The organism is Ectothiorhodospiraceae bacterium 2226 (assembly GCA_013348725.1).
Taxonomy (GTDB): Bacteria; Pseudomonadota; Gammaproteobacteria.
This window is the reverse complement of record CP054689.1, coordinates 2042501-2950020: the sequence shown is the minus strand read 5'-3', so window position 1 is coordinate 2950020 and position 907520 is coordinate 2042501. Positions and strand designations below refer to the sequence as shown.

Below are 907520 nucleotides of genomic sequence, written 5' to 3'. Positions count from 1 at the left end.
ATACGATCACGCAGGGCCTGGACGGCCTAGTGGATCGTCTCGCCCAGTACAAGCAGGCCGGCGCGCGCTTCGCCAAGTGGCGCGAGGTCTACCGCATCGGGCCGAGCAACCCGACCCGGCTCGGCATCCGCGCCAACGCCGAGGTGTTGGCCCGCTATGCCGCCGCCTGTCAGTCGCAAGGCATCGTGCCCATCGTGGAGCCGGAGGTGCTGATCGACGGTGAGCACGACATGGCGCGCTGCTTCGAAGTGACCGACGCGGTGCAGCACGCCGTATTCCACGCCCTGTACCGGCACAAGGTGCTGCTGGAGGGCATGGTCCTGAAACCGAGCATGGTGATCCCCGGCAAGGCCAGCGGGCAGCAGGCCTCGCCGGAGGAGGTGGCCGCCGCGACCTTGAAGGTGCTGCGCCGCAACGTGCCCGCCGCGGTGCCGACCATCAACTTCCTCTCCGGCGGCCAGACGCCCGAGCAGGCCACGGCCAACCTCAACGCCATGAACACCGCCGGCGTGTCCCGGCCCTGGTACCTGAGCTTCTCCTACGCCCGCGCCTTGCAGGAGCCGGTGATGCAGCTCTGGCAGGGCAAGGCGGAGAACGTAGCCAAGGCGCAGGAGGCGTTTCTGCACAGGGCGCGGCTCAACAGCGCCGCGGCGCGCGGGCAGTACCGGCCCGACATGGAGCAGGCCGCCTGAGCCGCCGTTTCCCGCGAGCGGGCGCGGCGCGCGCTACGGTGGCTCGGCAGGTGTACCGGTCGGCTGGTAGAATGAACGGCTTTTAGGCTGGGATCCTTGCTCATGACCATCCGCACCCGTTTCGCGCCGAGCCCCACCGGCTACCTGCACATCGGCGGCGCGCGCACCGCGCTGTTCTCCTGGCTGTACGCCCGCAAGCACGCGGGGCGCTTCATCCTGCGCATCGAGGACACCGACCGCGAGCGCTCCACGGTCGAGTCCGTGAACGCGATCCTGGAAGGCATGACCTGGCTCGGCCTGAACTACGACGAGGGGCCGCTGTACCAGACCGAGCGCTTCGATCGCTATAAGGCGGTCATCGAGCAGCTGCTTGCCGAGGGCAAGGCGTATCGCTGCTATTGCTCCAAGGAAGAGCTGGAGGCGATGCGCGAGGAGCAGATGGCGCGCAAGGAGAAGCCGCGCTACGACGCGCGGTGCCGGGTGCGTGTGGTGCCGCCCGACGCCGACGCGCCCTACGTGATCCGCTTCAGGAATCCCGAGGCGGGGCAGGTCGTGGTGGAGGACCAGGTGCGCGGCCGGGTGGTGTTCGACAACCGCGAGCTGGACGACCTGGTCATCGCACGCGCCGACGGCACCCCGACCTACAATCTCACCGTGGTGGTGGACGACATGGAGATGGGCGTCACCCACGTCATCCGCGGCGACGATCATCTCAACAACACCCCGCGCCAGATCAACATCATCAAGGCCCTGGGGGGCGAGCCGCCGCTGTACGCGCATGTGCCCATGATCCTCGGCGACGACGGCAAGCGTCTGTCCAAGCGTCACGGCGCGGTGAGCGTGATGCAGTACCGCGAGGACGGTTTCCTGCCCGAAGCGGTGCTGAATTACCTGGTGCGCCTCGGCTGGTCCCACGGCGATCAGGAGATCTTCAGCCTGGACGAGATGGCGACCCTGTTCGACATCAAGGACATCAACAGTTCCGCCTCGGCGTTCAACACCGGCAAGCTGCTGTGGCTCAATCAGCACTACATCAAGACCAGCGACCCGGCGCACATCGCGCGGCACCTGAGCTATCACCTCGGCAAGTTGGACATCGATCCCGCCGCCGGCGGTCCGCCCCTGGTGGACGTCATCAAGGCGCAGCAGGAGCGGGCCAAGACCCTGGTGGAGATGGCGCAGAACAGCGTCTACTTCTACCGCGACGTGCACGGCTACGACGATAAGGCCGCCCGCAAGCACCTGGGGGCGGACTGCGTGCCCGTGCTGCGCGAGTTGCGCGAGGCGCTGGCCACGCTCGAGCCGTGGGCGCCGGAGGCCATTCACGACCTGCTCAACAGGTTCGCCGAGCGCCATGAGCTCAAGCTCGGCAAGGTCGCGCAGCCGCTGCGCGTCGCCATGACGGGCAACACCGTGTCGCCGCCCATCGACGTCACGCTCGCCTTGATCGGGCGCGAGCGGGTAGTCGCGCGCATCGACGCCGCAGTCGCTTTCGCCGAGCAACAAGCGAGCGCTTCGGCTTGACACCCTAGGGGGTGCTGCTTAGAATGCGCGCTTCGGTTTTCGGGGCTATAGCTCAGCTGGGAGAGCGCTTGCATGGCATGCAAGAGGTCGGCGGTTCGATCCCGCCTAGCTCCACCAAATTCAACACGGGGCGGTTAAACGCTCCTGCATGATGGTTCGCATCGGACGCTACACGGTTTATCTCGGGATCCTGCTGGTCGCCGTCGGCTTGATCGTAGGATTCGGCGTCATGATCATGCAGAACTCGGGCGACGCCGCCGCACCATGGCTCGCTCTGGTACCCGTAGGGTTCCTCGCCCTATTGCTCGGTACCGTCCTCACCCAGCTTGGGGGTGAGGAAGACTGATTCATCTCAGTCCCCATCGTCTAGAGGCCTAGGACACCGCCCTTTCACGGCGGTAACAGGGGTTCGACTCCCCTTGGGGACGCCATCTCGAACACGAAAGCCGCAATGCGCCTGACGCATTGCGGCTTTTTCGTTTTCAGTCGCGCAGTGTTTTGCTGGAGAACTACACCGACACCGGCGCCCGAGCGCAGCTACCGCTACAACGTCGACAACCGCCTGATCGACGTGCGCAACCAGGCCGACACCCTGATCGCCAGCTACGCCTACGACCCCTTCGGGCGGCGCGTACAAAAGACCGTCGGCGCCACCACCACCTACTACCTCTACGCCGAAGAGGGGATGGTGGCCGAACTCGACGCCACCGGCAGCGTCACCACCGGCTACGGCTGGAAGCCCCACGGCGTCTGGGGTACCGACCCGCTGTTCATCCGCCAGGGCGGGGTGGTGGGTTACTACCACAACGACCACCTCGGCACCCCCCAGGCCGTTATCTCCGCGAGCGGCGTGCTGCTGTGGAGCGCACGGTACGACGCCTTCGGCAAGGCCACGGTCGAAACCGCGCAGATCACGAACAACCTGCGCTTTCCGGGCCAGTACTTCGATGCGGAGACGGGGCTGCATTACAACTACCACCGATACTATGATCCGAGTGCGGGAAGGTACACTACGGTTGACCCAATTGGCCTTGAGGGTGGGGTGAATACTTATGTGTATGTTGCTGGGAATACTCTTTCACGCCTTGATCCTTTCGGCTTGAGACAGATGAGTTGTCCCCCCGGTACCGTAGCGCCCGGAGTTGCATGCACAATTGACGATGGGAGCGGCAATGCTCGACGTAAACCGCAATGTGCTTTGGGATCGCCTGATTGTTTGCTGTTGGATGGCACAAGCTCCGAAAACGTCGATAGGAAGCCCCTTCGGGATTACGATCGATACGGAAACAACATGTGTTACTCCACCTGCATGCAAGATGAAAAGGGCGCAGAAAAGCAGCTCTGTCGACTCGCGAAACAGTATCCCCTGGCGAAATATGCATGCAAGGCCGCAGAGGTCTATTCGCGGCATACAGCTTGTGAGGAGAGATGTTTCCCTGCTGAGGACTATGGATGCTGGGAGCGTTACTGACTTATGTTCTCTTCGATACAAATAGCTGTTGGGACGCTCGTCGCGACGCCAGTGGTTGGTGTAGTCCTCTTGGGGGTCAATTATTTCATCAGCAAGAAAGTGAAAGAAGGCTGGATATCGTTGGTAATAGGCCTTGGTGCGGCCGTGGCTTACCTGTACGAAACCTCGGTCCGGCTTGATTGGATTCCTGCTCCGTTTCATCTGATTGCGGCTAGCCTATTGATGTACATAGTGGCCGAAAAGCTTCAAGGAAGCATGTTTGAAGCGTATCTCGCCGCAGGAGGTAAGTGCGGGAGTAATGTCGCCGTTTTGGTCCTAAGTGTGGGGGTTTGGGTGGTGCTGTTCTTTGCATTCCTATATTGAAAGGTGTCGTAGGCGTCGTAGGTTGGGCTGACGAAGGAAGCCCAACATTTTGATGAGGGCGAACTGAACGTGCGCTACCGACGAGCCAGCGTGCCGGGCGGAACGTATTTCGTCACGGTGATCTGGAGGACCGGAACACCGACACGTTGGTTCGGCATGTCGACGTCCTGCGCGAGCCCGCGTAGGTTGGGCTGACGAAGGAAGCCCAACATCCACGGAGGCTACTGAACGATACGATACCGACGTGCCAACGTTTGGGAGGAACGTGTTTCTTCACAGTGAATCTGGCGGACCGGAGGCCCCGTAGGTCGGGCTGACGATGAAAGCCCAGGACCCGTAGGTTGGGCTGACGAAGGAAGCCCAACATGTTGAAGAGGGCGATCTGAGCGATGCGCTACCGACGCGCTAGCGTTCCGGGAGGAACGTACTTCTTCACGGTGAATCTGGCGGATCGGAGCACCGACACGCTGGTGCGACATGTCGATACGCTGCGCGAGGTGATGAACAAGGTCAAAGAACGACATCCGTTTTTGCTGGTGGCGATGGTGGTTCTGCCCGAGCACCTGCACGCCATCCGGCGGCTCCGCGGGCTGTTCGCGTCGATTGGAACGAGGCGAACGCATTCGTCACAGCCGCGCGAACAAACGCGATCGCGGCATTTGGCAACGGCGCTATTGGGAACACCAGATTTGGGATGAGGCCGACTTGGTGCGTCACGTGGACTACATACATTTCAATCCGGTGAAACACGGCTGGGCGCGGCGGCCCGTGGACTGGCTTCACTCTACCTTGCACGGGTATATCGCGCGGGGAATGGTCCCGGAGGATTGGGGCGGGGGCGAGGTGGATGAGCGGGGTGGTTTTGGTGAGCGGTGAGACGTTGGGCTTCCTTCGTCAGCCCAACCTACACCAGCTATATCGAGCGTGGAAGGACCGGGGCGCGGGCGGTGAGGCGTCGGGCTTCCTTCGTCAGCCCAACCTACAGGGATTCGCACGCTCAGCGGCCACCGGGTATCACGTGGACAGGCCTTAGCATCACGCAACAACAACGATAACGCTTTTCGACGCGCCGCCAACAAGCAGTGAATAGGCGCGTCCCAGGGGGAGTGATGGACACGACAAGGCGCGTAAGGGGATGGGTGTGGCTGTGGTGCCTTGTTGCCACCCGCCAGGGCACGCTCGCCTTTGAGAACGTGCGCATCGCGTGCGCGGAGGGTGTCCCCCGATGAGCGCCGTTGCCATCCGTCCCTCCTCACGCACGACGCATCGCAGCGGAACGCGCATTCGTCGATCGCGATCCAGGAGTAACGCGCGCGACAACCTCACCCAGGTCACCAACGCGCGCCACATCGTGCTGCGCCGCTACCAGTACGACCGCAACGACCGCCTGATCCGCGAGCTGCTGCCCGACGACAGCGCCCTGGAGCACCGCTACGACCCGAGCGGCAACCTCATCGAGACCCGCGACGCCAAGGGCCAGCGCATCCTCTACCTCTACGACGCCGACAACCGCCTCACCACCGTGCGCCACTTCGCCGCCGGCACCCCGGGCGAAGAGGCGGCCGATGCCGAGCGCGAGATCACCTTCAGCTACGACGCCCTCGACCGCCTCACCGGCTACGACGACGGCCACACCCGCGCCCAATACCAGCACGACGGCGCCGGGCGCCTGCTCGGCGCGAGCGTCGACTACGGCGCCTTCACCGCCGGGTTCCGCTACACCTACTACGCCAACGGATTGAAGCGCACCTACACCGGCCCCGACGGCATCACGCTCACCTACAGCTACAACCCCAACGGCGAGCTCACCAGCGTCAGCATCCCCGGCCAGGGCACCTACAGCGTCGACGCCTACCGCTGGAGCGCCCCCACGCGCGTAACGCTTCCCGGCGGCGGCCAGCGGCGCATCGACCGCGACGGCTACCTGCGCCCCCACCTCATCGAGGGCCTGGACCCCGCCGCCAACCCCGTGCAGCAGGACGCCTACACCCACGACAAGGCCGACAATATCCTCAGCCGCCAGACCCTGCGCGGCCCCTACGCCTACGGCTACGACCCGCTCGACCGCCTCACCGAAGTGGACGGCGCGACCGAACAGAACGCCTACGCCTACGACCCCGTGGGCAACCGCCTCAGCGAACAGGCCTACACCGACGCCAGCGGCCTACCCCACGACTGGGAATACGACGACGCCGACCGCCTCACCCGCCGCGGCCCGATCAGCTACGAGTACGACGCCAACGGCAACCTCATCCGCGAGCCCCACGCCGACACCGGCAGTGAGCGCCGCTACCGCTACAACGTCGACAACCGCCTGATCGAAGTGCGCAACCAGGCCGACACCCTGATCGCCAGCTACGCCTACGACCCCTTCGGGCGGCGCGTACAAAAGACCGTCGGCACCACCACCACCTACTACCTCTACGCCGAAGAGGGAATGGTCGCCGAACTCGACGCCACCGGCAGCGTCACCACCGGCTACGGCTGGAAGCCCCACGGCATCTGGGGCACCGACCCGCTGTTCATCCGCCAGGGTGGGGTGGTGGGCTACTACCACAACGATCACCTCGGCACCCCCCAGGCGGTGACCTCCGCGAGCGGCGTGCTGCTGTGGAGCGCACGGTACGACGCCTTCGGCAAAGCCGTGGTCGACACCGCGCAGATCACGAACAATCTGCGCTTTCCGGGGCAGTACTTCGATGCGGAGACGGGGCTGCATTATAACTATTTTCGGTACTATGATTCGGGCCTTGGGCGCTACCTGAAGAGTGATCCAATCGGTCTGAAAGGTGGTCGTAATACCTATATTTATGCGAACGCCAATCCGATTCGTCACGTAGATGTGTTTGGTTTGAAAACTGATATGCAGTGCGTGCAAGACGCAAACGACGGATTTAGAAAGTGTATAGATAGGACCACAAACGAATGCATATCGCTCTGCGGTGAGGGTCATGTGGTGCCGTACTTGCTATGTCATATTATGTGCACCGTTCCTCCTTCTTATCGAAGGTGGAGGGAGCAATGCAATGCGATTTTGCAAAGACAGCTATTAGATTGCGTGCAAGACGATTGTGTATAACTACAACCTGTTTGTTCTATTCTCGATTCGGTCGCTAAGGGGTTCTGGCTCTTGAGATACGTATTTCTTTCATATTGTGCCTGGAACCTTTTCTTGTTCGCGTTTGGCATGCGCCTAGTAACGGAAGGCAGGCTAGCGGACGTTTTCGGTGAGAACCTCTTTGGACCGGTTTCGTTGATTTACATGCTTTCTGCGATTCTGATTTTTGCCATTGGAGGTCTGTTATCTTGGCTGGCCGAGGCGAGAAGGTATTCGTGGGCTAGTTGGGGTTTCATATTGTTTTGCGGATGGCGCGCAATTGATTCATTCATTGGAGGTGTTATCTATCCGTCCGCTTCATTTGATGCGGCTTGGGTTCCGGTGTTCGTTTTTCCTCTCGGGTGGGCTTTCTTGATGGTGTTGGAATGGACAAGAAGACATAGCCAGGCCCCGTAAGTTGGGCTGACGAAGGAAGCCCAGAATTTTGATAGGGCGAACTGACCGATTCACTGTCGACGCGACCGCGTTGCGGGAGGAACGTATTTCATTACGCTGAATCTGGCGGATCGGAGCGCCGACACGTTGGTGCGGCATTTCGACGTCCTGCGCGAGGTGATGGACAAGGTCAAAGAGAGACATCCGTTTTCGCTGGTGGCGATGGTAGTGCTGCCCGAACACCTGCACGCCATCTGGCGGCTGCCGGCGGGGGATGCGGACTATCCGAGACGGTGGTCGTTGATTAAGGCGGGCTTTTCGCGGCGATTGGAACGCGACGAACGCATCCGCGACAGCCGCGCTGCCAAACGCGAGCGCGGCATTTGGCAGCGGCGGTATTGGGAGCATCAGATTCGGGATGAGGCCGACTTGGCACGACACGTCGACTACGTACATTTCAACCCGGTGAAACATGGCTGGGTGCGGCGGCCCGGGGACTGGCCGCACTCTACCTTGCACGGGTATATCGCTCGGCGAATGGTCCCGTCAGATTGGGGTGCGGGTGAGGTGGATGAACGGGGTGGCTTTGGTGAGCGGTGAGATGTTGGGCTTCCTTTGTCAGCCCAACCTACGCGGGCTTGTGCCTCGATCAGGAGAGGGAGCGGCAGGAGCACGACACCAGAGAATTGTGGGAATGGTGGAGCGAACATAGGGATAGTTATCAGGTCCCATTCTTCTGTGACGCATCCATACCAACACGACCTAGGCAAAGGCAGGTAACGATGGACCGGAACATGGTCCAATGAGGAACACATGAAGCCGATAACGACCATACCATGCATTATTCTCTTGATAGCGACTCTTGTTGCTTGTGGCGCCGATGCGTTAGATCCAGCGGAAGGTCAAGAATGCCACATGCTATCGAATGACGTCTTTCACCTTTATCGGGATGAGATGTTGCCAGTAATCGAACTAGTGTCCGACGAGCAGGGCTACATGGAGTTTACGAGCACTTACTTATCAAGGATCGAGGATCTTCAAGAACGAAGCAAGACGTGTGCGTTTCAAGCGGCGGGGGCGGAGGCAAAGCTTTTTGCCGAAACATACATATTCCTTGAGCAGATGAGAGCGCACCTAGTTGCAGGTAGAGTTTCGTCTGCCAAGGGGCGGATCCATCTTTCCGCTAACATCGCATTTGCCCGGCAGACGCTTGTCGACGGCGTGAAGGAACTAATGGAGAAGGACCCGTAAGTTGGGCTGACGAAGGAAGCCCAACATTTTGAAGAGGGCGAACTGAACGTGCGCTACCGACGTGCCAGCCCTCCGGGAGGAACGTATTTCGTCACGGTGATCTGGCGGACCGGAACACCGACACGTTGGTTCGGCATGTCGACGTCCTGCGCGAGGTATTGAACAAGGTCAAACAGAGACATCCGTTTTCGCTGGTGGCGATGGAGGTGCTGCCCGAGCATCTGCACGCAATCTGGCGCCTCCCGCCGTAGGATGCGGACTGTCCGAGGCGGTGGTCATTGGTGAAGTCGGGTTTTTCGCGTCGATTGGAACGATGCGAACGCATCCGCGACAGCCGCGTGAACAAGCCCGCGTAGGTTGGGCTGACGAAGGAAGCCCAACATTTTGAAGAGGGCGAACTGAACGTGCGCTACCGACGTGCCAGCCCTCCGGGAGGAACGTATTTTGTCACGGTGATCTGGCGGATCGAAGCGCCGACACATTGGTGCGGCATGTCGATGCGTTGCGCGAGGGAAATAAGGTCAAAGAGAGACATCCGTTTTCGTTGGTGGCGATGGAGGTGCTGCCCGAGCATCTGCACGCAATCTGGCGCCTCCCGCCGGAGGATGCGGACTGTCCGAGGCGGTGGTCATTGGTGAAGTGGGGTTTTTCGCGTCGATTGGAACGAGGCGAACGCATCCGCGACAGCCGCGCGACCAAACGCGAGCGCGGCATTTGGCAGCGGCGGTATTGGGAGCATCAGATTCGGGATGAGGCCGACTTGGCACGACACGTCGACTACGTACATTTCAACCCGGTGAAACACGGCTGGGTGCGGCGGCCCGCGGACTGGCCCCATTCTACCTTGCATGGATATATTGCGCGGGGAATGGTCCCGGAGGATTGGGGCGGGGGCGAGGTGGATGAACGGGGTGGTTTTGGTGAGCGGTGAGGACCCGTAGGTTGGGCTGACGAATGAAGCCCAACATTTGACGAGGGCGAACTGAACGATGCGATATCGATGCCCCAGGGACCCGGGAGGGACGTATTTCTTCACGGTGAATCTGGCGGAGAGGCTCGCGGACACGCTGTTGCGGCAGGTCGATGCGCTGCGCGAGTTGATGAACAAGGTCAAAGAGAGGGTCCGGCAGATTCGGGGGAGCAAGGTAGATGAGCGGGGGTGGTTTTGGTGAGAGGTGAGGTGTTGGGCTTCCTGCGTCAGCCCAAGCTACGCGGGCTACCCTGCATGGATATATCGAACGTGGGTTGGTCCCGGAGGATTGGGGCGCGGGCGAGGTGGATGAGCGGGGTGGTTTTGGGGAGCGGTGAGGTGTTGGGCTTCCTTTGTCAGCCCAACCTACGCCGGCTAGCCAGCGATCCCCCGAGGATTTGACTATGTACATGAAAGCGTTGTTTGTCGGACTTGTCGTGCTGGTTTCTGGCACGGTTTCTGGTGAGGGAACATTAGACCTTTGGGTTCAGGAGAACCTCGCGCGCGAGGAAGGGCTCTTGTGTAAAGGCGAAGCGGGAGGCGACTTCTTCCTAGTTGCACGGGTAGCTGATGGACTCAAGAGCGGATACCGCATAGATGTAACTAGCGAAAGTGGGATTCCAAGAACGTTCGTGATTGGGTGGCGTTTTCAGGACGAGGCCGAGCGGCCATTGGGGCGCGCTACAGAACCTAAGGTAATCAGTTCGGGCTATACCCGCTCTGGCGATAGGGTATATGCGGAGGAGTTTGTCATCCGTGATATTCCGATCGATTCCGTTGAGAAGGTGCGGGTGATCGTGTCGCTTTCAAAGTATCGCAAGAGTACAGAGGCTCCGCGATCCGGTGGTGCGCCCGATCTTGAGAAGGTCTTAGACTGCGTGTCTAGGATTAGCCCGCGTAGGTTGATGTGATGGTCTCCTCCCCTTTCTAACCGGCGTCATGTGCGCCACGATGGAGATGTTAAGCAACCATCGAAACGAAAGAAGAGGAGACCGCCATGAAGATTACAACGGTCGGGCTGGACCTGGCAAAGAGCGTGTTCCATGTGGTGTGTTTTGATGCCTCACACCACGAGGTTGGCAAGCGGATGCTGCGTCGAAGCGAGGTCATGAAGTACTTTTCCCACCTGGAGCCCTGCCGGGTGGCGATGGAGGCCTGCGCCGGCGCTCATTATTGGGGACGTGAGCTGCAGCGGTTGGGTCACCGGGTAAAGCTGATTGCGCCGCAATTCGTGAAGCCGTACGTGCAGGGCAACAAGAATGACTACAACGATGCCCGGGCGATAGCGGAGGCCGCGACCCGGCCGGCGATGCGCGCAGTGAGCATCAAGAGCGTCGAGCAACAGGACATCCAGGCGCTACATCGCCTGCGGGCGCAGCGCATCAAGGAACGCACTGCCCTGTGCAACCAGCTGCGGGCGTTGGTGGCGGAGTATGGACTGGTGATGAACAAGGGAGTGGCCTCGGTACGACGTGCTGTGCCGCAGTTGCTGGAAGACGCTGAAAACGGCCTGAGCACCCTGTTTCGCGGCCTCCTGAAGCGGGGTTATGACCAGCTTGTCGAGTTAGAGGGCCACATTGACTTCTACACTGGTCAGATTGAGCAAACCAGCCGTCAGGACGAGCGTTGCAGGCGCTTGCAGGCCGTGCCGGGATTCGGACCGATCGTGGCCAGCGTCTTTGTCGGCCAGGTGGGCGATGGCAAGGCTTTCCGGCGGGGGCGCGACGTGTCAGCGGCGCTGGGTCTGGTGCCGCGCCAGCACAGCAGCGGCGGCAAGGAGGTATTGCTGGGGATCAGCAAGAAGGGCGACGGCTATTTACGCAGCCTGCTAGTCCACGGCGCGCGCAGTGTGGTGCTGCACGCCAAGGCCAAGGACGATAAATTGAGTCAATGGATTAACCGACTGTGCGAACGACGGGGCATCAACAAAACCGCCGTCGCGCTGGCCAACAAACTGGCCCGTATGGGCTGGGCGCTGTTACGGAACGACACCAAATATTGCCCCGCCTGAGCGGATACGATAACGATACTGAGTTTGAGGTAACCTGCCGACGATTGCGAAGATAACGTGAAGTGATGACATCACAGGTAAGACCGGCGTATTGAAAACCTGCTATGCCCATAGGCTGATTCAAGCCGATAGGTTGATGAGGACGATACGCGCAGCTCACATCAAGGCCAGAGAAGACATCTCCTCATCAACAGGCCGGATATATGGAAGCAATCCTGTCACTGTCTGAAACACACGGTATCTTGCAAGCGGGGAGGAGACCATATATGGGCTGACGAAGGAAGCCCAACATTTGACGAGGACGAACTGAACGATGCGCTACCGACGCGCCAGCGTTCCGGGAGGACGTATGGCTTCACGGTGAATCTGGCGGATCGGAGCGCCCACGCGCTGGTGCGGTATGTCCACGTCCTGCGCGAGGTAATGAACAAGGTCAAAGGCGCATTGAGGCACCCCCGCCTTGAACGCGTGCGTGGGGGAGCACGGGTCGGCCGCCAAAGTCCGCCGCTCTTGGATACTTAGGCGCCAGTGGCGGACGGGCCCAGCGGGCGCCCGCGTGATCGGCGCGCCGGGGCCCTGTGCTATGTTTTGACGAAGGACCCTTTCCCACCGCACGACCCGGCCGCCTCGGCCGGCGGAGACCGTATGGCCGATCACGCGCGGCATGTCGGTAACCACGCCTTGCTCCAGCAGCGGATTGCGCATGCCGGCGGCGGCAGGGCGGGTGCGCAAGCCTTCCTGTTCCTCGGTCTGGATCACTTCATCGCCTCCACGGCGCTGCTCGGGCGCGGCGGCGCCGATCTGCTGCGTGGGACGCTGGAGGAGGTGCTGGAGGCGCACGCGGGGCCGGAGGACCTGGTGGTCTGGCTCGGCACCGGTAAGTTCGGGCTGCTGTTGGACGGGGCCGATGAGGCCGAAGCGCGCCGTCGGGCGCGCGGGATCTTGCACGCGCTCCAGAGCCGGCGGGTTGGGACGGCGCGGCGGCGGGCGCCGATCAGCGCCAGCGTCGGCATTGCATCGACGGAGAGTGACAGCGAGGACTTGATCGAATCCGCTGCGCTTGCCTGCAGCCTGGCGCGGGAGGAGGGACTGGGGCGGGTGGTGGCTGCCTCGGGCGGGCGCCGGCGCAAGCTAAGGCGCCATATGGCGGAGATCCGGCGCCTCGCGCAGCTTTATGAGGCGATGGAGGGCGACGCGCTGCGGCTGTATGCGCAGCGCATCGTGCCCCTGGGCGGGCGCGGCGAGAGCCGGCCCCAGTACGAGGTGCTGCTGCGGATCCCCGGCGTGAAGGGGATGGAAGGACCGGCGCGCTTCGTGGAGGCGGCCGAGCGCTACCGCATGGTCCCGTACCTGGATCAGTGGGTGGTCGCCCACCCGCTGACGGCGCTGGGCGAGCGGCCCGAGCCCATGCGGCACCGCGTGTCCATCAATGTGTCGGGGCTCACGGTGAGCGACCCTTTGTTCCTGCGTTTCCTCCAGCAGAGCTTCGAGCAGCACGAGATTCCGTTCGAGTTCGCCTGCTTCGAGATCACCGAGACGGCGGCGGTGTACAACTGGGCGGCGGTTTGTCGTTTCGCGGCGGCGGTGCGCCGGCGGGGTGCGCACATCAAGCTGGATGACTTCGGCACCGGGCTGTCTTCTTTTACTTATCTCAAACGCCTTCAGGTCGACTTCGTGAAGATCGACGGGCGCTTCGTGCATGCGCTGCTGAGCTCGGCGGAGGACCGTGCCATCGTCGAGGCGCTGCAGCACGTCGCCAACGCGTTCGGTGTGCAAACGGTGGCCGAGCACGTCGAGGATGCGCCGACCATCGAGGCACTGGAGGACATGGGGGTGCAGTGGGCCCAAGGCTTTGCATTGCATGCGCCGGAGCCTTGGGACGAGGCGTTCGTGGTGCGGCCCGCGCGGGACCTCGCGGCGGGCGAGGGCGCGGAGGGCGTTTGATCCGAGCACGGGGCGCGCGATGGCGCGCCAGGGACTGGAGCTACTCAGGAGGTGACCTATGAGCAGCACCGGAGTGCAGGTCTTCGACAAGACGTTGCAGACCAGTTCGGTATGGCTGTCGGAGATCATGGACGAGATGGCCTGGAAGGACCGCCACATGGCCTACGTGATCCTGCGTGCGGTGTTGCACGCGCTGCGCGACCGGCTGATGGCGGAGGAGGCGGTGGATCTCGGCGCGCAGTTGCCGATGCTGGTCCGCGGCTTGTATTACGAGGGTTGGCGGCCGGCTGGCAAGCCGCTGCGGTATCGTCACAAGGCCGAGTTTCTAGAGCGGCTCGGCCGGGAGCTGCCGGCAATGGACGAGGCGCAACTCGAGCGCAGTACGCGCGCCGTGTTCAAGGTGCTGGCCGATCATGTGACCCGTGGCGAGATCACTCAGGTAATCGCGCAGCTGCCCGCCGAGGTGCGCGCCTACTGGCCGCGCGAGTTTGCGGCGGCGGCGACGCAGGCTGCGCACGGCGAGCAGGGTGACCCCGCGCCGCGGCAGTAGTGCCAAATGCTCGAACTCGGGTTCTCGGGCGGCGCGACCAGCCGCGTGGCGACAAGGAGGTCAGGATGCAGATCCCCCTGCAAGTGACGTTTCGTAACATGGACACGCCGCCCGCCCTGGAGGCGGACGTGCGCGAGAAGGCGGCGAAGCTCGACGAGTTTTGTCCCGATATCATGAGTTGCCGCGTGGTGGTGGAGGCGCAGCATAAACACCATCACGCGGGCAATCTCTACCACGTGCGGGTCGATCTCACGGTGCCGGGCCGCGAGTTGGTGGTCAGCCGCGAGCGCGATCAGCATCATGCGCACGAGGATCCCTACGTGGCGGTACGCGACGCCTTCGACGCCGCGCGCCGCCAACTGCAGGACTATGAGCACCGCCGCCAGCGCCACGTGAAGCGGCATGAGCCGCCGAGCCATGGCCGGATCCTGGAGATCAACCCCGCGCAGGACTTCGGCCGCATCGAGACCAGCGACGGGCGCGACGTCTATTTCCACCGCAACAGCGTGCTCGATGCCGATTTCGACCGGCTCGACGTCGGCACCGAGGTACGCTTCGACGAAGAGATGGGCGAGCAGGGGCCGCAGGCCAGCACGGTGCATGTGATCGGCAAGCATCACATTCCCGGCTGAGGCAGGGACGGCTCGAGCGGGCGCCGGCGGTAGAGCGGCCGGCCCGGCGCAAGCGGCTGAAAGTCGTCGTTGGGCGGCAGGCGCTCGTGCGCGCCGAGAACCAGAATGCCGCGGGGCGCCAGGCTCTCGCGCAGGTGGGCGAGGACCTGTTGCTGGACCGCGGGCGCGAAATAGGTGAACGCGAGGTTGCGGCACAGGATCAACTGGAAACGGCCGTCCGGCCTTGCTTTGCGCAGATCTTGTTCCAGGAAGCGTACGTCCGCCCGTAGCGCTTCGATCAGGCAGTAGCCCTCGGGGCGCGTCTCGAACGCGGCCGCTAGCCACGCGGCCGGCAGCTCGCGCAGGCTGCTGCGCGGGTAGCAGGCGCGGCGGGCGCGCGCCAGCAAGGGGCGCTCGAGATCCGTGGCCGTGATCTCGATTTGTACCCGGGGGGCGCGCGGCGCGACCGCGAAGTGCCAGATCAAGGCGAGGGTGTAGGCCTCCTCGCCGGAGGCGCAGCCTGCGCTCCAGCAGCGCAACCGCGCCGCCTCGTCGAACGGGCCGCTCGCGAGGGCCGGCAGGATCTCGTCGCGTAGCGTGTCGAACAGCGCGCGGTCGCGGTAGAAGCGCGAGATCGTGATATGGCAGAGCGCGTCCAGCAGCGGCCACTCGGCTGGCTCGTGCTCAAGGTACGCCCGGTACTCGACCGTGCTCGCGATGCCGAGTGCGCGCATGCGCGCGCCGATGCGGCGGCACACCTGCCGACGCACACGGCGAAAGCCCGCCCAGCGCAGCTGCAAGCGCGGCAGGGCCCACTGCAGCAGGGCGACGCACTCCGGATCGTTCACGGCAGTCTCTTCAACGGGCGGCACCCCCGGGCGCTAGGAAACTCTCCAACGTTTCTAACCACGTTGCCCAATGGTTCTAGCAGGCGCCGGTGCCGTTGTTGTACCCCGCGGCATGCGCGCGGCTATGCTCAGTGTTTGGAACCCGCAAGCAAGAGGAGAAGGGTGCGCTTACGTCGAGGAGCTCGACTTCCACTCTCTGGACGAGGACGAGCTGCTACGGGTTCGCTGTTACCACTGACCGGCGCGCCACGGCGTGCACGAACATGGCCATGACCGACTGGAACACTGTAGCAACCGTGGTGGGGCCTCAGTACCGGCGCGTACGGGCATTGTTGGCGCACTTCGGCGCGGCGAGCACCAGCGACTACCTCAACGTGTTGCTGGTGCGCGTGGCGGACATCCCCGCCTTTCTGGACGCCCTCGCCGACGAACTCGCGGCCCGACCCGATGCCGCGGCGAGTGTCAGCCGCGTGGTGCCCCTCACGCACACCTTCGACTTCCAAACCCCCGAGGCCTTTGAGCAGGTGGCCGACCTGGCGGTGCGGGAATGGCTTCCGCAACTGCGCGGCGCGCGCTTTCACGTGCGCATGCACCGGCGCGGCTTCAAGGGGCGCCTGTCGAGCCAGGCCGAGGAGCAGCGCCTGGACGCCCTGCTGATGGCGGCCCTGCAACCCGACGACGGCGGCGCGCGCATCAGCTTCGACGACCCCGATTTCATCATCGCGGTGGAGACGGTCGGGCAGCGCGGCGGTGCCTCGTGCTGGTCGCGCGAGCAGCGCGCGCGCTACCCGTTTCTGAAGCTGGATTGAAGCCCATGACCGAACACGCACCGCCGGAAGCGGGTGCCCGGCCGCGTCCGAGCTGGAGCCATTACACCCACGGGGCGGACATCGGGGTGCGCGGTCGCGGGCCGAGCAAGGCGAGCGCCTTTGAGCAGGCGGCGCTCGCGCTCGCGGCGGTGGTGGCCGATCCGGCGCAGCTGGGTGACGCGGTGCAGATCGACATCGCCTGTGAGGCGCCGGACGATGAGCTGCTGCTCGCCGACTGGCTCAACGCCCTGGTGTACGAGATGGCGGTCGGCGGGCTGCTGTTCAGCCGCTTCGAGGTCCGCCTCGAGCCGGGGCGCCTGCAGGCCAAGGCCTGGGGCGAGCGCGTGGACCTCAGCCGCCACGAGCCGGTGGTGGAGGTGAAGGGCGCGACCTACACGACGCTGCGGGTGGCGCAGGAGCCTGACGGCGCGTGGGTAGCGCAGTGCGTCGTGGACGTGTGAGAACGTCAGCAATACGGAGGCGCTATGGACATCGCGCGGTTGAATAAGTTATCCGACTACGCCTGGGAGATCCCACGCGCGGGCGCGATGCGCGTGCCCGCCGTACTGTACGCCAGCGAAGCGCTGGTAACCGCCATGGACGAGAAGGTCTACGAGCAGGCGGTGAACGTGGCCGCGCTGCCCGGCATCGTGGCGGGCTCCTATGCGATGCCCGATGCGCACTGGGGCTATGGTTTTCCCATCGGCGGCGTGGCGGCCTTCGATCCCGACGAGGGTGGGGTCATCTCGGCCGGCGGCGTCGGCTTCGACATCTCCTGCGGTGTACGCGCGCTGCACACCGGCGTGAGCGCCGCGCGCATCCGAGAGGTGCAGAGCACGCTGGCGGACGTGTTGTTCCATGCCATTCCCGCCGGCGTCGGCAGCACCAGCCGGCTGCGCCTGGATGCCCGCGCCATGGACGACATGCTCGAAGGGGGCGCCGCCTGGGCCGTCGCGCAAGGCTTCGGCACGCCGGCCGACCTGGAGCGCATCGAGGAACGCGGCCACATGGCCGGCGCCGATCCCTCGCAGGTCTCGGCCAAGGCCAAGCAGCGCCAAAAGGACGAGATGGGCACCCTCGGCTCGGGCAACCATTACCTGGAGGTGCAGCGGGTGGCCGAGATCTACCTGCCGGATGTGGCCGAGGCCTTCGCGTTGCGCGAGGGCGACGCGATCATCAGCATCCACTGCGGCTCGCGCGGCCTGGGCCACCAGATCGGCACCGAGTTTCTGCGCGAGATGGTCATTGCCGCCGGCCAGTACGGCATCGACCTGCCGGACCGCGAACTGGCCTGCGCGCCGATCCGCTCGCCCGTGGGCGAGGCCTACCTCGGCGCCATGCGCGCGGGCATCAACTGCGCGCTGGCGAACCGGCAGATCCTCACCCAAACCACCCGCGAGGCGGTGGCGCGGGTGCTACCGGAGGCCGAGCTCGGCCTGCTCTACGACGTCTCGCACAACACCTGCAAGGTGGAGGAACACGTTGTCGACGGCGCATCGCGCCGCCTGTTCGTGCACCGCAAGGGCGCCACCCGCGCCTTCGGCCCCGGCCACCCCGAACTGCCGCCGGCGCTGCGCCCGGTGGGCCAGCCGGTGCTGATCGGCGGCTCCATGGGCACCGGCTCCTACGTGTTGGTCGGCAGCGAGACGGGCGAGGCACGCGCGTTCAGCTCGGCCTGCCACGGCGCGGGACGCGCCATGAGCCGCCACGGCGCCACGCGCCGGTGGCGCGGGCGCGGCGTGGTGGAGGAACTGGCCGCGCGCGGCATCCTGATTCGCAGCCGCAGCATGCGCGGCGTGGCGGAGGAGGCGCCCGGCGCCTACAAGGACGTGGGCGAGGTGGTGGACGCCGCGGAACGGGCGGGGCTGGCCCGCAAGGTGGCGCGGCTGGAGCCGATGATCTGCGTGAAGGGGTAGCTGGCGAATCCCCGCATGCCGGCCCGGCGAGCGTATCAAGACGCGAAGGGGAGGGGCATGGGTGTTGGCGACGCGCGGCGGCGGACTGTTGAACTGGATCGGCTCCAACCCGCTGCCGATCCTGCTCAGCCTGCTGATCCTGGCGGGCGGCGCCTGGGGGTTCATCGAACTGGCCGACGAGGTGCTGGAGGGTGCCACCCAAAGCGTGGACGAGCGCATCCTGCTCGCCATGCGCACGCCGGGCGATCCCGCCACCCCCATCGGCCCCCCCTGGCTTGCCGAACTCGGCCGCGATGTGACGGCGCTGGGGGGCGTGGCGGTGCTCACCACCATGGTCCTGATCAGCGCGGGCTACCTGCTGCTCGCGGCCAAGTACCGCAGCGCCGTGTTCATGGTGCTCGCGGTGGCCGGGGGCCTGGTGCTGAGCAGCCTGCTGAAGCTCGCCATCGACCGGCCCCGGCCGGAACTCGTCTCGCACGAGTCGCTGGTGTACACCGCGAGCTTCCCCAGCGGCCACGCCATGATGGCGGCGGTGACCTACCTCACGCTTGCGGTGATGCTGGCGCGCGTGCAGCCGCGGCGGCGCCTGAAGGCCTACCTGTTGTTGGTCGCGCTGCTGATCACGGTGGCGGTGGGGCTGAGCCGCATCTATGTCGGGGTGCATTGGCCGAGCGACGTGCTGGCCGGCTGGACCGCCGGGGCCGCCTGGGCCGCGCTGTGTTGGCTGGTCGCGCTCTGGCTGCAGCGCAGTGGGCGGGTGGAGCCGGCCGACCAGGAGCCCTAGGCAGGCCGCCGGCGGAACCCGGCGGCTTGCTGCGCTAGAGTGAATACGAGCTTCGCACGCGTTGCGAGGAGGCCCACCATGGACGAACGGGTGCCCACGCAGGAGGTCACAGTGCAGGCCGGCGTGGCGGCGCTGCCCGGCTTCCTCAGCATGCCCGATCCCGCGCGCGGGCTGGTGGTGTTCGTACACGGCAGCGGCAGCAGCCGCTTCAGCTCGCGCAACCGCTTCGTCGCCGAGGCTCTCAATGCCGGCGGTCTCGCCACTCTGCTGTTCGATCTGCTGACCGCGGACGAGCACGCCATCGACGCCATCACCGCGGAGCTGCGCTTCGACATCGGCCTGCTCACCGAGCGCCTGGTCGGTGTGCTGGACTGGATCGAGCAACAGAGCGCCTTGCAGGCGCTGCCGGTGGTCCTGTTCGGCGCGAGCACAGGTGCCGCCGCCGCCCTGGATGCGGCGGCCGAGCGCCCGGCGCGCGTCGCCGCGATGATCTCGCGTGGCGGCCGACCCGATCTCGCCACCGCCTTGTCGCGGGTACGCGCGCCGACGCTGCTGATCGTGGGCGGCGACGACATCGCGGTAATCGGCATGAACCGCCGCGCGGCGGCGCAGCTCGCGGTGGAGCATCGCCTGGAGATCGTGCCCGGCGCGACCCATTTGTTCGAGGAGCCCGGCACGCTGGAGGAGGTCGCGCGCCTGGCCCGTGCGTGGTGCGCTGCGCATCTGCCCGGTGAGCGGGATGACGCTTAGCGTCTTCGCGCTAGGTACCAGCCACCCGTTCGGCGAGCGGGTCGCCGAGACGCTCGGCAGCCCCCTCGCGCCCCTCGAGGAGCGCGAGTTCGAGGACGGCGAGCACAAGGCGCGGCCGCTCGTGAGCGTGCGTGGCCACGACGTGTACGTCATCCATGCGCTGCATGGCGAGCCGGCGCAGAGCGCCAACGACAAGCTGGTGCGCCTGCTGCTGTTCCTCGGCACGCTGCGCGACGCGGGGGCGGCCCGCGTGACGGCCGTCATCCCCTACCTCTGCTACGCGCGCAAGGACCGGCGCACCAAGTCGCGCGATCCGGTCTCCACGCGCTATGTGGCGGCGCTGCTCGAGGCGGTGGGGACCGACCGCGTGGTCACCCTCGACGCGCACAACTTAGCCGCCTATCAGAATGCCTTTCGCATACCCGCCGAGCACCTGGAGGCGCGGCCGGTGTTCGCGGCGCACTTCGCGCGCGCCTTGGCAGGCGCGCAGCTCGCCGTGGTCTCGCCCGACGTCGGCGGCATCAAGCGCGCCGAGGTCTTCCGCGAGACGCTGGAGGCGCGCCTCGGCCGGCCGGTGGCGCGCGCCTTCATGGAGAAGCAGCGCAGCGCCGGGGTGGTATCGGGCGATCGGCTGGTCGGCGAGGTGGCCGGGCGCACGGTGGTGTTGGTGGACGATTTGATCAGCAGCGGCGAGACGCTGCGCCGCGCCGGCGCGGCGTGCCGGGCGCAAGGCGCCACGCGCGTGCTCGCGGCGGCCACGCACGGCGTGTTCTCCATGCGCGCCGATGCGGTGCTGCAGGGCGCTGAGTTGGAACGGGTGGTGGTGAGCGACGCGGTGTTCCCCTTCCACCGCCTCGGCGAGGCGGCGCGTGGGCGTGTGGAGGTGCTGAGCGTCGCGCCGCTTGTCGCCGAGGCCATTCGTCGGCTGCACCAGGACGGCTCGCTGGTCGACCTGCTGGAGGGGTGGGGCGATTAGCCTGGCCCGCAGGCAGCCGGGCACCTAGCGCGCGCCATCCGTGGCCGGCATGATGGCGCGCGCGCCGTAGCGGCGCGCAAGACCGAGATAGCGCTGCCCGCGGCTCACCCAGCGCGCATGCTCGCGACGGGCGTGGTCGTCCAGATGGAGCACCGACAGGCGCGCCCGCACCGTGGCGCGATAGGCCTTGTAGAAATCCACCAGCGGCGTCGGCGGCGCGTCCTCGGTGATCGCCGTGTAGGTGGCCAGGGCGACCTCGCCGACGAACGGGGCGCCGAGCAACTCGCACTCCATGCCGAGATACGCCAGCTCGTCCGCCGGGTCCAGCACGCGGAACGCCGGATTGAATTCCAGGCAATCGATGAACACCGGGGCGGGCGCGAGACAGACATGCTCGGGCCGCAAGTCGCCGTGGCCCTCCACGATGCGGCGTTGGCGCACGCGGCGCGTGAGCAAGTCCGCATGGCTGTCCAGAAACGTGCGCTGCTCGTGTGTTGCCTGTTCCACCTCGGCAGGCGACAGGCCGTAGCGCGGCTCGGTCAGCACACGATGGTTCGCGATGACCCCGTCCTCGAAGCGCTTGCGGTACTCGTGGGCATTGACGCCGAGCGGGGCGGCGTGGCGGTAGAAACGCGCCAGTACGGTGGCGAAACGCCGCACGTCCTCGGGGCCGACGGTGCGCGCGGTGAGCGCTTGATCCAGCATCAGCGCGCGCGGCAGGCGGCGCATCTTGACCAGCCAGTCCACCGGCTCGCCGCGCCCGTCGACGGCCAGCGCGCCGTAGCGGTCCTGCGTGAGCGGCAGCACCGCCAGGTAGACCTCGCGCGCGAGGCGCCGATTCAGGCGCAGTTCCTCCTGGCAGTAGTGGCGCCGCGCCTCCAGGGTGGTGAAGTCGAGAAAACTGTGGCGCACCGGCTTCTTGAGCTTGTAGGCGTGGTGCTCGGTGAGGAACACGCAGGACATGTGGGTCTGGACGAACGCCACCGGCTCGCCGGGCCGCGTCTCGGGGTAGCTGTCCGCGCGGCGCAGGAACGCGATCTTGGCGTCGAGCTCGACCTCGCGTGGCGTGGATACCCTGGCCTCGTCCGACATGTGCCCTCCTGGCGGCGCGCGCTCATTTCAAGTGTATAAGCGCCTCCAAGCGAATGCAGGGGCGATGCGGCTTGCGCGGCGCGCATGCTGGGTCAATGCTTGGGCGCGGGGCGATTGCCTGGACAATGACGATCAAGGAGGATTGCAATGGCAGAGAAGCAGGAAGGTCGACAGCAAGACGATGGCGGTCAGGAACTCTCCCGCCGGCAGGCGCAGGTTCCGTCTGCGGCCGAGCGCGGCCGGTACCCGTTAACGCCGTTCGAGGAAATGGAACGGATGATGGACCGCCTGATGGGATCTTGGGGACTGCCGATGCGCTGGGATTTACCCAGTCTGGCGCGCACGGACATGCGCCTCGATCGCCAGTTCCCACGCGTCGACGTAGTGGACCGCGAGGACGAGTTGTTGGTGCGCGCCGAGCTACTCGAGGTATCGGTGGAAGAGGGCAGCGTGACCATCAAGGGCAGCAGTGAGCGCGAGGAGAAGGAAGAGCGCGGCGACTACTACCGCTGCGAGATCGCCCAGGGAGCCTTCTCACGCACCCTGTCGCTGCCGAGCCCGGTGGACAGCGAAAAGGCCAAGGCCACGTTCCGCAATGGGATACTGGAGCTCACGCTTCCGAAGCTGGAGATGGCCAAGCGGCGCAGCGTCAAGGTGGAATAGCGGCCGACACCGGCGGCGTTCAGCCATACAGGCGCAGGGCGCCGCCGGCCTCCACGGCCCGCAGCAGGCCGAGCGCGCCGAGGCCGGCGAGCGCCGGCAGTAGGATCGACGCGGCGAGGCGCAGCAGGGCGAAGCGCCCGCCCAGCATCGGCCACTCGAAGGCCAGCACGCGGTGCAGCGCGATCACCGACCACGCCGTGATCAGGGTGACCATCTGCGCCATCCCGGCCCCCGCGTCCCACAGCACCAAGGCGAGTGGAAAGGCCACCATCGGCCCGCCCGGCAGTAAGCCGCCCACCAGCGTGGCGACGAGGATGCCGCGCAGCCCCGCCTCGTCACCCAGCCAGCGGCCGATGACATCGGCCGGCACCAAAGCCGCGAGGATGCTGGCGGCGAGCAACGCGAGCGGCAGGCGCACGAGCAGCGGGCGCGCCTCGCTCCACGCGCGGCGGGCGGCGGCGCCGTGCGGGCGTGCCGGATGACGCTGGGCGGCCCATACCAGCCCCGCCAGCATGACGACCAGTACCGCGAGCGCTACAGCCATGAGGGCGAACGCCGTAGCAGAGCGGCCGTGATCCAGCCGGCCAGGAAGGGTAGCGGCAGCGAGGCGAGGTAGCGCAGCAACACGAAGCCCTCGCCGAGCAGCGGGACCTCCCAGATGATGATGCGGTGCAGGCCCAGGGTGGACCACGCCGTCAGGTAGGCGACGCACACGGGCGCGCCGACACCCGCGCGGTACAGCGCGGCGACCAACGGAAACGCGGCAAAGGGCCCGCCCGGCGTGAGGGCACCGGCCACGGTCGCCACCGCGAGGCCGCGCCAACCGCCGCGTCCGCCCAGCCATTGTTGCAGACGCTCGCGCGGCAGCAGTTGCTGCACATAGCCGCTTACCAGCAGCGCGGCGGCCAGGATGGGCACCAGCAAGGCGAGCAGGCCGAAGGTGTTCAGGCTCGCGGCGCTCAGCGCCGTCCAGCCCTCGCGGTAGAGCAGCCAACCGCCGCCGACCAGGATGATCAGCAGAAAGATCCCGTTGATCCAGGGCGACGCCCCGCCGCGCGCCGCCATCACGGCGCGGCCGCGCCGCCCGGCGGGCGATCGTCCGCCGTCGAGGCTTGGGCGCGGAATAACGCAGTCAATGCGCGGTCGTCGACAGAAACTGTGTCAACTCCCAGTGCCCGGAGGGGACATCGTGCCGAATGAGGTAGATCGCCGCGTCCTTGCCCCGCAGCTTGAAATAACGGTGGTCGCGCGCAAGCCAACGGTCCAGCACTTCCTCGACCTCCACGCTGCGCGCGCCGAGCTGGAACCGCGTGGGCTCAGGCTCGGCGCCCGCCGGGGCGGCGCATTCCACCAGCAGCTTGAAAGCCGGTGCGTCCATCGGCATTCGACATTCCTTCCCTCGTCCGTGAGTGCGCGCGCGGCGCGTGTCCCAGCGGGCTACAGCGCCCGCGCGTAGAGGTCGTGCGCGTCCGCGCCGGTGATCTCCACCTCCAGGAACTCGCCGGCCGCGGCTTGCGCGCCCGCCACATGCACCACGCCGTCGATCTCCGGTGCGTCCGCCGCACTGCGCGCCAGCACGCCGTTCTCGCCCGCCTCATCCACCAGCACGCGCATGCGCCGGCCGATGCGCGTGGCAAGACGCGCGGCGCTGATCCGCGCCTGCGCCGCCATGAGCCGCGCGAGGCGCTCCTGCTTGAGCGCTTCGGGCACCGCCCCGTCCAGGGCGTTGGCTGCCGCGCCCTCGACCGGAGAATAGGCAAAGGCGCCGACTCGGTCCAACTGCGCTTCTTCCAGAAACTCCAGCAGTTGCGCGAAGTCGTCCTCGGTCTCGCCCGGGAAACCCACGATGAAGGTGCTGCGCAAGGTAAGCTCCGGGCAGCGCGCGCGCCAGTCGCGCACGCGCGCCAGGGTGTTCTCGCTGCGTGCCGGGCGGCGCATGGCCTTCAGCACGCGTGGACTGGCATGCTGGAAGGGGATGTCGAGATAGGGCAGGACCAGGCCCTCGGCCATGAGGTCGATGACCTCGTCGACATGCGGATAGGGATAGACGTAGTGCATGCGCACCCACACCCCGAGTTCGCCCAGCGCGCGCGCGAGATCGGCGAAGCGCGTCTTGAGCGGCCGACCACCCCAGAAACCGGTGCGGTACTTGATGTCCACACCATAGGCGCTGGTGTCCTGCGAGACCACCAGCAGCTCGCGCACGCCGGCGTCCACCAGCCGCTGCGCCTCGTCCATGACCTCGCCGATGGGGCGGCTCACCAAGTCGCCGCGCAAGGAGGGAATGATGCAGAAGGTGCAGCGGTGATTGCAGCCCTCGCTGATCTTCAGATAGGCGTAATGACGCGGCGTGAGCTTGATGCCCTGGGGCGGGATGAGACTGGTGTAAGGGTCATGCTGCGGCGGTAGGTGCTGGTGCACGGCAGCCATGACTTCCTCGAGCGCGTGCGGGCCCGTCACCGCCAGCACCTGCGGGTGGGTCTCGCGCACCACGTCGCCCTTGGCGCCGAGGCAGCCGGTGACGATCACGCGACCGTTCTCTGCCAGCGCCTCGCCGATGGCGTCCAGCGACTCCTCCACCGCCGCGTCGATGAAGCCGCAGGTGTTCACCACCACCAGATCGGCGTCGTCGTAGTCCGGACTGATCTGGTAGCCCTCGGCGCGTAGCTGAGTGAGCACGCGCTCGGAATCGACCAATGCCTTGGGGCAGCCGAGGCTGACGAAACCGACTTTCGGGGGCGCCGACACGGGCATGCGGGAGGCCTCGTTCCGTTTGAAAACCGCCCATCTTAGGATGCGCGGGAAGGGCGCACAAGTGTGCGCGATCAGATAGCTGAAGATAATGCCGCCGGGGTCGATTCGTCGCGCAAAAGCGGGCATGCTTCGCGCATGCTAAGCGGAACGCGTGCGGTTCGACCGGCGGCAGGGAGCGCCGAATCGGATTTCGACCGTCCAAAAAAGAAAACACAATGAAGGCGGGTGGGATGCACGCCGGACCGGGACGCTGGGATTCCTTGCGCGCGCGGCTGTTGTTGTTGGTGCTGTTCGCGATGCTGCCGAGCGTGGCGCTGCTTGCCTACTCAGTGGCGGAGCAGCACAGGCAAGCCGCACAGCGTGCCGAACACGAGACGCTGATGCTGGTGCAGGCGATCGCGCGCGAGCAGGCGCTGCATTTGGCCACCACGCGCCTCACGCTGCGCGCGCTGGCTAAGCTGCCCGCCCTGCGTGCTCCGGGCGGGGCCTGCGACAGCCTGCTCGCCAGCCTGTTGAGCGCCCATCCCTATTACACGAACCTGGCGGCCGCCACCCCTGAGGGCGATGTCTACTGCAGCGGGCTGCCGTTCTCGTCCGCGGTCAACGCCGGCGATCACGCCTTCTTCCGACGCACCCTCGAGACCCAAGCCTTCAGTGCCGGCGATTATCAGGTCGGACGCATCACCGGGCTGCCGGCGGTGAATTTCGGTTACCCCATCCTCGACAGCGACGGCGAACTCGCGGGTGTGGCCTTCGCGGCGCTGGACCTCGAATGGGTCAAGGAGCTCACCCTGCGCGCGCAGCTTCCACGCGGGGCCGTCCTGCTGATGATCGACCCCGCCGGCGGCGTGATCGCCCGGATCGGCCACGATGGGCGGTGGTTGACGCGCGGCGACCCAGCCGCACCCTTGCGCCGGGCGCTGGCGACGGACCGCGAAGGCGGCACCGTGCGAGTGATGGCGGAGGACGGCACCACGCGCTTACACGCCTACGCGCCCTTCTACCAGGGAGCCTCGGGGACGAGCTACGTGTCGGTCGGCGTGCCTGCGGTGGAGGCTTTGGCTGTAGCCCGCGGGGATCTACTGCGTAACCTCGGCTTGCTGTTACTGGTCGCCAGCCTGGCGATCTTCGCGGCGTGGTTCGGCAGCGAGGTGTTTCTGCTGCGGCGCGTGCGGGCGCTCGGCGAGGCCTCGCGACGCCTCGCCCAGGGCGATCTGAAGGCCCGCTCGGGCCTGCAACGGGGGGGCGACGAGTTGGGCTGCCTCGCCGCGGCCTTCGACGACATGGCCGGCTCGTTACAGCGGGTGAATCGGGCCCTGCGCACCCTCAGCGCGGGAAACCGGGCGTTGGTGCGCGCCACCGATGAGCACGAACTCTTGCAGGATATCTGTCGCATCGTGGTGGAGGTCGGGGGATACCGCTGTGCGTGGGTGTGCCATGCGCGGCACACCGAGGCGGATAAGGTGGCTGTGGAGGTATGGGCCGCCGCGGGCCCGGCGGCAACCACGGCACCCCCCATCGACGCCCAAACCCTTGCCGGGCTCGATGCCGGCGCGCCGTTGGTGGTGAAGCGCTGCGGGCAGGGACACACCGAGGTGCCCGACGGATGCCGCGCGTTGGCGGTGCTTCCCCTGCGCGCTGACGGGGAGTCGCTCGGGGCGCTGGTAATCTGCGCCGCAAGCCCCGACTGTTTCGATGCCGAGGCCTTGGAACTCCTGGAAGAGACCGCCGGCGACCTGGCCTACGGTATCGGCAATCTGCGCGCGCGCAGCGAGCGGCGCCAGGCGCAGGATCTGATCGAGCGCATGGCCTACCACGATACGCTTACCGGCTTGCCCAATCAGGCCGCCATGGAACAGCACCTGCGCACATCGCTAGGCAGGGAGGGCGGCGCGGCACGAGGCGCGATGCTGATGGTCGACCTGGAACGTTTTCGCGAAATCAACGAAGCGCTGGGCTTCCACCAAGGCGACCAGTTGCTCAAGGCCGCGGCGCAGAGACTCAGCGAGGCGGTGCCGGGCGGCGCGATGGTGGCGCGTTTGCGGGGCGACGAGTTCGCCGTGCTGCTGAGCCCGGCCGACGCCGATACTGCCTCGTCGGTGGCCCAGGGGATCCGCGAAGCGCTGGACCGGCCGTTTCCGTTGGGCGGGCTGTCGCTGCGCATCAACGCCGTGATCGGCATCGCGCTTGCCCCGGAGCACGGGGACGAACCGGCGCGCTTGGGGCGTCATGCGGACGTGGCGGTGCGTCAGGCGAAGCGCTCGCGCAGACCGTTCGCAGTGTACGACCCGAGCGCCGACGAGGACGGCCCGCAGCGGCTGGCCTTGGCGAGCGATCTGCGCCACGCGATCGATGCCGGAGCGCTGGACCTTTACTACCAGCCCAAGATCGACCTGCGCCAGAATGCGCTATGCGGCGTCGAGGCGCTGGTGCGCTGGCGCCATCCCGTGCGCGGGATGGTGTCGCCCGATGAGTTCGTATCGCTGGCCGAGCACACCGGGCTCATCAAGCCGCTTACCCTGTGGGTGCTGGAACAGGCCCTGGGGCAAGCCGCTGCCTGGCGCAGCGCCGGTGTATCGATCCCCATCGCGGTCAACCTGTCGGCCTGGAACCTGCGTGACCGGAACCTGCTGCCCAAGATCGAAGAATTGTTCGCGCGCTGGGGGGCGGGTCCCGGCTGGCTGGATCTGGAGATCACCGAGAGCGCCATGATGGAGGATCCGGAGGGGGCGGTGGGCACGCTGCGTGCGTTAAGTGCGCTCGGTATCGGGCTGTTCATCGACGACTTCGGCACCGGCTACTCATCGCTGAGCTATCTGACCAAGCTGCCCGTCAACGCGGTGAAGATTGACAAGTCCTTTGTGATGGACATGCTGTCCAACCCGCAGTCCGCGGCGGTGGTGCACTCGACCATAGGCTTGGCGCACGATCTGCAAATCGCGGTGGTGGCGGAGGGCGTGGAAGATGCCATCGTGAGCGAGCGCCTTGCCAACTGGGGCTGCGATGTGGGGCAAGGCTATTTCTACGGCCGGCCCGCGCCCGCCGAGGAACTGGTGGTCGCGAAGGGGCGGATAACGCGCTGCCAGTGAGCGCGCCGGACTAGCTTCGGGCAGCGCCCGCGGGCGTGGTCGCCGCCCGGCGGGCGAGGGCCACGCGCTTTTCGTAGGCCTCGCGCGCGATGGCGACGTCTTCCACGAAGTGCGCGAGTTCGGACAAAAGCAGGGCTTGCGGCCCGTCCACCAGCGCGCGGGTCGGCGCCGGATGGAAGTCCACCAGAATCATGTTCGCCCCCGCGATCACCCCCTGCGCCGTCACGTGCATCACGTCCAGCAGGCCGTCGGGCGAGGCGTCGCGCGTCCCCACCGAGTGCGAGGGATCGATGCACACCGGCATGCGCGTGAGGCGCTTGACCACCGGCACGTGCGCGAAGTCCACCATATTGCGGTGCGGGTCGCCCATGTTGGTCTTCATGCCGCGCAGCCCGAACACCACCTTGCGGTTGCCCTCGCTGGCCAGGTACTCGGCCGCGTTGAGCGACTCCTCCAGCGTGATGCCGAAGCCGCGCTTGAGCAGCACCGGCAGCTCCTTCTGGCGTCCGACGATCTTGAGCAGCTCGAAGTTCTGCGTGTTGCGCGTGCCGATCTGCAGCATTACCCCGGTGGGGGAGCCGGTCTGTTCCAGGGCCTCGCGGATCTCGTCCACGTGCGACTCGTGGGTGACCTCCATGGCGATGACCTTGATGCCGTATTTGCCGGCCGACTCGAACACATAGGGCAGACACGACTTGCCGTGGCCCTGGAAGGAGTAGGGGTTGGTGCGCGGCTTGTAGGCGCCCATGCGGGTGCAGACCAGGCCCTGATCGCGCAGCGCGCGCATCATCTGCTCCACGTGCTCGCGGGTGTCCACCGCGCACAGCCCGGCGAAGATGTTCAGGTTGTCCTGCCCGAAGCGTACGCCGTTGTACTCGAAGTGCGAGGGGCGGGTCTCGTCCTTGTGCCGCCCCAGCACGCGGTATTCGGCCGACACGCGCACCACCCGGTCCACCCCCGGCAGGCTCTCGATGTCCTTCTCGTCCAGGCCCGCGGTGTCGCCAATCAGGTAGAGCTCGGTGAGGACCTGCTGCGCGCCGTGCTCCTCGTGCACCCGCACCCGAATGTTCCGCAAGCCGCCGAGGTACTCGAGTACGCGGCGGCCTTCGGGACTGTCGGTGCCGATATGCGGTTGGAGAATGACGATCATGGTGACTCCTTACAGCGCGCGATGAACGGAGCATAGCCGGGGCGCGAGCGCCCCGGCGGTCCAGGCGCTGCAGCAGCCGATATTATCTCAAAGGCGGGGCCGCGCGATCCAGCGCGTCAGCGGTCGCGATAGCGCAGCAGCAGGTCCTGGTAGGCGTCGATGCGCCGGTCGCGCAGGTAGGGCCACATGCGCCGCACCTGCTCGCCGCGCGCGAGGTCCACATCCACCACCAACACCTCGGGCTCGCTGCCGGCCTGGGCGAGAAACTCGCCCTGCGGCCCGGCCACGAAGCTCGACCCCCAGAATGCGATGCCCTCGCTGGCGCCGCTGGGATCGGGTTCGTGCCCGACCCGGTTGCAGGCCAGCACGGGCAGTCCGTTGGCGATGGCGTGCGCGCGCTGAATGGTGATCCAGGCCTCGCGCTGGCGCGCGCGTTCGTCCTCGGGGTCGCGCATGTCCCAGCCGATGGCGGTGGGGTAGAGCAGCAGCTCGGCCCCCGCCATGGCCATCAGGCGCGCCCCCTCGGGAAACCACTGGTCCCAGCACACCAATACGCCCAGGCGGCCGACCGAGGTGTCGATCGGCGCAAAGCCCGTGTCGCCGGGGGTGAAGTAGAACTTCTCGTAGTAGCCCGGGTCGTCCGGGATGTGCATCTTACGGTAGGTGCCGGCGATGGAGCCGTCGCGCTCGAACACCACCGCGGTGTTGTGGTACAGACCCGCGGCGCGCCGCTCGAACAAGGAGGCGACCAGCACCACGCCGAGTTCGCGCGCCAGCGCGCCCAGCGCCTCGGTGCTCGGGCCGGGGATCGGTTCGGCCAGATCGAAGTTGGCCGGGTCCTCGCACTGACAGAAATACGGGCCCGTGTGCAGCTCCTGCAACAGAACGAGCTGCGCGCCGCGTGCGGCGGCATCGCGCACGCCCGCCATGCTCGCGGCGAGGTTGGCCTCGCGCTCGGTACCACAGCCGTGCTGTACCAGTCCTACCTTGATCACGTGCCCCTCCTTGCCCACGGTGTCAGCCGTCCTCGCCGCCGCCCAGCACCCCGGCCGGCACCTGCATGGTGACGCAGTGCAGGCTGCCGAACTGATGAATGAGCGGCAGGCAGTCGATGCCTACGACCTCGCGCTCCGGAAAACATTCCGCCAGGCGCGCGAGCGCCTCGGCATCCGCCGCATCGCGGTAGGTCGGCACCAGCACCGCGCCGTTGATGATGAGGAAGTTGGCGTAGGTCGCCGGCAGGCGTTCGCCGCGTTCGTCGTGCTTGGCGCCCGGCCAGGGCAGGGGCACCAGGCGGTAGGGCGAGCCGTCGGCGCGGCGCAAGGCCTGCAGTTCGGCCTCCATCGCCTGTAGCTCCGTGTAGTGTTCGTCGGCGGGGTCGTCGCAGCGCACGTAGGCGATGGTGTCGGAATCGCAAAAACGCGCCAGGGTATCGATGTGGCTGTCGGTGTCGTCGCCCACCAGGTAGCCGTGCTCCAGCCACAGCACGCGCTCGATCCCCATCAGCTCGCCGAACTGCGCCTCCAGCGCCTGGCAGCCGAGCGCGGGGTTGCGCATCGGGGAGAGCAGACAGCGGGTGGTGGTGAGCAGCGTGCCGGCGCCGTCGACCTCGATGCTGCCGCCTTCCAAGACCAGGTCGACGGCGCGCAGCGCATGGTCGCCGAACGCCCCTTGCGCGTGCAGCACCCCGGTGAGCGCGTTGTCGAGGCGCGCCTCGTACTTACGCCCCCATCCGTTGAACGTGAAATCGAGCAGCGTGGGGTGCGTGCCGTCCAGCACCGTGATCGGCCCGTGGTCGCGGACCCAGGTGTCGTTGGACGGCGCGATGTGCAGGTGCAGACGCTCGGCGGGCACCGCATCGGCGAGCAGGTCCGCAACGTGCGCGCGATGGGCCGCGTCCCGACAGCTCACCAGCACGTGCTCGCGGCGCCCAACCTCGCGGGCGATCGCGACGAATACGGGTTCGACCTCGGCGAGGCGCGGGGCCCAGTCGCTAGCGGCGTGGGGCCACGTGAGCATGACGCCGCTTTGCGGCGCCCATTCGGCGGGCAGTCGCAGCATGGACCGACTCCTGAAGCTGGGGAACGCTGGGTTCAGCGGGCGTGGGGCACGGCGTGGATGACGTACTGGTTCTCGAAATACACGGTGTAGGCGTCGTAGACCCAGCGGCTGATGGGCGGCTCGCCGACCGCGGCGCGGCGCTCGGCCGGCGCCCCGTAGTCGCGCTCCACCCGATCCTTGGACATGCCCTTGACCGGCATCTGGATGGCCACCTCGGCGGCCCACTCCGGACCGGGCACGTCCACCGATTGGGCGCTACCGGCGACTGCAAAGCCCATCGCAATGAACAGCATGGCGGCGAAACGCGGCATGGAACGCTCCCCTCAGATCTTCCGCGCGACTATACTGTACGTCCGGCCGCCGAGTAAAATGTTGGCGTCACGTTTTGCAGGCCGCCATCACAACGGCCTCGAATATGGTTTACGTAGAATCCAACGCCCCCGATCCCGCGCTGCCGCTGGAGGAGGGGACTGCTAGCTGGCTCAACTCGCTCGCGGCGCACCTGGACGATACGGGCACCGCGCTGGTGGCGCGTGCGCTGCACCTCGCGCTGCGCGGCCACGATGGGCAAACCCGTGCCTCCGGCGAGCCCTACATCCACCATGCCCTGGCCGTGGCCGACATTCTGGTCGGCCTGCGTCTCGACGCCGAGGCGGTGGCCGCCGCCATCCTGCACGACGTGGTCGAGGACACCCCGCACACGCTGGCGGACGTGGAGGCGGCCTGCGGCGCACCGGTGGCACGCCTGGTCGACGGTCTGACCAAGATGCGCAGCATCGGGGCGTACGAGGCGCCCGAGCGCGGGCTCAGCAAGAAGGACCGCGCCCAGGCGGAGAGCCTGCGCAAGCTGCTGCTCGCCATGGCGCAGGATGTGCGCGTCGTGCTCATCAAGCTGGCCGACCGCCTGCACAACATGCGCACGCTGGACCACCTACCCCCCGAGAAGCGCCGGCGCATCGCGCGCGAGACGCTGGAGATCTACGCCCCGCTGGCCAATCGGCTCGGCATCTGGCAGATCAAGTGGGAGCTCGAGGACCTCGCGTTTCGGCACCTGGAGCCGGAGACCTACCGGCAGATCGCCCGCTTCCTGGACGAGCGGCGGGTGGACCGCGAGCGCTACATCGCGCGGGTCACCGCGGACTTGGACCAGGCCCTGCGCGCCGCCGGCATCGAGGCCGCGGTCAAGGGCCGCCCCAAGCATCTGTACAGCATCTGGAAGAAGATGCGCCGCAAGGGTGTGCAGCTCGACAAGATCTTCGACATCCGCGCGGTGCGCCTGCTGGTGCCCGAAGTGGCCGACTGCTACGCGGCGCTGGGGGTGGTGCACACGCTGTGGCCGCACATCCCCAAGGAGTTCGACGACTATATCGCCACGCCCAAGGAGAACCGCTACCAGTCCATCCACACGGCGGTGGTCGGCCCCGAGGGGAAGGTGCTGGAGGTGCAGATCCGCACCTTCGAGATGGACCGGCAGGCCGAATTGGGCGTCGCGGCGCACTGGCGCTACAAGGAGGGCGGCGGGCGCGACACGGGCTTCGAACAGAAGGTCGCGTGGCTACGGCAACTGCTGGACTGGAAGGAGGAGGAGAGCGACGCCGGCGACTTCATCGACCGCTTCAAGTCCGAGGTCTTCCAGGACCGCGTCTACGTGCTCACCCCGCGCGGGCAGGTGGTCGATCTGCCGCAGGGGGCCACGCCGCTCGACTTCGCCTACCACATCCACACCGAGGTCGGGCATCGCTGCCGCGGCGCCAAGGTCAACGGGCGCATGGTGTCGCTGAACCACGAGCTCAAGAGCGGCGATCAGGTGGAGGTGCTCACCACCCGCCAGGGCGGCCCCAGCCGCGATTGGCTGAATCCGCAGCTGGGCTACCTCAAGACCTCGCGCGCACTCTCGCGCGCCCGCCAGTGGTTCAAGGCGCAGGACCACGACAAGAACCTGGCCGAAGGGCGTGTGGCGCTGGACCGGGAGCTGCGCCGCCTCGGCGCGGGCGACTTCGCCCTGGAGCGGCTCGCCAAGGAGCTCGACTTCCCCGGTATCGAGGAACTGCTGGTGGGCGTCGGGCGCGGCGACGTGACGCCGGCTCAGATCGCCGGGGCGGTGCAGCGCCTGCTGCCGCCCGCGCCGCCGAGCGCCGCGCCCACGCCCACCCGCCGCCGGCGTGCCATGCCCGAGGGCGACATCACCGTGCTGGGCGTGGGCAATCTCGTCACCCAGTTCGCGCGCTGCTGCCGGCCGGTGCTAGGCGACCCGATCGTGGGGTACATCACCCGCGGGCGGGGCGTGACCATCCACCGCCGCGACTGCCGCAACATCCTCAAGATGGGCGACGAGCGGCGCGCGCGCCTCATCGAGGTGGAGTGGGGCCATGTGCGCGAGGGAATGTATCCGGTGGAGATCGAGATCCGCGCCATCGACCGCCACGGTCTGCTGCGCGACGTGACCACCGTGCTCGCCAACGAAAAGACCAACGTGTTGGCGGTGAACACCTCCACGGACCGCGCCGACCACACCGCGCGCATAACGGTGACCATGGAGATCGCCGACATCGATCAGCTCAGTCGCGTGTTGGGCCGCATCAACCAGCTCCCCAACGTGCAGGAGGTGCGCCGGCGCGGCTGAGCGCCGGGTGCCCCGGCAGACTATTTCCCGTCGGCCTGCTACAGTGCCGCGTCCCCCACAAACGCCGCTTCCGGCCTTTCCGACAAGCGCCACTCCCGGCCTTATGGTTTAATTCAGCCCATGTTCAAACCCCTGGAACTGTTCGTCGGCCTGCGCTACACACGCGCCAAGCGCCGCAACCACTTCATCTCCTTCATTTCGTTGATCTCCATCGCCGGTATCGCGCTGGGGGTGACGGCGCTGATCACCGTCTTGTCGGTGATGAACGGCTTCGAGCGCGAGTTGCGCGAGCGCATCCTCGGTATGGCCTCGCACGCCACCATCAGCCAGTTCGGCGAGCCGCTGCGCGATTGGGAAGGCGTCGCCCGCCAGGCGGCGGCCCATCCGCGCGTGCTGGGTACCGCGCCCTACATCCGCGGTGAGGGCATGCTGATCCAGGGGCAGCACGTCACCGGCACCCTGGTGCGCGGCGTGCTGCCGCAGCGCGAGGGCGAGGTCTCGGAGGTCGGCAACAACATGATCGACGGCCGACTCCAGGACCTGCGGGCGGGCGATTACGGCATCGTGCTCGGGCGTGCGCTGGCCTCCAGCCTGGGCGTGGGCGTGGGGGATCGCGTCACGCTGGTCACGCCGACCGCGAACGTCACGCCGGCCGGGGTGATGCCGCGCCTGAAGCGCTTCACCGTCGTGGGGCTGTTCGAAGTCGGCATGTACGAGTACGACAGCGCCATGGCATTCCTGCATCTGCAGGACGCCGCCACGCTGTTTCGTGTCGACGGCGTCTCCGGCCTGCGCCTGAAGCTCGACGACCTGTTCGCCGCGCCGCGCATCAGTCGCGAACTGGTGCAGGAGCTGCCGGGCTTTTATTCGGTGACCGACTGGACCCAGCTGCACGCCAACTTCTTCCGCGCCATCCGCACCGAGAAGACGGTGATGTTCATCATCCTGTTCCTGATCGTCGCGGTGGCCGCCTTCAACATCGTCTCCACCCTGGTCATGGTGGTCACCGACAAGAAGAGCGACATCGCCATCCTGCGCACGCTGGGGGCCAGTCCGGCGAGCATCATGGGCATCTTCATGGTGCAGGGCACGTTGATCGGCGTGGTGGGCACGCTGCTCGGGCTCGCCGGCGGCATCACGCTTGCGCTCAACGTGGAGACCCTCGTGCCGCTCATCGAGCAGGCGCTGAACATGCAGTTCCTGCCGGCCGACGTGTACTACATCTCCGATCTGCCCTCGGAGATCCGCACCCCCGACGTAGCGCGTATCGGCGTGCTCGCCTTCCTGCTGACCGTGGTCGCCACCATCTACCCGGCGTGGCGCGCCGCCCGCACCCAGCCCGCGGAGGCCCTGCGCTATGAGTGACCCCGTCATCGCCTGCGAACGTCTCGGCAAGACCTTCGTGCAGGGGGACCTGCGTGTACCCGTGCTGCACGACGTTTCGCTGCGTGTGGCGCGTGGCGAACGCATCGCCATCGTCGGGGCCTCGGGCTCGGGCAAGAGCACGCTGCTGCAACTGCTGGGCGGCCTCGATCGCCCGACGGAAGGGCAGGTGTGGGTGGACGGTCAGGACTTGGCCGCGCTCGGTGAGGCGGCGCGCGGGCGGCTGCGCAACGCGGCGCTGGGTTTCGTGTACCAGTTCCACCACCTGCTGGCCGAGTTCAGCGCGCTGGAGAACGTGTGCATGCCCTTGCTGATCCGGGGGATGAGCCCGGCGGCGGCGCGCGGCGAGGCCGAGCCATTGCTCGAGCGGGTGGGGCTGGGGCACCGCATGCAGCACAAGCCCGGCGAGCTGTCCGGCGGCGAGCGCCAGCGCGCCGCGCTGGCCCGCGCCCTGGTCACGCGTCCGCGTTGCGTGCTGGCCGACGAGCCCACCGGTAATCTGGACCAGCGCACCGCGGAGCAGGTCTACCAGTTGATGCTGGAACTGAACACCGAGCTCGGCACCAGCTTCGTGATCGTGACCCACGACCCCGGTCTCGCCGCGCGCATGGACCGCATCCTCGGCCTGACCGACGGCGTGCTGCGTCCGTTCGCGCCCGAGGAAGTGGCCCTGGCCGCCAGCCAGGTTGCGGAGAATTGAGAAGGTCTGCATGAATCCGTCCTTGATTTCTCAGACCACGCCCCGCGCCAGGCGGGGTGTTCGCGGGGCTTCGTTATCAACGGCCGCCGGCCGTCGATAACGGCGGCACATCCCCGTGCCGCGGGAAGCTCTAAGTCCGTAGAATTTACCTTAGGAGGCTATGATAAGTCTCTGTAACTACGTGCGCGTCGCAGAGCGCGCGCGCGCACGCGGCGGCGGTGGTGCGCCGCCACGTTCAGGCGCCAGACGATGCGCACCGCAATATTGCCGAGCACCGCCGCGACCACCGCCACCACGAAACACCCCAGCAGAAAGGGCTGCCAGATCGCCAGCATGGTGGTGGACAGCCATTCCCACGAGAGCTGAAAGCGCACCTGTCGTTCCGGGCGCCCCAGCAGCCAAGTACCGACCTGGTAGCAGAACCAGAACATGGCGGGCATGGTGAACGGGTTGCTGACCCACACCAGGGCCACCGAAATCGGTAGGTTGACGCGGAAGATCATCGCGCCGAGCGCCGCCAACACCATCTGGAACGGGACCGGCACGAAGGCCATGAACAGGCCCACGCTGAACGCGCCCGACACGGAGCGGCGATGCAGATGCCACAGGTTCGGGTCGTGCAGCCAGTCCCCTAGCCAACGTAAATGTTTGTGTTCCTTGAACGACCGATGGTCGGGCAGGTAACGCTTCAGTAACCGTCGCGGCATAGTCGGAGCGTAGCAAAGGGGTAAAATGCGGCGCCGATTATCCACGTTTTATTGGCCAACGTCCCTATGCGCGCAGCGGCTTTCGCATTTCTGCTCGGGGTGGTGCTGCTCCAGCTCATGCCCGGCCTACCAGCGCCGTACTGGCTGCTGCTGGCGCTCGTCCTCCTGCCTCTGGCCGCGTGGCGTCCGACGCGCGTGCCGAGCGCCGCGCTCGCGGGGTTCCTGTGGGCCCTGCTGCACGCCCACCTCGCGCTCGCCGACCGACTGCCGCCGTCACTCGATGGCGCGGTGCTGAGCGTGGAGGGGCAGGTGGCCGCCCTCCCGGTACAGACCTCGCGCGGCGTGCATTTCCTGCTGGACCTCACCCACGCCGAGCCGGGGAGCGCCGCGCTGCCGAGCCGCCTGCGGGTGAGTTGGTACGGGGCCGATACGCCGGTCGTGCGGGTCGGCGAGAGTTGGCGCATGGAGGTGCGGCTTGCGCGCCCGCGGTCGCCGGTCGGCGCGAGCGGGTTCGATCACGCGGGCTGGATGCTGCGTGAGGGTATCGGCGGCGGCGCGACGGTGGTGGGCATGCGTGCCGCCCGGGTCGCCGCCGCCGAGGGATACCCGGTCCAGCGCCTGCGCGAACGGCTTGCAGTGGCGCAGCAGGAGGCACTTGCCGGCCATCCGGCGCAGGGCCTGGTGAGTGCGCTCGCGATCGGCGAGCGCCAGGCCATCACCGCGGCGCAGTGGGACATGCTCCGGCGCACCGGCACCTCGCACCTGATGGCCATCTCGGGCCTGCACATCGGACTGGTGGCCGCGCTCGCCTTCTGGTTGGGGCGGCGCGGGTGGCCCCTCTGGCCGGGGGCCGCGTCCCGGCTGCCTGCGCCGTACGCCGGCGCGGGGCTCGCCTTCTTCGCCGCACTGGCCTACGCCGCCTTGGCGGGCTTCGCGATCCCTACCCAGCGCGCCCTCATCATGGTCGTGGTGGCCCTGTTCGGCATCCTCGCCGCGCGCCGCATCGGGCTCAGCCAGACGCTCGCGCTCGCCCTGCTGGCCGTGCTGCTGTGGGACCCCTTCGCGGTGCTGTCGCCGGGGTTCTGGCTGTCCTTCGCGGCGGTGGCGTTGATCATGTACGGCCTCGGCAACCGGCCGCGGGCGCGCGGCCTGTGGTGGACCTGGGGGCGCGTGCAGTGGGTGGTGGGGCTCGGCCTGCTGCCCCTGACGCTGGCCTGGTTTAACACCGGCAGCCTGATCTCACCGTTGGCCAACCTGCTGGCGGTCCCGTGGGTAAGCTTCGTGGTGGTGCCGTTGACGCTGGCCGGTACGGCGACGCTGCTGTGGCTGCCCGCCGTGGGCGAGGCGCTGCTCGCCCTTGCCGCCCACAGCCTGACGCCGCTGGTCTGGCTGTTGACACAGTTGGCGTCCTGGTCGGGCGCCGCCTGGTCGCCTTTGGCACCGCCCGCGTGGACCTTGGCGGCCGCGGCGGTGGGGGCGGCGTGGCTGTTGGCGCCCCGCGGCGTGCCGGCCCGCTGGTTGGGAGTCCTATGGTTGCTGCCGCTGGCGGCGCTGGCGGGGGAGCGGCCCGGCGTAGGGGAAGCCTGGATAACGGCGATCAGCAATGGGCAAGGCACCGCCGTGAGCGTCGTCACTGCCCGCCACCGCCTGCTGTACACGGGCGGCGCGCATGATCCGGCCCTGCTCGAACGCCTGGGTGGCGGCACGCCGCTGCGCCCCGACCTTTACGTGCACGCGCGCGGGGAGGCGCCGAATGCGGCGCCCGCGCAGCACCTGGCCCCCGCGGACTGCGCCACAGGGCGGGCGTGGGTCTGGGACGAGGTGCGGTTCTCGCTGCTGCCGCATCCCGGCTGCGTGTTGCTCGTGGAGGCGGGCGGGCGCCGCCTCTTGTTGGCGGAGGCGCTGACCCCGGCGGGGCAGCGCGAGTTGCTGCATCTCGGGCGTTCGCTGCGTGCCGAGGTGCTGCTGGCCCCGCGGGGGCGCGGACGCGACTTGCTCAACCCCTTGTTCATCGAATCCGTCGCCGCGCGCCACGTACTCATCCACGACCGTCTGCATCCGGAGGTGGCGGCGCGCTACCAAGCCCAAGGCGGGGTGTTTTGGCCACTGGCCCGGCACGGCCATGTACGCGTGCGGCTGAACGGCGAGCCGCTGCTGCCTGAGGTCCGCGCGCCGGGACGGCGCTATTGGCACGACGCCGCCTTGTCGACCGATCTGTAGGGTCGACCGATCTGTAGGGTCGACCGATCTGTAGGGCCGAGCGACCGGTAGGGGCCGACCGGGGCGCCGGATCTGTCGGGCCGTTTCTTTTCGCCTCTAACGCTCTCTGTTAAAGTACGACGCCGCCAAGGAGTTGAAGGCACGAGCACCCCCAAAGCGCGCGCGGCGAGGCGCGCGGTCTTTCCCGGTCCATTCAAGTCAAGGTCGTGCACCGTGTTCGAAATGCTACAAGCGGGCGGATGGTTGATGGTGCCCATCATCCTCAGCTCGATCATCGCCTTGGGAATCGTCATCGAGCGCGTGTGGAGCCTGCGCCGCTCGCGCGTGACGCCGCAGCACCTGGTGGCCCAGATCTGGCACTGGCACAAGAAGGAACAACTGACCCCCGAGCGCGTGCGCGCGCTGCGCGAAGGCTCTCCCCTCGGCCGCGTGCTCGCCGCCGGTCTGGTGAACCAACACCACAGCCGCGAGATCATGAAGGAGAGCATCGAGGACACCGGCCGCCAGGTGGTCCTCGAACTCGAGCGGTATCTGAACACGCTCGGCACCATCGCGGCGATCACGCCGCTGCTTGGTCTGCTAGGCACGGTGATCGGCATGATCAAGGTGTTCACCGCCATTACCGCGCAGGGCATCGGCAACCCGGGCGTGCTGGCGGGCGGTATCTCCGAGGCGCTGCTGACCACCGCGGCCGGTCTGGCGGTGGCGATTCCGAGCCTGATGTTCTACCGCTACTTCCGCGGGCGCGTGGACGAGCTGGTGCTGATCATGGAAGAGGAGGCGCTGAAGATGGTGGAGGTGATGCACGGCGAACGCGAGAGTGAGATCGCGGAGGAAGCGCTGCCGTGAACCTGCGCCGCGCGCGCCCCAACGATCCCGAGATCAACCTCACGCCGTTGATCGACGTGGTGTTCCTGCTGCTGATCTTTTTCATGGTCTCGACCACCTTCGTGCGCGAAGCCGAGGTGAGCGTCGACCTGCCGCAGGCGTCGGCGCAGGGCGCGCCGCCCGAGGAACAAGCGATCCTGGAGATCACCATCGACGCGCAAGGTCAGTATTACGTGAACGGCAACGCGGTGGCCGGCGGGCAGATCGCCACCTTGCGGCGCGCGCTGCGCGAGGCGGCGGGCGATGCCGAGTCACCGCGCCTGGTGATCAGCGCCGATCGCAACACGCCCCATCAGGCGGTCATCACCGCCATGGATGCGGCCCGCCAGGTCGGCTTCGTGCGCCTGACCTTCGCCACGCAACAGAGTGACGAGTAAGCCTTGAACGAGCAGCCGCGGCGGGAGACCGGAACACGCATCTATCGGCGTCTGCTGGGCTACGTCTTCCCCACGTATTGGAAGGCCTTTGCCGTGGCGGTGGCGGCCATGGGCATCACCGCCGCGACCGAACCGGCTTTCGCCTGGCTGATGCGTCCCATGCTCGACGGCAGCTTCGTCGAGCAGGACCCCAATGCGATCCGTTACGTGCCCATCGCCCTGATCGGCGTGTTCGTGCTGCGCGGTATCGGCGAGTTTCTGTCCACCTTCTGGATGAAGTGGGTGGCGCGCCGGGTAATCAAAGACCTGCGCAGCCAGATGTTCAGCCATCTGCTGCGGCTGCCGACCGGCTATTACGATCGGGTCTCCTCCGGCCAGCTGCTGTCCAAGGTGATCTACGACGTGGAGCAGGTGGCGGGCGCGGCGAGCAACGCCATCACCGTGCTCATCAAGGACACCCTGACGGTAATCGGGCTGTTCGCGTTGATGTTCTACCTCAGCACCCGCTTGACGCTGACCTTTCTGATCATCGCGCCGTTCATGGCCCTGATCGTGGTCTACGTGAGCCGGCGCTTCCGGCGCCTGAGCAAGCGCATCCAGGCCTCCATGGGCGGGGTGAGTCATGCCTCGGAGGAGGTCATCGAGGGTCAACGCGTCATCAAGATCTTCGGCGGCCAGCGCCACGAGAGCGACCAGTTCGAGCGCATCAACGAGCAGAACCGCCGCCAGCACATGAAGCACACGGTGACCAACGCCATCAGCGTGCCGCTGACGCAGTTCATCGTGGCCGGCGCCGTGGCGCTGATCGTGTTCGTGGCCACCCGGCCCGGCATGCTGGAGGTGATCACGGTCGGTACCTTCGTGTCCTTCATGACCGCGATGCTGCTCCTGATGCAGCCGGTGCGCCGGCTGACCACCATCAACGCCACCCTGCAGCAGGGCATCGCCGCGGCGCAGAGCGTGTTCGAGTTCCTCGACCACCATCAAGAGGTGGACACCGGCACCAAGCGCCTCGCGCGGGCCCGCGGTGAGGTGGAGTACCGCGGGGTGGAATTCGCCTACGACCCGGACAAGGGGAAGGTGCTGCACGGCATCGACCTGCATATCCGGCCGGGACAGACGGTGGCCTTCGTGGGCCGCTCCGGCAGCGGCAAGTCGACGCTGGTGAATCTGCTGCCGCGCTTTTACGACCTGCAACAGGGCCGGATCCTGCTCGACGGCCACGACGTGCGCGAGCTGACGCTGGCCAGCCTGCGCCAGCAGATCGCCTTGGTAAGCCAGCACGTCACCCTGTTCAACGACACCATCGCGCACAACATCGCTTACGGCAGCCTGGAGCGCGCGACCCCGGCCGACATCGAGCGCGCGGCCGAGGCCGCCCACGCCCTGGAGTTCATCCGCCGGTTGCCGGAGGGGCTCGATACGCCGGTGGGGGAGAACGGGGTGCTGCTGTCCGGCGGCCAACGCCAGCGCCTGGCCATCGCCCGCGCGCTGCTCAAGGACGCGCCGGTGCTGATCCTGGACGAAGCGACCTCGGCCCTGGACACGGAGTCGGAGCGCTATATTCAGGCGGGGCTCGAGGCCTTGATGCAGAACCGCACCACGCTGGTGATCGCCCACCGGCTGTCGACCATCGAGAGGGCCGACCAGATCGTAGTGATGGACGGCGGGCGGATCATCGAGGTCGGCCGCCACGATGAACTCCTGGCCGCCGACGGCTACTACGCCCGCTTGCACGCCATGCAGTTCAATGAAGCCACTTGAGGGCTACGGCGAGAACCCGCTGGCGCTCGCTTATCACGGCCTGCGCGATCGCCTCGCCGGGCGCCACGGGCGCGCCAATGCCCGGCGCGGCTACCTGCGCCCGCCCGCCGGCAGCGGCCGCGTGGTGTGGCTGCAGGCCGGCCATACCCCGCACTCGGTACTGCTGAGCGCCGAACTGCTGGCCGCCCTGCGCGAGCGGCGCCAGGACATACGCCTGGTGCTCACCTTCGAAGAGGAATACCCCGAGCTCATCAAGCCGCGCCTGCGCGGCGGCAAGATCGGGCTGGGCTACGGCCCGTGTGCGACGGCGCGCGCCTTGGACCGAACCGTCGAACGCCTGGAGCCGCTGGGCGTGCTGTGCATCGGCCGACCCGTTGCGCGCCATCTGGCGGCGCTGGCCGCCACGCGTGGGATCCACCTGGTGGCGGTGGACACGCTGCCCGATGCCAACCTGCAAGCCCCGATCGAAGCGGCGTATCCCAGCGACGGCGCGCAGGCCTCGGTCTGGACGAGCCATGCGCGGTACGTCGCGCCACCGGCCGACCCCATGACCATCCTCACCCCCGCGCAGGTGGAGCCCACCTTCGGCGCCTTGGTACGCGGCGCGCGGGAGCCGCGCCTGCTGTGGGTGCACGGCGGCTTGGCGCATGTGCGCGCCGCGCTCGCCGCCTGGCGGCGGTCGCCGCCGCATGGCGAGAGCGTGCTGTTCGTCTCGCTGGCGGAGGAGGCGCCGTGGCCCGATGCCCCGGCGCCGTTGAGTGGCTGGCAGCGTGAGGCCGTCGCGCCGGGCACGGTGCTGTACGTGGATGCGCCCCGCTGGCTGCCGGCGGTGGCCGCGTCGGCGGATGCGGTTTACCTGGAGACCCCGAGCCGGGCGGTGCTGTGGCATGCCCTGGCGGGCGGCGCGCCCGTCTGGCTCGCCGGCGGTGCCCAAAGTGTTCTCGAGCGTCTCGCGATCGATTTGCCCGTGCGCGACCCGCCGGCCTTTTTTGCCGAACTGCCGGCCGCGCTCGCGGCGCCGCAGCAACTACGCCCCCTGGCCGACGCCGGTAGGCGGGCTTTCTGGCAGGCGCGGCGCCAGGCCGGGCAGGTGGTCGAGGAATTGCTGCAGCGGGTGTACGACTGGTGAAGGGCGCACCCGCCTGGTGGTATACACCCCATCCGCTCGGTCTGCTGCTCCGGCCGCTCGGCTGGCTGTACTGCGCCCTGGCGCAGCTGCGCGCCGCGCTGTACCGCGCCGGCCTGCGGGCCCGCACCCGGCTGCCGGTGCCGGTCATCGTGGTCGGCAACATCAGCGTGGGGGGGACGGGCAAGACCCCGCTGGTGATCTGGCTGGCGCACTGGCTGCAGGCGCAAGGCTATCGGCCCGGCATCGTCAGCCGGGGGTACGGCGGCGCGGCCGGTAGCTGGCCGCAGCAGGTGCGCCCCGACAGCGACCCCACCATGGTCGGCGACGAGCCGGTACTGATCGCCCAGCGCACCGGCTGCCCCATGGCAGTCGGCCCCGACCGGGTGGCGGCCGCGCGCGCCCTGCTCGAGTACCACAACTGCGACATTCTGGTTTCAGACGACGGCTTGCAGCACTATCGGCTCGGGCGCGACATCGAGATTGCGGTACTCGATGGAGTGCGTCGGCTGGGCAACGGACAGTGCCTGCCCGCCGGGCCGCTGCGCGAGCCGCCCGCGCGCCTGCAGCGCGTCGACTGCGTGGTGGTGAACGGCACCGCGGGGGCAGGGGAGTACGCCATGCAGTTGCAGCCCGCGGCGGCCCGCCACCTGCAAGATGACGCACGCACCTTTCCGTTGACGGAGCTGAACGGCCAGGCGGTGGACGCGGTGGCGGGCATCGGCCATCCGGCGCGTTTCTTCGACCTGCTGCGCCGGCTCGGCGCGCAGCCGCGCGAACACGCCTTCCCCGACCACCACCGCTACCGCGCCGACGATCTCGTCCTCGCGGGCCCGGTCATCATGACCGAGAAGGATGCGGTAAAATGCCGACGCTACGCGCGTGAGGATCACTGGTACCTGCCGGTCGAAGCCCGCCTCGATGCGGCATTCGAGGCGCGACTCAGCGCCCTGCTGAAGGAGCTAGCTCGTGGATAAGAAACTGTTGGACATCCTTGCGTGCCCGATTTGCAAGGGACCCTTGGTGCTGAAGAAGGAGAGCCAGGAGCTGATCTGCCGCGCCGACCGACTGGCGTACCCGATCCGGGACGACATCCCGGTGATGCTCGAGCAGGAGGCCCGGCGGCTCACGCCTGAGGAGAAGATCTAGGTGCGCTTTCGCGTGCTGATCCCGGCGCGACTCGCATCCACGCGCCTGCCGCGCAAACCGCTGGTGCCGCTGGCCGGGCGGCCGATGATTCAGCACGTGATGGAACGCGCCGCGGCAAGCGGCGCGCACGAGGTGCTGGTGGCCACCGACGACGAGACCATCGTCCGCGCGGTGGAGGCCTTCGGCGGCCGTGCGCTGCTCACCGCGGACACGCACTTGAGCGGCACGGACCGCTTGGCCGAGGTCAGCGCGCGGCTGGGCTTCGCCGAGCAGGACATCGTGGTCAACCTGCAGGGCGACGAGCCGCTGATGCCGCCCGAGCTGATCGCCCAGGTCGCGCAGGCGCTGGCGGACGCACCGCAGGCCGAGGTGGCCACCGCGGCGGCGCCCTTGACCAGCGTCGAGGAACTGTTCGATCCGAACACGGTCAAGGTGGTTTGTAACGCCGCCGGCGATGCCCTGTACTTCAGCCGCGCGGCGATCCCCTGGGCCCGCGAGGCCTTCGCCGCCGGGCCGCCGCGCGCGCTGCCGGAGCAGGGCGGTTACCGCCGCCACATCGGCTTGTATGCCTACCGCGCGGGATACCTGGCGCGCTTCGTCCGCCTGACGCCGGCGCCGCTGGAGCGCATGGAGAGTCTGGAGCAGCTGCGCGTGCTGTGGCACGGCGGACGCATCCGCGTGGTCGAAGCGCACGCCGTCCCCCCGGCCGGCGTCGACACCCCGGCCGACGTGGCGCGGGTGGAGGCGCTGCTGGCCGCGACTACGGCGCGAGCTTGAGCGCCAGGAACTCCGCGTGCGGCGCACCGTGCTCGTCGCATACGGGTACTGTGTAGGTGTGCGGCACACGCCGATGCGCCTCGCCGAAGCGATTGGCCTGAATCACGGCATCATCGCCCTGCAGGATGAGGGTCGGGCCGTCGTCGAGCACCTCGATGATCTGGCAGTCCTGGCCCTGGTGGCGTACGCGTCGGCCGATGAGGATGCGCAAGCGGGCGGGGTTGAGGTCGTCGAACGTCATAGTGAGCGGTGGCAAGGGTCGTACCGGTGAGCTTATCACTGTCCGCGTGCCGCGAGGTCTCGCCGATACTGGATATAGCAATCCCGACGCGCTGGACAAGCATCAGGAGCAGTCCGTGACAGAACAGCAGAAGATCAAAGTACTCTTCGTGTGCATGGGCAACATTTGTCGCTCGCCGACCGCACACGGGGTGTTTCAGGCCAAGGTACAGGAGGCCGGATTGGCCGGCCGGGTGGAAATCGATTCCGCCGGCACGCACGACTACCACGTGGGCGCGCCGCCGGACAGCCGTGCGCAACAGGCGGCCCTGCGCCGCGGCGTCGACCTCAGCACGCTGCGCGCACGGGCGGTGGCGGATGTGGACTTCGACCATCACGACTACGTGCTGGCGATGGATTTGGACAACTACGCGCTGCTGGAGCAGGTCTGCCCCCCGGCGCAACGACATAAGCTGAAGCTGTTTCTGGAGTTCGCCCCCGACGCACCGGTGCGCGAGGTGCCTGATCCTTACTACGGGGGCGCGGGCGGATTCGAGCGTGTGCTCGATCTGGTGGAGCAGGGCGCGGAAGGACTGCTGAACGACATCCGCCGGCGTATCGGGCGCTGAGCCGCGCCCCGTAGGGCCGGCCCAGCGTCCGTTTCGCTCAGCTGTCGTTGTTGCCGGCCCCTTCGCGCGCCGTACGCCGTTCCTCCGCCGGAGCTGCAGGAGCGTTCGGCTGCTCCTGGCGACGCTCACCCTGCCCCTCCGGCGCACCGTCGCGGCGGCCATTCGAGCTTTCGGCCGGCGGCGCCGCAGCGGGTTGGGCGGCAGCTTCAGCGGGCTGGTCACGCTTGACCGCCGGCGCCGATGGCGCGGCGGCCGGCACCGGGGCAGTTGGCACCGGGGCGCTCGGCGTCGGAGCAGCGGACGCGGCGGCCGAACCGGTGGAAGTTGTATCGCGCTGCGGCTCGGGTCGCGCGGGCGGGGTCACCGCCGGTTTGGCAGCGGCGCCGCCGGCCCGCTCACCCTCCGCCTTCGGCGCAGCAGGGGAGGCGCCGGCTGCCGTCTCGGGCTTCGAGGCCGACTGCCCGGTCGTTTCCGGCTTCGCGCCGGAGGGGGCCGACGTCGACCCCGCGCCGCCGGGCGCGCCACTCAGTTCACGGCTGTCGCTCGGCCCACGGGGCTCACGGGTAGCCGCGCGCTCCGACGCGGCTTCGCGTGGAACGCCCTCGGTCTCTTTCTTGCGCTCGGTCGGCTTGTCCCCGGCGCCGCCGTCGCGCGTGCCGCGCGCTTCGGCGTCGGCCTGAGCCGGGCGCTGGTCGGCACCGCCTTCTCCGACGGCACCCTTGCGACGACGCCGACCGCCGCGCCGACCGCGCCGGCTGCTACGCTGCTCCGGTTTGCCCGACTGATCGTCGTCCTGGGCCGCAGGCGCAGGCGCGGGCCCGGAGGCGGCAGCAGCGGTGACGGCAGGTGCGGCGGCGGTCTCCTTGGGTACTTCGGCGCGCGGTGCGCGGCGTTCGCGCTCGGGCGCGGCCTTGCCGGCACCGCCGGCCGGGGCCGTGGGGCGTCCACCGCGTTTGCGACCGCTACCCTCGGCGCGACGTCCGCCCCCGTTCGCGCCCCGGGCATCGGTGGGCGCGGCACGCTTGGCGGGGCGGGGCGCCGGCGCGGCGCCTTCTCGAGCCTCTTCGCCGGCACCGAACAGGCTCGACCAGAGTTTGCGAATGAAACTCGGCTGAGCGGGGCGCTCGGCCGGGGCGGCCGCTTCGGGCACGGAGGGGCGCGGCACCGGCGGCACGACCGCGCGCACCAGTGGTTCTTCGGGCGCGGGACGGGCCGGTGCTTCGGCCGCCTCCACCTCGGGCGTCTCCATCAACTCGTAGCTGGCGCGCACATGGCGTTCGCTCGCGACCTCGTCGACCCGCACGCGCTCGAGGCGGTAATGCGGCGTTTCGAGATCGGGGTTGGGTACCAGCACGACCCTGACCCGCTGGCGATTCTCCACCTCCGCCAGTTGCGCGCGCTTCTCGTTCAGCAGGAAGGTGGCCACGGCGACGGGCAGCTGCGCCACGATCTTGCCGGTCTTCTCCTTCATGCCTTCTTCTTCGATCAGGCGCAGGATGGACAGCGCCAGCGACTCGACCCCGCGAATGGTGCCGTGGCCGTTGCAACGCGGACAGGGGATCTGGCTGGATTCGCCCAGTGACGGGCGCAGACGCTGGCGGGACATCTCGAGCAGGCCGAAACGCGAGATGCGCCCGATCTGCACGCGCGCGCGGTCCATCTTCAGCGCTTCCTTGAGACGGTTCTCCACCTCGCGCTGGTGGCGCGCCGGGGTCATGTCGATGAAATCGATGACGATCAGGCCGCCGAGGTCGCGCAGGCGCAGTTGGCGGGCGATCTCATCGGCCGCCTCCAGATTGGTGTTGAGCGCGGTCTCCTCGATATCGCTGCCCTTGGTGGCGCGCGAGGAGTTGATGTCGATGGACAGCAGCGCCTCGGTGTGGTCGATCACGAGAGAGCCGCCGGAGGGCAGGCGCACCTCGCGATTGAAGGCCGACTCGATCTGGCTCTCGATCTGATAGCGCGTGAACAGCGGCACGTCGTCCTGGTACAGCTTCACCTTGTTCAGGGTCTGCGGCATCACCTGCTTCATGAAGTCGCGCGCCTGCTCGTAGACCCGCGGCTCGTCGATCAGGATCTCGCCGATGTCGGTCGAGAAATAGTCGCGGATCGCGCGGATAAGAATGTTGCTTTCCTGATAGATCAGGAACGGGGCGGAGCGCGATTGCGCGGCCTCCTCGATGGAGCGCCACAGCTGCAGCAGATAGTCGAGGTCCCACTGCAGTTCCTCGACGCCGCGGCCCACGCCGGCGGTGCGCAGGATCAGGCCTGTGTCCTCGGGGATCTCCAGCGAGGCCATCGCGTCGCGCGCATCGCTGCGATCGTCGCCCTCGATGCGGCGGGACACGCCACCGGCGCGCGGGTTGTTCGGCATCAGAACGAGGTAGCGCCCGGCGAGGCTGATGAAGGTGGTCAGCGCAGCGCCCTTGGTGCCGCGCTCTTCCTTGTCCACCTGCACCACCAGCTCCATGCCTTCTTTGAGCACGTCCTTGATGTTGACGCGCCCACCGGCCTCCGGGGCGTTGATGAAGTAGCTGCGGGCGACCTCTTTGAGGGGCAGGAAGCCATGGCGCTCGGCGCCATAGTCGACGAACGCGGCCTCCAGACTGGGCTCGATGCGCGTGATCTTGCCCTTGTAGATGTTGGCCTTTTTCTGTTCCCGGCTGCTGGACTCGATATCCAGGTTATAGAGGTACTGCCCATCGACCAGGGCGAGACGCAACTCTTCCGCCTGAGTCGCGTTGAAAAGCATCCGTTTCATTTAGTTCTCTCGGGCGCCCGCTCGGCCCGTCTCCGCTCGTCGCGGCATAACCCGCACGGCCCACGATGAGGTGGGTAACAGCTGCCTCGTTGTGGTGCGAAGGTAGCGCGCGCCGCTGTGGCGCTGCGCGGTCCCCCCGCTCGTGCGGACCCGCGACACGGAGCGTGTCCGACCGGGAGCGCATTGTCGAGCCGCTCAGAAGGGGCGAGCGGCAAAACCCTTGACGTGAGTCACTCAGCGTTTCTTGTTTGCTTGCTAGTGCCAGTGAATCCCAGGCGCCTCGGCAAAGGCGCCCGCGTATGTAAACCCGCCGACTCCGGCGCGGATCGCGCGCCAGGATGCCGACGCGCCACTATAACAGCCCCGCGCAAGTGCATCAAACGTCTGCAAGTTGCTATCATGCACGACCATGGAGCAGAACATCAGGCCCTCACCGGCCCGCATCGTCGAGGTGAGCACGGAGGAAGAGGGTCAGCGCATCGACAACTTCCTCACCGCGCGTCTAAAAGGCGTCCCCAAGACACTGATCTACCGGATATTGCGTAAGGGGGAGGTGCGGGTCAACAAGGGCCGCATCCGCCATTCCTACCGCGTGCGGCGGGGCGACCAAGTACGGATTCCCCCGCTGCGCACGTCCCCGACCAAGCTCGTCTCGCCGGGTGCGCAGGCCCTCGATCGTGTGGCCGACGCCGTCTTGTACGAAGACGAGCGCCTGTTGGTGCTGAACAAACCGGCGGGCATGGCGGTGCATGGCGGCAGCGGCCTCAGCTACGGGCTGATCGAGGCCCTGCGCGCGGCGCGGCCCGATCTGCCGTCGGTGGAACTGGTGCACCGCCTCGACCGCGAAACCTCCGGCTGCCTGCTGGTGGCCAAGCGGCGCAGCATGCTGCGCGCGCTGCACGAACTGATCCGCGAGCAGGACATGGACAAGCGCTACCTGGCGCTGCTGCGCGGGCGCTGGGAGGGCGGCGAGCGTACGGTGGAGGCGCCCCTGGTAAAGAACGTGCTGGCCTCGGGCGAGCGCATGGTGCGCGTGGGCGAGGCCGGCAAGCCGTCGGTCAGCGTGTTCGCGCCGCGGGTGCGTTACCGAGACTGTACCCTGGTGGAGATCACGCTCGTGAGCGGGCGCACGCACCAGGCGCGGGTGCATGCGGCGCACATCGGCCACCCCATCGCCGGCGACCCTAAGTACGGCGACGAGGCCTTCAACGCCCGTATGCGCGAAGCGTACGGGCTGCGGCGTCTGTTCCTGCACGCGGCCACCTTGCGTTTCCAGCTTCCCAACCAACCCCGGCCGCTGGAGTTCCGCGCACCGCTGGACAATGCGTTGCAACAGGTGTTGGCTGCCTTGGACGCGGCCGAACAGCGGGTGGAGGAGGCGTGAGCGGGCCGTACCGCCTGCTGGTATTCGACTGGGACGGCACGCTGATGGACTCGGCGGATCGCATCGTGAGCTGTCTGCGCCAGACGGTCCACGATCTCGGGCTGGACCCGCGCAGCGACGCGGCGCTGCGCGACATCATCGGCCTGGGCCTGCGCGAGGCGGTGGAGCAGCTTTACCCGGACTGCGACGACGCCTTGTTCGAGGCCTTCAAGCTGCGTTACCGCCACCATTTTCTCGCCCCGGACGCGCAACAGCCGGCGCTGTTTCCCCAAGCGCGGGCGACACTCGAGCGGCTGAGCGAGGAGGGTTATTTCCTGGCGGTGGCGACCGGAAAGGGGCGCCAGGGCCTGGATCGCGTCCTGGCGGCGACGGGCTGCGCGCGCTACTTTCACGCCACCCGCTGCGCCGACGAGTGCCACTCCAAGCCGCATCCCGCCATGTTGCAGGAGCTCACCGACTATCTGGGCGTCGAGGCGCGCGAGACGCTGATGGTCGGCGACAGCGAGTACGACATACTGATGGCGGCCAATGCAGGCGCCGCCGCGCTGGGAGTGAGCTTCGGCGTGCACGGCCGTGACCGCCTGCTGCGCGCGGGCGCGCGGCATTGCGTCGACTCCGTGCCGGAGGTGCGCGACTGGCTGCGCGATCAAGCGCTTGAAGTGCCGACCCCCGTCCGCGCAGAATAGCCGCCTCCCGCCAATCGCGGGATCGAGGAGCGAAACATGGACAACACCGAACAGCGTCAGCAACCCCCGCGCGAGCAGCTGCCATGGGAGCGCGAGGTGCTCACGCGCCTGGCTACCGCGGCGGTGGACGAGCAGCGCCGCGCGCGGCGCTGGAGCGCGGTGTTCAAGGGGCTGTTTCTGGGTTACCTGCTGCTCGTGCTGCTGCTGGTGTATCAGCCGTTCCAGGTGGACGAGCGCGCCACGCCGCATGCGGCGCTGGTCGACGTGCAAGGCATCATCGCCGACAACAGCCAGGCCAACGCCGATGCCATTACCAGCAGCCTGCGCGCCGCCTTCCAGGATCAGCACAGCGTCGGCGTCATCCTGCGCATCAACAGCCCCGGTGGCAGCCCGGTGCAGGCAGGCTACATCAACAATGAAATCAAGCGCCTGCGCGACGAATTTCCAGACAAACCGCTGTACGCCGTGATCACGGACATCGGTGCCTCGGGCGGCTATTACATCGCCGCCTCGGCCAACGCGATCTACGCCGATCAGGCCAGCATCGTCGGCTCCATCGGCGTGGTCATGAACAGCTTCGGCTTCGTCGACGCGCTCGATAAGCTCGGCGTGGAGCGACGTATCCTGGCGGCCGGCGAGAACAAGGCCTTCCTGGACCCGTTTTCACCGCTGAAGTCGGACGAGGTGGCGCATATTCAGACCATGCTCGACCGCATCCACCAGCAGTTCGTCGAGGTGGTCCGCGAGGGGCGCGGCTCACGGTTGAGCGACGATCCGCGTATTTTTACGGGGCTGGTTTGGACCGGCGAAGAGAGCATGGATCTGGGGCTGGTGGACGGTCTGGGGAGCAGCGGTTACGTCGCGCGCGAAGTGCTCGGCGTGGAGCGCATGATCGACTACACGCGCCGGCCGCATTACCTGGATCTCTTGACCGAGCGGCTCGGCGTCGCCCTCGGCCGGGGGGTCGCGCAGGTGCTGGGTACCGACCAGGGCCCCACGCTGCGCTAGGGTCCGAACAACACCGCCCTGATGTTCTCAGCACGGCGGCACATCCCTGTCCGCCGAACCTGTGCCGCTGGATGCGGGTTATGCGGGCTAGGGGACTTCGACGCCCTCGGCCTCGAGCAGGCGCACCAAGCGGATCAACGGCAGCCCCAGCAGGGCGGTGGGGTCGTCCACGTCCACGCGCTCGAGCAGCGCGATGCCGAGTGCTTCGGTCTTGATGCTCCCCGCGCAACTGAACGGCTCGTCACGCTCCAAATAGCGCTGCAGGCGCGCATCGTCCAACTCACGAAAGGTCACCGCGCCGCGCACGACCTCGGTTTGCAGCCGCCCACTCGCGCCGTTCAGCAGGCTAAGGCCGGTATAGAACTCGACCTCGTGTCCCCGCACCGCCTGCAACTGGGCCAGCGCGCGCCGCGCGTCGCCCGGTTTGCCGAGCACCGTCCCGGCGTGCACCGCCACCTGATCGGCGCCGATCACCAAGGCATCGGGGTACGTACGCGCCGCGGCGCGGGCCTTGTCCTGGGACAGCCGCCGCACCAGCGCGACCGGCGTTTCGTCCGCCTGCGGCGTTTCGTCGACCTCGGGCGCGCACACCTCGAACGGTAGCTGCAGGCGCTGCAGCAACTCGCGCCGGTAAGGAGAGGTGGAGGCGAGGACGATGGCGGGCATGCAAACTCCTTTTTTTCGTTGACGGGGTCGCGCGCGCGCGGCAGACTCCGCGCCGGCGCCCTGGCTAGCATAGCACGCACCCCGACACGCCCTAACGCGCGCTTTGACAGGGCCTACGCCTCCCTATATGATGGCCGGCTTATGTCGGGAGCTCTGCCAGCGTTCATCGACCCGGCGCGCAAGGCGCAAGGCCGACGGTTTTCCGGGGTCTTCCCCGTGGCTCGCATGACCCGGTTGGGCGACATGCTCAGCCGGCGCGAGGGGGAGGTTTCGGTCCACCTCAGCCTGCCGCCCAGCGCTGAGGGAGTCGTGTTGCTGGACGGCCATCTGCAGGCTGAGTTGCACACGCTGTGTCAGCGCTGCCTGCAGGAGATGACGGTGGCGCTGGACCTGCACCCGCGGGTCGGCGTGGTGCGCCACCAGATCGAGGCCGAACGCCTGCCCGAGCCGTACGAGCCCCTGCTGGTCGAGGAGGGGGAGGTACAGGTCGCGGCATTCGTTGAAGACGAGCTGATTTTGGCGTTCCCGATCGTGCCGATGCACCCCTTGGACGCGTGTCCGGCGGCGCAGCACGTGCAGGAGACGCAACAGGAACAGGCGCCGCCGGCGCGGGACAACCCGTTTGCCGTGCTGTCGACCCTGAAGGGTAAGACAACTGATTAGCTAGAGGTTTTTCGTCATGGCAGTGCAAAAGAGCAAGAAGTCCACGTCCCGGCGCGGCATGCGGCGTGCGCACGACGCCCTCACGGGCCCGACGCTCTCCATCGACCCCACCACCGGCGAGACGCACCGCCGTCACCACGTGACGCCGGACGGCTACTACAAGGGCCGCAAGGTCATCGATCGTCAAGACGAGGAGTAAGGCGGTCCGCCGCCTTGCAATCGCGCGAGACGCACCCCAGCGGGGCGTCTCGCGCCTCCCGACGAGAAATAGCTTTATGGCGCAGTTCACCACGATCGCGCTCGACGCAATGGGCGGTGACGTGGGGCCGGCCGTGGTCGTGCCCGCCGCACTGACCGCCTTGCAGGCCCACCGCGAGCTACGGCTCATCCTGGTCGGCGATCGCCACATCATCGAGCAGACCCTGCAACAGCATGGGGCCGATTTCGGCTCGGGCGCCGATTCCCGCCTCGAGATCCACCACACCACGCAGGTCGTGGCCATGGACGAGTTGCCTTCGCTTGCCCTGCGCGGCAAGAAGGACTCGTCCATGCGCGTGGCGCTCAACCTCGTCAAGGAGCGCAAGGCGCAGGCCTGTGTGAGCGCCGGCAATACGGGCGCGCTCATGGCCACCGCCCGCTTCGTGCTCAAGACCCTCTCCGGGGTGGACCGTCCCGCCATCATCACGGCCTTGCCGACCATGCGCGGCCACACGCACGTGCTCGATCTGGGGGCCAACGTCGACTCCACCGCCGAGCATTTGTTCGAGTTTGCGGTCATGGGCTCGGTTTTGGTCAGCGCGGTGGATAATAATCCGGCCCCACGAGTCGGCCTGCTGAACATCGGGGCCGAGGAGATCAAGGGCAACGAACGCGTGAAGGAGGCTGCGCGCCTGCTGACCGGCAGCGGCCTGAACTACATCGGGTTCGTGGAAGGCGACGACATCTATAAAGGCAGCGCCGATGTCGTGGTATGCGACGGCTTCGTCGGCAACGTCGCCCTGAAGACCACCGAGGGCGTGGCCCGCATGATCACCCACTTCATGCAGCAGGCGTTTCGGCGCAATGCGCTCACGCGCATGGCGGGGCTCGCGGCGTTGCCGGTGCTCAAGGCACTGCGCAACCGGATCGACCCGCGCAAGTACAACGGGGCCAGCCTGGTTGGCCTGCAGGGCATTGTGATCAAGAGTCATGGCAGCGCGGACGTAATGGCGTACACCAACGCCATTCGCGAGGCGCTGGTGGAGGTCGAAAAGAACGTGCCGGAGCGGATCAGCAAGCAACTCGAGGTGTTTCTGGCCCAAAGGCGGGCGGTGTGAGCTACACGCGCATCCTCGGCACGGGCGGGTACCTGCCCGAAAAGATCCTGACCAACCAGGATCTCGAGCGCATGGTGGACACCTCGGACGAGTGGATCACCGAGCGCACCGGCATCAAGCGGCGTCACATCGCGGCGGAGCACGAGACTACCTGCGATCTGGCCGAACAGGCGTCGCGCCGGGCGCTGGAGGCCGCGGGCGTGGAGCCTGCCGAGGTCGACCTCATCATCGTCGCGACCACCACCCCGGATCGCGTGTTTCCCAGCACCGCGTGCCTGTTGCAGGACCGCCTGGGCGCGCCCGGCGGCGGTGCGTTCGACCTGCAGGCCGTGTGCAGCGGCTTCGTGTACGCGCTCAGCGTGGCGGATAAGTTCATCCGCACGGGCGCGGCGCGGCGCGCGCTAGTGGTCGGGGCCGAGACGCTGTCGCGCATCACCGACTGGACCGACCGCTCCAACTGCATCCTGTGGGGCGACGGCGCGGGTGCGGTGGTCCTGGGGCCGAGCGAGGAGCCGGGCATCCTGAGCACCCACATCCACGCCGACGGCCGCCACAAGGACCTGCTCACGGTGCCGGCGGGCATCTCCTCCGGCTATGAGGCCGTCCAGGCCGGCGAGGCCTACATGCAGATGCGCGGCAGCGAGGTGTTCCGCATCGCGGTGAACACGCTGGGGCGCATCGTCGACGAGACCCTGGAAGCGAACGGCATGCAGAAGTCGGACGTCGACTGGCTGGTGCCGCATCAGGCCAACATCCGCATCATCGCCGCCACCGCGCGCAAGCTGCAGATGTCCATGGATCGCGTCATCACCACCGTCGCCGATCACGGCAACACCTCCGCCGCCTCCGTCCCGCTCGCGCTGGACGTCGGCGTACGCGACGGGCGCATCAAGCGTGGCGAAACCCTGTTGCTGGAGGCCTTCGGCGGCGGTTTCACCTGGGGCTCGGCACTGCTTCGTTATTGAACGCCCGGCGCGCTACGCGCGGGGCGACGCACACCAACAACGCGGGAGCACTCAATCATGTCCTTGGCCTTCATCTTCCCCGGACAAGGTTCCCAATCGGTCGGCATGCTGGCGGAGCTGGCGGCCGCGCATCCGGCCGTGCGCGCCACCTTCGACGAGGCGTCGGAGGTGCTCGGTTATGACCTGTGGCGCATTGCACAGGAAGACCCGGAAGGACGCCTCGGCCAGACCGAGGTGACCCAGCCCGCGATGCTCGCCGCCGGGGTGGCGGTGTGGCGCGTGTGGTGCGAGGCGGCCGGCGAGCGCCCGCGTTACATGGCGGGCCACAGCCTGGGTGAGTATACCGCGCTGGTGTGCGCCGAGGCGCTGGCCTATCGCGACGCGGTGCGCCTGGTCGCCGAACGCGGCCGTTCCATGCAGGCCGCGGTACCGGCCGGCGAGGGCGCCATGGCGGCGATCCTCGGGCTGACCGATCCACAGGTCGAGGCGGTATGTCGGGACGTCGCGCAGGGCGAGGTGGTCGCGGCGGTGAACTATAACGCCCCCGGCCAAGTAGTGGTCGCCGGTACCCGCAGCGCAGTGGACCGCGCCGTGGCCCTGGCGCGCGAGGCGGGCGCCAAGCGTGCCGTGCTGCTGCCGGTCAGCGTGCCCTCGCATTGCGAGTTGATGCGGCCGGCCGCGGCTCAATTGGCCGAACGCCTGGCTGAGGTGGCGTTCAACGCCCCGCGCGTGCAGGTGCTGCACAACGCCGACGTGGCCGCACACAGCGAGCCTGGGCAGATTCGCGACGCCCTGGTGCGCCAGTTGTATAGCCCGGTGCGGTGGGTGGAGACCGTGCAACGCATGGCCGCCGACGGCGTCGACCGGGTGATCGAATGCGGGCCCGGCAAGGTGCTCGCCGGGCTGAACAAGCGCATCGACCGCTCGCTGCAGACGCTTTGCGTGCAGGATCCCGCCACGCTCGACGAAGCGCTCGGCGTGCAGGCCTGACTGCTGACGAACCAAGAAGACTAGGGGGAGCGCATGTACTCACTCGAGCAGGAAATCGTGCTGGTGACCGGCGCCAGCCGCGGCATCGGCAAGACCATCGCCTTGGAACTGGCGGCGCATGGCGCCGTCGTGGCAGGCACAGCCACCTCGGAATCCGGCGCGCAAGCGATCACGCGCTATTTGGAGGAGGCGGGCGCCAAGGGGCGCGGCTTCATGGCCGACGTGTCGGACCCCGCCTCGGTGGACGGGCTCGTCAGCGCGGTCGGCGAGACGCTAGGCGCCCCCAGCGTGCTGGTGAACAATGCCGGCATCACGCGCGACAACTTGTTGATGCGCATGAAGGACGAGGAGTGGGAGAGCATCATCAACACCAACCTCAGCTCCGTGTACCGCCTGTCCAAGGCCTGTTTGCGCAGCATGATGAAGGCGCGCCGCGGCCGCATCATCAACATCGCCTCGGTGGTCGGCTTCTCCGGCAACGCCGGGCAGACCAATTACTCGGCCGCCAAGGCGGGCGTGGTCGGCTTCAGCAAGTCGCTGGCGCGTGAGGTCGGCTCGCGCGGGATCACGGTCAACGCCGTGGCCCCTGGCTTCATCGATACCGACATGACGCGCGCGCTGCCGGAGGAGCACAAGCAGTCGCTGCTCGGACAGATCCCGCTCAACCGGCTCGGCACACCCGAGGAGGTCGCGGCGGCGGTGGTGTTCTTGGCATCGCCGGCGGCGGCTTACATCACCGGTACCACCTTGCATGTCAACGGTGGCATGTACATGTAAAAAGGCGGCGCATCAGCGCGTTAGGGTGCGTCCCCGTTTTTCTGGCATCGCTACCGCTATTTCAATAGAATACCCCACCGCGGCTTGGCCGCTATCGACCATTTGGAGGACATTACCGTCATGAGCACTGTGGAAGAACGCGTCAAGAAGGTCGTCGTGGAACAGCTCGGCGTGAAGGAAGAGGAAGTGACCGAAGAGGCCTCCTTCGTCGACGACCTGGGCGCTGATTCGCTCGATACGGTGGAGTTGGTGATGGCGCTCGAGGAAGAGTTCGAGACCGAGATCCCCGATGAAGAGGCCGAGAAGATCACGACCGTGAAGGAAGCGATCGACTACATCAAGAAGCACCAGGCCTAAAGGATTCGGGAGAAGCGCGTTGGCAAAGCGTCGGGTTGTCGTAACGGGGATGGGCGTGGTGTCACCGGTCGGGACCGGCCTGGACGCCGCGTGGCAGAACATCGTGAACGGGCGTAGCGGTATCGCTCCGATCACGCACTTCGACACCTCGACCTTCAGCACGCGCATCGGCGGTACCGTCAAGGATTTCGACGTAACGCGCTATCTGCAGGCCAAGGAAGCGCGCAAGATGGACACGTTCATCCACTACGGTATAGCCGCGGCGGATGAGGCCATGCAGGATGCAGGCTTGACGATCGACGGCGCGCTCGCCGAACGCGCGGGCGCCGTGATCGGGTCGGGGATCGGCGGACTGCCCGGCATCGAGGCCGGGCACAAGTCCTACCTCGACGGTGGGCCGCGCAAGATCTCGCCGTTCTTCGTACCGGCCAACATCATCAACATGGTCTCCGGCCATGTCTCCATTCGGCACGGTCTGAAGGGCCCGAACCTCGCGATCGTGACCGCGTGTGCCAGTTCCACGCACTGCATCGGTGACGCCGCCCGCCTGATCGAGTATGGCGACGCGGACGTGATGCTCGCCGGCGGCGCCGAGATGTCCAGCAGCCCCATGGGGCTCGGCGGTTTCGGCGCGGCGCGGGCGCTATCCACCCGCAACGACGACCCGCAAGCGGCCAGCCGTCCATGGGATCGCGAGCGCGACGGTTTCGTCCTCAGCGACGGCGCGGCCGTTCTGGTGCTGGAGGAGTTGGAGCATGCCCGGCGCCGCGGGGCGCGCATCTATGCCGAGGTTGCCGGTTACGGCATGAGCGGCGATGCCTATCACATGACGCTGCCCGAAGAGGGCGGCGACGGCGCGCGCCGTTGCATGCTGAATGCGCTGCGCAACGCCCAGGTCGACCCGAGCGAGGTCGACTACATCAACGCACACGGCACCTCCACGCCGGCCGGTGACCGCGCCGAGACGCGGGCCGTCAAGGCGGCATTCGGGGCGCACGCCCCCAAGCTCGCCATGAGTTCCACCAAGTCCATGACCGGCCACCTCCTGGGGGCGGCGGGTGCTGTGGAGGCGGTGTTTACAGCGCTGGCGATCCGCGATCAGGTGGCGCCGCCGACCATCAATCTGCACCATCCCGACGAGGAGTGCGACCTCGACTATGTGGCGCACGAAGCGCGCACCATGAAGATCGACGTCGCGCTGTCCAATTCCTTCGGTTTCGGCGGCACCAACGCCACACTGGTCTTCCGCCGCCTGCCGTGACGGCAGGGGGTGCGCCCCCGACTCATCCATGGGCCTTTCCGCCGCCAGACCCCAACCCGCGGTTCGGCGTCGCATCGCGCCGGGGCGTGACCTGCTGGCGCTGCAGTCGCGGAACCCGGCACGTTATCCCTTTCTCCTCGAGAGTGTCGCCGACGGGACGGCCCGCGCGCGCTACGACATCCTGTTCGGCTTCCCCCAGGAGACGCTGCGCGCGGATGTCCCCGGGACGTTTCTGAGCGAACTCGATGCGCGCTGGCGCGCCGCGGCGGCACACCACGTTGCCGACCCGGAGCTGCCCTTCAGCGGCGGGTGGTTTCTGTATCTCGGCTACGAGTTGGCCCAGGAAGTCGAACCGCGCTTACGTTTGCCCTTGCCCGCGGAACTACCCATTGCGCAGGCGACGCGCATACCGGCCGCGATCGTGCGCGATCGCGTGGCGGACACGCTGTACCTGGTTGCCGAGGCGGGTCAGGAGGATCTCGTGGACGCCATGGCGGCCGATCTGGCACACGCGCCGTCCCCGCTCGGCGGTGCGCCCTCCGTACTGGCACGCGAGGAGGACGATCCGGACGCCTACGAGGACGCCGTTCGTCACATCAAGGAGTACATTCGCGCCGGCGACGTGTTTCAGGTCAACCTCTCGCGCGAGTGGCGCGGCCGTCTCGGGCCAAGCAGCTCGCCGGCCGCGGTCTACCACGCGCTGCGCCTGAATAACCCCGGGCCATTCGCCGGCCTCGCGCGGGTGGGGGATGCCTGGATCGCCAGTTCCTCCCCGGAGCGCCTGGTGGCCGTGCGGGAGGGGCGGATCGAGAGTCGGCCGATTGCCGGTACGCGGCCACGCGGCGCCATCCCGGACGAGGACCTCGCCAACTCCCGCGTACTGCTCGCCCACCCCAAGGAACGCGCCGAACACGTGATGCTCATCGACCTGGAACGCAACGACCTCGGCCGCGTTTGCGTGCCGGGCAGCGTGGAGGTCGACGAACTCATGGTGCTCGAGAGCTACGCCCATGTGCATCACATCGTGTCCAATGTGCGTGGCCGGTTGCGCGCGGGCGTGAGCCCCGGCGAGGTGATCCGCGCGGTCTTTCCGGGCGGCACCATCACCGGCTGCCCCAAGGTGCGCTGTATGGAGATCATCGCGGAACTGGAGCAGGGTCCGCGCGGCGCCTATACCGGCTCCATGGGCTACCTGAACCACAACGGCAGCCTGGATCTCAACATCCTCATTCGCACCCTGGTACTGGATTCGGCGGGGCGTTTCAGCCTGCGGGCCGGCGCCGGCATCGTGGCCGATTCGGACCCACATCAGGAGCTGCTCGAGTGCGGCGCCAAGGCGCGCGGTCTGCTGCGCGCGCTGGGGGAGGGGAGCCATGGCTGACGAGGCCGGACCGGCAATCTGGGTCGACGGGGAACCCGCCGCCGCGCTGCTCGCCACTGACCGGGGACTGCATTACGGCGACGGCCTGTTCGAGACGCTGGCCGTGCATGACGGCCGTATCCGGCATCTGGCACGACATCTGGCACGCCTATCCCATGGGGCGTCTTGCCTGGATCTGCCACCGCCCGACCGCGATACCCTGCGCGCCGAGCTTACGCAGGCCGCGGAGGGGTACGAGCGCGCGGTGCTCAAACTGCTCTACACGGCCGGCAGCGGTGGGCGCGGATACTGCCGACCCGCGCAACCCGTCGCCCGCCGGATCCTGTTACGCTACCCTTGGCCGGCGGCCGCGTCGGCCGCCGCGCAGGCGGAGGGGGTGCGGGTGCGGCTGTGTCAGACGCGCCTCGCGGGCCAGCCGCGCCTTGCGGGCCTCAAGCACCTCAATCGTCTGGAGTACGTACTCGCGAGCCGCGAGCTCGCCGCCGAGGGCGGCGAGCCGGCCGCAGAGGGCTTGTTGTTGGACGGCGAAGGCACGCTGGTCGAGGGCACGCGCAGCAATCTGTTCCTGGTGCGTGGCGGCGGCCTGCTCACGCCGCGCCTGGAGCGTTGCGGGGTCGCGGGCATCGCGCGCGCGGTGCTGATGGAGTGCGCCGCCGCGCTGGGCCTGCCGTGCGAGGAGCGGCGTCTGGATCTGGATGACCTCGCACAAGCAGAGGAGGTTTTCGTGTGTAATAGCATCATTGGGATATGGCCGGTGCGGGCGTGGGATGACCACCGCTACCTGGTGGGACCCGTGACCCGCCGCCTGCAGGCGGCCTGGGAGGGGGCATGAGGCTTGGTCTGACCCGCGTGCTTTCGATACTCGTGCTGCTCGGCGGCGCCGCGGCGGCCGTGTTGTGGGTCGATTACCGCACGCACATGCACGGCTCGCTGGCGGTCGAGGAGGCGCAGCGTTTGGTGGTCGCGCCCGGTAGCAGCGTGCAGCGCGTTGCACGCCAGCTACACGCCATGGGTGCGCTGGAGCGCCCGCGCTACTTCGTCGCGGCGGCGCGCCTAGGGGATAAGGCTCACCGCCTGCAGGCGGGGGAGTACGCCCTGGAGCCCGGCCTGTCGCCGGCGCAGTTGCTGCAGCGCATGGTCGACGGGCGGGTCGTGCTGTACCCCTTCACGATCGTGGAAGGTTGGCACTTCGGGCAACTGATGCAGGCCATCCGCAACCAGGAGTTCCTTGAACAGACGCTGCCCCACGACGCGGAGGCCATCATGGCCGCGCTCGGGGCCGCGGGCGAGCATCCGGAGGGCCGGTTCCTGCCGGATACCTATCTTGCCCCGCGCGGCACCTCCGATCTGGACCTGCTGCGGCGCGCCTTCCGGGCCATGGAGGTCTACCTCGAGGAGCAGTGGGCGCAGCGCTCCGCTGGTCTGCCCATCGACACGCCGTACCAAGCGCTGATCCTGGCCTCCATCATCGAGCGCGAGACCGGCCAGGTGCACGAGCGCCACAAGGTCGCGGGTGTGTTCACGCGCCGCCTGCAACTCAATATGCGGCTGCAGACCGATCCCACGGTGATCTACGGGCTGGGCGACGACTACACCGGCCGTTTACGCCGCCGCGACCTTGATACGGACACACCGTATAACACCTACACGCGTCACGGGCTGCCGCCCACGCCGATCGCCATGCCGGGGCGGGCGGCGATCCACGCCGCGCTGCATCCGGAAGAGGGCGAGTACCTCTACTTCGTGTCCCGGGGCGATCGCAGCCATCACTTCTCGGCCACGCTCCAGGAGCACAATCGAGCGGTGCGTAAATACATACTCGGCAGGTAAAGGACCGAATCATGGCGGAGCGCGGGCGATTCATCACGCTGGAGGGCATCGAGGGCGCGGGCAAGACCTCGCAACTCGCCGCCGCGGCGGGCTACGTGGAATCGCAGGGGCGACGGGTCATCACCACGCGCGAACCGGGCGGCACGCGACTCGGTGAGGGGGTGCGCGCGGTGCTGCTCGATCCGCGTTACACCGGCATGACGCCCGAGGCGGAGCTGCTGCTGATCTTCGCGGCGCGGGCCGAACACGTGCGTCGCGTCATCGAGCCGGCTTTGGCGCAGGGCACCTGGGTGATCTGTGACCGGTTCACCGACGCCAGCTACGCCTACCAGGGCGGTGGCCGAGGCATGGCGCCTGAGCGCATCGCCATACTGGAGGACTGGGTGCAGGGCGACCTGCGGCCGGACCTCACGGTGCTGTTCGACCTCCCGGTGCAACTCGGCCTGCGCCGCGCCGGCTCGCGCAGCGCGGCGGATCGCTTCGAACAGGAGCAGGCGGCGTTTTTCGAACGTGTGGCCGAGGCCTACCGTGCGCGCGCCGAGGCCCATCCCGAGCGTTACCGGATATTGGATGCCACCGCTGCCCCCGAGGCGGTGGAGAACGCCCTGCGCGGGGCGCTCGAGGGCTTGCTGAGCGCCACGGCGAGCGGCGTGCCGGGCCAATGAACAACCGCCTGCCGTGGCATGGGCCGGCATGGGATCGGCTGCGCGAGGCCCATGCGCAGCAGCGCCTCGGCCACGCGCTACTGCTCACCGGCGCCCAGGGGCTCGGCAAGGGGAGATTCGCCCTGCGCTTGGCGGCGGGCTTGCTGTGCCGCTCCCCTGAGGACGGCGAGGCATGCGGGGTGTGCCGCAGCTGTGAGCTCTACGCGGCCGGCACGCATCCGGACTTTCGGCTGATCCAGCCGGAGGAGAAGTCGGTCATCACGGTCGACCAGATCCGCGCCCTGACGCGCGCCCTGGGCCTGACCGCCCAGCTCGGCGGGGCACGGGTGGCCGTCATCCAACCGGCCGAACGCATGCATGCCGCGGCGGCCAACGCCCTGCTCAAGACACTGGAGGAGCCGACCCGCGGCGCCTACCTCGTGCTGGTTTCCGACCAAGCCTCCGGGTTGCCGGCCACGGTGCGCAGCCGCTGCCAGCACATAGGCTTTGCGGCCCCGCCGGCCGAGGTGGCGCGCGCGTGGCTTGCCGAGCAGGGCGTCGGCGAGCCCGCGGCGCTGCTGGCCGCCAGCGGCGGGGCGCCCCTCAAAGCACTCGCTTTTCACGAGGGTGACGCCGGGCAGTGGCAGGCGACGCTGGCGGGCTTGGTGGCCCTCGCCGCCGGCCAGACCGACCCCGTGTCGCTGGCGGCCGGCTGGCAGGACAAAACGACGGCCCCCGATCACCTTCAGGCCTTGTGGCGGGTGCTGGGCGAGTTGATACGCTGGAAGGCGGGCGGCGATGCGCCGGCGATATTCGGGCCGAGCGAACGCCGTGTTTTGCACGATTGGCTACAGCGAGTAGACTGGAGCGGGTTGTTCGCCCTGGTCGACCGAACCGGACAGGCGTTACGCGGCGTGCACGGCGGCCTCAACCCGGAGCTGTTGTTGGACGATTTGTTGATCGCGTGGACGCGCCTACCGCGTCCGCCCCAAGTTCGCGAGGCCGGATGAGTAACGACAACAAACGCCAAGGCATCTTGTCCCTCGCCATCAAGGACAAGAGCGCGCTCTACGCCGCCTACATGCCGTTCATCAAGAACGGCGGCCTGTTCATCCCCACCCCCAAGCAGTATCGGCTGGGCGATGAGGTGTTCATGCTGCTGACGCTCATGGACGAGAAAGAACGCATCCCGGTGGCCGGCAAGGTCGTGTGGATCACGCCGCGCGGCGCGCAGACCAACCGCGCGGCCGGCATCGGCGTGCAGTTCGCGGAGCAGGATCGCGGGGCGGCGCGCGCCAAGATCGAGACCTACCTCGCCGGCGCCCTGAAGTCGGACCGGCCCACCCACACCATGTAATCACGCCTTATGCTCGTAGACTCCCACTGCCACCTGGATCGGCTGGACCTCGCGCGTCACGACGGACGCCTCGACCAAGCCTTGGACAGCGCCCGCGCGGCCGGTGTCGGCCACATGTTGTGCGTCTGCATCGACCTCGAGCACTACGGCGACGTCCACGCGCTGGCCGCGGCCAATGCGGACGTGTCCGTCTCGGTGGGCGTGCACCCGACCGAGCGGGACGGCGAGGAGCCGAGCGTCGCGCGTCTGGTGGAACTCGGCCGCGACCCGCGCGTGGTGGCGATCGGCGAGACGGGCCTCGATTATTTCCGCTGCGAGCCCGGCGAGGACATGGAATGGCAGCGCGAGCGCTTTCGGCGTCACATCGCGGCCGCCCGCACGCTCGATAAGCCGCTCATCATCCACATGCGCGACGCCACCGACGACACCCTGCGCCTGATGAAGGAGGAGGGGGCCGACGCGCCGGCGGGCGTCATGCATTGCTTCGTGGAGGATTGGGAGACCGCCGCGCGCGCCATGGAGCTCGGGTTCTACATCTCGTTCTCGGGCATCGTTACCTTCCGCAGTGCGAAAACGCTGCAGGAAGTCGCCGCGCGCATGCCGCTCGAGCGCATGCTGATCGAAACGGATTCACCGTATCTCGCGCCGGTGCCATTCCGCGGCAAGAGCAACGAGCCGGCCTACGTGGGGCATGTCGCACAGAAGATCGCCGAACTGCGCGGCGTCTCAGCCGAGGCCGTCGCGGAGGCGACCACCGAGAACTTCTTCCGCTTGTTCAAGGGTGCAAGGACGGCCTGAGGCCGCCGCCACGCTAGAGCTACTGTTCGTTTCCCTGCAAGCGGCGCGCATGCGCCTGCACCAAGCGGTGGAAGCGGGGCGTCGGTCCGGCGTCCTCGTAGATCGGATCGCCGAACTCGTCCTCGGCCACCTGCCGCTCGCCGGCGCGGTAGGGCAGCGCGGCCTCCAGTTCATCCAGCGCCGCGCCCAGCAGATCGGTGATGATGCCTTCCACCCCCTTGTGTGGGTACATCTCCGCCAGCGCCTCGATGCGTGCGGCGTCGCCGAAGGGCAGACGCACGCGGTATTCCTGTTCGGTCATGCGGGCGGCTTGGTCGCCGCTCCACTGCGTTATCAATTCCTTGATCGTCACGTAGCGCTCCTGCTCGTCTGCGCCGCCTTTTTCATCTGGGCCAGCCGGCGCAGGCCCCCGTCCAGTAAGTAGACATCCAGCCCCTGGGCGCTCAGAAGATAGGCGGCCGAGGCACTGCGCGCCCCCGTATCGCAATACACCACGTAGGGGCGTTGTGGGTCTAGCTTAGCGGCCTCAGCACGCAGCTGCGCGAGCGGGATGTTGAGGCTGCCGCGCAAATGGGCTCTAGCATGTTCCGCCGCGGGTCGCACGTCGAGCAACCGGGCGCCGTCTCGCACCAGCGCCGCGGCGCGCGCGAAGTCGACCGCGCTAAGAACCGGCGCCTTCAGCAGTTGCTCGAACGCGGCCTTGGAGAGGCGCATCAATTGGCCATCCTCCGCCATCACCACACTGGCGTTGCGTTTCTGGTCGGCGATCAGCGCCTCCTCGCCAAAGGCTTGCCCCGCGTTGAGCTCCGCCAGCACCGATTCTTGCCCGTCGGCGCCGCGGCGTGTCACCCGCGCGCGGCCGCGGTGGATGAAGTAGTAGTAATCGCCCTCGTCACCCTGCTGTACAACCCTGTCGCCGGCCCTGACCGGCACCGGCTCCATGAGCGTGAACAGGGCATGGAGATTCGCCGACGGGATGCGCTGGAAGATGCGCGCGCCAAGGATCTGGGTCATCCAGTCGCCATCCTCGCCGCCAAGGTCGTCGGCATCGAGTTCGGTAACCACGTAACCGGCGTCCTGTTCCCAGTTCAAGAGCACGTCGAGCAGATCGTTGTCGACCGCCATCACGGTGAGCTTGGTCCGCGCGGTGGCCGTGGCCCGATGCGGCTGGTGGGGATCCAGGGGCTGACGCGCGGCCCGACTCCCGGCGGCGACCAGCACCGGCGCAACGCCTTCGGCGGCCAACACCACTTCGCCGCTCAGCACGTAGAGGGATTTATTGTCACCCTCGCCACGCTTGAACAGGATGCGACCTGCCTGCACTTCCTGCAGCACCGCCTTGTCCATCACCTCGGACAGGTTCTCGGCGGTCAATTCGGAGAGCGGGTAAAGGCTACGCGCGAGTGCCTGGCTGATACGCTGGGGTTTGGTCGTCATTGCGGTCCGAATCGTAGGCGAGCTTCAAGGGTTCGCGGCAGCCTGTTCGAGGGCTGCGACGGCGCGCTCGAGCTGCTGCGTGCGGGTATAGAAGTGCGGCGAAAAACGCACGCCGCCGCCACGCAGGGCGCATACCACGCCGGCCGTGCTCAACGCGCGGTGCAGCGAGGCCGCCGGCACATGGACGTGACGGAAGGTCACGATGCCCGCGTGGCGTCCTCGTTCCGCGCGCGTGATCAGTTCGAAGCCCTGTATAGCAGCTATGGCTTCAAGGAGATACGACGCATTCCTCAACACGTTCTCAGATACCGTATCGAGCCCGATCTCGCTCAGCAGACTCAGGCTGGCACTAAAGGCGTGGATGCCCAGCATGTTCGGACTGCCGCATTCGAAACGCCGCGCCGAGCGAGCAGGCCGCCAGTTCAGCGCATCGAAATCGAGGTAGTCCTCGCGCATGTGCCAGCCGTACTCGTGTAGCGCCAGGCGCTCCCGCTGGGCGGCAGCGACGTAGAACACGGCAATGCCTTCGGGACCGAGCAGCCACTTGTGGGCGTCGGCCATGGCGAAATCCGCCTGCACGGCCTGCACGTCCATGGGCAATGCGCCGAGGCTTTGGATTGCGTCCACGCAGAACAGCACGCCGCGCTCGCGGCAGGCGCGGCCGAGCCGCTCGAGGTCCAGACGCAGGCCGGTGCCGTACTGGACCGAACTGATGGCCAGCAACCGGACCGGACCGTCGAGCGCGGCGATCAACGCGGCTTCGGGATCCGCGGCCGCCTGCAGATCGACCGTACGCAGCGTCACGCCATGCGGCGCCAGCGACTCCCACACGATGCGATTGGAGGGAAACTCTTCGGCGGCCGAGACGACCACGTCACCGGGGGCCCACGGTAGTCCATGCGCGACCATGGACAGGGCCTCGGAGGTATTTTTGACGAGCGCGATATCGTCCACCGACGGCGCGTTCAGCAGATGCTGCAACTGACGCCGCAGCCGCGCCTCGTGTTCCAGCCAGGTCGGATAGTCGTAGGCGCCCTGGGTGGCGTTCTCGTTGGCGAAACGCGCGACGGCGTCAGCCGTGCGCCGTGGCCAGGGAGCGACGGCCGCGTGGTTCAGGTAGACGAGGTCGTCGCGCAACGGAAACTCGCCGGCGATTTGTTCCGCAAGGTGCATAGAGGGTCATCCGGAGCGTCCTAGGCGGGGCAAGCCTAGCACATGCGCCGCGCCGGTCGGCAGCATCCGCAATTGCGCATAATGTATATTATGTAAAGTGCCATAAACAGGCGTCCGGCGCGACTGGCTCGCGGGTAAACCGGCGCCTGCGCGATCTTCCAGAGCTCAACTCCCCGGTCCTGGCGTCGCCGCGTTTACTTGCGGAACCGGTTCAGCCAGTCAAACGCCCATCGCGGTAATCACGCATGGCCTGTTCGACCTCTTGGGAGGTGTTCATCACGAACGGCCCGTAATGCGCGACCGGCTCGCGTAGCGGCTTGGCGGCCAACACCAAGGCGCGGGCCGGCGCGGTGCTGGCGAGCGTCACCTGTTCGCCGTCCTCCAGCGCCGCGAGGTGACCGCTGCCGACGCGCTCACCGGCCACCTGCACCTCGCCCTCATAGACGTAGACCATGGCGGTATGGCCCGCCGATACCGGTACCGCGAGTTGCGCGCCGGCCGCAAGGTGCACATCCAGGTACAGCGGTTGCGTGGTGATACCGGTAACGGCGCCGGCGTACGTGTGCCCCTCGTGCGCAAGCGTGCCCGCGATCAGCTTGATGCGGGCGCCGGGCAGTTCGACCTCGGGGATCTCCTGGGGCGGGATGTCGCGATAGCCGGCCGGTTTCATCTTCTCGCGCGCCGGCAGGTTCAGCCAGAGCTGGAAGCCGCGCATGCGCCCTTCCTCCTGCTGTGGCATCTCGGAGTGGATGATGCCGCGCCCGGCGGTCATCCACTGCACGCTGCCACTGGTCAAGCGTCCGCGGTTGCCGAGGTGGTCCTCGTGCAACATCTCGCCTTCCAGCATGTAAGTGACCGTCTCGAAGCCCCGGTGCGGATGGGCGGGAAAGCCGCCGATGTAATCGGCCGCCTCGTCGGAACCGAACTCATCCAACAGCAGGAACGGGTCCAGCCCCTGGCCCGGCCCGAACACCCGGCTCAGACGCACGCCGTCACCGTCGGAGGCCGCGCGCCCGCGCAGCAGTCGTTGCACCTTTCGTTCACGCATCGCGGATCTCCTTACCGGGGCGCGGCAGCGCCCACCCTCCATTCCTACGCATGATAAGGTGGGCTCGGTCCATGAACCACCCGTGGCGCGCCCTGGCCGCGGGCCGACCACCGGCCCCATCATGCATCTTAGAGGCTAACCCAGCTCGATTGTTCACACGCGGACTAATCATGAGTTCCTACTGCGACCACGCACCTGGCCACCCATGGCATGGCCCCTACCACGACCACGAGTACGGCTTCCCCGTGCGCGAGGATGCCGCCCTGTTCGAGCGCCTGGTGCTCGAGATCAACCAGGCCGGCCTGTCGTGGCTGACGATCTTGAAGAAGCGGGCCGATTTTCAGCGCGCCTACGACGGCTTCGACATCGACATGGTGGCGGCGTACGGCGCGGCGGAACGGGCGCGGCTACTGAACGATCCCGGCATCGTGCGCAATCGCCTGAAGGTCGATGCCGCCATCGAGAATGCGCGGCGGCTGGTGGCCTTGCGCGAGGTACACGGCTCGTTCGATGCCTGGCTACGCCATCACCACCCGCGAGACCGCGACGCCTGGACGCGGCTGTTCAAGCACACCTTCAAATTCACCGGGGGCGAAATCGTCAACGAATTCCTGACGAGCATCGGCTACCTGCCCGGCGCGCATCGCCTCGACTGCCCCGTACATGCACGCATTCTGGCGGCCGCGCCGCCGTGGAACGGCTGACGAGGTTCGCAACGGAGCTGGCTGCCGGTTCTTGACGCGCCGCGACCGGCACCCCGCGGGGCGCGCCTACGCCATGCTTCGCGTCAGGCTGACTTCACAGCGCGTGGTACTGGGTACCTCAGGCGCGTCCCTTGGAGGCGGGGCGGCTGCGGAAGGTTTCCGGTTTGAGGTGGTAGCGGTGCAGCAGTTTGTAAAGCTCGGTGCGGTTGCGCTGCGCAAGGCGCGCGGCCTGGCTGATGTTGCCTTCCGTCATTTTCATCAACCGGGTGAGGTAGTCGCGTTCGAAGTGCTGGCGCGCGATGGTGAAGGACGGAATAGCGCCCACGTCCTGGCGCAGCGCCCGGCGCACCAGGCTCCCGGGTATCACCGCCGTGGTACTGAGCGCGGCGGTATGTTCCACCACGTTCTGCAACTGACGCACGTTTCCCGGCCACGGCGCGGAGAGCAGGCAGGCCATGGCGTCATCGGAGAAGGACATCGGCCGCGCCTCCGCCGCCTCCTCCCCCATCTCGCGCAGGAAGTGATTCACTAAGAGTTGAATATCCTCGCGCCGTTCGCGCAGCGGCGGAATGTCGAGCCGCACGACGTTCAGACGGTAGAACAGGTCCTCGCGAAAGCTGCCCTCGGCGACCATCGCCTCCAGGTCGCGGTGCGTGGCGGAGACGATGCGCACGTCCACCGGCACGCTCCGTGTCGAACCGACCGCACGCACCTCCTTCTCTTGGAGCACGCGCAGCAGCTTGGCCTGCAGCACCAGCGGCATGTCGCCGATCTCATCCAGGAACACGGTGCCGCCGCTCGCGGCCTGGAACAGCCCCTTGTGGTCGTGGGTGGCGCCCGTAAAGGCGCCCTTGGCGTGACCGAAGAGTTCGGACTCCAACAGGTTCTCCGGTATGGCGCTGCAATTGATTGCCAGGAACGCCCCCTCGCGCCGTGCGCTGGCACGGTGCACGGCCCGCGCCAGCAGCTCCTTGCCCGTGCCGCTCTCGCCCTGAATCAGCACCGCCACGTTACTGTCCGCCACGCGCCGCGCCTGGTGCAGCACCTCCTGCATGGCCGTACTACGACTGATAACCTCGGCGCGCCAGTCGTCGGTGTCCGCCTCCTCGAGCCCGCCGCCGCTCGCCGCGTTGAGCCGATAGGCATGCTCGACCGCGTCGAGCAAGGCGCGGCTTTCGAAGGGCTTGGTCAGGAAAGTAAACACCCCGCGTTTGGTGGCCTCGACCGCCTCGGGGATGGTGCCGTGCGCGGTTAGCACGATCACCGGCATGGCCGGGTAGCGCTGATGGACGGCGTCGAACAGGGCCATGCCGTCCATACCCCCCATGCGTAGGTCGGTAATCACCACATTCGGCTGTACTTCGTCCAGTACCGCCAACGCCTGCTCGGCACTCTCGGCCACCGCCACCCGCCACCCGCTCGCCTTGAGCCGAATGCCGAGCAGCTTGAGCAAGGCCGTGTCGTCATCGACCACCAGGATGGTGCGCTTGTGCGTCATGGTAACCCCCTGAGCCCTTCGGCTCCGGTCCGTTCGTGCAGCTGGCGTTCAATGCTGCGCAGCTGTTCCAGCTTGTCGTTGAATTCAGCCTCCTGCGCGGCCATGCGTTCACGCAAGGCGTCATTCTCGCGCTTGAGCGCGGCGCGTTCCGCCGCATGGTCCTGTTCCATCGTCGCGATCCGATCCGTCAGGTCGCGGTGGACCTCGCGAAGCTCGCGTTGCGCCACCCGGGCGGCCGCGTGTTCACCCAAGATGTAGTGCAGCAGGCGCGCCGTGACCAGCCACTCGCTGTGCTCGCCCGCCAGACCGAGTTGCGCGATATACGCCCCGATCTCCCGGCGCACGCGTTCGAGCTCGTCCTCGTCGGCCCGCGCCGCCAGCACCAGCAACCCATAGCGCAGCAGGTAGATCGGCTCCGGCCGTGCGGCGTAATCGGCCGCCGCGCCGTCCAGCGTGGCCTGCAAATGCGTCTGCACATGCGCGGTATTGCGGGCCTCCGGCGGCAAGGCGGACAGCGACTCGCTGTAGCTCAGCATCTCTTCCCACAGTTGGCGGCGGGTCATCGGGGGGACTGTCCCCTCCTCCGCGGCCCGCGCCTGTTCGGAATCCGCCTGCGAGGTCAGCAGGGCGCAGCCACTGAGCCCCATCGCCGCCATCAGCGCCGCTGCGCCGAGTACGCGCAGCGCCTTACGCTGCATCACTGCAATCCCGCCATGCGTTCGGCAAGGTGACGCGAAAATGTGCGCCCTGGTCGGCATCGAGCACCTCGAGGGTACCGTTGTGCAATTGCACGCACTCGCGCGCGATGGAAAGGCCGAGCCCGGTGCCCTTGATAGGGCCGTTGGAGCGCGCGCTACCCTGGAAGAATGCTTCGAAGACCCCGCGGCGCTCCTCGGGAGGGATGCCCGGTCCTTGATCACGGACGTCGATCACGGCGCCGCGATCCGCGAGTTGCAAGCTGACATCGATGCGCCCGCCCGTTGGCGAGTACTTCACTGCATTGGACAACAAGTTATCCAACACGCAGCGCAGCTTGTCGCGGTCGGCCTGGGCGCACACCTCCACCAGGGCGCAGCGGATGTCGAGGCCGTGGGTGCGAGAGGCGAGGCGGTGGGTGGCACAGACTTCCTCTACCAGCCGGTCCAAGCGCACGCGCTCGGATTGCAATCGCGGGCCGTCGAGCTCCAAGGTGCTGAAATCGAGCAGGTCCTCGATCAGGCGCTGCAGACGAATACTGCTCTCTTGCAACACGAGCACGATCTCGCCCTGCTCATCGTTCAAGGTGCCGGCCACCCCTTCGTTCAGCAGTTGGCTGCTCTCGCGGATGGTGGTCAGCGGCGTCTTCAGCTCATGCGACATATGGCGCAGAAAGTTCACCTTTTGATTCTCCAGCGCAACGACCCGCTGGCGCATCCACTCGAGGTGTCGCCCAAGGGCCCGCAAATCATCCGGCCCTTGTACCGCGATCGGGCCGGAAAAATCGCCGTCGCCCAGCCGCCGTATAGCGCCGCTCAAGCGCTTGAGCGGCCGCACGATCAAGGTCGCGAAGAACGCACCCAGCAGCAGCGCGGCGGGAATGAGTCCCCATATCTGCCAGTACAACAGGGACTGCGTGCGGTCGGCCAGACGCTGCATCTCGGCGACGCTGTCGGCGATCAACTGACTGCTCTCCGCCAGCACGGCGCGTGCCGCGCCGTTCAATTGGCCAAATGCTTCCACCGCCGCGCGCACCTGGGCCGCGTCGCCCGAACTGAGTTGACGGTAGGCCTCGGCCTCGCGCGTGCGCAGTCCTTCGATGGCCTCCCGATGGGCGGGCCTCAGCCCCTGCAGATCATCGATCGTCTGGTGTAGTTGCGCGCGCCTGGACTCGTACACCTCGAGCAACCCCTGATCGCCCAGCACGTGGAGTTGGCGCGCGGTGCGCTCCAGCGCGGTCACATGTTCGACCAGCATACGACTGGCCTGGGTGGCGTTGGCCGAGTGAAAGACGCTGACTTGGCTATGGCGGGCCAACTGGTCGACATAGGCGGCCGCGACAATCAGGCCCAGCATCAACGGCACCGCCACCGCCGCATAGCCGAGCAAGACCAGTCGCAGTATGGAACCGGAGCGAAAGAATGACACGCGCGCGACCCTGAGCTTGCGAATCATCGAGATGTAGGGGCGATCTCACGACGCCCGTCCTCTGTTGCTTCAGCATCGGAGATTAACACACGCGCGCGGCACCGGATGCGAATCGGCGCCGGCGAGGCGCCGCAGCCCCGTAGCCACAGGGCGTCAAACGCCATAAAAAGGTGCTGCCTCGAGACGCGCCCGCGCCCCGAGGCAGCACCTGTGGCGAACTAGCCTCGCATCCGGCTAGTACAGCCGGGGTTACGGAAGCATGTCGGTCCCGGCTTCCCCATCCTTCTCCTCGGCTTCCTTCTCCTTGTCGCCGCTCTCGGCTTCCTGATCCGGCAGCCCGGCGGGCGCGTCTGCCATCAGCATCTGCGCTTCCTGATCGGCCTCGATCACGTCGGCGTGGACGGCCTGAATCGCGGCGAAGCTGAAGATGAGACCCAGCGCAACGGAAAGAATGCTCTTATTCATATGTTGTCTCCTGACAGTGGATGGTTGTCGTTATCGGTGTGGCCCCATCCTGGGACCGCGCTAAGGCAGTGCGACAACCGTGCCAGTTGGTGCTGATCCTTTAGAATCCGTCGCTTGTTCGACATTCGGCGCCCCGCACCCGGTGCCGCTGTTGGTGATCCTGGACACCCGCATCTTCTTCTACTGGAAATCAGTCGGTTATCCTGTACGCAAACGCTTACAGGTTATTCAACCGGTTGTTTTTAGGCGTTTCTTGTTCTGTTCGCGCATGGTGGCAAAAAAAAACTGCCTGGAGCGTAGGCGCCGCTCCTAGGCAGTGTGGGGCCATCCTGGCCCAAGTCGCTCTGAGGCTGTGCGGACCGGCAGGGCCCCGAGAACCTGTACGGCGCTGCGTGGCGCTTCCCCGCAGCCTGACGCGCACGCCGTAGTGCCCGGTCCGCAACCACGCACACCCCGATGCGCGTGGTCGATCAGCTCCAGCGACACGGAAGGATGATGCTCATCCCTACTCCCCGAGCCGAGTCATGCTCGAGGAAACCGCGCGTCGGGTGATGCGAACCCCGTGCCACATGGGCATTAGCGCGTAATATCCGACACTTACAAACTAAATCAGGGATATCGGTTTAACCGCGTGTCGCAATCCCTCTACAACTCGAGGCTCGGTAACGGAATATCAATTCGTTAGGGTGTACGCGATCGCCTACACTCACGGCGCCGCCTCGCCCGGGGCGACGAGGAGGCGCCACCTTCTCGCCTGCGGGGTGGCCTCTGCAGCGTGTCGGGCGGGCACCTCACGGGCGTCGACGGCGTCCTCGCTCGCGCGATGCCGCTGTTCACGGCCCGGCGACACCCCCGCCCTCCCATTTCTTAGCCTTGCGAGAGGCCCTGCGTTCGGGGTGCTAAGCGCGGCCCGTGGCGGACCGCGCCTCGCTAAATGCGCCGGGCTTGCGCCGCGGCGTTGCCGACGTAGGTAGCCGGCGACAACTCCTTGAGCCGGGTCTTCTCGGCATCGGGAATCTCGAGGGTATCGATGAAGGCATGCAGCGATGCCTGGTCGATGCCCCCCCGCCCGCGCGTCAGCGCCTTGAGTTTCTCGTAGGGTTCGGGCACACCGTAGCGCCGCATCACGGTCTGGATGGGCTCGGCCAGCACCTCCCAACTGTGATCGAGATCGGCCGCCAGGCGGGCGGCATCGGCCTGAAGCTTGCCGATGCCCTTGAGGGTCGCCTCGTAGGCGATGATGCAGTGAGCAAAGGCGGTGCCGATGTTGCGCAGCACGGTGGAGTCGCTGAGGTCGCGCTGCCAGCGCGACACCGGCAGCTTGGCGCCAAAGTGCGCGAACAGCGCATTGGCCACCCCAAGATTGCCTTCGGAGTTTTCGAAATCGATGGGATTCACCTTGTGCGGCATGGTCGAGGAGCCCACCTCGCCCGCCACGGTGCGCTGCTTGAAGTAGCCCAGCGAGATGTAACCCCACACGTCGCGGTCGAAGTCGAGCAGCACCGTGTTGAAGCGCGCCACGGCGTCGAACAGTTCGGCGAGATAGTCGTGCGGCTCGATCTGCGTGGTGTAGGGATTCCAACCGAGCCCGAGCCCCGCCACGAAATCGCGCGCGAAGGCCTCCCAGTCGAGTTCGGGATAGGCCGCGAGGTGCGCGTTGTAATTGCCGACCGCGCCGTTGATCTTGCCCAGCACCTCGACCGCCGCCACCTGATCGCGCTGGCGCTGCAGGCGATAGACCACGTTGGCCACTTCCTTGCCGAGCGTGGTCGGTGAGGCGGGCTGCCCGTGCGTGCGCGAGAGCATCGGCCGTTCGGCATGGGCGTGCGCGAGCTCGCGCAGCGCCGCGATCACGCTGTCCATGCGCGGCAGCAGGTGCTTGGCGCGCCCCTCCTCCACCATCAGCGCATAGGCGAGGTTGTTGATGTCCTCCGAGGTGCAGGCGAAATGCAGAAACTCGCTCACGCCGGCAAGCTCGGCGTTACCGGCAACCTGTTCCTTCAGGAAATACTCGACCGCCTTGACGTCATGGTTGGTGGTGCGCTCGATGGCCTTCACGCGCTCGGCGTGCGCCACGGGGAACTCGGCCACCAGCCGTTCCAGATCCCTTTGGGCACCCTCGCCGAGCGACGGGACCTCGGCAATCTCCGGATGGCGTGCCAGGGCCTGCAGCCAACGGACCTCGACCAGCACGCGGTAGCGGATCAAGCCATATTCGCTGAACACGCCGGCGAGTTCGGCGGCGCGGGCGCGGTACCGGCCGTCGACGGCGGAGATGGCGGTCATGCTCGTCAGGTCCATGGAAAAGCTCCGGGGTAAAAAGAGCGCATCATACAACAAGGCCCCGCCGACGACGACGCAGGGCCAGGCGCCTGGGCGCGCGACGGTGCCCGTTTTCGGGGCCCGCAGCAGTTACGCTATAATGCCCAGTCGGCCTTCTTCCGCCTGTCGCGCAGCGCGATGCGAAGGACCGCCTGAGCCGGCGCCGCCGGCCCAACCCCGCCGGTCCCAGCCGGCACGTACCCGCAGGTAGGTTTCATGATCGAAGAATATCGCAAGCACGTCGACGAGCGCGCCGCGCAGGATCTGCCGCCGCTGCCGCTGAATGCCGAACAAACCGCCGCGCTGGTCGAGGCGCTCAAGCAGCCCGCGCCCGCCGAGGGGGCGTTCCTGGTCGAACTGCTCACCGACCGCGTCCCGCCGGGCGTGGACGAGGCCGCTTACGTCAAGGCCGCCTTCCTGGCCGACGTCGCCAAGGGCACCACGCGCTGCGCGCTGATCGACCGCAAGAAGGCCACCAAGCTGTTGGGCACCATGCTGGGCGGCTACAACATCGGCCCGCTGGTCGAACTCCTGGATGACGACGACATGGCGCCGGTCGCGGCGCGGGCGCTGTCGCGCATGACGCTGTTGTTCGATGCCTATCACGACGTGGTGCACAAGGCCAAGACCAACAACTGGGCCAAGGAGATCGTCGAGTCCTGGAGCGACGCGCACTGGTTCACGCAGCGCCCCGAGATACCGGCGGAACTGACCCTCACCGTGTTCAAGGTCGACGGCGAGATCAACACCGACGACCTCTCGCCCGCCTCGGAGGCGTGGAGCCGCCCCGACATCCCGCTGCACGCCAAGGCCATGCTCATCAACCGCATGCCGGACGCCATCGACCAACTCATCGCGCTGAAGAAGCAGCACGGCCACGCCATCGTGTTCGTGGGCGACGTGGTCGGCACGGGTTCCTCGCGCAAGTCGGCCATCAATTCCGTGCTGTGGCACATCGGCGACGACATCCCCTACGTGCCCAACAAGCGCACCGGCGGCGTGATCCTGGGCGGCAAGATCGCCCCGATCTTCTTCAATACCGCGGAAGACTCGGGCGCGCTGCCCATCGAGTGCGACGTGAGCGCGCTCAGCACCGGCGACGTGATCAAGGTCTACCCCCGCGAGGGGCGCATCACGCGCGCGGACGGCAGCGAGGTCACCCGGTTCGACCTCAGGCCCAGCACGCTGCTGGACGAGGTGCGCGCGGGCGGGCGCATTCCGCTCATCATCGGCCGCACCCTCACCGACCGCACGCGCGAGGCGCTGGACCTGCCGGCGTCCCAGGTGTTCCAGCGCCCCGGCGACGTGGCCGACAATGGCAAGGGCTACACCCTGGCGCAGAAGATGGTCGGGCGCGCCTGCGGCGTGACCGGTATCCGCCCCGGTACCTACTGCGAGCCGCGCATCACCACGGTGGGCTCGCAGGACACCACCGGCGCCATGACGCGCGACGAATTGAAGGAACTCGCCTGCCTCGGCTTCTCGGCCGATCTGGTGATGCAGAGCTTCTGCCACACCGCCGCCTACCCCAAGCCGGTGGACATCAAACTGCAGCACGATCTGCCCGCCTTCATGAGCAGCCGCGGCGGCGTCGTGCTGCGCCCCGGCGACGGCATCATCCACTCCTGGCTGAACCGCATGTTGCTGCCCGACACCGTGGGCACCGGCGGCGACTCGCACACCCGCTTCCCGATCGGCATCAGCTTCCCGGCCGGCTCGGGCCTGGTGGCCTTCGCCGCGGCGCTGGGCGTGATGCCGCTCGACATGCCCGAATCCGTGCTGGTGCGCTTCAAGGGCGAGATGCAGCCCGGTATCACCCTGCGCGACCTGGTGAACGCCATCCCCTACGCGGCCATCCAAAAGGGTCTGCTGACGGTCGAGAAGCAGAACAAGAAAAACGTGTTCTCCGGCCGCGTGCTGGAGATCGAAGGCCTGCCGAAGCTCAAGGTCGAACAGGCCTTCGAGCTGGCCGACGCCTCGGCCGAGCGCTCCGCCAACGGCTGCACCGTGCGCCTCGACAAGGAACCGATCATCGAGTACCTGCAGTCCAACATCACTCTACTGCGCTGGATGATCGCCAACGGCTACCAGGACCAGCGCACCCTGCAGCGGCGCATCGAGGCCATGGAGGCCTGGCTCGCGAACCCGACGCTGCTCGAGCCCGACGCCGACGCCGAGTATGCCGAGGTGATAGAGATCGATCTGAACGAGATCAAAGAGCCCTTGCTCGCCTGCCCCAACGACCCGGACAACATCAAGCCGCTGTCCGAAGTCGCCGGCGACACCGTGGACGAGGTGTTCATCGGCTCGTGCATGACCAACATCGGCCACTACCGCGCGGCGGGCAAGCTGATCGAGGACGTGAGCGACGTGCCGGTGCGCCTATGGGTGGTGCCCCCGACGCGCATGGACGAACACCAGCTTACCGAGGAAGGCTATTACGCGATCTTCGGCCGCGCCGGCGCGCGCACCGAGGTGCCGGGCTGCTCGCTGTGCATGGGCAACCAGGCGCGCGTGAAGGACAATGCCACCGTGGTCTCCACCTCCACGCGCAACTTCCCCAACCGCATGGGCAAGGGCGCGCAGGTGTATCTCGCCTCGGCCGAGTTGTCCGCCATCACCGCGCGGCTCGGCCGCATCCCCACGGTCGAGGAGTACATGGAATACGCCAAGCGCATCGACCCGCTCGCGGACGACATCTACCGCTACCTCAACTTCCACGAGATCGAGGAATACCAGGCCCAGGCCCAGAAGGTCATCCCGATCGCCGCCGCCGGCTGAGCCACCGCAGAGCTCCCGCTAGTAGCACTCGCGGCACTCGCGGCACTCGCGGCACACGCGGCACACGCGGCACAGGGATGTGCCGCCGTGATCGGCGGCGAAGTCGGCGATCACGAAGCAAAGCGAAAACCGCGCTTTTCGCTTTGCGTGGTCTGAACCATCCAGGATGGATGGATTCAGACCTTCCACAAGATGCCGCCGTGAGCAACGGTGCCGCCGTTCACGACGCAAAGCGAAAACCACGCTTCTCGCTTTGCGTGGTCTGAGCCATCCAGGATGAAAGGATCAAACCCTACAACTAATACCGCGGCATGTGCCGCCCCTTGGGCACCACCACGATACCGGTCGCGCTGACCGGCCAGCGCCGCCGGTCGGCCTCCACGTCATAGCCGACGGTATCGCCCGCCTCGATCACGTTGAAGCGATCCACGATGGCGCGCCGCAGCTTGGCGCCACGGCGGATGGTGACGTAGTCCATGATGATGCAGCCGTCCACCTCGGCGCCCTCCTCGATGGTGACCTCGCGCCGTAGAATGGAGTTGTGCACCTTGGCGCCTTTGATGATCGACCCGCTGCCAAGGATGCTGTTGTTCACCTCACCCGACACCAGCTTGGCGCTCGGCCCCGGGTAGTGGCTGGAGTACAGCGGCCACTCCTTGTTGAAGGCGTCGACCTTGGGCTCCTCGCCCAGAAAATCGAAATGCGCCTCGTAGAAGGCCTCGACGGTTCCGACATCTCGCCAATAGGCGGGATCCTCGTACGGCTTGAGGCCGCGGATGCGGTTGGTGCCGTAGTTGTAGGCGTACACCCGATGGGTGTCCTTCAGACGCGGCAGCACGTCGCCGCCGAAGTCATAGCCCTTGTAGTTAGACGATTCCTCCAGCGCTCTGCAGAGCACGTCGGTACTGAAGATGTAGTTGCCCATGGAGGCGTAGGCGTGCTCCGGATCGCCCGGGATGGACGGCGGCTCCGCCGGCTTCTCGCGAAATTCGCGGATGCGCCCGTCGGCCTCGGCGTCGATCACCCCAAACGCGGTGGCCTCGTTCACCGGCACCGGCAACGCCGCGACCGTGACGTCCGCCTCGCGCTCCAAGTGAAACTGCGCCATCTGTTTGATGTTCATGCGGTAGATGTGATCGGCACCGAACACCGCCACCAGGTCAGGCCGGTGCTCGTCGATCAGGTTGAGATTCTGCGCCACGGCGTCGGCGGTGCCCTGGAACCAGTGCGGACCCTCGCGCATTTGCGGCGGCACCACGGTGACGAAGTGTCCCGAGAGCAACGGCGACATCACCCAGGCGCGGCGCACGTGCTCGATCAAGGATTGCGACTTGTACTGCACGAGGAGATAGATGGAATGGATTCCGGAGTTGACCAAATTGCTCAAAACGAAATCCACGATGCGGTAACGCCCACCAAAGGGCACCGCCGGTTTGGAACGTTCTGCGGTGAGTGGGTAGAGGCGCTTCCCCTCACCGCCGGCCATCACGATAGCGAGGATACGCGGGTTGATCATCGGCATGAAATTCCCTTTTCACAAGGGTGCCGCGGTCCGGCGCATCCTGCGCCCGCGGCACCCCGGCCCGAGTCGGATTTTGCTTGGGAAAGGCCTGCTCAACCCCTCTTGGATCGCTCAGGCCGCGCGAGGCGACGACGCCGCTCTCGCGCTCACCATCAACCGCGCGGTGCCGTTGACGGTGGCGACGCATCCCCGCGCCGCGGGTGCCCTTGAAACATCAAAGCTTCCTACAGTGTAGCCGACCCGCCGTGGCCGCCGTCTTAATTGATCAGCCGCTCGAAGATCCGGAATCCGGCCACATAGGTACCAACCGACGAGCCCGCGGTGACGAAGATGAACACCAGCAGGGTGCGGGCCACCCGGTTGCGCCACCAGCCCGAGAGCCTAGTCACGTCATGCCGCAGATCGGCGAAATCCCCCACCTGCGGGCGCCGCAAGGCGATCTCGATGGCCGCCGCGACCACGCCTGCGCCCACGGTGGGGTTCAGCGACGTGATGGGCGCAGCGGCGAAGGAGCCGACCACCGTGACGGGATGGGCGAAGGCGAGCAGCGCCCCAAGCGCCGCCAAGGTCCCGTTGATCAACACCCAGTCGCCGATCAGCTGGAAGCCGACATCGACTCCCCGGCTGAAGCCGATCAGGAAGCCGATCAGCACCAGGCCGATGACGATCCAGGGAATCATGCGCGGCCAGCGCGCGCCGGGCGGCACGATGGACAGCGCGTTCAGCGCAGCGGGCACCTCGCGCGGCTCGCCCCGCTCCAGATACGCGGCGAGTCCCTTCAGGTGACCGGCGCCGATCACCACCAGGACATGGCGGTAGCCGTTCGCCTCGGCTTCCTCGCGCAGGCGGGCCGACATGAACTGGTCGCGCTCGTCGATCAACGTCTCGTACATCGCTCCGGAGCGCTGCGCGAACTCGGCGAAGGTGGTCTCGAGAATATCGCCTTCCTTGAGCCGCTCGATCTCCTCCTCGGTGACCTTCTCGCGGCTGAACAGGCTGCCGAACAGCCCGCTGATCAGACCGAAGCGCTGCCACCAGGGCAGGCTGCGGTAGACGCGTTTGAGGGTGACCCCCACGTCGCGGTCCACCAGCAGGATGGGCAGGTCCTGGGCGTTGGCGCTCTCGATCGCGGCGCGCATCTCGGCGCCCGGTTCGATACCGAACTGCTCCGCGAGGCGTTGCTGATAGGCGCCGAGCGCGAGGCTCGCGGCGACCATGCCGGCCTTGCCACTGCGCACCACCTCGAACAGGTCCATACGCGCCAGGGCCTCGGGTTTGACCAGCGACTGATAACGGTTCTCGCACAACTCCACCGCCACGGCATCGTACTCGCCGCCGACGATCTCGGCGCGGACCTCCTCGGCACTGGCGCGGGAGACGTGGGCGGTACCCACCAAAGTGAAACGGGTCGCCCCGCACTGGACGGTGCAGCGCGGCCCCTGGGAGATTGGTTCGTTCATTCGACTCTGTGGTTACGGCGGCTCACACGCCGCCGCCGGTATGATAGCAGGTGCCCCGCCGAACCCCGATGACGCGGATCACCCGACCCGTTGCCGATACCCCGCCAGCAGGGCGCGCCGCACGACATAGAGGGCGATGAAACCGGCCGCCAGCAACAGCAGGGCCGCCTCGCTCACGATGGGCAACAGCAGCACCAGCCACGCGAACACAGCGGGCCCGGCCGCCAGTCCCACATGGGGCCAGAACCGCGCGCCGCTGGCCTCCACCAGGCCGTGCCACTGCACCCCGCCTGCGAAAGCCAGTGCCAACGCAAGGTAGAGCGCCATCGCCTCCAGCAGCCAACCGTGCCAGCGCGGGTCGGCGAACAGCATCCACAGCCCGGCAAGGATCAGCGGCAGCAGCGCGAGCAGGCCGAGTCCCCAGCCGCGCCGTTCGGGAGTAGCGGGATTGTGCATATCAGGAGTTTAGCGGCTGTTGCGCGTTGGCGGCGGCTCAGTCGTCGCGCGCGTCGACCGGCAGACACGCGTCCGCACGCGGGCTGCGCATCGGTCGACCCAGCGCGTAGCCCTGGCCCAACTGGAAGCCCGCGCGCCGGGCCTCGGCGGCCAATTCCGCACACTCGATGCCTTCCGCGACCAACTCGTAGCCGGTCTCGCGCATCAGCTTGGCGAGCCCCGCGACCACCGCCCCCAGGCGCTGCTCCCCGCCCAGACTGTGGACCAGGGCCAGATCGAACTTGACGATATCCACCGGCATGTCCGCCACATAACGCAGCGAAGAATAACCGCTGCCGAAGTCGTCGAGCACGATCACGAAGCCTTCCGCGCGCAGTCGCGCCAGGGCTTCGGCAGCGCGCTCGATGTTCGCAATCAGACTGGTTTCGGTGAGCTCGAGCATGATGGCGCGGCTGGGCAGAAACTTCGCGAGGCGAAAGATGGCGGACTGCGCGGCGTCGTCCAGCAGGCTCGGCGCCGCCAAGTTGACCGCTACGCCGACACCGGCGGGCAAATGGTCGGCCGTGAGGTCGTCATACACGGCCCTCAGCACCGCACAGTCGAACTCGGTTTCCAGGCGCTGGGACTGCAGGATCGGCATGATCTGTCGGGGGAGGATCAATTCGCCCTCGCGCTCGATACGCGCCAGGGCCTCGTAATACTTCACGTCCCCACTGCCCAGATGCGCAATCGGCTGATAGTGCATCTGCAGGGCCTGGCTGCCCGCGAGCACCTCGTACACGGTGTCGCGCGTCCAGTGCGACACCAGGCCATCGCTGTCCGCCTCCATCTCGGGACTGTATAGCGCGAGATGGCTCCGATTGGGGCGCTTGGCGTGATACATGGCCACGTCGGCACGGCGCATGAGGTCGGAATAGCCACGCACCTCTTCCACCGCCGCCTCGCAGATGCCGATGCTGAGCTTGATCGGCTCGCGGATCCCGTAGCTGCAGAAATCCTCCCGCCGCACCTCGTCCAGACAGCGCTGAGCCAGCGCCACCGCCTTGCCGGGCGTGCTCGCGCAGTACATGGCGGCGAACTCGTCACCGCCCATGCGGTATAGGCGATCACCGCGGCGCAGCCCCCGCCCGAGGGCGCCGGCGATGCCGCGCAGCACCGCGTCGCCCACGGTATGCCCGTAGGTGTCGTTGATGGCTTTGAAGTGATTGCAGTCGAACAGCAGCAGCGCCACCCAACCTGCGCGCGTGCGCTCGAAGGCCTGGCGGATGTCCTCTTCGAAGGCACGCCGATTGAACACCTCGGTGAGCGAGTCGCGGTGAGCGAGCTGCCACAGTTCGCGGTTCTTGTCGTCCAGGCGCCGATGCAGCGCGCTCAACCGGCCGTGATAGTCCTGCAGGGAATTCCACACCTTGTGCAGCTCGTGCACAAACAAGCGGGGGCAATGCTGGCGTCGCGTACCGCTGCTCAGTGCGTCGATATGGCGCGACAGGCAGCGCAGCGGCAGCGAGATGAAGGCCGTGATGGTGCCGTAGAGCAGCAGAGCGACAAACAAGGCGAGCGCGCCCGCGCGCAGCACCGCGCTCAGCAGCGCATCCCGCAGGCTCTCGTCGGCCGCATCGGCGCGCACGACGAAGTTGGTGCGCCCGCCGACGCCCGCCACGTCCACTTGCTCGTCGTGCTCCATCAGCAGGTGCAGGCTGGCCGGCTCGATATATCGGAACGGGTACTGGCCGGCGCGCAGGATCTCGATGAGCGGCGCGCGCAACTCGGCATAGCCGAGCGGGTGGTTGCGCGTCGGCGGCTGCACCGTCCGCACGCTCCGCAGTACCACGGTGTCGTCCACCCGCTGCACCCAGGCACCGGCCGGCGGCGGGGCGTCGAGCGCGGGCCCCAGGCCGTCGAGCGGCGTGCCGTGGGAGCCGTAAAGCACGAGTTCGGCGCGGATCGAGGGCAGCTTGCCGGAACTCGCCAAGCGGTGGTCCCGCCAGTAGCTGTAGTAGGTAGGATCGACCAGCTGCTGGCGCACCTCGTCCCACGCGGCGAGCCCGTCCAGCGCCCCGTGCAGCGTGTCCACCAGTTGCTGAAGATTGGCGTTCAACTCGGCGCGCGCGGCCTGCACCGCTTGATCGCGCATCTGGCCGCGCACATCGTCGATCTGTTGAAAGGCCATCAGACCGACCACGCCGAACACCACCGCCGTCAGCGCAATAAAGGACGTAACGTAGGCGTTGATGGAAAAGCCGCTGCGCGGCTGCGTCGCCATCAGTGGCGTCCGTGGGGCGCGTCCCGCGCCTCCAGCAGCTCGACCACGATATCGTGCAGCGGCACTTCGTGTCGTGCGTCGAAGAAGTGGTTCGCCCCGTCGACCATGACGACCGCCGCACCAGCCTCGGCGACCAGCCCCGCCCAGGAGCTGCCCATCCGGTGATCCGCACTACCCTTCACCGCCACCGCCGGCACGGGAAGCTCGCGCAGCGCCGCCAGTATCGCCGAGCGGGACCAGCGCACGTAGGAATAGTAGGCACGGGCGGTCGTAACGTAGCTGTCGTTGGCACAATAATGCAGCGTATAGGGCCGCAGCGCCTGCGATGGATCCTCGGCCTCGCGCCGCACGCGGCGGAGATCGACGTGGACGCTCGCGCCCACGCCGTGCTCGACGTCGACCAAGCTTACCGCGATCAAGCGGGAGACAGGGCCGGCGGGCCGCGTTCCGAGATAGGCGGCCAACTGCACGCCGCCGTAGCTGTGCCCCAACAGCACGATGTCCTTGTGGCCCACGCCCTGCAGCCAGTCGATCCAGGCGCCGATCTCGTCGAGCGCCTGGTCCATGGTGTGGGTATGCACCGCCTCGCAGGACAGCACCGCGCGGCGGTGGGGAACGTTGAGGGAGAGCGTGGGCGCGAGCGTCGTAACACCGGCGATACTCAGACTCTCGGCAAGGCGCGCCACGGTGTGAAACTCGCGCGTCTGCAGAAAGCCGTGCAGCAGCAGTACCGCCGGCCGATCCGCCTCCCCGGGCTGGTAGTGGGCGGTCGCCGTCAGGCCGGGCTGCACCTCGAGACTGACCTCCTCGGCAGCGCCCGCGGACCAGCACAGCAGTGCCAGCACGCCGCCGGCCAATCCGCGCCGGAGCCGAGACGGCTTCTTCTTGTAGTCCTGCATGCAGCGGCCCCTCCCCTCCCCGGCGCCTATCAAACCGCAGCGAGCCCTGAAGGGTCAAGCGACCATGCCTTGACTCGCGGCCGCCCACTCCTAAGTTTAAGGAAGTGCGGATATTCCGATCTTCCTGCGGCACCGCAACGTGCCGCCGTTAGCAACGGCTCCAAGCCGTTGATAATGAGTTAAAGGGAAAATCGCGCTTTCCGCGCGCGCGGTCTGGAATATCCAGAAGGGATTAACGTAAGACCTTCTCCCGGCTAAGAAATCCAGGATGGATTCTATTCAGACCTTCTTCATGTACACACACGGCAAGGTGGCGGCTTCCCCGACCCTGCACGCCATCGCCCGAATCCCCCCCGGAGGATGCCCCGATGCGAGACCACCGGCACCACCCCCGTCTTTCCACCCCCAGTCCCTGTACCGCGCCGCGCACCGCACCGGTTGCCGTCGACGTGGCGGACCGCCATTATCGACTGGACGCGGGCAACACGCCCGCGCTGGTGCGCTACGCGCGCGGGCGCGACGGCGGCCCGCTCGACGTCCAGATCCACACGCCCGGCCTAATCACCGTGTTCAATGTTGGCGACATGCGCACATCGCCCGCGCCGACTGCGCGAGTCGAGGCCACGGCTTCAGGGAGGAAGCCTCATGAGCCGCATCACGTATTACGTCAAGAGCCTGTTCATGACAGAGTTGCTGCGTGGCATGGGCGTCACCGGCCGCTACCTGTTCAGGCCTAAGGTCACGGTCCAGTACCCGGACGAGAAGACCCCGCAGTCCAACCGCTTCCGCGGCCTGCACGCGCTGCGGCGGTATGCCAACGGCGAAGAGCGCTGCATCGCATGCAAGCTGTGCGAGGCGGTGTGTCCCGCCGTTTGCATCACCATCGAGTCCGAGGAACGCGCCGACGGCAGTCGCCGTACGACGCGCTACGACATCGATCTCTTCAAGTGCATCTACTGCGGCTTCTGCGAAGAGGCCTGCCCGGTCGATGCCATCGTGCTCACGCGCATCCAGGACTTTCATTTCGAGCGACGCGGCGAGTCGATCATCGACAAGCAGTCCCTGTTGAAAATCGGCGATCGCCTGGAAAAAGAGATCGCGGAAGACCGTCGCATGGATGCGCCTTACCGATGAGTACCTTACGCATTATCTTTAAAGTTTAGTAGAGACAAAACACCTAGCCCGCCGCTACTACTTCAGTTTCTCACCCGCCCCCCCCGGAACATGACAAACGTGACGCCTGTGCTAAACCCTTAAGTACAAGAAGCAGAAGCAAGGCAAACAAAGAAGAACGTAGCGCAGGGACGGCGCGAAGGGCACGGCAGGGAAGCCCTAACGAACAAGAAGACCGAATCGACGTCTTTGGTCTCAGCACAACCCGTCATGCTGGCAACGCCTTCCGGCGCCTATGTTCCGTCAGGGGATGGTCTGTTTAGCAGCGAACCTACTGTTCGCGTGCAGCAAACCAGTGCGGAGGCGAAGAATAATGATCAACGCAACAAGAACCGGCCTTTTGGCCACTCTCTTCATGTTCATTCTGCCCTTCAATGTCGGGGCGGACACCAAACGAACCCAAGGCGTCGAGCGTGCGCCGTGCTACACCGCGGCCTGTGGCAGGGTGGAAGGCATCACGCGACAGCAGGTGGAGGCGTGGGTGCATGAACTCGCGCCCGAGTTCGGACTCGATCCGGAACTGGTGCTCATCATCATCGGCGTGGAATCGGCCTTCCTGCCCAACGCGGTGTCCCATCGCAACGCGCACGGCCTGATGCAACTTATCCCGGCCACCGCAAAGCGGTTCGGCGTCGACGACATCATGAACCCGATCGAGAACCTGCGCGGCGGCATGGCCTACCTGCAGTGGCTGATGCGTTATTTCGATCACGACCTCGAACTGGCACTGGCGGCTTACAACGCCGGAGAAGGCGCCGTCCAGCGCTATCGTGGTATTCCACCGTTTCCGGAGACGCAGGCCTACGTGCGGCGGATCACACAGAGCTACTCGCAGCTCGTGGCTGCGGCGGGCGACTGAGCGCGCCCGCCGCGGCTCACTCACTAGCGACCATAAGCCAAGAGGCGAACGTCACAGACCGCGATCCGTCGGGCTGGTGCTCTCACCCTCACCCGGCTCCATCGCCTCGGGCTCCACGCCGTCTATCCGCCGGTCCGGCGGGATGCCGGTGTGTCCCGGGGTGGTGCCGGCACCGCCCGGCACAGGCGCCTCGTCCATCTGGCCCTGTAGCTCCTCCAGAAACACCGCAAACTCGGACTCGTCGATACGGCCCTCTTGCGAAGTGTCATATCGGTCGAAGTTCTGCTCCAGTATCGGCAGGGCCCTCGCCTCCTCCCGGTCGATGTAGCCGTCACCGTCCTGGTCCAGGGCGCCGAACTCGATCTCCTCGGGCTGCATGCCTCCGAGCATGTCACCCTCGGCCCCCTGCTCCTGGGCCATGCCGTTCGCGGCCGGCTCCCCCGCTTGCTCCGGATCGACCGGCTGCTCGTGTGCCTCGCGAGGCTGTACGTCATAAGGTTCCACCTCGCCGGTTTGGTCCAGTGGATCCGGCGTGCCTTCGTCGCCGCGGTCGCAGGCGGCCAGTCCACCGACCGCAACAGCGGTCGCCATGGCGAGCACCAAGCGCTTCAGCGTTGTTCCTTCGGCGTTCATGCGTAGCTCCTCTCCCTTGTGCGCGCCCTCTGTCACTACAGCGCGCGCGTTCTTTCTTCCGAAGGGAGTTCAGCAATAGGCATGCCAGACGCGGTATTGGTGCCACCGACAGGGCTGCGCCGCGCGATGCCACGCGAAGGCAGAGCCGATAGGGGCGCCGTAGCGTCATGGCGAGCCGAGGGCTCGCCGGCATCCAATTGAACCGACGCAGCGAACCGCCCGCCGGCGTCGTCTACAAACGACAGGACATGCGGTTAAAGGACGAGATCGGGGGACGGGACGAATCAGGTGTGGCCCCGCCCAGCGGGCGGGGCCACTGCGCAGAAACTAGCGGCCGAAGCCCGCTTCGCGCGCGTGCTGCTCCAGGTAGTCGCGGAAGGCGTCCGCCAGTTCGGGGTGCTTGAGGCCGTACTCGACGGTGGCCTGCAGGTAACCGAGTTTGCTACCGCAATCGTAGCGCTTGCCCTTGAACGGGTAGGCGAGCACGCGCTCCTGCTCCAAAAGCAGCGCGATGGCGTCGGTGAGCTGGATCTCCCCGCCCGAGCCGCGTTGGGTGCGGTCCAGGCAGTCGAAGATGGCAGGCGTCAGCACGTAACGCCCGACCACACCAAGGGTCGACGGCGCCTCGCTCGGACGAGGCTTCTCGACGATGCCGTCGACGCGCGAGAGCCCCTCCTCCCACGGCTTCGCATCCACGATGCCGTAGCGATCCGTGTGCTCGTGCGGGACGTCCTCGACGCCCAACAGGCTGCACTGGTGACGGTTGAAATTCTCGACCATCTGAGCCATCGCACCCTGCCCGCCACCGTCGATCAAGTCGTCCGCGAGGATGACCGCGAAGGGATCGCCGTTGATCACCGAGCGTGCGCACTGCACGGCATGGCCGAGCCCCAGCGTCTCCGATTGGCGAATGTAGATGCAGGTGACGTGCGACGGCACGATGCCGCGCACCATTTCCAACAGCTTGGTCTTGCCGCGCGCCTCGAGCTCCACTTCCAGCTCGTAGGCCTTGTCGAAATGGTCGGGGATCGAGCGCTTGTTGCGCCCGTTGATGAAAATCATTTGCTCGATACCGGCCTCGACCGCCTCCTCCACCGCATACTGGATGAGGGGCTTGTCGACCACAGGCAGCATCTCTTTGGGATTGGCTTTGGTTGCCGGCAGAAAGCGGGTACCCAGGCCCGCCACCGGAAAAACGGCTTTCCTTATCTTCGTCATGATGTCCTTCTCTTCATTTCAACTACATTGTCACCGGCCACGGGGGTCGTGACCGGGTCGCTCATCTCGGGCACCAGTTCCTTGAGTGCACGGCGAAGCGACTGCTCTTCGAATTCCTCACAGGCACTTTCGATCCCGGCCAAGGTATCCTGCAGCTTGGCCCAGTCCACGCGGCGCGAGTCGGCCAGCATGATCTTGGCATGAGAAGTGCGCGTGAGGCCCTCCTGCTCGTGAAACAACTCCTCGGCGAGTTTCTCGCCCGGCCGCAGTCCGACGTAGCGGATCTCGATGTCCCGGCCCGGCACCTTGCCCGACAGGCGCACCATCTGCTCCGCCAGATCGCCGATGCGCACCGGCTCACCCATGTCCAGCACGAAGATCTCACCCCCGCGGCCCATTGCGCCCGCCTGCATGATGAGCTGGCAGGCCTCCGGAATGGTCATGAAAAACCGCGTGATATCCGGATGTGTCACGGTCACCGGCCCGCCGGCGGCGATCTGCTTCTGGAACAGAGGCACCACGCTGCCCGCCGAGCCCAGCACGTTACCGAACCGCACCGTGATGAACGCGGTGTTCGAGCGCCGCGCCATGTTCTGGCAGAAGATCTCCGCCACGCGTTTGGTCGACCCCATGATGTTGGTTGGGTTGACCGCCTTGTCCGTGCTGATGAGCACGAAGCTCTGACACCCGTGCCGATCCGCCGCCTCGGCGACCACCCGGGTCCCCACCACGTTGTTGCGCGTCGCCTCGCGGACCTGGTCCTGCAGCATCGGCACGTGCTTGTAGGCCGCCGCGTGGAAAACGGCCTGCGGGCGGAAGCGCTGCATCACGTGCTCGACCGCCGCGCGGTCGCACACGTCACCGAGGCAGGGATACAGCGGCAGTTCCGGGAAGGCCTGGCGCAGCTCCATCTCGATGGCATACAGGTTGTATTCGCTGCGCTCGAGTATCACCAGCGAGGTGGGCCCGATGCGCGCGAGCTGCCGACAGAGTTCCGAACCGATGGACCCGCCGCCGCCCGTGACCAGAATCGTCTTGCCGGTCAGTGCCTGGTTGATCCCCTGCCAGTCCAGGCGCACCGGCTCGCGCCCCAGCAGATCGTCCAGCGAGACCTCGCGCAGCGCGCTCGCGCTCACCTTGCCGCTCACCATGTCTTCGACGCGCGGCACGGTGCGGAAGGTCACGCCCGCCTTTTCACACAGCCCGACGATGCGGCGCATGGCGGCGCTGCTCGCCGAGGGCACCGCGATCACTACCAGGTCAACGCTGAGCGAACCCACCAGACGCGGCAGCCGCGTCATCTTGCCGAGCACCGGCACGCCATGCACCCGCGCGCCCTGCAGCGAGGGCCGGTCGTCGAGGAACGCCACCGGCTCGTATTCGCCGTCGCGCAGCATGTCGCGCACCAGCATCTCCCCGGCGCGTCCCGCACCGAGTACCAGTACGCGCTTGCCGCCGAGCGGCTTGGGGAAGGGTCCGCCGTAGTCCTTCCACACCCGGAACAGCATGCGCGGCGCGCCCAGAAACACCATCAGCAGCAAGGGATAGATGGCGACGCTGCTCCGCGGAACGCCCTCGAAGCGATTGAACAGGAACAGCGTCATGCCGATGAGCAGCACGCCGAGGCCGACGGCCCGCACAATGTTCCAGAGGTCGGGGATACTGGCGAAACGCCACACCCCGCGATAGAGACCGCTCCAGGCGAGCACCACACCCTGCACGGCGACCACGAAGGGAAGCGTGGCGAAGAAGATGTCCCAGTTGACCGCGGCCACCGAGAAGTCGTGGCGCACCAGGAAGGCGCACCCCCAGGCCGCCATGACCATCAGCAGATCGTGGAGGATCACCGCCGCGCGGCGGTCGGTGACTCGAATACGTGTCTGCTGAGTCAGAACCGCCTCCTCCCAGGAGTGGTATTAATATCTAAAACCATGATAATTCAGCACTATACCAGCGTTAGCCGGGCTTTACCAGGGGCTTCCGGGTGCCCGTAGCCGCTCCGGATGCCCCTTGTCGCCCTCAGACGCCGTGGTACTCGCGGTACCATTCGACGAACCGTCTAACGCCTTCCTCCACCGGCACCGACGGCTGATAACCCACGTCCCGCGCAAGGTCCTCTACGTCGGCGTAAGTGTCCGGCACGTCGCCCGGCTGCAGGGGCAGCATGTTCATCTCGGCCTTGCGGCCCAGGCAATCCTCCAACACTTCAATATAGTGCAGAAGGTCCACCGGCCGGTGGTTGCCGATGTTGTACAGCCGGTACGGCGCATAGCTCGTGCCGGAGTCGGGCACGTCGCTCGACCAGTCGGGGTTGGCCGTCGCGGTGTGGTCCAAGGTGCGAATCACGCCTTCGACGATGTCATCGATGTAGGTGAAGTCGCGCCGGTGTTTACCATGGTTGAACACATCGATGGGCTTGCCCTCGAGGATGTTCTTGGTAAAAAGGAACAGCGCCATATCGGGCCGGCCCCAGGGGCCGTATACCGTGAAGAAGCGCAGCCCCGTAGTGGGCAGGCCATACAGCGAGCTGTAGGTGTGCGCCATCAGCTCGTTGGCCTTTTTGCTGGCGGCGTACAGACTCACGGGATGGTCGACGTTGTGATGCACCGAGAACGGCATCTCGGTGTTGGCGCCGTACACCGAACTGCTGGAGGCGTACACCAGGTGCTCCACGCCGTTGTGGCGGCAGCCCTCGAGGATGTTCACGAAACCGACCAGGTTGGTGTCCACGTAGGCGTGCGGATTCTTGAGCGAGTAGCGCACCCCCGCCTGCGCCGCGAGGTTCACCACGCGCTGCGGCCTGTACTTGGTGAATACCTGCTCCATGGCCGCGCGGTCGGCGATATCCACCCGCACATCGGTAAAGTTCGGGTGATCCTTGAAGCGGTCCAGCCGCGCCTGCTTGAGGCGGACGTCGTAGTAATCGTTCATGTTGTCGACGCCGATCACGCGGTCGCCGCGCTCCAGCAAGCGGATCGCCAACTCGGAACCGATGAAGCCTGCCGTGCCGGTGACCAACACCGTGGCGCCGCCGTTACTTCCTGCGCTCATGCTTATCCTTCTCGTTCAAATCGAAAATTTTTGATTCAGGTTTACAGGCGGGCGTCGACCGCCTCGGCCGGCAGCACGTACTTGACGTCATACAGTACGGCATTCGGCTTGCCGAGCGCGCGGATGCCTTCGGCGCCCATCTCGCGGAACTCGTCGTGGCCCACGGCGAGAATGATGGCGTCGTAGCGGCCGAGCTCGACGTCCTTGGCCGGGCGGATGCCGTACTCTTGCTCGACCTCGGCGGGATCGGCCCAGGGATCGTAAACCTCGACCTGCGCGCCGTAGCTCTTGAACTCGCTCACGATATCCACCACCCGCGTATTGCGGATATCGGGGCAGTTCTCCTTGAAGGTGAGCCCCATCACCAACACGCAGGCGTCGACCACCTGGATGCGGCGGCGCAGCATCAGCTTCACCACCTGCTCGACGATGTAGGCACCCATGCTGTCGTTCAGGCGCCGGCCGGCGAGGATCATTTCGGGGTGAAATCCGATCTCCTGTGCCTTGTGGGTGAGGTAGTACGGGTCCACGCCGATGCAGTGGCCACCCACCAGGCCCGGCCGAAAGGGCAGGAAGTTCCACTTCGTTCCCGCCGCCTCCAGCACCTCCAGGGTGTCGATCCCGAGGCGGTTGAAGATCACCGCCAACTCGTTGATCAAGGCGATGTTCACATCGCGCTGGGTGTTCTCGATGACCTTCGCCGCCTCCGCCACGCGGATGCTGCTGGCGCGGTAGGTGCCGGCCTGGATGATGCGCTTGTAGAGCGCATCCACGAATGCCGCCACCTCCGGCGTGGAGCCGGAGGTCACCTTGAGGATGGTGGTGACCGTGTGCTCCTTGTCGCCCGGGTTGATGCGCTCCGGGCTGTAGCCCGCGTAGTAGTCCTGGTTGAAGCGCAGGCCTGACTCGCGGCTCAGGATGGGCACGCAGACCTCCTCGGTCGCGCCCGGGTAGACGGTGGATTCGTAGATCACCACGTCGCCCGGCTTCAGCAACCGGCCGACGGTGCGGCTAGCGGAGATGAGGGGGGTGAGGTCCGGACGCTTGTTGTTGTCGATCGGCGTCGGGACCGTCACGATGTACACGTTACAGGCGCGCAGCGCTTCGGCCTGCGGGTCGTCGACATAGGTGAGGTGGGTGGCGGCCTTCAGGCCCTCGGCATCCACCTCGCGCGTGCTGTCGCGCCCCTCCCGCAACTCCGCGATACGGCGCGGGTTGATATCCAGGCCGACGGTGGGCATGGACTTGCCGAACTCCGCCGCGAGCGGCAGGCCGACATACCCCAGCCCGATCACCCCAATGCGTGCCTTATCCAGGTCAAACATGATCCTTCCTTTATTCTGATGTGCCCACCGGGCGGCGGGCCCTCGTCCCTGAGTGTTCTGTTCTCATATAGTCGCCGACGGCAAAGCCCGCCGCCCCAAAAGCGCAACCCCGTCCCAAATCCGGACTCGCGCGCGACCGTCCCGCCCCGTAGCTGCCCGCAGGGCGCAATAAGCGCAGCGCATCGCGCCAACAACCTCAACGAATATCACCAGCCAGACGCTCGACCACGGACAATCGCCGAGCGCCGGAGCAACATCCCCCGCGCCGAACCGCCGCTACCCCTGCGCCGCCATCCCCGCCACCGGCTTCAGCCGCTCACCGCGCCCAATGCCGGAATAGCCCGTAGGGCGCAATAAGCGCAGCGCATTGCGCCACCGACCTCAACAAATAGTGCGAGCCTGCCGCACTACTACGGAAAACTAGCCGCGCGCCAGAGCAACATCCCAGCTCCGAACCGCCGCTACCCCTGCGCCGCCATCCCCGCCACCGGCTTCAGCCGCTCACCGCGCCCAATGCCGTAATAGGTGAAGCCCATCCGCCCCAGCCGCGCGGGGTCGTAGATGTTGCGACCGTCGAACACCACCGGCTCCTTGAGCGCCGCCTTCACGGCGTCGAAGTCCGGACTGCGGAATACGTTCCACTCGGTCACCACCACCAAAGCATCCGCGCCATCCAGCGCCATCTCCGGCTTGGTGCACAGCACCAGGTCGTCGCGGTCGCCATAGATCCGCCGCGCCTCCTCCATCGCCTCCGGGTCGTGCGCCTGCACGCGCGCACCCGCCGCCCACAACGTCTCCATCAGGGTGCGGCTCGGCGCCTCGCGCATGTCGTCGGTATTCGGCTTGAACGCCAAGCCCCACAGCGCGAACGTGCGCCCCTTGAGATCGTCGCCAAAGTGCGCGCGGATCTTCTCGCCCAACACCGACTTCTGCCGGTCATTCACCGCCTGAACGGCGTCCACGATCTCGGTACGGAAGCCCACCTGCCGCCCGGTGTGCGCCAAGGCACGGATATCCTTGGGGAAACAGGAGCCGCCAAAACCGCAGCCGGGATAGATGAACGGATAGCCGATGCGCGAGTCGGAGCCGATGCCCCGGCGCACGTTCTCGATGTCCGCCCCCACCAGCTCAGCCAGGCTCGCCAGCTCGTTCATGAAGCTGATTTTGGTGGCCAGCATGGCGTTGGCGGCATACTTGGTAAGCTCCGCCGAGCGGATGTCCATGGCGATCAGGCGGTCATGGCTGCGGTTGAAGGGCGCGTAAAGCGCGCGCAGCAGTTCCGTGGTTCGCGGATTGTCCGTGCCGATGACGATGCGCTCGGGCTTCATGAAGTCCTCGATCGCCGCGCCTTCCTTCAGGAACTCGGGGTTCGACACCACATCGAACTCCAGCGCCGCGCCGCGCTCGGCCAGCACCGAGGCCACCCGCTCGCGTACCTTGTCCGCCGTGCCCACGGGCACTGTGGATTTATCCACCAGCACGCGGTAGTCCTGCATATTGCGGGCGACGGATTCGGCCACCTGGAGCACATACTGCAGGTCCGCCGAGCCGTCCTCGTCCGGCGGCGTACCTACGGCGATGAACTGGAACAGGCCGTGCTCCACACCGGCGGCCACGTCGCTGGTAAAGGACAGGCGCCCCGCCGCGGCGTTCGCCCGTACCAGATCGTCCAGCCCCGGCTCGAAGATCGGCACCTCGCCGCACTGGAGCATCTCGATCTTGCGCTCGTCGATGTCCACGCACAGGACATCGTTACCCACTTCGGCCAGGCAGGCGCCCGTCACGAGCCCCACATAACCCGACCCAAAAATCGTTACTTTCATTACTCCCCCCCAACGGATCCATCCCTAGAACAGGCGTTACGCCGCCAGAGTATAGAACATCAGCCGGCGCCGACGCTGCCGCCGAGCGGCTCTTCCACCGGCGCTGTGACCGCCACCGCTGGAAAACCCACGGACGATCGCATGAGGGTGGGCAAAAGCAGGCGTGGAAGAATACGGATTCTATACATATCCACGAAGCCATCGTCAGTGTGTATAAGACGCTGACTTCAAGGCCCCGAAACCCCCGGCGTTTCGTCCACCGGACGCCCGGCGCCCTCGCGCCAAACCCACCATGCCAGCGGCGCGAGCGCCGCCAGTGCGGCGGGGGCGCCCCACGCGGGCTGCGTCCACGCCAACAGCGCCCACGGCAGCAGCCATACCATATTAATGATTGTATAGAGCGTCGTAACGCGCCCGTGGCTGCCCCAGCGCCGCGCCACGCGTTGGTAGACGTGGCGCCGATGCGGCTCGCTCCAGCGCGTACCATGCCGCAGGCGCACGACTAAGGTGACGGTGGCATCCACGATAAAAAGGAGACTTCCGGGCGGCCGTTCTGACGACCTATCGAGAGCTAACGACACGCGCGGCGCATAACATCCGCGATCCCATCGCAAGCACGATTCACATCAGACTCTGTGACTGTTGGGTCCACCGCCAGCATTAGGCTGGTCTCGCCAAGCTGTTGCGCCACGGGCAACCGCCGCTCGGGGCGCTGCCCTGTACCTTCGAAGGCCTTTTCCAGGTAGATCTCCGGACAGGATCCCGTGAAGCACTCGATACCCGCGGACCGGATCTCCGCCAAGATGCGATCCCTACTCCAACTCGATCGCAAAGCCTCAGGCCGCACGAAGCAGTAGAACTTATACCACGCGTGCTCGACACCCTCCGGCGGCAGGGGCACCCGCAGCCCCGGCACCTGGGACAGCCGTTCCGCGTACAACATAGCGTTGCGCTTCCTAGTCGCTAACCATCCCGCGAGCTTGCTGAGTTGGACGCGGCCGATGGCCGCCTGCATTTCCGTCATGCGCCAGTTGGTCCCGAAGGACTCGTGAAGCCAGCGGAAACCCGCTCGGTGCTCCCGTTCATAGACGGCCGCATAGCTCTTCCCGTGGTCCTTGTAAGCCCAGGCGCGACGCCACTGCTCCTCATCCTGAAGCAACAACATGCCTCCCTCGCCCCCTGTCGTCATGATCTTGTCCTGGCAAAAGGAGAAGGCGGCCGCGTCGCCGAAACTCCCGACACAGCGCCCCGCGATGCGCGCGCCATGCGCCTGCGCGCAGTCTTCAATCAAATACACGCCGTGAGCCTGCGCAAGAGACCGCAGCGCTGGCGCGTCGAACGGCCAACCTGCCAGATGCACCGCCAGGATTGCCTTCGTCCGAGGAGTCAGTGCCGCAGCCACCGTATCCGGGGTCATGTTCTGGCTATCTCGGTCCACATCCACGAAGACCGGCCGAGCGCCCGAGAGCACGACAGCGCTGACCGAAGCCATGAAGCTGCGCGGCGTTACGATCACTTCATCACCGGGACCCACACCCGCGGCGATCAGCGCCAGTTCCAGGGCGACCGTACCGTTTGCCAAGGCGATCCCGTAGGGTGCACCAACGAACGCGGCGAAGGCATGCTCGAAGCGGCGCCCCTCCTCGCCGGTCCAATAGTTGACGCGCCCGGACCGAAGTACGCCGACGACGGCGTCGACTTCTTCAAGCCCAAACACAGGCCAACTTACCTCACGGCTGTTCATTCCCCCGTGGCCCCCGCCGATCCGAGCGCCTTAGCCGGAACGCCCCCGACACGTGATTGGTCGGGAAGGTCGTGTACGACTGCGGCGCCCGCCGCAACCAGACATCGCTCCCCAATCCGCAGTCCCTCGATGACGCTAGCGCCGAGGCCAATCCACGTTTCGCGTCCGACCACTACGGCGCCCCCCAAGTGCGCGCCGGGCGCAACATGCACGCCCTCGCCCAACCTGCAGTCATGATCGACCGTCGCCCCCGAATTCACGATACAGCCTCTCCCTAGTTCCGCATCCGGCCCGACGACCGCTTGCGCCAGAACAACGCTACCCTCCCCAAGAGTTGCTGAGCGGCTAATAGCGGCCGACGGATGAACAACGCGCGCAAGCGAGGCATCCCGCTCCGCCAGCTGTTGGATTATCCGCATGCGCAACGCATTGTCACCAAGAGCCACCACTGCAAGGTCTCGTCCGCCTTCCGGCACGTCCTCTAAACGGCCGACCACAGGCCATGCGCCCACCGTCGTGAGCGTCGGAAATCGATCATCGTAGAACACGATTTCATCCGCCATGCCCGCAGCAAGCGCGGCATCCGCCACCACCTTGCCGTGGCCCCCTGCACCCAATATATGGAGCTTGCTCATGCCTCATCACGCCCCTTGAACGGTGGCATCGTCACATGCCCCTCCGCAGAGATGCCCTCGCGCCGCACGACCAGCACCAGAGTCCGCCACAGGATCTTTAGATCCAACCACAGCGAAGCATGATCGACATACCAAACGTCCAGGCGAAAGCGCTCGTCCCAATCGACGGCGTTACGGCCGTTAACCTGAGCCCATCCTGTGATCCCCGGGCGAACTTCATGGCGCCGGGCCTGCTCCTGCGAATACAGAGACAGGTACTCCGGAAGTAGTGGCCGCGGACCTACTAAACTCATATCTCCCTTCAAAACGTTGAACAGCTCTGGTAGCTCGTCGAGTGAGCTGGAGCGAAGGAAGCGTCCAAACCGCGTGAGCCGTGCCTCGTCAGGTAGCAAGCGCCCCGCTGCGTCACGCGTCTCGCGCATGGTGCGAAATTTCCACATTGTGAATAGTCCGCCGTTCAATCCCGGGCGCTCCTGTCCAAAAAACACCGGCCGCCCTAGTATCGCCAAAACGGTCAGCGCCAAGATCAAGAGAAGCGGCGCGAAAACCACCAACAACGTCACGGCGATGACCAAGTCAAACAGCCGTTTGCAAACATCATGCGGACCCACTCGCCGCCTCCAGCAATACCGCTTCCAACTCGTCAGCCAGCCGATTCCGAGAGAACCTTTCTTCCCCGAGTTGGCGGGCCTTTAGGCCGGCTTCCCTGCATGAATCCCTATCGCCAAGCAAGCCCGCTAACCTCTCAGCCGCCACACGTGCGTCGTTGGGAGGTAGCACTACGCCCGCGCCACTGCACGTCAGCAGTTCCGCCTGCCATCCTCCGTAGTTGATCGCCACCGCGCGTCCCGCAGCTAAAGCATCGAAGAACTTATTCGCCGAATTCGCCCACATCTCGGGAAGATCAATGAAGAGGGACACTGCCACATCAGCCGCCCCAAGCACCTCGGGCATCCTGTCCTTGGGCATTGCTGACATCATGAACAATGTCTCATCAAGAACACCTAGTTCACGTGCCTTGGATCGGACGGTTTGTTCCTCTCGACCCTCCCCCACGATCAAGAAGCGCGCTTCGGGTAGAATCTCTCTCATTGCTGCCGCTACTTCCACCAAGTAGCCGACGCCGTTGATAGCACCCAGCGTCCCCGCGTACAGAACCAGCGGCCGATCCCCAAGCCAATCTAGAGTGCGGCGGAAGCGGTGGCCGCCGTCTGCCGCATGCTCAAACAAATCAAGATCACAGCTATTTGGCACAACGTGGACATGCCGCGCGGGATAGCCCGCCTTGATGACCCCCTCGCGCATCCCGGGAGACAATGCGACCACACGACGCGCATTCCTATACGCGAAACGCTCCAGCATCCTGGCCAACATGATTCCGACTGGGTTCTTGAGCGCTCCAATAGCAACCGGCAGTTCGGGCCATAGGTCACGCACCTCGAACACCATGGGGACGCCCCTGCGTCTTGCCGCAAACGCCGCGGGAAGCGCTATTGTCAAAGGTGTACTAGTTGCAAATACGAGGTCGCAATCCATGCGCCCCGCCCGCCGAGCTGCGGCAAGAGCGAATTGAACAAACGCCCTAACTCTTTGCGAAAACCCCATGCTGTTCGAGTACGGCACAGGATACCAGTGTACGGATATCCCGCTCTCCCGCGTTACCCGCCAGCCCGTTCCGCAGGAGTTCGTGTCGCGTGAACTTGTGATGACATTGACCTCGTGCCCCTTGCTCACGAGCCTCCGCGCCATTTCATAGGAACGCGTCCCCCCGGGCATACTGGGAGTGTTAAAGTATTGATGAAGATAGACAATTCTCATCAGAAACCGTACCAGAAACCCGATGCCGCGCCCGACCTTGCCCTGGAAACGAATCTACCAGAGTCGCCCAAGCACCCGTCTCGAAGCGGTAGGTAAACCACTTGCGCCAAGCCAAGAACACGGTGCCGCCATGCATCTAGTGAGCTCACACAGACCTTCCCCAGCCGCTTACGCGACGCAGGGGCGATAGCTCATGGTGTTGACCGGCCTCTCTCATTTGCGCCGCCAAGCCAAGCGCGCCTCCCAGCAAAGCGAAGAAAAGCATCGATGGTTTACCCACCAAGAATATTTCGTGCGTTATGCCCATCACGAGCATTCCAAAAAGCATCAAGAAGGCGAAGTGCCCGATCTGCGGGTTGCAGCGGTAGATCCGAAGAATGATCGTCCCGAGCCACCCCAACCACAGTAGCGCGCCGACTACTCCTACCTCCATCATCAGCCACATGTACTGCGAGTCCAACCCGAGTCGCGTGGTTTCCTTCTGCGCGAGGTGCTGATATGAACCAAGGCCGGCGCCGCTCAGCCACAGCAGCGGGCTAACTGCGTTCAGCTGATCGATCTGGCCCTGCCATTTGGCCATCCGTATCGAGATCCCACTATCCGAAGCACTTGCCCGATGGGCGACCCGGTCCATAAGGTCCGGCAGAAACTGGATGGCTGCAGCACCAGAAATCAACACCCCGAGAAACAACAACAAGGTAATGCGGTGTTGATACCAAGCAAGACGCCGACTTCCAGCCAGCCAGACAACCACGAGCCCAACAGTTGATACAGCTACCAGGGCGACGAGCGCGGTGCGGGATATCGTTCCCACAAGAAGGAAGATGACGAGCACCGCACCTAAGGTGAACATCCCGCGGCGAAAAAGGTAACCGAGAAACAGGAGACTTACGAACGTGAGGTAAATAACTGCCCCCGCCTGCGAGGGCCCGCGTTCTCCAAGGAGACCGATATAACCGTAATAACCAGAAAATCGGCCCGTCACTATCTGAAACAAGCCATAAACAATAACAATTCCCGCGCCCAATCCCACGGCGGAGAGGAAGAGGCGTGGTCTCGTGTAGCCTAGGTAGACCGCTATGGCGAACATTACGAACGCCTCGATCAGGCGTGCGCCAAACAGCGACGAACGGACTACGGATGTGCCAATGATGGGATACATTGCCACGGTCACAAGGAAGGCGTATACGAGAAACGCAATTCCAAGCAGGACCGGAAGCCCGCCCGAGATCCGCCATAGTCTAGGAAGAACGAAGGGAACCACCAGTGCAGCTAGCACCAAAAGGAGATCGGTCGCGGTTACGTGCGCCCCAAGCCGCGGGCTGATGTACACACTCACGAGCGCGAGAGCGCCGAGCCATGCTGCGAGGCGGCCCATTCCCTCGCCCCCTCGCATATGTATATCTGGCGGAACGCCCTCTACTCGCTCGCGCGGCGCTGCCCCCCCGAACGAACGCTGGGTCACTCCAACAAACCTCGATAGAAGTCCGTAAGCTTCTGAAGCTCTCCTTTCCAACTGTAATGCTCGTGCACGGCACGCTTCCCGCGCTCGCCGAGCGCCCGCGCCCTTTCGGCATCGGTCAGCAACGCTTCGAGGGCTTGACGAACGGATTGCACATTCTCCGGATCCACACATAGTCCACAGTCATGCTGGTCTACCACTTGCCGATATAATGCAAAATCGGATACAACAACAGGAAGCCCCATTGCCATGTACTCGAACATCTTCGTCGGGTAGGAATCGACGTAATTCTCTAACGGCCTCAGCACCGCTACGCCAACATGACAGCGCGCGATGCGCCTCCAGCCGTCTTGGGGCGGCAGCCGACCCGGAGCGCGAAGCCAGCCATCTGCGATGGCGGCCCTAAAACGATCATCTGCCGCAACGTCATCATCGACGGGCCCGACGCATTCAAAGTTCACCCGCAAGCCATCGTGGCGAAGGTCGATTGCTGCCTGCAGCACCGTCAGAACCCCTCTATCCTTCGTAACGCCACCGATGTACCCGATCGTCGGGACCTCCGCGGGCAACTCCGCGATAGTTTCTAGCACCTCTAACGACGGCATATTCAGCACCAACTCGCGCCGCCGAACCCATTGATAATCCGAAAGGTACGACCGCTCGGCGCAAACGACGGCCATGTGGTTGAGTGTGAGGCGTTCGACGCTGGAAACGGCAGCCGCAATAGGTACTCGCATCCACTGAGGAATCCAATGCTTGGTGCGGATCTGCTTGGGCACGTTCTCATGCATATCGTACACGACGCGCCGCCCAACCATACGCAGGGCGAGCCCCACGGGAAGTAGTTCTGGATCATGCAGATGATACACGTCCGCCCTTTCCTCTAACGCAATCCTTAACGCCCTCAACGCGTTGACGGTCATGCGGCGAACCCGGCGCTTAGTAGGCGATAGAGCGCGGATCCGGACCCCCCTCCGATCGCAATCCTGTGTCGACTGTATGACCAGTGTGACCGAATGTCCCTCTGCGGCGAGACCTACACATTGCTTTTCGAAGATCCGCGTGTCGTGCTCTGAATGTACAGTTGATAAATGGACCACCGTCAGGCGCCGTCCACTCGGGTCCCCGCTCCGCTCGCGGCACTCTTCTCGCTGACGCAACACTAGATCTCCCAGGACTGGCCGTTCAGTCTATTACTCGCCCAAACGCTTCCGTCCAATCCGTCTGCACGACGGTTAAACGCGCCAAAAGGGGTCGATCGGACTGACACTATCAACAGGACGCGAATGCTGCGGATGATGCCTCAATCCGCACTCTTCTTTTCCGCTTGGTCGGCGGAACGGTTTTGCATGAAGCGCCGCCAGCGAGAAGCCTGAAATATCCGTGAAATGTCAGTTCGCAACTCTGATCTGAGGCAGATCCGCCATGTCCGGAACGCCGTCAGCGGACCGTAAGCCAAAGATACGAGCATCCAACCCGTTGCGGACGGAAGCTCTTCAATTCCGAGCGATTTAAGGGCGCCTGCGAGGCGGGCCTGGCCGCGGACACGCTCGAGAAACGCAACAGGCCCTGGATCCGCAGTCATGCTCTTGGCCCGTCGGAAAACGCGATAGACCGCCACCGGAACGGCACGCACATGCTCTGCTTGCACTGCCGCCAGCACGTTAAACGCCACATCGTTGCTAACTCGGGTTTCCTCGAACCTGACCCCCCGCTTCTCTATAAACCGGCGCGAGTAGACCTTTGCGACCGGGTTTCCATGGCCGAGTTTCAGGCGCTTGAGCGTGCTCTCGTTTGGCTCTTCAAGATAGGCCGTACACAGGGCATTCATCCGATCTGCGCGGTTCGAGCGCGACCCGTCCACTTCCTGCACCGCTTGAGCAAGAAAATACACAAGATCGTCGTCGGGACCCACATGCTGATCAAACACATCGAACGCCCCCGCAATAAACTCGTCGTCAGCGTCAGCGAACACCAAGTACTCGCCTTGTGCGTGCGCAAGGCCGACGTTGCGAGCAGCGCCCGCACCGGCGTTATCTCTAGTAGAAAGCCACCGAACCCTCGCCCAGCGCGCCTTCAGCGCATCAAGCACGGACTGATCCGGACTGCAATCGTCCACCACGATTACTTCCAGATCCAAACGCCCCACCGGCACCGTTCTCAATAAGCGCTCCAGCCGGTCCGAGTCGTTAAAGTGCGGAATGATCAAAGAATATCTCAACATATCACCACGTATGGAATCCTAGTGTCTCCGAGCAGCACGCATTTTGCGAAGGGCTTACGACCTCTTCTTGGCGAAACTAAAAAAACGGTGATAAGGATTTTCGTGCACACGAAAGCTTTTACTTAGCGTTACTGGCGCCTGCTTCACGAGCAACTTCTCAACTGACCTAAGCTCATATCCCGCCTTGTTAATCTCCCAATAGTGCTCCCCGTCGAACGAGTGGGGCGGTCTGCGCAAACGCGGCTTGGGAAGTGAGAACTGCACAGTGCCGATCCTAGGCAGGTAGATGGACACCGGCCAACGGGTCGCGGCATCCGGTAACGAAATCACAACTGCACGCTCGGCGACACGTGCCATCTCAGAAAACGCCTCTAGGCTTTGCTCGAACGGCAGGTGCTCAAGCATCTGAAAGGCACATACAACGTCAAAAGCACCATCCGCAAAAGGCATAGCGAAGACGGATGCAACGTGATCAGGCTTAAGCTCCGGGTCGATATCGAGCGTTTCAACGTGAACCCCGAACGTACCAGCCACTGACTTGAAGACGCCAGGCCCAGGACCGATCTCCAGGACGCGCGCAGGATTCAGATTGAGCACTTCGTCGAGCTGGTGCCATATACTCGCCCAACGGCGCTTGTGGATATACCTGCCGAACTCGTAGTGCGACTTGTCCACTTGCTTGGCACTCATCTGCTATTCGTCCATCAAGTACGCGACTTGGAGAAGCCGGTTGCGAGCCAGGTCCGGAGCGTCACCACCACCCGGCTTGAAAAATGCGTTTGCTTCCTTCGCGGTCAGGATCGCATTCACCAACTCGCGGGCTCGCTCAAACTGGTTGCCGGAGAGTTCCCCAGCTAGGCCGTTTCGGAAGGCGCCGTAATCTCCGCTCCAAGCCCCTTGATTGATTGGCTTCCGTCCGACGATGCGTGCCGCAAGGTTTGCCGCACGATCCCCAGCGCGACGATAAACAACCGTACCGAGCTCAACGTAATGCCCTGCGTAACCGCCCAGTCTTGGTATGCGCCCAGAGCTCGTAGGCAACCATCCCGCCCTTCCCATGGGCGACCCGAACGCTGCACGGAACACCTTTCGGTCCACACGAACCTCATCTGGCATGCTGGCCGCCAACGCGTATACCTGAGGTGAGAGAAAAGGTTCGACAACGGTGCGGCCAAGGTTCTGTACAGCCAAGTAATGCGCGAACTGCTCATGGTGGCACCCTACAGGCCACAGCCAATGCCAGTTCACCGCAGAGCGGGGTCTGAACTCAGCAAGCAGATCTTGGTGTCTATTACGCCTTTCAACAACGCACGAGGCCACCTCTGGATCAAGCCAGCGCGCCTGCTTGGCATCGGCGATCCCAACCGGAGTCGTCGAAAAGTCACTTGTAAGCGTTTCCGGACCTATCCTTCTTAACGTCCTAGAGGCGTTAGCCACGAGCATGCTTTTAAACAAGCTATCAGACATAAACCCGCCGACAATCGCGTCGGCGTCACCGAGGGAGTCTGCAAGAACCCCATAGACATGGGTATGCCGAACATCCGAAACTCCACCTATCAGTCTAGCGCGCGCGCGGATATCCTGACGATAAAACCCTTCGGGACGCCTTACGAACCTCAATGGTCGGCCGAGGGCACGCGCGGCTCGCTCCGCTAGTTTTACCTCGCGGTTATAACCATCGGAGAAGGTAACCAACTCACACTCAACATCGGGCGGCAACAAACTCACGACGGCACGCGAATCCTCACCGCCAGAGAAAAGGACTTTGATGTTACGCTTTCCTTCTAAACCCACCAGGAGGACCTTCTGTACCTGCTCACGCAACCGCATCCCCCACATTTGCAGCGGCGCGCCATCTTCGCCCTCATCCGGACGGTAATATACTTCAGACTGGATATCGTCAGGCGTCACATCGGTAACAGCACCAGGAGGCGCGGCATAGACGCCACTGAACAAAGTGAAGGGGTAACACACAGTCCCGTTCAGGAGGAAGTCCGCAACCGAAACCGGATCCAAACGCGGATCTTCCATTTGCTGAGAGACTCCCAAGGGGCTCCGCCCAGCTAGAACCCGCCCCTGATGCTGCGCGTAGTACAACGGCGTGCTGCCCGCGTGGTCAGTCACCAGTCTAACTGAATCGTTCCCTTGGTCCTCGAACCAGCCAAACGGCAAAAGGCGGTCTCGAAGGTTTTGACCGAGCCTCACTGGATCAGCTGCCTCATCTCCGGACCCGCCTTCAGGTATGCCCATGTTCTCTGGCGCTCTCATAGTCGTATGCAATTCTCAGCACCCATGCGATAAGAAAAAGATTCAGACCCACGCCAACGAGAGCGAAAAGAGCGATAGCGACCACATCACTGTGGAAGAGCGAAACACCCATAACAATCGCTGCTGCCCGTACAATAACGCTAACGATCTCATATACAAGGAAGCCGCGCTGGAGGGACAGGACCGGGATCGTCGCAACACTAGGCCGATTGATAAACGCTGCGAGCAACCAAAGCGCCAGCCAACGGGCATATTCTCCGGCGTGCGCCCAGTCTCCGCCGAAGACGAGGCTAAACAACCCAGGACCGAACATCGCCACAAGACTGAAGGGCACAATTCCTATGGCAAGCAGTGCGCCGGTGGCGCGCACAATGTGTTGAGGCAGGTTCTCGCCGTTGTGGGCCGCTTCCGTAATGCGTGGATAGAACACGTCATTAACTGCCTTGCCTACCAAGGCACTGGGCATGCCCATCACCATCTGCCCCAACGTGTAGAACCCTGCAGCAGCAGGCCCAAAAAACGCGGCCAGCATCAGCACCGGCAGACTCTGCGAGGCAGCGTTGATGAAGTTTTGCGGGGCCCGGTACAGCGGAAAATCACGGTGGCGGTACGCCAACTTCTTCAACGGGGCCTTCGATCCCTCCTCTCGCTCCGCAGCGCAACCCTGGTACCGGCGGCGGGCGCCGATGAACAGCAACCCGGCGTGCAGGGCTTGGCCCAACGTGGCGAGCACGATGAGCACCGCCCCTACAGGATGCAGCCAGCCGATCCCACTCTTAGCCGTGTTCAGAATGAGCGAGTGAGCGACAGCGGAACGCGCGACCACGCCGAACTCCTTCTTGCGGATCAGCCACTGCTGTGCGATCTGCATCCAGGCGGCGAACAGCATCGCCAGTGGGATCAGGAACAGGAAGCCCGCTACGGATTCCGCGCCGAGGGTCGCTGTCAGCCAATCGCCACCCGTCCAGAGGGCGGCGGCCGCCAAAAGGGCGATCGCGAACGACAGGACGGCGGACAGCCGAACCAGGCCCAGGGCATCGCGATCCTCGCGCGGTAGGACGATAGCGATGGGATAGGCCAGCGCGGCGACGGGGATCGCAACGGCGACAATGGCCATGAACGTGCCCAGCAGGCCGAAAGCCTCCGGCCCATAGATGCGCGTTATGAGTGGAGCGAAGGCCATGGTGATGGCCTGTGCCCCGGCCGTTCCGGAAGCGACCACCGCCACACTTCGAGCAAAACAACTCCGCCATACTCGGCCAGTCGCGCGGAGCACTGCGGGTGGCAATCTCGTCACTGTGAGGGTCACTCGGATGACCGCTCCGCCACAAATGGTCGCGCATCTTGATCCATTTCGAACACCAACGGTTGTTTCGCGATGGGCCAGTCGTTACTCATTCGGCATCATCAGATTGAGCTGCTAGAGCTTGGTTGCATTCCTTCCCGCCTACTGCCCTGGGATGTGGCTCCCCATTGGCAAAAAGAGCGAACGGTACGCGGTAGTGATTGATCCACCCCTCGTCTCACCCCCTTAGGAGATGCAGGAGGTACGCAGGCAGAACTGTTGTGTCTGCTGCATGATGTCGAGTAAGACCACCACCCACTTCCCGCTGGTTTGGACAAGAAAACGACCTTCATAGCCTTGCTAGTCTGTTCGTCATCGCGCTGCGTGAACGGCCGAGCTGCAGAAGCAGCTCCCGTTAGCTTAAAGGCAGTACGGAGAGGTTTCGCCGCTTTGTGATGAGAGTGCATATCGCTTCTTGACGTGTCTGGCGTGAGATCTTGAGCTCGTTTAGCTGAACCAAACAGAGACTGGAGCTTTCGATCGCCTATGCCGCTCCGCCAATTAGCTTGCTCAGTTCTTGAACGCGCTCGCTCACCAGCTGGCTAGCCCCCCGCGTCTCTACATTCAACCTCAACATCGGTTCGGTGTTCGAGCCGCGAATGTTAAAGCGCCAGTTGGGGAATTCCGCACTGACCCCATCCGTGCGGTCTGTCGCAAGGTCCGACGCCACATAGCTTTCCAGCACACGCTCGACGGTGGCGCCAACATCTGCCACCCGGTAGTTGATCTCTCCGCTACATGGATACGCGCGCACGCGCTCCTCAACCAAGCGGGAGAGTCCCCTGCCCTTCTCACTTACCTGCTCAGCCACCAACAACCACGGAATCATTCCACTATCGCAATAAGCGAAGTCGCGGAAGTAATGATGCGCGGACATTTCCCCGCCGTATACGGCGTCTTCCTCGCGCATGCGCTCTTTGATGAAGGCGTGGCCCGTCTTGCTCTGCACGGGGATGCCGCCCGCTTCGGTCACCATGTCGATGGTGTTCCAGGTGAGGCGCGGGTCGTGGATGATCTTGCTGCCGGGGTGCTTCTTGAGCATCTGCACAGCGAGCAGGCCGACGAGGTAGTAGCCCTCGATGAACTCGCCGCGTTCGTCGAAGAAGAAGCAGCGGTCGAAGTCGCCGTCCCAGGCGATGCCCATATCGGCGCCGGCCTCGCGCACGGCCTGTGCCGTGACTTCGCGGTTCTCGGGCAGCAGCGGGTTGGGAATGCCGTTGGGGAAGGTGCCGTCGGGCTCGTGGTGGATGCGGGTGACCTTGAACGGCAGGTGCTTGGCGATCGCATCGAAGGTCGGGCCGGCGCAGCCGTTGCCGGCGTTCACCACCAGGTGCAGGGGCTTGAGGCGCTCGACGTCGACGAAGGAAAGCACCTTCTGGACGTAATCGTCCATCACGTCGAGGGCTTCGTCCTGCCCTACCCGCTCGGCGGCGTGGCGGTGGCCCGCCAGGGCGAGCTTCTCGATGTCGCGCAGGCCGCTGTCGCCGCTGATGGGGCGCGCGTCCTCGCGCACCAACTTCATGCCGTTGTATTCGATGGGGTTATGACTGGCGGTGACCATGATGCCGCCACCCATGCCGGGGCGGCTGGCGGCGAAGTAGACAGTCTCGGTCCCGCACAGGCCGAGCTGGCGGGTGTCCACACCGGCGTCGTTGAGCCCGCGGGTGAGGGCGGCGGCGAGCTGGGGGCTGGTTTGCCGCACGTCGATACCGATGGCCACGGGCCCCTCGGGGCGCACCACCTCCGCGTAGGCGTGGCCGATGTGGTAGGCCAGGGTCTCATCCAGCTGATCCGGCACTTTGCCGCGGATATCATAGGCTTTGAAGCAGGATTCCCCGCTCATCCATCCCCCCGGTGTTCATCCTGAAACAACTCATTGTATAGCAAAGGCCACGGATCTTGGGATGGCCGTAGCGCACGGTTCGGTGCTTTCCGCGGATGCGGGGCGCTCGTGAGCCCGTGGCGCCGGCGGTCTAGCGGGTACCGGCCCTCAGTAGTAGGCGGCGGGAGACAGCACCGTTCGCTCCAGCAGGGCGTCGGGCAAGGAACGGGCGCTGAAGTGCAAGGCAGCGCGAAACGGACGGGACGGTGGGCGCGACCAGCGCCCATGGCGCGATGCGCTGCGCTATGGCGCCCTACAACCCAAACCGTAGGGCGCCATAAGCCGCGTTAGCGGCGCATCGCGCCTGAGAGCGCCGGACAAGGAATGGGCGCTGAAGTGAAAGGCAGCGCGACACGGACGAGACAGTGGGCACGACCAGCGCCGATGGCGCGATGCGCTGCGCTTATGGCGCCCTACAACCCCATCCGTAGGGCGCCATAAGCCACGTTAGCGGCGCATCGCGCCGGAGGGCGCCGGGCAAGGAACCCGGCGCTGAAGTGCAAGCCAGTGCGAAACGGAAGGAGTCGGCGGGCGCGCCGGATCGGCCGCCCCCCCCCGTTGCGTGGGCTCTGAGTATGTATAATACACACCATGAAGAGCCCGGATATCATCAGACGGCTCGAGCGCGAGGGGTGGAAGCGGGTCGGCGGCAAAGGCGACCACGCGAAGTACAAGCACCCCGAGCGCCCCGGCCACGTGGTGGTGCCGCACCCGCGCAAGGACATCCCCACCGGCACGCTGCGCAGCATCTTCCGGCAAGCCGGGTGGGACTGGAGGTAAGCCATGCTCTATCCCGTATACGTGCACCCGGGCGATGAGACCCACGCCCACGGCGCGATCGTTCCCGACTTCCCCGGCTGCTACTCCGCGGCCGACAGCTGGGAGGATCTGCCCGCGGCCATTCAGGAAGCCGTCGAGGTCTACTGCGAAGGGGAAGACGCCCCCGTGCCGGAACCGACGCCCTTGGAACGCCTGGCCGAGGATCCCCGGTTCGAAGGCGGCGTGTGGATGCTGTTCGACATCGATGTCGCGCGCCTGCAGGGCCCCGCGCAACGCATCAACCTCACGGTACCGGCTGGCGCCCTGCGCGCGATCGACCAGGCCGCCAAAGCCAGCAACGAGAGCCGCTCAGCCTTTCTGACGCGCGCCGGACTCGCCTTGGCGCGCGAGCAGATCGCCAAGCGGCCGCGTTAGGGAAGCTCTGATTCATCAGAGCTTCCCTCGGCACAGGGAGGTGCCGCCGTGATCGGCGGCTGGAAGCCGTTGATCACGAAGCAAAGTGAAAATCACGCTTTTCGCTTTGCGCGGTCTGGCAACGCCAGGATGGCGTTGTTCAGACCTTCCTTAGCGCGGCCGGATCGTACCGATATCCGCGCTCAGCTCCGGGGGTACTCTTCTTGCCGGAGAACGCCGGGGGCGCGGTGGCCGGAACGAGCGCCCATGGCGCGATGCGCTGCGCTTATGGCGCCCTACAACCCCAACCGTAGGGCGCCATAAGCCGCGTTAGCGGCGCATCGCGCCGGAGAGCGCCGGGCAAGGAACAGGCGCTGAAGTTGCAAGGCAGCGCGAAACGGACGGGGCAGTGGGCGCGTCCAGCGCCAATGGCGCGATGCGCTGCGCTTATGGCGCCCTACAACCCAACCGTAGGGCGCCATAAGCCGCGTTAGCGGCGCATCGCGCCGGAGGGCGCCGGGCAAGGAACAGGCGCTGTACGGTCAATAGTGCACGGCCGGGGAAAGTACGGTGCGCTCAAAAAGTTGCCGGGCTAGCGCCTCGGGGACGGACGCCTGATCGCACTGCGCAGCCCAGTGTGCGCGAATCGCGTCCTCGATCTCCCGCGCCATCGCGCGGGCGGTGACGGCGTCGATCCCGAACCGCCCCGATTCGGAGTACGCGTTCTTCAGCGTCGCGCGCTTTCCCTCGCCCCCGACCTCCATCGCCTGGCTCGCCTCCAAGCCCAGCCTCGGGATGATGCAGATGTCGTAGGCCGGCGTGAGCGAGGCAAACCGGCCGTCCCAAAAGATCGCATGGTTTCGCGCGTGATCGTCGGTGTTGCCGATCAGGATGTTGAACAACAGGCGGCGGTACAGTTCGCGGCATGCCCCCAGTGCGTCCTCGGCATAGCGGCGCAAAAAGTCAGCCAACGCCGGGTATCCGGCGTAGCGCGCCTCCATCTCATCCAGGTCGAGCGCGGTCAGGGCACTAATAAAGTGCCGCGGGGGTGCATCGTCGGTGACGTCAAACCGCTCGATCGCGAGGACGTCTCGGCCTAGAATCTGTAACCGCTCGGCGCGCACCGTTTCGATGCCCGCCGCACGTGCCAGCGCCAACCCAAGGGCCTCAAGACGCACTGCGGGGTGGATGTCGGCAGAGGAACTGAACTTTACGATCAAGCGGCGGCCGTCGCCCGCCCGCAACAAGGCCTTGGGTCGCGCTCCGCCGATGCTCGTCCCGTGCAGTAGCGCCAGCTCGAGTTCGGGCGTCAGAGGTTCGCCCCCCTCGACGGACGCGACCGCCTGCTGTAGCTGTTCCAGGCTCGCCGCGCCTTCCGCCTGCGCCGTATAAGACTCGGGCGTGGTCTGGAAATGAAGGGCGCCCGGGGCTTGGCCGCACAAAAGCAGGTAATCGATCTCCGTGAGGTCCGTGTCGGCACGCTCTGCGCTGTAGCGCAGTCGGTGTGCCAGCACCCGTCGCCCCCACGCATCGGGGGCAGCGTCGCGGAGTACGCCGGGCAGTCCGCGCCGCGTGACCTGCTCACCTTCGCGCAGCGGGAGCGCGTGCGGGGCGAGCGCGATCGCCTGCGCGCGGGCACGGTAGGAGCGTCCGTAGACGAAGCGATGCACCGCGTCTGCACCCGGTCCATCGGCCGTCACGCGCCCGCAAACCACCGGTTCGTCGGCGCCTGGCAGCCACAACCAAACGTATGCGGACGTTGCACCGACCTTAGAAGTCATCGCTCAGCCCTCCCCGGGGGCGAACCCGCCGGCCGCGCCCGGCGACCGCCAGTTCCGCCTGCCTGTCGGGACTGAGCGCATCCGGGTCGCTCGGCAAATCGAGCAGCCAGCAGAGGGTCATGACCGTGCCCCAGGCGACATTCCCCGCCCCCTGCTCGACCCTGTTTATGGTTGGGCGCGAGGTGCCGGCCCGTTCGGCAAGCTGGGTCTGCGTGAAGCCCCGCGCGCGGCGCGCGGCGGCAATGAGCCTGCCGAGGCGTTGCAGACGACGGGTCACGGTCGGGGGCGCACTATAGCTTGACATGAATAATATACGATTCATCCGACGAGATTATGAATCTTATATGATGCATTAAGACCACGCAAATGTAGGGCGCCATAAGCCGCGCAGCGGCGCATCGCGCCGGGAAGTGCCCAGGGCGCTATAGGTCCAGATCCCCGGCTGCGGCGCGAAAAGTCGGGGGAGGTGTACCTCGGCGAGGCCCATGGCGCGATGCGCTGCGCTTATGGCGCCCTACAACGTCGTCGCTGTTTGGGGGGCGCGGAGCATAGGCGCACCATCGAATCATCCGCAGCTCACACTTCGCGAGCAGATAAGGGCTTCTTGCCTCTACGGCGACTCCTACGGCTCCCAGCGCTCCGGGTGGGCCCAGTAGCGGCTGTTGAGCCAGTCCGGCGTGGTTTTGTAGTCGGCGAGGTTGAAGTGATAGAGCGCGAGCGGCCCTTGGGCGACCTGGTAACGGGCCATCAGCGTCATGCCGAAGGCCAAGAGGTCGTTCTCCTCCCAAACGCTCGCCATTCCTTGCCAGCCCGCGCCGATCGGCGCCAGCGCGACGAAGCGCCCGGAATGGAGGTCGCGCAGACCGGCGAGCAGCGCCCCGGCGGCCTTGGCATCCAGGCGCTCCAGCGTGTTGGCGACCACCCCGAAGTCGAAGCGCTCTAGCCCTTCTACCGCGCTCATGGGGTCTGCTCGGACATGCGTGATGCGCGCTCCCTCGGTGCCCGCCGCGCTCGGCAGGGGCTCTGCGTGCGGATCCACCACCAAGATCGTCTTGGGCCGGATGTCGTCCAGCAACCGTGCCAGCGTCGGGTGATGTTCGGTGAACATGGCGCGTTCGACGAACTACAGGAAGGCGGTGCTGACGCCGAGCGCATCGCCCGCGTTCACCAGGGTTCGGTCGAGCGAGCACAGCCGCGCGCCGTGGTTGGCGGCAACAGCGAGATGGAGGGCGTCGCCCGCCCGCAGCCCGATAGCGTGCTGATCGGCAAAGCGCGCCGCGGCACGGAACTCGGCACGCGACACGGCGAGCACGCCGAAGCTACGTTCGGTCAAGGCGGTGAATACGGCGAGCGCGTCCGCGCGATGCGAGGCGCCGATGTGGCCGACGCGCACCTTCGCCGAGAGGGCCGCCGAGAACTCCGTGATCACCCATTCGCTGATGAACAGTGCTTCCGGGTCCTGCGCGGCCAACCAGGTTTGCATATCGCTCGTACGAGCTTCATTGGTGAGCGCGGCCACCAGCAGGCTGGTATCCAAGTAAAGCATCAATAGCGCACGTCATCGCGAACGGCGCGGATGAACGTCTCCGCACTCTCCTCCTGCGGCGGCATCGAGGCGGTAAGGCGCGCCAGCGCATGCTTGTCCACCGGTTGCCGGGGTCGGTCGGCCTGCGACAGCCGCCCGACCGGCTTGCCCCGCTTGGTGATGATGACCGTCTCGCCGGTCGCGGCGAGCTCGGTAAGCTCGCTCAGGCGCGCCTTGGCTTCCGCGAGCGACACGATGGTGGTATCCATCGGCGTCTTCCCATGTGACCAACTAGATAGTCACATTGTAGGGCGGATGTAGGCGGCCGAACAAGCTATGCCGCTACAGTCGGGCGTCCCGTCCATTCACACGGCGTGCATGGCCCGCCGCGGCCACCGGCTGCAGCGGCGCGATGACGTCGCGCGCTTCCAGGGCCTCGATCACCTGATCCACGCACTGGTCAATGCTGGTGCAGCTGGTGTCGACCACGATATCGGGGTTCTCGGGTGGCTCGTACGGCGACGAAATGCCGGTAAAGTCTTTGATTTCGCCGGCCCGCGCGCGCTTGTACAGGCCCTTCACGTCGCGCTGTTCGCACACGCTGAGCGGGCACTGCACGTACACCTCGAGCAAGTCCCCCGGCGCGACCAGGCTGCGTACCCTGTCGCGGTCGGCGCGAAACGGCGAGATGAACGCCGTCAGCGTAATGAGGCCGGCCTCCACGCACAGCTTGGCCACCTCGCCGATGCGGCGGATGTTCTCGGCACGATCCTGCTCCGAGAAGCCGAGGTCGCCACACAGACCGTGCCGCACGTTGTCCCCATCCAGCACGAAGGTGCGGCAGCCTTCGGCGTGCAGGCGCTCCTCGACGGCGCGTGCCAGGGTCGACTTGCCCGAGCCGGACAGCCCGGTGAACCAAAGAATCGCGCTCTTGTGCCCGTTCAGTTCGTTGCGCTGCCGGCGGTCGATGGCCAAGTCCTGCCAGACGACGTTATTGCTCTTGCGCGTCTCATGCATGTTGTTCTACGTCCTTGTATGGATTTGATTCGAGTGGGTAGTACGTCCGTGTATCGCCGCGCCCCTCAGCTGCGGCCGCCGCCCCACAAGGCGCCGCCGACCAGGCGCTCCGCCGACGGCTGCGCGGCGGGCTTCGGCGGGGGCGCGTCGGCACCGCGCCCATAGACGTCGTCGAAGCGGACGATGTCGTCTTCGCCGAGATAGCTGCCCGACTGCACCTCGATGATCTCGAGCGGAATCGTGCCGGGGTTCTCCAGGCGGTGCTTCACCCCGAGCGGGATATAGGTCGATTGGTTCTCGCTGATGATGAAGGTCTCGTCCCCGCGCGTGACCTTTGCCGTGCCCCGCACCACCACCCAGTGCTCCGCGCGATGGTGGTGCATCTGCAGCGACAGGGCCTCGCCGGGCTTCACCACGATGCGCTTCACCTGGAAGCGTTCGCCCTTGTCCAGGCCCTCGTAGTCGCCCCAGGGGCGGAAAACCCGCCGATGCTGCTCGCATTCCTCGCGCATGTCCTCGCGCATCTGCTCGACGATGTGCTTGACGTCCTGGGCGCGGTCGCGATGGGCGACCAGCACAGCATCGGCCGTCTCCACCACGATGAGGTTGTCTACACCCACGGCCGCCACGCAGCGCTGGCCGGCCATCAGCAGGGAATTGCGCGCGTCGTGGGTGTACACGTCGCCGCGGCGCACGTTGCCCCCGTCATCCTTGGGCAACACCTCCCACAGCGAGCGCCAGCCGCCGACGTCCGACCAGCCGGCCGCGAGCGGCACCACGTACAAGCGCCCCGCCTCGCCCGCGATGCGTTCCATCACGGCGTAGTCGATCGAGTCGCTGGGACAGGAGGCGAATGCCTCCCGCGAGATGCGGTAGAACGGCTCGTCGCTCTCACCTGCCTCGTAGGCGCGCATGCAGGCCGCGGCCATCTCCGGCGCGTGCGTCTCTAGCAGCTCCAGCCAGACCGAGGCGCGCAGCAGGAAGATACCGCTGTTCCACACGTAGCGGCCGTCGTCGACGTAGGTTTGCGCGGTGGCACGATCAGGCTTTTCCACGAACTTCGCAGCGCGGCTCGGCCCCTCCCCCGTACCGTCGCGCCGGATATAGCCGTAACCGGTTTCGGCGGTGGTCGGCACCACGCCGAAGGTAATCACGTTGCCCTCGCGCGCAAGCTCCGTCCCCGCCTCGATGGCGGCGTGAAAGGCCTGGGGATCGGGAATCAGGTGATCGGCCGGCATCACCAACAGCAGCGGGTCGGCGACCTGGCGCGCATCGAGCGCCGCCAAGGTCAAGGCCGGCGCCGTGTTGCGCCCCACCGGCTCCAGCAGGATGCGCGCCTTCGGCGCTTCCACCCGCTTGAGTTGTTCGGCCACCATAAAGCGCTGGGCCTCGTTGCAAACGAGGATCGGCTCGCGCACGGCGCTGCCGCTAAAGTCGACCAGCCGCCGCGCGGTTTCCTGCAGCAGCGTGAGTTCGCCGGTAAGCGGCAGAAGTTGCTTTGGAAAATGCTTACGGGACAGCGGCCACAGCCGCGTGCCCGCCCCCCCCGAGAGAATCACGGGTTGAATAGGCGCGTTCCTTGTTGTCATGCTTGGGCTCCCTCCCTCGCAATGGCCTGTTCGGCCACAGCCACGGGCTAAATATAGACCATGATCGGGGAGGTAAAGCCGACGCGCACAGGGCGTCCCTGCCCTGTGACGGGGTTCTCACGCCGCTTGTCGGACGTCGTCCTCGCGCCGTGCGAGTGCCGATCGGCGCTGACTCCGGGCGGCGACGCGCAGCTCGGCGAGAAGCGCGAGGAGTAACCCGCCGACCAGCCCCAACACGAGACCCAATGAGAATCAGCGCGATGTTGGGCGAGACGGCCTCTCGCGAATGGCGCGGCGCGGCGAGCGCTTGGGTCTCGCGCAGGTTCTCAAGGGCCAGCCGGGCGCCCTCAACCCGCAGCCGCTGCACCGCGATTGCACCCTCCACACGCCGCTGCTCCGCGGCGTCCGCGTCCCGCTCGTTCGGAAGATGGACCGCCACACGTTCACGGAGTTCGGCGAGCCGCGCCCGATGCTGATGCAGATCGTTGGTCATCAGCAACAGCGTGGTCTCCACATTGTCGCCCTCGACCGCCGCGGTCAGCGCTTCGGCGCGATCGGCTTCGGCCTGAGCCACCCGTGCGCCCACGCGCCGAATCTCCTCGGCCATCAACTGCAGGGATTCCTCCGCGCGTTCGACGCGGGCGCGCAGATTCCGGGCCTCATTCTGCAGGGCGGCGAGCGCGGCGGATTCCTCCGCTTCCCGGGCCTGATGCTCCTGTCGCGTCACATCGATGATGCGTGCATGATCCTGGCGCAGAAGCCCCAGCGCCGCTTCGTGCACCTCTCGCAGTAGTGGGCCGTGTGCAGCAGGCGCCGCGCTCTGGATTACCACCAGCTCGCTCTGAGGCGGGACATGGGCACGCGGCGGGCGAATGAGGCGGCCCTCCGGCACCCTTTCGGCGACGGCATGCAGGGCCGCCGGGATGTAGTTCTCGTTCAGTTTGGCGGCCACCGCGTCGGGCGATTCGATGAGCGCGATCTCGTTGCCGCTGACGCGCGTCCCGATCTCCAATGTGGTGACCACGGAGAACTTGGGCGCCGTAAATGCCGCAACGGCCACGGCCAGCGCCAGAGCGACCAGAAGCGTCCCGACAATCAACCACACGCGCCGGCTGAGCAGTAGCCACAGATCTACCAGGCTGATTTCGTCCGACGCCTGGTAGTCCCCCCTTCTTGTTGTTTGCATTGCTTGACGCCGAAAAATGCGAACCATATCACACTTCGCAACCTCAGGACGAGGCTCTTCAGGCGTTAAGCGATTGAAAGGGATGAGAGACTCGCGGCCGGCAGTGGCGGCCGGAGATGACTGTGATGCGCCGCCCCCTCGAGCTCCCGAGCTCGAGGGGGCGCGGCTTACTGCTTAAGCGGCTTGGCGAGGATGCTCGCTCTCAGCTTCGGCAACCGCCTCACGGCGCGCGCGAACGCTCGCGCCCAGCTCGGCGAAGAACGCTAGGAATACGCCCGCGACCAATCCCAACACGGCGCCCAGCGCAACCATGAGCTTACGATTCGGCGCCGTGGGATTCAGGGACTGCCGCGGCCCCGAAAGCAGCCGCGTCTCCTGAATGTTCGCCAACTGAATCTTCACCCCCTCGATCCGTTGCTTCTGACTCTCGATACTCCCGCGAACACGCCCTAGTTCGCTGGCGTACAGATCCCGCTCGTTCACGAGCTGAACCGCGGCACGCTCTTCGAGCTGGGTGAGCCGCGCACGGTTCTGGTGAAGGTCATTGGTTAGAAGGAGCAAGGTCATGGCTGCGGTGGTTTCGCCGGCCTCTCTCACCGCGCGCTCGCGCTCGCCCTCGGCGCGCTCGACCAACGCGCGCACCACCTTGATCTCCTCGATGAGCAGGCGGCGCGCCTCCTGCACCCGCTCCAAGCGACCCTCCATCACGGTCGCTTCGGACTCCAGTTCCGCCAAGCGGCTCATCTCCTCCGCGAGCTGCACCTGCTGCCCCTGACGGATCACGTCGACCATGCGATTGTGATCCTGCTGCAGTCGCTGCACCACGAGATTGTGCATGTCGGTGAACAGTTCGCGGCGATCTTGCGGGCCTTCACTTTGGAGGACGACGAGGTTGCTGCCCTGCGGCACCCGCGCCCGGACGCCGTTGCCGGGCACACCATCGGGCGTCTTCGCAGCAAAGTCTTCGATGATGGGCGGGATGTAGCCTTCGTTGAGCTTGGCGACCACCGCCTCTGGAGACTCGATCGGGCTGACTTGATTACCGCTGATGCGCGTACCGATTTCGATGGTGGTTATGAATTCGTAACGATGGACGCTAAGGAAGGCAGCCGCCGCCGCCACGGCGAGGACGACGAGAAAGGTACCGATGATCCACCACTTCCGGCGGGCGAGGACAAGCCAGAGGTCGACGAGGCTGATCTCGTCATCGTCCGTATAGCGCCTATCCTCTTGCGGCCTACGCCGCATATTGCTCCATGAGTTATCCATAGGAAATCCGTCCCCCCGTCCCTGTATGCACATCATTGTGCTCGTGCCCCCAATTCCCATCCACGTACGCTCGGGGGCAGGCGAGCGCCTTATTCTTATGCCTAACTATGCATTTCTGCGCGCCGAAGGTCCAGAGGTATCGGGCGCCGCCACCCGTGGGGCGGCGCCCGTATTGAGACTACTCCTTGGGCGCCACGTACAGGACGGCGCGGTTGCGTTCCACGGTAGCGGCGCCGATGCCGCGGACCTTGGTGAGGTCCTCCACCGACTGGAACGGCCCATGCTCCTCACGGTAGGCCACGATTGCGGCGGCCCGCTCGCGGCCGACGCCGTGCAGCGCGGTGGCGAGCGTCTCGACGTCGGCGGTGTTGAGGTCGAGCCGTGGCGGCTCGGCCTGCACGCTGCCGAACCACAGGAAAGTCGCCATCAACAAGCCAATAAGAACACCCTTCATGGTCCTGTCTCCGTTGTTGTTTTAGGGAGCACGCACGCTAGCCCGCCGCCGGCCTCCGGGCAATGCGATCCTTGTCAGCCGTGCCAGACACGCGCGTAGGACTCCGACGCTGGCGGTATAGGACGGACGTAGCGCCGCTGTAAGCCGGCGCAGATGCAGATGCCACAAAGGGCGCGGAAGCCGCCGACAGGCAGGCGGCGATCCTGAGGGTCGAAAGGGGCTTTGGGGGGATGTGTCGGCAGGCGCCGACGCGGCGCGCCGGCTACTGAGTGGCGGCGATTTGGGTGTCGATCTCGCCCTGGATGGCCTGCAGCGCCGCCAAGGGATCGGGCGCCTCCGTGATCGGCCGCCCCACCACCAAGTAGTCGGAACCGGCCGCCACGGCCTCGCCCGGGCTCATGATGCGCTTCTGGTCGCCGGTGGCAGCGCCGCGGGGACGGATGCCGGGCGTAACCAGGCAGAAGTCCCTGCCCTGCGTCTGGCGCAGGGCCTTGACCTCACGGGGCGAACATACCACGCCGTCGGCCCCCGCCCGGCGCGCCACACGCGCAAGGCGCAGCACGTTGTCGGCCGCGGTGCCCGCCATGCCCACCTCGTGGATATCTTCATCGCCCAGGCTGGTGAGCACGGTGACGGCGATCAACAGCGGCCGCTTACCGGGCAGGGCCTCGAGCGCCTCGCGGGCACCCTCCATCATCTTGCGCCCGCCCAGCGCGTGCACGTTGAGCATCCACACACCGAGCTCGGCCGCGGCCACGCAGGCGCGTGCCACGGTGTTCGGGATGTCGTGAAACTTGAGGTCGAGGAACACGTCGTAGCCGGTCGACACCAGCCGCTCGACCATCATCGGCCCGCCGCGGGTAAACAGCTCCTTGCCGACCTTGACGCGGCAGTGGCGCGGGTCGAGTTGACCGACGAATTCCAGCGCGCGGCCTGGATCGGGAAAGTCCAGGGCGACGATGACGCGCGGATGTTCGGCTGAAGAAGGCATTACCGCAAGATAACGGATCGCGCCGCGCGCGCGCAAGCGCCGCTTATTCGCCTTCCAGCCCCTGGATCGGTTTCACCGTACCCCACGATTTGCACCCGGGGCAGAGCCAGTGCAGGGCCTTTCCGTTGAACCCGCAGCGTTGACAGCGGTACACGGGCTTCTCGGCCAGCAGGCGGGTAGTCACGTCGCGCAGCATCTTCAGGTCGTCGCGTGCCTCGGCCTGCAGATGCAGTTCGATCAAGCGATGAATGCCGCGCACGGACGGGCGCCCGCGCAAGTGGTGGGCGATCAGCGCCGCGGCCTCCTCCTGACCCCGCGTCTCGCGCACCAATTCGGCCGCGGCAAGCAGCACCGAGACGCTCTTCTGCCGTTCCAGCAAACCAAGCAGGTACTGGCGCACTTCCTTGGAACTCTGCGGCGGCTGCGCGCACTGCATCAAGGGCTCGACCGCTTCGGGCAGGTAGTGGGGATCCTGTTGCTCGACCCGCCGTAACGCCCCGAAGGCCCCCTTGCAGTTACCCTCTGCCAGTGCAAGCTCGGCTTCCAAAAGCGTCGCGCGCACGCAGCTTCCGTCAGTGGCCAGCGCCCGGCGCAGCAACCGCAAGGCCTCCTTCGGTTCGTTCTCCTGGCGTGCCTGCTCGGCGAGCTCGCAATAGAAGTGTGCAATCTCCGCCCGCAGTTCACGCTGCCCGGTGAGTTGCTCCAAGCGCGAGGTCGCATCGATCGCCTGGTGCCAGTCCTTCTCCTGCTGGTAGATGCAGCTCAGCTGGCGCAGCGCGCGGTCGCGGTACTTGGTGCTACGCGCGAGTTCCGTGAACAAGGCCTCGGCACGATCGAACAAGCCCGCGCGCATGTAGTCCTCGCCGAGCTCGTGGAGCGCCTGCTCCCGCTGCGCCTTGGCCAAGGTCGGCCGCGCGATGAGGTTCTGGTGAACGCGGATGGCGCGGTCCACTTCGCCGCGCCTGCGGAACAGACTACCGAGGGCGAGGTGCATTTCGACCGTGTCCCGGTCCACCTCGATCATGTTGACGAACACCTCGATCGCCTTGTCGGGCTGTTCGTCCAGCAGGTAGTTGAGGCCTTGGTAATAGGCGGCGGTCAGCCCGTCGGCGCGTCGGGCGTCTGTCCCGCCCCCCCTGCGCCCGACGCGCCAGCCGGTGTAGGCGGCCGCCGGCAGCAGCAAGAACAGCAGGAGCTCGGCCGCCATCTCAATGCGTATCTTTGAGCGGGAGCGCGCGCAGGTTGCGTAGTTCTTTCTCCGAAACCTGCGCCCGACGGCGCATGCGGCCAAGGTCGCGGCGCAAGCCGAGCATGACCCCGAGGCTGGCGAGCACGCCGAGCAGGGCGCCGACCACGAGTGCCACCGCGAGCAGCAGCGCGAGCGGTACCTCCCCGCCACCGAAGTAGTAATCGAATCGCACCGGCTGCGCATTCAGCACGGCGAAGGTCAGCCCGAACACCACGACCAGCAGGATGACGAGAAATGCGGCGATCCGCTTCATGTTCTTATCGAGCTCCTTGCTTTTCCCATCCCATGAGCGCGCGCCGCAGCCTCGGCCACCGGCGTCGCGGCTAGATTAGCACGCGCACAGGGCGAGGTGTGGCACCCGGCCGCACCTCCCGCCGAAGCGCCGGACAGCAGGATCCGCCGCCGCGAGGTCCCCACCCACAAAAAAAGCGGGCCCGAAGGCCCGCTTTCGATTTGGCGCTGGCGTTGCGTCAGTCGGAGATGGGATGCGTGTCCATGCTGTTGTTCACGCGCTCCCGCATCTCCTTACCGGGCTTGAAGTGCGGCACATGCTTGGCCGGCAGCGACACCGTGTCCCCGGTCTTGGGATTGCGCCCGACGCGCGGCGGTCGGTAGTGCAGCGAAAAGCTGCCGAAGCCGCGAATCTCGATGCGATCCCCATTGGCCAAGGTCTGGGTCATGTGCTCCAGCATCGTCTTGACCGCCAGCTCAACGTCCTTGTACGCGAGTTGCGAATGCGCGCGCGCCAGGTTCTCTATCAACTCCGACTTGGTCATAGCACCTCTGCCCTCGCGGGACTCTCCTTGTTCAGTCGTTCTTCTCGAGCTGCTCCTTCAGCAGATCCCCGAGCGTCGGATTGGCCGCGGCCGCAGAACGATTGTAGTCCTGCATCACCTCGGCTTCTTCCTGCTGGTCCTTCGCCTTGATGGACAGGCTGATGGCGCGGTTCTTGCGATCGACGCCGACGAACTTGGCTTCGATCTCCTCGCCTTCGTTCAACACCGTGCGGGCGTCCTCGACGCGATCACGCGACAGCTCGGAGGCCCGGAGGTAGCCTTCCACACCTTCGGCGTCCAGCAACTCGATCACGGCGCCCTTGGCGTCGACTTCCTTCACGCGGCCGCGCACGATGCTGCCCTTGGCATGCTCCGCGACGAAGTTGGAGAAGGGGTCCTTATCGAGCTGCTTGATGCCCAGCGAGATGCGCTCGCGCTCGGGATCCACCGACAGGACGACGGTCTCGACCTCTTCGCCCTTCTTGAAGTTGCGCACGGCCTCTTCGCCGGGGACATTCCAGGAGATGTCGGACAGGTGCACCAAGCCGTCGATACCGCCGTCCAAGCCCACGAAGATGCCGAAGTCGGTGATGGACTTGATGGTGCCCACGACCTTCTCGCCCTTGTTGCGGGTCGCACCGAACTCTTCCCACGGGTTGGTGGCCACCTGCTTCATGCCCAGCGAGATGCGGCGGCGGTCCTCGTCGATGTCGAGCACCATGACCTCGACCTCGTCACCGACCTGCACCACCTTGGAGGGATGGATGTTCTTGTTGGTCCAGTCCATCTCGGAGACGTGCACCAGACCTTCCACGCCGTCCTCGATCTCGACGAAGCAGCCGTAGTCGGTGATGTTGGTGACCTTGCCGAACAGGCGGGTATTGACCGGGTACCGGCGCGAGATATCGACCCACGGATCCTCGCCCAGCTGCTTGAGGCCGAGGGAGACGCGCATGCGGTCGCGCTCGAACTTCAGCACCTTCACCTGAATCTCGTCGCCGACCTTCACCACGTCGCTCGGGTGCTTGACGCGCTTCCACGCCATGTCGGTGATGTGCAGCAGGCCGTCGATACCGCCCAGGTCCACGAAGGCACCGTAGTCGGTCAGGTTCTTCACGATGCCCGTGAGGACCTGGCCTTCCTGCAGATTGCCCAGCAGCTGCTCGCGCTCCTCGCTGTACTCGCTCTCGAGCACGGCGCGGCGCGACACCACCACGTTGTTGCGGCGCTGATCCAGCTTGATGACCTTGAACTCGAGGTCCTTGCCTTCGAGGTACGCCGTATCGCGCACCGGGCGGATGTCCACCAGGGAGCCGGGAAGGAACGCGCGGATGTCTTCGATGTCGACCGTAAAGCCGCCCTTGACCTTGTCGGCCAGGCGACCGCTGACGGTCTCTTCCTTCTCGAACGCCTTCTCGAGGCGCGTCCAGGTCTGGGCGCGCTTGGCCTTCTCGCGTGACAGCGCGGTCTCGCCGAAGCCGTTCTCTACATGCTCCAGGGCGACGTCGATTTCGTCACCCACTTGAATCTCGAGCTCGCCACGATCGTTGTAGAACTGCTCAATCGGAATGACGCCCTCGGACTTCAGCCCGGCGTTGACCAACACCACGTCGGAACCGACGTGAACCACCGTGCCTTGGATGATGGCGCCGGGGCGCATCTCCGTCCTGGCGAGACTTTCCTCAAACAGTTCTGCGAAGCTTTCGCTCATTAGTCAGTAATCCTTGTTCGGCAAGACGCCCGAACACGCTGTTGTGCCGCGGATGCGGACTGTGGAACAAACACGGCCTCCAGGAAGAGGTCCGCCCAAGTTAATCTGGCAATGATAAAACAGTTGCGCCAAGAAATCACTGTCCCCGGCGCAGACGGTAGGCAGCGAGCACCTCCTGCACCGTCTGAGCGATGTCCAGCCGCGAACTGTCGACCACCACGGCGTCCTCGGCAGGGCGCAGCGGCGCCACCGCGCGCTCGCTGTCGCGCTTGTCGCGCGCCGCGATCTCTGCCACCAGCGCGGCCAAATCGGCCTCCAGCCCCTTTTCCTTCAACTGCTTGTAGCGCCGGCGGGCGCGTTCTTCGGCGTTCGCCGTGAGGAAGATCTTGAGCTCGGCGTCGGGGAAGATGACCGTGCCCATGTCCCGCCCGTCGGCCACTAGTCCCGGCGGGGCGCGAAACGCGCGCTGCCGGTCCACCAGCGCCTCGCGCACCGCCGGCAGCGCGGCCACTTGCGAGGCCGCCGCCCCGCTCGCCTCGCTGCGCAGCTCGTGGCCGACCTCGGCGCCGTCCAGCCACACCTCCTCGTCCACGAAGCGTACATCCAATGCCCGCGCGATGTTCGCGAGGGCCGCGGCATCGTCCAGCGCCACGCCCCGCCGCCGTGCCGCCAGCCCGACCAAGCGATACAGGGCGCCGCTGTCGAGGAACGCCCAACCGAGTTGATCGGCCACCAGCCGGCTGACGGTGCCCTTGCCCGACCCGCTCGGTCCATCGATGGTGATGACCGGTGCGGCGCTCACTAGCGCGCGACCTCCACCTCGTGTCCCGCGCCGCCCGCCAGCGTGGCAAAGCCCGGGAACGAGGTGTCGACGTTGGCACAGTCGTCAATCTCGATGGGGCCGGAGGCGCGCAGCGCCGCCATCGCAAACGACATCGCGATGCGGTGATCGCCGTGACTGTGCACCCGCCCGGGACCGATCGGACCGCCCTCGATGACGATACCGTCGGGTGTCGGCTGTGCCGCCACGCCGAGGGCCAGGAGCCCGTCCGCCATCACCTGGATGCGGTCGCTCTCCTTCACGCGCAGCTCCTCGGCCCCGGTCAGCACCGTGCGCCCCTCGGCGCAGGCGGCCGCCACGAACAAGGCCGGGAACTCGTCGATGGCGAGCGGCACCTGCTCGGCGGGGATCTCGAGGCCGCGCAGGCGCGCCGCCCGTACCCGCACGTCGGCGACCGGCTCGCCGCCGACCGCGCGCTCGTTCAGCAGGGTGATGTCCGCCCCCATCAGGCGCAGGATGTTGATCACGCCGATGCGGGTCGGGTTGATGCCCACGTGCTCGAGCAGCACGTCGCTGCCCTCGGCGATGCTGGCGCCGACCATGAAGAAGGCGGCCGAGGAGATATCCGCGGGCACGTCGACGTCGGTCGCGCGCAGCCGCCCGCCCCCCTGCACGCAGGCGCGCGCGCCGTCGCGCTCCACCGTATAGCCGAAGCCCGCCAGCATGCGCTCGGTATGGTCGCGCGTCGGGGCCGGTTCGGTGACGCAGGTGCGCCCGTTCGCGTACAGCCCGGCGAGCAGCAGGCTGGACTTCACCTGCGCCGAGGCCACGGGCATCACATAGTCGATTCCCTGCAGCGGCTGACCGCCGTGGATGCGCAGCGGCGGGGTGCCGTCGCCGCTGGTGTCGATGCGCGCGCCCATGGTGGCCAGCGGGTCGGCCACGCGCCGCATCGGGCGGCGCGTGAGCGAGGCATCGCCGCTGAGGGTCACGTCGAAGGCCTGCCCCGCGAGCAGGCCCGCCAGCAGGCGCATCGAGGTCCCGGAGTTGCCGAGATACAGGGGCTCGGCGGGGGCCTTCAGCCCGTGCAGCCCGACGCCGTGGATGACCACCGCCCCCGGCGCGGGCCGCTCGATGGTCACGCCCATGGCGCGAAACGCCTCCAGGGTGGCGATGTTGTCCTCGCCCTCCAGGAAGCCGGACACGCGCGTGGTGCCCTCGGCCAGCGCCCCGAGCATGATGCTGCGGTGGGAGATGGACTTGTCGCCCGGCACGCGCACGCGCCCGCTCAGCCGCCCGCCGGGGCGCACCGTGTAGCGCACGTTGGTCTCCTTGATGCTATCGCTCATTCTCGTTCGTCCTGCGCCGCCGGTGCGGCGGCCTGGGGCGGCGCGGCCGCCCCGTTGCTGTCCACGAAGGCGTCGCGCGCGCGCTTGGCGCGCCCGAACACCTCCATCAATACCTCGCCGTCGCCGGCGCGCAGGGCCGCCTCCAGTCGCTGCAGATCGCCCTGGAACTGGCCGAGCACCTCAAGCAGGGCCTCGCGGTTGGCGAGACAGATGTCGTGCCACATCTGGGGATCGGACGAGGCGATACGGGTGAAGTCCCGGAACCCGCCCGCGGCGTAGCGGAAGATGGCCTGGCGTTCATCCATACGTGCCAGCGTATCCACCAACGCGTAGGCGAGCAGATGCGGCAGATGGCTGGTGGCCGCCAGCACCGCGTCGTGCTCGGCGACGCCCATCTCGCTGACCTGGGCCCCGGCGGCCTCCCACAGGGCACGCACGCGCGCGGTGGCGGCCGGGTCGGTTTGCTCCAGCGGCGTTAAGATCACCCGCCGGCCGGCATAGAGCTCGGGAAAGGCGTGCTGCACGCCGGAGCGCTCCGTACCCGCGATCGGGTGGCCCGGCACAAAGCGCCCCAGCCGCTTCCCGAGGCTGCGCGCCGCGGCGGCCGCCACATTCCCCTTGGTGCTGCCGACGTCGGTCAGCACCGTGTCCGCGCCGAGGCCGGCGGCGAGCTCGCCGAGCACCGCCTCCATGGCCAGCACCGGCACCGCGAGCACCACCATGTCGGCACCCGCGGCGGCCCGCGCGGGGTCGGTGTCGTAGCGGTCGATCACCCCCAACGACTGCGCCAGCGCCAACTGCTCCGCATTACGTCCGCAGCCGACGATCTCCCCCACCCCGCCCGCACGGCGCAACGCCAGCGCCAGCGAGCCGCCGATGAGGCCCACGCCGACGATGCACAGGCGCTGGCAGATCCGCTCGGCCATGGTGGCGCCGCTACACCTCGCGGCCGATGACCTGCGCGATGCCGCGCAACTCGCCCATCAGCGTCTTGAGTTCGTCCGGGCTGAGGGCCTGGTCGGCGTCGCACCACGCCTCGCACGGCGTCGGGTGCATCTCGACCAGCAGGCCGTCGGCGCCCGCGGCCACCGCCGCGCGTGCCAGCGCCGGCACCATCCACGCCTTGCCGCCCGCGTGACTCGGATCGATGATCACCGGCAGATGGGTCTCTTTCTTCAGCACCGGGATGGCGGTGACGTCCAGCATGTTGCGGTAGTAAGTCTCGAAGCTGCGCACGCCGCGCTCGCAGAAGATGATGTCGTGGTTGCCGCCGGCGGCAATGTACTCGGCCGCCATCAGCCACTCGCTGACGGTGGCGGACATGCCGCGCTTCAGGATCACCGGCTTGTGCACGCGACCGACTTCCTTCAGCAAATCGAAGTTCTGCATGTTGCGCGTGCCGATCTGGATCACGTCCACGTCGTATTCGAGGAAGGTGTCCAGCATGCGCACGTCCATCAACTCGGTGACGATCGGCAGCCCATGCGCCCGCGCCGCATCGCGGAACATCTTCAGCCCCTCGACGCCCACGCCCTGGAAGCTGTAGGGGCTGGTGCGCGGCTTGAACGCCCCGCCGCGCATCAGGCGGCAACCGGCGGCGGCCACACCGGCGGCGGCGGCCTCCATCTGCTCGGGCGTCTCCACCGAGCACGGCCCGGCGATCACCTGCACCGCGTTGCCACCGAGCTTCACGCCGCCGATGTCGATGACCGTGTCGCCCTCTTGGGATTCGCGCGAGACGATCTTGTAGGGCTTCATGACGGGGATCACGTCTTCCACCGCGGGCAGCGCCTGCAGCAGTTCCTTGTCCAGACGCGTCTCATCCCCCACGGCGCCGATAATGGTGCGCTCGACGCCGCGCGAGACATGCGCCTGCATGTCCATGGCGATCAGTTTTTGTTCCACCGCACCGATCTGTTCCTCGGTGGCCTTGCGATTCATGATGATGATCATCGATCTTCCTCGGCGGGCGTCCCCGCAAGCTTGCTACTCAACTGACTGTTCAGAATCTCGTCCAGCGCGCGGATGAAGCGCGCGTTCTCCTCGGGCAACCCCACGCTGACGCGCAGGTGCTGCGGCATGCCGTAGTTGGCCACCGGCCGCACGATGACGCCCTTGTGCAGCAGCGCCTCGTACACCGGGCCGGCCGGCTGGCCCACGCCCACCGACACGAAGTTGCCGTACGAGGGGATGTACGGCAGCCCCACGCGCGCGAAGGCCGCGGTCAACTGTGCGAGCCCGTCGCGGTTCACCGCCAAGCCCGCGCCGAGGTGCGCTTCGTCCTCCAGTGCCGCCAGCGCCGCGCTCTGAGCGGCGGTGTTGACGTTGAAGGGCTGGCGCACGCGGTTGATCAGGTCGGCCACCGCCGGCCGGGCCAGGGCATACCCTACGCGCAGGCCCGCCAGGCCGTAGGCCTTGGAGAAGGTGCGTGTCACCACCAGATTCGGGTAGCGCGCCAGCCACGCATCGGCCGCCTCGAAACCCGGCGCCAAGTCGCGCGTGTACTCGTAATAGGCCTCGTCCACCACCACGATGACGTGCGCAGGCAAACCGGCGACGAAGGCCTCCAGCGCCGCGGGCTGCAGCAGCGTCCCGGTGGGGTTGTTCGGGTTGGCGACGAACACCAACCGGGTGCGCGGGCCGACCGCCGCGGCCATCGCCGCCAGATCGTGGCCCCAGTCGCGTGCCGGCGCCTGCACCGCGCGGGCGCCCACCGCCTGCGTGACCAGCGGGTAGACCGCGAACGCGTGCGCCGAGAACACTACCTCATCGGCGGGCGTCAGAAAGGCGCGCGCGATGAGTTCCAGCACGTCGTTGGAGCCATTGCCCAATACCACCTGCGCCGGTTCGACGCCGTGGCGCTCGGCCAGCGCGGCGCGCAGGGCGTGGCCGCCCCCGTCCGGATAGCGCGCCAAGCCGCTCAACACCGCCGTTACGGCGGCGAGCGCCTTGGGGCTGGGGCCGAGCGGGTTCTCGTTGGAGGCCAGCTTGACCGCGTCGCGGATGCCGTACTCGCGCGCCAAGGCCTCCAGCGGCTTGCCGGGCTGGTAGGGCGCCAAGTCCCGTACGCCCGGCGCGGCAAGCTTCAACACATCCACCTGCCCGCCGCGCGGGCCGTCGTTCAACACGCTGCTCATCGCTAGAGTACCGATCGGGGATAAGAGCCCAACACGCGGAACATGGCCGCCTCGCTCTCGAGTTCCTGCAGAGCGGCGGCCACCGTCGGGTCCGCGCAATGGCCTTCGATATCGACGAAGAACACGTACTCCCAAATGGCGCGCCGGCTGGGACGCGACTCGATCCGCGTCATGGACACGCCGTGGCGGGACAGGGGTTCCAGCATCGCATACAGCGCCCCCGGCTTGTTGCGCGTGGACAGCAGCAGCGAGGTCTTGTCGTGGCCGCTCGGCGGCACCGGCTGGCGCCCAATCACCAGAAAGCGCGTGGTGTTGCCGGGCTCGTCCTCGATGTTGCGCGCCAACACCTCGAGACCGTAGATCTCGGCCGCGGCTTCGCCCGCGATCGCCACCGCATCCGCCTCCTCCGCCGCGCGCCGCGCGGCCTCGGCATTGGAGCTCACCGCGACGCGCTCGACCGAACCGAGGTTGGCGTCGAGCCAGGCGCGGCACTGGCCGAGCGACTGCTGATGCGAGTAGACCCGCGTGGGCGCCTCGCCGCCGGCGCGGCCGAGCAGCAGATGATGAATACGCAGCTCCACCTCGCCGCACACGGTGAGTGGGGAGTTGATGAACAAATCCAGCGTATGGGTCACCACGCCCTCGGTGGAGTTCTCCACCGGCACCACGCCGTAGTGGCACTCGCCCGCTTCGACGGCGCGAAACACCTGATCGGTGGTCGCGAGCGACGCGGTCTGCACGGAATGGCCGAAGTGCTTCAGGGCGGCGGCCTGGGTGAACGTCCCCTCGGGACCGAGAAAGCCGATGCGCAGCGGTTCCTCCAGCGCCAGGCAGGCGGACATGATCTCGCGAAACAGGCGCGCCATCTCCTCGTCGCTCAGCGGTCCGGCGTTGCGCGCCTTGACCTTGCGCAGCACCTCCGCCTCCCGCTCGGGGCGGTAATAGCCGTTGTCGGCGCCGGCGGCCTGCTTGGTGCGCGCCACCTCCTGGGCAATCGACGCACGCTCGCTGATGCGCGCCTGGAGCTCCTCGTCCAGCCGGTCGATGCGCTCGCGCAGCGCTTGCAACTTGGCGTTGTCCTCACTCATTACCACGCCCCAAGGGAAAGCGACATACAGTACAGGAAGCGGGGGGGAAAATCATGGGCATGATGCGCCGGCGAGCCGTGCCGGCGCTGTTTCCTTGGGAGGACGCTTCCAGCGCCGCGGTCAGTACACCACGCGGACTTTCAGCACGCCCTCGATGCCCGCGATGGCCGCGCGGGTCGCCTCGGGCAGCGGCTGGTCAACGTCGATCAGGGTGTAGGCCAGCCCGCCGCGCGACTTGTTGAGCATGTCCACGATGTTCAAGCCGGCGTCGGCCACGGCGGTGGATATCTGCCCCACCATATTGGGTACGTTGGCGTTCACTACCGCCACGCGGCAGCCCTCGGTGGGCGGCAGCACCACCGTGGGGAAGTTGACCGAATTGACGATGTTGCCCTTCTCCAGGTAATCGCGCACCTGCTCGGCGACCATGATCGCGCAGTTGTCCTCGGCCTCGCGGGTGGAGGCGCCGAGGTGCGGAAAGGCCAGCACGCGCGCGTGTCCCTTGAGCTGATTGCTGGGAAAGTCGCACACGTAGGCATGCAGATGCCCGGCGTCCAGCGCCGCGGCCGCGGCCCGGTCGTCGACGATGCCGTCACGCGCGAAGTTGAGCAGCGTGGCGCCCGGTTTCATGATCTTGAGGCGCTCGGCGTTGATGAGGTGGCGCGTGCCGTCGGTAAGCGGCACGTGGACCGTCAGAAAGTCGCTGCGCGCGGCCAGTTCATCCATCGACACGGCCTTCTCCACCTCGGAGGAGAGTTGCCAGGCGCCCTCGACGGTGATGCCGGGGTCGAAACCGACCACCTTCATACCGAGGCCGATGGCCGCGTTGGCCACCAGGCGGCCGATGGCGCCGAGGCCGACCACGCCCAGCGTGCGGCCGGGCAGCTCGGTGCCCGCGAATTGCTTCTTGCCTGCCTCGACCTGGCGGTGCAGTTCGACGTCATCGCCCTCCAGTGCCTGCGTGTACGCCCAGGCGTCGCATAGATTGCGGCTGGCGATCAGCATGCCGGCGATGACCAGTTCCTTCACCGCGTTAGCATTGGCCCCCGGGGCGTTGAATACCGGGATACCGAGCGCGCTCATCTTCTCCACGGGGATATTGTTCACCCCCGCGCCCGCGCGCCCCACCGCTTTCAGGGACTCGGGCACCGGCATGTCGTGCATCTTCGCCGAGCGCACCAGAACGGCGTCGGGATGGCCGATCTCGGAGGCGATCTCGTAGCGGTCGCGCGGCAGCCGCTCCAGCCCCTGCACCGAGATGTTGTTGAGCGTGAGTATCTTGAACATCACCGCGTCCTTTCTTTCGTGCGCCTGCCGCGCTGTCGCGCGGCCCCCTCCCCCGGCGTCGTAGGGCGCAATAAGCGTAAGCGCATTGCGCCAACGGCGTCCGGATCGTCAACTCACACGGCGCATTGCGCTGCGCTTAATGCGCCCTACGATGTCTCTTCCGCCGCGTCAGCCGTAGCGGCGCTCGAAGTCGTGCATGAAATCGACCAGGCGCTGCACGCCCTCTTCCGGCATGGCGTTGTAGATGCTGGCGCGCATGCCGCCGACCGAACGGTGGCCCTTGAGCGCGACCATGCCCGCCTTCTTGGCCTCGCTGAGGAAGGTCCCATCCAGCTCCGGTTTGGCGAGCACGAACGGCACGTTCATCCATGAGCGGCACGCGGGGTCGACGGGGTTGCTGTAGAAATCCGACCCGTCGATGGCCGCGTAAAGCTTCCCCGCCTTGCGGCGGTTGATCTCGGCCATGCCCTTCAAGCCACCCTGGCGCTTGAGCCACGCGAACACCAACCCCGCCAGATACCAGCCGTAAGTCGGCGGGGTGTTGTACATGGACTCGTTGTCGGCGTGGGTGCGGTAGTCGAACATGGTCGGCGTGCCGGGCAGCGGCTCACCCATGAGGTCCTCGCGCACGATGACCACCGTGAGACCGGCCGGGCCGATGTTCTTCTGCGCGCCGGCGTAGATGATGCCGTAGCGGCTCACGTCGATGGGACGCGACAGGATGGTGGACGACATGTCCGCCACCAGCGGCACGTCGCCGGTCTCCGGCACGAAGGGAAATTCGACGCCGCCGATGGTCTCGTTGGGCGTGTAGTGCAGGTAGGCGGCCTGCGGATCGAGTGTCCACGTCGATTCCTTCGGCACCGTGGTGAAGTGCTCGTCCGCGCTACTGGCCGCGACGTTCACCTCACCGTAGCGCTTGCCCTCGGCAATCGCCTTCTTGGACCACGCGCCGGTGTTGATGTAATCGGCGCGCGTGCCGCGCGCGCCCATCAGGTTCATGGGCACCATCGCGAACTGGCTGGAGGCACCGCCCTGCAGGAACAGCACCTTGTAGTTCTCGGGGATACCCATCAACTCGCGCAGGTCGGCCTCGGCCTGCTGGGCGATGGACAGGAACTCCTTGCCGCGATGACTCATCTCCATCACGGACATGCCACTGCCCTGCCAGTCCACCAGATCCTCGCGCGCCTGCGCGAGCACTTCTTCCGGGAGGACCGCCGGGCCGGCGCTGAAATTGAACACTCGGCTCATACTCGTTTGGCTCCTGCTTTACTCGTCCGCGTCGCCCGGCTCGTCGCCCTCGAGCAACTCATCGCCTTCCGCGCCCTCGGCCTCTTCCGGCTCCTCGATGCGCGCCACGCCCACCAGCTTCTCCTCCGGCGCAAGGCTGATGAGCTTCACGCCCTGAGTGTTGCGGCCAAGGATAGACACCTCCGACACGCGCGTGCGCACCAGCGTACCCCCGTTGGTGATGAGCATGATCTCGTCCTCATCGCCCACCGGCACCACGCCCGCCACGGCGCCATTGCGCTCGTTGGTCTGGATGGCGATCACCCCCTGGCCGCCGCGCCCGTGCAGCGGGAACTCGGACAGCGCCGTGCGCTTGCCGTAACCGTTCTCCGTGGCCACCAGTGCGCAGGCCTCCTCACCATTGGCGAGCATCACGCCGATGATGCGGTGGCCGGCCTTCACGCGCATGCCGCGCACACCCGCGGCCAAACGCCCCATCGCCCGCACGCCCGCCTCGTTGAAGCGGATAGCCTTGCCCTCGGAAGTGAACAGCATGACGTCGGCCGCGCCGCCCGTGAGCCGCACGCCCACCAACTGGTCGTCCTCGCGCAGGTCGATGGCGATGATGCCACTGGCGCGCGGGCGCGAGAAGTTGCTGAGCGGGGTCTTCTTCACGATACCGCTCTGGGTGACCATGAACACGAACTGGTCTTCGGCGTATTCCTTGATGGCGAGCACGGCGTTGATGCGCTCGCCCTCTTCCAGCGGCAGGAGGTTGACGATCGGCCGGCCGCGCGCGGTGCGCCCGGCCTGCGGCAGTTCATAGACCTTCTTCCAGTACACCTTGCCGCGGCTGGAGAAGCACAAAATGGTGTCGTGGGTGTTGGCGATGAAGAGTTGATCGACGAAATCCTCTTCCTTCACCGCCGTGGCCGCGCGCCCGCGCCCGCCGCGGCGCTGCGCGCGGTACAGGGCGAGCGGCTGCGCCTTGGCGTAGCCCTCGTGCGAGAGCGTCACCACCACTTCCTCGGGCGTGATCAGGTCCTCGAGGGTGAGGTCCTCGTGGGTCTCGACGATCTCGGTGCGGCGGGTGTCGCCGTACTGGTCGCGGATCGCGATCAACTCGTCGCGGATCACCTCCATCAGACGGACTTGGCTGCCGAGGATCTCCAGCAACTCCTGGATGGTCTTCAGCACCTCCTTGTACTCGTCCAGGATCTTCTCCTGTTCGAGTCCGGTGAGGCGATGCAGGCGCAGATCGAGGATGGCCTGTGCCTGGGTCTCCGACAGGCGGTAGCCGTCGTCGTGCAGGCCGAGGTCGGCCTCCAGCCCCTCGGGGCGCGAGGCCTCGCTGCCGGCACGCTCCAGCATGGCCATCACCGCACCGGGCTCCCAAGCCTGCGCGACCAGCTGCGCCTTGGCCTCGGCCGGGCTGGGCGCGGCCTTGATGAGCGCGATGATGGGGTCGATGTTGGCCAGTGCCACGGCCAGGCCTTCCAAGATATGCGCGCGGTCGCGCGCCTTGCGCAGGTCGTACACCGTGCGCCGCGTCACCACCTCGCGCCGGTGGCGCAGGAAGGCGGTGAGCATCTGCTTGAGGTTCAACAGGCGCGGCTGGCCATCGACCAGCGCGACCATGTTGATACCGAACACGTTCTGCAGCTGGGTGTGCTGATAGAGGTTGTTCAGCACCACCTCGGGCACCTCGCCGCGGCGCAGCTCGATGACCATGCGCATGCCGTCCTTGTCGGACTCGTCGCGCAGGCCGGTGATGCCCTCGAGCTTCTTCTCCTTCACCAGCTCGGCGATGCGCTCGAGCACGCGCGCCTTGTTCACCTGGTAGGGCAGCTCGTGCACCACGATGCGCTGGCGCCCGCCCTCGTCGTTCTCCACCTCGGTGCGCGCGCGGATGTAGATGCGCCCGCGCCCGGTCTGGTAGGCCTCGCGGATGCCGCGCGCGCCGTTGATGATGGCGGCGGTCGGGAAGTCCGGGCCCGGCACATGGGTCATGAGGTCCTCGACGCCGAGGTCGGGGTTGTCGATCAAGGCGAGGCAGGCGCCGATGGTCTCGGTAAGGTTGTGCGGCGGGATGTTGGTGGCCATGCCGACCGCGATGCCGGCCGAGCCGTTGATCAAGAGGTTGGGCAGGCGCGCGGGCAGCACGTCCGGCTCGCGCTCGGACTCGTCGTAGTTGGGGACGAAGTCGACCGTCTCCTTCTCGATGTCGGCCAGCATCTCGTGCGCGATGCGCGCCATGCGCACCTCGGTGTAACGCATGGCCGCCGGCGGGTCGCCGTCCACCGAGCCGAAGTTGCCCTGCCCGTCGACCAGCGTGTAGCGCAGCGAGAAGGGCTGCGCCATGCGCACAATGGTGTCGTACACCGCGCTGTCGCCGTGGGGGTGGTACTTACCGATCACGTCGCCGACCACGCGCGCCGACTTCTTATAAGGTTTGTTCCAGTCGTTGCCGAGTTCGCGCATGGCGTACAGCACGCGCCGGTGCACGGGTTTCAAGCCGTCGCGCACGTCCGGCAGGGCGCGCCCCACGATCACGCTCATGGCGTAATCGAGGTAGGACTGTTTCATCTCCTCTTCGATATCGACGGGAAGGACTTCTTTGGCGAAATCGGCCATCGCTCGGCAATCCTCTCAAGAGAAGCTTCGGAGCCCCCAGGGGCGCCCGGCTAGCTGACCCCTCGGCGCGGCAATACGCGGCGCAGAGGCGGAAAGCGGCCATTCTATCACATCGCCCTACCCCCCAAGCGCAGTGCGCGATCGCCCGCGAGAGACGCTCTGAGGCGGGCTCAGGCCGGAACTACCGCTCCGCGCATCAGCTTTTGGATGCCGGCCGCGTCGGGGTGGTGCAGCACGCCGCGCTCGGTCACCAAGGCGTCCACCAGCGCGGCCGGCGTGACGTCGAAGGCGGGGTTCCACGCCGTCGCACCCGGCGCCGCCACCGGGACCCCCGCCAGCGACAGGACCTCCTCGGCGGGCCGCGTCTCGATGGGAATCTCCTCGCCCGAGGCGATATCGAGGTCGATGGTGGAGGTCGGGGCCACCACCACGAACTTGATGCCGTGATGGCGCGCCGCGACCGCCAGACCGTAGGTGCCGATCTTGTTGGCGACGTCACCGTTGGCCGCCACGCGGTCGGCGCCGACCACCACGCAGCCCACCTCGCCGCGGCGCATGAGGTAGCTCGCCGCCGCGTCCGAGATGAGGGTGACGGGAATGTCATCGCGCACCAGCTCCCACGCCGTCAGACGCGCGCCCTGCAGCCACGGACGGGTCTCGTCCGCGAACACCGCCTTCACCTGCCCCGCGCGCCAGGCGCTGCGTATCATGCCGAGGGCGGTGCCGTAGCCGCCGGTGGCGAGCGAGCCGGTGTTGCAATGGGTCAGCACCCCGCAGGGGGTCTCGATGAGCGCGGCGCCCAGCTCACCCATACGCCGATTGGCGGCCACGTCCTCCTCGTGGATGCGCCGAGCCTCGGCCAGCAAGGCCTCCGCAGGGGGCTCGGCGGCACCGGCGATGGCCCGGCGCATGCGATCCAGCGCCCAGAACAGGTTCACCGCCGTGGGGCGCGCGGCGGCCAGCACCGCCAGGTCCTGCTCGATTAGCTCGCGCCAGCGGCTCGGGTCCTCCCGCCAGCGCGCGGCGGCGGCCAGGGCCACGCCGTACGCGGCGGTGATGCCGATCGCGGGCGCACCGCGTACCACCATGTCCCGTATTGCCTGGGCGACCTGCGCGGCGTCGGTAAGCAACAGGGTCTCGTACTGCGCGGGCAGGCGGCGCTGGTCCAGGAGCCGCAGCCCCTCATCGGTCCATTCCACGGCGCGGACGGTATCGTGTTCCATGACGGGCTCCAAGGCTTGGGCGGGACTCGCCCGGCGAACGGAATCCGCCATCATAACCGAGCGCGGTGCCCCCGCACACGGGCGCCCCGCCGCGCGTCGTCCTTGCGGCGCGCGCGCCGCTTAGGCAACATCACGGTCTTTCATCACGTCTCCCCGCACATGGAAAACATCGACATCCTGCTGCATGCCCGTTGGGTCATCCCGGTGGAGCCCCTCGGCGCCGTGCTGGACAACCACAGCGTCGCGATCCGCCACGGCCGCATCGTGGACATCCTGCCCAGCGATCAGGCCGGCCGCCGCTATGCCGCGGCCACCGTGCACAATCTGGAGCATCACGCGCTGATCCCCGGCCTGGTCAACGCCCATGCGCACGCCGCCATGGCACTCATGCGCGGCCTCGCCGACGACCTGCCGCTGATGACCTGGTTGAAGGAGCACATCTGGCCGGCCGAGGGCCGCTGGGTGGCGCCGGAGTTCGTGTATCAAGGTGGGCTGCTCGCCACCGCGGAGATGCTGCGCGGCGGCACCACCTGCTTCAATGACATGTACTTCTTCCCGGGCGAGACCGCGCGCGCGGCACTGAGCGCCGGCATGCGTGCCGCGGTGGGACTGATCGTGGTCGATTTTCCGACGGCCTGGGCCAAGAACGCCGACGAGTACCTGCACAAGGGGCTGGAGGTGCACGACGAGTACCGCAGCAACCCGCTGATCAGCAGTACGATGGCGCCGCACGCGCCCTACACGGTCAGCACCGCCTCGCTGGAGCGGGTCGGCGTGCTGGCCGAACAGCTCGACGTACCCATCCACATGCACGTGCACGAGACCGCGGGCGAGGTGGAACAGGCGCTGCAGCAGAACGGTCAGCGGCCGCTCGCCCGGCTGCGCAGCATCGGGCTGCTCGGGCCGCGCCTGTGCGCGGTGCACATGACGCAGCTCACCGACCAGGAAATCGAATGGGTGGCCGAGAGCGGGGTGCACGTGCTGCACTGCCCCGAGTCCAACCTCAAGCTCGCCAGCGGCTTCTGCCCGGTGCACCGCCTGCACGACGCCGGCGTGAACATCGGTATCGGCACCGACGGCGCGGCCAGCAACAACGACTTGGACATGTTCTCCGAGATGCGCACTGCCGCGCTGCTCGCCAAGGCAGTGGCCGGCGACGCCAGCGCGTTTCCCGCCGCGGCGGCCTTGCAGGCCGCGACGCTCGGCGGGGCGCGGGCCATGGACCTCGCCGGCGAGATCGGCTCGCTGGAGGTCGGTAAGGCGGCGGACATCACCGCCGTGTCGCTGGCCGACGTGGAGACGCAGCCGGTCTACAACCCCATCTCGCAACTGGTGTATGCCACCGGCCGCGACAAGGTGACCGACGTCTGGGTAGCCGGCCGCCAGCTCCTCAAGAACCGCCTGCTCACCACCCTGGACGAGCACGAACTGCGCGCCATCGCGCGGCAGTGGCACGCGCGTATGGCAAAATAGTCGGTCCCGGACCCCGGACGGGCTATCCTCCCCCTAGTCGGCACCCGCGCCGGGGCGGGCGCCGCCGCGCTCCCGACCGGCCCACCGGAACGCTCCCGGAACGATCAAGGAATCAGCATGAACGTGTCAGACAACGCCTCTGCCAGCGCCTCGAAGCCCGCCAACGTCGATCCCGCGGAACTCGCCAAGTTCGAGGCCGTCGCCTCGCGCTGGTGGGACCTGGAGGGCGAGTTCAAACCCCTGCATGCTATCAACCCGCTGCGGGTCGGCTTCATCGAGTCCCATCACGCGCTGGACGGCGCGCGCGTGCTGGACGTCGGCTGTGGCGGCGGCATCCTCAGCGAGGCCATGGCCCAGCGCGGTGCGCAGGTCACCGGCATCGACCTTGCCGGCGCCTCGATTGCGGTGGCGCAGCTGCACAAGCTCGAATCGGGCGTCGAGGTCGACTACCGCGAGATCTCCGCCGAGGCCCTGGCCGAGGAAAGCCCGGCGGCCTTCGATGCGGTGACCTGTCTGGAGATGCTGGAGCACGTCCCCGATCCCGCGTCCATCGTCGCGGCCTGCGCGCGCTTGGTGCGCCCGGGCGGCCACGTGTTCTTTTCCACCTTGAACCGCAACCCCAAGGCCTACCTGATGGCCGTGGTCGGCGCCGAGTACCTGCTCAAGCTGCTGCCGCGCGGCACCCACGACTACAAGCGCTTCATCCGCCCCTCGGAACTCGACGACTGGGCGCGCGCGCAGGGGCTGGTGATCCGCGAGATCGCGGGCCTGCACTACAACCCGCTCACCCAGACCTACAGCCTGGGCGGCAACGCCGACGTCAACTACTTGGCCGCCTACCACAAGCCGCACGACGGGGCGGCCTGAGGTGACCACGCCCGTCACGTTACGCGCCGTCCTGTTCGACCTGGACGGCACCCTGGCCGATACCGCGCCCGACCTCGCCTATGCCTTGAACGCGGTACGCGAGGAACAAGGCGAAGCCCCGCTGCCCTTCGAGGCCATCCGCCCGGTGGTCTCGCACGGCGCGCGGGCGCTTATCGAGCTCGGCTTCGGCCTGGCTCCGACCGCGGCCGGTTTCGAGGCCCTGCGCCAGCGCCTGCTGACGATCTACCAGGACAACATCGCGCGCCACACCCGCCTGTTTCCGGGCATGGAGTCGGTGCTGGACACTCTGGAGGCCCGCGGCATCCCGTGGGGCGTGGTGACCAACAAGCCGGCACGCCTCACCGACCCGCTGATGGACGCGCTGGGGCTCACGCCGCGCGCCGCCTGCATCGTCAGCGGCGACACGGTGGCGCACAGCAAGCCGCACCCCGCCCCGCTGCTGCACGCCTGTGCCTGCAGCGGCCTCGCGCCCGGCGCCTGCGTCTACGTCGGCGACGCGCAGCGCGACGTGGAGGCCGGCCAAGCCGCCGGCATGCGCACCCTGGTGGCGCTGTTCGGCTATCTCGGCCCGCACGACCAGCCGCAGGCCTGGGGCGCCGACGGCCTGGTGGCGGAGCCGCGCGACATCCTCGCCTGGCTGGGCGAGCGCGCCGCTTGACCGCTTGGTGGCCGGGTGCCGCGACCGGCATACTGAACACCCTCAAGATCAACCAATAATCCGGAGCCCGGCATGCCTGAATACGTGTTGTGGGCCGCCATCGCCGGCGCCGCCCTGGCGGGCTTGGTCATCGGCCTGCTGATCGGCCAACTCAACGGCCAGCGCCGCGCCCTGCCCCTGCGTGAGCAGGCGGCCAAACTCGCCGCCGAACTCGAGGCCGAACGGCGCGCCAATCAGCAGACCGCCCAGGCCCTGGGGCAGGCGCGCGAACAGCTCGCCGCGAGTTTCAGCGCCCTCTCCAGCCAGGCCCTGCGCCAGAACAGCGAAGAGTTCCTGCGCCTCGCCAAGGAGAACCTGCAGCAGTACCAGATCCAGGCCCAGGGCCAGCTCGCGCAGCGCGAGAAGGCGGTGGAGAGCCTGGTCGCCCCCATCAAGGAGACGCTGGCGCGTACCGAGGCGCAGCTGCGCACCATCGAGGGCCAGCACCGCCAGTCGCACGCCGCGCTCAACCAGCAGCTGCGCGATATGCTGGAGACCCAGCAGCGCCTGCAGGGCGAGACACGCAACCTCGCCCAGGCCCTGCGGCGCCCCGAGGTGCGCGGCCAGTGGGGCGAGATGACACTCAAGCGCCTCGCGGAGCTGGCCGGCATGGTGGAGTACTGCGACTTTCAGCTGCAGGCCTCGGTGCGCGACAGCGAGGGCGCTACCAGCCGCCCGGACATGGTGGTGCGCATGCCGGACGGTCGCGAGATCGTGGTGGACGTGAAGACCCCGCTCGACGCCTACCTGAGCGCGGTGGAGGCGCCCGACGAGGCGGCGCGCACGCGTGAGCTGGAGCGCCACGCACGGCAGATGCGCGAGCGCGTGCGCGAACTGGCCAGCAAGGCCTATTGGACCCAGTTCAAGCGCGCGCCGGACTTCGTGGTGCTGTTCGTGCCGGGGGATCAGTTCCTTTCCGCGGCGCTGGACGTCGCCCCCGACCTGCTGGAGGAGGCGCTGCGCCAGAAGGTGATCCTGGCCACCCCCACCAGCTTCGTCGCCCTGCTGCGCGCGGTGGCCTTCGGCTGGCGCCAGGAACAACTCGCCGAGAACGCCGAGAAGATCCGTGAGCTCGGCGAGGAAATGTACGGGCGCCTCGCGACCTTCACCGAACACCTGCACAAGGTCGGGCGCAGCCTGGAGGCGAGCGTCACCGCCTATAACCGCGCGGTGGGCTCGTTCGACAGCCGCATCCTGCCCGGCGCCCGGCGCTTCAACGAGCTCGGCATCGCCGAGAAGAAGCCGCTCGCCGACCTCGACCCGGTGGACAAGAGCGCGCGCGCGGTGGCCGGCATCGGCTCCGGCGAATCATGAGTGCAGCGCCCAGCGGCGCCCCGACCGCGGATGCCGTCGCGCTGGAGGCGGCCTATCGCGAGTGCGAGGCACTCGCCCGCTCGCATTACGAAAACTTCCCGGTCGCCTCGCGCCTGCTGCCGGCGCGCCTGCGCCGGCCCATCGCGGTCATCTACACCTTCGCGCGCCGCGCCGACGACTTCGCCGACGAAGGCGAGCTCACCCCGGCCGAACGCCTCGCCGCGTTGGACGCCTTCGGCCAGGCGTTGGAGCGGCTCGATGCCCCGCGCGAGCCGCTGTTCGTCGCGCTCGCCGACGTGGTGCGCACCCACCAGCTCCCGCTGCAGCCGTTTCACGATCTGCTGCACGCCTTTCGCATGGACGTCACCGTCACGCGCTACGCCGACCTCGGCGAGCTGATGCACTACTGCCGACACTCGGCCAACCCCGTCGGCCGGCTGCTGCTGCATCTGTTCGACGCCGCCACCCCGCGCAACCTCGGTTACTCCGACGCCGTGTGCACCGCATTGCAGCTGATCAACTTCATCCAGGACGTCGGCCAGGACCTCGAGGAGCGCGATCGCATCTACATCCCGCAGGACGAGATGCGCCGCTTCGGGGTGGATGAAGCGCAGCTGCGTGCCCGGCGCAACGATTTTGCGCTGCGCGGGCTGATGGACCTGCAGATCAAGCGCGCCCGCGCGCTACTGCAGGCCGGCGCGCCGCTTGGGCGCGTGCTGCCGGGGCGCGTCGGCTTCGAGCTGCGCATGATCATCCTCGGCGGGGAGCGCGTGCTGAAGGCCTTGTTCGAGCGGCGCGACGATGTCTTCGCCCGCCCACGCCTGGGCGCGCGCGACTGGGCGAGCATGCTGTGGCGCGCCGCGCTGCCGCCGCGCGGCCGCGCGGGATGAAAAATCGCGTCCGTTCCGGCATCATGGGCGGTCCGCAAAGCCTTTTCGCCACGGATAGACCCACCAACCGCCCATGACCCCCGAGCAGTACTGCCAGGACAAGGCCGCGCGCAGCGGCTCCAGCTTCTACTACAGCTTCCTGTTCCTGGATCCCGAACAGCGGCGTGCGATCACCGCGCTGTACGCGTTCTGCCGGGAAGTGGACGACGTGGTGGACGAGTGTCGCGAAGAGGCCGTGGCGCGCGTGAAGCTGCAGTGGTGGCGCGAGGAAGTCGACCGCCTGTACGAGGGCGCGCCGCGCCATCCCGTGACGCGCGCGCTCGCACCCCACCTGCCCCGCTTCGAGCTCGACCGCGAGCACATGCTGGAGATGATCGACGGCATGGAGATGGACCTCGAGCAGAACCGCTACGCCGACTTCAAGGCGCTCTCGCTGTACTGCTACCGCGCCGCCAGCGTGGTGGGGCTGATGTCCGCGCAGATCTTCGGCTACGAGGACCGGCGCACGCTCAAGTACGCCCACGACCTCGGCATCGCATTTCAGCTCACCAACATTCTGCGCGACGTGCGCGAAGATGCCGCGCGCGGGCGCATCTATCTGCCGCAGGACGAGCTGGCGCGCTTCGGGGTGCGCGAGGCCGACATCCTGCGCTACCGGCACACGCCGGAACTCGAGGCGCTGTTGCGCTTCCAGGCGGAGCGCGCCGAGCGCTACTACGAGCGCGCCTTCGACCAACTCCCGGAAGCGGACCGCGCGCGCCAGCGCGCCGGCATCATCATGGCGCGCATCTACCGCGAGACCCTGGACGCGGTGATCGAGGACGGCCTGCGGGTGATGGAGCGCCGCGTGATGCTCACGCCGCTGCGCAAACTGTGGCTGGCGTGGCAGACCGTGTGGCGGGAGCGCCGGCGCCACCGCCGCTGGCTGGCGGCCCAGCGCGCATGAGTCCGCCGCGCGTCGCCGTCGTCGGCGGCGGCTGGGCCGGCCTGGCGGCGGCCGTCGAGTTGGCCTATGCGGGCGCCGAGGTCACCGTGCTGGAGGCCGCCAAGCAGGTGGGCGGGCGGGCCCGCCGGGTGCCGTTCGCCGAGCTGTGCGTGGACAACGGCCAGCACCTGATGATCGGCGCCTACCGCGAGACGCTGCGCCTGATGCGCCTGGTGGGCGTGAAGGAAGCGAGCACGTTCGCCCGTGCGCCGCTGGAGCTGCGCGTCCGCGAACCCGAGGGGCCGGGGCTGCACCTCGCCGCCCCCCGCCTGCCGGCCCCGCTGCACCTGGTCGCCGCCCTGGCCCGGGCACGCGGCTTGAGCCTCGGCGAGCGCTGGCACGCCCTGCGCCTGTGTCTGCAACTGGCGCGCAGCGGTTTTCAGTTACCTCGCGACGAGAGTGTGGCCGAACTGCTGGCGCGCCATCGCCAACCGCACCGACTGCGCGAATTGCTGTGGGAGCCCTTGTGTCTCGCCACCCTCAACACCCATGCCGAGCATGCCTCGGCACAGGTGTTCCTGCGCGTGCTGCACGAGGGCTTGGCGCGCCGCCGCTCCGACTCCGACCTGCTCTACCATCGCACCGATCTCGGCGAGGCCTTCCCGGTGCATGCACGCGACTTCATCGAGCGTTACGGTGGTAGCGTGCGTCTCGGCCAGCGAGTCAGCGGCGTGGTGGCACGCGGCGATGCCCTGCGCGGCGTGCGTGTGGGCAACGAGACCCTGGACGCCGACCACGTGGTGCTCGCCGTGCCGCCTTACGCGCTGCAGCACCTCGCCCCCGAAGCGGGGCCGCTGCAGAAGCTGGCGCGCGAGCTGGCGAATTGGCCGCACGAGCCCATCTGCACCGTCTACCTGCGCTACCCTGAAGAAGTCACGCTCGGGCGGCCGATGCTCGGCCTCAGCGGCGGGATCGGCCAGTGGGCCTTCGACCGTGCCTTGTACGGGCAGGAGGGCCTGATCGCCGTGGTGGTCAGCGGCAACGGGCCCCACCTCGCGCTGGACAACGCCCGCCTCGCCGCGGAAGTGGGCGCGCAGCTCGCGCGCCTGCACCCGGCGTGGCCTGCACCCGGCGAGCACCTGGTGATCCGCGAAAAGCGCGCCACGTTTCGCTGCAGCGTCGACATTGACCGTCGACGGCCCGGTCCGCAGGGCCCCCTGGCCGGCTGCTGGCTGGCCGGCGACTACACCGCGACGCGCTACCCCGCCACGCTCGAAGGCGCTGTCGCAAGTGGCGTACAATGCGCGCGCGCCATACTCACAACAGCGCGGGCCGAAGGCCCCGCGCGCGAGGCTCATACATGACCGTGATACCCAAGGACTACCGCCCCGCCCCGGATCTGCTGAAGGACCGCGTGATCCTCATTACCGGTGCCGGCGACGGCATCGGCGCCGCCGCCGCCCGCGCCTGCGCGGCGCACGGGGCGACGGTCATCCTGCTCGGGCGCACCACGCGCAAGCTGGAGGCGGTTTACGACAGCATCGAACAGGCCGGGCACCCGGAGCCGGCGATCTACCCGATGAACCTCGAAGGCGCGGTGGCCAAGGACTTCGCCGACCTCGCGCTGAAGATCGACGAGGAGTTCGGCCGCCTCGACGGCCTGCTGCACAATGCCGCCAATCTCGGCACCCTGACTCCAATCGAGCACTATGACCCCGAGCTCTGGGCCAAGGTCCTGCAAGTGAACGTGAACGCGCCTTACTTGCTCACCCGAGCGTGCCTCAAGTTGCTCAAGCAGGCCCCCGACGCGCGCGTGCTGTTTACCGGCGCCGAAGTCGGCCGCCACGGACGCGCCTACTGGGGCGCCTACGCCGCCTCCCACGCGGCGGCGGAAAACATCATGGAAACCTTGGCCGACGAGGTGGAGAGCCTGGGGCGCATCCGCGTGAACAGCATCGATCCCGGCGCGGTGCGTACCGCCATGCGCACCCGCGCCTTCCCCGCCGAGGACGCGAGCGTGCTGCCGCCGCCCGCCGACATCATGCGGCCCTATCTCTACCTGCTCGGCCCCGACAGCCGCGACGTACACGGTCAACGACTGCGCGCCCAGGACTGAGCATCGCCTCGCGCGCGCGGGGAAGCCGCGCCGCACGCTTGGCGCCAGCTCGTCTTGCGGGGTTTGTAGGGGAATCCGGTCCCATCGTGAAACCTTGACAGCGATCACAGCCGCACGGGAACCCAGCCCCTAGACTCGCTCCCAGGCTATAGGGAGAGGGTCACGATGCGCATCGACATCAAGCACATCGAGAAGTTGATAGGCAGCGGTGATCGCCTCGTCTGTTTGGAAGGATCGCCGGCCGCGGCTTTGGAGGCGCTGAGCGCGTACGCACGTACCAGCGCACGCGCGATCTACTGCTGGCATCCCAGCAAGGGCCTGCGCCGCGTCAGCGCGCCCCATATCGCCATCCCCGGCACCGACACGCTGCGCGGCGCCCTGAAGCACGTGCAGAACACGCGCCACTACGGTGTTTACGCCTTTCACGGCTGTGCCAAGGAGTTGGGCGACCCGACCATCGCGAGTCTGCTCCAGTCGCTGGCCTCACCCCCGCAGCCGGACAGGCTCATCCTCCTGCTCGACGGCGGCATACACCTCGCGCCGGGCTTGCGCCGCACGCCGCCACCGCGGCGCACGGCGCGCACCGCGACTAGGGCGTAATGGCCGCGCAGCGCGCCTGGAGCACACATGCAGTGCACTTCGGGCGCGGGCGGCAGACCTTCTTCGCGTGCAGCACGATCAGCGCGTGATATTCATTGAACAGCGCCACCGGCGCCGGCTCGGCGGCCAAGCTTTGTTCGAAGCGCGCGCGCAGCGCTTCATACGGTTCGGTACCTTCGATCAAGCCCAAGCGGGCGAATAGCCGACGCGTATAGGCGTCGATCACGAATACCGGCCGCTCGAAGGCATACAGCAGGATGTCGTCGGCCGTTTCCGGTCCAATACCGTGGACGGCCAGCAAGGCCTCGCGCAACGCGGGCGTTGGCAGGCGCTTCAGGCCCGCATACCCGCCGCGCTCCAGATACCAGCGACAGAACGCCGTCAGGCGCCGCGCCTTGACGTTGAAATACCCCACCGGGCGCAGCGCCGCGGCCAGCACCGTCGGATCCAGCGCCAACAGCGCCGCCGGCTCCAGCGGCGCCTCGGCACGCAGTGCCGTCAGCGCGCGCTCCACGTTGGTCCACGAGGTGTTCTGGGTGAGAATCGCCCCCACCATGGTCTCGAAGGGGCTCTCGGCCGGCCACCAGCCCTGCGCGCCATGCACCTGGTACAGGGCGCGATAGACGGCCAGGGCGTCGCGGATGCTCATCCTCGGCGCGGCTTGGGCCGTCCTCTGCTTGGCGGCCTGGTGGGCCGCTTGACGGCCGAGGGCGAGGCGGCGCGCCGCGGCGCGGCCGCGCGCGGGGAACGCGGGGCCTTACCGCCGCGCCCCTCGCCCTTGCCCCGCACCGGTCGGCGCGTAGGACCCGCCCGCTCCGCCGACAGGCCGGCGGCGCGCAGCAACTCGCGCACCGCCCCGAGTTCCAGCGCCTCCCAGCGCCCGGCCCGCAGCCCACGCGGCAGCGTGATCGGCCCGTAGCGCACCCGGATCAGGCGACTCACGGTGATCCCCTGACTCTCCCACAGGCGGCGCACCTCGCGGTTGCGCCCTTCGCGCAGCACCACGTGGTACCAATGGTTGACCCCCTCGCCCCCCGCCGGGCGAATGAGGTCGAAGGCCGCCGACTGGCCGTCGAGTTCGACCCCCTCGCGCAGGCGGGCCAGCGTCTCCTTGGACACCTCGCCCACCACCCGCACGGCGTACTCGCGTTCGATCTCGGTACTGGGGTGCATGAGGCGGTGGGCCAACTCGCCGTCGTTGGTCAACAGCAAGAGCCCGAGGGTGTTGAGGTCCAGCCGCCCCACCGCTATCCAGCGCCCCTGCGCGAGCCGTGGCAGGGTGTCGAACACCGTCGGGCGCCCCTCCGGGTCGCTGCGGGTACTCACCACGCCCACCGGTTTGTGATAGACCAGCACCCGCGTCTCCATCGGCGCGGTTTGCGCGTGCGGAATCACCCGCCCGTCGACCCGCAGCACGTCCTGCGGCCCCACGCGTTGGCCGAGCGTCGCACGCTGGCTGTTCACGCTTACGCGCCCGGCGACTATCCAGTCCTCCAGCTCGCGGCGCGACCCGAGGCCCGCGCGCGCGAGCACCTTCTGTAGTTTCTCGTCCATGGTTCAGCGCGCCGACTCGGCCGCTTCGGGTTCCTCGTCCAGGTCATCGTGTTCCGCGTCGACGGCGTCGGCTTCGAGCGCGGCCCCAAAACCGCCATCCTCGCCCCTTGGCGTCTCGCCGGCTTCATCAGGCCCGCCTTCGTCGATGGCGGCGTCATCGTTGAGGTCGTCTGCCACGGCATGCACCTCTTCCTCGCCCGGTTCCGGCTGGTCCTCGGACGGGAGGGCATCGGGCGCCCCGAGGTCGAGTTCCGCGTTGATACGGTCGATATCGCGCAACTCGGCCAGCGTCGGTAATTCGTCCAGGCTGCTCAGTCCGAAGTAATCCAGGAACGTCCGCGTGGTGCCATACAGCGCCGGGCGCCCCGGCACGTCGCGGTGTCCGACCACGCGCACCCATTCGCGCTCCAGCAGGGTCTTGACGATCTGCGTGGAGACGCTCACCCCGCGAATGTCCTCGATCTCGGCGCGGGTGATGGGCTGGCGGTAGGCGATCAGCGCGAGGGTCTCCATCAGCGCGCGCGAATAGCGCGCGGGCCGTTCCTCCCACAGGCGCGATACCCACGGCGCCAGATCCTGGCGCACCTGCAGGCGCCAGCCGCTGGCAACCTCCTGCAGTTCGATGCCCCGCCCCGCACAGTCCTCGCCCAGGTGCTCCAGGGCCTCGAGGACCTCACGCCGCGCGGGCGGCTCGTCGGTGCCGAACAGCCCGAGCAGACGCTCGACCGACAGCGGCTCGCCGGCGGCCAACAGTGCCGCCTCGACTATATGCTTCAGTTCCGGGCGATTCATGCGGCGATCCCCTCGCGATTCATGCCGTCGTCCCCTCCCGCAGGCGCACGTGAATGGGGCCGAAGGGTTCGGCCTGGACCAACTCGACCAGGGTCTGCTTGATGAGTTCGAGCAATGCCAGCAACGTGACCACGACGCCGCGCCGGCCCTCGTCGAGGGTAAACAAGCTGGTGAATTCGGTAAACCGCTCCGGACCGAGCGCCTCCAGCAGCCGCGACATGCGCTCGCGCACCGACAGGGGTTCGCGCTGGATCTGGTGGTGCGCGAACATCTCGGCGCGCGACATCACATCCCGGATAGCGGCCAGGATCTCCGCCAGATCCACCTGCGGCGGCGCGCGCCCCTCGTGGCGCGGCGGGTCGGGCACGCGCGCCGGGAAGATGTCGCGCCCCACCTGCGGCAGGGCATCGATGTCCTCCGCCGCCTGCTTGTAGCGCTCGTACTCCTGCAGGCGGCGCACCAGCTCGGCGCGCGGGTCATCTTCGTCGCCCTCCTCGGTGGGTCGCGGCAACAGCATGCGCGATTTGATCTCGGCCAGCATGGCGGCCATCACCAGGTACTCGGCCGCCAACTCGAGTTGCAGCTCTTTCATCACCTCGACGTAGTCCATGTACTGTCGTGTGATCTCGGCGATGGGGATATCCAGCACGTCCAGGTTCTGGCGCTTGATGAGGTACAGCAACAGATCCAGCGGCCCCTCGAAGGCGTCCAGAAACACCTCCAGGGCCTCGGGGGGGATGTATAGGTCCTTGGGCAGCGTCAACAAGGCGTTGCCCTGCACGATGGCGAAGGGCATCTCCTCCTGCTGCGGTACGTCCGGCGTCTGCATCGTTCCCCCTAGAGAACGTTCTATGGAATGAACTGCGGGCGCGCAGCTCAGCGGTGCACCAGGCCCATCACGCTGCGCACCTCGTCCAGCGTGGCGCGGGCCACTTCCCGTGCCGCCTCGCAACCGTCATTGACGATGCTGCGCACCATGCCGAGGTCTTCGATGTACGGCTGGGCGCGCTCGCGCAGCTGGGCGAGCTCCGCCTGCACGGCATCGATCACCGGGCGCTTGCATTCCAGGCAGCCGATCCCGGCGCTGCGACAGCCCTGCTGCACCCACTCTTTCACGTCCTCGCCGGAGTACACCTTGTGCAGTTCCCACACCGGGCACTTCTCCGGCTCACCCGGATCGGTGCGGCGCACGCGCGCCGGGTCGGTCGGCATGGTGCGGATGCGCGTCTCGACCTGGGCCGGGTCCTCGCGCAGGGCGATGGTATTGCCGTAGGACTTGGACATCTTCTGCCCGTCGAGCCCCGGCATGCGCGAGGCGCGCGTCAGCAGCGCCTGCGGCTCGGGCAGGATGATGCGGCTGCTGCCCTCCAGGTAGCCCACCAGGCGCTCGCGATCGCCCAGGGTGATGTTCTGCTGATCCTCCAGCAAGGCGCGCGCCGTGTCCAATGCGCCGGCGTCGCCCTCCTCCTGAAAGCGGCGTCGTAGCTCCCGGTACAGGCGCGCGTTCTTCTTGCCCATCTTGGCGGCGGCCGTCTCGGCGCGCACCTCGAAGTCCGGCTCGCGACCGTAGAGGTGATTGAAGCGGCGCGCCACCTCGCGCGTCAACTCGACGTGGGCCACCTGGTCCTCGCCCACCGGGACGTAGCCCGCCTTGTAGGCCAGGATGTCGGCGCTCTGCAGCAGGGGGTAGCCGAGAAAGCCGTAGGTGGCGAGGTCCTTGTCGCGCAGCTTCTCCTGCTGGTCCTTGTAGGTCGGCACCCGTTCGAGCCAGCCGAGCGGGGTCATCATCGACAGCAGCAGGTGCAACTCGGCGTGCTCGGGCACGCGCGATTGGATGAAGATGCGCGCCGCACCGGGACTCACCCCCGCCGCCAGCCAGTCGATCACCATGTCCCACACATACTGGGAGATGCCTTGCGGGTTCTCGTAATCGGTGGTGAGCGCGTGCCAGTCCGCCACGAAGAAGTAACACTCGTACTCGTGCTGGAGTTTGACCCAGTTCTTCAACACGCCGTGATAGTGCCCCAAGTGCAGCGGGCCGGTGGGCCGCATGCCGGAGAGCACGCGGCGGTTCTGCGTGACCACGTTCAACGAATTCCCCTCATCTCACGAATATCTGATGCAGCAGGCCCTGTAGCGCCTCGATCGGCGGCCATAGGATCATGCCCAATACGCCGGTGGCCAGCAGCCCCAGCAGGATGAACAGGCCGAACGGCTCCAGCCGGTCGAAGCGCCAGCTCAGCGGGCCGGGCAGCAAACCCGACACGACCCGCCCCCCATCGAGCGGCGGCAGCGGTAACAGGTTCAACACCATCAGGATGATGTTGATGAGAATGCCCGCCGCACCCATGTACAGCAGCGGCAGACCGAGCCACGGCATCTCCCCCATCAGCATCAGGCCCAAACGGGCGACCAAGGCCCAGGCGACCGCCATCAGCAGATTCGCCCCGGGTCCTGCGAGCGCCACCAGGATCATGTCGCGCTTGGGCTTGCGCAGATTCTGCCAGGTCACCGGCACCGGCTTTGCCCACCCGAACACAAAGCCGGTGAACACCAGCAGGATGCCCGGCACCAGCACGGTGCCCACGGGGTCGACGTGCTTGATCGGATTGAGGGTGAGGCGCCCCATCATCAGGGCGGTGGGGTCGCCGAGGCGGCGTGCCATCCAGCCGTGGGCGACCTCGTGTACCGTGATGGCGAACAGCACCGGCAGCGCCCAGACCGCGATGCGCTGCATGAGGTCTAAATCTTCCATCGGCGGATTATAACTGGTTAGAAGGTCGAAACGCCCGTCCGTGGGGCGTTTCGACCACGCCCCGTGAGAAGCGTGGTTCTCACGGGGCTGCGTTTCCCGCCTGTGCGGGGAACGGCGGCACCTCCCTGTGCCGCAGCCTCGCCCCGGCGTAGCCGCTGCTTGAAGGTCGAAACGCCCGTCCATGGGGCGTTTCGTCCACGCCCCATGAGAAGCGCGGTTCTCATGGGGCTGCGTTTCCCGCCTGTGCGGGAAACGGCGGCACCTCCCTGTGCCGCAGCCTCGCCCCGGCGTAGCCGCTGCTTGAAGGTCGAAACGCCCGTCCATGGGGCGTTTCGACCACGCCCCCTGAGCAGCGTGGTTCTCACGGGGCTGCGTTCCCCGCCCCCGCGGGGAACGGCGGCACCTCCCTGTGCCGGACCCGCGCGCACGGGAAGCCTTCGCGCCATCCGATGCGGCGGGGCACCGAAGGGATCTCGCCATGGGCCCCGGGTCCCCGGCGAGATGGCCAAAACCCGGCGGCCGTGAGGCCGCCGGGCTTCGACGGTGTCAGGCGCCGACCATGCGGAGGTCCCCCGCGCCGGGACGCACCACCACCGGCGGGCCCTCGAGCAGATCGACCACCGTGGTGGGCTCCGCCTGGGTCAACCCCGCGTCGATCAGCAGGTCGATCTGCGACCCTAGTCGCTCGCCGATCTCATGCGGATCGGTAAGCGGTTGCGCGCTGGACGGCAGGATGAGCGTGGAGCTCAGGATCGGCTCGTCCAACTCCGCGAGCAGGCTGAGGGCGACCGGATGGTCAGGCACACGCAGTCCGATGGTCTTGCGCTTGGGATGCTGCAGGCGCCGCGGTACCTCGCGGGTGGCGCGCAGTATGAACGTGTAGGCCCCCGGCGTGAGTGACTTCAGCAGCCGATACTGGCTGTTGTCGACGCGCGCGTACTGCCCCAGTTCCGACAGGTCGCGGCAGATCAGCGTGAGATGGTGATGATCCGGCAGCTCGCGGATCCGACGAATGCGCTCGATGCCCTCCTTGTCCCCCAAACGACAACCAAGGGCATAGCCCGAGTCGGTTGGGTACACCATCAGCGCGCCGGCGCGCAGGGCCTCCGCGGCCTGTCGCACCAACCGCAATTGCGGGTTAACGGGGTGTATGCGCAGCATTTGCATCTCGGTGCCTCCTTGTCTCACCGGTCCGCGCTACGCGGAGCCGGTCAGTGCCAGGTGTGCCAAATAGGTCGGCAGCCCGCAGGTAGCTCCGGCAGCCGACCGAGTTCTGCGTAACCTCCGTCCGGGTCGTGAAAATCCGAACCGACGGAGGCCAACAAGCCATGACGGCGTGCGAACGTCGCCATCAGCACACTGTCGCGCGGCGCGTGGCTGCCGGAGATCACCTCCAGCCCCTCGCCGCCCGCCGCGCGAAATTCTTCCAGCAAGATATTGAGCTTGGTGCGGGTGAGTTTGTAACGCGCCGGATGCGCCAGCACGGCTTGGCCGCCCGCGCCGTGAATCCAGCCAAGCGCCTCCTCGAGCGACGCCCATTGGCCGGGGACGTGGCCCGGCTTGCCCTGCGTGAGGTAGCGTTTGAACACGTGGCCGAAATTGCGCGCCTTGCCCAGTGCCAACAGATGGCGGGCGAAATGAGTGCGGCCGATGATGGCGCCGTGCGCGTAGCCCTTCGCGCCGGCGTAGGCGTCGGGGATACCGTGCGCCTCCAGGCGGCGCGCGATCTCCTCGGCGCGCCAGCCGCGGAACGCGCGCAGACGCGCGAGTCCCTCGCGCAGGCCGGCGTCGGCCGGATCGACCCCCAACCCCAACACGTGCAAGGTACGCCCCGCCCAGCTTACCGACACTTCCACCCCCGGAATCAGCCGGATGCCGCATTCGCGCGCGGCCGCCTCGGCCTCGGGTAGCCCGTCCAGGCCGTCGTGGTCGGTGAGCGCGAGCACGCCGACGCCTTGCGCCTGGGCGCGCCGAACCAGCAATGTCGGAGTGAGCGTACCGTCGGAATACGTGGAGTGGGCGTGGAGGTCGTGGACGACTGCCATGGCTTGAGTGTAACGCATCCGCCGCGACCCTGTCTCGCGACGGATGCCGCATCTCGAAGGGGTTTATACTGGGACGAGGTCCGCAAACACCGGGGCTTCCGAACACCGGGGCTTCTACTTCAACCAGTTGTGTCGTCGGCGGGATTGCCGCCCGGGAGAACGCCATGTCCGGCTCCGCAGCACCCCACCGTATCCACGCCCTCGAGTTGGGGCCGATGGAGAACTTCGTCTACCTGATCGAGGATCGCGAGAGCGGCCGCGCGGCCATCGTCGACCCCGCCTGGGACCCGGCGCGCGTGATGGCCCTGGCGCACGAGCACGGCCTGCGCGTGACCGACGTGCTGCTCACCCACAGCCATCACGATCACATCAACGGCATCGAGCAGGTATTGGACGAAACCGACGCCCAACTCCATCTATTGAAGGCCGAGGCCGAGTTTTGGGAGGCGCCGTTGATACGGCCCACCCTGCATCACGGGGGCGACGTCCTGGAACTCGGCGCGACCCGCATCGAGCTCCTGCACACGCCCGGCCACACCCCCGGCTCGGCCTGCTTCCGGCTCGGCAACGACCTCATCACGGGCGACACCCTGTTCGTGTTCGGCTGCGGGCGCTGCGATCTTCGCGGCGGCGATCCCGAGCAGATGTTCCACACCCTGCGGGGCCTGCGCGAGAACCTGCCGGCCAACACCCTGCTGCACCCGGGGCACAACTACGCCGAGCGCACCACCTCCACCTGGGAAGAACAGCTGCACGGCAATCCCTTTCTGCACTTCGACGCCCTGCCCGACTTCGTGCATTACCGCATGCGGGAGCACGACCGCCACCGCCACACACCCTACGGACCGGTATCGGCGGCCGAGGTGCGCAAGGGTTCCGGCCGCTAGGCGATCGCGCGACGGGGCCGCCCAGCGGCGATCGCGGCAGATACCGCCGGTAGCCCTCCCACGGCTGCATATACTGGAATAGAAGGCGCGCCGCGCCGGCTATCGGGAGGCCTCTCATGAAACGGATACTCTTGCTGCTCGCCTGCCTGGCAATCCTCTCGTTCGGCGCCCCCGCCGCGCTGGCGGATGAGCCGCGCGTCCAAATCCTGTCTCCCTCGGACGGCGAGGCGGTAGACATGATGGAGCAGACGCGGGTCGAGTACGAGGTCGTGCCCGGGCCGCGCGGCGACCACGTCCACGTCTATGTGGACGGCAACGAGGTGGACATCCTGCGCCAGCTCACGGGCGGCTACACCCTGGCCACGCTTGAGCCTGGCGAGCGCGAGGTCTGCATCAAGGTCGTCAACCGCGCCCACGTCCCCATCGGGGTCGAGGACTGCGTCACGCTCGCCGTGCAGTAGGCGATGTACCTACTCGAGAACCTCGCCTACGCGCTGGTCCAACTCGCGCACAACTTCGGCGCGGTGGCGGTGGTCGGCGGCGCGATATTCGCCCTTTGGCCGGTGCCTCAGACCGAGGCGGTGCAGCGCAGCCTCGCCTGGCTGGTGCTGACCGGCTGGGCGGTGCAGATCACCAGTGGCGTACTGTTCGGCGTGGTGTCCTACCTTGCCTACGGCACCCTGCCCGACTTGAGCGCCATCGCCTTGAGCGCGCTGGCGATCAAGATCCTCAGCACGATCGGCGGCCTCACCGCGGCCATCGTGTACCTGCGGGGCGGCACGCGCTGGACGACCCCGCGGCGCCGGCACACCTGGCACCTGCTGGCGGGCCTGGGCGCGCTCGCCCTCGCCGCGGCGGCATTTCTGCGCTGGTTCTCCTGAGCCCTACCCGGGGCCGTGTTAGACTGCGCCCTTTGTCGATAGCGCAGAGGATGCGATGGAAACCGGATCGAGCAGCACCGATGCCTTGTGCCAGGGCCTGACGGCAGCGGCGGCGGAGGTCGCGAACGCCTACCGCCAGGCGCCGACGGCCGAGCAGGCGGAGGTCGTCACGCCCGAACTGCTGGCCGAGGCGATCGACCAGTTTGTCCAGATCGTCGCGCGCCTGGAGAGCGATTTCGCCGCCGCGCGCACCTCGGTCAGCAGCGAACCGGAAGACATGACCCAGCTGATCGGCTACGGGCTGGACCTGCTCAATGACCTGGGCCAGTGGGCCGCACAACTGAACCTCACGAGCACCCGCCCGCGCATCGACGCACTCGCCGTCCCCCTCGCCCTGTGGGGAGTGCGCCGCGGCGGCCGCCTGAACAACCTCGAACCGGTCGTGAACGCGCTCGCCGTCGCCGCCAACGCGACGCAGGAGCCCCGGCAGCTCGCGCAGCTCGTGCCCGTCATGGGCGAAATCGCCGCAGGCGCCGCCGAGGAGATCCGCCAGGATCTGGACCAGAGCAACCCGGCACGCCCCTGGCGTATCCTGCACCTCAACCGGGCCATCGTCGCCACGCGGGCCAACGACCCCGCCCTGATGCGCAAGGCCTTCGACGACCTGATCCAGGCGCTGCCCACTGACGCGCCGGGCTTCTTCGAAGAGGGCATGCGCCAGATGGAGGCGCTCGACTATCCGGCGCCGGTGCGCGAGGTCATGAGCGAATACCACCGGCGTTTCCAAGACGGCGGCGCGCTCCACTAGCCGCGCTCCCTACCGGCTCCGCACGCTAAAGAAGGTCAACCATGCTCTACGCAATCTTCTGCCACGACGTCGAAGAGAGCCTGCCGGCCCGCCAGCAGGCGCGCCCGGCCCATCTTGAGCGCCTGCAGGCGCTGAAGGCCGAAGGCCGGTTGGTGCTTGCTGGCCCCATGCCCGCGATCGACAGCCCCGATCCGGGCCCGGCGGGCTTCATCGGCAGCCTCATCGTGGCGGAGTTCGAATCGCTGGATGCGGCCTACGCGTGGGCCTCCGCCGACCCTTACATCGATGCCGGCGTCTACGCCAGCGTGGATATCAAGCCTTTCAAGTACGTATTGCCTTGACCGGCACCCATCCCGAGGACGACACATGACGTACGCACGACACACCCTCGCCGGCATCGCCGCACTCGCCGCCCTGCTGACGCTCACCGCCTGCAACAACGGCGATCCCGCCACGGCAACGGACGACACCGCCTACACCGAAGGCGAAGTGGTGGCGCGCGTGAACAATGTCCCCATCACCCGGCCGCTGCTGGAGAGCTACGCCGAGCAGCGCGGGGAGCAACTGAGCGAGCGCCTGCTCCAGGAGATGGTGGACCGCCAGTTGGTCTACCAGGCCGCGTTGGATCAGGGGCTGCATCGCGATCCGGCGATTGCCGCCGAGATGCAGAACTACCGCATCAGCGTGCTCGCCAATGCGGCGGTGCGTTACCAGATGCTCGGCCACAACCCTTCGGACGAGGAGCTGCGCGCGCTGTATGAGGAAGAGGTCGGCGCCGCCGATCAGACCGAGTACCGCGCCAGCCACATCCTGGTGGCCGACGAGGAAACCGCGCAGGGGCTCATCGAGCAGTTGAACGAGGGCGCGGACTTCGCCGAACTGGCCCAGGAGCACTCGGCGGATGCCTCCGCCAGCGCCGGCGGCGACCTCGGCTGGTTCAGCGCCGAGCAGATGGTGGAGCCCTTCGCGGAGGCGCTGCGTCAGCTCGAACCCGGTGCGCACACCACCGAGCCGGTGCAGACGCAGTTTGGCTGGCACGTCGTGCGGCTGGAAGACACCCGCACCAGCACCCCGCCGCCCTTCGAGGCCGTGGAAGAAGACCTGCGCAACAACGCGCGCATGCGCCACGTCGAGAACTGGATCGAGTCGCTGCGCGAAAACGCCGAGGTGCAGATCGAGTCGGCCGAGTAACCGCGGTCTACGGATCCGGGGGCATGCGGCTTGCGCCGCATGCCCCTTTTCAGTGGTAGGGCGCAAGACGTTGTCGCAATAAGCGCAGCGCATTGCGCCTTTGGGCGCCGGATACTCGCGCCGCGCTAGGCACACGCCCCGTGCGTTGCCGATCTACCGAAGCCTTGCAGTTACCGCCTCTGGTGACCGCTCGCAACGCGCATCACCATCGCGCCGGATCCAAGACGTAAGGCACGAGTTTCGCTTGGGCACTACCGATACCAGCGACGCCCCGTGTCCGTGCTACCCCTCAACCCTCATGCTCACGCAGCAGCCCGTGCAAGGCCTGCTCGTCCAGCACCGGCACCCCCAGTGCTTCGGCCTTGGTGAGTTTGGAACCGGCCTCGGCCCCGGCGATAACCGCGGTGGTCTTGCGCGACACGCTGCCCGCGACCTTTGCGCCCAGCGCCTCCAGCCGCCCCTTGGCCTCCTCACGCGTCATACTGTCCAAGGTCCCGGTGAGCACGTAGGTGTGGCCCGCCAACGGCAATGCCTCCCGCGGGCGCGGCGCGCTCTCGGGCCAGTGCACGCCGGCCGCGCGCAGGCGCGCGATCACCTCGCGGTTGTGATCCTGCCGGAAGAAGGCCACCACGTGCGCCGCCACGATCGGTCCTACATCGGGCACCTGCTGCAGGGCCTCCTCGTCAGCCGCCATGATCGCCTCCAGACTGCCGAAGTGGTCGGCCAACTGCTTGGCGGTCGCCTCGCCCACCTCGCGCACGCCGATTGCGAACAGAAAACGCGCCAGCGTCGTCTCGCGGCTGTGATCCAGCGCCGCGACCAGATTCGCCGCGGATTTCTCGCCCATGCGCTCGAGCTCTGCCCACTGCGCGGCCGAGAGCTCGTACAGGTCTGCCGGATCGCGCACCCAGCCGCGCTCCACCACCTGCTCGATGAGGCGCTCGCCCAGGCCGTCGATGTCCATGGCCCGGCGCGAGGCGAAGTGCTTGAGTGACTCACGCCGCTGCGCCGCGCAGAACAGCCCGCCCGAGCAGCGCGCAACCGCCTCGCCCTCGGCGCGCACCACCTCCGAGCCGCACACCGGACAATGCGCGGGCAGTTCGACTTCGCGCGTGTCCTTGGGCCGCAGCTCGGGCACCACGCGCACCACCTCGGGGATGACGTCGCCGGCGCGGCGCACCACCACTGTGTCGCCGATGCGCACGTCCTTGCGGCGCACCTCGTCCATATTGTGCAGCGTGGCGTTACGCACCGTGACCCCGCCGACGAACACCGGCTCGAGCCGCGCCGCGGGCGTCAGCGCGCCGGTGCGCCCGACGCTGAACCACACGTCGCTCAGCACGCTGGTGGCCTCTTCGGCCGGAAACTTGTGCGCCACGGCCCAGCGCGGGGCGCGCGACACGAACCCGAGCGCGGCCTGCCAATCGCGCCGATCGACCTTGTACACCACCCCGTCGATCTCGTAGGGCAACGCCGCACGGCGCGCACCGATGCGCTCGAAATAGTCCAGGCAGCCTGCGTAGCCGCGCACCACGGCGCGCTCCTCGTTGACCCGCAGTCCCCACTCGATGAGGCCGTCGAGTATTGCCGAGTGGGTGTCGGGCAGCGTGCCGCCTTCGGCAATGCCGGTGCCGTAGCAGAAGATCTCCAACGGGCGCTGGGCGGTGACAGAGGGGTCGAGCTGGCGCAGGCTGCCGGCCGCGGCATTGCGCGGATTGGCAAACACCTTGTCGCCCCGCTCCCGTGCGCGCGCGTTCAAGGCCTCGAAGCCCTGGCGGGTCATCACCACCTCACCGCGCACCTCCAACCGGGACGGAAACCCGCGCCCGCGCAGGCGCAGCGGTATGGTGGGTATGGTGCGGATGTTGTGGGTGACGTCTTCGCCCGTCACGCCGTCGCCGCGCGTGGCGGCGCGGACCAAGAGGCCGTCCTCGTACAGCAGGCTCACCGCCAACCCGTCGAGCTTGGGCTCCGCGGCGTAGTCCACGGCCTCCACGTCCAGACGCTCGCGCGTGCGCCGATCGAACTCGCGCAAATCGTCCTCGCTGAACACGTTGTCCAGCGACAACATGGGCAGCTCGTGACGCACGGACCCGAACTGCTTGAGCGGCGCGCCGCCCACCCGCTGCGTGGGCGAGTCGGGCGTGACCAGCTCGGGGTGCGCGGCCTCCAGCTCGCGCAGCTCCTGCATCAGCGCGTCGTAGGCAGCGTCGGAGATCTCCGGGTCATCGAGCACGTAATAGCGGTAGTCATGGTGCTGAATGGCCTCGCGCAGGGCCTGCAGGCGGGTCTGTACCGCATCGCGCGACGTCGCTTGCACCACCGCCCGCGCCCTCAGCGCACGCGCGCGCCGACGCGGCGACGGAACTCGAACGCCTCGATGCGCTCACGCAGGTGGGCCACCGTCTGCGGGGTGAGCACGCTGCGGGTCTCATCGTTGAGTTCCGCGCCGAGCTGCGCCGCGATCCCATGGGCCGCCTCGAGCATCGCCTCGAACACCTCCCGCGCGTCGAACGGCCCCGGCGCCTGCATGAACAAGGCGATGCCCGGCGTCTGCAAGGCTGGCAGTTCCTCCGGGGTAAGCGTGCCGGGCTTGACCATATTGGCGGCGCTGAACAGGCTCGCCCCGCTTGCGTCATGGCGGTGATAGATACCCATCTCGCCGAACTGCATATCCGCCTGCGCGAGCGCCGCGGCGAGCGCTTCGCCATCGAGCAGGACATCCCGCGCCATCACGTGCAACGCGATGATCAAGGAGTCGTCCGGCGCCGGCCGGGCCGGCTCGGCGGTGCCGCTGCGCGGCTGCGCCTGCGGTTTCGCGACCGCCGGTCGCCGCGCGGCCGGCGGCTCTGGGACCGTTCGGGGCTCCGCAGGCGCCGCCGCGGCGGCGGGCCGGGCCACGGGCGGCGCGGCGGCCGGGCGCTTGAGCAGGGAGCGCAGGCTCTGCGTACGTGGCGGCGGCGAGCGACGCACCGGCGCCGGCTCGGCGGCCGGGCGCGCGGGCTGCGCCGGCGACTGTTGATCGCCCCGATCGGCCGAGATCATGCCCGACAGGCGTTCGAACTCCTCGGCCATCAGGACGTCTTCGGAGATCTCCCCCCACTCGCCCCCCCGCTCCGACGGCAGGAGCTCGTCCCGCTGGGCGCGGCGGTGCCATTCCCGGCGCCCCCACCAATAAATACCCGCGATGATCACCACCGCGATGGCCAGCAGGGTCCAACGCAGACCGTCCATCGTCTCGCTCCCTCGGTTGTTGTTCAGACCGCGGCGAGTTCCGCGGCCTCTTCCACGTCCACCGCCACCAGGCGCGACACGCCCGGCTCGGTCATGGTGACGCCCATCAGGTGGTGGGCCATCTCCATGGTCGCCTTGTTATGGCTGATAAAGATGAACTGAATGCGCTCCGACATCTCGCGCACCAGGGTGCAGAAGCGCCCCACGTTCGCCTCGTCCAGCGGCGCGTCGACCTCGTCCAGCATACAAAACGGCGCAGGGTTCAGCTCGAAGATGGCGAACACCAGCGCCACCGCGGTGAGCGCCTTCTCGCCGCCGGACAGCAGATGAATGGTGCTGTTGCGCTTGCCGGGCGGGCGCGCCATCACGGTGACGCCGGTGTCGAGCAGGTCGTCGCCGGTCAGTTCGAGATACGCATGCCCGCCGCCGAACAAGCGGGGGAACATGCTCTGCAGCCCGCTGTTGACCTTGTCGAAGGTCTCCTTGAAGCGGGTGCGCGTTTCACGGTCGATCTTGCGGATCGCGTCTTCCAGCGTCGCCAGCGCCTCCGACAGGTCGGCGTGCTGGGCGTCCAGGTAGCGCTTGCGCTCGGACTGCTGCTCGTACTCGTCGATGGCGGCGAGGTTGATGGGCCCGAGTCGCTGGATGCGCTGCGCCAGCTCCTCCACGCGCGCCTGCCAGGCGGCCTCCTCGGCCTCGGGCGGCAGCTCGGCGGCCAGCGCCTCGGGCGAGTGCCCGGCTTCGTCCAGGTGCTCGCGCAGCGTGGCCGCGCGGACCTTGAGCTCCTGCGCGGCCAGGCGTGCCCCTTCCAGACCCTCGCGCACCGCCTGCGCGCGCTGCTCGGCGCGCTGACGCTCGGCGTCCAACTCGCGCAGCGCCTGATCCAATTCCCCGGCACGCGCCCGCGCCTGCGCCAATTCCTCTTCCACGGTCACGCGCCGCGCGAGTTCGGCGTCCAGCGCCTGCTCCTGCTCGGCGAGCGGCGCGGCGGCCTCTTCCACCGCGCGCGCGAGCTGTTCGCGCCGCTGCACCAAATGGGCGTGCTGCGCCTGCAGGCGTGTCTGGGCGCTGCGGGTCTCCTGCAGCGCGGTGCGCATGGACTGGATGCGCAGGGCCTGCTCGTGGGCGCGCTCGCGTGCGGCGTTCGCCTGCGCCCTGACCTCGTCCAAGCGCTCGCGCAGGGTCTCGCGTCGGCTCTGCCACTGCTCGCGCTGAACGGCGTCCTCTTCCATCTGCGCCAGCGCCGCGTGCAGGCGCGAGCGCACCTCGGCCTCCTCGGCCTGGGCGCCCGCCAGTTGCTCGTCGAGCTCGGCCAGCTCGGCGCGCAGGCGTTCCTGGCGCAGGGCGATCTGCTCGCGGCGCGCGCGCCGCGCGCTCTCCTGCGACTGCAACTCGGAGAGGCGGCGCACCAGCGCCTGCAGCTCGCTCTGCGCGGCCTCGCGCGCCCGCTCCCGTTCCTCCAGCGCGGCGCGCGACTGCTGCAGCCGCTCGGCCAGCGCCTGCACCCGCGCCTCGGCCTCCTCGGCCTCGGCGGCCACGGCCTCCAGTTCCTCGGCGCGCGCCAACACGCCGGCCCGCTCGTCGGTGCCCTGCGCGACCCGCAGCCAGTGCGGCCCGATCCAAACGGCCTCGGGGGTGATCAGGGACTCGTGGGGCGCGAGCGTCGGACGCGCGGCCAGCGCCGCGTCCAGGCTATCCGCGCAATAGATGCCGCCCAACAGGCCGGCCAGCGACCACGGCGCGCGCACCCGCTCGGCCAGCGGCGTGAGGCCGTCCCGCTGCGGCAACGCGCCCTGACGCGCCGGCTCGATGAGGCACAGCACACCCTCGCCGAGTTCGTCCAGGCTGCGCGCCGGGGCCTCCAGGGCCTCCACCACCACACCCTCGAGGCGTTCGCCGAGCACGGCCTCCACGGCGCGCTCCCACCCGCCGTCGACCCGCAGCGCCTCGGCCAGCCGGTGGGCGCCTTCCAGTCCGCGCGCCGCCAGCCAGTCGTTCACCGCACCCTTGCGCTTGCCGAGGGCGGCCTGCTGCAAAGCCTCCAACGACGCGCGGCGACCCTGCAGGCTCTGCACCCGCCGCCGCGCCTCGTCGAGCTCGGCCGCCATGCCGGTGCCCTGCTCGCGCGCCTCGGCCACCGCCGCCTGCGCCTCGGCGAGGCCGCCGTCCAATACCTCGCGGCGCGCTTCGAGCTCCTCGCGCTCCTGCACCAGCGCCTCCAGCCGGGCATCCTCCTGCGCGGCGGCTAGGTTCTCCGCCTCCTCGGCCAGACGCGCGCGGCGCGTCGCGGCCTGGCGCTGCTGCTGCTCCAGGTGCTCCAGGCGCGCGCGCTCCAGCTGCGCGGTCTGCGAGGGCCGCGCCGACTGCTGGCTGAACTCCTCCCAGCCGACCTGCCACACGTGCATGGCCTGCTCGGCCTCGGCCAGCGCGGCCGCGGCCTCCTCCTGAGCGGCGCCGGCTTCGGCGGCGGCAGGCTCCTCGGCAGCCAGCGAGGTCTCCAGCTCGCTCATGCGGCGCGCGTCGTCCCCGAGGTGGGCATCGACGTCCGCCAACTGGCGCTCGGTCTGGGCCAGGTCCTCGGCCTGCTGGCGGCGGCGCTCCCGGCCATGCTGCAGGGCCTGCTCCAGGCGCGCGATGTCCGCGCCGAGCGCGTAGTAACGTGCCTGCACGGTGTTCAGCTGCTCGGCGGCGGCGCTCTGCGCCTCACGCCGGTGTTCGATGGCGGCCTCGGCCGCGCGCACCGCCGCGATCTCGGCCTCGAGTGCGGTCTCCTGCTCGCCGATCAGCGCCCCGTGCTGTGCCATACGCTCCTCGAGCGCATGCAGGCGCAGGAGCGCGAGCTGCCCCTTGGTCAGGCGCTCCTCCTGCTTGAGACTCTGGTAGCGCTCAGCGGTGCGGGCTTGGCGCTGCAGGTGGGCGAGCTGCTTATCGAGTTCGTCGCGCAGGTCGTTCAGACGGTCGAGGTTCTCGCGCGTGTGACGCATGCGGTTCTCGGTCTCGCGGCGGCGCTCCTTGTACTTGGAGATGCCGGCGGCCTCCTCCAGGAACACGCGCAGTTCCTCGGGGCGGGCCTCGATCAGGCGGGAGATGGTGCCCTGTTCGATGATCGCGTAGCTGCGGGGTCCGAGGCCGGTACCGAGGAAGATGTCGGTGATATCGCGTCGACGACAGCGCGTGCCGTTCAGGTAATAAGAGGATTGACCGTCGCGGGTCACCATGCGCTTGACGGCGATTTCGGCGTACTGGGCGTACTGCCCGCCGAGCGTGCCGTCGCTGTTGTCGAAGATGAGTTCGATGGACGCCTGCCCGACCGGCTTGCGCCCGGTGGAGCCGTTGAAGATGACGTCGGCCATGGAGTCGCCGCGCAGGTGCTTGGCGGAACTCTCGCCCATCACCCAGCGCACCGCGTCGATGGTGTTGGATTTGCCGCAGCCGTTGGGGCCGACGATGCCCACCAGATTACTCGGCAGGGGGAGCGTGGTCGGGTCGACGAAGGACTTGAAGCCCGCCAGCTTGATCTTGCTCAGTCGCATGAATAACCGCCGCGCACTCGGGTGTTGATACACTATGGCAACGTCGAACGCGCGGCACGTAAAGCCGGGTTTTTCGACGTCCTACGAGCGCGCCAAAGTACCATAGAGAGTGAATCGATGCCTACCCAGCCCAGCAAGGATCTGGAGACCTTCCCCAATCCTGCCCCGGAACGTGACTACACCATCCACATCGAGGTGCCCGAATTCACCTGCCTGTGTCCCAAGACCGGCCAGCCGGATTTCGCGACCCTCGCGATCGACTATGTGCCGGAGGCGCGTTGTGTCGAACTCAAGGCGCTCAAGGTCTATGTGTGGGCCTTTCGCGACGAAGGCGCCTTCCATGAGGCGGTGACCAACCAGATCCTGGGCGACCTGGTGGCCGCCTGCGCGCCGCGCTTCATGCGCCTGACCGCGCGGTTCAACGTGCGCGGCGGCATCTACACCACGGTGGTGGCCGAGCACCGCGCGCCCGATTGGCAACCCCCCGTGCCGGTGCAGCTCCCCTGATGAGCCGCGCGCCCGGCGCCCTGTACGTCGGCATCGACCTCGGCACCTCGGGGTGTCGTGCGCTGGCCATCGACACGAGCGGCACCGTCCAGGCCGAGGCGACCACGCGCCTGCCGCCCCCGCGGCGGGAGGGCCGCGCGGTCGAACAGGATCCGGCGCTGTGGTGGGACGCCGTCGAAGGGGCGCTCGATGCCCTGCTCGAGCGGGTGCCGCGCCGCGCGGTGCGCGCGCTGGCGGTGGACGCCACCTCCGGCAGCGTCCTGCTCGCCGACGCCGAGGGCACGCCGCTCAGCCCCGGCCTGATGTACAACGACGCCCGCGCGCTGGAGGCGAGCCAGCGCATCGCCGCCGTGGCACCGCCCACTACCGCCGCGCACGGCACCGGCTCGGGGCTGGCCAAGCTGCTGTGGCTGCAGGGGCACGTCGACGGGCCGGTGCGTTGGGTGCTCAATCAGGGCGACTGGATCGGCGGGCGTCTCTCCGGCCGCTTCGGGATCAGCGACGCCAACAACTGTCTCAAGCTGGGCTATGACCCGCTTACCCGCACCTGGCCGGCCTGGCTGGACGAGTTGGGCGTGCCGCGCGGCTGGTTGCCCGATGTGCTGCCGCCCGGCCGCACCATCGCCCCGCTGGCGCCCCCCATTGCGGCGCACTTCGGACTGACGCCCAACACCGTGTTGGTCAGCGGCACCACCGACAGCACCGCCGCCTTCCTCGCCACCGGCGCCCGCGAACCCGGCGAGGCGGTCACCTCGCTGGGCTCCACGCTGGTGCTGAAGATCGTGGCCGAGCGGCCGCTGTTTTACCCGCCGGCCGGAGTCTACAGCCAGCCGCTCGGTGAGCGCTGGCTCGCCGGCGGCGGTTCCAACGCGGGCGGCGCGGTGCTGCTGCACTATTTCGACCGCGCGGCGCTGGAGGCGCTCACCCCGCGCCTGCGCCCGCACGCGCCCACCGGGCTCGATTACTACCCCCTGCTCGCCCCGGGCGAGCGCTTCCCGCGCAACGACCCGCAGTTCCCGCCGCGCCTCACGCCGCGGCCCGAGGACGAGGCGGTGTTCCTGCAGGGGATGTTGGAAGGCATGGCGCGCATCGAGGCCGAGGGCTATGCGCGCCTCGCCGAACTCGGCGCGCCGCCCCTGCGCTCGGTGCGCAGCATCGGCGGCGGCGCGCGTAACCCCGCCTGGCGCGAAATCCGCGCGCGCGCCCTGGGCGTGCCGCTGCTCGCGGCGGATAACGAAGAAGCGGCCTACGGCGCCGCCTTGCTGGCCCGCGCCGGCAGCCCATGAACGCGCTGCTGAACACGCTGGCGCCCCACCTGCTGGCCTGGGGCACGCTGGCGATCACCTTGTGGGCCTCGGCGCACGCCATCTTGAAGAAGGAAGACACGCGTGCGGCGGTCGGCTGGGTGGGCGTGATCTGGCTCGCGCCCATCGTGGGCGCGGTGCTGTACGCCCTGCTCGGGGTGAACCGCATCAAACGGGCGGCCGCCAACCTGCGCAACGAGCGCGCGGCGGCCGCGGGCGAGTTCCGCGCCGAGGGCTGCGCCTCACCCGATCCCAAGGACTGCCTGCCGAGCGCCGCGGCCCACCTGGCCTCCATGGAACGCCTGGTGCGCAGCATCACCGACCAGCCGCTGCGCACCGGCAACCGCCTCACGCCGCTGGTGAACGGCGATGCCGCCTACCCGCGCATGCTGGAGGCGATCGCGCACGCACAGCACTCGATCACCCTCAGCACGTATCTGTTCGACTACGACGCCGCCGGCCGGCGCTTCATCGCCGCCTTGGCCGAGGCCCGCCGTCGCGGGGTAGAGGTGCGCGTGTTGATCGATGCCGTGGGTGCCCGCTACTCGTTCCCACGCACCGCGGTGGGGCCGCTACGCCGGGCCGGGGTGCGCGTGGCGCGCTTCCTGCCCACGCTGGGGCCGTGGCGCACCAAGTACATGAACCTGCGCTCGCACCGCAAAATCCTGGTGGTGGACGGCCGCTGCGGCTTCACCGGCGGCATGAACATCCGCCACAACCACATGCTGGAGACCGCCCCGCGCCACCCCGTGCAGGATCTGCACTTCGAGGTAGAAGGGCCGGTGGTCGGCGATCTGCAGGCGGTATTCGCCGAAGACTGGGCCTTCACCACCGGCGAGCGGCTGAGCGGCGACCTATGGTTCCCCGCGCTGGCACCGGCCGGCAGCGTGGTGGCACGCGGCATCGCCGACGGCCCCGACGAGGACTACGACAAGGCGCGGCTCACCATCCTCGGCGCCCTGGCGAGCGCCAAACACCGTGTGCAGATCGTCACCCCGTATTTCTTGCCCGACCTGCCACTGATCCATGCCTTGCACGTGGCGGCGCTGCGCGGCGTGGAGGTGGACATTCTGCTGCCCGAGCGCAACAACCTGCGCGTGGTCGGCTGGGCCAGCATCAGCGTGCTGGAGCGCGTGCTGCAACGAGACTGCCGCGTGTGGATGACGCCGCCGCCGTTCGACCATACCAAGCTGATGATTGTCGACGGGGTGTGGATGCTGATGGGTTCGGCCAACTGGGACCCGCGCAGCCTGGCGCTGAACTTCGAGTTCAACGTCGAGGCCTACGACGAGGCGCTGGCCGCACGACTGGGCGCCCTGGTCGAGCAGAAGAAGGTCGGCGCGCGGCGCCTGGCGCGCGCCGACCTGGACGCACGCCCCCTGCCCATCAAGCTGCGCGACGGCGTCGCGCGCCTGCTCTCCCCCTACCTTTAGTTCCCCCAGCCGTTCAGCCGCTTGCCGCACATTTTCTGACCGCGGCGCATCTTTGCGCGAAATCCCGCAGCATTGACTATATTTAGCGCATTAGGGGCTCGATTCGGAGTCGGACCAACCCGTTTCTGCTCGTCAGAAAGGAGGGTTCCATGAGACGACGACTGTACGTATTGCTACCGGACGTTCCGGTCACCCGGCAGGTGGTGGACGATCTGCTGCTGGCACGGGTGGACGAGGACCACATCCACGTGCTCGGCAAACGCGACGCCGTGCCCGCGGATCTGCCGCGCACCTCCGTGTTCCAGCGCAGCGACTTCGTGTACGGCACGGGCCAGGGCGTCGCCGTGGGTGCGGCCACCGGCGCCATCCTAGGCATCTTTGCCGCCTGGGTGCTGCAGGTGTCGTATGGCGCGGCGATCATCGTCGGCGCCTTGGTGGGCGCGGTGCTCGGCGGCTGGGCCTCCGGCATGATCAGCACCTCGGTGCCCAACCGGCGCCTGCGCAGCTTCGAATCGGCCATTGAGCGCGGGGAGTTGTTGTTGATGGCGGACGTCCCCAAGGAGCGGGTGGACGAGATCTCCTCGCTGATCAAGAAACACCACCCGGAAGCGGAGATCTCCGGTACGGAACCCACCATTCCGGCGTTCCCGTAGCCCGCCAGGCCAGCCTTGGCTAGATTCGCCGGCGCGTGACCACACGCGCCTCTTCTCCCGCTTGGCCGACCACCACGCGCGAGGCCATCGCCCTGCAAGAGGCGCTGCGCGCGCAGGTAGTGGCCGTGGACCGGCTGCCCGAGGCGGTGGGCCGCGTGGCGGGCGTGGACGTCGGTTTCGAAGATAGCGGCCGCACCACACGCGCCGCCGTGGCGGTGGTGGACGCCGACACGCTGATCCCCCTCGAGCACGCGGTGGCGCGGCTGCCGACCCGTTTTCCCTATGTGCCCGGCCTGCTCTCGTTCCGCGAACTGCCCGCGGTACTGGAGGCGCTGGCGCAGCTGAGCACCCCGCCGGCCCTGCTGCTGTGCGACGCCCAGGGGCTGGCGCATCCGCGCCGTTTCGGCCTGGCCTGCCACCTGGGCGTGATCACCGACCTGCCGAGCATCGGCGTGGCGAAAAGCCGCCTGCTCGGCACCCATGACCCGGTCCCCACCGAGCGCGGCGCCTGGGTGCCGCTCTACCACCGCGAGGAACAAGTGGGCGCGGTGCTGCGCACCCGCACCGGCGTGCAGCCCGTGTACGTCTCCATCGGCCACCGCATCAGCCTGCCCACCGCCATCGCCTGGGTGCTGCGCACCGCGCCGCGCTTCCGACTGCCTGAGCCCGCCCGCCTGGCCCACCGGCTGGCCTCGGGTTAGCCCCGCCCTTCGTCCCCGGCGCCTCATTCTGGGAGCCGACCCCTTGCAGCGCGGCGCCGCGTACCTGTATAAAATTACAGTAATGGCGACAAAGAGGGCCGCGCGTGCAGACGCTGACACCCCGACAATTGGAAGTCCTGGAATACATTCAGTCGCATGTCGAGCGCACCGGCTCGGCCCCCACCCGGTCCGAGATTGCCCAGGCCCTGGGGTTTCGCTCGCTGAATGCCGCTGAGGGACACCTGAAGGCCCTCGCACGCAAGGGCGCCATCGAACTCGTGGGCGGCACCTCGCGCGGCATCCGCGTACTGGGCGGCGAGGCGGGCGGCCTCCCGGTGGTGGGCCGTGTGGCCGCCGGCAGTCCGCTGCTCGCCCAGGAACACATCGAGCGTCACTACCGTCTCGATCCCGCACTCTTCACTCCGCGTGCCCACTATCTGCTGCGGGTGCAGGGCGCCAGCATGCGCGATGCCGGCATCCTGGACGGCGACCTGCTCGCCGTGCACCGCACCCCCACCGCCGAGAACGGCCAGATCGTGGTGGCCCGTCTGGATGACGAGGTCACCGTGAAACGCTACCGCCGCCAGGGCAACGTCGTGCACCTGCTGCCCGAGAATCCCGAGTTCGAGCCCATCGTGGTGCATCTCGCCCGCCAAGCCTTCGCCATCGAAGGCGTCGGGGTGGGGGTGATCCGCCACGGCCACGTCCTGTGAGCCCCCGATGAGCCTGGAGTCCCTGCTGAGCCGGACCGACATCTGGCGCGGCGGCGGGCAGGCGCCGCCGACCGCCGCCGTCGTGCCGACCGGCAACTCGACACTGGACGAAGCTCTGGGCGGCGGCTGGCCGCGCGGTGCCCTCACCGAGTTGCTGCTGCCCACGCACGGCATCGGCGAACTGACCCTGCTGCTGCCCACCCTCGCCGCGCTCAGCCGCGCGGGCCACTGGCAATGCTGGGTAGCGCCGCCCTATCTGCCCTATCCCCCCGCGCTGACGCAGGCGGGAATCGCGCTCGACACCTTCCTGCTGGTGCGCCCAAGCGAGCCCAAGGAGGCCCTGTGGGCCCAGGAGCAGGCACTGCGCTCGCGCGTGTGCGGCGCCGTGCTCGGCTGGCCCCTGCGCGCCGACACCCGCGCCCTGCGCCGCCTGCAGCTGGCGGCTGAGGCGGGCGGGGCCGCCGGGTTTTTGCTGCGTCCGCTGGAGGCCGCGCAAACACCCTCGCCGGCCGCCCTGCGGCTGCGCCTGGAAGCCACACCGGACGGGCTTACGCTGCACGTCCTCAAACGCCGCGGCGGGCGGGCGGCCGGCGCCGTGACCTATCCGCGTCATGCTGTGGGTTAGCCTGCGTCTGCCGCGCCTCGCCTTGGAGGTCTACACCCGCGGTGAGGCGGAGCTGTTCGAGCGTCTGCCCTTCGCGGTATACGAAAGCCACGGCAGCCGCCGCTGGGTGCACGACTGCAACGCCTGCGCGCGCGCCCAGGGCGTGTACGCGGGCATGGCGGTCAGCGCCGCGCTGGCGCTGTGCGCCGAGTTGCAGATCCGTCCGCGCGACCACGCCGCCGAAGCACAGGCCCTGGGCGAGCTGGCGCTGTGGGCCACGCAGTTCACCTCCGCCGTGAGCCTGCAGCCACCCGATGCCCTGCTGCTGGAAGTCGAAGGCAGCCTGCGGCTGTTCGGCGGGATCGCGCCGCTGCACCAGCGCCTGCTCGGCGGCCTCGAGGCGCTCGGCCACGCCTACGTGCAGGCCCTGGCCCCCACGCCACTGGGCGCCTGGCTACTCGCCTGTGCCGGCCACGAGGCTCCGGTACTGACGCACGAAACGCTGGCGGGCGCCCTGCGTCCGTTGCCGCTGGAACGGCTGCCCCTGGCCGCGGAACGCCTCGCCGCCCTGCGCGGGCTGGGACTGCGCTCCATCGGCGACTGTCTGCGCCTGCCGCGGGCGGGGCTGGCGCGACGCCTGGGCGCCGAGCTCGTGGACCTGCTCGACCGTATGCTCGGCACCCGCCCCGATCCGCGCCCCCGTTTCGAGCCGCCCGCGCGTTTCGACGCGCGCCTGCCGCTGCCGGTGGAGATCGCCAACTGCGAGGCGCTGCTGTTTCCGCTGCGCCGCCTGCTGCTCGGCCTGGAAGGCTTTTTACTCGGGCGCGGCGCCGCCGCGCAGCGCCTGCATGTTGGGCTGTGGCATCAGGGCGGCGGCAGTACCGAACTCGACATCGGTCTGGTCGCCCCCAGTCGCGACCCGGCGCACCTGCTCGCCCTCACCCGCGAACACCTGGAGCGCCTCACCCTCGCCGCACCGATCGAGGCCCTCACCCTGCGGGTCGAGCACTTGGTTCCCCTGGCCGCCGAACACCGCGACCTGTTCGCCGCCCCCAAGGTCGCGCATCAGGACTGGCAGGCACTGGTGGAACGCCTGCGCGCGCGCCTGGGCGAAGACGCCGTGCATGGCCTCGCCCCACTGCCCGACCACCGCCCCGAGTGTGCCTGGCGCGCCGCGGCGCCCGGCACGCACATCGCGGCTCCCGAATACCCGCCGCGCCCCCTGTGGCTGGTCGATCCGCCCCGCGCGCTGTCCACTCACCGCGGCGCGCCCTGCCTCGAGGGTGCCCCGCTCACCCTGCTGCATGGCCCCGAACGCATCGAGACCGGCTGGTGGGAAGATCACGCCGCCGCGCGCGACTATTTCGTCGCGCGCACACTCGACGGGGCGCGGGTGTGGCTGTACCGCGAACGCCGCCCCGACGCGCCGTGGTTCATACAGGGCGTGTGGGCGTAAGTACCCGCGCGACATTGTCTCGACGTGTACGTCCGCCGAAGCGCTACGCCTTCGCATCCGCCCAGCCTACTCTCAGCTTCAACGGCCACCGAACGCTGTGTTCGACGGCCTCGCCCCATACCGCATCCAACTGCGTCGCCAGCTCCTCCACCGGATCCCATCCCCGCTGCGCCTTGAAGCGTCCCACCGCGGACCAGGTGCCGAGATAGCCCAGCAACGCCTCGCGCGTGAGGCGCGCATCGAGCGTAAAGGCGGGCGCGCCGAACTCTTCAAAGGGAAAGGCAAGCCGGCGATAGCCCGTTTCCACATGCACGCGCGCGGGCGGCCAGTACGGGCCGAGCGTGTTGGCGTAGAAATCCTGCATCAGCGCGTCCAGCGCGCGGCTCTCGAAACGAAACGCGCCGTAGGTCCACACCGCGATCACGCCGTGCGGTTTGAGCACACGCCGCGCTTCGGCGTAGAACGCCGGCAGGTCGAACCAGTGCAGGGCCTGCGCGACGGTTAGGAGATCGACGCTGGCGTCGGCCAGTCCGCTGGCCTCGGCGCGCGCCACTCGATACGCGATACGAGGGTGCGCCTGCGCCTGCGCGATCTGCGCGGCGCTCGCGTCGGTGGCGAGCACGCGCGGAAAATGCGCCGCCAAGCCCACGGCGGCCTGGCCGTTGCCGGTGGCGCAGTCCCAGGCCAGCGTGCGCGCCCGGCAGGTCTGCGCCAGGAACGCGAACAGCGCATCGGGATACCGCGGGCGGAACGCGGCGTACGCACCGGCGCGCGCGGAAAAGTGATCCGGAAACTCGCTCATGCGGCCCCCTCGATAGCGCCCGCCTAACCCGACAGCCCCGGCGCGCTCAGCTAGTCTGAAGCTAATGATCCTTATCCCAAGAGGTGTCCCATGCACAAGCGCATAATTGGGTTGCTGCTGTTGCTGTTCAGCGTTCCTTTGCTGGCCGCATCGCCCCTCGAGGACAGCGTGGTGAGTATGCCGGTGGCCGAGGGCGTCAGCGCGGACGATGCGATCGAGTCCATGAAGCTGCGCGCCAACACGCTCAACATGGCGCTGGTCGGCGAACTTCCCTTGTCCGCGCAACTCGAGGCCATGGGGCTCGAGACGCGGCGCATGGAGATCTTCCAGTTCTGCGATCCGGTCACGGCGCAGAAGATGGTCGAGCACGACCTCTTGTTCGCGGCCTACCTGCCCTGCCGTATCGCCCTGGTGGAGGACCCGCAGGGCCAGTTCTGGCTGGTCATGATGGACCTGAACCCGCTGATCGAGATGGGCGGCCTGTCGGCCGAGCTGCGCAGCGAGGCCGAGCAGGTGCGCGACGTGCTGCAGGAGATCATGCAGGCGGGCGCCGAGGGTGATATCTAGCCTGGGCTAGAGGAAGCGCGCGCGCCGCCGGGCGCGCGCGGGCAGCGCATTGCGGGCGGCCGGGATACTGTATATCTTTACAGTATCCCGGCCACGGCTCTCCGTGGTCGAACGCAAACCACCAGGTTCCCATGCCCGCGCCCGATTACGCCGAGCTGCACTGCCTCAGTAACTTCACCTTCCTGCGCGGCGCCTCGCACCCCGACGAGCTGGTGGCGCAGGCGGCCACGCTGGGCTATCGCGCCCTGGCCCTCACCGATGAATGCTCGGTGGCAGGGGTGGTGCGCGCCCACGTCGCGGCCAAGGAACACGGCCTCCAGCTGCTGATCGGCAGCGAGTTCCAGCTCGAGGACGGACCCAAACTGGTGTTGCTGGCCATGGACCGCACGGGCTACGGCCAGCTCTGCACCCTCATCACGCGCGCGCGCCGGCGCGCCGCCAAGGGCAGCTACAGCCTGCACGCGCCCGACTTCGACAGCGGCCTGGAACACTGCCTCGCCCTGCTCGTGCCTCCCCAGCGCCTGGATCCTCAGACGCTAGAGGCCGACGCCGCCTGGCTCGCCGCGCGCTTTCCCGGCCGCGGGTGGCTCGCCTACGCGCGCCTGTACGGCGCGCAGGACCGCAGCCGCCTGGCACAGCTGCGCGGCGTGGGCGCGGCCACCGGCCTGCCCTTGGTGGCGGCGGGCGACGTGCACATGCACGTGCCCGAGCGCCGCCCGTTGCAGGACCTCGTCACCGCGATACGCCTTACCGTGCCGGTCCATCAGGCGGGTCATGCGCTCCATCCCAACGGCGAGCGTCACCTGCGCCCGCGCGCGCGTCTCGCCAAGCTCTACCCGCCCGAACTGCTGGCCGAGACGCTGCGCGTCGCCGCGCGCTGCCGTTTCAGCCTGGACGAACTGCGCTACGAGTATCCGGACGAACTGGTGCCGCCGGGGCGCACCGCCGCCGACTGGCTGCGCCAGCTCACCGAGGAAGGCATCGCCCAGCGCTGGCCCGCGGGACCGCCGCCGCGCGTGCGCGAACAGGTCGAGCGCGAGCTCGCGCTCATCGAGGAACTGCGCTACGAGCCCTACTTCCTCACCGTGCACGATGTGGTGCGCTACGCGCGCGAGCAGGGAATCCTGTGCCAGGGACGCGGCTCGGCCGCGAACTCCGCGGTGTGCTATTGCCTCGGCATCACCTCGGTGGACCCGGCCCAGAGCGACATGCTGTTCGAGCGTTTCATCTCGCGCGAACGCAACGAGCCGCCCGACATCGACGTGGACTTCGAGCACGAGCGCCGCGAGGAGGTGATCCAGTACCTCTACCGCAAGTACACCCGCGAGCGTGCCGCGCTGGCCGCCACCGTGATCAGCTACCGCCCACGCAGCGCGCTGCGCGACGCGGGCAAGGCGCTCGGGCTGGACCTCGATCAGGTGGACCGGCTCGCCAGTTCCCTGGCGTGGTGGGACCGGCGCGAGCTCTTGCCCCAGCGGCTGCGCGAGGCGGGCTTTGACCCAGACAATCCCGTCGTGCAGCGCCTGCTCGAATTGGTGGGTCAGTTGCTGGGCTTCCCGCGCCACCTCTCGCAGCACGTCGGCGGCTTCGTGATCGCGCGCGGACCGCTGGCCGAACTGGTGCCGGTGGAGAACGCCGCCATGGCGGAGCGCACCGTGATCCAGTGGGACAAGGACGACCTCGATGCGCTCGGGCTGCTCAAGATCGACTGCCTCGCGCTCGGCATGCTCTCGGCCATCCGCCGCGCCTTCGATCTCGTGGCGCGCCATCGCGGACGCGAGCTCACGCTGGCCAATCTGCCGCAGGAGGACCCGGCGGTGTACCGCATGATCCAGCGCGCCGACACGGTGGGTGTGTTCCAGATCGAGTCGCGCGCGCAGATGGCCATGCTGCCGCGCTTGAAGCCCCGCACCTTCTACGACCTGGTGGTGGAGGTGGCCATCGTGCGCCCCGGCCCCATCCAGGGCGACATGGTGCACCCCTACCTGCGCCGTCGGCAGGGCCTGGAGCCGGTGAGCTACCCGAGCGAAGCGGTGCGCGGCGTGCTGGCGCGCACGCTCGGCATTCCGATTTTTCAGGAGCAGGTCATCAAGCTCGCCATGGTGGCGGCGGGTTTCTCGCCCGGTGATGCCGACGGCCTGCGCCGTGCCATGGCCGCATGGCGCCGACGGGGCGGGCTGGAACCCTACGAGGAGCGCTTGCGCACGGGCATGGCCGCGCGCGGCTACGAAGCACATTTCGCCGAACAGATCGTGGAGCAGATTAAAGGCTTCGGCGAGTATGGGTTTCCCGAGTCGCACGCGGCGAGCTTCGCGCTGCTGGTGTACGTATCGGCGTGGCTGAAGTGCCACGAACCGGCGGCGTTCACCTGCGCACTCTTGAACAGTCAGCCGATGGGTTTTTACGCGCCCGCGCAACTGGTGCAGGACGCGCGGCGCCACGGCGTAGAGGTGCGCGCGGTGGACGTCAGGTCGAGCGATTGGGACTGCACGCTGGAGCCGGCGCCGGGCGGAGGGCTCGCGTTGCGGTTGGGGCTGCGCATGGTGAAGGGGCTGAGCCAAGCCGGGGCCGAACGGCTGGTGCGCGCGCGCGCCGAGCGCCCCTTCCGCGACGTGGAAGACCTCGCCCACCGCGCCGCGCTCGACCGCGGCGACCTCGAGCACCTGGCCGCCGCCAACGCCCTGGTCGCCCTCGCAGGCCACCGGCGCCAGGCGCGCTGGGCCACGCTCGCGGTGGAGCCGCCGAGCGCCCTGTTATGCGACGCCCCCGTACAGGAGGCCCTGCCGCTGCTGCCCCCGCCCAGCGAGGCGGATGAGGTGGTGGCTGACTACGCACAGATCGGACTCACGCTGGGTCGGCACCCGCTCGCCTTTTTGCGCGCGCACTTGCAGCGCCAGCGCATCAAGGACAGTCTCACCCTGCGCGCGGCGCCCAGTGGGCGCCGCGTCACGCACAGCGGTCTGGTCGTGAGCCGCCAATGCCCCTCCTCCGCCTCGGGCACCGTGTTCCTTACCCTGGAGGACGAACACGGCAGCGTGAACGTGGTGGTGTGGCGGCGCGTGGGCGAGCGTCACCGGCGCGCGCTGCTCGGCGCGCGCCTACTCGAAGTGCACGGCAAGATCGAACGCGAGGGCGAGGTGATGCACCTCATCGCCGATCGCCTGGAAGACCGCACGCCGCTCCTCGGCCCGCTGCTCACGCGCTCGCGCGATTTCCACTAAGAAAGGTCCGAACAAGTGGTATCGCTTTGCTTCATTAAACCCCGCGGCGATAACCGCGGCACATCCCTGTGTCGCAGCAATCGCGCGCCGAAGTCGCGGCTATTCATGGCGTGGGTTCGGAAAAAGAAACGCGAGCGCCGAGGCGCTCGCGTTTTCCGATCCGCGCCGATCAGAAAATCAGCCAGATCAGCAGCAACACCGAGGCCGGAACACCCAGCAACCACAGAATCACGTACGGCACAGTTCCCTCCTTGGAATCAGTCCAGTTCCCTAAAAGGCTAGCACACGCCCCGGGCGAAGCCCTGGGGCTGGCGCGACATCGAAGCAGGCGCTTTTTTTTCGGGCAGGACATACTGCACCGCGCTACCCGGCTGATCTTCAACCGCCTGCTAGGCTTCCTCCCCATGAAGGTACTCGTCATCCTCGGCCACCCGCGCAACGACAGCCTGTGCGCGGCGCTGGCGCAAGCCTACGCGCGCGGCGCCCGCGAAAGCGGCGCGACGGTGCGCGAAATCGCCCTCGGCGACATCGACTTCGACCCGACCGTCCACACGCCCTCGCCGCGTCAGCAGCCGCTGGAACCCGACCTCGCGCGCGCACAGGCGGCGGTCGCCTGGGCCGATCACCTGGTGTTCGTGTATCCCAACTGGTGGGGCACCATGCCCGCGCTGTTGAAGGGCTTTCTGGACCGCGTATTCACGCCCGGCTTTGCCTTTCGCGAGCGCCCCCGTCACACCGGTTTCGAGCCCCTGCTGCGCGGCAAGACGGCGCAGCTCATCAGCACCATGGACACCCCGCCATGGGTATACCGCTGGATCCTGCGCGCGCCCGGCACCAACGGCCTGCGCCGCGCCACGCTCGGCTTTTGCGGCATACGCACCACCGACACGCGAACCTTCGGCCCCGTGAACAGCAGCACCGCGGCACAGCGCCGCGCCTGGCTCACGCGCGCCGAGGAGCAGGGGCGCGCGCTGCCCAGCGCTCCCGCCCCCACGCTCGGCGCGCGTATCGGCGTTTGGCTGCGCGCGCTGCGCCTGCAGTTCTACCCCATGACGCTGCTGGCCTACGCCGTGGGCGCCCTCGCCGCAAGTTCGCAGGGCGTCCTCTCCTGGAGCGCCTTCTGGATCGGCTTCCTGGTGCTGTTCCTGCTGGAGGCCACCACGGTGTTCATCAACGACTACTACGACTACCCCAGTGACCGGCGCAACCGGCACTACAGCCCCTTCAGCGGCGGCTCGCGCGTACTGGTGGAAGGCGCGGTGAGTTTCCCGCAGATGCGGCGCGCAATACTCGGCTTGGTCGCGGCCACTGCCGCGGCGATGGCGCTGCTCTGGTGGGCCACACCGGCCGCGAGCGGTTCGGCCCTGGTACTGCTGATCGCCCTCACGGTAATCGCGATTGGCTACACCGCGCCGCCCCTGAAATTGGCCTGGCGCGGCCTGGGCGAACTCGACGTGGGCGTCACCCACAGCCTGGGCGTCATCCTCTGCGGATACGTCTTTCAGGGCGGCTCGCTCACCGACCCGTTGCCCTGGCTACTCGCGCTGCCACTGCTGCTCGCCGTACTGCCGGCGATCATCCTGGCGGGGCTGCCGGACTACTGGGCGGATCAACGCGCGGGCAAGGCCACGCTGGTGGTGCGCCTGGGCCGACGGCGGGCGGTGTGGCTGGCGGTTGGCCTGGCGGGCGCGGCCGCCTTCCTGGCGCTGACATGGCAATGGGCCGGGGTGCGGGGTTTCGAGCACGCGGCGTGGTTCGTGGTGCCCCATGCGGCCCTGCTGGTGTGGTTACTCGCGCGGTTGGCACGCCGGCGGCGCCTACCGGCGCGCATCGACGGTGTGCTCGCCACGGCGCTGGCGTTCATCCTGTGGTTCGGCCTGGTGCCGCTGGTGAATCTGGTGTAGTGAACGGGCGGGATCGGTGAGGAAGGAGGCCGTCCCGGGACGGCCTCCGGATCACTACTGCATGCTCCGCTGGATTGACGCCTTCTCCTCTTCCGCCCGATCGGCCATCTCTTCGGCGCGTTCGCCGCCGAGCAGTTTGCGGGCCTTGGGGAACAGCTCCTCTTCCTCTTCCTCGACGTGGTGTTCGATGGTGTCCTTCAGCTCCATCAACTGATCCATCCAATCCGGATCGTCGACCTCGAGCTCTATCAGCTCGTGCAGCGCCTGGCGCATCTCGCCGTGCTCCTCGATGCCGTGCTCGGCCTCGTCCTTGGTCTCATCGTACTCGCGCAACTTCGGATAGAGCAGGCGCTCCTCCACCTGGGCGTGCACCTCGAGCTCATTCTCCAGCGCCTGGAGGTTCTTCTTGCGCGTCACCTTCGCATCCTCGCTGGTGTCGGCGAGATGTTTCAGCAAGGTACTGACCTTCTTGTGGTCCTGCTTCAACAGCTGAAAGATTTCCATAGTCGCTCTCGTCCTTGTGTGAGTTGAACCAAACCGGCGTCCGTGCCGGTGGGCGGGGCCGCAAAACGGCGCCCGCTGCTGGCTCTCAGATGCCTCAGAGCTGAAGCTAAATCTAGCACGCCGCCCTTGCGCGGGCCTGCTGGCAGGCCCGCAAGCCCCCGACTATATTTGTGAAACCGGCGCGGCCGGCATGCCGTACTTTTGCCACACGAGGCGGCGCCAAGCGAGCGGCACACACTTTCACGGAGGATCGGGCATGGCTGAGAACATTCGCGAGAAAACCGACGCGGCGAAAGAACACATGAAGGAGATCCCGCAGGACGTCAAAAAAGAAGTGGATTTGAACCAGATGCAGAGTGAACTCGCCCAGCTGCGCAACGAGTTTGCCCAGATCAGCGCCACGATGCGCGACATCGCCGCCAACCGCACCGACGCGGCCATGCAGAACCTGCGCGAAGCCGCAGGGCGTGCCCAGGATCAGGCCCGCGTGACTGCGGAGCGGGTGCAGGCGCAGATCGAGGAGCGGCCCGTCGCCAGCGTACTCACTTCGTTCGGCGTCGGCCTATTGCTCGGTATTCTGCTGGATCGCCGGTCCTAGGCATGCGGGTCCCGGAGTTCCTCAGCCTCGAGGTCGAACGCGCCAAACAAAAGGCGGTGAACATTGCCACGGGTAGCGCTATCGCGCTGGTGGGGGCCGTCATCGCCCTGCTCGCGGTAGCGTTTCTCTATGTCGCCATCTTCCTCGGTTTCGCCGAGATCATGGACGCGGCTTGGGCGGCGGCGGCAACCGCCGCCGTCGCTCTGGTGTCCGCCTTGTTGCTGTTGGTGGCGGCGCGCGGGCTTATCACGAAAGAGCCCAAGGTCGAACCGCCCCCACCGCCGCGCAAGGCGATACCCGATATGCGCGAGGAGGCGGCCGAACTGGGGAGCGCGGCCGGGGAGTACGCCCGCCATCATGCGGTGCCGGCGACGGCGGGCGCCTTGGCGGCCGGGCTGCTGTTCGGCGTTAGTCCACGCTTGCGGCGCATGGTTTGGCGATTGCTGCAGTAGAACTGCTCCCCGAGGCTGAGCAAGGGGCCGGTACGCATGCCGGCCCCTTCTCTATCGTTCGTTGCGTGCCCCACACACGCATAACGACCACCTTCTGCATCGGCGTCGGCGTCGCCGCGACGCTGGTGTCGACCCTCCTTCCCGCTGGGGCGGGCGCATCCGAACATGTCGTGCTCGAGTCGGGGGCCCTCTGGCAGAGTCGCAACGACGTGCGCATCCCGGGAGACAGCGGTGACCGCTTTGCGCTCGACGACATCACCGGCGCAGGGCCTTTCCTGCACACGCGGGTGACCGTGAACTTCGCGCTCGCCGAGCGGCACAGTCTGCGGCTGGTGTACGCACCGCTGACGATCAGCGAGTCGGGGGTGCTGAGCGAGCCGGTGGCGTTCGCCGGCGAGAACTTCGAGGCTGGGCCTGTCCGCGCGCGCTATCAGTTCAACGCCCCGCGCGTCACTTGGCGCTATGCGCTGAGCGAACGGGACGACCGGCGCCTGTGGATTGGTTTCACCGGTTTGGTGCGTGACGCCGAGGTACACCTGCGGCAGGACGGTCGCAGCGCGCGCGACACCGACATCGGCTTCGTGCCCTTGCTGCATTTTGCCGGAGAATATGCTTTGACGCCGCGATGGCAGCTCGAATTCGACTTCGACGGTCTCGCCGCCCCTCAGGGGCGCGCCTTCGACCTCGGCGTGCGCCTCGCCTACCAGCTGGATGCCGACTGGCAGCTGTTCGGCGGCTACCGGATGCTAGAGGGCGGCGTAGACAACGACAACGTCTACAACTTCGCCTGGTTCAACTACCTCACGATCGGCGCCACCCGGCACTTTTGACCATCCGGGCTTGCCCCGGCGAGGCGTGGCACGCGCTATTCCCCAGGACGCTTGCTCAGCCGGCTGTCGATGCGCTCTTCCCGCAGTTCCAGTGTGGCCGCCCCCACATCCTCGTCCACATGCTGCATGCGCACCAGCAGGTAATCCAGCTCCGGGGCGAACCAGAACGTGGTTTGCTCACGCGCCGGCGGTAGCTCGGCGGCGCGAAGATCGAACGTCGCGGGCCGGTCCAACGTCGCCTCCCCCACCACGTCCACGCGCACCGCCTCATACTCACCGTTCGGGGTGCGGATCCTCTCCCGCCCTCGCACCTCCACCTCGTAGGCCTTGACGCGGCGCGGTTCCACCACCACGTAGCGCATGCGCTGCGCACCCGCCGCCACGTCGCGCATCAGCGCGAGGTGTAGCGAAAGCGGGTCGACCGTCACCTCCGGCAGTCGGTAGGCCTGCACGCGGTCCTTGTAGCTCATCACCGCCCCGCTCGACCCGAACCGAATGGTGTCCTCGCGGCCATCGCGGCCCGTCCGCCGATAATCGTAGGCCTCGGAGGCCACCCCGTCCTCGGTCAGCGTGCCCCGGCTAAGCTCGTGGATGCCGCCGGAGAAAGCCAGGCGCACGACCCCCGAAGGACGCAATTCCGAACTGTAGCGATAACTGCCGCCGTCGCGAGAGAACTCCACCTGCGCAGAGCCCAGTGTGAAACCGCGCGCACTCGCCACATAGCTCGCACTGAACGCATCGGGCAGCGCGTGCGCCGACCCCCACGCCAGCAGTGCCAGCCCGAACAGAATCGAACGTAAGCCGACCCACCCGCGGCCGCGCCGCGCCGGCGGCGTGCTTCGTTCACGCCTCAACCACACCTGCATCGAAGCCTCCTTGACACGCGCGGGCTGCGATGAATTCCCCTCACGTGCCGCCCGCCGAAACGGCCGGCGGCATCCGCGCGTCTTACTAGGTACGTAGCTTACCAGCCCAGCGGGTCGTGCGCGGAACCCCCATGCCGTCCTGAGACAACGCCGTCACCAACTTTCGTTGGAGAGCTTCCCCTGCGGCGATCCGCGCCCCGACCGTCTATGATGATGCACGCCATATCTGCCACTAAGCCGTTGTTCAAGCACCGGCACCTGACGCGCGGCCGCGGGCAAACGCCCCGCGCGACCAGCATGAAAGGAGACAGCATTGATGAGACGGGCGCCGCTACTCGCCCTCGCTGCAGCCCTGTTGCTCGCGGTATCCTGGGTGCCCGCCGGCGCGGTCGATTGGGGCGTGCGGGCCGGCACGACCATGGGGGGCGGCACCTCCTTCAATAGCCAGGAGGTGTACTTCCGCACCGGCCTACCCTGGAGCGCGGGCGGCCCGCAGGGCTGGCGACTGACCAGCCATCTCGAGGTGAACGCCGGACGCCTGAGCGGCGGCGGCCAGACCACCAGTTACGGCGGTACCGGCGTCACCTTGTGGGCGCGCGACCACGCCGGCCCGCTCAGCCTCAGCGTCGGCACCGGCCCCACCTACATCAGCGACCGCCGCCTCGGCGACCGCGACCTCGGCGGCAATTGGCAGTTCACCTCCCACGCCGCCGCCTACGTACGCCTCAGCGCCAACGTGGCCGCTGGCTACCGCATCCAGCACACCTCCAACGCCGGCCTCTACTCCCCGAACGACGGCTACAATGTCCAAGCCTTCGAACTCCGCGCGCGGTTCTGAGTCACGGCATGTAATCCGCAGCCTCACCTCTTAGGTCGCAGCGGACGACGCGCGTACTGACGAAGCAGAGGGTCAACGCAGCGGTGCCCAGCGATGTCAGGCACGCGCGTAAAATCTCGCACGCGCATCCTTCCGCTAAGCAAAACGCGGGCGAAAAAAAGACCACCATCGACATGTGTGACCCTTCATTGTTCGGATATGGCGCGCCCGGAAGGGTGAGCCTTTGAAGAGCCACTTAACGTGGCTCTTCAAAGGCGAACGCCCGGCCACGGATGGCCGGGCCGGGGCCGGATCGAAGTGGCGACACAACGCCAGGGAAGGCAGGCATCAGCCTCCGAAGTGGCACGCGAATCCTTCCGCTCCATGACACGCAGGCGAAGAAAAGGGCCACCACGATGGGTGACCCTTCATTGTTCGGATATGGCGCGCCCGGAAGTCCTACTCGCCGCTGCGCGGCTCGCCCTGCGGGTCGCCGGCGCTACGCGCCGGCGTTCTGCGCCGCCTTCGGCGGCTTGTCGAACCGGCTGTTCGAAGTCGGAGGTTCGAATCCTCTGCGCGCTCGGCGCAAAAAAAAGGCCACCGCGAGGGGTGACCCTTCATTGTTCGGATATGGCGCGCCCGGAAGGATTCGAACCTCCGACCGCCTGGTTCGTAGCCAGGTACTCTATCCAGCTGAGCTACGGGCGCGGAAAGTGCGGCATTATGCGCAGCGGAAGGTGACAAGTCAAGGCAACGTCGACATCATCCCATTCCATCCGCCACAGCGTCCCGGGGGGACTCCCGCGGGGTGCTTCAAGCGACTCCGGAGCGCGTACCGCTCGGAGTGCTCTTTGGCGGAGAGAGAGGGATTCGAACCCTCGATGGAGCTTTTAACCCCATACTCCCTTAGCAGGGGAGCGCCTTCAGCCTCTCGGCCATCTCTCCATGATCGAACGGCGCACAGGATACCGGCCCCGCACGCGTCCGTAAAGTTACTTCTAACCCACGCCCTGCTGACAATCCTCTTCCTTCTCCTTCTGGATCCGCGCGTAGATCTCTTCACGGTGAACCGAGACGTTCTTCGGCGCGTTCACGCCGATTCGGACCTGGTTGCCTTTGACGCCCAGCACAGTGACGGTGACGTCGTCCCCAATCACCAACGTCTCCCCCACTCTCCGAGTCAGAATCAACATCGTACGATCTCCTTGCTCCCGTTGCCGTTGTTGCCGTTGAACTCGCCGTGGAGGGCAATCCTCCCCCTCAGGTCCTGTACCGGCGAGGCCCCACTTTATCAGCGTGGGCGGACTTTACCGCGTCTCCGGTTCCAATTTTTCTTGCGAACAGTGGACGCCTAAATGCTTAAAACGTCAACCCTGAGCGGTTACCGGTTGCTCCAACTTGAAGGCACTGTGCAGTGCGCGCACGCCAAGCTCTAAGTACTTTTCGTCCACAACCACCGAAATCTTTATCTCGGAAGTGGAAATCATGCGGATATTGATCCCCTCATCCGCTAAGGCCTTGAACATGGCGCCCGCGATGCCGGCGTGGGAGCGCATACCCACGCCCACCAGCGAGATCTTGACGATCTTGTTGTCGCCGGTGACCTGGGCCCCCCCGAGATCGCCCGCCACCCGCTCCAGGAGCCGCAGGGCGTTGTCGTAGTCGTTACGGTGCACGGTGAAGGTGAAGTCCGTGCTGCCGTCGTCGCCGACGTTCTGGATGATCATATCCACTTCGATGTTGGCGTCGCCGATCGCCCCGAGGATGTGCGAGGCGACGCCCGGGCGATCCGGGACCCCCTGGATGGTCAGCTTCGCCTCGTCGCGATTGAACGCGATGCCGGAGATGAGCGCCTCTTCCATACCTTCTTCCTCATAGGTAATGAGTGTGCCGGGGCCCTCCTCAAAGGAGGACAGCACGCGCAGCGGGACGTTGTACTTGCCCGCGAACTCGACCGCGCGGATCTGCAGGACCTTCGAGCCCAGGCTCGCCATCTCCAGCATTTCTTCGAAGGTGATGCGATCCAGCCGCCGCGCCTCGGGCACGACGCGCGGATCGGTGGTGTAGACCCCGTCCACGTCGGTGTAGATCTGGCACTCATCGGCCTTGAGCGCGGCGGCCAGGGCCACGGCGGTGGTATCCGACCCGCCGCGACCGAGGGTGGTGATGTTGCCTTCGCCGTCCACCCCCTGAAAACCGGCTACCACGATCACGCGCCCGGCGGCCAAGCAGCTGCGCATGCGGCTCTCGTCGATCTCGACGATGCGCGCCTTGTTGAAGGCGCTGTCGGTGACGATACGGACCTGCGAGCCGGTGTAGGAGCGTGCGGACACGCCGAGGCGCTCGAGGGCGATGCTCAGCAGGCCGATGGTGACCTGCTCGCCGGTGGAGATGATGACGTCGAGCTCGCGCGGGCTCGGGCGCGGGTCGATCGCACGCGCCAGCTCCAGCAGACGGTTGGTCTCGCCGCTCATGGCCGACACCACCACCACCACGTCGTGACCCTGGGCGCGGGTGGCGGCAACCTTGGCGGCCACCTGCTGGATGCGCTCCACGCTGCCCACCGAAGTTCCGCCGTATTTTTGTACGATCAACGACATAGTCGAGATGTCCGTTCCGGTATCTGCTGAGTGCGGCCGTCCTGGTCGCCCTCAGCACGCAGCGCCGCACTGCGGGTGCGGCGCGCGGGACACCCCTGTCCCGTCGCGGCGGACGTGCCTGCCGAAGGGGCGGCATTTAACACCACCCGCGCCAAAAAGGGAACCGCGGCCGCAGCGGCGCCGGCGCTGCTGCGGCGCCGGCGCGTGGTGTTCGCGCCACTAACCCAGCCTCACAGGCGCGCGCGTACCCACTCCTGCGCCACCTGTAGGGCGGCGGGCACACCGTCGGGGCGACCACCGCCTGCCTGGGCCATGTCCGGCCGCCCGCCGCCCTTGCCGCCGACGTGTTCGGCAGCGGCCTTGACCAGCTCGCCCGCGGGCATGCGCCCGATGAGGTCCTTGGTCACGCCCGCGATGAGGCTCACCTTCTCCCCCTGGGTCGCCGCGAGCAGCACCACGGCGCTGCCGAGCTTGTTCTTGAGCTGATCGACCGTGTCGCGCAGGGTCTTGGCGTCCGCGCCGTCGAGTTGCGCGGCGAGCACCTTCACGCCGCCGACGTCCGCCGCCTGACTGGCGAGGTCGCTGCCGGCGGCACTGGCCACCTTGGCCTTCAGCGCCGCCAGCTCCTTCTCCAGCGTCTTCTGACGGTCGATGAGCTGCGCGACCTTCTCGTCCGCGTTGTCGCGCGCGCCCTTCACCAGCTCCGCGACTCGCTCCAGACGCTGCTGGTTCTCGTCCATCCAGGCCAACGCACCCGCGCCGGTCTGCGCCTCGATACGGCGCACACCGGCGGCCACGCCGCCCTCGGCGGTGATCTTGAACACGCCGATGTCGCCGGTACGGCGTACATGGGTGCCACCGCACAGCTCCATGGAGAATTCGCCCATGCGCAGCACGCGCACCGCATCCCCGTACTTCTCGCCGAACAGGGCCACCGCACCGGCGGCCAGCGCCTGGTCGATGTGCATGTTCTCGACGTCCACGGCGTGGTTGGCACGGATCTGCTCGTTGACCAGGCGCTCGATCTCGCGCAGCTGATCGGCGCTGAGCGGCTCGAAGTGGGCGAAGTCGAAGCGCAGGCGGTCGGGCGCGACCAGCGAGCCCTTCTGCTGCACGTGGCCGCCCAACACGCGGCGCAGCGCGGCGTGCAACAGGTGCGTCGCGGAGTGGTTGTAGGCGGTGTCGCGCCGCGCCTCATCGTCGACCTGGGCGATGACTTCGGCGTCCATGCGCAATTCACCCATGGCGAGGCGTCCCACGTGGGCGTGGGCCTCGCCCTGCCTCTGGGTATCGCGCACCGTGAAGCGCGCGCCCTCGGCGCGCAACTCGCCGCGGTCGCCCACCTGGCCGCCGCCCTCGGCGTAGAACGGCGTGCGATCCAGAAATACCACGCCCTCCTCGCCCGCCTGCAGCACCTCGACGGGCCGGCCGTCGCGGAACAGCCCGACGATCTTGGCCCGATCCTGCAGCAGCTCGTAGCCGCTGAACTCGGTGCGCCCGTGGAAGGCAATATTGCCCGCCGCGGCGCCGAACTGACTCGCGGCGCGGGCGCGCTCGCGCTGCGCCTCCATGGCGCGCTCGAAGCCGTCCATGTCGAGCTCGAGCTCGCGCTCACGCGCGATATCGCCGGTCAGGTCCACCGGAAAACCGTAGGTGTCGTACAGCCGGAACACCGTCTCGCCCGGGATCACACGCCCGCTGAGGCCCGCCACCGCCTCTTCCAGCAGACGCAGGCCCTGCTCCAGGGTCTCGGCGAAGCGCTCCTCCTCCTGGCGCAGCACGCGCTCGGCGGTCGCCTGGGCCTCACCAAGCTCCGGGTAGGCCGCACCCATCTCGGCCACCAGCGGTGCGACCAACTTGTGGAAGAAGGCCTCGCGCAGGCCGAGCTTGTGCCCGTGACGAATGGCGCGCCGGATGATGCGCCGCAGTACGTAACCGCGGCCCTCGTTGGAGGGCAGCACGCCGTCGGTAATCAGGAATACGCTGGAGCGGATGTGGTCGGCGATGACCTTGAGCGAGGGGTGCTTCAGGTCCTCGATACCGCCCACCTCGGCCGCGGCGCGCATCAGGCGCTGGAACAGGTCGATCTCGTAGTTCTCGTGCACGCCCTGCATCACGGCCGCCAGGCGCTCGAGGCCCATGCCGGTGTCCACCGACGGGCGCGGCAATGGGTTCAGCGTGCCGTCCGCGGCACGGTCGTACTGCATGAACACCAGGTTCCAGATTTCGATGTAGCGGTCGCCGTCGGCGTCGGGGCTCCCCGGCGGGCCGCCCGCCACCTGCGGGCCGTGGTCGTAGAAGATCTCGGTGCAGGGGCCGCAGGGGCCGGTTTCGCCCATCGACCAGAAGTTGTCCTTGGCGCCGATGCGTGCAAACCGCGCGGGGTCGACCTGGATCTCCTTGAGCCAGATGTCGGCCGCCTCGTCATCCTCTTCGAATACCGTGACCCACAACTTCTCGGGCGGCAGGCGCAGCGTCTCGGTGAGGAAACTCCAGGCGTAGCCGATCGCTTCGCGCTTGAAGTAGTCACCGAAGCTGAAATTGCCGAGCATCTCGAAAAAGGTGTGATGACGCGCGGTGTAGCCGACGTTCTCGAGGTCGTTGTGCTTGCCGCCGGCGCGCACGCAGCGCTGCGAACTGGTGGCGCGCGTGTAGGGGCGGCTCTCACGGCCGAGGAACACGTCCTTGAACTGCACCATGCCCGCGTTGGTGAACAGCAGGGTCGGGTCGTTGGCGGGCACGAGCGGGCTGCTCGGCACGACCTCGTGGCCGCGCTCGCGGAAGAACTCCAGGAAGGCCCGGCGCAATTCGGCGCTGCTGGTCGGCGTGTTGCTCACGTTAATCTCGCATCCTTAGTCGTCGGCGGGCGGCGCGAAGGCCGCCCGTATCTGTCCGTAATCGAACCCGCGCCCCTGCAGGAAGCGCTGCTGCTTGGCCCGCTCGTGAAGCTCGTCCGGCGGCGCCCCGAAGCGACGCGCGCGCACCCGCGCGGCCAGGGCCGCCCAGTCGACCTTGGCCTCGCGCAGTGCGTGGGAAGCGGCCGCCTCCGGCACCCGCCGCTCGGCGAGCTCGGCCGCGATGCGCAGCGGCCCCACGCCCTTGTCCGCGCGGGAGGCCACGTAGGCCTCGGCATAGCGCCACTCGTCGAGATAGCGCTCGGCGCTCAGGCGGCTCAGGGCCGCCTCGATCGCCTCGTCCGTGCAACCGCGCTGCACCAGCTTGAGGCGCAGCTCATAGGCCGAGTGATCCCGCCCCGCCAGCAGCCGTAGCGCGCGGGCGTAGGCGTCCGGCGGCGCCTCGCTCAGGCCTCGGCCTCCTCGGCCTCCACCTCATCGCTCTTGCTGGTGCGCTCGGGCAGCACCGCGGCACGAATCTGGGCCTCGATCTCGCGCGCCATCTCAGGGTTCTCTTTCAGGAAGTTGCGCGCGTTGTCCTTACCCTGACCGATGCGATCGCCCTTGTAGCTGTACCAGGCACCCGACTTGTCCACGATCCCGGCGTTCACACCGAGGTCGATGATCTCGCCCTCGCGCGAGATGCCCTCGCCGTACAGGATGTCGAAAACCACTTGCTTGAAGGGCGGCGCGACCTTGTTCTTGACCACCTTCACGCGCGTCTCGCTCCCCACCACCTCGTCGCCCTTCTTGATGGCGCCGATGCGGCGAATGTCGAGGCGCACCGAGCTGTAGAACTTGAGCGCGTTGCCGCCGGTGGTGGTCTCGGGGCTGCCGAACATGACGCCGATCTTCATGCGGATCTGGTTGATGAAGATCACCAGGGTGTTGGAACGCTTGATGTTGGCGGTGAGCTTGCGCAGCGCCTGGGACATCAGACGCGCCTGCAGGCCGACGTGCGAGTCGCCCATATCGCCCTCGATCTCGGCCTTGGGCGTCAGCGCGGCCACGGAGTCGACCACCACCACGTCCACCGCGCTGGAGCGCACCAGCATGTCGGCGATCTCCAGCGCCTGCTCGCCGGTGTCGGGCTGGGATACCAGCAACTCGTCCACGTCCACGCCCAGCTTGGCGGCGTAGCTCGGGTCCAGGGCATGCTCGGCGTCCACGAACGCGGCGGTGCCCCCGAGCTTCTGCGCCTCGGCGATCACCTGCAGGGTGAGCGTGGTCTTGCCCGAGGACTCGGGCCCGTAGATCTCGATCACGCGCCCGCGCGGCAGGCCGCCGATACCGAGGGCGATGTCCAGACCCAGTGAGCCGGTGGAGACGGCCTCGATGTCGCGCACAGCGCCGGCGTCGCCCATGCGCATGACCGATCCCTTGCCGAACTGTCGCTCGATCTGACCCAGGGCGGCGGTTAGCGCCTTACGCTTGTTTTCGTCCATTGGCTGGTCCCCTGCGGGGCGGGCATGGCCCACCGCTGACGGTGAATAAGGTCGCGTGAAAAACCCCGCGATTATCCCATAGAAGGGGAGCCGCCTCCTAGCCCTCTGCGCCCGCGCCCGAGCGCAACGGCCAGCGCTCCAACACTTCGTAGCGGACCCCTTCGGGATGCGTCTTGGAGGCCACCAGGACGAACTCACGCACCGGCCACACAATCGGCGCCGCCGGTGCGGGCGGGACGGCGCGCACGCGCCGGCGCAGCGCGATGCGGCGCCACAGCGTGACGTGCGGATGAAAGGAGGCGCGCGGCGGATCGAGTTCGCAGGCCTGCAACACCCCGCCCAAGGCCTCCGCCAAGCTCAGCAGCGCGGCAGGCGGCTCGGCGCTGCCGAGCCACATGACCCCGGCCCGCGGGAACTGGCCGTAGGTGTCGAGCCGCAGGTCAAAGGGCTCGCCCCGGATGCGCGCGGCCCCGGCACGCAGACACGCGGCCGTGGCCGGCGCCACCGAACCGACGAACGCGAGGGTGAGGTGGAGATTCTCCCGGGCCGTCGGCCGGCCCCGACCGGTGCTCGCCGCAGCGCCTTGTGCCGCGTGCCACAGCGCGGCGCGCACCGCTTCATCCGGCCACAGAGCGAAGAACAGGCGCTGAACGTCAGTCCCGTTCGAGGGCATCGACCACGCCCTGCAGGGCGACGACCGCGGCGCCTTCGCGCACCATGGCGCGATCGCCCTCGAGATGCACGCGCAGCGCGCGGGGCTGTGCGTCGCGACGAGCCCAGGCGAGCCAGACGGTGCCGACCGGCTTGTCGGCGCTGCCGCCGCCCGGACCGGCAATCCCGCTGATCGCGACCGCGAGGTCGGCGCGGCTGTGCGCCAGGGCCCCCCGCGCCATTTCGCGGACCGTCGCGGCACTCACCGCGCCGTGCTCGCGCAGGGTCGCGGCGGCGACCCCGAGCATCTCCTGCTTGGCCTCGTTGCTGTAGGTCACGAAACCGCGGTCGAACCACTGCGAGCTATTGGGCACGTCGGTGATCGTCTTCGCCACCCAGCCGCCGGTACAGGATTCGGCGGTGACCAGGCGCAGGCCGCGCGCCGCGAGCGCCGCGCCGACCTGCTCGGCAAGTTCATAAAGCGGCATGGTCGTCCGGGATGACATCGATCAGGTCCTGCACCTCGCGGATCACGCCGCCGATATCGAAGCCGTGACCCTTCCTCGCCTCGACGCGTACCACCTCGACCACGGCGTCCAGCGGCGGTGTCACGGGATTGTCGGGGGCGATGTGCAGGCCAAGGCGCGCGCCGACGGGAAACTCGCGCTCCAAGGAGAACAACACGCCGCGCCCGCTCATGTTCTTTGCCACCCCCGCATAGCGGCGCAGGCGCCCGGCCTCCGAGACGGTGACTTCGCACTGCACCTCGACGCGTGCGAAGGCGCGCTTGTCCGCTTCGGGCCGCTTCACCGGGCACCCCCTTGCTGGCCGACCATGTCCCACTGGCCGCGAGTATAGCGTCCAACCGGGCGCGGCGCGTGGCGCTGGGTGGCCCGGCCTTTCTCGACATCCTGCGAGGCGTGCACCGGTCATAGGCAGGGCCTGAACGAGCCGTTACACTGGCGCGCCATGAGCGCCGCACCGCCCGCCACCGTCCAGCATACCCCGATGATGCAGCAGTACCTGCGCATCAAGGCCGAGCACCCGCACACGCTGGTGTTCTACCGCATGGGGGACTTCTATGAGCTGTTCTACGACGACGCCGAGAAGGCCGCGCGCCTGATCAATATCACCCTGACCACGCGCGGGCAGTCCGCGGGCCGGCCGATCCCCATGGCCGGCGTGCCCGTGCACGCCGTCGAGGGCTATCTCGCCAAGCTGGTCAAACTCGGCGAATCGGTCGCCATCTGCGAGCAGATCGGCGAGCCCGGCGCGACCAAGGGGCCGGTGGAACGCCAGGTGGTACGCGTGGTCACGCCCGGCACGGTCAGCGACGAGGCGCTGCTCGATGAGCGCCGCGACAACCTGCTCGCCGCGCTGGTGGCCCAGGCGGGGCGCTGGGGGCTGGCCTATCTGGACCTGACCGCGGGCCGCTTCCGGGTCCTGGAGGTGGACGGGGATGATGCGCTGCGCGCCGAACTCGAGCGCCTGCGCCCGGCCGAGCTGCTGCTGAGCGACGACCTCGCCGCCCCGCCCTGGCTGGAGGAGCGCGCCGGCGGCCTCCGCCGCCAGCCGCCGTGGTTGTTCGAGGCCGACACGGCCCATCGCTTGCTGTGTAACCAGTTCGGCACGCGCGACCTTGCGGGCTTCGGCTGCGACGACTTGACGCTGGCGCTGTGTGCCGCGGGCGGTCTGTTGCAGTACGTGCGCGACACCCAGCGTGCCGCCCTGCCCCACCTGCGCGCCATCGCCGCCGAGCGCCCCGAGGACGGGCTGCTGCTCGACGCCGCCGCGCGGCGCAATCTGGAGCTCGACACCAACCTCGGCGGGCGCGACGAGCACACCCTTTTCGGCGTGCTGGATAACACCGCGGGTCCGATGGGCGCCCGGCTGTTGCGCCGCTGGATCCACCGCCCGCTGCGCAGCACGGCGCAGCTCACGGCCCGCCAGGACGCCGTGGAAGCGCTGCTGAGCGAGGGTCAGCACCCGGTACTGCACACCTTGCTGCGCGGCATCGGCGACGTGGAGCGTATCCTCGCCCGCGTGGCGCTACGCTCGGCGCGACCGCGCGACCTGGTCGTGCTGCGCGAGGCGCTGGGCCGGCTGCCCGCGTTACAGGCGGCGCTGGCGCCGCTGGAACCGGCACGCCTGCGCGCGCTCGCCGAGGCCGCCGGCCCGCACGGCGAGCTGCACGCCCTGCTCGAGCGGGCGATCGACGAGGCGCCGCCCGCCCTGGTGCGCGAAGGCGGCGTAATCCGCCCCGGCTATGACCCGGAGCTCGACGAACTGCGCGGCCTGCAGCAGAACGCCGGCGACTTCCTCGTCGAGCTCGAGGCGCGCGAGCGGGCGCGCACCGGCATCGCCACGCTGCGGGTGAGCTACAACAAGGTCCACGGCTATTACATCGAGGTCGGGCGGGCGCGGGCCGGCGATGTGCCCCCCGACTACCAGCGCCGCCAGACCCTCAAGAACGCCGAACGCTACATCACGCCCGAACTCAAGGCCTTCGAGGACCGCGCCTTATCCGCCGCGGAGCGTGCGCTGGCGCGCGAGAAGGCGCTCTACGAGGGCCTGCTCGATGCCCTCAACGCGCCCCTGCCGCAGCTTCAGGCCACCGCCGCCGCGCTGGCCGAACTCGATGTCCTCGCCACGCTGGCCGAGCGCGCCGAGACGTTGCGCTGGAGCCGCCCGACGCTGCGCGCCAACGCCGGCCTGCACATCGAGGGCGGGCGCCATCCGGTGGTCGAGCAGGTCGCGGACGGGCCGTTCGTCCCCAACGACGTGCGGCTCGACGACGCCCGCCGCATGCTGATCATCACCGGCCCCAACATGGGCGGCAAGTCGACCTATATGCGCCAGACGGCGCTGATCGTGCTGCTGGCGCACATCGGCAGCTACGTGCCGGCGGAGCGGGCCGACATCGGGCCGGTCGATCGCATCTTCACCCGCATCGGGGCGTCCGACGACCTGGCCGGGGGACGCTCGACCTTCATGGTGGAGATGACCGAGGCGGCCAACATCCTGCACAACGCCACGCCCCGGAGCCTGGTGCTCATGGACGAGATCGGGCGCGGCACCAGCACCTTCGACGGCCTGTCGCTCGCCTGGGCCTGTGCCGAGCACTTGGCGCGCGAGACCGGCGCGATGACCCTGTTCGCGACCCACTACTTCGAACTCACCGCCCTGCCCGAGCAGATTCCTGCCGCCGTCAACGTGCACCTCGACGCGGTTGAACACGGGGCGGGAATTGTGTTCCTGCACGCCGTGAAAGAAGGCCCCGCCAACCAGAGCTACGGCTTGCAGGTCGCGGCGCTCGCCGGGGTACCGGCGCCGGTGATCGAGCGCGCGCGTGAGAAGCTCATACGCCTCGAGCAGCAGGCCCACGCCGGTGCCCCCGCGGCGGCGGCCGATCAACAACAACTCGGGCTGTTTTCCGCCGCCCGCCATCCGGTTCTCGACGCCTTGGCCCAGGTCCAGCCGGACCACTTGAGTCCCCGCGCCGCCTTGGAGCTGCTCTACCAGCTCAAGACGCTCGCCGAGCGCAGCTAGGTCCGCGAGGATCCATCCGGGCTTCCTCAGGCTCCGCGCCTGTCGGATGCGCGTTGGCGCCCGCGGGGTCGCGTGGCGCCTGCAGAGGCATTAACATAGGCGGATTCTGGTGTGCTGCGGGGAAACGGCCACCCAATTTTTCGGAAGGAGAATCGTTGGATGACGTATGTCGTTACCGAGAATTGCATCAAGTGCAAGTACACCGATTGCGTGGAAGTGTGTCCGGTCGACTGTTTCCACGAGGGCCCGAACTTCCTCGTTATCGACCCCGATGAATGCATCGACTGTACGCTGTGTGAGCCGGAGTGCCCCGCCGAGGCGATCTTTGCCGAGGACGACGTGCCCGAGGGACAAGAAGAGTTCATCGCCCTGAACGCCGAACTGGCACAGTCCTGGCCGGTCATCACCGAGATGAAACCGGCGCCCGCCGACGCCGACGAATGGAACGGCAAGCCGGGCAAGCTCGACAAGCTGGAACGCTGAGCGCGCGGACCGATGGACGAAAAAAAAGGCGGTCTCGCGACCGCCTCTGCATCCCAAGCAGGCTTCCTGCCTGACTCACGTCCCTATGATTCGTCCGTCGTGTTCCCTGACTTCGATTCGTCCCTGACCATCAAGATTGTTATTCATTGCGACTCGATGTAGGTGACCTGTCCTTGTGCGGGTCTCCGCCAACCACGCTGCAAGGACGTTGGTAACTCTAGCAGCTAAGAATCTCATGCAAATACGGATGATTACTGATGTTTCTGGGATGATGCCGGATACGGCAGCCCGCGGTTGGAGTAACCCCTTAACGTAGTACTTCAAGAACATGTCACTAGATATTGATTGTACGAGCACTTAAGCAGGGAGAGTAACCAGTCATGACGACGGATTTACCCAACGTATTCGACGCCAGCGAAGCGACTTTTGCGCGCGCGGTGCTAGCGCAGTCCGAACAAGTGCCTGTGCTGGTGGACTTTTGGGCGCCATGGTGCGGCCCGTGCCGCATGCTCATGCCGGTGCTGGAGAAGCTGGCGGCGGAGTATCGCGGCAAGTTCCTGCTGGCCAAGATCAACATCGACGACGAGCAGGGGCTGGCCCAACAGATGGGGGTGCGCAGCGTCCCCACCGTGGTGCTCTTCCGCCATGGCGCGCCGGTGGACAGCTTCATGGGCGTGCAGCCCGAACCCGCCATACGCGAGATCATCGATCGCTACATCGAGCGGCCGACGGACAAACTGGTGGCCGCGGCGATGCAGGCGTTCGAACAGGGCAATCGCGACGAGGCGCTGGCCGCCATGCGTCAAGCGGCACAGGCCGCGCCCGATGATTACCGGCTCCAGGTGCGCTTGGCGGGAATGCTGGTGGAAACCGAGCAGCTCGACGAGGCGGCCCGGATCGTGCAAACGTTGCCCATCGACGTACAGACGGAAGCCGAGGTGAGCGCCCTCATGGGACGGCTGGAGTTCGCCCGCACGGCGGCCGAGGCGCCGACGCTGTCCGCGCTGCAACGGGCCGTCGAGCAGGACCCGAGCGACCTCGGCGCACGCTATCAACTGGCGGCGCGCCGGGTTCTGAACGGCGAATACGAGGCCGCCCTGGAGCAGTTGCTCGAGATCCTACGCCGCGATCGCACCTATGCAGACGATGCGGCGCGCAAGGCGATGATCAAGGTGTTCTCGCTGCTTGGCGACAAGGGCCCGCTGGTCAGCAGATATCGCCAGCAATTGTCGCTCGCCCTACACTAGCCGGATGTTGAAAAAGGGCTGTCCCGCCCTTTTTCAACGCACCGTGACCGGCGCAAATCCGCGCGGGGCTATGCCCGATTCCACAGGGGGCCCCACTCTCCGTCAAGGCTGAAGGCGCCCGTCCAGGATCGCCTCGAGCTGAGCCGGCGGCACGTAACCGGGCAACAGGCGCCCATTCGGCAGTACGAAGCTCGGCGTGCCCGTCACGCCGAAGGCCGCCCCGAGTTCACCCTGGCGCTGCAGGGGATGCTCGCACTCCCGCTTGGGCACCGACTTGCCCGCCTTGGCGTCGGTCAACGCACGCTGGCGATCCTCGGCGCACCACACCGACACCATCTTGCCGTACGAGCGCGCACCCGGTCCGGTGTAGGCCAAGTAACGCACGGCGATGCCGCGCTTGTGGTACTCGTCCATCTCACGATGCAGGCGATGGCAGTACGGACAGTCCACATCGGTGAATACCGTGACGGTGTGCTTCGGCGTCTCGGGCGCAAAGACGATCATCTCCTCCTCATCAACCCGCGCCAGCATCTCGCTCCGGCGCTCGCCGCGGCGCTCGTTCGTGAGATTTCGGTGCGCCTGGACGTCCAGCAGCTGACCCTCGAAGACGTAGCGCCCATCGATGCTGATATAGAACAACTGCGTCCCGTAGGCAGCTTCCACGATCCCGGGGACCGGTGTCGGACGCAGCGACTCGGGCGGAGCCCCGATCGCCTCCGCGAGCACCCCGCGCAGCGCCGCGGCCTCGGACTCGGAAAGATCCGCCGCCAGCGCGCCCGACGCCATCCACAGGGCGCCGACCAATGCGAGCGCTAGTTTGACCATCATCACCTCAATCTCGAAAGTTGACATACTGGAGCGGCAGATCGAGCTTCGCCTCGCGCAGCATTTGAATGACCGCCTGCAGATCGTCGCGGTTCTTGCCGCTGACCCGCACCTGCTCGCCCTGGATGCTAGCTTGCACCTTTAGCTTGCTGTCCTTGACGAGCTTGACGATGCGCTTGGCCAGGGGGGTGTCGATCCCTTGGCGAACCGTCAGGCGCTGCTTGGCGCGGCGCCCGCTCTCCTCCACCTCACCGGGCTCCAGGCTGGCGATGTCCACCCCTCGTTTGACCATCTTCTTGTGGAGAATATCCAGCATCTGATCCAGCTGAAACGCCGAGTCGGCCTCCAGCAGGAGCACCTGATCCTCGCGCGTCACCTTGGCATCGACGCCCTTGAAATCGAAGCGCGTGGTGAGTTCGCGGTTGGTCTGATCCACCGCGTTGTCCAGCTCATGCTGATCGATCTCGGAAACCACGTCGAAAGACGGCATGGGCAAACCCTCGCAGAAGACGAAAAATCGGTCATTATACTGCCGCGCGGCTCGGACGGGGCCGCCTTTGGAACTAGCCGCGCGGGTGGTGCGCCGCGTGCAGCGCCTGCAGACGCACGCGAGCAACGTGGGTATAGATCTGGGTGGTGGACAGATTGCTGTGCCCGAGCAACAGCTGTACGACACGCAGATCCGCGCCGTGGTTCAACAAGTGCGTGGCGAAGGCGTGGCGCAGGGTGTGGGGCGACAAGGACCTTTCAATCCCGGCGCGCAGCGCGTAGCGCTTGATGAGCTGCCAGAACATCTGCCGACTCATTGCGCTCCCGCGGCGGGTGAGAAACAGCGCCGCGCTCGGGCGCCCACGCGCCAGCAGCGGCCGCGCCTCCGCGAGGTAACGCTCGATCCACCCGAGCGCCTCCTCACCGAGCGGCACCAGACGTTCCTTGGCACCCTTGCCCATCAGCCGCACCACCCCTTGGCGCGCGTTCACCTGACCAAGTTCGAGCCCCACCAACTCCGAGACACGCAGCCCGCAGGCGTAGAGCACCTCGAGCATCGCGCGGTCGCGCAGCCCCTGCGGGGTCGCGAGCGCCGGCGCCTCCAACAGCGCCTCCACCTCGCGCTCGCTCGGCGCGTTGGGCAGGCCCCGGGAGGCGTGCGGCGAGGCAATGCGCGCGCTCGGGTCGTCCGCCAGCCGTCCCTCGCGCACCAGCCAGCGATAGAGCCGGCGCAGGCTCGATAAGAGTCGCGCGGTGGTGCGCGGTCGTGCGCCGCTCTGGACGCGCTCGGCGAGGTAGGCGAGCAGATCCTCGCGCCCGGCGCCCGCGAGCCCGCGCCCTCGGCCCGCCAGCCAGCGGGCAAAGGCGCACAAGTCGCTGCGATAGGCGGTGAGCGTGTGTGCCGAAAGCCCGCGCTCCATCCATAAGGCGTCCAGAAAGGCATCGACCAGCGCGAGGTCCGCCGCCTCCGCCTGCTTCACCGGCGCGCCCATCGCGCCCCGCTACCTATATTCCCGCCGCGGCTCACGCACCCGGTCCGCCCAGCTGCTGCAGTTCGCGTTCCAACACCGCCCGGCGCGCCGGATCATCGGTGATCCGCAACAGGCGCTGATACACGCCGCGCGCGTCCTCGACCATGCGCGCCCGCGCCAGCGCGCCCGCCGCCTGATAGAGCGCGGTTTGACCCCAGGGATCCAAACTGCCGCCAGCCGATCGCATGTACAGCAAGGCCGCGTCGGCCGGACGCTCCAGCGCGAGCTGCGAGTCCGCCATCCAGTAATGGATTTCACGACGCACCTGACCATCCGCCGCCCGCGCGTACAGCGCCTCGAACAGGCCGAGCGCCGCCTCGTGTTGCGCGGCGTTCTGCAGATCGAACACCACCTGCAGCGTGCGCTCGATCTGGGTGTTGCTCCAGCCGTCCTGCGCCGCCAGCAGTTCCCCCAGCGCCTCGGCCCCGGCCTCGGCCTCCCCGGCCGAGATCAGGATCCGGGCGCGGCGCAGATGCCACATGAAGGGGTCGATGCCGGGGGGCGGCCCGGCGGCGTGCGCCGATAGCCGCGACGCCAGGGTGAGATCGCCCGCTGCCAAGGCGTGATCGATGAGGGTATGGCGCACGACCTCGGGGAGGTCGCGATGGTCGCCGGTGCGCCCGGCGAAGCGCGGTACGTCGAGGTATAGGGCGTGCAGCAACACCATGCCGTTCTCCCGCGCCAGGACCTGGCGCATGAGATATTCATGGGCCGCGGCGCGTTGCGCCGCGCGCCCGCCGCGCTCCGCCAGCAAAGCGGTCAGCGCACGCGCCTGTACCGGATAGGGCCGCTCCGCCTCGCGCGCCGCCACCAGCCAGCGGGCGTCATCGCCGACCAGGCGCCCCGCCCGATTACCGAGCGCCGTCGCATGGCGCACGTAGACCTCCCAGAGGGTCTCTCCGCTGAGGTCGAACAATCCGCTGGGGAGCGGGTGACGCTGCCGTGCGGCGAGCACGTGCTCCAGCCCATTGGCCGCGGTAGCCAGATCGCCGACCGCCAGCGCGGCCTCTGCCGCCACGGCCCAGGCCAACACTCGCAGGGCCTCGTCCTTGCTCTGACGCGCGGGCCCCAGACTGCGCGCGAGTACCTGCCCGGCACGCAGCGTCTCGGCGCGGAGGCTGGCCAGCAGCTGCAGCAGATAGGCCTCAGGATCTTCCGCGTGCGGCGCCAATACCAACTCGGCCTCGCGCGGCTGCTGTTGCTGCAGGAGGAGCCGGCCGAGCAGGCGCGCCGTGCCGAGGTCATCGTCGCCGTAGTCGCGCCGATAACGCTGCATGGCGACGTAGGCATCGCCGAGGCGACCCTCGTCGAGGTAGGACTGCGCGATCTGGCGCCGCAGGGCGCCGAGTTGCGGCCCCTGCGGCTGTTGGGCCATGAGCTGCAGCAAGACCGCCCGCGCCTCGGCCGGCCGGTTGCTGCGCAGTAGGGCTTGCGCGCGGTGACCGCGCGCCCAACTCACGAATCCCGCCGGCACGCCGTCGGGATACACGGGGGCGCGATCGGCCAGCGCGGCCCACTGCTGCGTCTGCATGAGCAGCCGCACGCGCTCGCGCTCCAAGGCCATCCATGCGTCGGCGCCGCCGGCGCGCGCCTGCGCCCCATCGAGCAAGTGCAGCGCGAGCCCGGCCGCGCCGGTGTCGGCCACGGCACGCACCTCGGCAATGACCGCAGGGGACTCGGCCGACACGGCCAGCGGACCCGCCGCCAGTGCCGCGAGCACGGCACACAGAATGGCGCGCAGGCGCGCCCCCCGGAACCCGGAAACGAAAACGGGCGCGCCGCTCATGCGGCGCGCCCGCGTAGGAGGGGGCGCGAGCGCCGCCGCCTCAGAGCTTTTCCTTGATGCGCGCGGACTTGCCGGAGCGGTCGCGCAGGTAGTACAGCTTCGCGCGCCGAACGTCGCCGCGACGCTTGACGGTGATATCCTCGATGAAGGGGCTGTAAGTCTGGAACACACGCTCGACACCTTCGCCATGGGAAACCTTGCGCACAGTGAACGCGGAGTTGAGCCCGCGGTTGCGCTTGGCGATCACCACGCCCTCGAACGCCTGCAGACGCTCACGGTTGCCTTCCTTCACCTTCACCTGCACCACAACGGTATCACCGGCGGAGAACTCCGGCACCTCGCGGTTCATCTGTTCTGCTTCCAGCGTCTCAATAATGTTGCTCATACCGACTACTCCCGCACGCGTTCAGTTAAACGTCCCCACGGGAGCCATACTCCCGCTTGAATTCCTGCAGCAGCGTCTGCTGCTCCTCATCCAACTCACGCCCGTCCAGCAGGTCGGGGCGCCGCAACCAAGTACGCCCCAGCGCCTGCTTGAGGCGCCAGCGGCGGATCGCCGCGTGGTCGCCGCCGAGCAGCACCGGCGGCACCTCCCGCCCGTCCACGCACTCCGGCCGCGTGTAATGCGGATGGTCCAATAAGCCTTGCACGAAGGAATCGGCCTCGGCCGATTCGCTATCGCCCAGCACGCCCGGCAACAGCCGCGCTACCGCATCCACCAGCACCATGGCCGCGAGCTCGCCGCCGCTCAGGACGTAGTCGCCGATGGACCACTCCTCGTCGACCACCTGCTCGATCAGGCGCTCGTCGACGCCCTCGTAGCGCCCGCACACCAACACCAGCGCCTCGCGCTGCGCGAGCTCCGCCGCGCCCGCCTGATCCAGCCGCCGCCCCTGCGGGCTCATATAGAGCACCCGGGTGCCCGACCCCGCCGCGGCTCGCGCCTTGCCGATGGTCGTACGCAGCGGCTCCACGCGCATCACCATGCCCGGTCCGCCGCCGTAAGGCCGATCGTCCACCGTGCGGTGGCGGTCGCGGGCATCCTCGCGCGGATTCCAGGTCGCCAGTTGGAGGCGCCGGCTGCGCAGCGCGCGCCCCACGACGCCGTACTGCTCCAGCGCGTCGAACATCCCCGGGAACAGGGTGACGACCTCGATACGCACGCCTCAGAAGTCCGGATCCCAGTCGACGCGGATACGCCGCGCCGCCAGATCCACCTCGTGCACCACCGTGTCCTTCACGTACGGCACCAAGCGCTCGCGATCCCCGCGCACCACCAAGACGTCGTTGGCACCGGTTTCGAGCAGGTCCGCGACCTCGCCCAACGGGGTTCCCGTCAGGGTCACCACCTCCAGGCCGATGAGGTCGCTCCAGTAGTACTCGCCGGGCGCCAGTGGCGGCAGAGCCGCGCGCGGCACCAGGATGTCGGCACCGACCCAGGCCGCAGCCGCATCGCGGTCCTCGATGTCACCCAGGCGCGCCACCAGCCCGCGGCCATGGACCCGCGCCTCGACCGACACAGTCCACTCCTGCTCACCGCGCCGCAGTATCCATTCCGGATAGGCCAGAAGGTTTTCGCGCGGCTGGGTGTAGGACCATACCTTCACCCAACCCCGCACACCGTAGAGCCCGGCCACGCGGCCCATCTCGATGAGCTCGCGCGAACCCTCGGCCATCGGTAGCGCCCCGTTAGGCCTCGGCTTGCGCCGGCGTGCGCTTGAGCAGCTGAGCCACGCGCTCGGAGGTCTGCGCGCCCTGCTCCAGCCAGTACTGCACGCGCTCCTGCTTGATGTCGAGCTCGGTCTCGCCGCCGCGCGCAACCGGGTTGTAATAGCCCAGACGCTCGATGTAGCGCCCGTCGCGGCGGTTGCGGCTGTCCGTCACCACGATGTAGTAGAACGGACGCTTCTTGGCGCCGGTACGGGCCAGACGAACAGTCACCATCTGCAATTCACCCTATTCTTCAATGGTTTCACCTGCCGCCCTGCGCGGCACGCGACTAAACCGCGCATTGTAAGTCAAGCGCAGACAAAAGAGAACCGTCACACGCACGACCCGCCCCCCGGTCCGCCCCCGTCCGCTGATAGCAGTGACGGCGCAGCCTGTCGCAGAGCCTCCTGCGGCATCCGGCGGTGTGCGAGCTGAGAACTCCAGGATGGAGGTCGTCAGACCAACCTAGAACGGCAGGTTGGGCATGCGCCCCTTGAGGCCCTTGAGCATGCGGCCCATGCCGCCCTTGCCCATCTTCTTCATCACCTTCTGCATCTGCGTGAACTGCTTGAGCAGCCGGTTTACGTCCTGGACCTGGGTGCCGGAGCCGGCGGCGATGCGTCGCTTGCGCGAGCCCTTGATGATATCGGGGCGGCGGCGCTCCGCCGGTGTCATGGAACTGATGATCGCGCCGAGCCGGCGGACCTCCTTGTCGTTGACCTGCTTGCGCACCGCATCGGGCACCTCGGCCATACCGGGCAGCTTGTCGAGCATACCGGCCACACCGCCCATGCGCTCCATCTGCTCGAGCTGTTGGCGGAAGTCCTCCAGGTCGAAGCCCTTGCCCTTCTTCAGCTTACGGGCGAATTGCTCGGCCTGATCCTTATCGACCTTGGCGTGCGCCTCCTCCACCAGGCTGAGCACGTCGCCCATGCCGAGGATGCGCGACACCAGCCGGTCGGGATGGAACACCTCGAGCGCGGCGCTTTTCTCGCCCACGCCCAGAAACTTGATCGGCTTGCCGGTGACGTGGCGGATGGACAATGCGGCGCCGCCGCGCGCGTCGCCGTCCGCCTTGGTGAGCACCACGCCGGTCAGCGGGAGCGCATCGTGGAAGGCCTTCGCGGTATTGGCCGCGTCCTGGCCGGTCATGCTGTCCACCACGAACAGCGTCTCGACCGGATCGACGGCGGCGTGCAGCGCCTTGATCTCGGCCATCATCGCCTCGTCGACGTGCAGCCGTCCCGCCGTGTCGACGATCAGGACGTCGGCAAAGCCGGTGCGTGCCTGACGCAGCGCCTCCTCGGCGATTGCCACGGGTGGCTGGCTCGGATCGGAGGGGACGAACGTCACGCCGATCTCCCCCGCCAGCGCCTTCAACTGCTCGATGGCCGCAGGGCGATAGACGTCGGCGCTCACCACCATGACCGACTTCTTCTGGCGCTCCTTCAGCCAGCGCGCGAGCTTGCCCACCGTGGTGGTCTTACCCGAGCCCTGCAGGCCGGCCATGAGGATGACCGCGGGCGGGCGCACCGCGAGGTTCAGCCCCTCGGCCTCCCCCATCACCTTCACCAACTCGTCTTTGACGATCTTGATAAAGGCCTGCCCCGGCGTGAGGCTCTTCATCACCTCCACGCCGATGGCCCGCTCGCGCACGTGGGCGATGAACTCGCGCACCACCGGCAGGGCGACATCGGCCTCCAGCAGCGCCATGCGCACCTCGCGCAAGGCGTCCTGGATATTCTCCTCGCTCAAGCGCCCGACCCCGCGCATGTTGCGCAGCGTCTGGCCCAGGCGCTCGGTCAAGCCCTCAAACATGATGCCTCCCAGCAATGCGTAAAGGAGCTATTGTAGCGCGAATGCCGTGCCGACCAGGTGCGCGAACAACCGGGCGGGCGAGCGATCCTCGACGCTGGGTATTCGTCGCCGCGCGGGTGCCGGTGCGCTCAGAGCTCGAAACGCTGCCCGCCGAACAACCGATATAGCGGCCGACCATTGAGGTGCGCCCGACACTGCTCGTAGATCCGCAGCTCGCTGCCCGGCTTGTTGTGCGTGATGTACACCTTGGGCCGGTGCTCGAGTTTCGCCAAGTCGGCAGCCAGCATCTGCGGGGAATAATGGCCCGCCTTGCGGCACAGCTCGACGTCCTCGTCGGGAAAGGCCACTTCCATGATCAGCACGTCGATCGGTGGGCCGCTGTTGAGCGCGCGCCAGAAGGCGTCGTTGGTGGTGCTGTCGCCGGTAAAGGCGAAACCGCCGCTGGGACTGGTGACGCGGTAGCCCACGGTGGGCACCACGTGACGCGCCGGCAGCATCTCAAACCGACGTTCCCCGAGCTCCAGCACCTCGCCCGGCGCCAGGGTACGGTAGCGCAGCACCGGCCTGTCGGGGCTGGGAAGGCGCGAGAAGTCCGGCCAGATCACATTGTTGAAGATGTGGCTGCGCAGCGCATCGAGCGTCTCGGCTTGACCGTAAACGGTCACCGTGTCGCCCAGGCGATCGAACACCGTATCGAGCAGCAAGGGGATACCGGCAATATGATCGAGATGAGAGTGCGTGAGCAGAATGTGGCGCACGGATGCCATGGCGCGCGCATCGAGGGCCGCCACACCGGTCCCGGCGTCGATGAGCACATCGTCGTCGATCCGCAGCGAGGTGGTCTGCAACCCGGCGCCCAAGCCCCCACTGCAGCCCAGCACATGAACTCTCATCGAATAGGTCCTTTCTTGTACGCTCATCAACCATCCTGTTAGATGCAGGCCTTCATCGTCCTGCCGCGTTGTGCCATCATGCCATTTCCCCCGCGCCACAGAACAGCGACATGACAGCGTTTTTGCAGATTCTGGCTTTGGCTTCATACCTGGCCGCGGCTCTGATGCTGGGCCAGAACCTGGCGCAGGGGGTACGTGCCAACCCCACTTACCGCCGCATTGGCCTGGGGCTGGGCGCGCTCGCCCTGGTGCTGCACGCGGTCGCCCTGCAGCAATCGGTGTTCACGCCCGAGGGTGTCTGGCTCGGCTTTTTCAACGTCCTGTCCCTGACCGCTTGGCTGATCTCCCTACTGCTGGTGCTGACCGCCGCCGTGCGACCCGTCGAGAGCCTGGGTATCGTCATCTTTCCATTCGCGGCCGCCGCGGTAATGCTCAAGCTGCTGTTTCCCGAGGCCGGGATTCGCATCGGCGGCCACGGCCCGGCCCTGGAGCTCCATATCCTGGTGTCCTTCCTCGCCTACAGCCTGCTCGGCTTGGCGGCGGTACAGGCCCTGCTGCTCGCTGCACAGGAGCGCCATCTGCGCACCAAGCGCCCGGGCGGCTACGTGCGCGCGCTGCCGCCCTTGCAGACCATGGAGCAGCTGCTGTTTCAATTGATCGCGCTGGGATTCTTCCTGCTCAGCCTGGCGCTGGCGAGCGGCTTCCTCTTCCTAGAAGACATTTTCGCTCAGCACCTGGTTCACAAGACCGTGCTGTCGATCACGGCTTGGACGGTTTTCGGCATACTGCTGTTCGGCCGCTGGCGCTTCGGCTGGCGGGGGCGCACGGCGATCCGCTGGACGCTGAGCGGTTTTGCGGTGCTGATGCTGGCCTACTTCGGCAGCAAATTGGTACTGGAACTGATCCTGCGCCGGGGTGCGGCATGAACCTCGCCCGCCGGGGTGGCGACACCGGCGCGCCGCGCCCGCGCGGCGCAGCCGGTAAACTACGGCTGACTCGGTAACCAAAGGGCGAGGAATTGAGCGACATTCCCATAGGGGTGCTCCTGGGCGCCCTGGCCTTTCTGATCATCCTGTCCGCGTTTTTCTCCGGCTCCGAAACGGCGCTGATGACTCTCAACCGCTACCGACTGCGCCACCTCGCGCACGGACGCAACCCCGGTGCGATGCGGGCGCAGCGGCTGCTGGAGCGTCCCGATCGCCTGATCGGCGTGATCCTGCTCGGCAACAACTTCGTCAACATCCTGGCCTCCGCCATCGCCACCGTGGTGGCGCTGCGACTGTGGGGCGAGGCCGGCATCGCCATCGCCACCGGCCTGCTCACGCTCGTCATCCTCCTGTTCGCGGAGGTCACGCCGAAGACCCTTGCGGCGCTACATCCCGAGCGGCTCGCCTTCCCCGCCTCTTACGTGCTCGGCCCGCTATTGCGGGTGCTCTACCCGTTCGTCTGGGTCGTCAACCTGATCGCCAACAGCCTGCTACGCCTGCTCGGCGTCTCGCCCGAGCATGACGTGAACCGCCACTTGAGCTCCGAGGAACTGCGTACCGTGGTCAACGAAGCGGGCGCGCAGATCTCGCGCCGCCACCAACAGATGCTGCTCAGCATCCTGGACCTCGAAAAAGCCACGGTGGACGACATCATGGTGCCGCGCAACGAGGTGGTCGGGATCAACATCGAGGACGACTGGAAGGACATTCTGCACCAGCTATCCACCAGCCAGCACACACGCCTGCCGGTGTTCCGCGGCAGTATCGACCAAGTGATCGGCATGGTGCACGTGCGCAACGTGCTCCGCCTGCTCACCGGGCCGGATCCGGACAAGGCCGACTTCATCAAGAGCCTCGGGGAGCCCTACTTCGTCCCCGAGGGCACCCCGCTCCACGTACAACTGCTGAACTTCCAACGCCAGCGCCGCCGCATCGGTCTGGTGGTCGACGAGTACGGCGACATCCAGGGCCTGGTCACCCTGGAAGACATCCTCGAGGAGATCGTCGGGGAGTTCACCACCGATCCCGCGGACCGGATCAAGGATATCCACCCGCAGGACGACGGCTCCTACCTGGTCGACTGCAGCGTCTCGGTGCGCGACCTGAACCGCATCATGCAGTGGCAGATCCCCACGGACGGCCCGAAGACGCTCAACGGACTGATCATCGAGTACCTGGAAACCATTCCCGAACCCGGCACCAGTCTGCTGCTGGCCGGCTACCCGATCGAGGTCGTGCAGACCAGCGCGAACGCGGTGCGCACCGTGCGTATCCGCCCCGGACTGCGCAAGCGACAACCGATGCATTGAAGCATCGAGCCGGCGGTTTCTCGCATATCTGCCGGCCCGTGCTTGTGTGGGCCAGGACCCGCCGCGTTATAATCGGCCCGAATCAGCGGTGGAGGAATTTCCGTGGCGACGATCACGCTGTCCTTCAAGGGGACGGTCATCAAGAGTTACCCCCTGGAAGAAGGCGAGAACCTGATCGGCAGCGATCCAGAGTGCGCCATTCGTATCGACAGCCTCGCAGTTGCGCCGCGGCACGCGCGCTTGTGCACGCGCGGTCGCGAGACCACGCTTGAGGACCTGGGGCAGGGGGACGGCACGTTCGTGAACCATGAACCGATCGCCGCCGCTACCGCGCTGGCCGATGGCGACGTGGTGCGCGTGGGCAAGCACACCCTCACCTATCTGAGCGGTGCGCAGCAGAGTGCAGCGGACGAGGACGTCGGTCGGTCCTTCGAGGTCAATGCCCCCAGCGCGGCTTGGCTGCAAATTATGAACGGCCACAACGTGGGCAAGACCATCAGCCTCAACCGCGCGCTCACCAACATCGGCAAGAAGGGCGTGCAGACCGCGGTGATCGCGCGCCGTAACGGCGGCTTTTTCCTGTCGCACCTCGAAGGGCCGCAAAGCGTATTGGTGCAAGGCGCCCCGCTCGGCGACCGCATTCGCCGGCTGGACGATCAGGACGTGATCCAGATCGGCAACGTCAAAATGCAGTTCTACCTGCAAAGCTGAGCCGGCCGGTAGCAGTCCGCCCCCCTCGCCTTATAGCCACGCCAAGGCGTCGGCCAGGCGCTCCAGCGGTATCACCTCCAGCCCTTCCACCCCGCCGCGGCGCGGCGCATTGGCCTTGGGGACCAGCGCCCGCGTAAAGCCGTGCTTGGCCGCCTCCCGCAGGCGCTCCTGACCGTTGGCCACCGGCCGCAGTTCGCCGGCCAGTCCCACCTCGCCGAAGGCGACCAGCCCTTGCGGTAGCGGCTGTCCACGCAGGCTCGACAGCACGGCCAGCAGCACCGGCAGGTCCGCGCCGGTCTCGGCCACGCGCACGCCGCCCACCATGTTGATGAAGACGTCCTGGTCGTGCGCGGCCACCCCGCCGTGGCGGTGCAGTACGGCCAGCAGCATGGCGAGGCGGTTTTGGTCCATACCGAGGGCGACCCGCCGGGGGTTGGACAGTGAGCTGTCGTCCACCAGCGCCTGCACCTCGACCAGCAGCGGCCGCGTGCCCTCGAGGGTCACCATGATGACGCTACCGGGAACGGGCTCGCTATGGCGGGACAGAAAGATCGCCGAAGGATTGCTCACCTCGCGCAGGCCCTGCTCGGTCATGGCGAACACACCCAGCTCGTTCACCGCGCCGAAGCGGTTCTTGATCGCGCGCAGCACACGGTAGCGCCCGCCGGTCTCGCCCTCGAAATAGAGCACGGTGTCGACCATGTGCTCCAATACGCGCGGGCCGGCGAGCGCGCCCTCCTTGGTGACATGCCCGACCAGGAACAGCGCGCAGCCGCTCTCCTTGGCATAGCGCACCAACTGGGCGGCGCTCTCGCGCACCTGCGACACCGAGCCGGGCGCGGATTGCAGGGCCTCCACATACGCCGTCTGGATGGAGTCGACCACCATCACCTGGGGGCGCTCGCCGCGCGCGAGCGCAAGCAAGCGGTCGACGGAGGTCTCGGCCAGCACGCGCAGGCCCTCGACGTCGAGACCGAGTCGCCGCGCCCGAAGTGCGACCTGCTGCGGCGACTCCTCACCGGTGACGTAGAGATTGCCCGCCCGCGTCGCCAACGCCGCCAAGGTCTGGATGAGTAGCGTGGACTTGCCGATGCCCGGATCGCCGCCGATCAGGATCACCGAGCCCGGCACCACACCGCCGCCCAGCACGCGATCCAGTTCCGCCAGCCCGGTGGCGGCCCGCGCCTGCGCCTCCAGGGGCACCGTGTCCAGCGACTGCACCTGGGCGGCGGCGGCCGCGCCCGCATAACCGGTGCTGCGCGCGGGCGCGGCGGGCGCCAGCGCCTCGGTCAGGGCGTTCCAGGCCCCGCACTCGGCACACTGGCCTGCCCATTTGGGCGAGAGCGCACCGCAGGCGTTACAGGCGTACTGAAGCTTGCTGCGTGCCATGGGCCGCTACGCGACCACGCGCGCATGCGGCGCCGCGACGACCCGCGGCACACGCCGACTCACGCCGCACAGCAAGTCGTAGGGAATGGTCCCGGCGTGGCGGGCGACCTCCTCGACCGCCAACCCCTCGCCCCACAGCACCACCGGATCGCCCGGTTGCACCGGCGGGTGGCCGCGCAGGTCGACCATGATCATGTCCATCGACACGCGGCCCACCAACACGGCACGGCGACCGTTGACGAGCACCGGCGTGCCGTTCGGGGCTTGACGGGGATAACCGTCGCCGTAGCCAATGGCCACCACACCGATGGTCATGTCCGTGGGGCAGGTGTAGGAGCCGCCGTAGCCGACGCTCTCGCCGGCTTTGCAGGACTGCACCGCAATGACGCGCGAACACAGCGTCATCACCGGACGCAGGCCCAGCTCGCTCGCGTGCTGGTCGTGGAACGGGCTGACGCCGTAGAGCATGATGCCCGGGCGTGCCCAGTCGCTGCGCGCCTCCGGCCAACCCAACAGGCCGCCCGAGTTGGCGATGGCGCGCTCGCCGGGCAGGCCGCCGACGGCCTCGTCGAAGCGAGCCAGCTGCGCCGCGGTGGTCTCGTCCGCCCGGTCATCCGCGCGCGCCAGGTGGCTCATGAGCACGATCCCGCCGAGGCGCGGGCGCAGCGCGTCCAGACGCGCCCAAGCCGCGCGGGCCCTCTCCGGCGGAAAACCCAAGCGATGCATCCCGGTGTCGACCTTCAGCCACACGGCAGGCAGCCGCACCCCCTCGGCCTCCTCCAGGAGCGCGATCTGCCCCTCTTGGTGCACCACCGGCTCCAGGCGATGACGCGCAAGGAGTTCCAGTTCGTCCCGCCGCGTGTAGCCCTCCAGCACCGCAATGCGCCGCGTGACACCCGCCTCGCGCAGGGCGAGCGCCTCGTCCAGACGCGCCACGCCGAGCGCGTCGGCATCCAGCGCCCGCGCCACGGTGACCAGGCCGTGCCCGTAGGCGTCGGCCTTGATGATGGCCATTATCTTGGCCCCCCGCGCGGCCGTTCTCGCGAGCGCAAGGTTATGCGCCAATGCACCGAGATCGATGCGCGCATGGACCGGCGGCCTCACGCGTAGCCTCCATCGTCGTAGCTGTCGCGGGTGAAGTTCTCGAAGCGCGTGTACTGTCCGAGGAAGGTCAGGCGCGCCGTGCCGATGGGGCCGTTACGCTGCTTCGCGATGATGATCTCCGCGGTGCCCTTATCGGGGCTGTCCTCGTTGTAGACCTCATCGCGATAGATGAACACGATCACGTCGGCGTCCTGTTCGATGGCGCCCGATTCGCGCAGGTCGGACATCACCGGCCGCTTGTTGGGCCGCTGCTCGAGGCTGCGGTTGAGCTGCGAGAGCGCGATCACGGGTACTTCCAGCTCCTTGGCGAGGCCCTTCAAACCGCGCGAGATCTCCGAGATTTCGGTGGCGCGGTTCTCGCTGCGGCCGCTGCCCGAACCCTGCATGAGCTGGATGTAGTCGATGACGATCAACCCAAGGCCGTGCTCGCGCTTGAGTCGGCGGGCGCGGGCGCGCAGGTCGGTGGGCGAGAGCGCGGGCGTGTCATCGATGAACAAGGGCGCCTCGGCCAGGATGCCGACCGCCGAGGTCAACCGGGGCCAATCGTCGTCGTCGAGTTTGCCGGTGCGCACGCGGTGCTGGTCGATGCGCCCGAGGGACGACATCAGACGCATGGCCAGCTGCTCGCCCGGCATCTCCATACTGAAAACGGCCACCGGGAGCTGGTGCTTGATGGCCACGTTCTCCGCGACGTTCATCGCGAAGGTGGTCTTACCCATCGACGGACGCCCGGCGACGATGACGAGGTCGGAGTTCTGTAGACCCGAGGTCATCTCGTCGAAGTCGGTATAGCCGGTGGGCGCGCCGGTGTAGGGGCTGTCCTGCTGGAACAGGCGGTCGATGCGGTCGACCGCGCCGACCAGGAGATCCTTGATGCCGACGAAGCCGGCCCGGCCGCGGGCGCCCTTCTCCGCAATCTGGAACACCGCCTGCTCCGCCTTATCGAGCAGTTCGGCACTGGTACGGCCTTCGGGATTGAACGCGCTGTTGCCGATCTCGTTGGCGACCGAGATGAGCTGACGCAGGATGGAGCGCTCGCGCACGATCTGCGCGTAGGCCTTGATGTTGGCGGCGCTGGGGGTGTTCTTGGCTAACGCGCCGAGATACGCCAGGCCGCCGGCCGGGTCGAGGTCGCCGTGCTTCTCCAGCCACTCCGAGACCGTCACCACGTCGACCGGATGCCCTTGCTCGCACAAGGCGCCGATGGCACCGAACACCAGGCGGTGGTCGCGGCGGTAGAAATCCTCCGCGATCAGAATATCGGCGACTTGGTCCCAGGCGCCGTTGTCGAGCATGAGTCCACCGAGCACGGATTGCTCGGCTTCCACGGAATGAGGCGGAACCCGCAGCGCCTCGGTCGCTTCGTCCGGCGGCGCGGCTGGGTAATCCAACTCCTGCATGAGCTTCCCCCAAGAAGTCGGTGGGCGCGAGCGCGCCCACCTCGGATCATCCTTCGTTGTGCCGGGGGAAGCGTGGGCCTTACTCGGCCTCGATGACGACCTTCACCGCGGGCGCGACGTCGGCGTGCAGCATAACGCGCACGTCGTACTCGCCGACCTCGCGCAGCGACTGACCGCCCATGTCGATCTCCTTACGGGAGATCTCCTCCCCGCTTGCCTGCGTGATCGCCTCGGCAATCTCGGCGGGGCTGACGGTGCCGAACAGACGACCCTCGTCGCCCGCGCGGTGCTTGATGGTCACGCTGAGCCCCTCGAGCTTCGCCGCGCGACCCTCGGCGGCGGCAACCGCCTCGGCCAGCGCCTTTTCGAGTTCGGCGCGACGCTCCTCGAACTTGGCGATGTTGTCCGGCGTTGCCGCTACGGCCTTGCCTTTAGGCAGCAGGAAGTTGCGTCCGTACCCGGAACGCACTTTCACCCGGTCCCCCAGGTTCCCCAGATTTTGCACTTTCTCCAGCAGAATTACATCCATCGCGTCACACCTCTCTAAAGCCCCACACCCGCGCTACGCCTTGCTTGCGACGAGCGCGCGAAGATTCAACCAGGTATCGCCGACGCCCAGCAGCGCCAGCACCACCGCCCCCATCGGGAAGGTAAACAGCAACACCGCATACAGGCCCACCAGCCAACCGACGTGCAAGCCCCGCGCGCCGGCCAGGCCGTGCACCACCGCCACGCCCTGCACCAAAAACAGCAGCCCCAGCACCCACAGCAGGTCGAGCGCGAAGCTGCCCAACCAACCCGGCATCAGCGCGCCGACCGCGATCAGGCCGAGGCCGAGCAGCGCCATCGGCTGACCGAGGCGCAGGCCGTGGAACTCCTCCCGAAACCCGCCGGGGTTATACAGCCGCGCCTGCCACCAGCGCGCCAGCAACAGCGATGCGCCGATGTTGATCAGCATTACCGCGGCCAGCATGCCGGTCATCAGCCGCGCCGCCTCGTCCGCATGCTCGAACAGGGGCGCCGCGTCCTCGCCGAGTTGCCCCTGAAGGTTGTGCAGCACCTCAGACCACCACGCGGCCGGGTCCGGCACCAGCAGGTGCACAGCGGCCACGAACAAGGCCGCCACCAGCGCCGCCATCTGCAGCGCGCTCGGCAACGACACCGTCTGATAAAGCACCAGCGCCGCCAACCACACCGGCAGCCACACCGCCAGAGCCAAGGCAATAGCGAGCTGCGGCCCGCCCGTCAACGGCCAGGCGATGGCGCCGGCCACGGCCGTGGCGATCACGGTGACCAACAGCGCCTCGTGGGCCCCGTGGCGCAACGCCACCAAGCCGACGGCCGCCCCGCTCACCCATAAAAAGGGGGCACTGAGCGGCATGAACAGCATCGCCAATAGCGCGCCGCCGACCGTCACCAGCGCGGCCGGCACGCGGCCGCGCATGATGTAGCTGGCCAGCGCCTGCATGCGAGCTTCCGAGTGCTTAGCTGTGACCGTCGGTGTAGGGCAGCAGCGCCAGGAAGCGCGCGCGCTTCACGGCGGCTGCCAGCTGCCGCTGGTACTTGGCGCTGGTGCCCGTGATACGGCTCGGTACGATCTTGCCGGTTTCGGTCACATTGGCCTTGAGCGTGGCGAGATCCTTGTAATCGATCTCCTTGACGCCCTCGGCGGTAAAGCGGCAGTACTTACGACGACGAAAAAAGCGTGCCATGGTTATGTCTCCCTAAGAGTCAGGTGCGACGGGGACGCTGTCCCCGCTCTCCAAATGTTCAGCGTGCAGTACGAGAAAACGTGCGCTGGTGCGGTAACTGGCGCGGGCGAGATAGCCGCTGGCGCGGACCAAAGCCCCCTCGCCAAGTGCCTGCGCCTGCTTCGCGAGCGCGCCGCTGGCCACCACCTCCAACTCGCAGCCCACCTCCCGCAGCCCGCCTTCGTGCGCGCGCTGCGAGTGATGACGTAGGACGAAACGCGTGATCGGCACGCCGGCCGGCGAATAACGCAGTTGCGGTGTACCGACCACCCGCCCGGCAATCGTCACGCGGTTGTCCACGCCGCTAGGCGCGGTCGCGCGTTTCCTCGCGTTCCTCGCGTTCCTCGCGGTTCTTCGCCAGCGGCGAGGCTTCGGTCACCGCCTCGTTGCGCGCGATCACCAGGTTGCGGATCACGGCGTCGTTGAACCGGAAGGCGCTTTCGAGTTCGCGCAGCGTCTCGAGGTCGCACTCAATGTTCATGAGCACGTAGTGCGCCTTGTGCACTTTATTGATGGGATAGGCGAGCTGGCGGCGGCCCCAATCTTCGAGGCGATGGATCTTGCCCTCGGCCCCTTCGATGGTCGCGCGGTAGCGCTCGATCATCGCGGGCACCTGCTCGCTCTGGTCGGGATGAACCAGGAAAACGATTTCGTAGTGTCGCATGTTGCTCCCCATGGATGGATGACCAGCCTCCCTCGAGTCCCGGAACGGGCCCGGCAACCGAGGTGAAGCAAGGAGTGGCGGGCTATAGCCAACGAGCCCCCGCCGAGCTAAAGCGGCGGAGTGTAACAGAGGAAGCGAGTTGGAACAATGCGTTCAGGGCGCCGTGCGCTGGCGCGCCGCCTCGAACAGACAGACCCCCGCCGCGACCGAGACATTGAGGCTTTCCACCCGCCCCGCCATGGGGATACGAATCAACAGATCGCAGTGCTCGCGCGTGAGGCGGCGCAGCCCAGCGCCCTCGGCCCCCAGCACCAGCGCGAGCGGACCGCGCAGATCGGCCTGGAACAGGGATGCGTCGGCCTCGCCCGCGGCGCCGACGATCCAGATGCCGCGCGCGGCCAGGGCCCGCAGGGTGCGCGCGAGGTTGGTCACCTGCACGAACGGCACACTCTCGGCCGCCCCGCTGGCCACCTTGCGCACCACCGGCGTGAGCCCGCAGGCGCGATCGCGCGGCGCGATGACGGCGTGGGCGCCGACGGCGTCCGCAGTGCGCAGGCAGGCCCCGAGGTTGTGCGGGTCCTGCACCCCGTCTAGCACCAACAGCAACGGCGGTCCGTCCAGCGCGTCCAGCAGGCCTTCGAGCTCATCCTCGGTCAGCGCCCCACCGCCCCGCTGGCTCGCCACCACACCCTGGTGGCGAGCCCCTTCGGCCAGCGCGTCGAGCCGCGCCGCCGGCACCCGTTGCACGGGCACGCCGTAGGTGGCGCACAGCGCGGCGAGCTCCTGCAGGCGCCGGTCGTCGCGGCCGCGATCCAGCAGCACCTCGGCGAGCTGCTCCGGGGCCGACTCCAGCGCCGCCCGCACGCTGTGCAGGCCGTACACCACAACCGTGTCGCGTGCCATCAACGCTTGCGCAGGGGCCGCATCCCGCGGCGGCGCCGGCGGCGCGCCGGCACATCGGCCTCGTCCGCCACCAGCTCGAAATCGATCTTGCGATCCTCCAGATCGACCCGCGCCAGCTTCACGCGCAGCGGGTCCGAGAGCCGGTAGACCTTATTCGTGCGCTCGCCCACCAGGCGGTGCTTGGCGGCATCGAAGTGGTAATAATCGTTGCTGAGACCGGTGACATGGACCAGCCCTTCGACGAACACCTCTTTGAGCTGCACGAACACCCCGAATCCGGTGACGCCCGTGATGATGCCGTCAAACTCCTCGCCCACCTTGTCCATCATGTATTCGCACTTCAGCCAATCGGTCGCATCGCGAGTGGCCTCGTCGGCGCGGCGTTCGGTGCGCGAGCAGTGCTCGCCGAACGACTCCATGTCGGTGTGTCCGTAGCGGAAGGTATGCGGCCGACCGCGCTGCAGCACGTGCCGAATGGCGCGGTGCACCAGCAGATCGGGATAGCGGCGAATCGGCGAGGTGAAGTGGGCGTACGCGTCGTATGCCAAGCCGAAGTGGCCGATGTTGTCGGGCGAATACACGGCCTGCGCGAGACTGCGCAGCATCACGGTCTGGATGAGCCGGGCGTCGGGCCGCTCGAGCACCTGCTCCAGCAGCGCGGCATAGTGCTTGGCGCGCGGCTCGTCGCCCCCGCCCAGCTGCAGGCCGAACTCTCCGAGGAAACCGCGCAGGTCGGCCAGTTTCTCCGCCTTGGGGCCGCCGTGCACGCGGTACAGCGTCGGCATCTCCTGCTTCATGAGGAAATGCGCCGTGCTCACGTTGGCCGCCAACATGCACTCCTCGATGAGCATGTAGGCCTCGTTGCGCTCGACCCGTACGATGGTCTCGATCTTGCGCTCGGGCCCGAACACGATGCGCGTCTCGTCGGTCTCGAAGTCGATGGCGCCGCGGCGCCGCCGCGCCCCGCGCAGCGCCCGGTAGACCCCCTGCAGGGCGTCCAAATGAGGCAGCAGAGACCCATAGCGCTGGCGCTCGGCCTCGTCTCCCTGGAACAGCATCGCACCCACTTCCGTATAGGTGAGGCGCGCGTGGGAGCGCATCACGCCCTCATAGAACTCCCACGACTTCAGATCGCCGCGCGCACCGATACGCATATCGCACACCATGCACAGCCGATCGACCTGCGGATTGAGCGAGCACAGACCGTTGGACAACACCTCGGGCAGCATGGGAATGACGTGGTTGGGGAAGTACACCGAGTTACCGCGTTCGCGGGCCTCGGCGTCCAGCGCGGTGCCCGGCTGCACGTAATGCGCCACGTCGGCGATCGCCACCACCAGGCGCCAGCCGCCGTCCACCGGCTCGGCAAACACGGCATCGTCGAAGTCGCGCGAGTCCTCGCCGTCGATGGTCACCAGCGGCAGATCGCGCAGATCCACCCGCCCCTCCTTGGCCACCTCCGGCACGTCGGGCGCCAGGTCCTGGATCTCGGCCTCCACCATGGGCGACCACTCCTGGCGTAAGCCATGGGCGCGGATCGCAATGTCGATCTCCATGCCCGGCGCCATCTGCTCACCCAGGATCTCCACCACCCGGCCGATCGCCTGGCGGTGGCGCGAGGGTTGCTCCACCAGGTCCACCACCACGATCTGACCCTGCGTCGCGCTGTAGCGCAGATCCGGCGGCACCAGAATGTCCTGCGTCAACCGCTTGTTGTCCGGCTTTACGAAGCCGATGCCGGCCTCCAGCACCAAGCGGCCGACCACCTGCTGGGTGTTGCGTTCCAGCACCTCCACCACGGTGCCCTCGCGGCGCCCGCGCCGGTCCAAGCCGCTGACGCGCGCCACCACGCGGTCGCCGTGCAGCACACCCTGCATCTCGCGCGCCGACAGGAACAGGTCGTGGGAGCCGTCTTCGGGCACCAGAAAACCGAAGCCGTCGGGATGCCCCACCACCGAGCCGCGCACCAGGTCCATCTTGCTGATCAGGCCGTAGCCGCCGCGCCGATTGCGAATCAGCTGCCCGTCGCGCTCCATGGCGCGCAGCCGCCGCCGCAGCGCCTCGAGATCGCGCTCCTCGTGTAGATCAGCCGACTCGGCCACCTGCGTGAGGGTCATCGGCACCCCGGTCTCCTCCAGCAGGCGCATGATGTATTCGCGGCTGGGGATGGGGTGTTCGTACTTGGCCGCCTCGCGCTCGGCGTAGGGGTCGTGCTTGGGGCGTTTCTTGGACATCGTATCCCTCGTTGGCCGGCTGCCTGCCGGCTCCCAAATCAATCAGTTTAAATGCTCACAAACGTCGCGCCCAGTTCGGCCGCAAGCGTTGACATGCGCGGGGGGCGGCGGTAAAGTGCGCACCTCTTGCGGCCACGCCGCGAGAAAAGCCGAGGTGGCGAAATTGGTAGACGCGCTAGCTTCAGGTGCTAGTGGGGGAAACTCCGTGGAGGTTCAAGTCCTCTCCTCGGCACCACTTCAAGACAAACAGCCCGCTTCGTGCGGGCTGTTTTCGTTTCAGTCCCCCGCGCCGCCGCCCCCGGCCGGCGCGCGCCGGCACATCCCTGTGCCGCAGGAAGCTGTGAAGAGTTCAGAGCTTCCTTAGCTCTCGAACGGGTCGCGCCGAACGATCGTCTCGGCCCGATCGGGCCCTGTGGAGACGATATCGATCGGCACGCCGCACACCGCTTCGATGCGGGCTAGGTAGGCGCGCGCCGCCGCCGGCAGTGCCTCGTACTCGCGCACGCCCACGGTGGACTCCGTCCAACCCGGCATATCCTCGTAGACCGGCTCGCATTGGGCGTAAGCGTCCGCCCCGACCGGCGGCGTCTCGCGCACTTCGCCGTCACAGCGATACCCGATACATAAGCGCAGCGTATCCAGCCCGTCGAGCACGTCCAGCTTGGTGATGCACAAGCCGGTCACGCTGTTGATCTGCACCGAACGACGCAGCGCCACGGCGTCGAACCAGCCGCAGCGACGGGCCCGCCCGGTGGTGGAGCCGAACTCATGGCCGCGCGCGGCCAAATGCTCGCCCATCGCGTCCATCAGCTCGGTGGGAAACGGGCCGGAACCCACGCGGGTGGTGTAGGCCTTGGTGATACCGAGCACATAATCCAGCGTGGCCGGCCCCACCCCGCTGCCGGTGGCCGCCCCGCCGGCGGTGGTGTTAGAGGACGTCACGAACGGGTAGGTGCCGTGATCGATATCGAGCAGAGCGCCCTGTGCGCCCTCGAACAGCAGACTCGCGCCGCGCTGCTGGTGCTGATAGAGCAATTCGGGCACGTCATCCACCAGCGGCGTGATCTGTTCGGCCAGGGCCATCGTCTCATCCAGCACCTGCTGGAAATCGAACGTGTCGGCCTTGAAGTAGTGCTGCAGCACGAAGTTGTGGTAGTCCAGTACCTCGCCGAGCTTGGCCGCGAAGCGCTCGCGGTGGAACAGGTCGCCCACCCGCAAGGCGCGGCGCGCGACCTTGTCCTCGTAGGCGGGTCCGATCCCACGCCCGGTCGTGCCGATGGCGGCGCTGCCGCGCGCGCGCTCGCGCGCATGATCGAGCGCCACGTGGTACGGCAGGATGAGCGGGCAGGCCTCGCTGATGCGCAGCCGCTCCCGGGCCGGAACCCCTTTTTGCTCCAGGCCCTCCAGTTCCTCCAGCAGAGCCTGCGGCGAGAGCACCACGCCGTTGCCGATCAGGCACTGCACGCCCTCGCGCAGAATGCCGGACGGAATGAGGTGCAACACCGTCTTGTTGCCGTCGATAACCAGCGTGTGGCCCGCATTGTGTCCGCCCTGGAAGCGCACCACCGCGCCGACGCGGTCGGTGAGCAAATCGACGATCTTGCCCTTGCCCTCGTCGCCCCACTGGGTCCCGATCACGACTACGTTCTTGCCCATCGCTCCATCCGCTTGAAGGGTCATGTGGTTGTGTCCATGCGCGCCGCGGCGCGCTCAGCGGCCGCTGTCGAGCGGCACGACCTGCCAATCGTCGCCTACCTGCACCAGGCGCCGGTCGCAGCCCAGTTCGCCCGGTTCGCCGCGTTGCCCCGGTAGCCCCATGACTACCCGCTCCCCCTGGGCACGCAGCGCCTGCACCCGCGCGCGCAACCCGGCGGCATCGGAGGCCGGCACGAAGATACCGCGCGCCGCCGCAGGCGCGGGGGGCGCCGCCTGCAGCAGTGTCTTGAGGTCCGCACTAAACCCGGTGGCGGGGCGCGCCCGGCCAAACACCTTGCCAATGTCGTCATAGCGCCCGCCCTGCGCCACCGCCTGGCCGACGCCGGGTACGAAAGCCGCAAACACCGCGCCGGTGTGATAGTGGTAGCCGCGCAACTCAGCCAGGTCGAAGTGCAGCGGCACTTCGGGCTGCTGGGCGCGCACCAAGGCATCGATCGCTTCGAGGTTGTCCAGGGCCACCTGCACCGCCGGCCCCGCTGCGCGCAGTGCCGCGCGGGCCTCGGCCAGCACCTCGCGCCCCCCGTTCAACTGCGGCAGGGCGCGCAGCATCGCAGAAAGCGAAGCATCCAGCCCGCGTTCGGCCAGGTCCGCCTCCAACTCCGGCAGCGCCTTGCGCTGCAGGGCGTCGAACAAACGAGCCTCGGCGAGCGGATCGAGCCCCGCCTGCTGCGCCAGAGCGCGGTAGATACCTACGTGCCCCACATCCACGTGCGGCTGCGCGATGCCCACCGCGCGGAGGGTCTCGATCATCAGACACAAGACCTCCGCGTCGCTCTCCGGTCCGGCGTGTCCGTACAACTCCCCCCCGACCTGTAGCGGACTGCGCGATCCCGCAAAGCCGTCGGGGCGCGCGAGTAGGACCGTGCCGAGATAACACAGCCGCGTCGGGGCCTCGCGCTTGAGGTGGTGTACGTCGATCCGCGCCACCTGCGGCGTCATGTCCGCGCGCACGCCCATCAGTCGCCCGGACAGCTGATCGATGAGCTTGAAGGTCTGCAGGTCGAGGTCGTTGCCCGTGCCGGTAAGCAGCGAATCGAGATACTCGATCAGCGGCGGCATGACCAACTCATACCCCCAACTCGCGTACAGGTCCAGCAGCTGCCGGCGCGCCTGCTCGAGCTGTGCCGCCTGCGGGGGCAACACCTCTTCGATGCCGGCGGGCAGCACCCAGCGGTCCTGATCGGGGGGCAGATACGCGCTCATAGGAACACGCCCTCCGTGCGCGGAGGTCGGGAAGGATTGGCTGGGATGTGTGCTAAGCGCCGCATGGGGCGCGATTGTACGGGATTTCGTAAACGGTGTCGCCCGCGGCCAGGGTGGCCGCGGCCGAGCTCAGGCGCCGCGCAAGGCGTAGATCAAGAAGGCCCCCAACAGCATGCTGGCGAGACCGGCCCAGCGCAGCGCCGATTCGGGAATACTCGCCATTTGCATAAGGGTACGCCGAAAGCCCGCCGGGCTCAGAAACGGCATCACCCCTTCCAACACCAACAGCAGCGCAAGCGCGATGAGTAGTTCTTGCCACATATGCCCTTCTCCGATTGCGCGCGCGCCGGTGATGCCGCGGCGGCGCGCGGGCGCGATACTCGCCGCCCACGTGCCGCCGCACACCTCAGTTGGCCCGCGCGGAGCCCCTTGCGCCGGGCATGCTACCGGTGAAGTACTTGAAGAACTCGGAATCCGGTTCCAGCACGAGCACGTCGTTCTGGCTGTTGAACGTCGCGCGATAGGCTGCCAGGCTGCGGTAGAGCGAGAAGAACTCCGCGTCCTCCGAGAAGGCCTCGGCGAAGATCGCGGCCGCGCGGGCATCGCCCTCACCGCGGATGCGCTCGGCGTCTCGCTGCGCCTCCGCGACCAGGATGGTGCGTTGACGATCCGCATCGGCGCGAATGCGCTCGGCCGCCTCGGCACCACGCGAGCGGAGCTCGTTGGCCACACGCGTACGCTCGGCCTCCATACGACGATAAATGGACACGCTGATGTCGTCCGGCAGGTCGACCCGCTTGAGCCGCACGTCCACCACATCGATCCCGAAGTTACGCGCCTGACGGTTGGCGTGCGCGGTGATGATGTCCATGATCAGCGCGCGTTCGCCCGACACCACGTCCTGAATGGTGCGCTTACCGAACTCACCGCGCAGACCGTCCTTGATGATCTGCGACAGGCGCATGTTGGCCCGCGTCTCGTCGCCGCCCATGGTTCGGTAATAGGCGCCTACATCGTTGATGCGCCACTTCACGAACGCATCCACGCGCACGTTCTTCAACTCGGCGGTGAGGTAGCGCTCGGGCAACGCATCCATGGTGAGGATGCGGCCGTCGAACTTGCGCACGTTATTGATGAACGGGAGCTTGAAGTGCAAGCCCGGATCGATGTCCTCGCGGACGATCTCACCCAGGCGGAACATGATCGCGCGCTCGCGCTCATCCACGGTGAACATCGAGCCGTACGCCACGATCGCGGCGAGCACCAGCAACACCAGGATGCTGGTTTTCATAGCCTGTCCCATTAGCGCACCTCCCGGCTACGCGCGCGGTCGCGCTGCTGACGCGAGTCGACCGGCTGTCCCAGCGATTGGGGTTCGCGATGCTGCACGGCTTGGCCGCCCGCGCCCGCCGCGGCCTGCTGCATCACACGATCCAGCGGTAGGAACATCATGTTATTCGCGCCCTTGACGTCGACCAGTACTTTGTTGGTGCTGGAGAACACCGACTCGATGGTCTCGATGTAAAGGCGCTCGCGCGTGACGTCGGGGGCGCGCTGGTACTCGGCCAACACCTGCGAGAAGCGCGAAGACTGACCCTCGGCCTCGGCGATCATGCGGGCCCGGTAGCCATCGGCCTCTTCGAGGATACGCGCCGCCTGACCGCGGGCACGCGGGATGATGTCGTTTGCGTAGGCCTCCGCCTCGTTCTTCAAGCGTTCCTCGTCCTCACGGGCGCGGACCGCATCGGCGAACGCCTCCTGCACCTGCTCGGGCGGCTGCGCGTCCTGCATGTTCACGCTGGTGACCTCCAGGCCCGCCTGATAGTTGTCCAGGATCTGCTGCATGAGTTCGTGGGTCTGCATCGCCACCTGAGTACGACCGCCCGTGATGACGAAGTCCAAGGTGCTCTTGCCGACGATCTCACGGACCGCGCTCTCCATGGCCTGACGCAATGTTCCGTCCGGATCGCGCACGTTGAACAGGTAGTTGTGCGCATCGTTGACGCGGTACTGCACCACGAAGCGAATATCGACGATGTTCTCATCCTGGGTGAGCATCAGCCGCTCGTCGGCACGCATGCCCAGTTCGACACCGCGCACCTGCTCGATGTCGACGACCTCGACGCTCTGAATGAACCGCGGGTGCCAGTGCGGCCCAGGCAACGTGGTGGTGTGGTAGGCACCGAACATCAGCACCACGCCGCGCTTACCTTCGTCTACGATGTAGATACCGGACAGTGCCCAAATGACAATGGCGACGACGAAGATGAGCCCGATCCCCATGGGACTCGCACCACCGCCACCGCCGCTGCCGCCGCGCCCGCCGAACATGCCGGAGACGCGCGACTGCAGTTTCTTGATCATCTCGTCGAGATCAGGCGGCCCCTGGTTGCTGCCGCTATTACGGCCGCCCCAGGGATCCTTGCCCCCGGAACCGGGTTCATTCCACGCCATGGGAATACTCCATTGCTGGGTGAAAGCGCCGCGCCGTTAGCTCTGAGCGCAGCACGTGCCGACCATTGCGCCGGCAAATCAAAGAGTGCAGATTCTATGGACCCTGGGTGGCCACCGCAAGCGCGGCCAAACCCGGCCCGGGCTCCTGGACCCACCGATCCAGGGCCTCGTCACGACACAGCGCCTCGTACTCCGCAGCGCCGAGGCGCACTTCCAATACGCTGGCACCGTCCGGATCAGTTGTCTCGCCGAGCACCGCGCCGAGTTCATACAAGCGGGCGCGGAGCCGACTGCTTTCGGCGGGTGGAAGTCTCAGCATGTAATGGACCTCGCCCCGCCCGAAATGTTCCCGCAGGGCCTGTTCCAGCACGTCGAGACCGGCGCCGGTGACGGCGGATACCCAGACCCGGCCGAGGCGCCCGTCGGGGCCGCGTTCGGCGTGCGGCGCGATCTCCAGGCGGTCGACCTTGTTGTATACCAGAATCTGCGGCACCTCGTCCGCGCCGATCTCTGCCAGAACCCGGTTGACCTGTTCGGTATACGCCGCGCGGTTGTCGTCGGAGGCGTCGACCACGTGCAACAACAGATCCGCCTCGCGCGTCTCCTGCAGCGTGGAACGAAACGCCGCCACCAGATCGTGCGGCAGGTGGCGGATGAACCCCACGGTATCGGCCAACACCACCGTCGCCCCGCCCGGCAACTCCAAACGGCGCAGGGTCGGATCGAGCGTGGCAAACAGTTGATCGGCGGCGTAAACGCCCGCGCCGGTGAGACGGTTGAACAAGGTGGACTTGCCGGCGTTGGTATACCCGACCAGCGACACCACCGGCAGCCCCGCGCGACGCCGCGACCGGCGCCCCTGTTCGCGCCGCGAGGATACCTTGGCCAGCTCGCGCTGCAGCGCCTTGATACGCAGATTGAGGAGGCGCCGGTCGGTCTCGAGCTGCGTCTCACCCGGTCCGCGCAGACCGATGCCGCCCTTCTGTCGCTCGAGGTGGGTCCAGCCCCGCACCAGACGACTCGCCATATGCTGCAGCTGCGCCAGCTCTACCTGCAGCTTGCCCTCGTGGCTACGCGCCCGCTGGGCGAAGATGTCGAGGATCAACCCGGTGCGATCCAGCACCCGGCACCGAAGTCGGCGCTCGAGGTTGCGCTCCTGGGCCGGGCTCAGGGCATGGTTGACCACCACGACCTCGGCCGCATGCGCCGCCACAGCCGCCTCGATCTCGTCTACCTTGCCCGAGCCGACGTAAAACGCGGGGTCGGGAAACTTGCGCGCACTGGTAATCACCGCCACCGGCTCTGCGCCGGCGGCGGTGATCAGTTCCTGGAACTCCAGCAGCTCTTCATCGGCTGCCGAACCTGAGGGATGAACGAGAACTGCGCGCTCGCCGCTGCGGGGCCTATCGAGCAACCGCGCCCCTCCCGCTCGCCGTGACCGGCGAGAGTCGCTTAAATGTTCTGAGGCTGATCGTCTGCACCCGTTTGGATCTTTACGTTCCGTGCCGGCACCACCGTGGAAATGGCGTGCTTGTAAACCATCTGACTGACGCTGTTCTTCAACAACACCACGAACTGATCGAAGGAATCGATCTGGCCTTGCAGCTTGATGCCGTTGACCAGATAGATCGATACGGGCACCCGCTCCTTTCGCAGCGTATTCAGAAAAGGATCCTGTAGCGCCTGCCCCTTGCTCATGTCACTGCTCTCCTTTTTTATTTATAGTTGTTGCCACTGTTCCGCGGCTCAGCCGCGCCTCTGGCATCGACCCACACGTTCCTTCGGCGGGCCGTCCCGCTCCAATACGGCACCAGGCCGCATTCGAGCCATTCCCAGTTTAGCACAGCGCCCATTCTAGAGAGCCAACCGCTCGCGGACCTCGGTCAGTGCGCGAGCGGTCAGATCCGCCGCCTGCGCATCGAACTCGACCCGATCCGACTCCGCCCGCAGCCACGTGAACTGACGCTTGGCCAACTGACGGGAGGCGACCACCGCCTGACGGACCATTTCCGGGTAATCAATCTCCCCGGCCAAGTGGCGCCACGCTTGGCGGTAACCGACCGCCCGCATCGACGGGAGGTCGGGGTGTAGATCGCCGCGTGCCATCAGCCGCCGCACCTCGTCCAACAGTCCGGCAGCCAACATCTCCTCGAAGCGCTGCGCGATGCGCGCGTGCAACAGCGCGCGGGTCGCAGGGGCAACGCTGAGTTTGAGTATCCGGTACGGCAAAGGTTCCGCCGCTCCGCGCGCGGTGAGTTCGCTCATCGCTCGGCCGGTCACCCGGTAGACCTCCAGCGCGCGCTGCAGCCGCTGCGGATCATTGGGGTGGATGCGCGCCGCGGCGGGCGGATCCACCGCCGCCAACTCCGCGTGCAGCGCCGCCCAGCCGCGGCGGCGCGCCTCGGCCTCGATCTCGGCGCGGACCGCCGGGTCGGCCGAGGGCAACTCGGCCAGGCCCCGCTGCAGGGCGCGAAAGTAGAGCATCGTGCCGCCCACCAGCAGCGGCAGGCGCCCACGGGCGGTGCTGGCCGCCATCTCGCGCAGCGCGTCGTCGCGAAACCGCGCGGCGGAGTATGGCTCCAGGGGGTCGAGAATATCCACCAGGCGGTGCGGCACGCGGCGCAGCGTGGCGGCGTCGGGCTTGGCGGTGCCGATATCCATCCCGCGATAGACCAAGGCGGAGTCCACGCTGATGATGTCGCAGGGCAAGTGCTCGGCGAGACGCAGCGCGAGTTCGCTCTTGCCCGAGGCCGTCGGCCCCATCACGAACAGGGCCGGCGGCAGCATCGCCCGCTCGCGGCCCATCATCGCCCCCGCAGGAACAGCCGGTCGAGTTCGCCCAGTCCGAGCTGCACCCAGGTGGGGCGGCCATGGTTGCACTGACCGCTGCGCTCGGTGGCCTCCATGTCGCGCAGCAGGGCGTTCATCTCGGCCACCGTGAGCGTCCGGTGCGCCCGCACCGAGCCGTGGCAGGCCATGGTAGACAACAGTCCTTCGAGGGAGGACTGCACCCGCGCGCTGGTGCCGTGTGCGACCAAATCGGCCAGCACGTCGCGCACCAGCGCCTCCACGTCCGCCCCGGCCAGCAGGGCGGGAATCTCGCGGGCGGTGATGTGCTCGGGACCGCTGCGCGTGAGCGTGAGGCCGAACCCGGCCAGCTCCGCGGCATGCTCCTCCGCCGCTTGCGCCTCGCGCGCGCTCACGTGCACCGCCACCGGTACGAGCAGCGGCTGCACCCGCACGGCGCGCGCCGCGTGCGCGCTTTTCAGCCGTTCGTACACCACCCGCTCGTGCGCCGCGTGCATGTCCACCAGCACCAGGCCGTGCGCGTTCTGCGCCAGGATGTAGATGCCGTGCAACTGCGCCAGGGCGTAGCCGAGCGGCGGCGCGCTTGTGGCGGTGGGCGCCGGGCAGGACTCTTGTGCGGGCGCCGCCTCTACGGGTAGCTCGCCGCCGAGTGCCCGATAGGCCGCGAGGGGCTCCGCCAAGGGCAACGCCCGGTTATCGCGCAGCAGGCTCACGGACGCATAGCGCTGCGCCGCGACGGCGGAATCTCCGCTCAATCGGGCACCGGGACTCGTGGGCTCGGCCGGCGCCGCGGTCAGCTCGGCGCCCGCCTCAACCATGCCCCCCGCGTGCGTGCCACCGGCACGCGCTTCCCCCAGTACCCGCGCCACGCTGCGCGCGACGAAGTCGTGCACCAGACGCGACTCGCGGAAACGCACCTCGTGCTTGGCGGGGTGTGCGTTCACATCGACCAGGCGCGGATCGAGTTCCAGAAACAACACGAACGCGGGGTGGCGACCGTGGTAGAGCACGTCGCGATAGCCGTGGCGCACCGCGTGGTTGATCAGCTTGTCGCGCACCATGCGGCCGTTGACGTAGAAATACTGCAGATCCGCCTGGCTGCGCGAGAAGCTCGGCAGGCCCGCCCAGCCCCACAGGCGCATGCCCGCCCCTTCCAGATCGAGCACCAACGCCTGGTCGACGAAGCTCTCGCCGCACAGCAGCGCCACGCGCCGCGCGCGCTCCAGTCCGCTACCCGCGGCGCGCAGCACATGCACCGGGCGTCCGTTATGGTGCAAGGCGAAGGCGACATCGAAGCGGCTGAGGGAGATGCGCTTGAGCACCTCCTGCAAATGCTGGAACTCGGTCTTCTCCGTGCGCAGGAACTTGCGCCGCGCCGGCGTGTTGAAGAACAGGTCGCGCACCGCGATCGTGGTCCCGGGCGGGTGCGCGGCCGGACGCGGCGCGCCCAGCGGCTCACGCCCCTCGCAGGCGACCATCCAGGCCTGCTCGGTGTCGGGCGTGCGCGAGGTCAGCGTGAGCCGGGACACCGAGCCGATGCTCGCCAGCGCCTCCCCGCGGAACCCCAGACTCGCCACCCGCTCCAGGTCCTCGAGCGAACGGATCTTGCTGGTCGCGTGCCGCCCCAAGGCCAGCGGCAGGTCCTCGGGCACGATGCCACCGCCGTCGTCACGCACCTGGATCAGGCGCATCCCGCCCTGCTCGACCTCCACCTCCACCCGCCCGGCCCCGGCGTCCAGGCTGTTCTCGACCAATTCCTTGAGCACCGAGGCGGGACGCTCCACCACCTCGCCGGCGGCGATCTGGTTGGCAAGCTGTTCCGGGAGAAGTTGGATCCGAGCGAGCTGCGTCATGGCGCACAGCTTAAAGCAGCGGCGCCCGCGGCCGCCAGCGGTGACCGCGTTTGGGAGTCCTGAGAGGGCGGAGGTGAGTCCGGCCGGCGCTAGCCGCCCCCGGCGTAGGGGATGCGCAACACGTCACCGACCTGCACCAGGTCGCCGTTCAATCCGTTCGCCTGGCGCAGGTTGTCCAGGCTGACGCTGTACCGCTGCGCGATCACCGATAGCGTCTCGCCCTGGGCGATCACATGGCGCCTCCCGCGCTGCGCCCACAGGGTATCGGGCGGCGGGTTGCGCATGAAGTAGGCCCGGATGCCGTCCATCATCGCCTGCGCAAGGGCACGCTGCTGACGGGCATCACGCAGCTTGCGCTCCTCTTCCGGATTGGAGATGAAGGCGGTCTCCACCAGGATCGATGGGATATCCGGGGACCGCAGCACCGCGAAGCCCGCATGTTCCACCTGCCGCTTGCGTACCGTGCCGGCGCGCTTCAAACCTTCCAGCACGCGCTGGGCCACCTCGGTGCTGGCCTCCAGGGAGGCCGATTGGGAGAGATCCAGCAGCACCGAGGCGAGCAGGTCGTCCTTGTCGTCCAGCCGCACACCGCCAACCAAATCGGCTGCGTTCTCGCGCTTGGCGAGCCATTTGGCCGCCTCGCTACTGGCCCCGCGGTCGGACAGCACGAACACCGACGAGCCGCGCGCGCGCTGATCGTGGAAGGCGTCGGCATGCACCGAGATGAACAGATCGGCGCGCCCGGCACGGGCGCGCTCCACCCGCTCGCGCAGGCTGATGTAGTAGTCCCCGTCGCGGATCATGAGCGCCCGCATACCCGGCTCGCGGTCGACCAGCTGCTGCAAGGCCCGCGCGATGGCGAGCACCACGTCCTTCTCGTAAGTACCCGAGGGACCGATGGCGCCCGGGTCCTCGCCGCCGTGACCGGCATCGATGGCGACGATGATATCGCGGTTCTGGGCGGGCGGCCGTGTCGGGACCTGACGCGCGACCGTGCGCGTGCGCTGCGGGTGCAGATCGATCACGAGGCGGTGGCCGTAGCCCTGGTTGGGCGGCAGGACGAAGGACTCGGGGCGGACATTGTCGCGCATGTCGAGCACCACACGCAGCCCCCCCCCGTCACGCACCGCAGTGCGGATGTCGCGCAACAGGCTGCGCTCGTAGCTCATCCCACTTACAGGGCGGGTGAGCCGCGCCCGCTTGAGGTCCACCACGACACGCGGGGGGTTGTCGAGGGTGAAAACGTGATAATCGGCTGGCCCGCTGAGGTCCATGACCACCCGCGTGCTCTCGGGCGCGGGCCACATACGCAGGGCCTGCACTTGCACGTCGGCATAGGCTGGCGTCAACAGGATCAGCGACAACCACAAGACGCAGATTGTCTTGGCTAGCCGCACCATTGGGCTCCCCCCCATAGGGCTTCTTCCTCAATTGTGCAGAGGCCGAGAAGATTTTCAAGCTATTTTTGCTTGAGTGTTATGGGGATAGCGCTAGTTTCTCTAGCGGACCATGAGATTCGGCCGGTTAGGCTTCGCCGCTGATCGCGCGCATCCCTGCGTCGGCGCCCTGCGCCCGCAGCCGGCGGCCCGTGCCCTCCGGCTCGATCCACACTTCCACATCAGGTGCCGGCAGCCACCCTAGGCCACGTTCGGGCCACTCGACGAGCACCAGCGCCTGGCTATCCAGATAGTCCCGGATGCCCAGAAATTCAAGCTCTTCGGGATCGGCCAGACGATAGAGATCGAAGTGATAGACCGCCCCCACGGGCAGGTCGTAAGGCTCGACCAGCGTATAGGTGGGGCTTTTCACCGCGCCGGCGTGACCGCGGGCACGCAACAGCCCCCGCACCAGGGTGGTCTTACCGGCCCCCAGCGGGCCATGCAGGAAAACGACCGTCCCCGGACCTAACGCCTCCGCCAAGCGGGCGCCCACGGCGAGGGTCGCGGCCTCGTCCGGCAGATCAATCGTCCGCTCCATCGGCCTCCCCGTTGCAGAGGCGCCGGATGTGCGGCATCAGGTCGCTGGCGAGCAGGCCCCGCTCGCCCTCCTCCGCCGCGGCGTCGGCGGCCGCGGCGTGTAGCGTGGCGCCATAGGCGGCGGCCTGCCACGCGCTGAGCCCCTGGCCCAGCAGGGCCGCTACGATGCCGGTCAGGGCATCGCCCATACCGCCCCCGGCCATTCCCGGATTGCCGCCATGCACCACCCCGACCGCACGCCCCGCCCCCGCCACCAGGCTACCGGCGCCCTTGAGGATCCAGACCCCGCCGAAACGCCCCTGCAGCGCCCGCACCGCGCTGTAACGGTCGGCCTGCACCTCCTCCACCGTGCAGGCGAGCAGCCGCGCCGCCTCCCCCGGGTGCGGCGTCAACACCCGCGGACGCGAGCCCGCCGCCACCTGGTCGGCCAGGGCCTCATGCTCGGCTATCAAGTTCAACGCATCGGCGTCCAGCACCAGCGGGACGTGCGCCCGCTCGAGCAGATACTGCAGCAGCTCGGTGCCCCAGCGGCCGCGGCCGAGGCCCGGACCCAGCGCGAGCACGGTGGCGCGCGCCAGCACCCGTTCCAGTTCGCCGGGCGATTCGACGCCAAGCGCCATCAGTTCGGGCCGCGCGGCACTGAGCAACGGCGCGTGTATCCCGCGCGTCGCCACGCTCACCAGCCCTGCACCGGCGCGCAGCGCCGCCGTGGCGGCGAGTTGAGCGGCGCCGGCCATGCCGTGTTCGCCGCCCACCACTAACACGTGCCCGTGCTGCCCCTTGTGTGCATCGCGCGGGCGCGGCGCCAGCCAGGGCCGCACCCGCGCCAGATCGAGGCGCTCCGCTACCGGCTTGGCCTGCGCCTGCAGCTCCGCCGGCAGACCGAGGTCGGAGAAGGCTAGCTCGCCGGTCACGGCGGGCCCGCGCCCGGTAAACAAGCCCAGCGTGAGGCCGACGAAACTCACCGTGAGGTCGGCCTGGACACAGGCCCCGAGCACGGCGCCGGTATCCGCCTGCAGCCCGCTGGGGACGTCCAGCGCCACCACCGGGCGCAGCGCCTCGTTGCAGGCGTCCACCGCCGCGCGCCACGGCCCCTCGACGGGCCGGCGCAGCCCGGTGCCGAACAGCGCGTCGACCACCAGCTGACCGATCAGCGGCTGACCGGCGTAGGCTTGCGGCTCCACGCCCACGGCCAGCAGGCGCTCGCGTGCGGCGGCCGCCTCGCCCTGCACGGCGTCGGGGTCACCGAGCTGGTACACCTCGACCACCAGCCCCGCCTCGTGAGCCAAGCGCGCCACCACGTAGCCGTCGCCGCCGTTGTTGCCGATGCCGCACAACACGCTCAGGCTGCGCGCGGCCGGCCAGCGCGCGTGCATGGTTTCCCAGGCATAGGCGCCGGCGCGCTCCATCAACTCCTCGCCCGCCAGTCCGCTGCCCGCGGCGGCACGGTCGAGTTCGCGCACCTGCGCGGCGGTATAGATTCTGTGAGGTAGGCCGTCCATGGGCGGTATCATAGTGCGCTATGGCCCGCGCGACGAACACCCAAGTGCAAGACCTGGCTGCGCTTGCCCGGCGGATCAAGCGCTGGGGGGCGGAATTGGGCTTTCAGGCGGTGGGCATCGCCGAGGTGGAACTCGGCGAGGCCGAAGCGCATTTGCTCAACTGGCTGAAGGCCGGCTTCCACGGCGAGATGGACTACATGGCGCGCCACGGCACGCGCCGCTCGCGCCCCGCCGAACTGGTGCCGGGCACGGTGCGTGTGATCAGCGCGCGCATGGACTACCTGCCCCCGAATGCGGCCCCGCCCGACGCGGTACTGGCCGACCCGCAGCGCGGCTACGTCTCGCGCTACGCGCTCGGGCGGGACTACCACAAGGTGCTGCGGCGGCGGCTGCAGCGACTGGCCGAGCGCGTCGCCGAGGCGGTGGGACCGTTCGGCTACCGCGCCTTCACCGACAGTGCGCCGGTGCTGGAGAAGGCGCTGGCCCAGAACGCGGGGCTTGGCTGGATCGGCAAGCACAGCAACCTGCTGGCCGAGCGCACCGGCTCCTGGTTCTTCCTCGGCGAGCTGTACACCGACCTGCCGCTGCCCGCGGATGCGCCGGCCACCTTCCACTGCGGCACCTGCAGCGCCTGCATCGAAGCCTGCCCCACCGGGGCCATCGTGGCGCCGTTTCAGGTCGACGCGCGCCTGTGCATCTCCTACCTGACGATCGAGTTGCACGGCGCCATCCCGGAGCCGCTGCGCCCGCTGATCGGCAACCGCATCTACGGCTGCGACGACTGCCAGCTGGTCTGCCCGTGGAACCGCTTCGCCACACCCACCGCAGAGGCCGACTTCCTGCCGCGTCACGGGCTGGACAACGCGTCGCTGGTCGAGCTGATCGGCTGGGACGAGGGAACCTTTCTGGCGCGCACCGAGGGCTCGCCCATCCGCCGGATCGGCCACGCGCGCTGGCTGCGCAACATCGCCGTCGCGCTCGGCAACGCGCCGCCCTCGCCCGCCGCGCAGGCCGCGCTGCGGGCCCGCGCCGACCATCCCTCCGCCTTGGTACGCGAGCACGTCGCGTGGGCGTTGGCGCGCCAGGAGCGGAGCGCATGAGCCGGGTGCTGGCGGTCGGCATCGCCACGCTGGACATCGTGAACACGGTGGACGGCTACCCCGCCGAGGATGCCGAGGTGCGCGCCCTGGGCCAGCGCGTGGCGCGCGGCGGCAATGCGGCCAACACGCTGGCGGTGCTGAGCCAGCTTGGCCACCAGGGCGCGCTGGCGGCGGTGCTCAGCGACGAACCGACCGCGGCGCTGGTGCGCGCCGATCTCGCGCGCCAAGCCATCGACACCGGCCCGTGCCGCACCATAGCCGGCGGCCACCTGCCGACCTCTTACATCACGCTCAACCGCCGCAACGGCTCGCGCACCATCGTGCACTTTCGCGACCTGCCGGAGTACACCGCCGAGGACTTTGCCGCGCTGGCACTCGATGCCTACGACTGGGTGCATTTCGAGGGACGTAACCTGCCGACGCTGGGCGCCATGTTGCGCCGCGCGCGCGCCGCGGTGCGCCCCGGCGTGCCGCTGTCGCTGGAGATCGAGAAGCCGCGCCCGGGGATCGAGGAACTGCTGCCGCTCCCGGACGTGTTGTTCTTCTCGCGCGCCTACGCCCTGGCCAAGGGACACACCGCGCCGGAGGCCTTCCTGGAGTGGGCGCGGACGCAGGCACCGCGCGCGCAGCTGTTCCTGGGCTGGGGCGCCGAGGGCGCCTACGTCGCGACGGGCGAGGGGGCGGCGCGCCACGTGCCGGCCGCGCCGCCGCCGGCGGTGATCGACACGGTGGGCGCGGGTGACGTCCTGAACGCCGGTATCATCGACGGCCTGCTGCGCCGCGCGGAGCCGGAAGGCGCGCTGCGCGCGGCGGTGCGGCTCGCGGGTGCCAAGTGTGGCCAGCTCGGCCTGGCGGGCCTCGTCGGTTCGCGGTGACGCTCAACCGTACTCGCGGCGCAAGCGCTCCCGGTTCAGCATCAACCATTGCAGGGCGATGATGGGCGCCGCCGAGTCGACCCGGCCTTGCTGCATCCATTCCACCGCGGTGTCGAACGGCACGGCCTGCACGCGAATGTCCTCCCCCTCCTCCGGCACCCCGTGGATGCCGCCCACCCCGGCGGTGGACACCAAGCCGAGATACAGGTGCAGGTGTTCGGTGGTACCGCCCGGGCTGACCAGATAACGCACAATCGGCAGCAACTCGCGGATCTCGCAGCCCGCCTCCTCCCGCGTCTCACGCCGCGCCACCGCCTCGGGCGCCTCGTCCGGTTCGATCATGCCCGCCACGATCTCCACCAGCCAGGGTCCGCCCGCCTCGGCCAGGGCGCCGATCCGGAACTGCTCGATCAGCACCACCTCGTCGCGCGCGGGGTCGTAGGGTAGCACCGCCGCGGCATGGCCACGCTCGAACAACTCGCGGGTGAGCGGCCGCGTCCAGCCGCCGCCGAACAGGCTGTGGCGCAAGCGGTAACGCTCGAGGCGAAAGAAGCCGTCGTAGCACACCGTCTTGTCCAGTATCTCCACCCGCCGCTCATCGTCCGCCATCGTCTGCCCCTTCTGCGTCTGGTGTCGTGCCGTGCCCGCTCGCGCCGATGGTACAATCCGGCGCTACGTCACTGTAGAGGCTGATCGGCCGCCATGGCATCCGAGACACCCGAACGACCGTCGACCAGCGGCATCATTTTGGCCGGCGGGCGCAGCCGCCGCATGGGTGGCCAGGACAAGGGCCTGCTACCGCTCGCCGGGCGCCCGCTCGCGGCGCACGTGCGCGATGCCCTGGCACCGCAGGTGCAGGAGGTGCTGATCAGCGCCAACCGCCACCGCGAAGCCTACGCGGCGCTGGGCTGCCCGGTGGTGGGCGACGATCACGCCGGGTTCCCGGGGCCGTTGGCCGGTATCGCGGCCGCGGCACAGGCGGCGCACGGGGAATTGTTGCTGGTGGTGCCGTGCGACATGCCGCGCCTGCCGCGCGATCTCGCCGAGCGCCTGTGGACCCGCATGGGCGAGACCGGCGCCGAGGCCTGCGCGGTGCATGACGGCGAACGGCTGCAGCCGCTTTGCCTGCTGATGTACCGCCGTCTCGCGCCCGGCATCGAGGCCGCGCTGGCGGCCGGCGAACAGCGCGTGCAGCGCTGGTTGGCGAGCGTGCGCTGGTGTGCGGCGGATTTCGCCGACCGTGCGCGCAACGGGTTCGTCAACGTGAACACCGCCGAGGATCTGGCGGCGCTGGAGGAGCAACTCGCCCATGCCGGCTGAACCGATCATTCTGGGTTTCGTCGCCTATAGCGGCACCGGCAAAACCACCCTGCTCGAACGCGTCATCCCGCTGCTGCGCGCGCGCGGGCTGCGCGTGGCGCTGATCAAACATGCCCATCATGCCTTCGACGTCGACCGCCCCGGCAAGGACAGCTACCGTCTGCGTCAGGCCGGCGCCGGCCAGGTGCTGCTCGCCTCGCGCCGCCGCATGGCACTCATGATCGAGCGCGAGCAAGAGGAAGAGCCGCGGCTGCAGGACCTGCTCGCCCACTTCACCGTCCCCGGCGGCGGCGCGCCGCCCTGCGACATCGTCCTGGTGGAAGGCTTCAAGCACGAGGCCTATCCGAAGGTGGAACTCTGTCGCCCGGCGCTGGGTCACCCGCTGCTGTTTCCCAAGGATCCGGACGTGGTGGCGGTGGCCGCCGACGCACCGCTGCCGATCCCCTGCGCCCTGCCGGTGCTGGATCTGAACCGCCCCGACACCGTGGCCGCGTTCGTGGTCGATTATCTCAACCGGGCCGCCGCGACGCCCCCCCACAAGGAGACCTCCGATGCCCGCCGGCTGTGATGAGTTCGACCCCAACGCCCTGACCGTCGAGCAGGCCCGCGCGCGCATCCTGGAGGCCCTGCCGCGGCTGCACGGCGAGGAATGGCTCGCGCTGCGCAGCGCGCTGGGGCGTGTATTGGCGCACGCGGTTCACTCGCCGGTGGACGTGCCGGCCTACGCCAACTCGGCGATGGACGGCTATGCCGTGCGCGCCGAGGACCTCGGCCATCCGCCGGTGCGCCTCACGCTGGCGGGGACCGCCGCGGCCGGACACCCCTATGCCGGGACGGTGCAGTCCGGGCAGTGCGTGCGCATCATGACCGGCGCCAAGCTGCCGGACGGGGCCGACGCCGTGGTGATGCAGGAGCACGTGCAGCGCGAGGGCGAGTTCGTGACGATGGCGCACAGTGTCCCGGCCGGCGAGAACGTGCGCGCCGCGGGCGGCGATGTGGCGCGCGGGGCCGAAGTACTCGGGCGCGGTCACACGCTGCGCCCGGCCGACCTCGGCCTGATCGCCTCGCTCGGTATCGGCGAGGTGGCGGTGCGCCGTCGCCCACGGGTCGCGTTCTTCTCCACCGGCGATGAACTACGCCAGATCGGCCAGACGCTGGCGGACGGGCAGATCTACGACAGCAACCGTTACACGCTGCACGGCATGCTCCAGCGCGTCGGCGTCGACCTGCTGGACATGGGCGTGGTGCGCGACACGCCGCAGGCGGTCGAGGCGGCCTTCGCGGCCGCGCGCGAGGTGGCCGACGTGGTGATCACCACGGGCGGGGTATCGGTGGGCGACGCCGACTACGTGAAGGACACGCTCGCGCGCCTCGGCAAGGTGGATTTCTGGAAGATCGCCATGAAGCCCGGGCGCCCGCTGGCGTTCGGCCTGCTGAGCGAGGACACGGCCTTTTTCGGCCTGCCGGGCAATCCCGTATCGGCCATGGCGACCTTCTATCAGTTCGTGCAGCCGGCGCTCAAGCGCCTGGCGGGCGCGGCAGACGCCCTCCCGCTGACGCTGCGCGCCGTGTGCGTCGAACCGCTGCGCAAGACGCCGGGGCGCGTGGACTTCCAGCGCGGCATCCTGGGGCGCGACGGCGACGGTCGCCTCACGGTCCGCAGTACCGGCCCCCAGGGCTCGCACGTGCTGCATTCGATGACGCTCGCGGACTGTTTCATCGTGTTGCCGAGGGAATGGGGTAATGTCGCCGCAGGCACCGAGGTCGAGGTACAACCCTTCGCCGCGCTGATCTGAGGTCGCCCGCGGCGCCTTGATTTTTACTCCCCTCGCCTCAATCCTCAGGGTTCCTGTGCTGACGAACCCGGGGCTATGGCAAAAGAAGAAATGGAGGTCGACACGCTCGAATCGGACGATTCCGCGCCCCGCGCGGGCCTGACGCTGGCACGCGAGATCCTGCCCACCACGCTGCACCTGCTCCCGGTCAACGAGCGCCCGTTCTTTCCTCCGCAAACCCTGCCGCTGTTGATGAGCGAGGCGCGCTGGTTCGAGACCGTCAAGCGTATCGGGGACAGTCCCCACCGAGCGGTCGGCCTGTGCCTCGCCGACGCCGCCGACGACCAGGAGGTCGAGCGGGGCCATTTCCGCAACGTGGGCACGCTGGTGCGCATGCACCACCCGGCGCGCTCCAACGGCCAGATCCAATTCATCGCCGAGGGTCAGCAGCGTTTTCGCATCCGCGAGTGGCTGAGCAGCGAGCCGCCCTTTCTGGTGCGGGTGGACTACCCGCGCGAGACCGGCCACGAGGACGGCGACGTACTCAAGGCCTACGCCATCGCCATCATCAACACCCTCAAGGAGTTGCTGCCGCTCAACCCCCTCTACAACGAGGAACTACGCTTCTTCCTCAACCGCTTCGGGCCGAACGACCCCTCCCCGCTGACCGACTTCGCGGCCAGCCTCACGACCGCGGACAAGGAAGACCTGCAGGAGGTGCTCGAGACGCATGACCTGCGCAAGCGCATGGAACGCGTGCTGGTGCTGATCAAGAAGGAGCTGGAGGTCGCCAAGGTGCAGGCGCAGATCCGCCAGCAGGTGGAACAGAAGGTCTCCGACCAGCAGCGCACCTTCTTCCTGCGCGAGCAGCTCAAGGCGATCCAGAAGGAACTGGGAATCGCCAAGGACGACCGCACGGCGGACGTGGAGCGCTTCCGCGAGCGCGTGCAGGCGCTGGCCCTGCCCGAGCGCGCCGAGCAGCGCATCGCCGACGAACTGCAGAAGCTCGGCACGCTGGAGTCGGGCTCGCCCGAGTACGGCGTGACGCGCAATTACCTCGACTGGATCACCAGCCTGCCCTGGGGCAAGCACTCGGAGGACATCCTCGACCTCGAGCACGCCCGCACTGTGCTGGACGAGGACCACGACGATCTGGACGACGTCAAACAGCGCATCATCGAGTTCATCGCGGTGGGCGCCCAGAAGGGCGAGGTGGCTGGCTCCATCCTGCTGCTGGTCGGCCCGCCCGGCGTCGGCAAGACCTCCATCGGGCGGTCCGTGGCGCGCGCCCTGGGGCGGCGTTTCTATCGCTTCTCGCTCGGCGGCATGCGCGACGAGGCCGAGATCAAGGGGCACCGACGCACCTACATCGGCGCCATGCCGGGCAAGTTCATCCAGGCCATCAAGGACGCGGGCACCGCCAATCCGGTCATCATGCTGGACGAGATCGACAAGATCGGCGCGTCCTACCACGGTGACCCGGCCTCGGCGCTGCTCGAGGTGCTCGACCCGGAGCAGAACCGCGACTTCCTGGACCATTACCTGGACGAGCGCTTCGACCTGTCCAAGGTGCTGTTCATGTGCACGGCCAACCAGCTCGACACCATTCCCGGCCCCCTGCTCGACCGCATGGAGACCATCCGCCTCGCCGGCTACATCACAGAGGAGAAGATGCAGATCGCCAAGCGTCACCTGTGGCCGCGTCAACTGGAACGGGCGGGACTGACGCGCGGCAAGATCAAGCTGAGCGACGCCGCGCTGCGCCACGTGATCGAGGGCTACGCGCGCGAGGCCGGGGTGCGCAACCTCGAGAAGCAACTCGGACGCATCGTGCGCAAGGCCGTGGTGCGGATGCAGCAAGGCGGCCAGGCGCCCAAGCGCGTGGGCGTGAAGGAGGTCGAGGAGCTACTTGGCAAGCCGGTGTTCCAACGCGAGCGCCCGCTGACCGGCGTCGGCGTGGTCACCGGTCTCGCGTGGACGCCGCTGGGCGGGGCCACGCTCAGCATCGAAGCGACACTGGTACACAGCAAGAACCGCGGCTTCAAGCTCACCGGCAAGCTCGGCGACGTGATGCGCGAGTCGGCCGAGATCGCTTACAGCTACATCGCCGCCAATCTTCAGGCCTTCGACGGCGACCCGAGCTTCTTCGACGCCGCCTTCGTGCATCTGCACGTGCCCGAAGGCGCGACGCCCAAGGATGGCCCGAGCGCCGGCATCACCATGGCCACCGCGCTACTGTCGCTGGCGCGGAAGCAAAAGCTCAAACGACCGCTGGCGATGACGGGCGAGCTCACCCTCACCGGCCATGTGCTGCCGGTGGGCGGGATTCGCGAAAAGGTGATCGCCGCGCGCCGCACACGCGTCCATGAGTTGATCCTCCCCCTGGCCAACCAGCGCGACTTCGACGAGTTGCCCGACCACATACGGGAAGGGCTGACGGTCCACTTCGTGGAGAGCTACCGCGAGGTGGTGGACATCGTTTTCGGGAAGGCCTGACTAAATCCCTCCGGGAAGCTCTGCATTGATCAGGGCTTCCTTCGGAGTCCCGGCACGGCGGTCAGTCGCTGGCGGCCTGGTCGCGCACTTCCGCATGGACCTTCGCCATATCGAGCTCGCGCACCTGTTCGATGACCTGCTCCAGGCCGTTGGCGGGTAGCATGCCCGGCTCCGAAAAGATGATCACCTGCTCGCGGAAGATCATCAGCGTGGGGATGGAACGGACCTGGAAATGCGCGGCCAGCGCCTGCTCCTCTTCGGTGTTCACCTTCGCGAAGACCAAGTCGGGGTGCTGTTCCGCCACCTGCTCGTAGATGGGCGCGAAGGCGCGGCACGGACCGCACCACGGCGCCCAGAAGTCGACGAGCACGATGTCGTTGCCGGTCACCACTTCCTCGAAGTTGTCCTGCGTCAGCTCAACGACAGCCATGGGAATGCTCCTTTACGTGGGGGGATCTCAGCGCCGCGGCGCCGGAACATGACAGTGCGGTTCTCGGCGTCTTAGACGTGACGCAGGGGGGCGGGTTCACCCTGGCTGCGAAAGCGCAGGTAATCGCGCAGCACCAGCGCATGGTCGAACACCAGCGGCTCGGGTGGGTTCGCGGGATCCCTCAGCAGCACCTTGCCCGCATCGTCGCCCGCACGCGGGCGCCCGTGGGCCTTGGCGACGTACACCAGCGTCACGGTATGTCCTCGTTCGTCGCGCTCGGGGGCCGAGTAGCATCCAAGCAGCCCCGTGAGCGTCACCTCCAGGCCTGTCTCCTCGCGTGCCTCGCGCACCGCGGCGACCTCCACCGGCTCGCCCACGTCGACGAATCCGCCCGGCAACGCGTAACCGACCGGCGGGAAGCGGCGCTCGATGAGCACGATGGGCCGACCGGGCTCGTCCGGCAATTCGATGATCGTATCGGCCGCCAGGGCCGGCGTCTGCGGGCGGGGCAACGTTCAGCCCTGACGGCGCATGAAGCGTACGATCTGGCGGCGACCGCGCTTGTCGGGCCGCTGAACCGGGCCACCCGTGCCGCTCTCGCGCCGCTCGCGCGAGACCTGCTCACGCGCTTGACGACTCTCGGGCGTCTCTTCATACAGCTGCCCGACGAGGCTCGCCGGACCACGCCGGCCCGACAGGCCGCATACGTGCACCACATACTCGTACGGGCCCTTGCGCAGGCTGACCTGGTCGCCCAACTGCAGTGTGCGCGAGGGCTTGGCGCGCGTCCCGTTCACCTGCACATGCCCGCCGTGCACCGCCTCGGCGGCGACCGCGCGGGTCTTATAGAATCGTGCGGCCCATAACCACTTGTCCAGACGAACACGGTCCGAGCCGTTCTTCTTTTCATCTTCCCCGTACCGCTCCGTCTCCGTCATCGCCTTCCCTTTTTCTTGCGCCGCATCGGCCTATTGGCGGTGGTAGTAGTCGTAGCGTGTGAGTAACTCGTTCGTGAACTGCCACGCCTCGTTATAAGATAGACCACTGTCCTCGGGAAAAATCACGCGCACGTACAAGGTCTCCGGATAGCGCTCGCTGAGCGCTGCCAGCGTGGCGTGCAGCTCGCCGTCATCCACCCGTCGGAATGCCCCCGCGGTAGGCTCGCGCAACTGTATGCGGGGCTCGCCGTTGCGCTTCTCGTAGCGCACCTGCACCACCTCTTTGCCGCGCGCGGTGCGGGCGGGTCGCACCAGCCGGTCATAGCGCACCCGCAGCTCGTCATACTCGCCCTGCATGGCGGCCAACCGGCGCGCCGCCTGCTCCGCCTCGGCGCGGCTCGCCCGCAACTCGGCGGCCTGACGCTCCCCGGCGCTGCTCAGCGCGGCCAGCTGCTCGCGCGCGCTTTGAAAGCGGCCCTCCAGGGCGCCGTGCGCGCTGCGTAGCTGCGCCAATTCCTGCGCGGTCGTTTCGAAGGCCTGCGCGGTGGCGGTCAGGCCCCGCTCCAGGCCGCGCACCTGGTGGCGCAACTGCTCCGCCTCGCCGCGCGCCGTCGCGAGCTCGGCGACACGCGTCGCGAGCTCGTCCTCACGCGCGCGCGTCTCCTCGCGCGCGGTTTGCAGCTGCGCCTGCGTGCGCATCAACTGCAGCCGCAAATGCGCGGCCTCCTCTGCCTGTTCGTCCAGGAGACCGGCCAGCGAATCCTTCTCCGCGGCCGTGGCCCGCGCCAACTCGGCCGCGGCCCGTTCGGCCTCCACGGTAGCGCGCAGGCGGTCGACCAGGTCCATGTTCTTCAGAAGCAGCACCACCATGGCGAGCACGAAGATCAGCACCACCACGGTCATGATGTCGGTGAACGAGGGCCAGAAGCTCTCGTCGTTCTGGCCGCCGGGGCGGTTGAGGCGCAGGTCCATGGAGCCGAAACCGCTCATGGGCGTTGGTCCGGCAAGCGGAAGCCCTCGCGCAGCAGGTCCTGTATCTCCTCCAGGCCCTGGGCGAGCCGCTCCTGACGGGAACGCTCTTCGGTCACGGCACCAAACAGGCGCTCCTCCGCCGAGAGCAGCGAGGCGCGCTCCTGGGCGATCTGTCCGACCACGCTCTGCAGCGAGCGGATCAAGCCGGCCAACTGGTGCGTCACGCCCTTTTCGGTGACGTGGAAGCGTGGCACGAGGTAGTGGGTGGTGACGTGCTCGATACCCGCGACCAGGTTGGTCTGCACGTCGGTGAGGCGCAGATAGAAGTAGCCGAGGAACAGATAACAGAGGATCGCGGTCATGGTCGTGGACAAGGCGGTGGACATGCCATGCACCACCATGCCCATGCCGGTCACATCGGCGGCGTCCGCGCCGATCAGGTTGGAGGCGCCGATCAGTGCCATGGACAGCGCCACGATGGTCCCGAACACGCCGGTGAGGATGAGGATATTGGCGATGAACTTCGGCACGCTCGCCCGGGTGCTCTCGCTGGCCGTGAGGGTCGCAGCCAGCGCCCCCTGGTCGGTGGGCACGGACGCTTCGTGCAGGGCACGCATGGCATCGAAACGCGAGGTGATCAGCGAGGCCGGCGCCCGATCGGCCGGATCCTGCATGCCGGACTCGGCATCCTCCACGAACTGTTCCAGCGCCTGTTCCTCGCGCTGGTAGAAGCGCAGCAGCGCGACGATGCGCGCCAGGCCCAGCAGGAACAGCGCCACAATGCCGCCGTTGATCAACCAGCCGACGTTGGTGAGCTGATTCTCGAGGTAGACGTTGCGCAGGAAGTCGAAGTTCCAGAGCAGGAGCCCCGCCGCGAGGGCGCCCAGCACGAACATCTGGAACAAGACGTGGCGGCTATACTGCCGGCGAAAGGGCATGCGGTAGAGATACGGCGGGGTAAGATCCGCGGTGGGCGGGCGCCCCTCAACCGCGGGCGCCGTGGCGGACAGCGTGTCGGTACTCATCTTCATGGCTGATCGTTCCCCCTGCGTCCGGATCTTGTCGATAAAAGACGCGTAACTGCTCGTAGACGGCGGGATACGTCTGCGCCAAGAGGTGCGGCGTCTCGAAGAACGCCTCGCTCATCACGGCGAAGAACTCCGCCGGATCCTCCGCCGCGTACGGATCCAGCACGGTGTCCTCGCCGCCTTCGTCACGGCGCCGCATGTCGGCGAAGGCCTCCGCGAAGGCCTGCGTCCAGGCCTCCCCCGCCATGCCCTCATGCAGCGGCGGGAAGCCGTTGGCCTCACCATCGAGCATGTCGAGCTTGTGCGCCAGCTCGTGGATGACCACGTTGAAACCGTCGCCACGGCCGCTGGCGAGGATGTCCTCCCAGGACAATACCAGCGGACCCTGTAGCCACGCCTCGCCGGCGAGGGGATGATGCGTCACGTGCACGACGCCCGCTTCATCCGTGTACTCGTGCTCGGGCGTGAACTGCCCGGGATAGACGATGATCTCCACCCAGCCGCGCAGGTAGTCGAGGTCCAGGTTCAGCACCGGCAGACAGGCCAGGGCCGCGATGCGTACCTGCATCGCCTCCTCCAGCTGCAAATCGCCCGCACCGACGATCACCTTCTCGTGCAAGAACAGCGTCGCGAGTTCTCGTAGGCGGTGCTGCTCGCTCGGCGTGTAGCGCGCCAGCAATGGCAGCTCCGCGACAGCCGCACGCCACGAGGCGACCGGCACCAATCCGCGCTTCAGGACGCGTCGGCGCCACCAGGCCTTCCAGGTCCACCACATGCTTGCGTACGCTTCGAGCAACCCTACTTCCGGGCAATGTTAGTACGGCGGCGCTGTGCTGCACAGCCCTGGTTGGCTGCAAATTCTCACCAAGCCACACGCACTTGTATTCCGCGCCCGGGACGCTAACATGGCCGCCGCGCCCACAAGTACAACAAGCACGGGCCGCTACGATGAGGTGGGAAGATCATGCTGGATGACACCGCGCAGGACGTCCTGACGCTGGTTGCCGTGGCGGGCGCCGCCGTCTTTTTCGGCTACTGCTGGGCGCGGATTTTCGCGAAGGCGGGCTTTCCCGCTTGGTGGGGCATCTGGATGATGGTGCCCGGCATCAATCTCATTCCTTTCTTCTATCTTGTATTCGGGGCGTGGCCGGCGCACAAGAAGCGGCTGTAAGACGGACGGTCCTCCACTCCGGCGCGCGCCTAACTCGCATAGCGCCGCTGCCAGGTACGCACCCCGATCCACACCAGCAGTACCGCCACCAGCAACGCCCCGGCGAGTTCGAGCCCCAGATAGGCGGCCACCCGTCCGACCACGCCGCCCAGCATCAAGTACACGCTGACCCACGACAAGGCGGACAGCACGTTGTAGAGCAGGAACGGCAAGGGGCGCATACCGGACACGCCCGCCACCAGCGGCAGGCTCAGCCGCAGGGGTTTGGTGAACCGCCCGCCGAACAACGCGAGCCCCCCATAGCGCGCGAAGAATCTCGAGGCGCGCGCCACCCAGCGGGCCCGGGTGCGCAATACCGGCAGCCCGAGCAGGCGGGTCCGATAGTGTCGTGCCACCCCATACGTCACGCTGGTGCCGGCGATGGCCCCCATGACCGCGCCGAGCAGCACCGGCATCCACGGCAGCGCTTGAGTGCCGACCAGCGCACCGACCCCCAGCATGATCACGCTGAGCGGCACGAAGAAACCCACCGGCGGCAGGGCTTCGACGAACAACACGCCGAACATGATCACGCCGACCCAATCGGCGTGCTCGACCAGCCACGCCGTCACGGCGCGCAACTCTTCCTCGCGCGCGGCCTCCTCGACCCCCACCACGGCAGACCTCTGCTAAGTTAGCTGCAAGGCGCCCTCGCAATGCATGAAGGGGCCCATGATGCCAGACTCGGCCCCTCGGACGAACCCAACTCCACAGTGAACAGCGCCATCGACTTACTCTACTCCCGCTACAGCGGCGCCCGCTGGGAGGGGCGCGATCTGCATATCGCGCTCTCGGCGGCGTACATCCACAAGAGCGCCGGCCGTCCCGGCTGCGATCATGGGAGTGCGTGGAGCCAGGAGGCGGACCTCATCCTGCACAAGGCCGAGTTGGAGGATCACACGCAGGCGGGGACCGCCGATGCCATACGCGCGGCGGAGCTGGAGCTGGCGGGTGTAGCGCAGGATCTGCTGCCACTGCCCGTGCCGCGCGGGACAGTGCGCCTTGCGCTGCACATGAACGAGGGTGGCCGCCTGCAGGCGCGGGCCGACGGGTTGTCGGTACGCCTCTATGGGCGGCCGCTGTTTCTGGAGGATATCTAGGAGCCGGCGGAGGAGATCAAGCGGATCCTGGAACGCCGCCGCGCATAAGGGATCATCGAGCGGCCTCGCGCCATCGGCCGATTACTCAGCGCGGTGAACCCGGTCCGTAATTCTCTGCTAAGTACTCGATGATGAGTTCCTGCTCCTCCTCACTGACCCAGGTCATGCCGAAATCCACCATGTCGTCCACCACATCACGCCAGGTCTGCAGATTCAGCCGCTGGGAGCGCGGGAGGTCCAACGTATGGCAGACACTGCAGTGCTGCTCGAACAGGCGCTGCGGGTTGGCCTCATCGGCCGCTCCCTCCTCGGCCTGGGCGACTTGCTCCTCACCCGCCCCCTCGCCGCCTGGGGCGCCAGGCGGCGCCGCCGCGGCCACCTGGCCACCGTCGGCGCCATTCTGTCCCTGCGCACCAGGCTCCATCATCGGCGCGTCCATGGGATCCTCGCCCGGCGTCTGTTGATCCTGACAACCGGCCAGTAGCAGGGCGGCGAAGAGGATGCCGCCAAGGCGAAAGACGGGCTTGCTACGCATGACAACTCCTTGGCTGGTCGCGGCGAGCACTGGAGGGGCGCTCGCAGGCGTTTGTTACATGTGACACGTATGTGCTGGATTGTAGAGTAAAGCGGGAGGGTGCGAGGCGCCATGCGCTCGGCCAGCGGCCGAGCGCACGTCCCCGCTGCTCTTTTATGCCGTGACCCGTACCGGCACGCGATGCACCACGTTGCCCATGTAGCCGCGCGGGTTCCACGGCTGCCGGAAGGGCTGGCCGTTCCCCTCGTCGTCGAAGGCGCGCGCCCAGATCTCGTAATAGCCCCGGCCCGGCAGCTCGACCTCGGCCTCGAACTGCTGCCATGCGTACTTGTTGGCCGGATCCCGAAGCTCCGCCTCGGTCCAGGTGTTGCCGAAGTCGATGGATACCTCCACCCGCTCCACCTCGTGCTCGCCCGCCCAGGCGTGCCCGGTGACGGTCACCGCGCCGGCGGCATGCTCCGATCCCTCGGCGGGTCCGGTGATCATCGACTTGATCGGCCAGTCCTTGGCGACCTCCATGTCCTCCTCGGGCACGTCTTCGCCCGGGGCAACCGGATACGCGGGCATACGATACGAGTAACCCAGCATCTTGGGCCCATCGTGCTCCTGATCGCGCACCCAGATGCGCGTCAGCCACTTCTGCGAGCAACTGCCGACCCAACCCGGCACCACGATCCGTAGTGGGAAGCCGTGCACCGCCGGCAGATCTTCCCCGTTCATCTGGTACGCAAGCAGGGTATGTTCCTCCATCGCCTTGTCGATGGGCACGCCCCGCGAGATCGGCACCTCGTCACCCGCCAGCGGTGGATCCTCGCCGTAATGTCCCGTGTAGACCGCCGAGTCGCGCAACCCCGCCTCGCGCAGCACGTCGCCGAGCGAGACCCCGGTCCATTCCGAACAACCGATCGCCCCCTGGCGCCACTGGTTGCCGCGCACCGGTGGATCGAACAAGGAGCGGCCATTGCCGCCGCACTCGAGCGAGGCTTGGATGGTGCGCGCCGGCATATTGCGGATCTGCTCCATGGTGAGCTTGAGCGGCTGATTCACCTCGCCGTCGATCTCCAATGCCCAGCCCTGAAGGTCCTGTTGAAATGCCCGCTGGGGGATCAGCCCGTTGTTGCGGATGAAGTGTCGGTTGATCGGCGTGATCTCGTCGGCCAGCTCGTGCGCCCCGAACTCGGCGTTCAGCGGCCGCTCGTTGTGGACCGTGATCCCCTCCTTGCCCGTTTCCTGGAGTGCCTGGCGTGCCTGATCGTCGGTGACCTCCTGCGCCCAGGCGACAGGAATCAGCCCGCGCCCGAACAGGCCGCGCATGGCCGCCTCGGTCCCTGCGCCGAAGAAGCCGAGCATGGCCAGCGTCGCGCCACCGCGCCCCACCTGGCCGAAAAACTTGCGCCGTCCCTCCAGTTCGACCAGCCTATCCACGGCCTCGGGGGGCGCGCCCGCATCTTGCACACGTCCGCGGAGCCCGTCCCACGAGAGCCGTCCAGATTTCCTATCCATGGCCATCCTCCTGCCTCCGGTAAACGCCGCCTACATCCCTGAGGAGCGTATCCAACTTCCTTTAGTTGTTAGGCATCACAGTGTCAACCGACCCTAAGCCCATGCAGCAGCGGCTACTTGCCGACGCCGACCGCTGCACGTCCCGGCCGCTAGACTAGGCCACATGGAATGACTCGACCCGAGGACTCACGGGAGACGCATCATGCAGGATCAAGAGCAACGCTTTCAGAGTTGGGCCGCCGGGCGCGGCGCCGTACGCCACAGCGACGAGACCCAGGCCTGGGTCAAACGCACTCTGGAGCGCCTCGCGCCCGGTCCGGGCGGCGCCGACCCGATGGACCTGCTCATCGCCGCAGATATGCTGACCAATGCCGCGATGTGGCTGGTGGTGCACGAGACCTATGCCCGCCGGGTTTACCTGGACGGGCGCCCGCTCGAGCCGCAGGACTTCAAGCCCGATCCGCAGGGCCACACGGGCGGCTCGCTCAACATGGTGCCGGCCTACGTCGGCTATATGCTGGCCAATGCCCTCTCCGGCCAGACGCGGGGCTGGATCATGGGCCAAGGTCATACGGTATCGGCCATCGATTCGGTGAACCTGCTGCTGGACAACATGCTGGACGCGCACGCGGAGCGCTACCGCGGGGAAGGCGGCAAGCTCGACGAGGAGCGCCTGACGCGCTACGTGAACGACTTCTATGCCTACCGTCTGGACGCGTGCGGCAATCAGGACTCGCCGCTCGGGAGCCACGTCAACGTCAACACCGCCGGCGGCATTATCGAGGGCGGCTATCTCGGCTTCGCGGAGTTGCAGTACGTGCACATGCCGCTGCCGGGCGAACAGCTGATCGCCTTCCTCTCCGACGGGGCCTGGGAGGAGCAGCGCGGCTCGGACTGGGCCCCGCGTTGGTGGCGCGCCGAGGACAGCGGCAGCGTGATCCCGATCATGATCAACAACGGCCGGCGCATCGACCAGCGCGCGACGCTCTCCCAGGGCGAGGGGCTGGCCGCCTTTCAGCGCCACCTGGAGCTCTATAGCTTCGAGCCGGTGGTGTTCGACGGCACCGACCCGGCCGCCTTCGCCTGCATGATCCTCGACGGCGAGCAGCGCCTGGCCGAGCGTGCCGAGGCGGTGCGCGCGGGCGAGGCGCACTACCCCGTGCGCATGCCCTACGGCGTCGCCGTTGCACTCAAGGGCGCGGGTTTCTACGGCGCCGGCACCAATGCGGCGCACGGCCTGCCCCTGGAAACCAACCCTGCCGAGGACGAGCGCGCGGCGCGCAACTTCAATGACAGCGCGCGGCGCCTGTACGTGCCGGCCGCGCAGATCGAGGACGCCGCCGCGCGGCTGCGCAACCACGAGACCACGCGCCGCCCGCCGGAGCGCGACCACCCCATTGCCAACCGCGACGTGCGCGTGGATTACGTGCCGGAGCTCCCCTACCGGGAGGTCGCGCTGCCCTGGCGCCATCCCGACTACCCCGACCGCCAAAGTCCCATGGATGCCATCGATCAGGGCTTCCTGGCCTACGTGCGTGCCAACCCGCGCCTGCGCCCCCGCGTCGGCAACCCCGACGAGATGCGCTCCAATCGCATGAACGCAACGCTCGATGCGCTCAACCACCGCGTCACCGAGAGCGAGCACGGCCTGGCCGAGGAACTGCATGGCAAGGTGATCACCGCGCTCAACGAAGAAGCGGTGATCTGCGCCTGCCTCGGCAACAAGGGCGGCATCAACATCGCCGTCACCTACGAGGCCTTCGGCCCCAAGATGCTCGGTGCGCTGCGCCAGGAGGTCATTTGGGCCGACCATATGTTCGCCCGCGGCCAGCAGCCGGGCTGGTTGTCGGTGCCGCTGGTGTTGACCTCCAATACCTTTGAAAACGGCAAGAACGAGCGCTCCCACCAGGACCCCGCGATGTGCGAGGCCATGCTCGGCGAACCCTCGGACGTCTCGCGCGTGCTGTTTCCGGCCGACTACAACACCGCGGCGGCCTCGCTCGCGGCCTGCTACGCGACCCACGGGCGCGTGTTCACGCTGGTGGTCCCTAAGAGCGCAGTGCCCGAGTACTTCGACCGCGCCCACGCCGAGCAGGCCTTGGCCGAGGGCGGCTTGCGGCTGGACTGGTGCAGCGACGCGGCGCCACAGGTGCTGCTCACGGCGATCGGCGCCTTCCAGTTCTATGAAGTGCTGAGCGCGGCGCGGCGCCTGAGCGAGCGCGGCGTGGCGTGCGCGGTCAACTACCTGGTGGAGCCGGGCCGCTTTCGCGATCCGCGCGGGCGCCGCGAGGCCGAGTGCCAGGCCCCCGACGAGCTGCGCGAGCGGCTGTTCCCCGCCGCGGTGCCACACCGCGTGTTCGCCTCCCACACCCGCCCCGAGGTCATGGCCGGGGTGCTGCGCCCGCTCGACACCGGCCGGCGCACGGTGCATCTGGGCTTCACCAACCACGGCGGCACGCTGAACACCGCCGGCATGCTGTTCGTGAATCGCCTGTCCTGGGCGCATGTGGTGCGCGCGGCGGCGCGCTCGCTCGGCGCCGACTTGAAGGAGGTGCTTGAGGCTGACGAGCTCGATGCCCTGGAGGGACGGCGCAGCCCGCACGGGATCATCATTTGATGCGCCCCCTGCTCGCCGTCAACGCCGGGTCGTCCAGCCTGAAGGCGGCGCTGTTCGACGGCGCCAACCGGCGCGACTACCGCTACGCACGCATCGGCCGGGACGGTCCGCCCGACCATCGCGCTGCGCTGCACGCCCTGCTGGAGGCGCTGCCGGACCCGCGCCCGGCGGCGGTGGTGCACCGCATCACCCACGGCGGCGACTGCGCCGCGCCCGTGCGGCGCCTGGATGAGGCGGAGCGCGGCCGCCTGCAGGACCTATGCCGCCTGGCACCGCTGCACCAGCCCAGCAACCTGCTCGGGGTGGCGCTGTGCGAAGAGTTGTTGGGCCCCGACGTGCCGCAGTGGGCCTGCTACGACACCGCCTTTCACCACAACCTGCCTGCGCACGCGCGCCGCCTCCCGGTGCCGGGCGCTTACCCGCGCTACGGCTTTCACGGCATCAACTACGCCCACATCGCGCGCCGCCTGCCCGCGCTGTTGGGCGCCACCGCGGAGGGACGCATCGCGGTGGCGCATCTGGGCAGCGGCGCCAGCCTGTGCCTGCTCGAGGGCCTGCGCTCCAGCCACACCACCATGGCGTACACCCCGCTCGGCGGGATACCGATGAGCACGCGCAGCGGCGACCTCGATCCCGGCGTGGTGCTGGCGCTGGTGGAAGAGGCAGGACTGGAGGCGGCGCGCGAGACGCTCTACCGCGGCTCCGGCCTGCAGGCGCTGTCGGGCGGCCTGTCGGGCGACATGCAGACCCTGCTCGAGAGCACGGCGCCGGAGGCACGGTTCGCGGTGGAGTACTTTTGCCGCGGCGTGGCCGCGGGGCTGGCCGGCCTGGCCGCGCACGCCGGCGGGCTGGACGGGCTGGTGTTCACCGGCGGAATCGGCGAGCACGCGGCGCCGGTGCGGGCGCAGGTCGTCGCGCGCCTGGGGTTTCTCGGCTTCGCACTGGACGACGCGCGCAATGGGGCTCACGCCGAACGCCTCGACGCGGCGGACAGCCACCCGGTGCTGGTGGTGCCCGCCGACGAAGAGGCGATGATGGCGGCCTATCTGGCCGCGGCCGGTGGGCCGCGGGAAGCTCGATGACCTTCCTCAGGCGGATCGGCTAGGTCCGCCCTCCAGCAGCAGCGCGTTCATGCGCCGCACGAAGCTCGCGGGGTCCTCGAGCTGGCCGCCCTCGGCCAGCAGCGCCTGCTCGAACAAGAGCTGCGCCCAATCGTCGAATCGCTCGCCGGCGCCCTTCAGGTTTTGCACCAGCGCGTGCTCGGGGTTGACCTCCAGCACCGGCTGCACGCTGGGCACGTCGTGGCCGGCCTGCTTGAGAATCTTCTGCAGGCTCATGGCCATGTCGTGCTGCTCCACCACCAGACAGGCGGGCGAGTCGGTCAAGCGATGGGTGGCGCGCACCTCGCGCACCTTGTCGCCGAGGGCGCTCTTCAGGCGCTCGAGCACGTCCTTGATCTCGTCGGCGGCCGCCTCGGCCTTGGCCTTCTCCTCGCCCTCCTCCAAAGCGCCGAGGTCGAGGTCGCCCTTGGCCACGGACACCAGCGGCTTGCCCTGGTACTCGCTGAGGTAGGACAGCATCCACTCGTCCACCCGATCGCTCATCAGCAGCACCTCGATGCCCTTCTTGCGGAACACCTCCAGGTGCGGGCTGTGCTTGGCGGCGGCGAAGGTCTCGGCGGTGATGTAGTAGATCTTGTCCTGCCCCTCCTGCATGCGCCCGATGTAGTCGTCCAGCGAGACCGTCTGCTCGGGCGTGTCGGCGTGGGTGGAGGCAAAGCGCAGCAGGCCGGCGATCTTCTCGCGATTGGCCGGGTCCTCCGCCGGGCCCTCCTTCAGGACGCGGCCGAATTCGGCCCAGAACGCGGCATACTTCTCCGGCTCCTTGCGTGCCAGGGTCTCGAGCAGTCCCAGTACCTTCTTCACCGAGGCCCCGCGTATGGTGTCGAGCAGCTTGTTGTGCTGCAGGATCTCGCGCGAGACGTTGAGCGGGAGGTCGTCCGAATCCACCAGGCCGCGCACGAAGCGCAGGTAGGTGGGCATCAGCTGCTCGGCGTCGTCCATGATGAACACGCGGCGCACATACAGCTTGATGCCGTGGCGGCGCTCGCGGTCCCACAGATCGAACGGCGCCTGCTGCGGGATGTAGAACAGCGTGGTGTAGCTCTGCTTGCCCTCGGCGCGGGTATGCACGTGCGCGAGCGGGTCCTGGAAGTCGTGCGCGAGGTGCTTGTAGAAGGCGTGGTACTCCTCCTCGCTGATCTCGCTCTTGGGACGGCGCCACAGCGCGGAGGCCTTGTTGACGGTCTCCTCCTCGTCGCCCTCCTCCTTCTTCATCACGATGGGCAAGGGGATGTGCTCCGAGTACTTGCCGATGATGCTGCGCAGCCGGTACGGCTCCAGGAACTCGCTCTCGCCCTTGCGCAGGTGCAGGATCACCTCGGTGCCGCGGGGCGCCCGCTCGACGGTCTCCAAGGTGTAGCTGCCCTCGCCGTCGGAGGTCCAGCGCACGCCGTGCTCCGGGCCGAGGCCGGCGCGGCGGGTGAGCACCGTGACCTTGTCGGCCACGATGAACGCCGAGTAGAAGCCCACCCCGAACTGGCCGATGAGGTTGGCGTCCTTGGCCTGGTCGCCGGAGAGCGACTCGAGGAACTTGCGGGTGCCGGAGCTGGCGATGGTGCCGATGTTCTCCACCACCTCCTGGCGGCTCATGCCGATGCCGTTGTCGCGCACGGTGACGGTGCGGGCCTTTTCATCCACCTCCACCCACACCTTGAGTTCGCTGTCGCCCTCGTACAACGCATCGTCACCCAGGGCCTCGAAGCGCAGCTTGTCGCACGCGTCGGAGGCGTTGGAGATGAGTTCGCGCAGGAAGATCTCCTTGTTCGAGTACAGCGAATGGATCATCAGGTTCAGAAGCTGCGTCACCTCCGTCTGGAAGCTCAGCGTCTCCTTGTGCGCATCGACGCTCATTGTGGGTCCCTCGGGTTGTCTGGTTTGTCATGGGGCGATATCGGCGCCCGCGCCTGCCCGGCGCCGGTCAGCGGCCGTACCCGCTGGTCATATGGGGGCGACCGCCCGGCACTTCAAGGCGGTCCCTCACGGCTGCGGCACGCGTCGAAATATGGTCTAGCCTGTGGTGGAATGACGACACATCGGACGAACAACTCGCAGCCCGCGGAGAACGATACCAAATGAAGATTCGCAGTGTGGCCACGCGCCCTTACCTCGATCAGCGGCCCGGCACCTCCGGTCTGCGTAAGAAGGTCGCGACCTTCCAGCAGCCCCACTACCTCGAGAATTTCGTCCAGTCGATCTTCGACATCCTGGACAATGGGCGGGGGGAGGACGTGCGCGGCAAGACGCTGGTGGTGGGCGGCGACGGGCGCTACTACAACCGCACCGCGATCGGCACCATCCTGCGCATGGCGGCGGCCAACGGGGTCGGGCGCGTGTTGGTCGGTCAAGGCGGCATCCTCTCCACGCCGGCGGTCTCCTGCATCATTCGCAAGCATCAGGCGCTCGGCGGCATCGTGCTGTCGGCGAGCCACAACCCCGCCGGCCCCGAGGGCGATTTCGGCATCAAGTACAACGTGGCCAACGGCGGGCCGGCACCGGAGGCCGTCACCGAAGCCATCTACGCCCGCTCACGCGAGATCGACGCCTACCTCACGCTGGACGAGGTGGAGCTACCGCTCGACCGGCTGGGCCGCTTCGAACTCGGCCAGACGCAGATCGAGATCATCGACCCCGTGGCCGACTACGCCGAGCTCATGCAGCAGCTGTTCGACTTCGAGGCCATCGGCGCGCTGCTGCGCGGCGAGACGATCCCCGGCTGGCACATGCGCTTCGACGCCATGCACGCGGTCACCGGCCCCTACGCGCGCGACATCCTGGAGCGCCGCCTCGGCGCCCCCGCCGGCACCGTGATGAACGGCGAGGTGCGCGAGGATTTCGGCGGCGGCCACCCCGACCCCAACCTGGTCCACGCCCACGAACTGGTCACGCTGCTGAACGCGCCGGACGGGCCGCAGTTCGGCGCCGCCTCGGACGGCGACGGCGACCGTAACATGATCCTCGGCCGCAACACCTTCGTCACCCCCTCGGACAGTCTGGCGGTGCTGGCCGCCAACGCCGCACTGGTGCCGGGCTATCGCGGCGGTCTGAAGGGCATCGCGCGCTCGATGCCGACCAGCCAGGCGCCCGATCGTGTCGCCGAAGCGCTCGGCATTCCCTGTTACGAGACGCCCACCGGGTGGAAGTTCTTCGGCAATCTGCTCGACGATGGGCGCGCCACGCTGTGCGGCGAGGAGAGCTTCGGCACCGGCTCGGATCATGTGCGCGAGAAGGACGGCCTGTGGGCGGTGCTGTTCTGGCTCAACCTGCTGGCGGTGCGCAAACAGCCGGTCAGCGAGATCCTGCGCGAGCACTGGGCGCGCTATGGGCGCAACTACTACACCCGTCATGATTACGAGGAGCTGGACGCCGCGCTCGCGCAGGCCCTGATGAGCGGCCTGGCCGGCGAGCTACCGAACCTCGGCGGGCGCAGCTTCGGCGGCGAGCGCATCGCCTGGTGCGACGACTTCAGCTACACGGACCCGGTAGACGGCAGCGTGAGTCGCCATCAGGGCCTGCGCATCGGCTTCGAGGGCGGCGCGCGCATCGTGTACCGCCTATCGGGCACCGGCACCGCCGGGGCGACGCTGCGCATCTACATCGAGCGCCACGAGCCCGACCCCGCCAAGCACGACCAGGATCCGCAGCAGGCCCTGGCCGAACTCATCGGCATCGCCGACCAACTGGTGGGCCTGCGCGAGCGCACCGGCCGCCGCGCACCGACCGTCATTACCTGAGCGGGCGGGCAAGACTCGCGGCGAGCGTGGCGGCAATCTCCTCGACCGACATGGCGCTGACGTCCAATGCGGGGATGCGCTCGGCGCGGTACAGACGCTGCAGCAGGCGCACCTCGCGCTGACACTGCGCGAGCTCGGCATAGGGCGAGTTGGGCCGCCGCTCCTGACGCAGGCGATGCAGGCGCTCGGCGGTGACCACCAGCCCCCGCACCCGCTCACGCACCGGCACCAGCGCGGCCGGCAGCTCGCCGGCCTCCAGGTCCTCGTCGGTGAGCGGGTAATTGGCGGCGAACAGGCCGTACTGCAAGGCGAGGTATAGGCAGGTGGGCGTCTTACCGGAGCGCGAGACACCCACCAGGATCAGCTCGGCATCGCGGTAGTCGTCGGTGGCGACGCCGTCGTCGGTGCGCAGCGCGTAGCGCAGCGCCTCCATGCGGCGCGCGTAGGCGGCGGGATCCGCCAAGCCGTGGGTGCGACCGGGCGCATGCGTGGGCGCGCGCTGCAGTTCGTTCTCGACGGGGCCGATGAAGGCCTCGAAGAAATCGAACAGTGCGCAGCCGCTCTCGGCCAGGGCGGCGCGCAGCGCCGGGTCCAGCAGCGTGCTGAACACCAGCGGCCGCGCGCCGTCGGCCGCGCCGGCGGCCCGCACCTCGGCCGCCGCGGCGCGGGCTTTATCAAGCGTATCGATGAATGGCAGACGGACGCGGCGAAAGTCCTCGCCCTCGAATTGGCTGAGCACGCTGCGGCCCATCGCCTCCACGGTGATGCCGGTGCGGTCGGACACGAAGAACACGGTGCGCATGCAGGACTCCTTAGGCCGCCATGTGCAGAGTATGTCAGAGGGGATCGGGCGGCGGGGGGCGGCGCACCCGCGTACACTGAGCGGAAAAGTCACGGCAGGGGTAGACCATGAACGACAATCTCATCTGGTTCCGCGACGTCTCGATGGGCGACGTCGAGCACGTGGGCGGCAAGAACGCCTCGCTGGGCGAGATGATCCGCGGCCTCACCGAAGCGGGCGTGCGGGTACCGGACGGCTTCGCCACGACCGCGGCGGCCTACCGCAGGTTCCTCGCCCATCAGGGTCTGGAACAGCGCATCTACGAGCGTCTCGACGCCACCGACATCGACGACGTGCAGGCGCTGGCGCGCGCGGGCAAGGACATTCGGGGCTGGGTGCGCGAGACGCCCTTGCCGGCCGAACTCGAGACGGCGGTGCGCGAGGCCTACCGCAGCTTGGCGCGCGAGCGCGGCGGCGCCGCGCCCGTGGCGATCCGCTCCTCCGCCACCGCCGAGGACCTGCCCGAGGCCTCCTTCGCGGGTCAGCAGGAGACGCTGCTGAACGTGCGCGGCGAGGACGCGGTGATCGACGGCCTGAAGACGGTGTTCGCCTCGCTATTCAACGACCGCGCCATCGCCTATCGCGAGCATCACGGTTTTGCCCACCGGGACGTGGCACTGTCGGCCGGCGTGCAGTTGATGGTGCGCAGCGACCTCGGCGCCAGCGGCGTGATTTTCACCATCGACACCGAGTCGGGGTTCCGCGACGTGGTGTTCATCACCGCCGCCCTCGGTCTCGGCGAGACGGTGGTTCAAGGCGCGGTCAACCCGGACGAGTTCTACGTGTACAAGCCCAACCTCGCCGCCGCGCGCCCCGCGATCCTGCGGCGCAGCCTGGGCAGCAAGGCGATCAAGATGGTGTACGCCGAGGGCGAGGACGGGGGCACGCGCACCGTGGACACCGACGCGGAGGAGCGCGCGAGCTTCACCCTGAGCGATGCGGAGGTGGAGGCGCTCGCGCGTCACGCGGTGGCCATCGACGACCATTACGGCAAGCCGATGGACATCGAGTGGGCGAAGGACGGCGAGGACGGCGAGCTGTACATCGTGCAGGCCCGCCCGGAGACGGTGAAGAGCCGCGCGAGCGGCGCGGTGCTGCAGAGCTACCACCTGCAGGAGCGCGGCGAGGCGCTGCTCGCGGGCCGCAGCATCGGCCAGCGCATCGGCGCCGGCACGGTGCGCGTGGTGCGCAAGGTCGAGGAGATGCACACCGTGCAGCCCGGCGACGTGCTGGTGGCCGACATGACCGACCCCGATTGGGAGCCGGTGATGAAGCGCGCCGCGGCCATTGTCACCGATCGCGGCGGCCGCACCTGCCATGCGGCCATCATTGCGCGCGAGCTCGGCATCCCCGCCGTGGTCGGCACCGGCGACGCCACCCAACGCCTGCTCGGCGAGCAGGAGGTCACCGTGTCCTGCGCCGAGGGCGACACCGGGCACGTCTACCGCGGGCGCCTGCCGTTCGAGGTGCGCGAGCTGGATCTGGAGTCCATGCCCGAGCTGCCGTTCCAAGTCATGTTGAACGTGGGCAACCCCGACCGCGCCTTCGACTTGCGCTTCCTGCCCAACGATGGGGTGGGCCTCGCGCGCATCGAGTTCATCATCAACCGCCTGATCGGCGTGCACCCCAAGGCGCTGCTTACCCTTGACCAGCAGCCTGACGAGCTGCAGACGCGGGTGCGGGCCCTGGCGGCCGGCTACGCCTCGCCGGTGGAGTTCTACGTCGGCAAGCTCGCCGAGGGCATCGCCACCTTGGGGGCCGCGTTCGCCCCGAAGCCGGTCATCGTGCGCCTGTCGGACTTCAAGTCCAACGAGTACGCCAACCTGCTCGGCGGCCAACCCTTCGAGCCGCACGAGGACAACCCGATGCTCGGTTTCCGCGGGGCCTCGCGCTACGTCTCGGAGAGCTTCCGCGACTGCTTCGCGCTGGAGTGCCGCGCGGTCAAGCGGGTGCGTGACGAGATGGGCCTGACCAACGTGGAGGTGATGATCCCCTTCGTGCGCACCGTGGACGAGGCGCGCCAGACGGTGGAGCTGCTGGCCGAGCACGGCTTGCGCCGCGGCGAGAACGGGCTGCGGATCATTATGATGTGCGAGATTCCCTCCAATGCCCTGCTGGCCGAGGACTTTCTGCAGCACTTCGACGGCTACTCGATCGGCTCGAACGATTTGACCCAGCTCACCCTGGGGCTGGATCGCGACTCCGGGGTGATCGCCCATCTGTTCGACGAGCGTGACCCGGCCGTCAAGCGCCTGCTCGCCATGGCCATCGAGGGCTGTCGCGCCCAAGGCAAGTACGTGGGCATCTGCGGGCAGGGCCCCTCCGACCACCCCGACCTGGCCTTCTGGCTCATGGAGCAGGGCATCTCCAGCGTCTCGCTGAACCCCGATTCCGTCGTCGAAACGTGGCTATATCTGGCGAAAAACCGTCAGGATTGACACCAGTTGGGCGGCCCCCGATGATTTCCGGTATAAGCAACAAAAAACGGGGCATTCCGTCCCAGAAATTCAGGCATGGATGCCGCTGGTCACCCCCAGGAGGTGATGCCATGCGCAAGTACGTTCTAGTCCTTCTCGCCGCCGCGCTCGCTATTGCTACCGGCCCGACACTGGCCGACGGCGAATTCCCCGGCCGGGGCCTCTATCCCACAGTGGACTTCGTCGAACGCGAAGACCTGCACGCGCGTTTCGACGCCTACACCATTGTCGACGTACGCTCGGCCTACGAATACCAGACCCTGCATATCAAGGGAGCGGTCAACATCCCGCTGGCGAGCGATTCCTTCGTCGACGAAATCAGGGCCCTCAGCGCCGAGACCGGCAAGCCGCTGGCGTTCTACTGCAACGGACGTAGTTGCCGTGTCTCGTATCAGGCATCCGAGCGCGCCGCCCGCCACGGTATCGCGGGCACCACGGCCTACGACGCCGGCATCTTCGAGTGGGCCCAGGCCTATCCCGACAAGTCGGTGCTGCTCGGTCGGTCACCCATCAACGTCGCCGACCTGATCGACGACAAGGCCTTCAAGGCGCGCATGCTGGACGCCGCCACCTTCGCCGAGCGGGTCGGCTCCGACAGCATCGTGGTGGACGTGCGCGACGAACACCAACGCGACGCCATCGCGCTGTTCCCGTTCCGCGAGCAGCGCGTCGCCCTCGGGGATAGCGAGCGCCTGCGGGAAATCGTGCGCCAGGCCCGCGCCGAGGGTAAGACGCTGCTGATCTACGACGCCGTCGGGCGTCAGGTACGTTGGCTGCAGTACTCGCTGGAGGCGCTCGGCGCGCGCGACTACTACTTCATGGACGGCGGCGAGCAGGCCTATTACGCGATGCTCTCCAACAGCAACTGAGCGCCCGCATCAGCAGAACGCGCCGGCGAGGGGCCGCCCTCCCGGCGCGTTTTTCTTTGCCACACAGCCACTCCCGCCGGCGGGGGCCTCCTTGCCAAACCTCGGGATGGCCGCTATACCCTACTCGTAACGAAGGAAACGGACGCCTTCGCACGCTAGTGCAGCCGTCTCACCACGCAGATTAGCAAGGAGGCAACATGCTGTCGTGGGCCATTACCTTTCTCATCATTGCGATCGTCGCTGCGCTACTCGGATTCACCGGCGTGGCCGGTACTGCGGCCTGGATCGCCCAAGCGCTGTTCGTTGTGTTCTTGGTCCTGTTCGTCGTCGCGCTCATCATGGGCCGAGGGCGACCGCCAGCATGACGGGCGACTTGTTTAATCAACACGGAGGTGAGCATGAAGACTAAGCTTTTGACGCTACTGTTGGCGGGCGCCTTTACCCTGGGCCTTGCGGCCTGCGATCAGACTGCCGACCAGCCGGCCGGCGGTGACCAGTTCGATCAGGCCCCGGCCGACCAGCCGGGCGGCGATCCGGGTGCGCCCCCGGCCGACGGCGGTGCCGGCGGCGGCGGCACGCTCGACTAGGCCGTCAATGGCCATCCGCCTTCGGGCGGATGGCCGTTTTCACGCCCGTTTCGCGCGGCCCGACGGCCGCGCCGGTTCGCAGTTGCGCCCCGCGCGCGTCAGCCAGTATCCCAGCACCGCCAAACCCGCTCCGAGATACACCGCCCCCGCGGGCACCCACATCACCAAACCCGCCAGCTGCTGGTCTTCCAGCGCCGTGAATCCGAACGGCAGCGGTTCGTGGTAGCCGTACAAAGGCGCCGGCGCGAAGGTCAACAACGCCCCCAGCAGTCCCATGTGGATCATGGTGAACAGGATCCACAGGCCGGCCGCACCGGCTTCGCCACGCACCGTGGCGACCCGCACTGCCCACCAGAACAACACCGCGCTGAGCACGAAGCTCAGGTGTTCCAGGGTGTGCAATGCGCGGTTGCTCAACGCGGCGTCGAAGGCCGGCGGCGCATGCCAGAGCCAGATCACTGCGGCGTGCAGCAGGCTCGCGACGGCGAGGCGTGTCGCCCAGCTCCATGGGCCGCGCAACGCCACGGCGCCGTACACCACCGCGCGCCGCCAGGGGTTCGGCAGTCCGCGCAGCAGCACCGGCCCGGGCCAAGCCAGGACCAGCAGTGGCGCCGCCACGCCGATCAGCAGCATGTGCTGGATCATGTGCGCGGCCAGCCCCTCCTCCGCCCACGCCTCCATGGGCCCGAGCAGTGCCACCGCCAACGTCGCGCAGCCGAGCCAGAAGGCGGCAACTCGCCCGCCGCCCCCGCGCCGCCGGGGACTGCCAAGCCAACCGCGCAGGTATACCGCCATCAACACGACGAGCGGCACCGCCACCCACGGATCGATCCCCCAGCGCGCCTCGGGCGCGTGCGCCTGCACCGTCGGCGCAGCCAGCAGCGCCGCCACCCCCAGACCGGTCGGCCCGTAGGCGGTTAAGCGAGGCATGGATCGGGCAGCAGCACGATCGGGACGGTGACCCAGATCATCGCCAGTAGAGACAGTAAGAACAGCGTGAAGGCCACGCGCGCCATGAAGGCGCGCCGTTGGCCCGCTGCCCCCTCCGCGGCGTCAAGGGCTTCATGTCCTGCCGAGGGCCGGTAGCGACGCCACGCCAGCAAGCTGCGCACCGCGCCCGCGACCACCAGCGCCATCAACACGGCACTGCCCGCGAGCAGCACGGCATCCACCAGATTCAGCCCCAGGACGTCGTGGCGATGCAGCCCCAGGCTGCAGCCCACCGCCTGGAAGATGTACACGAACAGAAAGTGCACCGCCCACAGGATGGGGCCGAGCACCATGCCCAGCAGACGCTCATGCGGGGTGAGCCAGCTCATACCCACTCCGGAAACACATGGACCACCGCGAAGCTCACGACCCACATGGCCACCGTGTAGTGCCAGAACAGGTTGGTGACATGGATGTCCACGCAGCGGGTGGGGGTGAGGTAGCCCCCGAGGGCCTTCAGCAGCGTGATGAAGGCGATCATGACCGCCATCGCCATGTGCACCAGGTGGAAGACCACGATGGTGTACACCAGTGCGCCGTAGGCATGCTCGGTGGCGCCGAAGGGCAGCGCCTGCAACACCCGCCACTGCAACAGGCCGTAGAGCCCGGCCAGCAGCAAACCGAATAACAGGCCCACGACCGCGCCCATCGGCCGGCCGCGTAGCAAGGCGCGGCGCGCGTAGGCCGGGCCGGCGCTGCTCAGCACCACCGCGGCGAGCGCCAGGGCGGGCATCGTGAGTTCCAGCATGTCGTAGCCGGTCGGCGGCCAGGCGTCGGACACCGTCCACAGGAAGAAGTAGCCGAACACCAGCGAGGCGAACAGCGCGCCGTCGGCCAGCAGGGCGATGGCCAGCCCCCACCACCCCGGCGCCTGGCACCCGGTGGTGTAGTGCATCGGCAGCCTCACCCCGGGCGCCGCCTCGCGCAGGTCCGGCGCCTTGGCGTTGCCGTTGAACCAACCCCAGAACATGAAGGCGACCGCGGCGAGCGCGGCCCCCACCGCGGCCAACTCGTACTGGCGTATCAAAAAGCCGACGAAGAACACGGCCACGAACAGCGCGCTCACCAGCGGCGTCCAACTCGGCCCCGGCAACACGATCACCTGCTCCGCCCGCCCGCTCACCACCCCGGTGCCGACGGTCTCGCGCCGCCCCCCCTCGACACTGCCGAGATAATGAGTGCCCGCCTCCATCTCCGCGGCGAGCTGCGGCCGCTCCCACAAGGGGTCATGGCCGCGCACGGGCGGGATGCTGACGAAGTTGTAGTTGGGCACCGGCGTCGGGATGGTCCATTCGAGCGTCCCGGCCTGCCAGGGGTTGCGCGGCCCCGGTTCGCGTCGCGCGCTGCGCGCCACGTCGATCAGAAACACGAGCACGCCCAGCGCGAACAGGTAAGCGCCGACGGTGGAGATGAGGTTGAGCCAGTCCCAGCCCATCCAGTCCGGATAGGTGTACACGCGCCGCGGCATGCCGACCATGCCGGTCAGGTGCATGGGCAGGAAGCTGACGTTGAAGCCCACGAACATCAGGCCGAAGGCCCAGCGCCCCAGGCGTTCGGACAGCAGCCGTCCGGTGGAGCTCGGCAGCCAGTAATAGAGCCCCGCGAACAGCGGGAACACCATGCCCCCGATCAGCACGTAGTGCAGATGCGCCACCACGAAGTAGGTGTCGTGCACTTGCCAGTTGAACGGCACGATGGCCAGCATCACGCCGGTGAGGCCGCCGATCACGAAGATGAAGAAGAAGCCGAGTACGAACAACAGCGGCGTGCGCAGCAGCGGGGTGCCGCGCCACAGCGTGGCCAGCCAGGCGAAGATCTGGATGCCGGTGGGAATGCTCACCGCGAGACTGGCCGCGGAGAAAAAGCTGAGGGCGAGGTGCGGAATGCCGGTGGCATACATATGATGCACCCACAGGCCGAAGCTGATGAAGCCCACCGCCACCAGCGCCAGCACCACCCAGACGTAGCCCACGATGGGCGTGCGGGCGAATACCGGAATGATCATCGACAGCATGCCCGCGGCGGGCAGGAAGATGATGTAGACCTCGGGGTGGCCGAACAGCCAGAACAGGTGCTGCCACAACAGGGCGTCGCCGCCGCGTGTGGCATCGAAGTACGGCAGACCGAAGGCACGCTCCACCTCGAGCAGGATGCTGGCCAGGATCAGCGGCGGGAAGCCGAACACGATCATGAAGGCCACCACCAGCATCGCCCAGGCGAACAGCGGCAGGTACTGGATCGCCATGCCGGGCGCGCGCGAGCGCAGAATCGTCGCGATGATCTCCACGCCCGCGGCCACCGCCGAGATCTCCACGAAGGTCACGCCCAGCAGCCAGAAGTCGGAGTTCAGGCCCGGCGTGTATGCCTCGCTGGTCAGCGGCGGATACATGAACCAACCGCCGTCCGGCGCCTGACCGACCAGCAGACCCGAGTACAGCAGCAGCCCGCCGAACAGATAGCACCAGTAACCAAACGCCGACAGGCGCGGGAAGATCATGTCGCGGGCCCCGACCATCTTGGGGATCAGGTACATCGCGAAGCCTTCCAGAATCGGCACGGCGAACAGGAACATCATCGTCGTGCCGTGCATGGTGAACAGCTGGTTGTAGGTATCGTGGTCGAGCAGCGTGTTGTCGGGCACCGCGAGTTGGGTGCGCATCAGCAGCGCCAGCACACCGCCGATCAGGAAGAACACGAAGCCGGTGACGATGAAGCGGCGCCCGACGATGGTGTGGTTGACCGCGCTCAGGCGTCCAAGTCCCGGGCGCGGCGACCAGATGACATCGAGCGCGTGGTGCAACTCCCGCCCCGTCACTGCAGGCTCTCCAGGTAGACCAGCAGCGCCTGCAGGGTCTCGCCGTCGAACTCGCGGAACGGGGGCATCTTGTTACCGGGCTTGATCGCCTGGCTGTCCACGATCCAGCCGCCGAGGGTGCCGCGGTTGTTGTCGAACATCCCCGCGCCGATCGACAGACGCCCGCCGAGATGAGTCAGGTCCGGCCCCAGCATGCCGGCGGCCTCGGTACCGCGCACGGTATGACAGGCGCCGCAGCCGGCGCCGAGGAAGGCGTCGCGCCCGCGCAGTTCGAGTTCACTCTGCGGCTCACGCGCCGGTTGCGCCTCTTTCTCCACCCAGGCGGCATAGGCCTCCGGCGTCTCCACCACCACGTAGAACGCCATGCGCGCATGCTGCGGCCCGCAGAACTCGGCGCACTGGCCGCGGTAGACGCCCGGCTGCTCGGCGGTGAAGCGCATGTGGTTCACCCGTCCCGGCAACATGTCGAGCTTGCCGGCGAGATTCGGAACCCAAAAGCTATGAATCACGTCGGCCGTGTCCACCGCGATCTCGACCGGGGTGCCGACCGGCACGCGGATCTCGTTGGCGGTGACGAAACCCTCGTCCGGATAGCGCACCTCCCACCACCACATGTGTCCGGTGACTTCGATGCGCACCGCCTCGGGCGCGACCGGCTGCGTGATGGTGCGCCCCACGCTCACGCCATAGATCAGCAGCGCGGTGAGCGTCACCACCGGCCAGGCGATACCGCCCACCAGGATCAGCGTACGGCCCTTGAACGGCAGGCGGCGGTGGTGCGGCCGGAAGGTGGCGTACAGCACCAGGGCCATCACGATGAGAAAGATCACCACCGAGCCCCAGAACATCACCCACCACAGGGTGTCGATCAGGCGGGCGTCGCTGCCGGCGGGTTGCAGGGTGCTCTGCGGCCCGCTGCACGCGCCCAGGGCAAGCGACGCGAGCGCGCCGCCTAGACGGTAGGTCAGCCGCGTGCCACCCATGGCGTGCTCAGTCCAGCGTGTACAGGAATGCGGCGATATCGCGCGCCTCCTGCTCGTTGACACCCATGTCCGGCATCGCCGTGCCGGGAATCAGGGCCGGTGGATCCTGCAGAAACCGCACCAGCGCGTCCGGCCGGTTGGGCAACTGGCCGCCGATGTAGCTGCGTTCGGCGAAGTGCGTCAAGGGCGGACCGACCTTGCCTTGCGGCCCGCGCACGCCGGGCGCGGTGTGGCAGGTGCCGCAGCCGTACTGCACGTAGGTGCGCTTGCCCCGTTCGGGGTCGCCGCCCACCACGCGCAGTTCGCTGCGATCCGCCGCGGGCCTGTCGGTATCGCAGGCGCTTAGCATCAGCGCGGCGCCGAGCAGCGCGAGGGTCCCGACCAGCGGCCGCATGCCACGCTCAGCGCTCATGCTCACCCAACCCGTTGCGGATGATCGGCTGCGGGTGCGCGTTGCCTGGACGCACCTGCTCGAAGTACAGCGCCACGGCGCGGATGTCCTCATCGCTCATGCGCCGCACGATCTCCTCCATCACGCCGAGCGGATCGTTGCGCCGCAGACGGTTCTTCCATTGGTGCAGCGTGAGTTCGGTGTAGTTCGCATGTTGGCCGGCCAGGTAAGGAAAGCTCGGCGCCATGCCCGCCCCGCCGGGTCCGTGGCAGTTGACGCAGGCCTGAATGCCCTGCTCGCGCGAACCGATGGCCGACAGCTGGCCGCCGCGCTGCAGCAGTTCGGGATCGGCCTCGCCGGGTTCGCCGTAGGGCACGTCGGTGAGCGCCGCGTAGTACGCCGCGACGTCCTCCATGTCGCTGTCGCTCAACTCCCGCGCGATGGGCGTCATGACCTCGTTCGGGCGATGCCCGTAGGCATAGTCCTGAAGCTGCTTGTAGAGGTAGAACCCGCTCTGCCCCGCCAGGCGCGGGAAGGCCGCCGCGCGATCGCCCTCGCCTTCGGCGCCGTGGCAGGTGAAGCACGCGGTTTGGGGACCGCCGGGCCCGCCGCCCATGGCGATGGCGCGCCCGTTCTCCAGGTCCGGCTCGGCATGGGCCGCGGCCGCGGCCAGTCCGGCAATGAGTAGCGCGGGGAGTCGATGTCTCATGCGTCCACCAATGGTCGAGGGTTCTTCACGTAATCGTTGAGGATGGCCTCGGCGGCCCAGTAGGTCAGCGCACCGACTGTGTCGGTCGGGTTGTAGCCGGGGTTCTGTGGAAAGGCGCTGGCGCCCATCACGAACACGTTGTGCGCCGCCCAGCTCTGCAGATAGCGGTTGATCGCACTGCTGGCCGGATCGACGCCCATGATGGCGCCGCCGGTGTTGTGCGTGCTCTGGTAGGGCACGATGCTGTAGTGCTCATCCACCTCGCTCACCGAGACCTGCTCGCCGCCCATCGCCTCGGCAATCTCGGCCGCGCGCGCGGTGACGTAATGCGACATGCGCTTGTCGTTCGCCGGGAAATCGAAGGTCATGCGCAAGAGCGGCTGGCCGTACGCGTCGCGATAGGTCGGATCGAGATCCAGATAGTTGGCGCGGTGCGCCATGGACGAGCCGTGGATGGTCAGGCCGACGTTGTTGTTGAAGTAACGCGCCACCGCCTGCTTCCAGGCGGCGCCCCAGCGCGGCGTGTCCTCCGGCACGGCGTGGTGCTCGATGGGGCGTGCGCCGGTGGTGTAGGCGGCGATATAGGCGCCGCCGATGAAGCCGAGCTCGCTGTGATCGAAATTGTCGCCGTTGAAATCGTCGATCACCATGCCGAGCGCGCCGGCGCCCATGAACGGATTGATGTGCGTGTCCGGCGGATAGAAGATGTCGACCGAGCTCATGGTCTGGTAACTGTAGTTGCGCCCCACCACGCCTTCGCCGGTGCGCGGGTCGTAGGGCTCCCCGATGCCCGACAGCAGCAACAGTCGCACGTTGTGGATACCGAAGGCGCACAGGATCACCAGCTCGGCGGGCTGCTCGTATTCACGCCCGCGCGCGTCCACGTAGGTCACCCCGGTAGCGAGCCCGCCGACTCCGGCGGTGTTGACCCGCGTCACATGCGCGTGCGTGCGCAACTCGAAGTTCTCGTTCTGCATCGCCAGCGGCAGGATGGACGTCTGCGGGCTGGCCTTGGCGAAGTGCTCGCAACCGAAGCGCTCGCAATAGCCGCAGTAGGTGCAGGCATTCATGCGCAGCCCTTCGGGGTTGGTGTAGTTGCGCGTGAGGTTGGCCGAGGGTACCGGAAACGGCGCATAGCCTTGCGCCCGCGCGGCGTCGGCGAACAGCTTGCCGCCGTAGGCCAGCTTCATCGGCGGGTTGGGAAACTCGCGGCTGCGCCAACCCTCGAAGGGGTTGCCGCCGGGCTGGATCTCGCCGCGCAGGTTGCCGGCCTTGCCCCCGATGCCGCACAGGTACTCGAAGCGGTCGAAATAGGGCTCGAGTTCGTCGTAGCTGACCGGCCAGTCCTGGATCGTCAGTTCCGGGTCGATGATGTCGGCGCCGTAGCGCTCGACGTGATGGCTGCGCCACTGAAAATCGAACGGGTGGAAGCGAAACACCTGCCCGTTCCAGTGCACCCCCGCCCCGCCCACGTGATCGCCGAGCAGAAACGAGCCGAGCTGGCGCATGGGCAGCGCATCCTGGCGCACGTTGTTACGGAAGGTGAGGGTCTCGCGGCTGGTGTCCTGCATCAGGCCGTGGCGCACGGCGTAGCGCAACTCGTCGTGCATCGCCGGCGACTGAAAGTTGGGCACCGTCTCGCGCCAGCCGCCCCGTTCCAGGCCGACCACGCGCAGCCCGGCCGCGCTGAGTTCCTTGGCCAGGATGCTGCCGGTCCAGCCCATGCCGACCAGCACCACGTCTACCGGCTTCAGCCTGATTGCCATGCTCACCATCCTTGGTGCGGACCGCCCGCGGCGCGTTCGCTGCGCGCCGGACGACGCTCCGCTGCTGATATCCCTGCGCCGCGCGGCCCTACCCGTGCGGGCGCCGCGCCGACTGCATCATGCTCATCGGCGGGCGCGTGAAGGGCACTCCGTGGCGTTCGATCTCTTTGACGTACTGCGAATACGCGCCGGGAAAACCGACCATGCGCCAGCCCGCCATGTCCCGGTTCCCGCCGTACGCGGGGTCCGCGAAGTAACCTTCGATGGTGTTGGCGAGCAGGGTTTCGAAAAACACCGGCGCGGGCAGCGGCTCGAGTTCCAGCTCACCTTGCTCGAGTTGCTCCAGGACGCGCACCTGCGCCTGCGCCCCCAACTCGGCGAAGGCGGCGCCGTCCTCCTGCAACCGGGCCTCCACCGCCGCGATGCCGAGGCTGTAAAGCTCGCGCGGGGTGAGCCGTAGCTGATAGCCCTGCTGCGGCGTGCCCGCCGGCCACGGCCCCTGCAGGTAGAGGCGATGCCCATGGCCGTAAGCACCGGCGAGTTGGCGGTCGATGTAGTTCACCACCCCCGCCTCGGCGGCACTCGGCCAGCGCTCGTCGGCCGGTATGAGGTGGTCCACCGCCGCACGCAAAAAGGCCGCTTCGCGGTCGTTGAGATACTGAAAGCTCGCCGGCGCTTGCGCGCCCTCGGCGGCGACCGCCGCGGGCGTCGCCAGACCGGCCGGGGCCACGCCGAGCGCGCCCAGGCCGCCCATCATCTGCAGGAACTTACGTCGGGTAACCCCATCCATGGCTATAGTCCCTCAGCCGCCCTCGGCGGCCGGCTGTTCTGCTTGTTCGTTGTCGCCCTCGTTGTCGGACTCGTCCGCCTCGTCCTCATCGTCGGGCTCGCGTCCCGAGTGGCCGGTGGTGGTCTCCGCCGTGGTGCCCGGCCCGGCATGCGCCTCCTGCGCCGGATGCGGCGGGGGCGGGTCGTCCTCCGGTGCCGCGAGCGCGGTGCTGCCGAGCGCCACACCCGCCACGGCCGTCACGCACAGGGCACTGCGTCTCAACACCGCCGCCAGCCCGTCCCGACTCATGGCATCTCCCGATCGCGCGACCCATGGAGGGCGCTTGCTGTTTCAGCGACTTGTCCGCACAGATGATGCTAAGCAAAGCCGATCGCCCGGAGGCTGTCAAAGCCGTGAACGGCGCCGTTTATGCCGACCGCGGCACACGGTAGACTGCCGCCCCCTACCTGAAGAACAACCGTGACCGAGGAATCCCGATGCGCAACTCCGCCCTCGCTCTGCTGCTCGCGCGACTGATGCTGGCCGCCATCTTCATCATTGCCGGACTGAGCAAGGTCTTTTTCTTCAACGCGACCGTCGGCTACATCGCCAGCAAGGGCCTGCCGCTGCCGCAGGTGCTGCTGGTGCTCACCATCGCCATCGAGATCGTCGGCGGGCTGATGCTCGCCCTGGGGCTGCGCGCGCGCCTGGCGGCGCTGGTGCTGTTCCTGTTCCTGATTCCGGTGACCTACTACTTCCACCCCTTCTGGGATGCCTCGCCGGCCGCGATGCGCCAGGAGCTGAACCAGTTCCTCAAGAACCTCGCCATCATGGGGGGGATGTTGTACGTGATGGCGGCCGGGCCCGGGCGCCTGCGCCTCGGGCAGGAATAGGCGCCCGCGGGCGGGAGGGCTCGCCCGCCGCTGTACCGAAACAAGGGCAAGGCGTGTGGCAGGTCGATTCGGGCGGCGCTGGCCGCGCGGCGTCGGTCACTCGGGCTGTTGCAGGCGGCGATAGAGCGTGCGTCGCCCGATCCCGAGCATGGCGGCGGCGCGGCGCTTGTTACCCGCGGCCTGCTCCAGCACGTAGCGAATATAACGCCGCTCGACCTCTGCGAGGGTGGGTAGCATGGCGCCTTCGATTAGGCCGGGCGGCACCGGCGACGGCGACAGCGGCGGATCGGCATCGGCCGGACGCACCGCGGCAGCCCCGCCGCGCCGGCGCATGCGCTCGGGCAACGCCGCCGTGCCGATTTCCTCGCCCGGGGCGAACACCACGGCACGCTCCATGGCGTTCCAGAGTTCGCGCACGTTGCCCGGGAAGTCATAGCTGTGCAGACGCTCCAGCACCGCCGCCCCCAGCCGGGGCGTCGTGCGGCCCAGCGCCTCGGCGTGCCGCGCCACGAACACGCCGGCCAGCAGCTCCACATCCTCACCGCGCTCGCGCAGCGGCGGCACGTGCATATGAAAGGTCTCGAGGCGGTAGTAGAGGTCGTCACGAAAGCGGCCCGCCCGCACCTCCGCCTCCAGGTCGCGGTTGGTGGCCGCCACCACCCGCACATCCACCGGGTACTCCTGCTCACTGCCGAGCGGCCGTACCGCGCCCTCCTGCAGGATGCGCAGCAGCTTGGCCTGCAGCGCCAGCGGCATCTCGCTGATCTCGTCGAGCAGCAGCGTGCCCCCTACGGCCTGCGCGAACAGTCCGCGCCGCGCCTGCTGCGCGCCGGTGAAGGCGCCTGCCGCATGGCCGAAGAATTCGCTCTCCAAGAGCTCCGCCGGCACGCCGGCACAGTTCACCGCCACGAAGGGGCGGTCGCGCCGCTCACTCTCGCTGTGCAAGGCCCGCGCGACCAGTTCCTTGCCGGTGCCGCTCTCGCCCGACACCAAGGCGGGGCCGGTGGCCTTGGCCACCCGCCGCACTTCGTCGAACAGGCGCTGCATCGGCGGACTACGGCCGATCATGCCGTGGAAGTTGCCGCCCACCAGTGAGCGGTAGCGCGCAAGTTCCGCCTGTAAACGCCGGTGCTCGACGGCCCTGTGCAGGTGCACCGGCAGCCGATCCAGATCCAGCGGCTTACACAGGCAGTCGTAAGCGCCCGCGCTCAACACCTGGGCGGCAGCGGCGATCTCGGCGGGCGGCAGCAACACCACGCAGGCGGGTGCGCCGCTCGGCCGCGCGTATTCCAGCAGGCGCAGACAGCCGCCGCCGAGCGGCAGCCCGTTGACGATGGCGTCGATCCCCCCTGCAGCGGCACGCGCCACCCCGTCGACTAAATCGCCCGTCTCGATGATCTGCATGCCGGCACTTTCGAGCAGGCGCACGAGCTGACCGCGCAACGCGCAATCCGGCTCCACGATCAGTATCCGACCCATGTACAAGAAGCTCCCTTTATGGCGCATGTGTATTTATGACACATGATTATGTCGAACCGCACCCCACGGTACCCCGCTGCGAACTGGAAAACGACGACTTAGCTCATGGCATCCGTCTTGCAATCAGGCTCTCCAGTGTCTTAACGATGAAGATGAGGAGGATTTAATGCCTACGCGCACCACGCTTACCGGATCGTTCGCCGCCGCCGCCCTGGCCGCGGCCATGGCCTTTACCCTGCCCGCGATGGCGCAGGAAGGCGGGTATGGCCAACCCGATGGCGCCCAGGGTCAACCGATGCCGCCGGCGGCTCAGCCCGAGCCGCAGCTGCAAGCCGAGGATCTGGACGACGAACAGCTCGAGGCCTTCGCGGCGGCGTTCGTCGAAGTGGATAAGATCCGCGCGCAGTACGAGCCGGAACTGGAGCGCTCCGAGGATCCGCAGCAGGCGATGGAGATCCAGCGTCAGGCCAATGAGGAGATGATTCAGGCGATCGAGAACGAGGGGCTGGATCCGCAGACCTACAATGCCATCGCCATGGCGGCCGGGCCCGATGAGCAGCTGCGCAACCGACTGCTCGACATGATCGAAGAGAAGCAGCAAAACTAAGCCCGACAACGCGGTGCGCGACGAGGTCGACGCCCGCGCGAGTTGCCGTACCGGCGGGAATCTTCGCAAGGGGGTTCCCGCTTTTCTTTGCGAGGCCCTCCCGGCGCGAAGCTCTCCCAGCGCGAAACCCTCCCAGCGCCTCCATCGCCGCAGCCTAGGCGCCGCGCAGATAGCGCTCCAGGCGGGCGACGCCCCGCTCCAGCTCATCCATGCCCGTGGTATAGGCGAACCGAAGATGCGTCGCTGCGCCATGGGTACCGAAATCCACGCCGGGCGTCACGGCCACTTTGGCCTCCTCCAGGAGGCGCAGGGCGAATGCCAGGCTGTCGTCGGTGTACCGACCGCAGCCCGCGTAGACGTAGAACGCCCCTTCGGGCGCCGGCCCAACCTCGAAGCCCAGCGCATCCAAGGCCGGTACCAAATAGTCCCGCCGCTGCTTGAACAGTAGCCGGCGCCGTTCGTACTCGGCCAGCGCCGGCGGCGACAAGGCCGCCAGCGCGGCGTACTGCCCGGGCGTCGGCGCGGCCAAGAACAGATTTTGCGCAAGCCGCTCCACCGCGGCCGTGTAACCGGGCGGCACCACGAGCCAGCCGACCCGCCAACCGGTCATATGGAAGTACTTGGAGAAGCTGTTGATCACGAAGCTCGGTTGAGCCAACGCCAAGGCGGTTCGCGGTGCCTGTTCATACACCAGCCCCTGATAGATCTCGTCCACCAGCAGATGCGCGCCGCGCGCCGTCACATCCCGCGCGATCGCGGCCAGGGCCGCCGGCTCGATCAACGTGCCGGTGGGATTACTGGGCGAGGCGACCATCACCGCGCGGGTGCGCGGTCCAAAGTGGCGCGCGACCGCTTCCGGGGTGAGCTGATAGCGCTGCGCGGCCTCTACGGGTACGGCGCGGGCCTCCACCGCCAACAGACGGGCGAAATTGCGGTTACACGGATATCCCGGATCGGCCAACAGCACCTCGTCGCCCGGATCCAAGGTCGCTGCCATGGCGAGCAACAAGGCCCCCGAGGCGCCGGGGGTGACGATCACGCGCTCACTCGCCACCGTCACGCCGAAGTGCTCAGCGTAATAGCCCGCGATCGCTTCCCGCAGCGCGGGCAGGCCCAACGAGGGCGTGTAATGCGTGCGGCCCTCCGCCACCGCGCGCGCGGCCGCCTCGCTCACCAGGGCCGGCGTCGGCAGGTCGGGTTCGCCGATCTCCATGTGCACCACATGGTGCCCGGCGGCCTCCAACTCACGCGCCCGCCCGAGCAGGGCCATGACGTGGAACGGCTCGATGGCGGCGGCGCGCGCCGCCACACGCGCCTCAGCCGGCATCGGCCTCCGCCTCGCAAGCAGCCGCGTGCAGGCGCCGAACCAGATCGAGGTCCACGAACTCGGCGCCGTGGGCCTCTCCGGCCAGCACGCGGCACGCCGCGCCCGGCTCGCCCAGTTGATCGACCACCAGCTGGGCGCCGCTGAAGTCATGGTCGCGCGTGTAGCCGTTGACCGTGATCAGGGTCGGCACCCCGGAGCCCAGCGACGAGCGCAGGCCGTTCTCCGAATCCTCGAACGCCACACACTGCAGCGGATCGAGGTCCATCTGCTGCAAAGTGTAGTGATAGATGGCCGGATCGGGCTTCTTGGCCGGCACGATGTCGCCCGCCGCGATCACCTCGAACCAGGACGCCGCATCCGGCGCCAGCGCGTTTTCCAACAGCGCATGGACGTTAGCCGGCGTGGTGGTGGTGGTGATCGCCAGGCGCAGACCGGCGGCGCGGGCCTCCTCCAGCAGGCGCCGCACGCCGGCACGGAGCGGGATGCCCCCCTCGGCCAGCAGGCGGGTGTAGTGGGCGGTCTTGGCGGCATGCAACCCGGCGATGAAGCCGTCGAGGTCGGCGGGGCGCTGGAAGTCGGGGCGATACCGGTCGAGGTAGTAGCGTATGCGCTCCTTGCCGCCGGTCACCGTCAGCAGCTCGCCGTACAGATCGGGACTCCAGTCCCAATCCAAGCCCGCGTCGGCGAAGGCCGCATTGAATGAGACGCGGTGCCCATCGCGCTCCGTATCGGCCAAGGTACCATCCACATCGAACAGGAGCGCTTGGAGTTCGTGCATATCTTGCATTGCCCTTGTGGTCAAAACCCCATAGATTAGCCCACCTCGCGCGGGCAATCACGCCGGCAGGCGCGGCATGACCCTTGCACGCACCTCGGCTATCTGCTATAGAACCGCGTCTTTTGACACACCCTGCACGCAGGAGAGAGAGCAGCATGACGGCGAAGAAGAGCACCGCGGCGGACAACAAGACCACCGCGGCCGGGAACCCCAAGGAAAATCCTCAGGGGAACAATGCCTTGGAGGGTGTGAAGAAGTTCACCCCGTACGAGGCGAAGGGCGACGAGGAGTACATGAACGAGTCGCAGAAGGCCCACTTCCGCGCCATGCTGGTTGCCTGGAAGCGGGAACTGATGGAAGAAGTGGACCGCACTGTGCACCACATGCAGGACGAGGCGGCCAACTTCCCCGACCCCAACGACCGTGCGACGCAGGAGTCCGAGTTCACCATGGAACTGCGCACGCGCGACCGCGAACGCAAGCTGATCAAGAAGATCGACGAGGCCATCAGCAAGATCGAGGCCGACGAGTACGGCTACTGCGACGTCTGCGGCGTGGAGATCGGCATCCGTCGTCTGGAGGCCCGTCCTACGGCGACGCTGTGCATCGACTGCAAGACGCTCGACGAGATCCGCGAACGCCAGATGGGCTAGATCCGCGGTAGCTTCCGCTTACCGCGCGGCCACTTCGGCGGCCGCGCGGCAGGCGAGCAAGGCCCACGCTCAACCCAACGCCCTCAGCCGTTCCCATTCTCCCCCTCGCGCTGATCCTGCTCCTCGCGCGGACGGCGACGCCGATCCGGTTGGATACGCAGGTGGTTGCTCTTCGCGAAATCCAAGATGAAGTTGAAGGACTGCGGGTCCTTCAGGTAGAGGTCCTGCTCCACCACCAGGCACCGCACCCCGCCGATGAGGCAAGGCCGTACGCTGTCGGCGTAATGCAGACGATGGTCGGGGCCGAAGCGCGCCAGATTGGCGGAGATGCGCTCGGCCCAGTCACTGGGACGAAAGCGTCGCCCGTCCTCCTGTACGCCCTCGATGATCAACCGATCTGAATCCGGCTCCATGCGGAGTTCTCCTGTCGCTTCCCTTTGACAGGGTCGTCGCTGCGCGGAAAAAATAGCGGCGCGTCGTCATGAACGAGCCGCGGGTGAGCGCACCGCCCCGATCCACTGCCGAGACGGCACGTCGCCAGGGCCAAGGCACCTCGCTGACATTGAGTTAGCGTGGCACAGCCGAACCGCCCTGTCAGGCCGCGGCCGTTGCTTTTTTTCCACCGCCGCCTCGGGATACGCCACCAAGGACCTAGCCCATGCCGGCTCCGCCGCCATCTGACCCTGCGATGGACGCCAACGCCCCCTATTGCGGGCGCTTCGCCCCCTCGCCCACCGGCCCGCTGCATTTCGGTTCCCTGGTGACCGCGCTCGGCAGCTATCTGCGCGCGCACCGCGCGGGCGGCCGCTGGTTGGTGCGCATGGAGGACCTGGATCGGCCGCGGTGCGTGGCGGGCGCGGCGGACGACATCCTGCGCACCCTGGAGGCCTACGGATTCGAGTGGGACGGGGCGGTGCTCTATCAGGGCACCCGCGACGAGGCCTATCGCGCGGCACTCGAGGCGCTCGCCCGCCAGGGCGCCGTGTACGGCTGCGCCTGCAGCCGAAAGGACCTGGCCGGGCAGCGCATCTACCCCGGCACCTGCCGCGCCGGGGTGGGGGCCGGGCGCACCGCACGCGCGGTGCGCGTGCGCACCGAGGGCAGCCGGGTCTGCTTCCACGACGTGTACCAGGGGCGGATCTGGCACGACGTCGAACACGAGGCGGGCGACTTCGTGCTGCGCCGCGCCGACGGCTATTTCGCCTATCAGCTCGCGGTGGTGGTCGACGACGCCGAGCAAGGCGTCACGGAGGTGGTGCGCGGCGCGGACCTGCTCGGCTCCACGCCGCGCCAGATCCATCTGCAGGGCCTGCTCGGGCTCGCCACGCCGCGCTTTGCCCATCTGCCCGTGGTGGTCAACGCCGCGGGCGAGAAGCTGAGCAAGCAGACTCACGCCCCGCCCATCGAGCGCGCGCGCGCCGCGCCGACCCTCTGGCAGGCGCTACGCGCGCTGGGCCAACCGGTGCCCGAGGAACTGGCGGAGGACCTCGCCGAGGTATGGGCGTGGGCGCGAGCCTCATGGGAGGACGCGCGCGTGCCGCGCAACCTCAGGGTCGACTATCCGGCCCCGCCCGATGCCTGAGCTTCGGCCACCCGGCATGGACGAGCGCGTTCGCCGCGCGCCATACTCTTGCTATGTCTACGACTGAACCCGACTTTCTGCGCGCCTACCGCGGCGGCTTCACCGGTGTGCTGCGCTGGCCGCAACTCGAGGGCTTGTGGGAGACGGTGCGAGCCGCGCCGGACGGCTGGTACATCTACGCGACCGGCGAGCCGCCACCGCGCGAACCGGCCTCGCCGGAGGATCTGGTGCGCTTCTTGAGCGAACTGGACGCGCTCCTGCGGCGCGACCACGCCCATGACTATTGCGGCATCGTCTATGCCGACGACCTCCGCCGCCCCGCCTTCATCAAGGTCTACGACCCGAACAACCTCGGCAGCGTGTGCGGCAGCGCCCCCGGCGGGCCGCCGCCGCCCGCCTGGGTACTCTCGACCCTGATCCCCGTGGAACTGGCCACGGCCTTGCCGCAGCCGGCCGGGCGGCGCCGCTGGTGGCAGAGCCTGTTCGCTCGCCGCGTCTAGGCAGGCCCACGCGCCTCTACATCGTGATTCTGGCGTGCGAAATCCGCCGAATCGTGCTATGTTCCCGCTCGAGATCAAGGAGTGGCCAGCCAGGCACCCTTCTCCCCAATAATTACAACGCGTTACATCAGTCGGCCAGCTTACGATTCGATGCTTTCGGCGCCAGTTGGACGCCGGGAATGACGGTGGATACTGTTTTGGGGAGCCATAATCCACATGGCGGGTAACACGCTTGCGCCTGTTATCGATTTCCTCGCCGCGCATGCGCCCTTCAGCGCCATGCCGGAAGAGGAGCTGCGCCATCTCGCCCAGCGCCTGCAGCTGGCCTTTTTCGCCCAAGGCGAAGTGCTGGCCGCGCCCGACGACGGGGCCGCGGCGCGCCTGTACATCATCAAGCAAGGGCGCGTGGCCGGCGAGCCGGCGGGCGATCCCGCCGGCGGTCAGGACGCATGGGAGCTGGGCGCGGGCGAGGCGTTCCCGATCGGCGCGCTGATGGCGGGGCGGCCGGTCACCATGGTGCACCGCGCCACGCAGGACACCTTCTGCTTCGAACTCGCGCGCGACGACTTTCTCGAACTCCTGCAGCGCAGCGCTCACTTCAAGGACTTCTGCACCCGACGCCTCGCCAACCTGCTGGACAATGCGCTGCGCCATGTGCAGACCGCCTGCGCCGCGCAGGTCACCGAGCGACAGCCCTTGACCACCCCGCTGCAAACCTTGGTGCGTCGCCGCCCGGTCCGCTGCCGGCCACAGACGTCGATCCGCGCGGCACTCGAGACCATGCAGCGCGAGCGCGTCGGCAGCATCGTCGCCTGCGATGACGACGAGCGGCCGGTGGGCGTGTTCACGCTGCACGACCTGCTCGACCGCGTCGCCCTGCCCGAGCACGACCTCGACGCGCCCATCGCGAGCGTGATGACTCACGGCCCGCTCAGCCTGCCGGCGCAGGCGCTCGCCCATGAGGCCGCGCTGCTGATGGCGCGCGAGGGCTTCGGCCACGTGTGCATCGTGGAAGGCGATCGTCTAGTGGGTGTGGTGTCCGAACGCGACCTGTTCGCCTTCCATCGGCTGGGCCTGGTCAACCTCACGCGCGCCATCCTGCACGCGCACGATATCCCGGCGCTGAAGGCCCTGTCGGGCGACGTGCACCGCGCCGCCCATCAGCTGCTCGCGCAGGGCGCGCAGGTCGACCAGATCACGCGCATCATCACCGCCCTGAACGACCACATCACGCGGCGCGTGATCGAGCTGTGCGACGGCGACCAAAGCCCGCCCTTCACTTGGCTCGCCTTCGGCAGCGAGGGCCGCCACGAGCAGACCCTGCGCACCGACCAGGACAACGGCATCCTGCTCGCCGAACCGCTGGACGAGGCCGGGCGGGTGGCGGTGTTGGTCCGCGCGCGGCGCATCAACGAGGCCCTGGCCGAGTGCGGCTTCCCGCTGTGTCCCGGCAACATCATGGCCTCCAACCCGGAGCTCTGCCTCACCGCCGCCGAGTGGCGTCAGCGTTTCGATCGCTGGATCGAACAGGGTTCGCCCGAGCACCTGCTCAAGGTCAGCATTTTCTTCGATCTGCGCGCCCTGCTCGGCGACGAACCGGCGGTGGACGAGCTGCGCGCCTGGATCCTGGAGCGGGCGGGACGCACGCCCCGCTTCCTGCGGTTGATGGCCGAGAACGCGCTGCGCAATGCACCGCCCCTCGGCCTGATCCGCGACTTCCAGGTCAGCAGCGGCGGCGAGCACCCCAACACGCTGGACCTCAAAGGCCAGGGTGCGATGCCCTTTACCGATGCGGCGCGCGTCTACGCCCTGGCCCACGGCATCCGTGAGACCAATACCGCGCGGCGCCTGCTCGCCCTCGCGGAGGCCGACCACCTGCCCCGGAGCGAGACGGCGGCCTGGATCGACGCCTACCACTTCATCCAGCTCCTGCGCCTGCGTCAGCATCACGACCAGGAGCGGGCCGGCGTGGCGCTCGACAACCACCTGGACCCCGACACGCTCAACGAGCTGGATCGGCGCATCCTCAAGGAGAGCTTTCGCCAGGCGCGCAAGCTGCAGGCTCGGCTCGGCATGGACTATGCCCTGTGAAATGGTGGCCCGGCCGCCTTCGCCCGCGCCTGAGCGAGGCACAGCGCGCGCGCCTGGACGGCTGGCGCGCGCGCAGGGCGCGCGACGAAAGTGCACCGGCGGACGCCTATCTGGTGGTGGACCTAGAGACCGGCGGGCTCAACTTGCGGCGCGATCGGGTGCTATCCATCGGCGCCGTACCGGTCGACGCAGGGCGCCTGCAACTCGGCCGCGCCATGCACCGGGTACTGCGTCAGGACGCGCCCAGCGAGCGCGAGAACATCCTGGTGCACGGCCTGGGCCCGACGCAGCAACTGGCCGGGGAACCGCCCGCCGAATGCCTGCTCGACTTTCTCGAACTGGCCGAGCGGCGCACGCTGGTGGCCTACCACGCGCCGTTCGATGCGGCGTTCCTCACCCGCGCGCTGCGCCGCCACTTAGGGGTGCGCGCGCTGCCGAACGTGTGGCTGGACCTCGCGCGCCTGCTGCCGGCCCTGTTTCCCGGCGCGCCGGCGGGGCAGGCCTCGCTGGACGACTGGCTGGCACGCTTTGGCATCCCCGCGCTTCAGCGCCACAGCGCGCATGCCGATGCACTGGCAGCGGCGCAACTGTTTCTGATCGCGCTCAACAAGGCGCGCTCGCAAGGGCTGGCCGGAGCGGGCGCCCTATGCGCCCAGGCCGAGGCCTGTGACCGATTCCCCGCCGGCGGGGGCATTAGCGGTGTCTGATCAGCGGGCCGGCCCGCTGATCGCATAAATATAAAAGGGGCTCGATGTGCAAACCGATGACAAAAAGCAGGCGTATTGGGATAAAAACCTACGCCTGACAGCAGTACTGCTGGGGATTTGGTTCGTCGTCACGTACGTGGTCGTGTTCTTTGCACCGGCGATCAACCAGATCAGCTTTCTGGGTTTTCCGCTCGCGTTCTACATGGGCGCCCAGGGGGCCTTGATCATTTATGTCGCGATCATCGCCTACTACGCCTGGACCATGAACCGCCTGGACCGCGAGTACGGCGTCGCCGAGGAGGAGAACTAAAAAATGGCGACCGACAAGTTTATTGCCAACCTCCCCAAGATCTACGGGCTGTACACCGGCGGTTTCCTCGCCTTCGTGGTCGTGTTGGGCATCCTCGAGATGTTCGGCCTGCCGCAGCGGGTGATCGGCTGGATCTTCCTCGCCGCCACCATCGGTCTGTACGCCGTGATCGGCATCATCTCGCGCACCAGCGAGGTGTCCGAGTACTACGTCGCAGGGCGCAAGGTGCCGCCCGTGTTCAACGGTATGGCGGTGGGCTCCGACTGGATGTCGGCGGCCTCCTTCATCGGCATGGCCGGTACGCTGTATGCGTTCGGCTATGACGGCCTCGCCTACGTGATGGGCTGGACCGGCGGCTACGTGCTGGTGGCGCTGCTGATCGCCCCGTACCTGCGCAAGTTCGGCCAGTACACCGTGCCCGACTTCCTGGGCGCGCGTTACGGCGGCAACATGGCCCGCACCATCGGCATCATCGCGGCCATCGCGGCGTCGTTCACCTACGTGGTGGCGCAGATCACCGGCGCGGGCATCATCACCAGCCGCTTCCTGGAGATCCCCTTCGAGGTCGGCGTGTTCGTGGGCCTGGCCGGCATCCTGGTGTGCTCCATGCTAGGCGGCATGCGCGCGGTGACCTGGACGCAGGTGGCGCAGTACATCATCCTGATCATCGCCTACCTGATTCCCATCGTGTGGATGTCCTACCAGGTGACGGGCGTGCCCATCCCGCAGCTCATGTACGGTGAGGCCCTGCAGCAAATCGCCGTGCTCGAGCAGCAGCTGGGGGTGACCAACCCGCACGCCGTGCCGTTCACCGACATGGACAAGCTCAACTTCATGGCCCTGACCTTCTGCCTGATGGTCGGTACCGCGGCCCTGCCGCACATCCTGATGCGCTTCTACACCACGCCCAGCGTGCGGGCGGCGCGCAATTCGGTGGGCTGGTCGCTGTTCTTTATCTTCCTGCTGTACTTCTCGGCCCCGGCCTATGCCGCGTTCGCGAAGCTGGAGGTGTACAAGAACGTGATCGGCACCCCCATCGCCGAGCTGCCGGCCTGGGTGGAATCGTGGGCACGGGTCGGCCTGGTGCGGGTCGAGGACGTGATGGGCGACGGTATCCTGCACCTGCAGGGTCTGACCCTGAACGCCGACGCCATCGTGCTCGCCACGCCGGAGATCGCGGGCCTGCCCTACGTCATCGCCGGCCTGGTGGCCGCCGGTGGTCTGGCCGCGGCGCTCTCGACCGCGGACGGTCTGCTGCTCACCATCTCCAACGCGCTGTCGCACGACCTCTACTACAAGATGGTCAACCCGCAGGCCTCCACCAAGAAGCGCCTCATGATCGCCCGCAGCCTGCTGCTGCTGGTGGCGGTGGTCGCCGCCGCGGTGGCGGCACAGCGTCCGGCCGGTATTTTGGCCATCGTGGCGTGGGCCTTCTCGCTCGCGGGGGCGGCCTTCTTCCCGGCCTTGGTCCTGGGCGTGTTCTGGAGTCGGGCCAACAAGGCCGGCGCCGTGGCGGGTATGATCGTGGGCTTCGGCCTCACGCTCTTCTACCTGATCGGCGTGCACTTCATGGGCATGGACAAGTGGTTCGGCATCAACGCCGTGGCGGCCGGCACGTTCGGCATCCCGGCGGGCTTCATCACCATGATCGTGGTGAGCCTGCTGACCCAGGCGCCCTCGCAGGAGGTGCGCAACTTCGTGCAGAGCGTGCGCTACCCGCGTCTGGATCAGGCCTAGCCCCACCGGCTGGGGGCAGGGACGCCCCGCCTCGGCCTAGACGCAACCCACCGGGCCCGGCTTCGGCCGGGCCCATTTTTTCGCGAGGGCTGTTTCGCACATGACGATGTTTCAACTCTTCCAGATCCTGCAACTGATCCTCGGCGCCATGATGTGGACGCTGATCGGGCAGGGTCTGCTGGCACTGTTGCTACGCGAGCGCCGGCACGAGAACTCGATCTACAAGGTGATGGGCTGGGTCACCTGGCCGGCCCGGGCACTGGCGCGGGCACTCACGCCCCGGGTGGTCGTTGATGAGCACATCCCTCTACTGGCATTCTTACTGATCATCATGGTCCGGGTGGGGTTGTACATGTGGTTCTACGCCCAGGGCTGGATTCCCACCATCGATGTGGCGGCGCCCTGAGGCTTGCGCCTCCCGCGCCACCGCTAATCAGGAGCACGTATGGCCGACGACAAGGTTTACGACATTCCAAAAGCGATCGCCCAGCGCGCGCATATCGATGCCGAGCGTTACCAAGCGATGTACCGCCAGTCCGTCGAGGATCCAGAGACGTTTTGGGCCGAGCAGGCTAAGACCTTCCTGACCTGGGACAAGCCCTGGGACAAGGTGCTCGACTGGGACTTCCACAAGGCGCACATCCGCTGGTTCGAGGGCGGCCAGCTCAACGTGACCGTCAACTGCCTGGACCGTCATCTGGCGCAGCGCGGCGACCAGACCGCCATCCTCTGGGAAGGCGACGACCCCAACGAAGACCGTAAGATCAGCTACCGCGAACTGCACGCCGAGGTGTGCCGCCTCGCCAACGTGCTCAAGGCGCGCGGCGTGAAAAAAGGCGACCGCGTGTGCATCTACATGCCCATGGTGCCCGAGGCCGCGGCCGCCATGCTGGCCTGCGCACGCATCGGCGCGGTGCACTCGGTGGTGTTCGGCGGCTTCTCGCCCGAATCGCTGAAGGACCGCATCCTCGACTCCGACTGCCGCGTGGTGATCACCGCCGACGAAGGCCTGCGCGGCAGCAAGGCCGTGCCGCTCAAGGCCAACACCGACAAGGCGCTCAGCCACTGCCCGGACGTACACACCGTACTGGTGTTGCGCCGCACCGGCGGCAACATCGACTGGGACGCCGAACGTGACATGTGGTACCACGAGGCGATGGCCGACGCCGCCGCCGAATGCGCGCCCGAGCCGATGGACGCCGAGGACCCGCTGTTCATCCTCTATACCTCCGGTTCTACCGGCAAACCGAAGGGCGTGCTGCACACCACCGGCGGCTACCTGCTGTTCGCCGCCATGACCCACAAATACGTGTTCGACTACCAGGACGGCGAGGTGTACTGGTGCACCGCCGACGTGGGCTGGGTCACGGGGCACACGTACATCGTGTACGGACCGCTCGCCAACGGCGCCATTTCGCTGATGTTCGAGGGCGTGCCCACCTATCCCGACGCCTCGCGCTTCTGGCAGGTGATCGACAAGCATCAGGTCAACACCTTCTACACCGCGCCGACCGCGATCCGCGCGCTGATGCGCGAGGGCGAAGCGCCGGTGAAGAAGACCCAGCGCACCAGCCTGCGCATCCTCGGTACCGTGGGCGAGCCCATCAACCCGGAGGCTTGGGAGTGGTACCACCGCGTGGTCGGCGATGGGCGCTGCCCGGTGGTGGACACCTGGTGGCAGACCGAGACCGGCGGCCACCTGATCACCCCGCTACCGGGCGCCACGAAACTCAAGCCCGGCTCGGCCACGCTGCCCTTCTTCGGCGTGGTGCCGGCCATCGTGGATAACGAGGGCAAGGTGCTGGAGGGCGAGTGTGAAGGCAACCTCGTCATCACCCGTCCCTGGCCGGGGCAGATGCGTACGGTGTACGGCGACCACCAGCGCTTCATCGACACCTACTTCAAGACCTACCCGGGCTTCTACTTCTCGGGCGACGGCGCACGCCGCGACAAGGACGGCTATTACTGGATCACCGGCCGCGTGGACGACGTGCTCAACATCTCCGGCCATCGCCTCGGGACCGCGGAGATCGAGAGCGCGCTGGTGCTGCACCCGGCCGTCGCCGAGGCCGCGGTGGTCGGTTACCCGCACGACATCAAGGGCCAGGGTATTTACGCCTATGTCACCCTGATGTCGGGCGCCGAGCCCACGGATGAACTGCGCAAGGAGTTGGTCGCGCAGGTGCGCAGCGAGATCGGCCCGATCGCCACCCCGGACGTGATCCAGTGGGCCCCGGGCTTGCCCAAGACCCGCTCGGGCAAGATCATGCGCCGCATCCTGCGCAAGATCGCCGGCAACGAAATCGACATGCTGGGCGATACCTCGACGCTGGCCGATCCCAGCGTGGTGCAAAGCCTGATCGACAACCGCGCCAACCGCTGACGCGGTGTGCCGCCCCGGCGATCCCCGCGCCGGGGCGGCCCTTCCCTACCTCGGCTGTACTCGCCCGCTTCGCACCTTGCCGCGCACGCCGACGCCGCCGCCCGCGGCTCCTCTACCGGCTGCTAGGCTGAAGGAGCCTGTGGGTTCTTAACGGTAAGGAGGGAGTCGATGGGACCACGTTTTTGGGGCCCCGCCGCCCTTTTCGCCCTGTGCCTGAGCAGCGTCGCCGGCGCGCACGATCACGGCGCCGCCTCGGCCAGCGACGGACTGGTGGTCATGCCCAGCGCGCATTCTGTGGACACCACCCTCGATCGCCTGACAAGCGCGCTGGAGGATAAAGGCCTCACCGTTTTCACTCGCATCGATCATGCCGCCGGCGCGGCCCGCGCCGGCCTCGAGATGCGCCCCACTCAGGTGCTGTTGTTCGGCAATCCAGCCATCGGCACACCGATCATGCAGTGTGCCCCTGCCGCTGCGGTCGACTTTCCGCAAAAGGCGCTGGTGTGGGAAGACGCTGAGGGGCGGGTCTTTTTGGCCTACAACGACCCGCAGTACCTCGCCGCGCGGCACCAGATCGAAGGCTGCGACGCCGAGCTCCAGAAGATGAGCGACGCGCTGGACAACTTCACGCGCGCCGCGACCGACGGCGGCGACTGACCCGTTTCTTCGGCGGCCCGGGCGCGAGATGCCCGCGGCCGTTCCTCCCGAGTCGGCGAAATTGGGACCCATCGCCGCTACGCGCATACCCCCGCCCTCTACACTTGCCGCGGCGCGCCCCCCGCCTCCACTGCCTCCCCGAACGGCCGACACACCCCAACATGCTACGTCTACTCGTGTCCGTGATCGCGCTGCTGTTCGCTACGGCCATTCTGCTCACGGGCATCGGTTTACTGAGTACCCTGCTCGGTCTGCGCGGCGCGCTCGCCGGCTTCAGCGACACCACGATCGGCGCCATTATGTCGGCCTACTTCGTAGGCTACATCGTCGGAACCTGGCTCTCGCCCCGCTTGATCCGCCGCGTCGGGCACGTGCGCGCCTTCGCTACTTTGGCCTCGATTGCATCGGCCAGCGTGCTGGCTCATGCGCTCATCATCGATCCCTGGATCTGGGCGGGGCTGCGCGTGGTCACCGGGATTTGCCTGGTGGGGCTGTACATGATCATCGAGAGCTGGCTCAACGCCGCCGCGCCCAACCATCGACGCGGCCAAGTGTTCGCGACCTACATGGCGGTCACCTTGGTCGCCATGGCCGCGGGGCAGTACCTCATCCTGGTGGCGGACATCGCGGACTTCGCCCTGTTCGCCCTGGTCACCGTCCTGATCTCCCTCTCGCTGGTGCCGCTCACCACCTCCACCGGCGCCGAACCGCACCGCGTAGGTGGCGCCCGCACCGGCCTCAAGCGTCTGTATGAGGTGTCGCCGCTCGGTATGCTGGGCGCGTTCGCCGCGGGGGTGACCAACGGCGCCTTCTGGGCCTTGGGTGCGGTGTTCGCCCACCGGACCGAACTGACGGAGGTCGCGATCGCCGCCTTCATGAGCGCGCTCATCGTCGGCGGTGCACTGCTGCAGTGGCCCATCGGGCGCCTGTCGGACCACGGCGAGCGGCGCGTGGTGCTGGTGGTGGTGGCGCTGCTCGCCGCATTGCTGGCCGCCGCCATCGCGCTGGCCGCCCACTACTGGCCGGCGGCCATGGCGGTGCTGGCCTTCTTCTACGGCGGCATGGTGTTCTCCATCTACAGCGTCAGCGTCGCCTGCGTGAACGACCACCTCGAGCCGCTGGAGATCCTGGAGGCCACCGGCGGGCTGCTGCTGCTCTACGGCATCGGCGCCATCATCGGCCCCCTGCTTGGCGGCGTGGCCATGGACCGCCTCGGCGGCCCCGCGCTGTTCGGGGGTATGGCCGTCATCCTGGCCCTGTTGGCCGCCTTCGGGCTGCTCCAGCTGCGCCGCCGCCACGAGGCGCCGCCGGAGCATCCCGAGCCCTTCGTGCCGCTGCACCGCACAACGCCCGCGTCGGTGCAGATGGACCCACGCGCGGACGCCGAACCCGAGCTCGACCTGCAGCGCTGATTGCGACACCTGGAAGCCGACGGCCGGCACCGATAAGCTTAAGGGAAACCTTCGGAGCGCTTCGGAGGCGCGAAGTACCCCGCTTTTTGTTCGCGTGGTCAGATACACCAGCATGGCGTTATCCAGACTTCCTATCAGCAACCGCCGGAGGTGCGAGATGCGCAGCTTCATCGACAATGCGGGCCAGGCCTGGGATGTGGCCGTGGGTAAGGAGTCGTACGGCAATCTGGTGCTCCTGTTCGCCCCGCGCGACGAGGAAGGTTACGTGCGCAAGACGGTGATGGGGGCTACCAGTCTGATCGATGCCGAGCGCGAGCTACGCACGCTGACCGAGCAGGATCTGCAGCGCCGCCTCGAGCATTCCGAGGAGTGGGATTGAAGCCGCGCACCCATCCCAGCGACGCCCCCTGCCCCTGCGGCTCCGGCGCGCCCTACGGCGCCTGCTGCGAGCCCCTGCTGAGCGAGCGGGAGGCAGCGCCCACGGCCGAGCGCCTCATGCGCTCGCGCTACACCGCGTTTGTCCTACACGACGCGCACTACCTGCTGAGATCCTGGCACAGCCGCACACGTCCACCCAATCTCAATGTGCCGTCCGACGGCGAGTGGCTAGGCTTGAAGGTGCTTGAAACCGAGGCGGGCGGCCCCCACGATCAACAAGGGACCGTGGAGTTCGTGGCCCGCTACAAGTACCGCGGCACGGCCGAGCGGCTCCACGAGCGCAGTCGATTCGAACGAGAGGAGGGTGCGTGGCGTTATGTGGATGCAGTGGACTTCCCCGAACCCGCGACGCGGGGAGCAGCGCGTCGCAGCAAGTCCGGCGGGCGACCGGCCTGATCAGGGGCTCGCGATGAAACACCGCCTGCGCGAGGGCGCCCCCGCGCCGGATTTCGAGCTACCCGATCAGCACGGACGTTTGCACCGGCTACGGGACTACCGCGGCAACTGGGTGCTGCTCTATTTCTACCCCAAGGACGACACGCCGGGCTGCACGACCGAGGCCTGCGCCTTCCGCGACGCCCTGCGCGAGTTCCAGGCACTCGACGCCCTGGTGCTCGGCGTCAGCCGCGACGGCCCACCGTCGCACGCGATGTTCGTCGACAAATATGACCTCAACTTTCCGCTGCTGGCCGACACCGGCACGAAAGCGGCCACGGCGTATGGGGCCGTGTGGGGCGTCGGGCCACTGAAGGCGATACGCCGGCAGAGTTTTCTGATCGATCCCGAGGGCCGCATCGCCCGCATCTACCGCAGCGTCGACGCCCCGCGTCACGCAGGCCAAGTGCTGGAGGACCTGCGCGCCCTGCGCCGAGCGGACGCCCCGCCGGCGCCTGGGTGAGCGAAACGCAGCGGCCATCGCGCGCTAGCGCACCGCGCTGCCCAGCGACACCACATGGCGGACCCCCTCGGCGACCGACAGGGACGCGGGCGCGACGCAGTGGGGGGCCAGCGCGAGCAGGCGCCCCGCCGTCGGGTTGGGCGCCGCGGGCAGGAACACCCACAGACGGCCGTCGTCCGTCGCCTCCGCCGTCACGAAGCCGAGTTCCTCGCGCCCTTCGCTGCGCACCCACACCACGCGTTTGAACAGCCCCTCCCCCTGCGGCTGCTGGTGCAGGACCTGCTGCACCGTGCGGTACATCAGGCCGAGCGTGGGCATGCGCGCGAGGCGCCGCTCCAGCGCATCCCACACCCAACGCCCCACGACCGTCGACAACAGCAGGCCGAACAGGTAGGTGCCGAGCACCGCGAGCAGAATCCCGAGGCCGGGCACATAGAACGGTTGCGCCGCCAGCCAGGTACCGGCGGCCAGACGCTCGATGTAGCGCGCGGCGGCCAGCACGGCCAACAACGGTAGGAGCGCGAGCGCGCCCGCGAGGAAGTGTCCCCAGAAATGGCCTCGTCGCATGGTGGATCTCTCCGCTTCTCGTTATTCGTTCGACGCGATCATAGGGCACCCGCTGCCGGCACGGCCAGCGGCCGCGCCGGCAGCCTCGCAAATAAAAGGGCGCTGCGGGAGCGGCCCCGCAGCGCCCGCGGACAGGGTATCGCGGCCTCAGGGCTTGAGGTACACGAAGCCTTCACGCGCCTGCAGGCGCGCCACCTCACCCACGCCCGAAGGGACCACGTGGGCCTCGGGCATCAATTCACTCTGATCGATGTCCCGGCTCTTGAGCGTAATGGCACACACGTTGAACTCGACTCCCTGCATCTCCAATTCCTGCACCGGGATGTCGAAGGGGTTGCCGTTGGCATCCGCCGCCCCCTGCATCAGGAAGTCGATCCCGGCGGCGTGCGTGACCACCTTGATCTGCGCATCGGGATTCACACTCAGGTGGTTGCGGATATTCCGCAAGGCGTCGCTGGCCTGCTCGACGCCCTCATTGACGTGGTACACGACCTTGTCGGGACCCACGTTGGCATCCTGACCGACCTCCTCCTGCGCCAGCGCCCAGCCGGCCACGCCCGCCACCACCATGGCCAGCAAGCCCGCTGCCCAACCGCGTCCGTTTCGTATCATCCTCAGACTCCTTCCTCTATTGTTGACCCCTTAACGGGATGCAATGGATGTGCCGGTGCCGGCGCACGCGTAAGCGCCTGAATCACCGCCCGTGCGGCCGGCTGCCGTGCAATGCGCAATCGCTCGCATTGCACTCTGCATGGCGCCCGGCGCCGCGGGGGGCTGTTAGACTCATCGACCATGATCGTCAGGAGCGACTTTCGCCCGGCCTGGTGGCTGCCCGGCCCGCACGCGCAGACCCTGTGGCCGCACCTCCTTCGCCGGCCGCGCGTGGTCCTGCACCGCGAGCGCCTGGAACTGCCCGACGGGGACTTCCTGGACCTCGACTGGAACAGCCGCGAGCGAGGTCCCCTTGCGCTGGTCCTGCACGGGCTCGAGGGCTCGAGCCGCTCGGGCTATGCGCGCGGCCTGCTGCGGGAACTGCACGACCGCGGCCTGCGCGGCGTGCTAATGCACTTCCGCGGCTGCAGCGGGGAACCCAACCGCCTTGCGCGCAGCTATCACTCGGGCGAGACCGGTGACCTCGCCCACGTGGTACGCGAACTGCGGCGCCGCGAGCCGCACACGCCACTGGGCGTGGTCGGCTTCTCGCTGGGCGGCAACGTGCTGCTGAAATGGCTGGGCGAGACCGGCGCGCGGCGGGAGGCGCCGCTCGTACAGGCTGCGGTGGCGGTGTCGGTACCCTTCATGCTCGCGGATGCGGCCGCGCGCCTCGAACGCGGTACCTCGCGCCTGTACCAGTGGGCGCTGCTGCGTACCCTCCGCCGCTCGCTGCGGCGCAAGCTGCGCCTGCGCGGCGGGACCCTCGACGCACGCCGGTTGCGCGCGCTGCGCAGCTTTCGCGCCTTCGATGAGCACGTCACCGCCCCGCTGCACGGCTTTGCCGGCGCGGACGAGTACTACCGCCTGGCGAGCAGTCGCCAGTACCTGCGCGACATCCGCGTGCCGACGCTGATTCTGCACGCGCGCGACGATCCCTTCATGTCCGCGGACTGTATCCCCGCCGCCGCAGAACTCTCCCCGCAGGTACGCCTCGAACTCGCCGAGCGCGGCGGGCATGTCGGTTTCGTGAGCGGCCGCTGGCCCTGGCGCCCCCATTACTGGCTGGAGCCGCGCATCGCGGACCACCTCGGCGTTCACCTTGCCGACCTCGCGCGGGAGACGGCAGCATGAGCGCAAACGGCCCGCGCGCAGGCGTCGGCGCGCTGGTCATCCACGACGGTCGAGTCCTGCTGGTGCGCCGCGGCGCAGCGCCGCATCAGGGTGAGTGGGCGATCCCCGGCGGCAAGGTTGAGCTCGGCGAGACCCTGCAGCAGGCGGCCGCACGGGAAGTGCTGGAAGAGACGGGCCTGCGTATCGCCGCAGGGGAACCCGTTTACGCCTTCGACGTCATCGAGCGCGACGCCCTGGGGGCGGTATGCTTCCACTACGTCGTGGTAGACCTCGAGGCCCGGTACCTCGGCGGCGAACTCCGCGCCGACAGTGATGTACTGGATGCGGCCTGGCTGCGCCCGGACGAACTCGTGGACCTGCCGGTCAACGCCGTCACCCTGACACTGCTCCGCCGCTGTGGGTTCACGTCGTGAGCGCGACCCAAGGCGCAGATCACCGCGTGGTGGCGGCGTGTGGGCGGGTTCCTGGCCTTCATCGGGCTGTTTGGGCACACTAGCGGCGCTCGGGGCCGTCGCCGCCGCGCGGCCACAAGAACAACCAACACAGATCGGACCATGCTCAACGCCATCGCCCTGCGCACGCTCCTGCTACCGCTCCTGCTAGCCGTGCTCGCCCTGAGCGGCTGCGCCTCCGCGCCGCACCCTGTCCCCGCGCCGCCCTCGGTGTCACCGGCGCCGCCGCCCGACGTGGTACGACGCTTGATGGCTCAGCACGACGAATGGGCCGGGACGCCCTATCGGCTCGGCGGTAACAGCCGCCGCGGGATCGACTGCTCGGCCTTCGTGCAGACCACCTACGCCGAGCGCTTCGGTCACCGACTGCCCCGCTCCACCGAGGATCAGGCACGTCACGGGCAGCCCGTCCGCCGCGATCAACTGCAAGCCGGCGACCTGGTGTTCTTCCGCACCGGCCGCAAGACCCGGCACGTGGGCATCTACATGGGCGATAGCCGCTTCCTGCACGCCTCGACCAGCCAGGGCGTGACTGTCTCCCGCCTCGACAATCCCTACTGGACCTCCGCCTACTGGATGTCCCGCCGCCCCTGAGCGGCACCGCGCGACGAAGGCCCTCGCGCTAGCGTAAGACGTTCCGCAAGCGGCGCAGGTCTGCCAGTTCGTCCCGATCGTCCGCAAGTAGCCGGCGCGTGCCGCCGCACAGGTCAACCTGCCCGCTCACGTGGACATAAAAGAGGTAGCGCCCGCCCACCGCCAGATCGATGGCGCAGTGGCCCGGATGCACGGGCTCACTCCAAACCGCCGACGGAGACGCCGGATAACCCTTGTAGGCTTCCTCCACCGCCACCGTCGCTGCGACGGCCGCCGCCGCGTCGAACAGCGGCCCAGGATGAGCCGCGTCCCGCACCGTGACGACGCGGCCGACGAACACCTCGGCCGCCGCGCCGTAGTGCCCCTCGACCGAGTCGGGCAGACAACTGCACGCGCTCCCGAGCGTCGGCACGATGAACAGTGCGCCACCCACCACCGCCTGAATGCAACTCACTCGCGCCGCCACCGGCCCTCCCCTCGCTGTACCGCCGCTGCCCCCAGCACCGCCAAAGCCGTTTCGGGCCTATCATATCGTTTGCATCGCAGACAGTCGGCTGTCGATTGCCGTCCGCCCCGTTCGATAAGAACAATAAGAAGATCGATCCAAGGAGGAACGCCCATGGCCTCAACGAACCACGTCTCAGCAGCCAAGGCCCACCCGCACGTGGTCGTGCTCGTCGGCACCCGCAAAGGCGCGTGGCTGTTTCACGCCTCGCCGGACCGCCAGGACTGGCGGGTGGATGGCCCGCACTTCCTCGGCCAGATCATCCACCACCTGGTGCTCGACCCGCGCGACCGTCGCACGCTGCTCGCGGCGGCGAAGACCGGCCACCTGGGCCCTACCCTGTACCGATCAATGGACCTCGGCGCCACATGGCGCGAGGCGACCCGGCCGCCGGCGTTCGCGCCCGCACCCAATGGCCAGGGGCGCGCGGTGGACCATACCTTCTGGCTCACCCCCTGCCATGCCGATGAGCCGCAGGCGTGGTACGCCGGCACCTCGCCGCAGGGCCTGTTTCGTTCCGAGGACGGCGGCGATACCTGGGCGCCCTACTCGAGCCTCAACGACGACGCGCAATTCCGCGCGTGGATGGGCACCGTGCAGGACGGCACGCCGGATGGTCCGAAGCTGCATTCCATCATCGTCGACCCGCGCGACCCGGCGCACCTGTATATCGCCATGTCGGGCGGCGGCGTGCACGAGTCGCGCGACGCCGGACGAAGCTTCACGCCGCTCATCAAGGGCCTCGCGGTGGTACCCGGCTTCGACCCGGCGGAGCCCACCTTTCATGACCCGCACTGCGTCCAACTCTGCCCGAGCAATCCGGACCGCCTGTATCAACAGAACCACTGCGGCATCTATCGCCTCGACCGGCCGGACGACGCCTGGGTGCGCATCGGCCGCGCCATGCCGCGCGAGGTGGGCGACATCGGCTTTCCCATCGTGGTGCACCCGCGCGATGCCGACACCGCATGGGTGTTTCCGATGGACGGCACCGATGTCTGGCCGCGCACCAGCCCCGGCGGCACGCCCGCGGTCTACGCCACGCACGACGGCGGCCAGAGCTGGCAGCGCCATGATGCGGGACTGCCGCTCGAGCAGGCCTGGTGGACCGTCAAGCGCCAGGCGATGACCGCCGATGCGCAGGACCCGGTCGGGCTGTACTTCGGCACCACCAGCGGAGAGCTATGGATGAGCGCCAACGAGGGGGCGCAATGGCACTGTGTCGCGCGCCACCTGCCCGAGATCTACTCCGTGGAAGCGGGCCTGCTCGATTAGTGGCCGCTGACATGAACGTACTGATCCCAACCCCGCTCCAGTCCTACACGGGCGCCGACCGCGTGCAGGCGCGAGGCGCGACCCTGCACGAGGTGCTCACGGACCTCGACCAGCGCTACCCCGGCTTCCGGTTCCGCATCATCGACGAACAGAACCGCATGCGCCCGCACATGCGCTTCTTCGTCAACGGCGAAGCGGTGTTCGACCTTTCGCGCCCGCTCGCAGAGCAAGACGACGTGGCGATCGTGCAGGCCTTGAGCGGTGGGTGATGCGCGGGCTCAGAATCCCGCGCCGGTCAGCCAGGCGTAGCCGTCCAGCGTGACGCCGATGCCCAGCCCGTAAGGCAGGTGGGTGATGGTGCTGGCCAGGACCGGGCGCGTGCCGGGAAGGGGACGGCGTGCGAACACGCCCCAGCCGAAGGCTGGGAACAGAATGAACCACGGCAACAGCGAGGTAATGAAGCCGTACACGATGGCCGGCACGATGTGGCTGCTCGGCGTGGGGATACCGGTCGCAAGAAAAAACAACGGGTACACCAGGGCGACGCAGCCGCCGCCCACCAGATAATGGAACACCATCCCCGCGCGCGCCTCGCCCTCGCGCGCCGGCGACTCGGTGATCTCGCTGTGAGCGAAGCGCAGGCGCCCCCAGCCGAGCACCCAGCGACCGATGAGCGCGGCGGTCACCCCGCTGTGGATGCCGGTGGTGCGCTTGTTCCAATCGTCGACCAGATCCATCCACCAGGAGCCGAGCAGGCCCCCGGCGAACGCTACCAACAGGAATTCCACCTTACAGCCCCCCCTCACCCACGCTCTCGACGTCCGGCGCCGACAGCGAAGCTTTTACCATGGTACGCGCAAGCACCGCGGTGACATCCACCAGCGTCTTGTCGCGCTGGGTGGTAGGAATCAGCGGCAACTCGGTGCAGGCGAGCAGCACGACCGGCGCGCGCAGCCCCTCCAGGACGCGCGCGAACTTGCCGAAGGTCTCGGCACGCTGCGGCCCGTAGCGCTTGACGCACTGGATGATCTCGTCCAACAACGCGGGCTCCTCCGGCGTCTCCAGGCGCACGTCGCGCGCCAGCGGCGTGTAGGCCGACCAGCGATCGAGCGCCATCACCCGACTGATCGACAAGATGGCGGCCTCCTCCACCCCCTCGGCCTGGAGGTAAGCGCGCACCGCGTCGACGATGGACACGAAACGCGCGTTGAGCTGCAAGTCCGCAATCCGGTCGGCGTAGTAGTGCAGCGCGTTGCACGCGATGCAGAACAGGTCGACGCCGGCGGCATCCATGGTAAGCAGCGTCTGGCGTAAAACCTCCCACAGCCGCTCCTCGTTGCCTTCGAGGTCCATGGCGAGACCGAGCTCGGGCACCGAGAAGACCGTGACATCGGGGGCGTCAAGGTCACCGCGGTAGGCGGCGCCCAGCATCGCCCGGTTCGCCGCCAGCATCTTGCTCCACAGATCGAGGCCGGCCTCCGGCCCGGCGCCTGTGATGATCCCGAGCCGCCGGCGGGCAACAGGAGCGGCCCATGCCGCCCTCGCCTCATCCCCCATATTTCTTCCTCTCAAACGTGCCAACAGGCTTCGGTGACCACGTCCCCGTCGGCAAAATAGTTGAAGATCGGCGTGCTGTTGCCGAGTACATGCTTCGAAACGTAAACGCCGAAGCGAATCCGATTCGAATAGATCGCGTTGAAGATATTGACCACGATGTCGGGCGCGTAGTCGCTCGTGACCTGCTTGAGGAAGGTTCCGAGAATCAGGTTGCACTTTGGATTCGGTCCTTCCTTCACCACCAGCATCTCCTGATCAGGGCCCTGTACGGCGTAGACGCGGCCGGGCGGTTCTGCCTGACACGTGGCCCGATTGATACAGCGCACCAGCGCTGGATCATCGGGACTTACGACGAGAAAGGTCTCGGGACTGCGCTTGGCGAGCTTGCGCAGCGTCGTGGAGGCCTTGTTGCGCATCGCGCTCTCGAACATCACCGAGACGTCGCTGCGCGACAGCGCGTAACGGTCGAGAATGGCACGGTAGTTTTCGGGTAGCGCATATTCGGCCCGCAGCCGCTCGCGCTCGGCAGGATCGATCCCGATGTCGTTGATCCACAGCACCAGCACCCCGTCTTTGCCCTGCGAACGCAGATCGTGCAGCAGCTTGGCGCCACTCAAGAACGAGATCTCCTCGGCATCGCTGTCATGCGAAAGGTCACTGAGTTCGGGGGACAGGCAGTAATGGCCGGCGATAATGGCGGCCCGACGGACGGAATTCGTGCAGGCGATCGGGTCCAGCGCACGACAATCGACGTTTTCCATGGCGACAACCCTTCTGTTGGACGGAGGAAAACGGTGTCGGCCGTGGAGCAGGTCCCGGTGTAGGCCCGGCGCGGCCGCCCCCGAAGGGGCCGCCGTACTTTGGCACCGGGCGCCACGCGTGCTAGCCGCTACGGCCGCCGCGGCGCTCACAGATGCCCTGTCACCCTGCTCCCGGAACCCATCCATGCCGAGTAGAAACCTTAAGTAATCGCAACTTCTTGTCGCCTGCCGCTTAATCTACGAAAAGAACTGAGCTATGCTCAACACTGATAGACCTTATAATTCATTATTCATGACGTGAATAACCGAAAATTGGACCACAACCTGCTCGTCGTATTCGACGCCGTTTACCGTCTCGCCAACCTGAGCCGGGCCGGCATCGAACTGGGCCTGTCGCAGCCGGCGGTGAGCAACGCCCTCAACCGACTGCGCGCCGCGTACGGCGACCCGCTATTCGTCAAGACCTCGCAGGGCATGCTGCCGACGCCCTTCGCGCGCACCATCGCACCCGCCATCCGCGAGGCCCTCCAGCTCGTCGAGGAGACGCTGGAGTCCAACCGCAAGTTCGATCCCCTCACCTCCGACAAGCTGTTCGTGGTGGCCATGACCGACTACGGCAGCGCGACCCTGCTGCCCGCCCTGTTGAGCGAACTCGCCGGGATTGCGCCCAAGGTCGCCATTAAGGTTTTGCGCCTGGACGAGAAGCGGGTTCTGAAGAAACTAGAGGCGAACGAGGTCGACCTGGCCTTCAGCAGCCAGGTGGAAGCGGGGGCGGATTTCTACGAGAAGGTGCTGTTCAAGGACGAGTTCGTGTGCCTGGTCGCGAAAGATCACCCGGAGATCGTCGAGGGCATCACGCTGGCACAGTTCGTCGGATACGACCACGTGCTGTACACACCACAAGAAGGCAACATCGGCGTGGTCGACCGGGCCTTGGCCAAGCGCCGCCTCGCCAGCCACACGCGCTTGTACGCCCCGCATGCACTCGCCATCCCTCTGGTGCTGAACGGCAGCGACCTGATGGTCACCCTACCGGAGCGTCTGGCCCGAGCGTTTCAGTCCGCCTGGGAGTTCCGCGCGTTCAAGCCGCCGCTGGAGGTGCCCGGATTCGAGATGAAAATGGTTTGGCACCGCGTAAACCACGGCGACGCCGCCAGCAATTGGTTACGCGAGTTATGCACGCGCCTGTTCCAGGTCAGGGAGGCCGAACCGAACTAGCAGGCGATCACCGCGTCAACGGCCATTTCCCACACGGCCGCGCCCCACTGTGAAACCCACGCGCCCGCAAGCGCGGCTGGCGGGCCGGGACATGCGCTTACCCTACCTCGATTTATCGAACCCATCCGGGGCGTGCACGGGGCCGGCCCTCGCCCAACGTTCCGTGCCCCGCGCTGAGGACGCCGCCCTACCCGCCGCCCGCCGCGTGCGCCGCAGCCGTGCGCGCCGCTGCGTGCTGGTCCGGCTGCTGCCCCATGTACGCGAGGATCTGCTCCTGCGTCAGCCGGCGCACCGCCTCCGTGCTTGGGTTGCGCTGCATGTAGTAGCCCCGATACCACGCGACCGTCTCGGCGACGCATTCCTCGAAGCTCCAGCGCGGGCGCCAGCCCAGCATGTGAACGGCCTTGTCGATGGTCAGGTTGAGCTTGCCGGCCTCGTGCTCCGCGTGCGCCTCGTGCAGGTTTTCCCATTCCCCCGGCCAGTGCTTGAGAATCTCCTCTACCAGCTCGCCGACGGTGCGGTTGGAGGCCAGCAGCGGCCCGAAGTTGAAGGCCGAGCAAAGCTCCCGCAGACGCTCCTCGTCCCCTTGCGCGCGGGCGTGTGCGATCTCCGCACCGAGTTGTAGGTAACCGCCGAGCAGGTCCAGTACGTGCTGCCAGGGCCGGGTCGAACGGGGGTTGCGCACGCGGATCGGTTGGTCGTGCGCCAGGCTGCGCACGGCGTCCGGCACGATGCGATTCTCGGACCAGTCGCCGCCGCCGATCACATTGCCCCCGCGCACGCTGGCAACGGCCACGCGGGAGCCACCCTGCGCGGCCGGGCGTTCGAAAAAGCTGCGCCGGTAGGCGGAGATGACGATTTCCGCACAGGCCTTGCTCGCGCTGTAGAGATCGTGGCCGCCCAGCCGATCGTTTTCGCGGTAGGCGTGGACCCACTCCTCGTTCTCGTACACCTTGTCCGTCGTGATCATGATGACCACGCAGTCGCGTTCCGCGCGGCGCACGGCTTCGAGCACGTTGAGGCTACCGCCGAGGTTCGTCTCCACGGTGTAGTGGGGCTCCTTGAACGAGCGCCGCACGATAGGCTGCGCCGCCAAGTGGAAGATGAACTGCGGCTGGTGCTCATCGATCACCGCCTGCAGAGCGTCCAGGGAACGCACGTCGCCGCGCACATCCGCCGCGACACGCTCGCCGAGCCCCAGCGCGGTGAAGTGCGAAGGGGTCGAAGGGATATCCAGCGAGTAGCCCACGACACGCGCGCCGAGCAGGGTGAGCCACTCACTGAGCCACGAGCCCTTGAAGCCTGTGTGCCCTGTTACGAGGACGGTCTTCCCCCGGTACGCGTCACTGACGTTCATTGTCGATCTCCTTATCAAGCGTTGGCCCCGAGATACACTCGGGGCGCCGGGCATGCCGTCCTCGCGCTGGGCCGCCGCGCGCCGCGCCCCTCCAGACGCACAACCTGCCGACAACGGGAAATACTTGCCCCGCCTCGTTCCCTGGGAACGCGAGGCAAATGCATCGCTGGCAAGCAGTAAATGATTGAGCGCCTAATACTTCCGCCGCTCGTTTTCTCACGTGCGTGGTCCTCTGGGGACTCCGCCCTGGGCGCCTACCGTGCCTTTATGGCTTGCCGTTTATTTAGTCGGGCCGGCGCGACCGGTCAACTCCGGCGAGCACCTACCGCATACAGTGTAGGAGGTAAAGTGGCCGCTCCCACCGTGGCGCGTCCGCGGGGCGTGCCGCCAGCGGGCGCCACGTCCCAACCGACAGCGCGCTGCCGACGGCGCCGCTTGAGCACACGCGCCTCGGACGCGGCTGCCCCGCACGCCCTGAGCATCCGGCTAGCGGGCTCCCCCGCCTCGCCGTTGATAACGAACCAGTGAGGAAGCCCTGTTGTGCGCTGTACAGGGCTCAGGACATAAGGAGGGACCGACTCATACTTCCCTTTAGAACTTACCGACGATATTGACGAACACGCCTTGCGAGTCGTAGGACAGGTTGGTCAGGTCGTCCGAGAAGTCGGTGAAGTTGTAACCCGCCCCCAGCTTCACGTGGCGACCGAGGTGCCGGTAGATGCCCAGCAGCGCCCCGCTGCGCCGGTCCCCGGCATCCGGCAGATCGAGGATGCGCCACTCCGCGAGGGCGTCCCACTGACGGATGAAGTGCCAATCCACGCGCAGGATGTACAAGTGCGCGTTGCTGTCGAAGAACTCCGGATTCTCGCGGTCTTGGCTGACCTGGCCCAGGCGATAGGCGTACTTGCCGCCCACGGTCCAGCGGGCGGTGAGGTCATACAGCACGTCCGCCGCGAGGATGTGACTCTTCTGGATGAAGGCCGCGGGCGTATTGCTCAGCGTCACCTGGTCCGCGGTTGGCAGGTTGTAGAAGTAGGTGTACTTGAACAGCGCGTTCAAGCGGTCGTGGTTGACCGGCCGGTACGCATAGCCGAGCACCGCCTCGGTATAGCGCCCGTCGTAGAACTCGCCCTGCGAGCTCTCGCTCTCGGAGTGGTTCAGCTTGCCGAGCAGCCGCCAATCGGGCGAGAACTGATAGCGCAGGCTGTTCTTCGTCAGCCAGGTGGTGCGCTTGACGAAGCTGGTATCGGGGTTCTCGATCTCGTCCACGCGGTACTCGAAGGCGCTCGCCACCTTCAAGGCGTCGAACCCGTAGCCGACACGCGCGCCGAAGGCCTGCCGGCGCAACTCGGCGCTGGTCTGCGGGTCCTTCAGGGTGCCCACGTCCACATTGGCCCCGAAGTTCCAGCGATCCGTGGGTGCGAGATCCACGCCCGTGGAGTGCATCAGCCCGGTGGGCACGTCGCCGTGCGTATAGCGCTCCTCGACGTACACGCTCGCGCTGTCCGAGTAGCGGGTCTTGAAACCGGAGGTGAGGTTGCCCCGGCGGGCGCGCAGACCGTTGTCGGTGCGCTCGTTCTCGAGCGCGTAGGTCAAATAAAGGTTGGTGCGGTCGGTCCACAGGAAGTCGGTGCCGAGCTGCCCGGCCGCGCCGAGGTCGCCGCCGGAGACCTCGCCGCGCATACGGAAGCGGTCGCTGAACCGATAGGCGCCGCCGGTACCGAGGCGCCCGTTGCGATCACGGTTGCCGGTGGTATTCAGGGTGTCCTGCGCAAAGCCGTAGGCGCTCCAGCGCTCGTGTGAATCGTAGGCGGCGCGCACCACCGCATCGGTGCGCTCGCCTTCCTCCTGGGTCAAGGGGACAACCGGCGAGCGGTCGGTGCGCTTGTCGTGCCGCACGCCGCTACTCAGCGTCCAGCGCTCGGTGAGCAGGTAGTCGACATCCACCTCCACCGCCTGGGTATTCAGCCCCATCTGCTGCCTGCGCTTGTCGGCCTTGACCCGTAGGCCCACCTGCTCGGTGACCGGCATGCTCAACGCGCCGCCGTGCTGATCGGTGTCGGTGGCGGCGCGCACGCTGGGCGAGGAGTAGCCGGCGTCCACGCTTTGGTGGTACAGGGTCAGCTTGCCGTCCACGTCCTGGAACACATCGCGCAGGCCGACGCTGGCGTCCAAGCGATAGGCGCTGCCACGCAGATCCTGACCCTGCGGCCCGAACACCGGGTCGAAGCCGAAGCCGCCGTCGATCGACTGCACGGCGGTGACGTCGCCGCCCGTGCTCTCCGAGGCCTCGATGCGCAGCCAGGAATCGGTGTTCTTGCGCAGCGTGAGGTCGATAGCCCCCAGGCTGCTCTCGGCGTCGTCCTCTTCGTTACGGTTGCCCGTCACGCCGAGCTTGACGTGGTCGTTGAACCAGTAGTGCAGGCGCCCACCGGCGGCCAGCGTGTCGAGCTTCTCGAAGCCGGGCGCGTATTCGTAGCGCGCCACCAGGAACACCGGGTTGCCGCTGCCGGTCCCGCTGTCCACCAGCAGGTCGTCGCTCGCGGTGGGCGACAAGGGTTCGGTCAGCATCACCCGCCCTTGCAGGTGGTCCACGTCGTAGTCCAGACCGGGCAGCAGATTCTTCACCGCCAGCACGATGCCCGAGTCCTTGTCGCGCACCTCCACCCGCAGGCGCTCGGAGCCGATTAGAATGTCGCGGTGGCGCAGGAAGTACAGCGAGCCGCCCGTGCCGCGGAACTCGTCGCGCGCGGCCACGGTGCCGGGTTCGGCCGCGAAGCCGTCGAACATCAGCCGCTCTTCGCCGAAGCTGGTGGTGTCCTGGGTGCGGTAATGCAGATTCGCGCCGTACAGGCTGCGATCCACGTGCGCGAGGCTGTTGCCGAGATACCCGACCTTGAAGCTGCCCCACAAGGCGTGGTTCTGGTCGCGCTCGAGCCGCGCGTAGAACTTGCCCATGGTCGGCGCGTCCTCGGTCACCGTGCCGTCGTCGCCGAAGGTCGGATAGTAGTAATCCGGGTCGATGCGCCGAAACAGCGCATCCGGCGACTTGTCCATGAAGTTGCTGAAGATGTCCTCGACCGGCCCTTCGCGCGTATCGGCGCTCGCGGTCAGGCGCCAGCGATCGCCGAACTTGCCCTTGGTATAGAACGCGAGGCGCCCGTCCACCGCCAGGTCATCGTCGTACTGCGCGTCGCCGAGCAGGCGCGCCGGGCCGCGGGTATCGTGCGCCGACACGGTGAGATCGGCGATACCGACGTAGAACCAGTCGCTCTTCTTGAGCTCCAGGTCGCGCAGGAACAACTCGCCGTTGCCCGCTTGGTCGAGCACGGCCACCTCCACCGTATGCATCCCGGCGGGCAGTATCTCCTCGGTCACGAACGCGCGATCCTCGCTGAGCGGCAATGCCCGCCCGGCCACCCACACGGAGTGCCCGCTCGGGATGTCCGCCCCCACCACGCGGATGGTGCCGCCGTTCAAGGGAATGTTCCGCACCGCGAGACGGCTCTCGCCGTAGCCGACCAGCACCTCGCGCTGGGGATCGTAGGCCTCGGGCTCGTCGGCCAGCGCCTCGACGACCCACAGCGGCTGCGGCTGCGTCTCGTCGAAGTTGCCATCGGCGTCATACACCCGCACCAGGTACTGAAGGTCCAGGCCCGCGGCACCCACGCGGTCGAACTCGGCCTCCCATTCGCCGCGCCCATCCGCATCCAGGGGCACGACCGCGAGCGGCTCGGCGCGCGTGGAGTCCTCGGCGCGGAAAATGCGCACCTCCGACTCAGCGATAAAACTCGCGTAGTTGGTGTAGCGCCGGAACTGCACCAGGTTCTCGGGATACTCGGTATCGGCGTCATCGCGGTAGCGCAGCGTGCTCGGCCAGGCCGTCACGTTGAGCCGCGGCGAGAACGCCAGGTTGTCGAACTTGAACGCGATGTTGGCCGCGTCCAGGGCGACGTCGGTACAGCGCTGCACGTCGGCGATGCTCTTGTTCGGATCGCTGAGCGGCTTGCCGTCCACGGTGATGCGCATGGAATTCAGCGCGAACGGGTTCTTGGGCGCCACCGCGCGCGTCAAGCGGGTGATGTCCATGGCGTCGGCGTCATCGAGCGCCGCCAGTTCGTCATAGACCACCTGCACTTCCACCCGCGCAAGCTCCGCCTCGACGAAGCCCGCGTTGACCACGTCCTCGGTCTGCACGTAGCCGCGGCCCTCGGTCTCCGCCCGCTCGGGCGGCAGCCCAAGGTGTGCCGTCGCCTGCTGCATCATGCGTGTGGCGCGCGCCGCCGACAGGCCGATGTCATCGCCGTACACCATCGCCACGCGGCGATCCAGCCGTTCGTTGTTGGTGTAGCCAATGAAGCGCAGGCGCGGGTTGGCCTTGTGGCGCACCTCTTCGAGCAGTCGGCCGAGGCGATCGAAGTAGCCCGGCGGCACCTGCGCGCGTCCGCCGTCGAAATAGATCGGCCGGATCGCCCCGCTCGGCGGGTCGTACACCACGGTCACCGTCTCGGCGGCGGCCGACTCCGGACACAGCTGCGGCTCGTCGGGCAGTTCCGCCAACGGGTCGTCGTGCCAGAACTCGACCTCGACGCGACGGTTGAGCGACCGCCCCTGCTCGGTTTCGTTCGAAGCGAGGGGCGCGGTCGCGCCTCGACCGTCGCTGTCCACGGCGGCGGTCGGCAGGCCGAGCGCGTCCTGCACCGCGAGGGCGACGCGTCGGGCGCGGGCGCTGGAGAGTCCCTCGTGCGTACCATAGATGCGGGCGGTGCGCCCGGTCAGCGGAATGTCATCGGTGTAACCGATAAACTTCACCACCACGTTCTGCTTGTCCCGCAGGTTGTGCAGCGCCTCGCGCAGCTGCTCGAGGTATTGCGGCGGGATCTCGCCGGCGTCCGCGTCGTAACGCAGCGGCGGCAGGAGGTTCCTGATGCGCGCGCGCTTGGCATGCCCCTCCTTGTACTTGAGCATGCACACCGTTTCCACGCGACAGACCGGCACACGCGTGAGCTCGCGCGCCACCACCACCTCGCGCTCGGCGAGCACCTCGCTCACCTCGTCGTACCAGACCTCGACCTCCACTCGGCGGTTCTGCGCACGCCCGGCCTCGGTATCGTTGCTCGCCACCGGCTGGGCCTCGCCGACGCCCTCGTAGGAGATCGACTCAGGCGGCAGGCTGAGCGCCCGCTGGAAGTACTCGGCGGTGGTGCCGGCACGCTCGCGCGACAGCCCCAGGTTGTCGCCGTACTGCTCCTCCAGCGCGCCGCGCAACGGCACGTTGTCGCTGTGGCCGACGAAGTGCAGCCGAACGTTCACGCGGTGCTTCATCTGATCCAGGGCCGCGCGCAACAGCTCGACGTAGCCATCGGGGATCTCCGCCTGTCCCGAGGCAAAGCGAATGGGCGGCACGACATTCTGCAGCTTGCGCGTCTCGACCGCGCGCTCCAGTACCTGCTGATTCTCGATGCGATCGCCATACGAGTCCTCGTACAGCGCGGGGTCCTGGAGCCAGGGCGTCGAGCGCTCGTCAGGGTCGACCTGCCGCTCGGTCACCTCGCCGAGTGGCGCGGGCTCCACCATGCCCCACCGTGCAGCGCTACTCTCCGCGTGCGCAGGCCACACGAGGAGCAGCGAGAGCAAGGGTAACCAAGCGCGCCGCGAGGCACGCGCGCGGGCACAGCGACGCGCGACGCGGCTACCCGCGGCGACGGTTTCCTGCTTTCTATGCCTGACATCTAGCGTCATCGTGTGGGTTCTTTTGTCGTTCTTTCTTTACGGGCCCGCGGCCGCTCCCCCCTGGAGCCGCCGAATCCGCTAGCGTCCCGGTGGCGCGCCGCGCCGCCAGAAGGTTTCCGTCTCCACCGCGAGCGGGTAGCAGCACTCCAGCTCCTGCCAGCGCGCGGTGAGTTCCCGCTTGAGGGTGGCCAGGCGCCGCTTCACCAGCGCCGGCTGCTCCACGTCCGCCAGGTACGAGACCCGCACCACCGACGGCGACTTGCGCAGTTCGTCCAGCAGCAGGTCCATGCTCGGGCGCCACTGCACGCGCATCTCGGTGGAGCCCGGTTCGAACACGGCGTCGGAGACGTCGATGCGGACCACGCGGTGCAGCGTGGCGCCGAAGTTGAAGCGCATCATCTTGCCGCGCGTGGCGCGCTGCACCCGCGGATTCTCGGTGGTCACGCGATAGCCGCTCGGCAGGCTGCGATCGTCGAGCTTGAGGATGAAGTTGCTGCCGCGCGTCTCGTTGGGCGTCAGCGCGCAGGTGATATGGAAGCGACCGTGTTCGTCGGTTTCCGCGATCAAGCCGCGCGCGGTCACCACGCGCACGCCCGCCAGCCCCTTCTCGCCCGGGTTCTGCACCCCGTCGAGGTTGGCGTCGTCGAACACCTTGCCGATCACGTCGGTGCAGTCGAAGGTCGGATCGGGCACCACGCGCACGGTGGCGGTGGCCTCGCCCGAGGCGCTCTCGCCGGTCCGCGTGTTGACCACGCGCGCCCGGTTCACGTGCTCGCCCTCGGGCACGGCGGCGCCCACGATGAACAGCATCTGAATCGTGTGCTGCGCCTCCGGCGCGAGGTCGAGGTCGCTCCAGATCAGGCGCAGGCCGTCCATGGTCGGCTCCACCGGCTGACCATCGACGCGACTCGAGCCCTCCACGTATTTGAAGCCCGGCGGGAAGGTGTCGACGATGCTGAGGTCGGCGAGACTGACACCCAAGGTGTTGCGCAGCGTGATGGTATAGGGCACGTGATGCCCGCGGCTGACGTTGACCAGCGACGCGCTCTTGGCGATGGTCACCGCGGTGTCGAGCTCGGGGTCGACCGCGATGTGGTTGTTGAAGGCCTGGCTCTCGCCCGGGACCTGCCCGTCGCTCAGGCGCAAGTGCACGTGGTGCGTGGTACCCGCCGTGCGCGCGGCGATACTCAGGGCCGGGGCGTACTCCGAGCTCTGCACCTCGCAGTGATCGGGCGTGGCGCTGACGGCGTCGTCCGCGCTACCCAGACAGCTCGCCAGTGAGAACGCGGCGGTGCTCTCATCGCTGGTCGGCGGGATGATGCGCGACGGCCAGGCGGTGTAACCGCTCGGCGGCGGGGTCACGCGCAGGGTGTAGTCCCCGCCCGCCGGACAGGCCGGGTCGCTGAAGTTGATGTCGAACTTGTAGTAGCCCTGCGCGGGTGTGCGCTGGCCCTGCTGCGCCGGGTCGTCGAAGCAGGCCGCCGGCAGCGGCGCCCCGCCGCGCAGCATCGTCACCGTGGCGCCCGCGATCGGCGTGCGCATGACCGAGTCGTAGATCACGCCGTTGGGGGTGATCGGCAGGTTCAGGTTCTGGGTGTTGCTGCCGGAGCCGACCACGATGTCGGTGATGCGGTGCAGCCCGTCGGTGAACGGCGAGTGGGTCTCGCCGAGCAGCGCGGTGTTGGGCCCCGCCCCCGGCGCGCGAAAACGCAGCTCATAGGGGCTGCCGGCGTCGTTGGGGGCCAGCCCGTTCACGCGGTAGGCGCCGTCGGCGTCGGTGGTGACGCTGCCGAGCAGCTGATTGTTGCGGTACACCTCGACGCGCCAGTCGGCCAGCGCGCGCTCCTGGTCGTCGGCCACGGCGTCGAAGTTGGCATCGTGCCACACGCGACCGTTCAGGCTCGCCGCGCCGGGGACGCCGCCCACCTCGATCGAGACACTCGCGGTGGCGGTCTGCACCGGCGAGTTCCACGCCACCTCGGCGATATTGGTCACCGTCTCGCCCTCGGCGAGGCCGGCGTCGAGCTGCGCGCGGAAGCGCAGCACCGTCGAGGCGCCCGGTGCGAGCGGCCCGTAGGTCGCGCCGTAGTCGCCGGTCAGCACCGGCGCGGCGTAGCTCACGCCCGCGGTCAATCCGTCCAGCGTGGCCGATCCCGCCACATAGCTGAGCTGCCCCGGCACGGGCGCGTTCAGGTCGTCGGTAATGACCACGTCGTGGGCCGGTACGCTGCCGATGTTAGTGGCGCGGACCACGTACTCGAGGGTGGCGCCCGGCAGCGCGGCGCCCCCGAGCACGAACACCTCTTTGGTGATGGCCAGCTGCTGGGCGTCGCCCACCACGATCTCGGTGGGCTGATGGCCGTTGGCGGCGTTGCCGTCGGCGTCGGTGGGCTCGTCCAGTTGTTCTTTCGAGCGCACCAGGCCCTGGTTGCTGATGACCGTGCCGGTGGGCACGCCCGCGTTCACCTGCACGTCGAAGGTCACCACCGCGACGCCGCCGGCCGAAATCGTTCCCTGCCCCGCGCCCGGCAGCGGCGGGGTGAGATCCGACGAACTCACCGGAATACCGGCCACCAGTGGCGAGACGCCGCCGTCCGGCTGGCCGACCGGCAGGCCGTTGAGCCGTACCGAGTCCGGCACGTAGCTCGTGTTGGCCGGCACCGCGTCGATGAACACGACCTCGGTGGCGTGCGCGGCCCCGCGGTTGGAGATCGCGATGGTGTAGCGCAGCACATCACCCGGATCCACGATGCCCGGCGAGCCGTCGTCGACCAGGAGCTCGACCGTTTTGTGTGCGGCGAGCAGCGGCACGTTGCCCACCACGTCGCGCGTGGGGTCGTCGAGCACCGGGGTGTTCGGGTCGTCGGACGGCTTCTGCGGCACGGGGCCACTGCCGGCGCCGTCGCCGGTGACGAAGCCCTGGTTGGCGATCACCGTGCCGTCGAACACATCCGCATCGATGATCACGTCGAAGGTGATGGTCGCGACGTAGGTGCCGGTCGCCTCGGGGTCGGCCGGCATCACGCCCTGGCGCGGATCGGCCGGCGTGTGGATCGCGATGCCGTCCTGCAGCGGCAGCACGCCGCCACTGGCGTCCGGCACGGGCTGCCCGTTCAGGGTGGTGCTGTTCGGGACATAGCGGGTGTAGGCCGGCAGCTGATCGCGCAGCACAGCGTTCAGCGCGTCCTCGTCGCCGATGTTCTGCACCGTGATCGTGTAGCGCAGCGGATCGCCCGCGCGCAGTTGGGCCGGGTCGTCGGAGATGTCCTGCGAGGTCTTCCAGACTTCGAACACGGGCGCCGAGTTGATTACCGTGCGCGTGGGAGCCTCGTCGCCCGCGACCGCCGGATCATCGGTGAGTGCAAGGCGCTCGCCGAAGGCGATCACTTCGCCCTGATTGAGGACCACGGTGCCGCTGGTGATCACCGGTGCCAGCGTGACCTCGAACACCACGGTCACGCTGTCGCCGGCGCCGCCCTGCGGATCCAGACGCAGGCCGCGCACATCCAGCAGGCCCGTGCCGTGCGCGCCGCCATGCGGATCGGTGGCGGCGGTATCCGCACCCGCCGGCACGCTGACCAGGGTGAGACTCCCCGCCACGAAGACCGGCGGATCGTTGAGGTGATCGACCTCGTCGCGCAGCGCAAAGCTCGCGAGCGCGACCGGGCTCGTGTTCTGCAGGTGAATGCTGTAGCGCAGCGTATCGCCGGGGCGGGCGTTACTGCCGGGATCCTGTCCGGTGCTCACGTTGACCACGGACTTCTGCACCACCAGCGTGGGCGCCACCACCGGCACCGTCGTGCTCGCCTCGGCGTAATAGTCGTTCCAGACCGGCTCGCCGCTGCCCGTGCGTTCGTGCTCCGACTCGCCCGGCAGGCTGGTCCAGCGCGCCACGGCGGTATTGCTCAACTCATCCCCGAAGGCCACGTCGTCCGGCACCCGCACGTCGTAGGTGACCGTGACCGTGTCGCCTGCGGCGATGTCGCGCGGCGCCCAGGTGAGGGTTTGAGCGCCGGTCGCGTCATCCACCGTCACCACGGGTTCCACCGTCGCGCCGTCGATCTGCGCGCCGCCGAGGTAGACCAGGCCGGGGCTCAGGGTGTCGACCAGCACCAGGTCGCGCGCGTCGGTGTAGCCCTCGCCGCTGCGCGCGGTCAGCGCCACCGTGTAGCTGAGCACGTCGCCGGCCGTGGCCGGAGCGTCCGGCGCGACGACCTTGCTGATATCGACTCGCGGCTCGACGATCTCCAGGATCGCGGGTGCGCTGCTGCCGCCCGTCATGGTCGTCCCGTCCACCACATGGGTGTACGCGGCGTAGTTCGTCACCGGCCCCGCCTCGGCGTCGGCAGTGTTGGCCACGCGGACGGTCAGCTCGATCTCGGCTTGCTGGCCGCTGGGGATGAAGGGGATAAGCCAGCTCACCGCCTGGCCATCGGTGGCCGCATCGATGGGGAGCACCGTCCCGTTCAGCGACACCACGGCGTTCACGTAGGCGAAGGCGGGGGCGAGCACGTCGGTGACGACCACGTCGTTCAGTGCGCCGTTGACCGGCTCGCCCGGCACCGTGAGGGTGAACTCGACCAGCTCGCCGATGGTGGCCTCGCCGCCTGCCGGCGCCGTCAGAACCTTGCTCGGCCCCACCGCGTCGAAGGCGTTGCTCATCCACACCTCGGCCGGTCCAACCGCAAGGTACGGTTGGCCGGTACCGCCGGGAAGCGACCCGTATTCCTCGACGGCGGCGCGGTTATGCCAGAGCTGATTCGCGGGCGTGTCGTGGTGGAACCCGATTTGGTAATCCACCGAGACGCACGCTCCGACGGAAACTGGCGTGTCGAGCTCGATGCGCATCTCGCCGCCGCGACCGGCGGGCGGGCTATAGGTGTAGGCGTCGGGCGCCAAGGCGCTGCCGCCGATGCTGACCAGCGGCGCGCTGAGGCTGGTCTCGTCGAGTTCGCGCGCGAGCCGATCGGTCAGCACCACGCCGTAGGCCGGCGCGAGGCCGTCGTTGCACGCTTCCAGCTGGAATCGAACGGTGTCGTTGACGATGTCCGTGATGAGGTAGGGGTCGTGCTGCGTGCCGGTACCGCTGCGGCCGGCGCCGTCCAAATCGATCTTGCTAATGGCACCAATGAGCGGCTGCAAGAGCGTCAGCTCGGCACTGTCGCGCATGCGCGATTCGTCGAACGGCATCGGCTCGCCGTTGGGCGCGTGGTAGGACACCGTCGCGATATTGGTGAGGGTCGACTGCGCGAGGTGGACAAGGCCCACCTCCTCCACCACGCGTGCGGTGTACCCGATTACCAACAGGTCGATCGGCGTCCCGTCGCCACTCGGACGATTGACGATGTCGCCGAACTCCCAGCGCAGCGTGCCGGTCGCGCCGGGCGCCGGCTGCGACGTCAGGGTGTATTCGAACACCGTGCCGCTTGGCGAGCCAATGGCGTCCACGCTCACCAGTTCCATGCCCGCCGGCAGGACGTCTTCGACGGCGACGCCGTAGAGCGTGCCCTCCTGCACCGCGAGACCCAACTCATAGGTCACCGTGTCACCGATGCGCACGGTGGCATCGTCGGCCGTGCTGCCGTCGCTGTCCCAGCTGTCCGCGGCGATAGTCTTGCTGAGGCTGACGCTGTCGGCGACCGTCAGGCTGGTACTCGCCGTGGTGCAGTAATCGTTGAGCCCCGCCGGACAGTCCGCGCCGGTCCGTTCGTGCGGGCTCGGCCCCTTCAGGCTGGTCCAGTAGCCGGTCACGTCATTGCTCAGCAACTGACCCGGCGCCACGCTGTCGAGCACGCGGACTTGGTACGTGAGCACAAGCTGCCCGCCGGCAGGAATGTCGATGTTGCTTTGCGCACTCCAGCTCAGGGTCTGCGCCGCGCTCACGCCGTCGCCGCCGATGAGATCGGGGTCCGGCGCCGAGAAACCGCCGATGGTCGTGCTGCCCGGCTCGTAGCGCAGGCCGAGGCTAAGCACGTCCTCGATAGCGAGGTCGAAGGCCGCCGAGTGGTCTTGCCCGCCCGCGGCGTCGAAGGTCAGGGTGTAGGTGAGCAGGTCGCCGGCCAGGGGCGCGCTCTGCGGCGCCACCGTCTTGTCGACCGTAAGGGCCGGTTCGACAATGCGTAGCGCGGCGGACGGGCTGCTGCCGCCGCTGATGCGCGATCCGTCTTCGACATAGGTATACGAAGCAACGTTATCGACAATGACACCGGCACGGACTTCATCGAGATTGCGCACGCGCACGCTCACCTCGATCTCCACCTGCTGGCCGGCGGGAATGGTCCCCACGTCCCAGCTCAACGTCTGACCGCTCTGCCCGGTATCGACCGAGAGGATTAGCCCATCGCGCCGCACCGTCGCGCTCAGGAACGCCAACGCCGGATCCAGGGTATCGGCGACCACCACATCGTACAGGTGCACGTTGCGCGGACTGCCCGGCACGGTGATCACATAACTCACCTCCTCGCCGATGGTCGCCGTACTCGGCTGCACCGATTTGAGCGGGGGCGTCGGCGGCATGGGCTCGTAAATCAAGACCCGTGTGGGATCCTCGTCGCCCTCGATGGCGGGGTTCGCCTGTCCGTTGATGGTGGGATCGTCGCTGACCGCGACCGGTACGTCGCCCACCCACAGAGCGGCCTGGTTGAACACCTCATCGCCGTCGTTGAGGCTCGAAACCAGTTGTACCTCGAACTGAATCTGCAGTTCGCTCCATGCCTCCAGATTCAGATTGCGGATATCGAGCACCCCGCTGCCCGGATCGCTATGGTCGGTCGCGCCCGCGGGCAACGCGCCCACGGATAGCGTGCCCGGCTCGAAGGCGCGCGGTGCATTCAGGGCATCGATCTCGTCGAAGAAGCGCGCGTTGTACAGCCCTTCGTCGGTGGTCTGCAGCCGCAAGGTGTAACGCAGCCGATCGCCCGCGACGGCCATCGACGGCGGTGCCTCGCCGCGGGTGAGGTTTTCGACCGTTTTCTCGAAGAATTGCCCCGACAACGCCACCATGACCTCGTGGGCGTCCTGACAATCGGCGATCCCCACTGTGCCGTCGGTAATCTCGCAGCTGAACGCATGACGTGCATCGGCCGTGCCGCCGGCATTGAACCATTGCGCCGCGCCGGCCACGTTGGTGAGCATCGCGCCGTTCTCGCTATCGGCGTCGAGCTTGGTCCGATAGGACACGAGCAGGTGCTCGTTGGGGCCAATGGGCCCTCCGGCGTCGAGCAGAGTCAGGCTGAGCTCGCAGGTCGCGGTGTTGTACGTGCGCGTATAGTCGGTGCCGAGGCTGAGCGGCGCGCCCGCCAGCGTCACCCCCGTCACTTCCGGCACCATGTCGCACATGCCTCCGTGGAACTCATTCGACGACCCGCTGGGCAGACGGTCGATGAGCGTCACGTTCCAGGCGTCCCCTGTGCCGTCGTTCCATACGTCAACGGCAAACTCGCCCCACTCGCCGAGATTGAGCCCGCCAAGCACGTCCGGCCCGTCCTTGCTGACGACCAGATTGGGGGCGACGATCGTCATCGGATCGGTGACGCCCCACTCGCCCGGCAGTGGGTCGTAGAAATCTCCTTCGATCAAACGACCGAACCACCACTTGGCCGTATTCACGAACGTCGTGCCCGGCACGTTGTTCGGCGTGTCGTCGAGCACCACGGTCATCTCGACCACGATCTGATCGCCCGCGTAGATGAGCGGGAATGGCTTATAGGAGAGATTCTTCGGCGTCCACACGCCGCCGAACGCGCTCGGATCGTCTTCCGGCACCAGCGTGACGGGCGTGCCGCTGCCCTTGTAGTAGGCATTGATGCCTACGTAAGTAAGATCGGCGCCCGTGGCGGTGAGATCGTCCCACAGCGTGACGGTGTGCAGGTCGTTGGCCGACGGATCGCCCTCGGGCCAGTTCATCGATGGCAACGTCAGCGTGTACGTGAACGGGACGCCGATGGAGGCGGTGTTCTGCCCTTCCGGATTCTCCTTGGCGATCGTCTCCACCGGGATGAACAGCGACTGGCAATCCTCCCGGATGCGGTGCGAGGAAGAGTTCGAGAACCAGATCCGATGGTCAATATTGGCGCACGCCATATTGCCGTCGTACGTGACGTTGTCAAAAATGATCAGATAGATCGAATCATCGTTCGTCTGAAAGTTGATGGTCGCCGTCAGCGGATTGGGTGGCTGAAAGTTCTGGAGGGTGCAATCCCGATCGATGGTGATCTGGGTCAAGTTACCGACGACATTCCCGTCGATGATGCCGCCTTCATAATCGGAGCAGAACTTGTCCGCTGCGAACGCGGGCGCGGCGGCGAGGTAAAGCAGCGCAAGCGCGAGCCAGTGCAGCCACGCGCGCGCGCGCAGCGTCGCCGCTGCGCGGCAGGTCGCAAGGCGCTCGAGATCTCGACGCATCGCGCGCATGCCTCTCATACCGCCCGTCCCATACCCGCACCCGCACACACGTCGCCGACGCGCGCAACACGCGCGAAACGCTCGGACGGAAGGCGAGAGGGCGAACTGCAGAGGGGCGTCGAGGACAAGTTGTTATTCTCGTTTTATAGTTATTGGCGCGTTGATGTTACTGACAAGCCCATCCCAAAACCGTGAACAAGCACGCAGCTACACATCAACGACGCCTTGGCTCGAATCAAGAAAATCTCGGTAAAAAAATAAAAAAGATCCGAAACGGATGACCGGCGACGGTAAACGCCGCTGCGTTCCATTCAAATGCCGCCAGTTCTCCGGCGCGCGAAGCCGGAGCACTGGCGGCGCCTGCCTAACGCGCCGGCAACAGATCGATCGGGAACACGATCGTCACCGTCGGCACGCCTTCCTTCGGCCCGAAGTTGAATCGGCGCACGCGGTCGAGGATCTGATCCACCAGATCCTGCGACGCGAGATCGGTCGAATCGACCCTCGCCATCGACACCTCGCCATCGGGTTCGATCGTAATACGCAGCACAATGCGGCCCTGGAGGGTGGGGTTCTGCCGTAACGCCACGTTGTAGATGCGGTACAAGGTTGCCTGGTAACGGTCGAAGACGATCTGAATCTCTTCATCCGTACGGGAAGGTCCCGGTCCATCGCTGAGCGGACGCTCCCCGGCATCGCCCGTGCCGGTGCCAATCGCACTGTCGACGCGCGAGAACGCGACCCCTTCCATACCGCCCCGGGTGCCGCCCACATCGCGGCTCAAGGCGGCGGTATCGATACCCCCGCTACCGGTGCGAGCGGCCGAGGTGACGATCGCCCGCTGGGTCTGACCGCCCTGCGCCTTCTGGCCGGCGTCGCTGACGCGCGCATCCACCCCGAGGCGCGCCTCCGGCGCGTTCTCGATCAAGTCGGCGAAGCTGTTCTTGAAGGCCAGCACGCCCGCGCTTTCGGCAGTCCGACGCGCCTCTTGCCGCTCGGCCGGGCTCGGCGGGGGTTCGGGCTGCGCCACGGCCTGCTCCCTTTCCACCTCGCGCTCGGGTTCGGGCTTACGCTCCTCCTCGCGCGGCGGCGGGGGGGGCGGCGGCTCCGGCTGCTTGACCAGACGCGCCAGACGTTCCGGCACTTCGACAACCTGGCTGGGATCGGGCTGCGGCAGCGTCCAGTAGTGCGTCGTGAGACCGAACACCAAACTGACCAGCAAGGACGCGAGCAGCGCCTTTCTGAACCGCCGCTCGTCCTCACCCTGCTTCGACCACGGCATGACCGTGGGGCGGTAGGGCAGCGGGGTGATCTCGCGCTCGACCACGAACTCGTCGAGGCGCCGCTGTTCTCTCTCCTGGAGTTCGGCCAACTCGAACTGCAAGCCGTCGAGCTTCCATAGCTCACCGTGTATGGCCTGCTCCAGCGCCTGCTTGTTCTCCTCGGTGGCGCCGATGCGCCGATGGAAGGCCGCGACCTGCTGCTGTGCCCTTTCGATGACCGTCGCACCGTGGGCGGCGTCCTCACCCCAAAACAGCTGGCCGGCGTCCAGTGCTTCAAGGCGCTCAAGAGACGCGCAGATGCCCGCGAGGAGGTCGTATCTTTCCCGCTCACCGCCCGACTGACCGAGCTTCTCCTCGATCTCGCGCAGCTCCTGCTGCATGTTGCGGACGGTGTTCTCCGCGTCGGCAATGCGCGCGTGGAGTACTTGTTGTTCTTCGGAGATCGCTGTCGTCACGTGGTCCGCCTAGCTTTGCGAAGCTTTCTGAATCACGGCCAGGGAGATGCGCGTATACCCCGCGCTGGTACTGGTCGACATCAGCCTACGCAGCACCTTGAAGGGGATCTCCCGGTCGGCGAGGATCGTCACCTCCTGGCTCTCCGCCACGGCCGCCGTGTGGATGCCGATGGCGCTCTCCTGAATGCGTTTCAGCCGGTCGATGATCGCCTGGATGTCGCCCTCCGCCTCTTCGACCTCGGCGGTGGTAATGACCGGCTCACCCTGCACCAGCACCTCGTGGGCGCTCACCAGGATGATCACCGTCTGGCGCGGCTTGGCCTCGACGACGGAATCCGGCAGCACGATCTCCTTGGGCGGCTCGAGCAACTCGGTGGCGGATTGGTTCACCAGCAGGAAGAACACCAGAATGGTGAACACATCCATCAGCGAGGTCAGGTTGAGTGCATTCCCCTTGGCCCGCTTCTTTGCGCGGGCCATGCGATGCATGCGGCGGGTATCCTTCATGGGGCATCCCCTATGGAAATCTCCGGGAACAGGACGAGGGTCCGCACCTCTTCCTCCCCTTCGATCCGGACTTCTGCGACCTTGACCGCATCCATTACGTGGATCATGTCCTCGTAAGCGATGTCCGGCTCCAGGAGCACCGTCGCATCCTCCTTCTCCTCGTAGCGCTCCTTGAGCTTGATGAGAAACTCGGAAAGCTTCGGCAGGTCGTAACCGTCGTCGCGTTTAGGAATCGAGAGCACCACGCTTTTCCCATCCCCGACTTCCAGCGCCCGCTCACGCACGATCACCTCGATCGTCACCAGCGGCTTGTCCACCTGACTGCCGCCGGCCGCCTCGGGCATGTTCAACTCCTGGATCGTGATGCGAGAGAACACCGCGGTCACCAGCAGGAACGGGATCAACACCACCATCAGGTTAAGGAAGGTGGTAACGTCCAGTTCGGGCGCCTCTTTTTTTCGCCTGTAGTGGTGTTTGCGTCGCATGATCAGCTCGCGGGCGCCGGCACCGGATCCATGTCGTCATCCGGCGTCGCGCTCTTCACGTCGTGCACACGCGGCGTGCTGCCGGTGATCGCGTTGAGCGCCTTGACCGACGCCATCTCCAGACTGTCGACGATCTCGCCCGTGCGCGAGTTCAGGTACGCGTGCGTGATCAACAGCGGGATGGCCACCATGAGACCGAACGCGGTGGTATTCATGGCCACCGAAATACTCGCCGACAAGAGGTCCGCCTTCTCGGCCGGGTTGGCATTGGCCACCGCGCTGAAGGCTTCGATCAGGCCCATGATGGTTCCCAGCAGGCCCAGCAGGGTCGCGATGCTGGCGAATAGGGCCACGTAGGCCGTGCGCTTCTCGAGCTGCGGGATGATCTCCATCATGCCCTCCTCCATCGCGATCTCGATATCCTCGCGACGCCGCACCGCGCCCTGGCGCGCAAGGCCGAGCTGCAGCAGCTGACCGACCGTGGAGCTATCCTTCTCGGTCATCGCTCTCGCCGCGGAGAAATCGCCCTTGACCAGCACGGGCTGCATCCGCTCCCAAAGGCTGCGGTTCGCGGCGCGTACGCGCATAAGGGTGATGAAACGCTCGGTCGCAATCGCGCCACCGACCGCGCCCACGATCAAAATGGGGTACATGAACTTGCCCCCGTCCTGAATGAATCCCACCACTGTGTCGATAAAACCCATCACTTAGTCCTCATCGTTCAGGTGCTTCACGTTGAGCCTCAGAGCCCATCGCGGCTGCTGATCTCGTAAAATTCCAACTGGCGCATGAAGACCTCCTTGTCCACGGGGTCCGTTCCGTCATCCATCAGGTTGGCGGAGAGCCCCTGCTCGCCGCCCATCTCCGAGCTCTTCCACGGCACGATGTAGAGCGACTTCGGGGCTTCGTCATTGCCGATCAGAGAAATACCCGACAACTCCTTCGCCTCCTCTTCGCCCACCGCGAGGCCCGCGCCCAGCAGGCCGACGATTAAGCACAGCGCACGTGCGTACATGGCTTCACTCCCCTACTCGACGCTTCAGGTCGACCACCCAAAGCTTGACGGTTTCATCCCCGGGCACCGCTTTCGCATACGCCTGGTAGTGCTCCAGCGCGCAGCGCGCGTCGTTCAGGTAAAGGTCACAGAGAATGCCCAGATTCCTGCGCGCCGGATGGAAGTCCGGATACGCCGCGAGCGCGGTTTGGTAGTGACGCCGCGCCTCGTCGAAACGCCCCTGCTTACGCAACAGCACGCCGTACTCGTTGTTGGCCACGGGATGCTCCGGCTCGAGCGCCAGCGCCTTCTGGAAGCTCTCTTCGGCCGCCTGGTGCTTATCGAGGCGCAGATAGGCCATGGCGAGGTTGACGTGCGGCGCCGCCGCGCTCGGCGCGCGCTCGGCCACGCTCTCCAAGCGTGCGATGCCTTGCGTGTAACGCTCGGCTTCCAGCAGCTGCACGGCGACGACAAACTCCGCCTGCGCGGCGGGATCGATCGGCGCATCCCCGGCGGCCCGGGACGCCGCCGGCTGCGCGGGGCCGCCGGCTGCGCAGCCCGCCAGCAGAACGCTCCCGCCGAGGAGGCATGCGGCGATCGCCGCGTGTGCCCAGTGGTGCCACGCCAGCGGCACGTCGACTGACAAACCCCTTTGCGCACCGAATGTCGAAGCCATCAGCTCGCGCCCCTCCCTTGCCCATCCGCCTCGGCATGCGAGGCGCCGTCCTCGGCCTCCACCGCTTCCGCCGCGTCCTCCTCGACATCGGCGCCATAACGGAACGGCCCCAAGCTCGCCACGAACCCGCTGCTCTCTTCGGGTTTCGCGTAGCGCACCGGCACCAGTACCGCGAGCTTGCCCAGGCTGCGATCGATCCACGCGTTGTAGATCCCGATGCCCATCAGCTCCAGATTCTTTTCGTGCACCTCGATGGCCTTGTCCTCGAACGGGAAGGCCTGTTCCTCGATCGCCAACTCGAACTCCTCGAGTTCCAGTGCGCTGAGGTTGGCGGGGCGCTCCGAATCGATCAGCGCGCGCGCGAAGCCGTAGTAGACCTCGGCCATATAGAAGGTCGCCGCCGCAGTCACCTCGCCGACTTCGTAATGCGTGAGATCTGCAAAACCGTTCAGCGCGGCGCGCATGGCCTGCTGCTTGTCCTGCAGGTGCTTCTCGAACGGATGCACGAGACGAATGGCCGCGAAGCGCTCATACAACGGCTCGGCCAACACCAGCGCCGACGTGGCGCCGAGGTAACGCGTGCGGTCGGTGCGCTCGGCGCCCGCCCCGGCGTCCGCGGTCACGATGGCGCGCAACTGCTCCAGGTAGGGCGCCTGCTCGTTGTTGTCCTTGTGGAGCGTGGCGATCTTGAAGCGGGTCTCCAGCGCGAGCTCCAGCGGCCGCGGGAAGAAGTCCACGTACCGCCGGTAGACCCGCAGCGCACTGCGGTCGTCGCCCGCCTCCTCGTACAGGTCAGCCGCGACCAGCAAGGCGCCGCGACGGATCTCGTCGTCGTCCGTTTCGCGCTCCACGCGCTCGTACTCGGCGGCGGCGGACGCGAGTTGTCCCGCCTCGCGGTACACATGCGCCAGTTTGTTGGTCACGTCGGGCTGCAGCTCGTGACCCGGGTAGCGCTCGCGGAAGTCCACCAGCACGCTGGCGGCCGCGCTCCAATCCTCCAGTCTGATCAGCGCCACCGAGGCGTCGTACTCGGCGCCGGCGCGGAACTTGGACGTGGGCGCCGCGCGGCCGATGCGCAGGAAATGGTTGGCGGCCGTACGGTAGTCCCCGAGCACGTTGGCCTGCTCGCCCTGCTTGTAGATCGAGGCCGCCAGGTTGTCGATGAAGCCGGGCCGCGAATCGTCGGCGAGATCGGTGCGGCGCAATACCTGCGCATAGGCCTGCTCGGCATCCTCATAGGCGCCCATGTCGAAGGAGGCGTGCGCCACCACGATCCAGGCCGAGCGCAGCAGGGCCGGCGTGGTGCTGGGATAGCTCGCGATCAACTTGCGCCCCGCGTTAGCCGCGCCCTCGAAGTCCTTCAATTCGTATAAATCGTCCGCGGCCGCCCCGAGGACGGTCGGCGCCTGCTCGTGACGCGGGAAGGTGTCCACGAACTTCAGCGAGCTGCGGATCAATTCGCGCTTGGCCAAACCGAGGCGCGCCGGAGGAACCACCTCAACCTGCTGCTGATAGGCATACACCGCCGCATAGCCGGCCGCCGGCGCCTGCGCGTGGAGCGGATAGTCATACGCGGTGCGCTCGAACTCCCGCGCCGCCTCGCCGAAGGCGCCATGCTCCAGTTGCAGTTCGGCCAGCTGGTAGTTGATCGCCGGCGCCTCGTCCCCCTCGGGGAAGGAGCCCAGGAACTCGCGGTACCACAGCAAAGCCTCGGCGTAGTTCTCGGGCTGGTCGTCCGCGAAACGCTCATCCTGGTACAACGCGTGGTAGTGGTTGGCCAAGTCCTTGAGGTTGCCCTTCAGGTACGCGACGACTTCCGGGCGAGCGGCGAGGTCGAAGTGGCGCCAGTAGTTCGCGCGCACGCCATAGACCTGCGCGAACTCCTTCTTCTCCGCCAGCACGAGGCGCGGGAAGTTGCCGTGCTCGTAGATCTCCACCACGCGCATGTGGAAGTGCGGCGACTTGCGGTGCAGCGGGTAGAGCCCGACGAAGGTCTTGTACGCACCGGCGGCATCGCTGAAGCGGCGCTTCGAGAGGTAATACTCGCCGAGACTGCTATAGACCCCGTCCTCATAGGAGCGCGCGCCGTGACGCTTGAAGTAGTCGCGTACCGCCTCCGGGCCGCCGATGTTCGAGAAGCTGAGACTGATCACCCGGTAGGTGTCGTCGACGCGCGTCTTCTCGGTCGTGTTCTCGGTCTGTTCGAAGTCGTAGCCGACCGAGACTTTGTAATCGAGCACGCCGACGAAGCGGTGCAGGGCATCCTCGTAGAGGTCCTGCTTGTAGAACACCCACCCGAGCTTGTAGAGCGCCATCTCGTAATAGGCCGAACTCACGCCCTGGCGCACGACCGACTGATACGCATCCTCGGCGTCCAGGTACCGGTTACGCGTGTAGAAGTACTCACCGCGCCGGAACTGCACCTCATCCAGATAGCGCGAACGCGGGTACTCCTCGACGATGCGCGTCATGATGTCCATGGCCGTCTCGACCTCGCCGATCTCGGCGTGGGCGCGCGACATTTGATACAGCACCTGGTCGTTGCGCTCGTACAGGGGATACTTGTCCAGCAGGTCCTGGTAGAGCGCGATCGCGTCGCGCGCGGCGGCGTTCTCCAGGTCCCCATCGAGGCCTTCGGGCAGCGGTGCGTCGCCTTCCGGTCCGGTGGTCGCAATGAGATCGGAGGCGGTCGCGCGGTCCTCGAACGCCTGCTCGCTCTCGGTCATCGCCGCCGCGACACCACTGGGCGATGCGCGCTCCGGCGCCGGCCCGACGCGCGCCGCCCGCTCCGGCGCCGGCGCGGCGGCGCGCGCCGCCGCACTCGCCCCCGTACCTGCGCCGGTACCCGCACCCCCGGCGTGCGCGAAACCGTACTCTGCCTCGATCTTCAGGTCGGCGAGCCGGCGGATGGCCTCCGGCGTCATCGCCGACTCGGGCGTCTCCTCCAGAAAGCGCTGGTAGCTGGCCATCGCCCTTTCCAGCCCGCCCTCGATCGCCTCTTCCTTGATCTCGAACTTCACGTCGCGCAGTTGCGCAAGCGTATCGCCGCCACTGGACACCGCGCAGGAGGCCAGCGCCGGCGTGAGCAGGATGAGGAGGCGGAGCCGCTTCATCAGTGCGCCGCCTCGGCGGGAGTGGGCGCCGACTCATCGGCAGGCTCCGCCGGCTGCGCACTCACCCCGTGCGCCTCCACCGCCCGCTCGGCCTCCACGCGGATGGCCCGGTCGTAGCTGTCGGCCATGGCGAAGCGCGCATTCACCTGGAACTCTTCGAGACGCGCACGGCGGCGTTCGAGTTCGTGTATGGCCATCGCTTCCAGCATGTGGCCCTGACGCGCGATCAGCACCTGCACGCGTGCGTCGGCCTCACGCACCCGCATGCGCAACTGGCTGATGGTGCCTTCGTAGCCTTGATAGCTCTGCGTGGCGGCCTGACGCGTACGCACGAACGAGGTGTACTGGCGTTTAAGGTCGGCCACCACGCCGTCGAGCGCGCGCAGGTTGGTGTGAGCCTCCGTCAGGCGCTGGTCGTACTCGGTGTGGATACGCCAGTGCATGACGCCCTTCAGGCGACGGATTCGGTGCAGCGTCGCCGGATCGCCACCCGCGCGTAGGGCGCGTTGTTCGAGCGCGTGCAACTCCTCGCCGATCACCCGCTCGGCGGCCGTGGCGAGCAGCTCGGGCCGCGGCGCGATCAACATCGCCTGCAGGCGTGACTCGAGTCGATCGCGCTGTTCCATACGCAGGCGCATGCGCGAATCGAGCCGCCGAAAGTCGTAATCGATCGCGGGCAGCACGGGCTCGTAATAGCGCCGCCGCGCATCGATAAGGTCTTCATACGCGTCCAAACTCTGTGCCCACACCGCGATCCGCTTGGCCAGCGCGTCGAGATCCAGGTAGTTCTTTAGCGAGGACTGGAAATCGTGCGAGGCCATCAGCTCCATCAAGTAATACGTCTCGGGCGTCTCCGGCAGGCTGCGCAATTTAAGCATCCAGTTGCTGTCCTGCTTGATCTCCTCGCGCACCATGGCTTCCAGGAACTTTCCTTCCCGAATGCTCGTGATGGAACGCTCCAGCTTGTCGAGCTCCGTGCCGAACGCATCCAGCGCGCGACCGTAGCCGAGCGCGGCGTTGCCGTAAACGCCCAAGCGACCGTACGCGTACGGCACGGCAAGCAAGGCTTCCTGCACATGCTCGTCGGTGACGTTGCGCTGCGCGAGGATGGTCCAGGGCACCAGCGCGCGCTCGAAACGCTCGCCCGCCGCATCCGCCCAGCCGGAACCGAGCAGGGCCTTGTTCGAAAACGGACCGCTCATGCGCACGCGGTCGAAGTACTGTTTCGCTTCCTCGGGCTGGTCGGCATCGAGCAGCCGACTGCCGAGCACCAGATTGGCCTTGTCCCGGATGGCCAAGGTCTCCGCGCGGGCGCCGCGCACTTGGCCTGCCCGGTCTAGCGCCCGAAAGCCGGCGCTCTCCTTACCATCGCGCAGCAGCGCGACGCCGTGGTTGTAGCCGGCAAACCCGGTGTAGCCCGGGGACTCCTGCAGGGACTCCAGAATCCCCGCCGCCGCACCGAAGCGCCCGGTAGCCATATGTACCTGGGCGCGAAGAAAGGCCAGGTCATCGCGGATCCGCTCCGGCACCTGACCTTGGATGCGCGACAGCGCGTGCAGTGCGTTGACCGGCTGGGCCTTCTGGAAATGGATACGCGCGAGGCGGTAGGCGGCCTCGTTGCGCACCTCGTCGGGCACATTGGCCTCGAGCACCGCCTCGATGGCGCGCCCGGCGCGATGGTGCATGCGGTAGGAAAGCTCGAAATCGCCCACCGAGAATTCGGCGTGGCCGACATGCGCGTGGAAGCTGTCGAGTTCGGGCTCGTCCACGCCGTAGTGCTGCCCGAGTTCGGCGTCGAGCCGCGCGATGGCATCGAAGTAGTCGCCCTGCTGGGCGTAGTACAAGGCCTCGCCGAAGTAGAGATCCCGCAGCTCGCCGAACGGGGCATCGGCGGCGAGCGAGGCGCTCGCAAACCCGGCGCCGACCAGCCACAGGAGTGGGCGGAGCATGAACTACCAGCCTTTCTTGCGAATGCTCTGGGTGTTCACCCCTGGCCCCGCCAGAATGAACTCGACGAGCTTGGGCCCCACGTCCTTGTTGATCTTGAACTCTGCCGAGTGTCGATAGTCGCTACCGCCCGGCGACTTGCCGATCATCGTGATCTGCAAGTCGTGCTGCCCAATGCGCACGTTACCGGTGTGCAGGCGCTGCACGCCGCCCTCACGTAGGGCCTCCAACTCCTTGTAGGTGTACAGGTGATTGGCCACCACCTTGCCGTCCACCCGTACCTCGACCGCATCCAGTCGGAAGTTATCGCCCTTGGCGAGCGAGACGAACAGGGAAAGCTGGGTATCCGACGGATACAACAACTTTTCCTCGAGTCGGCTCAGAGCCGCCGCGATACCCAGGGCTTCGGATTTGATCTCCTGCACCTGCTCGTCGAGCCCCTCGATCTGTTGCCGTGACACTTCGTCGGCCGATACGACACCGGGCAGACACGCGATGAGGAGGGCAGCGATGGCGCCCCGACAGAAGTTCCGCATAGCAGTTCTCGTCCTGTAGTTATTCTTCTGCTGGGCGCCAATGTATCCATCTCGTTCCGGGAAGTTCCTCGACTGAGCCACATTTTCGAAAGTTGGGACGCGCCTCACCGACGAGTGCCGGAACTTTGGCTGCGCGTCAAAATCTCGCGCTTGTCATCAGCCATTTCTCGCACGTGTGCGTCGCTGTTCCGCCTTTCCGCGCCGCGCAACCCGATGAAGCCGTCCTCGCGGGCCTCGCTCGTCGCCTTCCTGACGCCGTACAGGCGTTTTTTGTCTAGATGCGCCGACGCGCAGGGCGCCGAAGGTCGCGAACTGCCCACTCCAGAGGGAAGTCTCGAGCCGCCTCTCCTGCATCCTCCACTAGACTCTGCGAAACGGAGCCGAGGGCTCCCCGCTTTGGCGCGCCCTGCGCGCGCAGCATGCGACGAGGTGTGGCGATGACGAATGGAACCGTGGCCGTGGTTACCGGCGGCGCGCAAGGCATCGGCTTGGGCGTCGTACGCACCCTGCTGGCGCGCGGCTGGCGGGTGGCCGCAATGGATGTGGATGCGGAAGCCCTGGATGCCTTATCGCGGGAAGAGCACAGCCGCCACCTGCTGCCGCTCACGGCGGACGTCGCCGACGAGGAGGCGGTGGCGGGCGCCGTCGCGCGCACCCTCGCCCACTTCCGGCGCATCGACGGGGTGGTCAACAACGCGGGCATCGCCGATCCCTACAGCGGACCGGTGGGCGCCCTCACGCTGGAGCGCTGGCAGCGCTGGATAGGCGTCAACCTCACCGGCGCGTTTCTGCTCGCCAAACATACCGTCGACGAGCTTGCCGCGCGCCGCGGCGCCATCGTCAACATCGCCTCCACCCGTGCGCTGCAGTCCGAGCCCGACTGCGAGGCTTACGCGGCGAGCAAGGGCGGCCTGCTCGCCCTGACCCACGCACTGGCCGTCAGTCTGTCCGGCAAGGTGCGCGTCAACGCCATCAGTCCCGGCTGGATCGCAGTCGAGGATTACCAGAAACCCTCACGACGCAAAGCCCCCGACCTGCGCCCCGAAGATCACGCCCAACACCCGGCGGGCCGTGTGGGGCGACCGGCGGATGTCGCCGAGTTGTGTGCGTTCCTGCTCTCCGACGCGGCCGGCTTCATCACCGGTGAGAACATCGTGGTCGACGGCGGGATGACGCACAAAATGATCTACGCGCCCTGAGTGGCTGCGTCGGTGCGGGCGCGAGGCAAGGGCCGATACGAACACCCCTTGAGTCGCCGAAGCCGGGCCCCCTCAGGCGCCGCCCGCCTCAGAACAGGACCTGCACGCCGACCTGCACCGCATGCAGGTCCAGTGCATGGCCACGCAGCGCGACGCCCCCTGTCTCGTAGTCCTGACTGCCGACGCGGAGGTAGCGGTAGCCGACCAGCACGCGCGTAGCGTCCGTCGCCGCATAGGACACACCAGCCATGAGCTTGTATACCGGCACCGTGCTGCGGCCGGTGGTCGGCGGGAAACCGGACAAGGCGACGTCGCGCGCCCGGAAGTGGGCGAGGCCGATGCCGGCGCCGAGGTAGGGTCGCGTGCGGGCGCGTGCCGGCACGTCGTAGTAAAGATTCAGGGTGGCGCCGCGCAGTTCGAAATCGCCCGACAGCGACCCGCCGCCCTCGGCGAAGCGGATGTCGTCCGCGTCATAGCGTCCGTAGAGGGCTTCGGCCTCGAAACGCACATCGCGGTAGCGATGGCCGATTGCGGCGGCGAGATCCGCGCCGCGGTCGATCCCGATCCGCGCGGGCGACAGGTCCGGCGAGGTGGTCTGCAGGCGCGACGGGAACACGCCGGAGACCGACAGGGCGAGATAGGTATCGGCACCCGACGATGAAGCGTGGGCTTCATCCGTCCATGCGATGGCTGCGGCGGCCAAGCACGCCGCCCCGCACACGAACCATGTGCCAACGCTGCAACGACACCCTTGCCCGATCACCACATCCCCAGAGCGACTGGTCGACCACCGCGCCTTGTGTGAGAGCAATTAGCGTAGCTTGTCTCCGTCGCAAACGCCGAACCGCCCGCCGCCCCGAGGCCCCGCGGGCGCCCGCACTCACCGCTCCTCGCGCGCGGCCTGTGCTAGCTTGGCGCGCGCCGCCGCCCGGTCCGCCTGATTCGCGCGGGGCTCCTGCTGCACGGCGGCAACGGCCGGCCGCAGCGCGAGGCGCACGTAGACCGGGAAGTGGTCCGAGCCGAAGGCCGGCAGGCGCTGGAGATCGACCAACGCGAAATGATCCGAATGAAACACATGGTCCAGCGGCCAGCGCACCAACGGGATCTTGGCATTGAAGGTATTGAACATGCCACGGCCCTTGCGCGGATCGAGCAGGCCGCTGACGCGTTGAAACAGCGTCGTCGTATAGGACCAGGCCACATCGTTGAGGTCGCCGGCGACGATGGTGGGCGCGTCGCGCCCCTTGACCTCGCGCCCCACGAGCAGCAGTTCGACGTCACGCGGCACCGAGGTGTCGGCCTCGGTGGGGGACGGCGGCTCAGGATGCAGAGCGTGCAGCCACACCTCATCGCCCCCGCGCAAGCGCACCCGCGCGTGCATGCTCGGTATCTCCTCGCGCAAGAGATGCACGATCCGCGACTCCAACAGCGGCAGACGCGAATAGAGCAGCATCCCATAGCGGTTGTCGAGCGGCTCCTTCAACACATGCGCGTACCCCTCCTCCTCCAGTACATGCATGCGCGCCGCCCACCAGCCGTCCGGCTCGAGCAGCAGCACGACGTCGGGCTGGTACTCGGCGATCAGACTGAGCAGCCGATCCGCGCGGCGGTTGCGCATGAGGACGTTGGCGACCAGCAGCGAGACGGTCGAGGCAGGCTCCGGCTCGGTGGCTGCAAGCACCTCTTGGCGGGCAAACCCCGTGTACGGGCGGATGCTCGTGGCCTGGATCAGCACCGGCAGGAAGGCCGCGCCGACCACCGCCGCCCCCGACCAGGTCCCGAGCCCCCAGTACGCAATCGCGAGGGCCCCCGCCACCAGACTCAGGGCCAGTATTTGCAGGCGGGGGAAGTCGAACACGCGGATCCACCACGCCTCGCGCCGCATCATGGGCAGCAGGCTGATGATGAGCAGGAGCGCAACCAGTCCCGCTACGGCGCTCTTCATCACCCTGCGCTACCCGCGGACACGCCCGCATAGGCATTCGCTATCTTCGTCATCCAATCCATTCCTTGGGCGGATCAAACCTGCAGCAGCAGACGAGCCCCATCTCCACTAACCCTACACGCAGAGGACGTGACGCTCTCGGAGATTCGTGTGATTCAGGCAGCCGTTGGAATGCCCCGTCCGATACGCCGGCGCCCGGCTTCGCGGCGAAGAAGCAACTATGCCCGCGCCGTGGGTGTGCAACAGCAAGGAGAAATTCGGGGCGACTCCCCATTCCCGAGCATCGAGGACTTTATCCAAGCAGCTGACGCGCGCCTATGGAATGACCGGCCCGGCCGAAGCCGAAGCCGAAGCGCGCAGGGCGCACGCGGACAGGACTGTGTGGACTGGTCCTTCTGCAACGAGGCGGTCTAACGGTCGAACCGCACCGCCTCGTCCGCAGCAGCATTGCGAGCAAGCCTATGAGCGGAGCGGTGGCGGGAACAAGCGTCGCCCGGGCGGAAACACGGCGGATGGAAAGAACGGGGGCTTGAACTCAGTCGTCGCGCGCATGCATACAGGGGGGAGCGGATTGCATCGAAAGAGCGACAAGCATGTCGCCGAGGCGAGGCCTCAAGGGTGGCGGCCCGGTCGCGGGCGACCCAATGCGCGCCGGCGCGACACCCCCTTAGTCAGCCGCGAGAACGTTACGCCTCAGCCCGTACTCCACGCCCGGGGACGCCGCAAGCCCGCGATCTTGCAGGCCTGCTGCATGTAACCATAGGGAAACAGCTCGTACAGGCGCGCCCTGGCCTTATTGCCGTAGCCGAGATCCTCCGCCAGGTATTTGATGACCCACCGGGCGTCGACGGCGATGTGGTGCTCGTTGTAATGGTCGCGCACATACTTCAAGACTTTCCAATGGTCCTCCGTGAGCTCCATGCCGTACTGCTCGGCGAGCTTCTCCGCCACCTCGACATCCCACAGCTCCGGATCCACCAGATAGCCCTGATCGTCGGTCTCCAAGGCCATGCCATTCGTCTCGATCGCCATCCTTAACTCCTTCTGCCGCGTCGCTACGGCGCCCACCGCCCGCGCCTCCTTCACGATGAACGACTTGTGAGGCTTCTTTACTTATATGCGGCCGCTTAATGGTCGACAAACGATATTTATTGCACTTTGCTATCGCCGATGCCGATACTTGAGCTGTGGACATCGAGCAGATCAAGACCTTCCTCGCGATCGCAGCCAACGGCAGCTTCCTCGAGGCCGCCAACCGACTGCACGTCACCCAGTCGACCGTCAGCGCCCGCGTCCAGAATCTCGAAGCGTACCTCGGTGCCAGGCTCTTCGTGCGCAACCGCTCGGGCGCGGCCCTCACGCCCGCGGGCAAGCGCTTTCTGCGCCACGCCAAGTCCCTGGTGCTCACGCTGGAGCAGGCGCGCCACGATGTCGGCCTGCCCACCCGTTTTCGCGCCCGTATCAGGATGGGCGCGCGCATCGCGCTGTGGGAGGGCTTCCTGCCCCAGTGGGTGAGCGAGATGCGCCGTAGCGCACCGGACGTGTCCATCAGCAGCGAGATCGGCTTCGAGGAGGACCTGATGCGCCGCCTGGTCGAGGGCACGCTCGACATCGGCCTCATGTACACGCCGCAGCAAAGCCCGGGCCTCCAGGTCGAGCACCTGTTCGACGAGACGCTCGTCCTGCTCACCACCGCTCCCGGCCGGCCATGGCCGGACGAGGACTATGTGTACATCGACTGGGGAGCGGCGTTCTACGCGCAGCACAGCAACCGCTATCCCGATCTCGAGCGCCCCGCGCTGACGGCCGACATCGGCTGGCTGGGCGTGCAGCTCATCCTGCAGCACGGCGGTTCCTGCTTTCTGCCCCTGCGCATGACGCGGCACCTGATCGACAGCGAGACCCTGTTTCCGGTAGCGGACAGCCCGCGCTTCCAGCTCCCCGCCTATATGGTCTACCCGCGCGAGAGCGACTCGGCCGTCCTGGCGCAGGCGGTTGCCGGCTTACGCGCGCTCGCCGCGATCGAGCGCGCGGCCTAGCGCACGGACGGCGCGGCCGGTTCTGCCGCGAAGGCGAAAACCGGTATGCTACGTGAGACCCGCGAACAGGCGGTCGACGGGACCGCACGCGCCCACGACGACGCGGCGGTAGAGGAGGTCTGACGATGCTCGTGACCATTCCCGAGGTACTCGATGCCGCGCGCCTGGCCCGCGTGCAGGAGCTACTGCGCGGGGCAGATTTCGTCGACGGCCGGTTATCGGCCGGCTCCGCGGCGCGGCGCGTCAAACAGAACGAGGAACTCGCGAGCGACCGCCGCACCCTCGAGCCGCTCAATAACCTCGTTATGGGCGCCCTGGTGCAGCACCCGCTCTATCAAAGCGCTGTGCTACCCCTGCGCGTTGCCGCCCCGTTTTACGCGCGCTATCAGCCCGGCATGACCTACGGCGATCACATCGACGACCCGGTCATGGGTCCTGTGGGCCAGCGCTACCGCTCAGACGTCGCCATCACCGTCTTCCTCAACGCGCCCGAGGAGTACGAGGGCGGCGAGCTGCTCATCCACACCAGCTTCGGTGCCCAGCGCGTGAAGCTGCCGGCCGGCCACGCCGTGACCTACCCCGCCTCCAGCCTGCATCAGGTCACGCCCGTCGTGCGCGGCACCCGCCTGGTCGCCGTCACCTGGGCGCAGAGCATGATCCGCGACCCAGCCCGGCGCGAAGTGCTGTTTGGCCTGAGCCAAGCTCGCGACACGCTGCTGCACGAACGACCCGAGGCGGAGGAAACCAAGCGCGTGGACATCGCCTACGGGAATCTCGTGCGCATGTGGGCGGACGTCTAGCGCCGCCGCGACCGTCGCGGCGGCTCGCTTCCGACGCATTGCACGATGTCTGTAAGCCCGGGATATACTCGATCGAACCGACGGGGAGGTCACCACTTATGGCAGCGGAACCATCCAAGGAAGCGCGCATCCTGCGCATCATGAAGCGCGTCCTCACGGACGTCGCGAAAGAGACCTTCACCAAGCCGGGGTTCCGTCATCCACTCTCTGACGAAACCATCCAGAACATGCGCGAAGCGCTGATGTTGATCACCGCGCGCGAAGCAGAACTTGCCGATGCACCGAGCCGCGCCCGGCCGCGCTACGCGGACGAGCGCGCTGAAAGCGGGCCAGCGGTGGTGGACATCAGCGGCCTCACGCGCACCAAGCCCCGCGAGGACGATGACTGAGCCGTACTGTCGTTCAAGCGGGTTCGCGCGCCGCGCGGCGCGCGTGCACGACCCTGCCGACAAAATGATGCATCCGCCTGGGTTCGCCTAAAGGCTGCGCAGAGCAGGTGCTTTTCCCCGCTCCCCCGCCGTCGGTTCGCCCCGAGCGCCGCTCAAGGCTCGACCCGCACCGTCCCCGGTTCGCCCAGCTCTCCCTCGATTTCGATCGCCACCGGCAGGAATGACCGTATCACCTCGGCGTTGGTGAGCAGATGCAGCGTGACCTCGCTGGTGCGAAAGGCCGAGCGCCGCTCGGCGAGTGCGAGGGGCAGCAGCAACTGGTCGGCCAGCCACCGATCGACCGCACCGTCGGTGGCGAGGAACCGCAGCAACTCATCGACCGCATCGTCCGCCACACGCTCGGCGCGCTTGCCGCGCGCGCCCAGGGCGAAGAAGCAGGCCTGAGCGTGCTCGAACCGCGCCAGCAGCACCAGCACCGTCCCCGGCGACAGCGCGGGCAGGCTCGCGAGTTCGATGTCGAGCGGGCAGACCAGTCCCTGAAGGCGGTGCAGGGCGCGGTCGCGCTGGCGCTGCGCGATCTCCGCGGGCAGGTTGGCCACCGCCGACAGGCCGTGCACGTCCAGCAGCCTTCCACGGTGCATGAGGTCCAGTCCGTCGACCTGGGCGCGGCCGGGCATCGCGGCGCGGATCTCGCCCCCGCCCGGCGGGTAGAAGCCGGCCCGGCTCATGTGCAAGTCGAACCCGATACCGACCCGCGCCAGCATGGGGCGCCAGAGCCAGTCGAGGTAGTGGAAGCACGGGCTCATGGGTACGTGCGTGCCGCCGGTGATGGTGACCTGCGACGGGCCCGCGGATAGCGCCAGCGGCAATAGCACCGTCTGCAGCACCAGCGAGGTAGCCCCGGCGGTGCCGATGTCGAAGTGATACTCATCGGGGGTAACTGCGCCGGGGCTGAAGGCGAGCGTCTGCGAGCCGGCCCGCACGCCTTCCGCCTCCGCGGCGCTGATGCGTGCGGCGGCCTGCACGGCCATGCAGTGCTGGAACGCCAGCCCCGGCTTGTCGCGGCGCGCGCGTATGCGGGTGAGCCGCATGGGCCGCCCGGTGAGCACGGAGAGCGTGAGGGCGCTGCGCAGCACTTGCCCGCCGCCCTCGCCCATGGTGCCGTCGATGTGGACCGTCTGGGCCATGCAGCGAAGTATCGGCGAGGAAGCTGCCGGGCGCCTTGAGGCCCTCGCGTCCGCGGCTATAAGTAGGGGTTGTCGGCGCCGCTCGATACCCGCTCCGCGTGGCACACCCGCCCGTCGGAGATAGGGATCGCGCCATGTCCGTTCCCGCGTTCCGGATCACCGTAGCGCCCGCTCGGCCTGCCGCTACTCGCCCTCAGCGCCGGCTCCGACGCCCCCGCGCAGCCACAGGAGGACGCCATGGCCCTCACGCTCACCTCGCCGTCGTTCGGCGCTCACGAGCCCATTCCCGCGCCGTACACCTGCGACGGCGACGAGCGCTCGCCGCCGCTCGCCTGGCACGGCCTGCCCGCGGACACGCAGAGCCTCGCCCTGGTGGTCTACGACCCCGATGCACCGGACCCGCGCAACCCGCAGACCACCTGGGTGCACTGGGTGCTCTACAACCTGCCGCCGGATACCGACGCCCTACCGGAGGGGGTGACCACAGAGGTACTGCCGGCGGGGACGCGCGAAGGACTCAATGGCTGGCAGCGGACCGGCTACGGTGGCCCCTGTCCGCCCATCGGGCGCCACCGCTACTTTCACAAGCTCTACGCGCTGGACAGCGTGCTCCCCGATCTCGGCGTGCCGAACATGCGCAAGCTCGAAGACGCCCTGCGCGATCACGTCCTGGCGGAAGCGGAATTGGTGGGTACTTACGAGCGGTCGCGGCGTCGGCGTTGAGGCGTATCGACCATCGCCGGCTACAGGCGGTCCTGCTGCTGCAGGGCCTCCCAGGCCCCGGCGTAGTGCTCGCCCTGCTCAGGCGCCAGGCGGCGCGCGGCCAATGCGTGGCGACGGGCCTCTTCGTTTCGGTCCAGACGCATCAACGCCCAGGCGAGGTTGTGGTGCGCGGCCGCGCTGTCCGGGTCGCGCTCGAGCGCCGCGCGATACGCGACTGCGGCCTCCTCGTAGCGCTGCAGCCGGTACTGGACGTTCCCGACGCCGAGCGGGGCGGTCATGCTATGCGGCCAACGCGCCGCCGCCGCCCGGTAGGCGGCGTCTGCCTCTCGCAACCTGCCCGCCTGTTCCAGTCCCGCGGCCGCGCGCAGGTAACGCCCCTCTTCGGCCCCCGCCGGAAACGCGCCGGGTTGGTGCAGGGTGATCGCCCAGTACTCGCCACCCTGCCAGCGCCGCTCGAAGCGGCGGAACGACAGCACCTTGCGCTCGGTCGTGCCCGAGCGCATCACCACCTGCGCGCGTTCCCGGTCGTAGCCGATCACGACGGCGTAGTGCCAGACGGGTCGCCGCTCAAAGCCCAGGTTCTTCAACACCAAGACTGGATTGCCGGCGTCGAGTTCGGCAAGCAGCGCCTCGAAGCGCGGCGGGTGAACGTACGGCAGCAGCCCCTGGCGGCGCGCCCCGGCCAGCATCTCGGCCTGCAGGCTGCCCTGACGCCCCGCCAGGAACACGCGCGGGGCGAGTTCATCAGGCTGCACCGGCTCCCCTTGCCAATTCATCAACGTGGCCAAGGACGCAGGCCCGCAGTGGTAGGCCTGCTGCGGGTGGAACGCGACCTCCGCGAGCTCCACGGCGGTCGCCGCCCCCGCCTCCGGGGGCGGCAGGTGGCGGTGCTGCAAGGGGGTCGACGCGCAGCCGCCCAGCAGGACCGCGCCGAGGATCAGAGCCGGACCATAGAGTCGTGGGCGACGCACGTGTAGCAAGGACAACTAACGCAGCAGTAGGATGAGGATGATCACCAGCAACAGCAGCGTGACCGAGCCGCCGGCCGGCAGCTCGTCGATGTTCTGGGCGATCTCCAGCACTTCCTCGTCGGTGAGCGCCGCGACGCGCTCGGCCGCCTCCGCCGGTGCCACGCCATACTCCACCAGCTTCTCCTGCACTTCCTCGCGATCCAGCAGGGCCTCCAAGCGCGCGCGTTCACCCGCGGCCGCTTGGTCGGAAAGCACGGTATCCGTACCGACGATGCCGGCCATGGCCGTCTGCGACGCCAGACCCGTGAGAAGGAACGCGATGACCAGGGGAAAAATCAGCATCCGGCGTGCTCGAATAGCGTGCGGCATGGTATCTCCGGTTCAATTGTTATCGTGGGCAGCCGTACCTTACCGCAGCGGCTCAGCGCCGAACCACTCGCCTGGCCGCCGGCAGACCCGTTTTGTGAACCAGTTCCGATCCCGCGGAACGCACCCCGACCGCGCCTGCTATCCGGTTCGCGTGGCTGCCGTGAGCAGGCGTTGCTACCGCTCGCGCCGCTCGGGTGGCACGGGTCAAATGCAACAACCGTCAGCTCAGCAGTCGATCCGCTGTTGTTGCCAGATGTGCGCTTCCGTCTCGATAATGTTGCCGTCGGGATCGAGGGTGGCGCTCACGGCGCGGATCTCGCAATTCGCTTGGTTCGGCACGGCGATGGGCCGCCGCAACTCGGAGTAGACCTTCACGGTCGCGGTCGGAGCGTCGAGCTCGAAGGCGTACTCGACCCGGGTGGGATTGATCATGGCGCGATCGAGCGTGTGCGAGAACAAGCGAAGTTCGCCACGATCCACCGCCGCCAGGTAAACATCGACGACCGCGCGCGGATGTGCGCCGCTGTAGGCCTCGGGAAAGGGATGCTGCTGCGCGACATGGGCGCCATGCGTGCAGCCAGCCATCAAGATCACGAGTGTGAGCGTCGCGAGGTAGCGTCCGTTCATACGGCCTCCTCATGTACATACTCGCCGAGCACGCCGAGCCCTTAAGTGGACTGGAATCGCGTCGTCCGCAAGGACTACTCGCCGCCCAAGCCCCGCGCCAAATCCTGCTGCAAGTCCTCCACGTCCTCCAGGCCCACCGCGATGCGGATCAGGCCCTGCGAAATCCCCGCCGCCGCGCGCGCCTCGTCGGTGAGGCGGCCGTGGGTGGTCGTGGCGGGATGGGTGATGGTGGATTTGGTGTCGCCGAGGTTGGCGGTGATGGAATGCAGGCGCGTGGCGTCGATCACACGCCAGGCGGCTTCGCGGCCGCCCTTGACCTCGAAGGCGAGCACGCCGCCGCCGGCCTTCTGCTGGCGCGCGGCGAGCGCGTGTTGCGGGTGCGAGGGCAGATCCGGGTAATGCACGCGCGTCACCGCCGGCTGCGCCTCCAGCCAGTGCGCGAGCGCGAGCGCGTTGGCGCTGTGGGCCTCCATGCGCAGGCGCAAGGTTTCCAGACCCTTCAAAAACACCCAGGCGTTGAACGGGCTCATGCTGGGCCCGGCCGTGCGCAGGAAGCCGAACACGTCCTTCCCTACCCGCTCGGCGTCGCCCACCACGGCGCCACCGAGGCAGCGGCCCTGCCCGTCGATGTACTTGGTGGCGGAGTGTATGACGATGTGCGCGCCGAGTTCGAGCGGGCGCTGCAGCGCGGGGGTACACAGGCAGTTGTCCACCACCAGCAGACAATCGTGCTCGTTGGCGAGCGCCGCCAGCGCGGCAATATCGGCCACTTCGGTGAGCGGGTTCGACGGCGTCTCGAGGAACAGCAGGCGCGTGTTGGGCCGAATCGCCGTGCGCCAAGCGTCGAGATCGGTCAGCGGGACGTAGCTGGTGTCGATGCCGCAGCGAGCGAGGTAGTTGTTGAACAGCACCACCGTGGAGCCGAAGATCGCGCGCGAGGAAACGATGTGATCGCCCTGCTTGAGCAGCCCGAGGCAGGTGCTGAGGATGGCGGACATGCCCGAGGCGGTGGCCACGCACGCCTCGCCCCCTTCGAGCGCGGCCAGGCGCTGCTGGAAGGTGCGCACCGTGGGGTTGGTGAAGCGCGAGTAGATGTTACCCGGCTCGTCGCCGGCGAAGCGCGCCGCGGCCTGCGCGGCGCTGTCGTACACGTAGCTGGAGGTGGGGAAGATGGGTTCGCTGTGCTCGCCCTCAGGCGTGCGCACGATCCCGGCGCGTACCGCGCGGGTGTCGAATCCCCATTCGCTGTCGTCTTGCATGGCTTCCTCTAGCTACACCGGCACGGCGTCGTAACGCTCGAGTGTATGGAAGCCGCGGGCCGGCGGTCAAACGCGCGGCCGACCGGGATGACTCGCCGCCGAGCCATCCCCTTCCTCAACCTCCGGCTACGGCGCGTTCCAAAGGTCGATGATGGCGTCGTTCTTGGTCTCCTGCCGTTCCTTCATCGCGTCGTTGCGGTGCTGTTCGAGCTGATCGAGGTAATCCGGCGTCACGTCGCCGGTGATGTAGTCACCATCGAACACCGAGTTGTCGAATCGGGTCAGGCGCGGGTTGCCCTTGCGCACCGCGGCCACGAGATCGTCCAGTTCCTGGTAGATGAGCCGGTCGGCGCCGATGGCCGTCGCCACATCCTCCTCCGCACGCTCGTGCGCGATGAGCTCCTTGGCCGAGGGCATGTCGATGCCGTACACGTTCGGGTAGCGCACCGGCGGCGCGGCGGAGGCGAAATACACCTTGCGCGCGCCGGCGTCACGCGCCATCTGCACGATCTGCTGCGAGGTGGTGCCGCGCACGATCGAGTCGTCCACCAGCAGCACGTTCTTACCGCGGAACTCGAGGTCGATGGCGTTCAGCTTCTGGCGCACGGAACGCTTGCGCATCTGCTGGCCGGGCATGATGAAGGTGCGGCCGATGTAGCGATTCTTGATAAACCCTTCGCGATAGACCACGCCGAGCTTGTAGGAGAGCTGCAGGGCCGAGGTGCGGCTGGTGTCGGGAATGGGGATCACCACGTCGATGTCGTGGTCGGGCCAGTCGCGCAGGATCTTGGCGGCCAGACGGTCGCCCATGCGCAGGCGCGCCTTGTACACCGACACGCCGTCGATGATCGAGTCGGGGCGCGCGAAGTAGACGTACTCGAAGATGCACGGGGAGTACATCGGGTTCTCGGCGCACTGGCGGGTGTGCAGATTGCCTTCGTGGTCGATGAACACCGCCTCGCCGGGCTCCAGATCGCGTACCAGCTCGAAGCCGAGCGCGTCGATGGCCACGCTCTCGGAGGCGATGACGTACTCGGCGCCCTGCTCAGTCTCGCGTTTGCCGAACACGATGGGGCGGATGCCGTGCGGATCGCGAAAGCCCACGATGCCGTAGCCGGCGATCATGGCCACCGCCGCATAGCCGCCGCGGCAGCGCCGGTGCACGCCCGCCACCGCGTTGAACACGTCGTTCTCGTCGATGCGCAGCTTGCCCCCCACGCCGAGCTCGTGAGCGAACACGTTGAGCAGGATCTCGGAATCGGAGTCGGTGTTGATGTGGCGCTTGTCTTCCACGAACAACTCACGCTTGAGCTGCGCGGCGTTGGTGAGGTTGCCGTTGTGGGCCAGGCTCACGCCGTAGGGCGAGTTGACGTAGAACGGCTGCGCCTCCGCCGAGCTGGAGCAGCCGGCGGTCGGGTAGCGCACCTGGCCGATGCCCATATTGCCCCGCAGGCGCAGCATGTGGCGGGTATGGAACACGTCGCGCACCAGACCGTTGTCCTTGCGCAGGAACAGGCGCCCGTCCCCGCTGGTCATGATGCCTGCCGCGTCCTGACCGCGGTGCTGCAGCACCGTGAGGCCGTCGTAAATGGCCTGGTTAACGAGACTGTGCCCTACAACTCCGATAATGCCGCACATAAGGACCTCGGCCGAGGAAGACTAGAAGATGAAGTTTTGCGCCAGATCCGTCGGCAAGAAGCCGCGCATCCAGATCGCGATGTCCTGAAAATGGTTCAGCAACAGCGAGCCCTTCCAAGCGGGATCCTGAGGCAAGGGCGTGAGTCCGGCGAGCAACACCAGCACGGCAACCAGGAAGACGCCGCGCGCCGCGCCGAACAAGACGCCGACCATGCGGTCGGTGCCGCTCAGGCCCGTCTTGTTCACGAGTTGCGCAGCGAGGAAGCTGACGATGGCTGTCAGGATGACCGTGCATAGAAACAAGACGGCGAAGGCGGTGATGAAGGCGACCATGGGCGCGCTGATCAGCGGGCTGATGAGCTCGGAAAACGGCTCGCTGAAGCGCAGCGCGATCCAGAACGCGAGTATCCAGCCGGCCAGAGACAGTGATTCGCGTACGAAGCCGCGCACCAGACTGATCAGGGCCGAGAGGATCACCACCCCGAGGATAAGAAAATCGACCCAAATCATGCCCGCGGGCTGCCACCTGCATGATGCGCCGGCGCGCGAGGCGCCGTGTTCGGAAAGGAGGCAATTCTAACAGAGCGCTTGCGGGAACAGAAGGACGCGCGCGCGGTGCGGCGGGTATCGGGGTGGGCGTGCCTCTGCATCCGCGGCGTGAGTGGAAGGAGGTCAGGGATGACGCAGGACCAGCCCCTGCATGCCCAGTTCCGTGTGCAAGGCCTCGCGCAGGGTATCGGCCTGAGCGCGCGTTTCGCTGGGCCCGACCCGCACCCGGTACACCGGGCCGCGCGGCGTCTCGAGGGTCTCGACAAAGGCATCGTAACCGTTGGCCTGCAAACGGTCGCTCAGGCCATCGGCGTTGCGGCGCACGCTGAAGCTGCCCATCTGCACCACAAACCCGGCCTGCGTGGGGACCTCGTCCTTGGCCGGCACCTGTGCCGGACGGGACGGCGGCGCCTCGGCCGGGCGAGTCGATGGACTGGGCGCCTGCGCCTTCGCCGGCGCCTCGGCGGCCGGCTCCGAGGGCGCCTCGGCCGGCTGGGTCGGCGCGGCCGCATCCGACTGGGGCTTGGCGGGCGCTTCGGCGGTGGCTTGCTTGCGCTCGGGCACCACCATCCAGCGCTGGCGCTCGCGCTCCTCCGCCTCGGAGAGCTGGATGATGCGCGCCGGACCGTCGTCCTGCGCCGCGCGGGGATCGGGCGCCTCCGTCTCCGGCCCACGCAGCACCATGGGCAGAAAGACGACGGCCAGCGCCAGTATGATCGTGGCGCCGATCAGCCGTTGTCGCAGTCTTTCGTCGTCCACTGCCGAACCCGTCCTCCCCCGGACAAAAACCTGGATGAAACCCCACTACCTTGCCCCAGCGCGGCGCCGCTTACCAGGGCATCGCACCCAAACGTGCCCTGCTCAGGCGCCGACGACCGCCCCGGAGACCGACTCCGCCACCGCGGCCACGGTATAGAACGAACCGAACACCACCACCCGCCCGCCCGGCGGCACCGCCGCGCGAGCGCCGCGGTGCGCGGCGACGACGTCCCCATAGCACGAGGCGTCGACGCCGGGGTGCAGGGCTTCCAATGCGCGCGTCAGCGCCTGCGCGTCGGCGCCGCGCTCCCCGCCCAGTGCGCCCAAGTGCCAGGTATCCACCAACGAGACCAAGGGCGCGAGGGTGGCACCGATATCCTTGTCGCCCAGCATCCCCACCACGGCGTGGGTGGGCCGGCGGCCCTGGGCGCGCAGCGCGGCGGCGAGCGCCCCCGCCGCGGCGGGATTATGCGCGACGTCCCACACCTCGATGACGTCGTCCTCGGTGGCGGGCAGGCACTCGAAACGCCCCGGCAGGCGCACGGTGGTCAGGCCGGTACGGATATCGGCCTGACTCAAGGGCAAACGCTCGCGCAGCGCGTCGAGCACCGTGACCACCGCGGCGGCATTCTGCAGCTGATGCGCACCGCGCAGGCTCGGCGCGGGCAGCGCGCTGCGCCGGCGCGGCGCGTCCCCCTCGCCGCCGCTCTCCCAGGTCCAGCCACCCGCATCGGGCGTGTAGCGGTAGTCAAGGCCCAGGCAGCGTAGCTCCGCCCCCACCGCATCGGCATGCGCCATCAGGCTGCGCGGCACGTCCGCCTCGCCGAACACCGCCGGGCGCCCGGCGCGGAAGATGCCCGCCTTCTCATAGGCAATCGCCTCGCGGTCCGCGCCCAGCCAGTCCATATGATCCAGGTCCACGCTGGCCACCAGCGCCGCGTCGGCATCGACCACGTTCACCGCGTCCAGCCGTCCCCCCATGCCGACCTCCAGGACCGCCACGTCCAGGTCCGCGCGGGCGAAGAGGTCCAGCGCGGCCAGCGTGCCGAACTCGAAGTAGCTCAGGGAGATGTCGCCGCGGGCCGCGTCAATGCGCGCGAAGGCCTCGCACAGCCCCGCGTCGCCCGCGGGCTCGTCGCCGATGCGCACGCGCTCGTTGTAACGCAGCAGGTGCGGCGAGGTGTAGGTGCCGACGCGGTAACCGCCCGCGCGCAGGATCGACGCCAGCATCGCCACGCACGAACCTTTGCCGTTGGTGCCGCCGACGCTGATCACGGTGCGGGCCGGGCCGCCCGGCGCCGCGGCTGCGAGGCGCGCGTAGACCTCCGCCACACGTGCCAGGCCGAGGTCGATGCTCTTGGGGTGCAGGGTCTCCTGCCAGGCGAGCCACGCCGCCAGCGACGTGAAGCGCATGGCTAGGCCGGCATCGAGACAGGGACGGCGGAACGGCCGATTCGTTTGACGCGTAGTTGCGGCATCCTGTCTCGCGGTCCTCTACGTCCGAAGGGGTCGCCCGGGCGGCCACCGCCCCCCGGACACGTCTAGCGAAGCGCTAGTTCAATCACAGCTTCCCGCGGCACACGGATGTGCCGCCGTGACGTTAGCCACGAAGCAAAGCGAAAACCACGCTTTTCGCTTTGCATGGTCTAAGCCGTCCAGCACGGATGGATTCAGACCTACCCGCGGCACACGGATGTGCCGCCGTGACGTTAGTCACGAAGCAAAGCGAAAACCACGCTTTTCGCTTTGCGTGGTCTAAGCCGTCCAGGATGGACGGATTTAGACCTTCAAACAGCGCCATCCAGGACGGATGGATTCAGACCTACCCGCGGCACACGGATGTGCCGCCGTGACGTTAGTCACGAAGCAAAGCGAAAACCACGCTTTTCGCTTTGCGTGGTCTAAGCCGTCCAGGATGGACGGATTTAGACCTTCAAACAGCGCCATCCAGGATGGATGGATTCAGACCTTCTTCAAGCAGCCGAGTGGTGGTTCAACATGCCCAGCACGCGCGCCAGCCGCTCGCGCATATCGCGCCGGTCCACGATCATGTCCACCGCGCCGTGTTCCAGCAGGAACTCGCTACGCTGGAAACCCTCGGGCAGAGTCTGGCGCACGGTCTGTTCGATCACGCGCGGGCCGGCGAAACCGATCAGCGCCTTGGGCTCGGCCACGTTCACGTCGCCCAGCATGGCGAGGCTGGCCGACACGCCGCCCATGGTCGGGTCGGTGAGCACCGAAACAAACGGCACGCCCGCGCGTGACAGCCGCGCCAACGCCGCGCTGGTCTTGGCCATCTGCATGAGCGAGAACAGCGCCTCCTGCATGCGCGCGCCGCCGCTCGCGGAGAAGCACACCAGCGGGATGCGCTGTTCCGCGGCCACGTTCACCGCGCGCACGAAGCGCTCGCCGACCACCGATCCCATGGAGCCGCCCATGAAGCGGAACTCGAACGCCGCGGCCACCAGCGGCGCGCCGTGCAGCGCGCCCTGCATGACCACCAAGGCGTCCTTCTCGCCGGTCGACTTCTGCGCCTGCACGAGGCGGTCCTTGTACTTCTTGCTGTCGCGGAACCGCAGCGCGTCGACCGGCGCGAGCTCGGCGCCGATCTCCACGCGCGGGTCCGGGTCGAGGAACTGGTCCAGCCGCTTGCGCGCGCCGACCCGCATGTGGTGCGTGCACTTGGGGCACACGTCCAGATTGCGCTCCAGCTCGGGGCGGTAGAGCACCGCGTTGCAGCCCGGGCACTGGGTCCATAGACCTTCCGGCACGTTCTTCTTGTTGCCGCCCTCGGTGCGGATCTTGGACGGCAGCAGTTTGGAAAACCAGTTCATCGGTGAACTCCCCTCAGCCACGGGCGTCATCCAGCGCGCGACGCATCTCGGCCAGCGCCGCGCCGAGCTCCCCCGGGATGCGCGCCGGCTCGTCAACCAGATCGGCCGCGCGGCGCACCAGCGCGCTGCCCACGATCACCGCGTCGGCCACGCCCGCGAAGGCCGCCGCGGAGGCGGCGTCGCGGATGCCGAAGCCGACCCCGACCGGCAGGTCGGTGTGGGCGCGTACGGTATCGATGCGCGCGCCGACCTCGGCGATGTCCGGCGCCGCGGCGCCCGTCACGCCCTTGATGGACACGTAATACAAAAAGCCGCTGCCCACCCCGGCCACCTGCGCGATGCGCGCGGGCGAGCTGTTGGGTGCGAGCAGGAAAATGGGATCGACGCCGTGGCTGCGCAAGGCGGCCACCAGCGGCGCGCCCTCCTCCGGCGGCAGGTCGACGGTAAGCACGCCGTCCACCCCGGCGGCGGCCGCCTGCGCCGCGAAGGCCTCGTAGCCCATCACCTCGATCGGGTTCAGGTAGCCCATCAGCACCACCGGCGTCTCGGCGTTCTGTGCGCGGAAGGTGCGCACCATGTCCAGCACGCCGCGCAGCGAGACCTTGTGCTTCAGGGCGCGCTCGCTGGCGCGCTGAATGACGGGACCGTCCGCCATGGGATCGGAGAACGGCACGCCGAGTTCGATGATGTCGGCCCCCGCCTCGACCAGGCTGTGCATCAGCGGCACCGTCACGTCGGGCTGCGGGTCGCCGGCGGTCACGAACGGGATCAGGCCGGTGCGCCCCTGGGCGCGCAGCGCGGCGAAGGTCTGGGCGATGCGCGCCTTGGCGGCCACGGCGGGCATGGCGTCCTGTGCGCTCACAGTTCGATCCCCTCTCGCTGGGCGATGGTGCCGATGTCCTTGTCGCCGCGCCCGGAGAGGTTGGCGATGATGATCTGCTCCGGGGTCAGGGTGGCGGCCAGCTTGGCGGCATAGGCCATCGCGTGGCTGGATTCGAGCGCCGGGATGATGCCCTCGGTGCGCGTGAGGGTGTGAAACGCCGCCACCGCCTCGTCGTCGCTGATGCCGACGTACTGGGCGCGCCCGCTGTCCTTCAGCCAGGCATGCTCGGGGCCGACGCCCGGATAATCCAGGCCCGCCGAGATCGAGTGGGTCTCCAGAATCTGGCCGTCCGCGTCCTCCATCAGATAGGTGCGGTTGCCGTGCAACACGCCCGGCCTACCGGCGCACAGCGGCGCGGCGTGGCGGCCGGTGTCCAGCCCGTCGCCCGCCGCCTCCACCCCGTACATCGCCACCTCGGCGTCGTCCAGGAAGGGATAGAACAGGCCGATGGCGTTGGAGCCGCCGCCCACGCAGGCGACCAGCGCATCGGGCAGGCGCCCGGCCTGTGCCTGGATCTGCTCGCGCGCCTCGCGTCCGATCACGGCCTGGAAGTCACGCACCATGGCCGGGTACGGGTGCGGGCCCGCCACCGTGCCGATGATGTAGAAGGTGTTGTCGATGTTGGTCACCCAGTCGCGCATCGCCTCGTTGAGCGCGTCCTTCAGGGTGCGCGAGCCGCTGGTCACCGGCACCACCTCGGCACCCAAGAGCTTCATGCGGTAGACGTTCGGCGCCTGGCGCTGGATGTCCTCGGCGCCCATGTAGATCACGCACTCGAGGCCGAGGCGCGCCGCCACCGTGGCGGTGGCCACGCCGTGCTGGCCCGCGCCGGTCTCGCCGATGATGCGCGTCTTGCCCATGCGCTTGGCGAGCAGCGCCTGACCGACGGTGTTGTTGATCTTGTGCGCGCCGGTGTGGTTCAAGTCTTCGCGTTTCAGGAAGATGCGCGCGCCGCCCAGCTCGCGGCTCCAGCGCTCGGCGAAGTACAGCGGCGAGGGCCGGCCCACGAAGTGCTGCAGGTCGTGGTCCAACTCGGCGATGAAATCGGGGTCCTGCAGGTAGCGCTCGTAGGCCGCGCGCAGCTCCTCCAACGGTCCCATGAGGGTTTCGGCCACGAAGCGGCCGCCATACGGCCCAAAGTGCCCGTTTGCGTCGGGCCAGCGCTGCGCGCCGGTGCCTTCAGCCTGTGCGGTCGCCAATGTTCACTTCCTCGATGAATTGGGCCATCTTCGCCGCGTCCTTGACGCCCTTCGCGGCCTCGACGCCACCGCTGACGTCCACCGCGTAGGGGCGCACCTGGCGCACGGCCTGGGCCACGTTGTCCGGGGTGAGGCCGCCGGCCAGAATCAGCGGCAGCTCCGCCTCGCGCGGCACCCGGCGCCAGTCGAACGCCGTGCCGGTACCGCCGGCCGTGGTGGCCGAATAGGTATCGAGCAACAGCCCCCGCGCGGCCGACCCTCGCGCATCCGAATAGCGGCGCGCCTCGGCGGCCACGTCTACGTCTTCGCGCATGCGCACCGCCTTGATGTACGGCACGCCGAAACTTGCGCAATACGCCGGCGCCTCGGCGCCGTGAAACTGCAGCAGGTCGATGCGCACGCCGTCGAGCACCTCGCGCACCCGTTCCGCCGAGGCGTCGACGAACAGGCCGACGACGCTCATCAGCGGAGGCAATACGCGAATCGCCGCGCGGGCCTGCTCGATGCTCACCGCGCGCGGACTCGGATCGAAAAACACCAAGCCGATCGCGTCGGCACCGAGGCGCGCCGCCGCCTGGGCGTCTTCCGCTCGGGTAATGCCGCAAATCTTGACGCGGGTGCGCATAACCTCGGCCAAATGAGCCAGATTACCAGAGCGGCGGCAGGGGCGAAAGTCCGGGCAGGGCGTACTCCTCGGGGTACTCCACCCCCGCGAGATAGAGCCCCTGCGCCGGCGCGGTCACACCCGCCTCGCGCCGGTCGCGCGCCTCCAGCACCGCCCTCGCCCACTCGACCGGCTGCTTGCCCATACCGATCGCCATCAACACCCCGGCGAGGTTGCGAACCATGTGGTGCAAAAAGGCATTGGCCTGCACATCCAGCACCACGGACGGCCCGTGACGCGCCACGTCCAGCGCCTCCAGCGTCCGATACGGCGACTTGGCCTGGCAGGCGCTGCAGCGGAACGAGGTGAAGTCGTGCGCGCCGAGCAGGGTCTGCGCCGCCTCGTGCATGCGCTCGGCATCCAGCGCCCGATACTCCCATGCGGCGCGCGTGTCCCACAGCGCGCTGCGCACCGGGCGGTTGTAGATCACATAGCGGTAACGCCGCCGGCGGGCGGAGAAACGGGCGTGGAAGCTCACCGGCACCTCGCGCGCCCAGGTCACACTGATGTTCCGCGGGAGATGGCTATTGGCGCCGAAGGTCCAGCCGCGCTCGCTGCGCCGCGCGTCGGTATCGAAATGCACCACCTGTGCGGCGGCGTGCACGCCGGCGTCCGTGCGGCCCGCCGCCACCACCGTGACCGGGGCATCGGCGACCTTGGACAGCGCGGCCTCCAGCGTCGCCTGCACGGTGCGCGGACCATCCTGCGTCTGCCAGCCGTGAAAGCCGGTGCCGTCGTATTCGATGCCGAGTGCGAGTCGCATGGCGCGCAGGATAAAGCAGCGCGCGTCAGGGGGCTAGCCACAGCACGGCGCCGAAGGCCGCCGCGAGCGCGGCGGGATACAGCCACTCGTGGGGGCGGGGGCGGTCGCTCGGCAGCTCCACGGTCTGGGGGGCCATCGCCTCGGCGCGCCGCACGACCTCCGCGAACACATCGGCGGCCACCCGCGCGCTGGCGGCGCGCGACAGCCCCTCGGCACGCAAAGCCTGCACCCGCTTCCCCACCAGGTCCTGCACCTCGCTCAAGGTCTCCAGCACCAGCACCACGCGCAGGGCGAGCCGATCGGGATCCAAGCCAAGCGGGCGCAACGGCGTACCCAGCCAACGCAGCGCGGCGATCAGCCCGGCGCGCGAGGTGTGCTGCAGCAGGTGGCTGATCGCCAGCACCATGAGCACCAGCACCGCGACGCGGCGGCCGCCCTCGGTCACGCCTTGCCAGGTGGGCAGCCAGCCCGCGACGTCCTGAAGTGGGAGCAGCGGCGTTCCCGGCGTGAACCAGCCATAGAGCACCAGGATCGAGAGCAGTAGCCACCGCAGCCGGCGCAGCATACGCCAAGCCGCGGCCAAGCCGCGGGCGAGGTCGGTGCGCAAATACAGCGCCGCAACGAGCGCCGCGGCCAGAAGCAGCGCCGCAGGATGAGCGCTGGCGACGAAAACGGAGAACACCAGGAAGGCAACGACGCGGATGGTGGGATGCATGATGGAGGGTGAGTCGGTACCGCAGCGGGTGCGGCGGTCCGGGCGGGGGCGCTACCGGCGCATACGCGCCGGCGCGCCCCGCTCAGGCGATGCGCTGCATGATCTCTTCGGCCTGGCGCTGCTGGCGCTCGTCGCCGTCATCGAGAACTTCCTGCAGGATCTCGCGCGCGCCGTCGGGATCGCCAAGGTCGATGTAGGCCTGCGCCAGATCGAGCTTGGTGCTGACCTCGTCCAGGGAGCGCGTGAGCTCGAAGCTATCGTCCGCCGCCTCGCCCTCGCCGGGCATGGCGCCCACGTCGGCCAGTTCGTCCTGCGCGTCCAGCGCCGGCGCCTGATCCTCGGCGTCGAAGGTCAGCCCCTCGAAGCTCTCGAACTCGGGCTCGGCCGCCGCCGGTTTCGCCTCGGCGAGGTCGGCTGTTTCGCTCGGCGCCTCGCCCGGCTCGCCGATGCCGCCCAAGCCCTCGAACTCCATCATGTGCCCGTCGTCATGCGCGGGCTCCGAGGCGGCCTCGGCAAGCCCCGCTCCCCCGAGGTCGCCAAACTCGCTCGGGTCGAAGTCCATGGTCGGCATGTCGGGTTCGACGGCGACCTCCTCCGGGGCATTCTGAGCCGCGCGTAGCGACTCGAGCTCGGCCGGGTCCAGGCTGCCCATAGCGAGCCCCTGGTCCAACCCGCCCGTTTCAGCCGATTCGGCCGGCGCGGCCGGTTCGGCATCGAGGCCGTCCATCCCGAGCCCCACGTCGAGACCGTCCGCCGCTGCGTCCAGAGCCTGATCCATCTCCGGCAGGGCATCCACCGTGTCCAGCCCGCCGAAGTCCATCTCCTCGTCCAACTCGGGCGCGGCCGCCTGCGGCGTCTGCGCCGGTTTGGGCGCGGCCTGTGCCTTAGCCGGCTTGGCGTCGGGCAGGTCCAGGTCGCCGAAGTCGAGGTCGGCGAATCCGGCGTCGCCGTCGCCCGCCTCGCTGCTGTCATCGAGCGAGCCGTCGAGCGCGAATTCATCGAAATCGAAGTCGGCCGTATCGAGACCGATATCGAGCACCTCGCCGGCGGCGGCCGACGCCGCCGTACCGCCCGCGGCCGCGCGCGCGCCGCCGCTCTGTTGGTGACCCGCGAACAGCCCTTCGTCGGGCATCAACTCGGCGCCCATACCGGCAATACGCGGCCAATTGGGGGCATCCGCCTCACCGTGGCGCGCGTAGTACTCCTGGGCCTGCGCGAGGAACGCCTCCGCGTTGCCGGCGGCGTGGTAGACCTCGAGCAGCTTGGCGCGTAGCGGCTCGCGTTCGGGCGCGGCCGTCAGGGCCTCGGTCAGCAATTCCTCGGCCTGCTCGTAGCGGCCGAAGTCCATATACACGCCGGCCTCGGTGACCGGATCGACCTCGCCGTCTTCGGCATGGATGTCGCCCATGCCGCTGACCGCGAAGTCGCTCAGGAAGGAGGTCTCTTCGGTGGTCGCACCGCCGGCGTGCGCCATGGCGCCCCGGCGGCCGCCGGGGCGAGGATGCTCTCCTGCGCGCCGCGGCGACGGCGGCGCATGGCCCACATCGCCCCGCCCAGCAGCAACAGCCCGGCGCCGCCGGCGGCGTACAAGGGATTGATCTCGACGATCTCGTACCACGCGGGCGGCGGTACGGGTTCGGGCGCCCGCGCGCTCGCGGGACGCTCGGCCGGGGTGGCGACAGGCGCAGTCTGTTCGGACTGCGCGGCCTGCTCCGCCGGGGCGCTCTGCTCGCCAGGGGAGGTCTCGTCAGCCTGCGCCGGCTCGGCCGGCTGACCGGCCTGGGCATTCAGCTGGGCCGCAAGCTGCGCCTGCAGCCGCGCCATGTCCTGATCCTCCAGCGACAGCAGCCGATGGACGGTCTCCACCTGGTCGGCGAGTTCTTCGAGGCGGGCGCTAAGCTCCTCATTACGCCGCCGCTCCGCCTCGGCCGTCTCGCGCGCGAGGCTCAACTCACGCCGCAAGGCGACCAGTTCGGCCTCGGCATCGGCACTGTGCGCCTCGGCACTGGTGGCACCACCCGCGCGGCGAGCCTCCTCGTCGGTGTCGGGCGCGACCAGGCGCAACACGCCGGAACTGGGCTGCGGTTCGGCCGCTTGGCGCGTAGCCTCGCGCCAGGTGGCGGTCTGCTCGCGGAACTCGGCCACCGCTTCGCGGTGGGACACGGCGGCAATGGTTTCCATGTCCGCAATGCGCAACGTGTAGCCCGCCCGCAGGCGGTTGACGTTGGCGTCGTCGAAGGCCTCGGGATTCTCGCGCTGCAGCGCGATCATCATCTGATAGACGGATACCGAATCGTCCGGACGCAACTCCTCGGCGATCTTCCACAGCGTGTCGCGCGACTTGGTGGGGCCGTACTCCAGGGCGCCGGTGGCGGCGCGCACCGGGCGCTCGACCGGGGCGGCGGCGGATGCGCGCGGCGCGCGCGCCGGCGCGCTCTCGCGCTGCACCAACTGCGGGGCACTGGTGGCCGGCGTGTCCATGGGCGGGGCATCGCCCGCGATGAAGGTCGGCGGGTCGAGCAGCACGGTGTACTCGCGCAGCATGCGCCCGCTGCTCCAGTTGGCCTCGACCAGGAAATTCAGAAAGGGCTCACGGATGGGACGCGGCGTGGTGACGCGGATGTAAGGCGTGCTCTCACGAAAGGTCAGTTCAAAGTCGAGCTGGGAGAGCAGGCCGACGCGCGTTACCCCGGCGCGCTGGAAGTCGGCACCGCTGGCGAGCGCCACCCGTAGCTCGTCCAACTCCCCGGGTCTGACCGAGACCAGCTGAATCTCCGCAAGCAGTGGTTCATCGAGTGCGGATCGCACCTCGATCGCACCCAGTCCCAGCGCATGCGCCTGGGGCGCCAGCAGGAGTGAAATGGCGGCGGCCAACGGAACGAGTCTTCGCGACATCTTGATCCCCCTAGGACCCGATCGGGACGGGCCTAGAAACTTTTCTTTTTGTAACAGTGTGTTACGCGAGACATATCCCGCCGATTTGCGAAATATGCGCTAACTACAGGTAGTCTTTTACCAGAATTTCCGCGATCTGAACACTATTGAGCGCGGCGCCCTTGCGGACGTTATCGGCCACCACCCACAGGTTTAAACCCCGTGGGTGCGAGATATCCTCGCGAATGCGGCCCACGAACACCGGGTCCTCGCCGGCCGCCTCGGTGACGGCGGTCGGATAGCCGCCCGGGCCGTGCGCATCCATCACCACCACGCCGGGTGCCTTCTCCAGCAGCGCGCGCGCCTGCTCGGCGGTGATCTTCTCGCGCGTCTCGATGTGGATCGCCTCGGAGTGGCCGTAGAACACCGGCACGCGCACGGCGGTGGGGTTCACCTGGATGGACTCATCCTCGAAGATCTTGCGCGTCTCCCACACCATCTTCATCTCTTCCTTGGTGTACCCGTTGTCCTGGAACACGTCGATGTGCGGCAGCGCATTGAAGGCGATCTGCTTGGGGTAGACCTCGGGGCGGATCGGCTTGCCGTTCAGCAGGTTCGCGGTCTGGCCGGCCAGCTCTTCGATGGCCTCCTTGCCCGTGCCGGACACGGCTTGGTAGGTGGCGACGTTGATGCGCTCGATGCCCACCGCGTCGTGCAGGGGCTTGAGCGCGACCAGCATCTGGATGGTGGAACAGTTCGGATTGGCGATGATGCCGCGGCTCGTGTAGCCGGCGATGGCGTGCGGGTTCACCTCGGGCACTACCAGCGGCACGTCCTCGTCCAGGCGGAAGTGCGACGTGTTGTCCACCACCACGCAGCCGGCGGCGGCGGCCTTCGGCGCGAAGGCCTCCGACACGCTGCCGCCCGCGGAGAACAGGCCGATCTGGACCTGGCTGAAGTCGAACTCGGCCAGATCCTGCACGCGTATGTGCTTGCCGTTGAACTCGACGGTGGACCCGGCCGAGCGGGCACTGGCAAGCGGATACAGCTTGCGCACCGGGAATTTGCGCTGCTGCAGAATCGAGATCATGGTCTCGCCGACCGCGCCGGTTGCGCCCACGACCGCTACGTCAAAGCTCTTGCTCATTGCCCGTCCTCCAGAGTCCGCGCGGGACTCACCGTACTGCCGGCGCCGCGGCGCCGGTCCCCGAATCCCGTTGCCTCAGCCCCGCAACGCCTTTACGACTGCATCGCCCATTTCGGCGGTGCCGACGCGGGTGGTGCCTTCGGTGTGGATGTCGGGCGTGCGCAGCCCCTGATCCAACACCTTCACCACCGCGCCCTCGATGCGCTCGGCGTTGGCCGCATCGTCGAACGAATAGCGCAACATCATCGCAACCGACAGAATGGTCGCCAGCGGGTTGGCCACGCCCTGCCCCGCAATGTCCGGCGCCGAGCCGTGGATCGGCTCGTACATGCCCTGACCGCGTTCGTTCAGCGAGGCCGAGGGCAGCATGCCGATCGAGCCCGTGAGCATCGCCGCGCAGTCGGACAGGATGTCGCCGAACATGTTGTCGGTCAGCATCACGTCGAACTGCTTGGGCGCGCGTACCAGCTGCATCGCCGCGTTGTCCACGTACATGTGGCTGAGCTCGACGTCCGGGTAGTCGCGTCCCACCCGGGTCACCACCTCGCGCCACAGCTCGGTGCACTCCAGCACGTTGGCCTTGTCGATCGAGCACACGCGCTTGTCGCGCTTGCGCGCGATGTCGAAGGCCACACGCGCGATGCGCTCGATCTCCGACTCGCTGTACACCAGCGTGTTGTAGCCCTCGCGCTGGCCGTCCTCGCGGGTGCGGATGCCGCGCGGCTGGCCGAAGTAGATACCGCCGGTCAACTCGCGCACGATCATCAGGTCCAGCCCAGACACCACGTCGGCGCGCAACGTGGAGGCCGAGGCGAGCTGCGGAAACAACAGCGCCGGGCGCAGGTTGCCGAACAGCCCCAACCCCGCGCGCAGGCCGAGCAGCCCCTTCTCGGGGCGCACGCTGATGTCCAGCGACTCCCACTTGTAGCCGCCCACCGCACCGAGCAGGACCGCGTCGGCCGCCTTGGCGAGCGCCAGCGTCTGCTCGGGCAGCGGATGCCCGCCCGCGTCGTAGGCCGCGCCGCCCACCAGGGCGTGCTCCATCTCGACGTCCAGCCCCTCGGCGCGCAGCGCCTCCAGGACCTTCACGGCCTCCGCCACGATCTCGACGCCGATACCGTCGCCGGGCAATACCAGGATCTTCTTCGTCATTGCACTCTAATCCAATTCAAATGGCGGAAATTCGACCCGCGTCACAACTGCCCACGCCCACCGACCGCGCCGCACCCCACCGCAGCACACGGATGTGCTGCCGTTGTCGGCGCACCGCGCCGACAACGAAGCGCGGCGAAAACCACGCTTTTCGCCGCGCGCCGCTGAGCCGCCCATGGAGGGGCGGTCTCAGCGTTCAAACAACCACGGTGCTTCATCGCGCCGGCGCGCCTCGTAGGCGCGAATGTCGTCCACGTGCTGCAGGGTCAGGCCGATGTCGTCCAGCCCGTTGATCAGGCAGTGCTTGCGAAAGGCATCCACCTCGAAGCCGTAACGCTCGCCGTCGGGCGTGATCACCGCCTGCGCGGGCAGGTCCACGGTGAGGGTGTAGCCCTCCTGCGCCGCCACGCGCTGGAACAGCGCGTCGACCTGCGCCTCGTCCAGCACCACGGGCAGGATGCCGTTCTTGAAGCAGTTGTTGAAAAAGATGTCGGCGTAGCTCGGCGCGATGATGGCGCGAAAGCCGTAGTCGAGCAGCGCCCAGGGGGCGTGTTCGCGCGAGGAGCCGCAGCCGAAGTTCTTGCGCGCGAGCAGGATCTGCGCGCCCGCGTAGCGCGGCTGGTTGAGCACGAAGTCGGGGTTCGGCCGGCGCGTCGCCGGGTCCTGGCCCGGCTCGCCCGGGTCGAGGTAGCGCCACTCGTCGAACAGGTTCGGGCCGAAGCCGGTACGCTTGATGGACTTCAGAAACTGCTTGGGGATGATGGCGTCGGTGTCCACGTTGGCGCGGTCGAGCGGCGCCACGATGCCGGTCAGGGTGGTGAACTTATCCATAGTGGTACGTACTCACGCGAGCTCGCGCACGTCGACGAAGTGGCCGGCCACGGCGGCCGCCGCGGCCATCGCGGGGCTCACGAGGTGGGTGCGCCCGCCCTGCCCCTGACGGCCTTCGAAGTTGCGGTTGGAGGTGGAGGCGCAGCGCTCGCCCGGCTCCAGCCGGTCGGCGTTCATGGCCAGGCACATGGAGCAGCCCGGCTCGCGCCACTCGAAGCCGGCCGCGCGGAAGATCTCATCCAGCCCCTCGGCCTCGGCCTGCTGCTTCACCAGACCCGAACCCGGCACCACCATGGCGAGCTTCACGTTGTCCGCCACGCGCTTGCCGCGCACCACGTCGGCCGCGGCGCGCAGGTCCTCGATGCGCGAGTTGGTGCACGAGCCGATGAAGACCTTGTCGACGTCGATCTCGTTGATCGGGGTGTTGGCGGCGAGACCCATGTAACGCAGCGCCGCCTCCATGCCGGCACGGCGCACCGGGTCGGCCTCGGCGGCGGGGTCGGGCACGCGCGCGTCCACCGGCACCACCATCTCGGGCGAGGTGCCCCAGGTTACCTGCGGGCGGATGCTCGCCGCGTCGATGCGCACCACGCGGTCGAAGTGCGCGTCGGGGTCGCTGTGCAGCCCGCGCCAGGCGGCGACGGCGCGCTCCCACAACTCGCCCTCAGGGGCGTAAGGGCGGCCGCGCAGATACTCGATGGTGGTGTCGTCCACCGCCACCATGCCGGCGCGCGCGCCGGCCTCGATGGTCATGTTGCACACCGTCATGCGCCCTTCCATGGACAGGGCCTGGATCGCCTCGCCCGCGAACTCGATGGCATAGCCGGTGCCGCCGGCAGTGCCGATCTCACCGATGATAGCGAGCACGATGTCCTTGGCGGTCACGCCGGGGCCAACGTGGCCATCCACCGAGACCAGCATGTTCTTGGACTTCTTCTGGATCAGGCACTGGGTGGCCAGCACGTGCTCGACCTCGGAGGTGCCGATGCCGTGCGCCAGCGCCGCGAAGGCGCCGTGCGTGGAGGTGTGCGAGTCGCCGCATACCACGGTCATGCCGGGCAGCGTGGCGCCCTCCTCCGGCCCCACCACGTGCACGATGCCCTGGCGCGGATCGGCCATGGCGAATTCGGTGATGCCGAACTCGGCACAGTTTTGGTCCAGCGTCTCGACCTGCAGGCGCGAGATGGGATCGGCGATGCCGGCGCTGCGGTCGGTGGTGGGCACGTTGTGGTCGGGCGTCGCCAGCACGGTGTCCACGCGCCAGGGCTTACGCCCGGCCAGGCGCAGGCCCTCGAAGGCCTGCGGCGAGGTCACCTCGTGCACTAGGTGCCGGTCGATATAAAGGAGTGCCGTGCCGTCGGCGTCCTCGCGCACGACGTGGGCGTCCCAGAGTTTGTCGTAAAGGGTCTTTCCGCTCATGGCCAACCGCAGGTGATGTGCCGGCCAAGGGGGCCGGCAAAGCAAACGACGATGTTACAAGTTCCGGGCGGGGCAAGTCCACGCCAAGCGGCGCCGCGTCAGGCTTTTGCGGGCGCCGTCTCGGCGTCCTCGCGCCCCACGTAGCGCCATGCCAGGCCGAACGCGAGCGCCGCCAGCCCCGCGCCGATGAAAAAGGTGGTGGTCGCGCCCAGGCCATCCCAGGCGTAGCCGCTGTACAGCCCGCCCAACGCGCCGCCGGCGCCGAAGCTCAGGCTGCTGTACAGCGCCTGCCCGCGCCCCTGATGGCGCCCGACGAAGTAGCGGTGAATGAAGGCGATGGCCACCGCGTGATAGATGCCGAAGCTCGCGGCATGCAACAGCTGCGCGCCCAGCAGCAGCGTGAAGGCGTGCGGGAACTGGCCGATCACCACCCAGCGCAGCGCCGCCAGCGCGAGCGCCGCGAGCAGCAGACGGCGCAGCCCGAAGCGGTGCACCAGGCGGTACAGCATCAGGAACACCACCACCTCGGCCAGCACGCCCAGCCCCCACAGGTAGCCGATCAGGCTGCGGGCGTAGCCGTAGTCCTCCAAGTAAATGGAATAGAAGGTGTAATACGGCCCGTGGCTGGCCTGCATCAGAAAGCATACCCCCAGCAGCCCCAGCACCTCGGGTCGCTGCAGCACGTGCTTGAGCGGGCTTTGGCGCAGCGGCAGATGGCGCGAGGCGTGCTCGGGCACCACCAGGCTCGCGAACCAGATGCCGGCGAACAGCACCAGCAGCGCGATGGGCAGGATGCCCGTGCCGTGACGATCGAGGATCGGCCCCAGCACCGCCACCACCAGGATGAAGCCGATCGAGCCCCACACCCGCACCGCGCTGTAGCGGTGGGTCTGGGTACCGAGGTGGTTGAGCGTGGTGGCCTCGAACTGCGGCAGCGAGGCATTCCAGAAGAAGCTGAAGCTCAGCATCACCAGCGCCATCCACCAGAAGGTCTGGCCGAAGAACACGCCGCCGAAGGTGAGCAGCCCGAGCAGGGAGGCCACGCGCACGATGGTCATGCGCCGCCCGGTGTGGTCGGCGATCCAGCCCCACACGTTGGGCGACACGATCTTGGTGGCCATGATCAGCGCCATGAGCTGCCCGATCTCCAGCGGCGTGAAGCCGATGGACTTCAGGTACAGCCCCCAATACGGCACCAGCGCGCCGATGGAGCCGAAGTAAAAGAAGTAGAAGCTGGAGAGACGCCAGTAGGGCATGCGCGGACCCGGCGCCTAGGCGGCGTCGGGACCGGCGGGAATGACGGGCGTCTCGGAGCGGACGTCGAGGTTCTGCGCGCGGTGGCGCAGGTAGTGGTCCATCAGCACGATGGCCAACATGGCCTCGGCGATGGGCGTGGCGCGGATGCCGACGCAGGGGTCGTGGCGGCCCTTGGTCACCACCTCCACCGGCTCGCCCTGGCGGTTCACGCTGCGCCCCGGCAGGCGGATGCTGGAGGTGGGCTTGAGCGCGATGCTGGCGAGGATGTCCTGCCCGCTGGAGATGCCGCCCAGCACGCCGCCGGCGTTGTTGGACAGGAACCCCGCGGGGGTAATCTCGTCGCGGTGCTCGGTGCCCTTTTGCTCCACGCAGGCGAAGCCGGCACCGATCTCCACGCCCTTCACCGCGTTGATGGACATCAGCGCGTGCGCGATGTCGGCGTCGAGGCGGTCGTAGATCGGCTCGCCCAGGCCCGGCGGCACGCCGGCGGCCACCACGTTCACGCGCGCGCCGATCGAGTCACCCGACTTGCGCAGCGCGTCCATGTAGTCCTCCAGCGCCGGCACCAGGGCCGCGTCGGGGCAGAAGAAGGGATTCTGTTCGACCTCGGACCAATCGAACGCGGCGGGGCGCAGCGGGCCAAGCTGGGCCAGATAGCCGCGGATGGTGATACCGGCCCGCTCGCCGAGGTACTTCTTGGCGATGGCGCCGGCCGCCACGCGCATCGCGGTCTCGCGCGCCGAGGAGCGCCCGCCGCCGCGGTAGTCGCGCAGGCCGTACTTCTGTTGATAGGTGTAGTCCGCATGGCCCGGCCGGAAGCGGTCCATGATCTCCGAGTAATCCTTGGAGCGCTGATCGGTGTTGTGGATGATCAGCGCGATGGGCGCGCCCGTGGTGCGCCCTTCGAACACGCCGGAAAGGATTTGTACCTCGTCGGCCTCGCGCCGCTGCGTGGTGTGGCGCGACTTGCCGGGGCGGCGACGGTCGAGGTCGCCCTGCAGGTCGGCCTCGCTGAGCGCAAGCCCCGGCGGACAGCCGTCCACGATGCAACCGATGGCCGGACCGTGGCTCTCGCCAAAGCCCGTGACCGTGAACAGACGTCCTATGCTATTTCCTGACATGGGTGGTATTGTACCGGCATCGGGACGCCAAGTCCCATAGCCAAGGCACCGTCAAGAGTGCCTGGCACGAGGCCGGCAAATGCCAGACAACACGAACGTCGAAAAGGCGCACTGGGGGTTGATCCTCGGCTTCGCCGTCATGCTGCTGTTGATGCTCGCGCTCAGCGCGAGTGCGCTGCGTTCCAACAGCACGCTCCAGCAAAGTGTGGAGCAGGTCGTCGACCAACAACGGGTCAAGACCGCGCTCGTCACCGCCATGCGCGACGCCGCGCGCGAACGCACCGTCCTGCTGACCACCATGTTGCTCACCGACGACCCGTTCGCGCGCGAGGAGGCATGGCTGGCGTTCGACGCCGAAGGCGCGCGCTTTCTGGAGGCGCGCGAGACGCTGCGCACCATGCGGTTGTCGGCCACCGAGCATGCAATCCTGGAAGCGCAGGCCGGGCGCATGCTGGCGAGCGGCAGCGTGCACCGGCGCATCGGCGAGTTGATCCTGGCCGGCGACAGCGTGCAGGCGCGCCACCTGTTGCTTGACGAGGCGGTTCCGCTCCAGGCCTACATGTTCGACAACCTCAACGAGTTGGCGGTCCTGCAGGAGCAAGAGGCATCGCGCGCCGCCACCGAGGCGGAGGCCGCCTACCGGCGCGCGCGCAACGTGACCATCGCGCTGGGCTCCGGCGCCCTGCTGCTCGGCGCGCTCATCGGTGGCATGGTGATCCGCCGCAGCCGCCGCGCGGAGCTGCGCCTGTTCCGCGAAAAGGAACGCGCCCAAGTCACGCTGCAGACGTTGACCGAGGGCGTCATCACGACGGACGACCACGGCCGCGTGACCTACCTGAACAGCGCCGCCGAGGCCCTCACCGGGCGCAGTGCGCAGACCGCGCGCGGCCAGTCCCTGGGGAACGTGTTCGTGCTCGCCGAGGCGGGCCCCCGCACCGAACTCGTGCAGCGGGTGGTGCACGCCGCCACACCTCATTCCGACAACCGCGCGCTCCTGCGCCAAGCGAACGGCACGACGCTGGCCATCGAATACACCGCCTCCCCGCTGCGCGATCGCAACCATCGCGTGCTCGGCATGGTGCTGGTGCTGCGCAACGTCACCGAGGTGCGCTCGCTCACCGAGCAGCTCAGCTATCAGGCCAGCCACGACACGCTCACCCAGCTGTTCAACCGTCGCGAGTTCGAGCGGCGCCTGCAGCTCGCGCTCGACAGCGCGCGCACCGAGGGGCGCGTCCACGCGGTGTGTTATCTCGATCTCGACCAGTTCAAGGTGGTGAACGACACCTGCGGCCATGTGGCCGGAGACGAACTGCTCAAGCAACTCGCGGTGGCGCTCGCGCTGCAGGTGAAGAGTCGCGATGTGCTAGCCCGCCTGGGCGGCGACGAGTTCGGGGTGTTGCTCGAGGAGTGTTCACCGGAGCGCGCGCTGGAAGTCAGCCAAGCCATGCAGCGTGCGGTGACGGACTTCCGCTTCGTGTGGGAGCAGCGCGTATTCCAGATCGGCGTCAGCATCGGTGTGGTCAGCGTGGCCGCCGATTCGGGCAGCCTCACCGACGTCCTCAAAGCGGCCGATTCGGCCTGTTACGTCGCCAAGGAGAAGGGACGCAACCGTATCCACGTCTACCAGGTCGACGACACCGCCCTGGCCCGTCGTCGTGGCGAGATGGAATGGTTGCAACGCATCAACGAGGCACTGCGCGAGGACCGCTTCTGTCTGTACGCGCAGGACATCATGCCGCTGTCGGCGCGGGACGACCTGCCCCCGCACCGCGAGGTACTGGTGCGCATGATCGACGATCAGGGGGAGCCGGTGCCGCCCCAGGATTTCGTGCCCGCCGCCGAGCGCTACAACCTCATGCCCGCCATCGACCGCTGGGTCATCCAGAACGCACTGGACCTCATCGCCCAGATCGAGGCGCCCAAGGGCGGGGCGTTTGCGATCAACCTCTCGGGTCAGTCGCTGTGTGACGACGGCCTGCAGGAGTTCATTATCCACGCCTTCCTCAGCAGCGGCGTGGAACCGCACCGCGTGTGCTTCGAGATCACCGAGACCGCGGCCATCACCAACCTCTCGCGCGCCGCGCAGCTGATCCGTACCCTGCGCGGCATGGGCTGCCAGTTCGCGCTGGACGACTTCGGCTGCGGCCTGAGCTCGTTCACCTACCTCAAGAACCTGCCGGTCGATTACCTGAAGATCGACGGCACTTTCGTACGCAATATGGCGAACGACCCGATGGACCGCGTGCTGGTGGAGTACATCAACGAGATCGGCCATGTCCTCGGCTTCAAAACCATCGCCGAATACGTCGACGACGACGCCATCCTGATCCTGCTCAAGCACATGGGCGTCGACTACGCCCAGGGCTACGGCATCGCCCGCCCCGCCCCTCTCACCCCCGCCTGCGCCAAGCGCGCCGCCGCCACCCGCGAGCGCGAAGCTCCGCCGACGCGCACCAGCCGCCGCCTCGGCTAGCTACATTCCCATCCCCCCGCACCGCCTGATTCCGGCCGCCCGCGCCAGCGCGCTCACCGTCAACTCGCCGCTCAGCGCGGCAGCCACCAACTTCAACTTTTGGTCCATGGGACAAGTTCTTATCCACGGCATCGGCAGGTCCTCCTGCCGATGCGTTGTACCTGTTACCCATGTGCCCGGTCCACGGTGTTACCTATGTAGCCGGTTTGCACACACCCCTCGCCCTCCCCCGCACGCGGGGGAGGGCATGAAGGCGGCGCGGAGGGCTAGTCCAGCGGCACGCCGAGGCGGCGGGCGACTTCTTCGTAGCCTTCCACCACGCCGCCGAGGCCTTGGCGGAAGCGGTCTTTGTCGAGCTTGTTGCGGGTCTTTGCGTCCCACAGGCGGCAGCCGTCGGGGCTGAACTCGTCGCCCAGTACCAGCTCGCCGTGGAAGCGGCCGAACTCGAGTTTGAAGTCGACCAGCAGCAGGCCGGCGTCGGCGAACAGCGGCTTCAGCACGTCGTTCACGGCGAAGCTGAGTTCGCTCATGCGCGCGACCTCGTTAGGCTCTGCCCAGCCGAAGGCGCGGATGTGGTACTCGTTGATCATGGGGTCGTGCAGCGCGTCGTTCTTCAGGAAGAACTCGAGCGTGGGCGGGCTGAGTTCGGCGCCCTCGGTGACGCCCAGGCGCTTGACCAGGCTGCCGGCGGCGAGGTTGCGGATCACGCACTCGACCGGAATCATCTCCAGGCGCTTGACCAGCGACTCGTCGTCCGAGAGCAGGCGGTCGAAGTGGGTGGGGATGCCGGCCTGCTCGAGCTTCTGCATGATGAAGGCGTTGAACTTGTTGTTCACCTGCCCCTTGCGCGCGAGCTGCTCCACCTTCTGACCGTCGAATGCCGAGGTGTCGTCTCGGAACTGGACGATCAATCGATCCGGTTCGTCGCTGGGATAGAGCGACTTGGCCTTACCGGAGTACAGCGGAGACTGCTTGCTCATGCTCACCTCGTGAACGTGCTTACCGTAACCGGCGCCGCGCGGGCGCCGGGCCTCTTACATTATCGCCCGCCAGCCGAAACCCGCGTCCTGCTCGGCCAGCGTGATCCAATCCTCGGTGCAATCCAGCGCCTCGGCGAGCGCCGCGCGGGCGAGCGCGGGCACGTTGTTCTTCTCGCTGAGGTGGGCGCCGACCAGGTGCTGCAAACGCGAGTGGTCCATGGCGCACAGGATGGCCGCGGCCTGCACGTTGCTCAGATGGCCGAAGCGCCCGCCGACCCGGCGCTTGAGCGCGGGCGGATACGGCCCTTCGGCGAGCATGTGCTCGTCGTAGTTGCACTCGAGCACCAGGGCGTCCACGGCGTCTAGCTGGCGCACGATGTGCGGGGTGCCGCTGCCGGTGTCGGTGAGCAGCCCGAGGCGGTGCGCGCCGTCGTGGAATACGAACTGGGCGGGCTCGCGCGCGTCGTGCGGGACGGGGAAGGGATCGACCGCCACGTCATCGACGGCGAAGGGTTCGTGGCAGTTGAAGACCTTGACGCTCGGCAGGGTCTCGTTGAGACGCCGCGCGGTGCCGAGGGTCATCCACACGGGGATGCGGTACTTGCGCGCCAGTGGACCCACGCCGCTGGCGTGGTCGCTGTGTTCGTGGGTGACGAGGATGCCGCTCAGAGAGTCCGGCGCGATGCCGGCGCGCTCGAGGCGGCGCTTGACCTCGCGCAGGGTGAAGCCGCAGTCGACCAGCAGGCGGGTGCGCCCGTGCTCGACCAGCAGCCCGTTGCCCCGGCTACCGCTGCCCAGTGAGCAGAAGCGCACGGGCTAGCCGAGGCGTTCGGCCAGGGCGTCCAGCAGGGGTTGGGTGCCCTCGCCGTCCAGCGCGCGAACCTGGACGCGCGTCTCCCCGCCCTGTTCCTGCAATTCCACATGGTAGCGCTGGGCGGGCGCGGTCGCGCCGCGCGCGCGAGGTGTCTGCACGCTGACTTCGTACACGCCGGCCTGCGCATCGCGGCGCTGGAACTCGGCGCCGAGGCGATCGAGCGCCAGCCCCACCTGGCGCCACGCGCGCTCGCGCGGTGCCGCCAGGCGCAGGGCCTGTGCCTCGCTCGCGGCGACGGTGCCGGTCTCGCCATAGCGCGCCGCGCTTTGCTCCGGCAGGCCGAGGAAGCGCAGCAGGCGCTGCAGCATTTCGGCCTCGAGTTCGGGATCGGACGGCCGCCACTGCCAGAAGGTGGTCACCTGCGTGCCGACCCCTTCGAAGCCTTCCTCGCGCAGCCCGCGATGCGTGAGGGTCAGCTCGCTGGTGCCCTGGGTGCGGCCGGCCTCCACGCGCACGCGGTACTTGTCGCGGATGTCGGCGCTGTACATGCGGCCCAGCAGGCCGCGCGGCAGCCCGGCGCGGTTCTCGCGCCAGTCGGTTTCCAGCACGCCGATCTCGGGCTCGTGCACCACGATGTCGAAGCCCTCGTTCTCCCAGAACGCGACCAGGCGCGGCCACAACGCCTCGGGCGGCGCGTCGATCTCCAGCCAGCGGAGCGCGCCGTCGCGCTGCAGGCGCACGTTTGCCTGCAAGGACTCGCCCGCGCCGGCGCGGGTGGCGCCCACGCGCACGCCTTCGGGCAGGGTCAGCGCACCGTCACCGCGCGGCTGCGTCATCTCGGGCGGCACCTCCAGCGGCGGGCTGCTGCGCGTGTCGAGATAAACGGCCTTTTGGCCGGTGGAACAGGCCACGAGCGGCAGCAGGACGGCCAGCACCGTCGCGGCGCGTAGTACGGGGGTCATCACGGACATCAACTCCTCTGCAACGCAACGCCGGCGTCGCGCAGGGCGGTTCGCACGGTGTCGTGGAAGCGCTCGGACAGCGGGGTCAGCGGCAGGCGCAGCCCGGGCGGGATGAGTCCCATCTCGTGCAGCGCCCACTTCACGGGGATCGGATTGGCTTCGACGAACAGATTCTTGTGCAGCGTCTCGAGCGGTGCGTTGAGGCGCTCGGCCTCGGCGCGGTCGCCCTTGATGGCCGCGGCGCACATCTCGTGCATGGCCCGCGGGGCGACGTTGGCGGTCACCGAAATGTCGCCCTTGGCGCCGAGCAGCATCAGCTCCATGGCGGTGGCGTCGTCGCCGCTGTAGAGATCGAGGCGCTCGCCGCACAGCTCGAGGATGCGCCGGCCGCGCTCGAGGTCGCCGGTGGCCTCTTTGATGCCGACGATGTTGGACACCGGCGCGAGGCGCGCCACCGTCTCGGGCAGCATGTCGCAGGCGGTGCGTCCGGGCACGTTGTACAGAATCTGCGGGACCGGCACCGCCTCGGCGATGGCATGGAAGTGCTGGTACAAACCCTCTTGCGTGGGTTTGTTGTAATACGGCGTGACCAACAGGCAGGCGTCGGCGCCGGCGTCCATCGCGCAGCGGGTCAGGCGGATGGCCTCGGCGGTAGCGTTGGCGCCGGTGCCGGCGATCACCGGCACACGGCCCGCGGCCTTCTCGACCACGAAGCGGATTACTTTGCAGTGCTCGGCCTCGTCCAGCGTGGCCGACTCGCCGGTGGTGCCCACCGCGACGATGGCGTCGGTACCGTTGTCGACGTGGAAGGACACCAACTGCTCCAGGGCGGCCCAGTCCAGGGCACCGTCCGTGTGCATCGGGGTAACCAGGGCCACCATGCTGCCGTGGAACATGCCAGTACTCTCTCCCGCGGGGTAGGTATGCGCGTCGCGCCGGAGGCGCCAGGCACGGCGTCTCCAAGCGGTGCATGGTACTGTCCGCGCGCGGCCTTTTACAAGGTTGACGCCCCGCGCCTGCGGCCACACATCGCCAGCCGCCCGCACCCAAACCCGGCTTATGGGAGCATCATCATGTTAAAACGCGCCCGCCGGCGGGCGGGGGTATGCTCAGACTAGGCGGAAATAGGAGCTAAGGCCATGAGCGAGCAAGCCGACGAGGTGCGGGAGATCCGCATCAACCCCATCGTGCCCAGCGAGTCGGTGCTGGTTGCCACCGCCCGCGGCATGCGTCCGCGCGAGAAGGAGGCCCCGGCCCCGCGCGACACCCGCCAGCACGTCGACCGCTGCCCGTTCTGCCGCGGCAACGAAGAGCGCACACCACCGCAGATTGCCGCCTACCCCGCCGAGGGGCCGTGGGCGGTGCGCATCGTCGAGAACCTGCACCCGGTGCTCGGGCGCACCAGCCAGGGCGCCGGCCTGCTGCTCGGGCTGCAGCAGATCATCGACGGCTACGGCCAGCACGAGGTGATCGTCGACCACCACCAGCACGGCATCGCGCTGCACGAAATGAGCGTGGAACATCTGGCCCTGCTGCTCGGCGCCTATCGCGACCGCATGCGCATCCTGTACGAGGGCGACCCGCGCCTCAAGTATGTGCTGGTGTTCAAGAACTTCGGGCCCGCCGCCGGCGCCAGCATGGCGCACACCCACAGCCAGGTGATCGCCACGCCGGTGGTGCCGCAGAACGTGCATAGCGAACTGGAGGCGGCCCACCGCCACCACCAAAACCACCACCAGTGCATCTTCTGCACCCTGATCGACGAGGCGCTCACCTTCGAGGCGACGGTGTACGACCGCGTGTCCGGCGGCATCCGCCGGCGCATCAGCGCCGGGCAGTACGTGGTGGAGCGCGGCGAGGAGTTCATCGCCATCAAGCCCTTCGCCAGCCGCTTCGAGTGGGAGGTCCATATCCTGCCGCTCGCCCACCAGGCCGACTACACCACCGTGGCCGACCACTCGCTGGAGGACCTCGCCCGCGTGCTGCAGCGCACCATGGCGCGCCTGGACGCCGTGCTCGGCGGCGCGCAGTACAACTACTTCCTCCACTCCCTGCCGCACGGCCCCGAGTACGCCGGCCAGAGCCCCAGCTACCACTGGCACCTGGAGATCTGCCCCCGCACCAGCATCCCCACCGGCTTCGAGCTCGGTTCCGGGCTGTACGTCAACACCATCGCCCCCGAGCAGGCCGCCGAGCGCCTGCGCGCGGTGACGCTGTAGCGTAAGCGCCCCGCCACGCTGCGTGTCCTCCGCCGGCCTGCAGCCGTCGGCCCCCTCCCCGGCCCTCCCCCACTGGCGTGGGGGAGGGAGCAAAGACCTGCGCGCCTCGTCCCCTGCGTGGTGGTGGCACAGGCGCCGCGGGCCGAATGGTTTTATTCCCTCCCCCGCACCCCGCGGGGGAGGGTTAGGGTGGGGGCCGCCTGCGCAGCAGGCGGAAGTGGGCTCCCTCCGGCCTGCGGCCGTCGGCCCCCTCCCCGGCCCTCCCCCACTGACGTGGGGGAGGGAGCAAAGACCTGCGCACCTCGTCCCCTGCGTGGTGGTGGCACAGGCGCCGCGGGCCGAATGGTTTTATTCCCTCCCCCGCACCCCTGCGTGGTGGTGGCACAGGCGCCGCGGGCCGGCGGGTTTCATTCCCTCCCCCGCACCCTGCAGGGGAGAGTTAGGGTGGGGCCGCCTGCGCAGCAGGCGGAGTGGGCTCCCGCCGGCCTGCGGCCGTCGGCCCCTCCCAGCCCTCCCCCACTGGCGTGGGGGAGGGAGCAGAGATCTGCGCGCCACGTCCCCCGCGTGGGTGGTGGCACAGGCGCCGCAGGCCGGATGGTTTCATTCCCTCCCCCGCACCCCGCGGGGGAGGGTTAGTGGGGGCCGCCTGCGCAGCAGGCGGAAGTGGGCTCCCGCCGGCCTGCGGCCGTCGGCCCCCTCCCCGGCCCTCCCCCACTGACGTGGGGGAGGGAGCAGAGATCTGCGCACCTCGTCCCCTGCGTGGTGGTGGCACAGGCGCCGCGGGCATTCCCTCCCCCGCACCCCGCGGGGGAGGGTTAGGGTGGGGGCCGCCTGCGCAGCAGGCGGTGGCCTTGGATTTGCCATGGCGCCTCGGCGCCCCCGTAATATAATCGTGAGCAAATTCGCGGCGCCGGCCTTCGGCGCCCATCAACCAAGGCCGCGACCTCGCGAATGCAGACGTATCTGGTACTCACCGCGCTGGGGGACGACGATCCCGGCATCATCACCCACCTCTCCAAGGCCATCATGAACAGCGGCTGCAACATCATCGACAGCCGGATGGCGGTGGTGGGGGGCAAGTTCACCATGTTGTTGCTCACCTCGGGAAGCTGGGATGCCATCGTGCGCCTGGAAGGCGCGCTCCCGGCATTGCAGGAGCGCCTGGGCCTGTCGCTGATCGCGCGCCGATCGGAGGCGCCGCAGCCGAGCGGGCGCATTCCTTATCTGGTGGAGGTGGTTGCGCTCGACCATCCCGGCATCGTGCATTGGCTGGCGGACTTCTTTACCAGCCGCAACGTCACTATTCACGAGATGAGCAGTAGCCGTTACGAAGCCGAGCAGACCGGGTCGCACATGTTCACGCTCAGCATGAGCGTGCACCTGCCGCCGGACACCCACATTCCGGAGTTGCGCGACGAGTTTCTAGACTTCTGCGACGAGTTGAACCTGGACGCGGTCATGGAGGCCATCAAACGTTGAACGACAGCACGCAAGCGGCAGGCGCCGTACAGCTCGACCAGCCCGTACCCGACTTCACCCTGCCGGCCACCGGCGACAGCACTGTGACGCTGTCGCAGCTCCGCGGCAGCCACGTCGTGCTTTACTTCTACCCGAAGGACAGCACGCCCGGCTGCACGCGCGAGGGGCAGGATTTTCGGGACCTGTACGACCAGTTCGTGCGCGCCGGCGCCGTGGTGTACGGCATCTCGCGCGACAGCCTGCGCTCGCACGAGAACTTCCGCGCCAAGCAGGGCTTTCCCTTCGCCCTGTTGTCGGACGCCGAGGAACAAGTGTGCCGTCTGTTCGAGGTGATCAAGGAGAAGAACATGTACGGACGGCGCGTCATGGGCATCGAGCGCAGCACCTTCCTCATCGACCGCGAGGGGGTGTTGCGTCGCGAGTGGCGCAAAGTACGCGTGGAGGGCCACGCGGCCGAGGTGCTGGAGGCGGTGCGCGCCCTGGGCTGAACGCCCAGGCGCCACCTCCGGCGCCGACCCCGCGGGGGTGACACCCCGCAACTCAGAGGAGGACGCATGAACCAAGCGGCAATCCGAGGTAAGCGACTATTCGTCCTTGATACCAACGTGCTGATGCACGACCCGACCTCGCTGTTCCGCTTTCAAGAGCATCACGTGTTCCTGCCGATGATCGTGCTCGAGGAGCTTGATCACAACAAGACGGGCCGCTCCGAGGTGGCGCGCAACGCCCGCCAGGTGAGCCGCTTCCTCGACCAGTTGATGGCCGGCAAGACCAAGGAGGACATCGACGCCGGGCTGCCGCTGCACCCGCCGCGGCCCGAGGGCGGCCTACCCAGCGCCGAAGGCCGACTGTTCTTCCAGACCGAGCCCACGCCCGACGTGCTGCCCGCCAGCCTGCCGGGCGGCCGTCCCGACAACCACATCCTCGGCACCTGCCGCACCCTGCAACAGCGCTACCCCGACGCCAACGTGGCGCTGGTGTCGAAAGACATCAACCTGCGCATCAAGGCCTCCATCATCGGCATCCACGCCGAGGACTACTACAACGACCAGGTGCTGGAGGACGTCAACCTCCTCTACCGCGGCTATCACGAGCTGCCGGGCGATTTCTGGGAAGCGCGCGCCAACCAGATCGAGTCCTGGAAGGAAGACGAGTACACCTACTACCGCATCACCGGCCCCGAGGCGCACCAGTGGACTCCCGGCCAGTTCGTGTACAGCGGCGGCGAGGAGCCGTTCGAAGCCATCGTGCGCGAGTTGGAGGGTGATACCGCCACGCTACAGCTGGTGCGTGACCACCGCACGCAACGCCACAGCGTGTGGGGCATCAGCGCGCGCAACCGCGAGCAGAACTTCGCCCTGAACCTGCTCATGGACCCGGAGATCGACTTCGTCACCCTGATGGGCATGGCCGGCACCGGCAAGACCCTGCTTACGCTGGCCGCGGGCCTGGAGCAGACGCTGGAGCATAACCTCTATCGCGAAATCATCATGACCCGCGTGACCATGCCCGTGGGCGAGGACATCGGCTTTCTGCCGGGGACCGAAGAGGAGAAGATGACGCCTTGGATGGGGGCGCTCATGGACAATCTGGAGGTGCTGACGCAATCCGAGGCGGGCGGCAGCTGGGGCCGTCAGGCAACCCAGGACCTGCTGCGCGCGCGCATCAAGATCCGTTCGGTGAACTTCATGCGCGGGCGCACCTTCCTGAACCGCTTCATCATCATCGACGAGGCCCAGAACCTCACTCCGAAGCAGATGAAGACCCTGATCACCCGCGCCGGGCCCGGCACCAAGGTGGTGTGCCTCGGCAACATCGCCCAGATCGACACCCCCTACCTCACCGAGACCAGCTCCGGCCTCACCCACGTGGTGGACCGCTTCAAGCACTGGCCGCATAGCGGCCACGTCACCCTCATGCGCGGCGAACGCTCGCGCCTGGCGGACTACGCCTCCGAGGTCTTGTAAGCAGGTCAGGCGCCCGCGCCTGCGGCGCAGCCCCCTCCGCGACCCTCCCCCGCTGTGCGGGGGAGGGCGTTACGGCGCGGCGCTGAGAAACCTAGAACGCGCTGCGGGAACCGCCGGCACGCAGGGCGGCGATGCGCTCCTCCAGCGGGGGATGGGACATGAAGAGGCGCTGGAAGCCCTTGCTGCGCATGCCGATGATACCGAAGGCGGCGAGCTGATCGGGCAGGTGGGACTGGCCGGCGGACTTCTGCAGGCGCTCGAGCGCGGCGATCATCTTCTCGCGACCGGCCAGCGCGGCGCCGCCGGCGTCGGCGCGGAACTCGCGCTGGCGGCTGAACCAGAGCACGATGGCGCTGGCGAGGATGCCGAGCACGACCTGGGCGAAGATGGCGGTGATCCAGAACGCGGGGCCGTGACCGCGCTCGGTCTTGAACACCACGCGGTCGACCACGTGGCCGATCACGCGCGAGAGGAAGATCACGAAGGTGTTGACCACCCCCTGGATCAGGGTGAGCGTCACCATGTCGCCGTTGGCGACGTGGCTGACCTCATGGCCCAGCACGGCCTCGGCCTCCTCTTCGCTCATGCTGCGCAGCAGCCCGGTGCTGACCGCGACCAGCGCGGCGTCGCGCCGGGCACCGGTGGCGAAGGCGTTGATATCGGGGGAGTCGTAGATCGCGACCTCCGGCATGCCGATCCCGGCCTGCTGTGCCTGACGCTGCACGGTACGCACCAGCCACGCCTCGGTGGCGTTGCGGGGCGTTTCAATGACCTGCGCGCCGGTCATGCGCTTGGCGCTCCACTTGGACATGGCCAGGGAGATGAAGGCGCCGCCGAAGCCGATCACGGCGGACAGGACCAGCAGGTTGTACATGTCCAGCCCAACCCCCTGCTCGTCCAGGATGCGGTCCACGCCGAGCAGGCGCAGCACCACGCTCAGGACCAAGAGCACGGCCAGGTTGGTCAACAGGAACAACGCAATACGTTTCATGCTGAAGCGGTCTCCCACATTGAAACCGGCCGCTGTGCGACCGGGGTTCTGCCGCCCTCGGCGGCTTTGTCATTCTGTGCCGGCGGCGGCGCCGGCGCTCAATTTAGATGAGGCCTTAACTGCAAAGTTCAAGCCGTTAGCGGCGCAAAAGCCGCAACTCAAGCGTTTAGAATAGGAACCACGTCACAAGCCGGCTTCGTGTTATGATGCCTCCGCCCCTACTTGAGGCCGCAATGATACACACGGATGGCGGGTGAATGAGCGACCTGACGCGCGCCGATTACAGGCAGTCTCTGCTTCTGCGTCTGCGCAGCGCCTCTGCACGAGCGCTGGCGTACTGTCGCCGCCGTTGTGTGCCCAAGCACTTCCCTATCGCTTATAAGTTGGCCCTGGCCATCATGCTCATGCTCACCGTGGGCATGGTCCTGTTGGGGCTGGTCATCACATCCAACCAAACCCAACTCCTGCGCGCCCAGGCCAGCGACTTCGGCTACACGGTGGCGGCCCAGGTGGCCGAGTCCGCCAAAGAGCCCCTGCTGGCGGGCGACCAGCTCGCGCTGGAGGTGTTGGTGGCCAATCTGGCCTCCAACGGGACCATCATGGGCGCGGCCATCTTCGATGAGGACGGCAGCGTCCTGGCGCGCCTGGGCATTATCCCGCCCCCGCAGCAATCCTCGCTGCGCGACCTCGGCGAACCGCGCACGGTCGAATGGCGCTGGGAGGGTCAGCAGGCGCTCGACATGGTCTCGTTCGCGGTGCCGGTGCGTTTTCAGGGCGTGCAGGCGGGCCACGTGATCGTGACCTTCAGCGCCTCGTTCATGAACCAGGCGATGCACGACGCGATCCGCGCCATCAGCGCCGCCCTGGTCTTGATGCTGGTGTTCGGCGTGATCATGGCGGTGCTGGTGGGGCGGCGCTTATCGCGGCCGATTCACGAACTGATGGAGGTGTCTCGCGCCATCGGCAAGGGCGAGTACAACTTCCCGGTGAAGGAGCGGCGTAACGACGAACTCGGCGCGCTCACCGAGGCGCTCGGCCAGATGGCCAGCGGCCTGCTGCAGAAGACCCAGGTGGAACAAGCCTTCTCCCGCTACCTCTCGCCCAACGTGGCGCAGGAGATCCTCTCCCACCTCGACCAAGTGGAGCTCGGCGGGCGGGACGTGCGCGCCACGGTGCTGTTCGCGGACATCGTCGGTTTCACCAGCATGTCGGAGAAGATGCCGCCGGACGAGGTGGCCGCCATGCTGAACGAGTATTTCTCCTACATCGCCGAGGCCGCGCGCCTCTACAACGGCAATATCGACAAGTACATGGGCGATTGCGCCATGCTCGTGTTCGGCGTTCCCAACGAGGACGAAGAGCACGTGTTCAACGCCGTCGCCTGCGCGGTGATGATCCAGCGCCTGGTGGCGCGGCTCAACGCCGAGCGCGAGAAGCAGGGGCTCGACCAAGCCCGTTTTCGCCTCGGCATCAACACCGGCAACGTGCTCGCGGGCAACATGGGCTCGCGTGAACATATGCAGTACACGGTGGTCGGCGATTCGGTGAACCTGGCCGCCCGCCTCTACGGCATCGCTACCCCTGGCGGCATCGTCATCGGCGACAGCGTGTACCACGATCCGCTGGTGCAGAGCCGCGTATTGGCGCGCCGTTACCGTTCCATCCGCCTGCGCGGCAAATCGCTGCCGGTCGACACCTACGTCGTGAAGGACTTGGCCGGCAGCTATCGGCGCACCATGGACCACCAACTGGAAGACCTGCTGGCCGCCCGCCTCTCCAAGGGTGACGCCGCATGATCGCACTCAAGCGACTCCCCCTCTGGCTGGGGGCCGCTCTCGCCATCTCCGGCTGCACCTACATCCCGCCCCCCGATGGACCGCGCTACGGCAGCGCGCGCATCGCCGCGCCCACGGCCGCACAGGCCGCGCAGATCGAGCATGCGCTGGACGGCGGCTACTACGAGTGGGTGCTCGCCGCCATTGCCACCTTGCCGAACGAGCACCCGGACTACCAGCGCTGGCAGCGCGAGTTGCCCGAGATCCGCACGCGGGCCGCGTCCTACGAGCGCGCGAAGGTGCGTCGTGGAGAAGACCAACTCGAGGCCGGCGCAATCCACGAGGCCCTGCAGACCTTCACGCGCGGGCTGGAGAAGCTGCCGAGTAGCGAGGCCCTGAAGAAGGCTCATAAGGCCGCCGAGGCCCGCCGTATGCAGCGCGAGGTAGAGCTGACGCGGATGCTCACCATCGAGCAGGCACAATGGCTGCTGAACGAGGGGCGGCTGGTGAGCGCACTCGCCGAGCTCGCGCCGGGCGACGAGGCCCTGCGCGAGCGTGTGGTGCACAACCAGACGGCGCAGGCACGCGTTGCCGGCCGTCTGGGGCGCATGGGCGGCGAAGCCCTACAGGAGAATAACCTCGCCGCGGCCGAGAAGCTGTTCGCGCTGGCCCTCGCGCTGAATCCGGAGTCGGGGCTCGAGCAGAACCTCGCCGAGGTGCGCAGCACGCAGCGCGCCAGAGCCGTTTCCGCCGAACAGGAACAGCGCCGCCGCGTGGCCCGCACCCGCGAGGCCGAGGCCGAACGCCTGGCCACCTCCGCCGATGCCGCACTGCAGCAAGGCGCCCTGGTCGAGGCCGGGGAGCTGCTCCAGCGACTGGAGGCATTGGAAGGTGCCGCCCGCCACGCCGAGGACCTGCGCATACGCCTGCAGGCAGCCATCGCCGAGCGGGTCGAGCGCGATCTCGAACGCGGCCGCGTGCTCTACAGTCGCGGCGCGATTGACGCCGCATTGGACATCTGGCGCCCCTTGCAGGCGGTTGCGCCCGAGCACCCGGAACTGCGCGCCAATGTCGAGCGCGCCGAACGCGTGCTCGAGCGCCTGCGCCAGTTGCGCGGCCGGGAGTCCTGAAGAAGGTCTGAATGCATCCATCCTGGACGGCGGCTGTTTGAAGGGCGCACATCCGTGTGCCGCGCGCGACGCTCAGCGCTTACCTCGCACCGGCCAGACGCGCAGCGCCAGCAAGACCAGCAGCACCCCGCCATAGACCAGCGGCTCCAGCCGATCGGCCTTCACCGCCCACAGAAAATGCAGCACCCCGAGCGCGGGGACGACATAGGCCAAGCGGTGCAGGCGCTTCCAGGTGCGCCCGCCGAGCCGCCGCATCACACGGTCGGTGGAGGTCAGGGCGAGCGGTAGCAGCAGCAGGTAGGCGACCATGCCGACCGTGATGAAGGGCCGCTCCAGCACGTCGAACACGATTTCCTCCCACCCGAAGAACTGGTCCAGCCAGAGGTAGGTGAGCAGGTGCAATGTCGCGTAGAAGAACGCGAACAGGCCCAGCATGCGCCGTACCCGCAGCGGCCACGACCAGCCCAGCAGGCGGCGCAGCGGCGTGGCCGCCAGCGTGATGAGCAGAAAGCGCAGCGTCCAGTCGCCGGTACGGTGCGTGATGTCCTCGATGGGGTTGGCGCTCAGCGCGCCGGTCAGTGCCTGTAACGTCAGCCATGCGAGCGGCAGCAGGCACAGCAGGAACACGGTCGGCTTGAGGTAGCGCAGCGGCATGGCCGCCCGCGCCGCGACCGTCGGCATCAGAAGTACTTGCGCAGGTCCATGCCCGCGTACAGGTGCGCGACCTCGTCACCGTAGCCGTTGAACAGTTCGGTGCGGCGCTTGCGAAACTCGCCGATGCGCCGCTCGCGCCGCTGGCTCCACCGAGGGTGGGGCACGTCCGGGTTTACATTGGCGTAGAAGCCGTATTCGCGTGGGTTGTAACGCTCCCAGGCGGTGAGCGGCTGGTCCTCGCGCAGGCGCACGGCGACGATCGACTTGATGCTCTTGATGCCGTATTTCCACGGCACCACCAGGCGCAACGGCGCGCCGTTCTGATTGGGCAGCACCTCCCCGTACAGCCCAACGGCGAGGATGGTGAGCGGGTGCATGGCCTCGTCCATGCGCAGCCCTTCGCGGTAGGGCCATTCCAGCACCGCGCGACGCTGACCGGGCATTTGCTCGGGGTCGTGCAGGGTAACGAACTCCACGTACTTCGCCTTGGACGTCGGCTCGAAGCGTTTCAAAAAATCCGCGAGCGGAAAGCCGACCCAAGGGATGACCATCGACCAGCCTTCCACGCAGCGCAGGCGGTAGATGCGCTCCTCCAGGGCGTGCGGTTTGAGCACGTCCTCCAGGGTATACGTGCCGGGTTTGGCCACCTCCCCGTCGATGCGCACCGACCAGGGCGCGGTACGCAGTCGGTGCGCGTGGCGCGCCGGGTCGGCCTTGCCGGTACCGAACTCATAGAAGTTGTTGTAGGAGGCAACGTCCTCGTACGAGGTGAGGTCTTCGTCGGTACTGTAGGGACCCGGGCGCACGCCCTCGAGCCGCTCGCGCGTAGCCGCGAGGAGCGGCGGCGCGAGGAGCAGTCCCGCGGCCAGCGCCGCACGTCCCAAGAACCGGCGGCGCGCGTGGTAGACGGCCGGCGGCGTGATCTCCGAGGATTTGATCGGGCGTGCCATGGCGAGGCGTCCGCTAGCGCAACTCCTCCAAGCTATGATGCCGCTCCAGTACCGTCGGCGTGATCAGGGCGTAGCCTTCGAGCTGCCAGTGCGCCAGTTCGGTGATCGCAGACGGCACGACCTGCACGAAGTCCTGCAGGTCGCTCGCGCGATAGCCGAAGTCAACCAGCGCCAGGCCGCAGACCTTGAACTCGACGCCGAGGCTGGCGTAGTAGCGCATGCGCTCTACCGCGTCCGCATAGCGCTCATAGTTGTGCTTGGCGAGGGTGGCGAGCTCGGTGCCGTGCAGTACCACCTTGAGGTCGAGGAACTCAGGGGCGTAGTTATACGGCGGGTCGGTGAGCGGGTTCATCAGCGAGCGGACCCAGAACAGCGCGGACCCGATCTTTTCCGGGTGGTCGAAGTAGAAATCGAACACCACTTGCTGTTCGGTGTACGGCGTCTCGACGTATTCGGCCTCGGCGTGAGCGGCTCCGGCGCCCATCAGCAAGGGAAGTACCAACAGCCAGCGCAACATGCCCATGACGCACCTCCTGTGCCGGGACTTTCGCCCTGAACGGGCGTCGCGGCAGGCGGGGGGCGGGTACCCGGTTGTCCGTCCCCTACCCTACTTCAAACTCTAGCAGGGGCGCGGCGGGCGCCGCATTCAGGACGGCGTTTCGCGTTCGATTTCGGGGGTCCGTGCGCGCGCGGGCGCCGACGGGGGCGCCGTCGCGGCGGGCTCCGGCGTCGTGGGCCAGGCCGAGAGCACCGCACTGACCAGCGTGGCGAGGGGGATCGCGAAGAACACCCCCCAGAATCCCCAGATGCCGCCGAAGCCGACCACCGCCACGATGATGGCCACCGGGTGCAGATTCACCACACGGGAGAACAACAGCGGAGCCAGCACGTTGCCGTCGAGTGCCTGGATCACGGCGTAGGCCACCATCAGCCAGGCGAGCTCCGGCCCCCAGCCCCACTGGAAGTAGCCGATCATGAACACCGGCAGCGTGACCACCGCGGCGCCGATGTACGGAATGATGACCGACAGGCCCACCAGCGCGCCGAGCAGCATGGCGTACTGGAGGCCCATGAGGGCGAACACCAAGTAGGAAACGGCAGCGACGATCAAGATTTCCCAGAACTTGCCGCGCACGTAGTTGCCGATCTGGCGGTTGACCTCATCCCACACGCGCGCGGCCAGCGCGCGCTCGCGCGGCAGGTAGCCACGCACCCAGCCGAGTATGAGGCGCTTGTCCTTGAGGAAGAAGAACACCAGCAGCGGCACGAGGATCAGGTACACGATGATGGTGATGAAGTTCAGGATGGAGGCGAGCGACAGGGCGAGCATGCGCTGGCCTAGCGCGCCGACCTGGCTGCGGATGGCGGCCAGCACCTCCTGCACCTGCGCCTCGGTGATGAACGGGTAACGTTCGGGCAGTTGCAGCAGCACCTGCTGGCCCATGGCGATGAAGGCGGGCAGGTCGCGCACCAGGTCCATCATCTGCACCCATAGCAGCGGCACCACGCCGAACACCAACACCAGCAGGAAGGCCATGAACAGCAGAAACACGATGAGCACGGCGGGGGTGCGCGGTACGCCGCGCCGCTCGAGGAACACCACCAGCCCTTCCAGCAGATAGGCGATGACGATGGCCCACAGCACGGGGGCAAGGATGCGCCCGAATAGCAGGATGGCCGCAAAGCCGATGACCAGCAGGAAGGCGAGGATGACCGCCTGCGGATCGCTGAAGCGCCGCCGGAACCAGCGGCGGGCTACCTCCATCATGCAGTGCCGCCGTGGTCCTGTTTCAACTTCTCGTACTGACGCAGGAACAGCACCTCCAACTCGTCGATGACCTCCTCGGCCGCACGCCCCTGCACAACGTGCTGCGCCACCAAGGCAGAGGTCTCGTTGAGCATCTTGCCCTTGTCGACCATCGGATAACTCGCCGAGAGGCGCTTGAGCGCGCCGACCACCGATTCGCGCTCGGGTCGGGGGATGATCTGGGGCTCGGGCAACGGCTCGGGTTCGGAAGGCGCGCCCCGTTGCGCAAGGAATTCGGCGAAGGCGAGCACCATGTCGCGCTCGGCGGCGCCCAGCGCCTCCACGGTATCCAGCAGCCGTCGGCGTTCGGTGCGCGTCACTTGTTCTCTACCTTCAGACTGAAGACCGGCGCCTTACGCCGCTCGTGCATCAGATCGAGGCCCTTGACCAGGGCCACCACGACCTGATCGGTCATCTCCTGCATGCCGCCCCACTCGGCGCGCGCGGTCTCCAGCAGCTCACCGATGTTGTCGGGCGTGTCGCGATCCTCCTCCATGATCATGTCCTCGATCATGCCGGGCTTCATCTCGGGCCGCAGCAGCATGCCGTAGGTCAGCTCGTTGGGGCGGATCACCAGCCACTCGCCGTCGTCGTCCACCACCAGCGGCTCGACGCCGCCGGGCAACGTGACGCGCCCGTTGCTGATGATAAGCACCCGCCGGCCATCGACGGCCTGCGCGAGCGGGTCGTCCTTGCCGGCCTCGGTGGCGTGCGCGGTGGTCCAGTAGCTGCGGTGGTAGGGCTCGGCATGCGCCTCGCCACCCGCCACGCGCGCGACCAACTGACCGCCCAACCCGATGCCCACCACCGGGCGCTTGGCCTTCTGGTAGACCTGGATCAGGTGCAGGGCGTCGCCCAGCCATGCATGACCCTCGGCGTCCGTGGGCGGCTTACTGCCGGCCAGCACGAACAGGCCGTCGAACTGCAGCGCGCTCGCCGGCAGCGCCTGGTCGACGAACGGGCGCAGGTAGTTGAAGCCGATGTCCCGCTTCTCGAGCTGGGTTTCGATCAGGCCCAGGAATTCGGAGTAGGTGTTCTGGATGACGCTATAGCGTTTCATTGGGTACTCCTGTCCCCGCCCGCTCAGTCGGCCGACGGGTGTTCCTTGCAGTAGTTGCGCGCGAAGTTGAGTAGCTCGTCCATGGCGCGCAAGCGGAATTTGTGTTTCTGGTGCACAAAGGAGAACGGCCGCTCGATGGGCGGATCCAGGGGGCGCGCCACCAACGTGCCGAGGCGCAGCTCCTTGGCGATGGTGGCGCGCGACAGGATGGACACGCCCATACCCGCCTCCACGGCACCCTTGATCGCCTCGGGGCTGCCTAGTTCCATGATGATGTTGAGGTCACTCGGCGCGAGCTGCGCGCCCTGCAGGGTCTCCATGAGCACTTCGCGGGTCCCCGAGCCCTCCTCGCGACAGATGTAGGGATACTCCAGCAGCCGCTCCAGGGGGACGGACTTCAGCTCGGCCAGCGCGTGCCCGGGGGGCACGATCAGCACCAGCTGGTCCAGCCGACACTGCTCCACCACCAGATTCTTGTTGGCCACCGGGGCCTCCACCACGCCGAGGTCGATCACGTTGTTCTCGACCATGGACACGATGCCGTCGGAGTTGGCTACCTTCAGCCGGATGGTGACGTCCGGATAGCGCTCTTTGAAGTCGCCGAGCAGCGCGGGCAGCATGTACTCGGCGATCGTGGTACTGGCGCCCAACATCAGCACACCGCTGATCTCGCCGGTGAGATCGCGCACCGCGTTCTCCATCTGCGCATACAGCTCGAAGATACGGTCGGCGTAGTAATAGACCTGTTCGCCCGCCTCGGTGAGGCTGATGCGGTTGTGCGTGCGGTCGAACAAACGGGTGTTGAAGTGCTCCTCGAGTTGGCGCACTTGGAAGGTCACCGCCGGCTGCGTCATATGCAGCGCCTCGGCCGCTTTGGTAAAGCTCAGCAGCCGCGCAACCGTGCGGAAAACTTGTAGTCTGCGATCAGCCATGCAAGGCCACCGACCAGGGTTCTCGGAAGGCCGTACAGGCGGCCCTATGCGGGTATTACTGCTTTCGATGCTACCAGTTAAGGGGGAAAATAGAAACTCTGGGGCCTGCGTCACGCATCACAGGGCGGGCCGCGCAATGCATGAATAGGGCGGAGAAATCAGCGCAATGAGCAAGGCATGGAAGGATATCGATCTGGCCGGCGGCGGCCTGCAGGCGCTCAATGCGCGCCTCACGCGGCAGATGAAGCGCCGCCCCACCGCGTATGCCTGGTGGGCTCTGTTCCCGCTCGGTGCGCACCGCTTCTATCTGAACGAGCCGCGCGGCGGCGCAGCCTACCTCGCGCTGCTGGCGCTCACGCTGGTCGGCCTGCTAGTCGCGCCCGTCCTCGCGCTGGTGCCGTTGGCGCTGATGGTGCTGTTCGCGCTGTACGACCTGGTATGGATCGACCGGCGCGTGGTGAGCTTCAACAAGGAACTGCGCATGGCCGCCTTCCTGGGCGGCGGCGCCGCCCCGCCCAAGGGCTATCGTGGCCGTTACGTGGACGAGGCCGCCGACGAGGTGCCGGCCGATTACGTCGCCGAGAAAGAGCGCGAACGCGCGGGGGTGCAGCCGGTGAAGCCGCAGGGCCATGGCAACAAGCCGCGCATGCCCTCCTTCGCCGAGCAGGAGGCCATGCTGCGCGACCTCGCCAAACAGCGGGGCACGAAGCGCGACGACAAGCCGTAAATGACGCGGCGGGACCGCCCCGGTTGGGGACGGCCCCGCCGCTTCACCGCAGGACCCGCTCTAGGCCACCGCCTCCTCGTCCCGGATACGCGCCACGCGCTTGCGCATGAAGGCGTAGTACATCACCGGAATCACCGCGAGCGTCAGCACCGTGGACACCAGAATACCGAAGATCAGCGCCACCGCCAGGCCGCTGAAGATCGGGTCGTCCAGGATAAAGAACGCGCCCAGGATGGCGGCGAGGCCCGTCAGCACGATGGGCTTGGCGCGCACCGCGCCGGCGTTCACCACGGCCTGCTCCAGATCCACGCCGCGGCGCACTTCGTCGTTGACGAAGTCCACCAGCAGGATGGAGTTGCGCACGATGATGCCCGCCAGGGCGATCATGCCGATCATCGACGTGGCGGTGAACTGCATGCCCAGCAGCGCGTGGCCCGGCATCACGCCAATGATGGTGAGCGGGATGGGCGCCATGATGATGAGCGGCACCAAGTAGGAGCGGAACTGCGCGACCACCAGCAGGTAGATGAGGATCAGCCCCACCGAGTAGGCCAGCCCCATGTCGCGGAAGGTCTCGTAGGTGACCTTCCACTCGCCGTCCCATTTGATGGAGTACTCGTACGGGTTGGCGGGCTGGTTGATGAAGTACTGCTCCAGCGGGCGGCCCTCGATCTCGGTGCGGCGCAGCTGGGCGAAGATGTCGAACATACCGTACAGCGGGCTGTCGAGGCGCCCCGCCACGTCGCCGGTGACGAACACCACCGGCAACAGGTCCTTGTGGTAGATGGCCTGCTCGCGCCGCGTCTCCACCACGCGCACCAGGTCGCCCAGCGGCACCAGCGCCCCGTCGCGCCCGCGCAGGCGCAGGTCGAGCAAGGGCTGCACATCGGCACGTTCCGACACCGGCAGTTCCACGCGCACCGGCAGCGGGTACTTCTTATTCACCCCGTGCAGGTAAGTCACGTCGTCGCCGCCGAGTGCCATGGCGAGCGCATCGACCAGCGCGCGCTGCGGCACGCCGAGCTGCGCGGCGCGGGCCTGGTCGACCTCCACGATCAGGCGCGGCGGCGCGGCCTCGACGCTGTCGTCCACGTCGACCACCTCGGGCGTGCCCTCGAAGACCTCGCGCACTTGGCGCGCGACGCGCATCTGGCCCGCGTAATCGAGTCCGTAGACCTCCGCCACCAGCGGCGCCTGCACCGGTGGGCCGGGCGGCACTTCCACCACCTTCACGTTGGCGCCGTGCCGCGCACCGATCTCCTGCAGGGCCGGGCGCACGCCGAGAGCGATGTCGTGACTGCGCCGGTCGCGGTCGCGCGCGTGCACCAGGTTGACCTGGATGTCGCCCTGGTGCGGCTCGCTGCGCATGTAGTACTGACGCACCAGGCCGTTGAAGTTGATCGGCGAGGCGGTGCCGGCGTAGGCCTGATAATCGGACACCTCGGGCACCGTGGCGAGGTGCTCACCCAGTTCGCTCAGCACCCGCGCGGTGCGCTCCAGGCTGGTGCCCTCGGGCATGTCCACGATCACCTGGAACTCGGACTTGTTGTCGAACGGCAGCATCTTGAGCACCACCAGCTGCACCACCACCAGGCTCACCGAGGCCAGGATGAGGATCAGCACCCCGCCCAGCATGCCCCAACGCCACAGACGCGGCTTGCGCCCCTCGCCGAGGAACGGCCCGAGGCCGCGCGAAAACAGGCTGTGCAGGCGCCCGGCACCGGTCGCCTCGTCGTGGCCGTGCCCGGCGTAGAGATGCGCACGGCGGGCGAACATGCTGTGGGTCATCCACGGGGTGACCACGAAGGCCACCGCCAGCGAGATCAACATGCCGATGCTGGCGTTGATCGGAATGGGGCTCATGTACGGGCCCATCAGGCCGGTCACGAAGGCCATCGGCAGCAGCGCCGCGATCACGGTGAAGGTGGCCAGGATGGTGGGGCCGCCCACCTCGTCGACCGCAAGCGGGATGGCCTCGCGCAGCTTACGCCCGCCGATCTGCATGTGGCGATGAATGTTCTCCACCACCACGATGGCGTCGTCGACCAGAATGCCGATGGAGAAGATCAGCGCGAACAGCGACACGCGGTTCAGCGTGAAGCCCCAGGCCCAGGAGGCGAACAGTGTGGCGGCCAGCGTGATCACGACCGCGGCGCCGACGATGATGGCCTCGCGCCAGCCGAGCGCGAGCAGTACCAGCAGCACCACCGCCGAGGTGGCGAACACCAGCTTGCTGATCAGGGTCTGTGCCTTATCGTTGGCGGTCTCGCCGTAGTTGCGCGTGACCGCGGCATGCACGCCCTCGGGCACGAACAGCCCCTCGAGCTGGGCGTAGCGCTCGATCAGGCGGTCGGCCACGTGCACGGCGTTGGTGCCGGGCTGCTTGGCGACGGCCACCGTGACCGCCGGGAATTGACCTTGTGACTGGATGCCCGCGGCCTCGGCCGCCGGGCCGGTGCCCATCCACACATAGCGCGACGGGATGGCCGGGCCGCGGCGCACCTCGGCCACATCACGCAAGAACACCGGGCGGTCCTCGTGCACGCCGATGACCAGATCGGCGACCTCCTGCGCGCTGGTGAGAAAACGACCGCCCTGCACCTCGATCACCCGATCGTCGTCCACCAGCTCGCCGGCCGGCTGCGAGGCGTTCGCGCCCTGCAGCGCGGCGCGCAAATCCTGCGGCGCGAGGCGGTAGGCGGCCAGGCGCACGGGGTCGAGCTGCACCTGCACCACATCGTCGGGGCCGCCGATGGTGTAGATGTCACGCGTGCCCTGCACGCGCTTGAGTTCGGCCTCGATGGCGTGCGCGACCTGCTGCAACTCGTAGCTGCCGCGCTCGGGATCCTCGGTCCACAGCGTGAACGCGACGATGGGCACGTCGTCGATGCCCATGGGCTTGATGATGGGCTGGCCGACGCCGAGGTCCGGCGGCAGCCAGTCCTGATTGGAGAAGATGGCGTTGTACAGCCGCACGATGGCCTCGGTGCGCGGCTCGCCCACCTCGAACTGGATGGTCAGCACCGCCATCCCCGGGCGCGACACCGAGTACACGTGCTCCACGCCCTCGATCTCGGACAGGATCTGCTCGGCCGGGGTACTGACGAGGTACTCCACGTCGCGCGCGGCGGCACCATGGAACGGGATGAACACGTTCGCGAAGGTGACGTCGATCTGCGGCTCTTCCTCGCGCGGCGTCACCAGCACGGCGAACACGCCCAGCAGCAACCCGATCAGGGCCAGCAGCGGGGTGATCTCCGTGGTCAGAAAACGGTCGGCGATACGCCCCGAGATACCTAAACGCTGTTCCGCCACGCCCTAGCGCTCCGCCCGCCGCTCGACCAGATAGGCGCCCGCCCGAATCGGATCGGTGGCCACCTGCTCGCCCTCGCTCAAGCCGGCGAGAACCTCGACCCTCTCCTCGGGGAGGGCACGCCCCAGGCGAATATGGCGCAGCGCGACGCTGCCGTCCTCGCGCAGCACATACACGCCGGTCACCTCGCCGCGCTGCACCACCGCCTCGCGCGGCACCACCAGACGCCGCTCTTCGCCCACCACGAAGGCCACCTTGCCGAACATGCCGGGATAGACGCCCGGAACCTCCTTGGGCAGATCTACGCGTATGCGGAAGGTATGGCTGGCCGGATCGGCGTACGGGCTGATGGTGAGGCGCTCGCCGGGCACCTCGAGCGGGCCCTCCGCGCCGGCCAGCATCACGCGCGCCTCTTGGCGCGCGCGGATCGTGCCGATGACGTCCTGCGCCACGTGGGCGCTGACCCGCAACTGGTCCAGCGACACGCCGGTCAGTAGCGGCTGACCCGGCGTGGCGGTCTCGCCCGGTTCGATATGTCGTTCCACCACGATGCCGGAAAACGGTGCCCGCACCACGGTGTGCTCTAACTGCTCGCGCGCCTGATCGACGCGCGCTTGGGCGGCCTCCAGGCGGCGCTCGGCGGCGCGAAAGTCCGCCTCCGCGGCATCCAACGCGGCGCGCGCCACCAGCCCCCGATCGAACAGGCTGGCCACGCGCGTATGCTCGGCGGCCGCCTCGCGCTCGCGCGCCTGGGCCTCCCCGAGCGAGGCCTGTGCGGCCTCCAGCGCGGACCGCTGTTCGCGGTCGCGCAGGCGCAGGATCACGCTGCCCTGCTCGACGAAGTCGTCCACGTCGAACAGCACCTCGATCACCCGACCCGACGCCTGCGCAGAGACGGTGGACCGATGGATCGCCTCCACCACGGCGTCGAAGACGCGCTCGCGCGGCACCGTTTGATACTCGGTGCGGACTGTCTCGAACGGCGGCTCGGCGGCCTGGGCTGGCAGAACCAATGCCACAAGAAGAATCAGCAGCGCGGAAGTGGCGGCGTTCATGGGCAGCTCCTGCGGATGAAGGACTTAAATATTACCAGCCTCAGCTATATAAGCAACGGCTAATATTCAATCCACCGGCGGCGGCAGCTGGCAGCCCTCGTGCGGCGGGACGTTGGCGGTTCATTCCGCGCGGCTGAACGTCGCGGCTCATTCCGCACGGCTGACCGTCGCGGTTCATTCCGCGCGGCTAAACATCGCGAGGTAGGCGCTGCGCTCCAGCGGCGCGAGGCGCGCCACCGCGAGCGCGTCGTCCAGGTGGGCCGGCGTGCTCATACCGACCAGGCTGGTGCCCAGCCCCGGCGTGGAGCGGTTGAACTGAATGGCGCGCTGCGCCGCACTGGGCAGCGTGGCCAGGGCCTGCTGCACCACATCGGCGGATTGCTGCGCGAGGTGACCCTTGAGCATGGTGTGGCTGGCCATCACGTACACCTTGAGCTGAAACGCCGCCTGCAGGGTGGAGGCGACGTTGCCCTGGCCGGTGGCGTGGTTGAAGCGCGTGAAGCCCTCCAGCATCACCTGATTGAAGGGCATCTGCAGGATACGGAAATGGTGGCGCGCGCCGTCCTGCCCGGTGGCCTCCTGCGCCGCCTTCTCGGCGAGCCCGAGCTGCGAGGTGATGGACTGAAACAGCGGATCGTCGGTCTCCACGCGCTCGCCGTTGAAGGTCGAGATGCCGTAGCAGCGGATGCGCCCTTCCAAGACGGCCTGCTCGAGCCGGGTGTAGACCTTGAGCAGTTTGTCGTTGAGCGCACCCTTGCCGATCACCGGGATGTGGATCTCGGGCTGGTCGACCAGGAAGGCGTCCAGCGTCTCGACGCCCATCAGGGTGCGGCTCAGTTCGATCTGATAATCGATGTACTCGGGGGTCAGCAGATGCGCGTTGTTCGCCAGGTCCTCGGTGGTGCCCAGGCCCTGCCCCACGATCTCGCGCTGAAACCATTGCACCGGGTCCTCGGGCGGGCCACCGCGCAGGGTGAGAAAACCGCCCTTGGAGATGAGAAACATGGCCTCGCGCGGCACGCCCGCCGCGAGCGCCGTGCGCACCCCCGCGCCCACCGCCGCCAACGCGCGTCCGTAGCGATAATGCGCGCCGGTGTCGATCACGTTGATACCGCTTTGCAGGGCGCGCGCCACGATGGCGCTCACCGCGGCGTCGACCTCGGGGGTCGCTTCGCCCGGAAAGGTGCCGATGCCGATCGAACTCAGACGGATACGCGTCTTGAGAAAGTCGCTGTAATGCCCTTCGCCCGCCGACCCGTCGCCGAGGTGGGCATCGGCGTAGGCGCGCGTCGCCGCCGGATTGGCGTGTCCCTTGATCAACTCCGGCTTGTGCATCATGTACCTCTCAACATTGGATGGTGCGCGAGCAGCCGCTCCAGCCGCGCGCGTACGTCGTCCCGCACCGCCCCCCCGCGGTCGGGGTCGAGGCGGCTCGCGAACAGCGCCTCGAAGTAATCCTCGTCCTCGTCCTGATCCCAGTCCACCGCGCGCAGCAGGGCCTCGCCGGCGGCCGGGATGGCCGCGGGCAGGTCGCGGCCCGACAGAATAGCCCAAACGCCGGTCCAGCAGCGCGCCAGGGTCAGTGGATGGTAGCCGCCGCCGCCCAGCACCAGCAGGCGCGGGCTATCGCGCAGCACGCGCGCAACCACCTCCAGAAAGAGCTGCGTGGAGATCGAGAACTTGCCGAGCGGGTCGGGCAACAGCATGTCGGTACCCGCCTGCAGCACCACCGCGTCGGGGCGCGCGCGCGCCAGCACACGCGGCCATAGCGCCTCGAATACGGTGCGGTACTCGGTGTCGTTCAGGCCCTGCGGCAGCGGCAGGTTGACGGCATTGCCGTGTGGGCCCGTGTCGTCCAGGCGGCCGCCCTGGAAGGGGTAGGCGTATTCCGTATCCATGTGCAGCGAACAGGTCACCACCTCGGGGTCATCGCGGAAGGCGTACTCCACGCCATCGCCGTGGTGCGCGTCGATGTCCAGGTACAGCACGCGCAGGCCCTCGCGACGCAGGCGCAGGATGCCGAGCGCCGGGTCGTTGAAGTAACAGAAGCCGCGCGCCTGCTCGGGCATGGCGTGGTGCATGCCGCCCGCCGGGTTGAACGCGGTGCGCCCGGCCAGCACCTGCTCGGCGGCCTGCACGCTGGAGCCGGTGGCGATGGCCGGGGTGGTGAAAAAGCCGGGGAAGTACGGGTTCTCGAAGTTGCCGATGTTGTGGCGCTTGCGGTAGCGGTCCAGCACCTTGCCCAGCGCCTCGCAGCGCTGCATGGCGGCGACATACTCGCGCGTGTGAAACCACTCCAGTTCCGCCACCGTGGCCTTGCGGCCGATGAGGTATTCCTCATCACCGAGCGCCCCGTAAGTGCGGATGAGCTCCACCGTGAGCGACACGCGCGGAATGCCGAGCGGGTGATTGCTGCCGTAGCTGTGGTTCTTGTAGCGCGCCGCGCCGATGAAGGTCGCGGGGCGCGTGGGCGCGATCAGGGGCGGGCGGTCTTGTTCGGCGGTCTGGTTCAAACTGTGATCCTTCGCTGATGCGTTACGCGCCGCGCCTGCTGCGCGGCCCCCTCCCCGGCCCTCCCCCGCGCCGCGCGCGGGGGAGGGAGAGCCGCGCCGGCGGCGTATTCCACCTCGGCCTCGCGGGCCGCGCGCCTCCCGCCGTTCAGCCCCCCCTCCCGCTCGCGGGAGGGGGCTAGGGGGAGGGCCGCCTGCGTCAGCGGGCGGGAACTTCCCCGCGCCTGCGGCGCGGCCCCCTCCCCGACCCTCCCCCGCAAAGCTCGGGCCCTCAACGCCGCAGGCGCAGGTAGACCTCGGGCAGGCGCTTGGGCAGGTCGTCCACGTGGTCGAGTATCAAGTAGTGTCCGGGGCCGAAGATCGCGGGCAGGTACTCCCCGCCGCGCGCGTCCAGCGTGACACAAAACGGGTGCACCCCGGCATCCAAGGCCTCTTTCACGGCCATGCGCGTGTCCTCGTGCAGGTAGCGCTCGTCGCCGCCGTCGTCGTAGTCGGCGGGACGACCGTCCGAGAGGATCAGCAACAGGCGGCGCTGCGAGGGGGCGTCAAACGTCGCCACCGCGTGGCGGATGGCGGCGCCCATGCGCGTGGCGAGGCGCCCGGTGACGCCCGCCATGCGCGCGCGGATGGCGCTGGTGAGCGGCTCGTCGAAGCGCTTGATGGGGTAGTAGCTCACGTTGTCGCGGTACTTGGAGGCGAAGCCGGCGATGGCACAGGGGTCGCCCACCGCGTCCAGGGCCTCGGCGAACAGCATCAGCCCCGCGCGCAGGCGATCCACCACCTTGCCCTCGCCCTGGTCCTTGGGCACGTCCGCCATTATGGAGGTGGACAGGTCGGCGAGCAGCAGCACCGCGCTCTCCCGCTGGCGCACGGCGCGGCGCTTATAGACGTGCGGGCGCGGCGAGCGGCCGATGCGCTTCTCGGTGACGTACTCCATGGTCGCCTCGAGGTCGAGCTCGTCGCCGTCCATCTGGCGGCGCAGCGGCGACAGCCGCGTCGGGCGCTGCATCTGCAGGGCGCGGCGCAGGCGCTTTTGCACATTGGCGTGTTTCGCGAAGATGGCCTCGGCGCGCGCCGGATCGCTCTCCTCCAGCTCGCGCTCCTGCACCCAGGCCCAATCGAGCTTGAAGGCATTGTCGCGGTAATCCCACTCGCGGTAGGCGCGCCCGCTGCGCTCGCCCTGGTGGCCGCGCCCGCGCCCGTACACCACCGCCGGCTGCGGGATACCCACACCGACGCGCCCGCCCTGCCCCGCCGTGTCCTCGGGCGGGATGTCAAAATCGGGGTCGCCGCCCGAGGCGTCCTTGGGGACCTCCTGGGCCTTGGGCTTTTCCTCCGGGTTGACCATCTCCTTGCCCGCGGCGAAACCGTCCTCTTCGGGGCTGCCCTCCAAGCGTCGGCGCGGGTACACCGGCCGCGCGGCGTTGATGCCGCGCGCGGGCAGGTAGGCCTCGCGCACGTTGTCCAGCGTGAGCGTTGGGAAATCGCCCTGCTCGTACAGCGCGAGCGCGGTACGGAAGGCGTCCACGATGGTGGCCTGTTCGTCGAGCAGGCCGCGCAGGCCCGCGGGCGCGCGCTCTGCGTGCCCGATGGCGGCGAGCGTCTCGCGCGCGAATTCGATGTACCGGCCCGGCGCGCCGTCGGGCGGCTCGGCCTGCGCGGCGAGGCGGCGCAGGCGCGCGCCATAGCCGGGGATGAGGCGCGCCGCGGCGGCGTCCACGCGCAGGTCCTCGCAGATGTCGAACAGCACCTGGAAGCGCAGCAGGTCGTCGCCGAAGCGGGCGAACAGCGGGCGCCAGGTGATGCGCTGGTCGGCATCGAGCGGCGGGTGCGCCATGCCCGCTTCCTGGAACAGCGCCTCGATGTGGCGCCGCTCGTAGCTGTCGAAGCGCAGGTGCGCGCCCGCGTGCAGCACCGCGAGCAGCGCCTCCTCGCGCCCCGGCAGCACCACCGGCAGGAACAGCGCCTGGCCGTCGGTCTCGATCATGGCGCGGCCCTGGTCGGGCGTCCACGCGCTGTCCTCCAGCGGGAAGTCCTCGCCGAACCACGCATACAAAAGGAGTTGCAGCAGCCGGCGCTGCTCGCGCAGGCGCACGCCCGGCACGCTGTCGAGCAGCAGCGCGATGCTCTCCTCGCTCTCGAGGCGGAAATAGGCCTCGCCGCGCGTGCGACCGGCCTGCAGGATGTCGGCACCGCGCCGCGCCCAGGGCTCGATACCGGCCAGCCCCACCAGGCGGCGCACGCGCAGCGCACCGCCGAGGTAGCTGCCGAGTGCCAGGCGCCGCTCGCGGAACAGGCTCTCGGCGGGCGCCATCAGGGCCTCGACGCCCTCGATGCCCTCGCGCCCGCCAAGCTCCTTGAAGGGGGTGCGAAAATAGGCCGCGCCGGAGTCCAGGTGACGCTCCAGCCAGCCGTAGCCGATCTCGTACCAGCGCTGCTGGCCCGCGGCGCCCCAGGCCTCGTGCACCGCACCGGCCTGCTCCATGTAGCCGTCCAGCGCCTTCCAGGAGCCGCGCCAGCGGTTGAAGGACAAGGCCTGCTCGGTCCAGGCGCGCACGGTGCCGGTGCGCGCGGCGGTGTCGGCGCTGGCGCGGATGAAGGACTTGCCCGCATCGCGATCATGGGTGAAGAGATCGCGCGCGGTGCGCAGCCACAGCAGCGTGTCGGCCGCGCCGTGCGCCTGGATGGCGGGCAGCGCCTCGCGCGCGTCGCGGTGCGCGACGAAGCTGATCTGCTCCAGTTCCTGTAGGACCTCCTCGATGGCGAGCAGGTCGTCCTGCTCGCTCATGAGCCGGCGTGCGCCTCGGCCGATTCACTGTCCTCGGCGAAGTGTGCGCGCACGATCTCCATCAGCGCCTCGGCGAGTTCGGGATCGTCGGTGATGGGCTGCACCATGGCCGCGCGGCAGGCGGTGATGGGATCGAGGCCGGCATTGATCAGCTCGCCGGCGTAGACCAGCGCACGCGTGGAGGTCGCCTCCTCCAGGCCGTGGTCCTTCAGCGTGCGCGCCTTGCGACCGGCCGCCACGAGGCGGTTCAGCACGTCCTCGTCCAGGCCGCCCGATTCGTTGCGCACGATCTCGCGCTCGATCGCCTCGTTCGGGTAGTCGAACTGCATCGCCACGAAGCGCTGCTTGGTGGAGGGTTTCAGATCCTTGAGCACGGTCTGGTAGCCGGGGTTGTAGGAGATCACCAGCATGAAGTCCGGGTGCGCCTCGATCACCTGGCTCTTCTTCTCCAGCGGCAGCTGGCGGCGGTGGTCGGTGAGCGGGTGGATGACCACCGTGGTGTCGGTGCGCGCCTCGACGATCTCGTCGAGGTAGCAGATCGCGCCTTCCTTCACCGCGCGGGTGAGCGGCCCGTCCTGCCACACCGTGCTCTCGCCTTCGAGCAGGAAGCGGCCCACCAGGTCGGAGCTGGTGAGGTCTTCGTGGCAGGAGACCGTGACCAGCGGCTGGCCGAGGCGGTGCGCCATGTGCTCCAGGAAGCGGGTCTTGCCGCAGCCGGTGGGCCCCTTGAGCATCACCGGCAGGCGCTTCTTGTGGGCGGCCAGGAAGATCTCGACCTCGTCGCCCTGCGCGGCGTAAAACGGGGCGTCGCCCTCGGCGGGCGCCTGCACGACGTCGCGCTCGACGCCGCGGATGCGGTCCATCAGTTTCTTCATGGATTCAGATCCTTAACGGCTGTGGGTCAGTCCAGACGCCCTTCCTGCGCGGCGCGGGTGCGTAGGTAAAGATAGATGTGGCGCGCGGTGCGCACCGCCATGCGTTCCGCCGCCTTGGGCAGCGCGTCGCGGCGGTCCATGTCGATGCAGTTGCGGTAGTACACCAGTTCGCGTACGTTGTCGCGCACCGCGTTGAGGCTGGGGTCGCCCTTCACGAAGGCCTTCTGGGTCTCCAGCAGGTCGTCGGTGTCGGGCATGTCCTTGCCGCCATGCTCGGCGTACGCGCGGAGCAGGTCGCGGGCGATGGCGCTCGCTTCGGGCAGCGTCTGATCGATGCTGAGCTCGGTCGACTCGGTCAGTTGCGCTTCAAGACCGCTAATGCGCGCGTCCAGTTCCTCGAAGCGCTCCGCCAGTCGTTCGTTTTCCGTCATCGCCTGGCCCTCGTGTGGGTACGCTGCGAAGGATTACGCAAGCGCGAAAGATGGGGTTATAATTCCGCATATTATACTCAACTAATATTCTAGATACACCGGCGCCGGCCCTGCGGCCGCCCCGCGCCGCCGTCACCATACAAAACATTAGATAGCTTTGCGCGCGAGCGCGCGAACCTACCGCTTTCAAAAGTCGCTGCTTCAAGTCGAGGACTGTCATGCAAAAGCTGGTCAAGCTGGTCAAGGTGAACAACCTGCAGTACAACGCGAATCGCGATCCGGAATTCTACCGTCGCAGCATCAACAAGGAGTTCCGCATCCAGGCGCTGATGGGCGGCACCGGGACGGCCAAGTGCCGCTTCGAAGTGGACGGCAACGCGGTGTGCGAGAAGAGCGTTTCGCTGCCCGGCACCTTCGAGTGCAAGGTCGCCTACCCCACCGCGGGCGTGCGCCTGGGCACCCTGGTGGTCGAGGGCAGCGGCGAGACCTTCAAGCAGGACATCCGCCTGGACGTCATGGAGCACGACTGGATCGGCTGATGGCTATTAGAAGGTCTGAATAACGCCATCCTGGCGTTCTCAGACCACGCAAAGCGAAAATCGTGGTTTTCGCTGTGCTTCGTGATCCACGGCTTGCAGCCGTCGATCACGGCGGCACTTCCCTGTGCCGCGGGAAGGTCTGAATAACGCCATCCTGACGTTCTCAGACCACGCAAAGCGAAAAGCGTGGTTTTCGCTTTGCTTCGTGATCCACGGCTTGCAGCCGTCGATCACGGCGGCACATCCCTGTGCCGCGGGAAGGTCTGAATAACGCCATCCTGGCGTTCTCAGACCACGCAAAGCGAAAAGCGTGGTTTTCGCTTTGCTTCGTGATCCACGGCTTGCAGCCGTCGATCACGGCGGCACTTCCCTGTGCCGCGGGAAGGTCTGGATAACGCCATCCTGGCGTTCTCAGACCACGCAAAGCGGCACAGGGATGTGCCCGCCCCTACCCGCCCCAGCCGTATTGGCGCAGAAACTCCGGCAAACGCTCCACCATCTCCTCGCGCTCGAAGAAGCGATCGGCGCGCGCAAGCCGCATTTCGTCGCGTATCACCTCGTCGCCGCCAAAACAAAACACCGCGATATTGAGCATCAGCTCGCGCCGGATCATGCCAATCACGTCCAGCGGGTCGAAGGCATCGACCTCGTCGAGGTCGATCAGTAGAAAGCGGTACAGCAGTATGTCGTTCCAGTCACCCAGATCGCTGAGATCGGTGGTGACCACCATCTCCCATCCCGGCTCGATGTGTCGCTGCAGGCGTGCCTGCATGTCCTCGTCCGCCGTCATGACGATGAACTTGCGCTGCAGGCGCTTCTCGACGGTCGGTTCAGCCATATACCCTCCTCACACCCGCCGCCGCACCGGCGATGCGCCGCGCCCAGCCATCGGCCGCCGCACCGAGTGACGCCATTGCCGCGACGAGCCGCTCATGTTCGGGCACACACGCCAGTGCCGCGCGCTCCACCTCCGCGGCACGCGGCTCGCACGCCAAGCGCGCGATGCGGCCGTGGCGTAGCACCAGGCGCAAGGCGCCGGCCGCGTCGCGGGTCTCGATCAAATAGGAATGATGATTGATCTTGATGCCGTTCTCCACCAGCGCCGCGCCCTGTTCAAGGTCTTCCACGGCCTCGGCAGCGGCTTCCTGCATGGCGATCCGCTCGGCGGCCGTCGGCTGGTCGGAGACCGATGTCCATCCCAGGGCGCGCTCGACCTCGGTGCGTAGGCACTGCGCGAGGTCGCTCGCCGCGGGCGCAGGCGCGTGGGCCGACCAGGTCGTCATGCCCCGCGCCAGTTCCTCGGCGAGCCAGGCCCGATAGGTCTCGGAAGGCGCGCGCATCAGGCGGGCGAAACGCGCGACGGGAAAGTCCAATAAGAAGCTGCTGCCGAACACCATGGAGCCGCCCAGCGTCGCCGCGCCGCTACCGAGCAGCTTGCGTTCGCCGAGCCACAGGTCGCTGACCCCCACCCGCTCGGCCGCCAGGCCGTAGGCGTGGAACACGGCGCGCATGGGCGCCAGCGCACGCTCGAACAACTCACCGTGACGGGCCGGGGCAACGTGCTTGGGCCAGATCATGAACACGCAGCATTGGTCGTGATCCACCCACACGGTGCCGCCGCCGAGCGGACGGCGCAGCACCGGGACCTGCTCTGCGCGGCACGCCTGCGCGTCGATCTCGGCGCTCAGCCCTTGGCTCGCGCCGAGACAAAGATGCGGCTCGCGGCAACGCGCCCAAACGAGCAACGGCGGCGCGTCCGGTGCCTGCGCCTCGGCGAGTCCGGCGTAGGCCCCGTGCAGGGCCGCGGCGTCGAGCTCACCGAGATCGAGCCAGCGCGCCTGGCGACTCATTCGCCCTCGTCGCCGCGCGCCTTGTCCTTCTTGCCGTAGAACTTGCTGAAATAAAAGTCGCGCGCGCGCAGCGCCTGCGCCAGCGCCAAGCGCTCCTTGAAACCCTCTTCGAGTATCTTCGCGAGCGCCTCGCCCTGCTCCGCGTCCACGATATGCATACGGCCGATCAGATCCTCGTCGGTGGCCAGCACCTGATCGTTGACCGGATCGGGAAAGTCGGCGTACAGCAGGTACGACTTCACGTCCTCGGCGAGCGGATCGAGCGGTTGCATGACAATCTTACCCAGCCAGGCCAGGCGCGCGATCTGGTTGAACTGATTGATGTCGAACTTCTTGCCCTTGCGGTACTTGTTGAGCTCGTTCTTGAGCGTACCGAGGTCGGTCATCTTGATGGTCTTCATTCACACCTCACGGTAGTGCAGCGTCACGGCATGCACGGTAGACCGAATATTCTCGGCCATTCTGGACGGGAGTTAAAGGTAGACCCGTCGCGGCCCCGGCTCACCCCCGCGCACGCAGGCGCCAACAACGGTGGATGTGCGGGTTGCGCTTGAAGTCCTCCGGCAGGGTGCGGGCGCTGAGATCGGCGAGATCGAATGCTCCCAGCGCCTCGGCATCCAGCTTGAAGTGGCGCCGGTTGGTGGAGAACACCAGCTCGCCGTCGGGCGTGAGCAGCGCGGCCGCAGCGTGGATCAGCGCCACGTGGTCGCGCTGTACGTCGAACTCGGCGCGCATGCGCTTGGAGTTCGAAAAAGTCGGCGGATCGAGAAAGATCAGCCCGTAGCGCGCTTTGGCGCGCGCGGCTGCGCGCAGCCATTGCAGACAGTCGCCCTGCACCACGCGATGGGCCTCGCCCGTGTACCCGTTCAGCGACAGATTGCGCTGCGCCCAGTCGAGGTAGGTGCGCGAGAGGTCCACCGAGGTGGTGCTGCGCGCGCCCCCCGCCGCGGCATGCACGCTCGCCGTGGCTGTGTACGCGAACAGATTGAGAAAGTCGCGACCCGCGGCCGCCTCGCGCAGCAGTCCGCGCGTGATGCGATGATCGAGGAACAGGCCGGTGTCGAGGTACTCGTCGAGGTTCACCCAGAACCGCAGGCCCGCCTCGTGCACCTCGTAGAAACGCCCCTGCGCCGCCTGGCGCTGATACTGCGCGGCGCCCTTTTGTCGCTCGCGCACCTTGACGTGGATATCGGTCGGCGCCACCTCGAGGACCTCGACCAGCACCTCCAGGGCCTCCTCGCGACGCGCGCGCGCCTTGTCCGCATCGATCTGCGCGGGCGGCCGATACTCCTGCACGTGCGCGTGCACCGCCGGGCTGCCGGGACGGTGCACGCGGTAGAGGTCGATCGCAAAGGCATACTCCGGCAGGTCGGCATCGTAGACGCGGTAGCACTCCACACCCTCGCGCCGCGCCCAGCGGGCGAGATGGCGCGCATTCTTGGCCAGCCGGTTGGCAAACATGCGCGCCCCCTCACTTTGCGCCGGTCCTCCCTCCACGTACCACTCCGGCGCGACCGTGAAATGCAGCAGACGACAGGCGAGCGGGCCGTTATACAGGTTGTGATAACGCTGCGCGCGCAGGCCCATGTACTTGCCGAGCTCCGGCGCCGCCGTGAGCATCGCCACCCGCCAATCGCCAAACTGGCTCTTCAAGGTGCTGCCGAGCTCGCGATACAAGGACCCGAGCGCCACCTTCTGCCCGAGGCGTTCGCCATAGGGCGGATTGACCGCCACCAAACCGGGCGGCCCCTCCGGCGGCGTGGCATCGGCCAGCGCGCGCCGCTCCACGTGCACGTAGCCGGTGAGCTCGGCGCGCCCGATGTTTTGGCGCGCGATGCGCACCACCTGCGGGTCGCTGTCGTAACCGACGATAGGCGGCAACTGCGCCAAACCGGTAGCGCGACGGGCGCGCGCTTCGTCCACCAACTGCGCCCACAGCTCGGGCGCGTGCCCGCGCCAGCCGAGAAAGCCGTATCCACCGCGACCAAGGCCGGGCGCAATATCGGCCGCAATGAGCGCGGCCTCGATCGGCAAGGTTCCCGCGCCACACATCGGATCAAGAAATGGACGCCCCGCAGTCGCCAACTCCGGCCAGCCGGCGCGCAGCAAGATGGCCGCGGCGAGATTCTCTTTGAGCGGCGCGCCGCCCGCCTCGCTGCGGTAACCGCGCCGGTGCAGCGGCTCGCCCGACAGATCGATCGCGATCTGTGCCTCGTCGGCCTTGAGGTGGACGTTCACGCGCAGGTCGGGATTGCGCGCGTCGACGTCCGGCCGCATGCCGCTCACCTCGCGCAAGCGGTCGACCACGGCATCCTTGACCTTGAGCGCGCCGAAATGCGTATGCGTGATGTGCGCGTTGCGCCCGCTGAAATCGACCGCCAGCGTTCCGCGCGGATCGATATGACGTTCCCACTCGACCGCGCGTACGGATCGATACAGGGCATCGGCGTCTGCCGCCGCGCCGTGCCCCAGGACCAGCAACACGCGGCTCGCCACCCGCGACCAGAGGCAGGCGCGATAGGCGCAGCCGAGGTCGCCGGCAAAATAGACGCCGCCGCGCGTCTCACGTACCTCGAGTGCATCGAAGGCACGCAACTCGTCTGCCAACAATCCCTCCAGGCTCGGCGCGCAGGTGGCAAACAGCGATAAACAGTCGGTCATGAGCGATTCCGAAAATAACAACGGGGACGGGCAAGGACGTGCTGTTTCACGGCGAAGCGGAAGTTTAGCACCCGCCGCCGGCGCGCGCCGCAAACCCGGAGCGAACACATTTTTCTTGATTTTTTTAAACACGAAACCATTGAATCGCTTGAATAGCGCCACCGCCGCTGTGATAATTCGCGACAGAGTTGACTTTTACCGCAAAAAAGGAAGCGCTCATGGCAAGACCACGAAAGGCAGCCGCGAAGAAGTCCGTGAAGAAAGCCGGCGGACGTACTCGCGCCAGTACCGCCAAGAAGCAGGACGCGATGACGAACGTCAGCGCAGAGATCGCGCGCGTGAAGGAACAGCTGATGCAGTCTGGCGAAAAGCTCGTCGAAGCGGTCGCTAAGCGGGTGCAACAGGTCAAGCAGAAACTGGATAAGGCCGCCGCGAAGCAGAAGACCGCCAAGGATCGTCGCGTAGCCGCCAACAAGCGCGCCAAGGCCAAAGGCACCGCCGCGGCCGAGCAACAGCTCGAAAAGGCGAAGACCGCCTACGAGGCCGCATTGGCCGAGGCCGAGACGCTGCGCAAGGAGTACGACGCGAGCAAGACGCAGCTGCGTGAGCTCAAGGAGGAGAACGCCAAGGCCGCGGCACTCGCCAAGGCCATCGACAGCTTCGAAAAGAAGTGGGAAGCGAAGGTCGCCAAGGCGCGCAAGAAGAGCGCGGGCACCGGCCGTCGCCGCGGCCGTCCGCGCAAGAGCGCGGCGGCCAAGAAATCCGCCGGCTGACGCGCGGACACCACGGCAATCGAAGGCCCGGCATCGCCGGGCCTTCGTCATTTGACTCATGACGATACAGACCGACGAACGACGCCGCGCCTTGCTGCGGGTACTGGTCAAGGCGCTGGCACTGGGCGGCCTGTTGGCTTTCGTGCTCGCGCTCCTCGCCAGCCTGATCACGCCGCAACACCTGCGGCCGAACGAAGTCGCCTATTTCGATCCGCGCAGCCTTGCCCCGGGCGAAGCGGTGCGCGTCGACTGGGACGGGCGACCGGTGTTCGTTTTGCGGCGCACGCCGGCCATGCTCGAGGCCTTGTCCGCGCTTGAGCCGGCCTTACAGGACCCCGGCTCACGGCGCGCGCGCCAACCCGAGGGCCTCGATCGCGAGACACGCAGCCGGACACCGCAACTCCTGGTGGTGCTCGCCCTGGGCACCGGCTTCGGCTGCCCGCTCGATTACGTGCCGCCCGACGTCCCACGGCCGCCGCGACCCGATTGGGTCGGCGGGTTCGTGGAACGCTGTGGCGATATCCCGTATGATCCGGCCGGGCGCGTTTACCGGCATCCGCAGGCGACGCGCAACCTCGACATTCCGCCTTATGTGGTGCTCAACGATGGACGAATTGCGATCGGCTATGGCCAGTGAGGACACACGCCCGTGCATGGACTGCGTGGTGTACAAGAGCGTGCGGCGTGAGGAGTATTACCTGTTCGTGCCGGCGGACGAGGGGCTGGAGCGGGTCCCGGCACCTTTGAAGGAACACCTGGGCGAACTCGCGCGCGTGATGGACCTCAGCCTGACGCCCGAGCGGCGCTTGGCGCGCCAGGACGCCGGGCGCGTGATGGCCGCCCTCGCGCAGGACGGTTACTACCTGCAGACCCCGCCGCCGCGCATCGTGTAGCGCGGCCCCCGGGCATCTGCGATGCGCGGCTACGCCAGAATATGGCACAGCGCCTCCAAGCCGCTGTGGTTCAGTACCACCTGCGCCTTGGCCTGCACCGCCGGCTTCGCGCGATAGGCAACCGACAACCCCGCGCGCGCCAGCATCAACAAATCATTGGCCCCGTCGCCCACCGCAATGCTCTGCTCGGGCGCAATGCCGAGCTGCTTGCAAAGCTCGTTCAGAAACTCGGCCTTGGCCTCCGCCCCGACGATCTCGCCCAACACCCGCCCGGTGAGATAGCCATGCTCGATTTCCAGCGTATTCGCGCGCGTGTAGTCGAGCCCCAGGCGCGCCTGTAAGCGCTCGGTAAAAAAGGTGAACCCGCCCGACACCAGCGCGAAGCGGGCACCGTGCGCGTGCACGCAATCGATCAGCGCCTCCGCACCCGGCGACAAGCGTAGGCGCTGCTCGTACACCGCCTGCAAGGCATCCTGCGGGATGCCCTCGAGCAGCGCCACCCGTTGGCGCAGCGATTCCTCGAACACCAGTTCGCCGCGCATGGCCGCCGCGGTGACCGCCGCCACCTGCGGTTTCAGCCCCGCGTGATCGGCGATCTCGTCTATGCACTCGATGGTGATCAGGGTCGAGTCCATGTCCGAGATCAGCAGACGTATGCGTGCCGGTTCGAAATCGGTCGGCAACGGATTGACGTCGAACGCCACGGCCTCACGCAACGCGGCGAGGCGTTCGGCGGACAGCGGCTCACCGGGATGCACGCGCCAGTGCCCGGCGCGGCGCTCGGGTTCCGCGCCGGGCAGATGCGCGCCCAGGGCCGCGCGCGCCGCGGCGTCGAGTTCGGCGGTATGCAGCAGCAGTACGTTCACGCGCGATCCTTCAGGCGCGCGAAGGCCTCGGCCATGATGCCGCCGGGCGCCGGCTCGGCGCGCTGCTTGTTCGCCGCGCGGCGCGGCCGCTCGCCGGGGCGCGCGGCGTTGGCCTTGGCATCGCCCTGCTCGCCCTTTTTCTGCGGGCGCTGGGTTGCGGCGTCCTGCAGGCGCATGGTCAGGCTGATGCGACGGCGCTTGAGGTCCACTTCCTGCACCTTGACCTTCACCACCTGCCCCGTCTTGACCACCGCGTGGGGATCGGCCACGAACCGATCGGCCAGCGCCGATACGTGCACCAGACCATCCTGGTGCACGCCGATATCCACGAAAGCGCCGAAGTTGGTGACGTTGGTCACCACGCCTTCCAGGATCATGCCGGGCTCGAGGTCGTTGAGCGTCTCAACCCCTTCGCGGAAGGTGGCGGTCTTGAACTCGGGCCGCGGATCGCGCCCCGGCTTCTCGAGTTCGGCGATGATGTCGCGCACGGTCGGTTCGCCGAAGTGCGCGTCGGCAAAGGCGCGCGGATCGAGCGTGCGCAGGTAGGCGCTGTCGCCGATGATGGCGTGCAGCGGGCGGCCGGCGTGCGCCAGGATGCGCGCCACCACGGGGTAGGCCTCGGGATGCACCGCCGAGGCGTCCAAGGGATTGTCGCCGTCGTTGATGCGCAAAAAGCCCGCGGCCTGCTCGAAGGTCTTGTCGCCGAGGCGCGGCACCTCGCGCAGCTCGGCGCGCGAGCGAAACGCGCCGCGTTCATCGCGCAACGCGACCACATGGCCCGCCACGCTCTCGCTGAGTCCGGCCACGCGTGCGAGCAGCGGCACCGAGGCGGTGTTCACGTCCACCCCGACCGCGTTCACACAATCCTCCACCACCCCGTCGAGCGAGCGGGCGAGTTTCACTTGGCTGACGTCGTGCTGGTACTGACCCACGCCGATCGACTTGGGGTCGATCTTCACCAACTCGGCCAGCGGGTCCTGCAAGCGGCGCGCGATCGAGACCGCGCCGCGCAGCGACACGTCCAGATCGGGAAACTCGCGCGCCGCCAGCTCCGAGGCGGAGTACACCGAGGCGCCGGCCTCGGACACCATGGCGAAGCTCAGCTTCAGTTCGGCGTTGCGGCGCTGCAGTTCGGCCGCGAGCCGCTCGGTCTCGCGCGACGCGGTGCCGTTGCCGATCGCGATCAACGACACCTGATGCCGCTTCGCGAGCGTGCTCAAGATACTCAGTGCTTCGTCCCAGCGCTTTTGCGGCGCGTGCGGGTAGATCGTGGCGGTGTCCACCACCTTGCCGGTCACGTCCACCACCGCGACCTTCACCCCGGTACGCAGGCCGGGGTCGAGGCCGATCACCGCATGACCGCGCGCGGGCGGCGCGAGCAGCAGCGCGTTCAGATTGCGCCCGAACACCTTGATGGCCTCGGCCTCGGCCTCCTCGCGCAGGCGCACCTTCAACTCGGTATCGAGGTGAGGCAGGATCTTCACCCGCCAAGCCCAGCGCACGCACTCCTGCAACCAATCATCAGCCGCGCGGCCCTGCGGGGCCAGTCCGAACTGCGCCACGATCATGCGCTCGCCGCTGGACGGCCCCGCCGGCGGGTCCTCGGGCAGGACTAGGTCCAGCGTCAACACGCCTTCCTTGCGTCCACGGAACAAGGCCAGCGCGCGGTGCGAGGGGATGGCGCGCAGGGGCTCGCTGGCGTCGAAGTAATCCGAGAACTTGATGCCGGATTCTTCCTGGCCGGCCACCACCTTGGACTGCAGGTGCGCGTCCTCCCACAGATGCTCCCGCAGTCGGCCCATGAGCTCGGCATCGTCGGCGAAGTGCTCCATGAGGATAAAGCGCGCGCCTTCCAGCGCCGCCGCGGCGTCGGCCACGCCCGCGTCCACGTTCACGAACCCGGCGGCGAACTCGGCCGGCACCTGGCTGGGGTCCTCCAGCAGGCCCATGGCGAGCGGTTCCAGGCCGGCCTCGCGCGCGATCTGAGCCTTGGTACGTCGCTTGGGCGCATACGGGCGGTACAGATCCTCCAGACGCACCTTGGTGTCCGCCGCTTGGATCGCGCGCTCGAGTTCGGGCGTCAGCTTGCCCTGTTCACCGATGGACTTGAGCACCGTCGCGCGCCGCTCCTCGAGCTCGCGCAGATAGCCCAGGCGCTCGTCGAGCAGGCGCAGCTGGGTGTCGTCCAGACCGCCGGTGGCCTCTTTGCGGTAACGCGCGATGAAAGGCACCGTGGCACCCTCGTCCAACAGACGAACCGCGGCCAGCACCTGCTGATCGCGCGCGACGAGCTCTTGGGCGAGCCGTTGGATGATGCGGTCCATGGGGTCTCCTGCAAGTGGCGAGCGGCGATTGTAACAAAGCGCGCCCGTGCGAAATGCGCCCTACGCCGCGCTCAGCCTAGCCATGCCCGCGCGTTGCGGAACAGCCGTAGCCAGCTGCCGTCCTCGCCCCACTCGGGGGGATGCCAGGAGTGCTGCACCGTGCGGAACACCCGCTCGGGGTGCGGCATCATGATGGTGAAGCGCCCATCCGGCGTGGTGAGCGCGGTAATGCCGAGCGGCGACCCGTTAGGGTTGGCGGGATAGCGCTCGGCCGGCGCGCCGCGGTTGTCCACGTAGCGCAGCGGCACCGCGCCCGCCGCCAGCAGGGCCTCGGCCGCGCCGCGATCGAGCGCGGCCCGCCCCTCGCCGTGGGCCACCGCGATCGGCATGCGCGAACCGGCCATGCCGGCGAAGAAGATCGACGGCGAGTCCAGCACCTCGACCAGCGACAGCCGCGCCTCGAACTGCTCGGAGCGGTTGCGCACGAAGGCGGGCCAGTGCTGCGCGCCGGGGATCAGATCGCGCAAGCGCGCCATCATCTGACAGCCGTTGCACACGCCGAGCGCGAAGGTGTCGCCGCGCTCGAAGAAGGCGTGGAAGTCCTCGCGCGCGCGCTCGTTGAACAGAATGGAATTGGCCCAGCCGCGCCCGGCCCCGAGCACGTCGCCGTAGGAGAACCCGCCGCAGGCGGCAAAGCCGGCGAACTCGCGCAGGCTGGTGCGCCCGGCGAGGAGGTCGCTCATGTGGACGTCGCGCGCCTCGAAGCCGGCGCGGTCGAAGGCGGCCGCCATCTCCACCTGGCCGTTGACGCCCTGCTCGCGCAGGATCGCGACCTGCGGCCGCGCGCCGCGCGCTATGAACGGGGCGGCCACGTCCTCGGCGGGATCGTAGCTGAGCGCGACGCCGAGGCCGGGATCCTCCTCCAGCAGCGCGTCGTACTCCTGCTGCGCACATTCAGGGTTGTCGCGCAGCGCCTGCATGCGCCAGCTGGTTTCCGACCAGCGGCGCTGCCAGACGGTGCGTGCCTCGGCCAGCACCACCTCGCCGCCGCGGCGGAAGGTGAGCCGGTCGTCGTCGGCGGGGGCGCCGAGCACGTGCACCGAGCGCGCGAGGGCGGTCTGGCGCAGGCGCGCCAGCACGGCGTCGAGATCGCCGGCCCGCACCTGCACCACCGCGCCCAGTTCCTCATTGAACAAGGCGGCGGCAACGTCCTCGCCCAGGCCGTCCAGGTCCACCTCGAATCCGCAGTGAGCCGCGAAGGCCATCTCGCATAGCGTGGCGAACAGCCCGCCGTCGGAGCGGTCGTGGTAGGCCAGCAACTTGCCCTCGGCGTTCAGCGCCTGCACGGTGTCGAAGAAGTGCTTCAGCGTCGCCGCGTCGGTCACGTCGGGGGCGTGCTGCCCGACCTGCTTGTAGACCTGGGCGAGCGCCGAGCCGCCGAGGCGGTTACGGCCGCGACCGAGGTCGATCAACACCAAGCGGGTGTCCGCGCCGCGCTGCAGCTGCGGCGTGAGCGTGGCGCGCGCATCCAGCACCGGCGCGAAGGCGGTGACGATCAGCGACAAGGGCGCGGTCACGCTGCGCTCCTCGCCCTGCTCGCGCCACACCGTCTTCATGGACATGGAGTCCTTGCCGACCGGCACCGCGATGCCGAGCGCGGGACACAGCTCCATGCCCACCGCCTTCACCGCCTCGTACAGACCCGCGTCTTCGCCCGGGTGGCCCGCCGCCGCCATCCAGTTGGCCGACAGTTTGATGTCGCCCAGCGCCCCGATGCGCGCCGCGGCGATGTTGGTGAGCGCCTCGCCGATGGCCATGCGTGCCGAGGCCGCCGGCTGCAGCAGAGCGAGCGGCGTGCGCTCGCCGATGGCCATCGCCTCGCCGGTGTAGCCGTCGTAGTCGGTCAGGGTTACGCCGCAATCGGCCACCGGGACCTGCCAGGGGCCGACCATCTGATCGCGCGCCACCATACCGCCGACGGTGCGGTCGCCGATGGTGATCAAAAAGCGCTTGTCGGCCACCGTGGGCAGCGCGAGCACGCGCCCGGCCGCCTCGGCGAGATCCAGGCCCGCGGTGTCGAAGGGCTCTTTATGGAACGGGTGGTGCTGCGCGCGGCGCAGCATCTTGGGCGGTTTGCCGAGCAACACCTCCATCGGCATGTCGATAGGCGTGTTTTCGAAGTGCCCGTCGCCGAGCACCAGCTGGGGCTCGGCGCTCGCCTCGCCCACCACCGCATAGGGGCAGCGCTCGCGTTCGCACAGGGCCTGGAAGGCGTCCAAGCGTTCGGGCGCGATGGCCAGCACGTAGCGCTCCTGGGCCTCGTTGCACCACAGCTCCATGGGCGACATGCCCGGATCATCGGTGGGAATGGTGCGCAGTTCGAAGCGCGCGCCGCGGCCGCTGTCGTGCACCAGCTCGGGCAGCGCATTGGACAGACCGCCCGCGCCCACGTCGTGAATGGAGATGACGGGATTGTTCTCGCCCTGCTGCCAGCAGCGGTCGATGACCTCCTGACAACGGCGTTGCATCTCGGGATTGCCGCGCTGCACCGAGGCGAAGTCGAGGTCTTCGCTGCTCGCCCCGCTGGAGACGGACGAGGCGGCGCCGCCGCCCAGACCGATCAACATGGCCGGCCCGCCCAGCACCACCAACTGCGCGCCCGGCGGGATGTCGCCCTTCTCCACGTCCTCGGCGCGGATGTTACCCACACCGCCCGCCAGCATGATGGGCTTGTGGTAGCCGCGTACCTCCACCCCGGCGGGTCCCGGCACGCGCTCCTCGAAGGTGCGGAAATAGCCGGCGATGGCCGGGCGGCCGAACTCGTTGTTGAACGCCGCCGCGCCGATCGGGCCTTCCAACATGATGTCCAGCGCCGAGGCGATGCGCCCCGGGCGGCCGTGGTCGCTCTCCCACGGCTGCTCGGCGCCGGGGATGCGCAGGTTGGAGACCGAGAAGCCGGTCAAGCCCGCCTTGGGCTTGGAGCCGCGGCCGGTGGCGCCCTCGTCACGAATCTCACCGCCGGCGCCGGTGGCGGCGCCCGGATCGGGCGAGATGGCGGTGGGGTGATTGTGCGTCTCGACCTTGCACAGCAGATGCACCGGCTCCTGGCGGCGCAGATAGCGACCGCTGGCGGGGTCGGGATAGAAGCGCTGCCCGGGCGAGCCCGCCAACACCGCGGCATTGTCCTTGTAGGCCGAGAGCACGCCCTCGGGACTCACGCGATGGGTGTTGCGGATCATGGCGAACAGCGACTTGTCCTGCGCCTCGCCGTCGATCACCCAGTCGGCGTTGAAGATCTTGTGGCGGCAGTGCTCCGAATTGGCCTGCGCGAACATCATCAGTTCGACGTCGCTCGGGTTGCGCCCCAGCGCGGTGAAGTTCTCCAGCAGGTAGTCGATCTCGTCCTCGGCAAGCGCGAGACCGAGGTCCCGATTGGCCGCGACCAGGGCATCGCGCCCCGCGCCCAGCACATCGACCTGGGTCATCGGGCGCGGCTCGACCTGGCGGAACAACCGCTCGCCCTCGTCCAGGCTCTCGAACACCGCCTCGGTCATGCGGTCGTGCATCAGCGCCGCCAGCACCGCGACTTCGGCCGCGCCGAGCGGCGCGGCGCTCTGCACGTAATACACCCGCCCGCGTTCCAGGCGCCGCACCATGGGCAATCCGCAGACCCGGGCAATCTCGCTCGCCTTCGAACCCCACGGCGACACCACGCCGGGGCGCGGCACCACCAGCAGCAACAGGCCCGCGGCGGGCGCGGCCGCCGCCGGGCCGTCCAGCAACAGGGCCTCCAGGCGCGCCTGTTCGTCACGCCTCAGGCTGCGCTCGAGGTCGGCAAAATGAATGTATTGGGTGCTGAGGTCGGTGACGCCGGGCACCGCCGCCCGGAGCTGAGCGAGAAGTTTTGCGCGCCGGAAGTCGGACAGCGCGGGACCGCCGGGAATTTGTAGCATGGACGCGCCTCTAGGCCAGGCTCGGGAAAACGCGCAATGATATCACAGCGTCCCGCCTCGCCCAGGGCGCGACCGCCGCCGGTCCGACCGCGCCGGCTGAGGCGTGGGTACGCCTCTGGTATCATGCGCGCCCATGGCCAAAACCACCGCTACTCCCGTCGCCGCCCCCACGCTGCCGCGTGCCGGCCTGCTGCGCCGCTTCGCGGCGATCTTCTACGACGCCCTGCTGCTGATCGCGGTCTGGATGGGCGCCGCGGCGCTGGTGCTTGCCTTCACCGGCGGCGCAGTGTCGCCGGGCAACCCGCTGTTCCAGACCTATCTGCTGCTGGTGACGTTCGCGTTCTTCGCCTGGTTCTGGATGCACGGCGGCCAGACGCTCGGCATGCGCGCCTGGCGGGTGCGCCTGCGGCGGCGCGACGGCGGCCCGCTCACCTTGTACCACGTGCTGTTGCGCTTCATGGTGGCCATCGGCTCGTGGCTGGCGCTCGGGCTCGGCTTTCTTTGGGCGTTGGTGGACAAGGAGGGGCTCACCTGGCACGACCGCTACTCCGAGACCGAACTCGTGGTGGAGCCGCGCAGCCCCTGAGCACCAGAAAGCCCGCGGCATACGCGGCACACGCGGCACACGGATGTGCCGCCGTGATCGATGGCGGCCAGCCGTCGATCACGAAGCGAAGCGACAACCACGCTTTTCGCTTCGCGTGGTCTGAGCCATCCAAGATGGATGGATTCAGACCTGGTACATGGGACGGCGCCGCGTGAGGCTGAACCAGCCCCAAGCGGTGCGCACCAACAGCCACAGCCAGCCGAACGCGGCCAGCGCGGCCCCGGCGAGCGCGATCTCGCGCCATGGAAACACGATGAAGGTCAGCACGCCGATGAACACCGCGCCGAGCCCCACCCACACGGTGTTGATCTGCCAGCGCAGATGGGAGTCCAGCCAGGGCGGCATCTCGCCGCGCCACTGCGCCGCCACCATGGCCGCCACGATCCACAAGATGTTGAGCAACATCCCCAGCGCCAGTACGCCGTAAAGCGTCAGCACGCGTTTTCGCGCCCGCTCCTCGGGGGCGACTTCCGTTCTCGCCATACACGATTCCTTTCTCGATTCGGGGATACCGCGACGCGCAACCCCGAGGCGATAGCTTGACCCCGGCGGCGTCGGCAGCACGCTACAACAACTATAGGAAACGCGGCTGAACGGGGGATGGGGCGCAGATGTGGGGCCTCGCGAAGGGCGCGGCGTCGGGCAGGGACAGCGGCGCGCCCGCAAGGGCGCGGCGACTCAAGCGGGGCGCGTGGCCAACCAGATCCAATGACGCGCGCCGCGCCGCCCGCCGCGCGCCCGCACCGGGCACTCCTCCACCGCGAACCCCGCCTGGCGCAGGCGCCGGGTGAAGCCGGTATCGGGACTCACCGACCACACCGCCAGCACGCCGGCCGGACGCAGCGCGGCCCGTGCGGCCGCCAGCCCGGCGGCGCCGTACAGCCACTGGTTGTCCGCGTGGCTCAGCGCCTCCGGCCCGTTGTCCACGTCCAGCAGGATGGCGTCATAGCGTTCGGACGGGCGCAGGGCCTCGGCCACATCGCCTTCGTGCACCGCCACGCGCGGGTCCGCGAGCGGGCGCCCGGCAAGCTCGGCGAGCGGGCCGCGGTTCCAGGCCACCACGGCCGGGGCACGCTCGGCCACCGTCACGTGCGCGGCGGGGCCGAGCAGGCGCAGCGCCGCCGCCAGCGTATAGCCCATCCCCAGCCCACCGACCAGCACGTGCGCGCGCGCCGGGTCCGCAAGGCGGGCGCAGGCCAGCTGCGCCAGCGCCTCCTCGGAGCCATGGACTCGGCTGCTCATGAGCTCGATGCGGCCCACCTTGATGGAGAACTCCGCCCCGCGCCGATACAGGCGCAAGGGCGGGCCGCCATCGGCGGGGACCGCGCTGTCGATGAGGATCCAAGGGTTCATAAGGTACGAACCGCCCGCGGCTGCGGCGGGCGGTTCGCGCGCCGCTAGGCCGCGGGGGGAGGCGGATAGATGTCGTACATCGGCCGGCCGTCATACAGGCCGAGCCAGCCGCGGATCACGCGATAGATCAGCCATATCGCGGCCGCGACCACCAGCAGCAGGCCGAGCTGGCCGGCCCCGAAGCCCTGAAAGGCCACCACCATGATGGAGCCGAGCGCCGAGGCGATAAAAAACCCCCAGAAGCTGCGGATCTGCCAGGTGAAGTGCGTGGTCACCGAACCGCCGCCTTGACGACGGCGCAGGTAGGCCAGCACCACCGCCACGATGCCGATCAGGCCGATGAACACGCTCAGGGCCTGCAGCCCGTAGACGATGTGCGCCATGCGCCGTTGGCGCAGCTCCAGATCGGGTGTGGCCGCGGGCTCCATGTCAGGCGGCCTGCGCCGCCGCGCGCGCCGCCTCGGCGGCCTTGCCCTGTTCGACCGGGTGCCCCTGCGCGCCGAGCACCTGTTCCAACGCGTTCAGGCAGTACTCGACGTTGCGCGGGTTGGAGGCGTGCCCCATCAGGCCGATACGCCACACCTTGCCGGCGAGATCGCCGAGGCCCGCGCCGATCTCCAGGTTGTGCTCGTTCAGCAGCGCGTTGCGGACCGCCGCGTCGTCCACCCCCGCGGGGATCGTGACCGCGTTCAGCTGCGGCAGGCGATACGCCTCCTCCACCACGAAGCGCATGCCGAGCGCCTCGAGCCCGGCGCGCAGCATGCGGTGGTTGCGCGCATGGCGCTCCCAGGCCGCTTCCAGGCCCTCTTCGGCCAGGATCACCAGCGCCTCGTGCAGGGCGTACAGGCTGTTGACCGGCGCGGTGTGGTGATAGACCCGCTTGCCCTCGCCGCCCCAGTAGCCCATCACCAGATTGAGGTCGAGGAACCAGCTCTGCACCCGGCTCTGGCGGGCCTTGATCTTCTGCACGGCGCGCTCGCCGAAGGTTACCGGCGACAGCCCCGGCGGGGCCGACAGGCACTTCTGGGTGCCGGAGTACACGGCGTCGAGTTCCCACGCGTCGACCTTGAGCGGCGAGCCGCCCAAGGAGGTCACCGTGTCGGCGATCACCAAACAACCGTAGCGGTGCGCGAGGGCGGCGATGGTCTGCGCATCGGACAGCGCGCCGGTGGAGGTCTCGGCGTGCACGAAGGCGACGATCTTGGCGTCGGGGTTGGCCTTGAGGGCGTCCTCCAGCTTGGCGGGGTCGACCGGCGCGCCCCAGGCATCGTCGACCATCACCGCGGTGCCGCCGCAGCGCTCGACGTTCTCCTTCATGCGCCCGCCGAACACGCCGTTACGGCACACGATCACCTTGTCGCCCGGCTCCACCAGATTGACGAAGCACATCTCCATGCCGGCCGAGCCCGGGGCGGAGACGGGAAAGGTCAGCGCGTTGTCGGTCTGGAAGGCGTAGCGCAGCAGCGTCTTGGCCTCCTCCATCATGCCGGCGAAGACCGGATCCAGATGACCGACGGTCGGCCGGGCCATGGCCTGCAGCACGCGATCGCTCACGTCGGACGGCCCGGGGCCCATCAAGACGCGACGCGGGGGATGGAAGGACTTGATCTGCGGCGCCATAACGTTCGGTTTCCTAAAGGGGTTGTGGAAAAGTAGCGGGCGGTGTCGACGGGCGCGCCCACGCCCGGAAAACGGAGGATTTTGGTCCCGTGGCGGCAAAAAGTCCAGGCGGCGGCCCCGGCAGGGACCGCCGCCCGGGCGCCGCTCAACCCGCCTTGCGCTCGGTGTCGGGCTGCGCCTGCAGGGCGCGGAACTGCTGCAGGGTGTGATCCGCCCAGTGGGTGATGCTGTTGTTGACCACCGCGCGGTACAGCTTGGTCATGCGTCGGCCCTGCTCTTCGCGCGGCATCTCGAGCGCCGCCTCCAGGCCCTTGTCCATGCTGTCGTCGGAGTACGGATTGACGAACACGGCGTCGGGCAGGTCCACCGCGGCGCCGACAAACTCCGACAGCAGCAGCACGCCGTCGCGGCCCGCGTGGGCGGCCACGTACTCCTTGGCCACCAGGTTCAGGCCGTCACGCAGCGGCGGCACCCAGCACACATCCGCCACGCGGTAGTAGCACAGCAGCTTTTCGAACGGGATGGGCTGCGTGTACAGGAAGATCGGCGTCCAGTTCAGCTTGGCGAAGCGCCCGTTGATGCGCCCCACCAACTGCTCGATCTGCTGCTGAGCGGTGCGGTAGGCGCGCATGCCCGAGGCGGCCGACACGGCGGTGACCAGGAGCTGCACCTTGCCGTGCAGGTCGGGGCGGCGCTCCAGCACGCGGCCGAAGCTCTCCAGCATCTCGCGCGTGCCCTTCACATAATCGACGCGGCTGACCGAGACGATGAGCTTGCGCCCGGCGATCTCCTCACGGATCTCCTGCTCCAGCGCCTCGCTCTCGTCGCGATGCAGCACGTCGCGGATCTGTTCGGGATTGGTGCCGACCGAATAGGTGTCGATGTTGACGATGCGGTCCTTGTAGCGGATCTGCCGCGTCACCTCCGACTCGGACAGCGCCTTGCCGCTCGCCTGGTTGCTGTCCACCGGGACGCGGCGCACGATCTCGGCCGCGCGCAGGCTGCGCGCCACACCCACGAAGTTCTCGGCATAGCGCGGAATGTGAAAGCCCACGATGTCGCAGGACAGCAGGCTCTCCACGATCTGCTCGCGCCAGGGCAGGATGTTGAACACGTCCGCCGCAGGAAACGGCGTGTGGTGAAAAAAGCCGATGCGGGCGTTCGGCATACGCTCGCGCACGAAGTACGGCACCAACCACAGGTTGTAATCGTGGATCCAGATCATCGCGTCGTCGGCCGCCTCGTCGCAGGCCGCGTCGGCGAACTTCTTGTTGACCTCGACGAAGGTGTCCCAGTCGATGCCGTCGTATTTGAACTGGTTGGGGAAGGAGTGAAGGATCGGCCAGAAGGCCTCCTTCGAGGTGATGTGGTAGAACTGCTTGATCTCGTCCGCCGTGAGCGGCACCTGACGCACGTGGTAGCTGTGGGTGCCGTCGTCCACGGTCACGTGCGGGTCGTGGCGTTCCTTCTGCTTCGGGCTGACCTGCTTGGTCGCGACCCAGGTGCCCCGGTCCACATGATCGAAGAACCCTTTCAGCGTCGGCAGGATCCCGTTCGGGCTTTTGTGGTCGCGGTAGTAGGTTTTTCCGTTCTCGACGACTTCTTGGTACGGGGCGCGGTGATAGACGATGACGAGGGATGATTTATGTGGCTTCAAGCGGCACCTCCAGTTGTTTGCCGAATACCTGCAGCCCGTCGTGAATGCCGACCACCCCTGGGTGCGGGCTGTGGTACACGTTGTCCATGTGTCGTATGTGCTCCACGAGGCGCGGTTCGGAGTTGCCGACGGCGACGCCCTTGAGCCCCGTCTCGAACAGCGACAGGTCGTTCAAGGTGTCCCCACAGGCCACCACGTCCTCGGGATCGATCCCCAGGGCCTCTACAAACTTCAGCAGCGTCGGTCCCTTGGCGATGCCGCGCGGCATCACGTCCAGGTACACGTCGGCTGACAGAATCCAGTCGAGCCCGGCGGCCTCGATCTTGCGCAAGGTCTCCTCGCGCAGCTCGTCCGGGCGGTAGTAGTACGACACGCGGCGTTCGAACGGCGTGGGCTGCAACTCGATGCCCGGTTCGTCGGCGAGCATCGCGCGCACCCGGTCGCCCGCGCCGTTCCAGCGCGACTCGATCCAGGTGTGCAGCTCGTGCAGCGGTTCGTGGGTCGCGCCGTGCACCACCGTTGTGCCCACGTCGCCGATGATGTAATCGGGCTGCGGCATGCCGGGCTGGGCGCACAGCTCGCGGATGAAGCCGAGGTCGCGGCCGGTCACGAAGACCAGCAGCACACGGTCGCGGAAGGTGTTGATGTGCTCGTAGAAGGCGGCGCGTTGCGCGTCCGAGCCCCCCAGGAAGGTACCGTCCAGGTCGGTCGCCAGCACGAGCCGACCATCCGAGGAAATGGCATTCGTTGGCATATTTATCCGATTTTGCGCATCCAGACGCAGTTATAGATTGGAACTGATTGATTATGTGCGTTGGCGGCCATTATACGGACATCGCCGGCGAGGTCAATCCGGGCCTTGCCGGGGCACCTTTTATTGCACCCGGGCTGCCACTTAATCAAAAATGGAAAAGTGTGACGCCTTCCCGGAAATCCTCGCCGGGCGGGCATGGGGCGCGCGGCTCAGCGGGCGTCGCGCACCAGGACGAGACCCTGGCTGTCCTCCATGCAGATCTCGTCCTCGGCCGCCTCGCAAACCAGCCCCGGCGCCTTGAGAGCGATGCGCCAGCCCTCGCGCGCCAGCCCCGGAATCGGCAATTCGGGCGGGCGTACCGACAGCGGCGCACCCTCCATATTGGCCACGAACAGCACCTGCTCGCCGCCGTCGGGGGCCTGGCGCAGTCCGTAGAACAGCACCGTGCCGTCACAGGGCTGGCGCCGGGCGAAGTGCTCCCCCGCGCCGAGGTTCGCGCGCAACCAGGGACGGCTGCGGCGGAACTCGCGCACCGCGAGATTGAAGCGCGTGAACTCGGGATCCAGCTCGTGGCGGTAGTAGGCGACGTTGCAGTACTCGTGCGCATCGTCCATCCAGGCCTGCACGATGGCCTTCAGGACCTCGGGCGACAGCTCGGGACCGGCCAGCGGCGGCTCGGCCGCCTGCAGCAGCTTCACGATGGCGGCGATATCGTCATCGGTGATCACCACGGCCGTGCTGAGCATGCGCATGAAGCGCCGGAATTCCTCGAGGTCGTCGAAGCCGAAGGCCTTCAGGCGCACGAAGTTGCCGGGGCGGTCGAAGTGCGCCGCATCGACCTGCCAGGTGAGAAAACCGGTCTCCTCCGACAACACCTTCACCCCGTAACGCTCGTCGGTGTTGCGGATGAAGCCCCAGGAGGCGCGCATCGAGGCGTTGATGAAATCCATGGGCACGCCCGGCAGGCAGCTGTAGGTGAGCAGATTGGCCGCCGGGTTGTCGTAGGCCTTGTCCAGGATCTCCAGCCGCGTGGCGCCGAGGCGCGTGTTGATGCGCGCGCGATCGGGGTCCACCTGTGTGCCGCGGCGCAGCGTGTCGTGGTTGGCGCAGCCGTTGATCCAGTTGCTGCCGCGCTGCACGATCTCCTCCAGGCGCCACCACTTGCTGACCCAGAAGGTGAACAGGAAGGGCGTGTTGTGCGCGAAGGTGAGCGGGCCCCACTGAAACGTGTCGGGCTGTTCCTCGATCACCGCGCGGTAGGTGGAGGCCAGTTCCCAGTCGTCGCGCGGCCAGGGGCGGCCGTCCTCGAAGATCATCCAGGGCCGATACCGACAGTCCGCCACCTCCTGCACCACGTCGCTCATGGACTGGAGGTATTCGTCGTCGTGCAGCAGTTCCTCGGTCTGCGGGTTCCAGTAGCGGAAGTCCTGCGCGCCGTCCACGCGCAGCCCGTCGGCGCCGAAATCGGCCTTGCGTCGCTGCATCTCCAGCAGGATGGCACGCACCGTGGGATGGCGGTGGTTGAGGTCCTGCCCGTACATGTTGGGGCCGGTGAAGAAGGTCGAGTCGAGCACCTCCAGGGCCTGGTTGTCCGCGTGGCCGAACACCACGTCGAAGATCACCTTGATCGGCTTGCCGGGGAAGTTGTGCAGCGTGGCGATGAAGTCGACCAGTTCGTCCGGGCGACGCGACTCCAGCACGCCCGGGTTGATCGCCGAGGAACCGGCGATGACCACGTCATAGCCCCAGTTGGTGGCGGTCGGGCGCCGCATGTCGAAGATCACGTCGGCCGAGAAAGGATCGTGATCCTCCACGCCTTCCCAATTGGCCGGCCCCGCCTCGCGCGCGATGATGGGCTCGATAGGCAGCAACTGGATCGCGTCGTAGCCGTAGTAGCACTCCTCCACCGCGGTCAGCGGCAGGCCGTCCTGCACCTTCTCGGCCAGCGCCTGAAACGTCCGCGTAAGTCCGGCCAGGGTCGCCGCGGCCGAAGCGGTGTTGATGTGCATCTGCAGAATGTTGGTCGGCGGCCCAAGCCGCACCACCTCGCCCTCGCGCGCCAGCGCCTGGAAGTAGGCCCGATCCGCGCGTTCCTGCTGCATGCGCGCGATGTCGTAGTACTCGCTGGGCGCGAACGCGCCGAACGGCATGGAATGGGCCAGCACGTCGGGCAGCGTACGCCAGCCGCCGTCGGCGGTGCGGTACTTCAGCCAGTAGAACGAGCCCACCGTATCGCGGCTGCCCGCCTGCATGCCCTCCACCACCGCCCAGAGGTAATCGCCGGCGCGCTGCATGTTCAGCAAGGCGCGCTGGAACTGGAGCTGCTGGCGGTCGGCCTGCAGGTCCACCGCCTCCAGGGGCGTCAGCACCTCGAGGAAGATGTCGTGCTCGGCGATGCCCGCGGCGAACAGGCCCGGGCACCAGAACCCGATTTCGGCACGCCCGTCGGCGCGGCAGTGTGCGCCGAGGCGACGCACGATCTGCTGCGCGGCGGCGAACGGCGTCGTGCTGTCCTGCTCGATCGTCTGCGCCCACGCGGCGAGATCGGCGCTGGCGGCGGCATCGAGGCGTACGGCGGTGGTCAAGAGGTTCATAGGCGGCCTTGTGTTGCGGGAGTGCGCAGCACTCCTTGAGTCAAAGGACGGGCACGCGACCACCGCCCGTCGGCCCGGGGCAATGGCGGGCTGCGCGGCGCGACGCCGCGCGCGCTGGTTGTCAGAACGTGTTGGAGATCTTGGCGATGCCCGGGACGGCGTTGAACAGCACGCGTTCCACGACGTTCTTGAGATCGAGCGGCGCGTTGGGGCAGCCCGTACAGGCGCCCTTCATGCGCACGCGGACCTCCCGCCCTTCGACCGCGACCAGTTCGATGTCGCCGCCGTCCTGCATGAGGATCTGGCGCACGTCGTCCAGCGCCTCGCGGACCTGCTGCGGCTCGGGCAGAGGGTGTTGTTCTGGATTACGCTCGACGCCGCCGCGCGCCGCGAGGGCCTGCGTGCGCGCGATACGGTAGGCGCGATCGGGATCGGTCTCCTCGATCGCGTCGAGCTCTTCTTCGGTGTAGAACCGGATCGGTTCCACGGGATGATCACCCGCGCCTGCTGCACTCATGCTGTCCCTGCCGTGTTGCCCATTCTAAATCGACGTGCCCGAGGAGGCTCCCCGCCCATGTCGCGGGGAACTCGAAATTCTTCGGGGGTCCCCTAGTATAACTCGATGGGTATAACGCGATGGGGATAACTCGATGGGGTACGCCCTGCGTTCGACCACGAGAGAGACACCATGAACGACACCGCATCGCCGTTGATCATCGAACCCGACGCCCTGGAAGCCCGGCTCGGCGAGCCCGACCTGGTGGTGGTGGACGTCGGCAAGCCGGAGACCTACGCGCAACTGCACGTGCCGGGCGCGGTGCATCTGGACGTGGGCGTGTTGATGACCGGCCAGCCGCCGGTGATGGGCCTGTTGCCGCCGCTCGATGCCCTGGCGCAGCAGCTCGGCGCCCTGGGCATCGGCGACGACAGCTATGTGGTCGCCTACGATGACGAGGGCGGCCCGCGCGCCGCACGCCTGCTATGGACCTTGGATGTGCTGGGCCATACCCGCCACGGGCTGCTGAACGGCGGCTTGCACGCCTGGGCCAACGAGGGCCATCCGACGACCGCCGAACCCGGCCGCCCCACCCCACGCACGCTCACGCTGCGGCGCAGCGACGCCCCGCTCGCGGAGCGCGATTACGTGGCCGCGCACCTGGACGACGACGCGGTGGTGGTCCTCGACGCACGCAGCCCGGAGGAGTACCGCGGTATGAAGGTCATGGCGGCGCGCGGCGGCCACATCCCCGGCGCGGTGAACGTCGACTGGACCGAGACCCTGGACCAGGGTCGCAACCTACGCCTCAAGCCGGCTGAGGCCGTGCGCGCCCTGTACGAGGGCCGCGGCATCACGCCCGACAAGACCATCGTCACCCACTGCCAGACGCACTACCGCTCGGCCCACAGTTACATCGCCTTGAAGTGGCTGGGCTACGCGCAGGTCAAGGGCTATCCCGGATCGTGGTCCGACTGGGGCAACGCGCCCGACACGCCCGTCGCCACCGATTGATCCGGCCTGCCCTTCTAGCGCACGCGCCGCACCAGCCACACCGCCAAGGCCAGCATCAGCAGCGTCGGCAGCGTGGCCGCCAGCGCCGGGCTGATGCCCCACACCAGGCCCGCACGCCCCACCAGCTGGTTGAACAGGTAGAAACCGATGCCCAGCAGCGTACCTACCAGGATGCGCTGGCCCACGCCCACCGCGCGCATGGAGCCGAACACGAAGGGCACCGCGAGCAACACCATCACCCCGGTGGCGATCGGCGCCGCCACCTTGGTCCACAGCGCAAGCTCATAGCGGCCGGCATCCAACTCGTTGGCGCGTAAGTAGTTGACGTAACTGTGCAGATCCCAGATCGCTAGCATCTCCGGGCTCACCGACACCACCTGCACCAACTCCGGGGTCAGCAGGCTGCGCCAGGGCATGCTCGGCAGGCGCTCCACCTGCGTCGCCAGACCCGCCTGGTCGGCCCCTGGGTAGCTGAAGTGTGTGCGGCGCACGTCGCGCAGCAGCCATTGGGCATCGCGGTACTCCGCACTGAGCGCGGTGGTGGTGCGCCGCAGGCGCCGCTCGGCGTCCAGCTCGTACAGCGAGACCCCCACCAGCCGCCCGTCGGGCTGCACCCGCCGCACGTTGATGAAGGTATCGCCATCGCGCGCCCACAGCCCCTGGCGCGTGTTGACGCTGACGTTCTGCGCCAGGCGCTCCATGCGCATCTCGGTGGCATAGCGCTCGGCCGGCGGGGCCACCGCCTCGCCCACCACCAGCGCCAGCAGCACCAGCACCAGGCCGGTCTTCATGACGCTCCAGATGATGCGCCACAGCGACACCCCCGCGGCGCGCATCACCGTCAACTCGCTGTTGCCCGCCAGCGTACCGAGGCCGAGCAGCGCACCCAGCAGCGCGGTGAGCGGAAACAACTCGTACGCCCGTCCGGGCGTGGTGAGCAGCGTGTACTGCGTGGCACTCCACACGGTGTAGGTGCCGCGCCCCACGCTCCCCATCTCGCCGGTGAGGGTGATGAAGGCATACAGCGCGAGCAGCACCAGCATCACCACCGCGGTGCTGCTCGCGACCGCGCCGCCCACGTAGCGATCGAGGATGGTCATCATGCCGCGGCCCTCGCCGCGCGGGCGCCGCGCAGGTAACCGAGCTCGCGCGCCAGTGCCACCGCGACGATCAGCGCCAGGGCGCCATGGACCCACCACATCCCCACCACCTCCGGCACCACGCCGCGCTCCAGCCAGGTGCGCGCCACGTTCAGCAGGTTGTTGTAGATCACGTACACCAAGATGGCGACGAACAGCTTGCCGTAGCGTCCCTGACGCGGAGAGGTACGCGACAACAGCACCGCCAGCAGTGCCATCAGCACCGCCGACACCGGCGCCGCGAGGCGCCACTGCAGTTCGGCGCGTTCCTCCCGGTCCTGCGAGCCGAGCAGCGCCGTGGTCGGCAGTTCGCGCAGGCGCCGGTGGGCCACCTCCACCTCCGGCTCGCGCAGGCGCACCGTATGGCGCTGGAACTCCAGCATGCGGTAGTCGGCGCTGCCCGGAGCGCCTTCGTAGCGGTAGCCGTTCTCCAGCACCAGCACCCGCTCGCCGGTGGCCGGGTCCGCCTGCTGGTAGGCCCGTTCGGCCACCACCATGTCCTCGCGGCCGTCGACGCGCGCCATCACGAACACCCGCCCCATGCGGCTGCCCGGCTCCACCCGCTCGACGTAGAACACCGCGTCGCTGCCGCGCACCTCATGGAAACGCCCGGCGCCGAAGGCCTCGATATCCACCGTGGCCTGCGCGCGCTCGATCATCCCGCGGCTGGCGGCCTCCGCCCAGGGGGCGATCCACAGGGACAGCAGCGCCACCGGCACCGCGACCACCAGCGCGAACACCCCGACCGTCTTCATCACGCGGTCCACGCCCACCCCGCAGGCCGCCAGCGCCGTCATCTCGTTGTCCTTGTACAGCCGGCTGAGGCCGAGCAGCACCGCGATGTACAGCGCCAACGGCACCACGATCGCCAGGCTGGCGGTGCTCTTGAGCAGCACCAGCCCCAGCACCTCGCTCATCGGCAGGGCGCCGGCCGCCACGTCCATCAGGAAGCGCAGGAAGCGCCCGCTGAGGAATATCAGCATCAGCACCAGGGTCACCGCGAGCAGGGTGAACAGCACTTCGCGGAACAGATATTTATTAATAATCAAGCCGTCTTACCGCCGGAATGTTTCGATAATGATCTAGAATTTCGATACGACTTAAGTAAACTACGGAGCGCCAACTCGGCGGCCCGGCCCGGCGCCCGGGCGCGCGCCCCACGAGGCGCGGAAACCAGCACGGCCGCCCCACTTCCAGCCGAGCAGCCGCTCGCGCGACCACCCCGGCAGCAGGCCGCGTGGGCGACGCGCGCGCTCGGCATGGGTCGCCCGAGCCACCCCGCAGAACAAGGGAGCGGATATGGAGTTCAGTGTAAAGAGTGGTGATCCTGAAAAACAGCGCAATGCCTGCGTGGTGGTCGGCGTGTTCGAGCCGCGCCGCCTGTCGGCGGCCGCGCATGCGGTCGACAAGGCGAGTGGCGGCTACATCGCCTCGCTGCTGCGCCGCGGCGACATCGAGGGCCGACTCGGCCAGACCCTGCTGCTGCACAACCTCGACAATACCCTGAGCAACCGGGTGCTGCTGGTCGGCTGCGGGCGCGAGCGCGACCTCACCGATGCGCAGTATCGCAAGATCATCGCCAGCGCGGTCAACACCCTCAACGACATCGGCGCCATGGACGCCGCGTGCTACCTGACCGAGATCCCGGTCAAGGGGCGCGACACGGCGTGGAAGGTACGCCAGGCGGTGGAGGCCACGCGCCACACCCTGTACCGCTTCGAGCAGTTCAAGAGCAAGAAGGACTCCACGCGCCGGCCGCTGCGCAAGTTGATCCTGAGCGTACCCAACCGCCGCGAACTGAACGACGGCGAGCAGGCGGTGCGTGTCGGCACCGCGATCGCCGACGGCGTGAGCCTCGCGCGCGACCTCGGCAACCTGCCCGGCAACGTGTGCACGCCCAGCTACCTCGCCGAGCATGCGCTGTCCATGAGCAAGGTGTTCGAGAAGCTCGAGGTCGAGGTGCTGGAGGAGGCGGACATGGAGAAGCTGGGCATGGGCGCCCTGCTCTCGGTGGCGCGCGGCACGCGCCAGCCCGCCAAGCTCATCGTGATGCACTACCGCGGCGGCGCGCAGGACGAGAAGCCGATCGCGCTGGTCGGCAAGGGCATCACCTTCGACTCGGGCGGCATCTCGATCAAACCCGGCGCCGCCATGGACGAGATGAAGTTCGACATGTGCGGCGCCGCCGGCGTGCTCGGCACCATGACCGCGGTATGCGAACTCGGCCTGCCGCTCAACGTGGTGGCGCTGATTCCGGCCTCGGAGAATCTGCCCGACGGCAACGCGAGCAAGCCGGGCGACATCGTCACTACCATGTCCGGGCAGACGGTGGAGATTCTGAACACCGACGCCGAGGGCCGGCTGGTGCTGTGCGACGCGCTCACCTACAGCGCGCGCTTCGAGCCGGACGCCGTGATCGACGTGGCCACCCTCACCGGCGCCTGCGTGATCGCGCTCGGCAAGCACGCCACCGGCGTGCTCAGTAACCACCCGCCGCTGGCCAACGACCTGCTGAGCGCCGGCCGCTACGCCAGCGACCGCGGCTGGGAGCTGCCGCTGTGGGACGAGTACCGCGAACAGCTCAAGAGCAACTTCGCGGACATGGCCAACATCGGCGGGCGCGAGGGCGGCACCATCACCGCGGCCTGCTTCCTGTCGAACTTCACCAAGAAGCTCCACTGGGCGCATCTCGACATCGCCGGCGTGGCGTGGGAGTCGGGCGCCAAGAAAGGCGCCACCGGCCGTCCCGTGCCCCTGCTGACCCAGTACCTGCTGAACCGCGTCGCCGCCAAGGGGCGCTAGCGGGTGACGCGCATCGACTTCTACGTACTGCCCGAGGGTGAAGACCGGCGCGAGTGGTTCGCCTGCCGCATCACCGAGAAGGCGTACAGCCACGGCCATGCGGTCTACCTGCAGGCGGCCGACGCGGCCGAGGCGGCGCGGCTCGACGGCCTGCTGTGGACCTTCCGCGCGGGCAGCTTCGTGCCGCACCGCCTGGCCGGCGACGAGGCCGCCGCGCCGGCGGGCGAGCCGCCGGTGATCGTCGCCTGGGAGGGGCTGGCCGACGGCGAGGAACCTTCACGGGCGCTGGCGGCGCAGGCCGAGGACGCGGTACTGGTCACTCTCACCGACGAAGTTCCGCTCTTCTTCAGCCACTTTCCGCGCGTCGTGGAGCTGGTGGCGGGCGACGAGCGCCAGCGTGCCGCGGCGCGCGCACGCTTTCGTTTCTACCGTGATCGCGGATATTCGATCCAAACGCATGAGGTGTCGGCGACCCAGTTGCAGGCCGACTGAGCGCCGCCGACGGTTGTCTATGCTGTGTCAGACGCGTGCGGCGGAGGACGACGTACGGCCCACGCCCCGGCCGCTCCGTCAGCCGAGTGCATTCACCGATCCCGAGGTACCGTGAACGAGCAACTGACCGAACTGCCCGCGCCCGTGCGCCGCGTCCTGGAGGCGCGCCATCACGATCCCTTCGAGGTGCTCGGCCGCCACCCCGGCCCGGCGGGCGTGCGGGTGCGCGTGTTCGCCCCCGGCGTGGTGCAGGCCGAGTTGATCGGCCAAGGCGGCGAGGCGCTCCCCATGCAGCGCCTGGCCGAGACCGACTTGTTCGAATGGCACGGCCCGGCCGAGCGCCTGCCGACCCATTATCAAGTGGCCTACCGCGACGGCGACGGCCACCAGTGGCGCGCCCACGACCCCTACTGCTTCGCGCCGCAGCTGCCCGATTACGACCTGTACCTGTTCGGCGAGGGCAAGCACTGGCACGCCTACCGCTTCCTCGGCGCACACCGGCACACGGTGGAGGGCATCGACGGCGTGGTGTTCGCCACCTGGGCACCCAGCGCGGCGCGCGTGAGCGTGGTGGGCAACTTCAACGCCTGGGACGGGCGCCGCCACCCGATGCGCCTGCGCGGCTCGAGCGGCGTGTGGGAGCTGTTCGTGCCGGGGCTGCAGCCGGGCGACCTGTACAAGTTCGAACTGCTCAATCGCGACAACGCCACCCTGCACCTCAAGTCGGATCCCTACGGGCGCAGCTTCGAGCCGCGCCCGGCCACCTCGTCCCGCGTGGAGGCCGCCGAACCCTACCAGTGGGGCGACGACGACTGGATGGCGGGCCGCCGCGAGCAGGACGCCTGGCTGCACCGGCCCATGGCCACCTACGAGGTCCACCTCGGTTCCTGGCAACGCAGCGAGGACGGCGGGTTTCTGGACTACCGCACGCTGGCGCACCGGCTGGTCGATTACGTCCTGGCGCAGGGTTTCACGCACATCGAGCTGCTGCCGGTCAGCGAACACCCGCTGGACGCCTCCTGGGGCTATCAGACCGTGGGTTACTACGCCCCCACCAGCCGCTTCGGCGACCCCAACGGCCTGCGCTACCTGGTGGACCATTGCCACCGCCACGGCATCGGCGTGCTGCTCGACTGGGTGCCCGCGCACTTTCCCAAGGACGCCCACGGCCTGGCGCGCTACGACGGCAGCGCGCTGTACGAGCACGAGGATCCGCGCCGCGGCGAGCACCGCGACTGGGGCACGCTGATCTTCAACTACGGGCGCAACGAGGTGCGTAACTTCCTGCTCTCCAACGCCATTTACTGGCTGGAGGAGTTCCACTTCGACGGCCTGCGGGTGGACGCCGTGGCCTCGCTGCTGTACCTCGATTACTCACGCGAGGAAGGCGACTGGCTGCCCAATATCTACGGCGGCAACGAGAACCTGGAGGCGATCAGCTTCCTGCGCGAATTGAACACGGTGGTGCACCAGCTGCATCCCGGCGCGCTGGTGGTGGCCGAGGAGTCCACCGCCTGGCCCATGGTGTCGCGCCCGGTGTGGCTGGGCGGGCTCGGCTTCAGCATGAAGTGGAACATGGGGTGGATGCACGACACGCTCAACTACATCAGCAAGGACCCCATCCACCGCCAGTACCACCACGACCGGCTCACCTTCGGGCTGCTGTACGCCTTCACCGAGAACTTCGTGCTGCCCTTCTCGCACGACGAGGTGGTGCACGGCAAAGGCTCCATGATCGACAAGATGCCGGGCGACCCCTGGCAGCGCTTTGCCAACCTGCGCCTGCTGTACGCCTACCTGTACACCCAGCCGGGCAAGAAGCTGCTGTTCATGGGCTGCGAGTTCGCGCAGGGCCGCGAGTGGAGCCACGACCGCGCGCTCGACTGGGAGTTGCTCGAGCGCCCGCAGCACCAGGGCATCCAGCGCCTGGTGGCGGACCTGAACCGCCTGTACCGCGAGCAGCCCGCGCTGCACCGGCTGGACTTCGACGAGCGCGGTTTCGAGTGGATCGACTGCCACGACACCGCGCAGTCGACATTGAGTTACGTGCGCAAGGACGAGCACGGCGCCACCATCGTGGTCGCGCTCAACTTCACCCCCCTGCCCCGCAAAGGTTATCGCATCGGCGTGCCGCACGCCGGCTTCTACCGCGAGGTGATGAACACCGACTCGGCCCATTACGGCGGCAGCGACGTGGGTAACGGCGGCGGCGTGATGGCGAGCGCGGTGCCCTGGATGGGGCGCGAACACTCCATGGAGATCACCCTGCCGCCGCTCGCGGCGGTGGTGTTCGTGCACACCGGCGAGTAGGCCCGGGGCGCGTCGTCTGGCGCGGTTACGGCTGCTCCTGTGCGCGGCGCGCGCGGGTGTACTCGATGAGCGCGTGCGTGGAGCCGTCGTGGGCGGAGACACCCCCCGCGCCGCGCAACTCCGCGAGGATGGGCTTGGCCAGTTGCTTGCCGAGTTCCACGCCCCACTGGTCGTAGGAGTTCACGTTCCAGATCACCCCCTGCACGAAGATCTTGTGCTCATAGAGCGCGATCAGGCGGCCCAGCGCGTAAGGCGTGAGCTTGTCGAACAACAGGGTGTTCGTCGGGCGGTTGCCGGGAAACACCTTGTGCGGCAGCAGGCGCGCGAGCGCCGCGCCGCTCAGCCCCTCGGCCTCCAGTTCGCGCCGCGCCTCCTCCTCGGTCTTGCCCTTGAGCAGCGCCTCGGTCTGCGCAAAACAGTTGGCGAGCAGGATGGCATGATGCTCTTGCAAGGCGTGGTGCGGATCCAACGCGGCGATGAAATCCCCCGGCACCAGGCGCGTGCCCTGGTGCAGCAACTGGAAGAAGGCGTGCTGGCCGTTGGTGCCCGGCTCGCCCCACAGCACCGGGCCTGTGGTGTAGTCCACATACTGTCCATCGCGGGTCACGCGCTTGCCGTTGCTCTCCATGTCGGCCTGCTGCAGATAGGCCGGCAAGCGGTGCAGGTGCTGAATATACGGAAACACCCCGTGGCTCTGGGCGCCGAAGAAGTTGTGATACCAGACCCCGAGCAGCGCCAGGATGACCGGCATGTTCTGCTCCAGCGGCGCGTGACGAAAGTGCTCGTCCATGGCATGCGCGCCGGCGAGCAGGTCCTCGAAGTGGTCCATGCCGAGCGTGACGGCGATGGACAGGCCGATCGCCGACCACAGCGAGTAGCGCCCCCCGACCCAATCCCAGAACGCGAACATGTTGCGCGTGTCGATGCCGAATGCACGCACCGCCTCGGCATTGGTCGACAGCGCCACGAAGTGCTTGGCGACGCTGGAGGCCTCCGGCGCGTGGCGCAGCAGCCACGCCTTGGCGGCCTCGGCGTTGGCGAGCGTCTCCTGGGTGGTGAAGGTCTTGGAGGCGACGATGAACAGCGTCGTTTCGGGATCGACCGCCTCGAGCACATCGGCCAGATGGCTGCCGTCCACGTTGGAGACGTAATGCGCGCGCAGCCCCGCACGCGCATAGGGCTTGAGCGCCTCGGTAACCATCACCGGGCCGAGGTCGGAGCCGCCGATACCGATGTTCACCACGTCGGTGATCGCCTTGCCGCTGTAGCCGCGCCAGGCGCCGCTGCGCACCTCTTCCGAGAACCGGCGCATCTGCGCCAGCACGGCGTTGACCTCGGGCATCACGTCCTCGCCGTCGACCCGCATCGGCGTGCCGGCGCGGTTGCGCAGCGCCACGTGCAGCACCGCGCGATCCTCCGTGGTGTTGATGCGCTCACCCGCGAACATGCGCTCGACCCAGCGCGGCAGTTCGCACTCCTCGGCGAGGCGCAGCAACAAGGTCAGGGTGTGCTCGGTGATGCGGTTCTTGGAATAGTCGAGCAGCAGGTCGTCCAGACGCAGGGAGAAGCGCGCGAACCGCTCCGGGTCGCGCGCGAAGAGCTCGCGCATGTGCATCTCGCACAACTCGCGGTAGTGGTCCTGCAGGGCCTGCCAAGCGGGTCGCTGCGTCAGTGAGGCTGGTCGGTCATTGTTATTGTGCATAGCTACTCCGTGTTGTCAGCGCGCCTCCACAGAGGTGTTGGCAGCGCGCCTGTCGGGCCGCGCCTGTCCGCGCTACCCGTCCTCGGGTTGAATCGAATTGCGCCACACGTGGTCTTCGTGGTCGAACAGGCGCTGGCTCTCCACCGGCCCCCAGGTCCCCGCCGGATAGGTGTGGATGTAATCGCGCTCCATCGACCACACCTTCAGCACCGGATCGACGATGCGCCACGCCCAGTTCACTTCGTCATAGCGCAGAAACAGGGAACGGTCGCCCTCCACCACGTCGAGCAGCAAGGCCTCGTAGGCATCCAGGCGCTCGTGCTCGCCCCCGGCGATGGTGGCGTCCAGTGTGGTGGTGCGCGTGCGCATCTCCAGCCCGGGCAGCTTCACCTGCAACTCGGCGCGCAGACACTCCTCGGGCTGGATGGCAAGCAGCAGCCAGTTCGGCTTTACCTGCTCGAGCTGCGTCTCGCGAAACAGCTGTTGCGGCGGATGCCGGAAACGGATGCAGATCATCGAACTGTTGGCCTTCAAGCGCTTGCCGGTGCGGATGTAGAACGGCACCCCGCGCCAGCGCCAGTTGTCGACGTACAACTTGAGCGCGGCGTAGGTCTCGGTCGTGCTGTTGGGCGCGACGCCGTGCTCGTCGATGTAGCCGGCGACCTTCTCGCCGTCCACCATGCCGTGTCGGTATTGGGCGCGGAAGGCGTGCGCGTGCACCGCGCTCGGCGGGATCGGGCGGATCGACTTCAGCACCTTGACCTTCTCGTCGCGCAGCGACTCGGCGTCGAGGTTGGCGGGCGGCTCCATCGCCACTAGCGTGAGCATCTGCAGCAAATGGCTCTGGATCATGTCGCGCAGGGCACCGGCGTCCTCGTAATACTCGGCGCGCCCGAAGATGCCCTGCGACTCGGCGTGCGTGATCTGCACGTGGTCGATGAAGTTGCGGTTCCACAACGGTTCCATCATCAGGTTGGCGAAGCGGAACACCAGCACGTTCTGCACCGTGCCCTTGCCGAGGTAGTGGTCGATGCGAAAGATCTGGTTTTCGTGAAAGTCGCGGTGCAGGCGCCGGTCCAGGCTCTCGGCGCTGTCCAGGTCGAAACCGAACGGCTTCTCGACCACCAGGCGCTTCCAACCGGAGTCCTCGCTATTGAGCCCTGCCGCCACCAGTTGATCCGCCACCGGGCCGATCTCCTGCGGGCGGATCGCCATGTAGAACACGGTGTTGTCCGGGTAATGGGAGGTGGAGCCGAGCTCGCGCGCGAGGCGCGTGTAGTCGTCGGGCTTGTCGAGGTCGCCGCGAAAGAAAAACAGGCGGTCGGCGAAGCGCGCGAACAGCGCCGGATCGCAACCGCCGCGCAGCTTGCCGCCGATGCTCTCGGCGACCTGCTCGCGCCACTGCTCGTGGTCCCAGTCGCGGCGCCCGAACCCGAGGATCACCAAGCCGTGCGGCAGGCGCCCCGCCACCTCCAGGTGATACAGGGCGGGCAGGAGCTTGTTCTGCGCGAGGTTGCCGGTGGCGCCGAAGATCACGAACGTACACGGCTCGGTCACGTTGCGTCCCTTGCTGGAGAACTGCTGCTGCGCGATAGGCTGCATGTTGACTCCCTGGAGAAGACGGGTTGCGGGCGGACCGGGAGCGCGGCGGCGCCGCTCAGGAGCGCTTGACGACGTGACCGCCGAAGGCGTTGCGCATCATCGACAACAAGCGGTTACCGTAACCCTCGGCGTCCTGACTCGCAAAGCGCATCTGCAGCGCCAACGTCATCACGGGCGCCGCCACCCCCTGGTCCACGGCCTCGACGGCGGTCCAGCGACCCTCGCCGGAATCGGCCACATATGGCTGGACGTCGGCCAGCTGCTGATCCTGCGCCAGCGCCTCCGCGGTGAGGTCGAGCAGCCAGCTGCGCACCACCGAGCCATGGCGCCACATCTCGGTGACTTGGGCGAGATCGTAATCGAATTCGCGCTTGCCGCGCATCAGCGACAAGCCCTCGGCGAAGGCCTGCATCATGCCGTACTCGATCCCGTTGTGGATCATCTTCGCGAAGTGCCCGGCGCCGGCGGGGCCGACATGGCCCCAGCCCTGATCGGGCGCCGGCGCGAGCACCTTGAGCGCCGGGGTGAGCCGCTCCACATGCGCCGCCTCGCCCCCCACCATCAGGCAGTAGCCCTTGTCCAGACCCCACACCCCGCCGGAGGTGCCGGCATCCACGAAGCCGATGCCGCGCGCGGCGAGCGCCTCGGCATGGCGTTGGCTCTGGTGGTAGTTCGAGTTGCCGCCGTCGACCACCACGTCGCCCGCCTCCAGCAGGTCGCCGAGCCGCGTCAGCGCCTGGGCGGTGGGCTCGCCGCTCGGCAGCATCAACCACACGATGCGCGGCGCCTCGAGCTGAGCCACGGCCTCTTCCATGGTCGTCGCGGGGCGCATACCGTCCTCCTGCGCGAGCCGCTGGACGATCTCCTGCGAACGGTTGTAACCGACCACTTCGATACCGCCGCGCAGCAGCCGCCGCGCCATGTTGGCCCCCATGCGGCCCAGCCCGAACAACGCCAATCTCATGTGCTTGAGTACCCCCGAGGTGATGCGTATGCGAGTCGCGGCGCGCGCGGACGCGTAGCGCGAGTCGGGCTACAGTATAGACTTTACGCCGACCCGCAAACCGCCGGTCGGGCCCGGGCGCGGGTCCCGCCGGCGTCGCCCCCAGAACGCGGCGAGTCACGGACGTCGCAAGAATGAAAAAGGGAACTGCATGTACGACATCCTGTTCGCCACCAGTGAGGCGCACCCCCTGATCAAGACCGGCGGCCTCGGTGACGTGGCCGGCAGCCTGCCGGGCGCGTTGCAGCAGATCGGCCTGCAGGTAACGCTGATGATGCCCGCCTACCGCGCGGCGGTGGAGCGCGCCGGCGAGTTGAAGGAGGTCACCAGCTTCACGGTGCCCGGATCGGCCGAACCGGTGCGCCTGCTGGAGGGACGCTTGGACGACGTGCGGCTGTGGCTGGTGGACTCGCCCTATCATTACGACCGCCCCGGCGGACCGTACGCCGGTCCCGACGGGGTGGACTGGCCGGACAACGCCCAGCGCTTTGCGGTGTTCGGGCGCGCGGTGACGCTCGCCGCACTTGGACGGATCGGCGGCTGGCATCCCGACGTGGTGCATTGCAACGACTGGCAGAGCGGCCTGGTGCCCGCGCTGCTCGCCCCCGAGCCGCAGCGTCCGGCCACCATCTTCACGGTGCACAACCTTGCCTACCACGGACTGTTCCCGTGGGAGACCTTCGCGGCGCTGCAACTGCCCTTCGAGCTTTGGTCCATGCATGCCATGGAGTTCTACAACCAGTTCTCCTTCATCAAGGGCGGGCTGGTGTTCGCCGACTGGATCACCACCGTCAGCCCGACCTACGCGCAAGAGATCCGCACCCCCGAGTTCGGCTGCGGCCTCGACGGGCTGCTCAACTTCCGCGCCGACCGGCTGGTCGGCATCCTGAACGGCGTGGACTACGCCGTTTGGGACCCCGCGCACGACCCGCACATCGCGCGCGCCTACGACGCGCGCAGCCTGCGCAACAAGGCCGCCAACAAGCGCGCGCTGCAGGCCAAGCTCGGCCTCGCCAAGGAGAGCAAGCCCGCACTGCTCGGCATGGTGAGTCGGCTGGTGGAACAAAAAGGGGTCGATCTGTTGCTCGAGAGCATCGACTGGCTGATGGCGCGCGAGGCGCAGCTCGCGGTGCTCGGCACCGGCCATCCGCCCTTCGAGGAGGCGCTGCGCGCCGCCGCCCAGCGCTACCCTGGGCGTGTGGGGGTAGAGATCGGCTACGACGAACAGTTCGCGCACCTCATCGAGGCCGGCGCCGACCTGTTCCTGATGCCCTCGCGCTTCGAGCCCTGCGGCCTCAACCAGATCTACAGCCTGCGTTACGGCACACCGCCGGTGGTGCGCCGCACCGGCGGGCTGGCCGACACGGTGGTCGACGCAACCCCCGCCGCGGTAAAGGCGGGCGAAGCCACCGGCTTCGTGTTCGACGCGGCGAGCGCAGCGGGCTTCCAGGAGGCGATCGACCGCGCGCTGCGGCTGCGCGCCGAGCAGGCGCGCGCCTGGGGGCGGGTGCGCACCACCGCCATGGCGCAGGACTACAGCTGGCAGAACAGCGCCCAACACTACCTCGAACTGTACCAGCGGGCGGTCGGCTGAACCCGCCACATGACGGGTTGTTACGCTTGCCGCTTGGCGCCGGCGCCGCCCCGGGTGGCGGACCCTCAACCGGTTGCGGTTATAATGCGCACCCTTGCAGCCGCTCGGCGCCCCTCACGCGCCCCTCGCAAACCATGACAAGCATGCCCAGCGACAAACCATTGCGTACCCGCGTCCGCCTGTTCGGCAACCTCCTCGGCAGGGTGCTGTACACGCAGGCCGGAGAGCACGTGCTTGCCTCGGTGGAGACCCTGCGCAAGGGCTACATCAGCCTGCGCAAGCAGGACAACGCCGACAAGCGCGCGCGGCTGAGCAAGCTCATCGAGCGCCTGGACGGCACCACCCTCACCCACGTGGCGCGCGCCTTCAGCACCTACTTCAGCCTGGTCAACATCGCCGAAGAGGCCTACCAGCACCACCAGCGCCGGCGCCAGATCCGCATCGGCGGGCCGCTGTGGACGGGCTCGTTCGATGCGACGCTGCGCGAGCTCAAGGAGCGCGGCGTCGACCGCGAGCAGCTCCAGTTCCTGCTCGACAAGCTGCGCTACACGCCGGTCTTCACCGCACATCCCACCGAATCCAAGCGCCGCACGGTGATGGAGGCCTTGCGCCGCATCTTCGTCACCAGCGAGCAGCTGTCGGATACCCGGCTCGGAAAGGAGCAGCGCAACGCGATCATCCGCGAGCTCGAGGCCGAGATTCAGGTCCTGTGGAAGACCGACGAAGTGCGCGCGCACCGCCCGCAGGTGCGTGACGAGATCAAGAACGGCCTGTTCTATTTTCGCGAGAGCCTGTTCCGCGCGGTGCCCGACACCTACCGCAATTTCGAGAAGGCGCTGGAGCGCATCTACCCCACCGGCCCCGACGAGACGCCGCTGACCATCCCCAGCTTCTTGAGCTTCGGCTCCTGGATCGGCGGCGACCGCGACGGCAACCCGTACGTGAAGCCCGAAACCACCGCCCAAGCGGTGCGCATGCAGGCGCGCGAAGTGGTGCGCGAGTATCTCGACCGGGTGTGTGCGCTGGCGCGCGTCCTTACCCACTCCAGCCAGCTCTGCTCGCCCACCGAGGAATTCCTCGCCGACCTCGAGGATTACGAGCGGCGCTTCCCCGAGCCTTTCACCGAGCGCCCCGAGCGGTTTCGGCGCGAGCCCTACCGGCGCAAGCTGTACTTCATGCGCCACCGCCTGCGCGCCTCGCTGCACTGCATCGACGCGCGCCTGAACGGCGCCGAGCCGGTGGACGGGCGCGCCGCCTACCCCAACGAAGCGGAACTGCTGGCGGACCTGTACCTGATCCGCGATTCGCTGATCGCGCACGGCGACCGCAACATCGCCGAGGGGTCCTTAAAGGACCTGATCCGCCTGGTGGAGACCTTCGGTTTCTCCCTGGTCCACCTGGACCTGCGCCAGGAATCCACCCGACACAGCGAAGCCGTGACGGAGATCGTGCGCGCCCTGGGCGAGGGCGATTATGCGCAGTGGGACGAGGCCGAGCGCCTGGAACGTTTGGCGCGGCTGATCGAGCGGGACGATATCGAACTCGCGCGCGAGGGAGTCAGCGACGCGACGCGCGAGACCCTGGAGGTGTTCGACGTCATGGCCGCCATGCGCCGGGAGATCAGCCCGCGCACCTTCGGCAGCTATGTGGTGTCGATGACCCATACCGCCAGCCACGTCATGGAGGTGATGTTCCTCGCCCGCCTGGCGGGGCTCGTGGGGCGGGATGCGGACGGGCTGTACTGTCGACTGAGCGTCGCGCCCTTGTTCGAGACCATCGAGGACCTGGACCACGTCGAGCCGGTCATGGCTGCCCTGCTGGACAATCCGACCTACGCCGGGCTGCTGAAGGCCGCGGGCAACACCCAGGAGGTGATGCTCGGCTACTCCGATTCCTGTAAGGACGGGGGGATCCTCTCCTCGACCTGGAGCCTCTACCAAGCGCAGAAGGTCATCACGCGCATGGCCACCGACCGCGGCATCCACTGCCGCCTGTTCCACGGCCGCGGCGGCACCATCGGCCGCGGCGGCGGCCCCACCCACGAGTCCATCGTCTCGCAGCCGCGCGGCACGGTGCACGGCGAGATCAAGTTCACCGAGCAGGGCGAGGTGCTGTCCTACAAGTACAGCAACATCGAGACCGCGGTGTACGAACTCACCATGGGCGCCACCGGGCTGCTGAAGGCCAGCACCTGCCTAGTCGAGCCGCCGCACGAGGACGACCCCCAGCACCTGGCGATCATGGACGAGCTCGCGCGCATCGGCGAGGAGCGCTACCGCGACCTGACCGACCGCACGCCTGGCTTCCTCGACTACTTCTACGAGGCCACCCCGGTCACCGAGATCGGCCTGCTCAACATCGGCTCGCGCCCCTCGCACCGTAAACCGGGCGACCGCTCCAAGGCCTCGGTGCGCGCCATCGCCTGGGTGTTCGGTTGGGCGCAGTCGCGCCACACGCTGCCCGCCTGGTACGGCATCGGCGGCGCCCTGGAGACGTGGCAGCAGGGCGATCCCCAGCGGCGCCAACAACTGCGCGCGATGTACCGCGACTGGCCGTTCTTCCGCGCCCTGCTCGGCAACAGCCAGATGGCGCTGTTCAAGGCCGACATGGGCATCGCGGCCGAATACGCCCGGCTGTGTCCCGACCAAGAGCGCCGCCACGCCATCTACCACGCCGTACGCGAAGAGCATGAGCGCAGCGTGCACCACGTTTTGGAGGTCGCGCAGATCCACGGCCTGCTCGAGGAGACCCCCACCCTGGCGCTGTCGCTGTCGCGCCGCAACCCGTACCTGGACCCGCTCAACCACATCCAGATCACGCTGCTGCGCCGCTACCGCGACGAATCGCTATCCCAGGAAGAGCGCGAGCAGTGGCTCGACCCGCTGCTGCGCTCCATCAACGCCATCGCCGCGGGCATGCGCAACACGGGCTGAGCGACTAGCGGAACACGCTGATTCCGCGCCCTGGGCCCGACCCCGGCTTGTTTTCCTAGTTATTGAACACCGTTCAACTAAGTGCTAGCATTCTGAACACCGTTTAGTTTCCCCGCTTCACCATGAAGCGGCGCCAAGAAGAACAAGTGGGACCCTATGGCACGACGCAGTGACCACACCCGGGACGAGATCAAGGCCATGGCGCTCGCCGCGGCCAAGGGCATCGTCGCCGACCACGGCTATCGAGCCCTCACCACGCGGAAGGTGGCGGCGGCCATCGGCTACACCGTCGGCAGCCTCTACCTCGTCTTCGATAACCTCGACGACCTCGTGCTGCACATCAACGCCGACACCTTGGATGCGCTCGACCAGGCGTTACAGCAGGTCGATGCACGCGAGGGCGACCCCGCCGCGCGCCTGTTGGCGCTCGCCCGCGCGTACGCGCAGTTCGCGCGGCGCAACGCCTCCCTGTGGCGCCTTGTGTTCGAACACCCGTTGCCGACGCCGCGCCCCGCGTGGTTTCAGGTCAAGGTGGAGCGCATGTTCGCCGTCGTGGAACGGCTACTGCGCGACATTTGCCCGGACCGCCCCGCCGAGGAACTCGCCGCCGCGGCGCGTGCCCTGTGGAGCGGCGTGCATGGAGTGACCGTGCTCGCCATGACCGAGCGCCTCGACACGCCGGACGCGCCGGCCGCGCATGAGTTGATCGACTCGCTGGTAACGAACTATCTGCGCGGCTACACCGCGCGCGCCTGATCGACGCCGCCGTACAACAACGAGAAGCCGTACAACAACAAGAAAAGGGGGAACTCCCGATGAATGCGCTCAAATGGCTGTTGCGCCTACTGCTGACCCGCCTCTACCGCGTCGAACTGAGCGGCATGGAGCACTATCACGCGGCGGGCAAGCGAGTATTGGTGGTCGCCAATCACACCTCCTTCCTGGACGCCCTGCTGCTCGCGGTGTTCCTCCCCGACCGGCTCACCTTCGCCGTCAACACGCACGTCGCCGCACGCTGGTGGCTGCGCCCGCTGATCCGCCTAGTCGACGCCTTTCCCATGGACCCCACCAGCCCCTACGCGACCCGCGCGCTGATCCGCTATCTGCAGGAGGACCGCCGCGCCGTCATCTTTCCGGAGGGGCGCATCACGGTCACCGGCTCGCTGATGAAGATCTACGACGGCACCGGCATGGTGGCCGACAAGTCCGGCGCGACCTTGCTGCCGGTGCGTATCGACGGCGCGCAGTACACGCCCTTCTCGCGCCTGCGCGGGCGGGTGCGGCTGCGCTGGTTCCCGCGCATCCGCCTCGCCATCCAGCCGCCCGTGCGCCTCGAGGTCCCGGAAGAGGTGCGCGGCCGCGCGCGGCGCCACCACGCGGGCGCCGCGCTGGCGGACGTGATGACCCAGATGATGTTCGCCAGTTCCGACTACCGCCGCACGCTGCTCGAGGCGCTGCTGGACGCCCGGCGCGTGCACGGCGGGCGCAAACGCGTGGTGGAGGACATCCAGCGCCGCCCGCTGAGCTACAACGCCGTGCTCGCCCGCGCGTACGCTCTCGGCCGCGCGATGGCGCCCGACGCCCGACCGGGGGACACCGTCGGCCTGATGTTGCCCAATGCGACCGCCGCCGCGGTCGCCTTCTTCGCGCTGCACATACAGGGCCGCGTGCCCGCCATGCTCAACTACACCCTCGGCGCCCGCGCGCTCGCCTCCACCTGCCGCACCGCGCGCGTTGAGGTCGTGTACACCTCCCGGCGCTTCGTCGCCGCGGCCAAGCTCGACGCCGCGGTGCAGGCGCTGGCGGCGCACACCACCGTCATCTATCTGGAAGACCTCGCCGCGCGCCTCGACCCGCTCGACAAGCTGCGTGCCGCGCTGTTCCCCTACCACGCCCGCTGGCACAAGCGTCGCGCGCGTCCGGACGATCCCGCGGTCGTGCTGTTCACGTCCGGCTCCGAAGGCGCGCCCAAGGGGGTGGTGCTCTCGCACGCCAATCTGCTCGCCAACCGCGAGCAGATCGCCGCGCGCATCGCCTTCAGTGCGCAGGACGTGATCCTGAACGCCCTGCCCGTGTTCCACTCCTTCGGCCTCACGGCCGGCACGCTGCTGCCGCTGCTGTCCGGCATGCGCACCTTCTTCTATCCCTCGCCGCTGCACTACCGCATCGTCCCCGAGGTGGCCTACGACATCAACGCGACGGTGCTGTTCGGCACCAACACCTTCCTGAAGGGCTACGCGCGCCACGCCCATCCCTACGACTTCTACAGCATTCGCTACGTGTTCGCGGGCGCGGAGAAGTTGCAGGATGAGACGCGGCGCGTGTGGGCCGAGAAGTTCGGCATCCGCGTGTTCGAGGGCTACGGCGCAACCGAGACCAGCCCGGTGCTCAGCATGAACACGCCCATGGATTTCCTCGCCGGTTCCACCGGCCGGCTGCTGCCCGGCATCGAGTGGCGCCTGGAGCCGGTACCCGGCGTGAGCGAGGGCGGGCGCCTCGCGGTGCGCGGGCCCAACGTCATGCTCGGCCACCTGCTGCCCGAGCGGCCGGGCGAGCTGGTGCCGCCGGCCACCGCGCAGGGTCCCGGCTGGTATGACCTGGGCGACATCGTGAGCGTCGACGAACGCGGTTTCGTCCATATCCGCGGCCGTGCCAAGCGCTTCGCCAAGATCGGCGGCGAGATGGTCTCGTTGACCACGGCCGAGGAACTCGCCGCGCGCACCTGGCCGCAGGCGCAGCACGCGGTGGTGAGCGTGCCCGACGCGAACAAGGGCGAGCGCCTGGTGCTCTACACCAGCCAGCCCGATGCCGCGCGCGCCGAGCTCGTGGCGCGGGCGCAGCGCGACAGCCTGGGCGAGATCAACGTGCCCAAACGCGTGGTCGTGGTACCGACCATCCCGGTGCTCGGCAGCGGCAAGACGGACTACGCCAAGCTCCAGACGCTCGCCGAGGAGGCGGTCGCATGAACCGCGGGGTGTACGCGCTGCTCGTGGCGCAGTTCCTCACGGCCTTCGCCGACAACGCGATCCTGTTCACCGCCATCGCGATGGTGCTGCACACGGCGGACACCGCGCCGTGGTACGTACCCGCCATGCAGGCGGCCTTCCTGGTGGCCTTCGTGGCGCTCGCGCCGTGGGTGGGGGCGTTCGCGGACAGCCGCCCCAAGGCCCAGGTGCTGCTGATCGGCAACGTGCTCAAGGGGGCGGGCGTCGCCCTGATGCTGGCGGGCGTGGACCCGATCGCCGCCTACGCGCTGGTCGGCGTCGGCGCCGCCGTGTACGGCCCGGCGAAGTACGGCATCCTCCCCGAGATGGTGGCTCACACCCGCTTGGTGCAAGCCAACGGCTGGATCGAGGGCTCGACCATCGTCGCCATCATCCTCGGCACGGTGGTGGGTGCGCGCGTGGCGGACAGCTCCATCACCGCCGCCCTGCTGCTGGCCGCCGCGTGCTACGTCCTGTCGCTCACCGCGACGCTGTTGATCCCGCGCACTCAGGCCCTGCACGCGGCCCAGAGCGGCGTGCGTCACTTCGGGCGCATGATGCGCGCGCTGTTCGCCTCCCAGCGCGCGCGCTTTGTAATGCTGGGCTCAGGGCTGTTCTGGGCCGCCGCCGCGGTGCTGCGCCTGGTGCTGGTGAGTTGGGCGCCGCTGGTGCTGGCCACCCAGAGCGCGGCCGACATTGCCGAGCTGACCCTGGCGCTGGCCGTCGGGATCGTCATCGGCGCCATCCTCGTGCCGCGTCTCATCCCGATCGAGCGCCTGCGCCGCGCGCGTCTGGCCGCCTACCTCATGGGCCTGGGCATCCTCGCGCTCACTCAGGTGCAGGCCCTGCTCCCCGCCTACTTGGTGCTGGTGTACATCGGTGTCTGCGGCGGCCTGTTCATGGTGCCGGTCAACGCCGCGCTGCAAGAGATCGGGCATCGCACCGTGGGCAGCGGCGGCGCCGTGGCCCTGCAGAACTTCTTCGAGAACCTCGCCATGCTTACAACGGTCGGCGTGTACACCTACGCCGCGGGCCAAGGCGCGCACCCGGTGGGGGCCATCGCCGTGGTGGGGCTGCTGGTGCTGCTGGCGACGTTTCTGGTGTCCATGCAGCTGCCGCCGGACCCCGCGCCCGCGGACGCGCCGGCGGACGAGGTGCCCGGGGAGGCGCCGGGCGCCGATGCAAGCAACTGAAACGGAAGGCTACACTTTCCCCAGAGTGCTGCTGCCCGCCGCGTGCGGGCGCCAACCCGGGGGGAGCGGTGGAAGCCTTGCTCGACGACGCCCTGCGGCTGTTGCCGCGCATCGGGGCGGGATTGCTGATACTGGGGGTATTCTGGGGTTTCGGCTGGGCGGTGTGCCGGATCACCGCGCGCATCGGACGCGGCGGCGACCAGGCGGCGCGCGACGTGGTCGAACTGGTCGGCCAGGCGATGAAGTACGGCCTGATCGTGATCGGTGCCATCTCGGCGTTAGGCACCATCGGCATCAACGTCTCCGCGCTCATCGCCGGACTCGGGCTCACCGGCTTCGCGTTGGGCTTTGCGCTGCGCGACGCGCTGTCGAACCTGCTCGCCGGGGTGCTGGTCTTGATCTACAAGCCGTTCCGGCGCGGCGCGTACATCAACGTCGCGGGCTTCGACGGCATCGTCACCGGCATCGACCTGCGCTACACCACCCTGCAGCGCGGCCCGCAGCGCATCCTGATCCCGAACTCGGTGTTGTTCACGCACAGCATCGTGCTGGGGGAGGACGAACAGCCGCCGGCGACGCCCGCGCCGGCGAGTCCCGGCGCGGCGCCCCTGGCTGCCTCACGGCGCGACCTCTAGACGAGACCACTCCCCCGCGAGGATACGCCGTCGCGGACAAAGCGCCGCAACGCGGGTTTTGACACCTTTCAAACGGCTGGCTAAGCTGTGCGCGCCTTGCGAAGCAAAGGACCAGTAGTCTTGGATACCGACAGTTGTAGTTACGTGGATTGATCCCCGCCCCTTTTCCAGCCGTCGTCGGCCGTCCTCGACCGCGCGCCGTGCCTGTCCCAGGGAGCGGTGACAGGCAGGTTGCATCAAAATAATCCTGCAATACCCCACGTACCGACAGCCTGGTGCGACGCCGCTAGAAGCAGGCGCGCCCAATTTGCCGAAACATCTGCGTAATGCGTACCTGCACAGGCAGTGTGCATGGCGGTCGTGTGTCGTCATGCTCCGTCCCGGGATGCGCACGCGACGCTGAATGACGCCGACCCAGGGGACTGACAATGATCAACAACGACAAGCGCCGACTCGGCCTCATCCTCGGCGCACTCGTCACTCCTCCCCTGTGGGCCGCGGGCGGCCATTACGAGATCGACGACGCGGCCATCGCCGACCCCGGCACCTGCCAACTGGAGGCCTGGTACACGCGCCTGGAGGGCGGCGACTACGCCATCAACGCCGCACCCGCCTGCAGCATAGGCAGCCTGGAGCTCACCCTCAAAGGCGACTTCCTACGCGCAGAGGGCTGGCAGCGCGCCTACATGCTGCAAGGCAAGTGGCTGGGGCGCGAGTTGACCGACCAGCGCTGGGGCTGGGCGCTCAGTGCGGCGGCCGTGCATGATCGGACCGAGGACCGCATCGTCGAGTACGTGCTCAACCTGCCGGTGTCGATACCCTTTGCGCAGGGCGCGACCGTCGCACACCTCAACCTGGGCGCCACCGAACAGCGAGAGGGCCCGCGCCAACGTGCCGTGCGCGGGGGCGTCGGCATCGATCGCACGCTGACGGCGCACCTGCATGGCATCGCGGAGGTGTACGGTACCGACCGCGGCGAGCGGGCCGCGCAGCTGGGTCTGCGTGCGTTGCCCGTCACCGGCGCGGACAAGCACCTCGACATCAGCTATGGGCGCACCCTGCGCAATGACGCAGACCATTGGTTCATCGTAGGCTTTGCCGTGCGGTACTGATTGAAGGTCTGAATCCATCCGTCCTGGATGGCTCAGACCACGCACAGCGAAAAGCGTGGTTTTCACTGTGCTTCGTGATCAACGGCCTATGGCCGCTGATCACGGCGGCACTTCCATGTGCCGCGGGAAGGTCTGAATCCATCCATCCCGGATGGCTCAGACCACGCACAGCGAAAAGCGTGGGCTTTGCTCTGCTTGCGTCATGACCGGTGTCGGTAGCCTGATCGGATCAGCGCCTTGGAATCCGTCAGCGAGAGAACGGATATGGAACAGAACAAGCCGGACGAACTGACCGTCAACCTCGGGGCGCTGATCGAGCAGGACCGCTGGGACGAGGTCCCTGCCGCGCTCGAGCAGATGCACGTCCAGGACATCGCGCAGCAACTCGATGCGATGGACGTCGGCGCGCGCCTGCGCGTCTTACGCCTGCTGCCGCGCGAGCGCTGGGCACCCACGTTCTCTTATCTGAACATCGGTGGCCAGGTGGAGCTGCTCGACCACCTGAACTACGCCGAAGGCCGCCACGTCCTCACCAACCTGCTGCCCGACGACCGCACGGCGCTGCTGGAGAGTCTGCCGCCCGAGGGCGTGGAGCGCCTGCTCAAGTGGCTCACGCCGGCCGACGTCAAGCAGGCGCTCAAGCTGCTCGGTTACCCGGAGCAAAGCGCCGGACGCCTGATGACGCCGCGCTACGTCGCGGTACATCCGGACTGGAGCATCTCGCGTGCCCTGGAGCATATCCGCGCCCAGAGCCAAAAGGGCGAGACGGTCAACGTCATCTTCGTCACCGACGACCAGGGCAAACTGCTCGACGCCATCAAGATCAAGCAGTTCATCCTCACCGAGCCGGACGCGCACGTCTCGGACCTCATGCCGGGCTACTTCGTCAGTATCGGTGCATGGCAGGACCGCGAGGAAGCGGTGCGGCTGATCCGTCACTACGACCTCGAGGCGCTGCCGGTTATCGACCAGCACGGCGTGCTGCTCGGTCTGGTGACGGTGGACGACGTGATGGACGTCGCCGAACAGGAGACCACCGAGGACTTCCACAAGATCGGTGCCGTCGGCACCATCGACCTCAGCCTGCGCGACGCCAAGGCGAGCCTGCTCTACCGCAAGCGCGTCGGCTGGCTGACCCTGCTCACCTTCGTGAACATCTTCAGCGGCGCGGGCCTCGCCTATTTCGAAGCGACCCTGGAAGCGGTGATCGTGCTGGTGTTCTTCCTGCCGCTGATCGTTGCCAGCGGGGGTAACGCCGGCGCCCAGGCCGCGACGCTGATGGTGCGCGCACTGGCCACCGGCGACGTGGAGGCTCGCGATTGGTTCAGGCTGTGGGCCAAGGAGTTCGGGGTCGCCCTGGCGCTCGGCGCGACGGTGGCGGTGGTGGTGTTCGGCTTGGGGTTCTGGCGCGGCGGCACCGACGTCGCGATCGTGGTGTCGCTCGCCATGATGCTGGTGGTCGTCATCGGCAGTATGATCGGCATCCTGCTACCTTTCCTGCTGAGCCGCTTCAACCTGGACCCCGCCACGGCCAGTGCGCCGCTCATCACCTCCATCGCGGACGTGGTGGGCATTCTGATCTATTTCTCGATCGCCACGGCGGTGCTGCTCTGACCGGCTAGGCACACACAGAACGACAATTATCTATGGATCTTTTGCAGACGCTGGTCCTTGCCGTCGTGCAGGGGCTGACCGAATTCCTGCCCATCTCGAGCAGCGCCCACCTGATTCTGGTGCCGGTGCTGACCGCGTGGGAGGACCAGGGGCTCGCCTTCGACGTGGCGACGCATGTGGGCACGCTCAGCGCCGTGGTGTTCTACTTTCGGCATGAACTGCTCGCGATGTCGCGCGACTGGACCCGTTCGCTGGTGACCCGCGAGATCACGCCCGACGCGAAACTCGCTTGGTGGGTGCTGCTCGGCACCATTCCCGTCGGCCTCGCCGGACTCGCCTTCCGTGACGTGATCGCCGAGGGCATGCGCTCGCCGCTCATCATGGCCTGGGCCTTGATCGGTTTCGGCCTGCTGCTCGGCTGGGCGGACTGGCGCCACCGCACGGGACGCAACGAGCACTCGCTGAGCGTCTGGGACATGCTGTTCATCGGCTGCGCCCAGGCCCTGGCGCTGATTCCCGGCACCTCGCGCTCGGGGATCACCATCACGGCCGCGCTGCTGCTCGGCCTGAGCCGGGAGGCCGCGGCCCGTTTCTCGTTCCTGCTGTCCATCCCGGTGATCGTGTTGGCGGGGGGACTGGAGACCGTGCACCTGATCCGTCTCGGCGAACCGGTGCCGTGGGGCGCCATGCTCATCGGCGCGGTGGTGGCCGGCATCAGCGCCTATCTCACCATTTACTACTTCATCGCCTTCATCAAACGCATCGGCATGCAGCCCTTCGTGGCCTACCGCATCGTGCTGGGGCTGGTGCTGCTCTACCTGTTCTGGCCGAACGGGGCGTAGCGCGGGGCGTCATGAGCGGTCGACTCAAGGCCCTGCTGATCGCCGAAGCGCTAAGGCGCCACCCGGACGCCAGGGCCCTGCTGCTCGATGACACTGCGGGCGCACGGCGCGCGCGTGAGGCGCGCGGCGACGACGAGCACCGCCTGCTGCAGTGGGTCGCCCACAGCGCGGCCGCCGAGCGCTTCGGGGCCGCACTCGCCGCCGTCGGTTGGTGGCTGAAGTTCACCCTGATCGTCCTGCTCGTGGTGGTGTTCGCAGGCGGTTACTCGACGGCCGCCTCGGTGCTCACCCGCACAGGCACGACCATCAACATCGTCGAGGCCATGGTCGCCCTGATCGGGGTGCAACTCGCGCTGCTCCTGCTCTGGCTGGTGTTCCTCGCCGCCTCGCTGGCCGGGCGCAGGCGCGGCGGGGCCGACTGGCTGACGGGCGGCGTGATCGGCCACGCGTTGGCGTGGCTCGGCACGCAATCGGCACGGCGGCTCGCGCAACTCTCGCTCCAAGAGCGCGCCGCGCAAACCGAGCGCCGCCTGGCGGTGTCCGCGCTGCGAGAGGTGCTGTTCCGCGACGGGCTCGACCGCTGGGTGCTGGGCGCCATCACCCACGCTGCGTGGCTGGCGTTCGCGCTGGGCGCCTTGCTCTACAGCGTGGTCAGCCTCAGCGTCGCGCAGTACGACTTCGTGTGGGGCACCACCATCCTGGCGGACGACGCGGCGGCCCGGCTCATCCTGAGCCTCGGCTGGCTGCCCGACGCGCTGGGCCTGCCCGCGCCCGACCGCGCCCTGCTGGAGGCCACCCGCCTGGGCGGCGAGGCGCCCGGCGCCGGGCGCATGGCCTGGGGGCAGTTTCTGATCGTCGCCCTGGTGGTGTACGCCCTGCTGCCGCGCCTGGCGTTCGGGCTGCTGTGCCTGCTGCAGGCGTGGCGCGTCGCGCGCCGGCTGCGCCTGGACCAGGGGCACGCCCTGTTCCAGGAGGCACTGCTCGCGCTGCGCCAGGCCGAGACGGCGCCTCCCGCCGGCCCGGCCCCGACGATTCCGGCGCCCGCGCGCGCCCCGCGCCGCGCGCCTCTCGGCCGCGGGGATTACTTCGTGCTGGTGGGTCTGGAACTCGACGAGGCGGGGCACTGGCCGCCGCGGGGCGCGCAGTGGCGCGTGGTCGACGCGGGCCACGTCGGCACGCGCGCCGAGATGGCCGCCGCGCTGGCGGGGCTGCGCAGCCTGAGCACGCCGCCGCGCTTCGTGCTTGCGGTGGCCTCCATGGCCCGCAGCCCCGACCGCGGCGCCACCGTGCGGCTCGTCGACATCGGCGAGACGGCGGGCGCGCCGCTGTTGCTCGTGCTGGCGGAGTCGGCCGCGGCTCAGGCACGCGGCATCGACCTCGCGCAACGCGAGCGCGACTGGCGCACCGCGGCCGGCAAGGCGGGCGTGCAGGCGGTGCGCGTGCTGGACACGGAGGCCCTGGCGGCGCTGGATCAATCCGCGCTCGAGCAGGCCTTGCGCGAGAGCGGTGTAGGCTAAGCACATGAGAACCACGGCCTCGCCCTCGCGTTCACTAGGTCCGTCCGGCGCCGGGCAGGGCCAAGGCTGCTAGCCCCATGGCACAAGAACTCCACCTGGTCGTGGCGGGCCACACCAACACCGGCAAGACGTCGCTGCTGCGCACCCTGGGCCGCACCGCCGAGTTCGGTGCCGTCTCGCCCTCCCCCGCCACCACCCGGCGCATCGAGCCGCTGCGCTTGATCGACACCGACCAACTGCGCATCACGGTCTACGACACGCCGGGGCTGGAGAACTCCGCCCAGTTGCACGAACTGCTCGAGCAGCGCATCCAGGGGCGTCACGACCGTCCCGCGGTGGTGGAGGAAGTGGTAGCGAGCGCCGACGCGCGCTTCGCCCAGGAGTCGCTGGTGCTGCGCCAGGTGCTGCTCAGCGACGCGACGCTGTACGTCATCGACGCGCGCGAACCCGTGCTGGAGAAATACCTCGACGAGATCGCCATCCTCGCCCTGTGCGGCCGCCCGCTGCTGCCGCTGTTGAACTTCACCGCGCAACCGGGCCGCGCCGACGAATGGCGTGCGCGCCTGGCCGAGATCGGCCAGCACAACGTGGTGGCGTTCGACGCCGTGGTCTACGACTGGGCCTCGGAGCGGCGCCTCTATCGCACCCTGCGCGCGGTGCTCCCCGCGGCCGAGGCCGCCCTGGATGGGCTGATCCGCGCGCGGAGCGAGGCGACCGATTGGCGTCTGCAGGCCGCGGCCCGCGCCCTGGCCGAGGCCTTGATCGATCTCGCCGCGGCCGAAGCGCAGGCGCCGCACCAGGATGCCGCTGCCCTAGACGCTGCGGCCGGTCGCCTCGAGACCTACGCCCGCCAACGCGAGCGCCGGCTCACCGTGGAGATCCTGAAGGCCTTCAACTACAGCCCGGAGATCCTCGGCGCGCGGGTCCATGAGGACTTCGAGTATGCCGACGCGCACGGCGGTGGCTGGCGCCGCGACCCCTTGGACCCCGACACGCTGAAGCGCTACGGCCTCGCCTCCCTCGGCCCGATCACCGGCGGCGCCGGCGCCGGTGCCGCCATCGACGTGGCCGCGTTCGGCACGCTGTTCGGCCTGCCGACACTGCTCGGCATCCTGGGCGGCGCCGTGGTCGGCGCGCGGCGCCCGCTGCGCAACCTCTACCGCGAGAGGTTCGAGGGCCTGCGCACATTGGCGGTGAGCGAGGCCGTGCTGCGCCTGATCGCCACCCGCAACCTGCAACTCGTGGCCGGCCTCGAACATCGCGGCCACGCCAGTCAGGCGGCGGTCACCCCGGCGCAGGCCGGCGAGGCACACGCCTACACCGACAAGCTGCCGCCCGCCTTGCGCAAGGCGATGGATCATCCGCGCTGGTCGGACTTCGACGCGCCCGCGCCCGGCCTCGCGCGCGGGGCCCGTTCGCTCGGCGAGGCCGCCCGCACGCTGCGCGGTCCCAAGTGGAAGCTCATCCTGCGCATCCTCAGGGACAGCGACGGCGCCACCCCCGAGGCACGCGAGCGCGCCGTCCGCGAGCTACAGACGGACCTCATCGCCTGGCTACGGGAGAGCCCGGATCGCCCCGCACCGCCGCGGGCGCAACGCATCGCGCCTCGCCTGCCCTGAAGTCGCGGCCGCCCGCGCGGGCGCCCAGGGCGGGCTTCGTCGCGCCGTAAGATCAGGTAGAATGACGGGATTCACCTGTGGAGCACGCTAAATGCCGACGTTTTGCGAGAACCTCGCGCAGTTGCCGGCGGTGGACCGGCTCGAGCGCATCGAACTCTATGGGCCGGACGGTCACGAGCCGGTCGGCGTCATCGAGAACGTTCCCGGGCAGGCCGGTTCGCTGGCGGTCTACTACAAGCTGGCGCTCGACTTCGGCGGCATCGGACCGCAGGCCGCGGAGAAAGGCCTGGAGCTGTTCGCCGAATATGCCGACGAGGCGCGCCAAAGCCCCGGACGTCACCCCAACATCGACCGCCTGCTGCGCGTAATCGAAGACGGCACGCACCTCGCGGTGCGCGCGCGCCGCAAGCCGGAGGGTGCCGCGTGAAAGACAGCATCGTCATCGTCGGTCTGGGCGAGATGGGCGGCGTGTTCGCGCGCGGTCTGCTGCGCACGGGGCATCCCGTGATGCCGGTGACGCGCGAGATCGACCTCGGTGCCGCGGCGCGCGAGACGCCCGGTCCGAAGCTGGTGTTGGTGGCCGTCGCCGAGGACGACTTGCACCCTGTACTCGAAAGCATGCCCGACGCTTGGCGCACGCGCCTGGCGTTGCTGCAGAACGAACTGCTGCCGGGCGACTGGGAGCGTCACGCGGTGCCGGACCCCACGGTCGTCGCGGTGTGGTTCGAAAAGAAGAAGGGCCAGGACGTCAAGGTGCTGCTGCCCTCGCCCGTCTACGGGCCGCACGCAGACCTGCTGTGCAACGCACTGACGCGTATCGACATCCCCGCGCGCGTCGTCGACGACGCGGACGAAATGCTCTACGAATTGGTCCGCAAGAACGTCTACATCCTCACCGTGAACATCGCCGGCCTGGTGGTCGGCGGCACGGTCGACGCCCTCTGGCGCGAGCACAATGCGCTGGCCCGCGAAGTGGCCGACGAGGTGATCGACATCCAAGAAGGGCTGACCGGCCGTACGCTAGACCGGGCACGGCTCATCGCCGGCATGGTGGAGGCCATCGAGGGCGACCCCGAGCACAAGTGCATGGGCCGCAGCGCCCCGGCGCGGCTCACGCGCGCGCTCATGCACGCCGATGCCGCCGGGCTGGAGGTTCCGCGCCTGCGCGCCATCGCGGCGGAGCATCCCTGAGGTGGATCGCGTACTGGTTTCGGTGGGGGCCTTCGCGGCGCTGCTCGGCGTCGCTATGGGGGCCTTCGCGGCCCACGGCCTGGAGTCGCGCCTGCTGGACCTCGGCTATGCCGAGGTCTTCGAAACGGCCGTGCGCTACCACATGTGGCACGCCCTGGGATTGATCCTGATCGGCGCGCTGCACAAACAGCGCCCCACCCTCTATCTCGCCTGGGCCGGCTGGCTCATGGCCTTCGGCGTGGTGCTGTTCAGCGGCAGCCTGTACATCCTCGCGCTGAGCGGCGAGACCGGCTGGGGCGCGGTGGCCCCGATCGGCGGCACCGCCTTTCTGATGGCCTGGCTGCTGGTGGCCCTCGGCGTGCTGCTTCCCTCCGACCTGTCCGATGTCTGAGCCCTTCTGGAGGCGCAAGACCCTGGCCGAGATGACGCCGGCCGAGTGGGAGTCGCTGTGCGACGGCTGCGGCCGCTGCTGCCTGCATAAGCTGGAAGACGAGGACAGCGGCGAGGTGTACTACACCGACGTCGCCTGCCGACTGCTCGACATCGGTAGTTGCCGCTGCACCGACTACCCGAACCGCCGCCGTCAGGTCGCCGACTGCCTCACGCTGCGCCCCGAGGAGGTCGGCAGCGCGAACTGGCTGCCGGACAGCTGCGCCTACCGGCGCCTCGCGCGTGGGCAGGATCTTCCGGCGTGGCACCCGCTCTGCAGCGGCGATCCCGACAGCGTGCACGCGGCCGGTATCTCGGTGCGCGGCTACGCGTGCGCCGAAGGGGACGCCGGCGACCTCGAAGACCACGTGCTGGACGCCTTCCCCCTCCGCGCTTAAACCACCGCGCTGCCCCCCGCGGCGAATCCGTTCTTCCCGGCTACGCTTTAGCCGTAGATTGAAAAATGGCTGTCCTGCCCGTCTTCAACGCGCTGGAGCACCGCCATGGCGACACCCGAGCAAGACCCGAACAGCGGCATCCGCGCCGAGTGGCGCACCATCAGCCGCGGGCGCATGCACGCGCGCGTGGCCGACACCGACGCGCGCCATAGCGACCCGCCTGTGGTGCTGGTGCACGGCCTGGTGATCTCCAGCGCGTACATGGTGCCGCTCATGCAGGTCATGCGCGGCGACTTTCGCGTCTACGCGCCCGACCTGCCCGGCTTCGGCGACAGCGATAAGCCGCCGCAGGCGCTGACCCTCGAGGAGCTGGCCGATGCACTGGCGGAGTGGATCGACACCATGGCACTGGACCGCCCGGTGCTGCTCGGCAACTCGCTCGGCTGTCAGATCATGTTGCATCTGGCCGTGCGCCATCCTGACAAGGTGCGCGCGCTGATTCTGCAGGGACCCACCGACGACCCGGGCGCACGCTCGGCACTGCGCCAGATCGCGCGCCTCGCGGTGAACGCGACGCGCGAGCCCTCGTTCGGCCTGATGCCCGCCCGTGACTACTGGAAGGCGGGTCTCGGGCGCGCCAGACGCACCTTCCAGTACCTGCTCGCCGACCGTCCCGAGCAGCGGCTGCCCCTGGTACGGCAACCCACGCTGGTGGTTCGCGGCAGCGTCGATCCCGTGGTATCGGCCGAGTGGGCGTCACGCATCGTCGACCTGCTTCCCGACGCGCGACTGCGCGTGCTGCCCGGGCTCGCCCACACCATCAATTTCCACCATCCACTGGAGCTGCACCGGGTCTCGCGACCCTTCATCTTGCAGCAGACCGAGGCACGCCAAGCCGCACGGATGGCTTGAGTAGGATCTGAACGGAGGCCTCCGGCTTCGCAGCCTCCTGAAGGCACAACCAGCGCGTTCTCGCTATGCGCCGTGCTCAACGGCTGGAGCTCCCCTCCCGGCGCATCCCCCTACGGCGGGAAGGCCCTGATAACGCGGCACTCCCTAAAAGTGTTGCGTGCGCGCATCACCCCTCCGAGTGGCGGCGAAGTGGCCCGCCGCCAACGTCGGCGGCCTGTAACGCCCGCCATTGTCTATACTTTTCGGAGTGCAACCGAGCAGTCTTGCCCCAGGCAGGAAGCCAGGCGGCGGGCGCGGTTGTGTGCATCAACAACAAAGTCACGGAGGACTTGTAATGAAGAAGACAGCACTGGCACTCGCGCTCAGTCTCGGCACCACGATGGCCTACGCGCAGCAGCAACCGCCGCCCGGCATGGAGAACATGTGGGTCGGTGCCGGCCTGAGCCTGAACCAACTCAGCGGCTTTGACGACTCGCTCGGCATGCAGGTGTTCGTGGGGCACAACCTGGCCGCGTTCGGCCAGATCCGCACGGGCGTCGAGCTCGGCTACATGGACACCCGCGACTTCGATCCCGATCCGCCCGTGCCGGGTGTGGGCTCGACCAGCGCCCAGGGCGTATGGGCCAGCGCGCTCGGCGCCTGGGCCCTGAACGAGCGCATCGACCTGCTGGGCCGGCTGGGTGCGGACTTCGGCGACGACGACGGTCTGCTGTGGGGCTTCGGCGCCGCCTACCGCTTCACGCCGCAGATGCATTTGCGCGGCGAGTACGTACAGCGCGACACCATCGACTCGCTGCAGGCCAACTTCGTGTACTTCTTCCGGTAACAGCCGGCGCCGGAGGCGCACATCGGTACCGAAAGGCCCCGCAAGGGGCCTTTCTTTCATTGCGCCTCAGCCGTCGCGCAGGCGCAGTAGCGCCGCCGCGGCGCGCCACAGCCGCCACGCATCGCGCAGCCCCGGATCGATGTCCACATGGTACAGCCCGCCGACCAAGCGCAGATCCGCCTGCTCATCGCCCACCGCCTCGGCCAACGCCATGCTATGCGTGGGCGGCACAATGTCGTCGTCCCTGCCGTGTATCAACAGCAGCCGCGCGTGCAGCTCTTGCAGGGGCTCGTTGGCGAGATCCAGCGCGCGCAGCTCCGCCCGTACGTCCTCGGGTAGCCTCCGCACGAGCTCCGTCACGCGCTGCGGGTCCTCATTCACGGTCAAGTCGTACATGGCGCGCCCGTCCGGCCCGAGTTGTTGCGCGAGGTCCTCCACGTCGGCTTCAGGATCGGCCATCTTGCGCTCCGCGATCTCCCGCAGCAGGCGCCGGTCATTCTCGTCCTCCAGCCGATGGGTATAGGCGGGCAGCACCAGCCATTTGCCGGCAATGTTCGGCTCGCGGTACACCCACTCCCCGTCTTCGCGAAACCAGCCCGTGGTGACGAAGCCCAGCGCCTCGACGATGTCGTAATACCCACCGATGGCGACCATGAAGTCGACCTGCTCGCGCGCGTCAGGCTCCAGGGCCGCCAACATCACCGGCCCCACGCCGTAGCTGAATGCCGCGGCACCCAGCGGCCTGCCCTCCACGAGCCCCTCGCGCTGCGCGTACTGGAAGGCCGCGAGCACGTCCTCCACGTTATCCACCCGCACCTCGAAGCGCCGCAGGCTCTCGATGTCCGGCACCACCACGGTAAAGCGCGCGCGCGCGAAGGTGCTCGCAACCGCCGTCAGGCGCGGGTCGTCCTTGCCCTCCTCGCTGAACCCGTGCATCAACATGAGCACCGCGCGTGCCGGCTCGCCCGGCTGATAGACGTCAGCGACGAACGTGCGCCCATAGGCCTCGTAGCCGACCGTCTCCCGCACGGGCTCCGGCGCACGATCCTTGAGCCGGCTCGGCCCATCGCCCGCGCGTAGATCGCCGAGCAGCAGCGCCGCCTCGTAGTTGCGTTCGATCGCTGCGCAGCCGCCCAGCAGCCCGAGCACGACCAGCAGCACCAGGGACCACCAAACGCGGGCCGCCGTGATAGGCTGAAAATCACCACGAGCCGGCGCGGCGGAATGCCAGGGCAGCAAAACGGTAGAGAGTCGAACGATGCGCATGCTGTTGACCTTAGCATTGCTGTTAGGGCTTGCTTACGGCCTGCTCATGCTGGCCGCCTATCTCGGCCAGAGCCGCCTGATGCACCTGCCGGATATGCCGGGGCGGGCGCTCGTTGCCACGCCCGAGGACATCGGGCTCGCCTACGAGCCCCTGCACATCCTGACCGACGACGACGTTCTACTGCACGGCTGGTTCGTCCCGCATCCCGAGGCGCGTGCCACGCTGATCTTCTTTCACGGCAACGCCGGCAACATCTCTCACCGCCTGCCTTCGCTGCGCCAGTTCCACCGCCTGGGGCTGTCGGTCCTGCTGTTCGACTACCGCGGCTATGGCCGCAGCGAGGGGCGGCCCAGCGAGACGGGCCTGCACCGCGACGCCGCCGCCGTGCTGCGCTACGCGCTGGAAACGCGCGGTCTGGAGCCGCCGGAGATCGTGCTGTTCGGGCGCTCGCTGGGGGCGGCGCTCGCCGCCTGGGCGGCAACGCGCACCGACGCCGGGGCCCTCATCCTGGAGTCGGGCTTCACCAGCGCACCGGAGCTCGGCGCCGAGCTCTACCCCTTCCTGCCCGTGCGCCTGCTCGCGCGCCTGCACTATCCCACGCTCGAGTACGTGCGCGACGCGCGCACGCCGGTATTGGTGGTCCACAGCCGCGATGACGAGATCATCCCGCATCGCCACGGCGCGCGGCTGTACGCCGCCGCGCCCGACCCCAAGGCGCTGCTCACCCTGCGCGGCAGCCACAACACGGGGTTCTTGGATAGTGAGAGAGACTACCTGCGCGGCCTCGACGCCTTCCTCACCCAACACCTCGGCGAGGCATCGACGCCGACGGCGCTGGATTGAGGCGCGGCGCCTTATCGTCCCACCATCCCCTCGGCCAGCGGCCGGAACCGGAAGATGGCGAACGGCGGTTCGCTGACATCCTCGCCCGCGTTCAGGCGCGCCGAACGGTGCAGTTGGTTAGCCACCACGTACATGTGGCCGTCGGGGGCGTAGCTGAGCGCGTCCGGCCAGAGCAGGCGCGCGTCGGCGGCGAGCACCCGGTAGCGGCGCTGCGCGTCGATCACGCCGATGGCGGAACCGGCGAGGTCGGTGACGTAGATGTTGCCCGCGGTGTCGATCGAGATCCCATCGCTGATCGGCTTGTCGGCGTAACGCTCCACACGCTCTGCCAGTGCCTCGTCGTCCAGCCCCGTGTCGCGCAGGTCCGCGGCCCGCACGCGGTACAGGCTCAGGCCGTGCATGGGCCCGAAGTAGACCCACTCCCCGTCGGCATCGAGCGCGATGGGGTTCACCCCCACCCGCGGGCGCTGCAGCGACCCGTCGGGGCGGCGGACCTGCACCGGCTCGCCTTCGATCAGGAGATCCACGTCCTCGGGCACCACGCTCGCGTGCCCCTGCAACAGCCGCCGCGCCTCCCCGGTCTCGATCTCCACCGCGATCAGCGCCGCATCCGAGCCGCCGGCGGGGTCCGCGATGTAGACGTAACCCGCCTCCACATCGACCGCGAGGTCGTTGACGAAGCTGCCCTCCACCGTGGCGGGCGGCGGCAGCTCGATGGCGTGCGCGAGCGCGTCACGCTCGAGGTCCCAGGCGACCAGCCGCGGGGTCTGGCCGCCGCGCATGCCGTTGTCGAGCATCCACACCAGATCGCCGGCCGCCTGGATGCCGAGCACGGTATCGACGCCCTCGCCGGCCTGGCTCACGCCGCGCGCCCACAGCGGATTGGGAAACGGCGTCAGGCGACCGTCCGCCGCCACCTCGGCCACCCGCACGTTGGGTTCGAAGAACTGGTGCAGACTGATCAAGACATGGCCGCGCTCGCTGACGGTGATGTTGCCGGGCGCCACGTCCACCTCGGCCCAGCGTTCGAGTTCGGCCGCCTGCGCGGCGCCCAGCGGGACGACCAGCGCGACCACCAGCCCCAGGGCGAGCACTACCTGTCTCATGCCGTTACCTCTCTTTGTTCAGAACCACTTCTTGCGCCGGAACAGCCACAGCATCACGCCGAAAACCGACGCGATGAAGAGCAGCACGGCGGGATAACCGAAGTAGGCCTGCAGCTCCGGCATGTTCCACGGGCTGACGGCGGGATCGAAGTTCATCCCGTACAGGCCCACGATAAATGTAGGCGGTATGAACAGCGTCGCGATGATGGTCAACCAGCGCAGGCTCTCCGAGGAGCGATGGCTCGCGCTCGAGAGGTACAGCTCGAGCAGCCCGGCGGCGACCTCGCGGTAGGCGTCGATCCACTCCATGATCTGCAGCAGGTGATCCTGGCAATCGCGCAGGTAGGGGTCCACGGCCTCACCGAAGGCCGGCACCTCCTCTCGCAGCAGCGCGATCAGCACCTCGCGCTGCGGCCAATAGATCCGCCGCAAGGCCAACAGGTCGCGGCGCACGGCGTGCAGCTCGCCGAGACAGGAGACGCTCGGCTGCTCGAGCAGTTCATCCTCCAGGGCGTCAAGCCGCTCGCCGTACGCCTCCAGCAAGGGAAAGCCCTGGTCGATGATCAGGTCGAGCAGCGCGTAGAGCAGGTAATCCGCGCCGCGGGCACGAAACCGCCCGCCGCTGGCGCGCAGGCGTTTGCGCACCGGCTCGAAGGGATCCTCGGGCCCGTTGTGGAAACTGACCACGTAGCCGGCGCCCATGAACAGGCTGAGCTGCGCCGCGCCCATCCCCGCCCCGGTCGGCAGAGGCTGGTTGAGGATCACGAACACCTGGTCGCCGTTCACCTCGGCCTTGGCGCGCTGGCCGCTGTTGCGCACATCCTCCAAGGCCAGCGGGTGCAGATCGAACAATTCCCCGAGCTGCGTGAGCAGTTCGGCGTCCGGCGTGCCCTGCACGTGGACCCAGGTCACCGTATCGTGGGCGAGGTAGGCCCGTGCGGCCTCCATCGGCACGTCGTGCTGCTCCTCGAAGCGCTCGGCGCTGTAGTCGGTGAGGTGCAAAGTGAAGTAGGCCGAGCCCGCCGGCGTATCGAGCGTCCCGGGCGCGGTGCCCGGTGCATGGTAGCGCTTGTCGAAGTAAGCCATCGGGCCTCCAAGGCTGGTATAAGGTCTGAAAATCCATGCCGGACCGCGCGGACCACGCGCAGCGACCGTGGCGAGGGGCGCTGTCGGTCCTCGACCAACGGCTGCTCCGCTTACCGAAGGCGGAGCCCAGGCCGCAGCGCGGCATGAACAAGTCCATTCTGCACCTTTCAGAGCGGGCACAACGAAGAGCACGAGCGCCGCATCGCCCCGCCGTCTGGCCGATGGTCGCGGGGACGCGTCAGCCTGCGGGCGCCTGGTCAGCGTACACTGTGCCGGCCGGCGACGTACGTCCGGGCATGGCCCGCGCGCACGGGCGCAACCCGCGCATTAACAAGGAGCTAGCATGAGCATATGGGGCTTGGTCCAGTTCGCCGGAGGGCTGGGCCTGTTCCTGTTGGGCATGAAACTGATGACGGGCGGGCTGCAGGTCGCGGCCGGCCCGGCGCTGCGCACCATCCTGGCCCGCTCCACCTCGCGGCCGCTGCGCGGGCTGGCCACCGGCGCCCTGTTCACGGCGCTGGTGCAGTCCTCGAGCGCGGTCATCTTCGCCACCATCGGCTTTGTGAACGCCGGTCTCATGAGTTTGTTGCAGGCGGTGGGCGTGATCTACGGCGCCAACGTCGGCACCACGGTGACCAGTTGGATCGTGGCCTCGGCGGGGGTGAGGCTGGACCTGCAGTTGCTCGCGATGCCCGCCATCGCCCTCGGCATGCTGCTGCGCGTGGCCGGTGGGCAACCGCGCACCGGCGCGTTGGGGGAGGCGATCGCGGGGCTGGGCGTGTTTCTGCTCGGCATCGAGGTACTCAAGAACGCCTTCGGCGCGACGGAGATCCCGCTCGAGGGTTGGACGGCCGCCGGGCCGTTGCAGCTGCTCGCTTTCGTGGCGGCGGGCTTCCTGATCACCCTCAGCACCCAGTCGTCCAGCGCCACCCTGGCCATCACGCTCACGGCGGCCGCCGGCGGCCTGATCTCCACGCCCGCCGCCGCCGCGGTGATCATCGGCGCCGACCTCGGCACCACCTCCACGGCCGCCTTCGCCGCCATCGGCGCGACCTCCAACGCGCGCCGCGCCGCCAGCGCCCACGTGCTGTTCAACGTGGTGGGCGGCACGCTCGCGCTGCTGCTCCTGCCGCTGCTCCTGGGGCTGGCCGACGCCCTCGCGCAAGGGCTGGGTGCCGGCGCCGGGTCGGTGATCTCGCTCGCGGTGTTCCACACCCTGATCAAGCTGCTCGGCGTGTCGGTGATGTGGCCGCTCACACCGCGCCTGGTCACCTTTCTGGAGCAACGCTTCCGTGCGGCGGAGGAGGACGAGGCGCGACCGCGCTACCTCGATCACACCTTGACCGAGACCCCAGCGCTCGCGATGGAGGCCCTGGGCCAGGAACTGCGCCGCGTGGGCGACCTCGCCCGGCGCATCACGCTGGCGACCCTCCGGGCGGAACGCAGCGGCGACGAATCGACCGGGCGCGATATGCGCGCCCTCGAGGAGTTGGTCACTGCGGTTGGGGATTTCACGCTAGGAGTGCGGAGCGCCAATCTGCCGACGCGGCTGCAGGAGGCGCTGCCGCTTGCCTTGCGCATCAGCCGGTATCACCTGAACGCCGCGCGCGCCGCCCTCGACGCGCTGGGCGCGCGCCAGCAGGCCGGGGGCGCACCGCTGCCACCCGAACTACGCCGGGCGCTGGCCGAGTGGCGTGACCAGGCCGTGCAGCTGGTGGAGGCGTGTGCGCGGCTCGAGCGCGAGCCGGACGCGGGCCTGGACGAACACCCGGTTCTGGAGCAGTACCAGCAACTCAAGGCGGCGGTGCTGCGCGAGGGCGCCGGCGGTCGCGTGCACCTGCGCCTCATGGTGGCCCAGCTCGATGAACTGAGCGCCATTCGCCGCCTGCTCGACCAGTCCGTCAAGGCGGCGCGCCAGCTGGTCGCCTTTGAGCGCGAGCTGCGGGCCGACGCGCCCGACGAAGCCGTGTCCAAACGGGCGGAGCAGAAGTAGATGCTTATCCACAAAAACTGTGGATAACTGTGTGGAAGAACTGGGTCCAGTCGCCGCAAGCTCCTGTCGGCCCGCGCCCGGTGCGGCGCTGTCTAAAAAATAGTCAGCGGTGCGGATTTTTATAAATCAATAACTTATACAATTCCACGCGGAACGCAACGCTAAGTGACGGAATTCCGCGTCGGCGCCTGCGCGGCGCCGCGCCCGTTGTGCGTAAGCGTCAAGAACTTGAACCGGCCCCGGCGTCTCCGGCCCCGTTCCCCAGCGCCTTGCCGGCGATTTCATGCACATCCTTGGGCAGCGCCGGCGCACTGAGGATACGCTCCAACTCGGCGCGCATCAGGGCTTGGCGCGGCGCGTCGTAGTGCCGCCATTGGTTGAACGCGCTCACCAGGCGCGCGGCCACCTGGGGATTGCGCGGCGCAAGCTGCAGCACCTGCTCGCGCAGGAAGGCATACCCTTCGCCCGACACGTCGTGGAAGCGCAGCGGGTTGCGATGGCAGAAGGTGCCGATCAGGGCGCGCACCTTGTTGGGATTGCGCAGGCTGAAGGCCGGATGTTCGAGTAGCGCGCGTACCTGCGCAAGCGTGTCCGGCCGCTCGGAGCCCGCCTGCAGTGCAAACCACTTGTCCAGCACCAGGCTGTCGTCCTGCCAACGCGCATAGAACGCCGCCAGCGCCTGGTCACGCTCGGGGGCCTCGGTATGCACCAGCTGCGCGAGCGCCGCTAGGCTGTCGGTCATGTTGTCCGCCTCACGGAACTGGCGCCAGGCCAGCGTCACCCCGTCGCGCCCGCCGCGCGCCACCAGGTAGCTCAGGCACTGCGCCCGCAGGCTGCGCTGTCCCGCGTCGGCGGCGACGTAGCGATAGGGGCCGGTGGCGCCGCATGCCTCGTACACCGCCTGCCAGCGTTCGGCGAGGGCGGTGGCCAGCGCGAGCTTCACTGCGTGGCGCGCCCCGTGCAGTGCCTCGGGATCGACATGCTCGAGGTCGCGGTAGGGGATGAGCTGCGCGAGATACTCCTCCGAGGGCAGCGCCAGCGCGCGGGCGGCGAACGCGGGGTCGGCCGCGCTGTCCTCCAGCAGCCGCCCGTAGGCGGCGGCCAGCACCTCGGCGCCGTCCTGCGCCTGCGGCGCCACCACGCGCGCCATGATCAACCGCACCGCGAGCTGCTGGCCCGCCTCCCAGCGCGCGAAGGGATCACTGTCATGCGCGAGCAGGAAGGCCAGCGCCTCGTCGGTGTAGTCGTAGTCCAGCCGTACCGGCGCGGAGTAGCCGCGCAGCAGGGAAGGAATGGGCTCGGCCGGTACGTCCTCGAACACGAAGGTCTCGCGCGCCGCGCGCACGTCCACCACGCGCCGGGTACCCTGCCCCGCCGCCTCGCCCTGCAGCCGCAACGGCAGGTCCTGCCCGTCGGGTCCGACCAAACCGAGCGCGAGCGGGATGTGCAGCGGCTGCTTGTCGGGCTGGTCCGGCGTCGGCGGCGTGTGCTGCTCGACCGCGAGCGTGTAGCGCCGCGCTGGGGCGTCGTACGCCCCTTGCACGCGCAGCACCGGCGTACCGGCCTGGTCGTACCAGCGTCGGAACTGGCTCAAGTCCACCTCACTCGCGTCCTGCATGGCCTGCACGAAGTCGTCGGTGGTGACCGCCTGGCCGTCGTGGCGCTCGAAGTACAGATCCATGCCGCGGCGAAAGCGCTCCGGGCCGAGCAGAGTGTGGATCATGCGCACCACCTCGGCGCCCTTCTCGTACACCGTCACGGTGTAGAAGTTGTTGATCTCGATGTACGACTGCGGACGCACCGGATGCGCCATCGGGCCCGCGTCCTCGGCGAACTGGTGGGTGCGCAGCAGCGTCACGTCGTCGATACGTTTGACCGCGCGTGAGTTCATGTCGCCGCTGAACTGCTGGTCGCGGAATACGGTCAGGCCTTCCTTGAGGCTCAACTGGAACCAGTCGCGGCAGGTCACGCGGTTACCGCTCCAGTTGTGAAAGTACTCGTGGCCGATCACGCCCTGGATGCCTTCGTAGTCGCGATCGGTGGCGGTGTCGGGGCGCGCGAGCACGTATTTGGAGTTGAAGATGTTGAGCCCCTTGTTCTCCATGGCGCCCATATTGAAGTCGTCGACCGCGACGATCATGTACACGTCGAGGTCGTACTCGCGCCCGAACACCTCCTCGTCCCAGCGCATGGCCTGTTTGAGCGACGCCATGGCGTGCTCGCACTTGTCGGCATTATGGGCCTGCACGTAGATGTGCAGCGCGACCTCCCGCCCCGAGGCGGTGGTATAGCGGTCCTCGATGCGCACCAGGTCGCCCGCCACCAACGCGAACAGGTAGCTGGGCTTAGGGAAGGGGTCTTCCCAGCGTGCCCAGTGGGTACCGTCCCGCTCCTCGCCCTGGGCGACCAGGTTGCCGTTGGCGAGCAGCACCGGATACCGCGCGCGCTCGGCGCTGAGGGTCACGGTATAACGCGCCATCACGTCGGGTCGGTCCGGGTAATAGGTGATGCGGCGAAAGCCCTCCGCCTCGCACTGGGTACAGAGGTTGCCGCCCGAGGCGTACAACCCCTCCAGGGCGGTGTTCTCGGCCGGGCGCGTGCGCGTCACCACCTCGAGCGTGCACTGCTCGGGCGCCGCCGGGATCTCCAGCGCCTCCTCCTCCACGCGGTACTCGTGCGGCGCGAGCGCGCGCCCGTCCAGGCGCAGTGAGACCAGTTCGAGGTCCTGCCCGTCCAGCCGCAGCGGCGGGGCGTCCGCGCGCGCCGGGTTACGGCGCAGCGCGAGCCGCGCGGTCGCGGTGGTGCATTGCTCATCCAGCGCGAAATGCAGGTCCACCGCGTCGACCAGGTAGGCGGGCGGCTGGTAGTCCTTGAGGTGGATGGTGGCGGGCTGGGGCGTCTGGCCGCTGCGATCGAGCATGGGGCGTGTCTTCCTGTCGAGGTGTGCGGGGTATGCCGAGTGGCGCGGCGCGCGTACCCGTCGGCACGGCCCGCTGCAGATAGTTCAATTTAAGCCATGGCGAATACGCCCGCCAGGGCCCGGCAGGTGCGACGGCCTCCCGCCGGCGTCCAGGGCAGGCTCAGGTGAGCGTGAGGCGGGCGTGGAACTCGACCGTCGGCAGCCGCACGCCGCCGCCCTCGCGCACCCGGATGCGCGTCAGGCCGGCGTTCGGGATCTGCAGGCGAAACAAGCGCTCGCGCGGCATGTCGAGCGCGTGGCGCACCACCATGCGCATCATGCCTGCGTGACCGACCACCAACACGTGTCGGCCCTGGAAGCGACGCAGCACCTCCTCCCAGGCCGCCACCACGCGCCGCTCGAAATCCGCCAGCGGCTCGGCCCCCGGCGGTCGATGTGCCTCGGGGGCGTCCCAGAAGCGCAGCAGGCGGTGCGGATCGTCGCGGGTGAGCTCGGCGCTGGTGCGCCCTTCCCACTCCCCGAAGGCGATCTCCTGAAAGCGCGGCTCCAGGTGTACCTCGCGACCGTGACGCTCGGCCAGCGCCTCGGCGAAGGCACGGCAGCGGCTGAGCGGCGAGGTGACGATCGCAGTCCACGGACAGGCCGCGCCCACCGCCGCCCACATCTGCGCCCAGCCCTTCTCGCTGAGGGGGTCGTCGGTCTGGCCGCGGTAGCGCCGCCCGCCCACCGGCTCGCCGTGGCGCAGCAGGTCCACCACCGTGTCTTCACGCATGGAGATACTCCGATCACAAAGGCCGAATAGCACGCGGCACAGGGATGTGCCGCCGACGGCCCACGCTTTTCACATCTCGTCCCTGGGGAATCCAGGATGGATTCATCCAGGATTCATGCGATGAACATCCTGGATGGGATTCAGAGCACGACTAAGGCACGACGCGTGCCAGCACCAACAGCGCGATCACCACCAGCCACACGAACAGGGTGCGCTTGACCAGGTCGAACGCCTCCGCGACCGCGGTCTGGTCGGCCGGGGCATCGGCCCGCAACGCGGCGCGCCCGCCCTCGGTCAGCACGCGCTCGCTGCCGTCGGCCCAGGTGTGGTTGACCTCCCGCAGACGCGCCATGGCGTCCACGAAGTTACCGGCCAGGGCGTAGCCGATCAGGCACAAGCGGGCCGGCACCCACGCCAGGATGGCGTGCAGGTGACGCACCGATTCGGTAAAGCCGGGGTTGCCCGGCGTCGCGGTATCCTGCGCGCGCAACACCGCGGCAATGCGGTACAGCAAGGCGCCCACCGGGCCGAGCACCAGAAACCAGAAGATCACGCCGAACAACCGCTCGTGCGCCTGCACGAACACGGCGCGCTCCACCGCCACGTCCAGGGCGGGCATGGTTTCGGGCAGCGGCGCGCTGACCATCTGGCTGGCGTACCAGCGCGACTCGTTGTCGTCGGCCGCCTCGCGGGCACTCAGGTAGCGCTCCACGTCGGCGTGGAGGTTGCGCGGGCCCAGGCTGTACAACAGCACCGCCACCGCGAACAGGAAGCCGAGCAGACCCCAGACGGCAGACAGCAGGCCGAACACGATCGCAATCAGTGCGAGCGGCGGGATGGCCACCACCAGCGGGCCGAGCGGGGTGTTCCACCAGCGTTCGGGGACATGGGCGCGCAACCGGTCGTGCCAGATGCGCAGCCAGTCGGTACGCCGCAGACTCTCGAGCGAGACGAACAACCACTCGACCACCAGCGAAATGACGATTGCGACCAGGTACATTGTTCTTTTCCTTCCGTGATCAGGGGCCGCTGACGCGCGTGCTCACGACGCCGGCGGGCGACCCGGCCGCCGCCGGCAAGTCGCGCCGCGGCACGCCGGCGCCTGTCAAATCATCATACTGTATCGCCCGGTGGGGAGACAGCGCGCCGCAGACGGTCCCACTCGAAGGCCGGACCGGGGTCGGTCTTGCGTCCCGGGGCGATGTCGCAGTGCCCGACGATGCGCGCGGGGGTGATGTCCGGATACGCCCGCATGATGCCCCGCGCGAGGCGCGCCAACACCGCGTATTGCGCATCGGTATAGGGGATTTGGTCCCCGCCCTCCAGTTCCACGCCGATAGAGTAGTCGTTGCAGCGCTCCCGGCCGCCGTGGCAGGAGACGCCGGCGTGCCAGGCACGCCGGTGCAAGGGTACGTACTGCACCAACTCGCCGTCGCGGCGGATCAGGGCATGCGCGGAGACACGTAGCGCGGCCACCTCGGCGAAGAAGGGGTGCTCGCCGGCCGGCAAGGTGTTGGTAAACAGGGCGTCGATCCATGGGCCGCCGAACTCCAGCGGCGGCAGACTGATGCCGTGCACCACCAGCAGATCGATCGCCACGCCGGCGGGCCGCTCGTCGCAGTTCGGCGAGAGGCACAAGCGCGCCGCGGGAATCAGCCCGCTGACCGGGTCGACCGCGAGCGCCTCGCCGGGCGTGGTGCGCTCGCGCTGAATGCCCGCGCGGCTCATCGGCCGGCCAGGTGCAGCACCAGCTGCACGATGCCCGCGATCAGCAACACGAAGACGACCGTCGCCAGCAGGCCGACCACGATATAGTCGACCGGCCGCCCATGGGTCATGTCGCGCGCCCGGTTCTTCTCGCTCTGCACGCCGAACATGGCGGCCAGCACGCTATGCAACACCTGCCAGAAGGTCGGCCGGCGCCTCTCCGGCTCCCGTGAGACATCTTGCCGATATTCCACCCCTTCCTCCTTCGCGCCAATACTATAGAAGCAATGATGCAACAAACCGCGGCGAAGCGCTGCTATTGCAGCACGGCCGCCAAGGAGAGGTCATGTTCCGAATTGCGATGGTGTTCTTATCCCTGTCGATTGGCGCGGCCACCGCGGCGGCCGCGGACGCGCCTTGGGGCTCTGCCCAGGTGGTCGAACCCGAATACGCCAAGCAGAAGGTGGTGTACGACGTGGCGGTGGGCTCGCCCCAGGCCATGGAAGGCGTGCTGGATCGCGCGAGCTTTCTCAGCGTGCTCAACGAGGCGGACCCTTTCGACCACCGCATTGTGCTGGTCCTGCATGGGCAGGAGATCCACTACTTCGCGCGGCAGAATTTTGCCGAACACGAAGAGCTGATGCGCCGCGCGCAAAGCCTGTCCGTGGGGGACGTGGTGGAGTTTCGCCTATGCGGGGCGGCGGCGCGCATGGCGGGCTATGAGCCCGAGGACATCCACGGCTTCGTGACGTGGGTGCCGATGGCCGACGCCGAGATCGTCCGCCTGCAACACGAGGGCTTCGCCTACATGCGCTAAGGCCCCGGTTTGACGCCCTGCCCTGCGGCCGCAACACTTTGATGTTCTAGGCTCATACACAAGGAGGTGTCTGATGAGGCGTTTATTGGGAATCGCGTGTGGCGCATTGCTCGCGGCGGGCGCGGTGCAGGCCGAGTCGGTGACGGTGGACATCCACCGGGTCAGCGACCAAGGGGTCGAGGAGCAGATCGGCACCGTCACGCTGCAGAACAGCGACTGGGGGCTGGTGGTGGCGCCCGATATTCGCGACTTGCCGCCCGGCACGCGCGGCTTCCACGTACACCAATTCCCGGACTGCGGCGCCATCGATCCCGAGGGCGGGGACAACGGCGCCGCGAAGGCCGCGGGCGGCCACCTCGATCCTTTGAACACCAACGTCCACGCCGGACCGGCCGCCGACGTCGGGCATGCGGGCGACTTGCCCGTGTTGGTGGTCAACGAGGAAGGCGTGGCCAAAGTGCCGGTGATCTCGCCGCGTCTGCGCCTCGAGGCGGTGCGCGGGCACTCGTTGGTAATCCACGAAGGCGGCGACAACTACGCGGACGAGCCTGAACCCCTGGGCGGCGGCGGCGCCCGCATCGCCTGCGGGGTGATCGCGGCGGCTGACTGACGTCGGGACGGGCCCGGCGGGCCACCACGGGACGAAACAGGAACCGCCAAGCGCTCTCTGCCGTGGTCTCGCGCCGCGCCCGGCGCAGGTCCGGGCGCGGCGCCGCCGGCTAAGGTCTGAAAGCCCGAATTTCTCTGTGCCGCGGGAAGCTATGAATGAATCAGCGCCTCCCTAGCGCACGATCTTCAGGCCGACCTTGCGGATCCGCCCACCTTCCACCTCGCGCACCACGAACTCCACGTGCCCGAGGCGCAGGCGGTCGCCTACCACGGGCCGTGCCTTGAGGTGTCCGGACAAGTATTCCGACAGGCTGGATGCCGCCATATCGGGCGCCTGAGCCAGACCGTACATCATCGCCACGTCGGCCATACGCGCCTCGCCGTCGAGCACGAAGTCGCCGAAGAACTGGCGCTCCTCCAGGCGCGGGGGCGCCGCCGCCGCGCCGAACAAACGGTCGAGCGCCGCCACATTCTCCGGCGTGGCCAGCAGATAAACGAAATCCCCCTCCGTTAGCGAGGCAAGATCGCAGGTCGGCAGCGGGCGCCCGCCGCGCACCACCGAGGCGAGCTGCACCCCCTCCGGCAGGGCGGCACGCGGCACGTCGCGCTGCACCACCGGGCTGTCGCGCTCCAAGCGATAGCCCACCAGTTCCAGATCCTGCTGCCCGGGTATGTCCAGCTCCACGCGCTGTACCACGCCGGTGCGCGGCGGCACCTCCAGGCCGAGCAGGCGTGCCGCGGGCGCCACCGTCCAGCCCTGCACCAGGAGCGAGACGAGCACCACGAAGAAGGCGGCGTTGAAGTAGCCTTGCGCCCCTTCCAGTCCGGCCAGCAGCGGGAATATGCCGAGAATGATGGGTACGGCCCCGCGCAGGCCGACCCAGGAGATGAACACGTGCTCGCGCCAGGGAAAGCGAAACGGCAGCAGGCACAACACCACCGCCAGCGGCCGCGCCACTAGAATCAGCGCCGCGGCGAGCAGCAGTGCCTGCGGCGCGATGGGCAAGAGCTCCGACGGCGTCACCAGCAGGCCCAGGATGAGGAACATCCCGATCTGAGCCAACCAGGCGATCCCGTCGTGGAAGCGGCGGATGTTCTGACCGCCCTGCAGGCGGCGGTTGCCCACGACTAGGCCGGCGAGGTAGGCGGCCAGAAAGCCGCTGCCCTCCAGAACCGCGGCGACACCGAAGATCACCAGGCCGCCCGCCAGTGCGAGAATGGGGTACAGCCCCGGCAGCAGCACAATGCGGTTGATCAGCCGGCTGAGCAGCCAGCCGCCGCCCAAGCCGGCGAGCGCGCCCACGCCCATCTGCAGCGCAAAGGTCTGCGCCAGGCTCCAGTCCAACCGCGCGCCGCCAGCGGCGAGAATCTCCACCAGCGCAATGGTGAGGAAGATGGCCATCGGGTCGTTGCTGCCCGACTCGATCTCCAGCGTGGAAGCCACGCGCTGCTTGAGCTCGAGGTTGTTCGCGTGCAGCAGGGAGAACACCGCGGCGGCATCGGTGGAACCGACGATGGCGCCGATCAGCAGGCCCTCGATCCAATGGAGATCGAAGACCCAGGTCGCGAATGCCCCCGTCAGCGCCGCCGTGAGGACGACGCCCAGGGTCGCTAGCGTCACCGCCGGACGCAGTCCGACCCGGAAACTGGCGGCCTCGGTGCGCAGCCCGCCGTCGAACAGGATCACCGCGAGCGCGAGGCTGCCGACCAGATGCGCGAGCTGGATGTCGTCGAACAAAACGCCGCCGGGCCCCTCCTCGCCCACCAGCATGCCGAGCACCAGAAACACCAACAGCAGCGGCGCACCCACGCGCGCGGACAGAACGGTCGCGAACACGCTGAGCAGCAGCAACAGGCCGGCGATCAAAATAATCTGGTTCGAGAAATCCATACGAGGGTTCAGCGCGTCTTTCGCCATGCCGCCGGGGCGGCAGCGGGAGGCGCTAGCATAGCAAACGGGGGGCGGCCGGTTTGGCGCACGATCAACCGCTTGGCTAAAATGAAAGTCCGGTCCGCGCCGCGTGCGCGGCCCCGCGTGCGTTGAACGCTCACCGCCGCGGTTCCACGCGTCCGCCTTCAGGCACCAACGGGCAACGTCCGGGCGCGCGATCGGTCCCGGCGGGGCTCGGCCCGCGGGTCCGCCCCGACGCGCGGCGATTCGCTCGCCCCGCGCCCCGTGGAAAAACAACGCGAAAGGACTGTCGCCCACTCATGCTTCTAGCGGTTTTGTCAGGTTTCCTGCTGGCCGCCGCCGCGCCCTGGCTGCATGCACGCCTCGGCGGGCGGGTTCACTGGCTGCTCGCGCTGCTGCCGGCTGCGCTCGCGGTGTACTTCGCGAGCCACCTACCGGCGGTGATAGCGGGCGCGCAGATGGTGCGCGTGTATCCGTGGGTGCCCGGCCTGGACATCCACCTGTCGTTCCTCATCGACGGGCTGAGCCTGCTGTTCGCGCTGCTGATCAGCGTGATCGGCACGTTCATCGTGCTGTACGCGGGCGAGTACCTGCGCGGCGACCGCGACCTGGCGCGCTTCTACGTCTTCATCCTGGCCTTCATGGCCTCCATGCTCGGCTTGGTGCTGTCGGACAACCTGATCGCGCTGTTCGTGTTTTGGGAACTGACCAGCATCACCTCCTACCTGCTCATCGGCTACAACCACGAGGACGCCCGGGCGCGCTATTGCGCGCTCCAGGGCCTGATCGTGACGGTGGCGGGCGGCATGGCGCTGCTGGCGGGCTTCGTGGTGCTGGCGCTGATGAGCGGCAGTTGGGAGCTGTCGCAGATCCTCACGCAGGGCGAGGTGCTGCGCGAGCATCCTTGGTATCTGCTCGCCCTGCTCCTGCTGCTCGGCGGCGCGTTCACCAAGTCGGCCCAGTTCCCGTTCCACTTCTGGCTGCCGAACGCGATGGCGGCGCCCACCCCGGTGAGCGCCTACCTGCACTCGGCGACCATGGTGAAGGCCGGGATCTACCTGCTCGCACGCCTACATCCGGGCCTGGGCGGCACGCCCGCGTGGGAGACGATCCTGCCGCTGGTGGGCGGCATCACCATGCTGCTCGGTATGGTGCTCGCCTACCGCAGCACGGAATTCAAGCGCCTGCTGGCCTACACCACCGTCATGGCGCTCGGCACGCTGACGCTGCTGATCGGCATCGGCACCCCGTATGCCATCACCGCGGCCATGACGTTCCTGCTCGCGCACGCGCTGTACAAGGCGGCGCTGTTCCTGGTGGCGGGTGCAGTGGATCACGGCACCGGGATCAAGGACATCACGCGTCTGGGCGGCCTGCGCCATGCCATGCCGATCACCGCCACCACCGCCATCCTGGCCGCGCTGTCCATGGCCGGCATCGCCCCCCTGTTCGGCTTCATCGCCAAAGAGATGCTGTTCGAAGCGGTGCTCGGTGCCCCCTACTTTGGTGGATTGCTCACCGTGTTCACCGTGCTCACGGCCATGCTCGGCGTGGCGCTGGGCGCGGTGGTCGCCCTACGGCCCTTCTTCGGTGCGCTCAAGCCGACACCGCAGCACCCGCACGAGGCGCCGCTGCCCATGTGGATCGGCTCGGCGCTGCTGGCCGCCGCAGGCCTCGCCTTGGGGCTGCTGCCCTTCGTGGCCGAGCGCGGGCTGGTGGCGGCCGCCGTGTCAGCGGTGTACGGCGTGCCGCTGGAGATCCACCTCACGCTGTGGCACGGATTCGACTGGCCGCTCGCGCTTAGCGCGCTCAGCATTGCGGCGGGCGCGGCGTTCTACGTCGGCTGGGACGCGCTGCGCGGGCGCACCGTCTGGATGAACCGTGCGGCCGCCGCCTACGGCCCCGAGCGCGGCTACGACCTCCTCATGCAAAGCATGGTGGCGACCGCCGAGTGGCAGTCGCGCGTGCTCCAGAACGGCTACCTGCGCCGCTACCTCATCACCATCCTGCTTACCTTGGTAACGGTGGTGGGCTACACGATGCTGACGCGCGGCGAGCCGCGGGTGCTGTTCAACTTCACCGGGTGGTTCCTGATCGACGTCATCGTCGCGGCGTTGATCGTCGCGGGCGCCATGTTCGCCGCCGGCACGCGGTCGCGGCTGGGCGCGGTGGCCTCGCTGGGCGTGGTGGGCTTCGGCGTGGCGCTGATGTTCGTCTTGTACAGCGCCCCGGACCTCGGCATCACCCAGGTGCTGGTGGAGACCCTCACGGTGCTGCTGCTGGTACTGGTGCTATTTCGGCTGCCGGGCTTCAGCAACCGCTCGGGCCGCGGCGCGCGCGCCCTCGACGCCAGCGTGGCGGTGCTGGTGGGCGGGCTGTTCACCGTGCTGCTCATGGCGACCATCGACGTGCAATTCCACGACCCCATCTCGCAGTACTTCATCGCGCACAGCGTGGACCTCGCCCACGGGCGCAACATCGTGAACGTGATCCTGGTGGACTTCCGCGCCCTCGACACCCTGGGCGAAATCTTCGTCTTGGCGCTCGCGGCCATCGGCGTGTACGCCATGATCAAGCTCAAGGCGGAGGACCGTCGATGAGTTCGCTGATCCTCTCCACCGCCGCCCGGATTCTGCTGCCGCTGCTGATCCTGTTCTCGGTGTTTCTGCTGCTGCGCGGGCACGACCTGCCGGGCGGCGGCTTCATCGGCGGGCTGGTGGGCGCGGGCGGTTTCGCGCTGTACGTGTTCACCTTCAGCCCGGCCGCGGGGCGTGCGGCGCTGCGCATCGACCCGCGCGTGATGATGGGCGCAGGGCTGCTGCTGGCCGTGCTATCGGGCGTGCTCGGCATGCTGGCGCGCGCGCAGCCCTTTCTCACCGCGCAGTGGGCCGCGCTCCACCTGCCGCTGTTCGGCGAGGTAAAGCTGTCGAGCGTGCTCATTTTCGATATCGGGGTGTACCTGGTGGTGCTGGGCGCGGTGATGACCATCGTGCTGACCCTGGCCGAGGCCGAGGAACGGCCTCCAATGGACACGGAGGACTGACATGGAACCCTTGCTGGCCCTGGTGGTGGGCGCGCTGTATGCCGCCGCCATCTACATGCTGCTGCGGCGCAGCATCGTGAAGATCGTCATCGGGCTGATCCTGCTCAGCAACGCGGCCAACCTGCTCATCTTCACCGCGGCGGGACTCACGCGCGCCGCCCCGCCACTGGTCCCCGAGGGCGCGCTGCGGCCCGTGGGGGCGGTGGCCGACCCGCTGCCGCAGGCGCTGGTGCTCACCGCCATCGTGATCGCCTTCGGCGTGCTGGCCTTCGCCGTGGTGCTCATCCACCGCGCCTACGAGGTGGTCCAGACCGACGACCTCGACCGGATGAAGAGCACCGACGCCTGACATGGAAGTCGCCCTGCCCATCGTCATCCCGCTGGTGAGCGGCGCCCTGTCGCTGCTGCTGTGGCGCTCGCGCGCCGCGCAGCGGTGGATCGGCGTGCTGGGCACCGGCGCGCTGCTCGCGAGCGCGGTATGGCTGCTGGCGGCCACGCGCGCCGAGGGCATTCTGGTGCAGGCGGTGGGCGACTGGCCGGCGCCCTTCGGCATCGTGCTGGTGAGCGACCTGTTGGCCGCCATCATGGTGCTGCTGGCGGGCATCACGGCCTTCGCCATCGCCATCTACTCGCTGGCCAGCATGAGCGCGGGGCACGAGCGCTTCGGCTACTACCCGCTGCTGCACATGCTGATGGCCGGCATTTGCGGCGCGTTCCTCACCGGCGACGTGTTCAACCTGTTCGTGTGGTTCGAGGTGATGCTGATCGCCTCCTTCGCACTGCTCACCCTCGGCGGCGAGCGCGCCCAGATGGAGGGCGCGATCAAATACGTCACCATCAACCTGATCTCCTCGGCCATCCTGCTCACGGCCATCGGGTTGCTGTACGGCCTGGCGGGCACGCTCAACATGGCCGACCTCGCGGTGAAGCTCGCCAACACCGATCAGAGCGGCCTGGTCACCGTGATCGGCCTGCTGTTCATGATCTCCTTCGGCATCAAGGCGGCAGTGTTCCCCTTGTTCTTCTGGCTGCCGGCCTCGTACCACACCGCCCCCATCGCCGTGGCGGCGCTGTTCGCGGGCCTGCTGACCAAGGTCGGCGTGTACGTGATCTTCCGCTTCTTCTCGCTGATCTTCACCCAGGACGTCGGCTACACCCACACCATCCTGCTGTGGGTCGCCGGCTTCACCATGCTGACGGGCGTGCTGGGCGCGGCGGCGCAGTTCGACTTCCGGCGCATCCTCTCGTTCCACATCGTGAGCCAGATCGGCTACATGATCATGGGCATTGCGCTGCTGACGCCGCTGGCGGTGCTGGGCGGAGTGTTCTACATCATCCACCACATCATCGTGAAGACGAATCTGTTCCTGGTGGCGGGCGTCGCCTACCAGTTGCGCGGCGCGTACGGCTTGAAGGGCCTGGGCGGGCTGTACCGCCACTCGCCCTGGCTGGCGCTGCTGTTCCTGATCTCCGCGCTGTCGCTGGCGGGCATGCCGCCCTTGTCGGGCTTCTTCGCCAAATTCATCCTCATCCGCGCGGGCATCGAGGCCGGCGCCTGGACCATCGTCGGCGTGGCCCTGCTGGTGGGGCTGCTCACGCTCTACTCCATGACCAAGATCTGGCAGGAGGCGTTCTGGAAGGCCCCGCCCGAGGATGCCCCGGCGCGTCCCTTACCGGGGGGCGCCCAGCTCGCGCTGCTGTATACGCCGATCGTGGGCTTGGCGGGCATCACGCTGTTCATCGGTCTGAATGCGCAGCCCGTGTACGCGCTCGCGCTGGCCGCCGCCGAACAGCTGTTGAACCCCGAACTGTATGTGACGGCCGTGCTGGGAGGCGCGCCATGATCGCTTTCGCCTGGAACCTCACGCTGGCGCTCGCCTGGGTGATCCTCACCGGCAGTCTCACCGCCGCCAACCTGGTGTGGGGCTTCGTCGTGGCCTACTTCGTGTTGCGCGTAACCCACGGCCGCAACCCCATCTTTGCCGCGTACTTCGCCAAGGTCCCGCAGGCGGTGCGCTTCACCCTGTTCTTTATCTGGGACCTGACCAAGTCGAATATGCGCGTGGCCTACGACGTGCTCACGCCGACCCACTACATGCGCCCCGGGGTGATCGCCCTGCCGCTGGATGCCCATACCGACGCGGAGATCACTGCGTTGGCCAACCTGATCACCGTCACGCCCGGCGCGCTCAGCCTGGACGTGTCCAGCGACCGGCGCACGCTGTACATCCACCTCATGTACCTCGACGACGAACAGCGCTTGCGCGCGGAACTCAAGGACCTCGAACGCCGGGTCCTGCAACTCATGCGCTGAGGAGGCCGTCCATGCTCAACTTCGCGATCAACGCCGCCTACGTCATCCTCGGCATCGCCCTGGTGCTCACGTTCGTGCGCCTCATGCGCGGCCCCAGCCTGCCGGACCGGGTGATAGCCTTGGAGCTGGTGGCCCTGCTCACCGTGGGCGTCATCGCCGTCTACACGGTCGCCACGGGCGTGCCGGCCTTTCTGGATGTGGCGATCGTGCTTGCCCTGACCTCGTTCCTCGCCGCCATCGGCTTCGCCCGCTACATCGAGAAGGGAGGGCCGCGCGATGAGTGAGTGGATCACGGCCGTGCTCCTGCTGCTCGGCGCTTCGCTGATGTTGCTCGCGGCCGTGGGCCTGCTGCGCATGCCCGACCTGCTGACGCGCATGCACGCCGCCACCAAGGCCGGCGCCCTCGGCGCGGGGCTGATGGTCAGCGCGCTCGCCATCTACTTCGCCGAGGGCGAGGTGGTGGCGCGCGCGGTGGCCATCGTCGCCTTCATCGTGCTCACCGCGCCCATTGCCGCCCATATGGTCGGGCGGGCGGCGTACGTGGTCGGCGTGCCGCTGTGGGAGCACTCGGTCAAGGACGAACTCCAGGGCCGCTATGACATCCACAGCCACACCCTGCACGGCGGCCGCGAGAAGGACAGCGGCGGCCACTGAGACGGAATACCTCTGAACCGGCCGCCGCGCGCGCCAGCTTACTCGCCCCGCCGCACTAGGTCTTGGCCCCTCTCTTGATGTAGGATTCGCGCTCGGTCGCGGCAGCGCGCTCCTCGCGGGAGCGCGCGCCCCTCCGCCCGGCGCCGGCCTGTCTCCACCAGGCCGGGCCGCGCCCAGAACAAGACGGACAGTTCAACGAATGACCCTAGCCCTGATCCCATTGCTGCCCTTTGCGGGCGCCGTGTTGCCCCCTGTCCTGATCCGCCACGGCAAGAACGCCAGCGCATGGGGCGCCGGCCTCGTGACTGCGTTGGCGCTGCTGCTGCTGTTGCAGATGGCCCCCACGGTGTTCGCCGGCGAAACGGTGCGCGTCGGTTGGGAGTGGATGCCGCAACTCGGCATCAACTTCACCTTCCGCCTGGACGGCCTGGGCTTCTTGTTCGCCCTGCTGATCCTGGGCATCGGCCTGCTGATCATCCTGTATGCGCGCTACTACCTGTCCGACAGCGACCCGATGGGGCGTTTCTACGCCTACATGCTGCTGTTCATGGGCTCGATGCTGGGCATCGTGCTGTCCGACAACCTGATCCTGCTGCTGATGTTCTGGGAGCTGACCAGCCTCAGTTCCTTCCTGCTGATCGGCTACTGGCGCCATCGCTCCGACGCGCGTCAGGGCGCGCGCATGGCGCTCGCCATCACCGGCGGCGGCGGGCTGGCCATGCTGGCGGGCATCCTGCTGCTGGGCTATGTCGCCGGCAGCTTCGAGCTGTCGGTGGTGCTGGAGTCGGCGGAGGTGGTGCAGGCGCACGCGCTCTACCCGGTGCTGCTGGTGCTGATCCTGCTGGGCGCGTTCACCAAGTCGGCGCAGTTCCCGTTCCACTTCTGGCTGCCGCACGCCATGGCGGCGCCCACCCCGGTCAGCGCCTATCTGCACTCGGCCACCATGGTGAAGGCCGGTGTGTTCCTGCTGGCGCGCCTGTTCCCGGTGCTGTCGGGCCCGGATCTGTGGTTCTACCTCGTGGGCGGTGCGGGCGCCGTGACCTTGGTCTTCGCCGCGTACATGGCGCTGTTCAAGCACGACCTCAAGGGGCTGCTGGCCTACTCGACCATCAGCCACCTGGGCCTGATCACCCTGCTGTTCGGCATCGGCACGCCGCTGTCGGCCGTGGCGGGGGTGTTCCACATCATCAACCACGCCACGTTCAAAGCCTCGCTGTTCATGGCGGCCGGCATCATCGACCACGAGGCCGGCACGCGCGACATGCGTCGCCTGAGCGGGCTGTGGAAGTACATGCCGCACACGGCCACCTTGGCCATGGTCGCGGCCGCGGCCATGGCGGGCGTGCCGCTGCTGAACGGCTTCCTTTCCAAGGAGATGTTCTTCGAGGAGACCCTGCATGTCGTGCCGCTGGAGAACGTGTACTGGCTGCTGCCCGCTGCCGCCACGCTCGCGGGCGTGTTCTCGGTGGCCTACTCGCTGCGCTTCATCCACGACGTGTTCTTCGGCCCTGAACCGGTGGATCTGCCCAAGAAGCCGCACGAGCCGCCGCGCTGGATGAAGATCCCGGTGGAGATCCTGGTCGCGCTGTGCGTGCTGGTGGGCATCCTGCCCGCGCTCGTCGTCGGCCCAATGCTCGCGGTGGCGGCGCAGTCGGTGCTGTGGGGCCAGCCGCTGCCGGAATACAGCCTCATGGTGTGGCACGGCTTCAACACCGCCTTGATGATGAGCATCCTCGCGCTGCTCGGCGGTGTCCTCGTCTACCTCGCGCGGCGTCGGGTGTTCTACGCCCACGAGACGCTGCTGCCACGCTTCGAGGCCAAGGCGCTGTTCGAGGCGTTGGTGCACGTGGTGGTGCACTTCGCGCGCTGGCTGACCGGGGCCCTGGAGAACGGCTCGCTGCAGCGTTACCTCGCCCTGCTGGTGATCGCGGGGCTCGCCGCGGGCTGGGCGGCGGTGTACGGCCAGCCGAGCCTGTTCGGCACCATGAACGGCACGCCGCTGGACCCGGTGAGCCTGGTGGCGGCGCTGATCCTGATCGCGGGCGTGGCGCTGACGGTGATCTGGCACCGGCGGCGCCTCGCCGCCCTCATCGCCGTCAGCGTCGTGGGCCTGATCATGGCGCTGGTGTTCGTGCGCTTCTCCGCCCCCGACCTCGCGCTCACCCAGTTGTCGGTCGAGATCGTGACCATCGTGCTGCTGCTGCTCGCGCTGTACTTCCTGCCGCAACAGACGCCCGCCGAGTCCTCCGCGCTGCGCAAGGGGCGGGACGGCGTCCTGGCACTGGCCGGCGGCGCGGGCGTCGCGGCGCTCGCCTATGCCGTGCTCACCCACCCCTACCAGACCATCGCCGACTACTTCCTGGCCCAGTCCGTGCCGGGCGGCGGGGGCACCAACGTGGTGAACGTGATCCTGGTGGACTTCCGCGGCTTCGACACGCTGGGTGAGATCGCCGTGCTGGGCATCGCCGCGCTGGGCATCTACGCCCTGCTCGATCGCCTGCACCTGCCGCTGCCGGGCCGCGATCCCTATGGCCGCGCCTGGTCGCCCGACCGCCATCCCATGATCCTGGCCATGATCGTACGACCGCTGCTGCCGCTCGCGCTGCTGGTGTCGATCTACATCTTCCTGCGCGGGCACAACCTGCCGGGCGGCGGCTTCATCGCCGGCCTGATCACCGCCGTGGCGCTGATTCTGCAGTACCTCGCCAACGGCGTGCAGTGGACGCAGGCGCGCATGCCCGTCGACTATCACCCCGTCATCGGCTGGGGGCTGTTGATCGCCGCGCTCACCGGCCTCGGGAGCTGGTACTTCGGCTATCCGTTCCTGACCACGTCGTTCGACTATTTCACCCTGCCGGTGGTCGGCAAGTTCGAGCTCGCCACGGCGCTCGTGTTCGACCTCGGCGTGTACCTCACCGTGGTGGGCGCGGTGATGCTGATCCTCGCCAATTTGGGCAAGGCGAGCGGTGCCATGCCCAGCCCCGGCCGTTCCAAGGAGGCCGCGTGATGGAGCTGCTGGTCGCCATCGTCATCGGTGTGCTGGTCGCGGGGGGGATCTACCTCGTGCTGCGCGCGCGCACCTACCCCGTGATCCTCGGCATCGCCTTGCTCGGCTATGCCGCCAACCTGTTCCTGTTCGTGATGGGGCGGCTCACCACCGGCATGCCCGCGGTGATCGATCCGCAGGCGCCCGGCTACGCCGACCCGCTGCCGCAGGCGCTGGTGCTCACCGCCATCGTGATCGGCTTCGGCATGATCGCCTTCGTGGTGATGCTCGCGTTGCGCGCGCGCGGCGAACTCGGCTCGGACCACGTGGACGGGCCGGCCCAGCCGCCGGCCGCTGACGAGGAGGCGCCGCGCTCATGATCAACCATTGGATCATCGCCCCCTTCCTGCTCCCGCTGATGGCGGGCGTGCTCATGCTGCTGGTCGCGCGCGCCGGGCTCGCTTGGCAGCGCGCGGTGGGCTTCGCCAGCGCGGTCGCCCTGCTCGCCGTCAGCGTGCTGCTGCTGATCCAGGCGGCGGACGGCAGCTACGGCGTATACGTGCTCGGCAACTGGCCGCCGCCGTTCGGCATCGTGCTGGTACTGGATCGGCTCAGCGCACTGATGGTGCTGCTCACCGCCGTGGTGGCCGTGTTCACGCTGTGGTATGCACTACGCGGCACCGATGCCCTGGGGCGCAACTTCCACCCGCTGTTCCAGTTGCAGCTCGCGGGCCTGAACGGCGCCTTCCTCACCGGCGACCTGTTCAACCTGTTCGTATTCTTCGAAATCCTGCTAATCGCCTCCTACGGCCTGCTGTTGCACGGCGGCGGCGCAAGCCGCACGCGCGCCGGGCTGCACTATGTGGTGCTCAACCTCGCGGGCTCGGCCTTGTTCCTGATCGCGGTCGGCATCCTGTACGGGCTGACCGGCACGCTGAACATGGCGGACCTGGCGGTGCGCGTCGCCCAGGCCCCGGCCGAGCAGGCGGGCCTGCTGCGTACCGGGGCCCTGCTGCTGTTCGTGGTGTTCGCGCTCAAGGCCGCCCTGCTGCCGCTCTACTTCTGGCTGCCGGCGGCCTACAGCAACACCACCGCGCCGGTCGCCGCGCTGTTCGCCATCATGACCAAGGTGGGCGTGTACGCCATCGTGCGGGTGTACACCCTCATCTTCGGCGAGGGCGCGGGCGGGGCGGCCAACGTGTTGACCGACTGGCTGCTGCCGCTCGGCCTCGCCACGCTGATGCTCGGCATGATCGGGGCCCTGGCCGCACGCGGGCTGCGCCGTCTGGTGGCCTATATGGTGGTGGTCTCGGTCGGCATGCTGCTGACTGCCGCGGGGCTGTTCACCACGCTGTCCATGGCCGCGGCCCTGGTCTACCTGGTCCACACCACGCTGGTCACCGCGGCGATGTTCCTGCTGGTGGATGTCATCGCCCGGCAGCGGGGCGACGATCGCCTCGCCCCCCTCCCGGAGCTGCGCCAACCGCTGCTGCTCGGCGGACTGTTCTTCATCGGTGCGGTGGCGCTGGTCGGCATGCCGCCGCTCAGCGGCTTCCTGGGCAAGTTCATGATCCTGCACGCCGCCCGCGGCGAGGCGCAAGTGGGATGGGTCTGGGCGGTGGTCCTGCTCAGCAGCCTGCTCGGCCTGGTGGCGCTCAGTCGCGCGGGCAGCGTGGTGTTCTGGAAGACGCGCGGCAGCGTTGAGGCGCCGCGCGCGGGCTGGGGGGCGCTGCTGCCGGTGATCGCGCTGCTCGCGGCGAGCCCGCTGCTGGTCGTGTTCGGCGGGCCGGTCACGGCCTACGCGCAGGCCACCGCCGCGCAGCTCAGCGCGCCCGGCCATTACGTCCACAGCGTGCTGCGCACCGACGCCGTGGTGGGCGACGTGCCGCGGGAGGTCACACCATGATGCACCGTCTGCTGCCCCATCCCCTGCTGACCGCAGTGCTCATCGTGGTCTGGCTGCTGCTGGTCAACAACATCGAGCCAGGCCACATCGTGTTGGCGGTAATCTTCGGCGTACTGCTGCCCATGCTCACGCACCGTTTCTGGCCCGACCGCCCGCACGTGCGCAGCCCGCTCGCACTGACCCGCTTCGTGGCCGTCGTGCTGTGGGACATCGTCATCGCCAACTTGAACGTCGCGCGCCTGATCCTCGGGCCGACCCGGCGCCTGCGCCCGGCCTTCGTCACCGTGCCGCTGGACACGCGCGACGAGTTCACCATCACCCTGCTGGCCAGCACCATCTCGCTCACGCCGGGCACGGTGTCCTCGGACGTCGCGCCCGACCGCAGCGCCCTCCTCGTCCACGCGCTGGACGTGGAGGACGTGGATAGGCTGGTGCGCCAGATCAAGACGCGCTATGAGGCGCCCCTCATGGAGAGCTTCGGATGCTAGCGATCGCCATGCCCATTGCCTTCGCCATGATGACCGTGGCGCTGGTGCTGAACCTCTGGTCCCTGGTGCGCGGCCCGGACCTGCCCGACCGCATCCTGGCGCTGGATACCATGTACATCAACACCATCGCGCTGCTGGTGATGCTCGGGATCTTTCTGCACAGCACCGCCTACTTCGAGGCGGCGGTGCTGATCGCCCTCATGGGTTTCGTGGGCACGGTGGCGCTGTGTAAGTACGCCCTGCGCGGCGACATCGTCGAGTGAGGGCCGCCGGATGATCGTCGAAATCCTCATCTCCTTCTTCCTCTTGGTCGGGGCTGCGTTCGCCCTCATCGGCTCCATCGGCCTCGCCCGCCTGCCGGACTTCTTCATGCGCCTGCACGGGCCCACCAAGGCCACCACGCTCGGCGTGGGCGGGCTGATGCTGGCCTCGGCGGTGTACTTCACGGCGCGCGAAGTGGGCCTGAGCCTGCACGAGCTGCTCATCACCCTGTTCCTGTTCATCACGGCGCCGATCAGCGCGCACCTGCTGGCCAAGGCCGCGCTGCACCTGCGCGTGCGCCAGTTGGGCGAAAAGCCCCAGACGCGCTGGGACCGTTCCAAATAGCGGCGGCTGCTCCGGCACGTGCCCGACGCAGCCGGGCTGTGCGATGCTATCGGCACTCATAGAACAACAAGAGACGGCCGGTCGGCCTTAGGAGCCCGATGTCCCCCTTCGACAACGTGTTCGAGCAGTTCGCGGCCTTGCTGCTGTTGGCCGCCGTGGTGGGCGCGATCGCCACCCGGCTGAAGCAACCGCTCGTGGTGGCGTTCATCGTCGTGGGCATCCTCGCGGGGCCGGCGGTACTCGGCTGGGTCCACTCTAGCGAGCCGCTCGAACTGCTCGCCGAGATCGGCATTGCCCTGCTGCTGTTCGTGGTCGGCCTCAAGCTCGACCTCCACCTCATCCGCACCATGGGGCCCGTGGCGCTCGCCACCGGCCTCGGCCAGGTGCTGTTCACTTCGGTGGTCGGCTTCTTTCTCGCCCTGGTACTCGGCATGCACTGGCTGCCGGCGCTGTACGTGGCGGTGGCGCTGACCTTCTCCAGCACCATCATCATCGTCAAGCTGCTGTCCGACAAACGCGAGGTGGACGCGCTGCACGGGCGCATCGCGCTCGGCTTCCTGATCGTCCAGGACCTGGTGGTGGTGCTGGTGATGATCGGCCTGTCGGCGTTCGCGGTCGGCGGCGCCGCCGATAACCTGGGCGCTGAGATGGGCATGGTGGCGGTCAAGGGCGCCCTGTTGCTGGTGTTCGTGGGCGTGTTGATCCGCTGGGTACTGCCGCGCGTGCTCCCGCACCTCGCCCGCTCCCAGGAGTTGCTGGTGCTCGCGGCGGTCACCTTCGCCGTGGCGCTGGCGGCCGCCGGCGAATGGATGGGGTTCAGTCGCGAGGTGGGCGCCTTCCTCGCCGGCGTGGCGCTGGCCTCCACGCCGTTTCGCGAGGCCATTGGCTCGCGCCTGGTGAGCCTGCGCGACTTCCTGCTGCTGTTCTTCTTCATCCTGCTCGGCGCCGAGCTCGATATGGCGACCCTCGGCGCGCATGTCGGCCCGGCGATCGTGCTATCGGCCTTCGTGCTGATCGGCAATCCGCTGATCGTAATGGTGATCATGGGCGCCATGGGCTACCGCCGGCGCACCGGCTTCCTGGCCGGGCTGACGGTCGCGCAGATCAGCGAGTTCTCGCTCATTCTGGTCGCACTCGGGCTCACGTTGGGCCATATCGACCCCGATACCGTGGGCCTAGTGACACTGGTAGGGCTGATAACCATCGGCCTGTCGACCTACATGATTCTGTACTCCCACCCGCTGTACGAGCGCTTGGCGCCTTGGCTGCGGGTGTTCGAGCGCAAGGTCCCGTACCGCGAACAGGGCAAAGACACGACCGCGCCCACCGACGTCGTCGACGTGATCGTGTTTGGGCTCGGACGCTATGGCGGCCGCCTCGCGAGCGAGCTGCAGGCGCGCGGGCTGCGCGTGCTGGGCGTCGACTTCGATCCACAAGCCGTGCAGGAATGGAACGCGCAGGGCCAGACGGCGCGCTACGGCGACGCGGAGGACCCCGAGTTTCCCGCCACCCTGCCGCTGGGCAGCGCCCGCTGGGTGGTCAGCACCCTGCCCGACCGCGACGTCAACTTGGCCCTACTAGACTCGCTGCGTAGCCATGGCTTCCCGGGCCGGCTGGGCGTGGCGGCGCACGGGGAGGCCGCCGCCGAGGCCTTGCGCCTCGCCGGCGCCGACCGCGTGTTCATGCCCTACCGCGACGCGGCCGAGCGCGCCGCCGCCGAGCTCGCGAACCACGCGACGCCGAGCCTCGCTCGACCGTAGACAATGCGCACGCAGGAGACGGCATCAGAAAAATGCAGAACAACGACGAGCACCGCCACTGGCACGCGCTCAGCGTGCAAGAAGTCACCCGCGCGCTGGAGAGCGACGAGCACGGCCTGACTTCCGAGGAGGCCCAGGCGCGCCTCGCGCAGTACGGGCCGAACCGCCTGCCCGACGCCGGCCGTCGCGGCCCCTTGCGCCGCTTCCTCAGCCAGTTCAACAACGTCATCATCTACCTGCTCATGGTCGCGGCGGTCATCACCGGCCTGCTCGCGCACTGGCTCGACACCGCCGTGATCGCCGCCGTGGTGATCATCAACACCCTCATCGGTTTCATCCAGGAGGGCAAGGCCGAGCGCGCGCTGGAGGCCATACGCCACATGCTCTCGCCGCAGGCCGTGGTGCTGCGCGACGGCCACCGCCGGCAGATCGCCGCCACCGAACTGGTGCCCGGCGACATCGTGCTGCTGCAGTCGGGCGACAAGGTGCCCGCCGACCTGCGCCTGCTGCGTGAGCGCGACCTGCGCATCGAGGAGGCCGTGCTCACCGGCGAGTCCGAGGCGGTGGAGAAGGACGTCGAGGCGGTGGCCGCGGACGCCGTGGTGGGCGACCGCCTCAACATGGCCTTCTCCAGCACCCTGGTGGTGCACGGCGTGGGCCGCGGTGTGGTGGTCGGCACCGGCGCCGAGACCGAGATCGGGCGCATCAGCGCCATGCTCGCCGACATCCGCACGCTGCAGACCCCGCTCACGCAGCAGATGGCGCGCTTCGGGCACTACCTCAGCGCCTTTATCGTGGTGTTCGCCGCGCTGACCTTCCTGTTTGGCTGGTACGCGCGCGACTACGCCCCGGCGGAGATGTTCCTCATCGCCGTAGGCCTCGCCGTGGCCGCCATCCCCGAGGGGCTACCCGCCATCATGACCATCACGCTCGCCATCGGCGTGCAGCGCATGGCACACCGCCACGCCATCATCCGCCGCCTGCCGGCGGTCGAGACGCTGGGTTCGGTGACGGTGATCTGCTCCGACAAGACCGGCACGCTCACGCGCAACGAGATGTCGGTGCAGTGCGTGGCGCTCGCCACGCGCCGCTATGGCGTGACCGGCGAGGGCTACACCGGCGTGGGCGCGTTCGTGCACGCCGGCGCGGAGATCGACCCCGAGCAGGACGCCGATCTCATGGAGCTGTTACGCGCGGCGCTGCTGTGCAACGACGCCAGGCTCGACACCCACGGCTCCGAGGTGCGCCTGCACGGCGACCCCACCGAGGGCGCCCTGCTCTCTCTGGCGCTCAAGGGCGGCTACGACCGCGACGAGGAGCATGGCCGCTGGCCGCGCGTGGACGCCATCCCCTTCGAATCGCAGCACCAGTTCATGGCCACGCTGCACCACGACCACGAGGGACACGGCGTCATCTACCTCAAGGGCGCGCCCGAGAAGGTCATCGCCATGTGCGCGCTCCAGCGCACGCCTGAAGGCGAGGCGCCGCTGGACGCGGCGCACTGGCATAGCGCCGTGGACGACTTTGCCAGCGAAGGGCAGCGCGTGCTCGCCATCGCCTACAAGCGGCGCGCCGAGCACATGACGACGGTGGACTTCGCCGACGTGGAGGACGAGCTGGTGCTGCTCGGCCTGTGCGGCATGATGGACCCGCCGCGCCAGGAGGCCGTCGCCGCGGTGCGCGACTGCCAGAGCGCGGGCATCCGCGTGAAGATGATCACCGGCGACCACGCCCTCACCGCCAGCGCCATCGGCGCGCGCATGAACATCGGCGCCACCGGCACCGCCCTCACCGGCCGCGACCTCGAGGCGCTGGACGACCAAGCGCTGGAGGCGAAGGCGCAGGAGCACGATGTATTCGCGCGCACCTCGCCCGAACACAAGCTGCGCCTGGTGCGCGCGCTGCAGGCGCGTGGCGAGGTCGTGGCCATGACCGGCGACGGCGTGAATGACGCACCCGCCCTCAAACGCGCGAATATCGGCATCGCCATGGGCATCAAGGGCACCGAGGTGACCAAGGAGGCCGCCGAGATGGTGCTCACCGACGACAATTTCGCCTCCATCGCGCACGCCGTGGAGGAAGGGCGCACGGTCTACGAGAACATCCGCAAGGCGATCCTGTTCATCCTGCCCACCAACGGCGGCCAGGCGCTGGTGGTGCTCGCCGCGGTGCTGCTGGGGGTGGTCATGCCCACGACCCCCGCGCAGATCCTGTGGGTGAACATGGTCACCGCCGTCACCCTCGCGCTCGCGCTCGCCTTCGAGCCGCCGGAGTCGGACATCATGCGCCGCCCCCCGCGCGACCCGCGCGCGCCCTTGTTGTCGCCCTACCTGATCTGGCGTATCGGCTTCGTGTCGGTGCTGCTGGTGGCGGGCACCTTCAGCCTGTTCCTGTGGAAGGAGGCCACCGCCGGGCTCGAGGCGGCGCGCGCCATGGCGGTGAACACCCTGGTCATGGGCCAGGTGTTCTACCTGTTCAGCGTGCGCTACGTCAGCGCACCCTCGTTCACCTGGGAAGGCTTGCGCGGTAATCGCTACGTGCTCTATGCCGTCGCCGCCACCGTGGCGCTGCAGCTCACCTTCACCTACGCCCCGTTCATGGTCACGCTGTTCGGCATCGAGCCCCTGCCCGCCGAGGACTGGCTGCTGCTGATTGGCTTCGGCGTCGCGGTGTTCGTGCTGGTGGAACTGGAGAAGGCCGTGGTGCGTGGGTTGCGCGCTCGCGCCGCGCCGCGCGGGCGCCGCCCCGCACGCGGCTGATCGCCGGGGAGCCCGGTCTCACGCTCGGTATAATGCACGCATGAGCCAACTCCCCTCCGCCCTCGGCAAGATCATGATGGTCGCGGGCATCGTGATTGCCCTCGGCCTGCTCACCGTCTACTTCGACGGCATGCTGGAGCGCCAGTACAACCCCAACCAACAGGTCGAGAGCCTGCAGTACGCCGACGGCATGCGCGAGGTGGTCCTGCAGCGCAACCGCAGCGGCCACTACGTGGTAACCGGGCAACTCAACGGCCGTCCCGTCGACCTGCTGGTCGACACCGGCGCCACGGTCGTCTCCATCCCCGAACCGCTGGCACGCGAGCTCGGCCTGCGCCGCGGCCATGCCGTGCCCACACAGACCGCCAGCGGTATGGTCACCACCTACGCCACGGTGCTCGAGCGCGTGCAGATCGGCGACATCGAAGTGCGCAACGTGCGCGCCTCCATCAACCCCCACTCCGACCTGGTGCTGCTCGGCATGAGCTTTCTGCGCGAGCTCGAACTCACCCAGCGCGGCGACACCCTCACCCTGCGCCAGCATTGACGCATGTACGCGCCCGTCCCGAACGCACCGCACCGTCAGCACCCTCCGGCGCAATGCCCTTCGGTTATTGCGCCCTACCCCGCACCTACCCCGCACCGTAGGGCGCCATAAGCGCAGCGCATCGCGCCATGAGCGACCGAAGTCGCACCAAGCCTTCAACGCCTGCCGGCCCACCCCCGCCCACCAACCCATCCCCCGTCTCTTGTCCCCCACCCCCCCATCCGATACGCTCCCCCAAGCCGTCCCCCGCCAACCGAATAACAAGGCACAGACCGCATGATCGAAACGCTCACCGAGTGGACCGGCTGGCTGTCCGGCATCCTGTGGGGCAACTACCTCACCCTCGCCCTGCTGCTCGGCGCGGGGCTGTACCTCACCATCCGCACCCGCGCCATCCAGCTCCGCGGCTTCCGCCACGGCGCCGAGCTGGTGTGGGGCAAGCACGCCGACCCCGGCCACCCCGGCGAGGTCACCCACTTCCAGGCCCTGTCCACCGCCCTGTCCGCCACCATCGGTACCGGCAACATCGCCGGCGTGGCCACCGCCATCGCCTTGGGCGGCCCGGGCGCGCTGTTCTGGATGTGGGTCACGGCCTTCTTCGGCATGGCCACCAAGTTCACCGAAAGCACCCTCTCCCTGCGCTTTCGCGAGATCGCCCCCGACGGCACCGTCTCGGGCGGCCCCATGTACACCCTGCTGCACGGCCTCAACATGCCGCGCATGGCCGCCCTGTTCGCCGTGTTCGCGCTCATCGCCGCGTTCGGCATCGGCAACATGGTGCAGGCCAACTCCGTGGTGGACGGCCTCACCTACATCTGGCCCGAGCTGCGCGGCTACGGCTGGGCGGTGGGCCTGGTCATGGCCACGCTGGTCGCCATGGTGATCCTCGGCGGCGTACGCCGCATCGCGCGCGTGGCGTCCATCCTGGTGCCGTTCATGGCCCTGCTGTACATGCTCGGCGCCCTGATCGTGCTGTTCCTGCACGCCGCCGAGATCCCCGCCGCGCTCGCCACCATCTTCACCTACGCCCTCAACCCCTGGGCCGTGGGCGGCGCCGCCGTCGGCGAGGCCATCCGCTGGGGCGTCGCGCGCGGCCTGTTCTCCAACGAGGCGGGCCTCGGCTCCTCCGCCATCGCCCACGCCGCCGCGCGCACCAAGGAACCCGCGCGCGAGGGCCTGGTCGCCATGATGGAGCCCTTCATCGACACGCTCATCGTGTGCACCCTCACCGGCCTCGTCATCGTCGTCACCGGCGCCATGCTCACCCGCCCCGAAGAAGCCATGGGCGCCTCGCTCACCGCGCACGCCTTCAGCAGCGTGCTCGGCGCCCCCGGCGCCTGGATCGTCGGCGGCGGCCTCACCCTGTTCGCCTTCTCCACCACCATCGCCTGGTCTTACTACGGCGACCGCTCCGCGCGGTTCCTGTTCGGCGAGCGCGCCGTGCTGCCCTACCGCATCGTGTTCGCCCTGCTGGTGTGGGTTGGTGCCAGCGTCCCGCTCGCGCTGGTGTGGAATATCGCGGACATCATGAATCTGTTGATGGCGTTGCCGAACCTGTTGGCGTTGATACTATTGGCGGGGGTGGCTGCGGCGTTGCAGCGGGAGTATTTTCAGCACCATAAGGTGCGGGTGGGCCGTGAGGCGGTGTCCGAGCAATAGTGTTCGCGGTAGCCTTGGCCGTCTATCACCAATATGGAGGCCGACGTCCGTATAACACGCGGGGAAGATTGCATGACACGTTGGGAAACGCCCCAGTTCTGCAAGAAAGTATCGCCGGTTAAGTGCGAAGCGGATGGGTCTGCGTGCACCCACGCTGCTCGTCATATACGGAGATTTTCCGTGTTTGAACACGGACCTTTTCCGTCTAGTTACTGTTGGCTTGAGTAGTACAGTACCTTATACCGCAGCGCCGGCAATGAAATGGATAATCGGGGACAGACCCGGGTTTCGGATGATCCCGAGTTCTGCGAGGGTTGGAGCGACGAGACGTTGGCTTCCTTCGTCAGGCCAACTACGTGATTCGGTGAGTAGACATACTTTCTCACGCGTTCAAGGATAGTAAGGCCATGCAGAACCTGAAGATCAAGGTGTTCAAGGGTAACGAGTCCAGCCCGGAGACCACGATCACCATTCCTACGCGCGCCCTGAAGGTCGCCGCGCACTTCATCCCCCCGTGCCGCCACCGCCGTACTCGCCGAGCAGGGGATCGACGTCGATGAAATCGTCAAGCTCGCCTCGTCGCCGGAGGTAGAAGGTACGCTCATCGAAGTCGAGGATCACAAGAAGAATGAGCGGATCGTCATACTACTGGAATAGGAAGCCCTCTGGCTTGCCGGGCCGCGTCCGGAAACGGCGCTCCTAGCTCCTGCGACCAGGCGAGCGGCGCAGCTCAGGGGCTGCTGGATCGGGACCACGAACAGGAGACGGATTCATTTTCCATGCTGCTCCGAGTCCCGCGTTCGCCTCTCGTGAGCGGGTAAAGAGCGGCGACTTGCCGCCGCGACCGAAGGGCTCTACCCTGGCTGCTCGATTCGAGTCATAGCACCCCTAGGTAGCGAGAAAGCCCATGCCCTCACTCTCCACCCCGCTCTCCGACGAAGAGTTGAATCGCCTCGACGAGTTCCTGCTCGCCGACACCGTGCCCGAGTCCGCCATGCCGCTTTCGACGCTGGACGGCTACCTCACCGCGCTCGCGCTGAATCCCGACCTGATCCCGCCGAGCGAATGGCTTCCCTGGGTATGGGACATGGACGAGGGCGAGGCGCGGCCCGAGTTCGAAACCCAGGAGCAGGCACAGGCGATTCTGGAACTCATCATGCGCCACTACGCCGACGTCAACGCGGCGGTCATGGAGGGTCAGGTCGACCCGCTTTTCGTGGGCAACGACGAGCAGGATCTTACCCTGGTGGACCTTTGGTGCGGCGGGTTCATGCTGGCGGTGGATGTGTTCGGCGAACCTTGGTGGTCGGCGCTACTGGAAGAGTCACCCGAGATGCTCGAGCCCATCATCACCCACGCCGAGTCCGAGGACCTAGAGACCGTGCATGACGTGGCGTCACTCAAGGCACGCGCGCCCGCCGAGGCGCCGGCGGCGATCGAGGCGGCGCTGGACAGCTTGTGCGACTACTTCGTGCCACTTAGGGAGGCGGCCGCACGGGCGCGCATCGAGACCTATCGCCGCGAGGAACCGAAGGTGGGCCGCAACGACCCCTGCCCCTGCGGCTCCGGCAGGAAGTTCAAGAAGTGCTGCGGCGGCGCGCCCCCGCTGCATTGAGCGCTCACGCGCCCCGCTCAACGCGCACTTGTGCAGGAATCCCGTCTTGAAGGCATTCTTGGTTGGCGAAGCTCCCCACTTGCCGATGGCGAACATTTCCGAATACCTTCTAGCGGGCGCACGCGCGACCGCGTCGCGGGAGGAGCTTGTCGAACCATGAACCGCCTGACATACCGCAAAGCAACCGCCGCCGATGCCGCCGAGATTGCGCGGCTGGTGAACGCCGCCTATCGCCCGCAAGCTGGCGCCGAGGGCTGGACACACGAATCCCGCATTGTCAGCGGCGACAGAACCAGTTCGCGACAGGTCGAGAAGCTGCTCGGCTCTTCGGTGGTCTTGGTAGGTCTACGCGACGACAGGCTCGTGGCATGCGTCCAGATCGACCGAACGGGCGCTGATGCCACTATCGGCATGCTCGCCATCGAGCCGAGCATCCAGGCCGGCGGGCTGGGGAGCGCAATGCTGGCCGAAGCGGAGTCATACGCCGCCTCATCGCTAGGCGCGGAACGCTTCGTGCTGATCGTGGTGGGGGCGAGAACGGAGCTGATCCAGTTCTATATCCGTAGGGGATATGAAGATTCCGGCCAGCGGCTCCCTTACCCGATCGATAGCGGTGTCGGCACGCCGCGCAACGGAACGCTGGATCTCGTAGTCCTGCAAAAGCGCGCAAACGCATCACGCGATTCGGCCGCCACTTCCGCTGCTGCTTCGGAGCCGGCGGCCTAGCGGGGTGCGCGGCGCATCCAGCAGCGATCAAACTCGCTTAGCCCAAGGCCCCGATGCGACTCGCGATAACGGACATCCCCACTGGCTTCCGCGAATCCCGCGCCTAGGGAGAATCGGGCGCGCGTGGTTCGCGGCCGCTTTCTTTGGCACGTATCTAACGGTGACCTACGCGCTCTACTTCGCGGTCCCTCCGCTCACGCAGACGTTTCCTCATATCGCCCGTTGGAGCATGGAGTACGCGTAACTCGTGCTGCTACTCCTTTGGTCCCCGCCCCTCATCATGCGATTTCACGACATCAATGCGTCCGGGTGGTGGACGGTGGCTTTCTGGCTTGTAGTCGGCGGCGGTACGGTAGGCGCGATTCAGGATGAGGCCGTTCTGCTCGTCCTGGGCGCGCTTGTCCTACTCGTGATCCTCCCCGGCAACCCGCGTTACGGAGCGCCAGGTCAGTGGACCGTGTGCAAACCGTAGGGATGAGCCGCCTTAGTGCCTGCGGAGAACCGCAGCCCCACCCCCAGCGTTCTTCTTCCGCGACCTCGCCGGCAAAAGCCCGCCCTCCTCGACGCCTGCGGCCGCGCGGACGGTGAAGTGGCGGCAAACGGGCTGCTTGACCTCGGCGAAGGGCGTATTGCTTTCCTATACTTAGCCGGTCGCTTTGCCAGCCCGGAGGAAGGTTTCATGAACAACATCATCTACATAGTTGGGCTTATCGTCATCGTTCTGGTCATCCTGGGGTTTTTGGGACTTCGATAGACCGCCGCGTTTAGCAAAGAGAGGGAACGTAGTAGCGAGAAGGGGATGGATTTATTTTCTATCCTGCTCTGACTCGCGTGTTCATCTCTCGTGAGCGCGTAAAGCGCGGCCGCTTGCCGCCGCGCCCGAAGGAATCTACCCTGGCGGCTCGGTGCGCCTCATAGCGCCCCTAGGTAGCGAGAGAACCCATGCCCTCACCCCGCTCTCCGACGAAGAGCTGAATCGCCTCGACGAGTCCTGCTCTCCGACACCGTGCCCGAGTCCGCCATGCCGCTGTCGACGCTGGACGGCTACCTGACCGCGCTCGCGCGCTGAATCCCGACCTGATTCCACCGAGCGAATGGCTTCCCTGGGTATGGGACATGGACGAGGGCGAGGCGCGGCCCGAGTTCGACAGTCAGGAGCAGGCGCAGGCGGTACTGGAACTCATCATGCGCCACTACACCGACGTGGCTGCGGCGGTAATCGAGGGCCAAGCCGACCCGCTTTTCGTCGGCAACGACGAGCAGGATCTTACCCTGGTGGACCTTTGGTGCGGCGGGTTCATGCTGGCGGTGGATGTGTTCGGCGAACCTTGGTGGTCGGCGCTACTGGAAGAGTCACCCGAGATGCTCGAGCCCATCATCACCCACGCCGAGTCCGAGGACCTAGAGACCGTGCATGACGTGGCGTCACTCAAGGCACGCGCGCCCGCCGAGGCGCCGGCGGCGATCGAGGCGGCGCTGGACAGCTTGTGCGACTACTTCGTGCCACTTAGGGAGGCGGCCGCACGGGCGCGCATCGAGACCTATCGCCGCGAGGAACCGAAGGTGGGCCGCAACGACCCCTGCCCCTGCGGCTCCGGCAGGAAGTTCAAGAAGTGCTGCGGCGACGCGACGGCGCTGCATTGAGCACTTGCGCCGACATCATGATCCTCACGAGCCCCACCACATCGCGCTAAACCAGCGCTCGCTCTAAGCTCTGCTCTCAGACACTCGCTCCACCACGAACCTTGTGCGGGAGGCCGACATGGACGAGGACCTCGACCAGATGAGCCGCGAAGAACTCCTCGCGGAAGCCCGAAAGCTGCGACAAGGTATCCGAGAGCATCGCGATAGCACCCTGCACGAGCTGTGCTGGCACCATCCCGCCTTATGGGGTTTGCTGCCGGAGAAGACCGATCGGCTCCCGATCGTGCCGGAGTGGCCGCAGTTCATGCGCGGGTGCATCAGATACCGGCAGTCTTTGGATCAGCAGTTGCCGAATGCACCACGCTCAGATCAGCCTTACGACGACTGAGTGGACTCTGGTGAGGCAGCGCCCGGCGGCTTGGTGCCCTACCGCAGGCTGTCATGGCTGCCGGGTCGATGGCTGCGCCGCGCCGCCGGCTACGCTCCCCGATCACCCTACCCCCACCCCCGCCCATCGCGAGGGTTCGAGCCGCCTGTCGATTTCCGCCCCGCTCGTGCGACTGTAAGGTGAACACTTCATCCAACGGAGAGACGACCATGCGATTCATGATCATCGTAAAGGCCAGCGAGGACTCGGAGGCCGGCAAGCTGCCGAGCGAAGAGCTGCTGGCGGCGATGGGCCAGTACAACGAAGAACTGGCCAAGGCCGGCATCCTGCTCGCGGGCGAGGGGCTGCAGCCGAGCAGCAAGGGGGCGCGGGTGCGCTTCGCGGGCGACCAGCGCCTGGTCGTGGACGGACCGTTCCCCGAGACCAAGGAGCTGATCGCCGGCTATTGGCTGTGGGACGTGAAGTCCATGGACGAGGCCATCGAGTGGGTGAAGCGCTGTCCCAATCCGATGCCGGGCACCGAGGCTGAGATCGAGATCCGCCCGTTGTACGAGGCGGAGGACTTCGGCGAGGAGTTCACACCCGAGCTGCGGGGACAGGAAGCGCGTATCCGCGCCCAGGCGGCCGAGTTGGCGCAGAAGAAGCACTGAACCGCGATCCGGCGGCGCTCAGCGTAGCTGGCTGTCCTTGCTGCCCCGCCGATTGTAGGGGCTGAAAGTCGGCTGTTCCCGGTCGTGCACTTCCTGACAGCGGATGCACAGCCGCACGCCGGGGACGGCCTTGCGCCGTGCCTCGGGGATCGCCTCGCCGCATTCCTCGCAGTGCTGGCGACTCTCGCCCTGGGGCAGCCGGCTGCGGGCGCGCCGGACGGCGTCGTCCACGGTGTCGTCGATCTGCTCCTGGACGGCGCCTTCCTTCGCCCATCCCGTGGCCATCGGCTGCTCCTCCCGGCGGGGGTAATCGTAAGATCTTGGACAGGCTGACCCGCTACGGGTTCAGGCACGCCCCGCTCTGCTCGCCGCCGTCCGTCCCCGTCTCGAGCGGCTCGCAGTCCTCCCGCTAGCTCGCCTACGGACCCGTCATCCGGACGGCCCCACTCTTCCGACTCATCGCCTGACAATGCGCAGGCGCAGGTAGCCGCAACACTGCGCGGCCGTCCGGTTGGGTCATGTCATGACGTGCTCTGTTTGGATCTACTCGCGATCTCTCTTCGAGCGCCCGGCCCGAGGTCGCCAATCGTCGCGCCCTGATGGTGCTCTACGCTCGCCGGCACACCGTGGCGCCGGTACAGCATCGCCACCAGACAGGCCGCGCCCGCCGCGGCGAGCAGGTGCTTGAGGGCATGGCCGCTCACCGCGGCGCCGAGGGCGTAGATCTCCTCGTCGAACACCTCCGCGAGCTTGGCGAGCACGTAGAGCGCGAGCGCCCCGACGAGGTACGGCGCGTAATGCGCCGGGCGCGGGCGCGGCGCGAGCAAGGCCGGCGCGAGCACCAGCGGCAGGAACTGCACCAGCGCGTAGGGGCGCAGGTCGCCGGCGCCCGCGCGTTCGCTGAGCAACCAGTAGACCACGGTGCCGGCACCGACCAGCAGCAGCGGAAGCAGCAGGCGGTCGGCCAGGCGCCGATCCACCCGCTCGACAAGCACGCTGCAGAAAAAGCCCATGAACGCCACGGTCATCGGCAGGCGGTCCCAGAACAGCGTCGTGTTGCTCGGCGCGAGGTGGTAGTAGGCCGACCCGAAGCCGGTAAGCAGCACGCCGGCGAACAGCACAAGGTAGGCGCGGTGCACCGGCGCCCGGCGCGCGCGCCGCAGCCAGACCACCAGCGCCATCCCGGCCGCGCCCACCAGCACGAACGCGAGGTTGCTGAGCACGTTCCAAGCGGCGGGCACGCCGAGCCACGCGCGCTGGTCGGCGAAGTGGTGGTAGGCGGGGTCCTGCGGCAACGGGTCGGTGAGCCAGAACAGCAGCAGCGTGAACGCGAGCAGGCCGAGCGCCGCACCCCAGAGGGCGCGCGGACTCATGCTCAGGCAGACTGCGTCGTGGTGCGGGTTCATACTCGTTCCCAATATTCGGCGCCACCCCTGCCCGGCGCGCGCAATCGACCTCGATCCGCCCCATGCACCGCTCGGCGCGTGGCGCTCGATCTGGCATACTGACACGCCCGTTTCGCACCGGCCGAGCCGCATGAACCGCACACCCGCATCCGCCCCCGAGCTGCCCGCCTACCTCACCTTGGACGCCGTGCGCGCCGACGTGCGGCGTGCCCTGGACGAGGACGTGGGCGCGGGCGACCTGACGGCGGCGCTGGTGCCGGCCGAGGCGCAGGCCACCGCGCACGTGATCGCGCGCGAGGCGGCCACCCTCGCCGGCCGCCCCTGGTTCGACGCCGTGTTCGCGGCGCTGGACCCGGCCATCGCCATCGACTGGGCGGTGCGCGAGGGCGAGGCGGTGAGCGCCGACCAGCGCCTGTGCACCCTCACCGGGCCCGCCGCGCCGCTGCTCACCGGCGAGCGCACCGCGCTCAACTTCCTGCAGACGCTGTCGGCCGTGGCGACCGCCGCGCGCCGCTATGCCGACGCCGTGGCGGGCACCGGCGTGGCGATCCTCGACACGCGCAAGACGCTCCCGGGCCTGCGCCTCGCGCAGAAGTACGCGGTGCTGTGCGGCGGCTGCCGCAACCACCGCCTGGGGCTGTACGACGCCGTGCTGATCAAAGAGAACCATATCGCGGCCGCAGGGTCCATTGCACAGGCCGTGCGCGCGGCACGCGCCGCGGCCGGCGGGCGCACGGTGGAGGTCGAGGTGGAGAACCTGGCCGAGTTGCGCGAGGCACTGGACGCCGGCGCCGACATCGTGCTGCTCGACAACATGGATCTCGCCACGCTGCGCGAGGCCGTCGCGCTCACCGGCGCGCGCGCCAAGCTGGAGATCTCCGGCGGGGTGACGCTCGAGACGGTGCGCGAATTTGCGCAGACGGGGGTGGATTACATCTCGGTCGGCGCCCTGACCAAGCATGTGCAGGCCGTGGACCTGTCCATGCGTTTCACGTCCTGCTGAGGAACGCCGATGTCCGCCCTGCCGGTCACGCCCCACCCCTCGCTCACCGACGCCCAACGCGCGCAGTTCGAAGCCGAGGGCTATCTCATCCTGCGCGCCCTGGTGGGGCCGGCCGAGGTGGCGCGCCTGCGCGCGCTGGCCGGCGAGGCGCTAGCGCGCGCCGAGGCGCCGCTGGAGTACGAGGCGCAGGTCGGCTACCCCGGCGCGCCGGCCAGCCTGGACGCCCCCGGCGGGCGCACCGTGCGCCGGCTGCTGCAGGCCTATGCGCGCCATCCCGCATTCGCGGCGCGGGCGTTGGACCCCTTGGTCGGCGAGTACCTGCACGCCCTGCTCGGCAGCCGCCCGCACCTCGCGCAGGCGCATCACAACTGCATCATGACCAAGCACCCCGGCTACAGCAGCGCCACGCTGTGGCACCAGGACGTGCGCTACTGGCAGTACGCGCGGCCGGAACTGATCAGCGCGTGGCTGGCGCTCGGGCGCGAGCGGCCCGAGAACGGCTGCCTGTACGTGCTGCCCGGCACCCACCGCGTGCCGCTCGCCCGCGAACGCTTCGACGACGCGCTGTTCCTGCGCACCGATCTGCCGGAGAACCAACCGCTGATCGACAGCCGCGTGGCGGTGGAGCTCGAGCCGGGCGATGTGCTGCTGTTCCACGCGCGCACCCTGCACGCGGCGGGCGCGAACCGCACCGACGAGGTGAAGCTGTCGTTGGTGTTCACCTACCGCGGCGAGGACAACGCGCCGCTGCCCGGGACCCGCTCGGCCTCGCTGCCGGAGGTGGTCGTCTGAAGGCTGTTTGAAGTCTGAGACGGCCCTTCCTTGGGCCGCTCAGACACGGCGGCTGAAAAGCATGGTTTTCAGCCGCCTTCATCCGGCGGGCCGGGTGGCAGCACATCCCTGTGCTGCAGGACCACGAGCATTACTTGGGCCCCAGTCCACCCCAGTCCCCGAATCAGCTTTCGACGCCCGCGCGGGCGGCGGAGCGGTGCTTGGCGGCGATGAAGTCGACGTGGTCGACGTACAGCAGCTCGGCCAGTTTGCGTGCGAGGTGCTCTTCGTACAGCGCGACCTTGCCGTCGGCATAGGCCACGTCCCATAGGTAGTCCATCACCTTCACGCGCTGCGGGTAGCTGAAGTGGCGGTTGATGAGCGAGGTGAACTGGTAGTAATCCGTGGCGTCCTTCACCTCCGCCTCGGCAAGCCGCAGCAACTCCCGCGTCTCCGCGTCCGACAGCCCGAACTTGGTCTGCACTGCCTGCGCGGCGACGTCGCACTGGTCGTTCCGGGTCTCCTCGTCCATGCGCGTCATCTCGATAAGCAGTGCCGCGGTGGCCAGGTGCAGGCGGTGCTCGCCGTCCTGCGACGGCGCGTCGTCCTGCACACTGATGTGTTGTTTGAAGAAGCGCGTAATAGCGTCGAGCATGTTCTCCTTCCCGCCTGACAGGGAATTCCCTCTGTCCAGTATATCGGCGGTTTGACGCCCCCCGCCCCTTGCACCAGAATCGGTAATCAGCCTGTTGTAAAAACAGCAGGCTAGCGCAGCTGCGGGGGGATGCACCGATCGGACTCTCCCGCCTTGACGCACGTCAACCATCCGCCGGGAGGAACCACCCAGTATTGTCCGACTACAACCACCGCCCTAATGGAGGACAGTCCATGAACAAAAAGAAACAGTGGACCACATCACTGGCAGCCGCGGCCCTCGCCGGCGGGCTGCCCTTCACTGCGGTCGCCGCGGACGAGATTTCGCACGACTCGGTACTCGCCAGCACCTGCTTTACCTGCCATGGCACCACCGGCGGCGGCGCGAACAGCATGCCGTCCATCGTCGGCTGGCCCGAGGACACCATGGTGGAGACCCTGCAGGCGTTTCGCACCGGCGAACGCCGCGCGACCATCATGGACCGCCACGCGCGTGGCTACACCGACGACGAGCTGCGCGCCATCGCGCGCTTCCTCGCCCAGTTGCAGCAGTAGGAGGCGCCCATGAAGACTTCACGACGTCAGTTCTTCCGCCTCATGGGCGCGGGCGGCGCGCTCGCATTGGCTCCCTGGGCCGGCAGTTCCTTCGCACAGCAGGGCGGCGCCCAGCCGCACGTGGTGGTGATCGGCGGCGGCTTCGGCGGCGCCACCTGCGCCAAGTACCTGCGCCGCTTCGATCCGAACATCCGCGTCACCCTGGTGGAGGTCAACGACCGCTACGTCACCTGCCCCGGCAGTAACTGGGTGCTCGGCGGGCTGCGCCAGATCAGCGACATCACGCAGCGCTTCGACGCGCTCGGCAAGCACGGCGTGGAGTTCGTGCAGGCGCGTGCCACGCGCATCGACCCGGAGCGCCGCCGGGTGCAACTCGACAACGGCCAGTCGCTCACCTACGACCGCCTGGTGATCGCTCCCGGCATCGGCTTCGACTGGGATGCCGTGGAGGGCTATAGCCCGCAGGCGGCGATTTCCATGCCGCACGCTTGGCGCGCGGGCTTGCAGACCGAACGCCTGCGCAAGGCGCTCGAGGAGATGCGCGACGGCGGCACCTTCATCATGCGCGTACCGCCGGCGCCGTTCCGCTGCCCGCCGGGGCCCTACGAGCGTGCCAGCATGGTGGCGCACTACTTCAAGCAGCATAAGCCGCGCTCCAAGATCCTGATCCTGGACAGCGGCGAGAGCTTCTCCAAGCAGGGGCTGTTCGAGGCCGGCTGGAACGAACTCTACGGCGACATGATCGAGTGGATGCCGGGCTCGCAGGGCGGGCAGGTGACCGCGGTCGACGCGAACACCCGCACCCTGCGCACCGATCAGGGCGATCACCGCGGCGACGTGGTGAACTTCATCCCGGCGCAGAAGGCGGGCGAAATCGCGGAGCAGGCCGGACTGACCAACGAGCAGGGCTGGTGCAACGTCAACCAGGCCACCTTCGAGTCCATGGTGCATCCGGGAATCCACGTCATCGGCGACGCCTCGGTGGCGGGTGCCATGCCCAAGTCGGGCCACTCGGCCAACAACCAGGCCAAGATGACCGCCGCGGCCATCATCGCCATGATGCGTGATCAGGAAGTGCCAAGCCCCTCGCATGTGAACACCTGCTACAGCCTAGTGGCGCCCGACTACGGCATCTCCGTGGCCGCGGTCTACCGCCTGGAGAACGGCAGCATCGCGGGCGTGGAAGGCGCCGGCGGCGTGAGCCCGGCCGATGTGGGCAAGGACTACCGCGAGGCCGAAGCGCGCTACACCCTCGGCTGGTACGCCAGCATCACCGAGGACACCTGGGGTTGAGGTAGGCCCGCCCGACGCCGTCCCTCCGCGTAAGGGGGGACGGCGTTTTTCTTTGCCGGTCGGAATACACGGGGAGCTCAATCGTCGGCGCCTGCGGTGCGGGCACGCCCTGCGGTTCGTGGCCGCGCCCCTACGCCACCCCCCTGTGCATCGGCTTCCAATTTCACACCCCCCGCATGGCCGCCGGGCCTCCGGCGCGCTAGGATCGGCCACCGCGCGGCGCTGCAATCAGAAGGCTAGCCCGGGCTAAGCAACTTCATGAATAATGCGAGTCACTTCATACGCTTTGCGAGGAACTTCCCCATGCGTAACCGACTCTATGCGCTGACGGCGTTGGCCGCGCTCGCGCTGGTGCTCGCCAGCGGCTGCGCGGGGCGCACCCAGGTGCCGGCAGACATGCAGGTGCGCGGCGCGCCCGACTGGGTGAATAAGGGCACCCAGGTGCTCCGCGACCGCGGCGGGCGCCTGCTGCACGGCGTGGGCATGGCGGCGCCGCTGGGCGACCTCTCGCTGCAGAGCGGCGCGGCCGACGACCGCGCGCGGGCCGAGATCGCGCGCCTGCTGACCAGCGTCGTCGACGTCGCGACGCGGGACTTCGTACAGACCCAGGGGGACGCCACCCAGCAGGCGATCTACCGCGAGATCTACACCAGCAGCCGGGCGACGCTGCACGGCGCGCGCATCGTGGGACGCTGGCGCGACCCACGTACCGGCGACGTATACAGCCTGGCCGAACTGGACCTGCAGCAGGTGGAACGCCACCTGCGCAACCAGCCCGGCGAGGCCGCCGCGGTGGCCGACCGGCTGACCACCGCATTCGATTCACTCAGCGAGGGGAACACACCGTGAAGAGGCGTTTACTGTTCGTCGGCGTACTGGCGCTCGGCGCCGTCGTGCTCACCAGCGGCTGCGCGACGCGCGTGGACCGGCTCGAAACCAGCGAGGTGCGCGACCTGTCGGGCGCCTGGAACGACACCGACTCGCGCCTGGTGTCCGAGGAGATGATCCAGGACGTGCTCGTGCATCCCTGGGTGGGCAACTACGTGCGCTCCCACAACCGCCAGCCGGCGGTCACCGTGGGCACGGTACGCAACCTGAGCCACGAGCACATCAACGTGGGCACCTTCGTGAACGACATGCAGCGCGCGCTGATCAACTCCGGGCGGGTCGATTTCGTGGCCGCGCGCGGCGAGCGCGAGGACCTGCGCGAGGAGCGTCGCGAGCAGGAACTCCATGCGCGCGAGGATACGCGCAAGGCGATGGGCCAGGAGCTCGGCGCCGACTTCATGCTGGGCGGCAGCATCAACACCATCTTCGACCGCGAGGGCAAGCGCGAGGTGCGCTACTACCAGGTGGATCTGACCCTCACCAGCCTGGCGGACAACCGCATCGTCTGGCAGGGCCAGAAGAAGATCAAGAAGTACGTCTCGCGCGCCAGCCTGCGCCCCTGAGGCACCCGGAAGTAAAGTGACCGCGATCGGTCCGACTCCTCCGCGCGGCGGGTGGCGGCGCGCCGCCGCCCTCGCCGGGGCGGCGGCGCTGGCCGTGCTCGTCGGCGGCTGCGCCACGCTGGGCGACAGCAACGAGCGCCTGCAGGCGCAGGTCAGCGCCGCCAACCCGGCCGCGGCGCAGCGCGTGCTCGACGGCGCGCAGCGCAGCCGGGCGGATGAGGTGCTCTACCGGCTCAATCAGGGCATGCTGCTGCGCTTCCAGGGCGAGTTCGTGGATAGCAACGTGGCGCTGGAAGAAGCCAAGCAGCGCATCGAAAGCCTGCGCGCGCTCAGCCTGAGCGAACAGGCCGGCGCGCTGGCCGTGTCCGAGGGGCGGCGCGCCTACCTCGGCGAGCCGTACGAACAAAGCCTCATTTACCTCTACAAGGCCCTCAACTACCTCGCGCTCGACGACGCACACTCGGCGCGCGTGGAAATGCTGCAGGCCGACCTCTTCCTGCGCAGCCTCAAGCCCGAGCAGCGCGCGCGCGCCGCCGAGCCGGCGCTGCGCTACGTCGCGGGCCTGGTGTTCGAGCATCTGGCCGAACCGGACCAGGCCATGGTGGCCTACCGTCTCGCGCTCGCGGCACTGGACCGCGCCAAGGCCGAGGTACCCGGCCCGCTGCGCGAGAGCCTGTTGCAACTCAGTCACCGGCTCGGGCTCAGCGAGGAGTACACGACCCTCGAGCAGCGCTTCGGCCCCCGCCCCGCGGATCGCGACCCCGACGCCGCCGAGCTGGTGCTGTTGATCCAGGCCGGTCTCGTGCCACCCAAGCGCGAACAGGCGGTGCAGGCCCTGGATCCGCACAGCGGACGTTTCTACCGCATCGCGGCCCCCTACTACCCGCCACGGTCCGGCAACGCGACGGTGCGGGTCAGCATCGACAATCCCGCCTCGGAGGTACGCAGCACGCTGCTACAGGATCTCGATGCACTGAGCCGCCGCGTCCTGGACGATCAGATGGGCGCCATCATGGCGCGCGCCGTCGCGCGCGCGGTGATCAAGACGCAGGCGGTGCGCCAGGCCGCCGACCGCGACCCGGCCCTGGGCCTGCTGACCAACGTCGCCACCGCCATGACCGAACGCGCGGACACCCGCAGTTGGCTCACCCTCCCCGCGCAGTTGCACGTGGCGCGGCTGCACGTGCCGCCCGGGGCCCATACCGTGCACGTGGAGGTGGGCACGGGGGCGGGACGGCACCGGATAACCGTCGAAGTACCCGCCCTCGCAGCGGGCGAGCGCGCCTTCCTGGCGCCGCACCTGCCGGGGAGCATCGGCTCGTGAGCGGCCGGCTGCGCCTCGCCGGGCTGGCGGCAACCATCGGGGCCGCCCTGCTCCTGCTCGGCGCGTGCGCCACGGCGCCGCCCCCCGCCGAGGAACCGGGCGCACCCTTACCGCGCGAGGAGCCGGCCCCCGCGACGCCGCCTCTGTGGCTGGCGGGTGCCCCGGACGACACGCAGCACCTCTATGGGCGCGGCAGTGGCCCCACCCTGGAGCAGGCGCAGCAGGCCGCCCGCGCGGAGATCGCGCGCATCTTCGAAACGCATGTGCACGATGCGCGTTGGGACCACATCCATGCGGTCGACGGCCTGCTTGCGCAGAGCACCGGCCGCGCCCTGACCTCCGAGACCGAGCGCGTAATCCACGGCAGCGAGATTGCCGATCTGTGGCGTGACCCGAGCACCGGCGAGCATTACGCACTGGCGCGCCTGCCGCGCGCCACCGCCGCCGCTCAGGTGCGGCGCCACGTGCGCGAGTTGGAGGCGGAAGGCGACGCCCTGCTGGCGCGAGTCCAGGCGATGCACGATCCGCTGCAGCAACTCACCGTTTTGACGCAGGGGCGCGCCATCGAGCAAAGGCTGGTGCCGCTCCAGCGCGATATCGCCATTCTGGAACGCGACGAGTCCACCTTGCCCGAGCCGCGCTGGGGCTTTGAGGCACGGATGCATGAGTTCCTGGCGGCCCTGACGCTCGCGCTGGAGGCCGAACCGCCCGCACTCGCGCCCGCCCTGCGCGAGGCCGCTCACGCCTTGGGTCTGCGCGCGGCGAGCGGGGCGCCGCTGATTTTGCGGGTGGACTTGGAACTGGAGCCCCTGCTGCAGGAAGACGGCTGGTACTGGCAGCGCGGACAGCTCACGCTGTCACTGTGGGAGGCGGGCCTGCCCGCGCGCGCGCGCAGCTGGCCGCTCAAGCAGGCGGGCACCGCGCCCGCACTGGCGGAACGGCGCCTGCAGGCCGAGGCCGAAGCGCTGCTCGCCCGACACCTGCGTACGCTGCTGCTCGGCACCCCCTGAGCAGCGCCACAAAGGCGTCCATCGCTATAGGCACTCCGGGAAGCTTGGACTATAGTGGCAAACGTGGCCCGAGCCGGGACGCAGCGTTTCGTAAGTGCTCGTGCCGCGTACTTGTGTTCTTTTTCATGAGGTTGTAGTCCAATGCAGACCGGTACCGTGAAGTGGTTCAACGACTCCAAGGGGTTTGGTTTCATCTCCCCCGAGGGCGGTGGTGAAGACGTTTTCGTGCATTACTCCGCCATTAAGTCGGCGGGTTTCAAGTCCCTCGCCGAAGGGCAGACCGTGCAGTTCACCGCCGAGCGCGGCCCCAAGGGCCTGCAGGCGACGGCCGTGGAGATCGTGAGCTAAAGCGAACGCTTCACGTCGCATCGACCCGACTCTATGAGCCCCCCGGGCGGCTGAACGCCCGGGGGGCTTTTTTGTGCGTGATCCTTCTCCCAAATCCCCCCTCCAGGACCTGATCCCCTTCTTAGCTCGTTTTTTTTTCAAGGCGATGGGAAGCCGGTCAAGCTCGACGCAGAGCTGCCGCTTTAGTGTATGGGCACCTCGCGCAGCGCCGATCCCGGTGGTGCTCGCCGATGGGCCCATGGGCCCCCTGGATCAACTGGGCGTCTCCGAACGAAAAGAGAAGCGCACGCCACATGAAGATCACTACCGGCCTCCCCGCCCTTGTAACGGCGTGGTGGCTTATTTTCTGCAACTACGCATGGGCCGCGGTCGACTTCGAGCGCCTGGACGCCCAGCGCGCGCTGTATGTGCAAGCGGAGCAGGCCCTTCAACAGGGTGACGAGGCGACCTTCAAACGTCTGGTGCGACGGCTGCACGACTACCCGCTACTGGCCTATCTGCTGCACGCCGACCTCGATCGGCGCCTGTACAGCGCCCGGTCCGAGGAGGTCGACGCCTTTCTTACGCAGTACGGCGACACCGCCCTCGGCCGCCAGCTGCGCCACCGGTGGCTGAACGTGCTGGCCGCGCGCGGGGCGTGGAACGACTATCTGGCCTTCTGGGCGCCCACGGCGGACGCGGCGCTGCAGTGCCACCGCCTGCACGCCCTGATCCGTACCGGCGAGAGCGATCAGGCTTTTGCGGCGGTCGAACCGTTGTGGCTCGTGGGGCGCTCGCAGAACGCCGCTTGCGATCCCGTCTTCGAGGCTTGGCGCACAGCCGGCAAGCTCACGCAGGAGCAGGTCTGGCAACGTATCGATCTGGCGATGGCGAATGGCCAGACCGGCCTCGCCAGCTACCTCGCTCGCTATCTCGCGCCGGATGACCGTCGCTGGGTGGAACTGTGGCGCACGGTGCACCAGCGCCCCGCCAGCGTACTGACCCACCCGCGCCTCAAACAGGATCACAACGCCGCGCGACGCATCGGCCTGCATGGCGTGCAGCGGCTCATGCGCCAGGACGCAGCCCGTGCCGCCGAGGCCTGGGAGGCGCTGAGCGAGCGTCTGGACTACAGCGAGGCCGAACGCCTGGAGATGCAACGCGCGCTCGCGCTGCGCCTGGCCATCCAGCGCCGCGCCGAGCACCCGCTGCTGGCCGACCCCGCCATTCATCAGGCCGACCAGCGCGTCGCCGAACTGAACGTCGTCAATAGCTTGCGCGACCGGAACTGGCACGCGACCTTGGAGCGCATCGCCGCCCTGGCGCCCGCCGAGGCGGACAGCGACCGCTGGCGCTACTGGCGCGCCCGCGCCCTGGAGGCGTTGGGCGACAGCGCCTCCGCCGAGACGATCTACCGCGCGCTGGCCGGACAACGCAGCTACTACGGCTTTCTGGCGGCCGACCGGCTCGGCAGCGCCTACGCCCTCGGACACCGCCCGCTGGTCGTCCAGCGCACCGACGTGACCGCCTTGTACAGCGTAGCGGCGGTGCTACGCGCCCACGAACTCTACCGGCTCGATCGCGCGCTGGACGCGCGCCGCGAGTGGAACGACGCCCTGCGCCAGATGAACGAGCAGCAGACGCGCGCCGCGGCCCGCCTCGCCCATGAATGGGGCTGGCACGACCGCGCCATCCTGACCGTGGCGCAGGTGCGCTACTGGGATGACCTGGAGCTGCGCTTCCCGCTCGCCCACACCGATCTCGTGCAGGAGCATGCCGAGCGCGCCGGCATCGCGCCCGCCTACGCCTTTGCCGTGATACGGCAGGAGAGCGCCTTTCAAGTGGACGCCCGCTCGCCCGCCGGGGCCATGGGGCTGATGCAGCTCATGCCGGCCACCGCGCGCATGGTGGCGCGCCACCAGGACGTGCGACTCGCCAACATTGCCGAGGTCTACGAGGCCCCGCTCAACATCCGCCTCGGCACCAGCTATCTGCGTACCTCACTCGAGCGTTTCGGCGGCCACGCGGTGCTCGCGGCGGCGGCGTACAACGCCGGCCATCATCGCGTGCGCCAGTGGCTACCCGCCGAGGGCGAGGTGGAGGCCGACCTGTGGGTGGAACTGATTCCCTTCCGCGAGACGCGCGGCTACGTGCAGAGCGTGCTCTCCTATCGCGCGATCTACGAACAGCGTCTGGGGCTCGTCCCGACGCGCCTGAGTGAGCACATGCGTCCGGTGCAAGCGCCAGACGCCATCCGCGCCGGCGACACGATCGAAGCTTCGACTTCCGGGGGGTGAGGCAGGCTCAACGCCTGCCCACAGGCGCACAGGGACGAGCGCTACGGGTTCGCGCGTGGGGATCGCGCGACCCACGGCCGGACGGGGATCAGGACGATCCCCGCCCGGTTTTTTTGTTTGCGGGGGCGGCGCAACGCGCGACGCCGCGCCATCGTAGTCACAAGGCGGACTCCGGAGGCCACGCGCCAGACCGTACAGCGTGGCAATCAGGCGCCGGCGGGCGTTTCCAGCCGAGCGCGTACGCGCTCAAGGATTTGTAGACCCACCTTCTTGATCATGGGCGTGGCGGTGCGTTCCACCACCTTCTCGACCAAGCGGTTCTTGAGCTGGTACTCCATGGACAGCGATACCTTGGTGCCTTCGCCGACCGGGGTGAGGCGGTAGCACCCGTGGTTCGGCACACCCGAAACGGAGCGCCAGGCGAAGCGCTCCACCGGCACGCACTCCACGATCTCCACATCCCACTTGAGTGACATGCCGGCGACCCGCACACACCAGCGGTAACGGTCGTCGCCGAGGGGGTCGATGCGTTCGATGAGGTCGGTGTAGTCGGCGAAGCCCTCCACCTGGGAGATGAGCCCGAACACCCGCGCGGGCGGCGCCTCGATGTGCACTGTCTGTTCGATGACCGGCATGGGCGCTCCTGGGTGGCGTGGCCGCCGCTGTGCGCGTCAGCGCACGCGCTTGCGGGCGAAGCCCTCGGCGCTATAGGACAGCAACACCTCGTTGCCCTGCAACTGGGTGTGCAGGATCACCTCGCGGCCCCACAGCTGATGCAAATAGGCCAGCGTCTTCTCGGCGTACTCGATGTGCAGGTCGCGCCCGTCGTGCATGTGGCGGACGAACAGCACGCGATTATGACCGTAGTCGGCGTCTTCGATGCGTAGCACCGGTAGCGAGCCCATACCCACACTGCGCAACAGGGTCTCCTTCACCACGCGCCAGTTCTCGCTGTCGGAGACCCGGGTGATGACCATATCCCCCTGGTCGCGCTCGTACTGGATCATGTCCATCTCGCGCATCATCTCCTCGGTGAGAAAACGGCGCAGGAAGGAGACGTCGCGGTCGACCTCGCGCACCTCGAAGATCTTTTCCATGCCGCTCTTGTCCGGCGGCCCGTACTTCTCGATCTCGTCGGCGGTAGGTTCGTCGTAGCGGCGCAGGATGTCATGCCACAGCTTGAAACCGAGGTAATAGGGGTTGATGCTGCCCGGGTGCGGGCGCACCACCTGGTTGTGGTGCACCAGGAACTCCATGTGCAGGTCGGGCGGCAGCTCGAGCGAATTCATGATGCGGTGGTGCCAGAAGCTGGCCCAACCCTCGTTCATGATCTTGGTCTCGATCTGCGGGATGAAGTACTGCGCCTCGTCGTGCACGATGGTGAGCAGGTCCTTGGCCCAATCCCCGAGGTAGGGATTGTGGTCGCGGATGAACAGCAGGATGTCCTCCTCGGGCTCCAGCGGGACCTTGTTCAGATCGACTTCGCGCCGCTCGGCGGCCTTGTGGATGCCGCCGTAGGGGTCGTGAGGCGGGAGCTCGGACGCCAGCGCCCGCTCGACCTGCTCCTCGCGCGAGAGCTTGCGTATGGCGTGGTGGCGCCGGCAGTTGAGCGACAGCGCGTGCGCCGCGTCCAGCACCTCCTCCACCCGCTCCTGGCCAATGGAGGGGTCCTCGATGTAGTCGCGCACCCGCTCGGCGCGCAGCTTGAAATTGCTGAGGGTGAGCTCGGGCCGCGTCTCGCGGAAGGTGAAGTTGTTGGCGAAAAAGTCATTGTGCCCGTATACGTGCGCGATGGTGAGCAGCTGCAGGCACAAGGAGTTGCCCTCCATCAAGTACGCCAGGGAGGGGTTGGAGTTGATCACCATCTCGTACGGCAGGCCCGACACGCCATGGTCGTACAACGTCTTGAGTTTCTCGTAGGCCTTGCCGTAGGACCAGTGCGGGTAGTGCGCCGGCATGCCCGAGTAGGACATGTAGCCCATCATCTGGTTGTGGTCGCAGACCTCGAACTCCTGCGCGAAGCAGGACAGCCCGAACTCCTCCGCCTTCGCGCGTATGCGCGCGTCCCAGTGCTCCAGATCCTTGATCGTCCAGTTGGTGCTCGCCATAAACGCTCAGCCGACCTCCGCCGCTGCCTGTTCCTGCGTCAAGAAGGCCTTGAATCCCGGCCAGATATCCTCCTTGCGCTCGATCACCAGGCTGTGAAAATTGGGTTCGTCCACCTCGTCGAAGATGTCCAGCATGGAGCTCTCGTAGTGACCCGCGTTCAGCGGCTTGATCTCCCCATACCCGAACAGGTTCGCCACGCTGCAAAGCTCGCGCGCGGCCTTTACCGCCGCGGCGTTGTCGCTCGCCCAGTTGTCGCCGTCGGAACAGTGGAAGGCGTAGATGTTCCACAGCGACGGGTGGTAGCGCTCCTGGATGATCTCCAAGGCCTTGTTGTAGCCCGATGAGATCAGCGTGCCGCCCGACTCACCCTTGTGGAAGAACTCCTCCTCGCTCACCTCGCGCGCCGCCGTATGGTGGGCGATGAACACCACCTCCACGTTGGCGTACTTGGTGCGTACGAACTGATAGAGCAGGAAAAAGAAGCTGCGCGCCAGATACTTCTTGAGCGTGTCCATGGAACCCGAGGTGTCCATGATGCACATCACCACGGCATTGGACTGCGGCCGGATGTCGCGCGACAAGCGCTTGTAGGTCATGTCATCGCGGTGAAACGGGAAGCGCGGCTCCTGTGTCTCGCCTTCGGGCGCCTCGACGGCCTGCTCGGCCTTCACCCCGCCGCGCGTGGCCATGCGCCGGCGCAGGCGCGCGATGGCGGTGCGCCGCTTGTCCAGGTGCACGCGCACGCCCACCTTGCGGAAACCCTTGCGCTTGCTGAGCCGCTCGGACATCACCTCGCGCAGGCGCTTGCGCTCCATGGCGGGCAGTTCGAGGTCCTCGAACATGATCTCGATCAGTTCCTCGAGCGTCACGTCCGTTTCGTAGTAGTCCACGCCGGGCTGGTTACCCGCGGCGCCGGCACCCTCGCCTTCCTGATCGGCCTTGCCGATCACCTGCCCGGGCTCCGAGTCACCGGTACCGGTGCCCGCCCCCGGCGAGTTGTCGCCATAGACGAAGCGGTACTCCTTGATGCCGCGTATCGGCACCTTGATGATCTTGTCGCGGCTTTGCCCGATGATGGACTCCTCCGCCACGATGTCCGCGATGTTGCCGCGGATGGCCTCGCGCACCTTTTGCCGGTGGCGCTGGCGGTCGCCCGCCGAGCGGTCGGAGCGTAGGGCCTCGGATTCGGAGTAAGGGCGGAATATCGCCATACAGAAGGATCCTCCCGAGCGAATGGCCGCAGCGGCCACACTGGTCACTGCGCCCGATAGCAGCGCATACCTGCCGGAGCGGCGGGCGCGCAACGCGCGCCCGCCGGCGGCTCAGTCCTTCCAGAGGTTGTTGGCGGCGTACTTCAGCACGACCTCCGCCGAGTGCTCGTCATAGCCGCGCTCGATCAGCCCCGCCACCAGATCATCGTACTTCTTGGCCTGCTCCTCGTCGCGGGTACGGGCCTTGGTGATGATGCGGCTCATGTCGCGCACCGAGCTCATCAGCTTCTTCTCGATCGCCTCCTTGAGCGGCTCGTAGGAGTGATAGCTGACCTTCTCGTCGCGCCGCGCCGCGGCCCACAGGTAGGCCATGACCTCCTGGCGGAAGCCGTCGGCCGCCGAGCCGACGATCGCGATCTGCTCCTCCACCGACTTCAGGAAGCCCTCGTCGGGCTGTAGCTCCTCGGCGGTGTTGCGGTCCTTCACCCGCGTCTTGTTCACGTAGGCCTCGGCGTGATCCAGGTAATTCTGGAACAGCGATTCGGCCTGCTCCTCGAAGGAGTAGACAAAGGCCTTGGTGATTTCCTTCTCGAGGATCTCCAAGTACGCCTTGTGGAGCGTGTCCTGCAGAAACTCGAGGTAGCGCTTGCGGGTGTCGTCCGGCAGATCGGTGGACTTCACCATGTTGATGAGCGACTCACGCACGTTGATCGGGTTGATGCCCTCGGGGTTCTCGGTCAGCGCGTTGTCCAGCGCCTTCATGATGAAGCGGGTGGACACGCCGAACATCCCCTCGCGCCGGGCCTCCTCGCGCAACTCACGCACGTTGACCTTGGAGTTGCGACCCTTCTCCACCACCTCCTCGCCGTTGTACAAGTGCAACTTGGTCATCAGGTCGCACTTCGAAGTGGGCTCCAGACGGCTGAGGATGGCGAACATGGAGGCCACCTCCAGGGTATGGGGCGCGATATGGGCGCGGAACTCCGAGTGCTCCAGCATCTTCTCGTAGATGCGGATTTCCTCGGTGAGGCACAGGTTGTACGGCACCTTGACCACCACGATACGGTCCAGGATCGCCTCGTTGGTATGGTCACCCTTGAACTTCTGCCACTCGGCCTCGTTGGAGTGCGCCACGATGACGGTGTCGACGTAGACCGTGCCATGGCGGCCCGGCGCGGGAATGAACTTCTCCTGCGTGGCCGTGATCATGGTGTGCAGGTACTCGGCCTCGTTCTTGAACACCTCGATGAACTCGGTCATGCCGCGGTTGCCGACGTTGAACGCGCCGTTCAGGTCCAGCACGCGCGGGTCGCCTTCCGAATAGGTATCGAGTTTGGAGATGTCTTCCGAGCCGATCAGGACCGAGGTGTCCTGGTTGTTGGGATCGACCGGGGGCACCACGCCCACGCCGCGGCGCTCGTGCTTGGAGAAGGTAACCGTCACCACCGGCACGTCTTCGTACCGGCCGTTGAACTCCTCCTTGAGGCGATGGCGGCACACCGGGCAGAGTTCGCCCTCGATGTGCACGTCCAGCATCTTCTCGAACTCTTTACGGAGGTGGCGCGGGATGAGATGCAGGGGCTCCTCGCGCATCGGGCAGCCGTCGATGGCGTACACCGGGTCGGCGCCCTCCAGACCACGCTGGAGCTTCTCGACCAAGGAGCTCTTGCCGGCACCGACGGGACCCATCAGGTAGAGCACCTGGCGGCTCTCCTCACCGTGCAGCGCGGCGGAATGGAAGTAGCGCACGATCTGCTGAATGGTGCGCTCGATGCCGAAAAACTCGTCCTTGAAGAAGTTGTAGACCCGTATCGGCTCGTCGCCGTACAAACGGCGGATCCGCGGATCCGCAACCTCGCTTAAATCGCTAACCCCGTCCCTGGTTATCGCCCGATACATCCTGGCATGGGCCAGTGTCGCAATGGTCGGGTCAGCCTTCACCTTCTCCAAATAGTCGATGAATGTCCCGCGCCATGCCTTGTGCTCCCGTTGTTCGCGATCCTTGGCGATGATGTCCGCAAATGTGCGCTTGTCTTCACCCATGACCTGCATCCTCGCTTTATTGGCTCGTTTAGCTCATACCTCTTCCACCCCAACACATGTTCTTCCAGAATCTTTGGACCGCCCCGGTTTGGTCTAGTTCTCCCTGCTCGGCGGCTCGGCGGCGCTCCTTCGCCCGGCTGTAAGGGCGCGCGATTCGCGTGCCTGGGAAAGAACGCCCGGCGGGGCGCTCAATCCTTAATGTAGACGAATCACCCTGCCATTCATATCGCGCGCCAGCGCCGCCGACTGCGATCCCCATCCCATCCCGCGGGCGCCCCCCGCCGCGGCGGAAGTTGGGAGTCCCAACACGCGCCGCTTGGGGGTCTCGTGCTAAAACAAGCGCCCTATGGACACTGCGAAGGACCGCCTTTCCACGCACCGCCCCCGCGGCGCTACGCGCCTGTGGCTGGTGCTCATCGTCCTGTTCGGCCTCGCCGCAGGCGCCGCTGCCGCCGCCCCCGAGCCCGCGGCTCCGAGCGAGGACGCCACCGCGGAACAGCGAGCGGCCCACCATCAGCGCCTGCAGGAACTCGACCCAGAGAGCATCGATGAGGCCACCATCGAGCAGGCCGACCTGGACGTTGCCAGCGCGCGCGTGGCGGTGGAAGGCATCGAAGTCGAACTCACTGCCACTGATATTCTTATCGGCAACCAGGAAGGCGCCTTAAGCAGTCTGCGCGAGCGTCAACGCGCGCTGAAGGCGGCGCCCGCGGAGGGCCAGCGCGACGATCCGCAGCAGGAGCGCCTGGCCGCCGTCAACCAGGAGATCGCCGATAAGGAGACCGCGCTCGCCAGCGCACGCCTCAATGCACAGCAGCTACGCGCCGGACTGGCGGAGGCACAACTGCGCTTGGCGCTGGCGCGCGAGTGGGCGCAGGTGCTCAAGACCAAGTTCCACTCGCACCAGGAGTTGAACCGCCAAGCGGCCCTGGATGAACTGCAGGAACGCGTGAAGGCGCAGGAGGCGCACTGGGCACAGCACGCGGCGGCGCATCGGAAGGCCCTCGAAGCGGTACTGGGCGATACGCCGGAGACCGAGGCCGAGCGCCGCTTGTTGCGCGCGCGCATCACCGACGCCGGGGAGCGCGCCAAGCTGGTGCAACTGGAGCTCCTGCGCGCCCGTGCCCAGCACCGCCTGCAAGCGCTGGAGGAAGGCGCGGCGGCGGCCCAGGACGCGCGCGACATCGAAACGCTCATCGAGCAGGCCGAGGTCACCCTCGCCGAGCTGCAGACCCAGGAAAATCTCGTGCAACGCAAAGGCGGGGTCATCCAGCAGCAGTTCGAGGTGGCGGCGCGCCGCCAGGCGCTGCAGGGCCAGGCCGGGGACGCGGTGCACAAAGAAAAGGACTTGCTGGCGGCGCTGGTTGCCGACCTCGCCGAGGCGCAGCAGGCCTTCGGGCCGTTGCTGAGCGCCTTTGCCGCGAAGCACGCGGACCTCAAGGCGATGCACGACAGCGCGGTCCAGCAGGGTCTGTGGGTTCGGCGCGCCCTGCCCGTCGGCGCCGCCGAGTGGAGTCAACTGCGTGAGCGCCTGGCCGAGATCCCCTCCGCCTTCGCCGTCACCTCCGGCCAGGCCATGGAGGCGGCGGGTGCCCGCCTGCAGGGGGCCAGCGCCGCTGAGCGCATGGTCGCCGCCTCGGTGCTGGCCGGTTGGGCGATGCTCATTTACGTATTGGGGCGCTATACGACGGGCCTGCGCGTACGTACCCGGCGCGCCTATCGGCTCGTCCACATCGTGGCGGCCAGCATCAGCGACAACGCGCGCTTTATGCTGTTCGGCGGGATGGCGGCGTGGACCGCGCTGCTCCTGGAGGTGCCCGACCCGGCCCGCAGCCTGCTGCTCTACGCCCTGGCGACGGTACTCGCCGCGCGTTTGACCTGGGGCGCCCTGCGCGCCACCCTCGGCCGCCCCCGGCGGCCCGTCCAGCAGCGCTTGGCACGCGACCTGCGGCGGCTGACCTACGCGGGCGCCGCGGCCACCCTCTCCATGCTGCTGCTCGCGCAGCTGCCGGTCTCCCCCTTGCTCAGCGAGTTGGCCGGACGCGGCTTCATGCTGCTGCTGTTCATCCTCATCTTCCCGCTGCTGCGCCTGCGGCGCCTGCTGCTGAACCGCATCACACGCATGGGGCTGCCGGCCGAGGGCGGGCGCGCGCAGGCCGCGGCGGTCGGCACGCTGCTGGTGCCGCTGGTGGTACTGGCGAGCGCCGCTGTGGGGCTGGTCGGTTACGTGAATCTCGCTTGGGCTGCCCTGGGTTACCTGGCGGCGGCGGTGGCCGTGAGCGTCGCCTGGTTGACCTCGCGCAGCATACTCCGCCAGGGCGTCGACCATCTCAAGGACTGGACGGTGCGCCACGCGGGCTACGGCCTGCTGTGGACGCAAGGCGTGATCGAACCTTTTCATCGTCTGCTGCGTGCGGCGCTGGCGCTGCTGGCGTGGGTCGCGCTCTTCTATTTATATGGCTGGGACGGCGAGTCGCCGGTGGTGCAAGGCGCCCTCGCCCTACTGGACACCCCGCTGGTCACCCTGGGCAGCAACCGCATCACCCTCAAACTGCTGCTGCTGAGCGCCTTGGTGCTGGTGAGCATGTACTGGATCGCGCGCTGGTCGCGCGAGCTGACCTACCGCTGGTTGTTCGCGGGGGTGAGCGACAGCGGCGCCCGCAACAGCCTGGCGGTGTTCACCCAGTACAGCGTGGTGCTGATCGGCGTCCTGGTGGCGATCAACCTTTTGGGCATCGATCTGACCACCATCACGGTGTTTGCGGGCGCGCTCGGCGTCGGCCTGGGCTTCGGCCTGCAGAACATCGCGAACAATTTCATCAGTGGGCTGATCCTGCTGGCCGAGCGCCCGGTGCGGGCCGGCGATACGGTGAGCATCGGCGCGAACAGCGGCAACGTGAGCCGCATCGGCATCCGGTCGCTCACGGTGCGCACCTGGGACAACCAGGAGGTGATCATCCCCAATGCGGACATTATCTCCCAGCCGTTCACCAACTGGACGCACTCGGACAACGTGATCCGCACCGTCTTCATCGTCGGGATCGGCTTCGACGACGACCCGGAACTCGCCCAGACGATAATCCGCGAGGTGCTCACGGACCACCCCGAGGTCCTGGACGAACCGGGCCCCAGCGTGTTGCTGGACGGATTCGGAAACTCGTCGCTGGAGCTGCGGGTGCAGTTCTACACCGACATGAGCGCCTCGTCGGGGCCGACCGTGAAGTCCCAGGTGCTGATGGGCGTGCTGGCCGCGCTACGACGCGAGGGGCTCACCCTGCCCTACCCGCAGCAGGACGTGCACATACGGCATCTACCCGTGGACCCCGAACGCGCCCTGTCCTCAGGCGCTGGCGGAGACCGCGGGACGCTCCGCCAGCACGGATTTGTTGTTGGAGGCGCGCAGTAGGGTCCAATAACCGAACAGGTTGACCGGGCTCTGCTCCACCACGTCCAGCCCGGTCTCAGCGATAAACTCGTCGAGCGAGAAGTCCGGCCTAAAGCCCAACACCTTGGACAGCGGCGCGATCAGCCGCTCCACCCCCCCGACCAGGGCGTTCTTGTGCTGGAAGTGGTTGACGATGAAGAGCTCACCGTCGGGCTTGCACACGCGGCGCATCTCGTTGACCAGGCGCTCGGGGCTCGGCACCACCGAGGCGACGTACATGGCCGTCACTTTGTCGAAGCTGTTGTCCGGGAAGTCCATGTCCTCGGCGTCCATCTGCTGCAGGGCGACCACGTTGTCCAACCGGTGGCGCTGCTTACGGGCGCGGGCTCGCTCCAACATCTCGTGGGAGATGTCGATGCCGGTCACGTGGGTACCCTGCGGATAGAGCGGGAGCGACATGCCGGTACCCACGCCCACTTCGAGGATGTGTTCACCGGGGTGGCAGTCCATACGCTGGAGGATGGCCTTGCGCCCGGGCTGAAAGATCAGCCCGAAGTACACGTCGTACAGCTGCGCGTAGCGCCGATAGGCCCGTTGGACCGCCTCGATGTCCATGCTTTTCCCCCTTTCTCGGAGCAACCGCGCGCGGTTATCCCCAAGTCCTTTCGCTGAGTTTCGGATTTTCGACAGTATGAAGCGCGGGGCCGGAGCCGTGCAACCGCGCCTGCTCAGCGAGCGCGGTGGGCGCCCTTGGCCTGACGCAAGCCTTCCATCGGCGTGTAGAAGTCCGGCGGCAGGCGTTCCCAGTCGATGCCGTGGGAGGCACCGGGGGCGCCGGCGACCTCGATCACCTCGTCCGGCGTGGCGATCAGAGACAGCGGCAAATCGTGCGCTGCGATGGGGAACCCCGCCAAGATCTGCAGGGGATGCACGGTGGTCACGATCGGCACCGGGGCGTGACCGAGTTCGTGCAGGATGGCGTACTCGATATCCCCTTCGCCTGAACCCTTACCGAGGCAGTGGCCTTCGCGCGTGACACCCACCGCGCCGGTCACCACCAGGTCCACCGAGGGAAGCTCCTCCAGCGGCACGGGCTGTGCCCAGCGATGCCCCTTGGTCAGGGTCGCGGCCTGGGCGAACTTCTGAGGGGGAATCTGCTCGGGGTCGAGTCTCTTGATGCCGTCCCGCAGCCGCGGGGTGGCGACATACAGGACGATCCCGCGCGCCAGAGCCGCCTCGCGCACTGCCCGCTGCGGCGCGTCGGCGTTGACCTTGATGGCCTTGACGTCGTGAAACAGCGGGTGATTCAACAGGCGCTCGGCCGCTTGCGGGGCCCCCTCGAAGTTCGGGATACGTCCGTGGGGTGGGAACGGAAACCGCGCCACCCCGGCCTCTACCAATCCATCCCAGACCGCGCGCCGCGCATCGTCCTTGCTCGTGAACACTCCCGCCATGCTCCCATCCTTGAGCCGGTTGACGGCGTCCGCCGCCGGGCGCCATCCGGTGCGCCCGTTTTTACTATAGCAGACCGTCTGCCGCCGCCCGGTTCACGCGAAGCGCGGGCCCTTGCGGGACTTCCCTATCCTTTTCAGACCCTTGTGAGTAGACGCATGGCCTCAGCTGCGGATCCCGTAGCCGCGCTCGAGCAGGTACAGGCTGAGCGCGTACAGCACCACGATGAAGCCGGTGATGATGGCGTAGGAAAGCGCCAGCGGGATATCGCTGACACCCAGCAGGCCGTAGCGAAAGGCGTTGACCATGTACAGGATCGGGTTGGCCAGCGAAACGCTCTGCCAGAAGTCCGGCAGCATCTGGATGGTGTAGAACACGCCGCCGAGGTAAGTCAGCGGCGTGAGCACGAAGGTGGGAATGATGGAGATGTCGTCGAAGCTGCGCGCAAACACGCCGTTGATAAAGCCGGCGAGCGAGAACAGGATGGAGGTGAGCACCACCACGCTGAGCGCGACCGCCAGGCTGTGGACCTGCACGCTCGCAACCGTCGCGGCAACCAGCGTCACCCCGACCCCCACCGCAAGCCCGCGCGCGACACCCCCGGCGATGAACCCGAGCAGGATGAGGTGGCTCGGCACCGGCGAGACCATCATCTCCTCGATGTGACGCTGGAACTTGGCGCCGAAGAAGGACGATACGACATTGGCATAGGAGTTGGTGATCACCGCCATCAGGATCAGGCCGGGCACGATGTACTCCATGTACCGGATCCCCTCCATGTCGCCGATCTGGCTGCCGATCAGGCCGCCGAAGATGATGAAGTAAAGCGCCGTGGTGACCATCGGCGGCAGGATGGTCTGCACCCAGATGCGCCCGAAGCGCAGGATCTCCTTGATCAGGATGGTCCTGAACGCGACGTACTGTTCGACGAACGTCATATCGCCGCCGCCTGCCGCTTCGCCTGTCCGTCCTCGACCAGGGTGAGGAACAACTCCTCCAGGCGGTTGCGCTTGTTGCGCATGCTGAGTACCTCGATACCCTGCGCCGAGAGGGCGTCGAACAGGGCGTTGAGGCTCTCCTCCTTGGACACGTCCGCCTCCAGCGTGTGCTCGTCGATCAGGCGCAGGCGCTGGCCGGGCAGCTGCGGCGCCCGCGCGAGCGGCGCCTTGAGGTCCAGCACGAAGGTCTCCATCTGTAGGCGGGCGAGCAGCGCCTTCATGCTGGTGTTCTCCGCCAGCTGACCGTGGTCGATAATGGCGATGTGCCGGCACAGGCTTTCGGCTTCTTCGAGGTAGTGCGTGGTGAGGATGATGGTGGTCCCGCGCGCGTTGATCTCGCGCAGGAAGTCCCACATGGAGCGGCGCACCTCGATGTCGACGCCGGCGGTGGGCTCATCCAGGATCAGGAGGCGCGGCTCGTGCACCAGCGCGCGCGCGATCATCAGCCGGCGCTTCTGCCCGCCGGAGAGGTTGCGCGCCATCGTCGTACGTTTATCCCATAGCCCGAGGCGGCGCAGGTAGTGCTCCGCCCGCTCATACGCCAGGCGCCGGTCGATTCCGTAGTAGCCGGCCTGGTTCACCACGATCTCGACGCAGGGCTCGAACATGTTGAAGTTCACTTCCTGCGGCACCAGTCCGATGTAGGACTTGGCGGCGCTGAACTCGGTGTCGATGTCCTTATCGAACACCCGCACCGTGCCCCCGCTCTTGTTCACCAGCGAGGTCACGATCCCGATGGTGGTCGATTTACCCGCGCCGTTGGGCCCCAGCAAGGCGAAGAACTCGCCTTCCGGCACATCGAGGTCGATCCCCTTGAGGGCCTGAAAGCCGTTCTTGTAGGTCTTGGTGAGATTGCGAATCGAGAGTGCGCTGGTCATGGTCGAGGCGTGTGGCAGCAACTCTGCATTCTAACAGAACTGCCGTAGCGTGCAGTCGGGGGTCGGTGCAGCCACGCGCCGGGGGACGAGCAGGCGAGGGACCGGCACGCAGCGGGCCGCGGCACGCCGGGGCCCGCAACTATACTTAGGGAGAGCCACAGCGGGAGCGCCTGACAGCCAGTGCGCTCCGGAACCCGTCACACAAGCGGCAAGGAGGCTGCTATGAGTCGAGTGGTAGACGTTACCCTGCACGTCGACGAGGGCCTGGGGCCCGATCGACGCTTGGACATCACGCAAACGCTGCGCAGCCGCGAAGGCGTGGTAGATGCCAACTTCAACGACGACAAACCCCACCTCATGATCGTGACCTACGACGCCGACCGTATGGAGGCGGTCGAGTTGCTCGACGCCTTGAAGACGCGCGGCGTCCACGGCGAACTCATCGGACTGTGAACGAGGAGGTCTGACGATGCACATGGACGTGCGCGGCAGGGATCCAGAGGCCCCGCGGGGCGAGCGTTACGCCGTACCGGACGCCACTTGGCGGGCACTGCTGCGGGTGGTGCATGACGCCGGTTACAACGTGCCGACCGAGTGGACCGACCGCACCGGCGCGGGCTTGGCCGATCCGGACGAGTGCCGGCGCCTGGCCGACCGGCTGGAGGGATTTCTCGCCACCCATGCCGACAACTTGTTCGTCTGGGCGAGCGATCCGGTACGCGTGGACCAGTTGCGCAAGGGCGAGGATTACGAGGGCGAGGGGCCGCCGCCCTACCGCGTCACCCGCGATGAGGTGCACGCGTTCATCGACTTCCTGCGCCGCTCCGGCGGCTTCGCCATCCATTGAGCGGGGCCGGCCGGCGGCGCCGGAGCGGGCGCCGCCCGCTCAACCCGCGCCGCCCTGCCTCGCCGCCTCAGGCGACCTCGTCTTCGCCGGTGGCCTGGATCAGATAGCCGCCGGACTTCTCGTCCCGTTCCAAGGACAGCATGCCGCGCTTCTGAGCCTCTTCGAGCAGCCGGCTGAAGGTCGAAAAGCCGTAATAGGATTCGTTGAATCCCGGCTTGCGGCGCTTGAGTGCCTGCTTGACCATCGAACCCCAGATCTTGTCCTCCTCGCCGCGCTCGGCGAGCAGCGCGTCGATGGTCTCCATGACGAAGTCCACCGCCTCCTGGCGGCGCAACTCCTCGCTCTGGGCCTCGGGTTCCTGTTCCTGCGGCTTGGCCGTCGTGCCGGCCTTCTTCTTGCGCGCGCGCTTGCGGCCCGGCTTCTCGCGCACCAGATCGTCGTAATAAATGAACTCGTCGCAGTTGCCGATCAACAGATCCGAGGTCGAGGACTTCACGCCCACGCCGATCACGATCTTGGCGTTCTCGCGCAACTTGCTCACCAGGGGCGAGAAGTCCGAGTCGCCGCTGATGATCACGAAGGTGTCCACGTGCGCCTTGGTGTAGCAGAGGTCCAGCGCGTCCACCACCATGCGGATATCGGCCGAATTCTTGCCCGATTGGCGCACGTGGGGGATCTCGATCAGCTCGAAGTTGGCTTCGTGCATGGGCGCCTTGAAGGCCTTGTAGCGGTCCCAATCGCAGTAGGCCTTCTTGACCACGATGTTGCCCTTGAGCAGCAAACGCTCCAGCACCTGACCGATATCGAACTTGGCGTAATTGGCATCCCGCACGCCGAGCGCGATGTTCTCGAAGTCGCAGAACAACGCCATGTTTCTTGTTTCCAACTGTACAGCCACTCAACCTCCTAGGCGGGGCACAACGCCCGCGCGAACCCCGTAACCCGGGTGCTGGTCCATCGACGGGCCGGCCCCCGGGCGCGCCCACCAGGGGCCCCTCACCACATCAGATCGTCCGGCACCTGATAGCCGGCATACGGATCGTCCTCGGCCGGCGCCGAAGGCGGCGCGTCGGGATCGTTCCACGCCACGACCCGAGCGGGATCCCGCTCGCGAATCTTATCGGCCGCCTCGCGCGGCACCAGTTCGTAACCGCCGGCGAGCGACACCACCGCCAACTGCCCCGCCACCAGCTGGCGTTGCTGCTCCGGCGTCACGTACACCCGCCGCACCTTGGTGTCGTGCTGAAAGCCGTAGGCAATCTCCGCGTTGTCTCGCGGTAGGCGGTTGGCCTCCACGATCTGGCGGATCTGTGCCGCGCGCGCCTTGCGCTCGGCCGCCTGCTGCTGCTTGCGGTTGAGCTCGCGGGAACGCTCGGCCTCCTGGGCGCGCGCCTGGCGCGCCGCCTCGGCCTGCGGATCGGGCGCCGGCGGCGCGCCGCGGTGCTTGCGCTTCTTGGGCGCGCGGGCCTGCTTGAGGCGTTTTTCGTCGACCAGACCGGCCTTCAACAACTGGTCGCGCAATGCGTTGGACATGCCATGTTCTCCTGAATAAATCGCGCGCCGCCTCAGGGGCGCGCCGCCACCGTCAGCGTGGTGCCGAGCCTTACCTCGCCGCCGGGCGGGACCGTCACCGCATCGTCGGCGGCGTTGGTGGCCTCGATGCACACCATGTCGCGGTACTCGGCCGGGTCCATGTCGGCGAACGCCGCGGCGCCGCTCTCCCACGGCGTCCACACCACCGTCGAGCCGCTGCCGCGGCGTGCGATCCGCACGCACCGTCCCCACGCCGGGTCGTCGAGCACCAGCTCGTCCCGGCTGCCGAGGTAGATGCGGTCCATCGGGCCGTCGAAGACGAGCACGCCCGCGGTGCGGCGCCGCTCGCCGTCGGCCAGCTTGTCGATATAGCTCACGCCGTCCAGCCCCTGAACCGTGGCCGCATGCAGGTCGCCGACCGCCAGGTAGCTGTGCAGCGCCTGGGTAACCGTGACCGCCTGTGCGCCGCGATTCTCGGTGACCAGCTCAAGGTCCAATGCGGGGCCGACGCGCACCTCCAATGTGAGCCGGAAGGCATGATCCCACACTCGGCGCGTGTCGGCGTCGTCTTCGATGCCAAAGCGCAGCACCACCGCGTCCCCCACCCGCTCGGCCCCGGCGAAGTGCCACACCCGGGTGCGCACGAAGCCGTGCTGGCCGAGCCCCTCGGGATGCGGACCGAACCAGGGCCAACACACCGGCACCCCGCCCCGCACGCCCTTACCCTGCGTATAGGCAGCCACCCGCGAACTCCAGATGACCGGGCGCGCGCCGGCGGGCACATAGTGCAACACCTGGGCGCCTTGCAGAGCCACCCGGGCGCGCGCGACGGGCGTCTCCACCACGGCCTCCACCAGCGGGCCGCGCGTCTGCTCGAAGCGCAGACCCTCGAGGGCGTGGGCACGGTTCAGCGCCTCGCAATTGGGCTCGTTCATGAGATTCTCGGGCTAAGTGGGCGGAACTCAGACCCTAGTGTAATGCCTGCGCACGGCCTGTGCCGCCCCCGCCCTTCCCCCGGCGCGGTAGGCGCGGCGCGCCAAGCTCATTACAATACCCGCCGCATTTCATCACCCAGGTTCGACCACCCTTTATGAACGGAACCCTGACACTGACCGAGCGCCGCGCGCGCATCGGCGACTGGATCGAGAGCACCGGCCCGCAGCGCTTCATCATCGCGCTCATCGTGATCAACGCCATCACGCTGGGGCTGGAGACCTCCGTCACCGTGCAGCACTATGCCGGCGGACTGCTGGTCAGCCTCGAGCAGATGATCGTTACCCTGTTCGCGCTCGAGATCGCGCTGAAGATCATCGGCCGCGGCCTGAACTTCTTCCGCAGCGGCTGGAACTGGTTCGACTTCATCATCGTCGTGATCGCGCTGATGCCGGCGACCGGCGCCTTCTCAGTACTGCGCGCGCTGCGCATCTTGCGTGTGCTGCGTCTGATCACCACCATCCCGCGCCTGCGCGGCATCATCGAGTCACTGCTGCACGCCATCCCCTCCATCGGCTGGGTGGCGCTGCTGCTCGCGCTGGTGTTCTACATCTTCGCGGTGCTGGGCACCAACCTGTTCGGCCAGAGCTTCCCCGACTGGTTCGGCACCCTGGGGGGCTCGCTGTACACCCTGTTCCAGATCATGACCCTGGAGAGTTGGTCCATGGGCATCGCGCGCCCGGTGATCGAGGCATATCCCTACGCCTGGCTGTACTTCGTGCCGTTCATCCTGGTGTCCACCTTCACCATGCTGAACCTGTTCATCGCCATCATCGTCAGCACCATGCAGTCGCTGCACATGGAGGAGGAAGAGGCCAAACGCGCCGGCGCCGAGGCGATCGCGCACGACGAGCGCGTACAGATCCTGCACGAGCTCAAGGCCTTGAACGAAAAGCTCGACCGCATGGGTCGGCGAGGCTAGGCTAGCCCCGGTACGGCGGCGCGCCAGAACGACAACAAGAGGAAACGGCGATGGAGTGGATACTGTTGGGCTTGGCGGTGCTGATCGTGGGCGGCACCATCGTCATCTACAACCGCCTGGTCGCGCTGCGCAACCGGTTCAAGAACGCCTTCGCGCAGATCGACGTGCAGCTCACCCGCCGCCACGACCTGATCCCCAACCTGGTTGAGATCGCCAAGGGCTACATGAAGCACGAGCGCGAGACCCTGGAGGCGGTCATCCAGGCGCGCAATCAGGCCGTCTCGGGGCTGAAAGCGGCCGCGGCCGACCCCGGCAACGCCCAGGCCATGGCCCAACTGGCCGGCGCCGAGAGCGCCCTGAGCGGCATGCTGGGGCGTTTGTTCGCGCTGTCCGAGGCCTACCCCGACCTCAAGGCCAACCAGAACATGATGCAGCTCAGCGAGGAGCTGACCACCACCGAAAACCGGGTCGCCTTCGCGCGCCAGGCGTACAACGACGCGGTGATGACCTACAACACCGCGCGCGAGAGCTTCCCGGCGGTGATGCTGGCCGGCCCGTTCGGCTTCGGCCACGCCCCGCTGCTGGAGATGGAGGACCGCGCCAAGCGCGAGGTGCCGCGCGTCAGCTTCACCTGAGGCACGTTCCGCCGGCATGGACTTCTTCGCCCACCAAGCACGCGCCCGCCAACGCTCCCGCCAGCTGGTCGTGCTGTTCACGCTGACCGTGCTGGCCATCGTCGCCGCGGTGGCGCTCATCGCGCTCTTGACCATGGGTCAGCCCGCCCCGCCGGGGGCCTCCTGGCAGCAATGGCTGCGCCTCAACCAGCCCACGCTGCTGTGGAGCGCCGTCATCACCGCGGGGCTCATCCTGCTCGCCAGCCTGTTTCGCGCCGCCCAGCTGCGCGGGGGCGGCGGGGCGGTGGCCCGCGCCATGGGCGGCACCCCGATCCTGCCCGACACCAGCGACCCCCAGCACCGCCAACTGCGCAACATCGTCGAGGAAGTGGCCATCGCCTCCGGGGTGCCGGTCCCCGAGGTGTACGTACTGGAGCACGAGCCGGGCCTCAACGCCTTCGCCGCCGGTTGGGGCACGGGCGATGCGGCCGTGGCAGTGACCCGCGGCGCGCTGGAGCAGTTCACGCGCGAGGAGATACAGGGCGTCATCGCGCACGAGTTCAGCCACATCCTGAACGGCGATATGCGCCTCAACATCCGTGTGATGGCCGTGCTGTTCGGCATCCTGTCGCTGACCGTGGTGGGGCGCGTGCTGCTGCACGCGGGCAGCCGGCGCGCCATGGTGGGCCGCCGCGGGCGCGACCAGCAGGGGGCCGAAGCGGCCCTGCTGCTGGTGGGACTGGCGCTGGTGGTGGTGGGCGCCATCGGCGTGCTCGGCGCGCGGCTCATCAAGGCCGCCGTGTCGCGCCAGCGCGAGCTGCTGGCCGACGCCTCGGCCGTGCAGTTCACGCGCCACCCGCAGGGCTTGGCGGGCGCGCTCAAGAAGATCGGCTGGGGCCACAGCGGCTCGGCGCTGCAGGCCTCAGACGCCGAGGAGGTCAGCCACATGCTGTTCGCCAGCGGGCGTCTGCGCTCGTTGTTCGCCACCCACCCTCCCATCGAGCAACGCATCCGCGCTATCGACCCGAGCTTCCGCCCCGAGCAGATGCGCCGCCCGTCCTATGCCGAGGCCAGCGCGACCGCCGAACGCCGCGCCGCGGCGGGGCTCGCGCCCGCCTTCGCGCCGAACGTCGCGGTGCAGCCCGAGGCCATGGCGGCGCTGGTGGGCAATCCACAACCCGCCCATTATGCGCACGCCGAAGCGCTGCGCGTGGGGCTGCCGCCGGCGCTCGCGGAGGCGGCACGCGAACAGGGCCGCGCGCCCGCGCTGGCCCTGGCGCTGGTGCTCAGCGCCGAGCCGGCGGTGCGGGAGAAGCAACTGGCGCTGGTCGGGGAGCGCGCGGGGTCTGCCGCCGAGCGGGCGGCGACGGGGCTCTATGAGGCGCTTGCCGGGCTCGGTCCCGCCTACCGACTACCCCTGTTCGAACTCAGTGTGCCGGCGCTGAAGCTGCGCACGCCGGCCCAGTTGAACGCGATTGCCGACATCGCCGACGCGCTGGTGCACCTCGACGGCCGGGTGTCGGTGTCGGAGTTCGCCCTCTCCCGTCTGCTGCACAAGCTCGCCCGCAGCAGCGAGCGCCCCGACCGGCGCGCCCGGCCGGTCAAGCTCGCACAGGCCCGCGACGCCCTCGCCACCGTGTTCGCCACCCTGGCCCACGTGGGCCATCGGGATGCACACGCCGCGCTCGGCGCGTATCGCGCCGGGCTGGCGCGCGTGCTGAGCAGCGCCCCGCCCCTGGCCGAGCGCCCCGCGCCCACCGACACGGCGTGGGTCGACGCGCTGGACGCCGCACTCGCGCAGTTGGAGGGCCTGGTGCCGGAGGAGCAACCCAAGCTGGTGGAGGGGCTGTTCGCGACCACCATCCACGACGGCCAGCTCACGCTGGACGAAGCGGAACTGCTGCGCGCGGTGTGCGCCCTGCTCGACTGCCCGCTGCCCTCGCTCAACCTGCCCATCGACAGCGCGCGCTGACCGGCGCGGGCACTGCCCTCAGCGGTGCGCGATCGCCAGCAGCGCGGCATGGGTCGCCTGTACCGCGTAAGCCATGCGGCGGTAGTCCAACGTGTGAGGCAGGTCGTGAACGGTGTGGTAGTGCGGATTGCGGTAGAACGCCGTGTCGGTGATCATCAGGGCGTCGTAGCCCTCGGCCCAGAAGCTGCCGTGGTCGGACCAGGCAATGCCGGGCAGGTCGGCCGGCGCGTTGATGGAATAAACCGGCAGCGGCGTCGCGCCCCGCATCGCCCGTTTGACCGGCCGCACCTGCCAGTCACGCAGGAAACGCCCCACCACCGCGATGAAGTCGCCGCGATCGGGGTAGAACAGCCGCAGCAGCGGCGACGGATAGCGCTGCGAGCCGGGCTCGTCGCGGAAGTAGCCGAGCATCTCCAGCGAGATCATCAGCCGCACCGGCACGCCCGCCTCGCGCAAGGCGCGCGCATGCACGGCGCTGCCCATGTAGGGTGTGCCGGCATAGGGCATCTCCTCCAGGGTGTAGCCGACGAGTTCCACGCGCAGCGGCAAGGCCTCGCCCTGCAGCAGCCGAGCCAGCTCCAGCAGCCCCGCGACCCCGCTGGCGTTGTCGTCCGCCCCGGGCTGCTCCCCGTCGGTGTCGTAATGCGCCCCGACCACCAGTCGCTCCTCGGTGGCGGGGCCGAAGCGCGCGATCACGTTGCGGTAGGTGCGCCCATCGGCGGTATAGACCTGTTCGCTCACCGCCGCGCCCGCCGCGGCGAATTGCTCGCCGATATAGGCCGCCACGCGGTCGAGGTTCTCAGGATGCGCGTAATTGCGCGGCACGAACTCCTCGGCCAACATCCGCACGTGGCGCTCCAGCCGCTCGGGGTCCACGCGCAGTGCGACCCGCTCGGGCTGCGCCTGCCACACCGGCTGCACCAGCAGCAAGGTGACGGCTCCCGCCGCCAGCAGGGCAGCCAGACCCAGCCACACCACCGCCCACAGCAGCCACTTCCACACCATCGCTCCGTCCATCGCCTCCCCGTCGCCGTCCTCGGATTCCGCGCCCGGCGAACCCGGCATGCTCCAGAGAATAACGGCCCGCGCCTGTGCGCGCGAATTCCTCGCATGATCCGAACCTTAGCGTGCGCGCCCGCGACACGCGCGCGGACGGCGCTTTGACAAGCTCCAAAACCGCGTGCTATTCAGAACCGAACGGTCGCTGTACAGCCAAAGGCACAAACCCTAATCCGGAGGCGATGTAATGCGATACCTTCCTGCCTGTAGTGGCCTGCTGTTGCTGCTGGCCACCGGCGCGGTCAGCGCCGACTACGATCGCGGCGCCGCGGCCTATGCCGCCGGGGATTACGAAACCGCATACCGACTCCTCGAACCCATGGCCGAAGCCGGCCATCCCGAGGCGCAGCTACGCGTCGGCGCCATGCACGAATGGGGGCAGGGCGTGGCGCCCAGCTTCAACAAGGCCGCCCAGTGGTACCAGCGCGCGGCCGCACAAGGCCATCCCGAGGCCCAGTTCACCATGGGCTTCATGTACGGCTCAGGCACCGGCGTGACACAAGACGAGGTACATGCCTGGGCTTGGTTCGACCTCGCCGCCCGCCAGGGGGACCAGAAGGCCCGCGAGTTCCGCGACGCCACCGGGGCGCGCCTGGGCGCGGGCAAGGTTGCCGAAGCGCAGCGCCTTTCCGCCCGGCTGCGCGCCGACTAGCGGCACACGCGTGGCACTCGTGGGCGGCAGGGACGCCACCGGCGAGGCGCCACTCCCCAACGGATAGCCGATGACAACGATCGGCAGACACGCGTGGCAGGCGCAAGGGAAGGCATATGCGACGCGGGATCACGACGCGCTGGCGTCGATTGCAGCACTCGGCCTGCGAAAAGCACCTGCTCCCCCGCCAGACCCGCTATGGCCGCTTCATCTTGCTCGGCATGGGTCGCAGCGGCTCCAACCTGATTCGCAGCGCACTGACCTGCCACCCCGGCGTGGTCATGTTCAACGAACTGTTCAACGACGCCCGCGCCACACATCGCCTGGGCGCAGCCAAGCTTTCACACCACCGCCGAGGATCTGGACCTGCGCGAAGCGGATCCGGCCAGCTTCCTCTTCGACGATCTGCAAGATACGCCACCCGCGCCTCGGCGGGCGCCGCGCGGCTGGGATAGACTAACGCCTCGCGCCGCCCGCCCCGCACGGGGCCCATCGGCGGCCCTCGGCGTTGTCTTATGGAGATTACTGTATGCCCAAGCTCATCCCACTGCTGCTGTTCGCATTACTCCTGGTCGGCTGCGGCGGTGACCCGGTCGATGGCGGCATCAGCGGCACCGTGTCCCTCGCCCCCGACCTTGCCGAGCGCGCCGACCCGGACGACACGGTCTTCCTGTTCGCGCGCATGCCGGAAGGGCCGCCCATGCCGCTTGCGGTACAGCGTCTGCAGGTGCGGGACCTGCCGGCCAGTTTCGTGCTGGACGACTCCCATGCCATGACCGAGATGCGCCTGTCGCAGGCCGAGCGCGTGCTGATCGTGGCGCGCGTCTCCAAGAGCGGCATGGCGGGGGCGCAGCCCGGCGACCTCGAGGGCCGCAGCCAGGTGGTCGCGCCGGGCACCGCAGGGCTGGAGATCGTGATCGACCAGGCGCTGTAGCCGGGTTCCGCGCCGGTGCCGCCCAGTGCGCCGCCTAGGCTTAAGCGGTGCCGCCCAGCCCTCAGCGGAGCCTGCCTGACGAAGCCGCGCCGCCCAGGAGCAGCGTTTCCCCCAACCGGAAGCGGTCCTCGGGGGGATCGCCGCGCCAGATGAGGCTCACGCAGTCGACCCTGAAGCGTAGCTCCTGCCACTCGTCGCGCAGTTGCGCCAGCAACGTCTCGAGCGTCCGACGCCGGTTGACCCGCGCCAGCGTCAGATGGGGCGTGTAGCCGCCCGCATGGCGGCGTACCGCGTCGCAATCGGGCACCACCCGCCACAGCGCCTGGTGCAGGCGCTCCACGGCGGCGGCCGGTTGCGGCGTCAGAGCGATCACATGGCGGTTCGGGCCCTGGCGGAACACGCGCGTCTCGCTCAACCGCACCTCGAACGGCGCCAAGGCGGCGGCGGACGCCCGCAGCGCCGGCAGCAGCGCCGGCCACGCCTCGCGCGCGCGAAAGGGATACAACAGCGTGATGTGCGGCATCCAGCGCTGGTACTGCGGGTCGTAGGCGCGCCGAATCGCCTGCAGGGGCGCCCACAGCGGGCGGGGCGGGATCAAGACCAGGGCGCTCTTGTGCGTCTGGGCCTCCACCCCGCGATGCTCAGCCCACGGCCTGGGTGGCGGGATAGGCGACGCCGCAACCGCCGAGCCCGCAGTAGCCGCCGGGATTCTTGTACAGGTACTGCTGGTGGTACTCCTCGGCGTAGTAGAAGGTCGGCGCCTCGAGGATCTCGGTCGTGATCTCGCCGCGCCCTGCCGCCTCCAAGGCCGCCTGATAGGCCGCGCGGGAGGCCAGCGCGGCCTCGCGCTGAGCGGCGTCGTAAGTGTAGATACCCGATCGGTATTGGGTACCGACGTCATTCCCCTGGCGCATCCCCTGCGTAGGATCGTGCGACTCCCAGAACACCTTGAGCAGCTCGCTGTAGCTCACCCCGCGCGGGTCGAACACCACACGCACCACCTCATTGTGACCCGTGCGCCCGCTGCACACCTCGCGGTAGGTCGGATTCGGGGTGTAGCCGGCGGCGTACCCCACCGCGGTGGAATACACGCCCGGCAACTGCCAGTAGCACCGCTCCGCGCCCCAGAAACACCCCATCCCGAACAGCGCAAGTTGCAGGTCCGCCGAAAACGGCGGCACCAGCGGATGTCCGTTCACCGCGTGCCGCGCCGGCACCGGCATCGGCTCGTCGCGCCCCGGCAGCGCCTCCTCCGGGCGGGGCATATCGATCTTGCTGCTGAGATTCCACATCGGGTCGGCTCCGCAAAACACCTGCGAAAAGTGTAACGCCGGCGCGCGGTGCTCGCGACCGGCGCAGCCCGCGCCCCTTTATAATCGGACCACCACAGGAGACCGCCATGCAGCAAACAACACCCGCCCGACGCGCCCTGGGTGCCACGGGCCTCACCGTATCCCGGCTCGGGCTCGGGCTCGCCGCGTTGGGGCGCCCCGGCTACATCAACCTCGGCCACGCCACGGATCTCCAGGGCGACTACGCGCCGGCCGCGATGGAGGCGCGCGCCCACCGTGTGCTGGATGCCGCCTGGGCGGCGGGGATGCGCTACTTCGATGCCGCGCGCTCGTACGGGCGGGCGGAGGCATTTCTGGGCAGCTGGCTGGCCGCGCGCGGCATCGCGCCCGCCGAGGCCGTGGTCGGCTCCAAATGGGGCTACCGCTACACCGCCGACTGGCAAGTCGACGCGCCCGCGCACGAGATCAAGGAACACTCCGCCGCGATGCTGGAACGCCAGTGGGGCGAGTCGCGCGCCTTGCTCGGCGCCCACCTCGACCTGTACCAGATTCACTCGGCCACCTTCGAGAGCCGGGTGTTGGAGAATGCCGCGGTGCTGGACGGCCTGTGGGCGCTCAAGCGCACGGGGATACGCATCGGACTCAGCGTCAGCGGGACCCGACAGCCGCAGATCCTGGCGGCGGCGCGCGCGCTGCGGCGCGACGGGCAGCCTCTGTTCGACTGCGCGCAGCTGACCTGGAACCCGCTGGAGACCTCGGTCGAGGAAGCGGCCGCGGCGGCCGCCGCCACCGGCATGGGCATCATCGTCAAAGAGGCCTTGGCGAACGGGCGCCTGACCGGGCGCAATACCGACCCTGCCTTCGCGGTGCAGCGCGCGGTACTGGAGACGCAGGCGCGGCGCCTCGGCGTTCCGATGGAGACGCTGGTACTGGCCGCCGCCCTCGAGCGGCCGTGGGCCGACGTGGTGCTGAGCGGCGTCGCCGATGTGGCGCAACTCGATGCCAATCTCGCCGCCCTGGACGTGCGCTTGGACGCCGAGGCCCGCGCGGCGCTGGCCAATCTTACCGAACCCCCGGAGGACTACTGGCAGCGGCGCGCCGCGCTGACCTGGAACTGACCGCCGATCGCTACCGGCCCCGTGCGCGCCGCACCCGCAACCGTTTCGGACTCATTCCGGCTTCATCGGCACCGCGTAGGGCTGGACGCGCTCGCGCTCGGCCGGGTCGTTACGGGCCACGATCGCGCGGGCGGATTCGGTGTCGGTGAGGTTCCGGGCCTGGTGGGGGAGCCCCGGCGGCACGAACACGAAGTCGCCGGGCCCGTTAATCACCACATGCTCGAGCGCCGCCCCGTAACGCGTCTCCACCCGCCCGCTCAACACGTAGATCGCGGTTTCGTAGCCCTCATGGTAATGGGGTTCGGAGACCGCCCCGGGCGGAATGACCACGAGGCTCATGGACAGGCCGCTGCTGCCGACCGTGTCCGCGCCGATGCCGACGAAGTACGGCAACCGCTGCAGGGTGTCGACCGCCTGCGCGGGCCGCACCGTCACGATATGTTGGTCGGCGTTCATGACTTACCCTCTCGCGGCCGATCAGTGCAGGTCCAGCGTACCGCTGGCGCGATCGTAAACCAGGCGCTGCGACTCGCGCCGCGCGCCCGGATGCAGCACATGCGCGCGCCGCACGCCGGGCCCAAGGAGGTGGACCACCTGCACACCGCGCAGGGCGAGGTAATCGGCGAGCAAGCTGCGATGGCACTGCGCCGGGTCGCGCTCGGCGCACAGCACGGCGGCGGGCGCCCGCGCGGCCAAGCGTTGGAGCTGAGCCGCCGCGCGCGCAAACGCCTCGCTGTCCATGTAGTCTGCGAAACCGCGCAGCCCCTCGGGCAAGGCGCAGAGCGCGGCTGCACCGGGCGGCGTCCGCCGAGTTGGCGCCCCGCCCAGTGGTAGCGCAGGCCGCGCGCCTCGACCGCCTCGCGCAGCGCGCCCTGGTCGAACTGGGGGTGCCGACGCGAGCGCGGATAGGCGCGTATGTCGACCAGGGTCGCGATGCCGTGCGCGGCGAGCATGTCCAATAACTCGGCGGCGGGGCGCGCCCCGTGCCCGATGGTATAGAGCACATCCGCGTGCATCAGGAGGCCGGCTTCTCGAAGCGCAGGAAGTAGTTCTCGTTAAGGAAGTCCTCTTCGCCGATCAGGCGAAAACCCTCCGCCTCGACCTCCTCGATCACCGTCTCCTTGCCGGCGCGCACGTGCTCCAGAATCCAGCGCGAGCTGTGACCCTCGATGCGCTCGAAATCGATCAACACGAACTCGCCGCCCGGGCGCAGCGCCGCGTGGATGGCGCGCACCATGGCCTCGGGCTGCTCGAAGTGGTGGTAGGTGTCGGAGGTGAACACCAGGTCGACCGATTCCGCGTCGAGGCCGACCCCTGCCTGCTCGCCGATGATGCCGATCACGTTCTCGTGACCGGCCGCCGCGGCACGCCGCTCGATGTTGTCGACGAAGGTGCGCGAGATATCGACCGCGTAGACGCGCCCCTCCTCCCCCACCGCCTCGGCGAACAGCAGGGTGAACAGGCCGGTACCCGCGCCGACGTCCGCCACGGCCGCGCCCGACTCGAGCGCCAAGGCCTCGAGGATGCGCTCGCGATGGTCGTAGACCTCGCGCCCCGGTCGCTCGAAGCGGCCCTTCCATTGTTCAAAATCGGGGTCGAGGTACGGCCGATTGATGGCCGGATCGGCCCCCGTCGGCGCGAGCCCGGGCGACTCGGCCACTGCGCCCGCGGGCATCAGCAACAGCGACAGGACGAGAACCAAGGAAATCCTTAGCCAGCGCATTACCACCTCCTCAACGGTTCGGTCGTGGCATGGGCTGCAGCACGTGGGTGACGGTCGCCTCCGGCTGCAGTGTGACGTGATCGATCGCAAAATCGTCGTGCAGTGTCTGCCGCAGGGCCGCGAGCACCGCGTCCCAGGCCCGCAGATCGTCCAGCACCACGTGTGCCGACACCGCCGCGGTTCCGGACGATAGACTCCAGATATGCACGTCGTGCACCGAGCGGATACGCGGGTCCGCGGCCGCCATCGCCCGCCCGACTTCGTGCAGATCCAGGTGCAACGGCACGCCCTCCATGATGACGTGCAGGGCCTCGCGCAGCAAACGCAGACTGGCGAACAGAATCAGCGCACACACGACCAGCGACAGAATCGGATCGGCCGGCGTCCAACCGGTAAAGAAGATCACCGCCCCGGCCAACAGCGCCGCCACCGAGCCGAGCAGATCGCCCAGCACGTGCAACAAGGCCCCGCGCACGTTCAGCGTGCGCTCGCCGCGCGTGAGCATCCAGGCCACCGCCACGTTCACCGTCAGGCCGAGCAGCGCCACGCCCATCACCACCCCGCCCGCCACCGGCGCGGGCGCGAACAGCCGCCGCACCGCCTCGACCACGATGGCGGTGACGATGGCCAGCATGACCAGTCCGTTGACCAGCGCCGCCAGCACCTCGGCCCGGCCGAGCCCGAAAGAATGGCGACGCGTCGGCGGCGCCAGCGCGACGTGCGCCGCCAACGCGGCCAGCCCCAGCGCGAACGCATCCGACAACATGTGCGCCGCATCCGACATCAAGGCGAGCGACTGTGCCCACCAGCCGGCCAGCCCCTCGACCAGCCCGAAGGTCAGCGTCAGTACCACGGCGGCGAGCAGTACGCGGCGACTGCTCGGGCGGTGCGCGTGCGTCCCGTGCGCGTGCGCGTGATGGTCGTGCGCGTGGGCCATGCGGGCGCGCTCCGCGCGTCAGTTCAACGCCCGAACGCCGAGCACCACCAAGATGATGAGGATGACCGCGAGCACGAGAAAGATCGCAAACAGCCATTTGGCGAGCGTGGCGGCGCGCCCGGCCACGCCCGCGAAGCCGAGCGCGCCGGCCACTACCGAGACGATCAAGGCCACCACGGCGAACCAAATCAGCTCCATGCCCGCCTCCTACAGCCCCAGCAGGCCGAGCGCGATCGCCGGCCCGCCGCCGTTCATTAGCCCGAGGATCAGCAAAATGACGGCAATCAGGAGAAAGATTCCGAACAGCCATTTCGCGATCATCGCGGCACCGGCCGCCACGCCGGTGAATCCTACGGCGGCGGCGATGACGGCCACGACCAACGAGACGAGGGCCCAAGCCAACAATCCCATGCGAACCTCCTTGTCGTTCTTGGTGGGTATGAAGTGACTGCGCACCGCGCGTTACGTCGCCGGCGGCCGCGTTACGGGGCCGCTCCTTGGCCCACTGCGCGAAAGGAAAAACCCTTTGCAACACAACAAATTCTTATAGCCGAGCAGCCCCGGCTTGTCGCGCGGCGCGGGTGCGTTGACCCTGTGCGCCGCGGCGCACTACAGTACGAGATCCATTGCGGAGTACCGATGAGCGACGACATCACCGCCAAGAACGCCGCGCAGCAACGCTTCATGCCCGTGATGCGCGAACTCGCGCGCGCCTACCAGGCCTTCACGGCCTACGACAACGCCGGCTATCGCGGCACTGGCCTGACCGGCCCGCAGGCGGACGTCATCTTCACGCTGGGCAACACCGACGGCATGACCTTCAAGGAGATCGGCGAGTTGACCTTGATCACCAAGGGTACGCTCACCGGGGTGATCGACCGCCTGGAGGCCAAGGGCCTCGTGCAGCGCATCGTGCTGCCCGAGGATCGACGTTGTACGCGCGTCGAGCTCACGCGCGCGGGCGTGGAGGTCTTCGAACGCCTGTTCCCCCGCCAGATCCGGCGCATCAAGGAACGCTTCGACCGGCTCAGCGAGGAGGAAATGCATCAGGCCGAGGCAGCTCTGCGCGCGCTGCGCCGCGCCTTCTCCTGAGCGCCGCGCACCGGCGCCGCGTCACGCGGCCGCGCGGCGGCGCTCGCGCCAGCGGTCCCAGCCGGACACGGCCGCCGGCGTCACCAGCAACGTCAGCGGCGCGGCGAGCACAAGCCCGCCCACCACCGCCGTGGCAAGCTGCATCCAGTACTGCGTGGACGGGGCGCCGAAATAGATGTCGCGCCCCGGGATGTCCACCGTCAGCCCCAGCACCATGGGCATCAGCCCCGCCGCGGTGGTCGCGGAGGTGAGCAACACGGGACGCAGGCGCTGCGCGCCCGCGCGCACCGCCGCGTGCGCGGCGGCCAGACCCTCGCCGCGCAAGGCGTTGTAGGTATCGAGCAGCACGATGTTGTTGTTCACCACGATGCCGGCCAGCGCCAGCACGCCGATGCCGCTCATGATCAAGCCGAACGGCTCGCCGCGCAGCAGCAGCCCCAGCAGGACCCCGGCGGTGGAGAACACGATGGCCGAGAGCACCAACAACGCCTGAAACACGCTGTTGAACTGCGTGACCAGGATCAACACCATCAGGAACAAGGCCGTGAGCGCCGCGAGCGGCAGAAATGCGCCCACCTCGGCCTGGTCCTCCGCTTGGCCGCGAAAGGCGACGTGCACGCCCTCCGGCACCGGCTCCTGCGCCAGGGCGCGGCGCAGTCGATCGATCAGGTCGGCGGGCAGCTCGTCCGGCGCCGCGTCCGCCTCCACCGTGTTGGCGCGTGTGCCGTCCAAGCGCTGGATGAGCGTCTGCGCCGGCACCGGCTGAAACTCGATGAAGTGCGCGGCCGGCACCAAGCCGCGCGCGGTCGGCACCTGGAGCTGCGCGAGCTGGTGCAGGCTGCGCTGATGCGGCGGGTAGCGCAGACGGATGTCGACTTCCTCGTCCGTGTGCGCGGGCCGGTATACGTCCAGCGGCACCCCGCGCGTGATCATCTGCACCGCCTGACCCAGCACCGCGATGTCCGCGCCATGGCGTGCGGCGGCCTCGCGGTCGACCACCACGCGCACGTCCACGCCAGGCAGCGGACGGTCGTCCTCCACGTCGATGAAGCCGCCGAGCCCGGCCATGAGCGCGCGTACGTGGCGCACCGCCTGCTCCCGCGCGGCGTCGTCCGCGCCGCTGAGTTGCACCACGATGGGTTTGCCTCTCTGCGGCCCGCCCTGCTGCTCGCGCACCTGCACGCGCACTCCGGGGATATCCGCGGTCAGGCGCCGCAGCTCCGCGACGATGTCCGTCCCCGGCGGCCGCACGCGCCAATGGTGCAGCTCCAGCTGCAACACGCCCACCACGTCCTGCGCCACATTGGCCTGCACGCGCTGCAGCACCTCGCCATGGGTGCGCGCATAGACCGCCCGCACCCCCTCGACGCCGAGCACACGCCGCTCCACCTGCTGCACCAAGGCGTCGGCCTCGCGCACCGAGAGATTGCCGCGCGCCTGTACCTGCATCTGCAGGAAGTCCGGGTCGACGCGCGGAAAAAACTCCACCCCGCGCCCCAACGCCGCATAGGCCGTGTACAAAGCCATCATCAGCACCAGAGCCGCTCCCACCGTGAGCAGCGGATGCGCCACCGCCGGACGCAGTACGGCCACGTAGCCGCGCGTGAACCGCCCCACGCGCTCCAAGTGCCCCTCCTCCAGCGCTCGCGCGACCGCTTGCTGCTCTGGGTCGGCGCGACGACCACGCGGCAACAAGGTACCCAGGGTGGGGATCACCAGCAGCGCCATGAGCAGTGCGACGACGAGCGTGACGATGACCGTGGCGGGGATATACAGCATGAACTGCCCCGCCACGCCCGGCCACAGCAGCATGGGCACGAACGCGGCGACGGTGGTGGCCGCGCCGGTGGTGATGGGCCACGCCATGCGCTGCGCGGCACGTACGTAGGCCTGCCTGCCACCGACGCCGGCGGCGAGGTAGCGGTCCGCGAGCTCGACCACGACGACGGCGCCATCCACCAACAGCCCGATCACCAGGATGAAGCCGAACATCACCACGATGTTGAGCGTAAAGCCCAACAGCGAAACCAGCAGGATGCTCGTGAGGAAGGAGCCCAGTACCGCCAGCGCCACCAGCAGCGACGCGCGCACGCTGAGCGCGGCCAAGGCGACCAACATGACCAGGATCACCGCAACCACCACCGCGTTCTCCATGTCGCCGATCTGGCGCTGCACGGCTTCGGCCTGATCCTGCAGAAAGGTGACCTGCAACCCCGCCGGCCAGTCCCGCGCGGCCTCGTCCACAGTGGCGCGCACCTGCTGCACCAGATCGATCACGTTGGCCTCGACCTGCTTGCGGACCTCGAGCGCGATGGCGGGCTGACCGTCCACGCGCGCAAAGCCCTGCGGATCCTCGAAGGTCTCGCGCACCTCGGCAATATCGCGCACGCGCACCACAGCGCCGTCGCTCTCCCGCACCACAGTGTCGAGCACCTCGGCGGCACCTTCGATAAGCTCGGGTATGCGGATGGCGACGCGCCCCGTGCCCGTGTCGGCCGCGCCGGCCGCAACGAGCTGATTGTTACGCCGCACCGCCTGTGCCAACTCGTCGAAGCCGATACCGTAGGACACCATCACCATGGGATCGGCGAGTATCTCCATCAGGTGCTCGCGCTCGCCGCCGATGTCCACCTCCAGCACCCCGGGCAAGGCCTCCAGGCGATCCTCCAACTGGCGCGCGATGCGCTGCAAGACGCGCTCGCCCGTGGGGCCGGAGAGGATCACGCTGAGCACCGGGAACAGGGTGAGGTCCACCTCCGTGATGTGCGGCCGCTCCGCGCCCGGCGGCAGCTCGGCCAGTACCTGGTCGACCTCTGCGCGCACATCCTCCAGCGCCGTGCGGTTGTCGCGCTGCGGATCGAACTCCAGCTGCACCAGGCCGAAGCCTTCGCCCGCGTAGGCCGTGATGTCGCGCAGCCCCGCCAGCGGTTGCAGCACCCGCTCCAGCGGGCGCACCAGCAAACGCTCGGCGTCGGCGGGCGAGAGGCCCTGCTGCACGACGTTGATGAAGAAAATGGGGATATCGATGTCGGGCGCGGCTTCCTTGGGGATGACGCTGTAGGCGTAGGCCCCGGCGAGCACCAACAACAGGAACACGATTAGCACCGAGCGGCCGCGTGCCGCGACCGCGGCAATCAGCGCGTTCATGACGCGCCGGCCTCCGCGTGCTGCGGTTCGACGCGCACCTGCTCCCCATCGCTCACGAAGCCGTGTCCCACCGTGATGATGTGCGCGGTGCGCGGCAGGCCGCTGACCCACACCCCGTCGACCTCGGCACGCACGATCTCGACGGGGTAGAACCGCACGCGCTGCCCCTCATCCACCGTGCGCACCCCCACGCGACCGGCGTCGTCCAGCGAGAGGATGGCGGGCGAGACCTTGTGGGCCTCGGCCTCGCCGGTGAGCAGCGTCACCTCGGCGCTGATGCCGGAGGGCAGCGCACGCTCCGGGTTGGGTATCTCGACCTCGGCCCGGAAGGTGCGCGTGGCCGGGTCGGCGCGGACCGCCACAAAGCGCAACGTGCCCTCGGCGGTACCGCCGCCCACAAAGCGCACCTCGGCCGCCGCACCCGCGCGCAGGCGGTGCACGGCGTGCTGCGGCACGCGCACCACAGCCACCAAGGGATCGTTGTCGACCACCTCCGCGACCTCCCCGCCCACCGCCACGAAGTCCCCCACCTCCGCCAAACGCGCATTCAGCACCCCCTCGATGGGGGCGCGCACGCGCGTGTGCTCGACCTCCTGGCGCATGGCCTCGACTTGGGCGCGGGCGCCCTCCAAGTCGGCCTCGCGGCGCTCGAGTTCACCTTCCGCCACGAAGCCCTCGGCCAGCAACTGCTGCGCGGCCCGATACTCCGACTGCGCCGACCGCAGCGCCGCTTCGGCCTGGCGCAGCTGCGCCTCGCGCTCGTCCACGGCCACGTGCGCGAGCAGATCGCCGGCCCCGACCAGCTCGCCGAGGCGCGCCTCCCAGCGCTCCACCGGCCCGGCGGTGCGGGCGCGCACCCGCACCACCTGATCGGGCTCCACGTCGCCCTGCAGGGTCAAGCGCCGTTGCACCGGCCGCGCCTCCTGGGTCTCCACCGCCACCAGCGTGGCAAGGGGCGCACGCGCCTCGGGCGGCTGCGGTGCCTGGCGCGTGAGCACCCCGCTTGCAAGCCAGATCACCAGCAGCACCAGGAGCGCCGCCATCAGCGCAAGGCGGCGCCAGCGCGGCACGGCGAACCAATCGCTCGAACTCATGGGCGGTCGCCGTAAGGGGCGTCGGGGATCATGGCTTCGAGTGTAGTCAAGCCGTTGGCGCGGGCAGCCGTGCGCCACGCGGCGGGTTCCGGTACATTGAGCGCGCCGCACTGCAACCGGAGAAGGACTCTCGTGCAACACCTCCCCTGGTACATTACCGGCCTAGGCGCCGCCCTGATGTGGGGGATCCACTACCCCCTGGTGGAGCACGCCTTGCGCAAGGTCTCGCTGGCGGCCGTGCTGCTGCTCACCGCGCTGCCGATCCTGGCGGTGGCCGTGATCTACCGACATAACCTGGCGCGCGATCTCGTCCTGCTCGGTGAGCTCGACTGGCGCGCGCGCCTGCCCATCTTCGCCCTGGCCCTGACCAGCCTGGGCGGGACCGTGCTGCTGTTCACCACGATCGGCAACAAAAACGCCACCCTGGCGAGCCTGATCGAGATCACCTATCCGCTGTTCATCGTGCTGTTTACCTGGCTGCTGTTCCGCCAGGTCCATCTCACGCCGGCCGTGGCCGCGGGGGGCGCGCTGATCATGTTGGGTGCCGCGCTGATCATCGCCTCGCATTACTGATTCCCGCGCCACCTCATCCCGCGCCTGAACGGGGGCGGATTGCTAAACTTTGGGTGACGGGGGGCGCGATTCGGAACCCGCCGGCATGTCAGTCTGCCGACCGATCGATCGGTCGGCAGACTGCACAATCCTCGACGCACGACAAGACACAAGGAGGTGTTTATGAAAGGCGTCGCCATGATCTCGACCATGGTCGCGGCAGGAAGCCTGGCCATGTCGCAGGGCGCACTGGCGCAATACGGCCCGGGAACGCAGGAGATCGGGGTACACGCGGGTTACCTGTGGGGTGACACGGCGGTCAGCGGGACGGCCGGTCCACAGCCGGAGCTGTCCAACGGCGGAGCGTTTGGGCTGAGCTGGGGAGGCGCATTCGGCCTGCACGGATGGGAACTGCGTTACACCTACGCAGACACCGATCTTGACGGCACACCCGAGGGCAGCATCAGCATGCCGCTGCACCTGGTGGACGTGAACTATCTCGCCCACTTTCCGATGGGCGGCCTCGCGCAGGACATAACGCCCGGTACGCCGAGCTGGTACCTCACGGCCGGCGCGGGCTGGAGCTTCGCTCGCCTGGATCGCGAGATACAGCTCAACGGCCAAACCGTCGACGGGGACGACAGCTTCACGCTCAACGCGGGCGGCGGTCTCAAATGGCCCTTGCAGGACGGTCATGCTTTGCGCTGGGACGTGCGTTACCGCTACCTCGACAAGGTGGTCGACAACTTCGACGATTCTCTCAACACCTGGGAGACGACGATCGGTTACGCCTTCCAGTTCTGAGGCCGCACCACCGCCCCGCCGGACCGTCGTCACCGGCGGGGCGGCATTTTCCCAACGGCTACGCGCGCCCCACGTTGAGATCGGTCGGCGCGTGAAAGTACTCACTGTCCCGCGCCAGCTGCTCGGTCAGGCGCTGCAGCACGGCGAGACGCTGTTCGGCGGTCGCGGTCTCGGCGCAGTCCTCGCAGCGGGGGTCGCCGCAAGGCTGGCGCACGTACAGCCAATAGTGGAGCGCGCCGGCCAGCAGGCCATCGGCGATATCCCACAGGCTGGCGTCCTGATCCTCGTCGGCGAGACGATTGGCAAGGTCCACCACCTGGCCGGCGGCTTCATCGAATGGATTGAGGGGCTGCTTCATAACACCTTCTCGAAGACCGCGTGGACTGGGGTGGCCATTCTACCAGACCACCTGCCGCGCTCGGCGCGCTTCAGGTAAATCTGCGCTGCCGCCGACCGGACGCGCTGCCGGAGATCTACCAGCTCGCGCGCCCCTGCTTCACTCACGCCCAGGTGCGTGAGCTACAAGGGGCACTGCTATGCTCAGGGTCGACCCTCATCACGCTAGCGAGGCACAGGGAAGTGAATCGCGTTGTGAAAGGCATCGGATGGGCGCTGCTCGTGCTGGTGCTCATGCTCGCCGTCGCGCTGTGGTGGCTGGACTGGAATCACCTGCGCGGACCGCTCGCCGAGTTCGCGAGTCGGGAATTGGAACGTACGGTGTCCATCGACGGCGACCTCGACGTCGAGTTGGGCTGGACGCCGCGCGTGCACGTGCACGGGTTGCGCATCGCGGACGCGCCCTGGGCCGGGCGTGAGCACATGGCGGAAGTCGAGCGGCTGAGCGCGTCGATTCCGCTCGGCAGCGTGCTGCGCGGCGATCCCGAGTTTCGGGACGTGGTGGTGGAACGCCCCCGGGTACACCTGGAGCGTAACCCCCAGGGCGCGGCCAACTGGGACTTTCTCGAAGACGACCCGGACGAGGACCCGCCGCGGATCACGGCGCTGAGCGTGCACGAGGGCCACTTCGTCTATACCGACGCGCCGCTGCAGACCCGCATCGAGGGCCAGCTCTACACCGAGGACGGCCGCACCCACCTGCAGGCGGACGGCACCTACCGCGAGGCGCCCCTCAAGGTGGTGGGTCAGGCGGGCGAGCTGCCGGCGCTGGTGGACGGTGCGGAGCCCTTCCCGCTGGAACTGGAGATCTGGTACGCCGCACAGTACCTCAGCGCGCAAGGCGCGTTCGATGACCCCCAGGAGCCGCTCGAGCGCTTCACCTTCACCTTGGCGGCCGAGGGCGACGACCTCGGCACGCTGCTGCAAGCGCTCGATGTACCGGCCCCGGACATGGACGCCTTTGAGCTCTCCGGCGAGGTAAGTCGCCAAGGGGAGCAGTGGCGGGTGCGGGACATCCAAGGACGGCTCAAGGAGACGCGTCTTGAGCGGGGCGAGCTGCATGCCGACACGGCCGCCGAGCCGCCGCGCGTGGAAGGCGAACTGCATCTGGCGCGGCTCGATGTGCAGAACCTGTTTGAATTCTTCGGCCTCGACGCCCCCCCCGAAGAGGAGCGCGAGCGTCTGCTGCCCGATGATCCGATCCCTGTCGACTGGCTCAGTGCGTTTGAGGTCCACGTCACCTTGAGTACCGCCGATGCCGCGCTCTGGGTGATCGAAGGGCACGACATGATGCTGGACGTGCAACTGCAAGAGGGCACCTTGCGCATCGACCCCTTCCGCATGAGCGTCGCCGAAGGCGAGATCGCCGGCGCCTTCCAACTGAGTTCGCGCGACGGCGTACCGGGATTCGTCACCGATATCGGCCTGCGCTCGGCGTCCCTCGAGCACATGTTGGAGAATACCGAGGCGGCACAGTTCATCCGCGGACGCCTGTCCGGGCGCATCGAATTGGAGGGACGCGGGGCCTCCGTCGCAGAAGCCTTGGGCGAAGCCGAAGGCCAAGTGGGGCTGGCACTCACCCGCGGCGCGCTCGACCGGCTGGTCGCCGAGGGGATCGCGCTCAATATCATCGAGCTGCTGTTCGGCGATGGGGAGCCCGATCAGCGCGTACGTTGCGGCGTCGCCGCCTTCGACGTCGGCGGCGGCGAAATGGTGTCGGAACTCCTCTTGATCGACACTGACGAGCGCGTCATCACGGGCGATGGCAACGTGGATCTACGCGAGGAACGTTTCGCCTTCGAGCTGGAGGCGCACGCCAAGGAAGCCGGTGGGCTGTCCTTGCAAACGCCCGTGAACATCGAAGGGTCGTGGATGGATCCGGACTTCGGCATCGAGGCGGGCGAAGCAATCGCGCGCGGCGCTGCGGCCGCGCTTCTGGGGGCGGTCGCCGCCCCCTTGGCCGCTGTACTGCCGTTCATCGAACCGGATGCCGCCGAGGATCACGACTGTCAGGCGCTGTTTCAGGAATTAGGCGAGACCTTCGAGGAGGAATGACGGACCCCAGCTACAGCGTGGTGAGCGTCTGACGCATCTCCTCGAGCAACTCGTTGTACTTGGCCGCGCCGTTGCGAAACACACAGGCGATGTCCGCCATGCCCACCGCCGACATGCGCGGCCCGTGCACGATCCAGCCGCGCGCCGGGGCCCAGCCGTTCATCTGCGCCAGCACCGAGAATTGATCGCCGTTACTTTGCGTGATGCGCTTGTGGTCGTTCGCGAAGCGCGCGACCAGTTCCATCTGTTCTCCGCTCAACTGGCCGACGCCGTTCAGCAATCCGCCGCCCTCGCGAAAATGGACCGCCGCCACCACACCGTCCAGCCTCAGCAAACGCTCTAGCATGGGCCCCTCCTAACCGGTGAGTGCGTCGTAGGCGGCATCGAAATCCGCCTGCGACGTGTCGAGCAGTACGCCGTGCGTCGGCGAGGCCATCGCGGACCACTTGTCGCCGATCAACGTCACCGCTTCCACCGGATAGTAATCCGCGCTCTGGGTCAGGGTGCCCCAGCCGCGGGCCTGCATGGTCGCCACGGCGAGGTTGGCGACGCACAGGTGGCTCAGCAGGTCGAGTTTGCGGTCGTCGAGCGGACACTCGCCGCGCCGCTTGGCCTCCGTCAACTCGCCGCGATCGCTGAAGGCGAAGGCCGCCACCACGCCCGGCAGGGCGATCAATTGGTCCATCGAAGTCATACGTTCCCCCTAGATTCGCCTGCCCCGCTCCGTCGGGGCCATCCGGCGTCGGACCTGCCGACGCCCTTGCTGGTTGTCCGCGCGCACCGCCCCATGGGCACTGTACGCGTACCGCTAGATCCGTTCGTCCGGCGCGTCGTGCAGGCCCGTCAACATGCGGCGCACCACACGCGTGAACGAGGCCTGTTCGTTGTTGCACAGCACCAAGGTGTTGGAGACCACGCACAGGCTGTAGTTGGCGCCATGCGCCATCCAGCCGCGGAATGGTGGGAACTTGTCGGGTCCACCCGCCAGCAGGCTGAGGATGTCGCTCTCCATGCGCACCGCGGTCGTGTTGGAGCGGCACACCACCGCCAGCAGATCCACGTTCTCGCGGGGCATGTCACCCTCGATGCTGGTGCGGTCACCGCGGTAGGGATAGTCCGCCGCCAAGCGGACGCCGGGTTCTTCAATCAGCTCGGAAATCAATCGCATTCGTTTCCCCTGCGCTTTTGATTTAGTTCAAGCTTAGTCGACGCACGGCGCCTGTGAACGGGGAACGCGAGAGGGCGCGACGAGGAAGCCGAGCGGGGGGGGGGGGAGAATTAGGAGGGGAAGCACGTCGGCGGTACGCCGGCGCACGGCCGGACTCAGTCCCAGCGGTCGTCCTGGACCTGGACCATGCCCTCGTGCACCCGCACCGGGAAGGTGTACAGGCCTTCGTAGGCGGGCGGCGCGGTGACGGCGCCGGTCTTGATGTTGAAGCGAGCCCCGTGGCGCGGGCACACGATCTCGCAGCCCTCGACCGGGCCGCCGGTGAGCGTGCCGCCGTCGTGCGTGCACACGTCTTCGATGGCGTAGAAGGTGCCGTCGATGTTGAACACCGCGATCAGCGCGTCATCGACGTCGACCACTTTGTGTTCGCCAGGGGGCAGGTCTTCCACCTTGGCGACATCGGCCCAGTCGGCCATGGCGTGCTTCCTCGTTCTAATGAAGAAATAGTAGGGAGGCTCTGACCGATCCAGAACCTCCCGCGGCACAGGGATGTGCCGTCGCGATCGGCGGCTGCAAGCCGTTGATCACGGAGCAAAGCGACAACCACGCTTTTCGCTTTGCTTGGTCTGAGAAATCCAGGATAAATTCTCTCAGATACTCCAACAGCGGCTTACATCAGACCCAGTTGCAGGCGCACCGCGTCGGTCATGCGGCTCTTGTCCCAGGGCGGGTCCCACACCACTTCCACGCTGGCGCACTCGACGCCTTCCACTTCCTTGACCACCGCCTGCTCCACCGCGCAGGGGAAGGTCTGTGCCACGGGACAGCCGGGGGTGGTGAGCGTCATTTTGATGTCCACCCGCCCCGCGTCCGGGTCGGCCTGCACGTCATAGATAAGCCCGAGGTCGTAGATGTTGACCGGCAGTTCCGGGTCATAGACGGTGCGCAGTGCGGCGACCACCTGCTCTTCCATGATGCGCTGCGGCAGGCTCTTGTAACTGTTGTCGGTCTCGCTCATGTCTTATTCCGTGGTGACCGCTTCGCCCTTCTGCTCCAGGGCGGCGTGCATGGTGTGCCAGGAGAGGGTTGCGCACTTCACGCGCGAGGGGAACTCCTTCACGCCCTCGAGCACCATCAGCTTACCGAGCTCGGCGCCTGCCACCGGCTTGTCCATGATCAGGCCATGGAAACCCTGGAACAGCTGCTCGGCCACTTCCACCGGCTTGCCCTTCAGCGCCTCGGTCATCAGCGAGGCGCTCGCCATGGAGATGGCGCAGCCCGCACCCTGGAAGCTCACGTCCGTAATGGCCCCGTCCTCGCCCACCTTGAGGTAGACGGTGAGCTTGTCGCCGCACAGCGGGTTGAAACCGTCCGCCTTGTGCGTGTAGCCCTCCAGCGGACCGAAATTGCGCGGGTTGCGGTTGTGATCGAAGATCACCTCTTGATACAGGTCGCGCAGGTCGCTCATTGCCCGAACACCTCTCTCACCTTGTACAGGGCCGCCACCAGACGGTCCACCTCGTCCTTGGTGTTGTACATGCCGAACGAGGCGCGCGAGGTGGCCGGCACGTGACAACGGTTCATGAGCGGCATGGCGCAGTGATGGCCGGTGCGGATCGCCACGCCCTGCATGTCGATGATGGTGCCGACGTCGTGCGAGTGGATGTCGTCGAACACGAAGGAGATGATGCCGCCTTTCTCCGCCGCGGTGCCGATGATGTTCAGGTGCGGAATCGCGCGCATCTGCTCGGTCGCGTAGACGAGCAGTTCGTGCTCGTGGCGCGCGATGTTATCCAGCCCGACGTCGAGCACGTAGTCGATCGCGGCGCCGAGGCCGATCGCCCCCACGAAATCGGGCGTACCGGCCTCGAAGCGCAGCGGAATACCGGCAAAGGTCGACTTCTCGAAGCTCACCTCGCGAATCATCTCACCCCCGCCCATGAACGGCGGCATGCTCTCCAGGATGTCGGCGCGCGCCCACAGCACGCCGATACCGGTCGGCCCGTAAAGCTTGTGGCCGGAGAAGGCATAGAAGTCGCAGCCGAGCGCCTGCACGTCGACCGGGATGTGCGGCACCGACTGCGCGCCGTCGATGAGCACCTTGGCACCCGTCGCATGGGCGAGCTCGATGATGCGCTTCACGGGCAGGATGGTGCCAAGCGCGTTGGACATGTGCGCCACGGAGACCAGCTTGGTGCGCTCGGACAACTGCGCCTCGAAGCCTTCCATGATCAGCTCGCCGGCATCGTTTACCGGTGCGACTTTGATGACCACCCCGGTGCGCTCGGCGAGCAGCTGCCAGGGGACGATGTTGGCGTGATGCTCGAGCTCGGTGATGAGGATCTCGTCGCCCGCGCGCAGCTGCGCGCCGCCGAAGCTGTGCGCCACCAGGTTGATCGCCTCGGTCGTGCCGCGCACGAACACCACCTCGCGCTTGTCGGCGGCGTTCAGAAACGCGCGCACCTTCTCGCGCGCGCCCTCGTAGGCCTGCGTGGCGCGTTCGGCCAGGTAATGCACGCCGCGGTGCACATTGGCGTAGTCGTAGGCCAGGTAGTGCGCCACGGTGTCCACCACCACCTGCGGCTTCTGCGCCGACGCGGCGTTGTCGAGATAGGCGAGCGGCTTGCCACGCACTTCCTGGGAGAGACCGGGGAAATCGGCGCGAATGCGCTCGATGTCGTACGCGCCCGCCGTGTCCTTGTGGCGCAGGGCCTCGAGATTGCTCATACCAGTCCCTCAGTTTGGGCTTCGTCGAGCAGCCGCCGCGCCACCTGGGCCTCCAGGCCCTGGCGCACCGGTGCGACCTTCATGCGTTCCAGAATGTCGCTCGCGAAGGCATACACCAGCAGGCTGCGCGCGGTAGCCAGATCGATGGCGCGCGAGCGCAGGTAGAACAACGAGGTCTCGTCCAGCTGGCCCACCGTCGAGCCGTGCGCGCACTTCACGTCGTCGGCGTAGATCTCGAGCTGCGGCAGGCTGTCGGCCTCGGCGTCATCGGACAGCAGCAGGTTATTGTTGGCCTGCTGCGCATCGGTCTTCTGCGCGCCGGGGTGCACCACCACCCGGCCGCGGAACACGCCGCGCGCATGACCGTCCAGAATGCCCTTGTACCACTCGCGGCTCGCGCAATGCGCCGCGCGGTGGTCGATACGGGTCTGGTTGTCCACGTGCTGGCGCCCGCCGGCGAGGTACAGGCCGTTCAGCTCGCACTCGGCGCCCTCGCCGGCGAGGTCCGCGGTGATGTCGTTGCGCACCAGACGCGCACCGCCCGAGACGTTGTGCGAGGTATAGCGGCTGTCGCGCGCCTGGTGCACGTGCAGACCGGCCACGTGGTAGGCCTTGGCCGCTTCGCTTTCCAGCTTATAGTGCTCGAGCACGGCGCCCTGCTCGGCCACCACCTCGGTCACCGCATTGGTCAGGTACGGCGCGTCCTCCAGCGCCACGTAACTCTCGATCACCGTGCCCTGACTCGCCTCCTCGGCCACGATGAGGTTGCGCACATAGGCCGCCTGGTCGGTGGCGCCGCTCGCCACGTACACCACCTGCAGGGGGGCATCGAGCACCGCGCCGCGCGCCAGGTGCACGTAAGCACCGTCCTGCATAAAGGCGAGGTTGAGCGCCGCGAAGCCGTGCGACTTACCGTCGGCATGGCGTCCGAGCAAGCCCTCGACGCGCTGGGGCTCGTCCTCGAGCACGCGCGCCAGATTGGCGATGGTCACGCCCTTGGGCAGCTGTTCGAGCCGCGAGAGCCCGGGGGCGAGGCGTCCGTTCACGAACACCAGGCGGTACCCAGGCACATCGCGCAGCAGATGCGGCAGCAGCGCCGCTTCGGTGACGCGGGTGTCCGCGCCGGCGAGGGTGAAGCCGCGCTTCTCGATCGGCCGCACGTCGGTGTACTTCCACGCCTCGTCGCGCAGCGTGGGAAAACCATGCTCGGCGAACTGATCCAGCGCGCCGCGGCGCAGTGCCGCGAGCCACGACGCCTTGCGCCCCGGCAACCCGGCCTCGACCGTCTTGAACTCTTCCACGTAGGTGTTCATGCGGCCCCCTTAGCGCGCCGCGGCTTCGGCGCCGGGCGCCTGCTCCAGCCAACCGTAGCCCTGCTTCTCGAGCTCCAGCGCCAACGTGCGATCGCCGGACTTCACGATGCGCCCGCCCGAGAGCACGTGCACGTAGTCCGGCACGATGTAATCCAGCAGGCGCTGGTAATGAGTCACCAAGATGAACGAGCGACCCGCGTCACGCAGGCTGTTCACGCCTTTGGCCACAATCTGCAGGGCGTCGATGTCGAGGCCCGAATCGGTTTCGTCCAGGATCGCGAGCTTGGGCTCCAGCACCGCCATCTGCAGCACCTCGTTGCGCTTCTTCTCGCCGCCGGAGAAGCCCTCGTTCACGTTGCGGTACAGGAACTCCTCGCGCATCTCCACCACCTTGATCTTCTCCTTGATCAGGGTGAGGAAGTCCATGGCGTCGAGCTCCGCCTCGCCGCGGTGCTTGCGGATGGCGTTGAGCGCGGCCTTCAGGAGGTACACGTTGCTGACGCCGGGAATCTCCACCGGGTACTGAAAGGCCAGGAAGATGCCGGCGCGGGCGCGCTCCTCGGGGCTCATCTCGGTCAGGTCGCGCCCTTCGAACAGGATCTCGCCGCCGGTGACCTCGTAGCTGTCGCGCCCGGCCAGCACGTTGGAGAGCGTGCTCTTGCCAGAGCCGTTGGGGCCCATGATGGCGTGTACCTCGCCCGGCTTCACCTCCAGGTCGATACCCTTGAGGATGGACGTGCCGTCGATGGCGGCCTGAAGATTCTTGATGCTCAACATAGTGTCATACCCTTCCGTCACTTATGGCGCGGGGACCGCTCGGGCCCCCGCGCGCGAATCGCTCGATGATCGCTTAACCCACGGAGCCTTCGAGACTGATGCCCAACAGCTTCTGGGCCTCGACGGCAAACTCCATCGGCAGCTCCTTGAACACCTCCTTACAGAAGCCGTTCACGATCATGGACACGGCGTCCTCTTCCGACAGCCCGCGCTGCTGGAGGTAGAACAGCTGGTCCTCGCTGATCTTGGAGGTGGTCGCCTCGTGTTCGACCTGCGCGCTTCTGTTCTTCACCTCGATGTAGGGGAAGGTGTGCGCGCCGCAGCGGTCGCCGATCAGGAGCGAGTCGCATTGGGTGTAGTTGCGTGCGCCCTCGGCGCCTTTCAGGACCTTCACCAGCCCGCGGTAGGCGTTTTGCGCGCGCCCGGCGGAGATGCCCTTGGAGATGATGGTGCTGGAGGTGTTCTTGCCGATGTGCACCATCTTCGTGCCGGTGTCGGCCTGCTGCAGGTTGTTGGTGAGCGCGACCGAGTAGAACTCGCCCACCGAGTTGTCGCCTTCCAGGATGCAGCTCGGGTACTTCCAGGTGATCGCGGAACCGGTCTCCACCTGCGTCCAGGAAATCTTGGCGTTGTCGCCGCGGCACGCGCCGCGCTTGGTCACGAAGTTGTAGATACCGCCACGTCCTTCCTCGTCGCCCGGGTACCAGTTCTGCACCGTGGAGTACTTGATGGTCGCGTCCTTCAACGCCACCAGTTCCACCACCGCGGCGTGCAACTGGTTCTCGTCGCGCTGCGGCGCGGTGCAGCCCTCGAGGTAACTCACGTAGCTGCCCTCGTCGGCGACGATCAGGGTGCGCTCGAACTGGCCGGTGTTGGCGGCGTTGATGCGGAAATAGGTGGACAGCTCCATGGGGCAGCGCACGCCCGGCGGGATGTACACGAACGAGCCGTCGGTGAACACCGCGGAGTTCAATGCGGCGTAGAAGTTGTCGCCCTGCGGCACGACCGCGCCCAGGTACTTCTTCACCAGCTCCGGATGGTTCTGCACCGCCTCGGAGAACGAGCAGAAGATCACGCCGACTTCGGCGAGCTTGCCCTTGAAGGTGGTGGCCACCGACACGCTGTCGAACACCGCATCCACCGCCACGCCGGCCAGGCGCTCCTGCTCCGCGAGCGGAATGCCGAGCTTGTTGTAGGTCTCGATCAGCTTGGGATCGACCTCGTCCAGGCTCTTCGGCCCCTCCTTCTGCTTGGGCGCCGAGTAGTAGACGATGTCCTGGAAATCGATCGGCGGGTAATGCACGTGCGCCCACTCGGGCTCGCGCATGGTCAGCCAATGACGGTAGGCCTGCAGGCGCCACTCCACCAGCCAATCCGGCTCGTCCTTCTTGGCGGAGATAAAGCGGATGATGTCCTCGTTCAGGCCCGGGGGCGCGGAGTCCGCCTCCACGTCGGTTACGAAACCGGCGGCATACTCACGCTTGATCAGTTTCTCGATGTTCTGGGTCGAAGCACTCATGAACTGACTCCCGATCTGGGCCGTCGCCTACCGCACGCGGCCGAAGCTACCTTTAGGATCGGCATAGGATATAGAATCCCGACTAATTTGGTCAAGTATTGGGAAGCGCGCGCGAGGGGTTGATGAACGGCGGAGAGCGCTCGGCGGGGCTGATCGTGGTGCGGCGCGGGCCGCGCGGCTGGGAGTTCCTGCTACTGCGCGCCTACCGCAACTGGGACTTTCCCAAGGGGCGCATCGAGCCCGGCGAGGGCCCGCTGGCGGCCGCGCGACGCGAAATTCGCGAGGAAACCGGCCTCGGAAACCTGCATCAGCCGTGGGGCACTGGGTTCATCGAGACCCCACCCTACGCGCGCGGCAAAGTGGCGCGCTACTACCTGGCGGAAGCGCCGCCCGACGCGCGGGTCCACCTGCCCGTGAATCCTGAACTCGGCCACCCCGAACACCACGAGTGGCGCTGGTGCCCGCCCGAAGAGGCGGGGCCCCTGCTGGTCCCCCGCCTACGGCGCGTGCTGAATTGGGCGCAGGAGCAACTTGCCGGGTCCGAATCCTAGTCCGGACAGGCGCCGCATCATACCACAGTCCGATTCTGCGGCCACCACAGGCGCTTACTCTCGGAGACCCTGGCGCTACCGCTCCCGAGCCACCGCCGCGTCGTACAGCACCAGGGGCGTCTCCTGCCCCGCCCGGATGATCGGGAACGGCTGCTCCGCGCCGCCGCTTTGCACGCTCGGCGAGCACGATCACGGCGAGGATGAGCGTAAGGCATGCCACGCGTTCAAAAGCATGTGCGTCCCGCGCTCCGCGAGCAGGCGTGCGGACACTGCCGGGCCGGTCGCTCTGCGCGCGGTGATTCTGCCGCAGCGGGCGGCATCAGCCACCCCTAGGATATGGCCGGGCCGGGCCTGCCCAGGTAGTAACCCTGCGCGTGGTCGACGCCGAACTCCCGCAGGCATGCGAGGACAGCCTCGCTCTCCACGAACTCGGCCACCGTCTCCTTGCCGAGGGAATGCGCGATCTGGTTGAGGGAGCGCACCATGGCCTGGTCTACCGGATCCGAGAGGATGTCGCGCACGAAGGTGCCGTCGATCTTCACGATGTCCACCGGCAGGCACTTGAGGTAGGCGAACGAGCTGAAGCCGGTGCCGAAATCGTCCAGCGCAAAGCGGCACCCGAGGCCTTGAAGCTCGCGCATAAAAGCCTGAGCGCGCTCGATGTGCACTACCGCGATGGCGGCCGTCTCGGTGATCTCGAACGTGACGCGGGCGGCGGGCACCCGCAAAGCGCGGCACAGCTTCTTGATGGCGGCAAGTGCGGCCGCATCGCCCAGCGAGGAGCCGGAGAGATTGACGGACAGCGCGATCGGTTGCCCGCGTCGGTCGGCATCCTCCAGCGCGCGCAGCGCGCGCGGCACCACCCACAGATCGATCTCGGTCATCAAGCCGTAGCGTTCGGCGATCGGTATGAAGGCGCCGGGAGGCAGCAACGTGCCGTCCGGCCGCCGCATGCGCAACAACACCTCATAGCCCCGCGTCTCGCCGCTCGCGATGTGCACGATGGGCTGGAAATGCAACTCGAAGGCATCGTTGGCGAGCGCATGGCGCAGCGCGTTGACCAACTGCATCTCGCCCACCGTGGCGACGTTGACCTCCTCCGCGTCGTCGTACATGTGCACGCGGCTGCGTCCGTTGCGCTTGGCGATGTAGCAGGCGATGTCGGCAAAACGCAGCGCTTCCGCAGCGGAGCTGGTCTCCGACCCGACCATCGCGATGCCGATGCTGGCGCTGATCTCATAATCCACTCCGTGGCGCGCGAAGCGATGGCCCTTTACGCGTTGCAGCAGCTCATGCGCGAACTCCATGGCCTCACGCCGCGACACGTCGGTCAGCAACAGCCCGAACTCGTCGCCTCCGAGGCGGGCAATGAGGTCGCCCTTGCGCACCCGCTGTCCGAGCAGACTCCCGACCTCGCGCAACAGCTCGTCGCCCACCGCGTGGCCCTCGGTGTCGTTGACCACCTTGAACTGATCGAGATCGACGTAGAGCATGGCGTAACGCAGCGCGCCGCGGCGCGCGACCTGAACCGCACGCTCCAACTCCCGCTCGAAGTAGTGGCGGTTGTACAGCGCGGTGAGCGCATCGTGCTGCGCAAGGTAGTGGAGTTGGCGTTGCGCCAGGCGATCCTCGGTGACGTCGCGGAACACGAGCACCACGCCGATGATCTCGCCGTCTCGGCGGCGTATGGGGGCGGCGGAATTCTCGACGACGTACTCGGTGCCGTCGCGCGCGAGGAGTGCCGTGTGGCTCGCCAGCCCGACGGTACGCCCTTCCGCAATGCAGCGCGCGACCGGATCGAGAGCCGGCTCCCGCGTGAACTCATTCACGATGCGAAACACCTCGCCGAGCGGCTTGCCCGCCGCCTCGTGCTGCGGCCAGCCCGTGAGCGCCTCCGCCACCGGATTCATGGTCTCGACCCGCGCCCGAGCGTCGGTCGCGATGACGGCATCTCCGATGCTCATCAGCGTCACCAGGGCATTCTCGTGGGCGCGCTCCAACGCTTCGCGGCTCGCGTGCAGCTTGCGCAACGTGGCCTGCTGGCGCGCCAACTCCCGATTCAGGGCCTGGAAGTCGCTGAGCGCCGTCCGCCCCGGCTGGCAGCGCAGCACAACGTGCCCACGCGCGGCATCGCCCGGGTTTGCGAATGTGAACGCCGTGCAGCGCCAGCCCGACAGGTCGCCTGCACGTCCGGGGCGCCAGCGGATGGGTGCGGGCAACGGCTGGCTGCTGCGCGTCCAGTCGCGCAACAGCTTGTCGATCTGTGCGGGCGGGTTATCCACCAGCGCATGTAACTTGAGGTCACCCGAGCAGGCGCGTGGAAGACCTAGCAAGCGGCCGGCTGCGCGATTGACGCTGAGCACGGTCCCGTCGCGGGCCACCAGCAGCAGCGCCTCGGGTAGACCGTCCGCGAGGCGCAGAAACTGTTCGGCCGACATGGGTTCAGGACCCGAAATACTCGATGCCCTGGTCCTGTTCCGCTTCCTGCCCGTCGCGCAGATGGACCACGATGCGGCAGGCCGCGTCACCACGCGCGATGGTCTGATGCAGGGCGACCTTCGCGTAAGCGAGGTTCTCGGCCGCGACGGTGCCGAATACGTTGGACGTCATCATGCAAAGGGAATTGCGGTCCTTCACCTTGTCCCCGAAGGGGCAGGCCCGATTACCGAGCACGAGCTTGTCGGCGTCCGCGGAAATCAGATGGAAGTCGCCTTGAATACGGCGCTTCAGGTCCACCAGGACCTCCGCCACCTGCTCACGCGACAGCTGCTCGGCCCCTAGCGCGGCGCGATAGTCGGCGTTGATCCAGTCCCCGATGTGCTGCCCGACGATGCTGATGAACCCGGCCGCTTCCTCGAAGCCGACCACCTCCTCCAGCGTGCCGGCCAGCTCGCGTAGCAACTCGCGCAGGAATACGTCGCGGTTCAACGGAACGTCCAACTGCTCGATCTTCTTACTCATCCTCCCCCCTCGGTCGCATCCGGCGGCGCTAAAGAAACCTTACTCCGTCTGGGGTCATGGGAAAAGCGGCTGGTTGCGGCCCGTTTACAGCGTCGCGAGGTGAGCCGCCATGCGCTCGCGCAGTGGCTCGTCGGGCAGGCGCCCAAAGCTGGCCTGCATATTGTCCTCCAGGTGGCGCAGGCGTGAGGTGGCCGGCAGGGCGACTGTCACGGCCGGATGGGAGACGATGAACTTGAGGAACACCTGCGCCCAGGTGTCGCAGTCGCATTCGGACGCCCAGCCCGGCAGGTCGCTGCCGCGCGTGGCGCGGAACAAGGCTCCCTGCTGAAACGGGCGGTTGACCAGCACCGCCACGCCCTTCTCGCGCGCGAGCGGCAACAGGCGCCGTTCGGGCTCGCGGTTGGCGATGTTGTAGGCGAGTTGCACGCTGTCGATGTCCTCGCGCTCGATGATCCGCGCGAGATCGTCCAAGGCGGTGTTGGTGTAGTGCGTGATGCCGATGTAGCGAATACGCCCTGCCGCCTTCCATTCGTAGAGGGTCTCGAGATGCGTCTGCCAGTCGAGCAGGTTGTGGATCTGCATCAGGTCGATGACCGGCGCGCCCATCAGCCGCGCCGAGGCCTCCATCTGGCGCACGCCTGCCTGCGCGCCCTGGGTCCAGACCTTGGTCGCATAGAACAGGCGGTCGGCCACGCCGACCTGTCCGGCGAGCCGCCCCACGGCGCCCTCCGCCTCGCCGTACATCGGGGAGCTGTCGATCACGCGCCCGCCCAGGGCGACGAAGCGCTCCAGCACCTGCGCGCGATCCGCATTGGCCGGGTCGCCTGCAGCCAGATCGAAGGTGCGGTAGGTGCCCAGGCCGATCACCGGCACGCGCTCACCGGCGCGGCCGATGGGTCGGGCGTGCGGTGAAGGCGCGGCGGCGGCCGACGCCGCGCCGCTCACCCCCAGGGCGCCCACCGCCCCCAGGCCGACCACGCCCGCCGCGCCCTTTAAGAGAGCGCGCCGTGTGCAACGCCAGTCCTTCATATCATCCTCCGTCAGCGTTCCTCGGCAGGCACGGGCACGGCCGGACCCGGCGCCGCTGTCGCGCGGCGCGCACCGCCCAGCGCCTCCTGGCGACGCCCGAGCCATAGCCCTACGCCCAACCATAGCGCCGCCAGCGGCACGGCCACCAGCGCGATCCCGCCGAGGCCGAGCCCCAGCGCCATCAGCCCCGCGAACGCCCAGCCGCTCACCGCGTCGCCGCCGCGGTAGACCACCGTGTCGATCACGCTCTTGGCCTTGTACTTCTCTTCACGCGATACCACGGTGAACAGCATCTCGCGCGCAGGGCGCGCGATGGCGAAGTTGCCCGCCCGGCGCAGGATCTGCACCGCGAGGATGGTTACCAGCACGGGCGCCGCCGCCAGCGCGGCGAAGCCGAACAGCAGAAAGGCCGGCACCAGCGCCAGCGTGCGTCCTAAGCCGAGCCCCTTCACCAGGCGGCTGGTGATGAAGATCTGCGTGAGCAGCGTGAGCGTGTTCACCGCGAGGTCGACCGCGGCAAAAACAGCCGTGCGGGTCGCCGAGTCGTCGAAGGCGTCGCGCACGATGTGCGCCTGCTGGAAATAGAGAAAGGTCGCGAGCGTGGTGTACAGCAGGATGTAGGCGCCGATGCCCAGCAGGTAGGGCGAGCGCACGAACAGCCGAAAGCCCGCGAACACGCCCCCGCCCACCGGGCGCTCCACGGCATCCCGCTCCCCCGCGCTCAGCGCGCGCACCGGGGCCCCGCGCCCCAGGCGCGACACCGCGAAGGTCGCCACCAGCAGCAGCGCCGCCGAGATCAGGAGCAGGTTTACCGGCCCCAGCGGCACGGCCAGCAGCGTGGTGATCATGGGACCGAGGATGGCGCCCGCGCTGCCGCCCGCCGCGATGAACCCGAACAAGCGGCGCGCCTGCGCGTCGCTGTAGAGGTCGGCCATGAAGCTCCAGAACACCGACACCACGAACAGATTGAACACGCTCACCCAGACGAAGAACGCCATCGCCACATACGCGGGCGGGACGGGCGACTGGAACAGCGCATAAAAGCCCAGCAGATTGAGCACGAAGAAGCCGTACACCACCGGCACCAGCCGCCGCCGCGCGAAGCGCCGCACCGCATAGCCGTAGATGGGCACCGCCACCAGCATGGCGATGAAGGTGCCGGTGAACAGCCATTGCAGGTTCTCCACGCCCGCGGTGATGCCCATTTCGTCGCGCACCGGGCGCAGCACGTAGTAGCTGCACAGCAACGCGAAGAAATAGACGAACGACCAAAGCACCGCGCGGACTTCGTGCGGCTCGACGTTGACCAGGCGAGCGAGGTTCATGCGCCTCCAAGCTGAACTAGGGGACGCCGCGACGCGCGCGCCGAGGCGGGCGGGCGTGTACCGGGGCGTCGACCGCGGCTCACGTCCTCGTTGACCGATGGGGTCACTAGCATCAATGGCGCGCGCCCATTGCGCAACTCCCCCCGTCATGGATGCGCGGCAGCCCCGCCTCGCTGGCGCGCCGCGATTCCTGTACTGTTAGGCCGCTAAAAAACAACAAGAATGAGAGTGGACACCATGAAAGGCACACCGACACAGAACGCGCTAGCCGTCCTGCTGACGCTCGCGTTGCTGGGCGCGATCGGCATCCGCGCAACAGCCGGCAACACCGCCTCGACGTTACAGGGGCCGGAACTGCTGGCCGCCGCCGATGGGTTGCTCTGCACGGTACTGGGCGACACCTTGCACTGCGCGGATGAGCAGGGTCAATCCGTGCACGAGGTCGCGTTGACGAGCTTGGGCATCCGTGGCATCACGGCCGATCTGCAGGTGCTCGCCGGTGGCGAGGTGCTGATCGGCGATGCCGCCGACAAGCGCATCCTGCGCTGCGATCCCGCACGTGGCGCCTGCGCCACGCTGTTCGAGGCCGACGACTCCACCTTCGTCGGCACCTTCAAGTTCCACCTGGACGAAGCGAGCGGGCGGCTGTTCATCGCCGACACCCGCAGCCACCGACTGTTGCTGCACACGCCGGAGGGCGGGACGCAGCACCTTCAGGCACCCGTCGTGCTGGAGTACCCCAACCGCATCGCACTGACCGCCGACGAGCGCCTGCTGGTGGCCAACACCAGACGCCAGCGCCTCGACGTCTTCAGCCTCACCGAGCAGGAGCTGATCCACGAGCGCCGCTACCTCAGCGCGGGCGCCGGGCGGCGGCCCACCACCTTCGCCGTCGGTCCCGCCGACCGGCTCTGGATCCTGCACGCAGACGGCTGGCTCAACGACGGCGAGTTGCGCGTCCACGATTCCCCGGAGGATCCCCCCATCCCCGTCGCGCTGCCGGCGACCGCCAACCTGAGCGCCGTCGTGCGCTTCGGCGAGCGCATGATCGTGGCCGATCGGGCGGGCATCGCCTTGTACGCGATCGACCCCGACGCGCTGACGGCCGCACCCTTTGGCAATGGGGCTTTTGCGGAGGCATTGGCAGAACGCGCCGAACAGCGCGCCGCCGCGTTGCGGCGGGGCGACCATGCCTTCATCGCCGCACTCGTGCTCGGCTTCACGGTGTTAGGGATCGGGGTCCTCATTGTGCGGGCGGACGCGCGTGGTACCACGTCCCCCACGGGAAGAACTAGCCCCACGACCCATTTCGCGCCCGCCGATCGCTACCCCTTGGTGCGTTGGATCGAACCCGATGCCGCGGCGATGCAGCGCCTGGAGCGCATGCTCAAGCTCGGGGCGCTTCTGCAGGGCGTCGGCTTAATCGGCATCGTCATCGCGACCCTGCTCCTGTTCAGGCTGTCCGCTCCGGTAGATCCCGACATCCTGTGGCGCCTCGGCCTGTTGCTCGGCGGGCTGATGCTCGCGACACCCTTGTTGCTCGGCCCGATGCGCCAGGCGCTGCGCAACCGCATCGGCCGCCGGGGAAGCCTAATGTACCTACGCGATCACCGCGGGCAGGTGCTGCAGATTCCGCCGGAGGAGAGCCTGCACGACAAGCGGCTGATCACCTACGGACCGGTCGCGGTTCTGCTACGCAGCGGCTACGGCACCCCCTTCTACACGCCGGAGACCTTCGAACGCGATATCCGGCCCCTGCTCGCGCGCTCCCGGCCGGTCGGCCCGATCAATCTGATGATCTATCAGTTGATGCACCGCAATCCGCTGGCGGTGGCGGGTGCCCTGCTCATACTGGCGTTGATGACGATCCTGGTCGTCGTCGCGCTCTAGGGGCCGTAAAGAAAAACCGGCGCCCTGGGGCGCCGGTCGGTTACCGCACCTGACCCGGTATCTATTGGATACCGAGCTTCTTGAGTTCCCGCTCGGCGACGGCCGCAGGCAGCGGGATGTAGCCGTCCCGCACCACCACCTCCTGGCCCTGACGCGACATCACCAGCTTGATGAACTCGCGCTCCATGGGCGACAGCGGACGGTTCGGGTGCTTGTTGAGCGCCACGTACAGGAAGCGGGCCAGCGGATAACTGCCGTCGGCGGCGGTCTCCGCGGTCGGCTTGACCGGCTGTTCGCCGTCGTTGCGCGCCAGGCCGATCGCCTTCACGCCCGAGGTCATGTAGCCGATGCCCGAGTAGCCGATGCCGTTCAGCGAGTTGGCCACCCCCTGCACCACCGAGGCCGAACCCGGCTGCTCGTTGATGCTGGGCTTGAAGTCGCCGTCGCACAGCGCATGCTGCTTGAAGTAGCCGTAGGTGCCGGACACCGCATTGCGGCTGTAGAGCGTGAAGTCGCGGTTGGCCCACGCGCCGGTCAGTCCCACCTGACCCCAGCGGGTGATGTCCCCCGCGCTGCCGCAGCGGCGGGTGGCGGAGAAGATCGCGTCCAGCTCGGGAATGCTCAGCCCTTCGATGGGGTTGTCGCGGTGCACGTACACCGCCAACACGTCGATCGCGACCGGGATCAGCGTGGGCGCGTAACCGTGACGCCGCTCGAAGGCCTGGATCTCGCTCTGGCGCATCTCGCGGCTCATGGGACCGAAGTTGGCGGTGCCTTCGGTGATTGCCGGCGGCGCGGTGGAGGTACCGGCGCCCTGAATCTGCACGTTCACGTTGGGGTAATGGCGCCCGAACTCCTCGGCCCACAGCGTCATCAGGTTGTTCAGCGTGTCCGAGCCGATGCTGGAGAAGTTCCCAGACACGCCGCTCGCGCGCTGATATTCGGGTAGCTTCGCATCGACGCGCGCGCCTTCGGCGGCCAATCCGCTGCTCGCCACGGCGCCCGCCAACACGCCCCCTACAAGCCACTTGGTCAACTTCATCGTGTTACTCCTCGGTTTGCACACTCTGCCGGGCAGGGCCCAGACCACGCGGGCAGTGTTGCAGCGGCACGTGACAAGCGTGTGACCGGCCGGTGAAGCTTGCGTGACGCCTCGCCGCGCGACGACAAGGGGCGGTCCTTGCCCGTTTTCAAAGGCAGGCGAAGGTCACGCTAAACCCTTTCTTCACCGGCCGCCGGCGGCGCGGCGCGCAGCACCGCCGCGGGGAACACACAGCTGAAGGTGCTGCCCACGCCCGGCGTACTAGCGATGTCCAGGTGCGCACCGTGACGACCGAGCACGTGCTTGACGATTGCAAGGCCGAGCCCGGTGCCGCCGCTGCCCTGGTCGCGCGCGCTGTCCACCCGATAGAAGCGCTCCGTCAGGCGCGGCAGATGCAGGGCGCTGATGCCCACCCCGCTATCGGTGACGCTGAACACACCCTGCTCGCCGCGGCGCGCCCAGCGCACCGCGATCTCGCCGCCGTCGGGCGTATAGCGCACGGCGTTGAACACGAGGTTCGAAAAGGCGCTGCGCAACTCCTCGCTACTGCCGTCGAGCCACAGCGCGTCCGTCGTCTCGCATTCGATGCGGTGGCCGCGCTCGCCGCTCAGGGCGCGCGCCTCATCGCAGATCCGCCGCACCATATCGGCGACATTCACCGCCGCGGGATTGAACGGCAGCCGCCCCGTCTCCAACCGCGACAGCAACAACAGGCGCTCCACCAGGTAGTGCATCCGATCGACCTGCTGCGTCATCAGCGTAAGCGGGCGTTGCCAGCGCCGCGCGGCTTCGTCCCCGGCACTCACGATCATCTCCAGGAAGCCCTTGAACACGGTGAGCGGGGTCCGCAGCTCGTGCGAGATATTGGCGATGAAATCGCGCCGCACCTGCTCCAACTGGCGCAGGCGCGTGACGTCGCGCGCGATCAGCAGGCGCTGGTCCTTACCGTAGGGGACGATGTTGATCGACAGCAGCGCCTGATCGTCCAGCGGCGACGGGATTTCGATGGCGCGCGTGTAGTCGCCCTGCTCGAGGAACGCCACCAAGGTCGGATGACGCAACAGGTTGTCGATGCGCTGGCCGACGTCCTTGCCGGGGTGCAGGCCGAGGGTGCGTTTGGCGGCCTCGTTCATCCACTGGATGTCCCAGCCCTTGCCGAGCACCACGGTCGGGTCCGGCATGGCGGCGGTGGATTCCTGGAAGCGGTCCAGCATGGCGGCGAGCTTGCGCTTGCGCTTACGGTTACGCTGCTGCAGGCGATAGATCTGGTAGTAGACCTCGTCCCAAATCCCGCTCGCCGAGGGCGGATGATAGTGCTTGCCGAGGCGCAGCCAGCGCTCGAGGCGCGCCAGTTGATAGAGGTGCCAGGCGAGGTATCCGGCCAGCCCCAACCAGAGCAGCAGCCCCCAGGCGCCGCTCCACCAACCGAGCAGCAGCAGTACGAGGAGCCCGGCGGCGACCCGCCACGCCTCCTTGGCCCAGGGATTACTCAACGCTCAGACCTGCTTGGAGAAGCGATACCCGCTGCCGCGCACGGTCTGGATGTAGCGATCGCGCCCATAGGGCTCCAGCGCCTTGCGCAGCCGACGGATGTGCACATCCACGGTGCGCTCTTCGATATACACGTCGCCGCCCCAGACATGGTCGAGCAGCTGCGCGCGGCTGTACACGCGCTCGGGATGGGTCATGAAGAAATGCAGCAGGCGATACTCAGTGGGGCCGAGGTCGACGCGCTGCCCGTCGGCACGGACGCGGTGCGCCGCCGCATCGAGACTGAGGCCGTCGACCTCCAGGGTCTCGGTCGGGTTCACCTCGCGCCGGCGCAGTTGCGCCCGCACGCGCGCCAACAACTCGCGCGGCGAGAACGGCTTGCCGACATAGTCGTCGGCGCCCGCGTCCAGCCCGCGCACGCGGTCATCCTCTTCCAGGCGGGCGGTGAGCATGATGATCGGTATCTCGCACGTGTCGGCCTGGCCTTTCCAGCGCCGCGTCAGCTCCAGCCCGCTCACACCGGGCAGCATCCAGTCGAGCAAAATGACGTCCGGCGCTCGCCGCGCCAAGGCCGCCTGGGCCTGGTGCCCGTCCGCCACCGCCACCACCTCGAAACCCTCGTCCTCGAGCACGAGGGTCAGCATCTCTCGAATGGCGCCTTCGTCTTCGACCACCAGTACCGTCTTGGACACTGCGTTCTCTCCCGTTTGTTGCCGGGCTATTACAGCGGCGCAATGTGACAGCCGTGTGACACACCAATCGAAGACCGGAAATGTGAGTGGCTGCGCAGTGACCCGCGTGCCTGTCCACTAGCATACGCGATCGGTTTTTTTCCTCATCCACGGAGACGGCGGCGGCATGGCGCGAATCATTCTTATCATCCTCCTGCTGATCGGCGCCGGCGCGGCCGCCGCGGCCGAACGTGTGCAGTACGTCAGCGACGAGCTGACCATCCACCTGCGCGCGGGGCAGAGCACCCAGTTCCGCATCCTGCGCATGCTGCCGAGCGGCACCCAGCTCACCGTGCTGGAGGCGGGCGACAGCGGTGAGTATGTGCGGGTGCGCACCCGTGACGGTCTGGAAGGGTGGGTCCTCACCCAATACCTGGTGGATCAGCCCGTCGCCCGCGACCGGCTGGCGCGCGCCGAGCGCCGCCTTGCGGAACTTCAGGAAAGTCATCAGCGACTGCAGGCGACCCATCGCGAGGTGAGCGGCGAGCGCGACGAGTTGCGCCGTGAGCGCGATGCGCTGCTGAGCGCCAAGAACAAGCTCGACGGGGAATTCACGCGACTGCAGGAAGTGGCGGCGCGTCCGGCGCAACTTGAGCAGGACAACCGGGAGTTGATGCAACGGGCGGTGCTGCTGGAGAAGGACCTCGACATGGTGCGCCAGGAGAAGTCGCTGCTGGACCGCCGCGTGCAGCAGGAATGGTTCCTGATCGGCGCCGGGGTGTTGTTCGGCGGCATGGTGCTCGGGCTGCTGCTGCCGCGGCTGCGGCGTCGGCGCGACAACCTCAGTTCCTGGTAAGGGACCGCCGGCCCGCGGTGGGCCGGCGGCGAGAGGGCGGCGATCCCAGCGGACGCCGCCCTTTTTCTTGGCGGTCCATCCATCGGATTGCGAAAAGCGCCGGCCAATCCCGCTAGCCAGCCATTCCCTCAAAAGGTAGCGAGAGCGCCGCGGGGCGGTCCAGAGGCCCGCCCGCGGCGCGATTCTCCTTACGCTACCGCGCTTTGTGCTACAGGTCGTCCGTCACGGCGCCCTTGGCGGCGCTCGAGACCAGCTTGGCATACTTGGCCAGCACGCCGCGGCGATAGCGCGGCGCGGGCGGCGACCACTGCGCACGGCGGCGTTCGAGCTCAGCCTCGTCGACGTTGAGCTGCAACAGCAACTCGGTAGCGTCCACGGTGATGCTGTCGCCTTCCTGCACCAGCGCGATGGGGCCGCCGCACTGAGCCTCCGGGGCCACGTGCCCCACCACCAACCCGTACGTGCCGCCCGAGAACCGCCCGTCGGTGATCAGCGCCACCGAATCGCCCAGGCCCTTGCCGATGATGGCGCTGGTGGGCGAGAGCATCTCGCGCATGCCGGGACCGCCCTGCGGACCCTCGTAGCGGATCACGATCACGTCGCCCGCCTGGATGCGGTCGCCCATGATGGCCGCCATGCACTCCTCTTCGGACTCGAACACCCGCGCCGGGCCGGTCAGCTTAATGGTCTTGAGACCCGAAATCTTGGCCACCGAGCCGTCCGGTGCGAGATTGCCCTTCAGAATCGCCAAATGGCCGCTGGCGTACAGCGGCTGGTCGAACGGCAGGATCACGTCCTGCCCGGCGTCCGGCACGTCGGGGATGCCGGCCAGGTTTTCGGCCACCGTCTTGCCGGTCACCGTCATGCAGTCGCCGTGCAACAGCCCCGCCTTGAGTAGCATCTTCATCACCTGCGGGATGCCGCCGGCGCGGTGCAGATCGGTAGCGACGTAGCGCCCCGAAGGCTTGAGGTCGGCGAACACCGGCACGCGCTTACGGATGGCCTCGAAGTCGTCGATGGACAGGTCCACGCCCATGGCGTGCGCCAGCGCGAGCAGGTGCAGCACCGCGTTGGTCGAGCCGCCAACCGCCATCACCACACTGATCGCGTTCTCGAACGACTTCCGCGTGATGATGTCGCTGGGCTTGAGATCCTGCTCGATGAGCCGCACGAGCATGCGCCCGCTCGCGATGGCGCTCTCCATTTTCTCCGGGTCCTCGGCGGCCTGCGTCGAGGAATACGGCAGCGCCATGCCCATCGCCTCGATGGCACTCGACATGGTGTTGGCGGTGAACATGCCGCCGCAGGAACCCTTGCCAGGGCAAGCCTTGTGCTCGATGGCGTCAAAGTCGTCGCGCGTGATCTTGCCCGCGCCGTACTGGCCCACCGCCTCGAACACGCTCACCACGGTGAGGTCCTTGTCCTTGTAATGGCCGGGTTTGATGGTGCCGCCGTACACGAAGATCGCCGGGATGTTCAGCCGCGCCATGGCGATCAGGGCCCCCGGCATGTTCTTGTCGCACCCGCCCACGGCGATCACGCCGTCCATCGACTGGCCGCGGCACACCGTCTCGATGGAGTCGGCGATCACCTCGCGGCTCACCAGCGAGCACTTCATGCCCTCGGTGCCCATGCTGATGCCGTCGCTGATGGTGATGGTGCCGAACATCTGCGGCATACCGCCCGCGCCGTGGATCGCCTCGGCCGCCGCGCGCGCGAGCTCACCCAGGCCCGCGTTGCAGGGGGTGATGTTGCTGTCGCCGTTGGCCACGCCGATGATCGGCTTGTCGAAGTCTCCGTCCTGGAAGCCCACCGCGCGCATCATCGCGCGATTCGGCGCCCGGTGATCCCCCGTCGTGACCACTCGACTGTGCTTGTTCAGGCCCTTCTTCACATCCCCAGCCATATAACCTCCGCGCTACCGGCGCCGCGCGGGTTCCGCGCCGCGGCTGCCGTTGGATGGGCGCCCGCCCACCGCGTTCCCGAAATAACCCCACAACTTTCCAGACAATAGCGTCGCTACCGCCCGCGGGGGCCCGAATAGCCGGCCATTATACCTCGCCGGAGCGGCAAACCCCGCACAAGGTGCGTGTGGCTAAGGGATTTCCCTACTGGAAGTCGGTTCACAGAATTGTCGGGCCCGGGCTGGCTAAATGGCCCCCGTCGTTGCCGGCGCCCGACACCCGCGACACACGCGAGGGAACTGCCGGCACACCCAGAGGGACGAATAACCGGCCTCGCACTGACAACCGCCGGCCGTGAGCCGACGGGCAGCTTAGGAGACGCACGTGAGAATACTCGGTACCGCGATTTTGACCGCCGCCATCGGCATTAGTGCACCAGCCTTCGGGGGGGAGCTGGCGCACAACGTCCCCATGCATGACAAGGGCCTGTCCACGTTCTACGTGAACGGCGCCATCCAGGGGGTTGGGGACGTCGAGTTCATGGTCGACACCGGCTCCGGCTACATGACCATCAACGAGCGGTCGCTCGAGCAGCTGCAGAGCAGCGGTAACGCCGAGTACGTGCGTGAACTGACCGGCGTGCTCGCCGACGGCAGCCGCAAGGTGGTGCCCGTCTACCGCCTGGAGGCCGTGACGCTGGGCGACAACTGCGTGGTGCGCAACGTCGAAGCCGCCGTGTTCCCCGGTGATACGCGTCACATCCTGGGCCTGAGCGTGCTGCGTCGCACCGCCCCGTTCACCTTCTCGACCGAGCCGCCGTCGCTCGTGCTGAGCCACTGCATGGACACCCCGGCGACCACCGCGCAGGCGAACTAACCGTACTGGGAAGCAGGTCGAACGACCTCCTCTTGAACCCGCTGCCGTAGAGGCAGCGGGTTTTTTTTCGCCTGCGTGGCAGCGTGTTGCCGCCCCGCCGCGGCCGCGATATGCTCAGAGCATCCCCGCGAACAAGCGCTTCCATGCCGACCGTGCCGACCCGCTCCCCCTACCCACCGCTATTGGAGATGATGCACGGGCTGATCGCCGCGCCGTCGGTCAGCAGCGTCAGCCCGGCGTTCGACCAGAGCAACCGGCCCGTGATCGACCTGCTGGCCAACTGGCTGGATGGCGCGGGCTTTTCCGTCGAGGTGCTGCCGCTACCGACCCAGCCGCACAAGGCCAACCTCATCGCCACGCTCGGCGGCGGCCCGGGCGGTCTGGTGCTGGCCGGCCACACCGACACGGTGCCCTTCGACGCCCCGCTCTGGCGCTACGACCCTTTTCGGCTCACCGAGGCCGACAACCGCCTGTACGGCCTCGGCACGGCGGACATGAAGGGTTTTTTCGCGCTGGCGCTGGAGGCCGCGCGCGACCTCGAGGCGGGACAGCTCGCGCAGCCGCTCATCATTCTTGCGACCGCCGATGAAGAGAGTTCCATGGACGGCGCCAAGGCATTGGTGGAACTGGGCCGCCCCCGCGCGCGCTACGCCGTGATCGGCGAGCCTACCGGCCTGCGGCCGGTGCATCGCCACAAGGGCATCCTGATGGAGGCGATCCACCTGCAGGGCCGCTCCGGCCATTCCAGCAACCCCGCCCTCGGCGTCAACGCCCTGGAGGGGCTGCACAAGGTGTTGGGCGAGCTGATGCGCTGGCGCGCGGAACTGCAGGCGGCGCACCGCGATCCCGCCTTCGAGGTGCCGGTGCCCACGCTGAACCTGGGGCACGTGCACGGCGGCGACAACCCCAACCGCATCTGCGGCGAATGTGAACTGCACATCGACCTGCGCCCCCTGCCCGGGATGGAGCCGGGACACCTGCGCGCGACGCTGCGCGAGCGTCTGGAGGCGGTGCTGGCGGGCAGCGGCCTCGCGCTCAACGTGCGCTCGCTGATCGACGGCACCGAGCCCATGGCCACGCCCGAGGAATCCGCCATTGTGCAGGCGGCGCAGCGACTGACCGGCCATCAGGCGGAGGCCGTGGCGTTCTGCACCGAAGGGCCCTACCTGAACTCCATGGGCATGGAAACGGTCATATTGGGACCAGGAGACCTCGCGCAGGCCCACCAGCCGGATGAATACATCGCGCTCGATCGCGTGCGCCCCACGGTGGACTTGCTGCGCGCCCTGATCACCCGCTTTTGCTTGGAAGGGTCATAACAAGGACGAACATGCGCGCCATCCAGCCACTATTCATCCCGCTGCTGACCGGGCTTATGCTCACCCTCGTCGGTTGCGCGACCTCCCCGGTTCCTGACGTCATTCGCGATGTCCCGCCGGGCGACTTGCGGGTCGCGGAAGTTCGCGGGCCGGATGGCGAACGCTTCGTCGGCAGCGACGCGCGCTGGGGCGGCACCATCATCGAGGTCCAGAACCGCGCGCACGGCACCGACGTACTGGTGCTGGGACGCAGCCTGGACGCGAACGGACGGCCGCGCGCCGACGGCGAGCAACTCGGCCGCTTCATCATCCGCACGGAGCGCTTCCTCGATCCCGCTGTCTACGCGCGCGACCGCGAAGTCACGGCCTACGGCAAGGTGGACGGGATCGACACCCAGCCGGTGGGGGATTACGAGTACCGCTACCCGGTGCTGGCCGCCGAACAGTGGCGCCTGTGGCAGCCGCGCCCGGTGCGCGACCCCTACTACCACGATCCGTTCTATGACCCCTTCTACAGCCCGTTCTATCGGCCGTACTACTATGATCCGTGGTACCCGTGGGGCCCCTGGCCCTACCGCCGCTGGTAAAGAGAGGCACTGATGACACCAATGCGATGGCTTGCGATGCTGGGCGCGGCGCTGGCGCTGGTCGGCTGCGCCACCGCGCCGCCGTTCGATGCCGAGACGGTGGACACCGCGGTGACGCCGCGCGGCGCGCTGGAGCGGCTACCGGAGGCGGAGGGACAGCGCGTGCTATGGGGCGGCACCATCATCGAAACGCGCAACCTGCAGGACGCCACGCAGATCGAGATCCTCGCCTACCCGCTGAACGAGCGCCAGCGGCCGGACACAAACGCCAATCCGCTGGGCCGCTTCCTGGCGGTGCAGCCGGGTTACCTCGAGCGCGTCGAGTATGCCGCGGGGCGCCACATCAGCGTGCTCGGCCCACTCAAAGAGAAGGCCGAGGGGCGTATCGGCGAGGCGGAATACGTCTACCCGGTAGTGAGCATCGAACAGCTCGAGTTGTGGCCCGTGCCCGGCCCGCCGCGCGACACGCAGCCGCGCTTCCATTTCGGTGTAGGCGTCGGCATCCACCGCTGAGCACGCATTGGTTCGGCAATGTTTTTCAAGCTGATATAATCGGCCCGCCTTGCAGCCCCAGGAGGGCCACCCGGTGGGCCAAGACCTTCCATACGACGCCTACGTGCGTTGGTTTCGCAACGCGGCGCCCTACATCAACGCCTTTCGCGGGCGCACCTTCGTGCTCGCCTTCGGCGGCGAGATGGTCGCCGAGGCCCAGTTTCCCTCGCTCGCCCACGACGTCGCCCTGCTGAACAGCCTGGGCGTGCGCTTGGTGCTGGTGCACGGCGCGCGCCCGCAGATCGAGGAGCGGCTGCGCGCGCGCGGGGCCCAGTTGCGTTTGGTGGGCGGGCTGCGCGTCACCGACGAGACGGCGCTGGCCTGCGTCAAGGAGGCGGCCGGTACGGTGCGCGTGGAGATCGAGGCGCTGCTGTCGATGGGCCTCGCCAACTCGCCCATGGCCGGCGCGCAGATCCGTGTCACTTCGGGCAACTTCGTGTATGCCAAACCGCTTGGCGTGCGCGACGGGGTGGACTATTGCCACACCGGCGAGGTGCGCCGGGTGGACGCCGCCGCGATCGCGCGCCACCTGGACGAAAACGCCATCGTGCTGCTCTCGCCGCTCGGCTACTCCCCCACCGGCGAGATCTTCAATCTCAGCGCCGAGGACGTGGCCACCGCCACCGCGGCGGCGCTCAAGGCCGAGAAGCTCGTGTACCTGGTCGACGCCCCCGGCGTGGTACGCGCCGACGGCGAGTTGCTGCGCGAGCTGCCGGTGGACGAGGCCGAAGCGCTGCTGCGCGAGCCGCCCGCCAATGTGCGCGATGACGTGCTGCGCTGTCTGCTGAGCGCCACGCTGGCCTGCCGCGCGGGCGTGCGCCGCACCCACCTCATCGATCGGCACGTGGACGGCTCGCTATTGATGGAGCTGTTCACCCGCGACGGCGTGGGCACGCTGGTGGCCGCGGAGAACTTCGAGGGCATGCGTCGCGCGAGCATCGAGGACGTGGGCGGCATCCTGGAACTCATCACGCCCCTGGAGCAACAGGGTGTGCTGGTGCGCCGCTCGCGCGAACTGCTGGAGATGGAGATCGAGCGCTACACCGTCATCGAGCGCGACGGCATGATCGTCGCCTGCGCGGCGTTTTATCCCTTTGCCGAGGACCGGGTGGGCGAGTTGGCGTGCCTCGCGGTGCATCCCGACTACCGTCGCCAGCGGCGCGCCGATGCGCTGCTGGCGCATGTGGAACGCGAGGCGAGCCGTCAGGGGATCGAGCGTCTGTTCGTACTCACTACGCGCACCACGCACTGGTTCCGCGAACGCGGGTTCCACGAGGCCGAACTCGGCGCGCTGCCGGTGGCGCGCCAGCGCCTGTACAACTACCAGCGCAAGTCCAAGGTGTTCATCAAGGACCTCGCCGCCGCACGCTGAGGCCTGCGCGCGGCGGGCGGGGTCACTTGCCCGCCCGCACCAGCCCGCCGAGGCCCGCCTCTTCGAGCGCACGCTCGAGGCGCCCGCGTATCGCCTCGACATCGTCGAGCGCGAGCACCTCCTCCAACAGGGCGCGCGCCTCGGCGCGGGAGAACTTGCGGATCATCCATTTCACCCGCGGCAGGCTCGACACGCTCATGCTGAGCGCATCCATGCCCATGCCGAGCAGCAGCAAGGCCGCGGCCGGATCGCCCGCCATCTCGCCGCACACGCTGACCGGCTTGCCATTACGATGACCGGCCTCGACCACCTGAATCAAGGCGCGCAGCACTGCCGGGTGCAAGGAATCGTACAGTTCGGCAACGCGTGCGTTGTTGCGGTCCACCGCCAGTAAGTATTGCGTCAGATCGTTGGTGCCCACCGACAAGAAATCCGCCCGGCGCGCCAAGGCATCCGCCAGATAGACGGCCGAGGGTACCTCCACCATCACGCCGACGCGCGGCCAAGCGACCGGCTCACCTTCCTCCTGCAACTCTTGATAGGCGCGGCGCAAGAGCCCGAGCGCCTCATCCAGTTCGGAGACCGTACTCACCATGGGCAGCAGGATTTGCAGATTGTCCAAACCGACACTGGCGCGCAGCATGGCGCGCAGCTGCACCAGGAAGATCTCCGGATGGTCGAGGGTGATGCGTATGCCACGCCAGCCCAGAAAGGGGTTGTCCTCTTTGATGGGAAAGTACGGCAGCGCCTTGTCGCCGCCCACGTCCAGCGTGCGCAGCGTCACCGGGCGCGGGGCGAAAGCCTCCAGGGCCTGGCGGTAGATCTGACACTGCTCGGATTCGCCCGGGAAGCTCTGGCGAATCATGAACGGAAACTCGGTGCGGTACAGGCCGATGCCCTCGGCACCGCTGTTGCGCGAGGGCGTGATATCGGCCATCAGACCGGTATTGACGTACAGCGGGATGTGCACGCCGTCGGGTGTCTCGGCGCGCAGGTCGCGCAGCCCCTGCAGGCCGGCCGCGAGTTCCGCCTCCTCGCGCGCGAGGCGCCGATACTCGCTGATGATGGCCGGCGCCGGAGCAACATAGACCCGCCCGCTGTAGCCGTCGGCAACGATGCGGCAGCCGTCCACGCGCCCCACCGGCAGATCGCCCGCGCCCATCACGGCGGGGATGCCGAGCGCGCGCGCCAGGATCGCCACGTGGGACGTGCGCGAGCCCCTGACGGAGACCACCCCGACCAGTCGATCCTGCGGCACCTCCGCCAGCATCGAGGCCGAGACCTCCTCGCCCACCAGCACGGTGTCCTTGGGAAACTCGCTGCGGGCGAGTTCGTCCTGCTGCAGACTCATCAGGATGCGGCGCCCAAGGTCGCGCAGGTCGTCGCCGCGTTCGCGCAGGTAGGCGTCGTCCATGGCATCGAACACGCGCACATGCGCCTCGATGGTCTCGCGCAACGCCCCCGGCGCCCAGTTGCCCGCCCGGATGCGAGTCACCGTGTCGCCCACCAGACTGTCGCCCTCCAGCATCATCTGGTAAGCGTTGAACAGGGCGTGGTCCTCCGGAGGGAGCACGCCGCGCAGCCGCTCGGACAGGATGTGCAGATCCTCGCGCACGCGCCGCACCGCCTCCCGAAAGGCCGTCACCTCGGCCTCCACGTCGGCGGGCGCGCGATCGGGGATCGATTCGAGCACCGCCGGCGGATACAGGACCACCGCCGTGCCGATGGCCACGCCCGCCGCGCCCGGCAGGCCCTCCAGCGGGCGCTGCAGGCCGCTGACCGCACACACGGGCTCGCGCAAGCCATTGATACCGCCGCTGGCCTCGGCATGGGCGATGGCCCCCGCGAGCTGCGAGGCCACCGTCACCAAGAAACTCACGCTGTCCTCATCGAACTTGCGCCGCGCGCGCTGCTGCACGATAAGCACACCCAGCACCTTACGGTGATGAATGATGGGCACGCCGAGGAAGCCGTGGTAGCGCTCCTCGCCGGTCTCCGGGAAGTAGCGATACCGGACATGATCGGGGGCATTCTCGAGGTTGACCGGTTCGGCACGCTCGCTGACCAGGCCCACCAGGCCTTCGGAATCGGAGAGCCGCACCCGCCCGATGGATTGCGGGTTCAGGCCCTCGGTGGCCATCAGCACGTGTGCCTGTTGCTCGGCATCGCGCAGGTAGACCGAACACACGTCCGCCGCCATGGCCGCTTTGACACGCTGCACGATGATCTCGAGCGCCTGGTCAAGATTGCGCGCGGCATTGACCTCCTGCACGAGGCGGCGCAGCGTGTCGAGCATGTCATGGTCCTTAAGCTAAAAGGGAATGCGCGTGTCGGGGCGCCCCGCTGCGGCGCCGAAGACGCGGCTTGCGGCGCGGGCGTTCAGCCGATGACTTTGGCCTTGCCCTGGTCGCAAGCGCGGACGGCGCCTCGCGCCGACGAGGGAAACACGAGCGGGGCCAACTCTCGGAGGGCCTTCTGATAAACGCCGCGCTTGAAGGGCACCACCGCACGCACCGGGTACCAGTAGCTGACCCAGCGCCAGTGGTCGAACTCGGGCTTATCCGTCGAGTCCAGCCGCACGTCTTCGTCCCCTCCCACCAGGCGCAGCATGAACCAACGCTGTTTCTGGCCCACGCAGACCGGGGGCGGCCCACGCCGAATCAGTCGCTTGGGGATCTGGTAGCGCAGCCAGCCACGGGTACAGCCCACCACCTCGACATGGTGCGGCAAGAGCCCTGTCTCCTCGTACAACTCGCGAAACATCGCTTCTTCCGGTGACTCGCCCGCGCAAATGCCGCCCTGCGGAAACTGCCAGGCGTTCTGGCCAATGCGTCTGCCCCAGAAAACCCGGCTCTCCCGCGAACTGAGAATGATGCCCACATTAGGCCGGTACCCGTCGCGATCAATCACTTGCGAGCCACTTTCGTCACGCTTCTGACTCGATTCTTCCACAAAAGGGGTCGGTGCGGCAACGCTGGAAGAAGCTATTCGCATCCGCCACCATCCCGTCCCTCAGGCGTGGGAGCGGCCACCGTGGCGATCCGGTATCATGAAGGGCTGCCTAAGACGCGGGAGGGCGCATGGCGCTGGCGATTTTCGACCTGGACAACACGCTGCTGGCTGGTGACAGCGATTACCTGTGGGGCCGCTTTCTGGTCGCGCGCGGACTGGTCGACGGTGAGCACTACGAACGCGAGAACCAGCGGTTTTATGACGCGTACAAGGCCGGCACCCTGGACATCCACGAGTTCCTGCGCTTCAGCCTGGCGCCCCTGGCGGCGCACGACCCCGCGGCACTGCACGGGTGGCACGCCGAGTTCATGGCCGAGCACATCCGCCCGATCATCGCGCCCGGCACCCGCGCGCTGCTGCAGCGCCATCGTGAAGCCGGCGATGAACTGCTCATCATCACCGCGACCAATCGCTTCGTCACCGAGCCCATCGCGCGAGAATTGGGGATAACCCACCTGCTGGCCACCGACCCCGAGTGTCGCGAGGGCCGTTACACCGGCGCCGTGAGCGGGACGCCGTGCTTTCGCGAGGGCAAGGTCCAGCGGCTGCAGGCGTGGCTCGCCCAACACGGACGCGCGCTCGACGGCGCCTGGTTCTACAGCGACTCCCACAACGACCTGCCCTTGCTCGAGGCGGTGGCGCACCCGGTGGCGGTCGACCCCGACCCGGTATTGGCCCGCGAGGCGCGCGAGCGCGGCTGGCCGATCATCTCGCTGCGCGAGCCCGAACACGCTTGAACTTGGTCAAGACACGAGTGCCCCGCGCTCCAGCTCGTAGGCCCACCGCAAACCAGTGGACGGGGACGCAGCGCATCGGGCCTGGCCTGTGACGCTGGGCTGTGACGTGCTGCCCAAGAGTTCCCCCTGAGCGAGTAAGCGCGCCGGCTGGCTGCTGAGCCTAGTTCGCGCAGCCGCTCGCGGCGGCCGCGCGCAGTCCCGCCATGTCCAGCACACTCACGCGTTTGCCCTGCACCTTGAGCAGCCCGGCATCTTGAAAGCGCGACAGGATACGGCTCACCGTCTCCAGGGCGAGGCCGAGATAGTCCCCGAGATCCTGTCGCGACATCGACAGCAGCAGCTGATCGTCGGGCAGGCCCTGGCGGCGTTGGCGCTCGGAGAAACTCAACAGACAAGTGGCCACGCGTTCCTCGGCCTTGAGCGTGCCGAGCGCGAGGAGCAGGCTTTGATCGCGCACGACCTCGCCGCTCATGATGCGCAGCAGCTGACGCTGCAACCCCGGCAGCGCGCGGGCGAGGTCCGACAACTGCTGGTAGGGAATCTCGCACACCTCGGTGGCTTCCAGCGCCTCGGCGCTGCAGGCGTGCCGGTCGGCCTGGATGGCATCGATGCCCAGGATCTCGCCGGGGAAATAGAACGACAGCACCTGAATGCGCCCATCTTCCGTCAGGCCGGTGGTCTTGATGCTGCCGCTGCGCACCGCGAACAACTTCTGAAACGGCGCGCCCTCATGATAGAGAAATTCCCCGCGCAACAACTGTCGGCGCGGGCGCACGATCTGATCCAGACGGCGCAGTTCGTTGCCGTCCAGCCCGAGCGGCAGGCAGAGCTCACGCAGTGAACACTGCTGGCACGCCACGCGCAGCTGCTCAAGTGGGAAGGCTTTCGGATTGTTCATCAAGCTTCCTCGGGCTTGGCCCGCCCTGCGGCAGTAGACCTGGGCCGCCTACCGCTGTTGTTTTGAACCTGGGCACCCACCTTGGCCGGCGGCCGCCGCCAAGCGTCCCGCTGTTTTGAGGCAGGTCAATGTTCCGCTGCACCCGAAGGCGTAGCGTGTTAGCTGAGCGATCAAGCTCAGACAACCGCTTCCTAGGAGGGTGCCATGCGTCCAACCCCCTGGCATCAACGCACCGCGGGCGTCATCTACCACGAGGCCTTGCCGGTCGCGCTGGCGACAGTGCGGACTATCAATATGCACGGCGCCTACGTCAAGGGCGCGCTGGCTTTCCTGCACGGCAACCCGATCGACCTCGAACTGCGGCTGCCGCAGCGGGCGCCGATCGTCCTGCGCGGAACGGTGACGCGCGTGGACGGCCGCGGCGGGCGCATCGAGTTCGCCGAGAACGGCCAGACGCGCGCGGCCTTGGGAGAGCTGCTGCACGCCGTCCGTCACTGAGCATCTTACCGCAACGGGGCCCCGGACGAACCGCGGGGCCCTCGCCCGTGCGTGGTAGAGTACCGCGTGCCGCCGCCTTGGCGCGCCGTCGCCACGGACCATGTCACGCAACCACCTTTTCTTGCCCGTCTTGTTGTTGCTCGCCGCCGCCAGCGTCCTGCTGGCCTTGGGAACGGGTAGCATCGCTCTCTCGCCTTGGCACGTCGCGAGCGTGCTCCTCGGCGGCGGCGACGAGCTGAGCCGCTCACTGGTCCTTGAGTTGCGCATGCCCCGCATCCTCGCCGGGTTCGCCGCGGGCGGGCTGCTTGGTCTGGCGGGCGCGCTGATGCAGGTGCTGCTACGCAACCCTTTGGCCGATCCTTACGTGCTCGGCGTCGCCGGCGGTGCCGCGGTCGCCGCCCTGCTCGCCATGCTGGCCGGACTAGGCGGCCTGTGGCTGACCGGCAGCGCCTTCGCCGGCGCCCTGCTGTCGATGTTCTTGGTATTCGGACTGGCGCACGGCCGCGGCAGCTGGACCGCCACCCGCCTGCTGCTCACGGGCGTGGTGATCGCCGGAGGCTGGGGCGCGCTCATCAGTTTCTTGCTCGCCCTGGCGCCCGATGCACAGCTGCGCGGCATGCTGTTCTGGCTGATGGGGGACCTAACCTACAGCAGCGCGCCGCTGGCGCCGCTCATGGTGCTGGCGGCCGCCGCGCTCGGCACCCTCGCCTTGGCACGCCCCCTGAATGTACTCACCCACGGTGCCCTGCAGGCCCAGGCGCTCGGGGTGAACGTGAATCGACTGCAGCTGGTGCTCTACGTGCTGGCCTCGCTGCTGACCGCCTTCGCCGTCACCACCGCGGGCAGCGTGGGCTTTGTGGGCCTTATCGTGCCGCACATCGTGCGCCTGCTCGTGGGCTCGGACCACCGCTACGTGTTGCCGGGGGCCGCCCTGCTCGGCGGCATCCTGCTGGTGCTGGCCGATACGCTGGCGCGCACCGCCTTCGCGCCGCAACAGCTCCCGGTGGGGGTCGTCACCGCCTTGATCGGCGTGCCGGTGTTCCTGTTCCTATTACAGCGCAGCGCCGGCCCCAGCCGATGAGCTCGCCCCTACTGACGGCGCGAGGCCTGGGGCTGGTCCGCGGCCGACGGACCCTGCTCGACGCGCTGGAGTTCTCGCTGACCGCGGGTCAATGCTGGGCGGTGCTCGGTCGCAACGGCAGCGGCAAGACCACGCTGCTGCACACCTTGGCGGGCCTCCTCCCGCCGGTGAACGGCGAACTCGAATTAGAGGGGCGCCCCGTGGGCGCATGGTCACGCCGCGCGTTGGCGCGCGAGGTGGGCGTGCTGTTTCAGGACGAACCCGCCGACTTTCCCGCCACCGTGCTGGAGACCACCCTCACGGGGCGCCACCCGCACCTCGGTCCTTTCGCTTCGGAGAGCGACGCGGATCGGCGTACCGCGCATGCGGCACTGGCCGCCGTCGATCTGGGGGGACTCGAGGCCCGCGCTGTCCACACCTTGTCGGGCGGCGAGCGCCGCCGACTCGGTGTGGCGCGCCTGCTCACCCAGGATCCGCGCATCTATCTGCTCGATGAGCCGACCAACCACCTCGATCCGCACCATCAACTCGCCGTGCTCGACCAGGTCGTGGCGCGCGCGCGTGCGCGCCAGGGGGCGACGCTCATGAGCCTGCACGACGTCAACCTCGCGCTGCGTTATTGCGATCACCTGCTGCTGCTGTTCGGCGACGGCTCGTGGCTGGCCGGGGCGGCGGGGGATATCCTCGATACGGCCGTGCTCGAGCGACTGTACGGCCAAGCCGTCGTGAGTCTGCACGCCCCCGATGGGCGCACCGTTTACGTACCGCGTTAGGGAAGCTCTGAACAGGGGTCTGAGGACCAGGCACGAAGCTATTCCGGCCCTCCCTTAACCGACCGCCGCGCCGCGGAACGTACGCCGCCCGTCAAAAGACGAAGGGCACGCGGTGCCGCGTGCCCTTCGTGTACTCCGACTGCAGGCCTCAGTGTTGAGGAGCGATGTCCGCCGCCAATGCCGCGCGTACGTTCTCCGGCACCGGATCCACGGCCTGCGTGCACTCGGGATGGTCCACACCGACACCGATCGAAGCGCCGCTCGCGACCGCCTGACACATCTCCTGCGTCAGTTCAAAGCGCAGGAAGTGCACCGACGAAGTCTTCTCGTCGGTCTCGCGCTCCAGGTCCTCGTCCGCGATCGCGTACACCTTGGGGTGCTCGCCGACCTTCACCCACACCTTGTCCTCGATACCGATGAGCTTGGCCAGCATCTCGCGGCGCTCGTCGATATCGTCGTACTCGACCATGAAGGTTGCCTTCCAATTGTTGCCGTCGGGCACCAAGGGGTTGTAGGCGTCCAGCTCTTCCTGGATACCGGCGGCCTCAAAGATGCGCTCCACGCGCAACATCTCCTGGATCTGATACTGCAGCGTCAGCCGGTCCTCGAAGTAGACCGTGGCGTGGTCACCCAGCGCCACCTTGCGACTCTTCTTGTGGGCCATGACCTTGGCCCGGAACTCCGGCCGCACCTCGGCGTACTTCTCCAGGGTGAACAGGTCTTGGCGTTGCAACTTATCCATGGTGGTCTCCTTCGTGCGATGCGGGAGGCGGCGCAGCGCGCTACGCGCTCAGTCGCTCTCCTCCTCGAGTTTGGTAATCGGCTTGTCGGTGAACAGGTAGTCCCGCAGCTCTTTGTCGAACACGGGATCCTTACGGCGAATCCACTCCAGCATCATGGCCGCGTGCTCCTTTTCCTCGTCGCGGTTGTGACGCAGGATCGCACGCAGCGTGACGTCCTTGGTGGCCGCCATCCGCTGGTTGTACCAGTCCACGGCCTCCAACTCCTCCATCAGCGAGGCGATCGCGCGGTGCATGTCGCGCACGTCCTCGTCGAGCTGTTCTATGGGCTCGTGATAACTCTCGCTGTTGCCGCCCATGCCTTACTCTCCTTGTGGTGGTCGTCGATGACGCCCGCGCTGCACGCGGACTCAGATTCCGTAGGCCTTGCGGAGCAGGGATAACGGATGCACCGGATCCGCCGCATCGGCACCCATGCCGTTCTTGATCTGCGTGCCGGCGATAGGGCAGTCGCTGGTGTAGTAATCCGCCTCGGCCTTCTTCACCCGGTTCACCACCGGCTTGCAGATCTTCATCGAGGTCTCGTGGAACTCGCTCTTCACGGCGTAGGTGCCGTCGTGTCCCGAGCAGCGCTCGATCGGCTCGAGCTTGGTGTCCGGCACCAGCTCCAGGAGCTCGCGCGTCTTCATACCGATGTTCTGCACGCGCTGATGGCACGCGACGTGGTAGGACACCTTGCCGATCTTGTGGCGGAACTCGGTGTTCAGCTTGCCCGCGCGGTGACGCAGCATGAGGTACTCGAAAGGGTCGTACATCGCGTCGCGCACCTTGATGACCTCCGGGTCGTCCGGGAACATCAGCGGCAGCTCCTGCTTGAACATCAGCACGCAGGAGGGTACCGGCGCGACGATGTCCCAACCCTGATCCACCAGGCGCGCCAACTGCGGGATGTTGACCTCTTTGAGCTTGGTCACCGTCTCGAAGTCGCCGAGCTCCAGCTTGGGCATGCCGCAGCAGCGTTCCTGCTCGGCGATCGTCACCGGGATGCCGTTGTGCTCGAACACGGCCACCAGGTCCTCGCCGAGCTCGGGCTGGTTGTAGTTGCCATAGCAGGTGGCGAACAAGGCCACCTTGCCGCGCGTGGGACCGGCGGGTTCGCCCTGAGCGTCCTGACCGGCGCGCCCCTTGAGACGTTTGCGCAGGGTGTTGCTGTGGTATTCGGGCAGCAGCGCATCGGGGTGGATGCCCATCACCTTGTCCAGCGCCTTGCGCAGCGGACGGCTCCTGTTGGCGGCATTGACCATCTGCACCACGACGGGAATGCCGGCGAAGCGCCCCACGGTGTCGGTGGAGGTGATCATCCGGTCGCGCAGCTTGTGCTTGCCTTGCTGATGGCGCAGCGCTTTGGCGCGCAGCATCAGATGCGGGAAATCGACATTCCAGGGATGCGGCGGCACATAGGGACACTTGCTCATGTAGCACATGTCACACAGGTAGCAGTGGTCCACCACGTCCCAGTAGACCTTCTTGTCGACGCCGTCGAGCTCCATGGTGGGCGACTCGTCGATCGCGTCGAACAAGGTGGGAAAGGAGTTGCACAGACTGAAACAGCGCCGACACCCATGACAGATATCGAAGACCCGGTCCATTTCCTCGAACAAGGACTGCTCGTTGTAGAACTCGGGGTTTTTCCAGTCCAGCGGGTGCCGGGTAGGCGCCTCGAGACTGCCTTCGCGTTGTTGGTCGGTGGGCGCTGACATAGCTTGTCCTTCTTTCGGTTTGAGTCAGGCGAGCACAGGGGCTCTCGAACCAAGAGAAAGGGGGCCCGCGCGGGGCCCCCTCGCCGTTCTTAGCTACCCAGGGTATCCAGGGCCTTCTGGAAGCGGTTGGCGTGCGAGCGCTCGGCCTTGGCCAGCGTCTCGAACCAGTCCGCGATCTCGTCGAAGCCTTCGTCACGCGCGGCCTTCGCCATGCCCGGGTACATGTCGGTGTACTCGTGCGTCTCGCCGGCGATGGCGGTCTTCAGGTTGTCCGCCGTCGGGCCGAACTGCATGCCGGTGGCCGGATCGCCGCAGGACTCGAGGTATTCCAGGTGCCCGTGCGCATGACCGGTCTCGCCCTCGGCCGTGGAGCGGAACACGGCGGCGACGTCGTTGTAGCCTTCCACGTCGGCCTTGGCGGCAAAGTACAGATAACGACGGTTGGCCTGCGACTCACCCGCGAACGCGTACTTGAGGTTGTCCTCGGTCTTGCTTCCTTTGAGTTCCATGACTAGCTTTCCTCCACTTGTGATACAGACGAAAAATGTCTAGCTTCTGCGCCCTGTTCCGGCGCCCGCAGGACGAGATTTAGAATCAGTCTAAATCTGCCGTAACGATACCGAAGGCCTTAGACCGTGTCAACATGACGCGGAACGCCCGCAAGCCCCTGAACCTGCTGAACAACGTCCCTGGCGACGCGGTCCCGCCAGCTCCCGCCCACGCTACCGAGGCAGCGACCGGCCCGAACCGCGATAGGACAGCGGCGAGCAGGGTGTCACTGCGCCGATTCCTCCTGGTTTCAACCAGGCTTTCAATTACTTGTGCGGCCTCCGCTGTCCGCTCGGCGAGAATGCGGGCTAGGGGCCCCTGCCCTATCCGTGGTAAGGTTAGCCCCCTTTTTCGTCCCTGTACTTGACATGGAGCAGGACCCGTCCGTGCCCAAGAGAACCAGCCAGGCCGACACCCCGGCCGCCCAGCAGTCCATCGCACAATTCGAGCAGGCGCTGCAGGAACTCGATGCCCTGGTGGCGCGCATGGAGCAGGGCGAACAGACCCTGGAGGAGGCGCTGCGCGATTTCGAGCGCGGCGTGGAGCTGACGCGCCTCTGTCAGCAAGCGCTCGGCGAGGCCGAACAGAAGGTCGAGCTGCTGTTGCAGCGTCAGGGCGAGGCGACCCTGGCACCCTTTCAGGCCCCCGCCCAACCCGAGGAATGACGGTGCTCGAGACACGCCTTCCGACCCTGCAGGCGCGGGTGGAGACGGCGCTCGCGCGCTATCTGCCCGACGCCCACAGCAGCCCGCACCGTCTGCACGAGGCCATGCGCTACGCCGCGCTCGACGGCGGCAAGCGCGTGCGGCCGGTGCTGGTCTATGCGGCCGGTGAAGCACTCGGGGCGCCGGACGCGGCCCTGGACGCCGCGGCGTGCGCGGTGGAGTGCGTGCACGTGTACTCCCTGGTCCACGACGACCTCCCCGCGATGGACGACGACGACCTGCGCCGCGGCAAACCGACCGTGCACAAGGCCTATGACGAGGCGACCGCCATCTTGGTCGGCGACGCCCTGCAGGCCCTGGCCTTCGAGGCCTTGGTGCAGGCGCCGGTGCGCGCCGAGCAGCGCGTGGCGATGATGCACACGCTCGCGCAGGCCAGCGGTTCGCTCGGCATGGCCGGCGGCCAGGCCATCGATCTGGCCGCGGTCGGCCAGGCGCTGACGCTGGACGCGCTCGAGGACATGCACCTGCGTAAGACCGGCGCCTTGATCCGCGCCAGTGTACGTCTCGGTGCGCTCTGCGCCGCGGAGGTCAACGACGACCAGCTCGCCCGCCTCGACCGCTACGCGCGCAATATCGGGCTCGCGTTCCAGATCAGGGACGACGTACTGGACGTCGAAGGCGATACCGCGACACTGGGCAAGACCCAAGGCGCCGACCAGGCCCGTGGCAAGCCTACCTACCCGGCGCTGCTCGGTCTCGACGGCGCCAAGGCGCACGCCCGCGCCCTGCACGAGGAAGCCCTGACATGTCTCGAGCCGTTCGGCACGGAGGCCGACCTGCTGCGCGCCGTGGCGCGCTACATCGTGGAGCGGATGAGCTAGCTTTCTTGCCAGCGGCGCCCCGACCCCGCATCATTAACCGTTTAATCGACGCATCCGCCGCCCCATGCCGAGCCTGACCGCGTTTCCCCTGCTCCAGCGCATCACCTCGCCCGAGGATCTGCGCGCGCTGCCCGAGAGCGACCTCAAGCCGCTGGCGGCGGAGTTGCGCTCGTTCCTCATCGAATCCGTGGCGCGCACCGGCGGTCACCTCGCGGCCGGTCTGGGCACGGTCGAGCTGACCCTCGCCCTGCACTACGTGTACGACACCCCGCAGGATCGGCTGGTGTGGGACGTCGGGCACCAGAGCTACCCGCACAAGATCCTCACCGGGCGGCGCGAGCGCATGCCCTCGCTGCGACAGAAAGGCGGCCTGGCGGGCTTCCCCAAGCGCTGCGAGAGCCCGTACGACACCTTCGGCGTCGGCCACTCCAGCACTTCCGTCAGTGCCGCACTCGGCATGGCGCTCGCCGCACACCAGCGTGGCGAGCAACGCAACGTGGTGGCGGTGATCGGCGACGGCGCCATGACCGCGGGCATGGCCTTCGAGGCGCTCAACCACGCCGGCGACCTGGACGCCAACCTGCTGGTGGTGCTGAACGACAACAACATGTCGATTTCGCCCAATGTCGGCGGGTTGTCGAACTACCTGGCGCGGGTGCTCTCCGGCAAGCTCTACGCGAGCGTACGCGAGGGCAGCAAGAAGGTGCTGGGCGTGATGCCCCCGGTGTGGGAACTGGCGCGGCGCGCCGAGGAACACGTCAAGGGAATGGTGATTCCGGGCACCTTGTTCGAGGAGCTCGGCTTCAATTACATAGGCCCCATCGACGGCCACGACCTGCCGACCCTGATCCGCACACTGCGCAACCTGCGCGCGCTGAAGGGCCCGCAGTTCCTGCATGTGGTGACGCGTAAGGGCAAGGGCTATGCGCCCGCCGAGGCGAACCCCTGCACCTATCACGGCGTGAGCAAGTTCGATCCGGCGAGCGGCAGGCAGGCGGCCTCGGCCGGCGGCGGGCCGACCTACACGCAGGTATTCGGCCAGTGGCTGTGCGATATGGCGGCGGCCGACGACCGCGTGGTCGGCATTACCCCCGCGATGCGCGAAGGCTCCGGGCTGGTCGAGTTCTCCGAACGCTTTCCGGACCGCTACTACGACGTGGGCATCGCCGAGCAACACGCGGTGACCCTGGCGGCGGGGCTGGCCTGCGAGGGGCAGAAACCGGTGGTGGCGATCTATTCGACCTTTTTGCAGCGCGCCTACGACCAGCTGATCCACGACGTGGCGATCCAGAACCTGCCGGTGGTGTTCGCCATCGACCGCGCGGGATTGGTCGGCCCCGACGGCCCCACCCACGCGGGCAGCTTCGACCTGAGCTTCCTGCGGTGCATCCCGAACATGACCGTGATGGCGCCGGCCGACGAGAATGAGTGCCGCCAGATGCTCTATACCGCCTGTCAGCTCGAGGGCCCGGCGGCGGTGCGCTACCCGCGCGGCAAGGGACCGGGTGTGCCGGTTGAAGCGCCGATGCAGGCACTACCGGTCGGCAAGGCGGAACCGCGTCGGCAGGGTGAAAGTGTGGCGCTGCTCGCCTTCGGCAGCATGCTCGCGCCGGCGCTGGAGGCCGGCGCGACGCTGGACGCCACGGTGGTCAACATGCGCTACGTGAAGCCGCTGGACGAAGCGCTGATCGTGGCGCTGGCCAAGGAACACGAGCTGCTGGTGACGGTCGAAGAGAACGCGGTGGCGGGCGGTGCCGGCAGCGGCGTCGCCGAGACGCTGGCACGCCACGGCATCAGCGTGGCGCTCATGCACTTGGGCCTGCCCGACCGCTTCGTGGATCACGGCGCGCGGGAGGAACTGCTTGCCGAATGCGGACTTAGCGCCGAGGGTATCGTACGCAGCGTGCACCAGAGCCTTGCCAATATCACCCCGCTCGCGTAAAGTCCCAGTAATTTACTCAGGAATAGAGCGCGCCGCGCTCGTCGTCGTCGAGGAAGTCGCACCATGAGCCAAAGCCCTGCCTCCGTCGTCACGCCCGTCATCGCTGACGTGCAGGCCAGCGCCGACACGCGCTGCATCCCGATCAACAAGGTGGGCATCAAGGACATCCGCCACCCGGTGCGGGTGCGCCAGCGCGCCGGCGGTGAGCAGCACACCGTGGCGAATTTCAACATGTACGTGAACCTGCCGCACAACTTCAAGGGCACGCACATGTCGCGCTTCGTCGCGATCCTCAACCGCCACGAGCGCGAGATCTGCGTGAAGAGCTTCAAGGAGATGCTCGGCGAGATGACCGAGATCCTCGAAGCGCAGGCCGGTCACATCGAGATGGCCTTCCCCTACTTCATCGAGAAGGCCGCGCCGGTGTCCGGCGTACGCAGCCTGATCGATTACAACGTCACCTTCGTCGGCGAACTCACCGAGGCAGGTCCGGTCATGACCATCAAGGTCGTGGTGCCGGTCACCAGCCTGTGCCCCTGCTCCAAGGAAATTTCGGCGTACGGTGCCCACAACCAGCGCTCGCACGTCACCGTCACCGCGCGCCTGCGCGACTTCGTCTGGATCGAAGACCTGATCGACATCGTGGAGAGCGAGGCCTCGTGCGAACTGTTCGGCCTGCTCAAGCGGCCGGACGAGAAGTACGTCACCGAGCGTGCCTACGACAATCCCAAGTTCGTCGAGGACATGGTGCGCGACGTCGCCGCGCGCCTGAACGCGGAGGAGCGCATCGGCGCCTTCGTGGTGGAATCCGAGAACTTCGAGTCCATCCACAACCATTCGGCCTACGCGCTGATCGAGAAGGACAAGGACAACCCCGCCTGGTAAACGGTCGGGGCTAGCGCTGGTGCAGCCCCACCGTGCGAGCGGCAACGTCCAAAGCAGCAGCCGGATCGTCCTCTCGGCCCGTGAAGTCGCCCCGCGCGGCCCTGAGTGCCACGCGCTCGTAATCGATCTCCGCTGTGGTGCGATAGCCCAGGCGGCGGAATAACGGTACCGGCGGACACCAACCCTGCACCGCGTGCTGGGTTAGAAAAGTGCCGACTACTCCCGTCAGCAACAACCAGCGCCGGCTGTTCGTGGCGGCGAGCAGCGCGCTCATGGCGGCCAAGCTCCCCGCGTTGGCCTCCAGTACCCGCTCGATATCCCACTCCCGCTCCAACTCGCGTAGGCGCGTCTCGATGGCTTGCGGGCCCTCGGCCGCGAGCCGCTCCACACGCGCCTCCACGTCCGCACGAAACTGCGCGTTCAAGCCCGGATCGGTGTGTTTCATCACCCGCGCGGAGTTGACCGACATGGCGCCTCCCGGTTCGACGAGTTTCCCACTCAGTCTAGACGAGCCGGCGGCGCACTCGTCGAGCCGGCGGCGCGGCCGGCCGCCCGCGCTACGCGGCCGCCAGACCCGCCATCTTGCGCTCCCAGGCCCAGGCGTGCGCGACGATGGTATCGAGTGCCGCATAGCGCGGCTGCCAGCCGAGCACCTCGCGCGCGCGGCCGGCATCGGCCACCAGTCGCGCGGGATCGCCGGCGCGCCGCGGCGCCTCGCGCACCTCGATCGGACAGCGCGTGACGCGCCGCGCCGCCTCGATCACCTCCTGCACCGAGAAACCCTGCCCGTTGCCGAGGTTGTAGCGGTCGCTCGCGCCGCCTTGCAACAGCCGCTCCAGCGCCAGTAGATGCGCGTCGCACAGGTCCATGACGTGGATATAGTCACGAATGCAGGTGCCGTCGGGGGTGTCGTAATCGCGCCCGAACACGCTGATGGCTTCGCGCCGCCCCGAAGCGGCCTGCAACACCAACGGAATGAGGTGGGTCTCCGGCTCGTGGCGCTCGCCGACGGCGCCGTCGGGGTCGGCGCCCGCGGCATTGAAATAGCGCAGGCAGATCGACTTGAGCCCGTACGCGTGATCGAAATCCTCCAGCATCTGTTCGACCATCGCCTTGCTATGACCGTAAGGATTGATGGGCGCCCGCGGTTGATGATCGTCGATGGGCACCTGCCGCGGCTCGCCGAACACCGCGGCGGTGGACGAGAAAATGAACGGCGGCGCGCCGTGGCGCACCATCGCCTCGAGCAGGTTGAGGGTGTTCAGCACGTTGTTGCGGTAATACATCGCCGGTTCGCGCACCGACTCGCCCACCTGAATGTAGGACGCAAAGTGCATCACGCCGTCGAAGCGCCGCGCCCCAAACAACCGGTCCAGCAGTTCGGTGTCCGCGATATCCCCCGCGATCAGCTCCCCTGCCACCACCGCGTCCCGGTAGCCGGTCGACAGATTGTCCAGCGTCACCACCTCGTGGCCCGCGCGCGCGAGCACCTTCACCATGTGCGAACCGATATAGCCCGCGCCCCCGACCACCAGAATTCGCGCCACTGTCTCCCCCTCATGCTGTGATGTAGACCGGCGAGACGGCGCGCACCCGAAAGCCCGCGTCGTCCGCCGTGCGATATTTCCGGCCAAGTATAGCCAGCGCGCCGACACTGCCCGCACACGCGCACCCAACCTTGCGATCCCTTGGCCCTGCGCGCCGGTCTATGCATAATGGCGCCATGCAAAACACCAACCGCCTTGCCCAGTACTTTGTCAGCCTGATCATCCTCGTAGGGGCTCTAGCCCTGGGCATCGGCCTCAGCCTATGGCTGACGGCCGACCGCGCGTCCGCCCCGCTGCCGGAACTGCGCTACGGCACCGCCCTGCCGGAGGCGCAGCCGCTCGACGACTTCACCCTGGTCGACCATCACGGACAAGCGTTCGACCGCTCTCGCCTGACGGGGCAGTGGACGCTGGCCTTCTTCGGGTTCACCAACTGCCCGGACGTCTGCCCCACCACGCTGGCGGTGCTGGACGACGTGAAGCAGCGCCTCGCCCAACAGGGCTACGAGGACCAGCTGCAGGTCGCGTTCGTCTCGGTCGACCCGGCCCGCGATACGCCGGCGCAGGTCGCGGCCTACATGAACCACTTCAACCCCGAGTTCGTGGGCGTGACCGGCGAGCTGGAGCAGATCCGCCGCCTCACCCGCCAAGTGGGCATCGTGTTCGTGCACGAGCAGGGGAAAGTAGAAGGCGCCTATGACGTGCATCACAGCGCCGCCGTGCTGCTGTTCGACCCGCAGGGGCGCTGGTCCGCGCTGTTCTCCTCGCCGCACTACGGCGAGGACATGAGCCAGGACATGCTGACCATCCTGCAGCACTACGAGGGCTGACCATGCGCCGCGCTATCGCCTACCTGCTGTTGATGCTGGCGACGTCGCCCGCCCTGGCCACGGAGCTGCGCGTCACCGACCCCTGGGTGCGCGAAGCACCGCCGACGGCGCACGTCATGGCCGGCTACCTCACGCTCCACAACGACAGCGCCGAGACGCGCCGCCTGGTGGGCGTCTCCGCGGCCGGTTTCGGTATGTCGGAGCTGCACCGCACCGTCATGGCCGAAGGCGTCGCGCGTATGGAACACATTACCAACCTGCCCATCGAGGCCGGCGCCACCGCGGTCTTGGAGCCCGGCGGCCACCACCTCATGCTGATGCACCCAAGCCAGGTCCCTGGCGCGGGCGCGACGGTCGCCATCGAACTGCAGTTCGACGATGGCAGCACGCTGCAGTTCGACGCCCCGGTGCAGCGCCGGCGCGACGGCGGGCAGCGCCATCACGATCACTCCGGGCACGGCAGTCACTCCGGCCACCACGGTCACTAGCCGGTGGAACGTTCATCCGCTCGCCGGCGGCCGCGTGTCGACGTGGCCGCCTCCTGGCTCGATCGTGTCCTGACTCTGCCGCAGTACGCGCTCCCGCACCACGCCCTGTCGCTGCTCGCCCACCGCCTGACGCGCCTGCGGCGCCCGGCCGCGTTGAAGAACGCCATGATCCGGGCGTTCATCCGCGCCTACGGCGTGGACATGAACTTGGCCGCCGAACCGACGCCGGAGGCCTACCCGGACTTCAACAGTTTCTTCACCCGGCCCCTGGTGCCCGGCGCCCGCCCCATCGCCGAGCCGCCCGAGGGAATCGTCAGCCCCGCCGACGGCGCCTTCAGTCAACTGGGCAGCATCGCGGGCGACCAAATCTTCCAGGCCAAAGGTCACCAGTACACTCTGCAGGCCCTGCTCGGTGGCGGCGCGGCGGACGCCGCTCCCTTTCTGGGCGGCCAATTCGCCACCATCTACCTCAGCCCCAAAGACTATCACCGGGTGCACATGCCCTGCGCGGGAACCCTGCGCAGCATGCTGCACGTCCCCGGGCGCCTGTTCAGCGTCAACAGCCGCACCGCCCGCGTGGTACCGGGGCTGTTCGCGCGCAACGAACGCGTCGTGGCGCTGTTCGACACCGAGGCCGGGCCCATGGCGGTCATTCTGGTGGGCGCGCTGTTCGTGGCGGGCATCGAAATGGTCTGGTCGGGACTGGTGACGCCCCCCACCCGTGCGCGCGTGCGGCGCTGGGATTATGAAGACGGGCCGCAGCTCGCGCGGGGCGCCGAACTCGGTCGCTTCAACATGGGCTCCACGGTGATCGTGTTGTTCCCGCCCGGCGCGATGGCCTGGGAGCCGCACCATGGGCCCACCGACGCCGTGCAAATGGGCGAACTGCTGGGGCGCATGCTGCGCTGAGCCTCAGCGTGGATCGGCGTCCCGTTCCTCGGCGAAGTGCTCGTAGCCCCGCAGCGGGACCGGCAGGGGGACGCCGTCGCGCCCGCGCAGTTGCAGACCCTCCCCCGCCACGATGCTGCCGATCCGGGTGCAGGGCACGCCCGCCTGTGCGCAGGCGCGCTCCACCGCCGCCTGCTGCGCGGGGGGCGCGGTAAAGCAGAGTTCGTAGTCGTCCCCGCCGGACAGCGCCAGCCGCCACGCCGCCGGCTCCGTCTCGCCCCAGGCACGCACCTCGGCCGCCAGCGGCAGCGCCGTACAGTCGAGCACCGCCCCCACGCCGCTGGCCGCCAGGATATGCGTGAGATCGCCGGCTAGACCGTCGGAGAGATCGATGGCGCTAGTGGCGAGCCCGCGCAAGGCGAGCCCCAGCGCCACCCGGGGCGTGGGACGATCCAAGCGGGTGCGCAGGCGCCGCGCCGACTCGCCGGGCAGCTCGACACGCCCCTGCACCGCCGCCAGCCCCAGCGCGGCGTCGCCCAGCGTGCCGCTGACGTAGACGCCGTCGCCCGGTCGCGCCCCGCTGCGACGCAGCGCGGCCTCGGGCGGCGCGAAGCCGAGCACTTGTACGCTGATGGTCAAGGGCCCGCGGGTGGTGTCGCCGCCCACAAGTTGCACGCCGTGCGCCTCGGCCAGGGCGCGCAAGCCGCCCGCGAACGCGGTCAGCCACGCCTCGTCGGCGCGGGGCAGGGTCAGGCTGAGGGTGAACCAGGCGGGCTGTGCGCCCATCGCCGCCAGGTCGCTGAGGTTGACCGCCAAGGCCTTGTGGCCGATGTCGGCGGCTGCCGTATCGGTGGGGAAATGGACACCCGCCACCAGCGTGTCGACCGCCACCACCAGATGCTGGCCGGCGGGCGGTGCGAGCAGCGCGGCGTCGTCGCCCACGCCGAGCGTGACGTCGCGGCGCTGTGCGCCCAGGCGGGCGAAATGCCGCGCGATCAGGTCGAACTCGCCCATGGCTCCGTGCCGCGCCGCTCGGCGCGCCGCGCTAGCGCCGCCCCTGGCGCGCCGCCACCTCGACCTCGCGCACGGCGCGCGCCACCTTGTCGAGGATACCGTTGACGTACTTGTGCCCCTGGTCCGCGCCGAAGGTCTTGGCGAGCTCCACGGCCTCGTTGATCACCACGCGATAGGGAATCTCGGGATGAAAGCGCAGCTCAAACGCGCCCAGGCGCAACACCGCGCGCTCGACCGGATCGAGACCCGCCAGGGAGCGGTCGAGGTGGGGACTGATATCGCGGTCCAGGGCCGCGCACTCGCGCGCGACGCCCTGCAGCAGGCCCTGGAAGTACTCCAGCTCGGCACCCGAGAGCTCCTCGTCCTCCACGAACTGCTGTTGGATGGCGCGCGCGTCCTGGTCGGCGAGGTCCCACTGGTAGAGGGCCTGCAAGGCCAAGCGGCGCGCGTTACTGCGCTTGTGACGACTCATCCGTGCTCCGTCAGCCCTCGAGCTGCTTGAAAAGGTTGACCATCTCGATGGCGGAGAGCGCCGCCTCGACGCCCTTGTTGCCGGCCTTGGTGCCGGCGCGCTCGATGGCCTGCTCGATGGTGTCCACCGTCAGCACCCCGAAGGCGACCGGCAGGTCGTGCTTGAGCGCGAGCTGCGCCAGGCCTTTGCTGCACTCGCCCGCCACATAGTCGAAATGCGGCGTGCCGCCGCGAATCACCGCACCCAGCGCGATAATGGCGTCGAACTTGCGGGTGGCCGCGAGGCGCTGGACGACCAGCGGAATCTCGAAGGCGCCGGGCACCCGCACCACCTCGATGTCGCGCTCGGCCACGCCGTGGCGGCGCAAGGTGTCGATCGCCCCGCCCTCGAGGCTGTCCACCACAAAGCTGTTGAAGCGCCCCACCACCAGGCCGTAGCGCCCGCCGCGCGCGGCGAAATCGCCTTCCGTCGTTTTGATGTTAGCCATACATTCCCCCGCGTGTGCGCCGGTCCGGCCGGCTATTCACTGACGTATTCCACCACTTCGAGATCGAAACCCGACAGGCCGTGCATGCGCTTGGGCGCCGACAGCACGCGCATGCGCCGCACGCCCAGGTCCATCAGGATCTGCGCGCCGATTCCGTACGTGCGCAGGTCCGCACGCGGTTCATCGCGCGGCAACTCCACGCCCTGATCGCGCAGGGCGTAGTCCTGCACGCTGCGCACCAGCTCGTCCGGCGCGAGTGCGCGGCGCAGCACGATCAGTACCCCGGCCGGCTCGCGGGCGATCCGCGCCAAGGCATCATCGAGCGGCCAGCCGCAGTCCTCGCGTCGGCTGCCGAACAGATCGCACAGGGTGTTCTCCACATGCACGCGCACCAGCACCGGCTGGTCCGCCCGCGGCTCGCCCTTGACCAGCGCAAGGTGCACCTCGCCCCCCACGCAGTCGCGGTAGACGTGCAGCCGAAACTCGCCGTGCGCGGTCGGCATCGCGCAGCGGGCGGCGCACTCTACGTTGTGCTCATGCTGCAAACGGTAGTGGATCAGGTCCGCCACCGTGCCGATCTTGAGCCCATGCTGGGCGGCAAAGACCTCAAGATCCGGGCGCCGCGCCATGGAGCCGTCCTCATTGAGAATCTCGACGATGACGGCCGCGGGCTCCAGACCGGCCAGCCGGGCCAGATCGCAGCCCGCCTCGGTGTGCCCCGCGCGCGTGAGCACCCCGCCCGGCTGCGCCATGAGCGGAAAGATGTGCCCCGGCTGCACGATGTCGGTGGGCTGGGCGCCGGGCGCCACCGCCGCCTGCACCGTCACCGCGCGATCGGCCGCCGAGATCCCCGTGGTCACGCCCTCGGCCGCCTCGATGGAGACGGTGAAATTGGTGGCGTGCTTGTCGTTGGTGTTGCTGACCATGAGCGGCAGGCGCAGCCGCTCGCAGCGCTCGCGCGTGAGGGTGAGACACACCAAGCCGCGCCCGTAGCGGGCCATGAAGTTGATGTCCTCGGGGCGCACCAACGAGGCCGCCATGATCAGGTCGCCCTCGTTCTCGCGATCCTCGTCGTCCATCAGGATCACCATCTTGCCCTGACGGATGTCGGCGACTATCTCTTCGATGCTGTTCAGCGGCATAGGTGTCGGCCCGCGCTAGCGGCGCAAAAAGCCGTGTTCCTCCAGGAAGGCCTCGGTGATGCCCGGCTCGGCGGCCTTCTCGCCGAGCAGCAGTCGCTCCAGATACCGGGCGATGACGTCCACTTCGAGGTTGACCCGCGCCCCGGGTAGCAGGGCATCCAGGGTGGTGTGGGCGAGCGTGTGAGGCACGATGTTAACCCCAAAGCGCGTCCCGTTCACCTCGTTCACGGTGAGACTGACGCCTTCGATGCAGATCGAGCCCTTACCCGCGATGTAGCGCGCCAGTTCGCGCGGCGCCTCGAACACGAAACGCACCGAGCGCGCCTCGGGGCGGCGCTCGACCACTACGCCGAGGCCGTCCACATGCCCGCTCACCAGGTGGCCGCCCAGCCGCGTGGTGGGCGTGAGCGCCTTCTCCAGGTTCACGCGGCCGCCCACGCCCAGCGCACCGAGTGTGGTGCACGCCAGCGTCTCGCGCGAGACGTCCGCCCAGAAGCCGTCGCCCGGCAATTCCACCGCGGTCAGACACACACCGCTCACCGCGATGCTGTCGCCCAGCGCCACATCGCCCAGATCCAAGGCGCCGCTGCGCACCCGCAGGCGCAGGTCGCCGCCGCGCGGCTCCAGCGCCGCGACCTCGCCGACCGCCTGAATGATCCCGGTAAACATCAGCCCACCTCCACAGGGCGCAGGGTCAAACGCAGGTCCTCCCCCACCGCCCGTATCTCGCGCACGTCGAAGCGCATGCGCTCGGCCATGCGCGTCAGTGCCGGCAGGTGAAACAGGCCCCGCGCGCCATCGCCCAGCACCACCGGGGCCATGTACACGACGAGTTCGTCGACCAGCCCCGCCTGAAGCAAGGCGCCGTTCAGCCCGGCACCCGCCTCCACCAACACCTCGTTCACCTCGCGCCGGGCCAACTCGGCCAGCAAGGCGGCCAGGTCCACGCCGCCGTCGGACGCGGGCAGGCGTAGGAGTTGCGCCCCGGCCGCCTCGAGCGCCCGCGCGGGGGCCTCGTGGCGCCCGCAGGTGGCCAACAAGGTCGTCCCCGGCTCGCGCAACAGGCGCGCCGCCGGCGGCGTGCGCAGCCCGCTGTCGGCCACCACGCGCAGCGGCTGGTCCACCCGCCCCAGGCTCGCCTCGCGGACGGTGAGCGCCGGGTCGTCCGCGACCACGGTGCCGGCGCCGGTGAGAATGGCGGAGCTGCGCGCGCGCCAGCGCTGCACATCGGCGCGCGCCGCCGGGCCGGTGATCCACTGGCTTTCACCGGAGGCCATGGCGGTGCGTCCGTCGAGGCTCATGGCGAGCTTGCTGCGCACCCAGGGTCGCCCCCGTTCCATGCGCGCGACGAAGCCGGGGTTGAGCGCATGCGCCTCGGCGGCCATCAGCCCGCTCGCTACCGCCACCCCCGCCTGCGCCAGGGCCCGCAGGCCGTCGCCGGCCACACGCGGATTGGGGTCTTCCATGGCCGCCACCACGCGCGCCACGCCCGCGTCGATCAGCGCCGCGCTACAGGGCGGCGTGCGCCCATGGTGACAACAGGGCTCCAGCGTGACATAGGCGGTCGCCCCGCGGGCCGCCTCGCCCGCGGCGCGCAGCGCATGCACCTCGGCATGCGCCTCGCCCGCGCGCGCGTGCCATCCTTCGCCCACCACGCGCCCGTCCCGCACCAGCACACAGCCCACGCGCGGGTTCGGGTCGGTGGTATACAGACCACGCCGCGCCAAGCCGAGGGCACGCGCCATGTGTTCGTGGTCTTGCAGCGTGAAGCTCATCGCTTGGGCGGCTTACGGCCGTTGGCCGGCAACAAGGGCATCTGCCGGCCGTTCTCGGCCGGCGGCGCCTCGCTCTCCAGACGCTCGATTTCTTCACGGAAGGCGCGCATGTCCTGAAAGCTGCGGTACACCGAGGCGAAACGCACGTAGGCCACCTGGTCGAGCGCGCGCAGCTCCAGCATCACCCACTCGCCGATATCGCTCGAGGCGACCTCGCGCTCGCCGGTGGCGCGGATGCGATGCTTGATGCGGTTGATCGCCGCCTCCACGGCCTCGGTATCGACCGGCCGCTTCTCCAACGCCCGCTGCATCCCGCCGCGCAGCCTCTGCTCATCGAACGGCACCCGCGTGCCATCGCGCTTGACCACCCGCGGCATGGCGAGCTCGGCCGACTCGAAGGTCGTGAAGCGCTCGGCGCAGGTCAGGCATTCGCGCCGCCGGCGCACCATGTCGCCCTCGTTGGCCAGGCGCGAGTCGATGACCTTGGTGTCGGGCGCTCCACAGAACGGACAACGCATAAGCCCTACCTGGCGACCGCCGAGATGCCCTCAGCGGCCGTACACCGGGAAGCGCGCGCACAGCGCGCGCACCTGCTCGCGCACGCGCGCCACCGTGTCCTCGTTCTCCACGTCGTCCAGCACGTCGCAGATCCAGCCGGCGAGGTCGCGCACTTCCGCCTCGCCAAAACCGCGGGTGGTCGCCGCGGGCGTGCCGATGCGGATGCCGCTGGTGACGAACGGCGACTGCGGGTCATTGGGCACGCTGTTCTTGTTGACCGTGATGTGCGCACGACCGAGCGCATCGTCGGCGGCCTTGCCGGTGATGCCCTTGTCGACCAGGTCGACCAGAAACAGGTGGTTGTCGGTACCGCCGGAGACGATCTTGTAGCCCCGCTCCATCATGGTGTTGGCCATGACGCGCGCGTTGTCCCGCACCCGCTCCTGGTAGGCGCGGAACTCCGGCTCCAGCGCTTCCTTGAAGGCCACCGCCTTGGCCGCGATGACGTGCATCAGCGGACCGCCCTGCGTGCCGGGGAACACCAGCGAATTCAGCCGCTTTTCGATATCGGGGTTCTCGCGCGCGAGGATGATGCCGCCGCGCGGCCCGCGCAGGGTCTTGTGCGTGGTGGAGGTGGTCACGTCGGCGATGAACGTGGGGTTGGGATACACGCCCGCCGCCACCAGGCCGGCCACGTGCGCCATGTCCACGAACAGATACGCGCCCACCTCGTCGGCGATATCGCGAAAGCGCTGCCAGTCCACCACGCGCGAGTAGGCGGAGAAGCCCGCCACGATCATCTTGGGCCGGTGCTCCTTGGCGAGGCGCTCGACCTGTGCGTAGTCGATCTCGCCGGTGGCCTCGTCCAGACCGTACTGCACGGCGTTGAACAGCTTGCCGGAGAAGTTCACCTTGGCGCCGTGGGTGAGGTGGCCTCCGTGCGCGAGGCTCATGCCGAGGATGGTGTCGCCGGGGTTCAGTAACGCGAAATACACCGCCGCGTTGGCCTGCGAACCCGAATGCGGCTGCACGTTCGCGTAGGCGGCGCCGAACAACTGCTTGGCGCGTTCGATGGCCAACCGCTCGGCAACGTCCACGTACTCGCAGCCGCCGTAGTAGCGCTTACCGGGATACCCCTCGGCGTACTTGTTGGTCAGCACCGAGCCCTGCGCCTCCATGACCCGGGGGCTGGCGTAGTTCTCCGAGGCGATCAGCTCGATGTGATCCTCCTGGCGAACCCGCTCGGCCTCCATGGCGGCCCAAAGCTCGTCGTCGTACCCGGCAATGCGCATCTCTCGGCTGAACATGCATCCTCCTGAGCCGCCGACTGTCTGGATCCCCCTACGGAGGCGCAAGCGCCTGCCCGCGCTGGGAAACGCGGGCCTGGCGCCCGGTCGGCGCAAAAGCGTAAGACTACCCGATTCGGGGCGTCGATGCATGAGGATTGTGGGGTGGCGGGCTCGGCCGGCACGGGCAACACGAGTCGCCCGGAAACAAAAAGCCCCGCAGAGCGGGGCGAATGTTGCTTACCTGCAGTGTCCGGGTTGCCCGGTGTCCATGCAGCCTCTGGCGGGCCTTGGAAAATGCCAGAGCAATTAGTTGCAGACCATACTACGCCGATTAAGTTCCGGCGCAAGCGCACTGGTCGTCTTCTTTGCGGTCAATCCCACACCGACTCGATGGTCCCGCCCGCGGCGGCGGTCAGGGCCGTCTCGATGTGCCCGGGCGCGCTGCGAATGTTCATGAAGCTGTTCGCGCCCATCATGGAAAGGTCCGGGAAATTCATGGCGATGCGAAAACGCGCATGCAGCGCGCGCACGGTGCCGTCGGTGACCAGGATCTCGTAGGGCAGATGCGCGGTGGAGCGCACCGGCTTGAAGTCGATCTCACTCATGACCCAGGCGTCGCCGGTCTCGGCATCGCGCATCGCCACGCCGAACACCGTCTCGCGCTTACCGGGCAGGTCCACACGGTAAACCTTGTGTACCCCGCCGGCGCCCTTGGCGAGATTCGCCTCCAGCACCCTGAGCGCCTCGTCGTGGCTGTTGTGCGTCGCCAGCACCATGGGCGCGTCGAAGCGCTCCATGCCGAACATGTAGCGGTAACGCGACAGCTGGCGGGGCGTGAGGCCGTCGGCCGGACCGAATTGTTGCTCGGCGCCGAGGGCGGCATCCAGCGCGGCGGTAATGTCGCCCAGATCGTTGGCCATGCGGTAGGCCGCAGCCATGTATGACGGATTGGTGTAGCTCACCTGAATCTTGCCGTCCATACGCGTCAGGGCCACACGCTGCACGGCACCGTAGCCGCCGAAGTCACTACGCGCCGCCGTTTTCAACAACGACGCGTGGGTCACGCCGATGATCTTCGCGCCATCGTACGGATCGTACTCACCCACGACTTCGAAACCGGCGCGGGCAAGGCGCTCTTTCACGCCGTCGGCCACCGCGTCCATGTCGCCGGTTTCACTCCCGGCCAACACGAAGGGCTTCAGCGCCTGATCGGCATGGGCCGGCGCGAGCAACAAGCTCAGAACAACTGCAAACAACCAGGTCGTGATGCGCATGGCTCACCTCCTGAGAAAATGCGAAAGAAAAAGGGGCCGCGCTTGCGGCCCCTTCAGGTTTTGCTCAGAAGCGCCAGGCGTACCCGAGCTCGATCTCGAACTGCCGCATCTGCAGTTCGATGGTCTGGCCATCGAGCGGGTTCGTGCCCGAGACCGTGCGCTTCGGCGCATACATCGCGGCGAAGTTCAGCTCCTGGTTGTTACCCATCCGGCGCGTAAAGCCGCCGGTGATGTGGTGCTCCATGATGCCCGGCGCCAGGATGTTGAACAGCACCTCGGAGGAGCGGATCGGCTGCTCGCCGTAGCTGTAACCGACGCGCCAGGTCCAATCCTGATTGTGCTGCCACTGGTAGCCGAGCTTGTAGATGGTCATGTCGCGCCAGCCGAAGCCGGGCCCGTTATCATCACCAAGCTGTCCCGGAGAGGCGAACGGGTTAGCGATCGAGTTGATGTCGCTGTACCAGATGTGCTGGACGTCGAACAACAAGGTGCCCTGCTTACCCTGCGGCGCGATGTCGAAGGCGAGGCCGACGGTGGCCGTGGCCGGGATATCGAAACCGCCCTGCTCGGCGAACAAGCCACTGTACTTATCGAACTCGTCCATGCGCATTTTGGTTTGATAGCTCGCACCAAGACGAAGTCCGGGCATCGCCTCACCTTGTATGCCGACTTTCGCGCCATATCCGAAGCTGTCATCCGTGCCGCGATTCGTCAGGTTGTTCGGATCGGACGAGAACCCCATTTGGCCGAAAGCGCCAAGCCCTTTTGCTTCGAAACGCTGGTAGGCGAGGATCGGGCTGATGCCGACGGCGATGTTGTCGTTCACCTTGCGCGCGTAGGTCGGCGCGATGAACAGCTGCATGAGGTCGACGCCGGTTTCGCCACCACAAAACGAACCGGATCCACCGCCAAAGCCAGCACAGATGTCATTCTCGAAAGCCGGGTAGTCAGTGTTCATGCCGCCATTGCCGTAGACGCTGATGCCGATGGCGTTGTTCTCGTCCAGCATGTGGTTGTAACCAAATGCAGGAATCAGATGCCAATCGGAGTCGGACTCCACAGTCCCAGGCTGCAGCGGAACGTTCGGGGACCCCGCGCCCTGCGGATTGCCGACGGTGTACTCACGCCGCGGACTGAACACCGCGAGGCTGGCATCGGTACGACCACCGATGGTGACCATACCGGCCGGATTGGTGGCCGCGGCCAGCGCGTCTTGCGAGTAGGCCACACCGGCACCCGCGAGTGCCTTACTGGTGGTGCCGTAGCCGTGCGCGAAATAACCGTTGGTGGCCCAGGCGGCACCCGGTGCGGCAAAAGTGAGCGCGATCGCAACAGCGAGAGTCTTTTTTCTTGTCATACCCCTCTCCTTCGGCACATGCCGATTTCCGTTTTTGTTTTACCGGGAACAACGCCCCGCGAACACAACGTTTTTCAGAACATTCTAATGTTGCACCAGTGGCATATCGCCAACTAGTGATGCGGTTCGTGTCCGAATAGAGCACAGTTTTTTGGCGGAGTCCAGCGAAAAAAGCGTCCGCCGGTGTGTGCGCTACTGGCGAAGCCGCCTCTAGCATCTCTGATCTGCGCGCAGAAGAAAACCTCCCCGCCAGGCGGGGAGGTGCGCGCCCTTATGTGCATGCGTCACGGCACTCGCCGCATACCACCATGCGGCGAACCAACGCTCAAAAGCGGTGGCTGTACATCAGCTGCCAGTTGGTTTGGCTGTGATCCACGGTGACGCCCTGGCCATTGGTGCGCGTCACCTCGGGTGCATAGGCCAGAGCGAAATTCAGCGTCTGTGCCGCGCTCAACTCATAACCGAGGCCGGCGGTATAGTGGCGCTCGGTGGTCGCCGGGAACAAGGGATTCATGTCTTGATCGGGGATGGGGTTCTTGCCGTAGTTGAACCCGGCCCGCAGTGTCACCCGCGGCGTCGCCCGATAAGCGCCGCCGACTCGATAGACCGTTTGGTTGCGCCAGTTCTGCGGCATGGTGATGTCGAACCCGCCGCTGTCGCTCGCGTAACTCATGCGGAAGTCTTGCATGACGTCCGCCCAATGGATGCGCATGACGTCCGCCGCGACCATCCAGCGCGCCGCCTGGTAGGCCGCGCCGACGCCGTAGGTCTCCGGCCACTGGAAGTCACGCACCCGAATGGTCCCGTGTTCTTCGAAGCCGCCCTCGGCGCTCAGCCGTGCGTTGCTCGCTTCCATATCGCGCAGATCGGTTTTCGAGTGATAGGTCGCGCCGAAGCTCAGGGCCTCGGTCGGCCGATAGGCGACGCCGAGTTTGCCGGCGATACCGGTACTGTACGCCGCGCCGCGAAAATCGTTGCTGTCCCGGAAATCGATACGCGCCCATTGCGCGGAACCGAGCGTCCCCTGCATCGCCGGGTCCGCATACATGTCGTAGGGGTTGCTCATCATCGCGCCGAGCTGCGCGCCGGGCGCCGCCATCATCAGGTCCAGCCCCGCCCAAACGAAATCGACACTGCCGCCGACGCTCAAGGTCTCGTTCACCTCGAACACCAGCGGCGCCATCACGCGCCCCACGCCGAGCTCCGACAACACACGATCGCCGGAGCCCATGGCCAGAAAGCTGTCGGCCGCGTAATCGGTGCCCATGCCGCCCTGGGCGAACACGGCCAGGCCATAGGTATAGCGCCCCTGCTTGCGCGCCCAACCGACCGCCGGCATGACGTAGCGCGTCCCGCGCGACTCCGCGGATGGCGCCCCGTCGGCACGCGAGGTCACATCGGGCCCCAGCACGCCCACGGCGGCGTCGATACGATGGCCCTGCGCCATGAATCCCAGCGTGGCGGGGTTGTTCATCAGCGCCGCGGTGCCGTTGTCGTAGGCCAGCGCTGCACCGCCCATGCCGGCGGCGACCGCGCCGTAACCCTCGAGGTTCATACCGTTGGTCGCCCACGCCGCGCCCGGCGCCGCCAGCGCGAACGCAACGGCGGTCGCCAGTCCCCCTCTGTTACTCATGGATTCCCCTTGTCCTTTGGCGGCAGCGCCTCGCGCGCCAACGCCGTCGTTGTTGTCGGCCGCGAGCGGCTCGTGGATTAGGATATTCTAATGTTCGATCAGTAGCATATGACTACATGGTGATGCGCGGAGTCGACTAAACCACAGGCTGTTTCGCAAGTCCAGCGACACTTCGCCGCGCGCGCGGTTGAAGGCGCGAGCAAGGAGCGCCGAGGAGGGAGCGTGCTGCAACACCACGGCAACGACCTCACGTGCACGCTACCGCTCGCTCAGGAGGGCCCGTCGCAGAGGCGGCAGTGGGTGCGCGGTGGGGAGAAGCCCGAAGGCGTTAGAAAGGTTGGGGCGAGAAGCCCCGCGGCTGGGGCGCACCATCAGGCGGACAACCGTCCCGCGGGGCAGGCGCAAAAAAAACCCTCCTCCACGGCGTGGAGGAGGGTTACTCGTACAGCCGGCGATTCGGCGCTATTCGACCGAATCGCGATCCATCGTGCCGACCTTCTCACCCGCCATCTGGCGGCGGACGAAGCCAACGTCGGTGCTGTTCAGCGCGAAGGGGAAGGACAGGATGTCGGTCGGGCTGGAATCGCCGTAGGGCCGGTTACACGCCGAGACTTCCTCGTCGTCCTTGCCGGGGCAGCCGGAGGTCTGGAACGGCTTGCCCGAGGCGATCAGGGCGTCCACTTCGTCCTTCGGAATGCCGAAGTCCACGACCTGCCCCGCCTCGTTGAACTGCATGTCGTCCACGCGACCGCCGGCGTAGTCGATGATGAAGCGGCCGAGCTGCACGCGACGCCACTGGCCGCGATCCACCGGCGCCCAATCCTCCATCAGCGAGCCTTCTTCGGGAAAGAAGGCGAACATGTGATTGTGGCCGCCGAGGTCCTTGATGCGCTGCGCCACCTCGAGGATTTCCTGCTCTGTCTCGCCCATGCCGCAGATCAGGTGCGCGCCGAACTTCTCCGGCCCGAAGATCTCGGCCGCCCACTCGATCGCCTGCCAATACTTCTGCCAGGTGTGCGGGCTGTCCACGCTCTTGCCGCGCGTGCGCTCGAAGATCTCCGGCGTGACGGCATCGAGCGCCACGGTGAAGATGTCGGCGCCCATGTCGCGCAGACGCACCAGATCGTCGTAGTCGAGCGTCGTGGGGTTGGAGAGGATGGACACCGGCACGTGCGGCACCTCCTTGACCCACTTCTCGAGCAGCACGAACGTGTCGTCGTCGGACTCGGGGTGGGTGATCATGGAGATGCACATGCGCTGGAACTGGCCCTTGTCGCCGCCCTGCTTCACGCGCTCGATCACTTCGTCGTAACGCGCGGTGGGCCAGTCGACGCGGATGAAGTTGCGGTCCGCGTAATCGCGCTGCTCTTCGCGGTGACGCGCCAGGCCGCAGTACGCGCAGTTGGCGCGGCAGCCCTCCGGGTAGGTCACCAGGAGGTTCAGACAGTGCGTGCAGGCGGTGCGGTGCATGTTGCCGGGCACCAGGCCGAGGGTGATGGCCGCCGCGGTGGACATCTGCACGTACTCGGGCGAGCGCATGTCCGGCGTCTTGATATGGTAGTTGGGCCGGTAGAAGTTGACCGGCATGACGTTGTCAGCGGTGACGCTCATATGTCCTCCTGTTGAATCCTGCCGCCCGCAGCAGCGCTACGCGGCGAAGTACTCGTCGAACGCAATCCAGCCGCGACGCATGTTCGCGTCCTCGGCCGCAGCCGGCGTGCGCCAGCAGTTCTTGAGGGAGGCGCGGCGCTCCACGGCGCGGCGCAACCCCGGCTCGAACTGATCGAGCACGTCCTCCTCGAAATCCTCCAGCGCATTCTCATCCCCGGCCAGGTAGGCGGCGGCCGCACGCCCGGCGGCCTCGCCGGACACCACGGCCGCGTGGATGCCTGCCCCGGTGATCGGATGGGTGAGTCCTGCCGCATCGCCGACAAAGAGCGCGCACCCCTCGACCAGGTGCTCGCGCGGCCCGCCGACGGGAATCGCGCCACCGGTGCGCGCCAGAATCTCGCGCCCGAGCAGCCCCTGCGCCACCAGCGCCTCATGCAGCGCCTCCAGCGGGCGTTTGAGGTTGTCCTCGAACTCGCGGTCGGCACCGAGGCCCAGATTGGCGACCGCCCCTTTGGGGAACAACCAGCCGTACCCGCCAGGATAGTCGTCGGACAGCCAGATGTCGGTATCCGCGTAGGGCCGCAGCAGCGGCACCGTGTACTGGCGCGTGTAAACGATCTCCAGCGGCGGGAGCCCGAGCAACTCCGCCACCGGCGAGTGCGGGCCGTCGCCCGCGATGATGAGCTCGTACGCCACGTCGAAGCGCTGCGTCTTGTCGGCACAGGTCGCCACGCGCCGTTCCGCATCCAGGGCCACCAGACGCGTGCCGGTCAATACCTCAGCCCCCGCCTCGATGGCCCGCTGCGCGATGGCGCGATCGAAGGCCGCGCGGTCGATCATCAGCCCCGGGAACTCGGACGCCTCGACCGCGCCGGAGGGCAGCATGGTCTTCATCCCCGTGACGCGCTGCTGCAACACGCCCTCGGGCCGGGCGTAGCGCCCCATGGGGTTCGGGATGAACTCGGCGCACTGCACCGGCTCGCCAAGCCGGCGGTTGCGCTCCACGGCGAGCACCGAGCGACCGGCGGCGGCCGCCTCGGCGGCAGCGCTCGCGCCGCCCGGCCCCATACCGACCACGAGGACGTCCACCGTGCGCATGACCGGCTCCTACTTCGCCTCGGGCGGATTGAGGGCGCTCTGGATCGCGGCCACGAAATCCTGCGGTTTCAGCATCAGCATCTCGCCCTGATAATCATCGAAGAACTGCTGCACGTTCTGCTCCAGCGCCTCGATCGGCGTGTCGCGCAGCGCGCCCTCCAGGTCCGGCACCAATCGTTTCGGATTAACGAAGAAGTCGCCGGTGATCCACAGCTGCTTGATGCGCTTGCGCGCGTTGTCCACCGCGACGCTGACGCGCATCAGGCCGCCCTCGGAGCGGTAAATGCCGTCGAGGGTGGGGGTCTCGCTGAGCGGCCGGTCGATCTGATAGACCCACTCGTCGGTGTCGATCTCGGCGAGCGCCTCGCGATACTTCTCCTGCTCGGCCGCCGTCAGCTCTTCGGCCGCCTCGAAACGCACGCCGAAGGCCTCCCCAAAGGCGTCCGCGATGTGGCGCTTCACGTCCGCGAGCGCGGGCGCCTCGCCGAGCAGTTCCTTCAGGTTCACGACGCGCTCGCGCGCGGAACTGATGGCCTTGTCGCTCAACTTCTCGGCCGGGATGCGCAGCACGCGCAGCATGCGCTCCACGTCGAAATCCACCAGCAGCGTGCCCTGGTAGAGGATGGAATCGCCGTCGAAGGCGCCGCCGGTGCCCGAGATCTTGCGCCCGTCCACTTCGATGTCGTTGCGTGGGCGGAACTGGGCGTCAACGCCCAGGCGGCTGATACCGTCGGCCGCCGCCTCGCAGATGCGCCGCGCAATCGCCGCCATGTCGGCGGTACCGAGCGCGCGCTTGTCGAGGTACAGCTCCCAACCGATCTGAGTGGGGTCGAAAAAGATCGCGCCGCCGCCGGTAATGCGCCGCTGGATGTCGATACCGTTTTCACGGCAGTAATCCGCGCGCAGCTCCTGGGCCACGCTCTGGTGAAAACCGACAAGGGCACTGGGGGTGAACTGCAGGAACCGCAGGGTGTGCGGAATAAGGCCCTCCTGATGGGCCTCCAGCATGGCGCGGTTGAGTGCCATGTTCTCGGCCGCGCGGCGCAGGCCCGTGTCGATCAGGCGCCAGGTCTGCTCATCACGCGTATTCATACCCCGCACCCCCCGCTGCCGGCCGCGGCACCTTCGCTGACGATGCTGATCCCCTTCAGGCTGCCGCTGGCCGCGATCGGCGCCCGCCGATGCTGCCGCTCGTGCTCGAGGATCTGTTCGAGGTCTACCTCGATGCCACGGCCGGGACCGTCGACGGCCAGCACCTCGTCACCCACGGCAATGGAGCAGCAAGCGGGCGTGACGGTCACCCGCCGTCCCAAGCGGGCGGCCAGTTCCACCATGCCGTCCGAGGGGTGCGCCATGCCGGTCATACCGGCCATGACCGCATAGGTGTCGATCTGCATCTTGGACAGACCCGGCGGACGGGCGCAGCCGAGCAGCAACGGCGTGCGAGGCAGCGCCTCGCGCGCGTCCATGAAGAAGCGTCCCACCTCGGTGCTGTCGGGCGTAACGAACGGGCGATGCTCCGGCGCATAGAACGGCATCACCACCACCAGCACCACGGCATCGGGCGTGTGCCGCTGCAGCATCTTGAGCGCGTTCCACTCGCCTAGCAGGTGACCGTAATGCAGCCCCACCACGATATGCGGCACCACCTTCATGTTGGTGTTGACCAGCGTCTCGAGAGTCTGCTCGAAGTCATCCACGCTGCGGCGCAGGTGGTATACCTGGGAAATGGTGTCCTGCGCGCCGATCACGTCCATCATGGCCGCATCGATCCCCGACTGTTCCATGCTCTTGGCAATATCGTCGGTGACGAGCGCGGTGTGCAGCGCGATCTTGAAGTGGGGAAAGTTGTCCTTGATCCGCCGAATCGTGGAGTAGTAGTCGTCGTACTCCACTTCGTTACGGTGGTTGGAGCCGCCGGTGAGCAACATGCCCTGACCGCCCTGCTCCACAATCTCGTTCACCACGCGCCACAGATCCTCGGGCGAACGCGCCGGGATCATCGGCTCGAGGATCTTGGCCTTGCAGTGGTCGCACTGCAGCTTGCAGTCGCCGCCGGTGATGGACACCGCCGGCCACGCGCTCTTGCCGCAGTCCTTGATCTCGCTGGTCTGGAAGGACTTGAAGGTGGGCGTATAAAAGTTGATATCGGCGTGGGCCAAGCCCGCCGCTTGCCAGCGCCCGCCCATCTCCGCGATGAGCGCTTCGTCGAGTTGGATGTCTTCCAACGCCTCGACGCGACGCGTGATGCCGTACCAATCACTCATGCCAACCCCCGTGTGATTCGATCCCCGCGCCGGCACGCCGCGCAGTCGCCGTCTCTCCAACGGCGACGCGGAAGGCGCCCGCTTCCAAGCTCGGCTTCCGCGCCAGATTTCACTCCGCTGCGGACAAGAACGCGCGGCGTTACAGCGGCCACGATGCCGTTCGGCGCTCGCAGTATGACGCCTGCGACTCCAGCCCCGTGCCCGCAAAAGGAGCCGGGCCACCGCATCCGCAATGCGGCGACCCGCCTACCGCGTCGGCTCGCTCAGCAGCCGCCGAAGCCGTCCGCGTCCATTTTGGACTCGAACGCACTCAGGGCATCGGATCCGGTGACAAGATCGGCCGACTCGCCGTCCCAGTCGGAGGGCTTCATCTTCACCAGCCAACCGTCCCCGTAGGGATCTTCGTTGATCAAGCCGGGCTTGCTCGCCACCGCGTCGTTGATCGCGGTCACTTCGCCGGCGACCGGCGCCTTCACCGGACCCACCCACTTGCCGGATTCCACGGTGGCACAGGACTTGTCCTTCTTGACGTCCTTACCGACCTTCTTCGGCGTGTAGGAGACGATCTGACCGGCCAGGGAGCAGGCGTAAGAGGTCATGCCGACGGTCACGGTGCCGTCGCCCTCTTTGCGCACCCAGACGTTGTTCTCAACGTTGTACATCAGGTCTTCGGGAATGTTACACCCACGTACGGCGCCCATACTTTCTTCTCCTTAGAGCTATGGATCCAACAAAAAACTGCGGACTCCCCCATTGGCGGCAGGCTCGCCTTGGAATAGGTTCCTCCACCTACCATCGCGGCATCGCGCGCCGCGCCACCGCCTCCACTACCCAGCGGGCACCAGAAACGGAAACTGCGGGGCCGACCAGCGCCGACCCGCCGTCCAACCTAACAGCATATCATCTGCTAGAAGGAAAGCACCCGGTCGGCGGACAGCACCAGGTCGGCCAACACCCCGCCACCGGAGAGTTCGTCGATCTCAGCGATGATCTCGGCGTTGGGGTCGATCTCGTAGCCCGGCAACGCCGGGAGACACAGGTGGAGCTTCACGCCCGCGCTCTTGGCGTCGCGCATGAACTCGATGATCTTTTTGCCGCCCGCCATCGCCGCCAGGTTCTCGGCCACCCCTCTTTGGGCGAGCTTGACAGCTTCCATGGTCAGAAACAGATCAACCTCGGCGTCCATGGAGGCCAAGATGGCGCCCAGAAAAAACGGCGTCGCGCACCGATGCGGCGTACTGGGCCCGCTGGTCATCATGATGACGACCTTCTTCTCCTCGTTGTCGAGGTAGTGATCGCTCATAGCTACCGCACGTTCCGCTCACAGTGGATATCTTCGCGCCGCGCGCGCTCGCAGTAACCGCGCTGCGCCTCGTCGCCAATCAGAAGCTTGCTGAGCGCCACCTCGGCCCCCTCGGTGGGCATTACGCGCGCCACCCAGGCCTCGTAAGGCTCGATATTGAGCAAGCTCGGATCCTCCATCACCGTTCGGTTGCCTTCGATGATGGTGCATTCGAAAAAGTTGGGGATGGGCCCGGCCCATTTACCGCTTTCGATGGTGGCCACCGGCTTGCCGGCCGGCCGCACCGTGCCCGGCTTACGCACCCGCAGATTGAGGATCTTGCCCGCAATCGTCTGCGAGATGTCGGTCATACCGACCGTCAGGCTGCCGTCTTCTTCGCGCCGCACCCAGATCTGGAACTCGTCGTCGTAATAGAGCTCGGGACGGAATTCGCAGCCGTTACACTCCATGCGCTGCCCTTTGTTCTTGGTGGATCCTGGGCAAAAGGGCGACCGGCCCACGCCGGTCGCCCTTCCGCGCCTGATTAGGCGACGCCCCGCTGCTTGAGGAAGTCCATCGAGTCGCTAACGTTCTCGTGGATCCCCAGCTTGCGCGGGGACAGGCCCAGCGCCAGACCGAGCAGCTGCGTGAAGTAGAGGATCTTCACGCCGGTCTTGATACCGAACTCCTTCTCCGCCCGCACCTGGTGCATCTCCAGGCCGGAGTGGCAGGTCGGGCACTCGGTGGCAATCACCTCGGCGCCCGAATCCTCGGCCGCCTGCAGCAGGTTCAGCACCAGCTGGGTGGAGGTGTCGGCGTCGGACAGCGTGTGAGCACCGCCACAGCACGCCGTCTTGAGCGGGAAGTCGACGTTCTCGGCGCCCGCCGCGGCCAACAGATCGTCCATAAAGTGCGGCTTGTAGCTGGACTCCGAACCCGGACCCTGATCCTTCTCGGGGAAGATCTGGCGCGGGCGGGTGTACATGCAGCCGTAATAGTTGGCGATCTTGATGCCCTTGAGGGTGTTCTTGACCTTGGCCTTCACGCCCTCCGGACCGAGCTCCTCCATCAGCCACTCGAGCAGATGCAGGGTACGCACATCGCCGGTGTACTCCGGATCGTCCGACTTCTTGGCCAGATCCTTCACCGTGTTCAGCGCGTCCTCAGAGGTCGCCAACTCGAACTCGGCCTTCTTCAGGTTGTGATAGCAGCCGTTGCAGGGCGCCATCACGGCATCCAGGCCCATCTGCTCGGTGGCGATGGCGAGGTTGCGCGCCGACAGGTAGGTCTGCAGCATCGGGTGAACATTCTTCACCTCCATGGCGCCGCAGCAGTTCCAGTCCTTCAGGTTCTCCATCTCCAGGCCCAGCGCCTTGACGATGGCGCGAGTGGAGCGGTCGTACGGACCACCGGAGCCCTCGAGGGCACAACCCGGGTAGTAGGCAACCTTAGCCATGAGCGGCCTCCTTCTGTTCGCGGACGTACTCCTGCAGCACTTCGCCGGTACGACCCCAAGACTTGGTGCGCGGCTTGAACACCGTGTTGGTGCCCATGCGCATCAGATGCGCGACGGGCATGTAGCGCACCATGCGCTTGATCATCTCCACCAACCAGGGCTGCATCAGCGGCTGGCCGGTCTTCTTGAAGAAGTTCTTCATCACGTCGCCGTCTTCGATACGGCCCCGCGCATAGATCTGCTCGGTGAACTCTTCGTCGAAGATCGTGGACGGCGTCTTGTCGGTGATGCCTTCCTCTTCCAGCCAGTGCGCCAGCGCCTTCATCACGCCTTCGGGACGCACGTCCTTGGGGCAGATGTTGGTGCACTTGTTACACGACACGCACTGCCAGATGATCTCCTTGTCACGGATGATCTCGTCCTTCAGGCCGAGACGCGTGACGTAGATCCAGTAGCGCGGATTGAAGTCGGTGTTCTGCGCGTACATGGTGCACGAGTTGGTGCACGAGCCGCACTGCCAGCAACGGTGCACGTTCTCGCCGCCGGTGTACTTCTGAATGGTCGCCTCGAAATCGTCGTCGTAGTCGACCACGGTACGCGGCGTAATCATGGTGTTCCAATGACCGGACACGTCTACGCCGTCCACCACGAGCTTGTCGTGCTGCAGAATGCGTTCCGGCTCGATCAGGGTCTTCTCGTGAATAGCCATCGCTGTCTCCGCGCTACCCGTGCGTCAGTGCACGGTGTCCCGTTTAACCCGGGATTGACCGCCACGCCGCGCGGGGTCAATTCCCAACAATTTCTTCACCGGCTCGGCCGGATCCTGCTTACCGCCGAACTCCGCTTCCAATAATCCCATGCTGCTCGACATCGCGCGCATGTAGTCGGTGTACGCCCAAGCGAACACCAGATCGACCAAGTACGGCACGTCGCGGTAAAAGCCGCGCTCACTCAACCGCTCCGCCACCCAGACCCGTACCGCTTCATAAGTCTCCGGACGATCATCGAACGGCGTCTCCCGCAGGGTGTCGCCGCCTTTGATGAACTCGCGCATGGCGCCACTTTGCGTGCCAAGATCCCACACCCAGCGCGTCATCAGCGGATACTGCTCCGGAGCCCGAAAGTGCAGCAACTCCGCGCCGAAGTCCCACGCCGAACGCCGTACCTTGCCGTTGAGCTTTTGACCCGCCTTGTCCTGCGCCGGTTCAACCGGGACCGCGGCCACGAAGGCGTCCAGCCGTTCCTTCACCGCGCCCTCGCCGTACACCAGTCGCTCCAGCAACTCACGCACCGCCTGAAGCTCCAGCCGACCCAGCGCGCCCGGCAAACGCTTGCGCGCCGGGAACACCGTCTCCATCAGCGCGTCGAGCGCGGCCTGGTCGAGCTGGCCGAGATGATCCTTGGCCATGGCACGCTCGAACAGCGCATGCTTGGTCTGCAAGGAGCCGATGAACTCGGCCACCCCGGCCTGCTCTTCCATCGCACGCAGCATCTCGTCCAGCTTGCTGTTGAAGATACTGCCGTCCAGTTCGACGGTAAGCGCCGCGGGCCGGAGCACTTCGCTCCCGCCCGCGGTGCCGTCCTTAGCTTGCTTTTTGCGCCAGAGCATTTAGGTCGTTGATCGCCCTCAGTGCGGCCGACTGCCCCTGCGAGATACTGTCATCAATGGTCTCGGGAGCCGTCGCCGCGCCCGCCACGTAGATGCCGGGACGCGTGGTACCGCTGGTGTTGGTGTAATGCTCGGCCTTGTCGACGAAGCCATGCTTCTCAAGGCCGATGCCGAACACCTTGGAGATTTCGGGATTGTCCACGTTCGGGTCCATGCCGATGGCGTGCACCACGATGTCGAACGGAATCACGATGGGACGCTTGACTAGCGTGTCCTCGCCCTTCACCAGCAGGCGGCCGTCGCCGGAGCGGGTCACCTCGGCGATACGCGCCTTCACGAACTTGGTCTTGAACTCTTCCTGCGACTTCCAATAGAACTTGTCTTCGTACAGACCGAACGTACGGATGTCCATGTAGTAGATGAACACGTCCGTCTCGGGCGACAGTTCCTTGATTTCCATGGCCAGATTGGTGGACACGGTGCAGCAGATCTTGGAGCACCACTCGCGGCCGATCTGACGGTCGCGGGAGCCCACGCACAGCAGGATCGCAACGCGCTCGGGCACACGGCCGTCGGACGGGCAAGCAATCTTGCCGCTGGCGACCATCTGCTCGACCTGGGTGGTGGTCAGCACGTCTTCGTAGGTGCCGAAGCCCCACTCGGGCTTGTTGATCGAGTCGAAATGCGTGAAGCCCGTACCGAGCACGATGGCGCCCGCATTCACGGTCTCGCCATTGGACAGGGTGGCGGTAAAGTTACCGGCCTCGCCCTCGACCTTGGTCACCTTGGTGCTCTTGTGCACCGTGATGTTGGCGTCCTCTTCGACGCGGCTGACCATGCGGCCGATCGCGTCTTTCGCCCACTCGCCGGAAGGCACCAGCTTCGCGTAACCCGACAGGATCGGGGCGCCACCCAGGACGTCCTCCTTCTCGACCAGAACGGCGCGACGCCCCGCACCGGCAACGCCCGCGGCGGCGGCAAGGCCGGCCGGACCGGCGCCCACTACTAGAATCGTGTCTTGCATTGTTACGCCCTTCCTCCCAACGCCAATTCCGGGTTATAGAGATACTCGATGTTGCCGGCCTCGACCTCCTTGAGGTAGGCCTCGAAGTTCTTCTTGGCCTCGGTCCAGCTGATGCCCATCTTCTCCACCAGCTCCTCGCAGGGCGAGGCGTGCCACTGCAGCTGCACGATCTTGAACGGATCGGCCCCGCAGGCCAGCGCCGCGAACTGCACATCGGCCATGATCGGCACCGAGAAGTTCTGCTCGTGCGCGCGCCCGATCCACTGGTTCTTGTCCATGGTGGTGATGCAGCCGGTGTCGATACCCAGCATCACATCGGCCTGGGCCTCTTCCTTCGCCACGCGGATCTTGCGGTCCATGGTGAAGGAGCGGGTGAACTCGCGCTCGGAGATGATGTGGCGGAAGCCAAACCCGCAGCAGTCGTACCAGGTGGAGTAGTCGATCAGCTGCGAACCCAGCGCCTGGGCCACCGAGGAGCCGACCGCGGTGCGGTTGCCGCCCAGCACCGTGGGGTCGTAGATCGCGTCCTCGTGCACCATCTTGTAGTAGTGACACGCGGCGTGCATGGTCACGCGGATGTTGGACACGTCGATGGTCTGCAGCTCGGAGGCGATGCGGTTGCGCATCACGTGCACCCACTCGGAGTAGTGGATGATCTCCTCGGGAATCACCAGCTTGCCGTCCACCAGGCGACCGAGCTTGCCCAGGATCTTCTTGACCTTCTCGCGCAGCTCCGCCGACTCGACCAGGTACTTGCGGATCTCCTTGTAGTTACCGAAGGAGGTGCCGCAGTGCACCAGCGGGAAGAAGTGACCCAGCTCGTGGCCGTGCTGCTTGCCCGACACGTAGGCCTGGTGGAAGTTGCGCAGGAACACCGCGGCCAGCGACTCGACGTTGCCGATGCCCGAGCCGTGGTAGTTCCACGCCGTGCAGGAGGTCTGGTCGGTCTCGTCCAGGTAGTCCTTGCCCGGCTCGAAGTTGAACTTGTTCATGAACCACATCAGGGACGCGGGGTAGCCCGGGATGTTGCCGCACTGCCCGCAGCTCTTGTGGTGCCACAGCTGCTTGGTGGGGACCTTCTTGTCCCAGCCGAACAGGGTCTTGACGTTGATGGGCTCGTGCTCGTCGGTGATCCGGTGGACGATGATCTCGCCCTCCTTCTCGAGCTCCCACATGTGCTCGCGGATGTCGTCCATCCGCTCGCCGAGGTCGATGGTGCGACGGTCCACGTGCTTGCGCACCCAATCGGTCGCGCGCGTGGCCTCTTCCGCCGACAGGTTGGCGTCCTGGAAGAAGGAGCCGTGGCCGGCGATGCCGCCGGTGTTTTCGTCGCCAGGAATCTGGTTGCTCATAATGCCTCCTAGTCGCTGCTTAGCCGTCGTGGCGCCGCGCGGGGATCAGTCGTCGTCTTCCTGCTCTTCGAGCCAGTCTTCGTAGTCGTCGCGCTTCTCGTCGATGAAGTCTTCGATTACGTCGAACAAGTTCTCGTCCATCGTCTCCAGGGAGTTCATGACGCCGGTCATCTCCCAAATGGTGTACATCTCGATGGACGTCTTCAGGGAAACTTCCCACGCGGTCTCGACCGTCTGCAGGGTCTTGACCGGAATGGCCTTGCGCAGGGTTTTCAGGTCGCCTTCGACCTTCTGGATATTCGGACCCCAGTCAGGGAAGTGGTCCGGCTGGATCATGTCGGGGGAGAGCTGGTTACCGGTGGTGATGAGCTTGAGCATCACGCGACCGAAGGGACGCAGCACGTCCTTGGCGGACTGCATGCCGTGCTTGATCGCCACCTCGCGCATGATCATGACCAGGCCGCCGGGGGAGTTCTTGAACGGGCAACGCGCCGCGCAGGTCATGCACTGCGCACAAGCCCAGATCTTCTCCTGCATGGCGTCGTAGATCTGCTCGACGTTCGCCGTCCAGAGGAGCTGCACGATCTCGCGCGGGCTGTAGTCATAGAACTGCGCCGACGGGCACGTAGCGGTGCAAATGCCGCAATTCAAGCAGCCGTTTAGTTCGTGGTCGTAGCGGAAATCACTCCGAATCTCGTCGTAGATTTCCTGCATCTCTGCATATGTAGCCATGAGATTACCTCTTCTTCGCGTTGCCCTCGGCCGCGCCCGCGACACGAGGTTGCGCCAGACTCGATACCGCTGCTTCGAAGAGGGCACCGCCTGCGCGGGAACCCACCAGAAATACGCCTAAAAAACGCCTATGCTACCTGAACGAACACGCCGCAGCCAAGCACCCTAGTGCGACTTACAAGGATAGCCGAACGGCCACCGCATTACCATCATATTCAGATATACTAAAGGAGTTAGGCGCGCGCGCCTAGCCCCTCCTGCACCGCTCTAGAGCCTGCACCACCCTAGAAAAGGAACGGCGACCCGCCGCCAGGGAGACAACCCCCACGCGGGGATGTCCGCCAGGCGGTCGAGCCGCCTTCCACCCTCAACCGAGAGTTAGATGAACAAACAGATGTCGGACTCGCCCGCGAACTCGAAGAACGTGGCTGCGCCACCGTACTCGATGCCCGTGATGAAATCCTCGGGGTTCATGTCGAACAAATCGACCGTCATCTGGCAGGCAATCATCTTGACGTCGGCCTCGACGCAAAGCTCCCGCAGGTCCTCGAGACTGGCGACGCCCTTGGACCGCATCTTCTGCTTCATCATCGCCGTCATCATCCCCTGCATACCGGGCAGCGCCTGGAGCAGCACCGGCATCGGGAGCGGCATCGGCATACCCGGGTTGCCGAGCGAGGTGACCTTGACATCGAGCTTCTTGCGCAACAACTGAAGCCCGTAGAAAGTGAAGAACACCTGAACCTGATATCCTAGGGCCGCCGCGGTGGATGCCAGGATGAACGGCGGATAACCCCAATCCAAACTACCCTTCGTGGCGATGATCGCCAACTTCTTCTCGCTCATGGACGCCTCCCGGGCGTTGCGATTTACGCCTTCTTCATCAAGAAGTAGAACTTGCCGCCTTCCTCACGATGCTCGAGCAGCTCGTTGCCGGTCTGCTTGGCGAACGCTTCGAAGTCCTTCACGGCACCGGGGTCGGTCGCAATGATGTGCAGCACCTGACCACCCTGCATCCCGCCCAGCGCCTTCTTCGCGCGCAGGATCGGCAGCGGGCAGTTCAGACCCGAGGCGTCCAGTTCTTGATCAAAATTCGCCATTACTGCTCTCCTTTCTACTCGCTAGGTTGAAACAAAGCGGCGCACTACCGGCGCCGCCATGACTCGCTTAATTAGAATTCCAGAATTCCATCCTACACTTATATGACACAGATGGTTTTGGAACGCAATACCCAAAACCGGCCGGCCGCGCCGACCGCCCGGGCTCACAAGGAGACGGCCCCGCCACTCTCGATCCAGCCCATGATGCCGCCCCGCAGGTTGCATACGTTGCGGTGTCCGCGCGCGCTCAGCAGCGCACAGGCTTGGGCGGACCGTCCGCCGCTCTGGCAGTAGAAGATCCGGAGGGTATCATCTCCCTCATCCTCGGTGGAGCGCCACTCGCCCTCGCGCAGCGGCAGTACGTGCAGCGGCACGTTCTCGGCGCCCGGAATGGCGCCCCGCTGCGCCTCGGCAGGCGAACGTACATCGAACAGCCGGATCCGCTTCGCTTCAGGGGTCTGCAGCAGCGCCCGCAACTCGGCGGGGCCGAGCTCTTTAAAGCTATACATGGTTCGGCGATCCCTCTACATTGGCAAATTATCGCTATTTTATAATATCCTTATGCAGCATGCATCTTGGTTCGCCCAAGAGCCGACACCCCAGTTACCGGTGAGTCACCCCGCACGCGTTGAGGGCCGCTCGCGGCGCATGCTAAAGTGCGGCGTCTCGTCGATGGGCTAACGCAACAGGAGCAGACGTGGAAAAGAAAGATTTTCAGCCGGATACGCGCTATACCGTGACCATGCGGGATGAGGCGGGCAAGCTGCGGCCGGCCAATCTCTACGTTTACCGCTTGTATGACGACTTCATGATCGTCCGCCTGACCAACAATGACGGTCTGCTGCGCAAGATGAAGTACGACGACATCATCAAGATCGTCAAGACCACGCAGGTGCGGCCCGAAGAGCGCTTTACCATCCCCGATGCGGTGCTCAAAGAAGCCGTATGGAAGGACCGGAACAGCATGTTCCGCTACTCCTCCGCACCCCAGCGCGGAAAGTAAACCCGCCGCCCGGGAGCCCCGGCTCCCGGGCCGCCCTCCCCCGCCGCCGGGGGAACTTCGACGCCGGTTCACGCGTCGCAGGAGGTACAAGCAGCCGCTGCAGCAGCGCCTCCGGAGGCCTTACTTGCCCCTTGCCCGCCGTCCCCGCCGCCACGACCACTCCCCTCCTAGGGGGCGACGCCCGCTATTGACACTGCTGTTCGCCCTCGTCGGGTTGCTCGGCGCCGCGGCGGGCCATGCCGCAGGACCGCTCGACCTGCCCGAAATGGGTTCGAGTTCCTCCACGGTGCTCAGCGCCGAACAGGAACGGCAGATCGGCGAGTCGGCGATGCGTTCCTTACGTAGCGCACTGCGCCTGCTCGACGACCCGGTGGTGGAGTCCTACGTGCAGAACCTCGGCGACCGGCTGGCGGCCTATGCCAACGAGACCACGTACCAGTTCACTTTCTTCGTCGTCGACGACCCTTCGATCAACGCCTTCGCCATGCCCGGCGGGTACATCGGCGTGCACGTCGGGCTGATCCTGGCGGCCGAGTCCGAGCACGAGCTGGCGGCCGTGCTCGCCCACGAAATCGCCCATGTGACTCAGCGCCACATCGCCCGTCAGGTTGAGCGGCAGAACCGCATGGGCCTGCCCGGCGCGGCCGCCATCCTCGCGGCGATGGTGTTGAGCCAGTACAGCCCACAGGCGGCGCAGGCCGCGCTCGCCACCTACACCGCCGGCAGCATCCAGATGGCGATCAATCACACCCGCGCGCACGAGTACGAGGCCGATCGGGTCGGCATCCAGCTGCTCGCGCGGGCGGGGTTCGATCCGGAGGCCATGCCGGCCTTCTTCGAGCGCCTGCAGCGCCACGCCCGACTGCACGGCTCGGCGCCGCCGGAGATCCTGAGCACCCATCCGGTGCACGCCTCGCGCATCGCGGATGCGCGTCACCGGGCCGAGGAGCAACGGGGCGAGACGCGTGAGGAAAGCGTGGCGTTTCACCTGGCTCAGGCCCGCCTTCGGGTACTCCTGTCACGCGAACCACGCGCCGTGGCCGCCGACTTCCAGCGCGAGCTGGCCGCCGACAACCACGGCCATCCCGAAACCCTGCGTTACGGCCGGGCCTTGGCGCTGCTGGAAGCGCGCGAGGTGGCCGCCGCCCAAACGCTTGTTGCGGGCCTGCTGGAGGAATCCCCCGACCAACTGGAATACCTGTTGCTGAAGGCCGAGGTGGAGAAGACCGCCGGACACGCGGAACGCAGCGCCGAAAGCTACCGGGAACTGGTGGAACTCTATCCAGGCAACGTCGCGCTTACGCGGGCCTATGCCTCGACCCTGATGGAATTCGGCCGGGCCGGCGAGGCCCGCACCTTGCTGCGCGACCACCTGCGGTACAACGAAGCCGATGCGCAGCTTTACCACCTCTTGGCGCGTGCCCACTCGGAACTCGGCGAAGCGGCCGCCGCCCATCAGGCGATGGCCGAACACTACTACCTGAACGGCAACGTCCACCGCGCCGTCGAACAGTTGCGCCAGGCGCTGCGTCGCGACGATCTCGGGGCCCACGAGCGCGCTCGCGTGAACGCCCGCTTGGAAAACATGGAACTTGAAAGCAACCCGCGGCGCCAGGTTTCCAATCCTTGACGCCGGATGCCGAGGCCTTGCGCGACGCCGGGCGCGCCCGAGAGAACGTCCTGGCAGATCAACTAGTTGATCCTTCCCTACCGGCAGCAAGTGCCCCCCGGACCCGCCTGAATATTAGCCACCCCTTATTTTCTAACGTTTAATCAATCGCTTGCCTTGCTCCCGGCAGTCGGTATTCTATGGCCCAGGAAGCACATCTTGATCCGACTGCTTTCTCAAATATCCAGAAGATAACTTGTTAAACCGTAGTCCTTTTCGTGAGGAGGAACCCATGCGGAATCCCGTGAAGACCCTCGCGGCAGCCGGGGCGATGGCCGCCATCCTTGGCGCGTTCGCCGTAGTGCCCGGGGTAGCCGTGGCGCAGGAGCAGCAAAAAAGCGCTGCCGAAGAAGGCAAAGAGATCGCTTTCGACCGTCGCAAAGGCAACTGCCTCGCGTGCCACATGGTCCCGGGCGGTGAGAGTCCCGGCAACATCGCGCCACCTTTGGTCGCCATGAAGGATCGCTTCCCCGACAAGGCGAAGCTTCGCGCCCAGGTATGGGACGCGACTCAGTTCAACCCGCTCTCCATGATGCCGCCCTTCGGGCGTCACGAGATCCTGACTGAGCAGGAAATCGACAAAATCGTCGAATTCCTTTACACGATCTAATAATTCTGATTCGGAGTGTACTGATGAGCATGCAACGCAGGACGTTTCTGAAGAGTGGTCTGGCCGGTAGCGCCGTAGCCGTCGCCGTGGGCGCCGGGCTGCTGACTCCGCAGGCGGTCTTGGCCAGCTGGCCCAAAGGCGCCTTCGAGGCCGATTCCATGGACGCCGTGATGCAGAACCTGTACCAGGACGCGGGCACCCAGGACAGCAGCGACATCCAGATCACCGCCCCGGACATCGCCGAGAATGGTGCCGTGGTGCCGGTTACGATCAACACCTCGATCGCCAACCCCGAGTCGATCACCATCATCGTCGAGAAGAACAACCAGCCCCTGGCCGGTAAGTTCGACCTCTCCGCCAATGCCGAAGGCATGGTGGCCACCCGCATCAAGATGGCCCGCACCTCCGATGTGGTCGCCGTGGTGCAGTCCAACGGCAAGCTGCACACCGCGCGCCGCGAAGTGAAGGTCACCATCGGCGGCTGCGGCGGCTAATCGCCCTCGCCTTGGCTTAGTACTCAGTTCGAGAGGATTCTGAAATGTCGACGATTCGTGTTCGTACCGCTGTGCAGGGCGATTCCACCACCGTGCGCGCCCTGATCCAGCACCCGATGGAGACCGGCCAGCGCAAGGACGGCAAGACCGGCCAGCGCATCCCGGCCCACTACATCACCGAGGTCGTGACCGAAGTGAACGGCCAGCAGGTGATGACCGCACTGTGGGGCGCCGGTATCGCCGCCAACCCCTACTTGTCCTTCCAATTCAAGGGCGCCAAAAAGGGCGACACCCTGAAGATGAGCTGGGTCGACAACAAGGGCGAGAGCGACTCGTCCGAGACCACGATCTAACGCTGGTAGGCCAACAACGAGCCGAAAACCTCTTTCAGGTTTAGGAGGAAGCAAATGAAAACAATGTTGCCGATCGCGGCGGCCGTCGGCCTGATGGCCTACGGCATGGGCAGTGCCTCCGCGCAGCAGTTTCCGGACTTCATGAAGCCCGGCGCCACCCCCGCCGAGGATGTGGAGATCATCCAGAACTACTTCCGCAACAAGTTTCCGGATGTACCGATGGAGGAGTACTCCAACGGGCTGTACGCACTGTTCCCCATCGCCCGCGGCGAGTGGCAGATGATCGAGGAGTTCCCGCCCTACGAGCCGTTCATCGAAGAGGGCGAGCAGCTGTTCAACACCCCGTTCGCCAACGGCAAGACCTACCTCGACTGCTTCGGTGCGACGGACGTCGCCGACCAGTATCCGAAGTGGGATGCCGAGCGCGGCGAGGTGGTGACCCTCGGTTATGCCATCAACCTCTGTCGTGAGGCCAATGGCGAGAAGCCGCTCAACACCAACCGTGGTCCGCTGGTGTCCATCGAGGCCTACATGGCGTACCAGGTGCGTGGGCGCCCGATGAACGTGCAGGTGCCGAACGATCCGGCCGCGCTGGCCGCCTACAACGAGGGCAAGGAGTATTACTTCACCCGTCGTGGGCAGCTGAACTTCGCGTGCTATCACTGCCACTTCGAGCCTGCGGGTCAGTCGCTGCGCACCAACAACCTGGGGCCGGCGCTCGGTCAGACCACCCACATGCCGAAGTACCGCTCCAAGTGGGGTGAGATGGGTTCGCTGCACCGCCGCTACACCGGCTGCCACAACCAGGTGCGTGCGAAGCCGCCGGGTTCGCAGAGCGAGACCTTCCGCAACTTGGAGTTCTTCCACGCTCACATGAGCAACGGCCTGCCGCTGAACGGCCCAGGCGCGCGCTTCTGAGCGAAGTACGGTAGTTGCTGGACGGACCGGCCCGCGCAAGCGGGCCGGTTTTTTTATGGGAACTGTGCGGCGCCCCGCCTTTCTGCCCCCTGCATCCTGACGCTACTGCTTCTGCCGCCGCGCCTGAAGAGTGAATCCGCAGCCAATCCTGGCGGCCGGCGCGTCCTGGACAGTGCCATCTGCACGTCCTATATAAGGAAAGTGCGCATCGTCTGCTTCCGCGTGTCACCGCCGCACCTGCAGGGCCCGGGCCTGTGCGACGTAGTCCAATCCGGGCACCCCTCACGCGACCGTAGGTCTTTCCTCAGGAGGAAGTCATGAGGAGATCCCAAGCCACCCGCACGGCGCCGCCAGGCCGCCATTGGCTGTCCCGTCACGCAACCTTCATCGCCCTATCGGCCCTTGCCACCGCCGCCGTACTGCTGCTGCTCGCCGCCCGCCCCGCCGGGGCTGAGCAGTATCCGCCCTTCATGAAGCCAGGGGCGACCCCCGAGCAGGACGTGGAAGTCATCCAGGAGTACTTCCGCAACAAGTTCCCGGACGTGCCCTACGAGGACTTCTCCAACGGTCTGTACGCCCTGTTCCCGGCTGCCCGCGCGGAATGGGAGATGATCGAGGAGTTCCCGCCCTATGACCCCTACATCGAGGAGGGGGAGCAGTTGTTCAATACCCCGTTTGCCAACGGGCGCAGCTACCTTGATTGCTTCGGCGCCACGGATGTGGCCGATCAGTATCCACGCTGGGATGCCGAACGCGGTGAGGTGGTTACCCTGGGCTACGCCATCAATCTATGCCGCGAAGCCAATGGTGAGGAGCCGCTCGACGCGGAGAAAGGCGAACTGGTATCCATCGCCGCCTACCTCGCCTATCAGGTTCGCGGGCGCCAGGTGAATGTGGAGGTGCCGGACGACCCGGCCGCGCTCGAGGCCTACAACGCGGGCAAGGAGTACTATTTCTCGCGGCGCGGGCAGCTGAACTTCGCCTGTTATCACTGCCATTTCGAGACTGCCGGTCAGTCACTGCGCACCAACAATCTGAGTGCCGCCCTGGGGCAGACGACGCATATGCCCAAGTACCGCTCCAAGTGGGGCGAGATGGGCTCGCTGCACCGGCGTTACCGCGGCTGCCACAATCAGGTGCGCGCCGCCCCTCCGGCGGCCGAGAGTGAAACCCTGCGCAACCTGGAGTACTTCCACACCCACTTCAGCAACGGCCTGCCGCTGAACGGCCCCGGAGCTCGCTTCTAAGACCGCCCGCCGGCAGGCCCCTCCTTCTTCGGGGGGGTCTGCCGGCACCGCCTCGCCGCGACGTCAGACGGGCCACTCGTGCACCGGCACCCCGGACTCCTGGCCCACGAGGTAGGCGCGCACCAGCCCCTGCCAATCCCGGCCGTGTGCCGCGACGAATGCGCGTTGCCAGGCACTTCCCGTGCGCCCGCTCTGCACCCGACCGGCGACGATGCGCAGGGAGTGGTCCACGTCACCTGCATCGATGCCGAGCCCCTCCAACCCCACCCGCGCCAAGGGAATGAGCTGCCCGAGGATCAACTCCCGCACGTTGAGGCGCTGACCGCGCAACCACGCCACGGTTGCCCCCAACCCATGGCGCGCGGCGGCATAGAAGTTGTCGCGCGCGTCCGCGAACGGCAGTTGCAGTTCCGGCGGCGCCTCCAGGTGCGCCAGAGCGTGCGCGAGCCCGTGGAAGAACGCCGCGTTCGCCACCGCATCCCCGATCGTAGGCCCCGCCGGCACCACGCGATGCTCCACGCGCAGCGTCGGCCGCCCCTCGACATCGAAGCCGATCAACGGCCGGTTCCAGCGCCAGATGGTCCCGTTGTGCAGCCGCAGGTGATTGAGCGCCTCCGCCGGCCCGTCCAACTCGACCGGCAGCAGCACCGGATAGTGCTCGAGGTTCTCCCGAAAGCACTCGAGGAGCGATTCGCTCGCGTAGCCCGAGCCGAAGGTCACGCGCTTGATGGGCCCGAAAGCCGCCCCTTCGAAGCCGCCGACTTCCACCGCCTGTTCAAACAGGGGAATGCGGGTCTCCTCCCACAGGTCGTGCCCGAACAGGTACGGCGAGTTGGCACTCAACGCCACCATCGGCGCCGAGGCGACGATGGCGGCATTGTAGAATCGCACCGCTTGCTCCGGCGCCGCCTGCAGGTGGATCTGAAAAGAGGTGGTCGCGGCCTCCAGCATCACGTCGTGATGCGCGACGCGCAGGATCTCGTGGCCTTCTATGTCGAGCTGCAGCGGACGGCCGCGGCGCACCCTCAGCACCTGCTCGTTGAGCGCGCGGTAACGCGCCATGCCGGACATGTTCGCGAGCGTGAGCATCTCCTGACGCACGGTGGGCAAGGTGCCGATCATCACCATGTGCACCCCGAGCGTGGCGGCGGCGCGGCGGCAGGCGGCCCAGAGCGCCTCGAGCTCCGCCTGCATGCGGCGCAAGGCATCGCCGGTGAGCGGCGACGGTGCGCTGTTGAGCTCGATGTTGAACGCCGCCAGCTCGGGAAACGCGAGCGGATTCTGCAGCGCCTCCAGGAACTGCGCGTTGAGCGGCGCGGGCTGCATGTCGGCGCCCACCAACCACGCCTCCAACTCCAATCCGCCGGTACAGGGGGAGACACCGAAGGCCTGTTCGTCGAACCAACGCGCGAGCAACTGCGTCTCTTGCGCGAGGTGCGCGCTGAAGCGTGTGAAGTCCCGCTTGGTAAAGCGGCTACCGCTGATCTCCTGCCCCACCCAGATCTCCTTATCTCGTTTGCAGGCCGGGGCCGCCGTCCGTGCGGGTAGCGCCGCGGGCGCGCCATGCGGCGCACCCCGGCCTTACGAGTCAGTCCTCGTCGTCGACGTCGGCCCCGTACTGCTCCTCCAAGAGCGCCGCCCATTGATGTTCATGCGCCTCCATCACTTTTAGCATGCGCTGACGCAAAGCGAGCAACTTGCTCTCGAAGTCGGGAAGGTCCGTGCCACCGTCGAGCAACTGCGCCGAGCGCTCGAGGTTCAGCAGCGCGTCGCGCAGATTGAGGCTGGCCGCCATGGCGCCTTTGACCTGCTCACGGGGCTGCGGGATCCAACTGCGGTCGGCGTAGAACGATCGCAGGTTCTCCCCCACCTCCAACAGCCGCTTGCGCAGGCGGGGCAGCGCGCCGATCTTGCTGCACTTGAGGTCGCTCCACACGGCAAGATCGATCAACTCCCGCCAGCGCGCACGCAGGTCGTCGGCCTGCACCGTGTCGAAGGCGAAGGCCCGCGCGACGCGTTCGGCATCAAACACCATGACTCGGCTCTCCTGTGGTCCGCAGCTCGCGGTCGAGTTCTTCCAGGCGTTGCGGCGTGCCCACATCGCTCCAGCGCCCCGCGTGGTACTCGCCGCTCACCAGGTGGGCGCGCATGGCATCGCGCAGCAACGGCGCGAGCGGAAACGCGCCCGGCCGGCAAGGGGCGAACAGCGCGGGGCGATAGACCCCGATCCCGCTGAAGGTCAGGCGGCGCTCACCCGCGGCGCTCAGCCAGCCCGCGTCCAGTACGAAGTCGCCCCCGGGGTGGTGCGGGGGATTGTCCACCATGACCAAGTGCGCCAGCCCGTCGGGGGCGGCCGGCAGACGTTCGAAGGGGTAATCCGTCCACACGTCGCCGTTCACCACCACGAACGGGTCCGGCCCGAGCATGGGCAGCGCGCGGTGGATGCCGCCGCCGGTCTCCAGCGCGCCTTCGGGCTCCGGCGAGTAGCGCAGCGTGACGCCGTAGCGCGCGCCGTCGCCCAAGCGCTCGACGATGCGCGCCCCGAGGTGGGCGTGATTCACCACGATGTCGCACATCCCGGCGCGCGCCAGGGCGAGGATGTGGTATTCAATTAGCGGCCGCCCGCCCACCTCGAGCAGCGGTTTCGGCGTGTGGTCGGTGAGCGGGCGCATGCGCTCGCCGCGGCCCGCGGCGAGGATCATGGCGCGCACGCCGACGCCTCCTGGTCGGTGCGCGCCAGTAAGGCCGCCAACGGCGCGAGCTCGGGGTAGCGCCCGGCGACCTCGACCACATAGCCCAGCGTGCGCGGAATGTCCTTCAGGTAACCGGGCTTGCCGTCGCGCGCGTTGAGCCGGGCGAAAATGCCGGCGGCCTTGAGATGCCGCTGCACGCCCATCAGATCGAACCAGCGCAGGAAGCGCGCCTCGTCGGCGGCCTCCTCGCTCAGCACCTCGCGCCGCAGCAGCAGCGTGCGGTAGCCGAGCGCCCAGGCCTCCACCCGCGCGCGCGGCCAGGCGATGTAGCAGTCGCGCAGCAGGGAGACGAGGTCATAGGTCAACGGGCCGATCACCGCATCCTGAAAATCGAGGATGCCGGGGTTATGGCCCTCGCAGACCATCAGGTTGCGTGAGTGGTAATCACGGTGCACGCACACGCGCGGCTGCTCGAGCGCCGCATCCGCCAGAAACGCGAATATGCGTTCGAGCCCACGCTCCTCCGCGTCCGACAGAGCGATATCGAGATGGCGCTGCAGATACCACTCGCGAAACAAGCCCATCTCCGTCAGCAGCAGCGTCCGGTCATAACTCGGTAGCGCCCCATCCGCCCGCGGCCCCTGGGCCTGCAGGGTGCACAAGGCACCGAGCGCATCGCCATACAGGCGCTCGACGCTGTCCTCGTCCAGCGCGTCCAGATACGGTCGGTTCCCGAGGTCGGTGAGCAGCAAAAAGCCCTGCTCCGGCGCGGCGGCCAGCACCCGCGGCGCATTGAGCCCCATGTCGCCGAGCAGCGCGGCGGTATGGATGAACGGCCCCACATCCTCCTGCGGCGGGGGCGCATCCATCGCAATGCGGGTCACCGCCGCCCCCGCGGCGGTGTAACCGACGCGGAAATAGCGCCGGAAGCTCGCATCGCTGGAGGCCGGCGCAATGTCGAAGGCCGGCAGGCGCAAGTCCTCGCGCAGCCAGCGCGTCAACGCGTCGAATCGCTCATCCATACCGCCGTCAACTCCTGCTGCCATGATCGTTGCAGGCATTGTACGCCAAGGCGGTCGTCCGCCTTTGTGAACCGTGTGCCGGACGGCTTGATCCGCCGCCACGCGCGCCGTAGGCTGCGGGCCTCATGAAACCGCCCCCAGCCACAAGCACCCCCCTCGCCGCACGGACCCGTTACCCGCTGGTCGACGCCGCACGCGGCTTGGCCATCGTGCTCATGATCGGCTACCACTTCGTGTTCGACCTGCACTACTTCGGCGTGGTGCAGGTCGACCTCTATCACGCGCAGCCGTGGCTCGCCCTGCGCGCCTTTATCGTGACGCTGTTCTTGTTGCTCGTGGGGGTGAGCCTGCATCTGGCGGCCCGCGGCGGCCTGTCGGCCCGACGTTATGCGCGGCGGCTGGCGCTACTGGTGCTCTACGCGCTGTTGGTGAGCGCCGGCAGTTATATGCTGTTTCCCGACAGCATGATCTTCTTCGGTGTGCTGCACTTCATCGCCCTCGCGAGCGTGCTCGGGCTCGCCTTCGTCGGGCTGTACCGGACCAACCTCGTCCTCGGCGCCGGACTGGTCGCTTTCGGGCTGCTGTACGCACACCCGCTGTTCGACCGCCCGTGGCTGCAATGGGTCGGCCTGATGACCCACAAGCCCGTGACCGAGGACTACGTGCCTCTGCTGCCCTGGTTCGGCGTGGTGCTGATCGGCCTGTTCCTCGGCCGCCTCGTGTTCGAGCGCCGGCCGGTGGGCCCGCTGCAGGCGGCGCCGCGCTCGGCGCTGGCACGCGGCCTGGCGCTCGGCGGACGCCACAGCCTGCACATCTACATGCTGCACCAGCCGATCCTGCTCGGTGCGCTCTATGGGGTGCTGTGGTTGCTCGGCCGGGTGTAGGCGCGGCGCGTCAGAAGCGAGCGCCGACGTAGAGCGTGAAGCTCTGCGGGTGCGTGCCGTGCACTTGGTAGCGGCGCCAGTCACCGCCCACATACCACGGCCCCGCGGGCGACCACTCCGCGCCCACGCCGAAATACAGCCCGTTCCCGTCGGAATAATGCGACTGGCCGAGCAGGTGCATGCGACTTTCGTAATGGAAGCTGCCGAGATGGCCCACGGCGAAGATATCGGGCGTGAGCGGCAGATAGCCGCGCACCCCGAACGCGATCCCGTCGACGCGGTAGCGGGTCTGCTTGCCGCGCAAGTCGCCCTGACCCAGGGCGACGTAGGCCAGCTCCAAGGCGACGAAATCGTGGATCAGATAGCCCCCGCTTACGCGCCATCCGGTGGTGGAGTCGACCGCCGAATCGTAGTCGTTCACCAGGACGCCGGCGTCGACTTGCCCGAGCGCGTGCGCCAGCGACGGAGCGGCCGCCAGCCACGGTGCCAATAGGAGGCATGCGCCCGCCCGCCCAAAGTAACGCTGGCTCATACAAACTCCTCGCCGACGCCGAACAACCAGAAGAAGCCGGCATTGTAAGTAACATGCAACACGATGGGCGTCCACACGCTGCCGTGACGCTCGCGAAAATAGCCGAACACCAGCGAGGGCGCGACCACTGCGAGGGCCCACGCCCACGGCTGATACAACAGATGGAGACTCACGAAGGCGGCGGTCGTGAGCCCGTTGGCCAGGCTCACAGGCCCCCATCGCCGACGGCCCCAGGCGCGGCTCAGCAAGGCTCCTTGTAAGGCGCCGCGAAATACCAGTTCCTCGACCACCGGATACACCAGGACCAGCAATGCGAAGGTGGCGGGCAGCGCCAACGGCCAGGCAGGGTCGGCCAACGGGCGCCACCAGGCGATGACGGCCCATACGGGTAGCGCCGCCGCCAGCGCCAGCCAGAGCAGCGGATCGGCGGCCGCGCGCCCCCTCGCGCGGCGCGCGCTCAGGCCCGACGCCGAACCAGCCAAACCGCGGCCATCAGCAACAACAGCGGCAGCAGCGGATCCGGCCGCCCCCCGCGCAGCGTACAGCCCGAGCCGGAGCGTTCCGTGTGGGTCTCGGTGGTGCCCATCAGGCGATCATAGGTGGGCGCATCCGGCGCCACGCTGTCGGCCTCGATGGCGGTCGCCATGCCGATGCGCGGGTTGACGATGCTGCTGCCGCTCAGCAGTTCCTCCACCGGGCGCCCGGTGAGCTTGAGCCACAGCAGCAAGGTCTCCAGGTCGGCCTCGGGATACCGGGAGCGCATGATGGCGAAGGCGCCGGCCACGTGGGGCGCGGCCATGGAGGTTCCGTAGAAGCCCCCGAACCCGCCGCCGGGCAAGGACGATACGATCGGCGCCTGCTCGGTACCGCCGGGTGCCAACAAGTCCACCATCGTGGCATTGTTCGAATAGATGGGGACGATGTCGTCGGCGCGCGCTATGGCGCCGACGGCAATGGCGCTACTGAGGCAGCTCGGGAAGCCGATGGCCCCGAACGCGGCATTGTTGCCGGTGGCGACCACCGGAGCGATGCCCGCCGCCCGCAGCTGCTCGAACATCGCGCGCACCGGCCCGCCGCGGTGATCGCAGGCACCGGTGTAAACGTCGCCGCTGAGGCTCATGTTAATGGCTGCTACCGGGTGGGTCTCACGCAAGTCGTAGATAAACTCCAGTCCCATCAAGAGGTCCGACTCCAGGCCCCTGCCCGCGCTGTCGAGCACCCGCACCGCGATCAGGTCGGCGTCGCGCGCCACGCCGGAGGGCTCGTCTTCAGCACCACGTCCGGCGGCGATGCCGGCCACGTGCGTCCCGTGCGCGCAGCCGTCGGCGCAGGCCTCGGGGGGCACGGCCGCGCCCGGCCCGACGGTGCTGTCGCCGTCGGGACAAGCGTCCCGCGCTGCGTCGCGCCCCGCCAGGGGCATCAAGTAGCAGGCCTCCTCCACCACTTTGCCCGCCAGAAAGGGATGGTCCTTCGCCACCCCGTCGTCGAGGATGGCGATTACCTGCCCCGCCCCGGCATAGCCCAAGTTCCAAGCCGTCGGTGCGCCCACGTGCGGCACCGAGTCGGCCAGCGCACGGCGTACCACGCGGTCGGGTAATACCTCCGCCACCAAGTCCGAGGCCGCCAGCGCATCGAGTTCTTCGGGACTGGCCGCAAGGGCGAGGTAGGGCAGCGTTTGGAAGCGGCGTTCATCAAGGGCGGGCGAGCGCCCCAGCCGCTCCAGCACCAGCGCCTGGGCGCGCCCAATGCGCTGACGCTGCTCGGCGCCCTGCGCCGCGCCGAGCCAGGCCTCGGGCACATGACCTTCGCGCAGGCGCACGATGACCCGCACCGCGCCCTGCGCCTGCGCCTGCGCGCGCAACGCCTCCACGCCGACCTCTTCCGTCGGCTCGGCCACGACCGCGCCCGCAAACAACAGGCACAGACTCACCATCCCCCCGCGCAACCACGCCTTCGACATGCCGCTCTCCTTGCTCTTATCGTGTTCCCCCCTGCGCAGTTATAGCAGAGGGTGCGCAGCGATCCCGCGACGCGCGGTTTGAACCGCGGCCCAAGGTGTGCGATTTTACGTCGGCTTCGTCCGACAAGAAGCGGAATATGTGATCGGTCGGCCGGCGCGCACGGCGGGCGCAACTGTAATCAAAAAAGGACGGGCGGCGGGCGCACGATGCCGCCGCGCAGCAACCCACCGGTGCCGGATGGGCGAGCGATCGCGCGCCGATAGCACCGCCAAACCTTCTCCGTGACAATGACATGCCAGGACCAATGCGCCGCCGGCCGCTTGCGATCGCCGTAGGGCTGCTTGTCGCGCCCTTGTGCAGCGGCGCGCAGACGCCCGACGCCGAGGCCGTGCCCCGCGCCGCGCCGCCGTCGCTCACCGAAGTCGGCGGCCGCGACTACCTGTGGGATCCGCCCCTCGCGCCGCTCGGCCCGGAGTGGGCTCTGTGTCCCCCGCAGCAGCTGCCGCTGGTGGCGCCGCTGCGCCCGGATCCCGCACCCGGCGTCCTGTACCTGGAGGCCGCGCGCAGCGAGGTCCATCGCGATGGTGTCAGCGTCTTCGAGGGCAACGTCGTTTTGCAGCGCGACGAGCACCGCATCGCGGCCGACACGGTGCGTTACTATGCCGCCGAGATCGCCCCCGACGCGGGTCAGATCGAGGCCGAGCAGGTCACCTACAACCGCGGCGAGGTGTTCCTGCAGGGCGACCACGGCCGCTTCGACCTGGTGCGCAACCGCGGCACGCTTAGCCCGGTCACCTATCAGCTGCGCGACCGCCACGGCTCCGGCAGCGGCGAGCGGGTGGAACTGCTCGGCGAGGATCGCCTGCGGGTGCGTGGCGCGCGCTACACCACCTGCGCGCCCGACGACCTGAGCTGGGTGCTGCGCGCGCGCGACCTGCGGGTGAACCGCGCCACCGGCCAAGGCAGCGCCACCCACGTGGTGCTGAACTTCAAGCGGGTGCCGATTCTGTACACGCCGTACATCCGCTTCCCCGTCACCGACGAGCGCATGTCGGGGTTTCTCTATCCGAGCATCGGCCAATCGAGCCGCTCCGGCTTCCAGTTGGCGCTGCCCTATTACTGGAACATCGCCCCGCATCGGGACGCCACGCTGACGCTGAACAGCATGAGCCGCCGCGGGCTCATGCTGCAGAGCGAGATCCGCTACCTGAACCCGCGCAGCCGCGGCGAGGTGCTGGTGGACTACCTGCCCGACGATCGCCTCTACGGCGACGACCGCGCGCAATACTACTTCACGCACCGCGGGCGCCCCACCCAGCGCTGGACGGTGGCGGCGGATTACCACCGCGTCAGCGACGTCGACTATCTGCCGGATTTCGGCGGGGGCCTGGCCGGCGCGACCGCCTCGCACCTCGAACGCACAGCGCGCGCGACCTATCGCGCGGACGACTGGGTATTCGACGCCCGCGCCCAGGACTTCCAAACCCTGCGCGGCACCCAGCCATACCAGCGCGTTCCGCAGCTCATGTTCCGCACCACGCGCGCCGAGCGCCCCGGCCAGCTCAACCTCGGACTGAACAGCGAGCTGACCTACTTCGATCACCCGACCAACGTGCCCACCGGCGGGCGCGGCGACGTCACCGCCGCCTTCAGCTACCCATTGCGTGGCCTCGGCGCGTTCCTGGTACCGCGCGTCGCGCTCCGGCACACCGCCTATGCGCTGGAAGACACGGGTGAGGGTGAGAACCTGAGCCGCACGGTGCCGATCGCCAGCGTGGACACCGGGGTATTCCTGGAGCGCGACGTCACCCTGGGCGGGACGCCCATGCTGCAGACACTGGAGCCGCGCTTGTATTACCTGTACGTGCCTTACCGGGACCAGGACGAACTGCCGCGGTTCGATACCGGCCGCTACGACATGAGCTTCGCGCAACTGTTTCGCGACGACCGTTACATCGGCCCGGATCGCGTCGGCGACGCCAACCAACTCACCGTGGCCTTGACCTCGCGCCTGCTTGAGAGCAACAGCGGCATGGAACGCCTGAGCGCCAGCGTCGGTCAAATCGTCTACTTCGCGGATCGGCGCGTGCAGCTCGCGCCGGGCGCCGCGCCGGAAACGGAGGCGCGCTCGGATCTGCTCGGTGCCGTGAATGCGCGCCTGACGCGCCACTGGAGCGCGGGCGCCGAGGGGCACTGGAATCCCGAGGCCGAGGAGTGGCGCGTGGCGACGGCGCGCGCCCAGTACCGCGGCGAAGACCGGCGCCGGCTCAACCTTGCCTACCGCCTGCGGCGCGACCAACTGGAACAAACCGATGTCGCCGCCGCCTGGCCCATCGGGCGCCAGTGGGCGGCGGTCGGGCGCTGGGTGTACTCGCTGCAGGACGGCCAAAGCCTGGAGACCCTCGGCGGCCTCGGCTATGAGGACTGCTGCTGGGGATTGCGGGTGGTGGGCCGCCGCTTCCTGACCGCCGACGGCGAGTACGACCGCGCGATCATGCTGGAGCTGGAACTGAAGGGTCTGTCCAGCATCGGCGAACGCGGGCTCATGGATAGCCTGCTGCAAGATGGTATCCTTGGCGTGCGCTGACGCCCGGCCCTGCCGCCCGTCGTGCGCCACCCTGACTCCGGAGTCCTACCGCATCATGAAGCACCTGTTCCGTAGCCTGACGGCCGCCCTCCTGATCGCGGTCGCCGCCCCCCATCCCGGCGCCCTGTCCGCGGCGCACGCCGAAACCATCGACCGCATCGTCGCGGTGGTCGAGAGCGACGTCATCCTGCAGAGCGAGCTGGAGTTCCGGGTGCGGGAGATCGTGGACCAGCTGCACGCGCAGGGCACCGCCCCGCCGCCGCAGGAGGTGCTGGCGCGCCAGATGCTCGAGCGGCTGGTGGTCGAGCGCCTGCAGCTGCGCGAGGCCGAGGACAGCGGCATCCGCGTCGACGACCAGACGCTCAACGAGGTGGTGGGGAATATCGCCCGCCAGAACAACCTCTCGCTGACCGAGTTCCGCCGCGCCCTCGAGATGGACGGCATCAGCTTCGCCCAGTTTCGCGAGCAAATCCGCGAGGAGATCACCATCAACCGGCTGCGCCAGCGCCAGGTGAACAACCGCGTGGAGGTCAACGAACAGGAGATCGCCCACTACCTGGAAACGCTGGAGACCCAACGCGGGCCGAACGTCGAGTACCGCCTCGGGCACCTGCTGGTATCCATTCCCGAGGGCGCCGGCCCCGACCAGATCGCCGAGGCGCGCGAGCGCGCCGAGGCGGTGCTGGCCAAGCTACGCGCCGGCGCCGATTTCCATCAAACCGTGATGGCCGAGTCGGACGGCCAGCAGGCGCTGGAGGGCGGCGACCTCGGCTGGCGCTCGCCGGCCCAGGTGCCCACCGTATTCGCCGATGCCGTGCCGCGCCTGCGCCAGGGCGAGCTCAGCGACATCATCCGCAGCCCGAGCGGCTTTCACGTCGTGAAGCTGCTCGACGTGCGCGACACCGATCAGCACGTGGTCACGCGCACCCGCGCGCGCCACATCCTGATCCGGCCCAGCGCCCTCGTGACCGACGCGGAGGCTCGCACCCGGCTCGCCGACCTGCGCGATCGCATCGCGCAGGGCACCAGCTTCGCCGATATGGCGCGCGCCCACTCCGACGACACCACCACCGCGCGCGAGGGCGGCGAGCTCGGCTGGGTGACGTCCGGACAGACCGTGCCCGAGTTCGAGGAACAGATGAACGCCCTGGAGGCCGGCGACGTGAGCGAGCCGTTCCGCTCCCCGTTCGGCTGGCACATCGTACAAGTGCTGGAGCGGGCCGAGCACGACGACACGCGCGAGGTGCGTCGCATGCAGGCCCGCGAGGCCATCCGCGCGCGCAAGACCGAAGAGGAGTTGCAGGCCTGGTTGCGACGCCTGCGCGACGAGGCCTACGTCGAGTACCGCCTGTAGTGGCAAGCCTGCCCCGCATCGCCCTCACCCCCGGCGAGCCGGCCGGGATCGGGCCTGACCTGTGCATCATGCTGGCCCAGCACCCCCACCCGGCCGAGCTGGTCGCGGTGGCCGATCCCGACCTGCTGGCCCGGCGCGCCGAGGCCCTCGCCCTCCCCCTGCGGATCACCCCCTTCAAGCAAGGGCGCGCCCCGCAGGCCCACGCCCCGGGCACCCTGGCGGTGCTGCCGCTGCCCTTGGCGCGCCGCGAGCAACCGGGCACGCTCGACCCCGATAATGCGCGCTACGTGCTCGCGACCCTGGAGGCGGCCGTCGACGGCTGCAAGGCGGACACCTTCGACGCCGTGGTGACGGCGCCGGTCCATAAGGGCGTGATCAACGAGGCGGGCATCCCCTTCACCGGTCACACCGAGTTCCTCGCCGCGCGCTGCGGCGACCCGCAGGTGGTCATGATGCTGGTGGCGCGCGAGCTGCGCGTGGCGCTGGCCACCACCCACCTGCCGCTGCGCGCGGTGCCCGATGCCATCACGCCGGAACTCCTGGAGGCTGTACTACGGGTGCTGGATCACGATCTGCGCACCCGGTTCGGCTTCGCGCAGCCGCGCATCCTGGTGTGCGGGCTCAACCCGCACGCCGGCGAGGGCGGCCACCTCGGCCGCGAGGAGATCGAGGTCATCGAGCCCGTACTGACGCGCCTGCGCGCCGAGGGTCTGCACCTGCGGGGCCCACTGCCGGCCGACACCGCCTTCACCGAGCAGGTCCTCGCGCAGGGCGACGCGGTGTTGGCCATGTATCACGACCAGGGGCTGCCGGTGCTCAAGCACCGCGGCTTCGGCCATGCCGTCAACGTGACCCTCGGGCTGCCCATCGTGCGCACCTCGGTGGACCACGGCACGGCGCTCGACCTCGCCGCCACCGGCCGCGCCGACGCGGGCAGCCTGCATGAGGCGCTGGCGCTCGCCATCCGCCTGAGCGGGGGCTAGCCGGTGGCGCATCGCGCGCGCAAGCGCTTCGGTCAGAACTTCCTGCACGATCCCGGCATCATCGGGCGCATCGTGCAGGCCATCGACCCGCGTCCCGGCCAGCGCATGGTGGAGATCGGCCCCGGCCTCGGCGCCCTCACCCGGCACCTGCTGCCGGCCCTTGAGCGCCTGGACGTGGTCGAACTCGACCGCGACCTGATTCCGCTCTTGCAGGAGGCCTGCGGCGCCCTTGGCGAGTTGCAGGTCCACAACGTGGACGCGCTCAAGTTCGATTTTTGCAGCCTGGGCGCGCCACTGCGGGTGGTCGGCAACCTGCCCTACAACATCAGCACGCCGCTGCTGTTCCACCTGCTCGAGCAGCGCGCCTGCGTGGCCGATATGCACTTCATGCTGCAGAAGGAAGTGGTCGACCGGCTGGCGGCGCGGCCCGGCGAGCCCGCCTACGGGCGCCTCGGCATCATGGTGCAGTACCACTGCGCGGTGGAGCGCCTGTTCACGGTCGGCCCGGGCGCCTTCCATCCCGCGCCGAAGGTGGACTCGGCGGTGGTGCGCCTGACGCCCCACGCCGTGCCGCCGGTACGCGTGCAAGACCCGCAGGCGCTGCAACAGGTGGTACGCCAAGCCTTCTCGCAGCGGCGCAAGACGCTGCGCAACGCCCTCAAGGGCCTGCTCGACGCCGCCGACCTCGAGGCCGCCGCGATACCGCCCGGCGAACGCCCCGAGCGCATCGGGCTGGAGGGCTACGCGCGCTTGGCGGACCGGCTCAGCGGGCGCCGCGCATGACGGGCATGCCCGACGCAAGACCCGGCGCAGCCGGCCCCGCCGAGGCCGCCGTGCTGCCGTGCGCGGCGCTGCCCGCCGGCGCGCTGCGCGCGCTGCTGGCCCGCTTCGGCCTGAGCCTGCACGAACTCGCCCGCGATGACGCCATCCCCGGCAGCTTCTGGGGCGAACCCGAGGCGGGCGTAATCGGCACCGCCGTCTACGTGCGCCCCGACACGCCGGTCCACTCGGCGCTGCACGAGGCCTGTCACGTCATCTGCATGGACGGGGCGCGGCGCGCCGCGTTGCATACCGACGCCGGCGGCGGCTACGACGAAGAGGATGCGGTCTGTTACCTGCAGATCCTGCTCGCCGATCAGCTGTCCGGCTTCGGGCGGGCGCGCGCCCTGCGCGACATGGACGCCTGGGGCTACAGCTTCCGCTTAGGCTCGGCGGCGGCTTGGTTCGCCGAGGATGCCGACGACGCACGCACCTGGCTGCAGCAGCACGGTTTGATCGACGAAGGCGCCCGCCCCTGCTGGCGCCTACGCGCCTAGATCCGCTCACGCCCGCCGCCACGGCTCCTGCTCAGGGGCCGCAGGTCCGGCGGCTATACTGCTTCCTAAAGGTTAATCGCGGGAGTTTCTGCATGCCTCAGGAAGTGCGTATCTTCGACGACGCCCCGGCGCTGGCCGAGGCGGCCGCCCGTTTCGTGATCGACGCGGCTCAGGCGGCAGTCGCGCAGCACGGGCGCTTCCACTGGGTCCTGTCGGGCGGCGGCACGCCGCGCGAGTTGTATGCGACCTTGGCGCGCCCCGAGTTCAGCAAGGACATGCCCTGGACGCAGGTTTACATCTATTTCGGCGACGAGCGCTGCGTGCCGCCCGATCACGAAGACAGCAATTACCGCATGACGCAGGACGCCATGCTGCGCCACGTGCCCATTCCCCCCGACCACGTGCTGCGCTTTCGCACCGAGGCGGAGCCCGCGGTGGCGGCGCGGGAATACGAAGAGGCGGTGCGTGCCAGCGCGCCGCGCGATGCCGACAACCGCCCGGTGGTCGACCTCACACTGCTCGGCGTGGGCAAGGACGGGCACACCGCCTCGCTGTTCCCCGGCACCCCCATCATGAATGAGCAGCAGCGTCTGGCGGCGGAGGTCTATGTCGACAAGCTGCAGGCGTGGCGGGTGAGCCTCACGCTGCCCGTGTTTCACCACGCCCGCGCGGCGCTGGTGCTCGCCGCCGGCGAGAGCAAGGCCGACGTCGTGTACGAGGCCCTGCACACCGAGGCGGGGGCAGAACTGCCGATCCGCCAAGCCGAACCCCGCAACGGCGAGGTGAGTTGGTATCTCGACCGCACGGCCGGCGCCCGCCTCGGCGAGGAGGGCTGAAATGCGGGTCCTGGCGGGCGACATCGGCGGCACCAAGACCATCCTGCAGCTCATCGATTGCGCGGCGACCGGACTGCCCGGCACCGGCGCACCGCTGCACGACCGGCGCTTCGACAGCCAGGCCTTCCCTGATTTTCTGCCGCTGGTGCAGGAATTTTTGTCCGGTGCGCCGCCGGGCGAGCCGGTGGCGGCCGCCTGTCTGGGCATCGCCGGGCCGCTCACGGTCACCTCCGCAGGTCAGCAGAGTCGACTCACCAACCTGCCGTGGGTGCTCGACAGCCAGGTGCTGGCGCGCGCGCTCGACATCCCGCGCGTGCGGCTCATCAACGACTTCCAAGCGGTCGGGCACGGCATCGAGCTGTTGTCGGCGGGCGACCTGCACACCCTGCAAAGCGGCTACGCGCAGGCGCAGGCGCCGCGCGCGCTGGTGGGCGCCGGCACGGGCCTGGGCGTCGGCATGCTGCTGTGGCAGCAGGATCGCTACGAGGTCTACGCCACCGAGGGCGGGCACGTGAGCTTCGCCCCGACCACCGAGGAACAGGTCGATCTGCTGCGCTACATGATGCGCAAGTACGATCGGGTCTCGGCCGAGCGGCTGGTCTCCGGCGCGGGGCTGGTGGACATTTTCGAGTTCCTGCGCGAGCGCGCGGCGCAACCGGTGATGCCGCAGCTCAAGGAGGCGCTGACGGAGGAGGACCCGGCCGCCGTCATCTCACGCTTCGCGCTCTCCGGCGAGGACCCGATCGCAGAGCATGCGCTGGACCTGTTCGTGGCGTTGTACGGCGCCCAGGCCGGCGACGTGGCCTTGATGACGTTGGCGCACGGCGGAGTGTTTATCGCCGGCGGCATCGCCCCCAAGATCCTCGCGCGCATGAAGGGCGAAACCTTCCTGCACGCCTTCAACAACAAGGGCCGCATGGCTCGCCTCACGGCCAACATGCCGGTGCATGTGGTGCTCAACCCGCGCGTGGGGCTGCTCGGCGCGGCAATGGTGGCCGCGCGCCTGATCGACTGACCGGCGCCGCACTTGCCGCCACGCAAAGACTTAGGTCAAATACACGCCATGTCGAACGCACAATACAACATCAAGGTCGGAGTCGAGACCAGCTACATCGAGGAGCAATCGGAACCCGAGCAGCAACGGTTCGTGTTTGCCTACACCATCACCATCCGCAATGAAGGGACTGTTGCGGCGAAACTGCTGACGCGCCACTGGATCATCACCGACGCTGAGGGGCGGGTGCAGGAGGTCGAGGGCGAGGGCGTGGTCGGTGAACAGCCGCACCTCGAGCCCGGCGAGCACTTTCGCTACACCAGCGGCACCGTGATCGAGACGCCGGTCGGTACCATGCAGGGCACCTACCACATGATCGCCGACGACGGGGTCGAGTTCGAGGCCGAGATCGCACCCTTCCGCCTGTCCGTGCCCCACATCCTGCACTGAGCGCATGGGGTTGCAGCGCAGCTACACCCTCTTCGCTCCGCTGTACGACATGCTGGTCGACGCCCCCACCCGCGGCGCGCGCGCCGACAGTCTGGCCCGGCTGCGCGTGGGCGCCGGCAGCCGCGTGCTGCTGGTCGGTGTGGGAACCGGGCTGGACCTGCCCTTGCTGGCGCCGGGGCCGGATTACGTGGGGGTCGACCTCACCCGCGCCATGCTCCGGCGCGCCGAGCGAAGGCGCGAGCGCGACGTGGCGCTGGTGCAGGGCGACGCCATGGCCTTGCCGGTGGCGCGCTGGAGCTTTCAGGCGGCGGTGCTGCACCTCATCCTCGCGGTGGTGCCCGATCCCGTGCGCGCACTGCGAGAGGCAGCGCGTGCCGTGGTACCGGGCGGCCAGTTGCTCGTATTGGACAAGTTCCTGCGCCGCGGGCAACGGGCGCCGGTGCGCCGCGCGCTCAGTCCCCTGCTGGGCCGCATCGCCACCCGCACCGACGTGGTGCTCGAGGACCTGCTCGAGCAGGTGCCCGAGCTGCGGGTGCGTCACGACGCCCCAGCCCTGGCGGGCGGCTGGTTCCGCCTCCTGGAACTGGAGGTGCGCGCGGTGGAGCCCCGCTGATGGCCGTCTATGCCATCGGCGACCTACAGGGCTGTCTCGAGCCGCTGCAACGCCTGCTGGACGAACTGCGCTTCGACCCGGCGACTGACCGGCTTTGGTTCGCGGGGGACTTGGTCAACCGCGGGCCCCAGTCGCTGGAGACGCTGCGCTTCGTGCACGCCTTGGGTGAGACCGCCCACTGCGTGCTCGGCAACCACGACCTGCACCTGATCGCCGTGGCCTACGGCCTCACCCGCTACCACAAGCCCGGCGATACGCTCATCCCTGTCCTCGAGGCGCCCGACCGTGATGCCCTGCTCGACTGGCTGCGCCACCGCCCGCTGATGCACGTGGACCCGACGCTCGGCTACGCGATGGTGCATGCCGGGCTGCCGCCGCAATGGGACATCCCGCAGGCGCAGGCCATGGCCGGCGAGGTCGAGGCGGTCTTGCGCGGCGACGGCGTACGAGAGTTTCTCGCCCACATGTACGGCAACGAGCCGCACCGCTGGCGCGATGACCTGCAGGGTATGGCGCGGCTGCGCTTCGCGGTGAACTGCTTCACCCGCATGCGTTACTGCGACGCGGACGGCCGCCTGGATTTTCAGCACAAGGGCGCGCCGGGCACTCAGCCGGCGCCGCTACTGCCCTGGTTCGAGGCGCCGGCACGCGCTTGGGCCGGAACGCCGGTGGTGTGCGGCCACTGGTCCACCCTGGGCCTGCGCCTGGCGGGGGACGTGCGTGCGCTCGATACGGGGTGTCTATGGGGGGGGCGCCTCACGGCGCTGCGCCTGGACGACGAGGAGCAGATGTACGCGGTACCATGCCCCAGCCAGCGTAAGCCTGGCTAAGAGGGTGGGTCACTCGGCCACGCCCGTGGCGATGCGCTCCAGGGTCAGAAAGGTATACGGATAGGGATTGCGCTCGTCCGCCGGATGTTCCTCCCGCTCCTCCTCGCGCCAGTGACCGGGGGCGAAAGGCGGAAAGTAGGCATCGCCGTCCACCCGCGCGTGCACCAGCGTCAGGTACATGCGCTGCGCGCGGGGCAGCATGAGCTCGTACACGTGCTGCCCGCCGATGACCATGAACTCGAAGGCGTTGCTCGCGACCTTCAGCGCCTCTTCCACCGAATGCACCACCAGGCAGCCCTCGGCGTGAAACTCGGCATCGCGCGTCAGCACGATGTTGGTCCGGCTCGGCAGCGGCTTGCCCAGGGATTCGAAGGTCTTGCGCCCCATCAGGACAGGCTTGCCCAGGGTGAGCTTGCGAAAATGCGCCATGTCGGCGGGCAGATGCCAGGGCATGGCATTGTCCTTGCCGATGACACGTTGATCGGCCATGGCCGCGATCAGCGAAATGTGCATAGCGCCCTCCCGGGGCGACTCGACTACCGCGAGTGTATGCGCCCGCTGCGGGCAGTTCAAACCGACCACCCTCGCGCCTCCTCTCAACCGCGCATGGAAGGGGCAATTCATTCCCCATCATGGGGTTGCGATGAGCGACCGCGCGAGCGCACAATGGCGCCACGGCCATCAAACAAACAACAAAAATCCATGAGGAGGCGGGATGTGCCGTTCCGACCGCTCGCGGCCCCAGGGCCTGCGTGCGCCGACGCCGTGCGTCGATGCACCAGGGCCGGGCCGCGCGCGCCGCCGTTGGCGGTGCGCGCGGCATTTTCATCCGTTCCGTACCACGCCCCGGCGGTTACAGCCTGCTGGAGCTACTCATCGCCCTGCTGGTCGTTTCCGGCGGGCTGCTCGGCTTCGCCGCCCTGCACGTCCAGGCGTTGCAGCACAACCACACCGCGCAGCTACGCACCCAGGCCACCCTGCTCAGTACCGAGATCATCGACGTCATGCGCGCGAACCGCGCGGCCGCTGCGACCGGCGCCTACAACATCGATGTGGGCGCGACCCCGAGCGGCGGCGACCTCGCGGGCGCCGAGTTGCAAGCCTGGAAGGCGGCGCTCGCGCGTAATCTGCCGCAAGGTGACGGCAGCATCGCCGTCAGCACCAGCGGCCGCGAGATCGCCGTCACCGTGCGCGTCGAGTGGCGCGAGCGATGGCGCGAGCATGACGACGAGGACACGCCTGAGCCGCCGATGGCCTTCGTATGGAGCAGTGCGTTGTGAGCTGCCGCACCCGCCAAGCCGGCGTGTCGCTGGTCGAGATTCTGATCGCGCTCACTCTCAGCCTGATCCTGATGGCCGGCGTATTGCAGGTCTTGTCGCACACCAAGCGGACTTACACCCTCCAGGACGCCCTCGCACGCGTGCAGGAGAACGGCCGCTTCGCCATCGAGGTGCTCGGCCGCGATTTGCGCATGGCAGGCTATCTCGGCTGCAACGGGCGCGCTCTCGACCAGGTGGTCAACACCCTCAACGACAGCGACACCCTCGCCTACGACTTCGCCGACGCGATCCGCGGCTTCGGCGCGAGCGGCACCGGCTGGCAACCGCCGCTCGACAGCGCCCTGCTGGCGCGCAGTCCTCTCGCGGGCAGCGACATCGTCACCCTCACCGCGCTGCAGGACGACGACATCGCCGTAGTGCCGCCCTTCATGAACAACCAGTCCGCCACGCTGCACGCAGCGCCCGGCAGCGGCCTGCAGCAGTTCGACATCGTATTGGTCGGCGACTGCCGCCACAGCGCCATCATGCAGATCACCAACAACAATCCCAGCGGCTCCGGTGAGTTGGTGCACAACACCGGGCTCGGCACCCCGGGCAACGCCACCTCCAATCTCGGCGCCGTCTTCCAGGGCGACGCCGAGATCGGCCGCATCGTTCGCCGCAGCTATTTCCTGCGCACGGGTCAGAATGGCCGCCCCGCCCTGTGGCAGTACCACAACAGCCGCCCGGTAAGCGGCAGCAATCCGGCCGAACTCATCTCGAACGTCGAGCGCATGGTCGTTCGTTACGGTGTCGACACCACCGGCGATCGGCAGATCGACGCCTACCACACGGCCGCCGAGGTGGAGACCGCAGGGCTGTGGCCGCGCGTGCTCAGTGCGCGCCTGGCGTTGTTGCTTGCCAGCGCCGATGAGGTCCAGCCGCGGGAGGCGCGCAGCTACGCCTTGCTGGACGAGACCGTGGCGACCGACGACGGGCGCGTGCGCCGCGTGTTCGCGACCACCGTCACGCTGCGCAACCGCGCCCCTTGAGGAGCTGAGGCCATGTACTTCGAAACGTCCGCCCCTTCTCACGCCGAACGTGGCGCCGTGCTGCTGGTGAGCCTGCTGTTCCTTCTGGTGCTGTCCATGCTGGGCGTGACCGCACTCAAAACGACCCTGCTCGAAGAACGCATGGCCGGCAACCTGCGCGACCAGCAGCTCGCCTTTCAGGCCGCCGAGGCGGCGCTGCGCGCGGGCCAACAGTTTCTTTCTCAGGCAACGCTGCCGCCTTTCGCCGATGCCGACGGGCTCTATCAGGCGGGGGCGCCGTGGCGAAGCTGGGACCACGAGGATTGGCAGCGCTTTGGAACGGCCTACGACACGTTCGCCGATGACCCGCTGGAGGGGCTGGCGGCGCAGCCGCGTTACATCATCGAGGAGATGGGGGCGATCCCGCTCGCCGGCGGCAGCCTGGCGGCCGACGAACCCGCGGGCGAGGGACAGATGTACCGCATCACGGCGCGCGCCGTGGGCGGCAGCGCGAACGCCGTCGTGCTGCTCCAGGCGACCTATTTGCGCTAGCTAGGCGTCAGACTGCTCGGGCCGGAGCGATGATCGCGCTTCGCCCAGCGCGCTGGCTCGGCTTCATCCTGTCGCTCAAAGCGGACAACGCCGCGGCTGCCCCCCAACGCGGGGCGGCTCAACGAGACAAGAATAACAAGGGGATCCACGATGAAATTGTCCTCCGCCACGCGCCGCCTGGGTCACTGTCTGGGCGGCGTGCTCGGCGCCTTGCTGGTGACGAGCAACGCCCAGGCGCTATCGATCGCCGACGCGCCGCTGTTCCTCACCGGCGGCGCCGAGCCCAACGTGATGCTGCTGATCGACACCTCGGGCTCCATGCAAAACGTCGTCGCCCAAGCGCCCTACGACGCCTCTCAGATCTACCCGGCCGGGTGTGCCGATCCCATCCCGAGCGGCGCCAACGTGGATCTGCGCATCGTGAGCGGGGCGCCACGCGTACGCTATGGCGGCGTCAACTATGTATGGGGGAGCGGGACAGGCCAGCGCTGCTTCCTGACCAACGGCAGCTACATGGCCCGCCTCAACGCCGATGCCGGCACCCAGCCAAGCAATTATCTTCCGGCGCCCTACTCGGGCAACTACCTCAACTGGTATTTCGATTCCACCAACACCACGCCCTTCTGGACGGCGGGGCAGACCATCAAACCGAGTGTAGCGAGCCGCATGACGGTGGCGCGCGAGGCTGCGCAGGCCCTGGTCGGGTCGCTACGAGACGTGCGGCTCGGGCTTGCGCGTTACTCCGACGTCGTCGACTTCACCGACGCGCGCTACCTGCCCGCACACATCATGGCCGGGGTCGATCACATCGACCTCAACCGCACGACCGTCTCCAACGCCATCGCCGCCCTCAGCGCCAACGGCCTCACACCCTTGGCGGAGTCCCTGCACTCCGTCGGGCGCTATTTCGTCCAAGGCCACAATCAGCCGCTGACACTGCATCCAGACGCGAGTTCCGGTTATCCGTACGCGCCGAGCACCCACGACGCCTACTCCATCTTCAACGTGCCGCCGACCTACGCCGCCGGGGTGCGGCAGGCCTCGCCGATCGAACACTGGTGCCAGCAGAACTACGCGGTGATCATGACCGACGGTCGCCCGCAGGCCGATCGCGCCCTGTCGACCCATCCCATCGCCGCCTACCGCGATTACGACGGCGACTGCCTCGGGGGCGGCTGCCTGAGCTTCGACCGCAAGCCGGAGCGGGACTACGAGTCGCGCGGTAGCGACTACCTCGACGACGTGGCGGCGGCGCTGTACGACATCGACCTGCGCCCCGACCTCGTCGACGCGGAAGGCCGCCCGGTCAAAAACAACCTCGCAACCTACGTGATCGGCTTCGCCGAAGAGGACGTGCTGCACGATCCCCTGTTGCAGGAAACCGCTGCGCAGGGCGGCGGCCGCTTCTTGGTCGCGGACGATGAAGACGGCCTGATTCGGGCGTTTCAGACCGCCAGCGACACCATCTTCGCGCAAGTCAGCTCCGCCTCGTCGGTGGCGGCCAACTCCACCCGCCTCGACACCGACACGGTGGTTTACCAAGCGCGGTTCAACAGCGCGGACTGGAGCGGCCAGTTGTACGCCTTTGCGCTGCGCGCGGACGGCAGCGTCGATCCGACGCCGCGCTGGGAGGCTGGAGCATTGATCCCACCGCCTGCGGCGCGACGGATCATCACCTACGAGCCGAATAGCGGGCAAACAGCGCTCTTTGCGTGGCCAGCGCTCAATGCGGCGCAGCAGGCGGCGCTGCACCGCGATGGCGCGGGTGAGCCCGACGGGCGTGGCGAGCAGCGGCTGGCGTGGCTGCGCGGCGCCGAGGTGGCGGGCATGCGGCCGCGCAGCACGTCGCTCGGCGACCTCGTCAACTCCGACCCGCTGTTCGTCGGCAGCCAGGACTACGGGTTCACCGCCCTGCCCTATGCGGAGGCCGCGAGCTACGCCGCATTTCGTGCGAGCGTCCGCGAGCGCCCGCCGATGATCTACATCGGCAGCAACGCCGGCATGCTGCACGGCTTCGATGCCGAGACCGGCGCCGAGCGCTTTGCCTACGTGCCGAACGCAGTCTACGCGGCACTCAGCCAGCTCACCGCGCCGGACTACCGCCACCGCTATTACGTCGATGGCTCGCCGCGGGCCAGCGACGCCTACATCGACACCGGCGACGGCCAGGGCGCGCGCTGGCGCACGGTGCTGCTAGGCAGCACCGGCGCCGGCGGCCGCGCGGTGTTCGCCCTGGACGTCACCGACCCCGACGCGCCGCGGGTGCTGTGGGAGTTTACGGAGTTGCAAGACGCGGGCCTCGGTTACACCATCGGTCAGCCCACGGTGGTGCGTACCGCCGCCGGTTGGATGGCCGTGTTCGGCAACGGTTACAACAGCGCGGACCATCGGGCGCGGCTGTTCGTCGTGGATCTGGCCACCGGCGCCTTGGTCGCGCGTCTCGACACGGGCCTCGGCGACTCGGCCCACCCGAACGGGCTCGCCAGCCCCGCCCCCTACGCGCCGGGCCACAACCGCGTCACCAGCGCCATCTACGCAGGCGATCTCCTGGGGCGGCTGTGGAAGTTCGACCTGAGCGGCAACGTCAACACCTGGGGGGTGGCCTACCGGCAGGGCAACGTGCCGCAGCCGCTGTTCGTCGCGCGTGACGCGGCGGGCAACGAGCAGCCCATCACCAGCCGGCCTGCCCTCGGCACCGGACCCGACGGCGCCGCCGGTACCATGGTCTACTTCGGCACCGGCCGATATTTCGCGGACGGCGACAACCACGTCCCGGACGCACCGGCCGTGCAGAGCTTCTACGGCATCCTGGACAACGGCAGCGTACTCGGCGCGGGCCGCAGCGCGTTGGTCGAGCAGTCGATTCTGGCCGAGGTCGCGGCGCACGGTGACGACTGGCGCGTGACCACCGAGGAGCCGGTGCGCTGGGCCGATCAGCGCGGCTGGTTTATCGACTTGGTGTCGCCGGCAGCGGGGCCGCAGGGCGAGCGGGTGGTGAGTGCGCCGCTGCTGCGCCACGGGCGCGTGATCTTCGTCACCCTGGTACCGGATCGGGACCCTTGCGCGTTCGGCGGCGGCGGCTGGCTGATGGAGATGAGCGCGCTCACCGGCGCGCGGCTGGCTTACACGCCATTCGATGTGGATGGCGACGGGGCCTTCAGTGCCGACGATTTCTTGCGCGTCATCATCGATGGAGAGCCGGTCGACGTGCCGGTGAGCGGGAGACGCTCGCGCGAGGGCATTATCAAATCGCCCGGCATCGTGAGCGCCGGGGAGACCGAGTACAAGTACACCAGCGGCTCCAGCGGCAATATCGAGGTGACCGTCGAGCGCGGCAGCGACCTCGGCGGGCGCCAGTCATGGCGCGAACTGCGCTAACGAGGTCTACATGCATCCGTCCCGTTGCTCAGACCATGCAAACAGGCGGTTCCCGCGTTGCTTCGCGGCGCCCATTGAGAGAAGGCACACGATGCGCAAACAAAGGGCGTTTACGCTCATCGAACTGCTGATCGTGGTCACGGTCGTCGGCATCCTGACCGCGATCGCCCTGCCGGCCTATCAGGAGCAGGTACGCAAGACCCACCGGGCCGATGCACGCATTGCCCTGCTGAACGCCGCGCAACACCTCGAGCGCTGCTACACGGAGTTCCATCGCTATGACGCCGACGCTTGTCCGGCGCTGCCCGCCGCGTCGCCCCAGGGCCACTACGCCCTGGCCGTGGTGCGCGGCGCCGATACCTTTCTGTTAACCGCCACCCCGCGCGCAGACGGCCCGCAGGCGCGCGACGCCTACTGCACCGCGCTCACCTTCGACCACCTGCAGACCACCGCGGCCACCGGTACCGACACCGGGCGCTGCTGGTGAGCCGACCGCCGCCTCAGGCCTGCAGGGTCTTGGGCAACGGGAACACCACGTTCTCGGGACGGGCGACGTACTCCTCCATACCTGCCGCCCCCCAGTCGCGCAGGCGCGCGATCACCTGTTGAACCAGGATGTCGGGCGCCGAGGCGCCGGCGGTCAGGCCGATGCAGGACTTGCCCGCGAACCACGCCCGCTGCAGGTCGTCGGCCCGATCCACCAGATACGCCGGGAGGCCGTGCTTCTCGGCTACCTCTTTGAGGCGGTTGGAGTTGGAACTGTTGGGCGAGCCGACCACCAGCATCACGTCGCAGCGCTCGGCCAGCGCCTTCACGGCGTCCTGGCGATTCTGGGTCGCGTAACAGATGTCGTCCTTCTTGGGCCCGACGATGTTGGGAAAGCGCGCGCGCAGGGCGTCGATGACCCGCGCCGTGTCGTCCATCGACAGCGTGGTCTGGGTGACGAAGGCGAGGTTGTCGGGGTCGCGCACCGGCAGACGCGCCACGTCCTCGGGCGTCTCCACCAGGTACATGCGCCCGCCCCTGGAGACGTCGAACTGCCCCAGCGTGCCCTCCACCTCGGGGTGTCCGGCGTGGCCGATCAGGATGCACTCGCGCCCCGCCTGGCTGTGACGCGCGACCTCCATGTGCACCTTGGTCACCAGCGGGCACGTGGCGTCGAACACGCGGAGCCCACGCCGTTCGGCCTCGCGGCGCACCGCCTGGGCCACGCCGTGGGCGCTGAAGATCACCGTTTGATCGTCCGGTACGGCGTCGAGCTCGTCCACGAACACCGCGCCCTTGGCGCGCAGATCCTCGACCACGTAGCGGTTGTGCACCACCTCGTGGCGCACGTAGATGGGCGCGCCGAACAGGGTGAGCGCGCGTTCCACGATCTCGATCGCGCGGTCGACACCCGCGCAGAAGCCGCGCGGACTGGCCAGTACGATTTGCATGCTATTCCTCGTTTGCCGGCGCCTGCACCTCGAGAACCTCCACGTCGAAGGTCACCTCGATGCCGGCCAGCGGGTGATTGAAGTCGACCCGCACCTCGTCGCCCTCCACCGCGTCGATGGTGCCGGGCACCTCGTCGCCGGCCGGCGTGGTGAAACCGATCACCGTGCCGGGCTCGAGCGGCATCTTGGCGTCGAAGGTGCCCCGCGACATGACGTGGACGTTGTGCGGGTCGCGGTAGCCGAAGGCGTCGCGCGGGTCGATGCGCACACAGCGCTGCTCGCCCGCGTGCATCCCGTACAGGGCGTACTCCAGCCCCTGGATCATGGTGCCATCACCGAGCGTGAAATGCAGCGGCGTGTCGCCGCTCTCGTCGGCCACCGTGCCATCCGGCAGGGCCAGCGTGTAGCGGATCGCGACCTTACTGCCCGGCCCGACGGCCGGGCCGCTGTTCGCTTGCTCCATGCGCCGATTCCTCCTCGTTAACCCGCAAGTCTAACCAAGCCTCAGCGATGGCGCTGCGGCCGGAAGGCATCGATGACCAACATCACCGCGCCGACGCTGATGGCGCTGTCGGCGACATTGAAGGCCGGCCAGCGATAGTCGCCCGCGTACAGGTCGATGAAGTCCACCACATGGCCGAGCACGATGCGGTCCCACAGGTTGCCGAGCGCACCGCCGAGAATCAACACCAGCGCGATCGGCAGCCAGACCTCGGCCCGCGGGATACGCCGCAGCCACATCAGAATGAAGATGCTGACTCCGAGCGCGATGGCCGCGAACAACCAGCGCTGCCAGCCGCCGGCGGCGGCCAGAAAGCTGAACGCGGCGCCGGTGTTGAACATCAGGGTGAAGTTGAAGCCCGGGAACACCGGCACCGGCTGATAGGGATCGAGCAGCGCGACCGCCACTTGCTTGGTGGCCTGGTCGAGCACGATCACCACCAGCGCCAGCCACAACCAGCGCCAACCGCTGACGACGAACAGATGGCTGCGTGCCCCCATGCTCGCGCTCATGCCCACCGGCGGACCTCGCCGCCGCCCGCCACGTTGGCAACGCAGCGGCCGCAGATCTGCGTGTGCTCCGGATGCTCTCCGATGTCCGCGCGCCGGTGCCAGCAGCGCACGCACTTCTCGTTCTGGCTGCGCCGCGCGCTCACCCACAGGTGCACGTCGCCGAGCAGGTACTCGGCGGCCTCGGCGGGCCGCTCGGCCGCGGGCAACACATCGGCGTCGGAGGTGATGGTGACGAAGCGCAGCTCGTCCCCCAGCGCGGCCAGCCGGGCGTAAATCGGCTCCTCGGCGTAGATCGTCACCTCAGCGTCCAGCGCGCCGCCGATGACCTCCTCATTGCGCAGCCGCTCGAGTTCCTTGGCCACCGCCTGGCGCACACCGATGACGCTGACCCACTGCGCCTCGTCCACCGGCGCCGCGGCGAGGTCGGGGAAGGCATACCAGGTACTCAGGAACACCGACTCGCCGTGCTCGCCCGGCAGCTGCTGCCAAATCTCCTCGGCGGTGAAGCTCAGGATGGGCGCGAGCCAGCGCGCCAGCGCCTCGACCAGATGATACAGCGCGGTCTGCGCCGAGCGCCGCACCTGCGACTCGGGCGGCGTCGTGTAGAGGCGGTCCTTGAGAATGTCGAGGTAGAAACCGCCCAGCTCCACGGTGCAGAAACGCTGCACCTTCTGGTAGATGTGGTGGAACTCGTAGCGCTCGTAGGCCTGCAGCACCTCGTCCTGCAGATCCTTGCCCGTATGCAGCGCCCAACGGTCCAGCGGCAGCAGATCGGCGGGCGCCAGCGCGTCGCGCGCGGGATCGAAGCCCGCCAGGTTGCCGAGCATGAAGCGTGCGGTATTGCGGATGCGCCGATAGGCCTCGGCGGTGCGGCGCAGAATCTCGTCCGAGACGCTCATCTCGGCGCGATAGTCGGTGGCCGCCACCCACAGGCGCAGCACGTCGGCGCCGAGCGAATTCACCACCTTCTGCGGCGCGACCACGTTGCCCACGGATTTGGACATCTTGCGGCCCTGCGCGTCTACCGTGAAACCGTGCGTGAGCACGCTGCGGTAGGGCGCCGCGCCGCGCATCGCCACACTGCTCAGCAACGAGGACTGGAACCAGCCGCGGTGCTGGTCGGAGCCTTCGAGGTACAGGTCGGCCGGCGCGCCGCCTAGCTCCGCGCGCCGTTCCAGCACGCTCGCGTGAGTGACGCCCGAGTCGAACCACACGTCCAGGGTGTCGGGCACCTTCTCGTAGTCGGCCGCCTCCTCGCCCAGCAGTTCCTGCGCGTCCAGGTCGAACCAGGCCTGGATGCCGCCCGCCTCGACGCGCACGGCAACCTGCTCCAGCAGCGCCTGCCAGCGCGGATGCAACTCGCCGTTGTCACGGCGCACGAACAAGGTGATGGGCACGCCCCAGGTGCGCTGGCGCGAGATGCACCAGTCCGGGCGCTTCTCCACCATGCCCTCGATACGCGCCTGACCCCAATCCGGCATCCAGCGCACGCCGCGGATCGCCTCCAGCGCCTGGCCGCGCAGGCCCGCCTGCTCCATGCTGATGAACCACTGCGGCGTGGCACGGAAGATGATGGGCGTCTTGTGGCGCCAGCAGTGCGGATAGCTGTGGCGCAGGGCCTCTTCGTGCAGCAGCGCGCCGCGCGTCTTGAGGAGTTCGACGATCGCGTCGTTGGCCTTGAGTACGTGCTGACCGCCGACCAGCGGCGTGTCGGGCAGAAACACGCCGTTACCGCCTACCGGGTTGTCGATCGGCAGGCCGTAACGGCTGCCCACCACATAGTCCTCCTGACCGTGCCCGGGGGCAGTGTGCACCGCGCCGGTGCCCGCCTCGGTGGTGACGTGGTCGCCCAGCACCACCGGCACCTCGCGCTCATAGAACGGGTGGCGCAGCTTGAGGCCCTCGAGGTCCGCACCCGTGCAGTACGCGATGACGCGATAGTCGTCGCGCTGCAGGCGGCCCATCACGCTCTTCACCAGCGCCTCGGCCAACACCAGCCGCTCGGGGCCCTGCTCACCGACGCTGGCCACCACGGCGTAGTCGAGTTCCGGGTGCAGCGCCACGGCCTGGTTGGCGGGCAGCGTCCACGGCGTGGTGGTCCAGATCGGGACGACCAGCGGGCCCTTGCCCTCGTGGCCTTCGACGTGGCGGCAGCGCGCCATCAGCGCCGCGTCGTCCAGCACCTCGAAGCGCACGTCGATGGCGGGCGAGGTCTTGTCCTCGTACTCCACCTCGGCCTCGGCCAACGCCGAGGCGCAGTCGGTGCACCAGTGCACCGGCTTGAAGCCCTTGTGCAGATGGCCCTGCTCGATGATGCGCCCGAGCGCCCGTACAATGTCGGCCTCGGTCGCGTAGTCCATGGTGAGGTAGGGCCGCTCCCAGTCGCCCAGCACGCCCAGGCGCTTGAAGTCCTCGCGCTGCCCCTCCACCTGCTTGTGCGCATAGTCGCGGCAGGCGGCGCGAAACTCCGCGGCGCTCACCTTGGCGCCCGCCTTACCCACCTTCTTCTCCACCTGCAACTCGATGGGCAGCCCGTGGCAGTCCCAGCCCGGCACGTAGGGCGCGTCGAAGCCGCTCAGAGTCTTGGCCTTGACGATGATGTCCTTGAGGATCTTGTTGACCGCGTGGCCGATATGGATGTCGCCGTTGGCATAGGGCGGGCCGTCGTGCAGCACGAAGCGCGGGCGGCCGGCGCCGGCCTTGCGCAGCGCGCCGTACAGGTCCATGGCCTGCCAGCGCGCCAGCACCTCGGGCTCGCGCTTGGCGAGGTTGGCCTGCATGGGAAAGGCGGTCTGGGGAAGATTGAGGGTCTGTTTGTAATCAGTCACAGGTAATGCGCGCTAGCGCCTCTGGTTTGCAAATGGTTTCAATGGGGCGCGTGCGCGAAGTACGCGCGCGCGGCCTCCACGTCCGTCGCGATCTGGGCGCGCAAGGCATCGAACGACTCGAAGCGCATCTCCGGGCGCAGCTTGCGCAGGAACGCGACCTCGACGTGACGGCCGTACAAATCGCCCTCGAAGTCCAGCACGTGCACCTCGAGCAATACGCGGGTGCCGCCCACCGTGGGTCGCGTGCCCACGTTGGCCACGCCCGGCAGCTGCTCTCCGTCGACACAGAGGTGCACGGCGAACACGCCCTGCACCGGACTGGCCGGCCGGTGCAGGGCGATGTTGGCGGTCGGGAAGCCGATGCTGCGCCCGCGCTTGTCGCCGTGCGCCACCCGCCCGGCCATGGCGTAGGGCCGCCCGAGCAGGCGCGCGGCGGTCTCCAGTTCGCCCGCGCCGAGCGCCTCGCGCACGCGGGTGCTGCTCACGCGTCGGCCATCGAGTTCGAAGCCCGGGGTACGCTCCACGGCGAAACCCGCCGCCTGCCCTACCGCCTGCAGCAGCTCGAAATCGCCCGCGCGGTCGCGCCCAAAACGAAAATCGTCGCCCAGCATGACGTAACGCACGCCCAGGCCCTCGACCAGCACACGCTGAATGAAGGCCTCGGCGCTGAGCCCCGCCAGCGCCGCGTCGAAACGCAGGCACAGCACGCGCTCCGCGCCCTGCGCCGCCAGTTGCATCAGCTTCTCGCGCAGGCGCGTCAGACGCGCCGGGGCGGCCGCGGGCGCGAAGAACTCGCGCGGCTGCGGCTCGAAGATGATCACCGTGGCCGGCATCGCCAGGCGCTCGGCCTCGGCATGCAGACGCTGCAACACCACTTGATGTCCGCGGTGCACGCCATCGAAGTTGCCGATGGTCGCGGCACAGCCGCGGTGGCGCGCGCGCAGGTTGTGCAGGCCCCTGATCAGCTCCATCGTGTCGTCGTTCCGCCAAAGAGGCCAGAGTATATCAAGGACCGGCCCCGCGACCGATGCACCCCCCGTTCGCTCATGGCTCCTCCCCCTGCACCGGCGCCCGGGCGAACTGGCGCGGGCGCACCCCCACCAGCACCAAGGCGAGGACATAGCCCAGTGCCGCCAGTCCGATCGCCGTACCCAGCCAGAGCGTCCGCTCGCCGCCGCCGGCGCCGATCCAGGCCGCGAGCGGCGGCGTGAACCACACCAGACCGGCCGCCATCACCCCGTTGGCGAACAGCAGCTGCAGGGCGAAACGGCCCCACCCCGGTTCGGGGCGGTACACGCCGGTGGCGCGCAGGCCGCGAAACAGCAGCCCGGCGTTGATGAAGGACGCCAAGGCGGTCGCCAAGGCGAGACCCGCGTGGGCGCCGGGGATGCCGGCCCAGGCCATGGGCACCACGAACACCAGGTTCAGCACCATGCCACTGACCATCGCGATCACCGCGATGCGCACCGGGGTGCGCATGTCCTGGCGGGCGAAGAACCCCGGCGCCAGCACCTTCACCAGGATGAAGCCGGTCAGGCCGAAGCCGTAGGCGGCCAGGCTGAGCGCCGCCATCTCCACGTCGCGCGCGGTGAACTCGCCGTACAGAAACAACGTGCTCAGCATGGGCGCGGCCAACAGCATCAGGCCCAAGGTGGCCGGCAGCGCGATCAGCGCCACCAGGCGCAGCGCCCAGTCCAGCGTGCGCGAAAAGGCCTCGGCCGAGCCGCGCGCGTGCGAGCGCGACAGGCTGGGCAGGATCACCGTCGCCAGCGCAATGCCGAACACCCCGAGCGGGAACTCCACCAGCCGATCGGAGTAGTACAGCCAGGACACGCTGCCCGCGATCAGGAAGGAGGCGATCACCGTATCGAACAGCAGGTTGATCTGCGCCACCGAGGAGCCGAAGATCGCCGGCAGCATGAGCCGCAGGATGCGCTGCACGCCGGGCGCGCGCCAAGCCCACACGGGGCGCACCAACAGGCGTAGGCGAATCAGGAACGGGATCTGAAACAGGAGCTGCGCGACCCCGGCCACCAGCACGCCCCAGGCCAGGGCCACCACCGGCTGCTCGAAATAGGGCGCCAACCCCAACGCCGCGCCGATCAGCGCGAGATTGAGCAGCACCGGGGTGATCGCGGGCACGCCGAAGCGCCCGTAGCTGTTCAAAATGGCGCCCGCGAACGCGGTGAGTGAGATGAACAAGAGATACGGGAAGGTGAGCCGCAGCATCTCGACCGTGAGATCGAAGCGCTCGACCTCGTTGATGAAGCCGGGCGCGAACAGCATCACCAACAGCGGCGCAGCCAGGACGCCGACCAGCGTGACCAGCAACAGCACACCGCCGAGGGTGCCGGCCACCTGGCGGGTGAGCGCCTGCACCTCGGCGTGTTCCCGCTGCGTGCGGTACTCGGACAGGACCGGCACGAAGGCCTGCGAGAAGGCCCCCTCGGCGAACAGCCGACGCCAGAAGTTCGGGATCTTGAACGCCACGAAGAAGGCGTCGGTCGCCGCGCCCGCGCCGAACACCCGCGCGATCACGATGTCGCGAATGAAGCCGAGCACGCGCGAAATCATCGTGTAACCGCCCACGACGGCGGTGGATTTGAACAACTTTCGGCTCATGGGGGACCGAGGTGCGGCAGCGGCAGAGCGGCAAGCGTACGGCATGGGCTTTGGCTTGACAACGACCCACCGATCGGGAATCATTACGCGCTTTATTCAACCCGGTTTCGAGGAGTCGTACCTTGGCCAATACTGCCCAAGCCCGCAAGCGCGTCCGTCAGGCGGAGCGGCACCGCAAGCTCAACGCCAGCCAGCGCTCCATGCTGCGCACCTCCGTCAAGAAGGTGCTCAAGGCGATGGCGGCCGGGGACAAGACGCAGGCCGAGAGCGCGTTCAAGTCGGCGGTCCCCCTGCTCGACCGCATGGCCGGCAAGGGCCTGATCCACAAGAACAAGGCCGCCCGCCACAAGAGCCGTCTGAACGCGCGTCTGCGCGCCATGTCTTAAACGCGCGCTTGCGCGCGATGTAAGGCACCCAAAGTTGCACGAAAAAGCCGGCCTCGCGCCGGCTTTTTCGTGCGCGGCCGCCCGCACGCGCGCCTACAACAGCACCAGATTGTCGCGGTGGATGAGCTCCGGCTCGTTCAGGTAGCCGAGGATGCCTTCGATCTCGCTGCTGGGGCGGCCCATGATGCGCCGCGCCTCCTCGGCGCCATAGTTGACCAGCCCACGGGCGATCTCGTCGCCCGCCTCGCTCACGCAGGCCACCACCTCACCACGCGAAAACCCGCCCTCCACGGCCTTGACGCCCACCGGCAGCAGGCTCTTGCCCGATGCGCGCAGCACGCGCACCGCCCCCGCGTCGAGCACCAAGCGCCCGCGCATCTGCAAATGGCCCGCGAGCCACTGCTTGCGCGCGGTCTGCGTGGCTTGGCCGGGCAGCAGCAGCGTACCGAGCGCCTCACCCTCGGCGAGCCGTTCGAGCACGCGCGGCTCGCGTCCGCTCGCAATCACCGTGGCCGCGCCCGAGCGCGCCGCCACGCGCGCCGCGCGCAACTTGGTGAGCATACCGCCGCGGCCCAGCACGCCCGGTCGTCCGCCGGCCATGGCATCGAGCGCCCGATCGTCCGCCGGGGCCTCGGGCACCAGCTGCGCGTCGGCATGGGCCCGCGGATCCTTGTCGAACAGCCCTTGCTGGTCGGTGAGGATCACGAATGCATGGGCCTCGATGAGATTGGCCACCAAGGCCCCGAGGGTGTCGTTGTCGCCGAAGCGGATCTCGTCGGTGACCACGGTGTCGTTCTCGTTCACCACGGGGACCACGCCGTGCTTGAGCAGCGTACGCAGCGTGGTCCGCGCATTGAGGTAGCGCCCGCGGTTGGACAGGTCATCGTGGGTGAGCAACACCTGCGCGGTCTGCAGCCCGAACTGCGCGAAGCGCGACTCGTAGGCCTGCACCAGCCCCATCTGTCCCACCGCTGCCGCCGCCTGCAGTTCGTTGAGGGCGCGCGGGCGCGCGGTCCAGCCGAGGCGGGCCATGCCTTCGGCCACCGCGCCGGAGGACACCAGCACCAAGTCGATGCCGCGCCGGCGCAGCGCAACCATCTGCTCCACCCAGGCGGCGATACCGGCGGTATTCAGCCCCATGCCGTCGTTAGTGAGCAGCGCGCTGCCGATCTTGACCACCCAGCAGCGCGCCTCGGCAAGACGCGCGCGTGCCGCGCCGCCGCCCGTGCTAGCGGGCGTGCTCATCGCCACCCTCCCACCGCGCCTCCAGCGCGCGCATGATGTCGTACACCAGCTCGCGCGTGCCCTCGCCCGTCGCGGCCGAGATGCGGTACACCGGCCCCGCCCACGCCAGCGCCTGTACCAGCGCGGCGGCGCGGGCCTCGCGCTCGTCCTCCGCCACCAGGTCCATCTTGTTCAGCACCAGCCAGCGCTCGTAGTTCAGCAAGTCGGCGTCGAACTTGCCGAGCTCGCCCTCGATGACCCGCACGCTCTCGGCCGGGTCGCTACCGTCCGGCGGCGCGACATCGACCAGATGCAGCAGCAGACGCGTGCGCGACACATGCTTGAGGAACTGGATACCGAGCCCCGCCCCTTCCGCCGCGCCCTCGATGAGGCCGGGGATGTCGGCGATCACGAAGCCGCGATGGGCCTCCACGCTCACCACACCAAGGTTGGGGTACAGCGTGGTGAAGGGATAATCGGCGACCTTGGGACGTGCCGCGGACACCGCGCGGATAAAGGTGGACTTGCCGGCATTCGGCAGGCCGACCAGCCCCACGTCGGCCAGTACCTTGAGCTCCAGCCGCAGGCGGCGGGCCTCGCCGGGCGTGCCCGGCTTGGACTGGCGCGGGGCGCGGTTGACGCTGCTCTTGTAACGGGTGTTGCCGAGGCCGTGGAAGCCGCCTTGCGCGACCAGCAGGCGCTGCCCCGCCTCGGTGAGGTCGCCCATCTGCTCCCCCGTCTCGGCATCGAACACCATGGTACCGGCCGGCACCTTGACGATAAGGTCCTCGCCCTTGGCGCCGGTGCACTGCCCGCCGCGCCCGGGCTCGCCGTTCTTGGCCTTGTAACTGCGCTGATAGCGGAAATCGATCAGCGTGTTGAGCGCGGCATCGACCTCCAGCCAGACGCTGCCGCCGTCGCCGCCGTCACCGCCGTCGGGGCCGCCGAAGGGAATGTACTTCTCGCGCCGGAAGCTCACGCAGCCGTCGCCGCCCTTGCCGGCCTCGACCTTGATCTCGACCTCGTCGATGAACTTCACGGCGCCGCCTTCTGTGTCTGTCGGATACGAAAAAGCCCCGCAAGCGGGGCTTTCTCACAAGATGACCGGTAGCGCCTAGCCCGCGACGACGCTCACGTACTTGCGCTTCTGCGGCCCCTTGGTCTCGAACACCACCTGCCCGTCCGCCTTGGCGTACAGGGTGTGGTCGACACCGCAGCCGACGTTGACGCCGGCATGGAAGCGCGTACCGCGCTGACGCACCAGGATGTTGCCGGCGCGCACGCTCTCGCCGCCGTAGTGCTTCACGCCCAGGCGCTTGGAAATGGAATCGCGCCCGTTGCGCGTGCTACCGCCTGCCTTTTTATGTGCCATGGCTAGAAATCCTCAGCTCAGCCGACGTTGATGCCGGTGATCTTCAATTCGGTGTAGTCCTGCCGGTGCCCCTGACGCTTACGGTAGTGCTTGCGCCGACGCATCTTGATGATGGTGATCTTATCACCGCGGCCGTGGCCCTCGACGCGCGCCTTCACGGTGCAACCATCCACCAGCGGCGCGCCGACGGTGACCTTGTCCTCGTCGGTAACCAGCAGCACCTGGTCGAGCTCGATCTCGGCGCCCGCCTCAGCGTCCAACTTCTCGACGCGCAGGGTCTGCCCTTCGCTCACCTTATACTGCTTTCCGCCGGTCTTGATTACAGCGTACATGGTCTGAATTCTCCGAAAGTCCCGCGCGACGCGGCGGGAGGCACCACCAAAGGCGGCAATTCTAGCGACACGGCCGCGGCAGGTCAACGTCGGCGGGGCATTTGCTTGACACCTCCAGGGGTGGCCCATAGCATGCACATCCCCCTCAGCCCCGTGTTGGGAAACCATGACGATTCAGGGCCTTTACACCCTCATCCAAGACGATATGCAGTCCGTGGACGCGGTAATCCAGCGCCAGTTGCGCTCCGATATCGCGCTCATCAACCAGATCGGCTATTACATCGTGAACAGCGGCGGCAAGCGCCTGCGCCCCGCGCTGCTGCTGCTCTCCGCGGGGGCCCTGAACTACAACGGCCGTCAACACTGGGAGTTGGCCGCGGTCATCGAGTTCATCCACACCGCCACGCTGCTGCACGACGATGTGGTGGACGCCTCGCAGCTGCGCCGCGGCGAGGAAACGGCCAATGCCCGCTGGGGGAGCGAGGCCAGCGTGCTGGTGGGCGACTTCCTCTACTCGCGCTCCTTCCAGATGATGGTGCAGATCGGCAGCATGCGGGTCATGGAGATCCTCGCCGAGGTCACCAACACCATTGCCGAGGGCGAGGTGCTGCAGCTCCTGAATTGCCACGACGCCGACACCACCGAGGAGCGCTACCTCGAGGTGATCCACCGCAAGACGGCCAAGCTGTTCGAGGCCGCCGGACAGCTCGGCGCCGTGCTCGCGGGCGCCACGCCCGCGCAGGAACAGGATCTGGCCGCGTACGGGCGCCACCTCGGCGCCGCCTTCCAGTTGGTGGACGACGTGCTCGACTACAGCGCCTCACCGGAAGAAATGGGCAAGAACATCGGCGACGATCTCGCCGAGGGCAAGCCGACCCTGCCCCTCATCTATGCCATGCGTCACGGCACCCCTGAGCAAGCCGAGGTCATCCGCCGCGCCATCGAACAGGGCGGACGCGAGGCCATCGCGGATGTCACGCACGCCGTTGAATCCACCGGCGCCATCGCGTACACTGCGCGCTGCGCGCAGGACCAGGCAAACCAAGCCATTGCTTGCCTGGACGACTTACCTGCCTCGCGCTACAAGGACGCGCTGCGCGGACTGGCCGAGTTCGCGGTCAACCGCACCTACTGACGTTGTCCAATTTCCAGTTTTCGGGGTGTAGCTCAGCCTGGTAGAGCACTGCCTTCGGGAGGCAGGGGCCGGAGGTTCAAATCCTCTCACCCCGACCATCGTTCTGTTCCCGAGTTTTTTGCGGTAGCTGGCGTTTCAGCGTCAAACCTTTCCGCCCAGATTCCTTGTGAGGCAGTGCCTGCCGTCCCTGGCGGTACGCAGGTGGCTCTGTTGAGCCCCAGCCGCGCCTTCCATGGTGCGGGCCACGCTGAATGGCATTTTCTTTTTCGGCCTCGACCCCACCATAGAGCTCACCGGGCGTGGACAGTATCTGGAGCGGCGGATGGTGAGCGAGCGGGCAACGCTCGCCCACAACCTGTATGTGGATGCGGGACGGACGGTGATCTGGGGCGATGGCAACGGTGGGACCGGTGCGGCGAGCGGGACCACCGGCGAAGCACCGGTGGACCACCCATCTACGGCCACCTGCCGCGTCAGCCGCCGGCGGTGCCGGGCAGCTACAGCGGCACGATCGTGGTGACTGCGACCTCCTGAAAGGAGCCGAGCGGGCGCTCAGTTACCCAGCGTGTCGAAAAAGAAGCCGGAGACCAGCCGCTCGACCGGCACGAAATCGTCCGTGAGAACCGGCAGCTGCTCGCGTGGCAGGCCGACCTGGAACAGCGGCTCGTTGACCCGCAACCAGCCGCGCTGGCCGCCGCCCTGGCGCGCGGGCCGGATGAACTCCGGCGGTGCATGGGCATCGCTGGCGGAGATCACGTAGGTCATGCGGGTCGGTTCCGAAGGCGCGAACTCCATCCACACCGCCACGTGCGCGAAGTCGCGCTCGAGGGTGTTGACCATGGTCTTGACGAGCTCGGCGTTGGGAAAGGCATCCAGCACGTTGAGGATGTAGATGCCGTGCTCGGTCAGCCGCGACTTGACCAACTGGTTGTACTCACGCGTGACCAGGTGATAGGGAATGGAGATGTCGTGAAAGGCATCGCCGAACACCACGTCGTAGCGGGTGTCGTTGCGCCCGAGGGCCATGCGCGCGTCCTCGTGCAGGATGCGCATGTCGGCGGTGTCCACGAACAGCTTTTCGGCCGCCACGCGCGTCACCAGCGGGTCGATCTCCGCCACCGTAATGCCCGCCTGGGGGCGCAGGTGGCGAATACCGCGCGGCAGGGTGTAGGCGCCGCCGCCGGCGAAGAAGTAGTTGAGGTCGCCGGCGCGCTCACGGCCGAAGTGGTGCAGCACCAGCTCGTCCATCAGGTGCACATAGGGGGCCACGAACAACGCCGGGTGCTGGGAGCTGTTGGCGCCGTGCTTGAGGTAGTCGAGCACCAAGGCGCGGGTGGGGCCGAAGGCACTGGGCTCGTCGACCACGCGGATGCAGAAGTAGCTGCTCTCACGCTCGCACGGGTCGATCAGGGCGCCGCGCGCATAGCCCACGGAGGCGATCAGCACCAACCCGGCGACCAGGGCGGCGGGCACCGCGCGGCGCGCGCGCAACAGGAACGGCGCCGCGAGCACCAGGAGCCCGATACCGGTGCCGACGATCACGTTGCGCGTGCCGACGTATTGGATGAGCACGAAGCCGGTGATGAAGGTGCCGAGGATGGCGCCCAGCGCCGCCAGGGCATGCATGCGCCCCACCACGTGGCCGGCGCGCGCATCCAGGCGCAGCGCGATGGTGGTCAGCAGCGGCGTGATCACGCCGAGCAGCACCCCGGGGATGAAGAACAGGGCCAGCACGTAAAAGAAACTGGCGCTCAGCAGCCCCAGTCCGCGCGTCTCGATCATGGGCGCGACCAGCGTCAGCAGCGGCAGGATCGCCAGACTGAACAGGCCGGCCAGACCGAGGGTGAGGCCGACCGCCTGTTCGTCACCGCCCCGGTCCGCCCATAGACCGCCGAGCCAATTGCCCAGCGACAGGCCGGCGAGAATCACGCCGATGATGGACGTCCAGGTGTACAGGGAGACGCCGACATAGGGCGCGAGTAGACGCCCGGCGACGATCTCCAGCACCAGAAGGAAGGCGGAACTGACGAAGACCACTGCTCCGTACCACATCAATCGCGCGCGGTTTGCGCGGCTTGCTACGTCGGTCATGCTGTTTGCGCTGCCTCATGCAGACCGCGACCCGAGGCGCCGCGGTGCGGGATGTTCGGCCCGGAATCGGGCATGGCCGCAGCCTATCATGATCGTAGAGGCCAATGAACCGTCGGCCGCGCGTCAGGGGGTGGACTGGTTGTTCTCGAAGCGGCGGCTGAAGAAACGGAAGCTCTGCTTGCCGCCGTGCTTCACCTCGTACATGGCGGCGTCGGCGCTGCGCAGCAGACCGTCCCGATCCTGGGCATCGAGCGGATAGAGCGCGATACCCACGCTGACGCGAATCAGGCATTGGTGCTCTTTGAGCGGCAGCGGCCGTGACAACTCACTCATGATCTTCTCGGCCACCACGGTCGCGTCGGCGACCGATTCCAGACCCCGCAACAACAGCGTGAATTCGTCTCCGCCGATGCGGGCGACCGTGTCCTCGGCGCGCACCACCCCCTCCAGGTGACGCGCGACCTGGCGCAGCAGCAAGTCACCGTACTCGTGCCCCAGGGTGTCGTTTATGCCCTTGAAGTCGTCCAGGTCCACGTAGAACACGGCGAGCTTCTCGCGGGCGCGCTGCGCGTGCGCCAGCGCCTGATCGAGCCGGTCGATGAACAGGGCGCGGTTCGGCAGGCCCGTCAGCACGTCGTAGTGCGCGAGGTGCTGGAGGCGCTCCTCGAAGGCCTTGCGCTCGGTGACGTCCTCCATGAGGCCCGCCACGCGCACCAGGCGGCCGCTGTCGTCGCGTACGGGAAAGCCGCGCGCCTGCACCCAACGCAGCGTGCCGTCCGGGCGTACGACACGAAACTCCATGATGACCTGCGGCTGCTCGCGCAGCACCGACGCCAAGGCGCGAATGGTGGCGAATACGTGGGAGCGGTCCTCGGGGTGCACGCCGTGGATCCAGTCGCCGGGCCGGGTGCGCAGGCGCTCGCGCGACCGCCCCCAGATTTCCTCGTAGGCCGGACTGACATACACCAGGCGCGGGCGGGCCAGGTCGCTGATCCAGAACACCTCGCGGATGTTTTCGGCCAGCTGGCGGAACTGCTCGTCGCTGCGCCGCAAGGCCTGCTCCACGTGATAGCGGCGCGTGATGTCGATGCCGGTGGCGACCAGAAACTCGGCCTCGCCATGCGCGCCGCACAAGCGCCGAAACGTCCAGTCGACCATGCGCTGACGTTTGCCGCGGCCTACCCACAACTCCATGCGCCGGGCGCCGGGCGAGGTGCTGATGTGGTGCATGAGGTTCTTCGCCGCGGCGGCCTGCGAACGCTCGCTGAGCACCTCCCACACCGGCCGTCCGCGTAGCGCCGCGCTCGATTGGCGCACCAGGCGTTCGCAGCTGCGGTTGCACTCGGCGATGCGCCCGTCGGGCGACAGCACCAACACGAAGGCATCGGCGGTATCGAACACCGCATTGCGAAAGTCGCGCTCGCGACTGAGCGTCTGCTCGATGCGCCGCCGATCCACCACCTCGTCCTGCAATGCGCCGAGCAGGCGCTCCACGCGCCGGCTGTAGCGACCGTGGGCGCGCAGGTACCCGGCCAGCAACAGGCTGAACAGCATCACCGTGGCGGCCGCGGCCCAGGCGCGCCGCGGCCGGTGAGCGTGCCGCCCGTAGAAGGCGGGACTCGGGGTCGCCACTGCCTCCCAGGCGCGCCCGCCCACCACGAACATGCGCCGCGCCGCCCACGGATAGGGTGCCGCCTCGGTACGGGCGGCGACACCGTCACTGTAAGCGTAGAGAAAGCGCTCGCCGGCGCTCCCCGACTCGTCATACAGGAGAATATCCACGCCGCGCGGCTCCAGGTGGCGCAGCGCCTGTTCCACCAGGTGCCCGACGTGCAAGACCCCCACTACGAAACCTTCCAGCGACGCGTGCCGTTCCCCTTCGGTGGCGTCGCGTGCAAACACCGGATGCACGCCGAGCACCGCATGGACACCTTCGTCAGGCCCGTTCGTGTACGGCAGGCGGCCGCTGAGTGCAAGCCGCTCGGTGTCGCGTGCCCGCTGCAGGGCCTCGTGCGCCGTGCCGCTCACCGCCAGGTCCCGCCCCAGCCATTCGTCCAGGGCGGGCGCCAACGTGATCAGCGGAAACGCAAAGGGCAACGGCGGCTCGTAGAGGTTGAGCGGGTCGTCTATCCAGGCCTGCTCGATGTGGAAGCCGGGCAGCCGGCGCCGCAGCTGCGCTTCCAAGCCGGCGAGATCGGTCGGCTCCACAGCGGGCGCCCAGCCGACCGCCTGCACGGCGAAGAAGCGCTGCCCGAATACATTGAGGAAATCGACAAAGTCACGCTCATCCGGCAGCGAGTGCGCCATGCGAAACGCCGCCGTGGCACGGATAACCTCGAGCTCGTGGTCGAGTTCGCGTTGCAGGGCCGTGATACGATCGTGGGCGATGAGCTCGAACTCCAGATGAAGTTCGCGCTGTTCGTGATTGGAAATCAAGACATAGGCGACGGCCGCCAGCACCACACCGCCCGCCAAAGCAATGTAGGTCGGAAGATACCAGTGGCGCCCTCCCCCACCGGCTTGCGCTGGTCGCTGTTCGGTCATGCGCTCCCTGCGCCTCGAGGATCCTTTTTATAATGTCCTCATGAGTTTATCCCGGATGGACGGCCGCAGACCAGCCCCCCATATGCCTAGGATGACCGACTATCAGTGCGGTGAATAACCCAGCCAGCCGCCGCCGTAGCCCAGCGACCACCACAACACCAGGGCCAGCACCAACACCAGGCCTGCCGGTGTGCGCCAACGGCTGAGCCGACGCTCCACCAGGGCGATGTTGCCCAGCACCAATGCGCGCGTCCGTCGCTCAAGCAAGAGACCGAAGGCCTGCACGCGTCGGCGGGGCACGTCCAAGGAAACGGACGCCAATGGCCTGAGTAGCGCTTCGGCCGGACGTAGCAGATCCCCCGGCGGCACACCCGGCCATCGAATCCCCCCACCAAACCGCCAGCCGAAAGCCGCCACGACAATGCCGGCCAACACCGGCCAAAGGGCGTCCCACCCGGCGCCGAGGGGGCCGGGCGCGGCGAGCGGCGCCCGACCGTAGACCGCCACGACCCACGCCACGCCCGCCATGAGCGCGAGCGTCCCCAACCACGGCACCCACACCCCGGGCGCGGCCGCCTGCCCGTGCGGCTTGTGCAGCACCAACCACAAGAAGCGCGCCATCAACAAGGTGGTCCCCATTGCCGCCAGCGCCAGGACGGCGTCCAGATGGTTGTCGGCCACGGCCGCTTTGAGCAGCGCCTTGGCCAGAGCGCCACTGGTGAGCGGCGCGCCCGCCAGCGCGAGCCCCGCCAGCGCGACGCCGGCGACGACCGCCACGCGCGCGAGACGCGCGCGCGGCAGCGGGGAGATCACGCTCACCCCCATGAACAAGGCACCCTTGGCGAAGCCGTGGTGCAGCGCGTAGATGAGGATCGCCCACAGGATGATCTCGGCCTGCGCCGGGTGCAACAGCGCCAGCCCCACGCCCACGGTGACGAACCCCATTTGGCTGATGCTCGAGTAGGCCAACACCACCTTCAGTTCCCGCTGCGCCAGGCCGACCGCCACGCCGTAGAACGCGGCCAACAGACCGAAGGCGACGAAGGCCGCGCCCCAGCCCGGCAGTGCGGTCTCTCCGATCGGCAGAAAACGCAGCCAGCCCAGCAGGCCGGCCTTGATGATGGTTCCGCTCAGCACCGCGCTGGCCGGCGCCGGGGCCGCCGGATGGGCGAGCGGCAGCCACACGTGCAGCGGTATCACGCCGACCTTGATACCGAAACCGACCGCGATGAGGGCCACGATGAGGTCGCGCTCGGGGGCGGTGGCAACCGCCGCCCGCAGGGCCGCAAAGCCGGCCTCGCCCGCCGCCGCGACCGCCATCAACACCCCCGCGAGCAGGACGGCCTCGCCCAGCAGAGCGAGAATGAGATAGATGCGCCCCGCCTCGCGCGCCTGCGCATCGCCGCGGTGCAGGATCAGTCCGTAGGCCGCGAAGCTCATCAGGGTGAAGAAGGCGTAAAAACTCACCGCGTCCTGCGCCATGATGAGCCCCGCGCTGCCAACGAAGCTGAGCAGAAAAAAGGCAAAGAAGCGTGGCGCGGCCGGGTCGCGAGCCAGCGTCGCCTGGGCCTGCAGACCCGCGAGCCACCACAGCAGCGCCACCAGCAGCAGCAGGATCTCGCCGCTGAGATCGACCCCCAGCACCACGCCGAACAACACATCGTCGAGGTACAGGGGCGGCGGGGCATACAGCGCCAAGCCGAACACCGGCGGGATGGTCCACGGCGCCATGGCGAGCACGACCGGGCGCAGCGGCGCCACCACCAGCAGCGCCGCCACTGCGGTCGGCAACAGCAGCGCCAGCAGCCACAACGCGCTCATCGCGCTTGCCCCCTCATGGCGCGTACTGCTCCCGCGTGGCGAGCGCCGTCCACGCCAAGGGGCTCCAGGCCGCCGCGGCAAACAGCCCGATCAAAAGGCTGATGGCGGCCGTAATCACCGGCGGCCACAACAGGGCCCGCCCGGTCTCCGGGCGTGGGCGCGGATCAGCCCAGCCGGCCGTGGTCGGCAGAAACCACGCCCGGTAGAGCAGCGGGAGGAAGTAGGCGGCGTTCAGCAGCGTCGAGCCTGCCAGCACGGCGATCCACAGCCCCTGCCCGCTCTCCAGGGCGCCGAGGCCGAGATACCACTTGCTCACGAAACCCGCTATCGGCGGCATACCCATCATGCCGAGGGCGCCGACGGTGAAGGCCGCAGTGGTCCACGGCATGCGCCGCCCCACCCCGTTGAGCTCGCTGACACGATGGATATGCAGCGTCTCGGCGTAATTGCCCGCGCAGAAGAACAGGGTGATTTTCATGACGCCCTGGTGCACCAAATGCACCACCCCGCCGAGGGTGGCAAGCGGCCCCACGATGGCCACACCGAGCACGATGTAGGACAACTGGCTGACGGTGGAGAAGGCAAGCCGCCGCTTGAGGTCTTCCTGCATGAGCGCCCGCAGCGAGGCGTAGATGATGGTGAAGGCCGCCAGGCTCGCGAGCGGCCACATCAGGCCGAGGTCGCGCGCGAACTCCACGCCGTAGATCTCGTACACCACCCGCACGATGCCGAAGGCACCCGCCTTGACCACCGCCACCGCGTGCAGCAGGGCACTCACCGGCGCCGGCGCGACCATCGCCACCGGCAACCAGCCATGCAGCGGGAACAGGGCGCACTTGACCCCCAGCCCGCCGATCAACAGCACGAACAGCGCGACGAGAATGCCATGGGACAGGCCGGCATCGGCCAGCACGCCGCCCGCGGCAAATTCCACCGGACCGGCCAGCGCGTATAGCCACACCAGCCCGACCAGCAGCACCACGCCGCCGCTGAGCGTATAGGCGAGGTACACCCGCCCGGCGCGCAGTGCCGCCTCGGTGCCGCGGTGGACCACCAGCGGATAGGTGACCAAGGTGAGTATCTCGTAGAACACGAAGAAGGTGAACGGATTGCCCGCCATGGCGATGCCGACGGTGGCCGACACGCACAGCGAAAAGAACCCGAAGAAGCGGCTGCGGTTGCCCGAGCCTTCGTGCTCCAGATAGGCGATGGCATAAACGGTGGTCAGCAGCCACAGGCCGGCCGACAGGGTGACGAACAGCAGGGCCAGCGGATCGGCGCGCAGCACCAGGTCAAGCCCCGGCAACAGCGGGTAGCGCAACTCGTACTCTACGCCGTGGTACACGCCCCAGAGCATGAAGCCGATCAGCACGAGCTTGCTCAGCGCGCCGGTGAGGTTGATGACGGTGCGCAGGCCGCGGCGCCCTTCCGGCAGGGTGAAGATGATCAGCCCCGCCAACAGCGAACTCAGTACCACCAGCAAGGGCAGCGCCGAGCCGATCATGGTGCCACCTCGGTAAACGGGGCGGCCTCTTCCAGCAACTCCAATGGCAGCACCGCGTAAAAGCCCAGCGCGGCGGCCACCGCCGCCAGCACCAGCGGCGCCCACTCCAGGCGCCTCGGCAGCCGCCGCACCGCCAGGGTGCCGGCCGCCGTCGAGGGCACGATGCGCGAGGCGCTGCGCAGCACGCGGAACACGTAGGCCGCCGCGAGCAGCCCGCCCAGCACGATCGCGCCGACGTAGAACCACATCTGTGCCTCGACCGCGGCGCTCAACAGCAGCCACTTCGCGACGAAGCCGCCGCTCGGCGGCAGCCCCATCAGGGTCACGCCCGAGAGGCCGAACGCGAACAGCGTCACCGGCATGATGTGCGCGCTGCCGGACAAGCCGTCGATGCGATCATGCCCGTAGGCCAGCAGCAGGTTGCTGGCGGCCATGAACATGGCGGCCTTGGCCCCGGCATGGGCCAGCATGTAGAGCACCACACCGCTCCAGGCACTGGCCCCCTGCACCGTGAACGACAAGGGAAACAACAGGAACAGGTAGCCCATCTGTGCGACGGTCGAATAGGCCACCAGCAACTTGAGCCGGCGCTGGCGCAGTGCGTGCAACGAACCCCATATGATCGCCGCCACACCGAACGCGCCGAGCACGTGCCCGGCACGCGGATCGAAGGTGTCGGGGAACAACATGATCCAAAACCGCAGCAACAGGTAGAAGCCCGCCTTCACCACCAGCCCGGACAACAGCGCGCTGACCGGCCCCGGCGCATTGGCGTGCGCCGGCGGTAGCCAGAAGTGCAAGGGGAACAGCGCGATCTTGAGCCACATGCCGACGGTGATGAGGGCGAAGGCCACCCAAGCGACCGGCTCGTTCTGCAGGCGCGCGCCGACAGTGGCGATGTCGAGCGCACCGTAGGCGGCATACAACAGCGCCACCGCCATCAGGTACAGCAGCGAACCCAGCAGGGTGACCAGCAGATACCGCATGGAGGCGACCAGCGCCGGTCCCTTGCCGCTCAGCGCCGCGAGCGCCACCGACGCGAGCCCCACGAGCTCCAGTGTGACGTAGAGATTGAACAGGTCGGCCGAGACGAACAGGGCATTGAGCGCGCCGCTCAGGAACAGCCACAACGGCCAGAAGTAGCGGCCGGCCCGGTCGTCCGCGAAATAGGCGGTGGCATACAGGCCGATGAACCAGTTCACCACGCCCGTCATCAACAATGCCAGCGCGGCGAGCCCGTCGACGTAGAGGTCGATACCGAGCGGCGCACCCCAGCCCCCCAGCGGATAACGCAGCGCCCCCTCCAGCGCCACGTGCCGCGCCAAGCCCGCGGCACTGCCCAGCGCGAGCGTGGACACCGCGAGGGCGAAGTACGGCATGGCGCGGCCCACCACAAAGGCGAGCGCCGCACCCGCGAGGGGCAGCGCCAAGGAGCCTGCGAGAAAGAGCGCCGCCGACACGCGCTTAGTAGTCGCGGGCAGCGCGGTGGGGCGGCGGCGGCGTGTCGTGCTCGCCGGGCAGCGTGGTTCGGCCGGTGACGTCGCGGATACGCCGCGTCAGGGCCAGCGCGTAGGCCGCGGTGCAGACGGCCACCACGATGCCGGTCAGTACCATGGCTTGCGGGACCGGGTCCGGCGCCACCCCCGGCACCCGTGCGCCGGCGCCGATGAACACCATAAAGGTGCCGCTGGCCATCACGTTCAAGCCCAGCACCTTGTGCAACAGGTGCGCCTTGGCGAGCAAGCCGTGCAGCCCAAGGCTGAACAGCGCCACCCCCACCAGCATGAACCACACCCCCTGCGTCACGGCGCCTCCTGTTGTCGACCCTGCACGGGCAGCGGGCGTGCGGCGTGGGGCTCGGCCGCGAAGAACAGCGCACCCAGCGTGACGGCGATGGATACGGTCAGCGCGAGTTCCACGCCCAGGATAAACGCGCCGACCTGCCCCGCCGGATACTCGAGGAAATGGCCGCCGAACAGACCCGCCAATCCGGCCGACAGAAACACCAGCAGGCCGAACACCTGGAGCACCCGCAGCGGGAAGGCATGACCCCGGTGCGGCGCGAGCAGGCCGGACAGCAGCAGCACGATGCCGGCGGCACCGATCAGCGTCCCGGCTTGGAAGGCCCCGCCTGGCTGGTTGGTTCCGGCCCAGACCAGATAAATCCCGGTCAGCACCAGCAGCGGCACCAGAAAGCGGGCGAGCACGGTGAACATGCCGCCCATGCGGACCGCACCCGGAAACGCGCTCACCGGCCGGCCGCCAAGCGCCCAGGTGGCGGTGAGCGCGAGCAGCAGCACCCCGATCTCAAGCAGCGTGTCCCAAGAGCGGAAATTGAGCAGCACCGCGGTGACCGGATTGGCGGCGCCGGCCTCGGCTATGCGCTGGTCCACTGCCGGCGCGAGCCCGCGGAAGTCCTCCGCCATGCTCCATACCGCCGTGGCGAGGATGGCGGCCACGCCCGCCACCAGCAATCCCCGCGTCCAACGCCCCGCCCAACCCAGCCGTACGCGGGGCCGCGCATCGAAGGTCGCATAGGCACTGTGGCCGGTAGTGGCCAGCGTAATCAGCAGCAGCACGCCCGTCAGGCCGGCGCCGATGGCCGCCTCGGCGAGGGCCAGATCCGGGCTGCCGAGACGCGCCCACGCCAGCGCCACCATCAGGCCGAATACGATGAACAACACCACCGCCTTGAACAGGTCGTCGCTACGCAGCAGGCGCCACGCGAGCCAGATCAACATAAGCCCAAGCACGGCGTCGAACACCGCGGCCACGATGCTCATCGACGCCTCCAGGCGGCTACGCCCTCACGCAAGGCGGCGCGCGCGATGAGGTGGCAGGCGGTCGCGCTAGCGAACAGTACCAGCAGCCAGATGGTCAGCAGCTTGACCACCTGGGCGGCGCCTTCCGCCTGCAGCATCAGACCGACGATCATCAGCCCAAGTCCGACGTTGTCGGCCTTGGTGATGGCGTGCAGGCGCGTGTAGACATCGGGGAAACGCAGCAGTCCCACAGTGCCTGCGGCAAAGAACAGCGCGCCGGTCACCACCAGCAACAGCGACAGGAGGTCGAGGATCATTCCCGCTCCTCGCCGCGCAGGTTGCGCGCGCGCTCGTCGGGATAATGACCACCCCACTGATGGACGAAGGCCGCCACCACCAGGGCCGCCAGCAGCGCGAACACCAGTGCGACGTCGAGCAGCGCGGGTTGGTCCACCGCGAAGGCAAGCAGCACCAGCACGCCCACGCCGGTGGTGCCGAACAGCTGCGCCGCCATCATGCGGTCGGCGGGGGTGGGCCCGCGCATGACCCGCACCAGACCGGCCGCCACGTTCAGGAGCAGAAACACCGTCACCGCCAGCAGTACGAGATTCAACGGCTCGCTCCCGCGTTGCCGGAGGCAGCCGGGAAGCTCTCGCCGAACACCGCGCCGACGCGCCGCTCCAGCGCCGCTAGATAGTCCGGGTAGTGCGGTCCGGCCACCAGCACATGCAGACGCAGGCGATCGTCCTCGATTTCCGCGCTGAGGGTGCCCGGCGTCAGGCTGAGCGTGTTGAGAAACAGCGCCCGCGGCAACGCGGCCCGCAGCCGCAACTCATAGTCCACGAACGCGGGGTCCAGCGGCATGCGCGGCTGCAGCGCCCGCCGCGCGACATCCACTGCACCGATCAAAGACTGCCCCGCGAAGTACACCACAAACCGCCCAAGGTTGATCGGCCGCCACCACAGATCGCCGGGCGCAAGCGTGAGCAGGCTAAGCCCCGCCACCGTCACGACCGCCACCACACCGAGCCACCACGCATAGGTCGAGCCGTCGGTCAGTGCCCACCAGAAACCGCCCAGCAACAGGGTGCGCCACACGAAGGCGATCGGATAGCTGGCCGCAAGCATGTCTTTATCGGATACCACGAGCATCCTCCCGCCCCGTGAAGCTACCCACAAGCTTGTCAGTGCCTTAGCGTCAGTTCAAGGCGCCCGGTCGGCGCGTTGCACGGCCACAAAGTGTGAACTACGTTTTCTGCACGTGCACAAGATGCAGCCGCAGCGGCACGCACGAGAGTTCACCGGGGGGACAGCAATGGAACTGCCGCACAAGGGATCGCGCGCCGTGGACCGCGAAGCGTCGTCGACGCAGGCAAGCGCCGCAGGCGCGCGGCCGCGCCCATGAAGCACCTCATCATCAGCCGTGAACTGCCGCCCGCGCCCTATGCGGCGGGGGGGATAGGCACCTACGTCGACAACATCATGCGGCTTCTGGCCGCCGAGGGCGAGACGGTGCACGTCATCGGCCAGCGCTGGGAGGGCGCACCGGATCGCCACGAGGTGCGCTGCGGCGGGCGCCTGGTGATCCACCGCATCGCCCCCGAGGATCGACCGCCCCGGCCCTTGGCGGGTCACGCGCGGGCGCGCTGGGCGGAGGAGCTGCGCGCGTTGCGTGGCGCGCCTTTCCCCAACCAATGGTTCGCCCTGCACGCAGCCCTTCTGGCCGAGCGTCTGATCGAGGAAGAGGGTATCGACGTCATCGAGGGCCAAGAGTGGGAGGCGCCCCTCTACTACCTCCTGCTGCGCCGCGAGCTGGGCCTGGCGCCCGCGCGTCGACCACCCTGCATCGTGCACCTGCACTCGCCGAGCGAATTCATAACCCGCTACGACGGGCAGCACGGCGCGAGCGCCGGCGCCTACGCCATGCAGCACATGGAACGCTACTGCATCATCCGCGCCGATGCCCACCTATGCCCCAGCCGATTTCTGGCGCGCCAGTGCGAGGCGCATTACGGCCTGGCGCCGAACAGCGTGTCGGTGATCCGCCTGCCCATTGGCGACCTCACGCCGCAGGTGCGCAGTGCGCTGACCTGGACCAGGGGCAGTATTTGCTACGTCGGGCGCCTGGAGCCGCGCAAGGGCGTCATCGAATGGGTGGATGCCGCGGTTCAGGCGGCCGCGCGCGATCCGAACGTGTGTTTCGATTTCATCGGCGCGGACCACCCGGCCGGCGACGGCGGCCTGAGCATGCGCGCCTTCCTGCGCCAGCGCATTCCCCCGCCGCTACGTCCACGCTTCCGCTTCCACGGCCCCCAGCCGCGCGAGGCCCTGCCGGGTTTTCTGGCGCGCGCCCGCGCCGCGGTGGTGCCCTCGCGCTGGGAGAACTTCCCCAACACCTGTATCGAGGCCATGGGCAGCGGCCTGCCGGTGATCGCCTCGCGCTTCGGCGGCATGGCGGAGATGGTCGGGGACGGCGAGACCGGCTGGATCGCCGATGCGCCCGATCAGACCACACTCGCGCCGGCGCTGCACGAGGCGCTGCAGCGCTGCCTTCGCGCCTCGCCCGCGCAGCGCCAGGCCATGGGGGAGGCGGCGGCGGCAGCCGTGCGCACCCTGTGCGACAACCGCCGCATCGTGCAGACACACATCGCCCTGCGCGCCCGCGTGGCCGAGCGCGGCGCGGGCGCGCGGGCCGAGACCGCCGCCTCGGCACCCGCGCCCGGCGTGGTGCTGTGGGTGCGCAGCGTCCACGGAGCGCGCAGCGCACTGGATGCGCTGCACGCGCAGACTACACCGCCGACGTGCCTGGTCGTGGTCGGGCCGCCCGAGAGCGCGGTCAAGGCCGAGGCCGACGCCGCCGGCGCGGCCTTGGTGGCATTGCGCGCGCAGAGCGGCACCGAGGCCTGGAACGCAGGCTATGCCCGCGCCGCGCGCGCGGGCGCCGCTGCCGCACCTGGATGGATGTTTCTCGACGAGGACGACCTGCTCGCCCCCGACGCCCTGGAGCGGCTGGGGGCGGCACTGGCGGCGGCGCCCGACGCAGGGCTGGTCACGTGCTGGAGCGCGCTGCCGGAGGGTGGGACGCACGTGCCGCTCGATCCCGCCCTGCCGCATCTGTGGTTCGCGCCGGCGCTCGGTCATGCGACGGTGTTTCGCGCGACGGCCTTGCCGCCGGGGGAGCCTTTTGCGCCCGCCGCCGGGGCGGGGCTGGAGCGTTGGGAACTGGCGGTAGGCGTACTCGCCCTCGGCTGGCGCGGACTTACCTATCCCGCGCTGCTCGCCCGGCGCGCGCGCGATCCACTGCCCGGCGTGCTGCCGTGGGAGACGCTGGTGGCCTTCCGCGAGCGGCGCGCGGCACTGGTACGCCGCCATCCGGAGGCGCTGGCGCGCGCCGCGCACCTCATCACCGAGGTGTTCGTCCCCCTGGACGCACGCACGCTGCCTCCGCCGCCACCCCGGCCGCGGGGACGGCGCGAGGCGTGGCGGCGGCGGGCCGCGCGACTGCGCCGCCGCGCGGCCCGCTGGCTCGCGCGCCTGCAAGGGGGCGTGGCCCCGGCGCGCACGCTGCGCGAGGAGAGCGCACCGTGAACGAGCGCCTGTGCGTGATCATTTGTACCCACAATCGCGCCGGCCCCCTACGTGGGGCCATTGAGAGCGTTCTCGCGCAGCATGACCCGGCAAGGGATTTCCAGTTACTGGTGGTGGACAACGCCTCCACCGACCGCACCGCCGAGGTGGTGGCCGCGTATCCGGACGTGCGCTATGTGTACGAGTCCACACCGGGCCTCAACCCGGCGCGCAACGCCGGCTGGCGGGCGGCGCACGCGCGCTACGTCGCGTTCCTGGACGACGACGCCGAGGCCGCACCCGGATGGATCTCCGCCGTGCGGGCCGGGCTCGCCGCCGCGGACGGGCGGCCGGCCATCGTCGGCGGCCCGGTGGAGCCGGTGTGGTGCGGGGCGCGCCCCGCCTGGCTGTCCGACCAGCTCGCCGTGGCGCTGCCGGCCATCGACTGGGGCGGCGAGGCGCGCGCACTGGGCGACGTAGCCAGCGAGTGGCTGATCGGGGCGAACATGGCGATGCCGGTGGCGCTGCTCGAGTCGGTGGGCGGGTTCGACCCGCGCCTGGACCGCTGCGGTGCCAACCTGCTGTCTAACGGCGACATCCTCATTCAGCGCGAGGCGCAGCGGCGCGGCTATCCCCGGCTATACCGGCCCGACATGCGCGTGCGCCATCCGGTGGCCCCTGCGCGCCTCACGCCCCGCTGGTTTCGCCAGCGCCACTACTGGCAGGGACGCTCCGATGCGGCAATGGAAATGATCGAGCGTCGGCCGGACGCGCGCCGGCGCATGCGCGCGGTGCTGCGCCGGGCCGCGCGGCTGCTCGGCTCGACGCAGACGCTGCGTGATCTCGTGCGCCCCGCGCGCGATGCACAGGCCTTCACCCGCCATTGCTTCGCGCTGATCGAACTGGGGCACATCGCCGGCTTGCTAGGCGCAGGGAGGCGCGCATGAGCCGGCTCCTGCGTCTGCGCTTCGTCCATACGCGCTACCCGCACTGGTGTGCGCGCTCAGGCTTTACGCAAGTCGTGCGCCACCTCGATCCTGCCGGCTTTCGCAGCGTGCTGGACGGCGCGGCCGACAGTGACGACGACGTGCCGCGCTGGCTTGCGGCCGCCAAACCCTGGCTGCGCCGGCGCGTCGCGCGCGGCGCGATGCCTTGGTACAAACTGGGCGACCTGATGGCCGAGCTGCGCGCCCTTCCGGGGGCGCTGGCGGGACGCTATCACGCGGTCCACTTCCTCGACGGGGAACATGCGGGCCAGTACCTGCCGCGCTGGCTCAAACGCGTGCCCTGGCCGCGTCCCGTGACGGTCGCGAGCTTCCATCAGCCGCACACCCTGCAGGAACAACTTCTCAACCCGACCCTGATCGGCGCCCTGGACCACGTTACGGTGCTCTCGCCCTCTCAGGTGCCGTTTCTCGCGCGCTACCTGCCGCGCGAGCGCATCCACTTGTTTGCGCATGGCGTCGACACGGCGTTCTTCCGCCCGCCGATGCAGCGGCAACACACCGATCGCCTGCACTGCATCACCGTGGGCCACTGGCTGCGGGACTGGCCGCTCATGCGCGCCGTCGCCGCGGCATTCCGCGACGACCCTCGCGTGCACTTCCACGTGGTGAGCAGTGGCGACACTGGCCTCGATGGATTACCCAATGTCACCCTCTACCGCGGCATCTCGGACGACGAGCTCGCGCAACGCTATCGTCAAGCGGACGCGCTCCTGCTGCCGCTCACGGAATGCACGGCCAACAACGCGCTCCTGGAGGGCATCGCCAGCGGGCTGCCGGCCGTCACGACCGATCTGGCGGGAACGCGCTTTCATCTCGCCGGCGCGGGCGCCATCCTGACTCCGCCCGCCGACGCAAGAGCGTGCGTGGAAGCACTGCGCGCCCTACGTGATCAGCCGGACCGGCGCGCCGCCCTCGCCCGCGAGGCCCGGCGGCGCGCCGAGGAACTGGCGTGGCCGAGCATCGCGCTCCGCTTCGAGACGTTCTATCGGGAGATCGTGACGCGCGGCACGCGGTTCGAAGCGCGTCTGCCTGCGCCCGGCGCCATCAGGCGACGCCGGTCTTCCAAAATCCATTAGCCCCGCAGCCGCGTTGCGCGCGTGACACACTCACGCGCACGGCCTCGCAACGTCCTCGCTCATCGTCCCCCCGCTTGGTGCAGCGGTGCCGCCGCACCGGGTTCGCGTGCGGAGGAAGGCGCCCCCTTCGCCGAGCTCTCGACGCACGCTCTCGCGAATCCGAGCAGCCGGGCGTCTACCGAGGGTGGGTGCTCATGCAGATACCGCTCCAGTGCCTGGAGGGAAGGCGGCGGGCGCTGCGCGGTCTGGAACGCGCACTTGCCGTCACGAAGTCCGCGCAGCGACTGACGCACCGCTTGGCGAAACTCTCGGTTGCGCAACAGGCGCGCGTCCGCCGCGGCCGCCCGCGCGAGGCAGAGCAACTGACCACGGGCGTCATTCGCGCGTGCACACAGTTCCGCCAGGTAATAGCGGTGGAATCGACTGTAAACCCCGCGGCGCAAGGCGCGCGGCATCGTCGGGTGGTGGCGGCGCAGCGCGGCGAACACGAACCGGTGGGCGCGCGCCATGCGCCGCCAGTTGCTGCTCGACATGCTGCTGGTCAACTGGCGATAGCCCACGACCAGCCGCGGCAGCCTCACGAAGTGGAAGTGCCGCGCCACACGCAGGTGCAGATCGTAATCTTCACATCCTTCGGCCCGGCGCGCGCGAAGCGTGGGGTCATAGCCGCCACAGCGCTCGAAGCACGCGCGGCGAAACACCGTGGCGCTGGCGTTGCCGATGAAGAACTCGACCATCAGCGCGGCGTACACATCGCCCTCTTCGCCCCCCGCGTTGTATCCGCCGGTCGGCCGGCCGGCTTCATCGACGTGCACCGACCACGCATACGCGGCGCCCACGCGCTCGGATTCGGCCGATAGCCGCCGCACCTGCAGCGCAAGCATGTCGGGAAACCACAGGTCATCCGCATCCAGCGGTGCGATGTACTCGCCGCGCGCGTGCGCGATACCGGCGTTGCGCGCCGCGGCCACTCCGGCGTTGGCTTGGCGCAGGAGTCTCACGCGCGGATCACGTCGTACGTAGTCCGCCACGACGCGCGCCGTGCCATCCGTGGATCCGTCGTCGACCACCAGCAGTTCCAGATTCTGGTAGTCCTGCCCGATGACGGAGTCGATCGCCTGCCTGATAAAGCGCTCGGCGTTGTAGGCCGGCATCACTACCGACACCAATCCGCCCTTTCCCGTTACCATGCCGTTGCTCCCGCAGGCATCGCCGGCACCGGACCCGTGCCTGCCCTGTGCATGCCACTTCCTCGTGTGATGTGCCTGCTCGCTGCCGGCGCGCGGCGCGCGCTCAACCGATGACGGCGCGCGGCCTCACGCTGCGAAGCGCGCCTCAAGGCATTTCCATGCGCGGCGAGGGATTAACGTCCGCTGGCAGTTCCCAGCGCGCGGGGAGGCGCAGCACGCCCTCCCCGGCGGCGGGCGCGTCGATCTGCATGCGGTAAGCGCGCGCATGATAGTCGAACATCCGTTCCCAGTTCTCGTGGTAAAGCCCCACTTCGACAAAGTACGCCCCGCCCGCCAGATCGTGGCGATCGAGCCACAACCGGACCCGCCCGCGCCCGTTTGCCATGGGCACGACGATACCGGCTTCGTGCGAATTGAGATCGCAACACACCACGCCGTCGTCGCGCACCAGCTTCACCTGAATGATGGGCGGCGGCAGCGCGCGGTGCGCGACGAACGCCATCTCGATGGGCAGGGCCGCCCTCGCCTGCAGCGCCGCCGGCACCCGTACGTCCGTCAGTTCCACCTCCAGGGTGCCGAAGCGGTTCTCGTTCATGGTCAGCGGCACCCCCGCTGCCGTGGCCGTTGCCACCGGCGTGATCGGGTCGCCGGTGTCAGCGCCCGGCACGGCGGCTTCGTAAGCCGCCACCACTTCGGCCGTCGTCCCGTGACGGCGAACCTGACCCTTCTCCAACCACAGGACCTGGTCGCACAGCCGACGCACTTCAGCCACGTTGTGCGATACGAGCAATATGGCGGTGCCCTCACGCTTGAAGTGTGCAATACGCTCCATGCAGCGGTTCTGGAAACTGAGGTCACCGACCGACAGAACTTCATCAATGAGTAGCACTTCGGGATCGGTGTGCGCGGCAATCGCGAACCCCAGGCGCAGGCGCATACCACTGCTGTAGGTGCGCAGCGGGGCGTCGATGAATGCCTCGAGCTCAGCAAAGCCGACGATGTCGTCCATGCGCCGCGCAACCTCCCGACGCGTGAGTCCGGAGATCACGCCGTTGACGTACGCATTCTCGCGCCCCGTGAGTTCGGGATGGAAACCGAGGCCGAGATCCAGCAGGGCGCCGATGCGCCCGTTGACGCGCAGACTGCCGGCATCGGGTTGGCTCACGCCGCCGACCAAGCGCAACAGGGTCGATTTACCGGCACCGTTGTGGCCGATCACGCCGAGCATCCGCCCGCGCTCCAGGCTGAAGCTCACGTCCTGCAGTGCCCACAGCACGGCCTCGGGGCGCAGGCCGCGCCAATTGCCAAGCAGGACGTCCTTCAGTCGATCGGGGCGACTGCGGCTGTAGCGCCGGAAACGCTTTCTGATACCGGCACAGGCTATGGCGATTGGCGTGTTCATAGTTCGTCCACCTTACGAACCGCGGCGCGGCGGTATAGGCGCACACTGAAATACAGCACCAGCAATGAGACCAAGAACACGACGGCCAGGCGCTCCCAGTCGGGACGGGTGTCGTACATCAGCACCGCGCGGTAGGCCTCCAACAGCGGCACCATGGGGTTCATCTGATACCAGTATTGATACGCTTCCGGCACCCGCTGCGCCTCGTAGAACACCGGGCTCAGAAACATCGACAGACGCAGCAGAACGTCGAGGAAATGCTGGATATCGCGAAAATACGCGTTCGCGGCCGCCACGAAGTAGGCCAGCGCGAGTATGAACACGAAGTTCACGGCCAGGATCAAGGGCAAGGTGAGCAGGCCCAGACCCGGCCGGCTACCGCCGACGATCAAGAACACGGTCAGCACGGGCAAGGCGAACAGCAAGTACACCAAGTGCGTGCTCAGGATGATCGGCGGCAGGATAGTAGGCGGAAAGCCCGGCTGGCGTAGCATGGTGGCATTGTTGGTGATCGAACCGGCCGACTGCGCCAGCGAGGCGGTCACCCAGCCCCACACCAGCAACCCGGTCAGGGCAAACGAGGTAAAACGCGGGGTGTCCATCGCCAGGATGACCTGGAACACGAAATAGAACACCAACAGGTGCAGCAACGGGTTCACCATGGTCCAGGCGATGCCGAGGACGGACCGCTTGTAACGCACCCGCACGTCGCGCCAAACCATCTCGCGCATCAGGTCGCGCAAGTAGCCCAGGCGCTGCAGAACGTGGGGCGCCGGTGCCGGGTAGGAAACGTTCATGCGCTACCCCTGCCCGCTTGTCCCTCATCGGCGGTGATTCTCTGATGCCAAGCCCACGCGGTGGCAACGATGTCGTCGAGCTGGCCATAGTGCGGACGCCAGTCCAACGCGCGGGCCGCCGCGCCCGGATCGGCGACCAGGTGTGGTGGATCGCCGGCCCGGCGCGGCGCGCCGCGCGTGGTGATTGTGCATCCGGTGACGCGCCGCGCGGCGTCCACGATTTCCTGCACCGAGTAGCCGCGCCCCAAACCGAGATTGAACGCTGAGCTGACCCCGCCGCCGCGCAGGTACTCCAGCGCCTGCACATGCGCGCTGGCGAGATCGGCCACATGCACATAATCCCGCACCGCAGTACCGTCCGGAGTCGGATAGTCCGTGCCATAGATGTCGATGTGCGCGCGCCGCCCCTGCGCGACCTCCAACACCAGCGGGATGAGGTGGGTCTCGGGCTCGTGCGCCTCCCCCACCTCCTGCTCGGGGTCGGCGCCGGCGGCATTGAAGTAACGCAGGCTCACATGCCGTAGCCCGTAAGCACGGCCGAAGTCCTGCATGATCTGCTCGACCATCAGCTTGCTGCGTCCGTAGGGATTGACGGGGCGGGTAGGCGTGCGCTCGTCGATCAATGCCTGTTCCGGCTCGCCGAAAATGGCACAGGTGCTGGAGAAAACCAGGTTCGCGCAGCCGTGGCGACGCATTGCCTCCAAGAGCGCGACGCTGGCCGCGACGTTATTGGCGTAGTACTTGCCGGGGGCGCCCACCGATTCGCCCACATAGGCGTAGGCCGCGAAGTGCAGCACCGCTTCAGGCCGGTACTGAGAGAACACGTGATCGAGGATCGCCGCATCGCGTACATCACCCTCCACCAACGCCCCCCACTTGACCGCCCAGCGGTGGCCGTACACCAAGTTGTCGAGCACGATCGGCCGGTAGCCCGCCGCCGCCAACGCCTTGCAGGTGTGGCTGCCGATGTAGCCCGCGCCTCCCGTGACCAGGATGGTCCTCATCCTTTCCCCCTTCGGCGGCTCCGGCGCCGCTCTCCCTTGTTCTACTCTGTGTCGTCGCGTACGAGGATCGCGCAATGCGCTACCAGCATCCCTCGCGCGGCGCCCGCAGAAGCTCTTCAAAGTAGTTGATGGTCTTGACCAGCCCCTCCTCCAGCCCTACCTGCGGCGACCAATCGAGCCGCTCGCGGGCCAGCGAAATGTCCGGCCGTCGACGGTGCGGGTCGTCCTGCGGCAGGGGGCGGTAGTCGATCTTGGATCGGCTGCCGGTCAGGTTGACGACATGCTCGGCCAGTTCGCCGACCGGCATCTCGTGCGGGTTGCCGAGGTTCACCGGCCCGGTGAAATCCGCCGGCGAGTTCATCAGGCGGATCAGGCCCTCGACCAGGTCGTCGACGTAGCAGAACGAACGCGTCTGCGATCCATCTCCGTAAACGGTGAGGGGTTCGCCGCGCAGCGCCTGTACGATGAAGTTGGAGACCACGCGCCCATCATCCGGGTGCATGCGCGGACCGTAGGTGTTGAAGATCCGTCCCACCTTGACCTCGACCCCGTGCTGGCGGTGATAGTCGAAGAAGAGCGTCTCGGCGCAGCGCTTGCCTTCGTCATAGCAGGCGCGTACGCCGATGGGGTTCACGCTGCCCCAGTAGCTCTCGGTCTGCGGATGAACCTCGGGATCGCCATAGCACTCCGAGGTCGAGGCCTGCAGCACCCGCGCCTTCACGCGCTTGGCCAAGCCGAGCATATTGATCGAGCCGTGCACGTTGACCTTGGTGGTCTGCACGGGATCCTTCTGGTAATGCACCGGAGCCGCAGGACAGGCGAGGTTGTAGATACGATCCACTTCGACGTAAAGCGGCAGGGTGATGTCGTGGCGCAGCAGTTCGAAATAGGGGTTGTCCATCAAGTGTTCGATGTTGCGTTTGGAGCCGGTGTAGAAATTGTCCACACACAACACGTCGCACCCCATCGCCAATAGGCGCTCGCAGAGGTGGGAGCCGACGAAACCTGCCCCTCCGGTCACCAAGGTCCGTTTATCCAGTAACGCCCTCATCTAATGCACTCCTTTGCGCGTTGCGTAGTTTCAATGCTGGTCCCGACTGCGGTTCAGCGGGCCCGCCGAGCCAGGCACGCGCCAAGGCCAAACGATCCTCGCCGCCGGCGCTTCGCTTCCCTCCCGCCGCGTGTCCGTAAAGGCGCTGTTCCAACTCCTCGACCGTCAGCTTAGACGCGACGCGCTTGGTGGGCGCGGGCGCTCGGTCCCGCAGGCGGCGCACGGCGTGGCGCGCCATCTGCCGAAAGCGGCGCTCCTGCCACAAACGCCAATCCGCGATGCCTGCGCGCGCCAGGCAGCACAGCACGCCCCAATAGTCGTCAGTGCGACCACACTGCCACGCGAGATAGCGATAAAAACTCGCATTCGACCAGCGTCGTACGGCGGCCGGCAGGCGGGGGTGGCTCGTGCGCAGGTTGTCGATCACGTAACGATGGGAGCGCGCCATCCGTGCCCAGTTGCAGGACATGCTGTCGGGCAGCAGTCGGTATCCGATCAACAGGCGCGGGACGCAGGCGAAACGGAAATGGCGGGCAAAGCGCAAATACAGATCAGCGTCCTCGCAGCCTTCGGCGTCGCGCGCGCGCAGGCTGGCGTCATAGCCGCCGCAACGCTCGACGCAGGCCTGCCGAAACAAGGTGGCGCTGGCATTGCCAATGAAGTTGCCCAGCACCAAGGCGGCGTACACGTCCCCTTCCTCCTGCGCAGCACTGTAGCCGCCGGTCAACGCGCCGTGCTCGTTGATGTGGGCGGACCACGCATAGACGACGCCCACCTCGTCCGGTGCTTGTTCCAGGCACGCCACCTGCAGGGCGAGTTTATTCGGATACCAAAGGTCGTCCGCGTCCAACGGTGCGATATATTCGCCGCGCGCGTGCGCCAAGCCTCGATTGCGGGCCGCGGCAACGCCGGCATTGCCCTGGCGCAGCAGGCGCACCCGCGCGTCGCGCCGGGCGTAGCGCCGTACGATCTCGACCGTCCCGTCGCACGAGCCATCGTCGACCACCAGCAACTCGAGCGTGCGGTAGCTCTGATTGAGCACCGACTGGATCGCCGCCTCCAAATAGCGTTCTGCATTGAACGCCGGCATGACCACCGAAACCAAGGCGCGCTGACCGGGCACGACGACCTCCCCCCCTTGCCCGGCGTGACCCGGACAACCACTTCTTCTGCTTTTCGGTATTAAGGCTTAGTTAGGGAACACGGCGTCGTCAAGAACAGTGGTGGCGCATCACGAAGAAAACTTGCGTTCGCTTCGTCGGTCATGGACGAGACGGGAAGGACGAGATCAGGAGAAAACAACCGTCTTGTTGCCGTGAATCAGCACCCGGTCTTCGAGGTGGTAGCGCAGGCCGCGGGCGAGCACGCTTTTTTCCACGTCGCGCCCGAGTCGCACCAAGTCGTCGACGCTGTCGTCATGCTGCACGCGCACCACGTCCTGCTCGATGATGGGGCCGGCATCGAGGTCGGCGGTCACGTAGTGGCAGGTGGCCCCGATGAGTTTGACGCCGCGTTCGGCCGCCTGGTGGTAGGGCCGCGCGCCGGCGAAGGAGGGTAGGAAGCTGTGGTGGATATTGATGATCCTGCCCGCATAATGTTCGCAGAGCGCGGGCGGCAGGATCTGCATGTAACGGGCGAGCACCACGGTGTCCGCCTCGGCTCTGTCGATCAACTCGCGGACCCTGGCGAACGCTTCTCGGCGCGCGATCTCGCTCCGCCCCACCGGCACGTGATGAAAAGGCACGCCGTAGGCGGCGGCGTACTCCGCGAGGTCGGGATGGTTGGCAATCACGCAGGGAAGGTCAAACGGCAGTTCACCGCTGCGCCAACGATACAGGAGATCAGCGAGGCAATGCGGCTCGCGACTGGCCATCAGCACGACCCGGCGCGGCACACCCGCATCCGACACCCGCCACTCCATGGCGTACTCGCGCGCCAGGGGTGCGAATGCCGCGCGCAGGCCCTGCGCGTCCCAGGGCAGCGAATCCGCGCGCAACTCGTAGCGCATGAAGAACCAGCCGCTGGTGGGGTCGGAGTGCTGCGCCGCCTCCGTGATCCAGCCGCCATGCTCGGCGATGAAGCGGGTCACCGCGGCGATCAATCCCACTCGGTCAGGACAGGCGGCCGTCAGGCGCAGACTTGCCACGGTAAGAGGCTCCTCTCCCAATCCAATCCACCGCTCATGGCTCAGTTCCCCCAAGCAGTGCGGCTACGCCAACTAATGACAGTCCGCCCGGCCGCCGAGGTCGCGTATGCCAAGCGATGAGCCCTGAGCATGGCGCGCGGCGCGGCTGAGTTCCAGCGCATCGCAGGACTGGGCGTCCGGTGGGTCGCGGGCCTCGCGCGCCTCAATAAAGCAAAAGGGATTAGGCTGGGCCTAACCCCTTTCGCGACACATTGTTGGTGGGCCGTGTAGGGCTCGAACCTACGACCATCGGATTAAAAGTCCGGTGCTCTACCAGCTGAGCTAACGGCCCGGAGAGCGGTGGACGGGCGCGAGGGCCCGCCCACCGGCACTGCATGAAACGGCTTAGACCGCCTCGAGTTTGCGCATCCCGCTGGGCAGCAGGCGCATGTCGACCAGCGCGGTCACGAAGGCCTTGCCGAAGCTGGCTTCGTCTTCGTAGACCATCTTGTAGTACTGGATCTTCATGGTCAGCGCACTGCCGAAGATGATCGACCCAAGCGCCAGGAAGGAGCCGAGCGCCATGGTCGACACACCGGTCACGCCCTGACCGATGGTGCAGCCCATGGCGAGCACGCCACCCACACCCATCAGCAGACCGCCGAGCACGTGGGTCATGAAGTCGCGGAAGGAGCTGAACCACTCCCAGCGGAAGGTGCGGCTGATCAGCGACCAAGCCAGCGAACCGACGATCACGCCCGCTAGGGCCGCCATGGCGAAGGACACCAGGCTCATGGTCGGGTTAGTGAGCCAGTTCAGGAACTGACCGGCCGGGGCGATGAAGGTGTAGGACTGCGCGCCGGAGGCCAGCGACTGTGTCTCACCCCATTCGAGGGCCTCCATCCACTCGGCGCCCATCGGACCGGCGGTGACATACCAAGCGGCGACCACGCACAGGCCGATCACCCCACCGCCCAGGATGTTGTCGAAGTTCGAGCGCAGATCGGCGGACTTGAACACCCAGGCCAGCGTGCCGAGGCCGACGATGCCCGCCACGATGTACGCCAAGGTACGCGGGTTCTCCATGCCGGCCAAGCCGCCCAGGATGACGCCGATCTCCTGGCTTTCGATGCCGCGGCCGCCCAGATCGATGGCCAGCGGGTTCATCCACTGCAGGAACAGATAGTGATCCCAGCTGGTGAACAGCATCATGTACGCCGCCACACCGATGGACAGAATCACCACGATGGACTTCAGGTTACCCCCGCCCAGGCGCAGCATGGTCTTGTTGCCGCAACCACTGCCGAGGGTCATGCCGATACCGAAGATGATGCCGCCGAGGATGTAGCGCGGCCAGGCGAGCTGGTCGATGCGGTACGGGGGCTGCGAGGTGGCGTTGGAGGTGGTCATCGCCATGTTGGCAAGGCCCAGCAGCTCGAGCAGCAAAACGCCCAGGATCGCGACGCCGATGGCCAGGAACCAGGCGCGCATGCGGCCGGTGTGGCCCATGTTGACGTAGTCGGATACCGCGCCCATGGTACAAAAATTGGTCTTCTGCGCCACGGCGCCTAGGATCAGCGCAATGCCGAAGCCGTACAGCAGAATCTGCGTGGTGATATCCATACATCCTCCGGTGGATTTACCGCGTGCGGTGCTGTGGCGATCCGCCGCGGCCCGAATAATACAGGAATGTTTATCCGGCCGATTCTAAATGCAAATGGCATGGGGTGCTACTGTTTCGCCCAGGCGGTCGCCGGTCCTACACTTGGTATTGCGTAGGATCAGGGACTTGAGCGGCTGAAAATCCCTCGGCGCGCAGCCGGCAGGCATCGCAGCGTCCACATGCCCGACCGCGCGCATCGGCCGCGTAGCACGACACCGTGAGGCCATAATCCACCCCCAGCGCACGCCCCGCGCGGATGATCTCCGCCTTACTCATGCGCATGAGGGGCGCTCGCACCCGCAGTCGCTCCCCCGCCACGCCCGCGCGCGTGGCGACGCGTGCGAGGGCCTCGAACGCCTCGATGAACGCCGGGCGACAATCCGGATAGCCCGAGTAATCCACCGCGTTCACGCCGATGAAGATATCCGCCGCGCCGAGCACCTCGGCATAACCGAGCGCGACGGCCAGGAACACGGTGTTGCGCGCGGGCACGTAGGTGACCGGGATGGCGGTGGGCGCACCCGCCGGCGCGGCGTCCGGCACCGCGATGGCGGGGTCGGTGAGCGCCGAGCCGCCGAGCGCGCCGAGATCCACGTGCACCACCTTATGCTCGACGACCCCCTGCGCGGCGGCCATGCGCCGCGCAGCGGCCAGTTCGGCACCATGGCGTTGCCCGTAGTCGAAGCTGAGGGCGTGACAGGCAAAGCCCTCGGCGCGCGCCAGGGCGAGCACGGTCGCCGAATCCAGGCCGCCCGACAGCAACACCACGGCGCGGCGGCTCATCGGCCCTGCGCCTCGCCCCACAGGACCTTGTGCAGCTGGATCTGCACCCGCACCGGCAGGCGGTCGGCCAGCACCCACTCCGCGAGCGCGGCGGGCGCGAGCTGCCCGTAGCTCGGTGAGAAGAGCACCTCGCAACGCGCGGCCAGCGCGCGCTCGCGCAGCACCTCCCGCGCCCATTCGTAGTCGGCGCGGTCGCAGAGCACGAACTTGATCTGGTCGCGCGCGCTGAGGTGCGCGAGATTCTCCCAGCGGTTACGCGCGCTCTCGCCGGATCCCGGCGTCTTGAGGTCCAGCACCTTGACCACCCGCGCGTCGACCTCGGCCACGTCCAGCGCGCCGCTGGTCTCCAGCGATACCTCGTAGCCGGCGTCGCACAGTCGGGTAAGTAGCTCGAGGCAGTTCTTCTGCGCCAGCGGCTCGCCCCCCGTGACCGTCACGTAACGCGGTGTGTAGCGGGCCACCTCGGCGAGGATTTCGCCAAGGCTCATCCATTCGCCGCCCTGGAAAGCATACGCGGTGTCGCAATAGCCGCAGCGCAGCGGACAGCCGGTCAGGCGCACGAACACGGTCGGCACGCCGGCAGTACGGGTCTCGCCCTGCAGGGAATGGAAAATCTCGGTGACGCGCAGGCGTTCGGCGCGCGGGCTTTGATCAGAGGGATGAGACACGGACATGAGCGACGATGACGAGAGACCGCTCAGTATATCATCGCGGAAGCCACCGCGGCCTCGGACCGCGCGGGGTGCGCAGGCCGGTTCCAAGCGGGACTCGAACCTCGCAAGACGCGCGCCCCGGGGACGGTTCAGGCGCTAACGCAAGGCTTCCAGCAGGGTCCGTGCCTGCCCCGCCTCCGTCGTATCGGGGTGGCGCTGCAGCAGGGTCTGAACCACCTGGCGAGCCTCGGCGGATTCTCCCAACTCGTGGTAGCTGTAACCGATCTTGAGCAGGGCCTCCGGCACCTTGGGGCTGCGCGGGTGGTTCTCCAGCAGCGCGCGGTAGTGCTCGATCGCCTGCGGGAACCGTCGCTGGGCGTAATGGGCCTCGGCGATCCAATACTGCGCCATGTGCGCGTGGCGTCCCTGAGGGTAGCTGTCCAGGAAGGTCGTGAAGGCCTGCACCGCCTGCTCGTAACGCAACTCACGCAGCAGATCGAAGGCCGCCTGATAGGCCTCCTGCTCGCCGCTCTGGGGGGGCGCCTGTGCGCCCTCCTCTGCGGACGCCGCGGCGTGTTCATCGCCCGGAACGGGTACCGGCGCGAAGGCCCCGCTCTCCGGCTGACCGCGCTCGAGCTGCAGCAGGCGGCGGTCGGTATCGAGGTAGAGATCGCGCTGACGCTGGCGCAGCTGTTCGAGGGTGTGGGTCTGCTGTTCCAGTTCGCCGCGCAGCTCCTGCACCTCGCGCTGCAGGGCCTCCACCTGCAACAGCATCTCGGCCAAGCCGCGGCTCTCCAACAATCGCTCGATGCGCTCCAGGCGTGCGTCGGTTCGATCGTCTTGCGCCCAGACGGCTGGCGCGCCCGCGGCCAGCATGCCTGCCAACCCCACGCTCAGCACTCGCCGAGATAACCGCATGGGTGACTCCTTACAGGTTGAAGGGCGCCCCGGCCGGCTGCACCGGCGGCGCCGCGATGATGCCCACCCTGGCAGTAAGCGCGTCCTGCGTCGGCCGCGGAAGCCCGCGGCCGACGAGGCCCGATCAGTAACCCGAGTACAGAATCTCCACACGGCGGTTGTACTGCCACGCGGACTCATCACTGCCCTGCACCGCCGGACGCTCCTCGCCGAAGCTGATCGCGTCGAGCTGCGCGCCGTTGACGCCCTGCAGGTTCAGGTACTGGAGCACCGACTTGGCGCGGCGCTCGCCGAGCGCCAAATTATACTCACGCGAACCGCGCTCGTCGGTATGCCCCTCGAGCACCACCTGCACTTCGGGGTGATCGCCCAGGAAGCGGGCGTGGGCGTTCAGGACCGCGCGCTGCTCTTCGCTGAGTTCACTGCTGTCGAATGCGAAATAAATCACGCGCTCGGACAGCAGGCTCTGCGGGTCATCCAACGGGTGTCCCTGAAAGCCGCTCTCGAGCTCCGCGCCGCGCAGCTGGGCGTCCCGATCACGCCGGGCATCGGTCTCGGCCATCTCGGCCGCCGCCTCGCGCGCCCCCTCGGCCCCGTCGGCGGTGTCCCGCGGCGGACCGTCCAACACGCTGGCGCAACCCGCCAGGCTCACCACCAATACGGCCGGCAACAGCTTCACATACTTGCTCATCGGTTCCTCTCTCACCTGTATAACGGCTGATTAGTCTGCTTTGAACGGCGACCATGCCGGTTCACGCACGTCGCCTTGCCGCGTCGTCAGACGGTGATGCGCCCGTCCGTCCGCCGACACCACCTCCAACACGCCCCGACCCCCCGCCCGGGTCGCGTAGATGATCATTTGCCCGTTGGGCGCGAAGTGCGGCGACTCGTCGCGACCCGCGTCGGACACCACCCGCAGCTCGCGGCTGCCGAGGTCCATCACACCGATGCCGAAGCCATTGTCGGTGGCGTGCACCATCGCCACACGACGCCCATCGGGCGACAGCGAGGGGCTGGCGTTGTAACCACCGTCGAAGGTCAGGCGCTGCGGCCGGCCGCTGGGCACGCCGCGCGCATTGACCTCGATGCGGTAGAGCTGCGGTCGCCCGCCGCGGTCCGAGGTAAACACGATCGACCGCCCGTCCGCGCTCCAGGCCGGTTCGGTGTTGATCGCAAAGCCCTCGGTCACGCGCTGCAGGGCACGCGTCTGCAAGTCGAGCACGTACACATCGGGCGTGCCGTCCTTGGAGAGCGTCAGCGCCAGGCGGCGCCCGTCCGGTGACCAAGCAGGCGCGCTGTTGATGCCATCGAACGAGGCGACCACTTCGCGGTGGACGGTGACGATGTTCTGGACCCAAACCTGGGAGCGCCCGCGCTCGAACGAGACGTATGCCAAGCGCTTGCCGTCCGGCGCCCAGGCGGGCGACATCAGCGGTTGCGAGGAGGTCAGGATGACCTGCTCGTTGTAGCCGTCGGAGTCGGCCACCGCCAGCGCGTAGCTCGGCTCGCCCCTGCCGTCGCGCTCCACGCGCACATAGGCGATGTGGGTGTCGAACGCACCGCGATCGCCGGTCAGGTTCTCGTAGATGATGTCGCTGATTTGATGCGCGGCGCGACGCAGGCTGCGGTCGCTGGCCGAGATGCTGTAGCCGGCGAGCTGCGAGCCGCGGTACACGTCGAACAACTGGAAGCGCAGCGCGTAGCGGTTCGGGCCGGTCACCTGCAGGCGCCCGACCACCAGGTTCTGGACGCCGAGCGCGCGCCAGTCGCGGAAGTTGACCTCCGAGGCCTCGCGCGGCCGGGAGGGCAGATCGCGCACATCGATGGGCGCGAAGCGCCCGGTGCGCTCCAGGTTGGCGCGCACGATGGCGGCCACCTCTTCGGGCACGTCGCCGCGCCCCTCCCACCCGAAAGGCACAATGGCGATGGGCAGCGCACCCTCTTCGCCGCGCGTGATCTCGATGGTCAGCGGACCCTGCTGCGCCCACGCCCCGTGCGCGGCCAGCAGGAGCAGAACCATAGCCAGTAGTGTCGCCGTTCGCGTCATGGGATCAGTCCGAGACTCTGAAAACAAAAATGATTTCGCGTGCAAACAAATCCGGGTGCGGCGGCTCCGGCAGCGGCGAAGCGCGTAGCACCGCAGCCTCCACCGAACGCTGGAACGTCATGTCCCCGGCACACTCACGCGCCGTCGCTTCCACTACATGTCCGCCGGGGGCCTGCCGGATGTAGACCCGGCACTCCAGTCCGCGCCGAGCGCCCGGCGGGCGGATCCAGGCACGCTCCACCTTGGCCTGAATCGCCGCCTGGTACTGCGGCAGCAGACTCTGGATGCGCTGCTGGCGCTCGCGCTCCAGGCGTGCCTGTTCTTCCTGCATGCGCCGCTGGCGTTCGGCCTCCTCAGCGCGACGGCGCTCTTCTTCCACGCGCTGGCGCTCTGCTTCGGCACGCTTGCGCTCCTCTTCCGCGCGGCGCGCCTCCTCCCGTCGCTTGGCCTCCTCGGCACGCTGACGCTCTGCTTCGGCGCGGCGGCGCTCTTCTTCGCGGCGCTTGGCCTCTTCCGCGCGCTTGCGTTCCTCTTCGGCCTGGCGCTGCGCCTCGAGTTCCCGCTGGCGCTGCTCTTCGGCCTTGCGTTTGGCCTCGAGTTCGGCCTGACGCTGCTCCTCCGCCTTGCGCCGCACCTGAAGTTCGGCGAGGCGCTGCTCTTCGGCCTTACGCTGTGCCTCCCGTTGGCGCTGCGCCTCGGCCTCGGCCTCCGCGCGGCGCGCGCGCTCAGCCGCTTCCTGGGCGCGCCGTTCGGCGGCACGCTCGGCCTCGCGCTGGGCCTCCTCGCGCTGACGCTGCACCTCGGCCAGCCGCGCCTCCTCGCGCTCGCGGGCCTCCCGCGCCGCCCGCTCGGCCGCGGCGGCCTGCTCCTGGCGCCGCTGTTCGGCCTCCTTGAGGCGCTGCAACTCCTGCTCGACGAGGCGCTCATCGACCGCAATGGCCTGAATGGCCTCGGCCTGCGGCGCGACCTGCGGCTTGGGCGGCATATTCACGCCCGCGAACAGCAGCACCGCCGCCGCCACGTGCAGCGACAGTGCCAGCGTGAACGCGATCCAATTCTCGCGCAGCCAATCGCGCATGCGGCTACTCGGCCGCGGGCCGGGTGACCAGCCCGACGTTGGGCGCGCCGGCCTGCTGCAACAGCGTCATGGCGCGCACCACCTGGCCGTAGCCGACGTTCTCGTCGCCACGCACCAGCACCGGGGTGCCCGGCTGATGACGCAGCACCGCACCCACCCGGTTCACCAGGGTCTCGGCATCGACAGGCTCATCCGGCGCCTCGCCCACGTCCACGAAATAACGCCCGCGCACATCGACGGTGATCACCAACGGCTCGCGCGCCTCCTGTTCCAGCGGCTCCGAACTCGCCTGCGGCAGATCCACCTTCACCCCCTGGGCCAACAGCGGCGCGGTGATCATGAAGATCACCAACAGCACCAACATCACGTCGATGTAGGGCACGACGTTGATCTCGGACATGGGGCGTTTACGGTGACGCGTGACTCGCATCGCGATTCCCTCAGGCGTGGGCCTGGCGCTGCAGCAGGCTGGACAACTCTTCGACGAAGGTGTCGTAGCGGTTGAGCAGGCGGTCCATGTCGTTGGTGTAGCGGTTGTAGGCGATCACCGCCGGAATGGCCGCGAACAACCCCATCGCGGTGGCGATCAAGGCCTCGGCGATGCCCGGCGCCACGGTGGCGACGGTGACCTGCTGCATGCCGCCCAGCGCGCGGAAGGAATTCATGATGCCCCACACCGTACCGAACAGGCCGATGTAGGGGCTGGTGGAGCCGACCGTGGCGAGGAAGCTGAGGTTGGTCTCCAGGCGGTCGGCCTCGCGGCTGAGCGCGATGCGCATGGCGCGCTGCGCACCCTCCACCATGGCCATCGGCGGTACGCCGCCCTGGCTGCGCAGCTTGACGTACTCGCGAAAGCCGGCCTCGAAGATCGCCTCCAGGCCCTGACTGCCCTCGCGCCGTGCGGCCACCTTCTTGTACAGCTCACCGAGCTCGCCGCCCGACCAAAAGCGCTGCTCGAAGTGCTCGGCCGAGACGCGCGCATCCTTCATGCGCTTGCCCTTCTTGAAGATCAGGGTCCAGGACAGGACGGAGGCGACCACGAGGATCAGCATCACGAGCTGCACCAGCGGGCTGGCTCCGAGTATGAGGTGGAGCAGGGAAAGGTCGGCGGTCACGGGTTAACGTCCTCGGGAATGCTCGCCAGGATGCGCGGCGCCATGGGCACCGGACGCAGGGTGGCGGCGTTCAGGTTGGCGATTTTTACGGTGGCGGTACACACCAGCGCGTCGTCGGAGTTGCGGACTATGTTCTGCTTGAAGGTGAGACTCGCTCGCCCCCGCCGCTGCAATGACGTACGCACGGTCAGAAGGTCGTTGAAGCGGGCGGGCTTGAGGTAATCCACCTGGGCCGATCGCACGGCGAATAGGACCGAGTCGCGGACCAGAAGTTCATCCTGCTCGAAGCCGAGGCTGCGCAGCCACTCCGTGCGGGCGCGCTCCATGAAGCGCAGGTAGTTAGCGTAATACACCACGCCACCGCTGTCGGTATCTTCGTAGTACACCCGTACCGGCCAAAGGAACTCGGTCACAGATCACCCTCGCCCGTGGTGTCGAACAGGTCCGGCGCCGGCGCGCGCGGCGGCTTGAGACCGAAATGCAGATAGGCGTTGGTGGTCGCCACGCGCCCACGCGCGGTACGCATCATGAACCCTTGCTGAATGAGGTAAGGCTCGAGCACGTCCTCGATGGTGCCGCGCTCCTCGCTGATGGCGGCGGCGAGGCTGTCCACGCCCACCGGCCCGCCGTCGAACTTCTCGATCAGGGCGAGCAGCAGCCGGCGGTCCATCATATCGAAGCCGTGCGCATCGACGTTGAGCATGTCCAGGGCGGCCCGCGCCACGGTCTGGCTGATGGCGCCGTCGGCCTTCACCTCGGCGTAGTCGCGCACGCGACGCAGCAGGCGGTTGGCGATGCGCGGCGTGCCGCGCGCGCGACGGGCGATTTCCATCGCCCCCTCGGGATCGATGCCCACGCCGAGGATGCCGGCCGAGCGACGCACGATAAAGGCCAGGTCGTCGGCGCCGTAGAACTCCAGGCGCTGCACGATACCAAACCGATCGCGCAGCGGCGAGGTAAGCAGCCCCGCGCGCGTAGTGGCGCCGATCAAGGTGAACGGCGGCAACTCGAGCTTGATCGAACGCGCGGCCGGGCCCTCGCCGATCATGATGTCGAGTTGGTAGTCCTCCATCGCCGGATAGAGCACCTCCTCCACCACGGGGCTCAGACGATGGATCTCGTCCACGAACAGCACGTCGTTGGGTTCGAGGTTGGTGAGCAGCGCGGCCAGGTCGCCGGCGCGCTCGAGCACCGGCCCCGAGGTGGTGCGCAGCTTGACGCCCATCTCGTTGGCCACGATGTGCGCCAGGGTGGTCTTCCCGAGGCCCGGTGGGCCGAAGATCAGCAGGTGGTCCAGCGCCTCGGACCGGCCGCGGGCGGCGCGGATGAAGATCTCCATCTGCTCGCGGACCGCAGGCTGGCCCAGATAATCCTCCAGGCGCGTGGGACGAATGGCGCGATCGAGCGCGTCCTCGTTGCTCAAGCTGTTGGCCGTGACCAACCGGTCCGTCTCGATCATGGCTCGTCCCTACATCCTGGGGGTCGATGAACTGAATGGCCGCCCCACGCTGATGAAGCCGTGAGCGCTCAGCGCGCCCTCGCCTGCAACGCGGCGCGTATGATCTCCTCTTCGGCCAGCCCGGCGCAATCGATGCGGCTTACCATGCGCGAAGCCTCCTGCGGCTTGTAACCCAGCGCCACCAGCGCGGCAACCGCGTCGCGCAGCGCCTCCCCTGCCCCCTCCGGCAGTCCCACCAAGGGGGGAGCGGCCAGCGCCGCACCGGCGTCGAAGTCCGCCAGCCGATCGCGCATTTCGACCACCAAACGCTCGGCGACCTTCTTGCCCACGCCGGGCAGGCGCGTGAGCGCAGCCGTGTCCTTGTCCTGCACGCAGCGTGCGAACTCGCCGCCGGTCATGCCGGAGAGCACTGCCAGGGCGAGCTTGGCGCCGACCCCGGTGACCTTGAGCAGCCCGCGAAACAGACTGCGCTCGGCATCGGTGGCGAAGCCGTACAGCAGCTGAGCGTCCTCGCGCACGACGTGGTGGGTGAGCAGCACCACCTCCTTGCCGAGCGGGGGCAGCCCGTAGAAGGTGCTCATCGGCGCCTCGAGCTCATAGCCCACGCCGCCGCCGACCTCCAGCACCAGCCGCGGCGGCTGCTTGGTCACCAGGATACCGCGCAGGCGTCCGATCATGACCGTGTTCCGTCGCGAAGGTGGGAGGGGATGCGCATCATTTCAGCGCCCCCGCGGCGCGCGCGGCGGCCTGCGCGCTCTGGCGCAGGTGACAATGGCAGATCGCGGCCGCCAGCGCATCGGCGGCATCGGCCTGGGGCGCGCCCGGCAAACTCAACAAGACCTGCACCATATGCTGCACCTGAACCTTGGCGGCGCCGCCGCGTCCGACTACCGCCTGCTTGATCTCGGCGGGCATGTACTCGTAGATGCGCGCGCCATGCGCCATGGCGGCACAGAGCGCGGCACCGCGCGCCTGACCGAGCTTGAGCGCCGAGTCGGGATTGCGATGCATGAATACCCGCTCCACCGCGACCTCGCCCGGGCGGTGCGTCTCGATCAACTCGCTCAGCCCGTCGAAGATCTCCTTGAGGCGGGCGGCGAAGTCCGCCCCTTGGGTGCGCACACAACCGCTGGTGACGTACTGGATGCGGGTGGCGCTCAGCTCCACCACGCCGAAGCCGGTGATTCGCGAGCCCGGATCGATGCCCAGGATGCGCATCGGCGGAGCCTATCCCTGGGCCTCGGCGAGCGCCTCGTCGGGGTAGTCGGCATTGGTATAGACGTTCTGCACGTCGTCCAGCTCCTCGAGCATGTCGACCAGGCGCAGCACCTTCTGTGCGTCCTCGAGCTCGAGTCCGACGCTGGTGCTGGCCCGTTCAGTCACCTCGGCATACTCGGGCGCGAGGTCCGCGGCGACCATGGCGTCGCGCACCGCCAGGAAATCCTCGGGCGCGGTCAGCACATCGATGGAGCCGTCGTCGTTGACCGCCACGTCCTCGGCACCCGCCTCCAGCGCGGCCTCCATGATGCGGTCCTCGTCGCTGCCGGCGGGATAGCCCAACAGGCCGACGCGCGCGAACAGATAAGCGACCGACCCGTCGGTGCCGAGGTTGCCGCCGGACTTGCTGAACGCGTGGCGCACCTCCGCCACCGTGCGGTTGCGGTTGTCGGTGAGCGTGTCGACCATCACCGCCACACCGGCCGGCCCATAGCCCTCGTAGCGCACCTCTTCGTAGGCCTCGCCGTCGGCGGCACCGCTGCCGCGCTTGATGGCGCGCTCCACCGTGTCCTTGGTCATATTGGCGCCGAGCGCCTTGTCAATCGCGGCGCGCAGCCGGGGATTGGAGGCGGGATCGCCGCCGCCCATGCGCGCGGCCACGGTGATCTCGCGGATCAACTTGGTGAACAGCTTGCCGCGCTTGGCATCCTGCGCGTTCTTACGGTGCTGAATATTGGCCCACTTACTGTGACCCGCCATGGAGAACCTCGTGGCCGACTGTCTGACACGTTCGGTGCGCGCATCGGCGCGCGCACCTGGAGAACAGCGGACAAGTCTACCACCGCCGCGCGAAGCGCCAAAAGGCGGTTCCGGGGGTCAGTCGTCGCCGGCGACGCAGAACTCCAAGGTACTGCCCGCGATCTCGATCCGATCGCCGTCCTGCAGATGATGGCTGGTCCCGTCGAGGACCTGCCCGTTGACCTTGAGCGCCTTGCCGGGCGCGCCGCCGACCCGGGTCAGGAAATAGCCCTGCGCACGACGGGCCACCACTGCGACCTGCACGCCCGGCTCGCCCACGGTCGTAAACGGCTTGGTGAGCTCGACGACCTCGCCCTTCTGCGGCCCCTTCAGGGCATGCAGCGCGGCCAGCTTCCCGGAAGGCAGTTCCGGGGTCGGCGCCTGCGCGGGAGGGATCACGACCGTGCGCGTGAAGTCGGGGGTTGCGGCCTCCTCGAAGCGCAGCTCATGGCGCCCGATGCGGATGACGTCACCGTGGTGCAGCATGCGCCGCTGAATGCTCTTGCCGTTGACCAGGGTCCCATTGGTGCTCCCCAGGTCCTCCACGTAGTAGTTCTGCAGCCGAGAGATGGCGGCGTGGCGCCCGCTGACGGTGCTGTCACCGAGCTGAATGTCATTGCCCGCCGCGCGTCCGATGGTCAGCCGCTCGCTCTCGAGCGGCACATCGCGCGTAACCACCCCCTCCACCACCAGCAGTAGCTTCGCCATTGCGTTTGCCCCTAGGTTCTCGTGTTCTACGGCACTTCGACCAGAATAACGGAGATGTTGTCGTCCCCGCCACGCTCGCGCGCCAGTGCCACCAAGCGCTTCACGCGTTCATTCAGGGAGCCGCGCGGTGCGCTGGCGAGGCGCAGCAGGTCGTCCTCGTCGAGCAGGTTGCTGAGGCCGTCGGAGCAAAGCAGGTAAAGGTCTGCCGCCTCCACGCCCTGTTGCTGTACATCCGCCTCCACCTCGGGCGCGATGCCCAGCGCACGGGTGATGATATTGCGGCCCGCCATCTCCAGCACCGCTCGCTCCTGCGGCGTGGCGCTCGCGCCCAATTCGCGGAGCAATGAGTGGTCGACGGTCAGTTGCTCCAACACGCCGCCCCGCAGACGGTAGAGGCGGGAGTCGCCGACATGGAGCACCGTCAGCCAGCCGTGCGCGAACACCGCGGCCACCACGGTGGTGCCCATGCCGGCGTACTGCGGCTGGCTCCGGGCCGTGGCATAGATCTCCCCGTTCACGTGTTCGATCGCCTGCAGGATACCGAGCAGCACCTCACCCGGATCCCCCTTGACGCGTCGCACCAGTGCCTCGAGCTCGGCCCCCAACAGGTCCACGGCCATGCTGCTCGCCACATCGCCCGCAAGGTGACCGCCCATGCCGTCGGCGAGCACCGCGACGCCCGCGCGCCGACTCCAGCGCACGGCGTCCTCGTTACGCTCGCGCACGCACCCCGGATCGGTGGCGCCCGCTATCCGCAGGCCTTTTGCGTACACGCCTCGTCCTCTTCCGGGAGATGCGCGCGGCACTTGCGCAGCATCTGAGCCAGGTAATGACCGTCGGGATAGCGACGCTCGGGGTCCTTGTGGAGCATCTTGTTCAGCAACTTCGTGACGCAGGAAGGCAGCTCCGGACGCCGCTCGCGCACGTCCGGATGCTTGTCGTGCGTAATGCGGTACATGATGTTGGGCAGCGAGTCGCCGGCGAACGGCAGCTCGCCGGTGAGCAACTGATAGAAGGTCACCCCGAGCGAAAACAGGTCCGAACGTCCGTCGACCCGCGCGCCGGTGAGCTGTTCGGGCGACATGTACGAGGGGCTGCCGAGGATGGTGCCGGTGCGCGTGTTGCCCGAGCCGGTCAAGGACGCGACGCCGAAATCGGCGACCTTCGCGGTACCCGTCTTGACGTCGTACAGGATGTTGGCCGGCTTGATGTCGCGGTGCACCACGCCTTGGTCATGGGCATAGCCGAGCGCGTCGGCGACCTGAATCATCAGTTCGAACACCGTCCCGGCCGGCAGCAGCTGGGCCTGCTCGGTATACCGCAGCAGGTTGCTGCCGTCCAGATAGTCCATGGCGATGTAGGCGATCTGGCGCTCCTCGCCCACATCGTGCACCGCGATGATGTTCGGGTGGTCGAGGCGCCCGGCGGCCTCGGCCTCGCGGAAGAAGCGCGCGCGCACCTCATCGAGCGCCGAGGCCTCCGATTCGCCGGTCAGCACCAGGGTCTTCAGCGCCACCTGCGCCCGCGTGCGCCGGTTGTAGGCGAGGTACACCGCCCCCATGGCTCCGCGGCCGATCTCGCGCTCGATGCGGTAGGGGCCGACCGTGCCGCCGCCGCCCGTCTCCGCCCGCTGCGCGATGACCTTGGCCTTGCGGCGGTTGCGGCGAATCAACTGATCCACATCGCCGTACGCGGGATCGTGCGCGGCGATGAAGCGGAACACCTCCACCGCATGCACATAGGCGCGGCGGCGCTCGTACTCCTGCCCCAGCGTATACAAGCGTTCCAGCAGGTCCGCATCGGGCACGCAATGCTTGTAGCGTTCGAAGGCCTCTTCCAGCCGACCCTGCCCCTGCAGCACTTTGCCGAACTCCCGCTCGGTCTGGTCCAGACGCTGCACCAGCGCGCCCCGCGCCGCGCGCAGGCGCCGCTGCCACAATAGGGCCCCGGTGGCCACCAGCACCGCCAGCGCGGGCCAGCCCAGCGGTACCCACAAGCCCTGCTGGACCTGCAGCACGAGCTGCCCGTGGAGCAGCCCCAGGCCGATCAACACGCCCAGCACACCGGCGGCCAGCGAGCCCAGGAGCGGAAAGATCCACACCATCAGCAGACCCAGCGCCACCAATGCACCCAGGCGTGCCCCCAGGCTCCACTCCGGCACCCGAAGGTAATCGCCTTCCAGCAGCGCATTCACCGCGTGGGCCTGCCCCACAACATCCGGCACGACACCCCGCCCCGCCAGCGTCACCTCCTCGGCCAGATCGGGCGCGCTCAGCCCGACCAGCACCACCCGACCGGCCAGTCGCTCCGCAGGCACTTCGCCCGCCAGCACCGCGGCCGCGCCGTAGTGCGCGATCTCCCGCTCGTCCTGCGCCCGCGTGCGATACGCGCCGGGCAGCACTTGGCGCACCGAGCCGGCACGCAGCGCCTCGAGGCCGTTGGCACGGCGACCTTCGGGCGCCCCGAGGGCCGCCAACTGCACTGCGAACGAGGGGACCGCGGCGCCCTCGTCGGCCGGCCACCACAACACCTCGCGGCGCACGCGCCCATCGGCGTCGGCGCGCGCACCGAGCGGGCCCACCCCCGCCGCGGCACGCGCCAACGGCGCGAGCGGCGGGTGCGCCGTCAACGGCGGGGGCAGCGGTTGACCGCTCAGAAAATCCAGCCAGATGGTGGCCGGATCCACTGCCAGGGGCCGGAGTCCGCCGGCCGCCTTCAGGCGACCCACGCGCGGGGCGGCCTCCTCGCCCGGCGCCATCGCGAGCACCACGGCAGCGCGCTGCAGCGCCTCGGCGAGGGCTAGATCGGCGAAATGGTGGTCGGGAAACAGACCGTCGGGCTGCTGCAGGCGCAGGTGGTGCTCAGCGTAGGGGTCGGGACCGTGCAAGGGTAGCGTGAGGCCGACGGCGACAGGCTCGGCCTGATGCACGCGATCCAGCAACGCGGCCACCTGCTGACGCGGCCACGGCCAAGGACCCAGGGCATCCAGGCTCGGACCATCCACGCCCACAACCACCACGGCGTCCGCCGCCGCGCGGGACGGGAACAACCACCCGGCCCCATCGAGGACCACGCGCTCCCAGCCGAACCAGGCCGACCCGGCCAGGAACAGCAGCGCGATGGCTGCGAGGGTGAGGCGTTCGGAACGGACCGCACGACGGCGGCCGGCTTGCGGCGTCTTCATTTTATTATCGGTTCTTGGCTGCCGTGGCGCCGCCCAGGGGCGGACGCAAGTGCCGCAGGGGCGGCCGCGGACTGCGGATCAGTCGGCGGAAAACGCACCCGAGTTCAGATACCGGCAAGTCTGCCGTGCCACCTCTCCCGAAAGCAAGAGCCCGGTATGTGACGTGTGCACGGTCCAATGATCGGCGCCCGGCAGACGCGTCTCGGCGACGGCGACCGTCCCATCGTGCGGGCGGGGCAGGTCCGCGAGCAGCCGGCCGATGCCGACCGGGCGGGTGCCCGCAATGGAGCCCAGCGGATGGGCCCTGGTCCACGGCGGGGCGCGGCCGTCCAGGCCCTCCGAGTAGCCGGCCCCGAGCAGGCGCCGCCCCCAGCGCGCGTGCCCCAGGCGAGCGGCTACGCTACAGCCGACATGCGGCGTGCCGAGCGTGACCACCCGCCCCACGCGGGACATAGGCGCCTCGTGCAACAGGCGGCGCACGACCAAGCCGCCCAGGCTGTGGGCGACGAAATGCACCGTCGGCTCGGGGAGCCGGTCGAGGAAGCGGCGCAGGGCGTGCGCCGCGGCGGGCACGCCCTCGCGCAGGGAACGGTAGTGGAAGCGGTAGACACGAAAGCCGCAGCGCCGCAGGCGGCGGCGCAGCAGGCCCATCTCCAGCCCCGTCATCCACAGGCCGTGGACCAACACCACGGCGACCGGCGCGGCCACAAGGGCTCAGGCCTGGTCGGCGGGCGGGGTCCGCAGCCGGATTCCCAGCTCCTGGAGCTGCGCCGGCGAGACCGGCGACGGCGCGCGGGTCAGCAGACAGCTGGCGGTCTGGGTCTTGGGGAAGGCCATCACCTCGCGGATCGAGTGCGCGCCGCTCAGCAGCATGACCAATCGGTCCAGGCCGAAGGCGATACCGCCGTGCGGCGGACAACCGTACTTGAGGGCGTCGAGCAGGAACCCGAACTTGTCGCGCGCCTCGGCCTCATCGATGCCGAGTTGCTCGAATACCTGCTGCTGCACGTCGGGGCGGTAGATCCGCATGGAGCCGCCGCCCACCTCGGTGCCGTTCAGCACCATGTCGTAGGCGCGCGACTCGCAGGCGCCCGGGTCGCTGGCGAGCCGCTCCAGGTGCTCTTCCTTGGGCGAGGTGAAGGGGTGATGCAGCGAGAACCAGCGCTGCGCCTTCTCGTCCCATTCGAACATCGGGAAGTCGACCACCCATAGCGGGCGCCAGCCGGCTTCCACCAGGCCGCGATCGTGGCCGAGCTTGACGCGCAGCGCGCCCAGCGACTCGTTCACCACGCGCGCCTTGTCGGCCCCGAAGAAGATCAGGTCGCCGTCCTCGGCGCCGGTGCGCGCGAGGATCTCCTCCACCGCCGCGGGCGGGATGAACTTCAGGATCGGCGACTGCAGGCCCTCCACGCCCTTGGCCCGCTCGTTGACCTTGATGTAGGCCAGCCCCTTGGCACCGTAGATAGCGACGAACTTGGTGTAGTCGTCGATCTCCTTGCGGGTCAGGCTGCCGCCCTGGGGCAGGCGCAGCGCGGCCACGCGCCCCTGCGGGTCCTTGGCTGGCCCGGAGAACACCTTGAATTCCACGCCGGCGAGCAGATCGCCCACGTCCACCAGTTCGAGCGGGATGCGCAGGTCCGGCTTGTCGACGCCGAAGCGCTGCATGGCCTCGGCATAGGTCATGCGCGGGAAGGGGTCGGGCAGCGCGCTGCCCAGCACCTCGCCGAACACCGCGCGCATCATCCCCTCCATCAGCGACAGCAGGGTCTCCTCGTCGAGAAAGGCCGCCTCGATGTCGAGCTGGGTGAACTCCGGCTGGCGGTCGGCGCGCAGGTCCTCGTCGCGGAAGCAGCGCACGATCTGGTAATAACGGTCCACGCCGCCGACCATGAGCAGCTGCTTGAAGAGCTGCGGCGACTGCGGCAAGGCAAAAAACTGCCCCTGGTGGGTGCGGCTCGGGACCAGATAGTCGCGCGCCCCTTCGGGCGTCGCGCGCGTGAGCATGGGCGTCTCGACGTCCAGAAAACCCGCGTCGTCCAAGTGGCGTCGCAGCACGCGTGTTACATCGGAGCGCAGCTTGAGGCGCTGGAACATGACCGGGCGGCGCAGGTCGATGTAGCGGTAGCGCAGCCGATGTTCCTCGGCCACGTCGTCCTCGTCGAGCTGGAACGGCGGGGTCTCGGAGCGGTTGAGAATGGTCAGCTCCAGGCCGAGCACCTCGATCTGACCGGTGGGCAGCTCGACGTTCTCCGTGCCGGCCGGGCGGCGGCGCACGCGGCCCCGCACCTGCACCACGTACTCGCTGCGCACCCGCTCGGCGGTGGCGAAGGTCTCCGGGGTGTCGGGGTCCACCACCACCTGTACCAAGCCTTCACGGTCGCGCAGATCCAGGAAGATCACACCGCCGTGGTCGCGCCGCCGATGCACCCAGCCGGCCAGTTCGACGTGCTGGTCGATATGGGCCTCGTTGACCTGGCCGCAATAGTGGCTGCGCATGGGAAACAAACCTCCGGCGGGAAAAAGCCTGGGATGGTAAGCCCTGGACGGACGCGGCGCAACTCAAGGCCGGTCCGAAGAGCCAATCTCCGGCGTTCTCACCCAACACCCTGAGCCGCGGGAAGCCCTGCGTTGATCAGAACTTCATGAAAAGGATGTTGAAAAAGGGCTGCGCCGCCCAACCGGCGCGCAGCGGCGCCGAGCGGGTTCAGGAGGACGGTTCGGCCGGCTCGCGCCGCTCGGCTGCGGGCGGCATGGGCCGCGCCGGCGGCGGCAGGGTGGGCGCCGGGGCGTCCTCCGGACGACGCGGCCAGGGCGGGCTCACGACGCCGAGCGAGACGATCATGCGAAATCCCTCGTCCACCGTCATCTCGAGCTCGGTGACGTCGCGGCGCGGCACCATGATGATGAAGCCCGATGTTGGGTTGGGCGTGGTGGGCACGAACACCGTGACCACCTCCTCGCCGGTGCGCTCCTGCACCTCGCCCTCGGTCTCGCTGGTCAAGAAGCCGATGCTGTAGACGCCCTTGCGCGGGTACTCGACCAGCAGCACCTTGCGAAACGACTTGCCCGTGTCGGACAACATGGTCTCGGCCACCTGCTTGGCGGCCTTGTAGATGGAGCGCACCAGTGGGATGCGGTCGAGGACCGATTCCCACATCGCCACCATGCGCTTGCCCATGAAGTTGGCCACCGCCACACCGGTGGCCAGCACCACCACCACCGACAGCAGCAGCCCGAAGCCGGGGATGTTGAAGCCGAACAGGGCATCCGGCCGCAGCGCGGGCGGCACCAGCAGGAGGGTCTGGTCGACCAGACCGACCACCAGCTTGATGACCAGCAGCGTGACGCCGAGCGGCACCCACACCAGCAGGCCTGCGATCAGATAGCGTCGCAGGCTGCTGGGCGGGGGCAGGCGCCGGCCGAGGCGCTCACGCAGATTGTTCAAGAGTCGGCACACGCCTTGGCGCCGCAGCCGCCGGCACCGCAGGCAGCGGCCGGGGCGTCGTTCTGCGCCACGTTCTTCTTGGTCCCGGACTTGAAGTCGGTCTCATACCAACCGCCGCCCTTGAGGCGGAAGCCCGCCGCGGAGATGAGCTTGACCAGCGCGGCCTTGCCGCAGGCGGGACAATCGAGGAGCGGTGCGTCGCTCATCTTCTGAAGCGCCTCGTGACGGTCACCACAGGACTCACATTCATATTCGTAGATCGGCATGCCCTAACCCTCAGCGTGACAAAGAAGCTCCTGCGGCCACATGGGGGCGAGCGGAGCGCATTTCAAGCGGATTGTAGCCTTGGGGGGCCTCCGCGCACCACAAAGACAACGGCGACGTGGGGCGGGTTCCCACCGGAAGGAAGGAAAGGTATCAGCCGGCGCCGCGAATACGGCGCACCAATTCGCCGAGCACGGCGCGCTCGCGCTCGCGGTCGACCGGCAGGGGGACGCGCTCGAAACGCACCTCGCCATCGGCCTTGGGGCGCAGTCGGTAGGTGAACACCATCTCGCGCTCGTCGCCCAGCCATTCGAAGGCCCGGCCGTAACGCATGTCATGGAGATAAAGGGCGCCACCCTCGCCTGCCTCGAGTTGGTAATAGCCCTTGGTCACCCAGACCAGACGCTCGAAGGCCGCGCTGTGGGCGACCGGGTCGGCCAGGGCATGACGTTTCGGAAACCGATGCCATTCGATGGGGCCAGCGTCGTCGAGCAGCGAACGAAAGCCCACACGATAATCGGCCTCGGTCTCCACCACCGCGCGCCACAATAGATTGTTGAACACCGTGGGTTTGACGAAGTAACGCTCGTACACCACCCCGCGCGCCTGCAGGTCGCGCTCGAACACGGTCTCCATGTGCAGCTTGTTGACCACCGTGAGCCCGAGATAGAGCCCGGAGAGCCCGAGCGCGGCGCCGGCCAGGATGCGCCGGGCCGGGCGGTCGCGGCGCAGCCACAACAGCGTGAGCGCCGCGACGAGCACCGGCAAGGTGAACAGCGGGTCGATCACCGCGATGGTATTGAGTGCCACCGCCTGATCGCTGAAGGGCAGAAACAGCTGCACCCCGTAGGTGGTGAAGGCGTCCAGCAGCACCGCAGTGCCGAGCGCGGCCAGTGCCAAGCCGGTCCAGGCGCGCCAACCCACGCCGTCGCGGCGGTGGATGCGGTGGGCGAGATAGCCGAACAGCGGCGCGGCAAGCACCACGAACAACAGGGAATGGGTATAGCTGCGATGGAAGGTCAGCGCCGCGAGGTCGTCGAGGAGATTGCCCACCACCACGTCGAGGTCCGGGACCGTGGCGAGCGCCGCGCCCCACAGCAAGGCCTTGTTACCCACCCGGCGCCCGAGCGTCGCCTCGCCGACGACGGCCCCAAGCGCCAGGTGGGTGAGCGAGTCCATCGATCGCTAGCGCTGCGGCCGGTAGACCAGGTTGATCTGGTAGGAGTCGACGTCGTCGCGAACGACGTACTCGGCGCGCACGACCAGGCCACGGTCAACGCGATAACCCACGCCGATACCGGCCATCAGACCGGTGTCGAGCCCCATGTCCAGGCCGAAGCGGCCCACCACATCAAGGCGCTCGGCCACCGGGATACGGGCCACGCCATTGGCCCATAGCCCCTGGTCGCGGATGCTGGCGGGCGGCCGGTGCGCGGGCTTCACCCGCATGTTGCCTGTGCTCATGAAGCCCACCTCGGCGTCGAAGCGCACATGGTTGGCGACCCAGCCGAGGTCGTAGCCGGCGAACACCTGGAAGCCGTTGCCGGTGCCGGTCTCCGCCATATCGTTAAAGGTCGCGCCCGCGCCGACGTAGAGGCGCTCGGGCTCGAACTGGGGCTGCTGTCCGGCCTGCTGCGCCTGCGCGGCACCCGCCGCGAGCATCAATGCACCCAAGCCGGCGCCCGCGCGGGCGATAGTACTCGTTACGATGCGCATAGTTATTCTCGGTCCCTGTGCATGACATAAAAACTGGCATAACCTAGCCCAGCCGCTGCGGCCGAACAAGCTACTACATCATGAAACAATCGATTCTGATCACCGGGTGCTCGAGCGGCATCGGCGCCTGCGTGGCCCGCGGCCTGCGCGCGCGCGGCCACCGGGTGTTCGCCACCGCCCGCGGCGCGCAGGACGTCGCGCGGCTGGCCGAGGAGGGCTTCGAGGCACTGGCGCTCGATCTGGCCGACAGTGCCAGCATCGAGCGGGCGGTGCGCCAGGTCGCCGAACGCACCGGCGGGCGGCTGGACGCCTTGTTCAACAACGGGGCCTATGGGCAGCCCGGCGCGGTGGAGGATCTGCGGCGCGAGGTGCTGCGCGAGCAGTTCGAGACCAACCTGTTCGGCACCGTGGAACTGACCAACCGGGTGATTCCGCTCATGCGCCGCCAGGGCCACGGGCGCATCATCCAGAACAGCTCGGTGCTGGGTCTGATCGCCCTGCCCTATCGCGGCGCGTATACCGCCAGCAAGTTCGCCCTGGAGGGGATCTCCGACACCCTGCGCCTGGAGCTGCGCGGGACCGGCATCCACGTCAGCCTGATCGAGCCCGGCCCCATCGAAAGCCGCTTCCGTGCCAATGCCCATGCCGCCTTCCGGCGCAACATCGAGGTGGAAACCAGCCCCCACCGGGAACGCTATCTCGCCACCGAGCGGCGCTTGCGCAAGCCCGGCCCGGCCGCGCCCTTCACCCTCCCGCCCGAGGCGGTGCTGAAGGCGGTGATCCACGCCTTGGAGAGCCGCCGGCCCAAACCGCGCTACGCGGTAACGGTGCCGACCCACCTGTTCGGCGCGCTGCGCCGCCTGCTCACGACACGCGCGCTGGACCGCGTGCTGGCGGGGGTCGGGCGCGGGGAGGGTTAGGCCTGAGGCGTCAGGCGGGCGGCACCACGATGAGCGGCACGTAGAGCTCGTCTTCGCTCAGGCCACCGTGGTTGCCGATTGGGTAGAAGGGGCGCTCGCCCGGCACGAAGTCCTTGATGATGTAATCGTCCTTCATGAGTAGCAGATAGTCGCCCACCCGCTCCTGCAAGCGCGCGTGGGCGATGCCGGGTCCGAACCAGCCACGGCGCACGACCTCCGCGCTCGGGTAGAGCGTGCAGGCATGCGCCAAATGCGCTTCGATATAACGCTCGAACTCCGCGCGACACCCGCGCTTGACGTAGCAATACGCCACCCGCGGCTCGCCGCATAGCGGGGCGCGCAGCAGCTCGGCGAGCCCGGCGTGATCGGCCAGGCGCACCACGCGCGGCGGCGGGCTGTCGACGAAGCCGTGGTCGGCGGTGACCACCAGCAGCGTGCCGGTGCCGCGCAAGCGCTCCACCAGGTCCTCGAAGGCCGCGTCGAGCAAGCGAAAATGGCGCGCCGTCTCCACGCTGTGCACGCCATGCTCGTGGGCGGTGCGGTCGAAATCGGGCCAGTAGGCATACACATACTGGCGCGGCGCGTCCTGCACGGCGGCCACCACGGCCTCGATGAAGCGCTCGAGCCCCTGGTAGCCGGTACGGCGCGCGGCGCCGCCGAGGGTCGCGCTGTATTCCGAGCGCACGATGTTCTCGGGCAGCACCATGGTGCTGGGCACCGGCAGGCGCTGCACCAGGGGCGGCAGTGCATAGAGCTGCGCCACCGAGGTGCGGCCCGTCAGCGGCCGCCCCTGGCCGCGCGGGCGAAACGGCAGCACCGCGGCGACCGTCGCCACTTCGCGAAAGCGCACGAACCAGCCGGTCAGGGCGTGTTGCTGCGGCGCGAGGCCGGTCATGAAGGTGGTGATCGCCGCGGCGGTGGTGGTGGGGAAGACCGAACTCATCGGCCCACGGCAATGGCTATCGAAGTGGCTGCGGCCGCGGGCGCGCAGGTAGTTGTAGCCCAGGCCGTCGAGCACGAGTAGCACCACCCGCGCGGCGGCGGCCACCTCCGCGGGCGGCAGGTCGCCCAAGGGGCGGTAGCGCGCTTCGCCGCCGAGGCCCTCCTCCAGGGAGGCCATCAGGTTGACGATACCGCGACCTTGGTAGTTCGGCTGCAGCGAAAGCGCGCTCAGGGGGGATCGCCCTCCCACTCGTGCCGGATGTGGTCAGGCGGGGGCGGCGGCGCAAGGCCCGCCTCCTCCAGCTTGGCGCGCAGCGCGGCGGCCTCGTCGCCCAGCTCGCCGGCGTGACGTTTTAGACCGTCCAGCATATGCCGCGCCTCGTCCTCGCTCACCGCGACGGTGATCCGCTTGTCCGGATTGCTGATGAGGTGCATAGGGCCTCCTAGACGCTGTGGGGGTGCCGCGTGCCGGGCGCCCAGGGATGGGGCGGCTGGCGGAACTCGTCCTTCGCCTCGTAATACGCGCTTTGGAGCAGATTCGCGAGATCCAGCAGGGCGCCCGGCATGTCCTCCATGTTCTCGGCCACGTCCTTGGCCAGGTCACGCGCCTCGTCCAGCTCGAACGATAGCTGCAGCTTGCCGTCCCGGTGCTCGTTTACATCCATGTCGCTCCTCCTTGTCGGCCCGCGGGCTACCGCCCGGGGCAGGGGCATATAAAAAGGGTATGTTCTGTACCCGCCGCGTCAAGCACCCGCAATCGGCCGGGCCGGGCGCACGACAACCAACCCTCGACCGGCGGCGCCGGACTGAAGCCTCGACGAGCACCCTGTCAGCGCGCCGCCCCCGGGGCCACGAGCGAAGTCAACGAACCCTTACACGCCGCACGTTGACCGGCCCGCCTCCTCTCCTAAGCTCGTTTTAGACGAAGTCCACGCCGCGATGCACCCCGCTTCCGACCCGCCGCGCCGGTGGGGTCCGGGACGCACCGACCAACTACCGCCAAGGAGCCTGTCCATGAGAAGGATCAATCCGCTAGCCCGCTCGGGCCTCGCCGCCGTGTTGTCCGCTGGTCTGTTGAGCGGCCCACTGTACGCTCAACAGCAGAATGACGCGGCGGCGCACGCCCGCGGCGATACCAGTTACATGCCCGTCGTGATCGAGGAGGACTTCGAGACCATCGTCGAGCGCATGAGCGCCGAGAAGGAAGCGGTCATGCAGCGCCAGCGTGAACTGCTGGAGCGACGTTACGACCTGTCGGATCAGGCCGCCGAGGGCGTCACCATGTCCGCCGGCAAGCCGGTGCAGAGCGGCGTGCGCGTGCGCCTGCCGCAGGGCGTCGGCTCGTGGGAGGAGCTGGCCGAACTCTCGCCAGAGGAGATCAAGGAGCGCAACCTGTTCCCCGAGGGATTCCGGCCGCTGCCGCACCCCAACCACTTCGAGGGCGGCATGGTGTTTCCGGAATTCCATATCGACGAGATCGAGCGCCAGGAAGGGCGCGATATGAGCCGCTTCGACCTCGACTTCGACATGCCGGACCACTTCCTGCCGGAGTTCCCGCCGCCGATCTTCCTGACCACGCGGCCCGATCTCGGCGATGTCTCCCAGGGCGAACTGGTGACCTTGGACAACTTCCACCAGCTGTTCGAGGGCATCCTCAACCCCAAGCAGCTCGAGGGTCTGCGCCTGCTGGTGACGCCCTTCCCGCAGCAGCAGTTCAACGCCACCAAAGACCGGCGCTCGCTGCGCCCGAGCCAGGGCGTCACCTGCTTCGAGTGCCACGCCAACGGCCACACCAACGCCAGCACGCACCTGGTGGGCGACATCCGCCCGCTGGAGCACCGGCGGCGCATCGACACGCCGACGCTGCGCGGGGTGAACATCCAGCGTCTGTTCGGCTCACAGCGCGCGCTGAAGACGGTGGAGGATTTCACCGAGTTCGAACAGCGTGCGGCCTACTTCGACGGCGATACCGTGACCGCCGCCAAGAAGGGCGTGAACGTGCTCGAGCGCGGCAGTCAGGTGCACTTCATGGGTGAGTTCCAGGCCATCTTGGACTTCCCGCCGGCGCCCAAACTGGACGTATTCGGCGAGCTCGACCCGGCCAAGGCCAGCGAGCAGGAGCTGCGCGGGGCCAAGCTGTTCGCCGGCAAGGCCAAGTGCGCCACCTGCCACGCCGCCCCGCACTACACCGACAACACCATGCACGACCTCAAGCTCGACCGCTTCTACGAGCCCGCCATGCACAACGGGCGCTTCGACACGCACGGCGGGACCACCAAGACCTTCCCGCTGCGCGGCATCAAGGACTCGCCGCCGTACCTGCATGACGGGCGCCTGCTCACGCTGGAGGACACCGTGGAGTTCTTCAACCTGGTGCTCGGTACGCGCCTGACCAAGGAAGAGAAGGAAGACCTGGTCGCCTTCCTGCGGGTGCTGTAATCGAGCGGGGGCGGAAGCTTACGCTTCCGCCCCGGCCCTCACCCGCGCGGATGGCCCAGGCGGTAGACGGAAGGGACCAGGAACAGACTGACCAGCATGGAGAAGCTGAGCCCGAATACGATTACCTGCGCGAGCGGACGCAGCATCTCGCCGCCCTCGCCCAGGGCCAGTGCGAGGGGCAGCATGCCGGCCACGGTGGTGAGCGTGGTCATGAGGATCGGGCGCAGGCGCAGGCGCGCGGCCTCCACGGTCGCCTCCAGCACGGCGAGGCCGCGCTCGCGCTGGATCTCGATGTACTCCACCAGCACGATGGCGTTGTTCACCACAATGCCGGCCAGCATGATCATGCCGAGCCACACCGGCATGGACAGCGGGATTTCCTGCCAGGTGAGCCCGAGTGCGACGCCGATGGCCGCGAAGGGCACGCTGAACAGGATGATGAGCGGGTTGCGCAGCGACTCGTACTGCACGGCCATCACCACGAACACCAGGAACAGCGCGAGCGCGAGCAGGATCTGACTGGTCTGGGCACCCTCCTGCAGTGCCTTGGTGGCGCCCTCGTCGTACAGCGTGTAGCCGCGCGGCAGCTCGAAGTCGGCCAGACGCTCCTGAATGGCGGCATCGACCTGGCCGAGCGGCACGTCGTCCGACACCGAACCGCTGATCTCCACCACGCGCTGCTGGTTGTCGCGCCGGATGGTGGTGGGCGCCGGCACGAACTCGAGCTCGGCCACCTCCGCCAGGTAGACGGGCCGGTTGCGGGTGGCCTCCGCCTGCACGATCAGGCCGCGCAGGTCCTCCAGGCCGCGAAACTGCTCGCGCGGCAGACGCACACGGATGTCGTAACCACGATTGCCGGCCAGAAAATCGCCCGCATGCAGGCCCTCCAGCGCCACGCGCACCGTGCGCCCCACATCCTCCACCGCGACGCCCAGGGCATTGGCGCGCTCACGATCCACGCGGACCGATACCTCTTGCAGCACCTCCTCATAGGAATGCGACAAATTGCGCAGGCCCTCGATGTCGCCCAGACGCCCCACCAGCGCCTCGCCGAGCTGGGCGAGGGTCTCCAGATCCGGGCCCGCGATACGCAGACTGATCTGATCGTCGCCACGCCCGAGTCGGATGCCGCGAATGCCTTGGGTGCGCATGTGGACCCGCATGCCCACCAGACCGAGATCGCGCACCTTCTGATCCATGCTGCGGATCCATTCCTCGGAGCTCAGGTGACGCTGCGCGAGCGGCACCAGCTGGATCATCAGCGTACTGCGATGGCTGGCCTCGCGCTGGCTACGCCCGAAGATGAACCCCCCGGCGGTGGTCGATACCGTGACCACCTCCGGCTGTTCGAGCAGCAGACGCTCGAGCTGACGCACCGCCGCGTCCATCTCCTCCAGTTCGATGCCCATGTCGCCGTTGACGTTCAGGCGCACCTGGCCGTCGTCCATGGAGGGCAGGAACACCTGATTGCCGCTGAAGAAGGTGCCACCGGTGTACAACAGTGCGGCCACGAACAGCGCCACCACCAGCCAGGGCAGGCGCAGGGTCTGACGCACCGTCCAGGCGTAGCCGCTCTGGAGGTAGCTCATGCCCGCATCCACCCCGCGGCGCAGCATGCCGCGATGCGTACTCACCACCCGCGAACCGAGCGCCGGCACCAGCGTGAGCGCCACCACCAGCGCCGCCACGATGGCGGCCGAGATGGTGATGATGAGCTCGCGGAACAGCAGCCCGACCAGGCCGCCGATGAACAGGAACGGCAGTACCGCCGCGAGGTTGGTGCTGGTGGCGGCCACGATGGCGCTGTTCACCTCGCGTGCGGCGTTCACCGCCGCCTCGCCCAGCGATTCGCCGGCGCGTTGGTGACGGGTGATGTTCTCCAACATCACGATGGTGCTGTCGACCAACATGCCGATGCCGAGCGCCAGCCCCCCCAGGGTCATGATATTGAGCGTGAGGCCCGCGACGTCCATGAAGAAGAAGGTGACCATCACCGCGATGGGAATCGCGCTGCCGATGATCAGCGTGCGGCGCAGGTTGCCAAGGAAGATGTACACCACCAGCATGGCGAGCACGGCGCCGGTGCCGGCGGCCAGGGAGGCATTGCGGATGGCGTCGCGCACATAGCCCGACTGATCGGAGATGCGCCGCACCTCCACCTCCTCGGGGATCAGTCCCTGCGAGGCCAGCCAGGCAAGGCGCTCCTCCACGTGGTCGACCACCGACACGGTATTGGCCTGCGGCTGCTTCTGGATCGACATGCGCACGCCCGGTACCTCGTTCAGGCGCACGCGCACGCGCTCATCCTCGTGGGTGTCGACCACCTGCGCCACTTCGCCCAGGCGCAGCAGCCCCGGCTGACCCTCGGCGTCACGGTAGGCGAGCGGCAGCGCCGCGAGGTCCTCCACCGTCTGCACCCGGCCCGCGGTGCGCCCGGTCATCTCGCGCCCGCCGACCGCGATCCGGCCACCGGGCGCGTCGACGTTGCCGCGCTCTACCGCCTGCACCACGTCTTGCACCGTCAGCCCATAGGCGGCCAGCCGGTCCTGATCCGGCATCACCCAGATCTCGCGCGTGAGTCCGCCGCCCACCTCCGCGGCGGCCACCCCCGGCAGGTTCAGAAACCAACGCGCCAGCTCCTCGTCCACCCATTGGCGCAGAGCGACCGGCCCCATCAGTGGCGAGCTCACCACGTACTCCGCCACCGGAATCTGCGAAGGGTCGCGTTTGAAGATGGTCGGCTGGTCGATGGTAGTGGGGAACTGGCGCCGCGCGCGGTCGAGCCGGGTGCTCGCGTCACGCAGCGCGATGTCGATGTCCTTGCCGTATGGGAACGACAGATTGACCTGGGTACTGCCCTCGGAGGTATTGGACTGAACCGAGATGGCATCCTCGGTGATCGCCAACTGCTCCTCGAGGTAGCGCGTGATACGGTCTTCCATCACCGTGGCCGGTACGCCCTGCTCGGCCACCCGCGCCACGATCTCCGGATAGATGATCTCGGGCAGCAGGTCCACGCCCAGGCGGGTGAGCGCAAAGCCACCCAGCACCACGGCCGCCAGCGCCAGCATGACGACGCCGATGGGGTGGCGAATGGACCACTCGGCCAGTCCCCCGCCGCGCAGGCGCCGCTGCAGGTCCAGGCTCATGCGCGTTCGCCGACCACGCGCACGCTACGCCCGTCATGCAACCCGAGGAACCCCTTGGTCACTACCGGCTGGCCCACTTCCAGCCCGTCCAGCACCTCCACCCGGTCGCCGAGGCGCACCCCGGTGCGTACCCCCACGCGCCATACGTGCTGCTCCTCGTCGAGCACGTACACGTACTCGCCGCGCGGGTCGCGCTGCACCGCGGCGAACGGCACCACCAGACGCTGCGGCGCGCGCCCCGCCAGGGTCACGCGCGCGAACTGGCCGGCGCGCACCTGCGCCGGCGCATCGGTCAGGCGCACCTCGACGGTGCCGCGCCCCGAAGCGTCCACCGAGGCGTGCAGCCGATTGATCTCGCCCTCCAGGATCTGCCGTCCCAGGGCATCGATGCGCACCGAGGCCGCGTCACCGTGGCGCAGATGCGGCAACAGCGTTTCAGGCACCTGCAGCTCCACGGTCAGCGACTGCGGGTCGATCAGGGTCATCAGATGGGTGTGGCTCGATACCGCATCGCCCGGCTCCACCAGGCGCGCCGACACGACGCCGTCGAACGGCGCATCGATGCGGGTGTACGACAGGCGCGCCTCCAGCAGCTGCACGTCGGCGTGCGCGAGCTCCAGATCGGTCTGCGCCCGCACCAGTTCGTCCTCCGACACCAGCTGGCGCTTCACCAGGCCCTGCAGGCGTTGCAGGTTCACCTCGCTCTGGCGCCGCGTCGCCTGCGCCTTGTCCAGTTGCGCGCGCAGCAGACGGTCGTCCAAGCGCACCAAGGTCGTGCCCTGCGCGACCGCGTCGCCCTCGAAGAAGGGCAGCTGCAGGATCTGGCCGGGTTCTTGATTGAAGATGCGCACGCTGCGCCGCGCGCGCAGGGTGCCGGTGTAGGTAGAGGACTCGGCCAGCGCCGCGAGCTCGGCACGCGCGGCCTCCACCAGGTGCACGCGCGCCGCGCGATCGGGTCGCTCGGGCACGGCGGAGACTGAATCCTGGCCGCAGCCCGCGAGGCTCAGCGTTGCCAGCGCCAGCAGGCCGACCGTCAGTGCGCGCCACATACGCATTTATTCCGCTTCCCCTGGTTCGTTCGCGTAGCCGGTGAGTTCCACGTAACCCACGCCATCCACGGGGGCATCCCCGGCGCGCCCTTGCACCTGCACGGCGCCCTCCCAATAACGCACCAGCGTATCCATTTCCTGGTCCGACAGAAAGGGCTGCACGAGAAGGTCCAGATCGGCCACCGTCAGACGCCAGCGCGCGGGATACCGTCCCCCGCGCGGGCTCTCCCAGTGGTCCAACACGGTGAGTTCGACGTCCGCATGGCGCAGCAACTGCGCCTCCCCCCGGGCTCCGACCAGCACGCCCTTGCTGTGCGGATCGACCGATCCGTCACGCCGGCGCATCTGGTAGTACATGACCTCGCGCCCGTCGGAAAGTTGCAGCGAGAACCAGTCCCAGCCGACCTGATCGGCGCCCAGTGCGGAGCTCGACCACTCGCGATCCCACCAGGCGCTGCCGCTCACCGCGAGTCGCGCATCGGCGCTGCGCACCTCGCCGCGCGCCGCGAGGCGGGTAAAGGAATAGTAGTAGGAGGCGTTGCCGGGCTCGGCGCTCTTCTGGCTGAGGCCTTGCTCGCCCTGCAACACGTGCGGCTTCACGGGCTCGAGCACCAGATCGATGGCGAAATCCGCCTCCGACGCCTGCAGACGCAAGGGGAACGGCGTCTCACCCGCCGGGGGTCCCGCCGCCACCCAATCCTCGAGCCACACGCGAAACGGCGCCGCCTGCGCCCCGGCGAGGTCCAGCGCGCCGCGGCTGAAGCGTTCGGCGTGATAAAAGCGCCGCCCCGCCACGTCGGTCAGCGCGAAGTGCGCCATGTAGACCTGATCGCCGCGCCAGGCGGAGGCGCGCGCCACCGGCGTCGGCGTCATGGCGATGCGAAACACCGTGAGCTGAAAACCGAAGCGGCGCCCGTCCTCTGCCTGCAGGTTGCCGGTCCAGTACCACCACTCGTGCTTGTAGGCCGGATGAGGCCCGTGGTCCTCCGGGAACACGAACGGGCGCGGCGCATGCGCGCGCGCATAGCCGGCCACGTCGCCGCTCATCAGATTGCCGAGTTCGTAGGCGTTCTCGGGCGCCGGTGACACCGGCTCGCGCGCGGTCTGCTGCGGCAACAACCACAGCAGCAGCGCCAGCAGCACCGCCAGCACCGCGACCACCGCCGCGCGCCGCATCAGCCGACCTCCCGCAGGGCCCAGGCGGCGGGCGTGCGCGCCATGCGCCAGGCCGGCCACGCGCTCGCGAGCAGCGCGGTGACCACCGCCAGCGCCACCACCTGCAGCAGCGGCCCGGCGGTCACCACCAGCTCCATGCTCCACCCGAAGGCGCGGCGGTTGATGACCTGCGTCAGCCCCCAGGCGAGGCCCCAGCCGAGCGGTACCGCCAGCAGCCCGGCGATGAGGCCGGTCAGCCCACTCTGCGCCAGCACCAGGCGCCCCACGTCGGCGGGCGTGAAACCGATCGCGCGCAGCACCGCCAGTTCGCGCGCGCGCTCCAGCTGCAGCGCCAGCAGCGCGCTCACCAGCCCCACCGCCGCGACCGCCAAGGCGATAACCCGCAGCACCTCGGTGATCGCGAAGGTCTGGTCGAAGATGGCCATGGAGGCCTCGCGCAGGGCGCGGTTGGACTGCACCTGTAGGGCCTGATCCGCCGGCGCGGCCGCGCGCACCCGTTGCAGCAGCGCGGCAGGATCCGCGTCGGGCGCGGCGTAGATCCCGAAGGAGCTGACGTGCGGGTCGTCGTACAGGGCCTGATAGGCATCGAGCACCAGCGCCGCCACCCCCTGGTCGCTGCTGTAATCGCGGTAGATGCCCGCCACCGGGAACGCGCGCGGGCCGCGGTCGGTGTGCAGCGTGAGGCTGTCGCCCACGTCGAGCCCGCGGTGCCAAGCCAAGGGCTCGGACACCAGGACCGCCTCACCGGCATAGAACGCGGCGCGCGCACGCTCGGCATCGCCGCGCCGCAAGCCGAAGGCGGCGAAGCTCGCCGGCGGGATGTCGAGCGCGAACAGCTCGGTCGGCCCCTCGGGCGCGTCGACCCGCACGCGCCGGCCCTGGCTGACCGCCTGCACGCCGGGCAGCGCGGCGAAGCGCGCCGCCAGCGCCGGGTCCAGCGAGCCGCCGCCCGGCACGCTGACGTAGATGTCGGCACGCAGGGTGCCCTCCAGCCAGCGCTCCACCGACAGGCGGAAACTGTCGATCATCAGCGCCACGCCGACCGCGGCCGCCAGGGCCACGGCGAGGGCCGCCACCGCCGGGGCGCTGCGGCTCAGCGAGGTCACCACCCCGCGGGCGGCCATCGCCCCCGGCAGCCCGAGCGCCTGCCGGGCCGGGGCGCGCAGCGCCTCGGCCAGGGCCCGCGTGGCGGCCGGCACCAGCAACACCGCCCCGCCGATGAACAGCGCCAGCGCGGCGAAGCCGGGCACCAACCCGCGCCCGAATACGGCCAGCAGCCCCAGCGCGAGCAATAGCGACAAAGCGCCCAGCGCGGCGGCGCGCCCCACCCGCGCCGCCAGAAGGCGCTCCACGTCCACGCGCGCCAGCGCGGCGCGCGGCGCGGTATGCGCGGCCTCGCGCGCGGGCAACCACGCCGCCAGCAAGGTCGCGCCCACGCCCAAGGCCGCGCCGCGCGCGAGGGCCCCGGGGTCCACCTGCAGGGCCGCCACGTTGAGCACGAAATACAGATCATTGATGGTGCGGGTCACGAGGCCCAACAACTGTTCGGCCAGCGCGATGCCGGCCAGCACGCCGAGGGCGGTGCCGAGCACGCCCACCACGAGCGCCTCGCCCAGCACCACCGCTTGGATCCGGCCGCGCGTGACGCCCAGCACCCGCAGGCGGCCGATCAGGCCGCGCCGCTGCAGCACCGAGAAGGTCATGGTGTTGTAGATGAGGAACATGCCCACCACCAGCGCGAGCAGGCTGAGCGCGGTGAGGTTGAGGCGAAACGCGCGGGTCATTTGCTCCATGGCGCCGATGCGGGCGCCGACCGGTTCGATGCGCAGCGCGGGCGGCAGCGCCGCCGCGATCTGGGCCAGGCGGCGCTCGCCCTCGGCCCCTTCGGCCAGGATGAGGTCGATGCGCGTCAGGCGCCCGGGTTGGCCCAGCCACTCCTGCGCGGTGGCGATGTCGGTGAGCACCACGCCGGCCAGCACCTCGCGCGTCAACGCGTCCTCCACGGTCAGCCGCCCGACCAGGTGCAGGCGGAGGCTGCGCCCGCCCGCGCGCACCTCGACGCGATCGCCCTCGACGAGGCCGAGGCGCTCGGCGAGCTCCGCGCTCATCACCGCGGCGCCGGGCGTGGTGAGCAGCGCCTCCAGGTCGGCCTGGGCATCCAGGGTGGCGGTGTAGCGGCGAAACGGGGCATCGGCGAACACGTCGACGCCGAGCAGTTGGAGGGCCTCGCCGGGCGCGGCGGCCAACTCGACATGCCCTTCCACGACCGGCGCGCTGGGGCGCAGACCCGCGATGCGCAGCCGGGCGTAGTCGGCCTCGTCGACGCCGGCGGGTCCGCCGACGATGTGGTGGGTGGTGCCGCCGGACAGCACCTCGGTGGAATAGCTGAAGGCCTGGCGCGCGCTGTGATTGACCAACTCGATGGCGACCACCACGGCGACGCCCAGGGCGACACCCAACACCGCCAGCGCCAACTGCCCGGGATGGCGCGCCAGGTGCCGCAGACTGGCGCGGGCGACCATCATGGCGCCGTGCCGTCCGCGTGCAGGCGGCCCTCGCGCAGATGCAGGGTGCGATCCGCGACGGCGGCGGCCTCCACGCTGTGCGTGACCATCAGCAGACCGGCGCCCACCGCCCGCGGCAGCTCGGCCAGCATCGCGAGCACCTCGCGCGCGGTCGCCTCGTCGAGGTTGCCGGTCGGCTCATCGGCCAACACCAGGCGCGGACCGTGCACCAGCGCGCGCGCCACCGCCACGCGCTGCTGCTCGCCGCCCGACAGCTCCTCGGGATAGCTGTCGCCGCGCTCGGCCAGACCCACCCGCGCCAGCCATTGGTCGGCGCTGCGCCCCGCCTCGGCGGCGCGCCGCCCGATCAGTTCGAGCGGCAGGCGCAGGTTTTCGCGCACCGTGAGCGTCGGTACCAGGTTGAAGAACTGAAACACGAAGCCGATGTGATGGCGCCGGAACAAGGTGCGGGCGCGCTCGTTCAGCGCGGTGAGCTCGCGGCCCGCCACCCGGACAGTACCGCTGTCGGGCAGGTCGATGCCGCTGGCGAGGTTGAGCAGGGTCGACTTGCCGGAGCCGCTGCGGCCCATCAGCGCCACCCGCTCACCCGGTTGCAGGATGAGATCCACCCCGTCGAGCACCGCGCGCCCCCGTGCGCCCTCGGCATAACGCCGGCACACCCCCTGCATGGCCAGCAGCGGCACATCGGCGAGGGGGGAGGCATGATGGTCGGCGCGAGAAGACATCGCAGGCAATGCTAACCGAAGACGCGCCGACACGCCCGTCGGCCCACCCGCCGCTTCCGCGAGGGGGAGTGCCTACACGCGCCGCGCGCACTCAGCCGCGGGTCGGGGCGACGCGCAGCGCATCCACCCGCTCCGGGTAGAACGCCACGTAGTCGCGCAACACCTCCCGCCCCGGCACGGGGTGATCATAGGTCCAGGCGGCGTCCTCGACGCGCCGCCCACCGCCGCGCAGATGCCAGTAGCGCGCTTCCCCTTTGAGGGGGCACCGGGTGCGCCGCAGGCTGGGTTCCAGCGCGGCCGGCGCGACATCGGCCAGGGGGATGTAGTACACCGGCGCATGTCCGGCCTCCTTCACCACCACCGGCCGATGACTGTGCGCGATCTGCTCCCCGCCCAGTTCCACCTCGACGGTGACCTGATCGTGTTCGATGATCAGTTCCTGTTTCTCCATACCCCAAGATTAGCGGAAGGGGTAGCGCAGGACCGACGCGTTAGCGCTCCTCGTCGGGGATCGGCCGCGTCACCGTCCACCACACGGCGTAGGACAGCACCACCAACGAACCGAACACCGTGATCAGCGTAAGGATGCCCGTCGGGCTGCGCAGCAGGATCTCCATCATGATCAGCACCTCGTCGTGTTGTGCGTGTTTCGGCCATCCTAGGCCCGCGGGCAGAGCCGACTTTTGACCGGCGTCAAGTGCGCAACGACGAGGCGAAGAGGCAGCACGACTGATTGGCGGACCCGCTGCGCGGCGCGCAGCGGATGCAGGCGACCATGGAGGAGAAGCAGGGCCGCACGTTGAACGGTGTGAACTCGCGCGTTCAGCGCTAGCGGGCGGCGACCAGGTACACCACGAGCGCCACACCCAGCAGCCCGACGCCCAGGTTCACCGCCACCCCGGTATAGGTCCAGTAGCCGCGTGGGATCTCCGGCGGGCGGAGCGTGCGGCGCACCTGCAGGAACTGCACGACCGCCAGCACATTGACCGCGATGCCGAGGCCGATGAAGCCCAGCCCCGCCCAGAACGCGAGGGTGCGGGCCGCGCTTTCGCCGCGCAGCAACTCCTCGAACAGGCCGATACGCTCGACCACGAAACCGAACGCCATCAAGGTGAGGCCGGTACGGTTCCACGCGAGCAGCGTGCGCTCGGCGGCGAAGAAAACGCGCGGGTCATCGAGGCTGGACATAGACATTCCGGGGAGCGGCGACTTCAACAAGCCTAGTGCGAATTCGGGCCGCGTCTCAGTCGGGGTCCGCCGGTCCCACCCAAAAGTGCGGGTTCCAGGCCACCTCCCACAGGTGCCCGTCAAGATCGGCGAAGTAGCCCGCATAGCCGCCCCAGAAGGTGTCCTGCGCGGGTTTGATCAAGCGGGCGCCGGCGCCCACCGCCTGCCGGAGCACGGCGTCGACCTCGTCCCTGGTGGAGACGTTGTGCGCCAGGCTGAAGCCGGCCGAGCGCTCCGCGCTCGGCACGCCGGCATCCTGCGCCAGGGTCTCGCGCCCGTACAGGCTGAGCCAGGTGCCGTCGAGCGCGAAGAAGGCCACGCTCGGTTCGCTGCCGCCATCGGGCTCCTCCACCGGGTGGCGCGGCAGCCCCAGGCCCTGCTCGTAGAAGCGCGCCGCGCGGCCCACATCCGCCACGCCCAGGGTGATCATGCTGATTCGCGGTTTCATGGCTCCCCCTCCGGCAGCCGTTTCGCCATCCGGCGGTGCGGCATGCCCACTTCCAAGAACGGCTCCCCCACGACCCGGTAGCCTTGGCGCCGGTAGAAGCCGACGGCCTGCAGCCGTGCGTGCAGCATGAGCTCGCGCACGCCCCGCGCCCTGAGGTCGGCCTCCACCGCCTGCAGCAGGGCCCGCCCCAGCCCGCGCCCTTGCAGCGCGGCCGCGACGGCCATCTGGCGCACCCGGGCGCGCCCCGCGTCGCCCAGCGCCACCGAGACGCACGCCAGCGCCGCACCGCGCGCATCGAACATGCCGTAGTGGAGTTGGTCCTGCTCGCCCTGCACGTCCTGCGCCGACAGTGTCAGACCCAGCGGGCGGCGCAGCACCGCCTCGCGCAGCGCCCGCGCCGCCGCGTATTGCGACGTCCCGTACGCGACCATCAAGCAGCGCACGGCGCGAGGGTCGATCGTCCTCAGGGCCGGTAACGCTCGTTCGCGTCACCCAGGCTGAAGCCCGGTTGCGGGCCGCCGGAGACGACGTATATGGCGCCGTCCACCACCGCCGCGCCGAGGCCGTGGCGCGCCGTCGGCATGGGCGCCAGCGCCTCCCAGCGATCCTCGGCCGGGTTGTAGCGCTCGGCGTCGTCGAAGGTTCGCTCCTCGCCGGGATCGAAGGTCTCCCCGCCAAAGAGATACAGCCAGCCGTCCAGCACCGCGGCCGCCACCCCGCTGCGCCCGGTGAGCAGGGGCGCGGCCTCGCCCCAGGTGTCGGCGGTCGGGTCGTAGACCCCGGTCACAGTCATGGTGTAGTCCTCTCCGGCGCGCCCCGCGGTGACATAGATGCGACCGTCGAGCGCTTGCGCGGCGTGGTGGTTGCGGGCCGTGGGCATCGGCGCGAGGCGTTCCCAACTATCGGTGGCGGCATCGTAAACCTCGTGTGTGCCCACCGAATCGTCGGGCGAGTCGGTGTTGTGCACCAAGTGGTCGAGCGCGTCGATATCGGCCACCGTGCCGCCGATGGTGTGGATACGCCCGTCGAGCACCGTGTAGGCGAGCGCGCCGCGTGCGGTCGGCATGGGTGCGCCCTCGCGCCACTGGCCACTCGCGATGTCGTAAATCCACACATCGTCGATGGGCTCGAAGGTGTTGTCGCGATAGCCACCGAGGATGTAGAGGCGGCCCTCGTGGTGCACGAAGCCGGCATGGTGGGTGCGCAGGGGCGCCGCGCCGAGGTTCTCCCAGGTATCCCTGGCGGGATCGTAGACGTACATGTCCTCGGCCGCCGGCGGGCGCGCCTCGGCATCGGCGCCCTCGGGCGGCGCGGTGAAGCCGCCGATCACGTACACCCGTTCGCCGTCGCCGGTCACGCTGACCTCGGTGCGCGGATCGGGAAACGGTGCCAGTACGCCCCAGTCCGCCTCGTCCTGCGCCGCGGCACTCGCCGCCCACACCAGCGCCGCCGCCCAAACCAGCGCTGCGGCGCACAACAAGCCCGCCGCGCGGCGAGGGGCACCCGTCCAGTTCGCTCGGTTCATTCCGCACCTCCCTGTACCGATCGCGGCGCACCATCGTGGTGTGCTGTTTCGGCTAGCCTAGCAGCCCGCTCGGTCGCCGCGGCTGCTCGCGCCAAAAAGAAAAGCCGCGGCAGTGCCGCGGCTTCCTCGTCCCTGATCGGGCATCCCAGCCCTGCCGCCTCCTGCGGCGTCCCTGAGGCTGCGCTCCGGCAGGTGTTCCTTACGCCGCCTCCTTGCGGCCTCCGTTGCGATACACGATCTGGCCGTCTTCCGCATCGACCTGGATGATGTCGCGCGGCCCGAAGCGGCCCTCGAGTATCGCCTTGGCCAGCCCGTTCTCCAGCTGCTGCTGGATGGCTCGCTTGAGCGGGCGGGCGCCGTACACCGGATCGAAACCGGCCTCGCCGAGCTTGTCGAGCGCCGCCTCGGTGATGCGCAACTCCATGTCGCGCTCGCGCACCCGCGCCTGCAGGTTGGCGATCTGAATGGTCGCGATGGCGCGAATCTGCTCGCGCATCAAGGGATGGAAAACCACCACCTCGTCCACGCGGTTGATGAACTCGGGGCGGAAGTGCTGCCCGACCACGTTCATCACCGCCTCCTTCATGGCGGCGTAGTTCTCCTCGCCGGCCAGTTCCTGAATCATCTGGCTGCCGAGGTTGGAGGTCATCACCACCACCGCATTGCGGAAGTCCACCGTGCGCCCCTGGCCGTCGGTGAGACGCCCGTCGTCGAGCACCTGCAGCAGCACGTTGAACACGTCCGGGTGCGCCTTCTCCACCTCATCGAGCAGGATCACCGAGTAGGGCTTGCGACGCACCGCCTCGGTGAGGTAACCGCCCTCCTCGTAACCGACGTAGCCCGGGGGCGCGCCGATCAGCCGCGCCACGGAGTGCTTCTCCATGAACTCGGACATGTCGATACGCACCATGGCCTCTTCGGTGTCGAACAGGAACTCGGCGAGCGACTTGCAAAGCTCGGTCTTGCCGACGCCGGTGGGGCCGAGGAACAGGAACGAACCGTTCGGGCGGTTGGGGTCGGACAGCCCGGCGCGCGAGCGGCGGATGGCGTCGGCCACCGCGCGCACCGCCTCGTCCTGGCCGATCACGCGATTGTGCAGCGCCTCTTCCATGCGCAGCAGCTTGTCGCGCTCGCCCTCCAGCATCTTGGACACGGGAATGCCGGTCCACTTGGAGACCACCTCGGCGATCTCCTCGTCGCTCACGCTGTTACGCAGCAGCTTCATCTCCTGCGTCTCGGCCTGCGTGGCCTGCTCGAGCTGCCGCTCGAGTTCGGGAATGCGCCCGTACTGCAGCTCCGACATGCGACCGAGATCGCCCGCGCGGCGCGCGGTTTCGAGCTCCATGCGCGCACGCTCCAGGGCCTCCTTGATGTGCGTGGCGCCCTGCAGCGCGGCCTTCTCGGCCTTCCATATCTCCTCGAGGTCCGAGAACTCGCGCTCCAGCTTGGCGATCTCCTGCTCGAGGTTCTCGAGGCGCTTCTTGGAGGCCTCGTCGGTCTCCTTCTTGAGCGCCTCGCGCTCGATCTTGAGTTGGATCAGGCGCCGCTCCAGGCGATCCATCTCCTCGGGCTTGGAGTCGATCTCCATGCGGATGCGGCTGGCGGCCTCGTCGACGAGGTCGATGGCCTTGTCCGGCAGCTGGCGATCGGTGATGTAGCGGTGCGAGAGCGTGGCCGCGGCGACAATGGCCGGGTCGGTGATCTCCACCCCGTGGTGCACCTCATAGCGCTCCTTCAGGCCGCGCAGGATGGCGATGGTGTCCTCCACCGTGGGCTCGTCGACCAACACCTTCTGAAAGCGGCGCTCGAGCGCGGCGTCCTTCTCAATGTACTTGCGGTACTCATCCAGCGTGGTCGCGCCCACGCAGTGCAACTCGCCGCGCGCGAGCGCCGGCTTCAACATATTGCCCGCGTCCATGGCGCCCTCGGCCTTGCCGGCGCCGACCACGGTGTGCAGCTCGTCGATGAACAGGATGATCTGGCCTTCCTGCTTGGCGAGGTCGTTCAGCACCGCCTTCAAGCGTTCCTCGAACTCGCCGCGGAACTTGGCGCCCGCGATCAGGGAACCCATATCGAGCGACAGCAGGCGCTTGCCCTTCAGCCCCTCGGGCACCTCGCCATTGACGATGCGCTGCGCGAGGCCCTCCACGATGGCGGTCTTGCCCACGCCCGGCTCGCCGATCAGCACCGGGTTGTTCTTGGTGCGCCGCTGCAGCACCTGAATGGTGCGGCGGATCTCGTCGTCGCGGCCGATCACCGGGTCGAGCTTGCCCTGCTCGGCACGCTCGGTAAGGTCGATGGTGTATTTCTCCAGCGCCTGGCGCTGCTCCTCGGCATTGGGGTCGTCCACCTTCTGCCCACCGCGCAATTGCTCGATGGCCTGCTCGACATCCGCCTTGCCCGCCCCCGCCTTGCGCAGCAGCTCGCCGAGCTGGCCCTTGTCGTCCACCGCCGCGAGCACGAACAGCTCGCTGGAGATGTACGCGTCCTTGCGCTGCTGGGCGAGCTTGTCGGTGAGGTTCAGCAGGCGGTTGAGGTCATTGGAGACGTGCACGTCGCCGCCGGCGCCCTGCACGCCCGGCAGGCGATCGAGCGCCTCGCCGAGCTGCGAGCGCAGCAGGTTCACGTTCACGCCCGCCTGGGCCAGCAGGTGGCGCACCGTGCCGCCCTCCTGGTCCAGCAACGCGGCCATCACATGCAGCGGCTCGATGAACTGATGATCGCGCCCCAGCGCCATGCTCTGCGCATCGGCGAGCGCCATCTGAAACTTGCTGGTCAACTTGTCCATCCGCATGGGAAGGTCCTCGTGCTCGATAATCGGTGGTGGCCGTAACGACCCGCTGTGCGCTAGATGGGGACCGAATCAGGAGGATTCAACCGATAGCGGTGAAGTTTTCTTCGTGGCGCGTCCTTCGAGCAGCGGCGCGAGGCCGCCGAGACAGTCGTCGCCTTCGGTGCAGTACTGCGCGGGAAATGCCTGCAGGCGGGCGCGCGAGCGCATGAACACGGCCAGTACGGTGTGGCCCGCGCCGCGCACGCCGGTGAGGCGCAGCGGGTGGATGGGCGCGCCGGTACGTTTGGCCAGCCAGGCCACGCCCCCCTTGAGCGGGCGCGGCGGATCTGTATCCAGGTGGATGCGCCCGTGCGGAAACAGCGCCACGGCCTCACCGGCGGCGAGCGCCTTGAGCGCCGCGCGCAGCGCCTGTTCGGGACGCCGGTCGCGATCGACGGGAATGCAGCCGATGGCCCGGAAGAAGGTGCGCAGCAGCGGGCGCTCGTACTGCTCGCGCGCAATGATGAAGCGCAACGGGCGCCGACAAGCCGCGGCCATCAACAGCGGATCCAGACCCGACACGTGGTTGGCGACCACCAGCACGCCGCCCTGCGCGGGCAGCGCCACCGGGTCGTGGCGCAGGCGATGAAAACGCGTGCAGAACATGCGATTGAGCCCGTCCAGGACGTTCAGCCCCCGGTGGCCCCAATCGGCCTCGGCGTGGCGGCGGCCCACTCGCCACAGCCCGCCCGCGAGGGCGCCCGTCAGCAGCCCCACCGCCAGCAAGGTAAACGCCAGTCCCGCACCCATGGCGCCGCACTCTAGCACAGGCCATCGCGCATCCCTTCAAGGTCTGTGGGCGCGGGGGTCGTGGTCGCCGGGTCGTGTGCTAGCATCGGAGTCGCGCACAGACGCAGCACCATAAAAACGACAAACAGAAGAAGAACGATAATCCGAAGGAGGATGAATTATGCTCAAGCGCTCGCTTGCGCCGACGGTTGCGCTCGCCCTGCTGATGGCCGTTTCCTTGCCCACGGCCGCTGAGACCATCGTATTCGCCACCGCGCCGACCCAGTCGCCGGAAGCCACGGTGCAGCAGTATCAGCCGATCGTGAACTTCCTCAGCCGGGCCACCGGCAAGCGGGTCGAGGTGGCCACCACGCGCAGCTTCATCGAATACGCCTCGCGCATGCGCAAGGGCGAATTCGATCTGATCTTTGACGGCCCCCATTTCATCGGCTGGCGCAACCAACACCTGGATCACGAGGTGCTGGCCAAGCTGCCGGGCGAGTTGCGCTTCGTCGTCGTAACACGCGCCGACGCCAGCATCGACGGGGTCGACGACCTTATCGGGCGTCGCGTCTGCGGTCCGGCCGTGCCGAACCTCGCCACGCTGTCGGTCCTGGAGCAGTTTCCCAACCCGGCCCGTCAGCCGGTGCACACGCCCGTCGGCGGTTTCCCGGCGGCGCTGGCCTGCGTGCGCGAGGGCCGCGCCGACGCGGCGGTGCTGCGCGATCAGTTCTGGGCCCGCCAGGAGCAGGAGGGCTACAAGGTCGTGTACCAAACGGCGCAGGCGCTTCCGGACCGCGGGTTCTCGGTGACGCGGCGCGTGGACGGCGCCACCCGCGCGCAGCTGCGCGAGGCGCTGATCGCCATGAGCGGCGACGAGGTCGTGGCCAAGGCGCTGACCGCCATCGGCGGCGCCAGCCGCCAAGGCTTCGTGGCCGCCAACGACGCCGAGTACGCCGGACTCGGGCGCCTGTTGGCGGACGTCTGGGGCTTTCAGGACTAGGCCCGCCGCTCCCAAAGCGAACGCCGCGCAGTTCGCTTTGCAATGCGGGACCAGTGCGCGGTGGATCCATTAAGCACTTCGATAGGTGGACACGAAGGCGGGACGGCCTTCGTGTCCGACGCTCAGCCGTTCACCACCGTGCCGCCGTTGGGGTGCAGCACCTGCCCGCTCATGTACGACGAGTCTCCGCTCGCCAGGAACAGATAACAGGGCGCCACCTCCTCGGGCTGGCCGGCCCGTCCCATGGGCTTGTTCGCCCCGAAGGTGGCCACCTTCTCCGCGTCGAAGCTGGCCGGAATCAGCGGCGTCCAGATCGGCCCCGGAGCCACCGCGTTCACGCGGATCCCATCGCCCACCACCGCCTCCGACATGGAGCGGGTAAAGGCGACGATCGCGCCCTTGGTCGAGGCATAGTCGATGAGTTCCGGCTTGCCCTGATAGGCGGTCACCGAGGTGGAGTTGACGATGGCGCTGCCGGGCTTCAAGTGCGGCAACGCCGCCTTGGTGAGGTAGAACATGGCGAAGATGTTGGTACGGAAGGTGCGCTCCAACTGTTCGGCGCTGATGTCGAGCAGGCTTTGCTGTACATGCTGCTCGGCGGCGTTGTTGATCAGGATGTCCAACTGCCCGAACGCATCGAGCGTCTCGCGCACCACCGCCTGGCAATGGGCCTCCTCGCCCAGGTCGCCGGGGATGAGCAGGCACTGCCGCCCTTCGGCCTCCACACCGCGCTTGGTCTCCTCGGCATCGTCATGCTCGTCGAGGTAGGCGATCGCCACGTCGGCACCCTCTTTGGCGAACAGCAGGGCGACCGCCCGTCCGATGCCGCTATCGCCGCCGGTGATGAGCGCCACCTTGCCGCGCAGCTTGTTGCAGCCGTGGTAGCCGGGATCCTCGGCGCGCGGGCGTGGGGTCATCTCCGACTCGTGCCCCGGTTGCTGCTCCTGGTGCTGTGCAGGACGGTGTTGCTCGCTCATGCTGCCCTCCTTGGTGGCATGAAAAAAAGAAGAACGGTTCAGACCTTCATGCCGAGCTCGCGCTTCATCTTCTTGGTGATGGACTGGCGCAACGCACCCATGTCCGCCCAGGGATCGCGGGCGAGACCGGCGAGGCGCGCCGGCACGGTATGCACGTTGAAGGCGTCGGGGTGCAGCTTAGCGCTCAACTCCTCCCACGCCAGCGGCACCGCGACCGGCGCGCCCGGCCACGCGCGGGTGGAATAGCTGGTGACGGCGGTCGCGCCCCAGCCGTTGCGCAGGTAGTCGATGAACAGCTTGCCCTTGCGCGCGCGCTTGGCCAGTTTGGCGGTGTACTTGTCGGGTTGCAGGCGCACCAGGTCCTCGGCGAGCGCCTTGGAGAACGCCTTGGCCTCGGCCCAGTCGTGCCGGCGCACCAGCGGCACCACCACGTGCAGCCCCTTGCCGCCGGTGGTGCGCAGAAAACTCTCCAGCCCCAGATCGGCGAGGCGGGCGCGCACGCGCTGCGCGGCGGCGACCACGTCCTGCCAGGCAAGTCCTTCGTCAGGATCGAGATCGAACACCAGGCGGTCCGGGTGCTCCACACGGTCGCAGCGCGAGCCCCACACGTGGATCTCCAGCACGCCGAGTTGCACCAGACCGATCAAGCCCGCGAGGTCGCGCAGCGCGAGGTACTCCAAGGTCTTACCCTTGTGCGGGATCGCGACCCGCGCCAGCGCCTTGGACACACCGGCGGTGGCGTTCTTCTGATAAAAACAGTCCTTGCGCTGCCCCTCGGGGCAACGCACCAGGGTAAGCGGCCGGTCCTTGGCGTGCGGCAGCAGCCAATCCGCGACCGCCTGGTAATACTGCGCGAGGTCGCGCTTGCTGAGGTCCTGCCCCGGGTAGAGCACCTTGTCCGGGTTGGACAGCGCCACGCCCGCCACGCGCTGTCCCTGGTCCGCGCCGCGCCGCACCGGACGCCCGGTGCTCCGCGGCGCGGGCGCGGCCCGTTCGCGGCGCACCTCGCCCGCGGGTCTGTCCTCGCGCAGCCCCCGGAACACGGGATGGCGCAGCAGTCCCTCGGCCGTCCAGCCGGTAAAGCTGACCTCCGCCACCAGCACGGGACGCACCCAATGCACGCGCTGACGGATGCGCGGCGGGGCCTCGTCAAACGGACCCGCCTTGACCTCCAGCGGCTGCAGCCGGGCGAGCACCTCCTGCAGCCGGCGCTCGTCAAAGCCGGTACCCACCCGCCCCGCGTAGCGCAGGCGCTCGCCCTCGTAGACCCCCAGCAACAACGCACCGAAGCCTTTACGCGCCCCGCCGGGTTCGGTATAGCCGCCGACCACGAACTCCTGACGGTGCTCGCACTTGATCTTCAGCCAATCGCGCGTGCGCCGCCCCACGTAAGGGCGCTGCGCGCGCTTGGAGACGATGCCCTCCAGCCCGAGCCGACAGGCCTGCTCCAAGAAGGCCCCGCCGTGGCCCTGCAGGTGGTCGCTGTAGCGCAGCGGCAGGCGGGCGCCCTGCAGCAGGCTCTGCAGCCGGCGCTTGCGCGCCAGCAGCGGCTGGCCGCGCAGGTCCTCGCCGTTCAGGAACAGGAGGTCGAACACGCACAGGCTGAGCGTGGCCGGCGTGCCCCGGCGCATGGCGTTTTGCAGCGCCTGGAAGTTGGTCGTCCCGTCGTCCTGGAAAACCACCAGCTCGGCGTCCAGCCACGCGTTCTGCAGCGGCAGGGCCGCCAGCGCGCGGGCGATGGCGGGGAAGCGCTCGGTCCAGTCATGGCCGTTGCGGGTGAACACCTGCGCCGTGCCGCCGTCGACATGGCATAAAACACGGTAGCCGTCGTACTTGATCTCGTGCAGCCAGCCCTCGCCTTCCGGCGCCTGCTCCACCAGGGTGGCCAGTTGCGGCGCGAGGCGCTCGGGCAACGGCTCCCCGCGCGCGCTCGGCGCATGATCGGCGATGGCGTGCAGGTCGCGCGCGCTGACCACGCTGCGCGGCGCCGCCTCGGCGATGTCGATCTCGCCCGCGTAGTCGTCCGCCACCTTGACCAGCAGCCAGTTCTCCTTGTCCTCGCGCGCCGCGCGCCCGCCCATACGCACCAGGTCCCAGGCCCCGCGCAGCTTCTCACCCTCGAGTTGAAAGCGCAGATGTCCTTTCGCAAGGCCGGCCTCGGCGTCGCCTTCGGGTGTCCACTGCCCGCGGTCCCACACCATCACGGTACCCGCGCCGTACTCGCCCTCGGGGATGGTGCCCTCGAACTCGGCGTACTCGAGCGGGTGGTCCTCGGTGCGCACCGCCAGACGCTTGACCTCGGGGTCGAAGCTCGGACCCTGCGGCACGGCCCAACTCTTCAGCACCCCGCCGAGCTCCAGGCGAAAGTCGTAATGCAGGCGCCGGGCGGCGTGCTTCTGCACCACGAACTGGCGAGCCGGTTCGGCGCGTGGGCGCCCCCGCTGCTTGGCCCGGGGCTCGCCCGCGGGTTCGGGCGTGCGGTTGAAGTCGCGCCGACGCCGGTAGTGCTCCAAGCCCATGCGTCAGGCGCTCTTCTTGCCGCCGCCGCGGGTGGTGCGCTTGCGCGTGGGGCCGCGCGCGCGGCCCTTCTTCTCGCCGCTCTTGGTGGCCGCCGCGCCGCGGCCCTTCTTGGTGGCCTCCACGCTGCGCTTGAGCGCCTCCATGATGTCGATGACCTCGGCGCCGCGCGCGGGCGCCTCCGGCTCGTGCATCGCGTGCGCCTCGCCCGCGACGGCCTTCTCCTCGATCAGGCGCAGCAGGTCCTCGCGGTATTCGTCACGGTAACGCTGCGGCTCCCACTCGGTGCTCATCCCTTCCACCAAGCGCTCGGCCATGTCGATCTCGCGATCGGCGACGCCGTAGTCCTCGATCGCGCCGGTGGGCAGTTTGAGCTCGCTCGGTTCGCGCAGTTCGTGGTGGAAGCGCAGCAGATTGAGCACCAGCACGTCGTTCCAGGGCACGAGCGCCGCCAGGTGCTCACGGCTACGCAGCACCACCTTGGCGATGCCCACCCGCTTGGTCCGCTTGAGGGTCTCGCGCAGCAGCACGTACCCCTTCTCGCCGCGCGGGAGCGGCTCGAGGTAATACGGCTTGTCGTAGTAGATCATGGGGATGTCGGCGGCCGGCACGAAGTCCTGGATCTCCACCGTCTGGGTGGCCTTCACATTGGCCTTGGTGAAGTCCTCTTCGTCGAGCACCACGAACTGACCGGGCTCGAACTCGTAACCCTTCACCACCTCGCCCCACTCGATATCCTCGCCGGTGCTCTTGTTGTAGCGCCGGTAGCCCACCGGGGCCATGTCGCGCCGGTCGAGCAACGACAGACTGAGTTCGCTGCGCCGCTCACTGGAGTACAGTCCGACCGGGACGTACACCAAGCCGAAGCTGATACTGCCTTTCCAGATCACACGTGACATGGGCACCTCCTTGTGGCCCGTCCTAAGATCCGGCGGCGCGACGCGTTAGGGCGCGTCCGCGGCCTGTGCACAGGCGCTGCACAGCGCCGGCTCGTAGCTCGGGTCGCGAAAGCCCGGTAGCCCGCAGGCCTCGCACACCTCCAGCTCGGGCGCGCCGGTATCCACGCATTGTTCCACGCAGGGCGCGGCGTGGGGGCAGGGCTCACACGATTGCGGGCAGTAGTACATGAACGTTCCCGTGGCGGCCGCCAGCAGCCGCAAGTGGCTGTCTATACTGAATGAACGGTGCGATCTAAACCGCGCCGACCGAGGGGGCGGGAGCGCCGCGGGTGCGGCTCCCGGGGCAGCGACTCACGTGCCCGGCTCCAGCCCCGCGTCGAGGGATCGATCCATGAAGGATCGCCCAAGTGTTCGATAAGAATAGTCCAAGGAGGGTGCAATGAGCGCAACCCAGATCATCGGGGTGGTGTTGCTGGTGATCGGCGCGGTGCTGCTGTTCTTCGGCATGCAGCAGGCCGATTCGCCAGTCGATCAGGTCACCGAGGCGGTCACCGGCCGCTACACGGACGAGACGATGTGGTATTTGATCGGCGGACTCGCCCTTATCGTCGGCGGCGGCCTGATGGCCCTGTTCGGGCGCCGCGGCTAGGCGCGCCTCAGGCGAGAGACGCCGTGCCCGAAGCGCCACGTCGGGCACGGCGGCGATGTGCTACGGCTCGCGGGTCAGCAGGCCCAGCGGGAATGCGCGCAGCAGTTCCGCGACCGCGACCGGCTCACCGTCGGCGACATAGCTGCCGCCGCCGAGACGGTCGTGATAACGCCCCGGCGGCAGCGCGACCGTGGTCGTGCCCCAGGCCGTCTCGCCCAGCGGCAGCGTCTCGTCCGGCGCGAGCGTCGCGTAGAGACGCGGCACCAGCACCACCAACAGCGCCTCGTCCAACGCCCGCGCGAACGCGCACAGGTGCGCGGCGCGCTCGCCCGCCACCTCCAAGGCCTCGTAGTTCCCCTGCTGGAACAAGTCGGGGTGCGCGCGCCGCGCGTGCAGGGCCCGCCACGTCACATACAACTTCGGCACGCCGCTCGCCATGTCATCGAGCAAGGCGCGCGCGTCGACGCCGGCCGCCTCGCCCTGCTGCAGCCGCTCGAGCAGCCCGCGCCGCCGTTCATAGTCCACGGGGCGGCGGTTGTCCGGATCGACCAGGCTGAAGTCCCAGATCTCGTTGCCCTGATAGATGTCGGGCACGCCGGGCACGGTCAGTTTCAGCAGGGTCTGTGACAGGCTGTTGTACATCCCCAGTCGCGCCACGCGCCGCGCAAACGGCAGGAAATCGGCAAAGAACGGCGCCTGCTCGCGGTGCGCAAACAGCGCGCGGATGAACTCCAGCATGGCGTGCTCGTATGCGGCGTTCACGCGGATCCAGCTGGTGTTCACCTTGGCCTCGCGCAACGCCTTGATCATGTACTGCTCGACGCGCTCGCGGAACCTCTCCCAGGCCGCCGCGTCCCAGGGCGCCAGATCACCGTCCAGGGCCAGCCCCTCCAGCGGCCACGCGCCGATCAAGGTCTGATACAGCAGGTACTCGTCGTTGCGCGTGGGCGCCATGACGCCGGCGACCTCGCGGCGCCGGCGCCGGTTGAGCTTGCCCCAGCGCACCACGTGCTCGCGCCACGGCTCGTGCAGCTCGCTCAGCACATTGAGCCGCGCGCGCACGTCCTCGCTGCGCTTGGTGTCGTGGGTGGAACTGCTCAGCATGCCGGAGGGCCAGCGCTTGGCGCGCTCGAGATTGGCGTGGTGGAAGGCCGCCGGCGAGACGCCGAAGCGGCGCGGATCGCCGCCCACCTCGTTGAGCGACAGCAGACGGTTGTAGATGTAGAAGCTGGTGTCCTCCAGCCCCTTGGCCATCACCGGCGCGCTGTACTGCTGGAAGCGCATGGCGAAATCCACCACCGCGGCGCGGTACTCGGGCGTGCGCCCGTCCAAGCCCTCGCACAGCAACACGGCGCGCAGGAAGTCGAAGATTTGATCGTCGACGTTGGCGCGCTTGCGCGCCTGCGAAATGGCCCAGTCGACGTAACGGCGGTCCTCCTCCGCGACGTGCTCGCCCGTGACGTAGGTGCGATACACCGGGAAACAGGCGACCACCTCCGACAGCGCCTCGCGCAGGCCGTTCTGGGTGAAGTCGCGCGTATAGCGGTCGGCCTCGGAAATCTGGTCGAGGCGGTTGGTGAGCACGGTGAGCTCGCTGGACAATACGCGCTGGGCGATGAACTTCTTGCGCTCGTAGAGCAGCTCGTCGAAGCGCTTGCGCTCGCCGGTAAAGCGCTCGTAGAACCGGGTCAGCGGCCGCTCGGCGGCCGAATCGACGAACAGCCCGTTGACCAGATTGGTGAAGTCGTAGCCGGTGGTGCCGTGCACCGGCCAGTCCTCGGGCAGGTGCTCGTACACGGCCAGAATCTTCTCGGCCACCACATACAGGCCCAGCGGGTGCTCGCCGACCGCCGCCTGCAGATCGCGATAGTAACGCGCCGGGTCGAAGAGGCCGTCGGGGTGATCGATGCGCAGCCCGTGCAGCATGCCCTCGCGCACCATGGACAGGATGCGCCGATGGGTCGCCTCGAACACCTCGCGCCGCTCCATGCGCAGCCCGGCCAGATCATTGATGTCGAAGAAGCGGCGGTAGTTGATCTCGTCGGAGGCGACCTGCCAATGCGCCAGTCGATAGGCCTGCGCCTCCAACAGCTCGTGCAGCAGACCATAACGCTCGGCGCCGTCGTCCGACTCCGCCACCTCGCCATTGAAGCGGGCGGTGACCTCCTCCACATAGGCGCGGATCTCCGGCGCCGTCTCGCACAATGCCGCCAGGCGCCGTTTGTGGATCTCCTTGTCGCGCCGACGCTCCTCCAACTCGCTCGGGTCCGAGCGCCAGCGCTCGGGCAAGTGCTCGAAGGCCGCCACCAGACTGTCGAACTCCAGCAACCGCGGGTGCTCGCGCCCGAGCCGCTCGGCCAGCTGCTCGTGGCGCAGGCGCAGGACGCGCGGGTAGCTGTGCGGGTCGACCGGGAAGTGGTGCTCGTAGTACTCGACCCGGAAGGCGCCGCGCTCGGCGTCGAACACCAGCTTGAGTTGGCCACTGTCGAGCAGCGCGCCGTAGGGCTCGCCCAGCACCGGCAGCAGGACCTTACCGCGTAGGGCGTCCTTGACCGGCCGCCAGTCGATATCGAAGAAGGCGGCATATTGCGAGGCTTGGCCGTTCTCCAGCACGTCCAGCCACCAGCCGTTGTCGTTGCCACCCACCCCCATGTGATTGGGCACGATATCGAGGATCTGCCCCATGCCGTGCGCCGCCAGCGCCTGAACCAGCGCCGCGAAGTCCGCCTCGCTGCCGATCTGCGGGTTGAGCGCGTTGTGGTCGACGATGTCGTAGCCGTGCAGGCTGCCCGCCCGCGCCCGTAGATACGGCGAGGCATAGAAGTGGCTGACGCCGAGGGCGTGCAGGTAGGGCACCAGCGCCTCGACGTCGCGGAAGGTGAACTCCCGGTGCAGTTGGATACGATAGGTCGCGCGCGGGACGCGCGCGCCTTGCCGGTGCAGCTCGCTCACGACGCCACCGCCGACTGCAACAGCCAGATCGCCGACCACGGCGGCAGCTCGCCACCGTCCAGACGCTCCACCAGCCCGCCGTCGCTTTGGTAGACCACCTTGCCGGCCGGGCGCGTCACATCCCGCACGGCCTCGGCACTCAGGTTGGCCAGCAGGGTCCAGCGACTGCCGTCGCCCAGCGTCCATGCTGCCTGCAGGCGCCCGCCCGGCCCGGTCTGCGTGGCCTCGGGCTCGGCGCGGGCGCCGCTCAGGCGGGGCATGAGCATCCGATGTCGCAAGGCGAGCAGGCGTTGGTGCAGTGCCAACCACTCGCGATGGCCCTCGCGCTCGACTTCCTGCCAGTCGAGCACGGCGTGGGTGAAGGTCTCCGGCGCACTGGGGTCGGGAATGCGCTCCAGCGCCGCCGGATCGCGGAACCGTTCGAAGCCGGCGAATTCCTCGCGCCGGCCGCGGGTGACCGCGTCGGCGAGCTCCGGTCCGAAGTCACAGAAGAACGGAAACGGCTTGGCACTGCCCCACTCCTGCCCCATGAACAGCATGGGGGGCGCGGGGGCGAGCAGGAACACGGCGGTGACCGCGCGCACCGCCACGGGGCGCGCAATGTGGGTGAGCCGGTCGCCGAACGGGCGGTTGCCCACCTGGTCGTGGTTCTGGATGAAGCTCACGAAGGCGCCCGGCGGCAGCTCGGCGCTCGGCTCACCGCGCCGCTCGCCGTCGCGGTAGGGAGAGGGCTCGCCCTGATAGGCGAAGCCTTCGCTCAGGCAGCGCGCGAGGTGCGCGAGCGCGTCGGGAGCGTAATCGGCGTAGTAGCCGTCGCGCTCACCGGTCGCCAGGCAGTGCAGCGCATGATGGATGTCGTCGTTCCATTGCGCGGCGTACCACGCCGGGCGTCCGAGCGGATCGCGCGTGAGATAGCGCGCCTGATTCTTGTCGTTCTCCAGCACCAGATGCACCTGGCGGTGCTTGCCCGGCCCGTCGCGCACCGCCTCGGCCAACTCGGTGAGGATGTCCGGCGTGCTGTCGTCCTCGATGGCGTGCACGGCGTCCAGGCGCAGCCCGTCGAAGTGATACTCGTCGAGCCAGTACAGGGCGTTATGGATGAAGAAATCGCGCACGAAGCGGCTGTCCGGGCCGTCGAAATTGATCGCGTCGCCCCACGGCGTCTTGTGCCGGTCGGTGAAGAACGCCTTGGCGTAGGTATGCAGGTAGTTGCCCTCCGGCCCGAAGTGGTTGTACACCACGTCCAGAAACACCATCAGTCCCTTGGCGTGCGCCGTCTGCACCAAATCCTTCAAGTCCTGCGGCGTGCCGTAACGGCTATCGGGCGCGAACGGCAGCACACCGTCGTAGCCCCAGTTGCGCGCACCGGGGAAGTCGGCCACCGGCATCAGCTCCAAGGCGGTGACGCCCAATTCCACCAGGTGGTCGAGGCGGGCCTTCAGCGCCTGGAAAGTACCCTCCGACGTGAAGCTGCCGACATGCACCTCGTAGAACACCGCGTCCTCCCACGGGCGCCCGCGCCAGTCGCCGTCGTGCCACACGAAGGCGGCCGGATCGACCACCACGCTCGGGTCATGCACGTCGCGGGCCTGGGCGCGCGAGGCCGGATCGGGGACCCGCAGGTCGCCGTCGATACGGAAGCGGTACCGGCTGCCGGCGCGCGCCTGGTCGGTGATCAGCACAAACCAGCCGTCGGCGTCGGCGTCCATCGGCAGCACCTGCTCGGGTTCGCCCTCCAGGCACAGGTCGACCCGCTCGGCGCTCGGCGCCCACAGGCGAAAACGCACCCGCCCGTCGGCCTGCAGCTCGGCACCGTAGGGCATGCGATGGCGACGCTCGTAACCACCCTCGGCCGCCAGGGTGCCGCGCTTGATCTGGGCGAGCAACACCAGCGAGCGCGGCTGCAAAGGATAACTCTCGCCCGGAAAGAAGCGCGTGGTGGGCTGCACCGCCGCCTCGTAGTAGGTGTCCAGCACCGCCTGCCACGCCGCGGCACCGGGAATGAAATCAGGAAGGGTGAAAGCTATCTCCTCGTGATGCGCATTGATGAGCAGCAGGAAGTCATCATCCAAGAGCGGGCGCCCGCGCGCGTCGCGTTCCTCCAGGCCCTCGCCCGCGATGAACATGCCGAGGCAACGGGCGAAGGACTCGTGCCACTGCGCCTCGCTCATCTCCTTGCCGTCGGGGTTGAGCCACATCGCGTCCTTGATGCCGCGCTCATCGATGACCCGCCCGCGGAAGAAGTGGCGGCGGCGAAACACATTATGTTCGCGGCGCAGCGCCACCAAGCGCTCCACGAACTCGAGGAAGGCGCGATCCTCCGCATCGAGCTTCCAGTCCACCCAACTGAGCTCGTTGTCCTGGCAGTAGGCATTGTTATTGCCCTGCTGGGTGCGCCCGAGCTCATCGCCGGCGAGCAGCATGGGCACGCCTTGCGAGAGAATTAAGGTGGCGAGCAAATTGCGCTTCTGCCGCGCGCGCAGCGCCCGCACCTGCGGGTCGTTGGTCGGTCCCTCCACGCCGCAGTTCCACGAGCGATTGTGATCCTCACCGTCGCGGTTGTCCTCGAGGTTCGCCGCGTTGTGCTTGTCGTTGTAGCTGACCAGGTCGTGCAGCGTGAAGCCGTCATGGGCGGTGAGGAAGTTGATACTCGCGTGCGGGCGCCGACCGTTGGTCTCGTATAGATCGCTGGAGCCGGTAAGGCGGTAGGCAAGGTCGCCGATCAGGCCACCCTCGCCCTTCCAATAGGCGCGCACCGCGTCGCGGTATTTACCGTTCCATTCTGTCCAGCCGACCGGGAAGTTGCCCACCTGATAGCCGCCCTCGCCAAGATCCCAGGGCTCGGCGATGAGCTTGACCTGCGACAGCACGGGATCCTGATGGATGATGTCGAAGAACGCCCCCAAGCGGTCCACCTCGTGCAACTCGCGCGCGAGCGCCGAGGCGAGGTCGAAGCGAAAGCCGTCCACGTGCATCTCCAGCACCCAATAGCGCAGCGAGTCCATGATCAGCTGCAGCACGCGCGGATGCATCATGTTGAGGGTGTTGCCGCAGCCGGTGTAGTCCATGTAATAGCGCTCGTCGCCGGGCACCAGGCGGTAGTACGCCTTATTGTCGATGCCTCGGAACGACAAGGTGGGCCCCAAGTGGTTGCCCTCGGCGGTGTGGTTGTACACCACGTCCAGAATCACCTCGATGCCGGCCGAGTGCAGCGTCTTGACCATGGTCTTGAACTCGGCGATGTCCCCGCCGCTCAAATAGCGATGTTCGGGCGCGAAGAATCCGATGGAGTTGTAACCCCAGTAGTTGCGCAAACCCTTCTCGACCAAGTGGCGGTCGTCGACGAACGCGTGCACCGGTAGCAGCTCCACCGCCGTGACCCCCAGGCGTTGCAGGTGGTCGATGACCGGCGCGGTGGCCAGACCCGCGTAGGTGCCGCGCAACTCGGGCGATACCTCCGGGTGCAACTCCGTGAAGCCCTTCACGTGCAACTCGTATATGACGGTGTCGTGCCAGGGCGTATTCAACCGCCGGTCGTCACCCCAGGTAAAAGCTTGGTCGACCACGCGACACTTGGGCATGCCCGCGGCGCTGTTGCGCCGGTCGAAAGACAGGTCCGCGCGCCGGTCGCCGAGCCGGTAGCCGAAGTGCGCGTCGCTCCAGCGCATGGTGCCTTCGATGGCGCGCGCATACGGGTCGAGCAGCAGCTTGTTCGAATTGAAACGGTGCCCCTCCTCCGGCTTGTAGGGGCCGTATACGCGGTAACCGTACAACAGGCCCGGGCGCGCCTCGGGCAAGTAGCAGTGCCACACCAGGTCGGTCTGCTCGCGCAACCTGATGGTTTCGATCTCGCGCCGCCCGCGCGCGTCGAACAGGCACAGATCCACCCGTTCGGCGTGTTCGGAGAACAGGGCGAAGTTGACGCCCTCACCATCCCAGACCGCGCCCAGGGGATACGGGCGGCCGGACCAGACCGCACTCGGTCGATTCATATACTCTCCATGTGGCGTCGTTCTTATGGTGCGCGGCTTAGTCGAGTTCGATGCGGTCCTTCGCCCCATGCTGCAAGCCCACCATGAGCGTGAGGTACTCGCGCAGTTGGCGGGTGAGCAGGAAGTTTTCGCGCACGAACTCGCGCGCCTTGGCGCCCATTTCCTGCAACTTCTCGGGATGACGTAGGAAATAGCGCGTGCGCAGCGCGGCCCCTTCGGGCGTGTTGACCAGGAAGCCGGTGTGGTGATTGATCACCTGCAGGCGGATGCCGCCGGTGTCGCCCGCGATGACCGGCTTGCCCTTCCACATCGCCTCGGTCACGGTCAGGCCGAAGCCCTCCTTGAGCGACTTCTGCAACAAGATATCACCCGCCCGCTGCAGGGCGTTGATGGTGCGATGCGCATCGGGCGGCAGCAGCAGCAGATGCACGTCCTCGTCGTCGCCGGTGGCGGCGCGCACCTCTTCGAGCACCGCCTCGCCCTCGGGGTCGTCGGAGGCGCCGCCGCCGGCGAGCACCAATTGCAGATGCGGGGTGAAGCGCTTGGCAAGCCGGTAGGCCTGCACCACGCCGACCGGGTCTTTGAAGCGGTCGAAGCGGGAGATCTGCACCATTACCGGCTCGCCCTCGCGCAGGTTGAAGCGCGAGAACACCGCGCGCACCTCGTCCTCCGGCAGCTCCATGTTTTTCTCGCTGAGCGGATCAATGCTCGGCGGGATGAGGTACTGCGGATGCGGTAGCGACTGGGCAAAGCCCGCCAAGGAGAACACGCTGGCGTCGTAGTTCTGCAGCCACTGGCGCAAATAACGCCACACGGGGCGATAGGGGTGGCTCGCGTCGATGTGGCAGCGCCAGATCCACTTGCCGCGCCGGCTCGGGCAGAGTTCGAGCAGCGGTGCCGGTTGCGGGTCGTGGATGAACACCACGTCCGCCTCCTCGAGCACCGGACGCAAACGCTCGGCGTTCTGCTCATTGGTCTCCTCGAACGCCTTCAGCATCGACTCCGTAAGGTTCACGGGGTTGCCTTGCAGCCCGTTATGGAAGCTCTTGGTGGTGTGGTAGAACTCACCGGCCCCCGAGATCACCTCCCAGCGCGTGTCCATGCCCAGTTCCGCCATGAGCGGGACGAGCTTATCCAGGATCTCGGCCACCCCGCCGCCCACGCGCGTGGAGTTGATGTGCACCACCTTCATCCCGCGCAGCGGTTCGGAGAGCTGACGTAGGTGATCGATGACGTCTTCGCCCGCGACGCGGGCATAGGCCTCGAGCATCGTGGTCATGACGCGGCCTCGCCGAAGTAGTCGCCAAACACCGCACTCAGCTGGCGACGCAGATTGGTCAGCGTGATGAAGAACGGATCGATGTCGGCCAGGCGATCGCACAATTCGCTATACGGCTCGCCGTAGGAGCACAGCCAGGCGCGAAAATCGTCCAGCCCTTCCGAGGAGCGCCGGCGCGCATCAATGAAGTGGTAGAAGATGCTGCTGGTGGACATCTGCGCCACGCCCGCCGGCAAGTCCTCGGGGCACTCCAGCGTGCGCCGGGTGTTGAACACCACGATCTGCGAGTGGATGAACTCGAACTGCTGGTCGGTGCGCGTCCACGGCAGGTACTCGCTCTCGTCGATGCGCTCCTCGATGATGTCGATCAGCTCCTGGCGCAGTGACTCGAGACCGGTGTAGGCGCTCGGGTCGATCACCGCCAGGCGCTCCGACAGCGGGAAGTCGTGCAGGGCGTTTCTCGCCCAGATGGCGAAGTCGTTGTTGAACTCGCGCTCCTCGAACCCCGTCTCCAACAGGCCGCCCCAGAAGTGGTAATAGATGCTCGCCGGATTGATGGTCAGTAGATGGTCGCGCAGTTCCTTGAGGTTCTGTGCGCGCTTGCCCGTGGCGATCGCGATGAGGGCACAGTCCCGGATCGCAAAGGGGTGACGCCCGCGCGCGCGCGTGCCGCCGGTGGGCGTTGCCGAGCCCTGCTCCATGCTGGTCTCCGTGGTTGTATGTCGTTGGCGTTACAGGCTTTAGAGTCTAGTCGAGCAGCCCTTGATCGCAACGTGACACGGCCGGCGCCTGGCCTGCTGGAACGCATTGGCCATACTGGACAAAGGCAAGGAGCAGCAGCAGGAGGGCGCTCATGGACGAGCACGCGCAGCATCGGCACGACCAGCACCACAGCGTCCTGTGGGCTCAGTGGCTGGTCATCGGGCTCGGCGCTTGGCTAGTCAGCAGTCCTGCCATCTTGGGCTACGGCTTCGGTCCCGTGGTCGATCCGGAGGTCGCGCGCGTCACCGCCGAGCGCGGCCTGCCCGACCCCGAACTGCGCAACCGGCTGATGGCCTGGAGCGACTTCGCAAGCGGGCTCTTGATCATGATCTTCGGCGCGCTCGCGCTGTCGCAGCGTCACGCGTGGGCGCCTTGGGCCAATACCGGCGTCGCGCTGTGGCTGCTGCTCGCGCCCATGGTGTTCTGGGTGCCGAGCGCCGCGGCCTACGCGAACACCACTCTGGTGGCGGCGCTGGTGATCGGGTTCTCGATCCTACTGCCGATGATGCCCGGCATGCGCCACGAGGCAATGATGCAGGGGCCGGACGTCCCCCCCGGCTGGACCTACTGCCCCTCCACTTACCTGCAGCAGCTGCCCATCATCGCGCTCGTTCTGATCGGCTTTCTGCTCGCGCGCCATCTCGCCGCCTATTAACTGGGGCACATGCCGTTTGTGTGGGAGGAGCGCCAGGCACCGGCGCGCAACTCGGCAGCGTGTTCGCGGGTTCGCTGCTGATCGGACTGAGCCTGCCCAAAGGTGCGGTGCGCCAGGGCTACGGGGGTTTCGAACGCTATATCCGCGTCGTTTCCGAGGGGGACCGACAAAAAAAAGGCGGGCCGAAGCCCGCCTTTCGATACTGCCTGAGGTCGCTACGCTTACGCGGCGGCCTGCACCTTCGGGTCCATCTTGCCGGACGCGTAGGCCTTCATCATTTCCTCGAGGCCGACCGCCTTGATCTTGGAGCCCATGCCGGCGCAGCCGAAGGCCTCGTAGCGGGCCTTGCAGATCTCCATCATGGCCTTGGTGGAGGCCTTCAGGAACTTGCGCGGATCGAACTCCTTGGGGTTCTCGGCCAGGAACTTGCGCACCGCGCCGGTGGAGGCCATACGCAGGTCGGTGTCGATGTTGACCTTGCGCACGCCGTGCTTGATGCCTTCCTGGATCTCTTCGACCGGCACGCCGTAGGTCTGGCCCATGTCGCCGCCGTAGTTGTTGATGATCTCCAGCCACTCCTGCGGCACCGAGGAGGAGCCGTGCATCACCAGATGGGTGTTGGGGATGCGGGCATGGATCTCCTTGATACGCTGGATCGCCAGGATGTCGCCGGTGGGCGGACGGGTGAACTTGTACGCGCCGTGGCTGGTGCCGATGGCGATCGCCAGGGCGTCCACGCCGGTCTTGGCCACGAAGTCGGCGGCCTCGTTGGGATCGGTCAGCAGCTGGTCGTGCGACAGCTTGCCCTCGGCGCCGGAGCCGTCCTCTTCACCGGCCATGCCGGTCTCGAGCGAACCCAGGCAACCCAGCTCGCCTTCCACGGACACGCCGCCGGCGTGCGCCATCTCGACCACCCTGCGGGTCACCTCGACGTTGTACTCGTAGGTGGACGGAGTCTTCATGTCGGGCATCAGGGAGCCGTCCATCATCACGGAGGTGAAGCCGCTCTGGATGGAGCGCAGACACACGCCCGGGTCGCCGCCGTGGTCCTGGTGCAGCACGATCGGCACGTCCGGATACATCTCGGCGGCGGCCACGATCATGTGGCGCAGGAACGGCTCGCCCGCATAGGAGCGCGCGCCGGCCGAGGCCTGGATGATGGCGGGTGAATCGACCGCCGCGGCGGCCTGCATGATGGCGTGCACCTGTTCCATGTTGTTGGCGTTGTATGCCGGCATGCCGTAGCCATGCTCAGCAGCATGGTCCAGCAGCTGTCGCAGCGTAATCAGGGCCATGATGGACCTCCTCGTCTAAGTTTCAGGTTATTGACTCGAATGCCGGAAGCCGCCCGGGGGCGGCTCCCTCCACGCTATACGCGGTTCCTACCAAACGGATTCGCTGCGCGCTGCGGCCACTGCCGCGCGCGCGGCGGCGGTGCTCAGACGTTGACCACGTCCTCGCTGCCGCCCGGCTGCAGCAACTCGCCGACCTTGACGATCTTCATCGCATTAGTGCCCCCGCGCTGGCCGATCAGGTCGCCCTTGGTGATGATGACCAGATCCCCGTCGCGCACGGCACCGCGCCGCAGCAGCTCGTCCACCGCATCCTTGTTCACTGTAGCATGGTCGGTGCTGACGCTTTCGAAGCTCACCGGGTACACGCCCCGGTACAGCGTCACGCGCCGGCGCGTCTCCACATGGCGGGTGAGCGCGTAGATCGGAATGCCCGAGGTAATGCGCGACATCCACAGCGGCGTGGAGCCCGACTCGGTCAGCGAGATAATGGCCTTCACGCCCAGGTGATTCGCCGTGTACATCGTGGCCATCGCAATGGCCTCGTCGATGTACTTGAAGCAGGTGTTGATGCGGTGTTCGGACACCGTCACCATGCGCTGCTTCTCCGCCTCGCGGCACACGCGGTCCATGGCGCCGATGGCGCGGTCCGGATAGCGCCCGGTGGCGGTCTCGGCCGACAGCATCACCGCGTCCGTGCCGTCCAGCACCGCGTTGGCCACGTCGAACACCTCGGCGCGGGTCGGGATCGGTTTGGTGATCATCGACTCCATCATCTGAGTCGCGGTGATCGCCACGCGGTTCATGGTGCGCGCCATGCTGATCAGGTTCTTCTGGACCGGCGGCAGCGCCGCGTCACCGATCTCGACGCCCAGGTCCCCGCGCGCCACCATGATGGCGTCGGCCGCCTCGATGATGGACTCGGCCGCCTCCACCGCCTCGGCGCGCTCGATTTTGGCGACGATGCCGCCCTTGAAGCCGGCGGCCTGAAGCAGGGCCCGCGCCTCGTGGATATCCTCCGCGCTGCGCGGAAAAGACACCGCGACATAGTCGGCCTGCATCTTGGCGGCCGTCTTGATGTCCTCACGGTCCTTCTGGGTCAGGGCCGCCGCCGACAGGCCGCCGCCCAGGCGGTTGATGCCCTTACGGTCGGACAGGCGCCCGCCCTGCACCACCCGGCAGATCACCTCGGGGCCGCTGACCTCGTCCACCCACAGCACGATGCCGCCGTCGTCCAGCAGCAGCGTATCGCCCCGCCGCACGTCGTTGGGCAATTCCTTGTAGGCCATGCCGACGCGCTCTTTGTCACCGGCGTCGGGGGCGCAGCTCGCATCGAGGATGAAGGTCTCGCCCTCGACGAGTTCAACCGGGCCGTCGCGAAACTGCTCGATGCGAATCTTCGGCCCCTGCAGATCGGCCAGCACACCGACTTGGCGGCCGTGCGCGCGGGCGCGGTTGCGCACCCGCTCGGCGCGCTCGATGTGCTGTTCGGCGGTGCCGTGCGAGAAATTGACCCGCACGACGTCCACCCCTGCCTCAATGATCTTATCGAGCATCTTGGGCTCGTCGGTGGCAGGCCCGAGTGTGGCGATGATCTTGGTTCGTCTCAACAAAGGAGCTGTTCCTCAAACGTACGGAATCGGCCATGGGGGCCGCGCCGCGCCGGCGCCCATGCGCCGGCGATGGATCCCGGATGCGCGCCGGAGCGCCCCGACCTCCGTGTCCGCATCCACCTGCCTCGCCCATGGCGGCGCGCCGACGCGCGCCCCGCCTCAGGCGGGTGGCACAGCGCGAAAAGAACGTCCATGTCGTCCGCCGCAGCCACCTAGTCTACTACCTGCGCGGCGGCCGCGAATCAGCCGGCCGCACGCTCCTCCAGAATCGCCACCGCGGGCAGCTTCTTGCCCTCCAGGAACTCCAGGAAGGCGCCGCCGCCGGTGGAGATGTAGGAGATCTTGTCGCCCACCTTATATTTGGCCACCGCCGCCAGGGTGTCGCCGCCGCCCGCGATCGAGAAGGCGCTGCTCTCGGCAATGGCCTTGGCCATTGCCTCGGTGCCCTTGCCGAACTGGTCGAACTCGAACACGCCGACCGGGCCGTTCCACACGATGGTACCCGCGCTCTTGAGGATCTCCGCGAACTCGGCGGAGGTCTTGGGACCGACGTCGAAGATCATGTCATCGTCCGCCACCTGCGCCACGTCCTTCAGCTCGGCCTTGGCCGCTTCGGAGAATTCCTTGCCGGTCACCACGTCCACCGGTACCGGGATGTCGCCGCCGCGCCCCTTGGCCGCCGCCGACAGGCGCTTGGCCTCATCGACCAGATCGGCCTCGTATAGCGACTTCCCGACCGGATGGCCGGCCGCGGCGATGAAGGTGTTGGCGATACCGCCGCCCACGATGAGCTGATCCACCACCTTGGACAGCGACTCCAGCACGGTCAGCTTGGTGGACACCTTGGAGCCGCCGACGATAGCGACCATTGGGCGCTTGGGGTTGTCCAGGGCCTTGCCCAACGCATCCAGTTCGGCCGCCAGCAACGGGCCGGCGCAGGCCACCGGCGCGTACTTGGCCACGCCGTGGGTGGAGGCCTGGGCGCGGTGCGCGGTGCCGAAGGCGTCCATCACGTACACGTCGCACAGCCCCGCCATCTTCTTGGCCAGGTCGTCGTCGTTCTTCTTCTCGCCCTGGTTGAAGCGCACGTTCTCGCAGATCACGACTTCGCCGTCGGCCAGGTCCACGCCGTCCAGCCAATCCTTCACGAGGCGCACCTCGCGCCCGAGCAGGCCGGACAAATGCGCGGCCACCGGCGCCAGCGAGTACTTCTCCTCGTACACGCCTTCCTCGGGGCGCCCCAGGTGCGACATCAGCATCACCCGCGCGCCGGCCTTCATCGCCGCCTCGATGGTCGGCATGGAGGCACGAATGCGGGTGTCGTCGGCGACCTTGCCGTCCTTGAGCGGGACGTTCAGGTCCTCGCGGATCAGGACGCGCTTACCGGCCAGGTCGAGGTCGGTCATCTTGATTACGGACATCGAAGTCTCCCTTGTACTTTCTGAAGAGGGTCTACGGGAACGGGACGCTCGCGTAGAACCTCTCGACAGGCGAAACGCGCCGCCCGGCGAACCGGGCGGCGGCGATCACGACTTACTTGGCGTTCATCAGCGCCACGGTGGTGTCCAACATACGGTTGGAGAAGCCCCACTCGTTGTCGTACCAGGACAGCACCTTGACCAGGTTGCCTTCCATCACCTTGGTCAGCGAAGACTCGTAGGTGCTGGAGGCGGGGTCGTGGTTGAAGTCGATGGAGACCAGCGGCTTGTCGTTATAGGCCAGGATGCCCTTCAACGGACCGTTGGCGGCGTCCTTCATCAGCTGGTCGATCTCCTCCTTGGAGGTCGCGCGCTTGGCCACGAAGGTCAGATCCACCAACGAGACGTTGATGGTCGGCACGCGCACCGCGAAACCGTCCAGCTTGCCGTTCAGCTCGGGCAGCACCAGGCCGACCGCGGCGGCGGCGCCGGTCTTGGTCGGGATCATGGACATGGTGGCGGAGCGGGCGCGGCGCAGGTCGCTGTGGAACACGTCCGTCAGCACCTGGTCGTTGGTGTAGGAGTGCACCGTGGTCATCAGGCCGTGCTCGATGCCGATGGCGTCGTTCAGGGGCTTGACCAGCGGGGCCAGACAGTTGGTGGTGCAGGAGGCGTTGGAGATGACGGTGTCGCTCGCCTTCAGCGTGTCGTGGTTCACGCCGTACACGATGGTGGCGTCCACGTCCTTGCCGCCGGGGGCGGAGATGATCACCTTCTTGGCGCCGCCGGCCAGGTGCGCGGAGGCCTTGTCCTTGCTGGTGAAGAAACCGGTGCACTCGTGCACCACGTCCACACCCAGTTCGCCCCAGGGCAGCTTGGAGGGATCGCGCTGCGCCAGCACGCGGATCTTGTCGCCGTTGACGATCATGTAATCGCCTTCCACGGAGACCGTACCGTTGAACTTGCCGTGCACCGTATCGTACTGGGTCAGGTGCGCGTTGGTGTTGGCGTCACCCAGGTCGTTGATGGCCACGATCTGGATGTCCTTGTTGCGACCGCTCTCATACAGCGCGCGCAGCACGTTGCGGCCGATGCGGCCATAGCCGTTAATCGCTACTTTGATCGCCATTTATGCTCTCCACAGCAGTTGAAAAACCGGCGGGGCCGGAGCGTCACGGAGACGTCCGGCCCCTCAAAAACTACTTCAGCACCTCACGCACCGCGTTGGCGACATTGTCCACCGTAAAGCCGAAGTGCTTGAACAGGTCACCCGCGGGCGCGGATTCGCCGAAGGTATCGATACCGACCACGCGACCCTCAAGGCCCACGTAGCGCGCCCAATAGGCGGTCACGCCGGCCTCGACCGCGACGCGCGGCACGCCGTTCGGCAGCACGCCCTGGCGGTAGCCGTCGTCCTGCGCATCGAACACCTCGCAGCTCGGCATCGAGACCACGCGCACCCGGCGACCCTCGCCGGCCAGCGCCTCGGCCGCGTCCATCGCCAGTCCCACCTCGGAGCCGGTGGCGATCAGCACCGCCTCGGGCGTGCCCTCGCAGTCGCGCAGCACGTAGCCGCCGCGCGCGATCTGCGCGAGCTGCTCGCTGCTCCGCGCCTGGTGCGGCAGATTCTGGCGCGAGAAGATCAGGCAGCTCGGCCCGTCCTTGCGCTCGATGGCCGCGCGCCACGCCACGGCGGACTCCACCGCGTCGCAGGGGCGCCAAACCTTCATGTTCGGGATCAGACGCAGTGTCGCCGTCTGCTCGACCGCCTGGTGGGTGGGGCCGTCCTCGCCCAGACCGATGGAGTCGTGGGTGAACACGAACAGCGAACGCACCTTCATCAGCGCCGCCATACGCAACGCGTTACGCGCGTACTCCGAGAACATCAGGAAGGTGGCGCCGTAGGGAATCAGGCCCCCGTGCAGCGCGATGCCGTTCATCATTGCCGACATGCCGAACTCGCGCACGCCGTAGTAGATATAGTTGCCGTCGGACTCGGTGGCACTGAGCCCCTTGGAGCCGGACCACAGGGTCAGGTTGGAGCCGGCCAGATCGGCCGAGCCGCCGAGCAGTTCGGGCAGCGCCGGGGCGTAGGCCTCGATGGCATTCTGCGAAGCCTTGCGGCTGGCGATGGTGTCGCCCTTCTCCTGGGTCTTCTCGATGTAGGCCTGGGCGTGGTCGGCCCAATTCTCGGGCAGCTCGCCGGCCATGCGGCGCTCGAACTCGGCCGCCAGTTGGGGATGGGCCTGGCGGTAGGCGTCGAACTTCTCCTGCCAATGCTGCTCGGCGGTCTTGCCCTTCTCCTTCGCGTCCCAGCCCGCATAGACGTCGCCCGGGATCTCGAAGGGCGGGTGGTTCCAACCCAGGTTCTCGCGGGTGGCCTTGATCTCATCGTCGCCGAGCGGCGCGCCGTGGCAGTCGTGGCTGCCGCACAGGTTGGGCGCACCGAAGCCGATCACGGTCTTGGTGCAGATCAGCGTCGGCTTGTCGTTGACCGAACGGGCCTCCTGGATGGCCTTCTTGATCGCCTCGGCGTCGTGGCCGTCGACGGCACGCACCACGTGCCAGCCATAGGCCTCGAAGCGCTTGGGGGTGTCATCGGTAAACCAGCCCTCGACGTGGCCGTCGATGGAGATGCCGTTGTCGTCCCAGAAGGCGATCAGCTTGCCGAGGCCCAGCGTGCCGGCCAGCGAGCAGGCCTCGTGGGAGATGCCTTCCATCAGGCAGCCGTCGCCCATGAACACATAGGTGTAGTGGTCGACGATCTTGTGGCCTTCGCGGTTGAAGTGACCGGCGAGCGCCTTCTCGGCGATGGCCATGCCGACCGCATTGGTGATGCCCTGCCCGAGAGGGCCGGTGGTGGTCTCCACGCCCGGCGCGTAACCGTACTCGGGATGCCCGGGGGTCTTGGAGTGCAGCTGACGGAACTGCTTGATCTCGTCCATCGGCAGGTCGTAGCCGGTGAGGTGCAGCAGCGAGTACAGCAGCATGGAACCGTGGCCGTTGGAGAGCACGAAGCGGTCGCGATCCGCCCACTTGGGGTTCTGCGGGTTGTGGCGCAGGAAGTCGTTCCAGAGCACCTCGGCGATATCGGCCATGCCCATGGGGGCGCCGGGGTGCCCCGACTTGGCCTTCTGGACGGCGTCCATGCTGAGCGCACGGATGGCGTTAGCGAGCTCTCTGCGGGATGGCATTGCTGTCTCCTATAAGGTCGAATAACTGCTACTGAAAGACGGCACGCACGCACTACGACCTCGCGCGAGCGGGGCTCCCGTGAGCGCCCGCCTGCGAATCCAGCCAGCATAGGCGATGAGCGCGTCAGATGCCGCGCGTGCGGTGCTTGGAATTCTGTGCATGCCCGAGGGTCTAGTCCGAGCACAAGAATTGACCATTTTCCCCCAGATGCGCCCCCGGGGGCAATAGCGCCGGACGGCGCCGCTCGCGCGCTTGCGCGCGCCCCCATCGTACCCATACACTGACCCTGCCCCCGCACATTCCTTTAATAACGAACGGGAGGTGCACGCATGAAAGCCTCAACGACCCGCCGCGCAGCCCCCTGGCTGCTGGGCCTCGCACTGGCGCTGCTGCTCGCCCCGCACGCCCGGGCCGCCGAATACACCCTCGTCGTGCAGCCCATCCTGCCGCCGGAGCAGACCCGCGCTGCCTTCCAGCCGTTGGCGGACTATCTCAGCGACGTGACCGGCCACACCATCAAGCTCGTCACGGCCCGCAACTTCGTCACCTATTGGGAGACCATGCGCCGCGGCGGCTATGACCTGATACTGGACGCGGCGCATTTCACCGATTTCCGGGTTCACCGCATGGACTACCGGATACTTGCCAAGCAGCCGGATACGGTAACCTTCAGCCTGGTGACCGCCCCGGACGTGCTGGTATTCGACCCCGAAGACCTGATCAACCATACCTTGCTCACCCTGCCCTCGCCCAGCCTGGGTGCCGTGCGCCTGGCCGAGATGTTCCCCAACCCCGTGCGCCAGCCGCGCTTTCTCGATGCCGACGACTCGATCGTTGCCCTCGACCGGCTGCTCAAGGGAGAGGCCGCCGCGGCCATGGTGCCCACACCGCTGATGAACGCCTACCCCATGCTGAACGTGGTCACCACCACCGAACCCGCCCCGCAAGTGGCCCTCTCCGCCGCACCCGGCGTCGACGCGGCCACGCGACAGGCAATCACGGGCGCGCTGCTCGGCGCCGAGCGCACGGCCGCCGGCCGCGCCATGCTTCAGGCAATCAACCTGCCGGGCTTCGAGGCGGCCTCGACGCAGACCTATGACGGCTATCATGAGCTGCTGACCGGCGTCTGGGGCTATTGAGCCGTGAAACGCCGTGCCGCAGCGCACGGCGGTTCGGCTCGATTGTCAAGGCTGGGCCCTGCGTCTAAACTAGCGCGCTCAGTCCCAGGGACCCCCTCTTTCTAAGTTAACCAAGGTAGGCTCATGGCCAACAGGCACCTCTTTACCTCCGAATCCGTTTCCGAAGGGCATCCCGACAAAGTCGCGGATCAGATCTCCGACGCCATTCTCGACGCCCTGTTGGCGCAAGACCCGCGCGCGCGCGTTGCCTGCGAAACGCTGGTAAAGACGGGCATGGTCATTCTGGCGGGCGAGATCAGCACCAGCGCCTGGGTGGATATGCAGGAGGTGGTGCGTGAGACGGTCAAGCGCATCGGCTACAACAGCTCGGAAATGGGCTTCGACTGGGGTTCCTGCGCGGTGCTGACCGCGATCGACAAGCAGTCGCCGGACATCGCCATGGGCGTGGACGAGAGCGAGGAGCACGAGCAGGGCGCCGGCGACCAGGGCCTGATGTTCGGCTATGCCTCGAACGAGACCGACGTGCTGATGCCCGCCCCGATCACTTACGCGCACCGCCTGGTGGAACGCCAGGCCGCGGTGCGCAAGAACGGCACCCTGCCCTGGTTGCGACCCGACGCCAAGAGCCAGGTGACCTTCCGTTACGAAGACGGCAAGCCGGTGGGCATCGACGCGGTGGTACTGTCCACCCAGCACAGTCCGGACATCGAAGGCAAGGTGCTGCAAGAGGCGGTGATGGACGAGATCATCCTGCCCGTGCTGCCCCATGAGTGGCTGGACAAGGACACGCGCTACTACATCAACCCGACCGGGCGCTTCGTGATCGGCGGGCCGGTGGGCGACTGCGGCCTCACCGGCCGCAAGATCATCGTGGACACCTACGGCGGCATGGCGCGCCACGGCGGTGGCGCCTTCTCGGGCAAGGACCCGTCCAAGGTGGACCGCTCGGCCGCCTATGCGGGGCGTTATGTGGCGAAGAACATCGTCGCCGCGGGCCTCGCCGAGCGCTGTGAGGTACAGGTGTCCTACGCCATCGGCGTGGCCGAACCCACCTCCATCAGCGTGGAGACCTTCGGCACCGGCAAGCTGCCCGAAGAGCGCCTGGTCGCCCTGATCCGCGAGCATTTTGACCTGCGCCCGCGCGGCCTGATCGAGATGCTCGACCTGCTGCGTCCGATCTACAGCCCCACCGCTTCCTACGGCCACTTCGGCCGCACGGAGGAAACCTTCACCTGGGAGCGCACCGACAAGGCCGAGGTGCTGCGCGCGGACGCTAAGCTGTAGGGGAACGAATGCCGCCGAGGCGTTCACGTGCGGCGGGCACCCGACCCGCCGCGCATCCCGTCCGCCGGACGATGCTCGGCGCCGCCCGCAGCGGCGACAGACACCGGCACCCGCCCCCGGCGGATGCCAACACCGATTTCCAACAGGGATGGAGCGTAAGGAGAACAGCATGAGCAGCACGCAACCCGTGAAGAATCTCGAACCCGATTACAAGGTCGCCGACATCAACCTGGCCGATTGGGGCCGCAAGGAAGTGACCATCGCCGAGGGCGAGATGCCGGGCCTGATGGCTCTGCGCGAGGAGTACGCCGGCAAGCAGCCGCTCAAGGGCGCGCGCATCGCCGGCTGCCTGCACATGACCATCCAGACCGCGGTGCTCATTGAGACCTTGATCGACCTGGGCGCCGAGGTGCGCTGGTCGTCCTGCAACATCTTCTCCACCCAGGATCAGGCCGCGGCCGCCATGGCCGCCGCGGGCATTCCCGTGTTCGCCTGGAAGGGCGAGACCGAGGAAGAGTTTTGGTGGTGCATCGAGCAGACCATCTTCGGGCCCGACGGCTGGCGCCCGAACATGATCCTGGACGACGGCGGCGACCTCACGCTGCTGATGCACGACAAGTACCCGGAACTGCTGAACGACGTGCGCGGCCTGTCCGAGGAGACCACCACGGGCGTGCACCGTCTGTACGAGATGATGAAGAAGGGCACGCTCAAGGTGCCGGCCTTCAACGTCAACGACTCGGTCACCAAGAGCAAATTCGACAACCTGTACGGCTGCCGCGAGTCGCTGATCGATGGCATCAAGCGCGCCACCGACGTGATGGTGGCGGGTAAGATCTGCGTGGTCGCCGGCTACGGCGACGTCGGCAAGGGCTGCGCGCAGGCCTTCCGCGGCATGGGCGCCACGGTGTGGATCACCGAGATCGACCCCATCTGCGCGCTGCAGGCCGCGATGGAAGGCTACCGCGTGGTGACCATGGACGAGGCCGCGCCGCTGGGCGACATCTTCGTCACCGCCACGGGCAACGTGAAGGTCATCTCGCACGACCACATGGCGCAGATGAAGAACGACGCCATCGTGTGCAACATCGGCCACTTCGACTCCGAGATCGACGTTGCCGCGTTGCGCCAGTACACCTGGGAGAACATCAAGCCGCAGGTCGACCACATCATCTTCCCCGACGGCAAGCGCATCATCCTGCTGGCCGAAGGGCGTCTGGTGAACCTCGGCTGCGCCACCGGTCATCCGAGCTTCGTGATGTCCGCCTCGTTCACCAACCAGGTGATCGCGCAGCTCGAGTTGTGGCAGAACCCCGGCAAGTACGAGAACAAGGTGTACGTGCTGCCCAAGGCCCTCGACGAGCGCGTCGCCAGCCTGCACCTGAAGAAGATCGGCGCCCACCTGACGGCACTCACGCCCGAGCAGGCGGAGTACCTGGGCATCGCGCCGCAGGGCCCGTACAAGCCCGAACATTACCGCTACTGAGACTCACCGGGGGCGCGGCCTCGCGCCCGCCCCCGCTCTCCCGAAGGCCGCCATGAAAAGCCAGCGCCAGCATCCGCGCACCTACAGCTTCGAGTTCTTCCCCCCCAAGACCGAGCAAGGGAAGGAAAAGCTGCGCGCCACGCGCGAGGCGCTCGGTGCCTTACAGCCACGTTACTTCTCGGTGACCTTCGGCGCCGGCGGCAGCACCCAGATCGGCACGCGGGACGCCGTGCTGGAGATTCAGGCAGCCGGCTTTGATGCCGCGCCGCACATCTCCTGCATCGGCTCGACCCGCACGGGCATCGCGCAGATGCTGAACGGCTATCGAGAGGCCGGCATCCGACGCATCGTGGCGCTGCGCGGCGACATGCCCTCCGGGATGGGCATGGGAGCCACGGGCGACTTCCGCTACGCCAACGAACTGGTGGCCTTCATCCGCGAGACCACGGGGGAGCACTTCCACATCGAGGTGGCCGCCTATCCCGAATTCCACCCCCAGGCGCGCAGTGCCCAGGCCGATCTCGAGCACTTCAAGCGCAAGATCGATGCCGGTGCCAACGCCGGCCTCACGCAGTACTTTTACAGCGCCGAAGCCTACTTCCGCTTCATCGAGAGCTGCGAGGCGCTGGGCGTCGACGTCCCGGTGGTACCCGGCATCATGCCGATCACCAACTTCGCCCAGTTGGCGCGTTTCTCCGACGCCTGCGGCGCGGAGATCCCGCGTTGGCTGCGCAAGCGTTTGGAGGGGTTCGGGGACGATACGGCCTCGATCCGCGCCTACGGCCTGGACGTGGTGAGCGAGCTCTGCCAGCGCCTGCTCGACGAGGGCGCGCCGGGCCTGCACTTCTACACCCTGAACCAAGCCGAACCCACGCTCGCCATCTGGCAGCGCCTCGGCCTGCCGGCGGCCTGACACGAAACCCGCGCCGCGCTAGCGCGCGCCCTCACCCAAGGCGCGCAGCCGGCCCAGCCAGCGGGCGGCGCGCGCTGTCGACAGCGCGCCCACGCCCCCGATCAGCGTGACCCGGATCGGCCCGATACCGCAGAACCCCAGGATATTGCGCCGTAGGTATTTCAGCCCGTGGGCGCGGTAGTACCACCGGTACACGAGGGCCGGCATGCCCATGGTGACCACCACCCGGGCGCTGCGACCCTTGAGGAGTTTGCGCGGCAGGTGCCCTGCACGGTAGTCGCCCACGGCGAACCCCGGCCGCAACAGATGCTCCAGGAAGCCTTTGAGCCGCGCCGGCATGGCGCCGAGCCAAAGCGGGTAGACGATCAGCAGGTGGTCTGCCCACTGCACGGTCCGCTGCGCCTCGGCAATACCCGGCGGCGGTGGATCCTCCGTCCATTCACGCTGACTGCGCAGCCATGAAAACTCGAGCGTCGCCACCTCGATCACGCGCACGGCGTGGCCCGCGGCCCCTGCCCCCTCGGCATAGGCGCGGGCCAAGGCGTGGTCGAGATGTCCCCCGGCCGGATCAGGGTGTCCCTGGATGATCACGATGCGCCGACCCATGCGCCTGCCCCGCTGTTCCGCCCGTCTCCCCTAACCATATCAGCGCGCCGCCACACCGCGAGCGCCAGCGAACCCTGTACGGATAGCGCCTACTTGTTATCATGCGCCGCATGTCCAACGACGCCCTCATCAACCGCGACCTGGGCGCGGTATGGCACCCCTGCACCCAGATGAAGGACCACGAGTGGCTGCCGCTGGTGCCGATCCGGCGCGGGCGCGGCGTGTGGCTGGAAGACTTCGAGGGCAAGCGCTACCTCGACGCGATCAGCTCCTGGTGGGTGAACCTGTTCGGGCACACCAACCCGACCATCAACGCCGCCGTGAAGGCACAGCTCGACGAACTCGAGCACGTCATCCTCGCGGGCTTCACGCACGAGCCGGCGGTGCGCCTCGCCGAGCGGCTGGTCGCCCTCACCCCGCCCGGCCTGACGCGCTGCTTCTTCGCAGACAACGGCTCCTCGGCGGTGGAAGTGGCGATCAAGATGAGCTTCCACTACTGGCAGAACGTCGGCCAGCGGCGCAAGCGCAAGTTCATCACGCTCAGCAACAGCTACCACGGCGAGACCCTGGGGGCGCTCGCCGCAGGCGATGTGGCCTTGTACAAGGACACCTACGGCCCGCTGCTGATGGAGGTCATCACCGTCCCCTCGCCCGATTGCTTCCAGCGCAGCGCAGGCGAGAGCTGCGCGGATTACAGCCGCCGCGCGTTCGAGCGCATGGAGCGCACGCTGGCCGAACACGCCGACGAGGCCTGTGCCGTGCTGGTGGAGCCGCTGGTGCAATGCGCCGGCGGCATGCGCATGTACGACCCCGTGTACCTGACGCTGCTGCGCGACGCCTGCGACCGCTACGGCGTCCACTTGATCGCCGACGAAGTGGCGGTGGGCTTCGGCCGCACCGGCACGCTGTTCGCGTGCGAACAGGGTCCCATCTCGCCCGATTTCCTCTGCCTGTCCAAGGGGCTCACCGGCGGCTACCTGCCACTGGCCGTCACGATGGCCAGCGAGGCGATCTACCAGGCCTTCTACGACGACTACAGCACCCTGCGCGCCTTCCTGCACTCCCACAGCTACACCGGCAACCCGCTCGGCTGCGCCGCGGCGCTGGCCACGCTCGACTTGTTCGAGCAGGACGACGTCATTGCGCGCAACCGCGTGCTGGCAGAGCATATGGCGGCGGCCGCCGCGCCGCTGGCCGAGCACCCGCAGGTCGGCGAGGTGCGCCAATGCGGGATGATCCTCGCCATGGAGATGGTCAAGGATCGCGCGAGCGGTCTGCCCTATCCGTGGCAGGAACGCCGCGGCCTGACCGTCTACCGCCACGGTCTCGAGCGCGGCGCACTGCTGCGCCCGCTCGGCAACGTGGTTTACTTCATGCCGCCCTACGTGATCACGCCCGACGAGATCGCCCTGCTGGGTAACATCGCGCGCGAGGGCATCGATCTGGCAACCGCGGACTGATGCGTATCCCGCGTCTCTACCTGCCCCAGGCGCTGCGCGAGGGGGCGCAGCTCGCGCTGGAGGAACGCGCCGCCGGCTATCTGGTGCGGGTGCTGCGCCTGCGCGATGGCGCCGCGCTGCGGGTGTTCGACGGGGCGGGCGCGGAACACACCGCGACCCTGCAAGTGCGGGGTAAGGCCGCGAGCGTGGTGCTCGGCGCAGCGCTGGTCCGCGACGTGGAGTCGCCGTTGCGGGTGCAGTTGGTGCAGGGCATCTCCAAGGGCGAGCGCATGGACTACAGCCTGCAGAAGGCGGTGGAACTCGGCGTCCACCGCATCGTGCCGGTGGAGGCGTCCCGCTCGGTGGTGAACCTGCGCGGCGAGCGCGCCGAGAAGCGTTGGGCACACTGGCGCGGCGTCGTGGTGAGCGCCTGCGAGCAATGCGGACGCGCCCTGGTCCCGGAGGTGCTGCCGCCCCGCCCGCTCGCAGAGTGGTTGGCCGAGGACGACGCGGCGCTGCGTCTGCTACTGGCCCCCGAGGGCGACGGTGCGTTAGCCGACATGGCCCCACCGCACGGTTTGGTGAGCGTATTGATCGGCCCGGAAGGCGGGCTGAGCGAGGCGGAGCGCGAGGCCTGCCGCGCGGCGGGATTTCGCTTCTTGCGGCTGGGACCACGCGTGCTGCGCACCGAAACGGCGGCCGTCGCCGCGCTGGCCGTGCTGCAGGCGCGCTGGGGCGATCTATAGCTCAAGGCCGCACGGCGTCATGCCACGCGACCTGCGAGCCCGCGTCAGCGCCGGCTGGACGGACGGGCGCCGCCCTTGCCCTCCACCTCCAAGGCGGCCGCCTCCAACGCATCGAGGTCCGGCACATGGGTCGGCCGACCGTTCAGTTCGAGGCTGCACAACAGACCGCCTGGGCGCGACGGCTGGCCGCTCGGGCTGATCATCTCGGCGCTCACGACCTGCAGCTGCGGCGTACCCGCCCCGACGATGGCCATGAAAGGCAGCGCCGGATTGCCGTTCAGCGTATTGAGCACCGCGATGCGCCGGCGCGCCTCGGGCGGCGGCACCGGAGCGCTCAGGAAGGCCTCCAGGCTGATCAGCGGCACGTAGATACCGCGCCAGGGAAGCTTGCCGAGCCACCAAGGGGGCGCGCCGGCCATCGGGTGCGCGTCCTGATAGCGGATCACCTCCGCCACGGCCGCGTTGGGCAGCAGGACGCTGAGCTCATAGAGCGGCATCAACACCGCCCGTAGCGCTGCCGTCCCCGTGCGCGAGCGCCGGGAGGCGGCGCCGGTCCCCGCGGCGTGTACGACCCCGTCCGTCATGGGCTCACTCTCCTCATCGTGTGGGTCGCACTCATCGCTCAACCGCCGGCATGCGCGCCACTGGCCCGGCGCGCGCGCAGCAGTTCATCGATGGTGGCCAACAACTCGCCCTCTTGATAGGGCTTGCCCATATAGCGGTTGACGCCCAGACTCATGGCCCGCTCGCGGTGCTTGTCGCCGGTGCGCGAGGTGATCATGACGATCGCGACCTCGTTGAGGCGCTCTTGATTGCGCATATGGCTCGCTAGCTCGTACCCGTCCATACGGGGCATCTCGATGTCGAGCAGCATCACGTCGGGAATCGTGTCGGCGAGTACCGCCAAAGCATCCACCCCGTCCTTGGCGGTAAGTACCTGCATATCATGCCGCTCGAGCAGACGTTGCGTCACGCGCCGCACCGTAATGGAGTCGTCCACCACCATGATGGTCGGCTTCTCGACCTTCTCGGCCTCCACCGCCACCGGCGCCACACTCGACAGGCCGAGGCGGATCAGCACGCTCAGATCGAGAATCAGCACCACACTGCCGTCGCCGAGGATGGTCGCGCCGGAGATACCGCGCAGCGTACTGAGCTGCGGCCCCACCGACTTGACCACGGTCTCGCGGCTGCCGATCAAACCATCCACCAGCAGCGCCGCGCGGTGTTCGCCCGAACGCACCAGCAGCAGCGGCAGCTTTTGACGCTCCTCCGTGGGCACCGTGCGTTCGAAGCCGATGAGCGTGCCGAGGTGCATGAAGCGGTAAGATTCGCCGAGCCACTCGTAGGCCCGCGCCGGCTCGCTCAGGTAACCTTCCACCTCGTCCCGGTCCACCCGCACGATGGTCTCGATACCGAGCAGCGGAATGGCAAACTGCTCTTCACTCACGTTGACCATCAGCGCTCGGGTGACCGACAGCGTGAGCGGCAGACGCACCATGAAGCGCGTGCCCTGCCCGGGCGTGGAGTGGATCTGCAAGGTGCCGCCGAGCTGTTTGATCTCGCTGTTCACCACGTCCATGCCGACGCCGCGGCCCGCCACCTGGCTGACATCCTGGGCGGTGCTGAAGCCGGACTCCAGCACGAACTGCATGATGTCCTCTTCGGAGAGTTCGGCGCCCTCGACCATCAAGCCACGTTCGATGGCCTTGCGCCGGATCGCGGCCAGGTCGAAGCCGGCACCGTCGTCGGCCAGCTCGAGCACCACCTCGGAACCCTCGCGGTTGAGGTTGATACTGATGCGGCCCGTCTCGGGCTTGCCGCGCGCGCGCCGCTCGGCCGGCGTCTCCAGACCGTGGGCCACGGCATTGCGCAACATATGTTCGATCGGCGCCAGCATGCGGTCGAGCACCGCGCGGTCGAGCTCGCCGGCCCCGCCCGGCAGCTGCAGCTCGGCCTGCTTGCCGAGTTCCGCGCAGGTCTGACGTACGATGCGGCGCAGACGCGGCCCCTGCGTGCCGAACGGCACCATGCGGGTGCGCATCAAACCTTCCTGCAGCTCGGTATTCACCCGCGACTGCTGCAGCAGCAGCGTCTCGGTTTCGCGTGTAAGACCCGCCAAGCTGCCGCGCAAACTGTCCAAGTCGTTCAGCGTCTCCAGCATGCCGCGCGAGAGCTGCTGCATTTCGGTGAAGCGGTCGAACTCCAGCGGATCGAAATCCTGGTAACTGGCCGCCTCTTCGTAACGCGACTGAATCTGCGCCTCGGTCTCGATCTCGAAACGGCGCAGCTGGCCGCGCAGGCGATCGATGGTTTCGTGGAGTTCGGCGAGTGCACCGCGCGAGGCGTTGGCCTGCTGCTCCAAACGCGCGCGGTAGATGCTGACCTCACCCGCGTGGTTCACCAGCTGATCGAGGATGTCGGCGCGGACGCGTACCTGCTCTTGCTGAATGCGCGCACGCTCGCGCCGATCGTCCGGGCCGTCCTCAGTCCGCTCGGCGGCCGCGGCCTCATGACCTACCGCCGGCGAGTCGCCGGGCGCCGGCGCGTTCGCCGTCGACGCCACCGGGCGCCCGCTCTCGGGCACGTCATCCGTCTCCGTCGCCGTCGCCGTTTCGGGCGGCGGAGCGGGTTTGGCCTGCGCGGCGGGTTTGGCCGGCGGCGTCGGTTCGGCACGCTGCGCGGGTTCGGGCGGCGGCGCGGGCTCGGCAGGCGCCGCGGCAAGCTCTTCGAGTTCGGCAGGCGCCGGGTCGGCATCGGCCTCCCCCGGCACCTCGCCGCCCAGCAGCGCCTCGACGCGATGCACCAGGTCGACCGCGGGCATCACCACCTCGCCCTGGCGCACCTGCTCAACCTCCTGCGCCAAGCGATCCAGACAAGCCTGAACAACATCGACTATGGCATCGCTACCGCTCAGACGGCGCTCGACCAATGCCACCAGCAAGGACTCGAGCACGTGGCTGAGATCGCCGGTGGCGCTGATCCCGACCATCCGCGCGCTGCCCTTCAGGGTATGCAGTTCACGCTGCAGCCCTTCGAGCAGCTTGGTATCGCCGAGGGCACCGCGCCAACGGTGCAACAGGCTCTCGGCCCGCTCCAGGATCTCCCCGCCCTCTTCAAGGAAGATATCGACCAGTTCGGGATCGTAATCCGCCCCGCTTTCGCTCGCCGCCGGTGCGGCCGTCGGTGCAGGCGGCGTGAGGCGCGCGGTCGCGCGCGCAACGCGCTCCAGGATCGGATCGCGTTCCGGCAGCGAGGCACCCGGTACGCCGAGCAATGACACCGTGTCGTTGATGAAGTCCGCTGCGTCCTGCAGCAGATCGAGGGCCGCACCGTCGAGCAGAACGTGCTGGGCCTGAGCGAGTTTGGCGTAATCCTCCAGGGCGCCGCTCACCTCGGCGGCCGGCTCGATGCCGGCGGCATGCGAACTGCCGTGCAAGGTATGCAGGGCGCGCACCAATAGTTCGGAGACCGCCGCCTGGCCGGCCGCCCGCGCCTCGGCGAGGAAACTGCGTACGTCATCGAGGTGACCGGCGGACTCCTTGCTGTAGATGTCGAGCAGCACCGGATCGACGATACAGACCGTGCCTTCTGGCCCGGGGCACGGCGGCGGCTCGTCATCGCCCGCGGGTTCGGCGTCGGCCGGCGACAGGGAGAGGGTCGCGTCGGGGGCGAACTGAATCGCCGGCGCCCCGTCGACATCCGCGTCATCCGGGCCGAAGTCGCCGATCTGGAATTCGCCAAAGTCGCCGCCCAGTTCCAGATCGGTTCCGATGTCGCTCAGGTCGTCGAGGTTGAGCTCGGCATATCCCGTGGAATCGGGCGTACCCGCCTCGGATGGCTCGGGCACTGCGGCGTGATCCGCATTCTCTCCAGCGTCGGACGGCGGATTGCTGGTGGGGTCCGAATCGCTCGCTCCCGTCGCGGCGCCCCCCCGCTCGGGGGATTCGCCCCGCGCCACGGCTTCGGCCTGCCGAATCAACGCCTCGGCGCCCGCCGGATGAGGCGCACCGGCACTGAACTCCGCTAGCAGCGCCGGCAGCATGGCGCGCGCCTCGTCGATCAACTCGAACATCACCGGTTGCGGCGTGAGCGTGCCGTCGGTGACGCGATTGAGCATATTCTCGAATGCCCAGGCAAACTCGCCCATCCCCATCGCCCCAACCAGGCGGCCGCTGCCCTTGAGGGTGTGGAACGAGCGGCGCAGGTCGCGCAGAGTACCCACGTCCTGAGGGTTGGCCTGCCACTGCGGCAACAGGCGTCCGATGTTCTCCAGTTCCTCCTCGGCCTCCTCGCAGAACACCTCCGCAATCTCAGGGTCGATGTCGTGCGCCGCGGCCGCCGGCTCTGGCACCGGCTCTGGCACCGGCTCTGGCACTGGCGACGCGGCGGCGGGCGGCGGTGCCGCTGGCGCGAGGTCGAGCGGCTGCGCGGGATCTGCATCATCCGGCTCGTCCGCGGTGGATACATCGAGCCCGACCAGGGACACGCTCTCCACATCGGCCGGCGGGTAGCCCAGCGCCTCCAAACTGCTGCGCGTGACCTCAAGGATGGAGTCGGGATCGGTCCAGCCCTCACCGAGCGCTTCAAGGTAATACTCGATGCTGGCCACGGCGTCTGCCAGGGAATCGAGCTCCGCGCCGGCCGGCGGTTCCGCGCCGCTCAACAGGCGATCCCGAATATACCGACGGCACGCATCGAGCAGCCCCGCGGCGGAGGGTTCGTCCAGCATCAACAGGCTGCCCATCACCTGCCCCAACAGTTCCGGCACCGCCTGAACCGGCGTGGCATCGTCCGGTGCGGAGAGGTAATGAACGATGGCCTCCTTGGCATGAGCCAAGTCGGTCTTCGCCTCATTGATAACGGACACCAGCAGGTCCCGCTGTACGCCGTGCGGGCGGCTCTCGCCGCGGCCGTCCGTCTGATCCAGGGCCTCTTCGACGGCCAGCAGGGCGCCCGCCACTTCCATCAACTCATGGTCGTCCGGTCGTCCATCCCGCTCTACCGCCTGGGCCAACCACCGTGCCTGTTCGCGCACGCGTGCGCACCACCCCTCGTGGCCCAGAACATCCAGGGCATCACCGATCTGGTTCACCTCGGCCGCGAGCTGGGTGAGTTCCTCGAGGGGCCGGTCGCCTCCGCGCACGAACACGTCGAGCGTGTCCTTGACGCGCGCCAGGCTCTCTTTCAGGACGCCGGCGACGGTGCTGAACAGTTGGGCGCTCGCCCCGCTCAAGCTCGCCTGCGCCTGAGCAAGCTCATCGGCCCCCGGCAACTGGAAGGCCTCGCGCACCTCCGCGACCTGCGCGGCGCCGGAATCGGTCTTGGCAAGGCGGAACAGCAGACCGCGCGCCGCAGACTGGAGCGCAGCTTCGTCCAGTCCCGGCTCGCCCGCCTGGGCGAGTTGCTTCATCCACCGCTCCACCTGCCGCAGCAGGGTCAGCGGCAGAGCCGGTTCCGACGACTCTTCAGAGAGCGCCTTGCAGAGCGCCGAGAGTATCCAGAACACCTGTTTCAGGACGGGCCGCTCAACCACCCGATCCATGTGGTCGGCGATGATGGCGAGCTTTTGCAGGTTGCGACGCGTGTTGTTCTTGCGCAGCAGAGCGGCGAGCGCCGCTTGGTAGTGCGGGCGCAGCTGACGCGCCAGCGCCTGAGGCTCCGCCGGCAGGCGGCCGGCCAGTGGAAGCTCGGGGCGGCCGGCGCTCGGCAGTGCGCTGAGGTCCGGCTGAAAGAAGGTTTCCTCGGGCAGCGCGTCGGCGCCGCGCGCGGCCCGCAGATCGTTGACGAGCGGCGCGAGCACGACCCCCGTGTCGGCACGCCCCTGCTGAAGTCCGCCGATGTAGTCCGGGAGGCTCAGCAGAGCGCGCATGAGCGGCTCGGCCGTATCCGCGCCATCCGCCAGCGCGCGCGCCGCCGCCTCCATCTCTTCCAGCAGGGCGCTGGCGCCCGCCAGATCGAGCATGGACACGGCGCCCCACGCTTGGTGCAGCATGTCGGCGCACGACTCGAGCGCAGTGCCATCCTCGCGCTCGACGAAGGCCTCCAGCGCCATGCGCGCCTGGTTGAGCGCATCGTCGATCTGCGGCGTGAGCCAGTTCAGCGTGTGATAGTCCAGCCGGTTCGCCATGTGACCCTCAGGGTCTGCTCATCGTCGTCGGAGCCGCGGCACCCAGTCCAAGCGTGCCCGACTCACATCGTTTCGCACCCGTGTACGCGGCCCGCACTTACCGCACGGGCCGCGCAGAACGCTTTAGGCGGCGGGCAGCTTGAAGCCGGCGACCGAACGGCGCAGCTCGTCGGCCAAGCCGGCGAGGTTACCGATAGCCGCGGAGCTCTCCTTGGCACCCGCCGTGGTCTGGCTGGTGATCTCCTGAATGACGTTCATGGTGTCGGACACCGCCGCGGCCGCGGAGGCCTGCTGGTTGGCCGAGCTGGAGATGTTGGCGATCAGGCTTGCCAGACGTCGGGACACCGCTTCGATCTCCTCCAGCGCGCGACCGGCGTCCTGCGCCAGATTGGCGCCGCTGACCACGCCCGCCGTGCTCTCCTCCATGGAGATGATCGCCTCGTTGGTGTCGGCCTGAATGGTCTTCACCAGGGCCTCGATCTGCTTGGTGGCACCGGTGGAGCGCTCTGCCAGTCGCTGCACCTCGTCCGCCACCACCGCGAAGCCGCGGCCCGCGTCGCCGGCCATGGCGGCCTGAATGGCCGCGTTCAAGGCAAGAATGTTGGTCTGCTCGGCGATGTCGTTGATGAGCTCGACGATGTCTCCGATCTCCTGGGAGCTTTCGCCGAGGCGCTTGATGCGCTTGGAGGTTTCCTGGATCTGCTCGCGAATGGTATCCATGCCGCGACTGGTAGCCTGCACCGCGCCGGCGCCCTTGGTGGCAATCTGCACCGAGCTCTCGGCCTCGCCGGCAAGCTGCGTGGCGTTCTCGGACACCTCTTCGATCGAGCTGGCCATCTGGGTGATGGCCGCGGTCGCCGAGGTAACCCGCTCGGACTGGTGCTCGCTCGCCTCGGCCAGCTCCTGAGCGGTCTTCTGCGTACGCTGCGCGGCGCCGGACACCTGCTGGGTGGTGTCGTTGATCGCCGCGACCAGGTTGCGCAGCGTCTCGATGGCGTAGTTGATGGAGTCGGCGATGGCGCCTGTGATGTCTTCGTTCACGGTGGCCGACACGGTGAGGTCACCGTCGGCAAGGTCCCCCATTTCGTCCAGCAGGCGGAGAATAGCCTCCTGGTTACGGGCATTCTCCTCCTCGGCCAGGCGATTGCGCGCGGCGGTCTCTTCCAGTCGCACCTGCGCGTCGCGGCGCAGCAGCCAGCCGATTCCGACCAGCATCAACAGGCCGATCAGACCAAACAGGACGGCACCGTAATAACCCAAGCCGCGAAGCTCACTCTGCGCATGGAGTGACTCGGCCATGGCGCCCAAATCCACCAGAATCTCGTCGGAGATCGCCAGCGCGCGCTGCGCCGCCGCCACCACTTCGAAAGATTCCGGCGAGCGCTCCATGATGGCCCCCACGCGCTCGCGCACACCGGCGAAGCTATCGGCGACCTGGCGCAGCGTGGTGCGCGTCTGCTCGTCGCTCACGCGCACCAGACCGAGGCGGGGATTGCCGTTCAGCATGCCGTTGACGACCTGCTCGAACAGGGCCGCGTCGCGCGCGAAGCGGTCGGCGGCCGAGACGGCGTCGTCGCCGCCGGCCAGTACGTCACCGACGCGATTCTCGATGCGCTGCAGCAGCATGAGCTGACGACCGGCGAGGTAGATCTGCTCGCGCGGGGCACCGCTTTGTGCAAGCTGTACGACGGTCACGTCGGACTGCGCCAGCAGATGCGGGACGGCGTCGCGTATCGCTTGCACGTGCTCGCGCAGCGCGTCGATCACCTGTTCACGTTCCAACACGGTGTCGATGTTGGTGCGGTACTCGTTCCAACGCCGCTCCAAGGCAACCAGGGCCTCGTTCACCTCGCCATCCTGCTCACGCAGCGCCGGCAGTCCGCTGGCGGGATTGCCGTGGCGCAACAGGTTCATGTTGGCTTCAAACGTGGTTCGCGCACGGCGCAGCGGAGCAAAGCTGACCACCTCGCCGCCGGCCGCATCGGCCGCGTACTTCGCGATGGTCTGCGACAACACGCTCTGCTCACCCAGCAGCTCAATGTATTCGCGATCGTGCTGACTTTTGTATGCCAAGTAGGCGAGGGTGGCGGTCATCAGCGCCACCGCCATAACCAGGGCGCCGATCGCGAGGTAGACGAGGCTTCGCCCTTGCCCGCCCCCGGCCACTTTGGAGGTTACGCTCATGCTTTGCTCCTAACGCTGTTCACGTTGTTCTTGTTGACAGTCGATCCGGGGATCGACCCCCGCCCGTTGTCGACGCTCCATCAGGCTCGGTGTCCCGCTGGCTTGCGCGCTCCACGGCAGCAGCACCTAGAGCGCCACCTCCCGGAACGATTGGCTTGCGGCGAGTCGGTGCAGGCTGAAGACCGGCCAAAGCTCGTCCTCCAGGGCGTAGCTGCCACGCAGCAACCCCTGCAGGCCGATCGCCACCGGTGGAATCGCCGGCGTGTGAGTATCGGCGAAAAAGTGCCGCAGCCCGCTGACCTCGCTCACGATGAGCCCGACCGTCAGCTCCCCCTCCTGGGCAACCAACACGCGCGTGCGGCGTCCGCTTGGACCGGCCGCGACGCCCAGGTAGTCCGAGAGGTCGACCACCGGCAGGAGGTTGCCGCGCACGTTCGCAATACCCTTGACCCACGGCTTGGTCCCCGGCACCCGGGTCAGCGACGGCGGACGCAGAATCTCACGCACCTCGTCGAGCGGGGCCACCAGGCGCGCGTCGCCGATCCGGAAGGCAATCCCGGACCAGGTGGCGCGCGACTGAACCTGCTGCGGCAGACCGGCGGCATGGGCACGACAACGCGCTTCGATCTCGGTCAGGAGGCCGAGTACGGCTTGTGCGCTATGGGCCAATGCCGGCAACGGTTCGATCCTCAGGGCAACAGCGTCTTGATCTTTTGGATCAGATCGGCTTCCGACACCGGTTTGGTGAGGAAGTCCTTGGCACCCTGGCGCAGAGCCCAGACGCGGTCGGTCTCCTGGTTCTTGGTGGTGACGACGATCACCGGAATATGCGCCGTGTCGGCGTTCTTGGTGATCTGGCGCGTCGCCTGAAAGCCGTTCAGCCCCGGCATGACGACGTCCATCAAAATGGCGTCGGGCTTTTCGCTGCTGGCCTTGGCCACCCCCTCGTCCCCGCTGGTGGCGCTCAGCACCTCGAAGCCGTTCTTCTCGAGTATCCCCTTGAGGACATGCAGTTCGGTGGGCGAGTCATCAACGATCAGGATGCGCGTCATACGGCCAATCTCCGCTTATTCGTGCTTATGCTTGAAGTACGTTGGTCTTGTGTTCCGGGAGCGACGACAGCTACACGACTTGGCGAGCGTCCAGCACATAGCGCTTGATCGCCCCCAGAAGTTCCTCTCGGGTGAAGGGTTTGGTCAGATACTGCTCCGAGCCCACTATCCGCCCTTTGGCGCGGTCAAACAGCCCGTCCTTGCTCGACAGCATGATAACGGGCACCCCGTTGAATCGGCGATTGTTCTTGATGAGAGCCGTGGTCTGATAACCGTCGAGACGCGGCATCATAATATCGACGAAGATGATGTCGGGGTGAGTATCGGCGATGCGGGCGAGCGCCTCGAATCCGTCGCTCGCGGTGATGACCTCGCAGCCTACTTTCTTCAGCAGAGTTTCGGCGGTGCGACGGATGGTCTTGCTATCGTCGATGACCATCACCTTGGTGCCCGCGAATTCTTGCACCGCGTCGTCGTCGGTCACGTTAGTACCCGATGGTTGTCGTGTCTCAGGCGTGCGTGACGGCGATCCGTGCCGCGCAGAGCCGACGCGATGTTCCGCGGGGCCTGCCGCTGTCAAGGTCTTCCCTCCCTGTCGTCACATTGCCAGAACGCAAACCGTGCGGCAAGTGAAAAACCCGGTTTGTCGGTCTTGGGGGGGGCGGCGTACCATAAATAGGATTGGATACATGGGAGCCCTGTATGAGCGTCGAGCACCTGCAGGCGGTGCCTCACCTGACGACCGCCACCTCCGGCCCGCTGCAGCAACTGGAGTCACACCTGCTGGACCATCAGGCCCATATCGAGACCTGGTTCCGGCGCCAGTGGCGGGCAACGCCCGCGCCGTTCTATGCCTCGGTGGACCTGCGCAACGCTGGCTTCAAACTGGCTCCGGTGGACACCAACCTGTTCCCGGCGGGCTTCAACAACCTCAATCCGGCCTTCATGCCGCTGTGCGTGCTGGCGGTGCAGTCGGTGGTGGAGCGGATCTGCCCCACGGCGGCGCGCCTGCTCCTCATCCCCGAGAATCACACCCGCAACCAGTTCTACTTCGAGAGCCTGGCCACGCTGCGCGACATCATCCTCAAGGCCGGCTTCGAGGTACGCATCGGCTCCCTGCTGCCGCCCGAACAGGCCCCGGGCGAGCTGGAGCTGCCCTCCGGCCGCCGCCTGAACATCGAGCCGCTGGAGCGCGAGGGCAACCGCCTGCGGGTCGGCGACTACCAGCCCTGCGCCATCATCCTTAACAACGACCTGTCCGGGGGGCGCCCGCCGCTGCTGGAAGGGATCGAGCAACCGATCATGCCGCCGCCGGAGCTCGGCTGGTTCAAACGCCTGAAATCGGAGCACTTCGCCCACTACCGCGCGGCCGCACAGGAACTGGCCCAGCTGATCGACATCGACCCCTGGCTGATCGAACCCCTGTTCCGCAACTGCGGCAAGATCAACTTCACCAAACGCGAGGGCGAGGACTGCCTGGCGCGCAATGTCGATGCCTTGCTCACCGCCATTCGCGCCAAGTACGCCGAATACGACATCCCGCACGAGCCGTTCGTGGTCGCCAAGGCCGACGCGGGCACCTATGGCATGGCGATCATGACCGTGCACAGCGTGGACGACATCCGCGAACTCAACCGAAAACAACGCACGCGCATGGCCGCCACCAAGGAAGGTCAGACGGTACGCAACGTCATCCTGCAGGAGGGGGTGTACACCTTCGAGACCTGGGGCGAGGCGCAGTCGGCCACCGAGCCGGTGGTGTATATGATCGATCACTTCGTGGTGGGCGGCTTCTACCGCGTGCACACCCAGCGCGGCCACAACGAGAACCTCAATGCGCCCGGCATGCACTTCGAGCCGCTGGCCTTCGCGCAACCCTGCAACACACCCGACGCCAGCAAGGCCCCGGACGCGGTGCCCAACCGCTTCTACGCCTACGGCGTGATCGCGCGGCTGGCCCTGCTCGCCGCCGCGCGCGAGATCGCCGAACACGACCGGTCCGAAACGTGAAGCTCGGGGTAATCATGGACCCGATCGGGTCCATCAACATCAAGAAGGACACCACCTTCGCCATGCTGCTGGCCGCCCAGCGACGCGGCTGGGAGGTGTATTACCTGGAGCAGGCCGATCTGTTCCTGCGCGACGGGCGCACCTGTGCGCGGCGGCGGCGGGTCACCGTGTGGGACGACCCGCGGCGCTGGTACGCGCTCGAAGAGGCCGGCGAGGCCCCGCTGGCCGAGCTGGACGCGGTGCTGATGCGCAAGGACCCACCGTTCGACATGGAGTACGTCTACACCACGTACCTGCTGGAGCGCGCCCAGGCCGAGGGCGCGCTGGTGGTCAACGACCCGCAGGCGCTGCGCGATGCCAACGAGAAGCTCTACACCGCCTGGTTCCCGCAATGCACCGCGCCCACGCTGGTCAGCCGGCGCGCGTCCGACATGCGCGCCTTCTTGGCCGAGCACGGCGACATCGTGCTCAAGCCCCTGCACGGCATGGGCGGCGCGTCGGTGTTTCGCGTGCGCGGGGATGACCCGAACATCAGCGTGATCATCGAGACCCTCACCGAGCACGGCACACGCTATGCCATGGCGCAGCGCTTCCTGCCCGAGATCAGCGCCGGCGACAAGCGCATCCTGCTCATCGACGGCGAGCCCGTACCCTATGCCCTGGCGCGCATCCCCGCCGCCGGCGAGACCCGCGGCAACCTGGCCGCCGGCGGGCGCGGCGAGGGGGTCGCACTCAGCGACCGCGACCGTTGGATCTGCGCCCAGGTGGCGCCGGCGCTGCGCGCCAAGGGCCTGCTGTTCGTGGGACTGGACGTGATCGGCGACTACCTCACCGAAATCAACGTCACCAGCCCGACCTGCGCGCGCGAGTTGGACGCCCTGTACGGGCTGGACATCGCCGGCCAGTTCATCGAGTGCCTGGAAGGCCGATGCGCGAGCCGCGCCTGAGGGCTCGGCCGCGGGCGGGGCAGGCGCTCATGGCGCTGCTCCTGGCGCTCGCGCTCGCCGGCTGCACGCGCGACGCGCCGTTGCAGCACGCGCAGTTCTTCGTGCTCGGCACGCTGGTGGAAGTGACGCTGTATGACGTCGATGCAGCCGCCGCGGACCAGGCCTTCGCGGCCCTCAGTACCGAGCTGCAACACCTGCATCGCACCTGGCATGCCTGGGAACCCGGCCCGCTGACCGAGCTCAACGCCGGCCTGGCGCGCGGCGAGCGCGTCGTCGCGGACCCGGATCTGCTGCCCCTGCTGCGCAGCGGCCGCGAATGGGCGCTGCGCAGCGGCGAACTCTTCAATCCCGCAATCGGCGGCTTGGTGGCGTTGTGGGGCTTCCATGCCGAGGAACCGGCCGAGCGGCGCGTCCCGCCGACCGACGCGGCCATCGACGACTGGCTGGCGGAGGCGCCGGGCATGCGCGACTTGATTATCGAAGGCGACAGCGTGCGCAGCACCCATCCGCGCCTGCAGCTCGACTTCGGGGCGTTTGCGAAAGGCGTCGCGGTGGACCGTGCCGTCGCCCGGTTGCAGGCGCTCGGCATCGAGCACGCGATCGTCAACGCGGGCGGCGACCTGCGCGCCATCGGCCGCCCCGGGGATCGCCCCTGGCGCATCGGCATCCGCCACCCGCGCGCCGAGACGGTGCTGGCCGCGATCGAGGTGAGCGGCGACGAGAGCGTATTCACCTCCGGCGACTACGAGCGCACCTTCTCCCACGAGGGGCGTCTCTACCACCATATCCTCGACCCCCGCCGCGGCCGCCCGGCCGAAGGCGTGGCCAGCGTGACGGTGGTCGCCCCGCAGGGCGCACTGGCCGACGCCGCCGCCACCGCTTTGTTCGTGGCCGGTTTCGAGGGCTGGCCGGCGGTGGCACGCGCCCTCGATATCGACCAGGTGATGCTGGTCGACCCCGAAGGCCGTGTCGCCATCACGCCCGCGCTCGCCGCGCGCATACAGTTCGAGTTCGACCCGCCGGCGCTGCAGGTGGTGCCCCTCGATGACACGCGCTGACTTCCTCGCCCTGCTGGGGGGCGCGGCGCTGCTCCCCGTGCTCTATTGGCGCCACTGGGGCACCGAACAGGGTCCCCCGGTCGCCGCACGCCTGCTCGACCCGGGCGGCGACCGCCTGGTGCGCCTGGACCGCAACGGCGAATACCGCGTACAGGGCAGCCGCGGCGTGAGCGTGATCGAAGTCCGCGAGGGGCGCGTCCGCTTCGCCGACTCGGCATGCCGCAACCGCCACTGCATCCATCGCGGCTGGCTCGGTGCGGCCGGCGAGACCGCCGCCTGCGTGCCCAATCGCGTCGCGCTGCAGATCCTGGGGCGCCCCCGCGGCTACGACGTGATCAACTATTGAATACGCCCGCCGAGCCCATGCGCTCCCTGCGCAGCGAGCCGTACGATCACCGCATCGCCTGGCTGGCGGCGCTGGCGCTCGCCATTCATGTGGCGGAAAGCGCCCTGCCGAGCCCGCTGCCGGGCGTCAAGCCCGGGCTGGCCAACGTCATCACCGTTGCGGTGCTTTGCCTCTACGGCTGGCGCGCCGCCGCGTGGGTGAGCGTGCTGCGCGTGCTGGCCGGCGGCTTGGTGCTCGGCACCTTTCTCAGCCCGACGTTCCTGCTGAGCGCCGCGGGCGCCGCGGCCAGCCTGGCGGTGCTGTGGCTGGCGCAGTTCGCCCCCGGCCGCGGCTTCGGCCCGCTGGGCTATAGCGTGTTGGCGGCCCTCGGCCACATGGCGGGTCAGTTCTACCTGGCCTACTGGGTGTTCATCCCGCACCCCGCGCTACACGCCCTGTTGCCCATATTGATGACGGCTGCCTTCGTGCTGGGTGTGGCCAACGGTATAATCGCCGCAGCCATGCTGCGCCGCCTGGCGCGCGCGTGACCACACCCGGCCTACAGTTGTAGGAGAGTCCTTTGGCGCGAGCATTGCCAAGCATACCCGCCGCCCGGTCCGCCAACCGCGGGGCCGAACCCCGCCCGGCCACGCGCTAGATGGGGACGTTGACTATGGCCTCCGTACGCGAGCCTCGCATACCGCAGGGAGAACGTCTCGCCGTCACCGTGCTGTTGGCGGTGTCGGTGCATGCGCTGTTGATCCTCGGCTTGACCTTCGAGTGGCCCGAGCCCAAGCAGCCTGAGGTCACCACCATGGAGGTGACGCTGGTGCCTCAGCAGGATGCCCCCCCGCCCGAGGAAGCCCACTACCTCGCGCAGGCCAACCAGGAGGGCGCCGGCAATCCCGAGGCGTCGCGCGAACGGCCCCAGGAGGCCGCCGCGCCCCCGCCGCCGAGCGCGACCGAGGCGGCAGCGGAACCGGAATCGAGCCCCGCCGAGGAGCAGGCAGCCCCCGAGACGCTCACGGCCCCGGTCCCCGAGGCGCCCGCCCCCGAAGCGGCCGAGCAGAACCCCGCCAGCGCCCCCGAGCAGGCGCCCCTGCCGCCGGCACGCGAACTACTCGACCGCAGCCGCGAGATCGCCAAGCTGTCGGCCGAGGTCCTCGAGCGCCAGGATGCCTACGATCAGCGTCTACGCCGCGCCTATGTGTCGGCCAGCACGCGCGAGTATCTCTACGCCAGCTACGAGGAGGCTTGGCGCAGCAAGGTCGAGCGCCTGGGCAATCAGTACTATCCCGCCGAGGCGCGCCGCCGCAACCTCTCCGGTCGGCTGATCATGGAGGTGGGCATCAACCCCGACGGCAGCCTCTACGGCATCGAGATCGTGGAGTCGTCGGGGCATGCGGTGCTGGACGATGCCGCGGTGCAAATCGTGCGCCGCGGCGCCCCCTACGCGCCCTTCTCACCCGAGATGCGCGAGAAGATCGACGTATTGCACATCATCCGCATCTGGGAGTTTCGGGCCGACGAGCGCATGAGTACGCGCCGCTGAGTGCCCGTCACACGCGAGGCAGCGGGGGTTCGACAAGGCCGACCCGCCTTGCCAGAGGGGGTGCGCTCTCCGATACTAGCTGCATGGACGCCGTGAACCTGACCGATCATTTCCTCATCGCCATGCCTGGCTTGGCGGACCCCAATTTCTTCCACAGCGTCACCTACATCTGCGAGCACAATTCGGAAGGCGCCCTGGGCATCGTGATCAACCGCCCGCTGGACCTGCACCTGGACGAGATCCTGGCCCAGATGGGCATTAGCGAGTTCGCGCCGCAGGCCGGCGCGCTGCCGGTCTTTCTGGGCGGGCCCGTGCAACCCGAGCGCGGCTTCGTGCTGCACCGCCCCGGCGGCGAGTGGGAAGGCTCGCTGGAGGTCACCCCCGAGGTCACGCTGACCACCTCGCGCGACATCATCGAGGCGGTGGCGCAGGGCGAAGGGCCGACCCAGCTCCTGGTGGCGCTGGGTTACGCCGGCTGGGGCGCCGGTCAGCTCGAGCGGGAGTTGGCCGACAACAGCTGGCTCAGCGGCCCCTCGGACTGGCACGTCATCTTCGACACCCCCGCCGAACAACGCTGGAGCGTGGCGGCCGCCCACCTCGGCGTGGACGTCAGCCGCCTGTCGCACCAAGCCGGCCACGCATGAGCCTCGCATGACCGCGGAGCGGCCGCCGCGCGGCCCGCGCACCCTGCTGGGCTTCGATTTCGGCACGCGCTACATCGGCGTGGCGGTGGGTCAGGAACTCACCGGCACCGCCCAAGCCCTCACTGCCCTACCCACCCGCGACGGCGGGCCCGACTGGGACGCCATCACCCGCCTGGTCGAGGAGTGGCAGCCGCAGGCGTTCGTGGTCGGCCTCCCCCTCAACATGGACGACACCGAGCAACCGCTCACCCAGGCTGCGCGGCGCTTTGGGAACCGTCTGCAAGGGCGGTATAATTGCCCGGTTTATCTCGTGGATGAGCGCCTTACCAGCGTGGAGGCACGCCAGCGCCTGGCCGAGCAGCGGCGCGGGCGCCGGACCAAACAGAACGTGGATCGGCTGGCGGCGGAACTCATCCTCCGCACCTGGCTGGAACAACAAGGCGCTTGAACGGTGCATTTCGCTGCCAAGCAAAATCGAAACGCGCGGCTCGGGAGGCGGGCATGAATCCGGCATTGCCGGCGGTTGATACGCTGGTCGACGCCATGGCGCGCGACCTGAAGGCGCTGTTCGCCAGCCGCCAGGTGACCGAGCCCGCCATGATCGGGATCCACACCGGCGGCGTGTGGGTCGCCGAGCGCCTGCACGCGCGGCTCGGCCTCGAGGAGCCACTCGGCGAACTCGACATCACCTTCTATCGCGACGACTTCACCCGCATCGGCATGCACCCGCAGGTGAAGCCGTCCAAACTGCCCCTCCAGGTCGACGACCGCCACATCGTGCTGGTCGACGACGTGCTGCACACGGGGCGCACCATTCGCGCGGCGCTGAACGAGATCTTCGACTACGGCCGCCCGGCGGCGGTGTTCCTCGCGGTGCTGGTGGAACGCAGCGGCCGCGAGCTGCCCATCGAGGCGGCGGTAGCGGGGGCACACATCGACCTCGCCCCCGACCAGCACGTCAAACTGGTGGGCCCGGACGAGCTGCGTCTGATCGTGCAGGACGCCTCATGAGCCTCTCGCACCGCGACAGCGTGCAGTTGGACGAACACGGCCGCCTGCGCCACTTCCTGACCATCGAAGGGCTCAAGCGCGACGCCCTGGTGGAGATCCTCGATGCCGCCGAGTCCTTCGCGACGGTGGGCGCGCAGACGGTGAAGAAGGTGCCGCTGCTGCGCGGCAAGACCATCGTGAACCTGTTCTTCGAGGCCAGCACGCGCACCCGCACCACCTTCGAGCTGGCCGCCAAGCGCCTCTCCGCCGACGTGCTCAACATCAACGTCAGCACCTCGGCGACCTCCAAGGGCGAGAGCCTGCTCGACATGCTGCACAACCTGGAAGCCATGCACTGCGACATGTTCGTGGTGCGCCACAATCAGAGCGGCGCGGCGCACTTCATCGCGCGCCATGTGGCCCCGCACATCAGCGTCATCAACGCCGGTGACGGGCGCCACGCGCACCCCACGCAGGCGATGCTGGACATGTTCACCATCCGGCGCCACAAGGGCGACTTCGGCGCGCTGCGGGTGGCCATCGTCGGCGACATCATGCACTCGCGGGTGGCGCGCTCGCAGATCCACGCGCTCACCACGCTGGGCGTGCCCGAGGTGCGCGTGGTCGCCCCGCGTACCCTCATCCCCGCCCAGGTCGAGGGCCTGGGCGTACACGTCTACCACGACCTGCGCGAGGGGCTGCGCGACGTCGACGTCATCATCATGCTGCGCCTGCAGCGCGAGCGCATGCAGGGCGCGTTGCTGCCGAGCGAGCACGAATACTTCGAAGTCTACGGCCTCACCCCGGAGACCCTGGCGCACGCCAAGGCGGACGCGATCGTGATGCACCCCGGCCCGATCAATCGCGGGGTGGAGATCGCCTCGTCGGTGGCGGACGGGCCGCAGTCGGTCATCCTGGAGCAGGTCACCAACGGCATCGCGGTGCGCATGGCGGTCATGTCGCTGGTGCTCGGGCGTCCGCCGGAGGCCGAGGAGCCGCGGACGGGAGGTGGTCATGGCTGAGGCGTACAGCATCGTCGGCGGGCGCCTCATCGATCCCGAGCAGGGGCTGGATGGCAACTTCGACCTGCACATCGCCGACGGGCGCGTGCTCGCGGTGGGGGCGCCGCCGCAGGGCTTCGAGGCCGCGCGCATTGACGCGCAGGGCTGCGTGATCTGCCCGGGCCTGATCGATCTGCATGCGCGGCTGCGCGAGCCGGGCCAGGAGCACAAGGGCACCATCGCCAGCGAAACCGCGGCCGCCGCCGCGGGCGGGGTCACCACGCTGTGCTGCCCGCCCGACACCGACCCGGTGATCGACACCCCGGCGGTGATCCGCCTGATCCGCCAACGCGCCGAGGAGGCCGGCCACGCGCGCGTGCTGCCGCTGGGCGCCCTGACCCTCGGCCTGGCCGGCGAGCGCTTGGCCGAAATGAACGAGCTGCGCGAGGCGGGCTGCATCGGCTACAGCAACGCCGCGCACCCGATCACCAACACCCTGGTGATGCGCCGCGCGATGGAGTACGCCGCCAGCTGCGGGCTGCCGGTGTTCCTCGCGGCGGAAGATGCGTTCCTCTCGCCCAAGGGCTATGCGCATGAGGGCGCGGTCAGCACCCGCCTCGGCCTGCCCGGCCTGCCCGAGAGCGCCGAGACGATCATCGTCGCGCGCGACCTGCTGCTGATCGAGCAGACCGGGGTGCGCGCGCATTTTTGCAAGCTCTCCACGGCGCGCGCGGTGCAGATGGTGGGCGAGGCCCAGCGCCGGGGGCTCCCCGTCACGGCGCAGGTGACGGCGCACCACCTGCACCTGAGCGAAATGGACCTCGGCTACTTCAACAGCGACTGCCACGTCCAACCGCCGCTGCGGACCCAGCGTGACATGGAAGGGCTGCGCGCCGGCCTCGCCTCCGGGGTGATCAGCGCGGTGTGCTCGGACCACCAGCCCCACGATCCCGACGCCAAGCTGGCCCCCTTCAGCGAGAGCGAGCCCGGCATCTCGGCGCTGGAGACACTGCTGCCGCTCGCCCTGCGCCTGGGCGAACAGCGCGTGATGAGCCTGCCCGACGTGGTGGCGCGCCTGACGCGCGACCCGGCCCGGATCCTCGGCATCGACGCCGGCCACCTGCGCCCGGGCGCGGCCGCCGACGTATGCGTCTTCGATCCCGAGCGCTACTGGACGCTCGCGGCCGAGGGCATGCACAGCCGCGGGCGCAATACCCCGTTCCTGGGCTGGGAGTTCAAGGGACGCGTGACCCACACCTTCCTCGCCGGGCGCCTGGTGTACCAGGCGCGCGACTGAACGCTTCGGCCGGACCCCTTTCAGCGAGCACGAATCCATGCCATCCGCCGCCTCCTCCAAGCCGCACCGCGATACCCTGCTGGTCGAAGACGCCGAGGTCCTCAGCCAGCAGGGCTACCCCGGCGACCAGTACGTGCTGCGCGTGCAGGCGCCGCGCATCGCCGCACGGGCCCAGCCCGGCAGTTTCGCCCACATCACCTGCGATCCGCTGCTGCCCATGCGCCGTCCCTTGTCCATCATGCGGGTCAGCCCCGAGGCCGGTTGGGTGGACTTCCTCTACAAGGCACTGGGCACCGGCACCAACCTGCTCGCCCGGCGCGTACCCGGCGAACGCATCAGCCTGATCGGCCCCATCGGCGTGCCGTTCCAGCCGGAACCCGGCCGTCCACGCGCCCTGCTGCTGGGCGGCGGCGTGGGCATTCCGCCCATGATCTTTCTCGCCGAACACCTGCGCGCGCTGGGCGGCCATCGACCGCTGGTGCTGATGGGTTCGGAGGTACCGTTCCCCTTCACCGCACGGCCGTCCCAGATCATGCTTCCAGGCATGCCCGAAGGTGTAATCGCGGCCATGCCGCTCATGGAGGACTGGAAGATTCCAAGCCGCCTGGCAACCAAGCAAGGCTACCCCGGCTGCTTCGACGGTTACGTGCCGGAGCTCGCGCGGCAGTGGCTGAACGCGCTGGACGCGCCGGCGCGCGCGGAGGTCGCGATCTACGCCTGCGGCCCGCACCCGATGCTGGAAGCAACCGCGCGCCTGGGCGCGGAGTTCGACGTGCCCTGTCAGGTCTCGCTGGAGGAGTTCATGGCCTGCGCCGTGGGCGGCTGCGCGGGCTGCGTGGTCGAGGTGCAGACCGCGACCGGGGCGGCTATGAAGCGCGTGTGCGTGGACGGGCCGGTGTTCGCCGCGCGCAGCGTGTTTCCGCACGCCTACGCCTGACCGCACCGCTCACGGGGCGCGGCCCGTCGGCGCAGACGCGGCTAGTCGTCGGTCAAGGTGGCGTTCTTGAGCGCTTCGCCCATCTCCACCGCGTCGCCGTGCGTGGTGCCCAGTTTGACCATCAGGCGCAGCGAGTTGGCCGAGTCGGCGTGGGTGATGGCGTCCTCGTAACTGATCTTGCCGTCCATATACAGCGTGTAAAGGGCTTGGTCGAAGGTCTGCATCCCCTGCTCGCCGGACTTGGCCATCACCTCCTTGATCTCGTGCACCTCGGCGCGGCGGATCAGATCACTGACCAACGGCGTGTTGATCAGCACCTCCACGGCCGGTACGCGCCCCGACCCGTCGGGCGTGGGGATCAACTGCTGCGCCACCACCGCCTTGAGGTTCAGCGACAAGTCGTTGAGCAACTGCGAGCGCCGGTCCTCCGGAAAGAAGTTGATGATGCGGTCCAGCGCCTGATTGGCGTTGTTGGCGTGTAGGGTGGCGAGACACAGATGGCCGGTCTCGGCGAAGGCGATGGCGTAGTCCATGGTCTCGCGGGTGCGAATCTCGCCGATCACGATCACGTCCGGCGCCTGCCGCAGGGTGTTCTTGAGCGCGGCCTCGAACGACATGGTGTCGAGCCCCACCTCGCGCTGGGTGATGATGCACCCCCCGTGCTGATGCAGGAACTCGATCGGATCCTCAATGGTGATGATGTGCCCGCTGGCGTTCTTGTTGCGGTAGCCGATCATGGCCGCGAGCGAACTCGATTTACCCGTCCCCGTGCCGCCCACGAAGATCACCAGGCCGCGCAGGGTCATGGCCAGTTCGCTGATAACCGGCGGTAGACGTAGTGATTCGATGGTCGGGATCTGGGTCTCGATCTTGCGCAGCACCATGCCGGGCATGTTGCGCTGCACGAAGGCGCTGACGCGAAAACGCCCCACACCGGACGCGGAGATTGCAAAGTTACACTCGCGCGTCGCCTCGAACTCCGCCTTTTGATCGTCGTTCATCAACCCGACCACGATCTCGCGCGCCTGGCGCGCAGTGAGGGTATTCTGTGACACCGGCACCACGCGCCCGTTGACCTTCATGCTGGGCGGCATGCCGGCGGTGATGAACAGGTCCGATCCGTTCTTGTGGACCATGAGTTTCAACAGCGCGGTGAAGTCCATCGGCTCGTCCTCAGCGGAAGCTTTCTTTGTTAACCGCGCGGGCGCGTGCGTCCTGCTTGCTGATCAGCCCCTTCTGCACCAAGCCGAGCAGGCACTGGTCGAGGGTCTGCATGCCGACGGACTGACCCGTCTGGATCGCCGAGTACATCTGCGCCACCTTGTCTTCGCGGATCAGGTTGCGGATGGCGGGGGTGGAAATCATGATCTCGTGCGCCGCGATACGCCCGCCGCCCACTTTCTTGAGCAGCGTCTGCGAGATCACCGCGCGCAGCGACTCCGACAGCATGGAGCGCACCATGGTCTTCTCCGCGGCGGGGAACACGTCGATGATGCGGTCGATGGTCTTGGCGGCTGAACTGGTGTGCAGGGTGCCGAACACCAAATGGCCCGTCTCGGCCGCCGACAGGGCGAGGCGGATGGTCTCGAGGTCGCGCATCTCACCCACCAGGATGACGTCGGGGTCCTCGCGCAGCGCCGAGCGCAGCGCCTCGTTGAAGCCGAGCGTATCGCGATGCACCTCGCGCTGATTGACCAGGCAGCGCTTGCTCTCGTGCACGAACTCGATCGGGTCCTCCACGGTGAGGATGTGGCCGTACTCGGTGTTGTTCTTGTAGTCCACCATCGCCGCCAGCGTGGTCGACTTTCCCGAGCCGGTCGGGCCGGTCACCAGCACGATGCCCCGCGGCTGATCGGCGATCTCCTTGAACACCTCGGGGGCATTCAGCTGCTCCAGCGAGAGGATTTTCGAGGGAATGGTACGAAACACCGCCCCGGCGCCACGATTATGGTTGAAGGCGTTGACGCGAAAGCGGGCCAGCCCCTGGATTTCGAACGAGAAATCGGTCTCCAGGAACTCCTCGTAGTCCTTGCGTTGCTTATCATTCATAATGTCGTACACCAACGAATGCACCGCTTTATGATCCAGCGGTGGGACGTTGATGCGGCGAATATCGCCGTCGACGCGAATGATGGGCGGCAGGCCCGCGGAAAGGTGCATGTCGGAGGCGCCGTTCTTGACGGCGAAGGCCAACAGCTCGGTGATATCCATCAAAGGTCCTCTTATTGTTCGACGCCCGCCACAGCGAGCCGCAAAACGAACCCCTGTCGCTTTGCATCCGCCTCCGCGCCACGGGGAGCGGGAGACGGCGGAACCTCCGTGTACCGTGCGACGCGCCAGGCGCGGCGCATCGACCATGATTCGTCACCCGGCGGCGCACCGGGCCGTTAGAAAGTATTACGTTCGCCCATGACTGGCAACACGAGCGACCTCTCCGCCCGTCTCGCGCGGGTACACCAGCGTATGCGCGCCGCCGAAGCGGCGGCGGGGCGTCCCCCGGGCGACACGCACCTGCTCGCGGTCAGCAAGTACCAGCCGGCGGCGGCGATCCGCGCCCTGGCCGCGCGAGGACAGCGTGACTTCGGTGAGAGCTATGCGCAAGAGGCGCTCGAGAAAATGGGCGCGCTTCGTGACCTCGATCTCACCTGGCACTACATCGGCCCGTTGCAGAGCAACAAGACCCGCGCGGTAGCCGAGCACTTCCACTGGGCGCACAGCCTGGACAGCCTCAAGCTCGCAGAGCGGCTGAACGCTCAGCGGCCGGCGGCCTTACCGCCGCTGGAGGTATGCCTGCAGGTCAACCTGAGCGGCGAAGCCCAGAAGCGCGGCGTCGCCCCATCCGAACTGCCCGCGCTCGCCCACGCCGTGGCGGCGCTGCCGCGCTTGCGGCTGCGCGGCCTGATGACGCTCCCGCGACGCAGCGAGGGCGGCGAGGCGCAGCGGGCGCCCTTCCGGGCGCTGCGCGAGGCGCGCGAGCGCCTGCGGGCCGAAGGCCTCGCGCTCGACGTGCTATCCATGGGGATGTCGGAGGACCTCGAGGCGGCCATCATGGAAGGGAGCGACTGGATACGAATCGGCACCGCGCTGTTCGGGGAGCGCCCCGACCCGCGCCGCGCCCCGGACTCGAAAAGGAAACCCACATGACGGACGCACCCACCACCATCGGATTCATCGGCGCCGGCAACATGGCCGGCAGCCTCATCGGCGGACTGATCGCCGACGGCGTGGCGCCGCAGACGCTGTGGGCGGCCGACCCCAACGCGGAGCGCCTGACAGCGCTGGGGGTTGCCGACGGCCTGCAACTGACCACCGACAACCGTGCCGTGGCCGAGGCGGCGGACGTCCTCGTGCTCGCCGTCAAGCCGCAGGTCGTCCGCGCCGTGCTGGAGGGCCTGCGCGCGCCGCTCGCCGCGCGCCGACCGCTGGTGATCTCGGTGGCGGCGGGCGTGCGCCTGGAGGCTTTGCGTCGCTGGGCCGGTTGCGATCTGCCTCTGGTGCGGGCCATGCCCAACACCCCGGCGCTGGTGCAAAGCGGCGCCACGGCGCTGGTGGCGGGGCCGCACGTGGATCGCGCGCTGCGCAATCGGGCCGAGTCGGTCATGCGCGCGGTCGGCATGGTGCTGTGGCTCGACGACGAGGCCCAGATGGACGCCGTCACGGCACTGTCCGGCAGCGGCCCGGCCTATTTCTTTCTGCTCATGGAGGCGATACAGCGCGCCGGCGAACGGCTGGGGCTGCCCGCCGAGACGGCGCGACTGCTGACCCTGGAGACGGCCTTCGGCGCGGCCAAAATGGCGCTCGAGAGCGATGTAGATGCCGCCACGCTGCGCGCGCGCGTCACCTCACCCGGCGGCACCACGGAGCGCGCCGTAGGCGTGCTGATCGAACAAAACTTCGAAGAAATCATGTATCAGGCGCTGAGCGCGGCGGCGGCCCGATCGCGCGAACTCGCCGACATCCTGGGGGGAGAATGATGCCCGGCAACTACCTGCTCAATCCGCTCGAGTTCCTGCTCAGCACCCTGTTCAGCATCTATATCCTCGCCGTGATGCTGCGTTTCCTGCTCCAATGGGCCCGCGCCGACTTCTACAATCCCATTTCGCAGTTCCTGGTGAAGGTCACCAATCCGCCCCTGATTCCGCTGCGGCGCCTCATTCCCGGCATCGGCGGCATCGACTGGGCGGCGGTGCTGCTCATGCTGGTGCTGCAGATGGCCTCCATCGCGCTGATCATCGCCCTGCGCGGCGGCACCTTGGCGGTGGGCCCGCTTGCCCTGTTCTCCCTGGCCGAACTGGTCAACCTGCTGTTCAACGTGTTTATCTTCGCCATCCTGATCCAGGTGGTGATCAGCTGGATCAACCCCGGCGCCTACAACCCACTCATCAGCCTGCTGTACAGCCTCAACGAACCGCTGCTGCGCCCCGCCCGGCGCGTGATCCCACCCATAGGCGGACTCGACCTGTCCCCCCTCGCGGTCATCATCGCGCTGCAGGTGCTCAAGATGCTCGTGGTACCGCCGCTAAGGCACCTGGCAGGAGGCGCCTGACAAGGCGGCCATGCCTGGGGTACATTAATCGCGCAGCATCGCGGCGGCGCCCGGTCAGTGTGACATGGGTCACATGCACCCGGCGTGCGCCTTGATAGCGTGACGAGACGAACATGCCGGTCCAGACCGGCACGACCATAACAAGAAGCGGCGCCATGCCGCGGATACCGGGGATCCCAAATGGGCACAGGGCGTTTCAGCGAACATATGCAGGCCTTCGGCCAGTGGAAGGCGCGCCTGATCGACACCATCACGGACTATCAGCGCTGGCTGGACGAGACCGGCCTGCGCGACCCCGAAGACGAGCTGCGGCTGTTCGAACTGCAGAGCAGCCTGCGCGTCGACCGTCTCACCGTGGCCTTCGTGGCCGAATTTGCGCGCGGCAAGACCGAGCTCATCAACGCCATCTTCTTCTCCGAATACGACCGCCGGCTGCTGCCCTCCGAGCCGGGACGCACCACCATGTGTCCGACCGAGCTGTTCTACGACAACGAGGCGAACGAGTCCTACGTGCGGCTGCTGCCGATCGAGACGCGTGCCGACGACAGCAGCATCACCGAGCACAAGCAGAACCCGGCCGACTGGTCCACCATTCGACTGGACACCGCCTCGCCCGACCTCATGGCCGAGGCCTTCCAGGAGGTGATCCGCACCAAGCGCGTGTCGGTCGAGGAAGCGCGGCGCCTCGGGTTGTTCACCGACGACCAGCTCGGGCGCAACGAAGCGCCGCCGGCGCAGGTGGAGATCCCCAAGTGGCGTCACGCGATGATCAGTTTTCCCCATCCCTTGCTCAAGCAGGGCCTGTCGATCCTGGACACTCCGGGGCTGAATGCCCTTGGCAGCGAGCCTGAGCTCACCCTCAACATGCTGCCGAACGCGCACGCCGTCGTGTTCGTGCTGGCGGCGGACACCGGCGTCACCAAGTCCGATCTGGAGATGTGGCGCAGCCACGTGCAGCGGCCGGACAACACCGACGGGCTGCTGGTGGTGCTCAACAAGGTCGACACCTTGTGGGACGAACTCAAGGAAGCCGGCGCGATCGCCGCCAGCGTCGAGAACCAGCGCGAACAGGCCGCGGCGCTGCTCGGCGTCGAGGCCCGTCGCATCTTCCCGGTGTCGGCGCAGAAAGGGCTGCTGGCCAAGATCCGGCACGACCAAGCGCTGCTGGCCAAGAGCAACGTGCTGGCGATCGAGCAGGTGTTCGTCGACCAGATCCTGGATCAAAAGCAGGAGCTGCTGCAGAAGCGCATCGGCGGCGAATTGGGGGTGATGATGGGCGCGGCCCGGCGTCTGCTGGCCTCCCGCCTGTCGGAGCAGCGCGCCCAGCGCGACGAACTGGCCTCGCTGGGCGGCAAGAACGAGCAGGTGATCCGCCACCTGATGACCAAGACGCGCGAGGAGCAGGTCGCCTACCATCGCAGCGTGGAGAGCTTCCAGATCAATAGGCGCATCTTCAGCCAGCAGGCCAAGCGCCTGCTGGCCATCCTGGATCTGGCCGAGCTGGACAAGCTCATGACCCAGACCCGCGAGCAGATGACCGACAGCTGGACCACCGGCGGCGTGAAGAGCGCCATGAAGAACTTCTTCGACGGCTCGATCGACACCATGTCGCAAGCGGTCCAGCAGGTGGACCAACTCAACAAGCTGATGCAGTCCATCTACCGGCGTTTCGAAGAGGCGCACGGGCTGAACGGCGCCAAGATCCCCCAGTTCAGCCTCAGCAAGTACAGGAAAGAGCTCGACCAGCTCTCGCGCGATGCCGAGGCCTTCCGCAAGAGCCCGGCCACCACCATGACGGAGCAGAGCTTCGTGGTGAAGAAGTTCTTCATTTCCCTCGTCAGCCACGTGCGCAACGTGTTCTTCCGTGCGCACACCGAGGCGGAGGCCTGGAGCCGCGCCGGCCTGGCGCCGCTGGTCGCCCTGATCAAGGAACGCAAGCGCCAGATGGAGAACCGTCTGGAAAACCTGCGCCGGATCAACGAGTCGCGAGACACCCTGCAGGGTCGGCTCGACGATCTGGAGCGCGAGTGCAACGCGCTGGAGCGCCAGCTCGGGACTATCGACGGCCTCCTTGGCAACATCAGCGACGCCCCGCGCGGCGGGTCCGAGGACCTTGGCACGCTGACGGCGCGCGCCGCACTGTAGCCCTCCCCTTCGCGTAGCGTTCCGCGCCGCAGGCGCGCCCCTTGTCCGTGACGAATGGCGGACAAGGGGCTTCCCGCCCGACCTCTCGACGCGCCCACGTGGCGCGCCTCAGCGCCACGCAACCTCGGCAACCTGCCGTCCCAGCGCATGTCTCCCCGACCACGCCGCGCTCGGCCTGCCACGCCTCGGCCGGCGCGGCGCCCGGCACGCCATGGCAACGCGTTCTCCGCCGCGCCTCTTCCGCCGTCCGATATGCAACGCTATAGTTGAGTTACAACGAGAAAAGGACCACCGAAGGAGGAGACCATGTGGCTAGCTAAAGCGCTGTTACCGCTTGCGTTCGTAGGACTGGTCCTCGCACCGCTCCAGGCCGCCGCTGCGGCCGACCGGAAACAGGTATTCGGCAACTACGTCGTGCACTACAACGCCCTGCTCACCGACATGCTGCAACCGGAGGTTGCACAGGCCAACAACATCACCCGCAGCCGTAACCGTGGCATGATCAACATCGCCGTGCTGCGCAACGGCGACAACCCGATGGGCACCGCGGTACCGGCCCGCGTCAGCGGTCAGGCCGTGAACCTCTCGGGGCAGCTGCGTACGCTGCGCATGCGCGAGGTGCGCGAGGGCGATGCGGTGTACTACATCGCGGTGTTCCCGGTGGCCGGCGAAGAGACGCTGGACTTCTCGCTGGAAATCACGCCGGAGGGCGCCAACGCGCAACCCTTCAACGTGCGTTTTCGCCAAACGTTGGTGGGTTACTGACCGGCAACACGCTCGACCCGGGCTGCGGCAACAGGCTTCTTTGACCTCACACCGGCGGCACAGGACGTGCCGCCGTTTTCCTCCTGAGGACCGACGTCAGCCGCCTCCCCCCACTGCCGTGTAGGCCGTATAGAGGCCGAGGGCCATCACCAGCAGGCCCGCGCCCGCCCGCACCGCGGGCCGCTGCACCCAGCGCGCCAGCACGCCGGCGAAGGCGCCCATGAGCAACAGGTTGGGCAAGGTGCCGAGCCCGAAGCTCAGCATCAGCAGGAAACCCTCCAGCGGCCCACCCGCGGCCAGCGCCCACACGAGCACGCTGTACACCAGCCCGCAGGGCAGCCAGCCCCACACCAGTCCCAGCCCCAGTGCCTGACGCGGGCGGCGCACAGGCAGGAAGCGTCGCCCCAGCGGCTCCAGCCGACGCCATACCACGCCGCCGGCGCGTTCCAGGCGCGCGAGCCCCTGCCACCAGCCGGCCAGGTACAATCCCAGCGCGACCATGAAGGCCGCCGCCATCAACAGCAGGACCCGCTGCGCCTCGTGCACGGCGAGCAGATTGGCCGCAAACCAACCCACCCCGCCGACCAACAGGCCCGCGAGCGCGTAGCTCGCAATGCGTCCACCGTTGTAGGCGAGCAGATAGGGCAGCATGCGCGAGGGACGCTCGCGGATCTCCGGCCCCAGCCCCAAGGTCAGCGCGCCGACGATGCCCCCGCACATACCCAGGCAATGGACGCCGCCGACGAGCCCCACCACAAAAGCGGCGAGATAGCCGGCCTCCACCTCAGGTCACCGCGCGCGCAGAGGGTGCCGGTTCGGCCGCGAGGGGCCGGGTCCGGTTCATCAGGAACAACGCCAACAGGATGGCCGGAATGCCGAGCGCGGCGGCGCCCGTGAAGAACACCGCATAGCCGTAGGCGTCCACCGCGGCGCCGGAGAAGCCGCCGACGAAGCGGCCCGGGAGGTTCATCAAAGCGGTGAACAGGGCGTACTGGGTGGCGGTGTAAGCGGGGCTGGTCAGGCTGGACAGGTAGGCGATGAACGCGGTCACGGCGTAACCCGCGGCCAGGTTATCGGCGCTGACCGCCAGGATAAGCAGCGCCATGTCGCGCTCCTGGATGGCCATATACGCGAACACCAGGTTCGTGAGCGCCACCAGGACCGCGCCGACCAGCAAGGTACGCATCACCCCGAAGCGCAGCACGGCCAGGCCCCCGATGAGCGCGCCGGCAATGGTCATCCACAGGCCCCAGACCTTGCTGACCGTGGCGATCTCGTTGCGGTCGAAGCCCAGGTCGTAATAGAACACCATGGCCATCACGCCCATCACGATGTCCGACAGGCGAAACACCGCGACGAACAGCAGGATCACCAGCGCCAGGACGCCGAAGCGGCTGAAGAAGTCGCGGAACGGCCCCAGCACCGCATAGCGCCCCCAGTCGCGCCAGTCGCGCAGCGGGCGCGGCGTGGGCACCTCCGGTTCACGGATCAGCAGCACCGTCACCACGCCGACCAGCATGCACAGCGCCATGGCGACGTAGGCAAAACCCCAGGACACGTGCGACAGGTACAGCGCGCCGGCGCCGGCCATCATCATGGCCATGCGGTAGCCGAAGGTGTAGGCGGCGGCCATGGCGCCCTGCACGCGCGTCGGCGCGGCCTCGATACGGTAGGCGTCGATGGCGATGTCCTGGGTCGCCGAGCCGAAGGCCACCAGCGCGGCAAAGCCGGCGATGAGCGGCAGGTACCCGAGCGGTCCATAGAGGGCGAGGCCGATCAGCCCGCCCATGATGGCGAGCTGCGCCACCAGCATCCAGCTGCGCCGACGCCCCAGCAGCCGCGTGAGCAGCGGCAGGCGCAGGCGATCCACCACGGGCGCCCACACGAAGTTGAGCGAATAGGCCAGCATGATCCAGCTGAAAAAACCGATCGCCGTGCGCGTGATGCCGACGTCGGCGAGCAGCAGCGAGAGCGTGCCGCCGACCAGCAGCAGCGGGAGTCCGGCCGAGAAGCCGAGAAACAACATCCCGAGGACGCGGGGATGCCGATACGCCCTCAGCGCCTCGCGCCACGTGGGGTGCGCGCGCTCGGCCGGTGCGGGGGCTGTGTTCATGTCAGAGTTCGCGGTCGTAGTCGATGGTGAGCGGGGCGTGATCCGAGAAGCGCTGGTCCTTATAGATCGCCGCCCTCTGCACCTTGTCGGCCAGCCCCGGGGTGATCACCTGGTAGTCGATGCGCCACCCCACGTTCTTGGCCCAAGCCTGCCCGCGATTGGACCACCAAGTGTATTGCTCGGCTTCCTGGTTCACGACGCGGAAGGCGTCCACCAACCCCACCGCGCCGAACACCTGATCCATCCAGGCGCGTTCCTCGGGCAGAAAGCCGGAGTTCTTCTGATTGCCGCGCCAGTTCTTGAGGTCGATCTGCTTGTGGGCGATGTTCCAATCGCCGCACACCAGCCACTCGCGCCCGCTGGCGCGCATCTCGCGCAGGCGCGGCAGGAAGCGCTCCATGAAATCGAACTTGCGCGCCTGACGCTCGGGGCCCGAGGAGCCCGAGTGCAGGTACAGCGAGACCACGCTGAGGTCGCCGAAGTCGGCCTGCAGGTAGCGGCCCTCACAGTCGACGTCCGGCCAGCCGAGGCCGGTCACGACCCGGTCGGGCGTGCGACGGCAATACAGCGCCACGCCGCTGTAGCCCTTTTTCTCGGCGTCGAAGAAGTAGCCGGTGTAGCCGTCGGGATGGAACACCACCGGATCGAGCTGGTGCTCCTGGCTCTTGGTCTCCTGCAGACAGATGACGTCCGCGTCCTGGGCCAGCATCCACTCGAAGAAGCCCTTGCGAGCGGCGGAGCGAATGCCGTTGACGTTCAATGTGATTATGCGCATGGTGCTGGGCAGGATAATGGATCACCCGCCAAAAGGCATCCGCGGCCGGGGGAGCGAGTTCACAACACCACGAAGGAGAACACGCAGCATGAACTACGTGACGGATGATGACGTCGGTAAACTGATCCTGCGCCTCGTGCTGGGTATCCTGGTGCTCATGCACGGCATCGCCAAGCTGGTCGGCGGCGTCGGCAGTATCGCCGGCATGCTGCAAGGTATCGGCCTGCCGGGTGCGTTGGCCTACCTGGTGTTCATCGGCGAGGTGGTGGCCCCGATCATGGTCATCCTCGGTTACTACGCGCGCATCGGCGCGGGGCTGATCTTTATCAACATGATCGTCGCCATTCTGCTGGCCCATCCCGCCGAATTGCTCGCACTGACCCCGCACGGTGGCTGGGCCTTGGAGCTGCAGGGCATGTTCCTGTTCACCGCCCTGGCGCTGGTGTTCATGCGTCCGGGGCGCTTCAGCCTAAACGGTCGTTAACGCCACGCGGCGGCCGGGCGGCCATGGCCCCCGGCCGCCGCCCCGATTACAATGCCGCCTGCTGCCACGAGCGGGCGCCCGCCGGCGCCGGCGCATCCGAGCGGAGCCATCCATGCAAGACTATCAGCGAGAGTTCCTCAGCTTTGCCATCGAGCGCGGCGTGCTGCGCTTTGGCGAGTTCACCCTCAAGTCGGGGCGCCGCAGCCCCTACTTCTTCAACAGCGGCCTGTTCAACAGCGGCGAGAGCCTGGCGCGCCTCGGCCGCTACTACGCCGCCGCGCTGGTCGAGGCCGGGGTCGAGTTCGACATGCTGTTCGGGCCCGCATACAAGGGCATTCCGTTGGTGGCGGCCGTCAGCATCGCGCTGGCCGACCAGCACGGCCGCGACCTGCCCTACGCCTTCAACCGCAAGGAGGCCAAGGATCACGGTGAGGGCGGTACGGTGGTCGGCGCACCGCTTGCGGGCCGGGTGCTGATCGTCGACGACGTGATCTCGGCCGGTACCTCGGTGCGCGAATCGGTGGCGCTGATCCGCGCCGCGGGCGCGACGCCCGCGGGCGTGGCCATCTCGCTCGATCGTCAGGAGCGCGGCCAGGGCGACGTGTCCGCCATCGAGGAGATCGAGCGCGGCGAGCGCATGCCGGTGATCTCCATCATCAAGCTCGAGCACGTACTCGCCTACCTCACCGAGCAGGGCGACATGCCGGACGCGCTGGCGCGCATTCGCGCCTATCGGGAGCGCTACGGGGTCTAGTTGCAGAGCCTCCGGTGGCGCGTCAGGCGCCGGCGATCAGCTTCAGCCCGACAGCGACGGTGACTACCTCGAACACCCGCTTGATGAGGCGATTGCCCTTGATAATCGCCAGATGGGCGCCGAGGTAGCCCCCCAGCAGTGAACCGAGCAGCAGCGCCGGCAACCAGCTCCAGCGGATCTCGCCCAGCACGCCGAGAGTAAGCGCGCCGGCGCCGTTCCAGAACACGCCGACCAGCACCAGCGTGTACGCCACCGCGTGGCGATAGTCCATGCCGAACCAGCGCACCAGCCACAGGGTGACAAACAGGCCGGTGCCCGAGGTGAGCGAACCGTTGAGCACCCCGATACCGAGCAAGGCGGCGCCGCCGAGCAGATAGCCGCGGCGGTCGCGGTTCACCGGACGGTGCTGCTCACCGAGCCCGGGGCTCAACCAGGAGTACAGGCCCAGCGCCAGCGTCAACACGCCGAGTGCCAGCGTCGCGCCGCGCTCCGGAACCTGTAGAATGACGCCCGCCCCCAGCACCACCCCCGGGAGCCCGGCGGCCAACATGAAGAGCGCGAAGGGTGCGCGCAGCGAGCCTTCCCTCAAGTGACGCGCGGTGGCGCCGATACCTAAAGCGACACTGGCGACCTTGTGGGTCGCGAGCGCGACGCCGAACGGCAAGCCGAGAAAAATGAGTGCCGGCAACTGCAGCAGCCCTGCGCCACCGCCCGCCAAGGCGGACAAGGCGTTGGCCGCAAAGGACACGAAAAACAGAATGAGCTGCTCGAGCATCCAACCGTCCGATCGCCAATGATGAAGAGTCCGCGCGCCGCTACCTTATCCCGCCCGATGCTGGCCTCCGCGTGCGCAGGCGTGCTTGCGCTGCTCGGCAGCGCCGTCGCCCAGGCCGCGAACATCCACTGCTGGACTACCCGCGAAGGCGTCTGGCAGTGTGCCGACCGCCTTCCGCCCGAGGCGGCGCAGGAGCGCGCCGACGTGCGCAACCGCCGCGGGGTGGTGGTGGATGTGCGCGAGGGTGCCAAGACGCCCGAGCAGATCGAGCAGGAGTCGCGCAAGGCGACGCAGCGCGAGATCGAGCGCCGCCAGCGCCAGGAGCAGGCCGCCTACGACCGCATGCTGCTCGCCACTTACGTCGACGAGGGGGACCTCGAGCGCGCGCGTGAGCGCAACCTCGCGGCGGCCGACGGCGCCGTTGCGCTGCTCGAGCGCAACCTCGCCACGCTACAGACCCAGCGCGAGGCGCTGCAGGTGCGCCATGCCGACAGCCGCGGCGCGACCGCCGAGGGGCTGGAGCGCGATATCACGGCGCTGGAGCGTCAGATCGCCACCACCGAGCGCCAGCTCGGCGCCCGGCGGGACGAACGCGACGCGTTGGCCCGCCGCTTCGAGGCCGATCTGGCACGCTTTCGCACCTTGCGCACGGCAACGCCGCGCTAGCCGAGTCGATTGCCCGAGCCCGCTGCGCTCCCGGAACTTCCCTAGCGCGGACGGATCAGCGTCCCGACACCCTCGTCGGTGAACACCTCCAACAGCACGGCGTGCACCACCCGCCCGTCGATGATGTGCGCCGAGCCCACCCCGCCCTTCACCGCCTCCAGGGCGCAGCGGATCTTGGGCAGCATGCCGCCGTGGATGGTGCCGTCGGCGATCAGCGCGTCGACCTGCGGCGCGTCGAGCCCGGTCAGCAGCTCGTCCGCCTTGTCGAGCAGCCCGGGGGTATTGGTCAGCAGGATGAGCTTCTCGGCCTCCAAGCGCTCGGCGAGGCGGCCGGCGACCAAGTCCGCATTGATGTTGTAGGTCTGCCCGTCGGCGCCGACGCCGATGGGGGCAATGACCGGGATGAAGCCGCTGCGCATCACCATGTCGACCACCTGCGGGTCGATGGATTCCACGTCGCCGACGTGGCCGAGGTCGATGATCTCCGGCTCCGCCAGGCTCGGGTCGTCGCGCTGCAGCGTCAGCTGACGCGCGCGGATGAGGTCCCCGTCCTTGCCCGACAGCCCCACCGCCCGCCCACCCTGGCGATTGATCAGGCTCACGATCTCCTTGTTCACCAGCCCGCCGAGCACCATCTCCACCACGTCCATGGTCTCGCGGTCGGTGACCCGCATGCCCTGCACGAAGCGGCTCTCCTTGCCGATGCGCTCCAGCAGCTTGCCGATCTGCGGCCCGCCGCCGTGCACCACCACGGGGTTCATGCCGACCAGCTTCATCAACACCACGTCGCGCGCGAAGCCCTGTTTCAGGGTCTCGTCAACCATGGCGTTGCCGCCGTACTTGATGACCAGGGTCTTGCCGCTGAAGCGCTGGATATAGGGCAGCGCTTCGGTCAGGACATGCGCGGCATTCATCGCCGCGCTCGATTCGAGCGTCATAGCGCCTCGTCCTCCTCCGTCAAAACAGGCCACGCGAGCGTCGGCAGCACCGGGGCGACCCACGCCTTGAACTGCTGCTGCACCCGCGCCAGCGCCGCGGCGTCGCGGCCCTCGAAGCGCAGCGTCAGGCACGGCAGGGTGTTGGACGCGCGCAGCAAGGCGAAGCCCTCGGCGTAGTCCACCCGCACGCCGTCGAGCGTCGTGAGGTCGCCCTCCGACGGCGGCGGTGCCAGCACCAGGCGCGCCATCCACGCGCGCCCCTGCCCCTCCGGCAGCGGCACGCGCAGCTCGGGGGTCGCCGCCCGCTGCGGCAACCACTCGAACGCGGCCAGGGGCGTCGGCGCACGGCTCACGATCTCCAGCAGGCGCGCGGCGGCGTAGAGGGCGTCGTCGAAGCCGTACCAACGGTCGGCCAGGAACAGGTGGCCGCTCAGCTCCCCGGCCAGCACGGCGCCGGTCTCCTGCAGCTTCGCCTTGAGCAGGGAATGCCCCGAGCGCCACATCAGCGCGCGGCCGCCCCAGCCTCGCACCGCCGGCGCGATGTCCCCGCTCGACTTGACGTCGTAGATCACCTGGCCGCCCGGGTGGCGCGCTAGGATATCACGCGCCAGCACCAGCAGCTGATGATCGGGCCAGCGTATCTTCCCGGCGCTGTCCACCACGTTGAGCCGATCCGCATCGCCATCGAGGGCGAGCCCGAGGTCGGCGCGCCGCGCGGTGACGGCCGCGACGAGTTCGCGCAGGTTCTCCGGCTGGCTGGGATCCGGCGCGTGGCCGGGAAAGCGTCCGTCCACGGTGCAGTTCAGGGGGTAGACCTCGCAACCCAGGGCGCGCAGCAGGTCGGGCGCCACCCACGCGCCCGCGCCATGACCGCAGTCGAGTACCACGCGTAGCGGCCGGGCGAGCTGCACGTCGGCGCATACGCGCGCGATGTAGTCGGGGATCGGGGTGCATCCGAGGCGGACATCCGGCGACGCGGCGGGCGGCGCGCTCGCCGCCGACTCCGCTGCCAAGTCCGCGGCCAGCGCCCGCGCGCGCAGGCCCTGGATCGCGTCCTCGGCGAGGGTGACGCCCTGCAGCATCACCTTGAGCCCGTTGTACTCGGGCGGATTGTGGCTGCCCGTGACCATCATGCCGCTGCCATCGGCATAGGCGTGCGCCGCGAAATACAGCACCGGTGTCGGCACCTGCCCCGCGTCCAGCACCTCCACGCCCGCCCCCGCCGCGCCGCGCGCCAGCGCCTCGGCCAACGCGGCGCTGGACAGCCGGCCATCGCGCCCGAGCACCAGGCGCACCACCCCACGCGAGCGCGCCTCCTCCGCCACCGCGCGACCGAGTCGTTCGAAGGTGGCCTCGCTGAGCTCACTGCCGACGATGCCGCGGATGTCGTAGGCGCGGAAGATTCCCGGCGGCAGGTCGTCCTCGGGCAGGCCCATGGCGTCGCGCTCAGCGGTGTCCCGAGTGTCCGAAGCCGCCGCCACCGCGCGCGCTCTCTTCGAAGCTCTCCACCACCTCCAACTCGGCCTGCACCACCGGCACGAACACCAGCTGCGCAATCCGGTCCCCGGGCTCCACTACGAACGGCTCAGCGCCTCGGTTCCATAGCGAGGCGTAGACCTGGCCCTGATAGTCGGAATCGATCAGCCCGACGAGGTTGCCCAGCACGATGCCGTGTTTGTGTCCGAGCCCCGAGCGGGGCAGCAGCACCGCGGCCAGGGCGGCATCGTCGATGTGCAGCGCGAAGCCCAGCGGAATCAGCTGTGTCTCCCCGGGCTGCAGCGTCAGGGGCTGTTCGAGGCAGGCGCGCACGTCCATGCCGGCCGAGCCTTCGGTGGCGTGGGTGGGCAGCGGAATCTCGCGCCCCAGGCGCGGGTCGAGCAGGCGAGCTTTAATGCGGTGGTGCATGCGGATGTGTCCTTCTGCAGATGGGTACAGCAAGCGGGGACGAGGGCTGCGCGAGCTCAAGGGTCCGGTTATCGAAGCGAGGTGGACGCTAGGGCCGTGCCGCACCGACCGCCGCCGCGTAGCGCTCGCCCACCAGTTCGATGAGCCGCCGCGCCAGGGTGAGTTTGTCGGCCTCGCCCAAATCGCGGTCGCCGCCCGGCCACAGCACCAGCAGCGCGTTGTGGGCCACATCGAAGCCTAGACCTGCCCCGACGCGGTTGGCGGCGATCATATCCAGCCCCTTGGCGCGCAGCTTGCTGGCGGCGTGGCCGGTGAGATCGTCGGTCTCGGCCGCGAACCCGACCGTAAACGGCCGTGGATCGCGCGCGGCCACCTCGGCCAGGATATCCGGATTGCGCACCAGTTCCAGGGTGAGGGTCTCGCCCTGCTTCTTAATCTTATGCTCGGCAGGCGTCGCGGCGCGGTAGTCGGCCACCGCCGCGGCGCCGATGAAGATGTCGCAGGCCGCCACCTGCGCGCGCACCGCCGCCGCCATTTCGGCGGCCGATTCCACCCGCAGACACTCCACCCCCGCCGGCGCCGCCAACGTCACCGGCCCGCTGATCAGGGTCACTTCGGCGCCCGCCTCGCGCGCGGCGCGCGCCACGGCATAACCCATGCGCCCCGAGCTGCGGTTGGTGAGGTAGCGCACCGGATCCAGCGGCTCTCGCGTGGGGCCCGCCGTGATCAGCACGCGCCGCCCGCCGAGCGGGCCCGCCGGCGCCAATCGGGCGGCGATCGCCTCGGCCAGGGCCAGCGGCTCCAGCATGCGGCCCGCGCCCACTTCCCCGCAGGCCTGTTCGCCCTCCGCCGGCCCGAGCAAGGTCACGCCGCGCGCGGCCAGGGCGGCCGCGTTGGCCTGCGTGGCCGGATGGGCCCACATCTGGCGGTTCATCGCCGGGGCGAGCACTAGCGGCGCGGCGCTGGCCAAGCACAGCGTGGTGAGCAGGTCGTTCGCGTGACCGTGCGCCAGGCGCGCCATGAGGTCGGCGGTGGCGGGCGCGATCAACACGAGCTCGGCCCAGCGCGCCAGCTCGATGTGGCCCATGGCCGCCTCGCTCTCGGCGCTCAGCAGCGCTTGGTGTACCGCGCGCCCGCTGACTGCCTGCAGCGTCAGCGGCGTAATGAAGGCGGTAGCGGCCTCGGTCATCACCACGCGCACGTCGGCGCCGCGCTCGCGCAGCCGGCGGACGAGATCGGGGGCCTTATAGGCCGCGATGCCGCCGCCGACCCCGAGCAGGACGCGCCGCTGAGTAAGGTCGGTATACATGCGCTAAGTTTCCGGCCCGCCGGGCATCATGGCAAGGGCGGCATCCGCCAAACTGCTGTCGACACGGCCCTACAGACAAATGCGGCACCGCCCTACACGGGCACGCTTGCGCCGCGAGGGCGCCCCCTCTAGCGTGCTGCCATGCGCATCACCGACTGGCCGGCGGCCGAACGACCACGCGAGAAGCTGCTGAAGGACGGCCCCGGCGCCCTGTCGGACGCCGAGCTATTGGCCATCTTTCTGCGTGTGGGCACCCGGGGCCAGACCGCGGTCGACCTCGCCCGGGGTCTGCTCGCCCGCTTCGGTTCCCTGCGCGCCCTGCTCGATGCGCCGCTCGACGCCTTCTGTGCCTGCCCCGGCCTCGGCGACGCCAAGTACGCCCAGCTGCAGGCGGTGCTCGAGATGGCGCGCCGCCACCTCATGGAGGGCCTGGCGCGCGGCGAGGCCCTCACCGACCCCGGCAACGCCCGCACCTACCTACGCGCCCGCCTGCGCGGCTTCCAGCACGAGGTGTTCACCTGTTTGTTCCTGGACAACCGTCATCGGGTGATCCGCTGCGAGGAGCTGTTCACCGGCACCATCGACGGCGCCAGCGTGCACCCGCGCGAGGTGGTGAAACGGGCGCTCGCGCTGAACGCGGCGGCCGTGATCCTGGCGCACAATCACCCCTCCGGCGTGGCCGAGCCGAGCCGCGCCGACATCGCCATCACGCAACGCCTGCGCGAGGCGCTCGGTCTGGTGGACATCCGCGTGCTCGACCACTTCATCGTGGGCGACCTGGAGACGGTTTCCCTGGCCGAACGCGGCCTGATGTGACGCAGCCGGCAGCGGCGACCCAAACTAGCCCTTGAACAGAGCATCGCCGCTCCACTACAATGTCGCGTTCTTGTCCGTGGCCAGGCCGCGGCGACCGGTATTCCGTGGAGATTGGGCGATGTCGAAGGTATGTCAAATCACGGGCAAGGGCCCGATGTCTGGAAACAACGTCTCGCACGCGCACAACAAGACGCGTCGGCGCTTTCTGCCCAACCTGCAGACGCACCGCTTCTGGGTTGAGAGCGAGAACCGCTGGGTGAAGCTGCGCATCAGCACCAAGGGCATGCGCATGATCGACAAGCTGGGTATCGACCAGATTCTGGCCGACCTGCGCGCCCGCGGCGAGAAGGTATAAAGGAGCTCCGTCATGCGTGACAAGATCAAGTTGGTTTCCAGCGCCGGTACGGGCCACTTCTACACCACGACCAAGAACAAGCGCACCATGCCGGAAAAGATGGAGATCAAGAAGTTCGATCCCGTCGTGCGCAAGCATGTGATGTACAAGGAAGCCAAGATCAAGTAATCAGCCGCGGCACTCGCGCGCTGAATAAAGCCCGGCTCCGGCCGGGCTTTTTATTGGGGCGCGGGTCTGCGCAGCGTGCTCAGTCTGCTCTGCGTTGGCCGCGCAGCCACTCGAGCGGCACCTCGTGCTGGCCGCGCGCGTCGGTCACGAACAAGCTGTTCTCGCTGATCATCACCCCCCAGCGCAGGTTGCGCGGGAGGTCCCGCGCCAGATCGGCCAGCGCGTCCGCCTCCACCGCGGCGACGGCGAGGTTCGACACGCCCTCCAGCAGCGGGAGGGTGCGCGAGGCCCATACGCGCACATTGCCGTAGGCGAGCAGGGACAAGCGCTCGGCCCGGCGCGCGCTGCGCACCAGCCGCTCGGCATCGGGCTGCCCCACTTCGATCCCGTGCAGCAACCGCCCGTCGAGGCCGACGTGCACCAGAGCAGGTTCGGTATTGTCGGAAAGGTCGCGCCCGAAGGCGAGCTGCGGCTCGTACCACAGCGCATAGGCGAGGATGCGCACCACCAGCCGCTCGACGGTCTCGGACGGGTGACGCGCGAGCGTGAAGCGCGGCGCCTCGAACACGCCGCGGTCGAGGTCGCTCAGGTCGAGTTCGACCTTGTAGGTGGTCGCGGAGAGTGCCATCAGGCCGTGCCCGTCCTCGACGTACCGCGCCGGGGCTGCGCACGCGGCTGCGGGATCGCCTGTCTGTGGCCAAAAAAAACGCAGGCGGCGCAGCCCGCGCTCCGGTACCGGTTACGACGCCGCCAGGGTGCCGACTTGCGTCGCGCAATGGGCGCGCAGTGTCTGCGCAAACTCCTGCAGGGCACGGACACCACTGCGCTCGGCCTCGCGGCACCACGCGAGCAGGTCGTTCAAACGCTGCTCCTGCGTGCGGGCCGACTGGCGCCAGATCCCTTGCAACTGCTCCTTATAGCGGTACACCGCCTCCAGCCGCGGGCTGTCCGCCAGCGCCGCCGCCAAGCGCGCGCGCCGACGCTCGTCCAGCAGGGTCTCGTCGCGCACCAGTAGGCGGCGCGCCCGGCGCAGCAGGCTGCGCCGACGCGGGTCGGCCACCTCGCGCAGCTCATCGCGGTGCACCCGCGCCACCACATGGCGGGCATACTGCGCCATCAACTGGAAGCGGTTGGCGAGCAGCGCCTGCGCGGCTTGGGCGGCGTGCAGGGGCGCCGGCTTGGGCGCCACCTTCTTGACCCGCGCGAGGCCGACCGTCTCGAGCAGCCGGATGTACATCCAGCCGATATCGAACTCGTACCACTTGGAGCTGAGCTTGGCCGAGCTGGCGTAGGTGTGATGGTTGTTGTGCAGCTCCTCGCCGCCGATCAGGATGCCCCAGGGGAAGATGTTGCGCGAGGCGTCCGGGCACTCGTAGTTGCGGTAGCCGAAGTAGTGGCCCACCCCGTTGATCACGCCGGCGGCCCAGAACGGGATCCACACCATCTGCACCAGCCAGATGAGCAGGCCGACCGCGCCGAAGAGAACCACATTCACGGCGAGCATCAGCAGAATGCCGAGGGCGGGGTGCGCGCCGTACACACGGCGCTCCAGCCAGTCATCGGGCGTACCGCGACCGTACTTCTCCAGCGTCTCGCGGTTCTGGGCCTCACGCCGATACAGGAGCGCGCCGCCGAACAGCACGCGCCAGATACCCGCCACCTGTGGGCTGTGCGGATCCTCCGGCCCCTCGCAGCGGGCGTGATGCTTGCGGTGCACCGCCGCCCACTCCTTGGTGACCATCCCGGTGGTCAGCCACAACCAGAAGCGAAACGCGTGCGCCACGACCGGGTGCAGGTCCAGCGCGCGATGCGCCTGGTGGCGGTGCAGGTAGACGGTGACGGATACGATGGTGAGGTGCGTCAGCGCCAGCGCGACGGCGACATACCCCCAAGTGGACAGTTCGAGCAGACCGTGCAAACGAGGCCTCCTAGTGAGGAATTACAAGGCAGGCGCGGTAGCCGCCAGTCCGGCCGAACCGCTGCGCCAAAAGTATCAGTTTAGTCAGTCCAGCGACCACCTTTGAGGGCCTGTTGCGTGCGGTCGGCGAGCGCGATGGCGTCGGCGAGTTGCGGCCCCAGGCAGTTGTAGTGCCCCATCTTGCGGCCGGGGCGCGCGGCGCCTTTGCCATAGAGGTGAAGCTTGATCCGGTTGTGACGCAGCAGCGCGCCCCAATCCGGCTCCCCTTCCGACCACGAATCGCCCAGCAGGTTCACCATCACCGTCGGCGTGTGCAGTTCGGTGGGGGCGAGCGGCAGGCCGCACAGCGCCCGCACCTGCTGCTCGAACTGGCTGCTGAGGCAGGCGTCGCCGGTGAAGTGTCCGCTGTTGTGCGGCCGGGGCGCGATCTCGTTGACCACCAGACGCCCCTGCGGCAGCAGAAAGAACTCCACCGCCATCACGCCGCAGTAGTCGAGGGCCTCGGCGATGGCCTGCGCCATGTGCAGCGCCTGATCGGCCACCGCCGGCTCCACCCGGGCCGGACATAGACTGCGGTCGAGGATGCCGTGCCGGTGCTGGTTCTCCACCACCGGAAACGCGGCCACGGCGCCGTCCGCCCCGCGCGCCAGCACCACCGACAGTTCGGCCTCCAGATCCAGGAAACGCTCCAGCACGCAGGTCTGACGGCCCATCGCCTCGAAGGCCTGGGCCACCTCGCGCGCGTCCGCCACCCGCGCCTGCCCCTTGCCGTCGTAGCCGAAGCGGCTGACCTTCAGCACCCCGGCGCCACCGACCTGGGCAAAGGCCGCCTCGGCCTGGCTCGCCTGTTCGACGACCGCGAACGGCGGGGTGGGAAACCCGCGCGAGGCCAGGAAGGTCTTCTCCTGCAGCCGGTCCTGCACCAGCGCGAGCGCCTGCGGCCCGGGACGCACCAGCGAATGATCGGCCAGGTAGGCGAGGCTGTCGGCGGGGACGTTCTCGAACTCCACCGTCACCGCGGCGCAGATCTCGCCCATGCGCGCCAGCGCGCCGGCATCGCGGTAATCGGCGCACAGGTGCTCGCTGGCCAGCGCCCCCGCCGGGCTGTCGGGATCGGGATCGAGCACCACCACGTGGTAGCCCATGGTGCGGGCCGCCACCGTGAACATGCGCCCGAGCTGGCCGCCGCCCAGCACGCCCAGGGTCGAGCCGGGGAGGATCATGGGCGCGGTCATGGCGGGTCGGGCAGGCGCGTGTCTAGCACGGCCTGCTCCTGTTCCGCGCGGAAGCTCTGCAGGCGCTCGGCGAGCGCGGCGTCCTCGCGCGCCAGCATCGCCGCGGCGAACAGGCCCGCGTTGGCCGCACCGGCCTCGCCGATCGCAAAGGTCGCGACCGGCACGCCCTTGGGCATCTGCACGATGGACAGCAGCGAATCGAGGCCCTTCAGATTGCGCGAGGTCACCGGCACGCCGAGCACCGGCACCAGCGTCTTGGCCGCCAGCATCCCCGGCAGGTGGGCTGCCCCGCCCGCACCGGCGATGATGCACTTGAGCCCGCGCTCGGCGGCCGTCTCGGCGTAGGAGAACAAGAGATCGGGGGTGCGGTGCGCGGATACCACGCGCGCCTCGTACGCCACGCCCAGGTTCTTGAGCTGCTCGACGGCGTGCTGCATCACCGGCCAGTCGCTTTGACTACCCATTATGACGCCGACTAGGGGTTTCGCCATCGGGAAATGCTCCTAAAACGCAATAAGCTGGCCCAAGAATCGCATTCCGGCGCGCAAAACGGAAGCCTGGGCGCCCTCGAGTCGGAACCCACGGCGCACGCTGGTGCGGAGCGTGGAAACTGCCACACAAGAAGGGGGTTTCCGCCATGCTCGACGGACGCGATTATGGACTGAGATCCGCAGGAGGGCTTGATTCGGAGTATCCCTAGCGCGTCAGTCCGGCATAGAGCATGGGCAGCTTCTCCGGCAGCCGCGCCACGTGGTCCAGCACCATGAAGTGGCGGGCGCCGAAGATGCGCTCGACATACTCGTCGGCGCGCGGGTCGAGACTCATGCAGAAGGTGTACACCCCGTGCTTGGCCACCTCCTCCACCGCGCGCTTGGCGTCAAATCGCAGGTACTGCGGATCGCGCACATCATTGTCCGCCGGTTCTCCGTCGGTGACGATGAGCAGCAGCTTCTTGTTGGTCGGCTGGCGGCGCAGCACCGTGCCCGCATGGCGGATCGCGGTCCCCATGCGGGTGGACAGCTGCCCGGTCATGCCGGCGAGGCGCGCCTTGGCCTTGTCGTCATACGGGACATCGAAGTCCTTGAAGCGGAAATACTCGACGTCGTGGCGCCCGTTGGAGTCGAAGCCGTGGATGGCGAAGGGATCGCCGATGCGGTCGAGCGCGTCGGCGAGCAGCGCGGTCGCCTCGCGCGCGAGATCCAGCACCGTGGTGTCGGTCCCCGCCACCGTCTCGTTGGTGGACTCGGACAGGTCGATCAACACCAGCACCGACAGATCGCGCACCTTGCGCAGGTTGCGGATGTACACCCGCGGGTCGGGTTGATGGCCCATGCGCACGTCGACCATCGCCTGCACCAGCGCATTGACGTCGAGCTCGTCGCCCTCGGGCTGCTTGCGCAGGCGCTGCACACCCTGCGGCTGCATCGCCTCGATCAGATACTTCAGGCGGCCGATGAGCGGCTTGTGCTTGTCCGCGATGGCCTCGATGACGCCCACGTCGCCGCTGGGCGGGCGCTTCTCGAGCACGGTGCACCAGTGCGGGCGCTCGAGCTGCATCTGATAATCCCACTCGTGGTAGTGAGCGGGCAGCGCGAGCGGGGGCTTGCCCTCCTGTTCGTTGATGCTGGTGTCCTCGGAATCGCGGAAGAACTCCGTGGACAGCACCCAAATCTCCTCCGCGTCGTCGCCCGCGTAGGGCACGTCGAGGGTGTTCAACATCTCCGTGAGCGTCACGTAGCGCCGCTGCTGGCGCCCGAGGCCGAGCTGCACGCGCTCGAACTCCTCGGTCTGGGCGCCGTACTCCCAGACATAACGGTTGTCGTCGCGATACGCGATGTCGGGATACTCGCGCTCGGCATTGAACCCGCCGCTGACCGGAAAGGCGTCGGCCAGCTCGTGGCCGAGCTCCCAGCTCACGGTATTGCTCTCCAGGTCCGCGTCCCGGGCCGCGAAGGCCGCGCGCGCCTGCGCCACGAAGGGATGCGGATCGGCATAGTCGCCATCCAGCAAGGCGCGCGCGGTGCGCGCCAGCAGGACCGCCGGGGCCTCGCCATCGTCGGGCGAGGCGCGGTGCAGCGGCTGCCAGATCTGTCGCAGCCCGGGAAACTTACGCAGCGCGAGCGCCTCCACGCGCGCGTCCTCGAGCAACTCCACCAACGCGCGCACCACACCGCTCGGCTTCTCGCCGGGCATGTTGGCGACCGTGTACACCATGTGCGCCGCGGCGTGCGCCGCCGCCGCGCGATACAGATGCTGTCCGCCGATGTCCTCGATGTCGTCGTAGGCATCGGGCAGGTGCATCAGAAAGCCCTCGATATAGGGCCGGTACCCCTCGCGCGACTCGAAGTCGCCGCTGGTGGGCTTCATGTAGAAATCGCGGGCCCACAGCGCGCGCAGGTAGATATTGATGCGCCGCTGCACGTCCACGAACAGCGTGCCGCGCCGCTCCTTCTGCAGCACCGCCTCCGCCTCGGGTGTGGCCAGGCTGAAGTAGGCGACCTGCGCCTCGAAGTCGAGCTTGTGTGCGTGCGCGCCCCACATCGCCCAGCGGCGCAGGCCGCCGAGCGTGAGGTAGCCGAGCAGCGTATCGAGGCGCTCGAGCATGGGACGCACGCCGCGCGGGGCCTGCGCGAGCAGCGTGTCGAGCAGGCGCAGGTAACCGCGGAAGAGCTCAAGGTCCGCCAGGCGGCGGGCGGCGGTGGAGCTGGTGCCGACGACCAGCGCGATGACCGCCGCGCTGGTCTTGGAGTACATGCGGATGGTGGCGTTCAGCAGCTCGCCGACGGCGTCCTCGCCGATCTCACGCGCGACCTCGGGGGCCTCTTCGATGAAGGCGATGACGATATCCGACCCGCGGCCCAGCGAATGCAGGCCGCGCGCGCCTTCGAGGTAGTAGGTCTTGAGCCCGTACGGCGAGAAGACGCGCGTGGCCTCGTGCCAGGCGCCGCGCAGCACGTCGGCCGCGTGTTCCCCCAGGTCCTCGAGGATCTCGCTGTAGTCTTCGAGATGAATGCTCATGGCCGGGCCACGCAGACACCGCGTGCGCGGTGTCCCGCGTTCAGAAGAAGGTGGTGACCGCCGCGTCCAGCGCGTCGCGCATGTCGGGGTCGTCGGTGATCGGACGCACCAGCGCCATACGGCACGCGCCGAGCGGGTCCACACCCTTGGAGATCAGCGAGCCGGCATACACCAGCATGCGCGTGGAGATGCCCTCGTCCAGGCCGTGCCCCTTCAGGTTGCGCGCGCGCTCGGCCACGCTCACCAACTTGCCGGCGACGTCGGTGCTCACGCCGCTCTCGTGGGCCACGATCTCGGCTTCGAGGCCGTGCTCCGGATAGTCGAAGTCCAACGCGCCGAAGCGCTGCTTGGTGGACTGCTTGAGATCCTTCATCAGGCTCTGATAGCCGGGGTTGTAGGAGATGACGACCTGGAAGTCCTCGTGGGCGTGGATCAACTCGCCCTTCTTCTCCAGCGGCAGCACGCGCCGATTGTCGGTCAGCGGATGGATGACGACCGTGGTGTCCTGACGCGCCTCGACCACCTCGTCGAGGTAACAGATCGCACCATAGCGCGCCGCGAGCGCCAGCGGACCGTCCTGCCAGCGCGTCCCGGAGGCGTCGAGCAGAAAGCGCCCGACCAGATCCGATGCCGTCATGTCCTCATTGCACGCCACGGTGATCAGCGGCTTGCGCAGACGCCAGGCCATATACTCCACGAAGCGCGTCTTGCCGCAGCCCGTGGGGCCTTTCAGCATCATGGGCATGCGCACCGAGTAAGCGGCCTCATACAGCGCCACCTCGTCGGCTACTGGCCGGTAGTACGGCTCCTCCGTGATCTCGTAGTCGCGGATCGCGTCGTGCATCTCGTCTCTCCGTCAAACGGGTAGTGCGCACCGAGCAGGCGGCGCCGCCGCCTGTCGTTGAGTGTTGCGTCGATCGGCGCCGGCTAGGCGCACACCGGGCGCTGAGCCTTGGCGCACCGGGCATGCAGTCCTAGGCGCGCCGGGCGTTCAGTCAGGCCAAACGCGCTTGGGGTACAGGTTCGCCCAGGGGTCGTCCAGGTTCGGCTCGGGCATTTGCGCGTCCTCGCGCTCCTCGCCCCGTTTGCCCTGGCGCCGGGGCGCGGCCGGCTTGCTGTCGGCCTTTCGCGGCGCCTCGGCCTTACCTGCATCCTTCCCTGCGCTCGGCTTGGTATCGTCCTGGTCCTGCTTGGCCTGACGCACACCGGCCGCGAGTTTGTCGTGCAGCTTGCTCATGCTCGTACCGCCTCCTCGATAAGGGCGTCGATCTCGGCCGCCGCGGCCTCGCCGCGCTTGCCGTACTCGTACACCGAACTGCCTTCCAACGCCGTATTGCGGTACACCGCGCGGCGTTGCAACTTGCTCTCCAGAGCGGGGATATCGAACTCCGCCAATGCCTGCTCCATGGCACGCGACAGCGCGTTCCGCATCTCCACCTGGTTGACTACAAGATAGGCCGCCAGACGATCGTTCTCCGTGCGCGCCTGGTCGAGGGCCTTGGCCATGCGCACGCTGCCCCAGAGATCCATGGGAGAGGGCAGCACCGGAATCAGCACCAGATCAGCGGCGCCCATCGCCGCCTGCGCCGCGCCGGATTCCAGCGTGGGCGGACAGTCGACCACCACGTAGCGGTAGTCGTCGCGAAACCGCGCGACCTCACGTCCCAGCGGCCCGGCCACCGCCACCACCGAGGCGGGATAGGGCTTCGACTCGCTCGACAGGCGCGCCCACTGCGTCGCAGAGCCCTGCGGGTCAGCGTCGACCACCAGGGTGCGCCCCCGGCGCGAGAGCCCGGCGGCGAGATTCATGCTTAGGGTGGTCTTGCCCGTCCCACCCTTTTGATTGACGACGGCGATTACACGCGATGCCACGGCTGCTCCTTCGGACGTCTGCGCGTCCTTGTCGGCTGAGGAAGCTCCATCGGGCTTCCCGGCAGAGGAATGTGCCGCCTGTTTCGACGGCTGCTCGGCCGCTAGCGGCGCGAAGGAGGCGGACACCCTGCCTCACCTTCCCGCCATCGAGGGCCTCGCGCGGAGGCCCGCGAAGCGCCGAGCGGCTCCGCCGCAGCATATCCCATCACGCCATGTCCTGGTACAACGCGTCCACCGCCGCGGCGAAGCGCACGTCCGCCTCGCCCAGGGCCGAACCGTCGCGCGCATTGATCGTGACGTTCACGTGCGTGGTACCGAACCCGAGGTTCGGGTAGTAATCTTCGGCCTCGGACAGGTCGGCCAGCCGGTCGAGAAAGTCGCGCGTCGCGCGGTAGGCCGGAAAGTCGAACCGCCGGTTCAGCGCGGGGGCATTGCCCCGCGATTCGTCCCAGCCTGCGGGTATCGCCACATCAGCCACCGCTGCCGCTCCTTGCGCCCTGCCCCAGCTTGGCCATCTGCGCCTCGATCTCGCGCACATGGCCGAGCTCGTCGCGCAGGATCTCGCTGAACAGGCGCTCATCGTCGTGCGCACGCACGCGCGCGCAATAGGCCGCCGCCTCGTCGTAAAGGCGTACCGCGTCCAACTCCAACTGCCGGTTCAGTTCCAGCAGCTGCGCCAGCGAACGCCCCAGGCGCACCGGCGCAAGTTGGGTGGCGTTGGGCGTGATGCCGTAAACCAGCATGCGCTCCATCAGCCGCTCGGCGTGGCCGGTCTCTTCCTGCACGTCCTGGCGCAGCGCGGCGCTGACGTCGCCCAGCCCCCACGCGGCGGTGAGCTTGGCCTGCATCAGGTACTGCTGCAGCGCGCCGAACTCATGGCTGAGGGCGCGGGTGAGGAATCCGATGATGCGCGGATCGCCCGACATGCGTCGCCCCGGTTAGCTCGCCGCCGCTACACGGCCATCGCGGCCGTCGGCGTCGGTCCCCGTCGGGTCGGTCGGCAGGATCGCCTCGACCTCCTGGTGCACACGCGCAATGATATGCGCCGCCACCAGGCCGTCACCCACACGCTCGCAGGCATCGGCACCGGCACGCACCGCGGCGTTCACGGCACCGGTCTCACCGCGCACCAGCACGGTCACATAGCCGCCGCCCACGAACTGACGGCCGATCAGCCGCACCTCGGAGGCCTTGGTCATCGCGTCCGCCGCCTCGATCGCGGGCACCAGACCACGCGTCTCGATCATGCCGAGCGCCACACCAAATCGTTCGTTCGCCATCGTCGTATCCTCGTTAACTGACCAGCGGCGTCCTGCGCGAACCGGAACCCGAACCGCTCCGGCAGGGCGCACCTGCCGGAGGGATTGCGGGGTCGAGCGCTAGGGAGCCTCCGGTAGGATGTTCTCCACCTCGGAGTGCACACGCGCGATGATGTGCGCGGCCACCAAGCCGTCGCCCACACGCTCGCAGGCGTCCGCACCGGCACGCACCGCGGCGTTCACCGCACCCGTCTCGCCACGCACCAGCACCGTCACGTAACCGCCGCCCACGAACTGGCGGCCGATCAGCCGCACTTCGGAAGCCTTGGTCATCGCATCGGCCGCCTCGATCGCGGGCACCAGGCCACGCGTCTCGATCATGCCCAGCGCTACGCCATAACGCTCGTTTGCCATTGTCTCAACTCCGTCTTGTAACGCGTCTTACTTTTCCACGGCCTCGGGGAGGATGTTCTCCACCTCGGAGTGCACGCGGGCGATGATGTGCGCGGCCACCAGGCCGTCGCCCACACGCTCGCAGGCGTCCGCACCGGCACGCACCGCCGCGTTCACCGCACCGGTCTCACCGCGCACCAGCACCGTCACGTAACCGCCGCCCACGAACTGACGGCCGATCAGCCGCACTTCGGAAGCCTTGGTCATCGCGTCAGCCGCTTCGATCGCGGGCACCAGACCACGGGTCTCGATCATCCCAAGGGCCACACCAAAACGTTCGTTCGCCATTTCACTAACTCCTGAAGTTGATTGTGATTCGTCTTACTTTTCGACGCGCTCGGGGAGGATGTTCTCCACCTCGGAGTGCACGCGCGCGATGATGTGCGCGGCCACCAGGCCGTCGCCGACGCGCTCGCAGGCGTCCGCACCGGCACGCACCGCCGCGTTCACCGCACCGGTCTCACCGCGCACCAGCACCGTCACGTAACCGCCGCCCACGAACTGACGGCCGATCAGCCGCACCTCGGAAGCCTTGGTCATCGCGTCAGCCGCTTCGATCGCGGGCACCAGGCCGCGGGTTTCGATCATGCCAAGGGCCACACCAAAACGTTCGTTCGCCATTTCACGTACTCCTAACGATAAAGTTGAAAAAGAAAATCAAGCCGCCTTGTGTCGGCGCTCCGGTCCAGCTTCGGCGTCGCCCTCGCCGCCTTTGTTGCCTTTACTCTCCGTCTCGCGACCACCCTCGTCCCAGTGATCGATGATGCCGCCGATGGTCAAATCGGTCGTCGTCGCCCGCTCGTCCAGCGCGTAGCGCGCAGCCGATCCGCTGATGGTGAACACCCAGTTGCCCGGATGCGCACCCACCGGATCCACCGCCACGGCGAAGTTGCCCTTCGCGTCGGCGAGCACGCGCAGCGAGGCGCTGTACAGACCCGGCACGCGCCGCGTCACCACCAGTTCGTCCACCACGCGCATGATCTCCACCGCCTACTCCTCTTCCCAGTAGTCGATGATGCCGACGATGGTGGCGTCGCTCGGGTACTCCTTGCTGCCCGCGGCCTCGCGGGCGGCGGAGCTACCCACCACGATCACCCAGTCGCCCGGTACGCAACCGACCGCGTCCACCGCCACCGTGCGCGGGCCATTGGCCTTCTCGCGCACCACCAGCAGGGGCCGATGACCGAGGTCTCGGATGCGATTGGTCGAGACCAGTGTCTTTTCAACCTTGCAGATCTTCATTCAACAACCTTCCACCGGTTCCAGACGGCTGCCGCGCGTCTTCTCTCGAATGAACATGCAGCAGAACAGCAAGCCCTTCTCTGCGAGGTCGGTGTAGCGCGCCTCGATCGCGCGCTTGACCCGCCGACAGTGCTCGGTGGCACGCTCGCGCGCCCCCGGCACGTTGCCGTTGTAGCGGTAGTGCACGATCACCGGGATCGGGAGCCCGTGCGATGCGTTCAGTTTCCTGAAAATCTTGTTGATGCCCACGTCGAGGTCGGCCGCACCCTCTTCCACCGTGTCCAGGTTCGCGAAGTACGCCATATTGCGAATCTGCAGTTCCTCGAACCCGTCGCCGGCGATCACGAACAGCTCCTTGTGCCCGATGTCCGCGTAGCGGCCCGCATGATGCGACGCCACGTAGTCGATCTGCGACATGTTGTTCACCAGCAGCTGCGAAATCAGCCGCAGCATGCCTTCGTGCGGCGGTCCGTTGCCGGCACCCCAGCCGCCGGTCTCGATCGCCTGCTGGATCGCCTGGTACACCCGCAGCGCAGCGGCCTGGGCATCCATGCCCTGCGTTTCGCGATAGAGCTCGGCACTGTCCACGTAGCGGTAAACGCTCATGCGCGTATCCGCATCGGGCACGTGCACCTTGATCGCGTCCGTGTCCGTGTCCACTCCGATCAGCAGCGTGTCCACCGAGGCGCCGCAGCAATACGTGTTCTGTATCGCCTGGCGGAACTCACGCAGGCGCTTCAGCGCCGCCTCCGCCGCATCGCGCTCGTTGCTGCCGTGCGCCGCGCAGCCCTCGTGGGCCGGGTTCGAACTGCTGTAGTGATACGCCGCCACCTTCAGATAGCGCGTCGGCGTATCGGCCGTGTTCGGCACCCCTTCGCGGAAGCGGATCAGTTCACGCTTGGTCCAGTGCCGCACATCGGACTCGATATCGAACATCGCACCCGCGTAGCTGCGCACCCGCACCGCCTGGTGCGGCACGCGCAGCACGTAGCGGATCAGCCCCATCAAGCGCCCGTCCGAACACGGCGTGATGTCCACCTCGTGGAAGTCGCAGTCGAGGAAGTAGGCCATCGCCCGCTCCGCCTCGGCCTGCAAGTCCTCGTGGTCTTTCCAAAACTCGTTCACCACCTGCTCGAACATGTGGAACATGCCGTAGGCGAACAGGGCCCGCATATCGAGCTGATCCACCCACGCATCTTCCAGCACCTGCTTCGGCAGCTCGAAGCCCAGCTCCTGGCGCGCGATCGCCTGCGCCTGCGCCTCGAAGTCCCCGTCGTGCTGCATGCCCGAGATGCACTTGAGGGTCGGCACCAGTTGCGCGAACCGCCCCTTGATCGAGCGCTCATAGGCCAGCAGCGCGGCGTTGCCCTCCACATCCGTCAGCGGGTGCCCGGGCGTCATCCCCATTTCGGGGCGCAGCACCTGGGCGCCCGGCGTGGCTGCCGACACCTGTTCCGCCACCGACCCCAGACCGGCGGCCGGTGCCGCGGGCGCGACGGCCGGTTGAGCGCCCAAACCAACCGGTGCGGTGTAGCGCGAGCCCAGCGGCGTTCTGTCGCGGCGGCGGTGCATTCCCTGGTGTACTCCTCAGATCGTGTGTTGGCTTAACCGCGTGCACCGCCGGACAGGGTCACCAGCGAACCGCCACTGGTGTTCCCCGAACTACCGGTGATCTTGCTCGGCGGCACCTCCGGGCGCTCCAGCTCCTTGTAGGCCGATGCGCTGCGCCCCTGGCCGCGCGGATCGCCGCGCAGCGTCATGTTGCGCCGTCCGAAGGGACCCTCGGTGCCGGTCACGCGCTCACCGCGCTGCCAGCTGTCGCCGGTGATCGTCACACCGTCCTCGCTGCCGTTGCCGGTGATACGGCCGCCCGCCTGAGCCGGGGCCGCGGCCGGGGCCGCTTCGGGCGCCTGCGCGTGCGGCACCCGCTCATCGCGATAGCGGAACTCGGGGGTGCCGGACACCAGCCCGGCCGCCTTGTTCACCGGCCCGGTGATGTGCCCGCTGTCGCCGTAGGCGGTACCCGTCACGCCGCTCGTGCGACGCTCCCAGGCCGCGCGGGCCGGGGACGTTACCGAAAACCCACCGGCGCGCAGCGGCTCGGGCGCCGGCGCGGCGGCCGGTCGCGGCGCCGCGTATTCGGGCTGCAGGCGCGGATGCACCGCCGCCGCCTGCTGATTGCTCGCGCACGCTGCGGCGTACTCGTCGCTCCCCACATAGGGCGCGCCGGTCAGCGGCTGGCAGGCGCCGCGCTCGGCGCCCGTCACCCGCCCGACCAGCTCCGGCTGGCTGCCGGTGATGGCCGCGGCGGGGGTGCTGCGCTGTGCCCGCACCCGCTCTTGGGCCTGCACCACCGCGGAGGCCTCGCAGAACTCCTGATACTGCTCGCGGCTGATATACGCGGTGCCGGTCACCGGCTTGCACGCGCCATACTCGTCACCCGTCACCTTCACCGAGCGGCCCACCGCGGTGCCCGACACGGCCTGCTGGTTGAAGGTGCGCGACACGGTCACCTTCTCCGGCGTAGCCTCCGGGCGCGTGCTGGGACAAAAGGCGTCGTAGTGCTCGGAGCCGACATACTCGGTGCCGGTGATCGGCTTGCAGCCGCCGTACTCATCGCCGGTCACCCTGGACGAGCTACCCACCTCGGTACCGGAGAGCTCGCGCCCCTTGAGGGTGTGCATCACGCCCACTTTGCGCGGACCCTGACCCGTCGGCGTCTCGCACAGGCCGCCGAAGTCACTCGCCGTGTAGTACTGCGAGCCGGTCAGCCGCGCGCAGGACCCAGCCTCGTCGCCGGTCACCTTCACGTCGCGCCCCACTGCGGCACCGGTCACCCCCAGCCCCGCGAAGGTCGTGCTGCGCGCGACTTTCGCCGGCGTTGGCGCCGGACGGGTGGCGCACAGCTCCGTGTACTCCTCGGAGCCGATGTACTCGGTGCCGGTCACGGACTTGCAGCCCCCGCGCTCGTCACCCGTTACCTTCACGGAACGCCCCACCGCACTGCCGGAGACCGCGCGGCCCGTGAGGGTGTGCATCACGCCCACCTTCTGCGGACCGCCTTCAGTTTTTCCCACGCAGGGTACCTCCGACGCGGCTTCGTTCAGGTATTCGGTGCCCGTGATGCTGCGGCACGATCCCGGCTCGTCGCCGGTGACCTTCACGCTGCGGCCCACGGTGGTGCCCGAGATGCGCCCACCCTTCCGGGTGGCGGCCTCGCCCACCTTCGGCGCGGCGGGCGCCGGACGTCCGCCGCAGAAGCCGGCGTACTCGTCCGCGCCCATGTATTCCGTGCCGGTGATGGCGCGGCAGGTGCCGGCCTCGTCCCCGGTCACTTTCACGCTGCGCCCGACCTCGGTGCCGCTCACGCCCTGGCCGCGCAGCGTCTCGCGCACGCCGACCTTGGGCGCATTCGGGGCGGGACGGGTGCCGCAGTAGGCGTCATACTGCTCGGCACCGATGTACTCGGTACCGGTGACTGCGCGGCAGGTGCCGGACTCCGACCCGGTGATGCGCGAGGCGCGCTCCACCTGGGTGCCGCTCACGCGCTGGCCACTCAGCGTGGTGCCTTCCTCGACCTTGACCGGCCCGCCCTGCGGCCGCACGCGGCCCGTGGGACGGCACTCGGGCGCGTCGCCACGGCCCACGGCGCACAACTCGGCGCGCCGGGCACGGGCCAGATCGCGCCCGTTCAGACCCTTGGCCGCGGCCGCCTGCCACGCCTGCTGGCCGCCCATGGGGCCCTTGGCGAGGCGCTTGGCCTTGTTCACCGCGCTCTTGCCGCGGCTGGCGAGCGCCTGACGGCGCGCCATGCACAGCGCGCGCACCGCCGACATCGCCGGACCCGGCTCGGCCCCGTCCTCACGATCGGCGATCTCGCATACGGCATCCAGCCCCGCCTCAACCGCGGCCTCGGCCAGCGGCGCATCGCGCTGCCCGAGCTCCGTGGCGCACACCCCTTCGGCCGTCATCTTCTTACCGTTGCAGCCGCAACCGCAGCCGCCCTTCTTTTCCTTGCGCTCCTCGCGCGGCGCACTGGCGGCCGCGGCGGCCTGCAGCGCGCCCTTGCCGCCCTGCGCAAGCGCCTGGCGGCGCAGGCGGCAGATCTCGCGCCCGGAGAGGTTGGAGCAGTCGACGCCGTCGCCCGCGACGGCCTCGACCAATTTCTGCACGGAGGGGGCGCCGCCCCTGGCCATGCCCAAACCCGCCTTGCCGTTGGTCGACATGGCACGGCGGCGCGCAAGCGAGGCGGCGCGGCCGTTCGAGGCGCCGGCGGGCGGTGCCGTCGGGGCGGAAGCCGCCTGAGTGCGCGCGGGACGCCGGGCGCTGCTGCCGGAGGCAGCGGGCGCGGCCGGCGCCGATGCGGCGGGCGCGCTCGCGGCGGCGCGGCGCGGAGGCTGCGCGGCCTTGGCGGGCGCCTGACCGATGGCGGCCAATCCGGCCTTACCGGCGGTGGACATCGCCTTGCGACGGGCTAGTGCAAGGGCGCGGCCGCTGGAGGCTTGAGCTGTCGCATCACTCATGACGGTTCCTTTCGGGTTCTTTGTTCAATGGGACATCGGGTGCGCCCGGGCCGGCACGCCCGGGCGCACGCGACTTATCGCTGCTTACCGGCGACCACCACGGTCGACCACGAAAGCCATACCCTGGCTCTGCGCGTAGTTGTCGTAACCGATGATGCGCACCATCTGCCCCGGGTACTCGCGGCGGCAGTTCTCCACCTCGGCCAGCACCGCGTCGACGGACTGCTCGCCGAACATCGGCAGCTTCCACATGTACCAGTAGTGACCGAACGCGTTCTCAGGCTCGCTGTGCTCGATCGCCGGGTTCCAGCCGTTGGCGATGATGTACTGAATCTGGCGACGCACCTGGTCGGCGTTCATCTGCGGCAGGTACGAGAAGGTCTCGTACTTCTGCGACTGCTTGTAGCTCTGAATCTCAGCCATGTCGGTATCCTTCTAGTGGAGGCGCGGGCGGCGCACCGCCCGCGCGTCGCTCGATTTACTTGTTGACCACGTCCAGCTTGTCCGTCGTGTCGAACTCGAACTTGATCTCTTTCCACGTCTCCATGGCGATCTTGAGTTCGGGGCTGTGCTGCGCGGCGGCGGTAAGGATCTCCTTACCTTCCCTCTCGACTTCACGACCCTCGTTGCGGGCCTGCACGCAGGCCTCGAGCGCGACGCGGTTGGCCGCGGCGCCGGCCGCGTTGCCCCAGGGATGGCCCAGGGTGCCGCCGCCGAACTGCAGCACGGAGTCGTCGCCGAAGATGGTGACCAGCGAGGGCATGTGCCACACGTGGATACCACCGGAGGCCACGGCGAACACGCCGGGCAGGGAGCCCCAGTCCTGGTCGAAGAAGATGCCGCGGCTACGGTCTTCGGGGATGAAGGACTCGCGCAGCAGGTCGATCCAGCCCAGGGTCGCGGCGCGGTCGCCTTCGAGCTTGCCCACCACGGTGCCGGTGTGCAGGTGGTCGCCGCCCGACAGACGCAGGATCTTCGCCAGCACGCGGAAGTGGATACCGTGCTTGGGGTGACGGTCGATCACGGCGTGCATGGCGCGGTGGATGTGCAGCAGCATGCCGTTGTCACGGCACCAGTTGGCCAGGCCCGTGTTGGCGCAGAAGCCGCCGGTGATGTAGTCGTGCATGATGATCGGCGCGCCAATCTCCTTGGCGTACTCGGCACGCTTGTACATCTCTTCCGGGGTCGGCGCGGTCACGTTCAGGTAGTGACCCTTGCGCTCGCCGGTCTCGGCCTCGGCCTTGTGGATGGCCTCCATGACGAAGTCGAAACGCTGGCGCCAGCGCATGAAGGGCTGGCTGTTGACGTTCTCGTCGTCCTTGGTGAAGTCCAGACCGCCGCGCAGACACTCGTACACGGCGCGGCCGTAGTTCTTGGCGGACAGACCGAGCTTGGGCTTGATGGTGCAGCCGAGCAGCGGACGGCCGTACTTGTTCATCACGTCGCGCTCGACCTGGATGCCCAGCGGCGGGCCGCCGCAGGTCTTCACGTAGGCGATCGGGAAACGCACGTCCTCGAGGCGCAGCATACGCACGGCCTTGAAGCCGAACACGTTACCCACCAGCGAGGTGAACACGTTCACCACCGAGCCCTCTTCGAACAGGTCGATCGGGTAGGCGATGAAGGCGTAGAAGGACTCGTCGTCGCCCGGCACGTCTTCGATGCGGTAGGCGCGGCCCTTGTAGTAATCCATGTCGGTGAGCAGGTCGGTCCACACCGTGGTCCAGGTACCGGTGGAGGACTCGGCAGCCACGGCCGCGGCGGCCTCTTCGCGATCCACGCCCGGCTGCGGGGTGATCTTGAAGCACGCCAGCAGGTCGGTGTCGAGCGGGGTGTATTCCGGCGTCCAGTACGTGTGGCGGTACTCCTTCACGCCGGCGCTGTATTTCTTAACGGCCATGGGCGACTCCTCAGTTGAAAGTCCTAACAGACAGAAAACGGTGCGGCCCAAGGCCGCGGCTAATAGGGCCTGCGGTCGCCGGAGCGTCGGCCGCCGTGGCCGCAGGCAAGAAGCTGATGAAGACTCTGGTGGGGTAAACGTACGCGAGCGGTTTCATAATTAACAATCATTTCTTATGATTGTTACCATAACCCATCGCTTATGTGGTGTGCCGCTACCCGGGCGGCGCGCGCAGCGTACCCGGGTCGGCGCCCCGGCGCCAGCCCCAGCCGGGCTTTTTTGTGACCGCGATCGAACGAGGCGCCGCATGATGAACTTCACCTTCCGCCAACTCAAGGCCTTCGAGGCCGTGGCACGCCATCTGTCCTTCACCCGCGCCTCCGAGGAACTGCACCTCACGCAGCCCGCGGTGTCGATGCAGATCAAGCAGCTGGAGGAGCACGTCGGGCTGCCGCTGTTCGAGCAACTGGGCAAGCGCATCTTTCTCACCGAGGCCGGGCGCGAGATGTACCACTACGCCTGCACCATTGCCCAGCAGCTCGCCGAGGCCGAGATGGTGCTGGACGAGATGAAGGGGCTGCGCCGCGGGCGCCTGACCATCGCCGTGGCCAGTACCGCCAACTACTTCATCCCGCGCCTGATTGCGGCCTTCTGCCAGAAGCAGTCGGGGGTGCTGGTGAACCTCGAGGTGACCAACCGCGAGGGGCTGCTGAACCTGCTCGGCGCCAACGCCATCGACATGGCGATCATGGGGCAGCCGCCCGGCAAGGACCTGGTCGCACACTCCTTCATGGAGAACCCGCTGGTGATGGTGGCCCCGCCCGACCATCCGCTCGCGCGCGAGCGCGCCATCCCTCTCACGCGCCTGCGCGAGGAGACCTTCATCATCCGCGAGGCCGGTTCGGGCACACGCGGTGCCACCGAACGCTTCTTCGAGGAACACGGCGAGCGGCTCAACACCGGCCAGGAGATGAACAGCAGCGAGGCCATCAAGCAGGCCGTGCAGGCCGGGCTGGGCCTCGGGGTGCTGTCACTGCATACATTGGAGATGGAGCTCCAGCTCGAGCGCCTGGTGGTACTCGACGTGGAGGGCTTCCCCATCCTGCGCCACTGGTACCTGGTGTACCCGGAGGGCAAACGCTTCTCGCGGGTCGCGCAGGCCTTCCACGAGTTCACCCTGGCGCACGCCGCCTCGCTGCTCGAAGCCGGCTGAGACGCCCCTTCTCGCGGCAACGGCCCGCGCGTGCTCTGCGCCATCCAGCCTGGATGGAATCAGACCGTAAAAATGCCCCCGCCGAACTTCTCGGGGCGCAACACCTCGGCATCGGTGACAAACACCAGGATGCGGTGGCCGCGCCCGATCATGCGGTGCAGCGAGGCGAGCAGGTTCTCGGCCTTCTCCTGCGAGACGATCATCATAAAGAGAATGCTGGTGTCCGAATCGAGCACACCGGCCTGCTCGCCGGTGCTGCCGCCACCGCGCACCTCCATGACGGTGTAGCCGCTGGCGCCGTACTTCTCGGCCGTCTCGATCAGGCGCCGCTCGCGCTCGGCGTTGGCGATCACGTTCACCACCTTGGTGGGGTAGGTCGGGATCTGGGGCATGAGGACCTCGCTAGCGTCAGGCGCCCAACAAGCGCGCCAGGTAATAGTAGAGCGGGATGCCGAACAGCACGTTGAACGGGAAGGTGATGCCCAGCGCCAGGGTCAGATAGTAGGAGGGATTGGCCTCCGGGATCGCCAGGCGCATGGCGGGCGGCACCGCGATGTAAGAGGCGCTCGCTCCCAGCACGGCCACCAGGGTGGTGCCGCCCACGCTGAACCCCAGCACCCAGTGTCCGAGCGCGAGCCCCACCGCCCCGCCGATCAGGGGCATCACGATGCCGAAGCCGGTCAGGAACAGCCCCACCTTGCGGAACGCGCCGATGCGCCGCGCCGCCTCCATGCCCATCTCCAGCAGAAACAGCGACAGCGCGCCCATGAAGATCTCGGTATAGAACGGCTTGATGGACGCCAGCGCCTCGGGCTGGGCCGCGTAGCCGATGAACATGCCGCCGAGTAGGAGCAGCACGCTGCCGTTGGTGAGTGCCTCGCGCAGCAGCTCGCGGGTCTCGCCGTTGCCCGCGGCCTCGGCACCCGGCTCGACCCGGCGCGAGAGCTTGGCGAGCACCAGCCCCACGATGATGGCCGGCGACTCCATGATCGCCAGCATGATCACCGGGTAACTCTCGTAGGGCACGCCCAGGCTTTGCAGGAAGGCAATCGCGGTGAGAAAGGTGCCGGCGCTCACCGAGCCGTAGTGTGCCGCGATCGCCGAGGCGTTCAGGCGGTCGATGCGCCCCAACATGACCAGGATGGCGTAGGCCAGCAACGGCAATCCGAAGCCGAGCGCCAGCGCCGCGCCCACCGCGCTCAAGGCCGACCCGAGCGTGGCCTCGGCCAACTCCACGCCCCCGTGCAGCCCGATGGCGATCAGCAGGTAGATCGACAGCGCCTTCGCCAGATCGGGCGGAAAGCGCAGGTCGGACTTGATGATGCGCGCGAGAAACCCCAGCCCGAAGAACAGGATGGCGGGGATCATCAAATTGGACAGGTCGAACATGGCGCACCCTCCTTATGCAGAAGGGAACGTTAGCCCGCCGTTAAATCAAAGGAAAGTAAATTGTAATTATCGAAACGATCAGCGATCGCTTATGCAACACGCTGCAGCAGCAGATTGCCGGCGTGGTCCACCCGTGCGCGCCATCCCGGCGCCAGGTAGGTCGTGGCCACGGTCTCCACCACCAGGGCAGGCCCTGCGAGCTCCGCCCCCACCGCCAGCGCCTCGCGGCGCCACACCGCCACCTCGTCCGACAACCCCCACAGGCGCGCGAACTGGGGGGCGGCGTGCGACTCCACTTCAGGGGCGCCGAGTGTCAGCGGCAGTCGCGGTCCCTCCACCGCCAGGCGCACATTCACGAGCTCCACGGGCAGCGCCAGGCGATGCCCGAAGGCCTGCTCATGTGCCTGCTCGAAGGCCTCGCCCGCGGCCTCGCCCGCGGCCTCGACAGCGGCCTCGAGGCCGGCATCGGAAGCGCTTGGCCACGGCACATTCAGGTAGGCCGACTGGCCCTGGTAGCGCACATCCAGGCTCGGCGACACCGCCACCGCATCGGCGGCCACCCCCTCCTGCGCCAGCGCCGCGCGCCCGCCCGCCTCGAGTTCGCCGAGTAGTGCCGCGATGCCCGCCGCCGGGAACCCGCGCAGCGGCCGCGTGACGCTGCGCGACAAGCGCCGCGTCGGCGGCGCCGCCAGCATGCCGAGCGCCGACAGCACCCCGCCGTGCACCGGCACCAGCGCCTCGCGCATGCCCAGCGCCTCCGCCAGCGCGCACACGTGCAGCCCGCCCGCGCCGCCGAAGCTGACCAGGGTCAACTCGCGCGGGTCCACCCCGCGCTGCACCGACATCACCCGCAGCGCGCGCGCCATATGCTCGTTGGCCACCCGCACCACCCCCTCGGCCGCGGCCTCCGGCGCGAGCCCGAGCGCCGCGCCCAGGCGCGTGAGCGCCGCGCGCGCACGCTCGACGTCGAGCGCCATGGCGCCGCCGAGGAAGGCGTCCGGGCGCAAGCGCCCGAGCACCAGGTTGGCATCGGTCACGGTGGCGGCGGTGCCGCCGCGCCCGTAACAGGCGGGACCGGGGTCCGCCCCGGCCGAGGTCGGGCCGACCTGCAGCAGGCCGCCGGCGTCCACCGCGGCGATGGAGCCGCCACCGGCACCGATGGTGTGCACGTCGACGGTGGGCACCGCCAGCGGCCACGGCCCGATGCGGCCCTCGCTGGTCAGCGTCAGCTCGCCGTCGATCAGCGCGACGTCGGTGGAGGTGCCGCCCATATCGAAGGTCAGCAGCCGCGTGCGGCCGACCGCCTCGCCCACGAAGCGCGCCCCGGCGAGGCCGCCCGCGGGGCCGGACAGCAGCATGTTCACCGCCTGCCGACCGGCCTGGTCCGCGTCCACGGTGCCGCCGCTGCCTTGCATGATGGCGAGGCTCGCGGGCGCGAGGCGCTCGCGCAGCCGCGCGAGGTAGCCCTGCACCCGCGGACCGAGCCAGGCATTGAGCCAGGTGGCGATGCCGCGCTCGTACTCGCGGTACTCGGGCAGCACCTCGCTGGAGCGGCTGACGAACAGGCCCGGCGGCAGCGCGGCGGCGATGCGCCGCTCGGCGCGGTCGTCGAGGTAGGAAAACAGCAGGTTGATCGCCACGGCCTCCGGGGCGAGGGCCTCGATCGCGGCGCGCAGCGCGGCGAGATCGGCGTCGGTGAGCGGCTCCACCAGCTCGCCCGTGGCACCCAACCGCCCGCCGGTCTCCAGACACAGCTCGGGCGGCACCGGCGGGGCCACCGGCGGCGGTTGCAGGTCGTACAGCGCGCGCCGGGCCTGGCGCCCGAGGGTGAGCAGGTCCTTGAAGCCGCGGTTGGTCACGAACGCGGTGCGCACCCCCTTGCCCTCCAGCGCGGCGTTGGTGGCCACCGTGGAACCGTGCACCACGTGCAGCCCCGCCAAGCCGGCGCCGGTCAGACCCAGCTCCGTCAGCCCCTGCAAAATGGCGGCCTCCGGTGCGTCGGGCGTGGACAGCACCTTATGGATACGCAGGCGGCCGTCTTCGTACCACACGAAATCGGTAAACGTGCCGCCGGCGTCCACGCCGAGTAGTCGGGTTCGCATCGGGCTCCTGGTTCTGGTGAGGGGTCGCCTTGTCGCGGCGGGCGCCCTCGGTATACTAGGGCCGCGCCGCCGCCTCCGGGTGACACGGAGCGGCGGGCGATCACACAATGCCGGCGCCTATTCTGAGCGGGCGCGGGAGGCGCGTCGAGTGCGCCCTCCACCACCGCCGCACGGCGCAACCCTTCTGGCGCAGGAACAACGCATGAGCACGCAGGATACGGCCGCGTCCCTGGTACAGGTGGAGCAGGTATCGCGCTACTACGGCGCGCGCGCCGCGGTGCGCGAGGTCAGCTTCACGATGCGCCGCGGCGAGGTGCTCGGCTTTCTCGGCCCCAACGGCGCCGGCAAGTCCACCACCATGCAGATGATCACCGGCAACCTCGCCCCCAGCGAGGGACGCGTGCTGATCGACGGGATCGACATCGTGGCCTCACCGCGCGCGGCCAAGGCGGCGCTCGGCTACCTGCCGGAGCAGCCGCCCCTGTACCGCGACTTCACGGTGGACGAGTTCCTGCGTTTTTGCGCCCGCCTGCACCGCGTGCCGCGCATCGAGGTGGCCGCCGCGGTGTTGCGCGCCAAACAGCGCTGCGGCCTCACCGAGATGGGCGCGCGCCTGATCGGCAACCTGTCCAAGGGTTATCAGCAGCGCGTGGGCATCGCGCAGGCCATCCTGCATGCGCCCAAGGTGGTGATCCTGGACGAGCCCACGGTAGGCCTCGATCCCATCCAGATCCGCGAGATCCGCGCGCTGATCCGCGACCTCGCCCAGGAGCACAGCGTCATCCTGTCCACCCACATCCTGCCCGAGGTACAGGCGGTGTGCGATCGGGTGCAGATTATCCACAAGGGCGAACTGGTGCTGTCGGACACCATCGCCGGGCTGACCCAGCGCATGCAGGCGCTCAGCCTGCGCGTGGCCTTCCGCCGCCCGCCGCCACGGGACGCACTGCAGGCGCTGCCGGCGGTGGCGGATGTCGAGGCGCTGGAAGGCGGGCGCTTTCGCTTGCATCACGCGCGCGACGCCTCACCCGCGGAAGCGCTGGTGGCCGCTGCGGTCGCCGGCGACTGGGGCCTGTACGAGCTGACCCCGGAGCACCTGTCGTTGGAGGAGATCTTCGTCGACATCACCCGCGCGGAGCCCGCGGCGGACGGAGAGCAAGCCGCATGATGGTGTTCACCCTGGCCGGGCGCGAGTTGCGCGCCCTGTTCCTCTCGCCGCTGGCCTGGACCCTGCTCGGGCTGGTGCAGCTGATCCTCGCGTTCGTGTTTCTGGCCCAGGTCGAGGAATTCCTCGCGGTGCAGGGTCAGCTGCCGCTGATGGAAGGCGCGCCCGGCGCGACCGAGCTCATCGTCGCGCCGCTGCTCGGTAGTTCGGTGCTGGTGCTGCTGCTCACGGTACCGCTGCTGACCATGCGCCTGGTGAGCGAGGAGCGGCGTAACCAGACGCTGCCGCTGCTGTTGTCCGCGCCGGTATCCATGACCGAGATCGTGCTCGGCAAGTACCTCGGCGTGGTCACCTTCCTGCTCATCATGCTGGTCATGATCGCGCTCATGCCGCTCAGCCTGCTGTTCGGCGGCACGCTCGACTTCGGCCTGTTTGCCGCCGGCCTGCTCGGGCTCGCGCTGCTGCTCGGCGCCTTCGCGGCGGTCGGGCTGTTCCTGTCCACGCTCACCGCACACCCGGCGGTGGCCGCGGTGGGCACCTTCGCGGTGCTGCTGCTGCTTTGGATCATCGACTGGGCCGGGGCGCGCGTGACGCCCGGCGACGATGCGCCGCTGCTCGCCTACGTCTCCATGCTGCGCCACTACGAGGCGCTGCTGCGCGGCGTGTTCGACAGCAGTGACGTGATCTATTACCTCCTGTTCATTCTGACCTTCCTGGTGCTGAGCGTGCGGCGCCTGGATGCCGACCGGCTGCGGGGGTAACGATGAAGCTCTGGTCCTCGCTACGCCGATCCCGCCAATGGCAGGCACGCCTGCATGGCGGGCTGTTCCTGGTGCTGTTCCTCGCCGTGATCGGCCTGCTCGCCTGGCTGAGCGTGGAGTACTCGGTGCGCGCGGACTGGACCGCCAGCGGGCGGCACACGCTGAGCGAACCGACCCGCGCGGTGCTGAGCCGCGTCGACGAGCCGGTCGAGCTGGTCGCCTTCGTACGCGCGGGCGAGATGCGCCGCCCCATTGAAGAACTGGTCGAGCGCTACCGGCGCGTGCAGCCGCTCATTGCGCTGCGCTTCGTCGATCCCACGCACGCCCCGGACCAGGTGCGCGCGCTCGGCGTGCAGGTCGAGGGCGAGATCGTGGCGCAGTACCGCGGGCGGCGCGAGAACGTCGCGCAGCCCTCGGAGGCGAGCCTCACCCAGGCGGTGCTGCGGCTTTTGCGCGACACCGAGCCGCGCGTGGTGTTCCTGGAGGGCCACGGCGAACGGCGTGCCGCCGGGCGCGCGAATCATGACCTTAGCGCCTGGGCCGAGCAGCTCACGGAGCGCGGTTTCCGCGTCGAGGCCTACAGCGCGGCGGGCAACGCCGCGCCGCCCGCCCCCACCGACGTATTGGTGCTCAGCAACCCGCAGGTGGCCCTGCCCGAGGGCATAGTCGCGCTCATCTCCCGCCACCTCGAGGCCGGCGGCAACCTGCTGTGGCTGCAGGACCCGGGTCCGCTGCAAGGGTTGGAGCCGCTCGCCGAGGAACTCGGCCTGCTGTTCCAACCCGGCGTCATCGTCGACCCGGCCGCGCAGATGCTCGGCATCGGCCACCCGGCCATTGCCGTGGTGGCGAGCTACGGCGAGCATCCGGCCACCCGCAACTTCGAGTTGCTCACCCTGTTCCCGCAGGCGCGCGGGGTGCTGCACCTGGGCCATGAGGAGTGGCAGGCGACCACCCTGGCGCGCAGCACCGAACGGGCCTGGGGCGAAATGGGGCCGCTGGAGGGCGAGCTGCGCTTCGATCCGTCCAGCGACGTGCCGGGGCCGCTGGTGATCGGCCTCGCCCTCGCCCGCCCGCTGCCCGAGGACGCCGACGCGGCGCTGGACGCCGAGGCGCCCGAACCGCGCGACGAGCAGCGCATCGCGGTGCTGGGCGACGGCGACTTCGCATCCAACGCCTTCCTCTACAACCAGGGCAACCTCGATCTGGCCAACAACATCATGAACTGGCTCGCGCACGCGGACACCTTCATCGATATCCCGGCGCGCAGCGCCCCCGACACCCAGATCACGCTCGGCAGCACCACCTGGGCGCTGCTGGGGCTGGTGTTCCTGCTGGTGATGCCGCTCGGGCTGATCGGCACCGGGACCTGGATCTGGTGGCGCCGGAGGCGGCGATGATCCGCGCCATCAACCCGCGCATCGGGCTGAACCTCGCCCTCACGCTGCTGCTGGCGGGGCTGGTGGCGCTCGCGCTGTGGCGCCCCGGGCAGCCGCCCGAGCGCACCGAGCGGCTCACCGCCCTGCAGCCCGAGGCGGTCACACGCATCGTGGTCGAGCGCCAGGGGCGGCGCGTCACGCTCGAGCGCAACGCACCGGGGGCCGAATCGTGGCGGCTGGTGGAGCGCGACGTGGAGGCCAATGCCTTTTTGGTCGAACGCATACTGAATCTCGCCCGCGCCACCAGCTACGTGCACTTCGTCCCCGACGATCGGGAGCCGTACGGTCTCGACGAGGCACAGCTGCGCCTGCACCTCGACGACGTCACGCTGACCTTCGGCGATACCGAGCCGCTGTCGCAGGCACGCTATGTGGACAACGGCGGCACGGTGCACCTCATCGAGGACATGGTGTCGCCGCTGCTGGGCGGCGGCCCGGCGGCCTTCGCCAGCCAGCGCCTGCTACCGCGCGGGGCGGAACTCGCGAGCCTGGAGTTGCCGGAGCTGACCCTCAAGCGCAACGCCGGGGATTGGCTCTCCGACCCGCCCGCCGCCTCGCAGGACCAGATCCAGACACTGCTGGACGCGTGGCGCCATGCCAGCGCCTACGGCGTCCAGGCGCATGCCGAGACAGCGGAGGTGGCGGACGCGCCGCGCGCCGACGCGGAGGCCGATCATCTCGAGACGGAGCAGCGCGCCGAGCCCGGGACGGTCCGGCTGCAGCTCACCGACGGGCGCCGCCTGACCTTCCGCGTGCTGGCGCGCGAACCCGACCTGGTGCTGCTGCGCGTAGGGCACGGCCTGGCGTACCAGATTCCGGCGGCCAGCGCAGACAAACTGCTGCGCCTGCCGCCGCCCCCCGCCGAGCCCGCGCCCGATTCCGCCGGCTGATGCCCGAACTCCCCGAGGTCGAGACCACCGCGCGCGGCATCCGCCCGCTCCTCACCGGCCGCCGCGTCGCGGCGCTGGTGGTGCGTAACCCGCGCCTGCGCTGGCCGGTGCCGGCGGACCTCGCCCGGACCTTACCGGGCCAGCGCGTCACCGGCGTCGCCCGGCGCGCGAAGTACCTCCTGCTGCGTCTGGAGCACGGCACCCTGATCCTGCACCTCGGCATGTCCGGCAGCCTGCGGGTGATCCCCGCCGACACCCCGCCCGGCACACACGACCACGTCGACCTCGTGCTCGACGACGGGCAGGCGCTGCGCCTGCGCGACCCGCGGCGCTTCGGCTGTGTGCTGTGGACCGCCGAGGCCGACGCGGCGCACCCCTTGTTGCGCGACCTCGGCCCCGAACCGCTGTCCGAGGGATTCGCCGGCGACTACCTCTGGGGCCGCGCGCGCGGCCGGCGAGTGGAGATCAAACCGTTCCTGATGGACAGCCGCATCGTCGTCGGCGTGGGCAACATCTACGCCAACGAGGCGCTGTTCATAGCCGGCATACACCCGCTGCGCGCGGCGGGGCGCATCTCCCGCGCGCGCTATCGGGTACTGGCCGAGGCCATCCGCGCGGTGCTGGAAGCGGCCATCGTGCAGGGCGGCACCACCTTGCGCGACTTCGCCGCCAGCGACGGCAAACCCGGCTACTTCCAACTCGCCCTCAAGGTCTACGGCCGCCCCCACCTGCCCTGCCCCCGCTGCGCCACCCCCATCCGCCACATCCAGCAAGGCCAACGCTCGACGTTCTACTGCCCAAGCTGCCAGCGCTAGGCACAGCCCGTAGGGCGCAATAAGCGCAGCGGATGGCGCCTGCAGTGTTCGCACAGCGGCAAGCGCATGCGGGTCGCGACAAAGGCACTCGATTGACGATGCTCTAGCCCCAGCTTCATCGGAGCAGCTACCGCAGTCGGCGCAATGCGCTGCGCTTATTGCGCGCTACGAAAATGCGCGCGCATCCGCCAGCCTAGTCGTTGTACGGCACGGCACCCTCGTATCCACCCGCCCAGTCAGGCGGATAAACCTCCTGCTCCACCAGCCGATGGAACGTCGAGTACGGCCAATCGGCGACCCGCCCCACCAAGGCGTGTTTCATCGGCTTGATGTGCACATAGTCCATGTGCGCCCCGTAATCGGCTTCGTCGCGGATCCGGTGTTCCCAGTAGCGCCGCTGCCACACGCCGCGCTTCCCGCGACGCAGGCGCGCGGCGGATCGGTGTTCGAGCTTGGGCAGACGCATCGAGAAGCCGGATTTGATCAAGCGCCAGCGCGTGGCGAAATCGGCGTCATCGGGCGGGAGTTCGACGATGCAATGCAGATGGTCCGGCAGCACCACTTAGGCATGTACCCGCCACGGGTGCCGGGCCTGCACCTCGGCTAGCGCGGCCCGCAGCAGGTCGATGTGGCGTGTGAGGAGATCATTGCCGTCGCGCCGAAGCAGCGCGACGGTAAAGAAGTAGGTACCGCCGGGCTACCAAACCCGCCGGTACTCAGCCACCGGGACCGCGCGCGGGCGCGAAGCGCGGCGCATTGCGCCGGCGGCGTAGGGACGAGGCCACTGGCTTGATGTGCGCTTAGGTGCTCGCGGATCGGCTGGCTTCCAACTTCAGCGTCATCGGAACATCCACCGCAGCTGGCGCAATGCGCGTTGCTTCGCGCCCTACTTGAGGGTCTTCACGCCGTCGGGGCCGGCGAGGAGCAGCACGTCGGCGGGGCGGCGGGCGAAGATGCCCACGGTGACCACGCCGGCGATGTGGTCGATGGTCTCCTCGAGCTTGACCGGCTCCATGATGGAGAGGTTGTGCACGTCGAGGATGAGGTTGCCGTTGTCGGTGGTGAAGCCTTCGCGCAGCACCGGCTCGCCGCCGAGCTTCACGAGCTCGCGCGCCACGTAGCTGCGCGCCATGGGGATGACCTCGACCGGCAGCGGAAACGTGCCGAGCACGTCGACCAGCTTGGACTCGTCGGCCACGCACACGAAGGTGCGGCTCGCCGCGGCGACGATCTTCTCGCGCGTGAGCGCGCCGCCGCCGCCCTTGATGAGGTGCAGGTGGCGGGTCGCCTCATCGGCGCCGTCGACGTACACGGGCAGCTCGCCCGCCATATTGAGGTCCAGCACCTCGATGCCGTGGCCGCGCAGGCGCTGTGCGCTCGCTTCTGAGCTCGCCACCGCGCCGTCGATCTTGTGCTTGATGGTCGCCAGCAGGTCGATGAAGTGGTTGGCGGTGGAGCCCGTGCCCACGCCCACCACCGCACCCGCCTGCACGTACTCCAGCGCCGCCTCGGCGGCGGCCTTCTTCATTTCGTCCTGCGTCATCGCCATGTTCGTTGTCCGTGCGGTTTCAAATCAGAGTTTCATTATACGTCATGCCCACGCGCGGCCGAGGGCACCTCGCCAGCGCTTCTCGCAGGCACAAAAAAAACGGGGCCCGAAGGCCCCGTTCAGGTCGCTACAGACTTTCTTGTTATTAGAAGTCCTTGCGCATGCCGACCATCATGATGGTGCGGTCGTCCATCACATCGCGGTCCTCGAGCTTCACACCACCGTAGACGCGGAAGCTCCGGCTCATGCGATGGGTGACACCCAGGGTGATGGCATCGACGTCGCGGCCGTCCTGATCGGCGTCGAACATGCCGTAGTGCGCGTACAGTTCGTTGTTGCCCATGCGATAGGTCACGCCGACGTTGACCGCGTCGCCCGTGACAGCGTTGGCCGCACCACCGACGCCACCCGCCTGATCGGCGATGTCGAGCTGCTCGAAGGTCGCCCACACGGCCAGCGGACCCTCGGCCCAGCGCGCGCCGAACTTGGTGTTGCTCTCGTCGGCGGCGTTGCTGTAAGCGTGGGCCGCGATCAGCTCGATACCGCCGATGCTGTAGCTCAGGCTCAGGTTGTAGCTGCCGTGAGCCTGCTCGTTCACATCGACGCGATCCTCATCACCCACCAGCTGCACCTGGGCGATGGCGCGCAGGCCGCCCAGATCGGCGGTACGATATTCAACGGCGTTGCGCATGAAGGAGTTGTGCGCGTAGGCGCCGCCACCGGCGGTGCTGCGACGCTGCTCCAGGTGGGTGGTCACGAACGGATCCCAGCCGGTGCCGCCCGTCTGCTTGTACGCGCCGTTGAACTGGCCCAGCGCGATGCGACCGAAGCCGCCCTGCAGACCGACGTAGGTCTCACGCATCTGCTCGAAGGCCGTGCCGTCGTGCGGACGGGCCATCCACTCGAACTGACCGACGCCCTGCAGGCCGTTGCCCAGGTCTTCGCTGACGCGGATACCCACACGACCGCGGGCCGGATCTTCGGCGACGAGACGGCTGTCGCGGTTGTCGGCTTCTGCGGCCGGGGAATCGTCGTTGATCTGCGCGATGTTCATGCCGATGTGGCCGTAGATGCGCACGTCGGTGGCGGAGGCCATCATGGGGGCAGTCGCCAGGCCGGCGGCGGCCAGGGCGGATACCAGAATCTTCTTGTTCATCGAGTCATTCTCCTGGTGTACTGGGAGCTTAGGAAGCAATGTTCAGGTTTTGTTTTAGGTCACCCGACGCGGTCACTATAACAATTTATTGCAAGCTCGCAACAACTTTTTTTCATAAAAGCGACATGTGACCACTGTTGTTGTTTTGATGCCACAACAGCCGCTTGCGATGCGGCGGGTGCCGGTGCTGCATGGGCCTTGTCGACCCGCGGCGGAAAAGCTTTAGCGTGGAATTGGCGCGCGTTCCCGGGCGCGGCGCCGCCGGCCCTTCTTTTTCCACCACGCCCCTCCCCGTGCGGACCGGCTCGTGGAGGTGTCGCCGGCGCACCACACGCGCGGACGGCGACAGCGCACCGGCCGACCTGTTACCTTTAGCGCCATGCCCGAGCGCTATATAGAGAGAATCCTGAAGGCCCGCGTGTACGACGTGGCCAACGAGACGCCCCTGGAGGCGGCGCCGCTGCTGTCGCGGCGGCTGGACAACCGCGTGCTACTCAAACGCGAGGACCTGCAACCGGTGTTCTCGTTCAAGCTGCGCGGGGCGTACAACAAGCTGGTGCATCTGACCGACGCCGAGCGCGCCGCCGGCGTGGTGGCCGCCTCGGCCGGTAACCACGCCCAGGGCGTGGCGCTGGCGGCCGAGCGCCTGGGGCTCAAGAGCCTGATCGTGATGCCCAAGACCACGCCGGAGATCAAGGTGGCCTCGGTGCGCGATCGCGGCGCCGAGATCGAACTGCACGGCAACACCTACGACGACGCCTATCAGCACGCCAAAAAGCTCGCCGCGGCGCGCGGGCTGACCTTCATCCACCCCTACGACGACCCCTACGTGATCGCCGGTCAAGGCACGGTGGCGGTGGAGATCCTGCGCCAGCACGACGGGCCGCCGCATGCGATCTTCGTACCGGTGGGCGGCGGCGGCCTGATCGCCGGCATCGCCGCCTATGTGAAATACCTCTACCCCGAGGTGCGCATCATCGGTGTGGAGCCGGTGGATGCGCCGTCGATGTACGAGGCGCTGCGCGCCGATGCGCGCGTGGTACTGGATCAGGTGGGGATCTTCTGCGACGGGGTGGCGGTGCGCCAGGTCGGTGCGGAGCCGTTTCGCATCGCGCGCCAGTGCGTGGACGAGGTGTTGCTGGTCGGCACCGACGAGGTGTGCGCGGCGATCAAGGACATCTTCGACGACACGCGCTCGATTGCCGAACCGGCCGGGGCGCTGGCGGTGGCGGGGCTGAAGAAATACGTGCAGCGCGAGGGCGTGCGCGGCCAGACGCTGGTTGCCATCGACAGCGGCGCCAACATGAACTTCGACCGCCTGCGGCATGTCTCGGAGCGCGCCGAGCTCGGCGAGCGGCGCGAGGCCCTGTTCGCGGCCACGATCGCCGAGCGGCCCGGCAGCTTCCGCCAGTTCTGCGACGCCATCGGGCTGCGCAGCATCACCGAGTTCAACTACCGCTACGGCGACCCGCAGCAGGCGCACGTCTTCGTCGGCGTGCGCCTGGGGGGCGGCGAGCGTGAGAAGAGCGAGCTGCTCGACAAGCTGCGCGCGCAGGGGCATCCGGTGGTCGACATGAGCGACAACGAGATGGCCAAGCTGCACGTGCGCTACATGGTGGGCGGCCACAGCGCCGGCGCCGAGAACGAGCGCCTGTGCCGCTTCGAGTTCCCGGAGCGCCCCGGCGCGCTGCTGCGGTTTCTCGCCCACCTCGGGCAGCGCTGGAACATCAGCCTGTTCCACTACCGCAACCACGGGGCGGCGTATGGGCGCGTGCTGGTCGGCATCCAGGTACCGCCCGCCGAGCAGCCGGCCTTCCAGGACTTCCTCGACGAGCTCGGCTACCCCTATTGGGACGAGACCGACAACCCCGCCTACCAGCTGTTTCTTTCGTAGCGCATCGCCGTGAGTGCGGCCGCCGCGTGATCTTGGGCGGCCGCGCCTGCCTCACCGCCGCCTGGTGCAATGCGCTGCGCTTCGCACCCCACAGTGCACTACATGACACCTATGCTTCCTGGAGGGAGGACGCACCGTGGACATGCCGCGTCTGTTGATAACGCTCGGGGTCGTGCTGGTGGTGGTCGGCCTGCTGTGGCCGTGGCTGCAGAAGGTGGGGCTGGGGCGGCTGCCGGGCGACATCGTGATCGAGCGCGAGAACTTCCGCTTCTACTTTCCGATTACCACGGCCATTCTGGTGAGCCTGGTGCTGTCGGTGTTGCTGTGGCTGTTTCGGCGCTGAGGCGCCGAAAGCGGCGCCGCTCCGCGGGTGGCGGAGCGACGCGCTGCGGGACTTCAGAAGTGATAGACGAGGTTCGCCTGCAGGGAGTCGACGTTGTCGCGGATGACGTACTCACCGCGCAGCTCGAACTGCGGGTTGACCGCGTAACCCACGCCCGCGCCGAACATCAGGCCGTCGTCGTCGCCGAAATCCAGACCGATACGGCCGAGCAGCTGAAACTGCGGGTTGATCGGAAAACCGAACACGGCGTTGGCCCACAGGCCGGAAACCGAACCGGCGTTCCAGCCATTCCACTTGAAGTCGCCGGTGTCCATGTAACCCACCTCGGCCGCCATGTTGATGGCGCCCAGGTCCACCATGTCCAGCTTGTAGCCGCCGAAGAACTGGAAGCCCGTCGCGTCGTCGAAGCCGGACAGGGAGTTGATACCCACGCCGCCGCCGACATACAGATTGTCCTGGTTGAACGCTTCCTGCGCCTGCGCGGCGGACACGGCCAGCCCCAGGGACAGCGCAAGAGCAATGCTCGACTTCTTCATTATTCTCTACCTCGTGTTGGGCATTATTAGATGTACTGCGGCGCCGCACCGTACCACAAAACGCGTGGAGCTGCGCTGCCGTGCTGCCGGTAACGAGATAGAAGATGGTGGGCGAGGCGGGTTCACGGACCGCGAGGACGCGGACGGCCGGTCGCTGCACGAGCCTTTCAGTAGGCGTCCCCGCATGGCGCGGGACCGCCTCGCAGATCAGGTGACGCGCGGGCTCCCGACGCCGCGCGCGAGCATGACCCCTTCCATGCGGTACTGGCCATCGGTCCAACAGCGCGGCAGCGGCTCCCCGGAGGGAAACAGGAGATCGGTCTTGGTGAATACCTCGGGGTCCTGCAACTCTTCGCCCACGTGCAGACGACCGCGCACGCGGGGTTCGAAGGGGTCTACCAGGGCTTCGACTTCCATGATCTCGACGAGGTCGCCGGTGCGGGCTTGCTTGAGGTACATGCGTGTGGCCTCCTGTCCGTGTGAGACCAAAGCTTAGTGGACGGCACGGCGTTTCGCGCCCCCAACCGGCGTCGAGACGCCCTCCCCCGGCGGCGTGGGAGGGCGTCTCGAAGGTATTGATGGATCGATTCAGACCTTCTCGCGCCCCAGGGAGTGGGCGCCGTGAGCGGCGGCGCAGCCGCGGCTCACGAAGCGGGGCGGAAACCGCGCGTTTCGCCGCACGTGGTCTGAGCGATCCAGGGATGGATCGATTCAGACCTTCTCGCGCCCCAGGGAGGGGCGCCGTGAGCGGCGGCGCAGCCGCGGCTCACGAAGCGGGGCGGAAACCGCGCTTTTCGCCGCGCGTGGTCTGAGCGATCCTGGGATGGATCGATTCAGACCTTCAAACTAGAACCCACCCATCTCCAGATCATCCATGATGGCCGCCACGCCGGCGCGCGCGCACTTCTCGTCGGTCTCGCCCGAGGGGGCGCCGGACACGCCGACCGCGCCGTACAGGGTGCCGCCCGCCTGGATGGGTACGCCGCCGGCCGAGAATACCAGCCCCTCCACTTTGCCCACCGAGAAGGGCGAGGTGAAGCGGTCTTCCATGGCGGAGGTCGCCGCGTTGAAGGACATCGCGGTGTAGGCCTTCTGCTGGCTGATGGTGAGGGTCAGATCGGGCGCCAACACGTCGCGTAGCACGACCTGCGGATGCCCGCCGCGGTCCACCACGGTCACGCCCACCTGCACGCCCTCTTCGCGACAGGCCTCGATGGTGGCTTGGGCGACCGTGAGCGCGCTCTCCATGGACAGGCGCTTGACGTCGACGGCGACCGGTTGATTGGCGGACGCGTGGGTCGCCGCAACGAGAACTGCGGCGGATACGGCGGTAGTCAGCAGTTTTTTCATTACATCCCCCTAATTTGTTGGTTTGGCTGGCCGGCAATGTTGTCGTTATCAAATTATAGAGGTAGCGGGGGACGGTAAGTTCCCGATGCGCCGAAACCGCCTGTTACAGCAGCACCCGCTCGATGCCGCCGGCGGCCGCGCGCGTCACGAAACGCTGCTGCCAGCCGTCCTCCAGCAGGCGGTTGGCCAGCTCCACCACGATGTAGTCGGTCTGCAGCCCGGTGTCGTCGGCGTAGCGCGACAGGCCCTGCTGGCAGGCCGGGCAGGAGGTCAGCAGCTTCACCTCGCCGTGCTGCACGGTGCTGCTGCCGGTGAGTGCGCTGATGCCCTTGTGCAGCTCCTCCTGCTTGCGAAAGCGCACCTGGGTGGCGATGTCGGGGCGCGCCACGGCGAAGGTGCCGGCCTCGCCGCAGCAGCGGTCGGACTGCAGCACGTCCTGGCCCATCAGCGCGCCGGCCACCTTGGCGGGCGTGTACTGCTTCATCGGCGTGTGGCAGGGGTCGTGGTACATGTACTGCACGCCGGGCACGCCCGCCAGCGAGACGCCCTTCTCCATCAGGTATTCGTGGATGTCGAGCAGGCGGCAACCGGGGAAGATCTTCTCGAACTGGTAGCGCTGCAGCTGATCCATGCAGGTGCCGCAGGAGACGATCACAGTCTTGATATCGAGGTAGTTGAGCGTGTTCGCGACGCGGTGGAACAGGACCTGGTTGTCGGTGGAGATCTGCTTGCCGGTGACCTCGTCGCCGCTGGAGGTCTGCGGATAGCCGCAGCACAGGTAGCCGGGCGGCAGCACGGTCTGCGCCCCCACCTCGTACAGCATGGCGAGCGTGGCGAGCCCCACCTGGCTGAACAGGCGCTCCGAGCCGCAGCCCGGAAAATAGAACACCGCGTCCGAGTCCTCGGTCACCTTGGCCGGGTCGCGCAGGATGGGCACCATGCGCGGGTCCTCGACGCCCAGCATGGCGCGCGTGGTGCGCGTGGGCAGCCCCGCCGGCAGCGGTTTCTTCATGAAATGCACCACCTGCGCGGCCACCGGCGTCTTGCCGGTGGTGGAGGACGGGCGCCTGCCCTCGCGGGTGATGCCCGAGCGGCGCGCTAGTTTGCTCGCCAGGCGCTGACCGCGGAACCCCCACTCGATGAGCGTCTTGCGCATCAGCTTGACCACGCGCGGGTCCTGCACGTTGAGGAACGCCATGGACAGGCGCGTGCCGATGCTGAAGCGCTTCTGGCCGCGCGCGCGCAGGATGTTGCGCATGCGGATCGAGACGTCGCCGAAGTCGATGTTGACCGGGCACGGCGGCTCGCACTTGTGGCAGATGGTGCAGTGATCGGCCACGTCGTTCATGGCATCGAAGTGGCGAATGGACAGCCCGCGCCGGGTCTGCTCCTCGTAGAGGAACGCCTCGATGATGAGCCCGGTCGCAAGGATCTTGTTGCGCGGGGAATACAGCAGGTTCGCGCGCGGGATGTGCGTGTTGCACACCGGCTTGCACTTGCCGCAGCGCACGCAGTCCTTGACCATCGCGTTCAGCTCGCCGAGCTCGCTCGCCTCGAGGATCAGCGCCTCCTGCTCCACCAGGCGCAGCGAGGGCGTGTAGGCGTTGGCGAGGCCCGAGCCCGCCAGCAGCTTGCCGCGGTTGAAGCGCCCCTCGGGATCGACCTGTTGTTTGTACTGCGCGAAGGCCTCCACGGTCTCGGGATCGAGGAACTGCATCTTGGTGATGCCGATGCCGTGCTCACCCGAGATCACGCCGCCGAGTTCGCGCGCCAGCGCCATCACCCGCTCCACCACGCGCTCGGCGGCGTGCAGCATGGCGTAGTCGTTGGAGTGCACGGGGATATTGGTGTGCACGTTGCCGTCACCGGCGTGCATGTGGGTGGCGACCACCACGCGGCTGGTGCGGATGCCGGCGTGGATCTCGTCCAGGCGCGCCCGCAGGCCGTCAAGGTCCTGGCCCTTGAAGATCTCCTTGAGCGGCGCCTCCACCTCGCGCCGGTAGGACACACGCGCGGCGCGCCGCTGCAGGGCGCGGAACACGGTCTCCTCGTCGCTTACACCTTCGGGCAGCTCGCCGAAGGCCTCGCGCACCTCGGCGACCGGCGCGTCGAGATTGGCGAGCAGCGCGCGCCAGCGCTCGTGCACCTGCGCGATGTGCGCCAGCGCCGCCTCGCGCTTGGCGTCGACGATGGCCTGCCCCTCCTCGCTCGCGCGGTACTCGCGCGCCTCGGGCAGCTCGGTGCGCAAATAATCGCGCACCGCGTCGATGATGCGCAGCTTGTTCTCGATGGACTGCTCGATGTTGATGCGCTCGATGCCCTCGGCGTAATCACCCAGGCGCGGCAGCGGGATCACCACGTCCTCGTTGATCTTGAAGGCGTTGGTGTGCGCGGCGATGGCCGCGGTGCGCGCGCGGTCCAGCCAGAAGCGCTTGCGCGCCTCGGGACTCACCGCGACGAAACCCTCCGCATCGCGCGCATTGGCGAGGCGCACCACGCCCGAGGCCGCCTCGGCCACGGCGTGCTCGTCGTCACCGGCGATATCGATCAGGAGCACCATCTTGGGGAGTTCGCTGCGCGGCGCCTTGGTGGTGTAGCTCACGGCCTTCACATAGCGCTCGTCGAGGTGCTCCATGCCGGCGAGCAACACGTCGCTGCGCGACTCGAGATAGTCCTTGGTCTCGACGATGGCCGGCACCGCCTGACGCAGGTCGGCGCCGAAGAACTCCAGGCACACGGTGCGGATGTGCGCCGGCATGCGGTGCAGCACGAAAATCGCGGAGGTGATCAGCCCGTCGCAACCTTCTTTCTGGATGCCGGGCAGGCCCGAGAGAAACTTGTCGGTGACGTCCTTGCCGAGGCCTTCCTTGCGCAGCGCGGGGCCGGGGATGCGCAGCAATTCCGGCTCGCCGCGCTGGGTACGTCCGTCGGGCGCGTAGCGCGTGATGCGGAACTCCGCGGTGTCCACTTCGTGGATCTTGCCGAGGTTGTGCTTGAGGCGCTCGACCTCGATCCAACTGCCGTCCGGCGTGACCATGCGCCAGGACAGCAGGTTGTCCAGGGTGGTGCCCCACAGCACGGCCTTCTTGCCGCCGGCGTTCATGGCGACGTTGCCGCCGATGCAGGAGGCGTCCTGCGAGGTGGGATCGACCGCGAACACGTAGCCGTGGATCTCGGCGAGGTCGGAGACGCGGCGCGTGACCACGCCCGCCTCGGCGCGCACGGTGGGCACCTCGTGGTCCACGCCCTCGATGTGACGCAGTTCGATGGGTCCGATGGCCTCGAGTTTTTCCGTGTTGATCACCGCGCTGTCGGCGGTGAGCGGCACGGCGCCGCCGGTGTAGCCGGTGCCGCCGCCGCGCGGGATGATGGTGAGACCGAGGTCGATGCAGGCCTTCACCACGGCCGCCATCTCCGCCTCGCTGTCCGGCGTGACCACCACGAAGGGATACTCGACGCGCCAGTCCGAGGCGTCGGTGACGTGCGAGACGCGCGCGATGCCGGAAAAATCGATGTTGTCGCGGCGCGTCACGCGCGCCAGGCGCCGCAGCACGCGGCGACGCCGCGCCCCCTGCTCGCCCAGCCAGGTCTCGAAGGTGCGTACCGCGCTGCGCGCCGCCTCGCACAGGCGCAGCACCAGCTCGTTGCCGTCGGCGCGCGCGTGGATGAGATCCAGGCGATGGTGCAGCGCGTGCGTCAACGAGGCACGGCGCTTGCGGTTGTCGATCAGGTCGTCCTGGATGTAGGGATTGCGCGTCACCACCCACATATCACCCAGCACCTCGAACAACATGCGCGCCGAGCGGCCGGTCACGCGCTCGGCGCGCAGTGCGTTCAGCACGTCCCACATCTCCTCGCCCAGGAAGCGAATGACGATCTCCCGGTCGGAGAAGGAGGTGTAGTTGTAGGGGATCTCGCGAATGCGGTGCGTGGCGGTCATCGGCATCCAGGGCAGGCGGTGGGCGAAAGTACGCATTCTAACATGCGCTTCCCTGAGACCACGCAGCGAGCTCAGGATTCACTGGCGCGTCGCGCGCCGACGGCTCTCCCGGATCATCCGAAGCCGGGGCCGACCGGCATCGCCCAGGCGACGGCCGCGTAGCGCGCGAACTTCCCCACGCCGATGAGCACCAGCGCGAGCAGCCAATGCACGCGCAGCCAGCCGGCCGCCGCGCATAACGGATCGCCGATCACCGGCACCCAGGAAAACAGTAGCACCGGCGCCCCCCAGCGGCGCACGCGATCCACCGCGCGCCGCTGGGTCGGCGTGGTGAGCCGCTCGGCGGGCCAACGCCAGGCGGCAAGCCGCCCGATGCCCCACGAGGTCATGCCGCCCAAGGTATTGCCCACCGTCGCCGCGGCCAGCAGCAGCGACAACGCATGCTCGCCGCGCCACACCAGCGCGGCGAAGATCGCCTCGGAGCCGCCGGGCAACAGCGTCGCCGACACGAAGGCGCTCCAAAACAATAACCAGACCGGCCAATCCATCGACTATCGGCCGCGCAGCGGCAGTGTCCTGATCACGAAGCTTGCTCGGAAGGGGGCATGAAAAAAGGGGCTTGGCATGCGCCAAGCCCCTTCGATGGCTGGGGGACTAGGATTCGAACCTAGGTTGACGGAGTCAGAGTCCGTAGTCCTACCACTAGACGATCCCCCAAGTGAACGTGGACGCGGGCCGACCCTCGTCCGAGCGCGCTAGCGCCGGTTCACAAAGCGCGTTTAGCGCTTGGAGAACTGCGGACGACGACGAGCCTTGTGCAGACCGACCTTCTTGCGCTCGACCTCGCGCGCGTCGCGCGTCACATAGCCGGCCTTGCGCAGCGCCGGGCGCAGCGCTTCGTCGTACGCCATCAGGGCGCGCGTGATGCCGTGGCGAATCGCACCGGCCTGACCGCTAGCGCCCCCACCGGCCACGGTCACGGCGATGTCGAACTTGCCGTCGGCCTGGGCGACGTCCAGCGGCTGACGCACCAGCATACGCGCGGTCTCACGACCGAAGTATTCATCGATCGGACGGCGGTTGATGGTGATGCTGCCGGTGCCCGGGCGCAGATAGACGCGCGCCGTGGAACTCTTGCGGCGGCCGGTGCCGTAGTACTGATTCTGGGGCATAACGGGTCCTGTCGTCCTAATGGTCAGCGCAATGCGCCGTTAAATCTCCAGCGCCCTAGATCTCAAGCGCTTGGGGCTGCTGCGCGGTGTGCCGGTGCTCGGGGCCTTTGTAGACCTTGAGCTTGCGGAACATGGCGCGGCCCAGCGTGTTCTTGGGCAGCATGCCCTTCACCGCGATCTCGATGATGCGCTCGGGCGCCTTGTCGCGCAGCTTGTCGAAGCTGATCGTCTTCAGCCCACCGATGAAACCGGTGTGGTGGTGATACAGCTTGTCGGTTTCCTTGCGGCCCGTGACGCGCACCTTTTCGGCGTTCACGACGACGATATAGTCGCCGGTGTCGACGTGCGGCGTGAACTCGGGCTTGTGCTTGCCCCGCAGGCGGCGCGCGATTTCCGTCGCCAGCCGGCCCAGCGTCTTGCCGTCCGCATCGACCACGAACCAGTCGCGCTGAACGGTCTGGGGCTTAGCGCTGAACGTCTTCATTGAATTCTCCAAAGACCCACCACATACGAAGAAGCGGAATGGTAGCGAAGGGCGCCCTCGACTGCAAGGCCCTCGCGCCGCCTGTCGGCCGGAGCCGGAAAAAAAAATGGCGGCCCGGGAGGGCCGCCTAATAAACCACCAAAGGAGGATGGAGGAGTCTGACTGCGATCTCGCAAATCAGTGTTTGCTAATATAATGATCCGCTACTACTCCGTCAAGCCCCTTCCCTGGATTCTGCTCGCCCGCCCATCCCACGAGCCCGGCGCGCGCGCGCGAATCAGGCGGCGACGACAATAAGCGATTGAAATCATTGTCTGAGCTGTTTGGTTCGCCCTCGCTCACGGCAGCTTCAACGCAGCAAACGGCGCCGCAACAGCACCACCGCCAGCGCGTAAGCCGCGAGCGCGTAAGCCGCCACCACCAGCAAATGCGGCCACACGGCGCCGAGCGGCAGTTCGGTCATCAGCGGCCGCACCACCGCCACGCCGTGCGTCAGCGGCAACACCCAGGCGGCCTGCTGGATCAACGCCGGCATCGCGTCCAGCGGAAAGAACACCCCCGAGAGCAGGAACATCGGGGTGAGCACCAGGGTGACGTAATACAAAAAGAAGTCGTAGTTCATCGCCACCGCGGTCATCACCATGGCCATGGACGCGAAGGCCAGCCCCAGCAGAAACACCACCGGCAGCGCCCACAGCGCGGCCCAGCCCTGCACCGCCCCCAGCAGGGCGGCCACCAGCAGGATCGCCGCGGCGCTGAGCAGGCCCTTGCTCGCGGCCCACACCACCTCGCCCAGCGCCACGTCGCCGATGCCGAGCGGCGCGGTGAGGATGCCCTCCCAGGTATGCTGCACCGCCATGCGGGTATAGGCCGAGTACATGGTCTCGAAGCTGGCGGTGTTCATGGCGCTGGCGCACACGATGCCGGAGGCGAGGAACACGATGTAATCGAGCCCGTGCACCTCGCCCACCAGCGCCCCGAAGCCGTAGCCCAGCGCCAGCAGGTAGAGCAGCGGCTCGCCCAGGTTGCCGAGAATGGCGGGGCCGGCGAGCTTGCGCCACACCAGAAAGTTGCGCAGCCAGACCGCCGTCCAACGGCTCGACAACCCGAGCAGTTCCGTCGCGGGGCTAGTCACGCAAGTCCCTGCCCGTGAGCTTGATAAACACGTCCTCCAGGCCGGCCGGGCGGTGCAGGAAACGCAGATCCGCCCGCTGTGATAGCGAGCGCAACAGCGCCGCTTCGTCCTGGGCGTAACAGAAAGCGGTCTCCCCCGCCCGCTCGACGCGCGGCGCGAGGCGCTCACCCTCCTGCGCCAGCCAGGCCGCGAGTCCCGGCCCGTGCACCTCCAGCACGTGGGGCTCGATGTGCTCGCTGATCAGCGCATCGGGCGCACCGCCGGCCAAGATGCGCCCCCGGTCGATGATGGCCAGCTCGTCGCACAGCCGCTGTGCCTCCTCCATATAGTGGGTGGTGAGGATCATGGTGCGGCCCTGGTTGAGCAGGGTTCGCAGGCGTTGCCAGATGAGCTGGCGTGCCTGCGGGTCGAGGCCGGTGGTCGGCTCGTCGAGGATCAGGAGTTCGGGGTCGTTGACCAGCGCGCGCGCCAGGGCGAGGCGCCGGCGCATGCCGCCCGAGAGGGCGTCGATGCGCGCATCGGCCTTCGCCTCCAGCGCCGCGAAGGCGAGCAGTTCGGGCACCCGCGGGCGCAGCGCACGGCGCGAGATGCCGAAGTAGCGGGCGAAGTTGTAGAGGTTTTCGGTGACGGTGAAGTCCGGGTCGAGGCTGTCCTGCTGGGGCACCACCCCCACCCGCGCGCGCATCTCGCGGGCACAGCGCGGCACCGGCAAGCCCAACACCTCGAGCTCGCCCCCGTCGGGCGGCGTGAAGCCGAGCAGCATGCGCAGCGTGGTGGTCTTGCCCGCGCCGTTCGGTCCGAGCAGACCGAAACAGCGCCCCCGCGGGATGGTCAACGCGATTCGATCGACGACCGTCTGGCCGCCGTAGGCCTTGTGCAACCCGCGCGCCCGGACCGCGGGACCCGCGGCTGGCGCCTCAGCCGGCGGGCCGTGCACCATGGGCCCATTCGGCCTGCACGACCTCGCGCAGTCGGTTCAGGCGCCCGTGGAAGAAGTGGTCCGCGTCGCCCAGCCAGCGGTAGGCCGGCCGCTCCACCTGGTGGCGAAACACCCAGTTCGAGACGGCCTCGGGCGGCACGATGTCGTCGCGCCCGCCCTGGATCACCAGGCATGGCGCACCGCATGGCGGCAGCGCCTCGAAGTCGAACAGGTTGACCGGCGGCGCCACCAGCAGCACCCGTTCGGCCTGCACCTGCGGCTGGGCCCGCAACGCGACGTAGGCCCCGAACGAGAACCCCGCCAGCCACAGAGGGGCGGCGGGATGACGCTCGCGCACCCACCGCACCACGGCGAGCACGTCCTCCGTCTCGCCGCGGCCCTGGTCGAAGCGGCCTTGACTGGCGCCGACGCCGCGGAAATTGAAGCGTACTGTGGCGGCCCCCAGGGCGTTGAAGGTGTCCGACAGCATGTGCACCACCTTATTGGCCATGCTGCCGCCATACAGGGGATGGGGGTGGCACACCACCGCGACCGGCGCGCTGCCGTCATAGCCCGCGGGATAAGACTGCATCGCCTCCAGGCTGCCGGCCGGGCCGGGCACCGGACACTCCTGTCCGAGACAGGGGTCCTCCTCCAGGCCGTCGTACAGATGGCGGGCACGCAGCTCCGCCGTGTCGAAATCGTTGCCCATTCGCCTGAGCACTCCTCCATTCTTGCCGCCATTGACGCGCACCTGGCCGCGCCCACGGGCGAAACCGGCCTGCAGCCGATAACGGCATGTGATTATTCAAGATCCGGCGCTATGGATGCGATGGGGTGCGACGGCCTGCGTCTGCAAGACCGCGCACCCCGCCGTGATCGACGGCTGCAAGCCGTTGAGCACCATTGGTCAGGTAGCGAAGAGCGCACCGCGTCGGTCGCTCGCGTGATCTGAGAACGCCGGGATGGCGTTATTCAGACCTGACCTAGAGGCGCAGGCGTTCGACCACGCGCCCGTGAACCAGGTGCTCCTGGATGATCTCTTCCACATCATCCTGGTCCACATAGGTGTACCAAACGCCTTCGGGGTACACGACCACCACCGGGCCCTCCGAGCAACGGTCCAGGCAGCCCGCGGCGTTGACGCGCACCTTCCCTTTGCCCGACAGCCCGAGCTCCTTCACGCGCTTCTTGGCGTACGCACGCGCCTGGAGCGCGCCGCGCTCCGAGCAGCAGGCCGCCCCCTCCTCACGCCGGTTGACGCAGAAGAAGACGTGACGTTGGTAGTACGGCTCGCTCATGCAATGCTCCGATGCCGCCGAGAGGCCGCCCAAAACCGGCCGCCCCAAAAGCCAGCCGCCTAGAGTATAGGATCGGTTTGGCGAAGGACAGGCGGCACCTTGTCGCAGGCTGCTCGCTCGGCTATCGTGCGCGCATGAACACGCGTCAGTATTCCTTTCTCGACCACTTGATCGGCAACCTCGACATGGGGCTGCGCACCCTCACCGGCAGCACGCCGCCGCACCGCCCGAGCCCCGCCACGGGACACGCCGAGACGCCGCTCGCGCCGCACCTGCGCGCCCATGTGGGGCGGCTGATGCGCGTCAATCACGCCGGCGAAGTGGCGGCGCAAGGCCTGTATCAGGGCCAGGCCCTGGTGGCGCGACGCGAGGCGCTGCGCGAGCACCTGGAACACGCGGCGCAAGAAGAGAACGATCACCTGGGCTGGTGCCGTGAACGTGCCGCCGAATGCGGCGAACGCACCAGCCTGCTCGATCCGGCCTGGTATGCGGGCGCCTTGGCCATCGGCGCGGCGGCGGGGCTGGCGGGCGACCGCTGGAGCCTGGGCTTCGTGGCGGAGACCGAGCGGCAGGTGGGGCGGCACCTCGAGCACCATATGAGCCAGGTTCCGCCGGAGGATCAGCGCAGCCACGCGGTGCTGGCGCAGATGCACGCGGACGAGGCGCGCCACGGCGCCGAGGCGATGCGCGCCGGCGGCCGCGAGCTACCCCGGCCGGTGCGCTGGCTGATGGGGCTGAGTTCCAAGGTGATGACGCGCACGGCCTATTGGATCTGAGCCGCAAGCCCGCCCGGACGGCGCGCTTCCCGGCTCCGCGTGCCGGCTATCCGCCGGTGGCGCAATGCGCTGCGCTTATTGCGCCCTACCACCCACATACAACAGAGGCGCGCGGATCACGAAGCATCGTGCTCGTGTCCCGCGCGCCTTCTTTTAGGCAGGCCTTACCGCGGCCTCAGGCGTCCTTGGGCATCTTGGCGATGTTGCGGCCCGAGAACATCTCCAGCATTTCGCGCCGCAGGCGCTTGCGGATCGACGCCGCCTCGCGCGGCGACAGTTCCGCCGCCTCCACGCCGAACAGATAATTGTCCAAATCCAGGTCCTTCAGGATCATCTTGGTGTGGAAGATGTTCTCCTGATAGACGTTCACGTCGATCATCTGATACAGCGCCTTGGTGTCTTCGGCGATGAAGTTCTGGATCGAGTTGATCTTGTGGTCGATGAAGTGCTTCTTGCCCTTCACGTCGCGCGTAAAGCCCCGCACCCGGTAGTCCATGATGACGATGTCCGAGTCGAAGCTGTGGATCAGGTAGTTGAGCGCCTTGAGCGGTGAGATCACGCCGCAGGTCGACACGTCGATGTCCGCGCGGAAAGTGCTCACGCCGTTCTCGGGATGGCTCTCCGGATAGGTGTGCACCGTGATGTGGCTCTTGTCCAGGTGCCCCACCACGGCGTCGGGCAGCGGGCCGGGCGACTCGCTGTCGAAGCCTTCGGATTGGGCCAGCGGCTCCTCGGAGATGAGCATGGTGACGCTGGCGCCCTGGGGATCGTAGTCCTGGTGGGCGATATTGAGGATGTTGGCGCCGATGATGCGCGCCACCTCGGTGAGGATATGGGTCAAGCGCTGCGCGTTGTACTCCTCATCGATGTACTCGATGTAAGCCGCGCGCTGCGCGGACGTCTGCGCATAGCAGATGTCGTAGATGTTGAAGCTCAACGACTTGGTCAGATTGTTGAAACCATGCAGTTTCAGCTTGTTGAGCGGCTTGACCAACGACGCCACCTCCTCTTCCCGAAAGGCCCGGACCTCACCGGGCGTATATGCTGAACCGCGCCGGCCCTGCGCGCGAACCGCGTATTATTACTGATTTCGTGCCAGAGGGGGGTGAAAAATTAGCTGCACCAGATTGGCGTCCGGGTCCAGGCAGTAGAAGCTGCGGGCCCCGTCGCGATGCGTGCGCGGCGCGGTCTTGATGGTGACGCCGCGCGCGACCAGGAAGTCGTGCCAAGCATCGACGTCCTCGGGCCGCGCGAGGATGAAGCCGATGTGATCCAGGCGCTGGCGGCCCTGCGCCGGGGCCGGCGCGCGGTGCAGGGCGAGGTTGTCGTTGCCCGAGGTGAGATAGACGTTGTCCGCATCGGGCCGCCACTCCACCGCCATGCCCATCAGATCGACGTAGAAGCGCTCGCAGCCCTCGAAGTCCTCCACGAACAGGGCCACGTGCCGCAGGCCGGCGGTCGCCGGCGGGCGTTCAGTCGCCATCGCCCACCTCCCGAATCTCGTAATCGTGGGTGATCTCCACCCCGCCCCGCGCGAGCATGATGCTGGCGGAACAATATTTCTCGGCGGACAGCTCCACGGCGCGACGCACCGGCGCCTCCTTCAGGTCCCGCCCGGTGACGACGAAGTGCACGTGAATGCGGGTGAAGACCTTGGGCTGAGAGTCGGCGCGCTCGGCGGCGAGCTCGGCCACGCAATCGGTGACCGCTTGGCGCTGCTTGCGGAGGATAGCCATCACGTCGAACGAGGTGCAACCGCCCAAACCGAGCAGCATCATCTCCATCGGGCGGATGCCGAGATTGCGCCCCCCGGCCTCGGGGGGACCCTCCATCAATACGGTATGGCCGCTGCCCGACTCGCCAAGGAACGCCATCCCCTCGACCCATTTGATACGCGCCTTCACGTGACCCACCTCCCAAAAAATGGATACCGTAGCATATACGCCCGGCTTCGCTTGCCTCGGCTGGAGGCGCTTGATATATCTAACGCCCTGCTACGGGCCATCAGCGAAGGAACAGCATGGGCGATACGATCTCGATGGAAGCGAGCAGTCAGTCCCTGACGCGTTTTCTGGACCACTGCCATCGCAAACACTACCCCTCCAAGAGCGTAATCATCTACGCCGGCGGCACGCCGGACGTCCTTTATTACGTGATCTCGGGATCGGTCACCGTGCTGATCGAGGACGAGGACGGCCATGAGATCGTGTTGGCCTACCTGAACGCCGGCGACTTCTTCGGCGAGATGGGCCTGTTCTCCGACCAACCGCAGCGCAGCGCCTGGGTGCGGGCACGCACCCCGTGCGAGATTGCGGAAATCAGCTACACCAAGTTCCGCCAGCTCGCCTCCGAGTTCCCCGACATCATCTTCTCCATGGCCGGCCAGATGGCCACGCGCCTGCGCAACACCAGCCGCAAGGTCAGCGACCTCGCCTTCATGGACGTGTCGGGCCGCGTCGCGCGCACCCTACTGGATCTTGCGCGCCAGCCCGACGCCATGACGCACCCCGACGGCATGCAGATCCGCATCACCCGTCAGGAGATCGGCCGCATCGTCGGCTGTTCGCGCGAAATGGTCGGCCGCGTGCTGAAGACCATGGAAGAGCAGAATCTGATCTCCTGCAAGGGCAAGACCATGGTGGTGTATGGTACGCGCTGAGGCGTGTACCGCCGCGCCGCGGCGTCCTGACTGCTTGAAATAGGGCTGTGCTGCCCGCTTGACGCACAGCGCCCGGCGGATGTCCGGGCGCGGCGACGCTGAATCAAACGCCTGCGTGCTTGATTCGCGACCTGCCTCGCACTAGCAAGCTGTCGCTCAACCGCCTGGCCCTCAGGCCTGCAACCCGAACAACTCGCCCAGCGCCACACCCGGTTCGGGCGCGCGCATGAAGGCCTCCCCGACCAGAAAGGCGTTGACGCCGTTGCGGCGCAGCAGCGCGACGTCGTCCGGCGTGTGAATGCCGCTCTCGCTCACCACGATGCGGTTGCTCGGCACGTCCTTCAGCAACTCCAGCGTCGTCTCCAGGCGCGTCTCGAAGGTACGCAGGTTGCGGTTGTTGATGCCGATCAGCGGCGTGCCGAGCTTCAGTGCCCGCTCCAACTCCTCGCCGTCGTGCACCTCGACCAGCACGTCCATCTCGAGGTGATAGGCAAGGTCGGCGAGTTCCTTCATCAAGGCATCGCCGAGCGCTGCCACGATGAGCAGGATGGCGTCGGCGCCCAGCACGCGCGCCTCGTACACCTGATAGGCGTCGACGATGAAGTCCTTACGCAGCACCGGTAGCGGACACGCCGCCTTGGCCTGCTGCAGGTACTCGTCGGCGCCCTGGAAGAAATCCCGGTCGGTGAGCACCGAGAGGCAGGTGGCCCCAGCGCGCGCGTAGGCTGCGGCGATGGCGGCCGGATCGAAGTGGGGGCGGATGACGCCCTTGCTGGGCGAGGCCTTCTTCACCTCGGCGATGACCGCCGGCTGGTGGAGGTTGATGCGCGCCTCGATGGCGGCCACGAATTCGCGCGAGCCGGGCAGGTGCTGCACCCGCTTGCTCAGCTCCTTCATCGATACCCGCTCGGCCCGCTCGGCGACCTCCTCCGCCTTGCGGCGCAGGATGGTCTTGAGTATGTCGCCCTCGTTCATGCGCCGCTCGCCGCCGGCTGATCGCTCCCCGCAAGGGCCTGCGATCGTGCCACCAGCCCCTGCAGCACGGCCCGCGCCGCACCGCTCGCGATGACCTCCTGCGCGCGCGCAACGCCATCGGCCAGGGTCGCCGCACAGCCGGCCGCATAAATCGCCGCGCCCGCGTTGAGCACAACCACGTCGCGCGCCGGGCCCGGCTGGTTGTCCAACACCGCGTTCACGCGCGCCAGCGACTCTTGCACGTCGGCCACGGTCAGCGCCTCCACCGGGGCGGCCTGCAACTCGAAGTCGGCGGGACGCACGCTGTAAGTGGAGATCGCGCCATCCTTGAGTTCCGCGATGTAGGTCTCGCCGCTCAAGCTGATTTCGTCCATACCGTCGGCGGCGTGCACCACCAGCACATGCCGGCTGCCCAGACGCTGCAGTACCTGCGCGAGCGGCTCCAGCAAGGCGCGGTCGTATACGCCGAGGACTTGATTCTTGGCGCCCGCGGGATTGGTGAGCGGGCCGAGCACGTTGAATACCGTGCGCACGCCCATCTCGCGGCGCGGCCCGATGGCGTACTTCATCGCGCCGTGGTGGCGCGGGGCGAACATGAAACCGACGCCGACCTCCTCCACGCACTGCGCGACCGCCGCCGGCCCGAGGTCCAGGTTGACGCCCGCGGCCTCCAACACGTCCGCGCTGCCGCAGCGGCTGGAGACGGAGCGGTTGCCGTGCTTGGCCACCTTGGCACCGGCCGCCGCCGCCACGAAGGCGCTGGCGGTAGAAATATTGAAGGTGCAGACCCCGTCCCCGCCGGTGCCGCAGGTATCCACCAGGTGCTCGGAATTGATACCTACCGGCGTCGCCAGCTCGCGCATCACCCGCGCGGCGCCGGCGATCTCGTCCACCGTTTCGCCCTTCATGCGCAGGCCGATGAGGAAGCCGCCGATCTGCGCGGGGGTGGCGCCGCCGGTCATGACCGTGCGCATCACCTCGGCCATCTCCTCCGCGGTGAGGTCGCGCCGTTCGGTGACGGCGCGTATCGCGCGCTGCATATCCATAATCGTGCTCGTATTCAAGTCGGAAGCGGAACCTTACCGCGCCAGGAAATTGCGTAGCAAGTCGTGGCCGTGCCGGGTCAGGATGGATTCGGGATGAAACTGTACCCCCTCGATGGGCAAGGTGCGGTGACGCACGCCCATGATCTCGTCGCGCGCACCGTCCGACAGCTCGGTCCACGCGGTGACCTCCAGACACTCAGGCAGACTCGCCTGCTCGATCACCAGCGAGTGATAGCGCGTCGCCTCGAGCGGATTGGGCAGTCCGCGGAACACGCCGATGTCGTGGTGATACACCGGCGAGGTCTTACCGTGCATGATTTCGCGGGCACGCACCACCTTGCCGCCGAAGGCCTGGCCGATGGCCTGGTGGCCGAGGCAGACGCCGAGGATCGGCACCTGGGCGCCCAACTCGCGGATCACATCCAGCGACACGCCGGCCTCATTGGGGGTGCAGGGGCCGGGCGAGATCACGATGCGGCTGGGCTGCAGGCGCCGCACCTCGTCCACCGTGATCTGATCGTTGCGGTGCACGGCGACCTCTTCGCCCAGCTCGCCGAAATACTGGACCAGGTTGTAGGTGAAGGAGTCGTAGTTGTCGATCATCAGCAGCATGCGTGCACCCGAGCTGGACGCTGGCCAGCCGCTTCCCAGGAAAAAAGAATCGCGCATTGTCTCGCGAAATGTCCTCGGGCGAAAGCCTGGGCACGTCGGCGCCGAGGCGCCCGCTGGGGGCGTGCGGGGTCGCTTAGGGCCACGGCGTAAGTCAGAGCGCATCTCCCCGCGCATGGTGGCGTCGCGGACAGCTTCCGCCGCCGTCCCGAACACGAATCATGCGTCCAACACCATGATCTTTCTGATCGCCACCGGGAACCCTTTATTCTTCCTATAGTTGGCTTGGGGCGCAAATATCGACTACCGCGCACAGCCGAACAGGAGGGAACGCGATGGCCGTCGCCAAGGATCCGGAATTGGTCACCCACGTCATCACCATGAGCGACGAACTCGGGAAACACCTAGCGGAGCTGCAGAAGTTTTCCGCGCAGACCACCACGGTCTGCAGCGACACCGCGGCGCTGTTGATGCCGGCGGCCATGGACGATGCCGCGGAGTGCAGGGACCTTGCCGCGCGGGCGCTCGAACTGGCCGCCCAGTTCGCGAACAAAGGCATGGATCTCGGCTTTCAGTTTGCCAGCCGCGGCATGGAACTGGGCTACGAGTTCGCCTCGCGGGGTGAAGAAGTGGGGCCGATGGCAAATCGCATCCTGTTTATGGCCACGCAGGTCGGTGTCATGGCCGATCGCATTGGCGAGATGTCCGACCGCATTTTGTTCATGGCGAACCAGATTGGCGAGTTCGGCGACCGCATCGTCTACGTCTCGCAACTGGTCGTCTATACGGAGCAGTTGATCATCAATGCCGGCGTGCTGGTGACAGAAGTCATACGCATCATCGCGGATCTGATGTTGGGTCTGACGGCCCTGGTAGCCGACCAAGAGGCCTATTTCCAGCAGCGCGCGGCGCACGCGGGCGCCACCCAGACGCTGCCGCTGATCTACGACAACATGAACCTCATGCTCCGCAACATGCACGAGTACTCATTGACGGCATTGAAAAATCAGGCGCGCAACCGGGAAGACGAACTTCGTGTTCGAGAACTGCAAGTAAAGCTCCGGGAAAACACCCTCAGCGCCAACGCGTGCTTCTGCCCGTGTTTCTGTATCGACCAGCCCGGCAACGACGGTCCTCGGCCGCAGGCGCGAAAGACACAGGAGTAGCCACTGGCGGCGGGCGCCCGGCGGTCTAGCGCTCGCCTTGCCCGTCCAAACCCGCCTCGGCAACGTGTGCGCGACCCCGACCGCGAGCACGAGCGGCGCGGCGCGGCGCGGCGAAGCTGAACGCCGGATGAGGCGCTTCAGCGGCGCGCGGACAGGCCCGCCTCGGCTAGCGCTACCGCGCGGAACATCGCGCGCGCCTTGTTCATAGTCTCCTCCCACTCGCGCGTCGGATCGGAGTCGGCGACGATGCCGGCACCCGCCTGCACGTGCAGGGTGCCGTCCTTGATCACGGCGGTGCGGATCGCGATGGCGGTGTCCATGTTGCCGCCCCAGCCGAGATAGCCCACCGCGCCGGCGTACACGCTGCGCTTGACCGGCTCGAGCTCGTCGATGATCTCCATGGCGCGGATCTTGGGCGCCCCGCTCACAGTGCCCGCGGGAAAGGTGGCGCGCAGCACGTCCAGCGCCGACTGACCGGCGCGCAAGCGCCCGACCACGTTGGACACGATGTGCATCACGTGCGAGTACCGCTCGATGGTCATCCGCTCGGTGAGGTGCACGCTGCCGATGTCGGCGATGCGCCCCACGTCGTTGCGGCCGAGATCGATGAGCATGAGGTGCTCGGCCAGCTCCTTCGCGTCGGCCAGCAGATCCAGCTCCAGGGCGCGGTCCTCTTCGTCACTCTTGCCGCGTGGGCGCGTGCCGGCAATCGGGCGCACGGTGACCTCGCCCTCCTCCAGGCGCACCAGGATTTCCGGGGAGGAACCCACGATGTGGAAGTCCTCGAGATCGAGGTAATACATGTACGGCGAGGGATTGAGGCCGCGCAACGCGCGGTAAAGGTCCAAGGGCCGGGCACGCAGCGGCACCGACAGGCGCTGCGAGAGCACCACCTGCATCACGTCGCCCGCGGCGATGTACTCCTTGGCCCGGCGCACCGCCGCCTCGAAGCCGTCCTGCGTGAAACCCGACACGAAATCGCTCTCGCCCACCTCGGCGGGAGGTAGCACGGCATGGGCGGGGAGCGGCGCATCCATTTGCGCCACGAGGTCGTCGAGCCGCGCCTCGGCGCGCGCATAGGCATCCGGGGCGCCAGGACCGGGACCGGGGTCGGCGTGCACGATGAGGTGGGCGCGGCCGCTCAGGTTGTCGAACACCACCAGTTCGTCGGAGACCATCAGGAGGATGTCGGGGGTCTCCAGGCGATCGGGCAGGTCGCAGTGGGCAAGCCGCGGCTCGACATAGCGCACGGTGTCGTAGCCGAAGTAGCCCATCAGCCCGCCCGTGTAGCGCAGCGGCCCCGCCACGGGCGCCACCCGGTAGCGCGCGGCGAAGGCTTCGATCCAGGCCAGCGGGTCGGCCACGCGTTCGCGCTCCGTCTCCCGGCCCGCGACATGCACCGTGACCTCAGGACCGCGCACGCGCAGCACGGTGCTGCACGGCAGGCCGATGATGGAATAGCGGCCCCACTTCTCCCCGCCCTGTACCGATTCGAGCAAATAGGAGTACGGGCCGGCGGCCAGCTTCAGGTAGGTGGACAGCGGCGTGTCGAGATCGGCGAAGATCTCGCGCACGACAGGAATACGGTTATAGCCCTGGGCGGCGAGGGCGTCGAATTCAGCAGCATTCATGAGGGTGTCCTGCGGTTGCGACGTACGAGGCGATGGCGACGGTTCGACTCACCGCCGCCATCGCCCGCCTCGCCGCTGCATCCGCCGGACCATCATCGACTGCCTCAGGCCTGCGCCGCGCGCGCCGGCGCCCCGCCCAACAGGCCTTCGAGCTCGGCCATGGAATCGATGACCGCGTCCGGCTCGGCATCGCGGATGTCGCGCCCGTGGTTGTAGCCGTAGCTCATGCACACGATCTGGAAGCCCGCCGCGCGCGCGGCCTTCACGTCGCTCACCGAGTCGCCCACCATCAGCGCCTCGCCCGGCTCCACGCGGAAGAACTGCGCCGCGTGCAGCAGGGGCATCGGGTCCGGCTTCTTGCGCGGCAGCGTGTCGCCGGACAGCACGATGGAGAAGCGGTCGAAGACGCCGAGATCCTTCAGCAACGGTTCGGTGAACTGGGCCGCCTTGTTGGTGACGCAGCCGAGCGGATAGCCGGCCCGCTGCAGATAATCCAGGCCCTCCATCACGCCGGGATAGAGCCGGCTGCGCTTGCTGGTGTTGTCGGCATACAGCGCCATGAAGATCGGATAGGCCTGCTGATACTCGGCCTCGTCGGGTTCGCCGTCGAGCTGACCGATCAGGGCGCGGCGCACTAGGCGCTCCACCCCGTTGCCCACCCACTCCCGCACCTTGGCATCGCCGTGGGGCGGACGCCCGAGGCGCTGCATCATCTGGTCGACGCAATACGCGAGGTCCGGCACGCTGTCCACCAGCGTGCCGTCCACGTCGATGAGGACCATCTTCGGTTTGCGCAACCCCATGCTACTTGCGCGCGCCCTCGAGCTGCTCGCGCATGGCGCGCACCACGCTGTCGTAGCGGTGCGCATCGCCGTCCTGGCCCGCGTTGAAGATGGCCGAACCGGCGACGAAGGTGTCGGCGCCCGCCTCGGCGATCTCGCGGATGTTGTCGACCTTCACGCCGCCGTCGATCTCCAGGCGGATGTTACGGCCGCTCTCGTCGATCATGCGGCGCGCCTCGCGCAGCTTGTCGAGCGTGGCGGGGATGAAGCTCTGGCCGCCGAAGCCGGGGTTCACCGACATCAACAGCACCATATCCACCTTGTCCATGACGTACTTGAGATAGTCGAGCGGTGTGGCGGGGTTGAACACCAGGCCGGACTTGCAGCCGTTGTCACGGATGAGCTGCAGGCTGCGGTCGATGTGATCCGAGGCCTCGGGGTGGAAGGTGATGTAGGTCGCGCCGGCCTTGGCGAAGTCCGGGATGATGCGATCGACGGGCTTGACCATCAGGTGCACGTCGATGTCGGCCGTGATGCCGTCCTTGCGCAGGGCTTCGCACACCAGCGGGCCGATGGTCAGGTTCGGCACGTAGTGATTGTCCATCACGTCGAAGTGGACGATGTCGGCGCCGGACGCCAGGACGTTGTTCACCTCTTCGCCCAGGCGAGCGAAATTGGCCGACAGGATGGACGGCGCGATCTTGTAGTCTGCCATGCGATGGCCCTCTAAAGTCATTCGAGCCCCGGCCGCAACAGGTCGGGACGCCCCAAAAGAACACCACACTTTACCGCAACCGCGCGGCACCTGCCTACCCCGCGCCGGCGCCGCTATACTGGCGCCTGCGCCACACGCGCGGCCGCACGCGATGCCGCTACGCCAGAACAACAAACCGGAGGTTCCATGTCCCTCGCCATCACGCTGCACGTCCTGGCCGCCATCCTCTGGGTGGGCGGCATGTTCTTCGCCTATATGTGCCTGCGGCCCGTGGCCGCCACCCTGCTCGAACCGGCGCAGCGCCTGCCGCTGTGGAGCCAGGTGTTCGGGCGCTTCTTTCCCTGGGTGTGGGCGAGCGTGATCGCGCTGCCGGCGACCGGCTTCTACATGATCTTCGCGGTGTTCGGCGGGATGGGCAACGTGGGGCTGTACGTGCACGCCATGACCGGCCTGGGGATCGTGATGATCATGATCTACCTGCACGTCTACTTCGCGCCCTACCGCCGCCTGCAGCGCGCGGTGGCGGCGGCGGATTGGCCCGCGGGCGGCAAGGCCCTGGGGCAGATCCGCTTCCTGGTGGGCCTGAACCTGATCCTGGGGCTGGTCACGGCGGCCATCGCCACCGGCGGACCGTACCTGTACTAGGCAGTCTTCACTAGAAGGCGGTCGGAACGGGAGATGGTTCGAACATGGGGCAGGGACGCCTCACCCGCACACCGATACACCACCCGTCAGAACCAGTACCCGAACCGCACCATGTGGAAGTTGATGCCGGGGTTGGGGTGCTTGATGCCGCCGTTGGAGAAGTGGATGAGGCGGTAGCCCACCTCGCCGTTGGCGCGCGCGCCGAAGCGTAGTCCCACGCCCACCAGGTCGCCGAACTGAAACGAGGTCGACATGTCGCGCCCGCCGATGCGCGGGCTGGACAGGAGGTGCGCCCCCACGGCGGCCTCCACGTAAGGCACGGTGCGCCCGGAACGCGCCAGCCGCAGCACCGGCGTCAGGCCGACGTCGTGGCCCGGCTGCGGCCGCTGGCGGTGCTCCCACTGGCCGACGGCGAACTCCAGGTGCGGCTGAAAGGACCAGCGGCTGCCCTGCCAGACGGACCAGCGGGGCAGGTCCCAGTGCAGCGCGAGGCGCTGCATCTGCGCCTCCCCTTCCCAGCTGTCGGCGCCGACCACGGTCAGGCCGTCCATTCCCCATGGCCCCTGCGCCGCCGCGTCCCCGGCGAGCAGCAGGGCCGCCGCCACGATCCCCCATTTGGCACGGTTCATCTCGCCCCCCTTCCTTGAGTCGCGCCCAACTCAAGAATGGCAGACTCGGGGCAAGATGCATGCCGTCCAGATCTGCCGCACGGATGTGATGCGCGTCACATTCTGCGCGCGAGCGAGCCCGCCGCGCAAGCGGCGTGGAGCGACGGGGATAGAGAGCTAACCGACTGAGATAACGGGCGAACCCGGTTCGCTTAGCGCCGCGGCCCGGCCAGCCAGAACCACCACACGATGCCGCCGATCAGCGCCAGCCCGCCGAGATTGACCAGCCAGTCCATCAGACCCGCTCCTGGGGCTGGAAGAAGCGCAGGCGGTTGGCGTTGGTCACCACCGTGACCGAGGACAGCGCCATGGCCGCGCCGGCGATCATGGGGTTGAGCAACAGGCCGGTGGCGGGCCAGAGCACGCCGGCGGCGATGGGGATACTGAGGGTGTTGTACATGAAGGCGCCGAATAGGTTCTGCTTGATGTTGCGCACCGTGGCGCGGGAGATGGCAATGGCGTCCACCACCCCGTGCAGGGAGCCGCGCATCAGGGTGATGTCAGCCGACTCGATGGCGACATCGGTGCCGGTGCCGATGGCGAAGCCCACATCGGCGCGCGCCAGCGCGGGCGCGTCGTTGATGCCGTCGCCCACCATGGCCACCACCTCGCCGCGTCCCTGCAACTCGGCCACCTTGTCCGACTTGTCCTGCGGCAGCACCTCGGCGAACACCTCGTCGATACCGACCTCGCGCGCCACCGCCTCGGCCGTCTCGCGCCGGTCGCCGGTAACCATCACCACCTTGAGACCCAGCCGGTGCAGGCGCGCGATGGCCGCCTTGGAGTCGTCCTTCACCGGATCGGCCACCGCCACCAGGCCGGCCGCGCGCCCGTCCACCGCGAGGAACATGGGCGTGGCGCCCCGGCCGGCCAGGGCAAGCGCCTGCTCGCGCAGGTGGCCGAGGTCCACGCCCCGCTCACGCATCAGGCGCTCGTTGCCGAACAGCGCGGCGCGGCCCTCGACGCGGGCCGCCACGCCGTGCCCGGCAATGGCCTCGAAGGCCTCGCCGGCCGGCGCCTCCAAGCCGCGGTCCTGCGCGGCGGCGAGCACGGCCTCGGCCAGCGGGTGCTCCGAGCCGCGCTCCACGCCGGCGGCCAGGCGCAGCACCTCGGCCTCCTCGAACCCGGGCGCGGCGATGATCTCGGTGACGCGCGGCTGCCCCGCCGTGACGGTGCCGGTCTTGTCCAGCATCACCGCCGTGAGCCGGCGCGCCTGCTGCAGCGCCCCGCCGTGGCGAATGAGCACGCCCGACTCGGCGCCCTTGCCCACCCCGACCATCAGCGAGATGGGCGTGGCGAGCCCCAACGCGCAGGGGCACGCGATGATGAGCACCGTCATGGTGGTGACCAGCATGAACGGCGCGCGCGGCTCGGGGCCGAGGTTGTACCAGACCAGTAGCGTGATCACCGCGATGATGAGCACCGTCGGCACGAACACGGCAGAGACTTTGTCGACCAGGCGCGCGATGGGCGGCTTGGAGCTCTGCGCCTGACGCACCATGTCCACGATGCGCGCCAGCGCCGTGTCGCGACCGATATGCGTCGTGCGAAACAGAAAGGTACCGGACTTGTTGAGCGTCCCGCCGATGACGGTATCGCCGCTGCCCTTGGCCACCGGCAGCGGCTCGCCGGTCAGCATGGACTCGTCCAGCGCCGAGGCGCCGTCCAGGATCACCCCGTCCAGCGGCACCTTCTCGCCGGGGCGCACCCGCACCGTCTCGCCGAGCCCCACCTCGGCGATGGGCACGTCCTGCTCCTTGCCGTCGCGGATCACGCGCGCGGTCTTGGGCTGCAGGCCGATCAGGCGGCGGATGGCTTCGGAGGTGCGCCCGCGCGCGCGCAGCTCCAGCGCACCGCCCAGACTCACCAGGGCGATGATGATGGCGGCCGCTTCGAAGTACGGGTGACGCGCCTCGGCCGGCACCAGGCCGGGAAACAAGACGATCAGCGTCGAGTAGACCCACGCGCTGCCGGTGCCCAAGGCGATCAGCGTGTCCATGTTCGCGCTGTGCGACCAAAACGCCTTCCACGCGCCGGTGAAGAAGCGCTGCCCCGGCCCAGCCAGCACGTACAGGGTGAGCAGGCTCATCACGCCCCAGAACAGGCGCCCGGCGCCCGTCTCCAGGGTCGGGAACCAGTGCAGCATGTCGCCCGTCATCAGGAAGGCGCCGATGGCCCCCGCAATGGCGACGTCGCGCAGCAGGCGCTTGTAGCGGGCCTGTTCCTCGGCCTCCTTGGCTTCCTCGTCGGCCGCCGTACGCAGCTCGGCCGCCTCGTAGCCCGCCTTGACCACTGCCTCGATGAGCGAGGGCACCGGCGCATGGCCCTTCACCTGCGCGGTGTGCTCGCCGAAGTTGACGGTCACCTCGTCGACCCCCGGCACGGCGTTCAAGGCCCGCTCCACGCTGGCCACGCAGCCCGCGCAACTCATGCCGCCCACCGACAGGCGCACCACGCGCGCCCCCTCGGGGCCGCTCAGCCCGGCGGCGGGTTCCTCGTAGCGATCCTCGACTGTCTGCTGCATGGCTACCGTCTGTACCCCGTATAATGAACGCCCCACCGGATTCAATATGAGAGCGCCCGTGTCCGAAACAAGCCTCACCATCGACCTGCGCGAGCGCGGCGAGCTGCCGCCACACGCCTACGCCTTTTACCGGCTGCGCGAGTTGGCGCCGGGCCAGCAGGCCCGGGTACTCGCCGACGAGGAGCCGCGCCTCATCATGGAGAGCGTGAGCCTGCAGCTACGCCACCACATCCACTGGGAAGTGGTCGAGCAAGGCCCGCCGCTGTGGACGGTGCTGGTACGCCCCCGCGACGAAGTGGCGGCCCGCACGCTCATGGACCTGCTCGCGCGCGACCATGAGCGGCTCGACAAGTTGTTCGCCCAGGCGCTGCACAAGGTCAATGCCGGCGACGTGGCCGGCGCCGCGCCGCTGCTCAAGGAGTTCGCCACCGGGCTGCAGCGCCACCTGCACGCCGAGGACGAAATCCTCGCGCCCGCCTTCGTCGGACCGCGCGACCCGAGCGGCAGCGACCCCACCTCCACCATGCTGCGCGAGCACCGCGACATCCGCGAGCAGGTGGTATTGCTCGAGTCCTATTTCGACGACGACGCGCTGCCCGAACCGAGCGAAGTGGCGCCGTTCTTCGGCATCCTCTCCGGCGTCCTCGCCAAACATGAGACCCGCGAGGAACTGAACCTGTTCCCGCAATGGGATATGGCCCTCAAGAAGGGGCTGGACGAGGCCGGACGCGACGCCCTGGTGGAGCGCATCCGCGCCATCCTCGAAGGGCGCGAGGCCTAAGGGCCGATCGGCGCCTCTCGCCCGGCCCTTTGTGCCGGGCGCATCCTGGCCCGGCCCCTGCGGGCGCGCTTCGCGCGACCGAATCCGCTCCCGTCGGATTCGTCTCGGAGGGAGAGGAAGAGGCGTAGGGCGCATTAAGCGACAGCGCAATGCGCCGGCTGCGCTTGTGGCCGGCACACAGGGCGCACAGTCGGCACCTCGAGCCTCGCGCACCACGCCTCATACGCAAGCGCCGTCGCGGCCGCGAGGCCCCTGGCGCAATGCGCTGCGCTTATTGCGCCCTACGCCGCGATGGCGTCGCGCACCCGCTCGAGCCGCTGGCGCACCTCCATACCGAGCTTGGTGATCTCATCGCGCCCGACCAGGTGCAGCACGGCCTCGGGGTCCATGAACCCGACCGTCACCGAGCCGTTTTCCTCCTCGCGCACGATCACGTTACAAGGCAGCAGCAGGCCGATGTCGGGTTCGGCGTCCAGCGCCTGGTTGGCCAGGCTCGGGTTGCAGGCGCCGAGGATCTTGTAAGGCCGCTTCTCGATGTTCAGCTTGGCCTTCAAGGTCGCCTTGACGTCGATCTCCGTCAGCACACCGAAACCCTCGCCCTTGAGCGCCTCGGTCACCCGCTGCACCGCGTCGTCGAAGCTGGTGTTCAGGTTCACATCGAATCCGTACATGCCTTCTCCTTATCGTGTGACAGTCACATGCAGCCGCGCATTGTCGCATACCCGCGCACAGCGCCCGAAACACGCGGCGCGCGCCAAGTCAGCGAGCCCATCCGGGCGAGCCGGGGGTTCTCGGTGTCCCCGGGCGCGCCCGGAGGTCCGCCGCTGGATCAGGGCTCGACCGGCATGTCCTCCATGCCGGGCATCCACATCGGCCCCATGCCCGGGCCCATCATGCCCATGCCTGAACCCATGCCGCCGCCCATCATGCCGCCGGGCCCCATCATGCCCATGCCGCCCATTCCACCCTGGCCCATCATGCCCATGCCGGGGCCGCCCATCATTCCGCCAGAGCCCATCATGCCCATGCCGCTCGCGCGCATCTCGCGCAGCGCCTCGCGCTGCTCGTCGCTGAGCACGGCACGCATCTTGTTCGCCGCCTCCACGCGCGCTTCGATCATGGGCCGCTGCAGTTCGGCGATGCGGGCGTAGGCCTCGCCAATGGCAGCCGGATCGCGCTCCTCGGCGAGCCACAGGTCACGCAGATCCTCGCGCGCCTCCATCAGCTTGCCCTGCGCCTCCCATTGTTCGCGCTGTAGATCGCGCCGGATCTGGCGCATCTGCTGCTGTTGCTCCGCGGTCAGGTTGAGCGCGGCCATCCCCATCCCCTGGCCTTGACCCATGCCGGGGCCCATTTGGCGCTGACCCTCCGGCCCCATGCCGCGCTGGCCCATCATCCCGGGGCGCCCGGGCTCGGCGGGCGCCTGCGCCGCCTGCGCGACCAGCGCCTCATCGCCCAGCGCCGCCGCAGCAAACGGCGCCGCCGCGGCCAACGGTCCTGCCGCCAGGGTCAGCGCCGCGATCGCCCCCATCGTCCACATCGTCCGCATCCTGCTCATGCCGTACCTCCTTCTTGCGTGTACTACCTGCTCCGGTCACGCCTCCTTGGCGGGATAGGCCGCCACCGGCACCGTGACCACCGGGCACGGCGATTGGCGCACCAGCGCCTCCACCGTCGCGCCCATCAACGCGCGCACCACCAGTCCCTTGCGGCGCGCGCCGATTACCACCAAATCGACATCCTCGCGCCCCCCCCAGCGCAGCAGGGCCTCGGCCGGGAGCGGCTCCTCGACCACCACCGAGACCGTGCCGAGTTCACGCAGCTCGGCCGGCACCAGGCGCCACAGACGCGCCTCCAGTCCTTCCTTGAGGATGTCCGTGTAGTCCTGGCGCGCGGCGATGTTCAGCCCTTCCAGCGCATGCACCAGCGTCAAGCGCGCGCCGTGCTTGCTGGCCAGCATCAGGGCGTACTCCATGATGGGCCCATCGGTCTCCGGATCGAACTGCACCCCCACCACCACATGCTCCAGGCGGCTGTTGAGGTGCTGCTTGTCCGGGCGCGCCATGGTGAGCAGCGGAGCGGGCAGACTGCGCAGCAGCCCTTCCGCGGTGGAACCGAGCAACCAGCGGCGCAGCCCCTGGCGGCCGTGCGTCGCCATCACCACCAGGTCCGCCGACCAGCGCTGCGCGAACTCGCGCACCGCTGGCGCCACCGGCCCCTCCACCACGGCCAACTCCGCCGGGACTTCGGCCGCCTCGGCGCGCGCCCGCAGAGCGCCGAGCTTGGCATCCGCCTCGCGGCGCACGCTGCGATACAGCTCGTCCAGATCCAGCGTCTCGCTGTAGACCCCTGCAAGCTGCGCATACAGGGAATGCAGAAAGGCGACCCGCGCCTTGAGCCGCTGCGCGAGCTGCAGCGCATACTCGGCCGCCGCCTCCGACGCGGGGCTGAAGTCGACCGGACAAACGATGCGCTCGATCTGTTTCATCACAACCTCCTTCCACACGTGCCCGGAACTGCCGGCTCCACCACGGAGGCGCCGCCCCGGCCGCGATCAGCATGTTGGCACAGCATAGGCGCCCGCAGGCGATGTTTCTTGAGGCGCCGCAAGCGCCTCAAAATATGCCTGCCTCGCGCTGCAGCGTGCGGATGTAGACGATGATCTGCGCCATATCCTCGACCTCCAGGCCCTCGACCGGCGGCATATCGCCGAACTCCCAATGGTGCGCGCGCACGCCGTCGCGCATGGCGATGAAGAAGGCGAGGTCCGAATGGTGACTCGGCTCGTAGACCTTGTGCACCAGCGGCGGCCCCTGATCGGTGCCGCTGCCCCGCACGCCGTGACACACCACGCAGTTGTTCTCGAACAGGCTCTGGCCGCGCGCGAGATCGGGCACGAACTCGGCTTCCTGCTGCGCGTGTTGCGCCTGATTCGCACCCGATGCCGCAGGCGGTGCGCTCGCCGTCTCCTCCGACTGGCCGCAGCCCGCCAACAGCAGCGCGCCCGCCACCACGGCGCCCCAGATAAGTGTCTTGCTCAATGTCGTCTCCCGGTTTCCCCGCGCGCGCGTGCGCGCTGATCGATTTCGTGCCAGGCCGCGTACACCTCGTCCGGCCATAAGGTAATGAACCACATAATGATGCTGTCGATCTCCTCCTCGCTCAGCACGTCATTCCAGGCGGGCATGCGCCCCTCACCGGGGCGGCTGCCGTGCTGGATGATGTCGCGCAGCTCGCTCCAGGGGTGATGCCAGGCGTGCGCCGTGCCGTTCAGCGGCGGGGGCGGGAACATGCCCTGCTCATCGCGATATCGCCAGTTCGGATCACCCTCGGCGCCGGCACCGTGGCAAGTGGCGCAGTGTTGCTGAAACAGTGTGCGCCCGAGTTCCACGCGTTCCTCGGGAAAATCGCGCGGTGGCACCGGCCGCTGGTCCCACGCCACCGGCTCGTCGTCGCCGCAGGCGGCGAGCAGCAGCGCGCCCGCCAAGCCGAGCGCGAGGCGCCCGCGTTTCACTGCTCTCATATCGTCTTCTCCCACATCATGTACCGGACGGCGAGGTGAACGTCGTCATGCCGGCGGTCACAACCACGATCCCCAGCACCAGTGCCACCTCCCAGCGGATCGAGGTACGCAGCCGCGCCGCCGCCACCGCGGAACCGCGTGCAACGGCCGGCGACAGACGCAGCTTGTTGTGGGCCGCGAACCCCAACAGGAGCGCCACCAGCGCGACCTTGACCATCAGCGTCTGGCCGTAGGGTTCCGCGAACAGCGCCGAAAAGTCGTCGAGCAGCAGCACGGCGAGACCAACCCCCGCCAGCACCAGGGCGCCCACCACCCACGCCGCGAGGCGCCCGAAGCGCTCCAGAAGCGCACCGGCGCGGCGACGATCATCGGCCGCGCTGATGCGGTGCAGCGGCATCAGCGCCCCTATCCAGAACGCGGCCGCCAGCACATGGATGCCGAGCAGGCCGGCCAGCGCCCAGCGTGGCTCGCTCAGGCTGTGGCCCACCTGCGTGAACGACACGGCCACCAACAGCGCGCCCACCGCAGCCAGCCACCGCAGGCCCCCTGTTCCCAGCACCAAGGTGGCAATCAGCAGCAAACCAAGCACACGCACGCCGACCGCCGTCCCGAGCGCCCCTTCCACGACCAGCCGAACGAGCATCGGATCGCGCGCCGCCGCGAACGTCCCGCCGCCGAGGAAGCCTGCCTGAATCGGCAGCTGCAACAGCGTAAGCAGCACCGCAAGCAGTGCCACACCCGCCGTGGTCCTGCGCACATAGCGCCGATGGGCGGGCTCGAGGTCGGCAAACGCGAGCAGAAACAGCGCGCCACCGGCCGCCGCCAGCGCGGTGAGGTAGGCGGCCGCGGTGACTACCCAAGCCAGGGCGGCAAAACCGCCGGGTTCGACCACGGGCCTACTCTACCGTGAAGGTGAAGGTGTCGCGCATGGCATGCCCGTCGGGCGCGAGTCCGCGCCACTCGACCACGTACTGGCCGGCAGCCAGTGCGGGCGGGCGCGCCTCGACCCGCGTCACCGGACGCATTGCATCGTCGCGCGCCAGCTCGATGGGTTCTCCGTCGGCATCCCGCAACACCAGGCTGGTAATCCGCATCGGCGAGTCGAAGCTCATTGCGATGACGGGCGGCGAACCCTGCACCACCGCGCCGTCGGCGGGCTCGCTCTCGGTCTTCAACGCGTGCGCGAACAGCTGCATCGGCAACCACAGCGCCGCGACCAAACCGACACCCAAATAGTTCCTGCCTTGTCGTTTCATGATTCAACCTCCTCGGCAGCGTCCGCGCCCGCCCGCAGCGGGCCGGTCGCCGCCATGCATCAATGCGCGTGCTCGCCGTGCGCGCCGCTCCCCGTCGCCGACGGGGCATCCGCAGCGCCATGACCCTCGCCGCCCCCGTGGTCGTGACCGTGGTCCCCATGCCCGTCGGGGGCTGTGCCATGACCGCCTGCCCCGGCCGGTTCTCCGTGCCCGTGGTGGCCGTGATGCCCATGCTCATGGTGTTCATGGTGTCCGTGACCCCCATGGCCGTGGTCATGGTGTCCGTGGCCGCCGTGGCCGCCCGGTGCCTGCGCAACGCCCACAAAGGGCAAGCCCTCCGGTTGCGCCTCGCAGGCCTCGCGCGTCGCGCGGTCCACCATCACGCGCGACGCGTCGAGGCTGGCGCAGACCTCGCGCGCCTCGACCTCACCCACGAAACGAAAGGCATGCGCCTCGCCCGGCACGGGAATCATCACCCAGCGGTTCTCGGCGTAGGGTTCTGGATTGTCACGCCCGATGTAGGACCAGGGGCCGTCCGTGACGGCGGCCGCACCGTGGCCGTGATGATCGTGAGCCTCTCCGCCGGGCGCGCCATGACCCTCATGCCCGTGCGGCTCGTCGTGCCCCGGATGCATCTGTTCGCTCGGTTGGCCGTGGTCCATGTGGTGGTCGTGCTCGTGCGGATCATGCCCTCCGGGTGCCGCAGGAGCGGCCTGCGGGGCACTCTGCGGTGCTGCCTCGTGGGCGCCGTGGTCGTGCGCCTCCTGCGCCAGTGCCGGGGCGGCGAGCGCGAGACTCGCCGCCATGACCCAGCCGGCGGGCGCCCAATTCAACCTGTGGTTCGTGTTCCGGTTCATCTCAGTGACCTCCCCGGCGCGGACCCACGTCGCGCACCATGTCGTGTTCCAACATCAGGATCGAATCGCGTTGGCCGACGTGCTTGTTGAGCGTGTAGTCGAGACTGAACACCAAGCCCGCATAGACGCGGTGCTCGCTGCCGCCGCCCAAGCCGTCGTCGCGGTCCGTGTATCGGTACTGGGCGACCAGATCGACACCGCGTCCGAGCAGATAGGCGAAGCTCGGCGCCACCGCCCAGGTGGTCGCGTCGTCGAACTCGGTGTAGTCCTTCCAAGCCGCGGTCAGCGCCGCCTGCCAGCGTGTCTGCAGCCACGGCCGATGACCGTAGCGCAGCGAAGCGACCACCGCGTTGCTGCGCGCCTGTGCGCGATCGACCTCCTCGGCCAGCGTGGCCACACCGTCGACGCCGCGCGTGTGGATGCCCTGCAGATCCAGGTTCCAGCTCGCCTCGGGGTTGTTGTTGAGGTTAAAGGTCGCGCCGAGGAGGTACGCGTCCTGATTGCCGGCGTCGTGCTCCTGGCGGTCCCAGCCCACAGCGAGGTAACGTAGCCCGCGCTCGAACCTGATCGCCTCGGGCACGTTGTAGCCGAGTTCGAGGTTCCAGCTATTGAAGTTCGCGCTGGTCTCGCGCCCGTCGCCCTCCGCATCGGTCTCGGTGCGCGCCACCGCCGCGGCGCTGGCGTACAGGCGCTGCGTGGGGAAGAACCAAGTGCCCTGAATCAGGCCGCCGTACAGGTCGTATTCCTCGGCCGCGTGGCCGGCGTGGTTGAACACGTTGCCGACGTGGGTGAACTCCAGCAGGTCGTCGTCGCGCAGCGTGGGGAAGCGCACCAGGGTGTTGGGCATCTGCGTGCGCCCGAGCAACACCTCGTAGCGCGGCCCGCCCACACCCACGTGCATCTGGTGCAGGTACAGATCTGAGCGCACCGCCGCCTCGTCCTCCGGGACCTTGAAGCCGAAGTTAGCGAAGCCGTAGTTGCGGTCGTCGAACAGGTATTTGGAGAAGCCGAACAACAGGCTGGAGTCGGACAGGTCCAGTTCGGTGTCGCGCGCGCCGTTGTCGGTCCAGTTGCCGGTGACCAGCGCGCGCCCGCCGATGTCCACCTGCGGCGGCACGTGCGGGTCGATCTCCAGCGCCGAGGCCTGGCCCGCGGCGGCCAACAGCAGGCTGCCCGCGGCGTAGCTCACATAACGTTTCATGGCGGCCCCCTATTGGTTGATCGAGATGGACGGGACGTAGGGCGGCTCGCCCATGTCCTCGTACTCGAGCATGGTGATCATGCCGCCCGGGTAGACCATGTTGTTGGTCGCCTGCAGCTCGTTGTGGTCGTGGAAATCCCAGAAGCCGGGGTTGTCGCCGTATACGATGAGGTCGAAGGTCTTGCCCGGCGTCACGGGGATGGTGTTGCAGCGCTTGTAGTACGGCAGCGGGTTGCCGTCCTCGGCCACCACCCAGAACTGATGCCCGTGCAGGTGCATGTGGTGCGTGCCGAAGCCGCCGTTGATGAGGCGGATGCGGATGTACTCGCCCTGGCGGATCTTCAGATGCCCCTGCTCCATGGTGGCGGGAAAGGCCTTGCCGTTGATGGCGAAGAAGCGCGGTTTGACCTCCGGCACCTCAGCCATGCCGCGCGTGTAGGGCGGGCGCCAGCCGTCCTCGATCGACTTCAGAAACTCTTCGTAATTGCGGAAGAAGCCGTGCGTGACGTGCGACAAGCGCCGCTGCGCCATCAGCGCGTTCACCCGCTTCATGCCGCGCAGCACCTCGTTCATGTGCTCGCGCGCGAAGTTCACGTCGAAGGCCTCCAGCACCAGCGTGTAGTCGCGCGTGTAGGGGAAGTCCCGCCGGATCGGGTCATTGGGCGAGTCGATGATGAACGCCCCGTGCAGGCCGGCCATCAGATGCAGCGGCGTGCCGAAGTGGCAGTGGTAGAAGCGCGTGCCGTGCGGGCGCGCCTGGAAGCGGTAGGTGAACACCTCCTCCGGGTGGATCGGGTCCTGGGTCGCCATGGGCACGCCGTCCATGGTGTAGATGAGGTCCACACCGTGCCAGTGGATGGTGTGCATCTCCTCGGTCTTGTTGACCACGTTGACCTTGATCCAGTCGTTCTCCTGCACGCGGAACACCGGCCCCGGCACCTGATTATTGAAGGCGAAGGCCGGCATTTTCACGCCCGGCAGGATCTCGTGCTCGATGAGGTCGAAGGTCATGTCGAACTCGCGGTAGTCCACCGCGTCGTCCGGCGGTGCGCCTGGCGGCTGGGTGTGCGCGCCGCGCATGTCGTGGTCGGGCATGAACATCATGGAGCCACGCCCGCCCTCGTGGGCATGGCCGGGCGCGGCCGGCGCGCCGGGCACACCGGGGGTGGTGGGCGCACCGGGGACGGCAGGCGCCGCACCGTGGCCCGCGTGCGGGTCCGTCTGGGCGTGCGCGAGGCCGGTGCTGGCCGCGAGCACGCCGCCCGCGGTCGCGGCGGCGCTACGCAGGAAGCGGCGCCGGTCGGCGTTCGCCGCCCCACCTGTCGACTCAGGGGTCGACGCAAGGTTCGACTTGGGGGTCGCGTCGGCCACCGGCCGCCGCGGGGTCTTGTCGCTGTCTTTCATGGAAACGCTCCATAGCTACAGGAAACGCGGGCGCGAGCCCACGTACTGACCGCGAGGCGCGGGACGCCTCAGCTATGGAGCGTTTTGGGTGGTCGAAGCTCGGCGCCGACCGTGCGGCCGGCGGCGGAATGCGCCGGCATCGGTTCGAAACCGGAGTGGGAAGGAGTATCAGCGGTCGCGACCGCGAGGAGCGCTCCCGACTGCGCGCAGGGACAGCACAGGCTGCCGCAAGCGACACCGTCGCACGCGCCGGTGCAGACATGCCCGGCCGGTTCGGTGTCCGCCAGCGCGCCGTGGTCGTGATGCGCGTGCGGCTCGTGACCCATGCTTGGCCGGTCGTCGCCGTGGGCATGGGCGTGATGATCGTGCGCGCCGTGCGCCGCCGACTGCGTCGCCGCGGGCGGCTGCACCTCGCACACGATGGCGCCCGCGACCGCCGACTGCAGCGGTGCGCCGAAGGCCAGCGCGAGAATCACGAGTATGTGCAGCATGCGCATAATGGAGTCAGCATATCTCCGCCCTGTATGGCGCGCAAGCGAAGGGGCGGGCGTTCACAGCACCCCGCACTATAGCCCCGGCATCAGCGGGGCTTCCGTCCCGCCGCTTGGGCTGCACCACCTGCGGCGGCCGCAGATGCGCCAACATACGCTCCATCTCCACCTCGGTCTGCCACCGGACGGGCGCGTTCGGATCCCGCGGTGCCTCGCGGCCACGGCCACGGCCACGGCAGGACCCGGCCGTCGCTGTTCCACGTGCGCTACCTTGGCCCCCGCCTGCGCTGCAGGTGCCTTCGACACTCCCGACATACGTTCGCCCGCCGCGGGGGATGACGAACCTCGGCGCTGGCGGCTAGCCGTTCGGGTGCTCGTAGGTGAACTCGACCGTGGCAGGCGCACCGTCGCGCGGTCGCACAACGTCCACCCGGATGCGGTAGGTACCGTGCCGAAGCGTGAAGTAATTGCCGTAGGTCACGGTGTCGCCGATCGTCATGGGCTCGAGCGGCTGCCGCACCTCGCCCAAGCCAAGCGGTGCGACGCGCGCCTCGACGCGGGCATCGCGGACCTGTTCACCCGTGTCGGCGTCGAACACCGCCACCATAACGTGGAACGCGTGTCTGCCCCGCGGCACCCCGCCATGCATCTCCTCCTCGCCCGGATGCGCCTCGTGGCGGCCTTCAACCATGGCAGCGGGTACTACACCCAGGTACACGACCAGCCCGTCCGCGCTCTGGTAGCCGCCGTTCGCGCCAACGCTCGGCGCCGCCGCGCTGGCGCAGACGAGCCCGCCCCACAGCAGCACGGCGGCAAGCGTGCAGGAATAGGGATGTGTGCTCATGGTCATCCTCCGGGGGTTATCGTCGCTCGGTGAGCGTCGCGCGCTTGAGCAGCAAGGAGTTGCCGATCACCGACAGCGAGCTGGTGGTCATGGCGATCACGCCGATCATGGGGTGGAGCAGGCCGACCGCCGCAATCGGAATGGCCGCCACGTTGTAGAACCAGGCCCAGAACAGGTTCTGCAGGATCTTGCGAAACGTGGAGCGCGACAGGCGCACGGCCTCGACCACCTTGGTCAACTCGCCACGCACCAGCGTGACGTCCGCGGCTTCGATGGCCACATCCGCCCCCGCGCCGATGGCGATGCCCACGTTGGCCTGCTTGAGCGCCGGTGCGTCGTTGATGCCATCACCGACCATGGCGACCCGTTCACCATGCTTGGCCTGCAGGGCGCGCACTGCATCGACCTTGCCCTCGGGCAGCACGCCCGCCAGCACCTCGTCGATGCCGACCTGAGTGGCCACGTGACGCGCGGTGCGCTCGTTGTCGCCGGTGATCATCACCGGGTGCACCCCCATCGTCTTGAGAGCTTCGATGGCGGCGCGGGAGTCGGGCTTGAGCGTATCGGCCACCGCCACGATGCCGGCGGCGCCCTCCTCGATTGCCACCAGCATGGCGGTCTTGCCCTCGCTCTCCAGGCGCGTGAGGATCGCGTCGAGCTCCCCGAGGGCGATGCCCGCCTCGTCGAGCAGGCGGCGGCTGCCGACGCGCACCAGGCGACCGTTCACGCGGCCCTGGACGCCGCGGGCAGTGAGGGCGCGAAACGCGTCCACCTTGGCCGGCTCGATGCCACGCTCGCGCGCGCCCTGCACGATCGCCTGACCGAGCGGATGTTCCGAGCCCGCCTCCACCGCCGCGGCCGCGGCGAGCACCTCCCCTTCCTCGAAGCCTTCCATCGCCACCACCTCGGTGAGCGAAGGCTCCCCTTTGGTGATGGTGCCCGTCTTGTCGAGCACGATGACCTTGATGTCCTTGAGCGACTGAATAGCCTCACCCGAACGGATCAGCACGCCGCGCTCGGCGCCGAGGCCGGACCCGACCATGATGGCGGTCGGCGTGGCCAGCCCCAATGCGCAAGGGCAGGCAATCACCAGTACGGCGACCGCGGAGAGAATGCCCACCATCAAGGGGCTGAGTTCGGGGTTCACCCAGGGCAGAAACGTCGCGCCCCACACCAGGACCGGGCGCAGCGCGTCCGCGAACAGCAACCACATGCCCAGGCTGCCCAGGCTGATGAGCAACACCGCGGGAACGAAGCGCCCGGTGACCCGATCGGCGAACTCCTGGATCGGGACCTTCGAGCCCTGGGCCTGCTCGACCAGGCGGATCACCTGCGAGAGAAAGGTGTCCGCGCCCACGCGCGTCGCGCGCAGCGTGAGCAGCCCCTCCTTGTTGAGGGTGGCGCCCAGAACGGCCTGCCCCGGCCCCTTCTCCACCGGCACGGACTCGCCGGTGGCGATGGATTCGTCCACATGACTCGCGCCCTCCACCACCTCGCCGTCGGTGGGGATCTTGGCCCCCGGGCGCACCCGCATCAGATCCCCGACGTGCAAGTCGGCCACCGGCACCTCGACCTCGCGCCCGTCGCGCAGGACCGTTGCCGTCTTGGCGCCCAGTGTGAGCAGCTTCTTGATGGCCTGCGAGGCCCGCCCCTTGGCGCGCGTCTCCAGGTAGCGGCCCAACATGTGGAAGGTCATGATGGTAGCCGCCATCTCGATAAACGAGGTCATCGGGTAGAGAAAGCCGATGAGCCCAATGAGATAGGGCGGTGCACTGCCCATGGAGATCAGCACATCCATGTTGGCGGTGCGGTTGGTGAGCGAGCGCCAGGCCGAGCGGTGGGTGGCCAGCCCACCTTCCATGAACACCACCGGGAAGGCGAGCAGCGCGACGATGGCGAGGTAACCGGGCACCGGCACCCACAACATGTGCACCATCATCAGCACCATGATCAGGCTGGCCGGCACCGCGGCGACCCACACGCGCCGCCAGGCTTGCGCAAGGTAGCGCTCCTCCACGCCCTCGCCGGCGTCCGGGCTCGGCGCGACCCGCCCTACTTCGACGGCGGCCACCTCGTAACCGGCCCGCTCCACCGCCGTGCGGAGTGCGTCGCTGTTCGTCCGCGCGGCGTCGAAGTCCACCGTCACGCGGTGCTGCGCGATATTGGTCTCGATACGCTCGATGCCCGGCAAGCGCTCGAGGGAGCTGCGCACCAGCCCCGCGCAGTGGTCGCTGCCCATGCCGGGGACCGTGAGCCGGACCTGTCCGGCGGCCGGGCGCGCCTCGGGGGTCGCGATACCCACCACTTCGTAGCCGGTCCGCTCCACCGCCGCCTTGACACGCTCAGCGCTAACCAGCCCCGGATCGACCCGCACGCTCACCTTGTGGCTGCCCACATTGGTCTGCACCGCGTACACGCCCTCCAGGCGCCGCAGGGAGGTGGTGATGAGCCCGGCGCAATGGTCGCTGCCCATGCCCGGCACGGCGAGTTCGACCACGCTCTGGCCGGTGCCAGCCACGGGTTCTGAAGCGGGTGCGTATGCGTCACTGCGGTTCATCCAGACTCCTCATGGCGCACCAGGCATCGACTGTCGGCGCGCCCTCCAGGCAAGGCCGAGCGGCAACCGCATACCCCAGTGGGCCGATGATCCCGGCAATGTGCGGCCCGGTGTGGAGCGCCATCGCGATAGAGGCGCCGACGACCAACGCGGACGGGACGCCGGTGACGCCGCCCGCCGGTTCACGCCAGGGGATGCTTTCTCACTGGCGCTCCCTTAGGAGATCTTCCCGCTTCTGCAGGTACTCCTCGCGCGATATGTCGCCGCGCGCATCGCGCTCGTCCAGCAACTCGAACGCGGCCTTGGGCGCCTCCTGTGCCGACGTCTCTGCCTGCCAATGACCGTCCCGATGCATGCCGCCCGCCCACGCAAGGGCGACCACCACCATGAGCACAAGCATCGCGACACCGACGTCTCCCCGCTGATTTCGCCCTCCCATCGACCAGCCCTCCCTTCATGGCTTGCGCTTCGCGAAGAAGCTGCGCAACTCGCCCTCGCTCGGCTGGTTCCGAAACACGACCTGATCGTCGAGCACCAGGTTGGGCGAGTGCCGTATGGCATACTGCTGTATGACCTCCGGGCGCTCCTCCACGATGACCAACTCGTAGTCGATATCCAGGTCACGCAGCTCCCGCTCAAGATTGGGCCGGTGCGTGCATGTGCGCGTTGCGATCACTTTGACGTCCATGTCCATCCTCCACGGCCAGACCAGTTGCAGAAAGCCGCCGTCAAGGGCGCCTGTGCAGCTCACGTGAGACGGCGACTCAGCCGTCGTGGCCTAAGGTGCGCTTGCGCTCCTCATACTCATCCTTCGAGATCTCGCCCTCGGCATACCGCCGCTGCAGAATTTCGTACGGGGTTTCGCGCCGTGCCTCGCGGCGTCCGGAACCTTGCAGTAGCGCAAAGATCACCCCCACGATTAGCACGACCCAAAACAACCACCACAGCGCGTGCATGCCGAAGCCCCAACCGTCGTAACCCATCATCACCGCCACCTCGTCGAACCCATGCGTGCCAAGCGAACTCCCGCGGCCGCCACTCCGGCCGCGCGGTCCCGCAGGAGCAGCACCGGCGCTTGCCTCTCAGCGCGCCTCGCCCTCCAACAGGACCCCCAGGTCGGGCATCCCCATGTCGGGGCCCATCATGCCCATGCCGGAACCCATGCCGTGGTCCATCATCCCTCTGGCACCCATCACGCCCTCCATGCCCCCCATGCCTCGCCGCATCTCCCGCAGCTTCTCGCGCTGCTCGTCGGTGAGCACGGCATGCATCTCGTTGCGCGCCTGCACGCGCGCCTCGATCACCGGCCGCTCCAACTGCGCCGCCCGCTCGTGCGCCTCGCCGATAGCGGCGGGATCCGGGCGCTCGGCCTGATGAAGCTCGCGCAGATCCTCACGCGCCTCGATAAGCTTGCCCAAGGGGTCCCACTGCTGCCGATGCAGATCGCGCCGGATCTCGCGCAGCTGCTTCTGCTGCTCCGGGGTCAATTCGAGCATGGCCGCGAGGTTCCTACCGCCCCTCATCCCCATGCCGTCCTGGCCCATCATGCCCATGCCGTGGCCCATCATCCCCATGCCCGGGCCCATCATGCCCATGCCGTGGCCCATCATCCCCATGCCCGGGCCCATCATGCCCATACCGCCCGGGGCGCTATCGGGCGCCTGCTGCTGGGGCGCTTGCTGCTGGGGCGCCTGGGGCTCGGCGTGGTCATGGCCGTGTTGATCCGCCAACAGCGCGGGCGCAGCCGCCGCCAGCGCCACACTCAACACGCCAGCCGTCATCATCCTGTGCATCATCATGACAGTACTCCCTTTCTGCGAATCGACGCCCGACGCTTGCGGGTGCCGCAAACTAAAGAGATGCTCCCGCCGTGCCACAGGGCACGGTCAGCACCGGGCAGGATGCGGCGCACAGCAGGCGCTCGACCGTCGCACCCGCCAGCAAGCGAGCCTGGGGTTCGCGGGGGCGCGCGCCCAACACCAACAGATCGACGTTCTCGCGCGCCGCCCAGTCGAGCACGCGTTCGCCAAGGCGCCCCGGCTCGACCGACACCTCCACCCGCCCCTGCACCTCATCCGGCAAGGCCGCCGCCAAACGCTGCGCCAGTGCGTCAACCAGCACCTCTTCGTAAGGGCGACGCGCGCCGACGCCCAGCTCATGCATTACGTGCAGCACCGTGAGGCGACCGCCACGCAGCGTCGCGAAGCGCGCCGCCGCCTCGAGCACGGACGCCTGCGGCGCGAGTGGAAAATCCACCGCCGCGACCACGTGCGCCAAGCGGCTGCGCGCTTGCTGCTCTTGCGCTTGACCCAGGGTCAGCAGCGGCACCCTCAGCCCCTGTAGCAGGTCCAGCGCGGCGGAACCCAATACCCATCGGCGCACGCCGCGCCGCCCGTGGGTCGCCATGACAACCAGATCCGCCGGCCAAGCGCCGATCGCCGCCTGCAACTCCTGCGCCACCGGGCCCTCGCGCAGGATCGTCTCGGTAGGCACGCCGCTCGGCCCCAGGCGCACCTGCAGCCGCTGCATCCGCGAAAGCGCCTCACCGCGCATCGCGGTATAGAGGGCATCAAGATCCAAGTTCTGGCCGTAGGATCCAGCCGGCTCGGCGTACACTGCATGGACCAAGCCGACGGTGGCGCCGAGGGGCTGCGCGATAGCGGCGGCATAATCCGCCGCCGCTTCGGACGCCCGTGAGAAATCCACCGGGCATAAGATGCGCTGGAGGTTCATGACGGCCTCCGGGCAATGCGGGTGTTACATCTCTTCAGTAAAGTCGGTCACCCGCCCCTGCGCCACCGCGCCGCCGTTCGATCGTGCCGGAATGCCTTTAGCGCGCGGCGCGGACTTGGACCTTGCGCAACTCCGCAGCGCGAACAGCTTGGCCACAACACGTGAGTAGATCAGGGCGGTTCCGTGACAGGGTGATCCTCCTCGTAGGCGCGGCCGGCCCTAGGGCGATCCTCAGTCGCAGCAACCTGGCTGGAGATAAGCGGCACATGGCATGGCGGCGCTTTGAGCGCGTTATACAGAACAGTCTGCCAGCGCGGGACGGAGGACTTCCCGCACGCAGATCACGCAGCGAGTGTCCAATCGCCGTAACCGAGGGCGGACATGCGTCGGACGCGGCGTGCAACCTCGCCGGCAATCCATTTCAACGCCCAATCACAGGACTGGCGCGAAGAGGTAAGCGGCGCGCGCCGCCACGCGGTGCCAGAAGCCCTGGCCTTCGATGTCGACGGGTGTCATGCGCCGCGCGCGGGCGAAGTCGGCCTCGAACATGGCCGCCACGTCCTGCGCGAAGGACGCATCGTGCACCAGCGCGGTGACCTCGAAGTTGAGGCGCAGGGAACGGTTGTCGAGGTTCACGGTGCCCACCCCGGCGCCCAGGTCATCCACCACGAAGGCCTTGCCGTGCAGAAAGCCGTCTTGGTAGCGGTACACCTGCACACCGGCATCGAGCAGCGGGCCGATGAAGGCATAGGCTGCGTAATACGTGAGCACGTTGTCGGGGCGCTCGGGGATCAGCACGCGCACGTCCACGCCGCTCAGCGCCGCCAGCTTGAGCATGCCGAGCACCCCCTCGTCGGGCACGAAATAGGGGCTGGCGATCCACACCCGCTGGTGCGCGGCGTGAATCACCTGCTGCATCATCAGGCTGGCGGTCTCGAAGCGGTCGGCAGGGCCCGAGGGCAGGATCAGCACCGGCGCACCGTCCTCGGCACGGCGCACCGGCGCCCACGCCAAATCGAGGATCTCATCCGTGGCCCAGTGCCAGTCCTCCAGAAACACCTGCTGCAGCGCGAGCGCGGCCGGCCCTTCGATGCGCAGATGGGTATCGCGCCAGGGCAGCGCCGCGCTGCCCAGGTATTCGTCGCCCACGTTCAAACCGCCCACCCAAGCCTGCGCGCCGTCGGCCACCACGATCTTGCGATGGTTGCGGAAGTTGAGCTGGAAACGGTTGCCGCGCCCGCGCGTGGAGTGGAACCAGTGTACGTTGACCCCCGCCTCGCGCAGCGCCTGGGTGTAACTTGCCGGCAAGGCATAGCTGCCGATCTCGTCGTACAGGAAATACACCTGCACGCCCGCGCGCGCCCGCTCGATCAGCCGCGCCTGCAGGGCGCGCCCCACCTCGTCGTCGCGCACGATGTACGACTGCACCAGCAGGTAGCGCTCGGCCGCGGCAATGCCCTCGAACAGGCTGTCGAAGGTCGCCTCGCCGTCGACCAGGAGGTCGACGCGGTTGCCCGCCAGGAACGGCCACTTGGCCAGCCGCTCGACGCCCAGGAAGTGCTTGTCGGGGTAGGCGGTCTCGAAGCGGTGTGCCCACAGCGCGTCCGTCTTGGGCAACAGCGCCTGCGCGAGCGCCGAGTCCTCGTCACGGCGGGCGATGACGTAGCCCTGGAACTTGCTGCGCCCGAACACCCAATAGGCCGGCACGGCCACATAGGGCATGGCGTTCAGCGACACGATCCAGGCCACCGCGCCCTGCGGCGTACGGGTGGACATCAGCGCGTCCAGCGAGGACACGAAACCGATCAGGTGCGCGAGCGCCGCGACCACGAACCAGCGCCGCCAACGGCGGCGGGCCGGGGCGCGCTTAGCTGCCCGCACCTCCTCTGCCGCGGCGGCTTGCGGGTTCGTCGTCCGGTCGTGCGTCATGGCCGGCTAGTGTACGTGGTGTACGCAGCCCGGCCCACCGCCGCGCGACTCGCACGCGGTAACCCTCATCCGCACGGCTGACGCGGATGATGCGCGCCAACTTGCACCAGGCGCCGCATCGGCAGCTTCTGCATCGGTTGGAAGCCGCGGCCTGGCGTTGCACCATAGTCCGTGACCAAGCTCCTGCATCTGTACGCGCGCCACGCGAAGGGGGGACCCATGGGCGAGGGGAACTGGGACAAGGTCAGGGACAGCCAGGGGCGCGTACTCCTCATGGACTTCGTGCCCATCCACATGGCGCTGCTGCATACCGGCGACGTGCTCCTGTTTTCGGGCGATCAAGCGGACATCAACAACGCGAGCGCCGGCAAATGCAGGTTGTGGCATCCCGAAACCGGCCGCGTCACCACACTCGCTCTCAGCCGCAACCTGTTTTGCGCCGGCCACTGTTTCCTGTCGGACGGTCGCCTACTTGCCGCCGGCGGCACCACCCACGGTTTTCCCGGGCGCTCGGGCGCGGACAAGGACCTGCACACCTTCATGCCGCCGGTTGTGGGGGATGACCGCGGCGACGGGGGCGGCGGCGGCCCCGGCGATGACGCGGGGCGCGGAACGGGCGGCGGGACCGGTGGCGGTGACTCGGGCGGCGGTGGATCGGGCGGCGGAAGCGGGGGCGATGCCGGCGGCGGAAGCGGGGGCGGCGGCATAGGCGACGGCCCGGGAAGTGGCGGCATCGGCGACGGTCCCGGTAGCGGGCCGGTCCTGAACATTGCGGGCCTGCAACCCCTCGGCAGCCACACCGGTGGCTGGCAGCGCCATGCAGACATGGACGACCGGCGCTGGTATCCCACGTGCACCACGCTCCCGGATGGCAAGGCGCTGATCGTCTCTGGGGTGCGCCGCTGGTGGTTCGCCGGCCTGCCGCGCCTGAGCGGGCGGGTCAACAAGACCCAGGAAATCTTCGACCCGGACACCAACCGCCTGAGCCCGCCGCAGCATTTTCTGGACGACGTCGGGCTTTATCCATTCGTGCACGTGCTGCCGGGCGGCTACCTGTTCGTTCACTACCGCGACACCACACGGCTGCGCGATCTGCACAGGAACCGGTGGCTGCCGCAGACGTTCCATACGGTGCCGGTGAATTCGGACGGAAGCCGCGGCACACATACCTATGACGGGACCGGAGCGTGCGCCGTGCTGCCGCTGGACGCCGATGGCAACGATCCGCACAAACCGGGCGTGGTGCGCATCCTGCTGGTGGGCGGGAGCACCGACGCCAAGCCCAGCAGCGGCTCGCCGGCCACCGACGTGGCACAGGTATTCGAGTTCGTGCGCGAGCGGCCGCAGGAAAGCGGCTGGCGCGCCACGGCCCGTCTGCACCACCGGCGTTTCATGTCCGATGCGACCTTGCTACCGAACGGCCAAGTGCTGGTCTCGGGCGGTGCCGGGCGCGGGCGCCAGGGCCATAGCCACAATGGCGTGCGCGAGGCGGAGCTGTTCGATCCGGCGGACGAGACATTCGGTCGCGCGGCCGAGGCGGCGGTGGACCGGCTGTACCATTCCACTGCCCTGCTGATGCCGGACGCACGCGTACTGCAGGCAGGCAGCACCGGACACGAATGGCCCGCGGATGCCGATTCGGAAGCGAACGACTTGTCGCTGGAACTGTACACGCCCCCCTATTGCCGGCATGACGCACCGGTGCCGCACGGCCCGCGCATCCGCCGAGCGCCTTCCACCCTTGGCTACGCGACGCGTGTGACCGTCGAGACCCCCGACGCGGATTCCGTCGTGTCGGTGGCCCTGCTACGGACAGGCTCCGTCACCCACACCCTGAACATGGACCAGCGCTGCGTCATGCTGCCCATCGTCTCGCGCACATCCGAGGCGCTGACCGTCACCACGCCGCGCGATGGCTGGGTGGCGCCCCCCGGTCCGTACATGCTGTTTCTGATCGCCGCCGAGGGCTGCGTGTCGCACGGCGCGTTCGTACGTTTCGATGCGCCTGCGGCGGCCGTCGACATCAGCCCTACGCGCGTGAACTTCGGCGCGACGCCGGTGGGCGAGGTCGCCACTCGCACGGTCACGCTGCGCAACTCGGGCCGCGACACGCTGACGCTTACCGTCTCGGAACCGGAAGGCGGGTTCGCATGGGATGCGTTTTCCATCACGGTGCGCGCGGGCGAAGAGCGCGATGTGACAATCCATTTCGCACCGCTCGGCCCCGGAACACACGCTGCACTGCTGCGCATCACGACGAGCGCGCCCAACCTCCCGCAGCTTGAGGTGCCGATACACGGCGAGGGCATGCAGGGTCCGCAGCCGCATTAGCGGCGTTACAGCGCCCGCGTCCAGCGCAGCAGCTGCGCGTTGAGGGCCACGATGATGGTGCTTGCCGACATCAGCACCGCGCCGACCGCCGGATGCAGCAACAGCCCCCAGCCGGCCAGCACGCCCGCCGCGAGCGGGATGGCGACGATGTTGTAGCCGGCGGCCCACCACAGGTTCTGGATCATCTTGCGGTAGCTGGCGCGGCTGAGGGTGATGATGCGCGCGACATCGCGCGGGTCGTTGCGCACCAGCACCACGTCGCCCGCCTCCACCGCGACGTCGGTGCCCGCGCCGATGGCGATGCCGACGTCGGCGCCGAGCAGCGCGGGGGCATCGTTCACGCCGTCGCCCACCATGGCCACGCGCTTGCCTTCGGCACGCATGGCGCGGATGCGCTCGGATTTGTCCTCGGGCAGCACCTCGGCGTGGACGGTGTCGATGCCGAGCTCGCGCGCAACGGCCTCGGCCACCGCACGGCTGTCGCCGGTGAGCATGACCACCTCGATGCCCTGCGCGTGCAGGCGGCGCACCGCCTCGTGCGACTCCGGCCGCACCGCGTCCGCGACCACAAAACCGGCGCGCACGCGCCCCTCCCCCAGCAGATACACCACCGAGCGGCCCGCCGATGCGGCCCGCTCGCTGAGCGTCTGCAGCGGCGCGGGCAAGGCCAGGCCCTCGCGGCGCAGCAGGTTCGGGCCGCCCACCAGCCACTCGGCCCCGTCCACCCGGGCGCGCACGCCGTGGCCGGGAATCGCCTCAAAGTCCGTCACGCCCGGCAAGGTCACGCCCTGTTCCTCGGCGGAGACGACCAGCGCCCGCGCCACCGGATGCTCGGCGTCGCGCTCGGCCGCCGCCGCGAGCGCCAGCGCCTCGCGCTCCCCGCCCGGCGGCTCGCTCAGGCTCTCCACCACGCGGTGCTCGCCCAGCGTCAGGGTGCCGGTCTTGTCGAACACCACCGCCTCGAGCAGGCGCGCCTCCTCGAGGCCGCGCCGGTCGCGCACCAGCAGGCCGCTGCGCGCGCCGAGCGTGGTGGAGATCGCGATCACCAGCGGAATCGCCAAGCCCAGCGCGTGCGGGCAGGCGATCACCAGCACCGTCACCACGCGCGTGATTGCGAAATCGGGGGCGGCGCCGAGGCCGAGCCAGACCGCCGCCGTCACCACGGCCGCCGCGAGCGCGACGATCGTTAAAAAGAACGCCGCGCGATCGGCCAGTGCCTGCGCGCGCGAGCGGCTCTGCTGGGCCTGCTCGACCAGGCGCATGATCCCGGCCAGCGCGGTGGACTCACCGGTGCCGGTCACCTCCACGCGCAGCGAACCCTGGCCGTTCACGGTCCCGGCGATCACGCGGTCGCCTTCGGATTTGCTGAGCGGGCGCGACTCGCCGGTGATCATGGCTTCGTTGACGTCGCTGCGCCCCGCGCGCACCAGGCCGTCGGCCGGCACGCGCGCGCCCGGGCGCACCAGCACGCGGTCGCCCACCGCGAGTTCCGCGATGGGCACCTCGCGCACCTCATCGCCCTCCAGACGTAGCGCCGCCGCCGGCAGCAGCTTGGCGAGCTGCTTGAGCGCCCCCTGGGCCTGGAAGATCGAGCGCATCTCGATCCAGTGCCCGAGCAGCATGACCGTGATCAGGGTGGCCAGTTCCTCCCACAGCGGCATGCCGGGGAAGCCCAGCAGCACCGCAAAGCTGAACAGGAAGGCGACGCTGATCGCGAGCGCGATCAGTGTCATCATGCCCGGCAGGCGGTCGCGCAACTCGCGCGCCGCGCCCTGCAGGAACACCCAGCCGCCGTAGAAGAACACGATGGTGCCGAACACCGGCGCAATCCAATGCGCGCCCGGCACATGCGGCGGCGTGTAGGGGGTGAGCGCGGGGAGCATATGACCCCACAGCACGGTGGGGATAGTGAGGATCAGCGCCAGCCAGAACTTGCGCCGGAACATCTCGACGCTGTGGCCGGCGTGCTTGTCGTGACCCGCGTGCGCCTCGTCGTGCGCGCCCTGCGCGGCCGCGCCCTGGTCGTGCGGCCCGCGCGCCAGTTCGGGGTGATGCGGGTAACCGGCCTCGCGCGGCCGCTCGCGTTCGTGCTTCGGTCCGCTCTTCATATCGTCCTCCGCCTGCCGCACCCTCGCCGGGCGTGTTGAGATTGTATGCAAAACGCGCGATCCCTCGACCCCGAAGCGACCCTCACCTATGGTTGCGCGTAGGGCATGCGCGGCAAACGGCGGCGGATACCCCGCGCGGCTTGGCGACATTGAGGCTGCCGCCATGAGTGATCCGATCAACACGTCCTGCACCCATCCTCGGCCCTCCGCGGCGGCACGCGCGGACCTCGGGCGAGACGGTGCGCGCCACCCCCACACGGGACTGAATCACCACGTCATGGGGCGGACGCTGCTTGCTGCATCGCTTGTACTGTTGGGCACCTCCCTCTTCGCCCAGACGCCGGAGGCCGAGCGCCTCAGCGCCCGCTTGCTCGCCGAGGCGGACGCGGCGCCGGCCGACGTGCCGCCCGATGCGCACGTGCTGCGCGTGGGCAGCGACGGCGCGTGTGACTTTGGCTCCGTGCAAGAGGCCCTCGATGCAGCACGCGCACCGCCCGCCCACACGCACGTGCGTATCGCGCGCAACGGCGCGTACATCGAACAGGCGCTGCAGATCATCGACAAGCACGTCACCCTCGAAGGCGGCTACGCGCATTGCGCAGCGGATGCGCCCGACGCCGCCACCACCGCGCTGGACGGCCACGGCAACGGCCGCCGACCGGTGATTCGCATCCGCAATGGCGAAGACTTTCTCATGCAAGTCGCGCTGCACCGTCTCGCCCTGCAGGGCGGCCGCACGACGCGCAATTACTTCATCTGCAGTGAGTCGCGGCGCAATGGCGCAGGGCTCAACATCCGTGGCCGCGTCGCGGTCACACTCACGCGCACGGTGGTGCGCGACAACGAGGCCAGCAGTGCGTCGTATTCGGGCGCGCTGTGCGGCACCCCCTCCAGCAACAGCGGAGGTGGCATCTACTTCGACGGAGAAGACTTCGGCGACAGCCGCCTCACACTGGGCCCGGGCAGCAGCGTGGTGAGAAACGCGGCGCTCGGCAAAGGCCGCTTCGAGCACATGCATGGCCAAGGCGGCGGAATCTACTGCAAATCGGGCCGCTTGCACCTTGCGCGCAATGCGGCCGTGGCCGGCAACCGCACCGGGGGCGAACGTCCCGGCGACGGCGGCGGCCTGTACCTGGACCGCGGCTGCAACCTGCGCTCCAGCGCGGGCGGCATCCTGGGCGGGATTCTGATGAACGAGTCGGCGCAGCACGGCGGCGGCATCGCCGCCCGTACCGGGCGCATCCGCTTCGATCGCGACGGCGCCGCGCTGCCCGCGGTGGCCGGCAACGTCGCCGCCGGTCACGGCGGGGGCATCTACGTGCCCCGCGATGAGGAGGTCGGATTCATCGTACGCCTGGGCAGCGTGCGATTGGCGTCCAACCGCAGCGGCGGCCACGGCGGCGGCCTCTACTTCGTCAATAACCGCTCGCGCGTCGAACTGGTCGACGCGCTCATCACGGGAAATCATGCCGAGGGGGTTGGCGGTGGGATACGCTTCGGCGGCGCGCGTTCGCACCTGGAACTGGTCGACAGCGCGCTGGTCCAGAACAGCGCCAACGGGCGCGGCGGCGCCCTTTACTTTGGCGCCTCGGAGTTGATCGTGCGCCGCGCGGGTGACGCGTGCGACAGTGCGCAGATCGCCCGCTGCAGCCGCATGGAGAACAACCACACGCAGGCGGACGGCGGTGCACTCGCGCTCGCGTTCGGGTCGGCGCACATCAGCCAGAGCGTCATCGCAGGCAACAGCGCCGACGGCGCGGGCAGTGTCGCCTGGGTGAGCGGGAGCAACTCGGAACTGCATCTGGAGGGCGTCGCCATCCACGGCAATCACGGCGCGCCGCAGCTGTTCCAGCTCCAGGACCGGTCGCTCACTAGCGTGGACTGGAGCACCATCGCCGGCAACCGCGAGGGCAATGCACCCCTGGCAGTATTCCGCCTCGAGAACGACGAGCGCCACAGCGTCAACACGCGGCTGCGCGTGCGCGGCAGCATCGTGTGGGAACCGGGCGCGGAACTGGCGAGCCGCAGCGGCCCCACGTTCACACCGAGCAACTGCACCATCGGCCACCGGAGCCTCGCCAACAGCGGCTTGTCGGTCGGCAGCCGCTTCTACAGCCTGAACAACCCGGCGCTGCGTGATCCCGCCGCCGGCGACCTGCGTCTGCGGCCGAACTCACCCGCCATCGACTACTGCAGCACGCAGCAGGCGGGTGTGCAGCCGCGCTTCACGGACTTGTTCGACAATGCGCGCGGTGTGCCCTTTGACGGGCCCACCGTGACGCCGATCAATCCCGGATCGGGCGACTTCGATCTGGGCGTGCACGAGCTCACGCCTTGATCGGCATTGGAAGGCTCAGTGCGTGTGCGGCCCCTCGACGAGCAACTCCCACACGATGTCGGTGTCGAACGGCACCTTCACCTGGAAACGGACCCGCGTGTAGTTGGTGACGCCGCCGTGAGTCAGGGTCTTGGCGTTCACGCCGTCCAGCGTCTGGCGCTGACCGTTACGGCTGAACCAACCCTTGCCGTAACGCACGCGGATCTCGGTGCCGGCGGGGCGCGTGAACACACCATAGCGCTTCGCGGTGGAGCCCCAAATGTCGTAGACCGTGCGCCAATCTCCCGCGCGCACGTGATGCGTCATCGTCGCCATGGCATATCCCCTCCGTTGAAGCGGCTACGCCCTTATCAAATTTGATTGGATGGGCTGATGAAGGACACGAAGGCGTCCCGGTGCCGCATGCTCTTTAAGGATAGCGAGCATTCAACCGTCACATAACCTGGCGGAGGATCAGAACCCTCGCGAGTGGCCAAGGTTGCTGCGTCCCCGCCCGCTCGGCGATTGCGATTACCGCGCAAGATCGCGTCGCGTAAACCGTATCGTCGCCACCACGACACGGCGCTCACGCCCTGCGTCGACGACGGTCACGCTCCCCGCCCTGCGCGCAAATAATAAAGCGCCGGCACCACCGCCATATTGAGCGCGGTGGCGCTGAGCAGTCCGCCCAGGATCACCCACGCCATCGGCGCCTGGATCTCGGTGCCGGGCTCGCCCAGGCCGAGCGCGAGCGGGATGAGCGCGAGTGCGGCGGTGAGCGCGGTCATCAGGATGGGCGCGAGGCGCTCGAGCGAACCTTGCATCACCACCTCCGCGGCGGGCCGGCCCTCGGCGGCGAGCGTCTGGTAGCGCGCGATGAGCAACAGGCCGTTGCGCACCGCGATGCCGAACAGGGTGATGAAGCCGACCAGCGCGGCGACCGTCATCACGCCGCCCATCCACCACACCGCCACCACGCCGCCGACCAGCGCGAGCGGCACGTTGACCATCACCAGCAGCGCCAGCGCGAGCGAGCGCAGCGCGAGGGTGAGCAGCAGCACCATGCCGAGCAGCACGGCGCCGCCGACCATCAGCAGGGTGCGCGTGGCCTGTGCCTCGGCCTCGAACTGACCGCCGAACTCGACGCGATAGCCCTCGGGCAGCGTGACCTGCTGCGCGAGCGCCGCGCGCGCCTGTTCGACCGCGCCGCGCAGGTCGCGCCCGGCGACGTTGGCGCTGACCACCAGGCGGCGCTCGGCGTTCTCGCGCCACACCGTGCCGGCGCCGCGCTCGCGCGCCGGCTCCACCAGTTCGCGCAGCGCCACGGTATGGCCGGTCGGGGTCGCGAGCGTGAGCCCCGCCAGCCCCTCCAGGTCCTGGCGCGCCGTCTCGGGCAGGCGCACCACCAGGTCGAAGCGCCGATTGCCCTCGAACACGTCGGACACCACCGCGCCGCGCCAAGCGGCTTCGACCAGCGCGGCCACCTCGCCGACCGTCAGCCCGTAGCGCGCCAGCGCCTCACGGTCGGCGCGCAAGCGCCACTGCGGCACCTCGGCCTGCGGCTCCACGGCGACATCGACCAGGCCCTCGACCGCCTGCAAGGCTTGTTCGATCTCGCCGCCCAGGCGCCGCAACTCGCCCAGCGAGGGGCCGAACACCTTCACCGCCAGGTTGGCGCGCACGCCGGTGAGCATGTGGTCGATGCGATGCGAGATCGGCTGACCGATGTTGAAGGCGACCCCCGGATGGCGCGCCAGGCGTTCGCGCAGCTCGGCGAGGAAGGCCTCCTTGCCCTGCGGCAGCGGCCCCAGGCGCAGGTCCAGCTCGCTCATATGCGGCGGCTGGGTGTGCTCGGCCAGTTCCGCGCGGCCCGTGCGACGCGCCACTGACAGCACCTCGGGCAAGGCGCCGAGGTCGCGCTCGACGACCTGCGCGAGGCGCGCCGATTCAGCCAGCGCGGTGCCGGGCGGCGCGACCATCTCGATGGTCAGGCTGCCCTCGTTGAACTCGGGCAGGAAGGAGCGCCCGAGCTGCGCCACCGACACCAGCGCCACCACCACCAGCAGCAAGGAGCCAGCGACCACCCACGGGGCGAAGCGCAGCACGCCCCCGAGCAGCGGCCGGTAGGCACTGCGCAGCGCGCGCACCGGCAGCGCCTCGCGCGGCTCGCGCACGGCGCGGCTGCGCCCGAGCAGCCAGTACGCGAGCACCGGCGTGAGCGTGAGCGCGACCAGCAGCGAGGCGGCGATGGCCACCAGATAGGCGACGCCGAGCGGCTGCAGCAGCCGCCCCTCGATGCCGCCGAGGAAGAACAGCGGCAGGAACACCAGCATGATGATGAGCGTGGAGAACACCACCGGGCCGCGCACCTCGTTGCTGGCGCGCGCGATGACCTCGCGCACCGCAAGCGGCGCGGCGCGCGCCGCGTTCTCCTTGAGCCGTCGGTAGATGTTCTCGACGAAGATGATGGCGTCGTCGACCAGCGCGCCGATGGCGATCGTCATACCGCCCAGCGTCATGGTGTTCACGCCGATGCCGAGCGCGGTGAGCGCGAGCAGCGCCGCGGCGAGCGAGAGCGGAATGGCGAGCAGCGAGATGGCGGTGGTACGCACGTTGAGCAGGAACAGGAACAGCACCACCACCACGAACAGCGCGCCGTCGCGCAGGGCCTTGCCCACGTTGTCCACCGCCAGGCGAATGAAGTCGGCCTGGCGAAACAGGTCCGGCACCAACTCCACGCCCGGCGGCAGCTGACCGGCCAGCGCCTGCAGGCGCGCCTCGATGGCGGCGGTGAGCGCCAGCGTGTCGGCGGCCGGCTGCTTGGCCACCGCCAGCACCACGCCGGGTTCGCCGTTCACGCCCCCGTCGCCCACCGGCAGCGCCGCGCCCATGGCCACCTCGGCCACATGGCGCACCCGCACTGGCACCCCTTCGCGTACCGTCACCACCGCCTCGCGCAGGTCCTCCAGGCGGTCGGCGCGGCCGAGAAAGCGCAGCAGCGTGTCCTGCCCACCGCGCTCCACCAAGGCACCGCTCGCATTGCGGTTGGCCGCGGCCACCGCCGCTTGCACGGCGTCGAAGCCGATCCCGAGCGCGCGCAGGCGCTCGGGATCCACCTGCACCTGGTACTGGCGCACCTCGCCGCCCAGACTCACCACCTGCGCGACACCCGGCACCGCCAGCAGCTGCGGGGCGATCACCCAGTCGGCCGCCTCGCGCGCCTGCATCAGGTCCGCCGGCGCGCGCGCCCGCACGCCCAGGTACAGGATCTCGCCCATGATGGAGGTGATGGGGCCGAGCTGCGGCGAGGCCACGCCCTCGGGCAGGCGCCCCACCTGGCCGAGGCGCTCGGCCACCACCTGGCGCGCCTGGTAGATGTCGCGCCCCCAGTCGAACTCCACCCACACCAGCGAGAAGCCCGGCACCGACTGCGAGCGCACCCGCCGCACGCCGTCCGCACCGGCGACCGCCACCTCCACGGGGAAGGTGACTTGACGCTCCACCTCCTCCGCGGCCAAGCCCGGCGCCTCGGTCATCACCGTCACGGTGGGCGCGGTGAGGTCGGGAAACACGTCCACCGGCGCCTCGCGCGCGGCCCACACCCCGAGCACCAGCAGCAGTGCCCCGAGGGCGAGCACCGCGAGCCGGTTGCCCAGCGACCAGTCGATCAAGCGTTCCAACATGGCGGCGGTCTCCTAATGCGCGTGGCCGTGATCGAGGGCGCTCGGGTCGCGCCCCGCGAGCAACACGGCGTAGGCACCCGCGGTCACCACGCGCTCACCCTCGGCCAGCCCGGCGAGCACCGCGACCCGCCCCGCCGCGCGCCCCCCCAGGCGCACCGGCCGCCGCTCGAAGTCCTCGCCGCCGCGCTGCACGATCACCACGTCCACGCCGTCGTCGTCCAGCACCGCGGCGGCCGGCACGCTGACCTGCGCCACCGGCTCGCCCGCGGCCAGGCTCGCGATCAGCGGCAGGCCCACCGGCCAGCCGTCCCGGTTGTCCACCTCGAACACCAGCGGCAGGATTCCGCCCGCGTCCAGCGCCGCGGCGCGATACACCAGCCGCGCCTCCGCCGGCGCCTCCCAGGCCCCGCTGCCGGGGCGGCGCACGCGCAGGTCCTGCGGATCGCTCAGCGCGGGCAGATCCTGCGCGAGCAGCTGCACGCGCAGCCAGACGCGGCGCGTGTCGAGCACGGTCGCAACGGCCGCCCCCGCCTCCACCACCTGCCCCGGTGCGAGCGGGCTCGCCACCACCACGCCGTCCAGCGGCGCACGCAGCACCAGCGGCTCGCCGCCGCGCTCGCCGCGCACCGCCTCCAGCCGCTGCTCGGCCGCGCGCAGCGCGCTGCGTGCGGTGGCGAGCTCGGCCTCGGCCTCTTGCAGGCGCCGCTGCGGGATCACCCCCTCGCGCACCAGGCCCTGCACCCGCTGGTGTTCGCTCTCAGCTAGCCTGGCGCGCGCCCGCGCGCCTTCCGCGTCGCTCTGCAGGCGCGCCACGTCCTCCGCGCCGGCGAGCGGCGCGATCTGCACCAGCGCGTCGCCCGCCTGCACGCGTCGCCCCGGCTGCGGCCACGCCTGACCGGGCGCCGCGCGCAAGGTGCCGCGCGCCGGTGCGCTCAGCTCCGCGCGCCGCCCCGCGGCGGCCTCCACTACCGCCGGGGCGCTGAGGCGCGGGGCGATGGGCTCGCGCCGCGCGCTCTCGGTCGCGAAAGCCATGCGCCACTGCTGCTCCTTGAAGAAGGCGATGCCCTCGGCCTCCTCCTCCGCCGCCGGCACGGCGTCGGCGCTCGCGTACACCACCACCGGCACCGCCACGCGATGGCGGCGTTCGGGCTGCGCCAGCTCCAGCAGCAGCTCATGCTCGCCCGCGCGCGCGGGCGCGAGCTCCGGCAGGTAGATGCCCTCGCGCGCGGGGGCGTCGGCACTCACCTGCTGCCGCGTCCCGTCCGGGGCGGTCAGGGTCAGGGTCAGCCGCCCCTCCCGGACCGGGCGCTGCCCGTCCAGCAGCGTCAGGTGCACCAGCAAACGCGCCGTCTCGCCGACCACCAGCGGCGGGTGTTCGGCGAACACCTCCAGGCCGTCCTCCCACACGGTGAAGTCCTGCTCGTCGGCGTGCGCCGCAGCCAGGCACCACAGCAGGCCCAACAGGGTTATCGTCCAGCGGCTCATCGGCCGGCCTCCTCAAAATCAGTTGTCGTAACCGCATGGAGCGCCTCGCCCGCGGCATGGCGCAGGGCGGCAAGTTCCAGCCAGGCGTCGGCCAGCAGTTGTTGCTGACGCCCCTCGGCGGCGCGCGCCGTCTCCACCGCGTCGATCAGCGCGGGCAGATCCACCTCGCCGCGCTGATAGCCGCGCTCGGTGAGCGCGCGCACCTCGCGCGCGGGCTCGAGCACGGCGCCGCGATGGTGCCGGGCTTGGTCGACGAGATGGGTGAGATGCAGATGACTCACGCGCAGCTCGGCCTGCAAGTCGCGCTCGAGCGTGCGGACGCGTTCGCGCTGCGCGCGGCCCAGGGCCGCGAGCTCGTCCCGACGGCCGCCGCGCCGGTCCCACAGCGGCAGCTCGACGGTCAGGCCCGCGCCGGTCACCGGCTCGCGCGAACCCGCGAACACGTCCCGCTCGCGATACAGGGTCAGGCTGACGCCGGGCAGGGCCTCGGCGCGGGCCACGGCGCGTTCGGCGGTCAGCACGGCCTGCCGGCCTTGCTCGTGATGCAGGCTGGGGTGGTCCGCCGCGCCTTGGGCAAAGTGCTCCAGTGCCGCGGGCGGCGGCGGCACGGTGAGCGGCGCCAGCGCGCCAAGTTCGTCGGGGGCCAGCGCCAGCAACGCGGCCAGCGCATAGGCCGACTCGGCCCACTCACCCTCGGCCTGCTCCACCGCCTGGGCCGCCTGCGCCGCCATGACCTCCAGCCGCAATGCCTCGCGGCGGGAGACGTCGCCCGCCGCCGCGCGGCGCGCCCCCGCGTGCGCAAAGGCCGCGGCGTCCTCGGCGTTGCCCCGCGCCAGCGCGAGCAGGGCCTGATCGCGCTGCAGGCGGTGAAAGGCCTCGGCCACGCGGCGCTCGAGCCCCAGGCGTTCGGCCTGCTCCGCCGCCTCGGCGACGCGCACGCCGGCCGCCGCCACCGCCTGCCGGGGCTTGATGCGCCCGAGCGGCAGCGGCTGGGTGATCGCGATCTGGGTCAGGTCGCGCCCGCCGCCGCCGAGCTCGCGCGCGAGCCGGTCGTCGGCACGCAGTTCCACCGAGGGGTTGGGCCAGGCGCCGGCCTGGCGCAGGGCGCCCTGCTGCGCCTCGCGCCCGGCGGCGGCCGCCGCCACCTCGGGCGCCACCGCCAGCGCACGCGCAATGCTCGATTCCAATGTCCACTCTGCCGCCGCTGCGCTCACGCACAGTAGGCCGGCGAGCACCACGGCACCCCGCACCGCTACGCGGCGCACATCAATCAGGATCATGTCGATCTCCCCGTCGGCGAGCGCCGACGCACAAAACGTCAAAGCCGCGCAGCCGTGCGCGGCAGGTCGTCAGGAGATCAGGCGGGAGGGGCGCGCAGCGGGGGCGCGAGGTGGGACGGCGGGGCAGGTAAGCCCCAGCGGCTGCGCGCGGGCGACGCCGCGCGGCGCAGCACAGGCGTCAGCAGCAACAGGAGGAGGCCCGTGACCAGTGCGAGCGGCAGGTCCACAGACGGGAGCAGCTTGGCGAGCGCGAGCGGCGAGATATCCACCTCGCCGGCGAGGTCGTGATGCGCATGGTGCGCATGGTGAGCGGCCTGCGCCACATGCACATGCGCGCCCGCGCCCTCGGTCTCGCCATGCACATGGATGCCCGCGAACTGCGCCCACAGCAGAGCCAACGCGCAGGCGACGACAAGGCGCAGCGCGGAGGGCCGGAGGCGGTGACGGAACCATTCCATGCCGGGCATTAGGCCGCAGCCGCCGGTACGCGTCAAGACGGTCGCCGCCTCAGGCCGGCAACAAGCGGCCCGCGGCGCGGCGCACCGGCCGCACCGCCAACATCACGAGCAGCACGAGGGACGTGACCTGCAGCCACCTGGGCAGGAGTTCCTGAGCCACCGCGACTTGGCGCGGGATGTCCACCTGCGCGGCCGCGACCAGCGCATCGGCCACCAACCCGAGCGCGATGGCGCTCACCACGATACCGACAAGGTAGCGCACCAGCACCGCACTGCCCATCTCGCGCCGCACCGCACCCAGCGTGGCGAGGCTGGTCACCGGACCGGCGAGCAGGAACACCAGCACGGTGCCCGGCGAGACGCCGGCCACCAACATGGCGGCCCCGATGGGCGTGGCGGCCGTGGCGCAGATGTACAGGGGAATGCCGATCACGGCCATCAGCAGCATGGCCGCGGGGCCGCCGGCATAGGTCGCCAGCGCCTGGGGCGGGACCAGCGCCATCAGCACACCGGCCACGAGGAGACCCGCCAGCAGCCACAGACTGATGTCGTCCAGCACGTCGGTGTAGGCATACACTACCCCCGCGCGCAAACGCGCCACGACACCCGGCGGCGCTGGCGGCGCCCCGGGAGCGGGCGCGCCGCAGCTCCCGGCGCCGCAACTGCCCCCGCTACACCCGCTGTCCGCGGCCGGCGCCGCGGCGGCGGGACGCGCGGGGCTCGTCGCCACCAGCAGGCCGGTGGCCAGCGCGGTGGCCACGGCGCCGAGCGCACGCGCCAGCGCCATGAAGGGGCCGAGTAAGGCGTAGGTGATGGCGACCGAATCGACACCGATCCCGGGCGTGCCGATCAGAAAGGCCGTGGTCGGGCCGCGCCCCGCGCCGCCGCGGTGCAACGCGAGCGCGGTGGGGATGGCGCCGCAGGAGCACAGCGGCAGCGGCGCACCGATCACGGCGGCGCGCGCAATGGGGCTCAGCCCGCTGCCGCCGAGCCACCGCCGGAGCGCGGACTCCGGCAGCAAGCCCTTGATCATGCCCGCCGCCAACAGCCCCAACAGCAACCATGGCGCCGCCGTTAGCGCGACCTCCAGTATCTGATACAACACGATCACCACCGCCGGACTCCCTACTTATCGCACTCACCGCCCGCTCATGAGACCACGATCTGCGCGACCGCGGCTAGGGTGCGGGGGCCGCTTGATGGACGTCAATTTGAAAGACATGATGCGACTGTAACTTGAACCGGCGTCGCAAGGCCCGCCGGAGCAGGCAACGGTTGCGGCCTCTAAGCTTGGAGGTACGGCGCTATGCGCGGCGAAGCGTCGGCTCGGGCCGAGGGGGGCGACCAGGCCACTGACTTCGCCGTGCGCGAGGAACCGACATGAAGGTAGAACGCATACTCTGTCCCGTGGATTTCAGCCCCGCCTCGGACGCGGCCACGGCCTACGCGATCGACCTGGCGAAACGTCTAGGCGCGCGCATCGGCCTGATGCACACCGTCTACGCCAATGCAGGCGGCGCCTACGCCGACACGCTCGACCTCAACCGCTTCTACACCATGATGCGGGGCGAGGCGCAGGCACGCATGCGCCGCGCCCAGGAGCGCTACGCCGACGCGGGCGTGGACCTCGAGCCTCTGCTGCACGAAGGTCCGGTGGTCGAGGAGCTGCGCCACGCCGCAGCGGAGTGGAAAGCCGACCTGGTGGTGATGGCCACGCACGGCCGCCACGGCTTCCGGCGCTGGGTGCTCGGCTCGACCGCCGAGGGGCTGCTACGCGCCCTGCCGATGCCCATCCTCACCCTCACCGAGCCGGAGGCTCAGCGTGCGCGCAGTCGGCTCGCACACGTGGTGGCCGCGGTGGACTTCCCGCTCGAGCCGGAAGCCGCCGTGCTGGAGGCAGCCCTCGGGCTCGCGGCGCGCCATGGCGCCCGCCTCACACTGTTGCATGTCCTGCATGGCGTCAGTACCGGCGTGCGCCAGCACTACGAACAGATCTTGATGGAGGCGCTGGAACAGCGGCTATTGGCGACCGTGCCCCCGGACCTCAAGGAACTGGGGGCGGTTAACGTCGTGGTCGAGGCGGGGGCCGCCGATCAGCGCCTCGTGGAATGGGCCGCGCGCGAAGACGTGGACCTGCTGGTGCTGGGCGGCAGGCCCAAGGGGACCATGGCGCGCGCGGTCGCCGGTGCGACGTTGGAACGTTTGGTCCGCGAGGCGAAGTGCCCGGTGCTGACGGTGCCCGCGCAGCCGCAGTGAAGACGAGGCGCCGCGTCCGGCGGGTACGCGCGCGGCTGGATCCGGAGGGTGTGGCGGGTCTCGCTCGCCGGTCAGGGGGTTCGCTGTGCGGCTGAGGGCCTTGTCGACTCCTCCGACTGCTCGGCGGGCTTCGCATCCGCCGGACGCGGCACCTCGCCTTCCTCGGCGGGCGACGTGGGCGCCGCCACCTCGTCGGTGTCAGGGGGCGGCGGTGCGGCGTCCCGCGCCTCCTGCCCGACCGCCTCGCTCTCGAGGGGACGCTCGACGGCCTCGGCCTCATCCGGGGCCATCCCCTCACGCCCGCCATCCGCCCAAGGCTCAGGCGGCAGGCGTTCGGCATCGGCCTCCAGAGGCTCTTCGGCCAACTCCCCTTTGGGGACCTCGCCCTCCAAGCGCGGCGTGTCGCCCTTGGTCAGGATGTGCGAACCCAAGGCCAGGTGTTCGTACAGGGTGCGGTAGGTGGAGGTCAGGTTGTTGAACAGGTGAGCGGTCTTGCCGAAATGGCGCGTCACCTCCTCCTGGTAACGGGCGAGATCGGCCTGCGCATGCTCCAGGTCCTGCTCCAGGCGCTGTACCCGGCGCGTCTGATCGGAACTCGTGCGACCGAAGTAGTAGCCGGCCGCACCGGCTGCCGCGATCAGGACCAGCATCAACAACCAAACCAACGGGGACATGAGCAACTCCATGGCGCGCGGGAGCGTCCGCACGCACGCTGTGGGTTCAAGGTGTCAACCGCAGTTTAGATGCGCGCGAGCCCGCCGCCGGATGGGTGCGGCTCGGCGCCGTCCATGGCGCGGTTCAATCCGGGTGTCCGAAACGGCGATTCGGGCGGACTGTGCTCGGCCCCGCGGGGCCGAGCCCTCCCCCGGCTGCGCCGGCCAATTCTGTTCTTAGAACGGGATGTCGTCGTCGAAATCGGGCGTGCTGCTGGCCGCGGGCGCCTCGCGCCGACCCTGACCGCTGCTGCTGCTGCGGCCGCCACCGAAATCGCCCTCGTCGCCGAAGCCACCGCCACCGCCACCGCTGCCCTGACGGCCACCGAGCATCTGCATCTCGCTGGCGACGATCTCGGTGCTGTAGCGGTCCTTGCCGTCGTTATCCTGCCACTTGCGCGTGCGCAGGCTGCCTTCGATATAGACCTGCGATCCCTTGCGCAGATACTCGGCCGCAATCTCGGCCAGGCGGTTGAAGAACACCACGCGGTGCCACTCGGTGCGCTCCTGCTGCTCGCCGGTCTGCTTGTCTTTCCAACTCTCCGAGGTGGCGAGGCGCACGTTGGTGACCGCACCACCGCTGGGCATGTAGCGCGTCTCCGGATCCGCCCCCAGATTGCCGACGAGAATGACTTTGTTGATACCGCGTGCCATGAGTGGCCTCCCGAGGAGCGTGACGGCGGGTCGTGACGCCCGCCCTGAATCTGGGTCGCGAGCCCGATAAGGCTCAGCGCTCGGCACCGCCGAGGCGGGCCGAGCTACGCTAGCCTAGCGGAGGCGGCGCGTGCGGGCAATCCCGCCTCAGCCCCGTTCCGACGCTATCCGCTGTAATGCCTGCTGATCGAGCCTATGACGATCGACTTTCAAGTACGCCACCTCGTCGCCGGGCGGGATCACGGCCTCGGCGACCCCCGCCACCGCGCGCAGGCGCCTCACCAGAGCCGCGGCCTCGGCATCGCTGAGCGCGCCGACCCGCAGCAACTGACTGGATAGGTAACGCGGGTCGGCCATGCCGGCGGCCAGCGCGAGCCACAGCAAGGCCAGCCCCGCGCAGGCCAGGAACACACCCTGCGCCCCCACGGCGCCATACAGCGACCCGCCCAGCGCGCCGCCGAGAAAGGCCCCCAGGAACTGCGAGCTCGTGTACACACCCATCGCGCTCCCCTTGTGCTGAGCCGGCGCGATCTTGGCGATCAAGGAGGGCAGGGAAGCTTCCAGCAAATTGAAGGCGGCGAAGAACAGCCACAGCAATACGAACATCGTCAGCAAGGTGCTCGGCATCACCGCCAGCCCCAGCTGGGCCACGCCGAGCAGCACGATGGCGCCGAGGAAGAACTGTTTCAGCCGGCGCTTGCGCTCGGCGACGATCACGAACGGCACCATTGCCACCAGCGACAGCACCATGACCCCGAGGTACACCTGCCAATGCTGCGCCGCGGGCAGGCCCACGGTGTCACGCAACACCAGCGGGATAACCACGAAGCTCGCGGTGAGAATCAGGTGCAGCAGCAGAATTCCGGCGTCGAGGCGCAGCAGCTCGGGCGCGCGCAGCACCTGGCCGAGTTGGGCCGGGACGGTTTGCGCATCGGCGTGCACGCGCGATACCGGGGGCGCGGGCACCACCACGTAGAGCACCCCGATCCCGAGCAGCGCGAGCGCCGCGGTCGTCCAGAAGATCCCTTGCACGCCGATCCAGGCGCCGAGCACGGGCCCCAGCACCATGGCCGCGGCGAAGGATGTGCCGATACTCGCGCCGATGATGGCCATCGCCTTCACCCGCTGCTCCTCGCGGGTGAGGTCTGCGGCGAGCGCCATGAGCGCAGCGGCGACCGCGCCCGCCCCCTGCAGGGCACGGCCGAAGATCACCAGCCAGATGGTATCCGCCAGCGCGGCGACCACGCTGCCCAGCGCGAAAATCAACAACCCGAGCACGATCACGCGCTTGCGCCCCACCCGATCCGACAGCAGGCCGAAAGGGATCTGGAACACGGCCTGGGTGAGGCCGTAGACGCCGATGGCCATACCGACCAGGAACGGCGTGACGCCGTGCAGGTCTTCGGCGTAGAGCGCGAAGACCGGCAGGATCAGGAACAGGCCCAGCATGCGCAGCGCGTAAATACCCCCCAGACCGAGAGCGGCGCGGCGTTCGTAGGGGCTCATGCTGTCGCTGTCGGGGGAACCGCCGTGGGATCTCATGAGGATTGGGGTGTAGTTTTGCGCGGCTTCGCCGAAGCGGCGTATATTATCAGGTTGCTTCTGGAGCCGGGTACCGCATGGACACCATCGTCATCCGCGGGGCGCGCACCCACAACCTCAAGAACATCGATCTTGAGTTGCCGCGCGACAAACTGATCGTGATCACCGGGCTATCGGGCTCGGGCAAATCGTCGCTCGCCTTCGATACGATCTATGCGGAGGGCCAGCGCCGTTACGTCGAATCGCTGTCCGCCTACGCGCGCCAGTTCCTGGCCATCATGGAGAAGCCCGACGTCGACCACATCGAGGGCCTCTCCCCGGCGATCTCCATCGAGCAGAAGTCGACCTCGCACAACCCGCGCTCCACCGTGGGCACCATCACCGAGATCTACGACTACCTGCGCCTGCTGTTCGCGCGCGCCGGCGAGCCGCGCTGCCCCCGCCACGACACCGTGCTCGCCGCCCAGACCGTGAGCCAGATGGTGGACGCGACGCTCGCGCTACCCGACGGTGCGCGCCTGGCCCTGCTCGCGCCGCTCATCAGCGACCGCAAGGGCGAGCACCGCGAGGTGCTGGATGAACTACGCGCGCAGGGCTATCTGCGCGCGCGCGTCGACGGGCGCATCGTCGAGTTGGACGGCGCCGAACCGCTGGACCCCAAGCGCAAGCACACCATCGAGGTGGTGGTGGACCGCTTCAAGGTGCGCCCCGACCTCGCCCAGCGTCTGGCCGACTCCTTCGAGACCGCCTTGCACCTTGGCGACGGCCTGGCGCGCGTCGCGTTTCTGGACGAAGCGCAGGACGACCTGGTCTATTCCGCCAAGTTCGCCTGCCCGCTCTGCGGCTTCAGCGTGCCGGAGCTCGAGCCGCGCATGTTCTCGTTCAATAACCCGGCCGGCGCCTGCCCCGAGTGTGACGGCCTCGGCGTCACACAGTTCATCGACCCGGCGCGCGTGGTGGTGCACCCCGACATCGGGCTCGGCGGCGGGGCGATCCGCGGCTGGGATCGACGCAATGCCTATTACTTCCACATCCTCAGCTCGCTCGCGCGCCACTACGGCTTCGACCTCGACACGCCCTGGCAGGAACTGCCCGCGCATCTACAGGAGATCGTGTTGCACGGCAGCGGAGAGGAGCGCATCGCCTTCACCCAGCTCGGCGAGGACGGCAAACCGCAGCGACGCGAGACGCCGTTCGAGGGCGTCATCCCGAACATCGCCCGCCGCCATCGGGAGACCACGTCCATGGTGGTGCGCGAGGAACTCGGCAAGTTCTTCAATCAGCACAGCTGCCCCAGCTGCGGCGGGGCGCGTCTGAACGAGGCGGCACGCCACGTATTCGTGGCCGAGCACACACTGCCCGATCTCACGGCCTTGCCGGTCGGCCGCGCCCAGGCCTTTTTCGCTCAGCTGGAGCTGCCCGGCAGCCGCGGCGCGATCGCGCAGAAGGTGGTCAAGGAGATCGCCCAGCGACTCGATTTCCTGGTGAACGTGGGACTGGACTACCTCACCCTGGAGCGCAGCGCCGATACCCTCTCGGGCGGCGAGGCGCAGCGCATACGCCTGGCCAGCCAGATCGGCGCCGGCCTGGTCGGCGTGATGTACATCCTGGATGAGCCGTCCATCGGACTGCATCAACGGGATAACGAGCGCCTGCTGAACACCCTCACCTATCTGCGCGACCTCGGCAACACCGTGATCGTGGTGGAACACGACGAGGACGCGATCCGCTGCGCCGACTGGGTGGTCGACATCGGTCCCGGCGCGGGCGTACACGGCGGCGAGATCGTGGCGCAGGGCACGCCCGCGCAGATCATGCGCCACCCGAACTCGCTCACCGGGCAGTACCTGTCCGGACGGCGGCGCATCCCGGTTCCCGACCAGCGGCACGCGCCCGATCCGTCCCGCATGCTGTGCATCCGCGGCGCGCGCGGCAACAACCTGAAGGGGACCGACGTCGATATCCCCGTCGGCCTGATGACCGCCGTGACCGGCGTGTCGGGTTCGGGTAAGTCCACGCTGATCAACGACACCTTGTATCGCCATGCGGCGGTCACCCTGAACGGGGCGAGCGAGAATCCCGCGCCTTGCGCCGCCCTCACCGGCCTGCAGCACTTCGACAAGGTGGTCGACATCGACCAAAGCCCGATTGGGCGCACGCCGCGCTCGAATCCGGCCACCTACACCGGGCTGTTCACCCCCATCCGCGAGTTGTTCGCAGGGGTACCCGAATCACGTGCGCGCGGCTACGGGCCGGGCCGCTTCAGCTTCAACGTCAAAGGCGGGCGCTGCGAAGCCTGCCAGGGCGACGGGCTGATCAAGGTCGAGATGCACTTCCTGCCGGATGTCTACGTCGCTTGCGATGTCTGCAAGGGCCGCCGCTACAACCGCGAGACCCTGGAGATTCACTACAAGGGCAAGAGCATCGACCAGGTGCTGGACATGACCGTCGAGGAGGCGCGCGCCTTCTTCTCGGCAGTGCCGGTCATCGCGCGCAAGCTCGAGACTCTGGATGAGGTCGGCCTCGGCTACGTGCGCCTCGGGCAAAGCGCCACCACGCTGTCCGGCGGCGAGGCGCAGCGCGTGAAACTCGCGCGCGAGTTGTCCAAGCGCGACACCGGCAACACGCTCTACATCCTGGATGAGCCGACCACCGGCCTGCATTTCCAAGACATAGAGCAGCTGCTCGCGATCCTGCACCGGCTGCGCGACCACGGCAACACCGTGGTGGTGATTGAACACAATCTCGACGTGATCAAGACCGCCGACTGGATCATCGACATGGGACCTGAAGGCGGCGACGGCGGCGGGCAGTTGGTGTGCGAGGGGACCCCCGAGGTGGTCGCCGACCACCCCGCCTCCCACACCGGCCGGTTCCTGCGCCAAGTGCTGGACGCGGCGGCAGAACCGCTGCGCGAGGCGCGCTCATGAGCGCCTTGGAGCAGAAACTGGTGGCCTGGTTCGCCGACCCGCGGGTGCAGGCCCTGCGCCTCGATCCCGTGCTGTTCTGGGCGCGCGGCGACAAAACCCCGTTCGGGCGCATCAAGGTGGACCCGCGCGAGCTGGAGGTGTTCCTCGCCGCGGTGCTCGGCGAGCCCTCCGAATGCCGCGAGGACCTCGAACGCACCGAACCCGGCCGCGCGAGTTTTCTCGCCGCCAACGCCCGCCGCCACGAACTGCCCCTGCTACGCCGGCGCAGCGATTAATTTCCTACGGTCGGCTAGTGCGTCGGTGCGCACTCACCGGTCCCTCGTGGTACGACTCCCTACGCCGCGCCGTCGCTAGGCCATCAACCCCACCTGCGCCCCCACCTCCAGCCCCAGCACGCGGGCGGCCGACCCCTGATTCACCGCGATCTCGACCAGCCCGTTGGCGTTGACGTACCAGAACGCCTCGCCCACCGGCACGTCGCAGAAGGTGCGCGCCCCCGAGAGCGTACGCCCGCCGACCCGCAATCTCGCGCCTGCGGCGCACCTTTGCGCGCGGATCCCGGTGATGGCATTGCCATAGTGGTCGACGTACACCACCTCCCACAGGTCCGCCCCCGCCTCGACGGGCACCGTGCGTTCCAGTACCTCGCCCGGCGGCGGCGCCCCGCGCGCGAGGAGCGCCGCAACCGGCGCGAACAGGTCACGCCCGTGGAACGAATCCGAGAGCTTGCCCGGGCGCCAGTTGATGGTCCACCAGGCGGCGCGGCCCGCACGCGCGGCCACGACGTCGAACAGGCCGTTGTCGGGGCCGACGAACCAACGCCCCCCGGCGCGCAGCACCACCGCCCGACGCCCCGGGTCGCCCACGCCCGGGTCGACCACGCACAGCAATACCGCATCGAGCGGCAGCGCCGGTGCGTACGCAGCCAGCAGATGCGCCGCCGCCCGCGGACGGAACGCAGGCGCGTCCGCGAACAGATCCAGCACCGGCACCCCCGGCGCCTGCTGATAGAGCACGGCCTTGACCTGCCCCACGTAGGGGCCCGCCACGCCGAAGTCGGTGAACAGGGCTATCATGGGCCCATGATAGCGCTCGAACTACTAAGGCGCTGAACAACTGCGACTCCGGACTTGCCCACGCCCGCGAGACAGAAGTCTCCTCCGCCCTAATGACGAAATCGGCCTCACTGGGCACACACGCCGCACTTCGCAACGTGATCCGACTGCTCAACAAACAACATGCTTCAGCACACCCTCATTAGCGGATATCGTTCTTGTTTCGTTGTTCGTCGTCGCGCCAATGGGCCATCTCACGTCAAATCCGAACCCTGCGGCTTTACCTTCGACGCTAACTCGCATAATCACAGCAGCTCAAGCTCGCCTTCTGGAATCTCCACTGCACTCCCATCATCTCCTTCCACCAGGACCAGGACGGTCCGCAACGGAACCTGGAGTTTCTCCGCGAGATCAGGGTCTTCAACGGACCGAAAGCCGCACACACTACCTCTCCTGAGCCCGTACTTAGCCTGCGCCGCTGATGCTTTCAGCTTCACGGCATCCCCCCAACTAAAAGTCATTGATTCACCGGAAGCCACGGCGTTCCGTCCTCATTCTTTACGCCTGGACGATGTGCATGTGGCTGAAGCGCCCGCGGATCATTATGTGTCTTCGGGCTGTGAGGCCCGTCGATTCTCATGCCAGTCGGAGTGCCATCAGCGTCGCGCACCTGAATCCAACGTCCGTCTTTTGAGCCAGTGAGATACTCGCCCCGCCTTAGGGGAAGTGCGTTACCTTTCGTATCGACAGCGATAACATCAGGCTTATCAATCGTCCTTCCGCTAGGCTTTCTGAACCCACCTGTAGCAGCGGCCTGAGCCGATCCCTTCCCTGCCCCAGCGACTGCGGTCGATCCAGCGCCGTGGCTGACCGTCCGCGCAGCCTGCACGCCCTGCTCAACGGCCCGGGCCGCCTTGATCGCCTGGCCCGTTCCCGGCACCGGGCTCGCCACGCCGACGATGCTGAAGGCGACGTCGGCGGCCGCCTCGGCTATGCCCTGGCCGGTGTAGACCGCCACACCCAGCTTACCCAGATCATAGACAAGAAACACCACGTCGATGGGGCTGTGGCCGTCCGGGTCGACGAACTTGTAGGGGTTGTTGTTCGCGTAGGCGTAGCGGTTGAAGCTGTGGACGTTGCCCAGTTCCACGCCCTTGGGATCCACACCCATGAAGCGCCCCAGCACCGGGTCGTAGTAGCGCGCGCCCATGTAGCTGAGGCCGGTGCTCGCCTCCAGGGGCTTGCCGGCGAACCACAGGGCGTTACTCGCCGTAGCGGCCGGTTGTTTGGCGATGCGCTCGCCGTAGGGTCGGTAGCTCTCCTTCCACACCACATTCCCGGAGGCGTCGGTGGCCGCCAGCGGGGTGCCCGCGATGTCGTTGTGGAAGTAGGTGATGGTGTTGGCGAGCACCCAGTTGGGCACCATCAAGGTCAGCAGGAGGAGCAGGAGAGCCGCGCTCAGGACGCTGTTTTGGTGTTTGTTCTTCATAGCGCCCCCGCTCAGTTGGACACGCGCTGGGCGATGCGCTTGCCGCCCAGGTAGATGTACTCCACGAGCTTGTTCTGCTGGCTCGGCGTGAACTCGATCAGCGTGAGCCCCTGGGCGTTGTGCACCTCGTAGGTCTTGGTGCTGCCGCGCACCGCCATCACCCGCTGCGACAAGCCGTCGTAGAAGTACTCGACGCGGTTGGTCGCGCTGCCGCAGTTGACGCAGCGCAGGTTGGGCACCCCGTCATAGGTGTAGGTGTTGCCGCCGCCGCTGATGACGTTGCCATAGGCGTCGTAGCCATAGGTGGCCGAGCGGGCGCCCGACACCCCGCTCAAGCGATTCTGGGCGTTGTAGCTGTACTGCAGACTCCACGCGCCGAACACCTGGCTGGTCACGTTGCCGGTTCCGGTGTAGGCGATGCCGCCGGTTCCCCAGGGGCCGTTTGCCACGGTGAGACGGTTCAGCGCGTCATAGCCAAGGGTACGGTTGTAGCTGGCGTCGACGCTGTCGCTGACCGAGGTCAGGTTCCCCGCCCCGTCGTAGGTGTAGGTGCTGTTGATGTAAGGCGTCGCAAGCGCCCCGCGATGGATGCTGAAGGAGCTTGGCCACAAGCGGCTGTTCTGGTTGTAGGTGGAGCTGGTGCCGTTGGCGTAGTTGATCTGCCGGATTTGCCCGGATGGCCAGTAGGTGATGCTGTTGACGTAGCCGGACACCATGGTCGGCCGCCCCAGGGCGTTGGGCGCGTAGCTCACCACTTGCCCAGACCTGGGGTAGGTGATCGAACTGAGTTGGTCGTTGGCGTTGTAGGTGTACCCTGCCGTGAGGACGAGACCGTCGACCGACAGCGACTCGCTAATCAGGTTGTCGTTCGGGTCGTAGCCGTAGGTGCGTGTCGCGGCAGACGAGGTGATCGTACGCAGCTTGTGAGTACGGCTGTAGGCGTAGGTCACCGAAGGCGTGGCACCGGGGTATGTAACCGACGTGAGCCGATTCTGCCCGTCGTAGCTGTAGGTCGTGGTGCCCGACGCACCCACGCTGCGAGAAGTCATGTTCCCCGCGGCGTCGCGGCCGTAGGTTGTCGCACCCGTCTCGGGATGTGTCTCGGAGGTAAGATAGTAGTTAGCGTTATACCCGAAACTGCGCGAGGTACCGCCTTGCGACACGGACGTAACCAAGTCGCGAACATTTCGCGTTAGATTGAGACTGGCCGCCGTGTCCGGCGTGGTCACACGCACAACGAACTGTGTATCTGGATCGCCGTATGCTCGAAAAGCGTAGGTGGTGGTATGCCCGCGCTCGTTGCGCTCTGCGACGGTCCCCGCGCCATACGTGTAAGCCTTGAAGGTCGAGTCCGGGTAGGTGATACGCGTAGTCCGGTCGAGCAAATCATACTGGTAGCTGATACCGATCGTCGCACCAGGATTCGACTCGAAGGTCCGCCTCCCTAACGCGTCATGCGAATAAGTGCGAGCGATGCCGCCCAGCGTGACGCTTGTGGTTCGACCGAGCCCGTCATAGGCCGTGGTTTCCGTGAGTGCCCCGCGGGTTACTGTCCGGCTCGCGGCACCGTAGGATGCGGTGACGGGGTTACCGCTGGGATAATTGACCTGCACGATGCGGTTTAGGCCGTCGTACACGAAGCTTGTGGTACGACCCTCGCCGTTGGTTTCAGATCTGACGTTTCCCGCATCGCTGACGAGCCGGCTGACTATGATTCCGGCCGGCTGCGCTTCGTACTGCGGAATACCGCGTCTGTAGTTGCTGTACGTGTGAACCAGCCCGCGTGGGAAGGTCGCGGAAGCGACGTTTCCCTGCGCATCGTAGGTGTAACTTGTACGGACACCGTCACGCGTTATCGAGGTCAGGTTGCCGCGCGTGTCGAAAGTGCGTGTGGTGCTGCCACCGGCGTCGGTCTCGTTCTGGACACGCTTGACGATCCAGAGACTCGTGTTGACATAGTACGTCCGGCTTGTGGTCCGGCTCCCCCCATCGGACCCGCTTCAGAAATCGTGCGAGGATTTCCGTAGGCGTCGAAATCGCTATAGGTCGTTCGGTACGTCGCGCCATTACGGCCAATCACCTTTTCCGCAAGCAAAGGCGCATTTGTCTCGTTCGGGTCTGTCTTGGACCAAAAGACTCCCGGGCGCGAGTACGTTTCAGACGAAAGTCGCTGCTTCGCCCACCTATACGTTTCCGTTTGGAGGTTTGCGTACTGCTTCGACATCAGCAGGCCGACCATCCAAGTCGAACCGTAGCTCACGGCATGGGGACCTACATGCCGGTAGACAATCTGGCCGGCTGGGGTATTCACCGTGGTCGTATCCAGCGCGCCGTTGGTGCCGGGCGCGTACTGGAAGGTCCACGTACCGCCGGTGCTTGCAACCTTGCGACTGACGGCCGCTGTCCGCGAGGCGGAATTGGCCGGATCAAAGAACACGTGAGCATACTCGTAACTAATGGAGCCGCCCTGCGGATAGGTCACTCGGCTGATTGAGAACTTCCCCGGAACCGTCGTGTACAGCGCTGTGTTGTAGGCGTACCCCCAACTGGTGCCATCTGGGCGCCTCACGCCGGTAAGCAAGAATACGCCGGTAACACCGCTTAGGGCCGTGTAGCTATACTCATACACCTGCCCGCCACTGGCGCTGATCCGGGTGATGCGGCGCGTCGTCAGCCCGCTATCCGCGTAGGTGAAGCTGATGGACCGGCCGTCACTAGTCGTGACACTCTGGATTTGTGGACTGGAGTTCGAGAGGTAATTGACCGTGGCGGTGTTGCCGTTGGGATCAGTGATCTTCCGTGTATACCAAGCTGGAACGAAGGTGGTTTCCCCTAGGTTGACGAGTTGCGTCATCTCGTAGCGCATTCCATCGGGCGAATAGGCAATGACGCCACCACTGTTGGGCAGGCAGTCCACACGCCAGCGCTGCGCGGAAACCATCAGTGGCGTAGTGGCACCGGTGTAGGTCAGAAGTTGGCGACTTCCATCTGGAAGCTCCAAGACCGGGTTGTCCGTGGTCTTGCCGTGGTCCTGGTTTACGCAGAAGTCCTGATTTGATGCGCGACCGTCCACCCGTAACCCGCCAGCCCTCCCTGCGTACGAGAAGACTGCGGATTATTCTCATCCACGCTCGCGCTGTTGTACGACCGCAGCACGATCGAACCCGCCGTTGCCCGGCAAATGCACATCGACGTAGTGGAATTGCAGCGCCCCGGTGAAGGGGTCAATGTGCTCGTGAAAATGCTGGTTAACGAAGTCCCGGTTAGGATACAAGCCGGGCTCCCGGTAGAAATCCGGGATTGGGTTGCTGGCAGCTACAGGAAGCGCACAACAAAAGGCGAGTGCCGCACCGAGTGCGGCCCGCGTCGTGCTACGGAGCATGGCAGAACTCCCTCTTGTTCTGTTGTTAGGAGTACCACATGAGGCCTGTCGCGCTGGCATGCAGCGCGTGGGCGAACGCTACGCCTAATACTCGCGCGGTGTCAACATACAAGCGAACAACTCCGCTGCATGCGTCAAAACGACGGAGCCGCTTCGCAACACGCGGCCAAAAGAAAACCGGGCGCGAGGCCCGGTTTCTCGATCTGCCTGGGAGCTGCGGCTGCCTATTCGGCGGCCGCCTCCTCGCTCGCGCCCTCTTCGGCCAACGGGCGGTCGACGAGTTCGACCAGTGCCATGGGGGCGTTGTCCCCAGGACGGAACCCGCACTTGAGGATGCGCAGATACCCGCCGGGACGGGCCTGGTAGCGCGGGCCGAGCTCATTGAACAGCTTGGTCACCACGGCGCGATCGCGCAGCCGGTCGAACGCCAGGCGCCGGTGCGACACGCTGTCATCCTTCGCCAGGGTGATCAGCGGCTCGGCGACGCGACGCAGTTCCTTGGCCTTGGGCAGCGTGGTGCGAATCACTTCATGATGGAACAGCGATGCCGTCATGTTCTTGAACATGGCCTTGCGGTGGCTGCTGTTCCGACTCAACTGACGGCCGGCGTTACGATGGCGCATGATGATACGTCCTCAGGTTCTCGCGAGGCGTCCGCTCAGGCGGAGGCCTGTTCGTTATCGACGTCCAGATTCGGCGGCGGCCAGTTCTCCAGGCGCATGCCCAGCGACAGCCCGCGCGAGGCCAGCACGTCCTTGATCTCGGTCAACGACTTCTTGCCCAGGTTCGGCGTCTTCAGCAACTCGACCTCGGTACGCTGCACCAGATCACCGATATAAAAAATGTGCTCGGCCTTCAGACAGTTCGCCGAACGCACCGTCAGCTCAAGATCGTCGACCGGACGGGTCAGCACCGGATCCACGGCGGGTTCGCTGGTGGCCGGCTTGGCCTCCTGCTTGCCCTGCAGGTCGACAAACGCACTGAGCTGATCCTGCAAAATCGTCGCGGCGCGGCGGATGGCCTGCTCCGGATCGATCGTGCCGTTGGTCTCCAGGTCGATGATCAGCTTGTCCAGGTCGGTGCGCTGTTCGACACGCGCGCTCTCGACAATGTAGGCCACGCGACGCACCGGGCTGAAGCTCGCGTCGAGCTGCAGGCGGCCGATCGATGTATTCTCCTCTTCACTGATGCGCTGGCTGGCAGGCTCGTAGCCTAGGCCGCGCGTCACCTTGAGGGACATCTTCAGCTCGCCGGACTTGGTCAGGTGAGCGATCACGTGCTCAGGGTTCACCACCTCGACATCATGGTCCAGCGTGATGTCACCGGCCGTCACCGGGCCGAGGCCCTTCTTGGACAGCCGCAACACCGCCTCGTCGCGGTTGTGCATACGGATCGCGATGCCCTTGAGATTCAGCAGAACCTCGAGCACGTCCTCCTGCACACCCTCCATCGCGGTGTACTCGTGCAGCACGCCTTCGATCTCCGCCTCGACCACGGCGGCACCGGACATAGAAGAGAGCAGGATACGGCGCAGCGCGTTACCCAGCGTGTGCCCGAATCCCCGCTCGAGCGGCTCGAGCGTCACGCGTGCATGGGTTTCGCTCAGGCGTTGCACGCCCACGAGCCGCGGCTTCAAAAAGTCGGAAACTGAGCCCTGCATGTAAAACCCTCTATCTGATCCCTAGACGCGCGCTGCGCCAGCACAGCCTGGTGGCGGCGCCGGTTACTTCGAGTACAACTCGACGACCAGGTGCTCGTTGATCTCGGCCGGGAGTTCGCTGCGCTCCGGACGGGTCTTGTAGACACCGGTCTTCTTGTCCGCGTCGACGTCGATCCAGGCCACAGTACCGCGCTGCTGCGCGAGATCCAGCGCCGCCTTGATGCGCAGCTGGTTACCGGCCTTCTCGGTCATCGCCAGGGTATCGCCCGGCTTCACCTGATACGACGGAATGTTCATTTTCCGGCCGTTGACGGTGATGCCGTTGTGGCGCACCAGCTGGCGCGCCTCGGAACGCGAAGCGGCGAAGCCCATACGGTACACGACGTTGTCGAGCCGGGACTCGAGCAGCTGCAGCAGGTTCTCACCCGTCGAGCCACGCAGGCGGTCGGCATTCTCGTAGTAGCTACGGAACTGCTTCTCCAGCACGCCATAGATGCGGCGCAGCTTCTGCTTCTCGCGCAACTGCGTCGCGTAGTCGGACAGGCGCGTGCGCCGCTGGCCGTGTTGGCCAGGCGGGAACGGCCGCACCTCGACCGGGCACTTGCTGCTATAGCACTTTTCGCCCTTCAGGAAGAGCTTCTCGCCCTCCCGACGGCAAAGGCGGCACTTGGAACCGATGTACTTAGCCAAAGCGAGCCTCCTGGCCTAAACGCGACGCTTCTTGGGCGGCCTGCACCCGTTATGGGGGATCGGCGTCACGTCGGTGATGTTGGTGATCTTGAAACCGAGGTTATTCAGTGCGCGCACCGCAGATTCGCGCCCAGGGCCGGGACCCTTGATGAGCACCTCGACGTTCTTCACGCCGTATTCCTGCGCCACGCTACCCGCCTTCTCGGCGGCGACCTGGGCCGCGAACGGGGTGCTCTTGCGCGATCCGCGGAAGCCGGAGCCGCCGGAGGTCGCCCAGCACAGCGTGTTGCCCTGCCGATCGGTGATGGTGATGATCGTGTTGTTGAAGCTCGCGTGTACGTGCGCGACGCCGTCAACCACGTTCTTTTTGACGCGCTTGCGCGTCCGAGTTGCTGCCTTAGCCATGCTGAACCCGCTCGGTTACTTACGGATGGCGCGCCGCGGTCCCTTACGGGTGCGGGCGTTGGTGCGCGTGCGCTGACCGCGCACGGGCAGACCGCGCCGATGACGCAAGCCGCGGTAGCAGCCCAGGTCCATCAAACGCTTGATATTCATGGCAACCTCGCGCCGCAGATCGCCTTCGATCTGGAACTTGGCCACCTCGCTGCGCAGGGATTCGACCTCCGCCTCGGTCAGATTCTTGACCTTGGCGTCGGGCTGCACGCCCGCGGCGGTGCAGATTTCCTGCGCGCGGGTGCGCCCGATCCCGTAGATCGAGGTCAGCGCGATCACCGTGTGCTTCTGCACCGGAATGTTTATGCCTGCAATACGGGCCATCTAGGCACTCCCTCAACAAAACCCGCGGCCTGAGCCGCCATGCCCTGCGAAAACAGCCAATTCTATCGCTCGCAGGGCTACCTTGCAAGAGCCGCGACGCGGCGCCCGGTCAACCCTGGCGCTGCTTGTGGCGGGCGTCCTTGCAAATCACCCGCACGACGCCGTGGCGGCGGATCACCTTGCAGTTGCGGCACAGCCGCTTCACCGACGCGCGAACCTTCATTCTTCCAGTCTCCGTTGTTCACAATCAGCGGCGCGCAGCGGCTACCGCATGAAGCCCGAGGGGCCCTGCCCCTTGAGGTTGGCCTTCTTGAGCAGGCCCTCGTACTGGTGCGACATCAAATGCGCCTGCACCTGGGCCATGAAATCCATCGTCACGATCACGATGATCAGCAACGAAGTGCCACCGAAATAGAACGGTACGTTCCAGTAGACGATCAAGAACTCGGGCAACAGCGCCACCGCCGTGATGTACAGCGCGCCGACGAGCGTGAGCCGCGTCAGTATGGTGTCGATGTAGCTAGCCGTCTGCTGCCCCGGACGGATACCGGGGATGAACGCGCCCGACCGCTTCAAGTTGTCCGCCGTCTCCTTCGGGTTGAACATCAACGCCGTATAGAAGAAGCAGAAGAATATGATCGCCACCGCGTACAACAGCACGTACAGCGGCTGCCCGGGCGACAGCGTCGCCGACAGATCCTGCAGCCAGCCCATGCCCTCGCCGGTGCCGAACCATCCGCCCAGCGTCGCCGGGAACAGGATGATACTCGAGGCGAAGATCGGCGGAATCACGCCGGCCATGTTCACCTTGAGCGGCAAATGGCTGCTCTGCGCCGCGTACATCTTGCGTCCTTGCTGGCGCTTGGCGTAGTTCACCGTGATGCGCCGCTGCCCGCGCTCCATGAACACCACGAAGCCCGTGACGGCAAGTGCCATGATGAACAGCAGCAGAATGAACGCCGGCCCGAGTTCGCCGGTGCGGCCGAGCTCCAGGGTGCCACCGATGGCCGAGGGAAGCCCCGCCACGATGCCCGCAAAGATGATGATCGAGATACCGTTGCCGATACCGCGCTCGGTCACCTGCTCGCCCAACCACATCAGGAACATGGTGCCCGTCACCAGGGTTACGACCGTGGTGAAGTTGAACCACATCCCCGGCACCGTCACCAGTCCAGGCTGCTGCTGCAGCGCGATCGACACACCCAGCGCCTGAAAGGTCGCCAACACCAACGTGCCGTAGCGCGTCAGCTGTGTGATCTTGCGTCGCCCTGCGGCGCCTTCCTTACTGAGCTGCTCGAGGCGCGGATGCACCTTGGTGAGCAGCTGCATGATAATCGCCGCCGAGATGTACGGCATGATGCCGATGGCGAAGATCGACAGCCGCTCCAGCGCGCCGCCCGAGAACATGTTGAACATGTCCAGGATGGTGCCGCGCTGCTGCTCGAACAGGAACGCGAGCTGCTGCGGATCGATGCCCGGGACCGGCACATGCGCACCGATGCGGAACACCAGAATGGCACCCAGCACAAACAACAGGCGCTGCTTGAGCTCGGTCAGCTTGCCGGCGCCCATGGCGCCGGCGATGGCCGATCTAGGTGTTGCCACTTAGTCCTCGATCTTTCCGCCGGCCGCTTCGATCGCCGCGCGCGCACCCTTGGTGACGCCCAGCCCGCGCACGGTCACCGCTCGCGTGATCTCGCCCGAAGCAATGATCTTCGCGCGCTTGATGTTGCCGGTGATCACGTTGGCCGCCTTCAGCGCCAGCAGATCGATCTGACCTTCCGCCACCTTCTCCAGCTCGTGCAACCGGACCTCGGCGACGTCGCGCGCCGTCCGCGAACGGAACCCGATCTTCGGCAGTCGGCGCTGCAGCGGCATCTGGCCGCCTTCGAAGCCGACCTTGTGGAAACCGCCCGAACGCGACTTCTGGCCCTTGTGGCCGCGACCACCGGTCTTACCGAGGCCGGAGCCGATCCCGCGCCCGACCCGCTTCGGGGCCTGCTTGGCGCCTGGTGCGGGCTTCAGGGTGTTAAGACGCATTGTTGTCCTCCACCTTCAGCATATACGCGACGCGATTGATCATGCCGCGGTTCTCGGGGGTGTCCTGTACCTCGACGGTGTGGTGCATACGGCGCAGGCCCAGCCCGCGCACGCAGGCGCGATGCGCCGCCAGCCGGCCGGCCATGCTACGCACCAGGGTCACCTTCAGCGTGCCGTTGGTCGCCATGATTTACTCCACAATCTCTTTGACCGACTTACCGCGCTTGGCGGCGACTTCCTGCGGCGAGGTCATGTTGGTGAGCCCCTCCATGGTCGCGCGCACCACGTTGATCGGGTTGTTGCTACCAATGCACTTGGCGAGCACGTCCTGCACGCCCAGCACCTCGAATACCGCGCGCATCGGGCCGCCGGCAATGATGCCGGTACCCTCGGAGGCAGGCTGCATGAACACCTTCGCCGCGCCGTGGCGGCCGTTCAGCGGGTACTGCAGCGTGGCGCCGTTAAGGTTGATCTTGCGCATGTTCTTGCGCGCATCTTCCATCGCCTTCTGGATCGCCACCGGCACTTCGCGCGCCTTACCGCGCCCCATCCCTACGCGGCCCTGGCCATCGCCAACCACGGTCAGCGCGGTAAAACCGAACTGCCGACCGCCCTTGACCACCTTGGCCACACGATTGATGGCGACCAGCTTCTCGAGCAGGCCATCACCGTTCGCCGTCTTGTCGAATGCTGCTGCCATGTGTGGCTCCTTAGAACTGCAGACCGTGCTCGCGCGCGGCATCCGCCAGCGCCTGCACACGGCCGTGATAGCGGAAACCCGAGCGATCGAACGCAACTTGACTGACGCCGGCAGCCGTAGCCGCTTCGGCGATGGCCCGACCGACGCGCGCGGCGGCTTCGCGGTTGCCCGTGCTCTTCACGTCGCCGCGGATACCCGTCTGTACCGTCGAGGCAGCCGCCACGACCTTCTCGCCATCGGGGGCGATAACCTGCGCGTAAATGTGCCGCGGGGTGCGATGCACGCACAGGCGGTACATACCGAGCTCGCGGATCTTGGCCCGCGCCCGGCGCGCACGACGCAAACGAGTCGTCTTCTTGTCCATGTTCGCCACCCCTACTTCTTCTTGGCTTCTTTGCGGACGACTTCCTCATCCGCATAGCGCACGCCCTTGCCCTTATACGGTTCCGGCGGCCGGTAGGCGCGAATCTCCGCGGCCACTTGCCCGACCTTCTGCCGGTCCGAACCCTTTACCACGATCTCGGTCTGGCTGGGGGTCTCGATGGAGATACCCTCCGGCACCGGATAGGCCACCGGATGCGAGAACCCCAGGGTCAGGTTCAGCACCTTGCCCTGCGCCTGCGCGCGATAGCCGACGCCGACCAGCTGAAGCTTCTTCTCGAAGCCCTCGGTCACGCCCTTGATCATGTTGTTCAGCAATGCGCGCGTGGTGCCGACCAACGCCACCGCGTTGGCGTGCCCTTCGCGGGGCACGAGCCGCAGCTGCGCATCTTCGCGCTGCACTTCGACGGCGCGGTGCACTTCGTGCGCCATGCTGCCCTTGCTACCCTTTACCGTCACGGCCTGGCCATCCACTCCGACGTCGACGCCGTTAGGGATGATGACCGGGTACTTCAATACTCTGGCCATTTGCTTACCCGCCTTAGGCTACGAAGCACAGCACTTCGCCGCCGTGCCCTGCCGTACGCGCCGCCCGGTCGCTCATCAGACCGGCCGACGTGGAAACAATCGCCACACCCAGGCCACCGTCGACCTTAGGCAGCGCGTCTTTGCCCTTGTATACGCGCAAACCCGGACGGCTCACGCGCTCGATGCGGGCGATGACCGGCTTGCCCTGGTAGTACTTCAGGGTGACAGTCAGCTGCGGCTTGCCATCGATATCCTGGACGGCGAAATCGTGAATGTAGCCTTCGTCCTTCAGCACATTCGCGATCGCCTTCTTCAGCTTGGAAGAGGGCATACGCACCTCCGCCTTGCCGGCAGACAACCCGTTACGGATACGGGTCAACATGTCTGCGATCGGATCAGTCATGCTCATTGCAGGTGGTTCCTTTCAGTTCGAATACTGCCAGCGCTACCAGCTGGCTTTGTGCAGACCCGGCACGTCGCCGCGCATCGCTGCCTCGCGCAGTTTGTTGCGCGCCAGACCGAACTTGCGGTAGAAGCCGTGCGGCCGACCGGTGATACGGCAGCGATTGCGCATGCGCGTCGGACTGGCGTCGCGTGGCAGCTTCTGGAACTGCACCTGCAGCTCCGCGCGCTCCTCATCGCTGGTCGCGGGGTCCTTCAGCTTGGCCTTGAGCATGGCGCGTTTGGCGGCGAACTTCTCGACGCAACGCTGGCGCTTATGCTCGCGGTTGATCATGGAAAGCTTTGCCATAAGGGCCCCCTTTAGTTCCGGAACGGGAAGCTGAACGCCGCCAGCAAGGCGCGCCCCTCTTCATCCGTCTTGGCAGTCGTGCTGAGCGTGATATCCATACCGCGGAGCGCGTCGATCTTGTCGTACTCGACTTCCGGGAAGATGATCTGCTCGCGTACGCCCATGCTGTAGTTGCCGCGCCCGTCGAACGAACGCGGGTTCAGCCCGCGGAAGTCGCGAATGCGCGGGATCGCGATGCTGACGAGACGATCGAGAAAATCGTACATCCGCTCGCGACGCAGCGTGACCTTGCAGCCGATGGGCCAGCCGTCGCGAATCTTGAACCCGGCGATCGAGTTCCGCGCCTTGGTCACGATGGGCTTCTGGCCGACGATGCGCGTGAGGTCACTCACGGCGTGCTCCAGCACCTTCTTGTCGGCCACGGCTTCGCCCACGCCCATGTTCACCGTAATCTTGGTGATCCGGGGGACTTCCATTACCGACTTGTAACCGAACTGGTCCATCAGCTTCTTGACGACCGTGTTCCGGTAGTGTTCTTGCAGTCTCGACATGGCCATACCGCCCTTACACGTCCACAACTTCCTGGTTGGACTTGTAGACGCGCACTTTGCGTCCGTCCTCCAGGATCTTGAAGCCCACGCGGTCGGCCTTGCCGGCCACCGGGTTGTACAGGGCCACATTGGAGATGTGAATCGGCATCTCCTTTTCGATGATCCCGCCGCCGACGCCCGCCTGCGGGTTCGGCTTTTGATGCTTCTTCGCGACGTTGATGTTCTCCACCACCACGCGGTCGTTGACCAGGACCTTCAGCACGGTGCCGCGCTTGCCCTTGTCCTTACCGGCGATGGCGATAATCTCGTCGCCTCTCTTGATCTTGCGCATGACGTCCTCCGCCTACAGCACTTCAGGCGCGAGCGAGATGATCTTCATGAAGCGCTCGCTGCGCAGCTCGCGGGTCACGGGCCCGAAGATACGGGTACCGACCGGCTGGAGCTGGTTGTTGAGCAGCACCGCGGCATTCTTGTCGAAGCGGATCAGCGAACCGTCCGGGCGGCGCACACCCTTGCGGGTACGCACCACGACGGCGTTCACCACGTCGCCCTTCTTGACCTTGCCGCGCGGCGCGGCCTCCTTGACGCTCACCTTGATGATGTCCCCGATCCCGGCATAGCGGCGGTGTGAGCCCCCGAGGACCTTGATACACATCACCCGGCGCGCCCCGCTGTTGTCGGCGACGTCGAGCGTCGACTGCATCTGAATCATTGCTTGATCTCCCAGCTCACCCGGACCCGCCTCGGCGCGCCGCCCGTATCCGGGTCGCGGTGCAAAGACGGACGATCATATCATCAAACCATCACGCGGCACAGCCCCAAATCGGCAGCTGCGCCGCGTTGAACATCTCTCCGACCCTGCGCGGGTCGGCGTGCTGGTCCGCGGCGCAAGTGCGGCCTCGGACCAGGCCGTTACTCGGCGACCGACCGCTCCAACACCTCGACCAGACGCCAGGTCTTCGTGCGGCTCAGCGGGCGACACTGCTCGATTGCCACCAGGTCCCCTTCACCGCATTCGTTGCGCTCGTCGTGCGCGTGGAGCTTGGTCGAGCGACGGACGTACTTACCGTAGATCGGATGCGGGACCCGGCGCTCGACCAGCACGGTCACCGTCTTGTCCGCCTTGTTGCTGATGACCCGTCCGGTCACCGTGCGCTTCGGTGTGGCCTGCTCGCTCATGCCTTGTTACCCGCCTTCGCCATCTCGTTGAGCACCGTCTTGATGCGCGCGATCGCGCGCCGCGCGACCTTCACCTGCGCCGGCTTCGCCAGCTGCCCGGTGCCCTGCTGCATCCGCAGATTGAACTGCTCGCGGCGCAGGTTCAGCAGCTCCTCGCGCAGCTCGTCCACAGTCTTGTTTCTCGCTTCGCTCGCCTTCATCACATCACCTGCCGCGTCACGAAGGCGGTCAGTACGGGAAGCTTGGCTGCAGCCAGGCGAAACGCCTCGCGCGCCACTTCCTCGGACACCCCTTCCATTTCATAAAGGACTCGGCCCGGCTGGATCTGCGCGACCCAATATTCGACCGAACCCTTGCCCTTACCCATACGCACTTCAAGCGGCTTCTTCGAGATCGGCTTGTCGGGGAACACGCGGATCCACACCTTTCCGCCACGCTTGATGTGACGGGTCATGGTGCGACGCGCGGCCTCGATCTGCCGCGCCGTCAAGCGACCACGCGTAGTCGCCTTCAGACCGAACTCACCGAAGCTCACCTTGTTGCCCGCCTGCGCCAAGCCGCGGTTGCGGCCCTTCATCTGCTTGCGGAATTTCGTTCGTTTTGGCTGCAGCATGGTCCTCTGCTCCCGTTAACCGGCCGCGGCGCGCTCGGCGCCGGCGCCGGGGCCTTCGCTCAGGTCGAGAATCTCGCCCTTGAAGATCCACACCTTCACGCCAATCACGCCATAGGTCGTACGTGCCTCGGCAAAGCCGTAATCGACATCTGCCCGCAGGGTGTGCAGAGGCACGCGCCCCTCACGCACCCACTCGGTGCGGGCGATCTCGGCGCCGTTCAGACGACCGGAAACCTGGATCTTGATACCCTTGGCGCCAAGACGCATGGAATTGCCCAGCGCGCGCTTCATGGCGCGGCGGAACATGATGCGCTTCACCAACTGCTGAGCCACGCTTTCGGCCACCAACTGTGCGTCGAGTTCCGGCTTGCGGATCTCTTCGATGTTGATGTGTACCGGCACGCCCATCTTCTCGGAGACCTCTTTGCGCAGGCGCTCGATGTCCTCGCCCTTCTTGCCGATCACCAAGCCGGGACGCGCCGTGTGGATCGTGATCCGGGCGTTACGCGCCGGGCGCTCGATCTGAATGCGACTCACCGAGGCTTGCGCAAGGCGCTTCTTCAGGAAATCGCGCACCGCGAGATCGGTGTTCAGATTGTCCGCGTAGGCGCCGCCGTCGGCATACCACTTGGAGGTCCAGTCTTTGACGATCCCGAGGCGAATACCCGTGGGGTGTACTTTATGACCCATAATCGACTCCTTACTTGTCCGCCACGGTGACCGTGATGTGGCTGGTCCGCTTCAGGATGCGGTTCGCACGGCCCTTGGCGCGCGCCTCGATACGCTTAAAGACCGGGCCCTCGTCGACCCAGATCTTCGCGACGCGCAGCTCATCGACATCCATGCCTTCGTTGTGCTCGGCATTGGCAATGGCGGACTCGAGTACCTTCTTCACGATGCCGGCGGCTTTCTTAGGGCTGAAGCCCAGCGTCTGCAGCGCACGCTCGACCGGCAACCCGCGAATCTGGTCCGCAACCAGGCGCCCCTTCTGGGGCGAGACGCGCGCGTGGCGCAGCTTGGCGGAAACTTCCATCGAACCGTCCTCTTACTTGCCCTTGCGGTCGGCCGCGTGGCCCTTGAACGTGCGCGTCGGCGCGAACTCGCCCAGCTTGTGACCGACCATATTCTCGGTCACCATCACCGGCACGTGCTGCCGTCCGTTATGCACCGCGATCGTGAGCCCGATCATCTCGGGCAGCACCATGGAACGCCGCGACCAGGTCTTGATCGGGCGTTTGCTGTTCGTCGCGACCGCCTCGTCGACTTTCTTGGCCAGGTGCAGGTCGACAAACGGCCCCTTCTTGACTGAGCGTGGCATCCTCGCTGTCCTCTCGATTACTTCTTGTGGCGTCGGCGCACGATCATCGAATCGGTGCGCTTGTTACGCCGCGTCTTGTAGCCCTTGGTGGGCGTACCCCATGGGCTCACCGGGTGACGACCACCCGAAGTGCGCCCCTCACCACCGCCGTGCGGATGGTCGACGGGGTTCATCACTACGCCGCGTACCGTCGGGCGCTTGCCGCGCCAACGCGCGGCACCGGCCTTGCCCAGGGAACGCAGGCTGTGTTCGCTATTACTCGCCTGACCGATAGTCGCCCTGCAGTCAGCGTGCACCCGGCGCATCTCGCCCGAGCGCAGGCGCAGCGTGGCGTAGTCGCCCTCACGCGCCACCAGCTGAACGGCGGTACCGGCGCTGCGCGCGAGCTGGGCGCCCTTGCCCTGCTTGAGTTCCACGCAGTGCACCGTGCTACCGACCGGAATATTGCGCAACCGCAGGCAGTTACCCGGCTTGATCGGCGAATCGGGACCAGACATCAACTCCGCGCCGACCGCGACATCCTTCGGCGCGATGATGTAGCGCCGCTCGCCGTCGGCGTAAAGCACGAGGGCGATGTGCGCGCTGCGGTTCGGGTCGTACTCCAGGCGCTCAACACGGCCGGCAATGCCGTCCTTGTCGCGCTTGAAGTCGATGACGCGGTAGTGCTGCTTGTGCCCGCCACCGTGGTGGCGCGTCGTGATACGCCCCTGATTGTTACGGCCACCCTTGCGGCTCTTACGCTCCAGCAACGGCGCATAGGGCTCGCCCCGGTGCAACTCGGGGTTCACCACCTTGACGACGAAGCGGCGCCCGGCGGAGGTCGGCTTGGTCTTGACTACAGGCATCGCGATATCCTTCTTTACTCGGCGCCCAGGAAGTCGATCTCGCTACCCGGCTGCAGGGTCACGTAGGCCTTCTTCCAATGGTTACGCCGTCCGAGGCGGCCCGCGAAGCGTTTGACCTTACCCTTGTGGTTGGTCACACGCACGGCGTCCACCTTCACATTGAACATCTTCTCCACCGCCGCCTTGATCTCCGGCTTGGTGGCGTCCGTCACGACCTTGAACACGACCTGGTTGTGCGCGTCGGCGACGTTGGTGCTTTTCTCCGACACGTGCGGCGCGAGCAGGACGTTCATCAGGCGTTCGTCGTTCATGCCAACATCTCCTGCAGCTGTTTGGCCGCATCGACCGTCATCACCACGCGCTCGTGGCGCACCAGGCTGACCGGGTCCAGCGCCTGCACGCCGCATACCTCGACGCCGGGCAGGTTGCGCGCGGCGAGGTACAGATTCTCGTCGAGATCCTGCACCACGATCAGGCCGCGCTCGAAACCGAGCCCCTTCAGCTTCTCCATCAGGCCCTTGGTCTTCGGGGCGTCCAGAGTCAGGCCATCGAGCACCGTGAGACGCTCCTGGCGCAGCAGTTCGGACAGGATCGACTGCAGGGCGCCGCGGTACATCTTGCGGTTCACCTTCTGCGAGTGATCCTGCGGCACGGCCGCGAAGGTCTTGCCGCCGCCCCGCCACAGCGGGCTGCGGATCGTACCGGCGCGCGCGCGGCCAGTACCCTTCTGGCGCCACGGCTTCGCACCGCCACCGCGCACCTGCGAGCGCGTCTTTTGCGCGCGCGTACCCTGACGCGCGCCGGCGAGATACGCCGTCACGACCTGATGGACCAGCGGCTCGTTAAAGTCGCGCCCGAAGGTGGCGTCGGCCAGCTCCACATTCTGTGCGGCGCCGCCGCTCACCGAGCTAACATTCACTTGCATCGTTGTACCCCTTTACCCGCGCGCCTTGACGGCGGGGCGCACCATGACGTTCCCGCCACGCGCGCCCGGCACGGCGCCCTTGATGAGCAGCAGATTGCGCTCAACATCCACACCCACAACCTCGAGGTTCTGAGTGGTGCGGCGCGCGTTACCCATGTGCCCGGACATGCGCTTACCCTTGAACACCCGGCCCGGCGTCTGGTTCTGACCGATGGAACCCGGCGCGCGATGGGACAGCGAGTTACCGTGCGTCGCGTCCTGGGTGGCGAAGTTGTGGCGCTTCACCGTACCGGCGAAACCCTTACCGATGGTGGTCCCGGTCACGTCGACCTTCTGGCCGACGCTGAAGATATCCACCTTGATCTCACCGCCGGCCTCCAGGCCCTCGCCCTCGCCGTCGCCGAGACGAAACTCGCGCAGACCGCGGCCCGCTTCGGTGCCCGCCTTCGCGAAATGACCCGCCGCCGGCTTGCGCACGCGGGAGGCACGCCGCTGCCCGAAGGTCACCTGCACGGCACGATACCCATCGCCCGCCTCGTCCTTGACCTGGGTGATGCGGTTGGGCGTCACCTCGATCACCGTCACGGGCACGGATGCGCCATCTTCATTGAAGACGCGCGTCATGCCAGCCTTCCGTCCGACTACACCGATGCTCATTGCCTGATCCCCTGTCTCACACCCGGCCTTGTGCCCGGTGTCACAACGGCCGGGGGCGCGTCACGCGCGCCCCCGGCCGCCAGCCTCGTACCTTCAGTTCACCTTGATCTGCACGTCCACACCGGCCGCCAGATCAAGCTTCATCAGCGCGTCCACGGTCTTGTCCGTGGGGTCGACGATGTCCATCAGCCGTTTGTGGGTACGGATCTCATACTGATCCCGCGCGTCCTTGTTGACGTGCGGCGACACCAGAATCGTGTACCGCTCCATCTTGGTCGGCAGCGGGATCGGCCCACGAACCTGAGCGCCGGTGCGCTTGGCCGTGTCCACGATCTCGCGCGCCGACTGATCGATCAGACGATGATCGAAGGACTTGAGCCGAATGCGAATACGCTGATTGGTCATGATTGCTTACTCGATGATCTTGGCGACCACGCCGGCGCCAACCGTGCGGCCACCTTCGCGGATCGCAAAACGCAGACCTTCTTCCATCGCGATCGGCGCAATCAGCGACACCACCATCTTCACGTTGTCGCCCGGCATCACCATCTCCACGCCCTCGGGCAACTCCACCGAACCCGTCACGTCCGTCGTGCGGAAGTAGAACTGCGGACGGTAGCCCTTGAAGAACGGCGTGTGACGACCACCTTCTTCCTTCGACAGCACGTACACCTCGGACTCGAACTTGGTGTGCGGCGTGATCGAACCCGGCTTGCACAGCACCTGGCCGCGCTCCACGTCGTCGCGCTTGGTGCCACGCAGCAGCACGCCCACGTTGTCGCCCGCCTGACCCTGATCGAGCAGCTTGCGGAACATCTCCACGCCCGTGACGATCGACTTCTGCGTGTCGCGGATACCCACGATCTCCACTTCGTCGCCCACCTTCACGATGCCGCGCTCGATACGACCCGTCACCACCGTGCCGCGACCCGAGATCGAGAACACGTCCTCGACCGGCATCAGGAACGCACCGTCAATCGCGCGCTCGGGCTCGGGAATGTAGCTGTCCATCGCCTCGACCAGCTTGTGGATCGAGGGCACGCCGATGTCCGAGGTGTCGCCTTCCAGCGCCTTGAGCGCCGAACCGGTCACCACCGGGGTGTCGTCGCCCGGGAAGTCGTAGCTCGACAGCAGCTCGCGCACTTCCATCTCCACCAGCTCCAACAGCTCGGCGTCGTCCACCATGTCGGCCTTGTTCAGGTACACGACGATGTAGGGCACGCCGACCTGGCGGGCCAGCAGAATGTGCTCGCGCGTCTGGGGCATCGGGCCGTCGGCGGCCGAACACACCAGGATCGCACCGTCCATCTGCGCCGCGCCGGTGATCATGTTCTTCACGTAGTCGGCGTGACCCGGGCAGTCCACGTGCGCGTAGTGGCGCGCGTCGGATTCGTACTCCACGTGGGCCGTGGCGATCGTGATGCCGCGCGCGCGCTCTTCCGGCGCACTATCGATCTGATCGTAACCCTTCGACTCGCCGCCAAACTTCTCGGCCATCACCTTCGTCAGCGCCGCCGTCAGCGTGGTCTTACCATGGTCAACGTGACCAATCGTCCCCACGTTCACGTGCGGCTTTTTACGTTCAAACTTTTCCTTCGACACGGGCTGTTACCTCTAATTCGGTGTTGAAAATCAGGAAGCCTTCTTGATGACGGCCTCGGCCACGCTGGCGGGCGCCTCGTTGTAACGCGCAAACTCCATAGAGTAGGTGGCGCGTCCCTGGGTCGCCGACCGCAGATCGGTCGCATAGCCGAACATCTCGGCCAGCGGCACCTCGGCGCGGATGACCTTGCCCGAAGGCGCATCATCCATGCCCTGCACCAGCCCGCGCCGACGATTCAGATCGCCCATCACGTCGCCCATATACTCTTCGGGCGTCACCACCTCGACCTTCATGATGGGCTCGAGCAGCACAGGCTTGGCCTTGCGTGCGCCTTCTTTGAAGCCCATCGAACCGGCGATCTTGAACGCCATTTCGTTCGAGTCGACGTCGTGATAGGAGCCGTCATACAACGTGACCTTGACGTCCACCACCGGGAAGCCGGCGATCACGCCGTTCTGCATCTGCTCCTGAATACCCTTGTCCACCGCCGGAATATACTCGCGCGGCACCACGCCGCCGACGATGGCGTTAACGAACTCGTAGCCCTTACCCGCTTCCTGCGGCTCGATGCGCAGCCAGACGTGGCCGTACTGGCCGCGACCACCGGACTGACGGACGAACTTGCCTTCCTGCTCCACCGTCTGGCGGATGGTCTCGCGGTAGGCCACCTGCGGCGCACCGACGTTGGCCTCGACCTTGAACTCGCGACGCATGCGGTCGACGATGATCTCCAGGTGCAGCTCACCCATGCCCGAAATAATCGTCTGCCCCGACTCCTCGTCGGTGCGCACACGGAACGAAGGATCTTCCTGGGCCAGCTTGGACAGGGCGATACCCATCTTCTCCTGGTCCACCTTGGTCTTCGGCTCGATCGCCACCGAGATCACCGGCTCCGGGAACTCCATGCGCTCCAACACCACAACAGAATCCGGCGCGCACAGCGTGTCGCCCGTGGTCACATCCTTCAGACCCACCGCTGCGGCAATATCGCCCGCGCGAACCTCTTTGATCTCTTCCCGCGAGTTGGCATGCATCTGCAGAATACGGCCGACGCGCTCCTTCTTACCCTTGACCGGGTTGTAGACCGTGTCGCCCGAGTTCAGGACGCCCGAGTACACGCGGAAGAAGGTGAGCGTTCCCACGTAAGGGTCGGTCGCAATCTTGAAGGCGAGCGCCGAGAACGGCTCCTCGTCCGACGACTGGCGATACACCACATCCTCCGGATCTTCGGAGTCCTCCGGATGCCCCTTGATCGGCGGCACTTCCGGCGGCGACGGCAGGTAGTCGATCACCGCGTCGAGCATCGCCTGCACGCCCTTGTTCTTGAAGGCAGAGCCGCACATTGCGGGGACGATCTCCACCGCCAGGGTACGCTTGCGCAGGCCGGCCCTGATCTCGTCCACGGTCAGTTCGCCGCCTTCGAGATACTTCTCCATCAACTCATCGTCCGCCTCGGCGGCGGCCTCGATCATCTTCTCGCGCCACGCCTGACACTCGTCGACCATCTCGGCGGGGATATCCTTCTCCTCGAAGGTCGTCCCCATGTTCTCTTCGTTCCAGTAGATGGCCTTCATCTTGACCAGATCGACCACGCCCTTGAAGTTCTCCTCAGCGCCGATCGGCAACTGAATAGGCACCGGGCTCGCGTTCAGACGGGTCTCGATCTGCTTCACAACCCGCAGAAAATCGGCACCCGCGCGGTCCATCTTGTTGACAAAGGCCAGCCGCGGCACGTGGTACTTATTGGCTTGGCGCCATACCGTTTCGGACTGCGGCTCCACACCACCGACCGCACAGAACACCGCGCAAGCGGCGTCCAGCACGCGCAGCGAGCGCTCCACCTCGATGGTGAAGTCGACGTGCCCCGGGGTGTCGATGATATTGATGCGATGCTCGGGCTTGGACTTATCCATCCCACTCCAGAAGCAGGTGGTCGCCGCGGAGGTGATGGTGATACCACGCTCCTGCTCCTGCTCCATCCAGTCCATGGTCGCAGCACCTTCGTGCACTTCGCCGATCTTGTGCGAAACACCGGTGTAGAACAGCACGCGCTCACTCGTGGTGGTCTTGCCAGCGTCGATGTGCGCCATGATCCCGATATTTCGGTAGCGCTCGATAGGTGTCTTGCGTGCCACGGTGGAAACCCCTTCAGAAAACGGTGGAAAGTCCCTTTACCAGCGGAAGTGCGAGAAGGCCTTGTTCGCCTCTGCCATGCGGTGCGTGTCTTCCCGCTTCTTCACAGCGGTGCCGCGATTCTCGGCCGCCTCCATGATCTCGCCGGCGAGGCGCGCGCCCATCGACTTCTCGCCGCGCTTACGCGCCGAGTCGACCAGCCAGCGCATGGCGAGCGCCGAGCGGCGCGCAGGACGCACCTCGACCGGCACCTGGTAGGTCGCGCCACCGACGCGCCGGGACTTCACCTCGACCATCGGGCGGATGTTGTCCAGCGCCTTGGTGAAGGCCTCCAGCGGGTCACGCTTACCCTTCTCGGCCACCTGATCCAGCGCGCCATACACGATGCGCTCGGCCACGGACTTTTTGCCCGAGAGCATGAGCATGTTGATGAACTTCGCCAGCGTCTCGTCGCCGTACTTCGGCTCCGGGATGATGGTGCGCTTGGCTGCTACGCGACGTCTTGCCATGGGTACGTTCTCTCGCTATTCCTGAATACGCCGGCGCGACCCGTGGGCCGCGACCGATGCGTTTACGACTTGGGCCGCTTGGCGCCGTACTTGGAACGGCCCTGACGACGATCCTTCACACCGGAGGCGTCCAGCGAGCCGCGTACCGTGTGGTAGCGCACGCCGGGCAGATCCTTGACGCGGCCACCGCGGATCAGCACCACCGAGTGCTCCTGCAGGTTGTGGCCTTCACCACCGATGTACGACGTCACCTCGAAACCGTTCGTGAGCCGCACGCGCGCGACTTTGCGCAGCGCCGAGTTCGGCTTCTTGGGCGTGGTGGTGTAGACGCGCGTGCACACGCCGCGCTTCTGAGGGCAACCCTCGAGCGCAGGGACGTTGCTCTTTTCCTTTTTGCGGGTCCGCGCCTTGCGCACCAGCTGGTTGATCGTCGCCATCTGAACCTGTACTCCGATGATGAAAGGCGGCCCGCCGAGGCGGGCCGTACAAAGAAGCGGAATTCTATGGAAAGCGGGGATGCGCTGTCAAGCCGCATCCCCACCCCAACCACAGACTAGACCTCTTTAAGCGGGCTCTCCGTCGGCTGCTCGGGCGCCTGGGCCTCCTCGGCCGGTAGCGCCCCCGGCAAGCCCGCGTGACGCCGGCGGCGGCGCTCGGCGTGGTAGGCCAGGCCGGTACCTGCCGGGATCAGACGACCGACGATGACGTTCTCCTTGAGGCCGCGCAGATCGTCGACCTTGCCGCTCACGGCGGCCTCGGTCAGGACCCGGGTGGTCTCCTGGAACGACGCCGCCGAGATGAACGACTCGGTCGACAGCGAAGCCTTGGTGATGCCGAGCAACAGCGGCTCCCAGGTGGCCGGCAGCTTGTCCTCGCCCTGCACGCGCTCGTTCTCCTCGAGCACCCGCGCCCGGTCCACCTGCTCGCCCTTGAGCAGCTTGGTGTCGCCGGCGTTGGTGATCTCGACCTTGCGCAGCATCTGGCGCACGATCACCTCGATGTGCTTGTCGTTGATCTTCACGCCCTGCAGGCGGTAGACGTCCTGCACCTCGTTGACGATATACCGCGCCAAGGCCTCGACGCCCAGCAGACGCAGGATGTCGTGCGGCACCGGCTCGCCCTCGACCAGCACCTCGCCGCGTTCCACGTGCTCGCCCTCGAACACGGTGACCTGACGCCACTTGGGAATCAGCTCCTCGTGCGGGTCGCCGCCGTCGCGGGGGGTGATGACTAGGCGCTGCTTGCCCTTGGTCTCCTTGCCGAAGGTGACGGTGCCGGAGATCTCGGCCAGCACCGCCGGATCCTTGGGCTTGCGGGCCTCGAACATGTCAGCCACGCGCGGGAGACCGCCGGTGATGTCGCGGGTCTTGGACGACTCCTGCGGGATACGCGCGATTACGTCGCCCACGCCGACCTCAGCGCCGTTCTCCACCACGATGATGGCCCCACCCGGCAACACGTAGTGCGCCGGCATGTCGGTGCCCGCGATGTTGAGGTCGTTGCCGTCGGCATCGACCAGCTTCACCATCGGGCGCATGTCGCGGGCGCTGGAGCTGCGCTGCTTGGGATCGATCACCATGAGGCTGGACAGACCGGTGACCTCGTCCACGGTCCGCTGCACGGTGGCATCCACCACGTCCATGAACTTGACGCGCCCCGCCACCTCGGTGATGACCGGGTGGGTGTGGGGATCCCAGTTCGCGACGATCTGGCCTGGCTCGACCGGATCGCCCTCGCTCACAGTGATGACGGCGCCGTACGGCACCTTATAGCGCTGGCGCTCGCGGCCCTGATCGTCCAGCACGGTGATCTCGCCCGAGCGCGAGACGGCCACGTTGTTACCGCTCGCATGGCGCACCAGCTTGATGTTGTGCAGGCGCACCGTGCCCTTGGCCCGGATCTGGATGTTGTTGATCGCCGCCGAACGCGAGGCCGCGCCGCCGATGTGGAAGGTGCGCATGGTGAGCTGGGTGCCCGGCTCGCCGATGGACTGTGCGGCGATGACGCCCACCGCCTCACCGACATTGACCAGGTGCCCGCGCGCCAAGTCACGCCCATAGCACATCGAACAGACGCCGTGACGGGTCTCGCACATGATAGCCGAGCGCACCTTCACGTAATCGATACCCATGGCCTCGATGCTGTCGACCCAGCGCTCATCGAGCAGCGTGCCGAGCGGCACCGCGATGTTGTCGGTACCCGGCTCGAGCACGTCTTCGGCGGTAACGCGACCGAGGACCCGCTCACGCAGGGGCTCCACCACGTCGCCGCCCTCGATCAGGCTGGTCATCACCACGCCGCGGCTGGTGCCGCAGTCGTGTTCGGTGATGACGAGGTCCTGCGACACGTCCACCAGACGACGGGTCAGATAGCCCGAGTTGGCGGTCTTAAGCGCCGTATCGGCCAGGCCCTTACGAGCACCGTGCGTGGAGATAAAGTACTGCAGCACCGACAGGCCTTCACGGAAGTTCGCCGTGATGGGCGTCTCGATGATCGAGCCGTCGGGCTTGGCCATCAGGCCGCGCATGCCGGCCAGCTGGCGGATCTGCGCGGCCGAACCACGCGCACCGGAGTCGGCCATCATGAAAATGGAGTTCAGCGAGGGCTGACGCACCTCGTTGCCGTCCTTGTCCTTCACGATGTCGGTGCCGAGCTTCTCCATCATGGCCTTGGCCACCTGGTCGTTGGTGTGTGACCAGATGTCGACCACCTTGTTGTAACGCTCGCCGTTGGTCACCAGACCCGAGGTGTATTGATCCTCGATCTCCTTCACCTCGTCCTCGGCGCGCGCCAAGATGGCCTCCTTCTCCTCCGGGATGACCATGTCGTCGGCACCGAAGGAGACGCCCGCGCGCGTCGCATAGTGGAAGCCCATGTACATGAGCTGGTCGGCGAACACCACCGTGTCCTTCAACCCGAGGTCGCGGTAGCAGAGGTTGATGAGCTTGGAGATCGCCTTCTTGTTCATGTCCTGGTCGACCAGGCGGAACGGCAGGCCGTCAGGCACGATCTCGTACAACAGCGCCCGCCCAAGCCCCGTCTCCTTAAGCGAGATCGTCTCGGTGCGAGCGCCATCTTCGCCGACCTCGACCTCGCGGATGCGCACCTTCACGCGGGCGTGGAGGCTGACCTCACCCGCTTGGTAGGCGCGGTGCGCTTCGGCCAGGTCGGCGAAGGTCATGCCGGTACCCTTGGCCTCGGCCGAGATGCGGCTCATGTAGTAGATGCCGAGCACCACGTCCTGCGACGGCACGATAATCGGCTCGCCGTTGGCCGGCGACAGGATGTTGTTGGTCGACATCATCAGCGCGCGCGCTTCGAGCTGGGCCTCCAGCGACAGCGGCACGTGCACCGCCATCTGATCGCCGTCGAAGTCGGCGTTGAACGCCGCGCACACCAGCGGATGGAGCTGGATCGCCTTGCCCTCGATCAGCACCGGTTCGAAGGCCTGAATGCCGAGACGATGCAGGGTCGGCGCGCGGTTCAGCATCACCGGATGCTCGCGGATCACCTCTTCGAGGATGTCCCACACCTCCGGGCCTTCGCGCTCGACCATCTTCTTGGCCGCCTTGATGGTGGTGGCCAGGCCGCGGCGCTCGAGCTTGGAGAAGATGAAGGGCTTGAACAGCTCCAGCGCCATCTTCTTCGGCAGGCCGCACTGGTGCAGGCGCAGCGTCGGGCCGACCACGATCACGGAGCGACCGGAGTAGTCCACGCGCTTGCCGAGCAGGTTCTGGCGGAACCGCCCCTGCTTGCCCTTGATCATGTCCGCCAGGGACTTCAGCGGGCGACGGTTGTTGCCCGTGATGGCACGTCCCCGACGGCCGTTGTCGAGCAGCGCGTCGACCGACTCCTGCAGCATGCGCTTCTCATTGCGCACGATGATGTCGGGCGCCGATAGATCCAGCAGGCGCTTGAGGCGGTTGTTGCGGTTGATCACGCGACGATACAGATCGTTGAGATCCGAGGTCGCGAACCGCCCACCCTCCAGCGGCACCAGCGGGCGCAGTTCGGGCGGCAGCACCGGCAGTACGGTGAGCACCATCCACTCGGGCCGGTTACCCGACTCCAGGAAGGACTCCATCAACTTCAGGCGCTTGGTGATCTTCTTGAGCTTGGTCTCGGAGCTGGTCTCGCCGAGTTCCTCGCGGAGCTTCTCCACCTCGCTCGCGAGGTCCATCCGCTGCAGCAGCTCGTAGATGGCCTCGGCACCCATGCGGGCGTCGAACTCGTCGCCGTGCTCCTCGAGCGCATCGAGGTACTGCTCGTCGGACAGCAGCTGGCCGCGCTCGAGCGTGGTCATGCCCGCATCGATGACCATAAAGGCCTCGAAGTAGAGCACGCGCTCGATATCGCGCAGCGTCATGTCCAGCAGCAGCCCCATGCGCGAGGGCAGGGACTTCAGGAACCAGATGTGCGCCACCGGGCTCGCGAGCTCGATGTGGCCCATGCGCTCGCGGCGCACCTTGGCCAAGGTGACCTCCACGCCGCACTTCTCGCAGATCACGCCGCGGTGCTTCAGGCGCTTGTACTTGCCGCACAGGCACTCGAAGTCCTTGACGGGCCCGAAGATCTTGGCGCAGAACAGACCGTCACGCTCCGGCTTGAAGGTCCGGTAGTTGATGGTCTCCGGCTTCTTCACCTCGCCGAAGGACCAGGAACGGATCTTGTCCGGGGAGGCCAGGCCGATGCGGATGGCATCGAAATCTTCCACCTGACCCTGCTGCTTCAAAAGATTCAGTAGATCTTTCATCGCGTCTCCTGAAACGCTCGCTCATGGAGCGCGGGCACCGCCTATCGGCACCCGCGCTGCGACACTCAGTTCTGTTCCAACTCGATGTCGATGCCCAGCGAGCGAATCTCCTTGATGAGCACGTTGAAGGACTCGGGCATACCGGCCTCCATGCGGTGATCGCCGTCCACGATGTTCTTGTACATCTTGGTACGGCCGTTCACATCGTCCGACTTGACCGTCAGCATCTCCTGCAAGGTGTAGGCGGCGCCGTAGGCCTCCAGCGCCCACACCTCCATCTCACCGAAGCGCTGGCCGCCGAACTGCGCCTTACCGCCCAGCGGCTGCTGGGTGACCAGCGAGTACGGCCCGGTGGAACGTGCGTGCATCTTGTCGTCGACCAGATGGTTGAGCTTGAGCATGTACATGTAACCCACGGTAACCGGCCGGTCGAACGGCTCGCCGGTGCGGCCGTTGAACAACGTGGTCTGACCGCTCGCCGGCAACTCGGCCAGCTCCAACATGTACTTGATCTCCTCCTCGGTCACGCCGTCGAAGACCGGGGTGGCCATGGGCACGCCCTTGCGCAGGTTGTCCGCCAACTCGAGAATCTCGTCGTCGCTGAAGGTGTCCAGCTCTTCCTTCTTACCGCTGGTGTTGTAGATCTTGCCGAGGAAGTCGCGCAGTTCGGCCACCTTCGCCTCGCGCTCCTTGGCCTGCTCCTCCAACATGCGGCCGATCTTGTGACCGAGCCCCTTGGCGGCCCAACCGAGGTGGGTTTCCAGCACCTGGCCCACGTTCATACGCGAGGGCACGCCGAGCGGGTTCAGCACGATGTCGACCGGCGTGCCGTCCTCCATGAACGGCATGTCTTCCATCGGCACGATCATCGAGATCACGCCCTTGTTGCCGTGACGGCCGGCCATCTTGTCGCCGGGCTGAATGCGCCGCTTCACCGCGACGTGCACCTTGACCATCTTCAGCACGCCGGGCGCGAGGTCGTCGCCCTGAGTCAGCTTGCCGCGCTTTTCCTCGAACTTCTCGTCGAGCTGCGTACGCTGCAGCTTGAGGTGTTCGGCCGACAATTCGAGCTGCTGGTTGGCCTCCTCGCTGCGCAGGCGAATCTCGAACCACTTCTCGCGCGCCAGCCCCTGCAGGTAGGCCTTGGTGAGCTTGTCGCCGGCCTTGAGCTTGTTCGGCCCACCTTCGGCAACCTTGCCCACCAGCATCTTCTCCAGACGCTGGAAGGTGTCGTCCTCGACGATGCGGTACTGGTCCATCAAGTCCTTCTTGATGCGGGCCAGTTCCGCTTCCTCGATCGCCTTCGCGCGACTGTCCTTCTCCAGGCCGTCGCGGGTGAACACCTGCACGTCGATGACCGTCCCCACCATGCCCGAGGGCACGCGCAGAGAGGTGTCCTTCACGTCCGAGGCCTTCTCGCCGAAGATCGCGCGCAGCAGCTTCTCTTCCGGAGTCAGCTGCGTCTCCCCCTTCGGGGTGACCTTGCCGACCAGGATGTCGCCCGGACGCACTTCGGCCCCGATGTAGACGATGCCCGCCTCGTCCAGCTTGGACAGGGCGCTCTCGCCCACGTTGGGGATGTCGCCGGTGATCTCCTCGGGACCGAGCTTGGTATCACGCGCCACACACACCAACTCGTCGATGTGGATGGTCGTGAAGCGGTCTTCTTCGACCACGCGCTCGGACACCAGGATCGAGTCCTCGAAGTTGTATCCGTTCCAGGGCATGAACGCGACCAGGAAGTTCTGGCCGAGCGCCAACTCGCCCATATCGGTCGAGGGACCGTCGGCCAGCACGTCACCGCGCGCGATCACGTCACCCGGCTTCACCAGTGGGCGCTGGTTGATGCAGGTGTTCTGGTTCGAGCGCGTGTACTTGATCATGGTGTAGATGTCGACGCCCGGCTCGCCTGCCACGGTCTCCTCGTCGTTCACCCGCACCACGATGCGCGAGGCGTCGACCGAGTCGACCACCCCGCCGCGACGCGCCACCGTGGTCACGCCCGAATCGATCGCCACGGTGCGCTCGATACCGGTGCCGACCAACGGCTTCTCGGCGCGCAGCGTCGGCACGGCCTGGCGCTGCATGTTCGAACCCATCAGCGCGCGGTTGGCGTCATCGTGCTCGAGGAACGGCACCAGCGCCGCCGCCACGGAGACGATCTGGCGCGGCGACACGTCCATGTACTCGACCTTGTCCGGCGTGGTCATACTGAACTCATTCTCGTGCCGGCAGGGCACGAGGTCGTCGGTCAGACGACCCTGCGCGTCGAGCGAGGCGTTGGCCTGCGCGATGACGTAGGCGCCCTCGTCGATGGCCGACAGATACTCGATCTGCTCGGTCACCTTGCCCTCGACCACCTTGCGGTAGGGCGTCTCGAGGAAGCCGTACTCGTTGGCACGCGCGTACACGGCCAGCGAGTTGATCAGACCGATGTTCGGCCCTTCCGGCGTCTCAATCGGGCAGACGCGGCCGTAATGGGTCGGGTGCACGTCGCGCACCTCGAACCCGGCCCGCTCACGCGTGAGGCCGCCCGGGCCCAATGCCGAGATACGGCGCTTGTGGGTGATCTCGGACAGGGGGTTGTTCTGGTCCATGAACTGCGACAGCTGACTGGAACCGAAGAACTCCTTAACCGCCGCCGACACCGGCTTGGCGTTGATCAGCTCCTGCGGCATCAACCCCTCGCTCTCGGCCAGCGACAGGCGCTCCTTGACGGCGCGCTCGACGCGCACCAGGCCGACACGGAACTGGTTCTCCGCCATCTCGCCCACGCTGCGCACGCGGCGGTTGCCCAAATGGTCGATGTCGTCCACCTGGCCATTGCCATTGCGGATATCGATCAAGGTGCGCAGCACGTCGATGATGTCCTCGTTGGACAGCGTGCCCGATCCGGTGGTGTCCTTGCGGCCCACGCGACGGTTGAACTTCATGCGACCGACCGGCGACAGGTCGTAGCGGTCCTCGCTGAAGAACAGATTGGCAAACAGCGTCTGGGCAGCATCCTTGGTCGGCGGCTCGCCCGGGCGCATCATGCGGTAGATCTCGATCTGCGCCTCCAGCTCGCTGCGCGTAGAGTCCAGGCGCAGGGTATTGGAGACATACGGACCGTGGTCGAGGTCGTTGGTGTGCAGCGTACGGATATCGGCGATGCCCGCCTTCTCGAGCCGCTCGACCAGCTCCAGGGTGAGCTCGTCGTTGGCGGAAGCGATCAGTTCGCCGCTGTCCTGATCGACCACGTCGTGCGCCAGCACCTTGCCAACCAGGTAGTCATTCGGCACGTGCAGGATCTTGATGTCGGCCTTGGCAAGCTCGCGGATGTGACGCGCGGTGATGCGCCGCCCCTCCTCGACCAGCACCTCGTCGCCGATCTGGATGTCGAACGCGGCGGTTTCACCGCGCAAACGCTCCGGCACCAAGTCCAGCGTGATGCCGTCCTTGGTGAAGCGGAAGGTATTGGTCTCGAAGAACATATCGAGCATCTGCTCGGTGGTGTAACCGAGCGCGCGCAGCAGTACGCTTGCCGGCAGCTTGCGCCGACGATCGATGCGCGCGTAGATCGCGTCCTTCGGATCGAATTCAAAGTCCAGCCACGAGCCGCGGTAGGGAATCACGCGCGCACTGAACAGCAACTTGCCCGAGGAGTGCGTCTTGCCCTTGTCGTGGTCGAAGAACACGCCCGGCGAACGGTGCAGCTGCGACACGATGACGCGCTCGGTACCGTTGATGATGAAGGTGCCGGTATCGGTCATCAGGGGCAGCTCCCCCATGTAGACCTCTTGCTCCTTGATGTCCTTGACAGTGCCGGCTTCCTTGTCGTAAACAACCAAGCGCACCTTGACGCGCAAGGGAGCGGCGTAGGTTACGCCGCGCATGATGCACTCCTTCACGTCGAAGGGCGGCGTACCCAAGCGGTAACTCACATACTCCAGCGCCGCGCTGCCGGAGTAGCTGGTGATGGGGAACACGGATTTGAATGCAGCGTGCAGCCCCTGGTCGCCGCGCGCTTCCGGGCGGGCATCGGCCTGCAGAAACGCCCGGTAGGAATCCAGCTGCATCGCGAGCAGGTACGGCACTTCCAGAATGCTGGGGCGTTTGCCAAAATCCTTGCGGATGCGTTTCTTCTCAGTGAATGAGTACGCCATCTGAGTTCCTCTGCTAAGCCGTTAACCGCGAGCCCGCCTCGCACCTTGCGCACGAGCCCCCGCCGCGACGTCCGTCATGAAGCCTTCGTTGCAGCGGAAAAAGGCCGGTGGCGCACCGCCACCAGCCGCTTCCCTTACAGCGAGGCGTCGTCCTTGACGCCCACGCCTTTGGACAGTCGTCCAACCAACGCTTACTTGAGCTCCACCTTGGCGCCGGCCTCTTCCAACTGCTTCTTGATGCTCTCGGCCTCATCCTTGGAGACGCCTTCCTTCACCGTGGAGGGCGCGCCTTCCACCATATCCTTGGCTTCCTTCAGGCCCAGGCCGGTGATAGCGCGCACTGCCTTGATGACGCCGACCTTGTTCTCGCCGAAGCTGCTCATCACGACGTCGAACTCGGTCTTCTCTTCGGCGGCAGCGGCCTCACCACCACCGGCGGCGGCAGGCGCCGCGGCCACGGCAGCCGCCGCAGACACGCCGAACTTCTCTTCCATCGCCTCGATCAGTTCCACGACCTCCATGACGGTCATGTTGGCGATCGTTTCCAGGATCTCTTCCTTCGCTACGGCCATTGTCGATACTCCTAATTCAATAAGGTTCGGGTGCGCCGGAGCGCACCGGGAATGATGTTTAGGCGCCCGCCTGCTTTGCGTCGCGCACCGCTGCGAGCGTGCGCGCGAGCTTGGCATGCGGCTCGGCCATGGTGCGGACGAACTTGCCAATCGGCGCCTTCATCACACCCATGAGCATGGCGATTGCCTGCTCCTTGGTCGGCATCGACGCCAGGCGCTCGAGGCCACTGGCGTCGAGGAGCTTACCGCCCACTGCGACCACCTTGACCTTGAACCGCTCATTGGTCTTGACGAACTGCTTGACCACCCTGGCAGCGGCACCGGGTTCCTCGGTCGAAAACGCGAGGACCAGGGGCCCGGTCAACACCGATTCCATACATTCAAAATCGGTGCCCTGCAGGGCGCGGCGAGCCAAGGTATTTCTCACCACGCGCAGGTAGACGCCCTGGTTACGGGCGTCGGCCCGCAACTGCGTCATCTGAGCGGCAGTGAGACCGAGGTACTCGGCCGCAATGGCGGAATGCGCACTGGCCGCGACGCCGGCCACTTCGGCCACGATCGCCTTCTTGTCTTCAAGCTTGAGAGCCACGCATTTCCTCCGTGAGTGGCGGGTCGAACCCCGCCGTTCACACCGTGGACACACAAACCGCCGTGTGTCCGCCCGTACGGCGTCCCGCTTGAGGCGGGGCGCGCCGTCTGCGCAGGCGACTTGCGTCATTAACGCCCCGAGAGGCGACCTGCGGTCTTTGACGGCCACCGGGCTGCCGGTGGCCCAAAGTTCCTTACGCCTTTACGCCGCGCTCAGGCTGGCCTGATCCACGACGACGCCACCACCCATGGTGGTGGACAGGGTGATCTTGCGAATGTAGACGCCCTTGGACGTCGACGGCTTGGCCTTGTTCAGATCCGCCAGCAGCGCCTGCAGGTTTTCCCGCAGCGCCTGCGGCTCGAAGTCCACCTTGCCGAGCGTGCAGTGCACCACGCCGCCCTTGTCGGTGCGGTAGCGCACCTGGCCGGCCTTGGCGTTCTTGACCGCACCCGCCACATCCGGCGTCACCGTCCCCACCTTGGGGTTCGGCATCAGCCCGCGGGGCCCAAGAATCTGCCCAAGCTGGCCGACCACGCGCATCGCGTCGGGGCTGGCGATCACCACATCGAAGTCGAGGTTGCCGGCCTTGACGCTTTCCGCCAGGTCCTCGAAGCCGACCACGTCGGCGCCCGCGGCCTTGGCCGCCTCGGCATTGTTGCCTTGCGCGAACACGGCCACCCGAACCGACTTGCCGGTCCCGTTGGGCAACACGGTTGAACCGCGCACCACCTGGTCGGACTTGCGCGGGTCAACGCCGAGGTTCACCGCCACGTCGACGCCTTCGGCAAACTTCGCCTTGGGCATCTGCTTGAGCAGAGACAGCGCTTCATCGACCGGATAGAGCTTGGTCGGATCCACCAGGTCACGAATTGCCTGCATGCGCTTGCTGAGCTTGGCCATGACTTAGACCCCCTCCGTCTCGATACCCATGCTGCGTGCGCTACCGGCGATGGTGCGCACCGCAGCATCCATGTCCGCCGCCGTGAGATCGGGCTCCTTGGTCTTGGCGATCTCTTCGAGCTGGGCGCGAGTGACCTTGCCCACCTTGTCGCGGTTGGGGACGCCGCTGCCTTTGGGAATACCAGCGGCCTTCATCAGCAACACCGCGGCCGGCGGGGTCTTGGTGACGAACGTGAAACTGCGGTCGCTGTACACGGTGATCACGACCGGGATCGGCAGGCCGGGCTCGATGCTCTGGGTCTGTGCGTTGAACGCCTTGCAGAACTCCATGATATTCACGCCATGCTGACCGAGCGCCGGACCGACCGGCGGACTGGGGTTGGCCTGGCCGGCCTTCACCTGCAGCTTGATGTAAGCGTTAACCTTCTTAGCCACGATACACTCCTATGTCGGGTGCAAGCGCCTTGCGGCTCCCCGGAATCTGCTGGCAGAACCAGCGTCGCAAGCCGCCGGACGCGCCGGCCGGCTCCTTAGCCCTTCTCGACTTGACCGAACTCGAGGTCCACCGGGGTGGAGCGCCCAAAGATCAGCACCGCCACCCGCAGGCGGCTCTTCTCGTAGTCGACTTCCTCGACCACGCCATTGAAATCGTTGAACGGACCGTCGGTGATTCGCACCACCTCGCCCGGCTCGAACAGAATCTTCGGACGCGGCTTCTCCGCACCTTCCTGCACGCGATCGAGAATGGCCTGCGCCTCCCGCTCGGTAATCGGGGCCGGCCGATCGGAGGTGCCGCCGATGAAGCCCATGACCTTGGGCACGTCCTTCACCAGGTGCCAGGTCTCCTCGTCCATCTCCATCTGGACCAGCACGTAACCGGGAAAGAACTTGCGGTCGGACTTGCGCTTCTGTCCCTCGCGCATCTCCACCACCTCTTCGGTGGGGACCAAAACCTGGCCGAACTTTTCTTCCAGACCGTGGCGCTTGACCCGCTCGAGCAGCGAGCGCCGGACCTGATTCTCGAACCCGGAATAGGCGTGGACTACGTACCACCGCATCGTCATTGCTTTCAGCCCCCCTGGCCGGTCAGCAAACGCACGGCCCACAACAAGAACATATCGAACAACCAAAGCAGGATGCCGACCAGAATCACCATGATGAGCACGACGCCGGTGCTTTGTAGCGTCTCCTTGCGGTTCGGCCACACGACCTTGCGCATTTCGGTGACCGCCCCACGGCCGAGCGTGATGGCCGCACCGCCCGCCTGTGTCTGCGACGCAATGCCGCCGGCAACGGCGGCGGCCACCAGCACCATGAGCACGCGCACCACCAGCGCCGCATCGTCCTGCACATAAAACATGACGATGCCGCTGCCGAGCACCAGCAGCGCCGCAAGCATCTTGATCCGATCCGCCATTATCCTTCCGTACCGCCGTGATCGGCGAAGTTGGCAGGCCAGGAGGGACTTGAACCCCCAACCTGCGGTTTTGGAGACCGCTGCTCTGCCAATTGAGCTACTGGCCTAAAACTGTCAAACCCTTACCACACTACAACGCACGACGCCCCGGCAGCGCGGCGCGCTGCCGGGGCACGGCATTCTGCTTACTCGATGATCTTGGCGACCACGCCGGCGCCAACCGTGCGGCCACCTTCGCGGATCGCAAAACGCAGACCTTCTTCCATCGCGATCGGCGCAATCAGCGACACCACCATCTTCACGTTGTCGCCCGGCATCACCATCTCCACGCCCTCGGGCAACTCCACCGAACCCGTCACGTCCGTCGTGCGGAAGTAGAACTGCGGACGGTAGCCCTTGAAGAACGGCGTGTGACGACCACCTTCTTCCTTCGACAGCACGTACACCTCGGACTCGAACTTGGTGTGCGGCGTGATCGAACCCGGCTTGCACAGCACCTGGCCGCGCTCCACGTCGTCGCGCTTGGTGCCACGCAGCAGCACGCCCACGTTGTCGCCCGCCTGACCCTGATCGAGCAGCTTGCGGAACATCTCCACGCCCGTGACGATCGACTTCTGCGTGTCGCGGATACCCACGATCTCCACTTCGTCGCCCACCTTCACGATGCCGCGCTCGATACGACCCGTCACCACCGTGCCGCGACCCGAGATCGAGAACACGTCCTCGACCGGCATCAGGAACGCACCGTCAATCGCGCGCTCGGGCTCGGGAATGTAGCTGTCCATCGCCTCGACCAGCTTGTGGATCGAGGGCACGCCGATGTCCGAGGTGTCGCCTTCCAGCGCCTTGAGCGCCGAACCGGTCACCACCGGGGTGTCGTCGCCCGGGAAGTCGTAGCTCGACAGCAGCTCGCGCACTTCCATCTCCACCAGCTCCAACAGCTCGGCGTCGTCCACCATGTCGGCCTTGTTCAGGTACACGACGATGTAGGGCACGCCGACCTGGCGGGCCAGCAGAATGTGCTCGCGCGTCTGGGGCATCGGGCCGTCGGCGGCCGAACACACCAGGATCGCACCGTCCATCTGCGCCGCGCCGGTGATCATGTTCTTCACGTAGTCGGCGTGACCCGGGCAGTCCACGTGCGCGTAGTGGCGCGCGTCGGATTCGTACTCCACGTGGGCCGTGGCGATCGTGATGCCGCGCGCGCGCTCTTCCGGCGCACTATCGATCTGATCGTAACCCTTCGACTCGCCGCCAAACTTCTCGGCCATCACCTTCGTCAGCGCCGCCGTCAGCGTGGTCTTACCATGGTCAACGTGACCAATCGTCCCCACGTTCACGTGCGGCTTTTTACGTTCAAACTTCTCCTTGGACATCGGAAGGACTCCTTACGCAAGCACGTCTAAACCCGACCCGAAAAACCGTTTGGAGCCCATAACCGGACTTGAACCGGTGACCTCTTCCTTACCAAGGAAGTGCTCTACCGACTGAGCTATATGGGCAAATAAACTCTTGATGCCACTGGAGCGGGTGATGGGAATCGAACCCACGTCATCAGCTTGGAAGGCTGAGGTTCTACCATTGAACTACACCCGCGAAGCCGCAAAAGGAATCCCCCACGCAGCCACCGACCTAGGCAGACCTGGACCCACCACTACCTACCGCGTCCCATTAGTGGTGGAGGGGGGAGGATTCGAACCTCCGAAGGCTGAGCCGTCAGATTTACAGTCTGATCCCTTTGGCCGCTCGGGAACCCCTCCGCGAACGTAAGCGCGCTATTCTGGTGGAGGACGAGATGGGTGTCAAGCGCCGGAGCAGCCCGCGCCAACGAGCAGCGGCGGCGCCTGCGCGCGGCCAGCCGCCGAAAAGGAGGCGCCCCGCCCGGACGGGGACAGCTGGAGCTGGCGAAGGGACTCGAACCCCCGACCGGCTGATTACAAATCAGCTGCTCTACCAACTGAGCTACGCCAGCAGAAATCGCGGGAATTGTAACACCGCCGCCACTGCGGCGGGACGAGAATCGGCCGCCTAAAGCCGTTCGGGATCGGCGCCGGCGAGCACCGCCAACCCCTGCAGGGTCAGCTGAGGCTCGTGGCGGCAGGCTGCGCCGATCAGCGGCGCCAGCGTCGGGCCGTCGCCGCCCGTAATCAAGCACAACGGCGCGGCGCCAAGCTCAACCGCCAGGTCGGCAATCACTCGGTCTATCAGCGCAACGGCCGCGTATAGCGTCCCGACCGCCACGCCCTCACCGGTGGAGCGCCCCAGCAGTGCGCCGTCCTGCGGGACCGCCTCGGCGTCCAATCGAACGCCCCGCGTGCCGCGCTCGACGGCCCGGCGCATGAGGGCAAGCCCGGGCAGTATCAGCCCGCCTCGATGCTGACCGCCCTCATCGAGCAGGTCGATCGTCAAGGCGGTGCCGCAATCGGCGATACACACCGGTCCCGCGCGCAGCGCGCGTGCGCCCACCAGCGCGGCCCATCGGTCGGCGCCGAGCCGGGTGGGCTCACGGTAACCGTTGACGACGCCGTGGCCACGCGGCGCGGCAGTGACGAAGGTGGGCGCCACATCCCAGGCGGCGCGCGCCCGTTGCGTAACGGCCTCCGCCGCCCTTTCGCCCGCCACATTCGCGACCCAGACCGCGTCCGGCACCGGCACCTCCGGCACCTGAGCCAACCCACGCTCGAAGCGCCCGCCGTGCCTCGCGAATCCACCCGCCACGAAGCCCGTCTCGTCCCACCATGCCCAACGACAGGAGGTGTTCCCGATGTCGATCAGCAGCTTCATGCGGCGCGGACGCTCACGTCGCCACTGGAGTAGCGATGCATTGCGCCGTCGACCAGCACCTGCAACGCCCCGTCCGCGTCCACGCCACAGGCGGTGCCACGCACGGACGCCGTCGGGCCACGCACCTCGACCTCCCGGCCGGCGACCGCGTCGAGCCCCTGCCACGCCCGCGCGAAGGCGGGGAAGCCCGCGGTTTGAAACGTCCCGAGCGCGCGCAGCAGCGCATCGACGAGCACACCCGCCAAGCGATTGCGCGGCCCGGCCACGTCCGGCGCTATCTCGGCGAGGTCGACCACGGGTTGCTGCGCCTCGACCCGGTACGGGTCCGGCAGATGGACGTTCAAGCCGAAGCCCACCACAACCGAGCACGGTCCCGCGGCCTGGGCGTTCGCATCGATCAGCAGCCCGCCCAGCTTGCGGCCCCGCCACACGAGGTCATTGGGCCACTTCAAAGCAACGTCCTCAACGCCGCGCGCGGCCAATGCCTGGGCGACGGCCACACCGAGGGCGAGGCCAAGGGTACCGAGACGCGGGGGTAGGTGATCGAAACGCCACAACACCGAGAGATAGATGTTGCCGGTCAGGGGCGATAGCCAGGTGCGTTCACGCCGTCCGCGACCGGCGGTCTGCGCCTCCGCCAGACAGAGCGAGCCGGACTTGGCGCCCTGGCTCGCGCGCTCCCGCAGCCAGCGGCTGGTGGAGTCCAGCGCAAGATGCACGTCGACATCACCCAGCAGAGAGCGTCCCGCCTCCGAGAGGTGAGCCGTCAGGCGCGGCGCCTGCAACGGCTCGAAGGGGCGCTGCAGCCGGTAACCGCGTCCCCGCACGGCGTCGGTCGGCATGCCGAGCGAACGGAGGGCGCGCACGGCCTTCCACACCGCTGCGCGCGATACCCCGAGTTGGGCGGCCAGTTGCTCGCCCGAATGGAAGCGCCCATCGCCAAGCACATGGAGCAGCGTGACCGGCAACACGCTCAGCCCGAAACGCGGCTCAGCAAGGGCATATCCCCCCGCTGCACCATCCGGCGCAGGAAATCGCCTCGCCCGTGCCAGCGCTCGTTCAACGCGTCCAGGCGCATCGAGCGCTGCCCCGCTGCCACCGAGAGCAACACCTCAAGCTCATCCAGGTCGACCTTGGGGCGAACCAGGTCCTCGGTACGCGGGTTGTCGACCTTGCCGACCTCCCAGAACATCGCGGGGTGCCACATTCGCGCCTTCACTCCAGGCGACTCCATCAGCTTCACGCAGCGCTCGTTCAAACGGTCGGCGTCCATATTGCGCTCCCTCCTCGGTCCGCACTCGCTCTGAAACTAAAGCAGTCGCACACAAGGTGCAACGCGCGGCGGGAGAGCTAAGCTAGCAGCATGACAACGAAGCACGCGACCACGCCGCTCGCCGCGGGATTGTTGCACATCGAGCCCGCCGGCCCCCTATGGCAGCGCGCCCCCACCCGCGATGCCGATGGCCGCCTGTTGGCCGACTTCATGATGATCATCCCGCGCCTCGCTCGCCTCGTGCCTCAACGGCGCGAGGCGACCATCCGGGCGATCGAGGAGGTGCTGCAGGCCTACCATGAGCATGTGGTATTCGCCGACCTCAACCTGCGGCTCAGCGTCCTATGGGTAAGCGTGCGTCCGCTGCCCGGCCTATGCATCGAGATCCCGGCGGCCCTACACGCGCGCATCCCGGAGGCCAGACTGGTCGCGCCACAACTGCGGGAGCAGCGCGCCTAATACGGGAGTCGCCCGCTCAGTCCCGCCAGCGCCGAAACACGAGCGTCGCGTTCGTGCCACCGAAGCCAAAGCTGTTCGACATGACGGTGTCGAGTTGAACGTCGTCGCGCCGCTCGCGCACGATCGGCAAGCCTTCGGCGGCCGGATCGAGCTGTCCGATGTTGGCGGACGCGCTAACAAAGCCCTGCTCCATCATAAGCAGGCAGTAAATGGCCTCGTGCACGCCTGCCGCGCCGAGGGAATGACCTGTGAGGGACTTCGTCGAGCTGAGCAGGGGGACACGGTCGCCGAACACGGCCTTTACCGCCTCGAGTTCGCGAGTATCGCCTACCGGCGTGCTGGTGCCATGGGTATTGAGGTAGTCGATCGGACCGTCTACACCCGCCAAAGCCTGGCGCATGCACCGCTGGGCACCCTCGCCGGACGGCTGCACCATGTCGTAACCGTCGGAGGTCGCTCCGTAACCGATCAACTCCGCATAGATGCGCGCCCCGCGCGCCTGCGCATGCTCCAACGATTCCAACACGACCATACCGCCACCACCGGAAATCACGAACCCGTCGCGGGTGGCATCGTAAGGGCGCGAAGCCGTCTCCGGCGTATCGTTGTACTTGGACGACAGCGCACCCATGGCGTCGAACAGCACCGACTGGCTCCAGTGCAGCTCTTCGCCGCCGCCGGCAAACACCATGTCCTGCTTGCCGAGCTGAATTAGCTCCATCGCGTTACCGATGCAGTGCGCGCTGGTGGCGCATGCCGAACTGATGGAATAGTTCACGCCCTTGATCTTGAACGGCGTCGCCACGCAGGCGGCGGTTGTGCTCGACATGGTGCGGGGTACCATGTAAGGCCCCACGCGCCGGACGCCCTTGGCGCGTAGTGTATCCACTGCCTCGACGACGTTCGCCGTCGACGCACCGCCCGAACCCGTGATCAACCCGGCGCGCTCGCTCGACACTTCCGCCTCGCTGAGCCCTGCATCGGCGACCGCGTCCCGCATCGCCAGATAGGTATAGGCGGCCGCGTCACCCATAAAACGCTTGAGCTTGCGATCGATCTCGGCGTCCAGGTCCACCCGCAATGCCCCGTGCACCTGGGAGCGAAACCCCATTTCGGCATACTCGGGCGCGAACTCGATGCCCGAGCGGCCGTCGCGCAAGGACGCGGATACCGCGGCACGTCCATTGCCGATACTGGATACGATCCCCAAGCCGGTGATCACAACGCGCTTCATACTTAGCTTCCTCAGAAATTGTCGGTGGAGGTGAACAGCCCGACCCGCAGCTCCTCCGCGGTGTAAATCACGCGCCCGTCGACCTCCATCACCGCATCGCCGATGCCCATCACCAAGCGGCGCATGACCACGCGGCGCATGTCGATGCGATAGGTGACGCGTTTAGCGGCTGGCGTCACCTGTCCGGTGAACTTGACCGAACCGCCCAGCGCGCGACCGCGCCCGGGACCGCCGTTCCAGGCCAGGAAGAAGCCAATGAGCTGCCACATCGCGTCCAAGCCCAGGCAGCCCGGCATGACGGGATCGCCTTCAAAATGGCAACCGAAGAACCACAGGTCGGGGCGGACGTCGAGCTCGGCGACGATGTTGCCCTTGCCATGCGAGCCGCCGTCGGCGGTGATCTCCGTAATGCGATCGAACATCAGCATGGGCGGGAGCGGGAGCTGGGCATTGCCCGGTCCGAACATCTCGCCGCGACCGCACTGCAGGAGTTCCTCGTAGGTGTAGCTGTTTTTCGGTTCCATTAGGCACCCAAGCTGAGCTTCCCGAGACGGGACGAATCGAAGGATTGTAACCCATTGTCGGCCGTCGGCCGAGATTCCAAGCGCCCGGAGATGCGAACCACGCCTCAAGCCGGGGGCCCGGATGATCCTGAGACCGCGCCGTGGCTCACGACGCACAAAGAAGAAAGGCTCCCCGAGGGGAGCCTTTCGTTATTAAAGCCTGGCGGTGACCTACTTTCGCATGGGGAAGCCCCACACTATCATCGGCGCTGAGTGGTTTCACTTCCGAGTTCGGGATGGGATCGGGTGGTTCCCACTCGCTATGGCCGCCAGGCAAACCGGTGTTCACGGCTTACCGTGATGAAATCGGGAAGGTTGCTGGGGCGCGGGTCTGTACTGCAGGCACCCAACATACTTGGGTGTTATATGGTCAAGCCTCACGGTCAATTAGTACGGGTTAGCTACATGCATTACTGCACTTCCACATCCCGCCTATCAACGTCGTGGTCTACGACGGACCTTCAGGGAGCTCGAGGCTCCAGGGAGATCTCATCTTGAGGGGGGCTTCCCGCTTAGATGCTTTCAGCGGTTATCCCGTCCGTACATAGCTACCCGGCAGTGCCACTGGCGTGACAACCGGAACACCAGAGGTACGTCCACCCGGTCCTCTCGTACTAGGAGCAGCTCCTCTCAAATCTCCAACGCCCACGGCAGATAGGGACCGAACTGTCTCACGACGTTCTAAACCCAGCTCGCGTACCACTTTAAATGGCGAACAGCCATACCCTTGGGACCGGCTACAGCCCCAGGATGTGATGAGCCGACATCGAGGTGCCAAACTCCCCCGTCGATATGAACTCTTGGGAGGAATCAGCCTGTTATCCCCGGAGTACCTTTTATCCGTTGAGCGATGGCCCTTCCATACAGAACCACCGGATCACTAAGACCTGCTTTCGCACCTGCTCGACGTGTATGTCTCGCAGTCAAGCACCCTTATGCCTTTGCACGCAACGCACGATTTCCGACCGTGCTGAGGGTACCTTCGTGCTCCTCCGTTACGCTTTGGGAGGAGACCGCCCCAGTCAAACTACCCACCATACACTGTCCCCGATCCGGATAACGGACCTGGGTTAGAACCTCAAGCATGCCAGGGTGGTATTTCAAGGGTGGCTCCACCGGAACTGGCGTCCCGGCTTCAAAGCCTCCCACCTATCCTACACAAGCAGACTCGAAGTTCAGTGTAAAGCTGTAGTAAAGGTTCACGGGGTCTTTCCGTCTTGCCGCGGGTACGCTGCATCTTCACAGCGAATTCAATTTCACTGAGTCTCGGGTGGAGACAGTGTGGCCATCGTTACGCCATTCGTGCAGGTCGGAACTTACCCGACAAGGAATTTCGCTACCTTAGGACCGTTATAGTTACGGCCGCCGTTTACCGGGGCTTCGATCAAGAGCTTCGCCGAAGCTAACCCCATCACTTAACCTTCCGGCACCGGGCAGGCGTCACACCCTATACGTCCTCTTACGAGTTTGCAGAGTGCTGTGTTTTTAATAAACAGTCGCAGCCACCTGGTCACTGCAACCCCCTTCCGCTCCGGCCGCAGGGCCTTCACGTAATGGGGGCACACCTTCTCCCGAAGTTACGGTGCTATTTTGCCTAGTTCCTTCACCCGAGTTCTCTCAAGCGCCTTGGGATACTCACCCTGCCCACCTGTGTCGGTTTGGGGTACGGTCACGCATTACCTGAAGCTTAGAGGCTTTTCCTGGAAGCTGGGCATCAATCACTTCGCTCCACAAGGGAGCTCGTCATCACGCCTCAGGATTGTGGCTCCGGATTTTCCTAAAGCCACTCCCTACACGCTTGAACCGGGACGTCCAACACCCGGCTGACCTAGCCTTCTTCGTCCCCCCATCGCAGTAATACGCGGTACAGGAATATTAACCTGTTTCCCATCGACTACGCCTTTCGGCCTCGCCTTAGGGGCCGACTCACCCTGCGCCGATTAACGTTGCGCAGGAAACCTTGGGCTTTCGGCGTGCGGGTTTTTCACCCGCATTATCGTTACTCATGTCAGCATTCGCACTTCCGATACCTCCAGCAGACCTTACGATCCACCTTCAACGGCCTACGGAACGCTCCCCTACCACTTGCGCTTGCGCGCAAATCCGCAGCTTCGGTACATGGCTTAAGCCCCGTTAAATCTTCCGCGCAGGCCGACTCGACCAGTGAGCTATTACGCTTTCTTTAAAGGATGGCTGCTTCTAAGCCAACCTCCTGGCTGTCTGTGCCTTCCCACATCGTTTCCCACTGAGCCATGATTTGGGGACCTTAGCTGGCGGTCTGGGTTGTTTCCCTCTTGACGACGGACGTTAGCACCCGCCGTCTGTCTCCCGTGCTGCACTTCCCGGTATTCGGAGTTTGCATCGGTTTGGTAACCCGGGATGGGCCCCTAGCCGAAACAGTGCTCTACCCCCGGGAGTGATCACACGAGGCGCTACCTAAATAGCTTTCGGGGAGAACCAGCTATCTCCGAGCTTGATTAGCCT

At 67.8% G+C, this 907520-nt stretch carries 874 protein-coding genes, 13 tRNA genes, 2 rRNA genes and 6 pseudogenes (2 of these 895 running past the window's edge); 330 read left to right on the top strand and 565 right to left on the bottom strand.

Annotated elements, in window-relative coordinates; genetic code table 11:
• From HUS23_14290 to HUS23_14210, 17 genes and pseudogenes are all read left to right on the top strand, one after another.
• On the top strand, window positions 1-692 hold the 3' portion of the coding sequence (locus tag HUS23_14290) for a fructose-bisphosphate aldolase class I (protein ID QKT04889.1). The gene continues 334 nt to the left of window position 1, outside the view; only the last 692 of its 1026 coding nucleotides appear in the window; its start codon lies off the left edge, out of view; its stop codon occupies window positions 690-692.
• Between the two features lie 102 nt (window positions 693-794).
• Window positions 795-2216 carry a glutamate--tRNA ligase gene (gltX, locus tag HUS23_14285; GenBank protein QKT04888.1) on the top strand — a complete coding sequence of 474 codons (1422 nt, stop codon included), beginning with the start codon at window positions 795-797 and terminating at the stop codon, window positions 2214-2216.
• Window positions 2217-2257: 41 nt separating this feature from the next.
• Window positions 2258-2333 (top strand) — tRNA-Ala (locus HUS23_14280).
• 34 nt (window positions 2334-2367) lie between these two features.
• Window positions 2368-2562, top strand: a complete 195-nt coding sequence (locus HUS23_14275) for a hypothetical protein (protein QKT05109.1) — start codon at window positions 2368-2370, stop codon at window positions 2560-2562.
• 9 nt (window positions 2563-2571) lie between these two features.
• Window positions 2572-2647, top strand: a tRNA-Glu gene (locus tag HUS23_14270).
• 20 nt (window positions 2648-2667) lie between these two features.
• Complete coding sequence (locus HUS23_14265) at window positions 2668-3687, top strand: RHS domain-containing protein (GenBank protein ID QKT04887.1); 1020 nt, start codon at window positions 2668-2670, stop codon at window positions 3685-3687.
• Between the two features lie 69 nt (window positions 3688-3756).
• A complete protein-coding gene (locus tag HUS23_14260; protein QKT04886.1) occupies window positions 3757-4050 on the top strand; it encodes a hypothetical protein in 294 nt (97 codons plus the stop codon).
• A 389-nt stretch (window positions 4051-4439) separates the two neighbouring features.
• Window positions 4440-4926, top strand: a pseudogene (locus HUS23_14255) (transposase).
• A 349-nt stretch (window positions 4927-5275) separates the two neighbouring features.
• The gene (locus tag HUS23_14250; GenBank protein ID QKT04885.1) at window positions 5276-7129 is read left to right on the top strand and encodes an RHS domain-containing protein; all 1854 of its coding nucleotides are present in this window, start codon (window positions 5276-5278) and stop codon (window positions 7127-7129) included.
• A 483-nt stretch (window positions 7130-7612) separates the two neighbouring features.
• The gene (locus HUS23_14245) at window positions 7613-8143 is read left to right on the top strand and encodes a transposase (protein QKT05108.1); all 531 of its coding nucleotides are present in this window, start codon (window positions 7613-7615) and stop codon (window positions 8141-8143) included.
• Between the two features lie 213 nt (window positions 8144-8356).
• The gene (locus tag HUS23_14240; protein ID QKT04884.1) at window positions 8357-8794 is read left to right on the top strand and encodes a hypothetical protein; all 438 of its coding nucleotides are present in this window, start codon (window positions 8357-8359) and stop codon (window positions 8792-8794) included.
• Between the two features lie 404 nt (window positions 8795-9198).
• Window positions 9199-9725, top strand: a pseudogene (locus HUS23_14235) (transposase).
• A gap of 443 nt (window positions 9726-10168) precedes the next feature.
• Window positions 10169-10675, top strand: a complete 507-nt coding sequence (locus HUS23_14230; GenBank protein QKT04883.1) for a hypothetical protein — start codon at window positions 10169-10171, stop codon at window positions 10673-10675.
• An 86-nt stretch (window positions 10676-10761) separates the two neighbouring features.
• Window positions 10762-11775, top strand: coding sequence for an IS110 family transposase (locus HUS23_14225; protein QKT04882.1), 1014 nt, complete (start codon window positions 10762-10764; stop codon window positions 11773-11775).
• Between the two features lie 645 nt (window positions 11776-12420).
• A complete protein-coding gene (locus tag HUS23_14220; GenBank protein QKT04881.1) occupies window positions 12421-13719 on the top strand; it encodes a GGDEF domain-containing protein in 1299 nt (432 codons plus the stop codon).
• A gap of 58 nt (window positions 13720-13777) precedes the next feature.
• Window positions 13778-14269 (top strand): DUF2267 domain-containing protein, encoded by a 492-nt coding sequence (locus HUS23_14215; protein ID QKT04880.1) that lies wholly within the window; start codon window positions 13778-13780, stop codon window positions 14267-14269.
• A gap of 65 nt (window positions 14270-14334) precedes the next feature.
• Window positions 14335-14901 carry an HPF/RaiA family ribosome-associated protein gene (locus HUS23_14210; protein ID QKT04879.1) on the top strand — a complete coding sequence of 189 codons (567 nt, stop codon included), beginning with the start codon at window positions 14335-14337 and terminating at the stop codon, window positions 14899-14901.
• Here the strand turns inward: HUS23_14210 and HUS23_14205 are convergent.
• The gene (locus tag HUS23_14205) at window positions 14886-15680 is read right to left on the bottom strand and encodes a chemotaxis protein CheR (GenBank protein QKT05107.1); all 795 of its coding nucleotides are present in this window, start codon (window positions 15678-15680) and stop codon (window positions 14886-14888) included. The genes HUS23_14210 and HUS23_14205 overlap by 16 nt on opposite strands.
• 317 nt (window positions 15681-15997) lie before the next feature.
• Here HUS23_14205 and HUS23_14200 point away from each other — a divergent pair, with 317 nt between their 5' ends.
• The 6 genes from HUS23_14200 to HUS23_14175 all read left to right on the top strand — a co-directional run bounded on the left by HUS23_14200 (window position 15998) and on the right by HUS23_14175 (window position 20963).
• A complete protein-coding gene (locus HUS23_14200) occupies window positions 15998-16537 on the top strand; it encodes a hypothetical protein (GenBank protein QKT04878.1) in 540 nt (179 codons plus the stop codon).
• 5 nt (window positions 16538-16542) lie between these two features.
• Window positions 16543-16998, top strand: a complete 456-nt coding sequence (locus tag HUS23_14195) for an archease (GenBank protein ID QKT04877.1) — start codon at window positions 16543-16545, stop codon at window positions 16996-16998.
• A 24-nt stretch (window positions 16999-17022) separates the two neighbouring features.
• Complete coding sequence (locus tag HUS23_14190) at window positions 17023-18453, top strand: RtcB family protein (protein ID QKT04876.1); 1431 nt, start codon at window positions 17023-17025, stop codon at window positions 18451-18453.
• Between the two features lie 61 nt (window positions 18454-18514).
• Window positions 18515-19237 (top strand): phosphatase PAP2 family protein, encoded by a 723-nt coding sequence (locus HUS23_14185; protein ID QKT04875.1) that lies wholly within the window; start codon window positions 18515-18517, stop codon window positions 19235-19237.
• A gap of 78 nt (window positions 19238-19315) precedes the next feature.
• Window positions 19316-19987, top strand: a complete 672-nt coding sequence (locus HUS23_14180; GenBank protein ID QKT04874.1) for a dienelactone hydrolase family protein — start codon at window positions 19316-19318, stop codon at window positions 19985-19987.
• Entirely contained in the window at window positions 19977-20963 is a 987-nt protein-coding gene (locus tag HUS23_14175; protein ID QKT04873.1) for a ribose-phosphate pyrophosphokinase, read from the top strand. Before HUS23_14180 ends, HUS23_14175 begins: the two co-directional genes overlap by 11 nt.
• Window positions 20964-20987: 24 nt before the next feature.
• On the opposite strand, the gene HUS23_14170 is transcribed toward HUS23_14175, so the two are convergent.
• The gene (locus HUS23_14170; GenBank protein QKT04872.1) at window positions 20988-22055 is read right to left on the bottom strand and encodes a hypothetical protein; all 1068 of its coding nucleotides are present in this window, start codon (window positions 22053-22055) and stop codon (window positions 20988-20990) included.
• 267 nt (window positions 22056-22322) lie between these two features.
• Between HUS23_14170 and HUS23_14165 the strand changes: the two genes are divergently transcribed.
• Window positions 22323-22718 (top strand): Hsp20/alpha crystallin family protein, encoded by a 396-nt coding sequence (locus tag HUS23_14165; GenBank protein ID QKT05106.1) that lies wholly within the window; start codon window positions 22323-22325, stop codon window positions 22716-22718.
• Window positions 22719-22737: 19 nt separating this feature from the next.
• Here the strand turns inward: HUS23_14165 and HUS23_14160 are convergent, their stop codons facing one another.
• The 4 genes from HUS23_14160 to rimO all read right to left on the bottom strand — a co-directional run bounded on the left by HUS23_14160 (window position 22738) and on the right by rimO (window position 25472).
• On the bottom strand, window positions 22738-23142 hold the full coding sequence (locus HUS23_14160; GenBank protein QKT05105.1) for a hypothetical protein: 405 nt from the start codon (window positions 23140-23142) through the stop codon (window positions 22738-22740).
• A gap of 110 nt (window positions 23143-23252) precedes the next feature.
• A complete protein-coding gene (locus tag HUS23_14155) occupies window positions 23253-23783 on the bottom strand; it encodes a permease (GenBank protein QKT04871.1) in 531 nt (176 codons plus the stop codon).
• 67 nt (window positions 23784-23850) lie between these two features.
• Window positions 23851-24075: a hypothetical protein gene (locus tag HUS23_14150; GenBank protein QKT05104.1), complete on the bottom strand. Its 225-nt coding sequence runs from the start codon at window positions 24073-24075 to the stop codon at window positions 23851-23853.
• Window positions 24076-24155: 80 nt separating this feature from the next.
• Window positions 24156-25472: a 30S ribosomal protein S12 methylthiotransferase RimO gene (gene rimO, locus HUS23_14145; protein ID QKT04870.1), complete on the bottom strand. Its 1317-nt coding sequence runs from the start codon at window positions 25470-25472 to the stop codon at window positions 24156-24158.
• 230 nt (window positions 25473-25702) lie between these two features.
• Between rimO and HUS23_14140 the strand changes: the two genes are divergently transcribed.
• Window positions 25703-28561: an EAL domain-containing protein gene (locus tag HUS23_14140; protein ID QKT04869.1), complete on the top strand. Its 2859-nt coding sequence runs from the start codon at window positions 25703-25705 to the stop codon at window positions 28559-28561.
• Between the two features lie 10 nt (window positions 28562-28571).
• On the opposite strand, the gene HUS23_14135 is transcribed toward HUS23_14140, so the two are convergent.
• The 4 genes from HUS23_14135 to HUS23_14120 all read right to left on the bottom strand — a co-directional run bounded on the left by HUS23_14135 (window position 28572) and on the right by HUS23_14120 (window position 32083).
• On the bottom strand, window positions 28572-29711 hold the full coding sequence (locus HUS23_14135) for a 3-deoxy-7-phosphoheptulonate synthase (GenBank protein ID QKT04868.1): 1140 nt from the start codon (window positions 29709-29711) through the stop codon (window positions 28572-28574).
• 116 nt (window positions 29712-29827) lie between these two features.
• Entirely contained in the window at window positions 29828-30703 is an 876-nt protein-coding gene (locus HUS23_14130; protein QKT05103.1) for a carbon-nitrogen hydrolase, read from the bottom strand.
• Between the two features lie 25 nt (window positions 30704-30728).
• The gene (locus HUS23_14125) at window positions 30729-31772 is read right to left on the bottom strand and encodes an agmatine deiminase family protein (protein ID QKT04867.1); all 1044 of its coding nucleotides are present in this window, start codon (window positions 31770-31772) and stop codon (window positions 30729-30731) included.
• A 32-nt stretch (window positions 31773-31804) separates the two neighbouring features.
• Window positions 31805-32083, bottom strand: coding sequence for a hypothetical protein (locus HUS23_14120; GenBank protein QKT04866.1), 279 nt, complete (start codon window positions 32081-32083; stop codon window positions 31805-31807).
• Between the two features lie 104 nt (window positions 32084-32187).
• On the opposite strand from HUS23_14120, the gene relA reads away from it, so the two are divergent.
• From relA to lolD, 3 genes are all read left to right on the top strand, one after another.
• Window positions 32188-34395, top strand: coding sequence for a GTP diphosphokinase (gene relA, locus HUS23_14115; GenBank protein ID QKT04865.1), 2208 nt, complete (start codon window positions 32188-32190; stop codon window positions 34393-34395).
• A 120-nt stretch (window positions 34396-34515) separates the two neighbouring features.
• The gene (locus tag HUS23_14110; protein QKT04864.1) at window positions 34516-35760 is read left to right on the top strand and encodes a lipoprotein-releasing ABC transporter permease subunit; all 1245 of its coding nucleotides are present in this window, start codon (window positions 34516-34518) and stop codon (window positions 35758-35760) included.
• Window positions 35753-36478: a lipoprotein-releasing ABC transporter ATP-binding protein LolD gene (gene lolD / locus HUS23_14105; GenBank protein QKT04863.1), complete on the top strand. Its 726-nt coding sequence runs from the start codon at window positions 35753-35755 to the stop codon at window positions 36476-36478. The genes HUS23_14110 and lolD overlap by 8 nt, the downstream gene beginning before the upstream one ends.
• Before the next feature lie 158 nt (window positions 36479-36636).
• Here the strand turns inward: lolD and HUS23_14100 are convergent, their stop codons facing one another.
• A complete protein-coding gene (locus tag HUS23_14100) occupies window positions 36637-37185 on the bottom strand; it encodes a DUF2062 domain-containing protein (GenBank protein QKT04862.1) in 549 nt (182 codons plus the stop codon).
• Window positions 37186-37251: 66 nt separating this feature from the next.
• Between HUS23_14100 and HUS23_14095 the strand changes: the two genes are divergently transcribed.
• The 8 genes from HUS23_14095 (at window position 37252) to kdsB (ending at window position 45486) form a co-directional block, all read left to right on the top strand.
• On the top strand, window positions 37252-39405 hold the full coding sequence (locus HUS23_14095; GenBank protein ID QKT04861.1) for a ComEC/Rec2 family competence protein: 2154 nt from the start codon (window positions 37252-37254) through the stop codon (window positions 39403-39405).
• A gap of 213 nt (window positions 39406-39618) precedes the next feature.
• Complete coding sequence (locus HUS23_14090) at window positions 39619-40254, top strand: MotA/TolQ/ExbB proton channel family protein (GenBank protein ID QKT04860.1); 636 nt, start codon at window positions 39619-39621, stop codon at window positions 40252-40254.
• Window positions 40251-40670 (top strand): biopolymer transporter ExbD, encoded by a 420-nt coding sequence (locus HUS23_14085; GenBank protein QKT04859.1) that lies wholly within the window; start codon window positions 40251-40253, stop codon window positions 40668-40670. The genes HUS23_14090 and HUS23_14085 overlap by 4 nt, the downstream gene beginning before the upstream one ends.
• A gap of 3 nt (window positions 40671-40673) precedes the next feature.
• Complete coding sequence (msbA, locus tag HUS23_14080; GenBank protein QKT04858.1) at window positions 40674-42434, top strand: lipid A export permease/ATP-binding protein MsbA; 1761 nt, start codon at window positions 40674-40676, stop codon at window positions 42432-42434.
• Window positions 42421-43563: a hypothetical protein gene (locus tag HUS23_14075; GenBank protein QKT04857.1), complete on the top strand. Its 1143-nt coding sequence runs from the start codon at window positions 42421-42423 to the stop codon at window positions 43561-43563. Before msbA ends, HUS23_14075 begins: the two co-directional genes overlap by 14 nt.
• On the top strand, window positions 43557-44537 hold the full coding sequence (locus HUS23_14070) for a tetraacyldisaccharide 4'-kinase (GenBank protein QKT05102.1): 981 nt from the start codon (window positions 43557-43559) through the stop codon (window positions 44535-44537). The genes HUS23_14075 and HUS23_14070 overlap by 7 nt, the downstream gene beginning before the upstream one ends.
• Window positions 44530-44709, top strand: coding sequence for a Trm112 family protein (locus tag HUS23_14065; GenBank protein QKT04856.1), 180 nt, complete (start codon window positions 44530-44532; stop codon window positions 44707-44709). Before HUS23_14070 ends, HUS23_14065 begins: the two co-directional genes overlap by 8 nt.
• Complete coding sequence (gene kdsB / locus HUS23_14060) at window positions 44710-45486, top strand: 3-deoxy-manno-octulosonate cytidylyltransferase (GenBank protein QKT04855.1); 777 nt, start codon at window positions 44710-44712, stop codon at window positions 45484-45486.
• Here kdsB and HUS23_14055 read toward each other — a convergent pair.
• Window positions 45470-45727, bottom strand: a complete 258-nt coding sequence (locus tag HUS23_14055) for a hypothetical protein (GenBank protein ID QKT04854.1) — start codon at window positions 45725-45727, stop codon at window positions 45470-45472. The two genes, kdsB and HUS23_14055, sit on opposite strands and share 17 nt — an antisense overlap.
• Before the next feature lie 154 nt (window positions 45728-45881).
• Here HUS23_14055 and HUS23_14050 point away from each other — a divergent pair, with 154 nt between their 5' ends.
• Window positions 45882-46334, top strand: coding sequence for a low molecular weight phosphotyrosine protein phosphatase (locus tag HUS23_14050; GenBank protein QKT05101.1), 453 nt, complete (start codon window positions 45882-45884; stop codon window positions 46332-46334).
• A gap of 37 nt (window positions 46335-46371) precedes the next feature.
• Here the strand turns inward: HUS23_14050 and rne are convergent, their stop codons facing one another.
• On the bottom strand, window positions 46372-49095 hold the full coding sequence (gene rne / locus HUS23_14045) for a ribonuclease E (GenBank protein ID QKT04853.1): 2724 nt from the start codon (window positions 49093-49095) through the stop codon (window positions 46372-46374).
• Window positions 49096-49504: 409 nt separating this feature from the next.
• Between rne and rluC the strand changes: the two genes are divergently transcribed.
• The 3 genes from rluC to HUS23_14030 are packed head-to-tail and all read left to right on the top strand — an operon-like array spanning window position 49505 to window position 52173.
• Entirely contained in the window at window positions 49505-50479 is a 975-nt protein-coding gene (gene rluC / locus HUS23_14040) for a 23S rRNA pseudouridine(955/2504/2580) synthase RluC (protein ID QKT04852.1), read from the top strand.
• Window positions 50480-50523: 44 nt separating this feature from the next.
• Entirely contained in the window at window positions 50524-51165 is a 642-nt protein-coding gene (locus HUS23_14035) for an HAD-IA family hydrolase (protein ID QKT05100.1), read from the top strand.
• Between the two features lie 36 nt (window positions 51166-51201).
• Window positions 51202-52173, top strand: a complete 972-nt coding sequence (locus HUS23_14030) for a S49 family peptidase (protein QKT04851.1) — start codon at window positions 51202-51204, stop codon at window positions 52171-52173.
• Between the two features lie 87 nt (window positions 52174-52260).
• On the opposite strand, the gene maf is transcribed toward HUS23_14030, so the two are convergent.
• Complete coding sequence (maf, locus tag HUS23_14025) at window positions 52261-52839, bottom strand: septum formation inhibitor Maf (protein QKT04850.1); 579 nt, start codon at window positions 52837-52839, stop codon at window positions 52261-52263.
• Between the two features lie 216 nt (window positions 52840-53055).
• Between maf and HUS23_14020 the strand changes: the two genes are divergently transcribed.
• The 15 genes from HUS23_14020 to HUS23_13950 all read left to right on the top strand — a co-directional run bounded on the left by HUS23_14020 (window position 53056) and on the right by HUS23_13950 (window position 65178).
• A complete protein-coding gene (locus HUS23_14020) occupies window positions 53056-53502 on the top strand; it encodes a DUF177 domain-containing protein (protein QKT04849.1) in 447 nt (148 codons plus the stop codon).
• A 16-nt stretch (window positions 53503-53518) separates the two neighbouring features.
• Window positions 53519-53701, top strand: coding sequence for a 50S ribosomal protein L32 (gene rpmF / locus HUS23_14015; GenBank protein QKT04848.1), 183 nt, complete (start codon window positions 53519-53521; stop codon window positions 53699-53701).
• Between the two features lie 76 nt (window positions 53702-53777).
• A complete protein-coding gene (gene plsX, locus HUS23_14010; protein QKT04847.1) occupies window positions 53778-54818 on the top strand; it encodes a phosphate acyltransferase PlsX in 1041 nt (346 codons plus the stop codon).
• A complete protein-coding gene (locus HUS23_14005; GenBank protein ID QKT04846.1) occupies window positions 54815-55783 on the top strand; it encodes a ketoacyl-ACP synthase III in 969 nt (322 codons plus the stop codon). The genes plsX and HUS23_14005 overlap by 4 nt, the downstream gene beginning before the upstream one ends.
• A 54-nt stretch (window positions 55784-55837) precedes the next feature.
• Entirely contained in the window at window positions 55838-56773 is a 936-nt protein-coding gene (fabD, locus tag HUS23_14000; protein QKT05099.1) for an ACP S-malonyltransferase, read from the top strand.
• Window positions 56774-56806: 33 nt separating this feature from the next.
• On the top strand, window positions 56807-57550 hold the full coding sequence (gene fabG / locus HUS23_13995; GenBank protein QKT04845.1) for a 3-oxoacyl-ACP reductase FabG: 744 nt from the start codon (window positions 56807-56809) through the stop codon (window positions 57548-57550).
• A gap of 120 nt (window positions 57551-57670) precedes the next feature.
• Window positions 57671-57907, top strand: coding sequence for an acyl carrier protein (gene acpP / locus HUS23_13990; GenBank protein ID QKT04844.1), 237 nt, complete (start codon window positions 57671-57673; stop codon window positions 57905-57907).
• A gap of 19 nt (window positions 57908-57926) precedes the next feature.
• Window positions 57927-59168 (top strand): beta-ketoacyl-ACP synthase II, encoded by a 1242-nt coding sequence (fabF, locus tag HUS23_13985; protein ID QKT04843.1) that lies wholly within the window; start codon window positions 57927-57929, stop codon window positions 59166-59168.
• Window positions 59169-59196: 28 nt separating this feature from the next.
• Entirely contained in the window at window positions 59197-60549 is a 1353-nt protein-coding gene (locus tag HUS23_13980; protein ID QKT04842.1) for an aminodeoxychorismate synthase component I, read from the top strand.
• Window positions 60542-61381 carry an aminodeoxychorismate lyase gene (gene pabC, locus HUS23_13975; protein ID QKT04841.1) on the top strand — a complete coding sequence of 280 codons (840 nt, stop codon included), beginning with the start codon at window positions 60542-60544 and terminating at the stop codon, window positions 61379-61381. Before HUS23_13980 ends, pabC begins: the two co-directional genes overlap by 8 nt.
• Window positions 61378-62379, top strand: coding sequence for an endolytic transglycosylase MltG (gene mltG / locus HUS23_13970; GenBank protein QKT04840.1), 1002 nt, complete (start codon window positions 61378-61380; stop codon window positions 62377-62379). The genes pabC and mltG overlap by 4 nt, the downstream gene beginning before the upstream one ends.
• 11 nt (window positions 62380-62390) lie before the next feature.
• Window positions 62391-63044, top strand: a complete 654-nt coding sequence (locus HUS23_13965) for a dTMP kinase (protein QKT04839.1) — start codon at window positions 62391-62393, stop codon at window positions 63042-63044.
• Window positions 63041-64033: a DNA polymerase III subunit delta' gene (gene holB / locus HUS23_13960; protein ID QKT04838.1), complete on the top strand. Its 993-nt coding sequence runs from the start codon at window positions 63041-63043 to the stop codon at window positions 64031-64033. Before HUS23_13965 ends, holB begins: the two co-directional genes overlap by 4 nt.
• On the top strand, window positions 64030-64380 hold the full coding sequence (locus HUS23_13955) for a PilZ domain-containing protein (GenBank protein QKT04837.1): 351 nt from the start codon (window positions 64030-64032) through the stop codon (window positions 64378-64380). Before holB ends, HUS23_13955 begins: the two co-directional genes overlap by 4 nt.
• Before the next feature lie 9 nt (window positions 64381-64389).
• The gene (locus HUS23_13950; GenBank protein ID QKT04836.1) at window positions 64390-65178 is read left to right on the top strand and encodes a TatD family hydrolase; all 789 of its coding nucleotides are present in this window, start codon (window positions 64390-64392) and stop codon (window positions 65176-65178) included.
• Between the two features lie 19 nt (window positions 65179-65197).
• On the opposite strand, the gene HUS23_13945 is transcribed toward HUS23_13950, so the two are convergent.
• The 4 genes from HUS23_13945 to HUS23_13930 all read right to left on the bottom strand — a co-directional run bounded on the left by HUS23_13945 (window position 65198) and on the right by HUS23_13930 (window position 68836).
• Window positions 65198-65530, bottom strand: a complete 333-nt coding sequence (locus HUS23_13945) for a type 1 pili tip component (protein QKT04835.1) — start codon at window positions 65528-65530, stop codon at window positions 65198-65200.
• Complete coding sequence (locus HUS23_13940; protein QKT04834.1) at window positions 65527-66615, bottom strand: cyclic nucleotide-binding domain-containing protein; 1089 nt, start codon at window positions 66613-66615, stop codon at window positions 65527-65529. Before HUS23_13940 ends, HUS23_13945 begins: the two co-directional genes overlap by 4 nt.
• Before the next feature lie 24 nt (window positions 66616-66639).
• The gene (locus HUS23_13935) at window positions 66640-67788 is read right to left on the bottom strand and encodes an aminotransferase class V-fold PLP-dependent enzyme (protein QKT04833.1); all 1149 of its coding nucleotides are present in this window, start codon (window positions 67786-67788) and stop codon (window positions 66640-66642) included.
• Window positions 67789-67999: 211 nt separating this feature from the next.
• Complete coding sequence (locus tag HUS23_13930) at window positions 68000-68836, bottom strand: pirin family protein (protein QKT04832.1); 837 nt, start codon at window positions 68834-68836, stop codon at window positions 68000-68002.
• A gap of 170 nt (window positions 68837-69006) precedes the next feature.
• Here HUS23_13930 and HUS23_13925 point away from each other — a divergent pair, with 170 nt between their 5' ends.
• The gene (locus HUS23_13925; protein ID QKT04831.1) at window positions 69007-69540 is read left to right on the top strand and encodes a DNA-3-methyladenine glycosylase I; all 534 of its coding nucleotides are present in this window, start codon (window positions 69007-69009) and stop codon (window positions 69538-69540) included.
• 118 nt (window positions 69541-69658) lie between these two features.
• Here the strand turns inward: HUS23_13925 and HUS23_13920 are convergent, their stop codons facing one another.
• The 5 genes from HUS23_13920 to purB form a co-directional block, all read right to left on the bottom strand.
• Window positions 69659-71038 (bottom strand): sigma 54-interacting transcriptional regulator, encoded by a 1380-nt coding sequence (locus HUS23_13920; GenBank protein QKT04830.1) that lies wholly within the window; start codon window positions 71036-71038, stop codon window positions 69659-69661.
• Window positions 71035-71736 (bottom strand): hypothetical protein, encoded by a 702-nt coding sequence (locus HUS23_13915; protein ID QKT04829.1) that lies wholly within the window; start codon window positions 71734-71736, stop codon window positions 71035-71037. The genes HUS23_13920 and HUS23_13915 overlap by 4 nt, the downstream gene beginning before the upstream one ends.
• Window positions 71726-73162 (bottom strand): HAMP domain-containing protein, encoded by a 1437-nt coding sequence (locus HUS23_13910; protein ID QKT04828.1) that lies wholly within the window; start codon window positions 73160-73162, stop codon window positions 71726-71728. Before HUS23_13910 ends, HUS23_13915 begins: the two co-directional genes overlap by 11 nt.
• 249 nt (window positions 73163-73411) lie before the next feature.
• A complete protein-coding gene (locus HUS23_13905) occupies window positions 73412-73627 on the bottom strand; it encodes a hypothetical protein (GenBank protein ID QKT04827.1) in 216 nt (71 codons plus the stop codon).
• Between the two features lie 930 nt (window positions 73628-74557).
• A complete protein-coding gene (gene purB / locus HUS23_13900; GenBank protein QKT04826.1) occupies window positions 74558-75928 on the bottom strand; it encodes an adenylosuccinate lyase in 1371 nt (456 codons plus the stop codon).
• A gap of 237 nt (window positions 75929-76165) precedes the next feature.
• Between purB and acnB the strand changes: the two genes are divergently transcribed.
• Window positions 76166-78730, top strand: a complete 2565-nt coding sequence (acnB, locus tag HUS23_13895) for a bifunctional aconitate hydratase 2/2-methylisocitrate dehydratase (protein ID QKT04825.1) — start codon at window positions 76166-76168, stop codon at window positions 78728-78730.
• A 298-nt stretch (window positions 78731-79028) separates the two neighbouring features.
• Here acnB and glgC read toward each other — a convergent pair whose 3' ends face one another.
• On the bottom strand, window positions 79029-80246 hold the full coding sequence (gene glgC / locus HUS23_13890; GenBank protein ID QKT05098.1) for a glucose-1-phosphate adenylyltransferase: 1218 nt from the start codon (window positions 80244-80246) through the stop codon (window positions 79029-79031).
• Here glgC and HUS23_13885 point away from each other — a divergent pair.
• Entirely contained in the window at window positions 80239-80487 is a 249-nt protein-coding gene (locus HUS23_13885; GenBank protein ID QKT04824.1) for a hypothetical protein, read from the top strand. The genes glgC and HUS23_13885 overlap by 8 nt on opposite strands.
• Window positions 80488-80509: 22 nt before the next feature.
• Here the strand turns inward: HUS23_13885 and HUS23_13880 are convergent, their stop codons facing one another.
• The 4 genes from HUS23_13880 to HUS23_13865 form a co-directional block, all read right to left on the bottom strand.
• Window positions 80510-81712 carry a TraB/GumN family protein gene (locus HUS23_13880; protein QKT04823.1) on the bottom strand — a complete coding sequence of 401 codons (1203 nt, stop codon included), beginning with the start codon at window positions 81710-81712 and terminating at the stop codon, window positions 80510-80512.
• A gap of 78 nt (window positions 81713-81790) precedes the next feature.
• On the bottom strand, window positions 81791-82168 hold the full coding sequence (locus HUS23_13875; GenBank protein ID QKT04822.1) for a DUF3429 family protein: 378 nt from the start codon (window positions 82166-82168) through the stop codon (window positions 81791-81793).
• A 37-nt stretch (window positions 82169-82205) separates the two neighbouring features.
• A complete protein-coding gene (locus HUS23_13870; protein ID QKT04821.1) occupies window positions 82206-84431 on the bottom strand; it encodes an EAL domain-containing protein in 2226 nt (741 codons plus the stop codon).
• The gene (locus HUS23_13865; protein QKT04820.1) at window positions 84431-85330 is read right to left on the bottom strand and encodes an alpha/beta fold hydrolase; all 900 of its coding nucleotides are present in this window, start codon (window positions 85328-85330) and stop codon (window positions 84431-84433) included. The genes HUS23_13870 and HUS23_13865 overlap by 1 nt, the downstream gene beginning before the upstream one ends.
• A 645-nt stretch (window positions 85331-85975) precedes the next feature.
• On the opposite strand from HUS23_13865, the gene nuoI reads away from it, so the two are divergent.
• Together nuoI and HUS23_13855 are read left to right on the top strand one after the other, a co-directional pair.
• Window positions 85976-86464, top strand: a complete 489-nt coding sequence (nuoI, locus tag HUS23_13860; GenBank protein QKT04819.1) for an NADH-quinone oxidoreductase subunit NuoI — start codon at window positions 85976-85978, stop codon at window positions 86462-86464.
• Between the two features lie 274 nt (window positions 86465-86738).
• A complete protein-coding gene (locus HUS23_13855; protein ID QKT04818.1) occupies window positions 86739-87362 on the top strand; it encodes a lytic transglycosylase domain-containing protein in 624 nt (207 codons plus the stop codon).
• 51 nt (window positions 87363-87413) lie between these two features.
• On the opposite strand, the gene HUS23_13850 is transcribed toward HUS23_13855, so the two are convergent.
• The 18 genes from HUS23_13850 to HUS23_13765 all read right to left on the bottom strand — a co-directional run bounded on the left by HUS23_13850 (window position 87414) and on the right by HUS23_13765 (window position 108751).
• A complete protein-coding gene (locus HUS23_13850) occupies window positions 87414-87995 on the bottom strand; it encodes a hypothetical protein (GenBank protein QKT04817.1) in 582 nt (193 codons plus the stop codon).
• Window positions 87996-88322: 327 nt separating this feature from the next.
• Complete coding sequence (gene galU / locus HUS23_13845; GenBank protein QKT04816.1) at window positions 88323-89213, bottom strand: UTP--glucose-1-phosphate uridylyltransferase GalU; 891 nt, start codon at window positions 89211-89213, stop codon at window positions 88323-88325.
• Complete coding sequence (locus HUS23_13840) at window positions 89210-91039, bottom strand: polysaccharide biosynthesis protein (protein ID QKT05097.1); 1830 nt, start codon at window positions 91037-91039, stop codon at window positions 89210-89212. Before HUS23_13840 ends, galU begins: the two co-directional genes overlap by 4 nt.
• A 193-nt stretch (window positions 91040-91232) precedes the next feature.
• The gene (locus HUS23_13835; protein ID QKT04815.1) at window positions 91233-92264 is read right to left on the bottom strand and encodes an NAD-dependent epimerase; all 1032 of its coding nucleotides are present in this window, start codon (window positions 92262-92264) and stop codon (window positions 91233-91235) included.
• Between the two features lie 41 nt (window positions 92265-92305).
• A complete protein-coding gene (tviB, locus tag HUS23_13830) occupies window positions 92306-93589 on the bottom strand; it encodes a Vi polysaccharide biosynthesis UDP-N-acetylglucosamine C-6 dehydrogenase TviB (GenBank protein QKT04814.1) in 1284 nt (427 codons plus the stop codon).
• 461 nt (window positions 93590-94050) lie between these two features.
• Window positions 94051-95412: a UDP-glucose/GDP-mannose dehydrogenase family protein gene (locus HUS23_13825; protein ID QKT04813.1), complete on the bottom strand. Its 1362-nt coding sequence runs from the start codon at window positions 95410-95412 to the stop codon at window positions 94051-94053.
• Window positions 95413-95639: 227 nt separating this feature from the next.
• The gene (locus HUS23_13820) at window positions 95640-95936 is read right to left on the bottom strand and encodes a hypothetical protein (GenBank protein QKT04812.1); all 297 of its coding nucleotides are present in this window, start codon (window positions 95934-95936) and stop codon (window positions 95640-95642) included.
• 47 nt (window positions 95937-95983) lie between these two features.
• A complete protein-coding gene (locus HUS23_13815) occupies window positions 95984-97156 on the bottom strand; it encodes a DegT/DnrJ/EryC1/StrS aminotransferase family protein (GenBank protein ID QKT04811.1) in 1173 nt (390 codons plus the stop codon).
• Window positions 97153-97791 carry an acetyltransferase gene (locus HUS23_13810; GenBank protein QKT04810.1) on the bottom strand — a complete coding sequence of 213 codons (639 nt, stop codon included), beginning with the start codon at window positions 97789-97791 and terminating at the stop codon, window positions 97153-97155. Before HUS23_13810 ends, HUS23_13815 begins: the two co-directional genes overlap by 4 nt.
• Entirely contained in the window at window positions 97788-98402 is a 615-nt protein-coding gene (locus tag HUS23_13805; GenBank protein QKT04809.1) for a sugar transferase, read from the bottom strand. The genes HUS23_13810 and HUS23_13805 overlap by 4 nt, the downstream gene beginning before the upstream one ends.
• Entirely contained in the window at window positions 98389-99609 is a 1221-nt protein-coding gene (locus HUS23_13800) for a glycosyltransferase family 4 protein (GenBank protein QKT04808.1), read from the bottom strand. Before HUS23_13800 ends, HUS23_13805 begins: the two co-directional genes overlap by 14 nt.
• Window positions 99610-99754: 145 nt before the next feature.
• Complete coding sequence (locus HUS23_13795) at window positions 99755-100987, bottom strand: hypothetical protein (protein ID QKT04807.1); 1233 nt, start codon at window positions 100985-100987, stop codon at window positions 99755-99757.
• 83 nt (window positions 100988-101070) lie between these two features.
• Entirely contained in the window at window positions 101071-102234 is a 1164-nt protein-coding gene (locus tag HUS23_13790; protein QKT04806.1) for a glycosyltransferase, read from the bottom strand.
• A 140-nt stretch (window positions 102235-102374) separates the two neighbouring features.
• Window positions 102375-103295 (bottom strand): glycosyltransferase family 2 protein, encoded by a 921-nt coding sequence (locus HUS23_13785; protein ID QKT04805.1) that lies wholly within the window; start codon window positions 103293-103295, stop codon window positions 102375-102377.
• Between the two features lie 54 nt (window positions 103296-103349).
• Window positions 103350-103985: a class I SAM-dependent methyltransferase gene (locus HUS23_13780; protein ID QKT04804.1), complete on the bottom strand. Its 636-nt coding sequence runs from the start codon at window positions 103983-103985 to the stop codon at window positions 103350-103352.
• A 3-nt stretch (window positions 103986-103988) separates the two neighbouring features.
• Window positions 103989-105326 (bottom strand): hypothetical protein, encoded by a 1338-nt coding sequence (locus HUS23_13775; GenBank protein QKT04803.1) that lies wholly within the window; start codon window positions 105324-105326, stop codon window positions 103989-103991.
• 205 nt (window positions 105327-105531) lie between these two features.
• Window positions 105532-106839, bottom strand: coding sequence for a lipopolysaccharide biosynthesis protein (locus HUS23_13770; protein ID QKT05096.1), 1308 nt, complete (start codon window positions 106837-106839; stop codon window positions 105532-105534).
• A gap of 553 nt (window positions 106840-107392) precedes the next feature.
• Entirely contained in the window at window positions 107393-108751 is a 1359-nt protein-coding gene (locus tag HUS23_13765) for a phosphomannomutase (protein ID QKT04802.1), read from the bottom strand.
• Between the two features lie 630 nt (window positions 108752-109381).
• On the opposite strand from HUS23_13765, the gene HUS23_13760 reads away from it, so the two are divergent.
• Window positions 109382-109570 carry a type II toxin-antitoxin system HicA family toxin gene (locus HUS23_13760; GenBank protein QKT04801.1) on the top strand — a complete coding sequence of 63 codons (189 nt, stop codon included), beginning with the start codon at window positions 109382-109384 and terminating at the stop codon, window positions 109568-109570.
• 3 nt (window positions 109571-109573) lie between these two features.
• On the top strand, window positions 109574-109984 hold the full coding sequence (locus HUS23_13755) for a type II toxin-antitoxin system HicB family antitoxin (GenBank protein ID QKT04800.1): 411 nt from the start codon (window positions 109574-109576) through the stop codon (window positions 109982-109984).
• A 521-nt stretch (window positions 109985-110505) separates the two neighbouring features.
• Here the strand turns inward: HUS23_13755 and HUS23_13750 are convergent.
• From HUS23_13750 to mtnA, 25 genes are all read right to left on the bottom strand, one after another.
• A complete protein-coding gene (locus HUS23_13750; protein ID QKT04799.1) occupies window positions 110506-111744 on the bottom strand; it encodes a type II toxin-antitoxin system HipA family toxin in 1239 nt (412 codons plus the stop codon).
• Window positions 111734-112048, bottom strand: coding sequence for a helix-turn-helix domain-containing protein (locus HUS23_13745; GenBank protein QKT04798.1), 315 nt, complete (start codon window positions 112046-112048; stop codon window positions 111734-111736). The genes HUS23_13750 and HUS23_13745 overlap by 11 nt, the downstream gene beginning before the upstream one ends.
• Window positions 112049-112366: 318 nt before the next feature.
• Complete coding sequence (locus tag HUS23_13740) at window positions 112367-112852, bottom strand: hypothetical protein (GenBank protein QKT04797.1); 486 nt, start codon at window positions 112850-112852, stop codon at window positions 112367-112369.
• A 15-nt stretch (window positions 112853-112867) separates the two neighbouring features.
• Complete coding sequence (locus tag HUS23_13735; GenBank protein QKT04796.1) at window positions 112868-113290, bottom strand: type II toxin-antitoxin system VapC family toxin; 423 nt, start codon at window positions 113288-113290, stop codon at window positions 112868-112870.
• The gene (locus tag HUS23_13730; GenBank protein QKT04795.1) at window positions 113290-113538 is read right to left on the bottom strand and encodes a type II toxin-antitoxin system prevent-host-death family antitoxin; all 249 of its coding nucleotides are present in this window, start codon (window positions 113536-113538) and stop codon (window positions 113290-113292) included. The genes HUS23_13735 and HUS23_13730 overlap by 1 nt, the downstream gene beginning before the upstream one ends.
• A 73-nt stretch (window positions 113539-113611) precedes the next feature.
• Entirely contained in the window at window positions 113612-114286 is a 675-nt protein-coding gene (cysC, locus tag HUS23_13725) for an adenylyl-sulfate kinase (protein ID QKT04794.1), read from the bottom strand.
• A gap of 65 nt (window positions 114287-114351) precedes the next feature.
• Window positions 114352-115875, bottom strand: coding sequence for a mannose-1-phosphate guanylyltransferase/mannose-6-phosphate isomerase (locus HUS23_13720; GenBank protein QKT04793.1), 1524 nt, complete (start codon window positions 115873-115875; stop codon window positions 114352-114354).
• On the bottom strand, window positions 115796-117061 hold the full coding sequence (locus HUS23_13715; protein QKT04792.1) for a hypothetical protein: 1266 nt from the start codon (window positions 117059-117061) through the stop codon (window positions 115796-115798). The genes HUS23_13720 and HUS23_13715 overlap by 80 nt, the downstream gene beginning before the upstream one ends.
• Before the next feature lie 174 nt (window positions 117062-117235).
• On the bottom strand, window positions 117236-118330 hold the full coding sequence (locus HUS23_13710) for a hypothetical protein (protein QKT04791.1): 1095 nt from the start codon (window positions 118328-118330) through the stop codon (window positions 117236-117238).
• A 178-nt stretch (window positions 118331-118508) separates the two neighbouring features.
• Entirely contained in the window at window positions 118509-118784 is a 276-nt protein-coding gene (locus tag HUS23_13705) for a helix-hairpin-helix domain-containing protein (GenBank protein ID QKT04790.1), read from the bottom strand.
• Between the two features lie 262 nt (window positions 118785-119046).
• On the bottom strand, window positions 119047-119775 hold the full coding sequence (gene pyrF / locus HUS23_13700) for an orotidine-5'-phosphate decarboxylase (protein ID QKT04789.1): 729 nt from the start codon (window positions 119773-119775) through the stop codon (window positions 119047-119049).
• Window positions 119776-119818: 43 nt separating this feature from the next.
• On the bottom strand, window positions 119819-120982 hold the full coding sequence (lapB, locus tag HUS23_13695; GenBank protein ID QKT04788.1) for a lipopolysaccharide assembly protein LapB: 1164 nt from the start codon (window positions 120980-120982) through the stop codon (window positions 119819-119821).
• 1 nt (window position 120983) lies between these two features.
• Window positions 120984-121277, bottom strand: a complete 294-nt coding sequence (locus HUS23_13690; GenBank protein QKT04787.1) for a DUF1049 domain-containing protein — start codon at window positions 121275-121277, stop codon at window positions 120984-120986.
• A 217-nt stretch (window positions 121278-121494) separates the two neighbouring features.
• The gene (locus HUS23_13685) at window positions 121495-121800 is read right to left on the bottom strand and encodes an integration host factor subunit beta (protein QKT04786.1); all 306 of its coding nucleotides are present in this window, start codon (window positions 121798-121800) and stop codon (window positions 121495-121497) included.
• Window positions 121801-121831: 31 nt separating this feature from the next.
• Complete coding sequence (gene rpsA / locus HUS23_13680) at window positions 121832-123511, bottom strand: 30S ribosomal protein S1 (GenBank protein QKT04785.1); 1680 nt, start codon at window positions 123509-123511, stop codon at window positions 121832-121834.
• A 136-nt stretch (window positions 123512-123647) separates the two neighbouring features.
• The gene (locus HUS23_13675; protein QKT04784.1) at window positions 123648-124313 is read right to left on the bottom strand and encodes a (d)CMP kinase; all 666 of its coding nucleotides are present in this window, start codon (window positions 124311-124313) and stop codon (window positions 123648-123650) included.
• Window positions 124313-125641, bottom strand: a complete 1329-nt coding sequence (gene aroA, locus HUS23_13670) for a 3-phosphoshikimate 1-carboxyvinyltransferase (protein ID QKT04783.1) — start codon at window positions 125639-125641, stop codon at window positions 124313-124315. The genes HUS23_13675 and aroA overlap by 1 nt, the downstream gene beginning before the upstream one ends.
• Window positions 125638-126555, bottom strand: a complete 918-nt coding sequence (locus HUS23_13665) for a prephenate dehydrogenase/arogenate dehydrogenase family protein (protein ID QKT05095.1) — start codon at window positions 126553-126555, stop codon at window positions 125638-125640. Before HUS23_13665 ends, aroA begins: the two co-directional genes overlap by 4 nt.
• Before the next feature lie 22 nt (window positions 126556-126577).
• Window positions 126578-127594 (bottom strand): 3-deoxy-7-phosphoheptulonate synthase, encoded by a 1017-nt coding sequence (gene aroF / locus HUS23_13660; GenBank protein QKT04782.1) that lies wholly within the window; start codon window positions 127592-127594, stop codon window positions 126578-126580.
• Window positions 127591-128778 carry a histidinol-phosphate transaminase gene (locus HUS23_13655; protein QKT04781.1) on the bottom strand — a complete coding sequence of 396 codons (1188 nt, stop codon included), beginning with the start codon at window positions 128776-128778 and terminating at the stop codon, window positions 127591-127593. The genes aroF and HUS23_13655 overlap by 4 nt, the downstream gene beginning before the upstream one ends.
• A 2-nt stretch (window positions 128779-128780) precedes the next feature.
• Window positions 128781-129866, bottom strand: coding sequence for a prephenate dehydratase (pheA, locus tag HUS23_13650; protein ID QKT04780.1), 1086 nt, complete (start codon window positions 129864-129866; stop codon window positions 128781-128783).
• A 120-nt stretch (window positions 129867-129986) separates the two neighbouring features.
• Window positions 129987-131153, bottom strand: coding sequence for a phosphoglycerate dehydrogenase (locus HUS23_13645; GenBank protein QKT04779.1), 1167 nt, complete (start codon window positions 131151-131153; stop codon window positions 129987-129989).
• Between the two features lie 168 nt (window positions 131154-131321).
• Window positions 131322-132407, bottom strand: a complete 1086-nt coding sequence (serC, locus tag HUS23_13640; GenBank protein ID QKT04778.1) for a 3-phosphoserine/phosphohydroxythreonine transaminase — start codon at window positions 132405-132407, stop codon at window positions 131322-131324.
• A gap of 18 nt (window positions 132408-132425) precedes the next feature.
• A complete protein-coding gene (gene gyrA / locus HUS23_13635) occupies window positions 132426-135020 on the bottom strand; it encodes a DNA gyrase subunit A (GenBank protein ID QKT04777.1) in 2595 nt (864 codons plus the stop codon).
• Between the two features lie 170 nt (window positions 135021-135190).
• Window positions 135191-136243 carry an S-methyl-5-thioribose-1-phosphate isomerase gene (gene mtnA / locus HUS23_13630; protein QKT04776.1) on the bottom strand — a complete coding sequence of 351 codons (1053 nt, stop codon included), beginning with the start codon at window positions 136241-136243 and terminating at the stop codon, window positions 135191-135193.
• Between the two features lie 159 nt (window positions 136244-136402).
• On the opposite strand from mtnA, the gene HUS23_13625 reads away from it, so the two are divergent.
• From HUS23_13625 to HUS23_13585, 9 genes are all read left to right on the top strand, one after another.
• On the top strand, window positions 136403-137716 hold the full coding sequence (locus tag HUS23_13625) for a TRZ/ATZ family hydrolase (GenBank protein ID QKT04775.1): 1314 nt from the start codon (window positions 136403-136405) through the stop codon (window positions 137714-137716).
• 117 nt (window positions 137717-137833) lie between these two features.
• The gene (gene ubiG / locus HUS23_13620; protein QKT04774.1) at window positions 137834-138583 is read left to right on the top strand and encodes a bifunctional 2-polyprenyl-6-hydroxyphenol methylase/3-demethylubiquinol 3-O-methyltransferase UbiG; all 750 of its coding nucleotides are present in this window, start codon (window positions 137834-137836) and stop codon (window positions 138581-138583) included.
• Between the two features lies 1 nt (window position 138584).
• Window positions 138585-139262 (top strand): phosphoglycolate phosphatase, encoded by a 678-nt coding sequence (gph, locus tag HUS23_13615; GenBank protein QKT04773.1) that lies wholly within the window; start codon window positions 138585-138587, stop codon window positions 139260-139262.
• A gap of 72 nt (window positions 139263-139334) precedes the next feature.
• The gene (locus HUS23_13610; protein QKT04772.1) at window positions 139335-140615 is read left to right on the top strand and encodes a DNA recombination protein RmuC; all 1281 of its coding nucleotides are present in this window, start codon (window positions 139335-139337) and stop codon (window positions 140613-140615) included.
• Entirely contained in the window at window positions 140612-141505 is an 894-nt protein-coding gene (hpnC, locus tag HUS23_13605) for a squalene synthase HpnC (protein QKT04771.1), read from the top strand. Before HUS23_13610 ends, hpnC begins: the two co-directional genes overlap by 4 nt.
• Window positions 141506-141578: 73 nt before the next feature.
• Complete coding sequence (gene hpnD, locus HUS23_13600) at window positions 141579-142451, top strand: presqualene diphosphate synthase HpnD (GenBank protein ID QKT04770.1); 873 nt, start codon at window positions 141579-141581, stop codon at window positions 142449-142451.
• Entirely contained in the window at window positions 142448-143794 is a 1347-nt protein-coding gene (locus HUS23_13595) for an FAD-dependent oxidoreductase (protein ID QKT04769.1), read from the top strand. The genes hpnD and HUS23_13595 overlap by 4 nt, the downstream gene beginning before the upstream one ends.
• A complete protein-coding gene (locus HUS23_13590; GenBank protein ID QKT04768.1) occupies window positions 143791-144546 on the top strand; it encodes a YciK family oxidoreductase in 756 nt (251 codons plus the stop codon). The genes HUS23_13595 and HUS23_13590 overlap by 4 nt, the downstream gene beginning before the upstream one ends.
• 165 nt (window positions 144547-144711) lie before the next feature.
• The gene (locus tag HUS23_13585; GenBank protein ID QKT04767.1) at window positions 144712-145146 is read left to right on the top strand and encodes a hypothetical protein; all 435 of its coding nucleotides are present in this window, start codon (window positions 144712-144714) and stop codon (window positions 145144-145146) included.
• On the opposite strand, the gene HUS23_13580 is transcribed toward HUS23_13585, so the two are convergent.
• The 8 genes from HUS23_13580 to HUS23_13545 all read right to left on the bottom strand — a co-directional run bounded on the left by HUS23_13580 (window position 145136) and on the right by HUS23_13545 (window position 152292).
• On the bottom strand, window positions 145136-145795 hold the full coding sequence (locus HUS23_13580) for an endonuclease (GenBank protein ID QKT04766.1): 660 nt from the start codon (window positions 145793-145795) through the stop codon (window positions 145136-145138). The genes HUS23_13585 and HUS23_13580 overlap by 11 nt on opposite strands.
• The gene (locus tag HUS23_13575; GenBank protein QKT04765.1) at window positions 145792-146700 is read right to left on the bottom strand and encodes a pseudouridine synthase; all 909 of its coding nucleotides are present in this window, start codon (window positions 146698-146700) and stop codon (window positions 145792-145794) included. The genes HUS23_13580 and HUS23_13575 overlap by 4 nt, the downstream gene beginning before the upstream one ends.
• A gap of 3 nt (window positions 146701-146703) precedes the next feature.
• Window positions 146704-147492, bottom strand: coding sequence for an SMC-Scp complex subunit ScpB (gene scpB, locus HUS23_13570; GenBank protein QKT04764.1), 789 nt, complete (start codon window positions 147490-147492; stop codon window positions 146704-146706).
• 19 nt (window positions 147493-147511) lie between these two features.
• Window positions 147512-148321, bottom strand: coding sequence for a segregation/condensation protein A (locus tag HUS23_13565; protein ID QKT04763.1), 810 nt, complete (start codon window positions 148319-148321; stop codon window positions 147512-147514).
• Between the two features lie 47 nt (window positions 148322-148368).
• Window positions 148369-149556 (bottom strand): tryptophan--tRNA ligase, encoded by a 1188-nt coding sequence (locus HUS23_13560; GenBank protein ID QKT05094.1) that lies wholly within the window; start codon window positions 149554-149556, stop codon window positions 148369-148371.
• A gap of 37 nt (window positions 149557-149593) precedes the next feature.
• A complete protein-coding gene (locus HUS23_13555) occupies window positions 149594-150247 on the bottom strand; it encodes a site-2 protease family protein (GenBank protein QKT04762.1) in 654 nt (217 codons plus the stop codon).
• Between the two features lie 546 nt (window positions 150248-150793).
• On the bottom strand, window positions 150794-151414 hold the full coding sequence (locus tag HUS23_13550; GenBank protein QKT04761.1) for a threonylcarbamoyl-AMP synthase: 621 nt from the start codon (window positions 151412-151414) through the stop codon (window positions 150794-150796).
• Window positions 151415-151458: 44 nt separating this feature from the next.
• A complete protein-coding gene (locus HUS23_13545; GenBank protein QKT05093.1) occupies window positions 151459-152292 on the bottom strand; it encodes a PHP domain-containing protein in 834 nt (277 codons plus the stop codon).
• Window positions 152293-152456: 164 nt separating this feature from the next.
• On the opposite strand from HUS23_13545, the gene HUS23_13540 reads away from it, so the two are divergent.
• The 6 genes from HUS23_13540 to HUS23_13515 all read left to right on the top strand — a co-directional run bounded on the left by HUS23_13540 (window position 152457) and on the right by HUS23_13515 (window position 156059).
• Window positions 152457-153179 (top strand): MBL fold metallo-hydrolase, encoded by a 723-nt coding sequence (locus tag HUS23_13540; protein QKT04760.1) that lies wholly within the window; start codon window positions 152457-152459, stop codon window positions 153177-153179.
• 116 nt (window positions 153180-153295) lie between these two features.
• Entirely contained in the window at window positions 153296-153640 is a 345-nt protein-coding gene (locus HUS23_13535; protein ID QKT04759.1) for a hypothetical protein, read from the top strand.
• 3 nt (window positions 153641-153643) lie between these two features.
• Window positions 153644-154060 (top strand): hypothetical protein, encoded by a 417-nt coding sequence (locus tag HUS23_13530; GenBank protein ID QKT04758.1) that lies wholly within the window; start codon window positions 153644-153646, stop codon window positions 154058-154060.
• 55 nt (window positions 154061-154115) lie between these two features.
• A complete protein-coding gene (locus tag HUS23_13525) occupies window positions 154116-154868 on the top strand; it encodes a hypothetical protein (protein ID QKT04757.1) in 753 nt (250 codons plus the stop codon).
• Between the two features lie 41 nt (window positions 154869-154909).
• Window positions 154910-155209: a YciI family protein gene (locus HUS23_13520; GenBank protein QKT04756.1), complete on the top strand. Its 300-nt coding sequence runs from the start codon at window positions 154910-154912 to the stop codon at window positions 155207-155209.
• 25 nt (window positions 155210-155234) lie between these two features.
• Window positions 155235-156059: a peptidylprolyl isomerase gene (locus HUS23_13515; GenBank protein QKT04755.1), complete on the top strand. Its 825-nt coding sequence runs from the start codon at window positions 155235-155237 to the stop codon at window positions 156057-156059.
• Window positions 156060-156348: 289 nt separating this feature from the next.
• Here HUS23_13515 and ligA read toward each other — a convergent pair whose 3' ends face one another.
• From ligA to smc, 3 genes are read right to left on the bottom strand one after another with little or no spacing between them, the layout of a single operon-like run.
• On the bottom strand, window positions 156349-158379 hold the full coding sequence (ligA, locus tag HUS23_13510; protein ID QKT05092.1) for an NAD-dependent DNA ligase LigA: 2031 nt from the start codon (window positions 158377-158379) through the stop codon (window positions 156349-156351).
• Window positions 158380-158393: 14 nt separating this feature from the next.
• The gene (gene zipA, locus HUS23_13505; GenBank protein QKT04754.1) at window positions 158394-159293 is read right to left on the bottom strand and encodes a cell division protein ZipA; all 900 of its coding nucleotides are present in this window, start codon (window positions 159291-159293) and stop codon (window positions 158394-158396) included.
• Between the two features lie 23 nt (window positions 159294-159316).
• Complete coding sequence (smc, locus tag HUS23_13500) at window positions 159317-162826, bottom strand: chromosome segregation protein SMC (protein QKT04753.1); 3510 nt, start codon at window positions 162824-162826, stop codon at window positions 159317-159319.
• A 117-nt stretch (window positions 162827-162943) separates the two neighbouring features.
• On the opposite strand from smc, the gene queF reads away from it, so the two are divergent.
• From queF to HUS23_13460, 8 genes are all read left to right on the top strand, one after another.
• The gene (gene queF / locus HUS23_13495; GenBank protein QKT04752.1) at window positions 162944-163333 is read left to right on the top strand and encodes an NADPH-dependent 7-cyano-7-deazaguanine reductase QueF; all 390 of its coding nucleotides are present in this window, start codon (window positions 162944-162946) and stop codon (window positions 163331-163333) included.
• Window positions 163333-164619, top strand: coding sequence for an FGGY-family carbohydrate kinase (locus HUS23_13490; protein ID QKT04751.1), 1287 nt, complete (start codon window positions 163333-163335; stop codon window positions 164617-164619). Before queF ends, HUS23_13490 begins: the two co-directional genes overlap by 1 nt.
• Window positions 164616-166070 carry a PLDc N-terminal domain-containing protein gene (locus HUS23_13485; protein ID QKT04750.1) on the top strand — a complete coding sequence of 485 codons (1455 nt, stop codon included), beginning with the start codon at window positions 164616-164618 and terminating at the stop codon, window positions 166068-166070. Before HUS23_13490 ends, HUS23_13485 begins: the two co-directional genes overlap by 4 nt.
• A 149-nt stretch (window positions 166071-166219) precedes the next feature.
• Window positions 166220-166723, top strand: a complete 504-nt coding sequence (locus HUS23_13480) for a DUF1269 domain-containing protein (GenBank protein ID QKT04749.1) — start codon at window positions 166220-166222, stop codon at window positions 166721-166723.
• Window positions 166724-166758: 35 nt separating this feature from the next.
• A complete protein-coding gene (nfi, locus tag HUS23_13475; protein QKT04748.1) occupies window positions 166759-167424 on the top strand; it encodes a deoxyribonuclease V in 666 nt (221 codons plus the stop codon).
• A 104-nt stretch (window positions 167425-167528) separates the two neighbouring features.
• Window positions 167529-168137, top strand: coding sequence for a transcriptional repressor LexA (gene lexA, locus HUS23_13470; GenBank protein QKT04747.1), 609 nt, complete (start codon window positions 167529-167531; stop codon window positions 168135-168137).
• Window positions 168138-168144: 7 nt separating this feature from the next.
• Window positions 168145-168762, top strand: a complete 618-nt coding sequence (gene imuA, locus HUS23_13465) for a translesion DNA synthesis-associated protein ImuA (protein QKT04746.1) — start codon at window positions 168145-168147, stop codon at window positions 168760-168762.
• The gene (locus tag HUS23_13460; protein QKT04745.1) at window positions 168749-170197 is read left to right on the top strand and encodes a DNA polymerase Y family protein; all 1449 of its coding nucleotides are present in this window, start codon (window positions 168749-168751) and stop codon (window positions 170195-170197) included. Before imuA ends, HUS23_13460 begins: the two co-directional genes overlap by 14 nt.
• Before the next feature lie 43 nt (window positions 170198-170240).
• Here HUS23_13460 and HUS23_13455 read toward each other — a convergent pair whose 3' ends face one another.
• Window positions 170241-170999, bottom strand: a complete 759-nt coding sequence (locus HUS23_13455; GenBank protein ID QKT04744.1) for a class I SAM-dependent methyltransferase — start codon at window positions 170997-170999, stop codon at window positions 170241-170243.
• 90 nt (window positions 171000-171089) lie between these two features.
• Here HUS23_13455 and HUS23_13450 point away from each other — a divergent pair, with 90 nt between their 5' ends.
• From HUS23_13450 to HUS23_13440, 3 genes are all read left to right on the top strand, one after another.
• The gene (locus tag HUS23_13450; GenBank protein ID QKT04743.1) at window positions 171090-171566 is read left to right on the top strand and encodes a DUF302 domain-containing protein; all 477 of its coding nucleotides are present in this window, start codon (window positions 171090-171092) and stop codon (window positions 171564-171566) included.
• Between the two features lie 131 nt (window positions 171567-171697).
• Window positions 171698-174787 (top strand): error-prone DNA polymerase, encoded by a 3090-nt coding sequence (locus tag HUS23_13445; protein QKT04742.1) that lies wholly within the window; start codon window positions 171698-171700, stop codon window positions 174785-174787.
• Window positions 174788-175191: 404 nt separating this feature from the next.
• Complete coding sequence (locus HUS23_13440; GenBank protein ID QKT04741.1) at window positions 175192-176691, top strand: NAD(P)H-dependent oxidoreductase; 1500 nt, start codon at window positions 175192-175194, stop codon at window positions 176689-176691.
• Window positions 176692-176745: 54 nt separating this feature from the next.
• On the opposite strand, the gene HUS23_13435 is transcribed toward HUS23_13440, so the two are convergent.
• Complete coding sequence (locus HUS23_13435; protein ID QKT04740.1) at window positions 176746-177195, bottom strand: hemerythrin domain-containing protein; 450 nt, start codon at window positions 177193-177195, stop codon at window positions 176746-176748.
• 256 nt (window positions 177196-177451) lie between these two features.
• Between HUS23_13435 and HUS23_13430 the strand changes: the two genes are divergently transcribed.
• From HUS23_13430 to HUS23_13420, 3 genes are all read left to right on the top strand, one after another.
• A complete protein-coding gene (locus HUS23_13430) occupies window positions 177452-177793 on the top strand; it encodes a hypothetical protein (GenBank protein QKT04739.1) in 342 nt (113 codons plus the stop codon).
• Between the two features lie 2 nt (window positions 177794-177795).
• Complete coding sequence (locus tag HUS23_13425; GenBank protein ID QKT04738.1) at window positions 177796-178245, top strand: phage holin family protein; 450 nt, start codon at window positions 177796-177798, stop codon at window positions 178243-178245.
• A 65-nt stretch (window positions 178246-178310) separates the two neighbouring features.
• Complete coding sequence (locus tag HUS23_13420; GenBank protein QKT04737.1) at window positions 178311-179075, top strand: hypothetical protein; 765 nt, start codon at window positions 178311-178313, stop codon at window positions 179073-179075.
• Between the two features lie 35 nt (window positions 179076-179110).
• Here HUS23_13420 and HUS23_13415 read toward each other — a convergent pair whose 3' ends face one another.
• Complete coding sequence (locus HUS23_13415; protein ID QKT04736.1) at window positions 179111-179941, bottom strand: DUF3108 domain-containing protein; 831 nt, start codon at window positions 179939-179941, stop codon at window positions 179111-179113.
• A gap of 316 nt (window positions 179942-180257) precedes the next feature.
• Here HUS23_13415 and HUS23_13410 point away from each other — a divergent pair, with 316 nt between their 5' ends.
• A complete protein-coding gene (locus HUS23_13410; protein QKT04735.1) occupies window positions 180258-180779 on the top strand; it encodes an acyloxyacyl hydrolase in 522 nt (173 codons plus the stop codon).
• Between the two features lie 610 nt (window positions 180780-181389).
• On the opposite strand, the gene HUS23_13405 is transcribed toward HUS23_13410, so the two are convergent.
• The 10 genes from HUS23_13405 to HUS23_13360 all read right to left on the bottom strand — a co-directional run bounded on the left by HUS23_13405 (window position 181390) and on the right by HUS23_13360 (window position 189158).
• Window positions 181390-181466, bottom strand: a tRNA-Arg gene (locus HUS23_13405).
• Window positions 181467-181610: 144 nt separating this feature from the next.
• Window positions 181611-181703: transfer RNA gene (locus tag HUS23_13400), tRNA-Ser, on the bottom strand.
• A gap of 53 nt (window positions 181704-181756) precedes the next feature.
• The gene (gene csrA / locus HUS23_13395; protein ID QKT04734.1) at window positions 181757-181951 is read right to left on the bottom strand and encodes a carbon storage regulator CsrA; all 195 of its coding nucleotides are present in this window, start codon (window positions 181949-181951) and stop codon (window positions 181757-181759) included.
• 174 nt (window positions 181952-182125) lie between these two features.
• Window positions 182126-183358, bottom strand: a complete 1233-nt coding sequence (locus tag HUS23_13390) for an aspartate kinase (protein QKT04733.1) — start codon at window positions 183356-183358, stop codon at window positions 182126-182128.
• A gap of 230 nt (window positions 183359-183588) precedes the next feature.
• A complete protein-coding gene (gene alaS / locus HUS23_13385) occupies window positions 183589-186195 on the bottom strand; it encodes an alanine--tRNA ligase (GenBank protein ID QKT04732.1) in 2607 nt (868 codons plus the stop codon).
• A 15-nt stretch (window positions 186196-186210) separates the two neighbouring features.
• The gene (locus HUS23_13380) at window positions 186211-186663 is read right to left on the bottom strand and encodes a regulatory protein RecX (protein QKT05091.1); all 453 of its coding nucleotides are present in this window, start codon (window positions 186661-186663) and stop codon (window positions 186211-186213) included.
• Window positions 186660-187697, bottom strand: a complete 1038-nt coding sequence (gene recA / locus HUS23_13375; protein ID QKT04731.1) for a recombinase RecA — start codon at window positions 187695-187697, stop codon at window positions 186660-186662. The genes HUS23_13380 and recA overlap by 4 nt, the downstream gene beginning before the upstream one ends.
• A gap of 97 nt (window positions 187698-187794) precedes the next feature.
• The gene (thpR, locus tag HUS23_13370) at window positions 187795-188370 is read right to left on the bottom strand and encodes an RNA 2',3'-cyclic phosphodiesterase (protein ID QKT04730.1); all 576 of its coding nucleotides are present in this window, start codon (window positions 188368-188370) and stop codon (window positions 187795-187797) included.
• Window positions 188351-188836: a nicotinamide-nucleotide amidase gene (gene pncC, locus HUS23_13365; protein ID QKT05090.1), complete on the bottom strand. Its 486-nt coding sequence runs from the start codon at window positions 188834-188836 to the stop codon at window positions 188351-188353. Before pncC ends, thpR begins: the two co-directional genes overlap by 20 nt.
• Window positions 188823-189158, bottom strand: coding sequence for a PilZ domain-containing protein (locus HUS23_13360; GenBank protein ID QKT04729.1), 336 nt, complete (start codon window positions 189156-189158; stop codon window positions 188823-188825). Before HUS23_13360 ends, pncC begins: the two co-directional genes overlap by 14 nt.
• A 159-nt stretch (window positions 189159-189317) precedes the next feature.
• On the opposite strand from HUS23_13360, the gene mutS reads away from it, so the two are divergent.
• The 3 genes from mutS (at window position 189318) to trxA (HUS23_13345) (ending at window position 193627) form a co-directional block, all read left to right on the top strand.
• Window positions 189318-191897, top strand: a complete 2580-nt coding sequence (gene mutS / locus HUS23_13355) for a DNA mismatch repair protein MutS (GenBank protein ID QKT04728.1) — start codon at window positions 189318-189320, stop codon at window positions 191895-191897.
• Window positions 191898-192056: 159 nt separating this feature from the next.
• The gene (locus HUS23_13350) at window positions 192057-192380 is read left to right on the top strand and encodes a ferredoxin family protein (GenBank protein ID QKT04727.1); all 324 of its coding nucleotides are present in this window, start codon (window positions 192057-192059) and stop codon (window positions 192378-192380) included.
• 380 nt (window positions 192381-192760) lie between these two features.
• Complete coding sequence (gene trxA / locus HUS23_13345) at window positions 192761-193627, top strand: thioredoxin (protein QKT04726.1); 867 nt, start codon at window positions 192761-192763, stop codon at window positions 193625-193627.
• A 102-nt stretch (window positions 193628-193729) separates the two neighbouring features.
• On the opposite strand, the gene HUS23_13340 is transcribed toward trxA (HUS23_13345), so the two are convergent.
• From HUS23_13340 to HUS23_13295, 10 genes are all read right to left on the bottom strand, one after another.
• Complete coding sequence (locus HUS23_13340; protein ID QKT04725.1) at window positions 193730-194455, bottom strand: DsbC family protein; 726 nt, start codon at window positions 194453-194455, stop codon at window positions 193730-193732.
• Between the two features lie 4 nt (window positions 194456-194459).
• Window positions 194460-194942, bottom strand: a complete 483-nt coding sequence (locus HUS23_13335) for a YajQ family cyclic di-GMP-binding protein (protein ID QKT04724.1) — start codon at window positions 194940-194942, stop codon at window positions 194460-194462.
• Window positions 194943-195015: 73 nt separating this feature from the next.
• Complete coding sequence (gene xerD, locus HUS23_13330; GenBank protein ID QKT04723.1) at window positions 195016-195933, bottom strand: site-specific tyrosine recombinase XerD; 918 nt, start codon at window positions 195931-195933, stop codon at window positions 195016-195018.
• A 31-nt stretch (window positions 195934-195964) separates the two neighbouring features.
• The gene (locus HUS23_13325) at window positions 195965-197758 is read right to left on the bottom strand and encodes a hypothetical protein (protein QKT04722.1); all 1794 of its coding nucleotides are present in this window, start codon (window positions 197756-197758) and stop codon (window positions 195965-195967) included.
• Between the two features lie 40 nt (window positions 197759-197798).
• Window positions 197799-198143, bottom strand: coding sequence for a 50S ribosomal protein L19 (gene rplS / locus HUS23_13320; GenBank protein QKT04721.1), 345 nt, complete (start codon window positions 198141-198143; stop codon window positions 197799-197801).
• Between the two features lie 25 nt (window positions 198144-198168).
• Complete coding sequence (trmD, locus tag HUS23_13315) at window positions 198169-198921, bottom strand: tRNA (guanosine(37)-N1)-methyltransferase TrmD (GenBank protein ID QKT04720.1); 753 nt, start codon at window positions 198919-198921, stop codon at window positions 198169-198171.
• A 3-nt stretch (window positions 198922-198924) separates the two neighbouring features.
• On the bottom strand, window positions 198925-199434 hold the full coding sequence (gene rimM, locus HUS23_13310; protein ID QKT04719.1) for a ribosome maturation factor RimM: 510 nt from the start codon (window positions 199432-199434) through the stop codon (window positions 198925-198927).
• A 13-nt stretch (window positions 199435-199447) separates the two neighbouring features.
• Window positions 199448-199702 (bottom strand): 30S ribosomal protein S16, encoded by a 255-nt coding sequence (rpsP, locus tag HUS23_13305; GenBank protein QKT04718.1) that lies wholly within the window; start codon window positions 199700-199702, stop codon window positions 199448-199450.
• 231 nt (window positions 199703-199933) lie between these two features.
• Window positions 199934-201286, bottom strand: coding sequence for a signal recognition particle protein (gene ffh, locus HUS23_13300; protein ID QKT04717.1), 1353 nt, complete (start codon window positions 201284-201286; stop codon window positions 199934-199936).
• A 128-nt stretch (window positions 201287-201414) separates the two neighbouring features.
• The gene (locus tag HUS23_13295) at window positions 201415-202179 is read right to left on the bottom strand and encodes a 3',5'-cyclic-nucleotide phosphodiesterase (GenBank protein QKT04716.1); all 765 of its coding nucleotides are present in this window, start codon (window positions 202177-202179) and stop codon (window positions 201415-201417) included.
• Window positions 202180-202289: 110 nt separating this feature from the next.
• On the opposite strand from HUS23_13295, the gene ccsA reads away from it, so the two are divergent.
• From ccsA to HUS23_13280, 3 genes are all read left to right on the top strand, one after another.
• Entirely contained in the window at window positions 202290-203105 is an 816-nt protein-coding gene (ccsA, locus tag HUS23_13290; protein ID QKT04715.1) for a cytochrome c biogenesis protein CcsA, read from the top strand.
• 92 nt (window positions 203106-203197) lie between these two features.
• On the top strand, window positions 203198-204475 hold the full coding sequence (locus HUS23_13285; protein QKT04714.1) for an HlyC/CorC family transporter: 1278 nt from the start codon (window positions 203198-203200) through the stop codon (window positions 204473-204475).
• Between the two features lie 102 nt (window positions 204476-204577).
• On the top strand, window positions 204578-205186 hold the full coding sequence (locus HUS23_13280) for an FHA domain-containing protein (GenBank protein QKT04713.1): 609 nt from the start codon (window positions 204578-204580) through the stop codon (window positions 205184-205186).
• Between the two features lie 30 nt (window positions 205187-205216).
• On the opposite strand, the gene radA is transcribed toward HUS23_13280, so the two are convergent.
• From radA to rnr, 10 genes are all read right to left on the bottom strand, one after another.
• A complete protein-coding gene (radA, locus tag HUS23_13275; protein ID QKT04712.1) occupies window positions 205217-206575 on the bottom strand; it encodes a DNA repair protein RadA in 1359 nt (452 codons plus the stop codon).
• A gap of 6 nt (window positions 206576-206581) precedes the next feature.
• Window positions 206582-207679, bottom strand: coding sequence for an alanine racemase (alr, locus tag HUS23_13270; GenBank protein ID QKT04711.1), 1098 nt, complete (start codon window positions 207677-207679; stop codon window positions 206582-206584).
• A complete protein-coding gene (gene dnaB, locus HUS23_13265; protein QKT04710.1) occupies window positions 207676-209079 on the bottom strand; it encodes a replicative DNA helicase in 1404 nt (467 codons plus the stop codon). The genes alr and dnaB overlap by 4 nt, the downstream gene beginning before the upstream one ends.
• A 79-nt stretch (window positions 209080-209158) precedes the next feature.
• Window positions 209159-209608, bottom strand: a complete 450-nt coding sequence (gene rplI, locus HUS23_13260) for a 50S ribosomal protein L9 (GenBank protein ID QKT04709.1) — start codon at window positions 209606-209608, stop codon at window positions 209159-209161.
• A 33-nt stretch (window positions 209609-209641) separates the two neighbouring features.
• Window positions 209642-210547, bottom strand: coding sequence for a hypothetical protein (locus HUS23_13255; protein QKT04708.1), 906 nt, complete (start codon window positions 210545-210547; stop codon window positions 209642-209644).
• Window positions 210548-210563: 16 nt separating this feature from the next.
• Window positions 210564-210791 carry a 30S ribosomal protein S18 gene (gene rpsR / locus HUS23_13250; GenBank protein ID QKT04707.1) on the bottom strand — a complete coding sequence of 76 codons (228 nt, stop codon included), beginning with the start codon at window positions 210789-210791 and terminating at the stop codon, window positions 210564-210566.
• A gap of 12 nt (window positions 210792-210803) precedes the next feature.
• Window positions 210804-211130, bottom strand: coding sequence for a primosomal replication protein N (gene priB, locus HUS23_13245; GenBank protein ID QKT04706.1), 327 nt, complete (start codon window positions 211128-211130; stop codon window positions 210804-210806).
• A gap of 4 nt (window positions 211131-211134) precedes the next feature.
• Window positions 211135-211494 carry a 30S ribosomal protein S6 gene (rpsF, locus tag HUS23_13240; GenBank protein ID QKT04705.1) on the bottom strand — a complete coding sequence of 120 codons (360 nt, stop codon included), beginning with the start codon at window positions 211492-211494 and terminating at the stop codon, window positions 211135-211137.
• A gap of 153 nt (window positions 211495-211647) precedes the next feature.
• Window positions 211648-212397 carry a 23S rRNA (guanosine(2251)-2'-O)-methyltransferase RlmB gene (gene rlmB / locus HUS23_13235; GenBank protein ID QKT04704.1) on the bottom strand — a complete coding sequence of 250 codons (750 nt, stop codon included), beginning with the start codon at window positions 212395-212397 and terminating at the stop codon, window positions 211648-211650.
• Window positions 212397-214631 (bottom strand): ribonuclease R, encoded by a 2235-nt coding sequence (rnr, locus tag HUS23_13230; GenBank protein QKT04703.1) that lies wholly within the window; start codon window positions 214629-214631, stop codon window positions 212397-212399. The genes rlmB and rnr overlap by 1 nt, the downstream gene beginning before the upstream one ends.
• A gap of 148 nt (window positions 214632-214779) precedes the next feature.
• On the opposite strand from rnr, the gene HUS23_13225 reads away from it, so the two are divergent.
• Window positions 214780-214866: transfer RNA gene (locus HUS23_13225), tRNA-Leu, on the top strand.
• Between the two features lie 125 nt (window positions 214867-214991).
• Here the strand turns inward: HUS23_13225 and HUS23_13220 are convergent.
• The 12 genes from HUS23_13220 to HUS23_13165 all read right to left on the bottom strand — a co-directional run bounded on the left by HUS23_13220 (window position 214992) and on the right by HUS23_13165 (window position 228143).
• Complete coding sequence (locus tag HUS23_13220; GenBank protein QKT04702.1) at window positions 214992-216287, bottom strand: adenylosuccinate synthase; 1296 nt, start codon at window positions 216285-216287, stop codon at window positions 214992-214994.
• Window positions 216288-216341: 54 nt separating this feature from the next.
• Entirely contained in the window at window positions 216342-217550 is a 1209-nt protein-coding gene (locus HUS23_13215) for an ATP phosphoribosyltransferase regulatory subunit (protein ID QKT04701.1), read from the bottom strand.
• A 129-nt stretch (window positions 217551-217679) separates the two neighbouring features.
• The gene (locus HUS23_13210) at window positions 217680-217871 is read right to left on the bottom strand and encodes a DUF2065 domain-containing protein (protein ID QKT04700.1); all 192 of its coding nucleotides are present in this window, start codon (window positions 217869-217871) and stop codon (window positions 217680-217682) included.
• 85 nt (window positions 217872-217956) lie between these two features.
• Entirely contained in the window at window positions 217957-218841 is an 885-nt protein-coding gene (gene hflC / locus HUS23_13205) for a protease modulator HflC (protein QKT04699.1), read from the bottom strand.
• An 11-nt stretch (window positions 218842-218852) separates the two neighbouring features.
• Window positions 218853-220004: an FtsH protease activity modulator HflK gene (hflK, locus tag HUS23_13200; protein QKT04698.1), complete on the bottom strand. Its 1152-nt coding sequence runs from the start codon at window positions 220002-220004 to the stop codon at window positions 218853-218855.
• A gap of 94 nt (window positions 220005-220098) precedes the next feature.
• Window positions 220099-221418 (bottom strand): GTPase HflX, encoded by a 1320-nt coding sequence (gene hflX / locus HUS23_13195; GenBank protein ID QKT04697.1) that lies wholly within the window; start codon window positions 221416-221418, stop codon window positions 220099-220101.
• Window positions 221419-221456: 38 nt separating this feature from the next.
• Entirely contained in the window at window positions 221457-221702 is a 246-nt protein-coding gene (hfq, locus tag HUS23_13190; protein ID QKT04696.1) for an RNA chaperone Hfq, read from the bottom strand.
• Between the two features lie 156 nt (window positions 221703-221858).
• A complete protein-coding gene (gene miaA, locus HUS23_13185) occupies window positions 221859-222809 on the bottom strand; it encodes a tRNA (adenosine(37)-N6)-dimethylallyltransferase MiaA (GenBank protein QKT05089.1) in 951 nt (316 codons plus the stop codon).
• Window positions 222809-224665, bottom strand: a complete 1857-nt coding sequence (gene mutL / locus HUS23_13180; GenBank protein ID QKT04695.1) for a DNA mismatch repair endonuclease MutL — start codon at window positions 224663-224665, stop codon at window positions 222809-222811. Before mutL ends, miaA begins: the two co-directional genes overlap by 1 nt.
• An 89-nt stretch (window positions 224666-224754) precedes the next feature.
• Window positions 224755-226065 (bottom strand): N-acetylmuramoyl-L-alanine amidase, encoded by a 1311-nt coding sequence (locus tag HUS23_13175; GenBank protein ID QKT05088.1) that lies wholly within the window; start codon window positions 226063-226065, stop codon window positions 224755-224757.
• A gap of 124 nt (window positions 226066-226189) precedes the next feature.
• Window positions 226190-226642: a tRNA (adenosine(37)-N6)-threonylcarbamoyltransferase complex ATPase subunit type 1 TsaE gene (gene tsaE, locus HUS23_13170; GenBank protein QKT04694.1), complete on the bottom strand. Its 453-nt coding sequence runs from the start codon at window positions 226640-226642 to the stop codon at window positions 226190-226192.
• Entirely contained in the window at window positions 226626-228143 is a 1518-nt protein-coding gene (locus tag HUS23_13165; GenBank protein QKT04693.1) for an NAD(P)H-hydrate dehydratase, read from the bottom strand. Before HUS23_13165 ends, tsaE begins: the two co-directional genes overlap by 17 nt.
• A 20-nt stretch (window positions 228144-228163) precedes the next feature.
• Here HUS23_13165 and queG point away from each other — a divergent pair, with 20 nt between their 5' ends.
• Together queG and HUS23_13155 are read left to right on the top strand one after the other, a co-directional pair.
• On the top strand, window positions 228164-229243 hold the full coding sequence (queG, locus tag HUS23_13160) for a tRNA epoxyqueuosine(34) reductase QueG (GenBank protein ID QKT04692.1): 1080 nt from the start codon (window positions 228164-228166) through the stop codon (window positions 229241-229243).
• Window positions 229240-230118, top strand: a complete 879-nt coding sequence (locus HUS23_13155) for a ketohexokinase (GenBank protein QKT04691.1) — start codon at window positions 229240-229242, stop codon at window positions 230116-230118. Before queG ends, HUS23_13155 begins: the two co-directional genes overlap by 4 nt.
• 3 nt (window positions 230119-230121) lie before the next feature.
• Here the strand turns inward: HUS23_13155 and nudF are convergent, their stop codons facing one another.
• Window positions 230122-230727 carry an ADP-ribose diphosphatase gene (nudF, locus tag HUS23_13150; GenBank protein ID QKT04690.1) on the bottom strand — a complete coding sequence of 202 codons (606 nt, stop codon included), beginning with the start codon at window positions 230725-230727 and terminating at the stop codon, window positions 230122-230124.
• 93 nt (window positions 230728-230820) lie between these two features.
• Between nudF and mobA the strand changes: the two genes are divergently transcribed.
• From mobA to lon, 4 genes are all read left to right on the top strand, one after another.
• The gene (gene mobA / locus HUS23_13145) at window positions 230821-231438 is read left to right on the top strand and encodes a molybdenum cofactor guanylyltransferase (protein QKT04689.1); all 618 of its coding nucleotides are present in this window, start codon (window positions 230821-230823) and stop codon (window positions 231436-231438) included.
• Window positions 231428-232006 (top strand): molybdopterin-guanine dinucleotide biosynthesis protein B, encoded by a 579-nt coding sequence (gene mobB / locus HUS23_13140; protein ID QKT04688.1) that lies wholly within the window; start codon window positions 231428-231430, stop codon window positions 232004-232006. The genes mobA and mobB overlap by 11 nt, the downstream gene beginning before the upstream one ends.
• Entirely contained in the window at window positions 231990-233234 is a 1245-nt protein-coding gene (locus HUS23_13135) for a molybdopterin molybdotransferase MoeA (GenBank protein QKT04687.1), read from the top strand. Before mobB ends, HUS23_13135 begins: the two co-directional genes overlap by 17 nt.
• A gap of 75 nt (window positions 233235-233309) precedes the next feature.
• Window positions 233310-235709 (top strand): endopeptidase La, encoded by a 2400-nt coding sequence (gene lon / locus HUS23_13130; protein QKT04686.1) that lies wholly within the window; start codon window positions 233310-233312, stop codon window positions 235707-235709.
• A gap of 61 nt (window positions 235710-235770) precedes the next feature.
• Here the strand turns inward: lon and trxA (HUS23_13125) are convergent, their stop codons facing one another.
• From trxA (HUS23_13125) to HUS23_13100, 6 genes are all read right to left on the bottom strand, one after another.
• Complete coding sequence (gene trxA, locus HUS23_13125; GenBank protein QKT04685.1) at window positions 235771-236139, bottom strand: thioredoxin; 369 nt, start codon at window positions 236137-236139, stop codon at window positions 235771-235773.
• A gap of 71 nt (window positions 236140-236210) precedes the next feature.
• The gene (locus HUS23_13120; GenBank protein QKT04684.1) at window positions 236211-236651 is read right to left on the bottom strand and encodes an NUDIX hydrolase; all 441 of its coding nucleotides are present in this window, start codon (window positions 236649-236651) and stop codon (window positions 236211-236213) included.
• 3 nt (window positions 236652-236654) lie between these two features.
• On the bottom strand, window positions 236655-237077 hold the full coding sequence (locus HUS23_13115; GenBank protein ID QKT04683.1) for an RNA-binding protein: 423 nt from the start codon (window positions 237075-237077) through the stop codon (window positions 236655-236657).
• Between the two features lie 30 nt (window positions 237078-237107).
• Window positions 237108-238067: a hypothetical protein gene (locus HUS23_13110; protein QKT04682.1), complete on the bottom strand. Its 960-nt coding sequence runs from the start codon at window positions 238065-238067 to the stop codon at window positions 237108-237110.
• Window positions 238064-239080 carry a hypothetical protein gene (locus tag HUS23_13105; protein QKT04681.1) on the bottom strand — a complete coding sequence of 339 codons (1017 nt, stop codon included), beginning with the start codon at window positions 239078-239080 and terminating at the stop codon, window positions 238064-238066. Before HUS23_13105 ends, HUS23_13110 begins: the two co-directional genes overlap by 4 nt.
• On the bottom strand, window positions 239034-239852 hold the full coding sequence (locus HUS23_13100) for a zinc-dependent peptidase (protein QKT04680.1): 819 nt from the start codon (window positions 239850-239852) through the stop codon (window positions 239034-239036). Before HUS23_13100 ends, HUS23_13105 begins: the two co-directional genes overlap by 47 nt.
• Window positions 239853-240041: 189 nt before the next feature.
• On the opposite strand from HUS23_13100, the gene HUS23_13095 reads away from it, so the two are divergent.
• Window positions 240042-240248 (top strand): hypothetical protein, encoded by a 207-nt coding sequence (locus HUS23_13095; GenBank protein QKT04679.1) that lies wholly within the window; start codon window positions 240042-240044, stop codon window positions 240246-240248.
• Between the two features lie 29 nt (window positions 240249-240277).
• Here HUS23_13095 and HUS23_13090 read toward each other — a convergent pair whose 3' ends face one another.
• Window positions 240278-240904, bottom strand: a complete 627-nt coding sequence (locus HUS23_13090) for a DedA family protein (GenBank protein ID QKT04678.1) — start codon at window positions 240902-240904, stop codon at window positions 240278-240280.
• Window positions 240905-240943: 39 nt separating this feature from the next.
• Here HUS23_13090 and HUS23_13085 point away from each other — a divergent pair, with 39 nt between their 5' ends.
• Window positions 240944-241387, top strand: coding sequence for a hypothetical protein (locus HUS23_13085; GenBank protein QKT04677.1), 444 nt, complete (start codon window positions 240944-240946; stop codon window positions 241385-241387).
• A gap of 85 nt (window positions 241388-241472) precedes the next feature.
• On the opposite strand, the gene HUS23_13080 is transcribed toward HUS23_13085, so the two are convergent.
• Together HUS23_13080 and HUS23_13075 are read right to left on the bottom strand one after the other, a co-directional pair.
• Complete coding sequence (locus HUS23_13080; GenBank protein QKT04676.1) at window positions 241473-241922, bottom strand: hypothetical protein; 450 nt, start codon at window positions 241920-241922, stop codon at window positions 241473-241475.
• A gap of 153 nt (window positions 241923-242075) precedes the next feature.
• Window positions 242076-243425 carry a sulfite oxidase gene (locus HUS23_13075; protein QKT04675.1) on the bottom strand — a complete coding sequence of 450 codons (1350 nt, stop codon included), beginning with the start codon at window positions 243423-243425 and terminating at the stop codon, window positions 242076-242078.
• Between the two features lie 202 nt (window positions 243426-243627).
• On the opposite strand from HUS23_13075, the gene HUS23_13070 reads away from it, so the two are divergent.
• Both HUS23_13070 and HUS23_13065 read left to right on the top strand, forming a co-directional pair.
• Complete coding sequence (locus tag HUS23_13070) at window positions 243628-246042, top strand: xylulose 5-phosphate 3-epimerase (protein QKT04674.1); 2415 nt, start codon at window positions 243628-243630, stop codon at window positions 246040-246042.
• Window positions 246042-247124, top strand: coding sequence for an acetate kinase (locus HUS23_13065; protein QKT04673.1), 1083 nt, complete (start codon window positions 246042-246044; stop codon window positions 247122-247124). Before HUS23_13070 ends, HUS23_13065 begins: the two co-directional genes overlap by 1 nt.
• Before the next feature lie 6 nt (window positions 247125-247130).
• Here HUS23_13065 and htpG read toward each other — a convergent pair whose 3' ends face one another.
• A complete protein-coding gene (gene htpG / locus HUS23_13060; GenBank protein ID QKT04672.1) occupies window positions 247131-249014 on the bottom strand; it encodes a molecular chaperone HtpG in 1884 nt (627 codons plus the stop codon).
• Window positions 249015-249235: 221 nt separating this feature from the next.
• Here htpG and HUS23_13055 point away from each other — a divergent pair, with 221 nt between their 5' ends.
• A complete protein-coding gene (locus HUS23_13055) occupies window positions 249236-250894 on the top strand; it encodes an alpha-D-glucose phosphate-specific phosphoglucomutase (GenBank protein ID QKT04671.1) in 1659 nt (552 codons plus the stop codon).
• Here HUS23_13055 and HUS23_13050 read toward each other — a convergent pair.
• Window positions 250887-251696 carry a kinase/pyrophosphorylase gene (locus HUS23_13050; protein ID QKT04670.1) on the bottom strand — a complete coding sequence of 270 codons (810 nt, stop codon included), beginning with the start codon at window positions 251694-251696 and terminating at the stop codon, window positions 250887-250889. The genes HUS23_13055 and HUS23_13050 overlap by 8 nt on opposite strands.
• A 107-nt stretch (window positions 251697-251803) precedes the next feature.
• Here HUS23_13050 and ppsA point away from each other — a divergent pair, with 107 nt between their 5' ends.
• The 4 genes from ppsA (at window position 251804) to HUS23_13030 (ending at window position 255668) form a co-directional block, all read left to right on the top strand.
• On the top strand, window positions 251804-254173 hold the full coding sequence (gene ppsA, locus HUS23_13045) for a phosphoenolpyruvate synthase (protein ID QKT04669.1): 2370 nt from the start codon (window positions 251804-251806) through the stop codon (window positions 254171-254173).
• 110 nt (window positions 254174-254283) lie between these two features.
• A complete protein-coding gene (locus HUS23_13040) occupies window positions 254284-255081 on the top strand; it encodes a rhodanese (GenBank protein ID QKT04668.1) in 798 nt (265 codons plus the stop codon).
• A 197-nt stretch (window positions 255082-255278) separates the two neighbouring features.
• On the top strand, window positions 255279-255446 hold the full coding sequence (locus tag HUS23_13035; protein QKT04667.1) for a DUF1328 domain-containing protein: 168 nt from the start codon (window positions 255279-255281) through the stop codon (window positions 255444-255446).
• Window positions 255447-255479: 33 nt separating this feature from the next.
• Window positions 255480-255668 carry a hypothetical protein gene (locus HUS23_13030; protein QKT04666.1) on the top strand — a complete coding sequence of 63 codons (189 nt, stop codon included), beginning with the start codon at window positions 255480-255482 and terminating at the stop codon, window positions 255666-255668.
• Between the two features lie 39 nt (window positions 255669-255707).
• On the opposite strand, the gene HUS23_13025 is transcribed toward HUS23_13030, so the two are convergent.
• The 9 genes from HUS23_13025 to HUS23_12985 all read right to left on the bottom strand — a co-directional run bounded on the left by HUS23_13025 (window position 255708) and on the right by HUS23_12985 (window position 264400).
• Window positions 255708-256598 carry a cytochrome c oxidase assembly protein gene (locus HUS23_13025; GenBank protein ID QKT04665.1) on the bottom strand — a complete coding sequence of 297 codons (891 nt, stop codon included), beginning with the start codon at window positions 256596-256598 and terminating at the stop codon, window positions 255708-255710.
• Window positions 256586-256987 (bottom strand): hypothetical protein, encoded by a 402-nt coding sequence (locus tag HUS23_13020; protein QKT04664.1) that lies wholly within the window; start codon window positions 256985-256987, stop codon window positions 256586-256588. The genes HUS23_13025 and HUS23_13020 overlap by 13 nt, the downstream gene beginning before the upstream one ends.
• Window positions 256984-259473: a cytochrome c oxidase subunit I gene (gene ctaD / locus HUS23_13015; GenBank protein ID QKT04663.1), complete on the bottom strand. Its 2490-nt coding sequence runs from the start codon at window positions 259471-259473 to the stop codon at window positions 256984-256986. Before ctaD ends, HUS23_13020 begins: the two co-directional genes overlap by 4 nt.
• A complete protein-coding gene (coxB, locus tag HUS23_13010; protein ID QKT04662.1) occupies window positions 259470-260456 on the bottom strand; it encodes a cytochrome c oxidase subunit II in 987 nt (328 codons plus the stop codon). Before coxB ends, ctaD begins: the two co-directional genes overlap by 4 nt.
• Window positions 260457-260463: 7 nt before the next feature.
• A complete protein-coding gene (locus tag HUS23_13005; protein QKT05087.1) occupies window positions 260464-260850 on the bottom strand; it encodes a c-type cytochrome in 387 nt (128 codons plus the stop codon).
• 7 nt (window positions 260851-260857) lie between these two features.
• Window positions 260858-261556 carry a cytochrome c4 gene (locus HUS23_13000; GenBank protein ID QKT04661.1) on the bottom strand — a complete coding sequence of 233 codons (699 nt, stop codon included), beginning with the start codon at window positions 261554-261556 and terminating at the stop codon, window positions 260858-260860.
• On the bottom strand, window positions 261553-263322 hold the full coding sequence (locus HUS23_12995; protein QKT04660.1) for a GMC family oxidoreductase: 1770 nt from the start codon (window positions 263320-263322) through the stop codon (window positions 261553-261555). Before HUS23_12995 ends, HUS23_13000 begins: the two co-directional genes overlap by 4 nt.
• Before the next feature lie 88 nt (window positions 263323-263410).
• Window positions 263411-264112, bottom strand: a complete 702-nt coding sequence (locus tag HUS23_12990; protein ID QKT04659.1) for a gluconate 2-dehydrogenase subunit 3 family protein — start codon at window positions 264110-264112, stop codon at window positions 263411-263413.
• 12 nt (window positions 264113-264124) lie between these two features.
• Window positions 264125-264400, bottom strand: coding sequence for a hypothetical protein (locus HUS23_12985; protein QKT04658.1), 276 nt, complete (start codon window positions 264398-264400; stop codon window positions 264125-264127).
• Window positions 264401-264588: 188 nt separating this feature from the next.
• Here HUS23_12985 and HUS23_12980 point away from each other — a divergent pair, with 188 nt between their 5' ends.
• A complete protein-coding gene (locus tag HUS23_12980; protein ID QKT04657.1) occupies window positions 264589-264984 on the top strand; it encodes a DoxX family protein in 396 nt (131 codons plus the stop codon).
• Window positions 264985-265080: 96 nt separating this feature from the next.
• On the opposite strand, the gene HUS23_12975 is transcribed toward HUS23_12980, so the two are convergent.
• Window positions 265081-266463 (bottom strand): sigma-54-dependent Fis family transcriptional regulator, encoded by a 1383-nt coding sequence (locus HUS23_12975; protein QKT04656.1) that lies wholly within the window; start codon window positions 266461-266463, stop codon window positions 265081-265083.
• Window positions 266464-266629: 166 nt separating this feature from the next.
• Here HUS23_12975 and HUS23_12970 point away from each other — a divergent pair, with 166 nt between their 5' ends.
• A complete protein-coding gene (locus HUS23_12970; GenBank protein ID QKT04655.1) occupies window positions 266630-267070 on the top strand; it encodes a DUF4168 domain-containing protein in 441 nt (146 codons plus the stop codon).
• Between the two features lie 154 nt (window positions 267071-267224).
• Here HUS23_12970 and HUS23_12965 read toward each other — a convergent pair whose 3' ends face one another.
• Complete coding sequence (locus HUS23_12965; GenBank protein ID QKT04654.1) at window positions 267225-268397, bottom strand: pyridoxal phosphate-dependent aminotransferase; 1173 nt, start codon at window positions 268395-268397, stop codon at window positions 267225-267227.
• On the bottom strand, window positions 268387-269175 hold the full coding sequence (locus tag HUS23_12960; GenBank protein ID QKT04653.1) for an HAD family hydrolase: 789 nt from the start codon (window positions 269173-269175) through the stop codon (window positions 268387-268389). Before HUS23_12960 ends, HUS23_12965 begins: the two co-directional genes overlap by 11 nt.
• Before the next feature lie 155 nt (window positions 269176-269330).
• Here HUS23_12960 and dksA point away from each other — a divergent pair, with 155 nt between their 5' ends.
• On the top strand, window positions 269331-269828 hold the full coding sequence (gene dksA, locus HUS23_12955) for an RNA polymerase-binding protein DksA (GenBank protein ID QKT04652.1): 498 nt from the start codon (window positions 269331-269333) through the stop codon (window positions 269826-269828).
• Between the two features lie 83 nt (window positions 269829-269911).
• Here dksA and HUS23_12950 read toward each other — a convergent pair whose 3' ends face one another.
• A complete protein-coding gene (locus HUS23_12950; GenBank protein QKT04651.1) occupies window positions 269912-270241 on the bottom strand; it encodes a DUF3579 domain-containing protein in 330 nt (109 codons plus the stop codon).
• A 275-nt stretch (window positions 270242-270516) separates the two neighbouring features.
• On the opposite strand from HUS23_12950, the gene gluQRS reads away from it, so the two are divergent.
• The 13 genes from gluQRS (at window position 270517) to HUS23_12885 (ending at window position 282543) form a co-directional block, all read left to right on the top strand.
• Window positions 270517-271410, top strand: a complete 894-nt coding sequence (gluQRS, locus tag HUS23_12945; GenBank protein ID QKT04650.1) for a tRNA glutamyl-Q(34) synthetase GluQRS — start codon at window positions 270517-270519, stop codon at window positions 271408-271410.
• A gap of 53 nt (window positions 271411-271463) precedes the next feature.
• Entirely contained in the window at window positions 271464-271910 is a 447-nt protein-coding gene (locus HUS23_12940; GenBank protein QKT04649.1) for a hypothetical protein, read from the top strand.
• A gap of 216 nt (window positions 271911-272126) precedes the next feature.
• Window positions 272127-274001 (top strand): CBS domain-containing protein, encoded by a 1875-nt coding sequence (locus HUS23_12935; protein QKT04648.1) that lies wholly within the window; start codon window positions 272127-272129, stop codon window positions 273999-274001.
• Entirely contained in the window at window positions 273998-274708 is a 711-nt protein-coding gene (locus tag HUS23_12930; GenBank protein QKT04647.1) for a 3'-5' exonuclease, read from the top strand. The genes HUS23_12935 and HUS23_12930 overlap by 4 nt, the downstream gene beginning before the upstream one ends.
• A gap of 46 nt (window positions 274709-274754) precedes the next feature.
• Window positions 274755-275018, top strand: a complete 264-nt coding sequence (locus tag HUS23_12925; protein QKT04646.1) for a DUF4212 domain-containing protein — start codon at window positions 274755-274757, stop codon at window positions 275016-275018.
• Window positions 275019-275021: 3 nt separating this feature from the next.
• A complete protein-coding gene (locus HUS23_12920) occupies window positions 275022-276755 on the top strand; it encodes a cation acetate symporter (GenBank protein QKT04645.1) in 1734 nt (577 codons plus the stop codon).
• A 100-nt stretch (window positions 276756-276855) separates the two neighbouring features.
• Window positions 276856-277161 (top strand): hypothetical protein, encoded by a 306-nt coding sequence (locus HUS23_12915; protein ID QKT04644.1) that lies wholly within the window; start codon window positions 276856-276858, stop codon window positions 277159-277161.
• A 39-nt stretch (window positions 277162-277200) separates the two neighbouring features.
• Window positions 277201-279138 carry an acetate--CoA ligase gene (gene acs, locus HUS23_12910; GenBank protein ID QKT04643.1) on the top strand — a complete coding sequence of 646 codons (1938 nt, stop codon included), beginning with the start codon at window positions 277201-277203 and terminating at the stop codon, window positions 279136-279138.
• 168 nt (window positions 279139-279306) lie between these two features.
• Entirely contained in the window at window positions 279307-279795 is a 489-nt protein-coding gene (locus tag HUS23_12905) for a DUF302 domain-containing protein (protein ID QKT04642.1), read from the top strand.
• Between the two features lie 161 nt (window positions 279796-279956).
• Window positions 279957-281207, top strand: coding sequence for an MFS transporter (locus tag HUS23_12900; protein ID QKT04641.1), 1251 nt, complete (start codon window positions 279957-279959; stop codon window positions 281205-281207).
• Between the two features lie 157 nt (window positions 281208-281364).
• A complete protein-coding gene (locus HUS23_12895) occupies window positions 281365-281586 on the top strand; it encodes a hypothetical protein (protein QKT04640.1) in 222 nt (73 codons plus the stop codon).
• Entirely contained in the window at window positions 281583-282041 is a 459-nt protein-coding gene (locus HUS23_12890) for an SEC-C domain-containing protein (protein ID QKT04639.1), read from the top strand. The genes HUS23_12895 and HUS23_12890 overlap by 4 nt, the downstream gene beginning before the upstream one ends.
• Window positions 282042-282054: 13 nt before the next feature.
• On the top strand, window positions 282055-282543 hold the full coding sequence (locus HUS23_12885) for a peroxiredoxin (protein QKT04638.1): 489 nt from the start codon (window positions 282055-282057) through the stop codon (window positions 282541-282543).
• 24 nt (window positions 282544-282567) lie between these two features.
• Here HUS23_12885 and HUS23_12880 read toward each other — a convergent pair whose 3' ends face one another.
• Window positions 282568-283110: a DUF502 domain-containing protein gene (locus tag HUS23_12880; protein QKT04637.1), complete on the bottom strand. Its 543-nt coding sequence runs from the start codon at window positions 283108-283110 to the stop codon at window positions 282568-282570.
• 147 nt (window positions 283111-283257) lie between these two features.
• Window positions 283258-283599, bottom strand: coding sequence for a DsrE family protein (locus tag HUS23_12875; GenBank protein ID QKT05086.1), 342 nt, complete (start codon window positions 283597-283599; stop codon window positions 283258-283260).
• A gap of 303 nt (window positions 283600-283902) precedes the next feature.
• Here HUS23_12875 and HUS23_12870 point away from each other — a divergent pair, with 303 nt between their 5' ends.
• The 3 genes from HUS23_12870 to HUS23_12860 all read left to right on the top strand — a co-directional run bounded on the left by HUS23_12870 (window position 283903) and on the right by HUS23_12860 (window position 285941).
• Window positions 283903-284895: a hydrolase gene (locus HUS23_12870; protein ID QKT04636.1), complete on the top strand. Its 993-nt coding sequence runs from the start codon at window positions 283903-283905 to the stop codon at window positions 284893-284895.
• Window positions 284892-285308: an NUDIX hydrolase gene (locus HUS23_12865; GenBank protein QKT04635.1), complete on the top strand. Its 417-nt coding sequence runs from the start codon at window positions 284892-284894 to the stop codon at window positions 285306-285308. Before HUS23_12870 ends, HUS23_12865 begins: the two co-directional genes overlap by 4 nt.
• 141 nt (window positions 285309-285449) lie before the next feature.
• A complete protein-coding gene (locus HUS23_12860; GenBank protein QKT04634.1) occupies window positions 285450-285941 on the top strand; it encodes a C40 family peptidase in 492 nt (163 codons plus the stop codon).
• Window positions 285942-285969: 28 nt separating this feature from the next.
• Here the strand turns inward: HUS23_12860 and HUS23_12855 are convergent, their stop codons facing one another.
• Entirely contained in the window at window positions 285970-286395 is a 426-nt protein-coding gene (locus HUS23_12855; GenBank protein ID QKT04633.1) for a hypothetical protein, read from the bottom strand.
• 165 nt (window positions 286396-286560) lie between these two features.
• Here HUS23_12855 and HUS23_12850 point away from each other — a divergent pair, with 165 nt between their 5' ends.
• Together HUS23_12850 and HUS23_12845 are read left to right on the top strand one after the other, a co-directional pair.
• Window positions 286561-287721 (top strand): glycosyl hydrolase, encoded by a 1161-nt coding sequence (locus tag HUS23_12850; GenBank protein QKT04632.1) that lies wholly within the window; start codon window positions 286561-286563, stop codon window positions 287719-287721.
• An 11-nt stretch (window positions 287722-287732) separates the two neighbouring features.
• Window positions 287733-287990: a MoaD/ThiS family protein gene (locus tag HUS23_12845; protein QKT04631.1), complete on the top strand. Its 258-nt coding sequence runs from the start codon at window positions 287733-287735 to the stop codon at window positions 287988-287990.
• A gap of 9 nt (window positions 287991-287999) precedes the next feature.
• Here HUS23_12845 and HUS23_12840 read toward each other — a convergent pair whose 3' ends face one another.
• Genes HUS23_12840 through HUS23_12830 form a run of 3 tightly spaced genes read right to left on the bottom strand, consistent with a single transcriptional unit; the run spans window position 288000 to window position 290039 of the window.
• Complete coding sequence (locus tag HUS23_12840; GenBank protein QKT04630.1) at window positions 288000-288509, bottom strand: DUF2938 family protein; 510 nt, start codon at window positions 288507-288509, stop codon at window positions 288000-288002.
• A gap of 1 nt (window position 288510) precedes the next feature.
• Window positions 288511-289278, bottom strand: a complete 768-nt coding sequence (locus HUS23_12835) for an aspartate/glutamate racemase family protein (GenBank protein QKT04629.1) — start codon at window positions 289276-289278, stop codon at window positions 288511-288513.
• Between the two features lie 11 nt (window positions 289279-289289).
• Entirely contained in the window at window positions 289290-290039 is a 750-nt protein-coding gene (locus HUS23_12830; GenBank protein ID QKT04628.1) for a hypothetical protein, read from the bottom strand.
• A 297-nt stretch (window positions 290040-290336) separates the two neighbouring features.
• Between HUS23_12830 and HUS23_12825 the strand changes: the two genes are divergently transcribed.
• A complete protein-coding gene (locus HUS23_12825) occupies window positions 290337-291257 on the top strand; it encodes a LysR family transcriptional regulator (protein QKT04627.1) in 921 nt (306 codons plus the stop codon).
• Window positions 291258-291444: 187 nt separating this feature from the next.
• Here HUS23_12825 and rfbG read toward each other — a convergent pair whose 3' ends face one another.
• The 12 genes from rfbG to HUS23_12765 all read right to left on the bottom strand — a co-directional run bounded on the left by rfbG (window position 291445) and on the right by HUS23_12765 (window position 316746).
• A complete protein-coding gene (rfbG, locus tag HUS23_12820) occupies window positions 291445-292614 on the bottom strand; it encodes a CDP-glucose 4,6-dehydratase (GenBank protein QKT04626.1) in 1170 nt (389 codons plus the stop codon).
• A gap of 591 nt (window positions 292615-293205) precedes the next feature.
• Window positions 293206-298356 carry an OmpA family protein gene (locus tag HUS23_12815; GenBank protein QKT04625.1) on the bottom strand — a complete coding sequence of 1717 codons (5151 nt, stop codon included), beginning with the start codon at window positions 298354-298356 and terminating at the stop codon, window positions 293206-293208.
• A 69-nt stretch (window positions 298357-298425) separates the two neighbouring features.
• The gene (locus HUS23_12810; GenBank protein ID QKT04624.1) at window positions 298426-306750 is read right to left on the bottom strand and encodes a DUF11 domain-containing protein; all 8325 of its coding nucleotides are present in this window, start codon (window positions 306748-306750) and stop codon (window positions 298426-298428) included.
• Window positions 306751-307114: 364 nt separating this feature from the next.
• Window positions 307115-308413 carry an AgmX/PglI C-terminal domain-containing protein gene (locus HUS23_12805; protein ID QKT05085.1) on the bottom strand — a complete coding sequence of 433 codons (1299 nt, stop codon included), beginning with the start codon at window positions 308411-308413 and terminating at the stop codon, window positions 307115-307117.
• An 84-nt stretch (window positions 308414-308497) separates the two neighbouring features.
• Window positions 308498-308977 carry a biopolymer transporter ExbD gene (locus HUS23_12800; GenBank protein ID QKT05084.1) on the bottom strand — a complete coding sequence of 160 codons (480 nt, stop codon included), beginning with the start codon at window positions 308975-308977 and terminating at the stop codon, window positions 308498-308500.
• A 14-nt stretch (window positions 308978-308991) separates the two neighbouring features.
• The gene (locus tag HUS23_12795; GenBank protein ID QKT04623.1) at window positions 308992-309480 is read right to left on the bottom strand and encodes a biopolymer transporter ExbD; all 489 of its coding nucleotides are present in this window, start codon (window positions 309478-309480) and stop codon (window positions 308992-308994) included.
• Window positions 309481-309482: 2 nt separating this feature from the next.
• On the bottom strand, window positions 309483-310184 hold the full coding sequence (locus HUS23_12790; protein QKT04622.1) for a MotA/TolQ/ExbB proton channel family protein: 702 nt from the start codon (window positions 310182-310184) through the stop codon (window positions 309483-309485).
• Window positions 310185-310222: 38 nt separating this feature from the next.
• Window positions 310223-310495: a hypothetical protein gene (locus tag HUS23_12785; GenBank protein QKT04621.1), complete on the bottom strand. Its 273-nt coding sequence runs from the start codon at window positions 310493-310495 to the stop codon at window positions 310223-310225.
• A gap of 4 nt (window positions 310496-310499) precedes the next feature.
• On the bottom strand, window positions 310500-311150 hold the full coding sequence (locus HUS23_12780) for a tetratricopeptide repeat protein (GenBank protein QKT04620.1): 651 nt from the start codon (window positions 311148-311150) through the stop codon (window positions 310500-310502).
• Window positions 311150-314263, bottom strand: a complete 3114-nt coding sequence (locus HUS23_12775) for a tetratricopeptide repeat protein (GenBank protein QKT04619.1) — start codon at window positions 314261-314263, stop codon at window positions 311150-311152. Before HUS23_12775 ends, HUS23_12780 begins: the two co-directional genes overlap by 1 nt.
• Complete coding sequence (locus tag HUS23_12770) at window positions 314263-316212, bottom strand: hypothetical protein (protein ID QKT04618.1); 1950 nt, start codon at window positions 316210-316212, stop codon at window positions 314263-314265. The genes HUS23_12775 and HUS23_12770 overlap by 1 nt, the downstream gene beginning before the upstream one ends.
• Before the next feature lie 3 nt (window positions 316213-316215).
• A complete protein-coding gene (locus HUS23_12765; protein ID QKT04617.1) occupies window positions 316216-316746 on the bottom strand; it encodes a hypothetical protein in 531 nt (176 codons plus the stop codon).
• Between the two features lie 437 nt (window positions 316747-317183).
• Between HUS23_12765 and HUS23_12760 the strand changes: the two genes are divergently transcribed.
• Window positions 317184-317945 carry an SDR family oxidoreductase gene (locus HUS23_12760; GenBank protein ID QKT04616.1) on the top strand — a complete coding sequence of 254 codons (762 nt, stop codon included), beginning with the start codon at window positions 317184-317186 and terminating at the stop codon, window positions 317943-317945.
• Window positions 317946-318033: 88 nt separating this feature from the next.
• Here the strand turns inward: HUS23_12760 and HUS23_12755 are convergent, their stop codons facing one another.
• The 3 genes from HUS23_12755 to HUS23_12745 form a co-directional block, all read right to left on the bottom strand.
• Window positions 318034-318648: a porin family protein gene (locus HUS23_12755; protein ID QKT04615.1), complete on the bottom strand. Its 615-nt coding sequence runs from the start codon at window positions 318646-318648 to the stop codon at window positions 318034-318036.
• A 177-nt stretch (window positions 318649-318825) separates the two neighbouring features.
• The gene (locus HUS23_12750) at window positions 318826-319890 is read right to left on the bottom strand and encodes an endonuclease/exonuclease/phosphatase family protein (GenBank protein ID QKT04614.1); all 1065 of its coding nucleotides are present in this window, start codon (window positions 319888-319890) and stop codon (window positions 318826-318828) included.
• A gap of 693 nt (window positions 319891-320583) precedes the next feature.
• On the bottom strand, window positions 320584-320922 hold the full coding sequence (locus HUS23_12745) for a TusE/DsrC/DsvC family sulfur relay protein (GenBank protein QKT04613.1): 339 nt from the start codon (window positions 320920-320922) through the stop codon (window positions 320584-320586).
• A gap of 155 nt (window positions 320923-321077) precedes the next feature.
• Between HUS23_12745 and HUS23_12740 the strand changes: the two genes are divergently transcribed.
• The 3 genes from HUS23_12740 to HUS23_12730 all read left to right on the top strand — a co-directional run bounded on the left by HUS23_12740 (window position 321078) and on the right by HUS23_12730 (window position 323118).
• On the top strand, window positions 321078-321929 hold the full coding sequence (locus HUS23_12740; GenBank protein ID QKT04612.1) for a LysR family transcriptional regulator: 852 nt from the start codon (window positions 321078-321080) through the stop codon (window positions 321927-321929).
• A gap of 125 nt (window positions 321930-322054) precedes the next feature.
• Window positions 322055-322729, top strand: coding sequence for a Fe2+-dependent dioxygenase (locus HUS23_12735; GenBank protein ID QKT04611.1), 675 nt, complete (start codon window positions 322055-322057; stop codon window positions 322727-322729).
• A 98-nt stretch (window positions 322730-322827) separates the two neighbouring features.
• Window positions 322828-323118, top strand: a complete 291-nt coding sequence (locus HUS23_12730; protein QKT04610.1) for a segregation and condensation protein A — start codon at window positions 322828-322830, stop codon at window positions 323116-323118.
• A gap of 152 nt (window positions 323119-323270) precedes the next feature.
• Here the strand turns inward: HUS23_12730 and HUS23_12725 are convergent, their stop codons facing one another.
• Window positions 323271-324305, bottom strand: a complete 1035-nt coding sequence (locus HUS23_12725) for an RNA 3'-terminal phosphate cyclase (GenBank protein QKT04609.1) — start codon at window positions 324303-324305, stop codon at window positions 323271-323273.
• Between the two features lie 237 nt (window positions 324306-324542).
• On the opposite strand from HUS23_12725, the gene HUS23_12720 reads away from it, so the two are divergent.
• Window positions 324543-325028, top strand: coding sequence for a YbhB/YbcL family Raf kinase inhibitor-like protein (locus HUS23_12720; GenBank protein QKT04608.1), 486 nt, complete (start codon window positions 324543-324545; stop codon window positions 325026-325028).
• Window positions 325029-325048: 20 nt separating this feature from the next.
• Here the strand turns inward: HUS23_12720 and HUS23_12715 are convergent, their stop codons facing one another.
• The 22 genes from HUS23_12715 to aroC form a co-directional block, all read right to left on the bottom strand.
• On the bottom strand, window positions 325049-325999 hold the full coding sequence (locus tag HUS23_12715) for a PA2778 family cysteine peptidase (GenBank protein ID QKT04607.1): 951 nt from the start codon (window positions 325997-325999) through the stop codon (window positions 325049-325051).
• Window positions 326000-326014: 15 nt separating this feature from the next.
• Complete coding sequence (locus HUS23_12710) at window positions 326015-326341, bottom strand: PA2779 family protein (protein QKT04606.1); 327 nt, start codon at window positions 326339-326341, stop codon at window positions 326015-326017.
• Between the two features lie 252 nt (window positions 326342-326593).
• Window positions 326594-326995, bottom strand: a complete 402-nt coding sequence (locus tag HUS23_12705) for a hypothetical protein (protein QKT04605.1) — start codon at window positions 326993-326995, stop codon at window positions 326594-326596.
• Between the two features lie 74 nt (window positions 326996-327069).
• Window positions 327070-328254, bottom strand: a complete 1185-nt coding sequence (locus HUS23_12700) for an O-succinylhomoserine sulfhydrylase (GenBank protein QKT04604.1) — start codon at window positions 328252-328254, stop codon at window positions 327070-327072.
• A 126-nt stretch (window positions 328255-328380) separates the two neighbouring features.
• The gene (gene purF, locus HUS23_12695; protein QKT04603.1) at window positions 328381-329892 is read right to left on the bottom strand and encodes an amidophosphoribosyltransferase; all 1512 of its coding nucleotides are present in this window, start codon (window positions 329890-329892) and stop codon (window positions 328381-328383) included.
• A 21-nt stretch (window positions 329893-329913) separates the two neighbouring features.
• A complete protein-coding gene (locus HUS23_12690) occupies window positions 329914-330402 on the bottom strand; it encodes a CvpA family protein (GenBank protein QKT04602.1) in 489 nt (162 codons plus the stop codon).
• Between the two features lie 162 nt (window positions 330403-330564).
• Window positions 330565-331200: an SPOR domain-containing protein gene (locus tag HUS23_12685; GenBank protein QKT04601.1), complete on the bottom strand. Its 636-nt coding sequence runs from the start codon at window positions 331198-331200 to the stop codon at window positions 330565-330567.
• Between the two features lie 102 nt (window positions 331201-331302).
• Window positions 331303-332613 (bottom strand): bifunctional tetrahydrofolate synthase/dihydrofolate synthase, encoded by a 1311-nt coding sequence (folC, locus tag HUS23_12680; protein ID QKT04600.1) that lies wholly within the window; start codon window positions 332611-332613, stop codon window positions 331303-331305.
• A 560-nt stretch (window positions 332614-333173) separates the two neighbouring features.
• Entirely contained in the window at window positions 333174-334034 is an 861-nt protein-coding gene (locus HUS23_12675) for an acetyl-CoA carboxylase carboxyltransferase subunit beta (GenBank protein QKT04599.1), read from the bottom strand.
• A 13-nt stretch (window positions 334035-334047) separates the two neighbouring features.
• Entirely contained in the window at window positions 334048-334878 is an 831-nt protein-coding gene (locus HUS23_12670) for a tryptophan synthase subunit alpha (GenBank protein ID QKT05083.1), read from the bottom strand.
• A 14-nt stretch (window positions 334879-334892) separates the two neighbouring features.
• Window positions 334893-336116: a tryptophan synthase subunit beta gene (gene trpB, locus HUS23_12665; GenBank protein QKT04598.1), complete on the bottom strand. Its 1224-nt coding sequence runs from the start codon at window positions 336114-336116 to the stop codon at window positions 334893-334895.
• Window positions 336097-336741 (bottom strand): phosphoribosylanthranilate isomerase, encoded by a 645-nt coding sequence (locus tag HUS23_12660; protein QKT04597.1) that lies wholly within the window; start codon window positions 336739-336741, stop codon window positions 336097-336099. The genes trpB and HUS23_12660 overlap by 20 nt, the downstream gene beginning before the upstream one ends.
• A 22-nt stretch (window positions 336742-336763) precedes the next feature.
• On the bottom strand, window positions 336764-337543 hold the full coding sequence (truA, locus tag HUS23_12655; protein ID QKT04596.1) for a tRNA pseudouridine(38-40) synthase TruA: 780 nt from the start codon (window positions 337541-337543) through the stop codon (window positions 336764-336766).
• Between the two features lie 25 nt (window positions 337544-337568).
• Window positions 337569-338258 (bottom strand): hypothetical protein, encoded by a 690-nt coding sequence (locus tag HUS23_12650; GenBank protein ID QKT04595.1) that lies wholly within the window; start codon window positions 338256-338258, stop codon window positions 337569-337571.
• 82 nt (window positions 338259-338340) lie between these two features.
• A complete protein-coding gene (locus HUS23_12645; protein QKT04594.1) occupies window positions 338341-339732 on the bottom strand; it encodes a tetratricopeptide repeat protein in 1392 nt (463 codons plus the stop codon).
• Entirely contained in the window at window positions 339687-341153 is a 1467-nt protein-coding gene (locus tag HUS23_12640; GenBank protein ID QKT04593.1) for a hypothetical protein, read from the bottom strand. The genes HUS23_12645 and HUS23_12640 overlap by 46 nt, the downstream gene beginning before the upstream one ends.
• Window positions 341154-341256: 103 nt before the next feature.
• Window positions 341257-342279 carry an aspartate-semialdehyde dehydrogenase gene (locus HUS23_12635; GenBank protein ID QKT04592.1) on the bottom strand — a complete coding sequence of 341 codons (1023 nt, stop codon included), beginning with the start codon at window positions 342277-342279 and terminating at the stop codon, window positions 341257-341259.
• 75 nt (window positions 342280-342354) lie between these two features.
• Complete coding sequence (leuB, locus tag HUS23_12630; protein QKT04591.1) at window positions 342355-343431, bottom strand: 3-isopropylmalate dehydrogenase; 1077 nt, start codon at window positions 343429-343431, stop codon at window positions 342355-342357.
• A gap of 189 nt (window positions 343432-343620) precedes the next feature.
• A complete protein-coding gene (gene leuD, locus HUS23_12625) occupies window positions 343621-344262 on the bottom strand; it encodes a 3-isopropylmalate dehydratase small subunit (GenBank protein ID QKT04590.1) in 642 nt (213 codons plus the stop codon).
• Window positions 344263-344274: 12 nt separating this feature from the next.
• A complete protein-coding gene (leuC, locus tag HUS23_12620; GenBank protein ID QKT04589.1) occupies window positions 344275-345681 on the bottom strand; it encodes a 3-isopropylmalate dehydratase large subunit in 1407 nt (468 codons plus the stop codon).
• A 98-nt stretch (window positions 345682-345779) separates the two neighbouring features.
• A complete protein-coding gene (locus tag HUS23_12615) occupies window positions 345780-346937 on the bottom strand; it encodes an MFS transporter (protein ID QKT04588.1) in 1158 nt (385 codons plus the stop codon).
• Window positions 346938-346952: 15 nt separating this feature from the next.
• Complete coding sequence (gene aroC / locus HUS23_12610) at window positions 346953-348059, bottom strand: chorismate synthase (GenBank protein QKT04587.1); 1107 nt, start codon at window positions 348057-348059, stop codon at window positions 346953-346955.
• A gap of 79 nt (window positions 348060-348138) precedes the next feature.
• Here aroC and HUS23_12605 point away from each other — a divergent pair, with 79 nt between their 5' ends.
• Window positions 348139-350532 (top strand): EAL domain-containing protein, encoded by a 2394-nt coding sequence (locus tag HUS23_12605; protein ID QKT04586.1) that lies wholly within the window; start codon window positions 348139-348141, stop codon window positions 350530-350532.
• A 266-nt stretch (window positions 350533-350798) separates the two neighbouring features.
• Here HUS23_12605 and purC read toward each other — a convergent pair whose 3' ends face one another.
• From purC to HUS23_12585, 4 genes are read right to left on the bottom strand one after another with little or no spacing between them, the layout of a single operon-like run.
• Window positions 350799-351512, bottom strand: a complete 714-nt coding sequence (gene purC, locus HUS23_12600; GenBank protein QKT04585.1) for a phosphoribosylaminoimidazolesuccinocarboxamide synthase — start codon at window positions 351510-351512, stop codon at window positions 350799-350801.
• 54 nt (window positions 351513-351566) lie between these two features.
• Window positions 351567-352325, bottom strand: coding sequence for an MBL fold metallo-hydrolase (locus HUS23_12595; protein QKT04584.1), 759 nt, complete (start codon window positions 352323-352325; stop codon window positions 351567-351569).
• Window positions 352326-352328: 3 nt separating this feature from the next.
• Entirely contained in the window at window positions 352329-353288 is a 960-nt protein-coding gene (gene bamC, locus HUS23_12590; protein ID QKT04583.1) for an outer membrane protein assembly factor BamC, read from the bottom strand.
• An 8-nt stretch (window positions 353289-353296) separates the two neighbouring features.
• Window positions 353297-354184, bottom strand: coding sequence for a 4-hydroxy-tetrahydrodipicolinate synthase (locus HUS23_12585; protein QKT04582.1), 888 nt, complete (start codon window positions 354182-354184; stop codon window positions 353297-353299).
• A 243-nt stretch (window positions 354185-354427) separates the two neighbouring features.
• Here HUS23_12585 and HUS23_12580 point away from each other — a divergent pair, with 243 nt between their 5' ends.
• The 4 genes from HUS23_12580 (at window position 354428) to HUS23_12565 (ending at window position 358953) form a co-directional block, all read left to right on the top strand.
• Complete coding sequence (locus tag HUS23_12580) at window positions 354428-355507, top strand: DUF4921 family protein (protein QKT04581.1); 1080 nt, start codon at window positions 354428-354430, stop codon at window positions 355505-355507.
• A 951-nt stretch (window positions 355508-356458) separates the two neighbouring features.
• Complete coding sequence (locus HUS23_12575; GenBank protein QKT04580.1) at window positions 356459-356986, top strand: glycine cleavage system protein R; 528 nt, start codon at window positions 356459-356461, stop codon at window positions 356984-356986.
• Complete coding sequence (locus HUS23_12570; protein ID QKT04579.1) at window positions 356983-357474, top strand: peroxiredoxin; 492 nt, start codon at window positions 356983-356985, stop codon at window positions 357472-357474. Before HUS23_12575 ends, HUS23_12570 begins: the two co-directional genes overlap by 4 nt.
• A gap of 66 nt (window positions 357475-357540) precedes the next feature.
• Window positions 357541-358953: a PhoH family protein gene (locus tag HUS23_12565; GenBank protein ID QKT04578.1), complete on the top strand. Its 1413-nt coding sequence runs from the start codon at window positions 357541-357543 to the stop codon at window positions 358951-358953.
• A gap of 91 nt (window positions 358954-359044) precedes the next feature.
• On the opposite strand, the gene htpX is transcribed toward HUS23_12565, so the two are convergent.
• Window positions 359045-359944: a protease HtpX gene (gene htpX, locus HUS23_12560; protein ID QKT04577.1), complete on the bottom strand. Its 900-nt coding sequence runs from the start codon at window positions 359942-359944 to the stop codon at window positions 359045-359047.
• Window positions 359945-360201: 257 nt separating this feature from the next.
• On the opposite strand from htpX, the gene HUS23_12555 reads away from it, so the two are divergent.
• Both HUS23_12555 and HUS23_12550 read left to right on the top strand, forming a co-directional pair.
• Window positions 360202-361740: a HAMP domain-containing protein gene (locus HUS23_12555; GenBank protein ID QKT04576.1), complete on the top strand. Its 1539-nt coding sequence runs from the start codon at window positions 360202-360204 to the stop codon at window positions 361738-361740.
• Complete coding sequence (locus tag HUS23_12550) at window positions 361737-362849, top strand: hypothetical protein (protein ID QKT04575.1); 1113 nt, start codon at window positions 361737-361739, stop codon at window positions 362847-362849. Before HUS23_12555 ends, HUS23_12550 begins: the two co-directional genes overlap by 4 nt.
• A 72-nt stretch (window positions 362850-362921) precedes the next feature.
• Here the strand turns inward: HUS23_12550 and HUS23_12545 are convergent, their stop codons facing one another.
• The 7 genes from HUS23_12545 to HUS23_12515 all read right to left on the bottom strand — a co-directional run bounded on the left by HUS23_12545 (window position 362922) and on the right by HUS23_12515 (window position 368252).
• Window positions 362922-363503 carry a sulfoxide reductase heme-binding subunit YedZ gene (locus tag HUS23_12545; protein QKT05082.1) on the bottom strand — a complete coding sequence of 194 codons (582 nt, stop codon included), beginning with the start codon at window positions 363501-363503 and terminating at the stop codon, window positions 362922-362924.
• Window positions 363504-363529: 26 nt separating this feature from the next.
• Entirely contained in the window at window positions 363530-364453 is a 924-nt protein-coding gene (msrP, locus tag HUS23_12540; GenBank protein QKT04574.1) for a protein-methionine-sulfoxide reductase catalytic subunit MsrP, read from the bottom strand.
• 13 nt (window positions 364454-364466) lie between these two features.
• Complete coding sequence (locus tag HUS23_12535) at window positions 364467-364970, bottom strand: DsrE family protein (GenBank protein ID QKT05081.1); 504 nt, start codon at window positions 364968-364970, stop codon at window positions 364467-364469.
• Window positions 364971-365099: 129 nt separating this feature from the next.
• Entirely contained in the window at window positions 365100-366218 is a 1119-nt protein-coding gene (locus HUS23_12530; protein QKT05080.1) for an AI-2E family transporter, read from the bottom strand.
• Entirely contained in the window at window positions 366218-366580 is a 363-nt protein-coding gene (locus HUS23_12525) for a Crp/Fnr family transcriptional regulator (protein QKT04573.1), read from the bottom strand. Before HUS23_12525 ends, HUS23_12530 begins: the two co-directional genes overlap by 1 nt.
• Window positions 366577-367320 carry a GMP synthase gene (locus tag HUS23_12520; GenBank protein ID QKT04572.1) on the bottom strand — a complete coding sequence of 248 codons (744 nt, stop codon included), beginning with the start codon at window positions 367318-367320 and terminating at the stop codon, window positions 366577-366579. The genes HUS23_12525 and HUS23_12520 overlap by 4 nt, the downstream gene beginning before the upstream one ends.
• Window positions 367321-367343: 23 nt before the next feature.
• Entirely contained in the window at window positions 367344-368252 is a 909-nt protein-coding gene (locus tag HUS23_12515) for a LysR family transcriptional regulator (GenBank protein QKT04571.1), read from the bottom strand.
• A gap of 166 nt (window positions 368253-368418) precedes the next feature.
• Between HUS23_12515 and HUS23_12510 the strand changes: the two genes are divergently transcribed.
• Window positions 368419-368979, top strand: a complete 561-nt coding sequence (locus HUS23_12510) for an NINE protein (GenBank protein ID QKT04570.1) — start codon at window positions 368419-368421, stop codon at window positions 368977-368979.
• Window positions 368980-369039: 60 nt separating this feature from the next.
• On the opposite strand, the gene HUS23_12505 is transcribed toward HUS23_12510, so the two are convergent.
• The 7 genes from HUS23_12505 to HUS23_12475 form a co-directional block, all read right to left on the bottom strand.
• Window positions 369040-372294 carry an efflux RND transporter permease subunit gene (locus HUS23_12505; protein QKT04569.1) on the bottom strand — a complete coding sequence of 1085 codons (3255 nt, stop codon included), beginning with the start codon at window positions 372292-372294 and terminating at the stop codon, window positions 369040-369042.
• 3 nt (window positions 372295-372297) lie between these two features.
• Entirely contained in the window at window positions 372298-373347 is a 1050-nt protein-coding gene (locus HUS23_12500) for an efflux RND transporter periplasmic adaptor subunit (GenBank protein ID QKT04568.1), read from the bottom strand.
• A 174-nt stretch (window positions 373348-373521) separates the two neighbouring features.
• Window positions 373522-374682, bottom strand: coding sequence for an aldo/keto reductase (locus HUS23_12495; GenBank protein QKT05079.1), 1161 nt, complete (start codon window positions 374680-374682; stop codon window positions 373522-373524).
• On the bottom strand, window positions 374682-375860 hold the full coding sequence (locus HUS23_12490; GenBank protein QKT04567.1) for an acetoin utilization protein AcuC: 1179 nt from the start codon (window positions 375858-375860) through the stop codon (window positions 374682-374684). Before HUS23_12490 ends, HUS23_12495 begins: the two co-directional genes overlap by 1 nt.
• 268 nt (window positions 375861-376128) lie before the next feature.
• Complete coding sequence (locus HUS23_12485) at window positions 376129-378645, bottom strand: VWA domain-containing protein (GenBank protein QKT04566.1); 2517 nt, start codon at window positions 378643-378645, stop codon at window positions 376129-376131.
• Complete coding sequence (locus HUS23_12480; protein QKT04565.1) at window positions 378642-379520, bottom strand: CbbQ/NirQ/NorQ/GpvN family protein; 879 nt, start codon at window positions 379518-379520, stop codon at window positions 378642-378644. Before HUS23_12480 ends, HUS23_12485 begins: the two co-directional genes overlap by 4 nt.
• A gap of 26 nt (window positions 379521-379546) precedes the next feature.
• Window positions 379547-379951 (bottom strand): hypothetical protein, encoded by a 405-nt coding sequence (locus tag HUS23_12475; protein QKT04564.1) that lies wholly within the window; start codon window positions 379949-379951, stop codon window positions 379547-379549.
• Window positions 379952-380169: 218 nt separating this feature from the next.
• Between HUS23_12475 and HUS23_12470 the strand changes: the two genes are divergently transcribed.
• Complete coding sequence (locus HUS23_12470; protein ID QKT04563.1) at window positions 380170-380490, top strand: hypothetical protein; 321 nt, start codon at window positions 380170-380172, stop codon at window positions 380488-380490.
• A gap of 448 nt (window positions 380491-380938) precedes the next feature.
• Here HUS23_12470 and HUS23_12465 read toward each other — a convergent pair whose 3' ends face one another.
• The 4 genes from HUS23_12465 to rlmKL form a co-directional block, all read right to left on the bottom strand.
• Window positions 380939-381328 (bottom strand): hypothetical protein, encoded by a 390-nt coding sequence (locus HUS23_12465; protein QKT04562.1) that lies wholly within the window; start codon window positions 381326-381328, stop codon window positions 380939-380941.
• Window positions 381321-382340 (bottom strand): lipoate--protein ligase family protein, encoded by a 1020-nt coding sequence (locus HUS23_12460; protein ID QKT04561.1) that lies wholly within the window; start codon window positions 382338-382340, stop codon window positions 381321-381323. The genes HUS23_12465 and HUS23_12460 overlap by 8 nt, the downstream gene beginning before the upstream one ends.
• Entirely contained in the window at window positions 382337-382741 is a 405-nt protein-coding gene (locus HUS23_12455; GenBank protein ID QKT04560.1) for a hypothetical protein, read from the bottom strand. Before HUS23_12455 ends, HUS23_12460 begins: the two co-directional genes overlap by 4 nt.
• A 100-nt stretch (window positions 382742-382841) precedes the next feature.
• The gene (gene rlmKL, locus HUS23_12450; protein QKT04559.1) at window positions 382842-385001 is read right to left on the bottom strand and encodes a bifunctional 23S rRNA (guanine(2069)-N(7))-methyltransferase RlmK/23S rRNA (guanine(2445)-N(2))-methyltransferase RlmL; all 2160 of its coding nucleotides are present in this window, start codon (window positions 384999-385001) and stop codon (window positions 382842-382844) included.
• A gap of 218 nt (window positions 385002-385219) precedes the next feature.
• On the opposite strand from rlmKL, the gene HUS23_12445 reads away from it, so the two are divergent.
• From HUS23_12445 to HUS23_12435, 3 genes are read left to right on the top strand one after another with little or no spacing between them, the layout of a single operon-like run.
• Window positions 385220-385774 carry a hypothetical protein gene (locus HUS23_12445; protein ID QKT04558.1) on the top strand — a complete coding sequence of 185 codons (555 nt, stop codon included), beginning with the start codon at window positions 385220-385222 and terminating at the stop codon, window positions 385772-385774.
• A gap of 58 nt (window positions 385775-385832) precedes the next feature.
• Window positions 385833-386411 carry a hypothetical protein gene (locus HUS23_12440; protein ID QKT04557.1) on the top strand — a complete coding sequence of 193 codons (579 nt, stop codon included), beginning with the start codon at window positions 385833-385835 and terminating at the stop codon, window positions 386409-386411.
• 16 nt (window positions 386412-386427) lie between these two features.
• Entirely contained in the window at window positions 386428-386667 is a 240-nt protein-coding gene (locus HUS23_12435) for a YcgL domain-containing protein (GenBank protein ID QKT04556.1), read from the top strand.
• Window positions 386668-386696: 29 nt separating this feature from the next.
• Here HUS23_12435 and serB read toward each other — a convergent pair whose 3' ends face one another.
• The 3 genes from serB to purL all read right to left on the bottom strand — a co-directional run bounded on the left by serB (window position 386697) and on the right by purL (window position 393810).
• Window positions 386697-387533 carry a phosphoserine phosphatase SerB gene (gene serB / locus HUS23_12430; GenBank protein ID QKT04555.1) on the bottom strand — a complete coding sequence of 279 codons (837 nt, stop codon included), beginning with the start codon at window positions 387531-387533 and terminating at the stop codon, window positions 386697-386699.
• On the bottom strand, window positions 387530-389857 hold the full coding sequence (locus tag HUS23_12425) for an RNA-binding transcriptional accessory protein (protein ID QKT04554.1): 2328 nt from the start codon (window positions 389855-389857) through the stop codon (window positions 387530-387532). The genes serB and HUS23_12425 overlap by 4 nt, the downstream gene beginning before the upstream one ends.
• Window positions 389858-389928: 71 nt before the next feature.
• On the bottom strand, window positions 389929-393810 hold the full coding sequence (gene purL / locus HUS23_12420; GenBank protein QKT04553.1) for a phosphoribosylformylglycinamidine synthase: 3882 nt from the start codon (window positions 393808-393810) through the stop codon (window positions 389929-389931).
• A 133-nt stretch (window positions 393811-393943) separates the two neighbouring features.
• Here purL and HUS23_12415 point away from each other — a divergent pair, with 133 nt between their 5' ends.
• Window positions 393944-394396 (top strand): RDD family protein, encoded by a 453-nt coding sequence (locus HUS23_12415; protein ID QKT04552.1) that lies wholly within the window; start codon window positions 393944-393946, stop codon window positions 394394-394396.
• A gap of 144 nt (window positions 394397-394540) precedes the next feature.
• On the opposite strand, the gene HUS23_12410 is transcribed toward HUS23_12415, so the two are convergent.
• The 8 genes from HUS23_12410 to HUS23_12375 form a co-directional block, all read right to left on the bottom strand.
• The gene (locus tag HUS23_12410; protein QKT04551.1) at window positions 394541-394900 is read right to left on the bottom strand and encodes a hypothetical protein; all 360 of its coding nucleotides are present in this window, start codon (window positions 394898-394900) and stop codon (window positions 394541-394543) included.
• Between the two features lie 195 nt (window positions 394901-395095).
• On the bottom strand, window positions 395096-395770 hold the full coding sequence (locus HUS23_12405) for a spermidine synthase (GenBank protein QKT04550.1): 675 nt from the start codon (window positions 395768-395770) through the stop codon (window positions 395096-395098).
• Window positions 395771-395814: 44 nt separating this feature from the next.
• Window positions 395815-396198, bottom strand: coding sequence for a hypothetical protein (locus HUS23_12400; GenBank protein ID QKT04549.1), 384 nt, complete (start codon window positions 396196-396198; stop codon window positions 395815-395817).
• Between the two features lies 1 nt (window position 396199).
• Complete coding sequence (locus tag HUS23_12395) at window positions 396200-397345, bottom strand: alanine--glyoxylate aminotransferase family protein (protein ID QKT05078.1); 1146 nt, start codon at window positions 397343-397345, stop codon at window positions 396200-396202.
• Window positions 397346-397535: 190 nt separating this feature from the next.
• A complete protein-coding gene (gene ggpS / locus HUS23_12390) occupies window positions 397536-399047 on the bottom strand; it encodes a glucosylglycerol-phosphate synthase (protein QKT04548.1) in 1512 nt (503 codons plus the stop codon).
• The gene (locus HUS23_12385; protein QKT04547.1) at window positions 399034-399801 is read right to left on the bottom strand and encodes an HAD-IIB family hydrolase; all 768 of its coding nucleotides are present in this window, start codon (window positions 399799-399801) and stop codon (window positions 399034-399036) included. The genes ggpS and HUS23_12385 overlap by 14 nt, the downstream gene beginning before the upstream one ends.
• 209 nt (window positions 399802-400010) lie before the next feature.
• Complete coding sequence (locus HUS23_12380; protein ID QKT04546.1) at window positions 400011-402395, bottom strand: hypothetical protein; 2385 nt, start codon at window positions 402393-402395, stop codon at window positions 400011-400013.
• Between the two features lie 121 nt (window positions 402396-402516).
• Window positions 402517-402912 (bottom strand): NifU family protein, encoded by a 396-nt coding sequence (locus tag HUS23_12375; GenBank protein QKT04545.1) that lies wholly within the window; start codon window positions 402910-402912, stop codon window positions 402517-402519.
• 171 nt (window positions 402913-403083) lie between these two features.
• Between HUS23_12375 and HUS23_12370 the strand changes: the two genes are divergently transcribed.
• Window positions 403084-403905, top strand: coding sequence for a sulfurtransferase (locus tag HUS23_12370; protein ID QKT04544.1), 822 nt, complete (start codon window positions 403084-403086; stop codon window positions 403903-403905).
• A gap of 14 nt (window positions 403906-403919) precedes the next feature.
• Here HUS23_12370 and lptG read toward each other — a convergent pair whose 3' ends face one another.
• Both lptG and lptF read right to left on the bottom strand, forming a co-directional pair.
• Window positions 403920-405008, bottom strand: coding sequence for an LPS export ABC transporter permease LptG (lptG, locus tag HUS23_12365; protein ID QKT04543.1), 1089 nt, complete (start codon window positions 405006-405008; stop codon window positions 403920-403922).
• A complete protein-coding gene (gene lptF / locus HUS23_12360; protein QKT04542.1) occupies window positions 405005-406093 on the bottom strand; it encodes an LPS export ABC transporter permease LptF in 1089 nt (362 codons plus the stop codon). Before lptF ends, lptG begins: the two co-directional genes overlap by 4 nt.
• A gap of 250 nt (window positions 406094-406343) precedes the next feature.
• On the opposite strand from lptF, the gene HUS23_12355 reads away from it, so the two are divergent.
• The 3 genes from HUS23_12355 to glgB all read left to right on the top strand — a co-directional run bounded on the left by HUS23_12355 (window position 406344) and on the right by glgB (window position 410648).
• A complete protein-coding gene (locus HUS23_12355) occupies window positions 406344-407846 on the top strand; it encodes a leucyl aminopeptidase (GenBank protein ID QKT04541.1) in 1503 nt (500 codons plus the stop codon).
• Window positions 407847-407849: 3 nt separating this feature from the next.
• Window positions 407850-408338: a DNA polymerase III subunit chi gene (locus tag HUS23_12350; GenBank protein QKT04540.1), complete on the top strand. Its 489-nt coding sequence runs from the start codon at window positions 407850-407852 to the stop codon at window positions 408336-408338.
• A 111-nt stretch (window positions 408339-408449) separates the two neighbouring features.
• Window positions 408450-410648: a 1,4-alpha-glucan branching protein GlgB gene (glgB, locus tag HUS23_12345; GenBank protein QKT04539.1), complete on the top strand. Its 2199-nt coding sequence runs from the start codon at window positions 408450-408452 to the stop codon at window positions 410646-410648.
• Between the two features lie 25 nt (window positions 410649-410673).
• Here glgB and pgi read toward each other — a convergent pair whose 3' ends face one another.
• The 3 genes from pgi to gnd form a co-directional block, all read right to left on the bottom strand.
• A complete protein-coding gene (gene pgi / locus HUS23_12340) occupies window positions 410674-412350 on the bottom strand; it encodes a glucose-6-phosphate isomerase (protein QKT04538.1) in 1677 nt (558 codons plus the stop codon).
• Window positions 412351-412422: 72 nt separating this feature from the next.
• A complete protein-coding gene (locus tag HUS23_12335; protein ID QKT05077.1) occupies window positions 412423-413907 on the bottom strand; it encodes a glucose-6-phosphate dehydrogenase in 1485 nt (494 codons plus the stop codon).
• A 100-nt stretch (window positions 413908-414007) separates the two neighbouring features.
• Window positions 414008-414916: a decarboxylating 6-phosphogluconate dehydrogenase gene (gnd, locus tag HUS23_12330; GenBank protein ID QKT04537.1), complete on the bottom strand. Its 909-nt coding sequence runs from the start codon at window positions 414914-414916 to the stop codon at window positions 414008-414010.
• Between the two features lie 190 nt (window positions 414917-415106).
• Here gnd and glgA point away from each other — a divergent pair, with 190 nt between their 5' ends.
• From glgA to HUS23_12245, 17 genes are all read left to right on the top strand, one after another.
• Complete coding sequence (glgA, locus tag HUS23_12325; protein QKT04536.1) at window positions 415107-416549, top strand: glycogen synthase GlgA; 1443 nt, start codon at window positions 415107-415109, stop codon at window positions 416547-416549.
• A gap of 134 nt (window positions 416550-416683) precedes the next feature.
• On the top strand, window positions 416684-419482 hold the full coding sequence (gene ppc, locus HUS23_12320; protein ID QKT04535.1) for a phosphoenolpyruvate carboxylase: 2799 nt from the start codon (window positions 416684-416686) through the stop codon (window positions 419480-419482).
• 156 nt (window positions 419483-419638) lie between these two features.
• Window positions 419639-420238, top strand: a complete 600-nt coding sequence (locus tag HUS23_12315; GenBank protein QKT04534.1) for a TetR/AcrR family transcriptional regulator — start codon at window positions 419639-419641, stop codon at window positions 420236-420238.
• Between the two features lie 59 nt (window positions 420239-420297).
• Complete coding sequence (locus tag HUS23_12310) at window positions 420298-422448, top strand: AMP-binding protein (GenBank protein ID QKT04533.1); 2151 nt, start codon at window positions 420298-420300, stop codon at window positions 422446-422448.
• Window positions 422445-423659 (top strand): lysophospholipid transporter LplT, encoded by a 1215-nt coding sequence (lplT, locus tag HUS23_12305; GenBank protein ID QKT04532.1) that lies wholly within the window; start codon window positions 422445-422447, stop codon window positions 423657-423659. The genes HUS23_12310 and lplT overlap by 4 nt, the downstream gene beginning before the upstream one ends.
• 68 nt (window positions 423660-423727) lie before the next feature.
• On the top strand, window positions 423728-424294 hold the full coding sequence (locus HUS23_12300) for a mechanosensitive ion channel (protein QKT04531.1): 567 nt from the start codon (window positions 423728-423730) through the stop codon (window positions 424292-424294).
• A 428-nt stretch (window positions 424295-424722) separates the two neighbouring features.
• The gene (locus HUS23_12295; protein QKT04530.1) at window positions 424723-425406 is read left to right on the top strand and encodes a hypothetical protein; all 684 of its coding nucleotides are present in this window, start codon (window positions 424723-424725) and stop codon (window positions 425404-425406) included.
• A 264-nt stretch (window positions 425407-425670) separates the two neighbouring features.
• A complete protein-coding gene (gene mgtE, locus HUS23_12290) occupies window positions 425671-427020 on the top strand; it encodes a magnesium transporter (protein ID QKT04529.1) in 1350 nt (449 codons plus the stop codon).
• 32 nt (window positions 427021-427052) lie between these two features.
• On the top strand, window positions 427053-427862 hold the full coding sequence (locus tag HUS23_12285) for an undecaprenyl-diphosphate phosphatase (GenBank protein QKT04528.1): 810 nt from the start codon (window positions 427053-427055) through the stop codon (window positions 427860-427862).
• 11 nt (window positions 427863-427873) lie between these two features.
• Window positions 427874-429379, top strand: a complete 1506-nt coding sequence (locus HUS23_12280) for a DUF2868 domain-containing protein (protein ID QKT04527.1) — start codon at window positions 427874-427876, stop codon at window positions 429377-429379.
• Window positions 429380-429456: 77 nt separating this feature from the next.
• Window positions 429457-430998 carry a GTPase/DUF3482 domain-containing protein gene (locus HUS23_12275; protein QKT04526.1) on the top strand — a complete coding sequence of 514 codons (1542 nt, stop codon included), beginning with the start codon at window positions 429457-429459 and terminating at the stop codon, window positions 430996-430998.
• 91 nt (window positions 430999-431089) lie between these two features.
• Entirely contained in the window at window positions 431090-431425 is a 336-nt protein-coding gene (locus tag HUS23_12270; protein QKT04525.1) for a DUF2322 family protein, read from the top strand.
• Window positions 431422-432189, top strand: coding sequence for a hypothetical protein (locus tag HUS23_12265; GenBank protein ID QKT04524.1), 768 nt, complete (start codon window positions 431422-431424; stop codon window positions 432187-432189). The genes HUS23_12270 and HUS23_12265 overlap by 4 nt, the downstream gene beginning before the upstream one ends.
• Entirely contained in the window at window positions 432134-432580 is a 447-nt protein-coding gene (locus HUS23_12260; GenBank protein ID QKT04523.1) for a DUF423 domain-containing protein, read from the top strand. Before HUS23_12265 ends, HUS23_12260 begins: the two co-directional genes overlap by 56 nt.
• Window positions 432573-433016, top strand: coding sequence for a YcgN family cysteine cluster protein (locus HUS23_12255; protein QKT04522.1), 444 nt, complete (start codon window positions 432573-432575; stop codon window positions 433014-433016). Before HUS23_12260 ends, HUS23_12255 begins: the two co-directional genes overlap by 8 nt.
• Window positions 433017-433121: 105 nt before the next feature.
• On the top strand, window positions 433122-433928 hold the full coding sequence (locus tag HUS23_12250; GenBank protein ID QKT04521.1) for an alpha/beta hydrolase: 807 nt from the start codon (window positions 433122-433124) through the stop codon (window positions 433926-433928).
• Between the two features lie 334 nt (window positions 433929-434262).
• On the top strand, window positions 434263-434754 hold the full coding sequence (locus HUS23_12245) for a porin family protein (protein QKT04520.1): 492 nt from the start codon (window positions 434263-434265) through the stop codon (window positions 434752-434754).
• Window positions 434755-434820: 66 nt separating this feature from the next.
• On the opposite strand, the gene HUS23_12240 is transcribed toward HUS23_12245, so the two are convergent.
• Window positions 434821-436020, bottom strand: a complete 1200-nt coding sequence (locus HUS23_12240; GenBank protein ID QKT04519.1) for an alpha/beta hydrolase — start codon at window positions 436018-436020, stop codon at window positions 434821-434823.
• On the opposite strand from HUS23_12240, the gene HUS23_12235 reads away from it, so the two are divergent.
• Entirely contained in the window at window positions 436019-436864 is an 846-nt protein-coding gene (locus HUS23_12235) for an alpha/beta hydrolase (protein ID QKT05076.1), read from the top strand. The genes HUS23_12240 and HUS23_12235 overlap by 2 nt on opposite strands.
• A gap of 11 nt (window positions 436865-436875) precedes the next feature.
• Here HUS23_12235 and HUS23_12230 read toward each other — a convergent pair whose 3' ends face one another.
• Window positions 436876-437970: a hypothetical protein gene (locus HUS23_12230; GenBank protein QKT04518.1), complete on the bottom strand. Its 1095-nt coding sequence runs from the start codon at window positions 437968-437970 to the stop codon at window positions 436876-436878.
• A gap of 18 nt (window positions 437971-437988) precedes the next feature.
• Complete coding sequence (corA, locus tag HUS23_12225; protein QKT04517.1) at window positions 437989-439056, bottom strand: magnesium/cobalt transporter CorA; 1068 nt, start codon at window positions 439054-439056, stop codon at window positions 437989-437991.
• 343 nt (window positions 439057-439399) lie between these two features.
• On the opposite strand from corA, the gene HUS23_12220 reads away from it, so the two are divergent.
• A complete protein-coding gene (locus tag HUS23_12220; GenBank protein ID QKT04516.1) occupies window positions 439400-441049 on the top strand; it encodes a Na/Pi cotransporter family protein in 1650 nt (549 codons plus the stop codon).
• Between the two features lie 220 nt (window positions 441050-441269).
• On the opposite strand, the gene pepN is transcribed toward HUS23_12220, so the two are convergent.
• The 5 genes from pepN to HUS23_12195 all read right to left on the bottom strand — a co-directional run bounded on the left by pepN (window position 441270) and on the right by HUS23_12195 (window position 446618).
• Entirely contained in the window at window positions 441270-443969 is a 2700-nt protein-coding gene (gene pepN, locus HUS23_12215; protein QKT04515.1) for an aminopeptidase N, read from the bottom strand.
• 160 nt (window positions 443970-444129) lie between these two features.
• Window positions 444130-444741 (bottom strand): alpha-ribazole phosphatase family protein, encoded by a 612-nt coding sequence (locus tag HUS23_12210; GenBank protein ID QKT04514.1) that lies wholly within the window; start codon window positions 444739-444741, stop codon window positions 444130-444132.
• 151 nt (window positions 444742-444892) lie between these two features.
• The gene (ampE, locus tag HUS23_12205; GenBank protein QKT04513.1) at window positions 444893-445741 is read right to left on the bottom strand and encodes a regulatory signaling modulator protein AmpE; all 849 of its coding nucleotides are present in this window, start codon (window positions 445739-445741) and stop codon (window positions 444893-444895) included.
• 113 nt (window positions 445742-445854) lie between these two features.
• On the bottom strand, window positions 445855-446469 hold the full coding sequence (gene ampD, locus HUS23_12200; protein QKT04512.1) for a 1,6-anhydro-N-acetylmuramyl-L-alanine amidase AmpD: 615 nt from the start codon (window positions 446467-446469) through the stop codon (window positions 445855-445857).
• Window positions 446466-446618 (bottom strand): DUF2970 domain-containing protein, encoded by a 153-nt coding sequence (locus HUS23_12195; GenBank protein ID QKT05075.1) that lies wholly within the window; start codon window positions 446616-446618, stop codon window positions 446466-446468. The genes ampD and HUS23_12195 overlap by 4 nt, the downstream gene beginning before the upstream one ends.
• Window positions 446619-446794: 176 nt before the next feature.
• On the opposite strand from HUS23_12195, the gene HUS23_12190 reads away from it, so the two are divergent.
• Complete coding sequence (locus tag HUS23_12190) at window positions 446795-447265, top strand: DsrE family protein (protein QKT04511.1); 471 nt, start codon at window positions 446795-446797, stop codon at window positions 447263-447265.
• A gap of 73 nt (window positions 447266-447338) precedes the next feature.
• Window positions 447339-447875, top strand: coding sequence for a superoxide dismutase family protein (locus HUS23_12185; protein ID QKT04510.1), 537 nt, complete (start codon window positions 447339-447341; stop codon window positions 447873-447875).
• 171 nt (window positions 447876-448046) lie between these two features.
• Here the strand turns inward: HUS23_12185 and HUS23_12180 are convergent, their stop codons facing one another.
• Window positions 448047-449765: a potassium/proton antiporter gene (locus HUS23_12180; protein QKT04509.1), complete on the bottom strand. Its 1719-nt coding sequence runs from the start codon at window positions 449763-449765 to the stop codon at window positions 448047-448049.
• A gap of 320 nt (window positions 449766-450085) precedes the next feature.
• Between HUS23_12180 and HUS23_12175 the strand changes: the two genes are divergently transcribed.
• The 25 genes from HUS23_12175 (at window position 450086) to HUS23_12055 (ending at window position 473531) form a co-directional block, all read left to right on the top strand.
• Window positions 450086-452386 carry a putative monovalent cation/H+ antiporter subunit A gene (locus HUS23_12175; protein QKT04508.1) on the top strand — a complete coding sequence of 767 codons (2301 nt, stop codon included), beginning with the start codon at window positions 450086-450088 and terminating at the stop codon, window positions 452384-452386.
• Window positions 452383-452829 (top strand): Na+/H+ antiporter subunit B, encoded by a 447-nt coding sequence (locus HUS23_12170; protein ID QKT04507.1) that lies wholly within the window; start codon window positions 452383-452385, stop codon window positions 452827-452829. The genes HUS23_12175 and HUS23_12170 overlap by 4 nt, the downstream gene beginning before the upstream one ends.
• A gap of 1 nt (window position 452830) precedes the next feature.
• A complete protein-coding gene (locus HUS23_12165; protein ID QKT04506.1) occupies window positions 452831-453178 on the top strand; it encodes a Na+/H+ antiporter subunit C in 348 nt (115 codons plus the stop codon).
• Window position 453179: 1 nt separating this feature from the next.
• Entirely contained in the window at window positions 453180-454673 is a 1494-nt protein-coding gene (locus HUS23_12160; GenBank protein ID QKT04505.1) for a Na+/H+ antiporter subunit D, read from the top strand.
• The gene (locus tag HUS23_12155; protein ID QKT04504.1) at window positions 454670-455143 is read left to right on the top strand and encodes a Na+/H+ antiporter subunit E; all 474 of its coding nucleotides are present in this window, start codon (window positions 454670-454672) and stop codon (window positions 455141-455143) included. The genes HUS23_12160 and HUS23_12155 overlap by 4 nt, the downstream gene beginning before the upstream one ends.
• A gap of 11 nt (window positions 455144-455154) precedes the next feature.
• The gene (locus HUS23_12150) at window positions 455155-455427 is read left to right on the top strand and encodes a cation:proton antiporter (GenBank protein ID QKT04503.1); all 273 of its coding nucleotides are present in this window, start codon (window positions 455155-455157) and stop codon (window positions 455425-455427) included.
• Window positions 455420-455797 (top strand): monovalent cation/H(+) antiporter subunit G, encoded by a 378-nt coding sequence (locus HUS23_12145; protein ID QKT04502.1) that lies wholly within the window; start codon window positions 455420-455422, stop codon window positions 455795-455797. The genes HUS23_12150 and HUS23_12145 overlap by 8 nt, the downstream gene beginning before the upstream one ends.
• Before the next feature lie 199 nt (window positions 455798-455996).
• The gene (locus HUS23_12140) at window positions 455997-458804 is read left to right on the top strand and encodes a monovalent cation/H+ antiporter subunit A (protein QKT04501.1); all 2808 of its coding nucleotides are present in this window, start codon (window positions 455997-455999) and stop codon (window positions 458802-458804) included.
• A complete protein-coding gene (locus HUS23_12135; GenBank protein QKT05074.1) occupies window positions 458804-459163 on the top strand; it encodes a Na+/H+ antiporter subunit C in 360 nt (119 codons plus the stop codon). Before HUS23_12140 ends, HUS23_12135 begins: the two co-directional genes overlap by 1 nt.
• Entirely contained in the window at window positions 459163-460689 is a 1527-nt protein-coding gene (locus tag HUS23_12130; protein QKT05073.1) for a monovalent cation/H+ antiporter subunit D, read from the top strand. Before HUS23_12135 ends, HUS23_12130 begins: the two co-directional genes overlap by 1 nt.
• Window positions 460689-461177: a Na+/H+ antiporter subunit E gene (locus tag HUS23_12125; GenBank protein QKT05072.1), complete on the top strand. Its 489-nt coding sequence runs from the start codon at window positions 460689-460691 to the stop codon at window positions 461175-461177. Before HUS23_12130 ends, HUS23_12125 begins: the two co-directional genes overlap by 1 nt.
• Window positions 461171-461440: a K+/H+ antiporter subunit F gene (locus HUS23_12120; GenBank protein ID QKT04500.1), complete on the top strand. Its 270-nt coding sequence runs from the start codon at window positions 461171-461173 to the stop codon at window positions 461438-461440. The genes HUS23_12125 and HUS23_12120 overlap by 7 nt, the downstream gene beginning before the upstream one ends.
• 10 nt (window positions 461441-461450) lie before the next feature.
• On the top strand, window positions 461451-461783 hold the full coding sequence (locus HUS23_12115; GenBank protein QKT04499.1) for a Na+/H+ antiporter subunit G: 333 nt from the start codon (window positions 461451-461453) through the stop codon (window positions 461781-461783).
• Window positions 461784-461881: 98 nt separating this feature from the next.
• Window positions 461882-463543 (top strand): cation:proton antiporter, encoded by a 1662-nt coding sequence (locus HUS23_12110; protein ID QKT04498.1) that lies wholly within the window; start codon window positions 461882-461884, stop codon window positions 463541-463543.
• 32 nt (window positions 463544-463575) lie between these two features.
• Complete coding sequence (locus HUS23_12105) at window positions 463576-466302, top strand: cation-transporting P-type ATPase (GenBank protein QKT04497.1); 2727 nt, start codon at window positions 463576-463578, stop codon at window positions 466300-466302.
• A 40-nt stretch (window positions 466303-466342) separates the two neighbouring features.
• On the top strand, window positions 466343-466849 hold the full coding sequence (locus HUS23_12100; GenBank protein QKT04496.1) for a TIGR02281 family clan AA aspartic protease: 507 nt from the start codon (window positions 466343-466345) through the stop codon (window positions 466847-466849).
• Between the two features lie 276 nt (window positions 466850-467125).
• On the top strand, window positions 467126-468508 hold the full coding sequence (locus HUS23_12095) for an alanine:cation symporter family protein (GenBank protein ID QKT04495.1): 1383 nt from the start codon (window positions 467126-467128) through the stop codon (window positions 468506-468508).
• A 407-nt stretch (window positions 468509-468915) separates the two neighbouring features.
• The gene (locus HUS23_12090; protein ID QKT04494.1) at window positions 468916-469068 is read left to right on the top strand and encodes a hypothetical protein; all 153 of its coding nucleotides are present in this window, start codon (window positions 468916-468918) and stop codon (window positions 469066-469068) included.
• Window positions 469069-469415: 347 nt separating this feature from the next.
• A complete protein-coding gene (locus tag HUS23_12085) occupies window positions 469416-470123 on the top strand; it encodes a UPF0149 family protein (GenBank protein QKT04493.1) in 708 nt (235 codons plus the stop codon).
• Window positions 470124-470279: 156 nt separating this feature from the next.
• Entirely contained in the window at window positions 470280-470849 is a 570-nt protein-coding gene (locus HUS23_12080) for a GNAT family N-acetyltransferase (GenBank protein QKT04492.1), read from the top strand.
• A 280-nt stretch (window positions 470850-471129) separates the two neighbouring features.
• Window positions 471130-471321 (top strand): hypothetical protein, encoded by a 192-nt coding sequence (locus HUS23_12075; protein QKT04491.1) that lies wholly within the window; start codon window positions 471130-471132, stop codon window positions 471319-471321.
• A 15-nt stretch (window positions 471322-471336) separates the two neighbouring features.
• The gene (locus tag HUS23_12070; GenBank protein ID QKT02342.1) at window positions 471337-471603 is read left to right on the top strand and encodes a hypothetical protein; all 267 of its coding nucleotides are present in this window, start codon (window positions 471337-471339) and stop codon (window positions 471601-471603) included.
• Between the two features lie 221 nt (window positions 471604-471824).
• Window positions 471825-472493, top strand: coding sequence for a UPF0149 family protein (locus HUS23_12065; protein QKT05071.1), 669 nt, complete (start codon window positions 471825-471827; stop codon window positions 472491-472493).
• Between the two features lie 118 nt (window positions 472494-472611).
• Window positions 472612-472881, top strand: a complete 270-nt coding sequence (locus HUS23_12060) for a hypothetical protein (GenBank protein QKT04490.1) — start codon at window positions 472612-472614, stop codon at window positions 472879-472881.
• A 209-nt stretch (window positions 472882-473090) separates the two neighbouring features.
• The gene (locus HUS23_12055) at window positions 473091-473531 is read left to right on the top strand and encodes a YciI family protein (GenBank protein ID QKT04489.1); all 441 of its coding nucleotides are present in this window, start codon (window positions 473091-473093) and stop codon (window positions 473529-473531) included.
• Window positions 473532-473549: 18 nt separating this feature from the next.
• On the opposite strand, the gene HUS23_12050 is transcribed toward HUS23_12055, so the two are convergent.
• Together HUS23_12050 and HUS23_12045 are read right to left on the bottom strand one after the other, a co-directional pair.
• Window positions 473550-473816: a DksA/TraR family C4-type zinc finger protein gene (locus tag HUS23_12050; GenBank protein ID QKT04488.1), complete on the bottom strand. Its 267-nt coding sequence runs from the start codon at window positions 473814-473816 to the stop codon at window positions 473550-473552.
• Between the two features lie 236 nt (window positions 473817-474052).
• Window positions 474053-474937 carry a ceramidase domain-containing protein gene (locus HUS23_12045; protein QKT04487.1) on the bottom strand — a complete coding sequence of 295 codons (885 nt, stop codon included), beginning with the start codon at window positions 474935-474937 and terminating at the stop codon, window positions 474053-474055.
• Window positions 474938-475067: 130 nt separating this feature from the next.
• Here HUS23_12045 and HUS23_12040 point away from each other — a divergent pair, with 130 nt between their 5' ends.
• Window positions 475068-475940: a carboxylating nicotinate-nucleotide diphosphorylase gene (locus HUS23_12040; GenBank protein QKT04486.1), complete on the top strand. Its 873-nt coding sequence runs from the start codon at window positions 475068-475070 to the stop codon at window positions 475938-475940.
• Window positions 475941-475949: 9 nt separating this feature from the next.
• Window positions 475950-476732, top strand: a complete 783-nt coding sequence (locus HUS23_12035; GenBank protein QKT04485.1) for a phytanoyl-CoA dioxygenase family protein — start codon at window positions 475950-475952, stop codon at window positions 476730-476732.
• A 163-nt stretch (window positions 476733-476895) separates the two neighbouring features.
• Here the strand turns inward: HUS23_12035 and HUS23_12030 are convergent, their stop codons facing one another.
• Window positions 476896-477366, bottom strand: a complete 471-nt coding sequence (locus tag HUS23_12030) for a TerB family tellurite resistance protein (protein QKT04484.1) — start codon at window positions 477364-477366, stop codon at window positions 476896-476898.
• 233 nt (window positions 477367-477599) lie between these two features.
• Between HUS23_12030 and HUS23_12025 the strand changes: the two genes are divergently transcribed.
• The 8 genes from HUS23_12025 to HUS23_11990 all read left to right on the top strand — a co-directional run bounded on the left by HUS23_12025 (window position 477600) and on the right by HUS23_11990 (window position 485622).
• On the top strand, window positions 477600-477920 hold the full coding sequence (locus tag HUS23_12025) for a c-type cytochrome (protein ID QKT04483.1): 321 nt from the start codon (window positions 477600-477602) through the stop codon (window positions 477918-477920).
• A gap of 9 nt (window positions 477921-477929) precedes the next feature.
• On the top strand, window positions 477930-479213 hold the full coding sequence (locus tag HUS23_12020) for an FAD-dependent oxidoreductase (GenBank protein QKT04482.1): 1284 nt from the start codon (window positions 477930-477932) through the stop codon (window positions 479211-479213).
• 303 nt (window positions 479214-479516) lie between these two features.
• Complete coding sequence (locus HUS23_12015) at window positions 479517-480062, top strand: hypothetical protein (GenBank protein QKT04481.1); 546 nt, start codon at window positions 479517-479519, stop codon at window positions 480060-480062.
• Window positions 480059-480664: a penicillin-binding protein activator LpoB gene (locus tag HUS23_12010; protein ID QKT04480.1), complete on the top strand. Its 606-nt coding sequence runs from the start codon at window positions 480059-480061 to the stop codon at window positions 480662-480664. The genes HUS23_12015 and HUS23_12010 overlap by 4 nt, the downstream gene beginning before the upstream one ends.
• 16 nt (window positions 480665-480680) lie before the next feature.
• Window positions 480681-481988 carry a hypothetical protein gene (locus tag HUS23_12005; protein QKT04479.1) on the top strand — a complete coding sequence of 436 codons (1308 nt, stop codon included), beginning with the start codon at window positions 480681-480683 and terminating at the stop codon, window positions 481986-481988.
• A complete protein-coding gene (locus HUS23_12000) occupies window positions 481985-482998 on the top strand; it encodes an LPP20 family lipoprotein (GenBank protein QKT04478.1) in 1014 nt (337 codons plus the stop codon). The genes HUS23_12005 and HUS23_12000 overlap by 4 nt, the downstream gene beginning before the upstream one ends.
• Before the next feature lie 141 nt (window positions 482999-483139).
• Window positions 483140-483346: a cold-shock protein gene (locus tag HUS23_11995; protein QKT04477.1), complete on the top strand. Its 207-nt coding sequence runs from the start codon at window positions 483140-483142 to the stop codon at window positions 483344-483346.
• A 293-nt stretch (window positions 483347-483639) separates the two neighbouring features.
• Complete coding sequence (locus HUS23_11990; GenBank protein QKT04476.1) at window positions 483640-485622, top strand: transglycosylase SLT domain-containing protein; 1983 nt, start codon at window positions 483640-483642, stop codon at window positions 485620-485622.
• Window positions 485623-485828: 206 nt separating this feature from the next.
• On the opposite strand, the gene HUS23_11985 is transcribed toward HUS23_11990, so the two are convergent.
• From HUS23_11985 to HUS23_11970, 4 genes are all read right to left on the bottom strand, one after another.
• A complete protein-coding gene (locus tag HUS23_11985) occupies window positions 485829-486257 on the bottom strand; it encodes an SRPBCC family protein (protein ID QKT04475.1) in 429 nt (142 codons plus the stop codon).
• A gap of 36 nt (window positions 486258-486293) precedes the next feature.
• On the bottom strand, window positions 486294-487730 hold the full coding sequence (locus HUS23_11980) for a SpoVR family protein (GenBank protein QKT04474.1): 1437 nt from the start codon (window positions 487728-487730) through the stop codon (window positions 486294-486296).
• Window positions 487731-487736: 6 nt separating this feature from the next.
• Window positions 487737-488942 carry a sporulation protein YhbH gene (gene yhbH, locus HUS23_11975; GenBank protein QKT04473.1) on the bottom strand — a complete coding sequence of 402 codons (1206 nt, stop codon included), beginning with the start codon at window positions 488940-488942 and terminating at the stop codon, window positions 487737-487739.
• Between the two features lie 111 nt (window positions 488943-489053).
• Complete coding sequence (locus HUS23_11970; protein ID QKT04472.1) at window positions 489054-490985, bottom strand: serine protein kinase; 1932 nt, start codon at window positions 490983-490985, stop codon at window positions 489054-489056.
• A gap of 346 nt (window positions 490986-491331) precedes the next feature.
• Between HUS23_11970 and HUS23_11965 the strand changes: the two genes are divergently transcribed.
• Window positions 491332-494391 carry a mechanosensitive ion channel gene (locus tag HUS23_11965; protein QKT04471.1) on the top strand — a complete coding sequence of 1020 codons (3060 nt, stop codon included), beginning with the start codon at window positions 491332-491334 and terminating at the stop codon, window positions 494389-494391.
• On the opposite strand, the gene HUS23_11960 is transcribed toward HUS23_11965, so the two are convergent.
• From HUS23_11960 to HUS23_11945, 4 genes are all read right to left on the bottom strand, one after another.
• Window positions 494326-494985 carry a methyltransferase domain-containing protein gene (locus HUS23_11960; protein QKT04470.1) on the bottom strand — a complete coding sequence of 220 codons (660 nt, stop codon included), beginning with the start codon at window positions 494983-494985 and terminating at the stop codon, window positions 494326-494328. The genes HUS23_11965 and HUS23_11960 overlap by 66 nt on opposite strands.
• 113 nt (window positions 494986-495098) lie before the next feature.
• The gene (locus tag HUS23_11955; GenBank protein QKT04469.1) at window positions 495099-495824 is read right to left on the bottom strand and encodes a 5-formyltetrahydrofolate cyclo-ligase; all 726 of its coding nucleotides are present in this window, start codon (window positions 495822-495824) and stop codon (window positions 495099-495101) included.
• Between the two features lie 162 nt (window positions 495825-495986).
• Window positions 495987-496760, bottom strand: coding sequence for an ABC transporter permease (locus HUS23_11950; GenBank protein ID QKT04468.1), 774 nt, complete (start codon window positions 496758-496760; stop codon window positions 495987-495989).
• Complete coding sequence (locus HUS23_11945) at window positions 496757-497698, bottom strand: ABC transporter ATP-binding protein (protein ID QKT04467.1); 942 nt, start codon at window positions 497696-497698, stop codon at window positions 496757-496759. Before HUS23_11945 ends, HUS23_11950 begins: the two co-directional genes overlap by 4 nt.
• A 222-nt stretch (window positions 497699-497920) precedes the next feature.
• Here HUS23_11945 and HUS23_11940 point away from each other — a divergent pair, with 222 nt between their 5' ends.
• On the top strand, window positions 497921-498151 hold the full coding sequence (locus HUS23_11940; protein QKT04466.1) for an ATP-binding protein: 231 nt from the start codon (window positions 497921-497923) through the stop codon (window positions 498149-498151).
• 16 nt (window positions 498152-498167) lie between these two features.
• Window positions 498168-498545 (top strand): hypothetical protein, encoded by a 378-nt coding sequence (locus HUS23_11935; protein QKT04465.1) that lies wholly within the window; start codon window positions 498168-498170, stop codon window positions 498543-498545.
• 67 nt (window positions 498546-498612) lie between these two features.
• Here the strand turns inward: HUS23_11935 and HUS23_11930 are convergent, their stop codons facing one another.
• The 3 genes from HUS23_11930 to HUS23_11920 form a co-directional block, all read right to left on the bottom strand.
• The gene (locus tag HUS23_11930; GenBank protein ID QKT05070.1) at window positions 498613-499416 is read right to left on the bottom strand and encodes an NYN domain-containing protein; all 804 of its coding nucleotides are present in this window, start codon (window positions 499414-499416) and stop codon (window positions 498613-498615) included.
• Between the two features lie 125 nt (window positions 499417-499541).
• Window positions 499542-500078 carry a DUF2058 domain-containing protein gene (locus HUS23_11925; protein QKT04464.1) on the bottom strand — a complete coding sequence of 179 codons (537 nt, stop codon included), beginning with the start codon at window positions 500076-500078 and terminating at the stop codon, window positions 499542-499544.
• A 32-nt stretch (window positions 500079-500110) separates the two neighbouring features.
• Window positions 500111-501013 carry a D-hexose-6-phosphate mutarotase gene (locus HUS23_11920; GenBank protein QKT04463.1) on the bottom strand — a complete coding sequence of 301 codons (903 nt, stop codon included), beginning with the start codon at window positions 501011-501013 and terminating at the stop codon, window positions 500111-500113.
• Window positions 501014-501168: 155 nt separating this feature from the next.
• Between HUS23_11920 and HUS23_11915 the strand changes: the two genes are divergently transcribed.
• From HUS23_11915 to HUS23_11905, 3 genes are read left to right on the top strand one after another with little or no spacing between them, the layout of a single operon-like run.
• A complete protein-coding gene (locus tag HUS23_11915; protein QKT04462.1) occupies window positions 501169-501993 on the top strand; it encodes an ion transporter in 825 nt (274 codons plus the stop codon).
• A 50-nt stretch (window positions 501994-502043) separates the two neighbouring features.
• Complete coding sequence (locus tag HUS23_11910) at window positions 502044-502628, top strand: LemA family protein (GenBank protein QKT04461.1); 585 nt, start codon at window positions 502044-502046, stop codon at window positions 502626-502628.
• 16 nt (window positions 502629-502644) lie between these two features.
• On the top strand, window positions 502645-504579 hold the full coding sequence (locus HUS23_11905; GenBank protein ID QKT04460.1) for a M48 family metallopeptidase: 1935 nt from the start codon (window positions 502645-502647) through the stop codon (window positions 504577-504579).
• Between the two features lie 18 nt (window positions 504580-504597).
• Here the strand turns inward: HUS23_11905 and HUS23_11900 are convergent, their stop codons facing one another.
• Window positions 504598-505584 carry a M28 family peptidase gene (locus HUS23_11900; GenBank protein QKT05069.1) on the bottom strand — a complete coding sequence of 329 codons (987 nt, stop codon included), beginning with the start codon at window positions 505582-505584 and terminating at the stop codon, window positions 504598-504600.
• Between the two features lie 241 nt (window positions 505585-505825).
• On the opposite strand from HUS23_11900, the gene HUS23_11895 reads away from it, so the two are divergent.
• From HUS23_11895 to HUS23_11885, 3 genes are all read left to right on the top strand, one after another.
• Window positions 505826-506290, top strand: a complete 465-nt coding sequence (locus HUS23_11895; protein ID QKT04459.1) for a sel1 repeat family protein — start codon at window positions 505826-505828, stop codon at window positions 506288-506290.
• Between the two features lie 116 nt (window positions 506291-506406).
• On the top strand, window positions 506407-506745 hold the full coding sequence (locus HUS23_11890; protein QKT04458.1) for a hypothetical protein: 339 nt from the start codon (window positions 506407-506409) through the stop codon (window positions 506743-506745).
• A gap of 92 nt (window positions 506746-506837) precedes the next feature.
• Entirely contained in the window at window positions 506838-507224 is a 387-nt protein-coding gene (locus tag HUS23_11885; protein QKT05068.1) for a hypothetical protein, read from the top strand.
• A 61-nt stretch (window positions 507225-507285) separates the two neighbouring features.
• Here the strand turns inward: HUS23_11885 and HUS23_11880 are convergent, their stop codons facing one another.
• Entirely contained in the window at window positions 507286-507855 is a 570-nt protein-coding gene (locus tag HUS23_11880; protein ID QKT04457.1) for a 2'-5' RNA ligase family protein, read from the bottom strand.
• Between the two features lie 10 nt (window positions 507856-507865).
• Window positions 507866-508516 (bottom strand): peptide-methionine (S)-S-oxide reductase MsrA, encoded by a 651-nt coding sequence (msrA, locus tag HUS23_11875; GenBank protein QKT04456.1) that lies wholly within the window; start codon window positions 508514-508516, stop codon window positions 507866-507868.
• Window positions 508517-508623: 107 nt separating this feature from the next.
• Between msrA and HUS23_11870 the strand changes: the two genes are divergently transcribed.
• Window positions 508624-509634 carry an aldo/keto reductase gene (locus tag HUS23_11870; protein ID QKT04455.1) on the top strand — a complete coding sequence of 337 codons (1011 nt, stop codon included), beginning with the start codon at window positions 508624-508626 and terminating at the stop codon, window positions 509632-509634.
• Window positions 509635-509685: 51 nt separating this feature from the next.
• Here HUS23_11870 and HUS23_11865 read toward each other — a convergent pair whose 3' ends face one another.
• The 7 genes and pseudogenes from HUS23_11865 to HUS23_11835 form a co-directional block, all read right to left on the bottom strand.
• On the bottom strand, window positions 509686-510090 hold the full coding sequence (locus HUS23_11865) for a cupin domain-containing protein (protein ID QKT04454.1): 405 nt from the start codon (window positions 510088-510090) through the stop codon (window positions 509686-509688).
• Window positions 510091-510111: 21 nt separating this feature from the next.
• Complete coding sequence (locus HUS23_11860) at window positions 510112-510375, bottom strand: DUF488 family protein (protein QKT04453.1); 264 nt, start codon at window positions 510373-510375, stop codon at window positions 510112-510114.
• A 44-nt stretch (window positions 510376-510419) separates the two neighbouring features.
• Window positions 510420-510650 (bottom strand): annotated as a pseudogene (locus tag HUS23_11855) (DUF488 domain-containing protein).
• The gene (locus HUS23_11850) at window positions 510650-511357 is read right to left on the bottom strand and encodes a methyltransferase domain-containing protein (GenBank protein QKT04452.1); all 708 of its coding nucleotides are present in this window, start codon (window positions 511355-511357) and stop codon (window positions 510650-510652) included. Before HUS23_11850 ends, HUS23_11855 begins: the two are co-directional and overlap by 1 nt.
• Before the next feature lie 10 nt (window positions 511358-511367).
• Entirely contained in the window at window positions 511368-512294 is a 927-nt protein-coding gene (locus tag HUS23_11845) for a cation transporter (GenBank protein ID QKT04451.1), read from the bottom strand.
• A gap of 18 nt (window positions 512295-512312) precedes the next feature.
• On the bottom strand, window positions 512313-512486 hold the full coding sequence (locus HUS23_11840; protein ID QKT05067.1) for a DUF1328 domain-containing protein: 174 nt from the start codon (window positions 512484-512486) through the stop codon (window positions 512313-512315).
• A gap of 15 nt (window positions 512487-512501) precedes the next feature.
• Window positions 512502-512699 carry a DUF1328 domain-containing protein gene (locus HUS23_11835; GenBank protein QKT05066.1) on the bottom strand — a complete coding sequence of 66 codons (198 nt, stop codon included), beginning with the start codon at window positions 512697-512699 and terminating at the stop codon, window positions 512502-512504.
• Window positions 512700-512933: 234 nt separating this feature from the next.
• Between HUS23_11835 and HUS23_11830 the strand changes: the two genes are divergently transcribed.
• Window positions 512934-513386 carry a MarR family transcriptional regulator gene (locus HUS23_11830; GenBank protein ID QKT04450.1) on the top strand — a complete coding sequence of 151 codons (453 nt, stop codon included), beginning with the start codon at window positions 512934-512936 and terminating at the stop codon, window positions 513384-513386.
• Window positions 513387-513407: 21 nt separating this feature from the next.
• Here HUS23_11830 and HUS23_11825 read toward each other — a convergent pair whose 3' ends face one another.
• Together HUS23_11825 and HUS23_11820 are read right to left on the bottom strand one after the other, a co-directional pair.
• Window positions 513408-516533, bottom strand: a complete 3126-nt coding sequence (locus HUS23_11825; protein QKT04449.1) for an efflux RND transporter permease subunit — start codon at window positions 516531-516533, stop codon at window positions 513408-513410.
• The gene (locus HUS23_11820; GenBank protein ID QKT04448.1) at window positions 516530-517627 is read right to left on the bottom strand and encodes an efflux RND transporter periplasmic adaptor subunit; all 1098 of its coding nucleotides are present in this window, start codon (window positions 517625-517627) and stop codon (window positions 516530-516532) included. The genes HUS23_11825 and HUS23_11820 overlap by 4 nt, the downstream gene beginning before the upstream one ends.
• Before the next feature lie 132 nt (window positions 517628-517759).
• Here HUS23_11820 and HUS23_11815 point away from each other — a divergent pair, with 132 nt between their 5' ends.
• Together HUS23_11815 and HUS23_11810 are read left to right on the top strand one after the other, a co-directional pair.
• Window positions 517760-518200 carry an EamA family transporter gene (locus HUS23_11815; GenBank protein ID QKT04447.1) on the top strand — a complete coding sequence of 147 codons (441 nt, stop codon included), beginning with the start codon at window positions 517760-517762 and terminating at the stop codon, window positions 518198-518200.
• Between the two features lie 162 nt (window positions 518201-518362).
• Window positions 518363-518983, top strand: a complete 621-nt coding sequence (locus tag HUS23_11810) for an outer membrane beta-barrel protein (protein ID QKT04446.1) — start codon at window positions 518363-518365, stop codon at window positions 518981-518983.
• Window positions 518984-519041: 58 nt separating this feature from the next.
• Here HUS23_11810 and HUS23_11805 read toward each other — a convergent pair whose 3' ends face one another.
• Complete coding sequence (locus HUS23_11805; protein ID QKT04445.1) at window positions 519042-519341, bottom strand: hypothetical protein; 300 nt, start codon at window positions 519339-519341, stop codon at window positions 519042-519044.
• 233 nt (window positions 519342-519574) lie between these two features.
• Here HUS23_11805 and HUS23_11800 point away from each other — a divergent pair, with 233 nt between their 5' ends.
• Window positions 519575-521434, top strand: a complete 1860-nt coding sequence (locus HUS23_11800) for an AsmA family protein (GenBank protein QKT04444.1) — start codon at window positions 519575-519577, stop codon at window positions 521432-521434.
• A 10-nt stretch (window positions 521435-521444) separates the two neighbouring features.
• On the opposite strand, the gene HUS23_11795 is transcribed toward HUS23_11800, so the two are convergent.
• The 10 genes from HUS23_11795 to sufB all read right to left on the bottom strand — a co-directional run bounded on the left by HUS23_11795 (window position 521445) and on the right by sufB (window position 528938).
• Entirely contained in the window at window positions 521445-521780 is a 336-nt protein-coding gene (locus HUS23_11795) for a DUF2173 family protein (GenBank protein ID QKT04443.1), read from the bottom strand.
• 9 nt (window positions 521781-521789) lie between these two features.
• On the bottom strand, window positions 521790-522119 hold the full coding sequence (locus HUS23_11790) for a DUF2173 family protein (protein ID QKT04442.1): 330 nt from the start codon (window positions 522117-522119) through the stop codon (window positions 521790-521792).
• A gap of 123 nt (window positions 522120-522242) precedes the next feature.
• Entirely contained in the window at window positions 522243-522602 is a 360-nt protein-coding gene (locus HUS23_11785; GenBank protein QKT04441.1) for a DUF2173 family protein, read from the bottom strand.
• Between the two features lie 155 nt (window positions 522603-522757).
• The gene (locus HUS23_11780; GenBank protein QKT04440.1) at window positions 522758-523078 is read right to left on the bottom strand and encodes a non-heme iron oxygenase ferredoxin subunit; all 321 of its coding nucleotides are present in this window, start codon (window positions 523076-523078) and stop codon (window positions 522758-522760) included.
• A 194-nt stretch (window positions 523079-523272) separates the two neighbouring features.
• Window positions 523273-523620, bottom strand: a complete 348-nt coding sequence (locus HUS23_11775) for a DUF59 domain-containing protein (GenBank protein QKT04439.1) — start codon at window positions 523618-523620, stop codon at window positions 523273-523275.
• A 3-nt stretch (window positions 523621-523623) separates the two neighbouring features.
• Window positions 523624-524070: an SUF system NifU family Fe-S cluster assembly protein gene (locus HUS23_11770; protein QKT04438.1), complete on the bottom strand. Its 447-nt coding sequence runs from the start codon at window positions 524068-524070 to the stop codon at window positions 523624-523626.
• Entirely contained in the window at window positions 524067-525329 is a 1263-nt protein-coding gene (locus tag HUS23_11765) for a cysteine desulfurase (protein ID QKT04437.1), read from the bottom strand. The genes HUS23_11770 and HUS23_11765 overlap by 4 nt, the downstream gene beginning before the upstream one ends.
• Window positions 525326-526642, bottom strand: a complete 1317-nt coding sequence (sufD, locus tag HUS23_11760) for a Fe-S cluster assembly protein SufD (GenBank protein ID QKT04436.1) — start codon at window positions 526640-526642, stop codon at window positions 525326-525328. The genes HUS23_11765 and sufD overlap by 4 nt, the downstream gene beginning before the upstream one ends.
• A gap of 9 nt (window positions 526643-526651) precedes the next feature.
• Window positions 526652-527419 carry a Fe-S cluster assembly ATPase SufC gene (gene sufC, locus HUS23_11755; GenBank protein QKT04435.1) on the bottom strand — a complete coding sequence of 256 codons (768 nt, stop codon included), beginning with the start codon at window positions 527417-527419 and terminating at the stop codon, window positions 526652-526654.
• Between the two features lie 73 nt (window positions 527420-527492).
• Window positions 527493-528938 carry a Fe-S cluster assembly protein SufB gene (gene sufB, locus HUS23_11750; protein ID QKT04434.1) on the bottom strand — a complete coding sequence of 482 codons (1446 nt, stop codon included), beginning with the start codon at window positions 528936-528938 and terminating at the stop codon, window positions 527493-527495.
• A gap of 122 nt (window positions 528939-529060) precedes the next feature.
• On the opposite strand from sufB, the gene HUS23_11745 reads away from it, so the two are divergent.
• Window positions 529061-529489, top strand: coding sequence for an NUDIX domain-containing protein (locus tag HUS23_11745; protein QKT04433.1), 429 nt, complete (start codon window positions 529061-529063; stop codon window positions 529487-529489).
• A gap of 329 nt (window positions 529490-529818) precedes the next feature.
• Here the strand turns inward: HUS23_11745 and HUS23_11740 are convergent, their stop codons facing one another.
• The 4 genes from HUS23_11740 to HUS23_11725 form a co-directional block, all read right to left on the bottom strand.
• A complete protein-coding gene (locus HUS23_11740) occupies window positions 529819-531927 on the bottom strand; it encodes an EAL domain-containing protein (GenBank protein QKT04432.1) in 2109 nt (702 codons plus the stop codon).
• Between the two features lie 4 nt (window positions 531928-531931).
• Window positions 531932-532450, bottom strand: a complete 519-nt coding sequence (locus HUS23_11735) for a transcriptional regulator (GenBank protein ID QKT04431.1) — start codon at window positions 532448-532450, stop codon at window positions 531932-531934.
• A gap of 84 nt (window positions 532451-532534) precedes the next feature.
• Complete coding sequence (locus HUS23_11730; GenBank protein ID QKT04430.1) at window positions 532535-533479, bottom strand: aldo/keto reductase; 945 nt, start codon at window positions 533477-533479, stop codon at window positions 532535-532537.
• 11 nt (window positions 533480-533490) lie between these two features.
• Complete coding sequence (locus HUS23_11725) at window positions 533491-534804, bottom strand: MFS transporter (protein QKT04429.1); 1314 nt, start codon at window positions 534802-534804, stop codon at window positions 533491-533493.
• 237 nt (window positions 534805-535041) lie between these two features.
• Between HUS23_11725 and HUS23_11720 the strand changes: the two genes are divergently transcribed.
• The gene (locus tag HUS23_11720) at window positions 535042-536694 is read left to right on the top strand and encodes a hypothetical protein (protein ID QKT04428.1); all 1653 of its coding nucleotides are present in this window, start codon (window positions 535042-535044) and stop codon (window positions 536692-536694) included.
• Window positions 536695-536755: 61 nt separating this feature from the next.
• Here the strand turns inward: HUS23_11720 and pstS are convergent, their stop codons facing one another.
• From pstS to phoB, 3 genes are all read right to left on the bottom strand, one after another.
• Window positions 536756-537736 (bottom strand): phosphate ABC transporter substrate-binding protein PstS family protein, encoded by a 981-nt coding sequence (gene pstS, locus HUS23_11715; GenBank protein ID QKT04427.1) that lies wholly within the window; start codon window positions 537734-537736, stop codon window positions 536756-536758.
• A 170-nt stretch (window positions 537737-537906) separates the two neighbouring features.
• A complete protein-coding gene (gene phoR, locus HUS23_11710) occupies window positions 537907-539229 on the bottom strand; it encodes a phosphate regulon sensor histidine kinase PhoR (protein QKT04426.1) in 1323 nt (440 codons plus the stop codon).
• Between the two features lie 3 nt (window positions 539230-539232).
• Entirely contained in the window at window positions 539233-539919 is a 687-nt protein-coding gene (phoB, locus tag HUS23_11705) for a phosphate regulon transcriptional regulator PhoB (GenBank protein ID QKT04425.1), read from the bottom strand.
• Between the two features lie 166 nt (window positions 539920-540085).
• Here phoB and HUS23_11700 point away from each other — a divergent pair, with 166 nt between their 5' ends.
• Window positions 540086-540754: a TIGR04211 family SH3 domain-containing protein gene (locus HUS23_11700; GenBank protein ID QKT04424.1), complete on the top strand. Its 669-nt coding sequence runs from the start codon at window positions 540086-540088 to the stop codon at window positions 540752-540754.
• A gap of 208 nt (window positions 540755-540962) precedes the next feature.
• Here HUS23_11700 and ilvD read toward each other — a convergent pair whose 3' ends face one another.
• Window positions 540963-542660 (bottom strand): dihydroxy-acid dehydratase, encoded by a 1698-nt coding sequence (ilvD, locus tag HUS23_11695; GenBank protein ID QKT04423.1) that lies wholly within the window; start codon window positions 542658-542660, stop codon window positions 540963-540965.
• Window positions 542661-543129: 469 nt separating this feature from the next.
• On the opposite strand from ilvD, the gene HUS23_11690 reads away from it, so the two are divergent.
• The 5 genes from HUS23_11690 to argA all read left to right on the top strand — a co-directional run bounded on the left by HUS23_11690 (window position 543130) and on the right by argA (window position 547364).
• Window positions 543130-543534 (top strand): clan AA aspartic protease, encoded by a 405-nt coding sequence (locus HUS23_11690; protein QKT05065.1) that lies wholly within the window; start codon window positions 543130-543132, stop codon window positions 543532-543534.
• A gap of 143 nt (window positions 543535-543677) precedes the next feature.
• Window positions 543678-544853: an acetylornithine deacetylase gene (argE, locus tag HUS23_11685; protein QKT04422.1), complete on the top strand. Its 1176-nt coding sequence runs from the start codon at window positions 543678-543680 to the stop codon at window positions 544851-544853.
• A gap of 11 nt (window positions 544854-544864) precedes the next feature.
• A complete protein-coding gene (locus HUS23_11680; GenBank protein QKT04421.1) occupies window positions 544865-545440 on the top strand; it encodes a Slp family lipoprotein in 576 nt (191 codons plus the stop codon).
• Between the two features lie 12 nt (window positions 545441-545452).
• A complete protein-coding gene (locus HUS23_11675) occupies window positions 545453-545953 on the top strand; it encodes a Slp family lipoprotein (GenBank protein QKT04420.1) in 501 nt (166 codons plus the stop codon).
• Window positions 545954-546026: 73 nt separating this feature from the next.
• A complete protein-coding gene (gene argA / locus HUS23_11670) occupies window positions 546027-547364 on the top strand; it encodes an amino-acid N-acetyltransferase (protein QKT04419.1) in 1338 nt (445 codons plus the stop codon).
• Window positions 547365-547386: 22 nt separating this feature from the next.
• Here the strand turns inward: argA and ptsP are convergent, their stop codons facing one another.
• Together ptsP and HUS23_11660 are read right to left on the bottom strand one after the other, a co-directional pair.
• Entirely contained in the window at window positions 547387-549660 is a 2274-nt protein-coding gene (gene ptsP / locus HUS23_11665; GenBank protein ID QKT04418.1) for a phosphoenolpyruvate--protein phosphotransferase, read from the bottom strand.
• Between the two features lie 83 nt (window positions 549661-549743).
• Window positions 549744-550358 (bottom strand): RNA pyrophosphohydrolase, encoded by a 615-nt coding sequence (locus HUS23_11660; protein QKT04417.1) that lies wholly within the window; start codon window positions 550356-550358, stop codon window positions 549744-549746.
• An 86-nt stretch (window positions 550359-550444) separates the two neighbouring features.
• On the opposite strand from HUS23_11660, the gene HUS23_11655 reads away from it, so the two are divergent.
• The gene (locus HUS23_11655) at window positions 550445-551113 is read left to right on the top strand and encodes an HAD-IB family hydrolase (GenBank protein ID QKT04416.1); all 669 of its coding nucleotides are present in this window, start codon (window positions 550445-550447) and stop codon (window positions 551111-551113) included.
• 160 nt (window positions 551114-551273) lie between these two features.
• On the opposite strand, the gene fnr is transcribed toward HUS23_11655, so the two are convergent.
• Entirely contained in the window at window positions 551274-552011 is a 738-nt protein-coding gene (gene fnr, locus HUS23_11650; GenBank protein ID QKT04415.1) for a fumarate/nitrate reduction transcriptional regulator Fnr, read from the bottom strand.
• Window positions 552012-552215: 204 nt separating this feature from the next.
• On the opposite strand from fnr, the gene HUS23_11645 reads away from it, so the two are divergent.
• The 3 genes from HUS23_11645 (at window position 552216) to HUS23_11635 (ending at window position 554363) form a co-directional block, all read left to right on the top strand.
• The gene (locus tag HUS23_11645; protein QKT04414.1) at window positions 552216-552509 is read left to right on the top strand and encodes a hypothetical protein; all 294 of its coding nucleotides are present in this window, start codon (window positions 552216-552218) and stop codon (window positions 552507-552509) included.
• A 100-nt stretch (window positions 552510-552609) separates the two neighbouring features.
• Window positions 552610-553590, top strand: coding sequence for an iron ABC transporter permease (locus HUS23_11640; protein QKT04413.1), 981 nt, complete (start codon window positions 552610-552612; stop codon window positions 553588-553590).
• The gene (locus HUS23_11635; GenBank protein ID QKT04412.1) at window positions 553587-554363 is read left to right on the top strand and encodes an ABC transporter ATP-binding protein; all 777 of its coding nucleotides are present in this window, start codon (window positions 553587-553589) and stop codon (window positions 554361-554363) included. Before HUS23_11640 ends, HUS23_11635 begins: the two co-directional genes overlap by 4 nt.
• 148 nt (window positions 554364-554511) lie before the next feature.
• On the opposite strand, the gene HUS23_11630 is transcribed toward HUS23_11635, so the two are convergent.
• The 4 genes from HUS23_11630 to HUS23_11615 form a co-directional block, all read right to left on the bottom strand.
• Window positions 554512-555105, bottom strand: a complete 594-nt coding sequence (locus HUS23_11630) for a DUF3501 family protein (protein QKT04411.1) — start codon at window positions 555103-555105, stop codon at window positions 554512-554514.
• A gap of 48 nt (window positions 555106-555153) precedes the next feature.
• The gene (locus HUS23_11625; protein ID QKT04410.1) at window positions 555154-555462 is read right to left on the bottom strand and encodes a ferritin; all 309 of its coding nucleotides are present in this window, start codon (window positions 555460-555462) and stop codon (window positions 555154-555156) included.
• Window positions 555463-555513: 51 nt separating this feature from the next.
• Complete coding sequence (locus HUS23_11620; protein ID QKT04409.1) at window positions 555514-556863, bottom strand: Fe-S oxidoreductase; 1350 nt, start codon at window positions 556861-556863, stop codon at window positions 555514-555516.
• An 89-nt stretch (window positions 556864-556952) separates the two neighbouring features.
• Window positions 556953-557372: a rubrerythrin gene (locus HUS23_11615; GenBank protein ID QKT04408.1), complete on the bottom strand. Its 420-nt coding sequence runs from the start codon at window positions 557370-557372 to the stop codon at window positions 556953-556955.
• Window positions 557373-557780: 408 nt separating this feature from the next.
• Between HUS23_11615 and HUS23_11610 the strand changes: the two genes are divergently transcribed.
• The 4 genes from HUS23_11610 (at window position 557781) to HUS23_11595 (ending at window position 561785) form a co-directional block, all read left to right on the top strand.
• Window positions 557781-558077, top strand: coding sequence for an exodeoxyribonuclease VII small subunit (locus HUS23_11610; GenBank protein QKT04407.1), 297 nt, complete (start codon window positions 557781-557783; stop codon window positions 558075-558077).
• A complete protein-coding gene (gene ispA, locus HUS23_11605) occupies window positions 558074-558958 on the top strand; it encodes a (2E,6E)-farnesyl diphosphate synthase (protein ID QKT04406.1) in 885 nt (294 codons plus the stop codon). The genes HUS23_11610 and ispA overlap by 4 nt, the downstream gene beginning before the upstream one ends.
• 64 nt (window positions 558959-559022) lie before the next feature.
• Complete coding sequence (gene dxs, locus HUS23_11600; GenBank protein QKT04405.1) at window positions 559023-560900, top strand: 1-deoxy-D-xylulose-5-phosphate synthase; 1878 nt, start codon at window positions 559023-559025, stop codon at window positions 560898-560900.
• Window positions 560901-560963: 63 nt separating this feature from the next.
• Entirely contained in the window at window positions 560964-561785 is an 822-nt protein-coding gene (locus HUS23_11595; GenBank protein ID QKT04404.1) for a GTP cyclohydrolase I FolE2, read from the top strand.
• A gap of 10 nt (window positions 561786-561795) precedes the next feature.
• On the opposite strand, the gene HUS23_11590 is transcribed toward HUS23_11595, so the two are convergent.
• Together HUS23_11590 and galE (HUS23_11585) are read right to left on the bottom strand one after the other, a co-directional pair.
• The gene (locus tag HUS23_11590; GenBank protein QKT04403.1) at window positions 561796-562254 is read right to left on the bottom strand and encodes a DUF2892 domain-containing protein; all 459 of its coding nucleotides are present in this window, start codon (window positions 562252-562254) and stop codon (window positions 561796-561798) included.
• Window positions 562255-562342: 88 nt separating this feature from the next.
• Window positions 562343-563284 (bottom strand): UDP-glucose 4-epimerase GalE, encoded by a 942-nt coding sequence (gene galE / locus HUS23_11585; protein QKT05064.1) that lies wholly within the window; start codon window positions 563282-563284, stop codon window positions 562343-562345.
• A 224-nt stretch (window positions 563285-563508) separates the two neighbouring features.
• Here galE (HUS23_11585) and HUS23_11580 point away from each other — a divergent pair, with 224 nt between their 5' ends.
• From HUS23_11580 to psd, 3 genes are read left to right on the top strand one after another with little or no spacing between them, the layout of a single operon-like run.
• On the top strand, window positions 563509-564162 hold the full coding sequence (locus HUS23_11580; GenBank protein ID QKT04402.1) for an SCO family protein: 654 nt from the start codon (window positions 563509-563511) through the stop codon (window positions 564160-564162).
• A 2-nt stretch (window positions 564163-564164) separates the two neighbouring features.
• Window positions 564165-564650: a copper chaperone PCu(A)C gene (locus HUS23_11575; protein ID QKT04401.1), complete on the top strand. Its 486-nt coding sequence runs from the start codon at window positions 564165-564167 to the stop codon at window positions 564648-564650.
• 42 nt (window positions 564651-564692) lie between these two features.
• A complete protein-coding gene (gene psd, locus HUS23_11570; protein QKT05063.1) occupies window positions 564693-565559 on the top strand; it encodes a phosphatidylserine decarboxylase in 867 nt (288 codons plus the stop codon).
• A 3-nt stretch (window positions 565560-565562) separates the two neighbouring features.
• Here the strand turns inward: psd and thiL are convergent, their stop codons facing one another.
• From thiL to HUS23_11435, 27 genes are all read right to left on the bottom strand, one after another.
• Window positions 565563-566552 (bottom strand): thiamine-phosphate kinase, encoded by a 990-nt coding sequence (gene thiL / locus HUS23_11565; GenBank protein ID QKT04400.1) that lies wholly within the window; start codon window positions 566550-566552, stop codon window positions 565563-565565.
• A gap of 31 nt (window positions 566553-566583) precedes the next feature.
• On the bottom strand, window positions 566584-567024 hold the full coding sequence (nusB, locus tag HUS23_11560; protein QKT04399.1) for a transcription antitermination factor NusB: 441 nt from the start codon (window positions 567022-567024) through the stop codon (window positions 566584-566586).
• 10 nt (window positions 567025-567034) lie between these two features.
• On the bottom strand, window positions 567035-567511 hold the full coding sequence (ribE, locus tag HUS23_11555; GenBank protein ID QKT04398.1) for a 6,7-dimethyl-8-ribityllumazine synthase: 477 nt from the start codon (window positions 567509-567511) through the stop codon (window positions 567035-567037).
• 32 nt (window positions 567512-567543) lie between these two features.
• Window positions 567544-568653: a 3,4-dihydroxy-2-butanone-4-phosphate synthase gene (gene ribB / locus HUS23_11550; GenBank protein QKT04397.1), complete on the bottom strand. Its 1110-nt coding sequence runs from the start codon at window positions 568651-568653 to the stop codon at window positions 567544-567546.
• A gap of 15 nt (window positions 568654-568668) precedes the next feature.
• A complete protein-coding gene (locus tag HUS23_11545; GenBank protein ID QKT04396.1) occupies window positions 568669-569322 on the bottom strand; it encodes a riboflavin synthase in 654 nt (217 codons plus the stop codon).
• Window positions 569322-570428: a bifunctional diaminohydroxyphosphoribosylaminopyrimidine deaminase/5-amino-6-(5-phosphoribosylamino)uracil reductase RibD gene (gene ribD / locus HUS23_11540; protein ID QKT04395.1), complete on the bottom strand. Its 1107-nt coding sequence runs from the start codon at window positions 570426-570428 to the stop codon at window positions 569322-569324. Before ribD ends, HUS23_11545 begins: the two co-directional genes overlap by 1 nt.
• Complete coding sequence (nrdR, locus tag HUS23_11535; GenBank protein QKT04394.1) at window positions 570425-570946, bottom strand: transcriptional repressor NrdR; 522 nt, start codon at window positions 570944-570946, stop codon at window positions 570425-570427. The genes ribD and nrdR overlap by 4 nt, the downstream gene beginning before the upstream one ends.
• Window positions 570947-570976: 30 nt before the next feature.
• On the bottom strand, window positions 570977-572233 hold the full coding sequence (locus tag HUS23_11530) for a serine hydroxymethyltransferase (protein QKT04393.1): 1257 nt from the start codon (window positions 572231-572233) through the stop codon (window positions 570977-570979).
• A 353-nt stretch (window positions 572234-572586) separates the two neighbouring features.
• Window positions 572587-573489, bottom strand: coding sequence for a hypothetical protein (locus tag HUS23_11525; protein QKT04392.1), 903 nt, complete (start codon window positions 573487-573489; stop codon window positions 572587-572589).
• A 64-nt stretch (window positions 573490-573553) separates the two neighbouring features.
• On the bottom strand, window positions 573554-574846 hold the full coding sequence (locus HUS23_11520) for an outer membrane protein transport protein (protein ID QKT04391.1): 1293 nt from the start codon (window positions 574844-574846) through the stop codon (window positions 573554-573556).
• Window positions 574847-575171: 325 nt separating this feature from the next.
• Window positions 575172-576479 (bottom strand): outer membrane protein transport protein, encoded by a 1308-nt coding sequence (locus tag HUS23_11515; protein QKT04390.1) that lies wholly within the window; start codon window positions 576477-576479, stop codon window positions 575172-575174.
• A 462-nt stretch (window positions 576480-576941) separates the two neighbouring features.
• On the bottom strand, window positions 576942-578090 hold the full coding sequence (locus HUS23_11510; GenBank protein QKT04389.1) for a radical SAM protein: 1149 nt from the start codon (window positions 578088-578090) through the stop codon (window positions 576942-576944).
• Window positions 578091-578126: 36 nt separating this feature from the next.
• Window positions 578127-579188 (bottom strand): NAD(P)/FAD-dependent oxidoreductase, encoded by a 1062-nt coding sequence (locus tag HUS23_11505; GenBank protein ID QKT04388.1) that lies wholly within the window; start codon window positions 579186-579188, stop codon window positions 578127-578129.
• Between the two features lie 9 nt (window positions 579189-579197).
• Entirely contained in the window at window positions 579198-580280 is a 1083-nt protein-coding gene (locus tag HUS23_11500; GenBank protein ID QKT04387.1) for a lipoate--protein ligase family protein, read from the bottom strand.
• On the bottom strand, window positions 580277-581455 hold the full coding sequence (locus tag HUS23_11495) for a radical SAM protein (protein QKT04386.1): 1179 nt from the start codon (window positions 581453-581455) through the stop codon (window positions 580277-580279). Before HUS23_11495 ends, HUS23_11500 begins: the two co-directional genes overlap by 4 nt.
• Before the next feature lie 263 nt (window positions 581456-581718).
• Entirely contained in the window at window positions 581719-582156 is a 438-nt protein-coding gene (gene gcvH / locus HUS23_11490; protein QKT04385.1) for a glycine cleavage system protein GcvH, read from the bottom strand.
• 206 nt (window positions 582157-582362) lie between these two features.
• The gene (locus tag HUS23_11485) at window positions 582363-582758 is read right to left on the bottom strand and encodes a DsrE family protein (protein ID QKT04384.1); all 396 of its coding nucleotides are present in this window, start codon (window positions 582756-582758) and stop codon (window positions 582363-582365) included.
• Window positions 582759-582760: 2 nt separating this feature from the next.
• Window positions 582761-583207, bottom strand: coding sequence for a glycine cleavage system protein H (locus HUS23_11480; protein ID QKT04383.1), 447 nt, complete (start codon window positions 583205-583207; stop codon window positions 582761-582763).
• A gap of 74 nt (window positions 583208-583281) precedes the next feature.
• Window positions 583282-584193: a CoB--CoM heterodisulfide reductase iron-sulfur subunit B family protein gene (locus HUS23_11475; GenBank protein ID QKT04382.1), complete on the bottom strand. Its 912-nt coding sequence runs from the start codon at window positions 584191-584193 to the stop codon at window positions 583282-583284.
• Complete coding sequence (locus HUS23_11470) at window positions 584186-584902, bottom strand: 4Fe-4S dicluster domain-containing protein (protein QKT04381.1); 717 nt, start codon at window positions 584900-584902, stop codon at window positions 584186-584188. The genes HUS23_11475 and HUS23_11470 overlap by 8 nt, the downstream gene beginning before the upstream one ends.
• Window positions 584903-584926: 24 nt before the next feature.
• Window positions 584927-585802, bottom strand: a complete 876-nt coding sequence (locus HUS23_11465) for a hypothetical protein (GenBank protein ID QKT04380.1) — start codon at window positions 585800-585802, stop codon at window positions 584927-584929.
• A complete protein-coding gene (locus HUS23_11460; GenBank protein ID QKT05062.1) occupies window positions 585777-586805 on the bottom strand; it encodes a CoB--CoM heterodisulfide reductase iron-sulfur subunit A family protein in 1029 nt (342 codons plus the stop codon). The genes HUS23_11465 and HUS23_11460 overlap by 26 nt, the downstream gene beginning before the upstream one ends.
• A 23-nt stretch (window positions 586806-586828) precedes the next feature.
• Window positions 586829-588178: a heterodisulfide reductase subunit B gene (locus tag HUS23_11455; GenBank protein ID QKT04379.1), complete on the bottom strand. Its 1350-nt coding sequence runs from the start codon at window positions 588176-588178 to the stop codon at window positions 586829-586831.
• Between the two features lie 45 nt (window positions 588179-588223).
• Window positions 588224-588892, bottom strand: coding sequence for a 4Fe-4S dicluster domain-containing protein (locus HUS23_11450; GenBank protein QKT05061.1), 669 nt, complete (start codon window positions 588890-588892; stop codon window positions 588224-588226).
• 396 nt (window positions 588893-589288) lie between these two features.
• The gene (locus HUS23_11445) at window positions 589289-589756 is read right to left on the bottom strand and encodes a DsrE/DsrF/DrsH-like family protein (protein ID QKT04378.1); all 468 of its coding nucleotides are present in this window, start codon (window positions 589754-589756) and stop codon (window positions 589289-589291) included.
• A 23-nt stretch (window positions 589757-589779) separates the two neighbouring features.
• The gene (locus HUS23_11440) at window positions 589780-590010 is read right to left on the bottom strand and encodes a sulfurtransferase TusA family protein (GenBank protein ID QKT04377.1); all 231 of its coding nucleotides are present in this window, start codon (window positions 590008-590010) and stop codon (window positions 589780-589782) included.
• A gap of 164 nt (window positions 590011-590174) precedes the next feature.
• Window positions 590175-590519 carry a rhodanese-like domain-containing protein gene (locus tag HUS23_11435; protein QKT04376.1) on the bottom strand — a complete coding sequence of 115 codons (345 nt, stop codon included), beginning with the start codon at window positions 590517-590519 and terminating at the stop codon, window positions 590175-590177.
• A gap of 188 nt (window positions 590520-590707) precedes the next feature.
• Here HUS23_11435 and HUS23_11430 point away from each other — a divergent pair, with 188 nt between their 5' ends.
• From HUS23_11430 to soxA (HUS23_11400), 7 genes are all read left to right on the top strand, one after another.
• On the top strand, window positions 590708-591013 hold the full coding sequence (locus HUS23_11430) for a hypothetical protein (GenBank protein QKT04375.1): 306 nt from the start codon (window positions 590708-590710) through the stop codon (window positions 591011-591013).
• A 187-nt stretch (window positions 591014-591200) separates the two neighbouring features.
• Complete coding sequence (locus HUS23_11425) at window positions 591201-592643, top strand: M48 family metallopeptidase (GenBank protein ID QKT04374.1); 1443 nt, start codon at window positions 591201-591203, stop codon at window positions 592641-592643.
• Between the two features lie 310 nt (window positions 592644-592953).
• On the top strand, window positions 592954-593292 hold the full coding sequence (gene soxX / locus HUS23_11420) for a sulfur oxidation c-type cytochrome SoxX (GenBank protein QKT05060.1): 339 nt from the start codon (window positions 592954-592956) through the stop codon (window positions 593290-593292).
• A 23-nt stretch (window positions 593293-593315) separates the two neighbouring features.
• Complete coding sequence (gene soxY, locus HUS23_11415; GenBank protein QKT04373.1) at window positions 593316-593786, top strand: thiosulfate oxidation carrier protein SoxY; 471 nt, start codon at window positions 593316-593318, stop codon at window positions 593784-593786.
• A gap of 44 nt (window positions 593787-593830) precedes the next feature.
• The gene (soxZ, locus tag HUS23_11410) at window positions 593831-594139 is read left to right on the top strand and encodes a thiosulfate oxidation carrier complex protein SoxZ (protein QKT04372.1); all 309 of its coding nucleotides are present in this window, start codon (window positions 593831-593833) and stop codon (window positions 594137-594139) included.
• 54 nt (window positions 594140-594193) lie between these two features.
• A complete protein-coding gene (gene soxA / locus HUS23_11405) occupies window positions 594194-595057 on the top strand; it encodes a sulfur oxidation c-type cytochrome SoxA (GenBank protein QKT04371.1) in 864 nt (287 codons plus the stop codon).
• 317 nt (window positions 595058-595374) lie between these two features.
• Window positions 595375-596304, top strand: coding sequence for a sulfur oxidation c-type cytochrome SoxA (soxA, locus tag HUS23_11400; protein ID QKT04370.1), 930 nt, complete (start codon window positions 595375-595377; stop codon window positions 596302-596304).
• Between the two features lie 63 nt (window positions 596305-596367).
• Here the strand turns inward: soxA (HUS23_11400) and HUS23_11395 are convergent, their stop codons facing one another.
• The 4 genes from HUS23_11395 to HUS23_11380 form a co-directional block, all read right to left on the bottom strand.
• Window positions 596368-597801 carry a glutamate--cysteine ligase gene (locus HUS23_11395; GenBank protein QKT04369.1) on the bottom strand — a complete coding sequence of 478 codons (1434 nt, stop codon included), beginning with the start codon at window positions 597799-597801 and terminating at the stop codon, window positions 596368-596370.
• A 91-nt stretch (window positions 597802-597892) separates the two neighbouring features.
• The gene (locus tag HUS23_11390; GenBank protein ID QKT04368.1) at window positions 597893-598339 is read right to left on the bottom strand and encodes a hypothetical protein; all 447 of its coding nucleotides are present in this window, start codon (window positions 598337-598339) and stop codon (window positions 597893-597895) included.
• Complete coding sequence (locus HUS23_11385) at window positions 598329-599015, bottom strand: nucleotidyltransferase family protein (protein QKT04367.1); 687 nt, start codon at window positions 599013-599015, stop codon at window positions 598329-598331. Before HUS23_11385 ends, HUS23_11390 begins: the two co-directional genes overlap by 11 nt.
• The gene (locus HUS23_11380) at window positions 599003-600019 is read right to left on the bottom strand and encodes a phosphotransferase (GenBank protein ID QKT04366.1); all 1017 of its coding nucleotides are present in this window, start codon (window positions 600017-600019) and stop codon (window positions 599003-599005) included. Before HUS23_11380 ends, HUS23_11385 begins: the two co-directional genes overlap by 13 nt.
• Window positions 600020-600144: 125 nt before the next feature.
• On the opposite strand from HUS23_11380, the gene HUS23_11375 reads away from it, so the two are divergent.
• The gene (locus tag HUS23_11375) at window positions 600145-600903 is read left to right on the top strand and encodes a DUF1624 domain-containing protein (protein ID QKT04365.1); all 759 of its coding nucleotides are present in this window, start codon (window positions 600145-600147) and stop codon (window positions 600901-600903) included.
• A gap of 10 nt (window positions 600904-600913) precedes the next feature.
• Here HUS23_11375 and HUS23_11370 read toward each other — a convergent pair whose 3' ends face one another.
• The 3 genes from HUS23_11370 to HUS23_11360 are packed head-to-tail and all read right to left on the bottom strand — an operon-like array spanning window position 600914 to window position 603395.
• The gene (locus HUS23_11370; GenBank protein ID QKT04364.1) at window positions 600914-601435 is read right to left on the bottom strand and encodes an outer membrane beta-barrel protein; all 522 of its coding nucleotides are present in this window, start codon (window positions 601433-601435) and stop codon (window positions 600914-600916) included.
• Entirely contained in the window at window positions 601432-601917 is a 486-nt protein-coding gene (locus tag HUS23_11365; protein QKT04363.1) for a JDVT-CTERM system CAAX-type protease, read from the bottom strand. Before HUS23_11365 ends, HUS23_11370 begins: the two co-directional genes overlap by 4 nt.
• Window positions 601893-603395, bottom strand: coding sequence for a S8 family serine peptidase (locus tag HUS23_11360; GenBank protein ID QKT04362.1), 1503 nt, complete (start codon window positions 603393-603395; stop codon window positions 601893-601895). Before HUS23_11360 ends, HUS23_11365 begins: the two co-directional genes overlap by 25 nt.
• A gap of 293 nt (window positions 603396-603688) precedes the next feature.
• On the opposite strand from HUS23_11360, the gene lptD reads away from it, so the two are divergent.
• The 10 genes from lptD (at window position 603689) to HUS23_11310 (ending at window position 613359) form a co-directional block, all read left to right on the top strand.
• Complete coding sequence (gene lptD / locus HUS23_11355; protein QKT04361.1) at window positions 603689-605983, top strand: LPS assembly protein LptD; 2295 nt, start codon at window positions 603689-603691, stop codon at window positions 605981-605983.
• A gap of 55 nt (window positions 605984-606038) precedes the next feature.
• Window positions 606039-607337 (top strand): peptidylprolyl isomerase, encoded by a 1299-nt coding sequence (locus tag HUS23_11350; GenBank protein ID QKT04360.1) that lies wholly within the window; start codon window positions 606039-606041, stop codon window positions 607335-607337.
• A complete protein-coding gene (pdxA, locus tag HUS23_11345; protein ID QKT04359.1) occupies window positions 607337-608320 on the top strand; it encodes a 4-hydroxythreonine-4-phosphate dehydrogenase PdxA in 984 nt (327 codons plus the stop codon). The genes HUS23_11350 and pdxA overlap by 1 nt, the downstream gene beginning before the upstream one ends.
• 3 nt (window positions 608321-608323) lie before the next feature.
• On the top strand, window positions 608324-609103 hold the full coding sequence (gene rsmA / locus HUS23_11340) for a 16S rRNA (adenine(1518)-N(6)/adenine(1519)-N(6))-dimethyltransferase RsmA (protein ID QKT04358.1): 780 nt from the start codon (window positions 608324-608326) through the stop codon (window positions 609101-609103).
• A 50-nt stretch (window positions 609104-609153) separates the two neighbouring features.
• Window positions 609154-609636, top strand: a complete 483-nt coding sequence (locus tag HUS23_11335) for a hypothetical protein (GenBank protein QKT05059.1) — start codon at window positions 609154-609156, stop codon at window positions 609634-609636.
• Window positions 609637-609728: 92 nt separating this feature from the next.
• Window positions 609729-610472 carry a 6-phosphogluconolactonase gene (gene pgl, locus HUS23_11330; protein ID QKT04357.1) on the top strand — a complete coding sequence of 248 codons (744 nt, stop codon included), beginning with the start codon at window positions 609729-609731 and terminating at the stop codon, window positions 610470-610472.
• A gap of 1 nt (window position 610473) precedes the next feature.
• A complete protein-coding gene (locus HUS23_11325) occupies window positions 610474-611487 on the top strand; it encodes a glucokinase (GenBank protein QKT04356.1) in 1014 nt (337 codons plus the stop codon).
• A 48-nt stretch (window positions 611488-611535) separates the two neighbouring features.
• Window positions 611536-611916: a Co2+/Mg2+ efflux protein ApaG gene (gene apaG, locus HUS23_11320; GenBank protein ID QKT04355.1), complete on the top strand. Its 381-nt coding sequence runs from the start codon at window positions 611536-611538 to the stop codon at window positions 611914-611916.
• 4 nt (window positions 611917-611920) lie between these two features.
• On the top strand, window positions 611921-612529 hold the full coding sequence (locus HUS23_11315; protein ID QKT04354.1) for a methyltransferase domain-containing protein: 609 nt from the start codon (window positions 611921-611923) through the stop codon (window positions 612527-612529).
• Window positions 612529-613359: a symmetrical bis(5'-nucleosyl)-tetraphosphatase gene (locus HUS23_11310; GenBank protein QKT04353.1), complete on the top strand. Its 831-nt coding sequence runs from the start codon at window positions 612529-612531 to the stop codon at window positions 613357-613359. The genes HUS23_11315 and HUS23_11310 overlap by 1 nt, the downstream gene beginning before the upstream one ends.
• 9 nt (window positions 613360-613368) lie before the next feature.
• On the opposite strand, the gene folA is transcribed toward HUS23_11310, so the two are convergent.
• Complete coding sequence (gene folA / locus HUS23_11305; protein ID QKT04352.1) at window positions 613369-613872, bottom strand: type 3 dihydrofolate reductase; 504 nt, start codon at window positions 613870-613872, stop codon at window positions 613369-613371.
• 260 nt (window positions 613873-614132) lie between these two features.
• Here folA and pilV point away from each other — a divergent pair, with 260 nt between their 5' ends.
• From pilV to HUS23_11280, 5 genes are all read left to right on the top strand, one after another.
• Complete coding sequence (gene pilV / locus HUS23_11300) at window positions 614133-614639, top strand: type IV pilus modification protein PilV (protein QKT04351.1); 507 nt, start codon at window positions 614133-614135, stop codon at window positions 614637-614639.
• Entirely contained in the window at window positions 614636-615670 is a 1035-nt protein-coding gene (locus tag HUS23_11295) for a PilW family protein (GenBank protein ID QKT04350.1), read from the top strand. Before pilV ends, HUS23_11295 begins: the two co-directional genes overlap by 4 nt.
• A gap of 12 nt (window positions 615671-615682) precedes the next feature.
• Window positions 615683-616201: a hypothetical protein gene (locus tag HUS23_11290; GenBank protein ID QKT04349.1), complete on the top strand. Its 519-nt coding sequence runs from the start codon at window positions 615683-615685 to the stop codon at window positions 616199-616201.
• Window positions 616202-616519: 318 nt separating this feature from the next.
• Complete coding sequence (locus HUS23_11285; protein ID QKT05058.1) at window positions 616520-619579, top strand: hypothetical protein; 3060 nt, start codon at window positions 616520-616522, stop codon at window positions 619577-619579.
• Between the two features lie 91 nt (window positions 619580-619670).
• On the top strand, window positions 619671-620066 hold the full coding sequence (locus HUS23_11280) for a prepilin-type N-terminal cleavage/methylation domain-containing protein (protein QKT04348.1): 396 nt from the start codon (window positions 619671-619673) through the stop codon (window positions 620064-620066).
• 13 nt (window positions 620067-620079) lie between these two features.
• Here the strand turns inward: HUS23_11280 and ispH are convergent, their stop codons facing one another.
• From ispH to murJ, 6 genes are all read right to left on the bottom strand, one after another.
• On the bottom strand, window positions 620080-621015 hold the full coding sequence (ispH, locus tag HUS23_11275; GenBank protein ID QKT04347.1) for a 4-hydroxy-3-methylbut-2-enyl diphosphate reductase: 936 nt from the start codon (window positions 621013-621015) through the stop codon (window positions 620080-620082).
• 1 nt (window position 621016) lies between these two features.
• Window positions 621017-621478, bottom strand: coding sequence for a peptidylprolyl isomerase (locus HUS23_11270; GenBank protein QKT04346.1), 462 nt, complete (start codon window positions 621476-621478; stop codon window positions 621017-621019).
• A gap of 41 nt (window positions 621479-621519) precedes the next feature.
• Entirely contained in the window at window positions 621520-622017 is a 498-nt protein-coding gene (lspA, locus tag HUS23_11265) for a signal peptidase II (protein ID QKT05057.1), read from the bottom strand.
• An 8-nt stretch (window positions 622018-622025) separates the two neighbouring features.
• Window positions 622026-624857, bottom strand: a complete 2832-nt coding sequence (gene ileS / locus HUS23_11260; GenBank protein QKT04345.1) for an isoleucine--tRNA ligase — start codon at window positions 624855-624857, stop codon at window positions 622026-622028.
• Between the two features lie 38 nt (window positions 624858-624895).
• A complete protein-coding gene (gene ribF / locus HUS23_11255; GenBank protein ID QKT04344.1) occupies window positions 624896-625828 on the bottom strand; it encodes a bifunctional riboflavin kinase/FAD synthetase in 933 nt (310 codons plus the stop codon).
• Between the two features lie 73 nt (window positions 625829-625901).
• Window positions 625902-627479, bottom strand: a complete 1578-nt coding sequence (murJ, locus tag HUS23_11250) for a murein biosynthesis integral membrane protein MurJ (protein QKT04343.1) — start codon at window positions 627477-627479, stop codon at window positions 625902-625904.
• Between the two features lie 122 nt (window positions 627480-627601).
• Here murJ and rpsT point away from each other — a divergent pair, with 122 nt between their 5' ends.
• Entirely contained in the window at window positions 627602-627865 is a 264-nt protein-coding gene (rpsT, locus tag HUS23_11245; GenBank protein QKT04342.1) for a 30S ribosomal protein S20, read from the top strand.
• Window positions 627866-627958: 93 nt separating this feature from the next.
• Here rpsT and HUS23_11240 read toward each other — a convergent pair whose 3' ends face one another.
• From HUS23_11240 to rplU, 4 genes are all read right to left on the bottom strand, one after another.
• A complete protein-coding gene (locus tag HUS23_11240) occupies window positions 627959-629110 on the bottom strand; it encodes a glutamate 5-kinase (GenBank protein ID QKT04341.1) in 1152 nt (383 codons plus the stop codon).
• A complete protein-coding gene (obgE, locus tag HUS23_11235; protein ID QKT04340.1) occupies window positions 629094-630128 on the bottom strand; it encodes a GTPase ObgE in 1035 nt (344 codons plus the stop codon). Before obgE ends, HUS23_11240 begins: the two co-directional genes overlap by 17 nt.
• A gap of 75 nt (window positions 630129-630203) precedes the next feature.
• Window positions 630204-630461: a 50S ribosomal protein L27 gene (rpmA, locus tag HUS23_11230; protein ID QKT04339.1), complete on the bottom strand. Its 258-nt coding sequence runs from the start codon at window positions 630459-630461 to the stop codon at window positions 630204-630206.
• 17 nt (window positions 630462-630478) lie between these two features.
• Entirely contained in the window at window positions 630479-630793 is a 315-nt protein-coding gene (rplU, locus tag HUS23_11225) for a 50S ribosomal protein L21 (GenBank protein ID QKT04338.1), read from the bottom strand.
• A 166-nt stretch (window positions 630794-630959) separates the two neighbouring features.
• Here rplU and ispB point away from each other — a divergent pair, with 166 nt between their 5' ends.
• The 3 genes from ispB to HUS23_11210 all read left to right on the top strand — a co-directional run bounded on the left by ispB (window position 630960) and on the right by HUS23_11210 (window position 632448).
• Entirely contained in the window at window positions 630960-631928 is a 969-nt protein-coding gene (ispB, locus tag HUS23_11220; protein ID QKT04337.1) for an octaprenyl diphosphate synthase, read from the top strand.
• Window positions 631929-631949: 21 nt separating this feature from the next.
• Window positions 631950-632026 (top strand) — tRNA-Pro (locus HUS23_11215).
• A gap of 134 nt (window positions 632027-632160) precedes the next feature.
• On the top strand, window positions 632161-632448 hold the full coding sequence (locus HUS23_11210; protein QKT04336.1) for a spore coat protein U domain-containing protein: 288 nt from the start codon (window positions 632161-632163) through the stop codon (window positions 632446-632448).
• Between the two features lie 32 nt (window positions 632449-632480).
• On the opposite strand, the gene HUS23_11205 is transcribed toward HUS23_11210, so the two are convergent.
• From HUS23_11205 to HUS23_11160, 10 genes are all read right to left on the bottom strand, one after another.
• Window positions 632481-633980 carry a fused MFS/spermidine synthase gene (locus tag HUS23_11205; GenBank protein ID QKT04335.1) on the bottom strand — a complete coding sequence of 500 codons (1500 nt, stop codon included), beginning with the start codon at window positions 633978-633980 and terminating at the stop codon, window positions 632481-632483.
• Between the two features lie 162 nt (window positions 633981-634142).
• Window positions 634143-636563 (bottom strand): diguanylate cyclase, encoded by a 2421-nt coding sequence (locus HUS23_11200; GenBank protein ID QKT04334.1) that lies wholly within the window; start codon window positions 636561-636563, stop codon window positions 634143-634145.
• A gap of 102 nt (window positions 636564-636665) precedes the next feature.
• Window positions 636666-638384, bottom strand: a complete 1719-nt coding sequence (locus HUS23_11195) for an NADH/ubiquinone/plastoquinone (complex I) (protein ID QKT04333.1) — start codon at window positions 638382-638384, stop codon at window positions 636666-636668.
• Between the two features lie 13 nt (window positions 638385-638397).
• On the bottom strand, window positions 638398-639888 hold the full coding sequence (locus HUS23_11190; GenBank protein ID QKT04332.1) for a monovalent cation/H+ antiporter subunit D family protein: 1491 nt from the start codon (window positions 639886-639888) through the stop codon (window positions 638398-638400).
• A complete protein-coding gene (locus HUS23_11185) occupies window positions 639885-641267 on the bottom strand; it encodes an oxidoreductase (GenBank protein QKT05056.1) in 1383 nt (460 codons plus the stop codon). The genes HUS23_11190 and HUS23_11185 overlap by 4 nt, the downstream gene beginning before the upstream one ends.
• A gap of 85 nt (window positions 641268-641352) precedes the next feature.
• Entirely contained in the window at window positions 641353-641673 is a 321-nt protein-coding gene (locus HUS23_11180) for a cation:proton antiporter subunit C (protein ID QKT05055.1), read from the bottom strand.
• Between the two features lie 17 nt (window positions 641674-641690).
• Window positions 641691-642671 carry a DUF4040 domain-containing protein gene (locus tag HUS23_11175; GenBank protein ID QKT04331.1) on the bottom strand — a complete coding sequence of 327 codons (981 nt, stop codon included), beginning with the start codon at window positions 642669-642671 and terminating at the stop codon, window positions 641691-641693.
• Entirely contained in the window at window positions 642668-642967 is a 300-nt protein-coding gene (locus tag HUS23_11170; protein QKT04330.1) for a monovalent cation/H(+) antiporter subunit G, read from the bottom strand. The genes HUS23_11175 and HUS23_11170 overlap by 4 nt, the downstream gene beginning before the upstream one ends.
• The gene (locus HUS23_11165; GenBank protein QKT04329.1) at window positions 642964-643263 is read right to left on the bottom strand and encodes a multiple resistance and pH regulation protein F; all 300 of its coding nucleotides are present in this window, start codon (window positions 643261-643263) and stop codon (window positions 642964-642966) included. The genes HUS23_11170 and HUS23_11165 overlap by 4 nt, the downstream gene beginning before the upstream one ends.
• Entirely contained in the window at window positions 643260-643802 is a 543-nt protein-coding gene (locus HUS23_11160) for a Na+/H+ antiporter subunit E (GenBank protein QKT04328.1), read from the bottom strand. Before HUS23_11160 ends, HUS23_11165 begins: the two co-directional genes overlap by 4 nt.
• 249 nt (window positions 643803-644051) lie before the next feature.
• Between HUS23_11160 and HUS23_11155 the strand changes: the two genes are divergently transcribed.
• Genes HUS23_11155 through HUS23_11145 form a run of 3 tightly spaced genes read left to right on the top strand, consistent with a single transcriptional unit; the run spans window position 644052 to window position 648300 of the window.
• Window positions 644052-646238, top strand: a complete 2187-nt coding sequence (locus HUS23_11155; GenBank protein QKT04327.1) for a glycosyltransferase family 4 protein — start codon at window positions 644052-644054, stop codon at window positions 646236-646238.
• A complete protein-coding gene (locus HUS23_11150) occupies window positions 646235-647164 on the top strand; it encodes a glycosyltransferase family 2 protein (GenBank protein ID QKT04326.1) in 930 nt (309 codons plus the stop codon). The genes HUS23_11155 and HUS23_11150 overlap by 4 nt, the downstream gene beginning before the upstream one ends.
• Window positions 647161-648300: a glycosyltransferase family 4 protein gene (locus HUS23_11145; GenBank protein QKT04325.1), complete on the top strand. Its 1140-nt coding sequence runs from the start codon at window positions 647161-647163 to the stop codon at window positions 648298-648300. The genes HUS23_11150 and HUS23_11145 overlap by 4 nt, the downstream gene beginning before the upstream one ends.
• Window positions 648301-648359: 59 nt before the next feature.
• On the opposite strand, the gene HUS23_11140 is transcribed toward HUS23_11145, so the two are convergent.
• The 31 genes from HUS23_11140 to HUS23_10990 form a co-directional block, all read right to left on the bottom strand.
• A complete protein-coding gene (locus HUS23_11140) occupies window positions 648360-649490 on the bottom strand; it encodes a glycosyltransferase family 2 protein (GenBank protein ID QKT04324.1) in 1131 nt (376 codons plus the stop codon).
• Window positions 649491-649635: 145 nt separating this feature from the next.
• Window positions 649636-650892, bottom strand: coding sequence for an ABC transporter ATP-binding protein (locus HUS23_11135; GenBank protein ID QKT04323.1), 1257 nt, complete (start codon window positions 650890-650892; stop codon window positions 649636-649638).
• Window positions 650889-651689, bottom strand: a complete 801-nt coding sequence (locus tag HUS23_11130; protein ID QKT04322.1) for an ABC transporter permease — start codon at window positions 651687-651689, stop codon at window positions 650889-650891. The genes HUS23_11135 and HUS23_11130 overlap by 4 nt, the downstream gene beginning before the upstream one ends.
• The gene (galE, locus tag HUS23_11125; GenBank protein ID QKT04321.1) at window positions 651686-652693 is read right to left on the bottom strand and encodes a UDP-glucose 4-epimerase GalE; all 1008 of its coding nucleotides are present in this window, start codon (window positions 652691-652693) and stop codon (window positions 651686-651688) included. The genes HUS23_11130 and galE (HUS23_11125) overlap by 4 nt, the downstream gene beginning before the upstream one ends.
• Window positions 652694-652772: 79 nt before the next feature.
• The gene (locus tag HUS23_11120) at window positions 652773-653744 is read right to left on the bottom strand and encodes an SDR family oxidoreductase (protein ID QKT04320.1); all 972 of its coding nucleotides are present in this window, start codon (window positions 653742-653744) and stop codon (window positions 652773-652775) included.
• Complete coding sequence (locus tag HUS23_11115) at window positions 653725-654867, bottom strand: glycosyltransferase (GenBank protein QKT04319.1); 1143 nt, start codon at window positions 654865-654867, stop codon at window positions 653725-653727. Before HUS23_11115 ends, HUS23_11120 begins: the two co-directional genes overlap by 20 nt.
• Window positions 654868-655032: 165 nt before the next feature.
• Window positions 655033-655890 carry a formyltetrahydrofolate deformylase gene (gene purU / locus HUS23_11110; GenBank protein QKT04318.1) on the bottom strand — a complete coding sequence of 286 codons (858 nt, stop codon included), beginning with the start codon at window positions 655888-655890 and terminating at the stop codon, window positions 655033-655035.
• Window positions 655891-656145: 255 nt separating this feature from the next.
• Window positions 656146-656221, bottom strand: a tRNA-Lys gene (locus HUS23_11105).
• Window positions 656222-656274: 53 nt separating this feature from the next.
• Window positions 656275-657492 carry a YeeE/YedE family protein gene (locus tag HUS23_11100; protein QKT04317.1) on the bottom strand — a complete coding sequence of 406 codons (1218 nt, stop codon included), beginning with the start codon at window positions 657490-657492 and terminating at the stop codon, window positions 656275-656277.
• 136 nt (window positions 657493-657628) lie between these two features.
• Complete coding sequence (queC, locus tag HUS23_11095; GenBank protein QKT04316.1) at window positions 657629-658315, bottom strand: 7-cyano-7-deazaguanine synthase QueC; 687 nt, start codon at window positions 658313-658315, stop codon at window positions 657629-657631.
• Window positions 658312-658989, bottom strand: a complete 678-nt coding sequence (gene queE, locus HUS23_11090) for a 7-carboxy-7-deazaguanine synthase QueE (protein ID QKT04315.1) — start codon at window positions 658987-658989, stop codon at window positions 658312-658314. Before queE ends, queC begins: the two co-directional genes overlap by 4 nt.
• A gap of 135 nt (window positions 658990-659124) precedes the next feature.
• Window positions 659125-659886, bottom strand: coding sequence for a tol-pal system protein YbgF (gene ybgF, locus HUS23_11085; GenBank protein ID QKT04314.1), 762 nt, complete (start codon window positions 659884-659886; stop codon window positions 659125-659127).
• Window positions 659887-660010: 124 nt separating this feature from the next.
• Window positions 660011-660577, bottom strand: coding sequence for a peptidoglycan-associated lipoprotein Pal (gene pal, locus HUS23_11080; protein ID QKT04313.1), 567 nt, complete (start codon window positions 660575-660577; stop codon window positions 660011-660013).
• Between the two features lie 30 nt (window positions 660578-660607).
• Window positions 660608-661933 (bottom strand): Tol-Pal system beta propeller repeat protein TolB, encoded by a 1326-nt coding sequence (tolB, locus tag HUS23_11075; protein QKT04312.1) that lies wholly within the window; start codon window positions 661931-661933, stop codon window positions 660608-660610.
• 4 nt (window positions 661934-661937) lie between these two features.
• Window positions 661938-663011, bottom strand: a complete 1074-nt coding sequence (gene tolA, locus HUS23_11070) for a cell envelope integrity protein TolA (protein ID QKT04311.1) — start codon at window positions 663009-663011, stop codon at window positions 661938-661940.
• A 4-nt stretch (window positions 663012-663015) separates the two neighbouring features.
• Window positions 663016-663411, bottom strand: a complete 396-nt coding sequence (gene tolR, locus HUS23_11065) for a protein TolR (protein ID QKT05054.1) — start codon at window positions 663409-663411, stop codon at window positions 663016-663018.
• A gap of 40 nt (window positions 663412-663451) precedes the next feature.
• Window positions 663452-664126 carry a protein TolQ gene (gene tolQ, locus HUS23_11060; GenBank protein ID QKT04310.1) on the bottom strand — a complete coding sequence of 225 codons (675 nt, stop codon included), beginning with the start codon at window positions 664124-664126 and terminating at the stop codon, window positions 663452-663454.
• Complete coding sequence (gene ybgC, locus HUS23_11055; GenBank protein ID QKT04309.1) at window positions 664123-664539, bottom strand: tol-pal system-associated acyl-CoA thioesterase; 417 nt, start codon at window positions 664537-664539, stop codon at window positions 664123-664125. Before ybgC ends, tolQ begins: the two co-directional genes overlap by 4 nt.
• Window positions 664536-665585, bottom strand: a complete 1050-nt coding sequence (gene ruvB, locus HUS23_11050; GenBank protein ID QKT04308.1) for a Holliday junction branch migration DNA helicase RuvB — start codon at window positions 665583-665585, stop codon at window positions 664536-664538. Before ruvB ends, ybgC begins: the two co-directional genes overlap by 4 nt.
• Window positions 665586-665653: 68 nt before the next feature.
• Window positions 665654-666262, bottom strand: coding sequence for a Holliday junction branch migration protein RuvA (gene ruvA / locus HUS23_11045; protein QKT04307.1), 609 nt, complete (start codon window positions 666260-666262; stop codon window positions 665654-665656).
• A 37-nt stretch (window positions 666263-666299) separates the two neighbouring features.
• The gene (ruvC, locus tag HUS23_11040; GenBank protein QKT04306.1) at window positions 666300-666803 is read right to left on the bottom strand and encodes a crossover junction endodeoxyribonuclease RuvC; all 504 of its coding nucleotides are present in this window, start codon (window positions 666801-666803) and stop codon (window positions 666300-666302) included.
• A 9-nt stretch (window positions 666804-666812) separates the two neighbouring features.
• A complete protein-coding gene (locus HUS23_11035; protein ID QKT04305.1) occupies window positions 666813-667562 on the bottom strand; it encodes a YebC/PmpR family DNA-binding transcriptional regulator in 750 nt (249 codons plus the stop codon).
• A gap of 117 nt (window positions 667563-667679) precedes the next feature.
• Entirely contained in the window at window positions 667680-668309 is a 630-nt protein-coding gene (locus HUS23_11030; GenBank protein QKT04304.1) for an FHA domain-containing protein, read from the bottom strand.
• 26 nt (window positions 668310-668335) lie between these two features.
• Window positions 668336-669082, bottom strand: coding sequence for a serine/threonine-protein phosphatase (locus tag HUS23_11025; GenBank protein QKT04303.1), 747 nt, complete (start codon window positions 669080-669082; stop codon window positions 668336-668338).
• Window positions 669058-671493 (bottom strand): CHASE2 domain-containing protein, encoded by a 2436-nt coding sequence (locus HUS23_11020; protein ID QKT04302.1) that lies wholly within the window; start codon window positions 671491-671493, stop codon window positions 669058-669060. Before HUS23_11020 ends, HUS23_11025 begins: the two co-directional genes overlap by 25 nt.
• 78 nt (window positions 671494-671571) lie before the next feature.
• Complete coding sequence (locus tag HUS23_11015) at window positions 671572-672159, bottom strand: alpha/beta fold hydrolase (protein ID QKT05053.1); 588 nt, start codon at window positions 672157-672159, stop codon at window positions 671572-671574.
• Window positions 672160-672207: 48 nt separating this feature from the next.
• A complete protein-coding gene (gene aspS / locus HUS23_11010; GenBank protein ID QKT04301.1) occupies window positions 672208-673989 on the bottom strand; it encodes an aspartate--tRNA ligase in 1782 nt (593 codons plus the stop codon).
• Between the two features lie 208 nt (window positions 673990-674197).
• Window positions 674198-674887, bottom strand: coding sequence for a DUF502 domain-containing protein (locus HUS23_11005; GenBank protein ID QKT05052.1), 690 nt, complete (start codon window positions 674885-674887; stop codon window positions 674198-674200).
• A gap of 47 nt (window positions 674888-674934) precedes the next feature.
• On the bottom strand, window positions 674935-675204 hold the full coding sequence (locus HUS23_11000; protein ID QKT04300.1) for a zinc ribbon domain-containing protein: 270 nt from the start codon (window positions 675202-675204) through the stop codon (window positions 674935-674937).
• Between the two features lie 151 nt (window positions 675205-675355).
• Window positions 675356-676381, bottom strand: a complete 1026-nt coding sequence (locus HUS23_10995) for a metal-dependent hydrolase (GenBank protein QKT04299.1) — start codon at window positions 676379-676381, stop codon at window positions 675356-675358.
• A 6-nt stretch (window positions 676382-676387) separates the two neighbouring features.
• Entirely contained in the window at window positions 676388-676918 is a 531-nt protein-coding gene (locus tag HUS23_10990; GenBank protein QKT04298.1) for a porin family protein, read from the bottom strand.
• Between the two features lie 80 nt (window positions 676919-676998).
• On the opposite strand from HUS23_10990, the gene HUS23_10985 reads away from it, so the two are divergent.
• Window positions 676999-677838, top strand: coding sequence for an SDR family oxidoreductase (locus HUS23_10985; GenBank protein ID QKT04297.1), 840 nt, complete (start codon window positions 676999-677001; stop codon window positions 677836-677838).
• Between the two features lie 10 nt (window positions 677839-677848).
• Here HUS23_10985 and HUS23_10980 read toward each other — a convergent pair whose 3' ends face one another.
• The 3 genes from HUS23_10980 to HUS23_10970 are packed head-to-tail and all read right to left on the bottom strand — an operon-like array spanning window position 677849 to window position 679445.
• Window positions 677849-678958, bottom strand: coding sequence for an alkaline phosphatase family protein (locus HUS23_10980; GenBank protein ID QKT04296.1), 1110 nt, complete (start codon window positions 678956-678958; stop codon window positions 677849-677851).
• A gap of 50 nt (window positions 678959-679008) precedes the next feature.
• Entirely contained in the window at window positions 679009-679215 is a 207-nt protein-coding gene (locus HUS23_10975) for a hypothetical protein (GenBank protein QKT04295.1), read from the bottom strand.
• An 8-nt stretch (window positions 679216-679223) separates the two neighbouring features.
• Window positions 679224-679445, bottom strand: a complete 222-nt coding sequence (locus tag HUS23_10970) for a hypothetical protein (GenBank protein ID QKT04294.1) — start codon at window positions 679443-679445, stop codon at window positions 679224-679226.
• 349 nt (window positions 679446-679794) lie between these two features.
• Between HUS23_10970 and HUS23_10965 the strand changes: the two genes are divergently transcribed.
• Complete coding sequence (locus tag HUS23_10965; GenBank protein QKT04293.1) at window positions 679795-681219, top strand: cytochrome B6; 1425 nt, start codon at window positions 679795-679797, stop codon at window positions 681217-681219.
• Between the two features lie 38 nt (window positions 681220-681257).
• Here the strand turns inward: HUS23_10965 and HUS23_10960 are convergent, their stop codons facing one another.
• From HUS23_10960 to HUS23_10905, 12 genes are all read right to left on the bottom strand, one after another.
• Window positions 681258-684368, bottom strand: coding sequence for an efflux RND transporter permease subunit (locus tag HUS23_10960; GenBank protein QKT04292.1), 3111 nt, complete (start codon window positions 684366-684368; stop codon window positions 681258-681260).
• Window positions 684365-685417 (bottom strand): efflux RND transporter periplasmic adaptor subunit, encoded by a 1053-nt coding sequence (locus HUS23_10955; GenBank protein ID QKT04291.1) that lies wholly within the window; start codon window positions 685415-685417, stop codon window positions 684365-684367. The genes HUS23_10960 and HUS23_10955 overlap by 4 nt, the downstream gene beginning before the upstream one ends.
• A 6-nt stretch (window positions 685418-685423) precedes the next feature.
• Window positions 685424-686593, bottom strand: coding sequence for a carotenoid 1,2-hydratase (locus HUS23_10950; protein ID QKT04290.1), 1170 nt, complete (start codon window positions 686591-686593; stop codon window positions 685424-685426).
• Window positions 686593-689115, bottom strand: coding sequence for an ABC transporter permease (locus HUS23_10945; GenBank protein ID QKT05051.1), 2523 nt, complete (start codon window positions 689113-689115; stop codon window positions 686593-686595). The genes HUS23_10950 and HUS23_10945 overlap by 1 nt, the downstream gene beginning before the upstream one ends.
• Window positions 689115-689843: an ABC transporter ATP-binding protein gene (locus HUS23_10940; protein QKT04289.1), complete on the bottom strand. Its 729-nt coding sequence runs from the start codon at window positions 689841-689843 to the stop codon at window positions 689115-689117. Before HUS23_10940 ends, HUS23_10945 begins: the two co-directional genes overlap by 1 nt.
• Before the next feature lie 91 nt (window positions 689844-689934).
• Window positions 689935-690294: a DUF427 domain-containing protein gene (locus tag HUS23_10935; GenBank protein ID QKT04288.1), complete on the bottom strand. Its 360-nt coding sequence runs from the start codon at window positions 690292-690294 to the stop codon at window positions 689935-689937.
• 377 nt (window positions 690295-690671) lie between these two features.
• On the bottom strand, window positions 690672-691031 hold the full coding sequence (locus tag HUS23_10930) for a DUF202 domain-containing protein (protein QKT04287.1): 360 nt from the start codon (window positions 691029-691031) through the stop codon (window positions 690672-690674).
• A gap of 55 nt (window positions 691032-691086) precedes the next feature.
• The gene (locus tag HUS23_10925; protein QKT04286.1) at window positions 691087-691518 is read right to left on the bottom strand and encodes a VOC family protein; all 432 of its coding nucleotides are present in this window, start codon (window positions 691516-691518) and stop codon (window positions 691087-691089) included.
• Window positions 691515-691949: a GNAT family N-acetyltransferase gene (locus HUS23_10920; GenBank protein QKT04285.1), complete on the bottom strand. Its 435-nt coding sequence runs from the start codon at window positions 691947-691949 to the stop codon at window positions 691515-691517. The genes HUS23_10925 and HUS23_10920 overlap by 4 nt, the downstream gene beginning before the upstream one ends.
• Before the next feature lie 32 nt (window positions 691950-691981).
• Complete coding sequence (locus HUS23_10915; protein ID QKT04284.1) at window positions 691982-693043, bottom strand: galactose oxidase; 1062 nt, start codon at window positions 693041-693043, stop codon at window positions 691982-691984.
• A 199-nt stretch (window positions 693044-693242) separates the two neighbouring features.
• The gene (gene clpB / locus HUS23_10910) at window positions 693243-695837 is read right to left on the bottom strand and encodes an ATP-dependent chaperone ClpB (GenBank protein QKT04283.1); all 2595 of its coding nucleotides are present in this window, start codon (window positions 695835-695837) and stop codon (window positions 693243-693245) included.
• 69 nt (window positions 695838-695906) lie between these two features.
• Window positions 695907-696626 carry a 1-acyl-sn-glycerol-3-phosphate acyltransferase gene (locus HUS23_10905; GenBank protein ID QKT04282.1) on the bottom strand — a complete coding sequence of 240 codons (720 nt, stop codon included), beginning with the start codon at window positions 696624-696626 and terminating at the stop codon, window positions 695907-695909.
• Between the two features lie 160 nt (window positions 696627-696786).
• Between HUS23_10905 and HUS23_10900 the strand changes: the two genes are divergently transcribed.
• Complete coding sequence (locus tag HUS23_10900) at window positions 696787-697608, top strand: phosphate/phosphite/phosphonate ABC transporter substrate-binding protein (protein QKT04281.1); 822 nt, start codon at window positions 696787-696789, stop codon at window positions 697606-697608.
• Between the two features lie 122 nt (window positions 697609-697730).
• Here the strand turns inward: HUS23_10900 and HUS23_10895 are convergent, their stop codons facing one another.
• From HUS23_10895 to HUS23_10880, 4 genes are read right to left on the bottom strand one after another with little or no spacing between them, the layout of a single operon-like run.
• Window positions 697731-698585 (bottom strand): SDR family oxidoreductase, encoded by an 855-nt coding sequence (locus HUS23_10895; GenBank protein ID QKT04280.1) that lies wholly within the window; start codon window positions 698583-698585, stop codon window positions 697731-697733.
• 38 nt (window positions 698586-698623) lie between these two features.
• Window positions 698624-701104 carry a DNA ligase D gene (gene ligD / locus HUS23_10890; protein QKT04279.1) on the bottom strand — a complete coding sequence of 827 codons (2481 nt, stop codon included), beginning with the start codon at window positions 701102-701104 and terminating at the stop codon, window positions 698624-698626.
• A gap of 3 nt (window positions 701105-701107) precedes the next feature.
• Window positions 701108-702001: a Ku protein gene (locus tag HUS23_10885; protein ID QKT04278.1), complete on the bottom strand. Its 894-nt coding sequence runs from the start codon at window positions 701999-702001 to the stop codon at window positions 701108-701110.
• Between the two features lie 45 nt (window positions 702002-702046).
• The gene (locus HUS23_10880) at window positions 702047-702262 is read right to left on the bottom strand and encodes a hypothetical protein (protein ID QKT04277.1); all 216 of its coding nucleotides are present in this window, start codon (window positions 702260-702262) and stop codon (window positions 702047-702049) included.
• Between the two features lie 178 nt (window positions 702263-702440).
• Between HUS23_10880 and HUS23_10875 the strand changes: the two genes are divergently transcribed.
• Window positions 702441-702650, top strand: a complete 210-nt coding sequence (locus HUS23_10875; GenBank protein QKT04276.1) for a DUF3185 family protein — start codon at window positions 702441-702443, stop codon at window positions 702648-702650.
• Window positions 702651-702710: 60 nt separating this feature from the next.
• On the opposite strand, the gene treY is transcribed toward HUS23_10875, so the two are convergent.
• Genes treY through HUS23_10855 form a run of 4 tightly spaced genes read right to left on the bottom strand, consistent with a single transcriptional unit; the run spans window position 702711 to window position 711574 of the window.
• Window positions 702711-705593: a malto-oligosyltrehalose synthase gene (gene treY / locus HUS23_10870; protein QKT05050.1), complete on the bottom strand. Its 2883-nt coding sequence runs from the start codon at window positions 705591-705593 to the stop codon at window positions 702711-702713.
• A gap of 5 nt (window positions 705594-705598) precedes the next feature.
• On the bottom strand, window positions 705599-709594 hold the full coding sequence (gene glgX, locus HUS23_10865; GenBank protein ID QKT04275.1) for a glycogen debranching protein GlgX: 3996 nt from the start codon (window positions 709592-709594) through the stop codon (window positions 705599-705601).
• Between the two features lie 37 nt (window positions 709595-709631).
• Entirely contained in the window at window positions 709632-710873 is a 1242-nt protein-coding gene (locus tag HUS23_10860) for a glycosyltransferase (GenBank protein QKT04274.1), read from the bottom strand.
• Entirely contained in the window at window positions 710870-711574 is a 705-nt protein-coding gene (locus HUS23_10855; GenBank protein ID QKT04273.1) for a hypothetical protein, read from the bottom strand. The genes HUS23_10860 and HUS23_10855 overlap by 4 nt, the downstream gene beginning before the upstream one ends.
• Before the next feature lie 152 nt (window positions 711575-711726).
• On the opposite strand from HUS23_10855, the gene HUS23_10850 reads away from it, so the two are divergent.
• A complete protein-coding gene (locus HUS23_10850) occupies window positions 711727-712290 on the top strand; it encodes a hypothetical protein (protein QKT04272.1) in 564 nt (187 codons plus the stop codon).
• A gap of 221 nt (window positions 712291-712511) precedes the next feature.
• Here HUS23_10850 and HUS23_10845 read toward each other — a convergent pair whose 3' ends face one another.
• The 5 genes from HUS23_10845 to tkt form a co-directional block, all read right to left on the bottom strand.
• Entirely contained in the window at window positions 712512-713585 is a 1074-nt protein-coding gene (locus HUS23_10845) for a fructose-bisphosphate aldolase class II (GenBank protein QKT04271.1), read from the bottom strand.
• Between the two features lie 143 nt (window positions 713586-713728).
• The gene (gene pyk / locus HUS23_10840; protein ID QKT04270.1) at window positions 713729-715195 is read right to left on the bottom strand and encodes a pyruvate kinase; all 1467 of its coding nucleotides are present in this window, start codon (window positions 715193-715195) and stop codon (window positions 713729-713731) included.
• A 242-nt stretch (window positions 715196-715437) separates the two neighbouring features.
• Complete coding sequence (locus HUS23_10835; protein ID QKT04269.1) at window positions 715438-716616, bottom strand: phosphoglycerate kinase; 1179 nt, start codon at window positions 716614-716616, stop codon at window positions 715438-715440.
• 112 nt (window positions 716617-716728) lie between these two features.
• On the bottom strand, window positions 716729-717742 hold the full coding sequence (gene gap, locus HUS23_10830) for a type I glyceraldehyde-3-phosphate dehydrogenase (GenBank protein ID QKT04268.1): 1014 nt from the start codon (window positions 717740-717742) through the stop codon (window positions 716729-716731).
• Window positions 717743-717812: 70 nt separating this feature from the next.
• Entirely contained in the window at window positions 717813-719807 is a 1995-nt protein-coding gene (gene tkt / locus HUS23_10825; GenBank protein QKT04267.1) for a transketolase, read from the bottom strand.
• A 330-nt stretch (window positions 719808-720137) separates the two neighbouring features.
• On the opposite strand from tkt, the gene HUS23_10820 reads away from it, so the two are divergent.
• The 4 genes from HUS23_10820 to metF all read left to right on the top strand — a co-directional run bounded on the left by HUS23_10820 (window position 720138) and on the right by metF (window position 724630).
• Window positions 720138-720947: a PhnD/SsuA/transferrin family substrate-binding protein gene (locus HUS23_10820; protein QKT04266.1), complete on the top strand. Its 810-nt coding sequence runs from the start codon at window positions 720138-720140 to the stop codon at window positions 720945-720947.
• Window positions 720948-721070: 123 nt separating this feature from the next.
• Window positions 721071-722231, top strand: a complete 1161-nt coding sequence (locus tag HUS23_10815) for a methionine adenosyltransferase (protein QKT04265.1) — start codon at window positions 721071-721073, stop codon at window positions 722229-722231.
• Window positions 722232-722400: 169 nt separating this feature from the next.
• On the top strand, window positions 722401-723717 hold the full coding sequence (locus HUS23_10810; protein QKT04264.1) for an adenosylhomocysteinase: 1317 nt from the start codon (window positions 722401-722403) through the stop codon (window positions 723715-723717).
• A gap of 52 nt (window positions 723718-723769) precedes the next feature.
• Entirely contained in the window at window positions 723770-724630 is an 861-nt protein-coding gene (gene metF / locus HUS23_10805) for a methylenetetrahydrofolate reductase [NAD(P)H] (protein QKT04263.1), read from the top strand.
• 18 nt (window positions 724631-724648) lie between these two features.
• Here the strand turns inward: metF and HUS23_10800 are convergent, their stop codons facing one another.
• Window positions 724649-725236, bottom strand: coding sequence for an NAD(P)H-dependent oxidoreductase (locus HUS23_10800; protein ID QKT04262.1), 588 nt, complete (start codon window positions 725234-725236; stop codon window positions 724649-724651).
• A 110-nt stretch (window positions 725237-725346) separates the two neighbouring features.
• Here HUS23_10800 and HUS23_10795 point away from each other — a divergent pair, with 110 nt between their 5' ends.
• Window positions 725347-726696 carry an adenosylmethionine--8-amino-7-oxononanoate transaminase gene (locus HUS23_10795; GenBank protein ID QKT04261.1) on the top strand — a complete coding sequence of 450 codons (1350 nt, stop codon included), beginning with the start codon at window positions 725347-725349 and terminating at the stop codon, window positions 726694-726696.
• Window positions 726696-727421, top strand: coding sequence for a 16S rRNA (uracil(1498)-N(3))-methyltransferase (locus HUS23_10790; GenBank protein ID QKT04260.1), 726 nt, complete (start codon window positions 726696-726698; stop codon window positions 727419-727421). Before HUS23_10795 ends, HUS23_10790 begins: the two co-directional genes overlap by 1 nt.
• 44 nt (window positions 727422-727465) lie before the next feature.
• Here the strand turns inward: HUS23_10790 and HUS23_10785 are convergent, their stop codons facing one another.
• From HUS23_10785 to HUS23_10760, 6 genes are all read right to left on the bottom strand, one after another.
• The gene (locus tag HUS23_10785) at window positions 727466-728005 is read right to left on the bottom strand and encodes a chemotaxis protein CheW (protein ID QKT04259.1); all 540 of its coding nucleotides are present in this window, start codon (window positions 728003-728005) and stop codon (window positions 727466-727468) included.
• A gap of 38 nt (window positions 728006-728043) precedes the next feature.
• Window positions 728044-733551, bottom strand: coding sequence for an Hpt domain-containing protein (locus HUS23_10780; protein ID QKT04258.1), 5508 nt, complete (start codon window positions 733549-733551; stop codon window positions 728044-728046).
• 123 nt (window positions 733552-733674) lie between these two features.
• Complete coding sequence (locus tag HUS23_10775; GenBank protein ID QKT04257.1) at window positions 733675-735735, bottom strand: type IV pili methyl-accepting chemotaxis transducer N-terminal domain-containing protein; 2061 nt, start codon at window positions 735733-735735, stop codon at window positions 733675-733677.
• A gap of 126 nt (window positions 735736-735861) precedes the next feature.
• Window positions 735862-736371 (bottom strand): chemotaxis protein CheW, encoded by a 510-nt coding sequence (locus tag HUS23_10770; GenBank protein QKT05049.1) that lies wholly within the window; start codon window positions 736369-736371, stop codon window positions 735862-735864.
• A gap of 53 nt (window positions 736372-736424) precedes the next feature.
• Window positions 736425-736787: a response regulator gene (locus tag HUS23_10765; protein ID QKT04256.1), complete on the bottom strand. Its 363-nt coding sequence runs from the start codon at window positions 736785-736787 to the stop codon at window positions 736425-736427.
• 70 nt (window positions 736788-736857) lie between these two features.
• Window positions 736858-737226 (bottom strand): response regulator, encoded by a 369-nt coding sequence (locus HUS23_10760; GenBank protein ID QKT05048.1) that lies wholly within the window; start codon window positions 737224-737226, stop codon window positions 736858-736860.
• Between the two features lie 263 nt (window positions 737227-737489).
• On the opposite strand from HUS23_10760, the gene gshA reads away from it, so the two are divergent.
• From gshA to HUS23_10700, 12 genes are all read left to right on the top strand, one after another.
• Window positions 737490-738797 (top strand): glutamate--cysteine ligase, encoded by a 1308-nt coding sequence (gene gshA / locus HUS23_10755; protein ID QKT04255.1) that lies wholly within the window; start codon window positions 737490-737492, stop codon window positions 738795-738797.
• A gap of 14 nt (window positions 738798-738811) precedes the next feature.
• Window positions 738812-739744 carry a glutathione synthase gene (gene gshB, locus HUS23_10750; GenBank protein ID QKT04254.1) on the top strand — a complete coding sequence of 311 codons (933 nt, stop codon included), beginning with the start codon at window positions 738812-738814 and terminating at the stop codon, window positions 739742-739744.
• Between the two features lie 29 nt (window positions 739745-739773).
• The gene (locus HUS23_10745) at window positions 739774-740802 is read left to right on the top strand and encodes an FAD:protein FMN transferase (GenBank protein ID QKT04253.1); all 1029 of its coding nucleotides are present in this window, start codon (window positions 739774-739776) and stop codon (window positions 740800-740802) included.
• Window positions 740789-741148, top strand: coding sequence for a NusG domain II-containing protein (locus HUS23_10740; GenBank protein QKT04252.1), 360 nt, complete (start codon window positions 740789-740791; stop codon window positions 741146-741148). The genes HUS23_10745 and HUS23_10740 overlap by 14 nt, the downstream gene beginning before the upstream one ends.
• 17 nt (window positions 741149-741165) lie before the next feature.
• Window positions 741166-741675, top strand: coding sequence for a Gx transporter family protein (locus HUS23_10735; protein ID QKT04251.1), 510 nt, complete (start codon window positions 741166-741168; stop codon window positions 741673-741675).
• Window positions 741676-741800: 125 nt separating this feature from the next.
• Window positions 741801-742679: an energy transducer TonB gene (locus HUS23_10730; GenBank protein ID QKT04250.1), complete on the top strand. Its 879-nt coding sequence runs from the start codon at window positions 741801-741803 to the stop codon at window positions 742677-742679.
• Between the two features lie 83 nt (window positions 742680-742762).
• On the top strand, window positions 742763-743323 hold the full coding sequence (locus tag HUS23_10725; GenBank protein QKT04249.1) for a YqgE/AlgH family protein: 561 nt from the start codon (window positions 742763-742765) through the stop codon (window positions 743321-743323).
• A gap of 7 nt (window positions 743324-743330) precedes the next feature.
• The gene (ruvX, locus tag HUS23_10720; protein ID QKT04248.1) at window positions 743331-743771 is read left to right on the top strand and encodes a Holliday junction resolvase RuvX; all 441 of its coding nucleotides are present in this window, start codon (window positions 743331-743333) and stop codon (window positions 743769-743771) included.
• Between the two features lie 53 nt (window positions 743772-743824).
• Window positions 743825-744334, top strand: a complete 510-nt coding sequence (gene pyrR, locus HUS23_10715) for a bifunctional pyr operon transcriptional regulator/uracil phosphoribosyltransferase PyrR (protein QKT04247.1) — start codon at window positions 743825-743827, stop codon at window positions 744332-744334.
• Complete coding sequence (locus HUS23_10710) at window positions 744331-745335, top strand: aspartate carbamoyltransferase catalytic subunit (GenBank protein QKT04246.1); 1005 nt, start codon at window positions 744331-744333, stop codon at window positions 745333-745335. Before pyrR ends, HUS23_10710 begins: the two co-directional genes overlap by 4 nt.
• Window positions 745328-746611, top strand: a complete 1284-nt coding sequence (locus HUS23_10705) for a dihydroorotase (GenBank protein QKT04245.1) — start codon at window positions 745328-745330, stop codon at window positions 746609-746611. The genes HUS23_10710 and HUS23_10705 overlap by 8 nt, the downstream gene beginning before the upstream one ends.
• Window positions 746612-746648: 37 nt before the next feature.
• Window positions 746649-747548 (top strand): dihydroorotate dehydrogenase electron transfer subunit, encoded by a 900-nt coding sequence (locus HUS23_10700; GenBank protein QKT04244.1) that lies wholly within the window; start codon window positions 746649-746651, stop codon window positions 747546-747548.
• Window positions 747549-747589: 41 nt separating this feature from the next.
• On the opposite strand, the gene HUS23_10695 is transcribed toward HUS23_10700, so the two are convergent.
• Window positions 747590-748711 (bottom strand): PilT/PilU family type 4a pilus ATPase, encoded by a 1122-nt coding sequence (locus tag HUS23_10695; protein ID QKT04243.1) that lies wholly within the window; start codon window positions 748709-748711, stop codon window positions 747590-747592.
• Window positions 748712-748721: 10 nt separating this feature from the next.
• The gene (locus HUS23_10690) at window positions 748722-749759 is read right to left on the bottom strand and encodes a type IV pilus twitching motility protein PilT (GenBank protein ID QKT04242.1); all 1038 of its coding nucleotides are present in this window, start codon (window positions 749757-749759) and stop codon (window positions 748722-748724) included.
• 198 nt (window positions 749760-749957) lie between these two features.
• Between HUS23_10690 and HUS23_10685 the strand changes: the two genes are divergently transcribed.
• The 5 genes from HUS23_10685 (at window position 749958) to HUS23_10665 (ending at window position 755004) form a co-directional block, all read left to right on the top strand.
• Window positions 749958-750692, top strand: coding sequence for a YggS family pyridoxal phosphate-dependent enzyme (locus HUS23_10685; GenBank protein ID QKT04241.1), 735 nt, complete (start codon window positions 749958-749960; stop codon window positions 750690-750692).
• Window positions 750689-751522 carry a pyrroline-5-carboxylate reductase gene (locus HUS23_10680; protein ID QKT04240.1) on the top strand — a complete coding sequence of 278 codons (834 nt, stop codon included), beginning with the start codon at window positions 750689-750691 and terminating at the stop codon, window positions 751520-751522. The genes HUS23_10685 and HUS23_10680 overlap by 4 nt, the downstream gene beginning before the upstream one ends.
• On the top strand, window positions 751522-752094 hold the full coding sequence (locus HUS23_10675) for a YggT family protein (protein QKT05047.1): 573 nt from the start codon (window positions 751522-751524) through the stop codon (window positions 752092-752094). Before HUS23_10680 ends, HUS23_10675 begins: the two co-directional genes overlap by 1 nt.
• A 180-nt stretch (window positions 752095-752274) precedes the next feature.
• Window positions 752275-754239, top strand: a complete 1965-nt coding sequence (locus HUS23_10670; protein QKT04239.1) for a dynamin family protein — start codon at window positions 752275-752277, stop codon at window positions 754237-754239.
• 306 nt (window positions 754240-754545) lie between these two features.
• Window positions 754546-755004 (top strand): DUF4426 domain-containing protein, encoded by a 459-nt coding sequence (locus tag HUS23_10665; GenBank protein ID QKT04238.1) that lies wholly within the window; start codon window positions 754546-754548, stop codon window positions 755002-755004.
• A 96-nt stretch (window positions 755005-755100) separates the two neighbouring features.
• On the opposite strand, the gene HUS23_10660 is transcribed toward HUS23_10665, so the two are convergent.
• Genes HUS23_10660 through xth form a run of 3 tightly spaced genes read right to left on the bottom strand, consistent with a single transcriptional unit; the run spans window position 755101 to window position 757892 of the window.
• Window positions 755101-755787, bottom strand: coding sequence for a sulfite exporter TauE/SafE family protein (locus HUS23_10660; protein QKT04237.1), 687 nt, complete (start codon window positions 755785-755787; stop codon window positions 755101-755103).
• A 1-nt stretch (window position 755788) separates the two neighbouring features.
• Window positions 755789-757117 (bottom strand): MFS transporter, encoded by a 1329-nt coding sequence (locus HUS23_10655; GenBank protein ID QKT04236.1) that lies wholly within the window; start codon window positions 757115-757117, stop codon window positions 755789-755791.
• Window position 757118: 1 nt separating this feature from the next.
• Entirely contained in the window at window positions 757119-757892 is a 774-nt protein-coding gene (xth, locus tag HUS23_10650) for an exodeoxyribonuclease III (GenBank protein ID QKT04235.1), read from the bottom strand.
• Window positions 757893-757980: 88 nt separating this feature from the next.
• Here xth and HUS23_10645 point away from each other — a divergent pair, with 88 nt between their 5' ends.
• Both HUS23_10645 and pyrE read left to right on the top strand, forming a co-directional pair.
• On the top strand, window positions 757981-758376 hold the full coding sequence (locus HUS23_10645; GenBank protein ID QKT04234.1) for a DoxX family protein: 396 nt from the start codon (window positions 757981-757983) through the stop codon (window positions 758374-758376).
• Window positions 758377-758488: 112 nt separating this feature from the next.
• Window positions 758489-759130 carry an orotate phosphoribosyltransferase gene (gene pyrE / locus HUS23_10640; GenBank protein ID QKT04233.1) on the top strand — a complete coding sequence of 214 codons (642 nt, stop codon included), beginning with the start codon at window positions 758489-758491 and terminating at the stop codon, window positions 759128-759130.
• 22 nt (window positions 759131-759152) lie between these two features.
• Here pyrE and HUS23_10635 read toward each other — a convergent pair whose 3' ends face one another.
• Complete coding sequence (locus tag HUS23_10635) at window positions 759153-759905, bottom strand: sulfite exporter TauE/SafE family protein (GenBank protein QKT04232.1); 753 nt, start codon at window positions 759903-759905, stop codon at window positions 759153-759155.
• 18 nt (window positions 759906-759923) lie between these two features.
• On the opposite strand from HUS23_10635, the gene HUS23_10630 reads away from it, so the two are divergent.
• On the top strand, window positions 759924-760571 hold the full coding sequence (locus HUS23_10630) for a hypothetical protein (GenBank protein QKT04231.1): 648 nt from the start codon (window positions 759924-759926) through the stop codon (window positions 760569-760571).
• Between the two features lie 41 nt (window positions 760572-760612).
• Here the strand turns inward: HUS23_10630 and argB are convergent, their stop codons facing one another.
• The 4 genes from argB to coaBC form a co-directional block, all read right to left on the bottom strand.
• A complete protein-coding gene (gene argB, locus HUS23_10625) occupies window positions 760613-761509 on the bottom strand; it encodes an acetylglutamate kinase (protein ID QKT04230.1) in 897 nt (298 codons plus the stop codon).
• Complete coding sequence (locus HUS23_10620) at window positions 761506-762945, bottom strand: phosphomannomutase/phosphoglucomutase (GenBank protein ID QKT04229.1); 1440 nt, start codon at window positions 762943-762945, stop codon at window positions 761506-761508. The genes argB and HUS23_10620 overlap by 4 nt, the downstream gene beginning before the upstream one ends.
• A 10-nt stretch (window positions 762946-762955) precedes the next feature.
• A complete protein-coding gene (dut, locus tag HUS23_10615) occupies window positions 762956-763414 on the bottom strand; it encodes a dUTP diphosphatase (GenBank protein QKT04228.1) in 459 nt (152 codons plus the stop codon).
• A gap of 88 nt (window positions 763415-763502) precedes the next feature.
• Entirely contained in the window at window positions 763503-764723 is a 1221-nt protein-coding gene (gene coaBC, locus HUS23_10610) for a bifunctional phosphopantothenoylcysteine decarboxylase/phosphopantothenate--cysteine ligase CoaBC (GenBank protein QKT04227.1), read from the bottom strand.
• Window positions 764724-764864: 141 nt separating this feature from the next.
• Here coaBC and radC point away from each other — a divergent pair, with 141 nt between their 5' ends.
• From radC to rpmG, 3 genes are all read left to right on the top strand, one after another.
• Complete coding sequence (radC, locus tag HUS23_10605) at window positions 764865-765539, top strand: DNA repair protein RadC (protein ID QKT04226.1); 675 nt, start codon at window positions 764865-764867, stop codon at window positions 765537-765539.
• A gap of 118 nt (window positions 765540-765657) precedes the next feature.
• Window positions 765658-765894, top strand: coding sequence for a 50S ribosomal protein L28 (gene rpmB / locus HUS23_10600; GenBank protein QKT04225.1), 237 nt, complete (start codon window positions 765658-765660; stop codon window positions 765892-765894).
• A gap of 12 nt (window positions 765895-765906) precedes the next feature.
• Window positions 765907-766062 (top strand): 50S ribosomal protein L33, encoded by a 156-nt coding sequence (rpmG, locus tag HUS23_10595; GenBank protein QKT04224.1) that lies wholly within the window; start codon window positions 765907-765909, stop codon window positions 766060-766062.
• Window positions 766063-766141: 79 nt separating this feature from the next.
• On the opposite strand, the gene HUS23_10590 is transcribed toward rpmG, so the two are convergent.
• The 20 genes from HUS23_10590 to HUS23_10495 all read right to left on the bottom strand — a co-directional run bounded on the left by HUS23_10590 (window position 766142) and on the right by HUS23_10495 (window position 783482).
• Window positions 766142-766690, bottom strand: a complete 549-nt coding sequence (locus HUS23_10590) for a YaeQ family protein (protein ID QKT04223.1) — start codon at window positions 766688-766690, stop codon at window positions 766142-766144.
• A gap of 111 nt (window positions 766691-766801) precedes the next feature.
• Window positions 766802-767980, bottom strand: a complete 1179-nt coding sequence (locus tag HUS23_10585) for a transposase (GenBank protein QKT04222.1) — start codon at window positions 767978-767980, stop codon at window positions 766802-766804.
• Between the two features lie 80 nt (window positions 767981-768060).
• Complete coding sequence (locus HUS23_10580; protein ID QKT05046.1) at window positions 768061-769203, bottom strand: 5-(carboxyamino)imidazole ribonucleotide synthase; 1143 nt, start codon at window positions 769201-769203, stop codon at window positions 768061-768063.
• Between the two features lie 8 nt (window positions 769204-769211).
• Window positions 769212-769706 (bottom strand): 5-(carboxyamino)imidazole ribonucleotide mutase, encoded by a 495-nt coding sequence (gene purE / locus HUS23_10575; GenBank protein ID QKT04221.1) that lies wholly within the window; start codon window positions 769704-769706, stop codon window positions 769212-769214.
• Window positions 769707-769911: 205 nt separating this feature from the next.
• Window positions 769912-772233, bottom strand: coding sequence for a VWA domain-containing protein (locus HUS23_10570; GenBank protein QKT04220.1), 2322 nt, complete (start codon window positions 772231-772233; stop codon window positions 769912-769914).
• 40 nt (window positions 772234-772273) lie between these two features.
• A complete protein-coding gene (locus HUS23_10565) occupies window positions 772274-773077 on the bottom strand; it encodes a CbbQ/NirQ/NorQ/GpvN family protein (GenBank protein QKT04219.1) in 804 nt (267 codons plus the stop codon).
• 147 nt (window positions 773078-773224) lie between these two features.
• Window positions 773225-773470, bottom strand: coding sequence for a histone H1 protein (locus HUS23_10560; GenBank protein QKT04218.1), 246 nt, complete (start codon window positions 773468-773470; stop codon window positions 773225-773227).
• Window positions 773467-774105, bottom strand: a complete 639-nt coding sequence (locus HUS23_10555) for an AAA family ATPase (protein QKT04217.1) — start codon at window positions 774103-774105, stop codon at window positions 773467-773469. Before HUS23_10555 ends, HUS23_10560 begins: the two co-directional genes overlap by 4 nt.
• A gap of 205 nt (window positions 774106-774310) precedes the next feature.
• Window positions 774311-774643, bottom strand: coding sequence for a 4a-hydroxytetrahydrobiopterin dehydratase (locus tag HUS23_10550; protein ID QKT04216.1), 333 nt, complete (start codon window positions 774641-774643; stop codon window positions 774311-774313).
• Entirely contained in the window at window positions 774576-775031 is a 456-nt protein-coding gene (locus tag HUS23_10545; protein QKT04215.1) for a bacterioferritin, read from the bottom strand. The genes HUS23_10550 and HUS23_10545 overlap by 68 nt, the downstream gene beginning before the upstream one ends.
• Before the next feature lie 12 nt (window positions 775032-775043).
• Window positions 775044-775385 (bottom strand): BMC domain-containing protein, encoded by a 342-nt coding sequence (locus HUS23_10540; GenBank protein ID QKT04214.1) that lies wholly within the window; start codon window positions 775383-775385, stop codon window positions 775044-775046.
• A 99-nt stretch (window positions 775386-775484) separates the two neighbouring features.
• Window positions 775485-775778 carry a BMC domain-containing protein gene (locus tag HUS23_10535; protein ID QKT04213.1) on the bottom strand — a complete coding sequence of 98 codons (294 nt, stop codon included), beginning with the start codon at window positions 775776-775778 and terminating at the stop codon, window positions 775485-775487.
• A gap of 27 nt (window positions 775779-775805) precedes the next feature.
• On the bottom strand, window positions 775806-776105 hold the full coding sequence (locus HUS23_10530) for a BMC domain-containing protein (GenBank protein ID QKT04212.1): 300 nt from the start codon (window positions 776103-776105) through the stop codon (window positions 775806-775808).
• Between the two features lie 33 nt (window positions 776106-776138).
• Entirely contained in the window at window positions 776139-776438 is a 300-nt protein-coding gene (locus HUS23_10525) for a BMC domain-containing protein (GenBank protein QKT04211.1), read from the bottom strand.
• Between the two features lie 36 nt (window positions 776439-776474).
• The gene (locus HUS23_10520) at window positions 776475-776804 is read right to left on the bottom strand and encodes a carboxysome peptide B (protein ID QKT04210.1); all 330 of its coding nucleotides are present in this window, start codon (window positions 776802-776804) and stop codon (window positions 776475-776477) included.
• A 3-nt stretch (window positions 776805-776807) separates the two neighbouring features.
• Entirely contained in the window at window positions 776808-777059 is a 252-nt protein-coding gene (locus tag HUS23_10515; protein QKT04209.1) for a carboxysome peptide A, read from the bottom strand.
• Entirely contained in the window at window positions 777060-778631 is a 1572-nt protein-coding gene (locus HUS23_10510) for a carboxysome shell carbonic anhydrase (protein ID QKT04208.1), read from the bottom strand.
• Between the two features lie 32 nt (window positions 778632-778663).
• Complete coding sequence (locus HUS23_10505) at window positions 778664-781519, bottom strand: carboxysome shell protein (GenBank protein ID QKT05045.1); 2856 nt, start codon at window positions 781517-781519, stop codon at window positions 778664-778666.
• A 147-nt stretch (window positions 781520-781666) separates the two neighbouring features.
• Entirely contained in the window at window positions 781667-782005 is a 339-nt protein-coding gene (locus tag HUS23_10500) for a ribulose bisphosphate carboxylase small subunit (GenBank protein ID QKT04207.1), read from the bottom strand.
• A gap of 55 nt (window positions 782006-782060) precedes the next feature.
• On the bottom strand, window positions 782061-783482 hold the full coding sequence (locus tag HUS23_10495; protein ID QKT04206.1) for a form I ribulose bisphosphate carboxylase large subunit: 1422 nt from the start codon (window positions 783480-783482) through the stop codon (window positions 782061-782063).
• Between the two features lie 307 nt (window positions 783483-783789).
• Between HUS23_10495 and HUS23_10490 the strand changes: the two genes are divergently transcribed.
• The gene (locus HUS23_10490) at window positions 783790-784695 is read left to right on the top strand and encodes a LysR family transcriptional regulator (GenBank protein QKT04205.1); all 906 of its coding nucleotides are present in this window, start codon (window positions 783790-783792) and stop codon (window positions 784693-784695) included.
• Window positions 784696-784754: 59 nt separating this feature from the next.
• Here HUS23_10490 and HUS23_10485 read toward each other — a convergent pair whose 3' ends face one another.
• From HUS23_10485 to HUS23_10475, 3 genes are all read right to left on the bottom strand, one after another.
• Window positions 784755-785087: a transcriptional regulator gene (locus tag HUS23_10485; protein QKT04204.1), complete on the bottom strand. Its 333-nt coding sequence runs from the start codon at window positions 785085-785087 to the stop codon at window positions 784755-784757.
• A 16-nt stretch (window positions 785088-785103) separates the two neighbouring features.
• Window positions 785104-786084 carry a sodium-dependent bicarbonate transport family permease gene (locus HUS23_10480; GenBank protein ID QKT04203.1) on the bottom strand — a complete coding sequence of 327 codons (981 nt, stop codon included), beginning with the start codon at window positions 786082-786084 and terminating at the stop codon, window positions 785104-785106.
• An 89-nt stretch (window positions 786085-786173) separates the two neighbouring features.
• Window positions 786174-788186: a hydantoinase/oxoprolinase family protein gene (locus HUS23_10475; protein QKT04202.1), complete on the bottom strand. Its 2013-nt coding sequence runs from the start codon at window positions 788184-788186 to the stop codon at window positions 786174-786176.
• A gap of 202 nt (window positions 788187-788388) precedes the next feature.
• Between HUS23_10475 and HUS23_10470 the strand changes: the two genes are divergently transcribed.
• From HUS23_10470 to mutM, 5 genes are read left to right on the top strand one after another with little or no spacing between them, the layout of a single operon-like run.
• Window positions 788389-789354, top strand: a complete 966-nt coding sequence (locus tag HUS23_10470) for an ATP-binding cassette domain-containing protein (protein ID QKT04201.1) — start codon at window positions 788389-788391, stop codon at window positions 789352-789354.
• A complete protein-coding gene (locus HUS23_10465; protein ID QKT04200.1) occupies window positions 789351-790112 on the top strand; it encodes an ABC transporter permease subunit in 762 nt (253 codons plus the stop codon). The genes HUS23_10470 and HUS23_10465 overlap by 4 nt, the downstream gene beginning before the upstream one ends.
• Before the next feature lie 2 nt (window positions 790113-790114).
• Complete coding sequence (locus tag HUS23_10460) at window positions 790115-791509, top strand: GldG family protein (protein QKT04199.1); 1395 nt, start codon at window positions 790115-790117, stop codon at window positions 791507-791509.
• Window positions 791506-792438: a DUF4340 domain-containing protein gene (locus HUS23_10455; protein QKT04198.1), complete on the top strand. Its 933-nt coding sequence runs from the start codon at window positions 791506-791508 to the stop codon at window positions 792436-792438. The genes HUS23_10460 and HUS23_10455 overlap by 4 nt, the downstream gene beginning before the upstream one ends.
• The gene (gene mutM, locus HUS23_10450; protein ID QKT04197.1) at window positions 792438-793253 is read left to right on the top strand and encodes a bifunctional DNA-formamidopyrimidine glycosylase/DNA-(apurinic or apyrimidinic site) lyase; all 816 of its coding nucleotides are present in this window, start codon (window positions 792438-792440) and stop codon (window positions 793251-793253) included. Before HUS23_10455 ends, mutM begins: the two co-directional genes overlap by 1 nt.
• Before the next feature lie 193 nt (window positions 793254-793446).
• On the opposite strand, the pseudogene HUS23_10445 reads toward mutM, so the two are convergent.
• The 3 genes and pseudogenes from HUS23_10445 to HUS23_10435 all read right to left on the bottom strand — a co-directional run bounded on the left by HUS23_10445 (window position 793447) and on the right by HUS23_10435 (window position 795958).
• Window positions 793447-793977, bottom strand: a pseudogene (locus HUS23_10445) (transposase).
• Window positions 793978-794139: 162 nt separating this feature from the next.
• Window positions 794140-794796, bottom strand: a complete 657-nt coding sequence (gene rpiA, locus HUS23_10440) for a ribose-5-phosphate isomerase RpiA (GenBank protein QKT05044.1) — start codon at window positions 794794-794796, stop codon at window positions 794140-794142.
• Window positions 794797-794947: 151 nt separating this feature from the next.
• A complete protein-coding gene (locus tag HUS23_10435) occupies window positions 794948-795958 on the bottom strand; it encodes a porin (GenBank protein ID QKT04196.1) in 1011 nt (336 codons plus the stop codon).
• A 379-nt stretch (window positions 795959-796337) separates the two neighbouring features.
• Between HUS23_10435 and ilvA the strand changes: the two genes are divergently transcribed.
• Both ilvA and HUS23_10425 read left to right on the top strand, forming a co-directional pair.
• Window positions 796338-797852, top strand: coding sequence for a threonine ammonia-lyase, biosynthetic (ilvA, locus tag HUS23_10430; protein ID QKT04195.1), 1515 nt, complete (start codon window positions 796338-796340; stop codon window positions 797850-797852).
• A 142-nt stretch (window positions 797853-797994) separates the two neighbouring features.
• Window positions 797995-798195 (top strand): DUF2905 domain-containing protein, encoded by a 201-nt coding sequence (locus HUS23_10425; GenBank protein ID QKT05043.1) that lies wholly within the window; start codon window positions 797995-797997, stop codon window positions 798193-798195.
• A gap of 53 nt (window positions 798196-798248) precedes the next feature.
• Here HUS23_10425 and HUS23_10420 read toward each other — a convergent pair whose 3' ends face one another.
• The 12 genes from HUS23_10420 to HUS23_10365 all read right to left on the bottom strand — a co-directional run bounded on the left by HUS23_10420 (window position 798249) and on the right by HUS23_10365 (window position 809032).
• Entirely contained in the window at window positions 798249-798731 is a 483-nt protein-coding gene (locus HUS23_10420; GenBank protein ID QKT04194.1) for a porin family protein, read from the bottom strand.
• A gap of 207 nt (window positions 798732-798938) precedes the next feature.
• Window positions 798939-799190 (bottom strand): acetyltransferase, encoded by a 252-nt coding sequence (locus HUS23_10415; GenBank protein ID QKT04193.1) that lies wholly within the window; start codon window positions 799188-799190, stop codon window positions 798939-798941.
• Between the two features lie 387 nt (window positions 799191-799577).
• On the bottom strand, window positions 799578-800081 hold the full coding sequence (locus tag HUS23_10410; GenBank protein ID QKT04192.1) for a heme-binding protein: 504 nt from the start codon (window positions 800079-800081) through the stop codon (window positions 799578-799580).
• A gap of 103 nt (window positions 800082-800184) precedes the next feature.
• Complete coding sequence (locus HUS23_10405) at window positions 800185-804021, bottom strand: DUF3683 domain-containing protein (GenBank protein ID QKT05042.1); 3837 nt, start codon at window positions 804019-804021, stop codon at window positions 800185-800187.
• 113 nt (window positions 804022-804134) lie between these two features.
• The gene (locus tag HUS23_10400) at window positions 804135-804569 is read right to left on the bottom strand and encodes a DedA family protein (GenBank protein QKT04191.1); all 435 of its coding nucleotides are present in this window, start codon (window positions 804567-804569) and stop codon (window positions 804135-804137) included.
• Between the two features lie 95 nt (window positions 804570-804664).
• Window positions 804665-804738, bottom strand: a tRNA-Gln gene (locus HUS23_10395).
• Between the two features lie 62 nt (window positions 804739-804800).
• On the bottom strand, window positions 804801-805193 hold the full coding sequence (gene rpsI, locus HUS23_10390) for a 30S ribosomal protein S9 (GenBank protein ID QKT04190.1): 393 nt from the start codon (window positions 805191-805193) through the stop codon (window positions 804801-804803).
• A gap of 55 nt (window positions 805194-805248) precedes the next feature.
• Complete coding sequence (rplM, locus tag HUS23_10385) at window positions 805249-805677, bottom strand: 50S ribosomal protein L13 (protein ID QKT04189.1); 429 nt, start codon at window positions 805675-805677, stop codon at window positions 805249-805251.
• A 349-nt stretch (window positions 805678-806026) separates the two neighbouring features.
• A complete protein-coding gene (locus tag HUS23_10380; protein ID QKT04188.1) occupies window positions 806027-806812 on the bottom strand; it encodes an ABC transporter permease in 786 nt (261 codons plus the stop codon).
• The gene (locus HUS23_10375) at window positions 806805-807752 is read right to left on the bottom strand and encodes an ATP-binding cassette domain-containing protein (protein QKT04187.1); all 948 of its coding nucleotides are present in this window, start codon (window positions 807750-807752) and stop codon (window positions 806805-806807) included. Before HUS23_10375 ends, HUS23_10380 begins: the two co-directional genes overlap by 8 nt.
• The gene (locus HUS23_10370; GenBank protein QKT04186.1) at window positions 807730-808443 is read right to left on the bottom strand and encodes an alpha/beta fold hydrolase; all 714 of its coding nucleotides are present in this window, start codon (window positions 808441-808443) and stop codon (window positions 807730-807732) included. The genes HUS23_10375 and HUS23_10370 overlap by 23 nt, the downstream gene beginning before the upstream one ends.
• Before the next feature lie 274 nt (window positions 808444-808717).
• Window positions 808718-809032 (bottom strand): (2Fe-2S) ferredoxin domain-containing protein, encoded by a 315-nt coding sequence (locus tag HUS23_10365; protein QKT04185.1) that lies wholly within the window; start codon window positions 809030-809032, stop codon window positions 808718-808720.
• 134 nt (window positions 809033-809166) lie between these two features.
• Here HUS23_10365 and coq7 point away from each other — a divergent pair, with 134 nt between their 5' ends.
• The gene (gene coq7, locus HUS23_10360) at window positions 809167-809808 is read left to right on the top strand and encodes a 2-polyprenyl-3-methyl-6-methoxy-1,4-benzoquinone monooxygenase (protein QKT04184.1); all 642 of its coding nucleotides are present in this window, start codon (window positions 809167-809169) and stop codon (window positions 809806-809808) included.
• Window positions 809809-809983: 175 nt separating this feature from the next.
• Here coq7 and speD read toward each other — a convergent pair whose 3' ends face one another.
• From speD to HUS23_10345, 3 genes are all read right to left on the bottom strand, one after another.
• Window positions 809984-810802, bottom strand: a complete 819-nt coding sequence (gene speD / locus HUS23_10355) for an adenosylmethionine decarboxylase (GenBank protein ID QKT04183.1) — start codon at window positions 810800-810802, stop codon at window positions 809984-809986.
• Between the two features lie 87 nt (window positions 810803-810889).
• Window positions 810890-811291, bottom strand: coding sequence for a VOC family protein (locus HUS23_10350; GenBank protein ID QKT04182.1), 402 nt, complete (start codon window positions 811289-811291; stop codon window positions 810890-810892).
• A complete protein-coding gene (locus tag HUS23_10345; protein ID QKT04181.1) occupies window positions 811281-811712 on the bottom strand; it encodes an OsmC family protein in 432 nt (143 codons plus the stop codon). Before HUS23_10345 ends, HUS23_10350 begins: the two co-directional genes overlap by 11 nt.
• 134 nt (window positions 811713-811846) lie before the next feature.
• Here HUS23_10345 and crp point away from each other — a divergent pair, with 134 nt between their 5' ends.
• On the top strand, window positions 811847-812467 hold the full coding sequence (gene crp / locus HUS23_10340; GenBank protein QKT05041.1) for a cAMP-activated global transcriptional regulator CRP: 621 nt from the start codon (window positions 811847-811849) through the stop codon (window positions 812465-812467).
• A gap of 171 nt (window positions 812468-812638) precedes the next feature.
• On the opposite strand, the gene trpC is transcribed toward crp, so the two are convergent.
• The 3 genes from trpC to HUS23_10325 are packed head-to-tail and all read right to left on the bottom strand — an operon-like array spanning window position 812639 to window position 815100.
• The gene (trpC, locus tag HUS23_10335; GenBank protein QKT04180.1) at window positions 812639-813442 is read right to left on the bottom strand and encodes an indole-3-glycerol phosphate synthase TrpC; all 804 of its coding nucleotides are present in this window, start codon (window positions 813440-813442) and stop codon (window positions 812639-812641) included.
• Window positions 813439-814488: an anthranilate phosphoribosyltransferase gene (trpD, locus tag HUS23_10330; protein ID QKT04179.1), complete on the bottom strand. Its 1050-nt coding sequence runs from the start codon at window positions 814486-814488 to the stop codon at window positions 813439-813441. The genes trpC and trpD overlap by 4 nt, the downstream gene beginning before the upstream one ends.
• Before the next feature lie 33 nt (window positions 814489-814521).
• On the bottom strand, window positions 814522-815100 hold the full coding sequence (locus HUS23_10325; protein QKT04178.1) for an aminodeoxychorismate/anthranilate synthase component II: 579 nt from the start codon (window positions 815098-815100) through the stop codon (window positions 814522-814524).
• Window positions 815101-815432: 332 nt separating this feature from the next.
• On the opposite strand from HUS23_10325, the gene HUS23_10320 reads away from it, so the two are divergent.
• A complete protein-coding gene (locus HUS23_10320) occupies window positions 815433-816263 on the top strand; it encodes a hypothetical protein (GenBank protein ID QKT04177.1) in 831 nt (276 codons plus the stop codon).
• A 137-nt stretch (window positions 816264-816400) separates the two neighbouring features.
• Here the strand turns inward: HUS23_10320 and HUS23_10315 are convergent, their stop codons facing one another.
• The 3 genes from HUS23_10315 to rpe all read right to left on the bottom strand — a co-directional run bounded on the left by HUS23_10315 (window position 816401) and on the right by rpe (window position 819391).
• Entirely contained in the window at window positions 816401-817894 is a 1494-nt protein-coding gene (locus HUS23_10315) for an anthranilate synthase component I (GenBank protein QKT04176.1), read from the bottom strand.
• Between the two features lie 104 nt (window positions 817895-817998).
• A complete protein-coding gene (locus tag HUS23_10310; protein ID QKT04175.1) occupies window positions 817999-818697 on the bottom strand; it encodes a phosphoglycolate phosphatase in 699 nt (232 codons plus the stop codon).
• A gap of 1 nt (window position 818698) precedes the next feature.
• Window positions 818699-819391: a ribulose-phosphate 3-epimerase gene (gene rpe, locus HUS23_10305; GenBank protein ID QKT04174.1), complete on the bottom strand. Its 693-nt coding sequence runs from the start codon at window positions 819389-819391 to the stop codon at window positions 818699-818701.
• Between the two features lie 186 nt (window positions 819392-819577).
• Between rpe and HUS23_10300 the strand changes: the two genes are divergently transcribed.
• Window positions 819578-820036 carry a CopD family protein gene (locus HUS23_10300; protein ID QKT04173.1) on the top strand — a complete coding sequence of 153 codons (459 nt, stop codon included), beginning with the start codon at window positions 819578-819580 and terminating at the stop codon, window positions 820034-820036.
• 86 nt (window positions 820037-820122) lie between these two features.
• Here HUS23_10300 and HUS23_10295 read toward each other — a convergent pair whose 3' ends face one another.
• Both HUS23_10295 and HUS23_10290 read right to left on the bottom strand, forming a co-directional pair.
• On the bottom strand, window positions 820123-820665 hold the full coding sequence (locus HUS23_10295; protein ID QKT04172.1) for an acyloxyacyl hydrolase: 543 nt from the start codon (window positions 820663-820665) through the stop codon (window positions 820123-820125).
• Between the two features lie 274 nt (window positions 820666-820939).
• Window positions 820940-823228 carry a copper-translocating P-type ATPase gene (locus HUS23_10290; GenBank protein QKT04171.1) on the bottom strand — a complete coding sequence of 763 codons (2289 nt, stop codon included), beginning with the start codon at window positions 823226-823228 and terminating at the stop codon, window positions 820940-820942.
• 46 nt (window positions 823229-823274) lie between these two features.
• On the opposite strand from HUS23_10290, the gene HUS23_10285 reads away from it, so the two are divergent.
• Window positions 823275-824009 carry a hemerythrin domain-containing protein gene (locus tag HUS23_10285; GenBank protein QKT04170.1) on the top strand — a complete coding sequence of 245 codons (735 nt, stop codon included), beginning with the start codon at window positions 823275-823277 and terminating at the stop codon, window positions 824007-824009.
• A 281-nt stretch (window positions 824010-824290) separates the two neighbouring features.
• On the opposite strand, the gene HUS23_10280 is transcribed toward HUS23_10285, so the two are convergent.
• The 19 genes and pseudogenes from HUS23_10280 to cls all read right to left on the bottom strand — a co-directional run bounded on the left by HUS23_10280 (window position 824291) and on the right by cls (window position 840804).
• Window positions 824291-824680 (bottom strand): DUF302 domain-containing protein, encoded by a 390-nt coding sequence (locus HUS23_10280; GenBank protein ID QKT04169.1) that lies wholly within the window; start codon window positions 824678-824680, stop codon window positions 824291-824293.
• A gap of 158 nt (window positions 824681-824838) precedes the next feature.
• Window positions 824839-825387, bottom strand: a complete 549-nt coding sequence (locus HUS23_10275) for a periplasmic heavy metal sensor (protein ID QKT05040.1) — start codon at window positions 825385-825387, stop codon at window positions 824839-824841.
• Between the two features lie 216 nt (window positions 825388-825603).
• Window positions 825604-826497, bottom strand: a complete 894-nt coding sequence (locus HUS23_10270; protein QKT04168.1) for a universal stress protein — start codon at window positions 826495-826497, stop codon at window positions 825604-825606.
• Window positions 826498-826624: 127 nt separating this feature from the next.
• On the bottom strand, window positions 826625-827128 hold the full coding sequence (locus HUS23_10265) for a cytochrome c (protein ID QKT04167.1): 504 nt from the start codon (window positions 827126-827128) through the stop codon (window positions 826625-826627).
• Window positions 827047-827532: a cytochrome c gene (locus HUS23_10260; protein QKT04166.1), complete on the bottom strand. Its 486-nt coding sequence runs from the start codon at window positions 827530-827532 to the stop codon at window positions 827047-827049. Before HUS23_10260 ends, HUS23_10265 begins: the two co-directional genes overlap by 82 nt.
• A 16-nt stretch (window positions 827533-827548) precedes the next feature.
• Window positions 827549-828424 (bottom strand): CopD family protein, encoded by an 876-nt coding sequence (locus HUS23_10255; protein ID QKT04165.1) that lies wholly within the window; start codon window positions 828422-828424, stop codon window positions 827549-827551.
• A gap of 4 nt (window positions 828425-828428) precedes the next feature.
• The gene (locus tag HUS23_10250) at window positions 828429-828788 is read right to left on the bottom strand and encodes a copper resistance protein CopC (protein ID QKT04164.1); all 360 of its coding nucleotides are present in this window, start codon (window positions 828786-828788) and stop codon (window positions 828429-828431) included.
• Between the two features lie 206 nt (window positions 828789-828994).
• Window positions 828995-829114, bottom strand: a pseudogene (locus HUS23_10245) (urease accessory protein UreE).
• A 532-nt stretch (window positions 829115-829646) separates the two neighbouring features.
• Window positions 829647-830846 carry a porin gene (locus HUS23_10240; GenBank protein QKT04163.1) on the bottom strand — a complete coding sequence of 400 codons (1200 nt, stop codon included), beginning with the start codon at window positions 830844-830846 and terminating at the stop codon, window positions 829647-829649.
• A 9-nt stretch (window positions 830847-830855) separates the two neighbouring features.
• Complete coding sequence (locus HUS23_10235) at window positions 830856-832250, bottom strand: multicopper oxidase domain-containing protein (protein ID QKT04162.1); 1395 nt, start codon at window positions 832248-832250, stop codon at window positions 830856-830858.
• A 68-nt stretch (window positions 832251-832318) separates the two neighbouring features.
• A complete protein-coding gene (locus tag HUS23_10230) occupies window positions 832319-832747 on the bottom strand; it encodes a hypothetical protein (GenBank protein QKT04161.1) in 429 nt (142 codons plus the stop codon).
• 352 nt (window positions 832748-833099) lie between these two features.
• Complete coding sequence (locus HUS23_10225; GenBank protein QKT04160.1) at window positions 833100-833585, bottom strand: hypothetical protein; 486 nt, start codon at window positions 833583-833585, stop codon at window positions 833100-833102.
• Window positions 833586-833601: 16 nt separating this feature from the next.
• Window positions 833602-836142 carry a heavy metal translocating P-type ATPase gene (locus HUS23_10220; protein ID QKT04159.1) on the bottom strand — a complete coding sequence of 847 codons (2541 nt, stop codon included), beginning with the start codon at window positions 836140-836142 and terminating at the stop codon, window positions 833602-833604.
• Between the two features lie 202 nt (window positions 836143-836344).
• Window positions 836345-836542 (bottom strand): SHOCT domain-containing protein, encoded by a 198-nt coding sequence (locus HUS23_10215; protein QKT04158.1) that lies wholly within the window; start codon window positions 836540-836542, stop codon window positions 836345-836347.
• A 54-nt stretch (window positions 836543-836596) separates the two neighbouring features.
• On the bottom strand, window positions 836597-836830 hold the full coding sequence (locus HUS23_10210) for a thioredoxin family protein (protein ID QKT04157.1): 234 nt from the start codon (window positions 836828-836830) through the stop codon (window positions 836597-836599).
• A gap of 76 nt (window positions 836831-836906) precedes the next feature.
• Window positions 836907-837125, bottom strand: coding sequence for an SHOCT domain-containing protein (locus HUS23_10205; GenBank protein QKT05039.1), 219 nt, complete (start codon window positions 837123-837125; stop codon window positions 836907-836909).
• Between the two features lie 99 nt (window positions 837126-837224).
• Entirely contained in the window at window positions 837225-837941 is a 717-nt protein-coding gene (locus tag HUS23_10200) for a Spy/CpxP family protein refolding chaperone (GenBank protein ID QKT04156.1), read from the bottom strand.
• Window positions 837942-837993: 52 nt separating this feature from the next.
• Window positions 837994-838875 (bottom strand): universal stress protein, encoded by an 882-nt coding sequence (locus HUS23_10195; protein QKT04155.1) that lies wholly within the window; start codon window positions 838873-838875, stop codon window positions 837994-837996.
• 432 nt (window positions 838876-839307) lie between these two features.
• Window positions 839308-840804 (bottom strand): cardiolipin synthase, encoded by a 1497-nt coding sequence (gene cls, locus HUS23_10190; GenBank protein ID QKT04154.1) that lies wholly within the window; start codon window positions 840802-840804, stop codon window positions 839308-839310.
• A gap of 273 nt (window positions 840805-841077) precedes the next feature.
• On the opposite strand from cls, the gene HUS23_10185 reads away from it, so the two are divergent.
• Window positions 841078-843135 carry a DUF1929 domain-containing protein gene (locus tag HUS23_10185; GenBank protein QKT04153.1) on the top strand — a complete coding sequence of 686 codons (2058 nt, stop codon included), beginning with the start codon at window positions 841078-841080 and terminating at the stop codon, window positions 843133-843135.
• Between the two features lie 5 nt (window positions 843136-843140).
• On the opposite strand, the gene HUS23_10180 is transcribed toward HUS23_10185, so the two are convergent.
• On the bottom strand, window positions 843141-845081 hold the full coding sequence (locus HUS23_10180; protein QKT05038.1) for a heavy metal translocating P-type ATPase: 1941 nt from the start codon (window positions 845079-845081) through the stop codon (window positions 843141-843143).
• Window positions 845082-845406: 325 nt separating this feature from the next.
• Here HUS23_10180 and HUS23_10175 point away from each other — a divergent pair, with 325 nt between their 5' ends.
• Entirely contained in the window at window positions 845407-847581 is a 2175-nt protein-coding gene (locus tag HUS23_10175; GenBank protein ID QKT04152.1) for a hypothetical protein, read from the top strand.
• A 15-nt stretch (window positions 847582-847596) separates the two neighbouring features.
• Here the strand turns inward: HUS23_10175 and HUS23_10170 are convergent, their stop codons facing one another.
• The 6 genes from HUS23_10170 to HUS23_10145 form a co-directional block, all read right to left on the bottom strand.
• Window positions 847597-847896: a hypothetical protein gene (locus HUS23_10170; GenBank protein ID QKT04151.1), complete on the bottom strand. Its 300-nt coding sequence runs from the start codon at window positions 847894-847896 to the stop codon at window positions 847597-847599.
• Window positions 847897-848168: 272 nt separating this feature from the next.
• Window positions 848169-851243: an efflux RND transporter permease subunit gene (locus HUS23_10165; GenBank protein ID QKT04150.1), complete on the bottom strand. Its 3075-nt coding sequence runs from the start codon at window positions 851241-851243 to the stop codon at window positions 848169-848171.
• A gap of 12 nt (window positions 851244-851255) precedes the next feature.
• Complete coding sequence (locus tag HUS23_10160) at window positions 851256-852728, bottom strand: efflux RND transporter periplasmic adaptor subunit (GenBank protein ID QKT04149.1); 1473 nt, start codon at window positions 852726-852728, stop codon at window positions 851256-851258.
• Entirely contained in the window at window positions 852725-854008 is a 1284-nt protein-coding gene (locus HUS23_10155; protein QKT04148.1) for a TolC family protein, read from the bottom strand. Before HUS23_10155 ends, HUS23_10160 begins: the two co-directional genes overlap by 4 nt.
• 77 nt (window positions 854009-854085) lie before the next feature.
• Window positions 854086-854466: a hypothetical protein gene (locus HUS23_10150; GenBank protein QKT04147.1), complete on the bottom strand. Its 381-nt coding sequence runs from the start codon at window positions 854464-854466 to the stop codon at window positions 854086-854088.
• Window positions 854467-854515: 49 nt separating this feature from the next.
• Window positions 854516-855577, bottom strand: a complete 1062-nt coding sequence (locus HUS23_10145; protein QKT05037.1) for an SO_0444 family Cu/Zn efflux transporter — start codon at window positions 855575-855577, stop codon at window positions 854516-854518.
• Between the two features lie 269 nt (window positions 855578-855846).
• Here HUS23_10145 and HUS23_10140 point away from each other — a divergent pair, with 269 nt between their 5' ends.
• Complete coding sequence (locus HUS23_10140; GenBank protein QKT04146.1) at window positions 855847-856722, top strand: universal stress protein; 876 nt, start codon at window positions 855847-855849, stop codon at window positions 856720-856722.
• A 71-nt stretch (window positions 856723-856793) separates the two neighbouring features.
• Here the strand turns inward: HUS23_10140 and HUS23_10135 are convergent, their stop codons facing one another.
• From HUS23_10135 to HUS23_10125, 3 genes are all read right to left on the bottom strand, one after another.
• Window positions 856794-857396, bottom strand: a complete 603-nt coding sequence (locus HUS23_10135) for a DUF1043 family protein (protein ID QKT04145.1) — start codon at window positions 857394-857396, stop codon at window positions 856794-856796.
• 216 nt (window positions 857397-857612) lie between these two features.
• Complete coding sequence (gene ssb / locus HUS23_10130) at window positions 857613-858089, bottom strand: single-stranded DNA-binding protein (GenBank protein QKT04144.1); 477 nt, start codon at window positions 858087-858089, stop codon at window positions 857613-857615.
• Window positions 858090-858236: 147 nt separating this feature from the next.
• The gene (locus HUS23_10125) at window positions 858237-859595 is read right to left on the bottom strand and encodes an MFS transporter (protein QKT04143.1); all 1359 of its coding nucleotides are present in this window, start codon (window positions 859593-859595) and stop codon (window positions 858237-858239) included.
• Window positions 859596-859708: 113 nt separating this feature from the next.
• Between HUS23_10125 and uvrA the strand changes: the two genes are divergently transcribed.
• A complete protein-coding gene (gene uvrA / locus HUS23_10120; GenBank protein ID QKT04142.1) occupies window positions 859709-862561 on the top strand; it encodes an excinuclease ABC subunit UvrA in 2853 nt (950 codons plus the stop codon).
• Entirely contained in the window at window positions 862558-862836 is a 279-nt protein-coding gene (locus HUS23_10115) for a hypothetical protein (GenBank protein ID QKT04141.1), read from the top strand. The genes uvrA and HUS23_10115 overlap by 4 nt, the downstream gene beginning before the upstream one ends.
• 75 nt (window positions 862837-862911) lie before the next feature.
• Here HUS23_10115 and HUS23_10110 read toward each other — a convergent pair whose 3' ends face one another.
• From HUS23_10110 to HUS23_09845, 54 genes and pseudogenes are all read right to left on the bottom strand, one after another.
• A complete protein-coding gene (locus tag HUS23_10110) occupies window positions 862912-863637 on the bottom strand; it encodes an SAM-dependent chlorinase/fluorinase (protein ID QKT04140.1) in 726 nt (241 codons plus the stop codon).
• Window positions 863638-864679: 1042 nt separating this feature from the next.
• A pseudogene (locus tag HUS23_10105) lies at window positions 864680-865042 on the bottom strand (RHS domain-containing protein).
• A gap of 74 nt (window positions 865043-865116) precedes the next feature.
• The gene (locus HUS23_10100) at window positions 865117-867042 is read right to left on the bottom strand and encodes an RHS repeat protein (protein QKT05036.1); all 1926 of its coding nucleotides are present in this window, start codon (window positions 867040-867042) and stop codon (window positions 865117-865119) included.
• On the bottom strand, window positions 866967-868178 hold the full coding sequence (locus HUS23_10095; protein QKT04139.1) for a hypothetical protein: 1212 nt from the start codon (window positions 868176-868178) through the stop codon (window positions 866967-866969). Before HUS23_10095 ends, HUS23_10100 begins: the two co-directional genes overlap by 76 nt.
• Before the next feature lie 48 nt (window positions 868179-868226).
• Window positions 868227-868487 (bottom strand): hypothetical protein, encoded by a 261-nt coding sequence (locus HUS23_10090; GenBank protein QKT04138.1) that lies wholly within the window; start codon window positions 868485-868487, stop codon window positions 868227-868229.
• Window positions 868488-868711: 224 nt separating this feature from the next.
• On the bottom strand, window positions 868712-869110 hold the full coding sequence (gene rplQ / locus HUS23_10085) for a 50S ribosomal protein L17 (GenBank protein QKT04137.1): 399 nt from the start codon (window positions 869108-869110) through the stop codon (window positions 868712-868714).
• 35 nt (window positions 869111-869145) lie between these two features.
• Entirely contained in the window at window positions 869146-870147 is a 1002-nt protein-coding gene (gene rpoA / locus HUS23_10080) for a DNA-directed RNA polymerase subunit alpha (protein ID QKT04136.1), read from the bottom strand.
• Window positions 870148-870210: 63 nt separating this feature from the next.
• On the bottom strand, window positions 870211-870837 hold the full coding sequence (gene rpsD, locus HUS23_10075; protein QKT04135.1) for a 30S ribosomal protein S4: 627 nt from the start codon (window positions 870835-870837) through the stop codon (window positions 870211-870213).
• A 15-nt stretch (window positions 870838-870852) separates the two neighbouring features.
• Window positions 870853-871242: a 30S ribosomal protein S11 gene (rpsK, locus tag HUS23_10070; GenBank protein QKT04134.1), complete on the bottom strand. Its 390-nt coding sequence runs from the start codon at window positions 871240-871242 to the stop codon at window positions 870853-870855.
• A gap of 15 nt (window positions 871243-871257) precedes the next feature.
• Complete coding sequence (gene rpsM / locus HUS23_10065; protein ID QKT04133.1) at window positions 871258-871614, bottom strand: 30S ribosomal protein S13; 357 nt, start codon at window positions 871612-871614, stop codon at window positions 871258-871260.
• A gap of 109 nt (window positions 871615-871723) precedes the next feature.
• A complete protein-coding gene (gene rpmJ / locus HUS23_10060) occupies window positions 871724-871837 on the bottom strand; it encodes a 50S ribosomal protein L36 (GenBank protein QKT04132.1) in 114 nt (37 codons plus the stop codon).
• Between the two features lie 41 nt (window positions 871838-871878).
• Window positions 871879-873186 (bottom strand): preprotein translocase subunit SecY, encoded by a 1308-nt coding sequence (gene secY, locus HUS23_10055; GenBank protein QKT05035.1) that lies wholly within the window; start codon window positions 873184-873186, stop codon window positions 871879-871881.
• Window positions 873187-873219: 33 nt separating this feature from the next.
• The gene (gene rplO / locus HUS23_10050; GenBank protein ID QKT04131.1) at window positions 873220-873654 is read right to left on the bottom strand and encodes a 50S ribosomal protein L15; all 435 of its coding nucleotides are present in this window, start codon (window positions 873652-873654) and stop codon (window positions 873220-873222) included.
• Window positions 873644-873841 carry a 50S ribosomal protein L30 gene (gene rpmD / locus HUS23_10045; protein QKT04130.1) on the bottom strand — a complete coding sequence of 66 codons (198 nt, stop codon included), beginning with the start codon at window positions 873839-873841 and terminating at the stop codon, window positions 873644-873646. Before rpmD ends, rplO begins: the two co-directional genes overlap by 11 nt.
• A gap of 3 nt (window positions 873842-873844) precedes the next feature.
• The gene (gene rpsE / locus HUS23_10040; GenBank protein QKT04129.1) at window positions 873845-874354 is read right to left on the bottom strand and encodes a 30S ribosomal protein S5; all 510 of its coding nucleotides are present in this window, start codon (window positions 874352-874354) and stop codon (window positions 873845-873847) included.
• A gap of 10 nt (window positions 874355-874364) precedes the next feature.
• Window positions 874365-874718 carry a 50S ribosomal protein L18 gene (rplR, locus tag HUS23_10035; GenBank protein ID QKT04128.1) on the bottom strand — a complete coding sequence of 118 codons (354 nt, stop codon included), beginning with the start codon at window positions 874716-874718 and terminating at the stop codon, window positions 874365-874367.
• A gap of 11 nt (window positions 874719-874729) precedes the next feature.
• Window positions 874730-875263: a 50S ribosomal protein L6 gene (rplF, locus tag HUS23_10030; GenBank protein QKT04127.1), complete on the bottom strand. Its 534-nt coding sequence runs from the start codon at window positions 875261-875263 to the stop codon at window positions 874730-874732.
• 13 nt (window positions 875264-875276) lie between these two features.
• A complete protein-coding gene (gene rpsH / locus HUS23_10025; protein ID QKT04126.1) occupies window positions 875277-875672 on the bottom strand; it encodes a 30S ribosomal protein S8 in 396 nt (131 codons plus the stop codon).
• Between the two features lie 36 nt (window positions 875673-875708).
• Window positions 875709-876014: a 30S ribosomal protein S14 gene (gene rpsN, locus HUS23_10020; protein ID QKT04125.1), complete on the bottom strand. Its 306-nt coding sequence runs from the start codon at window positions 876012-876014 to the stop codon at window positions 875709-875711.
• A gap of 11 nt (window positions 876015-876025) precedes the next feature.
• Window positions 876026-876565, bottom strand: coding sequence for a 50S ribosomal protein L5 (gene rplE / locus HUS23_10015; protein QKT04124.1), 540 nt, complete (start codon window positions 876563-876565; stop codon window positions 876026-876028).
• A gap of 13 nt (window positions 876566-876578) precedes the next feature.
• Window positions 876579-876896, bottom strand: coding sequence for a 50S ribosomal protein L24 (rplX, locus tag HUS23_10010; protein QKT04123.1), 318 nt, complete (start codon window positions 876894-876896; stop codon window positions 876579-876581).
• 12 nt (window positions 876897-876908) lie between these two features.
• A complete protein-coding gene (gene rplN / locus HUS23_10005) occupies window positions 876909-877277 on the bottom strand; it encodes a 50S ribosomal protein L14 (protein ID QKT04122.1) in 369 nt (122 codons plus the stop codon).
• Between the two features lie 200 nt (window positions 877278-877477).
• Window positions 877478-877744, bottom strand: a complete 267-nt coding sequence (rpsQ, locus tag HUS23_10000; protein QKT04121.1) for a 30S ribosomal protein S17 — start codon at window positions 877742-877744, stop codon at window positions 877478-877480.
• Window positions 877741-877944, bottom strand: a complete 204-nt coding sequence (gene rpmC, locus HUS23_09995) for a 50S ribosomal protein L29 (GenBank protein QKT04120.1) — start codon at window positions 877942-877944, stop codon at window positions 877741-877743. Before rpmC ends, rpsQ begins: the two co-directional genes overlap by 4 nt.
• A complete protein-coding gene (gene rplP, locus HUS23_09990; GenBank protein ID QKT04119.1) occupies window positions 877944-878357 on the bottom strand; it encodes a 50S ribosomal protein L16 in 414 nt (137 codons plus the stop codon). Before rplP ends, rpmC begins: the two co-directional genes overlap by 1 nt.
• Before the next feature lie 15 nt (window positions 878358-878372).
• Window positions 878373-879047 (bottom strand): 30S ribosomal protein S3, encoded by a 675-nt coding sequence (gene rpsC, locus HUS23_09985; GenBank protein ID QKT04118.1) that lies wholly within the window; start codon window positions 879045-879047, stop codon window positions 878373-878375.
• A gap of 10 nt (window positions 879048-879057) precedes the next feature.
• Window positions 879058-879390, bottom strand: coding sequence for a 50S ribosomal protein L22 (gene rplV / locus HUS23_09980; protein ID QKT04117.1), 333 nt, complete (start codon window positions 879388-879390; stop codon window positions 879058-879060).
• 12 nt (window positions 879391-879402) lie between these two features.
• A complete protein-coding gene (gene rpsS, locus HUS23_09975; protein QKT04116.1) occupies window positions 879403-879675 on the bottom strand; it encodes a 30S ribosomal protein S19 in 273 nt (90 codons plus the stop codon).
• Between the two features lie 17 nt (window positions 879676-879692).
• The gene (gene rplB, locus HUS23_09970) at window positions 879693-880520 is read right to left on the bottom strand and encodes a 50S ribosomal protein L2 (GenBank protein ID QKT04115.1); all 828 of its coding nucleotides are present in this window, start codon (window positions 880518-880520) and stop codon (window positions 879693-879695) included.
• Between the two features lie 14 nt (window positions 880521-880534).
• Window positions 880535-880831: a 50S ribosomal protein L23 gene (gene rplW, locus HUS23_09965; protein ID QKT04114.1), complete on the bottom strand. Its 297-nt coding sequence runs from the start codon at window positions 880829-880831 to the stop codon at window positions 880535-880537.
• Window positions 880828-881445, bottom strand: coding sequence for a 50S ribosomal protein L4 (rplD, locus tag HUS23_09960; GenBank protein ID QKT04113.1), 618 nt, complete (start codon window positions 881443-881445; stop codon window positions 880828-880830). The genes rplW and rplD overlap by 4 nt, the downstream gene beginning before the upstream one ends.
• 12 nt (window positions 881446-881457) lie before the next feature.
• On the bottom strand, window positions 881458-882102 hold the full coding sequence (gene rplC / locus HUS23_09955) for a 50S ribosomal protein L3 (GenBank protein QKT04112.1): 645 nt from the start codon (window positions 882100-882102) through the stop codon (window positions 881458-881460).
• A gap of 93 nt (window positions 882103-882195) precedes the next feature.
• Complete coding sequence (rpsJ, locus tag HUS23_09950) at window positions 882196-882507, bottom strand: 30S ribosomal protein S10 (GenBank protein ID QKT04111.1); 312 nt, start codon at window positions 882505-882507, stop codon at window positions 882196-882198.
• 6 nt (window positions 882508-882513) lie between these two features.
• Window positions 882514-883704: an elongation factor Tu gene (tuf, locus tag HUS23_09945; GenBank protein QKT04110.1), complete on the bottom strand. Its 1191-nt coding sequence runs from the start codon at window positions 883702-883704 to the stop codon at window positions 882514-882516.
• A gap of 30 nt (window positions 883705-883734) precedes the next feature.
• Window positions 883735-885840 carry an elongation factor G gene (fusA, locus tag HUS23_09940; protein QKT04109.1) on the bottom strand — a complete coding sequence of 702 codons (2106 nt, stop codon included), beginning with the start codon at window positions 885838-885840 and terminating at the stop codon, window positions 883735-883737.
• Window positions 885841-885876: 36 nt separating this feature from the next.
• A complete protein-coding gene (gene rpsG, locus HUS23_09935) occupies window positions 885877-886347 on the bottom strand; it encodes a 30S ribosomal protein S7 (protein QKT04108.1) in 471 nt (156 codons plus the stop codon).
• A 62-nt stretch (window positions 886348-886409) separates the two neighbouring features.
• Complete coding sequence (rpsL, locus tag HUS23_09930) at window positions 886410-886784, bottom strand: 30S ribosomal protein S12 (GenBank protein QKT04107.1); 375 nt, start codon at window positions 886782-886784, stop codon at window positions 886410-886412.
• A 116-nt stretch (window positions 886785-886900) separates the two neighbouring features.
• Complete coding sequence (gene rpoC, locus HUS23_09925) at window positions 886901-891100, bottom strand: DNA-directed RNA polymerase subunit beta' (protein ID QKT04106.1); 4200 nt, start codon at window positions 891098-891100, stop codon at window positions 886901-886903.
• Window positions 891101-891165: 65 nt separating this feature from the next.
• Window positions 891166-895245 (bottom strand): DNA-directed RNA polymerase subunit beta, encoded by a 4080-nt coding sequence (rpoB, locus tag HUS23_09920; GenBank protein ID QKT04105.1) that lies wholly within the window; start codon window positions 895243-895245, stop codon window positions 891166-891168.
• Window positions 895246-895436: 191 nt separating this feature from the next.
• Window positions 895437-895817, bottom strand: a complete 381-nt coding sequence (gene rplL, locus HUS23_09915; GenBank protein QKT04104.1) for a 50S ribosomal protein L7/L12 — start codon at window positions 895815-895817, stop codon at window positions 895437-895439.
• Window positions 895818-895875: 58 nt separating this feature from the next.
• Entirely contained in the window at window positions 895876-896406 is a 531-nt protein-coding gene (gene rplJ, locus HUS23_09910; protein ID QKT04103.1) for a 50S ribosomal protein L10, read from the bottom strand.
• 201 nt (window positions 896407-896607) lie between these two features.
• Window positions 896608-897306, bottom strand: a complete 699-nt coding sequence (gene rplA, locus HUS23_09905) for a 50S ribosomal protein L1 (protein QKT04102.1) — start codon at window positions 897304-897306, stop codon at window positions 896608-896610.
• 3 nt (window positions 897307-897309) lie between these two features.
• On the bottom strand, window positions 897310-897741 hold the full coding sequence (rplK, locus tag HUS23_09900; protein ID QKT04101.1) for a 50S ribosomal protein L11: 432 nt from the start codon (window positions 897739-897741) through the stop codon (window positions 897310-897312).
• 95 nt (window positions 897742-897836) lie between these two features.
• The gene (gene nusG / locus HUS23_09895) at window positions 897837-898370 is read right to left on the bottom strand and encodes a transcription termination/antitermination protein NusG (GenBank protein ID QKT04100.1); all 534 of its coding nucleotides are present in this window, start codon (window positions 898368-898370) and stop codon (window positions 897837-897839) included.
• A 5-nt stretch (window positions 898371-898375) separates the two neighbouring features.
• Window positions 898376-898723: a preprotein translocase subunit SecE gene (gene secE / locus HUS23_09890; GenBank protein ID QKT04099.1), complete on the bottom strand. Its 348-nt coding sequence runs from the start codon at window positions 898721-898723 to the stop codon at window positions 898376-898378.
• Between the two features lie 31 nt (window positions 898724-898754).
• Window positions 898755-898830, bottom strand: a tRNA-Trp gene (locus HUS23_09885).
• A 78-nt stretch (window positions 898831-898908) separates the two neighbouring features.
• Window positions 898909-900099: an elongation factor Tu gene (tuf, locus tag HUS23_09880; protein ID QKT04098.1), complete on the bottom strand. Its 1191-nt coding sequence runs from the start codon at window positions 900097-900099 to the stop codon at window positions 898909-898911.
• Window positions 900100-900149: 50 nt separating this feature from the next.
• Window positions 900150-900225 (bottom strand) — tRNA-Thr (locus tag HUS23_09875).
• A 20-nt stretch (window positions 900226-900245) separates the two neighbouring features.
• Window positions 900246-900319 (bottom strand) — tRNA-Gly (locus HUS23_09870).
• 79 nt (window positions 900320-900398) lie between these two features.
• A tRNA-Tyr gene (locus HUS23_09865) sits at window positions 900399-900483 on the bottom strand.
• A 136-nt stretch (window positions 900484-900619) separates the two neighbouring features.
• Window positions 900620-900695 (bottom strand) — tRNA-Thr (locus HUS23_09860).
• A gap of 56 nt (window positions 900696-900751) precedes the next feature.
• Complete coding sequence (locus HUS23_09855; protein ID QKT04097.1) at window positions 900752-901507, bottom strand: type III pantothenate kinase; 756 nt, start codon at window positions 901505-901507, stop codon at window positions 900752-900754.
• A complete protein-coding gene (locus tag HUS23_09850; protein QKT04096.1) occupies window positions 901504-902478 on the bottom strand; it encodes a biotin--[acetyl-CoA-carboxylase] ligase in 975 nt (324 codons plus the stop codon). The genes HUS23_09855 and HUS23_09850 overlap by 4 nt, the downstream gene beginning before the upstream one ends.
• A gap of 2 nt (window positions 902479-902480) precedes the next feature.
• Window positions 902481-902780, bottom strand: coding sequence for a hypothetical protein (locus HUS23_09845; protein QKT04095.1), 300 nt, complete (start codon window positions 902778-902780; stop codon window positions 902481-902483).
• A gap of 90 nt (window positions 902781-902870) precedes the next feature.
• Here HUS23_09845 and HUS23_09840 point away from each other — a divergent pair, with 90 nt between their 5' ends.
• On the top strand, window positions 902871-903239 hold the full coding sequence (locus HUS23_09840; protein ID QKT04094.1) for a hypothetical protein: 369 nt from the start codon (window positions 902871-902873) through the stop codon (window positions 903237-903239).
• 16 nt (window positions 903240-903255) lie between these two features.
• On the opposite strand, the gene fabB is transcribed toward HUS23_09840, so the two are convergent.
• From fabB to HUS23_09820, 4 genes are all read right to left on the bottom strand, one after another.
• Complete coding sequence (gene fabB / locus HUS23_09835) at window positions 903256-904473, bottom strand: beta-ketoacyl-ACP synthase I (protein QKT04093.1); 1218 nt, start codon at window positions 904471-904473, stop codon at window positions 903256-903258.
• Between the two features lie 11 nt (window positions 904474-904484).
• Window positions 904485-904997, bottom strand: a complete 513-nt coding sequence (gene fabA, locus HUS23_09830) for a 3-hydroxyacyl-[acyl-carrier-protein] dehydratase FabA (GenBank protein ID QKT04092.1) — start codon at window positions 904995-904997, stop codon at window positions 904485-904487.
• A 197-nt stretch (window positions 904998-905194) separates the two neighbouring features.
• A 5S ribosomal RNA gene (gene rrf, locus HUS23_09825) occupies window positions 905195-905310 on the bottom strand.
• 71 nt (window positions 905311-905381) lie between these two features.
• Window positions 905382-907520 (bottom strand): 23S ribosomal RNA (locus tag HUS23_09820) (it continues 784 nt past the right edge of the window).

What these genes read in the sequence shown, in the direction of transcription:
- HUS23_10790 (QKT04260.1), top strand. Translation starts at nt 726,696, where the DNA reads ATGCGTATCCCGCGTCTCTACCTGCCCCAGGCGCTGCGCGAGGGGGCG.
- HUS23_12960 (QKT04653.1), bottom strand. Translation starts at nt 269,175, where the DNA reads ATGCACGAACTCCAAGCGCTCCTGTTCGATGTGGATGGTACCTTGGCC.
- HUS23_12520 (QKT04572.1), bottom strand. Translation starts at nt 367,320, where the DNA reads ATGAAACGCTATAGCGTCATCCAGAACACCTACTCCGAATTCCTGGGC.
- HUS23_13210 (QKT04700.1), bottom strand. Translation starts at nt 217,871, where the DNA reads ATGTGGCAAGAACTACTCATCGCGCTTGCGCTGCTGTTGGTGTTGGAA.
- rplM (QKT04189.1), bottom strand. Translation starts at nt 805,677, where the DNA reads ATGAAGACGTTCAGCGCTAAGCCCCAGACCGTTCAGCGCGACTGGTTC.
- HUS23_10485 (QKT04204.1), bottom strand. Translation starts at nt 785,087, where the DNA reads ATGCCCCAGATCCCGACCTACCCCACCAAGGTGGTGAACGTGATCGCC.
- purF (QKT04603.1), bottom strand. Translation starts at nt 329,892, where the DNA reads ATGTGCGGCATTATCGGAGTTGTAGGGCACAGTCTCGTTAACCAGGCC.
- HUS23_10180 (QKT05038.1), bottom strand. Translation starts at nt 845,081, where the DNA reads ATGTTCCGGCGCAAGTTCTGGCTGGCGCTGATCCTCACTATCCCCACC.
- HUS23_10165 (QKT04150.1), bottom strand. Translation starts at nt 851,243, where the DNA reads ATGTTGGAACGCTTGATCGACTGGTCGCTGGGCAACCGGCTCGCGGTG.
- scpB (QKT04764.1), bottom strand. Translation starts at nt 147,492, where the DNA reads ATGAATCGCCCGGAACTGAAGCATATAGTCGAGGCGGCACTGTTGGCC.
- HUS23_11920 (QKT04463.1), bottom strand. Translation starts at nt 501,013, where the DNA reads ATGAACGAGCCCAATTGCGAGGCGCTGAACCGTGCCCACGCCCTCGAG.
- rplA (QKT04102.1), bottom strand. Translation starts at nt 897,306, where the DNA reads ATGGCCAAGCTCAGCAAGCGCATGCAGGCAATTCGTGACCTGGTGGAT.
- HUS23_11440 (QKT04377.1), bottom strand. Translation starts at nt 590,010, where the DNA reads ATGGCGAATTTTGATCAAGAACTGGACGCCTCGGGTCTGAACTGCCCG.
- HUS23_13340 (QKT04725.1), bottom strand. Translation starts at nt 194,455, where the DNA reads ATGATGGTCAAACTAGCGCTCGCATTGGTCGGCGCCCTGTGGATGGCG.
- HUS23_10510 (QKT04208.1), bottom strand. Translation starts at nt 778,631, where the DNA reads ATGCACCGCCGCCGCGACAGAACGCCGCTGGGCTCGCGCTACACCGCA.
- HUS23_14195 (QKT04877.1), top strand. Translation starts at nt 16,543, where the DNA reads ATGACCGAACACGCACCGCCGGAAGCGGGTGCCCGGCCGCGTCCGAGC.
- HUS23_13520 (QKT04756.1), top strand. Translation starts at nt 154,910, where the DNA reads ATGCTCTACGCAATCTTCTGCCACGACGTCGAAGAGAGCCTGCCGGCC.
- lolD (QKT04863.1), top strand. Translation starts at nt 35,753, where the DNA reads ATGAGTGACCCCGTCATCGCCTGCGAACGTCTCGGCAAGACCTTCGTG.
- HUS23_13720 (QKT04793.1), bottom strand. Translation starts at nt 115,875, where the DNA reads ATGACAACAAGGAACGCGCCTATTCAACCCGTGATTCTCTCGGGGGGG.
- HUS23_13840 (QKT05097.1), bottom strand. Translation starts at nt 91,039, where the DNA reads ATGGTCATGGCGGCCTGGGGGTGCGCCTTCCTGGTGCGCCACGACTTC.
- HUS23_12475 (QKT04564.1), bottom strand. Translation starts at nt 379,951, where the DNA reads ATGACGGAAAACGAACGACTGGCGGAGCGCTTCGAGGAACTGGACGCG.
- rplI (QKT04709.1), bottom strand. Translation starts at nt 209,608, where the DNA reads ATGGATGTAATTCTGCTGGAGAAAGTGCAAAATCTGGGGAACCTGGGG.
- HUS23_13625 (QKT04775.1), top strand. Translation starts at nt 136,403, where the DNA reads ATGGAAAACATCGACATCCTGCTGCATGCCCGTTGGGTCATCCCGGTG.
- HUS23_14075 (QKT04857.1), top strand. Translation starts at nt 42,421, where the DNA reads ATGAAGCCACTTGAGGGCTACGGCGAGAACCCGCTGGCGCTCGCTTAT.
- HUS23_13110 (QKT04682.1), bottom strand. Translation starts at nt 238,067, where the DNA reads ATGAGCGGTTTCGGCTCCATGGACCTGCGCCTCAACCGCCCCGGCGGC.
- fnr (QKT04415.1), bottom strand. Translation starts at nt 552,011, where the DNA reads ATGAACAATCCGAAAGCCTTCCCACTTGAGCAGCTGCGCGTGGCGTGC.
- HUS23_12690 (QKT04602.1), bottom strand. Translation starts at nt 330,402, where the DNA reads ATGATTTGGGTCGATTTTCTTATCCTCGGGGTGGTGATCCTCTCGGCC.
- rpe (QKT04174.1), bottom strand. Translation starts at nt 819,391, where the DNA reads ATGGCAGACTACAAGATCGCGCCGTCCATCCTGTCGGCCAATTTCGCT.
- rplS (QKT04721.1), bottom strand. Translation starts at nt 198,143, where the DNA reads ATGAGCAACATTATTGAGACGCTGGAAGCAGAACAGATGAACCGCGAG.
- HUS23_13135 (QKT04687.1), top strand. Translation starts at nt 231,990, where the DNA reads ATGCCCGCCGGCTGTGATGAGTTCGACCCCAACGCCCTGACCGTCGAG.
- tsaE (QKT04694.1), bottom strand. Translation starts at nt 226,642, where the DNA reads ATGGAGCGGACGATTGATCTGCCGGACGAGGCCGCGACCCTCGCCGTG.
- HUS23_12280 (QKT04527.1), top strand. Translation starts at nt 427,874, where the DNA reads ATGAGCGGTCGACTCAAGGCCCTGCTGATCGCCGAAGCGCTAAGGCGC.
- HUS23_10730 (QKT04250.1), top strand. Translation starts at nt 741,801, where the DNA reads ATGGCCTCCGTACGCGAGCCTCGCATACCGCAGGGAGAACGTCTCGCC.
- HUS23_10960 (QKT04292.1), bottom strand. Translation starts at nt 684,368, where the DNA reads ATGAGCCTGGACCTGCAGCGGCGCCTGCGCGGCGGGGGACTGGCCGAG.
- gltX (QKT04888.1), top strand. Translation starts at nt 795, where the DNA reads ATGACCATCCGCACCCGTTTCGCGCCGAGCCCCACCGGCTACCTGCAC.
- HUS23_11895 (QKT04459.1), top strand. Translation starts at nt 505,826, where the DNA reads ATGCGATACCTTCCTGCCTGTAGTGGCCTGCTGTTGCTGCTGGCCACC.
- fabG (QKT04845.1), top strand. Translation starts at nt 56,807, where the DNA reads ATGTACTCACTCGAGCAGGAAATCGTGCTGGTGACCGGCGCCAGCCGC.
- HUS23_10160 (QKT04149.1), bottom strand. Translation starts at nt 852,728, where the DNA reads ATGAGCCGCTGGACGATAACCCTGTTGGGCCTGCTGTGGTGCCTGGCT.
- HUS23_12710 (QKT04606.1), bottom strand. Translation starts at nt 326,341, where the DNA reads ATGCTGATTTTTCCCCTGGTCATCGCGTTCCTTCTCACGGGTCTGGCG.
- HUS23_10185 (QKT04153.1), top strand. Translation starts at nt 841,078, where the DNA reads ATGGACTTCGTGCCCATCCACATGGCGCTGCTGCATACCGGCGACGTG.
- HUS23_12515 (QKT04571.1), bottom strand. Translation starts at nt 368,252, where the DNA reads ATGGCTGATCGCAGACTACAAGTTTTCCGCACGGTTGCGCGGCTGCTG.
- HUS23_13855 (QKT04818.1), top strand. Translation starts at nt 86,739, where the DNA reads ATGTTCCGTCAGGGGATGGTCTGTTTAGCAGCGAACCTACTGTTCGCG.
- HUS23_12415 (QKT04552.1), top strand. Translation starts at nt 393,944, where the DNA reads ATGGCCAAAACCACCGCTACTCCCGTCGCCGCCCCCACGCTGCCGCGT.
- HUS23_11030 (QKT04304.1), bottom strand. Translation starts at nt 668,309, where the DNA reads ATGGCGAAGCTACTGCTGGTGGTGGAGGGGGTGGTTACGCGCGATGTG.
- HUS23_11940 (QKT04466.1), top strand. Translation starts at nt 497,921, where the DNA reads ATGAGTCGAGTGGTAGACGTTACCCTGCACGTCGACGAGGGCCTGGGG.
- HUS23_13255 (QKT04708.1), bottom strand. Translation starts at nt 210,547, where the DNA reads ATGCAGGCGCTGGCCAGCTACATCATGCGCGGCCGCGTGCCGGCCGCG.
- HUS23_10970 (QKT04294.1), bottom strand. Translation starts at nt 679,445, where the DNA reads ATGGATGTAAACGAGCACCGGGACGGCAAGCTGCAGCTATCGTTCGAG.
- HUS23_12905 (QKT04642.1), top strand. Translation starts at nt 279,307, where the DNA reads ATGGGACCACGTTTTTGGGGCCCCGCCGCCCTTTTCGCCCTGTGCCTG.
- ssb (QKT04144.1), bottom strand. Translation starts at nt 858,089, where the DNA reads ATGGCACGCGGTATCAACAAAGTCATTCTCGTCGGCAATCTGGGGGCG.
- folC (QKT04600.1), bottom strand. Translation starts at nt 332,613, where the DNA reads ATGCGCTTCACGTCGCTGGCGGCGTGGCTCGCCTGGCAGGAGACCCTG.
- HUS23_11765 (QKT04437.1), bottom strand. Translation starts at nt 525,329, where the DNA reads ATGAGCAATCTCGAGGCCCTGCGCCACAAGGACACGGCGGGCGCGTAC.
- HUS23_11465 (QKT04380.1), bottom strand. Translation starts at nt 585,802, where the DNA reads ATGCTCTGGCGCAAAAAGCAAGCTAAGGACGGCACCGCGGGCGGGAGC.
- HUS23_12210 (QKT04514.1), bottom strand. Translation starts at nt 444,741, where the DNA reads ATGCGTGAAGACACGGTGGTGGACCTGCTGCGCCACGGCGAGCCGGTG.
- HUS23_13295 (QKT04716.1), bottom strand. Translation starts at nt 202,179, where the DNA reads ATGAGAGTTCATGTGCTGGGCTGCAGTGGGGGCTTGGGCGCCGGGTTG.
- HUS23_13440 (QKT04741.1), top strand. Translation starts at nt 175,192, where the DNA reads ATGAAGGTACTCGTCATCCTCGGCCACCCGCGCAACGACAGCCTGTGC.
- HUS23_10240 (QKT04163.1), bottom strand. Translation starts at nt 830,846, where the DNA reads ATGAAACGTTATGTGAGCTACGCCGCGGGCAGCCTGCTGTTGGCCGCC.
- HUS23_11485 (QKT04384.1), bottom strand. Translation starts at nt 582,758, where the DNA reads ATGAGCGATCACTACCTCGACAACGAGGAGAAGAAGGTCGTCATCATG.
- HUS23_11285 (QKT05058.1), top strand. Translation starts at nt 616,520, where the DNA reads ATGCAAAACGTCGTCGCCCAAGCGCCCTACGACGCCTCTCAGATCTAC.
- HUS23_12785 (QKT04621.1), bottom strand. Translation starts at nt 310,495, where the DNA reads ATGTACGCACGTGCGCTGTGCTTAATCGTCGGCCTGCTGGGCGCGGGC.
- trxA (QKT04726.1), top strand. Translation starts at nt 192,761, where the DNA reads ATGACGACGGATTTACCCAACGTATTCGACGCCAGCGAAGCGACTTTT.
- HUS23_13455 (QKT04744.1), bottom strand. Translation starts at nt 170,999, where the DNA reads ATGAGCGAGTTTCCGGATCACTTTTCCGCGCGCGCCGGTGCGTACGCC.
- rplB (QKT04115.1), bottom strand. Translation starts at nt 880,520, where the DNA reads ATGCCTGTAGTCAAGACCAAGCCGACCTCCGCCGGGCGCCGCTTCGTC.
- sufD (QKT04436.1), bottom strand. Translation starts at nt 526,642, where the DNA reads ATGAACACCTACGTGGAAGAGTTCAAGACGGTCGAGGCCGGGTTGCCG.
- HUS23_12830 (QKT04628.1), bottom strand. Translation starts at nt 290,039, where the DNA reads ATGGAAAACGTCGATTGTCGTGCGCTGGACCCGATCGCCTGCACGAAT.
- HUS23_11870 (QKT04455.1), top strand. Translation starts at nt 508,624, where the DNA reads ATGCAGCAAACAACACCCGCCCGACGCGCCCTGGGTGCCACGGGCCTC.
- HUS23_10980 (QKT04296.1), bottom strand. Translation starts at nt 678,958, where the DNA reads ATGGCCTCCCTGGAGGAGGGCCTCGGCGGCGAAGCGCGCTACCGCCCC.
- htpG (QKT04672.1), bottom strand. Translation starts at nt 249,014, where the DNA reads ATGAGCGTCGATGCGCACAAGGAGACGCTGAGCTTCCAGACGGAGGTG.
- HUS23_11435 (QKT04376.1), bottom strand. Translation starts at nt 590,519, where the DNA reads ATGTATAGCTTTAAAGAGCTCGGCCCCGCCGAGTTGCGGGCGCTGCTG.
- HUS23_11100 (QKT04317.1), bottom strand. Translation starts at nt 657,492, where the DNA reads ATGGATATCACCACGCAGATTCTGCTGTACGGCTTCGGCATTGCGCTG.
- HUS23_11445 (QKT04378.1), bottom strand. Translation starts at nt 589,756, where the DNA reads ATGAGCGAGAAGAAGTTGGCGATCATCGCCACGAAGGGTAGTTTGGAT.
- rimO (QKT04870.1), bottom strand. Translation starts at nt 25,472, where the DNA reads ATGCCCGTGTCGGCGCCCCCGAAAGTCGGTTTCGTCAGCCTCGGCTGC.
- HUS23_13555 (QKT04762.1), bottom strand. Translation starts at nt 150,247, where the DNA reads ATGGAAGATTTAGACCTCATGCAGCGCATCGCGGTCTGGGCGCTGCCG.
- HUS23_11740 (QKT04432.1), bottom strand. Translation starts at nt 531,927, where the DNA reads ATGTCGGCCGAACAGTTTCTGCGCCTCGCGGACGGTCTACCCGAGGCG.
- HUS23_10155 (QKT04148.1), bottom strand. Translation starts at nt 854,008, where the DNA reads ATGATCCTGATTGATGTGCGCCGCGTAGCGGTGCGGGGTGCCGTGGTG.
- HUS23_11620 (QKT04409.1), bottom strand. Translation starts at nt 556,863, where the DNA reads ATGTCAGCGCCCACCGACCAACAACGCGAAGGCAGTCTCGAGGCGCCT.
- acpP (QKT04844.1), top strand. Translation starts at nt 57,671, where the DNA reads ATGAGCACTGTGGAAGAACGCGTCAAGAAGGTCGTCGTGGAACAGCTC.
- nusB (QKT04399.1), bottom strand. Translation starts at nt 567,024, where the DNA reads ATGAGTCGTCACAAGCGCAGTAACGCGCGCCGCTTGGCCTTGCAGGCC.
- HUS23_13780 (QKT04804.1), bottom strand. Translation starts at nt 103,985, where the DNA reads ATGAGTGCCAAGCAAGTGGACAAGTCGCACTACGAGTTCGGCAGGTAT.
- HUS23_10435 (QKT04196.1), bottom strand. Translation starts at nt 795,958, where the DNA reads ATGAACAAGAAGATTCTGGTATCCGCCCTGGCCGCCGCCGGCCTGGCG.
- rpsG (QKT04108.1), bottom strand. Translation starts at nt 886,347, where the DNA reads ATGGCAAGACGTCGCGTAGCAGCCAAGCGCACCATCATCCCGGAGCCG.
- HUS23_11350 (QKT04360.1), top strand. Translation starts at nt 606,039, where the DNA reads ATGAAGCACCTGTTCCGTAGCCTGACGGCCGCCCTCCTGATCGCGGTC.
- HUS23_10955 (QKT04291.1), bottom strand. Translation starts at nt 685,417, where the DNA reads ATGTGGCGCGCACTGACGGTCGGCCTGCTGGCGCTGGCAACGCTGAGC.
- HUS23_12085 (QKT04493.1), top strand. Translation starts at nt 469,416, where the DNA reads ATGCCCTCACTCTCCACCCCGCTCTCCGACGAAGAGTTGAATCGCCTC.
- HUS23_13950 (QKT04836.1), top strand. Translation starts at nt 64,390, where the DNA reads ATGCTCGTAGACTCCCACTGCCACCTGGATCGGCTGGACCTCGCGCGT.
- HUS23_11645 (QKT04414.1), top strand. Translation starts at nt 552,216, where the DNA reads ATGCGTCCAACCCCCTGGCATCAACGCACCGCGGGCGTCATCTACCAC.
- HUS23_12195 (QKT05075.1), bottom strand. Translation starts at nt 446,618, where the DNA reads ATGTTCGGCGTGCAGAGCGAGAAGAACCGGGCGCGCGACATGACCCAT.
- HUS23_12460 (QKT04561.1), bottom strand. Translation starts at nt 382,340, where the DNA reads ATGAGTCGCCAGGCGCGCTGGCTCGATCTCGGTGAGCTCGACGCCGCG.
- pal (QKT04313.1), bottom strand. Translation starts at nt 660,577, where the DNA reads ATGAGCAAGTATGTGAAGCTGTTGCCGGCCGTATTGGTGGTGAGCCTG.
- galE (QKT05064.1), bottom strand. Translation starts at nt 563,284, where the DNA reads ATGGTGAAGGTGCTCGCGCGCGCGGGCCACGAGGTGGTGACGCTGGAC.
- HUS23_10580 (QKT05046.1), bottom strand. Translation starts at nt 769,203, where the DNA reads ATGATCCTCCCCGGCTCGACCCTGGGCGTGCTGGGCGGCGGCCAGCTC.
- HUS23_12145 (QKT04502.1), top strand. Translation starts at nt 455,420, where the DNA reads ATGAGTGAGTGGATCACGGCCGTGCTCCTGCTGCTCGGCGCTTCGCTG.
- HUS23_10675 (QKT05047.1), top strand. Translation starts at nt 751,522, where the DNA reads ATGCCCGGCAACTACCTGCTCAATCCGCTCGAGTTCCTGCTCAGCACC.
- HUS23_12015 (QKT04481.1), top strand. Translation starts at nt 479,517, where the DNA reads ATGCGTAACCGACTCTATGCGCTGACGGCGTTGGCCGCGCTCGCGCTG.
- HUS23_11845 (QKT04451.1), bottom strand. Translation starts at nt 512,294, where the DNA reads ATGGCCCACGCGCACGACCATCACGCGCACGCGCACGGGACGCACGCG.
- HUS23_13540 (QKT04760.1), top strand. Translation starts at nt 152,457, where the DNA reads ATGTCCGGCTCCGCAGCACCCCACCGTATCCACGCCCTCGAGTTGGGG.
- ilvD (QKT04423.1), bottom strand. Translation starts at nt 542,660, where the DNA reads ATGGCTGGGGATGTGAAGAAGGGCCTGAACAAGCACAGTCGAGTGGTC.
- HUS23_10905 (QKT04282.1), bottom strand. Translation starts at nt 696,626, where the DNA reads ATGGGTGCGGGACTGGCGTTTACCTTGCTGGCGGTGGGGCTGCTGACG.
- truA (QKT04596.1), bottom strand. Translation starts at nt 337,543, where the DNA reads ATGCGACTCGCACTCGGCATCGAATACGACGGCACCGGCTTTCACGGC.
- HUS23_12045 (QKT04487.1), bottom strand. Translation starts at nt 474,937, where the DNA reads ATGAACCCGCACCACGACGCAGTCTGCCTGAGCATGAGTCCGCGCGCC.
- rplL (QKT04104.1), bottom strand. Translation starts at nt 895,817, where the DNA reads ATGGCCGTAGCGAAGGAAGAGATCCTGGAAACGATCGCCAACATGACC.
- HUS23_10780 (QKT04258.1), bottom strand. Translation starts at nt 733,551, where the DNA reads ATGGCGAACCGGCTGGACTATCACACGCTGAACTGGCTCACGCCGCAG.
- HUS23_13755 (QKT04800.1), top strand. Translation starts at nt 109,574, where the DNA reads ATGCTCTATCCCGTATACGTGCACCCGGGCGATGAGACCCACGCCCAC.
- lptD (QKT04361.1), top strand. Translation starts at nt 603,689, where the DNA reads ATGCCAGGACCAATGCGCCGCCGGCCGCTTGCGATCGCCGTAGGGCTG.
- zipA (QKT04754.1), bottom strand. Translation starts at nt 159,293, where the DNA reads ATGGACGGTCTGCGTTGGACCCTGCTGGCCATCGCGGTGGTGATCATC.
- HUS23_10850 (QKT04272.1), top strand. Translation starts at nt 711,727, where the DNA reads ATGGACGAGCACGCGCAGCATCGGCACGACCAGCACCACAGCGTCCTG.
- HUS23_11455 (QKT04379.1), bottom strand. Translation starts at nt 588,178, where the DNA reads ATGAGCAACCAGATTCCTGGCGACGAAAACACCGGCGGCATCGCCGGC.
- HUS23_14110 (QKT04864.1), top strand. Translation starts at nt 34,516, where the DNA reads ATGTTCAAACCCCTGGAACTGTTCGTCGGCCTGCGCTACACACGCGCC.
- HUS23_12920 (QKT04645.1), top strand. Translation starts at nt 275,022, where the DNA reads ATGGCGACCGACAAGTTTATTGCCAACCTCCCCAAGATCTACGGGCTG.
- HUS23_13080 (QKT04676.1), bottom strand. Translation starts at nt 241,922, where the DNA reads ATGCGTAGCAAGCCCGTCTTTCGCCTTGGCGGCATCCTCTTCGCCGCC.
- HUS23_12270 (QKT04525.1), top strand. Translation starts at nt 431,090, where the DNA reads ATGCCGACGTTTTGCGAGAACCTCGCGCAGTTGCCGGCGGTGGACCGG.
- HUS23_10930 (QKT04287.1), bottom strand. Translation starts at nt 691,031, where the DNA reads ATGTCCAGCCTCGATGACCCGCGCGTTTTCTTCGCCGCCGAGCGCACG.
- HUS23_13095 (QKT04679.1), top strand. Translation starts at nt 240,042, where the DNA reads ATGCTGGATGACACCGCGCAGGACGTCCTGACGCTGGTTGCCGTGGCG.
- rne (QKT04853.1), bottom strand. Translation starts at nt 49,095, where the DNA reads ATGAAACGGATGCTTTTCAACGCGACTCAGGCGGAAGAGTTGCGTCTC.
- HUS23_10110 (QKT04140.1), bottom strand. Translation starts at nt 863,637, where the DNA reads ATGATAGCCCTGTTCACCGACTTCGGCGTGGCGGGCCCCTACGTGGGG.
- HUS23_13825 (QKT04813.1), bottom strand. Translation starts at nt 95,412, where the DNA reads ATGAAAGTAACGATTTTTGGGTCGGGTTATGTGGGGCTCGTGACGGGC.
- HUS23_12480 (QKT04565.1), bottom strand. Translation starts at nt 379,520, where the DNA reads ATGAAGAAACTGATGGACCGCATCCGCGGCGTCGAGCGCGACGTCGTG.
- ruvX (QKT04248.1), top strand. Translation starts at nt 743,331, where the DNA reads ATGACCGCGGAGCGGCCGCCGCGCGGCCCGCGCACCCTGCTGGGCTTC.
- HUS23_12295 (QKT04530.1), top strand. Translation starts at nt 424,723, where the DNA reads ATGATCAACAACGACAAGCGCCGACTCGGCCTCATCCTCGGCGCACTC.
- HUS23_13565 (QKT04763.1), bottom strand. Translation starts at nt 148,321, where the DNA reads ATGCAGACGCCGGACGTACCGCAGCAGGAGGAGATGCCCTTCGCCATC.
- HUS23_12675 (QKT04599.1), bottom strand. Translation starts at nt 334,034, where the DNA reads ATGAACTGGTTTTCCAAACTGCTGCCGTCCAAGATCCGCACCGAGGGC.
- HUS23_13930 (QKT04832.1), bottom strand. Translation starts at nt 68,836, where the DNA reads ATGCGTGAACGAAAGGTGCAACGACTGCTGCGCGGGCGCGCGGCCTCC.
- HUS23_12175 (QKT04508.1), top strand. Translation starts at nt 450,086, where the DNA reads ATGCTTCTAGCGGTTTTGTCAGGTTTCCTGCTGGCCGCCGCCGCGCCC.
- HUS23_12750 (QKT04614.1), bottom strand. Translation starts at nt 319,890, where the DNA reads ATGAAGAGCGCCGTAGCGGGACTGGTTGCGCTCCTGCTCATCATCAGC.
- HUS23_12725 (QKT04609.1), bottom strand. Translation starts at nt 324,305, where the DNA reads ATGGCCCAGACGGTCCACATCGACGGCACCATGGGCGAGGGCGGCGGG.
- HUS23_12400 (QKT04549.1), bottom strand. Translation starts at nt 396,198, where the DNA reads ATGGAGCCCGCGGCCACACCCGATCTGGAGCTGCGCCAACGGCGCATG.
- argB (QKT04230.1), bottom strand. Translation starts at nt 761,509, where the DNA reads ATGACGCTCGAATCGAGCGCGGCGATGAATGCCGCGCATGTCCTGACC.
- rpmD (QKT04130.1), bottom strand. Translation starts at nt 873,841, where the DNA reads ATGGCGACCAACGGCACGCTGAAGGTGACCCTGGTGCGTAGCATGGCC.
- HUS23_11860 (QKT04453.1), bottom strand. Translation starts at nt 510,375, where the DNA reads ATGGACAGCGAGGCGTTTGCGCGCGCGGCGGCTCAGCTCCAACGCTTG.
- rplD (QKT04113.1), bottom strand. Translation starts at nt 881,445, where the DNA reads ATGCAAGTGAATGTTAGCTCGGTGAGCGGCGGCGCCGCACAGAATGTG.
- HUS23_10210 (QKT04157.1), bottom strand. Translation starts at nt 836,830, where the DNA reads ATGGACGTCAAAGTGATCGCAACGCGCACATGCACGCACCGGCCCAAT.
- HUS23_10795 (QKT04261.1), top strand. Translation starts at nt 725,347, where the DNA reads ATGTCCAACGACGCCCTCATCAACCGCGACCTGGGCGCGGTATGGCAC.
- crp (QKT05041.1), top strand. Translation starts at nt 811,847, where the DNA reads ATGGAAGCGAGCAGTCAGTCCCTGACGCGTTTTCTGGACCACTGCCAT.
- HUS23_10900 (QKT04281.1), top strand. Translation starts at nt 696,787, where the DNA reads ATGCTCAAGCGCTCGCTTGCGCCGACGGTTGCGCTCGCCCTGCTGATG.
- nudF (QKT04690.1), bottom strand. Translation starts at nt 230,727, where the DNA reads ATGGCGGACGATGAGCGGCGGGTGGAGATACTGGACAAGACGGTGTGC.
- serC (QKT04778.1), bottom strand. Translation starts at nt 132,407, where the DNA reads ATGAGCCGAGTGTTCAATTTCAGCGCCGGCCCGGCGGTCCTCCCGGAA.
- HUS23_12935 (QKT04648.1), top strand. Translation starts at nt 272,127, where the DNA reads ATGGCGGGTAACACGCTTGCGCCTGTTATCGATTTCCTCGCCGCGCAT.
- ilvA (QKT04195.1), top strand. Translation starts at nt 796,338, where the DNA reads ATGCCCGAGCGCTATATAGAGAGAATCCTGAAGGCCCGCGTGTACGAC.
- HUS23_13925 (QKT04831.1), top strand. Translation starts at nt 69,007, where the DNA reads ATGAGTTCCTACTGCGACCACGCACCTGGCCACCCATGGCATGGCCCC.
- murJ (QKT04343.1), bottom strand. Translation starts at nt 627,479, where the DNA reads ATGAGCCGAAAGTTGTTCAAATCCACCGCCGTCGTGGGCGGTTACACG.
- rplO (QKT04131.1), bottom strand. Translation starts at nt 873,654, where the DNA reads ATGCGTCTTAACACCCTGAAGCCCGCACCAGGCGCCAAGCAGGCCCCG.
- HUS23_10925 (QKT04286.1), bottom strand. Translation starts at nt 691,518, where the DNA reads ATGAAACCGCGAATCAGCATGATCACCCTGGGCGTGGCGGATGTGGGC.
- HUS23_11510 (QKT04389.1), bottom strand. Translation starts at nt 578,090, where the DNA reads ATGAGCGTCACCGCTGACAACGTCATGCCGGTCAACTTCTACCGGCCC.
- HUS23_11035 (QKT04305.1), bottom strand. Translation starts at nt 667,562, where the DNA reads ATGGCGGGTCACAGTAAGTGGGCCAATATTCAGCACCGTAAGAACGCG.
- HUS23_10295 (QKT04172.1), bottom strand. Translation starts at nt 820,665, where the DNA reads ATGAACCGTGCCAAATGGGGGATCGTGGCGGCGGCCCTGCTGCTCGCC.
- HUS23_11325 (QKT04356.1), top strand. Translation starts at nt 610,474, where the DNA reads ATGCGGGTCCTGGCGGGCGACATCGGCGGCACCAAGACCATCCTGCAG.
- gshB (QKT04254.1), top strand. Translation starts at nt 738,812, where the DNA reads ATGGACCCGATCGGGTCCATCAACATCAAGAAGGACACCACCTTCGCC.
- HUS23_10250 (QKT04164.1), bottom strand. Translation starts at nt 828,788, where the DNA reads ATGAAACGACAAGGCAGGAACTATTTGGGTGTCGGTTTGGTCGCGGCG.
- HUS23_12585 (QKT04582.1), bottom strand. Translation starts at nt 354,184, where the DNA reads ATGTTCCACGGCAGCATGGTGGCCCTGGTTACCCCGATGCACACGGAC.
- HUS23_12775 (QKT04619.1), bottom strand. Translation starts at nt 314,263, where the DNA reads ATGAAGCGGCTCCGCCTCCTCATCCTGCTCACGCCGGCGCTGGCCTCC.
- HUS23_10125 (QKT04143.1), bottom strand. Translation starts at nt 859,595, where the DNA reads ATGAGCCCCTACGAACGCCGCGCCGCTCTCGGTCTGGGGGGTATTTAC.
- HUS23_13940 (QKT04834.1), bottom strand. Translation starts at nt 66,615, where the DNA reads ATGACGACCAAACCCCAGCGTATCAGCCAGGCACTCGCGCGTAGCCTT.
- rpsR (QKT04707.1), bottom strand. Translation starts at nt 210,791, where the DNA reads ATGGCACGCTTTTTTCGTCGTCGTAAGTACTGCCGCTTTACCGCCGAG.
- HUS23_10765 (QKT04256.1), bottom strand. Translation starts at nt 736,787, where the DNA reads ATGACGCGCATCCTGATCGTTGATGACTCGCCCACCGAACTGCATGTC.
- HUS23_12985 (QKT04658.1), bottom strand. Translation starts at nt 264,400, where the DNA reads ATGAGTCGGGACGGGCTGGCGGCGGTGTTGAGACGCAGTGCCCTGTGC.
- HUS23_12990 (QKT04659.1), bottom strand. Translation starts at nt 264,112, where the DNA reads ATGGATGGGGTTACCCGACGTAAGTTCCTGCAGATGATGGGCGGCCTG.
- HUS23_10685 (QKT04241.1), top strand. Translation starts at nt 749,958, where the DNA reads ATGACTGGCAACACGAGCGACCTCTCCGCCCGTCTCGCGCGGGTACAC.
- HUS23_10425 (QKT05043.1), top strand. Translation starts at nt 797,995, where the DNA reads ATGCCGCGTCTGTTGATAACGCTCGGGGTCGTGCTGGTGGTGGTCGGC.
- HUS23_14225 (QKT04882.1), top strand. Translation starts at nt 10,762, where the DNA reads ATGAAGATTACAACGGTCGGGCTGGACCTGGCAAAGAGCGTGTTCCAT.
- HUS23_11130 (QKT04322.1), bottom strand. Translation starts at nt 651,689, where the DNA reads ATGAACGTTTCCTACCCGGCACCGGCGCCCCACGTTCTGCAGCGCCTG.
- rpsP (QKT04718.1), bottom strand. Translation starts at nt 199,702, where the DNA reads ATGGTGACTGTTCGTCTGGCCCGTACCGGCGCCAAGAAGCGTCCGTTC.
- HUS23_14240 (QKT04884.1), top strand. Translation starts at nt 8,357, where the DNA reads ATGAAGCCGATAACGACCATACCATGCATTATTCTCTTGATAGCGACT.
- HUS23_11965 (QKT04471.1), top strand. Translation starts at nt 491,332, where the DNA reads ATGGACACTGCGAAGGACCGCCTTTCCACGCACCGCCCCCGCGGCGCT.
- HUS23_14120 (QKT04866.1), bottom strand. Translation starts at nt 32,083, where the DNA reads ATGCCGCGTTTCGCCGCCATGCTGTTCATTGCGATGGGCTTTGCAGTC.
- HUS23_12040 (QKT04486.1), top strand. Translation starts at nt 475,068, where the DNA reads ATGAACCGCACACCCGCATCCGCCCCCGAGCTGCCCGCCTACCTCACC.
- HUS23_12375 (QKT04545.1), bottom strand. Translation starts at nt 402,912, where the DNA reads ATGAGTGCAGCAGGCGCGGGTGATCATCCCGTGGAACCGATCCGGTTC.
- HUS23_13715 (QKT04792.1), bottom strand. Translation starts at nt 117,061, where the DNA reads ATGCAAACAACAAGAAGGGGGGACTACCAGGCGTCGGACGAAATCAGC.
- HUS23_12030 (QKT04484.1), bottom strand. Translation starts at nt 477,366, where the DNA reads ATGCTCGACGCTATTACGCGCTTCTTCAAACAACACATCAGTGTGCAG.
- HUS23_12370 (QKT04544.1), top strand. Translation starts at nt 403,084, where the DNA reads ATGAACGACACCGCATCGCCGTTGATCATCGAACCCGACGCCCTGGAA.
- HUS23_13070 (QKT04674.1), top strand. Translation starts at nt 243,628, where the DNA reads ATGCAGGATCAAGAGCAACGCTTTCAGAGTTGGGCCGCCGGGCGCGGC.
- HUS23_10500 (QKT04207.1), bottom strand. Translation starts at nt 782,005, where the DNA reads ATGGCTGAGATTCAGAGCTACAAGCAGTCGCAGAAGTACGAGACCTTC.
- HUS23_13655 (QKT04781.1), bottom strand. Translation starts at nt 128,778, where the DNA reads ATGAGCAGCGTGTTGAACGACGGCCCGCGCGGCGGGCAGGTGGATGTG.
- HUS23_10735 (QKT04251.1), top strand. Translation starts at nt 741,166, where the DNA reads ATGCGCTCCCTGCGCAGCGAGCCGTACGATCACCGCATCGCCTGGCTG.
- pgi (QKT04538.1), bottom strand. Translation starts at nt 412,350, where the DNA reads ATGCACAATAACAATGACCGACCAGCCTCACTGACGCAGCGACCCGCT.
- HUS23_12580 (QKT04581.1), top strand. Translation starts at nt 354,428, where the DNA reads ATGAGCGAGCAAGCCGACGAGGTGCGGGAGATCCGCATCAACCCCATC.
- HUS23_12770 (QKT04618.1), bottom strand. Translation starts at nt 316,212, where the DNA reads ATGCTCCGCCCACTCCTGTGGCTGGTCGGCGCCGGGTTTGCGAGCGCC.
- HUS23_13980 (QKT04842.1), top strand. Translation starts at nt 59,197, where the DNA reads ATGGGCCTTTCCGCCGCCAGACCCCAACCCGCGGTTCGGCGTCGCATC.
- HUS23_10465 (QKT04200.1), top strand. Translation starts at nt 789,351, where the DNA reads ATGATGGTGTTCACCCTGGCCGGGCGCGAGTTGCGCGCCCTGTTCCTC.
- rplC (QKT04112.1), bottom strand. Translation starts at nt 882,102, where the DNA reads ATGAGCATCGGTGTAGTCGGACGGAAGGCTGGCATGACGCGCGTCTTC.
- HUS23_10365 (QKT04185.1), bottom strand. Translation starts at nt 809,032, where the DNA reads ATGAGCGAGCCGTACTACCAACGTCACGTCTTCTTCTGCGTCAACCGG.
- HUS23_12385 (QKT04547.1), bottom strand. Translation starts at nt 399,801, where the DNA reads ATGCCAACGAATGCCATTTCCTCGGATGGTCGGCTCGTGCTGGCGACC.
- pncC (QKT05090.1), bottom strand. Translation starts at nt 188,836, where the DNA reads ATGCCGCTTTATGAACTTGCCGAGCAGGTCGGCGCGGCGCTCGCGGCG.
- rpsN (QKT04125.1), bottom strand. Translation starts at nt 876,014, where the DNA reads ATGGCAAAGCTTTCCATGATCAACCGCGAGCATAAGCGCCAGCGTTGC.
- ffh (QKT04717.1), bottom strand. Translation starts at nt 201,286, where the DNA reads ATGTTTGAGGGCTTGACCGAGCGCCTGGGCCAGACGCTGCGCAACATG.
- HUS23_13735 (QKT04796.1), bottom strand. Translation starts at nt 113,290, where the DNA reads ATGCTTTACTTGGATACCAGCCTGCTGGTGGCCGCGCTCACCAATGAA.
- HUS23_12510 (QKT04570.1), top strand. Translation starts at nt 368,419, where the DNA reads ATGAGCAAGGCATGGAAGGATATCGATCTGGCCGGCGGCGGCCTGCAG.
- HUS23_11470 (QKT04381.1), bottom strand. Translation starts at nt 584,902, where the DNA reads ATGGCTATTCACGAGAAGACCCTGATCGAGCCGGAACGCATTCTGCAG.
- HUS23_12555 (QKT04576.1), top strand. Translation starts at nt 360,202, where the DNA reads ATGAGCGACCTGACGCGCGCCGATTACAGGCAGTCTCTGCTTCTGCGT.
- galU (QKT04816.1), bottom strand. Translation starts at nt 89,213, where the DNA reads ATGACGAAGATAAGGAAAGCCGTTTTTCCGGTGGCGGGCCTGGGTACC.
- ribB (QKT04397.1), bottom strand. Translation starts at nt 568,653, where the DNA reads ATGCCGCTGAACAGCATCGAAGAGATAGTCGCCGACATCCGTCAGGGC.
- HUS23_11475 (QKT04382.1), bottom strand. Translation starts at nt 584,193, where the DNA reads ATGGCTAAGGTTGCCTACTACCCGGGTTGTGCCCTCGAGGGCTCCGGT.
- HUS23_10135 (QKT04145.1), bottom strand. Translation starts at nt 857,396, where the DNA reads ATGTCCCCGTTGGTTTGGTTGTTGATGCTGGTCCTGATCGCGGCAGCC.
- rplU (QKT04338.1), bottom strand. Translation starts at nt 630,793, where the DNA reads ATGTACGCTGTAATCAAGACCGGCGGAAAGCAGTATAAGGTGAGCGAA.
- HUS23_10320 (QKT04177.1), top strand. Translation starts at nt 815,433, where the DNA reads ATGGCCGTCGCCAAGGATCCGGAATTGGTCACCCACGTCATCACCATG.
- miaA (QKT05089.1), bottom strand. Translation starts at nt 222,809, where the DNA reads ATGGGCCGCGAGCGGGCGATGCTGCCGCCGGCCCTGTTCGTGATGGGG.
- HUS23_11980 (QKT04474.1), bottom strand. Translation starts at nt 487,730, where the DNA reads ATGGCGAGCACCAACTGGACGATCAAGGATCTGGAGCACTGGGACGCG.
- HUS23_10875 (QKT04276.1), top strand. Translation starts at nt 702,441, where the DNA reads ATGAGCGCAACCCAGATCATCGGGGTGGTGTTGCTGGTGATCGGCGCG.
- HUS23_12115 (QKT04499.1), top strand. Translation starts at nt 461,451, where the DNA reads ATGATCGTCGAAATCCTCATCTCCTTCTTCCTCTTGGTCGGGGCTGCG.
- HUS23_12735 (QKT04611.1), top strand. Translation starts at nt 322,055, where the DNA reads ATGCTCGTGACCATTCCCGAGGTACTCGATGCCGCGCGCCTGGCCCGC.
- HUS23_11970 (QKT04472.1), bottom strand. Translation starts at nt 490,985, where the DNA reads ATGGGTGAAGACAAGCGCACATTTGCGGACATCATCGCCAAGGATCGC.
- HUS23_11375 (QKT04365.1), top strand. Translation starts at nt 600,145, where the DNA reads ATGAAACCGCCCCCAGCCACAAGCACCCCCCTCGCCGCACGGACCCGT.
- HUS23_11590 (QKT04403.1), bottom strand. Translation starts at nt 562,254, where the DNA reads ATGTCGGTCAACTCCGCGCGGGTGATGAAACACACCGATCCGGGCTTG.
- HUS23_11190 (QKT04332.1), bottom strand. Translation starts at nt 639,888, where the DNA reads ATGATCGGCTCGGCGCTGCCCTTGCTGGTGGTACTGAGTTCGCTGTTG.
- maf (QKT04850.1), bottom strand. Translation starts at nt 52,839, where the DNA reads ATGCCCGCCATCGTCCTCGCCTCCACCTCTCCTTACCGGCGCGAGTTG.
- HUS23_11205 (QKT04335.1), bottom strand. Translation starts at nt 633,980, where the DNA reads ATGTGGTACGGAGCAGTGGTCTTCGTCAGTTCCGCCTTCCTTCTGGTG.
- HUS23_12445 (QKT04558.1), top strand. Translation starts at nt 385,220, where the DNA reads ATGGCAAGACCACGAAAGGCAGCCGCGAAGAAGTCCGTGAAGAAAGCC.
- pgl (QKT04357.1), top strand. Translation starts at nt 609,729, where the DNA reads ATGCCTCAGGAAGTGCGTATCTTCGACGACGCCCCGGCGCTGGCCGAG.
- HUS23_10815 (QKT04265.1), top strand. Translation starts at nt 721,071, where the DNA reads ATGGCCAACAGGCACCTCTTTACCTCCGAATCCGTTTCCGAAGGGCAT.
- HUS23_10630 (QKT04231.1), top strand. Translation starts at nt 759,924, where the DNA reads ATGATGAAGAGTCCGCGCGCCGCTACCTTATCCCGCCCGATGCTGGCC.
- HUS23_14125 (QKT04867.1), bottom strand. Translation starts at nt 31,772, where the DNA reads ATGCTGCGACTGCCCGCCGAATGGGCGCCGCAAAGCGGCGTCATGCTC.
- HUS23_12810 (QKT04624.1), bottom strand. Translation starts at nt 306,750, where the DNA reads ATGCGTCGAGATCTCGAGCGCCTTGCGACCTGCCGCGCAGCGGCGACG.
- pyrF (QKT04789.1), bottom strand. Translation starts at nt 119,775, where the DNA reads ATGCCTTCTTCAGCCGAACATCCGCGCGTCATCGTCGCCCTGGACTTT.
- mtnA (QKT04776.1), bottom strand. Translation starts at nt 136,243, where the DNA reads ATGGAACACGATACCGTCCGCGCCGTGGAATGGACCGATGAGGGGCTG.
- HUS23_14230 (QKT04883.1), top strand. Translation starts at nt 10,169, where the DNA reads ATGTACATGAAAGCGTTGTTTGTCGGACTTGTCGTGCTGGTTTCTGGC.
- HUS23_10490 (QKT04205.1), top strand. Translation starts at nt 783,790, where the DNA reads ATGATGAACTTCACCTTCCGCCAACTCAAGGCCTTCGAGGCCGTGGCA.
- tviB (QKT04814.1), bottom strand. Translation starts at nt 93,589, where the DNA reads ATGTTTGACCTGGATAAGGCACGCATTGGGGTGATCGGGCTGGGGTAT.
- ribE (QKT04398.1), bottom strand. Translation starts at nt 567,511, where the DNA reads ATGGCTAACATCAAAACGACGGAAGGCGATTTCGCCGCGCGCGGCGGG.
- HUS23_12410 (QKT04551.1), bottom strand. Translation starts at nt 394,900, where the DNA reads ATGGCGAGAACGGAAGTCGCCCCCGAGGAGCGGGCGCGAAAACGCGTG.
- HUS23_13020 (QKT04664.1), bottom strand. Translation starts at nt 256,987, where the DNA reads ATGAGCTGGCTCACCCCGCATGAGCGTCTGCTGGGCATGGTGCTCGGC.
- HUS23_13785 (QKT04805.1), bottom strand. Translation starts at nt 103,295, where the DNA reads ATGTTGAGATATTCTTTGATCATTCCGCACTTTAACGACTCGGACCGG.
- HUS23_13525 (QKT04757.1), top strand. Translation starts at nt 154,116, where the DNA reads ATGGAAACCGGATCGAGCAGCACCGATGCCTTGTGCCAGGGCCTGACG.
- HUS23_10800 (QKT04262.1), bottom strand. Translation starts at nt 725,236, where the DNA reads ATGGGTCGGCGCATCGTGATCATCCAGGGACACCCTGATCCGGCCGGG.
- HUS23_12800 (QKT05084.1), bottom strand. Translation starts at nt 308,977, where the DNA reads ATGCATCGCATGGCCCGCGCAAAGAAGCGGGCCAAGGGGAATGCACTC.
- HUS23_10740 (QKT04252.1), top strand. Translation starts at nt 740,789, where the DNA reads ATGACACGCGCTGACTTCCTCGCCCTGCTGGGGGGCGCGGCGCTGCTC.
- HUS23_13220 (QKT04702.1), bottom strand. Translation starts at nt 216,287, where the DNA reads ATGGGCAAGAACGTAGTCGTGATCGGGACCCAGTGGGGCGACGAGGGC.
- HUS23_12220 (QKT04516.1), top strand. Translation starts at nt 439,400, where the DNA reads ATGAGCATATGGGGCTTGGTCCAGTTCGCCGGAGGGCTGGGCCTGTTC.
- HUS23_11900 (QKT05069.1), bottom strand. Translation starts at nt 505,584, where the DNA reads ATGGTGTGGAAGTGGCTGCTGTGGGCGGTGGTGTGGCTGGGTCTGGCT.
- HUS23_11500 (QKT04387.1), bottom strand. Translation starts at nt 580,280, where the DNA reads ATGAATACGCGTGATGAGCAGACCTGGCGCCTGATCGACACGGGCCTG.
- HUS23_09855 (QKT04097.1), bottom strand. Translation starts at nt 901,507, where the DNA reads ATGAAGCTGCTGATCGACATCGGGAACACCTCCTGTCGTTGGGCATGG.
- HUS23_12545 (QKT05082.1), bottom strand. Translation starts at nt 363,503, where the DNA reads ATGCCGCTGCGCTACCTCAAGCCGACCGTGTTCCTGCTGTGCCTGCTG.
- HUS23_12080 (QKT04492.1), top strand. Translation starts at nt 470,280, where the DNA reads ATGAACCGCCTGACATACCGCAAAGCAACCGCCGCCGATGCCGCCGAG.
- HUS23_11525 (QKT04392.1), bottom strand. Translation starts at nt 573,489, where the DNA reads ATGCGCATCACGACCTGGTTGTTTGCAGTTGTTCTGAGCTTGTTGCTC.
- HUS23_13065 (QKT04673.1), top strand. Translation starts at nt 246,042, where the DNA reads ATGCGCCCCCTGCTCGCCGTCAACGCCGGGTCGTCCAGCCTGAAGGCG.
- soxY (QKT04373.1), top strand. Translation starts at nt 593,316, where the DNA reads ATGAGCATGCAACGCAGGACGTTTCTGAAGAGTGGTCTGGCCGGTAGC.
- HUS23_12170 (QKT04507.1), top strand. Translation starts at nt 452,383, where the DNA reads ATGAGTTCGCTGATCCTCTCCACCGCCGCCCGGATTCTGCTGCCGCTG.
- HUS23_12060 (QKT04490.1), top strand. Translation starts at nt 472,612, where the DNA reads ATGGACGAGGACCTCGACCAGATGAGCCGCGAAGAACTCCTCGCGGAA.
- HUS23_12380 (QKT04546.1), bottom strand. Translation starts at nt 402,395, where the DNA reads ATGAACCTCTTGACCACCGCCGTACGCCTCGATGCCGCCGCCAGCGCC.
- folA (QKT04352.1), bottom strand. Translation starts at nt 613,872, where the DNA reads ATGCACATTTCGCTGATCGCGGCCATGGCCGATCAACGTGTCATCGGC.
- HUS23_11520 (QKT04391.1), bottom strand. Translation starts at nt 574,846, where the DNA reads ATGACAAGAAAAAAGACTCTCGCTGTTGCGATCGCGCTCACTTTTGCC.
- HUS23_12970 (QKT04655.1), top strand. Translation starts at nt 266,630, where the DNA reads ATGCCTACGCGCACCACGCTTACCGGATCGTTCGCCGCCGCCGCCCTG.
- HUS23_10785 (QKT04259.1), bottom strand. Translation starts at nt 728,005, where the DNA reads ATGACGGACGGGGTCGTACACGCCGCGGGGACCGGCGCCGCCTCCCGG.
- coq7 (QKT04184.1), top strand. Translation starts at nt 809,167, where the DNA reads ATGAACACGCGTCAGTATTCCTTTCTCGACCACTTGATCGGCAACCTC.
- HUS23_11280 (QKT04348.1), top strand. Translation starts at nt 619,671, where the DNA reads ATGCGCAAACAAAGGGCGTTTACGCTCATCGAACTGCTGATCGTGGTC.
- HUS23_10215 (QKT04158.1), bottom strand. Translation starts at nt 836,542, where the DNA reads ATGCTTGTGCTCATGGTGGTGGTCGCCCTTGCGTGGGCGGGCGGCATG.
- HUS23_11160 (QKT04328.1), bottom strand. Translation starts at nt 643,802, where the DNA reads ATGCTCGTGGTATCCGATAAAGACATGCTTGCGGCCAGCTATCCGATC.
- corA (QKT04517.1), bottom strand. Translation starts at nt 439,056, where the DNA reads ATGGCTTACTTCGACAAGCGCTACCATGCACCGGGCACCGCGCCCGGG.
- htpX (QKT04577.1), bottom strand. Translation starts at nt 359,944, where the DNA reads ATGAAACGTATTGCGTTGTTCCTGTTGACCAACCTGGCCGTGCTCTTG.
- HUS23_13215 (QKT04701.1), bottom strand. Translation starts at nt 217,550, where the DNA reads ATGAGCGCGTATCTGCCCCCCGATCAGGACCGCTGGGTGCTGCCCGCC.
- HUS23_12110 (QKT04498.1), top strand. Translation starts at nt 461,882, where the DNA reads ATGTCCCCCTTCGACAACGTGTTCGAGCAGTTCGCGGCCTTGCTGCTG.
- HUS23_10760 (QKT05048.1), bottom strand. Translation starts at nt 737,226, where the DNA reads ATGGTCATCGACGATAGCAAGACCATCCGTCGCACCGCCGAAACTCTG.
- HUS23_13740 (QKT04797.1), bottom strand. Translation starts at nt 112,852, where the DNA reads ATGTTCACCGAACATCACCCGACGCTGGCACGGTTGCTGGACGACATC.
- HUS23_11135 (QKT04323.1), bottom strand. Translation starts at nt 650,892, where the DNA reads ATGAACACGCCAATCGCCATAGCCTGTGCCGGTATCAGAAAGCGTTTC.
- HUS23_13105 (QKT04681.1), bottom strand. Translation starts at nt 239,080, where the DNA reads ATGAAGATGAGTACCGACACGCTGTCCGCCACGGCGCCCGCGGTTGAG.
- HUS23_12635 (QKT04592.1), bottom strand. Translation starts at nt 342,279, where the DNA reads ATGAGCAAGAGCTTTGACGTAGCGGTCGTGGGCGCAACCGGCGCGGTC.
- HUS23_10515 (QKT04209.1), bottom strand. Translation starts at nt 777,059, where the DNA reads ATGAAGATCTGCAAGGTTGAAAAGACACTGGTCTCGACCAATCGCATC.
- HUS23_13580 (QKT04766.1), bottom strand. Translation starts at nt 145,795, where the DNA reads ATGAGCATCCGCGACGCCCTGGCCGTCTATCGCGCCCTGTACCAGGTG.
- HUS23_13690 (QKT04787.1), bottom strand. Translation starts at nt 121,277, where the DNA reads ATGAAGCGGATCGCCGCATTTCTCGTCATCCTGCTGGTCGTGGTGTTC.
- HUS23_11315 (QKT04354.1), top strand. Translation starts at nt 611,921, where the DNA reads ATGGGGTTGCAGCGCAGCTACACCCTCTTCGCTCCGCTGTACGACATG.
- HUS23_13035 (QKT04667.1), top strand. Translation starts at nt 255,279, where the DNA reads ATGCTGTCGTGGGCCATTACCTTTCTCATCATTGCGATCGTCGCTGCG.
- HUS23_12465 (QKT04562.1), bottom strand. Translation starts at nt 381,328, where the DNA reads ATGGCTGAACCGACCGTCGAGAAGCGCCTGCAGCGCAAGTTCATCGTC.
- HUS23_13325 (QKT04722.1), bottom strand. Translation starts at nt 197,758, where the DNA reads ATGAGCGGCGCGCCCGTTTTCGTTTCCGGGTTCCGGGGGGCGCGCCTG.
- trpC (QKT04180.1), bottom strand. Translation starts at nt 813,442, where the DNA reads ATGAACGAGGGCGACATACTCAAGACCATCCTGCGCCGCAAGGCGGAG.
- HUS23_11185 (QKT05056.1), bottom strand. Translation starts at nt 641,267, where the DNA reads ATGCCGTACTTCGCCCTCGCGGTGTCCACGCTCGCGCTGGGCAGTGCC.
- HUS23_10915 (QKT04284.1), bottom strand. Translation starts at nt 693,043, where the DNA reads ATGAACCGAGCGAACTGGACGGGTGCCCCTCGCCGCGCGGCGGGCTTG.
- HUS23_13835 (QKT04815.1), bottom strand. Translation starts at nt 92,264, where the DNA reads ATGAGCGCAGGAAGTAACGGCGGCGCCACGGTGTTGGTCACCGGCACG.
- lptG (QKT04543.1), bottom strand. Translation starts at nt 405,008, where the DNA reads ATGATGACCATCCTCGATCGCTACGTGGGCGGCGCGGTCGCGAGCAGC.
- HUS23_11990 (QKT04476.1), top strand. Translation starts at nt 483,640, where the DNA reads ATGAAGATCACTACCGGCCTCCCCGCCCTTGTAACGGCGTGGTGGCTT.
- radA (QKT04712.1), bottom strand. Translation starts at nt 206,575, where the DNA reads ATGGCACGCAGCAAGCTTCAGTACGCCTGTAACGCCTGCGGTGCGCTC.
- HUS23_12860 (QKT04634.1), top strand. Translation starts at nt 285,450, where the DNA reads ATGCTCAACGCCATCGCCCTGCGCACGCTCCTGCTACCGCTCCTGCTA.
- HUS23_13745 (QKT04798.1), bottom strand. Translation starts at nt 112,048, where the DNA reads ATGTCAAGCTATAGTGCGCCCCCGACCGTGACCCGTCGTCTGCAACGC.
- HUS23_12395 (QKT05078.1), bottom strand. Translation starts at nt 397,345, where the DNA reads ATGGGCCCCGGGCCGTCCGACGTGAGCGATCGCGTGCTGCAGGCCATG.
- thiL (QKT04400.1), bottom strand. Translation starts at nt 566,552, where the DNA reads ATGGGCGAGTTCGACCTGATCGCGCGGCATTTCGCCCGCCTGGGCGCA.
- tkt (QKT04267.1), bottom strand. Translation starts at nt 719,807, where the DNA reads ATGCCATCCCGCAGAGAGCTCGCTAACGCCATCCGTGCGCTCAGCATG.
- HUS23_10540 (QKT04214.1), bottom strand. Translation starts at nt 775,385, where the DNA reads ATGGCGAACGAACGATTTGGTGTGGCGCTCGGCATGATCGAGACGCGT.
- leuB (QKT04591.1), bottom strand. Translation starts at nt 343,431, where the DNA reads ATGACGAAGAAGATCCTGGTATTGCCCGGCGACGGTATCGGCGTCGAG.
- HUS23_11825 (QKT04449.1), bottom strand. Translation starts at nt 516,533, where the DNA reads ATGAACGCGCTGATTGCCGCGGTCGCGGCACGCGGCCGCTCGGTGCTA.
- HUS23_12495 (QKT05079.1), bottom strand. Translation starts at nt 374,682, where the DNA reads ATGCACAAGCCGGAGTTGATCAAGGGACACGCCAATCCGGCGGCGACG.
- aroA (QKT04783.1), bottom strand. Translation starts at nt 125,641, where the DNA reads ATGAGCGATAGCATCAAGGAGACCAACGTGCGCTACACGGTGCGCCCC.
- HUS23_13055 (QKT04671.1), top strand. Translation starts at nt 249,236, where the DNA reads ATGAAGATTCGCAGTGTGGCCACGCGCCCTTACCTCGATCAGCGGCCC.
- HUS23_10205 (QKT05039.1), bottom strand. Translation starts at nt 837,125, where the DNA reads ATGGGTTACGACGGTTGGGGCTTCGGCATGCACGCGCTGTGGTGGTTG.
- aroC (QKT04587.1), bottom strand. Translation starts at nt 348,059, where the DNA reads ATGTCAGGAAATAGCATAGGACGTCTGTTCACGGTCACGGGCTTTGGC.
- HUS23_11955 (QKT04469.1), bottom strand. Translation starts at nt 495,824, where the DNA reads ATGGCGGGAGTGTTCACGAGCAAGGACGATGCGCGGCGCGCGGTCTGG.
- HUS23_12095 (QKT04495.1), top strand. Translation starts at nt 467,126, where the DNA reads ATGATCGAAACGCTCACCGAGTGGACCGGCTGGCTGTCCGGCATCCTG.
- HUS23_10705 (QKT04245.1), top strand. Translation starts at nt 745,328, where the DNA reads ATGGCTGAGGCGTACAGCATCGTCGGCGGGCGCCTCATCGATCCCGAG.
- HUS23_11735 (QKT04431.1), bottom strand. Translation starts at nt 532,450, where the DNA reads ATGAGTAAGAAGATCGAGCAGTTGGACGTTCCGTTGAACCGCGACGTA.
- rplQ (QKT04137.1), bottom strand. Translation starts at nt 869,110, where the DNA reads ATGCGCCATCGTAACGCCGGCCGTCAGTTGAGTCGGAACAGCAGCCAC.
- mltG (QKT04840.1), top strand. Translation starts at nt 61,378, where the DNA reads ATGAGGCTTGGTCTGACCCGCGTGCTTTCGATACTCGTGCTGCTCGGC.
- HUS23_13870 (QKT04821.1), bottom strand. Translation starts at nt 84,431, where the DNA reads ATGGCGACGCAGCCGCGCAGCGGCTTTTCCATCAACGCCTACGTTACG.
- HUS23_11505 (QKT04388.1), bottom strand. Translation starts at nt 579,188, where the DNA reads ATGCGCACGGTGGACGTCCTCGTGGTCGGTATGGGGCCGGGCGGCGCG.
- pyrE (QKT04233.1), top strand. Translation starts at nt 758,489, where the DNA reads ATGCAAGACTATCAGCGAGAGTTCCTCAGCTTTGCCATCGAGCGCGGC.
- metF (QKT04263.1), top strand. Translation starts at nt 723,770, where the DNA reads ATGAAAAGCCAGCGCCAGCATCCGCGCACCTACAGCTTCGAGTTCTTC.
- purL (QKT04553.1), bottom strand. Translation starts at nt 393,810, where the DNA reads ATGCTACAAATTCCCGGCGGTCCCGCGCTGTCCGACTTCCGGCGCGCA.
- acnB (QKT04825.1), top strand. Translation starts at nt 76,166, where the DNA reads ATGATCGAAGAATATCGCAAGCACGTCGACGAGCGCGCCGCGCAGGAT.
- HUS23_11770 (QKT04438.1), bottom strand. Translation starts at nt 524,070, where the DNA reads ATGAGCGACCTGCGCGACCTGTATCAAGAGGTGATCTTCGATCACAAC.
- HUS23_13075 (QKT04675.1), bottom strand. Translation starts at nt 243,425, where the DNA reads ATGGATAGGAAATCTGGACGGCTCTCGTGGGACGGGCTCCGCGGACGT.
- ampE (QKT04513.1), bottom strand. Translation starts at nt 445,741, where the DNA reads ATGTACCTGGTCGCAATCGTCATTTCGCTGGTGGTCGAGTGGTTGTTC.
- HUS23_10470 (QKT04201.1), top strand. Translation starts at nt 788,389, where the DNA reads ATGAGCACGCAGGATACGGCCGCGTCCCTGGTACAGGTGGAGCAGGTA.
- HUS23_13765 (QKT04802.1), bottom strand. Translation starts at nt 108,751, where the DNA reads ATGAGCGGGGAATCCTGCTTCAAAGCCTATGATATCCGCGGCAAAGTG.
- HUS23_10590 (QKT04223.1), bottom strand. Translation starts at nt 766,690, where the DNA reads ATGGCACTCTCCGCGACCACCTACAAGGTCGAACTCGACCTGAGCGAC.
- gap (QKT04268.1), bottom strand. Translation starts at nt 717,742, where the DNA reads ATGGCGATCAAAGTAGCGATTAACGGCTATGGCCGCATCGGCCGCAAC.
- yhbH (QKT04473.1), bottom strand. Translation starts at nt 488,942, where the DNA reads ATGGCGATATTCCGCCCTTACTCCGAATCCGAGGCCCTACGCTCCGAC.
- hpnD (QKT04770.1), top strand. Translation starts at nt 141,579, where the DNA reads ATGACCCCCGAGCAGTACTGCCAGGACAAGGCCGCGCGCAGCGGCTCC.
- HUS23_12870 (QKT04636.1), top strand. Translation starts at nt 283,903, where the DNA reads ATGATCGTCAGGAGCGACTTTCGCCCGGCCTGGTGGCTGCCCGGCCCG.
- HUS23_12835 (QKT04629.1), bottom strand. Translation starts at nt 289,278, where the DNA reads ATGGGGGATGAGGCGAGGGCGGCATGGGCCGCTCCTGTTGCCCGCCGG.
- ybgF (QKT04314.1), bottom strand. Translation starts at nt 659,886, where the DNA reads ATGCGGTTATCTCGGCGAGTGCTGAGCGTGGGGTTGGCAGGCATGCTG.
- HUS23_10745 (QKT04253.1), top strand. Translation starts at nt 739,774, where the DNA reads ATGGCGCTGCTCCTGGCGCTCGCGCTCGCCGGCTGCACGCGCGACGCG.
- HUS23_11950 (QKT04468.1), bottom strand. Translation starts at nt 496,760, where the DNA reads ATGACGTTCGTCGAACAGTACGTCGCGTTCAGGACCATCCTGATCAAG.
- mgtE (QKT04529.1), top strand. Translation starts at nt 425,671, where the DNA reads ATGGAACAGAACAAGCCGGACGAACTGACCGTCAACCTCGGGGCGCTG.
- HUS23_10370 (QKT04186.1), bottom strand. Translation starts at nt 808,443, where the DNA reads ATGGGCAACGATTTCGACACGGCGGAGCTGCGTGCCCGCCATCTGTAC.
- leuD (QKT04590.1), bottom strand. Translation starts at nt 344,262, where the DNA reads ATGGATAAGTTCACCACCCTGACCGGCATCGTGGCGCCGCTCGACCGC.
- HUS23_11290 (QKT04349.1), top strand. Translation starts at nt 615,683, where the DNA reads ATGTACTTCGAAACGTCCGCCCCTTCTCACGCCGAACGTGGCGCCGTG.
- HUS23_10570 (QKT04220.1), bottom strand. Translation starts at nt 772,233, where the DNA reads ATGAGCATTCATCTCGAAGACTACAGCGAGATCCTCGAGGACCTGGGG.
- HUS23_11780 (QKT04440.1), bottom strand. Translation starts at nt 523,078, where the DNA reads ATGGCCGACTGGGCCGATGTCGCCAAGGTGGAAGACCTGCCCCCTGGC.
- rpsE (QKT04129.1), bottom strand. Translation starts at nt 874,354, where the DNA reads ATGGCAGCAGCATTCGACAAGACGGCGAACGGTGATGGCCTGCTCGAG.
- HUS23_12780 (QKT04620.1), bottom strand. Translation starts at nt 311,150, where the DNA reads ATGGCTTCGACATTCGGTGCGCAAAGGGGTTTGTCAGTCGACGTGCCG.
- ruvB (QKT04308.1), bottom strand. Translation starts at nt 665,585, where the DNA reads ATGATCGAGACGGACCGGTTGGTCACGGCCAACAGCTTGAGCAACGAG.
- HUS23_13335 (QKT04724.1), bottom strand. Translation starts at nt 194,942, where the DNA reads ATGCCGTCTTTCGACGTGGTTTCCGAGATCGATCAGCATGAGCTGGAC.
- HUS23_12485 (QKT04566.1), bottom strand. Translation starts at nt 378,645, where the DNA reads ATGAGCGAGCAGGACGACCTGCTCGCCATCGAGGAGGTCCTACAGGAA.
- HUS23_14055 (QKT04854.1), bottom strand. Translation starts at nt 45,727, where the DNA reads ATGACGTTCGACGACCTCAACCCCGCCCGCTTGCGCATCCTCATCGGC.
- soxA (QKT04371.1), top strand. Translation starts at nt 594,194, where the DNA reads ATGAAAACAATGTTGCCGATCGCGGCGGCCGTCGGCCTGATGGCCTAC.
- HUS23_11680 (QKT04421.1), top strand. Translation starts at nt 544,865, where the DNA reads ATGCGCGCCATCCAGCCACTATTCATCCCGCTGCTGACCGGGCTTATG.
- lon (QKT04686.1), top strand. Translation starts at nt 233,310, where the DNA reads ATGGCAAAAGAAGAAATGGAGGTCGACACGCTCGAATCGGACGATTCC.
- HUS23_10270 (QKT04168.1), bottom strand. Translation starts at nt 826,497, where the DNA reads ATGAAACAGATCGAGCGCATCGTTTGTCCGGTCGACTTCAGCCCCGCG.
- HUS23_10645 (QKT04234.1), top strand. Translation starts at nt 757,981, where the DNA reads ATGAACTACGTGACGGATGATGACGTCGGTAAACTGATCCTGCGCCTC.
- rpsI (QKT04190.1), bottom strand. Translation starts at nt 805,193, where the DNA reads ATGCCCCAGAATCAGTACTACGGCACCGGCCGCCGCAAGAGTTCCACG.
- coxB (QKT04662.1), bottom strand. Translation starts at nt 260,456, where the DNA reads ATGGGTGGCACGCGGCTGACCTACCGTCTAGGCGGCGCGCTCGCGTCG.
- leuC (QKT04589.1), bottom strand. Translation starts at nt 345,681, where the DNA reads ATGAGCGGAAAGACCCTTTACGACAAACTCTGGGACGCCCACGTCGTG.
- HUS23_10695 (QKT04243.1), bottom strand. Translation starts at nt 748,711, where the DNA reads ATGGACTTCACCGCGCTGTTGAAACTCATGGTCCACAAGAACGGATCG.
- HUS23_10310 (QKT04175.1), bottom strand. Translation starts at nt 818,697, where the DNA reads ATGGGGTTGCGCAAACCGAAGATGGTCCTCATCGACGTGGACGGCACG.
- HUS23_13550 (QKT04761.1), bottom strand. Translation starts at nt 151,414, where the DNA reads ATGCAAATGCTGCGCATACACCCCGTTAACCCGCAATTGCGGTTGGTG.
- HUS23_12100 (QKT04496.1), top strand. Translation starts at nt 466,343, where the DNA reads ATGAGCCAACTCCCCTCCGCCCTCGGCAAGATCATGATGGTCGCGGGC.
- HUS23_12950 (QKT04651.1), bottom strand. Translation starts at nt 270,241, where the DNA reads ATGGAGCCGGATTCAGATCGGTTGATCATCGAGGGCGTACAGGAGGAC.
- HUS23_11720 (QKT04428.1), top strand. Translation starts at nt 535,042, where the DNA reads ATGAAAGGCACACCGACACAGAACGCGCTAGCCGTCCTGCTGACGCTC.
- msrA (QKT04456.1), bottom strand. Translation starts at nt 508,516, where the DNA reads ATGTGGAATCTCAGCAGCAAGATCGATATGCCCCGCCCGGAGGAGGCG.
- clpB (QKT04283.1), bottom strand. Translation starts at nt 695,837, where the DNA reads ATGCGGATGGACAAGTTGACCAGCAAGTTTCAGATGGCGCTCGCCGAT.
- mobA (QKT04689.1), top strand. Translation starts at nt 230,821, where the DNA reads ATGGCATCCGAGACACCCGAACGACCGTCGACCAGCGGCATCATTTTG.
- HUS23_12150 (QKT04503.1), top strand. Translation starts at nt 455,155, where the DNA reads ATGCTCAACTTCGCGATCAACGCCGCCTACGTCATCCTCGGCATCGCC.
- HUS23_14095 (QKT04861.1), top strand. Translation starts at nt 37,252, where the DNA reads ATGCGCGCAGCGGCTTTCGCATTTCTGCTCGGGGTGGTGCTGCTCCAG.
- HUS23_11785 (QKT04441.1), bottom strand. Translation starts at nt 522,602, where the DNA reads ATGCGATTGATTTCCGAGCTGATTGAAGAACCCGGCGTCCGCTTGGCG.
- rpoB (QKT04105.1), bottom strand. Translation starts at nt 895,245, where the DNA reads ATGGCGTACTCATTCACTGAGAAGAAACGCATCCGCAAGGATTTTGGC.
- rpsS (QKT04116.1), bottom strand. Translation starts at nt 879,675, where the DNA reads ATGCCACGCTCAGTCAAGAAGGGGCCGTTTGTCGACCTGCACCTGGCC.
- HUS23_12090 (QKT04494.1), top strand. Translation starts at nt 468,916, where the DNA reads ATGCAGAACCTGAAGATCAAGGTGTTCAAGGGTAACGAGTCCAGCCCG.
- HUS23_10460 (QKT04199.1), top strand. Translation starts at nt 790,115, where the DNA reads ATGAAGCTCTGGTCCTCGCTACGCCGATCCCGCCAATGGCAGGCACGC.
- cls (QKT04154.1), bottom strand. Translation starts at nt 840,804, where the DNA reads ATGACGCACGACCGGACGACGAACCCGCAAGCCGCCGCGGCAGAGGAG.
- HUS23_12140 (QKT04501.1), top strand. Translation starts at nt 455,997, where the DNA reads ATGACCCTAGCCCTGATCCCATTGCTGCCCTTTGCGGGCGCCGTGTTG.
- HUS23_11915 (QKT04462.1), top strand. Translation starts at nt 501,169, where the DNA reads ATGAACGGAACCCTGACACTGACCGAGCGCCGCGCGCGCATCGGCGAC.
- HUS23_10325 (QKT04178.1), bottom strand. Translation starts at nt 815,100, where the DNA reads ATGCTGCTGATGATCGACAACTACGACTCCTTCACCTACAACCTGGTC.
- tuf (QKT04098.1), bottom strand. Translation starts at nt 900,099, where the DNA reads ATGTCCAAGGAGAAGTTTGAACGTAAAAAGCCGCACGTGAACGTGGGG.
- HUS23_12240 (QKT04519.1), bottom strand. Translation starts at nt 436,020, where the DNA reads ATGCGCATCGTTCGACTCTCTACCGTTTTGCTGCCCTGGCATTCCGCC.
- queF (QKT04752.1), top strand. Translation starts at nt 162,944, where the DNA reads ATGCCTACCCAGCCCAGCAAGGATCTGGAGACCTTCCCCAATCCTGCC.
- HUS23_10280 (QKT04169.1), bottom strand. Translation starts at nt 824,680, where the DNA reads ATGTACGGATTCGATGTGAACCTGAACACCAGCTTCGACGACGCGGTG.
- rpmC (QKT04120.1), bottom strand. Translation starts at nt 877,944, where the DNA reads ATGAAGGCGAGCGAAGCGAGAAACAAGACTGTGGACGAGCTGCGCGAG.
- HUS23_12980 (QKT04657.1), top strand. Translation starts at nt 264,589, where the DNA reads ATGCGCAACTCCGCCCTCGCTCTGCTGCTCGCGCGACTGATGCTGGCC.
- rpmJ (QKT04132.1), bottom strand. Translation starts at nt 871,837, where the DNA reads ATGAAGGTTCGCGCGTCGGTGAAGCGGCTGTGCCGCAACTGCAAGGTG.
- HUS23_14140 (QKT04869.1), top strand. Translation starts at nt 25,703, where the DNA reads ATGCACGCCGGACCGGGACGCTGGGATTCCTTGCGCGCGCGGCTGTTG.
- HUS23_13815 (QKT04811.1), bottom strand. Translation starts at nt 97,156, where the DNA reads ATGAACAGCCGTGAGGTAAGTTGGCCTGTGTTTGGGCTTGAAGAAGTC.
- HUS23_12530 (QKT05080.1), bottom strand. Translation starts at nt 366,218, where the DNA reads ATGGAGGTAGCCCGCCGCTGGTTCCGGCGGCGCTTCAGCGATCCGCAG.
- rplW (QKT04114.1), bottom strand. Translation starts at nt 880,831, where the DNA reads ATGAACGACGAACGCCTGATGAACGTCCTGCTCGCGCCGCACGTGTCG.
- lspA (QKT05057.1), bottom strand. Translation starts at nt 622,017, where the DNA reads ATGGGGGCACGCAGCCATCTGTTCGTCGTCAGCGGTTGGCGCTGGTTG.
- glgA (QKT04536.1), top strand. Translation starts at nt 415,107, where the DNA reads ATGTACGACATCCTGTTCGCCACCAGTGAGGCGCACCCCCTGATCAAG.
- HUS23_13850 (QKT04817.1), bottom strand. Translation starts at nt 87,995, where the DNA reads ATGAACGCCGAAGGAACAACGCTGAAGCGCTTGGTGCTCGCCATGGCG.
- HUS23_12120 (QKT04500.1), top strand. Translation starts at nt 461,171, where the DNA reads ATGCTAGCGATCGCCATGCCCATTGCCTTCGCCATGATGACCGTGGCG.
- HUS23_10565 (QKT04219.1), bottom strand. Translation starts at nt 773,077, where the DNA reads ATGCACGACGCGATCCGCGACTACGAGATCACGGAGGAGCCGTACTAC.
- HUS23_13865 (QKT04820.1), bottom strand. Translation starts at nt 85,330, where the DNA reads ATGCAGGACTACAAGAAGAAGCCGTCTCGGCTCCGGCGCGGATTGGCC.
- HUS23_09845 (QKT04095.1), bottom strand. Translation starts at nt 902,780, where the DNA reads ATGGACGCCGACCGTTTGAACGAGCGCTGCGTGAAGCTGATGGAGTCG.
- HUS23_11020 (QKT04302.1), bottom strand. Translation starts at nt 671,493, where the DNA reads ATGAAGACGCCGCAAGCCGGCCGCCGTCGTGCGGTCCGTTCCGAACGC.
- rpmB (QKT04225.1), top strand. Translation starts at nt 765,658, where the DNA reads ATGTCGAAGGTATGTCAAATCACGGGCAAGGGCCCGATGTCTGGAAAC.
- hfq (QKT04696.1), bottom strand. Translation starts at nt 221,702, where the DNA reads ATGAGCAAGGGGCAGGCGCTACAGGATCCTTTTCTGAATACGCTGCGA.
- HUS23_10725 (QKT04249.1), top strand. Translation starts at nt 742,763, where the DNA reads ATGGACGCCGTGAACCTGACCGATCATTTCCTCATCGCCATGCCTGGC.
- rlmKL (QKT04559.1), bottom strand. Translation starts at nt 385,001, where the DNA reads ATGACCGACTGTTTATCGCTGTTTGCCACCTGCGCGCCGAGCCTGGAG.
- HUS23_13800 (QKT04808.1), bottom strand. Translation starts at nt 99,609, where the DNA reads ATGAGAATTGTCTATCTTCATCAATACTTTAACACTCCCAGTATGCCC.
- rnr (QKT04703.1), bottom strand. Translation starts at nt 214,631, where the DNA reads ATGTCCAAGAAACGCCCCAAGCACGACCCCTACGCCGAGCGCGAGGCG.
- HUS23_13025 (QKT04665.1), bottom strand. Translation starts at nt 256,598, where the DNA reads ATGCCTCGCTTAACCGCCTACGGGCCGACCGGTCTGGGGGTGGCGGCG.
- HUS23_12645 (QKT04594.1), bottom strand. Translation starts at nt 339,732, where the DNA reads ATGGCGCACGCCGGCGGTGCGACCACCGAAGAGACCTCCTTCCTGAGC.
- HUS23_12260 (QKT04523.1), top strand. Translation starts at nt 432,134, where the DNA reads ATGCCGCCGGGCTGGAGGTTCCGCGCCTGCGCGCCATCGCGGCGGAGC.
- msrP (QKT04574.1), bottom strand. Translation starts at nt 364,453, where the DNA reads ATGGCACGCCCGATCAAATCCTCGGAGATCACGCCGCCGGCCGTCTAC.
- HUS23_11790 (QKT04442.1), bottom strand. Translation starts at nt 522,119, where the DNA reads ATGGACCAATTGATCGCCCTGCCGGGCGTGGTGGCGGCCTTCGCCTTC.
- HUS23_10525 (QKT04211.1), bottom strand. Translation starts at nt 776,438, where the DNA reads ATGGCGAACGAACGTTTTGGTGTGGCCCTTGGCATGATCGAAACCCGC.
- HUS23_13000 (QKT04661.1), bottom strand. Translation starts at nt 261,556, where the DNA reads ATGAGACATCGACTCCCCGCGCTACTCATTGCCGGACTGGCCGCGGCC.
- HUS23_11925 (QKT04464.1), bottom strand. Translation starts at nt 500,078, where the DNA reads ATGTCCAACGCATTGCGCGACCAGTTGTTGAAGGCCGGTCTGGTCGAC.
- HUS23_10895 (QKT04280.1), bottom strand. Translation starts at nt 698,585, where the DNA reads ATGAGCGAGCAACACCGTCCTGCACAGCACCAGGAGCAGCAACCGGGG.
- HUS23_13795 (QKT04807.1), bottom strand. Translation starts at nt 100,987, where the DNA reads ATGGGCCGCCTCGCAGCATGGCTCGGCGCTCTCGCGCTCGTGAGTGTG.
- HUS23_14170 (QKT04872.1), bottom strand. Translation starts at nt 22,055, where the DNA reads ATGTCGGACGAGGCCAGGGTATCCACGCCACGCGAGGTCGAGCTCGAC.
- HUS23_11610 (QKT04407.1), top strand. Translation starts at nt 557,781, where the DNA reads ATGGAGCAGGACCCGTCCGTGCCCAAGAGAACCAGCCAGGCCGACACC.
- rpoC (QKT04106.1), bottom strand. Translation starts at nt 891,100, where the DNA reads ATGAAAGATCTACTGAATCTTTTGAAGCAGCAGGGTCAGGTGGAAGAT.
- HUS23_10855 (QKT04273.1), bottom strand. Translation starts at nt 711,574, where the DNA reads ATGGAGCAGGGCTCGGCAACGCCCACCGGCGGCACGCGCGCGCGCGGG.
- HUS23_12550 (QKT04575.1), top strand. Translation starts at nt 361,737, where the DNA reads ATGATCGCACTCAAGCGACTCCCCCTCTGGCTGGGGGCCGCTCTCGCC.
- HUS23_13175 (QKT05088.1), bottom strand. Translation starts at nt 226,065, where the DNA reads ATGGTGCGGCTAGCCAAGACAATCTGCGTCTTGTGGTTGTCGCTGATC.
- HUS23_11180 (QKT05055.1), bottom strand. Translation starts at nt 641,673, where the DNA reads ATGCTGGTGGGGGTGGCGCTGTTCAGCCTTGGGCTGCACGGCTTGCTC.
- queE (QKT04315.1), bottom strand. Translation starts at nt 658,989, where the DNA reads ATGTCCGTGTCTCATCCCTCTGATCAAAGCCCGCGCGCCGAACGCCTG.
- HUS23_13610 (QKT04772.1), top strand. Translation starts at nt 139,335, where the DNA reads ATGCCTGAATACGTGTTGTGGGCCGCCATCGCCGGCGCCGCCCTGGCG.
- HUS23_10115 (QKT04141.1), top strand. Translation starts at nt 862,558, where the DNA reads ATGAGCGCCTTGGAGCAGAAACTGGTGGCCTGGTTCGCCGACCCGCGG.
- HUS23_13530 (QKT04758.1), top strand. Translation starts at nt 153,644, where the DNA reads ATGTACCTACTCGAGAACCTCGCCTACGCGCTGGTCCAACTCGCGCAC.
- HUS23_11200 (QKT04334.1), bottom strand. Translation starts at nt 636,563, where the DNA reads ATGACCGAACAGCGACCAGCGCAAGCCGGTGGGGGAGGGCGCCACTGG.
- HUS23_13050 (QKT04670.1), bottom strand. Translation starts at nt 251,696, where the DNA reads ATGCGCACCGTGTTCTTCGTGTCCGACCGCACCGGCATCACCGTGGAG.
- HUS23_12160 (QKT04505.1), top strand. Translation starts at nt 453,180, where the DNA reads ATGGAAGTCGCCCTGCCCATCGTCATCCCGCTGGTGAGCGGCGCCCTG.
- rplR (QKT04128.1), bottom strand. Translation starts at nt 874,718, where the DNA reads ATGGACAAGAAGACGACTCGTTTGCGTCGTGCGCGCCGGGCGCGGGCC.
- HUS23_10350 (QKT04182.1), bottom strand. Translation starts at nt 811,291, where the DNA reads ATGGCGACTGAACGCCCGCCGGCGACCGCCGGCCTGCGGCACGTGGCC.
- smc (QKT04753.1), bottom strand. Translation starts at nt 162,826, where the DNA reads ATGCGACTGAGCAAGATCAAGCTGGCGGGCTTCAAGTCCTTCGTCGAC.
- HUS23_10655 (QKT04236.1), bottom strand. Translation starts at nt 757,117, where the DNA reads ATGAACACAGCCCCCGCACCGGCCGAGCGCGCGCACCCCACGTGGCGC.
- HUS23_12605 (QKT04586.1), top strand. Translation starts at nt 348,139, where the DNA reads ATGCCAGACAACACGAACGTCGAAAAGGCGCACTGGGGGTTGATCCTC.
- xerD (QKT04723.1), bottom strand. Translation starts at nt 195,933, where the DNA reads ATGGGCGCGCCGGTGAAGCAGGCGGAGGCGGCGGACCTCGCGCTGGTC.
- HUS23_12025 (QKT04483.1), top strand. Translation starts at nt 477,600, where the DNA reads ATGAACAAAAAGAAACAGTGGACCACATCACTGGCAGCCGCGGCCCTC.
- HUS23_12650 (QKT04595.1), bottom strand. Translation starts at nt 338,258, where the DNA reads ATGCATCCCACCATCCGCGTCGTTGCCTTCCTGGTGTTCTCCGTTTTC.
- HUS23_11015 (QKT05053.1), bottom strand. Translation starts at nt 672,159, where the DNA reads ATGACGGGGCTGGAGATGGGCCTGCTGCGCCGCCGCCTGCGGCGCTGC.
- HUS23_13775 (QKT04803.1), bottom strand. Translation starts at nt 105,326, where the DNA reads ATGGAAGATCCGCGTTTGGATCCGGTTTCGGTTGCGGACTTCCTCCTG.
- HUS23_11775 (QKT04439.1), bottom strand. Translation starts at nt 523,620, where the DNA reads ATGAGCGAGACCGACAACAGTTACAAGAGCCTGCCGCAGCGCATCATG.
- fabA (QKT04092.1), bottom strand. Translation starts at nt 904,997, where the DNA reads ATGGAACCGAAAAACAGCTACACCTACGAGGAACTCCTGCAGTGCGGT.
- HUS23_12470 (QKT04563.1), top strand. Translation starts at nt 380,170, where the DNA reads ATGCAAAAGCTGGTCAAGCTGGTCAAGGTGAACAACCTGCAGTACAAC.
- HUS23_12640 (QKT04593.1), bottom strand. Translation starts at nt 341,153, where the DNA reads ATGTCGCGAAGACTCGTTCCGTTGGCCGCCGCCATTTCACTCCTGCTG.
- gyrA (QKT04777.1), bottom strand. Translation starts at nt 135,020, where the DNA reads ATGGCCGATTTCGCCAAAGAAGTCCTTCCCGTCGATATCGAAGAGGAG.
- ppsA (QKT04669.1), top strand. Translation starts at nt 251,804, where the DNA reads ATGAACGACAATCTCATCTGGTTCCGCGACGTCTCGATGGGCGACGTC.
- coaBC (QKT04227.1), bottom strand. Translation starts at nt 764,723, where the DNA reads ATGTATACCGACCTTACTCAGCGGCGCGTCCTGCTCGGGGTCGGCGGC.
- HUS23_13935 (QKT04833.1), bottom strand. Translation starts at nt 67,788, where the DNA reads ATGCACCTTGCGGAACAAATCGCCGGCGAGTTTCCGTTGCGCGACGAC.
- HUS23_11195 (QKT04333.1), bottom strand. Translation starts at nt 638,384, where the DNA reads ATGAGCGCGTTGTGGCTGCTGGCGCTGCTGTTGCCGACCGCAGTGGCG.
- HUS23_14100 (QKT04862.1), bottom strand. Translation starts at nt 37,185, where the DNA reads ATGCCGCGACGGTTACTGAAGCGTTACCTGCCCGACCATCGGTCGTTC.
- HUS23_11495 (QKT04386.1), bottom strand. Translation starts at nt 581,455, where the DNA reads ATGAGTGATTGGTACGGCATCACGCGTCGCGTCGAGGCGTTGGAAGAC.
- HUS23_13705 (QKT04790.1), bottom strand. Translation starts at nt 118,784, where the DNA reads ATGAAGGGTGTTCTTATTGGCTTGTTGATGGCGACTTTCCTGTGGTTC.
- galE (QKT04321.1), bottom strand. Translation starts at nt 652,693, where the DNA reads ATGAGGACCATCCTGGTCACGGGAGGCGCGGGCTACATCGGCAGCCAC.
- HUS23_12915 (QKT04644.1), top strand. Translation starts at nt 276,856, where the DNA reads ATGACGATGTTTCAACTCTTCCAGATCCTGCAACTGATCCTCGGCGCC.
- mutS (QKT04728.1), top strand. Translation starts at nt 189,318, where the DNA reads ATGAGCGCCGCACCGCCCGCCACCGTCCAGCATACCCCGATGATGCAG.
- nuoI (QKT04819.1), top strand. Translation starts at nt 85,976, where the DNA reads ATGAGCCGCATCACGTATTACGTCAAGAGCCTGTTCATGACAGAGTTG.
- HUS23_12105 (QKT04497.1), top strand. Translation starts at nt 463,576, where the DNA reads ATGCAGAACAACGACGAGCACCGCCACTGGCACGCGCTCAGCGTGCAA.
- ruvA (QKT04307.1), bottom strand. Translation starts at nt 666,262, where the DNA reads ATGATCGGACGCCTGCGCGGTATCCTGGTGACCAAGCAGCCGCCGCGG.
- ispA (QKT04406.1), top strand. Translation starts at nt 558,074, where the DNA reads ATGACGGTGCTCGAGACACGCCTTCCGACCCTGCAGGCGCGGGTGGAG.
- HUS23_14165 (QKT05106.1), top strand. Translation starts at nt 22,323, where the DNA reads ATGGAACGGATGATGGACCGCCTGATGGGATCTTGGGGACTGCCGATG.
- HUS23_10690 (QKT04242.1), bottom strand. Translation starts at nt 749,759, where the DNA reads ATGGATATCACCGAGCTGTTGGCCTTCGCCGTCAAGAACGGCGCCTCC.
- HUS23_13955 (QKT04837.1), top strand. Translation starts at nt 64,030, where the DNA reads ATGAGTAACGACAACAAACGCCAAGGCATCTTGTCCCTCGCCATCAAG.
- HUS23_11530 (QKT04393.1), bottom strand. Translation starts at nt 572,233, where the DNA reads ATGTTCAGCCGAGAGATGCGCATTGCCGGGTACGACGACGAGCTTTGG.
- HUS23_11690 (QKT05065.1), top strand. Translation starts at nt 543,130, where the DNA reads ATGCATGACAAGGGCCTGTCCACGTTCTACGTGAACGGCGCCATCCAG.
- rpiA (QKT05044.1), bottom strand. Translation starts at nt 794,796, where the DNA reads ATGACGCAGGACGAAATGAAGAAGGCCGCCGCCGAGGCGGCGCTGGAG.
- HUS23_12730 (QKT04610.1), top strand. Translation starts at nt 322,828, where the DNA reads ATGGCAGCGGAACCATCCAAGGAAGCGCGCATCCTGCGCATCATGAAG.
- rpmG (QKT04224.1), top strand. Translation starts at nt 765,907, where the DNA reads ATGCGTGACAAGATCAAGTTGGTTTCCAGCGCCGGTACGGGCCACTTC.
- rpmF (QKT04848.1), top strand. Translation starts at nt 53,519, where the DNA reads ATGGCAGTGCAAAAGAGCAAGAAGTCCACGTCCCGGCGCGGCATGCGG.
- HUS23_11905 (QKT04460.1), top strand. Translation starts at nt 502,645, where the DNA reads ATGGACTTCTTCGCCCACCAAGCACGCGCCCGCCAACGCTCCCGCCAG.
- HUS23_12850 (QKT04632.1), top strand. Translation starts at nt 286,561, where the DNA reads ATGGCCTCAACGAACCACGTCTCAGCAGCCAAGGCCCACCCGCACGTG.
- HUS23_12705 (QKT04605.1), bottom strand. Translation starts at nt 326,995, where the DNA reads ATGAACGGACGCTACCTCGCGACGCTCACACTCGTGATCTTGATGGCT.
- HUS23_11995 (QKT04477.1), top strand. Translation starts at nt 483,140, where the DNA reads ATGCAGACCGGTACCGTGAAGTGGTTCAACGACTCCAAGGGGTTTGGT.
- HUS23_13880 (QKT04823.1), bottom strand. Translation starts at nt 81,712, where the DNA reads ATGAACGAACCAATCTCCCAGGGGCCGCGCTGCACCGTCCAGTGCGGG.
- purB (QKT04826.1), bottom strand. Translation starts at nt 75,928, where the DNA reads ATGGACCTGACGAGCATGACCGCCATCTCCGCCGTCGACGGCCGGTAC.
- HUS23_11000 (QKT04300.1), bottom strand. Translation starts at nt 675,204, where the DNA reads ATGCCGATCTACGAATATGAATGTGAGTCCTGTGGTGACCGTCACGAG.
- HUS23_14265 (QKT04887.1), top strand. Translation starts at nt 2,668, where the DNA reads ATGCGCCTGACGCATTGCGGCTTTTTCGTTTTCAGTCGCGCAGTGTTT.
- HUS23_10480 (QKT04203.1), bottom strand. Translation starts at nt 786,084, where the DNA reads ATGTTCGACCTGTCCAATTTGATGATCCCCGCCATCCTGTTCTTCGGG.
- HUS23_13645 (QKT04779.1), bottom strand. Translation starts at nt 131,153, where the DNA reads ATGTTCAAGATACTCACGCTCAACAACATCTCGGTGCAGGGGCTGGAG.
- HUS23_10550 (QKT04216.1), bottom strand. Translation starts at nt 774,643, where the DNA reads ATGTGCGCGAGATCGAGGCGCAGATGGCCAAGCTGGGGCAGGGCGCAA.
- HUS23_12455 (QKT04560.1), bottom strand. Translation starts at nt 382,741, where the DNA reads ATGAAGACCATCAAGATGACCGACCTCGGTACGCTCAAGAACGAGCTC.
- HUS23_11985 (QKT04475.1), bottom strand. Translation starts at nt 486,257, where the DNA reads ATGCCGGTCATCGAACAGACAGTGCACATCGAGGCGCCGCCCGCGCGG.
- HUS23_13915 (QKT04829.1), bottom strand. Translation starts at nt 71,736, where the DNA reads ATGCAGCGTAAGGCGCTGCGCGTACTCGGCGCAGCGGCGCTGATGGCG.
- HUS23_11865 (QKT04454.1), bottom strand. Translation starts at nt 510,090, where the DNA reads ATGAACGCCGACCAACATATCGTGACGGTGCGGCCCGCGCAGGCGGTC.
- HUS23_11830 (QKT04450.1), top strand. Translation starts at nt 512,934, where the DNA reads ATGAGCGACGACATCACCGCCAAGAACGCCGCGCAGCAACGCTTCATG.
- HUS23_12795 (QKT04623.1), bottom strand. Translation starts at nt 309,480, where the DNA reads ATGCGACGCAAACACCACTACAGGCGAAAAAAAGAGGCGCCCGAACTG.
- HUS23_10195 (QKT04155.1), bottom strand. Translation starts at nt 838,875, where the DNA reads ATGAACCTCCAGCGCATCTTATGCCCGGTGGATTTCTCACGGGCGTCC.
- pstS (QKT04427.1), bottom strand. Translation starts at nt 537,736, where the DNA reads ATGAAGTTGACCAAGTGGCTTGTAGGGGGCGTGTTGGCGGGCGCCGTG.
- HUS23_12435 (QKT04556.1), top strand. Translation starts at nt 386,428, where the DNA reads ATGGACTGCGTGGTGTACAAGAGCGTGCGGCGTGAGGAGTATTACCTG.
- rfbG (QKT04626.1), bottom strand. Translation starts at nt 292,614, where the DNA reads ATGAACGTCAGTGACGCGTACCGGGGGAAGACCGTCCTCGTAACAGGG.
- HUS23_14250 (QKT04885.1), top strand. Translation starts at nt 5,276, where the DNA reads ATGAGCGCCGTTGCCATCCGTCCCTCCTCACGCACGACGCATCGCAGC.
- HUS23_10975 (QKT04295.1), bottom strand. Translation starts at nt 679,215, where the DNA reads ATGCACCTCATCAGCAATCCGGACAAGCGGATCACCGTCGCGGTGAGC.
- HUS23_12135 (QKT05074.1), top strand. Translation starts at nt 458,804, where the DNA reads ATGGAGCTGCTGGTCGCCATCGTCATCGGTGTGCTGGTCGCGGGGGGG.
- HUS23_10315 (QKT04176.1), bottom strand. Translation starts at nt 817,894, where the DNA reads ATGAATGCTGCTGAATTCGACGCCCTCGCCGCCCAGGGCTATAACCGT.
- apaG (QKT04355.1), top strand. Translation starts at nt 611,536, where the DNA reads ATGTCGAACGCACAATACAACATCAAGGTCGGAGTCGAGACCAGCTAC.
- HUS23_12815 (QKT04625.1), bottom strand. Translation starts at nt 298,356, where the DNA reads ATGACGCTAGATGTCAGGCATAGAAAGCAGGAAACCGTCGCCGCGGGT.
- HUS23_12790 (QKT04622.1), bottom strand. Translation starts at nt 310,184, where the DNA reads ATGGGTTTTATCGACACAGTGGTGGGATTCATTCAGGACGGGGGCAAG.
- HUS23_14200 (QKT04878.1), top strand. Translation starts at nt 15,998, where the DNA reads ATGACCGACTGGAACACTGTAGCAACCGTGGTGGGGCCTCAGTACCGG.
- HUS23_12355 (QKT04541.1), top strand. Translation starts at nt 406,344, where the DNA reads ATGGAGTTCAGTGTAAAGAGTGGTGATCCTGAAAAACAGCGCAATGCC.
- HUS23_11370 (QKT04364.1), bottom strand. Translation starts at nt 601,435, where the DNA reads ATGAGCCAGCGTTACTTTGGGCGGGCGGGCGCATGCCTCCTATTGGCA.
- pepN (QKT04515.1), bottom strand. Translation starts at nt 443,969, where the DNA reads ATGCTCGATCGCAGCGGCCAGACGCCCCAGCCCGCCACCATCCACCTC.
- HUS23_11360 (QKT04362.1), bottom strand. Translation starts at nt 603,395, where the DNA reads ATGTCGAAGGCGTGGTTGCGCGGGGGGATGGTGAGTCTGTGCCTGTTG.
- thpR (QKT04730.1), bottom strand. Translation starts at nt 188,370, where the DNA reads ATGCCCTCGAACGGGACTGACGTTCAGCGCCTGTTCTTCGCTCTGTGG.
- HUS23_12185 (QKT04510.1), top strand. Translation starts at nt 447,339, where the DNA reads ATGAGGCGTTTATTGGGAATCGCGTGTGGCGCATTGCTCGCGGCGGGC.
- HUS23_14210 (QKT04879.1), top strand. Translation starts at nt 14,335, where the DNA reads ATGCAGATCCCCCTGCAAGTGACGTTTCGTAACATGGACACGCCGCCC.
- HUS23_10150 (QKT04147.1), bottom strand. Translation starts at nt 854,466, where the DNA reads ATGGAATGGTTCCGTCACCGCCTCCGGCCCTCCGCGCTGCGCCTTGTC.
- HUS23_11515 (QKT04390.1), bottom strand. Translation starts at nt 576,479, where the DNA reads ATGAGTAACAGAGGGGGACTGGCGACCGCCGTTGCGTTCGCGCTGGCG.
- pheA (QKT04780.1), bottom strand. Translation starts at nt 129,866, where the DNA reads ATGAGTGAGGACAACGCCAAGTTGCAAGCGCTGCGCGAGCGCATCGAC.
- HUS23_14035 (QKT05100.1), top strand. Translation starts at nt 50,524, where the DNA reads ATGGACTCGGCGGATCGCATCGTGAGCTGTCTGCGCCAGACGGTCCAC.
- HUS23_10475 (QKT04202.1), bottom strand. Translation starts at nt 788,186, where the DNA reads ATGCGAACCCGACTACTCGGCGTGGACGCCGGCGGCACGTTTACCGAT.
- rpmA (QKT04339.1), bottom strand. Translation starts at nt 630,461, where the DNA reads ATGGCACATAAAAAGGCAGGCGGTAGCACGCGCAACGGGCGCGATTCC.
- purC (QKT04585.1), bottom strand. Translation starts at nt 351,512, where the DNA reads ATGAGCAAGCAGTCTCCGCTGTACTCCGGTAAGGCCAAGTCGCTCTAT.
- HUS23_13390 (QKT04733.1), bottom strand. Translation starts at nt 183,358, where the DNA reads ATGTCGTTGATCGTACAAAAATACGGCGGAACTTCGGTGGGCAGCGTG.
- HUS23_11910 (QKT04461.1), top strand. Translation starts at nt 502,044, where the DNA reads ATGGAGTGGATACTGTTGGGCTTGGCGGTGCTGATCGTGGGCGGCACC.
- HUS23_14275 (QKT05109.1), top strand. Translation starts at nt 2,368, where the DNA reads ATGGTTCGCATCGGACGCTACACGGTTTATCTCGGGATCCTGCTGGTC.
- HUS23_10505 (QKT05045.1), bottom strand. Translation starts at nt 781,519, where the DNA reads ATGTCCACCGCCGGTAAGGCCGGATTGGCCGCCATCGGTCAGGCGCCC.
- argE (QKT04422.1), top strand. Translation starts at nt 543,678, where the DNA reads ATGCCGACCGTGCCGACCCGCTCCCCCTACCCACCGCTATTGGAGATG.
- HUS23_10940 (QKT04289.1), bottom strand. Translation starts at nt 689,843, where the DNA reads ATGTCTTCTCGCGCCGACCATCATGCCTCCCCCCTCGCCGATGTGCCG.
- HUS23_11890 (QKT04458.1), top strand. Translation starts at nt 506,407, where the DNA reads ATGCGACGCGGGATCACGACGCGCTGGCGTCGATTGCAGCACTCGGCC.
- HUS23_12700 (QKT04604.1), bottom strand. Translation starts at nt 328,254, where the DNA reads ATGCAAGACGACAGCGAATGGGGATTCGACACCCGCGCGGTACGCGCC.
- HUS23_12245 (QKT04520.1), top strand. Translation starts at nt 434,263, where the DNA reads ATGAAGAAGACAGCACTGGCACTCGCGCTCAGTCTCGGCACCACGATG.
- HUS23_14030 (QKT04851.1), top strand. Translation starts at nt 51,202, where the DNA reads ATGGACAACACCGAACAGCGTCAGCAACCCCCGCGCGAGCAGCTGCCA.
- ampD (QKT04512.1), bottom strand. Translation starts at nt 446,469, where the DNA reads ATGAGCCGCGCGGGCATTCAGCGCGAGCGCACCACGCCCGGCGAGGCG.
- HUS23_10170 (QKT04151.1), bottom strand. Translation starts at nt 847,896, where the DNA reads ATGGCGACGATGACGCATCACGTGCGCGCGGGAGATTGGCGCACGGTC.
- HUS23_13515 (QKT04755.1), top strand. Translation starts at nt 155,235, where the DNA reads ATGACGTACGCACGACACACCCTCGCCGGCATCGCCGCACTCGCCGCC.
- HUS23_12965 (QKT04654.1), bottom strand. Translation starts at nt 268,397, where the DNA reads ATGCCGGCTGAGGCGCGTGTGGCGGCGCGCGCCGCCGCCATCGAGCCG.
- HUS23_12275 (QKT04526.1), top strand. Translation starts at nt 429,457, where the DNA reads ATGGCACAAGAACTCCACCTGGTCGTGGCGGGCCACACCAACACCGGC.
- HUS23_10200 (QKT04156.1), bottom strand. Translation starts at nt 837,941, where the DNA reads ATGATGATGCACAGGATGATGACGGCTGGCGTGTTGAGTGTGGCGCTG.
- lapB (QKT04788.1), bottom strand. Translation starts at nt 120,982, where the DNA reads ATGGCGGCCGAGCTCCTGCTGTTCTTGCTGCTGCCGGCGGCCGCCTAC.
- HUS23_10935 (QKT04288.1), bottom strand. Translation starts at nt 690,294, where the DNA reads ATGGAGAAACAGGAACTGATCATCGAACACGATCAGGTCACCGTCGAG.
- HUS23_11270 (QKT04346.1), bottom strand. Translation starts at nt 621,478, where the DNA reads ATGGAGCAAGCGAACAGCGGCCCGGCCGTCGGGCCGGGCAGTAAGGTC.
- hflK (QKT04698.1), bottom strand. Translation starts at nt 220,004, where the DNA reads ATGGCGTGGAATGAACCCGGTTCCGGGGGCAAGGATCCCTGGGGCGGC.
- ppc (QKT04535.1), top strand. Translation starts at nt 416,684, where the DNA reads ATGACAAGCATGCCCAGCGACAAACCATTGCGTACCCGCGTCCGCCTG.
- HUS23_11615 (QKT04408.1), bottom strand. Translation starts at nt 557,372, where the DNA reads ATGGAACTCAAAGGAAGCAAGACCGAGGACAACCTCAAGTACGCGTTC.
- HUS23_14135 (QKT04868.1), bottom strand. Translation starts at nt 29,711, where the DNA reads ATGATCGTCATTCTCCAACCGCATATCGGCACCGACAGTCCCGAAGGC.
- HUS23_13965 (QKT04839.1), top strand. Translation starts at nt 62,391, where the DNA reads ATGGCGGAGCGCGGGCGATTCATCACGCTGGAGGGCATCGAGGGCGCG.
- HUS23_13040 (QKT04668.1), top strand. Translation starts at nt 254,284, where the DNA reads ATGCGCAAGTACGTTCTAGTCCTTCTCGCCGCCGCGCTCGCTATTGCT.
- HUS23_11450 (QKT05061.1), bottom strand. Translation starts at nt 588,892, where the DNA reads ATGCAGGAAATCTACGACGAGATTCGGAGTGATTTCCGCTACGACCAC.
- HUS23_14050 (QKT05101.1), top strand. Translation starts at nt 45,882, where the DNA reads ATGGGCAACATTTGTCGCTCGCCGACCGCACACGGGGTGTTTCAGGCC.
- HUS23_13350 (QKT04727.1), top strand. Translation starts at nt 192,057, where the DNA reads ATGACGTATGTCGTTACCGAGAATTGCATCAAGTGCAAGTACACCGAT.
- HUS23_12615 (QKT04588.1), bottom strand. Translation starts at nt 346,937, where the DNA reads ATGCCCTACTGGCGTCTCTCCAGCTTCTACTTCTTTTACTTCGGCTCC.
- HUS23_11640 (QKT04413.1), top strand. Translation starts at nt 552,610, where the DNA reads ATGTCACGCAACCACCTTTTCTTGCCCGTCTTGTTGTTGCTCGCCGCC.
- hflC (QKT04699.1), bottom strand. Translation starts at nt 218,841, where the DNA reads ATGAAAACCAGCATCCTGGTGTTGCTGGTGCTCGCCGCGATCGTGGCG.
- HUS23_12765 (QKT04617.1), bottom strand. Translation starts at nt 316,746, where the DNA reads ATGCGGAACTTCTGTCGGGGCGCCATCGCTGCCCTCCTCATCGCGTGT.
- HUS23_10235 (QKT04162.1), bottom strand. Translation starts at nt 832,250, where the DNA reads ATGAAAGACAGCGACAAGACCCCGCGGCGGCCGGTGGCCGACGCGACC.
- HUS23_13030 (QKT04666.1), top strand. Translation starts at nt 255,480, where the DNA reads ATGAAGACTAAGCTTTTGACGCTACTGTTGGCGGGCGCCTTTACCCTG.
- HUS23_12035 (QKT04485.1), top strand. Translation starts at nt 475,950, where the DNA reads ATGTCCGCCCTGCCGGTCACGCCCCACCCCTCGCTCACCGACGCCCAA.
- HUS23_13100 (QKT04680.1), bottom strand. Translation starts at nt 239,852, where the DNA reads ATGTGGTGGACCTGGAAGGCCTGGTGGCGCCGACGCGTCCTGAAGCGC.
- HUS23_12575 (QKT04580.1), top strand. Translation starts at nt 356,459, where the DNA reads ATGCAGACGTATCTGGTACTCACCGCGCTGGGGGACGACGATCCCGGC.
- HUS23_10455 (QKT04198.1), top strand. Translation starts at nt 791,506, where the DNA reads ATGATCCGCGCCATCAACCCGCGCATCGGGCTGAACCTCGCCCTCACG.
- HUS23_12255 (QKT04522.1), top strand. Translation starts at nt 432,573, where the DNA reads ATGTCTGAGCCCTTCTGGAGGCGCAAGACCCTGGCCGAGATGACGCCG.
- HUS23_11145 (QKT04325.1), top strand. Translation starts at nt 647,161, where the DNA reads ATGAGCCGGCTCCTGCGTCTGCGCTTCGTCCATACGCGCTACCCGCAC.
- HUS23_10700 (QKT04244.1), top strand. Translation starts at nt 746,649, where the DNA reads ATGCCATCCGCCGCCTCCTCCAAGCCGCACCGCGATACCCTGCTGGTC.
- HUS23_10860 (QKT04274.1), bottom strand. Translation starts at nt 710,873, where the DNA reads ATGACCACGATGCTCGAGGCCTATGCCCGCGTCGCGGGCGAAGACGTC.
- secY (QKT05035.1), bottom strand. Translation starts at nt 873,186, where the DNA reads ATGGGCGCCGGCAAGCTGACCGAGCTCAAGCAGCGCCTGTTGTTTGTG.
- HUS23_10530 (QKT04212.1), bottom strand. Translation starts at nt 776,105, where the DNA reads ATGGCGAACGAACGTTTTGGTGTGGCCCTTGGGATGATCGAGACCCGT.
- purE (QKT04221.1), bottom strand. Translation starts at nt 769,706, where the DNA reads ATGGCGAAACCCCTAGTCGGCGTCATAATGGGTAGTCAAAGCGACTGG.
- HUS23_11175 (QKT04331.1), bottom strand. Translation starts at nt 642,671, where the DNA reads ATGAGCATCGTGGCCGCGGTGTTCGACGCCGTGCTTGGGCTTATGTTG.
- HUS23_11120 (QKT04320.1), bottom strand. Translation starts at nt 653,744, where the DNA reads ATGAGGGCGTTACTGGATAAACGGACCTTGGTGACCGGAGGGGCAGGT.
- ruvC (QKT04306.1), bottom strand. Translation starts at nt 666,803, where the DNA reads ATGCGCATCCTGGGCATCGATCCGGGCTCGCGAATCACCGGCTTCGGC.
- HUS23_13710 (QKT04791.1), bottom strand. Translation starts at nt 118,330, where the DNA reads ATGGATAACTCATGGAGCAATATGCGGCGTAGGCCGCAAGAGGATAGG.
- HUS23_12865 (QKT04635.1), top strand. Translation starts at nt 284,892, where the DNA reads ATGAGCGCAAACGGCCCGCGCGCAGGCGTCGGCGCGCTGGTCATCCAC.
- HUS23_10220 (QKT04159.1), bottom strand. Translation starts at nt 836,142, where the DNA reads ATGAACCGCAGTGACGCATACGCACCCGCTTCAGAACCCGTGGCTGGC.
- HUS23_12405 (QKT04550.1), bottom strand. Translation starts at nt 395,770, where the DNA reads ATGAACCCTTGGATCCTCATCGACAGCGCGGTCCCCGCCGATGGCGGC.
- pyrR (QKT04247.1), top strand. Translation starts at nt 743,825, where the DNA reads ATGAATCCGGCATTGCCGGCGGTTGATACGCTGGTCGACGCCATGGCG.
- HUS23_10420 (QKT04194.1), bottom strand. Translation starts at nt 798,731, where the DNA reads ATGAAGAAGTCGAGCATTGCTCTTGCGCTGTCCCTGGGGCTGGCCGTG.
- HUS23_12165 (QKT04506.1), top strand. Translation starts at nt 452,831, where the DNA reads ATGGAACCCTTGCTGGCCCTGGTGGTGGGCGCGCTGTATGCCGCCGCC.
- HUS23_11730 (QKT04430.1), bottom strand. Translation starts at nt 533,479, where the DNA reads ATGAAGGACTGGCGTTGCACACGGCGCGCTCTCTTAAAGGGCGCGGCG.
- HUS23_10560 (QKT04218.1), bottom strand. Translation starts at nt 773,470, where the DNA reads ATGAGCAAGCTGCACGACAAACTCGCGGCCGGTGTGCGTCAGGCCAAG.
- imuA (QKT04746.1), top strand. Translation starts at nt 168,145, where the DNA reads ATGAGCCTGGAGTCCCTGCTGAGCCGGACCGACATCTGGCGCGGCGGC.
- HUS23_13750 (QKT04799.1), bottom strand. Translation starts at nt 111,744, where the DNA reads ATGACTTCTAAGGTCGGTGCAACGTCCGCATACGTTTGGTTGTGGCTG.
- HUS23_13410 (QKT04735.1), top strand. Translation starts at nt 180,258, where the DNA reads ATGAGACGGGCGCCGCTACTCGCCCTCGCTGCAGCCCTGTTGCTCGCG.
- rplX (QKT04123.1), bottom strand. Translation starts at nt 876,896, where the DNA reads ATGCGCAAGATCAAGAGAGGCGACGAGATTATCGCCATCGCCGGTAAG.
- nrdR (QKT04394.1), bottom strand. Translation starts at nt 570,946, where the DNA reads ATGCGTTGTCCGTTCTGTGGAGCGCCCGACACCAAGGTCATCGACTCG.
- rpsF (QKT04705.1), bottom strand. Translation starts at nt 211,494, where the DNA reads ATGCGACACTACGAAATCGTTTTCCTGGTTCATCCCGACCAGAGCGAG.
- HUS23_12880 (QKT04637.1), bottom strand. Translation starts at nt 283,110, where the DNA reads ATGCGACGAGGCCATTTCTGGGGACACTTCCTCGCGGGCGCGCTCGCG.
- HUS23_13460 (QKT04745.1), top strand. Translation starts at nt 168,749, where the DNA reads ATGCTGTGGGTTAGCCTGCGTCTGCCGCGCCTCGCCTTGGAGGTCTAC.
- rpsM (QKT04133.1), bottom strand. Translation starts at nt 871,614, where the DNA reads ATGGCCCGTATTGCAGGCATAAACATTCCGGTGCAGAAGCACACGGTG.
- HUS23_10290 (QKT04171.1), bottom strand. Translation starts at nt 823,228, where the DNA reads ATGCAGCAGACAGTCGAGGATCGCTACGAGGAACCCGCCGCCGGGCTG.
- glgC (QKT05098.1), bottom strand. Translation starts at nt 80,246, where the DNA reads ATGATCAACCCGCGTATCCTCGCTATCGTGATGGCCGGCGGTGAGGGG.
- ispB (QKT04337.1), top strand. Translation starts at nt 630,960, where the DNA reads ATGACGATTCAGGGCCTTTACACCCTCATCCAAGACGATATGCAGTCC.
- HUS23_12125 (QKT05072.1), top strand. Translation starts at nt 460,689, where the DNA reads ATGCACCGTCTGCTGCCCCATCCCCTGCTGACCGCAGTGCTCATCGTG.
- HUS23_10995 (QKT04299.1), bottom strand. Translation starts at nt 676,381, where the DNA reads ATGGACTCGCTCACCCACCTGGCGCTTGGGGCCGTCGTCGGCGAGGCG.
- HUS23_11140 (QKT04324.1), bottom strand. Translation starts at nt 649,490, where the DNA reads ATGGTAACGGGAAAGGGCGGATTGGTGTCGGTAGTGATGCCGGCCTAC.
- xth (QKT04235.1), bottom strand. Translation starts at nt 757,892, where the DNA reads ATGCGCATAATCACATTGAACGTCAACGGCATTCGCTCCGCCGCTCGC.
- mutL (QKT04695.1), bottom strand. Translation starts at nt 224,665, where the DNA reads ATGACGCAGCTCGCTCGGATCCAACTTCTCCCGGAACAGCTTGCCAAC.
- soxZ (QKT04372.1), top strand. Translation starts at nt 593,831, where the DNA reads ATGTCGACGATTCGTGTTCGTACCGCTGTGCAGGGCGATTCCACCACC.
- rluC (QKT04852.1), top strand. Translation starts at nt 49,505, where the DNA reads ATGGAGCAGAACATCAGGCCCTCACCGGCCCGCATCGTCGAGGTGAGC.
- rplV (QKT04117.1), bottom strand. Translation starts at nt 879,390, where the DNA reads ATGGAAGTTTCCGCCAAGCTGCGCCACGCGCGCGTCTCGCCCCAGAAG.
- rpsL (QKT04107.1), bottom strand. Translation starts at nt 886,784, where the DNA reads ATGGCGACGATCAACCAGCTGGTGCGCAAGGCGCGGACCCGCAAAAAG.
- gshA (QKT04255.1), top strand. Translation starts at nt 737,490, where the DNA reads ATGAGCGTCGAGCACCTGCAGGCGGTGCCTCACCTGACGACCGCCACC.
- HUS23_10680 (QKT04240.1), top strand. Translation starts at nt 750,689, where the DNA reads ATGACGGACGCACCCACCACCATCGGATTCATCGGCGCCGGCAACATG.
- HUS23_13685 (QKT04786.1), bottom strand. Translation starts at nt 121,800, where the DNA reads ATGACCAAGTCGGAGTTGATAGAGAACCTGGCGCGCGCGCATTCGCAA.
- HUS23_10535 (QKT04213.1), bottom strand. Translation starts at nt 775,778, where the DNA reads ATGGCAAACGAGCGTTATGGCGTAGCGCTGGGCATGATCGAGACGCGT.
- HUS23_12885 (QKT04638.1), top strand. Translation starts at nt 282,055, where the DNA reads ATGAAACACCGCCTGCGCGAGGGCGCCCCCGCGCCGGATTTCGAGCTA.
- rplE (QKT04124.1), bottom strand. Translation starts at nt 876,565, where the DNA reads ATGTCGAGACTGCAAGAACACTACCGGAACACGGTCGTCAAGAAGCTG.
- HUS23_11820 (QKT04448.1), bottom strand. Translation starts at nt 517,627, where the DNA reads ATGAGTTCGAGCGATTGGTTCGCCGTGCCGCGCTGGCGCCGCCTTGCG.
- HUS23_12075 (QKT04491.1), top strand. Translation starts at nt 471,130, where the DNA reads ATGCGATTTCACGACATCAATGCGTCCGGGTGGTGGACGGTGGCTTTC.
- rpoA (QKT04136.1), bottom strand. Translation starts at nt 870,147, where the DNA reads ATGCAGGGCTCAGTTTCCGACTTTTTGAAGCCGCGGCTCGTGGGCGTG.
- HUS23_11795 (QKT04443.1), bottom strand. Translation starts at nt 521,780, where the DNA reads ATGCTAGAGCGTTTGCTGAGGCTGGACGGTGTGGTGGCGGCGGTCCAT.
- HUS23_12535 (QKT05081.1), bottom strand. Translation starts at nt 364,970, where the DNA reads ATGTTGCGCTGGCTGTTGGTACTTCCCTTGCTGATGGGCGCCGGAGCC.
- HUS23_10400 (QKT04191.1), bottom strand. Translation starts at nt 804,569, where the DNA reads ATGGATTGGCCGGTCTGGTTATTGTTTTGGAGCGCCTTCGTGTCGGCG.
- HUS23_10410 (QKT04192.1), bottom strand. Translation starts at nt 800,081, where the DNA reads ATGAAAAAACTGCTGACTACCGCCGTATCCGCCGCAGTTCTCGTTGCG.
- HUS23_11935 (QKT04465.1), top strand. Translation starts at nt 498,168, where the DNA reads ATGCACATGGACGTGCGCGGCAGGGATCCAGAGGCCCCGCGGGGCGAG.
- HUS23_11625 (QKT04410.1), bottom strand. Translation starts at nt 555,462, where the DNA reads ATGGGCGGCAACAGCGAGAGTTATCACGAGCCCATAGAACAGCTCGAC.
- mobB (QKT04688.1), top strand. Translation starts at nt 231,428, where the DNA reads ATGCCGGCTGAACCGATCATTCTGGGTTTCGTCGCCTATAGCGGCACC.
- ribD (QKT04395.1), bottom strand. Translation starts at nt 570,428, where the DNA reads ATGAGCTTCACGCTGCAAGACCACGAACACATGGCGCGTGCCCTCGGC.
- lplT (QKT04532.1), top strand. Translation starts at nt 422,445, where the DNA reads ATGAACCGCGGGGTGTACGCGCTGCTCGTGGCGCAGTTCCTCACGGCC.
- HUS23_10230 (QKT04161.1), bottom strand. Translation starts at nt 832,747, where the DNA reads ATGCGCATGCTGCACATACTCGTGATTCTCGCGCTGGCCTTCGGCGCA.
- HUS23_10225 (QKT04160.1), bottom strand. Translation starts at nt 833,585, where the DNA reads ATGAGCACACATCCCTATTCCTGCACGCTTGCCGCCGTGCTGCTGTGG.
- ubiG (QKT04774.1), top strand. Translation starts at nt 137,834, where the DNA reads ATGAACGTGTCAGACAACGCCTCTGCCAGCGCCTCGAAGCCCGCCAAC.
- HUS23_12900 (QKT04641.1), top strand. Translation starts at nt 279,957, where the DNA reads ATGCTACGTCTACTCGTGTCCGTGATCGCGCTGCTGTTCGCTACGGCC.
- HUS23_11745 (QKT04433.1), top strand. Translation starts at nt 529,061, where the DNA reads ATGAACGGCGGAGAGCGCTCGGCGGGGCTGATCGTGGTGCGGCGCGGG.
- HUS23_13490 (QKT04751.1), top strand. Translation starts at nt 163,333, where the DNA reads ATGAGCCGCGCGCCCGGCGCCCTGTACGTCGGCATCGACCTCGGCACC.
- HUS23_13535 (QKT04759.1), top strand. Translation starts at nt 153,296, where the DNA reads ATGAAACGGATACTCTTGCTGCTCGCCTGCCTGGCAATCCTCTCGTTC.
- hpnC (QKT04771.1), top strand. Translation starts at nt 140,612, where the DNA reads ATGAGTGCAGCGCCCAGCGGCGCCCCGACCGCGGATGCCGTCGCGCTG.
- HUS23_10820 (QKT04266.1), top strand. Translation starts at nt 720,138, where the DNA reads ATGAAAGCCTCAACGACCCGCCGCGCAGCCCCCTGGCTGCTGGGCCTC.
- HUS23_13575 (QKT04765.1), bottom strand. Translation starts at nt 146,700, where the DNA reads ATGGACGAGAAACTACAGAAGGTGCTCGCGCGCGCGGGCCTCGGGTCG.
- dut (QKT04228.1), bottom strand. Translation starts at nt 763,414, where the DNA reads ATGCACCACCGCATTAAAGCTCGCCTGCTCGACCCGCGCCTGGGGCGC.
- queG (QKT04692.1), top strand. Translation starts at nt 228,164, where the DNA reads ATGGCCCGCGCGACGAACACCCAAGTGCAAGACCTGGCTGCGCTTGCC.
- HUS23_11945 (QKT04467.1), bottom strand. Translation starts at nt 497,698, where the DNA reads ATGACCAGCGCACTCTCGATTCGCAATCTCACCAAGACCTACAAGAAC.
- HUS23_14190 (QKT04876.1), top strand. Translation starts at nt 17,023, where the DNA reads ATGGACATCGCGCGGTTGAATAAGTTATCCGACTACGCCTGGGAGATC.
- rpsQ (QKT04121.1), bottom strand. Translation starts at nt 877,744, where the DNA reads ATGAGCGAGCAGGCCACACCGAAGCGCACGGTGACCGGACGGGTCATC.
- pabC (QKT04841.1), top strand. Translation starts at nt 60,542, where the DNA reads ATGGCTGACGAGGCCGGACCGGCAATCTGGGTCGACGGGGAACCCGCC.
- HUS23_10810 (QKT04264.1), top strand. Translation starts at nt 722,401, where the DNA reads ATGAGCAGCACGCAACCCGTGAAGAATCTCGAACCCGATTACAAGGTC.
- HUS23_13595 (QKT04769.1), top strand. Translation starts at nt 142,448, where the DNA reads ATGAGTCCGCCGCGCGTCGCCGTCGTCGGCGGCGGCTGGGCCGGCCTG.
- HUS23_12805 (QKT05085.1), bottom strand. Translation starts at nt 308,413, where the DNA reads ATGCAGCAGGAGCTGCGCGAGATCGAGGAGAAGCTCGGTCAGTCGGGC.
- gluQRS (QKT04650.1), top strand. Translation starts at nt 270,517, where the DNA reads ATGGACGCCAACGCCCCCTATTGCGGGCGCTTCGCCCCCTCGCCCACC.
- HUS23_12235 (QKT05076.1), top strand. Translation starts at nt 436,019, where the DNA reads ATGCTGTTGACCTTAGCATTGCTGTTAGGGCTTGCTTACGGCCTGCTC.
- HUS23_11675 (QKT04420.1), top strand. Translation starts at nt 545,453, where the DNA reads ATGACACCAATGCGATGGCTTGCGATGCTGGGCGCGGCGCTGGCGCTG.
- aroF (QKT04782.1), bottom strand. Translation starts at nt 127,594, where the DNA reads ATGATCATCATCATGAATCGCAAGGCCACCGAGGAACAGATCGGTGCG.
- HUS23_10950 (QKT04290.1), bottom strand. Translation starts at nt 686,593, where the DNA reads ATGCGGCGCGCGGCGGTGGTCGCGGTGCTGGCGGTGCTGCTGGCGCTG.
- HUS23_12020 (QKT04482.1), top strand. Translation starts at nt 477,930, where the DNA reads ATGAAGACTTCACGACGTCAGTTCTTCCGCCTCATGGGCGCGGGCGGC.
- ligD (QKT04279.1), bottom strand. Translation starts at nt 701,104, where the DNA reads ATGGGCTTGGAGCACTACCGGCGTCGGCGCGACTTCAACCGCACGCCC.
- HUS23_10260 (QKT04166.1), bottom strand. Translation starts at nt 827,532, where the DNA reads ATGAGAGCAGTGAAACGCGGGCGCCTCGCGCTCGGCTTGGCGGGCGCG.
- sufB (QKT04434.1), bottom strand. Translation starts at nt 528,938, where the DNA reads ATGAGTGCTTCGACCCAGAACATCGAGAAACTGATCAAGCGTGAGTAT.
- HUS23_11240 (QKT04341.1), bottom strand. Translation starts at nt 629,110, where the DNA reads ATGAGCACGCCCGCTAGCACGGGCGGCGGCGCGGCACGCGCGCGTCTT.
- HUS23_13920 (QKT04830.1), bottom strand. Translation starts at nt 71,038, where the DNA reads ATGACGCACAAGCGCACCATCCTGGTGGTCGATGACGACACGGCCTTG.
- HUS23_10415 (QKT04193.1), bottom strand. Translation starts at nt 799,190, where the DNA reads ATGTACCTCAAGCAAGCCCGCACCGGCGACCTCGTCGAGATCATGGAA.
- tolA (QKT04311.1), bottom strand. Translation starts at nt 663,011, where the DNA reads ATGCGCGATTGGCTGCGCGAGAATTGGATCGCGTTCACGCTGGCACTG.
- HUS23_13435 (QKT04740.1), bottom strand. Translation starts at nt 177,195, where the DNA reads ATGGAAATCTTTCAGCTGTTGAAGCAGGACCACAAGAAGGTCAGTACC.
- HUS23_10965 (QKT04293.1), top strand. Translation starts at nt 679,795, where the DNA reads ATGAGAAGGATCAATCCGCTAGCCCGCTCGGGCCTCGCCGCCGTGTTG.
- HUS23_12230 (QKT04518.1), bottom strand. Translation starts at nt 437,970, where the DNA reads ATGAGACAGGTAGTGCTCGCCCTGGGGCTGGTGGTCGCGCTGGTCGTC.
- HUS23_11390 (QKT04368.1), bottom strand. Translation starts at nt 598,339, where the DNA reads ATGGTGTTTGATGCCGAACGCGTCGCGCGGGCCTTCGCCTTCGACACG.
- HUS23_12310 (QKT04533.1), top strand. Translation starts at nt 420,298, where the DNA reads ATGAATGCGCTCAAATGGCTGTTGCGCCTACTGCTGACCCGCCTCTAC.
- HUS23_12975 (QKT04656.1), bottom strand. Translation starts at nt 266,463, where the DNA reads ATGGGTCGGATACTGATCGTGGAGCCGGATTGCGCGTTGCGCGGTCAG.
- HUS23_13485 (QKT04750.1), top strand. Translation starts at nt 164,616, where the DNA reads ATGAACGCGCTGCTGAACACGCTGGCGCCCCACCTGCTGGCCTGGGGC.
- HUS23_10545 (QKT04215.1), bottom strand. Translation starts at nt 775,031, where the DNA reads ATGTCGGGCGATCCGCGCATCATCGGATTCCTCACCCGCGCCCTCAGC.
- HUS23_10775 (QKT04257.1), bottom strand. Translation starts at nt 735,735, where the DNA reads ATGAGCGTAACCTCCAAAGTGGCCGGGGGCGGGCAAGGGCGAAGCCTC.
- HUS23_11700 (QKT04424.1), top strand. Translation starts at nt 540,086, where the DNA reads ATGGCGCGAATCATTCTTATCATCCTCCTGCTGATCGGCGCCGGCGCG.
- HUS23_13415 (QKT04736.1), bottom strand. Translation starts at nt 179,941, where the DNA reads ATGCAGGTGTGGTTGAGGCGTGAACGAAGCACGCCGCCGGCGCGGCGC.
- rimM (QKT04719.1), bottom strand. Translation starts at nt 199,434, where the DNA reads ATGGCCGAGGGTTCGCGCGAGCTCATCGAGATGGGCCGCGTGGCCGGG.
- acs (QKT04643.1), top strand. Translation starts at nt 277,201, where the DNA reads ATGGCCGACGACAAGGTTTACGACATTCCAAAAGCGATCGCCCAGCGC.
- HUS23_11660 (QKT04417.1), bottom strand. Translation starts at nt 550,358, where the DNA reads ATGCGAATAGCTTCTTCCAGCGTTGCCGCACCGACCCCTTTTGTGGAA.
- HUS23_11850 (QKT04452.1), bottom strand. Translation starts at nt 511,357, where the DNA reads ATGCGCTGGCTAAGGATTTCCTTGGTTCTCGTCCTGTCGCTGTTGCTG.
- HUS23_13760 (QKT04801.1), top strand. Translation starts at nt 109,382, where the DNA reads ATGAAGAGCCCGGATATCATCAGACGGCTCGAGCGCGAGGGGTGGAAG.
- HUS23_09840 (QKT04094.1), top strand. Translation starts at nt 902,871, where the DNA reads ATGACAACGAAGCACGCGACCACGCCGCTCGCCGCGGGATTGTTGCAC.
- rpsA (QKT04785.1), bottom strand. Translation starts at nt 123,511, where the DNA reads ATGAGCGAAAGCTTCGCAGAACTGTTTGAGGAAAGTCTCGCCAGGACG.
- dksA (QKT04652.1), top strand. Translation starts at nt 269,331, where the DNA reads ATGACGGCGAAGAAGAGCACCGCGGCGGACAACAAGACCACCGCGGCC.
- HUS23_11580 (QKT04402.1), top strand. Translation starts at nt 563,509, where the DNA reads ATGCAAAACACCAACCGCCTTGCCCAGTACTTTGTCAGCCTGATCATC.
- HUS23_12845 (QKT04631.1), top strand. Translation starts at nt 287,733, where the DNA reads ATGAACGTACTGATCCCAACCCCGCTCCAGTCCTACACGGGCGCCGAC.
- HUS23_11635 (QKT04412.1), top strand. Translation starts at nt 553,587, where the DNA reads ATGAGCTCGCCCCTACTGACGGCGCGAGGCCTGGGGCTGGTCCGCGGC.
- rpsC (QKT04118.1), bottom strand. Translation starts at nt 879,047, where the DNA reads ATGGGTCATAAAGTACACCCCACGGGTATTCGCCTCGGGATCGTCAAA.
- HUS23_14220 (QKT04881.1), top strand. Translation starts at nt 12,421, where the DNA reads ATGGCCGATCACGCGCGGCATGTCGGTAACCACGCCTTGCTCCAGCAG.
- aspS (QKT04301.1), bottom strand. Translation starts at nt 673,989, where the DNA reads ATGCGCAGCCACTATTGCGGCCAGGTCAACGAGGCCCATATCGACCAG.
- dnaB (QKT04710.1), bottom strand. Translation starts at nt 209,079, where the DNA reads ATGCAGGAGTTGGATTACCCAGCCGCGCCGCCGGACGAAGCGACCGAG.
- trxA (QKT04685.1), bottom strand. Translation starts at nt 236,139, where the DNA reads ATGGCTGTCGTTGAGCTGACGCAGGACAACTTCGAGGAAGTGGTGACC.
- HUS23_14155 (QKT04871.1), bottom strand. Translation starts at nt 23,783, where the DNA reads ATGGCGGCGCGCGGCGGGGCGTCGCCCTGGATCAACGGGATCTTTCTG.
- HUS23_11170 (QKT04330.1), bottom strand. Translation starts at nt 642,967, where the DNA reads ATGATCCTCGACCTCCTGTCGCTGTTGCTGGTGGTGACCGGCGCGCTG.
- HUS23_12720 (QKT04608.1), top strand. Translation starts at nt 324,543, where the DNA reads ATGGCCCTCACGCTCACCTCGCCGTCGTTCGGCGCTCACGAGCCCATT.
- HUS23_10635 (QKT04232.1), bottom strand. Translation starts at nt 759,905, where the DNA reads ATGCTCGAGCAGCTCATTCTGTTTTTCGTGTCCTTTGCGGCCAACGCC.
- HUS23_10945 (QKT05051.1), bottom strand. Translation starts at nt 689,115, where the DNA reads ATGGTCGCCCGCGCCAGTCTGCGGCACCTGGCGCGCCATCCCGGGCAG.
- HUS23_11380 (QKT04366.1), bottom strand. Translation starts at nt 600,019, where the DNA reads ATGGATGAGCGATTCGACGCGTTGACGCGCTGGCTGCGCGAGGACTTG.
- HUS23_12155 (QKT04504.1), top strand. Translation starts at nt 454,670, where the DNA reads ATGATCGCTTTCGCCTGGAACCTCACGCTGGCGCTCGCCTGGGTGATC.
- tolR (QKT05054.1), bottom strand. Translation starts at nt 663,411, where the DNA reads ATGTCCGAGATCAACGTCGTGCCCTACATCGACGTGATGTTGGTGCTG.
- HUS23_13430 (QKT04739.1), top strand. Translation starts at nt 177,452, where the DNA reads ATGGCTGAGAACATTCGCGAGAAAACCGACGCGGCGAAAGAACACATG.
- HUS23_10620 (QKT04229.1), bottom strand. Translation starts at nt 762,945, where the DNA reads ATGGGCCTGCCCGAGGACGACCTGCCGCCGGGAATCTTCCGCGCCTAC.
- HUS23_10885 (QKT04278.1), bottom strand. Translation starts at nt 702,001, where the DNA reads ATGTCACGTGTGATCTGGAAAGGCAGTATCAGCTTCGGCTTGGTGTAC.
- HUS23_13730 (QKT04795.1), bottom strand. Translation starts at nt 113,538, where the DNA reads ATGGATACCACCATCGTGTCGCTCGCGGAAGCCAAGGCGCGCCTGAGC.
- queC (QKT04316.1), bottom strand. Translation starts at nt 658,315, where the DNA reads ATGAGCCGCCGCGCCGTGGTGTTGCTGTCGGGCGGCCTGGATTCGGCG.
- rpsH (QKT04126.1), bottom strand. Translation starts at nt 875,672, where the DNA reads ATGAGCATGACTGATCCGATCGCAGACATGTTGACCCGTATCCGTAAC.
- HUS23_10835 (QKT04269.1), bottom strand. Translation starts at nt 716,616, where the DNA reads ATGTCCGTAATCAAGATGACCGACCTCGACCTGGCCGGTAAGCGCGTC.
- rlmB (QKT04704.1), bottom strand. Translation starts at nt 212,397, where the DNA reads ATGGCACGCGACACGGTTGTGGTGTACGGCCTGCACAGCGTGCGGGCG.
- HUS23_10375 (QKT04187.1), bottom strand. Translation starts at nt 807,752, where the DNA reads ATGGTGCACGGCCCGCCGGCTGAGGCGCCAGCCGCGGGTCCCGCGGTC.
- ribF (QKT04344.1), bottom strand. Translation starts at nt 625,828, where the DNA reads ATGGAGCTGATCAGGGGCCTGCACAACCTGCGCGCGCGCCACCGCGGC.
- tolB (QKT04312.1), bottom strand. Translation starts at nt 661,933, where the DNA reads ATGACGCGAACGGCGACACTACTGGCTATGGTTCTGCTCCTGCTGGCC.
- HUS23_13425 (QKT04738.1), top strand. Translation starts at nt 177,796, where the DNA reads ATGCGGGTCCCGGAGTTCCTCAGCCTCGAGGTCGAACGCGCCAAACAA.
- HUS23_13480 (QKT04749.1), top strand. Translation starts at nt 166,220, where the DNA reads ATGAGACGACGACTGTACGTATTGCTACCGGACGTTCCGGTCACCCGG.
- HUS23_13115 (QKT04683.1), bottom strand. Translation starts at nt 237,077, where the DNA reads ATGACGGAGACGGAGCGGTACGGGGAAGATGAAAAGAAGAACGGCTCG.
- holB (QKT04838.1), top strand. Translation starts at nt 63,041, where the DNA reads ATGAACAACCGCCTGCCGTGGCATGGGCCGGCATGGGATCGGCTGCGC.
- soxX (QKT05060.1), top strand. Translation starts at nt 592,954, where the DNA reads ATGGCCGCCATCCTTGGCGCGTTCGCCGTAGTGCCCGGGGTAGCCGTG.
- HUS23_13810 (QKT04810.1), bottom strand. Translation starts at nt 97,791, where the DNA reads ATGAGCAAGCTCCATATATTGGGTGCAGGGGGCCACGGCAAGGTGGTG.
- HUS23_14180 (QKT04874.1), top strand. Translation starts at nt 19,316, where the DNA reads ATGGACGAACGGGTGCCCACGCAGGAGGTCACAGTGCAGGCCGGCGTG.
- gnd (QKT04537.1), bottom strand. Translation starts at nt 414,916, where the DNA reads ATGAGATTGGCGTTGTTCGGGCTGGGCCGCATGGGGGCCAACATGGCG.
- HUS23_12500 (QKT04568.1), bottom strand. Translation starts at nt 373,347, where the DNA reads ATGAACGCCGCCACTTCCGCGCTGCTGATTCTTCTTGTGGCATTGGTT.
- HUS23_10920 (QKT04285.1), bottom strand. Translation starts at nt 691,949, where the DNA reads ATGGTCGCGTACGGGACGTCGCAATACGCGGCGGCGCGGGCGCTGCGC.
- pilV (QKT04351.1), top strand. Translation starts at nt 614,133, where the DNA reads ATGCACCAGGGCCGGGCCGCGCGCGCCGCCGTTGGCGGTGCGCGCGGC.
- glgX (QKT04275.1), bottom strand. Translation starts at nt 709,594, where the DNA reads ATGAATCGACCGAGTGCGGTCTGGTCCGGCCGCCCGTATCCCCTGGGC.
- HUS23_11310 (QKT04353.1), top strand. Translation starts at nt 612,529, where the DNA reads ATGGCCGTCTATGCCATCGGCGACCTACAGGGCTGTCTCGAGCCGCTG.
- mutM (QKT04197.1), top strand. Translation starts at nt 792,438, where the DNA reads ATGCCCGAACTCCCCGAGGTCGAGACCACCGCGCGCGGCATCCGCCCG.
- HUS23_11930 (QKT05070.1), bottom strand. Translation starts at nt 499,416, where the DNA reads ATGGCGTTGTTCTGCGACTTCGAGAACATCGCGCTCGGCGTGCGGGAT.
- HUS23_12995 (QKT04660.1), bottom strand. Translation starts at nt 263,322, where the DNA reads ATGGCAATCAGGCTGAAGCCGGTAGACGTGGTGCTGGTCGGCATGGGC.
- HUS23_12190 (QKT04511.1), top strand. Translation starts at nt 446,795, where the DNA reads ATGTTCCGAATTGCGATGGTGTTCTTATCCCTGTCGATTGGCGCGGCC.
- plsX (QKT04847.1), top strand. Translation starts at nt 53,778, where the DNA reads ATGGCGCAGTTCACCACGATCGCGCTCGACGCAATGGGCGGTGACGTG.
- HUS23_12180 (QKT04509.1), bottom strand. Translation starts at nt 449,765, where the DNA reads ATGGATTTCTCGAACCAGATTATTTTGATCGCCGGCCTGTTGCTGCTG.
- HUS23_14215 (QKT04880.1), top strand. Translation starts at nt 13,778, where the DNA reads ATGAGCAGCACCGGAGTGCAGGTCTTCGACAAGACGTTGCAGACCAGT.
- HUS23_13875 (QKT04822.1), bottom strand. Translation starts at nt 82,168, where the DNA reads ATGCACAATCCCGCTACTCCCGAACGGCGCGGCTGGGGACTCGGCCTG.
- HUS23_10265 (QKT04167.1), bottom strand. Translation starts at nt 827,128, where the DNA reads ATGGCCGGACGAGGTGTACGCGGCCTGGCACGAAATCGATCAGCGCGC.
- csrA (QKT04734.1), bottom strand. Translation starts at nt 181,951, where the DNA reads ATGTTGATTCTGACTCGGAGAGTGGGGGAGACGTTGGTGATTGGGGAC.
- HUS23_11805 (QKT04445.1), bottom strand. Translation starts at nt 519,341, where the DNA reads ATGAAGCAGCCCCTCAATCCATTCGATGAAGCCGCCGGCCAGGTGGTG.
- HUS23_12285 (QKT04528.1), top strand. Translation starts at nt 427,053, where the DNA reads ATGGATCTTTTGCAGACGCTGGTCCTTGCCGTCGTGCAGGGGCTGACC.
- HUS23_13450 (QKT04743.1), top strand. Translation starts at nt 171,090, where the DNA reads ATGCACAAGCGCATAATTGGGTTGCTGCTGTTGCTGTTCAGCGTTCCT.
- ccsA (QKT04715.1), top strand. Translation starts at nt 202,290, where the DNA reads ATGACAGCGTTTTTGCAGATTCTGGCTTTGGCTTCATACCTGGCCGCG.
- HUS23_13005 (QKT05087.1), bottom strand. Translation starts at nt 260,850, where the DNA reads ATGCGGCCGCTGGTCGGGACCCTCGCGCTGCTCGGCGCCGCGCTGATG.
- HUS23_11480 (QKT04383.1), bottom strand. Translation starts at nt 583,207, where the DNA reads ATGGAGTGTAACGGCTGCGAATTCCGTCCCGAGCTCTATTACGACGAC.
- HUS23_14175 (QKT04873.1), top strand. Translation starts at nt 19,977, where the DNA reads ATGACGCTTAGCGTCTTCGCGCTAGGTACCAGCCACCCGTTCGGCGAG.
- HUS23_10845 (QKT04271.1), bottom strand. Translation starts at nt 713,585, where the DNA reads ATGGCCCTGATTACGCTGCGACAGCTGCTGGACCATGCTGCTGAGCAT.
- HUS23_10670 (QKT04239.1), top strand. Translation starts at nt 752,275, where the DNA reads ATGGGCACAGGGCGTTTCAGCGAACATATGCAGGCCTTCGGCCAGTGG.
- HUS23_11725 (QKT04429.1), bottom strand. Translation starts at nt 534,804, where the DNA reads ATGAACCTCGCTCGCCTGGTCAACGTCGAGCCGCACGAAGTCCGCGCG.
- HUS23_12315 (QKT04534.1), top strand. Translation starts at nt 419,639, where the DNA reads ATGGCACGACGCAGTGACCACACCCGGGACGAGATCAAGGCCATGGCG.
- HUS23_12940 (QKT04649.1), top strand. Translation starts at nt 271,464, where the DNA reads ATGTCTACGACTGAACCCGACTTTCTGCGCGCCTACCGCGGCGGCTTC.
- trpD (QKT04179.1), bottom strand. Translation starts at nt 814,488, where the DNA reads ATGGATATGCAGCGCGCGATACGCGCCGTCACCGAACGGCGCGACCTC.
- rplF (QKT04127.1), bottom strand. Translation starts at nt 875,263, where the DNA reads ATGGCCAGAGTATTGAAGTACCCGGTCATCATCCCTAACGGCGTCGAC.
- rpsJ (QKT04111.1), bottom strand. Translation starts at nt 882,507, where the DNA reads ATGACCAATCAGCGTATTCGCATTCGGCTCAAGTCCTTCGATCATCGT.
- HUS23_11960 (QKT04470.1), bottom strand. Translation starts at nt 494,985, where the DNA reads ATGGACATCGAGGCGGTCCAACGGGCCTATCGGCGCTACGCGCAGCTG.
- fabB (QKT04093.1), bottom strand. Translation starts at nt 904,473, where the DNA reads ATGAAGCGCGTTGTGATCACCGGCTTGGGGATCGTATCCAGTATCGGC.
- HUS23_12440 (QKT04557.1), top strand. Translation starts at nt 385,833, where the DNA reads ATGACGATACAGACCGACGAACGACGCCGCGCCTTGCTGCGGGTACTG.
- HUS23_12670 (QKT05083.1), bottom strand. Translation starts at nt 334,878, where the DNA reads ATGCCCGCCGTGGCCGCCAAGGCGCGCATCGCCCAGACCTTCGCCGCG.
- HUS23_10495 (QKT04206.1), bottom strand. Translation starts at nt 783,482, where the DNA reads ATGGCCGTTAAGAAATACAGCGCCGGCGTGAAGGAGTACCGCCACACG.
- radC (QKT04226.1), top strand. Translation starts at nt 764,865, where the DNA reads ATGCGCATCACCGACTGGCCGGCGGCCGAACGACCACGCGAGAAGCTG.
- cysC (QKT04794.1), bottom strand. Translation starts at nt 114,286, where the DNA reads ATGCATGAGACGCGCAAGAGCAATAACGTCGTCTGGCAGGACTTGGCC.
- HUS23_10710 (QKT04246.1), top strand. Translation starts at nt 744,331, where the DNA reads ATGAGCCTCTCGCACCGCGACAGCGTGCAGTTGGACGAACACGGCCGC.
- HUS23_10140 (QKT04146.1), top strand. Translation starts at nt 855,847, where the DNA reads ATGAAGGTAGAACGCATACTCTGTCCCGTGGATTTCAGCCCCGCCTCG.
- HUS23_11630 (QKT04411.1), bottom strand. Translation starts at nt 555,105, where the DNA reads ATGGATAAGTTGCAACGCCAAGACCTGTTCACCCTGGAGAAGTACGCC.
- HUS23_11655 (QKT04416.1), top strand. Translation starts at nt 550,445, where the DNA reads ATGGCGCTGGCGATTTTCGACCTGGACAACACGCTGCTGGCTGGTGAC.
- HUS23_13445 (QKT04742.1), top strand. Translation starts at nt 171,698, where the DNA reads ATGCCCGCGCCCGATTACGCCGAGCTGCACTGCCTCAGTAACTTCACC.
- uvrA (QKT04142.1), top strand. Translation starts at nt 859,709, where the DNA reads ATGGACACCATCGTCATCCGCGGGGCGCGCACCCACAACCTCAAGAAC.
- HUS23_10985 (QKT04297.1), top strand. Translation starts at nt 676,999, where the DNA reads ATGAAACAATCGATTCTGATCACCGGGTGCTCGAGCGGCATCGGCGCC.
- HUS23_10990 (QKT04298.1), bottom strand. Translation starts at nt 676,918, where the DNA reads ATGCGCATCGTAACGAGTACTATCGCCCGCGCGGGCGCCGGCTTGGGT.
- HUS23_11595 (QKT04404.1), top strand. Translation starts at nt 560,964, where the DNA reads ATGAGCCAAAGCCCTGCCTCCGTCGTCACGCCCGTCATCGCTGACGTG.
- nusG (QKT04100.1), bottom strand. Translation starts at nt 898,370, where the DNA reads ATGACGATGCGGTGGTACGTAGTCCACGCCTATTCCGGGTTCGAGAAT.
- HUS23_13085 (QKT04677.1), top strand. Translation starts at nt 240,944, where the DNA reads ATGCATGAAGGGGCCCATGATGCCAGACTCGGCCCCTCGGACGAACCC.
- HUS23_11210 (QKT04336.1), top strand. Translation starts at nt 632,161, where the DNA reads ATGGTGCGGGCCACGCTGAATGGCATTTTCTTTTTCGGCCTCGACCCC.
- HUS23_13155 (QKT04691.1), top strand. Translation starts at nt 229,240, where the DNA reads ATGAGCCGGGTGCTGGCGGTCGGCATCGCCACGCTGGACATCGTGAAC.
- dxs (QKT04405.1), top strand. Translation starts at nt 559,023, where the DNA reads ATGCCGAGCCTGACCGCGTTTCCCCTGCTCCAGCGCATCACCTCGCCC.
- HUS23_13590 (QKT04768.1), top strand. Translation starts at nt 143,791, where the DNA reads ATGACCGTGATACCCAAGGACTACCGCCCCGCCCCGGATCTGCTGAAG.
- HUS23_11575 (QKT04401.1), top strand. Translation starts at nt 564,165, where the DNA reads ATGCGCCGCGCTATCGCCTACCTGCTGTTGATGCTGGCGACGTCGCCC.
- HUS23_12745 (QKT04613.1), bottom strand. Translation starts at nt 320,922, where the DNA reads ATGGCGATCGAGACGAATGGCATGGCCTTGGAGACCGACGATCAGGGC.
- HUS23_13165 (QKT04693.1), bottom strand. Translation starts at nt 228,143, where the DNA reads ATGGACGGCCTACCTCACAGAATCTATACCGCCGCGCAGGTGCGCGAA.
- HUS23_10090 (QKT04138.1), bottom strand. Translation starts at nt 868,487, where the DNA reads ATGCTCCGTAGCACGACGCGGGCCGCACTCGGTGCGGCACTCGCCTTT.
- HUS23_11155 (QKT04327.1), top strand. Translation starts at nt 644,052, where the DNA reads ATGAAGCACCTCATCATCAGCCGTGAACTGCCGCCCGCGCCCTATGCG.
- secE (QKT04099.1), bottom strand. Translation starts at nt 898,723, where the DNA reads ATGGCGGATCGGATCAAGATGCTTGCGGCGCTGCTGGTGCTCGGCAGC.
- HUS23_13585 (QKT04767.1), top strand. Translation starts at nt 144,712, where the DNA reads ATGCGCATCGACATCAAGCACATCGAGAAGTTGATAGGCAGCGGTGAT.
- HUS23_12055 (QKT04489.1), top strand. Translation starts at nt 473,091, where the DNA reads ATGCGATTCATGATCATCGTAAAGGCCAGCGAGGACTCGGAGGCCGGC.
- HUS23_12895 (QKT04640.1), top strand. Translation starts at nt 281,365, where the DNA reads ATGCGCAGCTTCATCGACAATGCGGGCCAGGCCTGGGATGTGGCCGTG.
- rplN (QKT04122.1), bottom strand. Translation starts at nt 877,277, where the DNA reads ATGATTCAGATGCAGTCGACGCTCGACGTCGCCGACAACAGCGGGGCG.
- HUS23_12565 (QKT04578.1), top strand. Translation starts at nt 357,541, where the DNA reads ATGAACCAAGCGGCAATCCGAGGTAAGCGACTATTCGTCCTTGATACC.
- sufC (QKT04435.1), bottom strand. Translation starts at nt 527,419, where the DNA reads ATGTTGAGCATCAAGAATCTTCAGGCCGCCATCGACGGCACGTCCATC.
- HUS23_12050 (QKT04488.1), bottom strand. Translation starts at nt 473,816, where the DNA reads ATGGCCACGGGATGGGCGAAGGAAGGCGCCGTCCAGGAGCAGATCGAC.
- recA (QKT04731.1), bottom strand. Translation starts at nt 187,697, where the DNA reads ATGGACGAAAACAAGCGTAAGGCGCTAACCGCCGCCCTGGGTCAGATC.
- HUS23_12760 (QKT04616.1), top strand. Translation starts at nt 317,184, where the DNA reads ATGACGAATGGAACCGTGGCCGTGGTTACCGGCGGCGCGCAAGGCATC.
- HUS23_10300 (QKT04173.1), top strand. Translation starts at nt 819,578, where the DNA reads ATGTCCCTCGCCATCACGCTGCACGTCCTGGCCGCCATCCTCTGGGTG.
- HUS23_11545 (QKT04396.1), bottom strand. Translation starts at nt 569,322, where the DNA reads ATGTTTACCGGGATCATTCAGGCGGTCGGCGAGGTCGCGGCGCTGGAG.
- rplP (QKT04119.1), bottom strand. Translation starts at nt 878,357, where the DNA reads ATGCTGCAGCCAAAACGAACGAAATTCCGCAAGCAGATGAAGGGCCGC.
- ptsP (QKT04418.1), bottom strand. Translation starts at nt 549,660, where the DNA reads ATGCTCGACACGCTGCGCCGCCTCGTGCAGGAGGTCAATGCCGCGCGC.
- rpsK (QKT04134.1), bottom strand. Translation starts at nt 871,242, where the DNA reads ATGGCTAAGGCAGCAACTCGGACGCGCAAGCGCGTCAAAAAGAACGTG.
- HUS23_10275 (QKT05040.1), bottom strand. Translation starts at nt 825,387, where the DNA reads ATGGGGCCGGAGGGTCAGCGCCAAATGGGCCCCGGCATGGGTCAAGGC.
- ispH (QKT04347.1), bottom strand. Translation starts at nt 621,015, where the DNA reads ATGCAAATCGTACTGGCCAGTCCGCGCGGCTTCTGCGCGGGTGTCGAC.
- HUS23_13905 (QKT04827.1), bottom strand. Translation starts at nt 73,627, where the DNA reads ATGAATAAGAGCATTCTTTCCGTTGCGCTGGGTCTCATCTTCAGCTTC.
- soxA (QKT04370.1), top strand. Translation starts at nt 595,375, where the DNA reads ATGAGGAGATCCCAAGCCACCCGCACGGCGCCGCCAGGCCGCCATTGG.
- HUS23_11810 (QKT04446.1), top strand. Translation starts at nt 518,363, where the DNA reads ATGAAAGGCGTCGCCATGATCTCGACCATGGTCGCGGCAGGAAGCCTG.
- HUS23_10405 (QKT05042.1), bottom strand. Translation starts at nt 804,021, where the DNA reads ATGACCGCCACGCACCGCATTCGCGAGATCCCCTACAACTACACCTCC.
- HUS23_12250 (QKT04521.1), top strand. Translation starts at nt 433,122, where the DNA reads ATGGCGACACCCGAGCAAGACCCGAACAGCGGCATCCGCGCCGAGTGG.
- HUS23_10285 (QKT04170.1), top strand. Translation starts at nt 823,275, where the DNA reads ATGAGAGCGCCCGTGTCCGAAACAAGCCTCACCATCGACCTGCGCGAG.
- HUS23_12660 (QKT04597.1), bottom strand. Translation starts at nt 336,741, where the DNA reads ATGCGCACCCGCGTCAAGATTTGCGGCATTACCCGAGCGGAAGACGCC.
- bamC (QKT04583.1), bottom strand. Translation starts at nt 353,288, where the DNA reads ATGACCCCCGTACTACGCGCCGCGACGGTGCTGGCCGTCCTGCTGCCG.
- HUS23_10175 (QKT04152.1), top strand. Translation starts at nt 845,407, where the DNA reads ATGAGTGATCCGATCAACACGTCCTGCACCCATCCTCGGCCCTCCGCG.
- gcvH (QKT04385.1), bottom strand. Translation starts at nt 582,156, where the DNA reads ATGGGCGCCGTACGTGGGTGTAACATTCCCGAAGACCTGATGTACAAC.
- HUS23_12425 (QKT04554.1), bottom strand. Translation starts at nt 389,857, where the DNA reads ATGGACCGCATCATCCAACGGCTCGCCCAAGAGCTCGTCGCGCGCGAT.
- relA (QKT04865.1), top strand. Translation starts at nt 32,188, where the DNA reads ATGGTTTACGTAGAATCCAACGCCCCCGATCCCGCGCTGCCGCTGGAG.
- HUS23_10665 (QKT04238.1), top strand. Translation starts at nt 754,546, where the DNA reads ATGTGGCTAGCTAAAGCGCTGTTACCGCTTGCGTTCGTAGGACTGGTC.
- HUS23_13545 (QKT05093.1), bottom strand. Translation starts at nt 152,292, where the DNA reads ATGGCAGTCGTCCACGACCTCCACGCCCACTCCACGTATTCCGACGGT.